The sequence below is a fragment of the Pantoea sp. X-Soil-YNGN-844 genome (assembly GCF_059730595.1).
In genome coordinates this window covers 517,098-1,439,843 of record NZ_AP036007.1, presented here as the reverse complement: position 1 = coordinate 1,439,843, position 922,746 = coordinate 517,098, and the positions used below count along the sequence as shown (strand labels likewise).

824 protein-coding genes, 20 tRNA genes, 3 rRNA genes, 1 other RNA gene, 3 pseudogenes, 2 riboswitches and 2 other annotated features (2 of these 855 running past the window's edge) are annotated in these 922,746 nt (G+C 56.1%); of the genes and pseudogenes, 367 read left to right on the top strand and 484 right to left on the bottom strand.

Annotated elements, in window-relative coordinates; all coding sequences use genetic code 11:
* Window positions 1-197 carry the 3' portion of a YccJ family protein gene (locus tag AC6I8C_RS06540; protein WP_003850006.1) on the top strand. It extends 34 nt beyond the left edge of the window, so only the last 197 of its 231 coding nucleotides appear in the window; its start codon lies beyond the left edge, outside the window; its stop codon occupies window positions 195-197.
* 52 nt (window positions 198-249) lie between these two features.
* Window positions 250-1,623: an NAD-dependent succinate-semialdehyde dehydrogenase gene (locus tag AC6I8C_RS06535; protein WP_497821942.1), complete on the top strand. Its 1,374-nt coding sequence runs from the start codon at window positions 250-252 to the stop codon at window positions 1,621-1,623.
* Window positions 1,624-1,688: 65 nt separating this feature from the next.
* Here AC6I8C_RS06535 and agp read toward each other — a convergent pair whose 3' ends face one another.
* The 3 genes from agp to AC6I8C_RS06520 form a co-directional block, all read right to left on the bottom strand.
* Window positions 1,689-3,386 carry a bifunctional glucose-1-phosphatase/inositol phosphatase gene (gene agp, locus AC6I8C_RS06530; RefSeq protein WP_497821941.1) on the bottom strand — a complete coding sequence of 566 codons (1,698 nt, stop codon included), beginning with the start codon at window positions 3,384-3,386 and terminating at the stop codon, window positions 1,689-1,691.
* Between the two features lie 271 nt (window positions 3,387-3,657).
* Window positions 3,658-3,745: transfer RNA gene (locus tag AC6I8C_RS06525), tRNA-Ser, on the bottom strand.
* A 67-nt stretch (window positions 3,746-3,812) separates the two neighbouring features.
* A tRNA-Ser gene (locus AC6I8C_RS06520) sits at window positions 3,813-3,900 on the bottom strand.
* 235 nt (window positions 3,901-4,135) lie between these two features.
* Between AC6I8C_RS06520 and yccA the strand changes: the two genes are divergently transcribed.
* Together yccA and tusE are read left to right on the top strand one after the other, a co-directional pair.
* A complete protein-coding gene (gene yccA, locus AC6I8C_RS06515; RefSeq protein ID WP_003850014.1) occupies window positions 4,136-4,789 on the top strand; it encodes an FtsH protease modulator YccA in 654 nt (217 codons plus the stop codon).
* Between the two features lie 105 nt (window positions 4,790-4,894).
* Entirely contained in the window at window positions 4,895-5,221 is a 327-nt protein-coding gene (tusE, locus tag AC6I8C_RS06510) for a sulfurtransferase TusE (RefSeq protein WP_033732189.1), read from the top strand.
* Here tusE and yccX read toward each other — a convergent pair whose 3' ends face one another.
* Window positions 5,222-5,500: an acylphosphatase gene (yccX, locus tag AC6I8C_RS06505; protein ID WP_497821940.1), complete on the bottom strand. Its 279-nt coding sequence runs from the start codon at window positions 5,498-5,500 to the stop codon at window positions 5,222-5,224.
* A gap of 85 nt (window positions 5,501-5,585) precedes the next feature.
* On the opposite strand from yccX, the gene rlmI reads away from it, so the two are divergent.
* Entirely contained in the window at window positions 5,586-6,776 is a 1,191-nt protein-coding gene (rlmI, locus tag AC6I8C_RS06500) for a 23S rRNA (cytosine(1962)-C(5))-methyltransferase RlmI (protein ID WP_266307146.1), read from the top strand.
* Between the two features lie 58 nt (window positions 6,777-6,834).
* Entirely contained in the window at window positions 6,835-7,152 is a 318-nt protein-coding gene (gene hspQ, locus AC6I8C_RS06495) for a heat shock protein HspQ (RefSeq protein ID WP_013357363.1), read from the top strand.
* A 34-nt stretch (window positions 7,153-7,186) separates the two neighbouring features.
* On the opposite strand, the gene AC6I8C_RS06490 is transcribed toward hspQ, so the two are convergent.
* The gene (locus tag AC6I8C_RS06490) at window positions 7,187-7,600 is read right to left on the bottom strand and encodes a CoA-binding protein (RefSeq protein ID WP_033732185.1); all 414 of its coding nucleotides are present in this window, start codon (window positions 7,598-7,600) and stop codon (window positions 7,187-7,189) included.
* Window positions 7,601-7,776: 176 nt separating this feature from the next.
* Between AC6I8C_RS06490 and AC6I8C_RS06485 the strand changes: the two genes are divergently transcribed.
* Entirely contained in the window at window positions 7,777-8,418 is a 642-nt protein-coding gene (locus AC6I8C_RS06485) for a YccT family protein (protein WP_033782547.1), read from the top strand.
* A 69-nt stretch (window positions 8,419-8,487) separates the two neighbouring features.
* Window positions 8,488-8,946, top strand: coding sequence for a methylglyoxal synthase (gene mgsA, locus AC6I8C_RS06480; protein WP_033732183.1), 459 nt, complete (start codon window positions 8,488-8,490; stop codon window positions 8,944-8,946).
* 1 nt (window position 8,947) lies between these two features.
* Here mgsA and helD read toward each other — a convergent pair whose 3' ends face one another.
* Entirely contained in the window at window positions 8,948-11,002 is a 2,055-nt protein-coding gene (gene helD / locus AC6I8C_RS06475; RefSeq protein WP_497821939.1) for a DNA helicase IV, read from the bottom strand.
* A 123-nt stretch (window positions 11,003-11,125) separates the two neighbouring features.
* Here helD and AC6I8C_RS06470 point away from each other — a divergent pair, with 123 nt between their 5' ends.
* Window positions 11,126-11,566, top strand: coding sequence for a YccF domain-containing protein (locus tag AC6I8C_RS06470; protein ID WP_013357358.1), 441 nt, complete (start codon window positions 11,126-11,128; stop codon window positions 11,564-11,566).
* Window positions 11,550-13,709: a YccS family putative transporter gene (gene yccS / locus AC6I8C_RS06465; protein ID WP_497821938.1), complete on the top strand. Its 2,160-nt coding sequence runs from the start codon at window positions 11,550-11,552 to the stop codon at window positions 13,707-13,709. Before AC6I8C_RS06470 ends, yccS begins: the two co-directional genes overlap by 17 nt.
* On the opposite strand, the gene AC6I8C_RS06460 is transcribed toward yccS, so the two are convergent.
* Complete coding sequence (locus AC6I8C_RS06460; RefSeq protein WP_497821937.1) at window positions 13,706-14,335, bottom strand: TfoX/Sxy family DNA transformation protein; 630 nt, start codon at window positions 14,333-14,335, stop codon at window positions 13,706-13,708. The genes yccS and AC6I8C_RS06460 overlap by 4 nt on opposite strands.
* 210 nt (window positions 14,336-14,545) lie before the next feature.
* On the opposite strand from AC6I8C_RS06460, the gene sulA reads away from it, so the two are divergent.
* Window positions 14,546-15,037 carry an SOS-induced cell division inhibitor SulA gene (gene sulA, locus AC6I8C_RS06455; protein ID WP_497821936.1) on the top strand — a complete coding sequence of 164 codons (492 nt, stop codon included), beginning with the start codon at window positions 14,546-14,548 and terminating at the stop codon, window positions 15,035-15,037.
* A gap of 350 nt (window positions 15,038-15,387) precedes the next feature.
* The gene (gene ompA / locus AC6I8C_RS06450) at window positions 15,388-16,458 is read left to right on the top strand and encodes a porin OmpA (protein ID WP_013357354.1); all 1,071 of its coding nucleotides are present in this window, start codon (window positions 15,388-15,390) and stop codon (window positions 16,456-16,458) included.
* 92 nt (window positions 16,459-16,550) lie between these two features.
* Here the strand turns inward: ompA and matP are convergent, their stop codons facing one another.
* Window positions 16,551-17,018 (bottom strand): macrodomain Ter protein MatP, encoded by a 468-nt coding sequence (gene matP / locus AC6I8C_RS06445; RefSeq protein ID WP_143813132.1) that lies wholly within the window; start codon window positions 17,016-17,018, stop codon window positions 16,551-16,553.
* Window positions 17,019-17,071: 53 nt separating this feature from the next.
* Here matP and AC6I8C_RS06440 point away from each other — a divergent pair, with 53 nt between their 5' ends.
* Together AC6I8C_RS06440 and fabA are read left to right on the top strand one after the other, a co-directional pair.
* A complete protein-coding gene (locus tag AC6I8C_RS06440; protein WP_497821935.1) occupies window positions 17,072-18,940 on the top strand; it encodes an AAA family ATPase in 1,869 nt (622 codons plus the stop codon).
* Between the two features lie 68 nt (window positions 18,941-19,008).
* Window positions 19,009-19,527, top strand: coding sequence for a bifunctional 3-hydroxydecanoyl-ACP dehydratase/trans-2-decenoyl-ACP isomerase (fabA, locus tag AC6I8C_RS06435; RefSeq protein WP_008925876.1), 519 nt, complete (start codon window positions 19,009-19,011; stop codon window positions 19,525-19,527).
* A gap of 68 nt (window positions 19,528-19,595) precedes the next feature.
* Here the strand turns inward: fabA and rmf are convergent, their stop codons facing one another.
* From rmf to rlmKL, 6 genes are all read right to left on the bottom strand, one after another.
* Window positions 19,596-19,763: a ribosome modulation factor gene (rmf, locus tag AC6I8C_RS06430; RefSeq protein ID WP_008925875.1), complete on the bottom strand. Its 168-nt coding sequence runs from the start codon at window positions 19,761-19,763 to the stop codon at window positions 19,596-19,598.
* A 279-nt stretch (window positions 19,764-20,042) separates the two neighbouring features.
* The gene (gene pqiC / locus AC6I8C_RS06425; protein WP_497821934.1) at window positions 20,043-20,612 is read right to left on the bottom strand and encodes a membrane integrity-associated transporter subunit PqiC; all 570 of its coding nucleotides are present in this window, start codon (window positions 20,610-20,612) and stop codon (window positions 20,043-20,045) included.
* Window positions 20,609-22,252 carry an intermembrane transport protein PqiB gene (gene pqiB, locus AC6I8C_RS06420; protein ID WP_095707426.1) on the bottom strand — a complete coding sequence of 548 codons (1,644 nt, stop codon included), beginning with the start codon at window positions 22,250-22,252 and terminating at the stop codon, window positions 20,609-20,611. Before pqiB ends, pqiC begins: the two co-directional genes overlap by 4 nt.
* Complete coding sequence (gene pqiA / locus AC6I8C_RS06415; protein WP_497821933.1) at window positions 22,239-23,507, bottom strand: membrane integrity-associated transporter subunit PqiA; 1,269 nt, start codon at window positions 23,505-23,507, stop codon at window positions 22,239-22,241. The genes pqiB and pqiA overlap by 14 nt, the downstream gene beginning before the upstream one ends.
* A 14-nt stretch (window positions 23,508-23,521) precedes the next feature.
* Window positions 23,522-25,438, bottom strand: a complete 1,917-nt coding sequence (locus AC6I8C_RS06410) for an ABC transporter ATP-binding protein (protein ID WP_147788435.1) — start codon at window positions 25,436-25,438, stop codon at window positions 23,522-23,524.
* 6 nt (window positions 25,439-25,444) lie between these two features.
* The gene (rlmKL, locus tag AC6I8C_RS06405) at window positions 25,445-27,559 is read right to left on the bottom strand and encodes a bifunctional 23S rRNA (guanine(2069)-N(7))-methyltransferase RlmK/23S rRNA (guanine(2445)-N(2))-methyltransferase RlmL (protein ID WP_497821932.1); all 2,115 of its coding nucleotides are present in this window, start codon (window positions 27,557-27,559) and stop codon (window positions 25,445-25,447) included.
* A 110-nt stretch (window positions 27,560-27,669) separates the two neighbouring features.
* Between rlmKL and AC6I8C_RS06400 the strand changes: the two genes are divergently transcribed.
* The gene (locus AC6I8C_RS06400; protein ID WP_497821931.1) at window positions 27,670-28,779 is read left to right on the top strand and encodes a YcbX family protein; all 1,110 of its coding nucleotides are present in this window, start codon (window positions 27,670-27,672) and stop codon (window positions 28,777-28,779) included.
* Here AC6I8C_RS06400 and AC6I8C_RS06395 read toward each other — a convergent pair whose 3' ends face one another.
* From AC6I8C_RS06395 to AC6I8C_RS06380, 4 genes are all read right to left on the bottom strand, one after another.
* On the bottom strand, window positions 28,780-29,319 hold the full coding sequence (locus AC6I8C_RS06395; RefSeq protein WP_013357345.1) for a cell division protein ZapC: 540 nt from the start codon (window positions 29,317-29,319) through the stop codon (window positions 28,780-28,782).
* A gap of 153 nt (window positions 29,320-29,472) precedes the next feature.
* Window positions 29,473-30,483, bottom strand: coding sequence for a quinone-dependent dihydroorotate dehydrogenase (gene pyrD, locus AC6I8C_RS06390; protein WP_370426245.1), 1,011 nt, complete (start codon window positions 30,481-30,483; stop codon window positions 29,473-29,475).
* 134 nt (window positions 30,484-30,617) lie between these two features.
* The gene (locus AC6I8C_RS06385) at window positions 30,618-31,919 is read right to left on the bottom strand and encodes a flippase (RefSeq protein ID WP_013357342.1); all 1,302 of its coding nucleotides are present in this window, start codon (window positions 31,917-31,919) and stop codon (window positions 30,618-30,620) included.
* A 101-nt stretch (window positions 31,920-32,020) separates the two neighbouring features.
* Window positions 32,021-33,001, bottom strand: a complete 981-nt coding sequence (locus tag AC6I8C_RS06380) for a glycosyltransferase family 2 protein (RefSeq protein ID WP_497821930.1) — start codon at window positions 32,999-33,001, stop codon at window positions 32,021-32,023.
* Window positions 33,002-33,751: 750 nt separating this feature from the next.
* Here AC6I8C_RS06380 and ssuE point away from each other — a divergent pair.
* The 5 genes from ssuE to ssuB are packed head-to-tail and all read left to right on the top strand — an operon-like array spanning window position 33,752 to window position 38,013.
* Window positions 33,752-34,303, top strand: a complete 552-nt coding sequence (gene ssuE / locus AC6I8C_RS06375; RefSeq protein WP_497823313.1) for an NADPH-dependent FMN reductase — start codon at window positions 33,752-33,754, stop codon at window positions 34,301-34,303.
* 11 nt (window positions 34,304-34,314) lie between these two features.
* A complete protein-coding gene (locus tag AC6I8C_RS06370; protein WP_497821929.1) occupies window positions 34,315-35,268 on the top strand; it encodes a sulfonate ABC transporter substrate-binding protein in 954 nt (317 codons plus the stop codon).
* Between the two features lie 9 nt (window positions 35,269-35,277).
* On the top strand, window positions 35,278-36,426 hold the full coding sequence (gene ssuD, locus AC6I8C_RS06365; protein WP_497821928.1) for an FMNH2-dependent alkanesulfonate monooxygenase: 1,149 nt from the start codon (window positions 35,278-35,280) through the stop codon (window positions 36,424-36,426).
* A gap of 10 nt (window positions 36,427-36,436) precedes the next feature.
* Window positions 36,437-37,228 carry an aliphatic sulfonate ABC transporter permease SsuC gene (ssuC, locus tag AC6I8C_RS06360; protein ID WP_497823312.1) on the top strand — a complete coding sequence of 264 codons (792 nt, stop codon included), beginning with the start codon at window positions 36,437-36,439 and terminating at the stop codon, window positions 37,226-37,228.
* The gene (gene ssuB / locus AC6I8C_RS06355; RefSeq protein WP_013357336.1) at window positions 37,225-38,013 is read left to right on the top strand and encodes an aliphatic sulfonates ABC transporter ATP-binding protein; all 789 of its coding nucleotides are present in this window, start codon (window positions 37,225-37,227) and stop codon (window positions 38,011-38,013) included. The genes ssuC and ssuB overlap by 4 nt, the downstream gene beginning before the upstream one ends.
* Window positions 38,014-38,048: 35 nt before the next feature.
* On the opposite strand, the gene pepN is transcribed toward ssuB, so the two are convergent.
* Window positions 38,049-40,664 carry an aminopeptidase N gene (gene pepN / locus AC6I8C_RS06350; protein ID WP_497821927.1) on the bottom strand — a complete coding sequence of 872 codons (2,616 nt, stop codon included), beginning with the start codon at window positions 40,662-40,664 and terminating at the stop codon, window positions 38,049-38,051.
* A gap of 243 nt (window positions 40,665-40,907) precedes the next feature.
* Between pepN and pncB the strand changes: the two genes are divergently transcribed.
* From pncB to AC6I8C_RS06330, 4 genes are all read left to right on the top strand, one after another.
* Window positions 40,908-42,113 carry a nicotinate phosphoribosyltransferase gene (pncB, locus tag AC6I8C_RS06345; RefSeq protein ID WP_497821926.1) on the top strand — a complete coding sequence of 402 codons (1,206 nt, stop codon included), beginning with the start codon at window positions 40,908-40,910 and terminating at the stop codon, window positions 42,111-42,113.
* Window positions 42,114-42,269: 156 nt separating this feature from the next.
* Entirely contained in the window at window positions 42,270-43,670 is a 1,401-nt protein-coding gene (gene asnS / locus AC6I8C_RS06340; RefSeq protein WP_013357333.1) for an asparagine--tRNA ligase, read from the top strand.
* Window positions 43,671-43,970: 300 nt separating this feature from the next.
* The gene (gene ompF / locus AC6I8C_RS06335) at window positions 43,971-45,080 is read left to right on the top strand and encodes a porin OmpF (protein WP_033732141.1); all 1,110 of its coding nucleotides are present in this window, start codon (window positions 43,971-43,973) and stop codon (window positions 45,078-45,080) included.
* Between the two features lie 232 nt (window positions 45,081-45,312).
* Window positions 45,313-46,503: an amino acid aminotransferase gene (locus AC6I8C_RS06330; RefSeq protein WP_497821925.1), complete on the top strand. Its 1,191-nt coding sequence runs from the start codon at window positions 45,313-45,315 to the stop codon at window positions 46,501-46,503.
* A 66-nt stretch (window positions 46,504-46,569) separates the two neighbouring features.
* Here the strand turns inward: AC6I8C_RS06330 and AC6I8C_RS06325 are convergent, their stop codons facing one another.
* From AC6I8C_RS06325 to cmoM, 7 genes are all read right to left on the bottom strand, one after another.
* Window positions 46,570-47,199, bottom strand: coding sequence for an MBL fold metallo-hydrolase (locus tag AC6I8C_RS06325; protein WP_497821924.1), 630 nt, complete (start codon window positions 47,197-47,199; stop codon window positions 46,570-46,572).
* 39 nt (window positions 47,200-47,238) lie between these two features.
* The gene (gene mepK / locus AC6I8C_RS06320; RefSeq protein WP_010254972.1) at window positions 47,239-47,787 is read right to left on the bottom strand and encodes a peptidoglycan L,D-endopeptidase MepK; all 549 of its coding nucleotides are present in this window, start codon (window positions 47,785-47,787) and stop codon (window positions 47,239-47,241) included.
* Window positions 47,788-47,972: 185 nt separating this feature from the next.
* Window positions 47,973-49,784 (bottom strand): L,D-transpeptidase, encoded by a 1,812-nt coding sequence (gene ldtD / locus AC6I8C_RS06315; RefSeq protein WP_497821923.1) that lies wholly within the window; start codon window positions 49,782-49,784, stop codon window positions 47,973-47,975.
* A gap of 147 nt (window positions 49,785-49,931) precedes the next feature.
* Window positions 49,932-54,419, bottom strand: a complete 4,488-nt coding sequence (mukB, locus tag AC6I8C_RS06310; RefSeq protein WP_497821922.1) for a chromosome partition protein MukB — start codon at window positions 54,417-54,419, stop codon at window positions 49,932-49,934.
* On the bottom strand, window positions 54,416-55,138 hold the full coding sequence (gene mukE, locus AC6I8C_RS06305; protein WP_147788446.1) for a chromosome partition protein MukE: 723 nt from the start codon (window positions 55,136-55,138) through the stop codon (window positions 54,416-54,418). Before mukE ends, mukB begins: the two co-directional genes overlap by 4 nt.
* Complete coding sequence (gene mukF, locus AC6I8C_RS06300) at window positions 55,119-56,441, bottom strand: chromosome partition protein MukF (RefSeq protein WP_013357325.1); 1,323 nt, start codon at window positions 56,439-56,441, stop codon at window positions 55,119-55,121. The genes mukE and mukF overlap by 20 nt, the downstream gene beginning before the upstream one ends.
* A complete protein-coding gene (gene cmoM / locus AC6I8C_RS06295; RefSeq protein WP_497821921.1) occupies window positions 56,438-57,223 on the bottom strand; it encodes a tRNA uridine 5-oxyacetic acid(34) methyltransferase CmoM in 786 nt (261 codons plus the stop codon). Before cmoM ends, mukF begins: the two co-directional genes overlap by 4 nt.
* 125 nt (window positions 57,224-57,348) lie before the next feature.
* On the opposite strand from cmoM, the gene elyC reads away from it, so the two are divergent.
* Complete coding sequence (elyC, locus tag AC6I8C_RS06290) at window positions 57,349-58,134, top strand: envelope biogenesis factor ElyC (protein ID WP_497821920.1); 786 nt, start codon at window positions 57,349-57,351, stop codon at window positions 58,132-58,134.
* Here elyC and AC6I8C_RS06285 read toward each other — a convergent pair.
* The 12 genes from AC6I8C_RS06285 to serC all read right to left on the bottom strand — a co-directional run bounded on the left by AC6I8C_RS06285 (window position 58,114) and on the right by serC (window position 72,123).
* Window positions 58,114-59,007: a phosphotransferase gene (locus AC6I8C_RS06285; RefSeq protein WP_497821919.1), complete on the bottom strand. Its 894-nt coding sequence runs from the start codon at window positions 59,005-59,007 to the stop codon at window positions 58,114-58,116. The genes elyC and AC6I8C_RS06285 overlap by 21 nt on opposite strands.
* A 111-nt stretch (window positions 59,008-59,118) precedes the next feature.
* Window positions 59,119-59,868, bottom strand: a complete 750-nt coding sequence (gene kdsB / locus AC6I8C_RS06280; RefSeq protein ID WP_377794847.1) for a 3-deoxy-manno-octulosonate cytidylyltransferase — start codon at window positions 59,866-59,868, stop codon at window positions 59,119-59,121.
* Entirely contained in the window at window positions 59,865-60,047 is a 183-nt protein-coding gene (locus AC6I8C_RS06275; RefSeq protein ID WP_003849374.1) for a Trm112 family protein, read from the bottom strand. The genes kdsB and AC6I8C_RS06275 overlap by 4 nt, the downstream gene beginning before the upstream one ends.
* Before the next feature lie 105 nt (window positions 60,048-60,152).
* Window positions 60,153-61,367, bottom strand: a complete 1,215-nt coding sequence (locus AC6I8C_RS06270) for a winged helix-turn-helix domain-containing protein (RefSeq protein ID WP_497821918.1) — start codon at window positions 61,365-61,367, stop codon at window positions 60,153-60,155.
* 39 nt (window positions 61,368-61,406) lie between these two features.
* Window positions 61,407-62,393, bottom strand: a complete 987-nt coding sequence (lpxK, locus tag AC6I8C_RS06265) for a tetraacyldisaccharide 4'-kinase (protein WP_497821917.1) — start codon at window positions 62,391-62,393, stop codon at window positions 61,407-61,409.
* Window positions 62,390-64,138, bottom strand: coding sequence for a lipid A ABC transporter ATP-binding protein/permease MsbA (gene msbA, locus AC6I8C_RS06260; RefSeq protein ID WP_497821916.1), 1,749 nt, complete (start codon window positions 64,136-64,138; stop codon window positions 62,390-62,392). Before msbA ends, lpxK begins: the two co-directional genes overlap by 4 nt.
* A gap of 34 nt (window positions 64,139-64,172) precedes the next feature.
* Window positions 64,173-66,428 (bottom strand): DNA internalization-related competence protein ComEC/Rec2, encoded by a 2,256-nt coding sequence (locus AC6I8C_RS06255; RefSeq protein WP_497821915.1) that lies wholly within the window; start codon window positions 66,426-66,428, stop codon window positions 64,173-64,175.
* A gap of 205 nt (window positions 66,429-66,633) precedes the next feature.
* Window positions 66,634-66,918: an integration host factor subunit beta gene (gene ihfB / locus AC6I8C_RS06250; protein ID WP_003849360.1), complete on the bottom strand. Its 285-nt coding sequence runs from the start codon at window positions 66,916-66,918 to the stop codon at window positions 66,634-66,636.
* Window positions 66,919-67,000: 82 nt separating this feature from the next.
* Window positions 67,001-68,674 (bottom strand): 30S ribosomal protein S1, encoded by a 1,674-nt coding sequence (gene rpsA / locus AC6I8C_RS06245; RefSeq protein ID WP_003849352.1) that lies wholly within the window; start codon window positions 68,672-68,674, stop codon window positions 67,001-67,003.
* A 108-nt stretch (window positions 68,675-68,782) separates the two neighbouring features.
* The gene (cmk, locus tag AC6I8C_RS06240) at window positions 68,783-69,469 is read right to left on the bottom strand and encodes a (d)CMP kinase (protein WP_497821914.1); all 687 of its coding nucleotides are present in this window, start codon (window positions 69,467-69,469) and stop codon (window positions 68,783-68,785) included.
* Between the two features lie 199 nt (window positions 69,470-69,668).
* Complete coding sequence (aroA, locus tag AC6I8C_RS06235; RefSeq protein WP_497821913.1) at window positions 69,669-70,955, bottom strand: 3-phosphoshikimate 1-carboxyvinyltransferase; 1,287 nt, start codon at window positions 70,953-70,955, stop codon at window positions 69,669-69,671.
* A gap of 82 nt (window positions 70,956-71,037) precedes the next feature.
* On the bottom strand, window positions 71,038-72,123 hold the full coding sequence (gene serC, locus AC6I8C_RS06230; protein ID WP_370426233.1) for a 3-phosphoserine/phosphohydroxythreonine transaminase: 1,086 nt from the start codon (window positions 72,121-72,123) through the stop codon (window positions 71,038-71,040).
* A 313-nt stretch (window positions 72,124-72,436) separates the two neighbouring features.
* Between serC and ycaO the strand changes: the two genes are divergently transcribed.
* From ycaO to pflA, 4 genes are all read left to right on the top strand, one after another.
* Window positions 72,437-74,200 carry a 30S ribosomal protein S12 methylthiotransferase accessory factor YcaO gene (ycaO, locus tag AC6I8C_RS06225; RefSeq protein WP_497821912.1) on the top strand — a complete coding sequence of 588 codons (1,764 nt, stop codon included), beginning with the start codon at window positions 72,437-72,439 and terminating at the stop codon, window positions 74,198-74,200.
* 373 nt (window positions 74,201-74,573) lie between these two features.
* On the top strand, window positions 74,574-75,434 hold the full coding sequence (focA, locus tag AC6I8C_RS06220; protein WP_033782513.1) for a formate transporter FocA: 861 nt from the start codon (window positions 74,574-74,576) through the stop codon (window positions 75,432-75,434).
* Between the two features lie 71 nt (window positions 75,435-75,505).
* Window positions 75,506-77,788: a formate C-acetyltransferase gene (gene pflB, locus AC6I8C_RS06215; RefSeq protein ID WP_013357310.1), complete on the top strand. Its 2,283-nt coding sequence runs from the start codon at window positions 75,506-75,508 to the stop codon at window positions 77,786-77,788.
* Window positions 77,789-77,949: 161 nt separating this feature from the next.
* On the top strand, window positions 77,950-78,690 hold the full coding sequence (gene pflA, locus AC6I8C_RS06210) for a pyruvate formate lyase 1-activating protein (RefSeq protein WP_033732109.1): 741 nt from the start codon (window positions 77,950-77,952) through the stop codon (window positions 78,688-78,690).
* Window positions 78,691-78,742: 52 nt separating this feature from the next.
* Here the strand turns inward: pflA and AC6I8C_RS06205 are convergent, their stop codons facing one another.
* From AC6I8C_RS06205 to AC6I8C_RS06175, 7 genes are all read right to left on the bottom strand, one after another.
* On the bottom strand, window positions 78,743-79,894 hold the full coding sequence (locus tag AC6I8C_RS06205; protein WP_497821911.1) for an MFS transporter: 1,152 nt from the start codon (window positions 79,892-79,894) through the stop codon (window positions 78,743-78,745).
* A gap of 318 nt (window positions 79,895-80,212) precedes the next feature.
* Complete coding sequence (serS, locus tag AC6I8C_RS06200; protein WP_497821910.1) at window positions 80,213-81,505, bottom strand: serine--tRNA ligase; 1,293 nt, start codon at window positions 81,503-81,505, stop codon at window positions 80,213-80,215.
* Between the two features lie 92 nt (window positions 81,506-81,597).
* Complete coding sequence (locus tag AC6I8C_RS06195; RefSeq protein WP_110331623.1) at window positions 81,598-82,941, bottom strand: replication-associated recombination protein A; 1,344 nt, start codon at window positions 82,939-82,941, stop codon at window positions 81,598-81,600.
* A 7-nt stretch (window positions 82,942-82,948) separates the two neighbouring features.
* Entirely contained in the window at window positions 82,949-83,560 is a 612-nt protein-coding gene (gene lolA / locus AC6I8C_RS06190) for an outer membrane lipoprotein periplasmic chaperone LolA (RefSeq protein ID WP_003849334.1), read from the bottom strand.
* A gap of 177 nt (window positions 83,561-83,737) precedes the next feature.
* On the bottom strand, window positions 83,738-87,373 hold the full coding sequence (locus AC6I8C_RS06185) for a DNA translocase FtsK 4TM domain-containing protein (protein WP_497821909.1): 3,636 nt from the start codon (window positions 87,371-87,373) through the stop codon (window positions 83,738-83,740).
* Between the two features lie 118 nt (window positions 87,374-87,491).
* The gene (lrp, locus tag AC6I8C_RS06180; RefSeq protein WP_006118610.1) at window positions 87,492-87,986 is read right to left on the bottom strand and encodes a leucine-responsive transcriptional regulator Lrp; all 495 of its coding nucleotides are present in this window, start codon (window positions 87,984-87,986) and stop codon (window positions 87,492-87,494) included.
* Between the two features lie 175 nt (window positions 87,987-88,161).
* Window positions 88,162-88,362 carry a hypothetical protein gene (locus tag AC6I8C_RS06175; protein ID WP_150015235.1) on the bottom strand — a complete coding sequence of 67 codons (201 nt, stop codon included), beginning with the start codon at window positions 88,360-88,362 and terminating at the stop codon, window positions 88,162-88,164.
* A gap of 144 nt (window positions 88,363-88,506) precedes the next feature.
* Here AC6I8C_RS06175 and trxB point away from each other — a divergent pair, with 144 nt between their 5' ends.
* The 5 genes from trxB (at window position 88,507) to infA (ending at window position 94,408) form a co-directional block, all read left to right on the top strand.
* Entirely contained in the window at window positions 88,507-89,475 is a 969-nt protein-coding gene (gene trxB / locus AC6I8C_RS06170) for a thioredoxin-disulfide reductase (protein WP_013357303.1), read from the top strand.
* Between the two features lie 143 nt (window positions 89,476-89,618).
* Window positions 89,619-91,388, top strand: coding sequence for a heme ABC transporter permease/ATP-binding protein CydD (cydD, locus tag AC6I8C_RS06165; protein ID WP_497821908.1), 1,770 nt, complete (start codon window positions 89,619-89,621; stop codon window positions 91,386-91,388).
* Window positions 91,388-93,118 carry a heme ABC transporter ATP-binding protein/permease CydC gene (gene cydC, locus AC6I8C_RS06160; protein WP_497821907.1) on the top strand — a complete coding sequence of 577 codons (1,731 nt, stop codon included), beginning with the start codon at window positions 91,388-91,390 and terminating at the stop codon, window positions 93,116-93,118. Before cydD ends, cydC begins: the two co-directional genes overlap by 1 nt.
* A gap of 33 nt (window positions 93,119-93,151) precedes the next feature.
* Window positions 93,152-93,844, top strand: a complete 693-nt coding sequence (aat, locus tag AC6I8C_RS06155; protein WP_061062042.1) for a leucyl/phenylalanyl-tRNA--protein transferase — start codon at window positions 93,152-93,154, stop codon at window positions 93,842-93,844.
* A 345-nt stretch (window positions 93,845-94,189) separates the two neighbouring features.
* Window positions 94,190-94,408, top strand: coding sequence for a translation initiation factor IF-1 (gene infA, locus AC6I8C_RS06150; protein ID WP_002211347.1), 219 nt, complete (start codon window positions 94,190-94,192; stop codon window positions 94,406-94,408).
* 86 nt (window positions 94,409-94,494) lie between these two features.
* On the opposite strand, the gene clpA is transcribed toward infA, so the two are convergent.
* Both clpA and clpS read right to left on the bottom strand, forming a co-directional pair.
* Window positions 94,495-96,771, bottom strand: coding sequence for an ATP-dependent Clp protease ATP-binding subunit ClpA (gene clpA / locus AC6I8C_RS06145; RefSeq protein WP_497821906.1), 2,277 nt, complete (start codon window positions 96,769-96,771; stop codon window positions 94,495-94,497).
* A gap of 52 nt (window positions 96,772-96,823) precedes the next feature.
* Window positions 96,824-97,144 carry an ATP-dependent Clp protease adapter ClpS gene (clpS, locus tag AC6I8C_RS06140; protein WP_003849318.1) on the bottom strand — a complete coding sequence of 107 codons (321 nt, stop codon included), beginning with the start codon at window positions 97,142-97,144 and terminating at the stop codon, window positions 96,824-96,826.
* A 313-nt stretch (window positions 97,145-97,457) separates the two neighbouring features.
* On the opposite strand from clpS, the gene cspD reads away from it, so the two are divergent.
* On the top strand, window positions 97,458-97,679 hold the full coding sequence (gene cspD, locus AC6I8C_RS06135) for a cold shock-like protein CspD (RefSeq protein ID WP_013357297.1): 222 nt from the start codon (window positions 97,458-97,460) through the stop codon (window positions 97,677-97,679).
* A 74-nt stretch (window positions 97,680-97,753) separates the two neighbouring features.
* Here cspD and AC6I8C_RS06130 read toward each other — a convergent pair whose 3' ends face one another.
* A complete protein-coding gene (locus AC6I8C_RS06130) occupies window positions 97,754-99,391 on the bottom strand; it encodes a DUF2813 domain-containing protein (protein WP_497821905.1) in 1,638 nt (545 codons plus the stop codon).
* Between the two features lie 125 nt (window positions 99,392-99,516).
* On the opposite strand from AC6I8C_RS06130, the gene AC6I8C_RS06125 reads away from it, so the two are divergent.
* The 3 genes from AC6I8C_RS06125 to ltaE all read left to right on the top strand — a co-directional run bounded on the left by AC6I8C_RS06125 (window position 99,517) and on the right by ltaE (window position 103,622).
* Entirely contained in the window at window positions 99,517-100,416 is a 900-nt protein-coding gene (locus AC6I8C_RS06125; protein WP_497821904.1) for a LysO family transporter, read from the top strand.
* 411 nt (window positions 100,417-100,827) lie between these two features.
* Window positions 100,828-102,549 carry a ubiquinone-dependent pyruvate dehydrogenase gene (poxB, locus tag AC6I8C_RS06120; RefSeq protein WP_497821903.1) on the top strand — a complete coding sequence of 574 codons (1,722 nt, stop codon included), beginning with the start codon at window positions 100,828-100,830 and terminating at the stop codon, window positions 102,547-102,549.
* A 71-nt stretch (window positions 102,550-102,620) separates the two neighbouring features.
* The gene (gene ltaE, locus AC6I8C_RS06115) at window positions 102,621-103,622 is read left to right on the top strand and encodes a low-specificity L-threonine aldolase (protein ID WP_497821902.1); all 1,002 of its coding nucleotides are present in this window, start codon (window positions 102,621-102,623) and stop codon (window positions 103,620-103,622) included.
* Window positions 103,623-103,626: 4 nt separating this feature from the next.
* On the opposite strand, the gene AC6I8C_RS06110 is transcribed toward ltaE, so the two are convergent.
* Window positions 103,627-104,451: an N-acetylmuramoyl-L-alanine amidase gene (locus tag AC6I8C_RS06110; protein WP_497821901.1), complete on the bottom strand. Its 825-nt coding sequence runs from the start codon at window positions 104,449-104,451 to the stop codon at window positions 103,627-103,629.
* Window positions 104,448-104,768: a heavy metal-binding domain-containing protein gene (locus AC6I8C_RS06105; protein ID WP_033782490.1), complete on the bottom strand. Its 321-nt coding sequence runs from the start codon at window positions 104,766-104,768 to the stop codon at window positions 104,448-104,450. The genes AC6I8C_RS06110 and AC6I8C_RS06105 overlap by 4 nt, the downstream gene beginning before the upstream one ends.
* Window positions 104,769-104,874: 106 nt before the next feature.
* On the opposite strand from AC6I8C_RS06105, the gene AC6I8C_RS06100 reads away from it, so the two are divergent.
* From AC6I8C_RS06100 to AC6I8C_RS06075, 6 genes are all read left to right on the top strand, one after another.
* Window positions 104,875-105,414, top strand: coding sequence for a lipoprotein (locus AC6I8C_RS06100; protein WP_135909545.1), 540 nt, complete (start codon window positions 104,875-104,877; stop codon window positions 105,412-105,414).
* A gap of 223 nt (window positions 105,415-105,637) precedes the next feature.
* The gene (artP, locus tag AC6I8C_RS06095) at window positions 105,638-106,366 is read left to right on the top strand and encodes an arginine ABC transporter ATP-binding protein ArtP (protein ID WP_013357289.1); all 729 of its coding nucleotides are present in this window, start codon (window positions 105,638-105,640) and stop codon (window positions 106,364-106,366) included.
* 15 nt (window positions 106,367-106,381) lie between these two features.
* Window positions 106,382-107,113: an arginine ABC transporter substrate-binding protein gene (artJ, locus tag AC6I8C_RS06090; protein WP_033732083.1), complete on the top strand. Its 732-nt coding sequence runs from the start codon at window positions 106,382-106,384 to the stop codon at window positions 107,111-107,113.
* A gap of 6 nt (window positions 107,114-107,119) precedes the next feature.
* The gene (gene artQ, locus AC6I8C_RS06085; protein WP_179896259.1) at window positions 107,120-107,836 is read left to right on the top strand and encodes an arginine ABC transporter permease ArtQ; all 717 of its coding nucleotides are present in this window, start codon (window positions 107,120-107,122) and stop codon (window positions 107,834-107,836) included.
* Window positions 107,836-108,504, top strand: a complete 669-nt coding sequence (gene artM / locus AC6I8C_RS06080) for an arginine ABC transporter permease ArtM (protein WP_033732079.1) — start codon at window positions 107,836-107,838, stop codon at window positions 108,502-108,504. The genes artQ and artM overlap by 1 nt, the downstream gene beginning before the upstream one ends.
* Before the next feature lie 115 nt (window positions 108,505-108,619).
* Window positions 108,620-109,351, top strand: a complete 732-nt coding sequence (locus AC6I8C_RS06075; protein WP_013357285.1) for an arginine ABC transporter substrate-binding protein — start codon at window positions 108,620-108,622, stop codon at window positions 109,349-109,351.
* A gap of 18 nt (window positions 109,352-109,369) precedes the next feature.
* Here the strand turns inward: AC6I8C_RS06075 and rlmC are convergent, their stop codons facing one another.
* From rlmC to AC6I8C_RS06025, 10 genes are all read right to left on the bottom strand, one after another.
* The gene (gene rlmC, locus AC6I8C_RS06070; RefSeq protein ID WP_497821900.1) at window positions 109,370-110,500 is read right to left on the bottom strand and encodes a 23S rRNA (uracil(747)-C(5))-methyltransferase RlmC; all 1,131 of its coding nucleotides are present in this window, start codon (window positions 110,498-110,500) and stop codon (window positions 109,370-109,372) included.
* Between the two features lie 41 nt (window positions 110,501-110,541).
* Window positions 110,542-111,009: a YbjO family protein gene (locus AC6I8C_RS06065; protein ID WP_013357283.1), complete on the bottom strand. Its 468-nt coding sequence runs from the start codon at window positions 111,007-111,009 to the stop codon at window positions 110,542-110,544.
* Window positions 111,010-111,084: 75 nt separating this feature from the next.
* The gene (gene potI / locus AC6I8C_RS06060) at window positions 111,085-111,930 is read right to left on the bottom strand and encodes a putrescine ABC transporter permease PotI (RefSeq protein WP_013357282.1); all 846 of its coding nucleotides are present in this window, start codon (window positions 111,928-111,930) and stop codon (window positions 111,085-111,087) included.
* Window positions 111,927-112,889: a putrescine ABC transporter permease PotH gene (gene potH, locus AC6I8C_RS06055; protein WP_003849283.1), complete on the bottom strand. Its 963-nt coding sequence runs from the start codon at window positions 112,887-112,889 to the stop codon at window positions 111,927-111,929. The genes potI and potH overlap by 4 nt, the downstream gene beginning before the upstream one ends.
* Before the next feature lie 9 nt (window positions 112,890-112,898).
* Window positions 112,899-114,032 carry a putrescine ABC transporter ATP-binding subunit PotG gene (gene potG / locus AC6I8C_RS06050; protein WP_497821899.1) on the bottom strand — a complete coding sequence of 378 codons (1,134 nt, stop codon included), beginning with the start codon at window positions 114,030-114,032 and terminating at the stop codon, window positions 112,899-112,901.
* Between the two features lie 123 nt (window positions 114,033-114,155).
* Window positions 114,156-115,265 (bottom strand): spermidine/putrescine ABC transporter substrate-binding protein PotF, encoded by a 1,110-nt coding sequence (gene potF, locus AC6I8C_RS06045; protein ID WP_497821898.1) that lies wholly within the window; start codon window positions 115,263-115,265, stop codon window positions 114,156-114,158.
* A gap of 386 nt (window positions 115,266-115,651) precedes the next feature.
* The gene (locus tag AC6I8C_RS06040) at window positions 115,652-116,131 is read right to left on the bottom strand and encodes a YbjN domain-containing protein (RefSeq protein ID WP_003849273.1); all 480 of its coding nucleotides are present in this window, start codon (window positions 116,129-116,131) and stop codon (window positions 115,652-115,654) included.
* An 87-nt stretch (window positions 116,132-116,218) separates the two neighbouring features.
* A complete protein-coding gene (gene rimK, locus AC6I8C_RS06035; RefSeq protein ID WP_497821897.1) occupies window positions 116,219-117,121 on the bottom strand; it encodes a 30S ribosomal protein S6--L-glutamate ligase in 903 nt (300 codons plus the stop codon).
* Window positions 117,122-117,141: 20 nt separating this feature from the next.
* On the bottom strand, window positions 117,142-117,864 hold the full coding sequence (nfsA, locus tag AC6I8C_RS06030; protein WP_013357279.1) for an oxygen-insensitive NADPH nitroreductase: 723 nt from the start codon (window positions 117,862-117,864) through the stop codon (window positions 117,142-117,144).
* 16 nt (window positions 117,865-117,880) lie between these two features.
* Window positions 117,881-118,132 carry a DUF1418 family protein gene (locus AC6I8C_RS06025; protein WP_013357278.1) on the bottom strand — a complete coding sequence of 84 codons (252 nt, stop codon included), beginning with the start codon at window positions 118,130-118,132 and terminating at the stop codon, window positions 117,881-117,883.
* 254 nt (window positions 118,133-118,386) lie between these two features.
* Between AC6I8C_RS06025 and AC6I8C_RS06020 the strand changes: the two genes are divergently transcribed.
* A complete protein-coding gene (locus AC6I8C_RS06020; protein ID WP_003849263.1) occupies window positions 118,387-118,650 on the top strand; it encodes a GrxA family glutaredoxin in 264 nt (87 codons plus the stop codon).
* Between the two features lie 89 nt (window positions 118,651-118,739).
* On the opposite strand, the gene ybjM is transcribed toward AC6I8C_RS06020, so the two are convergent.
* The gene (gene ybjM / locus AC6I8C_RS06015; RefSeq protein WP_033782470.1) at window positions 118,740-119,105 is read right to left on the bottom strand and encodes an inner membrane protein YbjM; all 366 of its coding nucleotides are present in this window, start codon (window positions 119,103-119,105) and stop codon (window positions 118,740-118,742) included.
* Between the two features lie 258 nt (window positions 119,106-119,363).
* Between ybjM and AC6I8C_RS06010 the strand changes: the two genes are divergently transcribed.
* Window positions 119,364-121,052 carry an aspartate:alanine antiporter gene (locus AC6I8C_RS06010; RefSeq protein WP_013357276.1) on the top strand — a complete coding sequence of 563 codons (1,689 nt, stop codon included), beginning with the start codon at window positions 119,364-119,366 and terminating at the stop codon, window positions 121,050-121,052.
* 403 nt (window positions 121,053-121,455) lie between these two features.
* On the top strand, window positions 121,456-122,061 hold the full coding sequence (ybjG, locus tag AC6I8C_RS06005; RefSeq protein WP_010254408.1) for an undecaprenyl-diphosphate phosphatase: 606 nt from the start codon (window positions 121,456-121,458) through the stop codon (window positions 122,059-122,061).
* A gap of 341 nt (window positions 122,062-122,402) precedes the next feature.
* On the opposite strand, the gene AC6I8C_RS06000 is transcribed toward ybjG, so the two are convergent.
* A complete protein-coding gene (locus AC6I8C_RS06000; protein ID WP_150015262.1) occupies window positions 122,403-123,605 on the bottom strand; it encodes a serine hydrolase in 1,203 nt (400 codons plus the stop codon).
* Between the two features lie 272 nt (window positions 123,606-123,877).
* Here AC6I8C_RS06000 and AC6I8C_RS05995 point away from each other — a divergent pair, with 272 nt between their 5' ends.
* Window positions 123,878-124,534, top strand: coding sequence for an HAD family hydrolase (locus tag AC6I8C_RS05995; protein ID WP_497821896.1), 657 nt, complete (start codon window positions 123,878-123,880; stop codon window positions 124,532-124,534).
* Between the two features lie 147 nt (window positions 124,535-124,681).
* Here the strand turns inward: AC6I8C_RS05995 and AC6I8C_RS05990 are convergent, their stop codons facing one another.
* From AC6I8C_RS05990 to AC6I8C_RS05950, 9 genes are all read right to left on the bottom strand, one after another.
* Window positions 124,682-125,818 (bottom strand): PQQ-dependent sugar dehydrogenase, encoded by a 1,137-nt coding sequence (locus AC6I8C_RS05990; RefSeq protein WP_497821895.1) that lies wholly within the window; start codon window positions 125,816-125,818, stop codon window positions 124,682-124,684.
* A 76-nt stretch (window positions 125,819-125,894) separates the two neighbouring features.
* The gene (locus AC6I8C_RS05985; protein ID WP_497821894.1) at window positions 125,895-126,590 is read right to left on the bottom strand and encodes a DUF3313 domain-containing protein; all 696 of its coding nucleotides are present in this window, start codon (window positions 126,588-126,590) and stop codon (window positions 125,895-125,897) included.
* 140 nt (window positions 126,591-126,730) lie between these two features.
* The gene (locus tag AC6I8C_RS05980) at window positions 126,731-127,366 is read right to left on the bottom strand and encodes a carbonic anhydrase (RefSeq protein ID WP_013357268.1); all 636 of its coding nucleotides are present in this window, start codon (window positions 127,364-127,366) and stop codon (window positions 126,731-126,733) included.
* A 436-nt stretch (window positions 127,367-127,802) separates the two neighbouring features.
* Complete coding sequence (locus AC6I8C_RS05975) at window positions 127,803-128,252, bottom strand: DUF4385 domain-containing protein (protein ID WP_497821893.1); 450 nt, start codon at window positions 128,250-128,252, stop codon at window positions 127,803-127,805.
* Window positions 128,249-129,154 carry a glutathione ABC transporter permease GsiD gene (gsiD, locus tag AC6I8C_RS05970; RefSeq protein WP_061062018.1) on the bottom strand — a complete coding sequence of 302 codons (906 nt, stop codon included), beginning with the start codon at window positions 129,152-129,154 and terminating at the stop codon, window positions 128,249-128,251. The genes AC6I8C_RS05975 and gsiD overlap by 4 nt, the downstream gene beginning before the upstream one ends.
* Window positions 129,151-130,080 (bottom strand): glutathione ABC transporter permease GsiC, encoded by a 930-nt coding sequence (gene gsiC, locus AC6I8C_RS05965; protein ID WP_013357265.1) that lies wholly within the window; start codon window positions 130,078-130,080, stop codon window positions 129,151-129,153. Before gsiC ends, gsiD begins: the two co-directional genes overlap by 4 nt.
* A gap of 46 nt (window positions 130,081-130,126) precedes the next feature.
* Window positions 130,127-131,662 (bottom strand): glutathione ABC transporter substrate-binding protein GsiB, encoded by a 1,536-nt coding sequence (gene gsiB / locus AC6I8C_RS05960; RefSeq protein ID WP_497821892.1) that lies wholly within the window; start codon window positions 131,660-131,662, stop codon window positions 130,127-130,129.
* A 54-nt stretch (window positions 131,663-131,716) separates the two neighbouring features.
* A complete protein-coding gene (locus AC6I8C_RS05955) occupies window positions 131,717-133,573 on the bottom strand; it encodes a dipeptide ABC transporter ATP-binding protein (protein ID WP_497821891.1) in 1,857 nt (618 codons plus the stop codon).
* Between the two features lie 9 nt (window positions 133,574-133,582).
* Window positions 133,583-134,542: an isoaspartyl peptidase/L-asparaginase family protein gene (locus AC6I8C_RS05950; protein WP_497821890.1), complete on the bottom strand. Its 960-nt coding sequence runs from the start codon at window positions 134,540-134,542 to the stop codon at window positions 133,583-133,585.
* A 256-nt stretch (window positions 134,543-134,798) separates the two neighbouring features.
* Between AC6I8C_RS05950 and moeA the strand changes: the two genes are divergently transcribed.
* Together moeA and moeB are read left to right on the top strand one after the other, a co-directional pair.
* Window positions 134,799-136,034, top strand: coding sequence for a molybdopterin molybdotransferase MoeA (gene moeA, locus AC6I8C_RS05945; protein ID WP_497821889.1), 1,236 nt, complete (start codon window positions 134,799-134,801; stop codon window positions 136,032-136,034).
* Window positions 136,035-136,811, top strand: coding sequence for a molybdopterin-synthase adenylyltransferase MoeB (gene moeB, locus AC6I8C_RS05940; RefSeq protein WP_497821888.1), 777 nt, complete (start codon window positions 136,035-136,037; stop codon window positions 136,809-136,811).
* A 125-nt stretch (window positions 136,812-136,936) separates the two neighbouring features.
* Here moeB and AC6I8C_RS05935 read toward each other — a convergent pair whose 3' ends face one another.
* From AC6I8C_RS05935 to mntR, 7 genes are all read right to left on the bottom strand, one after another.
* Window positions 136,937-138,529: an ABC-F family ATPase gene (locus AC6I8C_RS05935; protein WP_033782451.1), complete on the bottom strand. Its 1,593-nt coding sequence runs from the start codon at window positions 138,527-138,529 to the stop codon at window positions 136,937-136,939.
* Window positions 138,530-138,707: 178 nt separating this feature from the next.
* Entirely contained in the window at window positions 138,708-139,109 is a 402-nt protein-coding gene (locus AC6I8C_RS05930) for an H-NS family histone-like protein (RefSeq protein ID WP_003850507.1), read from the bottom strand.
* A gap of 868 nt (window positions 139,110-139,977) precedes the next feature.
* The gene (locus AC6I8C_RS05925) at window positions 139,978-141,507 is read right to left on the bottom strand and encodes an efflux transporter outer membrane subunit (RefSeq protein ID WP_497821887.1); all 1,530 of its coding nucleotides are present in this window, start codon (window positions 141,505-141,507) and stop codon (window positions 139,978-139,980) included.
* A 1-nt stretch (window position 141,508) separates the two neighbouring features.
* Window positions 141,509-143,077, bottom strand: a complete 1,569-nt coding sequence (locus AC6I8C_RS05920; protein ID WP_013357256.1) for a DHA2 family efflux MFS transporter permease subunit — start codon at window positions 143,075-143,077, stop codon at window positions 141,509-141,511.
* The gene (locus tag AC6I8C_RS05915; protein ID WP_033782445.1) at window positions 143,074-144,219 is read right to left on the bottom strand and encodes an HlyD family secretion protein; all 1,146 of its coding nucleotides are present in this window, start codon (window positions 144,217-144,219) and stop codon (window positions 143,074-143,076) included. Before AC6I8C_RS05915 ends, AC6I8C_RS05920 begins: the two co-directional genes overlap by 4 nt.
* Before the next feature lie 149 nt (window positions 144,220-144,368).
* Window positions 144,369-145,478 carry an SLC13 family permease gene (locus tag AC6I8C_RS05910; RefSeq protein WP_107319456.1) on the bottom strand — a complete coding sequence of 370 codons (1,110 nt, stop codon included), beginning with the start codon at window positions 145,476-145,478 and terminating at the stop codon, window positions 144,369-144,371.
* Window positions 145,479-145,498: 20 nt separating this feature from the next.
* A complete protein-coding gene (mntR, locus tag AC6I8C_RS05905; RefSeq protein WP_010254350.1) occupies window positions 145,499-145,957 on the bottom strand; it encodes a manganese-binding transcriptional regulator MntR in 459 nt (152 codons plus the stop codon).
* 253 nt (window positions 145,958-146,210) lie between these two features.
* On the opposite strand from mntR, the gene AC6I8C_RS05900 reads away from it, so the two are divergent.
* Complete coding sequence (locus AC6I8C_RS05900) at window positions 146,211-146,402, top strand: hypothetical protein (RefSeq protein WP_033782439.1); 192 nt, start codon at window positions 146,211-146,213, stop codon at window positions 146,400-146,402.
* 240 nt (window positions 146,403-146,642) lie between these two features.
* Here the strand turns inward: AC6I8C_RS05900 and ompX are convergent, their stop codons facing one another.
* Window positions 146,643-147,155: an outer membrane protein OmpX gene (ompX, locus tag AC6I8C_RS05895; RefSeq protein ID WP_013357252.1), complete on the bottom strand. Its 513-nt coding sequence runs from the start codon at window positions 147,153-147,155 to the stop codon at window positions 146,643-146,645.
* Between the two features lie 368 nt (window positions 147,156-147,523).
* On the opposite strand from ompX, the gene rhtA reads away from it, so the two are divergent.
* The 5 genes from rhtA (at window position 147,524) to glnQ (ending at window position 151,790) form a co-directional block, all read left to right on the top strand.
* Complete coding sequence (gene rhtA / locus AC6I8C_RS05890) at window positions 147,524-148,438, top strand: threonine/homoserine exporter RhtA (protein ID WP_033731969.1); 915 nt, start codon at window positions 147,524-147,526, stop codon at window positions 148,436-148,438.
* A 326-nt stretch (window positions 148,439-148,764) separates the two neighbouring features.
* The gene (dps, locus tag AC6I8C_RS05885) at window positions 148,765-149,268 is read left to right on the top strand and encodes a DNA starvation/stationary phase protection protein Dps (RefSeq protein ID WP_497821886.1); all 504 of its coding nucleotides are present in this window, start codon (window positions 148,765-148,767) and stop codon (window positions 149,266-149,268) included.
* Window positions 149,269-149,586: 318 nt separating this feature from the next.
* The gene (gene glnH, locus AC6I8C_RS05880) at window positions 149,587-150,333 is read left to right on the top strand and encodes a glutamine ABC transporter substrate-binding protein GlnH (protein ID WP_013357249.1); all 747 of its coding nucleotides are present in this window, start codon (window positions 149,587-149,589) and stop codon (window positions 150,331-150,333) included.
* 78 nt (window positions 150,334-150,411) lie between these two features.
* On the top strand, window positions 150,412-151,071 hold the full coding sequence (gene glnP, locus AC6I8C_RS05875) for a glutamine ABC transporter permease GlnP (RefSeq protein ID WP_497821885.1): 660 nt from the start codon (window positions 150,412-150,414) through the stop codon (window positions 151,069-151,071).
* Window positions 151,068-151,790 carry a glutamine ABC transporter ATP-binding protein GlnQ gene (glnQ, locus tag AC6I8C_RS05870; protein ID WP_009091231.1) on the top strand — a complete coding sequence of 241 codons (723 nt, stop codon included), beginning with the start codon at window positions 151,068-151,070 and terminating at the stop codon, window positions 151,788-151,790. Before glnP ends, glnQ begins: the two co-directional genes overlap by 4 nt.
* Window positions 151,791-152,104: 314 nt before the next feature.
* Here the strand turns inward: glnQ and rlmF are convergent, their stop codons facing one another.
* Window positions 152,105-153,037 (bottom strand): 23S rRNA (adenine(1618)-N(6))-methyltransferase RlmF, encoded by a 933-nt coding sequence (gene rlmF / locus AC6I8C_RS05865; RefSeq protein WP_497821884.1) that lies wholly within the window; start codon window positions 153,035-153,037, stop codon window positions 152,105-152,107.
* Window positions 153,038-153,178: 141 nt separating this feature from the next.
* On the opposite strand from rlmF, the gene AC6I8C_RS05860 reads away from it, so the two are divergent.
* On the top strand, window positions 153,179-153,811 hold the full coding sequence (locus AC6I8C_RS05860; RefSeq protein ID WP_110331594.1) for a flavin reductase family protein: 633 nt from the start codon (window positions 153,179-153,181) through the stop codon (window positions 153,809-153,811).
* Between the two features lie 2 nt (window positions 153,812-153,813).
* Here the strand turns inward: AC6I8C_RS05860 and AC6I8C_RS05855 are convergent, their stop codons facing one another.
* The 7 genes from AC6I8C_RS05855 to hutI form a co-directional block, all read right to left on the bottom strand.
* Window positions 153,814-155,331: an HAL/PAL/TAL family ammonia-lyase gene (locus tag AC6I8C_RS05855; RefSeq protein WP_497821883.1), complete on the bottom strand. Its 1,518-nt coding sequence runs from the start codon at window positions 155,329-155,331 to the stop codon at window positions 153,814-153,816.
* Window positions 155,328-156,122 (bottom strand): ABC transporter ATP-binding protein, encoded by a 795-nt coding sequence (locus AC6I8C_RS05850; protein ID WP_497821882.1) that lies wholly within the window; start codon window positions 156,120-156,122, stop codon window positions 155,328-155,330. Before AC6I8C_RS05850 ends, AC6I8C_RS05855 begins: the two co-directional genes overlap by 4 nt.
* Complete coding sequence (locus AC6I8C_RS05845) at window positions 156,115-156,855, bottom strand: ABC transporter permease (protein ID WP_033731964.1); 741 nt, start codon at window positions 156,853-156,855, stop codon at window positions 156,115-156,117. The genes AC6I8C_RS05850 and AC6I8C_RS05845 overlap by 8 nt, the downstream gene beginning before the upstream one ends.
* An 8-nt stretch (window positions 156,856-156,863) precedes the next feature.
* On the bottom strand, window positions 156,864-157,583 hold the full coding sequence (locus AC6I8C_RS05840; protein WP_253421413.1) for an ABC transporter permease: 720 nt from the start codon (window positions 157,581-157,583) through the stop codon (window positions 156,864-156,866).
* A gap of 12 nt (window positions 157,584-157,595) precedes the next feature.
* Window positions 157,596-158,444 carry a transporter substrate-binding domain-containing protein gene (locus tag AC6I8C_RS05835; protein WP_497821881.1) on the bottom strand — a complete coding sequence of 283 codons (849 nt, stop codon included), beginning with the start codon at window positions 158,442-158,444 and terminating at the stop codon, window positions 157,596-157,598.
* Between the two features lie 307 nt (window positions 158,445-158,751).
* Entirely contained in the window at window positions 158,752-159,543 is a 792-nt protein-coding gene (gene hutG, locus AC6I8C_RS05830) for an N-formylglutamate deformylase (protein ID WP_497821880.1), read from the bottom strand.
* Window positions 159,540-160,757 (bottom strand): imidazolonepropionase, encoded by a 1,218-nt coding sequence (gene hutI, locus AC6I8C_RS05825; RefSeq protein ID WP_497821879.1) that lies wholly within the window; start codon window positions 160,755-160,757, stop codon window positions 159,540-159,542. The genes hutG and hutI overlap by 4 nt, the downstream gene beginning before the upstream one ends.
* Before the next feature lie 81 nt (window positions 160,758-160,838).
* Here hutI and AC6I8C_RS05820 point away from each other — a divergent pair, with 81 nt between their 5' ends.
* Window positions 160,839-162,194, top strand: coding sequence for a formimidoylglutamate deiminase (locus AC6I8C_RS05820; RefSeq protein ID WP_497821878.1), 1,356 nt, complete (start codon window positions 160,839-160,841; stop codon window positions 162,192-162,194).
* A complete protein-coding gene (locus AC6I8C_RS05815) occupies window positions 162,191-162,754 on the top strand; it encodes a HutD/Ves family protein (RefSeq protein WP_497821877.1) in 564 nt (187 codons plus the stop codon). Before AC6I8C_RS05820 ends, AC6I8C_RS05815 begins: the two co-directional genes overlap by 4 nt.
* Window positions 162,755-162,925: 171 nt before the next feature.
* On the opposite strand, the gene hutC is transcribed toward AC6I8C_RS05815, so the two are convergent.
* Window positions 162,926-163,681 (bottom strand): histidine utilization transcriptional repressor HutC, encoded by a 756-nt coding sequence (hutC, locus tag AC6I8C_RS05810; protein ID WP_497821876.1) that lies wholly within the window; start codon window positions 163,679-163,681, stop codon window positions 162,926-162,928.
* Between the two features lie 326 nt (window positions 163,682-164,007).
* Here hutC and hutH point away from each other — a divergent pair, with 326 nt between their 5' ends.
* The 3 genes from hutH to AC6I8C_RS05795 all read left to right on the top strand — a co-directional run bounded on the left by hutH (window position 164,008) and on the right by AC6I8C_RS05795 (window position 168,617).
* On the top strand, window positions 164,008-165,558 hold the full coding sequence (gene hutH, locus AC6I8C_RS05805; protein WP_497821875.1) for a histidine ammonia-lyase: 1,551 nt from the start codon (window positions 164,008-164,010) through the stop codon (window positions 165,556-165,558).
* Window positions 165,559-165,573: 15 nt separating this feature from the next.
* Entirely contained in the window at window positions 165,574-167,259 is a 1,686-nt protein-coding gene (gene hutU / locus AC6I8C_RS05800) for a urocanate hydratase (protein ID WP_150012123.1), read from the top strand.
* Window positions 167,260-167,459: 200 nt separating this feature from the next.
* Entirely contained in the window at window positions 167,460-168,617 is a 1,158-nt protein-coding gene (locus tag AC6I8C_RS05795) for a M20 aminoacylase family protein (RefSeq protein WP_497821874.1), read from the top strand.
* A 1-nt stretch (window position 168,618) separates the two neighbouring features.
* On the opposite strand, the gene ybiB is transcribed toward AC6I8C_RS05795, so the two are convergent.
* The 4 genes from ybiB to AC6I8C_RS05775 form a co-directional block, all read right to left on the bottom strand.
* The gene (gene ybiB / locus AC6I8C_RS05790) at window positions 168,619-169,584 is read right to left on the bottom strand and encodes a DNA-binding protein YbiB (protein WP_013357232.1); all 966 of its coding nucleotides are present in this window, start codon (window positions 169,582-169,584) and stop codon (window positions 168,619-168,621) included.
* A gap of 26 nt (window positions 169,585-169,610) precedes the next feature.
* The gene (gene dinG / locus AC6I8C_RS05785) at window positions 169,611-171,782 is read right to left on the bottom strand and encodes an ATP-dependent DNA helicase DinG (RefSeq protein ID WP_497823311.1); all 2,172 of its coding nucleotides are present in this window, start codon (window positions 171,780-171,782) and stop codon (window positions 169,611-169,613) included.
* A 123-nt stretch (window positions 171,783-171,905) separates the two neighbouring features.
* Window positions 171,906-172,424: a GNAT family N-acetyltransferase gene (locus AC6I8C_RS05780; protein WP_497821873.1), complete on the bottom strand. Its 519-nt coding sequence runs from the start codon at window positions 172,422-172,424 to the stop codon at window positions 171,906-171,908.
* The gene (locus tag AC6I8C_RS05775; RefSeq protein WP_497821872.1) at window positions 172,421-172,984 is read right to left on the bottom strand and encodes a helix-turn-helix domain-containing protein; all 564 of its coding nucleotides are present in this window, start codon (window positions 172,982-172,984) and stop codon (window positions 172,421-172,423) included. The genes AC6I8C_RS05780 and AC6I8C_RS05775 overlap by 4 nt, the downstream gene beginning before the upstream one ends.
* A 149-nt stretch (window positions 172,985-173,133) precedes the next feature.
* Here AC6I8C_RS05775 and AC6I8C_RS05770 point away from each other — a divergent pair, with 149 nt between their 5' ends.
* Window positions 173,134-173,868 carry a MerR family transcriptional regulator gene (locus AC6I8C_RS05770; protein ID WP_013357228.1) on the top strand — a complete coding sequence of 245 codons (735 nt, stop codon included), beginning with the start codon at window positions 173,134-173,136 and terminating at the stop codon, window positions 173,866-173,868.
* An 87-nt stretch (window positions 173,869-173,955) separates the two neighbouring features.
* On the top strand, window positions 173,956-174,063 hold the full coding sequence (locus AC6I8C_RS05765) for a YohO family small membrane protein (protein ID WP_013357227.1): 108 nt from the start codon (window positions 173,956-173,958) through the stop codon (window positions 174,061-174,063).
* Here AC6I8C_RS05765 and AC6I8C_RS05760 read toward each other — a convergent pair.
* From AC6I8C_RS05760 to osmF, 4 genes are read right to left on the bottom strand one after another with little or no spacing between them, the layout of a single operon-like run.
* Window positions 174,044-174,775 (bottom strand): ABC transporter permease, encoded by a 732-nt coding sequence (locus AC6I8C_RS05760; RefSeq protein ID WP_497821871.1) that lies wholly within the window; start codon window positions 174,773-174,775, stop codon window positions 174,044-174,046. The two genes, AC6I8C_RS05765 and AC6I8C_RS05760, sit on opposite strands and share 20 nt — an antisense overlap.
* Entirely contained in the window at window positions 174,763-175,710 is a 948-nt protein-coding gene (locus AC6I8C_RS05755; RefSeq protein WP_497821870.1) for an ABC transporter ATP-binding protein, read from the bottom strand. The genes AC6I8C_RS05760 and AC6I8C_RS05755 overlap by 13 nt, the downstream gene beginning before the upstream one ends.
* Window positions 175,703-176,878 (bottom strand): ABC transporter permease, encoded by a 1,176-nt coding sequence (locus AC6I8C_RS05750; protein ID WP_497821869.1) that lies wholly within the window; start codon window positions 176,876-176,878, stop codon window positions 175,703-175,705. Before AC6I8C_RS05750 ends, AC6I8C_RS05755 begins: the two co-directional genes overlap by 8 nt.
* A 3-nt stretch (window positions 176,879-176,881) precedes the next feature.
* Window positions 176,882-177,793, bottom strand: coding sequence for a glycine betaine ABC transporter substrate-binding protein OsmF (gene osmF / locus AC6I8C_RS05745; protein ID WP_107319444.1), 912 nt, complete (start codon window positions 177,791-177,793; stop codon window positions 176,882-176,884).
* Between the two features lie 306 nt (window positions 177,794-178,099).
* Between osmF and AC6I8C_RS05740 the strand changes: the two genes are divergently transcribed.
* Genes AC6I8C_RS05740 through nadS form a run of 3 tightly spaced genes read left to right on the top strand, consistent with a single transcriptional unit; the run spans window position 178,100 to window position 180,235 of the window.
* Complete coding sequence (locus tag AC6I8C_RS05740; protein WP_497821868.1) at window positions 178,100-179,575, top strand: MFS transporter; 1,476 nt, start codon at window positions 178,100-178,102, stop codon at window positions 179,573-179,575.
* Window positions 179,576-179,630: 55 nt separating this feature from the next.
* Entirely contained in the window at window positions 179,631-179,942 is a 312-nt protein-coding gene (locus tag AC6I8C_RS05735; protein ID WP_497821867.1) for a type II toxin-antitoxin system RelE/ParE family toxin, read from the top strand.
* Window positions 179,942-180,235, top strand: a complete 294-nt coding sequence (gene nadS / locus AC6I8C_RS05730; RefSeq protein WP_497821866.1) for a NadS family protein — start codon at window positions 179,942-179,944, stop codon at window positions 180,233-180,235. Before AC6I8C_RS05735 ends, nadS begins: the two co-directional genes overlap by 1 nt.
* 174 nt (window positions 180,236-180,409) lie before the next feature.
* Here nadS and idi read toward each other — a convergent pair whose 3' ends face one another.
* The 3 genes from idi to AC6I8C_RS05715 form a co-directional block, all read right to left on the bottom strand.
* A complete protein-coding gene (gene idi / locus AC6I8C_RS05725; protein ID WP_497821865.1) occupies window positions 180,410-180,952 on the bottom strand; it encodes an isopentenyl-diphosphate Delta-isomerase in 543 nt (180 codons plus the stop codon).
* 146 nt (window positions 180,953-181,098) lie between these two features.
* Window positions 181,099-182,994, bottom strand: a complete 1,896-nt coding sequence (locus AC6I8C_RS05720; protein WP_135909628.1) for a methyl-accepting chemotaxis protein — start codon at window positions 182,992-182,994, stop codon at window positions 181,099-181,101.
* A 190-nt stretch (window positions 182,995-183,184) separates the two neighbouring features.
* Complete coding sequence (locus tag AC6I8C_RS05715; RefSeq protein ID WP_497821864.1) at window positions 183,185-184,294, bottom strand: suppressor of fused domain protein; 1,110 nt, start codon at window positions 184,292-184,294, stop codon at window positions 183,185-183,187.
* Between the two features lie 528 nt (window positions 184,295-184,822).
* Between AC6I8C_RS05715 and AC6I8C_RS05710 the strand changes: the two genes are divergently transcribed.
* On the top strand, window positions 184,823-188,353 hold the full coding sequence (locus tag AC6I8C_RS05710; protein WP_497821863.1) for a hypothetical protein: 3,531 nt from the start codon (window positions 184,823-184,825) through the stop codon (window positions 188,351-188,353).
* A 163-nt stretch (window positions 188,354-188,516) separates the two neighbouring features.
* Here the strand turns inward: AC6I8C_RS05710 and AC6I8C_RS05705 are convergent, their stop codons facing one another.
* Entirely contained in the window at window positions 188,517-189,389 is an 873-nt protein-coding gene (locus tag AC6I8C_RS05705) for an oxygenase MpaB family protein (RefSeq protein ID WP_497821862.1), read from the bottom strand.
* Window positions 189,390-189,485: 96 nt separating this feature from the next.
* A complete protein-coding gene (gene bglX, locus AC6I8C_RS05700; RefSeq protein ID WP_497821861.1) occupies window positions 189,486-191,783 on the bottom strand; it encodes a beta-glucosidase BglX in 2,298 nt (765 codons plus the stop codon).
* A gap of 155 nt (window positions 191,784-191,938) precedes the next feature.
* Here bglX and dld point away from each other — a divergent pair, with 155 nt between their 5' ends.
* The 3 genes from dld (at window position 191,939) to AC6I8C_RS05685 (ending at window position 198,024) form a co-directional block, all read left to right on the top strand.
* On the top strand, window positions 191,939-193,642 hold the full coding sequence (gene dld / locus AC6I8C_RS05695; protein WP_497821860.1) for a D-lactate dehydrogenase: 1,704 nt from the start codon (window positions 191,939-191,941) through the stop codon (window positions 193,640-193,642).
* A 282-nt stretch (window positions 193,643-193,924) separates the two neighbouring features.
* Window positions 193,925-195,322: a chitoporin ChiP gene (gene chiP, locus AC6I8C_RS05690; RefSeq protein WP_497821859.1), complete on the top strand. Its 1,398-nt coding sequence runs from the start codon at window positions 193,925-193,927 to the stop codon at window positions 195,320-195,322.
* Window positions 195,323-195,372: 50 nt separating this feature from the next.
* Window positions 195,373-198,024, top strand: coding sequence for a beta-N-acetylhexosaminidase (locus tag AC6I8C_RS05685; RefSeq protein WP_497821858.1), 2,652 nt, complete (start codon window positions 195,373-195,375; stop codon window positions 198,022-198,024).
* A gap of 80 nt (window positions 198,025-198,104) precedes the next feature.
* On the opposite strand, the gene AC6I8C_RS05680 is transcribed toward AC6I8C_RS05685, so the two are convergent.
* The 3 genes from AC6I8C_RS05680 to AC6I8C_RS05670 all read right to left on the bottom strand — a co-directional run bounded on the left by AC6I8C_RS05680 (window position 198,105) and on the right by AC6I8C_RS05670 (window position 202,493).
* Window positions 198,105-200,549, bottom strand: coding sequence for a DUF3772 domain-containing protein (locus AC6I8C_RS05680; RefSeq protein WP_497821857.1), 2,445 nt, complete (start codon window positions 200,547-200,549; stop codon window positions 198,105-198,107).
* 229 nt (window positions 200,550-200,778) lie between these two features.
* Window positions 200,779-201,726: a D-alanyl-D-alanine endopeptidase gene (gene pbpG, locus AC6I8C_RS05675; protein WP_497821856.1), complete on the bottom strand. Its 948-nt coding sequence runs from the start codon at window positions 201,724-201,726 to the stop codon at window positions 200,779-200,781.
* A 179-nt stretch (window positions 201,727-201,905) separates the two neighbouring features.
* Window positions 201,906-202,493, bottom strand: coding sequence for a Yip1 family protein (locus AC6I8C_RS05670; RefSeq protein WP_033782385.1), 588 nt, complete (start codon window positions 202,491-202,493; stop codon window positions 201,906-201,908).
* Window positions 202,494-202,696: 203 nt separating this feature from the next.
* Here AC6I8C_RS05670 and AC6I8C_RS05665 point away from each other — a divergent pair, with 203 nt between their 5' ends.
* From AC6I8C_RS05665 to AC6I8C_RS05650, 4 genes are all read left to right on the top strand, one after another.
* Complete coding sequence (locus AC6I8C_RS05665) at window positions 202,697-203,278, top strand: DedA family protein (RefSeq protein WP_150012173.1); 582 nt, start codon at window positions 202,697-202,699, stop codon at window positions 203,276-203,278.
* Window positions 203,279-203,480: 202 nt separating this feature from the next.
* Window positions 203,481-205,295 carry a glycoside hydrolase family 15 protein gene (locus tag AC6I8C_RS05660; protein ID WP_497821855.1) on the top strand — a complete coding sequence of 605 codons (1,815 nt, stop codon included), beginning with the start codon at window positions 203,481-203,483 and terminating at the stop codon, window positions 205,293-205,295.
* Window positions 205,296-205,509: 214 nt separating this feature from the next.
* Window positions 205,510-206,622 carry a L,D-transpeptidase family protein gene (locus AC6I8C_RS05655; protein ID WP_497821854.1) on the top strand — a complete coding sequence of 371 codons (1,113 nt, stop codon included), beginning with the start codon at window positions 205,510-205,512 and terminating at the stop codon, window positions 206,620-206,622.
* A 187-nt stretch (window positions 206,623-206,809) separates the two neighbouring features.
* Window positions 206,810-208,411, top strand: coding sequence for an inorganic phosphate transporter (locus AC6I8C_RS05650; protein WP_497821853.1), 1,602 nt, complete (start codon window positions 206,810-206,812; stop codon window positions 208,409-208,411).
* A 20-nt stretch (window positions 208,412-208,431) separates the two neighbouring features.
* Here the strand turns inward: AC6I8C_RS05650 and AC6I8C_RS05645 are convergent, their stop codons facing one another.
* The 4 genes from AC6I8C_RS05645 to AC6I8C_RS05630 form a co-directional block, all read right to left on the bottom strand.
* Window positions 208,432-209,619, bottom strand: coding sequence for an MFS transporter (locus tag AC6I8C_RS05645; protein WP_497821852.1), 1,188 nt, complete (start codon window positions 209,617-209,619; stop codon window positions 208,432-208,434).
* Between the two features lie 70 nt (window positions 209,620-209,689).
* Entirely contained in the window at window positions 209,690-210,640 is a 951-nt protein-coding gene (dusC, locus tag AC6I8C_RS05640; RefSeq protein ID WP_497821851.1) for a tRNA dihydrouridine(16) synthase DusC, read from the bottom strand.
* Between the two features lie 2 nt (window positions 210,641-210,642).
* The gene (gene rhlE / locus AC6I8C_RS05635; protein WP_497821850.1) at window positions 210,643-212,013 is read right to left on the bottom strand and encodes an ATP-dependent RNA helicase RhlE; all 1,371 of its coding nucleotides are present in this window, start codon (window positions 212,011-212,013) and stop codon (window positions 210,643-210,645) included.
* A 217-nt stretch (window positions 212,014-212,230) separates the two neighbouring features.
* Window positions 212,231-212,623: a YbhQ family protein gene (locus AC6I8C_RS05630; protein WP_497821849.1), complete on the bottom strand. Its 393-nt coding sequence runs from the start codon at window positions 212,621-212,623 to the stop codon at window positions 212,231-212,233.
* A 179-nt stretch (window positions 212,624-212,802) separates the two neighbouring features.
* Here AC6I8C_RS05630 and AC6I8C_RS05625 point away from each other — a divergent pair, with 179 nt between their 5' ends.
* Genes AC6I8C_RS05625 through AC6I8C_RS05615 form a run of 3 tightly spaced genes read left to right on the top strand, consistent with a single transcriptional unit; the run spans window position 212,803 to window position 215,770 of the window.
* Window positions 212,803-213,564: an endonuclease/exonuclease/phosphatase family protein gene (locus AC6I8C_RS05625; protein WP_497821848.1), complete on the top strand. Its 762-nt coding sequence runs from the start codon at window positions 212,803-212,805 to the stop codon at window positions 213,562-213,564.
* Complete coding sequence (gene clsB, locus AC6I8C_RS05620; RefSeq protein ID WP_135909664.1) at window positions 213,561-214,805, top strand: cardiolipin synthase ClsB; 1,245 nt, start codon at window positions 213,561-213,563, stop codon at window positions 214,803-214,805. The genes AC6I8C_RS05625 and clsB overlap by 4 nt, the downstream gene beginning before the upstream one ends.
* Complete coding sequence (locus AC6I8C_RS05615) at window positions 214,805-215,770, top strand: lysylphosphatidylglycerol synthase transmembrane domain-containing protein (protein WP_497821847.1); 966 nt, start codon at window positions 214,805-214,807, stop codon at window positions 215,768-215,770. Before clsB ends, AC6I8C_RS05615 begins: the two co-directional genes overlap by 1 nt.
* A gap of 49 nt (window positions 215,771-215,819) precedes the next feature.
* On the opposite strand, the gene AC6I8C_RS05610 is transcribed toward AC6I8C_RS05615, so the two are convergent.
* Complete coding sequence (locus AC6I8C_RS05610) at window positions 215,820-216,527, bottom strand: Bax inhibitor-1/YccA family protein (RefSeq protein ID WP_013357194.1); 708 nt, start codon at window positions 216,525-216,527, stop codon at window positions 215,820-215,822.
* Window positions 216,528-216,625: 98 nt separating this feature from the next.
* Window positions 216,626-217,720 carry a DUF1615 domain-containing protein gene (locus tag AC6I8C_RS05605; RefSeq protein WP_285720805.1) on the bottom strand — a complete coding sequence of 365 codons (1,095 nt, stop codon included), beginning with the start codon at window positions 217,718-217,720 and terminating at the stop codon, window positions 216,626-216,628.
* Between the two features lie 106 nt (window positions 217,721-217,826).
* Here AC6I8C_RS05605 and AC6I8C_RS05600 point away from each other — a divergent pair, with 106 nt between their 5' ends.
* Window positions 217,827-218,612 (top strand): OBAP family protein, encoded by a 786-nt coding sequence (locus AC6I8C_RS05600; protein ID WP_497821846.1) that lies wholly within the window; start codon window positions 217,827-217,829, stop codon window positions 218,610-218,612.
* A 95-nt stretch (window positions 218,613-218,707) separates the two neighbouring features.
* On the opposite strand, the gene moaE is transcribed toward AC6I8C_RS05600, so the two are convergent.
* From moaE to moaA, 5 genes are all read right to left on the bottom strand, one after another.
* On the bottom strand, window positions 218,708-219,160 hold the full coding sequence (moaE, locus tag AC6I8C_RS05595) for a molybdopterin synthase catalytic subunit MoaE (protein WP_497821845.1): 453 nt from the start codon (window positions 219,158-219,160) through the stop codon (window positions 218,708-218,710).
* Between the two features lies 1 nt (window position 219,161).
* Window positions 219,162-219,407 (bottom strand): molybdopterin synthase sulfur carrier subunit, encoded by a 246-nt coding sequence (gene moaD, locus AC6I8C_RS05590; RefSeq protein WP_315316862.1) that lies wholly within the window; start codon window positions 219,405-219,407, stop codon window positions 219,162-219,164.
* Entirely contained in the window at window positions 219,400-219,885 is a 486-nt protein-coding gene (moaC, locus tag AC6I8C_RS05585; protein ID WP_497821844.1) for a cyclic pyranopterin monophosphate synthase MoaC, read from the bottom strand. Before moaC ends, moaD begins: the two co-directional genes overlap by 8 nt.
* Before the next feature lie 2 nt (window positions 219,886-219,887).
* On the bottom strand, window positions 219,888-220,403 hold the full coding sequence (gene moaB / locus AC6I8C_RS05580; RefSeq protein WP_497821843.1) for a molybdenum cofactor biosynthesis protein B: 516 nt from the start codon (window positions 220,401-220,403) through the stop codon (window positions 219,888-219,890).
* Between the two features lie 14 nt (window positions 220,404-220,417).
* Complete coding sequence (gene moaA / locus AC6I8C_RS05575; RefSeq protein ID WP_497821842.1) at window positions 220,418-221,404, bottom strand: GTP 3',8-cyclase MoaA; 987 nt, start codon at window positions 221,402-221,404, stop codon at window positions 220,418-220,420.
* Window positions 221,394-221,527: riboswitch (molybdenum cofactor riboswitch) on the bottom strand. It overlaps the preceding gene by 11 nt.
* Before the next feature lie 204 nt (window positions 221,528-221,731).
* Here moaA and AC6I8C_RS05570 point away from each other — a divergent pair.
* Window positions 221,732-222,655, top strand: coding sequence for a gluconeogenesis factor YvcK family protein (locus tag AC6I8C_RS05570; RefSeq protein ID WP_497821841.1), 924 nt, complete (start codon window positions 221,732-221,734; stop codon window positions 222,653-222,655).
* Here AC6I8C_RS05570 and uvrB read toward each other — a convergent pair.
* Entirely contained in the window at window positions 222,639-224,660 is a 2,022-nt protein-coding gene (uvrB, locus tag AC6I8C_RS05565) for an excinuclease ABC subunit UvrB (RefSeq protein WP_497821840.1), read from the bottom strand. The genes AC6I8C_RS05570 and uvrB overlap by 17 nt on opposite strands.
* An 892-nt stretch (window positions 224,661-225,552) precedes the next feature.
* On the opposite strand from uvrB, the gene AC6I8C_RS05560 reads away from it, so the two are divergent.
* Window positions 225,553-226,275: an ABC transporter ATP-binding protein gene (locus AC6I8C_RS05560; RefSeq protein ID WP_497821839.1), complete on the top strand. Its 723-nt coding sequence runs from the start codon at window positions 225,553-225,555 to the stop codon at window positions 226,273-226,275.
* A gap of 121 nt (window positions 226,276-226,396) precedes the next feature.
* On the opposite strand, the gene bioD is transcribed toward AC6I8C_RS05560, so the two are convergent.
* From bioD to bioB, 4 genes are read right to left on the bottom strand one after another with little or no spacing between them, the layout of a single operon-like run.
* A complete protein-coding gene (gene bioD, locus AC6I8C_RS05555) occupies window positions 226,397-227,068 on the bottom strand; it encodes a dethiobiotin synthase (RefSeq protein ID WP_497821838.1) in 672 nt (223 codons plus the stop codon).
* Window positions 227,065-227,820 carry a malonyl-ACP O-methyltransferase BioC gene (gene bioC, locus AC6I8C_RS05550; protein WP_497821837.1) on the bottom strand — a complete coding sequence of 252 codons (756 nt, stop codon included), beginning with the start codon at window positions 227,818-227,820 and terminating at the stop codon, window positions 227,065-227,067. Before bioC ends, bioD begins: the two co-directional genes overlap by 4 nt.
* Entirely contained in the window at window positions 227,804-228,955 is a 1,152-nt protein-coding gene (bioF, locus tag AC6I8C_RS05545) for an 8-amino-7-oxononanoate synthase (RefSeq protein ID WP_497821836.1), read from the bottom strand. The genes bioC and bioF overlap by 17 nt, the downstream gene beginning before the upstream one ends.
* On the bottom strand, window positions 228,955-229,986 hold the full coding sequence (bioB, locus tag AC6I8C_RS05540; RefSeq protein ID WP_095707533.1) for a biotin synthase BioB: 1,032 nt from the start codon (window positions 229,984-229,986) through the stop codon (window positions 228,955-228,957). Before bioB ends, bioF begins: the two co-directional genes overlap by 1 nt.
* A gap of 86 nt (window positions 229,987-230,072) precedes the next feature.
* Here bioB and bioA point away from each other — a divergent pair, with 86 nt between their 5' ends.
* Together bioA and AC6I8C_RS05530 are read left to right on the top strand one after the other, a co-directional pair.
* Entirely contained in the window at window positions 230,073-231,377 is a 1,305-nt protein-coding gene (gene bioA, locus AC6I8C_RS05535) for an adenosylmethionine--8-amino-7-oxononanoate transaminase (protein WP_497821835.1), read from the top strand.
* Window positions 231,378-231,452: 75 nt separating this feature from the next.
* On the top strand, window positions 231,453-231,929 hold the full coding sequence (locus AC6I8C_RS05530) for a kinase inhibitor (RefSeq protein ID WP_497821834.1): 477 nt from the start codon (window positions 231,453-231,455) through the stop codon (window positions 231,927-231,929).
* Between the two features lie 278 nt (window positions 231,930-232,207).
* Here the strand turns inward: AC6I8C_RS05530 and pgl are convergent, their stop codons facing one another.
* Window positions 232,208-233,209: a 6-phosphogluconolactonase gene (pgl, locus tag AC6I8C_RS05525; RefSeq protein WP_497821833.1), complete on the bottom strand. Its 1,002-nt coding sequence runs from the start codon at window positions 233,207-233,209 to the stop codon at window positions 232,208-232,210.
* A gap of 155 nt (window positions 233,210-233,364) precedes the next feature.
* Between pgl and AC6I8C_RS05520 the strand changes: the two genes are divergently transcribed.
* The gene (locus tag AC6I8C_RS05520; protein ID WP_013357175.1) at window positions 233,365-234,183 is read left to right on the top strand and encodes a pyridoxal phosphatase; all 819 of its coding nucleotides are present in this window, start codon (window positions 233,365-233,367) and stop codon (window positions 234,181-234,183) included.
* Here AC6I8C_RS05520 and modC read toward each other — a convergent pair whose 3' ends face one another.
* From modC to AC6I8C_RS05500, 4 genes are all read right to left on the bottom strand, one after another.
* Window positions 234,184-235,242, bottom strand: a complete 1,059-nt coding sequence (gene modC, locus AC6I8C_RS05515; protein WP_497821832.1) for a molybdenum ABC transporter ATP-binding protein ModC — start codon at window positions 235,240-235,242, stop codon at window positions 234,184-234,186.
* Window positions 235,242-235,931: a molybdate ABC transporter permease subunit gene (gene modB, locus AC6I8C_RS05510; protein ID WP_013357173.1), complete on the bottom strand. Its 690-nt coding sequence runs from the start codon at window positions 235,929-235,931 to the stop codon at window positions 235,242-235,244. The genes modC and modB overlap by 1 nt, the downstream gene beginning before the upstream one ends.
* A complete protein-coding gene (modA, locus tag AC6I8C_RS05505) occupies window positions 235,928-236,701 on the bottom strand; it encodes a molybdate ABC transporter substrate-binding protein (RefSeq protein ID WP_497821831.1) in 774 nt (257 codons plus the stop codon). The genes modB and modA overlap by 4 nt, the downstream gene beginning before the upstream one ends.
* Before the next feature lie 145 nt (window positions 236,702-236,846).
* Window positions 236,847-237,002 (bottom strand): AcrZ family multidrug efflux pump-associated protein, encoded by a 156-nt coding sequence (locus AC6I8C_RS05500; protein WP_033731900.1) that lies wholly within the window; start codon window positions 237,000-237,002, stop codon window positions 236,847-236,849.
* A gap of 136 nt (window positions 237,003-237,138) precedes the next feature.
* Between AC6I8C_RS05500 and modE the strand changes: the two genes are divergently transcribed.
* The 6 genes from modE to gpmA all read left to right on the top strand — a co-directional run bounded on the left by modE (window position 237,139) and on the right by gpmA (window position 243,823).
* Entirely contained in the window at window positions 237,139-237,921 is a 783-nt protein-coding gene (gene modE / locus AC6I8C_RS05495; protein WP_497821830.1) for a molybdenum-dependent transcriptional regulator, read from the top strand.
* Between the two features lie 69 nt (window positions 237,922-237,990).
* Window positions 237,991-239,463, top strand: a complete 1,473-nt coding sequence (gene modF / locus AC6I8C_RS05490; RefSeq protein ID WP_497821829.1) for a molybdate ABC transporter ATP-binding protein ModF — start codon at window positions 237,991-237,993, stop codon at window positions 239,461-239,463.
* Between the two features lie 236 nt (window positions 239,464-239,699).
* The gene (gene galT / locus AC6I8C_RS05485) at window positions 239,700-240,746 is read left to right on the top strand and encodes a galactose-1-phosphate uridylyltransferase (protein WP_033731898.1); all 1,047 of its coding nucleotides are present in this window, start codon (window positions 239,700-239,702) and stop codon (window positions 240,744-240,746) included.
* Window positions 240,743-241,891 carry a galactokinase gene (gene galK / locus AC6I8C_RS05480; protein ID WP_497821828.1) on the top strand — a complete coding sequence of 383 codons (1,149 nt, stop codon included), beginning with the start codon at window positions 240,743-240,745 and terminating at the stop codon, window positions 241,889-241,891. Before galT ends, galK begins: the two co-directional genes overlap by 4 nt.
* Window positions 241,885-242,919 (top strand): galactose-1-epimerase, encoded by a 1,035-nt coding sequence (gene galM, locus AC6I8C_RS05475; RefSeq protein WP_497821827.1) that lies wholly within the window; start codon window positions 241,885-241,887, stop codon window positions 242,917-242,919. The genes galK and galM overlap by 7 nt, the downstream gene beginning before the upstream one ends.
* A gap of 151 nt (window positions 242,920-243,070) precedes the next feature.
* Window positions 243,071-243,823, top strand: a complete 753-nt coding sequence (gene gpmA, locus AC6I8C_RS05470) for a 2,3-diphosphoglycerate-dependent phosphoglycerate mutase (RefSeq protein WP_003851893.1) — start codon at window positions 243,071-243,073, stop codon at window positions 243,821-243,823.
* A 127-nt stretch (window positions 243,824-243,950) separates the two neighbouring features.
* On the opposite strand, the gene aroG is transcribed toward gpmA, so the two are convergent.
* The gene (gene aroG, locus AC6I8C_RS05465) at window positions 243,951-245,003 is read right to left on the bottom strand and encodes a 3-deoxy-7-phosphoheptulonate synthase AroG (RefSeq protein ID WP_497821826.1); all 1,053 of its coding nucleotides are present in this window, start codon (window positions 245,001-245,003) and stop codon (window positions 243,951-243,953) included.
* Between the two features lie 287 nt (window positions 245,004-245,290).
* On the opposite strand from aroG, the gene AC6I8C_RS05460 reads away from it, so the two are divergent.
* The 4 genes from AC6I8C_RS05460 to zitB all read left to right on the top strand — a co-directional run bounded on the left by AC6I8C_RS05460 (window position 245,291) and on the right by zitB (window position 250,374).
* Entirely contained in the window at window positions 245,291-245,659 is a 369-nt protein-coding gene (locus AC6I8C_RS05460; protein ID WP_497821825.1) for a YbgS-like family protein, read from the top strand.
* Window positions 245,660-245,757: 98 nt separating this feature from the next.
* Entirely contained in the window at window positions 245,758-246,339 is a 582-nt protein-coding gene (locus tag AC6I8C_RS05455) for a response regulator (RefSeq protein ID WP_497821824.1), read from the top strand.
* The gene (locus AC6I8C_RS05450; protein ID WP_497821823.1) at window positions 246,321-249,407 is read left to right on the top strand and encodes a hybrid sensor histidine kinase/response regulator; all 3,087 of its coding nucleotides are present in this window, start codon (window positions 246,321-246,323) and stop codon (window positions 249,405-249,407) included. Before AC6I8C_RS05455 ends, AC6I8C_RS05450 begins: the two co-directional genes overlap by 19 nt.
* Window positions 249,385-250,374: a CDF family zinc transporter ZitB gene (gene zitB / locus AC6I8C_RS05445; protein ID WP_497821822.1), complete on the top strand. Its 990-nt coding sequence runs from the start codon at window positions 249,385-249,387 to the stop codon at window positions 250,372-250,374. The genes AC6I8C_RS05450 and zitB overlap by 23 nt, the downstream gene beginning before the upstream one ends.
* Here zitB and pnuC read toward each other — a convergent pair.
* The 3 genes from pnuC to AC6I8C_RS05430 all read right to left on the bottom strand — a co-directional run bounded on the left by pnuC (window position 250,368) and on the right by AC6I8C_RS05430 (window position 252,835).
* Complete coding sequence (gene pnuC / locus AC6I8C_RS05440; RefSeq protein WP_013357161.1) at window positions 250,368-251,090, bottom strand: nicotinamide riboside transporter PnuC; 723 nt, start codon at window positions 251,088-251,090, stop codon at window positions 250,368-250,370. The genes zitB and pnuC overlap by 7 nt on opposite strands.
* A gap of 23 nt (window positions 251,091-251,113) precedes the next feature.
* Window positions 251,114-252,175, bottom strand: a complete 1,062-nt coding sequence (nadA, locus tag AC6I8C_RS05435) for a quinolinate synthase NadA (RefSeq protein ID WP_497821821.1) — start codon at window positions 252,173-252,175, stop codon at window positions 251,114-251,116.
* Between the two features lie 126 nt (window positions 252,176-252,301).
* Window positions 252,302-252,835, bottom strand: a complete 534-nt coding sequence (locus AC6I8C_RS05430; protein ID WP_497821820.1) for a methylated-DNA--[protein]-cysteine S-methyltransferase — start codon at window positions 252,833-252,835, stop codon at window positions 252,302-252,304.
* A 158-nt stretch (window positions 252,836-252,993) separates the two neighbouring features.
* Between AC6I8C_RS05430 and AC6I8C_RS05425 the strand changes: the two genes are divergently transcribed.
* Window positions 252,994-254,469: an AlkA N-terminal domain-containing protein gene (locus tag AC6I8C_RS05425; protein WP_497821819.1), complete on the top strand. Its 1,476-nt coding sequence runs from the start codon at window positions 252,994-252,996 to the stop codon at window positions 254,467-254,469.
* A gap of 485 nt (window positions 254,470-254,954) precedes the next feature.
* Here the strand turns inward: AC6I8C_RS05425 and AC6I8C_RS05420 are convergent.
* From AC6I8C_RS05420 to sdhC, 22 genes are all read right to left on the bottom strand, one after another.
* Window positions 254,955-255,030 (bottom strand) — tRNA-Lys (locus AC6I8C_RS05420).
* Between the two features lie 46 nt (window positions 255,031-255,076).
* A tRNA-Lys gene (locus AC6I8C_RS05415) sits at window positions 255,077-255,152 on the bottom strand.
* Window positions 255,153-255,221: 69 nt separating this feature from the next.
* Window positions 255,222-255,297: transfer RNA gene (locus tag AC6I8C_RS05410), tRNA-Lys, on the bottom strand.
* Window positions 255,298-255,461: 164 nt separating this feature from the next.
* Window positions 255,462-256,259, bottom strand: a complete 798-nt coding sequence (gene cpoB, locus AC6I8C_RS05405) for a cell division protein CpoB (RefSeq protein ID WP_497821818.1) — start codon at window positions 256,257-256,259, stop codon at window positions 255,462-255,464.
* A gap of 9 nt (window positions 256,260-256,268) precedes the next feature.
* Window positions 256,269-256,796 (bottom strand): peptidoglycan-associated lipoprotein Pal, encoded by a 528-nt coding sequence (gene pal / locus AC6I8C_RS05400; RefSeq protein WP_003853135.1) that lies wholly within the window; start codon window positions 256,794-256,796, stop codon window positions 256,269-256,271.
* Between the two features lie 51 nt (window positions 256,797-256,847).
* The gene (tolB, locus tag AC6I8C_RS05395) at window positions 256,848-258,143 is read right to left on the bottom strand and encodes a Tol-Pal system beta propeller repeat protein TolB (protein ID WP_110331519.1); all 1,296 of its coding nucleotides are present in this window, start codon (window positions 258,141-258,143) and stop codon (window positions 256,848-256,850) included.
* Between the two features lie 115 nt (window positions 258,144-258,258).
* Window positions 258,259-259,560 carry a cell envelope integrity protein TolA gene (gene tolA / locus AC6I8C_RS05390; RefSeq protein ID WP_497821817.1) on the bottom strand — a complete coding sequence of 434 codons (1,302 nt, stop codon included), beginning with the start codon at window positions 259,558-259,560 and terminating at the stop codon, window positions 258,259-258,261.
* A gap of 27 nt (window positions 259,561-259,587) precedes the next feature.
* Complete coding sequence (gene tolR / locus AC6I8C_RS05385; protein WP_013357153.1) at window positions 259,588-260,016, bottom strand: colicin uptake protein TolR; 429 nt, start codon at window positions 260,014-260,016, stop codon at window positions 259,588-259,590.
* A gap of 13 nt (window positions 260,017-260,029) precedes the next feature.
* A complete protein-coding gene (gene tolQ / locus AC6I8C_RS05380) occupies window positions 260,030-260,716 on the bottom strand; it encodes a Tol-Pal system protein TolQ (RefSeq protein ID WP_003853142.1) in 687 nt (228 codons plus the stop codon).
* Window positions 260,713-261,117, bottom strand: a complete 405-nt coding sequence (gene ybgC, locus AC6I8C_RS05375; RefSeq protein ID WP_010260759.1) for a tol-pal system-associated acyl-CoA thioesterase — start codon at window positions 261,115-261,117, stop codon at window positions 260,713-260,715. Before ybgC ends, tolQ begins: the two co-directional genes overlap by 4 nt.
* 177 nt (window positions 261,118-261,294) lie before the next feature.
* Complete coding sequence (gene ybgE / locus AC6I8C_RS05370) at window positions 261,295-261,588, bottom strand: cyd operon protein YbgE (protein ID WP_497821816.1); 294 nt, start codon at window positions 261,586-261,588, stop codon at window positions 261,295-261,297.
* On the bottom strand, window positions 261,588-261,692 hold the full coding sequence (gene cydX, locus AC6I8C_RS05365; RefSeq protein ID WP_013357150.1) for a cytochrome bd-I oxidase subunit CydX: 105 nt from the start codon (window positions 261,690-261,692) through the stop codon (window positions 261,588-261,590). Before cydX ends, ybgE begins: the two co-directional genes overlap by 1 nt.
* Before the next feature lie 15 nt (window positions 261,693-261,707).
* Window positions 261,708-262,847, bottom strand: coding sequence for a cytochrome d ubiquinol oxidase subunit II (gene cydB, locus AC6I8C_RS05360; protein ID WP_497821815.1), 1,140 nt, complete (start codon window positions 262,845-262,847; stop codon window positions 261,708-261,710).
* An 11-nt stretch (window positions 262,848-262,858) separates the two neighbouring features.
* Window positions 262,859-264,430 (bottom strand): cytochrome ubiquinol oxidase subunit I, encoded by a 1,572-nt coding sequence (gene cydA, locus AC6I8C_RS05355; protein ID WP_061061929.1) that lies wholly within the window; start codon window positions 264,428-264,430, stop codon window positions 262,859-262,861.
* 575 nt (window positions 264,431-265,005) lie between these two features.
* A complete protein-coding gene (gene sucD / locus AC6I8C_RS05350) occupies window positions 265,006-265,881 on the bottom strand; it encodes a succinate--CoA ligase subunit alpha (protein WP_013357147.1) in 876 nt (291 codons plus the stop codon).
* Window positions 265,881-267,047: an ADP-forming succinate--CoA ligase subunit beta gene (gene sucC / locus AC6I8C_RS05345; RefSeq protein ID WP_003853151.1), complete on the bottom strand. Its 1,167-nt coding sequence runs from the start codon at window positions 267,045-267,047 to the stop codon at window positions 265,881-265,883. Before sucC ends, sucD begins: the two co-directional genes overlap by 1 nt.
* 67 nt (window positions 267,048-267,114) lie before the next feature.
* Window positions 267,115-268,338: a 2-oxoglutarate dehydrogenase complex dihydrolipoyllysine-residue succinyltransferase gene (odhB, locus tag AC6I8C_RS05340; protein WP_061061927.1), complete on the bottom strand. Its 1,224-nt coding sequence runs from the start codon at window positions 268,336-268,338 to the stop codon at window positions 267,115-267,117.
* A 15-nt stretch (window positions 268,339-268,353) separates the two neighbouring features.
* The gene (gene sucA, locus AC6I8C_RS05335; RefSeq protein WP_033731875.1) at window positions 268,354-271,161 is read right to left on the bottom strand and encodes a 2-oxoglutarate dehydrogenase E1 component; all 2,808 of its coding nucleotides are present in this window, start codon (window positions 271,159-271,161) and stop codon (window positions 268,354-268,356) included.
* A gap of 201 nt (window positions 271,162-271,362) precedes the next feature.
* Window positions 271,363-272,079, bottom strand: coding sequence for a succinate dehydrogenase iron-sulfur subunit (locus AC6I8C_RS05330; protein WP_013357144.1), 717 nt, complete (start codon window positions 272,077-272,079; stop codon window positions 271,363-271,365).
* 14 nt (window positions 272,080-272,093) lie between these two features.
* Window positions 272,094-273,860 carry a succinate dehydrogenase flavoprotein subunit gene (sdhA, locus tag AC6I8C_RS05325; RefSeq protein WP_013357143.1) on the bottom strand — a complete coding sequence of 589 codons (1,767 nt, stop codon included), beginning with the start codon at window positions 273,858-273,860 and terminating at the stop codon, window positions 272,094-272,096.
* Window positions 273,861-274,208, bottom strand: coding sequence for a succinate dehydrogenase membrane anchor subunit (gene sdhD / locus AC6I8C_RS05320; RefSeq protein ID WP_009091417.1), 348 nt, complete (start codon window positions 274,206-274,208; stop codon window positions 273,861-273,863).
* On the bottom strand, window positions 274,202-274,591 hold the full coding sequence (gene sdhC / locus AC6I8C_RS05315) for a succinate dehydrogenase cytochrome b556 subunit (protein ID WP_033782341.1): 390 nt from the start codon (window positions 274,589-274,591) through the stop codon (window positions 274,202-274,204). Before sdhC ends, sdhD begins: the two co-directional genes overlap by 7 nt.
* Before the next feature lie 633 nt (window positions 274,592-275,224).
* Here sdhC and AC6I8C_RS05310 point away from each other — a divergent pair.
* The gene (locus AC6I8C_RS05310) at window positions 275,225-276,508 is read left to right on the top strand and encodes a citrate synthase (protein ID WP_013357141.1); all 1,284 of its coding nucleotides are present in this window, start codon (window positions 275,225-275,227) and stop codon (window positions 276,506-276,508) included.
* Window positions 276,509-276,787: 279 nt separating this feature from the next.
* Here AC6I8C_RS05310 and nei read toward each other — a convergent pair whose 3' ends face one another.
* From nei to AC6I8C_RS05255, 11 genes are all read right to left on the bottom strand, one after another.
* Window positions 276,788-277,576, bottom strand: coding sequence for an endonuclease VIII (nei, locus tag AC6I8C_RS05305; RefSeq protein ID WP_497821814.1), 789 nt, complete (start codon window positions 277,574-277,576; stop codon window positions 276,788-276,790).
* Window positions 277,577-277,587: 11 nt separating this feature from the next.
* Entirely contained in the window at window positions 277,588-278,235 is a 648-nt protein-coding gene (gene pcp, locus AC6I8C_RS05300; RefSeq protein WP_497821813.1) for a pyroglutamyl-peptidase I, read from the bottom strand.
* 6 nt (window positions 278,236-278,241) lie between these two features.
* Complete coding sequence (locus tag AC6I8C_RS05295) at window positions 278,242-279,258, bottom strand: DUF979 domain-containing protein (protein WP_497821812.1); 1,017 nt, start codon at window positions 279,256-279,258, stop codon at window positions 278,242-278,244.
* The gene (locus AC6I8C_RS05290; protein WP_497821811.1) at window positions 279,258-279,986 is read right to left on the bottom strand and encodes a DUF969 domain-containing protein; all 729 of its coding nucleotides are present in this window, start codon (window positions 279,984-279,986) and stop codon (window positions 279,258-279,260) included. The genes AC6I8C_RS05295 and AC6I8C_RS05290 overlap by 1 nt, the downstream gene beginning before the upstream one ends.
* Before the next feature lie 52 nt (window positions 279,987-280,038).
* Window positions 280,039-280,776, bottom strand: coding sequence for a 5-oxoprolinase subunit PxpA (gene pxpA, locus AC6I8C_RS05285; RefSeq protein WP_497821810.1), 738 nt, complete (start codon window positions 280,774-280,776; stop codon window positions 280,039-280,041).
* On the bottom strand, window positions 280,766-281,695 hold the full coding sequence (gene pxpC / locus AC6I8C_RS05280; RefSeq protein WP_135909729.1) for a 5-oxoprolinase subunit PxpC: 930 nt from the start codon (window positions 281,693-281,695) through the stop codon (window positions 280,766-280,768). The genes pxpA and pxpC overlap by 11 nt, the downstream gene beginning before the upstream one ends.
* A complete protein-coding gene (gene pxpB, locus AC6I8C_RS05275) occupies window positions 281,689-282,345 on the bottom strand; it encodes a 5-oxoprolinase subunit PxpB (protein WP_497821809.1) in 657 nt (218 codons plus the stop codon). Before pxpB ends, pxpC begins: the two co-directional genes overlap by 7 nt.
* A gap of 158 nt (window positions 282,346-282,503) precedes the next feature.
* A complete protein-coding gene (locus AC6I8C_RS05270) occupies window positions 282,504-283,247 on the bottom strand; it encodes a type 2 GTP cyclohydrolase I (RefSeq protein ID WP_266306804.1) in 744 nt (247 codons plus the stop codon).
* An 18-nt stretch (window positions 283,248-283,265) separates the two neighbouring features.
* Complete coding sequence (phrB, locus tag AC6I8C_RS05265; protein WP_497821808.1) at window positions 283,266-284,690, bottom strand: deoxyribodipyrimidine photo-lyase; 1,425 nt, start codon at window positions 284,688-284,690, stop codon at window positions 283,266-283,268.
* A gap of 12 nt (window positions 284,691-284,702) precedes the next feature.
* Window positions 284,703-285,659: a YbgA family protein gene (locus AC6I8C_RS05260; RefSeq protein ID WP_497821807.1), complete on the bottom strand. Its 957-nt coding sequence runs from the start codon at window positions 285,657-285,659 to the stop codon at window positions 284,703-284,705.
* Between the two features lie 155 nt (window positions 285,660-285,814).
* The gene (locus AC6I8C_RS05255) at window positions 285,815-286,015 is read right to left on the bottom strand and encodes a DUF2517 family protein (RefSeq protein ID WP_013357130.1); all 201 of its coding nucleotides are present in this window, start codon (window positions 286,013-286,015) and stop codon (window positions 285,815-285,817) included.
* 257 nt (window positions 286,016-286,272) lie between these two features.
* On the opposite strand from AC6I8C_RS05255, the gene kdpE reads away from it, so the two are divergent.
* Window positions 286,273-286,947 carry a two-component system response regulator KdpE gene (kdpE, locus tag AC6I8C_RS05250; RefSeq protein WP_497821806.1) on the top strand — a complete coding sequence of 225 codons (675 nt, stop codon included), beginning with the start codon at window positions 286,273-286,275 and terminating at the stop codon, window positions 286,945-286,947.
* A gap of 262 nt (window positions 286,948-287,209) precedes the next feature.
* Here kdpE and pgm read toward each other — a convergent pair whose 3' ends face one another.
* Together pgm and seqA are read right to left on the bottom strand one after the other, a co-directional pair.
* The gene (pgm, locus tag AC6I8C_RS05245) at window positions 287,210-288,850 is read right to left on the bottom strand and encodes a phosphoglucomutase (alpha-D-glucose-1,6-bisphosphate-dependent) (protein ID WP_033731859.1); all 1,641 of its coding nucleotides are present in this window, start codon (window positions 288,848-288,850) and stop codon (window positions 287,210-287,212) included.
* A 26-nt stretch (window positions 288,851-288,876) separates the two neighbouring features.
* Window positions 288,877-289,425 (bottom strand): replication initiation negative regulator SeqA, encoded by a 549-nt coding sequence (gene seqA / locus AC6I8C_RS05240; RefSeq protein WP_497821805.1) that lies wholly within the window; start codon window positions 289,423-289,425, stop codon window positions 288,877-288,879.
* A 250-nt stretch (window positions 289,426-289,675) separates the two neighbouring features.
* Here seqA and ybfF point away from each other — a divergent pair, with 250 nt between their 5' ends.
* The 4 genes from ybfF (at window position 289,676) to fur (ending at window position 292,337) form a co-directional block, all read left to right on the top strand.
* The gene (gene ybfF, locus AC6I8C_RS05235) at window positions 289,676-290,440 is read left to right on the top strand and encodes an esterase (protein ID WP_497821804.1); all 765 of its coding nucleotides are present in this window, start codon (window positions 289,676-289,678) and stop codon (window positions 290,438-290,440) included.
* Window positions 290,441-290,608: 168 nt separating this feature from the next.
* On the top strand, window positions 290,609-290,884 hold the full coding sequence (ybfE, locus tag AC6I8C_RS05230; RefSeq protein ID WP_003852811.1) for a LexA regulated protein: 276 nt from the start codon (window positions 290,609-290,611) through the stop codon (window positions 290,882-290,884).
* A 132-nt stretch (window positions 290,885-291,016) separates the two neighbouring features.
* A complete protein-coding gene (fldA, locus tag AC6I8C_RS05225) occupies window positions 291,017-291,547 on the top strand; it encodes a flavodoxin FldA (RefSeq protein ID WP_497821803.1) in 531 nt (176 codons plus the stop codon).
* A 346-nt stretch (window positions 291,548-291,893) separates the two neighbouring features.
* Window positions 291,894-292,337, top strand: a complete 444-nt coding sequence (gene fur / locus AC6I8C_RS05220; RefSeq protein ID WP_009091454.1) for a ferric iron uptake transcriptional regulator — start codon at window positions 291,894-291,896, stop codon at window positions 292,335-292,337.
* Window positions 292,338-292,402: 65 nt separating this feature from the next.
* Here fur and AC6I8C_RS05215 read toward each other — a convergent pair whose 3' ends face one another.
* The 3 genes from AC6I8C_RS05215 to nagE all read right to left on the bottom strand — a co-directional run bounded on the left by AC6I8C_RS05215 (window position 292,403) and on the right by nagE (window position 296,882).
* Complete coding sequence (locus tag AC6I8C_RS05215; RefSeq protein WP_033731855.1) at window positions 292,403-292,798, bottom strand: hypothetical protein; 396 nt, start codon at window positions 292,796-292,798, stop codon at window positions 292,403-292,405.
* A gap of 236 nt (window positions 292,799-293,034) precedes the next feature.
* Entirely contained in the window at window positions 293,035-294,702 is a 1,668-nt protein-coding gene (glnS, locus tag AC6I8C_RS05210; protein ID WP_497821802.1) for a glutamine--tRNA ligase, read from the bottom strand.
* A 152-nt stretch (window positions 294,703-294,854) separates the two neighbouring features.
* On the bottom strand, window positions 294,855-296,882 hold the full coding sequence (nagE, locus tag AC6I8C_RS05205; protein ID WP_497821801.1) for an N-acetylglucosamine-specific PTS transporter subunit IIBC: 2,028 nt from the start codon (window positions 296,880-296,882) through the stop codon (window positions 294,855-294,857).
* Window positions 296,883-297,210: 328 nt separating this feature from the next.
* On the opposite strand from nagE, the gene nagB reads away from it, so the two are divergent.
* The 12 genes from nagB to AC6I8C_RS05145 all read left to right on the top strand — a co-directional run bounded on the left by nagB (window position 297,211) and on the right by AC6I8C_RS05145 (window position 304,097).
* Complete coding sequence (nagB, locus tag AC6I8C_RS05200) at window positions 297,211-298,011, top strand: glucosamine-6-phosphate deaminase (protein ID WP_279769674.1); 801 nt, start codon at window positions 297,211-297,213, stop codon at window positions 298,009-298,011.
* 62 nt (window positions 298,012-298,073) lie between these two features.
* On the top strand, window positions 298,074-299,222 hold the full coding sequence (nagA, locus tag AC6I8C_RS05195; RefSeq protein ID WP_497821800.1) for an N-acetylglucosamine-6-phosphate deacetylase: 1,149 nt from the start codon (window positions 298,074-298,076) through the stop codon (window positions 299,220-299,222).
* A 7-nt stretch (window positions 299,223-299,229) separates the two neighbouring features.
* Window positions 299,230-300,450: a DNA-binding transcriptional regulator NagC gene (gene nagC, locus AC6I8C_RS05190; protein WP_033731851.1), complete on the top strand. Its 1,221-nt coding sequence runs from the start codon at window positions 299,230-299,232 to the stop codon at window positions 300,448-300,450.
* A gap of 39 nt (window positions 300,451-300,489) precedes the next feature.
* Window positions 300,490-301,242 (top strand): HAD-IIA family hydrolase, encoded by a 753-nt coding sequence (locus tag AC6I8C_RS05185; protein WP_013357117.1) that lies wholly within the window; start codon window positions 300,490-300,492, stop codon window positions 301,240-301,242.
* Between the two features lie 308 nt (window positions 301,243-301,550).
* Entirely contained in the window at window positions 301,551-303,218 is a 1,668-nt protein-coding gene (gene asnB, locus AC6I8C_RS05180; RefSeq protein ID WP_497821799.1) for an asparagine synthase B, read from the top strand.
* 218 nt (window positions 303,219-303,436) lie between these two features.
* A tRNA-Met gene (locus AC6I8C_RS05175) sits at window positions 303,437-303,513 on the top strand.
* 9 nt (window positions 303,514-303,522) lie between these two features.
* Window positions 303,523-303,607, top strand: a tRNA-Leu gene (locus AC6I8C_RS05170).
* 22 nt (window positions 303,608-303,629) lie between these two features.
* Window positions 303,630-303,704: transfer RNA gene (locus AC6I8C_RS05165), tRNA-Gln, on the top strand.
* A 35-nt stretch (window positions 303,705-303,739) separates the two neighbouring features.
* Window positions 303,740-303,814 (top strand) — tRNA-Gln (locus tag AC6I8C_RS05160).
* A 22-nt stretch (window positions 303,815-303,836) separates the two neighbouring features.
* Window positions 303,837-303,913, top strand: a tRNA-Met gene (locus tag AC6I8C_RS05155).
* 6 nt (window positions 303,914-303,919) lie between these two features.
* Window positions 303,920-303,994, top strand: a tRNA-Gln gene (locus tag AC6I8C_RS05150).
* A gap of 28 nt (window positions 303,995-304,022) precedes the next feature.
* Window positions 304,023-304,097: transfer RNA gene (locus AC6I8C_RS05145), tRNA-Gln, on the top strand.
* A 103-nt stretch (window positions 304,098-304,200) separates the two neighbouring features.
* Here the strand turns inward: AC6I8C_RS05145 and ubiF are convergent.
* Window positions 304,201-305,373: a 3-demethoxyubiquinol 3-hydroxylase gene (gene ubiF / locus AC6I8C_RS05140; RefSeq protein WP_497821798.1), complete on the bottom strand. Its 1,173-nt coding sequence runs from the start codon at window positions 305,371-305,373 to the stop codon at window positions 304,201-304,203.
* A gap of 172 nt (window positions 305,374-305,545) precedes the next feature.
* Between ubiF and miaB the strand changes: the two genes are divergently transcribed.
* The 9 genes from miaB to AC6I8C_RS05095 all read left to right on the top strand — a co-directional run bounded on the left by miaB (window position 305,546) and on the right by AC6I8C_RS05095 (window position 314,960).
* A complete protein-coding gene (gene miaB / locus AC6I8C_RS05135; RefSeq protein WP_497821797.1) occupies window positions 305,546-306,970 on the top strand; it encodes a tRNA (N6-isopentenyl adenosine(37)-C2)-methylthiotransferase MiaB in 1,425 nt (474 codons plus the stop codon).
* 209 nt (window positions 306,971-307,179) lie between these two features.
* Window positions 307,180-308,241, top strand: a complete 1,062-nt coding sequence (locus tag AC6I8C_RS05130) for a PhoH family protein (RefSeq protein ID WP_013357113.1) — start codon at window positions 307,180-307,182, stop codon at window positions 308,239-308,241.
* Complete coding sequence (gene ybeY, locus AC6I8C_RS05125) at window positions 308,238-308,711, top strand: rRNA maturation RNase YbeY (RefSeq protein WP_497821796.1); 474 nt, start codon at window positions 308,238-308,240, stop codon at window positions 308,709-308,711. Before AC6I8C_RS05130 ends, ybeY begins: the two co-directional genes overlap by 4 nt.
* Window positions 308,712-308,793: 82 nt before the next feature.
* A complete protein-coding gene (corC, locus tag AC6I8C_RS05120) occupies window positions 308,794-309,675 on the top strand; it encodes a CNNM family magnesium/cobalt transport protein CorC (protein ID WP_013357111.1) in 882 nt (293 codons plus the stop codon).
* 4 nt (window positions 309,676-309,679) lie between these two features.
* Entirely contained in the window at window positions 309,680-311,203 is a 1,524-nt protein-coding gene (lnt, locus tag AC6I8C_RS05115; RefSeq protein WP_497821795.1) for an apolipoprotein N-acyltransferase, read from the top strand.
* 436 nt (window positions 311,204-311,639) lie between these two features.
* Entirely contained in the window at window positions 311,640-312,536 is an 897-nt protein-coding gene (locus AC6I8C_RS05110) for an amino acid ABC transporter substrate-binding protein (protein ID WP_013357108.1), read from the top strand.
* A 280-nt stretch (window positions 312,537-312,816) separates the two neighbouring features.
* Complete coding sequence (locus tag AC6I8C_RS05105; RefSeq protein WP_013357107.1) at window positions 312,817-313,557, top strand: amino acid ABC transporter permease; 741 nt, start codon at window positions 312,817-312,819, stop codon at window positions 313,555-313,557.
* Window positions 313,557-314,234, top strand: a complete 678-nt coding sequence (gene gltK / locus AC6I8C_RS05100; protein WP_497821794.1) for a glutamate/aspartate ABC transporter permease GltK — start codon at window positions 313,557-313,559, stop codon at window positions 314,232-314,234. The genes AC6I8C_RS05105 and gltK overlap by 1 nt, the downstream gene beginning before the upstream one ends.
* The gene (locus AC6I8C_RS05095; protein ID WP_013357105.1) at window positions 314,235-314,960 is read left to right on the top strand and encodes an amino acid ABC transporter ATP-binding protein; all 726 of its coding nucleotides are present in this window, start codon (window positions 314,235-314,237) and stop codon (window positions 314,958-314,960) included. It begins immediately after the preceding gene.
* A 44-nt stretch (window positions 314,961-315,004) separates the two neighbouring features.
* Here AC6I8C_RS05095 and AC6I8C_RS05090 read toward each other — a convergent pair whose 3' ends face one another.
* A complete protein-coding gene (locus AC6I8C_RS05090) occupies window positions 315,005-315,487 on the bottom strand; it encodes a zinc ribbon-containing protein (RefSeq protein WP_033731844.1) in 483 nt (160 codons plus the stop codon).
* A gap of 222 nt (window positions 315,488-315,709) precedes the next feature.
* On the opposite strand from AC6I8C_RS05090, the gene leuS reads away from it, so the two are divergent.
* The 13 genes from leuS to lipA all read left to right on the top strand — a co-directional run bounded on the left by leuS (window position 315,710) and on the right by lipA (window position 329,153).
* Window positions 315,710-318,292, top strand: a complete 2,583-nt coding sequence (gene leuS, locus AC6I8C_RS05085; RefSeq protein WP_497821793.1) for a leucine--tRNA ligase — start codon at window positions 315,710-315,712, stop codon at window positions 318,290-318,292.
* Between the two features lie 14 nt (window positions 318,293-318,306).
* On the top strand, window positions 318,307-318,906 hold the full coding sequence (lptE, locus tag AC6I8C_RS05080; RefSeq protein WP_497821792.1) for an LPS assembly lipoprotein LptE: 600 nt from the start codon (window positions 318,307-318,309) through the stop codon (window positions 318,904-318,906).
* Entirely contained in the window at window positions 318,903-319,934 is a 1,032-nt protein-coding gene (holA, locus tag AC6I8C_RS05075) for a DNA polymerase III subunit delta (RefSeq protein ID WP_497821791.1), read from the top strand. The genes lptE and holA overlap by 4 nt, the downstream gene beginning before the upstream one ends.
* Window positions 319,927-320,571 carry a nicotinate-nucleotide adenylyltransferase gene (nadD, locus tag AC6I8C_RS05070; protein ID WP_497821790.1) on the top strand — a complete coding sequence of 215 codons (645 nt, stop codon included), beginning with the start codon at window positions 319,927-319,929 and terminating at the stop codon, window positions 320,569-320,571. Before holA ends, nadD begins: the two co-directional genes overlap by 8 nt.
* A 91-nt stretch (window positions 320,572-320,662) precedes the next feature.
* A complete protein-coding gene (gene rsfS / locus AC6I8C_RS05065; RefSeq protein WP_013357099.1) occupies window positions 320,663-320,980 on the top strand; it encodes a ribosome silencing factor in 318 nt (105 codons plus the stop codon).
* A 3-nt stretch (window positions 320,981-320,983) separates the two neighbouring features.
* Complete coding sequence (gene rlmH / locus AC6I8C_RS05060; protein ID WP_013357098.1) at window positions 320,984-321,454, top strand: 23S rRNA (pseudouridine(1915)-N(3))-methyltransferase RlmH; 471 nt, start codon at window positions 320,984-320,986, stop codon at window positions 321,452-321,454.
* A 34-nt stretch (window positions 321,455-321,488) separates the two neighbouring features.
* Window positions 321,489-323,393, top strand: coding sequence for a peptidoglycan DD-transpeptidase MrdA (mrdA, locus tag AC6I8C_RS05055; protein ID WP_497821789.1), 1,905 nt, complete (start codon window positions 321,489-321,491; stop codon window positions 323,391-323,393).
* A gap of 8 nt (window positions 323,394-323,401) precedes the next feature.
* The gene (gene mrdB, locus AC6I8C_RS05050) at window positions 323,402-324,514 is read left to right on the top strand and encodes a peptidoglycan glycosyltransferase MrdB (RefSeq protein WP_033784531.1); all 1,113 of its coding nucleotides are present in this window, start codon (window positions 323,402-323,404) and stop codon (window positions 324,512-324,514) included.
* 10 nt (window positions 324,515-324,524) lie between these two features.
* Window positions 324,525-325,571, top strand: coding sequence for an endolytic peptidoglycan transglycosylase RlpA (gene rlpA, locus AC6I8C_RS05045; protein ID WP_497821788.1), 1,047 nt, complete (start codon window positions 324,525-324,527; stop codon window positions 325,569-325,571).
* A gap of 131 nt (window positions 325,572-325,702) precedes the next feature.
* Window positions 325,703-326,914 (top strand): D-alanyl-D-alanine carboxypeptidase DacA, encoded by a 1,212-nt coding sequence (gene dacA, locus AC6I8C_RS05040; RefSeq protein ID WP_033732040.1) that lies wholly within the window; start codon window positions 325,703-325,705, stop codon window positions 326,912-326,914.
* A 100-nt stretch (window positions 326,915-327,014) separates the two neighbouring features.
* Window positions 327,015-327,278 carry a DUF493 family protein YbeD gene (gene ybeD, locus AC6I8C_RS05035; RefSeq protein WP_013357093.1) on the top strand — a complete coding sequence of 88 codons (264 nt, stop codon included), beginning with the start codon at window positions 327,015-327,017 and terminating at the stop codon, window positions 327,276-327,278.
* Between the two features lie 80 nt (window positions 327,279-327,358).
* On the top strand, window positions 327,359-328,018 hold the full coding sequence (lipB, locus tag AC6I8C_RS05030; RefSeq protein ID WP_497821787.1) for a lipoyl(octanoyl) transferase LipB: 660 nt from the start codon (window positions 327,359-327,361) through the stop codon (window positions 328,016-328,018).
* Between the two features lie 169 nt (window positions 328,019-328,187).
* A complete protein-coding gene (gene lipA / locus AC6I8C_RS05025; RefSeq protein ID WP_161732071.1) occupies window positions 328,188-329,153 on the top strand; it encodes a lipoyl synthase in 966 nt (321 codons plus the stop codon).
* A 122-nt stretch (window positions 329,154-329,275) separates the two neighbouring features.
* Here lipA and tatE read toward each other — a convergent pair whose 3' ends face one another.
* The 6 genes from tatE to AC6I8C_RS04995 form a co-directional block, all read right to left on the bottom strand.
* Window positions 329,276-329,479, bottom strand: a complete 204-nt coding sequence (gene tatE, locus AC6I8C_RS05020) for a twin-arginine translocase subunit TatE (RefSeq protein WP_497821786.1) — start codon at window positions 329,477-329,479, stop codon at window positions 329,276-329,278.
* 92 nt (window positions 329,480-329,571) lie between these two features.
* Entirely contained in the window at window positions 329,572-330,342 is a 771-nt protein-coding gene (locus AC6I8C_RS05015) for an amino acid ABC transporter ATP-binding protein (protein WP_497821785.1), read from the bottom strand.
* Complete coding sequence (locus AC6I8C_RS05010; RefSeq protein ID WP_497821784.1) at window positions 330,339-331,286, bottom strand: amino acid ABC transporter permease; 948 nt, start codon at window positions 331,284-331,286, stop codon at window positions 330,339-330,341. Before AC6I8C_RS05010 ends, AC6I8C_RS05015 begins: the two co-directional genes overlap by 4 nt.
* Window positions 331,283-332,170, bottom strand: coding sequence for an ABC transporter substrate-binding protein (locus tag AC6I8C_RS05005; protein ID WP_266306828.1), 888 nt, complete (start codon window positions 332,168-332,170; stop codon window positions 331,283-331,285). The genes AC6I8C_RS05010 and AC6I8C_RS05005 overlap by 4 nt, the downstream gene beginning before the upstream one ends.
* A 22-nt stretch (window positions 332,171-332,192) precedes the next feature.
* Window positions 332,193-332,981, bottom strand: a complete 789-nt coding sequence (locus tag AC6I8C_RS05000; protein ID WP_497823310.1) for a deaminated glutathione amidase — start codon at window positions 332,979-332,981, stop codon at window positions 332,193-332,195.
* Window positions 332,981-333,949, bottom strand: a complete 969-nt coding sequence (locus tag AC6I8C_RS04995) for an ABC transporter substrate-binding protein (RefSeq protein WP_497821783.1) — start codon at window positions 333,947-333,949, stop codon at window positions 332,981-332,983. The genes AC6I8C_RS05000 and AC6I8C_RS04995 overlap by 1 nt, the downstream gene beginning before the upstream one ends.
* 120 nt (window positions 333,950-334,069) lie before the next feature.
* Between AC6I8C_RS04995 and AC6I8C_RS04990 the strand changes: the two genes are divergently transcribed.
* Complete coding sequence (locus tag AC6I8C_RS04990; protein WP_497821782.1) at window positions 334,070-335,425, top strand: aminotransferase-like domain-containing protein; 1,356 nt, start codon at window positions 334,070-334,072, stop codon at window positions 335,423-335,425.
* Here the strand turns inward: AC6I8C_RS04990 and AC6I8C_RS04985 are convergent.
* The 3 genes from AC6I8C_RS04985 to AC6I8C_RS04975 all read right to left on the bottom strand — a co-directional run bounded on the left by AC6I8C_RS04985 (window position 335,403) and on the right by AC6I8C_RS04975 (window position 337,321).
* On the bottom strand, window positions 335,403-335,834 hold the full coding sequence (locus AC6I8C_RS04985) for a GNAT family N-acetyltransferase (RefSeq protein ID WP_033782287.1): 432 nt from the start codon (window positions 335,832-335,834) through the stop codon (window positions 335,403-335,405). The two genes, AC6I8C_RS04990 and AC6I8C_RS04985, sit on opposite strands and share 23 nt — an antisense overlap.
* Window positions 335,835-336,062: 228 nt before the next feature.
* The gene (gene cspE, locus AC6I8C_RS04980) at window positions 336,063-336,272 is read right to left on the bottom strand and encodes a transcription antiterminator/RNA stability regulator CspE (RefSeq protein ID WP_006118399.1); all 210 of its coding nucleotides are present in this window, start codon (window positions 336,270-336,272) and stop codon (window positions 336,063-336,065) included.
* A gap of 965 nt (window positions 336,273-337,237) precedes the next feature.
* A complete protein-coding gene (locus AC6I8C_RS04975) occupies window positions 337,238-337,321 on the bottom strand; it encodes a small membrane protein YohP (RefSeq protein ID WP_019105993.1) in 84 nt (27 codons plus the stop codon).
* 256 nt (window positions 337,322-337,577) lie between these two features.
* Here AC6I8C_RS04975 and AC6I8C_RS04970 point away from each other — a divergent pair, with 256 nt between their 5' ends.
* On the top strand, window positions 337,578-337,823 hold the full coding sequence (locus AC6I8C_RS04970) for a hypothetical protein (RefSeq protein ID WP_013357084.1): 246 nt from the start codon (window positions 337,578-337,580) through the stop codon (window positions 337,821-337,823).
* Between the two features lie 173 nt (window positions 337,824-337,996).
* Here the strand turns inward: AC6I8C_RS04970 and gntT are convergent, their stop codons facing one another.
* Window positions 337,997-339,313 (bottom strand): gluconate transporter, encoded by a 1,317-nt coding sequence (gene gntT / locus AC6I8C_RS04965; RefSeq protein ID WP_013357083.1) that lies wholly within the window; start codon window positions 339,311-339,313, stop codon window positions 337,997-337,999.
* A gap of 291 nt (window positions 339,314-339,604) precedes the next feature.
* Between gntT and AC6I8C_RS04960 the strand changes: the two genes are divergently transcribed.
* A complete protein-coding gene (locus AC6I8C_RS04960) occupies window positions 339,605-340,753 on the top strand; it encodes an iron-containing alcohol dehydrogenase (protein ID WP_497821781.1) in 1,149 nt (382 codons plus the stop codon).
* An 80-nt stretch (window positions 340,754-340,833) separates the two neighbouring features.
* On the opposite strand, the gene AC6I8C_RS04955 is transcribed toward AC6I8C_RS04960, so the two are convergent.
* From AC6I8C_RS04955 to AC6I8C_RS04940, 4 genes are all read right to left on the bottom strand, one after another.
* On the bottom strand, window positions 340,834-341,670 hold the full coding sequence (locus AC6I8C_RS04955; protein ID WP_497821780.1) for a Cof-type HAD-IIB family hydrolase: 837 nt from the start codon (window positions 341,668-341,670) through the stop codon (window positions 340,834-340,836).
* 117 nt (window positions 341,671-341,787) lie between these two features.
* Window positions 341,788-342,270 (bottom strand): RcnB family protein, encoded by a 483-nt coding sequence (locus AC6I8C_RS04950; protein ID WP_497821779.1) that lies wholly within the window; start codon window positions 342,268-342,270, stop codon window positions 341,788-341,790.
* 271 nt (window positions 342,271-342,541) lie between these two features.
* On the bottom strand, window positions 342,542-343,639 hold the full coding sequence (locus tag AC6I8C_RS04945) for an ABC transporter substrate-binding protein (protein WP_497821778.1): 1,098 nt from the start codon (window positions 343,637-343,639) through the stop codon (window positions 342,542-342,544).
* A 221-nt stretch (window positions 343,640-343,860) separates the two neighbouring features.
* On the bottom strand, window positions 343,861-345,147 hold the full coding sequence (locus AC6I8C_RS04940; protein WP_033732037.1) for an HAAAP family serine/threonine permease: 1,287 nt from the start codon (window positions 345,145-345,147) through the stop codon (window positions 343,861-343,863).
* 365 nt (window positions 345,148-345,512) lie between these two features.
* Between AC6I8C_RS04940 and AC6I8C_RS04935 the strand changes: the two genes are divergently transcribed.
* Both AC6I8C_RS04935 and AC6I8C_RS04930 read left to right on the top strand, forming a co-directional pair.
* Window positions 345,513-346,103: a hypothetical protein gene (locus tag AC6I8C_RS04935; RefSeq protein ID WP_497821777.1), complete on the top strand. Its 591-nt coding sequence runs from the start codon at window positions 345,513-345,515 to the stop codon at window positions 346,101-346,103.
* 150 nt (window positions 346,104-346,253) lie between these two features.
* Entirely contained in the window at window positions 346,254-347,447 is a 1,194-nt protein-coding gene (locus AC6I8C_RS04930) for a zinc-dependent alcohol dehydrogenase (RefSeq protein WP_497821776.1), read from the top strand.
* 55 nt (window positions 347,448-347,502) lie between these two features.
* On the opposite strand, the gene AC6I8C_RS04925 is transcribed toward AC6I8C_RS04930, so the two are convergent.
* The gene (locus AC6I8C_RS04925) at window positions 347,503-347,709 is read right to left on the bottom strand and encodes a hypothetical protein (protein ID WP_013357074.1); all 207 of its coding nucleotides are present in this window, start codon (window positions 347,707-347,709) and stop codon (window positions 347,503-347,505) included.
* A gap of 187 nt (window positions 347,710-347,896) precedes the next feature.
* On the opposite strand from AC6I8C_RS04925, the gene AC6I8C_RS04920 reads away from it, so the two are divergent.
* Window positions 347,897-348,631: a GNAT family N-acetyltransferase gene (locus tag AC6I8C_RS04920; RefSeq protein WP_497821775.1), complete on the top strand. Its 735-nt coding sequence runs from the start codon at window positions 347,897-347,899 to the stop codon at window positions 348,629-348,631.
* Window positions 348,632-348,645: 14 nt separating this feature from the next.
* On the opposite strand, the gene AC6I8C_RS04915 is transcribed toward AC6I8C_RS04920, so the two are convergent.
* Window positions 348,646-349,338 carry a YetF domain-containing protein gene (locus tag AC6I8C_RS04915; protein ID WP_013357072.1) on the bottom strand — a complete coding sequence of 231 codons (693 nt, stop codon included), beginning with the start codon at window positions 349,336-349,338 and terminating at the stop codon, window positions 348,646-348,648.
* A 578-nt stretch (window positions 349,339-349,916) separates the two neighbouring features.
* Between AC6I8C_RS04915 and AC6I8C_RS04910 the strand changes: the two genes are divergently transcribed.
* A complete protein-coding gene (locus AC6I8C_RS04910) occupies window positions 349,917-353,678 on the top strand; it encodes an NAD(P)-binding protein (protein ID WP_497821774.1) in 3,762 nt (1,253 codons plus the stop codon).
* A gap of 14 nt (window positions 353,679-353,692) precedes the next feature.
* Here AC6I8C_RS04910 and AC6I8C_RS04905 read toward each other — a convergent pair whose 3' ends face one another.
* Window positions 353,693-354,022, bottom strand: coding sequence for a hypothetical protein (locus AC6I8C_RS04905; protein ID WP_013357070.1), 330 nt, complete (start codon window positions 354,020-354,022; stop codon window positions 353,693-353,695).
* A gap of 352 nt (window positions 354,023-354,374) precedes the next feature.
* Here AC6I8C_RS04905 and AC6I8C_RS04900 point away from each other — a divergent pair, with 352 nt between their 5' ends.
* Window positions 354,375-355,613, top strand: a complete 1,239-nt coding sequence (locus AC6I8C_RS04900) for an AI-2E family transporter (protein WP_497821773.1) — start codon at window positions 354,375-354,377, stop codon at window positions 355,611-355,613.
* A 64-nt stretch (window positions 355,614-355,677) separates the two neighbouring features.
* Here the strand turns inward: AC6I8C_RS04900 and AC6I8C_RS04895 are convergent, their stop codons facing one another.
* The 3 genes from AC6I8C_RS04895 to AC6I8C_RS04885 form a co-directional block, all read right to left on the bottom strand.
* Window positions 355,678-355,995 carry a KPN_00521 family repetitive protein gene (locus AC6I8C_RS04895; RefSeq protein ID WP_033731819.1) on the bottom strand — a complete coding sequence of 106 codons (318 nt, stop codon included), beginning with the start codon at window positions 355,993-355,995 and terminating at the stop codon, window positions 355,678-355,680.
* A 138-nt stretch (window positions 355,996-356,133) separates the two neighbouring features.
* The gene (locus AC6I8C_RS04890; RefSeq protein ID WP_497821772.1) at window positions 356,134-356,559 is read right to left on the bottom strand and encodes a DUF4186 domain-containing protein; all 426 of its coding nucleotides are present in this window, start codon (window positions 356,557-356,559) and stop codon (window positions 356,134-356,136) included.
* A gap of 12 nt (window positions 356,560-356,571) precedes the next feature.
* Window positions 356,572-356,844, bottom strand: coding sequence for a cupin domain-containing protein (locus tag AC6I8C_RS04885; RefSeq protein WP_497821771.1), 273 nt, complete (start codon window positions 356,842-356,844; stop codon window positions 356,572-356,574).
* A 168-nt stretch (window positions 356,845-357,012) separates the two neighbouring features.
* On the opposite strand from AC6I8C_RS04885, the gene AC6I8C_RS04880 reads away from it, so the two are divergent.
* Window positions 357,013-357,942 (top strand): lipid kinase, encoded by a 930-nt coding sequence (locus AC6I8C_RS04880; protein WP_497821770.1) that lies wholly within the window; start codon window positions 357,013-357,015, stop codon window positions 357,940-357,942.
* A gap of 4 nt (window positions 357,943-357,946) precedes the next feature.
* Here AC6I8C_RS04880 and AC6I8C_RS04875 read toward each other — a convergent pair whose 3' ends face one another.
* The 8 genes from AC6I8C_RS04875 to AC6I8C_RS04840 form a co-directional block, all read right to left on the bottom strand.
* Window positions 357,947-358,180 carry a BssS family protein gene (locus AC6I8C_RS04875; protein WP_497821769.1) on the bottom strand — a complete coding sequence of 78 codons (234 nt, stop codon included), beginning with the start codon at window positions 358,178-358,180 and terminating at the stop codon, window positions 357,947-357,949.
* A 268-nt stretch (window positions 358,181-358,448) separates the two neighbouring features.
* Entirely contained in the window at window positions 358,449-358,895 is a 447-nt protein-coding gene (locus tag AC6I8C_RS04870) for a DUF421 domain-containing protein (RefSeq protein WP_497821768.1), read from the bottom strand.
* A gap of 12 nt (window positions 358,896-358,907) precedes the next feature.
* Window positions 358,908-359,417, bottom strand: a complete 510-nt coding sequence (locus tag AC6I8C_RS04865) for a hypothetical protein (RefSeq protein WP_497821767.1) — start codon at window positions 359,415-359,417, stop codon at window positions 358,908-358,910.
* A 67-nt stretch (window positions 359,418-359,484) separates the two neighbouring features.
* A complete protein-coding gene (locus AC6I8C_RS04860) occupies window positions 359,485-360,420 on the bottom strand; it encodes a cytochrome d ubiquinol oxidase subunit II (protein ID WP_497821766.1) in 936 nt (311 codons plus the stop codon).
* Window positions 360,421-360,429: 9 nt separating this feature from the next.
* Window positions 360,430-361,794 (bottom strand): cytochrome ubiquinol oxidase subunit I, encoded by a 1,365-nt coding sequence (locus AC6I8C_RS04855; protein WP_497821765.1) that lies wholly within the window; start codon window positions 361,792-361,794, stop codon window positions 360,430-360,432.
* Between the two features lie 382 nt (window positions 361,795-362,176).
* Window positions 362,177-363,142 carry a magnesium and cobalt transport protein CorA gene (locus AC6I8C_RS04850; RefSeq protein WP_497821764.1) on the bottom strand — a complete coding sequence of 322 codons (966 nt, stop codon included), beginning with the start codon at window positions 363,140-363,142 and terminating at the stop codon, window positions 362,177-362,179.
* Window positions 363,143-363,243: 101 nt separating this feature from the next.
* Window positions 363,244-364,263, bottom strand: a complete 1,020-nt coding sequence (locus AC6I8C_RS04845; protein ID WP_497821763.1) for a DUF481 domain-containing protein — start codon at window positions 364,261-364,263, stop codon at window positions 363,244-363,246.
* A gap of 96 nt (window positions 364,264-364,359) precedes the next feature.
* Window positions 364,360-364,956: a DUF1349 domain-containing protein gene (locus AC6I8C_RS04840; protein ID WP_497821762.1), complete on the bottom strand. Its 597-nt coding sequence runs from the start codon at window positions 364,954-364,956 to the stop codon at window positions 364,360-364,362.
* 342 nt (window positions 364,957-365,298) lie between these two features.
* On the opposite strand from AC6I8C_RS04840, the gene AC6I8C_RS04835 reads away from it, so the two are divergent.
* On the top strand, window positions 365,299-365,535 hold the full coding sequence (locus AC6I8C_RS04835; protein WP_003854080.1) for a DUF2171 domain-containing protein: 237 nt from the start codon (window positions 365,299-365,301) through the stop codon (window positions 365,533-365,535).
* Window positions 365,536-365,704: 169 nt separating this feature from the next.
* Here the strand turns inward: AC6I8C_RS04835 and ddpX are convergent, their stop codons facing one another.
* On the bottom strand, window positions 365,705-366,286 hold the full coding sequence (gene ddpX, locus AC6I8C_RS04830) for a D-alanyl-D-alanine dipeptidase (protein WP_497821761.1): 582 nt from the start codon (window positions 366,284-366,286) through the stop codon (window positions 365,705-365,707).
* 476 nt (window positions 366,287-366,762) lie between these two features.
* Between ddpX and AC6I8C_RS04825 the strand changes: the two genes are divergently transcribed.
* On the top strand, window positions 366,763-367,089 hold the full coding sequence (locus tag AC6I8C_RS04825; protein WP_497821760.1) for a SymE family type I addiction module toxin: 327 nt from the start codon (window positions 366,763-366,765) through the stop codon (window positions 367,087-367,089).
* A gap of 171 nt (window positions 367,090-367,260) precedes the next feature.
* Here AC6I8C_RS04825 and AC6I8C_RS04820 read toward each other — a convergent pair whose 3' ends face one another.
* The 3 genes from AC6I8C_RS04820 to AC6I8C_RS04810 are packed head-to-tail and all read right to left on the bottom strand — an operon-like array spanning window position 367,261 to window position 368,546.
* Window positions 367,261-367,746, bottom strand: a complete 486-nt coding sequence (locus AC6I8C_RS04820) for an Hcp family type VI secretion system effector (protein ID WP_497821759.1) — start codon at window positions 367,744-367,746, stop codon at window positions 367,261-367,263.
* A 21-nt stretch (window positions 367,747-367,767) separates the two neighbouring features.
* Window positions 367,768-368,082: a DUF1493 family protein gene (locus AC6I8C_RS04815; RefSeq protein ID WP_497821758.1), complete on the bottom strand. Its 315-nt coding sequence runs from the start codon at window positions 368,080-368,082 to the stop codon at window positions 367,768-367,770.
* On the bottom strand, window positions 368,079-368,546 hold the full coding sequence (locus tag AC6I8C_RS04810; RefSeq protein ID WP_497821757.1) for an STM2901 family protein: 468 nt from the start codon (window positions 368,544-368,546) through the stop codon (window positions 368,079-368,081). Before AC6I8C_RS04810 ends, AC6I8C_RS04815 begins: the two co-directional genes overlap by 4 nt.
* A gap of 467 nt (window positions 368,547-369,013) precedes the next feature.
* Here AC6I8C_RS04810 and AC6I8C_RS04805 point away from each other — a divergent pair, with 467 nt between their 5' ends.
* Window positions 369,014-369,832, top strand: a complete 819-nt coding sequence (locus tag AC6I8C_RS04805) for a DUF4225 domain-containing protein (RefSeq protein WP_497821756.1) — start codon at window positions 369,014-369,016, stop codon at window positions 369,830-369,832.
* Here AC6I8C_RS04805 and AC6I8C_RS04800 read toward each other — a convergent pair.
* From AC6I8C_RS04800 to AC6I8C_RS04790, 3 genes are all read right to left on the bottom strand, one after another.
* Entirely contained in the window at window positions 369,829-370,152 is a 324-nt protein-coding gene (locus AC6I8C_RS04800; protein ID WP_497821755.1) for a hypothetical protein, read from the bottom strand. The genes AC6I8C_RS04805 and AC6I8C_RS04800 overlap by 4 nt on opposite strands.
* A 345-nt stretch (window positions 370,153-370,497) precedes the next feature.
* Window positions 370,498-370,574, bottom strand: a tRNA-Arg gene (locus tag AC6I8C_RS04795).
* A gap of 94 nt (window positions 370,575-370,668) precedes the next feature.
* Window positions 370,669-371,172: a DUF1198 family protein gene (locus AC6I8C_RS04790; RefSeq protein WP_497821754.1), complete on the bottom strand. Its 504-nt coding sequence runs from the start codon at window positions 371,170-371,172 to the stop codon at window positions 370,669-370,671.
* Window positions 371,173-371,345: 173 nt separating this feature from the next.
* Between AC6I8C_RS04790 and folD the strand changes: the two genes are divergently transcribed.
* Both folD and ybcJ read left to right on the top strand, forming a co-directional pair.
* A complete protein-coding gene (gene folD, locus AC6I8C_RS04785; RefSeq protein ID WP_161732013.1) occupies window positions 371,346-372,212 on the top strand; it encodes a bifunctional methylenetetrahydrofolate dehydrogenase/methenyltetrahydrofolate cyclohydrolase FolD in 867 nt (288 codons plus the stop codon).
* Window positions 372,213-372,425 carry a ribosome-associated protein YbcJ gene (ybcJ, locus tag AC6I8C_RS04780; protein WP_013357050.1) on the top strand — a complete coding sequence of 71 codons (213 nt, stop codon included), beginning with the start codon at window positions 372,213-372,215 and terminating at the stop codon, window positions 372,423-372,425.
* Between the two features lie 27 nt (window positions 372,426-372,452).
* Here ybcJ and AC6I8C_RS04775 read toward each other — a convergent pair whose 3' ends face one another.
* On the bottom strand, window positions 372,453-373,559 hold the full coding sequence (locus tag AC6I8C_RS04775) for an AAA family ATPase (RefSeq protein WP_497821753.1): 1,107 nt from the start codon (window positions 373,557-373,559) through the stop codon (window positions 372,453-372,455).
* 33 nt (window positions 373,560-373,592) lie between these two features.
* On the bottom strand, window positions 373,593-374,978 hold the full coding sequence (gene cysS / locus AC6I8C_RS04770; RefSeq protein WP_041456690.1) for a cysteine--tRNA ligase: 1,386 nt from the start codon (window positions 374,976-374,978) through the stop codon (window positions 373,593-373,595).
* Between the two features lie 212 nt (window positions 374,979-375,190).
* Between cysS and ppiB the strand changes: the two genes are divergently transcribed.
* From ppiB to purK, 4 genes are all read left to right on the top strand, one after another.
* Window positions 375,191-375,685 (top strand): peptidylprolyl isomerase B, encoded by a 495-nt coding sequence (gene ppiB, locus AC6I8C_RS04765; protein ID WP_013357047.1) that lies wholly within the window; start codon window positions 375,191-375,193, stop codon window positions 375,683-375,685.
* Window positions 375,685-376,401: a UDP-2,3-diacylglucosamine diphosphatase gene (gene lpxH, locus AC6I8C_RS04760; RefSeq protein WP_497821752.1), complete on the top strand. Its 717-nt coding sequence runs from the start codon at window positions 375,685-375,687 to the stop codon at window positions 376,399-376,401. The genes ppiB and lpxH overlap by 1 nt, the downstream gene beginning before the upstream one ends.
* A 130-nt stretch (window positions 376,402-376,531) precedes the next feature.
* Window positions 376,532-377,038, top strand: a complete 507-nt coding sequence (gene purE / locus AC6I8C_RS04755; protein ID WP_135909832.1) for a 5-(carboxyamino)imidazole ribonucleotide mutase — start codon at window positions 376,532-376,534, stop codon at window positions 377,036-377,038.
* Window positions 377,035-378,099 (top strand): 5-(carboxyamino)imidazole ribonucleotide synthase, encoded by a 1,065-nt coding sequence (gene purK, locus AC6I8C_RS04750; protein WP_497821751.1) that lies wholly within the window; start codon window positions 377,035-377,037, stop codon window positions 378,097-378,099. The genes purE and purK overlap by 4 nt, the downstream gene beginning before the upstream one ends.
* Window positions 378,100-378,183: 84 nt before the next feature.
* Here the strand turns inward: purK and ybbP are convergent, their stop codons facing one another.
* Both ybbP and ybbA read right to left on the bottom strand, forming a co-directional pair.
* Complete coding sequence (gene ybbP / locus AC6I8C_RS04745) at window positions 378,184-380,601, bottom strand: putative ABC transporter permease subunit YbbP (RefSeq protein WP_497821750.1); 2,418 nt, start codon at window positions 380,599-380,601, stop codon at window positions 378,184-378,186.
* Window positions 380,598-381,284, bottom strand: a complete 687-nt coding sequence (gene ybbA, locus AC6I8C_RS04740) for a putative ABC transporter ATP-binding protein YbbA (protein ID WP_497821749.1) — start codon at window positions 381,282-381,284, stop codon at window positions 380,598-380,600. Before ybbA ends, ybbP begins: the two co-directional genes overlap by 4 nt.
* Here ybbA and tesA point away from each other — a divergent pair.
* The 5 genes from tesA to AC6I8C_RS04715 all read left to right on the top strand — a co-directional run bounded on the left by tesA (window position 381,252) and on the right by AC6I8C_RS04715 (window position 385,037).
* Window positions 381,252-381,878: a multifunctional acyl-CoA thioesterase I/protease I/lysophospholipase L1 gene (gene tesA / locus AC6I8C_RS04735; protein WP_497821748.1), complete on the top strand. Its 627-nt coding sequence runs from the start codon at window positions 381,252-381,254 to the stop codon at window positions 381,876-381,878. The genes ybbA and tesA overlap by 33 nt on opposite strands.
* Before the next feature lie 30 nt (window positions 381,879-381,908).
* Window positions 381,909-382,682 carry an SDR family oxidoreductase gene (locus tag AC6I8C_RS04730; protein ID WP_497821747.1) on the top strand — a complete coding sequence of 258 codons (774 nt, stop codon included), beginning with the start codon at window positions 381,909-381,911 and terminating at the stop codon, window positions 382,680-382,682.
* A 79-nt stretch (window positions 382,683-382,761) separates the two neighbouring features.
* Window positions 382,762-383,619: a tetratricopeptide repeat protein gene (locus tag AC6I8C_RS04725; protein WP_497821746.1), complete on the top strand. Its 858-nt coding sequence runs from the start codon at window positions 382,762-382,764 to the stop codon at window positions 383,617-383,619.
* Window positions 383,620-383,676: 57 nt separating this feature from the next.
* Entirely contained in the window at window positions 383,677-384,591 is a 915-nt protein-coding gene (locus AC6I8C_RS04720) for an SPFH domain-containing protein (protein WP_061061862.1), read from the top strand.
* Window positions 384,591-385,037, top strand: a complete 447-nt coding sequence (locus AC6I8C_RS04715) for an NfeD family protein (RefSeq protein WP_497821745.1) — start codon at window positions 384,591-384,593, stop codon at window positions 385,035-385,037. Before AC6I8C_RS04720 ends, AC6I8C_RS04715 begins: the two co-directional genes overlap by 1 nt.
* Here the strand turns inward: AC6I8C_RS04715 and cueR are convergent.
* Window positions 385,025-385,429 (bottom strand): Cu(I)-responsive transcriptional regulator, encoded by a 405-nt coding sequence (cueR, locus tag AC6I8C_RS04710; protein WP_497821744.1) that lies wholly within the window; start codon window positions 385,427-385,429, stop codon window positions 385,025-385,027. The genes AC6I8C_RS04715 and cueR overlap by 13 nt on opposite strands.
* A 97-nt stretch (window positions 385,430-385,526) precedes the next feature.
* Between cueR and copA the strand changes: the two genes are divergently transcribed.
* From copA to ybaK, 3 genes are all read left to right on the top strand, one after another.
* A complete protein-coding gene (copA, locus tag AC6I8C_RS04705) occupies window positions 385,527-388,040 on the top strand; it encodes a copper-exporting P-type ATPase CopA (RefSeq protein ID WP_497821743.1) in 2,514 nt (837 codons plus the stop codon).
* A 71-nt stretch (window positions 388,041-388,111) separates the two neighbouring features.
* Window positions 388,112-388,915 carry a TraB/GumN family protein gene (locus AC6I8C_RS04700; RefSeq protein WP_497821742.1) on the top strand — a complete coding sequence of 268 codons (804 nt, stop codon included), beginning with the start codon at window positions 388,112-388,114 and terminating at the stop codon, window positions 388,913-388,915.
* 173 nt (window positions 388,916-389,088) lie between these two features.
* Window positions 389,089-389,568 carry a Cys-tRNA(Pro)/Cys-tRNA(Cys) deacylase YbaK gene (ybaK, locus tag AC6I8C_RS04695; RefSeq protein ID WP_033731793.1) on the top strand — a complete coding sequence of 160 codons (480 nt, stop codon included), beginning with the start codon at window positions 389,089-389,091 and terminating at the stop codon, window positions 389,566-389,568.
* Here the strand turns inward: ybaK and AC6I8C_RS04690 are convergent.
* Window positions 389,565-390,434: a LysR family transcriptional regulator gene (locus tag AC6I8C_RS04690; RefSeq protein ID WP_497823309.1), complete on the bottom strand. Its 870-nt coding sequence runs from the start codon at window positions 390,432-390,434 to the stop codon at window positions 389,565-389,567. The genes ybaK and AC6I8C_RS04690 overlap by 4 nt on opposite strands.
* An 89-nt stretch (window positions 390,435-390,523) precedes the next feature.
* Here AC6I8C_RS04690 and AC6I8C_RS04685 point away from each other — a divergent pair, with 89 nt between their 5' ends.
* The gene (locus tag AC6I8C_RS04685; RefSeq protein ID WP_497821741.1) at window positions 390,524-390,955 is read left to right on the top strand and encodes a multidrug/biocide efflux PACE transporter; all 432 of its coding nucleotides are present in this window, start codon (window positions 390,524-390,526) and stop codon (window positions 390,953-390,955) included.
* A 34-nt stretch (window positions 390,956-390,989) separates the two neighbouring features.
* Here the strand turns inward: AC6I8C_RS04685 and ushA are convergent, their stop codons facing one another.
* Window positions 390,990-392,756, bottom strand: coding sequence for a bifunctional UDP-sugar hydrolase/5'-nucleotidase UshA (ushA, locus tag AC6I8C_RS04680; protein WP_497821740.1), 1,767 nt, complete (start codon window positions 392,754-392,756; stop codon window positions 390,990-390,992).
* Between the two features lie 555 nt (window positions 392,757-393,311).
* On the opposite strand from ushA, the gene ybaL reads away from it, so the two are divergent.
* Window positions 393,312-395,006: a YbaL family putative K(+) efflux transporter gene (ybaL, locus tag AC6I8C_RS04675; protein WP_497821739.1), complete on the top strand. Its 1,695-nt coding sequence runs from the start codon at window positions 393,312-393,314 to the stop codon at window positions 395,004-395,006.
* A 330-nt stretch (window positions 395,007-395,336) separates the two neighbouring features.
* Here ybaL and AC6I8C_RS04670 read toward each other — a convergent pair whose 3' ends face one another.
* The 9 genes from AC6I8C_RS04670 to AC6I8C_RS04630 all read right to left on the bottom strand — a co-directional run bounded on the left by AC6I8C_RS04670 (window position 395,337) and on the right by AC6I8C_RS04630 (window position 405,261).
* Window positions 395,337-396,638, bottom strand: coding sequence for an inosine/guanosine kinase (locus AC6I8C_RS04670; protein WP_013357029.1), 1,302 nt, complete (start codon window positions 396,636-396,638; stop codon window positions 395,337-395,339).
* Between the two features lie 57 nt (window positions 396,639-396,695).
* Window positions 396,696-397,655 carry a ferrochelatase gene (gene hemH / locus AC6I8C_RS04665; RefSeq protein ID WP_497821738.1) on the bottom strand — a complete coding sequence of 320 codons (960 nt, stop codon included), beginning with the start codon at window positions 397,653-397,655 and terminating at the stop codon, window positions 396,696-396,698.
* A 113-nt stretch (window positions 397,656-397,768) separates the two neighbouring features.
* A complete protein-coding gene (gene adk / locus AC6I8C_RS04660) occupies window positions 397,769-398,413 on the bottom strand; it encodes an adenylate kinase (RefSeq protein WP_013357027.1) in 645 nt (214 codons plus the stop codon).
* A gap of 569 nt (window positions 398,414-398,982) precedes the next feature.
* Entirely contained in the window at window positions 398,983-400,857 is a 1,875-nt protein-coding gene (htpG, locus tag AC6I8C_RS04655) for a molecular chaperone HtpG (RefSeq protein ID WP_497821737.1), read from the bottom strand.
* Between the two features lie 97 nt (window positions 400,858-400,954).
* On the bottom strand, window positions 400,955-401,560 hold the full coding sequence (gene recR, locus AC6I8C_RS04650; protein WP_497821736.1) for a recombination mediator RecR: 606 nt from the start codon (window positions 401,558-401,560) through the stop codon (window positions 400,955-400,957).
* Window positions 401,560-401,892, bottom strand: a complete 333-nt coding sequence (locus tag AC6I8C_RS04645; protein ID WP_003850423.1) for a YbaB/EbfC family nucleoid-associated protein — start codon at window positions 401,890-401,892, stop codon at window positions 401,560-401,562. Before AC6I8C_RS04645 ends, recR begins: the two co-directional genes overlap by 1 nt.
* A 55-nt stretch (window positions 401,893-401,947) precedes the next feature.
* Entirely contained in the window at window positions 401,948-404,017 is a 2,070-nt protein-coding gene (gene dnaX, locus AC6I8C_RS04640) for a DNA polymerase III subunit gamma/tau (RefSeq protein ID WP_033731785.1), read from the bottom strand.
* Window positions 402,545-402,606, bottom strand: a sequence feature (DnaX frameshifting element). (Overlaps the previous gene by 62 nt.)
* A 158-nt stretch (window positions 404,018-404,175) precedes the next feature.
* On the bottom strand, window positions 404,176-404,727 hold the full coding sequence (apt, locus tag AC6I8C_RS04635) for an adenine phosphoribosyltransferase (protein WP_497821735.1): 552 nt from the start codon (window positions 404,725-404,727) through the stop codon (window positions 404,176-404,178).
* Window positions 404,728-404,871: 144 nt separating this feature from the next.
* Window positions 404,872-405,261, bottom strand: a complete 390-nt coding sequence (locus tag AC6I8C_RS04630; protein ID WP_497821734.1) for a DUF454 family protein — start codon at window positions 405,259-405,261, stop codon at window positions 404,872-404,874.
* Window positions 405,262-405,318: 57 nt separating this feature from the next.
* Between AC6I8C_RS04630 and priC the strand changes: the two genes are divergently transcribed.
* Genes priC through rsmS form a run of 3 tightly spaced genes read left to right on the top strand, consistent with a single transcriptional unit; the run spans window position 405,319 to window position 406,313 of the window.
* The gene (gene priC, locus AC6I8C_RS04625; RefSeq protein ID WP_497821733.1) at window positions 405,319-405,849 is read left to right on the top strand and encodes a primosomal replication protein PriC; all 531 of its coding nucleotides are present in this window, start codon (window positions 405,319-405,321) and stop codon (window positions 405,847-405,849) included.
* Window positions 405,850-405,906: 57 nt separating this feature from the next.
* Complete coding sequence (locus tag AC6I8C_RS04620; RefSeq protein ID WP_013357019.1) at window positions 405,907-406,152, top strand: GlsB/YeaQ/YmgE family stress response membrane protein; 246 nt, start codon at window positions 405,907-405,909, stop codon at window positions 406,150-406,152.
* Window positions 406,153-406,160: 8 nt separating this feature from the next.
* Window positions 406,161-406,313: a pleiotropic regulatory protein RsmS gene (gene rsmS / locus AC6I8C_RS04615; RefSeq protein WP_013357018.1), complete on the top strand. Its 153-nt coding sequence runs from the start codon at window positions 406,161-406,163 to the stop codon at window positions 406,311-406,313.
* Here rsmS and acrR read toward each other — a convergent pair.
* Window positions 406,310-406,948, bottom strand: a complete 639-nt coding sequence (gene acrR, locus AC6I8C_RS04610; RefSeq protein WP_497821732.1) for a multidrug efflux transporter transcriptional repressor AcrR — start codon at window positions 406,946-406,948, stop codon at window positions 406,310-406,312. The two genes, rsmS and acrR, sit on opposite strands and share 4 nt — an antisense overlap.
* Before the next feature lie 142 nt (window positions 406,949-407,090).
* On the opposite strand from acrR, the gene AC6I8C_RS04605 reads away from it, so the two are divergent.
* The 4 genes from AC6I8C_RS04605 to ykgO all read left to right on the top strand — a co-directional run bounded on the left by AC6I8C_RS04605 (window position 407,091) and on the right by ykgO (window position 412,033).
* Window positions 407,091-408,284 (top strand): efflux RND transporter periplasmic adaptor subunit, encoded by a 1,194-nt coding sequence (locus tag AC6I8C_RS04605; protein ID WP_497821731.1) that lies wholly within the window; start codon window positions 407,091-407,093, stop codon window positions 408,282-408,284.
* A gap of 16 nt (window positions 408,285-408,300) precedes the next feature.
* Window positions 408,301-411,456, top strand: coding sequence for a multidrug efflux RND transporter permease subunit AcrB (locus tag AC6I8C_RS04600; protein ID WP_033782198.1), 3,156 nt, complete (start codon window positions 408,301-408,303; stop codon window positions 411,454-411,456).
* Between the two features lie 170 nt (window positions 411,457-411,626).
* Window positions 411,627-411,881: a type B 50S ribosomal protein L31 gene (locus AC6I8C_RS04595; protein ID WP_033782196.1), complete on the top strand. Its 255-nt coding sequence runs from the start codon at window positions 411,627-411,629 to the stop codon at window positions 411,879-411,881.
* Window positions 411,882-411,892: 11 nt separating this feature from the next.
* Window positions 411,893-412,033 carry a type B 50S ribosomal protein L36 gene (gene ykgO, locus AC6I8C_RS04590; protein ID WP_497821730.1) on the top strand — a complete coding sequence of 47 codons (141 nt, stop codon included), beginning with the start codon at window positions 411,893-411,895 and terminating at the stop codon, window positions 412,031-412,033.
* Between the two features lie 45 nt (window positions 412,034-412,078).
* Here ykgO and AC6I8C_RS04585 read toward each other — a convergent pair whose 3' ends face one another.
* Genes AC6I8C_RS04585 through AC6I8C_RS04575 form a run of 3 tightly spaced genes read right to left on the bottom strand, consistent with a single transcriptional unit; the run spans window position 412,079 to window position 414,481 of the window.
* The gene (locus AC6I8C_RS04585) at window positions 412,079-412,957 is read right to left on the bottom strand and encodes a metal ABC transporter substrate-binding protein (RefSeq protein ID WP_497821729.1); all 879 of its coding nucleotides are present in this window, start codon (window positions 412,955-412,957) and stop codon (window positions 412,079-412,081) included.
* A gap of 19 nt (window positions 412,958-412,976) precedes the next feature.
* A complete protein-coding gene (locus tag AC6I8C_RS04580) occupies window positions 412,977-413,816 on the bottom strand; it encodes a metal ABC transporter permease (protein ID WP_497821728.1) in 840 nt (279 codons plus the stop codon).
* Window positions 413,813-414,481 carry a metal ABC transporter ATP-binding protein gene (locus AC6I8C_RS04575; protein WP_497821727.1) on the bottom strand — a complete coding sequence of 223 codons (669 nt, stop codon included), beginning with the start codon at window positions 414,479-414,481 and terminating at the stop codon, window positions 413,813-413,815. Before AC6I8C_RS04575 ends, AC6I8C_RS04580 begins: the two co-directional genes overlap by 4 nt.
* A gap of 329 nt (window positions 414,482-414,810) precedes the next feature.
* Between AC6I8C_RS04575 and AC6I8C_RS04570 the strand changes: the two genes are divergently transcribed.
* From AC6I8C_RS04570 to hha, 3 genes are all read left to right on the top strand, one after another.
* Complete coding sequence (locus AC6I8C_RS04570) at window positions 414,811-415,164, top strand: hypothetical protein (protein WP_312118578.1); 354 nt, start codon at window positions 414,811-414,813, stop codon at window positions 415,162-415,164.
* A gap of 147 nt (window positions 415,165-415,311) precedes the next feature.
* Window positions 415,312-415,689 (top strand): Hha toxicity modulator TomB, encoded by a 378-nt coding sequence (gene tomB, locus AC6I8C_RS04565; RefSeq protein ID WP_013357010.1) that lies wholly within the window; start codon window positions 415,312-415,314, stop codon window positions 415,687-415,689.
* Between the two features lie 24 nt (window positions 415,690-415,713).
* Window positions 415,714-415,929 (top strand): hemolysin expression-modulating protein Hha, encoded by a 216-nt coding sequence (hha, locus tag AC6I8C_RS04560; protein WP_003850458.1) that lies wholly within the window; start codon window positions 415,714-415,716, stop codon window positions 415,927-415,929.
* 138 nt (window positions 415,930-416,067) lie between these two features.
* On the opposite strand, the gene ffs is transcribed toward hha, so the two are convergent.
* An RNA gene (gene ffs / locus AC6I8C_RS04555) (signal recognition particle sRNA small type) lies at window positions 416,068-416,164 on the bottom strand.
* A 187-nt stretch (window positions 416,165-416,351) separates the two neighbouring features.
* Here ffs and AC6I8C_RS04550 point away from each other — a divergent pair.
* On the top strand, window positions 416,352-416,696 hold the full coding sequence (locus tag AC6I8C_RS04550) for an MGMT family protein (protein ID WP_312118564.1): 345 nt from the start codon (window positions 416,352-416,354) through the stop codon (window positions 416,694-416,696).
* Window position 416,697: 1 nt separating this feature from the next.
* On the opposite strand, the gene AC6I8C_RS04545 is transcribed toward AC6I8C_RS04550, so the two are convergent.
* Window positions 416,698-417,255, bottom strand: a complete 558-nt coding sequence (locus tag AC6I8C_RS04545; protein WP_033731772.1) for a YbaY family lipoprotein — start codon at window positions 417,253-417,255, stop codon at window positions 416,698-416,700.
* A gap of 190 nt (window positions 417,256-417,445) precedes the next feature.
* On the opposite strand from AC6I8C_RS04545, the gene tesB reads away from it, so the two are divergent.
* On the top strand, window positions 417,446-418,309 hold the full coding sequence (tesB, locus tag AC6I8C_RS04540; protein WP_013357007.1) for an acyl-CoA thioesterase II: 864 nt from the start codon (window positions 417,446-417,448) through the stop codon (window positions 418,307-418,309).
* A 58-nt stretch (window positions 418,310-418,367) separates the two neighbouring features.
* On the opposite strand, the gene amtB is transcribed toward tesB, so the two are convergent.
* From amtB to AC6I8C_RS04515, 5 genes and pseudogenes are all read right to left on the bottom strand, one after another.
* Window positions 418,368-419,654, bottom strand: a complete 1,287-nt coding sequence (gene amtB, locus AC6I8C_RS04535; protein WP_013357006.1) for an ammonium transporter AmtB — start codon at window positions 419,652-419,654, stop codon at window positions 418,368-418,370.
* A gap of 34 nt (window positions 419,655-419,688) precedes the next feature.
* The gene (glnK, locus tag AC6I8C_RS04530; protein WP_003850469.1) at window positions 419,689-420,027 is read right to left on the bottom strand and encodes a P-II family nitrogen regulator; all 339 of its coding nucleotides are present in this window, start codon (window positions 420,025-420,027) and stop codon (window positions 419,689-419,691) included.
* 257 nt (window positions 420,028-420,284) lie between these two features.
* Window positions 420,285-422,071 (bottom strand): annotated as a pseudogene (locus AC6I8C_RS04525) (SmdB family multidrug efflux ABC transporter permease/ATP-binding protein).
* Window positions 422,064-423,833 carry a SmdA family multidrug ABC transporter permease/ATP-binding protein gene (locus AC6I8C_RS04520; RefSeq protein ID WP_497821726.1) on the bottom strand — a complete coding sequence of 590 codons (1,770 nt, stop codon included), beginning with the start codon at window positions 423,831-423,833 and terminating at the stop codon, window positions 422,064-422,066. Before AC6I8C_RS04520 ends, AC6I8C_RS04525 begins: the two are co-directional and overlap by 8 nt.
* A gap of 24 nt (window positions 423,834-423,857) precedes the next feature.
* Window positions 423,858-424,319 (bottom strand): Lrp/AsnC family transcriptional regulator, encoded by a 462-nt coding sequence (locus tag AC6I8C_RS04515; RefSeq protein ID WP_033782182.1) that lies wholly within the window; start codon window positions 424,317-424,319, stop codon window positions 423,858-423,860.
* Between the two features lie 117 nt (window positions 424,320-424,436).
* On the opposite strand from AC6I8C_RS04515, the gene AC6I8C_RS04510 reads away from it, so the two are divergent.
* Window positions 424,437-425,471, top strand: coding sequence for a PLP-dependent cysteine synthase family protein (locus tag AC6I8C_RS04510; RefSeq protein ID WP_497821725.1), 1,035 nt, complete (start codon window positions 424,437-424,439; stop codon window positions 425,469-425,471).
* A gap of 34 nt (window positions 425,472-425,505) precedes the next feature.
* On the opposite strand, the gene cof is transcribed toward AC6I8C_RS04510, so the two are convergent.
* On the bottom strand, window positions 425,506-426,327 hold the full coding sequence (gene cof / locus AC6I8C_RS04505; protein WP_497823308.1) for an HMP-PP phosphatase: 822 nt from the start codon (window positions 426,325-426,327) through the stop codon (window positions 425,506-425,508).
* 92 nt (window positions 426,328-426,419) lie between these two features.
* On the opposite strand from cof, the gene AC6I8C_RS04500 reads away from it, so the two are divergent.
* Window positions 426,420-428,138 carry an SgrR family transcriptional regulator gene (locus tag AC6I8C_RS04500; RefSeq protein ID WP_497821724.1) on the top strand — a complete coding sequence of 573 codons (1,719 nt, stop codon included), beginning with the start codon at window positions 426,420-426,422 and terminating at the stop codon, window positions 428,136-428,138.
* Window positions 428,139-428,179: 41 nt separating this feature from the next.
* A complete protein-coding gene (queC, locus tag AC6I8C_RS04495; RefSeq protein ID WP_095707747.1) occupies window positions 428,180-428,875 on the top strand; it encodes a 7-cyano-7-deazaguanine synthase QueC in 696 nt (231 codons plus the stop codon).
* Window positions 428,876-428,925: 50 nt separating this feature from the next.
* On the opposite strand, the gene AC6I8C_RS04490 is transcribed toward queC, so the two are convergent.
* From AC6I8C_RS04490 to bolA, 9 genes are all read right to left on the bottom strand, one after another.
* Complete coding sequence (locus tag AC6I8C_RS04490) at window positions 428,926-429,324, bottom strand: YbgC/FadM family acyl-CoA thioesterase (RefSeq protein ID WP_497821723.1); 399 nt, start codon at window positions 429,322-429,324, stop codon at window positions 428,926-428,928.
* A 100-nt stretch (window positions 429,325-429,424) separates the two neighbouring features.
* Window positions 429,425-429,784, bottom strand: a complete 360-nt coding sequence (locus tag AC6I8C_RS04485) for a ComEA family DNA-binding protein (protein ID WP_497821722.1) — start codon at window positions 429,782-429,784, stop codon at window positions 429,425-429,427.
* A 140-nt stretch (window positions 429,785-429,924) separates the two neighbouring features.
* The gene (ppiD, locus tag AC6I8C_RS04480) at window positions 429,925-431,793 is read right to left on the bottom strand and encodes a peptidylprolyl isomerase (RefSeq protein ID WP_497821721.1); all 1,869 of its coding nucleotides are present in this window, start codon (window positions 431,791-431,793) and stop codon (window positions 429,925-429,927) included.
* 247 nt (window positions 431,794-432,040) lie between these two features.
* Complete coding sequence (gene hupB, locus AC6I8C_RS04475; RefSeq protein WP_033731763.1) at window positions 432,041-432,313, bottom strand: nucleoid-associated protein HU-beta; 273 nt, start codon at window positions 432,311-432,313, stop codon at window positions 432,041-432,043.
* Between the two features lie 214 nt (window positions 432,314-432,527).
* Entirely contained in the window at window positions 432,528-434,882 is a 2,355-nt protein-coding gene (lon, locus tag AC6I8C_RS04470; RefSeq protein WP_003850493.1) for an endopeptidase La, read from the bottom strand.
* 186 nt (window positions 434,883-435,068) lie between these two features.
* The gene (gene clpX / locus AC6I8C_RS04465) at window positions 435,069-436,340 is read right to left on the bottom strand and encodes an ATP-dependent protease ATP-binding subunit ClpX (protein WP_003850494.1); all 1,272 of its coding nucleotides are present in this window, start codon (window positions 436,338-436,340) and stop codon (window positions 435,069-435,071) included.
* Between the two features lie 135 nt (window positions 436,341-436,475).
* Complete coding sequence (clpP, locus tag AC6I8C_RS04460; protein WP_010255410.1) at window positions 436,476-437,099, bottom strand: ATP-dependent Clp endopeptidase proteolytic subunit ClpP; 624 nt, start codon at window positions 437,097-437,099, stop codon at window positions 436,476-436,478.
* Between the two features lie 335 nt (window positions 437,100-437,434).
* Window positions 437,435-438,739, bottom strand: coding sequence for a trigger factor (tig, locus tag AC6I8C_RS04455; protein WP_110331458.1), 1,305 nt, complete (start codon window positions 438,737-438,739; stop codon window positions 437,435-437,437).
* A gap of 293 nt (window positions 438,740-439,032) precedes the next feature.
* Window positions 439,033-439,347: a transcriptional regulator BolA gene (bolA, locus tag AC6I8C_RS04450; protein WP_033731761.1), complete on the bottom strand. Its 315-nt coding sequence runs from the start codon at window positions 439,345-439,347 to the stop codon at window positions 439,033-439,035.
* A 285-nt stretch (window positions 439,348-439,632) separates the two neighbouring features.
* Between bolA and AC6I8C_RS04445 the strand changes: the two genes are divergently transcribed.
* The 8 genes from AC6I8C_RS04445 to AC6I8C_RS04410 all read left to right on the top strand — a co-directional run bounded on the left by AC6I8C_RS04445 (window position 439,633) and on the right by AC6I8C_RS04410 (window position 448,460).
* Window positions 439,633-440,211, top strand: coding sequence for a lipoprotein (locus AC6I8C_RS04445; RefSeq protein ID WP_150013151.1), 579 nt, complete (start codon window positions 439,633-439,635; stop codon window positions 440,209-440,211).
* Window positions 440,212-440,268: 57 nt separating this feature from the next.
* Window positions 440,269-441,759, top strand: coding sequence for a muropeptide MFS transporter AmpG (gene ampG / locus AC6I8C_RS04440; RefSeq protein WP_497821720.1), 1,491 nt, complete (start codon window positions 440,269-440,271; stop codon window positions 441,757-441,759).
* A gap of 443 nt (window positions 441,760-442,202) precedes the next feature.
* Window positions 442,203-443,129: a cytochrome o ubiquinol oxidase subunit II gene (gene cyoA / locus AC6I8C_RS04435; protein ID WP_497821719.1), complete on the top strand. Its 927-nt coding sequence runs from the start codon at window positions 442,203-442,205 to the stop codon at window positions 443,127-443,129.
* 4 nt (window positions 443,130-443,133) lie between these two features.
* The gene (gene cyoB / locus AC6I8C_RS04430) at window positions 443,134-445,116 is read left to right on the top strand and encodes a cytochrome o ubiquinol oxidase subunit I (protein WP_013356988.1); all 1,983 of its coding nucleotides are present in this window, start codon (window positions 443,134-443,136) and stop codon (window positions 445,114-445,116) included.
* Entirely contained in the window at window positions 445,116-445,733 is a 618-nt protein-coding gene (locus AC6I8C_RS04425; protein ID WP_009091720.1) for a cytochrome o ubiquinol oxidase subunit III, read from the top strand. The genes cyoB and AC6I8C_RS04425 overlap by 1 nt, the downstream gene beginning before the upstream one ends.
* Window positions 445,733-446,062, top strand: a complete 330-nt coding sequence (locus AC6I8C_RS04420) for a cytochrome o ubiquinol oxidase subunit IV (RefSeq protein ID WP_008924889.1) — start codon at window positions 445,733-445,735, stop codon at window positions 446,060-446,062. The genes AC6I8C_RS04425 and AC6I8C_RS04420 overlap by 1 nt, the downstream gene beginning before the upstream one ends.
* Window positions 446,063-446,075: 13 nt before the next feature.
* Window positions 446,076-446,963 (top strand): heme o synthase, encoded by an 888-nt coding sequence (gene cyoE / locus AC6I8C_RS04415; RefSeq protein WP_010255394.1) that lies wholly within the window; start codon window positions 446,076-446,078, stop codon window positions 446,961-446,963.
* Between the two features lie 132 nt (window positions 446,964-447,095).
* Complete coding sequence (locus AC6I8C_RS04410) at window positions 447,096-448,460, top strand: MFS transporter (RefSeq protein ID WP_497821718.1); 1,365 nt, start codon at window positions 447,096-447,098, stop codon at window positions 448,458-448,460.
* A gap of 593 nt (window positions 448,461-449,053) precedes the next feature.
* On the opposite strand, the gene AC6I8C_RS04405 is transcribed toward AC6I8C_RS04410, so the two are convergent.
* Window positions 449,054-449,545 (bottom strand): YajQ family cyclic di-GMP-binding protein, encoded by a 492-nt coding sequence (locus AC6I8C_RS04405; RefSeq protein WP_003852530.1) that lies wholly within the window; start codon window positions 449,543-449,545, stop codon window positions 449,054-449,056.
* A gap of 135 nt (window positions 449,546-449,680) precedes the next feature.
* Between AC6I8C_RS04405 and panE the strand changes: the two genes are divergently transcribed.
* Window positions 449,681-450,601: a 2-dehydropantoate 2-reductase gene (gene panE, locus AC6I8C_RS04400; RefSeq protein WP_497821717.1), complete on the top strand. Its 921-nt coding sequence runs from the start codon at window positions 449,681-449,683 to the stop codon at window positions 450,599-450,601.
* Window positions 450,555-451,151 carry a protein deglycase YajL gene (gene yajL / locus AC6I8C_RS04395; RefSeq protein ID WP_497821716.1) on the top strand — a complete coding sequence of 199 codons (597 nt, stop codon included), beginning with the start codon at window positions 450,555-450,557 and terminating at the stop codon, window positions 451,149-451,151. The genes panE and yajL overlap by 47 nt, the downstream gene beginning before the upstream one ends.
* A gap of 66 nt (window positions 451,152-451,217) precedes the next feature.
* On the opposite strand, the gene thiI is transcribed toward yajL, so the two are convergent.
* Window positions 451,218-452,666, bottom strand: a complete 1,449-nt coding sequence (gene thiI, locus AC6I8C_RS04390; protein ID WP_497821715.1) for a tRNA uracil 4-sulfurtransferase ThiI — start codon at window positions 452,664-452,666, stop codon at window positions 451,218-451,220.
* Window positions 452,667-452,898: 232 nt separating this feature from the next.
* Here thiI and xseB point away from each other — a divergent pair, with 232 nt between their 5' ends.
* The 4 genes from xseB to AC6I8C_RS04370 all read left to right on the top strand — a co-directional run bounded on the left by xseB (window position 452,899) and on the right by AC6I8C_RS04370 (window position 456,981).
* Entirely contained in the window at window positions 452,899-453,141 is a 243-nt protein-coding gene (gene xseB, locus AC6I8C_RS04385) for an exodeoxyribonuclease VII small subunit (RefSeq protein WP_013356982.1), read from the top strand.
* Window positions 453,141-454,040: a (2E,6E)-farnesyl diphosphate synthase gene (gene ispA / locus AC6I8C_RS04380; protein WP_497821714.1), complete on the top strand. Its 900-nt coding sequence runs from the start codon at window positions 453,141-453,143 to the stop codon at window positions 454,038-454,040. Before xseB ends, ispA begins: the two co-directional genes overlap by 1 nt.
* Before the next feature lie 19 nt (window positions 454,041-454,059).
* The gene (gene dxs, locus AC6I8C_RS04375) at window positions 454,060-455,925 is read left to right on the top strand and encodes a 1-deoxy-D-xylulose-5-phosphate synthase (protein WP_497821713.1); all 1,866 of its coding nucleotides are present in this window, start codon (window positions 454,060-454,062) and stop codon (window positions 455,923-455,925) included.
* Window positions 455,926-456,006: 81 nt separating this feature from the next.
* Complete coding sequence (locus AC6I8C_RS04370; protein ID WP_497821712.1) at window positions 456,007-456,981, top strand: aldo/keto reductase; 975 nt, start codon at window positions 456,007-456,009, stop codon at window positions 456,979-456,981.
* A gap of 60 nt (window positions 456,982-457,041) precedes the next feature.
* Here the strand turns inward: AC6I8C_RS04370 and pgpA are convergent, their stop codons facing one another.
* The 6 genes from pgpA to nrdR all read right to left on the bottom strand — a co-directional run bounded on the left by pgpA (window position 457,042) and on the right by nrdR (window position 461,112).
* Window positions 457,042-457,581, bottom strand: a complete 540-nt coding sequence (pgpA, locus tag AC6I8C_RS04365; RefSeq protein WP_497821711.1) for a phosphatidylglycerophosphatase A — start codon at window positions 457,579-457,581, stop codon at window positions 457,042-457,044.
* Window positions 457,526-458,503: a thiamine-phosphate kinase gene (gene thiL / locus AC6I8C_RS04360; protein WP_497821710.1), complete on the bottom strand. Its 978-nt coding sequence runs from the start codon at window positions 458,501-458,503 to the stop codon at window positions 457,526-457,528. Before thiL ends, pgpA begins: the two co-directional genes overlap by 56 nt.
* A 55-nt stretch (window positions 458,504-458,558) precedes the next feature.
* Window positions 458,559-458,978 carry a transcription antitermination factor NusB gene (nusB, locus tag AC6I8C_RS04355; RefSeq protein ID WP_013356976.1) on the bottom strand — a complete coding sequence of 140 codons (420 nt, stop codon included), beginning with the start codon at window positions 458,976-458,978 and terminating at the stop codon, window positions 458,559-458,561.
* 19 nt (window positions 458,979-458,997) lie between these two features.
* Window positions 458,998-459,468 carry a 6,7-dimethyl-8-ribityllumazine synthase gene (gene ribH / locus AC6I8C_RS04350; RefSeq protein WP_013356975.1) on the bottom strand — a complete coding sequence of 157 codons (471 nt, stop codon included), beginning with the start codon at window positions 459,466-459,468 and terminating at the stop codon, window positions 458,998-459,000.
* A 90-nt stretch (window positions 459,469-459,558) separates the two neighbouring features.
* Window positions 459,559-460,659: a bifunctional diaminohydroxyphosphoribosylaminopyrimidine deaminase/5-amino-6-(5-phosphoribosylamino)uracil reductase RibD gene (gene ribD / locus AC6I8C_RS04345; protein WP_497821709.1), complete on the bottom strand. Its 1,101-nt coding sequence runs from the start codon at window positions 460,657-460,659 to the stop codon at window positions 459,559-459,561.
* 3 nt (window positions 460,660-460,662) lie between these two features.
* Window positions 460,663-461,112 (bottom strand): transcriptional regulator NrdR, encoded by a 450-nt coding sequence (nrdR, locus tag AC6I8C_RS04340; RefSeq protein ID WP_009091750.1) that lies wholly within the window; start codon window positions 461,110-461,112, stop codon window positions 460,663-460,665.
* A 187-nt stretch (window positions 461,113-461,299) separates the two neighbouring features.
* Here nrdR and lysM point away from each other — a divergent pair, with 187 nt between their 5' ends.
* The gene (gene lysM / locus AC6I8C_RS04335; RefSeq protein WP_161735268.1) at window positions 461,300-461,737 is read left to right on the top strand and encodes a peptidoglycan-binding protein LysM; all 438 of its coding nucleotides are present in this window, start codon (window positions 461,300-461,302) and stop codon (window positions 461,735-461,737) included.
* Window positions 461,738-461,753: 16 nt separating this feature from the next.
* Window positions 461,754-462,332 carry a SadB/YajI family lipoprotein gene (locus tag AC6I8C_RS04330; protein ID WP_497821708.1) on the top strand — a complete coding sequence of 193 codons (579 nt, stop codon included), beginning with the start codon at window positions 461,754-461,756 and terminating at the stop codon, window positions 462,330-462,332.
* Between the two features lie 59 nt (window positions 462,333-462,391).
* Here the strand turns inward: AC6I8C_RS04330 and secF are convergent, their stop codons facing one another.
* From secF to queA, 5 genes are all read right to left on the bottom strand, one after another.
* Entirely contained in the window at window positions 462,392-463,360 is a 969-nt protein-coding gene (gene secF / locus AC6I8C_RS04325; protein ID WP_497821707.1) for a protein translocase subunit SecF, read from the bottom strand.
* Window positions 463,361-463,370: 10 nt separating this feature from the next.
* Window positions 463,371-465,218, bottom strand: coding sequence for a protein translocase subunit SecD (gene secD, locus AC6I8C_RS04320; protein WP_497821706.1), 1,848 nt, complete (start codon window positions 465,216-465,218; stop codon window positions 463,371-463,373).
* A 25-nt stretch (window positions 465,219-465,243) separates the two neighbouring features.
* On the bottom strand, window positions 465,244-465,576 hold the full coding sequence (gene yajC / locus AC6I8C_RS04315; RefSeq protein ID WP_009091760.1) for a preprotein translocase subunit YajC: 333 nt from the start codon (window positions 465,574-465,576) through the stop codon (window positions 465,244-465,246).
* Window positions 465,576-466,724: a tRNA guanosine(34) transglycosylase Tgt gene (gene tgt / locus AC6I8C_RS04310; RefSeq protein WP_033731739.1), complete on the bottom strand. Its 1,149-nt coding sequence runs from the start codon at window positions 466,722-466,724 to the stop codon at window positions 465,576-465,578. The genes yajC and tgt overlap by 1 nt, the downstream gene beginning before the upstream one ends.
* A gap of 77 nt (window positions 466,725-466,801) precedes the next feature.
* Window positions 466,802-467,872, bottom strand: a complete 1,071-nt coding sequence (gene queA, locus AC6I8C_RS04305) for a tRNA preQ1(34) S-adenosylmethionine ribosyltransferase-isomerase QueA (protein WP_497821705.1) — start codon at window positions 467,870-467,872, stop codon at window positions 466,802-466,804.
* A 103-nt stretch (window positions 467,873-467,975) separates the two neighbouring features.
* Between queA and AC6I8C_RS04300 the strand changes: the two genes are divergently transcribed.
* From AC6I8C_RS04300 to AC6I8C_RS04290, 3 genes are all read left to right on the top strand, one after another.
* Window positions 467,976-468,557 (top strand): ACP phosphodiesterase, encoded by a 582-nt coding sequence (locus AC6I8C_RS04300; RefSeq protein WP_497821704.1) that lies wholly within the window; start codon window positions 467,976-467,978, stop codon window positions 468,555-468,557.
* A 207-nt stretch (window positions 468,558-468,764) separates the two neighbouring features.
* Entirely contained in the window at window positions 468,765-469,577 is an 813-nt protein-coding gene (locus AC6I8C_RS04295; RefSeq protein ID WP_497821703.1) for an inositol monophosphatase family protein, read from the top strand.
* Entirely contained in the window at window positions 469,578-470,834 is a 1,257-nt protein-coding gene (locus tag AC6I8C_RS04290) for a histidine-type phosphatase (protein WP_497821702.1), read from the top strand.
* A gap of 522 nt (window positions 470,835-471,356) precedes the next feature.
* Here the strand turns inward: AC6I8C_RS04290 and proY are convergent.
* The 6 genes from proY to phoB all read right to left on the bottom strand — a co-directional run bounded on the left by proY (window position 471,357) and on the right by phoB (window position 478,719).
* Complete coding sequence (gene proY, locus AC6I8C_RS04285; RefSeq protein WP_033731734.1) at window positions 471,357-472,709, bottom strand: proline-specific permease ProY; 1,353 nt, start codon at window positions 472,707-472,709, stop codon at window positions 471,357-471,359.
* A gap of 70 nt (window positions 472,710-472,779) precedes the next feature.
* Entirely contained in the window at window positions 472,780-474,099 is a 1,320-nt protein-coding gene (gene brnQ / locus AC6I8C_RS04280) for a branched-chain amino acid transporter carrier protein BrnQ (RefSeq protein WP_497821701.1), read from the bottom strand.
* Window positions 474,100-474,490: 391 nt separating this feature from the next.
* Complete coding sequence (locus AC6I8C_RS04275) at window positions 474,491-475,597, bottom strand: cobalamin-independent methionine synthase II family protein (protein WP_497821700.1); 1,107 nt, start codon at window positions 475,595-475,597, stop codon at window positions 474,491-474,493.
* Between the two features lie 164 nt (window positions 475,598-475,761).
* Window positions 475,762-476,682 carry a PstS family phosphate ABC transporter substrate-binding protein gene (locus AC6I8C_RS04270; protein WP_497821699.1) on the bottom strand — a complete coding sequence of 307 codons (921 nt, stop codon included), beginning with the start codon at window positions 476,680-476,682 and terminating at the stop codon, window positions 475,762-475,764.
* 19 nt (window positions 476,683-476,701) lie between these two features.
* Complete coding sequence (gene phoR, locus AC6I8C_RS04265) at window positions 476,702-478,015, bottom strand: phosphate regulon sensor histidine kinase PhoR (protein ID WP_497821698.1); 1,314 nt, start codon at window positions 478,013-478,015, stop codon at window positions 476,702-476,704.
* 14 nt (window positions 478,016-478,029) lie between these two features.
* Window positions 478,030-478,719 carry a phosphate response regulator transcription factor PhoB gene (gene phoB / locus AC6I8C_RS04260; protein WP_003852491.1) on the bottom strand — a complete coding sequence of 230 codons (690 nt, stop codon included), beginning with the start codon at window positions 478,717-478,719 and terminating at the stop codon, window positions 478,030-478,032.
* A 196-nt stretch (window positions 478,720-478,915) separates the two neighbouring features.
* Between phoB and sbcD the strand changes: the two genes are divergently transcribed.
* Window positions 478,916-480,115 carry an exonuclease subunit SbcD gene (gene sbcD / locus AC6I8C_RS04255; RefSeq protein WP_497821697.1) on the top strand — a complete coding sequence of 400 codons (1,200 nt, stop codon included), beginning with the start codon at window positions 478,916-478,918 and terminating at the stop codon, window positions 480,113-480,115.
* Complete coding sequence (locus AC6I8C_RS04250; RefSeq protein ID WP_497821696.1) at window positions 480,112-483,786, top strand: AAA family ATPase; 3,675 nt, start codon at window positions 480,112-480,114, stop codon at window positions 483,784-483,786. Before sbcD ends, AC6I8C_RS04250 begins: the two co-directional genes overlap by 4 nt.
* Before the next feature lie 29 nt (window positions 483,787-483,815).
* Here AC6I8C_RS04250 and AC6I8C_RS04245 read toward each other — a convergent pair whose 3' ends face one another.
* The 3 genes from AC6I8C_RS04245 to AC6I8C_RS04235 are packed head-to-tail and all read right to left on the bottom strand — an operon-like array spanning window position 483,816 to window position 485,517.
* Window positions 483,816-484,472: a DUF799 domain-containing protein gene (locus tag AC6I8C_RS04245; protein ID WP_497821695.1), complete on the bottom strand. Its 657-nt coding sequence runs from the start codon at window positions 484,470-484,472 to the stop codon at window positions 483,816-483,818.
* Window positions 484,469-484,828, bottom strand: coding sequence for a DUF4810 domain-containing protein (locus AC6I8C_RS04240; RefSeq protein ID WP_497821694.1), 360 nt, complete (start codon window positions 484,826-484,828; stop codon window positions 484,469-484,471). Before AC6I8C_RS04240 ends, AC6I8C_RS04245 begins: the two co-directional genes overlap by 4 nt.
* Before the next feature lie 11 nt (window positions 484,829-484,839).
* Entirely contained in the window at window positions 484,840-485,517 is a 678-nt protein-coding gene (locus tag AC6I8C_RS04235) for a CsgG/HfaB family protein (protein WP_497821693.1), read from the bottom strand.
* A gap of 315 nt (window positions 485,518-485,832) precedes the next feature.
* Between AC6I8C_RS04235 and AC6I8C_RS04230 the strand changes: the two genes are divergently transcribed.
* Window positions 485,833-486,063 carry a cell envelope integrity TolA C-terminal domain-containing protein gene (locus tag AC6I8C_RS04230; protein WP_497821692.1) on the top strand — a complete coding sequence of 77 codons (231 nt, stop codon included), beginning with the start codon at window positions 485,833-485,835 and terminating at the stop codon, window positions 486,061-486,063.
* Here AC6I8C_RS04230 and qhpR read toward each other — a convergent pair.
* Both qhpR and AC6I8C_RS04220 read right to left on the bottom strand, forming a co-directional pair.
* Complete coding sequence (gene qhpR, locus AC6I8C_RS04225) at window positions 486,060-487,127, bottom strand: AraC-like transcriptional regulator QhpR (RefSeq protein ID WP_098051353.1); 1,068 nt, start codon at window positions 487,125-487,127, stop codon at window positions 486,060-486,062. The two genes, AC6I8C_RS04230 and qhpR, sit on opposite strands and share 4 nt — an antisense overlap.
* Window positions 487,128-487,281: 154 nt before the next feature.
* On the bottom strand, window positions 487,282-488,286 hold the full coding sequence (locus AC6I8C_RS04220) for a phosphotransferase enzyme family protein (RefSeq protein ID WP_497821691.1): 1,005 nt from the start codon (window positions 488,284-488,286) through the stop codon (window positions 487,282-487,284).
* A gap of 249 nt (window positions 488,287-488,535) precedes the next feature.
* Between AC6I8C_RS04220 and eat the strand changes: the two genes are divergently transcribed.
* The gene (eat, locus tag AC6I8C_RS04215; protein ID WP_195857294.1) at window positions 488,536-489,900 is read left to right on the top strand and encodes an ethanolamine permease; all 1,365 of its coding nucleotides are present in this window, start codon (window positions 488,536-488,538) and stop codon (window positions 489,898-489,900) included.
* A gap of 82 nt (window positions 489,901-489,982) precedes the next feature.
* Here eat and mak read toward each other — a convergent pair whose 3' ends face one another.
* Window positions 489,983-490,894 carry a fructokinase gene (gene mak / locus AC6I8C_RS04210; RefSeq protein ID WP_013356950.1) on the bottom strand — a complete coding sequence of 304 codons (912 nt, stop codon included), beginning with the start codon at window positions 490,892-490,894 and terminating at the stop codon, window positions 489,983-489,985.
* Between the two features lie 146 nt (window positions 490,895-491,040).
* On the opposite strand from mak, the gene rdgC reads away from it, so the two are divergent.
* Window positions 491,041-491,952: a recombination-associated protein RdgC gene (rdgC, locus tag AC6I8C_RS04205; RefSeq protein WP_033782014.1), complete on the top strand. Its 912-nt coding sequence runs from the start codon at window positions 491,041-491,043 to the stop codon at window positions 491,950-491,952.
* Between the two features lie 255 nt (window positions 491,953-492,207).
* On the opposite strand, the gene ppnP is transcribed toward rdgC, so the two are convergent.
* The 7 genes from ppnP to aroL form a co-directional block, all read right to left on the bottom strand.
* The gene (gene ppnP / locus AC6I8C_RS04200; protein WP_013356948.1) at window positions 492,208-492,504 is read right to left on the bottom strand and encodes a pyrimidine/purine nucleoside phosphorylase; all 297 of its coding nucleotides are present in this window, start codon (window positions 492,502-492,504) and stop codon (window positions 492,208-492,210) included.
* A gap of 95 nt (window positions 492,505-492,599) precedes the next feature.
* The gene (locus AC6I8C_RS04195; protein ID WP_497823307.1) at window positions 492,600-493,277 is read right to left on the bottom strand and encodes an AroM family protein; all 678 of its coding nucleotides are present in this window, start codon (window positions 493,275-493,277) and stop codon (window positions 492,600-492,602) included.
* Between the two features lies 1 nt (window position 493,278).
* Window positions 493,279-494,211 (bottom strand): DUF1177 domain-containing protein, encoded by a 933-nt coding sequence (locus tag AC6I8C_RS04190; RefSeq protein WP_497821690.1) that lies wholly within the window; start codon window positions 494,209-494,211, stop codon window positions 493,279-493,281.
* 10 nt (window positions 494,212-494,221) lie between these two features.
* The gene (locus AC6I8C_RS04185) at window positions 494,222-495,781 is read right to left on the bottom strand and encodes an OPT/YSL family transporter (RefSeq protein ID WP_497821689.1); all 1,560 of its coding nucleotides are present in this window, start codon (window positions 495,779-495,781) and stop codon (window positions 494,222-494,224) included.
* Window positions 495,782-496,068: 287 nt separating this feature from the next.
* Entirely contained in the window at window positions 496,069-496,821 is a 753-nt protein-coding gene (locus AC6I8C_RS04180; RefSeq protein WP_497821688.1) for an IclR family transcriptional regulator, read from the bottom strand.
* A 339-nt stretch (window positions 496,822-497,160) separates the two neighbouring features.
* A complete protein-coding gene (locus tag AC6I8C_RS04175) occupies window positions 497,161-497,352 on the bottom strand; it encodes a YaiA family protein (RefSeq protein WP_033731718.1) in 192 nt (63 codons plus the stop codon).
* Between the two features lie 111 nt (window positions 497,353-497,463).
* Entirely contained in the window at window positions 497,464-497,988 is a 525-nt protein-coding gene (gene aroL, locus AC6I8C_RS04170; protein WP_033732019.1) for a shikimate kinase AroL, read from the bottom strand.
* A 315-nt stretch (window positions 497,989-498,303) separates the two neighbouring features.
* Between aroL and AC6I8C_RS04165 the strand changes: the two genes are divergently transcribed.
* On the top strand, window positions 498,304-499,038 hold the full coding sequence (locus tag AC6I8C_RS04165) for a DUF2076 domain-containing protein (protein WP_497821687.1): 735 nt from the start codon (window positions 498,304-498,306) through the stop codon (window positions 499,036-499,038).
* Between the two features lie 2 nt (window positions 499,039-499,040).
* Here the strand turns inward: AC6I8C_RS04165 and AC6I8C_RS04160 are convergent, their stop codons facing one another.
* Window positions 499,041-499,490 (bottom strand): YaiI/YqxD family protein, encoded by a 450-nt coding sequence (locus AC6I8C_RS04160; RefSeq protein ID WP_033731716.1) that lies wholly within the window; start codon window positions 499,488-499,490, stop codon window positions 499,041-499,043.
* Window positions 499,491-499,658: 168 nt separating this feature from the next.
* On the opposite strand from AC6I8C_RS04160, the gene proC reads away from it, so the two are divergent.
* Window positions 499,659-500,471: a pyrroline-5-carboxylate reductase gene (gene proC, locus AC6I8C_RS04155; RefSeq protein WP_497821686.1), complete on the top strand. Its 813-nt coding sequence runs from the start codon at window positions 499,659-499,661 to the stop codon at window positions 500,469-500,471.
* Window positions 500,472-500,524: 53 nt separating this feature from the next.
* On the opposite strand, the gene AC6I8C_RS04150 is transcribed toward proC, so the two are convergent.
* From AC6I8C_RS04150 to AC6I8C_RS04135, 4 genes are all read right to left on the bottom strand, one after another.
* Window positions 500,525-502,051: an FAD-dependent oxidoreductase gene (locus tag AC6I8C_RS04150; RefSeq protein ID WP_497821685.1), complete on the bottom strand. Its 1,527-nt coding sequence runs from the start codon at window positions 502,049-502,051 to the stop codon at window positions 500,525-500,527.
* A 227-nt stretch (window positions 502,052-502,278) separates the two neighbouring features.
* Window positions 502,279-502,581, bottom strand: coding sequence for a PsiF family protein (locus tag AC6I8C_RS04145; protein ID WP_497821684.1), 303 nt, complete (start codon window positions 502,579-502,581; stop codon window positions 502,279-502,281).
* Window positions 502,582-502,696: 115 nt separating this feature from the next.
* The gene (gene iraP, locus AC6I8C_RS04140) at window positions 502,697-502,948 is read right to left on the bottom strand and encodes an anti-adapter protein IraP (RefSeq protein WP_497821683.1); all 252 of its coding nucleotides are present in this window, start codon (window positions 502,946-502,948) and stop codon (window positions 502,697-502,699) included.
* 204 nt (window positions 502,949-503,152) lie between these two features.
* Entirely contained in the window at window positions 503,153-503,305 is a 153-nt protein-coding gene (locus AC6I8C_RS04135) for a hypothetical protein (protein ID WP_497821682.1), read from the bottom strand.
* A 253-nt stretch (window positions 503,306-503,558) separates the two neighbouring features.
* Here AC6I8C_RS04135 and AC6I8C_RS04130 point away from each other — a divergent pair, with 253 nt between their 5' ends.
* Entirely contained in the window at window positions 503,559-506,696 is a 3,138-nt protein-coding gene (locus AC6I8C_RS04130) for a beta-galactosidase (protein ID WP_497821681.1), read from the top strand.
* On the opposite strand, the gene AC6I8C_RS04125 is transcribed toward AC6I8C_RS04130, so the two are convergent.
* Window positions 506,578-507,852 carry a multidrug efflux MFS transporter gene (locus tag AC6I8C_RS04125; protein WP_497821680.1) on the bottom strand — a complete coding sequence of 425 codons (1,275 nt, stop codon included), beginning with the start codon at window positions 507,850-507,852 and terminating at the stop codon, window positions 506,578-506,580. The genes AC6I8C_RS04130 and AC6I8C_RS04125 overlap by 119 nt on opposite strands.
* 433 nt (window positions 507,853-508,285) lie before the next feature.
* On the opposite strand from AC6I8C_RS04125, the gene AC6I8C_RS04120 reads away from it, so the two are divergent.
* Entirely contained in the window at window positions 508,286-508,537 is a 252-nt protein-coding gene (locus tag AC6I8C_RS04120; protein ID WP_275219997.1) for a biofilm development regulator YmgB/AriR family protein, read from the top strand.
* Window positions 508,538-508,546: 9 nt separating this feature from the next.
* On the opposite strand, the gene AC6I8C_RS04115 is transcribed toward AC6I8C_RS04120, so the two are convergent.
* The 3 genes from AC6I8C_RS04115 to AC6I8C_RS04105 all read right to left on the bottom strand — a co-directional run bounded on the left by AC6I8C_RS04115 (window position 508,547) and on the right by AC6I8C_RS04105 (window position 512,198).
* Window positions 508,547-508,867: a hypothetical protein gene (locus tag AC6I8C_RS04115; protein WP_497821679.1), complete on the bottom strand. Its 321-nt coding sequence runs from the start codon at window positions 508,865-508,867 to the stop codon at window positions 508,547-508,549.
* 155 nt (window positions 508,868-509,022) lie between these two features.
* A complete protein-coding gene (locus tag AC6I8C_RS04110; protein ID WP_013356930.1) occupies window positions 509,023-509,319 on the bottom strand; it encodes an I78 family peptidase inhibitor in 297 nt (98 codons plus the stop codon).
* A gap of 275 nt (window positions 509,320-509,594) precedes the next feature.
* Window positions 509,595-512,198 (bottom strand): bifunctional diguanylate cyclase/phosphodiesterase, encoded by a 2,604-nt coding sequence (locus AC6I8C_RS04105; protein WP_497821678.1) that lies wholly within the window; start codon window positions 512,196-512,198, stop codon window positions 509,595-509,597.
* 213 nt (window positions 512,199-512,411) lie between these two features.
* Between AC6I8C_RS04105 and AC6I8C_RS04100 the strand changes: the two genes are divergently transcribed.
* From AC6I8C_RS04100 to AC6I8C_RS04090, 3 genes are all read left to right on the top strand, one after another.
* A complete protein-coding gene (locus tag AC6I8C_RS04100; RefSeq protein WP_033732018.1) occupies window positions 512,412-513,062 on the top strand; it encodes a CPBP family intramembrane glutamic endopeptidase in 651 nt (216 codons plus the stop codon).
* Window positions 513,063-513,235: 173 nt separating this feature from the next.
* Entirely contained in the window at window positions 513,236-513,406 is a 171-nt protein-coding gene (locus AC6I8C_RS04095) for a hypothetical protein (RefSeq protein ID WP_003850083.1), read from the top strand.
* A 99-nt stretch (window positions 513,407-513,505) separates the two neighbouring features.
* Complete coding sequence (locus tag AC6I8C_RS04090; RefSeq protein ID WP_033731707.1) at window positions 513,506-513,736, top strand: hypothetical protein; 231 nt, start codon at window positions 513,506-513,508, stop codon at window positions 513,734-513,736.
* Between the two features lie 115 nt (window positions 513,737-513,851).
* Here AC6I8C_RS04090 and yniD read toward each other — a convergent pair whose 3' ends face one another.
* The 6 genes from yniD to AC6I8C_RS04060 all read right to left on the bottom strand — a co-directional run bounded on the left by yniD (window position 513,852) and on the right by AC6I8C_RS04060 (window position 519,557).
* On the bottom strand, window positions 513,852-513,923 hold the full coding sequence (gene yniD, locus AC6I8C_RS04085; RefSeq protein ID WP_370581736.1) for a small membrane protein YniD: 72 nt from the start codon (window positions 513,921-513,923) through the stop codon (window positions 513,852-513,854).
* A gap of 156 nt (window positions 513,924-514,079) precedes the next feature.
* A complete protein-coding gene (locus tag AC6I8C_RS04080) occupies window positions 514,080-514,508 on the bottom strand; it encodes an OsmC family protein (RefSeq protein WP_497821677.1) in 429 nt (142 codons plus the stop codon).
* 57 nt (window positions 514,509-514,565) lie between these two features.
* Complete coding sequence (lldD, locus tag AC6I8C_RS04075) at window positions 514,566-515,753, bottom strand: FMN-dependent L-lactate dehydrogenase LldD (protein WP_497821676.1); 1,188 nt, start codon at window positions 515,751-515,753, stop codon at window positions 514,566-514,568.
* Window positions 515,753-516,526: a transcriptional regulator LldR gene (gene lldR / locus AC6I8C_RS04070; RefSeq protein WP_497821675.1), complete on the bottom strand. Its 774-nt coding sequence runs from the start codon at window positions 516,524-516,526 to the stop codon at window positions 515,753-515,755. The genes lldD and lldR overlap by 1 nt, the downstream gene beginning before the upstream one ends.
* Window positions 516,523-518,178: an L-lactate permease gene (gene lldP / locus AC6I8C_RS04065; RefSeq protein WP_497821674.1), complete on the bottom strand. Its 1,656-nt coding sequence runs from the start codon at window positions 518,176-518,178 to the stop codon at window positions 516,523-516,525. The genes lldR and lldP overlap by 4 nt, the downstream gene beginning before the upstream one ends.
* Before the next feature lie 206 nt (window positions 518,179-518,384).
* On the bottom strand, window positions 518,385-519,557 hold the full coding sequence (locus AC6I8C_RS04060) for a cyanate transporter (RefSeq protein ID WP_497821673.1): 1,173 nt from the start codon (window positions 519,555-519,557) through the stop codon (window positions 518,385-518,387).
* Between the two features lie 87 nt (window positions 519,558-519,644).
* Here AC6I8C_RS04060 and AC6I8C_RS04055 point away from each other — a divergent pair, with 87 nt between their 5' ends.
* From AC6I8C_RS04055 to dbpA, 3 genes are all read left to right on the top strand, one after another.
* Complete coding sequence (locus AC6I8C_RS04055) at window positions 519,645-520,505, top strand: LysR family transcriptional regulator (RefSeq protein WP_497821672.1); 861 nt, start codon at window positions 519,645-519,647, stop codon at window positions 520,503-520,505.
* A gap of 90 nt (window positions 520,506-520,595) precedes the next feature.
* A complete protein-coding gene (locus tag AC6I8C_RS04050) occupies window positions 520,596-521,984 on the top strand; it encodes an amidohydrolase family protein (protein ID WP_497821671.1) in 1,389 nt (462 codons plus the stop codon).
* A gap of 1,163 nt (window positions 521,985-523,147) precedes the next feature.
* Window positions 523,148-524,530, top strand: coding sequence for an ATP-dependent RNA helicase DbpA (gene dbpA / locus AC6I8C_RS04045; RefSeq protein ID WP_013356918.1), 1,383 nt, complete (start codon window positions 523,148-523,150; stop codon window positions 524,528-524,530).
* Window positions 524,531-524,566: 36 nt separating this feature from the next.
* On the opposite strand, the gene AC6I8C_RS04040 is transcribed toward dbpA, so the two are convergent.
* On the bottom strand, window positions 524,567-524,959 hold the full coding sequence (locus AC6I8C_RS04040; protein WP_033731697.1) for a YgiW/YdeI family stress tolerance OB fold protein: 393 nt from the start codon (window positions 524,957-524,959) through the stop codon (window positions 524,567-524,569).
* A 167-nt stretch (window positions 524,960-525,126) separates the two neighbouring features.
* Between AC6I8C_RS04040 and AC6I8C_RS04035 the strand changes: the two genes are divergently transcribed.
* From AC6I8C_RS04035 to AC6I8C_RS04025, 3 genes are all read left to right on the top strand, one after another.
* Window positions 525,127-526,089: a chemotaxis protein gene (locus AC6I8C_RS04035; protein ID WP_497821670.1), complete on the top strand. Its 963-nt coding sequence runs from the start codon at window positions 525,127-525,129 to the stop codon at window positions 526,087-526,089.
* An 80-nt stretch (window positions 526,090-526,169) separates the two neighbouring features.
* Window positions 526,170-526,319, top strand: coding sequence for a hypothetical protein (locus AC6I8C_RS04030; RefSeq protein ID WP_167493438.1), 150 nt, complete (start codon window positions 526,170-526,172; stop codon window positions 526,317-526,319).
* A 301-nt stretch (window positions 526,320-526,620) separates the two neighbouring features.
* The gene (locus tag AC6I8C_RS04025) at window positions 526,621-528,198 is read left to right on the top strand and encodes a methyl-accepting chemotaxis protein (RefSeq protein WP_497821669.1); all 1,578 of its coding nucleotides are present in this window, start codon (window positions 526,621-526,623) and stop codon (window positions 528,196-528,198) included.
* A gap of 227 nt (window positions 528,199-528,425) precedes the next feature.
* Here AC6I8C_RS04025 and ymcF read toward each other — a convergent pair whose 3' ends face one another.
* The 10 genes from ymcF to proB form a co-directional block, all read right to left on the bottom strand.
* Window positions 528,426-528,596, bottom strand: a complete 171-nt coding sequence (gene ymcF, locus AC6I8C_RS04020; RefSeq protein WP_098053076.1) for a cold shock small protein YmcF — start codon at window positions 528,594-528,596, stop codon at window positions 528,426-528,428.
* Between the two features lie 3 nt (window positions 528,597-528,599).
* Entirely contained in the window at window positions 528,600-528,812 is a 213-nt protein-coding gene (cspE, locus tag AC6I8C_RS04015) for a transcription antiterminator/RNA stability regulator CspE (protein ID WP_003854408.1), read from the bottom strand.
* Between the two features lie 377 nt (window positions 528,813-529,189).
* Window positions 529,190-530,944 (bottom strand): putative phage tail protein, encoded by a 1,755-nt coding sequence (locus AC6I8C_RS04010; RefSeq protein WP_497821668.1) that lies wholly within the window; start codon window positions 530,942-530,944, stop codon window positions 529,190-529,192.
* 204 nt (window positions 530,945-531,148) lie between these two features.
* Window positions 531,149-531,442 carry a hypothetical protein gene (locus AC6I8C_RS04005; protein ID WP_312121770.1) on the bottom strand — a complete coding sequence of 98 codons (294 nt, stop codon included), beginning with the start codon at window positions 531,440-531,442 and terminating at the stop codon, window positions 531,149-531,151.
* Window positions 531,439-531,786 carry a DUF7940 domain-containing protein gene (locus tag AC6I8C_RS04000; protein ID WP_150013031.1) on the bottom strand — a complete coding sequence of 116 codons (348 nt, stop codon included), beginning with the start codon at window positions 531,784-531,786 and terminating at the stop codon, window positions 531,439-531,441. The genes AC6I8C_RS04005 and AC6I8C_RS04000 overlap by 4 nt, the downstream gene beginning before the upstream one ends.
* Window positions 531,783-532,250 carry a glycoside hydrolase family protein gene (locus AC6I8C_RS03995; RefSeq protein ID WP_013356911.1) on the bottom strand — a complete coding sequence of 156 codons (468 nt, stop codon included), beginning with the start codon at window positions 532,248-532,250 and terminating at the stop codon, window positions 531,783-531,785. The genes AC6I8C_RS04000 and AC6I8C_RS03995 overlap by 4 nt, the downstream gene beginning before the upstream one ends.
* 204 nt (window positions 532,251-532,454) lie before the next feature.
* Window positions 532,455-532,733 (bottom strand): transcriptional antitermination N peptide, encoded by a 279-nt coding sequence (locus tag AC6I8C_RS03990; protein WP_497821667.1) that lies wholly within the window; start codon window positions 532,731-532,733, stop codon window positions 532,455-532,457.
* A gap of 422 nt (window positions 532,734-533,155) precedes the next feature.
* Window positions 533,156-533,887: a S24 family peptidase gene (locus AC6I8C_RS03985; RefSeq protein ID WP_497821666.1), complete on the bottom strand. Its 732-nt coding sequence runs from the start codon at window positions 533,885-533,887 to the stop codon at window positions 533,156-533,158.
* Between the two features lie 360 nt (window positions 533,888-534,247).
* Entirely contained in the window at window positions 534,248-535,501 is a 1,254-nt protein-coding gene (proA, locus tag AC6I8C_RS03980; RefSeq protein ID WP_033731689.1) for a glutamate-5-semialdehyde dehydrogenase, read from the bottom strand.
* Window positions 535,502-535,511: 10 nt separating this feature from the next.
* Complete coding sequence (proB, locus tag AC6I8C_RS03975) at window positions 535,512-536,615, bottom strand: glutamate 5-kinase (protein ID WP_010255198.1); 1,104 nt, start codon at window positions 536,613-536,615, stop codon at window positions 535,512-535,514.
* 238 nt (window positions 536,616-536,853) lie between these two features.
* On the opposite strand from proB, the gene ompC reads away from it, so the two are divergent.
* Window positions 536,854-537,966 carry a porin OmpC gene (gene ompC, locus AC6I8C_RS03970; RefSeq protein ID WP_013356907.1) on the top strand — a complete coding sequence of 371 codons (1,113 nt, stop codon included), beginning with the start codon at window positions 536,854-536,856 and terminating at the stop codon, window positions 537,964-537,966.
* 408 nt (window positions 537,967-538,374) lie between these two features.
* Here the strand turns inward: ompC and crl are convergent, their stop codons facing one another.
* The 3 genes from crl to gpt all read right to left on the bottom strand — a co-directional run bounded on the left by crl (window position 538,375) and on the right by gpt (window position 540,729).
* Window positions 538,375-538,776, bottom strand: coding sequence for a sigma factor-binding protein Crl (gene crl / locus AC6I8C_RS03965; protein WP_266308026.1), 402 nt, complete (start codon window positions 538,774-538,776; stop codon window positions 538,375-538,377).
* Between the two features lie 131 nt (window positions 538,777-538,907).
* Window positions 538,908-540,155 (bottom strand): esterase FrsA, encoded by a 1,248-nt coding sequence (gene frsA, locus AC6I8C_RS03960; protein ID WP_013356905.1) that lies wholly within the window; start codon window positions 540,153-540,155, stop codon window positions 538,908-538,910.
* Window positions 540,156-540,270: 115 nt separating this feature from the next.
* Window positions 540,271-540,729, bottom strand: a complete 459-nt coding sequence (gpt, locus tag AC6I8C_RS03955; RefSeq protein ID WP_003851171.1) for a xanthine phosphoribosyltransferase — start codon at window positions 540,727-540,729, stop codon at window positions 540,271-540,273.
* Between the two features lie 254 nt (window positions 540,730-540,983).
* Here gpt and pepD point away from each other — a divergent pair, with 254 nt between their 5' ends.
* From pepD to AC6I8C_RS03935, 4 genes are all read left to right on the top strand, one after another.
* Complete coding sequence (gene pepD, locus AC6I8C_RS03950; protein ID WP_497821665.1) at window positions 540,984-542,441, top strand: beta-Ala-His dipeptidase; 1,458 nt, start codon at window positions 540,984-540,986, stop codon at window positions 542,439-542,441.
* Between the two features lie 260 nt (window positions 542,442-542,701).
* Window positions 542,702-544,207, top strand: a complete 1,506-nt coding sequence (locus AC6I8C_RS03945) for a sugar ABC transporter ATP-binding protein (RefSeq protein WP_497821664.1) — start codon at window positions 542,702-542,704, stop codon at window positions 544,205-544,207.
* Window positions 544,204-545,205, top strand: coding sequence for an ABC transporter permease (locus tag AC6I8C_RS03940; RefSeq protein ID WP_033731686.1), 1,002 nt, complete (start codon window positions 544,204-544,206; stop codon window positions 545,203-545,205). Before AC6I8C_RS03945 ends, AC6I8C_RS03940 begins: the two co-directional genes overlap by 4 nt.
* A 25-nt stretch (window positions 545,206-545,230) precedes the next feature.
* Window positions 545,231-546,298 carry a sugar ABC transporter substrate-binding protein gene (locus AC6I8C_RS03935; protein ID WP_497821663.1) on the top strand — a complete coding sequence of 356 codons (1,068 nt, stop codon included), beginning with the start codon at window positions 545,231-545,233 and terminating at the stop codon, window positions 546,296-546,298.
* Between the two features lie 36 nt (window positions 546,299-546,334).
* Here AC6I8C_RS03935 and dinB read toward each other — a convergent pair whose 3' ends face one another.
* Window positions 546,335-547,390: a DNA polymerase IV gene (gene dinB, locus AC6I8C_RS03930; RefSeq protein ID WP_497821662.1), complete on the bottom strand. Its 1,056-nt coding sequence runs from the start codon at window positions 547,388-547,390 to the stop codon at window positions 546,335-546,337.
* A gap of 244 nt (window positions 547,391-547,634) precedes the next feature.
* On the opposite strand from dinB, the gene dpaA reads away from it, so the two are divergent.
* On the top strand, window positions 547,635-548,378 hold the full coding sequence (dpaA, locus tag AC6I8C_RS03925) for a peptidoglycan meso-diaminopimelic acid protein amidase (protein WP_497821661.1): 744 nt from the start codon (window positions 547,635-547,637) through the stop codon (window positions 548,376-548,378).
* On the opposite strand, the gene AC6I8C_RS03920 is transcribed toward dpaA, so the two are convergent.
* Both AC6I8C_RS03920 and lpcA read right to left on the bottom strand, forming a co-directional pair.
* A complete protein-coding gene (locus AC6I8C_RS03920) occupies window positions 548,349-549,116 on the bottom strand; it encodes a class II glutamine amidotransferase (RefSeq protein ID WP_497821660.1) in 768 nt (255 codons plus the stop codon). The genes dpaA and AC6I8C_RS03920 overlap by 30 nt on opposite strands.
* Window positions 549,117-549,167: 51 nt before the next feature.
* Window positions 549,168-549,746, bottom strand: a complete 579-nt coding sequence (gene lpcA, locus AC6I8C_RS03915; RefSeq protein ID WP_497821659.1) for a D-sedoheptulose 7-phosphate isomerase — start codon at window positions 549,744-549,746, stop codon at window positions 549,168-549,170.
* 253 nt (window positions 549,747-549,999) lie between these two features.
* Between lpcA and fadE the strand changes: the two genes are divergently transcribed.
* Window positions 550,000-552,450 carry an acyl-CoA dehydrogenase FadE gene (fadE, locus tag AC6I8C_RS03910; RefSeq protein ID WP_497821658.1) on the top strand — a complete coding sequence of 817 codons (2,451 nt, stop codon included), beginning with the start codon at window positions 550,000-550,002 and terminating at the stop codon, window positions 552,448-552,450.
* A 219-nt stretch (window positions 552,451-552,669) separates the two neighbouring features.
* On the opposite strand, the gene mtnK is transcribed toward fadE, so the two are convergent.
* Complete coding sequence (gene mtnK / locus AC6I8C_RS03905; protein ID WP_497821657.1) at window positions 552,670-553,869, bottom strand: S-methyl-5-thioribose kinase; 1,200 nt, start codon at window positions 553,867-553,869, stop codon at window positions 552,670-552,672.
* Between the two features lie 121 nt (window positions 553,870-553,990).
* Between mtnK and mtnA the strand changes: the two genes are divergently transcribed.
* Window positions 553,991-555,013, top strand: a complete 1,023-nt coding sequence (gene mtnA, locus AC6I8C_RS03900) for an S-methyl-5-thioribose-1-phosphate isomerase (protein WP_497821656.1) — start codon at window positions 553,991-553,993, stop codon at window positions 555,011-555,013.
* A 54-nt stretch (window positions 555,014-555,067) separates the two neighbouring features.
* Here mtnA and AC6I8C_RS03895 read toward each other — a convergent pair whose 3' ends face one another.
* Genes AC6I8C_RS03895 through AC6I8C_RS03885 form a run of 3 tightly spaced genes read right to left on the bottom strand, consistent with a single transcriptional unit; the run spans window position 555,068 to window position 556,906 of the window.
* Window positions 555,068-555,610 (bottom strand): 1,2-dihydroxy-3-keto-5-methylthiopentene dioxygenase, encoded by a 543-nt coding sequence (locus AC6I8C_RS03895; RefSeq protein WP_497821655.1) that lies wholly within the window; start codon window positions 555,608-555,610, stop codon window positions 555,068-555,070.
* Window position 555,611: 1 nt separating this feature from the next.
* Complete coding sequence (gene mtnC / locus AC6I8C_RS03890; RefSeq protein ID WP_497821654.1) at window positions 555,612-556,295, bottom strand: acireductone synthase; 684 nt, start codon at window positions 556,293-556,295, stop codon at window positions 555,612-555,614.
* On the bottom strand, window positions 556,292-556,906 hold the full coding sequence (locus AC6I8C_RS03885; protein ID WP_010255165.1) for a methylthioribulose 1-phosphate dehydratase: 615 nt from the start codon (window positions 556,904-556,906) through the stop codon (window positions 556,292-556,294). Before AC6I8C_RS03885 ends, mtnC begins: the two co-directional genes overlap by 4 nt.
* Before the next feature lie 296 nt (window positions 556,907-557,202).
* Here AC6I8C_RS03885 and AC6I8C_RS03880 point away from each other — a divergent pair, with 296 nt between their 5' ends.
* Both AC6I8C_RS03880 and AC6I8C_RS03875 read left to right on the top strand, forming a co-directional pair.
* Window positions 557,203-558,363, top strand: coding sequence for a pyridoxal phosphate-dependent aminotransferase (locus AC6I8C_RS03880; RefSeq protein WP_497821653.1), 1,161 nt, complete (start codon window positions 557,203-557,205; stop codon window positions 558,361-558,363).
* Window positions 558,351-559,118 carry an amidohydrolase gene (locus AC6I8C_RS03875; RefSeq protein ID WP_497821652.1) on the top strand — a complete coding sequence of 256 codons (768 nt, stop codon included), beginning with the start codon at window positions 558,351-558,353 and terminating at the stop codon, window positions 559,116-559,118. The genes AC6I8C_RS03880 and AC6I8C_RS03875 overlap by 13 nt, the downstream gene beginning before the upstream one ends.
* 11 nt (window positions 559,119-559,129) lie before the next feature.
* Here AC6I8C_RS03875 and uraH read toward each other — a convergent pair whose 3' ends face one another.
* From uraH to hpxU, 9 genes are all read right to left on the bottom strand, one after another.
* The gene (uraH, locus tag AC6I8C_RS03870; protein WP_061061690.1) at window positions 559,130-559,465 is read right to left on the bottom strand and encodes a hydroxyisourate hydrolase; all 336 of its coding nucleotides are present in this window, start codon (window positions 559,463-559,465) and stop codon (window positions 559,130-559,132) included.
* Window positions 559,462-559,956, bottom strand: a complete 495-nt coding sequence (gene uraD, locus AC6I8C_RS03865) for a 2-oxo-4-hydroxy-4-carboxy-5-ureidoimidazoline decarboxylase (protein WP_497821651.1) — start codon at window positions 559,954-559,956, stop codon at window positions 559,462-559,464. The genes uraH and uraD overlap by 4 nt, the downstream gene beginning before the upstream one ends.
* A 2-nt stretch (window positions 559,957-559,958) precedes the next feature.
* On the bottom strand, window positions 559,959-561,212 hold the full coding sequence (gene hpxK, locus AC6I8C_RS03860; RefSeq protein WP_497821650.1) for an allantoate amidohydrolase: 1,254 nt from the start codon (window positions 561,210-561,212) through the stop codon (window positions 559,959-559,961).
* Entirely contained in the window at window positions 561,209-562,444 is a 1,236-nt protein-coding gene (locus tag AC6I8C_RS03855) for a pyridoxal-phosphate-dependent aminotransferase family protein (RefSeq protein WP_497821649.1), read from the bottom strand. Before AC6I8C_RS03855 ends, hpxK begins: the two co-directional genes overlap by 4 nt.
* A gap of 21 nt (window positions 562,445-562,465) precedes the next feature.
* A complete protein-coding gene (locus AC6I8C_RS03850; protein WP_061061686.1) occupies window positions 562,466-563,197 on the bottom strand; it encodes an amino acid ABC transporter ATP-binding protein in 732 nt (243 codons plus the stop codon).
* The gene (locus tag AC6I8C_RS03845; protein WP_190285956.1) at window positions 563,178-563,834 is read right to left on the bottom strand and encodes an amino acid ABC transporter permease; all 657 of its coding nucleotides are present in this window, start codon (window positions 563,832-563,834) and stop codon (window positions 563,178-563,180) included. The genes AC6I8C_RS03850 and AC6I8C_RS03845 overlap by 20 nt, the downstream gene beginning before the upstream one ends.
* Window positions 563,834-564,502, bottom strand: coding sequence for an amino acid ABC transporter permease (locus tag AC6I8C_RS03840; protein WP_497821648.1), 669 nt, complete (start codon window positions 564,500-564,502; stop codon window positions 563,834-563,836). The genes AC6I8C_RS03845 and AC6I8C_RS03840 overlap by 1 nt, the downstream gene beginning before the upstream one ends.
* Before the next feature lie 10 nt (window positions 564,503-564,512).
* Window positions 564,513-565,298 (bottom strand): transporter substrate-binding domain-containing protein, encoded by a 786-nt coding sequence (locus AC6I8C_RS03835; RefSeq protein WP_497821647.1) that lies wholly within the window; start codon window positions 565,296-565,298, stop codon window positions 564,513-564,515.
* Between the two features lie 191 nt (window positions 565,299-565,489).
* Complete coding sequence (gene hpxU, locus AC6I8C_RS03830) at window positions 565,490-566,329, bottom strand: MurR/RpiR family transcriptional regulator HpxU (RefSeq protein ID WP_315311599.1); 840 nt, start codon at window positions 566,327-566,329, stop codon at window positions 565,490-565,492.
* A 138-nt stretch (window positions 566,330-566,467) separates the two neighbouring features.
* On the opposite strand from hpxU, the gene AC6I8C_RS03825 reads away from it, so the two are divergent.
* Genes AC6I8C_RS03825 through hpxZ form a run of 4 tightly spaced genes read left to right on the top strand, consistent with a single transcriptional unit; the run spans window position 566,468 to window position 570,023 of the window.
* Window positions 566,468-568,054 carry a gamma-glutamyltransferase family protein gene (locus tag AC6I8C_RS03825; protein ID WP_497821646.1) on the top strand — a complete coding sequence of 529 codons (1,587 nt, stop codon included), beginning with the start codon at window positions 566,468-566,470 and terminating at the stop codon, window positions 568,052-568,054.
* A gap of 12 nt (window positions 568,055-568,066) precedes the next feature.
* The gene (gene hpxX, locus AC6I8C_RS03820) at window positions 568,067-568,249 is read left to right on the top strand and encodes an oxalurate catabolism protein HpxX (RefSeq protein ID WP_003852562.1); all 183 of its coding nucleotides are present in this window, start codon (window positions 568,067-568,069) and stop codon (window positions 568,247-568,249) included.
* Window positions 568,246-569,643 (top strand): AtzE family amidohydrolase, encoded by a 1,398-nt coding sequence (locus tag AC6I8C_RS03815; RefSeq protein ID WP_497821645.1) that lies wholly within the window; start codon window positions 568,246-568,248, stop codon window positions 569,641-569,643. The genes hpxX and AC6I8C_RS03815 overlap by 4 nt, the downstream gene beginning before the upstream one ends.
* A complete protein-coding gene (gene hpxZ / locus AC6I8C_RS03810; RefSeq protein WP_110331408.1) occupies window positions 569,643-570,023 on the top strand; it encodes an oxalurate catabolism protein HpxZ in 381 nt (126 codons plus the stop codon). Before AC6I8C_RS03815 ends, hpxZ begins: the two co-directional genes overlap by 1 nt.
* A 49-nt stretch (window positions 570,024-570,072) precedes the next feature.
* Here the strand turns inward: hpxZ and puuE are convergent, their stop codons facing one another.
* Genes puuE through AC6I8C_RS03795 form a run of 3 tightly spaced genes read right to left on the bottom strand, consistent with a single transcriptional unit; the run spans window position 570,073 to window position 572,511 of the window.
* Window positions 570,073-571,026 carry an allantoinase PuuE gene (gene puuE / locus AC6I8C_RS03805; RefSeq protein ID WP_497821644.1) on the bottom strand — a complete coding sequence of 318 codons (954 nt, stop codon included), beginning with the start codon at window positions 571,024-571,026 and terminating at the stop codon, window positions 570,073-570,075.
* A 34-nt stretch (window positions 571,027-571,060) separates the two neighbouring features.
* Complete coding sequence (gene hpxA / locus AC6I8C_RS03800; RefSeq protein ID WP_110331407.1) at window positions 571,061-571,792, bottom strand: allantoin racemase; 732 nt, start codon at window positions 571,790-571,792, stop codon at window positions 571,061-571,063.
* Complete coding sequence (locus tag AC6I8C_RS03795) at window positions 571,789-572,511, bottom strand: GntR family transcriptional regulator (protein ID WP_110331406.1); 723 nt, start codon at window positions 572,509-572,511, stop codon at window positions 571,789-571,791. The genes hpxA and AC6I8C_RS03795 overlap by 4 nt, the downstream gene beginning before the upstream one ends.
* Before the next feature lie 144 nt (window positions 572,512-572,655).
* Here AC6I8C_RS03795 and AC6I8C_RS03790 point away from each other — a divergent pair, with 144 nt between their 5' ends.
* Window positions 572,656-574,164, top strand: coding sequence for an NCS1 family nucleobase:cation symporter-1 (locus tag AC6I8C_RS03790; RefSeq protein WP_497821643.1), 1,509 nt, complete (start codon window positions 572,656-572,658; stop codon window positions 574,162-574,164).
* A 49-nt stretch (window positions 574,165-574,213) separates the two neighbouring features.
* Here AC6I8C_RS03790 and AC6I8C_RS03785 read toward each other — a convergent pair.
* Window positions 574,214-574,290 (bottom strand) — tRNA-Asp (locus AC6I8C_RS03785).
* Between the two features lie 134 nt (window positions 574,291-574,424).
* Window positions 574,425-575,156: a DNA polymerase III subunit epsilon gene (gene dnaQ / locus AC6I8C_RS03780; protein WP_013356870.1), complete on the bottom strand. Its 732-nt coding sequence runs from the start codon at window positions 575,154-575,156 to the stop codon at window positions 574,425-574,427.
* On the opposite strand from dnaQ, the gene rnhA reads away from it, so the two are divergent.
* On the top strand, window positions 575,110-575,676 hold the full coding sequence (gene rnhA / locus AC6I8C_RS03775; RefSeq protein WP_497823306.1) for a ribonuclease HI: 567 nt from the start codon (window positions 575,110-575,112) through the stop codon (window positions 575,674-575,676). The genes dnaQ and rnhA overlap by 47 nt on opposite strands.
* Here rnhA and AC6I8C_RS03770 read toward each other — a convergent pair.
* A complete protein-coding gene (locus tag AC6I8C_RS03770; RefSeq protein WP_497821642.1) occupies window positions 575,658-576,395 on the bottom strand; it encodes a class I SAM-dependent methyltransferase in 738 nt (245 codons plus the stop codon). The two genes, rnhA and AC6I8C_RS03770, sit on opposite strands and share 19 nt — an antisense overlap.
* A gap of 42 nt (window positions 576,396-576,437) precedes the next feature.
* On the opposite strand from AC6I8C_RS03770, the gene gloB reads away from it, so the two are divergent.
* Window positions 576,438-577,193 (top strand): hydroxyacylglutathione hydrolase, encoded by a 756-nt coding sequence (gloB, locus tag AC6I8C_RS03765; protein WP_497823305.1) that lies wholly within the window; start codon window positions 576,438-576,440, stop codon window positions 577,191-577,193.
* Between the two features lie 71 nt (window positions 577,194-577,264).
* On the top strand, window positions 577,265-578,641 hold the full coding sequence (gene mltD, locus AC6I8C_RS03760; RefSeq protein WP_013356866.1) for a murein transglycosylase D: 1,377 nt from the start codon (window positions 577,265-577,267) through the stop codon (window positions 578,639-578,641).
* A gap of 108 nt (window positions 578,642-578,749) precedes the next feature.
* Here the strand turns inward: mltD and AC6I8C_RS03755 are convergent, their stop codons facing one another.
* On the bottom strand, window positions 578,750-579,541 hold the full coding sequence (locus AC6I8C_RS03755; RefSeq protein ID WP_033732016.1) for an endonuclease/exonuclease/phosphatase family protein: 792 nt from the start codon (window positions 579,539-579,541) through the stop codon (window positions 578,750-578,752).
* Window positions 579,542-579,803: 262 nt separating this feature from the next.
* Between AC6I8C_RS03755 and yafC the strand changes: the two genes are divergently transcribed.
* Entirely contained in the window at window positions 579,804-580,706 is a 903-nt protein-coding gene (gene yafC, locus AC6I8C_RS03750) for a DNA-binding transcriptional regulator YafC (RefSeq protein ID WP_497821641.1), read from the top strand.
* Between the two features lie 71 nt (window positions 580,707-580,777).
* On the opposite strand, the gene AC6I8C_RS03745 is transcribed toward yafC, so the two are convergent.
* From AC6I8C_RS03745 to gmhB, 6 genes are all read right to left on the bottom strand, one after another.
* Window positions 580,778-580,854: transfer RNA gene (locus AC6I8C_RS03745), tRNA-Asp, on the bottom strand.
* A gap of 87 nt (window positions 580,855-580,941) precedes the next feature.
* Window positions 580,942-581,057 (bottom strand): 5S ribosomal RNA (gene rrf, locus AC6I8C_RS03740).
* Between the two features lie 92 nt (window positions 581,058-581,149).
* A 23S ribosomal RNA gene (locus tag AC6I8C_RS03735) occupies window positions 581,150-584,058 on the bottom strand.
* Between the two features lie 230 nt (window positions 584,059-584,288).
* Window positions 584,289-584,363: transfer RNA gene (locus tag AC6I8C_RS03730), tRNA-Glu, on the bottom strand.
* An 88-nt stretch (window positions 584,364-584,451) separates the two neighbouring features.
* A 16S ribosomal RNA gene (locus AC6I8C_RS03725) occupies window positions 584,452-585,993 on the bottom strand.
* Together the 16S, 23S and 5S rRNA genes with 2 tRNA genes alongside form the textbook arrangement of a ribosomal RNA operon.
* 404 nt (window positions 585,994-586,397) lie before the next feature.
* Complete coding sequence (gene gmhB, locus AC6I8C_RS03720) at window positions 586,398-586,958, bottom strand: D-glycero-beta-D-manno-heptose 1,7-bisphosphate 7-phosphatase (protein ID WP_061061670.1); 561 nt, start codon at window positions 586,956-586,958, stop codon at window positions 586,398-586,400.
* A 189-nt stretch (window positions 586,959-587,147) separates the two neighbouring features.
* Here gmhB and metN point away from each other — a divergent pair, with 189 nt between their 5' ends.
* From metN to proS, 6 genes are all read left to right on the top strand, one after another.
* Window positions 587,148-588,179 carry a methionine ABC transporter ATP-binding protein MetN gene (gene metN, locus AC6I8C_RS03715; protein ID WP_150010669.1) on the top strand — a complete coding sequence of 344 codons (1,032 nt, stop codon included), beginning with the start codon at window positions 587,148-587,150 and terminating at the stop codon, window positions 588,177-588,179.
* Window positions 588,172-588,825 carry a methionine ABC transporter permease MetI gene (locus tag AC6I8C_RS03710; RefSeq protein ID WP_009091958.1) on the top strand — a complete coding sequence of 218 codons (654 nt, stop codon included), beginning with the start codon at window positions 588,172-588,174 and terminating at the stop codon, window positions 588,823-588,825. Before metN ends, AC6I8C_RS03710 begins: the two co-directional genes overlap by 8 nt.
* Before the next feature lie 34 nt (window positions 588,826-588,859).
* On the top strand, window positions 588,860-589,675 hold the full coding sequence (locus tag AC6I8C_RS03705; RefSeq protein ID WP_013356861.1) for a MetQ/NlpA family lipoprotein: 816 nt from the start codon (window positions 588,860-588,862) through the stop codon (window positions 589,673-589,675).
* A gap of 128 nt (window positions 589,676-589,803) precedes the next feature.
* Window positions 589,804-590,202: an envelope stress sensor lipoprotein RcsF gene (gene rcsF / locus AC6I8C_RS03700; RefSeq protein ID WP_497821640.1), complete on the top strand. Its 399-nt coding sequence runs from the start codon at window positions 589,804-589,806 to the stop codon at window positions 590,200-590,202.
* Window positions 590,199-590,903: a tRNA (N6-threonylcarbamoyladenosine(37)-N6)-methyltransferase TrmO gene (tsaA, locus tag AC6I8C_RS03695; RefSeq protein ID WP_033781942.1), complete on the top strand. Its 705-nt coding sequence runs from the start codon at window positions 590,199-590,201 to the stop codon at window positions 590,901-590,903. Before rcsF ends, tsaA begins: the two co-directional genes overlap by 4 nt.
* A gap of 89 nt (window positions 590,904-590,992) precedes the next feature.
* Window positions 590,993-592,711 carry a proline--tRNA ligase gene (gene proS / locus AC6I8C_RS03690; protein ID WP_013356858.1) on the top strand — a complete coding sequence of 573 codons (1,719 nt, stop codon included), beginning with the start codon at window positions 590,993-590,995 and terminating at the stop codon, window positions 592,709-592,711.
* 118 nt (window positions 592,712-592,829) lie between these two features.
* On the opposite strand, the gene arfB is transcribed toward proS, so the two are convergent.
* Window positions 592,830-593,240 (bottom strand): alternative ribosome rescue aminoacyl-tRNA hydrolase ArfB, encoded by a 411-nt coding sequence (gene arfB / locus AC6I8C_RS03685; protein ID WP_033731644.1) that lies wholly within the window; start codon window positions 593,238-593,240, stop codon window positions 592,830-592,832.
* A gap of 217 nt (window positions 593,241-593,457) precedes the next feature.
* Between arfB and AC6I8C_RS03680 the strand changes: the two genes are divergently transcribed.
* Entirely contained in the window at window positions 593,458-593,658 is a 201-nt protein-coding gene (locus tag AC6I8C_RS03680) for a YaeP family protein (protein WP_003852623.1), read from the top strand.
* On the top strand, window positions 593,645-593,905 hold the full coding sequence (gene rof, locus AC6I8C_RS03675) for a Rho-binding antiterminator (RefSeq protein ID WP_013356856.1): 261 nt from the start codon (window positions 593,645-593,647) through the stop codon (window positions 593,903-593,905). Before AC6I8C_RS03680 ends, rof begins: the two co-directional genes overlap by 14 nt.
* Window positions 593,906-593,945: 40 nt before the next feature.
* Here rof and AC6I8C_RS03670 read toward each other — a convergent pair whose 3' ends face one another.
* The 21 genes from AC6I8C_RS03670 to rpsB all read right to left on the bottom strand — a co-directional run bounded on the left by AC6I8C_RS03670 (window position 593,946) and on the right by rpsB (window position 617,973).
* Window positions 593,946-594,254 carry a c-type cytochrome gene (locus AC6I8C_RS03670; protein ID WP_497821639.1) on the bottom strand — a complete coding sequence of 103 codons (309 nt, stop codon included), beginning with the start codon at window positions 594,252-594,254 and terminating at the stop codon, window positions 593,946-593,948.
* A 2-nt stretch (window positions 594,255-594,256) separates the two neighbouring features.
* Entirely contained in the window at window positions 594,257-595,573 is a 1,317-nt protein-coding gene (gene tilS, locus AC6I8C_RS03665; protein WP_497821638.1) for a tRNA lysidine(34) synthetase TilS, read from the bottom strand.
* A 52-nt stretch (window positions 595,574-595,625) separates the two neighbouring features.
* The gene (locus AC6I8C_RS03660) at window positions 595,626-596,015 is read right to left on the bottom strand and encodes a VOC family protein (RefSeq protein ID WP_013356853.1); all 390 of its coding nucleotides are present in this window, start codon (window positions 596,013-596,015) and stop codon (window positions 595,626-595,628) included.
* A 64-nt stretch (window positions 596,016-596,079) separates the two neighbouring features.
* Entirely contained in the window at window positions 596,080-598,230 is a 2,151-nt protein-coding gene (locus tag AC6I8C_RS03655) for a lysine decarboxylase LdcC (RefSeq protein ID WP_497821637.1), read from the bottom strand.
* A gap of 169 nt (window positions 598,231-598,399) precedes the next feature.
* Window positions 598,400-599,356, bottom strand: a complete 957-nt coding sequence (gene accA / locus AC6I8C_RS03650; protein ID WP_013356851.1) for an acetyl-CoA carboxylase carboxyl transferase subunit alpha — start codon at window positions 599,354-599,356, stop codon at window positions 598,400-598,402.
* Window positions 599,357-599,368: 12 nt separating this feature from the next.
* A complete protein-coding gene (gene dnaE / locus AC6I8C_RS03645; RefSeq protein WP_497821636.1) occupies window positions 599,369-602,851 on the bottom strand; it encodes a DNA polymerase III subunit alpha in 3,483 nt (1,160 codons plus the stop codon).
* A gap of 31 nt (window positions 602,852-602,882) precedes the next feature.
* Complete coding sequence (gene rnhB / locus AC6I8C_RS03640; RefSeq protein ID WP_033731638.1) at window positions 602,883-603,509, bottom strand: ribonuclease HII; 627 nt, start codon at window positions 603,507-603,509, stop codon at window positions 602,883-602,885.
* Window positions 603,502-604,650 (bottom strand): lipid-A-disaccharide synthase, encoded by a 1,149-nt coding sequence (gene lpxB, locus AC6I8C_RS03635; RefSeq protein ID WP_497821635.1) that lies wholly within the window; start codon window positions 604,648-604,650, stop codon window positions 603,502-603,504. The genes rnhB and lpxB overlap by 8 nt, the downstream gene beginning before the upstream one ends.
* Before the next feature lie 3 nt (window positions 604,651-604,653).
* Window positions 604,654-605,442 carry an acyl-ACP--UDP-N-acetylglucosamine O-acyltransferase gene (lpxA, locus tag AC6I8C_RS03630; protein WP_013356847.1) on the bottom strand — a complete coding sequence of 263 codons (789 nt, stop codon included), beginning with the start codon at window positions 605,440-605,442 and terminating at the stop codon, window positions 604,654-604,656.
* Window positions 605,443-605,445: 3 nt separating this feature from the next.
* Window positions 605,446-605,901, bottom strand: a complete 456-nt coding sequence (gene fabZ / locus AC6I8C_RS03625) for a 3-hydroxyacyl-ACP dehydratase FabZ (RefSeq protein ID WP_003852639.1) — start codon at window positions 605,899-605,901, stop codon at window positions 605,446-605,448.
* Window positions 605,902-606,053: 152 nt separating this feature from the next.
* Window positions 606,054-607,079 carry a UDP-3-O-(3-hydroxymyristoyl)glucosamine N-acyltransferase gene (lpxD, locus tag AC6I8C_RS03620; protein ID WP_497821634.1) on the bottom strand — a complete coding sequence of 342 codons (1,026 nt, stop codon included), beginning with the start codon at window positions 607,077-607,079 and terminating at the stop codon, window positions 606,054-606,056.
* A gap of 3 nt (window positions 607,080-607,082) precedes the next feature.
* A complete protein-coding gene (gene skp, locus AC6I8C_RS03615; RefSeq protein WP_003852644.1) occupies window positions 607,083-607,580 on the bottom strand; it encodes a molecular chaperone Skp in 498 nt (165 codons plus the stop codon).
* A gap of 110 nt (window positions 607,581-607,690) precedes the next feature.
* Window positions 607,691-610,102, bottom strand: coding sequence for an outer membrane protein assembly factor BamA (gene bamA, locus AC6I8C_RS03610; protein WP_013356845.1), 2,412 nt, complete (start codon window positions 610,100-610,102; stop codon window positions 607,691-607,693).
* A 51-nt stretch (window positions 610,103-610,153) separates the two neighbouring features.
* Window positions 610,154-611,500, bottom strand: coding sequence for a sigma E protease regulator RseP (gene rseP, locus AC6I8C_RS03605; RefSeq protein WP_161735492.1), 1,347 nt, complete (start codon window positions 611,498-611,500; stop codon window positions 610,154-610,156).
* A gap of 12 nt (window positions 611,501-611,512) precedes the next feature.
* Window positions 611,513-612,370, bottom strand: coding sequence for a phosphatidate cytidylyltransferase (cdsA, locus tag AC6I8C_RS03600; protein WP_013356843.1), 858 nt, complete (start codon window positions 612,368-612,370; stop codon window positions 611,513-611,515).
* A gap of 18 nt (window positions 612,371-612,388) precedes the next feature.
* Window positions 612,389-613,141: a (2E,6E)-farnesyl-diphosphate-specific ditrans,polycis-undecaprenyl-diphosphate synthase gene (ispU, locus tag AC6I8C_RS03595; protein ID WP_009091989.1), complete on the bottom strand. Its 753-nt coding sequence runs from the start codon at window positions 613,139-613,141 to the stop codon at window positions 612,389-612,391.
* A gap of 181 nt (window positions 613,142-613,322) precedes the next feature.
* Window positions 613,323-614,519, bottom strand: a complete 1,197-nt coding sequence (gene ispC / locus AC6I8C_RS03590; protein WP_497821633.1) for a 1-deoxy-D-xylulose-5-phosphate reductoisomerase — start codon at window positions 614,517-614,519, stop codon at window positions 613,323-613,325.
* Between the two features lie 111 nt (window positions 614,520-614,630).
* Window positions 614,631-615,188: a ribosome recycling factor gene (frr, locus tag AC6I8C_RS03585; RefSeq protein ID WP_033731632.1), complete on the bottom strand. Its 558-nt coding sequence runs from the start codon at window positions 615,186-615,188 to the stop codon at window positions 614,631-614,633.
* A gap of 143 nt (window positions 615,189-615,331) precedes the next feature.
* The gene (gene pyrH, locus AC6I8C_RS03580) at window positions 615,332-616,057 is read right to left on the bottom strand and encodes a UMP kinase (protein WP_013356840.1); all 726 of its coding nucleotides are present in this window, start codon (window positions 616,055-616,057) and stop codon (window positions 615,332-615,334) included.
* A gap of 157 nt (window positions 616,058-616,214) precedes the next feature.
* Window positions 616,215-617,066 (bottom strand): translation elongation factor Ts, encoded by an 852-nt coding sequence (gene tsf, locus AC6I8C_RS03575; protein WP_013356839.1) that lies wholly within the window; start codon window positions 617,064-617,066, stop codon window positions 616,215-616,217.
* A gap of 181 nt (window positions 617,067-617,247) precedes the next feature.
* Complete coding sequence (gene rpsB, locus AC6I8C_RS03570; protein ID WP_033731630.1) at window positions 617,248-617,973, bottom strand: 30S ribosomal protein S2; 726 nt, start codon at window positions 617,971-617,973, stop codon at window positions 617,248-617,250.
* Between the two features lie 318 nt (window positions 617,974-618,291).
* Between rpsB and map the strand changes: the two genes are divergently transcribed.
* From map to AC6I8C_RS03550, 4 genes are all read left to right on the top strand, one after another.
* Complete coding sequence (gene map, locus AC6I8C_RS03565; protein ID WP_497821632.1) at window positions 618,292-619,086, top strand: type I methionyl aminopeptidase; 795 nt, start codon at window positions 618,292-618,294, stop codon at window positions 619,084-619,086.
* A gap of 66 nt (window positions 619,087-619,152) precedes the next feature.
* A complete protein-coding gene (gene glnD / locus AC6I8C_RS03560; protein ID WP_497821631.1) occupies window positions 619,153-621,807 on the top strand; it encodes a bifunctional uridylyltransferase/uridylyl-removing protein GlnD in 2,655 nt (884 codons plus the stop codon).
* 83 nt (window positions 621,808-621,890) lie between these two features.
* On the top strand, window positions 621,891-622,715 hold the full coding sequence (gene dapD, locus AC6I8C_RS03555; RefSeq protein WP_497821630.1) for a 2,3,4,5-tetrahydropyridine-2,6-dicarboxylate N-succinyltransferase: 825 nt from the start codon (window positions 621,891-621,893) through the stop codon (window positions 622,713-622,715).
* Between the two features lie 224 nt (window positions 622,716-622,939).
* A complete protein-coding gene (locus AC6I8C_RS03550; RefSeq protein ID WP_033731626.1) occupies window positions 622,940-623,332 on the top strand; it encodes a DUF3461 family protein in 393 nt (130 codons plus the stop codon).
* Between the two features lie 62 nt (window positions 623,333-623,394).
* Here AC6I8C_RS03550 and AC6I8C_RS03545 read toward each other — a convergent pair whose 3' ends face one another.
* The 3 genes from AC6I8C_RS03545 to dgt form a co-directional block, all read right to left on the bottom strand.
* A complete protein-coding gene (locus AC6I8C_RS03545) occupies window positions 623,395-624,552 on the bottom strand; it encodes a CdaR family transcriptional regulator (RefSeq protein WP_013356833.1) in 1,158 nt (385 codons plus the stop codon).
* A gap of 185 nt (window positions 624,553-624,737) precedes the next feature.
* A complete protein-coding gene (degP, locus tag AC6I8C_RS03540; RefSeq protein ID WP_497821629.1) occupies window positions 624,738-626,183 on the bottom strand; it encodes a serine endoprotease DegP in 1,446 nt (481 codons plus the stop codon).
* Window positions 626,184-626,317: 134 nt separating this feature from the next.
* Window positions 626,318-627,808, bottom strand: coding sequence for a dGTPase (dgt, locus tag AC6I8C_RS03535; RefSeq protein WP_013356831.1), 1,491 nt, complete (start codon window positions 627,806-627,808; stop codon window positions 626,318-626,320).
* A gap of 92 nt (window positions 627,809-627,900) precedes the next feature.
* On the opposite strand from dgt, the gene mtnN reads away from it, so the two are divergent.
* The 3 genes from mtnN to AC6I8C_RS03520 all read left to right on the top strand — a co-directional run bounded on the left by mtnN (window position 627,901) and on the right by AC6I8C_RS03520 (window position 629,761).
* Entirely contained in the window at window positions 627,901-628,599 is a 699-nt protein-coding gene (mtnN, locus tag AC6I8C_RS03530; RefSeq protein WP_497821628.1) for a 5'-methylthioadenosine/S-adenosylhomocysteine nucleosidase, read from the top strand.
* Window positions 628,592-629,386, top strand: a complete 795-nt coding sequence (gene btuF, locus AC6I8C_RS03525; RefSeq protein ID WP_095706170.1) for a vitamin B12 ABC transporter substrate-binding protein BtuF — start codon at window positions 628,592-628,594, stop codon at window positions 629,384-629,386. The genes mtnN and btuF overlap by 8 nt, the downstream gene beginning before the upstream one ends.
* A 123-nt stretch (window positions 629,387-629,509) precedes the next feature.
* Window positions 629,510-629,761 carry a hypothetical protein gene (locus AC6I8C_RS03520; protein WP_033781925.1) on the top strand — a complete coding sequence of 84 codons (252 nt, stop codon included), beginning with the start codon at window positions 629,510-629,512 and terminating at the stop codon, window positions 629,759-629,761.
* A gap of 30 nt (window positions 629,762-629,791) precedes the next feature.
* Here the strand turns inward: AC6I8C_RS03520 and erpA are convergent, their stop codons facing one another.
* On the bottom strand, window positions 629,792-630,139 hold the full coding sequence (erpA, locus tag AC6I8C_RS03515) for an iron-sulfur cluster insertion protein ErpA (protein ID WP_008925625.1): 348 nt from the start codon (window positions 630,137-630,139) through the stop codon (window positions 629,792-629,794).
* A 204-nt stretch (window positions 630,140-630,343) separates the two neighbouring features.
* On the opposite strand from erpA, the gene hemL reads away from it, so the two are divergent.
* Window positions 630,344-631,624 carry a glutamate-1-semialdehyde 2,1-aminomutase gene (gene hemL / locus AC6I8C_RS03510; protein ID WP_497821627.1) on the top strand — a complete coding sequence of 427 codons (1,281 nt, stop codon included), beginning with the start codon at window positions 630,344-630,346 and terminating at the stop codon, window positions 631,622-631,624.
* Between the two features lie 328 nt (window positions 631,625-631,952).
* On the opposite strand, the gene fhuB is transcribed toward hemL, so the two are convergent.
* The 6 genes from fhuB to hrpB form a co-directional block, all read right to left on the bottom strand.
* On the bottom strand, window positions 631,953-633,932 hold the full coding sequence (gene fhuB, locus AC6I8C_RS03505) for a Fe(3+)-hydroxamate ABC transporter permease FhuB (RefSeq protein ID WP_497821626.1): 1,980 nt from the start codon (window positions 633,930-633,932) through the stop codon (window positions 631,953-631,955).
* Window positions 633,932-634,810, bottom strand: coding sequence for a Fe(3+)-hydroxamate ABC transporter substrate-binding protein FhuD (gene fhuD / locus AC6I8C_RS03500; protein WP_497823304.1), 879 nt, complete (start codon window positions 634,808-634,810; stop codon window positions 633,932-633,934). Before fhuD ends, fhuB begins: the two co-directional genes overlap by 1 nt.
* A 10-nt stretch (window positions 634,811-634,820) precedes the next feature.
* On the bottom strand, window positions 634,821-635,615 hold the full coding sequence (gene fhuC / locus AC6I8C_RS03495; protein ID WP_497821625.1) for a Fe3+-hydroxamate ABC transporter ATP-binding protein FhuC: 795 nt from the start codon (window positions 635,613-635,615) through the stop codon (window positions 634,821-634,823).
* Between the two features lie 39 nt (window positions 635,616-635,654).
* Window positions 635,655-637,862: a ferrichrome porin FhuA gene (fhuA, locus tag AC6I8C_RS03490; RefSeq protein ID WP_497821624.1), complete on the bottom strand. Its 2,208-nt coding sequence runs from the start codon at window positions 637,860-637,862 to the stop codon at window positions 635,655-635,657.
* A 201-nt stretch (window positions 637,863-638,063) separates the two neighbouring features.
* Window positions 638,064-640,595 (bottom strand): bifunctional glycosyl transferase/transpeptidase, encoded by a 2,532-nt coding sequence (gene mrcB, locus AC6I8C_RS03485; RefSeq protein ID WP_497821623.1) that lies wholly within the window; start codon window positions 640,593-640,595, stop codon window positions 638,064-638,066.
* 98 nt (window positions 640,596-640,693) lie between these two features.
* Window positions 640,694-643,177, bottom strand: coding sequence for an ATP-dependent helicase HrpB (hrpB, locus tag AC6I8C_RS03480; RefSeq protein ID WP_497821622.1), 2,484 nt, complete (start codon window positions 643,175-643,177; stop codon window positions 640,694-640,696).
* Window positions 643,178-643,207: 30 nt separating this feature from the next.
* Between hrpB and thpR the strand changes: the two genes are divergently transcribed.
* The 9 genes from thpR to panD all read left to right on the top strand — a co-directional run bounded on the left by thpR (window position 643,208) and on the right by panD (window position 650,265).
* Window positions 643,208-643,765, top strand: a complete 558-nt coding sequence (gene thpR, locus AC6I8C_RS03475; RefSeq protein ID WP_147789407.1) for an RNA 2',3'-cyclic phosphodiesterase — start codon at window positions 643,208-643,210, stop codon at window positions 643,763-643,765.
* Window positions 643,743-644,447: a DNA/RNA nuclease SfsA gene (sfsA, locus tag AC6I8C_RS03470; protein ID WP_497821621.1), complete on the top strand. Its 705-nt coding sequence runs from the start codon at window positions 643,743-643,745 to the stop codon at window positions 644,445-644,447. Before thpR ends, sfsA begins: the two co-directional genes overlap by 23 nt.
* Before the next feature lie 247 nt (window positions 644,448-644,694).
* Window positions 644,695-645,150, top strand: a complete 456-nt coding sequence (gene dksA / locus AC6I8C_RS03465; protein WP_008925615.1) for an RNA polymerase-binding protein DksA — start codon at window positions 644,695-644,697, stop codon at window positions 645,148-645,150.
* Window positions 645,151-645,223: 73 nt separating this feature from the next.
* Complete coding sequence (gene gluQRS / locus AC6I8C_RS03460) at window positions 645,224-646,102, top strand: tRNA glutamyl-Q(34) synthetase GluQRS (protein ID WP_497821620.1); 879 nt, start codon at window positions 645,224-645,226, stop codon at window positions 646,100-646,102.
* Window positions 646,103-646,188: 86 nt separating this feature from the next.
* On the top strand, window positions 646,189-647,607 hold the full coding sequence (gene pcnB, locus AC6I8C_RS03455; RefSeq protein ID WP_218832235.1) for a polynucleotide adenylyltransferase PcnB: 1,419 nt from the start codon (window positions 646,189-646,191) through the stop codon (window positions 647,605-647,607).
* Window positions 647,604-648,089: a 2-amino-4-hydroxy-6-hydroxymethyldihydropteridine diphosphokinase gene (gene folK / locus AC6I8C_RS03450; RefSeq protein WP_497821619.1), complete on the top strand. Its 486-nt coding sequence runs from the start codon at window positions 647,604-647,606 to the stop codon at window positions 648,087-648,089. Before pcnB ends, folK begins: the two co-directional genes overlap by 4 nt.
* An 83-nt stretch (window positions 648,090-648,172) precedes the next feature.
* Window positions 648,173-648,967, top strand: coding sequence for a 3-methyl-2-oxobutanoate hydroxymethyltransferase (panB, locus tag AC6I8C_RS03445; RefSeq protein WP_497821618.1), 795 nt, complete (start codon window positions 648,173-648,175; stop codon window positions 648,965-648,967).
* A 15-nt stretch (window positions 648,968-648,982) separates the two neighbouring features.
* On the top strand, window positions 648,983-649,837 hold the full coding sequence (gene panC / locus AC6I8C_RS03440) for a pantoate--beta-alanine ligase (protein ID WP_266307390.1): 855 nt from the start codon (window positions 648,983-648,985) through the stop codon (window positions 649,835-649,837).
* A gap of 47 nt (window positions 649,838-649,884) precedes the next feature.
* The gene (gene panD / locus AC6I8C_RS03435; RefSeq protein WP_033731602.1) at window positions 649,885-650,265 is read left to right on the top strand and encodes an aspartate 1-decarboxylase; all 381 of its coding nucleotides are present in this window, start codon (window positions 649,885-649,887) and stop codon (window positions 650,263-650,265) included.
* Window positions 650,266-650,334: 69 nt separating this feature from the next.
* Here panD and AC6I8C_RS03430 read toward each other — a convergent pair whose 3' ends face one another.
* From AC6I8C_RS03430 to AC6I8C_RS03420, 3 genes are all read right to left on the bottom strand, one after another.
* Window positions 650,335-651,348, bottom strand: coding sequence for an acyltransferase family protein (locus AC6I8C_RS03430; protein WP_013356814.1), 1,014 nt, complete (start codon window positions 651,346-651,348; stop codon window positions 650,335-650,337).
* 424 nt (window positions 651,349-651,772) lie between these two features.
* Window positions 651,773-652,543 carry an ABC transporter permease gene (locus tag AC6I8C_RS03425; RefSeq protein WP_497821617.1) on the bottom strand — a complete coding sequence of 257 codons (771 nt, stop codon included), beginning with the start codon at window positions 652,541-652,543 and terminating at the stop codon, window positions 651,773-651,775.
* Window positions 652,540-653,469 carry an ABC transporter ATP-binding protein gene (locus tag AC6I8C_RS03420; protein WP_033781901.1) on the bottom strand — a complete coding sequence of 310 codons (930 nt, stop codon included), beginning with the start codon at window positions 653,467-653,469 and terminating at the stop codon, window positions 652,540-652,542. The genes AC6I8C_RS03425 and AC6I8C_RS03420 overlap by 4 nt, the downstream gene beginning before the upstream one ends.
* 108 nt (window positions 653,470-653,577) lie before the next feature.
* Between AC6I8C_RS03420 and can the strand changes: the two genes are divergently transcribed.
* Window positions 653,578-654,234 carry a carbonate dehydratase gene (gene can / locus AC6I8C_RS03415; RefSeq protein WP_033784496.1) on the top strand — a complete coding sequence of 219 codons (657 nt, stop codon included), beginning with the start codon at window positions 653,578-653,580 and terminating at the stop codon, window positions 654,232-654,234.
* Between the two features lie 81 nt (window positions 654,235-654,315).
* Here the strand turns inward: can and hpt are convergent, their stop codons facing one another.
* Window positions 654,316-654,852 (bottom strand): hypoxanthine phosphoribosyltransferase, encoded by a 537-nt coding sequence (hpt, locus tag AC6I8C_RS03410; protein ID WP_013356810.1) that lies wholly within the window; start codon window positions 654,850-654,852, stop codon window positions 654,316-654,318.
* Window positions 654,853-655,087: 235 nt separating this feature from the next.
* Between hpt and AC6I8C_RS03405 the strand changes: the two genes are divergently transcribed.
* Window positions 655,088-656,371, top strand: coding sequence for a cystathionine gamma-synthase family protein (locus tag AC6I8C_RS03405; RefSeq protein ID WP_497821616.1), 1,284 nt, complete (start codon window positions 655,088-655,090; stop codon window positions 656,369-656,371).
* Here the strand turns inward: AC6I8C_RS03405 and cueO are convergent, their stop codons facing one another.
* Window positions 656,372-657,967, bottom strand: a complete 1,596-nt coding sequence (gene cueO, locus AC6I8C_RS03400) for a multicopper oxidase CueO (RefSeq protein WP_497821615.1) — start codon at window positions 657,965-657,967, stop codon at window positions 656,372-656,374.
* Between the two features lie 181 nt (window positions 657,968-658,148).
* Here cueO and AC6I8C_RS03395 point away from each other — a divergent pair, with 181 nt between their 5' ends.
* The 4 genes from AC6I8C_RS03395 (at window position 658,149) to AC6I8C_RS03380 (ending at window position 661,767) form a co-directional block, all read left to right on the top strand.
* Window positions 658,149-658,496 carry a YacC family pilotin-like protein gene (locus AC6I8C_RS03395; RefSeq protein ID WP_003854673.1) on the top strand — a complete coding sequence of 116 codons (348 nt, stop codon included), beginning with the start codon at window positions 658,149-658,151 and terminating at the stop codon, window positions 658,494-658,496.
* A gap of 102 nt (window positions 658,497-658,598) precedes the next feature.
* On the top strand, window positions 658,599-659,462 hold the full coding sequence (gene speE / locus AC6I8C_RS03390; protein WP_150010761.1) for a polyamine aminopropyltransferase: 864 nt from the start codon (window positions 658,599-658,601) through the stop codon (window positions 659,460-659,462).
* Window positions 659,463-659,490: 28 nt separating this feature from the next.
* The gene (speD, locus tag AC6I8C_RS03385; RefSeq protein ID WP_003854677.1) at window positions 659,491-660,300 is read left to right on the top strand and encodes an adenosylmethionine decarboxylase; all 810 of its coding nucleotides are present in this window, start codon (window positions 659,491-659,493) and stop codon (window positions 660,298-660,300) included.
* Window positions 660,301-660,474: 174 nt separating this feature from the next.
* Window positions 660,475-661,767 carry a glycoside hydrolase family 28 protein gene (locus AC6I8C_RS03380; RefSeq protein ID WP_497821614.1) on the top strand — a complete coding sequence of 431 codons (1,293 nt, stop codon included), beginning with the start codon at window positions 660,475-660,477 and terminating at the stop codon, window positions 661,765-661,767.
* Between the two features lie 80 nt (window positions 661,768-661,847).
* Here AC6I8C_RS03380 and AC6I8C_RS03375 read toward each other — a convergent pair whose 3' ends face one another.
* Genes AC6I8C_RS03375 through dtnK form a run of 3 tightly spaced genes read right to left on the bottom strand, consistent with a single transcriptional unit; the run spans window position 661,848 to window position 664,851 of the window.
* The gene (locus AC6I8C_RS03375; RefSeq protein WP_150010765.1) at window positions 661,848-662,612 is read right to left on the bottom strand and encodes a DeoR/GlpR family DNA-binding transcription regulator; all 765 of its coding nucleotides are present in this window, start codon (window positions 662,610-662,612) and stop codon (window positions 661,848-661,850) included.
* 6 nt (window positions 662,613-662,618) lie between these two features.
* Window positions 662,619-663,599 (bottom strand): D-threonate 4-phosphate dehydrogenase, encoded by a 981-nt coding sequence (locus tag AC6I8C_RS03370; protein WP_150010767.1) that lies wholly within the window; start codon window positions 663,597-663,599, stop codon window positions 662,619-662,621.
* Window positions 663,592-664,851, bottom strand: coding sequence for a D-threonate kinase (gene dtnK, locus AC6I8C_RS03365; protein ID WP_497821613.1), 1,260 nt, complete (start codon window positions 664,849-664,851; stop codon window positions 663,592-663,594). The genes AC6I8C_RS03370 and dtnK overlap by 8 nt, the downstream gene beginning before the upstream one ends.
* Before the next feature lie 187 nt (window positions 664,852-665,038).
* On the opposite strand from dtnK, the gene AC6I8C_RS03360 reads away from it, so the two are divergent.
* The 5 genes from AC6I8C_RS03360 to AC6I8C_RS03340 all read left to right on the top strand — a co-directional run bounded on the left by AC6I8C_RS03360 (window position 665,039) and on the right by AC6I8C_RS03340 (window position 670,456).
* Window positions 665,039-666,187, top strand: a complete 1,149-nt coding sequence (locus AC6I8C_RS03360) for an iron-containing alcohol dehydrogenase (RefSeq protein WP_497821612.1) — start codon at window positions 665,039-665,041, stop codon at window positions 666,185-666,187.
* Window positions 666,188-666,198: 11 nt separating this feature from the next.
* Window positions 666,199-667,083: a dihydrodipicolinate synthase family protein gene (locus tag AC6I8C_RS03355; protein WP_497821611.1), complete on the top strand. Its 885-nt coding sequence runs from the start codon at window positions 666,199-666,201 to the stop codon at window positions 667,081-667,083.
* 79 nt (window positions 667,084-667,162) lie between these two features.
* Window positions 667,163-668,578: a sodium:solute symporter family protein gene (locus AC6I8C_RS03350; RefSeq protein WP_497821610.1), complete on the top strand. Its 1,416-nt coding sequence runs from the start codon at window positions 667,163-667,165 to the stop codon at window positions 668,576-668,578.
* Window position 668,579: 1 nt separating this feature from the next.
* On the top strand, window positions 668,580-669,776 hold the full coding sequence (locus tag AC6I8C_RS03345) for a sialidase family protein (protein ID WP_497821609.1): 1,197 nt from the start codon (window positions 668,580-668,582) through the stop codon (window positions 669,774-669,776).
* Between the two features lie 8 nt (window positions 669,777-669,784).
* Complete coding sequence (locus tag AC6I8C_RS03340; protein ID WP_497823303.1) at window positions 669,785-670,456, top strand: SDR family NAD(P)-dependent oxidoreductase; 672 nt, start codon at window positions 669,785-669,787, stop codon at window positions 670,454-670,456.
* Between the two features lie 48 nt (window positions 670,457-670,504).
* Here AC6I8C_RS03340 and yacL read toward each other — a convergent pair whose 3' ends face one another.
* The 4 genes from yacL to AC6I8C_RS03320 form a co-directional block, all read right to left on the bottom strand.
* Window positions 670,505-670,882 carry a protein YacL gene (gene yacL, locus AC6I8C_RS03335; protein ID WP_013356797.1) on the bottom strand — a complete coding sequence of 126 codons (378 nt, stop codon included), beginning with the start codon at window positions 670,880-670,882 and terminating at the stop codon, window positions 670,505-670,507.
* 189 nt (window positions 670,883-671,071) lie between these two features.
* Window positions 671,072-673,669, bottom strand: a complete 2,598-nt coding sequence (gene acnB / locus AC6I8C_RS03330; protein ID WP_497821608.1) for a bifunctional aconitate hydratase 2/2-methylisocitrate dehydratase — start codon at window positions 673,667-673,669, stop codon at window positions 671,072-671,074.
* Between the two features lie 424 nt (window positions 673,670-674,093).
* Window positions 674,094-674,951 carry an MBL fold metallo-hydrolase gene (locus AC6I8C_RS03325; protein WP_497821607.1) on the bottom strand — a complete coding sequence of 286 codons (858 nt, stop codon included), beginning with the start codon at window positions 674,949-674,951 and terminating at the stop codon, window positions 674,094-674,096.
* An 87-nt stretch (window positions 674,952-675,038) separates the two neighbouring features.
* A complete protein-coding gene (locus AC6I8C_RS03320) occupies window positions 675,039-675,548 on the bottom strand; it encodes a phenolic acid decarboxylase (protein ID WP_497821606.1) in 510 nt (169 codons plus the stop codon).
* A 105-nt stretch (window positions 675,549-675,653) separates the two neighbouring features.
* Here AC6I8C_RS03320 and AC6I8C_RS03315 point away from each other — a divergent pair, with 105 nt between their 5' ends.
* A complete protein-coding gene (locus AC6I8C_RS03315) occupies window positions 675,654-676,553 on the top strand; it encodes a LysR family transcriptional regulator (RefSeq protein ID WP_497821605.1) in 900 nt (299 codons plus the stop codon).
* 142 nt (window positions 676,554-676,695) lie between these two features.
* Window positions 676,696-677,331, top strand: coding sequence for a hypothetical protein (locus AC6I8C_RS03310; RefSeq protein WP_497821604.1), 636 nt, complete (start codon window positions 676,696-676,698; stop codon window positions 677,329-677,331).
* Window positions 677,332-677,594: 263 nt separating this feature from the next.
* Here the strand turns inward: AC6I8C_RS03310 and lpdA are convergent, their stop codons facing one another.
* The 4 genes from lpdA to pdhR form a co-directional block, all read right to left on the bottom strand.
* Window positions 677,595-679,019 carry a dihydrolipoyl dehydrogenase gene (gene lpdA, locus AC6I8C_RS03305; protein WP_010253950.1) on the bottom strand — a complete coding sequence of 475 codons (1,425 nt, stop codon included), beginning with the start codon at window positions 679,017-679,019 and terminating at the stop codon, window positions 677,595-677,597.
* Window positions 679,020-679,179: 160 nt separating this feature from the next.
* Window positions 679,180-681,090, bottom strand: coding sequence for a pyruvate dehydrogenase complex dihydrolipoyllysine-residue acetyltransferase (gene aceF / locus AC6I8C_RS03300; protein ID WP_497821603.1), 1,911 nt, complete (start codon window positions 681,088-681,090; stop codon window positions 679,180-679,182).
* 14 nt (window positions 681,091-681,104) lie between these two features.
* Window positions 681,105-683,771, bottom strand: a complete 2,667-nt coding sequence (aceE, locus tag AC6I8C_RS03295; RefSeq protein WP_013356789.1) for a pyruvate dehydrogenase (acetyl-transferring), homodimeric type — start codon at window positions 683,769-683,771, stop codon at window positions 681,105-681,107.
* A 101-nt stretch (window positions 683,772-683,872) separates the two neighbouring features.
* The gene (gene pdhR, locus AC6I8C_RS03290; protein WP_033781878.1) at window positions 683,873-684,637 is read right to left on the bottom strand and encodes a pyruvate dehydrogenase complex transcriptional repressor PdhR; all 765 of its coding nucleotides are present in this window, start codon (window positions 684,635-684,637) and stop codon (window positions 683,873-683,875) included.
* Between the two features lie 517 nt (window positions 684,638-685,154).
* On the opposite strand from pdhR, the gene aroP reads away from it, so the two are divergent.
* The 3 genes from aroP (at window position 685,155) to AC6I8C_RS03275 (ending at window position 689,077) form a co-directional block, all read left to right on the top strand.
* A complete protein-coding gene (gene aroP / locus AC6I8C_RS03285; protein ID WP_033731581.1) occupies window positions 685,155-686,510 on the top strand; it encodes an aromatic amino acid transporter AroP in 1,356 nt (451 codons plus the stop codon).
* Between the two features lie 198 nt (window positions 686,511-686,708).
* Window positions 686,709-688,121 (top strand): glycoside-pentoside-hexuronide (GPH):cation symporter, encoded by a 1,413-nt coding sequence (locus tag AC6I8C_RS03280; RefSeq protein WP_033731579.1) that lies wholly within the window; start codon window positions 686,709-686,711, stop codon window positions 688,119-688,121.
* On the top strand, window positions 688,118-689,077 hold the full coding sequence (locus AC6I8C_RS03275) for a glycoside hydrolase family 43 protein (protein ID WP_497821602.1): 960 nt from the start codon (window positions 688,118-688,120) through the stop codon (window positions 689,075-689,077). Before AC6I8C_RS03280 ends, AC6I8C_RS03275 begins: the two co-directional genes overlap by 4 nt.
* Here AC6I8C_RS03275 and ampE read toward each other — a convergent pair.
* Window positions 689,059-689,913, bottom strand: coding sequence for a beta-lactamase regulator AmpE (ampE, locus tag AC6I8C_RS03270; protein ID WP_497821601.1), 855 nt, complete (start codon window positions 689,911-689,913; stop codon window positions 689,059-689,061). The genes AC6I8C_RS03275 and ampE overlap by 19 nt on opposite strands.
* Window positions 689,914-689,929: 16 nt before the next feature.
* Window positions 689,930-690,481: a 1,6-anhydro-N-acetylmuramyl-L-alanine amidase AmpD gene (ampD, locus tag AC6I8C_RS03265; protein ID WP_033731574.1), complete on the bottom strand. Its 552-nt coding sequence runs from the start codon at window positions 690,479-690,481 to the stop codon at window positions 689,930-689,932.
* A 197-nt stretch (window positions 690,482-690,678) separates the two neighbouring features.
* Between ampD and nadC the strand changes: the two genes are divergently transcribed.
* The 4 genes from nadC to hofC all read left to right on the top strand — a co-directional run bounded on the left by nadC (window position 690,679) and on the right by hofC (window position 694,767).
* Window positions 690,679-691,575, top strand: coding sequence for a carboxylating nicotinate-nucleotide diphosphorylase (gene nadC, locus AC6I8C_RS03260; RefSeq protein ID WP_497823302.1), 897 nt, complete (start codon window positions 690,679-690,681; stop codon window positions 691,573-691,575).
* Window positions 691,576-691,747: 172 nt separating this feature from the next.
* On the top strand, window positions 691,748-692,203 hold the full coding sequence (ppdD, locus tag AC6I8C_RS03255; protein WP_013356781.1) for a prepilin peptidase-dependent pilin: 456 nt from the start codon (window positions 691,748-691,750) through the stop codon (window positions 692,201-692,203).
* Entirely contained in the window at window positions 692,190-693,575 is a 1,386-nt protein-coding gene (gspE, locus tag AC6I8C_RS03250; RefSeq protein WP_497821600.1) for a type II secretion system protein GspE, read from the top strand. Before ppdD ends, gspE begins: the two co-directional genes overlap by 14 nt.
* Window positions 693,568-694,767 (top strand): protein transport protein HofC, encoded by a 1,200-nt coding sequence (gene hofC / locus AC6I8C_RS03245; RefSeq protein WP_497821599.1) that lies wholly within the window; start codon window positions 693,568-693,570, stop codon window positions 694,765-694,767. Before gspE ends, hofC begins: the two co-directional genes overlap by 8 nt.
* Window positions 694,768-694,793: 26 nt before the next feature.
* On the opposite strand, the gene AC6I8C_RS03240 is transcribed toward hofC, so the two are convergent.
* Window positions 694,794-695,834: a GMP reductase gene (locus tag AC6I8C_RS03240; RefSeq protein WP_033781869.1), complete on the bottom strand. Its 1,041-nt coding sequence runs from the start codon at window positions 695,832-695,834 to the stop codon at window positions 694,794-694,796.
* Between the two features lie 234 nt (window positions 695,835-696,068).
* On the opposite strand from AC6I8C_RS03240, the gene coaE reads away from it, so the two are divergent.
* From coaE to yacG, 3 genes are read left to right on the top strand one after another with little or no spacing between them, the layout of a single operon-like run.
* Window positions 696,069-696,677, top strand: a complete 609-nt coding sequence (gene coaE, locus AC6I8C_RS03235; protein ID WP_497821598.1) for a dephospho-CoA kinase — start codon at window positions 696,069-696,071, stop codon at window positions 696,675-696,677.
* 4 nt (window positions 696,678-696,681) lie between these two features.
* Window positions 696,682-697,425: a cell division protein ZapD gene (gene zapD / locus AC6I8C_RS03230; protein ID WP_312118183.1), complete on the top strand. Its 744-nt coding sequence runs from the start codon at window positions 696,682-696,684 to the stop codon at window positions 697,423-697,425.
* Window positions 697,426-697,433: 8 nt separating this feature from the next.
* Window positions 697,434-697,634, top strand: coding sequence for a DNA gyrase inhibitor YacG (gene yacG, locus AC6I8C_RS03225; RefSeq protein WP_013356775.1), 201 nt, complete (start codon window positions 697,434-697,436; stop codon window positions 697,632-697,634).
* A gap of 27 nt (window positions 697,635-697,661) precedes the next feature.
* Here yacG and mutT read toward each other — a convergent pair whose 3' ends face one another.
* The 22 genes from mutT to ilvI form a co-directional block, all read right to left on the bottom strand.
* Entirely contained in the window at window positions 697,662-698,057 is a 396-nt protein-coding gene (gene mutT, locus AC6I8C_RS03220) for an 8-oxo-dGTP diphosphatase MutT (RefSeq protein WP_135910093.1), read from the bottom strand.
* Between the two features lie 154 nt (window positions 698,058-698,211).
* The gene (gene secA, locus AC6I8C_RS03215; protein ID WP_275220577.1) at window positions 698,212-700,917 is read right to left on the bottom strand and encodes a preprotein translocase subunit SecA; all 2,706 of its coding nucleotides are present in this window, start codon (window positions 700,915-700,917) and stop codon (window positions 698,212-698,214) included.
* Window positions 700,918-700,991: 74 nt separating this feature from the next.
* On the bottom strand, window positions 700,992-701,498 hold the full coding sequence (gene secM, locus AC6I8C_RS03210; RefSeq protein ID WP_497821597.1) for a secA translation cis-regulator SecM: 507 nt from the start codon (window positions 701,496-701,498) through the stop codon (window positions 700,992-700,994).
* 301 nt (window positions 701,499-701,799) lie between these two features.
* Complete coding sequence (gene lpxC / locus AC6I8C_RS03205; RefSeq protein WP_497821596.1) at window positions 701,800-702,717, bottom strand: UDP-3-O-acyl-N-acetylglucosamine deacetylase; 918 nt, start codon at window positions 702,715-702,717, stop codon at window positions 701,800-701,802.
* Between the two features lie 101 nt (window positions 702,718-702,818).
* On the bottom strand, window positions 702,819-703,973 hold the full coding sequence (ftsZ, locus tag AC6I8C_RS03200) for a cell division protein FtsZ (protein ID WP_003854738.1): 1,155 nt from the start codon (window positions 703,971-703,973) through the stop codon (window positions 702,819-702,821).
* Window positions 703,974-704,044: 71 nt separating this feature from the next.
* A complete protein-coding gene (gene ftsA / locus AC6I8C_RS03195) occupies window positions 704,045-705,301 on the bottom strand; it encodes a cell division protein FtsA (protein WP_010253890.1) in 1,257 nt (418 codons plus the stop codon).
* Window positions 705,298-706,137 carry a cell division protein FtsQ gene (gene ftsQ, locus AC6I8C_RS03190; RefSeq protein ID WP_013356768.1) on the bottom strand — a complete coding sequence of 280 codons (840 nt, stop codon included), beginning with the start codon at window positions 706,135-706,137 and terminating at the stop codon, window positions 705,298-705,300. Before ftsQ ends, ftsA begins: the two co-directional genes overlap by 4 nt.
* 1 nt (window position 706,138) lies before the next feature.
* Window positions 706,139-707,059 (bottom strand): D-alanine--D-alanine ligase, encoded by a 921-nt coding sequence (locus AC6I8C_RS03185; protein ID WP_497821595.1) that lies wholly within the window; start codon window positions 707,057-707,059, stop codon window positions 706,139-706,141.
* Window positions 707,049-708,527 (bottom strand): UDP-N-acetylmuramate--L-alanine ligase, encoded by a 1,479-nt coding sequence (gene murC / locus AC6I8C_RS03180; RefSeq protein WP_497821594.1) that lies wholly within the window; start codon window positions 708,525-708,527, stop codon window positions 707,049-707,051. Before murC ends, AC6I8C_RS03185 begins: the two co-directional genes overlap by 11 nt.
* A gap of 70 nt (window positions 708,528-708,597) precedes the next feature.
* Window positions 708,598-709,656, bottom strand: coding sequence for an undecaprenyldiphospho-muramoylpentapeptide beta-N-acetylglucosaminyltransferase (gene murG, locus AC6I8C_RS03175; RefSeq protein WP_313679765.1), 1,059 nt, complete (start codon window positions 709,654-709,656; stop codon window positions 708,598-708,600).
* Window positions 709,653-710,867 carry a cell division protein FtsW gene (ftsW, locus tag AC6I8C_RS03170; RefSeq protein WP_003854750.1) on the bottom strand — a complete coding sequence of 405 codons (1,215 nt, stop codon included), beginning with the start codon at window positions 710,865-710,867 and terminating at the stop codon, window positions 709,653-709,655. Before ftsW ends, murG begins: the two co-directional genes overlap by 4 nt.
* Window positions 710,867-712,183 (bottom strand): UDP-N-acetylmuramoyl-L-alanine--D-glutamate ligase, encoded by a 1,317-nt coding sequence (murD, locus tag AC6I8C_RS03165; RefSeq protein WP_497821593.1) that lies wholly within the window; start codon window positions 712,181-712,183, stop codon window positions 710,867-710,869. The genes ftsW and murD overlap by 1 nt, the downstream gene beginning before the upstream one ends.
* Window positions 712,184-712,185: 2 nt before the next feature.
* Window positions 712,186-713,268 (bottom strand): phospho-N-acetylmuramoyl-pentapeptide-transferase, encoded by a 1,083-nt coding sequence (gene mraY, locus AC6I8C_RS03160; RefSeq protein ID WP_013356763.1) that lies wholly within the window; start codon window positions 713,266-713,268, stop codon window positions 712,186-712,188.
* Window positions 713,262-714,620 (bottom strand): UDP-N-acetylmuramoyl-tripeptide--D-alanyl-D-alanine ligase, encoded by a 1,359-nt coding sequence (gene murF, locus AC6I8C_RS03155; protein WP_497821592.1) that lies wholly within the window; start codon window positions 714,618-714,620, stop codon window positions 713,262-713,264. Before murF ends, mraY begins: the two co-directional genes overlap by 7 nt.
* Window positions 714,617-716,104: a UDP-N-acetylmuramoyl-L-alanyl-D-glutamate--2,6-diaminopimelate ligase gene (gene murE, locus AC6I8C_RS03150; protein WP_497821591.1), complete on the bottom strand. Its 1,488-nt coding sequence runs from the start codon at window positions 716,102-716,104 to the stop codon at window positions 714,617-714,619. Before murE ends, murF begins: the two co-directional genes overlap by 4 nt.
* The gene (locus AC6I8C_RS03145) at window positions 716,091-717,860 is read right to left on the bottom strand and encodes a peptidoglycan glycosyltransferase FtsI (RefSeq protein WP_013356760.1); all 1,770 of its coding nucleotides are present in this window, start codon (window positions 717,858-717,860) and stop codon (window positions 716,091-716,093) included. The genes murE and AC6I8C_RS03145 overlap by 14 nt, the downstream gene beginning before the upstream one ends.
* Before the next feature lie 16 nt (window positions 717,861-717,876).
* Window positions 717,877-718,197 (bottom strand): cell division protein FtsL, encoded by a 321-nt coding sequence (gene ftsL / locus AC6I8C_RS03140; RefSeq protein ID WP_003854764.1) that lies wholly within the window; start codon window positions 718,195-718,197, stop codon window positions 717,877-717,879.
* On the bottom strand, window positions 718,194-719,135 hold the full coding sequence (gene rsmH, locus AC6I8C_RS03135; RefSeq protein ID WP_013356759.1) for a 16S rRNA (cytosine(1402)-N(4))-methyltransferase RsmH: 942 nt from the start codon (window positions 719,133-719,135) through the stop codon (window positions 718,194-718,196). Before rsmH ends, ftsL begins: the two co-directional genes overlap by 4 nt.
* 2 nt (window positions 719,136-719,137) lie before the next feature.
* Window positions 719,138-719,596: a division/cell wall cluster transcriptional repressor MraZ gene (gene mraZ, locus AC6I8C_RS03130; RefSeq protein ID WP_009092149.1), complete on the bottom strand. Its 459-nt coding sequence runs from the start codon at window positions 719,594-719,596 to the stop codon at window positions 719,138-719,140.
* 494 nt (window positions 719,597-720,090) lie between these two features.
* Complete coding sequence (gene cra / locus AC6I8C_RS03125) at window positions 720,091-721,101, bottom strand: catabolite repressor/activator (RefSeq protein WP_013356758.1); 1,011 nt, start codon at window positions 721,099-721,101, stop codon at window positions 720,091-720,093.
* Window positions 721,102-721,297: 196 nt separating this feature from the next.
* Complete coding sequence (gene ilvN / locus AC6I8C_RS03120) at window positions 721,298-721,789, bottom strand: acetolactate synthase small subunit (protein WP_009092152.1); 492 nt, start codon at window positions 721,787-721,789, stop codon at window positions 721,298-721,300.
* 2 nt (window positions 721,790-721,791) lie between these two features.
* The gene (gene ilvI / locus AC6I8C_RS03115) at window positions 721,792-723,516 is read right to left on the bottom strand and encodes an acetolactate synthase 3 large subunit (RefSeq protein ID WP_497821590.1); all 1,725 of its coding nucleotides are present in this window, start codon (window positions 723,514-723,516) and stop codon (window positions 721,792-721,794) included.
* Window positions 723,517-724,246: 730 nt separating this feature from the next.
* On the opposite strand from ilvI, the gene leuL reads away from it, so the two are divergent.
* The 5 genes from leuL to leuD all read left to right on the top strand — a co-directional run bounded on the left by leuL (window position 724,247) and on the right by leuD (window position 729,097).
* Window positions 724,247-724,330, top strand: coding sequence for a leu operon leader peptide (gene leuL, locus AC6I8C_RS03110; protein WP_099257765.1), 84 nt, complete (start codon window positions 724,247-724,249; stop codon window positions 724,328-724,330).
* A gap of 90 nt (window positions 724,331-724,420) precedes the next feature.
* Window positions 724,421-725,983: a 2-isopropylmalate synthase gene (gene leuA / locus AC6I8C_RS03105; protein ID WP_497821589.1), complete on the top strand. Its 1,563-nt coding sequence runs from the start codon at window positions 724,421-724,423 to the stop codon at window positions 725,981-725,983.
* Between the two features lie 2 nt (window positions 725,984-725,985).
* Complete coding sequence (gene leuB / locus AC6I8C_RS03100) at window positions 725,986-727,077, top strand: 3-isopropylmalate dehydrogenase (RefSeq protein WP_098051507.1); 1,092 nt, start codon at window positions 725,986-725,988, stop codon at window positions 727,075-727,077.
* Window positions 727,078-727,081: 4 nt separating this feature from the next.
* Window positions 727,082-728,488, top strand: a complete 1,407-nt coding sequence (gene leuC / locus AC6I8C_RS03095) for a 3-isopropylmalate dehydratase large subunit (RefSeq protein ID WP_497821588.1) — start codon at window positions 727,082-727,084, stop codon at window positions 728,486-728,488.
* A gap of 3 nt (window positions 728,489-728,491) precedes the next feature.
* Window positions 728,492-729,097: a 3-isopropylmalate dehydratase small subunit gene (gene leuD / locus AC6I8C_RS03090; RefSeq protein WP_003854779.1), complete on the top strand. Its 606-nt coding sequence runs from the start codon at window positions 728,492-728,494 to the stop codon at window positions 729,095-729,097.
* Between the two features lie 270 nt (window positions 729,098-729,367).
* Here the strand turns inward: leuD and AC6I8C_RS03085 are convergent, their stop codons facing one another.
* The gene (locus tag AC6I8C_RS03085) at window positions 729,368-730,546 is read right to left on the bottom strand and encodes an MFS transporter (protein ID WP_497821587.1); all 1,179 of its coding nucleotides are present in this window, start codon (window positions 730,544-730,546) and stop codon (window positions 729,368-729,370) included.
* Window positions 730,547-730,799: 253 nt separating this feature from the next.
* Between AC6I8C_RS03085 and sgrR the strand changes: the two genes are divergently transcribed.
* From sgrR to thiQ, 4 genes are all read left to right on the top strand, one after another.
* A complete protein-coding gene (gene sgrR / locus AC6I8C_RS03080; RefSeq protein WP_497821586.1) occupies window positions 730,800-732,461 on the top strand; it encodes an HTH-type transcriptional regulator SgrR in 1,662 nt (553 codons plus the stop codon).
* A 35-nt stretch (window positions 732,462-732,496) separates the two neighbouring features.
* Window positions 732,497-732,599: riboswitch (TPP riboswitch) on the top strand.
* 46 nt (window positions 732,600-732,645) lie between these two features.
* A complete protein-coding gene (thiB, locus tag AC6I8C_RS03075) occupies window positions 732,646-733,632 on the top strand; it encodes a thiamine ABC transporter substrate binding subunit (RefSeq protein WP_497821585.1) in 987 nt (328 codons plus the stop codon).
* Window positions 733,608-735,215 carry a thiamine/thiamine pyrophosphate ABC transporter permease ThiP gene (gene thiP, locus AC6I8C_RS03070; RefSeq protein WP_497821584.1) on the top strand — a complete coding sequence of 536 codons (1,608 nt, stop codon included), beginning with the start codon at window positions 733,608-733,610 and terminating at the stop codon, window positions 735,213-735,215. Before thiB ends, thiP begins: the two co-directional genes overlap by 25 nt.
* Entirely contained in the window at window positions 735,202-735,903 is a 702-nt protein-coding gene (thiQ, locus tag AC6I8C_RS03065) for a thiamine ABC transporter ATP-binding protein ThiQ (RefSeq protein ID WP_497821583.1), read from the top strand. The genes thiP and thiQ overlap by 14 nt, the downstream gene beginning before the upstream one ends.
* 3 nt (window positions 735,904-735,906) lie before the next feature.
* Here the strand turns inward: thiQ and AC6I8C_RS03060 are convergent, their stop codons facing one another.
* Entirely contained in the window at window positions 735,907-736,671 is a 765-nt protein-coding gene (locus AC6I8C_RS03060; RefSeq protein WP_013356747.1) for a DedA family protein, read from the bottom strand.
* Window positions 736,672-736,839: 168 nt separating this feature from the next.
* On the opposite strand from AC6I8C_RS03060, the gene polB reads away from it, so the two are divergent.
* From polB to rluA, 3 genes are all read left to right on the top strand, one after another.
* Window positions 736,840-739,200: a DNA polymerase II gene (gene polB, locus AC6I8C_RS03055; RefSeq protein WP_497823301.1), complete on the top strand. Its 2,361-nt coding sequence runs from the start codon at window positions 736,840-736,842 to the stop codon at window positions 739,198-739,200.
* Window positions 739,201-739,353: 153 nt separating this feature from the next.
* The gene (gene rapA, locus AC6I8C_RS03050) at window positions 739,354-742,260 is read left to right on the top strand and encodes an RNA polymerase-associated protein RapA (protein ID WP_497821582.1); all 2,907 of its coding nucleotides are present in this window, start codon (window positions 739,354-739,356) and stop codon (window positions 742,258-742,260) included.
* Between the two features lie 235 nt (window positions 742,261-742,495).
* A complete protein-coding gene (gene rluA, locus AC6I8C_RS03045; protein WP_497821581.1) occupies window positions 742,496-743,149 on the top strand; it encodes a bifunctional tRNA pseudouridine(32) synthase/23S rRNA pseudouridine(746) synthase RluA in 654 nt (217 codons plus the stop codon).
* Between the two features lie 59 nt (window positions 743,150-743,208).
* Here the strand turns inward: rluA and djlA are convergent, their stop codons facing one another.
* Complete coding sequence (gene djlA, locus AC6I8C_RS03040; RefSeq protein ID WP_013356743.1) at window positions 743,209-744,018, bottom strand: co-chaperone DjlA; 810 nt, start codon at window positions 744,016-744,018, stop codon at window positions 743,209-743,211.
* Between the two features lie 182 nt (window positions 744,019-744,200).
* Here djlA and lptD point away from each other — a divergent pair, with 182 nt between their 5' ends.
* From lptD to apaH, 6 genes are read left to right on the top strand one after another with little or no spacing between them, the layout of a single operon-like run.
* On the top strand, window positions 744,201-746,576 hold the full coding sequence (gene lptD / locus AC6I8C_RS03035; protein ID WP_497821580.1) for an LPS assembly protein LptD: 2,376 nt from the start codon (window positions 744,201-744,203) through the stop codon (window positions 746,574-746,576).
* Between the two features lie 54 nt (window positions 746,577-746,630).
* Entirely contained in the window at window positions 746,631-747,926 is a 1,296-nt protein-coding gene (gene surA / locus AC6I8C_RS03030; RefSeq protein WP_497821579.1) for a peptidylprolyl isomerase SurA, read from the top strand.
* Window positions 747,916-748,908 carry a 4-hydroxythreonine-4-phosphate dehydrogenase PdxA gene (pdxA, locus tag AC6I8C_RS03025; protein WP_497821578.1) on the top strand — a complete coding sequence of 331 codons (993 nt, stop codon included), beginning with the start codon at window positions 747,916-747,918 and terminating at the stop codon, window positions 748,906-748,908. The genes surA and pdxA overlap by 11 nt, the downstream gene beginning before the upstream one ends.
* Window positions 748,901-749,722: a 16S rRNA (adenine(1518)-N(6)/adenine(1519)-N(6))-dimethyltransferase RsmA gene (rsmA, locus tag AC6I8C_RS03020; protein WP_033781836.1), complete on the top strand. Its 822-nt coding sequence runs from the start codon at window positions 748,901-748,903 to the stop codon at window positions 749,720-749,722. Before pdxA ends, rsmA begins: the two co-directional genes overlap by 8 nt.
* Before the next feature lie 3 nt (window positions 749,723-749,725).
* Window positions 749,726-750,103 (top strand): Co2+/Mg2+ efflux facilitator ApaG/CorD, encoded by a 378-nt coding sequence (gene apaG, locus AC6I8C_RS03015; RefSeq protein WP_013356738.1) that lies wholly within the window; start codon window positions 749,726-749,728, stop codon window positions 750,101-750,103.
* A 53-nt stretch (window positions 750,104-750,156) separates the two neighbouring features.
* On the top strand, window positions 750,157-751,014 hold the full coding sequence (apaH, locus tag AC6I8C_RS03010) for a bis(5'-nucleosyl)-tetraphosphatase (symmetrical) ApaH (RefSeq protein ID WP_497821577.1): 858 nt from the start codon (window positions 750,157-750,159) through the stop codon (window positions 751,012-751,014).
* Window positions 751,015-751,049: 35 nt separating this feature from the next.
* Here apaH and AC6I8C_RS03005 read toward each other — a convergent pair whose 3' ends face one another.
* The 5 genes from AC6I8C_RS03005 to carA all read right to left on the bottom strand — a co-directional run bounded on the left by AC6I8C_RS03005 (window position 751,050) and on the right by carA (window position 759,523).
* A complete protein-coding gene (locus AC6I8C_RS03005) occupies window positions 751,050-752,933 on the bottom strand; it encodes a PhoX family protein (protein WP_497821576.1) in 1,884 nt (627 codons plus the stop codon).
* 90 nt (window positions 752,934-753,023) lie between these two features.
* Complete coding sequence (gene folA, locus AC6I8C_RS03000) at window positions 753,024-753,506, bottom strand: type 3 dihydrofolate reductase (protein ID WP_013356735.1); 483 nt, start codon at window positions 753,504-753,506, stop codon at window positions 753,024-753,026.
* A gap of 234 nt (window positions 753,507-753,740) precedes the next feature.
* A complete protein-coding gene (locus AC6I8C_RS02995; protein ID WP_497821575.1) occupies window positions 753,741-754,880 on the bottom strand; it encodes a porin in 1,140 nt (379 codons plus the stop codon).
* A 252-nt stretch (window positions 754,881-755,132) separates the two neighbouring features.
* Window positions 755,133-758,360: a carbamoyl-phosphate synthase large subunit gene (gene carB, locus AC6I8C_RS02990; RefSeq protein ID WP_013356733.1), complete on the bottom strand. Its 3,228-nt coding sequence runs from the start codon at window positions 758,358-758,360 to the stop codon at window positions 755,133-755,135.
* 14 nt (window positions 758,361-758,374) lie between these two features.
* On the bottom strand, window positions 758,375-759,523 hold the full coding sequence (carA, locus tag AC6I8C_RS02985) for a glutamine-hydrolyzing carbamoyl-phosphate synthase small subunit (RefSeq protein WP_497821574.1): 1,149 nt from the start codon (window positions 759,521-759,523) through the stop codon (window positions 758,375-758,377).
* Between the two features lie 115 nt (window positions 759,524-759,638).
* On the opposite strand from carA, the gene AC6I8C_RS02980 reads away from it, so the two are divergent.
* Window positions 759,639-759,806 (top strand): hypothetical protein, encoded by a 168-nt coding sequence (locus AC6I8C_RS02980; protein ID WP_497821573.1) that lies wholly within the window; start codon window positions 759,639-759,641, stop codon window positions 759,804-759,806.
* 186 nt (window positions 759,807-759,992) lie between these two features.
* Here the strand turns inward: AC6I8C_RS02980 and dapB are convergent, their stop codons facing one another.
* The 6 genes from dapB to ribF form a co-directional block, all read right to left on the bottom strand.
* Window positions 759,993-760,808, bottom strand: coding sequence for a 4-hydroxy-tetrahydrodipicolinate reductase (gene dapB, locus AC6I8C_RS02975; protein WP_497821572.1), 816 nt, complete (start codon window positions 760,806-760,808; stop codon window positions 759,993-759,995).
* A 222-nt stretch (window positions 760,809-761,030) separates the two neighbouring features.
* Window positions 761,031-761,984 (bottom strand): 4-hydroxy-3-methylbut-2-enyl diphosphate reductase, encoded by a 954-nt coding sequence (ispH, locus tag AC6I8C_RS02970; protein ID WP_013356728.1) that lies wholly within the window; start codon window positions 761,982-761,984, stop codon window positions 761,031-761,033.
* Entirely contained in the window at window positions 761,965-762,435 is a 471-nt protein-coding gene (gene fkpB / locus AC6I8C_RS02965) for an FKBP-type peptidyl-prolyl cis-trans isomerase (protein WP_497821571.1), read from the bottom strand. Before fkpB ends, ispH begins: the two co-directional genes overlap by 20 nt.
* A gap of 3 nt (window positions 762,436-762,438) precedes the next feature.
* Window positions 762,439-762,945 (bottom strand): signal peptidase II, encoded by a 507-nt coding sequence (lspA, locus tag AC6I8C_RS02960; protein WP_150010885.1) that lies wholly within the window; start codon window positions 762,943-762,945, stop codon window positions 762,439-762,441.
* On the bottom strand, window positions 762,945-765,761 hold the full coding sequence (gene ileS / locus AC6I8C_RS02955; protein WP_497821570.1) for an isoleucine--tRNA ligase: 2,817 nt from the start codon (window positions 765,759-765,761) through the stop codon (window positions 762,945-762,947). Before ileS ends, lspA begins: the two co-directional genes overlap by 1 nt.
* 29 nt (window positions 765,762-765,790) lie before the next feature.
* Window positions 765,791-766,720: a bifunctional riboflavin kinase/FAD synthetase gene (gene ribF / locus AC6I8C_RS02950; RefSeq protein WP_497821569.1), complete on the bottom strand. Its 930-nt coding sequence runs from the start codon at window positions 766,718-766,720 to the stop codon at window positions 765,791-765,793.
* A gap of 306 nt (window positions 766,721-767,026) precedes the next feature.
* On the opposite strand from ribF, the gene rpsT reads away from it, so the two are divergent.
* The gene (rpsT, locus tag AC6I8C_RS02945) at window positions 767,027-767,290 is read left to right on the top strand and encodes a 30S ribosomal protein S20 (protein WP_008925553.1); all 264 of its coding nucleotides are present in this window, start codon (window positions 767,027-767,029) and stop codon (window positions 767,288-767,290) included.
* Between the two features lie 36 nt (window positions 767,291-767,326).
* Here the strand turns inward: rpsT and nhaR are convergent, their stop codons facing one another.
* The 4 genes from nhaR to dnaK all read right to left on the bottom strand — a co-directional run bounded on the left by nhaR (window position 767,327) and on the right by dnaK (window position 772,741).
* Complete coding sequence (nhaR, locus tag AC6I8C_RS02940; protein ID WP_497821568.1) at window positions 767,327-768,235, bottom strand: transcriptional activator NhaR; 909 nt, start codon at window positions 768,233-768,235, stop codon at window positions 767,327-767,329.
* Between the two features lie 8 nt (window positions 768,236-768,243).
* On the bottom strand, window positions 768,244-769,416 hold the full coding sequence (gene nhaA, locus AC6I8C_RS02935) for a Na+/H+ antiporter NhaA (RefSeq protein WP_497821567.1): 1,173 nt from the start codon (window positions 769,414-769,416) through the stop codon (window positions 768,244-768,246).
* A 164-nt stretch (window positions 769,417-769,580) separates the two neighbouring features.
* Window positions 769,581-770,726 carry a molecular chaperone DnaJ gene (dnaJ, locus tag AC6I8C_RS02930; protein WP_033781818.1) on the bottom strand — a complete coding sequence of 382 codons (1,146 nt, stop codon included), beginning with the start codon at window positions 770,724-770,726 and terminating at the stop codon, window positions 769,581-769,583.
* Window positions 770,727-770,830: 104 nt separating this feature from the next.
* On the bottom strand, window positions 770,831-772,741 hold the full coding sequence (gene dnaK / locus AC6I8C_RS02925) for a molecular chaperone DnaK (RefSeq protein ID WP_013356720.1): 1,911 nt from the start codon (window positions 772,739-772,741) through the stop codon (window positions 770,831-770,833).
* A gap of 303 nt (window positions 772,742-773,044) precedes the next feature.
* Between dnaK and satP the strand changes: the two genes are divergently transcribed.
* Entirely contained in the window at window positions 773,045-773,614 is a 570-nt protein-coding gene (gene satP, locus AC6I8C_RS02920; protein ID WP_497821566.1) for an acetate uptake transporter, read from the top strand.
* Between the two features lie 50 nt (window positions 773,615-773,664).
* Here the strand turns inward: satP and AC6I8C_RS02915 are convergent, their stop codons facing one another.
* The 3 genes from AC6I8C_RS02915 to tal form a co-directional block, all read right to left on the bottom strand.
* Window positions 773,665-774,972: an MFS transporter gene (locus tag AC6I8C_RS02915; protein WP_497821565.1), complete on the bottom strand. Its 1,308-nt coding sequence runs from the start codon at window positions 774,970-774,972 to the stop codon at window positions 773,665-773,667.
* Between the two features lie 106 nt (window positions 774,973-775,078).
* On the bottom strand, window positions 775,079-775,666 hold the full coding sequence (gene mog, locus AC6I8C_RS02910; protein ID WP_033731492.1) for a molybdopterin adenylyltransferase: 588 nt from the start codon (window positions 775,664-775,666) through the stop codon (window positions 775,079-775,081).
* Between the two features lie 125 nt (window positions 775,667-775,791).
* Window positions 775,792-776,745, bottom strand: coding sequence for a transaldolase (gene tal, locus AC6I8C_RS02905; protein WP_013356716.1), 954 nt, complete (start codon window positions 776,743-776,745; stop codon window positions 775,792-775,794).
* Window positions 776,746-776,954: 209 nt separating this feature from the next.
* Here tal and yaaA point away from each other — a divergent pair, with 209 nt between their 5' ends.
* On the top strand, window positions 776,955-777,728 hold the full coding sequence (gene yaaA / locus AC6I8C_RS02900; RefSeq protein WP_497821564.1) for a peroxide stress protein YaaA: 774 nt from the start codon (window positions 776,955-776,957) through the stop codon (window positions 777,726-777,728).
* 65 nt (window positions 777,729-777,793) lie between these two features.
* On the opposite strand, the gene thrC is transcribed toward yaaA, so the two are convergent.
* The 5 genes from thrC to AC6I8C_RS02875 form a co-directional block, all read right to left on the bottom strand.
* On the bottom strand, window positions 777,794-779,077 hold the full coding sequence (thrC, locus tag AC6I8C_RS02895; RefSeq protein ID WP_497821563.1) for a threonine synthase: 1,284 nt from the start codon (window positions 779,075-779,077) through the stop codon (window positions 777,794-777,796).
* A gap of 3 nt (window positions 779,078-779,080) precedes the next feature.
* On the bottom strand, window positions 779,081-780,010 hold the full coding sequence (gene thrB / locus AC6I8C_RS02890; protein ID WP_013356712.1) for a homoserine kinase: 930 nt from the start codon (window positions 780,008-780,010) through the stop codon (window positions 779,081-779,083).
* 2 nt (window positions 780,011-780,012) lie between these two features.
* Window positions 780,013-782,475 (bottom strand): bifunctional aspartate kinase/homoserine dehydrogenase I, encoded by a 2,463-nt coding sequence (gene thrA / locus AC6I8C_RS02885; RefSeq protein ID WP_497821562.1) that lies wholly within the window; start codon window positions 782,473-782,475, stop codon window positions 780,013-780,015.
* Between the two features lie 26 nt (window positions 782,476-782,501).
* Window positions 782,502-782,620 (bottom strand) — a sequence feature (Thr leader region).
* Window positions 782,559-782,627 (bottom strand): thr operon leader peptide, encoded by a 69-nt coding sequence (gene thrL, locus AC6I8C_RS02880; protein WP_071822204.1) that lies wholly within the window; start codon window positions 782,625-782,627, stop codon window positions 782,559-782,561. It overlaps the preceding feature by 62 nt.
* 188 nt (window positions 782,628-782,815) lie before the next feature.
* Window positions 782,816-783,520, bottom strand: a complete 705-nt coding sequence (locus tag AC6I8C_RS02875; protein ID WP_497821561.1) for a tRNA/rRNA methyltransferase — start codon at window positions 783,518-783,520, stop codon at window positions 782,816-782,818.
* Window positions 783,521-784,129: 609 nt separating this feature from the next.
* Here AC6I8C_RS02875 and arcA point away from each other — a divergent pair.
* Window positions 784,130-784,846, top strand: coding sequence for a two-component system response regulator ArcA (gene arcA / locus AC6I8C_RS02870; protein ID WP_010253677.1), 717 nt, complete (start codon window positions 784,130-784,132; stop codon window positions 784,844-784,846).
* A gap of 71 nt (window positions 784,847-784,917) precedes the next feature.
* Here arcA and creA read toward each other — a convergent pair whose 3' ends face one another.
* Complete coding sequence (creA, locus tag AC6I8C_RS02865; protein WP_033731476.1) at window positions 784,918-785,391, bottom strand: protein CreA; 474 nt, start codon at window positions 785,389-785,391, stop codon at window positions 784,918-784,920.
* Window positions 785,392-785,585: 194 nt separating this feature from the next.
* Between creA and robA the strand changes: the two genes are divergently transcribed.
* Entirely contained in the window at window positions 785,586-786,467 is an 882-nt protein-coding gene (gene robA / locus AC6I8C_RS02860) for an MDR efflux pump AcrAB transcriptional activator RobA (RefSeq protein ID WP_497821560.1), read from the top strand.
* Window positions 786,468-786,506: 39 nt separating this feature from the next.
* On the opposite strand, the gene gpmB is transcribed toward robA, so the two are convergent.
* On the bottom strand, window positions 786,507-787,154 hold the full coding sequence (gpmB, locus tag AC6I8C_RS02855) for a 2,3-diphosphoglycerate-dependent phosphoglycerate mutase GpmB (RefSeq protein WP_033731471.1): 648 nt from the start codon (window positions 787,152-787,154) through the stop codon (window positions 786,507-786,509).
* Window positions 787,155-787,358: 204 nt separating this feature from the next.
* Here gpmB and yjjX point away from each other — a divergent pair, with 204 nt between their 5' ends.
* On the top strand, window positions 787,359-787,877 hold the full coding sequence (gene yjjX, locus AC6I8C_RS02850) for an inosine/xanthosine triphosphatase (RefSeq protein ID WP_013356706.1): 519 nt from the start codon (window positions 787,359-787,361) through the stop codon (window positions 787,875-787,877).
* On the opposite strand, the gene trpR is transcribed toward yjjX, so the two are convergent.
* Both trpR and sltY read right to left on the bottom strand, forming a co-directional pair.
* Entirely contained in the window at window positions 787,878-788,198 is a 321-nt protein-coding gene (gene trpR, locus AC6I8C_RS02845; RefSeq protein WP_135910161.1) for a trp operon repressor, read from the bottom strand. It abuts the gene before it with no gap.
* Window positions 788,199-788,243: 45 nt separating this feature from the next.
* The gene (sltY, locus tag AC6I8C_RS02840) at window positions 788,244-790,163 is read right to left on the bottom strand and encodes a murein transglycosylase (RefSeq protein WP_110331334.1); all 1,920 of its coding nucleotides are present in this window, start codon (window positions 790,161-790,163) and stop codon (window positions 788,244-788,246) included.
* Window positions 790,164-790,434: 271 nt separating this feature from the next.
* On the opposite strand from sltY, the gene atzF reads away from it, so the two are divergent.
* The 8 genes from atzF to urtE all read left to right on the top strand — a co-directional run bounded on the left by atzF (window position 790,435) and on the right by urtE (window position 802,085).
* Window positions 790,435-792,231 (top strand): allophanate hydrolase, encoded by a 1,797-nt coding sequence (gene atzF, locus AC6I8C_RS02835; protein ID WP_497821559.1) that lies wholly within the window; start codon window positions 790,435-790,437, stop codon window positions 792,229-792,231.
* A 2-nt stretch (window positions 792,232-792,233) separates the two neighbouring features.
* Window positions 792,234-795,851, top strand: coding sequence for an urea carboxylase (gene uca, locus AC6I8C_RS02830; RefSeq protein WP_497821558.1), 3,618 nt, complete (start codon window positions 792,234-792,236; stop codon window positions 795,849-795,851).
* A 9-nt stretch (window positions 795,852-795,860) separates the two neighbouring features.
* Window positions 795,861-796,562 (top strand): GntR family transcriptional regulator, encoded by a 702-nt coding sequence (locus AC6I8C_RS02825; RefSeq protein WP_497821557.1) that lies wholly within the window; start codon window positions 795,861-795,863, stop codon window positions 796,560-796,562.
* 27 nt (window positions 796,563-796,589) lie between these two features.
* On the top strand, window positions 796,590-797,858 hold the full coding sequence (gene urtA, locus AC6I8C_RS02820; protein ID WP_275220682.1) for an urea ABC transporter substrate-binding protein: 1,269 nt from the start codon (window positions 796,590-796,592) through the stop codon (window positions 797,856-797,858).
* A gap of 100 nt (window positions 797,859-797,958) precedes the next feature.
* Window positions 797,959-799,524, top strand: coding sequence for an urea ABC transporter permease subunit UrtB (gene urtB / locus AC6I8C_RS02815; protein ID WP_497823300.1), 1,566 nt, complete (start codon window positions 797,959-797,961; stop codon window positions 799,522-799,524).
* On the top strand, window positions 799,524-800,597 hold the full coding sequence (gene urtC, locus AC6I8C_RS02810) for an urea ABC transporter permease subunit UrtC (RefSeq protein WP_497821556.1): 1,074 nt from the start codon (window positions 799,524-799,526) through the stop codon (window positions 800,595-800,597). Before urtB ends, urtC begins: the two co-directional genes overlap by 1 nt.
* On the top strand, window positions 800,594-801,385 hold the full coding sequence (gene urtD, locus AC6I8C_RS02805; protein WP_497821555.1) for an urea ABC transporter ATP-binding protein UrtD: 792 nt from the start codon (window positions 800,594-800,596) through the stop codon (window positions 801,383-801,385). The genes urtC and urtD overlap by 4 nt, the downstream gene beginning before the upstream one ends.
* A gap of 1 nt (window position 801,386) precedes the next feature.
* On the top strand, window positions 801,387-802,085 hold the full coding sequence (gene urtE, locus AC6I8C_RS02800) for an urea ABC transporter ATP-binding subunit UrtE (RefSeq protein ID WP_033731451.1): 699 nt from the start codon (window positions 801,387-801,389) through the stop codon (window positions 802,083-802,085).
* Window positions 802,086-802,092: 7 nt separating this feature from the next.
* Here the strand turns inward: urtE and AC6I8C_RS02795 are convergent, their stop codons facing one another.
* Genes AC6I8C_RS02795 through rbsK form a run of 3 tightly spaced genes read right to left on the bottom strand, consistent with a single transcriptional unit; the run spans window position 802,093 to window position 805,355 of the window.
* Window positions 802,093-803,106: an aldose 1-epimerase family protein gene (locus tag AC6I8C_RS02795; protein ID WP_497821554.1), complete on the bottom strand. Its 1,014-nt coding sequence runs from the start codon at window positions 803,104-803,106 to the stop codon at window positions 802,093-802,095.
* The gene (fucP, locus tag AC6I8C_RS02790; RefSeq protein ID WP_497821553.1) at window positions 803,103-804,428 is read right to left on the bottom strand and encodes an L-fucose:H+ symporter permease; all 1,326 of its coding nucleotides are present in this window, start codon (window positions 804,426-804,428) and stop codon (window positions 803,103-803,105) included. Before fucP ends, AC6I8C_RS02795 begins: the two co-directional genes overlap by 4 nt.
* A gap of 9 nt (window positions 804,429-804,437) precedes the next feature.
* A complete protein-coding gene (gene rbsK / locus AC6I8C_RS02785) occupies window positions 804,438-805,355 on the bottom strand; it encodes a ribokinase (protein WP_497821552.1) in 918 nt (305 codons plus the stop codon).
* A 380-nt stretch (window positions 805,356-805,735) separates the two neighbouring features.
* On the opposite strand from rbsK, the gene deoR reads away from it, so the two are divergent.
* The 4 genes from deoR (at window position 805,736) to AC6I8C_RS02765 (ending at window position 809,202) form a co-directional block, all read left to right on the top strand.
* On the top strand, window positions 805,736-806,500 hold the full coding sequence (deoR, locus tag AC6I8C_RS02780) for a DNA-binding transcriptional repressor DeoR (RefSeq protein WP_312123481.1): 765 nt from the start codon (window positions 805,736-805,738) through the stop codon (window positions 806,498-806,500).
* Window positions 806,501-806,690: 190 nt separating this feature from the next.
* Complete coding sequence (gene ettA, locus AC6I8C_RS02775; protein ID WP_013356691.1) at window positions 806,691-808,358, top strand: energy-dependent translational throttle protein EttA; 1,668 nt, start codon at window positions 806,691-806,693, stop codon at window positions 808,356-808,358.
* 64 nt (window positions 808,359-808,422) lie between these two features.
* Window positions 808,423-808,587: a YhfG family protein gene (locus tag AC6I8C_RS02770; RefSeq protein WP_497821551.1), complete on the top strand. Its 165-nt coding sequence runs from the start codon at window positions 808,423-808,425 to the stop codon at window positions 808,585-808,587.
* A gap of 12 nt (window positions 808,588-808,599) precedes the next feature.
* A complete protein-coding gene (locus AC6I8C_RS02765; RefSeq protein WP_497821550.1) occupies window positions 808,600-809,202 on the top strand; it encodes a putative adenosine monophosphate-protein transferase Fic in 603 nt (200 codons plus the stop codon).
* Here AC6I8C_RS02765 and AC6I8C_RS02760 read toward each other — a convergent pair.
* On the bottom strand, window positions 809,183-810,079 hold the full coding sequence (locus AC6I8C_RS02760; protein ID WP_033731443.1) for a LysR family transcriptional regulator: 897 nt from the start codon (window positions 810,077-810,079) through the stop codon (window positions 809,183-809,185). The two genes, AC6I8C_RS02765 and AC6I8C_RS02760, sit on opposite strands and share 20 nt — an antisense overlap.
* 204 nt (window positions 810,080-810,283) lie before the next feature.
* Between AC6I8C_RS02760 and AC6I8C_RS02755 the strand changes: the two genes are divergently transcribed.
* On the top strand, window positions 810,284-811,285 hold the full coding sequence (locus AC6I8C_RS02755) for a zinc-binding alcohol dehydrogenase family protein (protein ID WP_013356689.1): 1,002 nt from the start codon (window positions 810,284-810,286) through the stop codon (window positions 811,283-811,285).
* Window positions 811,286-811,330: 45 nt separating this feature from the next.
* Here AC6I8C_RS02755 and nadR read toward each other — a convergent pair whose 3' ends face one another.
* From nadR to serB, 3 genes are all read right to left on the bottom strand, one after another.
* On the bottom strand, window positions 811,331-812,572 hold the full coding sequence (gene nadR, locus AC6I8C_RS02750) for a multifunctional transcriptional regulator/nicotinamide-nucleotide adenylyltransferase/ribosylnicotinamide kinase NadR (protein WP_497821549.1): 1,242 nt from the start codon (window positions 812,570-812,572) through the stop codon (window positions 811,331-811,333).
* A gap of 71 nt (window positions 812,573-812,643) precedes the next feature.
* On the bottom strand, window positions 812,644-814,026 hold the full coding sequence (gene radA / locus AC6I8C_RS02745; protein WP_003854897.1) for a DNA repair protein RadA: 1,383 nt from the start codon (window positions 814,024-814,026) through the stop codon (window positions 812,644-812,646).
* A 13-nt stretch (window positions 814,027-814,039) separates the two neighbouring features.
* Window positions 814,040-815,017: a phosphoserine phosphatase gene (serB, locus tag AC6I8C_RS02740; protein WP_033731434.1), complete on the bottom strand. Its 978-nt coding sequence runs from the start codon at window positions 815,015-815,017 to the stop codon at window positions 814,040-814,042.
* A gap of 107 nt (window positions 815,018-815,124) precedes the next feature.
* Between serB and AC6I8C_RS02735 the strand changes: the two genes are divergently transcribed.
* The gene (locus AC6I8C_RS02735; RefSeq protein WP_095706238.1) at window positions 815,125-815,775 is read left to right on the top strand and encodes a YtjB family periplasmic protein; all 651 of its coding nucleotides are present in this window, start codon (window positions 815,125-815,127) and stop codon (window positions 815,773-815,775) included.
* A gap of 89 nt (window positions 815,776-815,864) precedes the next feature.
* On the opposite strand, the gene yjjG is transcribed toward AC6I8C_RS02735, so the two are convergent.
* Genes yjjG through AC6I8C_RS02720 form a run of 3 tightly spaced genes read right to left on the bottom strand, consistent with a single transcriptional unit; the run spans window position 815,865 to window position 817,386 of the window.
* Window positions 815,865-816,545, bottom strand: coding sequence for a pyrimidine 5'-nucleotidase (gene yjjG, locus AC6I8C_RS02730; protein WP_497821548.1), 681 nt, complete (start codon window positions 816,543-816,545; stop codon window positions 815,865-815,867).
* 18 nt (window positions 816,546-816,563) lie between these two features.
* Entirely contained in the window at window positions 816,564-817,004 is a 441-nt protein-coding gene (gene rimI / locus AC6I8C_RS02725) for a ribosomal protein S18-alanine N-acetyltransferase (protein ID WP_497821547.1), read from the bottom strand.
* Entirely contained in the window at window positions 816,976-817,386 is a 411-nt protein-coding gene (locus AC6I8C_RS02720) for a DNA polymerase III subunit psi (RefSeq protein ID WP_022625367.1), read from the bottom strand. Before AC6I8C_RS02720 ends, rimI begins: the two co-directional genes overlap by 29 nt.
* Window positions 817,387-817,492: 106 nt before the next feature.
* Between AC6I8C_RS02720 and rsmC the strand changes: the two genes are divergently transcribed.
* The 4 genes from rsmC (at window position 817,493) to AC6I8C_RS02700 (ending at window position 818,994) form a co-directional block, all read left to right on the top strand.
* A complete protein-coding gene (rsmC, locus tag AC6I8C_RS02715) occupies window positions 817,493-818,524 on the top strand; it encodes a 16S rRNA (guanine(1207)-N(2))-methyltransferase RsmC (RefSeq protein ID WP_033731428.1) in 1,032 nt (343 codons plus the stop codon).
* Window positions 818,525-818,675: 151 nt separating this feature from the next.
* Window positions 818,676-818,762 (top strand) — tRNA-Leu (locus tag AC6I8C_RS02710).
* 30 nt (window positions 818,763-818,792) lie between these two features.
* Window positions 818,793-818,879: transfer RNA gene (locus tag AC6I8C_RS02705), tRNA-Leu, on the top strand.
* Between the two features lie 28 nt (window positions 818,880-818,907).
* Window positions 818,908-818,994 (top strand) — tRNA-Leu (locus AC6I8C_RS02700).
* A gap of 132 nt (window positions 818,995-819,126) precedes the next feature.
* Here AC6I8C_RS02700 and AC6I8C_RS02695 read toward each other — a convergent pair.
* A complete protein-coding gene (locus AC6I8C_RS02695) occupies window positions 819,127-819,411 on the bottom strand; it encodes a DUF1435 domain-containing protein (RefSeq protein WP_497821546.1) in 285 nt (94 codons plus the stop codon).
* Window positions 819,412-819,642: 231 nt separating this feature from the next.
* On the opposite strand from AC6I8C_RS02695, the gene AC6I8C_RS02690 reads away from it, so the two are divergent.
* The 3 genes from AC6I8C_RS02690 (at window position 819,643) to AC6I8C_RS02680 (ending at window position 822,278) form a co-directional block, all read left to right on the top strand.
* Window positions 819,643-820,740: a diguanylate cyclase gene (locus AC6I8C_RS02690; protein ID WP_013356680.1), complete on the top strand. Its 1,098-nt coding sequence runs from the start codon at window positions 819,643-819,645 to the stop codon at window positions 820,738-820,740.
* A 184-nt stretch (window positions 820,741-820,924) separates the two neighbouring features.
* Entirely contained in the window at window positions 820,925-821,719 is a 795-nt protein-coding gene (gene fhuF, locus AC6I8C_RS02685) for a siderophore-iron reductase FhuF (RefSeq protein WP_497821545.1), read from the top strand.
* Between the two features lie 94 nt (window positions 821,720-821,813).
* Window positions 821,814-822,278 (top strand): YbaK/EbsC family protein, encoded by a 465-nt coding sequence (locus tag AC6I8C_RS02680; protein WP_013356678.1) that lies wholly within the window; start codon window positions 821,814-821,816, stop codon window positions 822,276-822,278.
* Window positions 822,279-822,427: 149 nt separating this feature from the next.
* Here AC6I8C_RS02680 and AC6I8C_RS02675 read toward each other — a convergent pair whose 3' ends face one another.
* The 3 genes from AC6I8C_RS02675 to AC6I8C_RS02665 form a co-directional block, all read right to left on the bottom strand.
* On the bottom strand, window positions 822,428-823,414 hold the full coding sequence (locus tag AC6I8C_RS02675; RefSeq protein WP_033731425.1) for a nucleoside hydrolase: 987 nt from the start codon (window positions 823,412-823,414) through the stop codon (window positions 822,428-822,430).
* An 11-nt stretch (window positions 823,415-823,425) separates the two neighbouring features.
* Window positions 823,426-824,448, bottom strand: coding sequence for a LacI family DNA-binding transcriptional regulator (locus tag AC6I8C_RS02670; protein ID WP_497821544.1), 1,023 nt, complete (start codon window positions 824,446-824,448; stop codon window positions 823,426-823,428).
* 87 nt (window positions 824,449-824,535) lie between these two features.
* Entirely contained in the window at window positions 824,536-825,924 is a 1,389-nt protein-coding gene (locus AC6I8C_RS02665) for an MFS transporter (RefSeq protein WP_497821543.1), read from the bottom strand.
* Between the two features lie 580 nt (window positions 825,925-826,504).
* On the opposite strand from AC6I8C_RS02665, the gene AC6I8C_RS02660 reads away from it, so the two are divergent.
* On the top strand, window positions 826,505-827,059 hold the full coding sequence (locus AC6I8C_RS02660; protein WP_497821542.1) for a histidine phosphatase family protein: 555 nt from the start codon (window positions 826,505-826,507) through the stop codon (window positions 827,057-827,059).
* Here the strand turns inward: AC6I8C_RS02660 and AC6I8C_RS02655 are convergent.
* Entirely contained in the window at window positions 827,041-828,006 is a 966-nt protein-coding gene (locus tag AC6I8C_RS02655) for a beta-propeller fold lactonase family protein (RefSeq protein ID WP_497821541.1), read from the bottom strand. The genes AC6I8C_RS02660 and AC6I8C_RS02655 overlap by 19 nt on opposite strands.
* A gap of 504 nt (window positions 828,007-828,510) precedes the next feature.
* Here AC6I8C_RS02655 and AC6I8C_RS02650 point away from each other — a divergent pair.
* Window positions 828,511-829,524 (top strand): glycosyltransferase family 32 protein, encoded by a 1,014-nt coding sequence (locus tag AC6I8C_RS02650; protein ID WP_497821540.1) that lies wholly within the window; start codon window positions 828,511-828,513, stop codon window positions 829,522-829,524.
* On the opposite strand, the gene AC6I8C_RS02645 is transcribed toward AC6I8C_RS02650, so the two are convergent.
* Window positions 829,501-830,418 carry a LysR family transcriptional regulator gene (locus AC6I8C_RS02645; RefSeq protein WP_497821539.1) on the bottom strand — a complete coding sequence of 306 codons (918 nt, stop codon included), beginning with the start codon at window positions 830,416-830,418 and terminating at the stop codon, window positions 829,501-829,503. The two genes, AC6I8C_RS02650 and AC6I8C_RS02645, sit on opposite strands and share 24 nt — an antisense overlap.
* Window positions 830,419-830,520: 102 nt before the next feature.
* Between AC6I8C_RS02645 and AC6I8C_RS02640 the strand changes: the two genes are divergently transcribed.
* From AC6I8C_RS02640 to AC6I8C_RS02630, 3 genes are all read left to right on the top strand, one after another.
* Entirely contained in the window at window positions 830,521-830,910 is a 390-nt protein-coding gene (locus tag AC6I8C_RS02640; protein ID WP_497821538.1) for a tautomerase family protein, read from the top strand.
* Window positions 830,911-831,119: 209 nt separating this feature from the next.
* The gene (opgB, locus tag AC6I8C_RS02635; RefSeq protein WP_497821537.1) at window positions 831,120-833,411 is read left to right on the top strand and encodes a phosphatidylglycerol--membrane-oligosaccharide glycerophosphotransferase; all 2,292 of its coding nucleotides are present in this window, start codon (window positions 831,120-831,122) and stop codon (window positions 833,409-833,411) included.
* A 219-nt stretch (window positions 833,412-833,630) separates the two neighbouring features.
* Window positions 833,631-834,302 (top strand): hypothetical protein, encoded by a 672-nt coding sequence (locus AC6I8C_RS02630; RefSeq protein ID WP_497821536.1) that lies wholly within the window; start codon window positions 833,631-833,633, stop codon window positions 834,300-834,302.
* A 13-nt stretch (window positions 834,303-834,315) separates the two neighbouring features.
* On the opposite strand, the gene AC6I8C_RS02625 is transcribed toward AC6I8C_RS02630, so the two are convergent.
* Entirely contained in the window at window positions 834,316-835,029 is a 714-nt protein-coding gene (locus AC6I8C_RS02625) for a GNAT family N-acetyltransferase (protein WP_497821535.1), read from the bottom strand.
* A 100-nt stretch (window positions 835,030-835,129) separates the two neighbouring features.
* Here AC6I8C_RS02625 and pdxR point away from each other — a divergent pair, with 100 nt between their 5' ends.
* The gene (gene pdxR, locus AC6I8C_RS02620; RefSeq protein ID WP_497823299.1) at window positions 835,130-836,578 is read left to right on the top strand and encodes a MocR-like pyridoxine biosynthesis transcription factor PdxR; all 1,449 of its coding nucleotides are present in this window, start codon (window positions 835,130-835,132) and stop codon (window positions 836,576-836,578) included.
* Between the two features lie 5 nt (window positions 836,579-836,583).
* Here the strand turns inward: pdxR and AC6I8C_RS02615 are convergent, their stop codons facing one another.
* Window positions 836,584-837,669: a LacI family DNA-binding transcriptional regulator gene (locus tag AC6I8C_RS02615; protein WP_497821534.1), complete on the bottom strand. Its 1,086-nt coding sequence runs from the start codon at window positions 837,667-837,669 to the stop codon at window positions 836,584-836,586.
* 193 nt (window positions 837,670-837,862) lie between these two features.
* Here AC6I8C_RS02615 and AC6I8C_RS02610 point away from each other — a divergent pair, with 193 nt between their 5' ends.
* The 4 genes from AC6I8C_RS02610 to AC6I8C_RS02595 all read left to right on the top strand — a co-directional run bounded on the left by AC6I8C_RS02610 (window position 837,863) and on the right by AC6I8C_RS02595 (window position 841,420).
* Window positions 837,863-838,675 (top strand): ABC transporter substrate-binding protein, encoded by an 813-nt coding sequence (locus AC6I8C_RS02610; protein WP_497821533.1) that lies wholly within the window; start codon window positions 837,863-837,865, stop codon window positions 838,673-838,675.
* 61 nt (window positions 838,676-838,736) lie between these two features.
* On the top strand, window positions 838,737-839,543 hold the full coding sequence (locus tag AC6I8C_RS02605) for an amino acid ABC transporter permease (protein WP_497821532.1): 807 nt from the start codon (window positions 838,737-838,739) through the stop codon (window positions 839,541-839,543).
* A complete protein-coding gene (locus AC6I8C_RS02600) occupies window positions 839,536-840,288 on the top strand; it encodes an amino acid ABC transporter ATP-binding protein (protein WP_033731403.1) in 753 nt (250 codons plus the stop codon). Before AC6I8C_RS02605 ends, AC6I8C_RS02600 begins: the two co-directional genes overlap by 8 nt.
* 19 nt (window positions 840,289-840,307) lie before the next feature.
* The gene (locus tag AC6I8C_RS02595) at window positions 840,308-841,420 is read left to right on the top strand and encodes an NAD(P)/FAD-dependent oxidoreductase (RefSeq protein ID WP_497821531.1); all 1,113 of its coding nucleotides are present in this window, start codon (window positions 840,308-840,310) and stop codon (window positions 841,418-841,420) included.
* 46 nt (window positions 841,421-841,466) lie between these two features.
* Here AC6I8C_RS02595 and AC6I8C_RS02590 read toward each other — a convergent pair whose 3' ends face one another.
* Window positions 841,467-841,982: an RcnB family protein gene (locus tag AC6I8C_RS02590; protein ID WP_497821530.1), complete on the bottom strand. Its 516-nt coding sequence runs from the start codon at window positions 841,980-841,982 to the stop codon at window positions 841,467-841,469.
* Between the two features lie 125 nt (window positions 841,983-842,107).
* Window positions 842,108-842,314 carry a hypothetical protein gene (locus tag AC6I8C_RS02585; protein ID WP_497821529.1) on the bottom strand — a complete coding sequence of 69 codons (207 nt, stop codon included), beginning with the start codon at window positions 842,312-842,314 and terminating at the stop codon, window positions 842,108-842,110.
* Between the two features lie 314 nt (window positions 842,315-842,628).
* On the opposite strand from AC6I8C_RS02585, the gene AC6I8C_RS02580 reads away from it, so the two are divergent.
* From AC6I8C_RS02580 to AC6I8C_RS02560, 5 genes are all read left to right on the top strand, one after another.
* Entirely contained in the window at window positions 842,629-843,297 is a 669-nt protein-coding gene (locus AC6I8C_RS02580) for a YecA/YgfB family protein (RefSeq protein WP_033781757.1), read from the top strand.
* Window positions 843,298-844,554: 1,257 nt separating this feature from the next.
* On the top strand, window positions 844,555-855,825 hold the full coding sequence (locus AC6I8C_RS02575) for a beta strand repeat-containing protein (RefSeq protein ID WP_497821528.1): 11,271 nt from the start codon (window positions 844,555-844,557) through the stop codon (window positions 855,823-855,825).
* Between the two features lie 319 nt (window positions 855,826-856,144).
* A complete protein-coding gene (locus tag AC6I8C_RS02570) occupies window positions 856,145-857,404 on the top strand; it encodes a TolC family outer membrane protein (protein ID WP_497821527.1) in 1,260 nt (419 codons plus the stop codon).
* A 28-nt stretch (window positions 857,405-857,432) separates the two neighbouring features.
* On the top strand, window positions 857,433-859,640 hold the full coding sequence (locus AC6I8C_RS02565; protein WP_497821526.1) for a type I secretion system permease/ATPase: 2,208 nt from the start codon (window positions 857,433-857,435) through the stop codon (window positions 859,638-859,640).
* Window positions 859,637-860,818 (top strand): beta-barrel domain-containing protein, encoded by a 1,182-nt coding sequence (locus tag AC6I8C_RS02560; RefSeq protein ID WP_497821525.1) that lies wholly within the window; start codon window positions 859,637-859,639, stop codon window positions 860,816-860,818. The genes AC6I8C_RS02565 and AC6I8C_RS02560 overlap by 4 nt, the downstream gene beginning before the upstream one ends.
* A gap of 255 nt (window positions 860,819-861,073) precedes the next feature.
* Here the strand turns inward: AC6I8C_RS02560 and AC6I8C_RS02555 are convergent, their stop codons facing one another.
* From AC6I8C_RS02555 to AC6I8C_RS02545, 3 genes are read right to left on the bottom strand one after another with little or no spacing between them, the layout of a single operon-like run.
* Window positions 861,074-861,892: a CDP-diacylglycerol diphosphatase gene (locus tag AC6I8C_RS02555; RefSeq protein WP_497821524.1), complete on the bottom strand. Its 819-nt coding sequence runs from the start codon at window positions 861,890-861,892 to the stop codon at window positions 861,074-861,076.
* Window positions 861,889-862,314: a hypothetical protein gene (locus tag AC6I8C_RS02550; protein ID WP_497821523.1), complete on the bottom strand. Its 426-nt coding sequence runs from the start codon at window positions 862,312-862,314 to the stop codon at window positions 861,889-861,891. The genes AC6I8C_RS02555 and AC6I8C_RS02550 overlap by 4 nt, the downstream gene beginning before the upstream one ends.
* Window positions 862,311-863,012 (bottom strand): hypothetical protein, encoded by a 702-nt coding sequence (locus AC6I8C_RS02545; protein ID WP_497821522.1) that lies wholly within the window; start codon window positions 863,010-863,012, stop codon window positions 862,311-862,313. The genes AC6I8C_RS02550 and AC6I8C_RS02545 overlap by 4 nt, the downstream gene beginning before the upstream one ends.
* 252 nt (window positions 863,013-863,264) lie before the next feature.
* Here AC6I8C_RS02545 and AC6I8C_RS02540 point away from each other — a divergent pair, with 252 nt between their 5' ends.
* Complete coding sequence (locus AC6I8C_RS02540; RefSeq protein WP_497821521.1) at window positions 863,265-864,137, top strand: phosphorothioated DNA-binding restriction endonuclease; 873 nt, start codon at window positions 863,265-863,267, stop codon at window positions 864,135-864,137.
* A gap of 293 nt (window positions 864,138-864,430) precedes the next feature.
* Here the strand turns inward: AC6I8C_RS02540 and symE are convergent, their stop codons facing one another.
* The 3 genes and pseudogenes from symE to AC6I8C_RS02525 all read right to left on the bottom strand — a co-directional run bounded on the left by symE (window position 864,431) and on the right by AC6I8C_RS02525 (window position 866,347).
* Window positions 864,431-864,760: an endoribonuclease SymE gene (gene symE / locus AC6I8C_RS02535; protein WP_497821520.1), complete on the bottom strand. Its 330-nt coding sequence runs from the start codon at window positions 864,758-864,760 to the stop codon at window positions 864,431-864,433.
* Window positions 864,761-864,986: 226 nt separating this feature from the next.
* Window positions 864,987-865,193 (bottom strand): annotated as a pseudogene (locus AC6I8C_RS02530) (restriction endonuclease subunit S); the annotation flags it as partial.
* Between the two features lie 188 nt (window positions 865,194-865,381).
* Window positions 865,382-866,347: a hypothetical protein gene (locus AC6I8C_RS02525; RefSeq protein ID WP_497821519.1), complete on the bottom strand. Its 966-nt coding sequence runs from the start codon at window positions 866,345-866,347 to the stop codon at window positions 865,382-865,384.
* Window positions 866,348-867,358: 1,011 nt separating this feature from the next.
* On the opposite strand from AC6I8C_RS02525, the gene AC6I8C_RS02520 reads away from it, so the two are divergent.
* Window positions 867,359-869,392, top strand: a complete 2,034-nt coding sequence (locus tag AC6I8C_RS02520) for a hypothetical protein (protein WP_497821518.1) — start codon at window positions 867,359-867,361, stop codon at window positions 869,390-869,392.
* 191 nt (window positions 869,393-869,583) lie between these two features.
* Here the strand turns inward: AC6I8C_RS02520 and AC6I8C_RS02515 are convergent.
* From AC6I8C_RS02515 to AC6I8C_RS02495, 5 genes and pseudogenes are all read right to left on the bottom strand, one after another.
* Window positions 869,584-869,727 (bottom strand): annotated as a pseudogene (locus tag AC6I8C_RS02515) (TA system toxin CbtA family protein); the annotation flags it as partial.
* A gap of 159 nt (window positions 869,728-869,886) precedes the next feature.
* Window positions 869,887-869,971 (bottom strand) — tRNA-Leu (locus tag AC6I8C_RS02510).
* Window positions 869,972-870,182: 211 nt separating this feature from the next.
* A complete protein-coding gene (locus AC6I8C_RS02505) occupies window positions 870,183-871,214 on the bottom strand; it encodes a DUF1176 domain-containing protein (protein WP_497823298.1) in 1,032 nt (343 codons plus the stop codon).
* A gap of 213 nt (window positions 871,215-871,427) precedes the next feature.
* The gene (locus AC6I8C_RS02500; RefSeq protein ID WP_497821517.1) at window positions 871,428-872,414 is read right to left on the bottom strand and encodes a YsnF/AvaK domain-containing protein; all 987 of its coding nucleotides are present in this window, start codon (window positions 872,412-872,414) and stop codon (window positions 871,428-871,430) included.
* Between the two features lie 16 nt (window positions 872,415-872,430).
* Window positions 872,431-872,832 carry a DUF2382 domain-containing protein gene (locus AC6I8C_RS02495; RefSeq protein ID WP_497821516.1) on the bottom strand — a complete coding sequence of 134 codons (402 nt, stop codon included), beginning with the start codon at window positions 872,830-872,832 and terminating at the stop codon, window positions 872,431-872,433.
* A gap of 57 nt (window positions 872,833-872,889) precedes the next feature.
* Between AC6I8C_RS02495 and AC6I8C_RS02490 the strand changes: the two genes are divergently transcribed.
* The 4 genes from AC6I8C_RS02490 to AC6I8C_RS02475 all read left to right on the top strand — a co-directional run bounded on the left by AC6I8C_RS02490 (window position 872,890) and on the right by AC6I8C_RS02475 (window position 875,323).
* The gene (locus AC6I8C_RS02490) at window positions 872,890-873,195 is read left to right on the top strand and encodes a hypothetical protein (RefSeq protein WP_497821515.1); all 306 of its coding nucleotides are present in this window, start codon (window positions 872,890-872,892) and stop codon (window positions 873,193-873,195) included.
* A gap of 168 nt (window positions 873,196-873,363) precedes the next feature.
* The gene (locus tag AC6I8C_RS02485) at window positions 873,364-873,873 is read left to right on the top strand and encodes a YjjA family protein (RefSeq protein WP_497821514.1); all 510 of its coding nucleotides are present in this window, start codon (window positions 873,364-873,366) and stop codon (window positions 873,871-873,873) included.
* A gap of 130 nt (window positions 873,874-874,003) precedes the next feature.
* Window positions 874,004-874,639, top strand: coding sequence for a hypothetical protein (locus AC6I8C_RS02480; protein WP_497821513.1), 636 nt, complete (start codon window positions 874,004-874,006; stop codon window positions 874,637-874,639).
* Between the two features lie 15 nt (window positions 874,640-874,654).
* A complete protein-coding gene (locus tag AC6I8C_RS02475) occupies window positions 874,655-875,323 on the top strand; it encodes a MarC family NAAT transporter (RefSeq protein WP_161731916.1) in 669 nt (222 codons plus the stop codon).
* A 43-nt stretch (window positions 875,324-875,366) separates the two neighbouring features.
* Here the strand turns inward: AC6I8C_RS02475 and AC6I8C_RS02470 are convergent, their stop codons facing one another.
* Genes AC6I8C_RS02470 through AC6I8C_RS02460 form a run of 3 tightly spaced genes read right to left on the bottom strand, consistent with a single transcriptional unit; the run spans window position 875,367 to window position 879,162 of the window.
* Complete coding sequence (locus AC6I8C_RS02470) at window positions 875,367-876,629, bottom strand: c-type cytochrome (protein WP_497821512.1); 1,263 nt, start codon at window positions 876,627-876,629, stop codon at window positions 875,367-875,369.
* A gap of 4 nt (window positions 876,630-876,633) precedes the next feature.
* Window positions 876,634-878,403, bottom strand: coding sequence for a GMC family oxidoreductase (locus tag AC6I8C_RS02465; protein ID WP_497821511.1), 1,770 nt, complete (start codon window positions 878,401-878,403; stop codon window positions 876,634-876,636).
* A gap of 30 nt (window positions 878,404-878,433) precedes the next feature.
* Window positions 878,434-879,162, bottom strand: a complete 729-nt coding sequence (locus AC6I8C_RS02460; protein ID WP_497821510.1) for a gluconate 2-dehydrogenase subunit 3 family protein — start codon at window positions 879,160-879,162, stop codon at window positions 878,434-878,436.
* A gap of 688 nt (window positions 879,163-879,850) precedes the next feature.
* Here AC6I8C_RS02460 and AC6I8C_RS02455 point away from each other — a divergent pair.
* The 3 genes from AC6I8C_RS02455 (at window position 879,851) to AC6I8C_RS02445 (ending at window position 884,377) form a co-directional block, all read left to right on the top strand.
* On the top strand, window positions 879,851-881,428 hold the full coding sequence (locus AC6I8C_RS02455; protein ID WP_497821509.1) for an ABC transporter substrate-binding protein: 1,578 nt from the start codon (window positions 879,851-879,853) through the stop codon (window positions 881,426-881,428).
* Between the two features lie 121 nt (window positions 881,429-881,549).
* The gene (locus AC6I8C_RS02450; protein WP_497821508.1) at window positions 881,550-883,052 is read left to right on the top strand and encodes a helicase HerA-like C-terminal domain-containing protein; all 1,503 of its coding nucleotides are present in this window, start codon (window positions 881,550-881,552) and stop codon (window positions 883,050-883,052) included.
* A 26-nt stretch (window positions 883,053-883,078) separates the two neighbouring features.
* Window positions 883,079-884,377 carry a DUF445 domain-containing protein gene (locus AC6I8C_RS02445; protein WP_497821507.1) on the top strand — a complete coding sequence of 433 codons (1,299 nt, stop codon included), beginning with the start codon at window positions 883,079-883,081 and terminating at the stop codon, window positions 884,375-884,377.
* A 185-nt stretch (window positions 884,378-884,562) separates the two neighbouring features.
* On the opposite strand, the gene lptG is transcribed toward AC6I8C_RS02445, so the two are convergent.
* Complete coding sequence (gene lptG / locus AC6I8C_RS02440; protein WP_033781702.1) at window positions 884,563-885,639, bottom strand: LPS export ABC transporter permease LptG; 1,077 nt, start codon at window positions 885,637-885,639, stop codon at window positions 884,563-884,565.
* Complete coding sequence (gene lptF / locus AC6I8C_RS02435) at window positions 885,639-886,739, bottom strand: LPS export ABC transporter permease LptF (protein ID WP_033731353.1); 1,101 nt, start codon at window positions 886,737-886,739, stop codon at window positions 885,639-885,641. Before lptF ends, lptG begins: the two co-directional genes overlap by 1 nt.
* A gap of 268 nt (window positions 886,740-887,007) precedes the next feature.
* On the opposite strand from lptF, the gene pepA reads away from it, so the two are divergent.
* The 4 genes from pepA (at window position 887,008) to AC6I8C_RS02415 (ending at window position 892,493) form a co-directional block, all read left to right on the top strand.
* Window positions 887,008-888,519 (top strand): leucyl aminopeptidase, encoded by a 1,512-nt coding sequence (gene pepA / locus AC6I8C_RS02430; RefSeq protein WP_497821506.1) that lies wholly within the window; start codon window positions 887,008-887,010, stop codon window positions 888,517-888,519.
* A gap of 65 nt (window positions 888,520-888,584) precedes the next feature.
* A complete protein-coding gene (locus AC6I8C_RS02425) occupies window positions 888,585-889,043 on the top strand; it encodes a DNA polymerase III subunit chi (RefSeq protein WP_090963995.1) in 459 nt (152 codons plus the stop codon).
* A 5-nt stretch (window positions 889,044-889,048) separates the two neighbouring features.
* Entirely contained in the window at window positions 889,049-891,904 is a 2,856-nt protein-coding gene (locus AC6I8C_RS02420; RefSeq protein WP_497821505.1) for a valine--tRNA ligase, read from the top strand.
* 76 nt (window positions 891,905-891,980) lie between these two features.
* Window positions 891,981-892,493 (top strand): GNAT family N-acetyltransferase, encoded by a 513-nt coding sequence (locus tag AC6I8C_RS02415; RefSeq protein WP_497821504.1) that lies wholly within the window; start codon window positions 891,981-891,983, stop codon window positions 892,491-892,493.
* Window positions 892,494-892,519: 26 nt separating this feature from the next.
* Here AC6I8C_RS02415 and miaE read toward each other — a convergent pair whose 3' ends face one another.
* Both miaE and rraB read right to left on the bottom strand, forming a co-directional pair.
* Window positions 892,520-893,281, bottom strand: a complete 762-nt coding sequence (miaE, locus tag AC6I8C_RS02410) for a tRNA isopentenyl-2-thiomethyl-A-37 hydroxylase MiaE (RefSeq protein ID WP_497821503.1) — start codon at window positions 893,279-893,281, stop codon at window positions 892,520-892,522.
* A 54-nt stretch (window positions 893,282-893,335) separates the two neighbouring features.
* Window positions 893,336-893,758, bottom strand: a complete 423-nt coding sequence (rraB, locus tag AC6I8C_RS02405; RefSeq protein WP_013359940.1) for a ribonuclease E inhibitor RraB — start codon at window positions 893,756-893,758, stop codon at window positions 893,336-893,338.
* 160 nt (window positions 893,759-893,918) lie between these two features.
* Here rraB and argF point away from each other — a divergent pair, with 160 nt between their 5' ends.
* The 4 genes from argF to ridA all read left to right on the top strand — a co-directional run bounded on the left by argF (window position 893,919) and on the right by ridA (window position 897,114).
* On the top strand, window positions 893,919-894,926 hold the full coding sequence (gene argF, locus AC6I8C_RS02400) for an ornithine carbamoyltransferase (RefSeq protein WP_497821502.1): 1,008 nt from the start codon (window positions 893,919-893,921) through the stop codon (window positions 894,924-894,926).
* A gap of 317 nt (window positions 894,927-895,243) precedes the next feature.
* Window positions 895,244-896,179 carry an aspartate carbamoyltransferase gene (pyrB, locus tag AC6I8C_RS02395; protein ID WP_061061474.1) on the top strand — a complete coding sequence of 312 codons (936 nt, stop codon included), beginning with the start codon at window positions 895,244-895,246 and terminating at the stop codon, window positions 896,177-896,179.
* Between the two features lie 11 nt (window positions 896,180-896,190).
* Window positions 896,191-896,655, top strand: coding sequence for an aspartate carbamoyltransferase regulatory subunit (pyrI, locus tag AC6I8C_RS02390; RefSeq protein ID WP_497821501.1), 465 nt, complete (start codon window positions 896,191-896,193; stop codon window positions 896,653-896,655).
* A gap of 72 nt (window positions 896,656-896,727) precedes the next feature.
* Window positions 896,728-897,114, top strand: a complete 387-nt coding sequence (gene ridA, locus AC6I8C_RS02385) for a 2-iminobutanoate/2-iminopropanoate deaminase (protein WP_497821500.1) — start codon at window positions 896,728-896,730, stop codon at window positions 897,112-897,114.
* 49 nt (window positions 897,115-897,163) lie between these two features.
* Here the strand turns inward: ridA and lplT are convergent, their stop codons facing one another.
* From lplT to AC6I8C_RS02345, 8 genes are all read right to left on the bottom strand, one after another.
* On the bottom strand, window positions 897,164-898,354 hold the full coding sequence (lplT, locus tag AC6I8C_RS02380; RefSeq protein WP_497821499.1) for a lysophospholipid transporter LplT: 1,191 nt from the start codon (window positions 898,352-898,354) through the stop codon (window positions 897,164-897,166).
* Entirely contained in the window at window positions 898,351-900,501 is a 2,151-nt protein-coding gene (aas, locus tag AC6I8C_RS02375; RefSeq protein WP_497821498.1) for a bifunctional acyl-ACP--phospholipid O-acyltransferase/long-chain-fatty-acid--ACP ligase, read from the bottom strand. Before aas ends, lplT begins: the two co-directional genes overlap by 4 nt.
* Before the next feature lie 90 nt (window positions 900,502-900,591).
* Window positions 900,592-901,977: an efflux transporter outer membrane subunit gene (locus AC6I8C_RS02370; protein ID WP_497821497.1), complete on the bottom strand. Its 1,386-nt coding sequence runs from the start codon at window positions 901,975-901,977 to the stop codon at window positions 900,592-900,594.
* 3 nt (window positions 901,978-901,980) lie between these two features.
* Window positions 901,981-905,082 carry an efflux RND transporter permease subunit gene (locus tag AC6I8C_RS02365; protein WP_497821496.1) on the bottom strand — a complete coding sequence of 1,034 codons (3,102 nt, stop codon included), beginning with the start codon at window positions 905,080-905,082 and terminating at the stop codon, window positions 901,981-901,983.
* Window positions 905,079-908,318, bottom strand: a complete 3,240-nt coding sequence (locus AC6I8C_RS02360) for an efflux RND transporter permease subunit (protein WP_497821495.1) — start codon at window positions 908,316-908,318, stop codon at window positions 905,079-905,081. The genes AC6I8C_RS02365 and AC6I8C_RS02360 overlap by 4 nt, the downstream gene beginning before the upstream one ends.
* On the bottom strand, window positions 908,315-909,523 hold the full coding sequence (locus tag AC6I8C_RS02355; protein ID WP_497821494.1) for an efflux RND transporter periplasmic adaptor subunit: 1,209 nt from the start codon (window positions 909,521-909,523) through the stop codon (window positions 908,315-908,317). Before AC6I8C_RS02355 ends, AC6I8C_RS02360 begins: the two co-directional genes overlap by 4 nt.
* 426 nt (window positions 909,524-909,949) lie before the next feature.
* Window positions 909,950-911,689 carry a penicillin-binding transpeptidase domain-containing protein gene (locus AC6I8C_RS02350; protein ID WP_013359930.1) on the bottom strand — a complete coding sequence of 580 codons (1,740 nt, stop codon included), beginning with the start codon at window positions 911,687-911,689 and terminating at the stop codon, window positions 909,950-909,952.
* Window positions 911,690-911,967: 278 nt separating this feature from the next.
* On the bottom strand, window positions 911,968-914,241 hold the full coding sequence (locus tag AC6I8C_RS02345; protein ID WP_497821493.1) for a molybdopterin guanine dinucleotide-containing S/N-oxide reductase: 2,274 nt from the start codon (window positions 914,239-914,241) through the stop codon (window positions 911,968-911,970).
* A gap of 192 nt (window positions 914,242-914,433) precedes the next feature.
* Here AC6I8C_RS02345 and galR point away from each other — a divergent pair, with 192 nt between their 5' ends.
* The 3 genes from galR to nrdG all read left to right on the top strand — a co-directional run bounded on the left by galR (window position 914,434) and on the right by nrdG (window position 918,249).
* Window positions 914,434-915,435, top strand: coding sequence for an HTH-type transcriptional regulator GalR (galR, locus tag AC6I8C_RS02340; RefSeq protein ID WP_003851033.1), 1,002 nt, complete (start codon window positions 914,434-914,436; stop codon window positions 915,433-915,435).
* A gap of 211 nt (window positions 915,436-915,646) precedes the next feature.
* Window positions 915,647-917,785 carry an anaerobic ribonucleoside-triphosphate reductase gene (nrdD, locus tag AC6I8C_RS02335; RefSeq protein WP_497821492.1) on the top strand — a complete coding sequence of 713 codons (2,139 nt, stop codon included), beginning with the start codon at window positions 915,647-915,649 and terminating at the stop codon, window positions 917,783-917,785.
* Entirely contained in the window at window positions 917,782-918,249 is a 468-nt protein-coding gene (gene nrdG / locus AC6I8C_RS02330; RefSeq protein WP_497821491.1) for an anaerobic ribonucleoside-triphosphate reductase-activating protein, read from the top strand. Before nrdD ends, nrdG begins: the two co-directional genes overlap by 4 nt.
* Here nrdG and AC6I8C_RS02325 read toward each other — a convergent pair.
* A complete protein-coding gene (locus AC6I8C_RS02325; RefSeq protein WP_497821490.1) occupies window positions 918,241-918,876 on the bottom strand; it encodes an NAD-dependent epimerase/dehydratase family protein in 636 nt (211 codons plus the stop codon). The genes nrdG and AC6I8C_RS02325 overlap by 9 nt on opposite strands.
* 144 nt (window positions 918,877-919,020) lie before the next feature.
* On the opposite strand from AC6I8C_RS02325, the gene AC6I8C_RS02320 reads away from it, so the two are divergent.
* Window positions 919,021-919,542, top strand: coding sequence for a type 1 glutamine amidotransferase domain-containing protein (locus AC6I8C_RS02320; protein ID WP_033731332.1), 522 nt, complete (start codon window positions 919,021-919,023; stop codon window positions 919,540-919,542).
* Window positions 919,543-919,577: 35 nt separating this feature from the next.
* Here the strand turns inward: AC6I8C_RS02320 and AC6I8C_RS02315 are convergent, their stop codons facing one another.
* A complete protein-coding gene (locus tag AC6I8C_RS02315) occupies window positions 919,578-920,006 on the bottom strand; it encodes a YhbP family protein (RefSeq protein ID WP_497821489.1) in 429 nt (142 codons plus the stop codon).
* Window positions 920,007-920,081: 75 nt separating this feature from the next.
* Between AC6I8C_RS02315 and AC6I8C_RS02310 the strand changes: the two genes are divergently transcribed.
* Window positions 920,082-920,375 (top strand): GIY-YIG nuclease family protein, encoded by a 294-nt coding sequence (locus AC6I8C_RS02310; RefSeq protein ID WP_061061462.1) that lies wholly within the window; start codon window positions 920,082-920,084, stop codon window positions 920,373-920,375.
* Here AC6I8C_RS02310 and AC6I8C_RS02305 read toward each other — a convergent pair.
* Window positions 920,359-920,865 (bottom strand): GNAT family N-acetyltransferase, encoded by a 507-nt coding sequence (locus AC6I8C_RS02305; RefSeq protein WP_497821488.1) that lies wholly within the window; start codon window positions 920,863-920,865, stop codon window positions 920,359-920,361. The genes AC6I8C_RS02310 and AC6I8C_RS02305 overlap by 17 nt on opposite strands.
* Window positions 920,859-921,383: a ubiquinone anaerobic biosynthesis accessory factor UbiT gene (gene ubiT / locus AC6I8C_RS02300; RefSeq protein WP_497821487.1), complete on the bottom strand. Its 525-nt coding sequence runs from the start codon at window positions 921,381-921,383 to the stop codon at window positions 920,859-920,861. The genes AC6I8C_RS02305 and ubiT overlap by 7 nt, the downstream gene beginning before the upstream one ends.
* A 204-nt stretch (window positions 921,384-921,587) precedes the next feature.
* Here ubiT and ubiU point away from each other — a divergent pair, with 204 nt between their 5' ends.
* Window positions 921,588-922,583 (top strand): ubiquinone anaerobic biosynthesis protein UbiU, encoded by a 996-nt coding sequence (ubiU, locus tag AC6I8C_RS02295; protein WP_013359918.1) that lies wholly within the window; start codon window positions 921,588-921,590, stop codon window positions 922,581-922,583.
* Window positions 922,584-922,592: 9 nt separating this feature from the next.
* Window positions 922,593-922,746: the start of a U32 family peptidase gene (locus AC6I8C_RS02290; RefSeq protein WP_497823297.1), read on the top strand. 725 nt of this gene lie beyond the right edge of the window; the window shows 154 of its 879 coding nt (coding positions 1-154); its start codon is at window positions 922,593-922,595; the stop codon falls past the right edge of the window.

The following is a 922,746-nucleotide window of genomic DNA, read 5'->3' as shown; positions in this document are numbered from 1 at the left end:
GCGAATGGGCCAGTCTGCGTCATACCTCCCCTGAAATTGCCGAGGCCATTTTCGAAGTGGCGAATTACGATGAGAGACTGGCAGAAGAGATCTGGCGTCAGCAAGGCAGCGATGACGTGCTGATTCGTGCCTTTGAAAAAACCGATAAAGATCTCCTGACCTGGGATGACAAGCCCGTAGAACGTAAGAACGTCTGATTCAGGGGCGGGACCTTCCCGCCCTCATTTTTAGCTCACCAAGGAGTACGCTATGTCTTCCTATCAAAGCATTAATCCCGCCAATAACCAGTTGCTGAAAAGCTGGCCGTCGCATGATGAGGCCGCTGTCAGCCATGCCCTGGACGTCGCCGATCGCCTGTTTCATTCATCATGGAGCAAGGGTGAGATCCAGCCACGTCTGCAGGTACTGAAAAAACTGGCTGACCTGATTGATAGCCGCGCGGAAGAACTGGCCACCATCGCCAGTAAAGAGATGGGGAAACTGATTAGTCAGAGCCGTGGCGAAGTGAAAATCTGTTCACAGATTGCCCGCTACTACGCAGAGAATGCAGAACGTATTCTTCAGCCGCAGTCCTATCCCAGCGAGCTGGGCGAAGCCTGGGTTGAGTATCACCCGATTGGCGTATTAGTCGCCGTCGAGCCGTGGAACTTCCCTTACTATCAGCTGATGCGCGTACTGGCCCCTAACCTGGCGCTGGGTAACCCGGTGCTGGCGAAACATGCCAATATCGTGCCGCACTGTGCCGATGTCTTTGAAAAGCTGGTGCGTGAAGCGGGTGCGCCTGAAGGAGCATGGACTAACCTGTTCATCTCAACCGATCAGGTCGCCGATCTGATTGCTGACGACCGGGTTCAGGGTGTTGCTCTGACTGGTTCCGAGCGCGCAGGCAGCGCCGTGGCTGAGCAGGCCGGTAAGCATCTGAAGAAATCGACGCTGGAACTGGGCGGCAATGACGTGTTTGTGGTGCTGGACGATGCCGATCTTGACGAAGCCGTCCGACAGGGCGTGCAGGCGCGTCTCAGCAACTGCGGCCAGGTCTGTACCGCCGCAAAACGTTTTATTCTGCATGAGAAGATTGCCGATCGCTTTATCAGCCAGTTCAGCGCCGCGCTGAGTTCCGCCACGCTGGGCGATCCGCTCGATGAGAAAACCACGCTTGGCCCGCTCTCTTCCGCTGACGCGCGCGACCGTCTGGTGAAACAGGTAGATGAAGCGGTGGCTAATGGCGCAAAACTGGTGACAGGCGGTAAAGCCGTTGAAGGTGAAGGTTGCTTCTATCAGCCCACCATTCTGACCGGCATTACCCCGGATAATCCTGCCTATTATCAGGAGTTCTTCGGCCCGGTGGCGCAGGTTTATGTTGTGGGTGACGATCAGGCGGCTGTGGCGCTGGCGAATGACTCACACTATGGTCTGGGTGGCTCGGTCTGGACTCGCGACATTGCACGCGGTCGGAAACTGGCTTCCGCCATTGAAACCGGCATGGTGTTTATCAACTCCCAGAGCGATACCTCTGCTGAGCTGCCGTTTGGTGGTGTGAAACGTTCAGGCTATGGTCGTGAGCTTTCTGATCTGGGTATTAAAGAGTTTGCTAACCAGAAACTGGTGGTCGTGGCGGGTTAATCGTCCTGCAGCCATAAAAAAACCCCGTCGCGACGGGGTTTTTTATTATCGGCCGGAAAGCGCAATTACTGTGCGGCCGCTGACGTTGAATTGTCATTGTGCGCCGTTGCAGGCGCGTTCGCGGCGTCAGCTTTGTCAGTCGTGACTTTATTGTCACTGGCTGATTCTGCTGCATTGTCGGCTTTCGCTTTCTCAGCGGCGGCTTTTTCTTCTGCTGCTGCTTTGTCAGCTTTTGCCTTTTCAGCCGCGGCTTTCTCAGCTGCAGCCTTATCCGCTTTTGCTTTTTCTGCAGCAGCTTTATCGGCTGCGGCTTTTTCCGCTTTCGCTTTTTCAGCTGCGGCTTTGTCCGCCTCTGACTTCTCAGCGGCAGCTTTATCTGCGTCAGATTTCTCTTTGGCTGCGGTCGCTTTGTCCGCTTCAGCTTTATCGGCTGCAGCATCCTGCGTCGCGGCGGCTTTCGCACTGTCATCGTCAGCCTGAGCTGCCGGTTGCGGTGCCGCAGCAGGCTGCATCGGTGTACCCTGCAGCGCAGCATTCAGCACCTGAGAGAACTGATCCCAGCTGCAATAGCCATTCGCATCGGCCTCACAACCCGCCAGCTGCAACGTCACGCGCTTCGGTGGATTCTTCAGACTCAGTACATCCGCATTGCGCAGCTGATCGGCGGTCTGATAGACATACTCCACCTTGAGCAGGTCTTTATCGTTTTTCGCATCATGCCAGCGTTCGAAAACAACCTGACCGCCAATTGGCGTTTTTTCATAGGTGTCAGGCAGCTCATAAGGCTTGACCTGCAGCGCGCTCAGCAGTGAAGCGATGTTCGAGTCATGGCCGACCATCAGCGTGATTTTCGGCGCGTTGGCTTTGTCCTGATCCACTAACTGACTGCGGATGTAATCCACCAGCGGTGCTGCCACTTCACGGGAAACGTCCGGGCTGGTAAACAGCGCGTCCTGATAACCATTTTTAATCGCTGACAGCTCTTTCCACTGTTCAGGCGTTTTGATCTGGCCCCAGGCAACCTGCTCCAGCGGGAAACCTTCGTAATATTGCAGCGTAAAGGCATCCATCAGCGAATTACCCACTTTCAGCGGGCCACTGACCGTTGGCTCTTTACCGTTTTCAGCGCTGAAGGTGTTCTGACCACTGCTGAGGTCGCACTGCTTTTTATTGTTACAGGCAGGCGACGCTTTGTAGTCGACAATCTTTTCCAGACGCTGGAAGGCGGGCTTCAGTGACAGTTTCTCATTGGCGGCGGCCATGGCGGCCAGCGCTTTTTTATTGAAGGCTTCACTGTCATCGGTGATGACCGGATTGAATACGGGATCCATGGTGCCCATTTCATCCTGATGCGTGACGGCAACGTCACAGCCAGGGAAGGCACCATTGACGAAGAACTGCGCGGTAGCGACAGTGCGCTGCAGGCTGTTCGCGTAAACAAAGACATTATTGCTGTCAGGGCAGCTGCCGTTCTTCACCAGGCCCTGCTGTGCCAGCCACTGACGGGTATAGTTACCCATGTAGACTTCCAGCACGCCACCTTTGGTGGTCAGCTGTCCGCCGGGAACATCCCACTGCGGCCAGCTCTTTTTGGTCGACTGCTCCAGCACGCTGCCATTATCGGCCAGCGGCGCACGCAGATTGTGACGGCTTAACATCAGCACCTGTTGCAGCTGCATATTGCCATCAGCAGCAAATGCTACCGTTCCGACCGGCAATGCAGCGAGCACTGACAATGCGCAAAGACTCAGTTTCTTGATCATTGTGCCTATTCCATTCATTCAGTAAAGAAACACTCTGGCTATCAACCGATTAGCTCGCCTCAGAGCGATGTATTTAACAGTGTAACTCAGCTCGCCTCAGAAAAGCGCCAGATGTTTGCAAAAACAGTGAGTGGACTATAGCAGAGATGCATCGGGCAGATGAATGCGCACCCGCGCGTCATCGGAAGAAGCGTGCTTTTTTCGGACTGGAGGAAAAAACCGGAATGGCAGAAACGAAACAGGCCAGCACTATGTGCTGGCCTGTAAAATATGGCGGAGGAGGAGAGATTCGAACTCTCGGATGGTTTCCCATCGGCGGTTTTCAAGACCGCTGCCTTAAGCCGCTCGGCCACCCCTCCGTTTTGAAACGGTACTGCGTCGGTAAACTTACTGATTTTACCGCTTTATTGCCTGTGGCAGATAAAGTGGCGGAGGAGGAGAGATTCGAACTCTCGGATGGTTTCCCATCGGCGGTTTTCAAGACCGCTGCCTTAAGCCGCTCGGCCACCCCTCCGCAATGACGCGCACTATAAACATCCCGTTTAGCGATGTAAAGCGTCTATCTGTCTATTCGCCTGAAAAACAGCCAGATTGTGATTTTTCGCTGTGAAAATCGCCACTCTGCTCAAACAATTAGCAGAATAGCGCGTAAAGAAGGGTAAAACGCCTTTTCCCTCTTTAATGGCCTGCGTATTCTCGGCACATATTTAGTGTTCTGTTGATTAGTGTTCTGCTTAAAGGAGCGCAACATGGAAAGAATTGTCACCTCATCGCAGTCCTCACTGCTGTCAACGCATAGAGTTCTGCGTAATACCTATTTTCTGCTGGGACTGACCCTGGCCTTTTCCGCGGTGACGGCGACAGCCAGCACCCTGCTGGCGCTGCCTGCGCCGGGTCTGATCCTGATGCTGGTCGGCTTTTATGGCTTAATGTTTTTAACCTACCGTCTGGCGAACAGCCCGATGGGTATTCTGGCCGCGTTTGCGTTTACCGGCTTCCTGGGATATTGCCTGGGTCCTATCCTGAGTTCATTCCTGACCGCAGGCATGGGCGACGTGATAGCGCTGGCACTGGGCGGTACGGCGCTGGTGTTCTTCTGCTGTTCTGCCTACGTGCTGACGACCCGTCGTGATATGTCCTTCCTGGGCGGCATGATGATGGCTGGCTTTGTGGTGCTGCTGGTGGCGGTGGTCGCGAATATCTTCCTGCAGCTGCCTGCGCTGCATCTGGCTATCAGCGCCCTGTTCATTCTGTTCTCTGCCGGTGCCATTTTGTGGGAAACCAGCAACATCATTCATGGTGGCGAAACCAACTACATTCGGGCGACGGTCAGCCTCTATGTTTCGCTCTATAACATCTTCGTCAGTCTGCTGAGCCTGCTGGGTTTTGCCCGCAGCAACTAACCGGCAGTGACAGTCAGCCTGTGAAACCCCGCTTCGGCGGGGTTTTTGCTTTTACTGTCCGCCAGGTTTGCTAAACTGCGCCGTCATTTATAGAGAGGACGTCACGTGAATTTTAACGGTAACGAAATCGCCGTCGATGCCGAAGGCTATCTGAAGAGTATCGACGACTGGAGTGAGGCGCTGGCGGCGCACATCGCGGAACAGGAAGGGCTTACCATGACTGAAGCACACTGGGAAGTGGTCCATTTCGTACGCGCCTTTTATCTGGAATTTAACACCTCACCTGCCGTACGGATGCTGGTAAAGGCAATGGCGCAGAAGTATGGGGAAGAGAAAGGCAACAGCCGCTACCTGTTTCGCCTCTTCCCGGAAGGACCCGCTAAACAGGCGACGAAAATCGCCGGCCTGCCTAAACCGGCGAAATGCCTGTAACTAACCGGTTTTAAAATCGCGGGGCGGTTCTGCGGGCTGGTGTGGCTCCACCAGCACCTTATCCACGCGCGCACTGCGGGGTCCGCCCGCTTTAAGCCAGGCAATCAGCGCTTCAACCTGCTCAGCCTCGCCCCAGGCCAGCACCTCAACGCTGCCGTCATCCAGATTTCGCGCGTAGCCCAGTACGCCCAGGGTTCTGGCTTCGACCTGCGTACTGTAACGAAACCCGACGCCCTGGACGCGGCCATGAACCCATGCTTTAAAACAGGCTGCTGACATTACTCTCTCCTGCTGCTGTTCGTTGCAATTTCCCGTTATCCACCGGACAATGGCGCCTCATTTTTTCAGGTAAGCATAGCAAACTATGACAGTCAGATTGATTCTCGCAAAGGGACGTGAAAAGTCCCTGCTTCGTCGCCATCCATGGGTCTTTTCAGGTGCCGTTGCACGTCTGGAAGGTAAAGCGCAACTGGGTGAAACCATCGACGTGTGCGACAGCAACGGTAAATGGCTGGCGCGTGCCGCTTATTCACCCGAGTCGCAGATTCGCGCCCGCGTCTGGAGCTGGCAGGCCGATGAATCCATCGATATCGCCTTCTTTGTGCGCCGTTTTGAACAGGCGCAGCAGTGGCGCAAATGGCTGGCGGCCCGCGATGGTCTGGATAGCTATCGCCTGATCGCCGGTGAATCAGATGGTTTACCGGGCGTCACCATCGATCGCTTTGGCAACTTTTTAGTGCTTCAGCTGCTCTCAGCAGGCGCGGAATATCAGCGCGCGGCGATCATCACTGCCCTGCAACAGTGCTTCCCTGACTGTGCCATCTATGACCGGTCTGACGTCGCTGTGCGTAAGAAAGAGGGGCTGGAGCTGACGCAGGGCACCGTCACCGGTGAACTGCCCCCACCGCTGCTGCCGATTACTGAGCATGGCATGAAGCTGCTGGTTGATATTCAGGGCGGCCACAAAACCGGCTATTACCTCGATCAGCGTGACAGCCGTCTTGCCACACGTCGTTACGCGCAGGATGCCCGCGTACTTAACTGCTTCTCTTATACAGGCGGTTTCGCGGTTTCTGCACTGATGGGCGGATGTAGAGAAGTGATCAGCGTGGATACCTCACAGGAAGCGCTGGACGTTGCCCGTCAGAACGTGGAACTGAATGAGCTGGATCTCTCACGTGCCCGCTTTGAGCGTGATGATGTTTTCAAACTGCTGCGCCGTTATCGTGACAGCGGTGAGAAATTTGATCTGATCATCATGGATCCGCCAAAGTTTGTCGAAAACAAAAGCCAGTTAATGGGTGCCTGCCGCGGCTATAAAGACATTAACATGCTCGCTATTCAGCTACTGAACCCGGGCGGCGTGCTCCTGACGTTCTCCTGTTCCGGTCTGATGGCGACCGATCTGTTCCAGAAGATCATCGCCGATGCGGCGCTGGATGCGGGCCGCGAAGTGCAGTTTATTGAGCAGTTCCGGCAGGCAGCGGATCATCCGGTCATCGCCAGCTATCCGGAAGGTCTCTATCTGAAAGGTTTCGCCTGCCGCGTGATGTGACTTGAAAAATCAGCTCCTGCCCCCATATTGGAAAGAGAGCTTTTTTTCGGAGGTCACTATGATTGCCAGTAAATTTGGTATTGGTCAGCAGGTTCGTCATCGTTTGTCCGGCGTTCTGGGCGTTATTGTGGATGTCGATCCTGAATACTCGTTAGATGAGCCTAAAATTGAAGAGGTTGGCGCGGAAGAGAAGATGCGCACCGCGCCCTGGTATCATGTGGTGATGGAAGATGAGGAAGGCGATCAGGTTCATACCTATGTTGCCGAAATTCAGCTTTCTGGTGAAACCAGCATTGAGCATCCTGAGCAGCCATCAATGGATGAGCTGGCGGCGTCAGTACGTCAGCAATTACAGGCACCTCATCTGCGGCATTAATCTGTGGCGGCACGCTCTGCCGCCACGCAAATTTTTAACGCGTTATCCCCAGACGTGGAATCTCAATCTTCGGGCAGCGATCCATAATCACCGTCATGCCTGCATCCTGTGCCAGTACCGCCGCCTGCTCATTAATCACACCCAGCTGCAGCCACAATGTTTTTGCCCCTGCGGCAATGGCTTCCTGCGCCACGCCCCAAGCGGCTTCTGAATTGCGAAAGACATCTACCATATCAATCTCGCCCGGTACTTCCGCCAGGCTGGCGTAAGCCTGCTGCCCCAGCAGGGTTTGGCCGGCCAGTTTCGGGCTGACCGGGATCACCTCATAGCCCTGATCGAGCAGATATTTCATCACACCATAACTGGGACGGTCGGGACGATCGCTTGCCCCCACTAAGGCGATACGTTGGGTACGCGTCAGCACATCGCGAATTGTCTGGTCGTTCATCTTTATCTCCTTTCAGGTCAGTGTTGAGTGTAGTTTGGCGCATGCTTCAATAGTTAAGTCCCTGACGAAATTAATTGAACCCGCGCACGAATAAATATGTTTAAATGTAAATTAACTGCCATAATGTAAGAATTTGCTACACGTCATCCTTTGCGTCACCACTTACCGGAGTTGAAATGAAGCTGTCGCTGGCCGTAACGGGGTTACTTACACTCCTTGTTTCGGCGTCCTGTTCTGCCATCACATTAAAGCTCGATCCCCAAATCGATCTGCTGGTGCTGGATGGTCGAAAAATTTCAGGCTCGCTCCTCAAAGGAGCAGACAGCTTAGAGCTGGATCGCGGTCAGCATCAGTTTCTGTTTCGGGTAGAGCAGCAACGCAAAGGGCAGAAAGAGAGTGTGATCGCTTATCAGTCTGCGCCGATGATCGTCACCTTTACTGCCGTGGCCAAAACCATCACCATCCGGTTGCCTGCGCTGGAGACAAAACGTGAGCGTTATCATTTTGACCGCAGTCTGAATTTTCAGCTGGTGGATGAGAAAGGCAATGAGATCACCAGCGTGCGTGACCACCTGCCGGCCACCGCGACAGCGGATATGGAAAAAGCGATGCTGAATTACAATCGCACCCATCAGATTGCCTCTGTACCCCGGTTTGCAAATTCCGCTTCTGCTACGCCCTCTTCTTCCCGCCTCACCGCCGATCTGGACTGGACAACCCAGGCCGAACTGCCTTCGCTGCATCGCTGGTTTCACCGCTTCGATGAAGCTACGCGTCAGCAATTTCTGACACTGGTCAAAATGCTGCGTACGAGTTGATAGCATTAAAGGGCCAGAGGTAAACTCGTGCTTTCTCTTCTTGCGCATGAGCCTTATCAGGACGCTTTTATGGAACAGACTTTTCGTACCCTTGGCACCACAAAACATATTGCGCTGGTCGCCCATGACCACTGCAAAACTGCCCTGCTTGAATGGGTCAAACAAAACCAGCCCGCACTTGAACCACACATCCTCTATGCGACCGGCACCACCGGAAATCTGATTAATCGTCATACCGGTCTGAATGTGACAGCCATGCTGAGCGGCCCGATGGGTGGCGATCAGCAGGTCGGCGCGCTGATCTCGGAAGGAAAAATTGATGCGCTGATTTTTTTCTGGGATCCGCTCAACGCCGTGCCGCACGATCCGGATGTGAAAGCACTGCTTCGTCTGGCGACCGTCTGGAATATCCCGGTCGCCACGAACCGCTCCACAGCGGATTTTATTATTCAGTCACCACTATTTGCGCAAAACGTGGAGATTATGATCCCCGACTATCAGCGCTATCTGGCCGATCGTCTGAAATAACTCAGGCTTTACGCAGTACGGGTACGCCCAGTTCGCGGAAGTGATCGACAAACGGTGACGGCGCGGCCTTATCAAACATCAGAAAGACCTGCTGACGCGCGCGCGTCAGCGCCACATAGGCCAGACGGCGCTCTTCCGCATCCGGAAACGCTTCGGGCTGCGGTAACAGGCCCTGTTCGATAATCGACTCGCGTACTTCCGCCGGGAAGCCCTCTTTGCCCTGCTGCAATCCCAGCAGAATAACGTAATCCGCCTGCTGACCTTTGCTGGCATGGATTGTCATAAATTCCAGATTAAGTTTCGGCCAGCGGGTTCTGGCTTTATCGAGCAGTTCCGGTCGCAGATAGTGATAGCGCGCCAGTAGCAGAATGCGCTCTTCGGGCTTCGCATAACCGCTGAGTTTGTTCAGCAGGGCTTCCAGCTGATCCTCCGCCAGCAGCGAAATCGACTTTTTATTGCCTTTGGTGACGCTGTTGAGCGGTTTTGCCAGCTGCTGCGGGTTCTGCTGGATAAACCGGTTAGCAATGTCACCAATGCGGTCGTTAAAGCGATAGGTGGTGTCAAGCACGCACCGATCGCCCTCACCAAAATAGTGATGAAATGCGGTGGTCAGGGTCATCTCTGCACCGCTGAAGCGGTAGATAGCCTGCCAGTCATCGCCAACCGCAAACAGCGCAGTGCGCTTATTTTGCTTGCGCAGTGCGCTGAGCAATGCGGCACGCTGAGGCGAGATATCCTGGAATTCATCCACCAGAATGTGTTTCCACGGACTGATAAAACGTCCTTTTTCCAGAATCGCAATGGCCTGGTGAATCAGTCCCGAAAAATCGACCGCGCCCTCCTCTTTCAGCGCGCTTTTCCACGCTTTCAGCAGGGGTGCCATCAGTTTGATGCGTTTACTGAAGTGATCCCGAATCTCTTCCGGCACATCCGCGATCATGGCCGCCTGTGCGCCGCCATGCATGCGCATCAGACCAAGCCAGCGCTCCAGTCGGGACGCCAGCCGGTTTGCCAGCCTCTCGTCCTCCCAGAATGGCCCTTCCGATACCTCCCACTCCAGTTCGTCACGGAGCCACTGACGCCAGCCGTTTGCCATCGCCTTTTTCTCATGGCACTGCTGCCGCCACTCCCTGAGTAGCAGCGTACGACGCGCATCCGCATCGCTCTCGAGCTTACTGATAACCGGCTGCTTATTGCTGCCTTCACGAATAATATGCAGAGCCAGAGAATGGAAAGTCCGTGCCTGGATGTCACCCGCAGAGAGCCGGGACTGAATACGTGCATTCATCTCTTCAGCCGCCTGGCGGCCAAACGCCAGCAACAGAATTTGATCGGCGCTGGCCAGTCTGCGCTCCATTAACCAGCCTGCACGGGCCACCAGCACAGAGGTTTTACCGCTGCCCGCACCGGCCAGCACCAGCAGAGAATCCTCACCGTTGACCACCGCCTCACACTGCGAATGATTGAGTGGTGTGCTCTCGACGCTGGCGAAGAACGACTGATAGCGGGTCAGCATGGCGGCAGTCCAGTCGCGGTTTCGCTGCCGCAATGCCGACTCACCCTGATCCAGCCAGCGCTGGCAAAATGCCAGATTATCGCGGCAGTCAGGAAAATCGTTTAAGCGGGTGAGCGGCATCGGTAACGCGTCGAACTGTTTGAGAATCTTTGTCTTCAGCGCATGCAGCTCATGACGATTCAGCCAGCGATCCTGCGCGCTAAACGTCTCGATTTCGTCGCGCAGTGACTGGAGTACCTCTCGGCACACCGCACTCATCTCCAGACTCCAGTTCTGCCAGGCCTGCAGCAGATAGTGGTGAAAGCGCTGCGTCTCCTGCCATTCCGTTCCGTGCAGCCGGACCACTTTTTCATCGACCAGCAAAAATTCCAGCTCGCCCCATACCAGCCCGCGCTTGCAGGCAATATCCAGTAACTGGTTAAAGGGGATCAGATACTCATGCTTATCGCCACTGACTTCGACACCCGCTGTAAGCAGACGAACACGGTTATAAGGATGCTGGGCAAGCCGTTTGCCCATTGAGGTTGCTTTCAGTTCCACGCCGACACCAACGTCAGATAACAGGATTAGGGGGAGTTTACCTGTCAGACCCTTGGCGCTCCAGCCTTAAAACAGGCTAAACTTGGCGTCACATCTTGCGGAATGCAAAAGGAAAAGAAGATCATGCGCACCGTTTTAAATATTCTTAATTTTGTCCTGGGCGGCTTTTTCACCACCCTGAGCTGGCTATTTGCCACCTTAATCAGCATCGTGCTGGTTTTTACCCTGCCGCTGACCCGCTCCTGCTGGGAAATTACCAAACTTTCACTGCTGCCATTTGGCAACGAGGCGGTACATGTTGATGTGCTGCGCCCTGAAAGTAAGAGCCACATTATGAATACCGGCGGGACCTTCCTGAATATCTTCTGGCTGATTTTCTTCGGCTGGTGGCTCTGCCTTTCGCATATCTCCGTCGGGATTGTGCAGTGCATCAGTATCATCGGTATTCCGGTGGGGATTGCGAACTTTAAGATCGCCGCCATCGCGCTCTGGCCGGTTGGACGCCGGGTGGTGTCAGTGGAAGAGGCGCGTGCTGCGCGCGAAGCCAATGCCCGTCGCTATTAATACGATGTCAGATGCCGTGCCAGGCTGGCGGAAATATCTGTTTAACAGTACCTGGCGCTATCTGCTGCGGATCCTGTTTGCGCTGAGTGGCTGCGCTGCCATTCCCTGGTGGCTGCATCAGATTGAGTGGACGATCCCCCTGACGCTGGGGGTAGTCGCGGCTGCGCTGGCCGATCTTGATGATCGCCTGGCCGGTCGTCTGAAGAATCTGCTGATTACCCTGCTCTGCTTCTGCTTCGCCTCGGTTTCCGTAGAGCTGCTGTTTCCCTGGCCGTTCGCTTTTATTGTCGGGCTGGCGATTTCGACCTGGGGCTTTATTCTGCTGGGTGCCCTGGGGCAGCGCTACGCCACTATCGCTTTTGGTGCGCTGCTGATTGCGGTCTATACCATGCTCGGCATCGGGCTGTTCAGCCAGTGGTACATGCAGCCGATGCTGCTGCTGGTCGGTGCGCTGTGGTACAACCTGCTGACCCTGCTGGGTCATCTGATGTTCCCGGTCCGGCCGGTCCAGGAACAGCTGGCGGGAAGCTTTTCACAACTGGCGCGCTACCTTGATGCCAAGGCGAATCTGTTCGATCCCGATGCGGGCGAGCAGGATGATGCGGCTTTTATCGATGCAGCGATGGTGAACAGCCAGTTAGTGGCGCAGCTCAATCTGACCAAAACCACGCTGCAGAGCCGTCTGCGCGGCGATCGCGGATCGCGCGGCACCCGTCGCAGTCTGCACTACTATTTTGTAGCGCAGGATATCCATGAACGCGCCAGCTCTTCTCATCTGCAATATCACCTGCTGCGCGGCGACTGGCGCTATAACGAAATTCTGTTTCGCTTTCAGCGCCTGCTGAATATGCAGGCACAGGCCTGTCGCCAGCTGGCTCATTGCATCCTGATGCGTGAAAGATGGGTACATGACAGCCGCTTTGAGCGCGCGTTTGAACGTTTGCAGAAAGCGATTGAACGGCTTGAACAGCATGAGCCTGAGGCCCCGCATACCCGCGCGCTGTTCTGGCTGTTGCGTAACCTGCGCGCCATTGATGCACAGCTTGCTTCCATTGAATCAGAGCAGACGCTGGCCGGGGAAGATCCACAACACAGTGACAATTTGTTGTCGCGCGAAGGGTTAAGTGGCTGGAGTGATATCCGGCTGCGCTTCAGCCGTCATCTCTCTCCCGCGTCGGCGCTGTTCCGGCATGCGGTTCGCATGTCAGTGGTGCTATGTATTGGATACGGCTTCATTCAGATAACCGGACTCGAGCGGGGATACTGGATTTTGCTGACCAGCCTGTTTGTCTGCCAGCCCAACTATAACGCAACGCAGCGACGTCTTGCCTTGCGCATCGGCGGAACGCTGGCGGGGATTGCGATTGGTTTACCCGTTTTATGGCTGGTACCCTCCATTGAAGGGCAGTTAATCCTGATTGTGATTACCGGCGTGCTGTTCTTCGCTTTCAGGCAGGTGCAGTATGCGCAGGCTACGCTGTTTATCACTCTGCTGGTGCTGCTTTGCTTTAACCTGTTGGGTGAAGGGTTTGAAGTCGCCTTGCCCCGTGTCGTGGATACCCTACTCGGTTGTGGTCTGGCCTGGCTGGCTGTCGCCTTTATCTGGCCTGACTGGCGCTTTCGTCAACTGCCAGCGGTGGCAGAGCGAACCCTGAAGGCGAACTGTCGCTATCTGGATGCGATCATGGAGCAATATCACCAGGGTAAAGATAACCGGCTTGCCTATCGTATCGCCCGCCGTGATGCGCATAATGCGGATGCTGAGCTCGCCTCTGTCGTCTCAAACATGAGCAGTGAAAGTCGCACCAGCCAGAAGCTGCGTGAGTCAGCTTTTCAGTTGCTCTGCTCCAATCACTCATTTCTGAGCTACATTTCCGCGCTGGGCGCTCACCGCGATAAAATTACTGCGCCGGACCTGCTCACCTTACTGGATGATACGGTTTGCTATGTCGAAGATGTGCTCCAGACGGACGTGGTGAGCGATGAACATGTTGAAGCGATGCGCCAGCAACTGGCTCAGCGAATCAGCCAGCTGGCTGCAGATGCAGATACGCGTGCGCCGCTGGTGCTCCAGCAACTCGGTCTGCTGGTGGCATTAATGCCCGATGTGGCTCGCCTGCGCCGCACGCTTATTACTGACTAGCTGTCACTGCTTCTGAGGTCCGGGTTTGATAAAAGCGTGCGCTGGAACCATGCATTCAGCTCCGCCCGGGTTGCCTGCGGCAGCGCAGCCGCATGGTGGCCCATAATAGCCCCCTGCAGCGCCAGTAATGTCTGAAACCCCACATGCTGGTTGATCGCTTTTAGCTTCAGCCAGCACTGTTTGGCTCCTATCTGATAGAGATGATTGACGCTCATTACGCCCGCCTCAAAAAGCATCATCTCCATGCGTACGCTGAGATTAGGCAAATCTTTTAGCCGCGGAGAGGCTTGCCTGTCCTGCAACTCCAGCTGCGCCGTCTCTAAAGAGGCAGCAGAGAGAGCCAGCAGATGATCAGAATCGCGCCATAATGCCTCATCAACCCGAAAGTAATTGAGGCTCACCAGTTTTCCCCGTTTGCGAAAAATTAAGGGTTGCAGCGGGCGATCGGTAATGTATTCGCGCAGCGGTTCACTGGCCCGCAGATAGAGTTCGTCTTTATTAATTAAGGCAAAAACCACGCTTTCGACAGCCAGCGCATACCCCCCAAACTGGGTGCGGGACTCTATGGGTCCCAATGGGGCCAGGCGCGCTCTGGAGCGCTCTACGACCGGATTCACCTTTTTCATTGCACCACCTCCATGTCAGAAATATTTCTTAAATTGCCTTGGGTATCAGGCAATTAGAAGATAGAAAAAAGTGTCAGCCGGTTCAATGAATAAATAACGCTTCAACTAATCTTGTCGCGTTTTTGCGAGGCGTTTTCAGAAATTTGGGTTGATCTTTATCCAGGATGACAGTACTGTATATTCATACAGTCAACTGCTGGTGATTAACTTATGCGAACACAACATCCTGATAATACACGCTATGCTCATCATTACGCGTCCTCTTCCGTTCCGGTCTCTCAGGGCGGTGGAATTACCGAGTTACGCTGCAGCGAGCAGCCCGGTATGATGCAGATGCTGCTATTGCCATTATTACAGCAGCTGAGTCAGCAATCACGCTGGCAGTTGTGGTTAACACCGGCACATAAACTGAATCGCACCTGGATGCAGGAGTCGGGATTACCGCTAGATAAAAGTATGCATATCGCCGATTCTGAACGTCTGAATGCGGTGGAAGCGATGGTCAAGGCATTACGTACTGGAAATTACAGTGTCGTTCTGGCATGGATTCCTTATGACCTTGACGAAGATGAGCGCCGTCAACTTGAAAATGCGGCGGCAGAAGGCGAAGCGCTGGGTTTGATTTTGCGGGCAAGCGGGACATCGGAAGCGCCTCTCAGACCGCAAAGTGCCATAAAAATTCAGTCGGATTTGTTTCATTAAGTAAAAATCAGAAGTTTCCCAAGCTATTTTTCTTATCTGTCGTCGCTAAACCACTGATTCTGTTAGTTCGAGCTGTGACAATGGTTTAGCAGGTTTTTAAGGCTTTTTGCCGCGACAATACTACCAGGCTAATTGTTAGAAATTGTGTATAAATCGCTGTTTTTTTACAGAAGCGCCTCACATCATACTTGTAAGTTTCCAATCTCGTTGTAGACTTTATCTCGCCAGGGTGCTCAATAACCTCCGTTTTTTGCGGTAGAGTCATAAGCGAGCGTTTTGACCCGGCGAAGGATTTAAACCAAGAGCAACCTTTTTGCTCATTGCCTATTTGGATGATAACGAGGCGCAAAATGAAAAAGACAGCTATCGCAATTGCAGTGGCACTGGCTGGCTTCGCTACCGTAGCGCAGGCCGCTCCGAAAGATGACACCTGGTACACCGGTGCTAAACTGGGCTGGTCTCAGTATCACGACACTGGTTACTACGGTAACGGTTACGAGAACAACAACGGTCCAACTCATGAAAGCCAGCTGGGCGCAGGTGCGTTCGTTGGTTATCAGGCAAACCCATACCTGGGCTTCGAGCTGGGCTATGACTGGCTGGGCCGCATGCCTAACAAAGGCACTGTAACTAACGGCGCATTCAAAGCACAAGGCGTTCAGCTGGCTGCTAAACTGAGCTACCCAATCTATGACGATCTGGACGTGTACACTCGTCTGGGCGGCATGGTATGGCGCGCAGATGCAACGCAGACTAACCCAACTACTGGCCGCATCAGCGACCACGACACTGGCGTATCTCCGCTGGCTGCAGTTGGTGTTGAATATGCACTGACCAAAAACTGGGCTACCCGTCTGGATTACCAGTGGGTTAACAACATCGGTGATGCACAGACCGTTGGTACCCGTCCAGACAACGGCATGCTGAGCGTAGGCGTTTCATACCGCTTCGGTCAGGATGACGTCGCTGCTCCGGCTCCAGCTCCGGCTCCAGCACCAGCTCCAGTTGTTGAAACCAAGCGTTTCACTCTGAAGTCTGACGTTCTGTTCACCTTCAACAAATCTACCCTGAAGCCAGAAGGCCAGCAGGCTCTGGATCAGCTGTACAGCCAGCTGAGCTCAATGGATCCTAAAGATGGTTCCGTTGTCGTACTGGGCTTCACCGATCGCATCGGTTCAGAGCAGTACAACCAGAAACTGTCTGAGAAACGTGCTCAGTCAGTCGTAGATTACCTGGTATCTAAAGGTATCCCTTCTAACAAGATCTCTGCACGTGGCATGGGTAAATCTAACCCAGTTACCGGCAACACCTGTGACAGCGTGAAAGGCCGTAATGCCCTGATCGATTGCCTGTCTCCGGACCGTCGTGTAGAAATCGATGTTAAAGGCATCAAAGACGTTGTAACTCAGCCACAGGCTTAAGTTCACACGTCATAAAAAACCCCGCTAAGGCGGGGTTTTTTTATGCCAGTAATCGTTCTTTCAGCGCACACACTCTGAAATCCCCTGCCCGCTTACTCGCTCTCTGAGCCCGATTTACCCAGAATCGCCTGCAAATCCTGCTTCAGACTCGACATCTGAGTAGCATATTTTTCTTTGCGTTCCGCATCTTCTATCAGCTGAACAATCGTTTCTGAAAGCGTGCAGCCGCGCCGCTGAGCCAGGCCTGCAAGCCGCTGCCAGACCAGATACTCCAGGTCTATCGATTTTTTTCGGGTATGCTGATGTTCAGCGTTGAAATGGCGTTTCCGCCGGGCACGGATGGTCTGCTTCAGTCGGTTATCAAGATCGGAATGAATATGTTCGGCAATCCACTCATTCACCGTCACCGGATTGTTTTCCATCGCCAGCAGTTTATCCACTGCCGCCTGCGCCGCGCTTAACTCAAGGTGACGCGTGATCAGTTCACCTTCCCGATGTTTTTTCACCAGGTATTTCCACTTCCATCCACATTCAAGATTTTCGAGTTGCTGGTATTTCATCGGAATCTCATCGTGATCACGTAACGGGCTAAGAATAACAGCTTTTTTCCCGGATGCAGCAACGAAAAACATGCTGCCATCATCACATCTTCAACAGGAAGTCTGCAGTGCTTAACAAGGGTGAATCCTGTATAATCTCGCTTTTCTTAAAACAGACAAATGCGATTATTTTGACCAGCACTCAACTTACGTGGCAGACCTTACAGCCGGATAGCGCGCAATACCAATCCGTTTTCTCCCGAATTGCTGATGAAGAAACTGATGCTCTGGCAACGGTACAGCCCCGGTTGCTGAATGCGCTGGCGCATTTACATCACCAGACACAGGGATTCCCGTTACTGCTGGTTCGAAGCCAGGAGAATCGCGATTATCTGACATTCATCGTTCAGGCCGCGCAGCGGGTCATGGCTGACAGTACCACTCTGTCCGGCGGTGATTACCATATCATGGCTGACAACGTCACGCTTCAGCCCCCTTCCGATCCGCAACGCCCATTCACCAGTCAGGGTGGTATTCACTTTGCTGAGTGGATTGAGATGGAGCAGTTATTTGGCTGCGTGCGCCAGTATAAAGATCGCATCCAGCTCGAGCCAGGGCTTATCCATCGCGCCAATGGCGGTACGCTGGTACTGTCACTGCGTAGCCTGCTGACGCAGCCGATTCTCTGGCTGCGCCTGAAAAAGTGTATTGAGCAAGGCTATGTTGAGTGGACATCTCAGGATGAGCGCCGGCCGCTGCCTGTCTCGATTCCTTCACTACCACTCAATCTTAACCTGGTCCTGTGTGGCGACCGGGAAGCGCTGGCGGATTTTCAGGAGCTCGACCCTGAAGCGCATGAAATGGCCATCTATACTGAATTTGAAGAGAACATTCAGATTCTGGATGAAGATGACATGCTGGCCTGGTGTCGCTGGAACATCGAACTGGCGCAACAGGCGGGCCTGCCCCTGCCGGAAGCGGACTTCTGGCCAGAGCTGATTAAAGAAGCTGTCCGTTACAGCGGCGATCAGGATACGCTGCCACTCTGCCCGCGCTGGCTGCAGCGTCAGATGCGTGAGTCGGCCCTGATGGGCGATGCACTCGATGCCGAAGCGCTGCGTGATGCGCTTGAAGCGCGCCTGTGGCGCGAGAATTATCTCAATGAACGGATGCGTGATGAGATCCTGCTGCGACAGATTCTGATTGAAACTGAAGGTGAAGTGGTCGGTCAGATTAACGGCCTGTCGGTCGTGGAATATCCTGGCCACCCCCGCGCCTGGGGCGATCCCTCTCGTATTACCTGCGTGGTTCATCCCGGCGATGGCGAGTTCATGGACATTGAGCGCAAAGCGGAGCTGGGCGGCAACATTCATGCTAAAGGCATGATGATCATGCAGGCATTTCTGATCGCCGAGCTGGAGCTGGATCAGCAACTGCCCTTTTCAGCCTCAATGGTCTTTGAGCAATCCTATTCCGAGGTGGACGGTGACAGCGCTTCGCTGGCTGAACTCTGTGCCTTAATCAGCGCACTGGCGAATCAGCCGATCAATCAGCAAATCGCCGTGACTGGCTCAGTCGATCAATTTGGCAACGTACAACCGGTTGGCGGACTGAATGAGAAGATCGAAGGCTTCTTTGATATCTGTCATCAGCGTGAACTGACGGGTCAGCAGGGTGTAATTATTCCTGCCTGCAACGTGCGTCATCTCAGTCTTAACCAGGCCGTTGTGACAGCGGTTGAGCAGGGGCGCTTCCATATCTGGGCGATCGACCGTGCTGATGAAGCGCTACCGCTCCTGACTGGTAAAATCTGGAGTACGGAAGATGGTCAGGGCGACTGCCTGCTGAATACTATACAGGAACGCATTAGCCTGTTTAACCAGCCGGACGTGCCGCAACGTCCCTGGGCGCTCCGCTGGCTTAACTGGTTCAACCACCGTTAATCCGATTTGCTCAGCGTACAACTGTTCGCTAATATTCGTGATTCACTAAAACAAGGCTTATTGAAAACATGGTAGATAAACGCGAATCCTATACCAAAGAAGATCTGATTCTGTCAGGTCGTGGTGAACTGTTTGGCGAAAATGGTCCGCCGCTTCCATCTGGCAACATGCTGATGATGGACCGCGTGGTCAAAATGACCGAAGACGGCGGCAAATATGATAAAGGCTTTGTTGAAGCGGAGCTGGATATCAATCCTGATCTCTGGTTCTTCGGCTGTCACTTTATTGGCGATCCAGTGATGCCTGGTTGTCTGGGCCTGGATGCCATGTGGCAGCTGGTCGGTTTCTATCTGGGCTGGCTGGGCGGCGAAGGTAAAGGTCGTGCGCTGGGCGTGGGTGAAGTGAAATTCACCGGACAGGTCCTGCCAGAAGCGAAAAAAGTCACTTACCGCATTCACTTCAAACGCGTCATTAATCGCAAACTTGTGATGGGCGTGGCAGATGGTGAAGTGTTGGTTGACGGTAATCTGATCTATACCGCCAGCGATCTGAAAGTCGGCCTGTTTAAAGATACCGCCGCTTTCTAAGCGTTTCCCCCGGAAACAAAAACCTCCGCGCATGGCGGAGGTTATATTCACTTTTCAGTGACATCCGGTTATGCAGCTACCGACCTGTCCTCCATGGCTTGTCGCCAACCTCCCAACCAGTGAGACTTAGCGTCAATCAACTGATACGGACACATCTCTTTTGAGCGTCCAGTAATGCCTGCCTGATAACCACGTGAATGGGCGCGTTCGAGGCGGTCTCGTTTCTGTCTCTTCATACTCCGTGTCCCTCATGTAAGGTCTGTGGAATCTGGTGGAAAGAAAAGTGGTGAATTAATGTTCAACCACCCTTATGTTCTACCTCCTGCGCCCCCAAAGATCAATGCCCAATCTTCATGCCAGTGTCATAAATGTGACCTTAATCGGTAAAATTAAGGACGTTTTGTGATGCATACGCCAGCACTATCTTTCTGAATAAGCTAATAAAAAAGCCCCTTAACAATGTCGATTCAGCACGACAATCGTTCAGGGGCTTAGCTTATTTATTCACATCAATCTTAATTTAACGCAACCACACTATTAGCAATCTTCTGTGCGGTCTGCTGCCAGCCCGCCGCCAGTGTTCTGACCATTGCATCGTAGCCATCTTCTGTCTGCGGCAGCACGAGGTTAAACGCCTGTTTGGTCAGGCGCCCCTGATGTTCCAGCGTCCATTCGCCACTGACAATCGCTTTGCCATCGTAGCGTCCCTGGAAGCCTGTAATGGTTACATTCAGCGTGTCGTGCTGTGCGCCTAATGGTGAGCCCGCCACTAATCGGCCAGGCAGCGCCTTGCTCAGATTAGTAATCAGCGTTTGCTGTAACTGCTGATCAAGCGGGCTGGCCCAGAGATTATTCGCGGCGATAACATATTTGACATCGCTGGTCTGGTAAACCAGTCCATTACCTGCCAGATAGTCCGGCACCGTCACCTGCTGCACCCATAACATCGGCTGCGCTTCATTCAGCTGACTGCTGGTGACCTGCATGGACGCCGCCCCGGAGGGCAGCTGATACCAGGTATTGTCAACGCTGCTGCTGCACGCACTCAACACCAGCGCGGCACTAAGTATCAATCCTTTTTTCACTGTTTCGCCCTCTTCGGCTGGGGATCCTGTCCCGGTTTCGCCTCAAATACCAGCGCATTGCTCTTGGTGTTCAGCGTTCTCAGCACCGGCTGGAGTTCACGCAACACCTGATCCAGACGCTGCATATCGCCGACCAGCTTGCTGTAGGCAGGCGAACCTGGCTGCAGGCCCTTCATGCTGCGGTTCAGCTCGCGCAAGGTCTGCTGCAGATCTTCCGGCAGCGTTTTCATGGCCGGGCTGGCGGTGACTTTGTTAATGTTGTCGATGGTGCGCTGCAGATCACGCATCGTTTTCTGGCTCTCTTTCAGCGTACCCGTCGCTTCATTGACCATACCGTTCAGTGGCAGACTGTTAATCTTATCCAGCGCCGCCATCAGCTTCTGCTGAATCTGGCTCAGGCCTCCGCTGACCGTTGGGATCACTTCATAGCCAGAAACTTTCTGCGGGCCTTTGTAGGCTGGCGCATTGTCATAGAAATCGAGATCGACATAGAGCGCGCCCGACAACAGGTTGCCGGTTTTCAGCGTGGCGCGCAGACCACGTTTTTTACCATCCTGCAGATGCTGCTCGAGATCGAAGTTCTCACCCAGTCGGCTGATAAAGCGATCCGGCTCAATGCGGATTAGCACCGGCACGCGGTAATCATTATTCAATGCCTGATCCAGGCCCGCTTTCATCAGTGGCGCTTCGGAAACGGTACCCAGACGAATGCCACGGAACTCAACCGGCGCACCCGCCTGCAGACCGCGAATCGAGTCAGAGAAGAACATCACGTAGTCGATATGGTTGGTGTAGAGCGAGTCCTGAATGCTGCGCTGATCGTCAAACAGATGGTAGTCAGACTTGTTCTGCGCGGGCTCGCCCAGCTCCCAGCCATCCGGCACGTCAAAACTGACACCGCCGCTGAAGAGCGTGGTAAGCGATCCCATTTCCACCCGCATCCCTGAGGCGGACATATCCACGGCGATGCCGCTGTCCTTCCAGAAACGTACGTTGGTGGTAATCAGGCGGTCGTAGGGTGCGGCGACAAACAGCTGATAGGTCATCATACGTTTGTCAGTATCAAATACGCTGGTCTCAACCGTACCGACACGGTAGCCACGGAACAGCACCGGATCACCCGGATTAAGCTGGCCTGCCTTTTTGCTGTCCAGTACGATACGAATACCTTTGGCATCCGGTGGCGCTAAGGGCGGCGCATCCAGCAGCTTAAATTGCTCAGGTGGCTGTTTTTTGGTGCCGGGCTGCAGTTCGATATACGCACCTGACAGCAGCGTGCCAAGCCCGCTGATCCCTTCACGTCCCACCTGCGGTTTCACTACCCAGAACACGCTGTCGCTGTGGAGCAGTTTTTCCATGCCCGCATTCAGACGCGCTTTGATTTCCACATGGTGAAGATCGTCGCTCAACACCGCGCTCTCCACCACGCCGACATCGACGCTGCGACTTTTAATCGTGGTTTTACCGGCAACAATGCCTTCGGCATTTTCGGTGATTAAGGTGACTTCCGGCCCCTGATGGCTGAAGTGATAAAAGAGAATCCAGCCGCCGATTAACAGCGTAACGATGGGGACAATCCAGACCGGCGACCAGCGCTTAATCTGTTCCACCTTTGCATGGCCGTGGTTAGTTTCCGTCAAGGCGCGACTCCTTCATATTGTTTTCGCGTACACGATCCCAGGTTAATCGCGGGTCAAAGGTCATGGCAGCGATCATGGTAATAATGACCACCATCGCAAACAATACTGCCCCCCACGCGGGATAAACATTCATTAATTGCCCCATACGCACCAGCGCAGAGAGCACGGCAATCACAAACACGTCGATCATTGACCAGCGGCCAACAAACTCGACCACTTCATAAATTTTATGCATCTTATGACTGTCACGCCGCCCGCGTCCGCTGGCATCCCAGCAGAGCCAGCCGATTGCCAGCATCTTCAGCGTCGGCACCATGATACTGGCGATAAAGATCACCAGCGCCACCGGATAGGAGCCATCGCCCCACAGCACAATGACCCCCGCCATGATATTGGAGGGATAAGCCGTACCGAGGGTTTCCGTCACCATGATCGGCAACAGATTGGCCGGGATGTAAAGCAGTATTGACGTGAACAGCAGCGCCAGCGTCCATTGCAGGCTGTGCTTACGCCGCGCCTGTGCGGTAACGCCACAGCGTGGGCAGGTGTGCTCAGCTTCCGGCAGAATGGCGGTGCAACAGGGACAGGAGCGCAGGCCCTGCTCTAAACCACTGATGCCCACTTCGGGTGGATGAGGGATGGCGGGTCGCGGGGAAAGACTGTCCCACAAGCCCCGGCGGTCAACGCACTGAAAGGCGCGCAGCTGCAACAGGCAGAACAGCACCCACGGCCAGAAGCTGGTTTCCAGTCCGATATCACCATAGGCCATCAGCTTGACGAAGCTGACCAAAACGCCCGCCATAAAAATTTCTGCCATGCCCCAGTTACGCAGCTGAAACAGGATACGCGCCAGACCAGTTTTGAGGCGGACGGGCAGAGGGATCGGATTGACCAGCAGAATAATGGTGACCATGCAGAAGGCCGGAACCGCCTGCACAAACAGCAGAAACAGCGTCGCCAGGCTGCTGTAATCTTCCGTCACCATGACCTGTGGGATCTGCGACAGCGTAATCTGGCTGGTCAGCCCCGCCACTTTCATGGAGACAAAAGGAAACAGATTCGCCAGCAGCAGCATAAACAGCGCCGCCAGCGCATAGCCCGTCGGCCGCTTACGCGGCTCGTGCCAGTTAGCCGTCAGAGAGGTGTGGCAGCGCGGACATGACGCACGGCTGCCAACGGGAATGTCCGGCAGCTTAATCATTAAATCGCATTGTGGACAGAGCATCCACGCGTTACTTTTCACTGCTGAACACATCCGTTAGCCCTGCCCTACGCGCCGTTTTTCAGTGACTCAAGCTCTTCCCAGCGCGCAAAAGCGGTTTCCAGCTCCTGCTCAGCCTGCGCCAGATTATCCAGCACCGGTTGCGTCTGATCGTGTGCCTGACTGAAGAAGTCCGGGTGACTCATCTTCGCCTGCAGTTCACCGATGCGCGCTTCCAGCTGCTCCAGTTTTTGCGGCAGCTGTTCCAGCTCACGCGCCAGATTGTAGCTGAGCTTATTCACGTTACGCTTCGCTTCACTCTTATCGGCGGCTGGCTTCGCGCTATTCGCTGTTGCTTTAGCCGGTGAAGCAGACCTGTGCTGCCGGTAGGCGGCGCGCTGCTGCTGAGCATCGTGATAACCGCCCACAAAGGTACCGATTTCGCCGTTGCCTTCAAAAATCCAGCACTCGGTGACCGTATTGTCGACGAACTGACGATCGTGGCTCACCAGTAAGACAGTGCCCTGATAACCATCAATCAGCTCTTCCAGCAGTTCCAGCGTTTCGACGTCGAGGTCATTGGTTGGTTCATCCAGAATCATCAGGTTGCTGGGACGCAGGAACAGGCGCGCCAGCAGCAGACGGTTACGTTCCCCGCCGGAAAGCGCACGCACCGGCGTCATGGCACGTTTGGGATGGAACAGGAAGTCCTGCAGATAGCCCAGCACGTGGCGCGGTTTGCCGTTAACCAGCACTTCCTGCTTGCCTTCGGCCAGGTTGTCCATCACGGTGCGATCCGGATCCAGTTCAGCACGATGCTGGTCGAAGTAAGCCACCTCCAGCTTGGTGCCGGAATGCACGCGGCCGTGATCGGCTTTCAGCTGCTGCAGCATCAGACGCAGTAAGGTCGTTTTACCGCAGCCGTTCGGCCCGATCAGCGCAATTTTATCGCCACGCTGAACCTGGGTAGAGAAATCCTTCACCAGCGTTTTGCCGCCCACCGCGTAGTCAACATTTTCCAGCTCAAACACAATTTTGCCGGAACGGGACGCTTCGCCCACCTGCATGTTGGCTTTGCCCATGACTTCACGACGTTCAGAGTGTTCGCGACGCAGCGCTTTCAGCGCGCGCACACGACCTTCGTTACGGGTACGACGGGCTTTGATGCCCTGACGGATCCACACCTCTTCCTGCGCCAGTTTGCGGTCGAATTCGGCGTTCTGCATCTCTTCAACGCGCAGCGCTTCCTCTTTGCCTTCCAGATAGAGATCGTAGTTGCCCGGCCAGGAGACCAGCTTGCCACGGTCAAGATCGACAATACGCGTCGCCATGTTGCGGATAAACGAACGGTCATGCGAGATAAAGACGATACTGCCGCTGAAGTTCTTCAGGAAGGTTTCCAGCCAGTCGATCGTTTCGATATCGAGGTGGTTGGTTGGCTCATCCAGCATCAGCACACGCGGGTTGCTCACCAGCGCACGGCCCAGCGCCGCCTTACGCAGCCAGCCGCCAGAGAGCGACGACAGCTCGGTATCGGGCTGCAGACCAATCTGCTCCAGTACGTCATGGATGCGGCTCTCCAGCTGCCACAGGTTCTGATGGTCGAGAATACTCTGCAGACGCGCCATCTCATTGAGGTTTTTATCGCTGGGATCTTCCATCACCACATGGGAAATGGCGTGATAGGCTTTAAGATGCTCAGCCTGCTCTTCAACGCCCTCAGCCACGAAGTCGTAGACCGAACCGGTAATATTGCGCGGCGGATCCTGTTGCAGACGCGCCACCACCAGGTCAGTTTCATAAATGATGCGACCATCATCCAGTGGCTGTTCGCCATTGATGATTTTCATCAGCGTAGATTTACCCGCACCGTTACGGCCCACCAGACAGACGCGTTCGTTCTCTTCGATGTGCAGCTCGGTATTGTCTAACAGCGGCGCATCGCTGAAGGAGAGATAAGCGCCGTGGATACTGATTAATGACATGTAATCTTATTCCTTACCGGCATGAGTGATCAGCCAGCAGTTGTGAATCTGACGGTTACGCGCGAAGTCCTGCGACTGCGTTTTCTGGGTAATATCCTGCGCCTGCAGGCCCAGTGCTTTCAGACCATCCATGTCCATTTTGAAACCACGTTTGTTATTGGAGAACATGATGGTGCCGCCGCGACGCAGAAGGCGTTTCAGGTTACGCATCAGCATCATATGATCGCGCTGAACGTCGAAGCTCTCTTCCATACGTTTTGAGTTGGAGAAGGTTGGCGGATCGATAAAGATCAGGTCAAAATTCTCATCACTCTCATTCAGCCAGCTCAGGCAGTCCGCCTGCATCAGGCGGTGCTGACGCCCGGTCAGTCCGTTAAGACGCAGGTTGCGCTCCGCCCACTCCAGATAGGTACGCGACATATCTACCGTGGTGGTTGAACGCGCACCGCCCAGACCGGCGTGCACACTGGCGGTGCCGGTATAGGCAAACAGGTTCAGGAAATCTTTGCCCTGACTCATCTGACCGAGCATTTTACGGGCAATGCGGTGATCGAGGAACAGGCCGGTGTCGAGATAGTCGGTCAGGTTCACCCAGAAACGCGCATTAAACTCTTTGACTTCGAAATAATCGCCCTTCTCGCTGAGCTTCTGATACTGCGCTTTGCCTTTCTGGCGCTCACGCGTTTTCATAATCAGACGGTCAGCAGGCAGTTGCAGTACGCTCAGTGTCGCGCTGATGACATCGAACAGGCGCTGACGCGCTTTATTCGGATCGATGGTTTTCGGTGGCGCGTACTCCTGAATAATGACCCAGTCACCATAGCGATCGACAGCAACGTTGTAGTCTGGCAGATCGGCATCATAAATGCGGTAGCATTCAATGCCTTCCTGACGCGCCCACTTCTCCAGCTTCTTCACATTTTTGCGCAAACGGTTTGCGTAATCTTCCGCAATTTGTCCCGCGCTTTCATGGCTGTTAACCGCCAGCTGATAGTTTTTCTGCACGCAATCCAGCGGACCGTTCTTCGCTTTGAACTGGCGATCGGCTCGCAGTTGCAGGCAGCTCAGCAGTTCAGGCGAGGCGCTGAACAGCGACAGGTTCCAGCCGCCAAAATGCTGCTTCATCAGACGACCGAGCTGGCTGTGCAGCGCAATCAGCGCCGGCTCGCTCTCCAGACGTTCACCGTACGGCGGGTTACTCAGCACTGTGCCGTGAACCGCCGGATCGAGCGGATTGGTCAGTTGCAGCAGGTCCTGTTGCGCAAATGTAAAGAGTTCAAAGACGCCAGCACGACGGGCATTCGCCTGCGCCCACTCCAGCACCCGGCCATTGTTGTCATAACCAAAAAAGCGCGCCTGAGTCGCCGCCGTGCCCGCGCGGGCACGGTTCTGCGCTTCGGTTTTCACTTCCTGCCACAGCGCAGCATCAAACTTTTTCCAGGCAGTAAAGCCCCAGTGCTTACGCAGCAGGCCCGGTGCACGATCGCAGGCGATCAGCGCCGCTTCAATCAGCAGCGTACCCGAACCACACATAGGGTCGATCAGCGGCGTGGTCGGCTCCCAGCCAGAACGCAGCACGATCGCCGCCGCCAGGGTCTCTTTTAACGGAGCCTGACCGGTCTGCTGGCGATAGCCGCGCTGATGCAGTGAGGTGCCACTGAGATCCAGCGCAATGCTGGCGCGATCGTCACTCAGCCAGACGTTAACACGGATATCCGCCTGCTCGCGATCGACATTCGGCCGTTCAAGATTCTGACGGGTAAAGCTGTCCACGATGGCATCTTTTACTTTCAGCGCGCCGAACTGGCTGTTACGAATCGAATCGTTGGTGCCGCTGAAATGCACGACGAACGTTTTGTCGCTGCCGAACATCGACGGCCAGTCCACGCTCTGTACACCCAGATAGAGATCGAGATCGCTGTAGACGCCAAACTCTCCCAGCGGCAACAGGATGCGTGATGCTAAACGACTCCACATCAGGCTTTGGTACATGGCGCGATCGTCGGCTTCGTAGTGAACGCCTCCCTGCACCACTTGCAAATCCTGCGCGCCCAGCGCGTCCAGCTCACTTTTTAACAGCTCTTCGAGCCCACGCGCCGTGCTGGCAAACAGAGAATTCATATCGTCACTTTTTAACTCTTGAGAAAATTGTCGCGCATTATAGCGAATCGGAGACCTATGTCATAAAGTTAGCTTCTTTTGTGTCGCGCGTCGGGTTCAAGGAGAACACCATGATCACGCTTTCCCGCTTATTTATTCATCCTGTGAAGTCAATGCGGGGATTAGCGTTGTCACATGCGCTGGTCACTGACAGCGGACTGGCATTTGATCGGCTGTTTATGGTGACCGCACCCGATGGCACCTTTATTACTGCACGTCAGCACCCGGAGATGGTGCGCTTTACGCCCGCGATCCTGCAGGATGGCCTGCTGCTGGCCGCGCCGGATGGCAGCCAGTCCCTGATCCGCTTCAGCGATTTTAGTGAGCAGGATCATCCCACCGAAGTCTGGGGCAACCACTTTACTGCGCGCATTGCGCCTGAAGCAGTTAATCAGTGGCTGAGCCAGTTCTTCCCGCGCGAGGTTCAACTACGCTGGGTCGGGCCGCAACCGACTCGCCGGGTCAAAAAGTTTGATCATATTCCGCTGAGCTTTGCCGATGGCTTTCCGTTTTTGCTGATCAACAACGCGTCGCTGCACGATCTGCAACAGCGCTGCCCGGCCAGCATCCGTGCCGAACAGTTTCGCCCGAACCTGATCGTCAGCGGCGCGACCGCCTGGGATGAGGATTGCTGGGCAGAGATTCAGATTGGCGACGTCATCTTTGAGGCTCCCAAGCCATGCAGTCGCTGTGTGCTAACCACGGTCAGCACCGAGACCGGACTTAAGCATCCCACTGGTCATCCCCTGGCGACGCTGCAGACGTTCCGCACTGCTCAGGATGGCAGTGGAGACATCGATTTCGGTCTGAACTTAGTGGCGCGTAACAGTGGCGTGGTGCGTGCGGGTGATGAAATGATCGTCCTGAAACGTCATGCGCCGCGCAGCTATGGTGCCGGCGAAGTGGTCGAAACGCTGAAACCACAGCAGCAGGCGCCGGATGCCGTGACCATCACATTTCAGGGCAAGACCTTTACCGGGGATAATCAGCAGATATTACTGGATCAGCTGGAGATGCAGGGCTTTCGCATTCCTTACTCCTGTCGGGCAGGTCTGTGTGGTAGCTGCAAGCTGAGTCTGGTAGCCGGTGAAGTAAAAGCGCTTAAACAGAGTGCCCTGCGTCAGGACGGCACCCTCTTAAGCTGCAGCTGTATTCCGGCAGGTGATATAGAAGTGAAGTAATCAGACCGCGCGGGCGTAGTGCGCGACATCCTGGTACCAGGGCTGCAGGCGGTCGTTCATCACCTTAATGGCATCGCCGAGCACCATATTTTTACCGGCCAGGGTTAGACCTGGCTGCGCCAGCAGGCAAAGCGCCGCATTATTACCACTCTCAACCACCAGCAGACGTGCCAGCGTCCCCTCTTCGGCCAGCGTAACCTGTACCATTTCACCGGGGCGGGGCTGCATTGCCGGGGCATGCGAGGTGAAATGCCAGCTTTTCGGCATCAGGGGTTTGAGGAAGCGCGCGGCGACCAGCGCATTCAGCACCAATTCAGCACGATGGCTGCCACTGAGTTTGCACTGACGACAGGTCTCTTCAAAGGTGTAATACAGAGCGGCATCATCAACACAGAAACCCGATTCAGTGAACGCGTCCGGCGTGAGCATTTTGCGGGAAAAGCGGGAACGGAAAAGCATCCCGTCAGCCAGGTCGAGCATCATTCGGTCGTGGCTGCTATCAAAATACCAGCGCCAGTTATCATCGGGTTTAATTTTCATCGTGTGCCCTGTATTTACCACTGCGCCAAAAATCGCGCAGAATTCAGCGAAAAAAGAAACATAAGGAAAAGCTGAAAAAGCGTGCAACAGGACAAAATATAAACGAGCCGAGGGGATAAATAAACCCCCCGGCCAATGATTGTGAGAATTGTCTTAGAGATGCGTGACGATATCTTTAATTAATCCTGGCCCCTGATAAATAAAGCCTGAATAAATCTGAACCAGCGTTGCACCTGCGGCGATTTTTTCACGCGCGGCGGTCAGAGAATCGATGCCGCCAACGCCGATAATGGGAAGACGCCCCTGCAGCTCCTGAGAGAGGCGCTGGATCACCGCCGTACTGCGCGACTGCACTGGCCGTCCACTTAATCCACCCGCTTCTTCAGCATGCTTAAGACCGCTTACCAACGAACGATCGAGCGTAGTATTACTGGCAATGACGCCATCAATCTGATGACGAATCAAACTGTCCGCGACCTGAATTAACTCCTCTTCAGAGAGATCGGGCGCAATTTTTACGGCCAGCGGAACATATTTCAGATGACGCTTTTCCAGCTCTTTTTGTTTCTGTTTGATAGAGGAGAGCAAATCATCCAGCGCTTCACCATATTGCAGTGAACGCAAACCTGGCGTGTTGGGCGAGGAAATATTGATGGCGATATAACCGGCATGGGCATAGACCTTTTCCATGCAAATCAGATAATCTTCTTTGCCCTGCTCAACCGGCGTATCTTTATTTTTACCGATATTGATCCCGAGCACGCCGTTAAAACGCGCTTTTTTTACATTCTCAACCAGGTGGTCAACACCGAGATTATTAAATCCCATCCGGTTGATAATGCCGCCCGCTTCCACCAGACGAAACATCCGCGGCTTGTCATTACCTGCCTGGGCGCGCGGCGTGACGGTGCCGACTTCAACAAAACCAAAGCCCATCGCCGCAAACGCATCAATGCACTCTGCGTTCTTATCCAGACCCGCAGCCAGGCCCAGGGCATTCTTAAAGGTCAGTCCCATGCAGCTAACCGGACGCGACGGCAGATTCTGGCGATAAAACAGCTCCAGCGGCGTGCCGTTCATAAAACGCAGTTGCTGAAAGGTGAGTTCGTGCGCGCGTTCGGGGTCGAGTTTAAACAGCGCCGGTCGGACGATAGGATAAAACATGCACTCTCCTGAAGGACGGAAGCAATCGTGAAAGTCGGTGCACGGGAAAATGTGCGCCAGAATGGTAAAGTGCTCTGGCGCAAAAGTAAATCGAACGGCGGGGATGCAGAAAACTATATGAAAATGCTTTGATCTTAAACGGCGGAATCGTTTACGGGCTGGTTTTTCACCTCGGAAGGAAACAGATACTCCCGCAGGATGCCGTGACGCTGCATGATGCCAAAGATACCGAGACAGACAAACGCTTCAGCTCCCACCATCGACCATGCGGCACCGATTGCGCCAAACTTCCATGCCAGGAAACAGCATAGCGGCACGTTAATCACACCTGCAGCCATCATCACCCACATACGCTGGCGGGCCAGACCGTGCGGGATCAGAATCTGTAATCCAGCCGGATAGGCAATGTTGCCAAACAGGAAGCAGAGCACAAAGACGCGCAGCACATCCGCCGACGGAATAAAGTCTTTACCCAGTAAAATAGAGACCACCAGGTCAGCAAAGAACCAGGTAAAGATGACAATCGACAGACTCAGGGAAAACGACAGCAGCAGGCTTTTGCGCGTCGCCGCAATGGCGGCACGTTTATCCCGACCAAACAGGTGGCTGACGCGCGGGAAGAAAGCGCTGCCGATCTGCTCGGGTACTGAGTTAGCCGCTTTACGCAGACGATCCGCACCGTTGTAGATCCCGACCATATAGGTAGAGGTAAAGGAGGCCAGGATCACCACGTTAACGCTGTTAAATAGATTGGCACCCGCGATAGCAATAAACACATCCATGCTGTCGGTGATGCGCTGTTTGATTTCGCGCGGTTCAAAGCGGTAACGGCCAATGACCTTCATCTCCAGCACAAACTTCAGCGTAATCGCTGCGCTGATGATGGAGACAGTGCCAGGAATCAGCGCCGCCAGCCAGGTATCCTGCGGGGATTTCACCAGCAAAAAGGTCAGCGGAATCGCACAGAAGTTACCGAAGGTGGCGATCATCGCCGTTTTACCCAGCTTCTCAAAGCCCTGCATCAGCCAGCCGAATGAAAACAGCGAGCCTATCAGCGTGGTGCAGTTCGCCAGGATGATAAAAAACAGTGGATGCCAGGCGGGATTAAACCAGGTCGCCGTCAGTAGCGTGCCACTGGTTACCACCAGCAGCATCAGCTTGGCGTTAAAGGTTGACCAGAAGAGCTGACTGACGCGTTCTTTGTCATCACGATGGTGAGCAATGTCTTTGGTGGTAAAGACGTTGAATCCCCAGTCAGAGATGGTGCTGCAATAGAGCACGCAGGCGATGGCCAGCGCCAGCGTACCCATCTGCTCTACACCCAGAACGCGGGCAAGATAGGGCAGCGTAGCCAGCGGAAACAAAAACGATGCGCCGCGGTAGGCCAGCAGCGAGAAAATATTAATAACCAGACTTTTATCGAGTACTTTTGCCATGACGCAACAACCTTATACACATTGCATGTCTCACCTTCTCATTTCGCTAAGGCATAAACAATATCGCTTCACATTTTTCAGAATCAGGCTGCTTTTCAGAATCAGGCGGCACCCCTGAGCTCTTTTTTAACCTTGTAATGCTGCAATGCAATAAACAGCTCCGGTCGGTTGAACAATAGCCACTCTTTAATATTTTCTGTTTTAACGTTACGTCCCATAAAGCGGATAGCGTTAATGACATATTCCGGCACAGGCGTCCCGTTATAAAGTGATAAATAGATCATCAGGCGAAAAGATTGCAGTAAATAAGCTTTCTCCAGCGCGCTACGCCAGTCTGATTTAGGCAATGAACTGACTAACGTGTTGTAAGCGTGCATAAAGGCATCATAGCGCTGATAGAAAAACTCATTTCCTTTGGTACTGTTAGTGAGTGAACCGCTGCGGATTCGCTGTTTATAATAGACCTGGCGACTGACCCAGGCATGCTGACACTTCATAAAGACAGAAAGCGTAAAATTGTGGTCTTCATGAACACGGCGTACAAAGCGTAATTTGTGCTGTTCAATCACGCTTTTTCGCAGTACATAATTCCAGACGGCAGAGGTATAGCGCCCATTACGTAACAGGCGCAAAAAGACTTCCTGCGGTTTTTGCTGGCCAAAGTGATCATGTCTGACTTTGGGTGAGGTCACATCGATGTGGCCATCTTCATAGACGCAGGAGTTAAAGCAGAAGAGATCGGTTTCAGGATGCTTTTCCGCCACCATGGCCAGCTCAGTAACCAGCCCATCCACCACCACATCATCCGGGTCACAGAAGAAGAGAAACTGACCCTGAGCCAGTGCGATGCCGGTATCCCGCGCATTACCGAGGCCGCCATTTTCAATGGTAATCACTTTGACCTGAGAAAGATGCGCATAATTCTGTTCAACTAAGGCTAATGTTCCGTCGGTGGATCCATCATTCACAATGATTATTTCATTGGGCGCTTTAACCTGACGTAATAATGAATCGACGCACTCTACAATATATTTCTCTACATTGTAGGTTGGAATAATAACTGATAACAGGATGTCAGACATAGGCAATTCTCTGCTGTTAGAAAATGACAATACGATTCACCTGCCAGATGCAGGGACTGACCAGAGGTGAAACGTCGAAAAGAGTAATACGCTACTATTATGATGGCTTTGATTTAGCCTGATTATCTTAAACCGGTTATGCGAAAAAAGACCAGTTGTAAAAATTATCTTAACGTTTCACCTGATTATCACTGTTAAAAAAAGTGCATCTATAGCCCGCTGTAATGTTAAAACCGTTGAGGAACGATTTAAATTACCCCCACCAGGCAGGCGTAACCAGAATCAGGAATATGTAAGCGAACATCTGAAACCGTGAATAACTTCAGCATTCCTTCATTTTTATTACAGTTTACGCTCTGCAATTAATCCTAATATCATGCCGGAACACCCTCGAAACAGGCTGATGTCAGGCTGCTTTCTCTTCCGGTTTCGGGCTGCCGCTGCGCTTGAACATGGTTTCAGCCACAAGCAGAATGGTTAAGCAATCAGAAGAAAGATAATTTTTTCCGCCACGCGTCCTGTTTTAACCCGCTTGCATCACTGCTCTTAATGAATGGTTTCGCTGCTCGCCTTTATTTTAAGAATTATCGGAAGCGATGTTTTCATTATCTGCCACCGGTACGTCTATTTGCAGTTTTTACCCTTGCTTTGCCGGATAAATCATTTAAGCCCACTCCCCTGCTCTGACAGTATGAAGGCATAAGTTCTCAACTTTTGATAATCAATAACTTTTAGTTATAAGGAGTGATGATGCGAGTTATTACGCTGGCAGGTAGCCCACGATTTCCCTCCCGCTCAACCTCATTACTGACGCTGTGTCAGCACAAGCTGGAGGCACGTGGTATTGAAGTCATTCCCTGGAATATTCACAACTTTCAGCCTGACGATCTGATTAATGCGCGCTTTGATGCGCCCGCGCTGCTGGCCCTGCGTGACGATCTGGCCTCGGCTGATGGCCTGATTGTGGCGACACCGATTTATAAAGCGTCGTTTTCGGGCGCGCTGAAGACTCTGCTCGACCTGCTGCCTGAGCGCGCACTGGAGCACAAAGTTGTGTTGCCACTCGCCAGCGGCGGCAGTGTCGGCCATATGCTGGCGCTGGACTACGCGCTGAAGCCGGTTCTCAGCGCTTTAAAAGCACAGGAAATTCTGCATGGGGTCTACGCCGAAGACAGCCAGGTCACGCATTACGATCGCCAGCCTGTACTGGAAGATTCACTGGCAGAGCGTCTTGATGAAGCCGTCTCCGCATTCTGGCTGGCGCTGACCCGTCATCACCATCCCGTTGCGCAGGCAGTATAAGGAAGCGATCGATGAAGCAGAGATTAGGAAAGTGGCTGGTGGCAGGACTGTTACTGGCTGGCCTTCAGGTACAGGCCGCAGAATCGGATCCGACTGAGATTCGCATCGGTTATCAGAAAGGCTCAGTCAGCATGGTGCTGGCAAAGTCGCATCAGTTACTGGAGAAGCGTTTTCCCCATACGCATATTAAGTGGGTCGAGTTCCCGGCTGGCCCGCAAATGCTGGAAGCGCTGAACATCAACAGCATTGACCTCGGCAGTACCGGTGATCTTCCGCCGCTGTTTGCCCAGGCCGCAGGCGCCGACCTGCTTTATGTCGGTTCGGAGCCGCCAAAACCGAAATCAGAAGTGATTCTGGTGCCGAAAAACAGTGCCCTGAAACAGATTGCCGATCTGAAAGGCAAAAAAGTCGCTTTCCAGAAAGGTTCCAGCTCACACAATTTACTGCTGCGCGCCTTACAGCAGGCGGGCCTTACATTTAAAGACATCACACCCGTCTATCTGACGCCAGCCGATGCGCGCGCCGCCTTCCAGCAGGGTGACGTGGATGCCTGGGCAATCTGGGATCCCTACTACTCTTCGGTACTGCTGCAGGGTAATTCGCGCCTGCTGATTGATGGCAGCTCACTGAACCTGACCGGGTCCTTCTATCTGGCGACGCGCAGCTATGCCGAAGCCCACGGCGCGTTTATCCAGCAGGTGCTCGACACCTTCAGCAGTGCCGACGCGCTGACTATCAGCCAGCCTCAGCAGAGCACCACGCTTCTGGCGCAGGCAATGGGCCTGCCTGAACCGGTTATTGCCAGCTATCTCAGTCATCGCCCACCCACCCGGATTTCGCCGGTCAGTGCTGAAACCGCAGCCGCACAGCAGCGTACTGCTGACCTGTTTTATGCCAATCATCTGTTGCCAGTCAAAGTGACGATCCAGGATCGCATCTGGCAACCGCATACCGTAACGCAGTAAGGAGCAATAATGAGCGTATCCATTTTCTGGTTCCTGCCGACGCATGGCGACGGCCACTATCTTGGTACCGCGGAAGGCGCGCGCCCGGTTGATCACGCCTATTTACAACAGGTGGCGCAGGCTGCTGACCGTCTCGGCTTTGGCGGGGTCCTGATCCCGACCGGCCGCTCATGCGAAGATGCCTGGCTGGTTGCCGCCTCGCTGATTCCGGTGACGCAGCGCCTGCGTTTCCTGGTCGCACTGCGGCCCGGCGTCATTTCACCGACTCAGGCCGCGCGTCAGGCTGCCACCCTGGATCGCCTCTCCAACGGCCGTGCCCTGTTCAATCTGGTAACCGGCGGCGATCCGGAAGAGCTGGCGGGTGACGGCGTTTTCCTGGATCACCGTGAGCGATACGCAGAATCCGCTGAGTTCACCCGCGTCTGGCGTCGCGTGCTGGAAGGTGAAACCGTCGATTACGAAGGTAAGCACGTAAAGGTTCGCGGCGCACGTCTGATGTTTAAACCGGTACAGCAGCCTCGCCCACCACTCTGGTTTGGTGGCTCTTCTGAACCGGCTCAGGAACTGGCGGCCGAACAGGTCGATGTTTACCTTACCTGGGGCGAACCCCCTGCTCAGGTTCGGGAAAAGATTGAACTGGTGCGCGCGAAAGCGGCCGCGCAAGGACGTACGGTGCGGTTTGGTATCCGTCTGCATGTGATTGTGCGCGAAACAAATGAAGAAGCCTGGCAGGCCGCTGACCGGCTGATTGCCAATGTGGATGACGCGACTATCGCGAAAGCACAGGCCGCGTTCCAGCGGGCCGATTCAGTGGGTCAGCGCCGGATGGCCGCGCTGCACGGTGGTCGCCGCGACAAACTCGAAATCAGCCCGAATCTGTGGGCAGGAGTGGGTCTGGTACGCAGTGGAGCCGGAACCGCGCTGGTCGGCGATGGCCCGACCGTGGCCGCACGCATCAAAGAGTATGAAGCGCTGGGCATCGAGACCTTTATTCTGTCGGGTTATCCGCATCTGGAAGAGGCTTATCGTGTTGGCGAACTGCTGTTCCCGCATCTTGATCTGCAGGTGCCACTGGTGCCTCAGCCGCGCGTGGTTCAGGCGCATGGTGAAGCGGTAGCCAACGATTTTACCCCTGAGAAAAAAGTCGCCCGGGGCTGAGGAGAGCATGATGGCCAGAACCCGAAAACGCCTTGCTGATACGCTGGTGCCGTGGCTATTGCCGACGCTGCTTGTTGTGGTGTGGCAGATTGCTTCGCAAACCGGCTGGTTATCGAACCGTATTCTGCCCGCGCCGGAGAAAATTGTGACCACCTTCTGGCAGCTGACTGCCAGTGGTGAACTCTGGCAGCATCTGGCGATAAGCAGCTGGCGGGCGCTGATCGGCTTCAGCATTGGCGGTTCTATCGGCCTGATACTTGGGCTGATCACCGGCACCTCAAAAACCGGTGAACGCCTGCTGGATACGTCGGTGCAGATGCTGCGCAATGTGCCACATCTGGCGCTGATCCCGCTGGTGATCCTCTGGTTCGGAATCGACGAGTCCGCCAAAATCTTTCTGGTGGCGCTGGGCACGCTGTTCCCAATCTATCTGAATACCTATCACGGCATCCGCAATATCGATCGCGGGCTGGTTGAGATGGCGCGCAGCTATGGCCTCTCTGGCTGGAGCCTGTTTATCCAGGTGATCCTGCCCGGCGCACTGCCAAATATTATGGTCGGCGTGCGTTTTGCGCTCGGTCTGATGTGGCTGACGCTGATTGTTGCTGAAACCATCTCCGCCAACGCGGGCATCGGCTATCTGGCAATGAACGCGCGTGAATTCCTGCAGACCGATGTGGTGGTGGTCGCCATCATTCTCTATGCCCTGCTCGGCAAACTGGCGGATGTCACCGCGTTGTTACTGGAACGCGTCTGGCTGCGCTGGCACCCCGCTTACCAACTGAAGGAGGAGAACGCATGAGCCAGACTCTCTCACCAGCCCGCCTTAACACCGGCACGCCGGTTGGCGTTAACGGCGTCAGCAAACAGTATGGCAGTCGTACCATTCTCAATAAGATCGACCTGCATATTCCTTCGGGTCAGTTTGTGGCGGTAGTGGGTCGCAGCGGCTGCGGCAAAAGCACTCTGTTGCGCCTGCTGGCCGGACTGGAACAAAGCTCCAGCGGTGAACTGCTGGCAGGTAATGCGCCGCTGCAGTCAGCGCGCGACGATACCCGCCTGATGTTTCAGGATGCGCGACTGCTGCCGTGGAAAAAAGTCATTGATAACGTCGGGCTGGGCCTGCGCGGACGCGAATGGCGCAGCGCGGCAATGGATGCCCTGACGGCGGTGGGACTGGCCGATCGCGCCAATGAGTGGCCAGCCGCACTTTCTGGTGGGCAGAAACAGCGTGTGGCGCTGGCCAGAGCGCTGATTCATCGGCCCGGCTTACTGCTGCTGGATGAACCACTGGGGGCGCTGGATGCCCTGACCCGCATCGAAATGCAGGGATTGATCGAGTCACTGTGGCAGCAACATCACTTTACCGTTCTGCTGGTCACGCATGATGTCAGTGAAGCGGTGGTGATGGCGGATCGCGTGTTGTTGATTGAAGAGGGTGAGATCGGTCTGGATCTGCTGGTAGATCTGCCGCGACCACGGCGTCGTGGGTCTGCGCGGCTGGCCGAGCTGGAAGCGGAGGTGCTGGATCGGGTGATGCAGCGTACGGAACGACCACAGCCGGTACGTTACGCGCAGCAGCGCTGAAAAAGGGAGCGTCTCAGACGCTCCCTTTTTTAGTATCAGGCGTTCAGTGCCCGGGTAATTTTTTCGTAGAGGTCGCCAGAGAGTTTATCCAGCTCCAGCAGCTGCTCCAGCGCCTGACGCATCATCGCCTGACGGCCTTCGTCATAACGTTTCAGACGAATCAGCGGCTCCACCATTCGTGCCGCAACCTGCGGATTGCGCGTGTTCAGATCGATGAGCATCTCCACCAGGAACTTGTAGCCGCTGCCATCTTTAGCATGGAACGCGGCCGGGTTAGCCGAGGCAAAGGCACCCACCAGCGAGCGAACGCGGTTTGGATTGCTCATAGTGAAAGAGCGATGATTCAGCAGTTGACGCACGTTGCGCATCACATTGGCAGCCGGACTGGTTGCCTGAAGCACAAACCATTTGTCCATCACCAGACCGTCCTGATGCCAGCGCTCATCATAAGCCGCCAGCAGCGCATCGCGGCACGGTAACTGAGCCGCCACAGCAGCGGACAGCGCCGCGAGTGCATCGGTCATGTTGGTTGCCTGGTGATACTGCGTCTGCACCAGTTTGTCCGCCAGCTGTGCATCACTGAAGGCAAGATAGGTCAGGCAGATATTTTTCAGGCTGCGCTGACCAATCGCGTCATGCTCCACACGGTATTCAGGCTGCTGATTGGCGTTGTAGATCGCAAAGAACTCATCGGCCAGTTCGCGTGCCAGTGTGCGTTGCAGGGCGTCACGCACCAGCGCAATCGCCTGCGGATCGATAGTGTCAAACAGCTCGGCAATCTCATTTTCCGACGGCAGCGTCAGGATCAGCGCGGTCAGGGCCGGGTCACAGTCGGTATCAAGCAGCACTGCGCGGAAAGCATCGGCAACATGCAGCGGCAGCGACAGATGCTGACCCTGCTGATAGCGGGCAACGTTCAGACGGATGTAGGTCGCCAGCAGGCTCTGAGCCGCATCCCAGCGGGAGAAGTCGTTGCGTGCATGACGCATCAGGAAGGTGAGCTGAGCATCACTCCATTTGTAGTCGAGCTTCACCGGCGCAGAGAATTCACGCAGCAGCGACGGCACCGGCTGGAAGTAGACATTATCGAAAATAAAGGTCTGGAACTCTTCGGTGACATTCAGCACATGATGCACCGGATGGCCGTTATTCTGCAGCGGGATCACCTTCCCTTCACCGTCATACAGCTCAATATCCAGCGGGATATGCAGCGGCAGCTTCTCTTTCTGATCGGCAGTCGCTGGCGTATGCTGCGTGACGTGCAGCGTATACTGCTCAAGTTCCGGATTGTAATCGTCGCGCACCGTCAGTACCGGCGTACCGGACTGGCTGTACCAGCGGCGGAACTGCGACAAATCGACATTTGAGGCATCTTCCATCGCCTGAACAAAGTCATCACAGGTGGCGGCGCTGCCGTCGTGACGGTCAAAATAGAGCTTCATGCCCTTCTGGAAATTCTCTTCACCCAGCAGGGTATGCATCATGCGGATCACTTCTGACCCTTTTTCATACACCGTCAGGGTGTAGAAATTGTTCATCTCGATAACCTGATCCGGACGGATCGGATGTGCCATCGGGCTGGCATCTTCGGCGAACTGCGCGCCGCGCACGATACGCACGTTATCGATGCGGTTCACCGCACGTGAACCCAGATCGGAGCTGAACTCCTGATCGCGGAACACCGTCAGTCCCTCTTTCAGGCTGAGCTGGAACCAGTCGCGGCAGGTCACGCGGTTACCGGTCCAGTTGTGGAAATATTCGTGGCCGATAACGGCTTCAATACCGAGATAATCTTTGTCGGTCGCCGTTTCCGCTTTCGCCAGCACATATTTAGCATTGAAGACGTTAAGACCTTTGTTCTCCATGGCACCCATGTTGAAGAAGTCCACGGCTACGATCATAAAGATGTCGAGGTCATACTCCAGACCGAAACGCTCTTCATCCCACTTCATGCTGTTTTTCAGCGAGGTCATCGCCCAGTCGGCGCGGTCGAGGTTACCGCGATCGACGAAGATCTCCAGCGCCACATCACGGCCTGAACGGGTGGTAAAGCTGTCGCGCAGCACGTCGAAATCGCCCGCCACCAGCGCAAACAGGTAACAAGGTTTCGGGAACGGATCTTCCCACTTCACCCAGCTGCGACCCTGCGCGTCCCGGCCACTGTCAATCCGATTACCGTTGGAGAGCAGGAATGGATAGCGCTCACCGTCGGCATAAATGGTGGTTGTAAAGCGCGCCAGCACGTCGGGGCGATCGAGATACCAGGTAATATGACGGAAGCCTTCAGCCTCACATTGGGTACAGAGCGCCTCGCCCGATTTGTACAGCCCTTCCAGCGCGGTGTTCTGATCCGGATGAATCACATTGATGATTTTAAGGGTGAAGCTTTCCGGCAGCTGGCTGATGACCAGTGCGCCCTCTTCTTCACGGAAGGCCGTCCAGGCTTGCCCGTCGACCTCCAGCGCTATCAGCGTTAACGCTTCGCCGTCGAGTCGCAGCTCAGACTGGCTGTCGCCCACGCGTTTAACCTGGCTGATGGCCGTTACACGGGTCGTCGACGCATCCAGTTCAAAAGTTAAATCGATATCGGTGATGGTGTAATCGGGCGCACGGTAGTCGTGGCGATACTTGATTTGGGGCTGTTGCGTCATATTGCGTCTCGCGTTGTTATAAGTTTACCGGCAAAGTCTAAGCTTGTTACTACAAGCTTGCCACGCACAATGCACCTAAAGGTTGAAATGGCTACACTTTGTTAACAAAGGCACAGATTGGCCTCGACCCGCCCGACTGAAATATGCTGTGATTGGCTTCAGATAGTGAATTATACTTTTGCGTCTTTATGACTGTGTACAACACCGGGCACTGCGCCACCGAACAGGATGCTGAAACGCGCCATGACAGGACATGCTTCCCCGATACTGACCTCCCTGCTGGATACGGACGCCTATAAGCTCCATATGCAGCAGGCCGTTTTTCACCGCTATCATGACGTAACGGTGGCGGCGGAGTTTCGCTGCCGCGGCGACGAACTGCTGGGTCTCTACGCTGACGAAATTCGTGAAGCGATTACTGCCATGCAACACCTGGCGCTGACTGATGATGAAGCGACCTGGTTATCCCGCCTTCCCTTCTTCCGGCAGGATTACCTCAGCTGGTTGCGCCAGTTCCGCTATAACCCGGAGCAGGTTGAGGTGCGCAATCATCATGGCAAACTGGAACTTCGTATCCAGGGACCGTGGCGGGAGGTGATCCTGTGGGAAGTGCCGCTACTGGCGCTGATCAGTGAGATTGTGCATCGTCATCGCACGCCGCAGGTCACCACCCAGCAGGCGATTGACCACCTGCATCAGAAACTGGGCGACTTCAAGACGCAGGTGGCTGACCTCGATATGTCGCGCTTCCGCCTGATGGATTTCGGCACCCGCCGCCGCTATTCGCAGGATGTGCAGCAGTCGATTGTCTCCACGCTGAAACAGGATTTTCCGTGGCTGATTGGCACCAGTAACTATGATCTGGCGCGCCGTCTGTCACTGACGCCGGTCGGCACGCAGGCGCATGAATGGTTCCAGGCCTTCCAGCAGATCAGCCCGGTTCTCGCCAACAGTCAGCGTGCTGCGCTGCAGGCGTGGCTGGACGAGTATGACGACCAGCTGGGTATCGCGCTGACCGACTGCATCGCCATGGACGCGTTTCTGCGTGATTTCGGTCCAGTGTTTGCCCGCCGCTATCAGGGACTGCGTCACGACTCCGGCGATCCGGTTGAATGGGGCGAGAAAGCTTTGGCTCATTACCAGAAACTGGGTATCGATCCGCAAAGTAAACACCTGGTCTTTTCTGACAACTTAAATCTCGACAAAGCACTGGCGCTCTATCGCCACTTTGGCCAGCGGACGAATGTGGTGTTCGGTATCGGCACCCGCCTGACTTGCGATATCCCGGGCATCACGCCACTGAATATCGTCATCAAACTGGTGCAGTGCAACGGCAAACCGGTGGCGAAACTCTCCGACAGCCCGGGTAAAACGATCTGTCAGGACAAAGCCTTTGTCAGAGCGTTGCGTAAAGCCTTTGACCTGCCGCTGGTGAAAAAAGCGAGTTAAACCTCTTCTTATCGGGGCGTTGATGCGCCCCGCCTCTGCTGTAATAAATCCGCTTTCCCCCTGAATTTTGCTTGTTTCCTGAAGACTCACAAGTAACATAGCAAAACCCCGGATGGGGCAACTTTTAACTCACTTCTTCTATATAGAGAGATATTTATGAGCGTAGTGCCTGTAGCGGACGTACTGCACGGTCGCGTCGCGGTTGACAGTGAAGTCACCGTACGTGGTTGGGTGCGTACCCGAAGAGATTCCAAAGCCGGTCTTTCCTTCATCGCTGTCTATGACGGCTCCTGCTTTAATCCCGTTCAGGCTGTCGTCAATAATTCTCTGAATAATTATCAGGATGAAGTGCTGCGTCTGACCACCGGCTGTTCCGTTATCGTCACCGGTAAAGTGGTGGCATCGCCAGGTCAGGGCCAGGCATTTGAAATTCAGGCGACCAGCCTGGAAGTAGTCGGCTGGGTGGAAGATCCGGACAGCTACCCGATGGCGGCGAAACGCCACAGCATCGAGTATCTGCGCGAAGTCGCTCACCTGCGTCCGCGCACTAACCTGATTGGCGCAGTCGCCCGCGTTCGCCATACTCTGGCGCAGGCGCTGCATCGCTTCTTTCATGAAAATGGCTATTTCTGGGTTTCTACCCCGCTGATCACCGCCTCTGATACCGAAGGTGCTGGCGAGATGTTCCGCGTCTCAACGCTGGATATGGAAAACCTGCCGCGGAACGATCAGGGCAAAGTCGACTTCAGCGAAGATTTCTTTGGCAAAGAAGCCTTCCTGACCGTTTCCGGTCAGCTGAACGGCGAAACCTACGCCAGTGCCCTGTCGAAGATCTACACTTTCGGCCCGACGTTCCGCGCAGAGAACTCCAACACCAGCCGCCATCTGGCTGAATTCTGGATGCTGGAGCCGGAAATTGCGTTTGCGTCACTGGATGATGCGGCTGCACTGGCAGAAGCGATGCTGAAGTATGTGTTCAACGCAGTGCTGGAAGAGCGCGCCGATGACATGGCGTTCTTCGCTGAGCGCGTGGATAAAGATGCGGTTGAGCGCCTGCAGCGTTTCATCACCACCGATTTTGCCCAGGTTGACTATACCGATGCGGTTGAGATCCTGATGAACTGCGGTCAGACCTTCGAGAACCCGGTTTCCTGGGGCATCGATCTCTCCTCTGAACACGAACGCTACCTGGCAGAGCAGCACTTCAAAGCGCCAGTTGTGGTGAAAAACTATCCGAAAGACATCAAAGCGTTCTATATGCGCCTGAACGAGGATGGCAAAACCGTGGCGGCGATGGACGTTCTGGCGCCAGGCATTGGTGAAATCATTGGCGGTTCACAGCGTGAAGAGCGTCTGGATGTACTGGATGCACGTCTGGAAGAGATGGGTCTGAACAAAGAAGATTACTGGTGGTATCGTGACCTGCGTCGCTACGGTACCGTGCCACATTCTGGCTTCGGACTGGGCTTTGAACGTTTAATCGCCTATGTGACTGGCGTGCAGAATGTCAGGGACGTAATCCCCTTCCCACGCACGCCACGCAATGCAAGTTTCTAAAATTCGGCATTAAATATAAGAAATTCATATATATAAAGAGGTCGGCATTGCCGGCCTTTTTTTATTTTTGTAAATTTTGAGTTCTCTCACAAAGTTCCGTATTTTTTACATTTTGTAATACATATTTTCCTTTAGAAACCAGATTACGAGTTTAGTAGCATTTAAGCGCTAGAATTACGGCGGGTTGGATGGAAAGATGCGTGCAGACACAGGAAGACACCAAACTTCGCTCAGGGTTCTGTAAAGATTTCCTGACGGCAGTGGCAGGTGTACAAATAACTCCAATGAGGGTAATGAATAATGATGAAGCGCAATATTCTTGCAGTGGTTATCCCTGCTCTGTTAGCCGCCGGCGCAGCAAACGCTGCAGAAATCTATAACAAAGACGGCAACAAACTGGACCTGTACGGTAAAGCTGTCGGCCTGCACTACTTCTCTGATGACGATAGCAACAACGGCGATAACTCTTATGTTCGCTTTGGCTTCAAGGGTGAAACCCAGATTAACGACCAGCTGACCGGTTATGGCCAGTGGGAATACAACATCCAGGCGAACAACTCTGAAGGTTCCGACGCACAAGATGGTAACAAAACCCGTCTGGGCTTCGCCGGTCTGAAATTTGGTGACGCGGGCTCAATCGACTACGGCCGTAACTACGGTGTGGTTTACGATGCAATCGGCTGGACCGATATGCTGCCAGAGTTCGGTGGCGACTCAGGATATTCTGATAACTTCATGAACGGTCGTAGCACCGGCCTGCTGACCTATCGCAACACCAACTTCTTCGGCCTGGTTGATGGCTGGGACTTCGCTGCTCAGTACCAGGGCAAAAACGACCGTGCAGACATTCGTCGTGCTAACGGTGATGGATACGGTGTTTCAACCACTTATGTTTCTCCGATCGGTGTAGGCTTCGCAGCAGCTTATAGCAGCAGCGACCGTACTAATGCGCAGTCTGCAGGTACTGTTCGTAACACAGATACTGATACCAACGTAGGTACCGGTGTTGGCGAAGGTAAACGTGCAGAAAATTGGGCAACTGCTCTGAAATATGATGCCAACAATGTTTATTTAGCTGCGATGTATGGTGAGACCCGTAACTCTACACCTATCAACTCAGGTGACTTTACAGCGTTCGCAAACAAAGCTCAGAACATTGAACTGGTTGCACAGTATCAATTCGACTTCGGTCTGCGCCCATCTATTGCTTATGTACAGTCTAAAGGCAAAGATATCGAAGGCGTGGGCGATGCTGACCTGGTTAAATACATCGACGTTGGCGCGACTTATTACTTCAACAAAAACATGTCTACCTATGTTGATTACAAAATCAACCAGCTGGATGATAACAACCCACTGGGTATCAACTCAGACGACGTGGTTGGTGTAGGCCTGGTTTACCAGTTCTAATCCTGCTTTAAGCATGTTGAAAAATGGGGCTACGGCCCCGTTTTTTATGCCTGTTATTTAGCCTGTCCCCGTTTCTCCCCGCTCTTTTGCTCAGCGTTAACCTCAGCCTCTCTTCACATCGAAATCAACACCGCAAAATAGTCAATTTTGTCTCGCAAACGGTTGGCATTTGCCTGGCCGGACGCTAACCTGATAGCCCTCTTGCTAAAGTTCACGCTAATGGACCTGACACATGTTTGAATCGATCTCTGCTGCACCCGCCGATCCTATTCTCGGGCTGGCCGATCTGTTTCGTGCTGATGACCGCCCTGAAAAAATCAATCTGGGCATCGGCGTCTACAAAGACGAAACCGGCAAGACCCCGGTACTGACCAGTGTTAAAAAAGCTGAGCAATACCTGCTGGAAAACGAAACCACAAAAAACTATCTCAGCATTGATGGTCTGGCGGATTTTGCCCGCTGCACACAGGCCCTGCTGTTCGGCAATCAAAGCCCGCTGATCACCGCAGGCCGCGCCCGTACGGCTCAGACACCAGGTGGCACAGGTGCGTTACGTGTAGCAGCAGATTTCCTCGCCACGCAGACCTCCGTAAAGCGGGTCTGGATCAGCAATCCGAGCTGGCCGAATCACAAGAACGTATTCAATGCTGCCGGTCTTGAAGTCTGTGAATATCATTACTATGACGCAGCAAACCATACGCTAGATTTCGAGGGTATGCTGGCGTCACTGCAGCAGGTTCAGCCGGGCGACGTGGTACTGTTCCATGGTTGCTGCCATAACCCGACCGGTATCGACCCAACGGCTGAGCAGTGGCAGCAGCTGGCGCAGCTGTCACAGACTAATGGCTGGTTACCGTTGTTCGATTTCGCCTACCAGGGCTTTGCCCGTGGTCTGGATGAGGATGCCGAGGGCCTGCGTATTTTTGCCGCCTCGCATCAGGAGTTGATCGTCGCCAGTTCTTACTCCAAGAACTTCGGTCTGTATAACGAACGTGTCGGTGCCATTACCCTGGTGGCTGCGGAAGCCAGCGTGGCCGATACGGCGTTCAGCCAGGTGAAGTACACCATTCGTGCCAACTACTCCAATCCACCGGCGCATGGTGCTGCCGTTGTCGCCACTATTCTCGGTAACGACACGCTGCGCACGATCTGGGAACAGGAGTTGTCGGATATGCGTCAGCGCATTCAGCGCATGCGTCAGCTGTTTGTGAACACGCTGGCGGAAAAAGGCGCGCAGCGTGACTTTAGCTTTATCATTAAGCAGAATGGCATGTTCTCGTTCAGTGGCTTAACCAAAGACCAGGTGATTCGCCTGCGTGAAGAGTTCGGCGTCTATGCCGTCAACTCAGGACGCGTAAATGTGGCGGGCATGACGCCAGACAATATGTCGGCGCTGTGCGAAGCGATTGTCGCCGTGCTGTAACGCTGACGACGAAACAAAAATGGGCCTGATGGCCCATTTTTTATTGCAGTAAAAATTACGGATTGTTTACTGCAGGAAAGGATTGCTGATGCGTTCATGTCCCAGTGTGGAAATCGGGCCGTGACCGGGAAGAAAAGTCACATCATCGCCAAGCGGCAGTAATTTTGTGCGGATAGCATCAATGAGCTGCTGATGATCGCCCTGCGGAAAATCAGTACGCCCAACACCACCATTAAAAATCACGTCGCCTGAAATCAGCAACCGTCCCGGATGGTCAAAGAACACGACATGTCCAGGTGAATGTCCCGGACAGTGCAGAACGTCCAGCGTGGTAAGCCCGACCTGCACGCTCTCCCCCTCTTCCAGCCAGCGATCGGGGGTAAAAGGTGCGCACTCGTCAAGTCCGAACATCCGGCTCTGAGTCGGCAGCGCTTCCAGCCAGAAGGCATCGCGCTTTTGCGGTCCGAAAATCGGAATCTGATAAAACGCCGCCAGTTCAACAGCCGCCCCGACATGATCAAGATGTCCATGTGTTAGCAGAATCTGTGCAGGTTTAAGTTTTAGCTGTTCCAGCGTTTGTTTAATCAGTTCGGCATCGCCGCCTGGGTCGACCAGTGCGGCTTCGCGAGTCGTATCGCACCAGATCACTGAGCAGTTCTGGGCAAAAGCGGTAACAGGAATAATGTGGTAATTCATAACGCTCCATGACCGGCTCACGCAGCGTTGCCGGTGTCGTTACCAGTGCCTGATCGGACCGGTATCAATATGTACAAAGTTACTGCGGGGATAATATCCTACACCACCCGCACGCAGAGATAACGCCGCTTTGCGTACATTGGCCAGTGAAACCCCTTCAATATGAAAATCCATCGCCTGGCCTTTGGTGTGATAGCTGTGCTTTGCCACACCCGGCCCGCTTTCACGTAACATATTGTTGGTCGCGAGCGAACGATAGCCGGAGACAAGCTGGATTGGTTTACGCATGCCCAGCAGCGCCTGCAGGCGGAAAATCTGATCAAACAGGTGGGGATCAATGCTCTTCACTTTGTTGGCACGGTAATCACGGAAAAAGTGATTCAGTCGTGACAGCTCATCCTTGTCGTAACTCTTACCATTAAAAAACTCAGTTTTAAGGGTTTCACCGGTGTGAAGATTATTAAGCATCAATACACGCGGGCGAGACGTTGAAAGCGAGGCCCTTGCAGAAGCTGGCAATAATGCCAGTCCGGCGGCGGCACTACCGCACAGCAGTAGTTTGCGACGAAAAGAATCAATAGTAGACATGTAACGGTTTACCTGAGAGTGAAGCCATAGAAATGTGCAAAAAGCGCACAGGCCGAACCATAACTTTCTCTCAGAGAAGCGTCAACCCATCTGCCAGCAGTTTGCGGGACGATCCCCAAAGGGATCGTCATTTGATAATATTTTTCTTTAATGAGGATTTGCGGGGAACGATTTAAAATCAATTACTAGAGCAGCAATTGCCCGGCCCGACTCAGGGCCTGACTGCCCGAACGGGCGGTGTCATCATAATTGTAAATATCTGTGCGGAACTGCGGTTTGCCATCATCAGCGACCCACGCCGTCAGATAATAGAGATTGACCGGAATGCGGTGGCGAATCGGCACATAGCGGGTATCACCCTCTTTCAGCGTGCTGGAAATTCGGGAGTCATTCCAGCCCGCATCCTGCAGCAATAACCCTGCCAGTTCAGACGCTTTGTTCACCCGCACACAGCCTGAACTGAGCGCACGGATATCACGCTGGAACAGGTTATGGTTTGGCGTGTCATGCAGGTAGATTGCATCTGAACTCGGCATATTAAATTTATACCGGCCCAGCGCATTCGCCACGCCCGGAGCCTGAATAAGCCGGTAAGGGAACGATGAGGCGGTGACCATGCGCCAGTCGATCATGCTGGGATCAATCACTTCAGCGTCTGCGCTCCAGCCCGACAGCAAAGTATACCCATGCTTGTAGAGATAGGTCGGATCCTGCTTCACCTTCGGAATGATGTCTTTACGCACCAGCGTTGTCGGCACATTCCACGGCGGGTTGAGCACGACGTTATTCAGCGCACTGCGCATGAGTGGCGTTTTACGATCGGGACGCCCGACAATGACCCTGGATGAGAGGATCTTATTGCCGTTGTTGTAATAGATCAGCGAGTAGTTGGCGATGTTCACCATGATGCCGTTGTGCATATCATCCGGCAGCAGGCGAAGGCGCTGAATATTCAGCGCCAGCAGCGAAGCGCGCATCTGCGGAGAGACGTTAAGCCACTGCCGCGTTCTGGTACCGATAGCCCCATCACCATCCAGTCCCTGCCACTGCTGGAAACGCTTCACCGCTGCCACCAGCGTCTCGTCATAAATATTGGCGGTATTCCCTTCCAAAGTCGAAGTCTGGACGTTACCCGGTGATTGTGGTGATGGCGCAAGCAGATTGGTGACTGGCGCGGCGGAAGGACTCACCGCGACCGGCTGATCGCTGTGGCTCACCGGTACCGGCGCTACAGGCACTGCATCGTCATCTGGTGCGGGCGCGTTAACCTGTGCCGTTAACATGCCGCTGCGCTGCAGAATTTCACGCAGGGCAGGAATGTCATCACTGACCTGACCGGGACGCAGGGTTTCACTGCTTTTCAGTTGTGGCCAGGGCTGCTTATCGCTGAGCAACGCTTTCAGCGCGGCGTGCATAGGCTGATACTGTGGGTGCTGCGGCTGTAATGAGGCAATAAACGTGTCAGCCGAACCCGCATTAACTGCGTTTTGCCACTGATTCACTACCGCGACCGATGGCTGGGTCAGCCTGTAGGGAACGTTGCTGTAGAGCCAGGTTTCACCCTGCGTCGGCACATTTGAAACGAACTGCAGATAGCCCAGCATCGCATCAGAGAGCGCGACATCGCGGGCAAAGCCGGTAATAGCCGGATTAGTCAGACGCTCAATCCAGCGCGTGAACTGCGGCTGAACGCCTGAAAGTGCCACCTCAGCCAGCTGCTGCTGAAATTTCTGCACCGCCTGAGCATCCTGCCAGAGCGGCTGCATATGACGGGAGGCATAGAGCGTTGCCAGCGGTCCCAGATAGAATGGCTGGTCGGCACTGGAAAAAGCCTGACGGATGCGGTGCTGACTTTCGGAAACCGTGATAGCCGTCTGCGTTGTTCCTGGCATCGCGGCGATGACAGCGGCCTGTGGTAGCGTAAATGGAACAGCGGTTAGCGCCAGCGCTAACAATGATAAAACGCGATGATGATTTAATTTTTTTACCAGCAACATCCCTGCCCCCTTAATTTTCAACTTCGCAATGTTCCCTGTATCCACTGCGACCGCGCCGTGACTCATCATGTGAGTATACAAACAAAAACGGCATTTGCCTCATGGGACAAATGCCGTTACCAGATTAACCAATGGTTCAGTTTTTGACTACGTTTCCGCCTGCGATTTTTCAGCGGTTAAATCGGGTAGCGCATCCGCTTCGCTTCCCGCACGCACCGGTGAAGGATCGGCAGCAAAACCACGCAGCCCGACCACATGCACATGCTCGGTGTTATTAAACACCTTACGTACCAGTTTGTAGGTCGTGCCTTTCTCCGGGCTGATGTTCTCCGGTGCCGCAATCACCAGCTGCATCTCCAGTCGCTCACAGAGTTCAAACAGTGTGGCGATGGAGCGGGCATCCAGACGGGCCGCTTCATCAAGGAACAGCAGTCGGCATGGCGAAATATCTTTTCCGCGCAGACGACGGGACTCCTCTTCCCAGCTCTGCACCACCATTACCAGAATGGACATACCGGTACCGATCGCCTCACCCGTTGAGAGCGCACCGCTTTCTGCACGCAGCCAGCCATCGGAGCCCCGGTTAACTTCCACTTCCATCTCCAGATAGTTGCGGTAGTCGAGCAGCTCCTCACCGATGGTCTGCGGCGTCCGCTGACCCATGTCGATATGCGGGTTAAGACGCTGGTAGAGTTTCGCCAGTGCCTCAGAGAAGGTCAGGCGGTTGCTGTTAAACAGATCCTGATGCTGCTCATGCTCTTCTGACAGCGTATCCAGCAGCATAGCGTGGGTTTCACGCACGTTCACGTTGAGCCGCACACTGCGCACCTGACCAAAGCTGACGGTCTGCAGCCCCTGGTTGAGCTGGCGGATGCGGTTCTGTTCACGCTGGATGGTTTTGCGGATAATATTCGCCGCACTGCGTGAACTGATCGCCAGCATCTGCTCACGCGCGGTCAGCTCTTCCGTCAGACGGTTCAGTTCGATTTCCATCTGCTCAATCGCTTCGACCGGATCGTCGGTACGAATAATATCCTGACGAATACGCTCGCGCAGATGCTGATAGACCGCAATAAAGAACTGAATCTTACGTTCAGGACGTTTTGGATCTTCCGACAGCCGCAGTACGTCGCGCAGATGCTCGTTGTCCGCCACCGCCAGACGCAGCGCACCCAGCGCTTTATCCGACATCGAGCGCAGCTCATCGCCGCTCAGGTAAGCCAGTTCACGACGATGCAGGCGACGCTCAACGCCATTCTCTTTCACCAGACGCAGGACGGTACACCAGCCCGCTTTCGCGCTGACCACCTGCTCACGCACCTGATGATACTGACGCTCCAACTGACGCAGGCGCTTCTGCAGGTTATCCATCTCCGCTTCACAGAAGGTGAGCTGTTTCTCCAGCTGATTGCGGCGGGCGCGGTTGTGGCTCAGTGCCGTGTAGAGCTCATCGCGGCGAACGCGCGCGCGTTCTTCTGCGCTGCTGTCAGCCTGGACGCCAATGTCCTGCATCTCCTGCTGCAGCTCTTTGAGCATGTCGCGCTTGGCGTCGTAAGCACTTTTCAGTGAAGCCAGCACCTGCGCATATTGCGTCAGCTGTGCCTGATGTTCACGCAGGCGATCGCGGCTGCGGCTGCGTTCACCCTCCGCCTGCTCAAGACGCTGACGCAGCTTATCACTGAGGTCGTTGTTGCCGTTGAGCATGCTGGCCGAGTCGTCATAGCTGAAGTGAGCGCGACGCTGCACCACTTCTGTCAGCGCAAAGGCCTGCTGACGTGCGTTGCGCTGCTGCTGCTGCGCCTGCTGATAATCCGCCTGTAGCTGCTCATGCTGTTCCGGATCGCTCTGCAATACCGCGATGATCGGTTCCAGTTTCGCCAGCTTCGCGCCATGCTGATGCAGGAAGCGCGCCGCCTCCTGTGCCGCATCGACCTGCTCGCGGATCTCTTCGCAGCGATCGCCCAGCGTATCGTCCAGCAGCAGGTTAACGCGTGGCAGCAGTCGGTTTAACTGCGACACGCCCTCTTTCGCCAGCTCATACTGCTGACGCTGCTGCTGATTATTGCTCTCATGCTGATTCAGCGCCCGCTCCAGTTCACCCCGACGCGCGCCCAGCTGACGGATCTGCGCTTCCGGGTCGGCATCAAAGGCCACGGCCAGATGTGTGCCGATAAAGCGGCTGAATGACTGATGCAGACGCTGCGTTTTCTGCACATCGAACGACAACGTGGCGTAACGCTCAGCCAGTTTGTCGCGCTCAAGGTGCAGCAGCTCCAGCTGATTTTCGCGCGCTGCGCGGCCAAACAACGGGATTTTCGGGAAGCGGGAGTAGCGCCACTGACGCTCTGCCACTTTCACCACGACGGCATTCTGCAGCTCATCAACGCTGAAGACGCTGTCATCAAATGACTGCGGGTCACCCTCGATCAGATAGAGATCTTCCGGGCACTCCTCCAGACCATCCAGCATCTCACGCACGCGGGAGAGATCCGGCACCACGATCGCATGACGTGACGGACCATAGAGCGCCGAGAAGTACGGCGCATCATCCAGGGTCACATCATCATAAATTTCAGAGAGTAATACGCCGCCAAAACGTTCCGCCAGCTGGGTCAGGCGCGCATCTTCCGCCCCGCCCGGCTGACTGAGCCGCTCAATCTGCTGCTCGATATCACGTTTGCGTGCCGCCACTTCGTCGCGCTCGACGGTGGTTTCACGCTCGCGCTCCAGCAGTTGCTGCATAAATTCGGTGACGTCCTGGCTGCTGTTCAGCGCCTGACCGGTCTGTTCACTGAGCTGCGTCAGGATCTCCTGTGCCGCCAGCCAGTGTGGCGCTCTGGCGGTGAGGCTGGTGATGCGTTCGCGCAGCTGTTCCAGCTCCTGACGCATTATCATGCGCTGCTCACCGGCGTCCGAGACGCTGCTGTTCAGCTGTTCGATCTGCGCTTCAAGCTCCTGCTGCAGTCCGGCCAGCGCATCGGCTTCGTACTGCTGCCCCTGACGCTTGCAGAACTCGGCCAGCAGACGCTCCGCCTCATGCTGCTCGCGCAGGCGCTGTTCCAGCTCATTGAGACGCAGACGCAGCGACGAGAGCTGGTCGGCGTGATGACGCTGATTGCTGGCATCACGCAGCAGTTCGCGACCGGTTTGCCACGCATCCTGGCGGGTCACGTCACCGGCAATGCTGGTCACCAGCGCCAGCGCCTGTTCGAACTGACTGTGTGCCGCTTCGGCCACGCTCAGTTTCTGCTCCAGACGCAGCAGGCGTTCTGTCGCCTCTTCCTCTTTCGCCTGGAAACTCTCCTGCCATTCTGCAGCGTTATCGATGGTCAGATCGGGCAGCTGGCAGAGCGTACGGGCGCGTTCCAGCGCCTGCAGGGCCTGCTGATACTGGATGGCGCGCGTTTGCTGCACGTCGAGTGCCTGCTGGAAATCGGCCAGCTGACTTTTCAGCTCATCCACTTCCAGTTCAGCCGCTTCGGCACGCGCTTCATTCTCTTCCTGAATTTCGCGCGCTTCGGCAACCACTTCGGTCTGCTCTTCCAGACGCAGCGTCAGATCTTCGATATCCGCATCGTAGCGCTCAATCTTCTCCTGCTGCCGCATCGCCGTCTGCACCAGATTCAGGTGATCGCTGGCAGCCTGATAATCGACTTCGAGATCGTTCTCTGCGCCACTGTGCTCTGACAGCTCGCGCGCCATCTCAACATGACGATACTGCTCGGTAGCAAGTTGCTTACGGCTGCTGAACAGCTCATTGCGCAGCTGTAATGCGCTGTCGAGATGTCCACGGCGCTCGTTGGCGTGACGCATGTAGTCAGCCGACACGTAGCTGGTCGCCTCTGAGATCAGGTGCTTAAAGAGATCGCGATCAGACTGGGTAATGCGGATCGCCTCCAGCGTCATGCGATTCTCGCGCAGCGCAGCTTCCATATCCTGGAATGCTTTACGCACGCCGCTGTTTTCAGGCAGCAGGTAATCACGCAGCGATCGGGTGATGGCACTGGAGATACCGCCATAGAGCGAGGCTTCAATCAGTCGATAGAACTTGCTGCGATCGCTGGCAGAGCGCAGACGACGCGGCACAACGCCCAGATCAAACAGCATGGCGTGATAATCCGTCACCGAGTTGTAAGCGCGGAACTGCACGCCTTCCTGTGCCTCAACCCGCTCTTTTACCTCATTCAGCGGTAAGACGCGTGCCTGACGGCTGTTAAGCACTTCCGTCAGCATGTCGGTCGGGTTGGTATCGGTGGGCAGACCGTGGATACTGAATGGCTTGATGTCGACCTTTTTATCGCGTCCGGCAACCTGTTGCAGACGCACACCGACCACCACACGCTGATGGCGTGAGTTCACCACATCAAGCATGGAGTAGCAGACGCCGGCCCGGAGTTTACCGTGCAGACCCTTATCACGGGATCCCGACGTCGCGCCCGCTTCGGTGGTGTTACGGAAGTGCAGCAGGGTTAAATCGGGGATCAGAGCGGTGACAAATGCCGCCATGGTGGTGGATTTACCCGCACCGTTACCGCCTGACAGCGTGGTCACTAATTCATCAAGATCAAAGGTACGGGCAAAAAAACCGTTCCAGTTGATCAGCGTAAGCGAACGAAACTTTCCGCGCTCAATCATGCCTGTTCTTCCTCTGCGTTCTCACTGTCGCCTTCCTGCCCTTCACTTTCATCGGTGTCGATCGGTGCAGTCGCATTTTCCAGTAGCATGGCTTCTCCATCACGAATCAGGCGCAGCTGCGCTTCGCGGGCATCATCACCGCCGCGCACGTCTGCACCAAAGCGGAACACCGATTCCGTAATACGGAATTTGCTGCTGTCGTTGCCGAAGAACCACACCATGCCAAGACGGCGCAGGCGGCTCAGAGAGGCGCGCACTTTCTCCTGCAGCTTGGTGCGATCCAGATCCGAACCGGTCGAACGCTGGTTAACCAGCTTCAGCAGACGGTTCTCGTCGGCCAGCGAGAGCAGCTCGTCATAGAGCTCCTGCTGGGTGAAGATCCCCTCATTCGCCAGGCGTTCCGGGCTGAGATAGAGGTAGCAGAGAATTTTCCCGACCATCATGTCCAGCTCAGAGAGCACAGAACGCGGAATCAGCGTGGTTGAACGCGGTCGCAGATAGAAGAAGCCTTCCGGCGCACGAATTAACTCAACGTTATAGCGGGTGTAAAACTCTTCGAGAAATGACTGGTAGTCCATCAGAAAAGCGTGGTTATCCAGCTCTTCGATACCGATATGGCGTCCGGCGCGTAACTGGCTGTCCAGCGCGGGAAAAATCGGGTTGGCCAGTGCCTGTGCCAGCTTAACCGGCATCACTTGTTCAATATTTGTCGATGACATGTGCCTGCACCTTGGCTCCGTAATCATTGATGGCTTGCCATTCCACAGGCAAACCGGCTAAATCAGCTTCCGCTACGCCAAGGCGCACCGCCTGATCCACCACAATGCGCGCCAGGTCGAAATGGCGGGCGCGTGGATACTGGGCCAGGTAGTCGCGCATCACTGACGCGAGGTTGAGCGGTTTTTGTTGCGATTTGTAGACCTGCAGCGCTTCTTCAATCATCGCTGCCAGCTGTTCGCGGATTTCGTTGATCTCTTCGTATTCCATCTCCGGCGGCAGTTCGCCCATCACTTCGTCATTCCGCAGCGTCAGCGCTTCATCACGCATGTCATACAGGCGGTCAGCATTGGCGTAGGTCAGCGCCCAGGGCGCGTCGAAGTAATTCTGTACCGATACCCGCAGGCGCTGCGCAAAGACGCGGTTTTTATCCATGTCGATGGCGGTACGAATAAATTTATGGACGTGGCGGTCATAGCCGATCCACAGGTCGATCGCCTGCTGGCCCCAGCTGGTAATACGGTCGAGTTTGCTTTGCAGGTCAAACACCAGCTTATCGACGAAGCCCAGGTCCGGGCTGTCCAGCGTGGCATCCTGAATGCGCAGCAGGTTTTCCTGAAGTTTGTCGCCTGCGGCTTCCAGCGTATCCTGCAGTTCACGCAGCGTCCCTGAGGTTTCAGAGAGCAGCATTTCACAGCTGGAGATAGCCGCGCGCCAGTCTTTGTTCAGTAGTTCGGCAATATCGTTTTTCACCGCCTGCTGCTGTTCATCCATCAGACGCTGGGTCATATCGATACTGTCGAAGATCTCCGCCACTGAATATTTTAGCGGCGCGAAAACATTGCGATGCCAGTGGAACTCATCACCGTTTTCCTGTGCGGCGTCGGCGGCCCGCTTCAGCTCGCTGGCCACAATCGACAGCTGCATCGACAGGCGCAGCGTCGAAAACTCACGCTGTCGGATGTAGTAGTCGGTGATGCCGATCGCCAGCGGCGTCAGGCGATAGATGGCGTTGCCTTCGGTGAGTTCGCTGGTAAAGCGATTAAGCAGGCGCTGTCGCACCATATCGTTGATGGCGTTGTTGGCGCGAACCAACACGGTTTCATGGGTTTGTTCGAAAGCTTTACTGACGTGACGGAAAGCGTCAATCAGATCGCCTTCGCTCATTTCGCCATCCATCCGCTCACCATTAAGGGTGGCGATAGCCAGCAAAAAGGCCAGACGTTCCACTGGCAGCGCAAGAGAAAAGTCATTTTTGCGCGCCCAGGATACCAGTTCAGGTACCGTCTGGGAAAATTCACTCATAATTCGTCCTTCTGCCCCGGTTTACGCGCGGTCACATGGATGTAGCGCCCTAAGCTTAAAAAGGGTTCCTGACGGCAGTAACGCCGCTCCATCTCAATAATTTCGTCGTCGCTTTTTGGCTCGCCCTTCGGCGGTTTCATGTAGTCACTGAATACCCGGATCCCGGCACGCTGCTCAATCACAAAGCCACACGCCTCCAGCCAGCGATAGACCTGCTCGGGGTCGCGCGGATAGTCAGGCGACAGGGTTCGCTTTTTGCGTTTAGTCAGGTTGGTGCGCAGATAGCCGAAGTTACCCAGCGTTAAGGTGCGCAATGTCAGGCCGTGCAGATTGTAAAACATCAGCGACATGACGCCACCCGGACGCAGCAGATCGAACAGCGCTTTGAGCACCTTCTCCGGTTCAGCGACCCACTCAAGCACAGCGTGGAACAATACCAGATCCACCGGCTTATCCAAATGTTCGCCCACCTGCTGCGCGCTAATTTGTCTGAATTGCATGTTGTAGCTCACACCCTGTGCCGCCGCATTTTCGGCGGCCCGGCGCAGCATCTCAGCAGAGAGGTCGCACAGCAGAACCTGATGGCCCTGTGCAGCCAGCCCGCTGGAGACCTGGCCGACACCGCCGCCGGCATCCAGTATCGACAGCGGATGGGGTGACAGGCCGGGCACTATCTTCTCTAACTCATCCCACAGGATGGCCTGGCGTATCTTCCCTTTGGTGGTGCCGTAAATATTTTGCGAAAATTTATCCGCGAGATCGTCAAAGTTACGATCCTGCATGGCATGCGCTCCGGTATGCTGCGGTGAGACTTGTGCTATTTTGTCACAGGCACCAGAAGAATGAACCTTTCATCCCCATCTTCCCTTCCGGGTGCTCTATTTTCGGACAACAGGACGCGTTTTCGATGTTATTTACCCTGAAAAAAGTGATTGGCGGGCTGCTTTTACCCTTGCCGTTTCTGCTTTTGCTGATGGCGCTGGGCATTTTACTGCTTTGGTTTACTGACTGGCAAAAAAGCGGCAAAACCGTGATCTCTGTCAGCTGGCTGTTACTGCTGCTGCTGAGCCTGCAACCGCTGGCCGATCGGCTGCTTTTGCCGCTGGATAGAAGCTATCCGACCTGGAACGGCACAGAGAAGGTGGACTACATTGTGGTACTGGGCGGAGGCTATACCTTCAACCCGGCCTGGGCACCCAGCTCGAATTTGCTGAATAACAGTCTGCCACGCGTGGCGGAAGGTATTCGTCAATGGCAGCGCAATCCACAGTCAACGCTGATTTTTACCGGTGCCGCCGGTGGCACCAATCCGAAGAGCAGCGCCTGGGTAGCCGCTCAGGTGGCAGAAAGTCTGGGCGTGCCGCGCGAACATATTCAGATTCTGGACCAGCCTCGTGATACCGCGGATGAAGCGCAGGCGGTCAAAACGGTAGTCGGCGCTCGCCCGATGCTGCTGGTCACCTCAGCGAATCATATGCCAAGGGCGATACGCTTTTTCCACGCGGTCGGTTTGAAGCCGATTGCTGCGCCTGCTAATCAGCTGGCGATTACCTCGCCGCTGAATGGCTGGGAACGGGCGATACCGTCATCGATCTGGCTGAGCCACAGCGAACGGGCTGTGTATGAGACGCTGGGCACGTTACTGCAGCGACTTAAAGGTGAGGAACCCGACTCAGCCGAGCCAGGGAAGTAGTTGCGTGCAGGCATGGTCAAAACGCGGACGATTAAACGTGCCGGTCTGCACAAGATGCTCGATGCAGTCCCACAGCTGATAAACCCATCGGCGCCAGACAAAGCCCTCAGAGACGGGTGCCCGTTGCAGGTAGTCGTGCAGCAGCGCTGTCTCGGCGGGTGAGGTATCCAGATGGATCAGGTCATATTCACGGGGCGCCCAGAGAATCGTGCCCGGCTGTGTCATCGCGACTAACTGGTCGCTACGGCTGTTTTTCAGCATGCTCTGCAGCCGCACGTTGCCATGAACCATCACACAGGGATCATCGAAGTCGCGAAAAAGATGTGCCAGACGCGACCGGCAGCGGAACAGAATCTGGCGATCTTCCAGCGTGAAGGCGGGTGGCCGCAGATAGCTAAGGGTCGACCACAATACCTCAACCCGTTGTGCATACCAGGCCGGCCAGCGGTTCTGCTGGGTGCTGTCTACCGTTCCGACCAGCCCGTGGCTGTCGAGCCGGTGCCAGGCCAGCAGCCCCTCGACTGCCTGCTCGCAAAACTGTTGCCAGCGCTGAGCATCCCGCGCTGGCGCCTCCGCCGTCACGCCATTCAGTCTCGCCATCAGAAGCATTTCATGCACCGGAGGCTGCTGGCTCAGCACCAGACCATAGACGGCTGGCACAGGGATTAATCCGGCCTGCCCCAGTAATGCCAGCTTTCTGGCTTCCAGCGCTGCCCGCCCCTGATGACGAAAATATTTTGCCACCATCGGCATGGGGTGCCCCTGCCGATCGTACAGGGCATAGAGTCGGGTGGGCGGATGTTCACTGATTAATTCGAGGCGGCTGATGGTTTCACCCAGCGCCAGCGTGAGTTCCGATTTAAGCTGTTCCATGCGGCATCCTCCTCAGATGAGTATCACAATATCCTGAAGGAAGTACTGGAGATAAGTTTAGCGGCGGATCAATAACGTTGCGCTGAAACGGGGAGACTGACTCCCCGTGTATCAGGCCTGCATGGCATCGCGGACGCGTTGCAAATCGTCTGGCGTATCTACACCCACGCTGGGAATGGTTTTTGCTACGGCGACATGAATTTTTTCGCCGTACCATAAAACACGCAGTTGCTCGAGCAGCTCAATCTGTTCAAGAGGACAAGGTGCCCAGGCAACATAGCGGCGAATAAAACCGGCACGGTAGGCATAGATACCAATGTGACGAAGTAGCGTATCGCCAATCTGCTCACGTGAGGCAGCATAGCGTTCACGATCCCAGGGAATGGTGGCCCGTGAGAAATAGAGCGCATAGCCATTCGCATCCATGACCACCTTCACCGCGTTCGGATTGAAGGCTTCTTCCACATCGGTGATTGGCACCGCCAGCGTTGCCATCCCGGCCGCTGAGCCCGCCAGATTGGTCGCCACCTGGCGCACAATCTCTGCCGGGATCATCGGCTCATCACCCTGCACGTTGACGATGATTTCGTCATCTGCAAACTGATATTTTTCGATCACTTCCGCCAGCCGCTCCGTGCCGGACTGGTGATCGGCGCGCGTCATGCAGACTTCACCGCCTGCCGCTTCCACTGCCTGAGCCACATCGGGATGGTCGGTGGCAACAATGACCCGGCTGGCACCCGATTCACGGGCGCGCTCCATCACATGCACGACCATCGGTTTACCGTGAATATCGAGCAGCGGCTTGCCGGGTAAGCGGGTTGACGCATAGCGCGCAGGAATGATGGCAGTGAAACTCATGGATGAATCTCTTCCACTGACAGCGTGCGGGCTTCGGTTTCCAGCAGCACCGGAATACCGTCACGAACCGGGAAAGCCAGGCCATCAGGCTTGCAGATCAGCTCCTGCTGCGCATTGTTGAAGTAAAGTTTGCCATTGCACACCGGGCAGGCAACGATTTCGAGTAAACGATGATCCATATGTCCTCCATCAGGAACCGAATGCTTAAGGCATCAAGCATACCATAGCGCGGCGCAGGCGGGATGAGGTAAAACGCCTTCCCGCAGCGGCTGCCGCAAAATTGATTAATCCAGCTGCCACCGGGCTGGCCAGTAGTCTTTGAGTGCATCGGGTGCCTGCAGAATAGCGACGCTTTCTGCCCCCTGCCAGGCTGCGAAGCGTTCAATCGCACGCCGGATATCCACCACAAAGCGCGCCGTGACGCGGGTCGTTTCTTCCAGCCAGAGTTTTTTAATCTCCAGCTGTTTGGCCTGACGCAGCATGCGGGCATCGAGCCGCCCTTTTATCTGCCCACGATGAAGGATGGGCAAAACGAAATAGCCAAACTTGCGCTTCTCCTCGGGGGTGTAACACTCGATACGATAGTCAAAGCTGAACAGCTCCAGCGCACGTTTGCGATCCCAGACCACCGGATCAAACGGTGACAGCAGCGCGCTGTGCGTTGCCTGTAGAGGCGTCTCCAGCAACGGTAAGTAGTCACGATGCAGCCACATCTCACCCAGCCCCTCTGTATTGACAGCAACCAGTTCGCCCGCAGCCTGGGCATCAGAGATAAAATCGTTCAGGGGTGCCCGCTTCAGGCGATAGTAGTCCGGCAGCCAGGCCGCGCGGAAAATCCCTAAGCTACGGGCGCTGTTCATCAGCATCTGTCGGGTGGCGTCGGCTTCGCTGATGCCATGCACCGCATCCTGCCAGTCGGGCATGACGCGACTGCGCAAATCGTAGACGCGCTGAAAATTACGGCGTTCTATGACCATCAGCTCACCGGCGCTGAAGAGATTTTCCAGATGGCGTTTGTGTGGTTTCCAGTCCCACCAGCCTGATTTTGGATTACCGGCATGGGTGAAATCGGCGGCGCGCACCGGACCGTTTTCCTGAATCAGCTGCAGTAATTCGGTAATCGCCTGCTGGTGGTCAGCAACCCATTGCGCGTTATATTTCCAGCCAAGCCGCTCAGGCGACAGCATGCGATGACGAAGCAGTCTGTAATCGGCGTGGGGAATAAAGCAGGCTTCGTGCGCCCAGTACTCAAAGAGATCGCCCTGGGCCAGCGCCTGTTCCAGCCATGCCTGAGGGTAGTTCCCCAGGCGACTGAACAGCACCAGATAAGGACTGCGGGCCACGACATGGATGGTGTCGATTTGCAGCAGTGACATGCGGGAAATGCAGTTAATCAGATCCTGATAAACAGCGCGTTTTGCCGGAGGGCACAGCAGGCCCTGCGCGGCGAGATGAAGGTGACGTGCTTGCTGTAACGAAAGTGAATGCGGAGTGTTCATCCTCTTCCTTATCAGGCTTCACCTGAATGGGTGCAGATATCAGAGCGGGCGACGGCAGCGTTGTTCAATATCGTCCAGTAACGGCGTTACGGCTTTACCGGATAAATGGGCATCAACCGGCAGATACCACCAGTCAGGCTGCGCAAAGTGACGACATTTCACTGCGTCCTTTTCAGTCATCAGTAGCTGCTGACCCGGCTGTAATAATCGTGTCAGCTCATCCTCACTGTAGGCATGATGGTCAGCAAAGGCGATCTCTGCGACTGGCGTTATGCCCTGCTGTTTAAGCGTGGTGAAAAAACGCGGAGGATGACCAATACCGGCCATGGCGACCACGGCGCCCAGTTGCTCAGGTGCGCGGGTTTCCCCGGTCAGCAGATTGGTGGCGAGTCCGGGCTGAAGTTGCATCGCAATCTCGTCACCCAGGGCCTCACCGCCATTAATGATGACGGCATCGACTTGGTGGAGACGATCGGCACGTTCACGCATCGGACCGGCAGGCAACCACCAGCCATTGCCAAAGCGACGAACGCCATCAACCACCACGATCTCGCGATCGCGCTGTAGCGCATAATGTTGCAGGCCGTCGTCAGTGATAATCACATCCAGCGCCCCCTGCTTCAGTAACGCCTCAATCGCCTGTCGCCGTTTGGGCGCGACCGCGACCGGAGCACCGGTGCGCTGGGCAATTAAAACTGGCTCATCACCGGCCTGTTGCGTGGGTGTCTGTGCCGTGACCAGCAAGGGATAGTGGTCCGCCTTGCCGCCATATCCTCTGGAGACGACGCCAGCGCGCAGGCCGCGCTGCTGCAGCGCCTCGACCAGCCAGATCACGACCGGCGTCTTTCCATTGCCACCAGCAGTCAGGTTACCCACCACCACAACCGGCAGAGGCGCACGCCAGCTTTTACGCCAGCCGCGCCGGTAACTGAAACGTATCAGGGCCGTGATCGCACCATACAGCAGGCTGAATGGCCATAGCAGTAGCCATAGCGGTGAGCGACCACTCCAGATACGGTCAATCATTGGCCAAATTGCATCTTGTGCAGCTGTGCATAGGCGCCGCGTTCTGCTAACAGCACCTGATGCGTACCACGTTCAACAATCTGACCATCTTCAATCACGACGATCTCATCCGCTTTCTCGATTGTAGAGAGGCGGTGCGCAATCACCAGCGAGGTACGGTTCTTTTGCAGCTCATCCAGTGCCGACTGAATGGCACGTTCCGACTCGGTATCCAGCGCAGAGGTCGCTTCATCCAGGATCAGAATCGGGCAATCACGCAGCAACGCACGGGCAATGGCAATACGCTGACGCTGGCCGCCAGATAACAGCACGCCATTCTCGCCAATCACCGTGTCCAGGCCTTTATCCATTTTATTGATAAAGTCCATGGCATGCGCCATGGTGGCCGCCTGCTCAATCTCTGCCCGGCTGTATTGCTCACTGCGGGCATAGGCGATGTTATTGGCAATGGTGTCGTTGAAGAGATGCACGTTCTGTGACACCAGCGCGACCTGATTACGCAGCGAGCGCAGGCTGTACTCACGCAGGTCATGACCGTCCAGCAGGATTTCGCCCTGCTGAATGTCATAAAAGCGGGTCAGCAGACTCGCCATCGTAGACTTACCGGAACCGGAACGGCCCACCAGCGCCACCGTTTTACCTGCCGGCAGCGACAGATTGATATTACGCAGTGCCGGAATATCACGGCCCGGGTAGGTAAACGTCACATCACGGAATTCGATATCCCCTTTCGCACGGGTGATTTCGCGCGTGCCGTTGTCCACTTCCTGCTCGCTATCCAGGATAGAGAACAGCGTCTGACAGGCCGCCATGCCACGCTGGAACTGGGCATTGACGTTGGTCAGAGACTTAAGCGGACGCATCAGGGCAATCATCGAGGAGAAGACGACGGTGATCGTACCGGCTGTCAGCGTATCCATTACGCTTGGGAAGCTGGCAGCATAAAGGACAAAAGCCAGTGCCAGCGACGCGATCAGCTGAATAATCGGGTCTGAAATGGAAGAAGCAGAGACCAGTTTCATGCCCTGCTGGCGCATACGGTTACTGACGCGGGAAAAACGCTCCGACTCAATTTCCTGACCGCCAAAGATCAGCACTTCTTTATGGCCCTTCAGCATCTGTTCGGCGCTGGTTGTCACCTGCCCCATAGTGTTCTGCATACTTTTGCTGATGGTGCGAAAGCGCTTAGAGACGGTGCGGATAGCAAAGGAGACGATAGGTGCCAGTACAATCAGGATCAGCGACAGCTGCCAGCTGTAGTAGAACATCATGATAAACAGGCCAATAATGGAAGCCCCTTCACGCACTACGGTGACCAGCGCGCCCGAAGAAGAGGAGGCGACCTGCTCAGAATCGTAAGTAATGCGTGACAACAGGGTGCCGGTTGACTGCTGGTCAAAAAATGAAACCGGCATGCCCATCATATGGCTGAACAGGCGACGACGAATATTCATCACGACATTGCCAGAGACCCAGGAGATGCAGTAGCTGGAGATATAACTGGTGACGCCGCGAACCAGCATCAGGCCAATAACGACTAATGGCATCCAAAGCATTACTGACCTGTCAGCTTTACCAAAGCCATCATCCAGTAATGGTTTCAACAGGGAGAGCATTAAGGCGTCGCCCGCAGCATTAATAATCAGGGCGACAGAGGCCACGATTAATCCCGCTTTGTTAGGCGCGATCATCGGCCAGAGTCGGCGAAACGTCTGCCACGTAGAGAGATCTTTATCTTGATGCATTATTTATTCACGCTGTTGGAAATAGCCGGCCATTCTACCTGGATTCGCGTTTGACGCCAAACCACTGATGATACCAACGGGGCATTAATTGTTCCCGCAGGGTGAGAACCTGCACTCTGCCCTGCTCTATCCTGATACTGATTTGTCCTGACTGGCCCGTGTCCAGCCACTGAAATCCAGCCGTTCGGTAATTTTCCAGCACATTTTTTGCGGGCATGCGCCATGCATTGTAGCGTGCCAGAGAGGCAATCGCGGTGTGTCCTTGTGTTTTGCGCAGCAGCAGGGAGGTCGACGAAGTACGGCTTCCGTGGTGCGGTACCTGCAGGATATCGGCCTTCAGCCCCTGCTTCTCCAGCGCCACCAGCTGACGTTCCGCTTTAGCTTCGATATCACCGGTTAACAGTAGCCGGACCTGACCGTCGTCGACGATGATGACACAGGAGTCGTTGTTCCCACCGGCTAAAGGGTTCGTCAGCGGCCAGACAACCCGGAAGTGGAGCTGTCGCCAGCGCCACTGCGTACCACGTACACAGGGTAAGTGCGTTTTATCCGCCAGCGCGCTTCTCACTTCGGCCGCGGGCCAGCGTTGCGTGATCGCCTGCAGCCCACCAGTGTGATCAAGATGGTTATGACTCAGGATGACCTGTTTCAGACGTAACTGTCTGCGCTCCAGCCAGGGAATGATCACCCGGCTCCCCGCATTATCGTTCTGCCAGCGTGGCCCTGTGTCATATATCACCGCTTCGTTACCCTGAGTGAGCACTATGCTCAGGCCATGCCCGATATCCAGCATATCGATGCGCCAGCCCTGCTCCGGTTCTGGCTGGCGACTCAGTATCATCGTCAGTGCTAGCGCGCAGCTGCTTAATGGCAGAGAGAAGAAGAACTGCGCACGCCAGAGAATCAGGCCACCCCATACCATGACCGTAAACCAGGCTGTGCCACTTAGCGGCCACCAGCCTGGTGGCAGCAACGTCAGGCAATAAAACAGTGCGCGTAAAGAGAGATCGGCCGCCCCCCAGAAGAAGCCCGATAACTCCGCCACCGGGAGCAACATGGCAAGTGTTACAAGGGGCATAGTAATAGATGAGACGACCGGGATTGCGACAACATTGGCCACCAGCGCGGTCAGGCTGATCCCGTTGAATATCGCCACCTGCAACGGCACCATCAAAATCATCATGCCCGCCTGCAAATGCAGCAGCTGTAACGGAATCCAGCGCCGTTGATGACGGAACCGCGCAGGCAGCGGGAACCAGTGGTACCAGACCAGCAGCATGCCGACAGCCAGAACCGAGAGCCAGAAGCTGTCAGAGAGCACCGTCAGCGGATCCGTCACCAGCAGCAATGCAATACAGAACGTCCAGACCTGCCAGCTATTCAGCTGAACTCCCGCAAACCGGGTTATTGCCCACAGCGTCAGGGCCAGCAGTGAACGGGCTGCGGGCGGCTGAGCCCCGGAGAGCCACGTATACACTGCGGCAAATAGCCAGCTCACGATGAGGGGAAAAAGATAGCCGATAAAGCGGGCTGGCAGGATAAATTGCACCCCACGCGCCATCATCCAGCCGGTGCTGGCGGCCAGGGCAATATGCATGCCCGATATTGCCATCAGGTGCGCCGTGCCGGTATCACGCAGTAGCTGGCGCGTCTGTGGGCTCATCTCTTCCCTGATGCCAAATGCCAACGCCTCCAGCGTACCACGCGAAGGCATTTCACGGGTTCTGTCACGATGCCATACAATAAATCGCCAGCGGCCATCACAGCGATGGCTGACAGCATGCTGTTTAAGGATCCGCCCCTGCAGCGGCGTATTATTCGCGAGTGCAAAACGCTGGGCATCGAAGTCGCCTTCATTCAGGCGGGCATGAACCGGTCGTAAGCGCAGCTGCATCGTCCAGCGTTGTCCAGGGCAGTAAATCGTTGGGTCAGCATCGAAATAGAGCCAGGCAAAGCGGGGCGGAAATATCATCCTGCCCTCCTTTTCCAGCAGACGAACCCGGATTTGTTTTCGCTCTTGCCGCAGTTCATTAATCTGAAGAGTGAAGGTGGCGGGCCGTGCGGAGAGACGTTCAATATCCTGCACCATCACGCGGGCATCGTGACAGGCCCATGCCAGAAACAACAGAGTGATACCCGTCAGACGAGCGGGCTGATAAGGACAATGTTGCAGAGCCACGCCCAAAAAGAGCAGGGCCACTATCGCCTCACCGGAAGGCAGTCGGGCCATCAGCAGTAGCGGTAACGTTGCAACGATCGCCAGTCGCGCCAGAACGGTCCATGTCAGCATAATCGTATCCATTGATTGCGTTCGATTATTCTGGGCAAATTCGGTGAAAGTGACAGGAGAGGATCAGTCAGGCGCGGGCGGTCTCGCAAAAAGAATAACGGATTGCAGTGTTGGGCACAGCATTCCGGATGTCAGATCTGAATCTGAATAACAGGCAAAAAAAAAACGACATCCGGAGATGTCGTTTATCTGGTTCGGTATCGGCTTAGCCGTAGATATTTGCGCGATCGCGCAGCTCTTTGCCTGGCTTAAAGTGGGGAACGTATTTACCTTCCAGATCCACTTTGTCACCCGTTTTCGGGTTACGTCCAGTACGCGGAGCGCGATAGTGCAAAGAAAAGCTGCCGAATCCCCGGATTTCGATGCGTTCGCCCTGTGCCAGCGTAGTGGCCATGTGCTCAAGCATCTCTTTTACTGCATCCTCAACGACTTTCGCCGGTATATGAGTATGCTGTCCCGCCAGTCTTTCGATCAGTTCTGACTTGGTCATGTAACCTCCGGTTTATCCCTGTGGGAATGTATGACAGCTTTTACCGAAACCGGGTGGTTGCCCACCCGGTGCTTCAGGTCGATTACTCGCCTTTAGCCGCTTTGAACGCTTCAGCCATAGCGCTAGAGAAATTGCCTTCTTCCTGTTTGGTGTTAACAGTATTGATAGCTTCTTTCTCATCAGCCTGGTCTTTCGCACGGACAGACAGGCTTACGACACGGTTTTTACGATCAACGCCGGTGAACTTAGCTTCAACGTCGTCGCCAACGTTCAGAACCAGAGTTGCATCTTCAATGCGGTCCAGTGAAGCTTCAGAAGCGCGCAGGTAACCCTCAACGCCGTCTGCTAATTCAACTGTAGCACCTTTAGCATCAACTGCAGTCACTTTACCGGTGACGATGGCACCTTTCTTGTTCAAAGTGATGTAGTTGTTGAACGGATCTTCTGCCAGCTGTTTAACGCCCAGAGAGATACGCTCGCGCTCTGCATCAACCTGCAGTACAACGGCAGCGATTTCGTCGCCTTTTTTGTACTCACGAACGGCTTCTTCGCCAGTCGCGTTCCAGGAGATGTCAGACAGGTGAACCAGACCGTCGATGCCGCCGTCCAGGCCGATGAAGATACCGAAGTCAGTGATTGACTTGATTTTACCTTCAACACGATCGCCTTTGTTGTGCGTCTCAGCGAACAGCTGCCATGGGTTAGATTTACACTGCTTCAGACCCAGGGAGATACGACGACGCTCTTCATCAATGTCCAGAACCATAACTTCAACAACATCGCCTACGTTAACAACTTTAGACGGATGGATGTTTTTGTTGGTCCAGTCCATTTCAGACACGTGTACCAGACCTTCAACGCCTTCTTCGATTTCCACGAAGCAGCCGTAATCAGTCAGGTTGGTAACACGACCGGTCAGGCGCGTGCCTTCCGGATAGCGTTTAGCGATAGCAACCCATGGATCTTCGCCCAGCTGCTTCAGACCCAGAGAAACACGGGTACGCTCGCGGTCGAACTTCAGCACCTTAACGGTGATTTCGTCGCCAACGTTAACGATTTCGCTTGGATGCTTAACGCGTTTCCATGCCATATCAGTGATGTGCAGCAGGCCATCAACGCCGCCCAGATCAACGAATGCACCGTAGTCAGTGAGGTTCTTAACGATACCTTTAACTTCCATGCCTTCCTGCAGGTTTTCCAGCAGCTGATCGCGCTCTGCGCTGTTTTCGGATTCGATAACCGCACGACGTGAAACCACGACGTTGTTGCGTTTCTGATCCAGCTTGATCACTTTGAACTCAAGCTCTTTGCCTTCCAGATGCAGCGTATCGCGCACCGGACGCACATCTACCAGTGAACCTGGCAGGAACGCACGGATACCGTTGAGCTCAACTGTGAAGCCGCCTTTAACTTTGCCGTTGATAACACCGGTAACAGTTTCAGCGTCTTCGTAAGCTTTCTCCAGCGTGATCCATGCTTCATGGCGCTTAGCTTTCTCACGGGACAGCAGGGTTTCACCGAAGCCGTCTTCCACTGCATCCAGAGCAACATCAACTTCGTCGCCAACCTGGATTTCCAGTTCGCCGGCTGCGTTCTTGAACTGCTCTGCAGGAATTGCAGATTCAGATTTCAGACCCGCATCAACCAGAACGACATCTTTGTCGATAGAAACGACGATGCCACGAACGATAGAACCCGGGCGGGTTTCGATTGTTTTTAAGGATTCTTCAAATAGTTGAGCAAAAGATTCAGTCATATTGATAATCTTCAGGATTCTTCAATTTAACGTCCATCTGACTTCATGTCGGATGGGGTTGTTTCACATGCCCGGCACCGGATCCGTGGTACAGGGTGATAAATTCAGTTAAGCCGGGATGCCCAGCTTCTCGCGGGCATAGTGTAGCGCGTTTTCAATGACCTGGTCGATAGACATCTCGGTAGAGTCCAGAACCAGTGCATCAGTAGCAGCCACTAAAGGCGCAATTGCGCGGTTACGATCGCGGTCGTCGCGTTCTTTTATCTCGGCTAAAAGGCGGTCAAAGTTAACATTAAAGCCATTTCCCTGCAACTGTAGCATACGTCGCTGAGCACGCTCTTCCGGGCTGGCATCAAGGAAAATCTTTACTGGCGCATCCGGGAAAACCACGGTGCCCATATCACGGCCATCAGCGATCAAGCCCGGCATCTCGCGGAAACCGCGCTGGCGACGCAATAACGCTTCGCGCACCCGTGGAAACGCAGCAACACGTGATGCGGTGTTGCTGACCTCCTGAGTGCGGATTTCACCGGTGACATCTTCACCTTCAAGTATGACCTGCATTTCACCGTTTTGTGACAAAAAGCGCACATCAAGATGCGCAGCAATCGGTACCAGCGCCTCTTCAGATTCAATGTCCACCTGATGATGCAATGCGGCTAACGCCAGCACGCGATAAATAGCACCGGAATCCAGCAGATGCCACTGCAGCGATTCTGCCATCGCTTTGCACAGGGTTCCCTTTCCCGCTCCACTTGGCCCATCAATAGTTATGACCGGGGCAGTTACTGTCATTATTCCCTCCTGTTGCTGCGTGCATTATGACCTTAAGGCCACTCTTAATGCTTAGCATTATACGCTGCATAGCAAGGCTTGGTTACCCTTTCGCACTGACGGGGTTCGAAATGTTAGTCAATTCAGAGGATATCGGTGCGGTTGCAACCAGATTAAATCAGGGAGAGATCCGGTGCGGAACCGCACCGGAAAGGCGATATCAGGCGTGCTGGCTGATTTTAGCCAGCTGAACAAAATAGTCCGGGAAGGTTTTCGCTGTACAGCCAGGATCAAGAATGGTTACCGGCGTATCAGAAAGTGCAACCAGAGAAAAACACATCGCCATGCGGTGGTCATTGTAGGTGCCAATATCTGCATGAATCAGCGTCGCTGGCGGTGTAATACGGATGAAATCATGACCTTCTTCGACTTCCGCCCCTACTTTACGTAATTCCGTGGCCATTGCGCTCAGTCGATCGGTCTCTTTTACCCGCCAGTTATAAATATTACGTAACTGGGTAGTACCCTCTGCAAACAGCGCGGTGGTCGCAATGGTCATTGCAGCATCAGGGATATGGTTCATATCCATATCGATAGCCTGCAGTTTTCCGGCTGTGCAGGCAATGTAATCATCACCCCACTCAATCACAGCGCCCATCCTTTCCAGCACGTCAGCAAAACGAATGTCGCCCTGCACACTCTGGCGTCCGATACCGGTGACGCGAACCGTGCCGCCTTTTATTGCGCCGGCAGCCAGAAAATAGGAGGCGGAAGAGGCATCGCCTTCAACCAGGTAATCACCCGGTGACTGATACTGTTGTTGTCCCTTAATCAGGAAGCGCTGATAGTTCTGATTCTCAACCTCGACGCCAAAGCACTGCATCAGATTCAGGGTGATATCGATATAAGGTTTGGAAACCAAATCACCTTTGATGGTGATACAGGTATCCTGCTGCGCCAGCGGGGCGGTCATCAGAAGTGCCGTCAGGAACTGGCTGGAGACGCTGCCATCCACGCTGACGTCACCCCCGGTGAAACCTCCGCGTAAACGCAGCGGCGGATAGTTTTCGTTTTCCAGGTACTCAATTGTTGCTCCCCCCTGACGAAGCGCGTCAACCAGATGACCGATGGGACGCTCTTTCATGCGGGGTTCGCCCGTCAGTTCGATATCGTGCTCGCCCAGACAAAGTGCCGCGGCCAGAGGGCGCATTGCGGTTCCGGCATTGCCCAGAAACAGCGACAGCGGTTGAGAGGAGTGCAGTGGTCCGGCATTTCCCGTCACTTCACACACGGTGCGATCGCCAGAAAGCGTATAGTTTACGCCCAGCGCGGTCAGCGCATTCAGCATATGCTTCACATCATCGCTGTCGAGCAGGTTGGTGAGACGGGTTGTACCTTCAGCCAGCGCAGCCAGCAGCAGTGCGCGATTGGAAACGCTTTTCGAACCGGGCAGATTTACGGTGCCATCGACGCGTGCGATCGGTTGGAGAGTCAGGGAGTCCTGCATGTGAAACGAAATCCTCAAAAAATACAGAGACCTCACCATATGGCGAGGTCTGGCATCAGCATCAACGCTGATATCTTAGTAATCAGCCGTGACGGCGTTCAAAGTCGACCATGAAATCGGTCAGCGCCTTCACACCTTCCAGCGGCATCGCATTATAGATAGAGGCACGCATACCGCCTACTACACGATGTCCTTTGAGCGCATGTAATCCCGCCTTAAATGACTCTTCCAGGAACAGTGCATCGAGCGACGCATCCGCCAGCTGGAAAGGAATATTCATGCGTGAGCGATTTTCTTTGGCCACATCGTTACGGTAGAAGCCACTGTGATCGATAACGCCATAAAGCAGGTCGGATTTTGCCTGATTGATACGATCAATTTCGGCTACGCCACCCTTCTCTTTCAGCCATTTAAATACCAGGCCTGAGAGATACCACGCAAATGTTGGCGGGGTATTAAACATCGAATCATTATCGGCTAGCACTTTGTAATCGAGAATTGAAGGTACCGAGGCGTGCGCCTGACCCAGCAGATCTTCGCGAACGACAACCAGCGTTAATCCGGCCGGACCGACATTTTTTTGCGCGCCTGCATAAATCACGCCATAGCGGCTCACATCGATCGGACGTGACAGAATGGTAGATGAGAAGTCAGCGACAACCGTTTTACTGCCGAAATTGGGCTGTTCATCAATGGCGATGCCATCGATAGTTTCATTCGGGCAGAAGTGCAGGTAAGCAGACGATTCGCTCACCTGCCATTCGCTCATCGGCAGAATAGCACGTTTACCATCGCGGGTGGTTTTCACATCCAGCGTGCGTGGGGAGCAATACTTTTCCGCTTCTTTAATTGCACTGTGCGCCCAGTAGCCGCCATCGACATAGTCGGCGCTGGTCGCTTGCCCGAGCAGATTACCCGGTACAGCAGCGAACTGCGCACGCGCGCCGCCATGACAGAATAAAACTTTGTAATTAGCCGGTATTTTTAGCAGATCACGGAAGTCCTGCTCCGCTTCCTCAGCCACCTGAATAAACTCTTTACTGCGGTGACTGATCTCCATTACAGAGGTACCCAGACCGCGCCAGTTCGTCAGCTCCTGTTCTGCACGACGAAGGACTTCAACCGGTAGCATCGCCGGGCCAGAGCTAAAATTATAAACTTGCGTCATTTCCCCTCACCACTGTCATATCGAACGGTTATGAATAACCATCCGGTTTTATCACTGCATTCTGATAGCTGCAATCATAAATCAGGGGGCGGTCACATTTTCTGAATCCGGCTCGCCGGAGGTTATGTTACCAATGCAAATCTGAACGGAATTTTGTGAGGCTCTATCCAGCTCCACCAATCCGCATTTGGCCTGAGTGCCGCTGTGATGAAAACTAAGCCAGTAAAAATGTCCCGCCCTGATAGCGGTCAGTTAGCAAAATCCGTATCATGGCGCGCTTTACGCACCCTATGACAACAGAGAGAGCGGCACTATGACGCAAACATTTATCCCGGGCAAAGATGCCGCACTGGAAGACTCCATCGCGCGTTTCCAGAACAAGCTGCAGGATCTTGGCTTTAATATTGAAGAAGCCTCCTGGCTTAATCCTGTTCCCCATGTCTGGTCTGTGCATATCCGCGACCGCGATTGCCCGCTCTGCTTTACCAATGGTAAAGGCGCCAGTAAAAAAGCGGCACTGGCCTCTGCACTGGGCGAGTATTTTGAGCGTCTCTCTACTAACTATTTTTTTGCTGACTTCTGGCTGGGGAAAAAGATCGCTAACGGTGATTTTGTTCACTATCCCAATGAAAAATGGTTTGCGTTACCAGAGGATGATTCCTTACCTGAAGGCATTCTGGATGCGCGCCTGCATGCGTTTTACGATGCCGACAATGCTCTGACGGCTTCCGGCCTGATTGATTTGCAGTCCGGCAATGCTGAGCGTGGTATCTGCGCTCTGCCCTTTACCCGCCAGTCCGATCAGCAAACTGTCTATATCCCGATGAACATCATCGGCAACCTCTATGTCTCAAATGGCATGTCGGCGGGCAACACCGCGAATGAAGCGCGTGTTCAGGGATTGTCAGAAGTGTTTGAGCGCTACATTAAAAACCGCATTATTGCTGAAGCAATCAGCCTGCCAGCGATTCCTGATGAGGTGATGCAGCGTTATCCTGACGTCATTGAGGCGATTGCGCGCCTTGAAGCGGAAGGCTTCCCGATTTTCGCCTATGACGCCTCGCTGGGCGGCAAATATCCGGTTATCTGTGTGGTGCTGTTTAACCCGACCAACGGCACCTGTTTTGCTTCCTTTGGTGCGCACCCTGATTTCGGTGTGGCGCTGGAGCGTACCGTTACCGAGTTGCTGCAGGGTCGCAGCCTCAAAGATTTGGATGTGTTTACACCACCGACCTTTGATGACGAAGAAGTGGCTGAACATGCCAACCTTGAAACACACTTCATCGATTCAAGCGGTCTGATCTCCTGGGATCTGTTTAAAGAGACGGCAGATTATTCCTTTGTCGACTGGTCTTTCGCGGGTAGCACCGAGCAGGAATTTGCTACGCTGATGGCGATCTTCGCTTCAGAAGATCAGGAAGTCTATATCGCTGACTACGAGCACCTGGGTGTCTATGCCTGCCGCATCATCGTACCTGGCATGTCTGATATCTACCCGGCGGAAGATCTGTTCCTGGCGAATAACAGCATGGGTGCTGGCATGCGTGAAACCCTGCTTGCCCTGCCTGACAGCAACTGGAATCCGGAAGAGTATCTGGATCTGATTGGACAGCTGGATGATGAAGGTTTTGACGACTTCACCCGCGTTCGCGAGCTGCTGGGCCTGGCAACCGGTAAAGACAACGGCTGGTACACGCTGCGAATTGGCGAATTAAAAGCGATGCTGGCGCTGGCGGGCGGCGATCTGGATCAGGCATTGATCTGGACCGAGTGGACAATGGAGTTTAACAGCTCAATCTTTACGCCAGAGCGGGCTAATTACTATCGTTGCCTGCAGACCCTGCTGTTGCTGGCAATGGAAGATGAGCGCGATCCGCTGCAGTATCATCACGCCTTCCTGCGTATGTATGGTGAGAACGCAATGGAAGCGGCTTCCGCTGCTATCAGTGGTGAGAATCCGTTTAACGGGCTTCAGGCTGTGGATGAAGAGTTGCAGGCATTCCCGGCCCATCAATCCCTGCTTGCTGCCTACGAAAAACTGCAGGCTGCTAAACGTCATTACTGGAAAAAAGCGTAAGGCATAACGCCTGAAGCTGGAAACAGATAGCTCAACATGGCACTGGATTTATCTGGTGCCATAATTTCCCTCTATCTCAATGAAACATTAGCTGTAATAAAAATACCCTCCGCCACATTGCATCATTTCACTTAACATATAAGATATTAATTCGTAACATAGACTGAATTTATAGTGCGAGCAACTGCATCTCATTAAAATATATTTGTATTTTTAAAATTTATTTAAACTTATTATTTCAATAAGTTACGCTATTATTTTTTCATTTCCATGCGAGATGATGGCGACCATTTCGGCAAACATGATCCACATCAATTACTGACCTATACTCCTTTGTTAGTATTTTTTCAGACAACTTCAGGAGTAAGTTAGTGTGAAAACTGACAACCCTTTTAATCTTTTATTACCAGCCGCAATGGCGAAAGTGGCCGAAGAGGCCGGTATCTATAAAGCAACCAAACATCCCTTTACTACCTTCTTTCTGGCAATAAACGCTGGCGTATTCATCTCAATCGCATTCGTTTTTTATATTACAGCGACTACCGGCAGCGGCGCGATGCCCTATGGCATAGCCAAACTAATTGGCGGTATCTGTTTCTCACTCGGTTTGATGCTGGTCGTGGTGTGTGGTGCCGACCTTTTTACCTCGACAGTATTAATCGTCGTGGCTAAAGCCAGTGGTCGCATCAGTTGGGGTCAACTGGCCCGCAACTGGTTTAACGTCTACGCCGGTAACCTGGCAGGTGCACTCTTCTTTGTCGCCCTGATGTGGTTTGCCGGACAGCATATGGTTGCGAATGGTGCCTGGGGCTTAAATGTCCTGGAAACCGCCGATCACAAAATGCATCACACCTTTATAGAAGCAGTCTGTCTGGGTACATTAGCTAATCTGCTGGTCTGCCTCGCCGTCTGGATGAGCTATTCAGGTCGCAGCCTGACCGATAAGCTGGTCGTGATGATTCTGCCTGTTGGGATGTTTGTCGCCAGCGGTTTCGAACACAGCATCGCCAACATGTTTCTCATTCCCTATGCCATTACTATCCGCGACTTCGCAACACCTGAGTTCTGGCAGGCTGCTGGCACTACGGCTGCACAGTTTCACGCGCTGACCGTCAGTAACTTTATTCTCCACAATCTGATTCCCGTAACGATCGGTAACATCATCGGCGGTGGCGTTCTGGTTGGGCTGACTTACTGGGTTATCTATCTCCGCAAAGGTGACCAGGTACATTAAACGCATTTTTGACGGCACAGGACGTTGACTGTGCCCGACCGTAAAGTCTCTTCATATAAGGCAGGTATATTATGACCGAACTTAATGCAAAACTGGCTTCAGCATGGGAAGGATTTGCTGAAGGCGAATGGCAGAACAGCGTCAATGTGCGCGACTTCATTCAGAAAAACTACACCCCCTATGAAGGTGATGAGTCATTCCTGGCGGGCGCCACTGAAGCGACCACCAAACTGTGGGAAAGCGTGCTGGAAGGCATCAAAATTGAGAACCGCACCCACGCGCCAGTCGACTTCGACACCGATCTCGCCTCCACGATTACCTCGCACGACGCGGGCTACATTAATAAGTCTCTGGAAAAAATTGTTGGGCTGCAGACTGAAGCGCCATTAAAACGCGCCATCATTCCTTATGGCGGTATCAAAATGGTCGAAGGTTCATGCAAAGTGTATGGCCGTGAACTTGACCCTTCTCTGAAAAAAATCTTCACCGAATACCGCAAAACACACAACCAGGGTGTATTCGATGTTTATACCCCGGACATTCTGCGCTGCCGCAAATCAGGTATTCTGACCGGTCTTCCTGATGCTTATGGCCGTGGCCGTATTATCGGTGACTATCGTCGTGTGGCGTTATACGGCATCGATTTCCTGATGGCGGATAAATTCGCTCAGTTCGCATCACTGCAGGAAGATTTAGAGAACGGTGTGAATCTCGAAGCAACCATTCGTCTGCGTGAAGAGATCTCCGATCAGCATCATGCGCTGGCCCAGATTAAAGAGATGGCCGCAAAATATGGTCATGACATTTCAGGCCCGGCAACCAACGCAATGGAAGCTGTGCAGTGGACTTACTATGGTTATCTGGCTGCCGTTAAATCACAAAACGGTGCTGCCATGTCATTTGGCCGCGTCTCAACCTTCCTGGATGTTTACATTGAGCGTGACCTTAAAGCCGGTAAGCTGACGGAAGAACAGGCTCAGGAACTGATTGACCATCTGGTCATGAAACTGCGCATGGTTCGCTTCCTGCGTACCCCGGAATATGATGAGCTGTTCTCTGGTGACCCAATCTGGGCAACCGAATCACTGGCAGGTATGGGCGTTGATGGTCGCACACTGGTATCAAAAAGTACCTTCCGCTTCCTGAATACCCTCTACACCATGGGTCCTTCACCTGAGCCAAACATGACCATTCTGTGGTCAGAAAAGCTGCCCATTAATTTCAAAAAATACGCCGCTAAAGTCTCTATCGATACCTCATCTTTGCAGTATGAGAACGATGACCTGATGCGTCCTGATTTCAACAATGATGACTACGCCATCGCCTGCTGCGTGAGCCCGATGATTGTCGGCAAACAAATGCAGTTCTTTGGCGCACGTGCCAACCTGGCGAAAACGCTGCTTTACGCAATCAACGGCGGCGTGGATGAAAAACTGAAAATGCAGGTCGGACCGAAAGGCGACAAAATCAGCGACGACGTGCTGGATTTCGACACCGTCATGGAGCGTATGGATCACTTCATGGACTGGCTGGCAAAACAGTATGTGACTTCGCTGAACATCATCCACTACATGCATGATAAGTACAGCTATGAAGCGGCACTGATGGCTCTGCATGACCGGGATGTCTATCGCACCATGGCCTGTGGTATCGCCGGTCTCTCTGTTGCTGCGGATTCACTTTCTGCAATTAAATACGCCAAAGTGAAACCGATTCGTGACGAAGATGGTCTGGCGATTGACTTCGACATCGAAGGTGAATATCCACAGTTCGGTAACAACGACGCTCGGGTTGATGACCTGGCCTGCGATCTGGTTGAACGCTTCATGAAGAAAATTCAGCAGCTGACGACCTATCGTAATGCCGTGCCGACGCAGTCTGTTCTGACCATCACCTCGAACGTGGTGTATGGTAAGAAAACAGGTAACACGCCGGATGGACGTCGCGCTGGCGCACCGTTTGGACCTGGTGCAAACCCGATGCATGGTCGTGACCAGAAAGGTGCGGTGGCTTCACTGACTTCTGTCGCTAAACTGCCGTTTGCCTATGCGAAAGATGGTATCTCCTATACCTTCTCAATCGTGCCAAACGCGCTGGGTAAAGATGATAATGTGCGCAAAACCAACCTTGCCGGTCTGATGGATGGTTACTTCCATCACGAAGCCAGCATTGAAGGCGGCCAGCACCTTAACGTCAACGTTATGAACCGTGAAATGCTGCTGGATGCGATGGAGCATCCAGAGAAATATCCGCAGCTGACGATTCGCGTTTCAGGTTACGCTGTACGCTTTAACTCACTGACTAAAGAGCAGCAGCAGGATGTGATTACCCGTACCTTCACACAGTCACTGTAATCACGGCTAAACCCGATAAAAGGCTCCTCGCGGAGCCTTTTCCTTAAAAGTCTGTTCTGATGGTCATCTTAATCAAGGTTCCCACCAGAATCGATTTCCTGCCCTGAGCGCAACAGAGATTGCGCCGTCTGTCCCGGCAGACTCACTGGAGAAACATCGCAATGTCAGTTAACGGTCGTATCCACTCATTTGAATCCTGCGGGACCGTCGACGGTCCGGGCATCCGCTTCATCACCTTCTTCCAGGGCTGCCTGATGCGCTGTCTCTATTGTCACAACCGTGACACCTGGGACACTCACGGCGGCAAAGAGATCAGCGTCGAGGCGCTGATGGCGGATGTGCTCTCCTATCGCCACTTTATGAACGCCTCTGGCGGCGGTGTTACTGCGTCAGGCGGTGAAGCGATTCTTCAGGCTGAATTTGTGCGTGACTGGTTCCGCGCCTGCAAGGCCGAAGGCATCCATACCTGTCTTGACACCAATGGCTTCGTACGCCGCTACGATCCGGTAATCGACGAACTGCTCGACGTGACTGACTTAGTGATGCTCGATCTGAAACAGATGAATGACGATGTGCATCAGATTCTGGTAGGTGTATCCAATCATCGTACGCTGGATTTTGCCCGCTACCTGCAGAAAAAAGGCAAGCGGACCTGGATCCGATTTGTTGTGGTACCTGGCTATTCTGACGATGATGACACCGCGCATCGGTTGGGTGAATTCACACGTGACATGGAGAACGTCGAGAAGATTGAATTGCTGCCCTACCACGAGCTGGGTAAGCATAAATGGATTGCGATGGGTGAAGAGTACAAGCTGGATGGGGTGAAACCACCGGCGAAAGAGACGATGGAACGCGTTAAGAATATTCTCGCCAGCTACGGCCACGAAGTGATGTATTGAAGAATCGGTCACAAAAAAGGGAGCCTAACGCTCCCTTTTTACTGTTCAGCGATCAGGCATGTGCCACTGGCGTCGCCTGCTGGTCCGCTTTACGCAGCAGCATCAGCAGATAGATCAGCGCTACTGCGGCAATCATCACAAACAGCAGCCGGTCAGAATAATTCTGCATCAGAACGGCGGTCATTGCCGGTCCAGCCAGACTGCCAACGGTATAACTCATCAGCAGCGCCTGATTCATCGCAACCAATTCATGATGTGCAACCGTCTCACAAGCCCAGGACATGGCCACCGGATAGAGTGTGAAGCCCGCCAGCCCCAGAACAAACAGTGCTGGTGCCATTGCGGCATTGGTTAGCATGGCCATCGCACCCAGGATAACGACAAAGACCTGCACCCGCAGCACCAGCAAGCGACCGAAACGATCGGCCAGCCGACCAATTGGCCATTGCCCGACAATACCGGCGCTGACCAGTAACGCCATCCAGTAGCCGACATTGGCATCACTCATTCCCTGATGCGACAGGTAAAGCGGCATCAGGCCATAAAGCGAGCCTAAGACGATACCGGAGATAATGCAGCCATTGATGCCGAGCCGTGAACTGCGACGACGAAGCATCGGCCAGATGCGAGCCGGTGCCGCTTCAGCCGCTTCACCGGTGGCTGATACCCGTGTGAAGACCAGCGGCAGTACCGCGCAGAACACCAGCGAAGTGACCCAGGGTACCACGCTCAGCAATTCTGTTGAGAGGGTGCTGACCAGTAACTGACCGGTTACAGTGCCGAGATAATAAACAATCATATAGGCAGCCAGTAGCTGTCCACGATTGCGGACGGTTCCGCTACAGAGAAGTGCGCTTTCAACCACGACCCACATCAGTGCACAGCCTGTGCCCGCGACAAAACGAAGCGAACTCCACGCCCAGAAACCTTCCATCGTTACCAGGCAAATCGTTGCCACGGCAAAGAGCCCGGTTGCCAGATAATAACTGCGATTAAACCCGTAATGCCTGATTAACCAGCCAGCCAGCAATGTACCTGCCAGATTGCCGGTGTAATAAGAGGAACTTACGATGCCCACCTGCCAGGTTGTCAGTAAGTCATGCGTCAGCCACAGTGGAACAAGCGTATTCAGCACGGCAATGGCGACAGTCATTAACATCAGGCCGCAAAGCAGCAATATCACGGGGCGTGACCAGGTTGACATAGGGGATAGAAACCAGAGCAAAATGAAGGAAATTGCGCGCAGTTTGCCACTGGCTTTTTTAAAGTCAATGGGCTGATTTTTACAGCAGCACATTTTGCTGCGGGACAATTTAATTTACTAATCTTCAGTGAGTTACAATTGTGTCATGCGGCATATTACTGAGCGCTATCTCTATGAAAAATTAGATTTTTAAGCATTCCGGCGCACCTGGTATCGATAACGTTTATTTGTGATTAAATTCGGTTTCAATAAATCCTTTTTTCAAAAACTACGCATAAAAAAACCCGGCCATGGCCGGGTTTTAGAATGGTGAATCGCTTAGCCGATGACATCGACGCCATTCATGTAAGGACGTAAAACTTCAGGCACGGTGATGCGGCCATCTTCCTGCTGATAGTTTTCCAGCACCGCGACCAGAGTACGGCCTACGGCCAGTCCAGAGCCATTCAGGGTATGAACCAGACGCGGTTTCTTTTCCTGTTTGTTGCGGTAACGCGCCTGCATACGACGCGCCTGGAAATCACCCATGTTGGAACAGGATGAAATTTCACGATAGGTATTCTGCGCTGGCAACCAGACTTCCAGATCGTAGGTTTTGGTCGATCCAAAGCCCATATCGCCGGTACAGAGTAAAACCTTACGATATGGCAGATTCAGCAGCTGCAGCACTTTCTCCGCATGACCTGTCAGCTCCTCCAGCGCATCCATTGACTGTTCCGGCGTGACAATTTGCACCATTTCAACTTTGTCGAACTGGTGCATACGGATCAGGCCGCGCGTGTCACGACCGTAAGAACCCGCTTCAGAACGGAAGCATGGCGTATGCGCGGTCAGTTTAACCGGCAGGCTATCCTCTTCCACGATCTCATCGCGCATCAGGTTGGTCAGCGGCACTTCCGCGGTAGGAATCAACGCATAGTTGCTGCTGTCTGACTGCTCTTCCAGCGGACGGGTGTGGAACAGGTCTTCACCAAACTTAGGCAGCTGTCCGGTGCCATAAAGCGTTTCATGGTTAACCAGGTAAGGCACGTAGGTTTCAAGGTAGCCATGCTGCTCAGTGTGCAGGTCAATCATAAACTGACTCAGTGCACGGTGCAGGCGAGCAATCTGCCCCTGCATGACCACAAAGCGCGAACCGGTCAGTTTCACGGCAGCCGCAAAATCCAGGCCTTTCGCCGCTTCACCCAGCTCAACGTGATCTTTAACCTGGAAGCTGAACTCGCGCGGGGTACCCCAGCGGCTCACTTCCTGATTTTCGCTGTCATCTTTGCCCAGCGGCACTTCATCTGCCGGAATATTCGGCAGCGCCAGCGCAAAGTCACGGATTTGATTCTGCAGTTCATCCAGTTCTGCTTTTGCGGCATCCAGGCGTTCGCCCAGCGCGTTCACTTCCTGACGCAGCGGCTCGATGTCTTCCCCACGTGCTTTGGCCTGACCGATGGATTTGGATCGGGAGTTACGCTCTGCCTGCAGATTTTCAGTTTCCACCTGCAGTACTTTGCGACGCTCTTCAAGCGAACACAGCGTTTCCACATCCAGTTTGTATCCCCGGCGTGCCAGTTTTTCTGCGACTGCGTCTGGCTCGTTACGCAGCAGATTGGGATCGAGCATGCTTATCCTGTGTATAAAAAGTTGGTTGAAAGAAGGGACGCATTCCTGCGGAATGCGTTGAAAACATTGCCCACATTACCGTAACGTCTGTTTCAGCGGTAGCGTTTTGTCGGGCTATTTTGATCCTGCTCAGCGAGCCAGCTTAGCTTTTCACCAATCTTACCCTCAAGCCCGCGCTGGGTTGGGGTGTAATAGCGTGCGCTGGCCAGTTCCTGCGGAAAATAGACTTCACCGGCGGCATAGGCGTTGGTTTCGTCATGGGCATAACGATACTCTTTGCCCAGGCCCATCTCTTTCATCAGCTTCGTCGGCGCATTGCGCAGATGTTCCGGCACATCGTAATCGGGATGGTCGCGCGCATCACGCATGGCGGCTTTAAACGCGTTATAGACGGCATTACTTTTTGGCGCGCAGGCGAGATAAACAATGGCCTGAGCGATGGCGCGCTCCCCTTCTGCTGGCCCGACGCGCGTAAAGCAATCCCACGCCGCAATCGCCACCTGCATGCCGCGTGGGTCGGCATTGCCGACATCTTCTGAGGCGATAGCCAGCAACCGGCGTGCGACATAGAGCGGGTCGCCACCTGCGGTAATAATGCGTGCATACCAGTAAAGCGCCGCGTCGGGTGCCGAGCCGCGCACGGATTTGTGCAGAGCCGAAATCAGGTCGTAAAAGCGGTCGCCTTTGTTGTCAAAACGCGCGGATCGCTCACCCGAGACTTCGTTGAGCAACTGCGGCGTCAGTTCACGCTGACCCGAGGCGGTGATTTCAGCCATATCCGCCATCATTTCCAGCGTGTTCAGCGCCCGGCGTGCATCGCCATTAACCAGTTCAGCGATCATCCTGCGTGTATTGTCCGGCAGCACGATATCACTGTCGCCATACCCACGCGCTTTATCCTGCATCGCCTGATCCAGCACTTGCTCAATATCCTCGGTCGTCAGTGATTTCAGCAGGTAAACGCGGGCGCGTGACAGCAATGCGGAGTTGAGTTCAAAAGAGGGGTTTTCGGTGGTCGCACCAATAAAGGTAATCGTGCCATCTTCGATATGCGGCAGAAAAGCATCCTGCTGGCTCTTGTTGAACCGATGGACCTCATCCACAAACAGGATGGTACGCCGCCCGGCATGTTTATTCTGGCGGGCACGCTCAATCGCCTCACGAATCTCTTTCACACCCGAAGTGACTGCTGAGATACGCTCCACATCGGCGTTACCATAATGCGCAATAATTTCAGCGAGTGTCGTCTTGCCGGTCCCGGGTGGTCCCCACAGGATCATCGAGTGCAGGTGCCCTGCTTCAATCGCGCGCGGCAGAGGTTTGCCCGCACCCAGCAGATGTTGCTGACCAATGTACTGTTTCAATGTTTCTGGCCGCATACGCGCGGCCAGAGGTTTGAAATTTTCGGTGGAAAAATCCAGGGACAGGTTACTCACCGTGACCTCACTGACGTTGGTCGTCCACCGTCACGCCTTTAGGCGGTGTGAACGTGAATTTATCCGGGCTGATAGCACCATTCTGCTGGCTTTTCAGCTGGTAATCACTGCGCTGGCCATCCTGTTCGATAGCGCTGAAGCGGTTAATGGTGCCGCTGGAGGTCACCTGAATGGTGAACTGTTTCAGGTTGCCATCGCTGTTTTTCGGTGTCAGCTCGAAATTGTCACCCTGCTGTTTAATGTTGTACTGCTTCCAGTCATTCGACTGGTTGCGGGCAATCAGCATAAACGGCGTATTGCTGGTCGCATTCTGCAGCAAGCTAACGGTCGCCTGCTCAACAAATGGATTGTAGAACCACAGCGATTTGCCGTCAGAGATGATGATGCTTTCGTCCGGCGCGGTCATATGCCAGTTAAACAGGCTGGGACGTTTAACCCACAATTCGCCTTCACCATCCTGTACATTGGCACCGCTGCTGTCGGTCACTTTTTGCGTGAAGCTGGCGTGGAAGCTGCTGACCTTGTTGAGGCGCTGTTGCAGATCACTGGAAGCATCAGCCAGAACGCTGGCCGAAGAAAAGGTGGCCAACAGGCCCAGAGCGATTACGCGTAATTTCATCTGCTTCAATTCCTTATTTAAACGTTCCCATCGATAACTGCATTAAGCCTGGTCGCCGTTCCGTCATCAGAACAGAGGAAAAAGCCGAAAACTGATCCAGATATTGGGGTTAACCGCGTAAAAACAATGAGCCAGTCGGAACTGGCTCATCAAGTAGTGTTTCAAAACATTTAACCGCTACATATCATGAGGCGGTGGGGACAGCACTTCACGGTTACCATTGTGCCCTGGTGCAGAGACGATACCCTGCGCTTCCATCTGCTCAATGATACGTGCCGCGCGGTTATAGCCGATGCGGAACTGACGCTGAACGCCTGAAATCGAAGCACGGCGCTTATCAACCACAAAGCCGACTGCCTGATCGAACAGCGGATCAAGTTCTTCATCGCTATCGATGCCACCGGCACTTTCGCTCTCTTCGCCTGCCGTAATACTATCGATATATTGCGGACGACCACGTGCTTTCCAGTCCTGAACCACCGCATGCACTTCCTGGTCACGCACAAAGGCACCGTGAACACGAACCGGCAGTGAGGAGTTTGGCGGCATGTAAAGCATGTCACCCATTCCCAGCAGTGACTCCGCACCGCCCTGATCAAGAATAGTACGTGAGTCTATCTTGCTCGAAACGGTAAAGGCGATACGTGTGGGGATGTTCGCTTTGATCAGGCCAGTAATGACATCCACGGATGGACGCTGTGTTGCCAGCACCAGATGGATACCCGCAGCACGGGCTTTCTGTGCAAGACGCGCAATCAGCTCTTCAACCTTTTTCCCCACTGCCATGATCAGGTCAGCAAACTCATCGACCATCACCACGATATAAGGCAGTTTCTCCAGCACCGGCGGGGTCATATCCATGCTGTCGCCCGGTTTCCAGAACGGATCAGGAATCGGACGGCCCATCGCTTCGGCCTGCTCCACTTTTTCGTTGTAACCCGCCAGGTTACGTACGCCCAGCGCCGACATCAGCTTATAGCGACGCTCCATTTCACCAACGCTCCAGCGCAGCGCATTGGCTGCATCCTTCATGTCGGTGACAACTTCGGTCAGCAGGTGCGGAATGCCTTCGTAGACCGACAGCTCCAGCATTTTCGGGTCGATCATAATGAAGCGAACTTCTTCCGGTGTCGCTTTGTAGAGCATGCTGATAATCATGGCATTCACGCCCACGGACTTACCGGAACCGGTAGTACCGGCAACGAGTAAGTGTGGCATTTTCGCCAGATCGGCCACGACCGGCTGACCGGCAATGTCTTTACCCAGCACGACGGCCAGTGGCGATGGATTGTCGCGGAATTTAGGGCAATCCAGGACTTCACGCAGATAGACGGTCTGACGATGTTTGTTTGGCAGTTCCAGACCCACATAAGGTTTGCCAGGGATCACTTCCACCACGCGAACTGCGACAGTCGAGAGTGATCGTGCCAGGTCGCGCGACAGGTTAGAGATACGTGCTGCTTTTACACCCGGTGCCAGGTCAAGCTCGAAACGGGTGATAACCGGGCCAGGCGAGATGCCAACCACTTCGGCTTTGACGCGATAATCGCCTAAGCGTGACTCCACCAGACGGGCAGTCTGCTCCAGCGAGAACATATCAACCGGCTCTTCCTCTTCAGGTGGCGCCGTCAGCAGATCCAGCGAAGGCAGTGGCGTGGACGGTTTCTCCAGTGGCTGCTCATGGCGCATCAGGAACGGGTGGATCAGGCTGTCATGCAATGAAGGTTTCGCTTCTTCAACTGGCTCAACGGCTGGCGCGCCATAAGACGGCGCAGAATAAGCCGGGGCCTGAGGCGACGCTGGTGCAGCATATGCAGGCGCAGACGGCGCGGTATAACCCGCTTCAGGCTCTGCTGGCCTACCATAAGCAGATGCAGAATAGGCCGGGGCCTGCGCTGCCGCTGGTGCATGATAAACAGGCTCTGCGGGTGCCGCAGGCGTCACTGGCGCACTATAGGCAGGTTCTGCCGGTGCAAAACGGGCAGGTGCAGGAACCTGAGCCGGTGCCTGAGGGCTTGAGACCTCACTCACCTGCTGCCACGGTTCGTGTGAAGCCGCAGGGGCTTCCGGCTCCGGCGTCGCAGCAATGGTAAACAGCGGTTCAGACGGGCCGTCATCCACCAGATCTTTCATCGGTGAAAAATCGAACGCTGAGGCAGTATCAATATTCAATACCGGCTCGTTTCTCACTTCAGGTTCATAGCGCTGCTGTTGCTGCTCGGCGAACTGACGCGCCAGAGCATCCTGCTGCTGCGCATCCTGCTCATCTTCTTCGTCCTGCTGCCAGCTGGTGCCGTAACGCTGCTGCTGTTCAGACTGGAAGGCCTGACGCAGTTCAGCCTGCTGCAGTGCCTCTTCTGCATCAGGTGCAGTGGAAACCGACGTAGCCGGGGCCGCTTCACTCTCTTCCGCTTTGGCTTTCTCTTCAGCCATGCGTTGCGAAGGTAACTTAATGCCATAAGAGGCCAGCTCACGACGCGTAGGCAGCTTTACCGGATTAGGACGCGGCAGCGCCGGTCCGATACCCTGCTTAACCTGCGGGTTCAGATTGGTTTCAGGTGCCAGGTCGAAAACGGGTGCAGTGCGTGTGGCCGCCGTAGCGGCAGCGGTGACTGTTGCGGCCGCAGGGGTCGCTGATGTGTCACGCCAGTTACCCATTTTAGGTTCGTCATCATCATAAGCATTGAACGACGGCGCAGCCGGGGCTTCGTCTGGCATTTCAAAGTGGTAAAGCGGTGGTGGAGCTGCGGCTGCAGAAGCACTCTGCGCCGTCGTTGGGGCCGTCGTTGCACCATAGGATGCAGGGGTGCTCTGTGCAGATGCTGGAGCAGGTTGTGCCGTCGGCGATGCAGGCACTGCTGCTGACGCGGCAGGCACCGATGCAGTAAAGGCCGCTGCAGCAGGTGCCGTGTTAATCGGTGCCGCAGGAGCGATGGTCACGTCTGCAGCTTCCGCAGTGGCGGCTACCGCTGCACTGGTTGCGGCCGCCGCTTTCGCCAGTAGCGGATCCGGCTGTGACGGCAGAGGCTGAGTGGCAGCACGTGGCGCGGAAAGCAGCACATCCTCTTCCTGATCGGCAGCACGCGGAGCAGATAGCAGCACGTCATCATCCTGATCGGCGGCATGCAGAGCAGGGACATCCGCATAATCTTGCCCCTCCCGCTCGTCATCCTCTTCCTGCCAGGGTTCATCGTGACGTGAACGGTTGCTGGCAAACGTCAGCACGCCCATGACAACGCCGCCAATTCTCTCTGCAATGGTAAGCCAGGACCAGCCGGTATACAGGGTTATTCCTGCCGCCCAGACGCAGAGCAGCATCAGCGTGCCGCCAGCCGGACTAAACCAGGGAGCAATAGCATTACTAACCAGGCTGCCAATCACGCCACCTGAAGCAAAGTACCAGATATCATCCGCGTTCAGCGCTGCCATACCACAGGTCGTGACCACCAGCGCAAGAACGCCAATTAAGCGTAACCCGACGGCAAAGTAGTCAAAATAGTCCTGGCTGTCGCGCTGACGGAAAGCAATCCAGCACAAGCCCAGGATGACGGGTGGAATGGCGTATGCCATCACACCAAAGATGAAGAGTAAGGTGTCAGCCAGCCAGGCACCGACGCTGCCGCCGATATTGTGGATAGGTTCATGCCAGGCCGTTTGCGACCAGCTCGGATCGGAAGGGTTAAAACTGACCAGTGAAACCATCAGGTAAATGGCAAACAGCGCCACCAGAATGAGCAACGCTTCCAGCAGACGACGTCCACTGCTCAGCGATTGTAACGAAACGTCTTTATCTTCTGTATATTCCTGGCTCAAGAGGACTCTCCAGGTGCCTGTAAAGTAAGAAGCAACAGCGTCGGGCAAGCCCGACGCTGATCCTGTATGAATGCACAGGAGTGTACCGAAATCTCACAGGTTTTGCACCTGCCCCGCATCAGCGAGTTTTGATCACCAGTCGATTGCTCTGTTTGACCTCTTCCATCACCACATAAGTTCGCGTGTCGTTTACGCCCGGCAGGCGCAACAGGGTTTCACCCAGCAGCTTACGGTAGGCAGACATATCAGGTACGCGCGTTTTCAGCAGGTAGTCGAAATCGCCGGAAACGAGGTGACACTCTTGAGTTTCCTCAAGTTTTTGCACAGCGGCGTTAAATTGCTCAAACACATCCGGCGCACCACGATTCAGAGTAATCTCAACGAATACCAGTAGAGAAGCATCCAGATAGTGCGGGTTTAACTGCGCAGTGTAACCAAGAATAAATCCCTGGCGTTCGAGACGGCGTACACGCTCAAGACATGGCGTAGGCGATAAGCCTACGCGTTTGGAAAGCTCTACGTTTGAAATACGACCATCTTTCTGAAGTTCATTCAGAATGTTCCTGTCAATTCTGTCGAGGTCTTTCCCGGGGCGTTTCTTATTGTCTACCATTATTATTGTCTCTCTTAATTCCTTCCCTTTACCTGCCACGCCCTGAAAACGCTCAATGTTCGGGGCATTTTTGAAGTGAGCTAACAGAGCCTGTGATCTGACACTTATCGATATGACGCATGTTGTCTGTCCACATCATGCGTCATTATCCATATCAGGCTGCTTTTATTCGGCGTTACACGCAAAACAGGCGAGGAAAACCTGTTTTGTTCCGATAAATGTTATTCGCTTCTGATAATGTTTTCGCAAAAGCGCAGGCGATTGTCAAAGTAAAATCACCAAATTCAGGACAAGATGCCAGACAGACCGCTGGGTATCTGTTTTTAAATGAGTATTTTTCCACTTCTGCACCCTTTAAAGCCGATTTTTGCCCCATTCTGGCGCATTGACCAGGCAAAACCGCCGCTCATCGTCTACGCCACTTGCAGCTATCGTTAACAAAATTGGCTAAGTCTTGTTATTGTCGCAGGATATTCCCTACAATCGCAGGCTATGTCAGCCGAATGAAACTGAGGAACGCATGAGTACGGCCAAACACAGTAAGTTACTCATTCTGGGCTCCGGCCCAGCGGGTTATACCGCAGCCGTTTATGCTGCACGCGCCAACCTGAACCCGGTGCTGATCACCGGTCTGGAAAAAGGCGGACAGCTGACCACCACCACTGAAGTGGAGAACTGGCCGGGCGACCCGCACGATCTGACAGGTCCATCGCTGATGGAGCGCATGCACGAGCATGCCGAAAAATTTAATACTGAGATCATTTTCGATCACATCCACACCGTTGATCTGCAGAACCGTCCGTTCACCCTCACTGGCGACAGCGGCGTATACACAGCAGATGCCCTGATCATCGCAACTGGTGCATCAGCACGCTACCTGGGTCTGCCGTCTGAAGAGGCGTTCAAGGGCAAAGGTGTCTCTGCCTGTGCAACCTGTGACGGTTTCTTCTATCGCAACCAGAAAGTCGCAGTGATTGGCGGGGGTAACACGGCCGTTGAAGAGGCGCTCTATCTGGCGAACATCGCGGCTGAAGTGCATCTGATTCACCGTCGTGACAGCTTCCGCGCAGAGAAGATCCTGATCGACCGGCTGATGGAAAAAGTGCGCAATGGCAATATCGTGCTGCACACCCATCGTACGCTGGAAGAAGTCACAGGCGATCAGATGGGTGTGACCGGTCTGACACTGCGTTCTACCCAGAACAGTGATGAAACAGAAGCGCTGGAAGTCGCGGGTCTGTTTGTTGCTATCGGACACAGTCCGAATACGGCTATCTTCGAAGGTCAGCTGGCGCTGGAGAACGGTTACATCAAAGTTCAGTCGGGTCTGCACGGCAACGCCACTCAGACCAGCATCCCAGGCGTCTTTGCGGCAGGCGATGTGATGGACCATATCTATCGTCAGGCGATCACCTCGGCAGGCACCGGCTGCATGGCCGCGTTAGACGCTGAGCGTTTTCTTGACGGGCTGGTTAAAAACGATCGGTAAGTTGTTAACCCTCTGATCTCAAATGTTCCAGGCGACGGTTTTTCCGTCGCCTTTTTTATGGCTCTCATGCTAGATTCTGGCGCCTGAAGAGATGGAAATGTCTTTCCATTTTCCCCTGTCACCGACATTTAGCATGGTCTCGCATGGACAAATCGCGGCAGCAGCATCTTACCCGCTGGCTTCGTCAGCAACGTCGTTTCGCCGGTCGCTGGTTGCGGCTCAACACGCTGCTGGGCATGGTAAGTGCCCTGCTGATCATTGCCCAGTCGGGTTTACTGGCCTCGCTGCTGCAGGCGCTGATCATAGACCAGCAGCCGCGTGAAACCCTGACGGTCAGTATCGTGCTGTTACTGCTCTGCTTCGTACTGCGCGCCCTGATTAACTATGCCCGCGAACTAACCGGTTATCGGGCGGGGCAGGCTATCCGTCAGGCGTTACGTCAGCAGGTCTTAGACCGGTTGTCTGCGCTGGGCCCGGCGTGGATACAGGGAAAACCAGCCGGGAGCTGGGCAACCCTGCTGCTGGAGCAAATCGAAGAGATGCAGGAGTACTACGCCCGCTATCTGCCGCAGATGACGCTGGCGGTGTTGATCCCCTGCTGCATTCTGCTGACTGTTTTTCCGCTGAACTGGACCGCAGGTCTGATCCTGTTTGCCACTGCGCCGTTAATTCCGCTGTTTATGGCGCTGGTCGGCATGGGTGCGGCCGAGGCCAATCGCCGCAACTTCCTGGTGCTGGCCCGCCTGAGCGGTAATTTTCTCGACCGTCTGCGCGGCAGAGAAACGCTGCGGCTGTTTCATCGTGGTGAAGCAGAGCAGCAGGCGGTTGCCGACGCCACCACTGATTTTCGCCAGCGCACCATGGACGTGCTGCGTTTAGCGTTTCTCTCCTCCGCCGTGCTGGAGTTTTTTGCCTCGTTAGCCATTGCTGTGGTAGCCGTCTATTTTGGCTTCTCCTATCTGGGCGAATTACATTTCGGTGATTATGGCCACGGCGTGACGCTGTTTGCCGGGTTCCTGGTGCTGATCCTCGCCCCGGAGTTTTTCCAGCCACTGCGCGATCTCGGCGCGTTCTATCATGCCAAAGCCCAGGCGGTTGGCGGTGCCGATGCACTTGAGGCCTTTATGCAGGCGACACCTGACGCCGCGCCGCAGGAGGGTCAGTTACCTTTCACAGCCGACCGTTCCATCGCGCTTGTCGCCGATGATCTGCGGGTCTGCGCGCCTGATGGTCAGGTGCTGTGCGGCCCGCTCACTTTCACTATTGCCGCTGGCGAGCAGATTGCGCTGGTCGGTCAAAGCGGAGCCGGGAAAACGGCACTGATGAACGCACTGCTTGGCTTCCTGCCTTATCAGGGCTCGCTGAAAGCGAATGGCGTCGAACTGCGTGATATACGGCGGAGTGACTGGCATCAGCAACTTAGCTGGGTAGGACAGAATCCTCAGTTACCGGCCACCACCTTACGCGACAATATCGTGATGAATGCGGTCTGGGATAGCGAGCGCTTTGCGATGCTACTGGAATCGTGTGGCATTAACGAGTTCCTGCCTCGTCTGCCCAGGGGGATTGAAACTCAGCCCGGCGATGGTGGTAATCAGCTGTCGGTGGGTCAGGCACAGCGGGTCGCGGTCGCACGCGCGCTCTATAAATCCTCACATTTATTGCTGCTTGATGAACCGGCAGCCAGCCTTGATGCACTCAGCGAACGTCATGTGATGCTGGCCCTGAACCAGGCAGCTGCCTGCCAGACCACCCTGATGATTACCCATCAGATTGATACGCTGAGTCGCTGGCAGACTCTCTGGGTAATGGAGGCGGGTAAACTGGTGCAACAGGGCAACTGGCAGCAGCTATCGCAACAGCCCGGTGCCTTCAGCGAAATGCTGAAGCATCGTCAACAGGAGATCCGCTAATGTCGGCCTTGCGTCCTTTTCTTCGTCTCTGGCTGCGCCACCCTTTCCGTCTTGCGCTGGGCATCGTGCTGGCGATTGCTACCCTGCTGGCCAGCATTGGCCTGTTGACCCTGTCAGGCTGGTTTCTCGCCGCATCGTCAGTAGCAGGTGTAGCGGGCCTCTATACCTTCAACTATATGCTGCCCGCGGCTGGCGTCCGTGGCTCTGCGATCATCCGCACCGCCGCACGCTATGCTGAACGTCTGGTCAGCCATGATGCGACGTTCAGGGTGCTTCAGCATCTGCGCGTCCATACCTTCAGCCGCCTGATGGCACTTTCGCCGGGACAGCTGTCACAGTTCCGCCAGGCGGACCTGCTCAACCGTTTTGTCACCGATGTTGATACACTCGATCATCTCTATCTGCGCGTTATTTCGCCGCTGCTCGGCGCATTTGTGGTGATAGTGGTAGTCACCTTCGGGATGAGTTTTATTGATATTCCGCTGGCACTGACGCTGGGCGGTATCATGCTGAGTACGCTGGTTCTGATGCCATCGCTATTTTATAGTCTGGGCTCACCGGCAGGTATCGCGATTGCCCATGGACGCGCCCGCTGGCGTCTGCAGCTGATGCAGTGGCTGTCGGCGCAGGCTGAACTGACGTTATATGGTGTTTCGCAGAGCTGGCGTCAGCAGCTTGACCAGGATGAAGAGCGCTGGCAGCAGGCACAGAGCCAGCAACACCGTTTGCAGGCCGCCGCCCAGAGCCTGCTGCTGCTGATCAGCGGCGTAACCGTAACCCTGCTGCTCTGGCTTGGTGCTGCGACAATCAGCGAACAGCAGTTACCCGGCTCGCTGATTGCGCTGGTGGTGTTCTGCGCATTGGCCGCCTTTGAGGCGCTGGCACCGGTTGCAGGCGCTTTTCTGCCTATGTCGCAGGTGACAACCGCCGCGCAACGGGTCAATGACATTATCGATCAGTCACCCGCTATCACATTTCCGGCACAGTCAGACGCCCGATCAGGTCCGCTCGACATCAGTATCGATCGGCTCGACTTCAGCTACCCCGACCGTCCGGATAAGGTGCTCAACGGCTGTACTCTGCAGGTCGCCGCAGGTGAACATATTGCGCTACTGGGACCGACCGGCTGCGGAAAATCGACGCTGCTGGCGCTGCTGACCCGCGCCCGGGAGAGCCAGCATGGTGTCATCAGCCTGAATGATTTGCCGATTACCGCCTGGTCAGAGTCAGCGTTGCGCCAGCGTATCAGCGTAGTAACGCAGCGGGTTCATCTTTTCAGTCAGAGCCTGCGCGATAACCTGCTGCTGGCTCGTCCCGATGCCACTGATGAACAGCTATGCCGCGTACTGAACGACGTTGGCCTTCAGCGCCTGCTTGAGAACCAGGAAGGATTAAACACCTGGATGGGCGAAGGGGGGCGCCCGCTTTCCGGCGGTGAACTGCGCCGGCTGGCGCTGGCGCGTGCGTTACTGCACGACGGCGATCTCTGGCTGCTGGATGAGCCCACCGAAGGGCTGGATGCGACCACCGAGCAACATATTCTCGCCCTGTTGCAACGGCTGACCGCCGGAAAAACCACAATCATGGTCACCCACCGGCTGAGTGGCCTGGAGCGCATGGATCGTATTTGCGTGATGGATAATGGCGCGATTGTTGAACAGGGCAGTCATACGGAATTAATCTCAAAAGCGGGGCGCTACTGGCGTTTCCGGCAGCGTATTGCGTTATAGTCTTAGCGAAATGCCGATGAGTAACATAACGCGATGAGACTGGTACAACTGTCACGGGAATCTCTGCTCTTTCCCCCGCCTGAAATGGCGCTGCGTGAGCCAAACGGCCTGCTGGCCATGGGCGGTGATCTCTCCCCTGCCCGCTTACTTAACGCGTATCAGCATGGTATCTTTCCGTGGTTTTCGCCCGGTGATCCTATTCTCTGGTGGTCGCCCGATCCCCGGGCCGTTCTGCTACCTGAGCAGTTTCATCTCAGCCGTAGCATGAAGCGTTTTCACAATCGTTCACCCTATCGGGTGACAATGAACGAGTCCTTTGCCGAGGTGCTTGAGGGCTGCGCCAGCGGTCGTGAGGAAGGCACCTGGATTACCTTTGAGATGAAGCGTGCCTGGTTGCGACTGTATGAACTTGGCCACGCGCACTCCATCGAGGTGTGGGATGAACATCAGCTGGTGGGTGGCATGTATGGGCTGGCGATGGGGCAAATCTTCTGCGGTGAGTCGATGTTCAGTCGTCAGCAGAATGCGTCCAAAACCGCACTATGGGTATTTTGTCAGCATTTCATCCGGCATCAGGGCCGACTGGTAGATTGTCAGGTACTTAATCCCCATACTGCCTCGCTGGGCGCGCAGGAGATTCCGCGCGCTGATTATCTGCAATATGTACAAAGCCTTGCTTACCAGCCGGTCAGCGATGGCTGCTGGCAGACACAAACGCTTTTTTAGCCGTGCAGAGATGTTTTGCACACATAAAGGCGCATAAGTGGTATAATAGTCGAGTTTGGTATGTCGTCCGCGCTTCGCAATAACGAGCCGGAATTGCCAGGCTGGGAATCTCAACGCACTCTCGGAACTGTTTTCAATCGTGCGCATGTAACCGGTTGATTCAGATTCTTAGCCCGCTAATCCCCTGCAGACGTCACCTTAAACACCCTAATTTTACCGGATGCGCGCAACTGACGTGCACCCCGGCAAAGCGTTGGCAAAATCGCCGACGGTTCTTTACATAAATCGTTGAATTGGGCATTATCTTGCCGGTTCAACTGAAAGGTAGTACACCCAGAGGATTCGATGGCCAAAGAAGACAATATTGAAATGCAAGGTACCGTACTGGATACGTTACCTAACACCATGTTCCGCGTAGAACTTGAAAACGGACACGTGGTCACTGCTCATATCTCCGGTAAAATGCGCAAAAACTACATTCGTATCCTGACGGGTGACAAAGTGACCGTTGAGTTGACCCCGTACGACCTGAGCAAAGGCCGCATTGTCTTCCGTAGTCGCTAATTTGCAGTAATCTCATCGCTCTGCATATTGCAGCGAAAAAAAAGGCCGGATTTTAATCCGGCCTTTTTCACATCTGTATCAGCTGATTAATGCACAGTGCCTTCAGTTTTGCGTTTTTCAGCACTCAGGAAGTGATAGGTCAGTTCACCTTTCTCACGATCCAGCGCGACGGATACTGAGCCGCCATCCACCAGCGAACCAAACAGCAGTTCATTGGCTAACGGTTTCTTCAGGCTGTCCTGCACGGTGCGCGCCATTGGACGTGCGCCCATCGCTTTGTCGTAGCCTTTCTCAGCCAGCCAGTCACGCGCTTCATCACTGACCTCCAGCGACACGCCTTTCGCATCCAGCTGCGCCTGCAACTCGACAATAAACTTGTCGACCACCTGATGGATCACCTCGGATGACAGGTGACTGAACCAGATGATGTTGTCGAGACGGTTACGAAACTCTGGAGAAAACATCTTTTTGATCTCCTCCATCGCATCAGTACTGTTGTCCTGATGAATCAGGCCAATCGACTTACGTTCTGTCTCACGCACACCGGCGTTGGTGGTCATCACCAGCACCACGTTGCGGAAGTCTGCTTTACGGCCATTATTGTCGGTCAGCATGCCGTTATCCATCACCTGCAGCAGCAGGTTAAAGACATCCGGGTGCGCTTTCTCAATCTCATCCAGCAGCACGACCGCGTGAGGATGCTTGATTACCGCATCCGTCAGCAGGCCACCCTGATCAAATCCAACGTAACCCGGAGGCGCACCAATCAGACGACTGACGGTGTGACGCTCCATGTACTCAGACATATCAAAACGCAGCAGCTCAATGCCCAGTGCTTTTGCCAGCTGCACGGTGACTTCCGTTTTACCAACACCGGTTGGTCCGGCAAACAGGAAGGAACCGACCGGCTTACGATCCTGACCCAGACCGGCGCGGCTCATTTTGATTGCTTCGGTCAGCGCCTCAATGGCGTTGTCCTGACCAAACACCAGCATCTTCAGGCGATCGCCCAGATTTCTCAGCGTATCGCGGTCGCTTGCCGACACGCTTTGCTCAGGAATACGGGCAATACGGGCCACCACGGTTTCAATGTCAGAGACATTGATAGTTTTCTTACGCTTACTGGCTGGCATCAGGCGCGCACGCGCACCCGCTTCATCAATCACATCAATGGCCTTGTCAGGCAGATGACGATCGTTGATATATTTCACCGCCAGTTCCACGGCTGCACGCACCGCTTTCGCGGTATAACGCACATCGTGATGCGCTTCATACTTGGTTTTCAGGCCATTCAGGATCTGCACGGTCTCTTCAGCGGAAGGCTCCGTGATATCGATCTTCTGGAAGCGACGCGCCAGAGCACGATCTTTTTCGAAGATGTTGCTGAATTCCTGATACGTGGTGGAACCCATCACGCGAATCTTGCCCGAAGAAAGCAGTGGCTTGATCAGGTTAGCCGCATCAACCTGGCCGCCGGATGCCGCACCCGCACCGATGATGGTATGGATCTCATCGATAAACAGAATGCTGTGTTCGTCCTGCTCCAGCTGCTTCAGCAGCGCTTTGAAACGTTTCTCAAAATCACCACGGTATTTGGTGCCCGCCAGCAGTGAACCGATATCCAGCGAGTAGATGGTGCAGTCTTTCATCACTTCCGGTACGTCGCCCTGCTCGATACGCCAGGCGAGACCTTCTGCAATGGCAGTTTTACCCACACCCGATTCACCCACCAGCAGCGGGTTATTTTTACGACGACGGCACAGCACCTGAATGGTACGTTCCAGCTCTTTATCGCGACCAATCAGTGGATCGATACCACCGACGCGAGCAAGCTGATTAAGATTGGTGGTGAAGTTTTCCATACGATCCTCCCCGCCTGCTTGCTCTTCGTTAACCGGATTTTCAGCGCCTGGCGCCTGGCCCGGTTCGTCTTTGCGCGTACCGTGAGAGATGAAATTCACCACATCAAGGCGGCTGACTTCATGTTTGCGTAACAGATAGGCCGCCTGCGACTCCTGCTCGCTAAAGATGGCGACCAGCACATTTGCCCCGGTGACTTCGCTGCGACCGGATGACTGGACATGGAAAACCGCACGCTGCAGGACGCGCTGGAAGCTGAGCGTCGGTTGTGTATCACGCTCCTCTTCACTGGCGGGGAGCACCGGCGTGGTTTGTTCGATGAAGGCTTCGAGTTCCTGCCGCAGAGCCACAATGTCCACCGTACAGGCTTCCAGTGCCTCTCTGGCCGACGGGTTACTGAGCAACGCCAGTAACAGATGCTCGACGGTCATAAACTCATGACGGTGCTCACGCGCTCTGGCGAAAGCCATATTTAAACTGAGTTCCAGTTCTTGATTGAGCATTAGGCACCTCCCCCAATTATCGCCCTTACCGGTTTCCTATATGGAGACGGGTTCAGGCTTTTTCCAGCGTACACAGCAACGGATGATGGTTTTCCCGCGCATAGTTGTTCACCTGGGCCGCTTTTGTTTCGGCGACTTCTGCAGTAAATACACCACAGATCGCCTTGCCGTGATAGTGAACTTTCAACATCAGTTGCGTTGCACGTTCAACATCATAAGAAAAGAACTTTTGTACGACGTCAATAACAAATTCCATAGGGGTATAATCGTCATTATTCAGAATGACTTTATACATAGAAGGCGGCTTTAACCCTTCGCGTACTTTGTCTTCGGCCAGATGTTCAAAGTTAAGCCAGTCGTTTGTGTTTGCCATAGTGTTCCGTTGAGATTTTGCTTTGAGCCTGATGGCTACATGTTGAGAGTTTAACATGCCTGTCAAGCTCCTGGTCGCTGCTGAAAATTTATTCAGAAATTCCCTTGCGCGACCTGCATCACAAAATTTCCAATAGCGTTAACTACCTCAAATTTTGATGATTTTTTCCCCACCTGGCCCGGTGGTTTGCTTGACGCCAGCGGCGCTTTCTCTACATTCTACCTGCACACGCTGATTGAGTTTTAATCAAATCCGACTCACAGCCTGTAAGACCTCACCTACTTATAAAATGTCTTGCGAGGTAAGTAAAAGCATGGAGACGGGCACAGTTAAATGGTTCAATAATTCCAAAGGCTTTGGCTTTATCTGTCCGGTTGGCGGTGGCGACGATATTTTTGCACACTACTCCACCATCCAGATGGAAGGCTACCGCACGCTAAAGGCAGGCCAGCAGGTTCAGTTCGACGTTCATGAAGGCCCGAAAGGCAATCACGCCAGCCTCATCGTGCCGGTTGAGATACAGGCCGTGGCGTGATACTTAACCCACCTCTGAACAGTGACGCAAAAATGCCAGCCAGTGCCGCTGGCATTTTTCTTTCCGAAGCAGACTTAATCTGCCTGGCGCTGGGCCAGCTCAATCACCCGGGCAAACATCTGCCGTATTAACGGTGGGATGGCCTCCGGCCCGCGTTCCGCCGCCGATGTCGCCACAGCGATCGCCAGTTCTGGCTTGGAGCTCTGATGAATCGCTTTAGTAATAATACGCCTGGAACTCATCGGAACGTTTAACGGCAGGTGCGCCATCTGATGATAGATATCCTGAAAACCCTGGTGATAGAGAAAATTCTCCATATCCAGCGCCGGTAGCTGCGTCAGAAAACGCGGCTCAGGATCGCCGGGCTGTAGCTGCGTACGTGCGGTGCTGGCATATTTATTACCCGCCTGATCGCCGTCTGTCAGCACATGCCAGGCGATGCCCATGCGGCGGGCAAACTTCAGCAGCGGCTTTAAGCCCGACTGAGCAAACTCAATCACTTTTACCCCTTCAGCTGCGAAGTTGTAACCGCACTGCTGCGCCAGCTCATTCATGATCCAGACTTCGGTTTCCCCCTCCACCAGCAGCCAGCAACGGGCAAACAGCGCTGCAGGCCGGTTGACACGAATATGGAAGCCGATGCGTCGGCTCTCTTCGGCACTCAGCCCCTCCGGACCGATGCGCCAGGCGGCCACGCGCGAGGGGCTACGTACCAGACGACAGACGTTCTCTACCGGCACCTGAGACAGCAGCTCAGCGGAATTGGTGGTGGCGATTTTTTGCAGCGGCAACAGCCTGAGCAGGTTCCACGCCACCGACAGCATAATCGGATGCAGCCGGGTTTCCGGATCTTCAATCAGCAGCAGTGGCCGGGCATCAGCGGCCAGCGGGACGTCGCCTCGCGCCTCAATCAGCAGGGTAAACATCTGCAGCAGGATCAGCTGACGGCTGCGGGAGTCGGTTCCGGCAATCAGCTGATTGAGATGATCCAGCGCCCGCCATCCCTTTTCCCCGTCGCGTGTCTGCGGATCCCGTGACCTGAGTTCGCTGCCCGCATCGGGCAGCTGCACCAGAAAGTAGTGCTGCATCAGTTGCTGCATGGTGTTCAGCCCCTGTCGCAGCACCTCATCACTGAGCTGCTGAGGATGGCGCTCCAGATCGCGCGCCAGCGACTCCATTCCCGCCAGCAGCTCAGGATGGGGAGTCGCCACCGGTGCACTGTTTCGCGTCCGCTTACTAAAGCGCGCATCGCGTAGTCGCAGCACCGGATAGCGTTTCAGCAGCAGATCAATGGCCGCCGCGCAGTGCTGCTCAGGCAACAGCTGTGCGTTCACATCAACGAAACGGCGTCGGGTCTCGATGCCGCTGTCACGCCAGGTTGCGCTGACGCTGTAATAAAGCCGACGCTGGCCCTGAGCATCGTGCTGCCAGAAGGCCGAGAGCACCGCATCCGGGTCGCTGCCATCATCGCGAAAATGAAATACCACTGACAGACGGCGCATGGAATCGGTCACATCGCCTGGGGTGAAATGGAAATCAGCCTGGGTAAAAACATAGGCCGGTTCATGGGGCGAAAATAGCAGGCTCAGGGCATCCAGCAGGCTGGATTTCCCCCACGCATTCTCACCAATCAGCAGATTGGTGCGGGTTAGAGGGAGTGAGAGTTTGTTGATGCCGCGGAAACCGCGAATATCGATATGTTCCAGAATCATAGGCGTCCGTCCTCAGGTTATAAACAGCATGGTTGCCGCCAGCGAACCGGTCAAGCTGCGATGGGGTTTACTCCGATACGCTTTTTCGCTAGCGTGTTGCCTCTTCCCCCATGGATGGCATTGATATGTACTCCGGACTTCTGATTATTCTGCTGCCGCTGATCGCCGGCTGGCTGCTACCTTTCCGCAAAACCGACACCCTGCGCCGGGTAAATCAGCTACTGGGCTGGATGGTTTACGTGATCCTCTTCTTTATGGGCATCAGTCTGGCCTTTCTCGACAATCTGAGCAGCAACCTGCTGGCGGTTTTTCACACCGCACTGGTAGCGGCCTTCTGTATTCTGCTGTGCAACCTGCTGGCGCTGCGCGGACTGGAAAAGTATGCCCCCTGGCATCATGCGCACCGGCAGGAGAAACTGCCATCGCGACTGCATATGGCGCTGGACTCCCTGAAGCTGTGCGGCGTCGTTGTCCTTGGTTTTTTGCTTGGGCTGACCCAGTGGCCACTGCTGCATCACGCCTCAACCGCAAGCGAATATGCGCTGATCTTCCTGCTGTTTCTGGTGGGCATTCAGCTGCGCGGCAGCGGCATGACGCTGCGTCAGATCATCCTGAACCGTCGCGGCATGCTGGTGGCCGTTGTCGTGCTGGTCAGCGCGCTGATCGGCGGCATGCTTGCCGCGCTGGTACTGGGCATCCCACTGAAGACCGGTCTGGCGTTGGCCAGCGGCTTTGGCTGGTACTCCCTCTCCGGCATTCTCATGACCGAAGCCTTTGGGCCGGTCATCGGCAGCGCCGCCTTCTTCAACGATCTGGTGCGTGAACTGGTGGCCATCATGCTGATCCCGGCACTGATTGGCCGTCATCGTTCGAGTGCACTGGGCCTGTGCGGAGCCACCTCAATGGACTTTACCCTGCCCGTGCTGCAGCGGGCGGGCGGCAATGAGATTGTCCCGGCCGCCATTGTGCACGGCTTTGTCATGAGTCTGCTGGCCCCGATTCTGATCGCCCTCTTCTCTGCCTGAATCCTGTCTGAGATGCGCTGAGCTTTCATCTGGCCGCGATAAATAAACTCAAAGCGCAGGGAGCAGGGTCAGAGGAGGAAAGCGTCACGCGCCATGGACAAAAACGCCGGGAGCGTTTTTGAACAACGCAAAGCGTTGGCCCGTTTACGGGCGCACCTCAGGGATAAGGTGCGTAATCGCGCGGGCCGAGCGGTCAGGGATGACGGTATTTGCGTCTTTCCGATCTGACCCTGTTTTCTGCGCAGGCACCCATACTCACCGTGGGCCGACACAGACCTGGTAAATAATCTTCAATCCGCACTGCTGCTCCAGCGCATTTTTTCACGTCTGTTTTTCTGCCGTGTCGTCTACGCTTCTTTTTTCGGTTCTGGTCACGTCACTCTTTAGTACGGGCCGACAAAGGAGAAGAGCATGAAACAAACCGTGGCGGCGCTGGTCGCCAAAACGCTGGAAAGCGCGGGCGTCAAACGCATCTGGGGTGTCACCGGGGACTCCCTTAATGGCCTGAGCGACAGTCTCAATCGCATGGGCACCATCGAATGGATGCCGACGCGCCATGAAGAAGTGGCCGCCTTTGCGGCGGGCGCAGAAGCCCATATCAGCGGCGAACTGGCGGTCTGCGCCGGTTCCTGCGGGCCAGGCAACTTACATCTGATCAACGGTTTGTTCGACTGCCATCGTAACCGCGTCCCGGTTCTGGCGATCGCGGCGCATATCCCCTCCAGCGAAATAGGCAGCGGCTATTTCCAGGAAACCCATCCGCAGGAGCTGTTCCGCGAATGCAGCCACTACTGTGAGCTGGTCTCGAATCCTGAGCAGTTACCCCAGGTGCTGGGCATCGCCATGCGTAAAGCGATTCTGAATCGTGGCGTCTCAGTCGTGGTACTGCCTGGTGACGTGGCGCTGAAACTGGCACCGGAAAGCGCCAGCACTGAGTGGTATCCGCCGCTGTTGCCGCAGGTCCTGCCTCAGCCTGCCGAACTGGCGCGGTTGGCTCAGACGCTGAACGACTCTACCGATATTACGCTGCTGTGCGGCAGTGGCTGCGCCGGTGCGCATCAGGAAGTGGTCGCGCTTGCCGAAGCGCTGAAAGCGCCTATCGTCCATGCGCTGCGCGGTAAAGAGCACATCGAGTATGACAACCCTTATGATGTCGGCATGACCGGCCTGATTGGCTTCTCATCCGGTTTCCACGCCATGATGAATGCCGGGACGCTGGTATTGCTCGGCACCCAGTTCCCCTACCGCGCCTTCTATCCTGAAAAGGCTAAGATCATCCAGATCGACATCAATCCGGGCAGCCTGGGATCACATTGTCACGTCGATCAGGCTTATGTCGGCGATGTGAAAAGCACGCTACAGGCATTGCTGCCGCAACTGAAGCCCAAAAGCGATCGCAAACATCTGGATAGCGCGGTTAAGCATTATGGCGAGGCGCGCAAAAGTCTGGACGAACTGGCGCAGCCCAACGATAAGCAGCCGATCCACCCGCAATATCTGGCACAGCAGATCAGCCACTACGCCAGCAACGACGCTATCTTTACCTGCGATGTCGGAACTCCGACCGTCTGGGCGGCGCGCTACCTGAAGATGAACGGCAAACGTCGCCTGCTGGGTTCGTTTAACCATGGCTCGATGGCGAATGCCATGCCACAGGCACTGGGCGCGCAGTCGATCGATCGCAATCGTCAGGTTGTCGCGCTGTGCGGCGACGGCGGTTTCAGCATGCTGATGGGCGATTTTATCTCGCTGGCGCAGCTGAAAATGCCGGTGAAACTGGTGATCTTTAACAACAGCGTGCTGGGCTTTGTGGCAATGGAGATGAAGGCCGGCGGCTATCTCACCGATGGCACGGAGCTGGAGAATCCCGACTTTGCCGCTATCGCCCAGGCCTGTGGCATTCGTGGCATCCGGGTAGAAAAAGCGTCGGAACTGAATGGCGCGCTGGAGCAGGCGTTTGCCTATGATGGCCCGGTGCTGGTGGATGTCATTACCGCCAAAGAGGAGCTGGCGATGCCGCCGCAGATCAAAATGGAGCAGGCCAAAGGCTTCAGCCTCTACATGCTGCGCGCCATCATGAACGGTCGCGGGGATGAGGTAGTAGAACTGGCGAAAACCAACTGGCTGCGGTAAAACAGAGGCTCCATCCAGGCGGGCGCGATGCCCGCCTTTTTTTTGTCTTCCGCCACATTCAGGAGCATAAGGTGATCGATTTACGCAGTGATACCGTGACCCGGCCCAGCGCCGCCATGTTAAGCGCGATGATGTCAGCCGAAACCGGTGATGACGTCTACCGTGACGATCCCACCGTGAATGCGTTGGAGGCGGAAGCTGCACGGCTGAGCGGCAAAGCCGCAGCCCTGTTTTTCCCGACCGGCACCCAGGCAAACCTGGTGGCGTTGCTCAGCCACTGCGAGCGCGGCGATGAATATATCGTCGGTCAGCAGGCGCACAACTACAAATATGAAGCAGGCGGTGCGGCGGTGCTGGGCAGCATTCAGCCTCAGCCGGTGCTGGCCGCCGATGATGGCACCCTGCCGCTCGATGTGGTGGCAGCGGCCATTAAGCCGGATGATATTCACTTTGCCCGCACCCGCCTGCTGAGTCTGGAGAACACCCATCACGGTAAAGTGCTGCCGCTGGATTACCTGGAACAGGCGTGGACCTTTACCCGCGAGCACAAGCTGGCGCTGCATATTGATGGCGCTCGTATTTTCAACGCGGTGGTGGCGCAGAAGACCACGCTGGCGGCGATCGCCCGCTACTGCGACAGCCTCACCATCTGTCTCTCTAAAGGTCTGGGTACGCCCGTCGGTTCGCTGCTGTGCGGCGACACCGCGCTGATTGAGCGCGCCCGTCGCTGGCGCAAAATGACCGGAGGCGGCATGCGTCAGGTGGGTATTCTGGCGGCGGCGGGTCTCTATGCGTTAGAGCACAACGTGGCGCGACTGCAGGAGGATCATGACAATGCCGCCTGGCTGGGACAGCAGCTGCATGAGCTGGGCGTCAGCGTCATCGATCAGCAGACCAACATGCTGTTCGTATCCGTGCCGGAAGCCCAGGTCAAACCCTTAGGTGAGTGGATGAAGGCACGCGGCGTGTTAATCAGCGTGGGAACACGCACCCGACTGGTTACTCATCTGGATGCTGATCGTGCGGCGCTGGAGCAGGTTGTCGCCTACTGGAAAGCGTTTCTGCAACAGTAATCCGCTATTCCGCCGCGCCATACTTCTCCAGTAGCGCGGCCGCTATCGCGGCGGTTTCGGCATCGGGCTGACCGCGATAATCCGCAGGCCGGAAATGCATCTGAAACGCGGTAATCACCTTCTGCTGTTCACGCGCACTCATCCCCGCTGTCACTGCATAACCGTAGCGTTGCAGACTTTCCATAAGCGGCTGTACAGGCACCCGCGCATGCGGATCCTGACCCGCTAAATAAAACTGCACCCGTTCGGCATCGGGCCAGGCACCGAGTCCGCGCTGTGCCAGCTGCTGCCACGGAAATAGTGGGCCAGGATCCTGCTTGCGCTGCGGCGCGATATCACTGTGACCGACAATGTTTTCTGATGGGATGCCGTAACGCTGTGCAATATCCCGCACCAGCGCCTCCAGCGTGGTGATCTGGGCGGCGGTAAAGGGCTGCCATTCGAGGCCGGTCAGCGTCCGGCGATAACCCCGGTTCACCAGCTCAATGCCAATCGAGGTGTCATTGATGCGGGTGGCTCCACGCCAGAAGCTGGGCCCGGCATGCCAGGCAAGCTGCTGCTCCGGCACCAGTTGCCAGATAACGCCTTTACCGGCGCGCTGTGGCGGCTGGCGGGGAATCAGATAGTGGGCGCTGACTTCCCGATCGGTGAGCGTCGCCAGCGACGAAGAAAAATCTTCGGCGGTGTAGTGGACCACAATCACCTTCACCCGTGGTCGTGCGCCCTGCGCCGGATGCCGCAGATCGGCCCAGTAGCCGTCACGGGACTCCATCCCGGAGTGACAGCCCGCCAGCAGCAGCGCCAGTATCAGCAACAGCCCGCGTTTCAACGAATGATCACCGCCGTACCGCTGACGCTGACCATCAGCATGCTGCCATCTTTGCCGACCGTTTCGTAATCAATGTCGATACCGACCACCGCGTTGGCACCCAGTGATTTTGCCTGCTCTTCCAGCTCTTCAAACGCGATCTCCCGCGCTTTACGCAGTTCTTTCTCATACGCGCCGGAACGGCCACCGACTACATCACGGATACCCGCGAAAAAATCGCGGAAGATGTTGGCCCCCAAAATAGCCTCTCCGGTAACCACGCCGCAATATTCACTGATACTGTGACCTTCCAGCGTTGGGGTTGTTGAAAATTTCATCGCATTCTCCTTGTTGAAAATCGGGCTAAGGCTCTTTCGACTAAAAAGCACGGCTATACTCTATGCTAAAAAGGGCACCTTGCCAGAGAACCATAAGGAAATCGAGATGAGAAACAACGCGTTTGCGCTAATGATCCCGGCGGCCCTGCTGCTCAGCGCCTGTACCACCGTTGAGCCAGTCATTAAGGATAATGGCCCGCGAACCGCCCCCTGCATTGAAGGCGGTCCTGACCAGGTAGCCCAGAAGTTTTACGACCTGCGTGTCGAACAGCCTACGCAGGGTCTGCCCGACAGCAACACGCTGGCAAAATATCGCCCTTACCTGAGTGATGCGCTTTATCACTCCCTGCAGGCGGCCAGCGGCAGCAATGCTGGCTCACAGTGGCGCAATGGCGATCTCTTCTCCAGCCTGTCACAGGGTCCGACGGCTGCCAGCGTCGCCGATGCCTCCACCATTCCGAACCGTGATGCACGCAACATTCCGCTGCGGGTCGATCTGAGCCGCGACGGCAAACAGTGGCAGGATGAAGTGCTGATGATCCATCAGGGCACCTGCTGGGTCGTTGACGACGTGCGCTACATGGCGAACCCTGCGCATGCCGAGGGTGGCAGCCTGAGCCAGATGCTTGAAAAATCAAAAAAATAATTAAGGTTCAACGGTTATGAAAAGCGCAGCCACCGCAGGTGACTGCGCTTTTTTTAATGCCGCTGCCCACCACAAGGCCTTTCACTGACGGCAGACAGCGCATGATATTGTGCTAAGCTTTTGCTGTTTACCTGCTGTTTTACAAATTTTAACCCACCTTAATTGCATAACTATTCTGGTGACGTTAAAATCCGCGACACTAATAGCTATTCAAATCTGGCGCATGAGTATTCAACTAAACGCAATAAACTGCTTCTACGGTGCTCATCAGGCGCTGTTCGACATCAACCTTGAGTGTCCGCAAGGCGAGACTCTGGTGCTGCTGGGGCCCAGCGGTGCGGGCAAGAGTTCGCTGCTGCGGGTACTTAACCTGCTGGAGCAGCCACGTTCAGGTCAGTTGCAGATTGCCGGCAATCAGTTCGACTTCACGCAGAAACCGTCTGATGCCGCGATTCGCGAACTGCGTCAGAACGTCGGCATGGTGTTTCAGCAATATAATCTCTGGCCACATCTGACCGTGCTGCAGAATCTGATCGAAGCGCCCTGCCGGGTTCTGGGCCTCAGTAAAAGCGACGCCCGTGCCCGTGCCGATAAGCTGCTTGACCGGCTGCGCCTGACGCCCTACAGCGATCGCTTTCCGCTGCACCTCTCCGGGGGTCAGCAGCAGCGTGTGGCCATTGCCCGCGCGCTGATGATGGAGCCGCAGGTGCTGCTGTTCGATGAGCCGACGGCCGCGCTGGACCCTGAAATTACCGCACAGATTGTCAGTATCATTCGCGAACTGGCGCAGACCCGCATTACTCAGGTGATTGTGACCCATGAAGTGGAGGTGGCACGTAAAACGGCCAGCCGCGTTGTTTACATGGAGAACGGTCACATTGTGGAACAGGGCGATGCCAGCCGCTTTACACAGCCGCAAACCGAGGCGTTTGCTCACTATCTTTCGCACTAAGTCAGGATGCTAAAAATGAAAAAAATGGTACTTGCTGCACTGCTTGCCGGTTTTAGCCTGAGTGCTACCGCGGCACAGACGATTCGTTTTGCGACCGAAGCCTCTTATCCTCCTTTTGAGTTTGTGGATGCGGATAACAAGATTCAGGGCTTTGATGTCGATCTGGCTAACGCGCTGTGTAAAGAGATCGACGCAACCTGCACCTTCACTAACCAGGCGTTCGACAGCCTGATCCCAAGCCTGAAGTTCCGTCGCTTTGATGCGGTGATGGCGGGCATGGATATCACGCCGGATCGTGAGAAACAGGTCCTGTTCACCAAGCCTTACTACGACAACTCGGCGCTGTTTGTTGCTCAGAAAGGCAAAGTTGCCAGTGTTGAAGCGCTGAAAGGCAAGCGGGTTGGCGTTCAGAATGGCACCACTCACCAGAAATACCTGACGGATAAACATAGCGACATCACCATCGTGCCTTACGACAGCTATCAGAACGCGGTGCTGGATCTGAAAAACGGCCGTATTGATGCTGTCTTCGGTGACACTGCCGTGGTCAACGAGTGGCTGAAGCAGAATGCTGCGCTGGCTGCCGTCGGCGACAAAGTGACGGATAAAGCCTACTTTGGTACTGGCCTGGGCATTGCGGTACGCACCGGTAACACCGATCTGCAGACTAAATTCAATGGCGCGCTGGATAAGATCAAAGCAGATGGCACTTACAAAACCATCTACAGCAAATGGTTCCAGCAGTAATCTCTGATGAATGAAATGATGACCCTCGCAAGCGCCGCCGGGATGACCGTCGGCCTTGCTGTTTGTGCTCTCATCGCAGGCCTGGTGCTGGCGATGATATTCGCTGGCTGGGAGTCACTGCGCCTGAGACCGCTGGCGTGGATTGGCACCGGTATGGTGACGCTGATCCGTGGCCTGCCGGAAATTCTGGTGGTGCTGTTTATCTATTTTGGCGCCTCACAGCTGCTGCTCACCCTCTCTGACGGTTTCACGCTGAACTTCGGGCTCTTTACGCTGCCGGTTCAGATGCAGATTGAGAACTTCGATGTCAGTCCGTTCCTGTGCGGTGTGATTGCGCTGGCGATGCTCTATGCCGCCTACGCCTCACAGACGCTGCGCGGCGCACTCAAAGCGGTGCCGGTCGGTCAGTGGGAGTCGGGGCAGGCGCTGGGCATGAAAAAGTCGGCCATTTTTCTCCGGCTGATTATGCCGCAGATGTGGCGTCACGCCCTGCCCGGTCTGGGTAATCAGTGGCTGGTACTGCTGAAAGATACCGCACTGGTCTCGCTAATCAGCGTCAATGACCTGATGCTGCAAACCAAAAGTATCGCAACGCGCACCCAGGAGCCGTTTACCTGGTTCCTGGTGGCGGCCGCGATCTACTTAGTGATTACGCTGTTCAGCCAGGCGGTGTTACGCCGCATCGAACTGCGCACCACCCGCTTTGAACGGGGGAACAGCTAATGCTGGCCTATCTGCCCGAACTCCTGAAAGGGCTGCACACCAGCCTGACGCTGACGGCGGCCTCGCTGGTAGTGGCACTGCTGCTCGCGCTGCTCTTCACCGTGGTGCTGTCACTGAAGACGCCGGTGCTGAATCCGCTGGTAAAAGGGTTTATCACGCTGTTTACCGGTACGCCGCTGCTGGTGCAAATCTTCCTGATCTACTACGGTCCGGGACAGTTCCCCTCGATCCAGCAGATCCCCTGGCTGTGGCATTTACTGTCGCAGCCGTGGCTGTGCGCGATGCTGGCGCTATCGCTGAACAGTGCAGCTTACACCACGCAGCTGTTTTACGGTGCGGTCCGGGCGATTCCTTCCGGACAGTGGCAGTCGTGCGCGGCACTGGGCATGAGCCGCAAAGACACCCTGCGCATTCTGCTGCCTTATGCATTTAAACGCGCCCTCTCCTCCTACTCCAATGAAGTGGTGCTGGTGTTTAAAGGCACCTCGCTGGCCTACACCATCACCCTGATGGAAGTCATGGGCCACGGCCAGCTGCTCTATGGTCGCACCTACGACATCACGGTCTATGCCGCGGCGGGTCTAATTTATCTCTGCGTTAATGGTTTGCTGACGCTGATGATGCGACTGATCGAAAAACGCGCGCTGGCCTTTGAACGACGTAACTGAATACCGGGCGAGCCCTCTCGCCTTTTTCGCCTGAAAAATCACACTAATTGCATAAAAATTCATTTTATGGCAGGGTATCGCCTTCTCTGGCTGACCACATCACAGGAATCATAAAATGAAAAAATGGATTATCGCTGCTGCGCTGGCTTCGCTGGCGGTGACCGCGCAGGCCGCGGAAACGATTCGCTTCGCTGCTTCAGCAACCTATCCGCCCTTTGAATCTCTGGACAAGGAAAATAACCTCGTCGGATTTGATATCGATCTGGCTAAAGCGCTGTGCCAGCAGATGAAAGCGGAGTGTACCTTTACCAACAATGCCTTCGACAGCCTGATCCCTTCACTGAAGTTCCGCCGCTATGACGCCGTGATTTCCGGTATGGATATCACCACGGAGCGCAGCAAGCAGGTCGATTTTACCCAGCCTTATTACGCTAATTCTGCCATCGTGATTGCACCGAAAGGCCGGTTCAGCAGCTTCGGTGATTTGAAAGAAAAGCGCATCGGCGTTGAAAACGGCACCACCCACCAGAAGTACCTGCAGGATAAGCATCCGGAAGTGAAAGTGGTGGCGTATGACAGCTATCAGAATGCGATTCTGGATATGAAGAGTGGCCGGCTGGATGGCGTGTTTGGCGACAGCGCGGTAGTGAATCAGTGGCTAAAGGCCAATCCGGATCTCGCGACGGTCGGTGAACATGTCACGGATGCAGACTACTTCGGTACTGGCCTCGGCATTGCGGTACGTAAAGGCAATACCGCGCTGCGCGATCGGTTCAATCAGGCGCTGACTGAACTGAAAGCTAACGGCAGCTGGCAGCAGCTCAATCAGAAATGGTTCCCGGAGTAACTCCGGAGATTACCGGACTCAGTGCTGACGGCGGGTTAACAGCGTCAGCACTTCAAAATGGGCGGTATGCGGGAACATGTCGAACAGCTGCACTTTTGTTACCTCATAGTCATTCAGCCGGGCAATATCCTGCGCCATGGTCTGCGGATTACAGCTTGAATAGAGCAGATAATCCGGGGCCATCTGGCTGAGATAGTCACACAGCGCCTCACCCATCCCACGGCGCGGCGGATTCACCAGCACCAGCTGCGGCACTGCGTCGCGTCCGGTTGCAAACGTCGTCGAATCCAGCGCCGCAAACTGCACGTTTTTCAGTCCCAGCATCTCAGCGGAACGTCGGGCGCATTTAATCGCCTCAGCGCTAATCTCGATGCCGGTCAGTTCCATTTCCGGTGTTGCGCAGTGCAGGCCAAAACCGCCTACGCCGCAGAAGAGATCCCACATGCTGTTAACCGGCAGCGCACGCACCCAGTCGCGCGCAGTGGCATAGAGCGCGCTGGCAACCTGCGGGTTGGTCTGAAAGAAGCTCTGCGGGCGGATCCACAGCGGCACGCCATTGAAGTTCTCTGCCAGCGACTGATCGGGCGTCAGCGCAATCTCCTCTTCGCCCTCCAGAATCGCCATGTGCACCGGCTGAATGTTGGCCGAAATCACCGCCAGCTGCGGTAACTGCTGCTGCAGCCACGGCAATGCCGCGCGCAGCTGTTCCAGTTTGGCGGTTGAGCGCAGGACAAAACGCAGCATCACGCCGCCCTGCTGGCTCTCGGTGATCAGCAGAAATTTGAGTTCGCCGCGTTTGCGCGCAACGTTATATGGCGTCAGCCCGGCACGGGCGATAAAGGGCTTAAGCGCTGCAAACACCGGCTGGAAGCTGGCGGGATAGAGCGGGCAGTTGCAGAGATCGACAGGCTCACCATCACGGTGAACAAGACCCAGCACCGGACGCTCCACACTACCGCTGACCACCATTTTGGCTTTGTTACGAAATGCCTGCTGCGCTGAAGTTACCGGCGGTAACCAGGCCGCAACCGGCTGTTCAGCCAGTAGCTGTTCCAGCTGCGATTGTTTGTCGTTCAGCTGAGTGGGATAGGGTTTTTCCAGCCACTGACAGGAGCGGCAACGGTTAGCGTCATAAAGCGCGCAGTGCATGGTAAAGCCTTAACGATGGGGTCGGGCGGAGCGCGATTGTATCACCGCTTTCTGAAAAAAGCGCGGCTGCTGGCAGGCAGAAACAGCAGCATCAACACGACCAGATCGGGGATTTTCTGCGACAGGGTGTGGTGGATAATCTGGACGTTGTTGTCGCCATCAATGCTGAAAATCTCGGGGTAGATCCCGCCCAGCGAGGCAAACAGCATATAGATCAGCACAACCCCCTGCGTGGCTACATAGCCCCAGCGGCCACGGTTACTGCCGCGCATCAGGGTAAAGGCGCAGCGCAGTTCGAACAGGAAGATCAGCTGACTGGCGATAAAGATAAGCGTCGAGTCCCAGGACTGGGCGCTGCGGTGAACAAAGTTGGCGATTTCACTGTAACCCAGCTCATTGGCCAGCATCAGTACGCTCAGGCAGCGGGTCGCAATAATGGCAATGCCCGCGACCGTCACCGGAACCGGTGCGTCTGAGAGCGTAGCACTGCTTTTGAAGATTTCTGACATAGTCCCTGACTCCACCTGATCGAAAAACGGGCCGGTTAAACCGGCCCGTTCATATAGTGGCAAAGGTTACGGATTTCAGCCACGTTTAGCTTTCTGAATATCGCTTAAACGCTGTTTTTCTTCGTGCGCCATAAATCGCCAGGCGATAAAACCGACTAAACCAACCACAAACAGAATCAGGGAAGCCAGCGCATTGATTTCCGGGTTCACGCCGCGGCGTACGGTAGCGAAGATCGCCATCGGCAGCGTGGTGGCGCCCGGACCGGTCACAAAGCTGGCGATTACCAGATCGTCGAGTGACAGGGTAAATGCCAGCAGCCAGCCGGTGACAATCGCCGGCGCAATCATCGGCACGGTAATGACGAAGAAGACCTTCAGCGGCGTCGCACCTAAATCCATCGCCGCCTCTTCGATTGAGCGGTCCAGTTCACGCAGACGCGAGTTGATCACCACCGCCACATAGGCGGTACAGAAGGTGACGTGCGCCAGCCAGATGGTCAGCATGCCGCGCTCACTCGGCCAGCCAAAGGCGTTGCCCATGGCCACAAACAGCAGCAGCAGCGACAGCCCGGTGATCACATCGGGCATCACCAACGGCGCCGTCAGCATAAAAGCAAAACCGTTGTGCCCGCGGAAGCGACCAAAGCGCACGATTATCACCGCCGCCAGCGTACCCAGCACCACCGCCATGGTGGCCGACAGCCCGGCAATGCTCAGACTCAGCAGCACCGCATCAATCATCGCGCTGTCCTCAAACAGCACTTTGTACCAGTGGAATGAGAAGCTGTCCCACACCGTTACCAGCGGTGAGCTATTGAAGGAGTAAACCACCAGCAGCAGCATCGGCGCATAGAGGAACAGGAAGCAACAGACCAGAATGCCGGTTCGCCAGGGCGAGCGGATGGTTGGTAAATTATTCATGCCTTCTCTCCCATTTCACGGTTTTGATGCTTATGGAACCAGATGATCGGCAGAATCAGGATCAGCAGAATAATCACCGCCAGCGCGGAAGCCACCGGCCAGTCGCGGTTATTGAAGAACTCCTGCCACAGGATACGGCCGATCATGATGCTGTCCGGGCCACCCAGCAGTTCAGGGATCACGTACTCCCCCACCGCCGGGATAAACACCAGCATCGACCCGGCGATAATGCCGCCTTTGGTCAGCGGCACAATCACGCTGAAAAAGGTCTTCAGCGGACGCGCCCCCAAATCCAGTGAGGCTTCCACCAGCGAGTAGTCGATACGGGTCAGCGCGGTATAGATCGGCAGCACCATAAACGGCAGATAGCAGTAGACGATACCGATATAGACCGCGGTGTTGGTGTAAAGGATCACCAGCGGATGATCGATCACGCCCAGCCACAGCAGGAAGCGGTTCAGAATACCGTTGTTGTTCAGCAGGCCCATCCAGGCGTAGACGCGCACCAGAAACGAGGTCCACGACGGCAGGATCACCAGCAGCAGCAAGATGGTGCGCATCGACGGCTTACTGTGCGCCACGGCCCAGGCAAGCGGATAGCCAATAAGCAGACAGATTACCGTGGAGATCGCCGCCACTTTCAGCGACTGCAGATAGGCGTCGATGTAGAGCGGATCGTCGGTCAGGGTCAGGTAGTTGCCGAAGTTGAGCACGATGCTGAACTGGTCGTCGGCCCAGCTCACCAGCTCGGTGTAAGGGGGAATCGCTCGCGCAATGTCCGCGAAGCTGATCTTCAGCACCGTCAGAAACGGCAGCAGGAATAACAGCACCAGCCAGACATAAGGCAGTGCGATCACCAGCTTGCGGCCATGCTGCATTTTTACCCGCGTGGCCCAGCGTTGCAGCGGCGTACCGACCAGGCGGGCGGGCGCTTTAGCGCGTTGGAAAATCTGGCTCATAGCCGCTCCTTAAACCGTCAACACCACGCAGCTGTCGCTTTCCCAGCAGAGGCGGACTTCATCACCCCAGGTCGGCAACCCTTTGCGGTAGCGATGCGCGTTTTGCAACTGTGCGCTGATCATCTGCCCGCTGTGCAGACGGACATGGAAAATCGAGAGGTCGCCGAGATAGGCGATGTGAACCACTTCGCCCACCGCAAAGTTACAGCCATCGGCAGGTACTTCATCGCACAGCATCACTTTTTCCGGGCGCAGCGCGACATGCACCGGCACGTTATCGACCACCGAAACATCGGAGTCGACTTTTAGCGGATGCATCAGGCCGGGACTGTCGATCATCAGGCCATCTGCCTGACGTTCACGCAGTAAGCCTTCGAAGACGTTAACCGACCCGATAAATTCGGCGCTGTAGCGGCTGGTCGGATGCTCGTAAATCTCCTCCGGCTCGCCAATCTGCACGAACTTACCGCGATTCATAATCGCAATACGGCCCGCCATGGTCATCGCCTCTTCCTGGTCGTGCGTTACCATCACGCAGGTCGCGCCCACGCGCTCCAGAATATCGACCACTTCCAGCTGCATCCTGTCGCGCAGCTTCTTATCCAGTGCGCCCATCGGCTCATCCAGCAGCAGCAGTTTGGGCCGTTTCGCCAGGCTGCGGGCCAGCGCCACGCGCTGACGCTGACCACCGGAAAGCTGATGCGGTTTGCGTTTCGCAAACTCCTGCATATGCACCAGCGCCAGCATTTCGGCGACGCGGCTGGTGATCTCCCCTTTCGGCAGCCGATCCTGCTTCAGACCAAAGGCGATATTCTGCTCAACCGTCATGTGCGGGAACAGCGCGTAGGACTGGAACATCATATTGATCGGACGTTGATAGGGCGCAACGTGCGACAGATCCTGTCCATCCAGCACAATCTGGCCGCTGGTGGGCGGCTCAAAACCGGCCAGCATACGCAGCAGCGTGGATTTGCCACAGCCCGATGCGCCCAGCAGAGCGAAGATTTCACCTTTATAAATGGTCAGACTGACATCATCCACGGCGTGCTGGCCGTCAAAGGATTTGGTCAGATTGCGGATCTCCAGCAGCGGCGTTAAGGCCTTTGCAGTTTTATGTTGAGGGCGGGGAATGGCATCGTTCACAAAGGGTTCTCTCCGGAGCCAGGCGGAACATGGCGGCAAAATCTGCCGCTAAAAATGGCACAACAGAGGCCGACACTGCGCCTCTGTTGCTGATGCGTGACAGGTCAATCCGTAAAGGACGAACTACTTACCACTTTTTACTTTAGTCCATGCGCGCGTACGCACACGATCCAGTTTCGGATCCTGGACTTTCAGCACGAACAATTTCGACATCGCTTCTGGCGTCGGGAAGATACCCGGGTTGTTGCGGACGTCGGCATTGATCAGCGGCAGCGACGCTTTGTTGCCGTTGGCGTAGTTCATTTTGTTGGAGACATCAGCGATCACTTTCGGATCCATGATGTAGTTCAGCCAGGCGTAGGCGCCGTCGAGGTTTTTGGCATCTTTCGGGATCGCCATCATATCGAAGAAGGCCAGAGCCCCCTCTTTCGGCACGCTGTAGCCCAGATGCACGCCGTTTTTCGCCGCATCGGCACGGTTTTTCGCCTGCAGAATATCGCCCGACCAGCCGATGGCGACGCAGATGTTGCCGTTAGCCAGATCGTTGATGTACTGCGACGAATGGAAGTAGCGGATATTCGGACGCAGCTTCAGCAGCAGGTCGGTCGCTGCGCCGGAATACTCTTTAGCATCCGAGGTATTCGGATCTTTGCCCAGATAGTTGAGCACGGTGGCGAAGATCTCTTCCGGTGCATCCAGGAAGGAGACACCACAGCTTTTCAGCTTCTCCAGGTTTTCCGGCTTCAGCACCAGATCCCAGCTGTTGACCGGCGCATCGGCGCCCAGTGCGGCTTTAACCTTGTCGATGTTGTAACCGATACCGGTGGTGCCCCACAGATAAGGAATGGCATATTTGTTACCCGGATCGTGCTGCGCCACTTTTTCCATCAGCGCCGGATCGAGGTTTTTGTAGTTCGGCAGTTTGCTCTTATCCAGTGGCTGGAATACGCCGGACTGCAGTTGACGCGCCAGGAAGCTGGAAGATGGCACCACGACATCGTAGCCGGTGCTGCCCGCCATCAGTTTGCCTTCCAGCACTTCGTTGGAGTCAAACACATCGTAGACCACTTTAATGCCAGACTGCTTTTCAAAGTTCGGCACGGTATCTGGCGAAATATAATCGGACCAGTTGTAGACGTGCAGCGTTTTATCTTCCGCCATACTGCTGGCCGACGCGGCCATCAGCGCAGCAGCTACCACAGCTGACAGCCATTTCTGATGTGAGTTGAACATATTTTTCCATCCTCCTGAGCGGGTCATTTCAACGCTGCAAACCTGAGATCCCTGCATTGCGTTCCGGACAAAACGTCAGTGACACAATGAATCATTATTCAGCGGGAGTTTAATAGCAAAATCCTATAGCTGGGACGCAGTTACACGTCTGTTACAGCCCCGCAAGCATAGCCCCCCCGGTCAGGCTTCACCAGACCCCAGCGTAAAAAACGCCTGAAAGCGATATTTTATGCATGTCTGAGCTATGAGGTTCGGCTTTCATGGCATAAACCACGACAAATATCTGGCGGTAAAGGGCAAAATGCAGAATAAAAAATTATCACGTTGGCAGATGGCGGGCATAAAAAAGCCGTCTCGGGGACGGCTTAGTGGGCGTCATGTCGGGCTTAGTGCAGCACAGAATGAACGCTGGTCACCGGAACGTGCTCTTCTTCTTCACCCACAATCAGCAGATTGTTGGCAAAGGCCTCCAGGATCACCATGGAGATTTGCTCTTCACTCTGTTTCATAAAGTGTGAGAACTGACCAAAGGTTAATCCGGCGGTGGTGGTCATTGACTGACAGACAATGAGCTTCGGCAGATTATCATCCTGAATGTCGATAAAGGCTTTCACCGTCAGTGAACTGGCATTAATTTGCGACAGATCGCCGACCAGCGGAATCAGCGCCGTCGGCTTCACTTCAGCCAGCGCCGAAAACAGAATGACGTTGTCGACCAGATCGATTTTGGCGTCAAACACCCCATCAAAGTTTTGCATGTGCGGCAGATGAAGTGCCTGACAGGCATCGCATTCGAACCAGGTGATATTTTGCTGATCCAGCCAGCGACGCAGCAGGTCGATATCCGGAACGACAAGAGAATCCATCGTAAAATCCCAGTGGGGTGATAAACAGGCGACTTAGCTTACGGAAAAATGCGCGGCGATGCCATGAAAACTGCTGAAAAGCGCGTGTCAGCCAGCGGTTTTAGGACGGAGCCCGGGGATGGCCTGCTGCTCAATTCGCTGAATCATCAGCGCGGCAATGTTAAGGCCGCTGCTGGTTTCGATGCCTTCCAGCCCGGGCGAGGCGTTCACTTCCATCACCAGCGGACCGCGATGGGCACGCAGAATATCGACACCGGCGACTTCCAGCCCGAGCGTGGCCGCTGCTTTCACGGCGATCTGCCGCTCCTGTGGCGTGATCGCTACCGGATACGCTTTGCCGCCGCGATGCAGATTAGAGCGGAAATCACCCTCTTTCGCTACCCGCTCAATCGCTGCCACCACCTGATGACCAATCACCAGACAGCGAATATCTCGTCCCTGTGCTTCTTTAATGAACTCCTGCACCAGGATATGGACATTCAGGCCGCGGAAGGCATCGATGACGCTCTCTGCCGCCTGACGCGTTTCCGCCAGCACCACGCCAATGCCCTGCGTCCCTTCCACCAGCTTAACCACCAGCGGCGCGCCGCCGACCATGGCGATTAAATCGTCAGTGTCATCGGGCGACGAGGCAAAGCCGGTGACCGGCATATCGATGCCTTCACGTGCCAGCAGCTGCAGCGAGCGCAATTTATCCCGGGTGCGGGTAATGGCGGCGGACTCATTCAGCGGATAGCTGCCGCACATCTCAAACTGTCGCAGCACTGCCGTGCCATAAAAGGTAATGGCGTTGCCGATGCGCGGGATAACGGCATCGAAATGGCCCAGCGGTTCACCACAATAGTGAACCGCCGGTGAGGCGGGATTGATATTCATATAGCAGGAGAGCGGATCGATGATTTGCACCGCGTGGCCGCGCGCGGCGGCCTCGTCACGCAATCGTCGGCTGGAGTAGAGCGTCTCATCGCGCGACAGAATGGCTATTTTCATCGCAGCTCTCCCTTTGTGGATTAACGCGTGGCCCAGCCCTGCTGATGCAGATAATCGAGCATAAACGGACGCGTCTCTTTAATGATCAGCCGCTGGATCAGCTCGCTCCAGGTTTCGCTGCGCTGGTTGCTGTCGCGCTGCTGATAGTAGAGTTCTGTGCGGCTGTCATATTCCGCCAGCACTGCCGGATCCAGTGGCTGATAGCGGTTCTCATGCACCAGCATTGCATGCGGCATACGCGGCTTGACGTCCGGCTTTGATTCCGGATGCCCCAGACAGAAACCAAACAGTGGCAGCACAAATTTTGGCAGGCCCAGCAGTTCGGTGACTTCTGCGATGCTGTTACGAATTCCGCCGATAAAGACGCCGCCCAGATCCAGCGATTCCGCTGCGACCATGGCATTCTGTCCCATCAGCGCGGTGTCCACGCAGCCCAGCAGCAGCTGCTCGGCACGGCCCAGCTGCGCATCCGGGCAAATCTGCAGGTGGCGATTAAAGTCCGCGCAGAAAACCCAGAACTCAGGTGCATCTGCAACCCACGTCTGTCCGCCGGTCAGCGTCACCAGCTTGTCGCGCAGCGCTTTGTCGGTGATACGGATAATAGAAGAGCACTGTAAAAAGCTGGATGTGGACGCCGATTGCGCCGCATTAATAATCGCTTCACGCTGTGCTTCGCTGACCGGCTGGTCAGTAAAGGCGCGGATTGAACGGTGGCTGCATAGTAAATCAATGGTCGGTGTCATAAAGTCTCCAGCAACATTATCTTTTTTTATCAATCTGATTGAACAGCTGTGGCGCGATAGCTTTCGCGGTGCGCCACATCAATAGCCAGGCAGCAGGCAGCATCAGCACCACGCCAGCGATGAACAGCACGGTAGCCAGCGTTCTGGCATCAGCCTGATCTGGCAGTGGCAGCCAGTGGTTAATCAGCAGCAGCGCACCCAGAATTAACAGGCCGCCCGCCGCTTCCAGCACCACGATAAACCGGGGTAATCTGGCCACACTCTGCATCACATCCTCCTGCCTTTACGGCTTACTGAGCGTCAATTATGGTCAACAACCCAAAAATTGCGCGGGTTACACGGGCTGCCGTCGTGAAAAAGCCCTTGTTTCAGACGCTTCCTGAACGGCGGCAATAGCGTGCGGGCATCAGACTAACAGGCAAATCCTGCTTTCCTTAAGCGATACGAGCGGGCATGATGGTTGCCATTCTCTGTTTGATTATGTGATACCCGTCACATAATCGTCGCTGCAAGGAGTTCTCAATGATTGCTGTTATTTTTGGTCGTCCGGGCTGTCCCTACTGTGTCCGTGCCCATGAACTGGCCGACAAACTGACCGCGGAGCGCGATGACTTTAGCTATCAGTATGTTGATATTAATGCAGAAGGCATTACTAAAGCCGATCTGGAAGCCAGCGCTGGTAAACCGGTCAGCACCGTACCGCAGATTTTCGTGGACGAAAAACATATCGGTGGTTACACCGAGTTTGCGGCCTGGACCAAAGAGAATCTGGGATTTGTCGCGTAAGCGCAGATAACCGGAATGAAAAAGGCGAGGCAGGATTTTCCTGTCTCGCCTTTTTGCTTTCTGGCTGACGTCAGCCATTGGACACCGTGTTAGTTAAGTGACGCCATCACAATCTGCATTAACCGCACCAGCAACGCCCCGCAGCCTGCCCAGAACAGCGCGCTGAGACTCCACGCGATGGCAAACAGTCCGCTGCTGTGAATAAACAGGCTGTTATTGAGCAGCAGTGCTGCCAGCAACGTTCCCCAGAGCCCCATCAGCAGCGTGCTTTTTAACGGGCTTTCCACCTGCATCAACGCCATCACAATGCCAGGTAACATAAAGAGCAGTAATTCGGGCTGACCACGAAGCGGGCCGGGACCGACCTGCCAGAAATGACAGGTAAAAACAAACACCAGACTGTACAACACCACGCCGCACAGGCGGGTAGTCCAGAGATAAGAACGCTGCGGCATACCACCCCACTGATTAAAAGTAACCCCGACAATAACCTGCTGATATCCCTGATGCGTTCTGGTGGAAATAAAAAGAAACAGTTCGTTGTGGCAACGAATGAAAACAGCTAATAGCTGTATAAGATATTTGTGATTAGAATAGCGCCGCGATAACGGTTCCATTTGCAGTGTTGATACAACAGAACCTCAACGGCCTGATCACGATAGCGAAAAACAGGCCACTCTTCAACAGGTTACACGTAAACAAGAAGTTAAACAGTGAATATTAACGTCGCAGGATTGTTAAGCGGAAATGACATTTTGTTATTATTTGTCGTTTTGGCGCTCGGCCTCTGTCTGGGCAAGTTGCGTCTTGGCTCGGTTCAGCTGGGAAATTCGATTGGCGTATTAGTGGTTTCGCTCTTATTAGGGCAGCAGCACTTCGCGATCAATACCGATGCATTGAGTCTGGGCTTTATGCTGTTTATTTTTTGTGTTGGTGTTGAAGCGGGTCCCAACTTTTTTTCTATTTTCTTTCGCGACGGCAAAAACTATTTCATGCTCGCCATCGTCATGGTGGTCAGCGCGCTGTTGCTGGCACTGGGGCTGGGTAAACTCTTTGGCTGGGATATTGGGCTCACCGCCGGCATGCTGGCCGGGTCGATGACCTCAACGCCGGTGCTGGTCGGCGCAGGCGATACCCTGCGGCAAAGCATCAGCGATCCAAAGCAGCTTGGATTGATGCAGGATCAGCTGAGCCTCGGTTATGCCGTGACCTATCTGATCGGCCTGGTCAGTCTGATTTTCGGAGCACGCTACCTGCCCCGTCTGCAACATCAGGATCTGCCGACCTGTGCGCAGCAGATTGCGCGGGAACGCGGTCTGGATGCCGACAGCCAGCGTAAAGTCTTTCTGCCGGTGATCCGCGCCTATCGCGTGGGCCCGGAACTGGTGGCGTGGAGCGGCGGCAAAAACCTGCGCGAGCTGGGTATCTATCGTCAGACAGGTTGTTACATTGAGCGTATCCGCCGCAACGGTATTCTCGCCAGTCCCGATGGGGATGCGGTGCTGCAGCTTGGTGATGATATCTCGCTCGTGGGCTATCCCGATGCACATGCCCGGCTCGACCCCAGTTTCCGTAACGGCAAAGAGGTGTTTGATCGCGATCTGCTGGATATGCGCATCGTCACCGAAGAGATCGTGGTGAAGAACCACAACGCAGTGAACAAACGCCTCAGCAAGTTAAACCTTACCGATCACGGTTGCTTCCTGAACCGTGTGATACGCAGTCAGATTGAGATGCCGATCGACGACAGCATCATGCTCAACAAAGGTGATGTGCTGCAGGTCAGCGGCGAGGCTCGACGGGTGAAAAGCGTGGCCGATCGCATCGGCTTTATCGCGATTCACAGTCAGATGACCGATCTCCTGGCCTTCTGCGCTTTCTTTATCGTGGGTCTGATGATTGGTCTGATTACGTTTCAGTTCAGCAATTTCAGTTTTGGTATTGGTAACGCGGCGGGTCTGCTGTTCGCCGGTATCATGCTCGGCTTCCTGCGCGCCAACCATCCGACCTTTGGCTATATTCCGCAGGGCGCGCTGACCATGGTGAAAGAGTTTGGCCTGATGGTGTTTATGGCGGGCGTAGGATTAAGTGCCGGGAGCGGGATTAATCACGGCCTGAGCAGTGATGGTGCGCTGATGCTGCTGTGTGGTCTGCTGGTAAGCCTGATTCCGGTGATCATCTGCTATCTGTTTGGTGCCTATGTGTTGCGGATGAACCGCGCCCTGCTGTTTGGCGCCATCATGGGCGCGCGAACCTGCGCACCGGCCATGGAGATCATCAGCGATACGGCACGCAGTAATATTCCCGCGCTGGGCTATGCCGGGACCTATGCGATCGCCAACGTGTTACTGACACTGGCGGGGACGCTGATTGTGATTATCTGGCCGATACTGCCCCTATAAAATTTTTTTGCCGACGTCCAGAACTTTATTGTTAAGCGATAGTCATAATAAGTGCCACTGCTTTTCTTTGAAATCCCCAAATTGTGGAGCCCGCTGGTCTTTTTCCCGGCGGGTTTTTTTATGCCTTTTTTCATCCCTGCCCGTCATTCCCCGCCAGATTCGCAACTTCAGGTGTCATAAAACTTAAACCGTTACACAACTCAACGGCAGATTAAGAGCCTTTCTATAGACGAACAAAACGGTAAAAAGCAGGATAGACCGCTGTTTAGTTAGCAATTTGTGCTGACTGATTGGGTGAGCGTGCTGTCGCTGACCGTTTTTTTTGCCGCTGTTATCGGGCCGGGCTGGCGGGATGCTGCCAGCTGCCGTTAACCGGACTGTCTGCTGAGGAATTTATCCCGAAATGGAAGAGCTGAACCATTCACTGTTTACTGCCATTAATGCCACACCGGCTTCACCCGCCTGGTTACTGCAGCTGGCGACGTTTTTTGCCAAAGATCTGATCGCCATCGTGCCGCTGTTAATCGTGGCGATGTGGCTCTGGGGACCGCGCGATCAGGTGTCTTCGCAGCGGGTACTGGTACTGAAAACCGGTATGGCGCTGATCTATGCGCTGGCGATCTCCTGGTCTGTGGGCCAGCTGTTGCCACATCCCCGCCCTTTCGCTATCGGTTTTGGTTATCAGTTCCTGCATCACGCCGCCGATGACTCCTATCCCAGCGATCACGGCACCACGATATTTACCTTTGCACTGGCCTTTATCTTCTGGCATCGCCTCTGGTCAGGTGTGGTTCTGATGGTGGCCGGTTGCGCTATTGCCTGGTCGCGGGTCTACCTTGGCGTTCATTGGCCAATGGATATGCTGGGCGGATTCCTGGTGGGGCTACTGAGCTGTCTGGCTTCGCATCTGGCGTGGCAGTTCTATGGCGAGCGGATGCTGGCAGTGATCAATCCACTCTATCGGTCGCTGTTTGCCGTGCCGATTCGCAAAGGCTGGACGCAGGATTAAAAAAGGGACGCGTTAGCGTCCCTGAAGCTGTCGGAAAAAAACTGCACCTGACAGCGGTGAGATCGAGCCTGCGCAGGGAACTGGGTCAGATCGGAAAGACGCAAAAACCGCCATCCATGGCATGCTCGGCCCGCGCGATTACGCACCTCATCCCTGAGGTGCGCCCGTAAACGGGCCTACGCGTTGCGTTGTTCAAAAACGCTCCCGGCGTTTTTGTCCATGGCGCGGGACGCTTTCCTCTTCTGACCCAGCTCTCTGCGCGCTGAGCTAATGCGTTGCGGTTAGATCCTGTTTTAGAAACAGCGCTCGTCTGAGAGGAACATATCAGCGTCCCTGCTCACTTACGACAACCACTTCCCGAACCAGCCGTTAAACTTCATCATTACGAAGTCAATCATCCGGCTGAAGAAGCCGCCTTCCGGCACATCCTGCAGCACCACCAGCGGACGCTGCTCAATCGTCTTCCCGTCTAACTGGAAGTCTATGGTACCGACCACCTGATTCTTCTTCAGCGGCGCTTCGAGTTGTGGCGTCGTAAGTTTAAAACTCGCCTTCAGGTTCTTCATCTGCCCTTTCGGGATGGTCAGCGCGGCATCTTTCGCCACGCCCAGATTCACCTGACTTTTGTCACCAAACCAGACCCGTTGCTGCGCAAACGGCGCATCCGCTTTAATCGGCGTTACCGTTTCAAAGAAACGGAAGCCCCACGTCAGCAGCTTTTCACTTTCGCGGAAACGAATGGCGTCGCTGGCGGTGCCGAGCACCACCGAGATCAGACGCATATCCCCTTCGGTTGCTGAAGCGACCAGATTATTCCCCGCGCCCGAGGTGTGGCCGGTTTTGACGCCATCAACCTTGAGGTTGGTGCTCCACAACAGGCGGTTGCGGTTGATCTGGCGAATATTATTGAAGGTGAACTCTTTCTCTTTATTCAGTGCGTACTCTTCGGGCACATCGCGGATTAGCGCCTGAGCAATCAGCGCCATATCACGCGCGGTGCTGTACTGCCCTTCTGCATCCAGACCATGCACCGTCATAAAGTGGGTATTCTGCAGTCCCAGCGCCTTCACATAGTTGTTCATCAGGCCGATAAACGAATCCTGACTGCCCGCCACATAGTCCGCCAGCGCAATACAGGCGTCATTACCGGACTGGATCACAATCCCTTTATTCAGCTCATGAACCGGTATCCGATCGCCCGGCTTGAGGAACATCAGCGAAGAGCCGCGCAGCTTAGGATTGCCGGTGGCCCAGGCATCCTGTCCCACGGTAACCAGGTCATCCGGTTTGATTTTGCCCGCTTTAATCGCCTGACCGACCACGTAGCTGGTCATCATCTTGGTCAGACTGGCAGGATCGAGACGCTGATCGGCACTGGATTCGGTTAACACTTTACCGCTGGCGTAGTCGATCAGAATCCACGCTTTAGCATCAATGCCAGGCGCAGCGGGAGCCTGCTCAGCAAAAGCACTGATGGGGGCGATAATCAGTAATGAGGTGGCAACGAGGTGCCGCAGGCGAGATGTGAAGCGAGTGTTTGTCATGGGCTTGGCCGGATTGTCCTTGTTAAATCGAAATTCCAGGGGCAGAAAATTCTCACTCAAACGCTAACCGTTGCCGGCAGCGAAAAAAACCGTCGAATCGTAAAGTTTTTTAGAGTTTAGTAGACCAGCCCTGACATAAGCGCCGCGCGCGTGCCCTTTTTCGTCCATTTTGTCGCAGCTAAAACTGCGTGAAATTCCGATTTTTCGCAGAAGAGTTAAGCCCGTCACAATTATCGGCTAACCTGAAAGCCAGTCAGCCGAGGAGACCGACCATGGACTTAGCCCTTTTTGATCTTGATGAAACACTGATTTGTGAAGACAGCACCAGCCTGTGGCTGCGGTGGCTGGTATCACAGGGATTCGCCCCCAGCGAACTGATTGATCAGGAACAGGCACTGATGAACCAGTACTATGCCGGCACGCTGTCGATTGAAGAGTACATGAATAAAACCCTCTCCCCGCTGGCAGGCATGGCGACACTGACCGTTGAAGGCTGGGTGCGCCGCTTCATTCATCGCGACATCCTGCCACGCGTTTATCCGGCCGCCCGCGAGCGCATTGAGTGGCACCGGGCACGCGGTGACAGAGTGATGATCATCTCCGCCAGTGGCGAACATCTGGTGGTGCCGATTGCCGAGAAGCTGGGTGCCTGCGGCGCGCTGGCGATTGGTGTTGAGATCGTGGATGAGCGCTACAGCGGCAACACTTACGGCACCATGACCTACAAAGAGGGCAAAGTGACCCGCCTGGGTGACTGGAAAGCGCTGCAGCAGGAGGAGAATTTTGACCGCACCTGGGCTTACAGCGACTCCATGAATGACCTGCCGCTCCTCCAACAGGCCGATCATGCCCACGTTATCAACCCGGATGAACAGTTGCACCAGGAAGCGCTAAACCGCGGCTGGCAGGTTTACCACTGGGCACGCTGACTCAGCGCCATTCCCGGCAGGTATCATTGTTTCAGGCAGTCTGGATACGGACCGTGCACAACAACCGGCGCATACATGGAGTATGTGAGATTGTGAGCACGGCTCAGGTCCAGACTGACAAATAAAATCGTCTGCCAGGCCAGCTCCTTAGCCGCGGGACGCGCCAGCGTCCTGCGCTAATCCCACTTTCAGCAGCCTGCCATTGGCCTCATCGGTCAGCACATAGAGCCAGCCATCCGGTCCCTGCCGCACATCGCGGATTCGCGCCTTCTGATCGCCCAGCAGGCGCTGCTCTTCCACCACTTTTTCGCCGTTGAGACTCAGACGAATCAGGTTTTTCTCTTTCAGTGCCCCAATAAACACGGAATTCTTCCACTGCGGAAAACGGGCACTGTTATAAAATGCCATGCCGCTGATAGCCGGAGAATCCTTCCAATGATAAAGCGGCTGTTCGGTGCCTGCAGCATGGGTGCCCTTTGATTCCGGCACTTTATCGCCGCTGTAGTCAATGCCGTACGTCGCCAGCGGCCAGCCGTAGTTCTTGCCACGGCTCATGATATTCACTTCATCGCCACCGCGCGGGCCATGTTCATTTTCCCATATCGTGCCGGTCCAGGGATTAAGCGCCAGTCCCTGCGGATTACGCAGACCATAGGCCCAGACCTCTGGCCGCGCGCCGGGCTTTTTCACAAACGGATTATCATCCGGCACGCTGCCATCGGCGTTGAGCCGCAGCAATTTGCCCTGCAGCTTATCGAGATCCTGCGCGGCGCTGCTGACAAAGTTATCGCCGAATGCGATCCAGAGGTAGCCCTGCGTATCAAACGCCAGCCGGGTGCCGATATTGTTGCCGCTGGAGAGCATCGGCGTCTGCCGGACTACCTCGCGGAAATCGCTGAGTTGCCGGTTATCCGGACTCAGCGTCCCGACGCCCACGACGGCACCTGCTTTGCCGCTGCTGTTCGCCTCGGTGTAGCTGAGCCAGACGCGACGGCTGGTCGCAAAATCGGGTGCCAGCACCACGTCCAGCAGTCCACTCTGCCGTTCTGCCCAGACCTTTGGCACGCCCTGAATCGGCTGCGACAGGCCACTCTCCGGACTCCAGCTGCGCAGCGCTCCGCTACGCTCGGTAATCAGCAGCGTTTTGTTGTCGGGCAGGAAGGCAACAGACCATGGATGTTGTAACTTATCCTGCAATACCTCGACCTTTACGTCAGCGGCAAACAGTGGCGAGGCGCAGAACAGCGCGCCGCCGAGCACAAGAGCAGTCGAAAAACGGGACATAAGGTTCTCCTGACGGGATAGCATGCACTTAAGCGTAGTCATCCGCTGCGTGGTGAACCTGAGGATTTACAAAAGATTAAACAGAGCGACAAGGATCCGCCGCCCCGAAAGGACATGGCGCGTTGAAACTGACCGTGTCACGAACCAGCGTATCAATACCCGGCTTCAGATCATCAAAGGTGATTGGCGTCGTGCTGTTACTGACCGTTTTGCCAAAGGCTTTTCGCACAACCCGGATCAACGGTTTGCCGGTCACGGCGTCGCTGGCTTCGATTTCCAGGAACAGTTCACTGTTCTGAGTTCGGTGGCCTGATGCCGCCATCGTACTGGCGACGACTGCCGCAATCGGCACCACTTCGTAAAACTGTCCGCCCTCATTCTCTGCCGGGACGGCGGTGATCGCGGCACGCACTTTAAGAGTATGTGGCGAAGCCTGATTAACCAGCGGCAGACGGGTGGCAATCGCCCCTTTCAACTGAATATCGGTGTAACTGCGTATCTGATCCAGCGTCTGCTGACTGACGCGAGCCGTAGGCCGTGCAGCCGGATAGAACACGACCGGTGTATAGAGCACATCCTGATACTGACTGCTCTTATAGTCGGGAGAAATCCAGCGCAGGGTCGGTTCCCCGCTGGCCGATTCAGAGGGCTTCAGTTGGCTGTAATCCGCTAAGAAACCCGAAGAGTGCTGCTTGTCTGCAACATGAGAAGTACATCCGCTGAGCAACAGTATGGAAACTGCCAGCAGAGCAGCAACGGACGTTTTACGCATGATCAACTCGCTTGTGTCAGGAAGGTTTAAGCAAGCATAGATAAATCACGGGGAAATGCTGAAAATAAGCGTCGTTATAAGGGGTTATCTGTGCGGAAGATCGGAAAATACCCGCTGCACAACGCAGCGGGTGAAAGGCATTATTCAAAACTGGCATCAGGATTATCAGACAGGGTAATGAACTGCTTACCGCCCTGAGTCAGCGCCATGATAGTGCCGGTTTCGATGTCGTAAACCCAGCCGTGCAGGCGCAGTTTGCCATTACGCAGGGCAACGGAGACTGACGGATGAGTCTTCATGTTGTTCAGCTGAGCGATCACGTTCTCTTTGACCATCTCATTCAGCTTCTTCTCTGGCGAGTCATATTCACGCTGCTCAACTACCGCTTTTGCCGCATCGGCATAGCGAAGCCAGTGCTCAACCGCAGGCATGGTATCCATGCAGGCGCAGGAAGCGATGGCGTTCATTGCACCGCAGTTGGAGTGACCGCAGATGATGATGTCTGAGACGCCCAGCGCGACCACCGCATATTCGATCGTGGCGGAGACACCACCCGGTTCCGGGCCAAATGAGGGAACGATGTTTCCCGCATTGCGGATAACGAACAGCTCTCCTGGCTCCTGCTGCGTCACCAGTTCCGGCACCAGACGGCTGTCTGAACAGGAGATGAACAGCGCTTTCGGATTTTGATTTGACGCCAGGCTTTTGAAAAGATCCTTCCTTTCAGGAAACACATTCTGCTGGAAATTCAGAAATCCGTTGATGATCTCTTTCATTATTTAGCTCTCACATTATCCATTTCATTACCTGAGGGGCATAGCCCCCTCAGTGGGGTTTGCTGGTTTATTATTAATGAAAACAAGTGAATATCAACCCGCGTTTTTTCGGACAGCGCTGAACTGCTGTCATCGTCAGCGTTTCGCTTATCCGTCATCCAGCGTTTTCGGATCCGATTTCTTTTTACAGCACGGGACGTTACCGGAAAAGGCAGAGTGTGATCCACCCGCTTTTTTTGTCCGAGTTGTGGACCGGCTTTTACGCGTTTTTTCACTACTTTACGTCGCAGTTTGACCAAAACCAAAGATTTCTCATTTGCATCTGGCCTTTGAGGGCTGACAAAGGGCAGAAGGATAACGCCCGGAGAATGAGCAGGGCGGGTTCAGGCAATGATGACAGCCACGGTGGAGGTGGCCGGGGGAGGAAATTTAGCGGTTAACCATACTGCTGCTGATGCGCTTTTTTGCGGCGCAGATAATCCTCATCCTCACGCAGCTTGTCCCAATAGCCTTTGAAGATAGCGGCCGCAGCGGCCTTTTCCTCGTTGACGCCGCGCGGCAGCTCCTTGCCGTCCGCGTCATATTTGCGTCCGCCTTTGTGGTTACTGTAACGCCGCGCCCGGGTGTACCCCATCTGGATAAATTTGCGCGCCATATCCATGCCGACAAAATCGTCCTGACGCCGGTAATCCTCAAACAGCGCCATGATTTTTTCAGCCGACTCTTCAGCAATGGCAACGGTGCGAAAACGCCAGTGCGGCAGAATTTCGCCTTTATAAGGCTCGACCATCAGCACACCCTGCTCACCTCGCCCGACCTGATAAAGCTCGGGATGCTGGCGGAAGTCGATCGTGCTGAAGTCCTGATCATAATCGAAAGGTTTCATCTCTTTAGTTTAGGATCAAGTGCGTCACGTAGCCCGTCACCGAGCAAATTAAATGCCAGAACCGTGAAGAAAATCGCCAGACTGGGGAAAATCGCCACGTGCGGGGCAATCACCATGTCGGCCCGCGCCTCATTCAGCATGGCGCCCCACTCCGGCGTGGGCGGCTGCGCACCCAGTCCGAGAAACGACAGACTGGCGGCGGTAATGATGGAGGTACCAACCCGCATCGTGAAATAGACCACAATTGGCGATACCGTGCCGGGCAGAATATGCCGCATCAGGATCGTCCAGTCAGACGCGCCGATGCTGCGTGCCGATTCAATATAGGTCTGATGCTTCAGCACCAGCGTGTTACCGCGAACCAGACGGGCAAAGGCCGGGATACTGAAGATAGCGACCGCCACGATCACGTTGCTCATGCCGCTGCCCATAATCGCCACCACCGCAATCGCCAGCAGAATGCCGGGAAAGGCAAACAGCACATCACAGATGCGCATGGTGATACGGTCCCACCAGCCCTCGTAATAACCGGCCAGCAGACCAAACAGCGTGCCAATTACTGCGCCAATGACCACCGAGAAAAAGCCGGCAATCAGAGAGATACGCGTGCCGACCAGCACCCGGCTGAAGATGTCGCGACCCAGCGAATCGACGCCAAAATAATGCATCAGCGACGGACCGTCGTTGAGCCGGTCATAATCGAAGTAGTTCTCTGCGTCGAACGGCGCAATCCAGGGGGCGATCACTGCCAGTACAATCAGTATCAGCACAAACACCCCGGCCAGCAGCGCCACCGGCTGACGCCGGAAGCGTCGCCAGAACTCACGCCACGGCGTACGCACCCGGTTCTCCGCTATCAGCGGCATCGTTTTCAGGGCCGCTTCACGTCGCCAGTTTTTCATCGCGACTCCTTAAAGCGAATAGCGGGGTTAATCACCGCATAGAGCATGTCGACAAACAGATTGATCAGAATAAACTCCAGTGAAAACAGCAGTACTTCGGCCTGAATAACCGGATAGTCGCGCATCGCCACGGAGTCGACCAGCAGACGCCCCAGGCCCGGCCAGTTAAACACCACCTCGACCACAATTGAGCCACCCAGCAGAAAACCAAACTGCAGCCCCATCATCGTGACCACCGGGATCATCGCGTTGCGCAGGCCATGTTTCACCACCACCAGCGACTCGCGTACCCCTTTGGCCCGGGCGGTACGCATGTAATCTTCCTGCATCACCTCCACGAACGAGGCGCGGGTAAAGCGCGCCATGACCGCGGCGACCGCTGCACCTAAGGTGATGGAGGGCAGAATGTAATGCTTCCAGCTCTCAGCCCCGACGGTGGGCAGCCAGCCCAGCTCAACCGAGAAGACCTGCATCAGCAGCATCCCCAGCGCAAAGGCGGGAAACGAAATACCCGACACCGCCAGCGTCATCCCCAGCCGATCGGGCCAGCGGTTACGCCAGACCGCTGAAACAATGCCGATGGTCATGCCAAAAATCACTGCCCAGATCATACTGGCCAGCGTCAGCCACAGTGTCGGCATAAAGCGTGAGGCGATCTCATCCGCAACCGGCCGCTTTGAGACCATCGACTGACCGAAATCACCCTGCAGCGCATTCAGCATAAAGTGCCAGAACTGCTGTGGCAGCGGCAAATCCAGACCCAGCTCCTGACGCACCAGCGCCACCACCGAGGCATCCGCTTCCGGCCCGGCGATCAGGCGTGCCGGGTCGCCCGGCAGCAGGTGAACAAACAGGAATACCAGCACCGCCACGATCAGCAGCGTGGGGATCAGCCCAAACAGTCGTTTGAGAAAGTAGTTAAACATGCAACATCCTGCAGTTGCGGCCAGCCACACGGGCTGGCCGGCTCCGTTACTTCAGCGTGGCCTCATCAAAATTGAATGAGGTATCGGGCATCACATAAAAACCAGTCAGGTTTTTGCTGTTGGCAGAAACCAGCTGCTCAACCACCAGCGGGATCCACGGATGGTCCTGCCAGATGGTGTCCTGCGCCTCTTTGTAGAAACGCGCTTTTTCAGCCCGATCGGTGGTTTTCAGCGCATCGGCCAGATCTTTATCGACCTTCGGATTGCTGTAAAACGCGGTGTTGAAGATTGCCGGTGGCCAGGCTGCGGTGGCAAACAGTGGCGTCAGCGCCCAGTCGGCTTCACCGGTTGAAGCGGACCAGCCGGTGTAGAACATGCGCACGCCGCTCTCTTTCTGGCCTTTACCTTCGACTTCAGCACCACGCTGACCCGCATCCATCGCCGTGACTTTTACCTTCACGCCAATCTGCGCCAGCTGCTGCTGAGTGAACTGCAGCACCTTTTGCGCGGTGCTGTGGTTGTGCGACGACCAGAGTGTGGTTTCAAATCCGTTCGGGTAGCCTGCCTCTTTCAGCAGCGCTTTCGCTTTAGCAGGATCGTAGCTGATAGTCGGATAGGTCTGCGCAAAGTCAATGGCGGGCGGCACGATGCCGGTCGCAGGCGTGGCGTAACCGGCGAAGGCCACCTTCGCCAGCGCCTGACGGTTGATGGCATACTCCAGCGCTTCACGCACCTTCGGATTGTCGAACGGCTTCTGCGTGACGTTAAGGCTGATGTAACGCTGCATGATCGAAGGCGTGGTCACCACATCGAGCTTGCTGTTCTTCTCCAGCAGTTTTGCCTGCTCATAAGGCACCGGGAACGCAAGGTTCGCTTCGCCGGTCTGCAGCATGGCCGCGCGGGTATTGTTATCCACCACCGGTCGCCAGGTAATGCTGTCCAGCTTCGGATAGCCCGGTTTCCAGTAGCCATCCCACTTCTTCACCTTCACAAAGTCGGTCTGATTCCAGGTTTCAAACACAAACGGACCGGTGCCCACTGGATGGAAGCCGATCTCTTTGCCATATTTTTTCAGCGCGGCAGGTGAAATCATTGCTGCCGCCGGATGGGCCAGATTGTTGATAAAGGCTGAGAACGGCTCTTTCAGCGTCACTTTCACCGTGGTCGGATCGACGACTTCGGTGCTGGCAATGCGTTTGAACAGGTTGTAGCGCTTAAGATGGTTATCCGGATTGCTGGCGCGATCGAGGTTGACCTTCACCGCGTCCGCATTGAAGTCCGTACCATCCTGGAATTTAACGCCGGAGCGCAGCTTAATCGTGTACGTCAGGCCGTCGGCGCTGGCCTGGTAGCTTTCCGCCAGCACATTAGTGAGTTTCATATCCTTATCGAAGCCAAACAGCCCCTGATAGAACGATTTCGCCACCGCCTGCGACAGCGTGTCGTTGGCATCATAGGGATCGAGCGTGGTGAAGTTGGACGCGACGGCAATTACCGCATCCTGTGCTGCCCAGGCGGGCAATGTCATTGCGCTGCTTAACACGCCAGCCGCCAGTAACCCTTTACGCATCGTAATCTGCATCTTGTTCTCCTGTAATCCCTGTCGGGTTGGTCGCCGGGGCGACATCTTCACTGTTCAGGTCGCGCTGATAACGTGGCGGGCGACGAAATGACCCGGAGCCACCTCCATCAGCGGCGCCACTTCAGGTTCATCCCCTAACGCATGAATCGGGCTGGGGATCTCATCGACCAGTAAGGCGCGTTCACGACGCCGGTGCGCCGGATCGGCTACCGGCACCGCGGCCATGAGTTTTCGGGTATAGGGGTGTTGTGGCTGTTCAAACACCGCCTGACGCGGCCCTATCTCAACAATCTGACCGAGATACATTACCGCCACACGGTGGCTGACACGCTCCACCACCGCCATATCGTGAGAAATAAACAGAAAGGCGATGCCAAATTCGCGCTGCAGGTCGAGCATCAGATTAATAATCTGCGCCTGAATCGACACATCCAGCGCCGAGACGGACTCATCGGCGATGACCACCTTCGGATTCAGCGCCAGCGCGCGGGCAATACAGATACGCTGGCGCTGCCCGCCGGAAAATTCATGCGGATAGCGCTGAGCATGTTCCGGCAGCAGACCGACTTTATCCAGTAACCAGGCGACGCGCTGCTCCGCCTCGCGACGCGGCATCGCCTTGTGAACCAGCAGCGGCTCCATAATTGAGAAGCCAACCGTCAGCCGGGGATCAAGCGAGGCGTAGGGATCCTGGAAAATAAACTGAATATCGCGCCGCAGATGGGCGAGTGCAGCACCTGAGAGATGGTCGATGCGCTGTCCGTCAAATGTCAGCGTGCCGCCCTGGCTGGCAACCAGCTTCAGTAGCGAGCGTCCGGTGGTCGATTTACCGCAGCCCGACTCGCCCACCAGCGCCAGCGTCTCTCCGGCATAGAGATCAAAACTGACTTTTTCGACGGCATGAACCCGGCTTTTGACCCGATTCAGCAGGCCGCCGCGAATATCGAAGCGGGTGACCAGATCGCGTACCTGCAGAATGGGGGGCTGCAGGCGGCGAACCGTATCCTGCGGCACGTCATCAACCGCGTCGCTATGCAGCAGCGGAAATTTGGCCGGCAGCGGCTGGCCATGCATCGATCCGAGCCTGGGCACCGCGGCCAGCAGCGCCTGGGTGTAGGGCTGCTGCGGTGCGCTGAACAGTTCGGCGACGGGCGCATTCTCCACCACATCGCCGCGATACATGACCTGAACGCGATCGGCCATTTCAGCGACCACGCCCATATCGTGCGTGATAAAAATCACCCCCATCTGCATCTCTTTTTGCAGCACGCGGATGAGTTGCAGAATCTGCGCCTGAATAGTGACGTCAAGTGCAGTGGTCGGCTCATCGGCAATCAGCAGCGCCGGTTTGCAGCAGAGCGCCATCGCAATCATCACGCGCTGACGCATTCCGCCTGAGAGCTGATGCGGAAAACGAGACAGGACATTGTGCGCATCAGGAATACGCACCAGATCGAGCATCCGGCGCGCCTCTGCCAGTGCCGCGGCGTGGCTCAGCCCCTGATGAAGCCGGATGGATTCAGCAATCTGCTCGCCCACAGAGAAGACCGGATTTAGCGAGGTCATTGGCTCCTGAAAGATCATCGCCATATCCGCGCCGCGCACCCGACGCATCTGACTTTTTGAGGCGCGCATCAGATCCAGCACCTCGCCGTTGCGACGACGTAATTGCACCTCACCGCTCACCCTGCCGCCAGCCTGCTCAATCAGCCGCATCAGCGCCAGCGAGGTGACCGATTTTCCTGAACCTGACTCGCCTACCAGCGCCAGCGTTTCGCCGCGAAACAGATCGAGTGACAAATGACGCACCGCGTCTGTGACGGTGGCTTCGTGCTGAAAACGCACACTGAGATCGCGCACCGCCAGCACCTGATCAGGGGCCAGCGGCGGTAGCGTTTGCCTGTCGCTCATCACTGCTCCTTAACTTTCGCGATAGATAGCGACCTCAGCCGCCTCGCCGACCCGCGCAACGCCCCGGTACATGCCTTCGCTGTTGAACGGCAGCGCCACGTTGCCTGCGCGATCGACGGCGATTAAGCCGCCACTGCCGCCCAGTTCCAGCACGCTGTCATGAATAACGTTAACACTTGCCTGCTGCAAAGAGCGTCCGGCGTAGCGCATCTGCGCGGCCACATCGTAGGCCGCCAGCGTCCGCATAAAGACTTCACCGGTGCCGGTACAGGAGACCGCCACGCTGTCGTTGCTGGCGAAGCAGCCCGCGCCCGGCAGCGGCGAGTCGCCGACGCGTCCGGCCTGCTTATTAGTCATCCCGCCCGTTGACGTGGCCGCAGCGAGGTTGCCTGCCAGATCCAGCGCGACCGCCCCGACAGTGCCGAACTTACGGTCCGGGTCGAGCGGGTCGTCACTGTGTGCGGCACCATCATGGTCCAGCACCGCGATATCGCTGTTGAGCGCGCGCTGCAGCTGCTCCCAGCGTTCCGGCGTCGAAAAGTAATCAGGTTCGACCGTTTCCAGCCCCTGCGCCACGGCAAACTGCTCCGCGCCTTCCCCGATAAACAGCACATGCTCGCTTTTTTCCAGCACGGCACGTGCCGCCAGCACCGGATTACGTAATCGCGTTACGCCTGCGACCGCGCCGACATCCAGCGTGCGGCCATCCATAATGCAGGCATCGAGTTCATGGGTGCCCTGATGGGTGAAGACCGCGCCTTTGCCCGCGTTAAACAGCGGACACTCTTCCAGCAGCCGTACGGCCTCGGTTACCGCATCGAGTGCACTGCCGCCCTGAGCCAGTATCTGCTGACCTTGAGTGACAATATCGTGGAGCGCCTGACGGTAGCGTTGTTCCTTTTCAGCGCTCATTGCTGCGCGCGAAATCGCACCTGCGCCGCCGTGAATGGCGATCACTGCATTGACCATAACGCTCTACCCTGTGATTGCATCAGGACGAAAAACACTGATTTAAAATGGTTTTCACCCATTTTTGGTGATTTTTGACTATAGAAAGCCTGCTAAGTGTTGTAAAGCGGAAACTGTTCCTGTGGTTATAACCTTTTCTTACCGCCATATTTCACTTTGGTCGCAATGACCGGCAGGTCAGGCCGACGCCGATGTGACTCAGCGACCAATTCCCACCATAATAGGCAGCATCTGACATAACCAGGCTGGACTGTTCATGGAAAGTTTTACTGCAGGTTTGATCTCCCTTGAGGAGGCGCAACAAAAAATGCTGTCACAGCTGACGCCCGTCACCGACTCACTGAGCGTGTCGCTGGCCGAGGCGGTCGGGCGCATCACCGCAACCGCAGTCACCTCACCGATTGCCGTGCCGCCCTTTGATAACTCCGCGATGGACGGCTACGCCGTCAGGCTGGCCGATGTCAGCAGCGGACAGCCGCTTCCCGTGGCAGGCAAGGCCTTTGCTGGCGCGCCGTTCAGCGGTGAGTGGCCACAGGGCAGCGTGATTCGCATCATGACCGGTGCGCCGGTGCCCGCAGGCTGTGAAGCGGTAGTGATGCAGGAGCAGACCGAAGCTCAGGGCGATGCGATTGTCATTAACGCGCCGGTGCGTCAGGGACAAAATATTCGCCTGACCGGTGATGATATTCAGCCGGGCCATGTAGTGCTGGAAGCGGGTACGCGTCTGGGTGCCGCCGAGCTGCCGCTGCTCGCCTCGCTGGGCATCGCGCAGGTCAGCGTGCTGCGAAAACTGCGGGTCGCTATCTTCTCCACAGGTGATGAACTTCAGCCAGTCGGTGAGCCGCTGGCAGACGGCCAGATTTATGACACCAACCGTTTTGCCGTCTCGCTGATGCTGCATAAGCTGGGCTGCGAAGTCATCGACCTTGGCATTATCAAAGACGATCCCGCTGCTCTGCGCGCCGCATTTGAGGAAGCCGATCGGCAGGCCGATGTGGTGATCAGCACCGGCGGCGTTTCTGTGGGTGAAGCGGATTTCACCAAAAGCATGCTGGAAGAGCTCGGTGCCATCAGTTTCTGGAAGCTGGCGATCAAGCCCGGCAAGCCGTTTGCCTTTGGCCGCCTCAACAGCAGCTGGTTCTGTGGCCTGCCGGGTAACCCGGTCTCCGCCGCCGTCACTTTCTATCAACTGGTGCAGCCGCTGCTTGCCACCCTCACGGGCCAGCAGAAATCCGCCTTGCCACCCCGTCAGAAAGTGCGCTGCGCCTCGCGCCTGAAAAAGTCACCGGGCCGGCTCGACTTCCAGCGCGGCATCCTGCGCCAGAACGCACAGGGTGAACTGGAGGTAGAGACCACCGGAATGCAGGGTTCGCACGTCTTCAGCTCTTTTGCCCAGGCGAACTGCTTTATTGTGCTGGAACGGGATCGTGGCAACGTGGAACCGGGTGAATGGGTCGAGGTGGAACCATTCAACGCCCTGCTGGAGGCGTAAATGCTGCCCGAATTAAGTGATGAGGAGATGCTGCGCTACAACCGACAGATTGTTCTGCGCGGCTTTGATTTTGACGGGCAGGAGCGGCTGAAAGCCAGTCACGCGCTGGTCGTCGGGCTGGGCGGGCTGGGCTGCGCGGCTGCGCCCTACCTTGCTTCTGCCGGCGTCGGCAATCTGACGCTGCTGGACTTCGATACCGTGTCGCACTCGAACCTGCAACGGCAGATCCTGCATCATGACGCGGATATTGGCCGCGCCAAAGTGGACTCTGCCGCGCAAAGCCTGGCCGCCATCAATCCGCACTGCCAGCTGCATCCGGTTAATGGACAGCTGGACGATGCGGCGCTGCTGGCGCTGATTGCCCAACAGCAGGTGGTGCTGGACTGCACTGACAATGTTGCGGTTCGTGAGCAGCTTAACCGGCTCTGCCGACAGCAGCGGGTGCCACTGGTTTCAGGCGCCGCGATTCGGATGGAAGGTCAGATCAGCGTATTCAACTGGCAGCCTGGCACCCCCTGTTATCGTTGCATCAGCCGCCTGTTTGGCGAACAGACCCTGAGCTGCGTGGAAGCAGGCGTTATGGCCCCGCTGGTGGGTGTGATTGGTGCGATGCAGGCGATGGAAGCCATTAAAGTGCTGACATCCTTTGGCGCGCCCGCCACCAGCCGGTTGCTGATGTACGATGCGATGAGCGCGGAGTTCCGCAGCATGAAAGTGGCGCAGGACGCGCATTGTGAAGTGTGTGGCGGTGGGGATAGCAAAACATCTGATTTTTGAGCACAGCGATGAGATCTTACCCGCTTCGGAAACACGGTCAGATCGGAAAGTCGCTTAATCTATCAATGGGCGCTCAGCACCACGGGGCAAAAAAACCGGGGTGGCCTGCGCCACCCCGGTTTTTATCAGACAATACCCTGACTGCGCAGGTAATCTTCGTAATTACCGGTGAAGTCCACCACCTTGTCTGCTTTCAGCTCAATCACGCGGGTTGCCAGCGAGCTGACAAATTCGCGGTCATGCGAAACAAACACCAGCGTGCCTTCATACATCTCCAGCGCCATATTGAGCGATTCAATCGACTCCATATCGAGGTGGTTGGTCGGCTCATCCATAATCAGGATGTTCGGTTTTTCCATCATCAGCTTACCGAACAGCATACGACCCTTCTCACCACCGGAAAGCACTTTTGCCGGCTTCTTAATATCATCCTGCGAAAACAGCAGACGACCGAGAATACCGCGAATGGTCTGCTCATCATCGCCCGGCTGTTTCCACTGACTCATCCAGTCAAATACCGTCAGATCATTGGCAAAATCATCGGCGTGATCCTGAGCGTAATAACCAATACGCGCATTCTCTGACCATTTAACCGTGCCATTATCTGGCGTAAGCTGACCCACCAGCGATTTCAACAGCGTCGATTTACCAATACCGTTGGCACCGATTACCGCCAGCTTTTCGCCCACTTCCAGCAGCAGATTTAAATTCTTAAACAGCGGACCGTTATCAAATCCTTTGGTTAATCCTTCCACTTCCAGCGCATTACGGAACAGTTTCTTGTCCTGCTCAAAACGGATAAACGGGTTCTGACGACTGGAGGCTTTCACTTCATCCAGTTTAATTTTATCCATCTGCTTAGCACGTGAAGTCGCCTGACGTGATTTAGAGGCGTTGGCGCTAAAACGACTGACGAACGATTGTAAGTCAGCAATCTGCGCTTTCTTCTTGGCATTATCAGATAACAGACGTTCACGTGCCTGCGTTGCCGCGGTCATATATTCGTCATAATTACCGGAATAAACCCGCAGCTCGCCATAATCCAAATCGGCCATGTGGGTGCAGACCATATTAAGGAAGTGACGGTCATGCGAAATGATAATCATCGTGCTGTCACGCTCGTTCAGCACCTGCTCCAGCCAGCGAATCGTATCGATGTCCAGGTTGTTCGTCGGTTCGTCGAGTAACAAAATATCGGGATTAGAAAACAGCGCCTGCGCCAGCAGCACACGCAATTTAAAGCCCGGGGCGATTTCGCTCATCGGGCCATAATGCTGTTCAACCGGAATGCCGACGCCGAGTAATAATTCACCGGCACGCGACTCGGCGCTATAGCCATCCATCTCACCGTAAAGCGCTTCAAGATCGCCGACTTTATATCCCTCTTCTTCGCTCATTTCTGGCAAAGAATAAATGCGGTCGCGCTCCTGCTTTACTTCCCATAATTCATGGTGACCCATGATAACGGTGTCCAGCACGCTGAATTGTTCAAAGGCGAACTGATCCTGACGCAACTTACCAATGCGCTCGTTGGGATCGTAAGAGACGTTGCCGCCTGAAGGCACCAGATCGCCACCCAAAATCTTCATGAAGGTGGATTTTCCGCTGCCGTTCGCACCGATTAAACCGTAACGATTACCGCCGCCAAATTTAACGGAGATATTTTCGAACAGTGGCTTGCTGCCAAACTGCATGGTGATGTTGCTGCTAACTAACACGGCATTGACCTTTGTGAAGAGAATGGATGAAAAAACGGCGGCTATTATGCCAGATGTGACGCAGCGCACGCCAGCGTCAGGCGTGGATTCCTGGCGGGGTGATTGATATCCCGACAGAAATAAAAAAGCCGGAGGACCCTAATGGCCCCCCGGCTCCCACTTACAAGGATTGTGTTGATCAATCGATCAGGAAACTGTCCAGGCTTTTACCGGAATCCAGCGCTTTTTTAATCGCTGCCGGGGTGCGACCCTGACCTGTCCATGATTTCTGCTCACCGTTTTCATCGGTGTAAGAATATTTAGCCGGACGCGGCGCACGCTTGGTGCGTTTTTTTCCGCTTTCCAGCGCACCTAATAATTCATTAGGATCGATGCCGTCAGCCAGCAGCATTTCGCGATATTTAGACAGCTTTTCTTCTTTTTCGCGATTCTGCGTCTCTTCCGCTTCTGCTTCTTCGCGGCGCTCAGTAACAACAACGGTTAATTTTTCCAGGATCTCTTCAAGATCGGTCAGTGGCAGTTCACGAGCCTGGGCACGTAATGTGCGAATATTGTTCAGTACTTTAAATGCGTCACTCATCACAATGTCCTTGATTAAGGGGGGTTAATAAAACTGTAGCGCCAAGATTACCTAATTCAAATAAAAAAATAAATTATTTTTACGCTACAGATAATTCTTAAGTATTAATTCAGACAAAACAGCACTATTAAAATCGGCAGTGCCTGACGTTTTATTAACGCTGAATTAACAACAAATCGTGCTCCGGTTCCATTGTTGAAAACGATTTCAGAGGCTTTATACCGAAAGCTGACCGTTTACCTTATCTCCTAAAGTGGGTTTTTACAGCATCATTATTTACGGATGCGCACCTGCTGATAGCCGATTAAAAACATGCTCTGATCGCGATCTCAGTCACACCAGCTTACAGATTATGCTTAAAAATCGCCCTCAAGGCCGTTAAATAGCCCAAAATAATTAACGCCCTGATGAATTTTTAATAATGCCCACTGCTATCTGTTAACTTTTTTTTGCCGCTGCGTTTAGCAGCAGAGTCAGATTATTCGCAGTTCCCTCAGCTGTGCAATAACAGTTCTGCCTGACGCAGGCGGAGGAATAGTTGCGCCCGGGTTACCTGCCTGCTCATGAGGCGACTTAAAAAATCCGTTCAGGAAATAAATTCAGGAAGGTGACAGAGTTCAAAAAGCTGAATCAGAATAGACCAGCAACATAAAAATAACGTTGCTTCTCGGTTGCTTAAAATAACCCTGTGCTTATCACGCGTTTATTTTCTGCTGCCTGTGTCGGGCAGAGCGTCGGTGAGACACCCGGTTATTCAACAGGTTAGATAATCATCAATCGCCGTGAGAGGCTGTCAGCCTCTGACGTAATGCTGACAGGAAGAAAGATTAAGGGCGGTTACTGCACAGAGGCAGCGACCGCCAGAGGACTAATTTGCCTGGGTGGCCGGGCCAAATACCGGATATTGCGGCATCTCAACGTTCTGATACGTTTCCCAGCCGCCGCCCAGCGCTTTATAGAGCGCAACTAAATCAAGTGCGCTCTGCATCCGCGCCTGTGTCGCCTGCTCCTGCGCCTGTGCCAGCTGACGCTGTGCATCCAGCACCTCAAGGAAGGTTGAAAGCCCCTGCCGGTAACTGTCGCTGGCGAGATCAAAGGCGCGCTGAAGGGCACCGGTCGTCTCATCCAGCGCAGTGACACGCTGCTGATCGGCGCGATAGCTGACCAGCGCATTCTCCACATCCTGCAATGCCGTCAGCACCGTCTGACGGTAATCCAGTGCGGCGCTGGCCTGCTGTGCCCGGGCGAGTTTGACGCTCGACACCAGCTGCCCACCCTGGAAGATCGGAATCGACAGCGACGGGCCGTAACTGTAGAAATGGCTGCTCCAGTTATCCAGATAGCTGACGTCGGTATTGCGCACGCCCAGCTGACCCGTCAGTGACAGGCTCGGGAAAAGCTGCGCCACAGACACGCCGATCTCAGCGGTTTGAGCATGCAGCGTCGCTTCAGCCTGACGAATATCGGGACGACGACGTGCCAGCGTGGAGGGAATACCCACCGGGACAAACTGCGGTAGCGGTGGTAACGCTTTTGGCGTACTGAGTTCAGCATCCAGCGCACCCGGCGTTTTACCAAGCAGCACCGCCAGCCCGTTCATCGCCTGTCGTGCCTGTGACTGATACTGCGGCAGTTGCGCCTGCAGCGTGCTGAGCTGGGCTCGGGCATTTTCCACATCGGTCAGCGGTGCCAGTCCATTCTGCTGCTGACTCTGCGTAAGCTCGGTGGTCTGCTGCGCTACCTCAATCTGCTGCTGCAGCGTCTGAATGGTGCTCTGCGCGCCTCGCAGCTGCAGCCAGGCTCGCGCTACTTCGGCTTCCAGTGAGACCAGCGCATCATTGCGCTGCTCTATCGCCGCCTGCTGCTGGGCATTAGCGGCCTCAACCTGACGGCGCACTTTGCCCCACAGATCAAGTTCCCAGCTGGCATCAAAGCTACCCTGATAAAGGTTAACCGGCTGGGTCAGGCCATTGAGCTGGCTGGCCACGTTGCTGTCGAGCTGATCGGTCGCGCCATTGGATTTCAGCAAGCCTTTAAGTCCAAGCTGCTGTCGCGTCACTTTGGCCGAACCGTTCAGACTCGGGAACAGACTCCCCTGCGCCTGTGTCAGCTGTTCACGCGCCCCGGCAATGCGCAGCACCGTCTGCTGCAGGCTCAGGTTGCCCGCAATCGCCCGCTCAATCAGGCTATCGAGCTGTGGATCGTTAAAGCTGCGCCACCAGCGTGAATTAATGGCGGCAGTTTGCGGTTTTGACGCCTCCTGCGAATCCAGCGTGTTGTAGCTGCCCGGCACGGCGGGTTTCGGTGCCTCATAGTCAGGTCCGACGGCGCAGCCTGCCAGCCCCAGGGCCAGCAGTAAACTCAGGGGTTTCAGGCGATGAGAGAAATAAACCTTCATGTTAGTGTGCTCCTGCACTGCCTTCGCTCTTAATCGGCGAAAGCAGCCAGCAAAATGGAATCAGAATCAGGGCGACAATACTCAGGCCTGAGAAGACATCGATGTAAGCGAGGATGCGCGACTGCGCAATCATCTCCTGATAGAGCTGTCCGGTTGCCAGCGTAACGGGATCACCCACCGCCGAGGTAAAATCACGTATCGCCTGCGCCCAGTGCTGAAGCGTAATGTTGAACGGCTCGTTCAGCGGCGTCATGTTATGCACCATATGCGCCGAGCGTACCTGCTCGCGTTCGGTGATGGCCGCGGTCGACAGCGAGATCCCAATCGATCCGGCCACGTTACGGAACATGGTAAACAGCGCCGAGGCGTCAGCATTAAGCCGCTGCGGAATGGTGACAAAGGCGATAGTCGTGAGCGGGACAAACAGGAAACCCAGCCCGATCGACTGCGCGCTGCGCATCAACACCAATGTTTTAAAATCGACATTGGGCGTTAAGGTGGAGGAGTAGAGAAACGCCACGGCCAGACAGCTGAAGCCAAACGCGATGATGTATCGCGTCTGTACAATCGGCATCAGTTTCAGCACCAGCGGAATCGTCAATACAATCAGCACTGCGCCAGGCGACAGCACCAGCCCTGACCAGGTGGCGGTGTACCCCAGATCCTGCTGCGCCAGCTGTGGCAACACCACGGAGCTGCCATAGAGAATCATCGCCATCCCAGCCATCAGCAGGCCAGCCACCCAGAAGTTGCGGTCTTTCATCACCAGAATATCGACCACCGGCTTACGGGCATACATCAGCCAGTAGATGGCACCGACGATGCCGACCAGCGCCAGCACCGCGAACAGCACGATAAAGTGTGAAGCGAACCAGTCCTCATCTTCTCCACGATCCAGCATAACCTGCAGGCAACCCAGCCCCAGCGTAATCAGACTGATACCGATGTAATCGATCTTCAGTTTGCCTTTGGCCCATTTACGCTCCCACGGTGGATCTTCCAGCAACTGATAAATGGCCAGCACGGTCAGCACGCCGACCGGAATGTTAATAAAGAAGACCCAGCGCCAGCTGTAGTTATCAGTAATCCAGCCACCCAATGTCGGACCAATAACCGGCGCGACAATAATGGCGATAGAGGAGAGACCAAACGCCTTGCCGCGATCTTCCGGCTTGAAGTAGTCCAGCAGCACGGACTGCTGAACCGGCTGCAATCCGCCGCCAAAAAAGCCCTGCAGCACGCGGAACAGAATGATTTGCCAGAGTTCCGTGGCAATACCGCACAGGAACGAGCAGATGGTAAACATCACGATGCAGATCAGGAAAAACTGTTTACGGCCAAACAGCCGGCTGAAGAACGCAGAGATAGGCAGCACGATGCCGTTTGCCACCAGATAGGAGGTCAGCACCCAGGTTGACTCATCGTAACTGGAAGAGAGCGAACCGGCGATATGTGGCAGCGCCACGTTAACGATGGTGGTGTCGAGGATCTCCATAAACACCGCCAGCGTCACCGTGATCGCCACTAACCACGGATTACTGGCGGGTTTCCAGCTCTGCGCCGTACTCATTCCACGGTTACCTTCGGTTCAACCGAGAGACCCAGCGGCAGCGGATGGTTCGGATCAAGGCCCTTATCGATAACGATTTTCACCGGCACGCGCTGAACGATTTTCACGTAGTTACCGGTGGCGTTTTCTGACGGGAAGGTTGAGAAGCGCGAACCGGAACCCATCTGAATACTGTCGACATGCCCTTCCAGCTTCATATCCGGCCAGGCATCGACGCTGATGTCCACTTTGTCGCCCGGATTCATCCGTTGCAGCTGAGACTCTTTAAAGTTCGCCGTAACCCAGATCTCAGGTGAGACCAGCGAGAACAGAGAGGAACCGGCCTGCACCAGGGTGCCCAGCTGAACGTTACGTTTAGTAATGAACCCGTCATAAGGCGCACGAACCTGGGTATAGGAGAGATTCAGATCGGCTGTACTTAACTGCGCCTTTGCCTGCTCAACCTGTTGCTGACGCGCTTCAACATTGGTCTCCTGCTGACGAATCTGCAGGGCGACCTGTGACGCAACTTCAACCTGCGCTTTCGCGCTTTGTAACTGCGCCTGCGCCGAACGTAACTGCGCGGACGCGCTGTCGATATTACGCTGACTGGTCGCACGCGGGTCAACGCCACGCTGGCGACGATAATCGGCCTGCGCGTTTAGCAGGTTCGCTTCTGCTTTCGCCTGGTCCGCCAGCGCCTGATCGCGCTGTGCCGGATACTGTACTTTTGACAGCGCCAGCTGTGCCTGCGCCTGATGCAGCTGTGCGACCGCTAAGCCAAGCTGCGCATTAGCCTGTTCACGCTGAGCACGGTTATCACTGGGATCGATTTCCACCAGCAGATCGCCCTTCTTCACCCGCTGGTTATCTTTTACCAGCAGCTTCACGACATAGCCGGACGCTTTAGGCGCAATGGTAACGGCATCGCCTTCAGTAAAGGCGTCATCGGTGGTTTCAATATTGCGGGTAGAGAACCAGAACCAGAATCCGACAATCAGCATAACCACCACCACCACCGCCAGAATAATCAGCGGCTTTTTACCGGGGCGTTTACGCTCAGGCTGCTGGTCGTTGTCCTGATTTTCCTCTGACTGACGGCTTTTGTCCGTCGCGTTATCTGCGTCCTGCTGGTGTTGATCGCGTTGGTTATTCTCGCTCATAGTTCCCATCACTGGCTAAGGCCCTGATTCCGGGCATAAAGGTCCTGTTAACCTTATCTCGGAAATTGACAAAATCCAGTGCAACTTTACGAAACTTGAGGAATGGCGCACATCCTGCCACTTGATGGGCGTAGCAGGATGCGTCCGGGCTAATGGAGTAACTGCAACAGCAGCCAGCCGCTGGCCATTGACCAGGCCAGCAGAGGAAGGGAAAAGAGATGGAATTGCCACCAGACAGCTTTGTCTTTCGCCATGCGCAGGGCAATGAGGTTAGCAAGCGATCCCGGCAGCAGACCGAAGCCGCCAATGTTGACGGCCCAGGCGAGCACATCCGTCGGCGGTACTTTTTGCAGCAGCAGAATCGTTGCCGGGACGTTGCTGATCACCTGAGACAGACCAATCGCCAGCAGATAGAGCTGTCCCTGGCCGAAATGCGCTACCGCATCAAAGTGCGCCTGCATTACCGGCAGACGCGTCAGCAGGAAGACGTCAATAAACATGGCGATAAACACCGCCAGCAGGCTCCAGTCGATGCGCAGCAGCACCGGACGTGCCATCACCAGGAAAGTGGCGAGGATCAGCAGCAGTATCCAGCCAGTGATCTCCAGCTCCAGACCGGCAATAAACAGCAGGTACAACACGACGCTTACGATAAACAGCGGCTTCTGCCACTGCGGCTGTTCCGGGTTGTCATGCTTATCAATCGACCGCTTTGAAAAGCTGAACCAGGTTAACACCACCAGACTCAGCAGCAGCCAGGCGGCCAGTGGCAGCATCTGCACGATAAATGCCACCACGCTCAGCTTGCCGTGGCTCCACAACAGAATGTTCTGCGGATTGCCAACCGGCGTCAGCAGCGATCCGGCATTAACCGCCAGCGCCTCAAAAATAATCAGTCGCGAGATCGGTAAACGTGAGAACTTACGCAGCGTCAGCGTCAGCGGCACCAGAATGAACAGCGCCACATCGTTGGTTAAAAACGTCGAGAGCAACGCCGCAGCCAGCACCATAAAGAGTGCAAGCGCCCGTTCGTGCCGGAAGCGCGCAATTAGCCGTCCCCCCAGCACGTCAAAGTAGCCACTGGTTTCCAGCCCTTTGGTCAGAATCAACAACCCGGTGAGCGTGATGATGGTATGCCAGTCTACGGCACCGGGCAGATCGGCCCAGCGGAAATCCGCCAGAAATGCCAGAACTACACCAATCACGATTAATAAATGCAAAATAGAGTCATGCAAAAAAGATCGAAGCAGTTGAGGCATGGTGAGGGTACGCCTTAGCGTTAACGGGTTTCGGAGAACTTCTTAAATACAGCCAGCGTTTCATCACTGACGTGATGCTCAATACCTTCTGAATCGCGTCGGGCCGTTTCGGGGCTGATGCCTAACGCCAGCAGAAAACTTTCAACAATATGATGACGGGCGCGGCTCTCTTCTGCCAGCTTTTCGCCTTCACCGGTCAGGAAAACACCGCGGTAAGGCACCTGCTCAACCAGCCCGGCACTGCCAAGGCGCTTCAGCATTTTCGCCACGGTCGGTTGCGAAACGCCCAGACGGGCCGCCATATCGACCTGACGAGCTTCGCCAAATTCACCAATTAAATCAGAGATTAACTCAACGTAGTCATCAATTAATTCCCGACGATGCGCTTCACGCACCTGCCGAAAACCTTCGACATGCTCTTCAATATCTTTCAGTGGTCCTTTTGGCGCAGAAACCACGCTTTTAGCACGACGACTCATTCAGCTTCCTCATTATTATTTCCCGTATTGACACTGCTATACGGATTTAGCTGCGCTCATTGTAAACCAGCCGCAAAGAAGCTCAAATTTTTCGTCATTAGGCTTGGCTAAACAATATAGCCAGTGCTATATTTGTTGATAATGTAAGCAGCAAAAAGCGGGATCCCGGTTGATCCTCTGTTGCGCCGGTGTGATGATGTTTCTCACCGCAGGCTGCTGACTACCGCGTCGACAATGATTGGGAGGTGATTCTATGAGCACCCTGAAATGTTGCTTAGATTGCAGCAAATGCTTCCAGGCTGAGAAAAAAACAACCACGGAGATGAAATCCTGGCTGTGCCTGCTGACGCGTTCCCCGTTCACACTGCGTCTGATGTTGATTGAAAAGCTGCTGGGCCATAAGCCTGCCGATCGTCGCTGCCAGAATCTGATCTGGCGCGGCTAATCCTGATTCAGCGCCTTTCAGCCAGCGGCTGAGAGGCTTACTCCCCTCTTTTTCATCCCTTTTTCTTATTTGCCCACGAAAACTTTATGCCTTACGGCATTAACAGCTACGGCTGGTTATCGGCTGTAGATAGCAGAAGCCATCGGAGATCGGTTCGGGATGAAGGCGAGCGGGGCAAAATCAGCACAATAAAAAACGGCCCACAAGGGGCCGTTTTTTTGCAGGTCAGCTAAGCTAAACTTAGAAGCTGTAACCTACGCCAGCAATCCAGGTGCCAACGTCAACGTTACGGATACGGCTCTGCTCGTAACCAACGTCCAGCGCAACGTCCTGAATTGGGTTAAACTGCAGACCTGCACCGTAGGAGAAGCCTACGTCGCTTGAATCAGTTTTAGCGCGTGATGCAGTATCGTTCTGCTGGAATTTACCGTAGCCGATACCCACAACACCGTAGATGCTAGCCCAGTCGTTCAGACGGAAAGCTGGACCACCGGTCACACCGTAGTACTGGCCTTTATTGTAGATGCCAGCTTCGGTACGATCTTTTTCAGTGTAGGTGAATGAACCGATCCAACCCAGTGGGTTAGAACCGTCTTCGTAGCGGTATTTCAGGTTGAAGCCGTTAGCTTTGTTAGCCACGCCCTGATAGTCGCTCTGAGCATAGCCACCAGTTACGGTGCTCTGTGCCATTGCTGAACCTGCAGATACTGCCAGTACACAGGCTAATGCTGAAAGACATGCAATTTTTTTCATAACCACCTCAAATGTGAAAATACTTCTCTCCTGACAACGCTGAAAATATAACAAAAAATAGCGAGAAACTCTGCCCGGATTTTGTTGTCTAACAGAAAGTTTGGTGTAACAGGAAGTTAATGCGACATCCTATGTCATTCATTTTTCTTATAAAATCCGTCATCTTTCTGCAATAATCATTTTGTGCTCATTTCGTGCTTTAAGTTAAATCCTAAAAAATCCTGACATTTCTTTACCTAAATGGCCCTGATTCTGGCCAAAATTTGCTCAGTTAAGTCAGATTTAAAACGCGATTCCGTGATTCTTTGCCCGCTATTTCCTTTACACTGGCTGACTCATTACGTTTTTGACCAGGAAAAGTACACAGGATGTCTGCCTCTCCCGCTTCCAAAAATCTTGCCCCGATAGTCATGCCGATTGCCGTACTACTGATTGCGATGCTGTCGCTGCAGGGCGGCGCTTCACTGGCAAAAAGCCTGTTTCCTTCTGTAGGTGCCACCGGGATTACCGCACTGCGCCTGGGCTTTGGTACCCTGATACTCTGCGTCATTTTCAAGCCCTGGCGTTTACGCTTCAGCCGGGAGCAGCGTCTGCCCCTCCTGATGTATGGACTGGCTCTGGGCACCATGAATTTCACGTTTTATCTGGCGATTCGCACCGTGCCACTGGGCGTGGCGGTGGGACTGGAATTTACCGGCCCGTTGGCGCTGGCGCTATTTGGATCGCGCCGGCCACTGGATTTTGTCTGGGTGTTACTGGCGGTGATTGGCCTGTGGTTCCTGCTGCCGTTTGGTACAGACATGACCGCGATTGACCCGCTGGGCGCAGCGCTGGCAGTGGGGGCGGGTGCCTGTTGGGCGATCTATATCCTTGCGGGACAACGGGCAGGTGCAGAGCATGGCCCCGCAACCGTAGCCATCGGTTCGCTGATCGCCTCGGTCATTTTTGTGCCGCTTGGGCTGACGTTCGCCGAAAGCGGCATCTGGACATGGGCGGTTATGCCAATCGCGTTGCTGGTCGCGCTGCTTTCCAGCGCCATTCCCTATTCACTGGAGATGATCGCCCTCACCCGCTTACCGGCGCGCATTTTCGGCACGCTGATGAGTCTTGAACCCGCCATGGCCGCCTTTTCCGGCATGCTGTTTCTGGGTGAAACGCTGACCGGGCTTCAGTGGCTGGCGCTGCTGGCCATCATCATCGCCTCAGCCGGTTCAACACTGACTATGCGTCCGAAAAAGAGTCAGTTAAGCAGCGTTGAATTATCAGACGACAGGCATAAATAAGCGATTTCAGCCCGCCACGCTGGCGGGCGAAATAACAATCATGCTCAGCATGAGAATTATTCTTAACCGCTGCGCTTTACGGCTCATCCTATTTTGAAACAGTCATTTACCTGTTATTTACAACTCATTATAACGTTATGATTTAAAAAGCTATTTAATAATAGTTATATTTTAACATAGCTTTAACCTTGCTCGCCCAGCCCGGCCTTTAATTAAAGACGCACGCTATTTCATCCATCGTCAAAGTCGTTTCTGCAAAGCTCAAAAGCGCTGCTATACTTATCAAGTACTTGATTAGGACAACCATCAAAGAGAGGACCGAAACGATGAGTACCGCTAAATTGGTTAAAACGAAATCTTCTGACCTGATTTATACCCGCAACGACGTGGCCGAAGATGAGAAGAAAGCCACCATCGCGGTGTTGAACCGTCTGGTAGTCGAGTTTATTGACCTGTCATTGATCACTAAGCAGGCGCACTGGAACATGCGCGGTGCTAATTTTATCGGTGTGCATGAGATGCTGGATGGCTTCCGCACCACGATTACTGACCATCAGGACACCATTGCCGAGCGTGTGGTTCAGCTGGGCGGCGTGGCGCTGGGCACCACGCAGGTTGTGAATGACAAGACTCCGCTGAAAAGCTATCCGCTGAATATCCACAGTGTGCAGGATCATCTGAAAGCGCTGGCCGATCGTTTCAGCATTGTGGCGAACGATACCCGCAAAGCGATTTCAGAAGTGAAAGACGAAGATACCGCTGACATCTTTACTGCGGCATCGCGCGATCTGGACAAATTCCTGTGGTTCATCGAAGCCAATATTGAATAACACGTATTGCACTCAATCAGGCGGGGAAACCCGCCTTTTTTACGCCTGTGTTACCGCAATTTTATGACCCTGTTAACAGTTCTTTCCTCCCCCGCTTCACAGCCTTAACATCTGAGGCAAACTACCGCTTGCACCAAAACAGTTATCTGCACCAAAGTTGAGCACCAATAAGGTGCAATGGCAGAATTAACTGCAAAATCGTGTCAGCTGTGTTATTTAACTCTCTGATTTCGCGGATTTTGCAAAGTTGGCATAATTCTTTCATATGACAAGCCGCAAACGCAGGCCCTGCCGCCTGGTAGTAAAAAAGGAAAAATGATGAAGTCACTGTTAAAAGTTTCTGTGGCCGCGCTGGCGCTGGCCTTCTCCCTCTCTTCCACCGCAGCAGAAAAGAAGCTGGTCGTCGCTACCGATACCGCCTTTGTTCCGTTTGAATTCAAACAGGGTGACAAGTATGTCGGCTTTGACGTGGATCTGTGGGATGCCATTGCGAAAGAGCTGAAGCTCGATTACACCCTGAAGCCAATGGACTTCAGCGGCATTATCCCTGCACTGCAAACGCGCAATGTCGATCTGGCACTGGCGGGTATCACCATTACCGAAGAACGTAAAAAAGCGATCGAGTTCTCTGATGGCTATTACAAAAGCGGTCTGCAGGTGATGGTGCGTAACAATGAAAACAACATCAAAGGCATCAGCGATCTGAACGGTAAAGTCGTCGCAGTGAAAAGCGGCACCGGCTCTGTGGAATACGCCAAAGCCAACATCAAGTCTAAAGATTTGCGTCAGTTCCCGAACATCGACAGCGCTTACATGGAGCTGGGCACCAACCGTGCAGACGCGGTGCTGCATGACACGCCAAACATCCTGTACTTCATCCACACCGCCGGTAAAGGCCGCTTTAAAGCGGTAGGCGATTCAATTGAAGCGCAGCAGTATGGCATCGCCTTCCCGAAAGGCAGCGACGATTTACGTGAGAAGGTAAACGGCGCACTGAAAACCCTGAAAGAGAACGGCACCTACAACACGCTTTATAAAAAATGGTTCGGCACTGAACCTAAATAATAATTTGCCCGTTATCTGATTTCAGCAGGGAAACTTTTTCCCTGCTTTTTTCCATCGCAACATATCTGGAGTGACACCATGGAGTTTGACTGGAGCGTCATCTGGCCCGCCATGCCAGCGCTGCTCGAAGGCGCCAAACTGACCTTAATTATCTCAATCATTGGCCTGGTTGGCGGCCTGTTTATCGGGCTGGTGGCCGGTTTTGCCCGCGCTTACGGTGGCTGGCTCACCAATAACATCGCACTGGTGTTTATCGAAATCATCCGCGGCACCCCTATCGTGGTGCAGGTGATGTTTATTTACTTTGCGCTGCCGATGGCATTTCCTGATCTGCGTATTGATCCTTTCACCGCCGCCGTGGTGACCATCATGATTAACTCCGGCGCGTATATTGCCGAGATCACCCGTGGTGCCGTGCTGTCGATCAACAAGGGATTCCGTGAAGCCGGACTGGCGCTTGGCCTGTCGAGCCGCGAGACGCTGCGCTACGTGATTATGCCGCTGGCACTGCGTCGTATGCTGCCGCCGCTGGGCAACCAGTGGATTGTCAGCATCAAAGATACTTCACTGTTTATCGTTATCGGCGTGGCCGAACTGACACGGCAGGGTCAGGAGATTATTGCCGGTAACTTCCGCGCTCTGGAGATCTGGAGTGCCGTCGCGATCATCTATCTGGTGATTACGCTGGTGTTGAGCTTTGTGCTGCGCCGCATTGAGAAAAGGGTGAAAATCCTGTGATTGAATTTAAAGATGTCTCCAAGCATTTTGGCCAGACCCAGGTGCTGCACAATATCGATCTGAAGATTAACCAGGGCGAAGTGGTGGTGATTATCGGCCCATCCGGTTCCGGTAAGTCGACGCTGCTGCGCTGCATTAACAAGCTGGAAGAGATCACCAGCGGCGAGCTGATTGTTGATGGCCTGCGCGTTAACGACCCGAAAGTCGACGACCGCCTGATCCGTCAGGAAGCCGGGATGGTGTTTCAGCAGTTTCATCTGTTCCCACAGATGAGTGCGCTGGACAACGTCGCTTTCGGTCCTATCCGGGTGCGCGGTGCCAGCAAAGAGTCAGCACGCCAGCTGGCACGAGAGCTTCTGGGCAAAGTAGGTCTGGCAGAGCGTGCGCATCACTTCCCGTCCGAGTTGTCCGGCGGCCAGCAGCAGCGTGTGGCGATTGCCCGTGCGCTGGCGGTCAAGCCGAAGATGATGCTGTTTGATGAGCCAACCTCTGCGCTGGACCCGGAGTTACGTCACGAAGTACTGAAAGTGATGCAGGATCTGGCGGAAGAAGGCATGACGATGGTGATTGTGACGCACGAAGTGGGCTTCGCGCAGAAGGTCGCCTCGCGTCTGATCTTTATCGACAAAGGCCGGATTGCGGAAGATGGCGATCCCGACAGTCTGATCAGCAATCCCCCCAGCGAACGTCTGCGCGAATTCCTGCAGCACGTCTCCTGATCAAAACGGGCCGCTAAGCGGCCCGTTAAGCCTGATGACAACCTAAACCAGGATAAATCTGGCAGCAACGAACAAACCCGAAGTAAAGGGAACACGGCCAGAAGAGGAAAGCGTCCCGCGCCAGGGACGGCGCGGGCCGAGCGTGTCATGGATGACAGCCTTTGCGTCTTTCCGATCTGACCGTGTTCCCTGTGCCAGCTCGGTCTTACCGCCACCGAGTTGGACGTTGTCAACAATCAAAACGGGCCGCTTAGCGGCCCGTTTTTTTTCCTCTTCGTCCGCAGCTATACTCGTTACCCGCGTTAAGACATGCCTTAGCTTCCCAGGCGACTCAGCAGCTTGCTGCGCTGGGCGGCAGGCATAAAACTCCACGCCAGGAAGCGGCTCTGCTTCTGACCCTGCGCCATATTCACCACCCGCACCTCTTCGACCTCGAGCGCCTGCAGCTGTTTTTCCAGCGCTGGTAAATTCTCTTTGCGTGACACCAACGAGGTAAACCAGCCAGTCTGGCGACCAAACGCCACGCTCTCGGCGATCATCTTGCCGATAAACGCCTTTTCGCCACCGGGATACCACAGCTCATTATGCTGACCGCCAAAGTTAAGCGGCGCACTTTTATCCAGCCCGAGATTGCGCACTTTACGCTGCGATCCCGAGGACGCCTCTTCAGCCGACGCGTGGAACGGCGGGTTACACATCACCGCGCTGAAAAATTCATTTTTGCTGACCACGCCCGCCAGCACCGCATCGCTGTTTTTCTGACGACGCAGACGGATCTGACGCGTCAGGCGCGGATTGGCTGCGACAATGCGGTTAGCGGCTTTGATGGCGGCTTCATCTATCTCAGTACCGGTGAAGCGCCAGCCATATTCCGCCGCACCAATCAGCGGATAGATGCAGTTTGCGCCGCAGCCGATATCCAGCACGTCCGCCGCCGGGATCGCGCCGTTGTTGTCCAGCGCCAGCAGATCGGCCAGGTAGTGCAGATAATCGGCGCGTCCTGGCACCGGCGGGCAGAGTGAGCCGGGGGCCAGCTGCCAGTCGATGTCATAAAACAGTTTGATGAGCGCCTGGTTCAGCAGCATCACCGCCTCCGGGTCCGCGAAATCCACGGACTGCACGCCATAACCGTTAGGCCGGACTTTCGCCGCGAGCGGCGGATGGGCAGCGGTTAGTGCGGCAAAATCGTATTCACCCTGATGGCGATTGCGGGCGTGGAAGGGCGACGTGCTGGCTGACTTTTTCATACGTTCTCTCAATTATTCAGGCGCGCGTACAATACGCTGTAGGCGGCGGAAAATAAACCCGCACCATCCGCTTACCTCTTTCCGATTCCGTCGGGTGATGCTGTCGGGCTAAGATAAATAAAATCATCTGCTGGAGACGTTATGACCCGGAAACGCTATTCCTATCAACCCCGTGCTGGTCACGGACTGCCGCACGATCCGCTGAACGCCATTATCGGGCCGCGCCCGATTGGCTGGATTAGCTCTGTCAGCGCCAGCGGTCAGCACAATCTGGCCCCTTACAGCTTCTTTAACTGCTTCAACTATCATCCGCCGATTATCGGTTTCGCCAGCAGCGGCTGGAAAGACAGCGTGCGGAATATTGCAGAGACCAAAGAGTTTGTCTGGAACCTGGCGACCCGTCCGCTGGCCGAAGCGATGAATGAAAGTTCTGCCTCGCTGCCTGCCGATCAGGATGAGTTCGCCTTTGCCGGGCTAACGCCGCTGGCCGCGTCACAGGTCAGCGCCAGCCTGGTGGCGGAAAGCCCGGTCAACTTCGAGTGCCGCCTGACGCAACTAATTCAGCTGCAGGATGCCAGCGGTAACCTGCTCGACAGCTGGCTGGTGATGGGCGAAGCGGTGGCGATTCACATCGATGAATCGCTGCTTGAAGAGGGCATCTATCAGACCGCCAAAGCCGAGCCGATTCTGCGCGCGGGCGGACCCAGTGCCTATTACGGGATCAGTGAGGCGCAGCGCTTTGATTTAGTCCGCCCGGACGCCCGCCGCAGGTAATCTCACTCCACAAGCGCATCGGCCCGGTGCGCTTTAATCTGCGCCACCGCGCGGGCAATGTCGGGGGCCAGCCAGCGATCCTGCTGCCAGCGATCAACCACCTGCCGCAACAGCTGCCAGGCCCGCCGCGTGCCTGCTGCCAGCTGTGATTCACCGTGAAACTCCAGCGCCTGCGCCGCCAGCAGATACTCAATCGCGATAATGTGATCGACATTGCTGACCAGCTTCAGCAGTTTCAGCGCCGACCCGGTGCCGAGACTCAGATGATCCTCCTGTAATCCCGAGGTGACATAGTTGTCGAGCACCGCAGGCTGCGCCAGCTGACGGTTTTCCGCGCAAAGCGAGGCCGCCACATATTGCGCAATCATCATGCCGGAATTGACGCCAGGCTCCGCCACCAGAAACGGCGGCAGGCCGCTGACCAGCGGATTCACCAGCCGATCCAGCCGTCGCTCGGCAATACTGCCCAGCTCCGCCAGCGCAATCGCCAGCAGGTCGCAGGCCATCGCCACCGACTCACCGTGTGGATGTGACTGCGACACCACACGCCAGGCCTGTGGCGTGCCCAGAATCAGCGGATTGTCGGTACAGGCGTTGAGTTCGGTCTCCACCTGACGGGCGGCATGGTCGAACTGATCGCGGCAGGCACCGTGCACCTGCGGCATCGACCGCAGGCTTAGTGCATCCTGAGTCCGGATGCCGACGCTCGCGTTCAGCAGCGGGCTGTCACGTAACAACTGGCGCAGACGTTCGCCGCTGCGCTGAATCCCCGGACTGGCCTTGAGCGCCAGCACCTCAGGGTCAAACGCCACCAGCTGTCCGCGCAGCGCCTCAAAGCTCATCGCGCCGGTAACATCCGCCCAGTCCAGCAGACGTTCAGCATCGTCCAGCGCCAGACAGGCTAAGCCGGTCATGCAGGGCGTGCCGTTAACCAGGCTCAGCCCCTCTTTTGCGCCAGGCCGGTAAGGGACTAATCCCGCCTGTTCCAGCGCCTGCTGCGCCGGGATGATTTCGCCACGCCACTCCACCTCGCCGATGCCAATCAGCGCCAGGCCGATATGCGCCATGTGGGTCAGATACCCCACCGATCCCTGCGACGGCACCTGTGGCGTAATCTGCAGATTCAGCAGCGCCAGCAGCTGCTGCACCAGCGCCACTGAGACACCCGATTTGCCGTGGCTGTAGTTGGCAATCGCGGCGCACAGAATGGCGCGCACCTCCACTTTTTTCAGCACCGGCCCGACGCCACAGGCGTGGCTCATCAGAGTATTGCGCGACAGCTGGCCCAGCTCATCTTCAGACAGCGTGATGTTACAGAGCGCTCCCAGCCCGGTATTGATACCGTACGCCACCTGCCCCGCCGCCACGATGTTGCCGACTATTTCACGGCTCTGCGCGATGCGCTGCCAGGCGCTGTCGCTTAGCGTCAGGGTGGCACCGTGCCGGGCAACCTGCACCAGTTCCTGCCACCTGAGCGGACCCTCGCCCCAGACCCGCGTCTGCTTCGTCACGTCACTCATACCACCGGCTCCACCTGATGATGACTGGAAATAAACTGCTTAAAGCGCGTCGATCCCGCCTCGCCGAACATCGCCTCTGGCGTGCCCTGACAGTCAATGGTGCCCTGATGCATAAACACCACCCGATTTGAGACGTTGCGGGCAAAACCCATCTCATGTGTAACCACCAGCATGGTGCGCCCCTCTTCCGCCAGGCTGCGCATGACCTTCAGCACCTCGCCCACCAGTTCCGGGTCCAGTGCTGACGTCGGCTCATCAAACAGCATCACCTCCGGGTCCATTGCCAGCGCGCGGGCAATCGCCACCCGCTGCTGCTGACCACCCGAAAGCTGGGCGGGATAGAAGTCTTTGCGGTTCAGCAGACCAACCCGATCCAGCAGCTGCTCCGCCTGGGCGATGCAGGCTTTTTTATCACGCTTCAGCACGTAGTGCGGCCCTTCAATGACATTCTGCAGCACGGTGAGATGCGACCAGAGGTTAAAGCTCTGAAACACCATCCCCAGTCGGGAACGCAGCCGTTCAATCTGACGCGGATTGGCCGCCAGCTGATGCCCGCGTGCATGGCGCTTCATCTCAATAGTTTCACCGCCGACGCTGACCACGCCGGAATCGGGCGTCTCCAGCAGGTTAATGCAGCGCAGCAGCGTACTTTTGCCCGATCCGCTGGCACCAAGAATGGAGATGACATCGCCCTTGTGCGCCTGCAGCGAGATGCCTTTCAGCACCTCCATGGCACCAAAAGATTTATGGATATCGCTGGCCGACAGCGTGGCGGGTTGCAGTTCAGACATTTTTCTCTCCTCCGGTAATCGGCTTAGCGGTCAGTAACGGCTTTTTTTCCGGTTTATGTACCGGCGTCAGACGCCGCTCCAGCAGGGCATAGAGTTGAACAATAATGAAGTTGAGGATCAGGTAGATCGCCGCCGCACAGAGAAACACTTCCATGGTGCGGTAAGTGCGCTGAATGATCTGCTGCGCCACGCCGGTAACATCCCAGACCGTCACCAGGCTGGCCAGCGCGGTCGATTTCACGAGCAGGATCGCTTCGGTAGAGTACGCGGGCAGCGCGTAACGCAGCATCACCGGCGCGATAATCCGTCGCAGCAGCAGCCCGCGCGACATACCGCAGGCCATTCCCGCTTCCACCTGACCGGGCGGCACCGCCAGCAGCGCACCACGCAGAATCTCCGCGGTGTAGGCAGCGGTACAGAGCGACAGAGCCAGCACCGCACAGGTAAAGGGCTCTCGCAGGAACGGCCAGAAGAGACTGTGACGGATTACGCCAAACTGCCCCAGACCGTAGTAGATCAGGAACAGCTGAATCATCAGCGGCGAGCCGCGAAATACCAGAATGTAACCACGGGCAAACGCGCTCAGCACCCGCCAGCGGCTCATGCGCAGTGCCAGAATACCCACCGCCAGCACGCCTCCGCAGAGAAACGCGCTGATAAACAGGCCCAGCGTGACCGGCAGTGCAGCGCTGAGTTTAAGGAAGGTGTCAGTGAGGAACGCAAAATCGATCATAAGTCTCCTTAATGCTGCGCAGCGGTGCGGCTTTGCCAGGCGCGGCCAAGACGGGATTCGGCGCGCAGAAAGGCGCGATTCGACAGCAGCGTCAGCAGCAGGTAACAGGCTCCGCCCACCAGGTAAAAGGAGAAGTAGTCACGGGTCGAACCGGCCGCAATCTGGCTGGCCCGCATCAGCTCGACAATGCCGGTCACCGACACCAGCGCTGAATCTTTCAGGCTCATCTGCCAGACGTTTGACAGGCCGGGCAGCGCATAGCGCGCCACCTGCGGCAGCAGAATGCGTTGCCGGATGCGCCAGCGCGGCATGCCAATCGCGACAGCGGCTTCAATCTCCCCTTTCGCCAGTGCCAGCCGTGCGGCGCGGTAGACTTCCGCCTGGTAAGAGCCGGAGATAAGCCCGATAGCCAGCGCCCCGATCAGAAACGGCGGCGCTTCGATAAAGCCGTCCGCGCCAAACAGCTGTCCGATCTGCGTGATCAACCCCGATCCGCCGAAGTAGAACAGGTAGATCACCAGCAGCTCAGGAATGCCACGGAAGATCAACGAGTAACCTTCCCCCAGCCAGCGCACCGCCCGGTGCGGCGATAACTTCGCGGCGGCAACGCCCGACCCCACCACCGCGCCAACCAGCAGCGCGGCAAACGACAGCAGCAGCGTGGTCAGCGTGGCACTCAGAATCAACCGTCCCCAGCCGTCCGGGCCAAAACTCAGCAGGCTTATCATCCGTTACCTCTCTCAGGGTGTGACGTCAGTTTTGAACCACTTCTCGCTCAGCTTTTTGACGGTGCCGTCGGCCAGCGCGGCTTTGATCGCCTGATCCAGTCGGGCTTTCAGATCGTTATCTGCCATGCGCACGCCCAACGCCTCGCCCTCACCCCAGATCGGGCCGCCCAGCTGCGGACCGCTGAAGCTGAGGTTACGGTTATCCGGTCGCGCCAGCATCGACTGTGCAAAGGTCACATCATCAAACACCGCATCAATGCGTCCGGCCTGCAAATCGAGGATCGCATCGGCTGAGCTGGTGTATTCGCGCACATCCGCCACATCTTTGAAGTATTTGTCGATAAACGGCGTGTAGACCGTGCCGGAGGCGATACCGATCGTTTTGCCCTTCAGCGCGGCTTTCAGGGGCGCAATGGCAGGCTCTATGGTTTTTTCATCGTCGGTAAGTTTGACGATCTTACTGTCGGCGGGCAGCAGTGCCCCTTTCACGGTGATAAAGGTGGCGGGCGTGGAGGCGTAAGGCACGGTGAAATTCACCACTTTTTTGCGATCGGGTGTAATCACAATCGCATCCATGATCACGTCATATTTCCCGGCATTCAGTCCGGCGATCATGCCATCCCAGTTCTGCACCACCAGCTTGCACTGAATCGCCATGCGCTGACAGAGATCCGCCATCAGCTCCGGTTCGAAACCGCCCAGCTTGCCGCCCGGCAGGGTGAGGTTCCAGGGTTCATAACTGCCTTCAGTGGCAATGGTGATCGACTTCCACTCTTTAGCCTGGGCGCTGACGCCACAGAGCAGCAGACTGGAAACCAGCGTAGTGAGACATAAACGACGAAGGGTCAGAGGGTGCGTCATACGGTTCTCCTGAAAGTAGCGGCCTGGTGATCGCCCTGCAAGATTTAACATAAATTTCACAGGATGATATGTCATGTATATACAAGTTAACGCAGTGCAGTTCATTGCCGGCTTTATCATTTTGTGAGCCAGACGGGATTTATTCAGATTGAGCACGCGCTGCAGCACTTGTACATACAACCAAGCAAAGGTTATGCCAGCTCTGCAAAAGCGAAGAATGGAGGCGGAAGCAAGGGAGCAGCCAGACAGGCTGCTCTCACCTGCACCCGATTAGCGCAGCGCTGCACCAGGGCGGCGCATCGCAGATTTATTGCGGTCTGGCCTGCGCCAGCATGGCGTGGATCATCGCCTTCAACACTTTTTGTAACTCTGCGGCACGCGCCTGCTGCCAGGCATAAGGCGTGGTTTCATCCATGTAGTTCAGCTGCGCCAGCTCCAGCTGAACTGCCTCAATCTGCTGCTGAGGCTGGCCATAGGCGCGGGTGATGTAACCGCCTTTAAAGCGGCCGTTGAGCACCCAGCTGTAATCGGTCTGGGCCGCACACACCGCCTCAATCGCCGCGCTCATTTCAGGCGTGCAGCTCGCGCCGTCGTTGGTGCCGATGTTGATATCGGGCAGCCGCCCCTCAAACAGGCGGGGGATTTCACTGGCGATGGAGTGGGCGTCAAACAGCAACGCATAGCCGTGCTGCGCTTTAAGCCGCGCCAGCTCCTGCTGAATCTGCTGATGGTAAGGTTGCCAGATCTGATCGATGTAGCCCTGACGCGCCGTGGCATCGGGCGTTTTGCCTGGTGCAAAGGTCGGCGTGCCGTCGAACAGGGTTTCCGGGAACAGGCCGGTGGTGGCGGTGGTGTAGAGCGGCTGATTATCGGGCGGACGATTAAGATCGACCACAAAACGGGAATAGCGGCCGATTAACACACTGGCCCCGAGGTCACGCACAAAATCATACAGCAGCGGGATATGCCAGTCGGTGTCGGGCAGGCCGCGCGCGGCTTCGCTCAATCCGGCGTCCACCTCAGGCGTCAGTTCAGTACCGGCGTGGGGAATGCTGACCAGCAGCGGCAGGCTGCCCTGGGAAAAATAGAAAGGGTTCATTGCGGTTCTCCACGATAGATAACGGTACAGGGCAGTTCACCACCCAGCCAGTAAACCAGTTCTGCCGGACGGGCCAGCGGCCAGTGGACAAAGTTTGCCACTTTACCCGCCTCCAGTGAGCCGTGACTCTCCGCCAGCCCCAGCGCTTTTGCCCCCCACAGGGTGACGCCCGCCAGCGCCTCTTCCGGCGTCATGCCAAACAGCGTACAGCCCATATTGAGCATCAGACGCAGCGACAGCGCGGGCGACGTGCCGGGATTGGCATCGCTGGCCAGCGCCATCGGCACGCCGTGGCGGCGGAAGAGATCCACTGGCGGACGCTGGGTTTCGCGCAGCAGATAAAATGCACCGGGCAGCAGCACCGCCACGGTGCCATGCTGCGACATCGCCCTGGCATCCTCTTCGATGGCATATTCAAGATGATCAGCTGAAAGCGCACCATAGCGGGCCGCCAGTGCAGCACCGCCCAGCGCGGAAAGCTGTTCAGCATGCAGCTTCACCGGCATACCCAGCGCGACGGACCGGTCAAACACCCGTGCCACCTGCTCCGGGGAAAAGGCGAGATGCTCGCAGAAGGCATCCACCGCATCCGCCAGCCCCAGCGCCTGCACCTGCGGCAGCAGACGATCGCAGATGATGTCGACCCAGCCATCCGGGTCGTGCTTAAACTCCGGCGGAAAGGCATGCGCCGCCAGGCAGGTGGCGTGGACATCTGCGGCCACGCTCTCTCCCAGCTGACGAATCGCCCGTAGCATCCGCAGTTCGCTCTCTTCATCCAGACCATAGCCGGACTTGATCTCCACGGTGGTCACACCCTCAGCCAGCAGACGGTCGAGTCGCCAGCGGGCCGAGGCCACCAGCTCCTCTTCAGTCGCCGCACGGGTGGCGCGCACGGTTGAGAGGATGCCCCCACCCTGCGCGGCAATCTCTGCGTAGCTGACGCCATTCAGACGCTGTTCAAACTCCTGGCTGCGGTCGCCGCCAAACACCAGATGAGTATGACAATCCACCAGCCCCGGCGTCACGATACCGCCTGGCAGACGATGATGCCGATCGGCGACGAAGGCGGGCATTTCCGCTTCAGGCCCGACCCACACCAGCCTGCCCGCCCGCACCACCAGTGCACCCTGTGGGATCAGATGGTACTTTCCGTCACGCATGGTGACCAGGTCCGCCCCCGTCCACACCGCCTCTACGCGCATCTCTTCTGTCATCGCTGCCTCATGCCTCCGCCGTTTACACTGTGCCTCAAAGTATGTATATGTATATACAACCACATCCGATGAGGATCAACCATGGCGACTTTTTTTGCCCCGCGCGCACTGCTGGCGGAGGGCTGGCAGCAGCAGGTACGTATTACGGTCAATCAGGCCGGTTTTATCGACTCCATTTCCCCGGACAGCCACGCAGATCAGGCTATCCGCCTCAACGGCGAGGTGATCCCGGCAATCGCCAACCTGCACTCGCACGCCTTCCAGCGGGCCATGGCGGGTCTGGCGGAAGTGGCGGGCGATCCACAGGACAGCTTCTGGACCTGGCGGGACCTGATGTACCGCATGGTACAGCGCCTGACGCCAGAGCAGGTGGGTGATATTGCCGCCCTGCTCTACATCGAGATGCTGAAAGGCGGCTACACCCAGGTAGCAGAGTTTCACTATCTCCATCACGACCCCAGCGGCGCGCCCTACAGCGATGACGCGATGCTGCAACAGCTGATTGAAGCGGCGGAGATTGCCGGTATCGGCCAGACAATGTTGCCCGTGCTCTACAGCTACAGCGGCTTTGGCAGCCAGCCTGCGGCGGCGGGTCAGAAGCGCTTTATCCAGCAGACTGACCACTACCTGCAACAGCAGACGCGGCTGGATGCGTGGCAGCAGCAGCGGCCCCTGCTGAACCGTGGCCTCTGTTTCCATTCGCTGCGGGCAGTAAGCCAAAGCCAGATGCACGAGGTGCTGGCGGCCAGCGATCCGGCGCTGCCGGTGCATATTCATGTGGCTGAACAGCAGAAAGAGATCAATGACTCGCTGGCGTGGAGCGGCGAGCGTCCGGTGGCCTGGCTGCTGAACCGCTTTGCGGTGGATGCGCGCTGGTGCCTGATCCACGCCACCCATCTGGATGAAAATGAACTGTCGCGTCTCGCGCAAAGTGGCGCGGTAGCAGGTCTCTGTCCGACAACCGAAGCCAACCTCGGCGACGGCATTTTTCCGGCGGTAGAGTATATCGCGCAGGGCGGAGGCTGGGGCATCGGCTCCGACAGTCACGTCTCGCTGAGCGCCCAGGAAGAGTTGCGCTGGCTGGAGTATGCGCAGCGGCTGCGCGACCAGCGCCGCAACCGGATTACCCTGCCCGGCCAGCCGTCGGTGGGCGATTTGCTGTGGCAGCAGGCCGCAGCGGGTGGCGCCCAGGCGTGCGGCATTCAGCAGGGCGCGCTGGCGGTGGGACAACGTGCCGACTGGCTGGTGCTGCGCGATGATGCATGGCTCGGCAGCGTGGATTCACATGCGGTGCTGAACCGCTGGCTGTTTGCCGGACAGCGCGATCAGATTCGGGACGTTTATGTGGCGGGTAAGGCCGTGGTTGAAGATGGGGTGCATCCGCAGCAGGCGGCGTGTGCTGCACGCTTTGCTCAGGCGATGGCGGCGCTGCGATGATCGCCCGGTTCACGTACGACGATCTGACGGTCAGCCGCTGGCGCAACGGCGGCGGCGAAACCCGCGAGATCATCAGCTTCCCGCCCGGTGCTGAGCACTTCGGCTGGCGGGCCAGCATTGCGACGCTGGCGCAGGATGGTCCCTTTTCGGCCTTTCCGGACATCGATCGGGTGATTACCCTACTGCATGGCGATCCGGTGTTGTTAATCGCGCCCGGCGTGCAGCACCTGTTAACCCCACAAAAGCCGTGGGCGTTTGCCGGAGAACTTGCCTTAACGGCGCAGCTGCAGGGTAGCGTCAGCGAAGATTTTAATATCATGACCCGACGCGGTGAATGGCAGGCCACGGTGGAGGTGATTACCGCGCAGGTAAGTAGTCTGCACGGCGTCGCCTGGGTTCTGGCGGGGGCGTGGCAGACCGCTGACGGGGAAAGGCTGACCGCACAACAAGGCGCGTGGTGGGTCGATGAGGAAACACAACTCAGCCCGTGCGGGTCGGATGCCCGGCTGCTGTTTACCCGACTTAGAGCCTATCCCGGTAGGCGTAGTTGTTGCAGGTAGTCTGGACACGGACAGCGCGGAACAAGCAGGCGTACACGTAATACGTGAGGATTACTCGCTGCGCTCGCCCCTTCAGGGCCGCACTTCAGGGCGTTCAGGTTGCTAAAGCAGCCTGTGTGAGCACTGCCCAGGTTCAGACTGACAAATAAAATAGCCTAATGGGCTCGGCTCTTAACCGTGTCCCCTGAAGCGGCCCAGCAGTTTGTAGCGTGAGCCGGGATAGAGCAGTCGCGCATAGGTGACGATTTTTGTGTCGCTCCAGGTCTGACGGCGAATCAGCAGGCAGGGTTCATGTTCATCCAGCGACAGATGTTTACGCTGACGCGCATCGGGCAGCACCGCTTCAACAATATGCTCACCTGCCGTCAGCGGCGCGACCCGCATCAGATAGGTATAGGGCGTCATCTGCTGATAATCCTGCGTCAGGTAGTCGGGCGCGACCAGCGGATTGACCAGACGGTCCTCAAGCTGCACCGGCAGATCATTTTCGTAATGCACAATCAGCGAATGGTAGAGCGTCTGTCCGGTGTTGAGCCCCAACACGGCGGCCTGCTCAGGATCGGCTTTGTCCTGACCGATGGCGAGAATTTTACAGCTGTGCTGATGGCCACGCTGAGCGATCTCATCGGCGATGTTATGCACCTCCAGCATAGCGGTATAGCCTTTCATCTCCGCCACGAAGGTGCCGACGCCCTGCATCCGCACCAGAAAACCTTCGCTGGTCAGTTCGCGCAGCGCCCGGTTAATGGTCATGCGGCTGACGCCCAGCTCATTCACCAGTTCACTTTCTGATGGCACACGCTGATTCGCTTTCCACAACCCTTCACGGATCTGGCTGACGATGGCCTGCTTCACCCGCTGATAAATCGGGGCGGGTTCATCGCTCATTGCCGCCGCCAGTTGTGCCAGTGCCGTATGCTCGACCATTTGCTGTTCCTTATGCTGAAAGTCCCTTAAGTTTACTGTCTCACTGCGTGAATGTATATACATCCAGTAGCGCACGCCGTGCCCCACTGGTGCAGTCTGCGCATCCTGATGGTGCACTCCCTCCGTCGCGTTTAACCCGCGACCCGCGCCGGGTGGACATTCGATTTTTGTGATCGGTCTGGCACGGCACTTGCTTAGTACGTTTGATTGTATAGACAAGCATAGACAAGAATTAACGCTTATGTTTCACTCGCATTATTCCGCTGGTTCAGGGCATGGAAAGCAGCTTAGCCTTGCCAGCATACTTGTATAGACAGGAGTAGACTATGTCAGGTTCGTTTCAGGCATTGCGCCTGGTGCCCGGCGAGGTGGACCTCGCCACATTACGCGCTATCTATCAGGGTAACGTCACGCTGAGTCTTGACGACAGTGCGCGTCAGGCGATTGCGGCGGCGCAGCAGACCGTGGAGACGATTGTCGCCTCCGGCAACGTGGTGTATGGCATTAATACCGGCTTTGGCAAGCTGGCACAGACGCAAATCCCGGCCAGCCGGCTGGCGGATCTGCAGCGCAATCTGGTGCTGTCACACAGCGTGGGTCTGGGCGATCTGCTGCCCGACAATGTCACCCGTCTGGTGGTCGCCACCAAAATCATCAGCCTGGCGCGCGGTCACTCTGGCGTGCGTATCGAACTGGTTGAGGCGCTGCTGGCGCTGTTCAACGCGGGCGTGATGCCCTGCATTCCGGAAAAAGGCTCGGTCGGTGCCTCCGGCGATCTGGCACCGCTGGCGCACATGTCGCTGATGCTGCTGGGCGAAGGTCAGGTGCGGGTCAATGGCACGCTGATCCCGGCAACCGAGGGACTGGCAGGCGTGGACCTGTCGCCGTTTGTGCTCGGCCCGAAAGAGGGCCTGGCGCTGCTCAACGGCACCCAGGTTTCGACTGCGCTGGCGTTGCGCGGCCTGTTTGAAGGTGAGAACCTGTTTGCCGCCGGTCTGATGGCCGGTGCGCTGTCGCTGGAAGCGATCAAAGGCTCACTAAAACCGTTCGATGCCCGCATCCACAAGGCACGCGGCCAGCAGGGCCAGATTGCCGTCGCGGCAGCCGTCAGCACCCTGATTGAAGGCAGTGAAATTCTGCAGTCGCATACCCATTGTGGCCGCGTTCAGGACCCCTACTCCATCCGCTGCGTGCCCCAGGTAATGGGCGCCTGCCTGGATAATGTCAGCCACGCGGCGCGAATTCTGGAAATCGAAGCGAACGCCGCCTCGGACAACCCGCTGGTGTTCAGCGACAGCGGCGATGTGATCTCCGGCGGCAACTTCCACGCTGAGCCGGTGGCTTTTGCCGCTGACATCCTGGCACTCGCAATTGCCGAAGTGGGTGCCATCTCGGAACGGCGACTGGCGCTGCTGCTGGACAGCGGCTTATCCGGTCTGCCGCCCTTCCTGGTGCGTGACGGCGGCGTAAACTCCGGCTTTATGATCGCCCAGGTCACCGCCGCCGCGCTGGCTTCTGAGAACAAATCGCTGGCCCATCCGGGTAGCGTGGACAGTCTGCCGACCTCCGCGAACCAGGAGGATCACGTCTCGATGGCGACCTACGCCGCCCGCCGTCTCGGCAGCATGTGCTTTAACAGCGCCGCCGTGGTGGGCATTGAGGCGATGGCTGCGGCGCAGGGCATTGAATTTAACCGGCCACTCAAAAGCTCCACGCTGATTGAGCAGGCCATCGACACCATTCGCGAGCAGGTCGCCTTCCTTGAGGAAGATCGTCTGCTGGCACCCGATATCGAGGCAATGCGTCAGTGGGCAAGTCGCGCTGACTGGCCTCAGGCATTGACCGCGCTGCTGCCAAGCATGCGCCCAACTTCTTGAATTAAGGAATCTTTCATGAGCGAAACTCTTTCTCAGGCTGTAGCACGTGAGATTCGTGCACCACACGGTACTACGCTGCACTGCGCCAACTGGCTGATTGAAGCGGCTTACCGCATGATTCAGAACAACCTCGATCCCGATGTCGCCGAACGTCCGGAAGATCTGGTGGTGTACGGCGGCATCGGTAAGGCAGCACGCAACTGGGAATGCTTCGAGCAGATCCTGCGTTCGCTGCGGGCGCTGCAGCCGGATGAGACGCTGCTGATCCAGAGCGGCAAGCCGGTCGGCATCTTCCGCACCCACGCGGATGCGCCGCGCGTGCTGCTGGCAAACTCCAACCTGGTGCCGCACTGGGCGACCTGGGATCACTTCCATGAGCTGGATAAAGCGGGTCTGATGATGTATGGCCAGATGACCGCCGGTTCCTGGATTTATATTGGTGCGCAGGGCATCGTGCAGGGCACCTATGAAACCTTCGTGGAAGCGGGCCGTCAGCACTACAACAACGACCTCAGCGGACGCTGGATCCTCACCGCCGGGCTGGGCGGCATGGGCGGCGCACAACCGCTGGCGGGTGTACTGGCCGGGGCCTGTGTGCTGGCCATTGAGTGCCAGGAGTCACGCATCGATTTCCGCCTGCGGACCCGCTACGTAGACTACAAAGCCACCACGCTGGATGAAGCGCTGGCGTTAATCAGCGAAGCTACTGCCGCGAAGAAAGCGATTTCGGTCGGGCTGCTGGGTAATGCCGCTGAGATCCTGCCGGAGCTGGTGAAACGCGCCCAGGCGGGCGGGCCGAAGCCGGACATCGTGACCGACCAGACATCGGCGCACGACCCGATTAATGGCTACCTGCCGATTGGCTGGGATCTGGCGCGCTGGCAGCAGGCGCGCGTCTCACAGCCGAAAGCCGTTGAGAAAGCAGCCCGTGCTTCTATGGCGGTTCATGTCCAGGCGATGCTCGACTTCTGTCATATGGGCATCCCGACCGTGGATTACGGCAACAACATTCGTCAGGTCGCGCTGGACGAGGGTGTCAGCAACGCGTTCGATTTCCCTGGCTTTGTGCCAGCCTATATCCGCCCGCTGTTCTGCGAAGGCAAAGGCCCGTTCCGCTGGGTCGCGCTGTCAGGCGATCCGGAAGATATCTATAAGACCGACGCCAAACTCAAAGAGCTGTTCCCGCACCATAAAACGCTGCATCGCTGGCTGGATATGGCGCAGGAGCGCATCGCCTTCCAGGGCCTGCCTGCCCGCATCTGCTGGCTGGGACTGGGTGAACGGCATCTTGCCGGTCTGGCGTTCAACGAAATGGTCCGCAACGGCGAGCTGAAAGCGCCGGTCGTGATTGGCCGCGACCATCTCGACTGCGGCTCGGTCGCCTCTCCTAACCGTGAGACCGAAGCGATGAAAGACGGCTCCGATGCGGTCTCTGACTGGCCGCTGCTCAACGCCCTGCTGAATACGGCAGGCGGCGCAACCTGGGTCAGCCTGCATCATGGCGGCGGTGTCGGCATGGGCTTCTCACAGCACTCCGGTGTGGTGATTGTCTGTGACGGCAGCAAAGAAGCTGATGCGCGTCTGGGTCGCGTATTGTGGAACGACCCGGCCACCGGTGTGATGCGTCATGCGGATGCAGGGTATGAGCTGGCGCAGCAGTGCGCGGCTGAACATGGCCTTAACCTGCCTATGCAGAAATAATCCTTTGACTGGGGCGAGCAGCAGCTTGCCCCGTTTTCCTCCGCGATTCCCTTCTTACACCCTGGCATCAACATCACTTCCTTATTACTTATTCCATTTTGATTTAGCCTATAGCCAGATTTAGTCCTGACGGCGATAGACGCCGCATCGTCCGACCACTAAAGTGAAATCTTCTCATTCTGTATGGAGCGCGACTCTGCATGACCCTTTCCCCTGCCCTGCTTGAAGATGCCCTGCGCTGGCGCCGTGAGTTTCATCGCCACCCCGAATTAGGTTACCAGGAACAGCAAACCAGCCACTTTATTGCGGAAGAGTTAGCGCGGGCGGGTTTGCAGGTGTTTCGTGGCCTGGCGGGCACCGGCGTCATCGGTACACTGGAAAACGGTCCCGGCCCGGTTATCGGGCTGCGTGCAGATATGGATGCGCTGCCGATTACGGAAAAAGGCGACGCTGAGTGGCGTTCTGCGACGCCCGGCGTGATGCACGCCTGTGGACACGACGGTCACAGCGCTATTCTGCTGGCTGCTGCCCGCCAGCTGGCTGCCACACGTCAGTTCAGCGGCACGGTGCATTTCATCTTTCAGCCTGCCGAAGAGAATCTGGGCGGGGCACGCAAAATGGTGGAAGAGGGGCTATTCCAGCGCTTTCCGATGGATGCGATCTACGCCATGCACAACTGGCCGGGACTGCCGCTCGGCTCACTGGCGGTCAACCCTGGCGCGATGATGGCGTCGCTGGATTCGTTTGAAATTACGCTGCACGGCAAAAGCTGCCACGCGGCGATGCCGGAAAGCGGTGCCGACCCGATGGTGGTGGCGGCCGAGCTGATTCTGGCGCTGCAGACCATTCCGTCCCGCCGGCTCTCGCCGCTGGCGTCAGCCGTGGTCAGCGTGACGCAGATCCACGGTGGTGAAGCGATTAACGTCATCCCGGAGCAGATTGTCTTACGCGGCACGGTGCGCTGCCTGCAGTCCAGCGTGCGCGAAAAAGTGCGCGGGCTGATTGATGAGTTTGTCGGGACCCTGCCGCGTCCGTTTGGCGTGAGCGGTGAGATTGAGTGGCTGCCGGGCTATCCGGTCACCGCCAACCATGTGGCCCCGGCTGAACAGGTGCGCGAGGTGGCGCTCTCAACACTGGGTGCTGAACAGGTTCACTGGCAGGTTAATCCGTCGATGGCGTCAGAAGATTTTGCCTGCATGATGGAAGCCTGTCCCGGCGCTTACTTCTGGCTGGGCGCGGACGGTGAAACGCCTTCCGCGCCGCTGCACAACGCCCGCTATGACTTCAACGACGCGCTGCTGCCGATCGGCATCCGTTTCTGGCAGAACCTGGTTGAACAGGCGCTGCCGGTAGCCTGAGTCAGTACCCGGCGGCGAGGATCTGCTGCTCTGCCGCTGCCAGCGAGTCGCACTGGCCGCTGGCGCGCAGGCAGCAGGCGAGCTGCAGTCGCAGTGACGCAGGCACCGGGCGCTGTTGATTCAGCACCTCTTCGATCCAACGCGCAGTCACCTCTGCCGTCTTGTCTGCCGGCAGTTCAACGGCCACTTCCGGCTGACGCTCCACCCACACTTCCGCTTCCGCGCCTGCGCCCTGAATCATACTGATCGCCGGGCAGCGCTGGGGATTGGCATAGACTTCCCCTTCGGTACCATTGAGCAGTATCGCAGGCGCATCGATGTCGCTGAAGAATTTCGCCACACGCGGTACATATTCAGGATGCGAGACGCTCGACAGCCGCAGCGCCGCCCTCTCTGCAAACGGCGTGGCCAGTTTTGCCAGCGTGTGGGCGCTGTTACGCACGCCCATCCGCCAGCGCAGCGACAGCTGTTTCGCCATCGGCGGACAGAGATGATCGATGGTGATAAACGCCAGGCCCTGATTGAGTTTTGCCTGCGCCGCCTCCGCGGTGGTGACGGGCGCAATACCCAGCGCGGCAAACACCGCTTCGCTGGTGATGCGTGTCGCGTCGTCGCTGACGCCGTGTACCAGCACGGGGAAGCCAAGTTTCACCAGCAGCAGCGCCAGCAACGGCGTCAGATTCCCCTGGCGGCGTGCGCCGTTGTAGCTGGGGATCACCACCGGCATCGGGCGGTTTTCCGGCGCACGCAGCTGCATCATCTGCGCCTGCATCGCCTGATAAAAGCCGCGCATTTCGGCTTCACCTTCGCCTTTAATACGCAGCGCAATCAGAATAGCGCCCAGCTCCAGATCCGGCACTTCGCCCGCCAGCATCGCGCCATAGAGCGCCACGGCAGTATCAAAGTCGATATCGCGGGCATGATTTTTACCGCGACCCACCTCTTTAATAATTTTATTCAGTTCCATCACTCGCTTCCGGTTAAGTGCGCGGCTCAGCGCCGCGTGGGACGGCGTTTACGCACGGTGTGCTTTGGCACCACGGTGGCCGGTATCGCTGCCGGCTCTGGCGTTTCCGGCTGCTCAATCGGGAAGATCGGCAGTGCGGCTAACAACCGGCTGCCGTAGGCTTTGCTCAGCAGACGGCGGTCGTAAATCACGATTTCGCCATAACACTGATGGCTGCGAATCAGGCGTCCGACCTGTTGAATCAGGGTAAATGAGGCGCTGGGCAAACTCTGCACCTCAAACGGATAGCGCTTCAGGCTTTTCAGCCATTCGCCTTCGGTCAAAATTACCGGACTGTCCACCGGGGGAAAAGCGATTTTGTGGATATGCACCTGACTCAGCAAATCGCCTTTGAGATCCAGCCCTTCAGCAAACGACTGCAGGCCAATCAGAATGCTGGTGTCACCTTTGGTAACGCGCTGACGGTGCAGATCCACCAGGCGGCTGCGTGGCTGATCGCCCTGCACCAGCATTGAGAGCCGCAGATCGGGCAGACAGGCCACAAACTGCTGCATCGCCCGGTTGCTGGCAAACAGCACCAGCACGCCCTTATGCTTCTTCTCCGCCATCTGCTGACGGAAGAACCCGGCCATCTCAGCAATGTGCTCCGCTTCGTGCGTCATCAGCGGCTCCAGGCGCATCTGTGGGATCACCAGCTTGCCCTGCTCCACATGGTTAAACGGTGAGTCGAGCGCCACAAAGCGGTCGCCTGCCTTTTCGCTAAGCCCCGACATCTCCTGCAGGCGATTGAAGCTGTTGAGCGATCGCAGCGTGGCGGAGGTGACTACCACATGCGGAATTTTGCGCCACAGCATCTTCTCCAGCTGGTCGCTGACGCGGATGCCGGCGCAGTGAAACAGCAGATGCGCCTGACCTTCACGCAGCTCGCGGGTAATCCACTTCGATACAGGCGCGCCGGAGGCTTTTTCCATCGCCGCCAGCCGCCAGAGTTTGCTGATCGATTCGAACCAGCCAAACTGCCGGTTGAGCTGCAGCAGATTGCGATGCAGCCGTACCATATCGACCTTGCCGGTCTGCTCGCTGAGTGCATTGATCAGGCCTTCGCTCAGTCCCCGCAGGGCGTCGCTGAGTTTGAACAGCCGGGCGCAGAGATCCAGCAGCTCCTGCGGCAGCGCGCCCAGCACAAAGCGAAATTCGCCCGGCTGGTTATTGGGCGGCAGCAACGGATTCAGCGCCTGCGCGGTAATAGTCAGCAGTTCGCGCAGCTCATCGCAGTGCGCCTTCAGCCGTTCCGGATTCGCCAGCGGCGGCGGCGATTTTGGTCGCATCTGGGTCATGATGCTCTCGACCAGCTTGATAAACAGGTCGAGCTGCAGGCTGCTCCAGCCCGGCGTGATGTCGGCGCTCATCTCCAGCGCATCGCGGGCCACTTCAGGCAGATGATGTCCTTCATCCAGTACCAGCATCAGGTTTTTAGCGGGCGGCAGCACCGACTCATTCTCCATCGCGGCCATCACCAGCGCATGGTTCGCCACCACCACATCGACCTGCTCGATTTCGCGCCGCGCCACAAAGAACGGACATTCACGATACCAGTGGCAGTGCGAACCCAGACAGCTCGCTTTATCAGTAGAGAGGCGTTGCCACAGGCTGTCGCTGACGTTCTCCTCGCTGTGATCGCGCAGACCATCCCACTGGTAGCGATCCAGCGATTTCTGCAAGCGGCCACACTGCGTCTGTTCTTCTTTGGTGCTGCTGACGGCGTCATCGTCCAGATAAAGCAGCAGATCGCCCTGCTGCTGGTCGTCATCGGCCGCCATCGCCGCCAGATTGCGCGGACAGACATAGCGCCCGCGACCAAAGGCGGCGGTGAAAGTGAGGTCGGGGATAATTTTCTTCAGCAGCGGCAGATCTTTGGTGAAGATTTGATCCTGCAGCGCCACGTTGGCGGTGCTGATTACCAGCTGCTTTTCCTGAGCGCGGCTGGCTGCGATGCCCGGAATCAGATAAGAGAGGGTTTTGCCCACGCCGGTCGGCGCTTCGACCGCCAGATGACGCGCGTCGTCGCCCGCCAGGCATTTCGCTACTTCAGCGATCATCTGGCGCTGCGGCGCTCGCGGAATAAAATCAGGCACCTGCTGCTGAAGCGCTTTATACCACTGCGCTATCTGGCTTTTTACTGCGGCTGTCAGGGCCATGATTTGCATTACCACACCGAAAAAATGGCCTGTATTTTTACACAGTATCCTGGCGACGTCAGCTTTCGCGCCGAATTTTTCGTGCGCCGTCGTAAAATTCAGCGATTGTCCGACGGCGGTGTTTTACGCCAGCACTTTATACATATAGGTAGTGGCATCCAGCACGCCTGCGGTGGACTCGGCATAACAGGGAATGGACCCCGCCACCTGCCAGCCCAGAGAACGGTAGAGGTCGCTCGCGACATCGCCGCTGCGCGTATCCAGCACCAGCAGGGTTTTGCCCTGCGCGCGTGCCCGATGCTCGGCACGCTGCATCAGGTCACGGGCGATACCCTGACGACGCGCCTGCGGATGCACCAGCAGCTTGCTAATCTCTGCGCGGTGGCGGCCATTAGGCATGGCGCTGCGGCTGATAATGACCGTCGCTACGATGCGACCATGCTGACACGCAACCAGTAATTCGCTGTCACCGCTGGTGATGCTGGCGATCCGCTGCTGCCAGAAGCGCGTCATCACCTCATCGTCTTCGGCATCAATAAAGCCGACGCTGGCACCGTCTGCCACGCAGCCCTGCAAAACGTCTGTCAGTTCGCCAAGATGCTGTTGCGCCTGGGTCGCGCTGAGAATTGTATAATCCGTCATGGTTTTGCCACCACCAGTACGTAACGCGCGCCGTCGGTCAGGTGCGCCTCAAAAGCCGATTTTCCGATCAGATGAAACCGCAGGCAGTCGCCGGGCTGTAGCGTCCACGCCTGAGACCCCATCGTGACGGTGAGACCACCCTCGCGCAGCCAGATATGCTGTTCAAGCCCCTGGATGGGCGGCGCGTCATAATCGATACGCGCACCCGGCCGTAACTTGCCCTCTACGAGTTCGCATCTAAAATGAAGGGCAGGTGGTGAAATATTCCGGCGAATAAAGCCGCTGGCGTCATCCTGCCACACTGGCTGTTGCTCATTTCTGACCAGCAGCCTGGACTCTTCTTCCACTTCGCTGAGCAGGCGCGACATTGTTAAGCCGTAGGCGACACACAAACGATTAAGCAGTGCAGCCGTGGGACTGGTCTCGCTTCGCTCAATGCGCGATAATGTCGCGCGGCTGATGCCGGTAGCGACAGACAGTTCATCAAGAGACCAGCCGCGTTGCAGGCGTAATTCCGCCAGCCGCACCGCCAGTCGTTGCTCCGTATTCAGCTCCGGCATGGTGTTTTCTCATTTTTGGGAATAGTTCTCTTATCTGAGATATAGCCTGGAAAAGCCGTATCAGTCAAGTTGTACATTGAGAAATGTATTGTACAACTTAATTTGCTTCGTTATGGTAATCGCACTCAGACCAATCGAAAGAGGAATTTATGACCTTATACAGTATCGGTGACGTCGCCGAGCGCTGTGGCATAAACCCAGTCACCCTGCGCGCCTGGCAGCGTCGTTATGGCTTACTGAAGCCGCAACGTACCGAAGGCGGACATCGTCAGTTTGACGAAGAGGATGTGCAGCGCATCGAAGAGATTATGCGCTGGATTGAAAGTGGCGTGCCGGTCGGTAAAGTGAAGGCACTGCTGGAAGGTGGCGATGTTGATGCACACGATGGCTGGACCACACTACAGGATGAGCTGATTAGCGTACTGCGCCACGTCAGACCAGCTAAACTTCGTAATAAAATTGCCGCGATTGGTCGCGAACATCCGATTGATGCGCTGATTGATCACGTTTTCATGCCGGTGCGCCAGAAGCTGAGTCTGGATCAGAACACGGCCCGCACCATGTGCAGTCTGCTTGATGGTCTGCTGATCGACTATGTTGCATTCTGCCTGACCGCCAGTCGCAAAAAATCGGGTAAAGATGCGCTGATTATTGGCTGGGGCATCGACGATCGGACCCGTATCTGGCTGGAAGGCTGGCGTCTGTCGCAGCATGGCTGGCGGATTGATGTACTGGCAGAACCGCTGGATGTTCCCCGTCCTGAACTCTTTCCCGGCATGAATATGTTTGTCTTTACCGGTAAAAAACTGACACGTCGTCAGCAGGAGCAGCTGTCACACTGGCAGGAACAGGGCTATGGCGTGCGGTTACATGAACCGGCCTGATAACAAAAACGCACGCCGGGCACTTTGCCTCCTGCCTTGCGCGCGCTATTATCCCCGCCTCACTGTTAACACGCTCAGGTTTCACTCATGAATGTCAAAAAAGCCTTTTTCGCCACGCTGTTTTTCATTATGGCTCTCGGCGGCACCAGCGGTCTGATGCTGGTGGGATACTCTCTTATCGTTCACTCACGCTAAGCCAGCGCTGCAGGCGTTCGAACAGGCGATCGCTCACTATTGCCAGCAGCGCCACCAGTAGTGCTCCCTGAATTACATAAGCTGTATTAAACCCGCTCAGGCCGATAATCACCGGCGATCCCAGACTTTTCGCGCCCACCGTCGAGGCGATAGCCGCGGTGCCGATGTTAATAATTACAGACGTGCGTATCCCGGCGATGATCACCGGTGCAGCCAGTGCCAGTTCAATCTGCCACAGCCGCTGCCAGCTACTCATGCCGACCCCGATGGCAATCTCCCGGCTGCTGGCGGGTACGCTATCAATGCCCGCCAGCGTACCCTGTAAAATCGGCAGTAATCCGTACAGCAGCAGCGCCACCACCGCCGGCCACGCGCCAAAGCCCATTACCGGCACCGCAATCGCCAATACCGCCACCGGCGGAATCGTCTGCCCCGCCGCCACGATAGTTTCCATCAGCGGCCGGAAAGGGCGCCCCGCTCGTCGGGTCACCAGCACACCGCTGCCAATGCCGATAACAATGGCCAGCAGGCTGGCGGTGACCACCAGAAACAGATGCGCCAGCGTCAGCTGCCAGAAGCTCTCCTGCTGATAGAGTGGCCGCGCCAGTTCGGGAAACCAGCGGTGAAACAGCGGCCCGCTGTAAGGCATCAGGGTCAGCAGCGCGCCGTAGAACAGCACCAGCCACAGCAGTGGATCCCTTAGCCTGCGCATGTTAAGCCCTCGCGCAGTTGCAGCAGGTCACCAAAGTGGAGCACGCCCAGCGGCTGCTGCCGATCGTCCACAACCGGCAGTTTATCGGTGCGCCGGGCGATAAATTGCGACAGCGCGTCCCGTAGCGTCAGCGCCGCAGCGATCGGTTCGCCCGCCAGCCACTCGCCGCGCCGGACGGCATTACCGACCTGTTCCAGCGACAGCAGCCGGACGCCCATCTCGCTGCGGCCAAAGAAGTCGCGCACGAAGTTATTTTTCGGCTGAGTCAGCAGCTCTGCCGGTCTGCCCTGCTGGACAATTTCACCGTTGTCCATCAGCACAATGCGGTCCGCCAGCGTCAGCGCTTCGTCGATGTCATGCGTCACCAGCACGATAGTGCGGCCCGACAGCCGATGAATACGCAGCATCTCCTGTTGCAGCACGCCGCGCGTCACCGGATCGAGTGCGCCGAACGGCTCATCCATCAGCAGCACTTCCGGGTCAGCCGCCAGCGCCCGCGCCACACCTACCCGCTGCTGCTGCCCGCCGGAGAGCTGATGCGGATAGCGATTCAGCAGCTGCGCGTCAAGGTTCAGCAGCGCCAGCAGCGCCGCGATGCGCTCATCGATCTGCGCTCTGGACCAGCCCAGCAGGACCGGCACCGTGGCGATATTCTTCCGCACCGTCCAGTGCGGAAACAGGCCAATCGACTGAATGGCATAGCCCATGCGTCGGCGTAACGTGCGGGCATCGAGCTGGCGAACCGACTCACCGGCAAAGCGGATGTCACCGCTGTCGAACTCCACCAGCCGGTTGATCATTTTCAGCGTGGTCGATTTGCCGGAGCCGGAGGTGCCGAGCAGTACGCAGAACTCCCCCTTTGCCACCTGCAGCGACAGATCTTTTACCGCCGCTTTGCCGTTAAAGGCGCGGGAAACGCCGTCAAACTCAATCATCTTTTCTCTCCAGCAGTGAGATCAGCAGGCGGAACAGCGCATCAATGACGACCGCCAGCGCAATCACCGGGATGACGCCCAGCAACACCAAATCCAGCGCACTGCTTAACAGCCCCTGAAAAATAATCGCGCCAAAACCGCCCGCGCCAATCAGCGCCGCCACCACCGCCATACCCAGCGTCTGCACCACGACGACACGCAGGCCCGCGAGCCAGACCGGCAGCGCCAGCGGCACATCCACCGCGATAAACTGCTGCCAGCCGCTCATGCCCGTGCCACGCGCACTTTCGCGCACCTCATGCGGCACCTGTTGCAGGCCCACCACCACGCTGCGCACCAGCGGCAACAGTGCATAAAGCACCAAGGCGATCAGCGCCGGAGCCATACCAATGCCGCTGATACCCCAGTCACCGAGCCACGGAAAATGCTGAGTCAGACCGGCCAGCGGCGCAATCAGCAGACCAAACAGCGCCACCGACGGCACCGTCTGAATCACATTCAGTACACCAAACACGCTTCCCTGCCAGCCGGGCCGCCGGAACAGCATGACGCCCAGCGGCAGCGCAATCATCAACGCAGGTAAGACGGTACCGGCCAGTAGCGTGAGATGACGGCTCAGCGCCGCATCAAACACCGCGTGGCGGTTGGCATACTCTTTCAGCAGGGAGAGATCGGCAAGCTGGCCACTGAACAGCAGCAACAGTGGCAGGAGCCAGACCTGCAAATTAAGCAGCAGCTGTGCCAGCCGATGCGGGGTCAGCTGCCGCACCTGATCGGTGATCAGCAGCAGGATCAGCGCACCGCTGCACCACAGGCCGCTGGCAAAGCTGGTGCGCGCCAGACGGCTGCCCTGCTGACTCAGCAACGTCGCCTGATGACCGCTGAGCCAGATGAGCGCCGCCAGCATCAGCTCCGCCGCCAGCAGCGCCACCATCAGCGTGACGCGCCCGGGCTGACGCCACATCATCAGCCACAGCGTCACCAGCGGCAGCAGCAACAGCCCGAAGCGGTTTATCTGCCAACCCATGAGAGGTTCACCCGCCACCAGACGATTCGGGGCGAAGTTAAGAAACGGCAAGGTCACCAGCGCCAGGCTCAGCAGCGTCAGCAGCAGCAAAGCCACCGGCTGCTGAGCCGGACGGCGTATCGCGTCCCGCGATATCTGCATCGGTTACAGCAGCTTTTTCTGCTGCAGCCACTCGGTCGCTACACTGCTGGCGTCCTGGCCGTCGACCGCAATTTTGGCGTTGAGCTGTTGCAGCGTTTTTTCATCAAGCGCGCTAAAGACTGGCTTCAGCCAGTCGGCAATCTGCGGATAGGCTTTAAGTACTGATTCGCGGATCACCGGCGTCGGCGCGTAAATCGGCTGAACGCCTTTGGGATCGCTGAGCGTCTGCAGACCCAGTGCCGCCACCGGACCGTCAGTGCCGTAAGCCATTGCCGCATTCACACCGGAAGTCTGCTGCGCTGCCGCGCTGATGGTCACAGCAGTATCGCCGCCCGCCAGCGACAGCAGCTGATCCTGTTTGAGGTCAAAGCCATAGGCTTTTTCAAAGGCCGGTAAAGCATCGCTGCGTTCGATAAATTCGGCTGAGGCGGCCAGCTTGAAGGTGCCGCCCTTTTTCAGAAAGGCGCTGAGATCGGCCAGCGAGGTGAGCTGGTTCTTCTCCGCCAGATCTTTACGCACGGCAATGGTCCAGGTGTTGTTGGCCGGAGCCGGTGTCAGCCACACCAGATGGTTTTTCTCCGCATCCAGCTTCTTCACCTTTTCGTAGCCAGCGGCGGCATTCTTCCAGGCGCTGTCTTTTTCATCATTGAAGAAAAACGCGCCGTTGCCGGTATATTCGGGGTAGATATCAAGCTCGCCCGCCGTGATGGCACCGCGTACCACCTGCGTTGTGCCGAGCTGGATTTTATTGACGGTTTTTACGCCGTGCTTTTCCAGCACCTGAAGAATTACGTTGCCCAGCAGTGATCCTTCAGTATCAATTTTGGAGCCGACCCGCACCGGATCCGCTGCCTGTGCCATCCCCATACTGAGCAGCAACGCGCTGACTCCCACCCAACCCCGAATTCTGACCATGGTCTTTTCCTTATCGCAGTTTGTTGTTTTTGCATGATGTTTTCGCGTGATGACTCGCAAGGCATGGGACGCCTTAGCGTTGAGGCTGCTCGCCTGCCGCTAAGAGGGTGACTGACAAGGCGTGCAGCGGAAATAATCTGCCTTAAAAGCGTAGCCTGGCGCGGCGGCAATGCAGCTGACTTTATCGCAAATTGATAACGATTTGGGATAAAAAAATTATTATCTATAACCGAAATGAATTTACGTCTGGGCGTCTAAACGGCTATTCTCGAAAATCTGTTTTTATAATAAAAGACGTACAACATCATGTCCGACCTGACCTCTTCCGCCCATGTGGCAACAACAGGGAGTTCGCCCGGTGGCGAAACACAATGGATTCGCAGCGCAGCTGATGTTTCCCGTTTAGTGAACAGTGGCGACAGCGTCCGTAACAATGCCCGTATTGTGGTGGCGATTGCGCTGGGCGGCGTGTTCCTTGACGCCTACGACCTGGGTGCGCTGGCGTTTGGCATTAAAGACATCACGCGCGAGTTTAGTCTCACTCCGACCGGCACCGGCATGGTCGCCTCAGCCATCACCTTCGGCGCAATCATCGGCGCGCTGATTGGTGGCTATCTCACCGACAAAATTGGCCGTTATCGGGTCTTTATGGCCGATATGTTCTTTTTCGTTGTAGCCGCTATCGCCTGTGCGTTAGCCCCAAATGAGTATGTGCTGGCTGGCGCGCGCTTTGTGATGGGACTGGGCGTCGGGATCGATCTGCCGGTGGCGATGGCGTTTCTGGCGGAGTTTTCAAGGCTGCGTGGCAAGGGGAATAAAGCCGCCAGCGTCGCGATGTGGTGTCCGACCTGGTACGCGGCAATCAGTATCTCCTATCTGCTGGTGCTGCTGCTTTATGCGGTGCTGCCTGAAAGCCACACCGACTGGCTCTGGCGGCTGATCCTCGGTTTTGGGGCCGTTCCGGCGATTGTTATCATCGCCATCCGCAGCCGTTATATGAGTGAATCGCCGGTATGGGCGGCTAATCAGGGCGATCTGAAAGGGGCCGCCGCGATTTTACGCAGTGCCTGGAACATTAACGCGCAGGTGGCACCCGACGCCGGGCTGACCGCTGCCACGCCGGTGCACAAGGCAAGCTGGCGCAACTATGGCGCGCTGCTGCAGGGCGTTTATCGCCGCCGCACGCTGCTGGCGACCATCACCTCTATCGCCTCGTCGTTTGCCTATAACGCGGTGGCGTTTGGTCTGCCGGTGATTATCTCCAGCTTCTTTGCCCAGTCGATGCTCACCACCATTCTGGTGTCGCTGGCCCTGAATCTGCTGTTCGCCTTTGTCGGCGGGATTCTGGCGGTGCGACTGGTGCCGCGTCTGGGTGCGTGGAAGATGTCGGTGGCGGGTTATGGCTGTCAGTGCGTGGCGCTGCTCGGGCTGGCGCTGATTGGTCGTCCGGAAGGCGGTCAGGAAGCCGCGCTGGCGATCGGCATGCTGGCGCTGTTCCTGTTTGGTCAGGGCTTCGGGCCGGGTTCGCACACCATGACCTTTGCGTCGCTGAGCTACCCCACTTCGCTACGCGGCGTGGGCGTCGGCTTCAACCAGACGCTGATGCGCGGCAGTTCGACCGTTTCGCTGTTTCTGTTCCCGGTGCTGGTTGCCGCGCTGGGCACCGGCGTCTTCTGGGTGATCTTCCTGGCCCCGCTGGCCGGACTGCTGGCGCTGCTGGCGATCCGCTGGGAACCATCGGGCTATGATGTGGATGCAGAGGATTTCATTGTACGTCATTGACTTACCCCCTTCGAATGATAAGATGACCCATAGCCTACGCCATTGACGTATAGCTATGTTATTTATTGAAACTCCAGTTTTCACGGAAGATGTAAAGGAAATACTCAGCGATGATGAATATCGCGAGTTTCAGCAATTCATGGCCGACAATCCCTACTGGGATGATGTTATCCAGAATAAGGGCGGTCTGCGTAAAGTCCGCTGGGCTGCCAAAGGTAAAGGTAAGCGTGGCGGCGTTAGGGTGATTTACTATTATAAAGTCTCTGACTCACAAATCAGGCTGTTGCTGATCTATAAAAAAGGCGTCCAGGATGATTTATCCGAGGATGAAAAACATCTGTTAAAGGCGTTGAATGAGGGCTGGTAATGGACAAGAAACTGTTTGATCGTTTGAAAGAAAGCATGACGCAGATGAATGAAATTGTCGAAGGCTCCCGAGAGCCTCCCCGCGAGACAACGGTCACTGCGGTTAAAGTCAAAGCGATCAGAAACGCCACAGGTCTTTCACAAAGCGGGTTCGCTAAGCTGATATCTGTAAATGTGGACACGCTGAAGAACTGGGAACAGGGACGGCGTGAGCCAACCGGCCCGGCGAAAGCATTACTAAGGGCCATAGAGCGCGATCCGAAGCACGTCATCCCGGCTCTGGCGGATAAATAGACAATGAAGAAACCGGCGTGTGCCGGTCTGCAAGTAAAGCAGAAAGGCTGACAGAACATGAATCAACCGCAGGACCCGCAATAAGACCAAATCCTGGCATCGCTAATAACCCATTGACTCATTAAGTCCTGACTTCTCTCACCCACAACTAAATCGCACCTCGGTGCGGTTTTTTTATGCCGTTACGGCCGGGAAAGGAAACTGCTCCAGATAGTCCGGGATACGCGGGAAGGTATGCAAAAACCACGGCGTGAACTGCTGTGGCTGCTGCTGCATCTGCTGCTCAATCAGCGTCATCGGACGATAATCGAAGGCATCAGCTTCCTGCGGATTCAGCTGCGGCAGAGTGTCGCAGACGGCAAAGAAGACGTGACCATATTCATGCTCGGTCAGGCCGTTGCTGAGCTTCAGGTTATAGCTCAGCTCAAATACCGGCGTCAGCGTCACGATCATCCCCATCTCTTCACGCAGACGGCGCTCGGCGGCGTCGCGGGTCGATTCATGCGGATAGGGATGGCCACAGCAGGTATTACTCCACAAGCCACCACAGTGATATTTATCGCTGGCACGCCGCTGTAGTAACAGCTCCTGCCGGGAATTGAAGACGTAGACCGTCACCGCGCGGTGCAGTAATCCTTTTTCATGCACTTCCAGCTTTTCCATTTTGCCGGTGGGACGATCGAGGTGGTCAACGAGGATAACTTCAATAGCAGACATGGCGTTTCCTTGAGATTATTCCCAACTATTCTGGCACAGAATAAGCAGTCTGGGGGGAACATCGCGGAATTTTTGCGCGTCTCGGGCGGAGATAAGCAGATGAAGCAGAGAGAAAATCAGGCCAGCGACGCTGGCCTGGAGAGGAATTACAGTCTGAAGCTCTGAACCACCTGCTCAAGCTGGGTGCTCTGCGACTCCATCGCCTGCGCGGCAGCGGAAACCTGCTCAACCAGCACGGCGTTCTGCTGGGTAGTGCCATCAAGCTGGGTAATCGCCACGTTAACCTGTTCGATACCCAGGCTCTGCTCGCGGCTGGCTGACATGATTTCGCTCATCAGGGTCGTTACGCTGCTTACCCCCTTCATCAGCTCATCCATGGTCTGACCTGCCTGCTCAACCAGCGCGCTGCCGGTATCGATGTTTGCCACGGACTCTTCGATTAACTTTTTTATCTCACGCGCCGAGTTAGCTGAACGCTGCGCCAGGTTACGTACTTCCGATGCAACTACCGCAAAACCGCGGCCCTGTTCACCGGCCCGGGCAGCTTCTACCGCGGCGTTGAGTGCCAGGATATTGGTCTGGAAGGCGATGCTGTCGATGACGCTGATGATGTCGACCACTTTACGCGACGAGTGATGAATCTCACCCATCGTGGTGACCACCTGACGAACTACTTCGGTGCCACGCGCGGCCACCTGCGAGGCATCGCCCGCCAGCTGGTTAGCGTGAGTCGCGTTGTCGGCGTTCTGACGCACGGTGCCGGTCAGCTGCTCCATCGACGCGGCCGTTTCAACAATCGAGCTGGCCTGATCTTCGGTACGGGAGGAGAGATTGGCGTTGCCGCTAGCAATTTCGCGCGATGCAGCGGTAATCGCCAGTGCGCTGTCGCCCACCTGCTGCAACAGTCCCTGCAGATAGCTGATGAACTGGTTAAAGCTCTGCGCGACGGCGTTAAACTCCGGGCTGTTGCTGGCTGGCAGACGCTGCGTCAGATCGGCGCCACCGGTCGACAGCGCTTCGATGTTGCTGTTCAGCACGTTAAGACGTTTCATCATGGCGCGGACAAAGCCCAGCGACACCAGCAGCAGAATGACCGCCAGTGGGATCTGCACCAGACCCAGGCGGGTCAGCATGTTGTGCGACTGTGCTTTCAGCAGGCTGGTTGGCAGGCTGCTGGCGAGATACCACGGGCTGCCAGGAATGGCCTGCACGAACAGGGTCTGCTCGCCTTCGCTACTGTCATAGGTGGTTTCCAGCGGCTGATTGCCAACACCGTTCAGCAACGTTTTCAGCGGCGCGGCCATCGGCATCTGCACGTCAGCCAGGTTCTCCAGCTTCGGCGCGGCATTCACCAGCGCGCCATTGCCCACGACTTTGCCGTCGGCTTCGACGATCAGCACGTTGCCGTGAATAGTCTCACCCATCTGCTTCGCCAGCTGGTTAAAGAACCCCAGCGTTACGTCGATGGTGGCAACACCCCAGGCTGAGCCGTTGCGGTAGATAGCCATGGCGCAGTTGGTACGCGGCTGCGGGCTAGCGGCATCCTGATAGGCTTTTGCCCAGGCGCACTGCCCTTTCGCGGCAGCCAGACCATCTTTGTACCAGGGTTGCTCCCAGTATTTATCGGCGGCGTCGGAGTTCCAGTAGGTGTTGACCTGCAGTTCATTGCTGGCATTGCGGGCAAAGAAGCTGCTGTCTTTCTCTTTGGCCGGATCGCGACGGTTTGGCAGTGGCCAGATACCGCCACCAAACACGTTGCTGTCCTGATACTGGTTTACCAGCGTCGGTAACAGGGTGTCGATAGTAGCGCTGTCCATGACAGAGGCAGCTTCGGTAATCGCACGCTGCTGTGCCTGCACGCGGTTCATCTGTTCAACGATACCAGACGCGAGTGAATCGACCTGATAGCGAACCAGACGGCTTTCGCTGTCGACCAGCTGTGGCGCGACAAACTGATTGATGACCCAAACTGTAACGAGTAAAAGCGCAACAAAGAACGCGATCATTGTTGCGGTGAAGCGGGATTGTGTTGTTTTAAACATCTTTGTTCCCCTGAACCTGGTGCGGCGCGATTGCCTGATCGGGTTAACGGCTCGCTTAACGGGAACTTGAGATGAGCGGGATCACATATTAGAGAAATGTTTGATTTTTGTAAAAATTTAATTTCACGACGGTACTATCACGTCCCCGGCGGTTGCCGGGGATTGCCTGAGCAGGCGCGTCATGACTGGCCTATTCTTCGGGGTTGATCACCTGCTGGCGCGGACGGAAGACATGATCGTTGCCCTCCGCTGTTAACAACTCCCGTAACTTCTGGCCGCCATGTTCATCGGCCTGCGCGAACTGACGCTCCGCTTCGGTGACAGGCGTGGTCCAGAGCAAAGTAGGTCGATCGCCATCGCGCTTGGGCAGCTTGAACTGCGCCTGTTCTGTTGCCAGTTCATTCGCCAGCAGGAAGCTTTCAAAGCCGACCGGTGCCACTTCCGACGCCAGCGTGTGGCCCTCTCCGAGCCAGGTGAGCCGCGCCCACGGCAGATGCACGAACTCCGCCAGCGCGCTCGCCATCTGCACCGCGTTGCCTTCGGTCATGATTTCACCGTCGACCGCCATGCCCAGTTCGATACGGCGATACTGCGGTGCCAGCTCATCAAACAGGTAATCGACCTGCGGCATGGGCCGGATGCTCATGCCGAGCGTCAGGAAAACCCACACGCCCTGATGCCAGTGCTGCGAGATCGCCATCGGCGGCCAGCTGCCCTGATCGATTGCGTAATATTTCACTGACTCGCCAAAACGCGCCTGATAGCAGGCCATAAGATCCTGCTGGACCCTGTCCCACTCGCTGCCGTCGTGCCATTCGCGCCAGAACTGACGCTGATGCTCCGCACGGGCGTAGTAGTCGTTGGTCGATGCCGACCCCAGCGGGGCCGTCAGCCGGTTCTTTTTGATGCAGCCTGCAGAGAAGCTCACCTGCTTCTCCTGATAGAGGCTCCAGCCGGGGATCACCGCCAGCAGCTGGCCGTAATACCACAGCGCCGCGCCATCATCAGAAGGCTCCCACAGGACCTGCAGACCCGCCGGGTCCAGCGCGGGCTCAGCTTCCAGATTACGGCAATACTCGGCGCTGAGAAGTGGCGCGATGCCCTGCTCCATCGCCTCACGATCTTCCTGTGCCGGTGCGGGCAGCAGGTTTCGCAGCCAGCAGCCGCGCACCGCATACTGACTGCGGAACAGGTCGGTGGGCCAGATGTAAAAATAGGCGGTGCGCTCATCCTGTTCGACAATGGCGGTCAGGGTGCGCTGCTGATTGTGGACTTCAGCAATCAGGGATTTGTACGTCATAGTGCCTCGACAAAGCCTGGAGGAATCCATTTTCCCCGAGAGTAGAGCAGGATCCTGGCTGCCGCACGCTGAGACAAGGGTAATAGTCTCAAAGTGTGGGGGGCTGGTGAGGTGATGAGCTTTGTAAGTGTGACCATTGTTGGACTTAAAGGCCGCTATGAGCGAAAAGCGGACATTGTTAACGACGTTCTGTGCGAATGTGCAGGGAGCAGGTCAGTGGGGTTGCAAGGCATCACTCTCCTTAAGGTTAGAATCATGAAGCTGATGTAAATTTGTACACTCGTAGGGTACTAGGTGACTTAGACCTACAAAGTTTTGGCATTCACGGGGACCATCTTGCGTCAACATAAAATACTGGATATAACCTTACTAATCATTTGAGCGAGAGTCATTGCTTACCATTACTAGCCAATCTATACAAACGCAGAACATAACCGTGTCTTTAAAAGATACAGCTAAAACAGGTTCTTAAGAATGAGTGCACTTCTTTTTAATTTATTCTAAATCAAAATTTGGATGTGATTATTAATGACAAAAAAAAAACTGAGCAATCCTTTTTCTACGGGCGGTGGCGGTGTTCATTTTGAAGCGCATGTCCAAGCGTCTTTTGTTGCCCTGATGCTAACAGGCGGCAATGCACCTTGCCTTCCTTGCTGGCCAATAGTGGATATCAAACTCCAAGGAAAAATTGATGGTTTTGATACCGACGACTTGATAGTTGTTGTAGAAAATGCCAACAGCAATGAAAAACGGAAGCTTTTAGGGCAAATCAAACATTCTATTTCATTTACACAGGGTAATGCGACATTCGGGGAAGTGATACAGGCTGCATGGAATGATTTTAATAATCCTGACGTGTTTACTAAGAAAAAGGATATTATTGCGCTGATCACCGGCCCACTCAGTTCGACCGATACACATAATGTACAATGGTTATTGAACCAAGCTAGACACACAAAAACAGTTGATGAGTTTTTGAGAAACGTACAGCAGGCTGTGTTCAGCCCGGCTAAAAGTACCGAGAAACTGCAGGTCATCCAGTATCATTTGAAGGCGGCAAATAGTGGTAACGATTTAACAAATGATGAGCTTTATGACTTTCTTAACCATTTTCATTTACTAGGGTACGATCTGGGTAATGAATCTGGCGTCATCCTTTCCTTGTTACACTCGCATATAGCTCAATTCCACCAACAGTATCCTCAGTGGGTTTGGTCACGGATAGTTGATATCGTACAAACTTGGAATAAAGATGCTGGCACTATCATTTCAAGTAAGATACCAGAGGATCTTTTAGATGTTTTCAAACAAAGGGTTGTTGCTGAGATCCCTCATGAATTAATATTATCACAAAAGACAGTTAAAACTGATTGGAACAACCATCCTGATGCCTATTATATAGCCCTTGCAGTTTTGATTGGGGGATGGAATGAGAAAAATGAGTGTGACTTAAATATACTAACCCAATTGCTTGGTATAAGTTATGACGAATGGCTAAGTAAAGCACGAGAGGTTTTACATAACCCAGACAGTCCTTTGTCACTGAAAAACGGTATCTGGAAAGTAACTAATCGAATGGAGCTATGGAGTCTTCTGGGATCACGTATTTTTGATCAAAATCTCGAATTGTTTAAGTCTTTGGCAATTTCCTCTCTCAAGGAGCCAGATCCTATTTTTGAATTACCTGCTGAGGAGCGTTATGCCGCTAGTATTCATGGTAAGGTGTTGAATTTTTCACCCGTTCTAAGGCAAGGTATAGCAGAAGGTTTAGCCATAATCGGAAGCCGACCAGAGGTTTGCGTTAACTGCTCTCAAGGTAACGCTGAAGCATCCGTTAACGTCGCAATACATACGATTTTAACTAATGCAAACTGGGTTTTATGGGGTAGCCTGAATGGTTTGCTACCAATGCTAGCTGAAGCGGCTCCCGAAAAATTTCTTGATGCAGTTGAGAAGGCAATGCGTCATACGCCCTGTGCATTTGATGAGTTATTTTCTCAAGAAGGCAATGGTATCACTGGTGGCAATTATCTGACTGGAATGCTATGGGCCCTAGAAGGTTTAGCTTGGGATGAGCAATATCTAGTACGCGTCTGTGTTCTACTAGCTGAACTTGCCAGCCACGATCCTGGAGGCAACTGGGCTAATCGGCCATCTAATTCACTTGTCACTATATTATTACCGTGGTTACCGCAAACGCTGGCATCTATTGAAAAACGACAAGTTGCAGTCCAAGTCATTTTAAAAGAATGGCCTGAAATTGCTTGGAATTTGCTCATCCAACTTTTACCTGGTCACCATCAAAGCTCTAGTGGGTCACATAAACCTTCTTGGCGACGAATCATCCCCGATGATTGGGAAAGTGTCGTGACTAATCAAGATTACTGGTTGCAGACATCTTTTTATGCTGAACTTGCCGTCACAAGTGCCGGAGAAGACACCGAACGCCTTACTATATTGATTGATCATTTTGATAGTCTGCCATCTCCTGCTTTCGAAAGCCTTCTTGAGGTTCTCTCTTCGGACAATATTACCGGGCTTAATGAAGAGCTGCGAGTTTTGATCTGGAATCATCTTAATCAATTCTCAAACAAACATCGGCGATTCTCTGATGCCTCTTGGGCTTTGCCGGATGATCTGCTAACCCGAATCGAAAATGTTGCCGAAAAATTGGCTCCTACCAATCCATTCAATTTATATCAGCACCTTTTTTCAAGTCGAGATTTTGATCTTTACGAGGGAAATGGTGATTGGGAAGAAAACAGGAATAAACTCGAAAAAAGACGCGAATCAGCAATTTTAGAAATTCTTCAGCAAGATGGTGCGGAAGGTGTTATGAGGTTTGCTGAACAGGTTAGTGCAACCCATCAAATAGGAAGCATACTCGGCACTATCGACAATGATTTGTTCGAAAAAATTCTTTTACCCCATTTCCTGAATACAAAAGAAAATAAGCACAAGGCATTAGTAAGCGCTTTTATTTGGAAACGCTTATATCTCCAAGGTTGGGAGTGGTGTGACAAACTTGATAAGTCTGACTGGACTCGTGGACAGTTAGGCCAATTTTTGGCTTATCTGCCTTTTAATAAGGAAACATGGAACCGAGTCTCTCAATATCTGCAAGCATCCGAAGATGAATACTGGACCCGCACTGATGCAAATCCTTACCAAGGTGAAGGTGATCTTACTAACGCCATTGATAAACTTATTGAACATGGCAGACCACATGCAGCAATCAACTGTCTGTACTGGATGCATCAAGCGAAGCAGTCAATCGACATAGATCAGTGTGTCCGCGCTTTGATTGCTGCCCTTTCAACTAACGAATCTAGCTCCAACATGGATGGTTATAACATAACAACTCTTATCCAACTGCTTCAAACTGAACCCAAAGTAAATGAGAATGATCTATTAAAGGTCGAGTGGGCTTACCTTCCATTGCTCGATGGTCGTCAAGGCGCTGAGCCCAAGCTCCTTGAAAATAGGATGGCTAGTAACCCAGAATTTTTTTGCGAGATAATCCAACTTATTTTCCGTTCTGACAAAGAAGACCAGAAAGCGAGTGAACAAACAGATGAATTGAAAGCCATCGCAACAAATGCATGGACTCTTTTGTACAACTGGGATACCCCTCCAGGAAGCCAACCAAATGGAAAGTTCAGCGGGGAATTTTTTAGTGAATGGCTTCAGAAAGTTAAGGAAATTTCTACCGATTCAGGCCACTTGGACGTTGCACTTAGCAAAGCTGGAGAAGTTTTGATTTCTGTACCCTCCGATTCGGACGGATTGTGGATAAATCGAGAGGTTGCAACTGCTCTCAACGATCGTGATGCTGATAGTTTGCGCGAAGGCTACAGGATAGGAACCTTAAACTCACGTGGAGCTCATTGGGTTGATCCAACTGGTAAACCTGAAAAAGAATTAGCGGACCAGTTCAGAACAAAAGCAGAGGAATTAGAAAACGCCGGTTTTCAGAGATTCGCTGTTACCTTAAAAGTTTTAGCCGATAGCTATGATCATGAAGCAGAACGGATCATCAGCGATCTAAATGTTAGATAGAATGATTAATCTAAACACTTAGATGCTGAGAAAATGGCTATTAATGATGTGCACATCACTGGTAGCCAAGTTTTATGTTATCCACTAACCTGCTCCCCGTAAACTAACCTACCATGATATAAGCAGCGTCCGCTTCTGGCACAAAGCGGACATTCATAGCCCCTCACCCCAGCCTCCCCATCCTCACCATCGCCCGATACCAGGCCCCTCGCTGAATCGACCACCTCAACCCCAACGCAATCGCATTAATCTTCCGGTTAATGATCGCCTGCTCAAAGCGGCCGATTTCACGGCCGGACATCGCCTGCGCCCACGCGGGCATCAGCCCGAATCCCGACTTCAGCATGATTTTCATTACCGGTTTCGCCTGCCAGCTCGGAGCAGGGGCATTCATCAGCAATCGCGTCACTTCGGCGGTGCGTTCATCAAAGCGCAGCTCCGGACGCATCTGTTGCAGATAACCTGCCACATCGGCGACGCTTTTCGGCACCTTCTCCGCGCCCAGCGCTTCGGCAATCAGCGCCGCTTCCTGATAGTACTGATCCTGTTCGGCGCGGGTGAGTTGCGGATTTTTGTAGCGCAGATGAGCAGCCAGAAAACGGCTGGTCTCTGCCACATGCACCCAGGTGAGCAAATGCGGATCGCTGGCGGCATAAGGTTTGCCCGCGCTATCAACGCCGCTGACTTTCAGATGAATGCGTTTCACCCGGTCAATCAGCGTCTGCGCATCCTGTGAATTACCGTAGGTGGTGACGGCGATAAACTGACTGGTGCGGCGCAGGCGACCCATCATATCTTCGCGGAAATTGGAGTGATCCCAGACGCCCGCCAGCGCCGCCGGATGCAGCATCTGCAACAGCAGCGCACTGATCCCGCCGCACATCATGGAGGTGAAGTCACCGTGGACGCGCCAAATTACGCTGTCCGGGCCAAACAGGCCGGGATCGCCAGGCGGTTGAGAGAGGTCAAATTCATTCATCGACAGGCCGTTAAGGCGGAAGACCTGCTGCTGAATGCGGTCACGCAGATTAATCATGGCGGCTCTGATAGTGGATATGATGCGGCGCGCGGTAGCAGGACGCTCCCGACGCGCCGCATCACCTTCCCCTGAGTTCAGGGAAAAGGCTGACGGTTATTGATAGCTGAACTGCGCATTCTCAGTACGGACGGAATCGAGTCCAATCATCACGTTGAATTTGCCGGGCTCTGCAACGTGCTGCATCTGCTGGTTCCAGAACTTCAGCGCATCGACATCAATTTTAAAGGTGACGGTTTGCGACTCACCTGCTTTCAGCATGATGCGCTTAAAGCCACGCAGCTCCTGCACCGGACGGCTGACAGACGCGACCGGGTCGTTCAGATACATCTGCACTACCGTTGCACCATCGCGCTTACCGCTGTTGGTCACCGTCACGCTGGCCTCAACGCTGCCGTCGCGCGGCATGGTCGGTGAAGACATTTTTACCGGCGACACGGTGAAGCGGGTGTAGCTCAGACCGTAACCAAACGGATAGAGCGGGCCGTTAACCGCATCGTAGTAATGCGAAGTGTACTTGTTCGGCTTTGCAAAGTTGTAAGGGCGGCCGGTTGGCAGATGGTTGTAGTAGATCGGAATCTGCCCCACTGAACGCGGGAAGGAGACCGGCAGTTTGCCCGACGGATTGTAGTCGCCGAACAGCACATCGGCGATAGCGTTGCCGCCCTCGGTGCCGCTGAACCAGGTTTCCAGTACCGCATCAGCCATGCGATCTTCATTCACTATCGACAGCGGACGTCCGTTCATCAGGACAATCACCAGCGGCTTACCGGTGGCTTTCAGTGCCGCGAGCAGCTTCTGCTGGCTCGGCGGGATCACCAGGTCGCTGCGGCTGGAGGCTTCGTGCGCCATCCCCTGCGCTTCGCCCACGGCGGCAACCACCACATCGGCCTGCTTCGCTTTGGCAACCGCGTCATCGATCATCTGCTCAGCTGAACGCGTATCCACGGAAACCGCCTGCTCATAGAGGTTCAGGAAGTCCTGAATCCCTTTGTTGTCGCTGACGTTAGCGCCCTTCTCATAAAGCAGCGTCGCTTTGCCTTCGGTGGCATTGCGCATGCCCTGCAGCAGCGAAACGGATTGCTTCGCTACGCCTGCGGCAGACCAGCTGCCCATGATGTCGCGCTGACTGTCTGCCAGCGGACCAATCAGCGCAATGGTGCCCGATTTTTTCAGCGGCAGGGTTTCCAGCCGGTTTTTCAGCAGTACGATGCTTTTACGCGCCACATCGCGTGCTTCAGCGCGATGCAGACGGCTTTCCGCATTGGTGTCCTGCGGGTCGCCTTCTTTCGGACCTAAATGGCTGTAGGGATCATTAAACAGCCCCATGTCATATTTGACGTTAAGCACATGGCGCGCCGCGTCATCAATTTCCGCCATGCTGACCTTGCCACTCTTCACCAGGTCCGGCAGATACTTACTGTAATATTCGTCGCTCATGCTCATATCGACGCCCGACTTCAGCGCGATACGCACCGCTTCCTGCGGATCGCTGGCAACGCCATGCTTGATCAGCTCTTTAATCGCGCCGTGATCGCTGATGGTGATGCCTTTGAATTTCCACTTATCGCGCAGCAGATCTTTCAGCAGCCAGCTGTCCGCCGTGGCGGGGACGCCATTGATGGAGTTCAGCGCCACCATCACGCCGCCGCTGCCTGCATCCAGTGAGGCTTTGTACGGTGGCAGATAGTCCTGGAACATGCGCTGCGGGCTCATGTCCACGGTATTGTAATCGCGTCCACCCTCAACGGCACCATAGAGCGCGAAGTGTTTCACGCTGGTCATCACGCTGTAGCGATCGGCGGCACTTTTGCCCTGCATCGCCTGCACCATGCTGCGACCCATTTCGCTGGTGAGATAGGTATCTTCACCGAAGCCTTCGGAACCACGACCCCAGCGCGGTTCACGGCTGACATCGACCATTGGCGCCCATGTCATATTCAGACCGTCGTCGGCCGCTTCATAGGCGGAGACGCGCCCTACTTCTTTAACGGCATCCAGATCCCAGCTGGCCGCCAGAGCCAGAGGGATCGGGAAAATAGTGCGCTGACCATGAATCACGTCGAAGGCGAAAAACAGGGGGATCTTAAGGCGGCTGAGCTGCATCGCCTGATCCTGCATCGCGCGGATATCCTGACGCGTTACCGTGTTAAAAATCGCGCCAACCTGACTCTTCTGAATCATGTCGCGAATGGCTTCTTTCGGATTATCAGGCCCGACACTGATTAAACGCAGCTGACCAATCTTCTCGTCCAGCGTCATTTTTTTTAATAGCTGGTTAACGAAGGCATCACGCGCCTGTTCGGTCATCGGGTGGTTACCTGGCACTGTCTCAGCCAGTGCGGGTTGCATCGCGAGGGAGACAGCGAGACTAACAGAGTAAATCCATTTCATCAGGTTGGGTTCTCTTAAGTAACTGCGCAATATCGAATAAACAGGCGGCAGTGTGCCACAAGATGAGAATAGCAGGTAGCTGCCGCTGTCACACTGCGTTGAGGTCAGTTGACGTGCTACAGTTAGGACGCACTGATAAGACAAGGGAATTGCTCATGATACAAACCTCTGCCCTGCTTTCTGACCTTCGCCGCCTGGTCGGCCCTGCCCATCTGCTGACAGAACCTGAACAGACTGCCCGCTATCGCAAAGGCTTTCGCTCCGGCGAAGGTGAGGCGCTGGCCGTGGCGTTTCCCGGTACGCTGCTGGAGCTCTGGCGGGTACTGCAAACGCTGGTGAAGGCGGATGTCATCATCCTGATGCAGGCGGCGAATACCGGCCTGACCGAAGGTTCAACGCCACACGGCAATGATTACGACCGTCCGCTGGTGATTGTCAGTACTCTGCGACTGGATAAGCTTCAGCTGATCGACGAAGGCCAGCAGGTGCTGGCATTCCCCGGCAGCACACTCTATCAGCTGGAAAAAGCGCTGAAGCCGCTGGGACGTGAACCCCATTCGGTGATCGGCTCCTCATGCATTGGGGCCTCGGTGCTGGGTGGCATCTGTAATAACTCCGGCGGATCGCTGATTAAGCGCGGCCCGGCCTACAGTGAGATGGCCCTGTATGCGCAGATTGATGCACAGGGAAGACTGAAGCTGGTGAACCATCTGGGTATCGATCTGGGGACCTCGCCAGAAGAGATTCTGGGACGGCTGGATGACGACCGCTGGCAGCCCGGCGACGTGCAGCACGATGGCCGTCACGCCTCCGATCATGAATATGCCGACCGGGTCCGTGAAGTCGATGCCGATACGCCCGCCCGTTACAACGCCGATGCGCGTCGCCTGTTTGAAGCGTCCGGCTGTGCCGGGAAGCTGGCGGTCTTCGCGGTGCGACTCGATACTTTCGCCAGCGAACCGCAGCAGCAGGTGTTTTACATCGGCACCAACGAACCCGGCGTGCTTAACGATATCCGCCGTCACATCCTGGCGCATTTCACCCATCTGCCGGTGGCGGGCGAATATATGCACCGCGACATTTATGACATTGCGGAAGTCTACGGCAAAGACACCTTCCTGATGATCGACAAGCTGGGCACCGACAAGATGCCGCTGTTTTTCACGCTGAAAGGACGGGTTGACGCCTGGCTGAGCAAGCTCTCCTTCGTTAAACCGCACTTCAGCGACCGGCTGTTGCAGCGCCTGAGCAAACTGTTCCCGGCGCATCTGCCCAAACGCATGAAGCAGTATCGCGACAAATATGAACATCATCTGATGCTCAAGATGTCGGGCGACGGCGTGGCAGAAGCGCGTAACTATCTGCGCGACTACTTCCGTGAAGGCGGTGGCGAGTTCTTCGAGTGTGAAGGCAAAGAAGGTACGCACGCGTTTCTGCATCGCTTTGCGGCAGCGGGTGCGGCCGTGCGCTACCACGCAGTCCATGCAGATGAGGTCGAGGATATTCTGGCGCTGGACATCGCCCTGCGTCGCAACGATGCGGACTGGTTCGAAACCCTGCCCGATGCGATCCGCGCATCATTAAGCCATCGCCTCTACTATGGTCACTTCTTCTGTCATGTTTTCCATCAGGATTACATCGTCAGAAAAGGAGTGGATGTGCACGCGCTGAAAGCGCAGATGCTGGAGATCCTGCAGGCGCGCGGCGCGGAATATCCTGCTGAGCATAACGTCGGTCATCTCTATCAGGCGAAACCGCAGCTGGCGGCGTTCTATCGCCAGCTCGATCCGACCAATAGCTTCAATCCTGGCATTGGCAAAACCAGCAAGCAAAAAGGCTGGGCGGTGAAGCAGGTTTAATCACGTTATCGGTCAGCCTGCCTGTCTGAGCAGGCTGATCGTCACACTTCTTTTTGACCCGCTCACTCCCCATTGCGGCCCATTTTTATTACTAACCACGTCATCAAAAAATTAATTCCTCTTCCCAGATTGCACCTTCTTTATTTTCTCTCATTAGGTTCTGCGCAACACCTCACAAATCATCATCCTGCTAATTGATAATTCGCGTCGCGAAAAATAGATTGTCGCCATTAAAACAAAAAGCCGTGTAATTGCCTTTATTTCATTCAGGGAGGAATGACCATGCGGAAAAATAATTTCGCGTTAGCGTTAACAGTAATAGCCACTGTGATAATAGCCCTGTCAGCAATAAATTCATCACCCGCTTATGCGGCCGGATTTATTGATGACGCATCGCTAAAAGGCAATGTATTTTACTGGCAGCGTCAGCGGGATCGCAGAGACACCGATCCCGCCAGTGACTATCAGGGGCAGTATCGGGATAATTTACATCACGCCTCGCTCAACAGTAATCTCGACTTCCAGTCAGGCTTCGCCGGGGAGTGGATCGGTCTGGACCTCGCTGTTTTTGGTGCTGCCGAACTTGCCAACAGTGGCCCCGCTGCCCCCAACGAAATTGGCTTCAGTAAGGCACGTACCCGCTGGGATGAAAAATGGAATGGCGACAGCGGCGGCGCATCAGTTTATAAAGCCGCGCTGAAGTTTAAATATAACGATTACTGGTTACGCGCCGGATATATTCAGCCCACCGGCCAGACGCTGATTGCACCGCACTGGAGTTTCTTACCCGGCACCTATCGCGGTGTCGAAGTGGGTGCGCTATATGATTTTCAGGAAGCCGGCGCATTATCATTCTCGTGGATGTGGAGTGATAAATATAAGGCACCCTGGTATCGTGATTTATATGATTTTCGGCAGGCTGATGGCAAAACGCATATCAGCTACCTGCACTCATTCGGCATGAAATATGACTTCAAAAATAATCTGGTCCTTGAGGGCGCATTCGGTCAGGCGGCGGATTATATGGATCAATATTTTGCCAAAGCCTCCTGGTCGGCCACGCCTTACGGTAATGCACTCTCCACCAGCTATCAGTTTTACGGTGCACACGACAACGTGCAGGGCGGTGCGGCTAATCCCCGCGATGTCTATGACGGCCTCGCCTGGCTACAGGCAATCACGATCGGTTACAACGTCGGCCCGGTAGATCTGCGCCTTGAAGGCAGCTGGGTCAAAGCAGAGGGCAATCAGGGCTTCTTCCTGCAGCGCATGACGCCGGGCTATGCCAGCTCCAATGGCCGACTGGATATCTGGTGGGATGCCCGTTCCGACTGGAACGCCAATGGCGAAAAAGCGATCTTTGCCGGTGCGATGCTCGACTTAACACCGTGGCAGCTGGCGGGATGGAAAGTGGGCGCATCGTACGTCTGGGGCTGGGATGCCAGACCCGCCACCCTGCCCACCGTTGACCAGAGTCAGCGGCTGAAAGAGTCCGCCTGGAACCTCGATCTGATCTATCAAATCCAGCAGGGCCGCGCCAAAGATACTCTGTTTAAATTGCACTACACCCGCTACGACAATCACAGCGATCTGCCCAGTTACAGCGGCGGTTACGGCAACATTTTCCAGGACGAGAAAGACATCAAATTTATGGTTATCGTGCCGTTTACGCTGTTCTGATGCCCTTCGAACTTCCGGATATCTCTTCACCAGCAAGGATGAAAATCAACATGTTAAAATTAAGCCTTATCGCGCTCACTCTGTTAGGCGTTGCAGCCACAGGCCACGCCAGCCCGTCAGAGCAGCAGGTGGTGAATCAAATCAGCCAGTTTGGCATTACTTATAAAGTGAATGACAACCAAGCCGCTCTGAACGGCACCGACTGCGCCGCGCTGGGAGCCGACTATGCCGCCTGCAATCGCGCCACCATTACCCTGACCAATAACGGCCCGGCTCTGACCGACAAACACTGGGCCATCTACATGAGCAACGTTCACCAGACGCTGCGGGTCGAAAACGATCAGTTTAAAATGACCCACCTGGTTGGCGACTTAACCCGGCTGGAGCCCACGGACAAGTTTACCGGCATTGGTGCAGGTGAGTCGGTGCAGATTCCCGTCGTTAACGAATACTGGCAGCTGTTTGTCACTGATGTGATGCCGCGCTGGTATGTCACGTCCGGGCAGGCAACGCCCAAAATTATTGCCAGCACCGACCATGAAGACCCCAGCCAGTTTGTATCGCCGCTGGGTGACCACTGGCGACGCAGTGCCGATGACCACAATGTCCTGATGCAGCCCGCCAGCCGGTTTGATAAAAACAGCGATGTTGCTGCCCTGCCCGTCTCTGCGCTGCGCGGTCAAATCACCCCCACGCCGCTTGAGGTGAAGCTCCACCCGCAGGATGCCGATCTTAGCCGCGGCGTCAGGCTGATGCTTACCGGGCTGACACCTGAAACCGGTGAGGCGGTAAAACAGCGCCTCACCCTGCTCGGCCTGAAAGAAGCACCCGATGGATTCGCCATCACGACGCAGATCAAACCCGGCCACTTCAGTGGCAAAACGGCGAAATCGGGTGCATACAATCTGGATATCACGCCCCGCCGCGCCATAGTGGTGGCCTACGATGCTGCCGGGGCTTTTTACGGTCTGATGTCAATTCTCTCACTGGTCCCTGGCGAGGGTGCGGCGCGTATCGCCGCGCTGGAAGCCCATGATGCGCCGCGCTTTGCTTATCGCGGCGCGTTTCTTGACGTTGCCCGTAACTTTCACAGTAAGCAGGCGGTGATGCGGCTGCTCGATCAGATGGCGGCGTGGAAGATGAACCGCTTTCACTTTCACCTGAGTGACGATGAGGGATGGCGGCTTGAAATTCCTGGCTTACCGGAGCTGACTGACGTGGGCGCTAAACGCTGTCATGACCTGACTGAACAGCGTTGTCTGCTGCCGCAGCTCGGTTCCGGTCCGTTCAGCGATAACAACGGCAGCGGCTTTTTCAGTCGGGCCGATTACATCGACATTGTGAAATATGCGCAGGCGCGCCACATTCAGGTGATCCCGGAAATCGATATGCCCGCCCATGCCCGTGCGGCCGTTATCGCCATGGAAGCACGCTATCAGCGGCTGATGAAGAAGGAAGAGTCTGAACAGGCCAACGCGTATCGCCTGATTGATCCCACTGACGACTCCAATACTACCTCGGTGCAGCTCTACGACCGCACCAGCTATCTCAATCCCTGCATTGAGAGCTCACAGCGCTTTGTCGACAAGGTGATCGGCGAGGTTCAGGCGATGCACCAGGAGGCGGGACAGCCGCTCGATGTCTGGCATTTTGGCGGCGACGAGGCGAAAAACATTCGGCTGGGTGCAGGCTACTCTGACAAAAATAGCCCTAAACCGGGTACCGGGCTGCGCGACTGGCGCCGTGAAGATCTGCCGTGGGCAAAATCGCAGGTCTGTCAGGCACTGGTGAAGAGCGGCAAAGTGGAAGATCTGGCACACCTGCCGAGCTATTTTGCCCTGACCGTCAGTGAGATTGTTAACCGGCACGGCATTGGCAAAATGCAGGCGTGGCAGGATGGTTTAAAAGATGCCAGAAATGCCGCAGCCTTCGCCACCCCGCGGGTTGCGGTCAACTTCTGGGACACGCTTTACTGGGGCGGTTTTGACAGTGCCGCTGACTGGTCACAGAAAGGTTACGACGTGGTGATCTCCAGTCCCGACTATCTCTACCTGGACTTTCCGTATGAAGTGAACCCGCTGGAGCGCGGCTACTACTGGGGCACGCGTTTCAACGACGAGCGTAAAATCTTCGGCTTCGCACCGGACAACCTGCCGCAGAATGCGGAAACCTCGGTGGATCGCGACGGCAACGTTTTCAGCGCTAAATCAGAGAAGCCGTGGCCCGGTGCTTATGGCATGTCGGCCCAGCTGTGGAGCGAAACCGTGCGAACAGATGCCCAGATGGAGCACATGATCTATCCGCGTCTTTTTGCGGTCGCGGAACGAAGCTGGCACCGCGCCAGCTGGGAGCGGGATTACCAGCCAGGTCAGGAATACACGGGAGGCAAAACCCATCTCGTCGATCAGCAGGCACGCCTGCATGACTGGCAGCGATTTGCCAACCTGCTGGGACAGCGGGAACTGGCGAAGCTGGATAAGGCGGGTATCGATTATCGCCTGCCGGTGCCGGGAGCAAAAATCGTTGATGGCATCCTGTCGATGAACGTGGCCTTGCCGGGCGTAACGCTGGAGTACAGTCTGGACAAGGGGGCAAACTGGCAGCGCTACGATGCCAACAGACCGCCGCAGGTCAGCGGTGCCGTGGCAATTCGCTCCGTCAGCCGCGACGGCCAGCGCACCAGCCGCGTGGAAACTTTGTAGTAAGCGAGAGTGAGAAAACAGGCCGGGAAACCAGCGTTGTGAACATAAAAAAGGCCGACAGAAGTCGGCCCCTTTCACACCTAAACCAGCTTCTCTTCCGGAACCGGCTCCACACCCGCCATCTGCTGACGGCGCTCGATAATCATGGTTTGCGGTGTGGAGAGCAGAATGCCCTCTTTACGCAGACGCGTCAGAATATCGAACAGCAGGTCGCTCTTCGCCCCTGAGATCTGGCGCTGACCCGCTACGTTACCCGTGACGCTCAGAATAATGCCCTGCTGAGTCAGATCTTTAAACGAAACAGACGGCTCCGGCGTTTCCAGAATACGTTCGTTCTCGTTGTAAACTTCCAGCAGAATATCGCGCACCTTCACCGGATCGATATCCAGCGGGAAAGTCAGTGTAATCGTGACCACCCCCTGCGCATTACCCATGGTCGCATTGCGCACGTTCTGCGAGATAAACTGTGAGTTCGGCACAATCACCGTGGACTTGTCGCCCAGCTGGATCTCGGTGGCGCGCACGTTAATGCGGCGAATATCCCCTTCAATGCCGCTGATGCTCACCAGATCGCCGACTTTAACCGGACGCTCAGTTAACAGAATCAGCCCCGAGATAAAGTTCTTCACAATCTCCTGTAAGCCAAAACCGATACCAACCGACAGCGCACTGACGATCCACGCCAGCTTGTTCCATTGCAGACCCATGATCGACAGGGTCAGCAGGATAATCAGCACGTAACCGATGTTGCTGAACAGCGTCACCAGCGACACCCGCATCCCCACATCCATGGTGGTTTTTGGCAGAAAATCGGTGTCGAGCCAGCGACGCACCGAGCGCAGCACATAGATTCCGACAATCAGGCAGATTATCGCATTCACCATGTGCGCCGGTACAATGTTCAGGGATTCAAGGCCTTTACCACCCCAGAACTCGATCACTTTTTGCAGCAGCTCAATCGGCGTTGAGGAGGCAAAGGTGCCGTTGACCAGCGCCAGTACAACAACCAGCACCAGGAAGGTTTTACCGATGGCCGTCAGCAGCGTAGCCGTCTGCTGCAGGTGACGCTCATTAATGTTAAGCGAACTCTGAATACGACGACCAGTAGCATTACTGGTTGAGAAGAGACTCTCACAGCCATCTTTCAGCAGGTGACTGAGGAAGTAGAACGAACCAAACAGCAGGCCGCACCAGATCACTTCATAACTCAGGAAGCGCGCCAGCGTAACGTAACCGATGAGCAGCGAGACCAGAATCGCAATGGCGGTCAGTGTCAGGCCCATCTGAATCAGACCAACCAGCGTCGAGCGGGCTTCCGGCGGTGTGCCCGCCTGGGTCATGCGACGCCGCACGCGGTTGGTGCGCATGCTGATCGCCAGCGCGGTGCTGCCGATCAGCAGTGCCGTCAGTCCGTTGGCAAAAATGGTGGTATTCAGGCTGGTGCCGACGCTGTAGTTGAATGCCTCGACCGTCTGGAAGATAAAGACCAGCACCGCAGTAATCGGTGGAAACGGTTTTAACGCCATCGCCACTTCATTGGAAATAGTGGGTAAGCGCCAGCTGGGCCTGCGTGTTGAGAGGAACGCACGTCCCAGCCCGGCAATCAGGCCACAGAAAACACTGAGCTGTACCAGACGATCAACAAAATCCTGAACGTTTTCAGAGACCTCATCACGGCGGGTGAAAGCCAGGGCGATAAAGTTAAAGGTAAGGACAACCGCCACCAGCGTGGTGAGCGCTATCGCTGCTGCCAGGAAACTGCGACGCAGCTTCCCTTCCGGCAGTTTATTAATGCTGACCCAGGCCAGAAACTCTTCACTGTAACGACGGCCCACCGTCATTACCAGCAGCGCTGCCAGCAGCCAGAAGACACTGCCCACGCGCCAGCCCGGCTCCCAGGAGAGCGCAGCCGTGTCCTGCAACTCCTGCAGGAACTCACCAATTTTCTCGCCATCCAGATCCTGTGTGCTCAGCAACGGTGACCAGAAGCGTGCCCCGAGGATGCTGCCGGAGTTCAGCGCCAGCTGGCTTTTCAGCTGATCGCGACGCAGGTTAACAATCTGCGAGGAGAGCATCAGTGCGCCATTTTTAATGCCTTCAGCCTGCTTAATCTGGTCGTCGAGTTTGCTTTTCTGACTCTCCAGCGTGTTACGCTTGCGCGTCACTTCCGGCGTCTCTTTGACGCCGCTGTCCGCTTTCGGGGCCGGACCCAGCACCTGCAACTGGGCTTCCAGTTGCTGGCGATCGGGAACCAGCGCCTGACCCAGCGTATCGGCATTGCCGGAAAGCTCCAGCGCCATTTCATTCAGCTGCGTCAGCTTGTTTTCGCCAGCATCGACAGAAACCTGACTTTTAATTTTGTCGAGGATCTTCTGCATTTTCGGCAGTTCAACCGCGGCATTCAACTTCGGCGGAGCATCCTGTTCCTGAGCAGCACCGGCCGTATCATCTGCGGCCAGCGCCAGCGCCGGGGCAAACCCTGCCAGCGCCAGCATTAACAATGCAAAAAGGGATCGTATAAACATAGGTGTAAGATTCCGGCAGCTTAATTCAGGCGATCGTCCCTCGCCAGTCGCGCGTAAGTTTAGGGCTTTGCAAGGGATGGCAATATAGGAATAACGGGCATTTTTCGGGCTGATTCAGAACAGGCAGCGGCGTAAACATCTTTATACGCGCCTCTGCCTGCTTCTTCCCGGCTACCTGCTCAGCCTGCAGGCAATGCCAGTGCGCGCCGTGCGCAACACCGGCTATTTTCTACTCAACGTCGGCACTGCCGGCACCATTGCTGGCAACCTGGCCCGACTTCTGCTTTTTATACGCCAGCGCAGCAGCGGGGACCGGCGCAGCTTTGCCGGTCTCAATCCAGCTACGCAGACGGTTAGCGTCGGCGAAGTGAGTATATTTGCCAAAGGCATCCAGCACTACCAGCGCCACCGGACGATTGTTAATCATCGTGCGCATCACCAGGCAGTGGCCCGCCTCGTCGGTATAACCGGTTTTGGTCAGCTGAATATGCCAGTCGTTTTTATAGACCAGATGGTTGGTATTGCGGAACGGCAGCGCATAGTTCGGATGGGCAAACACCGCCGTCTCTTCTTTTGTGGTGCTGAGCGCGCCAAGCATCGGATATTCCCGCGTCGCTTTGAGTAACTTCACCAGGTCCTGCGCGCTGGAGACATTCTGCGTTGAGAGGCCGGTTGGCTCCACATAGCGGGTCTGTTTCATGCCGAGTGACCGCGCTTTAGCATTCATTGCCTGGATAAAGGCGCGATAACCGCCCGGATAGGCGTGGGCCAGGCTGGCGGCAGCACGGTTTTCTGAAGACATCAGCGCCAGTAACATCATATTGCGGCGGCTGATCTGGCTGTTGAGCTTAACGCGCGAGAAAACGCCACGCATTTCCGGCGTCTGGCTGATATCGACGTTAATCATCTCATTCATCGGCAGATGCGCATCCAGCACCACCATCGCGGTCATCAGCTTGGTGATAGACGCAATGGGCCTGACCCGATCCGGGTGACTGGAGAAGAGCACTTTATTGGTGGTGAGGTCGACAATCATCGCACTGCCAGAAGCGATCTGCGGCTGAGCAATAGGCGTAAGTTGCGACAATGAAGTCGTCGCCTGCGCCGGAAGTGAAACAATCTGCCCGGAAACGAGCAGCGCCAGCGAAAGCAGGGTGAAGCGAATTTTTGCAGGCATCGTAGAAAAAAACCCGGTTATGATTGTGTACTGTGTCAGACCGACACAGGCCGCCCGCTTCAGTCACGTCGGCGCGCGGGCTGGCAGCAGCATCATACGCTTTAGGTTAAGAAATTTCCTGGTGAGATTGTTTCCGGGCGTAAAAAGAGAACTGCCGCCAGAGCGGCGGCAGCGGTCAGTCAGAACAGATGCGGTCCATATCCCCACAGCACCACGGTTAATGCCAGTAACACTTCAAAAACCAGCACGCCGATGGCAAGCGTAGAGCCGGAAAAACGCAGGCTTTCTTCGCGGTCGATATTCAGAAACAGCGGAATGCCAATATAGAGCAGATAGCCGGTGTAGAGCAGCGCCAGCGCCCCTGCCAGTACGCAGAGCCAGACCAGCGGATAGAGTGCCACCAGCCCGCTGAGAAACAGCGGCGTCGCCACGTATCCCGCAAACACGGTGCAGCGCTGGACGCCGGGACGCTGCGGATAATCACGCGCCATCCAGTGGATCACGCGCCCCATAACCGCGACACCGCCCAGAATAATCAGATAGAACAGAATGCCCAGCCCGATGCCGGTTGCCAGGTTAAGTTGCACATATTGCCCCTCGCCCAGATTCCAGCCCAACTGAGTTGTACCGATAAAGGCGCAGATCACCGGGATCGCCGCCATCAGCAGAACATGGTGGGTGTAGTGGTGCGAGACGCTCTCATTCTCTTGCTTGATATGACGCATTTCCTGGTTCGGATGCGCCAGAAGTCCCCAGACATGGTTCATACAGTCACTCCTCTGATGCGATGGGCCGCCCGGTGATGCATGCGTCTTTGGGGGCAGCGTCTCCTCAAGTATAAACGGCAGTGAAATTTTCGTCGTGACCGGACAAAAAAACAGCATAAATAAACAGATGTTGTAGCCGGGCGGAAGCGAAGCCAAATCGCGTATAGACTGAAAGAAATCATCACCGAACAGGGAGAGTCAGTTTGCATCTGGATATCAACGCATTAATAACGCAGTACGGTTATCTGGCACTTTTTATTGGCTGTATTGCCGAGGGGGAGACATTTACGCTGCTGGGCGGCGTGGCCGCGCATGAGGGGCTGCTGCATTATGTGGGGGTCGTGCTAGCCGCAATGGGTGGCGGCATTGTTGGCGATCAGCTGCTTTACTGGGTCGGTCGCCGCTGGGGCACGCGGATCCTGCGCCGCTTTAAAAAGCATCAGGACAAAGTGGTGAAGGCAAACCGCCTGATCAAACGCCGTCCCAGCCTGTTCGTGATTGGCGTACGCTTTATGTATGGCTTCCGGCTGATTGGTCCCATTATCATCGGTGCCAGCCGCCTTAAACCGATGAAGTTTTTTATTCTTAACGTTATCGGGGCGGCTATCTGGTCGCTAATCTTTGTGACGCTGGGCTATTTCGCGGGCGGCATCATCGCACCGTGGCTGCATAAACTCGATCAGCATCTGAAACATCTGCTGTGGCTGGTTGGGGCGGTCGTCTTCGCCTTTGTGCTGCGCTGGGTAATCCGTCGCTGGCATAACCGCCGGGCCGATCAGCAATAAACGAATGGCGTATTCGCCAGATGACGCACCGGTCGCCAGACGCTGAACAGAGTCTGGCGACCGGTAGACGATGATGTGAGTCTTATCCGCCCATCTTACCCTCTCTTTCATTATTCAACCCCGCGTTAACCATCTGTGCCCAAACGAAGCCGCATCGGGGGGCTCAGCTATAGTTAGGATGGACACTGACAGGGAGATGAGCATGAGTAAGGTAAAACGTAAGATTGAAGACCACGGTGTCATAGGTGATTTGCGCACCTGTGCACTGATCGCTAATGACGGCACCATTGATTATCTCTGCTGGCCTGAACTCGACAGCCCGTCGGTGTTTGCCGCCCTGCTCGACAGCGATGATGCCGGCCTTTTCTCCCTGGCGCCTGACTGGCCCAATGCGCGGCGTCAGCAGCTTTACCTGCCTGACACCAATATCCTGCAGACCCGCTGGCTGGATGATGAAGGCGTGGCGGAAATCACCGACTACATGCCGATTTGTGATGATAAGAACAAACTGCCGCGCCTGATCCGCCGGGTCAAGATGGTTCGCGGCAGCGCAACCTTTCAGCTGCGCTGTTCACCGCGTCATGACTACGCCCGGGCGCAGACCCGGGCCGAAGCGCACAACGGCTGCATCGACTTTCATGCCGAAGGTCAGCCGTCGCTGCGCCTGGCAGCCTCGGTGGTCATGACGCTTGAAGATGACAGCGCCACCGCACACTTCACATTACAGCCTGGCGAACATGCGCAGTTCGAATTTGGCAGCGTGGATGATGCACATATCGAAGCGCTGGCCACCGAACACTGTTTTGAAGAGACGCTGAACTACTGGCGACGCTGGAGCGCCCGTAGCACTTATCAGGGGCGCTGGCGAGAGATGGTGCAGCGTTCGGCGCTGGTCCTGAAGCTGCTGACTTCACATCAGCACGGCTCGATTGCGGCGGCGGCAACCTTTGGCCTGCCTGAAGAGCTGGGCGGCGAACGCAACTGGGACTATCGCGCCTCCTGGATCCGCGACGCCTCGTTCAGCATGTATGCACTGATGCGGCTGGGCTACGTTGATGAAGCCAAACATTTTACCCACTGGGTCGGGCGCTGTGTTGAAAACAGCCATCACGATGAGATGCGCCTGCAGGTGATGTACCGACTGGACAGCGGCACCGAGCTGCATGAGATGGAGTTACTCAATCTTTCCGGCTATGCCGACTCCCGTCCGGTTCGCATCGGCAATGATGCCTGGCAGCAAACCCAGCTCGATATCTATGGCGAGCTGATGGATGCGGTCTATCTGGCGAATAAATATGGTGAGGCGATCTCGCAGCGCGGCTGGGAGCATGTGGTCAAAATGATCGACTGGCTGTGTGAGAACTGGAATCAGCCCGATGCCGGTATCTGGGAGATGCGCGGCGAGCCGGAGCACTTCCTGCATTCGCGTCTGATGTGCTGGGTGGCGCTGGATCGCGCACTGCGTCTCGGCATGAAGCGATCTCTGCCGATGCCTTATGAACGCTGGGATCGGGCGCGTCGCGAGATCCGCGAAGATATCTGGGCAAACTTCTGGAACAGTGAACGCGGCCATTTCTCTGCCACCCGTCATGGCGAACACCTTGACGCCTCCATGCTGCTGATGCCGCTGGTGCGCTTCGTCGGTGCCACCGACCCGGACTGGATTGCCACGCTGGATGCGATCAAAACCAATCTGGTCAGCGACGGTATGGTGCGGCGTTACAATACGCATGAAACACCGGCCGATGGCCTCAAGGGATCGGAAGGCTCCTTTGGTGCCTGCTCATTCTGGTATGTCGAGTGTCTGGCGCGCGCGGGCCGGATTCAGGAAGCGCATTTTGAATTTGAGAAGCTGCTGAGCTACGCCAATCCGCTGGGCCTGTACGCCGAGGAGTTTGACAGCCACGGTCATGCGCTGGGCAATACGCCGCAGGCGCTGACGCATCTGGCGTTAATCAGTGCCGCCTTTTTCCTGAATCGCAAACTCAGCGGTGAACAGACGCAGTGGCAACCTTAATCAGGACTCCCCCCGGAAAGCCGCATTTTAAACGCCCTGCTTTCCGGAAATGCGCTAACATCCGCGGTGAATTTACGTAAAGTATTGCAGGCAGGTTAAATTCCCGATTCACAACGTCAGATTAATGAACATATAATGCGCAGCAGGTCACATTGGCCAGCATGAATTCGACACATAGACCAGCCTGAAATATGGCGATAAAGACTTGTAAAATATGAAAATTATTCGCGCTTTCGCTTCAATCGCTCTGGCTCTGGCGGCATTAAGCCAGTCAGCCTTTGCTGTGGTTTACCCGTTACCGCCGGCCAACAGCCGTCTGATCGGGGAAAATATTGAAATTACGGTTCCTGAAGACAGCAAGCTGCCGCTGGAAGCTTTTGCGGCGCAGTACCAGATGGGCCTCAGCAATATGCTGGAAGCCAATCCGGGTGTTGACGTTTATCTGCCTAAAGCTGGCAGCAAAATGATCATCCCACAGCAGCTGATCCTGCCTGACGCACCGCGTGAAGGCATTGTGATTAACAGCGCAGAGATGCGTCTTTACTACTACCCGAAAGGCAGCAAAACCGTGGTGGTGTTGCCAATTGGTATCGGTGAACTGGGTAAAGATACCCCGATCAACTGGACCACAGCAGTAGAACGTAAGAAAGATGGCCCGACCTGGACGCCAACCAAAGGTATGCATGCGGACTACGCGGCACGCGGTGAAACGCTGCCAGCCGTGTTCCCGGCAGGCCCGGATAACCCGATGGGTCTTTACGCGCTCTATATCGGTCGTCTCTATGCGATTCACGGCACCAACGCCAACTTCGGTATCGGCCTGCGCGTGAGCCACGGTTGTGTGCGTTTGCGCGCTGACGATATCAAATGGCTGTATCAGAACGTACCGGTCGGAACCCGCGTTCAGTTCGTCGATCAGCCGGTAAAAGCGACCGTAGAACCAGACGGTTCACGTTATGTGGAAGTGCATAACCCGCTGTCGACTACTGAAGAGCAGTTCAACTCACGTGAGCTGGTGCCGATTACGCTGACGCAGGCAGTAAGCAAAGTGCTGGTTGATGCCAGCGTCAATCAGGATCAGGTTAACGGCGCCATTCAGGGCCGTACCGGTATGCCGGTAAAAGTGAACGGTGTGGAAAACAACATCCAGACTGCACCTGTACCTGTGCAGGAAAACCCGCAGGCTGCACCACAGGAACAGCCGATGACGCCAGTGACCCCACAGGGTGCAAACAGTGATGCTGCACAGCCACAGCAGCCCGCCACTGAGCAGGCCGCACCGGTCACACCAGCAGCACCTGCAGCCGCGGCCAATACCAACTCGTAACTGCCGTCCTGCTCTAAGAAGCCAGCGCCTGTCGCTGGCTTTTTTATTGCCTGGATTAAGGCAAATTACCGAACATTTCCGCCCTCTTCCCCCGCCCGACCATCATTAATCTGTCATATAAAGCGCGTATCACACTCCGTTAACCCGATGCAAATCAGCATCCGGCATCAGCCACGTGAGGTACACCATGAGCGAAAACAGTCTCTCCTCCTCATCAGCCCAGGGACGCCCCGATTTCAACGGCAAGGGCAGCCGCTTCAGCAAACCGCTGTTTTTCATTCTGCTGATCGCCGGGCTGGCCTTCGCCGGACTTAACCTGGTCAATGATGTTGAAGAAACCAATACGCCGGTCACCAGCTATCTGCCGTTCTTTCTGCTGGGACTGGCGCTGCTGATTGCGCTCGGCTTTGAGTTCGTCAATGGCTTTCACGATACCGCCAATGCGGTCGCCACGGTGATCTACACCCATTCGCTGACGCCCGGCGTGGCCGTGGTCTGGTCCGGTTTCTGTAACTTTATGGGCGTGCTGCTCTCCAGCGGCGTGGTGGCGTTTGGCATTATCTCACTGCTGCCGGTCGAGCTGATCCTGCAGGCCAGCAGCGGCAACGGCTTTGCCATGGTCTATGCGCTGCTCTTCTCCGCGATTATCTGGAATCTCGGCACCTGGTATTTCGGCCTGCCCTCATCGTCGTCGCATACGCTGATTGGCTCGATAATCGGCGTCGGGGTAGCCAACGCGATGCTGCATGGGCGCAGCGGACTGAGCGGCGTGGACTGGGATCAGGCGCTGAAGGTGGGCTATGCCCTGCTGCTGTCGCCGGTGGTGGGTTTTGTCTGCGCCGGGCTGCTGCTCTGGGTGATGAAGATGTTTATCCGTAATCGCCAGCTTTATCAGGCCCCGAAAAGTGACCAGCCACCGCCGGTCTGGATCCGTGGTCTGCTGATCCTGACCTGTACCGGCGTCTCCTTTGCGCACGGCTCCAACGATGGCCAGAAAGGGATGGGGCTGATTATGCTGATCCTGGTGGGCACCATGCCGATCGCCTATGCCCTGAATCGATCGCTGCCGGCCGATCAGATCCCACGCGTGGCCGCACTGACTGAAGTGACCGCACATCAGTTGCTGCAACTGCAACCGGCGACGGCACATCCCCCGGCGGCCCGCGACGTGCTGACCAGCTTTGTCGGCAGCAACCAGATGAACGCCGAGGTGTTACCGGCGCTGGCGCGGACGCTTAACGAAGTGGGCGATCAGATTCGCCGTTACGGCTCGATGGATAATATCCCTGCTCAGGCGGTGACCAATACCCGCAACCAGATGTATCTGGCTTCGGAGTCGATCAAGCATCTGCAGACCGCTAAGGTGACGCTGCCGCAGGAGACCGAACGCAATCTGAAAGCGGTGAAAACCGAACTCGACAGCGCCACCCGCTTTATTCCGATGTGGGTGAAAGTGGTGGTGGCGATAGCGCTGGGGCTTGGCACCATGGTCGGCTGGCGCAGGATTGTGGTGACGGTGGGAGAACGGATCGGCAAAACCCATCTGAGCTACGCCCAGGGTGCCAGCGCCGAGCTGGTGGCGATGATGACCATTGGCGCAGCCGATGGCTTTGGCCTGCCGGTGTCGACCACCCATGTGCTGTCGTCCGGCGTGGCGGGCACCATGGCGGCCAACCGCTCAGGCCTGCAATTTTCGACTCTGCGAAATCTGGCTGTCGCCTGGGTATTGACGCTGCCGGTCTCCATTCTGCTTTCTGCCCTGCTCTACTGGGTGTTTACCCATTTCTGATAGTCAGGGCTCACTACCGGTCAGGTGGTGAGCCGTTGCTGCGTATAGAGCCGCAGCGTGATCAGCAGCGCGCCCAGCACCATCACGGCGGCAGCCAGATAGACCGACTGCATTCCCCAGTGCCCGATAAACAAGCCCGCCACCGGGCCGGTTAAGCCGAGTCCCAGATCGAGAAAGGCGGAATAGGTGCCCAGCGCCGAGCCCTGATCCTGGCGCTCAACCCGTTTAACTGCCTCAACGCCCAGCGCCGGGAAGACCAGCGAGAAACCGCTGCCGGTGAGGAACGCGCCCGCGCCCACCAGCCAGGCGCTGTCCGCCTGCCAGATTATCAGCAGTCCCAGACACTCCAGCAGGAAAGAGAACAGTGACACGCGCAGTCCGCCAAAGCGTGTAATGAAGCGACCGAAACCCAGCCGCACCAGCACAAACCCCAGGCTGAACAGCGTCAGCGCATAGGCCGCGCCCTGCCAGTCGCGGCTGGCAAAATAGAGGGTGATAAAGGTGGCGATGACGCCAAAGCCGATGGTGCCGAAGCCCAGTGCCAGGCCATAAAGCCAGACGCGTGAGAAGACGCGATGAAACGGAATGCGCTCGCCCACGCTAACCGTTACCGCCGGTTTGCGGCTGGCCATCAGATAACCAACGACGCCCATCAGCGCAATCAGTCCGGCAAATCCGCTCATGCCAAATTGACTGTTCAGCAGCACGCCCAGCGGCGCACCAACAGCCATCGCCAGATAGGTGGCGACACCGTTCCAGGAGATGACGCGCGCGGTCTGCAACGGCCCGACGATGTTCATGCCCCACAGCGTGGAGCCGGTGCTGCTGAAGCTTTCGCCCACGCCGAGAAACAGTCGACCGATAGCAAGCAGCGCCAGACTCAGCCACGGCCAGCTGCTCAGCAGTGCCGCGACGATGGTCAGCACGCCGCTCATGCCGCAGCAGAGCAGTCCCAGCATCACCACGCGTTTAGGGCCAAGCCGGTCGGCCAGACGGCCCGACTGAGGACGGCTGAGCAGCGTCGCGAAATACTGAATACTGATAATCAGCCCGGCGATGAATGAGCTGAAGCCGAGATGATTTTTGACAAAGCCAGGCAGCACAGCCAGCGGCAAGCCGACGGAGAGATAGCAGAAGAAGGTGAAAACGATAACGGAAAGGATTCGTTTGTTGAGCTGACTGTTGCTCAACACAGCGGTGTCAGACATAGCAGGCTTGTGGTGTGGGAAATTTTGCCCACTATACCGTCAGGCGGTTAAGGGGTCGCCTGATTTTTTATCACAAACCATGAACATGCGCATGACGGTCAATCGCCTGTGCGATGTCGCCCGAGTTTTTTAACGCACGGATTTCACTGAATAAGCCATCGGCTTCGCCATACGCTTTGCGCAGATAACCGAGCCACTGTTTGATCCGCGCCACATGATAGAGGCCGGTATCGCCCTGCTTCTCCAGCCGGCTGTATTTCTGCAATAACCGCACCACATCGGGCCAGGCCATCGGCGGCTCGTTATATTTAACCACCCGGCTCAGGTTAGGAATGTTCAGTGCACCACGGCCAATCATCACCGCATCGCAGCCGGTGATAGCCATACAGTTTTGCGCGCTTTGCCAGTCCCATATCTCGCCATTAGCAATCACCGGAATACGTAGCCGCTGACGAATTTCGCCAATCGCCTGCCAGTTGATCGCTTCTGCGCGATAGCCCTCTTCTTTGGTCCGGCCATGCACCGTCAGCTCGCTGGCACCAGCCTGCTGGACCGCGTCGGCAATCTCCAGACTGCGGGCACTGGAGTCCCAGCCGAGCCGCACTTTCACCGTCACCGGCAAATCGGCAGGCACCGCTTCACGCATCGCTTTCGCGCCGCGATAAATCAGATCGGGATCTTTCAGAAGGGTTGCGCCGCCTCCGCTGCCGTTGACCAGTTTAGAGGGACAACCACAGTTGAGATCGACACCCCAGGAGCCCAGCTCCACCGCGCGTGCGGCGTTCTCGGCTAACCATTCGGGATGCTGCCCCAGCAGCTGCATCCGCACCCGCGTGCCGGATGGCGTACGGCTGGCGTGATGCAGTTCGGGGCAGAGACGGGTGAAGGATTTTACCGGCAGCAGTTGATCGACTACGCGCAAAAACTCAGTGATGCAGAGATCGTAGTCGTTCACTTCCGATAGCAGCTGGCGCACCAGTGAGTCCAGCACGCCCTCCATCGGAGCCAGTAAAACCCTCATACTCAGACGTTTCCGGTGCGCTTCGGAGCCGGACGACGTGGACGGGCTGCGGGCTTATCGCCCTGAGGTGCCGCCTGGCTCTGACGACGCGCCTGAGGACGTTTGTCGCCGGATGAAGATGAACGCGATGCGCCTGCACCCTGTCCGCCCTGACCACGCCCACGACCGCCGCCACCTGCACCGGCGCGAGACTGCTGCTGACGACCGTTGATGATTGGCTCCGCCTTGATGCTTGGATCCGGCTCATAGCCTTCAATCGCCAGACGCGGGATTTCACGCTTCAGCAGACGCTCGATATCACGCAGCAGTTTGTGCTCATCGACGCAGACCAGCGACAGGGCGACACCGGTTGCAGCCGCACGGCCGGTACGGCCAATACGGTGAACGTAATCTTCGGCGACGTTAGGCAGCTCGTAGTTCACGACGTGTGGCAGCTCTTCGATATCCAGGCCACGGGCCGCGATATCGGTCGCAACCAGCACGCGAATGCCGCCTGACTTAAAGTCGGCCAGCGCACGGGTACGGGCACCCTGGCTTTTGTTGCCGTGGATCGCGGCGGCGGTGATGCCATCTTTGCCCAGCTGCTCAGCAAGGTGGTTAGCGCCGTGTTTGGTACGGGTAAAGACCAGTACCTGCTGCCAGTTACCTTCGCCGATCAGCTGCGACAGCAGTTCCCGCTTACGCTTCTTATCAACGAAATGCACCTGCTGCGCCACCTGCTCAGAAGCGGTGTTGCGGCGAGCGACTTCAATCATTTCCGGGTTGGTTAGCAGTTTTTCCGCCAGGCCTTTGATCTCATCCGAGAAGGTGGCTGAGAACAGCAGGTTCTGACGTTTGGCCGGCAGACGCGCCAGTACGCGACGAATGTCATGGATAAAGCCCATATCCAGCATACGGTCCGCTTCATCCAGCACCAGAATTTCGACCTGAGACAGGTCAACGGCATTCTGCTGCGCCAGATCCAGCAGGCGACCTGGCGTGGCCACCAGCACATCGACGCCGCCACGCAGCTTAACCATCTGTGGATTGATGCTGACGCCACCAAACACGACCAGCGAACGCAGCGAGAGATATTTGCTGTAGTCGCTGACGTTTTCGCCGACCTGCGCCGCGAGTTCACGGGTTGGGGTCAGGATCAGGGCGCGCACCGGGCGACGACCGCGTACGGGCGTCGCGGTGGCAGAGAGTTTCTGTAACAACGGTAAGGTAAAGCCGGCCGTTTTGCCGGTGCCGGTCTGGGCACTCGCCAGCAGATCGCGGCCTGCCAGCACCACAGGAATCGCCTGGCGCTGGATAGGTGTAGGTTCGCTGTAGCCTTGTTCGGCAACCGCGCGCAAAATATCGGCACTCAGGCCGAGAGAGTCAAATGACATTACGTGGTTTACTCCGGTCCGCTCTGGCCGTGATTCACGGTGTAGTTTTCAGAGGGATAGTGACGGCAGCTGGGGCTGACGCGTGAAAAGGGCACAAACTACGATGCGTAAGCGGGCGAGTGTAGCAGCTTTAAATGAAGTGTGCGAGATAGCTCACATTTACTGACATAACTTAACTGCGCAGAAACAGGAAGGCCACCTCGCGGTGGCCTTCAACTTAACTACGTTTATTTTCGATGCGCCGCGGTGGCTCTTTCGCCAGCAGCGAAACCAGCGCCGGACCCAGCAACATCACTACGCCGAGACAGGCCAGCAGCAGGTTGTTGTGGTAAATCCGCGACACCAGGAACAGTGTCATCATGGCGGCGCCAAAGTAGTAAGTGGTGGTCGCTTCTTCAAGATAATCGCCGAGCGTACGTAAACGGGCGATGCGCTGTGTCACCAGCATGGCAACAAAAACCAGTGCGTACATCGCCACCAGCGTGCTGCAGACATCAACCAGCGCCTTGTGTTTCCAGCCCCAGATCAGCGCAGCGATCACCAGCAGATGCATAGCGATATGCAACAACGTCTGACCCATGATGATTTGAATACGATTAGACCATTTCATTCAATTCTCCTGGCAGACCCAACAGGTCGCCCAAGTGCTACCGGCACAAGCCGGAAACGGTTTCCTCAATGTAAAACAATTTTCGGATAACGCCCTAAATATCGCGCTCTCTCACCACCCATTTGTGACAAAGACTACACTTTGATTCTATTGATGATGAAAAGGAGTGCGTCGCGAGTATGCCACAAAATGCGCAAGGATTTTCAATAAAAGTCCTGACGATCAATACACACAAGGGGTTTGCCCCGTTTAATCGCCGCTTCATCCTGCCGGAATTGCGCGAAGCCGTTCGCGCAACCTCGGCGGATGTAGTCTTTCTCCAGGAGGTAATGGGCACCCATGCCATCCACTCCCTTAACCATGAAGAGTGGCCTGAATCGCCTCATTATGAGTTTCTGGCTGACACCATGTGGAACGATTTCGCCTACGGACGCAATGCGGTCTATCCGGAGGGACATCACGGCAATGCCGTGCTGTCACGCTTCCCAATAACCGACTATGAGAACCGGGATATCTCGGTGGCAGGCAGTGAAAACCGCGGCATGCTGCACTGTCAGATCGCCCTGCCCGGGCCGCACGGCACGCTGCATGTCATCTGTGTTCACCTGGGTCTGAAAGAGGCGCATCGTCACGCGCAGATGAAGAAGATCTGTGAAATGGTCAACTCGCTGCCACCCGACGCGCCGGTCGTTGTAGCAGGTGATTTCAACGACTGGCAGCGACGCGCTAACGCCATTTTAAAACAGGGCGCAGGCCTGAAAGAGGTATTCAGTATGAAGACCGGACGCCCGGCGCGCACCTTCCCGGCGCGCTTCCCTATCCTGCGGCTCGACCGCATCTATGTCCGCAACGCCACCGTGAGTCATCCGTGGGCGCTGCCGCGTAAGCCCTGGTCCCATCTTTCCGATCACGCGCCGCTGGCGGTGGAGATTCATCTATGAATTTTAACTGGCAGGAAGGCAACCGGCTGCTATTGCTGGAAAATGGGGAAGCGTTTTTCCCGCGCGTCTTTGGCGCCATCCAGCGGGCAGAACGCTCAGTTCTGATTGAAACCTTTATTCTGTTTGAGGATGACGTCGGTAACGCCCTGCACCGCGAATTGCTGGCAGCCGCCCAGCGCGGCGTGCGGGTCGAAGTGATGGTCGATGGCTACGGCTCCGCTGAACTCTCCGACAAATTTGTGAACAGCCTGACCAGCGCGGGTGTGCGTTTCATCTACTACGATCCGCGCCCGCTGGTGATGGGGATGCGTACCAACGTCTTCCGCCGTCTGCACCGTAAAACGGTAGTGGTGGATGACGTGGTCGCCTTTGTCGGCGGCATCAACTTCTCGGCTGAACACAACACCGATTATGGCCCGGAGGCGAAGCAGGATTACGCGGTACAGGTCAAAGGCCCGGTCGTGGCCGACATCGCCCGCTATCTGCAACAGGCGATTGGCAGCGAACAGCATACCCGCCGCTGGTGGGGATCGCGTTCTCATCGTCCGGCCGTGAATGCTAAACCCGGCGATGCCCAGGTGCTTTATGTCTATCGCGATAATGACGAGCACCGCGACGACATCGAAGTGCATTATCTGGAAATGCTGCGCGAGGCGAAGCGGGATGTAATTATTGCCAACGCCTACTTCTTCCCGGGCTATCGGCTGCTGCGTGAGATGCGCAATGCCGCGCAGCGTGGCGTCCGGGTGCGGCTGATCGTGCAGGGCGAGCCGGATATGCCGATTGTGAAAGTGGGCGCAGAGCTGCTCTACAACTATCTGGTCGATGGCGGCGTGGAAGTCTACGAATATATCCGTCGTCCGCTGCACGGCAAGATCGCCGTAAAAGATGATTACTGGGCCACGGTCGGCTCCAGCAACCTCGATCCGCTAAGCCTCTCTCTGAATCTGGAAGCTAACCTGATCATCCACGACAGGCCGTTCAACCAGACGCTGCGTGACAACCTCGAAGCGCTGCTGGCCAACGACTGCCAGCGCGTGCAGGAGGATCGTCTGCCGCCGCGCAACTGGTGGCAACTGAGCAAAAGCGTGGTGGTATTCCATTTCCTGCGTCATTTCCCGGCCATCGCGGGCTGGCTTCCGGCGCACACGCCGCTGCTGGCTCAGGTCAGTGCGCCGGTACAGCCTGAAATGGAAACGCAGGATCGTGTAGAAGCAGATAATCCGGGAGCAAAATCCTGATGGCAAAAAAACATCCACGCTGGCAGCTGGCAAAAAAAATCCTCACCGTGCTGTTTTTCGTCGCGGTGGTGGTTCTGCTGGCGGTTTATGCCCGCAAAGTGAACTGGGAAGATGTTTATGAGGTCATCGTTAACTACAACCGCTTTATCGTCCTGACTGCCGCCGGACTGGTGGTGCTGAGTTACCTGGTATATGGCTGCTATGACCTGATTGGCCGCGCCTACTGCGGCCATAAGCTGGCGAAGCGGCAGGTCATGCTGGTGTCGTTTATCTGTTACGCCTTTAACCTGACGCTGAGTACGTGGGTGGGTGGCGTCGCCATGCGCTACCGGCTCTATTCCCGGCTCGGCCTCGACAGTGGCACCATTACCCGCATCTTCTCACTGAGCATCGCGACTAACTGGCTGGGCTATATACTGCTGGCGGGCGTGGTATTCAGTGCGGGCATGGTCTCGATTCCCGGCGGCTGGTTTATCGGTGAGACTACGCTGCGGCTGATTGGCGTGGTTCTCCTAGTGCTGGTGGCGATTTACCTCTGGGCCTGCGCCTTCTCAAAACAGCGTCGCTGGACGATTAAAGGCCAGACACTGCAGCTGCCTTCTCTGCGCATGGCGCTGCTGCAATTTGCGGTTTCCTGTGCCAACTGGATGGTGATGGGCGCGATTATCTGGCTGCTGCTGGGACGCGACGTGGGCTATCCGATGGTGCTGGGCGTCCTGCTTATCAGCAGTATTGCCGGGGTAATCATTCACATTCCGGCGGGCATTGGCGTTCTGGAAGCGGTGTTCCTGGCGCTGCTCAGCGGTCAGCACGCTTCGCATGGCACCATCATTGCGGCGCTGCTGGCCTATCGCGTGCTCTACTTTATCCTGCCGCTGCTGTTAGCGCTGGTGCTCTATCTGGGACTGGAGAGTCGGGCGAAGCATCTGCGTCAGAAGAACGAGCAGAAGCTACAGAAATCGTAATAAAAAAAGGGAGGCGCAACCTTCGCGCCTCCCCCTTTTACACTGAAAATCAGCGGCGGTTACCGAGGATCCGCAGCAGCATCAGGAACAGGTTAATGAAGTCGAGATAGAGTGTCAGCGCGCCCATGATCGAATAGCGACGCAGGTTTTCCGTGTCGCGGGCATCAATCTGCTCACCGATGTTTTTCAGCTTCTGCGTGTCATAAGCGGTTAATCCCACAAACACCACCACACCGATGTAGGTAATCGCCCACATCAGCGCCGGGCTTTTCAACCAGAAGTTCACCAGCGACGCCAGCACAATGCCAATCAGCGCCATAAACAGCAGGCTGCCAAAACGGCTCAAGTCGCGTTTGGTGGTATAGCCGTAAAAGCTCATCGCACCAAACATTCCCGCAGTGACAAAGAAGGTGCTGGCAATGGAGGAGTAGGTGTAGACCAGGAAGATACTCGCCATGGTAATGCCGGTCAGCGCCGAATAGAGCATAAACAGCCCGGTGGCTACGGCCCCGCTCAGACGATGCACCATGCCTGACAGGAAGAACACCAGCGCCAGCTGCGCGATAATCAGCCCGAAGAAGGTAATGCGATTGGCAAACACCAGCTCCATCACTGCGGGCGTACGCGCCGCAAACCAGGAGACAAATGCGGTCAGTAACAGACCGCAGGTCATCCAGCCATAGACCTGCGCCATATAGGCTTGTAAACCGCGAGATGCGGGTTGAACGATGGAATCATTGCGTGGATATCGGTCCATGATGCACCTCTTGTTAAACGGATGAACAGCGCCCTGCCGGGAGCCATGCCAGAGTTAAGTGTGGCACAGCTCAGCTCAACTGTGCCACAACATGCCGGTTAACGCCGCGACAGACACTGCTGATAACGGCTGTCGACGCGCTGCGCAAACCACGCCGTCGTCAGATTACGGGTAATTTTCGGACTTTCCAGCTTAATGCCCGGCAGCATTTCACGCGGCAGCTTACGGCCTGCCATTTTATCCGCCAGGGCAAAGACCTGTTTCCAGAGTTCGCTGTCGCTGAACGATTCTTTCTCCCCTTTCTCCAGATCGCGGCGAATGGCGCTGTTGCTCATGTCGATCTGCTTCGAGAGCGTGCGCACCGCCAGTTCGGTGCCGCCCGCTGCATCTGAGCCATAGAGGATCAGATCGCCATCCAGCGCCAGCTTCATGCCGGTGGCTTTTGACACTGCCGCCTGGAAAGCCGCATTGCGGCTGGCATACCAGCCCGCATTGTAGTCGGCAAAACGGTAGAGCGGCTGGCTGTAGTCAGCCGGATAGCCGAGCAGGTGCATGGTGCCGAAGTAGATCCCGCCGTGACGGGTAAAGACTTCGCGCCGGATGGTGCCATCGATCGGCCACGGATAGCCTTTGGCGTGCGCTTCGGCAAACGCAATGCTGACCTGCATCGGCCCGCCGGTGTGGATCGGGTTGAGATTGCCGAACAGCGTCTGGCCCATCGGCACCATATCAATCAGGTCATCGAAAATGGCGCTGAGATCTTTTTCACTGCGCACCTTGTCCAGCCGGGCCGCGTAGCTTTCTCCGGTCGGGGATTTGATCAGCAGCGCGGTGCGTACCAGGAAGGCTGGGACGTGTACTTTTGCCGCCCGGCGATCGATCTCGCCCCAGGCGATTTTCGGCAGGCCCGGCACGGCGGCTTCGGCGCTGAAGTTGCTCTCCTGATCCGCCACGGCGATCACCGCGCAGAGGTTACTGGCGCTGGGATCGATCTGCTGCGTGCGGAAGGTGGTGTAGATATCGTCGCTCCAGGCCGCTTTATTGCTGACGTGCGACGGCAGCAGCCGCTGGATTTGCGCTTTGACATCTTCAGGCTGCCGTACCGGCGCCTCAGGGGTTTTCTTGCTGCTACAACCCGCCAGCACCAGCGCGGCGACCAGTGTCAGACGTTGCAGAATCGGGGTGGATGACATGCCTGTCCTCAGAATGAACCAAAGCCCTACTCTACCATTGCCAGAGTTTCACAGGCAGGAGAGAACTGAACTAAGGTTACCTTTTTTAACGTTAAAGGAACTTACGATGTTTAAACTCTGGCCTGTTGCGGCGTTCAGCCTGTTATTAACCGGCTGCGGCGCCAGTAATACCCCTGCCCAGGTGCAGTCACCGGGCGCGCCGACCTCCTCTTCACTTAAGGTGCTGGAGACCGGCGCCAGCGTGATGCAGTCCCGTCCGCCTATTGACGCCATCAATACCTATCTCGATGGCTTCCATTTTTATAACGGCGATAAAAACGGTCAGATGGAGGCACACCACTATGTCACCGTGCTGAACGACGATGTGATGCAGGCGGTGATTTACGACGGCAACACGCGCGACGCGCGGCTGATGGGCGTGGAGTACATTATCAGCGAACGGCTGTTTAAGACCCTGCCGCCCGAAGAGAAGAAGCTGTGGCACAGCCATCAGTATGAGGTGAAATCGGGCACGCTGATTGCGCCAGGCTTACCGAAAGTTGCCGACCATGCGCTGATGACGCGCATCGTGAATACCTATGGCAAAACCTGGCACACCTGGCATACCGACCGCGATAAAACACTGCCGATCGGCATTCCGGCGCTGATGATGGGCTTTACCCAGGATGGTCAGATGGATTCACGGCTGCTGGCGGATCGCGATCGCCGCTTTGACGTGGACAGCAAGCAGATCCGGGCCGAGCGGACGGATATCGTGGCGCATCCGGCGGCACCGGGTGCTAACGCCTGGGAGAAGGGCCAGGTTATTCAGCTTAAGCGCACCAGCGGTGGTGGTGAGCACAGCCACGGTCAGACCGGATTTGGCCCGGCGGAGCAGCTGAAGCAACCGTAGGCGTTGTGTATGCGTTTTAGCGGGCTGTGACGCGGATGGGATCAGCGGTAACGCAGCGGGCGAAGAAACCTCTGCCCGCTTGCGCCATTAACGCTTTAGTCCCAGCGCTGGGCAGCCTGATGGTCGCTGTCGCGGGCATCCACCCAGCGATCGCCCTGCTCTGTCGCTTCGCGCTTCCAGAACGGCGCGCGGGTTTTCAGGTAATCCATAATGAACTCCGCAGCCGAAAAGGCGCTGCCGCGATGGGCGCTGGTGACGCCCACCAGCACGATCTCATCGCCGGGAAACAGCTCGCCGACGCGGTGGATCACCGTGACGCGCTGCAGCGACCAGCGTTCGCGCGCCGCATCAACAATCTCCTGCAGCGCTTTTTCGGTCATGCCGGGATAGTGCTCCAGCGTCAGCGCCGCCACGTTATCACCCAGGTTGTGGTTGCGGACTTTGCCGGTAAAGGTCACTACCGCTCCATCTTCGTCACAGGCCGCCAGCCAGCGATACGCTTCCGCCATATCAAAGGGCGCGGGACCGACGCGAATCTGTGTTTCCATCTCAGCCTCCGGTCACGGGCGGGAAAAAAGCCACTTCATCACCGGCGTGCAGCGGGTGACTCATCGGCACCAGCGTCTGGTTGACGGCCGCCAACAGTTTGCCCGACTCCAGCGCCAGCGCCCAGCGATCGTCGCGTTCGGCCAGCGCAGCGCGTAGCGCGGCCACATCCGGATAATCAGCACCGACCTCAAGCGATGCGGTGCCGGTCAGCTCACGCACCTGGGCGAAAAACAACACCTTAATCATGCGTGACCGCCTGAAAATCGCCGCTTTTGCCGCCGCGCTTGCTGATTAAGCGCAGCTGATCGATGACGATATCCTTCTGCACCGCTTTGCACATGTCGTAAATGGTCAGCGCGGCTACTGACGCTGCCGTCAGCGCTTCCATCTCGACGCCGGTTTTGCCGGTCAGTCGGCAGAGCGAGGTGATGCGAACCCGGTTCTGTGCAGGTTCTGCTTCGAGGTTCACTTCCACTTTGCTCAGCATCAGCGGATGACAGAGCGGAATCAGCTCCCAGGTGCGTTTTGCTGCCTGGATCCCGGCGATGCGCGCGGTGGCGAAGACATCCCCTTTATGGTGGCTGCCGTCGATAATCATCTGCAGCGTTTCCGGCTGCATCAGCACCAGCACTTCGGCGCGCGCTTCGCGCACGGTTTCAGCCTTGGCGGAAACATCCACCATGTGCGCTTCGCCCGCGGCGTTAATATGTGTGAGTTGAGACATACTTACCGTTTCTTCAGATGTGAGACAAAATTACAGGGCGCAGTGCGCGCATCAAGCTGGTCAGCGATAATCCGCTCCCAGGCGGTGCGGCAGGCGCTGGTGGAACCCGGCACGGCCAGAATCAGCGTCCCGTTAGCCAGACCGGCAATGGCGCGCGACTGCAGCGTCGAGCCGCCAATCTCTTCATAGGAGATCATCCGGAACAGTTCGCCAAACCCTTCGATCTCGCGGTCAAACAGCGGCAGCAGCGCTTCCGGCGTGCTGTTTTTCAGGTTAAAGCCGGTGCCGCCATTGATGATCACCACCTGGACATCGTCACTGGCGATCCAGCGCGAGACGGTGGCGCGAATGCGATAAAGGTTATCCGGCACAATGGCGTGATCGACCACCTCATGGCCCGCTTCCACCGCCGCCTCGCGCAGATAGTCGCCGGAGGTATCGTTGCTGGCATCGCGACGGTCTGACACCGTCATCACCGCAATCTGTACGGCCTGAAATTCGCTGGCTGGTTTACCCATACTTCCTCCTGAAATTAGCCACCAATGTAAGAGAGATTCTGTGTGATACCGGTGTTGCCCTGATGCAGGAAGTGCGTCTGCTTCTTCTGCCCCAGGCTGCTGGCGATGCGCGCCTGCAGTTCGGCCTGCTGCTCATCGGACGCCAGCAGGTCACGCAACGGTAGGCCGCCGTCACCAAACAGGCACAGGTGAAGGTTACCCTGCGCCGAGACGCGCAGACGGTTGCAGCTGGCACAGAAATCTTTGGCATAAGGCATGATCAGGCCAATCTCGCCGACATAGTCGGGATGATAAAAGACCTGTGCCGGGCCGTCGCTGCGTCCGCTTTCGCGACGCTGCCAGCCCTGGGCAATGAGCTGATCGCGGATCACCATGCCGGAAACGTGCTGATCGCGGAACAGCGTGCCGCCGTCGCCAGTCTCCATCAGTTCGATAAAGCGCAGCTGAATCGGACGGGTACGGATCCAGTCGAGGAAGGTGGCCAGATTACGGCTGTTGAGATCGCGCATCAGCACGCTGTTGACTTTGACCTGACCAAAACCGGCGTCCAGCGCCGCGTCGATGCCGCTCATCACCTGATGGAATTTATCCTGGCCGGTGATGGCGTGAAACTGACGGGCGTCCAGGCTGTCGACGCTGACGTTGAGTGCGGTCAGACCCGCGTCGCGCCACTGTTTCACGTCGCGCGCCAGCCGGTAGCCATTGGTGGTGACCGCGATCTGGCGGATAGAGGCGTTTTCACGCACTGCCGCAATGATGTCGGTGAAATCACGGCGCAGCGACGGCTCACCACCGGTCAGCCGCACTTTTTCGGTTCCGGCTGCGGCGAAAGCCCGCGTGACGCGGCGGATTTCATCCAGAGAGAGAAAGCTTTTGTTACGAATTCCCTGCGGTTTGTAGCCGTCAGGGAGACAATAGGTACAGCGGAAATTACAGACATCCGTGACCGACAGGCGCAGGTAATAGAACTTACGCGCGTATGCATCAGTAAATTGTGACACCAGAACACCTTTCCAGATTGGGAGATGCAGTCATTTCTTCCTGCACCCTGGCAGCTCGATGGCTACGGCCTGAACCCCCTATCCGCAGACTTAGGCATTCAGGCTTGAGTGTACGCTGACCCGTTGATCAGCGCGGTAAACATGATGGTAGCGTGAATTTCCTCACTCTTCCATTTGCTCTTTTCGCTATATATTCTTATACATATCGAATTTTCACCGCATTTTCGCGACAGGATACGTTAAAATGCGATCCAGATTTTGACGCAAGTCATCCGCGCGGGCTTAGCGTTTAGAGCCACGCTACGCGACGAGATGTTAAGGAGAAGTATGAATCGCACACTGGCCGATCTTGATCGCGTTGTGGCACTGGGCGGCGGACACGGTTTAGGCCGCGTGATGTCGGCCCTTTCCCCGCTGGGCTCACGTCTCACCGGCATCGTCACCACCACCGACAACGGCGGATCGACCGGGCGCATTCGTCGATCCGAAGGCGGTATCGCCTGGGGCGACATGCGCAACTGTCTTAACCAGCTGATTGCAGAACCCAGCGTCGCCTCCGCGATGTTCGAGTACCGTTTTGCCGGTAACGGCGAACTGGCCGGTCACAACCTCGGCAATCTGATGCTGCGGGCGCTGGATCATCTGAGCGTTCGCCCGCTGGAAGCGATCAACATCATCCGTAACCTGCTGAAGGTCGACGCCTTTTTAATCCCGATGTCGGAGCAGCCGGTGGATCTGGTGGCGATGGATGCTGAAGGCAATATGGTTTACGGCGAGACCGCGATTGATGAGATGAAGCAGCCGCCGCAGGAGCTGATGCTGCATCCCAACGTCCAGCCGACGCGGGAAGCGCTGCAGGCCATTGCAGAAGCGGATCTGATTCTGATTGGTCCTGGCAGTTTCTATACCAGCCTGATGCCGATTCTGCTGATGAAAGAGATGGCGCAGGCACTGCGTCGCACGCCTGCCACCATGGTGTTTATCGGCAATCTGGGGCGTGAGCTCAGCCCCGCCGCGGCCAGTCTTTCGGTGGCTGACAAGCTTCAGATGATGGAACGTTATATCGGCAAGCGGGTGATCGATGCAGTAGTGGTCGGTCCGGCGGTCGCCACAGAGGGCATTGAAAACCGTCTGATTGTCCGTGAGCCGCTGGAGGCCGCCGACATCAAATATCGTCACGACCGCCAGCTGTTACGGGTGGCGCTGGAACACGCCATTCAGAGCTTTGACGGCGCTACGAGGCCGCAATAAACAGCGTTCGCAGCTCATGCAGCTGATCGCGCACGCTGGCCGCCTGTTCGAACTCCAGGTTCTGCGCGTGCTGCTGCATCTGCCCTTCCAGCTCGTGGATTTTCTTCTGCAGCGCCTGCGGCGTTAACAGCTGGAAATCGGCCAGCGCCTGCGCTTCGCCAGGACGTGCCGGTTTCGCTTTGCCGCGGGTTTTCACCACATTTTTGCCCAGCTCCAGAATATCCGTGATCTTCTTGTTCAGGCCCTGCGGCACAATGCCATGCTTTTCGTTGTGCAGCTGCTGTTTCTCGCGGCGGCGCTCCGTCTCTTCAATGGCACGCGCCATCGACGGCGTGATTTTATCGCCATAGAGAATCGCTTTACCGTTGATGTTACGCGCCGCACGACCGATGGTCTGAATCAGCGATCGTTCGGAACGCAGGAAGCCCTCTTTATCCGCATCCAGAATCGCCACCAGCGACACTTCCGGCATATCCAGTCCCTCACGCAGTAAGTTGATGCCCACCAGCACATCAAACTCACCCAGACGTAAGTCGCGGATAATCTCCATACGCTCTACGGTGTCGATGTCGGAGTGCAGATAGCGCACCTTCTCGCCATGCTCCGTCAGATACTCAGTGAGATCTTCCGCCATGCGCTTGGTCAGCACCGTCACCAGCACACGTTCGTTGATCGCCACGCGCTGATGGATTTCCGACAGCAGATCGTCAACCTGGGTGCCGACCGGACGCACTTCGATGATCGGGTCCAGCAGGCCGGTAGGACGTACCACCTGATCGACAACTTCGTCGCCCGATTTTTCCAGCTCATATTTGCCCGGCGTTGCCGAAACATAGATGGTCTGCGGGGCCAGCGCTTCAAACTCTTCAAACTTCATCGGACGGTTGTCCAGCGCAGACGGCAGGCGGAAGCCATACTCCACCAGCGTCTCTTTGCGCGCCCGGTCGCCTTTATACATGCCGCCAATCTGCGGGATGGTGACATGCGACTCATCCACCACCAGCAGGCCATCGGCAGGCAGATAGTCAAACAGCGTCGGTGGCGCTTCGCCCGGTCCGCGTGCGGAGAGGTAGCGCGAGTAGTTCTCGATGCCGGAGCAGTAGCCCAGCTCACTCATCATCTCCAGATCAAACTGGGTACGCTGAGTAATACGCTGCTCTTCCAGCAGTTTATTGTTCTCCAGCAGCACCCGGCGGCGATCCGCCAGCTCGACTTTGATCTCTTCCATCGCCTGCAGAATGCGCTCACGCGGCGTGACGTAGTGCGTCTTGGGATAGATGGTAAAGCGCGGCACCACTGAATCGATCTGCCCGGTCAGCGGGTCAAACAGCGACAGACGCTCGACCTCTTCGTCAAACAGTTCGACGCGCAGCGCAATATCGTCCGACTCCGCCGGGAAGATATCGATCACTTCGCCACGCACGCGGAAGGTGCCGCGCTGAAACGCCTGATCGTTGCGGGTGTACTGAAGCTCTGAGAGGCGGCGCAGGATGCTGCGCTGATCGATTATCATGCCGCGGGTCAGGTGCAGCATCATTTTCAGATAGAGATCGGGATCGCCCAGACCGTAGATCGCCGAAACCGACGCCACCACGATAACGTCGCGCCGCTCCAGCAGCGCCTTGGTCGCTGAAAGACGCATCTGTTCGATGTGTTCATTCACCGACGCATCCTTTTCAATAAAGGTGTCGGAGCTCGGCACATAGGCTTCAGGCTGATAGTAGTCGTAGTAAGAGACGAAAAACTCGACGGCGTTATCCGGGAAAAACTCTTTCATCTCGCCATAGAGCTGCGCCGCCAGCGTTTTGTTCGGTGCCAGCACCATCGTCGGGCGATTGAGGTCGGCAATGACGTTGGCGACGGTAAAGGTTTTACCGGAGCCGGTTACGCCTAATAAGGTCTGATGGGCCAGTCCATCCTCCAGCCCCTCTTCCAGGCGACGGATCGCCTCAGGCTGGTCGCCCGAAGGTTTAAAGGCGGAATTGAGTTTAAAAGCTTTGGTCATGAATGCAGTTCCTGCTGGAGAAGTCGGCGGGCAGGCATTTATTTTACTCTGCTATGGTGATTTTGCCAGAAAATAATACTGGATATAAAAACAGTAATCGTGCAAGGTTAATGCAATCAGGGTAAGACTTAGCCCGCGTGCTTCAGATACGTGATATCGCAAAGCCTGTTGCGCAATGTTATCCCCAGACCGGGATCGGATTTAACATTTGTCAATAGAACGTCACAAAATTACAGTTTGGTTACCTGACAGAGAATTCGCAGGCTTGTTTTTTGATAACCAGCTGATTTTAATGGTTTAAGCTAATAAGGCCAGAATCTCGTCATTATGTTACCAGGCCGCGTATTTCCTCGCTTCTAACCGGTTTTCATTACCTAATGCACAAGGTTATCCACAGGAATGGTGGATAAGTGATGGCAGCCCCGCCGCCATCAGCTGTGTATAATTTTTCCCTGCCCTCCCGCCTCGTTGAAAATAATTTTTTTTGCGTTAAATTTCGCGTCGGCTGCTGACGGATTATTCTGCATTTTTAATCTGTCGCCTGGCGTGGCACGCAAATTTTCATCGTTCCACTAAGATTCTTAATCAGACATTCTGCGTTACCGCAGCACGTCTGCACCACAAACAGCGCCCGCAGGCACTGTAAAAGTGCAGGCGCGTGATGACCATGGGTAATTGATAAGTTTTTCTCACCTTTCGTCCCTGATACAGCGCACTGCAGCAGGAAACAGGGCCGTTTTAAGATCTGGCCTGGGAATTGCAGGAGTGAGTAACGTCACCGCGCTTTACGCGCACTGTGCTGCAATGGTGAGGCTGCCGTTGCTGATGACTTGTTTGCCAGACGACAGAGAGCGGAAGCAATCAGGCTAATGATCGGGAAGGAGAGTGTCAGATGCTGAGTCTACGTTCGGTAAATCAATTTTACGGTCAGAACCATATTCTGTGGGATGTGGACCTGGATCTGTCGCCTGGCACCTGCACCGGCATTCTGGGCCGCCCTGGCATGGGCAAGACCACGCTGGTCAACTGCATCATGGGCAGACTGCCGATTAACAGCGGCACAATTTCCTGGAAAGAGGATGGCTCGCCGCCGGAAGATTTGCTGATGCAACCGGCCGAACAGCGGGCACAGATGGGCATCGGCTATGTGCCGCAGGGCCGCCATATTTTTACCCAGATGAGCGTGGAAGATAACCTGCTGATTGCCCTGCTGGCGGGTGCCAGCCAGCGCGATCGTCATCGCGCCATTCCCGAAATGGTCTTTGATTTGTTCCCGGCGCTCTACTCCCTGCGCCAGCAACGCAGCGGCGATCTGCCCATCGATCAGCAGCAACAGCTGGCCCTGGCGCGCGCGCTGGTGCTCCAGCCCAAACTGCTGATTCTGGATGAGCCGACTGATGGGATGTCGCCGTGGCTGGAAGAGGAGATGGGCAACCTGATCCGCCGGCTTAACCTCGACTACGGGCTGACCATCCTGCTGCTGGAGCAGCGCCTGTCGCTGATCCGGCGGGTGGCGGACTATTTCCTGCTGCTGCACCGTGGCCGTAATGTGGCGCAGGGCAGCATGGAGCAGCTCGATGACCACACCGTGGATAAGTGGCTGACGGTGGCCTGACACTGAGTCCCTGCCACGGCAGGCGTCAGGATTGCAGGCAGCGCGCAACAATCTGACGTTCAGGCTGGTGAGCACTGCACAGGCTCAGACTGATCAAGCAAAAAGCCCCTAGGGCCGGGTTTTACTCTGGCAGCGTCAGATACTGTCCACAGGACGCCTGCTGCGCCGCATCGGTGAGATACGGAATCGTACCCAGACAGGGGGCAGGTAGTCGCTGCTTCAGGCTGGTGAGATATTCCTGATAGCGTTTGCCGGGCGGCTCGACGGTGTTGGCGATCCAGCCCACCAGCGGCAGGCCGCGCGCACGCACCGCCTCGGCGGTGAGCATGGCGTGATTAATGCAGCCGAGCTTAATTCCCACCACCAGAATCACGGGCAGCTGTTCGCTGACTACCCAGTCCGCATAGGTGTGCGTCTCTGACAGCGGGGTGTACCAGCCGCCCGCACCCTCCACCAGAATCCAGTCCGCCAGTGGCTCCAGAGCCGCCAGACCCGCTGACAGTGCCAGATGGGTGATCGGCCTGCCCTCTTCAGCGCTGACGATGTGCGGCGAAGTCGGCTCCATAAACGCCAGCGGATTGACCTGCTGATAGCTCAACGTCACGCTGCTGAAGCGCTGCAGCGCCAGCGCATCACTGTTGCGAATGCCTTCAGGCGTCATCTCACAGCCCGAAGCAACCGGCTTATAACCCGCACAGCGGTAGCCCGCGGCACCCGCCGCCTGCAACAGTGCGCCGCTGGCGACCGTTTTACCGACTTCGGTGTCGGTGCCGGTAATAAAAAACCGTTTCATGAAAGCGTGACTCCATAAATTAAATGGTAACTCAGGCGATAGCCGTGACGATCGCGCGGCCAGTGTGCCTCTAACTGGTTGAGCCGTTGTCGGGTGAGTATCTGCCCGTCGCGGCCCTGATGCAGATGGGTCGCGCCAATCCCTTTCAGCGAACGCATGGCACTGAGCGCATCGGGAAAATGCAGCGTCACCCTTTCCGCGCTGCAAATCAGTTGCTCTGCATGGCAGGCCGCCGCAATCTTCGCCTCGCTGAGAAAGCGGTTAGCATGGGGTAACGCATCCAGATGGGACCAGGCTTCATGCACCTCCTGCAACGAACCGTCGCCCAGCGTGGAAAACAGCAGCGTGCCCTCGGGCCGCAGCACGCGCCGGAACTGGCGCAGCGCGCCGGGCAGATCCTCACTCCACTGCACCGCCAGGTTGCTCCATATCAGGTCGATGCTGTTATCCGCCAGCGGCAGCGCGTCGATGTCGCCCGCCAGATAGTGCTGCGCTGCGTCGTTGTCCCGCGCCTGTTGCAGCATCTGCGGTGAGAGATCGAGTGCCGTGACCTGTTTACCCCGTTCGCGCCACAGCCTGCTGTACCAACCAGTGCCACACCCGGCATCCAGCAGCTGCAGCCCGCTGTGAGCCGGTGCGCGTGCCAGCAGCGCATCGCCGCTGAGCCGTTGCAGTGCCGCATGGTCATCGTAATGGCTGGCAGCCCGACCAAAGGCACGCGCAACCGCCTGCTTATCAACCCGCAGCGTCATGCAGCGCCTCCAGTAACCGATCAATATCTTCCGGGCGATGTACCGCCGTCAGGGTAATGCGCAGCCGGGCCGTTCCCGGCGGCACGGTAGGTGGCCGAATCGCACTGACCCAGCAGCCCGCCTCCGCCAGCCGCGCAGAGAGCGCCATCGCATCGCCATTTTCACCGATCAGCAGCGGCTGAATCGCGCTGGCAGAGTCCATGAGTTGCCACGGCAGCGAGGCCGCGCCACACCGGAAATGCGCAATGTTCTGCTGCAACTGCTGGCGCAGCGCATCACCCTGCTGAATTTCGCGCAGTGCCGCCTGCAGCGCCACGGCCTGCGCAGCGGGCATGGCGGTGGAGTAGATCAGATGCCGGCTGAACTGCAGGAAATAGTCGGCGGTATCGGCGTCGCACAGCAGCGCGGCACCGCTGACGCCAAAGGCTTTGCCAAAAGTGACCACCAGCAGTTCCGGCTTAACGCCCTGCTGCCAGCAGCTGCCCCGCCCCTGCTCACCTGCCACGCCGATGCCGTGCGCATCATCCACCAGCAGCCAGCCCTGTGCCTGACGCGTCTGTTGCGCCAGCGCAGCCAGCGGTGCACTGTCGCCATCCATGCTGAAAATCCCCTCGGTCACCACCAGCGTTTCCCCCTCGCAGGGTGACGCGAGCCGTGCCGTCAGGCTCTCCGGATCGTTATGACTGAAACGCCGCAGCTGCGCCGGGCTGTGGCTGGCGGCGTCGAGCAGCGAGGCATGGCTGAGTTTGTCGGCCAGGATGCGATCGTTTTTCTCGCCCAGCAGATGAATCACTGCCTGATTGGCCGCGAAGCCGGAGATAAACAGCAGCGCACGGTCATAGCCGAGCCAGTCGGCCAGCTGCGCCTCAAGTTCGGCGTGCTGACGGTGATAACCGGTGACGTGACCTGAAGCGCCCGCCCCCGCGCCCGCCAGCGCCGCACCCTGCTGCCAGCCCGCAATCACCGCCGGGTGGCGGGTTAAACCGAGATAGTCATTGCTGGAGAAGTGCAGATAGCGGCGGCCACCGCTCTCTAACGTGCGGGTGCCTTGCTGATCGATGATTCGACGCTGTCGCCAGCCATCGGCCGCACGACGCTGCGCCAGCCCCTGCTGAAGTCGTTGCTGCCAGCTCATTACAGCGCCGCGTTGTAGAACTGTTCTGTATCGGCATGGAACAGCTGCTCGCTGAGGTGTTCTTCCTGCTGCTGATCGCCATGCCGGGTGTGGGTATGTTCCGGGTTCAGACCCAGTTTGCGGAACAGCACGCGGTCTTTATCCTCTTCCGGATTCGGCGTGGTCAGCAGTTTGCAGCCGTAGAAAATCGAATTCGCCCCGGCCATAAAGCACATCGCCTGAGTCTGCTCGCTCATCTGCTCGCGGCCCGCCGAAAGGCGCACATGCGAGGTCGGCATCATGATGCGCGCCACCGCGATGGTGCGGATAAAATCGAAAGGCTCTACGTCATCGTTGTCCGCGAGTGGCGTGCCTTTGACTTTGACCAGCATGTTGATCGGCACACTTTCCGGCGGCGTCGGCAGATTGGCTAACTGCACCAGCAGACCGGCGCGATCGTTCACGGTTTCACCCAGGCCGACGATGCCGCCCGAACAGACTTTGATTCCGGCGTCACGCACTTTGCCGAGCGTATCCAGACGTTCCTGATAGCTGCGGGTGGTGATGATGGAGCCATAGAATTCCGGTGAGGTGTCGAGGTTATGGTTGTAGTAATCGAGGCCCGCGCCCGCCAGCCGCTGCGCCTGTTGATCGCTGAGCGTACCGAGCGTCATGCAGGTTTCCATTCCCATCGCCTTCACGCCTTCAACCATTTTTTCCAGGTAGGGCATATCGCGCTCGTGCGGGTTTTTCCACGCGGCACCCATGCAGAAACGGGTCGAACCGGCGGCTTTGGCCTGACGCGCGGAGGTCAGTACCTCCTCCACTTCCATCAGACGCTCCGACTCCAGGCCGGTCTTGTAGCGCGCGCTCTGCGGGCAGTATTTGCAATCTTCCGGACAGGCCCCGGTTTTGATCGACAGCAGCGTACTGACCTGCACCTGGCGCGGGTCGAAGTGCTGACGATGCACCTGCTGCGCTTTAAACATCAGTTCAAGAAAAGGTTGATCAAACAGCGCTTGCGCCTGTGCAATTGTCCAGCGTTGAGCCATTACGTACTCCAGAAAAGGGTGTCATCCCGACAGAAAGCAGGGGTATACTTGTAAACTATATTTTTTTATTTTGGTTTACAACTCCGATGACTACCTCCGTTTTCTCCTCCGATGATGCCCGTTTTGATCGCCAGCATATCTGGCATCCCTACACTTCCATGGTGGATCCGCTGCCCTGCTACCCGGTCGTCGCCGCGCAGGGTTTTCAGCTGCAGCTGGCCGATGGCCGTGAGCTGGTGGATGGGATGTCATCGTGGTGGGCGGCGATCCACGGCTATAACCATCCGCGACTGAACCGGGCGCTGACGGAGCAGGTCACGCAGATGTCGCACGTGATGTTTGGCGGCATTACCCATCCGGCAGCGGTCGCGCTCTGCCGTCAGCTGGTGGCGATGACGCCCGAGGCGCTGGAGTGCGTCTTCCTGGCCGATTCCGGCTCGGTGGCGGTGGAAGTGTCGATGAAAATGGCGCTGCAGTACTGGCTGGGCCGCGGTGAGACGCGCCAGCAGTTCCTGACACTGAAGCGCGGCTATCATGGCGATACCTTTGCCGCGATGTCGGTGTGCGATCCCGATAACTCGATGCACAGCTTGTGGCGCGGTTATCTGCCTGAACACCACTTTGCAGCGGCACCGGCCTGCGGCTTTGATGATGAATGGGACGAACGCGACTTCGACGATTTCGCCCGGCTGGTTGAACAGCATCACCGGCAGCTGGCAGCGGTAATCCTTGAGCCGATTGTGCAGGGTGCGGGCGGGATGCGTTTCTATCATCCGCGCTATCTGCAGCAGGTCCGGGAAGCGTGCGACCGCTATGGCGTGCTGCTGATAGCGGATGAGATCGCTACCGGCTTTGGCCGCACCGGCAAGCTCTTTGCCTGTGAACATGCGGGTATTACCCCGGATATTCTCTGCGTCGGCAAGGCACTGACCGGCGGCATGATGACGCTGGCGGCGACCCTGACCACCCGCGATGTCGCTGACACCATCAGCCGCAGCGCGGCAGGCTGTTTTATGCATGGCCCGACCTTTATGGGGAATCCGCTGGCCTGCGCGGTGGCGGCGGAGAGCCTGAGCATGCTGGCGGACGGTCACTGGCAGCGTCAGGTGGCCGCAATCGAACAGCAGCTGCGGGCTGAGCTGCTGCTGCTGCGCCGTTCACCGCAGGTGGCGGATGTGCGGGTGCTGGGGGCGATTGGCGTGGTGGAAACCCATCAGCCGGTCAACATGGCGGCGCTACAGCAGTTCTTTGTTGAACAGGGCGTCTGGATCCGGCCTTTTGGCCGACTGATCTACCTGATGCCGCCCTACATCATCACGCCCCAGGCACTGAGTCAGCTGGTACAGGCGATTGGCAGCGCGCTGGAACATTCGCAACATTTTGCCGCCTGAAGCGGTCTGACCACTGGCACTGGTGGCGCTTTTGGTTATGATGAAAGGCTATTCATCGACAGTTAAGGAGATGTGATGCGCGTTTTTAGTCAGGATTTTAATGACGGCGAGAAGATGCCAGAAAAGCATGTTTTCAACGGCATGGGTTATCAGGGCGAGAATATTTCTCCCCATCTTGCCTGGGAAGCGGCACCGGAAGGGACCAAAAGTTTTGTGGTGACCTGCTACGATCCTGATGCGCCGACGGGCTCCGGCTGGTGGCACTGGGTCGTGGCGAATATTCCGGCCAGCACCACCTCACTGCCGCAGGGTGCCGGTTCCGGCAAAGCGTCACTGCCAGCAGGCTCAATCCAGACCCGCACCGATTTCGGTCAGGCGGGCTACGGCGGCGCGGCACCGCCACAGGGCGAAACCCATCGCTACATTTTCACCGTGCATGCGCTGGATGTGGAGACAATTGAGGTGGATGAAAGCGCCAGTGGCGCAATGGTCGGCTTTAATGTGCATTTCCACGCCCTGGCGAGCGCCTCGCTGACCGTGAATTATCAGTAATTCAGTACATCTTTCCCGACCGGGAGAAATGTACTTAAAAGTCTGTCCCGGTTAGCTGTGAGACCGAGCGAGCGCAGGAAATTCGGTCAAATCGGAAAGTCGCTTACGCCAATCCCTGGCTCGCTCGGCCCGCGCCGTCCATGGCGCGGGACGCTTTCCTCCTCTGACCGTATTCCCTGCGTGTTGAGCTAATCCATCGCTGCCAGATGCACCCTGATTTGAGTTTTTCAACCGTCCGAATGCCTCTCCCGCTCAGGAGAGGCGTTTTTCAGGATGCGTTACGCCTGCAGCTGATGAATCACCACCCACATCGGGCCCTGCCCTACCGCATAACGTCCCAGCGGCTGTAACAGCCCCTTCGGTTCGCTAATCGCATACACTTCGATGTGATGCGATTTCTGTCCCGCCGCCACCAGAAAACGTCCGCTGTGATCGATATTGAACCCGCGCGGCTGCGTTTCCGTCGGCTGGAACCCTTCCAGCGTCAGTTCATCGCCCAGTTCGCTGACGCTGAAAATTGCCAGCGTGCTGCTGGTGCGATCGCAGGCGTAAAGGAAACGGCCATCCGGCGTCAGATGAATATCGGCTGCCCAGCGCGTACCGCTGAAATCAGGCGGCATCATATCCAGCGTCTGCACGCTTTCTGCTTCGCCTTCACCGGTATTTAATGCCCAGACATCAACCGTGCTGTCGAGCTCGTTGACGCAGTAAGCAAACTGCCCGCCCGGATGAAACTGCATATGACGCGGACCTGCGCCCTCTACTGTTGTGACCTGCGCCTGTTTGCGCGGCGTCAGCTGACCGTCTGCGCCCAGCGCAAACAGACAGATGCGGTCCTGCTTCAGTGCCGGTACATAGAGTGTCTTGTTATCGGTATCGATATTGGCCGAGTGACAGCCATCCAGGCCGTTGATCACCTGCAGCGGGGCCTGCGGAATGCCATCATCGCCAATCGGGCTGACGCTGACGCAGGCATCATTGTAGGAACCGCAGAACAGGAACCGGCCCTCGCGATCGGTGGAAATGTGGGTCGGACTGCCCGGCAGCGGTGCCTGACCGGCTTCGGTCAGCGTGCCATCGGCGGCAACCCGGAACGCCAGCACGCGAAAATTGGGACGCACGCCGACATAGAGAAAATCGCGTTTCGGACTCACCACCATCGGCTGAACCTGGCCGGCGACATCAATCACCTGAAGCAACGTCAGCGCACCCTCATCATTCATCTGCCAGACGTGAATCTGCTGGCTCTCGGGACTGGCGGTGTAGACAACCTGTTTCATGCATTCTCCTTTTTTGCTGCCTGATCATGATCTGTGAATCACTGTAGCGCGTTTTATTGGCCTGCGCTGGAATCATTTGTGCCCTGTTTTTTGTCTCCGGACCGTGGACAGGTGTAGACTTCAGCCTCTGCAAACCTGAAAAAACGAGAGGATGAATGAGCTACCGGGTAATTGCCCTCGACCTCGACGGCACGCTGCTGACCCCAGCCAAAACGATTCTGCCGCAGTCAATTGACGCACTGAACCAGGCCCGCCAGGCGGGTGTTCATGTCGCTATTGTGACCGGACGCCATCACTGCGCTATCCACCCTTTTTATCAGGCACTACAACTGGATACACCCGCAATCTGCTGTAATGGCACCTATTTGTATGATTACCAGGCGAAAAAGGTGCTGGCATCTGATCCTCTCGACCCGCAGCTGGCGTTACAGGTCATTGAGAGGCTGGATCAGCAGCAGATTCACGGCTTGCTCTACGTGGATGATGCGATGCTCTATCAGACGCCGACCGGTCACGTGATGCGCACGCTGAAATGGGCCGAATCGCTGCCTGAGCATCAGCGTCCGCTGTTCCGTCAGGTGCCTGATTTAGCCCAGGCGGCACGTGACGCCGGTTCGATCTGGAAGTTTGCCCTGTCGCACGACAATCATCAGGAGCTGCAACAGTTCGCCACTGCGGTGGAAGCGGAGCTGGGGCTGGCCTGCGAATGGTCATGGCATGATCAGGTGGATATCGCCAAAGGCGGCAACAGCAAAGGGAAACGGCTGGCTCAGTGGGTTGAATCGCTGGGGCTGAGCATGTCCGATGTGATCGCGTTTGGTGATAACTACAACGATCTCAGCATGCTGGAAACGGCCGGACTGGGCGTGGCGATGGGCAATGCCGACGAGGCGATCAAGGCGCGGGCGAAAAAGGTGATCGGCACTAACCTTGAAACCGGTATTGCCGATACTCTCCGTCAGTTCGTCCTGTAATCAGGGCGTCACGGAGACGCTTTTAATCTGGGCATAAAGCCATTGTTCGGGCCGGATGCCCAGTTCATCGCGCGCCCACGGCGTGATGCGTGCCCAGAGTTCGCTGATGCCGATACGCAGCTTCACCTCCACCTGGTCTCCGACCTCCAGCAGCTCAACTACCTGTGCCGGTAAAATGTTGCGGATGGAGGTGTGCTGCGGCGGTTGCAGCGCCAGTGAGACATCGGATGAGGCGATGCGAATACGCAGCGGCGTTTTCACCGGCTGATTCACCCGGCTGACCCAGATGTGCTGATCGCCCAGCGACAGCGCGGTCATCGGATAGTCGGGATGCTGCTCCAGCACCTGCACCCGCAGCACGCTGGTCAGTTCGCTCACCGGCAGCCAGGGCCGCATCGCGCTGCTGCTCCAGACCCGCTCCAGCGGACCAAAGGCTTTAACCTTGCCCGCATCCAGCACCAGCACGTTATCAGCCAGATGCAGGATTTCATCCAGACTGTGCGAGACGTAGAGCATCGGAATATCGACCTGCTTCGCCAGCTTTTGCAGATACGGCATCAGTTCACGTTTGCGCGGCAGATCCAGCGACGCCAGCGGCTCATCCAGCAGCAGCATATCCGGTGCGGTCAGCAGCGCCCGGCCAATCGCGACCCGCTGCTTTTCACCGCCCGACAGCGACAGCGGAAAGCGCGACAGCAGCGCCTCCAGCCCCAGCAACGAGACCAGACTGTCGAACTGCGCTTTCATTGACGGCGCCATACCGTATTGCAGGTTGCCCCGGACCCGATAGTGCGGGAACAGCCGCGCATCCTGAAACACATAACCGATGCGGCGTTTTTCCGGCGGCAGCGCAATCTTCTGCTCTGCATCAAACAGCAGACGCTCGTTAAGCTCAATTCGCCCGCGCTGCGGCTGAGTCAGTCCGCTGATGGCGTTGATGAGTGAGGTTTTACCGGCACCGGAGACACCGAAAATAACGGTGATCCCTTTGGCCGGAATCTGCAGGTCGATCTCCAGTTGGTGATCGCCCTGCTGCTGCATAAAGTTGAGTGATAGCATCAGCTTCCCATCCGCTTGCGGCCGGCGCGTGCCAGCCATTCCGACGCCAGCAGTGAACCCAGTGCCAGCACGATAGCGATCACGCAGAGCCGTGCCGCCGCACCCTCTGCACCGGGCGTTTCGATCAGGGTAAACATCGCCAGCGGAAGCGTGCGCGTTTCACCGGGAATGTTGGACACAAAGGTAATGGTGGCGCCGAATTCGCCCAGCGACCGGGCAAACGCCAGCACCGTGCCGGCGATCACACCTGGCAACGTCAGCGGCAGTGTGATGGTGAAAAAGACCCGCCAGCGTCCGGCACCCAGCGTACGCGCTGCCTGCTCCAGCCGGCTATCCACCGCTTCCAGCGCCAGCCGGATAGCGCGTACCATCAGTGGAAAGGCGATGACGGCGGACGCCAGTGCCGCACCACGCCAGCTGAACGCAAAGCTGAAACCAAACCAGTCAAACAGCTTTTCACCAATGATCCCGCGTCGTCCCAGGCTAACCAGCAGCAGATACCCCACCACTACCGGCGGCAGCACCAGCGGCAGGTGAATCAGGCTGTCGAGCAGCGCTTTGCCGGGAAAACGGCAGCGCACCAGAATCCAGGCCATCAGGATGCCAAACGGCAGACTGCCCAGCACGGCTATGCCAGAGACTTTGAGGCTAAGCAGTACTGCCTGCCATTCGGGATCGCTGAGTATCATTTCGTCGGTGTGAATCCGTAATGTTTAAAAATCGCCGCAGCCTGCGGCCCTTTCAGGTAATCATAAAAGGCTTTAACGGTAGCCGTGTCGTGATCGTTTACGATCGCCATCGGATATTCCACCGGTTTGTGGCTGGTTGCCGGAAAACGCCCCACCACCTGCACTTTGTCGCTGGCGACGGCGTCCGAACCGTAGACAATGCCATAAGGCGTTTCGTTACGCTCGACCAGCGCCAGCGCTGCCCGCACATTATTAGCGGGCGCTAACGCGGGCGCAACGCCGTCCCAGGCTCCCAGCTTTTGCAACGCCTCTTTAGCATAGATACCCGCAGGAACGTGGTCCGGATCGCCAACCGCCAGACGTTCGCCGTGAAGCAATGTTTTCCAGTCGGTCTGCGGATCCAGCGTCACCGCTTTAGCTGCGGCACTGCGTGGCGCAATCAGTACCAGGTCGTTGCCCAGCAGGGTGTAGCGGGTGCGGGTTATCACGCTTTTCTTCGCTACTGCATCATCCATCCACTGCTGATCGGCAGAGATAAACAGGTCGGCAGGCGCGCCCTGTTCAAGCTGACGCGCCAGCGTGGAGGATGAGGCGAACGAAGAGACGACCGTTACGCCCTTTTCCTTCTGATACTGACTGGCAATATCCTGCATCGCATTGGTCAGCGAAGCCGCGGCAAACACGGTAATGTTATCGGCGGCCACGGCCTGTCCGGCCAGCGACACGGTGACCAGCGCCGCGATGCCCCAGCGGGTGTAATTAAATGACATGATTCTCTCCGGCTATTCGTTGTGTAGCGGATAATATAACGCAATATCAGGGAGGTTCAGTAAATTATCGGCAGGCGTCAGAGAAGGTTGAATCGGTGCGGGACAAAAATGACGACGCCCGCCAGGATGGCGGGCGTGGCAGAAATTAATTATGCGAACGGGCTGAAGATTTTTCGCGATGACCCACTTTAGAGAAGATATTAAACACTTCACCCAGGCCATAAATCATACCCAGCATCAGCGCCATTACCACAGGGACCATCAGTACGGCCACGGCGAGGCTTTTCAGTAATTCCAGCATGGAGAGTCTCACTCTGCTAACAAAAAAGTGATTGTAACGGGTCAGTAAAATTTTGCGCAGCCCTTTTCGTGCTTTTACTTTGGACATAAAACGCCGCTATCATCGGCCTTCGCCTTAACCCTTTGCCGGAGCTGTCATGGAAGCTGAACTATCCCTTCATATCCGTTTACAACAGAAACTGTTTGCCGATCCGCGGCGTATTGAGCTGCTGAAACGCGTCCAGCAGACCGGATCGATCAGTCAGGGGGCGAAGCTGGCTGGCATCAGTTACAAAAGTGCCTGGGATGCGATTAATGAGATGAACCAGATGGCGGATGAAACGCTGGTGGCGCGGGCAACCGGCGGCAAAGGCGGCGGCGGAGCCACGCTGACCCGCTACGGTGAACGCCTGATTCAGCTGTTTCATCTGATGGAGCAGATACAGCAGAAAGCTTTCGATGCCCTGCAGCAGGATACGCTGCCGCTCGACAGCCTGCTGGCGGCCATCGCTCGCTTTTCACTGCAGACCAGCGCCCGCAACCAGCTGTTCGGCACCGTGGTCAGCAACGATGCGCAGCAGGTGGTTCAGCATCTGCTGATTCAGCTGGCTGATGGCGTCACCCAGCTCAATGTGGCGCTGACCCAGCGCAGCGCCGATCGTCTGCAGCTGGCGGCGGGTAAAGAGGTGCTGGTGCTGATCAAAGCGCCGTGGATCCGCATCAGTCGTGACGCCGCAGAGGAAGACAATCAGCTGGCGGCCACCGTCACTGCCATCGAACCGGGTGAGCAGATGAGTGAGGTGCTGATGCAGCTCGCCAGCAGCGAAACCCTGTGTGCCACTCTTACTAATGAACAGCTACAGCAGCTGAAGCTGCAGCCCGGCGACGCGGTGATCGCCAGTTTCAATGCGGAGAACGCCATCGTCGCCACCCTGCTCTAGCGGCTGATTTGACATCATTACAGCCAATGGTTACAACTCAGTGACACGATGCAGAAAATGGAACAGATCATGGCTTCATTGCATATTTTGCAAGGCACGTTTCATCTTAGCGATACCCGGATACTGACGCTGAATCAGGTGGAACTACAGCGCGGCGAAAGCTGGGCCTTTGTCGGTGCCAACGGCAGCGGTAAATCCTCACTGGCTCGCGCACTCTCCGGTGAACTGCCGCCGCTGGCGGGTTCAGTCAGCAGCGATTTCACAAGGCCGGTCCGTCTGTCGCTGGAGCAGTTACAGACGCTGGTGGCGCAGGAGTGGCAGCGCAACAACACCGATATGCTCAGCGAAGGTGAAGAGGATACCGGACTGACCGTGGCAGAGGTGATTCAGGCGGAAGTGCAGCAGCCGGAACGTTGCGAACAACTGGCACAGCAGTTCGGCATCGAACCGCTGTTGTCACGCCGCTTCAAATATCTCTCAACCGGCGAAACCCGCAAAACCCTGCTTTGCCAGGCCCTGATGAACCAGCCAGATTTGCTGATCTTAGATGAGCCGTTTGACGGACTGGATGTGGTGTCGCGCGCCAGCCTGACTGACATGCTACGCAATCTGCAGCATCCGGCGTTTACGCTGGTGCTGGTACTTAATCGCTTTGACGACATTCCCGATTTCGTTCAGCAGGTGGGTGTGCTGGCGGAGTGCACGCTCACTCACAGCGGGCCGCGCCAGACGATCTTAACGGAAGCGCTGGTGGCACAGCTGGCACACAGTGAGCAGCTGATGGGTATGGCGCTGCCCGAAGCTGATGTGCCGGATCAGCTGCCTTCACTGGCGGATGATGCCCCGCGCGTTATCCTGCGCAACGGCACCGTCTCTTACAACGATCGACCGGTCATTCAGGGGCTGAACTGGCAGGTTAACGCGGGCGAGCACTGGCAGATTGTCGGTCCGAACGGCGCTGGGAAATCGACGCTGCTGAGTCTGGTAACCGGCGATCATCCGCAGGGCTACAGCAATGATCTCACCCTGTTTGGCCGTCGTCGCGGCAGTGGCGAAACCATCTGGGATATCAAACAGCATATTGGCTATGTCAGCAGCAGCCTGCACCTCGATTATCGCGTCAGCACCAATGTGCGGACGGTGATCCTGTCGGGTTTCTTCGACTCCATTGGCCTCTATCAGGCGGCGTCCGATCGGCAGAAAGCGCTGGTACAACAGTGGCTGACACTGCTGGGAATGGATAACCGGCTGGGCGATGCGCCGTTCCACTCGCTCTCATGGGGACAACAGCGGCTGGTGCTGATTGCCCGCGCGCTGGTTAAGCATCCGACGCTGCTGATTCTGGATGAGCCACTCCAGGGACTCGACCCGATTAACCGTCAGCTGGTACGGCGCTTCGTCGATGTGCTGATTGGCGAAGGTCGCACGCAGCTGCTGTTTGTTTCGCATCATGCAGAAGATGCGCCCGCCTGCATCACGCATCGTCTGAGCTTTGTTCCCGATGAGGGTGGCTACGCTTTTCAGCAGGATACGCTGCGCTAGCGCGTTAACAACGCCCCCTCAACGCCGCTCTCGCGGCGTTTTAAAGCACACCTGTGTAATCGCTACCATTTAGTCCTGCCTTTTACCCCGCATTACTGCATACAATGCCACGAAATAAGAATATTCAGCTTGTGTAAACGATACCATTTATCCAGACTTGATCACGCTTTCGGGCGCGCTGATGTGCTACTTTTTACCGATGCCTCTCTGGCTTTTGACGCTTACCAGGATCTCACATGGAAAAATTCAACCCGGTCGATCACCCGCATCGCCGTTACAATCCACTGATTGATCAATGGATTCTCGTTTCACCTCATCGGGCCAAACGTCCCTGGCAGGGCGCGCAAGAAACGCCGGCGGTCAATACCTTACCGTCGCACGATCCGGACTGCTTCCTGTGTGCCGGAAATACCCGCATTACCGGTGACAAAAACCCGGACTATGCTGGCACGTACGTCTTTACCAATGACTTTGCTGCACTGATGACCGACACGCCTGACGCGCCCGAGAGCGACGATATCCTGATGCGCTGTGAAAGCGCACGCGGCACCAGTCGGGTCATCTGCTTCTCGCCCGATCACAGCAAAACTTTGCCAGAGATGTCACTGAGCGCGCTGGAAGAAGTGGTGCGCACCTGGCAGGCGCAGACCGCCGATCTGGGTCAGCACTATCCCTGGGTGCAGGTGTTTGAGAACAAAGGCGCGGCGATGGGCTGCTCTAACCCGCATCCGCATGGTCAGATCTGGGCTAACAGCTTCCTGCCGAATGAAGCGCAGCGCGAAGATGATCATCAGCGCGACTATTTCGCTAAACATGGCTCGCCGATGCTGGTCGATTATCTGGCACGTGAGCAGCAGGATGGCAGCCGCACCGTGGTGGAAACCGAACACTGGCTGGCCGTCGTGCCGTGGTGGGCCGCCTGGCCGTTTGAAACCCTGCTGCTGCCAAAAGCGCATGTTAAACAGCTGACCGATCTCAGTGAAGCGCAGAGTGCCGATCTGGCGAAAGCCATTAAGCTGCTGACCAGCCGCTACGACAACCTGTTCCAGTGCTCCTTCCCCTACTCCATGGGCTGGCACGGCGCGCCGTTTAACGGCGAAGCCAACGATCACTGGCAGCTGCATGCGCACTTCTATCCGCCGCTGCTGCGCTCAGCAACGGTACGCAAATTTATGGTTGGCTATGAAATGCTGGCCGAAACCCAACGCGATTTAACGGCGGAACAGGCGGCGGAACGTCTGCGTTCTGTCAGCGACGTTCACTTCCGTGAGGCACAACAATGAGCTTAAAAACCATTACGCAGCAGCTTTTCTCTGACACCTTCGGTTACGCCGCCGCCCACACCATTCAGGCGCCGGGCCGCGTTAATCTGATTGGCGAGCATACCGACTATAACGATGGCTTTGTGCTGCCGTGTGCCATCGATTACCAGACGGTGATCGCCTGCGCCCGCCGTGACGACCGCCAGATTCGCGTGGTCGCGGCTGATTATGAGAATGCGCAGGACATCTTCTCGCTGGACGAAGAAATCGTCAGCGTGCAGGAACCAATGTGGGCCAACTATGTGCGCGGCGTGGTGAAACATCTGCAGCAGCGCCATGCCGATTTCGGTGGCATCGATATGGTGATCAGCGGCAACGTGCCACAGGGCGCAGGCCTGAGCTCATCCGCCTCGCTGGAAGTCGCGGTCGGCACCGTGGTGCAGCAGCTCTATAACCTGCCGCTGGATGGCGCGGCTATCGCGGTGAATGGTCAGGAAGCAGAGAACCAGTTCGTTGGCTGTAACTGCGGCATCATGGACCAGCTGATCTCCGCACTGGGCCAGAAAGATCACGCGATGCTGCTCGACTGCCGCACGCTGGGCACCCGTCCAGTGTCGATGCCGGAAGATATCGCGGTGGTGATCATCAACTCCAACTTCCGCCGCACCCTGGTCGGCAGCGAATACAACACCCGTCGCGAGCAGTGTGAAGCGGGCGCGCGTTTCTTCAATAAGAAGGCGCTGCGTGATGTTGAACTGGCGGAGTTTGAAGCGGCCCAGGCGCAGCTCGACCCGCAGGTAGCAAAACGCGTGCGTCACGTCCTGACCGAGAACGCCCGTACGCTGGAAGCGGCCGATGCGCTGACTCAGGGCGACCTGACGCGTATGGGCCAGCTGATGGCCGAATCACACGCCTCCATGCGTGACGATTTCGAGATCACCGTGCCGCCAATCGATACTCTGGTTGAGATCGTGAAAGCGCAGATTGGTGAACGCGGCGGCGTGCGTATGACCGGCGGCGGCTTTGGTGGCTGCATCGTGGCACTCATGCCACTGGATCGCGTCGATCAGGTGAAAGCCGCCGTTGCTGAGCAGTATGAAGCCGCGACTGGCATCAAAGAGACCTTCTACGTCTGCAAAGCCTCTGAAGGAGCGGGCCAATGCTGAATGACGTCAACTCCCATGCGCCCGACGGTCAGCCGTGGCGCATAACGGTGCTGCGCAATGCCAACGGCATGCTGGCGACCTTTATGGACTGGGGCGCAACCTGGCTTTCAGCCCGCGTCCCGATGCAGGATGGCAGCGTGCGTGAAGCGCTGCTCGGCTGCGCCACGCCCTCTGACTATCTGCATCAGGATGCCTATCTGGGTGCCACGGTGGGCCGTTACGCCAACCGTATCGCCGGGGCAAAACTTAATAAACTGAACCGTCAGCTGGTGCCAAACCAGGGTGCCCATCAGCTGCATGGCGGGCCGGAAGGCTTTGATAAACGCCGCTGGCAGATTGTCAGCCAGTCCGACAGCGAGGTGCATTACCGCATCGATTCGCCAGATGGCGATCAGGGCTATCCGGGCAATCTGATTGCCGACCTGCACTATCAGCTGGATGACCAGAACTGCCTGAGCATCCGCTATGAAGCGCACTGCGACCAGCCCTGCCCGGTCAATCTGACTAACCATGCCTACTTTAACCTTGATGCGCATCATGGCGACGCACGCCAGCATCGCTTACAACTGCACGCCGACCAGTATCTGCCGGTCGACAGCGAAGGGATTCCGAATGCCCCGCTGAAAGCCGTCGCCGATACCAGTTTCGATTTCCGCAACGCCAAAGTCGTGGCGCAGGATTTCCTGGCAGACGATGACCAGCGCGCGGTGAAGGGCTATGACCATGCGTTTCTGCTCAACTGCGCAGGCGATGATAGTCAGCCTGCGGCGGAACTCTGGTCGCAGGATGGCAGATTACAGCTCAGCGTGACCACCTCGGCACCGGCACTGCAGTTCTACACCGGCAACTACCTGGCCGGCACGCGTGCCCGTGAGCAGGCGAGCTATACTGCATTCCAGGGGATTGCGCTGGAGAGTGAATTTTTACCGGATTCGCCTAATCATGCTGAGTGGCCTCAGCCGGATTGCTGGCTGCAGCCGGGAGATCGCTGGGAATCCGTGACGCGGTATCGCTTCACGCCTCGCTGAGCCTCCGGCTGAAAAACGCGCAGTGCGTCACACACAGGCTTACGCGCTGCCCGCTTTTCCGTTATGGTATGGCGCAATCAGCTCGTGTTTCAGGCGGGCAGCAGCAGGTTTCCAATCTCACAGAAACATCACAGTATTAAGGAGTTAAGCTATGGCTGTAACTAAGCTGGTTCTGGTGCGACACGGCGAAAGCCAGTGGAACAACGAAAACCGCTTTACCGGTTGGTATGATGTTGACCTTTCTGAGAAAGGTCGTGGCGAAGCCAAATCAGCAGGTCAGCTGCTGAAGAAAGAGGGCTTTGTTTTTGATTTCGCTTACACCTCCGTACTGAAGCGTGCGATTCATACGCTGTGGAATGTGCTGGATGAGCTGGATCAGGCCTGGCTGCCGGTTGAGAAAACCTGGCGTCTGAACGAGCGTCACTACGGTGCGCTGCAGGGTCTGGACAAAGCGGAAACGGCTGCTAAATATGGCGACGAGCAGGTTAAGCAGTGGCGTCGCGGTTTTGCCGTAACCCCACCAGAGCTGGATCGTTCAGATGAGCGCTTCCCGGGCCACGACCCGCGTTACGCGAAACTGACCCCGGAGCAGTTGCCAACGACCGAAAGCCTGGCGCTGACCATCGACCGCGTTATCCCTTACTGGAACGACACCATTCTGCCGCGCATCAAAAGCGGTGAGAAAGTGATCATTGCCGCACACGGCAACTCACTGCGTGCGCTGGTAAAATATCTGGATAACCTGAGCGAAGATGAAATTCTCGAGCTGAACATCCCTACCGGCGTTCCGCTGGTCTATGAGTTCGATGAAAACTTCAAACCGCTGAAACGCTACTACCTGGGCGACCAGGACGAGATTGCTGCGAAAGCCGCCGCCGTTGCGAATCAGGGTAAAGCGAAGTAATTTCTCGCTGACATGCAAAAAGGCCAGACGAAAGTCTGGCCTTTTTTATTGGGCTGCGCCGCCTGAAAAACAGCGCTTAATGCTTAGCTGCACAGAGAATCAGGGCAGCCTTTGTCACTCGTCTTAATCAACCGCTGCGCTGTTTAACCGCTGCCGCCAGCTGACGCAGCACCTTGTCGGTATCTTCCCATCCGATACAGGCGTCGGTGACGCTTTTGCCATAGACCAGCGGCTCGCCGCTCTCCAGGCTCTGGTTGCCTTCCACCAGATGACTCTCAATCATCACGCCGACAATCGCCTGCTCACCATTGATCAGCTGCTGTGAAACATCGTCTGCCACAACCATCTGACGCTGGAACTGCTTGCTGCTGTTGGCATGGCTGAAATCGATCATCACCTGCTGTGGCAGACCCGCTTTCGCCAGACCCGCTTTAACATCAGCGACATGCTGCGCACTGTAGTTCGGCTCTTTGCCGCCGCGCAGGATGATATGACAGTCACCGTTGCCGCTGGTTTCCACAATGGCAGAATGACCATACTTGGTTACTGACAGGAAACAGTGCGGTGAACCCGCCGCGTTAATCGCATCGATCGCAACCTTAATGGTGCCATCGGTGCCGTTTTTGAAACCGACCGGACAGGAAAGACCGGATGCCAGCTCGCGGTGAACCTGAGATTCCGTAGTACGCGCACCAATCGCGCCCCAGCTCATCAGGTCTGCCACATACTGCGGGGTAATCATATCCAGAAACTCGCCAGCCGCCGGTAAACCGCTGTCATTAATCTCCAGCAGCAGCTTGCGCGCCAGACGCAGACCGTCGTTGAGCTGGTAGCTGTTATCCATATACGGGTCGTTAATCAGCCCTTTCCAGCCCACCGTCGTGCGCGGCTTTTCAAAATAGACCCGCATGACCACTTCCAGCTCGCCTTTGAGCTCATCACGCAGCGCCAGCAGGCGGCTTGCATACTCTTTCGCCGCGTCAGTGTCATGAATTGAGCAGGGTCCAATCACCACCAGCAGACGATCGTCCTTGCCCTGCAGGATCTGATGAATCGCCTGACGGGCCTGTGAAACGGTCTGTGCAGCACGATCGGTCGCCGGGAATTTTTCGAGCAGCGCAACAGGAGGTAACAGCTCTTTAATCTCTTTGATGCGTAAATCATCGTTCTGGTAATTCATACTGATTCCATATTATTTCTTGCCCGGCGCCCGCCGGACACATCCTGTCCAATGTAGCCCGAAGCGCCAGGGGTGTAAATTCCCGCTGCGGGTTAAATGTGCGAGTCATATTTGCATTAATCAGGTTAGCGACTAGACTTTTTAATGGTAAGCACTGAGGAACGTCCCGCTTACCTTATTTAATTACCCTGTTTAAGCCAACTGGCGAATTTTATTTCGTCAGGGATTTCTTTACCCGAAATTGCACCTCCGGGCTTAAAGCCTCTTCATTTATTAACGGGAGCATAATGATGAAAAAGTTTGCCTTAATTTTTTTGACAGCAGCAATGACACTGAGCAGCGGTGCGGTACTGGCTGCAGACAGCAGCAGCAATAACGGTACAGCGAACCAGGCGGCCAGTGCAGGTGCAGCAGCGGGTGGAGCGAAAGAGAACCTGCCACCGAATAATGTCGATAACAGCAAAATTAATAACACTGGCACCGACACTAATCCTGCAACGTCTGGCAGCAGCACCAGCAATGGTAATATGTCTGCTAACGAAATTGACCAGAACAGCCAGTGTAAAGATGGCAAATGTCCGAACGTGAATAAAAAAGTTCAGACCAAAGTGGGCGGCGGTGACGTAAACACGAAAACCGACGGAACTTCACAGTAATTCTGTTTAGCCTGGAGAGCTGCGGCTCTCCGGGTTTTTCTCCCCTCAGCCCCACTCTTCCGCTATGCTAATCCTGTGAAATTTACAGGAAATCCTTCATGGCCGTTTTGCTTCTGATTGACGATCATCCGCTGGTTGAAGTGGCACTTGAAGCTGCCCTGAGCCAGTCGCCTATACCCGTTAAGCTCCTCTCTGCCAGCAGTGAAAAAGCTGCCCGCCCCTTACTTCAGGAGCAACCGGACATTATTGTGCTGGATATCGGCCTGCCGGACAGCGACGGGCTGGAGTTCCTGCGTCGCCTGAAGATCCATCGCCCCGAATGCCCGGTCCTGATCTACTCCGCGCAGCAGACCCGCCACTATGTACGTCGCGCTCAGGCGCTGGGGGCGGCCGGTTACGTGGTAAAGAGTCAGCGCATGACACAGTTGCTCAGCGCCATCCTGGCGGTGCTGGGCGGTCAGACGGCCTTTCCGGAGATGGATGATGAGCCCGAGCTGCCGCTGACCCAGAAGGAGCGTCAGATTCTGGCACTGCTGGCCAGTGGGTTATCCAATCTGCAAATCGCGGCTCAGCTGCACATCAGTAACAAAACGGTCAGCACCCATAAAAAGAACATTCTGGAAAAAACCGGTGCCCGATCAGTGGTGGAACTGGCTGACCTGTGGAAAGCGCAGCAGTGAGAATTCTGCTGCTGTTACTGCTGTTTTGGTGCGGCACCGGCCTGGCTGAGGTGCGTCCGGTGAGCAGCGTGAATCTGCCGATGATGCTGCCGGTGACCCATGCGGAAACCATGCAGGGCAGGATCCTGCGCGTCGGCCTGCTGGAAGAAAACCACGCGCCCTGGACGATGCATATCGGCAATGACCTCTATGGTATCAACGCCGACTATCTTTCCGCGCTGCGACAGCTGACCGGCGCACAGTTCACCCTCAACCTTTACAGCGATCAGCCGCATCTGATGCAGGCGCTGACCAGCGGCCAGATCGATTTTGCGCTGGGCATGTGGAGCGCCCCGCTGCCACCCGGTACCCTGAGCAGCGATAACTGGTTCAGCAGTCCGCTGCGGGTTTATCGCAATCAGCAAAACCAGCGTGCCGTAATGTTCAACAGCCAGAATGCCTCGCTTGCAATTAGTGACAGCACCCTGGCTCAGCTACCATCTGCGCTGGCGGCCCGTCACAGCTGGCGACGCTACAGCAGCGACCTGCAGGCGCTCTATACCCTGCTTAATCAGCAGAATGACTATGTGGTGGCGGATGAAACCAGCGCCGGCTTTCTGCTAAGCCAGCTGCAACAGGGCCAGATTTATCAGATCGCCTCCCACATTGAAGCCGGCCAGCTTAACCTGCGCGCGGTGGCGCGCGATCCCCAGCTTATCAGCTGGATAAATCAGAGCCTGCGTCAGCTGCCTGCAGAACTGATGAACACGCTACAGGCGCGCTGGAGCAGCAGCCTGCCGCGCTATCAGGATACCCAGACTCTGATGCTCAGCCCCGCTGAACGCACCTGGATTGCCGATCATCCGCGTATTACCTACACCGCCGAACCGGACAACTATCCCTGGAGTTATCGCGATGCCAGCGGAACCGCCCGGGGCTATGGCGTGGATTTGCTGAAAGCGATTGCACAGAGTACCGGATTAGAGTTTGAGCCGGTGTGGGTCAGTAATCCCCGTCAGGCCAGCACGCTGATTCAGCAAAAGCAGGCAATGCTGCAGCTGATGCAGCCGCTGAATGGCGATGCGATGCAGAGCACGTCGCTGCCGGTGTGGCGCGCGCTGTGGGGCATCTACAGCGTCCAGTCCGATACGCTGGCGCACTGGCGCGACCTGCGTGGCAAGCAGATCGGCGTGTTGCAGAATGACCTGGCGCTGCGTCTGCTGCCTGCGGATCTGCAGCCACAGCTGTTTGCCGACCGTAATAGCCTCTATGACGCGCTGGCAAAGGGGCAGATCGACGCGCTGGTCGATAACGTGCTCTCCGCCCGCTGGCGTATCGCCAGCCGCGATGATGCCCGCATTCACCTCGCCTTTGCTGCCAGCGACATCGCCTGGCCGATTGCGCTGGGCGTCACGCCGGACCAGCCAGTGCTGCGTACCCTGCTGGATCGCGCGCTGCAGCAGATTCCGGCCGATACCCAGAGCCAGATGCGTGATAGCTGGTCAACGCCGCCGCAGCCCGGCAGCGTGATGGTAATGCGTTCGCTGCCGAGGGTGGTGCTGGCAGTAGCCGGTGCAGCCATTGTGCTGCTGCTGTTGCTGCTGGCGCGCCGCTACTGGCAGCAGCGCCGGGAACGTCAGCAGCGTGAGCAGGCGGAACATGCCAATGCGATGAAAAGCCAGTTCCTGGCGACCGTCAGCCATGAACTGCGCACGCCGATGCAGGCGATCCTGGGTCTGCTGGAGCTGGAGAAGCAGCAGCACAGCAGCCAGAATCTTTCGCTGCTGCACAGCAGCGCACAATCGCTGCTGACTCTGCTGAATGACCTGCAGGATCATGCACGCATCGAGAGCAACAGTTTTACCCTGGCGCCCCGTCCGCTGGCGCTGGCGCAGTGGCTCGACCAACAGCAGCATTTTTATCATCCGTTGATGCGCGCTGACGGCCCGCGTCTGATCGTCGAGGCGCTGACGCCGCTGCCTGACACCGTATTGATTGATGCCGACCGCCTGCAGCAGGTGGTCAATAACCTGATGACCAATGCGCTGAAATTTACCCGTCACGGCGCGATTCGTCTGACGCTGGCCGCAGAGCAGCAGCTGGTTCTGACGGTGAGCGATAGCGGCAGCGGGATTCCGCCGGAGGAACAGCAGAAGCTGTTTGACCCGTGGTATCAGGCGCCGTCCGGAAAATCCGTCTCGGTACAGGGCAGCGGGCTGGGGCTGTTTATCTGCCGGGAAATGGTGTTGCGGATGGGCGGCGACATCCGGCTCGCCTCTGAACCCGGTCACGGCACTCAGGTCACCGTAACGCTGCCGCTGGAGATCTGCGCGCCGCTAAGCCAGGCGGATGAGACGTCCCTGCCCGGCTTTCCTCAGCTTAAGGTGGCGATTGTCGATGACCATCCAGCCAATCTGCTGGTGATGCAGCAGCAGCTGGCGCGCTTTGCGATTCAGGCTGACACCTTCGAACAGGGACGCGCGCTGCTGCAGGCCGACGCAAAGCAGCCTTATGATCTATTGTTTATCGACCAGATGATGCCGCGCCCTGACGGTACGCTGCTGCTGCGGATATTGCGTCGGCGTGACCGCCAGCGTGGACGTCAGGCGATGCGGGTACTCTGCTCGGCTGACGCGCAGCTGCTGTCACGGCCGCCTGAGGCGGGCGAGCGGGTGCTGATTAAACCTGTACAGTTAGCCGATCTCAGCGCGCTGCTGGCGGAATGGCAGCAGGCGTGGCAGGAAGACCCGCTGGCATCGCTGGATGACAACCTATGGCAGCTGGCGCAGCAGAATGACAAATTCCTCAGCCGTCTGAGCCAGACCCTGCACAGTACGGTGACACAGGACCTGGCTGTGATGCGTGAGGCACACGAACGCGCAGACTGGACGCAATTAGCCGAAGCAGCACACCGGATGAAAGGAAGCTGCCTGCTGGCAGGGCTGGAACATGGCGCGCAGCTCAGCCAGCAGCTGACGGAGCAGGTTAAACAGCATCAGGACACGTCTGAGACGTGGCAATTACTGATATTATTCGTAAACAGGTTACTGAAAAAACTGGAAACTTATGGCACATACCCACACTCATAGCGGGCAGGATAGTAATCGCACGCGTCTGGCGGCCGCCTTCGGGGTGACCGTCGTCTTCATGGTTGCTGAAGTGATTGGCGGCTGGCTCTCCGGTTCACTGGCGCTGCTGGCGGACGCCGGGCATATGCTGACCGATGCTGCAGCACTGCTGATGGCCTTGCTGGCGGTGCAGTTCTCGCGCCGTAAACCTAATGCACGTCACACCTTTGGCCTGCTGCGCCTGACTACACTGGCCGCGTTTGTTAACGCCATCGCACTGCTGGGCATTACCACGCTGATCGTCTGGGAAGCGGTGCGCCGCTTTGCCGACCCGCAGCCGGTCACGGGCGGCTTGATGCTGGGGATCGCAGTTGGCGGCCTGCTGGCCAATATTCTGTCGTTCTGGCTGCTGCACCACGGCAGCGGAGAGAAGAACCTCAACGTGCGTGCCGCCGCGCTGCATGTCATGGGTGACCTGCTAGGTTCGGTGGGCGCGATTGTGGCGGCGGTAATCATCCTGCTGACCGGCTGGACGCCTATCGACCCGATTCTGTCACTACTGGTCTCCCTGCTGGTGCTGCGCAGCGCCTGGGCGCTGCTGCGTGAAAGTCTGCAGGAGTTACTGGAAGGGGCACCGCATTCACTGGATGTGAACCGGCTGATACGGGATCTGACGCTGAACATCGCCGAAGTGCGCAATGTTCACCATGTGCATTTGTGGCAGGTCGGCGAAAAGCCGCTGCTGACACTGCATGCGCAGGTGATCCCGCCTTACGATCACGATGCGCTGCTGCATCGTATTCACGACTACCTGCGCCAGAACTACCAGATTGCGCATGCGACGGTGCAGATGGAGTATCAGCCCTGTGCCGGAGCCGAGTGTGAACTCGGCTTAAGCAGCGCAGCTGCCTCCGGCCATGATCACAGTCATTCTCACGACCATGATCATGACCCTGCTCACGCTAAAGGCGAAGCACACACTCACTGAGCCGACAGCGCGCGGGAACCCTGTTGCCGCGCGCTGCGGATCCACATACGCGATCCGTTCAGCGCAATCAGTGTCAGAATCACATACTCCAGCGACATCGCATACACGCCCTGACGGGCGAAAATCATCACGCTAATCACGTTGATGATGACCCACAGCAGCCAGTTCTCAACATATTTGCGCGTCATCAGCACCATCGCCGCAATCGACAACACCATCATGCAGGAATCCCAGAACGGGAAGGCATCCGGCTGCAACGCGGGCATCGCCACCGACAGGCCAATACCGTTCATAAGCGTCACCGCTGCACGGGTTAACAGCGCAAAAACCGGGTCGATATAAAGGGTCATCAGCGCAATGGCGATCACACAGCCCGCCGCCCAGGCCAGCGCTTTGGGCAGTGGCAGCCAGCGGATTTTCAGCTCGGCCTGATGATCGGCGGTCTGACGGCTCCAGGCGTACCAGCCATAGATATTGGCGGCAAAGAAGAAGAGCTGCAGCAGGAGGCTGGCATAGAGCTGGATCTGAAAGAATATCACCGCAAACAGCGTGACGTTGATCAGACCGAACGGATAGTTGATGATTTTTTCCAGGCTGGCAAACCAGATACAGAGTAAGCCCGCCAGCGTGCCGATGGCCTCAATCCATGAGAGATCGTAGCCTCCGGCACCCAGAGGAATGTGAACCAGAATATTATGTGTGCTGAAGAAGTCCATGCTGAGCACCTGTCCGGGAACGCTTAGGCGTTGCCCTTCACGTTGAGTTTAAGTTCCGCTGCAAAGGATAGCATGCGATTTAGCGGCAGTAACGCCGCCTCTCGCAGCGTCTCATCCACCTGAACCTCATGTTCCGCGCCGCCCGTCTCCAGCGCCTCTGCGATGGCTTTAAGGCCGTTCATCGCCATCCACGGACAGTGTGCACAGCTGCGGCAGGTTGCGCCCTCGCCGGCAGTCGGCGCTTCCAGCAGCTCTTTATCCGGCACCATTTGCTGCATTTTGTAGAAGATGCCACGATCGGTCGCCACAATCATCTGCGGATGCGGCAGGGATTTCGCCGCCTGAATCAGCTGGCTGGTCGAGCCGACCGCGTCCGCCAGATCGACAATCGCCTGTGGCGACTCCGGGTGCACCAGCACTGCCGCGTCGGGATAGAGCGCTTTCATACGCTGCAGCGCCTGGGTTTTAAACTCGTCATGCACAATGCAGGCGCCCTGCCAGCACAGCACGTCCGCGCCCGACTTCTGAGTGACGTAGCGGCCCAGGTGACGATCCGGCGCCCAGATAATCTTTTCGCCCAGGCTGTCGAGATGCTCAATCAGCTCAACCGCAATGCTGGAGGTCACTACCCAGTCGGCCCGCGCTTTGACCGCCGCTGAGGTGTTGGCATAGACCACGACGGTGCGATCGGGATGGGCATCACAGAAGGCGTTAAACTCTTCAATCGGGCAGCCGAGATCCAGTGAGCACTCCGCCTGCAGCGTCGGCATCAGCACGCTTTTCTCCGGGCTGAGGATTTTGGCGGTTTCGCCCATAAAGCGCACGCCTGCTACCAGCAGCGTGGTCGCCGGGTGATTACTGCCAAAGCGCGCCATCTCCAGCGAGTCGGAGACGCAGCCGCCGGTCTCTTCCGCCAGCGCCTGGATTTCCGGATCGGTGTAGTAGTGCGCCACCATCACCGCGTTACGCGCCTTCAGCAGCGCTTTGATTTTCTCACGGTAAAACGCCTTCTCGTCGTCACTCAGACGAGCAGGTTTAGGCGGAAAAGGGTAAACGGCGCTTTCAGGATCGAACATCACACTCATGACACAGCTCTCGTTTTATCTAATTAACGAAAATCGCCAGTAAAGGCGAATAATGGCGTTCAATCCGCCATCGTGTTTTATATGCTAAACACGATAGCGGAAAAGCCAGACTGTGTCGTGGGATTTTTAGTCCGCCTGTATCACTAACTGGACCGGCTCTGAAGCTGCTTTGTCGATAAGCGACTGCGGCGCTTCCAGCGCCAGCAGGAAGGCTTTGATATCCAGCCCGCCTGCAAAGCCGGTCAGCTTGCCGTTAGCGCCAATCACGCGGTGGCATGGCGCAACAATGGAGAGTGGATTACGGCCATTGGCCGCGCCAACCGCCCGTACTGCCTGCGGATGACCGATCTCTCTGGCAATCTGACTGTAGCTGCGCGTTTCACCAAATGGAATCGCCACCAGCGCCTGCCAGACTTTTTTCTGAAAGTCGGTGCCGACCATGTCGAGCGGCAGCTCAAAGCAGCGACGCTCACCGGTAAAGTATTCGCTGAGCTGACGCTCAGTTTCGATCAGAATGGGATGATCGTCATTGCGCGTCTGCGGCAAAAATCGGGTGCGCTTCGGATCGTCGTTTTCCCACAAGATGCCCGCCAGGCCACTGTCACTGGCGACCAGTTTCAGCTCGCCCACCGGGGTAACTATCGGTTTGAAGTAGTACATGGTGATTCTCCCGTCACGGTTCCGTCATCCAGTATCGCACTTTTTTTCCCCCTGACTGGCTGTTTCCGGTCATGGCGTTAAACTGTTTTGCTGTCCGAAAACAGCCAGTCTGACGGATCCAGCCGGTATAGGCTGTCCCTATTTGCCGGAGAAATGCCATGCTCGATCCCGAAATTGCCTATCAGGCGCTGACCTCTCGTGATACCCGCTTTGACGGCGTCTTCTTTGTGGGCGTGACGTCAACCGGTATCTATTGCCGTCCGGTCTGCCCGGTCAAGGCACCCATGCAGAAGAACTGCCTTTTCTTCAGCAGCGCCGAGGCGGCGGAAAAAGCGCGCTTTCGTCCCTGCCTGCGCTGCCGGCCAGAACTGGCACCCGGCAATGCGCCGGTTGATCAGCCGCACCGCGTCGCAGAGCGGCTGATTCAGCGCATTGAGGAAGGCATGCTGGAGGAGCGCGAAGGCCTGGAAGCGATTGCTGCGGAATTCGGCCTCAGCCTGCGTCAGCTGCGCCGTATCGTGCAGCATGAACTCGGCGTTTCGCCGCTGGAGCTGAAGCAGACGCGGCGAATGCTGCTGGCAAAACAGCTTCTGACAGAAACACAGTTGCCTGTCACAGAGGTCGCCTACGCCAGCGGTTTCAGCAGCCTGCGCCGGTTTAATGATGTGTTCCAGGCGCGCTACCGCATGACGCCGAGCGCGCTGCGCCGGGATGATACCGGCACGAAGCGGGCGCAGCCCGGCGACCGCGTGACGCTGCGGCTGACCTACCGCCCCCCCTATGACTGGGCGGCGATGCTCTGGTTTTTGCAGACGCACCTGATGAAGGAGGTCGAAGCGGTGGAAGATGGCAGCTGGCGGCGCACCGTGGCGCTGGGTCGCTGCCGGGGCTGGGTCAGCGTTTCTCATCTGCCGCAGAAGAACGCATTGCAGGTGACGCTCTCAACGTCCCTGACGCCGGTGCTGCCTCTGCTGCTGCGTCGTCTGCGTGACCTGTTCGATCTCGATGCGCAGCCACAGCGTATCGCCGCCTGCCTGGCCCAGGATCCGCTGCTGGCGACTAGCCTGATCGCACATCCCGGTTTGCGCGTGCCCGGCGCATTCGACGCCTTTGAGCTGGGCGTGCGCGCCATTATTGGCCAGCAGGTAACTGTCAAAGCGGCCACCACGGTCAGCAGCCGTTTTGCCGCCGCCTTTGGTGAGCCCTGCGAGACGCCTTTTGCCGATCTCACCCGTTATACCGCGCTTCCTGAACGCATCGCCGGACTGACGGTGGACGATGTCGCACCGATGGGCATTGTCAGCGCCGCGCGCTCCCGCGCCATCATTGCTTTTGCCAGCGCCTGCGCCAGCGGCGACCTGCGTCTCAGCGCCGCTCAGCAGCCTGACGAGGTGATAAAAAAGCTGGTCAGCCTGCCGGGCATTGGTCCCTGGACGGCGCACTATATCGCGATGCGCGCCCTGCGCTGGCCGGATGCCTTTCCCAAGGAAGATATTGCCATCCGTAATAACCTGGGCGGCATGTCATCGAAAGAAGCGGAAGCGCGTTCGCAATCCTGGCGTCCCTGGCGCAGCTATGCGGTGATGCATATCTGGGAAAGCCTGGCAGTGGCGAAGATAAAGAAAAAGGCGTGACGGCGGGTGTGGGGATTCAGGTTGGCACCTTGCCCCGCATAGTGGATATCGCAGTAATGATGAAAGCGACGTAAGACTCGTTCAAACCGCTGAAAAAGCCAAACCACTTTAAATCTTCCCGCAACGCAGAAAGCAAAACGAGCAGTGAACAGGGTTATCGCCAGTAGCGCTTTTAGATGGCCGAGAAAGCTAAATCAGCTTTAATCCTCCAGCAACAAATAAGCCCGACGCGCAGGGAACACGGTCAGAGGAGGAAAGCGTCCCGCGCCAGGACGGCGCGGGCCGAGCACGTCATGGATGACGGCTTTTGCGTCTTTCCGATCTGACCGTGTTCTCTGCGCAGGCTCGATCTCTCAGCAATCCCGAACAGACTTCACTGACAATCTCAAACTTGTGAGACGTTTTGTACTTATTCTGTCGAACCCGCACGATAAAGGCCGTGCCCTGAAAACGAAAAAAGCGCCCAAAGGGCGCTTCATTCTAATTGGTGGGTCGTGCAGGATTCGAACCTGCGACCAATTGATTAAAAGTCAACTGCTCTACCAACTGAGCTAACGACCCGCTGGGGGCTTACAACCGTTCAGCGCGCCAGGCGGCTGAGATAAGATGGTGGGTCGTGCAGGATTCGAACCTGCGACCAATTGATTAAAAGTCAACTGCTCTACCAACTGAGCTAACGACCCATCTTAGGTTGTGAAGCAATGCTGAAGTGTTCTTCTTAAAACTGCGCGGTAAAGCGCGTCTGAAGGAGATGGTGGGTCGTGCAGGATTCGAACCTGCGACCAATTGATTAAAAGTCAACTGCTCTACCAACTGAGCTAACGACCCATCTTCAGGCTGACCAGACACTTTGCAATGTGTCCCGGCAACGGCGGCATATATTACTGATTTAGCGGGGTAGCGCAACTCTTATTTCTGCTAAATGCTTCAGTTGCTTACCTTTCATACGGCAAGACCAGAAATCACACGATATCTGGTCTGAACCGGACAAATTACAGGCTTGCCAGACGTTTCTGCGCCTGTTTAGCAGATTCGGTGTCTGGATAAAGTTTGATCACCTGCTGGAAGACCGCTTTGGCTTTCGCCGTGTCTTTCTTCTCCTGCATGATGACACCCACTTTCAGCAACGCTTCTGCAGCTTTCGGCGACTTCGGATAGTTCTTCACCACCGTAGCGTAATAATACGCCGCGTCGTCCTTTTTGCCTTTGTTGTAGTTCAGCTGACCCAGCCAGTAATTCGCATTCGGCTGATAGGTCGAATCAGGGTAACGTTTTACCCACGCCTGAAGCGCGCTGATCGCCTGGTCATACTGTTTCTTCTCCAGAATCAACGCCACAGCCGCATTGTAATCGCTGTTAGCGTCACCGGTCTGCGCAGGTGCGCTCTCCGTGGATGCTGCCGCGCCTGCGGTGGCTGCTGCGCCGGTATCTGCTGCGGCATCGCTGCCGGCGGCTGCCTGTTGCCCGCCGCTGCTGCTGGCGCTGCTCAGGCTGTCAATCTGCTGGTAAAGCTGCTTCTGCCGCTCAACCACCTGATTCAACTGATACGAGTTTTGCTGGATTTGCCCACGCAGCGCATCGATATCACGCTGGTTATCGCTCATCTGCTGCTGCAGTTGCTGCATCAGCTGTGCCTGGGCATTAGAGATTCGTTCAAGAGTGGTGACACGGTCTTCGACCGAGCCGGAGCCAACGCTACTGATTGACGCTTGGGCATTAGCGGCCCAGGGGGCCGCTACGCCAATCAGTAACGACAGACTCAACAGATGACGTCTGAAGTTACTAACCATGTGATTCTCTTAGTAGACCAGTACGGCACGACGGTTTTTAGAATACGCTGCTTCGTCATGACCCAGAACGGCTGGCTTCTCTTTACCGTAAGAAACGATAGACATCTGATCAGCCGACACGCCTTTACCCTGCAGGTACATTTTAACGGCGTTAGCACGACGTTCGCCCAGGGCGATGTTGTATTCCGGCGTACCGCGCTCATCCGCGTGACCTTCGATGGTCACTTTGTATGATGGGTTGCTGCGCAGGAAGGTCGCGTGCTGATCCAGCATCTGTGCGTAATCAGACTGAACGTCATACTTGTCCAGGCCGAAGTACACGATGTTGTTCTGCTGCAGCTGCTGCATCTGCAGACGAGCCTGCTCGTCAGAAGACATGTTGCCGCCGTTACCGTTCATGCCAGAGTTTGCACCGTAAGCGCCATCAGCGCCCATGCCAGTCTGGTCATTGTTGTTGTTTTTGTGTGAGCTACAAGCCGCTACTGCCAGAACCGGCAGAGCCAGCATCAAACCCTTCAGCACTTTGTTCAGTTGCATTTCAAAAATCCCATTATTGTTTATTGTTTGCGATGTCTGAACTGTCAGACATTACAGATACGGCGACCAGGCAGGAAATTTGACCTGTCCATCAGTTGCCGGAAGACGCGCTTTGAAACGACCGTCGGTTGAAACCAACTGCAGCACGGAACCCATCCCCTGAGTAGAGCTATAGATTACCATTGTGCCGTTTGGTGCCAGGCTCGGCGTTTCATCCAGGAACGTGTCCGTTAACGTTTGAACGGCTCCCGTTTCCAGATCCTGTTTGGCGACGTGTTGAGCGCCACCGCTGGTGCTAATCATCACCATAGATTTACCATCTGTTGCGACATCCGCATCCTGGTTCTGACCACCTTCCCAGGTAATACGCTGCGGCGTGCCGCCATTCAGACCGACTTTATAGATCTGAGGGGCTCCCGCCTGATCCGAGGTATAAGCCAGCGTCTGGCTGTCCGGGAACCAGGTCGGTTCAGTACTGTTATAGCGACCATCTGTCACCTGACGCGTCTGACCTGACGCCAGATCCATCACATAGAGGTTCAGGCTGCCGGTTTTAGAGAGCGCGAAAGCGAGCTTAGAGCCATCTGGCGAAAACGCCGGTGCACCGTTATGACGTGGATAAGAGGCGACCTGACGGATAGCACCGTTAGACAGCGTCTGAACCACCAGCGCAGATTTGCCGCTTTCAAAGGTCACGTAAGCAACTTTGCTGCCATCCGGAGACCAGGCTGGCGACATCAGTGGCTGTGGTGAACGATGTACCACGAACTGATTGTAACCATCGTAGTCAGCGACGCGCAGCTCATACGGGAACTGACCGCCGTTGGTCTGCACGACATAGGCGATGCGGGTACGGAAAGCACCTTTAATGCCGGTCAGCTTCTGGAAGGTTTCGTCACTGGCCGTGTGGGCAGCATAACGCAGCCACTGTTTAGTCACTTTATACGAGTTCTGTGCCAGTACGGTACCTGGCGCACCGCCGGTATCCACCAGCTGGTAAGAAACCTGATAGCTGCCATCCGGGTTAGAAGCGACCTGACCGACGACAACGGCATCAATGCCGAGCGCGCTCCAGGCGGCAGGCTGAACTTCCTGTGCACTGGCAGGCTGCTGTGGCAGACGCGAGCGGTCCAGTGGATTAAATTTGCCACTGTTACGCAGGTCAGCCGCTACGATGCCGCCGACATCTTCCGGCGCGGCACCCGCACCCGCCCATTTAAACGGCACCACGCCAATCGGGCGCGCAGTGTTGACACCCTGGGTGATCTCAATTCGAACTTCTGCATGCAGCACGGCTGCCCACAGCAGGATAAAAAAGCCTAACGTAACGCGAAGAGCTTGCTTCATTTTATCTCCCTTATCTGAACCTCAGTCCACGATAATTGGCACTGTTCCTGGAAACCACGAGTACAACTTAAGTACGGCAAGCTAAACATAGAACAACTTGCCGCCCGTTACTGCATTATTGCGGTTTAAAACGCATTGGGGCGTTTTTAAACACTTCGTAGACTGCCTGCGAAGGCGGCTTCGGAATACGTGCCTGTTTAGCGGCAGCAATCGCGGCCTGACAGAGCGCAGGATCGCCACCCTCTGACTTAACATCGATTAACAAGCCATCAGGCGCAAGTTTAATCCGCAAATCACAGGTTTTTCCGCGATACAGATCGGCATCGTAGAATCGGCTCTGAATCGCACTGACAACCTGCCCCATATAGGAGTTGATTTCCGCGCCTGATGCGCCCGCTTTCTTCTGGTTTCCCTGCCCTGCTGCGCCACCGGAAGTGCCGCTTTTCGGTGCATTTTTGCCGGAAGCGAGTCCACCCAGTAAATCATCGACATCGCTGTCATTGGCGGCATCCGCTGCGGCTTTCGCTTTCGCATCTGCTTTGGCCTTAGCAGCAGCATCCGCTTTTGCTTTGGCTGCCGCATCGGCTTTGGCTTTTGCCGCAGCATCGGCTTTCGCCTTCGCAGCCGCTTCTGCCTTCTCTTTAGCCGCTTCTTTAGCGGCCTCAGCTTTCTCTTTCGCTGCCTCGGCTGCTTTTTCTTTGGCTTCAGCGGCTTTCTCTTTCGCCTCTTCGGCCGCTTTAGCTTTTGCCTCCGCCGCCGCTTTCACTTTGGCTTCGGCTGCCGCTTTTGCATCCGCTTCAGACTTTGCTTTAGCTTCCGCAACAGCTTTCTCTTTTGCCGCGGCGGCCGCGGCGGCTTTCGCCTGCTGATCAGCCTGCTTCTTTGCGTCGGCTGCGGCCTGCTTCGCCTGCTCGGCGGCGGCTTTTGCCTGTGCATCCGCCTCGGCTTTTGCATCTGCTTTGGCTTTGGCTGCGGCCGCTTCCGCCGTTTTCTGTTGCTCCTGAACTTGTTTAGCGGCCTCTTCGGCGGCTTTCTGCTGCTCAGCCTGCTGTTTGGCCTCTTCTTTCGCCGTTTCCTGCGCGGCCAGACGCTCTTTTTCCAGCGCTTTCAGACGCTGCTGTTCAGCGGCCTGTTTCTGTTGCAGCTCTTCAGCCTGCTGCTGCGCCTGCTTTTTACGCTGCTGCTCCGCCCGCTGGCTGTCGCTCTGCTGGTTCTGCTGACGATTGTACTGGCTGACGACGGCACCGGGATCGACCATCACTGCATCAATATCACTGCCACCGCCACCCGCACTGCTGGGGTCAACGTGCTCATTAAACGAGCTCCAAATCAGCAGTGCGATCAGCACGATATGCAGAATCACCGAAATGATTATCGCGCGCTTTAACTTCTCGTTTTGCTCGGTTGCCTTCGACACACTCGGTTCCCAAAAAACGGTTCGATTTTAAATCGGCTGCGTCATCAAACCGACAGATTTAACACCCGCCTGATGCAGCAGGTTGAGCGCTTTAATAATTTCATCGTAAGGCACCTCTTTCGCGCCCCCGATCAAAAAGACCGTCTTAGGATTCGCTTCCAGTCGACGCTGCGCTTCGCTGATTACCTGCTCAGGCGGGAGTTGGTCCATGCGGTCGTGATCCACGACCAGGCTGTACTGCCCCACGCCCGCCACTTCAACAATTACCGGCGGATTATCATCGCTGGAAACCGTTTTAGAGTCGGTCGCATCAGGCAGATCCACTTCCACGCTCTGGGTAATAATGGGTGCCGTCGCCATGAAGATCAGCAACAGCACCAGCAGGACGTCCAGTAGCGGAACGATGTTGATTTCCGACTTCAGGTCGCGGCTTTTGCGACCACGTACTCTGGCCATCATTAACCTCTATTTACTTAGCGCTATCGCTGGAGAAAGCCTGGCGATGCAGGATGGCAGTGAACTCTTCCATAAAGTTGTCGTAGCCCTGCTCCAGTTTGTTCACGCGCTGGTTCAAACGGTTGTACGCCATAACCGCCGGAATCGCGGCAAACAGACCGATAGCGGTCGCAATCAGTGCTTCAGCGATACCCGGTGCCACCATCTGCAGCGTCGCCTGCTTCACCGCGCCGAGCGCGATAAAGGCGTGCATAATTCCCCAGACGGTACCGAACAGTCCGATGTAAGGACTGATAGAGCCGACGGTGCCGAGGAATGGAATGTGGTTTTCCAGTGCTTCCAGCTCGCGGTTCATTGAGATGCGCATAGCACGACTCGCCCCGTCAATGACCGCTTCCGGCGCATGATTATTGGCGCGATGCAGGCGGGCAAACTCTTTGAAGCCGGAATAGAAAATCTGCTCCGAGCCGCCCAGTTCTTCCCGGCGCTCCTGGCTCTCCTGATACAGGCGCGAAAGTTCGATGCCAGACCAGAATTTGTCTTCAAACGCCTCCGCTTCTCTTCCCGCCGCATTCAGAATACGTGTGCGCTGAATAATGATGGCCCAGGAGGCAATAGAAAAGCCGATCAAAATCAACATGATAAGTTTGACCAGAAGGCTCGCCTTCAGGAACAAATCAAGAATGTTCATGTCAGTCACTGCTTGAACTCCGCGACAATAGACTTGGGAAGCGCAATCGGCTTCATCAGATGTGGGTTAATGCAGGCAATCAGGACTTCTGCCTCATTGAGCACTTTGCCTTCAGTATTCACGATACGCTGCGTGAACGTCATGGTAGCCCGTGTCATTGATGTGACCTCACTCTGGATCTCCAGAAGGTCATCAAGACGCGCCGCCGCCAGATAGTCCACCGATATGCGCCGTACCACAAAAGCGATCTGCTGTTCTAACAGCGTCTGCTGATTGAAATGGTGCTGTCGCAACATTTCGGTACGTGCTCGTTCATAAAAAGCGATATAGCTGGCGTGATAAACCACACCACCGGCATCAGTATCTTCGTAGTAGACCCGAACCGGCCAGCGAAACAGCGTTGTACTCACTCTACATCCCAGCCTCGTTTTAAACGTTGCTACTATACGCAAGAGAATTGGGGTTGGGAATGGGTCGCCAGAGCCAGGCGAAAATAATTATCGCTCCGTAACAAACGGAACGATTTCAGAGAGATTTATTGACCAGATGCTGACAAATATTCACTAACAGCGCGGGTGAGGCGGGGATTAAAAGTAAAAACGGTAAAGCGCAATCACTAACACCAGCAGAGCCGGTAACGGCGTAAACAGCGCCTGCCATCGGGTTTTCCGTGGCCGGAAACCCACACCGTGAATTACGCCGCAGCAGACCGCCCAGATCAGTACCAGCCCCTGCAGAGCAGGAAGCTGGCCCGCCTGATTAGCAAAATGGGTCGGATCCCACATCACGCCGCCCGCCGTCAGCAGCGCCAGCAGCAGTGAAAGGGCCCGTAAGGGGCCCTTATCCATCAGATCATAGAGCATCCGAACTGGCGTGCGCATCAGTGAGTCTCATCCTGCGCTTCAACGTGTTCAATCGCCAGCGCGGTCACGATACCAAAGGCACAGGCCAGCAACGTGCCGAGAATCCAGGCAAAATACCACATGCGACATCTCCTTTATTAATAGAGTGAGTGACTGTTGCTTTCAATCTGCTCTTTGGTAATACGGCCAAACATCTTCCAGTAACACCAGGTGGTGTAAATCAGAATGATTGGGACAAAGATAGCGGCGGCCACGGTCATGGTTTGCAGCGTCAGCAGACTGGACGTTGCGTCCCACATGGTCAGGCTGGTCCCCGGTACGGTGCTGGATGGCATGATGAACGGAAACATTGCAATGCCAGCGGTCATGATGACGCAGGCCAGTGTCAGTGATGAGAACAGAAACGCCCAGGCGCCCTTCTCAACCCGCGAGCAAAGTACGGTCAGCAGCGGCAGCACCGAACCAAGCAGCGGGAACAGCCACAGTACAGGATGGTTCTGGAAGTTGACCATCCAGGCACCCGCTTCGCGCACGACAGTTTTTCCCAGTGGGTTCGAGGCGGCGAAGTGATCCATTGTGCTGGTCACCACATAGCCATCAATACCGTATTTCACCCAGACACCCTCCAGGATGAAGCAGACCATCATCACCAGCGCGGCAAGTTGTGCAGCGGTACGCGAACGCAGATGCAGTTCGCCAGTGGTGCGCATCTGCAGGTAGGTTGCGCCCTGTGCCAGAATCATCGCCACACTGACCACACCCGCCAGCAGGCCAAACGGATTCAGCAGCTGGAAGAAGTTGCCGGTATAGAACAGGCGCAGATACGCATCGGCATGGAACGGCACGCCCTGCAACAGGTTGCCAAAGGCCACGCCAATCACTAGCGGTGGCACGAAGCTGCCAATGAAAATGCCCCAGTCCCAGGCACCGCGCCAGCGGTTATCTTCAATCTTCGAGCGGTAATCGAAACCAACCGGACGGAAGAAGAGTGATGCGAGCACCAGAATCATCGCCACATAGAAGCCGGAGAAGGCCGCCGCGTAGACCATCGGCCAGGCGGCAAACAGTGCGCCACCCGCGGTGATCAGCCAGACCTGGTTACCGTCCCAGTGCGGGGCGATACTGTTAATCATGATGCGACGTTCAGTATCGGTGCGGCCCAGAATACGTGTCAGCATCCCGACGCCCATATCAAAACCATCTGCGACAGCAAAGCCAATCAGCAGCACGCCAATCAGCAGCCACCAGACAAAGCGCAGAACTTCATAATCAAACATGGTCGCTCTCCTTATCCCTGAACCGGCTGAGTGGTTGCCGTAATCTGCTCATGATGATAACGCCCGGTTTTCAGGCTGCTCGGCCCAAGGCGGGCGAATTTGAACATCAGGTACATCTCTGCCACCAGGAACAGCGTGTAGAGTCCGCAGATCAGGATCATCGAGAACAACAGATCGCCAACAGTCAGCGAGGAGTTGGCCACAGCGGTCGGCAGGATTTCACCGATAGCCCAGGGCTGACGACCATACTCGGCTACGAACCAGCCTGACTCGACGGCAATCCAGGGTAACGGAATACCAAACAGCGCCGCTTTCAGTAACCAGCGATTTTTGCCCACGCGATTGCGTATTACGCTCCAGAAAGAGAGCGTGATAATGCCCAGCAGCAGTACGCCACACAGCACCATGATGCGGAATGCGAAATAGAGCGGCGCTACGCGCGGGATAGAGTCCTGCGTCGCCTGTTTGATCTGCGCTTCGGTCGCATCCGCCACATTGTCGGTATAGCGCTTCAGCAGCAGACCATAACCGAGATCCTGCTTGTGGCTGTTGAACGCGTCACGTACTGCGGGATCCTGACTGCCGCTGCGCAGTTCATTCAGCAACGTGTAGGCTTTCATGCCGTTGCGGATGCGCACTTCATGCTGAGCCATCAGATCTTTCAGGCCGGTGACCGGCTTATCGATGGATCGCGTCGCGATCAGGCCCAGCAGCCACGGGATCTGCACGGCATACCGGTTCTCCTGCGTTGCCTGATCGGGCAGGCCAAACAGCGTAAATGAGGCTGGTGCCGGCTGGGTTTCCCACTCCGCTTCGATAGCGGCCAGCTTGGTTTTCTGCACGTCGCCCATTTCATAGCCGGACTCATCGCCCAGCAGAATCACGGAGAGGACCGCCGCCATACCAAAGCTGGCCGCAATAGCGAACGAGCGTTTAGCAAAAGCAAGGTCACGCCCTTTCAGCATGTACCACGCGCTGATCCCCAGAATAAACATCGCGCCGGTGGTGTAACCGGCCGCAACGGTGTGAACGAATTTCACCTGCGCCACCGGGTTCAATACCAGCTCTGAGAAGCTGACCATCTCCATGCGCATGGTTTCGAAGTTGAATTCAGAGGCGATGGGATTCTGCATCCAGCCGTTAGCAACCAGAATCCACAGCGCGGACATGTTCGAGCCCAGCGCCACCAGCCAGGTCACCGCCATGTGCTGCACTTTACCCAGCCGATCCCAGCCAAAAAAGAACAGGCCGACAAAGGTCGATTCCAGGAAGAACGCCATCAGACCTTCAATGGCGAGCGGCGCGCCGAAGATATCGCCGACGTAGTGAGAGTAATATGACCAGTTTGTTCCGAACTGAAATTCCATGGTCAGGCCGGTAGCGACACCCAGCGCAAAGTTAATACCAAATAACTTGCCCCAGAACTTCGTCATATCTTTATAAATTTGTTTACCGCTCAGGACATAGACCGTCTCCATGATCGCCAGCAAAAACGCCATACCCAGCGTTAAAGGGACGAACAGAAAATGGTACATCGCTGTTAAGGCAAACTGTAACCGCGACAGCTCGACGATATCTAACATAATGACTCCTTGCTCCTCGCTTTGTCTCCGTCACGCGCGCGATCAGAACGAACGTAATCAGAGTCAGGAACGACTGTTTATTGATTCCAGTTTTTTTATGACCAGCAGAACAGATTTGTGAGCTGCCCGAACAGGCGAGTAGCGAATAAAGCAGCTCTGAAAATTGTCAATCCGCGCTTTCATTAACGCGTGCTTTAACAGGAGGAAAGCGGGTGTCATCCCGGGTTGAGCAGACGTTTGAAAATTTGTGTAAAAGGCTGGATTGATGCAGCGCAATTTACGCTCTTAGCGTTGCGCTTTGCCAGCGATATAGTTGGATATAAATCGCGATTAATTGATCTGGATTAACGCAATAAGTTTCCAGATAAAGTCAGGTGGGTTTCTTGTTAAGAAAATGTCATTAATGAAATAAGGCGGGGAAAAATAGTTTACCTTTGCCACTTTTTATTAACGTAACTAATACCTGCGTGGTTATCTGACCACGCCATCTTCTCTTTACATGTCTGGGTGATATCTGTGCGTTACCGGCATAAAAAAAGCCACCCGGAGGTGGCTTAGTCTCAGATGACGACGACTTATTTTGCCGGTAATACGGCTTTAACTGCGTCACCGATGTCAGCCAGGCTGCGAACGGTTTTCACGCCTGCGGCTTCCAGTGCAGCAAATTTCTCATCTGCTGTACCTTTACCACCGGCAATGATGGCGCCCGCATGGCCCATGCGCTTGCCTTTCGGCGCGGTGACGCCAGCAATGTAGCCTACAACCGGCTTGGTCACGTGCTCTTTGATGAAGGCTGCGGCTTCTTCTTCTGCGCTGCCACCGATTTCACCGATCATCACGATCGCTTCAGTCTGTGGATCATCCTGGAACATTTTCAGGATGTCGATGAAGTTAGAGCCCGGGATCGGGTCACCACCGATGCCGACGCAGGTTGACTGGCCGTAGCCGATGTCAGTGGTCTGCTTAACTGCTTCATAGGTCAGGGTGCCTGAACGGGATACGATACCGACACGGCCCGGCTGGTGAATGTGGCCCGGCATGATGCCGATCTTACATTCGCCTGGGGTGATTACGCCCGGACAGTTTGGACCGATCATCCGCACGCCCGCTTCATCCAGCTTCACTTTCACAGTCAGCATATCCAGTGTCGGGATACCTTCGGTGATGGTGATGATCAGTTTGATGCCCGCTTCGATCGCTTCCAGGATGCCATCTTTACAGAAAGGTGCAGGAACGTAGATCACGGTGGCAGTTGCGCCGGTCGCTTCTACCGCTTCGCGTACGGTGTTGAACACCGGCAGGCCGAGATGCGTCGTGCCGCCTTTGCCTGGCGTCACGCCGCCAACCAGCTGAGTGCCGTAAGCCAGCGCCTGCTCAGAATGGAAAGTCCCCTGGCCACCGGTGAAACCCTGGCAAATGACTTTAGTATTTTTGTCGATCAGAATGGACATTATTTACCCTCCGCGGCAGCAACAACACGCTGTGCGGCGTCTGTCAGGCTGGTTGCTGCAATGATGTTCAGACCGCTGTCCGCCAGTTTCTGTGCGCCCAGCTCGGCGTTGTTACCTTCCAGACGTACCACCACTGGCACGTTAACACCCACTTCAGCGACTGCACCGATGATGCCGTCGGCAATCAGGTCACAGCGTACGATACCGCCGAAGATGTTAACGAAGACGGCTTTAACCGCATCGTCAGACAGGATGATTTTGAAGGCTTCGGTCACGCGCTCTTTCGTTGCGCCGCCGCCGACATCAAGGAAGTTGGCTGGCTGACCGCCATGGTGCTTAACGATGTCCATAGTGCCCATCGCCAGACCTGCGCCGTTAACCATACAACCGATGTTGCCTTCCAGCGCAACATAGTTCAGTTCCCACTGTGTCGCATGCGCTTCACGTGGGTCTTCCTGGCTTGGATCGCGCATTTCGCGCAGCTCTGGCTGGCGGAACAGGGCATTGCCATCGGCGCCCAGTTTGCCATCCAGGCAGATCAGATCGCCCTGTTTGGTGATGACCAGCGGGTTGATCTCAACCATCGCCAGATCGCGCTCCAGGAACAGCGTTGCCAGACCCATGAAGATCTTGGTGAACTGACCAACCAGCTTACCGGTCAGGCCCAGTTTGAATGCCAGCTCGCGGCCCTGATAAGGCTGCGGACCGGTCAGTGGGTCCAGCGCCATTTTGTGGATCAGATGCGGGGTCTCTTCCGCCACTTTTTCGATTTCCACGCCACCTTCGGTTGAGGCCATGAAAATCACGCGACGCGTTGCGCGATCGACCACAGCGCCCAGGTAGAGCTCCTGATCGATGTCGGTTGCCGCTTCAACCAGAATCTGGTTTACCGGCTGGCCGTTTGCGTCTGTCTGATAGGTCACCAGACGTTTGCCCAGCCAGTTTTCAGCAAATGCGCGGATCTCTTCTTTGCTGTTAACCACTTTCACACCGCCCGCTTTACCGCGGCCACCGGCATGAACCTGACATTTAACTACCCACGGGCCTGCGCCAATTTTAGAGGCTGCTTCTTCCGCTTCACGTGGTGTAGTACAGGCGTAACCCGTTGGTGCCGGCATGCCATACCGTGCAAACAGTTGTTTCGCCTGGTATTCGTGTAAGTTCATGATGTTCTATCCATTCAGGTCTGAAAAGAGTATTGAGGTTGGGCGCGCGAGGCGCGCCCGGTGAAAATCAGACATCCAGCAGCAGACGCGCCGGATCTTCCAGCATCTCTTTCACTGCAACCAGATAACCCACTGATTCACGGCCATCGATCAGACGGTGGTCGTAGGAGAGCGCCAGGTACATCATTGGCAGCACCACAACCTGACCATTGACCGCCATCGGGCGATCTTTGATAGCGTGCATGCCCAGGATGGCGCTCTGCGGTGGGTTGATGATCGGGGTGGACATCAGGGAACCAAAGACGCCGCCATTGGTAATGGTGAAGTTACCGCCGGTCAGATCGTCAACTGTCAGCTTGCCGTCACGGCCTTTCACTGCCAGCTCTTTGATTTTCTTCTCAATGTCCGCCATGCTCAGCGCATCAACGTCACGCAGAACCGGTGTCACCAGACCGCGTGGCGTAGAGACCGCGATGCTGACGTCGAAGTAGTTGTGGTAAACCACATCTTCGCCATCGATGGAGGCATTCACTTCCGGATAGCGTTTCAGTGCTTCAACAACCGCTTTGATGTAGAAGGACATAAAGCCCAGACGTACACCGTGACGCTTCTCGAAGGCCTCACCATACTGCTTGCGCAGATCCATGATGGGCTTCATGTTGATTTCGTTGAAGGTGGTCAGCATCGCAGTGCTGTTTTTTGCTTCCAGCAGACGCTCGGCAACACGCTTACGCAGACGGGTCATCGGCACGCGTTTTTCGCTGCGATTCGCCACAGGCTGCTGCACGGCTGCAGTTTCTGCCGCAGGTGCGGCGGCTTTGGCGGCCTGTGGTTTGTTGGCCAGATGTTTTTCAACATCTTCACGGGTCAGACGTCCGCCCACACCGCTGCCTTTGATCTGCGAAGCATCAAGGTTGTGCTCGGCAATCAGACGGCGGATGGCCGGGCTGAGCGCATCGTTGCTCTCTTCTTCCAGTGACGCAGTCTGACGCTGAGCCGGGGTAGACTCTTTGCTTTCAGACTTCGCGCTGGTCTCTTTACCGGCGCTGTTGCCCTCTTTCAGACGACCCAGAATCTGGCGTGAAGTGACGGTGGCGCCCTCTTCTTCCAGAACGGCTTCCAGGATACCGTCAGCAGAGGCTGGCACTTCCAGCACCACTTTGTCGGTTTCGATTTCGACCAGCACTTCATCGCGAGTCACTGCATCGCCTGGTTTTTTGTGCCAGGTTGCCACGGAGGCATCGGCAACCGATTCAGGCAGGTCGGGAACGAGAATATCTACGCTACTCATTATCTTTCCTTTTAATTAATTAACGTTCAGCGCGTCATTAACCAGGTCTTGCTGCTGTTGTTGGTGTACGGACATGTAACCCACGGCCGGTGAGGCGGAGGCCGGGCGGCCTGCATAACGTAAGGTCGCACCAAACGGCACAACTTCACGGAAATGATGCTGGCTGCAGTACCAGGCGCCCTGATTCAGCGGCTCTTCCTGACACCAGACAAAATCCTGTACGTGAGAATACGCTTTTAATGCTTCCTGAACCGCGTGATGCGGGAACGGATAGAGCTGCTCAATACGGACAATAGCCACATCGGTCTGCTCATTTTTACGACGCTGCTCAAGCAGGTCGTAATAGACTTTACCGGAGCACAGCACGACGCGTTTCACGCCCTGCGCATCCAGATTATCCACTTCGCCAATCGCAGGCTGGAAGCTGCCGTTAGCCAGTTCATCCAGCGTAGAGATCGCCAGCGGATGACGCAGCAGCGATTTTGGCGACATCACGATCAGCGGACGGCGCATACCGCGCAGCGCCTGACGACGCAGCATATGGTAAACCTGCGCAGGCGTTGACGGCACGCAGACCTGCATGTTCTGCTCAGCGCAGAGTTGCAGATAACGCTCCAGACGCGCAGAGGAGTGCTCTGGCCCCTGACCTTCATAGCCGTGCGGCAGCAGCATCACCAGGCCACACATACGGCCCCATTTCTGCTCACCGGAACTGATGAACTGGTCGATAACAACCTGTGCACCGTTGGCGAAGTCACCAAACTGCGCTTCCCAGATGGTCAGTATGCGTGGCTCAGCAGTGGCGTAGCCATATTCAAAGGCCAGTACCGCCTCTTCTGACAGCACGGAGTCCCAGACTTTGAACTGGCCCTGGCCGCTATGCACATGGTGCAGAGGGGTGTAGGTTGAGCCGTTTGCCTGGTTATGAACCACCGCGTGACGATGGAAGAAGGTGCCGCGGCCGGTATCTTCACCCGACAGACGCACCGGAATGCCTTCATCAACCAGCGTGGCGTAGGCCAGGTTTTCCGCGCCGCCCCAGTCAAAGGCTTTCTCGCCTTCAGCCATCAGACGACGGTCGTTATAAATCTTGGCAACACGCGACTGAACCTCAACCTCTTCAGGTACCTGGCTGATACGCAGCGCCAGCTCCTTCAGACGTTTCATGTCGACCTGAGCCGGATAAGGCTCATCCCACTCATGATTCAGGTAAGGTGACCAGGTAAAGGAGTGCAGGCTCATCGGACGCCATTCTGGTACTACGCACTCGCCCGCATCCAGCGCATCACGGTAAAGATTGACCATTTCGGTCGCATCTTCCTGCGTGGCAACGGCTTCACCTTCCAGACGGTCGGCATAAATTTTACGCGGCGTCGGGTGTTTTTTGATTTTCTGGTACATCAGCGGCTGAGTCGCACTTGGCTCATCGGCCTCGTTGTGACCATGACGGCGATAGCAGACCAGATCGATAAACACATCACGCTTAAAGGTGTTGCGATAGTCGAGAGCCAGACGGGTCACAAAGGCGACCGCTTCCGGGTCATCTGCGTTGACGTGGAAAATCGGTGCCAGCACCATTTTGCCGATGTCGGTGCAGTAAGGGGTTGAACGCGCATCTTTCGGGTTGGAGGTCGTAAAACCAACCTGGTTGTTGATAACGATGCGAACAGTTCCGCCCACTTCATAACCGCGTGCCTGTGACATGTTCAGGGTTTCCTGAACCACGCCCTGGCCAATCACGGCCGCGTCACCATGAATGGTGATCGGCAGGACTTTATTGCTCGCAGGTTCATCCAGACGATCCAGACGGGCACGCACGGAACCCATAACGACCGGGCTGACAATCTCCAGGTGTGACGGGTTAAACGCCAGCGCCAGGTGAACCAGGCCGCCTTCGGTTTCCACGTCAGAAGAGAAGCCCATGTGGTACTTCACGTCACCAGTGCCAAGATGCTCTTTATGCTTACCGGCGAACTCGTCGAACAGATCCTGTGGCTTTTTACCCAGCACGTTGATCAGCACGTTGAGACGACCACGGTGCGCCATGCCCAGCACGACTTCACGAGTACCGCTCTTGCCAGCGTGACGGATCATTTCGCGCAGCATGGGCACCAGCGCATCGCCGCCTTCCAGCGAGAAGCGTTTGGCACCCGGGAATTTCGCCCCGAGATATTTTTCCAGCCCTTCTGCCGCGGTCAGCTCTTTCAGGAAACCTTTTTTCTCTTCATTGCTGAACGCTGCACGACCCGCCACAGACTCAAGACGCTGTTGGATCCAGCGTTTCTCATCTGTGTTGTTGATGTGCATATATTCCGCACCGATCGAGCCACAGTACGTCTGCGTCAGCGCGTCGAAGAGATCGGCCAGCTTCATGGTCTCTTTACCGATGGCAAAAGAGCCTACGTTAAAGCTTTCCTGAAAATCGGCCTCGGTCAGGTCATGAAAAGCGGGATCAAGATCGGCGACCCGATCCTGTTTCCACAGGCCAAGCGGATCGAGATTGGCGTGCTGATGACCGCGAAAACGAAACGCGTTGATCAGCTGCAGCACTTTCACTTGCTTGGAGTTGGTTTCCGGATCGGAGACAGATGAGGTGTAACGAGATGCGTCTTTCGCCAGGCGACGGAAGTACTCACGTGTGGTGGAGTGAAACTGCTCAGGTTTCATTCCGGTGCCCGGTAACTGTTGGAACATCGAGCGCCACACTGCATCGACAGAGTCAGGATCGGTCAGGAAATCCTCATAGAGCTGCTCTATGTAAGACTGATTCGCGCCGGCCAGCCAGGAAGAGTCCAGCCAGGGCTTCATCGCGCTGTTCTGCATTGTGATCCCTTAAGCATTGCTATGCTTTTTTGAGGTTTCATTTGTTGCCGCTTTCGCGGTTTGCCGTAGTGAGTTCAGCGATACGAGCACTTTGCGCAGCGCGCGTGGCCCGTAAGGGAACCTTTGTAAACGTGGTCATCACCGCGCTTACAGAGGCTTCCGTTAAAATACCGGGAACCTGAGGTTCCCGGCAGAAACTACTTATGCGCCGCGCTGCAGCAGCATCGACTTGATATGGCCGATGGCGCGCGTCGGGTTCAGCCCTTTCGGACAGACACTCACACAGTTCATGATGCTATGGCAGCGGAATACGCTGAAAGCGTCATTCAGATTGTCGAGACGCGCATCCGTTTCAGTGTCGCGGCTGTCAATCAGGAAACGGTATGCCGCCAGCAGGCCGGCAGGACCGATGAACTTCTCAGGGTTCCACCAGAATGATGGGCATGAGGTTGAGCAGCAGGCACAGAGAATACACTCGTACAGGCCATCCAGGTGCTCGCGCTCATCCGGTGACTGCAGATGCTCACGTGCTGGCGGATTTTCCCCATTATTCAACAGGAAAGGCTTAATTTTCTCATACTGCGCATAAAACTGGCTCATGTCTACGACCAGGTCACGCACAACCGGTAAACCTGGCAATGGACGGATAACGATTTTCTGTTTGCCGTTGCCCAGGGCCGAGACCGGCGTAATGCAGGCCAGTCCGTTTTTACCGTTCATGTTGAGGCCATCAGAGCCACAGACGCCTTCACGACAGGAGCGACGAAACGCCAGCGTCGGATCTTTCTCTTTCAGGCGAATCAGCGCATCCAGCAGCATCATGTCGCGACCATCTTCCGACTCCAGGGTGTAATCCTGCATGCGCGGCTTGTCATCGACGTCCGGATTGTAGCGATAAATTGAAAACTCGAGTCTCATGATCGTCTCCGAAATTAGTAGGTACGCACTTTCGGCGGGAACGCCGCGCGCAGTTTCGGCTGCATGTTCACCTCACGGCGCGTCATGCTTTCGGTTTCCGGGACATAAAGACTGTGGCACAGCCAGTTTTCATCATCACGATCCGGGAAGTCGAAGCGACTGTGCGCACCGCGGCTCTCGGTGCGATAGTTAGCCGCTACCGCCGTGGCAAAAGCCGTCTCCATCAGGTTATCCAGCTCCAGACACTCAATGCGCTGGGTGTTGAAATCCGGTGAGCGGTCATCCAGACGCGCTGATTTCAGACGCTGGCGAATTTCTTTCAGCTCTTCCAGACCCTGCGCCATGGCGTCGCCTTCGCGGAATACAGAGAAGTTGTTCTGCATGCAGCGTTGCAGCGCTTTACGAATCTCAACCGGATCTTCACCAGTGGTGTTGTTTTCCCAGCGGTTGAAGCGCGCCATCGCAACGGCGATTTCATCTTCCGTGGCGTCACGCAGTTCGCCCTGCTCCTGAATACTCTCCAGCAGGTGCAGGCCCGCTGCGCGGCCAAAGACCACCAGGTCAAGCAGTGAGTTGCCGCCCAGACGGTTGGCACCGTGTACCGATACGCAGGCAATTTCGCCGACGGCGAACAGGCCAGGAATCACCACATCTTCACCCTGCTCATTCACACGCAGTGCCTGACCAGTCACTTTGGTCGGAATACCGCCCATCATGTAGTGGCAGGTCGGAATGACCGGGATAGGTTCTTTGATCGGATCGGCGTGAGCAAAGGTGCGTGACAGCTCAAGGATGCCAGGCAGACGTGATTCAAGCACCTCTTTACCCAGGTGATCGAGTTTCAGTTTGATGTGCGGTCCCCACGGACCGTCACAGCCGCGACCTTCACGGATTTCAATCATCATTGAGCGCGCAACGACGTCGCGGCCCGCCAGATCTTTGGCGTTTGGCGCATAACGCTCCATGAAGCGTTCGCCATGTTTGTTCAGCAGATAGCCGCCTTCACCACGGCAGCCCTCGGTGACCAGCACGCCCGCACCGGCGATACCGGTTGGGTGGAACTGCCACATCTCCATATCCTGCACCGGCACGCCCGCACGCAGTGCCATACCCACGCCGTCGCCGGTGTTGATATGTGCATTGGTGGTGGACTGATAGATACGGCCCGCGCCGCCGGTGGCCAGAATAGTCGCTTTTGCTTTGAAATAGACGGTTTCGCCGGTTTCGATGCAGATAGCGGTACAACCGACTACCGCGCCGTCGGCGTTTTTCACCAGATCCAGTGCATACCACTCAGAGAAGATGGTAGTTTTGTTTTTCAGGTTCTGCTGATAAAGGGTATGCAAAAGGGCGTGGCCGGTACGGTCTGCTGCTGCTGCGGTACGTGCCGCCTGCTCGCCGCCGAAGTTCTTCGACTGACCACCAAACGGACGCTGATAGACACGACCATCTTCCAGACGCGAGAACGGCAGGCCCATGTGCTCCAGTTCCAGAATCGCTTCCGGGCCGGTTTTACACATATATTCAATCGCGTCCTGGTCACCGATGTAGTCGGAACCTTTGACGGTGTCGTACATATGCCATTCCCAGTTATCTTCATGGGTATTACCCAGCGCAACGGTAATACCGCCCTGCGCAGATACGGTGTGGGAACGGGTCGGGAAAACTTTCGATAACAGGGCACAGCTCTGGCCGGCCTGGGAGATTTGCAGTGCGGCCCGCATTCCTGCGCCACCTGCGCCGATCACCACGGCATCAAACTCTCTGATTGGCAAACTCATTTACACACCCCACACCACAACAAATCCATAAATCGCATACCACAACAGCGCCACGACAATCACAAACTGCAACAACAGGCGCGTTGGCAGTGATTTAACGTAGTCTGTTAACACCTGCCACATGCCGATCCAGCCGTGAATCAGAATGGAGAATAGCGTCAGCAGCGTGAACACTTTAGTGAATGCCGAAGCGAAGAAGCCACGCCACAGGTCATAAGTCAGCGTGTCTGTCATCACCACGAAACCGAGGATGTAGACGATGTAGAGCGTAATGAGAATTGCAGTTGCCCGCAGCAGCAGCCAGTCCTGAATGCCGTTGCGACCCAATGCGGATGCATTGCTTACCATACGAGGACTCCCGCCAGAATTGCCAGCACGACAGTGATCACAAAAGTCATATGAGCAGAACGCTTGCCCACTTCCAGCGTTTCAGCCAGATAACCAAAATCCATCAACATGTGACGAATCCCGCTCACCGCGTGATAGGCCAGCGCGGTTAAGATGCCCCACATGATGAACTTCGCGAAGAAGCCATCCATGATGGATGCAGCGTGCTGGAAACCTTCAGGAGAAGAGAGAGAGAGACCGAGCAGCCACAGCAGGATGCCAATGGCAACCAGGGTGATTACGCCGGAGACGCGGTGGAGAATGGACGATATTGCAGTAACGGGAAACCGGATCGTCGAGAGATCCAAGTTGACAGGTCTTTGTTTTTTCACGGTTTTGCCCACACAGCTCTTTTTTATTTTGCTTCCTCCGGACCTGAGGCGGAGTCTAATCACGACGCGTGGCAGACTTTAACCGTCACCAAAAAAGCAACATCCAGTGTTAATTGACGCGGTAGTAAACGCTGGGTGGCTCCTGGTGTCAGGGTGTTCCGGAGACCTGCCTGGAGTATAGGAGGATCACATTCTGATTACAATTCCCCTACAAACTCTTTGGTATATTTTAGGTAGAACAGTGATCCTACTCACGATTTTCACAATTGATACAATTTTAATTATCTGATTTGACAATAGTTCAACAATTCAGTTACAAACTAAGCCTGTAAATTCCTATGATGCACAAAAGTTATGGGGATACACTTTCCCCTAAGCGCAAGTTATGTAACATTGCGAATATGAGCTTTAAAAAGCATCAGGTTATTGGTTAAAAAGAAGTTATGTTCTGACCGGATCTTTAACAACCGCGATATGCAGCATGTCCATGGCTCACCGGTTCCCGCTGGGAACGCGCCGCTCACTCTGTACCCTGCACCCGCTTTATACCCGCAGAGTGATACTGTGTAGTTTTGCCAACCGCAACATGAACGCGTTTCAGGTGTCTAAAGATCCTTACCTACATAAGGCGCTATGGAGACGAAAATGACAGATAAAAAAGTAACGCTAACCCTGCAAGATGGAACATCTGTTGAACTGGACGTGCTGAAAGGTACGCTGGGCCAGGATGTGGTTGATGTCCGAGCTTTGGGTTCAAGTGGCCTGTTCACCTTCGATCCCGGTTTTACGTCTACAGCGTCCTGCGAATCTGCCATCACTTTTATCGATGGTGACGAAGGTATTCTGCTGCACCGTGGTTTCCCGATTTCTCAGCTGGCGACCCATTCTAACTATCTGGAAGTCTGCTATATCCTGCTGAACGGCGAAGCGCCGGACCAGAAACAGTTTGATGAGTTCCGTACCACCGTTACCCGTCATACCATGATTCATGAGCAGATTACCCGCCTGTTCCACGGCTTCCGTCGTGACTCGCATCCGATGGCGGTAATGTGCGGAGTGACCGGTGCACTGGCTGCGTTTTACCACGATTCACTGGACGTAAACATTGAGCGCCACCGCGAAATCGCAGCATTCCGTCTGCTCTCTAAGATGCCGACCATGGCAGCAATGTGTTACAAATATTCTATCGGCCAGCCGTTTGTTTATCCGCGCAATGACCTCTCTTATGCCGGTAACTTCCTGCACATGATGTTCGCCACGCCGTGCGAAGAGTACAAAGTGAACCCGGTGCTGGAACGCGCCATGGACCGCATCCTGATTCTGCATGCTGATCATGAGCAGAACGCCTCAACCTCTACCGTACGTACCGCCGGTTCAAGCGGCGCGAATCCGTTTGCCTGTATCGCCGCAGGGATCGCCTCTTTGTGGGGACCGGCGCACGGCGGTGCCAACGAAGCGACCCTGCGTATGCTGGAAGAAATCAGCACCGTTGAGCACATCCCGGAATTTGTTAAACGCGCCAAAGACAAGAATGATTCCTTCCGTCTGATGGGCTTTGGCCACCGCGTTTATAAAAACTATGACCCACGTGCAACCGTGATGCGCGATACCTGCCATGAGGTATTGAATGAGCTGGGTATGAAGGATGATCTGCTGGAAGTGGCGATGGAGCTGGAACACATTGCGCTGAACGACCCGTACTTCATTGAGCGTAAACTCTATCCAAACGTGGACTTCTACTCCGGTATCATTCTGAAAGCGATGGGTATTCCTTCGTCCATGTTTACGGTGATCTTTGCGATGGCCCGTACCGTTGGCTGGATTGCCCACTGGAAAGAGATGCACGACGAAGGCATGAAGATTGCCCGTCCGCGTCAGCTTTATACCGGTTATACCGAGCGCGAGTTCAGCTCACAGCTGAAGAAGTAAGATTTGATGGATAGCGGAGAGAAATCTCCGCTTGATGTGGATATAACGCTGGGGCGCTTCGCTGGGATACTGCGCCTGCGCATGAAACACGGTCAGATCGGAAAGTCGCTTAAACCATCCCTGGCCGCTCGGCCCGCGCCGTCCCTGGCGCGGGACGCTTTCCTCTTCTGACCGTGTTCCCCGCGCGTTAAGCTTCTTCGTAGCGGTTGGAATCACCCGGTTCGAAGTTTTTAGCCGTCTGATGTAAGAACATTTGTCGCTATAAACTTCATACCCTTTCTATCTCTGACAACCCGGACACCAGTAAAAAGGCCGTGATGAAAGCGTGCCTTTCTCAATCACCGTGCCACAACGCCGGCATTTCTTGCCCTGCCGATGGAACACCTCAAACTGAAACGCCGCTTCCTCATGATACTTCTTCATGGTTCCCCGCATCCGATAAGCATGACGCGGCACCGATAGCAGCGCCTCGCTGAAAGCAGTCAGCTGATCGTCACTGAGATCCTGCGCCCGATGATTTGGCAGCAGTTGCGCCAGCCAGAGAATCTCGGCGCGCAGGTAATTTCCCAGCCCGGCCAGAAATGCCTGATCCAGCAGCAGACCACTAAACTGTCGCCGCCGGAACCGGGGCGACAGCAGCCGCTCTTTCACCTCTTCAGCGTTAAGCTGGCTGTTCAGCACATCCGGTCCGATGCGGGTCAGAAACGGATGCGCCGCCAGCGTATCTGCGTTGAGTAGTTCAATATCGGAGGCGCTATAAAGCAGAATCGCTTTGCCCGCCGTCGCCAGCCGCACCCGCAACTGACGCGTGGTATTGAGTTCAGTATCGGGTTTCACGATGCGCCAGACGCCATAAAGCTGGTTATGACTGTAGAGCGTCAGGCCATTGCTGAAATGCGTCAGCAGTGCTTTGCCCCGCGTCTCAATCGCCTGCACCTGCTCACCAATCAGAGAGGGTTCGTAAGTCTTGAGCTGAGGAAACGCGAACCACGCCTCCGTTAACGGCTGCCCCACAATGGCGGCTTCAAGCTTATCCGCCACACGGCGAATTTCCGGTCCTTCAGGCATCGTTCTTCCTCTTAATGGGTGGCGCCGCCAGCCTGTTTGATATCGTCGCCGGTCTCCAGCGTGACTTTTACCGCAATCTCCAGCGCCTGAATAATGGTCGCCACCGCCATGCTCGGCGCACCCGGATGGAGCGCCGCCTGTTCAGGCAGATAGGGAATATGGATAAAGCCAGCGCGTGCCGGACTTTGATGCTGCTCCAGCCAGTGCAGCAGACCATACATCACCCGATTGCAGGTGAAGGTACCGGCGGTTTGTGAGACCGATGCCGGAATCCCCGCTTCCCGCACCGCGGCTACAATCGCTTTAATGGGCAGCCGGGAAAAATAGGCTGCCGGGCCACCTGCCACAATCGGTTCATCGACGGGCTGGTTTCCCGCGTTGTCCGGAATACGGGCGTCATCAACATTGATACCGATACGTTCAACGGTAATGTCGCTGCGGCCGCCCGCCTGCCCTACCGACAGCACCGCATCCGGTTTGAGCTCTTCCAGCGCCTGGTTCAACACGTTGAGCACCTCACTGAACACCACCGGCAGCTGGCGGATGACTATCGTCGCCCCGCCAATTTGTTTGCCTTCCAGCGCGCGCACCGCTTCCCAGGAGGGGTTAATCGTTTCACCGCCAAAGGGTTCAAAGGCGGTCATCAGGACAGTTTTCATGCAGCCTCACAGGAACATCAGGAAATAGAGCAGGAAAATGTTAACGACTAACAGTAGCACACCGGTTGGAATCTGAGCTTTGATGACCGCGTTACGATCGGGCAGCTCCAGCAGCGCCGCCGGAACAATATTGAAGTTGGCCGCCATTGGCGTCATCAGCGTGCCGCAGTAGCCGGAGAACATACCAATCGCCGCCATTACTGCCGGATTTCCGCCATGCTGCAACACCAGAATCGGAATGCCGACGCCTGCAGTAATAATCGGAAATGCCGCAAAGGCGTTACCCATGATCATGGTTAACAGCGCCATCCCGACGGCATAGACCGTTACCGCAATAAACCGGTTATCCACCGCCAGCCAGGTTTCGGTCAAATGCGAAATGGCACTGCCCACGCCCGCACTGGTAAACAGCAGTCCGAGAGTGGCGAGGATTTGCGGCAGGATAAAGGCCCAGCCAATCGAATCCAGCAGGCGACGGGTCTCCTGCATGGACTGAACCGGTTTTTCATGGGTCAGTTTCAATGCCACCAGCCAGCCAATGACACAGCCGACCATCATTGAAAAAAGTGTCACCAGCGTAGCGTGATTTCCGGGACCGAACACCGCATCCTGCAGACCGGGAATATGGTTAAACGCCAGCACACCGACCACGGTCACGACCGGAATGGCCAGCGCAGGCAGAAACAGTTTGTTGCGCAGACGCAGCGCACTGGCCTGCTTCTCTTCATCGCTGCGCTGATGATAACGACCCAGCCGGACACCACCCAGACCGGCAATCAGCGCCATTACCACCACAATGACACCGATAGTGATATGCAGCATTCGGGTGCCCGCCGCGTCCGAGCCCATCAGGCTGCTCATCATCTGCGTCGTCCAGTCACCCACCAGAAACACCAGGCCATACAAGGCCCAGAACAGTCCGGTGGTAAAGCGGCGTGGGTTCGCACTGTCACGCCACGAGAGAATTGCCACCACCAGCAGGATAATGCCCGCCAGCCACATCAGATATTGTTGCTGGAACATTACTGACCTCCTTTGGCTTTCAGCGCCTGGTTGTTCAGCAGCTGCAACTCACGCGCCAACTGACGATCGAGTCGCACCAGACGCGCCGAGTGGATCAGGAAGGCGGCTATAGCGGTCGGAATGCCCCATAACGCAATGTGCAGCGGTTCGGTCTGAATCCCGGCCGACTCCTGCATGAAGTTGTGCATAAAGATAATCGCGCCAAATGCCACGAAGATATCTTCACCAAAGAAGAGGCCGACGTTGTCGGTGGCTGCTGACATGGCACGCAGCTTATGACGCAGTTCAGGTGTGATTTCGCCGTAGCGGTTTTCCGTTGCGCCCTCTGCCATCGGGGCCAGCAACGGACGCACCATCTGTGGATGCCCGCCGAGACTGGTTAACCCTAGCGCCGCAGTGATTTCACGTACAAACAGGTAGACGATCAGCAGACGTCCGGCGGTAGCCGTTTTAATCTGAGCGATCCACGCCTGTGCGCACTCCTTCAGCCCGTGACGCTCCAGTAGCCCAATGACCGCCAGCGGCAGCAGCAGAATCAGCGGCAGGTTACGTGTGTTGAGAAAGCCCGCGCCGAGCTTTTCCAGAATGTCCGCCAGCGGCATCATCGCCGCCAGACCGGTCACAAAGCCGGCGACAATCACCACCAGCACCGGATTAAAACGTAATACGAAGCCGACGACGATCGCGGCAATGCCCAGTAAAGGCCAGAGATTCACTGCACTTTCCATGGATTTCCCCCAGAGTTAAAAAACCCGACATAAGCCGGGCTAAGTAGTGTTTTCAGGCGCTGGTGACACGGATCTGCTGTCCGGCAAACGCATCACGCAACCGCTGTGCAAACTGCAGGGCGTGCGCGCCGTCGCCATGTAAGCAGACGGTCTGCGCATTCACTGCCACCCATTCTCCCGTGATACTTTTTACCTTGCCCTGTTGCACCATCGTCAGCGTCTGATCGATAGCCTGCTGCTCATCATCAATCAGCGCGCCCGACTGGCTGCGCGGCACAAGCGCACCGCTGCTGAGATAGCCACGATCGGCAAAGACCTCTTCCCGCGTGCGTAAGCCGTAGTGCGACGCGGCACGTATCGATTCGCTGTTCGCCAGTCCCACCACAATCAGCTGGCTGTCGACGGCACGGATGGCGCGGGCAATGGCGTCTGCCAGCACCGGATCAGCCGCGGCCTGGTTATAGAGCATACCGTGCGGCTTAACGTGAACCAGCCGCGCACCCTCGCTTTCCGCCAGACTTTTCAGCGCGCCAATCTGGTAGATCATCTGGGCATAGACCGTTTCCGGCGGCAACTGCATGGCGCTGCGGCCAAAGTTCTCCCGATCGGGAAAGGCGGGATGCGCCCCGATGGCAACACCGGATGCCTGCGCCCAGCGCACCGACTGCAGCATGGTCTGCGCATCACCGGCGTGAAAGCCACAGGCGATATTGGCGGAACTCACCAGTTTAAGCAGCGCCTGATCGCTGGCACAGCCTTCGCCCAGGTCGGCGTTTAAATCAATTTTCATGAAGTCCCCATTTCATCTGGTCCAGCGCGCGTTGCTGATGCTGACGTGCCAGCATCGCTTCCGGCAGCGTGCAATGAATAAAGTGAATCGGCTCACCGAGGCGGATTTGCGCCAGATGGTAGAGATCGGCTTCGATGACGGAGGCGATCCGCGGATAGCCGCCGGTGGTCTGGGCATCCGCCATCAGCACGATAGGCTGTCCGTTCGGCGGTACCTGAATCACACCCGGCATCACGCCGTGTGACAGCAGCTCACGCGGACTTTCACGTTTAAGCTCACGTCCCTCAAGCCGGTATCCCATCCGGTTACTTTGCGGACTGAGTTTCCATGCGGTGCGCCAGAACGCCTGCTGCGCGTCGGGGCTGAACTCGTGATACTCCGGGCCAGGCAGTGCGCGAATGCGATTGCCCCACAGCAGCTGCCGTACCCCGACTTTGCGGTCGAACTGACGCGTCGGTTTGCCCAGCGGGATCTGATCGCCATCCCGTAAGGCGCGACCGTGAAACCCGCCGAATTTTGCTTTCAGATCGGTGCTGGCTGAGCCAAGCACCGCAGGGATGTCGAAACCACCCTGCACTGCCAGATAGCTGCGCATGCCGCGCTGCGGCATCGCCAGCGACAGGACCTGGCCGCGTTTTACCGGCGTGCGCCAGCCCGTCCAGACCGGCTTACCGTCCAGCTCCGCATGGCAGCCTGCGCCAGTCAGTGCGAACCAGCCGTCGCGGGTAAACTCCGCTTTGAACTGGCCGAGCACCAGCTCCAGCACCGCGCTGTCAGGCGCATTGCCCACCAGCACATTGGCGGTGAACATCGCGGGATGATCCAGCACGCCGCCGGGGCTGATGCCATACTGACGCCAGCCGTAGCGGCCGGCATCCTGAAGGGTGGCGGCCAGCCCGGCGCGAAGAATATTTAACATACGCCCTCCTGTTGCGGCACAAAGCGAACTCTGTCACCGGGACGGAGCAGTGTGGGCGGTTGCTGCAGGGGATCAAACAGCGCGGTGCGGGTCTGGCCGATTAACTGCCAGCCGCCGGGCGAAGCCAGCGGATAGACGCCCGTCTGGCTGCCACCGATGCCAACCGATCCGGCCGGTACCGCAACTCTCGGCTCCGCACGGCGTGGTGTGTGCAGGCGCGGATCCAGTCCGCCCAGATAGGGAAAACCGGGCTGAAAGCCGACAAAAAACACCACATAGTCGCTGCTGCTGTGCAGCTCAACCACCTGACCGGGCGTCAGCGCGGCATGTTCCGCCACCACCACCAGATCGGGGCCATGTTCGCCTCCATAGATCACCGGGATCTCCACCAGACGCGATTCCGGCAACTGCGCTTCACTCTCTTCCCACCAGCGCTGAAGCCGCTCTATCGCATCCAGCGCACTCTGCTGGGGATCGCGCAGGATCAGAGTGATGTTGTTCATGCCGGGAATGACCTCCAGCACGTCCGCATACGACTGCAGTCGCTGGTTCAGTCCCCAGATACGCTGCTGACTCTCCAGTGAGACCGGCGGCTCCAGCTCCAGCACGACAGCGCGTTCACCCAATAAATAACACCGTGCTCGTTGCAACAGCTACCTCCCGCCTGATTGAGATCGTGCCTGGCCGACCTGACCGGATGCCCAAATCAGCCGATGGCTTATCTACTTAAAGCAAATAGTTATGCGAAAGTGGCAGGGATGTGTCAACAGATTTAGGTCCTGCGCAGGCGCGCAGGACAAGAGAGAGATCAGGCAGGATTAGGAATATCGATGAAGGTCACGTCAAGATTGTGGTGTTGTGCCAGCCACTCGCCCAGCGCTTTGACGCCGCCACGCTCGGTGGCGTGATGGCCTGCGGCAAAGAAATGCAGCCCCTGCTCGCGTGCGCTGTGAATGGTCTGTTCAGAGACTTCACCGGTGATGTAGGCATCAACGCCCGCAGCGGCGGCCTGGTCGATAAAGCCCTGTCCGCCACCGCTGCACCAGGCGATGCGACGGATCAGTGCTGGCGCGTTGTCACCGCAATGCAGCGGTTCGCGTCCCAGCTTATCGCCAATTCGGCGGGCCATCTGTTCACCGGAGATCGGCTCAGCCAGCTCACCCCAGAACACCAGCGGCATGACTTCGCCACGTACATCGATATCCAGCAGTTTCGCCAGCTGGGCGTTGTTGCCCAGTTCTGAATGCGCATCAAGCGGCAGGTGCCAGCCATAGAGATTAATATCGTTAGCCAGCAGTGTGCGCAGGCGGCGGCGCTTCATGCCTTTAATCGCGGCCGGTTCACTTTTCCAGAAGTAGCCATGATGGACGATAATCGCATCGGCCTGACGAGCCACTGCCTCATCCAGCAACGCCTGACAGGCCGTCACGCCAGTAATAATCGTTCTGACTTCACTACGTCCTTCAACCTGCAAACCGTTGGGGGCGTAATCGCTGAAGCTGTGGCTGTCGAGTTGCTGGTTAATCAGTGTCTCTAATTCGTAATGGTTCATTCAGGCTCCTTCGCGGCCTCAGGCGGCGCTTTTGGCGCGCTCAAAGGCGTCTAATGTCTTTTTACGGGCTGCCTTATGATCCACGATTGGTGCCGGATAATCGAGTTTCCTGTTGTTCTTTTCCGCCCAGAGATGAGGCTGGTGAATATGGCTGTCAGGGACGCCCGCTAGCTCCGGCAGATAGTGACGGATAAACTCACCCTGTTCATCAAAGCGCTCGCCCTGCGTGGTCGGGTTAAAAATGCGGAAATAAGGTGCTGAATCTGTACCGGTGGAAGCCGCCCACTGCCAGCCACCATTGTTTGCGGCCAGGTCACCATCAATCAGCTGCTGCATGAAATAGCGTTCGCCTTCGCGCCAGTCGATCAGCAGATCTTTGACCAGGAAACTGGCGGTGATCATACGTAAACGGTTGTGCATCCAGCCCAGCGCCTTCATCTGACGCATTGCAGCATCGACGATCGGATAGCCGGTTTTCCCTGCTTTCCAGGCATCGAAATGCGCGTCGTCATGCTGCCATTCCACGTTACGCGTCCAGTCAATAAATGGCTTGTGCCGGCACAGTGCCGGCCAGGCCACCAGCAGATGACGGTAGAACTCACGCCAGATCAGCTCGTTCAGCCAGGTAAATGCGCGACTGTTGTTCAGCGCATCGGGATGTTCATGCAGCACGCGATGCAGGCACTGACGCGGCGACAGCACGCCGGTCGACAGATAGACCGACAGACGACTTGTAGCATCCAGCGCAGGAAGGTCGCGCTTCGCGGGATAATCGATAATGGGTTGAGTGGCGAAATGACGTAACCGCTTCAGGGCGGCCGCTTCGCCTGCCGGAAACAGATCCTCGTCAAAGGCTTCGGTCGGATAGTCAAACGCAGGTATTGGGGCGGTTTTCAGCGGCGCACCGTCGCGCGGCTTAGGTGCAGGCACGCACTCCGGCAGACTCTGCTGCAAACGGCGGACAAAGGCTTTGCTAAACGGCGTAAAGACTTTATACATCGAGCGATCGCCACTCTGCACACTGCCAGGTGGCAGCAACAGGCTGTCATCAAAGCCCTGGCAGATCACGCCCGCGTCATCGAGACGCCTTTCCGCCTCCGCATCGCGCTGACGCTCATTCACTTCATACTGATAGTTGTAGAAGAGCTGGTCGACCTGGTGCTTGTCGCAGAATTCGGCCAGCGCAGCGATACTGTCGCTGAAGGCGTGACACGCCTGATAGTGCAGCGCAATGCCCCGCTCAGCCAGCGCGTTCTGTACTTCCACCAGACTGGCGTGAATAAACGCCGCCTGCCTGGGTGACATGTCATGCTGCTGCCACTGTTCTGGCGTAGCAAGGAAGAGCGCAATCACTTTTGCCTTGCTGTCGCGACAGGCGGCGTGAAGTGCCAGATTATCGTTGATGCGTAAATCATTACGCAGCCAGACCAGATGAGTGGTCATACGCCTCCTGAATTACTGTCCGTAGCGTAAGCACAAGGCTTCGGGATAGGGATCGAAATAGCGCTGCTGTGCCAGCCACGGATGCGGAAACTCAGCCATGTAGTGCTTGAGAATGGTAATGGGCACCAGCAGCGGTTGTGTACCCTGACGATATCGGTCAATCAGCGTTGCCAGCTCCTTACGCTGCGGTGAGCTTAGCTGGCGGCGGAAGTAGCCCTGCACGTGCATCAGCACATTGGTGTGATTACGACGTGAGGCGGGACGTGACATCAACGCCATCATGCGATTGCGGTACTCAAAGGCAAAGGCTTCCAGCGAGTCCCACTGGCTCATCGAAGCAACAAAGGGTCCCAGCTCGCGATATTTCTCCTGTGAATGCGCCAGCATCATCAGTTTGTAGCGGCTGTGAAAGGCGATCAGCCCGTGACGGGTCAGGCCGCTTTCCCACATCTGATTAAATTCATGCAGTGCGCAGATACGGCCGATAAAGTTCTCTCGCAGGGCGGGATCGTGCAGACGACCATCCTCTTCCAGCGGCAGCCAGGGCATCTCGCGCTGCAGGAATTCAGCAAAAATGCCGGTGCCTACTTTGCGGTTGTTGTTATTGTCGGGCTCGTAGACCCGTACGCGCTCCATCCCACAACTGGGCGACTTGGCGCACAGGATATAACCAGAGAGATGATGCAGCGATTTTACCCGCTCCGCAGACCAGTCACGCATTTGAGCGGTGACTTCTTCGCCGCCGTCTTTGCTAAAGCAAAGATGCAGCTCATCATCGCCCTGCTTTACCAGACGCAATGCCGGACGCGGCGTAGGCAGCCCAATCGCCATTTCAGGACAGATCGGCTCAAAGCGGACAAATGGCGTAAGATCCTCGGTTGCAAAAGTAAGACGCTTATGGCCACCATCAAACCTCACGCTATCGCCGAGCAGGCATGCACTGATTCCAACGGGGATTTTTTTGCTCATACTTGTACAACCTCCGAAATCTTGTAGAGGTTTAAGTGTAGCGCAAAATGGTCAGGAATAAAGGGGGAAAACGCGGTTCCGGGCCGCTTATTCTCAGAAAAAACGCAAAAAAAAAGCCTGGTCAGATGACCAGGCCTGTTCTGCGGGAGGAGTCATTACCAGAATGCGCCACCACCCGCTTCAGACTGCGCCAGCCAGACCGGCTTTGCGCTGGTCTTGCACCAGACACGATGCAGGTAACTGTAGAAGCGTGCCCGATCCTGTCGAAACAACATAACAGGCAGTGCCAGAACGCCGAGAAGGACCACCAACGTACGACGCGCGAGTATTTTATAACGTGGATAAGCCTGATACATGGTTTCTCCTCCCGGTAAGTTAAAGTGTGCGAATGTGATCTGTGTTCAACTTTACGCCAGGTTGTGTAATTTTACTACTCATCTGACCACTTATTTGTCGCTATTTTTGCTGTTTAAGAATCAACCTGTAATTTAGTTACAGATAAGTTACCGCCAGGTTACGAGAAGGTTTTAATGCCCGGAAGATGAAGCGCGCGGACGGCAGGATAAAATATTGATAAAGTAGCGCTTCGGCTCTCACTCAAGGCAGGTATTGCGTGACCACGGTTTTGATCGTTGAAGATGAAAAAGAGATCCGCCGCTTTGTCAGGCTGGCGCTGGAAAATGAAGATCTGAAGGTGTTTGACGCCGATACGCTGCAGCGCGGACTGATTGAAGCGGCAACCCGTAAACCTGATTTAGTGATCCTCGATCTTGGCCTGCCGGATGGGGATGGCACCGATTTTATTCGTGACCTGCGCCAGTGGAGCGCCATCCCGGTGATTGTGCTGTCGGCGCGCAGTGATGAAGAGGATAAGATCGCCGCACTGGATGCCGGGGCGGATGACTATCTGACCAAACCTTTTGGCATTGGCGAACTGCTGGCGCGCGTGCGTGTGGCACTGCGCCGTCATGGTGGTCAGCAGCCTGAAGCCAGAATTCAGTTTGCCGACGTCAGCGTCGATTTTGCTGCACGCCGGGTGCAGCGCGGCGGCAGTGAGATTCACCTCACGCCGATTGAGTTTCGTCTGTTGAGCATTCTGCTGAATAATGCCGGCAAGGTGCTGACGCAGCGGCAGCTGCTGAGCCAGGTCTGGGGGCCCAATGCGGTGGAGCACAGCCACTATCTGCGCATTTATATGGGACATCTGCGCCAGAAGCTGGAAGCGAATCCGACCCAACCAGCCCATCTGCTGACCGAAACCGGGATCGGCTATCGCTTTATGCCATAAAAAAAGGCGCCAGATGCGCCTTTCAGAGTGCTGATAAAGCCAAATCCTGTGAATCTCACCGCAATGAATAAACTCAAAGCGCAGGGAACACGGCCAGAAGAGGAAAGCGTCCCGCGCCAGGGATGGCGTGGGCCGAGCCTGTCATGGATGACGACTTTTGCGTCTTTCCGATCTGGCCGTGTTTCCTGAGCTGCACGGCCTCACAGCGATGAAGGCCGCGCTTTACCAGTAACTCTGAGGTGCCTCTTTATCTGCCCGACTATCAGGCGTTTTTCAGCACTTCGCTGACAATCTCTACCGCTTCTTTCTCAATCTGCGCGCGGTGTTCTGCGCCCAGGAAGCTTTCACAGTAGATTTTGTAGGCGTCTTCTGTGCCTGAAGGACGAGCAGCAAACCAGCCATTCTCCGTCATCACTTTCAGACCGCCGATTGACGCACCGTTACCCGGTGCCGCAGTCAGACGTGCGGTGATAGGATCACCCGCCAGCGTATCCGCGCTCACCATCTCGGGTGACAGCTTCGACAGCGCGGCTTTCTGCGCTGAAGTGGCGGATGCCTGCAGACGGTTGTAGCTTGGTGCACCGAAGCGCGCGGCCAGCTCATCATAGTGCTGTTGCGGGTTTTTACCGGTCACGGCAGTAATTTCAGCCGCCAGCAGACACATGATGATGCCATCTTTGTCCGTTGACCATGGCGTGCCGTCGAAACGCAGGAATGACGCGCCCGCGCTCTCTTCACCGCCGAAACCAAAGCTGCCGTCATACAGACCATCAACAAACCATTTAAAGCCAACCGGCACTTCCACCAGCTTGCGGCCAATGTCGTTGACGACACGGTCGATCATGGCGCTGGAAACCAGGGTTTTACCCACGGCAACATCCTGGCCCCACTGTGGACGGTGCTGGAACAGATAGTTGATCGCCACCGCCAGATAATGGTTTGGATTCATCAGACCCGCCGGGGTCACAATGCCATGACGGTCATAATCGGGATCGTTACCGAACGCCAGATCAAACTTGTCACGGTAGGCCAGCAGGCCTGCCATTGCGCTTTCAGACGAGCAGTCCATGCGCACAACACCATCTTTATCCAGGTGCATAAAGCGGAAGGTCTGATCGACCGCGTCATTCACCAGCGTCAGATCCAGCTTGTAGTGCTCAGCAATACGCTGCCAGTAAGCAATACCGGAACCGCCAAGGGGATCAACACCCAGCTTCAGGCCCGCTTTCTGGATCGCCGGGAAGTCGATAATCTCGGCCAGACCTTCAACGTACGGCTGGATCAGATCTTTCTCGACCACGTGACCGCTGGCCATCGCCTGCTCCAGTGGCAGACGCTTAACCTCTTTCAGCCCATCTTTGATCAGCTGATTGGCGCGATCTTCCACTACTTTGGTGACGTTGGTATCAGCCGGTCCACCGTTAGGTGGGTTGTACTTGATGCCGCCATCTTCCGGTGGGTTGTGCGATGGCGTAATGACGATGCCGTCAGCCAGTGGGCCGCCCGCTTTGTTGTGCTCAAGAATAGCGTTCGAGATCGCAGGGGTCGGCGTATAGCCATTGTCCTGCTGCACAATCACATCAACGCCGTTCGCCGCCAGCACTTCCAGTACCGACAGGATCGCCGGTTCTGACAGCGCATGAGTGTCTTTACCGACGTAGCACGGCCCGGTGATGCCGTTCTTTTTACGCTCTTCAGCAATCGCCTGCGCGATAGCCAGAATGTGCATCTCGTTGAAGCTCTGACGCCCTGCACTGCCGCGATGGCCAGAGGTGCCAAATTTCACCGCATGTTCCGGGTTCGCCACATCGGGCTGCAGGACATAATATTGTGACGTTAATTGTGCAACGTTAATCAAATCGCTCTGCTGGGCGGGTTGCCCGGCACGTGGGTGATTGGCCATTGGCGCTGCTCCCTGACGCTTAAGTTTTAAATGGTGCCGCAAACTTTCTCGGTCAGTTCCGCCGGGAACTGCATCGAGAGCATGATGTGTTCGACCATGCTGCATTTACGACCAGTATTGGTGTTGGTGATCACCCAGTACGGCGTGCCGGGCACATGCTTCGGCTTAGTATGGGTGCCATTCTGTAACAGCGTATGCTCATCACCGGCAAAATAGACGCGGGTGCGGCCCTGCAGAGATGCAGTAGCTTCAGCAAAAGCTGCAGTATCAAGACGATAGAGCGTTGACAAGATAAGCATAAAGCGATTCACCGCCCGCTTCTGCTCCGCATATTCATCAGAGAGCAGCAGCTCACGCACCGCGCGGACACGATCCTGCGGGCGCGAACCCACGAACGCAGGCTGAGACTCTTTCGCTGCCTCTTTTGAGGCTGGCTGAGCAGGCGAAGCAGGTGCAGTCTGACCGGCAGTGAACTTCAGCATACGACGCAGAATGTCGGATGCGCTTTCACCAATGTGTTGCGTGTGGCTGGCAATATAACGGTAGAGCTCTTCGTCAACTTCGATCGTTTTCATCTTATTCCGTACGGTTCTTTCTCATGACAGAACCACCTGTTTCCTGAAAAGCTCTGAGTATAGTCAGGCAATTCAAAGGATGTGCGGGTTCTAACATCAGGATTATAAAGTTAAATTCAGGCGGGTTGTTAGCAATCAAACGGTTTACGGGCAAAAGTCAGAATATGTCCTAATGCCGCCGGAACCGGCGCGCCTGAAAAGGTGAAACCATGATAACCTAAGCACAGGTCTCAAACTTAAGAACTTTGCTATGATTTTGAACGCCCGTCTGCAAACTGAACAATCCCCTGCTAATTCCTTACCTGTCCTGCTTATCCACGGCCTGTTTGGCAGTCTGGATAACCTTGGCGTGCTGACGCGTGGGCTCAAAGATGCCGGGCCTCTGCTGCAGGTTGATGTCCGCAACCACGGACTCTCACCACGATCTGACGAGATGAACTACGCTGTAATGGCGCAGGACATGGTCGATACGCTGGATGCGCACGGCATTGAACGCGTCGCGGTGATCGGACACTCAATGGGCGGGAAGATCGCCATGACCATGAGCGCGCTGGTGCCGGACCGCATTGAGCGGCTGGTGATGATCGACATCGCTCCGGTCGACTATCAGACCCGCCGCCATGATGAGATTTTTGCCGGCATTCGTGCTGTAACCGACGCAGGCGTCTCGTCACGCAGTGAGGCGGCGAAGATTATGCGTACGCTTATCGATGAAGAAGGGGTGATTCAGTTCCTGCTGAAGTCATTTCAGGCGGGCGAGTGGCGCTTCAACGTCCCGGTGCTGTGGGATAACTACACCACGATTTCGGGCTGGCAGCCGGTTCCGGCATGGGATCATCCGGCACTGTTTATTCGCGGCGGCGACTCCAGCTATCTGGACAACCGCTACCGCGATGCGTTGCTGCAGCAGTTCCCGGCCGCGCAGGCACATGTCATTGGAGGCGCGGGACACTGGGTTCATGCAGAGAAACCCGATGCCGTTTTGCGCAGTGTCCGTCGCTTTTTTGCGCTTTAAAAGCAAATAGATGGCGGCAAAGGTTTAGGATTGGCGTCCAGAGTAAGCGTGAAGTATGATGGCGCGCTAAAATTTTGCCGCGCGTCCCTTTTGCTGCGGCAATAGCCAATAATTTATAATCTGCGCGGTGAGTGACTGGCGCCCGCCCCCATTCAGTTTTACTAAGCCATGGCAAAAGAACAGACTGACCGCACGACGCTCGATCTCTTTGCTGATGAGCGCCGCCCTGGTCGACCCAAAACCAGTCCGCTTTCGCGTGATGAACAGCTGCGCATCAACAAGCGCAATCAACTCAAACGTGACAAAGGACGCGGACTTCGTCGTGTCGAACTGAAAATGAACAGTGAAGCCGTCGATGCGCTCAACACGCTGGCAGAACAGCGCAATCTCAGCCGCAGCGAGCTGATTGAACAGATGCTGCTGGCACAGCTCAAACTGGATTAATGCGGGCAAATCGCACGCAGGAGCAAATGTCGGGGCTTTAACCGTTCACCGGTTTTCTCTCGTCTGCTATTATTCGCTGAAATGTGCTGCGGCACACATCTCATTATCAGGATTTAAGAGGTTATTTTACTCATGGCACTCGTAGGCATCTTCTTTGGCAGCGATACCGGCAATACCGAAAACATTGCAAAAATGATCCAGAAACAGCTGGGTACAGAAGTTGCAGAAGTGCATGACATCGCGAAAAGCACAAAAGAAGATCTGGAAGCGTTTGATATCCTGCTGCTGGGCATTCCGACCTGGTACTACGGTGAAGCGCAGTGCGATTGGGATGACTTTTTCCCGACGCTGGAAGAGATCGATTTCAACGGCAAGCTGGTTGCGCTGTTTGGCTGCGGCGATCAGGAAGATTACGCGGAGTACTTCTGTGATGCGATGGGCACGATCCGTGACATCATTGAGCCGCACGGTGCCGTGATTGTCGGACACTGGCCAACCGAAGGTTACCACTTCGAAGCCTCAAAAGGTCTGGCCGATGATACCCACTTCCTGGGTCTGGCCATTGATGAAGATCGCCAGCCTGAACTGACTAACCAGCGCGTAGAGCAATGGGTTAAGCAGATTTCTGATGAACTGCAGCTAAAAGATATCCTCGAAGCCTGATCCTGCCCGACTCAATGTGAGCGCCAGCTCACATTGAGGCAATGGAAATTCCTATAGAAATAATAGCCACATTTTTTTAACTTTCTCCGTTTAATCTGTAGAATACCCGCATCGATCTTCCGCTTATTTCTCTGGCGGCAAGACTAAGCGATGTACCAACAGACATCTGCCAGAATCCTCCCCGGCCCGGTGACCTTTCCCCCACAGCCCGTGATGATTCAGGCACGCCCTCTGGTTTTCATTTCATCGCTTCAGCTCTATAATGAGACGCAAATGAGAATGAGCGCAGATCGACATTCAAGGCGACAAGCCACAAAAGTGAATATAGTGACAGGACAAAATCCGCATGACTGACAACAACACCGCATTAAAGAAGGCTGGCCTGAAAGTGACGCTGCCCAGACTGAAAATTCTGGAAGTGCTTCAGGAACCTGAGTGCCATCACGTCAGTGCGGAAGATTTGTACAAACGCCTGATCGACATCGGCGAAGAGATTGGCCTGGCTACCGTTTACCGTGTTCTGAACCAGTTTGATGACGCTGGTATCGTGACCCGTCATAACTTTGAAGGCGGCAAATCTGTCTTTGAACTGACGCAGCAGCATCACCACGATCATCTTATCTGCCTGGATTGCGGCAAAGTTATTGAGTTCAGCGATGAGTCGATCGAAACGCGTCAGCGTGAAATCGCCACCCGTCATGGCATCAAGCTGACCAACCACAGCCTCTATCTCTATGGACACTGTACGCTGGGCGATTGCCGGGAAGATGAAACCCTGCACGACCAGTAACGCGACCTGAAATAAAAAAACCGGTGAATTCACCGGTTTTTTTTCGTCTGTCCTGGGCTGTTGTATCAGGCGACCAGCGTCTCCTGCAGATAGCGCCAGCGTGGAATGGAGCTGCTGCAATCCAGTATCGCCAGCGAAATACGGCTCTGATTATTGCCATTCATCATCTGCATTTCGCGATACTGCACGGTGATCTCTTTTTCATGATGAGAGAGGATGACGTGCTCGCAGGTGGCAATGCGCATCCCTTCGCGCTGTCCCTGCAGCTGCCGGAAAAGCGCCTCAACCTCGTTCAGATTGCACTCTTTACCCTTTGGGGTGACCATGCGGAATTCAGGATGAAAATAGGACATCAGCAGCTCAAAACTGTCATCAGATCCGGCAGGCTGGTTAAAAATACGTTCAATGAGCTGATGTAAAACGACCACACTGTTTCTGGCTTCCTGGGCGAGAACTGTCATTTTTTTTCCTTCTGTAACCCGCTTTGCAACCTCTGAGAGCGCATAGCCTACCTGAAAGCGGATAATTCACATCCGGAAATTGATTAATTTTTTTAAACTCAGATTTCTCTCACAATGCGGCATTTAATCGGTTGCGGTTAGGTCAGAATAAACGTCGGCAATGAGTAAAATCGGGGCAACAAAAAAGGGCGATAAATCGCCCTTTTGTCATTTTATGAGGTCAGCCTCAAAAAAATTTATTCGCCGGTTTTCGCCCAGGTATCACGAAGACCGACGGTGCGGTTAAATACCAGCTGTGACGGTTTAGAGTAAACGCTGTCGGCACAGAAATAACCTTCACGTTCGAACTGGAACGGAGTGGTCGGTTCTGCATCACGCAGGCCCGGTTCCACAAAGCCCTGTTTGATCGCCAGTGACTCAGGGTTGATCACCGCCAGGAAGTCCTCTGCCGCGCCCGGATTTGGCACACTGAACAGACGATCATACAGGCGAAACTCTGCTGGCTGCGCGTGATCCGCAGACACCCAGTGAATCACCCCTTTGACCTTACGGCCATCGGCAGGATCTTTGCTCAGCGTATCTGTGTCGCTGGTGCAGTAGATGCAGGTGATGTTGCCCGCTTCATCTTTAGCGACGCGCTCAGCACGAATCACATAGGCATTACGCAGGCGGACTTCTTTGCCCAGCACCAGACGCTTATATTGCTTGTTCGCCTCTTCGCGGAAATCGGCACGGTCGATCCAGATCTCACGGCTGAACGGCACTTCACGCGTGCCCATCTCTGGTTTACCCGGATGATTTGGCATGGTGATGATTTCGTTATGGCCTGCTGGCAGATTTTCAATCACCACTTTCAGCGGGTCCAGCACAGCCATGGCACGTGGCGCGTTCTCGTTCAGGTCGTCGCGAATACAGGATTCCAGCGAGGCCATCTCCACGATGTTATCCTGCTTGGTCACGCCAATACGACGGCAGAATTCGCGGATAGAGGCGGCGGTATATCCACGACGACGCAGACCTGAAACGGTCAGCATGCGCGGATCGTCCCAGCCTTCTACGTGCTTCTCAGTCACCAGCTGAGTGAGTTTGCGTTTCGACATCACCGCATACTCCAGATTCAGGCGCGAAAACTCATACTGACGCGGATGAACCGGTATGGTGATGTTATCCAGCACCCAGTCATAAAGTCGACGGTTGTCCTGGAACTCCAGCGTACACAGCGAGTGCGTAATGCCTTCCAGCGCATCGGAGATGCAGTGGGTAAAGTCATACATCGGGTAGATGCACCACTTGTTGCCGGTCTGGTGGTGTTCCGCGAACTTGATGCGGTAAAGCACCGGATCGCGCATCACGATGAAATTAGAGGCCATGTCGATTTTAGCGCGCAGACAGGCCGTGCCCTCGGCAAACTCACCGTTACGCATCTTCTCAAACAGCGCCAGGTTCTCTTCCACGCAGCGGTCGCGATAAGGGCTGTTTTTGCCCGGCTCTTTCAGGGTGCCGCGATATTCGCGAATCTGATCCGGACTCAGCTCATCAACGTAGGCGAGTCCTTTGGAAATCAGCTCGATGGCATAGTCATAAAGCTGATCAAAATAGTTTGATGAGTAACAGACCTCACCGCTCCACTCAAAACCCAGCCACTGGACGTCACGCTTGATGGATTCAACAAATTCCACATCCTCTTTAACCGGATTGGTATCGTCGAAACGCAGGTTGCATTGCCCCTGATAATCCTGGGCGATGCCAAAATTCAGACAGATCGATTTCGCATGACCAATATGCAGATAGCCATTGGGCTCTGGCGGAAAACGGGTATGCACGCTGCTGTGCTTACCGCTCGCCAAATCTTCGTCAATGATCTGACGAATAAAGTTAGTTGGGCGGGCTTCAGCCTCACTCATCTCAAAAATCCTCAATACGAATAACGGGTGATTTGTACCACGAAGTAACGGAGTATGATCCACAAAGCGTCTGAGGGAAACAACCGTTTGTTAAGCCTTTAAAACAAAAAAGGCAGGAATCGCTTCCTGCCTGTGGGGTTCTGTTGCGGGGATTAGCCTTTCACTTCATACAGCGGAGTTTCACCTGCCACCACCTGACCACGGGCCAGTAATGTCAGACCAGCGAAATCATCGCTGTTGCTGACAACCACCGGACTCACCATTGAGCGGGCATTGGCGTTCAGGAATTCAAGGTCCATTTCCAGCACAGGCTGACCGGCGACCACCGTGGCCCCTTCTTCAGCCAGACGGGTAAAGCCTTTACCTTCCAGCGCCACGGTATCCAGTCCCATGTGCACTACAATCTCTACACCATTGTCCGTTTCCAGACAGAAGGCGTGATTGGTGTTGAAGATTTTCACCAGCGTACCGTCAATTGGAGCCACGACCCATTTGTCGCTCGGTTTAATCGCCATACCATCGCCTACCGCTTTGCTGGCAAAGGCTTCATCCGGTACATCATCCAGCGCGACCACTTCGCCCGTTACCGGTGCCAGCAATGTCGCAATAACACGCTTCTCACTGTTCAACACGGCCTGCGGTTTAATGTCAGGTTCCACTGGCGCACTGCTGGTAGCAGCGGCTGCGACCGGGCCTTTGGTCAGCACTTTTTTCATCGCCGAGGCAATACTTTCGGCCTGAGTACCTACGATGATCTGCACGCTCTGCTTATTAAGGCGGATCACCCCGGATGCACCCAGACGCTTCGCAACGCCCTCATTGACCTGAGCCGAATCATTCACGTTAAGACGCAGGCGGGTAATACAGGCATCGATGCTGGTTAAGTTGGCTGAGCCACCCACGGCACCAATATAACGACGCGCCAGCGATTCAGTAGCCGTTTCACCATTGTCAGTTTTATCCACGTTAACGTCATAACCATCGCTTTCATCACCTGCAACAGCCAGCTCACGGCCCGGCGTCATCAGGTTGAATTTTTTGATGGTGAAGCGGAACACCACGTAGTAGATAACGAAGAAGACCAGGCCCTGCGGAATCAGCATGTACCAGTGTGTTGCCAGCGGGTTACGGGTCGACAGCACCATATCCACCAGCCCGGCGCTGAAACCAAATCCGGCAATCCAGTGCATGCTGGCAGCGATAAAGACCGAGATGCCGGTCAGGACGGCGTGGATGAGATACAGCACTGGTGCCACGAACATGAAGGAGAATTCCAGCGGTTCGGTGATACCGGTAAAGAAAGCAGCAAACGCTGCAGCCAGCATGATACTACCGACTTTGACACGGTTCTCTGGACGCGCGCAGTGGTAGATAGCCAGCGCAGCACCCGGCAGACCAAACATCATAATCGGGAAGAAGCCAGCCTGATAACGACCGGTAATGCCCACGGTTGCCGATCCATCTGCCAGTGACTGCGCACCGCCCAGGAATTTAGGAATGTCATTAATGCCGGCAACATCAAACCAGAACACCGAGTTCAGCGCGTGATGCAGGCCGACAGGAATCAGCAGACGGTTGAAGAAGGCGTAGATACCGGCACCAGCAGAGCCGAGCTTCTGGATATGCTCACCAAAGCCCACCAGGCCATTAAAAATAACCGGCCAGATATACATCAGGATGAAAGCGACGAAGATCATCAGGAACGAGACGAGAATCGGCACCAGCCGGCGTCCGCTGAAGAAGGAAAGCGCTTTAGGCAGCTCGACATGGCTGAAGCGGTTGTAAACCTCCGCCGACAGGATACCGACCAGAATACCGACAAACTGGTTGTTGATTTTGCCAAACGCCACAGGCACCTGGTCAACGGGCATCTTCTGTATCATCGCCACCGCGGCCGGTGAGCAGAGCGTGGTAACAACCAGGAAGCCGACAAAGCCAGTCAGGGCAGCGGCACCATCTTTATCTTTTGACATGCCATACGCGACACCAATCGCAAACAGCACTGACATGTTTTCGATGATAGCGGCACCGGATTTGATCAGCAACGCAGCGAGCGCATTACCTGCACCCCAGCTGTCCGGATCGATCCAGTAACCAACCCCCATTAATATTGCTGCTGCTGGCAGGGTTGCTACCGGCACCATCAGTGCGCGCCCCACCTTCTGTAAATAACCTAACATATCCCCTTCCCCCTATGAGCCTGACTTGTCGCTTTGCGCCGCTTAATGTTGTTATGTCAGCTGCAAAGATCGTTAATACACTTCATATCACGCTGCGAAGTGTAATGATAAATTAATTCGCCTCGCAAATTAAAACCCTGGTAAATGTGATTTTTATCACTAAAAAACATCATGTCACACGGCAACATCTGGCTATCATTACAAACTTATTTTATGATCCGAAATATTGAATTACGCTCCGCCCGTAGCGAGAATAGACAATCTGCTCAGGCTGATGACTAACGCAACGGTTTAGCGATCCCCTTTCTAATTTCTAATGAGGTGAAACATGAGACTGATTCCTTTAGCGACGCCAACCCAGGTGGGTAAATGGGCCGCCCGACATATTGTTAACCGCATCAATGCGTTTAACCCGACGGCGGACAGACCTTTTGTTCTGGGTCTGCCAACCGGCGGCACGCCACTGGAGGCGTACAAACACCTGATTGATATGCACAAAGCGGGCCAGGTCAGTTTTAGACATGTCGTGACCTTCAATATGGATGAATATGTCGGTCTGCCAAAAGAGCATCCTGAAAGCTATCACAGCTTTATGTATCGCAACTTCTTCGATCACGTTGATATTCAACCGGAAAATATCAACCTGTTGAATGGTAATGCGCCCGATATTGACGCAGAATGTCGTCAGTACGAAGAGAAAATTCGTGCACTGGGTAAAATTCACCTGTTTATGGGCGGTGTCGGCAACGACGGTCATATCGCTTTTAATGAACCGGCGTCTTCACTGGCTTCCCGTACCCGCATTAAAACCCTGACCCATGATACCCGCGTGGCGAACTCGCGCTTCTTTAACGGTGACGTGGATCAGGTGCCTAAGTATGCGCTGACGGTCGGTGTCGGCACCCTGCTGGATGCAGAAGAAGTGATGATTCTGGTTACCGGCCATGTCAAAGCGCAGGCACTGCAGGCGGCGGTTGAGGGCAACGTGAATCATATGTGGACCATCAGCTGCCTGCAGCTGCATGCGAAATCAGTTGTGGTCTGTGATGAGCCAGCCACCATGGAACTGAAAGTGAAAACCGTGAAATATTTCCGCGAAATGGAAGCGGAAAATATGAAAGGCGTGTAACAGAATAGTGTCTTGCCCTGCTGTTACGCTGAGTGACAGCAGGCCAGGACGGGAGAAAAGAGATGTACGCATTAGTAAACGCTCGAATCTACAGTGGCCATGAGGTTCTGGATAATCACGCCGTCGTGGTGGCTGACGGGCTTATTACGCGCGTCTGCCCACGTGAATCGCTGTCGGCCGATATTGAGCAGCGGGATATGGCAGGTGCGATTATTGCGCCGGGCTTTATCGATCTCCAGCTCAATGGCTGCGGTGGCGTTCAGTTCAATGACAGCCTTGATGCGCTCAGCGTTGAAACGCTGGAAACGATGCAGCGCGCCAATGAAAAGTCTGGCTGCACCAGTTTTTTACCGACGCTGATCACCAGCAGCGACGCGCTGATGAAGCGGGCGATTGAAACCATGCGCGCTTACCTGCAGAAACATCAACATCAGGCGCTGGGTCTGCATCTGGAAGGCCCGTGGCTGAGTAAGGCGAAAAAAGGCACCCACGATCCGGCGCTGATTCGCCTGCCGGATGCTGCGATGGTTCAGTATCTCTGTGAGAACGCCGACGTCATCACCAAAGTCACCCTGGCACCAGAAAACGCCGGCAGCGACGTAATTCGTCAGTTGACCGACGCCGGAATCATTGTCTCAGCGGGTCACTCGAATGCGACCTATGAAGAGGCGAAAGCGGGCTTTTCTGCGGGCGTGAGTTTCGCGACCCACCTCTACAATGCTATGCCGACCTTTGCCGGACGTGAACCCGGGCTTATCGGTGCGCTGTTTGATTCGCCTGATGTATACTGCGGCATTATTGCGGATGGTTTACATGTACATTACGCTAATGTGCGCAATGCAAAACGCATTAAAGGCGACAAACTGGTGCTGGTAACCGATGCCACCGCACCGGCTGGCGCTGACATCAGCGAGTTTATTTTTGCTGGCAAAACAATCTATTATCGTGACGGCCTCTGTGTTGACGAAAACGGCACACTCAGTGGTTCAGCCCTGACGATGATAGAAGCAGTACAAAACAGCGTCGAGCATGTCGGTATCGCACTGGACGAAGCGTTACGCATGGCATCACTCTACCCGGCAAGGGCGATGGGCGTGGAAAAACAGTTGGGCTCGATCGAAGCAGGAAAAATCGCGAACCTGACTGTGTTTACGCGCGACTTTAAAATCATTAAGACGTTAGTCAACGGAGACGACGTCCTGAGCGAGTAAGCACTGAATGACCACTGGCGGCCAGTCACAAATAGGAAATGTCGATCTTGTTAAGCAACTTAATAGCGCAGCGGTTTACCGGCTGATTGATCAACAGGGGCCGATATCGCGCATTCAGATTGCCGAACTCAGCCAGCTCGCCCCCGCCAGCGTCACCAAAATTACCCGCCAGTTGATTGAGCGCGGCCTGATCAAAGAGGTAGACCAGCAGGCGTCTACCGGTGGTCGCCGCGCTATCTCGATTATCACTGAAACCCGCCACTTCCATACCATCGGGGTTCGCCTCGGCCGCAACGATGCTACTCTGACCCTGTTCGACCTTAGCGGTAAATCGCTGGCGCAGGAGGATTATGCGCTGCCGGAACGCACCCAGGAGACGCTGGAACATGCGCTTTTTAACGCCATCAGCGGTTTCATCGAGCAGCACCAGCGTAAAATACGCGAGCTGATTGCGATTTCCGTCATCCTGCCGGGCCTGGTTGACCCGATTAACGGCGTGATCCGTTATATGCCGCACATCTCTGTCAGCCACTGGCCGCTGGTCGCCAGCCTGAAAAAACGGTTCAACGTCACCAGCTTTGTGGGGCACGACATTCGCAGTCTGGCGCTGGCCGAGCACTATTTCGGTGCAAGCCGCGACTGTGCTGACTCAATCCTGGTGCGCTTACACCGCGGCACCGGTGCCGGCATTATTGCTAACGGCCATATTTTCCTCGGCAGCAACGGCAACGTCGGCGAAATCGGCCATATCCAGGTTGACCCGCTTGGCGAGCGCTGTCACTGCGGTAACTTTGGCTGCCTTGAAACCATTGCCGCTAACGGCGCCATTGAGAATCGTGTGCGGCATCTGCTGAATCAGGGCTACCCCAGTGTACTGACGCTGGAGGCGTGCCAGATGTCCCACATCTGCAAAGCGGCCAATCAGGGTGATGCGCTGGCCTGCGAAGTGGTCGAACAGGTGGGCCGGTATCTGGGCAAAGCGATTGCCATCGCGATTAACCTGTTTAATCCACAAAAAGTGGTGCTGGCGGGCGAGATTACGGAAGCAGAAAAAGTGCTGCTGCCCGCGATTGAAGGCTGCATCAACACCCAGGCATTAGAGGCCTTTCGTAAAAATCTGCCGGTGGTGCGTTCTACCCTGGATCACCGTTCTGCGATTGGCGCGTTTGCGCTGGCTAAACGTGCCATGCTTAACGGCATTCTGCTGCAACATCTTCTGGAAGACTAAGCTAACCCGCTGTTGTGGCGGGCCACATCGGATCTGACTATGACCATTAAAAGCGTAATTTGTGATATCGATGGCGTGCTGATGCACGACAACACGGCCGTTCCTGGCGCACAGGAATTTTTACAGCGCATTCTGGCCAAAGAGATGCCGCTGGTGGTGCTGACGAACTATCCCTCACAGACCGAGCAGGATCTGGCTAACCGCTTTGCTTCAGCTGGTGTTGAGGTTCCTGAATCCGTTTTCTATACCTCTGCCATGGCTACCGCTGACTTCCTGCGTCGTCAGGAGGGTAAAAAGGCCTATGTCATTGGTGAAGGCGCGCTGATTCATGAGCTCTATAAAGCGGGTTTTACCATTACGGATGTGAATCCCGATTTTGTCATTGTCGGGGAGACGCGTTCGTTCAACTGGGACATGATGCACAAAGCGGCCTTCTTCGTCGCTAACGGCGCGCGCTTTATCGCCACCAACCCAGATACGCACGCGCGCGGCTTTATACCCGCCTGTGGCGCGCTCTGCGCCGGGATTGAGAAGATCTCAGGCCGTAGCCCGTTTGTTGTGGGCAAACCCAGCCCTTACATCATGCGCGCCGCGCTGAATAAAATGCAGGCCCACTCGGAAGAGACGGTCATTGTGGGTGATAACCTGCGAACCGATATTCTCGCCGGTTTCCAGGCAGGTCTGGAGACAGTACTGGTGCTGTCAGGCGTCTCGACGCTGAGCGATATCGATGCCATGCCGTTCCGTCCGGACTGGATCTACCCTTCTGTTGCCGATATTGATCTGTTCTGATTCATTTTTCTTATGACGCATCCGTTTAATCTGTGATGCGTCCCCCCTTTTTTTCATGCTCCCGCCTACTTTCACTGCCTGTTTTTTAGTCACAAACGCCATTTCATTGCCGATCCAACAACAAAACAACATTTAAATTATCGTTTATTCAATTTTATTGCCATGTGAGCAATATTTTTATCAGTAAATCACGATTCCTCTTGCATTGAATGCACCAAATAGCGCATTTTCTTATCTATCACGCAGCGTCAGGCTGCCGGACAAACGCAAAAGATAACATCGCCGTAAGGTGAGATCAGGAGTCAGTTATGTGTTCAATTTTTGGTGTGCTGGATCTGAAAACCGATCCTGTTGAGCTGCGCAAAAAAGCGCTGGAATGTTCACGTTTAATGCGTCATCGCGGCCCGGACTGGTCAGGTGTCTATGCAGATGACAAGGCTATTCTGGCGCATGAACGCCTCTCAATTGTTGACGTTAACAACGGCGCACAGCCACTGTATAACGCCGATCACACCCACGTACTGGCGGTTAACGGCGAGATTTACAACCATCAGGCACTGCGCGCTGAACTCAGCGATCGCTACGAATTTCAGACCGGTTCTGACTGTGAAGTGATTCTGGCGCTCTATCAGGAAAAAGGTGTCGACTTCCTTGATGAGCTGGAAGGCATGTTCGCCTTTATTCTCTATGACAGCGTTAAGAAATCGTATCTGATTGGCCGCGACCATATCGGCATCATCCCGCTTTACATGGGTAACGATGAGCACGGCAACCTGTTTATTGCGTCAGAAATGAAAGCGCTGGTACCGGCCTGCCGTTCGATCAAAGAGTTCCCGCCGGGAAGCTACCTCTCCAGCACCGATGGCGAAATCCGTCGTTACTGGCAGCGTGACTGGATGGAATATAAAAACGTTGAACACAACGCCACAGATGCGGCTGGCCTGAAACATGCGCTGGAAGAATCCGTGAAAAGCCACCTGATGTCAGATGTCCCTTATGGCGTGCTGCTGTCAGGCGGTCTGGACTCCTCCATTATTTCAGCCGTGACCAAGCGTTTTGCGGCGAAGCGGGTTGAAGATCAGGATAAAAGTGATGCGTGGTGGCCGCAGTTGCACTCCTTCGCGGTCGGGCTGGAAGGTTCACCTGATTTAAAAGCAGCAAAATCTGTCGCGGAACATCTGGGCACCGTGCATCACGAAATTCATTTCACCGTGCAGGAAGGTTTGGATGCGATTCGCGATGTGATTTATCACATTGAAACCTATGACGTCACCACCATTCGCGCCTCTACACCGATGTACTTAATGTCGCGTAAAATCAAAGCGATGGGCATTAAAATGGTGCTGTCGGGTGAAGGCGCAGATGAAGTGTTTGGCGGCTATCTCTACTTCCATAAAGCGCCAAACGCTAAAGAGTTCCACGAAGAAAACGTGCGTAAACTGCAGGCGCTGCATATGTTTGACTGCGCCCGCGCCAACAAAGCGATGTCCGCCTGGGGCGTTGAAGCCCGCGTACCCTTCCTGGATAAAAAATTCCTGGATGTAGCAATGCGTATCAACCCTGCCGACAAAATGTGTGGCAGCAATGGTAAAATGGAGAAGCACATTCTGCGTGAATGCTTCTCCACTTACCTGCCAGAGAGCGTAGCGTGGCGTCAGAAAGAGCAGTTCTCTGATGGTGTGGGTTACAGCTGGATCGACTCACTCAAGGAAGTGGCCGCGAAGCAAATCAGCGACCAGCAGCTGGCAACCGCCCATTTCCGCTTCCCGTTCAACACGCCGGGTTCGAAAGAAGCTTATCTCTATCGTGAGATCTTCGAAGAGCTGTTCCCGTTAGCCAGTGCGGCAGAGTGTGTGCCTGGTGGTCCATCGGTCGCCTGTTCGTCTGCTAAAGCGATTGAGTGGGATGAAGCGTTTAAAAACATGGACGATCCTTCAGGACGTGCCGTAGGTGTGCATCAGTCAGCCTATAAATAAGCCGACAGAAAGCCACCAGAATGGGCCGGTTATGGCCCATTTTTTTTACGATTAGCGTTGTATTCACTGAAAAATTGTCGAATAAACCGTCAGGCTGGTTATAAGCCAGTCAAACAGCGATTATCTGGCAAAAAACGGTAAAAAACTTGTTGACGCTGTCTGGTCAACTCCGCATAATGCGCCCCGCAACGCCGATGAAGGTAACGCGAAAAAAAGATGGCTACGTAGCTCAGCTGGTTAGAGCACAGCACTCATAATGCTGGGGTCACAGGTTCGATTCCCGTCGTAGCCACCATCTTTTTTTGCGGGAGTGGCGAAATTGGTAGACGCACCAGATTTAGGTTCTGGCGCCGCAAGGTGTGCGAGTTCAAGTCTCGCCTCCCGCACCATTTCATTATTCGGCAGCGTGGATGGGATATCGCCAAGCGGTAAGGCACCGGTTTTTGATACCGGCATTCCCTGGTTCGAATCCAGGTATCCCAGCCAATTTCGATGATTCTTGTATGCTGAGAACGGACAAATGGGATATCGCCAAGCGGTAAGGCACCGGTTTTTGATACCGGCATTCCCTGGTTCGAATCCAGGTATCCCAGCCATCATTGAAATGCAGTACAATTTGGCTACGTAGCTCAGCTGGTTAGAGCACAGCACTCATAATGCTGGGGTCACAGGTTCGATTCCCGTCGTAGCCACCATATAATTGGGGTGTCGCCAAGCGGTAAGGCACTGGTTTCTGATACCAGCATTCCGGGGTTCGAATCCCTGCACCCCAGCCATACAAAGACAATTTGAAAAACCCATTATTGGGGTGTCGCCAAGCGGTAAGGCACTGGTTTCTGATACCAGCATTCCGGGGTTCGAATCCCTGCACCCCAGCCAAATTGCACAACCAGGCCCGCTTTTGCGGGCTTTGTTGTTTTTGTCCCTTCACCTCCATCCTGATTACTGGCCCGCCCTGCGGCGAGCCTGAACGCGTAAGCGACTATAGCCCCAGCGCGTAACGCAATACCTGCCGCTTCAGTACGCCAGAATGTTCAGCGGCAATCAGTCCGAGATTTCGCGCAAACCGCAGCGGTGCCAGCTGGTTGCTGAAGGCAAAATAAAAGAGATCTATCCCGCCCTGCATCAGCAGATTGTCTTTGCGACGCTGCCGGTGATAGCGCTGCAATACCCGCTCTGAGTCCCAGTCCTCCGCTGCGCCGCGCGCGCTTACCAGCACATCAATCAATGCATCAATATCGCGATACCCCAGATTCACGCCCTGCCCGGCCAGCGGATTAATGGTATGCGCGGCATCGCCGACCAGCGCCAGCCCTGGAAGGACATAACGTGAAGCATGACGGCGCACCAGCGGGAAACCGCCCGCCGCATGGGCTTTGAACCGTCCCAGACGCGCCGGGAAGTGGCTGGCAATTTCTTTCTCCAGCTGGGCTATCGGCATCGCCTGAAGCTGACGCACTCTTGCGGGCGCGTCATACCAGACCAGCGAGGCGCGATTGCCATACAGCGGCAGGAAGGCGCGCGGTCCCTGCGGCGTAAAGTGCTGCCAGGTGGCGTCGCCTGCCGGATGTTCACAGGTCACGCTGATCAGCAGGCAGGACTGCGCATAGCTCCAGCCATGAATCCCTATACCGACCATCTGCCGCACCTGCGAGTTTGCACCATCTGCACCAATCACCAGCCGGGTATGCAAGGCCACGCCGTCGTTAAGGTCGACGCGCCAGCCGCCATTTTCTGGCTGCAGGTTTTCCAGCGTGGCCGGGCAATAGCAGGTCACGCCCAGCGACTGCATCTCCTCCCATAACGCCCGTTGAAGCACGCTGTTCTCGACCATAAAGCCCAGTTCAGGCAGGCCCAGCGAGTCAGCATCAAAACTCACCTGCGCCGTCTGCCACTCCCAGGTTTCCAGTCTGCGATAGGGTGCGCTGCGCATCACTTCGACCCGCGGCCAGACGTTGAGCTGCTTCAGCAGCGCCACCGAGGAGGAACCGATTGCTGAAATTCGCAGATCGGGATCGCTGTCGGCATCAAACGGCGCGGGTTCAGCACGCTCAATCACCGCCACACGAAAATGGTGCTGTGTCAGTCCACAGGCCAGCGCAGCACCGACCATGCCACCACCGACAATCACGACATCAAACTGATTATCCTGCATTGCTTAACTCCCTCTCTTATTCCCGCCAGCCTGCGCATCGCGGGTCTGAATAGAGCAAAGTGTACCGGAAAACCCGATGGCTGGCAGAAAAGCCCTCAGGCTGGTCACCACAGCATCAAAGCATTACAATACGCGCCCCTCACTTCACTGCACTGAATCAATGGCTAGCGCGATGACAAAAAAACTGCATATCAAAACCTGGGGATGTCAGATGAATGAGTATGATTCATCCAAGATGTCTGATCTGCTGAACAGTACGCACGGCTATACGCTGACCGAGGTCCCTGAAGAGGCGGATATTCTGCTGCTTAACACCTGCTCCATTCGTGAGAAAGCGCAGGAGAAGGTGTTTCATCTGCTGGGACGCTGGAGAAAACTCAAAGAGCGCAACCCGGATGTGATTATCGGCGTCGGTGGCTGTGTGGCGTCGCAGGAAGGCGATCATATTCGTCAGCGTGCGCCCTGCGTAGATATTGTGTTTGGTCCGCAGACACTGCACCGCCTGCCGGAGATGATCAACACCGTGCGCGGCACCAAAAGTCCGGTAGTCGACATCAGCTTCCCGGAAATTGAGAAATTTGACCGCCTGCCGGAACCGCGTGCAGAAGGCCCGACAGCCTTTGTCTCCATTATGGAAGGCTGCAACAAATATTGTACTTTCTGCGTGGTGCCTTACACCCGTGGTGAGGAAGTGAGCCGTCCCAGCGATGATATTCTGCTGGAGATCGCCCAGCTGGCAGCGCAGGGCGTGCGTGAAGTTAACCTGCTGGGTCAGAACGTCAACGCTTACCGTGGTGCCACCTTTGATGGTGAGATCTGTACCTTCGCTGAGCTGCTGCGCCTGGCCGCCGCCATCGACGGTATCGACCGCATTCGATTCACCACCAGCCACCCGATTGAGTTCACCGATGACATCATTGATGTCTATCGCGATACCCCGGAGCTGGTGAGTTTCCTGCATCTGCCGGTTCAGAGTGGCGCAGACCGTATTCTGACACTGATGAAGCGCGCGCATACCGCGCTGGAGTATAAGGCGATTATCCGCAAGCTGCGCGCGGCGCGCCCGGACATTGAGATCAGCTCCGACTTTATCATCGGCTTCCCCGGAGAAACCCAGCAGGATTTTGAGCAGACCATGAAGCTCATCGCAGACATCAATTTCGACGTCAGCTTCAGCTTTATCTACTCTGCCCGTCCCGGCACGCCCGCCGCTGACCTGCCGGATGATGTCAGCGAAGAGGAGAAAAAACAGCGTCTGTGGATCCTGCAGGACCGCATTAACCAGCAGGCGCAGGCGATCAGTCGCCGCATGATCGGCACCGTGCAGCGTATTCTGGTGGAAGGCATCTCCCGCAAGAACGTCATGGAAGTCTCTGGCCGCACCGAAAATAACCGTGTGGTCAATTTTGAAGGCACGCCTGAGATGATTGGCCGCTTTGTGGATGTTGAAATTGTTGACGTCTACACCAACTCGCTGCGCGGCAAGCTGGTGCGTACTGAAGAGGAGATGGGCCTGCGTATGGCGCAAAGCCCGGCATCTGTGATTGCCCGTACCCGCAAAGAAAACGAAATCGGCGTGGGTCTGTTCCAGCCGTGATGCCTGCTATATTGTGCGGTAGCGCGCATTGCGTTGCCGCCAGGTTCACGCCACGACACTTGGTTTCTGAAAGTGTCGCCCAAATATCTCTCCTTAAGCTTGCGCCCAGGCGTTACGGCATAAATAATTTCGTTATGGTGCATCCGGTTAAGCCTAACGGTGCGTCAGACACATCCCAAAACTGGCCCTGAGTGACCCAAAGGATTCGTTTGAATATCGAAACTCGTGAAATCGCCCTTGAACCGGCTGATAACCGTCGTCTGATGAGCCTGTGCGGGCCTTTCGACGATAATGTGAAACAGCTTGAGCGTCGTCTGGGCATTGAGATCAATCGTCGCGACAACGTCTTTAAGCTGGTGGGACGCCCACTTTGCGTTAATGCCGCCGCAGATATTCTGAAGACCCTGTATGTCGATACCGCGCCAATGCGTGGTGAGATCCCGGATATCGAGCCTGACCAGATTCACCTGGCGATCAAAGAGAGCCGGGTACTGGAGCAAACCGCTGAAAGCGTGCCGGAGTACGGTAAAGCGGTCAACATTAAGACCAAGCGTGGTGTGATCAAACCACGCACGCCAAATCAGGCCCAGTACATCGCGAATGTGCTCGACCACGACATTACCTTTGGTGTCGGCCCGGCCGGTACCGGTAAAACTTATCTGGCGGTGGCCGCGGCCGTGGATGCGCTGGAACGTCAGGAAATTCGCCGCATCATGTTGACCCGCCCTGCCGTCGAAGCGGGTGAAAAGCTCGGCTTCCTGCCAGGCGACCTGAGCCAGAAAGTCGACCCTTATCTGCGTCCGCTCTACGATGCGCTGTTTGAAATGCTCGGCTTCGAGCGCGTTGAAAAGCTGATGGAGCGCAACGTTATTGAAGTTGCCCCGCTGGCCTATATGCGTGGTCGAACCCTGAACGATGCGTTCATCATTCTTGATGAAAGCCAGAACACCACCATCGAGCAGATGAAGATGTTCCTGACGCGCATCGGCTTTAACTCCAAAGCGGTCATAACCGGCGACGTCACCCAGATCGACCTGCCCCGTCACGTCAAGTCGGGCCTGCGTCATGCTATCGAGGTGCTGGCAGACGTGGAAGAGATCAGCTTTAACTTCTTCCACAGCGAAGATGTGGTGCGCCATCCGGTCGTTGCCCGCATTGTCACCGCTTATGAAGCCTGGGAAGCCGCCGATCAGACCCGCCGTGACCAGCAGGCAGAAGAGCGTAAACGTGAGGCGCTGGCAGCACAGAGCGCCACGCAGGAGAGCAAATGAGCGAGGTGATTCTCGACCTGCAGGTCGCCTGTGACAACACCGCTGATCTGCCTGATGAAGGCCAGTTTCACCGCTGGCTTTCAGCGGCTGTGACCCCTTTCCAGCCCGAAAGCGAAGTTACAGTCCGTCTGGTTGATGAAGCAGAAAGTCATGAGCTTAATCTGACTTATCGTGGCAAAGATAAGCCAACCAACGTCCTCTCCTTCCCGTTTGAAGCGCCGCCGGGCATTGAGCTGCCGCTGCTGGGCGATCTGATCATCTGCCGTCAGGTAGTTGAGCAGGAAGCGGCAGAACAGGGGAAAAGCGTTGAAGCCCACTGGGCACATATGGTGGTACACGGTACGCTGCATCTGCTGGGTTACGACCATATTGATGACGATGAAGCTGACGAGATGGAAGGACTGGAGACCGAGATAATGCTTGCTCTTGGGTATCCTGATCCGTACATTTCGGAGAAAGAAGACGCCTGAATCCTGAATTCAGGCAATCCGGCTGTCAGCACAGGTTGCTGACAGCCCCCATTCCTCACCAGAGAGATCTTTAAAAACCGCCATGAGCGACGACCATTCTCAAAACAGCGATGCACCCAGTAGTAAAAAGGGATTTTTCTCCCTGTTGATCAACCAACTCTTTCACGGTGAACCAAAAAACCGTGATGAGCTCCTGGAGCTGATCCGCGACTCGAATAACAAAGAGCTGATTGACCAGGACACCCGCGACATGCTCGAAGGGGTTCTGGATATTGCGGAGCAGCGCGTGCGTGACATCATGATCCCGCGTTCGCAAATGATCACCCTGAAACGTAATCAGAGCCTCGAAGAGTGTCTGGATGTCATTATCGACTCCGCGCACTCCCGCTTCCCGGTGATCAGCGAAGACAAAGATCATGTGGAAGGGATTCTGATGGCGAAAGATCTGCTGCCGTTTATGAGCAGTGAATCAGAGCCGTTCAGCATTGAGAAAGTGCTGCGTCCTGCGGTGGTGGTGCCGGAAAGTAAGCGTGTTGACCGGATGCTGAAAGAGTTCCGCTCACAGCGTTACCACATGGCGATTGTTATTGATGAGTTTGGTGGTGTCTCCGGCCTGGTGACCATTGAAGACATTCTGGAACTAATCGTAGGTGAGATTGAAGATGAATATGACGATGAAGAAGATCGTGATATCCGTCAGCTCAATCGTCATACCTTCACGGTGCGCGCACTGACCGCCATTGAAGATTTCAATGAGGTGTTTGGCACACAGTTCAGTGATGATGAAGTCGACACCATTGGTGGTCTGGTCATGCAGGGCTTCGGCCATCTGCCCGCGCGCGGTGAAAGCATCGAGATTGAGGGTTACCAGTTCAAGGTGGCGATGGCTGACAGCCGCCGCATCATCCAGGTTCACGTGACTATTCCGGAAAATTCGCCACAACCCCAACTGGAAGACGAATAAGTCTATGGCTTTAGCCTCACTCTACCCGCGCCAGCGGGTTCGCCTGCTGCTGGCTTTAATAACGGGTGCACTGGGCACCCTCGCCTTCTCTCCTTACGATTTCTGGCCTGCCGCTCTGCTCTCGCTGTGCGGCTTACAACTGCTGACCCTGAACCGCTCAAGCCCGCAGGCCACCGCGATCGGCTTTGTGTGGGGAGTAGGTCTGTTCGGCAGCGGCATTAACTGGGTCTATGTCAGTGTTGCCACCTTTGGCGGCATGCCTGGTCCGGTCAATGTCTTTATCGTGGCGCTGCTGGCGGCCTATCTGGCGGTCTATCCGGCGCTGTTTGCCGGTGTACTGAATCGCCTCTGGCCGCGCACGACGCTGTGGCGCATGGCGCTGGCAGCACCGGCATTGTGGCAGATGACTGAGTTTCTGCGCGGCTGGGTGCTGACCGGCTTCCCGTGGCTGCAGTTTGGTTACAGCCAGATCGACGGTCCGTTAAAAGGCCTGGCCCCGCTGGCGGGCGTCGAGACCCTGACCTTCCTGCTGATGGTCATTGCTGGCCTGCTGGCTTATGCCCTGCAGCAGCGCAACGTCAGAAGTCTGGTTGCCGCGTTGCTGCTGCTGGCTCTGCCGTGGCCGCTGCGCTACATCCAGTGGGTTCAGCCAATGCCGGAGCGTGCTGTCGACGTGGCGCTGGTACAGGGAAATATCCCGCAGTCGATGAAGTGGGATCCTCAGCAACTGCTCACGACCCTGCGCATCTATAACGGTCTGAGCCAGCCGCTGATGGGTAAAGCGCCGATTATTATCTGGCCTGAATCGGCGATAACCGATCTGGAAAGCAATCAGCAGCCGTTCCTGCGTTCGCTGGATGATGAATTGCGTGAGCGCGGCAGTTCGCTGGTCACCGGCATCGTTGACTCCCGGCTGGAGCAGAATCGTTATCACGACTACAACACCGTGATCGTGCTTGGCGGCAAAACGCCGTACAACTACTTCAGCGGCAATCGTTACCAGAAAAATCATCTGGTGCCGTTTGGCGAATTTGTGCCGCTGGCCGATCTGCTGCGTCCGCTGGCCCCGTTCTTCGATCTGCCGATGTCAGCCTTCAGCCGTGGCAACTATCTCCAGCCGCAACTCAGCGTGGCGGGCTATAACCTGACGAGCGCCATCTGTTATGAGATTGTGCTCGGTGAACAGGTGCGGGCTAACTTCCATCCCGACACTAACTTCCTGCTGACCGTTTCGAACGATGCCTGGTTTGGTCACTCTATCGGTCCGTGGCAGCACTTCCAGATGGCGAGAATGCGGGCGCTGGAGCTGGGACGTCCGCTGTTGCGTAGCACTAACAACGGCGTGACGGCGGTGGTCAATGCCAGTGGTGATGTGGAGGCGATGCTGCCGCAGTTTACCCGCGATGTGCTGACCAGCAAGGTCACGCCGACGCAGGGGGAAACCCCGTATGCGCGGGCGGGCATCTGGCCAGTCTGGTCACTGACGCTGCTGGCGGCGTTGATAGCTCTGCTGCGTCGACGCCGATAACCTATCCGATCCTTAAAGGCGAAGCGCAGGCTTCGCCTTTTTTCTTTGCTCGCTCCCCGGTATATCTCACTCCCCTGACCACATACTCTGCTGTCTTTCTCGCCCTGTACCGCTTTCTGGCACGATGATTGCAGAATGTTTCACTGTTTTTCGCCGACAGGCGGATTGCAGGCGCCGACGCCTGGCCGGCTGCACCAAAACAGTCGCCTCTGCTGCACCGTTAACGCGCAGCGCAAGATATTTGCCTTTTTTTGGTGCGGATCGCCTCGCAAAAAATAAACTTTTTTGTTTCATTACGTTAACAATCAGCTATGTTAGTGACTCTTCTGCGCCCATTTAACCCGCAGAATGAGCAGAAACGCAGCAAAAAACAGACACAACATCATAATCAGCACAGGTAATAGCCTGGGCCTTTTTCATACGAAGGAGTTGGAACATGCAACTACGCAAAGTGGCATTATCTCTTCTGCTGATCAGCGCAGCGGCGGGAGCGGCCCAGGCGGAAGATCTCAGCGGCACCCTGAAGAAGATCAATGACAATGGCGTCATTGTGGTCGGGCATCGCGAATCATCAGTTCCCTTTTCTTACTATGACAACCAGCAAAAAGTCGTCGGCTATTCACAGGCTTACTCAAACGCCATTGTGGAAGCCATTAAAGCGAAGCTGAACAAGCCGGACCTGCAGGTCAAAATGATCCCGATCACCTCACAAAACCGTATTCCGCTGCTGCAAAACGGCACCTACGATTATGAGTGTGGCTCCACTACCAACAACCTTGAGCGCCAGAAACAGGCCGCGTTCTCTGACACCATTTTTGTCATCGGCACCCGTCTGCTGGTTAAAAAAGATGGCCCGATCAAAGACTTCGCCGATCTGAAAGGCAAAACCGTGGTCGTGACTTCAGGAACCACCTCTGAAGTGCTGCTGCATAAACTCAATGACGAACAGAAACTGGATATGCGCATCATCAGCGCCAAAGATCACGGTGACTCTTTCCGTACGCTGGAAACTGGTCGTGCCGTGGCTTTCATGATGGATGATGCTCTGCTGGCCGGCGAACGCGCCAAAGCCAAAAAGCCGGATAACTGGGAGATCTTAGGTACGCCACAGTCAAAAGAGGCCTATGGCTGCATGCTGCGTAAAGATGATCCGCAGTTCAAAGCGCTGGTCGATGAAACCATTGCTAAAGCCCAGACCTCTGGTCAGGCAGAAAAATGGTTCGATACCTGGTTCAAACAGCCGATTCCACCAAAGAATCTGAACATGAACTTTGAACTCTCTGATGACATGAAAGCCCTGTTCAAAACGCCAAATGACAAAGCACTGAATTAACAAAAAAATACCCAATGGATCTCAGATTGCATTGAGTCGGCAGGAGAATGCATCCCGGTGAACTTACTCATGTAAGGCATTTGGATGAGTGAACATAGCCAACAAAAATGCAGCCTGAAAGACGGCGGGTATAACAAGGGCGGCCTGGCTGCCCTCTCGATTGCTGAAACCGCGGCATGGACAGACTGACTGACCCGGGTCGTTCCCCTGAGTCAGGAAATAAAACGCCGTTCATCAATCTTCAGGGTAGCTTAGCTACCCTTTTTTTCCGGAGCTCGTTATGGGTATCGATTGGAACTGGGGCATATTCCTCGAACAGGCCCCGTTCGGTAACACGACCTACCTCGGCTGGCTGTGGTCCGGTTTTCAGGTGACGATAGCCGTCTCCTGCTGCGCCTGGATTATCGCCTTCTGCGTGGGTTCATTTTTCGGCATTCTGCGCACCGTGCCGAATCGCCTGCTGTCGACCATTGGCACCTGCTATGTGGAACTGTTTCGTAATATCCCGCTGATCGTCCAGTTCTTCTTCTGGTATCTGGTCGCGCCCGAACTGGTAGGCGAAAAGCTTGGCATGTGGTTTAAGTCGGAGCTGGACCCCAACATTCAGTTCTTCCTCTCTTCAATGATCTGTCTTGGCCTGTTTACCGCCGCCCGCGTCTGCGAGCAGGTGCGCGCAGCCATTCAGTCGCTGCCGGCAGGACAGAAAAATGCCGGTCTGGCGATGGGATTAACGCTGCCGCAGACCTATCGCTATGTCCTGCTGCCGAATGCGTATCGCGTGATTGTGCCGCCGATGACCTCGGAAATGCTGAACCTGGTGAAGAACTCCGCTATCGCCTCCACCATTGGTCTGGTCGATATGGCGGCGCAGGCGGGCAAACTGCTCGACTATTCTGCTCACGCCTATGAATCCTTTACCGCCATTACGCTGGCCTACGTCGCGATTAACCTGGTAATTATGTTGTTGATGAGTCTGGTCGAGCGCAAAGTCCGGCTGCCAGGCAATGCGGGAGGCAAGTAATGTACGACTTTGACTGGAGTTCGATTACACCCAGCCTGCCCTATCTGCTTAACGGCTTAGTGATTACCTTCAAGATCACCATTACCGCCGTGGTCTTCGGCATTCTGTGGGGCACCCTGCTGGCGGTGATGCGTCTGTCGACCTTTAAGCCCATCAGCTGGTTCGCCAAAATCTACGTCAACCTGTTCCGCTCGGTGCCGCTGGTGATGGTGCTGCTGTGGTTCTATCTGGTGGTGCCGAGTTTCCTGCAGCAGGTGCTGGGCCTGTCGCCGAAAACCGATATCCGGCTGATTTCCGCTATGGTTGCCTTTTCGCTGTTTGAAGCGGCCTACTACTCCGAAATCATTCGTGCCGGCATCATCAGTATTTCGCGTGGACAAGGCAACGCCGCGCTGGCGCTGGGTATGACACAGTGGCAGGCAATGCGCCTGATCATCCTGCCGCAGGCGTTCCGCGCCATGGTTCCGCTGTTACTGACGCAGGGTATCGTGCTGTTCCAGGATACCTCGCTGGTCTATGTCTTAAGCCTGGCGGACTTCTTCCGTACCGCGTCCACCATTGGTGAGCGCGACGGCACCCAGGTTGAAATGGTTCTGTTTGCAGGTCTGGTCTACTTCGTTATCAGCCTGAGCGCATCGCTGTTGGTCAGCTATCTGAAAAGAAAAAGGACGGTTTAAATGATTAGCCTGAAAAATGTTTCTAAGTGGTATGGTCACTTTCAGGTGCTGACCGACTGCTCAACCGAGGTCAAAACCGGTGAGGTAGTGGTGGTCTGCGGGCCGTCCGGCTCCGGTAAATCGACGCTGATCAAAACGGTGAACGGACTTGAGCCGGTTCAGCAGGGCGTGATTGCGGTCAACGGCACCGAGGTGAACAACAAAAAAACCAACCTTGCACAGCTTCGCAGTCAGGTCGGTATGGTGTTTCAGCACTTCGAGCTGTTCCCGCATCTGAGCATTATCAACAATTTGGTACTGGCACAGGTAAAAGTGCTGAAGCGTGACAAAGCGGCGGCCCGCGATAAGGGGCTGAAACTGCTGAAGCGTGTGGGACTGTCAGCGCATGCCGAGAAGTTTCCTGGCCAGCTCTCCGGCGGTCAGCAGCAGCGCGTGGCGATTGCACGTGCGCTCTGCATGGATCCTATCGCGATGCTGTTTGATGAACCGACCTCCGCGCTGGACCCGGAAATGATCAACGAAGTGCTGGATGTGATGGTTGAGCTGGCGCAGGAGGGAATGACGATGATGGTGGTAACACACGAGATGGGCTTCGCCCGTAAGGTTGCCAATCGCGTGATCTTTATGGATGAAGGGAAAATTATCGAAGACACCAATAAAGATGACTTCTTCAATAATCCACAGTCTGACCGTGCGAAAGATTTCCTCGCTAAAATTCTGCACTAAATAATCTATGCGGGTCACCTGAGTGGCCCGCATCGTTGTTGTTATCAGGGTTCGAAAGGCTGACGCTGAAACTGGTCATTGCCGCATTCCGGACAGCGCGACAGGGTTTCCGGCGTATAGATCGCCCGGGTAAACTGACACTTCTCACACACCAGATTGCCCAGTCCCACCACTTCACCGCTCTGATACACACCGTGATGATGCAGATCCTGGAACACTTCGCGCCACTCCAGCTGACTTTTATCGGTGATATCCGCCAGCTCTTTCCAGACGCTCTCACGAATAATACGCATAAACAGTGAATCCGCCAGGGGCTCTTCTACGTCGGTATAACTACGTGCAAACTCGCCCAAATCACGGCGCACCGAGCTCAGCGCCTGATCAATCTCTTCTTCCGTCATGTCATCGCGCACCCGTAACTGGCTGCGTCGACCGGCAATCAGCTCATCAAGGTTACGATCGCCCTGACGGAGACGTTCGGTCAGTACGGCTAACGACTCGCGATATTCCTGAGCTACTTTATTCATTTTATTCTCCTTTATGCAGACCCTCGCTAAATTAAGTTTAGTCGCAATGCGGCTTTTGCCGTGTCGTCTGTACAGTGAATTACAAAAGGGTGAAGAGGCTGACGCTTTCAGCAGAAATCGTGCCAGCAAAAGTGGGAAGTGTTGTTGATACGCGGCCTTATGGGTATGCTATGCGGATCGTAGAGCCCGAAAAATGTTATTCATAAAGGACCACAGGCAGCCATGCAAGAGCAATACCGCCCGGAAGAGATTGAATCCCGTGTGCAGCAACACTGGGATGAAAACGAAACGTTTAAAGTGACTGAGCAGGAAGGTAAAGAGAAATACTATTGCCTCTCCATGTTGCCCTATCCTTCTGGCCGCCTGCATATGGGCCACGTTCGTAACTACACCATCGGCGACGTAATCGCGCGTTATCAGCGTATGCTCGGCAAAAACGTACTACAGCCGATTGGCTGGGATGCTTTCGGCCTGCCTGCGGAAGGCGCTGCGGTCAAAAACAACACCGCACCGGCCCCCTGGACATACGACAACATCGCTTACATGAAAAACCAGCTTAAACTGCTGGGCTTTGGCTATGACTGGAGTCGTGAACTGGCGACCTGCCAGCCAGAGTACTATCGCTGGGAACAGTGGTTCTTCACCAAACTGTATGAAAAAGGTCTGGTCTATAAAAAGACCTCTGCCGTCAACTGGTGCCCGAACGATCAGACGGTGCTGGCGAATGAGCAGGTGATCGATGGCTGCTGCTGGCGCTGCGACACCAAAGTTGAGCGCAAAGAGATCCCGCAGTGGTTTATCAAAATCACCGATTATGCGGAAGAGCTGCTGAACGACCTGGATACGCTGGAAGAGTGGCCTGAGCAAGTCAAAACCATGCAGCGTAACTGGATTGGCCGTTCTGAAGGCGTCGAAATCACGTTCGACGTGGCTGACAGCGAAGAGAAAGTCACCGTCTACACCACCCGCCCGGATACCTTTATCGGCGCAACCTATGTCGCCGTTGCGGCGGGTCATCCGCTGGCAACCCAGGCGTCGGTGAACAATCCGGCACTGGCTGACTTTATCGCTGAATGCCGCAATACCAAAGTGGCCGAAGCCGATATGGCGACCATGGAGAAGAAAGGCATGGCGACCGGCCTGTCTGTTGTTCATCCGCTCACCGGTGAGCTTCTCCCGGTCTGGGTCGCTAACTTCGTGCTGATGGAATATGGCACCGGCGCCGTCATGGCGGTCCCGGCACACGACCAGCGCGACTGGGAATTTGCCACTAAATACGACCTGGCGATCAAGCCGGTGGTACTCAATCTGGATGGCTCTATTCCTGACGTCAGCGCCGCGGCAATGACCGACAAAGGCGCGCTGTTTAACTCAGGTGAGTTCAACGGTCTGGATCACGCCGCAGGGTTTACCGCCATTGCAGATTCTCTGGCGGCAAAAGGCGTGGGCGTGCGTAAAGTGAACTACCGACTGCGCGACTGGGGTGTTTCCCGTCAGCGTTACTGGGGCGCACCAATCCCGATGGTCACGCTGGAAGATGGCACCGTAATGCCGACACCTGAAGATCAGCTGCCGGTGATCCTGCCGGAAGATGTGGTGATGGATGGCATTACCAGCCCGATCAAAGCCGACCCGGAGTGGGCGAAAACCACGGTGAACGGCCAGCCTGCTCTGCGTGAAACCGACACCTTTGACACTTTCATGGAGTCCTCCTGGTACTACGCGCGCTATACCTGCGCCAGCTTCAAAGAAGGCATGCTGGATCCGGCCGCGGCAAACTACTGGCTGCCGGTCGATCAGTATGTGGGTGGTATTGAACACGCCATCATGCACCTGATGTATTTCCGCTTCTTCCACAAGCTGCTGCGTGACGCGGGCCTGGTGAACTCTGATGAACCAGCCAAACGTCTGCTGTGCCAGGGCATGGTGCTGGCTGACGCCTTCTACTACCTCGGTAACAACGGCGAGCGTAACTGGGTTTCACCGGTTGATGTTGAGGTTGAGCGTGACGAGAAAGGCCGCATTGTTAAAGCGGTTGATACGCAGGGCCGCGAAGTGATCTACGCGGGCATGAGTAAAATGTCGAAGTCGAAAAACAACGGCATCGACCCACAGCTGATGGTTGAGCGTTATGGCGCGGATACCGTACGTCTGTTCATGATGTTTGCTTCACCGGCCGATATGACGCTGGAGTGGCAGGAGTCGGGCGTTGAAGGGGCTAACCGCTTCCTGAAGCGTGTCTGGAAGCTGGTCTACGAGCACACCTCACAGGGTGCGACCGTGGCGCTGGATGTGAAGAGCCTGAATGACGAGCAGAAATCGCTGCGTCGTGACCTGCACAAAACCATCGCCAAAGTAGCGGATGATATTGGCCGTCGTCAGACCTTCAACACCGCCATTGCAGCGATTATGGAGCTGATGAACAAACTGGCGCGCGCCCCGCAGGAAAGCGAGCAGGATCGCGCTCTGATGCAGGAAGCGCTGCTGGCTATCGTCCGTCTGCTCTATCCGTTTACCCCGCACGCCTGCTATGTTCTGTGGCAGACGCTGGGTGGCGAAGGTACCATCGACGAAGCGAGCTGGCCGGTGGCTGATGAAGCCGCTATGGTTGAAGATTCACTGCTGGTCGTGGTGCAGGTGAACGGTAAAGTGCGTGGCAAAATTACCGTACCCGCCGATGCAACACAGGAGCAGGTTCAGGCACGCGCTGCGCAGGAGCATCTGGTGGCGAAGTATCTGGACGGCGTGACTATCCGTAAAGTCATTTATGTACCGGGCAAACTGCTTAACCTGGTCGTAGGTTAAGTTCAGGAGGAACTGTGCGACATCCGATTATCAGGCTGTTTGTCATGCTGGCGGTGGTGATCACCGCTGGCTGTGGTTTTCATCCGCGCGGCACCACGCAGGTGCCCAGCGAACTGAAAACCCTGATTGTTTCAACCGGCGATCCGTATGGACCGCTGGCACGTACTGTGCGTCAGCAACTGCGTATCAACGATGTCACCATCGTTGAGGACAACAAACACAACCGCACCGATATTCCGACGCTGCGTCTGGGTCCTGAAGTTTCGGGACGTAACACCGCATCGGTCTTTATCAGCGGCACCTCTGCTGAGTATCAGCTGGTCATGACCCTTACGGCGCAGGTTCTGTTGCCGGGCAAAGGAATCTACCCAATCAGCACCACGGTTTATCGTTCATTCTTCGATAACCCGAATGCTGCGCTGGCGAAAGATGCTGAGCAGGATCTGATTACGCAGGAGATGCGTCAGCGTGCTGCCGAACAGCTGGTACGTAAACTGCTGACCGTGCATGCTGCACAGATCAACAACAAAGAGACCTTACCGGCGTCAGTGATTCCGGTTCCGGGTCAGGGTTCACAGGAAGCACCGTCTTCCTCTGCTACCAGCCTGCAATGATCAGGATTTACCCTGAGCAACTCAGCGCGCAGCTCCGTGAGGGGCTGCGCGCCTGTTATTTGTTAGCCGGAAACGAACCGCTGCTGTTGCAGGAGAGTGGGGATGCCATCCGTTCCGCCGCCACCTCGCAGGGATTTGAAGAACATTTTAGTTTTACGCTGGACGCCCAGACCGACTGGGAGAGCCTGTTTGTCAGCTGTCAGTCACTGAGTCTGTTTGCACAGCGTCAGACAATGACGCTGCAATTCCCCGAGAATGGCCCCAACGCCGCAATGGCCGAGCAGCTGGTTAAGCTGTCGCAGCTGCTGCACGCCGATATTCTGCTGATCTGCCGGATGCCAAAGCTGACCAAAGCGCAGGAAAACAGCGCCTGGTTTAAAGCGTTGTCCGCCTCTGCAGTTTTAGTGCCCTGCCAGACGCCCGAACAGGCGCAACTGCCGCGCTGGGTCGTGAATCGCGCTAAGGCGCTGAAACTCTCGGTCGATGACGCGGCTGTGCAGCTGTTGTGTTACTGCTATGAAGGTAATCTGCTGGCGCTGGCCCAGGCGCTGGAGCGTCTCTCGCTGCAGTGGCCTGACGGCAAACTGACACTGCCCCGGGTTGAAGAGGCGGTCAGCGATGCGGCCCACTTCACACCGTTTCACTGGGTCGATGCTCTGCTGGCGGGTAAGAGCCGTCGCGCGCTGCATATCCTGCATCAGCTGGAGAAAGAAGAGAGCGAAGTAGTCATTCTGCTGCGTACGCTGCAGCGCGATTTGCTGACACTGCTGCATCTGCAGCGCCACCAGGCACAGCAGCCGCTGCGTACCCTGATGGATCAGCAGCGTATCTGGCAGAACCGCCGCGCGCTGTTCACCGACGCACTGCAACGCCTGGACGCCACGCGTCTGCAACGCGCGATTCATCTGCTGAGCCAGATTGAGATCACCCTGAAGCAGGATTATGGGCAGCCGGTGTGGCCACAGTTACAGACCCTGACGCTGCTGCTCAGCAGTCGTGCTTTTCCGACGAGTTTTGCCCATGTCTGAGTTACACGCGCTGTTTGGTGGCACCTTCGACCCGATTCATTTTGGTCATCTGCGTCCGGTCGAAGCGCTGGCTCAGCTGACCGGCCTGCAGCGTGTGACGCTGCTGCCCAACAATGTGCCACCGCATCGTCCGCAGCCGGAAGCCAGCGCCGTTCAGCGGGTCGCGATGCTGCGTTGTGCGATCCGCGGCTTACCGCTGTTTGAGATTGATACCCGTGAGCTGCAGCGCGAGACCCCCTCCTGGACCGTAACTACCCTGGAAGCCTGGCGCGCCGAACGCGGTGCAGAACGGCCGCTGGGCTTTATTATTGGTCAGGATTCCCTGCTGAGCTTAGCGAAATGGCATCGCTGGCAGGATCTGCTGTCGCTTTGTCATCTGCTGGTGTGCCAGCGCCCCGGCTATCCGACCCGGTTTGACGCGCCGGAGATGCAGGACTGGCTCGAACAACACCTTGCTCAGGATATCCGGCAGCTGCATCAGCAGCCCGCAGGCCATATCTGGCTGGCGGAAACCCCGCTCTATGACATTTCGGCGACTGAAATCCGTCGCCGTCGCCATCAGAACCAGCCCTGCGACGACCTGTTGCCCGCGGCGGTTATCGACTATATCGACCGCGAAGGCTTATATCGCGACTGATCCGGGCATGCTATACTGCGCCGCTTAAATTTTGGCTGCACTCTCCGGGCTTACAGCCAGCCCGATACCACCAGATTCCAAGGGGAACCTTTTGCAAGGTAAAGCACTCCAAGAGTTCGTTATTGATAAGATTGATGATCTCAAAGGCCAGGACATTGTCACCATCGACGTTCAGGGCAAATCCAGCATCACCGATTTCATGATCATCTGCACCGGCACCTCCACGCGTCATGTGACTTCGATCGCAGAACACGTTGAGCAGGAGTCCCGTTTAGCGGGCCTGATGCCATTAGGCATTGAAGGCAAAGGCGCGGCAGATTGGGTCGTGGTTGATCTGGGTGATGTCATCGTACATGTGATGCAGGAAGAGAGTCGCCAGCTGTATGAGCTGGAAAAACTCTGGGGCTAATCGGTGAAACTGCAACTTGTTGCCGTCGGCACAAAAATGCCCGACTGGGTGCAGACCGGTTTCATGGAATATCTGCGCCGCTTCCCGAAAGATATGCCGTTTGAGCTGACCGAAGTAACCGCAGGTAAACGCGGCAAAAATGCTGATATCAAACGCATCCTTGAAAAAGAGGGGGAAGCGATGTTGGCGGCGGTCGGCAAAGGCAATCGCATCGTCACGCTGGATATTCCTGGCCAACCGTGGGAAACCCCGCAGCTGGCGCAGCAGCTTGAACGCTGGAAGCTGGATGGTCGCGATGTCAGCCTGCTGATTGGCGGGCCTGAAGGCCTGGCTCCCGCCTGTAAAGCGGCGGCAGAGCAGAGCTGGTCACTGTCAGCATTGACGTTGCCTCATCCGCTGGTGCGCGTGCTGGTGGCCGAAAGTCTGTACCGGGCCTGGAGTATAACGACTAATCATCCTTATCATCGTGAATGACCGATCAGCCCACATCAGACATGACAAGTAGCGGATGAAATTACAAAGCAACGCCTTTCGCGATTACAGCGCCGAACAGAAACTCTTTGTCCGTCGGGCGTTCATCGCCTTCGTCGGTATCTTACTGCTCTCTTCAGTACTGGTAGTTAACCTTTACCATCTACAGATTCTTCGTTTTGATGATTACAGCACCCGCTCCAACCAGAACCGCATTAAACTGGTGCCTGTCGCGCCCAGCCGCGGCATTATCTACGATCGCACCGGCACGCCGCTGGCACTGAACCGCACCATCTATCAGGCAGAACTGGTGCCGGAGAAAGTTGATAACCTGCAGCAGACGCTGGAAAACTTACGTCCTGTTCTAGAGCTGACGGACGAAGACCTCGAAAACTTCCAGAAAGAGCGCAAACGCTCGCGTCGCTTTACTTCCATTCCCGTTAAAACCGGTCTGAATGAAGTTCAGGTGGCACGCTTTGCGGTCAATCAGTACCGCTTTCCCGGCGTGGAAGTTAAAGGTTATCAGCGCCGCTACTACCCCTACGGTGCCACGCTGACGCATGTAGTCGGCTACGTCTCAAAAATCAACGATCGTGACGTTGCACGCCTCGACAAAGAAGGTATATGGCCGAACTACGCCGCCACGCACGACATCGGCAAGCTGGGCATTGAAGCGTATTACGAGAGTCTGCTGCACGGTAAAACTGGCTTTGAAGAGGTTGAGGTTAACAACCGGGGCCGGGTTATTCGCCAGCTGCATGAGGAGTCACCTCAGGCTGGCCGTGATATCTATCTGACTATCGATCTCAAACTGCAGCAGTATGTCGAGACCCTGCTGGCGGGCAGTCGCGCTGCTGTTGTCGTCAGCGATCCGCGCACCGGCGAAATTCTCGCCATGGTCTCCACACCCAGTTACGATGCCAACCTGTTTGTCGACGGCATTTCCAGTAAGGATTATCGCGGCCTGCTGGAAGATGAAAATCGCCCACTCTATAACCGTGCGATTCAGGCTGCCTATCCACCGGCTTCGACGGTTAAGCCTTATGTGGCGGTCTCTGCCCTGAGTGCTGGCGTGATTAACCGTAATACCAGCCTGTTTGATCCCGGCTGGTGGCAACTTCCTGGTTCAGAAAAACGCTTCCGCGACTGGAAAAAATGGGGCCACGGGCGTCTGAACGTCACCAAAGCGCTGGAAGAGTCTGCCGATACCTTCTTCTATCAGGTTGCCTATGACATGGGCATCGACCGTCTGTCAGAGTGGATGAATAAATTTGGTTACGGCAGCCGGACCGGCATCGATTTACCGCAGGAGAGCGCCGGTAACATGCCGACCCGTGACTGGAAACAGAGACGCTTTAAAAAGCCGTGGTATCAGGGCGATACCATTCCGGTGGGGATCGGCCAGGGTTACTGGACGGCTACCCCATTGCAGATGAACAAAGCGATGATGATTCTGATCAACGACGGCGTCGTCAAGGTGCCGCATATGCTGCGAGCCACCCGCGAAGGCCGGACCCTTGTGCCCTATCGCCAGCCGCCAGAAGCCCCGATCGGTGATATTCATTCCGGCTATTGGGAAATCGCCAAAGATGGTATGTACGGCGTGGCGAATCGCCCCAACGGTACTGCACACAAAAGCTTTGCTGATGCGCCTTATAAAATTGCCGCCAAGTCCGGTACGGCGCAGGTCTTTGGCCTGAAAGAGAACGAAACCTATAACGCCCACAGAATTGCTGAACGATTACGCGACCATAAATTAATGACCGCGTTTGCCCCTTATGACAAGCCTCGGGTCGCAGTGACCATTATCCTGGAAAACGGGGGCGCCGGTCCGGCTGTCGGCACCGTCATGCGCCAGATTCTGGATCACATTATGTTGGGTGATAACAATACTGTCCTGCCGGACGCCGCCCCTGTGCCGCCCGGTTATGAAGGTGAATAAACATGTCGATGCAAGATAGTCCGCAGAAACGATCGATCTGGATGCGCATCCACATCGATCCGCTGTTTATGCTGATCATTCTCGGCCTGCTGACCTACAGCGCCGTGGTGATCTGGAGTGCCAGTGGTCAGGATCCCGGCATGATGGAGCGTAAACTCGGTCAGATCGCGATGGGACTGGTGATCATGATTGTGCTGGCGCAGGTGCCGCCGCGCGTTTATGAGGGCTGGGCACCCTATCTCTATATTGTCTGCGTCATTCTGCTGGTGGCGGTCGATGCCTTCGGGCAGATCAGTAAAGGCGCACAGCGCTGGCTCGATCTCGGCTTTGTTCGCTTTCAGCCTTCTGAGATTGCCAAAATCGCGGTGCCGCTGATGGTGGCGCGCTTTATTAACCGCGATGTGTGTCCGCCAACCCTAAAAAACACCGGCATTGCGCTGTTGCTGATCTTCGTGCCGACCCTGCTGGTCGCCGCACAGCCCGATCTCGGCACCTCGATTCTGGTTGCTGCTTCCGGTTTGTTTGTCCTCTTCCTTTCGGGAATGAGCTGGAAACTGATTGGCGTTGCCGTTCTGCTGGTCGCGGCTTTTATCCCGATTCTGTGGTTCTTCCTGATGCACGACTATCAGCGTGACCGCGTTATGATGCTGCTCGACCCGGAAACAGATCCGCTGGGTGCCGGTTATCACATCATCCAGTCGAAAATCGCCATTGGTTCAGGCGGACTGCGCGGCAAAGGCTGGCTGCAGGGCACCCAGTCTCAGCTGGAATTTTTGCCGGAGCGTCATACCGACTTTATCTTCGCGGTTCTGGCCGAAGAGCTGGGTCTGGTTGGCGTACTGCTGCTGCTGACCCTTTATCTGCTGCTGATCATGCGGGGACTGGTTGTCGCAGCCCGCGCGCAGACCACGTTTGGCCGGGTCATGGCGGGCGGTTTAATGCTGATTTTATTCGTTTATGTTTTCGTTAACATTGGCATGGTTAGTGGTATCTTACCGGTAGTTGGCGTGCCGCTGCCGCTCGTCAGTTACGGCGGCTCCGCGCTTATCGTGCTTATGGCGGGATTCGGCATTGTGATGTCGATCCACACTCACCGAAAAATGTTATCTAAAAGTGTCTAAGAGGCTGCAGATGCGTAAGGAATGGCTTGGCGTTGCACTGGCATCACTGGTTCTGGCGGCCTGTACCACGCCCGAACCCCAAAATACGGCGCCGCCGCAACCGGCTTACAATGGACCGGTGGTAGAGATTCCAGGCGTTGAGCCTCGTTATGAGCCAGTTAATCCGGGCACCAGCCAGGATTACAGCGTTAATGGCAAAAATTATCGCATCATCAAAGATCCGTCGAACTACAGCGAGGTCGGCCTGGCCACCTGGTACGGCGAAGAGGCACAGGGCAACCGCACCGCTACCGGCGAAGCCTACGATCCCGATGCGCTGACGGCCGCCCACCCTACTCTGCCGCTGCCGGGGTATGTGCGCGTGACCAATATCGCGAACGGCCGTCAGATTGTGGTGCGCGTTAACGATCGCGGCCCCTACACGCCAGGACGCATTATCGACCTGTCGCGGGCAGCCGGTGACCGTCTGAACATCTCCAATAATTCACGGGTGCGGGTCGACTATATTAAGGTGGCTCCCGACGGTACGCTCTCAGGCCCGGGCACCATTGGTACTGTGGTCGCCAAACAGAGCTACTCGCTGCCTGCCCGCCCGGACCTGAGTGGTGGTGCGGTGATGAATGGCGGCAGCGCCGCAAACGCTGAACCGCCTGCTCAAAACGTGGAAGCCATCAGCAACAGCACGCTGCAGGGCGGTGACAACATGGGCGCGCCAGTACAGAGCAGCGGCTTTCTTGGCGCACCTCAGCCATTAGCGAACGGCGTGCTGGAAGGCAGTGAACCACCCGCCGCCAGCGCCGCGCCGGCCGCCAGCAGTGGTGCCGCAGCCGGATATGTCGTACAGGTCGGTGCACTGAATGATCCGGCACGTGCTCAGCAGATGATGAAAAGCCTGAGCCAGCGTTACGGTGTGCCCGGCAAGGTTGAAGACGCGGGCAACAACGTTTATCGCGTTCAGCTCGGCGGCTACAGCTCCCGCGCTGAAGCGGCTGCGCTGCAACAGCGCCTGAGCAGTGAAGGCCAGACTGCCTCATTTATTACTAACACGCGTCGCTGATCGGTTTACCAGACAGCGACACGTTACGTCTGCTAACAACCCAATCATCACGCCCGGTGCCAGACTGACTGGCATTGGGTATGATGAGTGACATTTTTAACCTCAAACTCACGGATGTTGTAGTCCTACACATGAACACGCTGAAATCATCTCGTTTGCTGAAACGCCTGACAGTGGGATCACTGATCGCTTTCTCTCTCAGCCATGCTGCTATTGCTGATGACGTCAATCTCAAGACCATGATTCCGGGCGTGCCGGACATTGATGCCGAAGCGTATGTCCTTATCGACTACAACTCGGGCAAAGTGCTGGCAGAGAAAAACGCCGATGCACGCCGCGATCCTGCCAGTCTGACCAAGATGATGACCAGCTATGTCATTGGACAGGCCGTGAAAGCGGGCAAAATTCATCAGGACGATATGGTCACCGTCGGTCCGGATGCCTGGGCGACCGGTAACCCAGTGTTCAAAGGCTCCTCGCTGATGTTCCTGAAGCCAGGCGACCGCGTACCGGTTTCTCAGCTGACCCGTGGAATTGTGCTGCAGTCCGGTAACGACGCCTGTGTTGCGATGGCTGACTATGTCGCCGGCAGCCAGGATGCGTTTGTTAATCTGATGAACAACTACGTTAAAGCGATTGGCCTGCAGAATACCCACTTCGGGACTGTCCATGGTCTGGACGCTGAAGGTCAGTACAGCTCTGCGCGCGACATGGCGTTGATCGGTCAGGCACTGATCCGTGACGTGCCGGAAGAGTACGCTGTTTATAAAGAGAAAGAGTTCACCTTCAACAATATCCGCCAGATGAACCGCAACGGTCTGCTGTGGGACACCAACCTGAACGTGGATGGGATCAAAACCGGTCACACCAATTCAGCCGGTTACAACCTGGTGGCATCCGCGACTGAAGGCCAGATGCGCCTGATCTCTGCGGTCATGGGCGGTCATACCTTCAAAGGTCGTGAAACTGAGAGCAAGAAACTGCTCACCTGGGGCTTCCGTTTCTTTGAAACCGTTGCGCCACTGAAAGCGGGTAAAGAGTTCGCCTCTGAGCCGGTCTGGTTTGGTGATAATGACCGTGTACAACTGGGCGTGGAAAAAGATGCTTACCTGACTATTCCGCGTGGCCGTATGAAAGATCTGAAAGCCAGCTATGTGCTGACCAACACAGAACTGCATGCCCCACTGAAGAAAAACCAGGTTGTCGGCAGCATCAACTTCCAGCTGGATGGCAAGACGATCGAACAGCGTCCGCTGGTGGTGCTGAACGAGATCTCTGAGGGTGGTTTCTTTGGCCGTATCGTGGATTACATCAAACTGATGTTCCATCACTGGTTCGGTTAAGCGTAAAGGGTGATTGAAAAATCGCCCCCTCGTCCCCATTACCAGATATTATGATGCTCCCGCTCAGGCGGGAGCCTGTTTTTTATGCACCGGAGTAAATATGAAAACCAAACTGAATGAGCTGCTCGAATTTCCTACCCCGTTTACCTATAAAGTAATGGGTCTGGCGCAACCGGAGCTGGTTGATCAAGTGGTTGAAGTGGTGCAACGTCATGCGCCCGGCGACTACAGCCCTGAAGTTAAGCCGAGCAGCAAAGGCAACTATCACTCCGTAAACATCACTATCAACGCCACCCACATTGAACAGGTCGAACGCCTGTACGAAGAGCTGGGCCAGATCGAAATTGTGCGGATGGTACTGTAATTTACGGGTCGGCAAGGCGCCACTGCCTGACGGTTTGCCGACGTTATCCTCAGCGTTTTTTCCTTTAGCGGGCTATCGCTTTGTCAGTTGAAACCCTCATTGTCCGCCAGTCCGGTCTGTGCGACTGGCAATCCGTCTCCGACGCCATGCATCACTATACTGACCAGCGCGACGACCAGAGTCGTGACGAAATCTGGCTGGTCGAACATCCTCCGGTCTTTACTCAGGGTCAGGCGGGAAAAGCAGAACATCTGCTGATGCCCGGTGATATTCCGGTGGTGCAGAGCGATCGTGGCGGTCAGGTCACCTATCACGGGCCGGGACAACAGGTCATGTATGTCCTGATCGATGTAAAACGCCGTAAGCTCGGCGTGCGCCAGCTGGTGACTTTTCTTGAAGAGACGGTGATCGCTACGCTGGCAGAATTCGGCGTCAGCGCCCGCGCCCGCGCAGATGCACCCGGCGTCTATGTCGGGGAAGAGAAAATCTGCTCGCTGGGATTGCGCATTCGCAAAGGCTGCTCGTTTCACGGTCTGGCGCTGAATGTGGCCATGAATTTATCGCCTTTCCTGCGCATTAATCCCTGTGGTTACGCTGGCATGAGCATGACCCAGTTAAAACATTTCCAGCCAGAGGTGACCACAGAGCAGGTACGCGCTCCGCTGGTCAGCGCCTTTGCGCGGCTGGCAGGTTATGAAAATGTTGAATGGATAGCAGGCGATCTTCCTGTTAAGCCTTAACGCAGAATGCGAATTTACAAATATGTAACTTTTCAACGCTGCCGGTGGCTGCTTCGCAGGCGATGAGATGATATAATTTTTGCACTTTTTTCAAATAAAGTTGAAAGCCCCCTTCCCGGTTTGAGTGGGAACGCTTTCAAATCGCAATCCGACCGGAACCTGCTGATTTATGAGTAAACCAATTCAGATGGAACGCGGCGTCAAATATCGTGACGCAGACAAAATGGCGCTGATCCCGGTGAAAACCGTGGCTGTTGAACGGCAGGAGATGTTGCGTAAGCCGGAATGGATGAAAATCAAGCTGCCAGCCGACTCCAGTCGTATTCAGGGTATCAAAGCTGCGATGCGCAAAAACGGGCTGCACTCGGTCTGTGAAGAGGCGTCCTGCCCTAACCTTGCCGAATGCTTCAACCACGGCACCGCCACCTTTATGATCCTTGGCGCAATCTGTACCCGTCGTTGTCCGTTCTGCGATGTGGCGCATGGCCGTCCTAATGCACCGGATGCTAACGAACCCGCGAAACTGGCGCAGACGATTGCCGATATGGGCCTGCGCTACGTTGTCATCACCTCGGTTGACCGTGATGATTTACGTGATGGCGGCGCGCAGCACTTTGCCGACTGCATCAGCGCGATTCGCGAAAAAAATCCCACTATTAAAATTGAAACGCTGGTGCCGGACTTCCGTGGCCGTATGGATCGCGCACTGGAGATTCTTACCGCGACGCCACCGGATGTGTTTAACCACAACCTGGAAAACGTACCGCGCGTCTACCGCCAGGTACGTCCGGGCGCGAACTACGAGTGGTCACTGAAGCTGCTGGAGCGCTTCAAAGAAGCACATCCTGATGTTCCGACAAAATCGGGTCTGATGGTAGGCCTGGGTGAAACCAACGCCGAAATCGTTGAGGTGATGCGCGATCTGCGTCGCCACGGCGTCACCATGCTGACGCTGGGACAGTATCTGCAGCCGAGCCGCCATCACCTGCCGGTTCAGCGCTACGTCAGCCCGGCCGAGTTCGATGAAATGAAAGCAGAAGCGATGGCGATGGGCTTTACCCATGCCGCGTGCGGTCCGTTTGTCCGCTCTTCCTATCATGCGGATATGCAGGCTAAAGGCGAAGAAGTGAAATAATCACGAAGCTTCTCAGGAAGCTTAAAAAAACAAAAAACCAGACTGGGAACAGCCTGGTTTTTTTATACGTGCCTGAAATTGCCTGAAATAAAAAGTAACAGTTATTTGCAGCAAATAACCGATTAATCTTTATGAACGACGCGTTCTGCCGGCACGTCTTCAGCCGGTGTTCGGGTTGCACTGGTATCTTCGTCTTTCATGGCTTTTTTGAAGCCCTTAATCGCGGAGCCCAGATCGCCGCCCAGAGAGCGCAACTTATTGGTACCAAAAAGCAGTACGATAAGCGCACCGATAATCAGCAGCTTGGCAATACTGATACCTTCCATACTTAACCTTTCAACTTTATCGAATCACAGTGACTGTTATTTACGCGCAGTTTGCCTGCGGCGACAACTGGAATCTGTAACAGAGTAAGATCTCAGATGAAGCGACTGAGAAACGCCTGGGTCCGTGGATGCTGCGGATTCGCGATCACCTCTTCTGGCGTGCCCTGCTCCACCACCACCCCGCCATCCATAAAGACGACGCGATCGGCGGCTTCCCGCGCAAAGCTGATTTCGTGGGTTACCACAATCATCGTCAAACCCTGATCTGCCAGGGTACGCATGGTCGCCAGGACTTCCCCCACCAGTTCCGGATCGAGTGCAGAGGTCGGTTCATCAAACAGCATCAGCCGCGGCTTAATCGCCAGCGCCCGCGCAATCGCGACACGCTGCTGCTGTCCACCCGACAGGTGACGCGGCCAGGCGTCCGCTTTATCACTTAAACCCACCGTCGCCAGCAGCGATCGGGCATGAGCCAGAGCCGCCTGACGTGAAAATTTATGCACACCGATGGGCGCTTCAATGATGTTCTGCAGTACGGTCATGTGTGGATAGAGATTGAACTGCTGAAATACCATGCCGATTTTCTGGCGCTGCCGGGCAATCTGCCGTGGCGAGAGCCGGTGCAGCACATGCCCTTTCAGCACATAGCCAATCTGCTCATCGCCGACCCGAATCGATCCGGCGTTCATCTCTTCAAGGTGATTGATGCAGCGCAGAAACGTGGATTTGCCGGACCCGGAGGGGCCGAGAATCACCACCACCTCACCGTGATAAACATCCAGATCGATCCCTTTCAGAACCTGATTGTCGCCATAATTCTTCTGCACGTTGCGGGCGCAGACCAGGGGTTCACTCTGACTCATGGTTCCTCCTGCTGAGATTGCGCGCTGCCCGCTACCGTAGCGGCGCGTCTGGGGGCGCTGGCCACCCGGCGGGTGCCACGCGCATAGTAGTGCTCGATGGCGGACTGGCCCAGATTGAGGATCGAGGTGATCAGCAGATACCAGATCACTGCCACCATCAGCATCGGGATGATCTCGAAGGTGCGGTTGTAGATCGCCTGTACCGAGTAGAGCAGATCGCCCATCGCAATCACGCTGACCAGCGACGTCGCCTTGATCATGCTGATCAACTGGTTGCCGGTGGGCGGAATGATAGACCGCATCGCCTGCGGAATAATGATGCGTCGCAGCGCCCGCCACCGGCTCATGCCAAAGGCTTGCGTGGTCTCCACCTGACCGTTATCCACCGACAGCAGACCGGCGCGAATAATTTCCGCCATATAGGCTGCTTCATTCAGTGCCAGCCCGGCAATGGCTGCCGTCAGCGGCGTAATCAGATCGTTGGTGTTCCAGCTGGCCAGCGTGATGCTGCTCCACGGCAGCGTCAGCGACAGCGCGGGAAACAGCGTGGAAAGGTTGTACCAGAAGATCAGCTGCACCAGTAGCGGCGTACCCCGGAAGAACCAGATATAGAGTCCGGCGACACCGCTCAGCAGCCGGTTTTCAGAGAGCCGCCAGACGCCCAGCAGCAGACCCAGCAGCGTGCCCAGTATCATCGACACGACCGTCAGCCCCAGAGTGACCTGCAACCCTTTCAGTACGGATTCTTCGGTAAACCACTTCAGCACCACCTGCCACTCAAAGTTAGGATTGGTCGCCACCAGCCACAGCAGATTCGAGCCGATTACCAGCACCAGAATCCAGCTGATCCAGCGGCCGTAAGTGGGCGCGCTGCGGGCGAACGCCACGTCGCGCAGCTGCGCCTCGCCACTGTCATCGCGGGGCAGATGGCGAGACGGGCTCATTTGCTGGCCTCTTTCGCCAGATTCAGCCCGGGCGCATTGGTCATGTTGCCCTCAAGCTGCCACTTTTTCATGATCGCTGCATAAGTGCCGTTCTGATACAGCTCTTTGTAGGCATCCAACACCACCTGACCCAGCGGTGAGCCTTTTGGCACAACAGTACCCTGGAAGATATCGCCAAAACCGTTTTTGTGCCCTTTGCCCGCCAGTTCAAGTTGTCCCTTCGCCTGATTAACAAAATAAGTCAGTGGAGCCTGTGATGAGAAGAAGGCATCCGAACGTTTAGAGCGCACCGCCAGAATAGACGAAGGCTGATCGGTAAAGGCCTGCACCGTCACCGCCGGTTTTCCATCGGCCACACACTGCGCTGACTGTTTACGGATAACCTGTTCCGCAGAGCCGGCGGCCATAACCGCAATACGCTTGCCGCAGGTGTCATCCAGCTGATTAATTTTTGCCGGATTCCCCTTCTGCACGCCGAACACCACAAACTCCTGCACAAAATCGACAAAGTCCACTTTCTGCTGGCGGTCCGGGTAATCACCAATCGGGCCAATGGCCAGCTGATAGCGACCCGCATTGATGCCGGTCAGCACGCCTGACAGGCCGCTCACCGTCGCATGCTCGATCTTCACACCCAGCAGTTGCGCCAGCGCGGTGGTTAACTCCGCTGAGGCGCCCTCCATCGCGTGCGGGCCATTAACGATTTCATAGGGCGGAAATGAACCGTTGTTCACTGAAATCATTTTGCCCGCTTTTTTGATCTCATCCGGCAGCCGGTCATGCAGCGCCTGATCAACTTTTTGCACCGGAATAGCGTCGGCAGCCTGCGCCAGGGAGGCAGTCAGCCCCAGCGCCACGATTAAGGCGGTTGCTCTCTTCGTCATAAGGGATTCCTGGTTCAGCAGATCAGTTGAGTTCGGGACGGGCGAAGCGTCGGTTCTCCAGCACTGGCAGTACCCGGCGGGCATAGGCGACGCGCTCAGGATCGAGATCGACAAACAGCAGTGCGGGTGACTCCGCCGCATTCGCCACCGCGACGCCCAGCGGATCGACCACCAGACTGTTGCCGATATTGCGTGGGCCACACTCGCCCACCGCCACCATATAGCAGGTATTCTCCAGCGCACGGGCGCGGGTCAGTAACTCCCAGTGCATCTCTTTTAGCGGACCTTTAACCCAGGCTGCAGGCAGCACCAGTACGTCTGCACCATCCAGCACCAGCCGACGCGCCAGCTCCGGGAAACGTACGTCATAGCAGGTCATTAATCCGACTTTCATACCCGCGACGTCAATCAGCGGCGGAATGACGTGGCCCGGATTGACCCGCTGCGATTCCTGCATCGCAAAGGCATCGTACAGATGCAGCTTTTCATAGGCGGCGATGATCTCACCGTTACGGATAGCCACCAGCACGTTGAGCGCTTTTTGCTGGTCGGTGGGAACGTGAACGCTCATCATGGTGGTCAGCGCAGTGTGCTTGCTGGCGGCCAGCAACTGGCTCAGAAAAGGGCCATCCAGCGGCTGTGCTGCTTTCAGCACTAAATCAGGGTCGGCAATATCACGCGCCAGCACACCTTCCGGCAGGACCAGCAGATCGGCCCCCCCTTCTGACGCACGCTGCATTAAATCCAGACAGATATGAGCGTTGTCCTGCCATTCGCGGCTTACCGCAAACTGTCCCAGTGCCACTTTCATCATTTCTCTTCTCCCGCAGAGGCCGGAAACATCGCTTCCGGCGTCAGTAATTGGTGGGTCAGTCCCTGCTGATAAAGCTCGCGGCTAAAGTCCGCAATCATCTTCCTGTTAGCGCTAAAACCATTCTGATTCCAGTCCGCCGGTAATTCCTGCGCAGTGCGTCGCAAATCGTCCAGCAGCCACGGCGTGGTGTCGGCATATTTCTCTCTTTTCTGCATCCACAGCTGATAAGAGCGATCGATCACTTCACTTAACGCCGCAGGCAGCCACGGATGTTCCGCCGCCAGCGCCGGTTTAAGGGCCAGAATATGAATGCCCGGCACATAGCCAACACGGTGAAAGTAGTCCCGTTCCGCCTGATAAAAATCGGTCTGCAGCTGCCGCAGACCCGAATCAGGCAGGAAAAAGCCCTCCGGCATAAAGGGGGTGAAGATGGCATCCAGCTCACCTGCCTGCAGCATCTCAATCAGCGGTCGCTCGTCAGGAGCCGGCTCAATGTGGCCGGGCCGGCCAAATCCCGCCAGTCGATCGACTATCGGATGCTCTACCGTAAGACGACCGGCATACCAGAAGACATCATCAATTTCGACGCCTGCTTCACGCAGCACCGTGCGTGTCCAGGTATTGCCCGAATCCTGCCAGCCGGTGACGCCAATCCTTTTGCCTTTCAGCTCTGCAGGCGTAGTGAGGGAGCTGCTGGCGGTGGTGATGATGCAGCGCTGGCGGAAGCCGCGCATCAGGAAATGCGGCAGGCCGAGTAAGGTTTCGTCGCCTCTGGCCCGGCTCTGAGCGTAGCGGCTGAAGGAGACTTCGCCCGCGTCATAATCGAGGCTGGTCGCCAGGTCATTCACCAGCGTGCCGACGCGGTCGATCTGCAGATCAAAGCCTTCCGGTCTGATATCGCCCAGCGCCAGTGGGGTGAAGTAGTCCCAGTCGCGTACCGCCAGTCTGATGAGTAGCTTTGCCATGATCTCTCCGTTTGCGCTTCGCCGTCGGTAAGGGGCTTAAAATAGTGCTTGAATTTGATACTAGAGCCGTAATACTTATCTGAACAATCACTATTTTGTTACTGAACAAAGTATTTTCTTATGACAGAGAGCGTCGACCTCAACTGGTTTTGCAGCCAGATAACATCGCCTTCGGTGAAAGGCATCGCCCAGGCCGCCTCCGCCCTGATTCGGGACGGACAAATTGCGACAGGCATGCAGATGCCTGCGGTGCGGGAGATCGCGGAGCAGCTGGGCGTCAGTCCGGCAACCGTTTCTGCTGCCTGGGCGCAACTCAGAAAGCAGAAAGTACTGGCGGGCAAAGGACGCAGTGGTGTCTGGGTCAGTGGCAACACGGTGATGCCGCGTCCGATTCGCTTTGAGAAGATCGGTAATTACGGCGAAAACATCCGCGCCGATCTGACTCTGGCCTCGCCCGACCCTGCCCTGCTGCCTGATCTGCAGCAAGCGCTGCAGGCGGCCCTGCGCTCACCGCAACTCAATAGCTACACCCGCGAAGCGATTTCAGCGCCGCTGCTACAGGCGATTAAGCCGCGCTGGCCCTATGCGGCAGAAGCATTTCTGGCAACGGATGGCGGTTTTGATGCGATGAACCTGCTGGTGCAAACCCTCGTCTCGCCGGGTGACCGGGTGATTATTGAAGATCCAACCGCAACCCGGCTGCTCGATATGCTGGATAACGTCGGCGCAGAGATCCTGCCGCTTACGTGTGATGAGCAGGGGCCACTGCCGGATGTCCTGTCTGTTCTGCTGGAGCAGGCACCGGTGATGCTGATCTATCAGCCTCGCACTCACTCGGCCACCGGGAACAGCATCAGCCCGGGGCGACGTCAGGCGCTGGCGCAGGTTCTGCAAATGAGCAGCACACTGATTGTTGAGGATGATGGGATTGGCGATCTCTCCGCGGAGGCGAGCTGGAGCCTGGGCGTCTGTTTTCCTGAGAGAACGCTACACATCCGTTCATTTTCCAAAGCCTACGGGCCGGATCTGCGGCTGGCCGTGCTCTCTGCCACCTCGGAGATGGTGAAGCGGATTCAGTCATGGCGAAATTTTGGCGTCAGCTGGACCAGCCGCATTCTGCAGGACGCAGTCGCGTGGCTGCTGGAGGATGAGGCAACGCAACAACAGATTGCCACCGCGCGCGCAATTTACCGGCAACGACGCGAAGCGATGCTGACGTCGCTGGCGCGGCGCGGTCTGCCTTTGCCGCTTCGCGACGGGTTAAGCCTCTATATCCCGGTAGCGTCGGAGCAGTTTGCCATGATTACGCTGGCGGCCCGCGGGATTGCGGTCGTGCCGGGCGAGCGCTGTCGGCTTGGCCCCACGCAGTTTATTCGCGTCAGCATCGCCAGCCTCAGGGATGAACAGCGGGAGATGATTGCCGGGGCACTGGTCATCGCCTCCGGACGGGAAGTTAACCCGCTTGCAGATCTTTGATGAGATAACGGGGGGACTCAGTATAACCTTCGCGGGCGTAGAACTGATTCGCCTTGAGACGAGACTGATGGCAATGGACTTCCATACGGTCGCAGCCACGACGCGCTGCCAGCGTTTCAGCGTGCTGAAGCAGCTGCTGGCCGACACCTTTACTGCGCTCACCCTCTGCAATGCAGAAGTAGCTGATGCGGGCAAAATCACCGGCCAGGGCCAGTTGAGGAATAAAATGCAGGGAAAGAAAACCCAGCACCTGGCTGCCATGTTCCGCCACCAGCAGCGCTTCACTGGGATCGCTGCATAACTGCGCCAGGCGCTGTTCAATGAAGCTTTCGGTGCCGCCGTAGCCTAACTCGCTCAACAGGGCACTCAACGCAAAACTGTCTTTCAACTCTGCCTGACGTATGTTCATCCTGCCTCCTCACTCACCGGGTTCTGTCGCTCAGTTATATAGCGTCGCAAACTAAAAAGCTGCATGTCAGGTTGTTATAAATATGTTACGGAAATTTATTGTGAACTGCCGCGCAGTTTGTGCGGCCACAGAGACGATACAGGAGGTTACGATGAAAGGGATGAAGCGCAGATTACAGCCATAAAAAAACCCGCCATCAGGCGGGTTTTTAGAATTCTGACTGTTAACTTACAGACTGATAACGTTAGCAGCAGATGGGCCTTTAGCGCCGTCGGTGATTTCAAACTCTACGCGCTGACCTTCAGCCAGAGTTTTGAAGCCGTTGCTCTGGATTGCAGAGAAATGTACGAATACATCTTTGCTGCCATCTTCAGGAGTAATGAAACCGAATCCTTTAGATTCATTAAACCACTTAACGTTACCTTTGATCTTAGACATCTATATTACCTTTACATGAAAAATGGACACTAAACTGTGTCGGGGTCTAGTACAGCAATTGCTGAGGGATTTGTCCAGTCCGATTTGATGAAAAAGTGATAAATATCGCCTTTCCGTACATCCATCACACTTTCCTGCTTACAGACTTGCGAATTGTCCGTAAACAGCTAGCAGGTCCATGACCTGCACTGAACGCTAACCCGCTGGAAAGACGCACCTTTTTTCTTTTAGCGTTACACAGCGTTCACGTTAAAAAGAAAAATCTTATTAAGATGTATTCCTCTTCTTAATGAAGGCGACAGAAGTAAAAACGCAATTTTTTTATCTTCATCGGAACAGCGCTTTTCTCTGTCTGATCCATTTTTAAGGGTTCTCGCCATCATTGCGGCACCAATGCTCATTAAATGAGCATTAATTCTTAAATTTCTGAGCGCAGCTCCTGCTTTTAGTTGCACCTGGATAAGCGTTCAGTGCCAATAATTCCAGCCAGAGCAGGGTATTCGCGGATATTTTAGCCAACAACAAAGAAACATTGAGCAAGATCAATGAAGTGCTTTTTAGTAAGCGAATTCGCATTTGGCAACAAACAATCAGCGTCATAAGAAATTACGTTTCTCATCGCAGTCCGGAATAATATTGCGCAGCAATAGATAAAATCTGCTTAACCGTGCAGAGGCAGGCATCCGTCAGGGCGCATTAAAAAGGAGGATGAGACGCAGAATGGTGATGAAGATACGCTGTAGCCAGTGTGGAAGCGCACGGTTCGTTTTCACTGATTATCGGGAGGGAAAGCGCAACTTTCATGGTGCCTGCTGCGCATGCTGTAAAAAACAGCTGGGCTCACAGGATCTGCTACCAAATACGCCGATGGATCCCATTAGTCAGTATTTGTTAGCGAGCCAGAAAACAGCTCGGGCACCTGATTAGGTGCCCGCCGTCGCTGAAGCTTTAACAAAACTATGACATCAGAAAATCAGTTTGAACACCCCTGTCAGGGTCAGTAAGCCCACGATAAAAATGATCGCGATAATCCACAGAATAATTTTCATTTCCTTTTCCCCTCACTGATTAAACATTTTTCCTGTAAGCAGTATAGACAGAAAAATTTGCCACGCCGCGTCACTCAGGATTCAACTGCTCATAAGTTCAGCAGATTTGGCTTTTATTTATGTTCTGAGATAACGATCGCAACACCACTTCTTACTGGCCCTCTTTCTTCGTTTTACAGACCATTCCTGGCTAAAATTCAGGCGGCAAGGCAGGCCTCAGTAGTGATGAGATTGAAATGAGTCGCGAGGAGATCTTATGAGCACGATTAATACCAGCATGGGCCGCTACAGCCTTAAGGCCAAAAACAGCGGTAACCACATCAAAGGTTCTTTCGCCATCAACGATGAAGGCGGCACGCAGCTCTCTATGCAGGAGTTTGACGAGCACTATCTTGATGATGTGGTAAACAACGTTATCTATCCGGTCACCGGCGGCAATCGCGAAATTGCGCGAGCGCTGCGGGAACAGATGGTCAAAGCCGGTTTTGAACCGCCTCATTAAGAGGCCAGATTTACGCTATTACAGACCCGTGGGCCGCGTTTTGCGGCCCTTTTTATATTCGTGATTACAGGCTGCGAATAAAACGGCTCAGGAGGCTGCCCGCGATACAAAAAGAAACGGGCCGGAGAGAAGCAAAGAGAGGAGCCGCTGGCAGGGTTGCCAGCGGCCAGAGGTTAAATCGCCCATGAGAGCAGCAGGCAACCCACCAGACCACAGACCGAAATAATGGTCTCCAGCGCCGACCAGGAGCGAATGGTTTCGCCTATCGTCAGGTTGAAATACTCTTTGAACAGCCAGAAGCCAGGGTCATTAACGTGCGAGAAGATCACACTGCCGGAACCCACGGCGATAACCATTAATTCCGGGCTGGCACCACTGGTGACAATCAACGGTGCCACAATACCCCCGGCGGTAATCGCCGCAACCGTGGCAGAACCCAGGGCAATACGCAGCACAGCAGCAATCGACCAGGCCATAAAGATGGGTGAAAGCTGAGTCGAGTGCATCATGCTGGCGATATATTTATCCACGCCGCTGTCCACCAGCACCTGTTTAAAGGCCCCGCCACCGCCAATGATCAACAGCATCATAGCGATGATTTTGATCGAGTCGGTCAGGGTATCCATCACCTGTTCCATCGTACGACCGCGATTCAGGCCAAAGGTGAAGATCGCAATCAGTACCGCAATCAGCGTTGCCATTACCGGGTCGCCAAAGAACTCCGCATAGGGCAACAGTACGTGGCCTTTTGGCAACAGCATCTCCGCCACGGCACGCAGCGCCATCAGCACCACCGGCACCAGTGCCGTCCAGACGCTGACGCCAAAGCTGGGCATTTCCGCTTCGGTAAAGGTCTTCGGGTTGTAAAGGCCCTGTGGAATTGGTTTGTCGATGTTTTTCAGAAAACGGGCATAAACCGGACCCGCCAGAATCACCGTAGGGATACCCAGCAGCGTACCGAACAGCAGCGTTTTACCCATGTCAGCATTAAACAGCGTGGCAATGGCTGTAGGACCAGGATGCGGGGGAAGAAAACCGTGCGTCACTGATAAAGCGGCCGCCATCGGTACCCCGACGTAGAGCAGCGGCACACGCGCCGACGCCGCCACGCTGAAAACCAGCGGCAGCATCAGCACAAAGCCCACTTCGTAGAACAGCGCAAAACCGACGATAAAACCGGTCAGCACCAGTGCCCACTGAATATGCTTTGTGCCGAATTTTTCAATCAGGGTGGTGGCAATACGCTGCGCACCGCCGCAGTCGGCAAGCAACTTACCGAGCATGGCACCAAAACCCATGATTAGCGCAAGGCTGCCCAGCGTGCCGCCTACGCCCGCTTTGATTGAGGTAATGACTTTATTTACCGGCATGCCCTGCATCACACCGACCGCCAGCGCCACCAGGATCAGCGCGATAAATCCATTAAGCTTAAAGCGAATCATCAGCAGCAGCAGTAACGCGACGCCGATCGCCACATAGAGTAATGGCATAGGTTTTCTCCACCTTGCGCACTGAAGGGAATTCAGTGTCGGTTTATTATCATGATCCCCGGGGGGCTGCAAAACAGTGCGCTGTAAGATGCTTACACATCCCGACAAACGCTGTTACCGATAACATGTTAAGGGTAACATCCGCAGGAAAGCACCACCCCACCGACGGTGAATTTCTGTTTTGCGAAGATGATCAACTTTTTGCCAGTGTGTTATCAGAAAGTTTGCCCATGCTGGCGCCGCGCTTTTCGTTACACTCAGATTTTAGCGAAATGTAAAAAGGATGCGCTGGTGAGTGAGAACCTGAGTGAGCTGTACAGTAATCAACGAACCCTCTTTGGCCGCGGTAGTCTGGATAAACTGGTGCCGCTGCTGGCCGCCCGGTCACAACCTTCCCTGCTGTTTTGCGGACAATCTTTCCTGCAGGGGCCAGCCTATGCCCGGATAAAAGCTGAACTCAACGATCACATTCTCGGTTATGAAATTGTCAGCCATGAAGCTTCGCCCGCTGAAATCGATGGCTGGGTTGCACGCTGGCGCGGTCATGTTGATCGGGTGGTTGCGATTGGCGGAGGCAGCGTGCTGGATGCGGCGAAAGCCCTCAGCGCCATGATCCAACACCCGCTGCCTACGGCCCGCTATCTGGAGAAGGTAGGTGACACTGCGGTTCAGCCCATCACGCTGCCGCTGATTGCGGTTCCGACAACGGCCGGGACCGGCAGCGAAGTCACGCAAAATGCGGTATTAACCGACCAGCAGGATATTCAGATCAAAGCGTCACTGCGTCACCCGGTCTTTGTGCCGGAGGTGGCGATTCTTGACCCGGATTTGCTGAAAGGCGCACCTGATCAGGTGCTGGCGACCTGCGGCATTGATGCTTTTACCCATCTGTTTGAAGCGTATCTCTCGGGCAAAGGCAACCTCTTCACCCGCCAGCTCGCGCTGACCGGCCTGCGTCAGTTTGTTCAGGCGTGGCCTGCACTCAATCGCGAGGATGCGGCGGGTGACGCGGCACGTGAAGCAATGATGATGGCCTCATGGCTGGGGGGTGTCAGTCTCAGCAGTGCGGGTCTGGGCGTGATCCACGGTATTGCCGGGGAACTGGGTGCGATTAAACCGTTCCATCACGGTGAAGTGTGCGGACGCCTGCTGTTTCCGTTCCTGGATCTGTTGTCTGACAGCCAGCAGCCGCTGCAGCGTACGCTGATGGCGGAGCTGCACCCGCAGCTCTTCAGCGAATCCACAGATTCACCGGCACAGTTTCTGAAGCAGTGGCTGCAGCAGAATGCCATCACGCCATTCTGGCAGGATGGCCCGTCGCTGAGCCGCAATGAGGTAGAGTGGATCCTGGCGCGAGCCAACAGCAAAAATTCGCTGGTGAATTACAGCCGTGAACAGATGCAGACAATGATTGCGCAGGCCTGGCAAATCACGGCGTGATCAACGTGCTGAACTCCTTCACTGACCTGCCAGCCCGGCAGGTCATGCAGCAGCTCAGCGTTATCCTGGCACGTTCAGTCTCAGCGCCGCGGGGCGGCAAAAGGCCCCTCACCTGCCAGCATCTGCTCAATGATCTGCAACACGCCCTGCTCATTATTAGACGCCGCGGCATAACGTGCCGCCTGCTTCACCCGCTCTGGCGCATTGTCCATGGCAAAACTGAAGCCAGACTGTTTCAGCATCTCCAGATCGTTACCGCCATCGCCAAAGGCCAGCACCTGGTCGTGCGTGATCCCCCAGCGTTTTGCCAGCAGATCCAGACCGTGCGCTTTGTGATTTCCCGGCACGATCAGATCGACCGAGCCATGACCGCTTGACGTCGCGGCCACGCGTCCCTGGTGCAGTCGCTCAATATCCGCCATCAGTGGCTCGATGTAGTCATCCGAGAGGTTCAGCGCGAACTTAAACAGCCGGTCATCCTGCACCTCATCCAGATGATGAATCGGCTTCAGCCGGTGACAGTAATGGCGCATCTTCTTCAGCCAGCTCTCTTCCATGCCGTCGAAGTAATACGCGCTGTTACGGCCACACAGCAGATAACGCAGGCCGGGATAGTCGCCGTTTTGCAGGGTGCTGATTACCGCTTCAACGTCGCGGCGTTCAAAGGCACCGCAAAACAGCTCTTCATCACGGTCAATAATCCATGCGCCGTTTTCCGCCACAAAGGCGATATCGCTGGCGATCTCCGGGAAGAAAGATTTGAGCTGGTAATACTGATTGCCGCTGGCCACAACAAATTTGATATCGCGGGCAGTGAGTTGCTGATAGCAGGCGAGAAAGCGGGATCGATTGTACTGCTTGTTATCGTCCAGAAACGTGCCATCCATATCGACTGCAACCATCTTAACCGTGGTCATCATGACTCCTTACACAGGAAATTTTCAGCGTGGAGTCTCAGGATAGCCGCTGGCGCAGCAAAACGGAAAGAAACAGGGATGGCCGCAGCCATCCCTGTTGATCGGTTCAGGTTAGAATCAGTTCAGGGCGCTGTTCAGCACCAGCGCGGTAATCACACCGGTCGCGGCAGCAATCAGCACATAGTTGCCGTCGATGTTTGCCCAGTGATAACCGCTCGGCGGTTCACGCAGACCGCGTTCATGCCAGTCGGCTACGCGATAATGGTCGCCGCGATATTCCTGCGGGACAGGATGGCCGCGACGGAAGTCGTGCCCCTGCCAGGCGAAATGGTCACGGTCATTGCGGGATTCTCTGCCACGATGGTTGTTATCTTCATCATGCCGATTATTGCCCATGTCGTGAGGCTTTTTATCATCATGGCGATTGTTGCCGCGGTCTCGATTCTGATCGGGGCCGCGATTGTCATGACGTTTATCACTGTTCTGATGCGGCACCGGCTTACGCTGACCGTCATCATGATCGTCTGCCAGTGAAACCTGAGAGAAGAGCGTGCTGCATGTTAAAAGTGAAGCGATAAGCGTTAATGTTGTTTTTTTCATGATACTGCCTCCGAAAATAACGGCTGTTCAGGCACCGTTGATCGGCATCATGGCAATAATTCTGGCGGGAGACACCTGTAAAAGTCTTAAAATCCGGTAACTTACACAGTATTACGCTTGCTTAGCGATTTCTTAACACAGGTCATATCTTTAAAACTCTTCTGACGCAATCCAGATGTTAACCGGGCAGCCTGAACATCACGCCTCAGGCTGACCCGTTAAAACCTGTTCAACGTCAGGGTGCTGAAATGCACCCCGACGCTTTACCCGGTCATGGCGTGCTGAGGATCACCGGCGCATCCGGCAACGCCGTGAACTGTTTTACGATATGGTGATAATCGGCCGTCGGATCGAGATCACGGAATACCTCTGGATAGAGATCTTTTGCCAGAATTTCCATACCGATGATGTTGTAAGGGTGATTATAAAAATGGTGATAAACGCCATAGACCCGTTTCTGCTTCACCGGTTCGATCTGCTCCAGCCCGGTACGACTCTGCAGGCGGTTGAATATGGCGGTCACGTCGGTCTGACTGGCACCATAACCAAACGGCAGCACATTGCTGTTCGGACGCTTCGAGCCGGTCATGATGTAAACGTCCGGCTTCATGGCGATAATCTTCTCCAGCGACACAAAACCTGAGCTGCCGGGCAGCAGCGCTGAGCCGATATTTTCCCCGCCGACCGCTTCCACCAGCGCACCCCAGCCGTTATGACCATGGGTAAAACAGCAGTTGTCGCTGTTACCGGCAATCGGTTCAATAAACACCGTCGGCTTGTGCGGCACCTGCGCAATCTTCTGCTGAAGCATCTGCCAGCGCTGCTGATAAAAATCAGCGTAGGCTTTCGCTTCGGTTTCGCGATTCAGAACGGTACCCAGCACTTTCACACTCTTTAGGGTGTTCTCTTTGGGGTGAAGCTCATCATCCAGGAACAGCACCGGGATATGCAGATTCTTCAGGGTAGCCAGCACGCCCGACTGCGTCAGTGCCGGTTTAGCGCGCAGCTGCGCAATCATCAGATCGGGCTGCTTCGCCAGCACGCTCTCCAGATTGACCTGCCCCTGATCGTTAAAGCCCATGTCTACAATCGATGCCGCCTGCGGCCAGCGCTGCTTCAGCAGATCCCAGGTCTGGGTATCCTGCTTTTTCGGCAGGTTATTCCAGACAACGACCCGCTGAAACGGGTTCTGTCGATCCAGTAAAGCCAGCGCCATCACGTCGCGTCCGTCCTGCAAAATCACATGCTGCGGCTCCTTTTGCAGCGTAATTTTCTGACCATCCATATCGGTCACCGTGACCGGATAGGTGGTTGCCGCGCAGGCGGTTGACAGTAACAGCGTGGTGGCAGCAACAATCCCGATTTTCATTTTTCTCCTGTCCTTTAAAGGAATAATAATTATTCGCGTTAACTCTACCATGTGAAAAAGTAACAAATGTAAATATTGCTGACGAGATGCGTCTGACAGAGAGGGTTTAGTGTGCGGCGGCTGGCTAAAACAGGGAGGCGATATACGGAGAAAATGACGGGTAGCGGGCAGAACAGCAGGCGCCTCTCAATACCGCTGAGAAGCGCCTGTTGAGTGATCGGTTACTTCACCAGCGAATAGAAAATCGCGGAGATGGCAATCAGACCAATCAGCACCACAAACAGGTTACTGATTTTCCCGCTGTACTTACGCATCGCCGGCACTTTGTGAATGGCATACATCGGCATCAGGAACAGGATCATCGCAATCACCGGCCCGCCCAGCGTCTCAATCATGCCGAGAATATTCGGGTCCAGCGTTGCCACCAGCCAGGTGGTAAGCAACATAAAGAGTGACGTCAGGCGATTCAGTCTGGCAGGCGCGATGGTTTTACCGCGGCTGCGCAGCGCCTTATTGACCATACCATTAAACCCTTCACGCGCCCCCAGATAGTGGCCGAGGAACGATTTGGTGATCGCCACAATGGCAATCAGCGGCCCGAGCCAGGCAATCATCGGCACCTGAAAATGGTTCGCCAGATAGGAGAGAATCGTAATGTTCTGCGCCTTGGCGGCATGCAGATCGTCAGGCGACAGGCTCAGCACGCAGCTGAAGACAAAGAACATCACCGTCACCACCATCATCAGGTGCGAGCAGGCCAGAATGCGCGAGCATTTTTTCTCGGCGGCGTCGCCATACTCTTCGCGCTTCGCCAGGGCAAAGGAGGAGATGATCGGTGAGTGGTTAAACGAAAAGACCATAACCGGTATCGCCAGCCACAGCGTCATCCACAGGCTGCTGCCCGCAGGCTGAACGTTCAGCGTTGAGAGTGCAGCCCCGTGCCAGTGCGGGATCAGATAGCAGGCCATCAGCATCAAAACCGCCACAAAGGGATAGACCAGCACGCTCATCGCTTTGACGATCATCTTCTCGCCGAAGCGCACAATGGTCATCAGGCCGACAATCAGCAGCAGCGATAGCAGCACTCGCGGCGGCGGCACCAGGCCGAGCTGATTCACCATCAGGCTTTCCACCGTGTTGGTAATCGCCACGCTGTACATCAGCAGAATCGGGTAAATCGCGAAGAAATAGAGCAGCGTAATCAGCTTGCCCGCGCCGACGCCGAAATGCTCCTCGACCACCTCGGTAATATCACCTGCCGGATTTTTACCGGAAAGGACAAACCGCGTCAGGGCGCGGTGCGCGAAGAAGGTCAGCGGAAAGGCCAGCACCGCCATGATAATAAGCGGGATCAGCCCGCCGACACCGGCATTGATGGGCAGGAACAGCACACCGGCTCCGATTGCGGTGCCGTATAAACCCAGCATCCACATGGTGTCGGTTTTACGCCATCCCGTATCGACGTCACTCTCAAGCGCGCCCAGCGTGCCAGTTTGCGTGGTTTTCATCAGATAGTCCGTGTTAAAAGCCGCCAGTAAACCTGAGCCGTCAGGCAGGCAACGCTATGCCCTGCTCTGCGCCTCAGCTGCAGACGGATCGGTGAAGCGTAAAATGATCCGCGCATGCAGAGGTAATCGATTGCGTGCGCCACTTTTTACACTACCTGACGATAAAAGTTCAAGCTGCGAAGACAAACACGCATGGATTGCTGAAAAAACCGTCAGGTTGTGCAAAGTGACTGCGCGGTGATCATGCCATTTTTGCGCCCGCTTTACTGCTCCTGAAAAGGTGATCCCTGTAACGATAAAGCGTAACGGGCTACGCTTTATCTGACGCTGTCGCGATCACGCCGACAGGGACACAGGAGAAAAGAATGAAAATTGCCTGCCTGGGATGGGGATCGTTAATCTGGAAACCTGGCGCACTGCCGGTGGCCAGTCAGTGGCATCATGATGGTCCTGCCGTACCCATTGAGTTTGTGCGCATCGCTGACGGCGGTGAACTATCAACGGCGATCTGTCTCAACGCCCGCCCGGTGCCGGTGTTCTGGGCCTGGCTGAACACCGCCTCACTGGAGAGTGCCTGCCGCGCGTTGCGCATTCGGGAGGCGATACCAGACAGCCGCGTCGATGGCGTCGACATGATGACGGTGACAGAAACCTCAGTGGGACCGCTGGCGGAATGGGCGCAGGCGAAAGGCATCGAAGGATTAATCTGGACCGGTCTGCCTGCCCGCATGGCGGGAGTTGAAGGGCAGATACCGACGCTGGATGATGCGCGACACTATCTGCAGAATCTTACCGGTGAAACACGTGAGCATGCTTTTCACTACCTCGGGCAGGTTCCGGCACAAATCGACACCCCTTACCGGCGCGCGCTGGCTGATCTCACCGGCTGGCAGCCGGATGCGCTATCCGTTACTGCCGACCCCCTGAAAAGGCATTCACCGAGCCCGCCGGTCTGAAACCGCCTCGCCTCCAGCACCGCTCGGCTTACTCCTCAAAGGGTTACTACACTTCAGGCAGGTTTCGATTTCAGATTCCCTGAGTCTTCCTCGCAGGCAGCCACACCTTCTGGTCTGGCCGCCCTTCCCCCGTCAGCAGGAGATCAACCAATGAAAGCATTAACGTATCACGGCCCGCATAAAGTCAGCGTGGATAACGTGCCCGACCCGGGCCTGAAAGCGGCCGATGACATTATCCTGCGCGTGACCGCTACCGCCATTTGCGGTTCAGATCTGCACCTTTATCGCGGCAAAATTCCCGGCACCGGGCATGGCGATATTTTTGGTCATGAGTTTATGGGCGAAGTGGTTGAGGCGGGCAGCGCAGTGACTGCCGTCGCCAAAGGCGATCGGGTAGTCATTCCGTTTGTGATCGCCTGTGGCGACTGCTTTTTCTGCCTGCTGAGCCAGTATGCCGCCTGTGAAAATACCAACAGCGGACGGGGCGCTATTCTGAACCGCAAAAACATCACGCCGCCCGCGGCGCTGTTTGGTTTCAGTAAGCTCTATGGCGGTGTGCCCGGCGGTCAGGCGGAGTATGTCAGGGTGCCGAAAGCCAATACCGGTCCGTTCAAGGTGCCGTCTGTACTGTCAGATGAGAAAGTGCTGTTCCTGTCGGACATTCTGCCCACCGCGTGGCAGGCGGTTAAAAATGCCGAAGTCAAACCCGGCTCCAGCCTGGCGATTTTCGGTGCTGGTCCGGTGGGCCTGCTCAGTGCCGCCTGCGCCCGACAGCAGGGTGCCGAACAGATTTACATGATTGACCACAACAACTACCGCTTAAACTTTGCCCGCGATCGCTACGGCGTCATCCCGATTAACTTCGATGAGATCGATGATCCGGCCGGCTGGATTATCGAGCACAGCACCGGCAATCGCGGTGTGGATGCCGTGATCGATGCCGTCGGGTTCGAGGCGAAAGGCAGCCTGACTGAAACCGTGCTCACCAATCTCAAGCTGGAAGGCAGCAGTGGTAAAGCGTTGCGTCAGTGTATTGCTGCGGTGCGGCGTGGCGGTATCGTCAGCGTACCAGGCGTTTACGCCGGATTTATTCACGGCTTCCTGTTTGGTGATGCCTTCGATAAAGGGCTGACCTTTAAGATGGGACAGACGCATGTGCATGCGTATCTGCCCGATCTGCTGAAGCTGATTGAGCAGGGGCATCTGACGCCGGAAGAGATTGTGACCCATCATCTGCCGCTGGAAGATGCCGCACGCGGCTACGATATTTTCGCTAAACGCGAAGAGGAGTGCCGGAAGGTGATTCTGGTGCCTGGCATGGCTGCTACACAGGCCACGATTTAATCGCCTGAACCTCACTACCGGATCCCCGGCAGAGCTCGCTGCCGGGGATCGCATTTTAATACGGCTTGCGCTGCAGACTGCTTCGCCACTCCCGCCTCTCCAGCAGATGTTCATCCGGCGAGTCCGCCGTATCGACCTGACTCCCCTGCTCCAGCAGTCGCGCACTGCGTGAATGGGGATGACTTTCGCTGATCACCTGTTGTGAAAATGCACCAAACGATAACAGTAAAAACAGTAATGCACTGGCCGCCCTCACTTTCATACGCACACCTCTCTGGTAACGGTGTCGCTATGCTGCCCGACGGGTTTTCATTTTCTGTCAGTAACAGGCAAAGTTATGTGGAGAGCGGGAACAAGCTGCGACGGGTTTAATCGCGGTTCAGAATAGTCCGTCAGAGCAGATTTTAATTTTTCCTGCTTACCGTCCGTTTTTCTTCAGGAGGATGCCAGTGAACATCAATCAGTTTGATCAGCCGGTCGGTGAAGCCCTGCCCGACTGGCAACCTGTCGTCAGACCGTCCAGTGCCTCCATCCACGGCCAGCACTGCCTTCTCCTGCCACTAAGCATGGATCATGCGGAATCGCTGTTGCTGGCATTTATGCAGGCACCGGATGATCGGGACTGGACCTGGCTGAGCGCGGAGCGGCCCGCCTCACTGCCGCAGATGCAGCGCTGGATTGCAGATAAAGTGGCAGATGCAGCCCTGGTGCCCTTCACGGTCTGCGGGCTGAATCGGCAGCCCTGTGGTGTGGTCTCCTTCGCCAGCATAGAGCCAGAACATGGCACCCTTGAAATCGGTCACGTCACCTGGTCGCCGCTGATGCAGCGCAGTGCTATGGGCAGCGAGGCGATTTTTCTGCTGCTGCAACAGGCTTTTGCTCTCGGCTATCGTCGGGTGGCGTGGCGCTGTGATTCTACTAATGTCGCTTCACGACGTGCAGCTGAACGACTGGGGTTCCGCTTTGAGGGCCGTTTTCGTCAGGTAATGACTCGCAAACAACGTAACCGCGATACAGACTGGCTGTCGATAATCGATCGTGAATGGCCGGAGGTTCATCGCGCCCTGAGCGCCTGGCTGAGGGCGGATAATTTCAGCGTCGCAGGTCAGCAAAAGCGTCCGCTCAGTGCCTTTTTCGCCGACGTTAATCCTGGCAATGCCGACACGCCGGGGCCTGAATACTGAGCTGGCGCTGGCAGCTAATGCAGCCGACGTACGCTCAGTGCCGCAGACCAGCGCTGTCGCTGACAGCGCGGACAGACGGCCTGCTGCTCCGCCTCGATCCTCTGCGTCTGGCCACAATGGGTGCAGGCGTAGAGCGCGCTGACCGGCACGGTGCTGTAATCCTGTCGGTGCTCTGGCGGCAGCACGCTTAGTCCGGCGCGCATTTCATCATCATCGTAGAAATAGAGGCTGAGCTGACCATCGACCTCCACCAGCGCCAGCCGGATTTGTCCCAGATGCTCTACGCCGCTCTGGCGCAACTCCATATAGAACTCATCTTCGGAAATATTCAGCTGATCCAGACTTTCCAGCACATACAGGCCATCCTTAATCAGGGTAATGACGTCGCCCTGTATCAGCCGTGAAAAGCGCGGGCTATGTGACGTCAGCCAGGTGGTGAGGCGGTAGAGCGCCAGCAATACCACAAACACCATAATTACCGGCAGCACCGGTACATCGTCATAAAACGTGACGTCACCGGACGCAGAACCCAGCGTCAGAATCACCACCAGTTCGAACAACGACAGCTGACGTACGCCGCGTCGTCCTGACACTTTCAGAAAAGTAAAAACCACCAGATAAGCGATCAGGACCCGCGCCACCACCTCAAATAAAAAGGTGGCCGGTTGATCGTTAAGTAAAAAACGGTGCCAGTCGAATGAGAACATAGTCGGTTAAACTTCCTGTTTTAAGAGGCGCGCCGCTTAACCCGCCGCCCATTGATCGCCCGCAGATTCAGGCCAGTAATAAGTAAATCTTGTCGCCAGCCCGTTAAAAGGCAAGCGAAGCAGTAACGTTGAAACAGGTAAGTCTGACCGCTCTGCATGTTGAGGAAAAGGTTAACAAAGCTGAAAATAACGCTGACGCGCTTCACGCTGCGCTTATCAACCCGACAGCGCAGACAATAGTGAAAAATTCCTGTTTCTGAATGGATGACTTTTGCCGCTACGCTTTTTCCTTTTCACTTCAATAATTTGCGAAGACACCCTCCCTGTCTATACTTTCCAGTAAGGCTTCCGCAAAATCCGTTAACATTCAGAGAAGCCACTCTTTTTCCTGCCGATAGCGCCGCACCTTTAGTTCTGCTATCTCACGCATCCAAACCGTCACAGGCTCTGTTGCCTGCAACTTAGTGTCTGTGGCTTATGGCAAGGATCGCCAGTCTGCTTTGCATACCTGTAACGCCCTGACCCGTTTCACAACGGCTCGTCAGCGGGAAGCGTGTTGCTTTATTTCGGGAGATGCCATGACGCCCTTTTCCAGTTTCTGGCAGGCCGGCTATGAAGGTGCCGATCATATCAATCCGGCCGGTCTTGCGCTGTCGATGAACGATCTGAACCAGCATCAGGCGCGGGCGGCAGAAGATTATGCAGCGTTGAGCCCCTTTGCCATTCGCACCGTGCGGGAAAGCGTCGGCTGGCGGCTATGTGAACGCGACGGCCGCTATGACTTCTCCACGGTCGCTGCACGGATGCAGGCCGCAGAGCAGCAGGGTATTCAGCTGAGCTGGACAATCTGTCACTACGGCTGGCCCACGGGCGTCAGCCTGTTTGATCACGACTTTATCCCCCGTTTCGCTGCCTTCTGTGGTGCACTGGCCCGCTTCCTGGCGCCCTGGTATCAGCAGGCACCGATCTACTCTCCGATGAATGAGATCTCCTTTGTCAGCTGGGGTATTTCGGTCGGGTTGTTCGCCTGTGAGGCGATCCCGGAGCCGGATCGGGCCGATGACGCTAAGCGGCAGCTGGTGCGCGCTACCCTGGCCGCCTGTGATGCGATCTGGCAGGCCGATCCGCGGGCCCGTGTGCTGCACTGCGATCCGCTGATCCATATCGCGCCCGATCCTGCCGATCCCGACAGCGACCGTCTGGCGCGTGAGATGTGTGACACCCAGTATCAGGCGTGGGACATGCTCAGTGGTCGCCGTAATCCGGAGCTGGGCGGCGCACCCCGCTATCTCGATCTGATTGGTGTGAATTACTACCACGACAACCAGTGGGAACAGGGTTCAAACCGGCGGCTTTACTGGCATCTGGGCGACAGCCGACGCCAGCCGCTGCATCAGCTGCTGCTGCAGGTCTGGCAACGCTATCAGCGGCCGCTGCTGCTGGCGGAAACCAGTCACGTCGGCAGCGGCCGTGGCGACTGGATCCGTGAGGTCGCCACACAGGTTGCACAGGCACAGCTGGCGGGCGCGGACCTGCTCGGCATCTGCCTCTATCCGATTCTCGATCGTCCCTTGTGGGAGGAGACCACCTTCTGGACCCGCAGCGGCCTGTGGGATCTCGATCATCTGGGCGCCGATCCTTACGCCCGCCAGTTACAGCAGCCTTATGCCGACGCCTTGCGTCAGGCGCAGCGCTTTTTGCAGCACATTACGTCCCTACAACATCCCAGCCAGGAGCACACCATGAAACCACCTGTTCTCATCGTTTTCAGCCATTTACGCTGGGGTTTTGTTTTTCAGCGTCCGCAGCAGCTACTGACTCGCCTGGCCCAGCACTATCGCGTGCTGTTTGTCGAGGAGCCGGTCTGGCAGGCGGGGCCACCGGGTCTGCACCAGAGCTCGCCTGCCGCCAACATCACGGTGATCCAGCCACATACCGACAGCGACGCGCCCGGCTTTCACGACAGCCAGATCGCCCCGCTGCTGCTGCTGCTGACGCCGCTGCTGGAGGAGGACGATCAGCCGCTGATCTGGTTCTATACGCCAATGGCACTGCCGCTGCTGACGCCGTTTGATCCGGCACTGGTAATTTACGACTGTATGGATGAGCTTTCGGCCTTCCAGAATGCGCCGCGCCAGCTGCAGCAGCGCGAATCGGCGCTGATGACCCGCGCCGATCTGGTCTTTACCGGCGGCTCCAGCCTCTATGAAGCAAAGCGTGATAAACACGCTCAGGTTTACTGCTTCCCCAGCAGCGTTGATGCCATTCATTTTGAACAGGCGCGCGATCGCACGAATCGTCATCCGTTACAGGATGCCATTCCGTCGCAGCGTCTGGGTTATTACGGCGTGCTGGATGAGCGTATCGATCTGCCGCTGATAGCCGCGCTGGCAGACAGCCATCCTGAATGGCAGATCATTATGGTCGGGCCGGTGGTGAAAATTGATCCCGCCAGCCTGCCGCAGCGCGCCAATATTCACTGGCTCGGTCAGCAGCCCTATCAGGCACTGCCGCAGTTTCTGGCAGGCTGGGATGTCTGTCTGATGCCGTTTGCCATCAATGCCTCGACCCGCTACATCTCTCCGACCAAGGTGCTGGAGTATATGGCGGCGCAGCTGCCGATTGTCAGTACTGCCATTGTCGATGTGGCGCGCCACTACGCAGAAGAAGTGGCGGTTGCAGAGACGCATGCGGAATTTATTGCCGCCTGTGAACAGGCAATGGCAATCAGTGCCGCAGAACGGCTGGCGCTGGCGGGACGGATGCAGGCAAAAGTCGATGCCACCTCCTGGGATCGCACCGCAGAGCAGATACATGGTCTGATCCAGCAGGCGCTGATGCAGCGTCAGCCTGCTCTGAAGTCAGCCAGCCAGACCCGCGCGCAGGCTAACGTTACGCCTTTAACACCAGCGATGCTGGAGAGCGATGCGGTGCCCTGCCTGATTATCGGCGCCGGACCGACGGGTCTGAGCGCCGGGTATCACTATGGCGAAGGCGCGGTACTGCTTGAGAAAAATAGCACCCCAGGCGGCTGGTGCCGCTCGATTGACGATCAGGGGTTCACCTTCGACTATGCCGGTCATATCATGTTCTCGCAGGATCCCTACGTGTTGCAGCTTTATGAGATGCTGCTGGGCGACAATCTGCACTGGCAGGCGCGCGAGGCCTGGGTTTACAGCGACGGTGTTTATACCCGCTATCCCTTCCAGTCAGCGCTGCATGGCCTGCCGGTCGAAGTGGTAAAAGAGTGCGTGCTGGGCGCTATCGAAGCGCGTTACGGCGAAACAGCGGCGGCGGCCGTGCCGCTGGATCGGGCGCGGGCGCGGCGGGATTGCTGTGCGGATGGCGCAATCCCCGATGAGGGCAGCAGCACCGGCGTGGTGGAGGGCGAAGAGGATTTCCAGCACTTTATTATGCGCACCTGGGGTAAAGGCATCGCGCGGCATTTCGCCCTGCCCTACAACCAGAAACTGTGGAAAGTGCCGCTGACCGACATGGAAACGTCATGGCTGGGCGGACGCGTGCCACTGCCCGATCTGTCACAGATCATCGATGGCGCGCTGCAACCGCTCGCGAAACCGGTCGGCCCCAACGCCCGTTTCGGCTATCCGCTGCGCGGTGGCTTCCAGGCACTGATGTCAGGCTTTTTACCGCACCTGAAATGCACGCTGGAGACCGACGCGACCCTGACCCGCATCTACCCGCAGGCGCATGTCGCCCTGCTGGCGGATGGTCGCCACTACCGGTATGAGCAGTTGATCAGCACCATGCCGCTGCCGGAGCTGATTAAGCTGATAGGTGATGAGGTGCCGGAGAGCGTCCAGCTGGCGGCGCAGCAGCTGCAGTTTGTGTCGGTGCGCTGTGTGAATCTGGGCATTGGCCGGGCTGATTTGACTGAAAAACACTGGATTTACTACCCTGGTGATACGCTGTTTCACCGCATCTTTGTGCAGGGCAACGCCAGTCCGCACTGCAATCCGCCGGGCGGTTTCGGCTTAACCTGTGAAATTACCTACAACGCGGCTAATCCGCTGCCGCTGGAGGGTGAAGCGCTGATTGAGCGCTGCCGTCAGGATTGCATCCGGGTCGGCATGATCACCGCGGACGATCCGCTGCTCTGCGCATCTGAGGTTGATATGCCTTACGCCTACGTGGTCTATGACCATGCGCGCAGCGATAACGTGGCGCTGATTCGCCAGTGGCTGCTGACTCAGGATATCCATCTGTCCGGTCGTTACAGCGAGTGGGAATATTACAACTCGGATCACGCTTTCCTGGCCGGTAAACGCGCGGCCGAAAATGTCCGTTTGCAACATGTCAGCGCAGGGACGCTTGGCTGATCTGACGCAGCCCGTTATGAAAGACGCTGGCTGCACTTTGCGGCTTTCAGCGACTGCAACGCAGTGACCCGATTTTCCGCTTTCCGGGTGGCATTGTATTTTGCAATGCCATTGCCCAGTCCGAAATCCCCGACAAAGCCCAGCACGGTCAGGGCATTAAACTGGCCGGTCTGCTCGATATCACTCTGCACGCCGTGCGCTTTGACCAGCTCCTGATCCAGGGCGTTGCAGTTCAGCGTCGCTGTCTCTTGCGGCGTCACCGCAGCCGCCTGTGGATAATGCTTGGTCGCGCAGCCGGTCAATACCAGCGTCACCAGCACCACTAAGACTCTCTGTTTACTCATTTCTCATTGCCTGTTTTTTGCTCACTCAATAAGGTTATCGGCAGCATACACCGGGAACATGAGTCTCTGACCTACCAATAATGGTCGAAACCGCTACGCTAATGTAGGATTCAGCGCGCTGCCGTCAGAGGCAGCCCGCTACCGACCGGAAGTCACGCAGCGAACGCACCTTACCCGTTCATCACTTCTGCAAGACCTTTCAGACAGTTAGCCAGCATGATGCTGCCAGCAGCAGCATTTTACGAGCAAAGCCCGAGCGTTAATTTGTGACGAGGCTGCCGCGCAAGCGAAGCCGGACACAGCAAATTTGCGCGTCGGGTTTATCAGAGTTTGTTCCAGATGAGGTTTCTCCATGCGTTTTAAAGGATTGAACATCGGGTTTTTCATTTTGATTCTGGCTATCGCCACCGTCGCATTTTTCGAGGTGCTTTCGCCCTATTTCTCGCCGATTTTATGGGCGGCGATTCTGGCGGTGATTTTCCATCCGCTGAAAACCTGGCTGCGCAGCCGACTGGGTGACCGCAACGGCGTGGCCGCGCTAATTACCCTGTTCTGTATCTGCCTGATTGTCTTCACACCGCTGGCGATCATCGCCTCCTCACTGGTGGTTGAAACCAACGCGGTCTATCACAAACTGCAGACCAACTCATCGCAGTTCCCGGCCGTGTTCGCCGATCTGCTGCAGCATCTGCCGCGCTGGGCAAGGCATTTCCTGGCTGAAAATAATCTGGATAACGCCGCACAGATTCAGCAGAAGCTCTCCTCATTTGCACTTAAGGGCGGTCAGTATGTGGCGGGCAGCGCCTTTATCATCGGTAAAGGGACGTTCAGCTTCACCGTCGGCTTTGGCATCATGCTCTATCTGCTGTTCTTCCTGCTGAAAGATGGCTCCTATCTGGTGCATCTGATTCTGGAAGCATTGCCGCTTTCTACTTACGTGAAGCATCACCTGATGGTGAAGTTTGCTGCCGTGGCGCGCGCGACGGTGAAAGGTACGGTGGTGGTCGGTATCGTACAGGGTATTCTCGGCGGGCTGGCCTTCTGGTTTACCGGCATCGACGGCAGCCTGCTGTGGGGCGCACTGATGGCGTTCCTCTCCCTGATTCCGGCGGTCGGTTCCGCCATCATCTGGGTACCTGCGGCGATCTTCTTCTTTGCCACCGGCGCACTGTGGAAAGGGCTGTTCCTTGTCGGTTTCTTCGTGGTGATTGTTGGTCTGGTGGATAATATTCTGCGTCCGCTGCTGGTCGGCAAAGACACCAAAATGCCTGACTATATGATCCTGATCGCCACGCTGGGCGGCATGGAGATTTACGGCATCAACGGTTTCGTGATCGGTCCGGTCATTGCCGCGCTGTTTATCGCCTGCTGGAACCTGCTTTCCGGCCGCGATAACCGCGAAAACATCGAAGTCATCGACGAAGACGTGATCGAAGAAGGCAAAAAACAGTCTGAGACAGCCGCAGAAGCGGCGGCTGAAGCAGCGTCTGCGGCAGCCGAGGCGGCCGCTGAAGCGGAAATCAAAGTGTCGGCGTTAGCGGCGGCGGAAAGAGAAGCCGCAGAAAGAAAGGCGGCGGAAAAGAAAGCGTAATCCGGTTCAGCCATAAAAAAACCCACCTTTCGGTGGGTTTTTTTTCAACCTGAAAACCAGCGTCTTAGTTGGTCGCTTTGTTTTTCAGATCTTCAGCACCCTGCTTGGTTTTATCCCAGCCTTTTTCAGTGCCTTCTTTGGTTTTGTGCCAGCCTTTCTGAGCACCTTCCGTGATTTTGCTACCGGTGGTGTGGCTTTTGCCTTCAGCGGCGTGCTCAGACTTCAGCTTCAGCTCTTTGCCTTCATTCTGGGTCTGATGCAGTTTTTCTTTCGCGGTGTCAGCGCCTTTATGCGCTTCCGCAACAGTGTTATCGGTAGTGGTAGCAGCAAATACTGGCGAGGCCAGCAAAATAGCAGACAGTGCAATAATTGATTTCTTCATAATTCCCTCTGTATTCATCGTTGCCGTGTAGGTTTTAATCCTGGCATAGCCTTCCCAGGAAAGATTTAAGAATAAACCAGGAATGAAAAAGGGCCAGTTTTCACCAGAAAAAGCCGCTGACTGTAGATTTTTTATCCATTACCAGAGCGCCAGCTGCGGATCGTCGTCCGGTTTCGGCTTATTCCGGCTCACGCGGGCGGGCGGTGCCGGCTGCTGCATCTGCCGGGTGATCCACGCCAGTAATACCGTCACCACATAATCCTGCTGCTCAGCGTTAAGCGGCTGATGCTGCCCGATGTGGTGCCACTTGTTCAGACAGCCACGACAGCAGGTCGCGGTAGCGTGCTGGGCGATAAACACCGGATGACCGCGCATCGGCGTCTGTTTGCCATCATTTTCCGGCTGAGCAGGCGCCAGTCGCTGTGCGACAAACTCAGCGGCGTGCTGTCGCAAAACCGGCTCGCCTTTGCTGCTCGCATAATCGTACTCAGCGCGTCCCAGTCGAAAGCGCTGACGAAACGGCGAACGTGCCAGCCGGGTAAACAGATCGTCAGACACGTTCATACTGATTGCCAGTTACTCATATTTACGTCCCGCCAGATAGCTGACGCCCTGTGGTCCGAACGCTTCGCGATGCAGTTCATTCGGCTGCAGGTGAAACGTCTCGCCGGGATGATAGGTGGTGTCGCCCTGCTCGGTACTGATAGTGATGTCACCACTGAGAATCAGGGCCAGCGCTTCAAAAGGATGGACGTGATTATCAAGCTGGGCTGATGCGGCACGCTCAATCAGCAGTGGCTCATCAAAACCCTTTTCGGCTAACAATTTTCTGAATTCGTGTTCTGTCATCGCAACGCCTCAATATGGAACTGACCCTAAGCAGTGTAGACGATCTTTATCGCCGCTTATGGCACGGAACGGGTACGTAAAGTCGCGCAAACAGGGTTGTTCACAGGTCAGGCCGATGCTGTACTTGCCGTCTCGTTCCCCATTTTGACAGCAGGATGACGAAAAAGTATGTCTTACCCTCAAAGAACGGCTCTGCTGCTGATTAATCAGCGCTCACGTAAAGGACGCATTGAGGCCAGTCGGGCGCAGACGCTGCTGGCTCAGGCTGGCTTCACCCTGCTGCAACCGGACGAGGATGAAGCCCGCACCTACAGCCAGCTCATCGCAGCGTATGCCGGTCGCGTTGATGCGGTGATCGTCGGCGGTGGCGACGGCACGCTTAACGCGGCCGCGCCGGGACTGATGCAGACTGGCCTGCCGCTGGGCATATTACCGCTGGGCACCGCCAACGATTTTGCCCGTACGCTGGGCATTCCCCCCAGCCTTGAACAGGCGGTAAAAATTATCGCAGACGGGCAGTTGCGCGCCGTGGATCTGGGGGAAGTGAATCAGCACCTGTTTCTTAACGTCTCGAGCATCGGTTTTTCGGCCGAGCTGGCGCGCAACCTTACGGCGGAATCGAAAAAACGCTGGGGGGTGGGCGGATATGCCCTGGCGGCGTTGCGGCTGCTGCGGCAGAGCCGTCCGTTCAGCGCCACGCTGGTGCATCAGGGTCAGCGGATATCCGTCAAAACGGTTCAGGTATCGGTGGGCAACGGGCGCTTCTACGGGGGTGGCATGACGGTGGAACAGCGCGCAGCACCCGACGATGGGTTACTGGATGTCTACAGCCTGGAGTTGCAGCATAGCTGGCAGCTCATTGCGCTGCTGCCCTTTCTGCGGCGTGGCACCCATGGCCGCTGGCGCGACGTGCGGGCGTTCAGTACCACAGAACTGACCATTGAAACGCGCCGTCCTCATTACATCAATGCAGACGGCGAGATTATTGGTCAGACACCGGCACATTTCCGTCTAATCGCCCATGCGCTACAGGTTTATGCCCCAGGCGACAGCGCAGTATGCCAGCCCGCCAGCAGGCGTTGTAACCAGCTTGAGTAAGAAACTAGTGTCCGATGCCGTTTTTTTCAGCGTTGTCGATATGCTCAGAAAGACTGGTGACCAGCTTCTTCGCCATTTCAAGGGTCAGCCCCAGAAACAACGTCTCCTGCGGGCCCTGTTCTCGCGGGGCGTCGGGGTCGATATAACCGAATTTCAGTACCAGTGCCCGATGTGATTTCAGGGGACCAATATGCCAGCCGGTAACCGGGTAGAAGGTAAAACACGTAAATTCATTCACTTTGATCCTGACTGTGAAAGCATAACGCTGATTGGGAGTCAGGCCAGCTCTGATGATAAAACATGAGTGGAATGCTGAGTCTGAACCAAATCCAGAGGATTACAAGGGAAGCGGCAGAATAAGCGCAGCGTAAAACGGTTAGCATCGTCGCTGCGCCTGGGGCCTGTCATCGCTGGTGGGTGTAGGTTAATCGCATCTGCGCCTGCCGTGACTAAAGACGCATTCCGGGCTGACCACGTCCGGGCGGAGACGGTCGTCGGCACCCCGGCTAATCAGTCTGCGGAATAATCGAGATATGGCCGTTCACCTCCAGCACCGCATATTTAATCTGATCGAAACGTTCCAGCCCCGGACCGGATCGCGCCGCTTCCAGAACATCGTCAGGACTGATACCGGTCATCTTCAGGCGCGCCATCAGCAGATTACCATTCTCCACCAGAATCACCGGGCCGCCATCAATTGCCTGCTCCACCACCGGAAAACGGCTTTTCAGCTTGCCCAGTACAATATCAATCGTCACCAGCGTAATAATAGTCAGCGCCGCGCCCGTTACCGAAAAATCGTCACCCAGCAGCGCCTGCTGGGTCGCTTCGCTGATAATCAGCAGCAGAATCAGATCGAAAGAGGTCATCTGCAACAGGGTGCGTCTGCCGGCAATTTTGAACACCACCATCAGCACCAGGTAAATGGCTGCCGCACGTAATACCGTTTCCATAACGCGCCTCTGTCAGGGATAGATCCATTGGGTAAAACGGACCGGAGGATGGTCGCCGCCGTTAATGGCAACGTGAATGCGGCCCGGATTACGTGGCTGCAGGCCGAGCCAGATGGCGTGATCCGGTCCGGTGTCGCGGGCAGAAAAGGTCAGCCGCAGATCGTTGCCGATCGTCACCGCCTCCAGCGGCTGAGGCTGCAGCGTCTGGATTTGCAGGTTATCCAGTGCGCCACCGCCAATTGTTACGTTAAAGCGCTCGGCTATCGGGGCGTTGTAACGTATGCGCATATCCATATTGCTCTCGACGCGGCCAAACCGCTCATAGTCTACCTGAAGGGTGCCGTCGGGCGAGCGGGCGCTGGTGTCGCTCAGAAAGCCTTTGGAAAAGAGTCCGCATGCACCGAGGATGACCAGCAGGATTAACAGAGACTCCCCTGCCCGCTGAATCAGCCATTCGCGGCGAACCCAGCGGAGATCCTCTTTTATCGGGCTATCCCCGGCCGCTGTATGATCTTTTTTCACGCTCTTATTCTCTCCTCTCGGTACACCCGCTCCGATGACGCTCTGCCTGAAGCATAGTGGACAGACATTATTTCGCCCGTCGCTCAACCCAGAACGACCAGCTGTGGTAGAACAATGTCAGGGGCATGGCAATCGCGGCCCCCACCAGCACAAAGCCCTGCGTGACCGGCGATGAGGTGCTTTCACTGATGCTGAACTGATGCGGCACCAGCCAGGGATAGAGGCCGCACAGCAGGCCGCTAAAAACAGCGCCGATCAGCATCAGCGTCAGGATGAGCTGGAACAGCGGCCGGGCTCGCCACAAGGCCAGCGGCACGGCGATCCAGAGCAGAGTCATCGCCACGATAGCGCTTTTACCCGGCAGCCGCTGCCAGCTTTGCTGCCAGATATCTGCATTGAGGTAGCATTCGACAAGGAAGATCATCAGCGCCAGCAGCCACCACAGCCAGCTCTGTGCCGCCGCCAGCGGCTGCACCCTGTCGCCGATGCGCCAGCCAATCCAGCAGCAGGCCAGCAGCGAATTGATCGCCATGAGTCCTGCGCCGCTGATCAGCGGAACCAGGCTCAGGCCATCCGGCAGGCCGGTTTGCGGCTGCGCGCTGATGATCATCCCGGCGCACCAGCCCTGAATAAAGGTCGCCAGTGCCGAACTGCCCGCCATGACACGGTCCAGCCAGTGACGCAGTTGTGAAGAACTCAGAGCGCGGTACTCAAGCGCCATGGCACGCACCAGCAGCGCCAGTAACATGACAAACAGCGGCACGCTCAGCTGACTGAACAGCAGCGCATAGACCGGCGGAAACAGCGCCAGCAGCGCGCCCGCCGCCAGCACCAGCCAGGTCTCATTCGCATCCCATACCGGCAGAATGCTGTGGGTCATCAGCTCACGCTGTTCATCATCATGAAACCAGCAAAACAGCATACCCACGCCCAGGTCAGTGCCATCCAGAAGCAGATAGAGCAGCAGGGAGAGGCAGATAATCAGCGCGGAGAGATCGGCCATCGCAGACTCCTAGTGTGGCGTTTTTAGCTCAATGACGACCGGCTGTCCCGACGGCAGTTCACCCTTAACCCTGCGCAGCAGATAGTGTAAGCCGAGGGCGAAGACCAGCACGTAGATCAGCAGCACGGCCACAAAAATAGCCAGCGTAGTGGCGAACGACAGCGGTGAGACGCTCTCTGCGGTGCGTAACATGCCGTAGACCGTCCACGGCTGACGCCCCACTTCTGTCACGATCCAGCCAGAGAGCAGCGCGATAAAGCCCGCCGGCGAGAGCCATACCATCCAGCGCATTAACCACCCTGATGCGGCCAGCCGCCCACGCCAGCGCTGAAGATTAGCTATCAGGATGGTGAGTAAGATGATCAGTCCCAGCTCCACCATCAGGCGAAAGGCGAAAAAGACCGGCAGCACCGGTGGAATGGCCTCTGCAGGAAATTCACTCAGGCTTTTGATGTGACCCGTGAAGTTGTGTCGCAGATAGAGCGAGCCAAGCGCGGGCAGGCTCACTTCCAGATGGTTACGCTGCGCCTGCTGGTCCGGCAGCGCGAACAGTCTCAACGGTTCCCCCTCACCCTGCGCAGGTGGCCGCCAGCTACCTTCCATCGCCGCGAGTTTAGCGGGCTGATAGTCGCGGGTATTTTCACCGTGCAGATCGCCAAGGACAATTTGCAGCGGAACGGCAAACAGCAGAAAGGTCAGCGCGCTGTTGAGCATCAGCCGTGAAGCAGGCTCCCCCTTAAAATGCCGCAGTCGCCAGGCCGCAACCCCCATCATCAACACCGCGACGGCAATCAGCGACCCCACCACCATATGACTGAAACGCCAGGGAAAAGAGGGAGACAGCAGAATCGATCGCCAGCTTTCGGCCAGAAAAACACCGTTCTCATTGCGCGTAAATCCGATCGGCGTCTGCATCCAGGAATTGGCAGCCAGAATCCAGAATGCGCTTAGCAATGCTCCAACCGCCACCAGACAGGTCACAGCAAAATGGATGCCAGGCCGGATTTTATTGAAGCCAAACAGCATCACCCCGGTCAGCGCCGATTCCAGAAAAAAAGCGACCAGCACCTCATAAAACATTAACGGCCCAATCACGCCACCAACCTGATGGGAAAAGCGCGCCCAGTGTGTACCAAACTGGAATTCCATGACTACGCCGGATGCGGCACCAATTGCCACCGTCAGGGAAAAAATGTTGAGCCAGAAGTGAAGCGCATCCCGGGCGACCTGCTGCTTTCCCCACAGCCAGCGCGCCTCAAACCAGACCAGAAACGGGGCCAGCCCCAGCGTCAGCGCCGCCAGCGTGATATGCATGCCCATGGTCAGCGCAAACTGCGTCCGGGCGATTGTCAGAATCCAGTCGCTGTCATTCATAAGGGGAGTGGTCCGGCGCAGACACGCTGGTGTAAGTGCCTGGCGTGAACAGAGACGCAGGCAGCCGTACTTTCATCTGACTCTCTCCTGGCCGGAAAATAATCGCGCCTGCCGGGGCTGCATGACATCAGCATCAGGATTAATTCACCAGCAGAAAGCGGATATATGACGTTATCTGTTTATCGTAGTGAAGAAATAAAAAACCAGCCAGTTCCGCGGGCCTGTAATAACGAACGCGCTGAAGATGATTTTATTGTGACAGAGTAAAGAGCGGTGAAATAAAATTATTATCGCGGGCCATTCCCGCCTCGCTTAAATAAAGGAAAATAAAATTAAGCGAGGCGGATAATTAATCCAGCCCCGGCATTATGAAACAGGTGCCTTACAGCCAGCCCGATCGGCGCAGTTTAGCCCACAACCCGCCGCAGGCCAGCAGCGTCAGCCCCACCGCCAGCGGATAACCATACAGCGACTTCAGCTCCGGCATATGTTCGAAGTTCATGCCGTACATGCTGAACACCACGGTCGGGATCACCAGGATCGCGCCCCAGCCCGCCAGCTTTTTGACCACCTCGTTCTGCTGCACCGTCACCAGCGCCAGGTTGACCTGCATGGCGCTGGTCAGCATCTCGCGCATATCTTCCGCGTCGGTGACTACATGACGGGCGTGATCCTGTACATCACGGATATAGGCGCGCAGCGGACGCGGGATCAGATCTTCATGCAGGTGGATAAGCTGGTTACAGATCTCTTCCACCGGCAGCGCTGCATTGCGTAGTGACAGCAGATGACGCCGCATGGTGTAGACCGACTGGACCGACTTACGGTCAAATTCGCTGGTGAAGAGTTCGTTCTCCATCTGCCCGACCCGCTCATTCAGCGAGGTGGAGAGCGCGGCATAACGATCGACAATGAAATCAAGCAGGCAGTAGAGCGGCCACGCTGGGCCAAACTTCAGCAGCGCCGGATTTTCAGACGCCCGCTGGCGCACCGGGGTATAGCTTTCAGATGCGCCGTGACGGATGCTGATCAGGAATTTTTTTCCGACAAAGAAATGGGTTTCGCCCAGTTCGCAGCTGTCATCCTTTGCACATACTGTCTTGACCACGATAAACAGTGAGTCACCGTAATGTTCGATTTTAGGTCGCTGATGGGCATTAAGCGCATCTTCAACCGCCAGTTCGTGCAGGCCGAACTCCTCTTTAATCTTTGCCATAAATTCAGCGTCTGGCTGCCACAGCCCGAGCCAGATAAACGCTTCCGGCTCTTTAATCACTTCACTGATATCTTCGACGTCGACCTCTTCGCCCGCACTTCCCGGACGATATACCCTGCTGCTTACGATCATCTTCTGCATTCCCGTTGTGCCAGTACATGCAGCTTAGCCAAAGCCGGGCCTGTAACCGGATAAAAACCGTAAGGATTTGCTGCGACTCCACTATCAGCGGGTTACCACTTCAGGCCTAATCCGGTGGAAAAGATGCCTTCGTTCAGGGTATCAGGAATGCCGCTGACCAGATTGCGATGATAGCCAAGGTGCAGGGTTGACCAGGAGGTCAGGCTGTAACGCATCCCGATTTCGGCATCCAGCATAAATACTCCGTCATCATCCAGTGAATGACCGACATCGCCGTTGCTGTAAAGCGTGACCGATTTACCCAGCAGATAGCGCTGATAGTTCCAGCGCAGCGAGCCGCCAAAGTGCCGCTCTTCGCGATCGTCGCTGTAGCCATACTCAAAGGCGCCGCCAAGCAGCGAGAGTGAGAAGGAACTGAGTTCAGTGTCCCATAGCTGATAACCGGGGCCGGTGCCGAGCAGCGCCTGGCGTGAAAGGTTTTCCACCCAGTCGCGCTTGTAGGTCGCGCGGGTCTGCCAGAAGAACTGCTCACTGACCAGATAGTCGAAGGCGTAGCGCAGGCTGTAATTGTCTGTGTTGACACTCGCGTTTTCCTGCTCACGGTTATAGGTCGCACCGATGTCGTGACGCCAATTCCCCTTGTTCAGTTTGGTGTTGAGCGCAAAGCTGTAGTCGTCAGTTTTCGTCGAGGCTTTTTTGACCTTAACACCGGCATCGATATTGCCGGTCCAGGCAAGCTGATCGCTGCGCACTTTGGCTTTCATAAACTCATCGATGCGCCTGACGGAGACCTGCTGCTCCTGCTCATTGCGTTCAACCCAGACATAGCCGGGATCGGACGAAGAGAGCCACACCTGATAATGTTCGCCGGTCTTTTTATTTTCGACATTGACCGGATTGTCGCTGGCGAGCGTACTGACGGCATTCCACGCCAGAGTGACGGTGCCCGCGTAGTGTGTCTCAATCGCCAGCTTGCCGTCGCTGAGGTAACGGATCGTGCCGGTCAGCCGATCGCCATTATTCAGCCAGACGGTATCGGCTGCGGCCTGCTCTGCCCATCCGGTACAGCAGAAGATGACCAGCAGCCGGGTCAGTAAGATGGCGCAACGCATAGCTTTCCCTGTAAAGACGTCGTTCGGTATGGACGACGCGTCACCGCAAATCCGGCCCTGATAATTAAGCGGATTCCGCGATGATATGCAATGCGATCAGGAAAGGTCGTGCAGGGCTTTGCCGGATGGCGGACCCAGCATGAAGTCGCTGAAACGGATCGCCAGCCCCTCGCGTTCAGGCGAACAGCCCATCACGCCGACAAAACGCCGCGTCTGACCCGGCCACGGGCAGAGCCGCAACAGTGGCCAGGTCAGGCCGTCGGTGGAGTACTGGATTCGTAATACCGCCTTTTCCAGCGTGGCACGCAGCCAGAACTGACGCGCATCACCGGGAAAAACACCGGTAGACCAGTCAGAAAACTCACGCGTGACCACGCTGCCGATGGCAGGCTGGTCATCGTTAAACTCAATGCCCGCTTTAACCCAGTGCGTTTCACTGTCCTGAATAAACAGACCGGCCTGATCGTAGAGCTGGCTGAAGTCAGCCCTCACCTTCACCTGAACGGTAAAATCATTTTCCACCCAGAAGCCAAAAGCGTGGCCGCTGTGCCGTTCGAAACCGTACCAGGTACGTTGCCAGAAATCGCTGTTCAGCGCGGTTTCAAACCTCAGCGTATCGCCATCCAGACTGTGTACCGGCGGCTGATTAATCCAGACGCCGCCTTCGGTGTTCAGTGAGATGACTGCGGACATAGGCACTCCTTTATGTGAGTTAAATCGCCTGCGTCCAGGCAGACCCGGGCGCGGCGACATGCCTGATTATCATAGCGTTAATTGGTGAAACAGCCGCAGAGGATCGCGGCAAATCTGAATATGCCGTAATGGAAAGTGCTTAGCTGAGCAGACCCGATACTGCGAACATCGGGATCGGTTAGCAGTTTCGTTTTTTCGTGTCGCGTAAACAAATAACCGCGTTCAGGTCCAGTCAGCTCAACTATTTCATTTTGTTAATATCCTGGCGCAAATCGCATTTAACAACCAGACTTGTTTTGTCTGAGGGCAACTGAACTCATTAAATATAAGGATTAAGCCACCATGGTAGATAAATCAGAAATTTTAGATCACGCGCAGGTTGTTGATGTGAATGGCGAACATGTCGGTATTGTTGACCATTTCGAAGGCGACGACAAAATTAAGCTGGCGAAAAGCGATCCTGAAGCAGGCGGCAAACACCACATTATTCCATTCAGCTGGGTGAAAGAGGTTGATGATAATAAAGTCATCCTTTCTAAAGCCAAAGCGGATGTTGAAAGTGAGTGGCAGTCTGCATAAAACATTAGCCGTGGCATCTGCCACGGCTTATTTCTTTTCTGCGCGTTACGCTATTTTTGCTTATAACCCTGCCCAAACCCGCTCATTTTATCGCTCTGCCCTTCTGCATTTGATGAAGAAACAACGCTTTCTGCATTTCCCCTGAATATACCCAAACTGTTCTGTCTTCTCACAGGCTGATATTTTCTGCCTGCGGTAAGGAATAACAGCCAAATACGTCGTCGATCAGCGGATAGCTTTCTGAACCGGGTAATTCAAAATGCCACCATTCGGTCGCAATACCGGTAAAGCCACCACCCAGCATGATGGCATTAAGCATCAGACGGTTACGCTGTGCCTGAACGGGCACCGCAGGATGATAAGGATGGGAGTGCTCACTCATCTCATCGAAGCCGGTGCCCATATCCACGATTTCGCCCTGCTCGTCGATCAGCGTCACGTCTACTGCCGTACCACGGCTGTGGTTTGATCCGCGCGTCAGCGGTGCGACATAGTCCTGATGCGGGCAGGCCTGCCACAGGATTGCCTGCGCGGCAGGTGGTCGGTACGCATCAAGGATCAGCAGCGAATAGCCCGCCACGTTTGCAATATCGATACTTTTCGCCAGCGCTTTCGCCGCATCAGCGTGCAACAGACAGCGCGCGTCACGGTAGATGGGCTGGCCGGTGAGGTTGTCGGCGGTGGCGTATTTCAGATCGATGGCTGACTGAGGAAAAGCCTCAGCAACATCAACAAGATTTTTACTTTCCATGATGGAGTGCTCCCTGTTTATGTGCTCTGTGGCGGGCTGGCCGGTGAGGAGTGATTATGAGGCGGTTATCATGGCATTGCGGCGGAAGGAAAAAAAGGTGTCGTGAATTTTTGGGTCCGGGCGTGGTGTGGCAGTTTGTTTACTCAGAATTGTGGCTGGCAGGTTTAAAGGCTTAAGAGATAAGTACAGGCGGAATAATCAGTTACCTGAATTCAGGAACTATAGCGTTTTATAAATAATTACAGTGAGATGAAAGGCAATAATTAAATTCCACAAATTTAAATTTTTTATCACTTTTACTTCACATGAAAGTGCAGCGTTTAATTACTTTATTTTGCGATCTGCGCCGCAAATAATAGCGTTTTAACTGTGAGGGAAATTGCTGATTTACATTGATTTTCAGCTGGACTTTATTCGTATTAGTTGATTATATGTACAGGTATTTAGCGCGATCCTATTTAACAGGAATAGAGATCATGACTGAGTCAGAGTGTAATGCAGTTGGTTTAAATCCAGAAGCCCCTTCCGTTACCCGGCGTAAATTAACAGTGAGTTACGCCAGCCGGTATCCAGACTATATCCGTATTCCCTCGATCATTATGAAAGGCCAGTGGCTGGCAGCCGCCGGATTTACTACCGGCACCGAAGTTGAGGTGAATGTCACAGAAGGCCGTATTGTGCTGATCGTGAAGCCACCCGAGCCTGTCGATGAGCAGCTGGTTAACGCGTTAGCGCAGCTGAATAAGCTGCCTGCAAGAAAACAGAAGCAGGTGCTGGCATTGTCGGGTGTGGCTGCGGGTTAGTGGCGTTGAGGTGAAGGGATGCCGCTTCTGATTGGGGAGCGGCAGATTGAGTGAGTCGCATGTTGAGTTACTATTTTCAATGCGGTTATCTGCCCCTCATATTCGCCATTAAATTTAACGATACAACCTGTTTTTTATAAAGCGCAGTTAACCTGAATAAGCCCTCAATGATTACGCTGTGGGACGTTCATTCCAGGCATCATGTGCCAGCAAATTACCGTCTTTATAAAGGTGTGTGATTTTCTCATAATTTAATGCAACCTCTTCCATATGTCCGGTTCCCGGACTACTGCGTGTATCATGCATTACCGGACTCACCGAAATGACTTTTACATTTTCCAGGGTGATTCGGTAATACTCCACTTCCTGCCCTGCATCATTGATGTTGTAGAACCGGAATTCAGCAGATTTTAGCGTCTGTCCAGTTGCTGTCGCTTTGAAAAGATAAGGTGATGCGCTATCAAGTTCTTTGGAAAACTGAAAGGGTGAATGTTGACGTGTACCGGTAACTTTTCCTGTCATGGGATCGGTAGGAATTGCTATACAGTGATTCAGGCCTTGCAGCTCTATACTACCTTCACGATCCCTGACATCCGATGAACCACGGATAATTGCGCCACCGTCATCGGTTAAAAATAAATGTACTGGTACAGCCATTTTATAGCTCCTTATTTATGATTAGTGGTATAGCCATCTCCCTGCTTTTGCCGATTCAATCAGCATCTGAATTGTTAGCGGCTCAGGCTGATGCTGATCAGTTTTCAAGTAATCCGGGAGAATAATGTCAGGCAAAAACCAAATCCCTTCATTAGGGAAGTATCTGCAGAATTCAAAACCTGAAGAGTCAACGTTACAAACTGAAAAATATTCGTTCAGGAAATCCGAGGCCTCTTCAGGTAAAACGGCTTGTTTACCCGTGCTGATTGAAGCATCTTCTGGCATTTTCCAAAAATATTTTTCAATCAAACTATTGATAATTTCCGAATAGTTCATTGCCTGCTCTCACGACCTGTAATTAATATATATCGGTGTTTCACATTGATAGCTATTAATGATACGTCATATGTAGTCAGAATAGCACCAATCCAGGGCACCCAGCGACCAATATAAGCACCGATGCTGGTAGTATAAGCCCACTGCCCGTTTAACATTTTTCTCCACGTAATGGTTTTCTTTCGTGTTTTGAATTTATAACGTATCAGGGTTCGACTTGCTAGAGATAATGGACTGGTTCCACCGGTTGGTCTGGTACTCTTGGCGCTGCTGGCCGTTCCTGGCTTTCCTCTGACAGGGATAACCGGAAATCCGGCCAACCAGGTCGCTACGGCAAGCAAATCAGTTACCCCGCTGAATTTTTTTCTGAACTCATCAAGTATCAGCCAAAATAATAACTCGTGTTTTTTTACACTCCTTCCATCAAAGAAATATGTGCCATTACGTTGTTCGGTCGTATCCATCCTGACTATCCTCTTTACGCTCCGTGTAAAGATCATCATAAAAAGTGTCCACTGGATTACCTGTTGATCTCAGTCAGTCTTACTGCTTTTAATCAGGTAGAAAACATAATTAAAGCAAAAAACGTGATAGCAGACTCAGAATGTCGGCACTGCCATTTACATACAGTGATAAGCTTTTAATAGCGTGAGCAGCCGTATACCTGTGATCAGATAATTTTTGACGATTTAACTTAGCCGAATAGCTAACAGGAAAGTACGGGGGCGCGTTTTCTGCCCATATCACAGTTGAATTTGGGATCTGTTTTTTATGTTTTATCATCTGTAATGCCATTCTGTAGCGAAGTTTTGATTAGTGGATGAATGTTGCCCAATCTGCGTTCCTTAATTTGAGATTCTTTGTAACTCCAGCTATTTTGTGATCTGAAAATCACGCTTAGTGGGACCACATTTTTCGCAGAGGCACTGTTATGGACAACTACTGGGACACGCAAAGACGCTCAAACTACTTTCTGACGATGGCAAATCTGGAAGCTAATCATTTAGTTAACATAGCCACTTCACTTTCTCAATTTCATCTCAAGGATGCTCTTGTAAGACTGAAATTCCAGGATGAGGTGCGCGAGTTCGCTCGTCTACAGATCCATACCATTCGTACTTCGAATTCTGACGATCAGTGCCAGGAGTGCATTCAGAATCTGAAGCAGGAAAGCCAGCACCTCAGGATTCAGGACAGAATGCTCAGAACGGGTGAAGCTGTCGTATCGTCTTCGGCGCAGTTTTATCATGACCATGAAAAGGTGATTGGGTATGTAATCAATGGTATCGGCGTGGTATTGAGTGGCTTACAAATCGTGGCTGGCGTCGGTCTGATTGTAGGTTCTGTCACTACAGGTAATGTTTTAGGTGTTGTAGCAGGTTCAACACTGGTGATGAATGGAGTGGGATCAGGGATTGAGAGCATAGGTAAACTCAGCGGTGTGCCCCACCCTTCAAACCCAATAAGAGATAAATATGAAGATGTTGCAGATTTTTTTGGCTTTGATAAGCGACTCGGATTGTTAGCCTATCAGGTAGTTGATTTGACAACCTCATATTATGGCATTTTCAAACTGACTTTAAAGCCAGAGGCATGGAGGCTATACAAATATCTGCCAACTGACTATTACCGAAAAGTTCAGGTTATGAGTAAACCAGCACTTGCCTTAAAAGGCGCTGGAGCAGCCTATAAGGGGGCTGGAGTAGGTCTGAACCTATACCACATGCAAAATAGCCCCGCAAAAAACTAACCTCTGGTTTTTCTGATAAACCTATTAGCTTTCCAGGAGAGGTTCAGTGGAGTCACAAAATAGACCACAAGGAATGCAAACGTCAGAACGATAATATATGGAATGGCATTTGAAGCATCCGCATTGAAAATGCCATCCAATCCAATAAGCATCAAAATAACAAGAGCAATGACTCCGCCCCAGAAGCGTTTACTCAGATCAATAACGAGGGTTTGGAGTGTATCTTTTTTTGACTCGTCTTTTTTAATGATGCTCTTCAGCTTACCGATGTCTTTAGCAGAGAAGCCGTTATTATAGAGTTGTTGCTCAAATTCATTCATCTGATTCATCCTGAATAACGTTGCGATACGTGCGAAATATAGCACAGTGAACCCGGCGCATGCTAACCAACTGGCTTGCTCTGGTATCAATGCTTCCTCACTTATGCAGGCTCTGCCTGAAAATCAAGCTGAAATCCTAAAGCGAAAAATATAATAGCGCTCAATATAAACAGCAGGATAAACAACAAGCACATCATAAGCCTCGAAAAATCAAGGCCCTGTTCAAAACGCCATGAAAGTACTGATGACAATTAATTTCGTGGAGAAGAATAAGAGTAAAACGTTGAGGTATGCTTCTGAGAGTTAAGCAAAAGTGAATCTCGGGATGCAATGCAGAAGAGAATTTGGTACGCCCTACAGGATTCGAACCTGTGACCTACGGCTTAGAAGGCCGGTGCTCTATCCAACTGAGCTAAGGGCGCATGGAGATGGCACGGATTATACGTCGGGAAGCGGGTACGTCAACGTTTTTGCCGTTTCACCGCAGCGAAGTGCTGCGGTAATAACCAATTAGCGTCAGTGACGCCTGCGCCATTCGCTGAGCGACACGAGTTTACTGGTGCCGGTAAATTCTCCTTCCAGCTCAATCCCTTGTGATGTGAAACGCGCATTGTATTGCTCACGAAGTGCGTGCAGCACCTGGCTGTCCGGCTCCAGCTGGCGCAGAAAGCCCAGCGCGAGCAGCAGCTGCTGGCGGCTGATTAGCGGTGGAAAACCGGCACGACTCAGAATCGCATGCCAGCGCTGGCTATTCTCCTCGCTGCCGTCAACAATCAACACCTGCCAGATCAGCAGTACCGCTGCGCCGTTGTGCAGATGCGTTTCATTATCGCTGCTGAGATAGTCGGTAAACTCTTTCGCCGCCTCTTTACCCATTATTGAGAGCATTGATTCCACCTGTACCGGTGGCAGCTGCAGCCGTTTGCTGAGCCGCTGAGCGGCGTGGCGTGAGCCAGCGGTGAGCAGCTGAAATCCAGCGACAAACACCACCGCCAGCGTAGCAAGCATTATCCAAATCATTACATCGTCCCCGGATTGTCCTGCAGATATCATACGCATGCAGGCAGGCACTCGTCGCGACGAAAAAGCCGGAAAGCGCATACGCGGCTGAAACTGTGACTGACAGCGCGCCGCGCTTCTGACAAAATAGCCCCCTTCCCCGATTAAACACAACACAGTGGATTTCCTCTCTGATGGCAGCAAAAATTATTGACGGTAAAACGATTGCGCAGCAGGTGCGCGTTGAGGTTGCGGAAAAAGTGAAGCAGCGCCTGGCCGCCGGAAAACGTGCGCCAGGTCTGGCCGTGGTTCTGGTGGGTGAAAACCCGGCGTCACAGATCTATGTGGCCAGCAAACGCCGCGCCTGTGAAGAGGTCGGTTTCCACTCCCGCTCTTACGATCTGCCTGCCACCACCCGCGAAGCTGAGCTGCTGGAGCTGATCGATAAGCTCAATCAGGACGCTGAAATAGATGGCATCCTGGTGCAGCTGCCGCTGCCAGCGGGCATCGATAATGTGAAGGTGCTGGAGCGCATCACGCCGGATAAAGATGTCGATGGCTTCCATCCTTATAACGTTGGTCGCCTGTGTCAGCGTGCGCCAACGCTGCGTCCCTGCACCCCGCGCGGTATCGTGACGCTGCTGGAGCGCTACAACATTGACACCTATGGGCTGAATGCTGTGGTGGTCGGGGCGTCTAACATTGTTGGTCGTCCGATGAGCATGGAGCTGCTGCTTGCGGGCTGCACCACCACCGTCACCCATCGCTTTACTAAAGATCTGCGCCATCACGTTGAGCATGCCGATCTGCTGGTCGTTGCGGTGGGCAAGCCAGGCTTTATTCCGGGCGACTGGATTAAACCCGGTGCCATCGTCATCGACGTTGGCATTAACCGTCTGGACAGCGGCAAAGTGGTGGGCGATGTTGATTTTGACAGCGCATCAGAGCGCGCCTCCTACATCACCCCGGTACCGGGCGGTGTCGGACCGATGACAGTCGCCACACTGATTCAAAACACGCTGCAGGCGTGCGAAGAGTTTCACGATAAAGAGGACGTTTAAATGGCAAGTTTTTCACTGGGTAAATTCCCGCACGTCGATCTGTGTGACCTGCTGAAGCTGGAAGGCTGGGTTCAGAGCGGCGCACAGGCGAAAGTCGTGATTGCCGAGGGTGAAGTGAAGGTCAATGGCGCGGTAGAGACCCGTAAGCGCTGCAAGATCGTTGCCGGTCAGACCGTGGAATTTGCCGGTTTCCGCATCACTGTCGTCGAGTAATTTTCAGGCGTCCCTGCGGGGACGCTGTTACAGCAGTTCATCCCCCTCTACACGCGTCTCCCCTTCCCGCTGTTCCAGTGCAATATGATTCACCGCCGTATGCTGCGCAATCAGCGTTGCAAGCCTGGGTGAATGGCTGGTGATCCAGAGCTGACTGTACTGACTGGCTTCGGCGATTAAGCGCGCCAGCGCAGGCAACAGATCTTCATGCAAACTGTTCTCCGGCTCATTCAGTGCCATAAAGGCGGGCGGACGCGGGCTGAGCAGCGCCACAACCAGACAGAGAAACCGCAGCGTACCATCCGAAAACTCCGCGCTCTCCAGCGGACGCAGAATGCCATGGCGGGACATCAGCATCTGAAAGCGACCGTTCTGCACCTCGACGTCAAACTGGCTGTCGGGAAATGCCTGCGTCATCACCTCAGACAACAGTTCTGAATGACCACGCTCCACGATGGTCGCCCACGCCGCCGCCAGATTGCTGCCATCATGGCTCAGCACCGGCGCTCGCACGCCTATCTGCGGCGCACGTATCGGTGAGCCAGGCCAGACGGCGAACTCATGGTAGAAGCGCCACTGCTGCAGCCGCTCGCGTAACTGCGACAGCTCCGGGTAGAGATGGGGTTCACCCAGCTGACCAAACAGTGATTCTTCCGGATGCAGCACCGCCGGATAAGCGACGCGATCCCCTTCAACGTTGTGCAGAAAAGCAGTCTGATTTTCGCGCTGCATGAGGCAGGCAGAAGGGCGACGATGCTGACCGCTGAGCCAGAGGCGCTCCTGCTTCACCAGCGGATCAAGATTGAACAGGCTTGTCGACAGCGGCTCGGGAAAGCCAATCTCCAGCTGATAATCCATATCATCCATCACCACGGCCAGCTCCAGCCGCTTTGGATCGTGTCGGCGATCGCCCCGGCGCAAGCCACCCGCCCACATCGTTTTCTGAATGCCGCCTTCGTCAGCCAGTGCCAGCGCGAGACGACCGCTGGCCGCCTCGTGCAGCAGTCGCACCGCTTTGTAGAGGTTGGATTTGCCGCAGCCGTTGGGACCGCTCACCACATTCAGTTGCTGCAGTGACAGCGTCAGGTTACGTATTGAGCGGAAGCCGCGGATCTGAATCTGTTCAATCGCCATAATAAAAAAGGGCGATTGCTCGCCCTCTCCGGTTTATTTTCGACGCCAGCTGGAGCCCTGTGGTCCATCCTCGACGATGACCCCCAGCGCGTTAAGCTTGTCACGCGCGATGTCCGCTTCCGCCCAGGCTTTAGCTGCTCGCGCATCAGCGCGGGCTTTCACCCAATGCTCAATCTCGGCAACCTCTTCATCATTCACCTGCGCGCCGCTTTGCAGGAACAGCTCAGGATCCTGCTGCAGGATGCCCAGTACGTTGGCCATCTCACGCAGCTTCGACGCCAGACCATGCGCTGACGCGCCGTCCTCGCTTTTCAGGCGGTTCACTTCACGCGCCATATCGAACAGCACCGAGTAGGCTTCCGGGGTGTTGAAATCATCATCCATTGCGCTGCGGAAACGCGCTTCAAACGCTTCGCCGCCGTGCGCTTTAACGCTGCTGTCGGTGTGACGCAGCGCGGTATAAAGACGCTCCAGCGCCGCACGCGCCTGGTTCAGGTTATCTTCGCCATAGTTAAGCTGGCTGCGATAGTGACCGGACATCAGGAAGTAACGCACCGTCTCCGCATCATAATGTTGCAGCACGTCTCGTACGGTGAAGAAGTTGCCGAGCGATTTCGACATCTTCTCGCGGTCAACCATCACCATGCCGGAGTGCATCCAGTAATTGACGTAAGGACCGTCATGAGCGCAGCTCGACTGGGCGATTTCATTTTCATGGTGCGGGAACATCAGGTCTGAACCGCCGCCGTGGATATCGAAATGGGTGCCCAGCTGTTTGCAGTTCATCGCCGAGCACTCGATGTGCCAGCCAGGACGGCCGTTACCCCACGGCGATGACCAGGCAGGCTCATCGGCTTTAGACATCTTCCACAGCACGAAGTCCATCGGATTACGCTTCACGTCCGCGACTTCAACCCGCGCGCCCGCCTGCAGCTGCTCCAGATCCTGACGCGACAGCGCGCCATAATCGGTGTCGCTCAGCACATCAAACATCACGTCACCGTTGTCTGCCACATAGGCGTGATTGCGGGCGATCAGCGTCTGCACCAGCTCAATGATTTCAGCAATGTGGCGGGTGGCTCGCGGTTCCTCATCAGGTGGCAGAATGCCCAGCGCGGCGAAGTCGTTGTGCATCTCGCCAATCATACGGTTGGTCAGCGTTTCGATGCTCTCACCGTTTTCATTGGCGCGTTTGATGATTTTGTCATCAATGTCAGTGATGTTACGTACATAGTTAAGCTGATAACCGAGGTAACGCAGATAGCGCGCCACCACGTCAAACGCCACGAACGTCCGCCCATGACCAATGTGACAGAGGTCATACACCGTGATGCCGCAAACATACATCCCGATTTTACCGGCATGAATGGGTTTGAATTCCTCTTTCTGTCGACTCAGGGTGTTATAAATCTTAAGCATTGAACGGTTCCGTTTTCGCGTGTGGTTGGCTTTTTTAAGTATCCAGACATTGTGCCGTATTTTTATCGCTCGCGCGACGCAAAGCAAGCCAACTGCGCCGTGCTGCTGACGCGTCATTGGAAATTATGATATAAGAACGGTCGACTAAAAGGGGTACGCCAGTTAACAGCGCGATCCCGGCAACTGATCACAACCTTTACAGGACAACAAAAATGGTAACTTTCCAGACGAACCATGGCGATATCGTAATCAAAACTTTCGATGATAAAGCGCCGGCAACCGTACAGAACTTCCTGGATTACTGCCGTGAAGGTTTTTACGACAACACCATTTTCCACCGTGTTATCAACGGCTTTATGATTCAGGGCGGCGGCTTCGAGCCGGGCATGAAGCAGAAAGCTACCAAAGATGAAATCCAGAACGAAGCGAACAACGGCCTGAAAAACACCAAAGGTACGCTGGCAATGGCACGTACCTCTGCACCGCACTCTGCGACCGCACAGTTTTTCATCAACGTGGCTGACAATGACTTCCTGAACTTCCGTGACGAAAGCGTTCAGGGCTGGGGCTACTGCGTATTCGCAGAAGTGGTTGAAGGCATGGACGTGGTCGAGAAGATCAAAGCCGTTTCTACCGGCCGCAGCGGCATGCACCAGGATGTGCCAAAAGATGACGTCGTTATCCAGAAAGTGACCGTCAGCGAGTAATGTCCCGCACGCTGTTTATCGCAGATCTCCATCTGTGTCAGGAAGAACCGGCGATTACCGCCGGTTTTCTGCATTTTTTACAGCGCGAAGCGCCCCACTGCGACGCGCTCTATATTCTCGGCGATCTGTTTGAAGCCTGGATTGGCGACGACGATCCCAATCCGCTGCATCAGCAGATTGCCCGCGCCCTGCGCGCCCTGCCGGTTCCCGTCTATTTTATTCGTGGCAACCGCGACTTCCTGATTGGCCGACGCTTTGCGCGCGCCAGCGGCATGACGCTGCTGCCGGAAGAACAGGTACTGACGCTCTACGGCCATCGACTGCTGATCATGCACGGCGATACGCTCTGCACGGACGATGCGGGTTATCTGCGCTTTCGTGCCAAAGTTCATAATCCCTGGATTCAGCGACTGTTCCTGGCGCTGCCGTTGTGGATACGTAAACGCATCGCCGCCCGGATGCGCGCCGACAGCAAACAGGCCAACCAGCACAAATCTCAGACTATCATGGATGTGAATCAGGATGCCGTGGCCGCCGCCATGCTGCGCCAGCAGGTGCCGTTGCTGATCCACGGCCACACCCATCGCCCGGCAATTCATACGCTGAGCTTAAAGGGTGGAACAGCGCAACGCGCGGTGCTGGGTGCCTGGCACAGCCGTGGCTCGATGATTCAGCTCGACGCCAGCGGCATTCAGCTTATCCATTTCGACTTCTGATCGCCGGTTAAATCCACGACATCTGGCCGACGCAACCGTTTTCCTTGCGTCGTTGTCATGCTATTCTCGGTGCCCTTCAAAACCTGTCCGCCCGGCCAGGTCTGTTTGTTTATTCACAGGAGTTGACCGCATGTCATCCAACGCCCCGGCCCGCATCGCCATTGTTATGGGTTCCAGAAGTGACTGGGCCACCATGCAGTTCGCCGCTGAAATCCTCACCAGTCTGGACGTCCCTTTTCATGTTGAAGTGGTCTCTGCGCACCGCACCCCGGATAAACTGTTCAGCTTCGCCGAAACGGCAGCGGATAACGGTTTGCAGGTGATTATTGCTGGCGCAGGTGGCGCGGCGCATCTGCCGGGAATGCTGGCAGCAAAAACCCTGGTGCCGGTGCTGGGTGTGCCGGTGCAGAGTGCGGCCCTGAGCGGCGTCGATAGCCTCTATTCGATTGTGCAGATGCCGCGCGGTATTCCGGTCGGTACGCTGGCGATTGGCAAAGCGGGTGCGGCTAATGCCGCCCTGCTGGCCGCGCAGATTCTGGCGCTGCATGACAGTGCGCTGGCATCCCGCCTGAATACCTGGCGTCAGACTCAGACTGATGAGGTGCTGAACCATCCCGATCCGCGGGTGGATGCATGAAGCCGGTCTGCGTACTGGGCAACGGCCAGTTAGGTCGTATGCTGCGTCAGGCGGGTGAACCGCTGGGCATCGCGGTCTATCCGGTAGGCCTGGACGCCGATCCTGCCGCCCTGCCGATCGCTGACAGCGTGATCACCGCCGAAATTGAACGCTGGCCGGAAACGGCGCTGACGCGTGAGCTGGCGAGTCATCCGGCTTTTGTTAACCGTGACATTTTCCCACGTCTGGCCGATCGCCTGACGCAGAAACAGCTACTGGATCAGCTGGGACTGGCGACCGCGCCGTGGCAGTTGCTGGCGGACAAGAGCGAATGGCCAGCGGTGTTTGATTCACTGGGCGAGCTGGCGATTGTGAAAAGCCGCACCGGTGGTTACGACGGGCGGGGTCAGTGGCGTCTGCGTGCTGATGAAACTGACCAGCTACCGGAGGCATGCTACGGCGAATGCATCGTTGAGCAGGGCATTAACTTTTCCGGTGAAGTGTCACTGGTCGGCGCGCGCGGTCACGATGGCTCGGTGGTGTTCTATCCACTGACGCATAACCTGCATCAGGACGGCATTCTGCGTACCAGCGTGGCACTGCCGCAGGCGGATCAGGCACAGCAACAGCAGGCCGAAGCGATGCTGAGCGCGATCATGCAGGCGCTGAATTACGTGGGCGTGATGGCGATGGAGTGCTTCGTTACGCCTGCCGGGTTGCTGATCAATGAGCTGGCACCGCGTGTGCACAACAGTGGTCACTGGACGCAGAACGGCGCGTCTATCAGCCAGTTTGAGCTGCATCTGCGCGCCATTCTGGGCCTGGCCTTACCGCAGCCGGTGGTGTTTGCGCCGTCGGTGATGGTCAATCTGATCGGCACTGCCGTGAATCTCAGCTGGCTGCAACAGCCGCTGGTGCATCTGCACTGGTATGACAAAGAAGTGCGTCCGGGTCGTAAAGTGGGCCACCTCAATCTGACCGACAGCGATGCAGAGCGGCTTAGCGCAGCGCTAAATGCGCTGGTGCCGGCGTTGCCAGAAGATTACGTCAGCGGCATCGCCTGGGCCGTTGAAAAGCTGTAGTTTCCCGGAACCCGCCTGCGGGTTCCGGGTGAGGCCTGGATAAAGGTGAAAGGCGGCCTGGTGCCGCCTGATTACAGCCCTGCTTTACGCTGCATCAAACTTTCTGAACAGCGCCTTCCCTTTCAGTAACCGGATCCCCAGCCAGCCGCCGCACAGCGACAGCAGCAGCGCGCCACACAACGGCAACGCCAGCCACAGTGTCCAGTCCGGCTGCCAGGGGAAGTCGAAAATCTTCGTCTGTAATCCCCACAGCGCCGCCTCCGCGCCTATGGCCGCCGCCACACCTGAAACCACGCCGAGCAGCGCAAACTCGCACCACAGCGTGGTGCGCAGCAGGCGTTTACCGGCACCCAGCGTGCGATAGACCACCAACTCCTGCCGGCGCTGGCGCATCCCGACCTGAATCTGCGCCAGCAGCAGCAGCACACCGCAGGCGGTGACCAGCACCACCATGATCTCCAGCGCCTGGCTGACCTGCGTCAGTACCTGACCGATCTGCCGCATAATGCTGCCGATATCCAGCAGACTCAGCGTCGGAAAGGCGCGGTTCAGCTGCGCCAGCAGAGCTGGATTCGCCTCCATGCGGAAGCTGGTGAGCCAGGTCTGCGGCTGACTGTCGAGCGCACCCGGCGGGAAGATAAAGAAGAAGTTCGGCTTCAGGCTTTCCCAGTCCACTTTACGCAGGCTGGTGATACGGGCGCTGAACGTCTGCGTATCACCGTCGAACGTCAGGGTATCGCCGAGCTTCAGCCCCAGCCGATCCGCCAGCTCCACTTCCATCGACACTTCACCCGCTTTTGGCGGCCAGTTGCCTGCCACCAGCGGATTGTGATCCGGGCGATCGGCCAGCGCCGTCAGGTTAAGCTCGCGGTTAAGGGCATTATCCAGTTTCGGATCGGCCGGTTTGCCGTTGAGTTCGCTAAGCCGCACCCGCGCAATCGGATAAAAGGTTTCGGGCTTGATCTGGTGCGTTTGCAGGAAATCGCGCACCTGCGGCACCTGATCCGCCGTCATGTTGAGCAGGAAGAAATTCGGGCTGTCTGCCGGTAACTGCTGCTGCCAGCGATCCAGCAGATCGCCACGCATCACCAGCAACAGCGCCAGCAGCATAAACGACAGGGAAAAGGCCGCGAGCTGGCTCAGCGTCATGCCGGGCTGGCGCAGCAGCCGGTTGATCGCCAGTCGCACCGCCAGATTACGCACCACCAGCCGACGCAGCAGCAACAGGGTTCCCCAGCCGAGTAACGCCAGTAATGCTGCCAGCACCACCACACCCGCCAGCAGCGCCCAGAGCATTTTACTGCCACCGACCAGCAGTGCTAACAGCGTGACGACCACCGCGATCATTACTGGAATATAAAATTTCAGCGGCCAGAGATTTGCCACTGCATCGCGCCGCAGTACGCGCAGCGGCTGGGTTGCCAGCAGCAGACGATAGGGACGCAGCCCCACCAGAAGCGAAATCACAAACAGCGATCCCACTGCCCAGATCCACGGCCAGACGCTGGCCGCCGGTAAGCTGGCGGGCAATACGGGTTTCAGCATCGCCATCAGGATCGCTTCCACGCCCTGCCCCACCACGCCTCCCGCAATCGCCGCCAGCAGCAGTACCGCCAGCCACTGACCGATGATCAAACGCTGCAGCGCGCCTTGCGTCGCGCCCAGGGTTTTCAGCACCGCCACAAGATCGTAGCGGCTGCGGCAATAATGACTCATGGCAACCGCCACAGCCGCAATCGCCAGCATCAGCGTCAGTAAGGCCGAGAGCAGCAGGAATTGCTGCGCGCGCTGCATCGAACGGCCCAGCGCATCTTCCGAGTTATCTACGCTGATCCAGCGCTGATCCGCCTTCAGCTGCGGTTGAATCCAGCGGTCATAGCGGGCCAGCTGCTCAGAATTGCCGGAAAATTTATAGCGCCAGGTAATGCGACTGCCAGGCTGAATCGCACCGGTTCTGGCGGCATCCGCCAGATTGATCAGCAGGCGCGGGGCCATCTCAAACGGGTTAAAGCCGCCATCCGGCTCCTGAATCACCTCACCGCTGATGCGCAGCTGGGTATCCCCCACTTCCAGCATGTCGCCCACTTTCAGATTCAGTAGCGCCATCAGGCGCGGGGCTGCCAGCGCAGTGCCTGCCTGCGGCCGCAGTCCCGGCGGCTGCGTCTGCAGCGTGCCAAACATCGGGTAGCGGTCATCTACCGCTTTGACGGAGGCGAGCTGCGGTGACTGATCCGCAAAGGTCATGGTCATAAAGGTCAGCTGAGAACTGACCGTCAGGCCGGTTTCCCGCGCCTTTTCCAGCCAGGCTTCGGGCGCAGCATCGGTGCTGCGCAGCGTGCGGTCACCGGCCATAAAGTCACGGCTCTGCTGATTCAGCCCTTTTTCCATGCGATCGCTGATCGACCCCAGCGCCAGCACGCAGGCCACCGCCAGCGTCAGGGCCAGCCAGACAATCAGCAGCGAGGGCGAGCGCCACTCGCGCCAGAACCAGCGCCAGATCATTGCTCCTCCCACAATTTACCGTCGCGCAGCCGCAGACGACGATCGCAGCGCGCCGCCAGTTGCTCGTCATGCGTCACCAGAATCAGCGTGGTGGCGAAGTCGCGATTAAGGGAAAAGAGCAAATCGGCGATGCGATCACCAGTTTTACGATCGAGGTTGCCGGTCGGCTCATCGGCAAATAGCAGACCCGGACGACCACTGAAGGCGCGGGCCAGCGCGACACGCTGCTGTTCGCCACCTGACAGCTGAGCGGGCAGATGATGCAGACGTTCACCCAGCCCGAGCAGCGTCAAAAGTTCCCGTGCCTGTTCGCGGCTCTGGCGGTCGCTGTCGCCGCGCAGGAGTGATGGCAGCTGGACGTTCTCCAGCGCATTCAGGGTCGGCACCAGCATGAATGACTGAAACACAAAGCCGACCTGCCGGGCACGCAGGGCCGCACGCTGCTCTTCGTTCATCTGGTGCAGCGGCAGCCCCAGCAGATGAACTTCGCCGCTGCTGCCATCGTCCAGCCCGGCCAGAATGCCCAGCAGGGTTGACTTGCCGGAGCCGGACTCGCCAATCAGCGCAATGGTCTCAGCTGGTTTGACAACCAACTCAACTCCGGTAAGGATGGTTAACTGATGCTCTCCCTGACCGACGGACTTAGTAAGATGATGAACTTCAACAATGTTTTCCGCTGGCATTATCCCTTCCTGTTATTGGTTCTTCTGATGGTGTCGCGTCTTGCTGCTGCAGATACCCTGATGGTGCTGGGCGACAGCCTGAGTGCAGGCTATCGGATGACTGCCACCGCCGCCTGGCCCAGCCTGCTCGATAAGCAGTGGCAGCAGAAACCGAAAGTGGTCAACGCCAGCATCAGCGGCGATACTGCCGCACAGGGACTGGCGCGTCTGCCTGCGCTATTAAAACAGCATCAGCCGCAATGGGTGTTAATCGAACTGGGCGGTAACGATGGTCTGCGCGGTTTTCCGCCTGATGCTATCGCGCAGAATCTCAGTAAAGTGATCGACGATGTTAAAGCCGCCAATGCAAAGCCGCTGCTGATGCAGATCCGCCTGCCCGCCAACTATGGCCGCCGCTACACCGAAGCGTTCAGCGGCATCTACCCTGGACTCGCGCAGCAGCATGATATTCCTCTGGTGCCCTTTTTCATGGAGCAGGTCTATCTGAAACCCGAGTGGATGCAGCAGGATGGCATACATCCCAGTCCTGATGCTCAGCCGTTTATCGCCGGATTAATGGCAAAAGAACTGGCTCCCTTAGTTAAGCAGCCATAGCGCGCCTGGATGCGCAAAAAGGGTAAAGAAATGCAAAAAACCATTCTGATTACAGGTTGTTCCAGCGGTATTGGCCTGGTCGCCGCGCACGATCTGCTGGCGCGGGGGTATCGGGTAATCGCCGCCTGCCGAAAAGTCGACGATGTCGCCCGCATGAACACGCTGGGTTATACGGGCATCCAGCTCGATCTCGACGATCCGCAGAGTGTCGATCGGGCAGCGGATGCAGTGCTCGCGCTCTGCGATAACCGTCTGGCTGCACTGTTTAACAATGCCGGTTTTGGTCTGTATGGCCCGCTGCACACACTCTCACGTCAGCAGCTGGAGCAGCAGTTTTCCAGCAACTTTTTCGGCGTCCATCAGCTGACGCTCAGGCTGTTACCGGCGCTGCAGGCCAGCGGCGATGGGCGCATTGTCAATACCAGCTCGGTGCTGGGACTGATCTCCACGCCTGGCCGGGGTGCCTATGCCGCCAGTAAATATGCGCTGGAAGCCTGGAGCGATGCGCTGCGTCTCGAAGTACGTAATAGCGGCATCCGGGTCAGCCTGATTGAGCCCGGCCCGATTGAGACCCGCTTTACCGACAATGTGACGCAGGGGGAACAGCATAACCCGGTGCGTAACCCGGGTATCGCGGCACGCTTTATCCTGCCAGCGGAAGCCATTCTGCCTAAACTTCGTCACGCACTCGAGAGTAAACATCCACGTTTGCGCTATCCGGTGACGCTGGTCGCACACGTCATGAGCCTGCTGAAACGGTTACTGCCAGGCTGGATGCTGGATCGCATTTTGCGCAGCCATTAATCAGCCATGCGCAATAGCGCTTGAAGCCGGGCCAGTTGGCCCCATATTCTTAGAACACTTTTTGCAAAGAGACTTATCCATGTCACCACACGCTTCTATCATCGACATCAACGAATCTAACCTGCAGCAGACCCTTGAGCAGTCGATGCAGCTGCCGGTGCTGTTCTACTTCTGGTCTGAACGCAGCCAGCACTGTCAGGAGCTGACACCTGTGCTTGAGCGTCTGGCGCAGGAGTACGCGGGTCAGTTTATTCTCGCAAAACTCGATTGCGACAAAGAGCAAAGAGTCGCGTCGCAGTTTGGTCTGCGTTCAATCCCGACCGTCTACCTGTTCCAGGATGGTCAGCCGGTTGACGGCTTCCAGGGACCGCAGCCGGAAGAGGCGATCCGTGCCCTGCTGGAAAAAGTGCTGCCACGTGAAGAAGAGCTGAAAGCGCAGCAGGCGATGGCACTGATGCAGGAAGATAAACCGCTGGAGGCGCTGCCGCTGTTAAAAGATGCGTGGCAGCTGAGTAACCAGTCCAGTGAGATTGGTTTCCTGCTGGCAGACGTGCTGATTACCCTTAACCGCAGCGATGAAGCGGAAGCGGTGCTGAAAGTCGTCCCCCTGCAGGATCAGGACACCCGCTATCAGAGCCTGATGGCGCAGATCGATCTGCTGAAACAGGCTGCGGATACGCCGGAGATTCAGCAGCTGCAATCCGAGCTGGAAGCGGACCCGTCTAACGCCGGGCTGGCTGCTAAACTCTCGTTACAGCTGCATCAGGTGGGTCGTAATGAAGAAGCACTGGAACTGCTGTTCAGCTTCCTGAAATCCGATCTTAATGCCGCTGATGGCCAGGCGCGAAAAATGCTGCAGGAGATTCTGGCGGCGCTGGGAACCGGTGATGCACTGGCTGCGCGTTATCGTCGCCAGCTCTATTCCCTGCTGTACTAACAGCACACCCACGGGCCGAAGCGACTCGGCCCGTTAATCTGACAATGCGGAGGTTGTATGATAACTGTCATTCCTGCCCTGATTATTCTGGCGCTGGTAGCGGTCTGGGCGACCGTCAAGATCGTGCCACAAGGTTTTCAATGGACGGTTGAGCGCTTTGGCCGTTATACCCGTACGCTACAGCCAGGGTTAAGCCTGGTGGTGCCGTTCATGGATCGCATTGGTCGCAAGATCAACATGATGGAACAGGTACTGGATATTCCCTCTCAGGAGATCATCTCCAAAGACAACGCCAACGTCACCATTGATGCGGTCTGTTTTATTCAGGTCGTTGACCCGGCGCGTGCCGCCTATGAAGTCAGCAATCTTGAGCAGGCGATTCTGAACCTCACGATGACCAATATGCGTACCGTGCTGGGCAGCATGGAGCTGGACGAAATGCTGTCGCAGCGCGACAGCATCAATACCCGTCTGCTACATATCGTGGATGAAGCCACCAATCCGTGGGGCGTTAAGATCACCCGCATCGAGATTCGCGACGTGCGCCCACCGCAGGAGCTGATCGGCGCAATGAATGCACAGATGAAAGCAGAGCGAACCAAGCGCGCCGATATTCTGACGGCCGAAGGGGTGCGACAGGCGGCGATCCTGCGCGCTGAAGGGGAAAAGCAGTCGCAGATCCTCAAAGCGGAGGGTGAACGTACCTCGGCATTCCTGCAGGCAGAAGCCCGTGAACGTCAGGCTGAAGCGGAAGCTAACGCCACTAAAATGGTCTCGGAAGCGATCGCCGCGGGTGACATTCAGGCTATCAACTACTTCGTGGCGCAAAAGTACACCGATGCGCTGCAAAAAATCGGTGAAGGCACTAACAGCAAAGTCGTGATGATGCCGCTTGAGGCAAGCAGTCTGCTGGGGTCGATCGCGGGCATCGGTGAACTGCTGAAGGAATCGCGTACCGAGTCGAAACGCTGATGCTGATGGAAATCATTGCGCATCCGCACTGGTTCTGGCTGACGCTGGGTGGATTACTGCTGGCGGCTGAGATGCTGGGCACCAGCGGTTATCTGCTGTGGAGCGGGCTGGCGGCAGTTATTGTCGGCATCTTTGAGTGGCTGGTGCCGGTGAGCTGGACGACACAGGGGTCACTATTTGCTGTGCTGACGCTGGTCTGCGTCTTTCTGTGGTATCGCTGGATACGCTACCGTGAAACGCGTCAGACGCCTAATGCCCTGAACCAGCGCGGCAGCCAGATGATCGGGTTGCAGCTGACGCTGGATACCGCGCTGCATAACCGCACCGGGCATATACGCATCGGTGACAGCAGCTGGCGGGTTGAGGCGGAGCAGGATCTGCCTGCGGGCACGCCGGTCGTCGTGGTCGGCATTGAGGGGATTACTCTGCGAATTCAGCCACGCTGACCGCAGCACCCGGCCAGATTATTGATAATCGGGCACTCTGCGCTCTCATCGCCCGGACAGACGTCCGCCAGCGCCAGCAGACGAGCGCGCATGGCATGCAGCTCTTCAATGTGCGCCGCAATTTCATCGGCTTTCTGCAGCGTGCGGGCTTTTACATCGGCACTGTGTCGCGACGGATTGTTAAACAGCGCCACCAGCTCGCGGCATTCATCCAGCGTGAAGCCTACCTGCCGCGCCTGACGTAACAGGTTCAGTTCATCCAGATGGTGACCGTCGTAATGGCGGTAACCATTTTCACTGCGCAACGGCGGCGTCACCACCCCTTTCTCTTCGTAGAAACGAATCGCCTTGCTGGTCAGTCCGGTCTTTTTCGCCACATCGCTGATGTTCATTTTCTCCCCCTTGACCTTCCCCTTGATGGAAGGTTTATGCTTAAGCATGAATCGAAACTGACCAATCGGTCAAATGGGATCACAAGAGGAGTTGAGTATGTCACACACTATTTCTCTGGCACTGGACGGCTTGTCCTGCGGCCACTGTGTCAAACGCGTCAAAGAGGCACTGGAACAGCGCGACGATGTTGACCAGGCCGAAGTGACCCAACAGGAAGCACAGGTCTCGGGTCACGCGGATGCGGCTGCACTGATCGCCACGGTTGAGCAGGCGGGCTATCACGCGACGCTGAAAACGGCGGACGCGTCCCCAAAGTCTGAACCGTTGACAGCATCGGAGCCGCCGCCGGAGGCGCTGACAACGGAGACTCCTTCTCATCCGGCAGAAAAAACATTACCTGCCCACATGCTGCTGATTGAAGGCATGACCTGCGCCAGCTGCGTAAGTCGGGTGGAAAAAGCGCTACAGCAGGTCACAGGCGTCAGCCAGGCGCGGGTCAATCTCGGCGAGCGCAGTGCGCTGGTGCTGGGCGATGCTGACCCGCAGCAGCTGGTGGCTGCCGTTGATGCCGCGGGTTATGGCGCGCAGGTGGTGGATGACGAGCAGGAGCGACGTGAGAAGCAGCAGCACAGCGCCCGCAGCGCGATGCGGCGTTTCAGCTGGCAGGCGGCTATCGCGTTAGCCTTTGGCGTGCCGCTGATGGTCTGGGGCATGGTGGGCGACAACATGATGCTCACCGACCGTAACCACGACATCTGGCTGATGCTGGGCGTCGTGACCTTGCTGATCATGGTCGTGACCGGCAGTCACTTTTATCGCAGCGCCTGGCGCAGTTTACGTAATGGCAGCGCCACCATGGATACGCTGGTGGCACTCGGCACCGGCGCGGCCTGGATTTACTCCTTTAGCGTGGTGCTGTGGCCCGACTTTTTCCCGCCGCAGGCGCGCCATCTCTATTTCGAAGCCAGCGTGATGATCCTGGGCCTGATCAATCTGGGGCATGCGCTGGAGCAGCGCGCGCGTCAGCGATCGTCCAAAGCGCTGGAACGACTGCTGGATCTGACACCGGCCCAGGCGAGGCTGGTCGATCCCCGGGGCGACAGGCTGATCGCGGTCAGTGACGTCCAGCCAGGCATGACGCTGCGCCTGGTCACCGGCGATCGGGTACCCGTCGATGGCGAAATCGCTGCGGGTGAAGCCTGGTTTGATGAAGCGATGCTCACCGGCGAAGCGGTGCCCCAAAGCAAAAGTCCGGGTGCGGCGATCTTCGCCGGCACCCTGGTGCAGGATGGCGCGGTAGAGTTTATCGCCCGGGCAACCGGGAATCACACCACCCTGTCGCGCATTATCCGGCTGGTGCGTCAGGCGCAGAGCAGCAAACCGGACGTGGGCCGCCTGGCCGATCGCATCTCCGCTGTGTTTGTCCCGGTGGTGGTATTGATTGCGCTGCTCAGCGGCGCAATCTGGTATCTGTTCGGACCGCAGCCGCAGATTGCTTACATGCTGGTGATCGCGACAACCGTCCTGATTATCGCCTGCCCCTGTGCGCTGGGACTGGCGACGCCGATGTCGATTATTGCCGGTGTTGGCCGTGCCGCCGAGCTGGGCGTACTGGTGCGCGACGCCGATGCCCTGCAGCGCGCCAGCCAGATCGACACGCTGGTGTTTGATAAAACCGGCACCCTGACGGCTGGAAAGCCGCAGGTCAGTGAAGTGATGGTCTGGGGTAATGCCAGCCGTGAATCGGTGTTAGCGACCGCGGCTGCGCTGGAGTTCGCCTCGGGTCATCCGCTGGCGAAAGCCATTGTCGCCGAAGCGGAACTGACTCAGCCAGCGTCGTTAGCGCAATTTCGTACAATACGTGGCAAAGGGGTCAGCGGTAGTCTGGATGGAAGAACGCTGCTGCTGGGTAACGCAGCGCTGTTGCAGGATAACGGCGTCGACTACCGGGCGGCAGAAGCAGCGATTACGCGCCTGACGCAACAGGGTGCCACCCCGGTGTTGCTGGCTGAACAGGGTCAGCTCATCGGGCTTATCGCGCTGCGCGATCGGCTACGTCCTGAAAGCAGTGCAGCCCTTAAACGACTGCATCAGCAGGGTTATCGCCTGATTATGCTGACCGGCGACCATGAAAGTACCGCACACGCCATCGCTGCCGAAACCGGCATTGATGAAGTGATTGCAGGCGTACTGCCTGAAGGCAAAGCGACTGCAATCGAACAGCTACAGCAGCAGGGTCGTCGCGTCGCGATGGTCGGTGATGGCATCAATGACGCACCTGCACTGGCGCAGGCGGATGTGGGCATTGCGATGGGTGGCGGCAGCGATGTGACGGTAGAAACCGCGGGTATTACGCTGATGCGCGCCGATCTTAACAGCGTGGCAGATGCGTTAGCGCTCTCTTCCGCGACGCTGCGCAATATCCGGCAGAACCTGTTTGGCGCATTTATCTATAACAGTATCGGTATTCCGGTAGCCGCCGGCGTGCTCTATCCACTGACCGGCACCCTGCTCAGCCCGATTGTGGCAGGTGCGGCGATGGCGCTCTCCTCTATTACCGTGGTCAGCAATGCTAACCGCCTGCTGCGTTACCGGCCACCGCGCCAGTAATCGCCGTTTCAGCGCTGTTTTTCACGCTCTGAAGTCGCTAGCATGGGGTTTTGAATCGCAAAGGACCGGGAATGACAGGCAACATCTGGCGCTCACTGCGCGGCTTTATCAGCCAACTTTTTCCCGCCAGTTATCGCTGGCCTGCGCTGGATGTCCGGCTTGGCGATCGTCAGCTGCATCTGGTGGGCAGCATCCACATGGGAACGCGTGACATGCAGCCGTTGCCCGCTCGCCTGCTGCGTCAGTTGCAGCAGGCGGATGCGCTGATTGTGGAAGCGGATATTACCCAGGGTGGTTCACCCTTTGACCATCACGGCGATCGTCCTGCGCTCTCTGAACGACTTGAGAGCAGCGCGATGCAAACGCTCACCGCACTGTGTCAGGAGATGAGTTTTACGCTTAGCCTGCTGGATAATCTGCCTGCCTGGCAGGTGGCGCTGATGTTACAGGCACAACAGGCACAGAGGCTGGGATTACGGCCTGACTATGGCATTGATTATCAGTTGTTGCAGGCAGCGAAAGGCCTGAACAAACCCGTGATTGAACTGGAAGGTGCCGATGCGCAGATCGCCCTGCTGACCGCGCTGCCGGATGATGGCATGGCGCTGTTACAGGATACGCTGCTGCACTGGCATACTAATGCACGACTGCTGCAGATGATGGTGAGCTGGTGGCTTGATACGCCGCCACGCCAGCCGGAAATCACCCTGCCCGCGACGTTCAGTCAGGCGCTGAATGATACGTTGATCGGTCAGCGTAATGCGCAGTGGTGTGACCGGCTGCAGGGGTTAGCGGCGGGAAACTATGTGGTCGCGGTGGGTGCTTTGCATCTTTACGGCGAAGACAATCTGCCTGAGATGCTGAAGAAGCCCTGAAAAAAAGAGAGCCGATAAGTTTATCGGCCCGTCAAAGAGGAATTTGTTTATGATTTTGGTTATCGCTCAGCAATCAGATTGCTGGCGCGCGGCCAATTTTACGCAAAGAACAAAATTTCGCCACCTTTTTCCATGATTCTGCGCAATAAGATTTTTCTTAGTAAGGAACCTGTATGACGCCCGCCGTAAAATTACTTGAAAAACAAAAGGTCAGCTTTACGCTGCATCCTTATGAACATGACAGTAACGAAACGCATTTTGGGGACGAAGCGGTCCGCAAGCTTAATCTTGATGCGCGCCAGGTCTATAAAACGCTGCTGGTGGCACTGAATGGTGAGGCGAAACAGCTGGCGGTAGCGATTACGCCAGTATCGACGCAGCTCGATCTGAAAAAGGTGGCAAAAGCGCTGGGCGCGAAGAAAGCGGATATGGCCGATCCGCAGCTGGCACAGCGGGTTACCGGCTATCTGGTGGGCGGCATCAGTCCGCTGGGGCAGAAAAAGCGTCTGCCCACGGTAATCGATGACTCTGCCAGCGCGTTTGACGCCATGTTTATCTCTGGCGGCAAACGGGGCCTGGATATTGAACTGGCACCTCAGGATCTTTCACGCCTGCTGGATGCACCGTTTGCGGATATCGCCAGACACGACTAAACCCGCGGCTGGGCGCACAGCTGATCGATCATCCAGCGCCCCGCCGGACCGGGCGGCGTTCGTCGTGACCAGACGACTTCAACGGCGATGTGCTGTGGCCAGCCCGACATCGACAACTCTTTCAGCACGCCATGCCCAAACTGTTTCACCAGCCAGCGTGGCAGGATCGTCCAGCCAAATCCCTGCTCCGCCATCTCCAGCAACAGCAAATAGGTGGGTGCTGACCAGATGCGACCCATGGGCGCGGGTTCATGCGCCTCAACCCAGGTGTTAAGTCGCAGATGTCGCACGCCTTCCAGTTCGCTTTCGCTCAGGGTATCAGGCTGTGCCAGCGGATGATCGCGATGTAAGAAGACCGCCATCTGCGCTTCAACCTGCAGCCGCGCCACTGCGATATCAACCGGCAGATTGGGCTGCGCACGCACAACCCCCAGATGTACCCGCCCGGCCTGCAGCAGATCCAGGACATCACCATCTTCAGCAATCATCACTTCCAGTTCAATCTCCGGATAACGCGCATCAAATTGCCTGAGCAGATGTTCATGATGATCGGTTTGCCAGAAATCGGACATGGCAAAACTGAGCCGGGGTTCAACGCCCTGCGACAGACGTATAGCCAGCGCATCCAGCCGCTCGCTGGCCGACAGAATCTGCTGAACCTGAGGAACAACCCGGCGTCCCTGCTCGGTGAGGATCGGCTGACGGCCCGAGCGATCAAACAGCGCAAAGCCGAGGTCATCTTCTAAATTTGCCACCGCTGCGCTGATGGTGGACTGACTTTTACCCAGCGCACGCGCGGCGGCCGAAAAGGAGCCACTCGCCACGGTCTGCATAAAAGCCTCAAGGGATTCCGGGGAGTATCGCATCTGTTCCATCGCTTTTTTCGATAGGTGTTCATTTTATCTTAGCATTCTGACATGTGAAAATGCGCCGCATTATTGAAGGAGAACAAACAATGCGTACCCGCTCACTTAAAGAACGTATTCTTCATGCTGTCTGCTTTGAAACGCTGGCGATTCTGACCGTTTCGCCGCTGGCGGCATGGATCATGAATAAACCGCTGTTTCAGATGGGCTCGCTGGCGATCATGCTCTCTACGGTCGCGATGCTATGGAATATGATTTACAACAGCGGATTTGATCGGCTCTATGCGCCAGGCCAGAAACGCGGTCCGGGCGTGCGCGTGTTACATGCGCTGGGATTTGAAGGAGGATTTATCCTGATTGGTCTGCCGATCGCCGCCCTGATGCTGGATATCACCCTGTGGGAAGCTTTCCTGGTCGAAGTGGCCTTTTTCCTCTTCTTCCTGCCTTTCACCATGGCTTACAACTGGGGATGGGACAAACTGCGCGAGCGCTGGATCAGACGTCACCCCTGCCGGGCGTAAGAAAAACGGGAGGCGCAAGCGCCTCCCGGTCAGTTCAATGCGTGGCGGCTGTTTCGTTCCCCCACGGCCAGATCCACGCCAGAATCATTTTGGGATAGTTACGCTTCCGCGCTTTCTCTGCTGCCTCATCCCGCGCCCGAATCTGCTCATCGGTCAGATGTACGATCTGCCCTTTCGGCTGATAGTCACTGGCTTTAACCGGTGAATGCGCCTTAATGAAGTCGCGCAGCACCTGCGCATCCACTGCTCCGCTGTTGACGTATCCGGCATGATTATCCAGACGCGGATAGCCGTCGCCGCCCGCCGCATTAAAGCTGTTGGTCGCCATGCGATAATGCTGCGTATCTTCAATCGGTTTGCCGTTAATACTGACATCGCTGACATGCTTACCGTCGGTGGTCAGGCTGATGCCAGCAAACTGGGCGAAGCCGCCTGAGTCAGGCTGAATATTGGCGACCACATCCAGATATTTTTTGATCTCTGCACCAGTCAGGCTGACCGAGACGACCTGGTTGCTGAACGGCTGGACCTGCAACAGATCACGCCAGCTCAGCTTGCCCGCTTTCAGCGAGGTGCGGATTCCGCCACCGCTCATCACTGCGAAATCGGCTTTAGTATGCGCCATCTGGGCGCGCAGAATCAGCTGACCGAGATTGGTCTGCTCAAACCGAACCTGCTCTTTTTCACCGCTGAAGTCGCCGTCAACGCTGCCGACATTCAGGGTCAGCTTCGCCTCTGCCCGCTTCTGAAACGGCATCAGCAGCTTCATCATCGCGGTATTTTTCGGGATCTCTTCCTGCCAGGTGAGCCAGGTCTCACTGCCATCTGCATTCTTTACCTGATGTTTGAGGTTGACCGGCACCAGCTGATAAGCCTCCAGCGACGCCTCTCCATTACGGAAGGTAAAATCGCCACGGCCGACATATTTGCCCCACTTGTCGGCCTGCATAATCCAGATGCCGTTCTGCCGATCGGGTTTGCAGGGCTGGCCAGGCTGATAATTTTTGACGCTGACGTTCTCTTTTTCCATGCAGACCGCATCATGGGAATGCCCCCCCACAATCAGATCGATTGTGCCGGCAGGCAGGCTGCGGGCCAGCGTGACGTCATCGATACCGTTGCTGCCGTGCTTACCGTCGTCATAGTGGCCAAGGTGGGTCAGCGCGACAATCACGTCCGGCTTCTCCGCGGCACGCAGTTCAGCAACCGCCTTCACCGTTTCTGCGACAGGATCGCGGAACTCGGTATCTGTCAGCCCAGCCGGATTAGCCAGTTTTACGGTATCCGGGGTAATTAATCCGACGACAGCGATTTTCAGCCCGAGACGGTTGAATACCGCCCAGGGTTTAAACAGGCGCTGATCGGTGCCTTTCTGATAAACGTTGGCGGCCAGCAGCGGGAATCGCGCCCACTTCTCCTGCTTGCGCAGAACCGCAATCGGCTTGTCGAACTCATGATTGCCCAGCGCCATCGCGTCATAGCCAATCAGGTTCATCGCGCGAAAATCGGGTTCAGCATCCAGCTCGTCGGACTCCGGCACGCCGGTATTGATATCACCGGCAGAGAGAATCAGTGCGCCGCCGCCTCTGGCCTGGACATCGTAGCGCAGGGTATCCATCAACGTTTTCTGCGCCGCCAGACCATATTCGCCCTGCGCATTAAACCAGAAGTGGCCATGCTCATCGTTAGTGTGCAGCAGGCTGAAACGATAGGTGCGATCGGCCTCGGCGGCCTGTGAAAACAGCGGCATCAGGGCCGCCAGTAGCGCCACACCTGCCCCTGTCCATTTTGATAACAACACGGTGATTCTCCTTAATTAACTTTCTGGCCCGATTATCTGCCGCTTTGCCCCACTGTGTCGCATATTCCCCCGGCGAACTCAAGACCAATGCACATCTGCGTGCATGCAGCTGCTCACGCTTTTCGTCTCTGCTTCCCCTTTGCAGAGCAGGAAAGTGGCCGCAGAGTGACACCCGTGTAACAGCGGGCTATCGTGCCAGCCCGGGTCCGGTTTCTCACGACTGAGCAGAAACAGGCAGTAAACCATGTTGTTAACCAATTGTTTACTGCTGCAAAAGTGCCGCTGGCAGGCTTTAACCCCTCTGCATGCACATTTTTCCCTTATTCATGCCAGACCGGCGTAATTTACTGAAGCGAATTTTTATTTATCCGGCCCTGTTTAAACCGTCAAACCAGCCAATATTATGGATAATGGACTAAAACACCCTTTCGATTGTAGTTTTGACTTTTTTTCATGATTTTTTAAGGTATTCCCGCAAATTGCTCAGCGAAAGAAATGATTTTGTTTTAAACTCATTTGTTACAAGCGGATACATTTGTATACAAGGAGACAGGCATGCATCACACCACACCGTTGATCACTACCATTGTCGGAGCGCTGGTTCTGGCATTTCTCCTTGGGATGCTGGCAAACCGCCTGCGTATTTCGCCCCTCGTTGGCTACCTGATGGCCGGCGTGCTGGCTGGCCCCTTTACGCCCGGCTTTGTCGCAGATACCAATCTGGCCCCTGAACTGGCAGAACTCGGCGTTATCCTGCTGATGTTTGGTGTCGGCCTGCACTTCTCAATGAAAGACCTCATGTCGGTAAAGTCGATCGCCATTCCCGGTGCCATCGCGCAGATCGCCGTCGCGACGCTACTGGGAATGGGTTTGTCATGGACGCTGGGATGGTCGTGGATGACCGGCCTGGTGTTTGGTCTCTGCCTCTCTACCGCCAGTACCGTGGTGTTACTGCGCGCACTAGAGGAACGACAGCTGATTGACAGCCAGCGCGGGCAGATAGCCATTGGCTGGCTGATTGTCGAAGATCTGGTGATGGTGCTGACGCTGGTGCTGCTGCCAGCCATTGCGGGCATGATGGAACAGGGCAACGCCAGCGCCGGACTGCTGGCCTGGGACCTGCTTTGGACCATCGGCAAAGTCGCTGCGTTTATGGTGCTGATGATGGTGGTGGGACGCCGTGCCGTGCCCTGGATCCTCGCCCGCAGCGCCGCCACCGGCTCACGCGAATTGTTTACGCTGGCAGTGTTAGCGCTGGCATTGGGCATCGCCTTTGGGGCCGTTGAATTCTTTGATGTTTCGTTTGCGCTGGGTGCTTTCTTCGCCGGTATGGTGCTGAACGAGTCAGAACTGAGCCACCGTGCCGCACGCGATACCCTGCCGCTGCGTGATGCGTTTGCCGTGCTGTTCTTTGTTTCGGTCGGCATGCTGTTCGACCCGTCGATTCTGGTGACGCAGCCGCTGGCGGTACTGGGCGCGCTGGTGATTATCGTGGTGGGCAAGTCGGTCGCCGCGTGGCTGCTGGTGTCGCTGCTCGGCCATTCGCGCCGCACAGCACTGACCATTTCGGTCAGCCTGGCGCAGATTGGTGAGTTCGCCTTTATTCTGGCCGGTCTGGGCATCTCGCTGGGCCTGCTGAGTGATGAGGGCCGTAATCTTGTACTGGCCGCCGCTATTCTGTCGATTATGCTTAACCCGATTCTGTTTACGCTGCTGGAGCGTTTCCTGGCAAAAACGGAGACCATGGAAGAGCAGACGCTGGAAGAGGCCATCGAAGAAGAGAAGCAGATCCCGGTGGATTTCTGCAATCACGCAGTGATTGTGGGCTATGGCCGGGTTGGCAGCCTGATTGGTCAGAAGCTGCTTGAAGCTAATGTTCCGCTGGTGGTGGTTGAGAACTCCCGAACGCGGGTCGAAGCGCTGCGCGAACAGGGCATCAAGGCGGTGCTGGGGAATGCCGCTCGCGCGGACACCATGGAACTGGCACGGCTCGACTGCGCCCGCTGGCTGTTACTGACCATACCGAATGGCTATGAAGCGGGTGAAGTGGTGACGGCGGCGCGTGAAAAACACCAGAATATCGAGATTATCGCCCGCGCTCACTATGACGATGAGGTGGAGTACATCATGGAGCGTGGCGCTTCGCGCGTGGTGATGGGTGAACGTGAGATTGCCAGCAGTATGCTGCAAATCCTGCAGGATGAGATGATGCAGGGCGAAGATTTAAAGCCCTGCGACGTAGTGAGCTGATGCGTTTTCAGCAAGGCCTCGCAGGCTACTGATATATCAAAATCAGGGTAAATTTTACCGCAAAGAATAAAATCAATACGCAGGTAACACGGGCAGAGGAGGAAAGCGTCCCGCGTCTGGGACAAAAACGCCGGGAGCGTTTTTGAACAACGCAACGCGTTGGCCCGGCAACGGGCGCACCTCAGGGATGAGGTGCGTAATCGCGCGGGCCGAGCGGCCAGGGATGGTTTAAGCGCCTTTCCGATCTGACCGTGTTCCCTGAGCAGGCTCGATCTCACCGCTAAACGAGCCAGACGTTGCCAGTCATCTAAGGCCCTGTGGCGACCCGCGTTACCGATCCCAGTAAGACTCTTCCAGACTGTCTTCGCGCTCCGGCAGGCCGCGGGTTAAACGCGGTGAATGCTGATTCAGCACCTGATAGCTGACGCGGTTGGCATACTTACACACCTGTGCCAGCGACGAATAGGTCAGATATGGACGCGCATGTTTACTGGAGTTCGGCACATTCAGGCTGTGATAGTTGTTGGCCGTAATGTCATGCAGCAACGCCGCCAGCGCACCATCTCCGGCACCGTTAGTGTTCATGATCTTTTCTGGTCCGCCCATATAAGGCGCGATGTGCGAGAAGATGCGCAGCGGCTGCTGGCAATCCTGCTGACGCATCACGCGGCTGAACTCATACTGGTTGAATTCCGCAATCGCGCCAGGCAGCAGCGGATGGTTGGTTTTACGTTTGAACTCGTCTTCGGTGTAGCCCGCCATATAAAGCCCAATCGGGCCAGCGGTGCAGAGCACCAGATCCACCCAGTCCAGCGCCATATTGGAAGCAAGCAGCGGATCGGATTCGCCGGTCAGCGCCAGCGCTTCCTCCTCGTTCATCGCCACGATGCTGACGTGCTCGCGCAGGAAATCCCGCCAGAACTGAGGATTGTCGCCAATCACATGTTTGGTGCCCAGCGTCAGCACCACCGGCACGTTATGGCGTTTGGCATACTCTATCGCCTGTAACGTTGCCTGCGGCATCGGCTCACCTTCGGCACAGCGCACCAAATAGGAGGTCAGTACCAGCGCAGACGCCCCGGCAATCACCTCTTCAGGCACATTATCCGGATGCAGCTGATTCATCTGGCCGGGGCTGATCGCGAAGGTTCGCTCGCCATGTTCGCCAATCAGCGTAAAGCAGCGGCCAATAGCGCCATCAACGCCCTGCAGATAGTTAAGATCGACCCGGCTTGAGGTGTTGCAGAGATAGCGATAGGCGTAACCGCCAATCTGGATATTGTTGCACATCACGCCCAGCAACACGGAGCGGTCGTCAGCCAGCACCGAGAAGTTGTGCAGCGTGTTACCAATGGTGCCACCGGCAAACTGATGGGTGATCAGCGCATCGCGCATCAGCTCATTGTATAACGCTTCCGCAACGGCATTATCGATAACCAGCGAGTGCCCGGCACTCAGGCCGTAACGGGCGAGAAAGTCGTCATCGACTTTGGCTTCGATATCCACCAGCGTCTGGTCGATACCCACCACCCAGCTGCCAGCATCAACATCGTGCTGAGCGGGCTGTAACAGGGGATCGCGTGCGCTGACCGGAAAGTAATGTTTGGATTTGCGTTTGCCGGGAAATTTCATCGGGAATGCCGTCTGGAAAAACAGGCGGAGAATGATATCACACTCTCCGCCTCTGCTTTAACGGCGTGCGTCGACCAGTTGCACCATCATGTCGATATGCGCCTCATCGGCGTTCAGCGCAGGGATATACTCAAACTTCTCACCGCCGGCATGCATAAAGATTTCGCAGTTTTCACCACTGATCTCCTCCAGCGTTTCCAGACAGTCAGACGAGAAGCCCGGACTCATGACCTGAACATGTTTAATCCCTTTGGCAGGCAGACTTTCCATGGTTTTGTCGGTGTAAGGCATTAGCCACGGCTCACGACCAAAACGCGACTGGAAGGTCATCATGTACTGATCCTCACGCAGACCCAGCGCTTTAACCAGCGCCGCCGTGGTATCGGCACAGCGCTGCGGATAGTCATCGCCTTCGTTGGCGAAGCGCTGCGGAATGCCGTGGAACGACAATACCAGCAGATCGGGCTGACCGTGCCGCTCAAACGAGCGCTCTACCGTCGCTTTCAGTGCAGCGATATAGGCCGGATGTTCGGCGTAATCACGGATAAACTGCACATCGGGCAGCGAGCGATACCCTCTGAAGACGGTGGTAAGGCCATCCCATACCGCGGCCACGGTAGAGCAGGAGAATTGTGGATAGAGTGGCAACACAATCAGGCGGGTGACGCCCTGCGCCATCAGCTTATCCGCTGCGCTTTTCAGGCTCGGATTGCCATAGCTCATACCCAGCTCGACGGGCATATCGACGCGAGCCGCCAGGGCATCGCGCTGACGCTGACTGTAAACCAGCAGCGGTGATCCACCTTCCATCCAGACCGATGCGTAGAGCTTCGACACGCGCGGCGAGCGAAACGGCAGAATGACAGCATTGAGAACCGGCCACCAGAGCCAGCGCGGTGCATCGACCACGCGCGGATCGCTTAAAAACTGTTTCAGATAGCGTTTAACTGCAGGTGTGGTTGGGGCGTCTGGCGTACCTAAATTAACCAATAACACGCCGGGCTTATCTTGCCTCATTTGAGTTCCTTGATGACAACGGGGATGCGTGAAAACAGGGAAATTGTAGCGGAATTAGTGGGAGGTAAAAGCAATTACTGCAAAAGGGGCCAGTGATACCGGCCCCATTGAGCTTAGCCGAGGATCTTAGCCAGCTCGGCACTCACTTCGGTCACCTTACGGGTGCCGTCGATTTTGTGATAGGCGGTGTTGCCCGCTTCGGCTTCTTTGCTGTAGTAAGCAATCAGCGGCGCGGTCATCTGATGGTATTCCACCAGGCGCTTACGCACGGTCTCTTCCTGATCGTCTTTGCGCGTGGTCAGCTCTTCGCCTGTCACATCATCTTTACCTTCCACTTTCGGTGGATTAAAGGTGACGTGATAAACGCGGCCAGATGGCGCGTGAACGCGACGGCCCACGATACGTTCAACAATCAGCTCGTCCGGTACAGCGAACTCCAGCACGTGATCAACGGTGATCCCGGCTTCTTTCATTGCATCTGCCTGAGGAATGGTGCGCGGGAAACCGTCCAGCAGGAAACCGTTTTTGCAGTCTTCCTGAGTGATACGCTCTTTAACCAGCGCAATCACCAGCTCATCGGTTACGAGTTTGCCAGCATCCATGATGGCTTTCGCCTGGTTACCCAGCTCGCTGCCTGCTTTTACTGCTGCACGCAACATGTCGCCAGTGGAGATTTGCGGAATGCCGTACTTCTCCATGATGAATTGGGCCTGAGTCCCCTTACCTGCGCCCGGAGCTCCGAGCAGAATAATACGCATTGCGTAAATCCCCTTGCGAATCGCATTGATCTATCTTAGAAGCGGAAGAACATACCATTATGACCCGCTCATCACAAGGAAGGGCGAGGATCGCTCAGGATGACTTTACCCTCTTTATGGACCTGAACCCGACCCGGCTGGCTGGCCTGTCGCATTTTCAGATTTACTGCCTGTGCTGAGCAGAAATGGCGGGATGCCGCACAGCCATAAAAAAAGCCGGTGATCATCACCGGCTTCAGACTGCTGAAAAACTTAATGCTTTTAACGGGGTACATCTGCTCGAAATTGATGCTGAAGAGAATCAGACAGACAGCTTCAAAGTCAAAGCGATGGGAGCATACGCCTGCAGCAACGCATCGCGGACCATGGACAAAAACGCCGGGAGCGTTTTTGAACAACACAAAGCGTTGGCCCGGTTACGGGCGCACCTCAGGGATGAGGTGCGTAATCGCCCGCGCTGAGCCACGCCTTAGAGGGCGGCTTTTTGCGTCTTTGCGTAGGGCGTATGCTCCCTGAGCCAGTGCTGCATTTGCCACTACAGGCCGGTGCAAACGACCGGCCGGTTACCCTTATGCGGTCAGCAGCTGGTTCATGCGACGGATAAACTGGTTAGGATCGTCCAGCGTGCCGCGCTCGGCCAGCAACGCCTGATCCAGCAGCAGTTCAATCCACTCACCAAAGCGTGCTTCATCCTGCGTATCCGCAACACGTTTCACCAGCGGGTGATCCGGGTTGATTTCAAACAGGTACTTCACTTCCGGCACGTCCTGTCCGGCCGCCGCGAACAGCTTCGCCATCTGTGTGGTCATCTCGTTGGCATCGGTGGTGACAATCGCTGGCGTATCGGTCAGACGATGGGTCAGACGCACCTCTTTCACACGCTCGCCCAGCAGATTTTTCACTCGCTCAACAAACGGCTCCAGCGCTTTTTCCGCCTCTTTCTGCTCTTCGGTCTCTTCATCTGCCAGCTTGCTCAGCGACTCATCCGCTTTGCTGACCGACTGGAAGGTTTTACCGTCGAACTCGGTAAGATAACTCATCATCCATTCGTCGATGCGATCGGAAAGCAGCAGCACCTCAATGCCTTTTTTGCGGAACAGTTCCAGATGCGGGCTGCTCTTCGCGGCGGCATAGCTGTCAGCGGTGATGTAGTAAATCTTCTCCTGACCTTCCACCATGCGGCTGACGTAATCTTCCAGCGAAATGGTCTGTGCCGAACCTTCGCTCTGGGTGGTGGCGAAGCGCAGCAGTTTTGCAATGGTTTCCTGGTTGGCGTTATCTTCCGCCGGACCCTCTTTCAGCACCAGACCGAACTCATTCCAGAAGGTCTGGTATTTCTCGTTATCTTCTTTCGCCAGTCTTTCCAGCATCTGCAGGGTACGCCTGGTCAGCGCAGCACGCAGACTCTGGGTCACGCGGCTATCCTGCAGGATCTCACGGGAGACGTTCAGCGGCAGATCGTTTGAGTCAATCAGGCCACGCACAAAGCGCAGGTAGTTCGGCATAAACTGCTCAGCATCATCCATGATAAAGACGCGCTGCACGTAGAGTTTCAGGCCATGCTTCTGATCCCGGTTCCACATATCGAATGGCGCACGTGCCGGAATGTAGAGCAGGCTGGTGTACTCCTGCTTACCTTCCACCCGATTGTGGCTCCAGGCGACCGGATCGCTGTAGTCATGGGCGATATGCTTGTAGAACTCATTGTACTCGTCGTCGCTGATCTCAGATTTGTTGCGGGTCCACAGCGCCTGGGCTTTGTTGATTTTCTCCCAGTGCGTTCCTTCACCCTCTTCATCTTTGCTCTCGATCTCAACCGGCAGCGCGATGTGATCGGAATATTTGCTGATGATGCTGCGCACGCGCCATGCGTCCAGGAACTCATCTTCGCCTTCGCGCAGATGCAGGGTGATCTCAGTACCGCGATCGGCTTTCTCAATCTCCGCCAGGGTATATTCGCCCTCGCCTGCGGATTCCCAGAACACGCCTTCATCGGCTGATGCGCCAGCGGCACGGGTACGCACCGTGACTTTATCCGCCACGATAAAGGCAGAGTAGAACCCGACACCGAACTGACCGATCAGCTGGCTGTCTTTCGCCTGATCGGAGCCCAGGGATTCCAGGAAAGATTTGGTGCCTGATTTGGCGATAGTCCCGAGGTTCTCAATGACCTCATCGCGACGCATACCGATACCGTTGTCGCTGAGCGTGATGGTACGGTTGTCCTTATCAACAGAGAGACGAACACGCAGCTCGCCATCACCTTCATACAGGCTGGAATCTGACAGCGCACGGAAGCGCAGTTTGTCTGCCGCATCCGAGGCGTTGGAGATCAGTTCACGCAGGAAAATCTCTTTGTTTGAATAGAGAGAATGGATCATCAGGTGCAGAAGTTGTTTTACTTCCGACTGAAAGCCACGGGTCTCTTGTCCTTTCATGGTCATTGCTACCTCAACAAAACAGGTTGAACAAACGTTGAGGTTGATGTGGGGATGACGCGGGGATTTTCAAGCCGGTGTCTGTCACAACACCGGCAAGTGTTTAAAATTTAAACTTCTGGCGGCCCGCCAGTGAATGGGACAGCGTGGTGCCATCCACCATCTCCAGCTCTCCGCCTACCGGCACACCGTGCGCGATACGGCTGGCATCAACGCCATACTGACCACAGAGCTCCGCGATGTAGTTTGCGGTTGCCTCGCCTTCTACCGTCGGGTTGGTGGCGAGGATCACTTCCTGCAGGGTTTCACTCTCCAGACGCTGCTCCAGACGATCCAGGCCGATGTCCCCCGGACCGATGCCGTCGAGCGGCGAGAGATGCCCCATCAGCACAAAGTAGCGACCGCCAAACTGGCCGGTTTGCTCAATGGCGTGGATATCTGCCGGGCTTTCCACCACGCAGATTTGACCATTCTGCTGACGCCGTGGATTGGCGCAGATGGTGCAAATTTCCTGCTCGGTGAATGTCCGGCAGTCGGAACAGTGTCCGATCTCCGACATTGCCCGGGTCAGCGCCTGCGCCAGCCGCATTCCACCGCTGCGATCGCGCTGCAGCAGCTGAAAAGCCATGCGCTGTGCCGACTTCGGCCCAACGCCGGGCAGACAGCGCAGCGACTCCATCAATGATTCAAGCAGTGGACTGGTTTGCATCAGAACGGCATCTTAAAGCCTGGTGGCAGCTGCATGCCTGAGGAGACAGACGCCATCTTCTCTTTCTGGGTTTCATCGATGCGACGTGCCGCATCGTTGAACGCCGCGGCAATCAGATCTTCCAGCATATCTTTGTCATCTTCCAGCAGGCTGGGATCGACTTCCACGCGACGGCAGTTGTGCGCGCCGTTAATGGTGACTTTTACCAGGCCAGCACCCGATTCACCGGTCACTTCAATCGCGGCGATCTCTTCCTGAACCTTGGCCATTTTGTCCTGCATCTGCTGGGCCTGTTTCATCAGGTTGCCCAATCCGCCTTTACCACCAAACATAGTTTTCTCTCTCAGCTGAGGCTACAACGCTATCAAAACGATAGCAGCAGCGTGTCTAAACAGGTCGGATACTCTCCTCATCCAGATCGGCATCAAAAAATCGCTGCAGCGTCTGAATGTGGGTATCACAGGTGATCGACTGACGCGCCTGCGCCAGTTTCTCTTCGTAAATGGCCTGACGCCACTCCAGTGGCGTCAACACCGATGAATTATCGTCTTCAACGACAGAGAGTTCAACTTTCTGCCCGGCACTCTGGCTAAGCGCATCACTTAACACCTGCTGCGCCGAAGGTGAATTAAGGTGACGCTGGCTGCTGCGCAGATGCAGGCAGACACCATTTTCAGTTGTCTCTTTCCAGGCATTTAACGCCAGCTGCTGCACCAGCTTCGGCAGCGGCAGGGTTGCAATCTCTGCGGCCCAGGGATCGCGCTGCTGCGCCTCTTCGGCCAGACGCGCCGCCAGCTCAGGGGTTTTCTCATGCTCCAGTGCGGAACGCAAGGCCTTAGGCGTCGCCACCGGCTCCGCCACTTCAACCGGCTGATTAACCGCTTTCCAGCGGTATGCTTCCTCTTTTACCGGGGCGGCGGGCTCACGATCGCGGATACGCTGCTGACTGCGCTCGGTAACCGAGGCCAGCCGCTCCAGCGCGGAGTTGGCCGGCCGCGCACCTGGCGCCGCCGGCTCACTCTTTTTTGGCTTGTTCGCTCCCTGACGCAGCAACTGAGTGCGCGCCTGCAGGAGCTGGCTGGTGGAGCTGGAAAGTGCCGTGTCAGGTGTCGCATCTGGTGGCGGCGCAGGCTGCGGAGCCGGATCGGGTGCGGCCATCTGTGGCTGAGCGGCAACCTGCTGTTGCGGCGCAGGCATCGGCTGCTGCACTACGGGCGACCTTGTCTGAGCAGGTGACGGTGTGGCTGGCTGTGCTGTCGTGTGTCGTGCTACAGGCGCAGAACCGGATGGTGCCGGTGACGTCTGCGCGGGAGCAACAGGTGCCATCTGTTCCGTTAACGCGGGACGCGCAATGGGTTCTGCCACCGCCGCTTTAGGATGAAACGCCAGGGCGCGCAGCAGCGTCATCTCGACGCCCATGCGGCGATCGGGCGCAATCGGCAGATCCTTACGGCCCATCAACAGGGTCTGATAATAGAGCTGCAGATCGGCTGGCGGCACCACGCGGGCCAGTTCACGCAGCCGGATCGCATTGCTTTCTTCGTCATCGTTGAGCGAGGCCGGCAGCAGTTGCACCATCGCAATCTGATGCAGCAGGCGCAGCATCTCGACCAGCAGCGCCTCCCATTCCACCCCGCGTGACGCGGCCTGGCTCAGCAGGTTCATTACCTGCTGACCGTTACCATCAACCAGCGCTTCAAGCAGACCGAGCGGCTGTTCATCATCCAGCGTGCCGAGCATAACGCTGACCGTGCTGCTGGTCACCTCGCCCTGCCCCATGGCAATCGCCTGATCGGTGAGGCTCAGCGCATCGCGCATACTGCCATCGGCGGCACGCGCCAGCAGCTGCAGCGCCCGGGTTTCGCTCTCAATCTGTTCCTGCTTCAGCACATGCTCAAGCTGCTGACGGATTTGATCAACATCCAGCGCTTTGAGGTGAAACTGCAGGCAGCGCGAAAGAATGGTCACCGGCAGTTTCTGCGGATCGGTGGTCGCCAGCAGGAATTTAACGTGTGAAGGTGGCTCTTCCAGCGTCTTTAACAGCGCATTGAAGCTGTGACGTGACAGCATGTGTACTTCATCGATCAGATAGACTTTGAAGCGGCCACGCGCCGGGGCGTACTGCACGTTGTCGAGCAGATCGCGGGTGTCTTCAACTTTGGTGCGTGAGGCGGCGTCAATCTCAATCAGATCGACAAAGCGGCCCTGCTCAATTTCACGGCAGTTATCGCACTGACCACAGGGCGTGGCGGTGATGCCGGTTTCGCAGTTAAGGCCTTTGGCCAGCAGACGCGCAATGGTAGTTTTCCCTACGCCGCGGGTGCCGGAGAAGAGATAAGCATGATGGATGCGTCCCAGGGACAATCCATTCGCCAGCGCCGTCAGAACATGTTCCTGACCGACAACATCAGCAAAAGCCTGGGGACGCCATTTTCGCGCAAGTACCTGATAGCTCATGTGGAGTTCGACGAAGTTGGATGGAAAGATGAGCGCAGACGCTCTGCAACCCCTGTATAAGATTGCAGTAGTCTATCAGCTACGCTTTGGGCTGGCACTCGTTATCTTGACGCCGGAGGCGTGACGGCCTCGCCGGGTAGCGAGACCGAAAGCGTGGCTTAGTGGCCGGGGAATTTGACCAGGCTGTAGCTCTCAACGCCGAGAGCATTGAGACGCGATTCACCGGTCAGATCGAACAGGTTAATAATAAAGGCTGCGTCTTTCACTTCACCGCCAGCACGGCGAATCAGTTTAACGGTCGCTTCAATGGTGCCGCCGGTCGCCAGCAGATCGTCAACCACCAGCACCAGATCGCCTGGCTGGATGGCATCTTTGTGCAATTCCAGCTTATCGGTGCCATATTCCAGCTCATAGGATTCGCTGTAAACCGCACGCGGCAGTTTGCCTGGCTTACGAACCGGAACAAAACCGACACCAAGACCTAATGCCACGGGTGCACCAAACAGAAAACCGCGCGCTTCCGTGCCCACCACTTTGGTGATGCCTTTATTACGGTAACGCTCAACCAGCAGCGCAATCGACGCGGCGTAGGCTTTCGGATCTTCCAGCAGGCTGGTGACATCGCGGAACAGGATGCCTGGCTTAGGATAATCGGGGATACTTTTAATGCTGTTTTTAATGAATTCAAGCTGCTGCGCAGTGTCGGTCATAATGATACGCCTGGTAAAAAATTCTGTTTCGCGCAGCTTCAAAAGCGCTAATACCTGGTAAAAGGCTCAGCGGAAGTCAATTCACAAAGGGAAGCCACGCACGAAGACGCCCAAATCTAAGCAAATGACCGGCTAAATGCAACTTTATCGCGGCGGCGGCGGTGCGTCCGCTGTTTCTGCCACCACCGGAATACGCCACATAAACAGCAGCAGCGCCGCCAGCATGATCAGCAGCATGATGCGAACCCAGAGCTGATGTACCAGGAAAAGTGAGAGACTAAAGGTGGCGACAATCAGGCAGATAGCCCGCACTTTGGCACCCGGCGGCATGGCGCGATGCTGTTGCCAGTGACGCAGATAGCGGCCAAACGGCGATTTCCACAACAGCCAGTGATGGAAACGCGGCGATGAACGGGCAAAACACCAGGCCGCCAGCAGCATGAATGGCGTGGTGGGTAATAAAGGTAATACAATGCCCAGCGTCCCCAGCAAAATCGCCAGCCAGCCGAGGGTTAATAACAGAATGCGTTGCATGAATCTTGCCCAGCTCTTTCCTCATCAGCGTACGTTAGCACAACTCAGGGCCAGACGATGAGTGCGATCGCTGTACAACAGCGCCTGCACCAGCTCCTTATTGACCTGCGTCAGGAGATTGCCCGCCATCCCGATGGCGTTTGCCGTCTGCCACGTTTTGATACTCAGCTATTCCAGACCAAAGGCACGCGACTGGCAGATTATCTGCAGGAGGTGGAACAGAACTTCGCCCGATTATGCGATGTTAGTCATGACCTTGCCCGCAGTGCCTGGCTGGCCGAACGCCTGGTCGATCAGATTGCCGCCCTGCAACGCGAGGCGAGTACCCAACAGTTGCGTACCCGACGCGAACAGCCAGTAAAGAACCTACGCGCGACCAGATATCAGGAGTACCGCGAATTTGAACGGCGTTTACTGGCGATGATCGATCAGCGTGAGCAGCGGCTGGCACTGGCTGAAACCCTGGCGGTACAGCATCAGCTGAAGCAGGATCTGGAAACGCTGGAGGGGCGACTGGCACGCTGTCGACAGGCGATTCGCTCGGTTGAGTGGGCCTCGTCATTGCGCGGCAGTGAAGACGGCGAATAAAGCGCAGCGTGATAAAAGCGCTTCTATACTGGATGTAATTCTGCGTGGAGAAGAACCATGGGTTTACTGACCTGGCTGCTATGCGGGCTGCTGCTGGGATTGCTGAAGCGTCTGCTGATGCCGGGACGACCCGGCGGCCTGATGGCGACCCTGACGCTGTCGATGATCGGCGCACTGATTGGCGGCTATATCGCCACCTATTTTGAACTGGGCTCGCTGGCAACGTTGCATGCTGGCGCGCTGGGCATGGCAATTCTCGGCGCAGTGCTGATGCTGCTGGTCGCGGCCCGCTTACGTATTTAGGAGAAAAGATGTCACTGGAAAACGCCCCTGACGACGTCAAACTGGCAGTGGATCTGATTCAGCTTCTGGAAGAGCATCAACTGCCGGTTGAAACGGTGCTTTCAGCGCTGGCCATGGTGCAGCGCGATTTCGAGAACAAGCGCGATGGGCAGCCTGCTTAGCGCTGAGCAGTCAGCGTCGGACTAAGACGCAGCATATCAATAAAGGCATTGACCAGCGTTGGTGCGTCAGCGGCTAAATCAAAACTTTCGGGCGCAAACAGCCAGCTTTCCATCATGCCATTAACGTAACCACGCAGGATAAGTGCAGCCTGACGCGTACTGAGACTGCCCGGAAGTTGTCCGGCTTCAATGCACTGACGCAGGACATCTTCTATTTTGTCATAGCACTCCAGCAGCAGGCTTTGCTGAATATTTTTCAGCGCCGACATTTCACCCACAAATTCACATTTATGGAAAATGATCTCCATTAAAGCGCGGCGCTGCGGATCCTTTGCTGTTGCATCAAAGATATAGACCAGCATTGCGCGCAACACAGAGAGTGGATCGCCAGGGTATTTTGTCTGATACTCAAGTTCCACATCGTCCAGACCAGCATCACAACGAAGCCATATTTCATGTAATACATCGGCTTTATTTTTGAAGTGCCAGTAGATAGCCCCACGCGTGACACTGGCGGCGGTGGCAATCTCTGCAAGAGAAGTGGCTGAGACGCCCTGCTGCGAAAACAGAACAAGGGCGGCATCAAGAATTTGATGTCGCGTTTCAAGTGCTTGCGCTTTGGTTTTTCGTGCCATAGGGGGCTTTTTTTACAAACAGGTAAGTTTACATACATTTGTGAATGTATGTACCATAGCATGACCTGCGACTTGACACAGCAATGGGTTTTTCAGTTTGTGATCCATTGACCAATTGATATCGGACACTAGAGGTTTATTTATGAATAAAATCAGAGGATTATCGCCTCTGGCGGCCGTCCTGATGCTATCAGGCAGCTTTTTGTTAACAGGATGTGACAACAATAAATCCGAACAAGCCGCCCAGCAACCGCCAGCAGTGGGTGTTGTGACACTTAAAACTGAACCCCTGAAAATTTCGACTGAATTACCTGGCCGCACCTCAGCATATCGTGTGGCTGAAGTCCGTCCGCAGGTTTCCGGTATCATTCTGAAGCGTAATTTCATTGAAGGCAGCGATGTCAAAGCAGGTCAGTCTCTTTATCAGATTGATCCGGCGACTTATCAGGCCGCTTACGACAGCGCTAAAGGCGATTTGACTCAGGCTCAGGCGAATGCACGCATCGCTCAGCTGACCGTCAAGCGCTATAAACCGCTGCTCGGCACCAAATATATCAGTCAGCAGGATTATGACACCGCCGTTGCCACTGCCGCGCAAAATGATGCTGCCGTTCAGGTGGCAAAAGCCAATGTTGAAACGGCCCGTATCAATCTGGCATACACCAAAGTAACCTCGCCTATCAGCGGCCGCATCGGTAAATCCTCTGTTACCGAAGGTGCACTGGTACAAAGCGCACAAACCACCGCGCTGGCTACCGTGCAGCAGCTTGATCCCATGTATGTCGATGTAACCCAGTCAAGCGAAGACTTCATGCGCTTACGTTCAGAACTGGAATCGGGTCAGCTGAAGCAGAACGATGGCAAAGCCAACGTGACGCTGCTGATGCAGAATGGCAGCAGCTATGCACAGACCGGTACGCTGGAGTTCTCTGACGTGACCGTTGATGAAACCACCGGCTCCATCACCCTGCGCGCCATTGTCCCGAACCCAAACCACACGCTGTTACCGGGCATGTTTGTCCGTGCGCGTCTGGATGAGGGGATCAACCCGAATGCAATGCTGGTGCCGCAACAGGCTGTCACCCGCACGCCAACGGGTCAGGCAACCGTGATGGTTGTGGGTGCAGACAATAAAGTGGAAGCGCGTCAGGTCACCACCTCTCAGGCGATTGGCGACAAGTGGTTAGTGACCGACGGCGTTAAAGCAGGCGAACGTGTGATCAGCACCGGTCTGCAGCGTGCCAAGCCAGGCGCACAGGTTACTCCACAAGAAGTCTCAGACGATGCGAAAGCGGCACCCGATTCAAAGCCGCAGTCTGACAAGTCATCGTCATAACAGGAGCCGTTGATTCATGGCTAAGTTCTTTATCGATCGGCCCATCTTTGCGTGGGTGCTCGCCATCATCATCATGCTGGTCGGTGCGCTATCGATTCTCAAACTTCCGATCGAGCAATATCCTAATGTTGCGCCGCCGGCGATTGAGATTCAGGCGACCTACCCTGGTGCGGATGCAAAAACGCTGCAGGACTCGGTGACGCAGGTCATTGAGCAGAACATGAACGGTATCGATGGACTGATGTATATGTCCTCGAGCAGCGACTCATCCGGTACGCTGACCCTGACTATCTCCTTTGAGTCAGGAACAGATGCGGATATCGCGCAGGTTCAGGTGCAGAACAAACTGCAGCTGGCGACGCCGCTGCTGCCGCAGGAAGTGCAGCAACAGGGGATTCAGGTTAAAAAATCCTCCAGCAGCTTCCTGATGGTTGCGGGCTTCATCAGCGACGATGACAATATGACGCAGAATGATATTTCTGATTTCATTTCGTCGTCCATCAAAGATCCTATCAGCCGTACCAAAGGCGTGGGTGATACCCAGGTATTTGGTGCGCAGTACGCGATGCGTATCTGGATGGATCCGCACAAGCTGAACAACTACAACCTGACACCGGTCGATGTGATCAGCGCGCTGAACACTCAGAACACCCAGGTCGCTGCCGGTCAGCTGGGCGGTACGCCGCCGGTTCCGGGCCAGCAGCTTAACGCCTCCATCATTGCGCAAACCCGTCTGACCTCAACGGATGAGTTCGGTAAAATTCTGCTCAAAGTGAACGAGGATGGTTCTCAGGTTCGTCTGCGTGATGTGGCCAGAATTGAGCTCGGTGCAGAAAACTACGAGATCGTTGCCCGTTATAACGGCAAGCCTGCATCCGGTATCGGTATCAAGCTGGCCACCGGTGCGAATGCGCTGGATACCGCCAATGCGGTAAAAGCCGAGCTGGCCAAACTGCAGCCAACGTTCCCGGCCGGGTTAAAAGTGGTTTATCCGTATGACACCACCCCGTTCGTTAAGATCTCAATTTTCGAAGTCGTGAAAACGCTGATCGAAGCGATTGTGCTGGTGTTCCTGGTCATGTACCTGTTCCTGCAGAACTTCCGCGCCACGCTAATTCCTACCATCGCCGTACCCGTGGTATTGCTGGGTACGTTTGCCGTTATCAGCGCGTTTGGTTATTCGATAAACACCCTGACGATGTTCGGGATGGTGCTGGCCATCGGCTTGCTGGTGGATGACGCCATCGTAGTGGTCGAGAACGTCGAGCGCGTCATGGCGGAAGAAGGATTGCCGCCTAAAGAAGCCACCAAGCGTTCCATGGAGCAGATTCAGGGCGCGCTGGTCGGTATCGCGCTGGTGCTTGCCGCCGTATTTATTCCGATGGCGTTCTTTGGTGGGTCGACCGGCGTTATTTATCGTCAGTTCTCAATCACTATCGTTTCAGCGATGGCGCTGTCGGTGCTGGTCGCCTTTATTCTGACGCCGGCACTCTGTGCCACCATGCTGAAGCCGGTTAAAAAAGGCGAGCACGGTAAAACCACCGGTTTCTTCGGCTGGTTCAACCGCATGTTCGACAAAAGCACCCACCACTATGTCGACAGCGTCGGTCACATGATCCGCAGTACGGGTCGCTATATGGTGATCTACCTGCTGATCGTGGTCGGTATGGCGTTTCTGTTTATGCGACTGCCCTCTTCATTCTTACCGGAAGAGGATCAGGGTCTGCTGCTCGCTCAGGCACAGCTGCCAGCGGGTGCTACTCAGGAACGTACGCAGAAAGTGCTGGATCAGGTGACGGATTACTTCCTGACGCAGGAGAAAGATACGGTTAAATCCGTGTTCACCGTTAACGGCTTCGGCTTTGCTGGTCGTGGACAGAACACCGGTATCGCCTTTGTCAGTCTCAAGCCATGGGATGAGCGTGCCGGTAGTGACATGAAAGTTCCGGCGATTGCTGGCCGTGCCATGCAGGCGCTGGGCGCGATCAAAGATGCGATGGTTATCCCCTTCAACCTGCCAGCGATTATCGAGCTGGGTAACGCGACCGGCTTTGACTTTGAGCTGATCGATCAGAACAACCTCGGCCACGATAAGCTGACGGAAGCACGTAATCAGCTGTTCGGTATGATTGCGCAGCATCCTGATACGCTGGTGGGTGTTCGCCCTAACGGGATGGAAGATACACCGCAGTACAAACTGACTATCGATCAGGAAAAAGCGCAGGCGCTGGGTGTATCACTGAGTGATATCAATACCACGCTGGCAGCCTCCTGGGGCGGCTCCTACGTAAACGACTTTATCGACCGCGGTCGTGTGAAGAAAGTTTACGTCATGGGTAATGCGGATTCCCGTATGCTGCCGGACGATATTGGTAAATGGTACGTGCGTAACAGCAGTGGAACCATGGTGCCCTTCTCTGCCTTCTCGTCAGCGAAGTGGCAATATGGTTCACCGCGTCTTGAGCGCTACAACGGTCTGCCTGCCATGGAAATTCTGGGACAGGCCGCACCAGGCAAAAGCTCCGGTGCAGCCATGGACCTGATGGAAGAGCTGGCGGCGAAGCTGCCTGCGGGCATCGGCTATGACTGGACCGGTATGTCCTATCAGGAACGTCTGTCAGGCAACCAGGCACCTGCGCTCTATGCCATCTCGCTGATTGTGGTCTTCCTGTGTCTTGCCGCACTGTACGAGAGCTGGTCGATTCCATTCTCGGTCATGCTGGTTGTTCCACTCGGGGTCATCGGTGCGCTGATCTTTACCACGCTGCGTGGCCTGAGTAACGACGTCTACTTCGTGGTGGGGTTACTGACAACCATCGGCCTCTCGACCAAGAACGCCATCCTTATCGTCGAATTTGCCAAGGATTTGATGGATAAAGAGGGTAAAGGGCTGATTGAAGCAGCGCTGGAAGCCTGTCGTATGCGTCTGCGTCCTATCCTGATGACGTCACTGGCGTTTATTCTCGGGGTACTGCCGCTGGCGATCAGTACGGGTGCTGGATCCGGTTCACAAAACGCCGTAGGTACTGGCGTTATCGGGGGCATGGTCACCGCGACCATACTGGCGATCTTCTTCGTTCCTGTGTTTTTTGTGGTGGTACGCCGCCGCTTTGGCAAGAAAAAAGAAGAATCAGCGAACAGTCATCCGGTTGAGCACAACCAGACTCACTAAGCTGTAAATTATCTGAGGCCGCGCAAGCGGCCTTTTTTTATGCCCGCGATTCTGCCCTTCTCCCCTTCTCCCTTCCTGACACTTCACGCGAACTGACGTTCTGGCAGTTGCAATCCTGAACGGTGCGGCGCATAATAATGTTATATTATAACATTACAAAGGCGAGCATTATGAAAGCGAATATTCATCCTCACTATCGTCATGTGGTCTTCCATGACACATCAGCTGACGTTTATTTCAAAATCGGTTCAACCATCAAAACCGATCGCACCGTAGAGTTTGAAGGTGAAACACTGCCCTATGTCACGCTGGATGTGTCGTCGGCCTCACACGTTTTCTATACCGGCAAACAGAAAGATTTCGCCAAAGAGGGCAGCACCGCGCGCTTTAATCAGCGTTTCGGGCGCTTTCTTGGCCGTAAATAAGGAAGAGATTCATGCAGGTATTAAGTTCGCTGCACTCAGCAAAAAATCGCCATCGGGATTGCAGGGTCGTGCGCCGCAAGGGGCGGATTTACGTGATCTGTAAAACGAATCCACGCTTTAAAGCGGTACAGGGAAGGAAGAAAAAACGCTAGTGTGTGTCGTGATGACTGGCCGGGCTTGCCCGGCCTTTTTTATGCTTAGCGCATGCTCTTCAGCATCGCATTCACGTTATGTTTAAAGGCCGCCTCATAAGTGGCTGCCGGACCAGATGCCGTGGACAACGCTTCCGGATAGAGCTCACCACCCGGCTCGGCACCGGTGGCGCTGGCAATCTGTTTAACCAGGCGCGGGTCGGTCTGGTTCTCGATGAAATAGCGGTTGATATGCTGCTGCTTTAATTGGGTGATTAAACTACCCACGTCACTGGCACTCGCTTCCGCTTCAGTAGAGAACCCTACTGGCGCAAGAAACGTCACGCCATAGCGCTGTCCAAAGTACCCAAACGCATCATGACTGGTCAGCACTTTCCGCTTGTCGACAGGCACAGCATCAAAGGCCGTTTTTGCCCAGCTGTCCAGCGCCTCCAGTTGCTGAATGTAATTCTGACCGCGCTGACGAATGGCCGCGGCATCTTCAGGATCGGCTTTGACCAGTGCATTCGTTACGTTCGTCGCATAGATCACGCCGTTCTGCATGCTGTTCCAGGCGTGCGGATCGGTAACGGTTTTACCCTCCTCCTCCATGCTGCGGGTGGTGACACCAGACGATGCGACAACCGGCTGGCCGCGATATCCGGAGGCGCTGACTAACCGATCCATCCACCCTTCCAGTCCCAGTCCGCTGACAAACACCAGATCGGCCTTTGCCAGCGCCTGGCTGTCCTGCGGCGTCGGTTCAAAGGTATGGGGATCGCCATTCGGCCCCACCAGACTTTTCACGTTGACATGTTCGCCGCCGACCTGTTTAACGATGTCTGCCAGCACGGTAAAGCTGGCCACCACATTCACCGTTTTTGCCATCGCAAAAGGCATGGCAAACAGCGCCGCGAGCGCCAGGCTAACCGGTAATTTCTTCATAGATAGATACCCCTTAAGATTAATGGCGGCGCAAAATCCCGCCGCACGGCCCTGCAAGAATGGAGAGAAAAAACAGCATGGCGGCGCTGAGTACCACAGCGGGGCCGGCCGGCAATGAAAAGTGCCAGGAGAGCATCAGTCCCGCCAGCGCTGAAATCATTGCGATGAAAATGGCAATCACCAGCATTGCAGCAAGATGACGGCTCCAGAAACGGGCGCTGGCGGCGGGCAGCATCATCAGTCCCACCGACATCAGCGTGCCCAGAACCTGAAAGCCCGCGACCAGATTCAGCACCACCAGCATTAAAAACAGACCATGCACCAGCGGCGCGCTCCATTTCCCCTGCGCCCGCAGAAAATCACCGTCAAATGCGTCGATGACCAGTGGACGATAGATGATCGCCAGCACAACCAGCGTAAAGGCAGCGATGCCGCCGACCAGCAGCAGCGCGGCGTTATCCACCGCCAGCAGCGAGCCAAACAGAACATGCAGCAGATCCACGCTTGAGCCGCGTAATGAGACCAGCGTGACGCCCAGTGCCAGGGAGCCAAGATAGAACCCGGCAAAACTGGCATCCTCTTTCAGGGGCGTATAACGACTGACCGCGCCAGAAAGCAGCGCCACGGCTAAACCGGCGATCAGGCCGCCGATACCCATCGCAACCAGTGACAGGCCGGAAATCAGATAGCCAATAGCGGCACCGGGCAGCACTGCATGTGATAAGGCATCACCAATCAGGCTCATCCGGCGCAGTGAAAGGAACACGCCAAGCGGCGTAGCGCTGACCGCCAGTGCAAAGCAGGCCACCAGCGCGCGCCGCATAAAACCAAATTCAATAAAAGGCTGCATCAGGGTCACGGCGTACAACTCCGCAATGAGATAGCAGGCTGGCTGGTGCAGTTGACCTCGCTGTCATCCATCGACATCACACTACTGAAGTAGCGCGCCACCAGCGGGCGATCGTGCAGCACTACCAGCAGAGTTGTGCCGGCCTGCTGTTGCTGTTCAAGAATCGACATCAGTAATGTCACGGTCTGGCTGTCAATGCCGTTGAAAGGCTCATCCAGCAGCCAGAGCTGGCTGCGCTGCAACATCAGCCGTGCAAACAATACGCGCTGAAGTTGTCCGCCTGATAAAGTCGCGGGCTGCGCATCTGCATAATCACCCATCTGAACGGCCTCAAGCGCCTGCCAGATTTCCCGGCGTAGTACCCGGTTAATACCGCCGAACCAGCCGCAGCGTGGCCAGCAGCCTATGGAGACCAGTTCAAATACCGTCAGGGGAAAACGGGTTTCAAGTTCTGTACGCTGCGGCATCCAGCCGATATCCCGACGCGAAACCTGCAATTCACAACGTCCGGTTATCGGTGGCAACAAACCCGCAATAGTTTTCAGCAGGGTTGATTTGCCACTGCCGTTAGCACCAACTAAGGCTGTCATTGAGCCAGCTGCAAGCTGCCCGGTAACCGGCGGGGTTATGCTCTGTCCCTGATAGCCAGCACGAAGCGTATTGAACCGGATCATGCGCTGATCCCCCACTTTATGGCCACGGCAAGCAGCGCGATGAATAGCACCGCTACACTCAGCCGCCCACCCAATGACATAAGTAATCCACTCTGACGCATCGCTTCACCAATATGTTATAACATAACAAATAAGATACCGGATATTCCCGTCAGGGAAACGCGTGATTGTGTATCAAAAGATAAACAGCGAGGGGACTTACGGCAGGAGGCTGGCAGGCACAGTCGCCTGCTAACGCGCAGATGCTGACAGTTTTGTGCTCTGCTGGCTTGCAAACCAGTTGCAGAAAACCAATGATAGGTTTATTAACGGTTATTAGTGGATCAGATATGCTGTCACGTATTGAATGTGATATTGCCTTGGGCGAATCAGACTGCGCAAAAATAGCAGAGATTGTTCAGCGGAATATTCTCAAAATAACAGATTTGCTGGTGGGAGATTTACGCTGGTACTCACAGAACGCACAGTTAGTTCCAGGCAGTTTAAAAATTGTTTCGGTTGAATACCTGGATATGAATAGTTTTAAATTACTTTACGATTTTGACTGGAATTTATTTAGTCCCTGTCTGGATCTAAATGAAACCGTGACGCAATCTGAGCAGGTAAACTTTCACATTAAGCCCGGAGCACTTGAGTTTGATGTGATCGACAATCAGCAGCCCTCCCCCGGCGATGAATTGTAATATTTAGTAATGGAGGTGAGCAGAACTAATGGTTCTACACTATCTTTAAGGTATCCCGTTTAATAACTGCCCGAATAATCGCTTCCTGGCCGCGTTATCCAATATCGCCGCCCTGCGGCAACTGTGCTAGCTATGGAGGGGAAAAAGATGGACGAATACTCACCGAAACGGCATGATATTGCCCAGCTTAAATATCTGTGTGAGAGCCTGTTTGACGACAGCATGGCAACATTAACCGACAGCCATCACGGCTGGGTGAATGACCCCACTTCTGAAAGCAATCTGCAGCTTAACGATTTGATTGAACACATTGCCTCTTTCACCATGAATTACAAAATTAAGCACGTTGAAGATGAAGCGCTGATTTCGCAAATCGATGAATATCTTGATGATACTTTTATGCTATTCAGCAACTATGGTATCAATAGTCCGGATCTTCAACGGTGGCAACGTTCAGCAAAACGCTTATTTAATCTGTTCACTGAAGAGTGCGCTTTTCTCCAGCAACCAAGCCATTCATTATAGTACAGACATGAGAACGGTTTATTTATGAACAAAACCCTGACTAAAACCGATTATTTGATGCGACTGCGGCGTTGCCGCTCTCTGGATACCCTTGAAAGGGTCATTGAAAAAAATAAGTATGAATTACCCGAGGATGAATTAGCGGTATTTTACTCTGCAGCTGACCATCGCCTGGCGGAACTGACGATGAACAAGCTTTACGATAAAGTTCCAGGTTCAGTATGGAAATTTGTCCGCTAATCTGACGGATTGCTGCTACGTTTAATCTCCTCTTTAGTACCAGATATTCCTGCCTGCCGGCAAAGGATCGGCCCAGGCGGGTTTTGCCTGTCTGCAGTTTATGGAGAAGAAATATTCAGAGGGCGAAAATGGTGGGGGCCCTGCCAGCTACATCCCGGCACACGCGTCACCTGCTGCGGCTGCTTCCTTCCGGATCTGACCGAGTTCACAAGCTAGCATTGCGGGAGAACCAACAGGGCCCCCATTGACAAGCCCTCTTTACGAGAGCGGGGGCATTATCTGGGAAGGAGGTGGCAATTGCAAGCGTAGTCGGGACAACCGTTGTTTTCTTGAACAACCACCGTGCTGGCACTCTCTCCTCATCCTCCCCATGCTAAAGTTAAAACCCTATTCCTGATGAAAAAAGCAGACGAAATAAGCATATGGATCAGCATGACTCTTTCCAGCAACGCATCTGGCAAATTGTTGCCGCCATTCCCTATGGCCACGTCGCGACCTATGGCGACGTTGCGCAACTGGCGGGTTCCCCGCGCGCGGCACGTCAGGTGGGCGGCGTACTGAGCCGGTTACCAGAAGGCACCACGCTTCCCTGGCATCGTGTCGTCAATCGTCACGGTACTATCTCAATGCAGGGCGACAGTCTGTTGCGGCAGCGGGATGCACTGGAAGCAGAAGGAATAGAGGTCAGTGATGAGGGACAGCTCGATCTTGAAACTTATCGCTGGGATTTCAGGCAGGAAAAAGGGGCGACAAGGTCGCCCCGATAAATTAAATACGGGTTGGTGCCGGAACAGCAGCCGATGGCGTCACCTGAGTGGGTGAAGTCGACGGAACAGTCGTCGCTGCGCCCGGCTGGGTTGGCATCGCTACTGACGGTACCGGTACCAGCAGCAGTTCAGCTTTGGTGCCGCCCTGGTTGATGACCGGCTTCACGCCTTCAGTAACAAAGGCCAGCTTGCCGTCGATTGAGATGGCTGCGCTTAACAGAATGCGCGCGTTGGGCTGAATGTCGGCCGGGTTAAACGGTAATACAAACTGGAACGGTGCCTGTTTGCCTTCAGTACGCACCACGCGCTGCGACAGCACTTTTGATGGCGCGTCGGATACAGAGGCATCAGAAAGCGTCACGGTTAATACCGCATCCGGCGGCAGCGCAATACGCTGGCGGATAAAGACTGAACCACTTACGTTTGGCTGCGCAATCGCGGCCGTCTGTCCTGCAACTGCAGAACCCAGCGTTGGTGTTGGCACTGGTTTACTCTTGTCGGCACATCCCGCAACAGCAACCGCAATAACTACCCCACTGAACACATGCCTGAGTTTCATTGATGTCGTCTCCATTTGATCAAAATGATTGTCGGCAGCGAATCCTGCTTACAGCGCTTCACTCGCCGTATGTGCTTAATATTGGCACAAAAATGAAATTTTGCCTGGCACAGGCAAAGCGGAAAGTCTGATTGACGTCAACTGGTCCGATCTTTCACACTGAGCGGGTCACTATATTGAGGAATGCGCCATGAGTCAGGCACTGCAAAATCTGCTGAATTTATTGAATCTGGAAAAACTGGAAGAGGGTTTATATCGCGGCCAGAGCGAAGATCTGGGACTGCGCCAGGTGTTTGGCGGTCAGGTGGTGGGTCAGGCACTGTATGCCGCAAAGCAAACCGTCGCGGAAGATCGCATTATTCACTCATTTCACAGCTATTTTTTGCGGCCCGGCGATAGCCAGAAAGCGATTATCTATGATGTTGAAACGCTGCGTGATGGCAAAAGTTTCAGCGCACGCAGGGTCAGCGCCATTCAGAATGGTCAGCCGATTTTTTATATGACGGCCTCTTTCCAGTCACCGGAAAGCGGATTTGAACATCAGAATCCGATGCCGCAGGTGGCGGGGCCAGAAAACCTGTTAACCGAACAGGCGATGGCGCAGAAAATGGCGCATCTGCTGCCAGAAAAGTTACGTGAAAAATTTATTGCTGAACGTCCGCTGGAGATTCGCCCGGTGCAGATCCATAACCCGCTTCGTGGACATGTGGATAAACCGGAGCGTCAGGTCTGGATCCGTGCCACCGGCCCCCTGCCCGATGACCTGCGTATCCATCAGTACCTGCTCGGCTATGCATCCGACCTCAATTTCCTGCCGGTCGCGCTGCAGCCACATGGCAAAGGATTTTTAGAGCCGGATATGCAGGTCGCTACTATTGACCACTCGATGTGGTTCCATCGCCCGTTCGACTTCACTGAATGGCTGCTCTACAGCGTGGTCAGTACCTCAGCTTCTGGCGCACGCGGTTTTGTCCGCGGCGAGTTCTACAATCAGCAGGGTGTGCTGGTAGCGTCAACCGTTCAGGAAGGGGTAATGCGCCAGCGCAGCGAATAAAGAGAATAAAAAAAGGGGCGATTGCTCGCCCCCGATTGTTCATTTCAGTGCCTGTCCATTACTGGTTGTAAGCATTCTCGCCGTGGCTGTTTACATCCAGACCTTCGCGTTCATGCTCTTCCGGTACGCGCAGCCCGACAATCAGATCGGCCAGCTTGAAACCGATAAAGGCAACAACGCCTGACCAGACAATCGTCAGACCCACGCTGAAGAGCTGCACCCAGACCTGATGGCCCATGGTCACGCCCTGAGCATAGCCGACGCCGCCCAGTGAAGAGGAAGCAAACACGCCGGTCAGGATACAGCCGACAATACCGCAGACGCCATGCACACCGAATACATCGCATGGATCATCGACGCGCAGCCATTTTTTCAGGGTGGTGACGCCCCACAGTCCCGCGAGGCCGCCGACCAGACCGATGATTAATGCACCGCCAACGCCGACATAACCACAGGCCGGTGTAATCGCGACCAGACCCGCAATAAAGCCTGAGCAGGCACCCAGCAGAGAAGGCTTACCACGTACCGCCCACTCGCCAAAGGTCCATGCCAGTACGGCACCCGCTGTTGCCACCACGGTGTTCAGGAAAGCCAGTGCCGCGATTTCGTTTGCTGCTGAAGCTGAACCGGCATTAAAGCCAAACCAGCCAACATAAAGAATAGCGGTGCCGGTGAAGACCATCGGCAGGTTATGTGGCTTGAAGGCCTCTTTACCAAAGCCCGCACGTTTGCCAACCAGATAAGCACCCACCAGACCTGCGACAGCCGCGTTGATGTGCACCACGGTACCACCAGCGAAGTCCAGAGCGCCGTCCTGAGCCAGGAAACCGCCCGCCCAGACCATGTGTGCGATAGGTAAATATGAAAGCGTCAGCCAGACACCGACGAAGATCAGTACGGCAGAGAAACGGATACGTTCTGCAATGGCACCAACAATCAGGCCCACGGTAATACAGGCAAACGAGGCCTGGAATGCTACGTGGATATACTGATAGAAACTGCCCATAACGGCGGTGAGCTGAATGTTTTTCAACATGGCCCAGCCAAAGCCGCCAAAGAAGGCATTGCCTTCACTGAAGGCCAGTGAATAGCCGTAGACCACCCACAGCACGCAGACCAGCGAGAAGGTCACAGCAACCTGCGTCAGCATCGACAGAACGTTTTTGCCACGAATCAGACCGCCGTAAAACAGCGCAATACCTGGAATTGACATAAACAGCACCAGCGCGGTGCAAATCATCATAAATGCGTTATCAGCCTTGTCCGCAACGGCAGGCGCAGCCATTGCGAGTGAGGGTAACAGTGCCAGACTGGTGAGGCCCAGCTTCGTGAAAATTTTATTCATTTTTATTCCATCCCATCACAGTACTGAGTCTTAATTACAGAGCGGCTTCATCGGTTTCGCCGGTACGAATACGGATGACGCGCTGCAGTTCAGCCACGAAAATTTTACCGTCGCCAATTTTGCCGGTGTAGGCCGCTTTACTGATGACATCCACCACTTCGTCTAACTGATCGTCGGCAATCGCAATATCAATTTTGACCTTCGGCAGGAAGTTAACGCTGTACTCTGCGCCACGATAGAGCTCTGCATGGCCTTTCTGACGACCAAAACCTTTCACTTCGGAGACGGTCAGTCCCTGAATGCCGATAGAGGATAAAGCTTCACGTACATCCTCCAGTTTGAATGGCTTAATTACGACGGTAACCAGCTTCATTGGATCCCCTCCAGCGAGTAAATAGGTAACGTTTACGGACACGCAGGGATATAAGCAAAGCCTGTGCCAGAGTGTAAGAGTGACCTTAATCAGTGAGTCAGGCGAGACGGAGCAAGGGATGCTTCAAGGAAGATATGAATGAGAATGGGTGTGTGACAGGGATCGCAGCCTGACGCTGCACTCCTTTGGTGCTCCAGGCGTCAAAGGAGTGCATTTATACAGATTATTCCGATAAAGCTGCGCAAAAAAGGTGCAAGTCAGCTTTCAGATGTTACAGCTACGCCCGACGCCAGATCTTCCCCTGCCTGCTGCAGCTGATACATCTGCCAGTAGCGTCCCTGGAGCGTCCCTGGAGCGTCAGCAGTTGCTGATGCGTGCCCTGCTCAACCACACGACCACGATGCAGCACCAGAATCTTATCCGCATCAATAATCGTTGAGAGGCGATGAGCGATCACCACCAGTGTGCTGTGTTGCCGTAGCGTCGCAAGCGTCTGCTGAATGGCCTGCTCGGTGCCGGAATCGATGTTAGCGGTCGCCTCGTCGAGGATCAGGATCTGCGGCAGGTCAACCAGTACCCGGGCCAGCGCCAGCAGCTGCTTCTGCCCGACCGACAGGTTATTGCCCTGCTCGCCCAGCCGGGTGTGAATCCCCTCCGGCAGAGCATGCGCCAGCGGTGCCAGCTGCACCTGTTCCAGCACTGTCCAGACTGCCTCTTCGCTGATGTTGCGGCCCAGCCGCACATTGGCCAGCAGCGTATCGGCCAGCACCACCGGATCCTGCTGCACCATCGCGATACCGCGTCGCAGCACGGCATGGCTCAGGTCGCTAATCGGGCGATCATCAATACGGATTTCGCCGCGCGTCACCGGGTAATAACCCATCAACAGGTTAGCCAGGGTACTTTTGCCACTGCCGGTATGGCCCACCAGCGCCACAAACTCACGCGGTGCGACGTCAAGATTGATATCACTCAGCACATCGCGGTTTTCACGGTAGGCAAAACTGAGGTTGTTCAGGGCAATACGACCTGAAGCCAGTGGCTGCTGATCGGCACCATACTGCTGCTGGGCGGCATCCATCAGCTCGAAGATACGCTCGCCAGACACTACCGCCTGCTGCAGCATCGACTGCTGGGTGGTCAGCTCAATCAGTGGCTCATTCAGACGGCCCAGGTAAGTAATAAAGGCATAGAGCACCCCCACTTCAAACACGCCAGGCATCGAGAAACTGAACAGAATCAGCAGCCCGCACAGCACCATCGCTGAAAACAGGCTCAGCAATGGACGCAGCAGAAAGCCATCGAGACGCAGCGTCTCCATTCGCGCCAGATAGTGAGAGCGGCTTGCTTCGCCCATGCGCTCACCAAATCGCGCCTGCTGACGAAACTGCTGAATCACACTCATGCCGCTGATCACTTCATTGAAGCCGTTGTTGATGTCAGCCAGATAGCTGCGAACCCGTCGGGCAATCGGCGTGCTGTAACGCTGATAGATGAGCATCACTATCAGTACCAGCGGGAAGATCATCATTGCTACCAGCGCCATGCGCCAGTCAAGACTGAACATCGCCACCATCATGGCGCCGACCAGCGCAGCGCTGCGCAGTACGGTTGAAACTACCGTGACATAAAGATCGCGGATCACTTCGGTGTCATTCGTCACGCGCGAAATAATCTGCCCGACCGGCTGAGTATCAAAGGCGCTCAGCGGCTGACAGAGCGCGGCATTCATCACGTCACTGCGTAACCGCTGTACCACACCAATGGCGGCGCGATTGAACAGCAGCGCCTGCCAGTAGTGCAGCCCGGCGGCCAGTAGCTGAAGCAGGACAAAGCTGATGACCAGACCGGTCACCAGCCCCCAGGGCATCTGATGTTTCGCCACCAGGTTATCGATAAAGTAACTGACCAGCACCGGACCGGTTACTTCCGCCGCGGCAGCGATCCAGAGCATGCCTACCGCCAGCGACAGGGATTTACGCCAGGGCTTACCGTAGCTCAGCAGGCGCTTCAGGGTGGGCCACAAGCGGGCAGACTTAGCCATGCGGCACTCCTTTCTCATTTTCATCATCATCCAGCGCCGCTTCCAGTTGCTGGTAACGGTACATGTCACGATACCAGCCAGCGCTGGCGGTCAGCGCGTCATGATCGCCACGCTGTGCCACGCTGCCCTGTTGTAACACCAGAATTTCACTGGCTTCCGTCAGCGCCGACAGGCGATGTGCGCTGATAATCAGTGTTTTTCCCTGTCCCCAGATGCGCAGGTTATGCAGGATTTCGTGCTCGGTACGACCATCCACCGCAGAGAGCGCATCGTCCAGAATCAGGATTTCTGCGTTCAGCAGCAGTGCCCGGGCAATTGAAAGACGCTGCTTCTGTCCACCCGACAGCATCACACCTCGCTCCCCGACTTCGGTTTCATAACCCTGCGGCAGACGCAGAATATCGTCATGCACGCAGGCCAGCGTGGCGGCCTGTTCAATCTCCTGCCGGGTTGCGCCCGGTTTTCCCAGCGCAATGTTGTTCGCTACGCTGTCCGAAAACAGGAATGGTGTCTGGCTAACCACGGCGAGACGACTGCGCCAGCTGTCCAGCCGCAACTGCGTCAGCGGGATCTGGTGATAACGGATGTCGCCCTGCTGAATATCAAAATGGCGCTGGATCAGGCTCAGTAAGGTACTTTTTCCGCTGCCGGTTGGCCCGCACAGTCCCAGCATTTCGCCGGGCTTAAGCTGGAAGCTGACATCACTTAACACCGGAGCCGCGCTGGCCGGATAGTGAAAGGCGCGAATCGCGACCTGCAGCGTACCCGGTTCAGGTGGCAGAGATTTATCGCCATCTTCCACCGCGGGCGCTTCCGCCAGCAATGCACCGATGCGGCTCCAGGCGGCGCTGCCGCGTTCGACGATATTGAACATCCACGCCAGGGCGAGCATCGGCCAGATCATCAGGCCAAGATACATCACAAAGCTGGTCAGCTGCCCCAGCGTCATCTGCTCATGCCACACCAGCCAGCTGCCGCCGCCAATCGCCAGCAGGTTTGAGAAACCAATAGCGATGTAGATTGTGGGATCGAAACGGGCATCGACTCGCGCCACGCGCAGGTTCTTTTCACCGGTGTCGCGGGCGATATCGGAGAATTGCTGCGACTGATGCTGTTCAAGACCAAAGGATTTAATCATCCGTATGCTGGTCAGGCTCTCCTGCGTCTGATCGTTAAGGCTGGAGAAGGCCGCCTGGGCCAGTTTAAAGCGATGATGCAGCTGATTACCGTAGCGATGGATGACGATTGCCATAATGGGCATCGGCACCAGCGCCAGCAGGGTCAGCTGCCAGCTGATCTGCGTACTCATCACCAGCAGCACCACGCAGCCCATCACCAGCGAGTCGACCAGCGTCAGCACCCCTTCCCCGGCCGCAAACACCACCCGATCCACATCGTTAGTGGCACGCGCAATCAGGTCACCGGTGCGGTGACGCAGATAAAATGCCGGTTGCTGCCGACTCAGCTGGCGATAGAAATCTTCGCGCAGCTCAACCGCCAGCTGGTAGGAGGCACCAAAGAGCAGCACGCGCCAGACATAACGCAGCAAATAGACCACCACTGCGGTTGCCAGCATGATACCAATCCACATCATGATGCGGCTGGTACTCATGTTGTCACGTGTGACACCATCAACAATGACACCGACGACATGCGGCGGCAGCAACTGCAGAACAGCAATCACAATCAGCAGGATGACCGCGCCCAGATAGCGCCGCCACTCCCGCAGAAAATACCAACTTAATTGACTGAATAATCGCACAACGCTGTTCTCAATTTCAGGCCCTCAGGGGGCGACAGGTAAAGCCGTGGTGTATTTAATCTCTTCCATGGCGAAGCTGGATGTCACATCAATCAGGCCGGGCACACCGTTCACTAATCGCTTGTAGAACGCATCATAGCTCTTCATGTCGGCCACCTGAATGCGCAGCAGGTAATCATACTCACCTGCCATCCGGTAAAAGGCCATCACCTCGGGCATGCTGCTGACCACCGAGACAAAAGCCTGATACCAGTCGCGGCTGTGCTGCTGGGTTTTCACAAACATAAACGCCGTCAGTGACAGTCCGATTTTATCCCCATCCAGCAGCGCCACCCGGGCGCGAATAATGCCATCATCTTCGAGCTTTTTCAGGCGCTTCCAGCAGGGTGTGGTAGTGAGGTTGACGGCATCCGCCAGCGCCTGCAGTGACAGCGTGCAATCCTGCTGCAGCAGTGAGAGCAGTTTAAGGTCAGTTTTATCTAACATACGGGACTCCGGGAGAATCATTTTCTCCATTACCGCGATTTTAGCGGTATTTTTGCAATCTCTTTTTTCTGCACGTGCCATAAAATAGCCGCATCACTTCTTTACCGGATGCCTGAGATGCAGACCTGCTGGATTCGCCACGCTATCAACGAAATTAACGCTGATTTTCAACGATCGGCTGAAACCCATTTGATCCGTTTCGATCTGGCGGATTTTCCCGGCATCTGGTTCTATCTGAAAGATGAGAGCACCCATCCCAGTGGCAGTCTTAAACATCGGCTGGCACGTTCCCTGTTTCTTTACGGTCTCTCCAACGGCTGGATTAAAGAGAATACGCCGATTATCGAAGCCTCGTCAGGCAGCACGGCCGTTTCTGAGGCGTACTTCGCAAGGCTGCTAGGCCTGCCCTTTATTGCGGTGATGCCCGCCAGTACGGCGAAACGTAAGATTGAGCAGATCACCTTTTATGGCGGACAGTGCCATTTTGTCGAGGATCCCTGCCAGCTTTACGCAGAATCTGAACGGCTGGCACGTGAGCTGAATGGCCATTTTATGGATCAGTTTACCTATGCTGAACGCGCTACCGACTGGCGCGGTAATAATAATATTGCTGAAAGCATATTCCGTCAGATGCAGCATGAACCCTATCCGATTCCCCATACGGTGATTATGAGCGCGGGTACCGGCGGTACCTCGGCCACACTGGGCCGCTATATCCGTTATCAGGGCCTGGATACGAAACTGCTGGTGGTGGATCCGCAGCATTCGGTGTTTTTCGATTACTGGCAACAGCGTGATGCAACGCTGACCAGCACACGTGGCAGCATGATCGAGGGAATTGGCCGTCCGCGCGTGGAGCCGTCGTTCATGCCTGACGTGATTGATGAAATGATCAAAGTACCGGATGGGGCGACGCTGGCCGCGATGCTGAAGCTGGAAAAAATCCTGGGACGCAAACCGGGTGCCTCTACCGGCACCAATTTCTGGGGCATGATGCAGGTGGCGAAACGCTTAAGGGCAGCAAATCAGCAGGGATCCCTGGTGACACTGCTGTGCGACAGTGGAGAACGTTATCCCGATAGCTACTATCGGCCGGAATGGGTGGCTAAACATATTGGCGATATCATGCCGTGGCAGCGCGAACTCGAATAAAAAACCGGACATCCTGTCCGGTTCACGGCAATCCTCAGCATTCGGGGGAATACGCGAGGTCGGGTGTTGCCAGCCAGTGATTTAAATAGTGAGACACCGCCTGTGTCTCGCAATGCCCTAATACCGGCAGATGCGGTAGCGCGGCTTTCAATTGCGCCATCGCATTGCCCATAATGAAGCCCTGTCCAGCCTGCGACAGCATCTCTCTGTCATTCATTGCATCCCCGAACGCCATGCACTCCGCCAGCGTCAGTGACAGATGGTCGCACAACAGTGCCAGCGCGCTGCCTTTGTTGCAGCTGGCGGGCAACACTTCCAGACAGTCCACCGCAGAGAAGCAGATATTTGCCTGCTCACCCAGCGCCGCATCCAGCTCTGTTTTCAGCTGACACAGACGCTGATGCTGATCGATAAAGCAGATTTTTGTTACCTGATGCGCGGGCAGCCTTTTCAGATCGCACAGCTGATAGCCAAATCCGCTCATCTGATGGGCCACCAGCAGCTCAGGCTGGGGTCGATCGGTAAACCACCCCTGATCGTTGAAAATGTGGATCGACGCGGGTGTTTCCCAATGGCGATGAATGACCTCTTCAGCTACCGCAGAGGGCAGATCGCGGGCAAAGATCAGATTGCCAGACCGATCGTGTACGCGGGTGCCATTCCCGGTAATCAGCCACGCGGGCAGCGTTAATTTCTCCCGCAGAATCTGCATCTCCAGCAGATGGCGGCCCGTCGCCAGCGCCAGATTAACGCCGCGCAGATGTAGCGCCTGCAGACTGTCCAGCGTCTGCTGACCCAGTTGATGATCCGGCAGCAATAATGTGCCATCCATATCGAATGCGGCTAAACGCATTATGGTTACCCTCCTGCTGAAAAGATGAGCTTACTATTGCCTGTTAATTACGGAAGTAATAGTGAATACTTTTAAAAAACTGTTCCGGGTTTATCATGCGTCAGCTTAACCGCCTTAATCAGTTTCAGCGCCTGTGGCAGCAGAGCCAGGGCGTCCCTCAGCAGACCTGCGTGGCACAGATGGCGCGCCACTGCATATGCAGCGAGCGTCATCTGCGCACGTTACTGTCACAGTGGCAGCACGCTGGCTGGCTTAGCTGGCACGGTGAACCGGGCCGTGGCAAACAGGGTCGGTTAGTGTTTCTGCGCACGCCTGAACAGTTACGGCAGCAGTTGCTGCAAAAACAGCTTGATGCCGGAGAGGCAGCTGACGCTTTACAGCTGCTGGATCTGCCGCCGGAAAGGCTGATTAATATGCTGCGGCCGTTAATGGGTGGACAGTGGCAGAACGACACGCCGGTTCTGCGCATCCCCTACTATCGTCCCATGGAGAGTACCGAGCCGCGCCAGATTACCGGGCGGGCTGAACAGCATCTGGTTCGTCAGATCTATTCCGGTCTGACCCGTTTTGAGCACGATGAGCCGGTCGGCGATCTGGCGCATCACTGGCAGCACGATGAAGCGTCCTGTAGCTGGTTATTCTGGTTACGGCCTCAGCTGATGTGGCATAACGACGAGCCGGTGCAGGCCGCGCAACTGGTGGTGCAGTTCCGCCAGCTGCTGCAGGATACGCGTGTCAGGATATTGCTTGCCGATGTAGTCAGCGTGGATGCGCCTCACCCGCTGGCGGTGCGGTTTAACCTGCGACGACCTGATTTCTGGCTGCCTCACCGGCTTGCCCATCTTTTGTGCCTGCTGCCCCATCCCGATTATCCCGCCACAGGCAGCGGGCCATGGAAACTCAGGCATTTCAGCGCTGAGCTGGTCAGGATTGAAAGCCATGCGCGCTGGCATCTGCAGCGTCCGCTGTTGCAGGCGGTAGAGTACTGGATTACTCCTCAGCTGTTTGATGCCGCACTCGGCAGCAGCTGTCGCCATCCGGTGCAGATTGCCATTGGCGATGCCGCTGAACTCAGGACATTAAAGCCGGTCAGCAGCAGCATCAGTCTCGGCTTCTGTTATCTGGTCTGCCGCCCGCGAGCCGGATTTACACCCGATCAGGCGCGCACGCTTTTTCAGCTCATCCAGCAAAGCGGCATCGTCAGCCGGTTACCACTGGATGAGGGATTAATCACCCCAAGCAAAGAGCTGTTACCCGGCTGGGAAGTACCGCTGATTGATAGTGTTCCTGTCCCCTTGCCCGCCACCCTGACGCTGCATTATCAGTTGCCGGTTGAGCTGCATCAGATGTCACAGGCACTGGTCGCCCTGTTAAAACAGCACGGCTGTACTCTGAACGTCGTTTTTCATCCGGTGAAAAGCTGGCATCATATCGCCCCGCCTGATGAGGCGGATATCGTGATGGGCGATCGGTTGATTGGCGACGCGCCGGTCTTCACACTGGCGAGCTGGTTACAGATTGACCCGCTATGGCGTCGGCTGTGGCCCACACCGCAGGGCGAAGAAGTCCAGGCGCAACTGCTGGCTATCCAGCAGATATCAGACGGCAATAGTCGTACCCGTGCGCTGCAGCAGCTTTATCATCAACTGATGACGGACGGCATCCTGCTGCCCCTGTTCAATTATCGCTACCAGATTTATGCCCCCCCTGCCGTTGAAGGGATAGAGCTGAACACGCTGGGCTGGTTTGATTTCAGCCGCGCATGGATTCCGCCGCCCATTGATCCGCCTTGCAGCTGTTCAGCGGCGGACTGAGGCATTACCATAAGCGCAAAATTAATTATCAGGGAAACACCATGAAACGCGCGGTTGTAGTTTTCAGCGGTGGACAAGACTCCACTACCTGCCTGATTCAGGCTGTACAGCTTTATGATGAAGTTCACTGCGTCACTTTCGACTATGGACAACGCCACCGGGAAGAGATCGAGGTCGCCCGCGATCTGGCGATGACACTGGGTGCGCGCGCGCACAAAGTGCTGGACGTGACCATGCTGAACGAACTCGCCGTCAGCAGTCTGACGCGGGATAACATTCCGGTGCCGGCTTATAATCCTGAGGCCAGTGGCTTACCCAGTACGTTCGTGCCGGGCCGCAATATTCTCTTTCTGACGCTGGCCTCGGTTTACGCGTATCAGGTCGAAGCAGAAGCGGTCATCACCGGCGTCTGCGAAACCGATTTTTCCGGCTATCCCGACTGCCGCGATGAGTTTGTCAAAGCGCTGAACCATGCGGTGTCGCTTGGCATGGCGCGCGAGGTGCGTTTTGAGACGCCGCTGATGTGGCTCAATAAAGCGGAAACCTGGGCGCTGGCGGATTACTGGCAGCAGCTTGCGCTGGTACGCGAGCAGACGCTGACCTGCTATAACGGTGTGAAAGGCGACGGATGTGGTGAGTGTGCTGCCTGTCATTTACGGGCTAATGGCCTCCAGGGTTATCTCAACGATCGTGCTGGCGTCATGGCAGCCATGAAAGCAAAGAGCGGCCTTAACTAAGGCTGTCTGGCGTGGCGGCAAAGCAGTTCGGTTTGCCGCTTTTTATCGGCTCATGCCATCAGACGCATCAGTCGCTCGCGTAAATCCCCTTCAAGCGCAACCGCCTTCTGGGTCCGCAAATCAATACAGACAAACGTGAGTGCGGCATCCGCCACCACGGTCTCCTGACCTGCCAGCAAAACCCGCTGCGCAATAATGCCGCTTTTGCCATTTAACTGCGTGATCTCACTGTCGATAACCAGTACGTCGCCCAGCACGGCCGGGCGACGATAGTTGATGTTGATATTGACCACCACAAAAGCCAGTTTCTGCTCCAGCAACCAGTGGAACGCTTCAGCCTCTTCCAGCCATTGCCAGCGCGCCTCCTCAAGAAACTCAAGATAGCGCGCATTGTTGACGTGCTGATAGACATCCAGATGATAGCCACGCACTTTTATGGTGGTCTGCATGATCATGCTCTCCTGCTACTGTAAGTTAACTGGTTGGACCTGTTCACTTTAGCAGAGTCGTCTGGTTAGCGTGGATTAAGCATCACAGATGTGTACTGCCTCACAATTTCAGCCGGGCCGCATTTCGCTCTATCAGCGCGTTACCGATACCCGGTACTTCACTGAGTTGCTGAATCGCGCTAAAGGGTCCGTACTGTTCGCGATAGTTCACAATCGCCTGCGCTTTCTTCAGCCCCACACCATTCATAGCGGCAGAGAGCTGTTCCGCTGTCGCTTCATTGATGCTGACCTGCTCCTGCTTTGGCTGCAGCTGCGCGGCTGTCTCCGGCTTCGGTGCAGGATGTGTGCTCTGCGAGACCGCCGGACTGGCAGGTTCAGGTGCCGCAGAGACGCTGCCGTGACAGAGTACACCGCCCAGTGCGAGTGAGAGATAAAAGGCAACAAGTTTAGATTTAGCCATGCTGTGTTTCTCCTTGTGTGTAAACAGCAGCGACAGATTGGCACTACACCGCACAAGGCTCAAAAGCGGGATTTCAGAAATGGAAAAGGCCGCGAATGCGGCCTTTGATTATTACAGTCGTTGCGTAATTTTTGTGAGGCTTACTGCATTTGTGCGGCAGCGCCGTACTTGATTTTGGCCTCTTTACGCAGATTTTGCAGTAGGGCTTCAAACGTCAGCTGCGCATTATTCTGCGTAACGCCTTTGACCATTTCGTCAATCTGCGCCTGTGGCATGCTGCCGGTTTTCACTTTATCTACCGCCACCAGCACCACATTACCCTGCATATCTTCGCTGACACCCCATGAAGGCTTATTATCAGCAGGCTGAGGCAGGTTAAAGGCGGCCTGTGCCACCGGATCCTGCGCATTGCGATCAACGGTTTTGCTGGCGCTCAGGGTCAGGCCTGCTGCAGTCAGTGCGTCCAGCTTGCCCGCTTTGAGATCGGTCAGCAGTTTATCGGCCTGGGCTTTAGCCTGCTGTGTCGCTTTGTCATGCTTAAGCGTATCCATAATCTGCGCTTTCACCTGCTCCAGCGGTTTTACCGCTTCCGGTTTGTGCTCGCTGATACGCAGTACAAAGGCACGGTCGCCATCGACGGTGATGATATCGGAGTTGTTGCCCGGTGCACCGTTCTGACCGACCAGACCACCGTTAAAGATCACCTGCTTCACCGCATCGAAGTTAAGCGCGTCTGGCAGCGTGTCCTGACTGAACCAGCCGGTCTCTTTCGCTTTCAGACCCGAAGCCTGCTCGGCACCCGCCAGTGACTCATTGTCATTGCTGGCTGCTTCACTGACTTTCTGCTGCAGTTTGTAGAAGGCATCAACGCCCTTCTCCTGCTTCACTTTCGCTGCAACAGCGCTGCGAACCTCATCCAGTGGTTTAACCTGCTCTGGCTGAATATCGTCGAGACGAACCACCAGGAAGCCCACTGACGATTTGATCACGCCTGACATCTGGCCTTTCTCAGTCAGACCCGCATTTTTCAGCTCATCCGGGGTGGTTGACGGTTCGAGCCAGCCCATATCACCGCCCTTACGCGCAGAGATGGGGTCGATTGATTTGGCTTTCGCCACATCTGCGAAGCTGGCGCCACCTTTCAGCTGAGCCAGTACCGCATTGGCATCCGCTTCAGTTTTGGTCTGAATAACGCTGTAGCGATTACGCTGTGGTTGCGAATAGTCTGCTTTATGTTGGTCGTACCAGGCCTGAATATCTGCTTCGCTGGCATCCTGCTGCATGCTGGCGGCATCCATCAGGATGTAGCTGACGCGGAACTGTTCCGGCGCCATAAAGCTGGTTTTATGCTGCTGATAGTACTGACTGATTTCGTCGTCGGTGACGGTTTGTTTCGCCATCAGGGCATTAACGTCCAGCGTCGCCTGACGAATATCACGTTGCTGTGAAACCAGGTCCACCAGTTTGCTGGCTTCGCCTTTCAGCGTGAAATCTGTGTTCGCCACGGCATTGATCAACTGCTGATTGGAGAGTTGCTTGCGCAGCGCTTCAGCATACTGGTCGGCGCTGAAACCCATGTTGCCGATCAGCGCCAGATATTTAGCATTGTCGAATTTGCCGTTGGTCTGGAAAGCCTGCTGATTGAAGATAGCCTGCTTAACCTGATCGTCACTGATGCTGAGATGAAGCTCTTTGATGTAGCTGTCGAGCAGCGCCTGGTCGATTAACTGCGACAGCGCCTGCTGACGCATCTGCTGCATGAAGCCATCATTGCTGGCCAGCTGTGAGAACTGATCACCCAGCATCTGTTGCTGGCGACTGCGTTCGCTGTTAAACGCCTGCTCCAGCTGTCCCCGGCTTATCTCCTGACCGTTAACTTTGGCCGCATAGTCGTTATTGCCGCCAATCAGATAGTTGCCAACGCCTGTCAGCACAAAAGAGACGATAATCAGTCCCAGAATAATCTTGAGCACGACATGGTTCGACGCCGCGCGTAAATTGTCCATCATGGTATGGCAACACTCCGCTGTAGTGTGAATGTAAAGCTCGGTCGCAATTCGCCACTGGCTGGCGACTCACGCAACTGCTGGCTTAGCTGGCAGTCTCAATCCGGTCCAGGTCCATCTTACGGCCCGATTCTCACCGGTTAAAACAAAAAAGGCACATCTCATTGATGTGCCCGTATGTTACATGAGAACGGGTTAATCGTCCTCTAATCCACTGAAGAAAATGCGTCAATGAATCTATTTGTTGTTATTAATTGACAGCGTCTTTCAATGCTTTACCAGCACGGAAACCGGGTACTTTACCCGCCGGGATGGTGATCTCTTTGCCGGTTTGCGGATTGCGGCCGGTACGTGCAGCGCGGTCACGCACAGAGAATGTGCCGAAACCCACCAGAGCCACTTCATCACCCTCTTTCAGCGCATCTGAAACTGAGCCCATAAATGCATCTAAAACACGTCCTGCTGCAGCTTTAGAAATATCAGCATCGGCAGCAATTTTGTCGATCAATTGTGACTTATTCACTCTCTTCATCCCCTCTTTTATTATTTCACATCGTACCGGGCTTCCGGCCGGGTACGAACGCGCAGCAAGTTATATCAAGCCTGTGGAGCCGAAACAACGGAATTTCTCTGAGAACGTCGCCCCGACAGCCACCTAAATTAGCGGCACAAAAAAAAGCTGGCAAGCGCCAATTGCCTTGCCAGCTCCGCTTTTTAACGGTTTATGCCGTTAATCACTATTTTGCTGTTGCGACCTGCATGCCGTAAGGCGCATTTTCCAGTGCCAGATTCAGCACCTCTTCAATGCGTTTCACCGGATGAATCTCCAGATCGGCAATCACGTTCTGTGGGATCTCTTCCAGATCACGCTTGTTGTCGTCCGGGATCAGCACGGTTTTAATGCCACCACGGTGTGCTGCCAGCAGTTTCTCTTTCAGACCGCCAATCGGCAGAACCTGACCACGCAGGGTAATCTCACCGGTCATAGCGACATCCGCACGCACCGGGTTACCGGTCAGACAGGAGACCAGCGCGGTACACATTGCGATACCCGCACTTGGACCATCTTTCGGTGTGGCCCCTTCTGGCACGTGAACGTGAATATCACGTTTTTCGTAGAAGTCACCATTAATGCCCAGCTTCTCGGCACGGGCACGCACCACGGTCAGCGCAGCCTGAATCGACTCCTGCATCACTTCGCCCAGAGAACCGGTGTAAGTGAGCTTGCCTTTACCCGGTACGCACGCAGTTTCGATAGTCAGCAGATCGCCGCCCACTTCCGTCCACGCCAGGCCAGTGACCTGACCCACACGGTTTTCACTGTCAGCACGTCCATAGTCGAAGCGCTGTACGCCCAGGAAGTCCTTGAGGTTTTCACCATTGATGGTGATGTGCTTTTTCGTCTTGTCCATCAGCAGTGATTTCACCGCTTTACGGCACAATTTCGACAGCTCACGCTCAAGGCTACGTACGCCGGCTTCACGGGTGTAGTAACGGATAATGCCGACAATCGCGCTATCTTCAACCGTAATTTCACTGGCTTTCAGGGCGTTGCGTTCAATCTGCTTGGTCAGCAGATGCTGCTTAGCGATATTCAGTTTCTCATCTTCGGTGTAACCCGACAGACGAATCACTTCCATACGGTCCAGCAGCGGTGCCGGGATATTCATTGAGTTCGATGTTGCCACGAACATCACATCAGAGAGGTCGTAGTCGACTTCCAGATAGTGGTCGTTAAACGCAATGTTTTGCTCTGGATCAAGCACTTCCAGCAGCGCTGAAGCCGGGTCGCCGCGCATGTCCGAAGACATTTTGTCGATCTCATCCAGCAGGAACAGCGGGTTTTTAACCCCGACTTTCGCCATTTTCTGGATGAGTTTACCCGGCATGGAGCCGATGTAGGTACGACGATGACCACGGATTTCAGCTTCATCACGCACGCCACCCAGCGCCATACGCACATATTTACGTCCGGTCGCTTTGGCAATCGACTGTCCCAGAGAGGTTTTACCTACCCCTGGCGGTCCGACCAGGCACAGAATCGGCCCTTTGATCTTGCTGACGCGACTCTGAACCGCAAGATACTCAAGAATACGATCCTTCACGCGCTCCAGGCCGTAATGGTCAGTATCCAGGGTCTCCTGCGCTTTACGCAGATCTTTCTTCACTTTGCTGCGCGCGTTCCACGGAACCTGCACCATCCAGTCGATGTAGCCGCGAACCACGGTCGCTTCTGCGGACATCGGGGACATCATTTTCAGCTTCTGCAGCTCAGCTTCTGCTTTTTCACGCGCTTCTTCCGGCATTTTTGCCGCGTCGATTTTGCGTTTTAACGCTTCATACTCGTCAGGCGCATCGTCCATCTCGCCCAGCTCTTTCTGAATTGCCTTCATCTGCTCATTCAGATAGTACTCGCGCTGGCTCTTCTCCATCTGCTTCTTAACACGGTTGCGAATACGCTTCTCAACCTGCAGCAGATCGATTTCAGATTCCATCATCGCCATCAGATATTCCAGACGCTCATTGACGTCGGACATCTCCAGCACAGATTGTTTGTCTGCCAGTTTTAGTGGCATATGTGCTGCAACGGTGTCGGCAAGGCGGGCCGCATCGTCAATATTATTCAGCGAGGTTAAAACCTCAGGTGGGATCTTTTTATTGAGTTTGATGTAACCTTCAAACTGATTGATCGCCGTACGCACCAGCACTTCCTGCTCGCGCTCTTCAATCTCTGGCGAAACCAGATATTCAGCTTGTGCCACAAAATGGTCACCGTTGTCGGCCAGCGTCGTAATATGGGCGCGCTGTAAACCTTCCACCAGGACTTTGACCGTGCCATCCGGCAGTTTCAGCATTTGCAATACTGAGGCAACGGTCCCTACTGAAAAGAGATCGTTAATGCCAGGTTCATCCGTTGAAGCCTCTTTCTGTGCGACCAGCATGATTTTTTTATCATGATCCATTGCGGCTTCAAGGCACCGAATTGATTTTTCCCGGCCAACAAACAACGGAATTACCATGTGCGGATAAACCACCACGTCGCGCAGCGGCAACACGGGGATTTCAATGCGTTCAGAACGCTCAGGATTCATAGAGCTCTCTCTTTGTTTAATGTCCGCCAGGTGATGGGAACCGCATCAGGCAGGTATGCAGTTAAACCCACAGGTATCTGAGTATATGGGGATGATTGTCCGACATTCAACGTCACAGAGGCGAGAAAAGCAAAAGGGGAAACATTTTCCCCTTTTTTAATAGAACAACATGGACGATCTGTTTAATTATTCGCCAGATGCCTGCGCTTCATGCTTGCCGTAGATCAGCATGGGCTCAGACTGACCTTCAATAACTGATTCATCAATCACTACTTTTTCCACGTCATCCATGGAAGGCAGGTCATACATGGTTTCCAGCAGCGCGCCTTCAACAATAGAACGCAGACCACGCGCACCGGTTTTACGTGACATCGCTTTCTTCGCAATGGCGGTTAATGCCTCGTCACGGAACTCCAGCTCAACGCCTTCCAGGTTAAACAGCGCCTGGTACTGTTTTGTCAGGGCGTTTTTCGGCTCACGCAGAATCTGAATCAGTGCTTCTTCGCTCAGCTCGCTCAGCGTTGCGACTACAGGCAGACGGCCGATGAACTCAGGGATCAGACCAAACTTGATCAAATCTTCAGGTTCACACTGTGAAAGCAGTTCGCCTTCGCTGGCTTTCTGCGACTTCCCTTTTACGGTAGCGCCGAAACCAATACCGGATCCGGTCTCCACACGCTGGGAGATCACTTTGTCCAGGCCAGCGAATGCGCCGCCGCAGATAAACAGAATTTTCGAGGTATCAACCTGCAAAAATTCCTGCTGCGGATGCTTACGTCCACCCTGCGGCGGAACAGCAGCCACGGTGCCTTCAATCAGTTTAAGCAGAGCCTGCTGTACACCTTCGCCTGACACATCACGCGTAATCGACGGGTTATCTGACTTACGTGAGATTTTGTCGATTTCATCGATGTAGACGATGCCGCGCTGTGCTTTCTGTACGTCGTAATCACATTTCTGCAGCAGTTTCTGGATGATGTTTTCAACGTCTTCACCCACATAACCGGCTTCAGTCAGCGTGGTGGCGTCAGCCATAGTGAATGGCACATCCAGCAGGCGCGCCAGCGTTTCTGCCAGCAGCGTTTTACCACTACCGGTCGGGCCAATCAGCAGAATGTTACTTTTGCCCAGTTCGATGCCATTGCTGGTATCGCCGTTACGCAGACGCTTGTAGTGGTTGTAAACCGCAACCGCCAGCACTTTCTTCGCTCTTTCCTGACCGATAACATAATCATCGAGGTGATGGCGAATTTCATGTGGGGTTGGCAACGCACTGCGTTCACGATGCGGGGCAACTTCTTTAATCTCTTCGCGAATGATGTCGTTGCACAGGTCAACACACTCATCGCAGATATACACTGACGGCCCGGCAATCAGCTTACGCACTTCATGCTGGCTTTTGCCGCAAAAAGAGCAGTACAGCAACTTTCCTGAACCGTCTTTGCGCTTATCTGTCATCAGTTAACCTCTTCTTGTTCTCAGGCCATACCCGCGTACGGCTCAGGCCGTACAGGGACGGCCGAAATTCATTCAACCCATAATAGTACCGTTGTCCTGTTAACTATAGACCAGGGACAACGGTAAGTCGGGGTCTTATTGGCGATGCGTCAGAATTGAATCGACTAATCCATACTCTACCGCTTCATTTGCAGAGAGGAAACGGTCACGCTCGGTATCACGCTCAATTTCTTCCAGCGTTTTACCGGTGTGCTCAGCCATCAGCTCATTCATACGCTGCTTGACTTTGAGGATTTCGCGCGCATGGATTTCAATGTCTGACGCCTGGCCCTGATAGCCGCCCAGCGGCTGGTGGATCATCACGCGCGAGTTTGGCAGGCAGAAACGCTTGCCTTTAGTGCCCGCTGTCAGCAGGAACGCACCCATTGAACAGGCCTGTCCCATACAGATGGTGCTGACATCCGGTTTGATAAATTTCATGGTGTCGTAAATCGACATACCGGCCGTGATTACACCGCCTGGCGAGTTGATGTAAAGATAGATATCTTTTTCCGGGTTCTCAGCTTCCAGAAACAGCATCTGCGCCACGATCAGATTCGCCATGTGATCTTCAACCTGGCCAGTCAGAAAGATAACGCGCTCTTTCAGCAGACGGGAGTAGATGTCGTAAGAACGCTCACCACGCGAAGTTTGTTCAACCACCATTGGCACCAGCGCATTGTGCGGTGCAGTATATTCACGATCGCCACTGTATGACATTACCGTCTCCTGGATAAATTTCATTGGCAACATTCTGTACCGATTCTACGTAAGACGCGCGGGAAACTCCACGTCGCACCTTTTCCGACACCTTCAGGACGGTTAATCAGCCAGCCTCACTCTTCATTCTGCATACTCCCACTATCTGGGGATGCTGCACGCATGTTTCAAGCATAACAATCTTTTCCCTGTTCGCTAACCCGGAAAAAGCGACGCGTGAATAATTTGCCGATTAATTAAGCAAATAGCGGCGAAGCGTCGCGTTCTGTACGCAAAACACAAAAAAGCCCGCGACTTTTCAGTCACGGGCTTAGCACAGACGGTTAACTGCGTGATCAGGCCTGAGCGGTTTGATTCATCAGTTCCTGGAAGTTGGTCTCTTTCTCGGTCACTTTAGCTTTCGCCAGGACCGCTTCAACCGCTTGCTCTTCCAGCGCGACGTTGCGCATGTTGTTCATCAGCTCGTTATTCTTGCTGTAGAACTCGATAACTTCTTTCGGATCTTCATACGCAGAAGCCATCTCTTCGATCATGGTGTTAACGCGCGCTTCATCAGCTTTCAGCTCGTGGGTACGAATCACTTCGCCCAGCAGCAGACCGACAACAACACGGCGTTTAGCCTGCTCTTCAAACAGTTCGCGTGGCAGTTCCAGCGCCTGCTGTTCGTTGCCGCCGAAACGCTGTGCAGCCTGACGACGCAGAACGTCGATTTCGCTGTCAACCAGCGCAGCTGGCACGTCGATTTCGTTCGCTTCAACCAGGCCGTCGATCGCCTGGGTTTTGATGCGGTTACGGATAGCGCCTTTCAGCTCGCGATCCATGTTCTTACGCACTTCAGTACGCAGACCGGCAACTGAACCATCTTCAACGCCGAAACGTTTGATGAACTCTTCAGTCAGCTCTGGCAGCTCACGCGTTTCAACTTTCTTCAGCACGATTTCGAACTTCGCATCTTTCCCTTTCAGGGTTTCTGCGTGGTAGTCGTCCGGGAATTTCACGTCGATAGTGAACGTTTCGCCCGCTTTGTGACCCACAACGCCTTCTTCAAAGCCTGGGATCATGCGGCCCTGGCCCATGGCCAGAACGAAATCAGTGGCTTTGCCACCTTCGAACTCTTCACCGTCAACAGAACCGTTGAAATCGATAGTGGCACGATCTTCCGGGCCTGCAGCTGCGTCGCTTTCGATCCAGTTGGCCTGCTGCTTGCGCAGGGTATCCAGCATGGTATCAACGTCAGCATCAGTCACTTCAACAACAGGTTTTTCAACTTCGATGTTTTCCAGGCCTTTCAGCTCAACTTCCGGATAAACTTCGAATTCAACCGCGTAGGTGAAATCCTGACCTTCTTTGTATTCGCCTGGCACGTAGTTTGGTGCGCCAGCCGGATTAATTTTTTCTTTGATGATGGCGTCAACAAAGTTGCGCGTCATCAGCTCGCCCAGCACGTCCTGACGGACAGAAGCGCCGTAACGCTGCGCCACGATGTTCATCGGCACTTTGCCTTTACGGAAACCATCAATGCGAACTTTCCTGGCAACGTCAACCAGTTCTTTTTTTACTGCGCTTTCGATGCTGTCAGCTGCAACAGTAATCGTAATGCGACGGCCCAGGCCCTGAGTGGTCTCTACAGAAACTTGCATCTTGTTACCTCAAAAAATCACGTGCTCGGTCAACTTCAGACACCACACATCGTGAAATGCGCCGTATCCAACAACCGGGACGGCTTCCGTGAAGAGAACCTGATCCCTGTTACCAGAAGCGTCCCGAAGACATTCCGGAAAAATAGACGCAGCATTATAGCGGCATCGCTGGAATGAGTCGAGGACGCTAACTCACCACTTTTCAGCAGGTTTGCTGCTTTTTTGAGCCAGGGATCGCGTTTTTCGCTAAATCACATAAAAAACGGCCAGCAGGCCGTTTCAGAGAAGGGAGATCAGGCGAGACTTCCGGCACCACGACAGTTAGGCGAAGCCAGAACGGTATCCTGCAACCCTTCCCACTCTTTCAGGGTGTAAGTATGCAGGGCTAAGGCATGGACACTGCCCGCTAATTCAGCCGCCAGTTCGCTGTAAATCAGACGATGACGCGCCAGAAAGCGCTGGCCTGCAAAGCAGTCGCTGACAATAACCACTTTGAAGTGACTTTCCGATCCGGCAGGCACGTTGTGCCGGTAACTTTCGTCATGCACTTCCAGATGAGCTGGCTGAAACGCCACACGCAGCTTTTCTTCTATTTGTTCGCGGATCATGGCTATTACTCCTCAATGGCGAGCGCGGTGCCCCATCTCATTCAATCTTAGTCGCTTTTAGTGCGCTTACCCGTCGGCGGACGCTAAATATTGCATTTTATGTCAGCCCGCTTCCGGCAGGCATCATAACGCAGTCGAAACCATCAGCAAACCAGCCTGTCAGAGAAGAGGCTTAAAACGGTTTCAGAGACAATTTCACCCGTAACAGGGCTTTTTTCACTGCCGGGCAATGCTATGATGGCCGCAGTTTTTGCAAACCAACCCCTGACACCAACGAGAAAAAGTATGTTGAAAAAACTGTTATTCCCACTGTTGGCTGCGTTCATTTTAGCCGGCTGTGCAACCAGCAATAATACCCTCACTATCCAGCCTAAAATTCAGTTACCTCAGCAGGATCCAGGCCTGATGGGCGTGACCGTAAGCATCAATGGTGCCGACCAGCGTAAAGATCAGGCGCTGGCAAAAGTCAACCGTGATGGTCAGTTAGTGACCCTGACGCCTTCGCGCGATCTCCGTTTCCTGCTGCAGGAAGTGCTGGAGAAGCAGATGACCGCGCGTGGTTATATGATTGGTCCTGATGGCGCGGTCGATCTGCAGATTGTGGTTAACAATCTCTACGCTGACGTGACGCAGGGCAATGTGCGCTACAGCATTACCACTAAAGCGGACATCTCTATCATCGCGACCGCGAAAAACGGCAACAAGCAGGTTAAAAACTACCGCCAGACTTACAGCGTAGAAGGCGCGTTCAACGCCAGTAACCAGAAGATTACTGACGCGGTGAATGCCACCATGAGCGATGTGATCGCGGATATGGCACAGGACACCAGCGTTAACGACTTCATCAAGCAGAACGCCCGTTAATACCGTCTCACCTCAGCCCTGCCTCGTGCAGGGCTTTTTGTTATATGCAGGATGCGCATGAATCACTATCTTCGCCTCTTCAGCCAGAAAAACGCCGCCGTACTGCTGCTCCTTGGTTTTGCTTCCGGACTGCCGCTGGCACTGACTTCGGGCACGTTGCAGGCGTGGATGACGGTGGAAAATGTCGATCTGAAAACCATCGGCTTCTTTTCGCTGGTCGGCCAGGCCTATGTCTTTAAGTTTCTCTGGTCACCGATGATGGACCGCTATACACCGCCGTTTCTCGGCCGGCGTCGCGGCTGGTTACTGCTCAGTCAGTTGGCGCTGGTGGGCGGGATTGTCGCGATGGGATTTCTGCAGCCAGGACGCGATCTGACCCTGATGGCGGCGCTGGCAGTACTGATCGCTTTCTGCTCCGCCTCACAGGACATCGTTTTTGACGCCTGGAAAACCGATATTCTGCCACCTGAAGAGCGCGGCAGCGGCGCAGCCATTACCGTGCTGGGCTATCGGCTGGCGATGCTGATTTCAGGCGGGCTGGCACTGTGGCTGGCTGACCGCTATCTGGGCTGGCAGGCGACCTACTGGCTGATGGCGCTGATGATGGTGCCAGGCATTATTGCCACGCTGATGGCGAGCGAGCCGGACACGCGCATTTCCACCCCGCATTCACTGCGACAGGCAGTTGTCGACCCGCTGAAAGATTTCTTTCAGCGCAACAACGCCTGGCTGCTCATTACGCTGATTATTCTCTACAAGCTGGGCGATGCCTTTGCCGCCTCGCTGACGACCACTTTTCTGATCCGCGGCGTCGGGTTCAATGCCGGTGACGTCGGCCTGGTCAACAAGACGCTGGGTCTGCTGGCGACCATTATAGGCGCGCTTTATGGCGGCATACTGATGCAGCGCCTGAGTCTGTTCCGGGCGCTGCTGATTTTCGGCGTGCTGCAGGCGATGTCAAACTTTGGTTACTGGCTGCTGGCGGTGACCGACAAACAGTTGTGGAGCATGGCCAGCGCAGTCTTTGTCGAAAACCTCTGCGGCGGCATGGGCACTGCGGCCTTTGTCGCGTTGTTAATGACGCTGTGTAATAAATCGTTCTCAGCCACCCAGTTTGCCCTGTTATCTGCGCTCTCCGCAGTGGGCCGGGTCTATGTCGGCCCCGCAGCGGGCTGGCTGGTAGAACTCTGGGGCTGGCCAACTTTTTATGCTTTCACGGTGATCGCGGGTGTGCCGGGCCTGATGCTGCTGGCTTTTTGCCGCCAGACGCTTAATCAGGTCGAGCAGAGTGGCAATTTCCTCACACGAAGCTACTATCCTCATGGCTATCGCTGGACTAATCGTCTGTTTGCAGCCGGCTGTGGCGTGCTGGCTCTCTGGCTGGTCGCGCTGGCACTGAATGCACTGGGGCTGACTGCACTGGCACCGCTACTGACCCGCCTGTTTGAGCTGGGCATGAGCCTCTCTCTGCTGGCGGTGCTTGCCGGGGTGTTGCTGGATTACAGTGCGCTGAAGAGAACGCCGGTTTTGCCCGCGTCAGATGCTTAAGTGAAATCGATAGGTTAACGGGCTGCGGCTTATTTTGTGACGTCCGGATAAGTCGCCGTCATTTATCATCGCGTGTTATTTTTAAAAATAAGAATAGATCCTGAGGAGGCGTGGCGGAAATACTAAAAACCGGTTAGCAATTACTTTAGTTAAATTTCATCGCGAAAATGATGCAGACTTGTTAAATATTTGGGAGTTAAAAGTAAGGGTTATTCCTTTCCCTGATTTTTTTACGGTTACTTCCATCGGTTTTTGTTATATTGATGCCAACTGCTTGTCTGCGTTAATTATTTGTCACCTGGCGCAACATCTGTGACACCCTTAGCAAAAGGTGTCAACACGTATCTGACACATCCTTAAGCTGGTTTACACTGCATAAACCTTCCCGTAAAATGCGCGCACACTTAAACGACAATAGAGCCCTTTGTCATTGAGGTCGTTAAATGAGACTCAGTAAATACAATAAAAGTTTGGGGATTTTGTCATTAATTGCAGGCACTTTATTAATGAGTGGCTGCGATAGTGCATTGTTAAATCCCAAAGGACAGATTGCACTGGAGCAACGTTCGCTGATACTGACTGCCTTTGGCCTGATGTTGATCGTCGTGATTCCCGCAGTCCTGATGGCCGTGGTGTTTGCCTGGAAGTATCGGGCGTCCAACACGAATGCGAAGTACAGCCCTAACTGGTCACACTCTAACAAGGTTGAAGCCGTGGTCTGGACCATTCCGATCCTGATCATTCTCTTCCTCAGCGTACTGACCTGGAAATCAACCCACGCACTGGAGCCCAGCAAACCGCTGCAATCTGATGTGAAACCGGTTGAGATCGATGTGGTTGCACTGGACTGGAAATGGTTGTTCATTTACCCGGAACAGGGTATTGCGACCGTGAACCAGATTGCCTTCCCGGCAAATACTCCGGTGAACTTTAAAATCACCTCTAACTCCGTCATGAACTCTTTCTTCATTCCAACACTCGGCAGCCAGATTTATGCGATGGCGGGTATGCAGACCAAACTGCATCTGATTGCGAATGAACCAGGCACTTTCGACGGTATCTCTGCGAACTTCAGTGGTCGCGGTTTCTCTGGCATGAAGTTTAAAGCCATTGCAACCAAAGACGATGCGGAATTCCAGCAGTGGGTGGCTAAAGTCAAAGCAGCCCCTAACAAGCTGACCACCATGGAAGATTTCGAGAAAGTGGCTGTGCCAAGCGAAAATCATCCGGTGGAATATTTCTCTTCAGCTGATCCGAAATTGTTTATGCAGGTTATGGACAAGTTCAGGATGAGCCACGGGAAAATGGACATGCCACAGCATGAAGGTATGGACATGAGTCACGCCGCTTCCGCGGGAGCCGAGGAATAATACGATGTTAGGAAAATTAACACTTGATGCAGTGCCGTATCATGAGCCGATTATCATGGTTACGGTTGCCGCTATCCTGATAGGTGGTGCTGCGCTGGTCGCTGCGCTTACCTATTTTGGTAAGTGGAAATATCTGTGGTCTGAATGGCTGACGTCAGTTGACCACAAACGCCTGGGTATCATGTATATCATCATGGCGTTCGTCATGCTGATTCGTGGCTTCGCAGATGCCATTATGATGCGTACTCAGCAGGTGATGGCTTCGGCCGGTGAAGCGGGCATTCTGCCACCGCACCACTACGACCAGATCTTTACCGCGCACGGCGTGATTATGATCTTCTTCGTGGCGATGCCTTTCGTGGTTGGCCTGATGAACATCGCCGTTCCGTTGCAGATTGGTGCACGTGACGTTGCGTTCCCGTTCCTGAACAACCTGAGCTTCTGGTTTACTGCGGTCGGTGTGATCCTGGTTAACCTGTCTCTGGGTGTGGGCGAGTTCGCACAAACCGGCTGGCTGGCTTATCCGCCGCTCTCCGGCGCGGAGTACAGTCCCGGCGTCGGGGTCGATTACTGGATCTGGAGCCTTCAGCTCTCAGGTATTGGTACGACCTTAACCGGTATTAACTTCTTCGTGACCATCCTGAAGATGCGCGCACCGGGCATGAGCCTGTTCAAAATGCCGGTCTTTACCTGGACCGCGCTGTGCACCAACGTCCTGATCATCGCTGCGTTCCCGGTTCTGACCGTGACCCTGGCGTTGTTGACCCTTGATCGTTATCTCGGCTTCCATTTCTTCACCAATGAAATGGGCGGGAACATGATGATGTACGTCAACCTGATCTGGGTCTGGGGCCATCCGGAAGTGTATATCCTGGTACTGCCGGTGTTTGGTGTGTTCGCAGAAATTACCGCGACCTTCTCCAAAAAACGTCTGTTTGGTTATACCTCACTGGTATGGGCGACCATCGCCATTACCGTGCTGTCGTTCATCGTCTGGTTGCACCACTTCTTCACCATGGGTGCAGGTGCCAACGTTAACGCCTTCTTCGGTATCATGACGATGATCATCGCGATTCCGACCGGAGTTAAAATCTTTAACTGGCTGTTCACCATGTATCAGGGCCGCATTCAGATGCACTCTGCCATGCTGTGGACCGTTGGCTTCCTGGTAACCTTCTCTGTAGGGGGTATGACCGGCGTACTGCTGGCCGTTCCGGGCGCTGACTTTATTCTGCACAACAGCCTGTTCCTGATTGCACACTTCCATAACGTTATCATCGGTGGTGTAGTCTTCGGTTGTATGGCGGGCGTGACCTACTGGTTCCCGAAAGCATTCGGCTTCACCCTGAACGAAACCTGGGGTAAGCGCGCATTCTGGTTCTGGATCATTGGCTTCTTCGTTGCCTTTATGCCGCTGTACGCACTGGGCTTCATGGGTATGACCCGTCGTCTGAGCCAGGATATCGATCCACAGTTCCACCCTCTGCTGGTGGTTGCTGCGGTCGGTGCAGGTCTGATTGCACTGGGTATCCTGTGTCAGCTGACCATGTTCTACGTCTCGGTACGTGACCGCGACCAGAACCGTGATGTGACAGGTGACCCGTGGGGCGGTCGTACGCTGGAGTGGGCAACCTCTTCACCACCTCCGTTCTATAACTTTGCTGTGATCCCACATGTCCATGAGCGTGATGCGTTCTGGGAAATGAAAGAGAAAGGCGAAGCGTACAAACAGCCGGCATCGTATGAAGAAATTCATATGCCGAAAAACAGTGGTGCGGCAATCGTCATCTGCGCATTCGCTACTGTGATGGGCTTCGCGCTGATCTGGCATATCTGGTGGATGGCGGGTCTTTCATTCCTCGGCATGATCGTTACCTGGATCGTGAAGAGCTTCGACGAAGACGTGGATTACTACGTTCCGGTTGCCGAAGTTCAGAAGATTGAGAACCAGCATTTTGACGAAATCAGCAAAGCAGGTCTGAAATAATGTCAACTGAAACTCTGATTAAACATCACCACGACGCCCATGCGGAGCATGGGCATCACGATGCAGGAGCCAACAAAGTCTTTGGCTTCTGGATCTACCTGATGAGTGACTGCATTATCTTCGCAACCCTGTTTGCGACCTATGCCGTCATGGTCAACAACACTGCCGGTGGCCCGGCAGGTAAAGATATCTTTGAGCTGCCGTTTGTTCTGGTAGAAACCGCCCTGCTGTTGTTGAGTTCGATCACTTACGGCATGGCTGTTATCTCCATGAACAAGGAGCAAAAAGGTGCCGTTATCGGCTGGCTGGCGCTGACCTTCCTGTTCGGTCTGGGTTTCATCGGGATGGAAATCTATGAATTCCATCACCTGATTGCTGAAGGCTTTGGTCCGGATCGCAGTGGCTTCCTATCTGGCTTCTTTACGCTGGTCGGTACCCACGGTCTGCACGTGACCTCTGGCCTGATCTGGATGCTGGTTCTGATGTTCCAGATTTCCAAACGTGGCCTGAACGCGACTAACCGCACCCGTATCATGTGTCTGAGCCTGTTCTGGCACTTCCTGGACGTGGTCTGGATTTGCGTCTTCACCGTTGTTTACCTGATGGGAGCCATGTAATGAGTCATTCTGTTAACGAACATGGCGCTTCACACGGTAGCGTGAAGTCCTACATGATCGGCTTCATCCTCTCTATCATCCTGACGGCGATCCCGTTCTGGATGGTGATGGATGGCAGTGCATCTCACGGTACTATCCTCGGTGTTGTTCTGGTGTGTGCGGTCATTCAGGTGCTGGTTCACCTGGTGTACTTCCTGCACTTAGACAGCAAATCTGAGGGTGGCTGGAACATGGTAGCCATTGTTTTCTCGGCCATCATCATCCTGATTGTCGTAGTAGGCTCACTGTGGATCATGTGGAACCTCAACTACAACATGATGCCTCACTAAAGAGTCACGCGTAATGTTTAAGCAATACCTGCAAGTTACAAAACCAGGAATTATTTTCGGGAATTTAATTTCTGTGATCGGCGGATTTCTGTTGGCCTCCAAAGGCAACACGGATTACGCCCTGTTTCTCATCACCCTGGTGGGCGTGTCACTGGTGGTTGCATCAGGTTGTGTTTTCAACAACGTGATTGACCGCGACATCGACATCAAGATGGAGAGAACCAGGAATCGGGTGCTGGTAAAAGGCCTTATCTCCGCGAAAGTAAGCCTGGTTTATGCCACTGTGCTGGGTATTGCTGGCTTTGCGTTGCTCTACTTCGGTGCTAATCCGCTGGCCATGTGGCTGGCGGTGATGGGCTTCGTGGTGTACGTGGGCATCTACAGCCTGTACATGAAGCGTAATTCCGTTTACGGAACGCTGATTGGCAGCCTGTCGGGTGCTGCGCCGCCGGTTATCGGCTACTGCGCCGTCTCTAACCAGTTTGATGCTGGCGCGTTGATCCTTCTGGCTATCTTTAGCCTGTGGCAGATGCCGCATTCGTACGCGATTGCTATCTTCCGCTTTAAAGATTACCAGGCAGCGAACATCCCGGTTCTGCCGGTGGTGAAAGGCATTTCCGTGGCGAAGAATCATATTACGCTCTATATCCTGGCGTTTATGATTGCCACGCTGATGCTGACGCTGGGCGGTTACGCGGGCTACAAATATCTGGTGGTGGCCGCTGCGGTCAGCGTCTGGTGGCTGGGCATGGCGTTATCGGGTTACAAAACCGCAGATGATCGTGTCTGGGCGCGTAAGCTGTTTGTCTTCTCTATCGTAACCATCACCGCGTTGAGCGTGATGATGTCGGTAGATTCGATGGCTCCGGCTTCGAAGGACCTGCTGACATACGTCTGGTAACCGGCACCGATACAGCATGAAAAGGGCGCGATTTTCGCGCCCTTTCTTTTTGTTACCACTGCTTAAAAACTATTGTTTTACCCGCCCTGCCCCGCCCCCTAGAATAAATGCAGCACATTAACAGAGGTTGGAATGAACGATAATAAAATGACTCCGGTGGAGCTGCGCGCCACATGGGGCCTCGGTACGGTCTTTTCCCTGCGTATGCTTGGGATGTTTATGGTCCTGCCGGTACTGACCACTTATGGCATGGCATTACAGGGCGCGAGTGAAACCTTAATTGGTCTGGCGATTGGCATCTATGGCCTTGCTCAGGCGATATTTCAGATTCCTTTTGGTCTGCTCTCTGATCGCATCGGCCGCAAGCCGTTGATCGTTGGCGGACTGCTGCTGTTTGTTCTGGGCAGCGTTATCGCAGCCTGCACCGACTCCATCTGGGGCATTATTCTGGGCCGCGCATTACAAGGCTCGGGCGCGATTGCGGCTGCGGTGATGGCCCTGTTATCCGACTTAACTCGTGAGCAGAATCGTACCAAAGCGATGGCCTTTATCGGCATCAGTTTTGGCGTGACCTTCGCGATTGCAATGGTGGTCGGTCCGGTTGTGACTCATGCATTGGGTCTGCATGCGCTGTTCTGGATGATTGCGATTCTGGCGTCGCTGGGAATCGTGATCACTCTTCTCGTGGTGCCATCGGCTTCACATCATGTCCTGAACCGTGAATCGGGCATGGTGAAAGGTAGCTTCCGCAAAGTGATGGCTAACCCGCGTCTGGTGAAGCTCAACATTGGTATTTTCTGTCTGCACGTTCTGCTGATGTCGAGCTTTGTTGCTTTGCCTGGGCAGTTTGAACAGGCTGGTTTCCCGGCCCCCGAGCACTGGAAAGTCTATCTCTCTACCATGCTAATCGCCTTTGCGGGCGTGGTGCCGTTCATCATCTATGCCGAAGTGAAGCGCCGTATGAAGCGCGTCTTTGTTGGCTGCGTCGGGATGATTGTGATTGCGGAGATCGTGCTGTGGGGTGCAGAAGGCCACTTCTGGACGCTGGTAGTGGGTGTTCAGCTCTTCTTCTTTGCCTTTAATCTGATGGAGGCCATTCTGCCTTCGCTGATCAGTAAAGAGTCACCCGCAGGTTACAAAGGTACGGCAATGGGAATCTACTCCACCAGCCAGTTCCTGGGCGTGGCCGTTGGCGGCAGCATGGGTGGCTGGGTGTTTGGTCATTTCGATGCGCAGACCGTGTTCCTGGTGGGTGCGATGGTGGCAGCAGCCTGGCTGTTTGTCAGCATGACGATGCAGGAGCCGCCTTATGTCAGCAGCCTGCGCATCGTGCTGAGTGATGCTGCACTGGCTGTGCCGAATCTGGAGCAGCGACTGAAGGCGCAGAAAGGCGTTAACTCCGTATTTATCGTGCAGGAAGAGAAAAGCGCGTATATCAAAATCGATAGCAAGGTTACCAGCCGCCCTGAGCTGGAAGCGCTGCTGGGGAGTTGCTGATAAAAAGTGGGATTGCCGTGGTAGCGTTGAGATCGAGCTGGCTCAGGGAACACGGTCAGATCGGAAAGTCGCAAAAGCCGCCATCCATGGCACGCTCGGCCCGCGCCGTCCTGGCGCGGGACGCTTTCCTCCTCTGACCCTGTTCCCTGCGCCCCTGAGCTTTTGAGTCGCTGCCAGGTTCACCCGCATTTAAGTTTCTGAATAAATATCAACCCGCGCAATCCTTCTTACAGACCACTAACCAGCCTAAAGCGATGGGAGCCTGTGCCTGTAGCAAAGCATAGCGGGCCAGGGACAAAAACGCTGGGAGCGTTTTTGAACAACGCAGAGCGTTGGCCCGGCAACGGGCGCACCTCAGGGATGAGGTGCGTAATCGCCCGCGCTGAGCCCGCATGGATGGCGCTGTTGCGTCTTTGCGTAAGGCACAGGCTCCCTGAGCCAGAACGCGCACTCGCAGACGACCTTACTCACAGCCAGCTCCAGACGCTAAATACTTTTCAAAGCAATTGCCCCGATTCAACAACAAAAAACCCGGCCTAAGCCGGGTCTCTTGTTATTGCATTCAGACTGAAAATAAACTCAATCTTTCTCACTTAATCGCGGAAGTTCTTAAACTGGAACGGCTGGCCCAGATTGCTGCCGCGCACGATTGCCATCGCACCCTGTAAATCGTCACGCGCTTTACCGGTCACCCGCAACGCTTCACCCTGAATCTGAGTCTGCACTTTCAGCTTGCTGTCTTTAATCAGCTTCACCAGCTTCTTCGCCACGTCGCTCTCAATGCCTTTCTTCAGTTTGGCATCGACCGCCCAGCTTTTGCCGCTGTGCTCGATCTCTTCCGGCACCTCTAAGGCTCCGCCTTCAATCCCGCGCTTCAGCAACTTCTCACGCAAAATGTCGACCAGCTGCTTAACCTGGAAATCAGACTCGCTGGTGATCTTGATGGTTTCATTCTTTTCGTTGAGCTCGAACTCGGCGCTCACGTTGCGGAAATCGAAGCGGGTAGACACTTCACGGTTAGCATTCTCCACCGCATTGCGAATTTCCTGCAGATCGACTTCTGAAACGATATCGAAAGATGGCATCTCTTCTTCTCCTGACGCTAAAGTGACATGCATAATACGCGTCTTAAGGTTCTAAATAAAATCAGGCTGCACACAACGCTATAATGTAGGTGTGACAGTAAATAACAGATGGATAGCCCGCCAGCGGGAGGCAGCATGAAAATTACCGTGTTAGGTTGCGGTGCATTGGGTCAGGTCTGGCTGACAGCGCTTGCCCGCCAGGGACATGAAGTACAGGGATGGCTGCGCGTGCCGCAGCCTTACTGCTCAGCCAATGTAATTGATCCACAGGGCAACATCTCGAATCGCACGTTTATCGCCAACGATCCGCTGTTCCTGGCGGAAAGCCAGCTGCTGCTGGTCACACTCAAAGCGCCACAGGTCTCACCCGCCGTGAAGAATCTGGAAAGTGTGCTGCCAGAAAACTGCCCGGTGCTGCTGCTGCACAACGGTATGGGTACGCTGGAGGAACTCAAAGGGCTGACTCAACCACTCCTGCGTGGCGTCACCACGCATGCGGCGATGCGTGATGGCACCGTTATCAAGCACATCGCGAGTGGCATCACCCACATAGGTCCCGGTAACCGCAAAAGCGCCGCTTACAGTGACCTCGCCGACATCCTGCACCCTGCCCTGCCCGACGTTGCCTGGCATGACAACATCCGGGCGGCATGCTGGCGCAAACTGGCCGTCAACTGCGTCATCAACCCGCTCAGCGTAGAGTATGAGTGCCAGAACGGCGCACTGCGCGCGTATCCGGAGCAAATTGCGCAACTGTGCGAAGAGATCAGCTGGGTTATGGAGCGTGAAGGCCAGAACGTTGCCAGCGACAGCCTGCAGGACATCATCTTCGACGTGATCGAAAGCACGGCGGCCAATACTTCTTCGATGCTGCAGGACGTGCGCGCCCAGCGGCTCACCGAAATCGACTATATCAGCGGCTTTCTGCTGCGCCGCGCCCGGACGCACGGCCTGGTGCTGACGGAGAACACCCGTCTGTATGACATTGTAAAACGCAAGGAGTCCCATTATGACCGCGAACGCATCAGTGCTGGTTTGCCTGGCACATGGCAGTGAAGAAATCGAAGCTGTCACCACCATCGACCTGCTGGTTCGGGCCGGGCTGAAAGTTGTTACCGCCAGCGTCGAAAGCGATGGCAGCCGGGAGATTGTCTGCTCACGCGGTGTTCGTCTGCTGGCTGACGTCACGCTGGTCGAAGTCGCCGATAACGATTTCGCCGCCATCGTCCTGCCCGGTGGCCTGAAAGGAGCTGAGACCTTCCGTGACAGTCCGCTGCTGGTCGAAACGGTGCGTCAGTTTCACCTCAATGAGAAGATTGTCGCCGCGATATGCGCAGCCGCAGGCACGGTACTGATCCCTCACGATCTCTTCCCGGTCGGTAACATGACCGGCTTTCCTGGCCTGAAAGAGACGATTCCGGAGGAAAAGTGGATGGAGCGACGTGTCGTCTGGGATCCCCGCGTTAATCTGCTGACCAGCCAGGGACCTGGCACGGCAATGGATTTTGCGCTGAAGCTGATCGATCTGCTGGTGGGAAAAGAGATGGCGCGTGAGGTCGCTGCACAGCTGGTGCTGGCTCCCGGCATTTATGACTATCAGGCGTAAAGACTCAGGCTTAAAGCGAGAGAGCCAGTCAGACCTTAACAGGCACTGACTGGCTCAGAGCGATGACTACGGACGATAGACTTTAACGTTCTTAAAGCCCTGCTCATGCAGATAGAGCGCCTGCAGACGGCTCATCACACCACGATCGCAGTAGAGCAACCAGGTGCGGTTCTGATCGAGGTCGCCAAACTGCGTGCTGAGTTTGTAGAACGGCAGTGATTTCACTTCCGTAGCGTTCAGCGTCAGAGGCTTCTCTTCCTGCTCATCGATAGAGCGGATATCCAGCACCACGTCGTTGTCACTCAGCAGGGCGACGGTCTCAACTTCCATCACCTCCTCTTCTGTCTGCTCAGCAATAGTACGGATATCGACGTTGATCGCTTCTTCCACCACCCGATCCAGAATTGAGAAGTCGAAATTCTGCTCTTCCGCTTCGATCTTCGCCTTCACCGCTTTCACTGTCGGGCTTTTTGAGATCACACCACAATATTCCGGCATGGTGCTGGCGAAATCTTCAGTGCCGATCTCCCGGGCAACTCTGATGATGTGCTCTTTGTCATGAGAGATCAGCGGACGCAGGATCAGCGTATCCGACGCGTTATCAATCAGGCGCAGGTTGGTCAGCGTCTGGCTCGACACCTGCCCTACCGCTTCACCCGTGACCAGCGCCTGCACGCCGTAGCGCTCAGCAATCGTCGAGGCGGCACGCACCATCATGCGCTTCAGCACCACGCCCATCTGGCCGTCATCCACTTTTTCGAGGATTTCACCCACGACCGGCTCAAAATTGATCGCCACGAAGCGCACGCGGTGTGAACGACCAAAACGATTCCACAGATAGTGCGCAACCTGACGGACGCCAATCTCATGGGCGGCACCGCCAAGATTAAAGAAGCAGTAATGCACGCGGCTGCCGCGACGCAGCAGCATATAGCTGGAGACACCGGAGTCGAAACCGCCGGAAATCAGCGACAGCACATCTTCCTGCGTGCCGATCGGGAAGCCCCCCAGACCTTCGTAACGTGCAGTCACCAGCGTCAGGCGGTTCTCTTCAACTTCAAGATTCACCGTCACGTCAGGGTTTTTAAGCTGCACGCGGGCGCTTTCAATATGCTGGTTCAGGCCGCCGCCCACATAGCGCTCTACATCCTGCGAACTGAAGCTGTGCTTACCCCGACGTTTCACACGTACGCAGAAGCTCTTGCCTTCAAGACTGTCGCGATACTGCGCTAACGTCTGTTCAAAGATGTGATGAATATCGGTGTACTCGCGATCTTCAACCGCTAAAACGTGATGGATACCGGGAATGCGGGAAAGCTCATCGGGAATAATGACCGCCAGCGCCGCATTTTTTGACCGCACTTCAATGTGATCCCAGTAGCGCACAACAGCGATGTCGTCGCTGACGGTTTTCAGGACGTTGCGGATATTGCTGGCAAGAATCTTGATAAAGCGCAAACGCACCGACGGACTCTTGATGGTGATTTCAGGAAATAACTTGATGATAAACTTCATGGCGACACAGCTTCGTTGGGCAAATAAGTGCTAAAACAGGCGGCACTTAGCTGGTAAAATCACAAAATTGCGGGCTGCAAGGCGCAACCGCATCCGAGGCGCGGGAGTATATCACCTTTGTCAGGTGACTGCTTCTTCATCAGCCGCCGCATTGATTATTTTGCTAATCATAGGGTCTCAGCTACCATGACCGATTGCGAGATAATGTCCCAACCGTGAGTCGACACGAAATATGCCGAAAAAAGCCGAACAGCCAGCCAGCTTTGAAACGTCATTGCAGCAGCTGGAGCAGATTGTCAGCCGTCTGGAAAGTGGTGAACTGCCGCTGGAAGAAGCCCTGAACGAATTTGAACGTGGCGTGCAGCTGGCGCGGAATGGTCAGCAGACGCTGCAGCAGGCTGAACAGCGGGTCCGCATTCTGCTGAACGATGATAAAGATGCCGACCTCACTGCTTTCACGCCGGAAAACGACTAATGGATTTTGCCCGCTTACTCGACGTTTATCAGCAGCAGGTGAACGCCGCGCTGACGCGTTTTATAGAGCCACTTCCTTTTCAGAGTTCTCCTCTGGTGAATGCCATGCATTATGGGGCATTATTAGGCGGTAAACGTCTGCGTCCTTTTCTGGTCTACGCGACCGGCGAAATGCTCCACGCCAATCCGGCGAGTCTGGATGCCCCTGCCGCCGCAGTTGAATGCATTCATGCGTACTCTCTGATTCATGACGATCTCCCTGCGATGGACAATGATGCACTGCGTCGCGGGCAGCCAACCTGTCATATTAAATATGGCGAAGATACCGCGATTCTGGCGGGCGACGCCCTGCAGACGCTGGCTTTCTCCATTCTGGCCGATGAAGCAATGCCCGGTGTCAGCGCCGAATATCGACTGATGATGCTCTCCGAACTGGCAAAAGCCAGTGGCGTAGCCGGGATGTGTGGCGGGCAGGCACTGGATTTAGCGGCGGAAGGCAAATCCGTCGATCTCGATCAGCTGGAACGGATCCATCGCCACAAAACCGGCGCCCTGATCCGCTCAGCGGTACGGCTAGGCGCATTAACGGCAGGCGATGCGGGTCGCGAAGCGCTGCCGCTGCTCGACCGCTATGCAGAGGCAATTGGTCTCGCTTTTCAGGTGCAGGACGACATTCTGGATGTGATCGGCGACACAGCCGTGATCGGAAAACGCCAGGGCGCCGATCAGGATCTGGGGAAAAGCACCTATCCTTCACTGTTAGGCCTTGAAAGTGCCCGTGCCAAAGCGCGGGATTTGTATCAGGAAGCTCTTGATGCTTTAGAATTGCTCGCTGCGCACTCTTATAACACTACAGCACTGCAGGCGCTGGCGAGTTTCATAATTGAACGCGACAAATAACTTCCATAATGAGTCTCTGATGAGTTTTGATATTGCTAAATACCCGACACTGGCGCTGGCAGACACGGTTCAGGCGCTGCGCGCCCTGCCAAAAGAGAAGTTGCCTGCGCTGTGTGATGAACTGCGTCAGTATCTGTTAGACAGTGTGAGCCGCTCCAGCGGCCATTTTGCATCGGGTCTGGGCGTGGTTGAACTGACGGTCGCGCTGCATTATGTCTATAACACCCCGTTTGACCATCTGGTCTGGGATGTGGGTCATCAGGCTTATCCGCATAAAATTCTGACGGGTCGCCGCGATCGCATCGGCACTATCCGTCAGAAAAACGGCGTACACCCGTTTCCGTGGCGCGGTGAAAGTGAATATGACGTTTTAAGCGTCGGTCATTCGTCGACCTCTATCAGTGCCGGTCTCGGCATGGCCGCGGCGGCAGAACGCGAAGGTCAGGGCCGTCGCACCGCCTGTATTATTGGCGATGGTGCGATTACCGCAGGTATGGCGTTTGAAGCGATGAACCATGCCGGTGATATTAAGCCGGACATGCTGGTCATCCTCAATGACAACGAGATGTCGATTTCCGAAAACGTCGGTGCGCTGAATAATCGCCTGGCGCAGATTCTGTCGGGTAAAACCTACGCACGACTGCGCGAAGGCAGTAAGCGCGTGCTGACAAATCTGCCGCCAATCAAAGAGCTGGTCAAACGCACCGAAGAGCATCTCAAAGGCATGGTCGTGCCGGGCACGCTGTTTGAAGAGCTGGGCTTTAACTATATTGGCCCGGTTGACGGTCACGATGTGCTGACGCTGGTCAATACGCTGAGCAACATGCGCAGCCTGAAAGGCCCGCAGTTCCTGCATATCATGACGAAGAAAGGTAAAGGCTACGCCCCGGCAGAGGAAGATCCGATTGCCTGGCACGCCGTTCCTAAATTTGACCCGGCGATTGGCGAACTGCCGAAAAGCGCAGAGGGTCTGCCGAGCTACTCTAAAATCTTCGGTAACTGGCTGTGCGAAATGGCCGCCGACGATCCGAAGCTGATGGCGATTACCCCAGCGATGCGTGAAGGCTCCGGCATGGTGGCCTTCTCACGTGAATTCCCGAAGCAATATTTTGACGTGGCGATCGCTGAGCAGCACGCGGTGACCTTTGCTGCGGGTATGGCGATTGGTGGCTATAAACCTATTGTGGCTATCTACTCGACCTTCCTGCAACGCGCCTATGATCAGCTAATCCACGACGTCGCCATCCAGAAACTGCCGGTCCTGTTTGCTATCGATCGCGGTGGTATTGTTGGCGCGGATGGTCAGACTCACCAGGGCGCGTTTGATCTCGCCTATCTGCGCTGCGTGCCGGATATGGTGATCATGACGCCGAGCGATGAGAATGAGTGTCGGCAGATGCTTTACACCGGCTACCACCATCAGGCTGGCCCAAGTGCGGTGCGCTATCCGCGCGGCACGGGTGTCGGCACGCCGCTGGCTCCGCTGCAGAGTCTGCCGCTGGGTAAAGCAGTCGTGAAACGTCAGGGTGAAAAGCTGGCGATTCTGAACTTCGGTACCCTGCTGCCAGAAGCCGCCTCCACGGCAGAAGCGCTGAACGCGACACTGGTCGATATGCGCTTTGTGAAGCCGCTGGATGAAGCGCTGATCGCCGAGCTCGCTAACACCCACGACTCACTGATTACGCTGGAAGAAGGCGCAATCAAAGGCGGTGCGGGCAGCGGCGTCAATGAGTTTGTGATGGCGAAACGCCTGGGCGTTCCGGTACTGAACATCGGCCTGCCCGATGAGTTCATCCCGCAGGGCACGCAGGATGAAGTGCGTCATGACTATCTGCTGGACGCGGAGGGCATTCAGCAACAGATCGCCCGCTGGCTGGCGCAGTAACCTCTCCTCTCTGCGCTCCCCCCTGGGGAGCGCAACATCCTGCTATGCTGTAACCTTTGCACTTTCGCAGGAGCCTCCACCATGAAAACGATTCAACTGGGTACTACCGATCTGCAGGTGTCGCGTCTCTGTCTTGGTTGTATGACCTATGGCGAGCCAACGCGCGGCAATCACGCCTGGACGCTGCCGGAAGCCAGCAGCCGTCCGCTAATCCAGCAGGCGCTGAACGCGGGCATCAACTTCTTTGATACCGCCAACAGCTACTCCGATGGCAGCAGTGAAGAGATCCTGGGCCGGGCCCTGAAAGAGTTTGCCCGCCGCGAAGAGATCGTGGTCGCCACCAAAGTCTATTTTCCACTGACCAATCTCTCACAGGGACTGTCGCGCAAAAATATCCTGCAATCCATTGATGACAGCCTTCAGCGTCTCGGCATGGAGTATGTCGACCTGCTGCAGATTCATCGCTGGGACTACGAGACACCGCTGGAAGAGACGCTGGAAGCGCTGCATGACGTGGTGCAGTCAGGAAAAGCCCGCTATATCGGCGCCTCATCCATGCACGCCAGTCAGTTTGCGCAGGCGTTGCAGCTGCAGTCAGATCAGGGCTGGCATCGCTTTGTCAGCATGCAGGATCAGTACAACCTGATTCAGCGTGAAGAGGAGCGTGAAATGCATCCGCTCTGTCTGAAAGAGCAGATCGCCGTGCTGCCCTGGAGTCCGCTGGCGCGCGGTAAACTGACCCGCCCGTGGGGTGAAAACACCGCACGTTCCGCCTCCGATCAGGTGATGGCGAAGCTCTATGACAACACCGAAGAGAACGATGCCGTGATTGCAGAGCGGCTGGCACAGGTGGCGGAAAGTAAAGGTGTGACGCGGGCGCAGGTAGCGCTGGCCTGGCTGCTGAGCAAGCCTGCCGTTACGGCACCGATTATTGGCGCGTCGCGCGCTGAGCAGTTTGAGGATCTGGTGAAGGCGGTGGATGTCACGCTGAGTGACGACGAGATTACCCTGCTGGAAGAGGTCTATCAGCCGCATCAGGCGGTGGGATTCGAGTAAAACCTGAAAGGTGACGCCCTGGCCGGGCGTCACCTCTTATCAGGCGTTCAGCATCGGCGATTAACCCGCCAGCCACACCCCGAAGCCATAAAGCATGGCCGCAGAAATCACGCCAGCAATGATGTCATCCACCATAATGCCCATACCGCCATGCACATTGCGGTCAAACCAGCGAATCGGCCAGGGTTTCCACATATCCAGAATACGGAACAGCACAAAGCCGCCCAGCACCCATTGCCAGCTGTTGATCGGAATCGCCATCAGCGTAATCCACATGCCGATAAATTCATCCCAGACAATACTGCCGTGATCGTGTACACCCATATCTTTGGCGGTGCGATGGCAAAGATAGACACCGACGCAGATACCCACCAGCACAACCAGCGAATAGAGATCCTGCGGCAGAAAGGTCATCAGCCACCAGAATGGGATGGCCGCCAGCGATCCCATGGTACCAGGCACGACCGGGCTTAATCCGCTGCCGAAACCGGTGGCCAGCAGATGCCAGGGATTGCTCATCCGCAGACGGCTCTTCGCCACGTCGTTATTTAGTATCAAAGTGATCAAACCCTTTATGATGGAATGTGGCAGGTTTGCCATTATCCAGCAGCGTTAAGCCTTCTGATTCCGGTGCTATCTGTCCGATGCAGGTATAAGGCACGCCCAGATGCCCCAGCGCCACATCAAGCGCGCCGCGATTCACTTCCGGCACGGTGAAGCAGAGTTCGTAATCTTCTCCGCCACTCAGCGCCCAGCGCAATACCTGCTCTGGGTTGAAATGGTCGCGCAGCGCCGGCGACAGCGGCAACGCATCCAGGTTTAGCCGTGCGCCACAGCCGCTGGCTTTCAGCACGTGGCCGAGGTCGGAAATCAAGCCATCGGAAAGGTCCACGGCTGAAGAGGCCAGCGAACGCAGTGCCTGGCCCTGCAGAATGCGCGGCATTGGGCGCAGATGCCGTTTAATCAGTGCCTCATGCACCGCCGGATCGCTGATGCGGCAGTGATGCTGCAACAGCGCCAGACCCGCCGCGCTGTCACCCAGCGTGCCGGTCACGTAGATCCAGTCACCCGGCTTCGCTCCGGAGCGTTTCAGGGCGCGGCCCTGCGGCACCAGACCGTGAATCGCCAGCGTCAGGCTCAGCGGGCCACGGGTCGTGTCACCGCCCACCAGCTGCATGTCGTAATATTCCAGCAGTTCAAACAGGCTTTCGCTAAAGGCGGAGAGCCAGCTCTCATCGACCTGCGGTAGCGTTAAGGCCAGCGTCAGCCACGCGGGATCGGCACCCATGGCAGCAAGATCGCTAAGATTCACAGCCAGAGCTTTGTAGCCCAGATCGGCAGGATGGATATCCCGTAAGAAGTGCACACCCACGACCAGGGTATCGGTGCTGATCGCCAGCGTCTGTTTTTCCGGCACGCTAAGTAACGCACAATCGTCACCGATGCCGAGTTCGACATCACGGCGGCTGCGTGTTCTGCGGTTGAAGTAGCGTGCGATGAGTTCAAATTCACCACAAGACATAATTACGTTCCGCTTCACTCTTCATGAAAAAAGGCCGGCAAGCCGGCCTTTTTGTTTATTTGCGATTGGGTCGAATTTGTGGACCGGCTTTATCCAGCACGCCGTTAACAAATTTATGACTGTCTTCGGCACCGAAGACTTTCGCCAGCTCAATCCCTTCGTTGATGGCCACTTTATAGGGCACATCATCACGTTTGCTCAGCTCATACAGCGAGATGCGCAGGATCGCTTTTTCTACCTGGCCCAGCTCTTCAAGCTGACGCGACAGGTAGGGCTTCATCAGTCCATCCAGATACGCACTGTTGGTCGCCACACCGGACAGCAGTTCGCGGAAGTAAGTAATGTCGACGTCTTTGACGTCCTGTTCCGCCAGAAACTGGTATTCCACATCGGCAATGTCGTTATTCGACAACTGCCAGGAGTAAAGCGCCTGAACAGCGCACTCACGGGCGCGACGACGAGCAGCAGGTTTCACAAAATTCCCCTTACAAAAATCAGGCTTTAATGGCTTTCAATACGTTGATCATTTCGAGCGCAGTCAGCGCCGCTTCAGCACCTTTGTTACCCGCTTTGGTGCCGGCACGCTCAATGGCCTGCTCGATGCTTTCAGTGGTCAGCACGCCGAACGCGACAGGAATGTCGCTGTTCATGGCAACGCTGGCGATACCGGAGCTGGCTTCACCCGCCACATATTCGAAGTGCGCAGTGCCACCACGAATAACGGTGCCGAGTGCAATAATCGCATCATGTTTGCCGGAGTTCGCCAGCGCACGTGCTGCCAGCGGCAGTTCGTAAGCACCCGGCACCCAGACAACGGTGATATTTTCATCTTTGACCTGGCCGATACGTTTCAGGGCATCAACTGCGCCATCCAGCAGGCTGTCATTAATGAAGTTGTTAAAACGCGCGATGACGATGGCAACATTGGCCTCAGGCGTTGCAACAGCAGCTTCGATAACTTTCATACTTATCCTTTCAGGGGTTTGGTTGGCCCCGCGCAGGGGGGCGGATTCTATCATACTCTTAGGCGGCGTGCTCTCGCTTTTCCGGGCATGCTATTGCGGTGTCAGGGTCAGACGTAAATCGTCACCGACCTGCCGGACATCGCTGAAACGGAACGCAGGTGCGTCAGCCAGCTGGCTGAGCGCCGGCAGCTGACACAGGCCGCGTCCTTCATGGCCTAACAGCTTAGGTGCCAGATAAACGATCAGTTCATCCACCAGCCCGGCCTGTAACAGGGCACCGGCGAGCGTCGCACCCGCTTCAACCCAGACGCTGTTGATCTGTCGCTGTCCCAGCAGCATCATCATCGCCACCAGATCCAGCTGCTGTTCGCGCAGCGGCACGGCGATTTGCGTGACGTCAGCGGGCCAGAGCTGCTGATCCGGCTGATGGCGCATCAGCCAGGTTTCGCCCGGCTGTGAGATGAGCCGATGCTGCGGCGTCACGCGATTCTGGCTGTCGATAATCACACGTACCGGCTGACGCAGTTGCTGCTCATCAATCAAAGCCTGGCTGTCGGTATCGAGTTCAGACCAGCGCACGGTCAGAGAGGGATCGTCCGCCAGCACCGTGGCGCTGCTGCTGAGAATGGCGGCGTTTTGCGCCCGCAGACGCTGCACATCACGACGGGCAGCCTCAGAGGTGATCCACTGGCTTTCGCCACTGGCCATGGCCGTGCGGCCATCCAGTGACGCGCCCAGCTTGAGCTGAATCCAGGGAAAGCCGGTGCGCATGCGATTGAGGAAGCCGCGATTCAGTGCTTCGGCTTCCGGCATCATCAGACCATGGCTGACGTCAATACCTGCCTGATGCAGACGGTGCAGTCCGCGCCCCGCGACCTGCGGATTTGGATCCTGCATGGCGGCGACGACACGGGTCACACCTGCGGCGATCAGCGCATCACAGCAGGGCGGCGTGCGGCCATGATGGCTGCACGGCTCCAGCGTGACATAGGCCGTTGCGCCACGCGCTTTCTCGCCAGCCATGCGCAGAGCGTGGACTTCAGCATGGGGTTCACCAGCACGCTGATGCCAGCCCTCACCCACGACTTCACCATCGCGCACAATCACACAGCCGACATTCGGGTTCGGCATGGTCGTAAAACGGCCGCGTCGCGCCAGTTCCAGCGCACGCGCCATATAGCGTTCGTCCATACTCTAATCCTGTAACCGGGCGATCTCTTCGCCAAAATCGCGAATATCTTCAAAGCTGCGGTAAACCGAGGCGAAGCGAATATAGGCGACTTTATCGAGCTTTTTCAGCTCATCCATCACCAGATTGCCAATCAGCTTACTGGGGATCTCTCGTTCGCCGGTGGCGCGCAGCTGCGTTTTAATATGATTTACGGCGCTTTCTACCGCGTCGGCGCTGACCGGACGCTTCTCAAGCGCTTTCATCATCCCGCTGGCCATTTTGTCTTCATTGAAAGGCTCGCGCACATCATTGCTTTTCACCACGCGGGGCATCACCAGTTCCGCCACCTCAAAGGTGGTGAAGCGTTCATGACACATCAGACACTGGCGGCGGCGTCGCACCGAGGAGCCTTCACTAACCAGACGAGAATCAATCACTTTGGTGTCCACAGCGGAGCAGAATGGGCAATGCATGACGTTTCCTGACGCGAGAGTGATAGGCCATACAGTGTAGCGCGAACTGCGAATCAACAAAATCTCTTCCGTGTCTTTCGAGTCTCCCATGCACAGCATAAATGATGTTAAATATCAGTGTCGGCAAAAGGGTCTACGCTTATAGAGCCGAAAGACGGCGTATATCCACTAACACACTGGAGGTTGTATGGGTCTGTTTAATTTTGTGAAAGAAGCGGGTGAAAAATTGTGGGATGCCGTACATGGCGGTGAGGACCAGAATAAAAAGCTGCAGGATCACATCAACAAGCTCGGCTTGCCAGACAGCGACAAGGTGGACGTAAAGGTCAATGGCGATACCGTGACCGTGACCGGCGATGGCCTTTCTCAGGAGCTGAAAGAGAAGATTCTGATCGCGGCAGGTAACGTGGCAGGCATCACAAAAGTGGAAGACAAGGTCACCGTGACAGACAGCGCGGCCGAGTCAGAGCTTTACACCGTGAAGAAAGGCGACACGCTGAGCGCTATTTCTAAACAGGTTTACGGTAACGCTAACGAATATAACAAGATTTTCGAAGCGAATAAGCCAATGCTCACCCATCCTGATAAGATCTATCCTGGCCAGGTTTTACGTATTCCAAAATAACGGATAAGGATAACTTATGAGCAGGATGGTTTGGGTTCCGGTGGCGTTCTCACTGGTGGCGCTGAGCGGCTGCAGTAGCAGTGCAGGTAACCCGCAGGTCAGAGAGCTGCATCAGGAAGTGAGTCAGCTCAATCAGCAGATGCAGCATCTGACCACACAGGCCAGCGCGCTGGAGATTCAGGGACAGCTTAACAGCCAGTTGCAGCAAGGTGCCTGGCTGGTGCCACAGGCGAACACGCCAGTGGCGTTGCAGACTCAGCTCGGCACGTTGCGACTGACGCTGTCCCCTGCCACTGCGGAAGCCAGCGGTTCGCGGGCAACCCTGACCGTACGCTCAATGGACGATCGGCCTTTGCCCGCCCTGCACGCGACGGTGATCTGGGGTGAACTCGACCCGGCGACCGGTAAACCGCTGAGCAGTGACAGTCTGACGCAGACGGTCGCGCTGCCTGCCTCGCTGCTGCCGCAGCATTCGGCGAGCATTCCGCTTCGACTTAGCGGCCTGACGCCGGAGCAACTGGGTTATGTGCGCGTGCATAACGTGACCGCTGACGCACCGCCCCCGACCTCCCCTGCGGCACCCGCTAATCCTTAGCCGTGGTGCAAAAAAAACGGGCAGCCAAAAGGCTGCCCGTTTTTATTTCCGATGCGCGATTAAGGCAGGATAGAAGGCTGATCGGCGCCCTCTTTCTCGACTTTCTGCACCATCATATGTTCACGCTTCATGCCCAGCTTCAGCGCCAGCGCTGAAGAGACATAAATGGATGAAATCGTACCAATCGTCACACCAATCAGCATGGTCAGTGAGAAGCCTTTCAGCAGCGCACCACCAAATATGAACAGGATGAGGATCATCGCCAGCGTCGTCAGCGAGGTAATCAGGGTACGGCTTAACGTCTGGGTCAGTGACACGTTGGTAATATCGTAAGCGCTGCCGCGACGGATCTTGCGGAAGTTTTCACGGATACGGTCAGAGACCACGATCTTATCGTTAAGCGAGTAGCCAATCACCGACATCAGCGAGGCAACAATCGTCAGGTCGATTTCAATGCGGAACAGCGCCAGCAGGCCGCAGGTGATGATCACGTCATGCGCCAGCGCCAGCACGGTGCCCAGCGCCAGACGCCACTCAAAGCGAAAACCGATATAGATCAGAATCGCAATCAGTGCCGACAACAGCGCCATCGCACCCGCCTGCGCCAGGTCGCTGCCCACACTCGGCCCTACGAACTCAATGCGCTTAACGGTCGCGTTTTGCTGCGTGGTCTGGTTGATCACCGACACCACTTTATTGCCTAACTCGGTACCTGCCGGGCCGGTAACCGGTGCCATACGCACCATGACGTCACGGCTGCTGCCAAAGTTCTGCACCAGCGGCTCGTCAAAGCCCGCTTTCACCAGATCGCTGCGCAGCGTGTCGAGGTCGGCCGGTTTCTCCAGCGCGATCTCAATCACCGTACCACCGGTGAAATCGAGGCCCCAGTTAAAACCACGCACGCCCACGATCGCAATCGCGGCCACAATCAGCAGTCCCGAAATGATGAAGGCCAGCTTATCCCAGCGCATAAAGTCGACGACTTTACGCCCGTGGTTCAACTGCTCAATGTTATATTCCTGTGCCACAACGCACTCCTCAGATAGACAGCTTGTTGATGCGTTTGCCACCGTAAACCAGGTTAACAATGGCACGGGTACCGACAATCGCGGTGAACATTGAGGTCGCGATACCAATTGCGGTGGTAATAGCAAAGCCTTTGATCGAACCAGTGCCGACCGCGTAAAGAATGATAACTTTGATCAGGGTGGTCACGTTCGCATCGACAATACTGGAGAAGGCGCCTTTGTAGCCCTCATGAATTGCCTGCTGAACCGAGCGCCCGTTACGCAGCTCTTCTTTAATACGTTCGTTAATCAGTACGTTAGCATCGACTGCTACCGCCAGTGTTAACACGATACCGGCAATACCCGGCATGGTCAGGGTCGCGCCGGGCAGCAGGGACATGATGCCGACAATCAGCACCAGGTTAACCAGCAGCGCACTCGTCGCAATCAGACCAAACTTCTTGTAGAACACCACCATAAACAGGATCGAGGCGAGCAGACCCCACAGGCAGGCTTCCAGACCCTGCGTAATGTTTTGCTGACCCATGGTCGGCCCGATAGTCCGCTCTTCCACAATCTGGATCGGCGCAATCAACGCACCGGCACGCAGCAGCAGCGACAGCTGACGCGCTTCGTTCGGGTTGTTGATACCGGTGATGCGGAAGCTGTTCCCCAGGCGAGACTGGATATTAGCGACGTTAATCACCTCTTCCTGTTTCACCAGAATGGATCGGCCATTGGCATCTTTCTTACCGCTGTCCTTGTACTCCACAAACAGGGTCGCCATCGGCTTGCCGATGTTGTCCTTAGTGAAGTTGGACATGATGTTACCGCCTGCGCCATCCAGTGAAATGTTCACCTGTGGCTGGTTGTACTCATCCATGCTGGAGGTTGAGTCGGTGATATGGTCACCGGTCAGGATCACCCGCTTGTAAAGCACGACCGGCTGGCCATCACGCATGTCTTTAACTTCAGAGTCACCCGGTACACGGCCACTGGCCGCCGCAGTCGGATCCACGCTGGTGTTAACCAGACGGAATTCCAGCGTCGCGGTGGCACCCAGAATCTCTTTGGCACGCGCCGTATCCTGAATACCCGGTAGCTCAACCACGATGCGATCAGAACCCTGACGCTGAACCAGCGGTTCAGCTACGCCCAGCTGGTTTACACGGTTACGCAGAATCGTAATGTTCTGCTGAACCGCATATTCACGCGCTTCGCTGAGACGGGCATCGCTCATGGTGGCACGCAGTGCATCGCTGCCGCTGCTGTTGATCACCAGATCCTGATGACGCGAGCTCAGCCAGGAGATCGCCGCGTCGCGGCTGGCAGCGTCACGGAAACGAATTTCCACGCCGTAGTTCGCGATTTTATTGACGTTGGTGTAGGGGATATTTTTGGTGCGCAGGTCGCTACGCAGCGTATCAGCATTCTGCTCCTGCAGTTTGCTGAGTGCGGTGTCCATGTCCACTTCCATCAGGAAGTGCACGCCACCACGCAGATCGAGACCGAGTTTCATCGGCTCTGCTGACAGCATGGTCAGCCAGCGCGGCGTGGCAGGCGCGAGGTTGAGCGCCACGACGTAGTCTTCACCCAGCGCTTTCATGATCGCTTCACGGGCGCGTAACTGCACATCCGTATTGGCGAAGCGCGCGGTAATCGCACCATTTTCCAGCGCAACAGATTTGCTCTGGATATTGTCCTGTTTTAATGCGGACTGAATCTGATCCAGCGTCTGCTCACTGGCGGCGCTTCCGCGCGCGCCAGTGATTTGAACGGCCGGATCCTCACCATAGAGGTTGGGAAGCGCATAGAGCAGGCCGACGAGAATCACGACGACCAGCATCACATACTTCCACAAAGGATAACGGTTTAACACGGCAGTTCCCTTAGGGAAGAAAAAATTACAGCGCCTTGATAGTGCCTTTCGGCAGCACGGCAGCGACAAAATCACGTTTAATGACGACTTCATTGGTGTCATTCAGCGCGATAGCGACGTAGCCCGTGTCAGAGACTTTTGTGACGCGACCGACCAGGCCACCGCTGGTCAACACTTCATCGCCCTTTGAGATGGAATCCATCAGCTTCTTGTGCTCTTTCGCACGTTTCTGCTGCGGACGCAGGATCATGAAATAGAAAATCAGACCAAACACCACCAGCATGATCACCAGAGAATACGGACTTCCCTGAGACGGAGCGCCTGCTGCGGCCACGGCGTCAGAAATGAATAAGCTCATTAAATTTCCCTCATTGATGAATTATCAGACGTTAATGGCGGAACTTCTTTGCCCGTCCGTTGGTAAAACTCAGTTACAAAGCGCTCTAATTTACCCTCTTCGATGGCCTGGCGTAAACCTGCCATCAGACGCTGGTAGTAGCGCAAATTGTGGATAGTATTCAGACGCGCGCCCAGTATTTCGTTACAACGGTCGAGATGATACAAGTAGGCACGGCTATAATTGCGACAGGTGTAACAATCACACTCCGCATCCAGCGGCGCAGTGTCATCTTTGTAGCGGGCGTTGCGAATCTTCACCACACCTTCGGTTACAAACAGATGACCATTTCGCGCATTACGGGTTGGCATCACGCAGTCAAACATATCGACGCCGCGACGGACGCCTTCAACCAGATCTTCTGGCTTGCCGACACCCATCAGATAACGCGGTTTATCCTGCGGAAGCTGCGGACAGACGTGCTCAAGAATACGGTGCATGTCCTGCTTAGGCTCACCCACCGCCAGGCCGCCCACAGCGTACCCATCAAAGCCAATCTCTACCAGACCTTTCACCGAGACATCTCGTAAATCTTCGTAAACCGAGCCCTGAATAATGCCAAATAAGGCATTTTTATTACCCAGGCTGTCGAAACGGTCACGACTGCGTCGCGCCCAGCGCAGCGACATCTCCATGGAGCGTTTGGCGTAGTCCCAGTCCGCCGGATACGGCGTACATTCATCGAAAATCATCACGATGTCGGAACCCAGGTCGTACTGAATCTCCATCGATTTTTCCGGATCGAGGAAGATCGGGTCGCCGTTGATCGGGTTACGGAAATGCACGCCCGCTTCGGTGATTTTACGGATGTCGCCCAGACTGAAGACCTGGAAACCGCCGGAGTCGGTCAGGATCGGTCCTTTCCACTGCATAAAGTCATGCAGATCGCCATGCAGTTTCATGATCTCCTGGCCGGGACGCAGCCAGAGGTGGAAGGTATTGCCCAGAATGATCTGCGCGCCGGTTTCCTGCACTTCTTCCGGCGTCATGCCTTTCACGGTGCCATAGGTGCCGACGGGCATAAACGCCGGGGTTTCGACCACGCCGCGATCAAAAATCAGACGGCCACGGCGTGCGCGCCCGTCTGTGGTATCAAGTTCAAATTTCACAAAGCCTCCATCGGAGAAACAGTCCGATGTATACAACCTTCACGCTCTTCAGGCGGTTCCGGCTATCGGTTAATAAATCAGCCGCCCACTTTTTCCAGCGGCGCCTGCGGATTTTTGCTGATAAACATCGCATCTCCATAACTGAAGAAACGATATTGCTCAGCCACGGCTGCGCGGTACGCGGCCATGGTGTGCTGATAACCGGCAAACGCCGAGACCAGCATAATCAGAGTCGATTCGGGCAGATGGAAGTTGGTGATCAGCGCATCGATCACCTGATACTCATAGCCCGGATAGATGAAAATCTGGGTATCGTCGAAGAACGGCGCTATCAGGGCATCCTGACTTGCTTTGGCGGCGCTCTCCAGCGAACGAACAGAGGTGGTGCCGACAGCGACCACCTTATTGCCACGCGCTTTGCAGGCCAGTACTGCGTCGACAACCTCCTGCGGCACTTCGGCATACTCCGCGTGCATGTGATGCTCTTCGATGGTCTCGACACGCACCGGCTGGAAGGTGCCCGCCCCGACGTGCAGCGTCACAAAGGCCATCTCAATGCCCTTCTCTTTAAGCGCCTGCAGCAGCGGTTCATCGAAGTGCAGACCGGCTGTCGGGGCCGCGACGGCTCCCGGACGGGCGCTGTAAACCGTCTGATAAAGCTCGCGATCCGCCTCTTCATCCGGACGGTCGATATACGGCGGCAGTGGCATGTGGCCAACGCTGTTGAGGATGTCGAGCACTGCGCGCTCATCATCAAACGCAATCTCAAACAGCGCATCGTGGCGTGCCACCATGGTCGCTTTCACACTCTCATCTTCGCCCAGCAGCAGTTCTGCCCCCGGCTTCGGCGCTTTTGAAGCGCGCACATGTGCCAGCACGCGCTTGTCGTCGAGCATCCGCTCCACCAGCATCTCGATTTTGCCGCCGCTGGCTTTACGGCCAAACACGCGCGCCGGAATCACACGGGTGTTGTTGAACACCAGCAGATCGCCTGGATTCAGCTTATCCAGCACGTCGGTGAAAACACCGTGCGACAGCGCACCGCTGGGACCGTCGAGCGACAGCAGACGACAGCCGCTGCGCTGCGCCTGGGGATAGTGAGCAATCAGGGATTCGGGCAGTTCAAAAGCAAAATCGGCGACACGCATTGAAATGTTCTTTCTCAGGCAAAAACAGGCGGCACAGTTTAGCGGAAAACCGACCAATTCTGAACAACTGGCTGCGCAAAGGCAGTTCTGCCTATAATGCGGCATGAACTTTCTTGCTCATCTCCATCTGGCTAAGCTGGCCGACAGCTCCTTACTCGGCAATTTAATGGCCGACTTTGTGCGTGGCAACCCGCACCTGAACTGGTCCGCGCCTGTCGCAGACGGCATTCTGATGCATCGTCGTCTGGATGTGATGACGGATGCGCTGCCGGAAGTGCGCAGCGCCCGTCAGCTGTTCCGTGCGGAAACCTATCGCGTGGCACCGATTACGTTGGACGTCATCTGGGACCATTTTCTGGCCCGGCACTGGCAGCAATTTACGCCCGGCCAGACGCTGGTGCAGTTTTCTGCCGCCGCCGAGCGTGACATTATGCCGCAACTGGCCGACACGCCTCCTGAATTTCAGGCACTCAACGCGGTGATGTGGCGCGAGCGCTGGTTTGAGCATTATGCCCAGCCTGCGCGGCTGGAGCGGGTGCTGCACGGCATGGCCAGCCGCCGTCCCCGCCTGGCGGCACTACGCGACTCCTACCACGATTTCACGCAACATTATGATCAGCTGGAAGCGCTGTTTTTTGTTTTTTATCCGCGTTTAATGGCGCTGGCGACCAGCAGAACGCTGTAAAACCCGATCCTCTGCTGCCGGGCTGACGGACATGCGCTTTTGCCTGATGAAAAAAGCCGCCCGCCCGGCTCAGCACCATCTTGCCATTGCTGCTTATCTGCGGCTTAATGAAGTCTTTCTTAACAATAGTGTAGTAAACATCACAGCCAGACCGCCTGTTCAGGCGCGCCTTCCGTTCGTTATGGCAAAAAATCATAAGAGGAAAAGATGTCATCCGCTTCGCATTCTGAAATAGACGCGCGTTACCGTTACGCCTGCGACATCGCCCGTGCGGCGGGCAGCCGGGCTCTGTCATGGTATCAGCAGCGTCAGACACTGGTCGTGGAACACAAAAGGGATTTGCAGGACGTGGTCAGCGAGGCTGATCGTAACGTTGAGGCATTAATTAAGACCTTAATCGCTGAACGTTTTCCTGAGGATATCGTCTATGGCGAAGAGAGCGGCGGCGAGGTTGAGGGTGCGCCCTTTATCTGGGTTGTCGATCCGATCGATGGCACCGCCTGTTTCGTCAACGGCCTGCCTAACTGGTGCGTTTCACTGGCGGTGGTCTGTGAAGGCGAACCGGTGATCGGCGTAGTCTGCGATCCCAATCATCAGGAGCTGTTCCACGCACGGGCAGGCCAGGGGGCATGGCTGAATGAAAGTCGCCTGCAGGTGCATGGCGCAGCGCATCTCAATGAGGGTTTACTTGGCATCAGTAATTCCAGCCGGACGCCGGGCGAAAGCGTCTCACGCCTGATCAGCGGCTTAATTGAACAGGGCGGCATGTTTATTCGCATTGGTTCGGGTGCGCTGACCAGTGCCTGGGCAGCAGCCGGTCGGCTGATTGGTTACTACGAAGCGCATATGCATCCGTGGGACAGTCTGCCGGGCATCGTTCTTATGCGCGAAGCAGGCGGCGTCACCAATGATTATCTGCGTAATGAAGGCCTGAAAAACGGTAACCCGGTGTTGCTGGCCAATGCGGCCCTTTATCCAAAAATTAAAGCGCTGACCGGCAACGGCGCACTGGAAGAGTAAATGACGCTGCCAACCCTGTGCCGCTGTGCGCTAATCCTCGGTTCTCTCTGGCTATTAAGCCCGGCGGCACAGGCTGCGGATTACCAACTGGAGAAAGTGGTTGAACTGAGCCGTCACGGCGTACGTCCGCCCACGCCAGGCAATCGTAAAGAGATTGAAGCCGCCAGCCAGCAACCATGGACACAGTGGACCACTGCCGATGGCGAGCTGACGGGTCACGGCTACAGTGCCGTGGTGAATAAAGGACGCTGGGAAGGCGAGCACTATCGCCAGCTTGGTCTGCTGAGCGCGGGCTGTCCGGATGCCGCTCAGGTCTACGTGCGCACCAGTCCGCTGCAGCGCACCCGCGCCACAGCCGCGGCGCTGACGGATGGGGCCTTTCCCGGCTGCGGCGTGCCGGTGCATCACGTCGCGGGCGATGTAGATCCTCTGTTTCAGAGTGAAAAGCTGACGGTCATCCGGACCGATCCCGCACAGGAACTGGCTGCTAAACAGCAGAAAGCGGGCGATCTGGCACACCTGCAACAGCAACTGCAACCGGCGATTCAGCAGTTGAAAGCCGCCGTCTGTCCCCCCGCAACAGATTGTCCCCTGTTTGATGCGCCCTGGACGTTCCGGCAAACCCGCAACGGGAATAGTTACGTTTACGGGCTGAGCGTGATGGCAAGTATGGTGGAGACGCTGCGACTGGGCTACAGCGAAAATCTGCCGTTTGATCAGCTCGCCTGGGGGCATATCACTTTGGCCGCGCAGATCACCGCCCTGCTGCCGCTGCTGACCGCCAACTACGATCTCAGCAACGACGTACTCTACCTGGCACAGCGCCGTGGCTCGATATTGCTCAACACGATGCTGGAAGCGATCGCTGCCGACAGCTCGCCGGGCCGCTGGCTGGTTCTCGTCGCGCATGACACCAACATTGCGATGGTGCGCACCCTGATGGACTTTAACTGGCAGTTACCCGGCTATTCTCGCGGTAACATTCCGCCGGGCAGCAGTCTGGTGCTGGAGCGCTGGCGCGACACCCACAGCGGCGAGCGTTTTTTGCGGCTCTATTTTCAGGCGCAAAGTCTGGATGGGATTCGTCAGTTGCAACCGATTGATGATAAACACCCGTTATTACAGCAGGAATGGCATCAGCCCGACTGCAGAGTCACCGCTGTCGGCCTCCTCTGCCCTTATGAATCCACACTGACTCAGCTGCGAAAAAACCTGGACAACAGCGCTGTGCTGCCGGTTTCGGTTATATTGCCCTGAGTCTGTAGCTAATCAAATTAAGGCCACAGCCGCAATGCGGCCTTAATAATGTTAACCGCTGTTAATTAAAGCCGCTCCGACCTTTTCTTATTTAATTCGCCTGACTATCAGCGCCACGCATTTTGATTTACGATAGTCCTGTCAATCATCCCTTTATTATCTATTTTCCTGTAATTCTTGCGTATTTCGGCGACTGGTTTCGCCGTTTTTTATTTCCGCCTCTCTGCTTTTTTAGCGCGTCAGTGCCCGTATAGCTGCACATTCCTGCGCATGAAGCCCCATCAACAATTTTTCCCGCCTGTAACCTTCAGCGATATTCACTGCCCGTTTGAATAATCTTTTCGGGATACATTCGCCGTAATAAACCGGCGCAGAGTCTTATTTCGCTGACAGAGCGTTAACGCGTAATAAAAGAATTCAGCGTTGTGGCGAAGATCACATAAATAAACAGCGATAGGAGAAAATAAAAGAGGGAAATAGCGGGTTCTGCTCCCCCATATATCAGGAGAGCAGAACAGGAGATTAGCGTGGTTTACGCACCAGTTTATAGCCCAGCAGCAGCACCACAATCCACACCATGCCAACATAGAGTGAAATGCGGGTATCGGGGAAATAACCAATCAGACCGATAATAAAGCACAGGAACGCTACGCCAACGCCAGCCGTCCAGCTGCCACCTGGCAGCGCAAACTGCAGCTTACTCGCCGCCTCTTTGCCAATTTTGCGACGGAAGGCGATCTGCGACAGCAGAATCATGATCCAGACCCACACCGTTGCAAAGGTCGCCAGCGAAGCGATCACCAGGAAAACTTTTTCCGGCATCAGGTAGTTGAGATAAACCGCAATCAGCATGGCGAACATCATCACCACCACCGTCACCCACGGAATGCCGCGTGACGAGACCTTCATAAAGACTTTCGGCGCATGACCCTGCTGCGCCATCCCGTGCAGCATGCGACCCACGCCAAACACATCGCTGTTAATCGCCGAGAGCGACGCGGTCAGCACGACGAAATTGAGGATAGAGGCGGCTGCCGCGATCCCCAGATGCTGGAAGGTCAGCACAAACGGGCTGCCCGAGGTTCCTACCTGATTCCAGGGATAGATCGACATAATCACAAACAGCGTGCCAACGTAGAACACCAGAATGCGCCACGGCACCGAGTTAATCGCGCGCGGAATCGACTTCTCCGGATCTTTCGCTTCACCGGCAGTGATACCGATGATTTCGATGCCGCCATAGGCGAACATCACCATCTGTAGCGACAGCAGCATGCCGACGACGCCGTGGGCGAAGAAGCCGCCGTTGGTCCACAGGTTATGGATACCGGTCGGCTGACCGCCGTTGCCAATCCCCCAGATAATCATGCCGAAACCAGCCAGAATCATCACAATGATGGTGGCGACTTTGAAGAAGGAGAACCAGAACTCCACTTCGCCAAACACCTTCACGCTCATCAGATTGACGGCACCGATGATCAGCACCACGCTCAGCACCCAAATCCAGTGCGGCACCTCAGGGAACCAGACGCCCATATAGATGCCGAATGCGGTAACGTCCGCAATCGCCACAATCAGGATTTCAAAACAGTAGGTCCAGCCGGTGATATAGCCCGCCATCGGCCCAAGGTAGTCCTGCGCGTAGCGGGAGAAAGAGCTGGCCTGAGGATTGTTAACGGACATCTCACCCAGCGCGCGCATGATGATATACGCCACTGCCCCGCCGATGATGTAGGCGAGCAGCACGCTCGGTCCGGCCATTTTTATCGCATCGGCGGAACCGTAAAACAGCCCGGTGCCAATCGCCGATCCCAGCGCCATAAAGCGGATGTGGCGCGTGCTCAGTCCGCGTTTGAGCTTGTTGGTTTCTTGCATAACAACCTGTACCTGTGAAATGAAAAAACCACGGGCAGGCCCGTGGTTAAAGAAAAATCAGTGCATTCTGTTACGAGTGAACGGCAACCTGTTCCGGTCCTTTCACCCGATCTACAACAGCGGCAATCAGCAGCATTACCAGCGACGGTGGCAACCAGGCAAGACCCTGGTCAGCCAGCGGCAGGTGCTGACTGAATGCCGGCAGCAAATCTTTAAACCCGGTGGTTTTAATCGCATCAACAATGCCAAACAGCAGGCTGACCAGCATCGCTGGCGCGATAATCCGGCTGCTCTTATTCCACCAGTTAAGGGTGAAACTCAGCACCACCAGCACGATACAGGGCGGATAGATCGCCGTCAGTACCGGGATGGAGATCTGAATCAGGTGGCTCAGGCCGAGATTCGACACCACCATCGAGAACAGACCCAGAATAAACACCAGCGTTTTATACGACAACGGCAGGTATTGCGCAAAAAATTCCGCACAGGCACAGGTCAGGCCGACGGCAGTCACCATACAGGCGACGAAGATCAGCGCGGCCAGGAAGAAGCTGCCCATGCTGCCAAAGGTATGCTGAACATACGCGTGCAGAATCGCTGCGCCGTTGGCATTTTGATCCACCAGCGCCCCGCTGCCCGCGCCCAGTTTAAACAGGCAGAGGTAGACCAGCGTCAGGCCCAGACCGGCAATCAGTCCTGCCAGCACGGTATAGCGGGTCAGCAGCGCGGCATTATCAACACCACGTGAACGGGCGGCGTTAACGATCACGATGCCGAACACCAGCGCGCCCAGCGTATCCATGGTCAGATAGCCATTAACGAAACCGCTGGAGAACGCCGCACGCTGATAGTCCGCGGTCGCCGGAATGGTGCCGCCTGCGGGCCACACCAGTGCAGCCACGCCCAGCACGGTCAGCGCGATAATTTTTAGTGGCGCCAGGAAGTGCCCTACCGTGTCGAGCAGCTTGCCCGGATAGAGCGACACGCCAATCACCAGCGCGAAATAGATCAGGCTATAGATGAACAGCGGCAGCGCGCCATCGCCGGTCAGCGGTGCAATGCCCATCTCAAACGAGACGGTTGCCGTGCGCGGCGTAGCAAACAGCGGCCCGACAGCCAGATAGCACACGGTGGCCAGCACGATGCCAGCGACCTTGCCAATCGGGGTGCTGAGCGCATCCACGCCGCCGCCGACGCGGGCCAGGGCGATCACGGTCATCACGGGCAGACCAACAGCGGTAATCAGAAAGCCGATGGCGGCTGTCCAGACGTGTTCGCCAGACTGAATACCGACCATGGGCGGGAAAATGATGTTGCCCGCGCCAACAAACAGGGCAAATGTCATAAAGCCCAGCGCGAGAATGTCCTTCGAAGTTAAACGATGTGTCATACGGCCTGTCACTGATGTTGCGGTGGAAGTTGGGTTAGTGTTGTCCCCTCGCTGCGTGCAAACCGCGACCTGGCTGACAATGTCAGCGCATTATGCTCGTCGCAGGGTAAAGCGCAGGTGATTTAAGCTGCTTTTATTCTGTTCACAGAGGGATGGATCGACAACGGCGCTAAGTAAAACGTTTATAGCGGTGAAAGGCAATACGGGATCGGAAAACCAGAAGGTTATGCCGCCATTTTTTCAAAAGGCAGTGGATAGCGTTAATTTTTGCCGCAGGCACACAAGATGATGTGCTTAAATAACAGACAGAGCGTGAGAAAACCCCGCATAAACGGGCCAGAAGATACACAAAAGGCGCGTTTTACGCGCCTGTCTGCACAACGTTACAGCATTACCAGACCTGATTAGCGATATCGACCACTAAACGAATCTTCTGCCATTGCTCGGCTTCGCTCAGGCTGTTGCCCTCTTCGGTAGAGGCAAAGCCGCACTGCGGGCTGAGGCAGATCTGGTCCAGGCTGACATACTGCGTCGCCTCTTCCAGTCGGGCTTTCACCTGCGCCGGATCTTCCAGCTCACCCACTTTGGTGGTGATCAGGCCCAGAACGACCTGCTGATGGCCCGGCTTAACGTAACGCAGTGGCTCAAAGCCGCCGGAACGGGCGTTGTCATACTCCAGGAAGAATGCATCCACGTTGACGCTGCCGAACAGGATTTCTGCCACCGGCCCGTAGCCGCCTTCAGAGATCCAGGTTGAGCGGAAATTCCCGCGACAGACATGCAGCCCCACGGTCAGATCGGCAGGTTTATCTTCCAGCGCTTTATTCAGCACCTGAGCATACGTCTGGGCCAGCTGGTCCGGGTCGTCGCCACGTGCGCGGATATCGCGCTTCTGATCTTCAGAACAGAGGTACGCCCAGACAGTGTCATCCAGCTGCAGATAGCGACAGCCCGCGTTGTAAAACGCCTTGATCGCCTGTTTGTAAGTCTGCGCCAGATCGTCGAAGTAGTCCGCCAGATCGGGATAGACTTCCGAATCAATCACTTTGCGGCCACCGCGGAAGTGCAGCACGCTGGGGCTGGGAATGGTCATCTTCGGCACCGCATCACCGGCAATACTCTGCAGGAAGCGGAAATGGTCGAGCATCGGGTGATCCGCCGGGAAACCGAGTTTGCTCACCACTTTCACGCCATGCGCTTTAGTCTGCACGCCATTAAACTGGATGCCCTGCTCCGCTTCATAGCTCTCAACGCCGTCAAGACCATAGAAGAAGTCGAAGTGCCACCAGCCGCGACGGAACTCGCCATCTGTCACTACTTTCAGGCCATTTTCACGCTGTTTCGCGACCACATCGCGGATTGCCACATCTTCAACCTGACGCAGGGCGGCAGCATCAATCTCTCCGGCTGAAAACTGTTCGCGTGCCTGCTTAATTGCAGCGGGACGCAGAAAGCTGCCAACGGTGTCGGCGCGGAACGGGGCGGTTTCTCTTTGCATGATCACTCCTGACCTTCCTGCAAATGATTACGGCAGGAAATAATTACATTCTGATATAAATAGCCATCTGGATGGCTATATGTCCGAATGCAGAGTGACACGAGTCACCTTTGTCTGCAACTGAAGAAAATTCAGCGATGATGAAAAAAATTCATGCTGGAAGATTATTGCAGCGCTGCGCGCGCCTGCGCCATCTGGCTGTCAGAGAGCGGCAGGTAGCCCGCTTCGCTGACACGCCGCTGTCCCTGCACGGAAAGCACCTGTTGCAGAAACGCGGCTACCAGCGGTGGCAGCGGTTTGCCGGGCGCTTTGTTGACATAGAGATAAAGCGGACGCGCCCAGGGATAGCGGCCGCTGCGGATAGCATCGGCATCCGGAGCAATCGCCTGGCCCTGGTCATTCACCACCGCCAGCATTTTTACGCCGCTGAGGTGAAAGCCAAAACTGGCGTAGCCGATGCTGCGCGAATTACCAGCCACCGCCTGCACCACCGCGGCCGAGCCGGGAAACTCCGCTACGTCACTGCGGAAATCGCCTTTGCACAGCACCTGCTGTTTGAAGAAACCCCAGGTGCCGGAGGCGGAGTTGCGGCCATAACGCTGAATCGGCCGTTCGCGCCACTGGTCGCCGGTTAAACCAAGATCGCCCCAGCGCAGCGGCACACTGTGCGCGCCACACAGGCGGGTAATGGAGAAAATAGCGTCGAGCTGGCGCGGTTCAATCTGCTGCAGCGGATTACGCTGATTGACCACCACCACCAGCGCATCCATTGCCACCGGCACCGCCAGCGGTGGATAGCCGTAGCGCGCCTCAAAGGCCTGACGTTCATCGGCCTGCATCGGTCGACTCATCGGCCCAAGCTGTGCGGCACCCGCCGCCAGCGCGGTCGGCGCGGTAGACGAACCGGAGGCCTGAACCTGCACATTGACGCCCGGTGCCTGACGACTGAAATCTTCGCCCCACAGGGTCATCAGATAGCCGAGCGTGTCGGATCCGACGCTGCTGAGATTGCCGGAGAGTGCGCCGGGCTGGGCCAGCGCCAGACCCGGCAGCAGAGAGACGATTAACAAAACAAGGAGGCGCATCAGAGAGATCCGGCAGCGATTAATGAACGGCATTCTCCTGCATCACGCTGCTGACAATCAACCTTGCGGGCAGCGTAAAGGTAAAACAGGTCTCTTTATGCGGCACGCTGGTGATATCGAGCCGCGCGTTGTGGTGACTCAGCGCATGTTTCACAATCGCCAGTCCCAGCCCGCTGCCGCCGGTGGCGCGCGAACGCGCCTTATCAACCCGGTAGAACCGCTCGGTCAGACGCGGAATATGTTCAGAGGCGATACCCGGCCCGTTGTCGCACACCCGGAAGGTCGCGCCCTGCTTGCCACGCAGCCAGCTGATATCGATCCGCGTGCCCTCCGGCGTGTGATTCACCGCGTTGTAAACCAGATTGGAGATGGCACTGCGCAGCTGTTCGTCGTTGCCGAACACTTTCAGATGGGGATCGGTATGGAAATGGATATCGTGACGACCGCCACTCAGCGTCGCCGCCTCATGCTGCAGCAGCTTCAGCATCACCGGCACATCGACCTTCTCTTTGAGATCGATCGCGGGCGCGGCTTCAATGCGCGACAGCGTCAGCAGCTGTTTCACCAGGCTGTCCATGCGGCGCGTCTGCTCCGACATGGTGTGCAGCGCTTTGCTGCGCGACGGCTCACTCATCACCGAGTCATTCATCATCTCCAGATAGCCCTGCAGCACGGTGAGCGGCGTGCGTAACTCATGGCTGACGTTAGCAAAGAAGTTGCGGCGCGCCCCTTCCAGCTGATGCATCTGCGTCACATCACGGGCCACCAGCAGCCACTGCCCTTCGCTGTAGGGCATGACGCGGAATTCCATGTGAAGTTTGTTGTTCAGCACCAGCGTCAGCGGCTTGTCAAAATCGCGCTGGCGAAGATAGCGGGAGAACTCCGGGTAACGCAGCAGATTGAGGATATTCTGGCCATTATCTTCCGGCCAGCGCAGGCCAAGGTGCTGCTGCGCCAGGCCGTTACACCAGAAAATAGTGCCCTCTTCCGTGGTCAGGATCACCGCATCCGGCAGCGATTCGGCCCCGCTGCGGAAACGCTTAATCAGATTGCCCAGTTCACGCCGCCGCCGCCGGTTGCGCAGCTGCATCTGGTAAAGCCCATAAAACAGCGGTTCCCAGCTGGCACGCCCGGTCGGTGGCGTCATGGTGCGGTCGAGCCACAGCCAGTGCGACAGCCGCATCAGATTGTAAAAATGCCACAACAGCACCACCAATACGCTCAGCAGCAGCCACCAGGGCAGGCCGCCAGACAGCAGGCCCAGCAGCGCCGCAGGCAGACAGGCCAGCAGCAGTTCTGTCAGTAATCTCTTCCAGGAGAGGCGTTCCAGCACGGTAAAGGCTCCGTTTAGTAGCGGGCAGAGAAACGATACCCTGTTCCACGGACGGTTTGTACCATGCGATCGTGGCCGGAGACTTCCAGCGCTTTACGTAAACGGCGAATGTGAACATCGACAGTGCGATCTTCCACATACACATTGGTGCCCCAGACGTGGTTCAGCAACTGTTCGCGGCTGTAGACACGTTCCGGGTGAGTCATAAAGAAGTGCAGCAGCTTATATTCGGTGGGGCCCATCTCAAGCGGCGTGGTTTCGGACATCACGCGATGTGAGGAGGGATCCAGACTCAGCCCCTGCATCTCAATCACCTCTTCCACCGCCATCGGCGAAATGCGGCGCATCACCGCTTTGATCCGCGCCATCAGCTCTTTGGGTGAAAACGGCTTGGTAATGTAATCATCGGCACCCACTTCCAGGCCGCGCACCCGATCTTCCTCTTCGCCGCGCGCGGTCAGCATCATCACCGGGATATCGCGGGTCATCGCCTCGCGCTTCAGATGCTTGATAAACTGAATCCCGCTGCCACCGGGTAACATCCAGTCCAGCAAAATCAGATCGGGCCAGGGTTCAATCAGCTTGCCAACGGCGCTGTCATAATCTTCCGCCTCGATTGGCTGATAGTCGTTCTGCTCCAGAACAAAACACAACATTTCACGGATGGGGGCTTCATCCTCCACAACCAAAATGCGCTTAGCCATTATTACTCCTGCTGATTATGACGGCTGTCACTGAGATTCGCGGCGCCATTATGCGTCAGATTTGTGACACTTTTATGAAAAACATAACCTGCCTGTAACCTCACTGGTAATCATTTATGACAGCGCAGCGACATTTTTTGCTTTGGCCGCAGAGCCAGTATAATCGCCCAGCGAATCACAACGGCAGGGACTCATCATGCGCATTATTCATACTGCGGACTGGCATCTGGGGCAGTTCTTCTACAACAAAAGTCGGGCGGCGGAACATCAGGCGTTTCTTGACTGGCTGTTGATCCAGATTGAACAGCATCAGGTGGATGCGCTGATTATTGCAGGCGACCTGTTTGATACCGGCACGCCGCCCAGCTACGCCCGCGAGATGTTTAACCGCTTCGTGGTGGCGCTGCAGCCTACCGGCTGTCAGCTGATTGTGCTGGCGGGTAACCACGATTCCGTGGCAACGCTGAACGAGTCACGCGAATTGCTGGCCTGTCTCAACACGCGGGTGATCGCCACCCCGCAGGCGCAGGATGATGTGCTGCTGCTCAACACCCGCCAGGGCGAGCCGGCTGCCCTGCTGTGCGCCATTCCCTATCTGCGCCCGCGCGATATCCTGCGCAGCCGGGCGGGTCAGTCGGGACGCGACAAGCAGACCTCGCTGCTGGAGGCGATTGCCCACCACTATCAGCAGCGTTTCGCCGCCGCCCAGGCGCTGGGCTATGCGCTGCCAGTCATTGCTACCGGTCACCTCACCACCGTCGGCGTCAGCCAGAGCGATTCGGTGCGCGACATCTACATCGGCACGTTGGACGCGTTTCCCGCCAGCGCGTTTCCCGCTGCTGACTATATTGCGCTCGGCCATATTCACCGCGCCCAGCGGGTCGCGGGCAGCGAGCATATCCGCTACAGCGGCTCACCGATTCCACTGAGCTTTGATGAGCTGGGGACTGAAAAAAGCGTCTTCCTGCTGGAGCTGGCGGCCAGCGGCCTGCAGTCAGTTACGCCGCTGGTGGTGCCGCAGGCGCAGCCGATGCAGGTGCTGAAAGGTTCGCTGGCACAGATTGCGGAACAGTTAAATGCCTTCAGTTCGGCAGAGCAGGAAAAACCGACCTGGCTCGACATCGAAGTGACCACTCAGGAGTACCTCAGCGATCTGCAACGTCAGGTCGAAACCCTGACCGCCACACTGCCGGTCGAAGTCTTGCTGCTGCGCCGCAGCCGTGAACAGCGGCAGCAGAGCCTGGCGCGGCTCGACAACGAAACGCTGAGTGAGCTGAAGGTGGAAGAGGTCTTTGCCCGCCGCCTGGCGCTGGATGAAGAGCTGCAACCGGCGCAAATCGACGAGATGATCACGTTGTTCCGCCAGACGCTGGCCGCCATGGAAGAGACCCAATGAAGATCCTTACGCTACGGTTTAAAAACCTCAATGCCCTGCGCGGTGAATGGTTCATCGACTTCCGCGCCGAGCCTTTTGCCAGCAACGGCCTGTTCGCTATTACCGGTGCCACCGGGGCGGGTAAAACCACCCTGCTGGACGCCATCTGCCTGGCGCTCTATCACCAGACGCCGCGCCTGGGCGCGATTTCCCAGAGCCAGAATGCGCTGATGACCCGCGACTGCGCAGAATGTCTGGCTGAGGTCGAGTTTGAGATCAAAGGTGAAGCCTGGCGCGCCTTCTGGAGCCAGAACCGCGCGCGTGGCACCGCTGACGGCAAGTTACAGGCACCGCGCGTTGAGCTGGCGCGCTGTGACGACAACACCATTGTTGCCGATAAAGTCGGTGACAAGCTGAAGATGATCGAAACCCTCTCCGGACTCGATTTCGAACGCTTCACCCGCTCAATGATGCTGTCACAGGGACAATTCGCCGCCTTTCTCAACGCGAAAGCCAGTGAACGCGCCGAACTGCTGGAGGAGCTGACCGGCACTGAAATCTATGGCTTGATTTCCGCTGCCATCTACGAGCGTCATAAAGAGGCGAAAACCCAGCTGGATCTGCTGCGCAGCCAGGCGGGTGCGATGGCGCTGCTGGATAGCGACGCCCGCGACGCGCTGCAACAGCAGCTCAGCGATCTGACCAGGGCTGAACAGCAGCTCAGCGCGGATTATCAGCAGGCGCAGCAACAGCAGCAGTGGCAGCAGCAGGCACAGCAGTTACAGCAGGAGAGTGAGCAGGCTGAAGCGACGCTGCAGCAGGTGCAGGCCGCGTCACAGGCGGCGGAAACCGACCGCCAGCGTCTGGCGCGCAGCGAACCGGCTGAAAAACTGAGGATTAAACTGCAGCAGCGCGACGCCTTGCGCAGTGAACAGCAGCAGGCTGAGAGCCGCTATCAGCAGCTTACCGCGGCGCAGCAGCAGGCGCAGAACCAGCAGCAGCATCATCAGCAAAATTATGTGGCCGCTCAGACCGCCCGCCAGCAGGCGCAGCAGGAACAGCAGCAGCAGGAGAGCCTGCTGACGGAACAGGTCCTGCCGCTGGATCAGCGGATTAGCACGCTGCAGCAGCAGCTTGCAGAGCAGCAGCAGGAAAATGCCCGGCAGCAGCAGCATGCCGACCAGACCCAGGCCAGCCTGACGCAGCAGATGCAGCAGGTCGCGGGCTGGCAGCAGGCGATTACCGAACAGCATCAGTTACGCGAGCAGCTGGCCGATCTGGCGTACTGGGGCGCTTCGCTGCCGGTATGGCAGGAGAATTTTGCTCTGCTGGCACAGCGTGAGGCGACGCTGGCGGGCCTGACACAACAGCGCGAGCAGCAACAGCAACAGATCGATGCGCAACAGGCGAAACAGCAACAACAGGCACAACAGGCACTGCCGCGCCAGCAGGCGGAGCAACAGGCCAGCCAGGCGCTGTTGCAGGCGGAGCAGGCACTCACTTCGCTTCAGGAGCAGCATCCACCGGCTGCACTGCGGCAGGCATTAAGCCAGTTGCAAAACAGCCGTCCGGCGCGTCAGCAACTGCTGCTGCTCTCAACCCAGTGGCAGCCGCTGCACCAGCAGCTGGGCCAGCGCCAGCACAGGCTGAGCGCGCTGGAAAAAGCGCATCAGCAGAGTGAAGTGGAACTCCAGAGCCTGCGCGAGACGTGGAAACGCGAAAAACAGCAGCTGGATGATGTCGAAAAAATCTGCGCGCTGGAGCAGCAGATTGTCGACCTCAGCGATTACCGCGCCCGGCTCACCGCCGATCAGCCCTGCCCGCTGTGCGGCTCCTGCACTCATCCCGCCGTCGAGGCCTACAGCACACTGGAAGTGAGTGCTAACCAGCAGCGCCGGGCTGCGCTGCAGCAGCAAACCGAGGCACTGCGCGAAGCGGGCACGACAAAAAACGAACAGCTGAAGCAGTCAGTAGTGCAGCAGCAGGCCCTGCGCGAGGAAATCGCCGGGATGCAGCAACAGCTTGATCAGCTTGAGCAGCAATGGCAGGCGCTGAGCGGTGAGCTGGCACTTACCTTCCCGCTTGCCGATCGCGAGGCCTTAGCCGCGTGGCAGCAGCAGCAAAGCGACCGTGAAAGTCAGCTTGAGCAGCAGCGACAGGCTCAGGAGGCTGCTGAACAGGCGCGTCAGGCTGCGAAAGATCACCATCTTCAGCAGCTACAGGCCTGGCAGCAGCACCAGCAGGCAGAACAGCTGGCGCAGCAGTCGCTGACCAGCCTGCAACAGGCGCTGGATGCGTTGCAACAGCGTCAGCAGCAGGAACAGCAGGCCTGGGAGGAGTTGCAGAGCCGTCTGGAGCAGCAGTTCAGCGCACACCATCTTGCCCTGCCGGATGCCGCCGATCGCGATGCGTGGCTGGCGGAGCAACAGCGGCGCTGGCAGCGCTGGCAGGAAAGTGAGCAGTTGCTCGCTAACCTGCAGCCGCTGCTGTTAAAAGGGGAAACCCAGCTCACTGCCCTGCAGCAGCAGGCTGAACAGGAACAGCAGCAACTCACGACTCGCCAGCAGCAGCAGCAGCAGAGCCAGGCGCAGCTCAGCGAAATGCGTCAGCAGCGTCTGGCGCTGTTTGGCGATCGCGATGTCACTCATGCCCGTCAGCAGCTGCAGGCCCGCGTTCAGCACGCTGATGAACAGCTGGCACAGCAGCTAACCGCCCTGCAGCAGGCGCAGGCTGAGGTCAGTCGCCTGCAGGGTGAGCTGTCGGGGCTGGAAAATCAGCGTCAGACGCTCAGCGGTAAACTGGCAGAGGCGGAAAGCGTGCTGAAGCAGGCACTGGAGAGCGCCGGATTTGCCGATGAAACCAGCCTGCGCGCGGCGCTGCTGGATGAGCAGACCGCGCTGCAACTGCGCCAGCAGCTGCAGCAGCTCGATCAGCAATGCCAGCAGCAGCAGGCGCGACTGGCAGATCTGCACCAGCGGTTCAGCGCCCATCAGCAGGCGAAGCCCGACGCGATGCCGGAATCTGCGGAAGCGCTGACGCAGCAGCTGGAGCAGTTACGGCTGGCCCTGCGCGACAACGCCAGCCAGCAGGGTCAGATTCAGCAGCAGCTGCACAGCGACGCCAGCCTCCGCGCCCGACAGCAGAGCCTGATGACGCAGATTGAACAGGATGGTGTAGTGCTGGCGCAGTGGAGCCTGCTCAACGATCTGATCGGCTCCGCCAGCGGCGATAAATTCCGGCGCTTCGCCCAGGGGTTAACGCTGGATCATCTGGTAGCGCTTGCCAACCGTCAGCTCGATCGGCTGCATGGCCGTTATCTGCTGCAGCGCCGGGCGCAGGATCTGCTGGAGCTGGATGTCGTCGATACCTGGCAGGCCGACGCGGCTCGCGATACCCGCACGTTGTCAGGTGGCGAGAGCTTCCTGGTCAGTCTGGCGCTGGCGCTGGCGTTATCGGATCTGGTCAGCCACAAAACGCGCATCGAATCGCTGTTTCTGGATGAGGGGTTCGGCACGCTGGATGCTCAGACGCTGGATACCGCGCTGGATGCCCTGGACGCGCTCAACGCCAGCGGCAAAACCATAGGGGTGATTAGCCACGTGGAAGCGATGAAAGAGCGCATCCCGGTGCAGATCAAGGTACGCAAAATGAATGGCCTGGGTTATAGCCAGCTGGAGCTGCCGCAGGGATAACGGGCGCCAGAGCGCCCGTCTGAGTCTGATCAGCGGGCGCTAACCAGCGTGTAGCGTGGGCCGGTAAGTAACCCGCCCTGCTCGTTCTGGGCCAGCATACGATTGCTGGTCAGTCCAGCCACGGTGTGCGCTTTATCCGTGACGTTGCTGGCAATCTGTTTGATCGCCGCGTTCACCAGCATCCCCACCAGTCCGCCATTATTATTGTTGTTCTCTTCACTGTCGCTGGCAGTGGCCTTACCCTGCCAGATCTCTTTGCCGCTGCGCAAATCCACCAGCCGTGCTTTGGCGGTCACGGTGGTCACACTGTCGATCACCCGATAGCTGCTGCCATAGTCGCTAATTGAGATATAGAGCGCGCTATCGGCGTGGAAGATCTCATTCAGACGTTTCACGCTGACCGCCTGGGCGTCGCTGGCGTTGGTCAGGCCGTTCTGCTGAAAGGTCTCTTCAACCACCGCCACCGGGAAGACGTAGTAACCGGCTTCGGCCAGCGGACGCGTCACCAGTGAGTTCAGGCTGTGAGCGGCGTTGATATCCGGCGAGGTGTTAGCGGCAGGCAGCACCAGAATTGAGGCGGGCTTACTGGCACGAAACGCCGTGTAGTCGTACGGTTTTTTTGGCTGCGCACAGCCGGTCAGCAACAGCACCATCAGCGCGCCGCTCAGGGCAATCCATTTTTTCACTGTACCACTCCTTGTTTTTTACTCATCAGAAAATCCATGTAAGGTGCTGATTCGGGGAACAGCTGCTTCTCGGTGGCGAACTGACCAAACGCTTTATTGGTATCACCGGTTTTAGCGTAGAGCAGTCCGAGTTGCGCATGCAGGCCTGGCGGTACGGGCTGACTCGCAGCACGGGCTTTTTCCACATCCAGATTCAGCGCATCGATCTGCTTCAGCGGATCGCCGCTTTGCTGATAGTAGCTATAAATCTGTTCCTGATAGTCGCCCCAGTAGTAGATCGTTTTCGGCGCTTTTGGCGCACAGCCGGCTAGCAGCGCCGCTGCCATCAGCAGGCTGCCCAGTGTGATCATTTTCATTTACTGCTTCCTTATTTAGCCGGACGCCATGCGCCGTTGTTGATTCCATCCACTAAATGATCGACCGCTTCGCGAATCGCCAGATCCATCACTTTGCCGTTCAGCGTCGAGTCATAGCTGCTGGTGCCGCCAAAGCCGATCACTTCACGCGCCGAAAGCTGGTACTCGCCCGCACCCTGGGTGCTGTAAACCACTTCAGAGGTAATGACATCCACCACGTTGAGATTGACTTTGGCATAGGCGATCTGGGTTTTGCCGCGGCCCAGAATGCCCCACAGCTGCTGATCGCCCACTTCTTTGCGGCCAAACTCGGTAATATCACCGGTGATGATGTAGTTCGCGCCTTTAATATTCTGCTGGCTGCGTTTGAAGTCAGACTCCTGCTGCAGCTCTTTCAGGTTGCTGCGATCCAGCACGCTGAAGCGATTGGTCTGCTGCAGATGGGTAATCAGAATGGTTTTCGACTGATTACCCAGCCGATCGACGCCATCAGAGAAGATGCCGTTCATGTACGAGGAGCGGTTATCAAACTGACCTACCGCAATCGGGCTGCGGACGCCCTGATAAACCGGCTGGCTGGCTGCGCGAACCTGCGGAGCCTGAATAGCACGGGAAGATTCGGTAGCACAGCCGCTGATTAGCGAGGTGGTTAACAAGGAGAGTGCCGCAAAGGCATATTTTTTCTGCATTTCTAATCCATGAAGTGAAAAGAGACATCATCCGCACAGGGCGGTAAATTCTGGTTCTGCCGACAGTCGGAGGAATGCCATAGCATTCAGCAGACCGGTCTGTAGACTGTCGGCAGCAGACCGGAAGATCTTTAGAACAAAGTGGCTAATTTAATGAATTTAATTAATACAAGAGTGAGAATATTGCCAGCTGTGATTATTGCAGTGCTGCTCAGCGCCTGTCAGCAACCTGTGTCAAAGCAACGTGATAGCGTGGCAAACCTGTGTGAGCCTGCGAAGGATCCGGACAGCAAATCCTGTCACTGGACTAATCAAATGCAACCGGTACTGAATCGACAGTTTACTGATGCGGCGCGTTACGCCGGTAAGCAATGTCTGGTACGGATGGAGTGGCAACAACACAGCAGACATTATGCGGTGACGCAGACTCAGGGGGATGAGGCGCTCTGCCTGCGTGCCTGGCAGCTGGTGGCACAAACGCGCGATCTGCCACCACCGCCGGCGCCGGGACAACCGGCGTGGTTTGGCTTTGCGCCGCGTGGTTAGCTGGCCAGGCCTTCCTGGCGCCACTGGCGCGGACTGATGCCAAACCAGCGGCGAAATGCGCGTGAGAACGCGCTGACTTCCGAGTAGCCCAGCAGCAGCGCCATCTCCGAGATCGGCAGCTGCTTCTGCTGCAGATAGTGCGTCGCCATTTCGCAGCGCACCTGATCCACCAGCGCAGTAAAGCTGCTGCCCTCTTCGCGCAGCCGCCGCTGCAGTGACCAGCTCGACAGCCCGAGTTTATCCGCCACCTCTTCCAGCACCGGCTCGCCCTGCATCAGCGATAAATTAACCTGCGAACGCGCCTGCTCAATCATGCTCTGCTGAGACGTCCCGCGGTTCAGCCGCCGGATCGCATCCTGCATCACCATCAACAGGATCGGATCGCTCTCCGGCATCGCGCGCAGCAGATCGCGTTTCGGAATTACCAGCGAATTAAACGGCTGATCGAACCAGACCGGCGCATCAAACACTTTGCAGTGATCGTGCCACTGACCGGGACGCGGATGTTCAAAATGGACTTCGCGCGGTGCCCAGTGTCTCCCCGCGACGTGACGGATCAGATTCATAAACATCCCCAGCGTCAGCTCGGCATCCTGACGGCGCGACAGAATAGCCCCGTGGCGCACCTGATAGTCGAGCCGCCAGCATTCTCCTTTATCAACCAGCCGGGTTAAGGTGTCGTGCTGATGCCAGGGAAATGCGTTAACCACATTGTGCAGCGCCTGTTCCAGCGTGGCGGAGCACAAGCCAATGTAGCCGATCAGGCCTAATGACTGCGGTTTAAACTGCCTGCCGTAGTGCAAACCGAAGTTATCAAAACCAGAGTGCCGCGCCGCCTCTTCCAGCACCCGACAGTAGTTCACCAGCCCCAGGCTTAGCGTCGGGCTGGCCAGGCGCTCCGGATCGATGCCGCTGATGCCAAAAATGCGATCAACATCGCCGCCCTGTGTATGAATAAACTCACTCAGGCCGGTCGCCGCCGCAGCCAGCACGCCGTGATTGCCTGCCCCTGCCGCGGCAGAGCAGGCCGCAAACGCATCGGGCTTGATCAGTGTCGGATTCATGGTCGCCTCAGTCAGAAGTCAGGTGGATCACCCGTTCCTGAGATCAGAGCAAATTCCATACCAGGTCGCTAAGCCCCGCATGCGGGCGGTCCGGACTGCGCGCGGACACGGTATCCGGCACTGCGGCGGCGCAGCCACGCCCGCCGCTGGTGCATCAGACGCCGACCGGCAGCGGTTTCCCCTCAAGATAATCGCGGCAGAGTCGGACCGAATGACTGGCCCATGCCGGGCCGAGACTGCGCGCCATTTCGGTTTCAGCATGCGATCCTGCCCAGGCGGTGAGCTGGATACGACGCTGGATCAGCAGCGCGGGCAGCATGGCCATCTCCGCATCGCTGATATGCGCCACCTGCTCATAACCGCGTATCCAGTGATCGACCCACTCTGGCGCGCGCGGATGATGCTCAACAAAACTGATCGCGGCCGCCAGATCGTGCAGATACCAGCCGAGTCCGCAGTCATCGAAGTCGATCACCCGCGTTTCGCCCTTGTGCAGCAGCAGATTGGTCAGCCGCAGATCGGCGTGGATCAGGCCATAGCGATCCGATCCCTTACCAAACTGCGCCATCGCCGTGCCGACCTGCGCGATCGTCTGTTCGACGACGCCGTGATCGGCAACAGGCAGATTCGGCGCATCCTGCCAGCGTCCCCAGTGACTCTCAGCGCTAGTCATGGTGTGGTGATCCCAGATGATGCGCTGGAAACCCGCGGGCGGCTGCCACTGTTTGCTGTGCTGATGCAGCCGCGCGGTAATCTGGCCCAGTTGCTGAAAGGCGCGGGGATCAACGTCGGTGGTCGGCATCTCGCCGTCGATCCAGTGGAACAGCACCACGTAGCGCTCACTGCCATCTGGCAGCCGCAGCGTCAGCACCGTTTCGCCCGCGTTGTCCGGCACGGCTTCCGGCACCATAATGCCGGTTTCGCGCAATGCATCGAGCCACAGCAGTTCGCTGAGGATATCCGCTTTCTGATGGTAATCGCCGCGATGCAGCCGCAGCGCATAACGCCGGCCTGCCGCTTTCACCAGGAACGTGGCGTTCTCTGAGCGGCACAGCAGGCTGAGCTGTCCCTGCAGCGCGGCGGGATAACAGGCCAGCGCCTGCTGCGCCATCAGGGTGAGTTGGGAATCAGTCAGGTTGTCATATTGTTTAGCGCTCATCATCCGGCTCCTTTTCACTTGCGTTATCTCAGCATGCGTTGCCAGAAGGTGAGCTGCTTGACCTCAGAAGAGACAAAGTTGACCGCAGCGTGCAGCTGGCCAGGTTGTTGCCTGTGAGTTGACCGTGGAGGACAGAAGTCACTGCGCCCGCGTCAAGTCGTGGTGAGTAATGCAACGGCATTATCCCCTTACTTTAGTAGTTATGGCGGTGTAACGCCGCGTGAGACCAACAACGACGGGGATAACAGTATGACAAACAGACTCAAGCCCACGCTGGGCACCCTGCATCTGTGGGGGATTGCGGTTGGCCTGGTGATCTCAGGCGAATATTTTGGCTGGAGTTACGGCTGGGCGGTGGCAGGCACGCTGGGATTTCTGGTGACCACGGCGCTGATCGCCACGCTCTACACCTGCTTTATTTTTAGCTTCACCGAGCTGACCACCGCGATCCCCCATGCCGGCGGCCCCTTTGCCTATAGCCGTCGCGCCTTTGGCGAAACCGGTGGGCTGATTGCCGGTCTGGCAACGCTGATTGAGTTTGTCTTTGCGCCACCGGCGATCGCCATGGCGATCGGGGCTTATCTCAACGTGCAGTATCCCGAGCTGAACCCTAAAACCGCGGCGGTCGGGGCTTATCTGGTGTTTATGACGCTGAATATTCTGGGTGTAAAACTGGCGGCGATGTTCGAACTGGTTGTCACTGTACTGGCGGTCATTGAGCTGCTGGTATTTATGGGCGTGGTCTCGCCTGGCTTCAGCCTGGCGAACTTCGCCGCACACGGCTGGGCAGGCAGCGACAGCTTCGGCCTGCCCGCCTTCTCCGGCATTTTCGCCGCCATTCCCTTCGCTATCTGGTTTTTCCTTGCCATTGAAGGCGCCGCGATGGCGGCCGAAGAGGCGAAAGATCCCACCCGGACCATTCCCCGCGCCTATATCAGCGGGATCCTGACGCTGGTGGTGCTGGCGATTGGCGTGATGCTGATGGCGGGCGGCGCAGGTGACTGGCGCAAACTGGCCGACATTAACGATCCGCTGCCGCAGGCGATGAAAATGATCGTTGGCGAACACTCTAACTGGATGCATATGCTGGTGTGGATTGGGCTGTTTGGCCTGATTGCCAGCTTCCACGGCATCATCCTTGGTTACTCACGGCAGTTTTTTGCCCTGGCCCGCGCAGGCTATCTGCCCCCTTCGCTGGCAAAACTATCGCGTTTCCAGACCCCGCATCGCGCAATTATTCTCGGCGGCGTGCTGGGCATCGCGGCGATTTACAGTGACGGCGTGATTAATCTGCAGGGGATGACGCTGACGGCAGCGATGATCACCATGGCGGTGTTTGGCGCGATTGTGATGTACATCATGAGCATGCTGAGCCTGTTTAAACTGCGCCGCAGCGCGCCGGAGATGGTGCGCAGTTTCCGCGCGCCGGGCTATCCGATTGTACCGGGCATCGCCCTGCTGCTGTCAGTCGTCTGCCTGCTGGCGATGCTGTGGTTTAATCCGGTGATTGGCGCGCTGTTTGTCGCCATTATGGTGGTCGGCTATCTCTACTTCCTCGCCACCAAAGCGCAGCGCGATCGGGCACCGCAGGACACGATGCTGGCTGGCGAATAACCGCGACGCGGCAGGATGCTGCGCCACAGGTTAACGGTTCAGCGCCCGACCTTCAGGTGCTGAACCGCAGGCAGGAACGGCATCAGCCGTTAAGCGGCCAAAGCCACGCCGCACCACGCACGCCGCTGGAGTCGCCATGCTGTGCCTTCAGCACCGGCGTTTCACACTCCCCGCCAAACACCCACTTCTTCATCAGCACCGGCACGGTCTGATAGAGCCGATCCACATTGCTCATCCCGCCACCCAGCACGATCACGTCGGGATCGATCAGGTTCACCACCTGCGCCAGTGATTTGGCCAGCCGCAGCTCATAACGGCTCATCGCCAGTTCGGCGATCGGATCCTGCTGTGCCAGCAGCGAAACGATCTCCGCGCCTTTGCGATGCACGCCGCTCAGCCGCTGATAGTCGATACCAAAACCGGTGCCGGAAACAAAGGTCTCGATACAGCCCTGCTGCCCGCAATAACAGGGTACTTCCTGGCGGTAGCGCAGTTCATCTTCATCCATCCATGGCAGCGGATTGTGGCCCCACTCGCCAGCATTACCGTTGCCACCGATGCGCGACTCCCCGTTGATCGCTACACCCGCGCCCGACCCGGTGCCGATGATCACGGCAAACACCAGCGACTGTCCGGCACCCGCCCCATCTACCGCTTCCGACACCGCCAGGCAGTTAGCATCGTTGGCGATGCGCACTTCCCGGTTCAGCGCCTGAGCCAGATCTTTATCCAGCGGCTGGCCGTTGAGCCAGGTGGAGTTGGCATTTTTCACCCGCTTACTGAAGGGCGAAAGCGAGCCAGGGATCCCAAGGCCGACCGTACCGGTCTCGCCAGTTTTCTGCTCGGCCAGTGTGACTAGATCGACAATCGCCTGCACCGTGGCCTGATAGTCATCACGCGGGGTATTCACCCGATGGCGGAACAGCTCCTGTCCCTTATCCGACAATGCAATCACTTCTGTCTTGGTGCCACCCAGATCTATGCCTATGCGCAAGGTTACGTCCTCGTTATTCATTCAGGTGAGAGATACAGTAGAAGGCGGCTGCCTTAAAGGCAATGAAACCACTCCGATGTTTCGCTATCATGCGCGCTGACTCTCGCAGACTTGTGCGCCCGATCGCGCCCCGGTAAGGAATCCCGATGTTGTGGTTTAAAAATATGATGGTTTATCGTCTGAATCGTGACATTCCGTTGTCCGCAGACGAGATGGAAAAACAGCTCGACGCCTTCACGTTTTCACCGTGTGGCAGTCAGGATATGAGCAAGACCGGCTGGGTCCCGCCGATGGGTAACCGCAGCGATGCGCTGACCCATGAGAACAAAGGCCAGATTGTGATTTGCGCCCGCAAAGAGGAGAAAATCCTGCCGTCGCCGGTCGTGAAACAGGCGCTGGAAGCGAAAATCGACAAGCTGGAATCTGAGCAGAGCCGCAAGCTCAAAAAGACCGAAAAAGATTCGCTGAAAGATGAAGTGCTGCACAGCCTGCTGCCGCGTGCCTTCAGCCGTTTCAGCCAGACTTATCTGTGGATCGATACGGTCAACAACCTGATTATGGTGGACTGTGCCAGCGCGAAAAAAGCGGAAGATACTCTGGCACTGCTGCGCAAAAGCCTGGGTTCACTGCCGGTGGTGCCGCTGACGCTGGAAAACCCGATTGAGCTGACCCTGACCCAGTGGGTGCGTTCAGGCGATCTGCCAGCCGGGTTTGCGCTGATGGATGAAGCGGAGCTGAAAGCGCTGCTGGAAGATGGCGGTGTGATTCGCTGCAAGAAACAGGATCTAGTGTGTGACGAGATCGCCAACCATATCGAAGCCGGTAAGGTAGTGACCAAACTGGCACTCGACTGGCAGGAACGCATTCAGTTCGTGCTGGCGGATGACGGTTCGGTGAAACGTCTGAAGTTCAGCGACACGCTGCGCGACCAGAACGACGATATCGATCGCGAAGATTTTGCCCAGCGCTTTGATGCAGACTTTATTCTGATGACCAGCGAACTGGCGGCACTGACCAGCAATCTGGTGGAAGCGTTAGGCGGCGAAGCCCAGCGTTAAGCTGTAACCGGCAGAAGCATCCGTAAAGAGGATGTTTGTCCGCACTGGCTGTGAGACCGTGCCTGCACAGGAAACACGGTCAGATCGGAAAGTCGCAAAAATGTCATCCATGACAGCTCGGCCCGCGCCGTCCATGGCGCGGGACGCTTTCCTCTTCTGACCGTGTTACCTGTGCGTTAAACTAATTCATTGCTGCGTGAATCACTCTATCCGGGATTCACTGCAAACTAAAAGGGCCGCTTAGCGGCCCTTTTTTTAATCTTTATCTTTCAGGTAACGGCAAAGATAAGAACTTGGCTCGCCAACCTGCAGATGAAATTCGCTGTGGCCCGGCACGTTAAATACCGAACCCGCTTCAAACCATTTCCACTCGGTCTCACCTGGCAGCAGCACCTTAAGCGAGCCGCTGACCACGGTCATCTCTTCCGGCTGGCCGGTACCAAATGTGTATTCACCTTCAGCCATCACGCCCACGCTGGCACGGCCGGTGCTCGCACTGTCAAAACCGATAGATTTAACTTTTCCGTCAAAATACTCACTTACGTTGAGCATAATAGTTCTCCAGAGCACATGTTGTGTGTCAGGCAGTGTAGAAGGGAACCCGCTGATCTGTCACGCGAAATGATGGCGGTTTGTGATCGCCTGCGTCAGGGCAGCAGCTCCGCCGCCAGTCGGGCTACCAGCTGGTTAGAAAGCAGAACCGGCACATCCAGCCGCTGCTGTAACCATGCCCGATGCTGCTGGTGATAGCCCATGCAGTCAAGCACCACCAGCTCTGCGCCCTGCGCTTTCAGGCGGTTTGCGGCATCGGCGAAAGTTGCCTCATCACCCTGATAAGGGCTGGCGACCGCAAAACAGGGCTGCGCGGGCAGAGGCTGCCACTTGCCGGCCTGTTCAACAATCTGCTCCTCAACCGGCACCACAATCCCGACCCGCTGCTGCTGCACCATGGCGCGGATAAGCGGAGGAATGATGCGATCCGGCTCCAGCAGCAGCGCACGCTGGGTCACAAGTCGGCTGAATTCACCGGTGCATAGCAACAGAATGGTGTCATACCCCATCTGCTCCAGCGCGCTGATTTTACGCTGTAATCCCTGCTCCACCTTCGACGCCGACAGCCGCATCTGTTCGCCACTCTGTAACCGTGACACCAGAACCCTGGCGCCCGCGGCTGGCGCGAAGTGGTCGGCAATCTCAGCGGTGCTGAGTCCATCCAGCAGACCGGCATGATCGGTCACCGCATCCGGCAGATGCTGACGCAGCAACGGCAGAATATCACTGCGCGGTGACTGCCCGATTGTCAGGGTCGCCAGTGATTTCGCTATCTTAGTGGTTCCGGTGGCGCAGGTGCGCAAGGCTGCCATAGAGCGTAATCAGCCGCGCATACTCTTCAGCGTCATAGAAATGACAGGTTCCACGACCAAACTCCTTCGCCACCTCAATAGCAAATTTCGCTGCTGCCGCAATGTCCACCTCATGACTGGCCCCGGTTCCGCAGCCCGGCACCACCGACTCGGCGGTGATCGCCACACCGACCACCGGCACATCGGTGGCGGTCGAGGGTTGCAGGATGCTGTTGAGGTGATAAACACCGTTTCCGTAAGGGGTAATATCCTGCGTAGTGATGGGAAAGGTCACCGCCGGACGGCCGCTGGTCATCTCCATAATGCGCAGCAGATCTTCCGAAACCCGCAGGATATAGCCCTCTTTCACCGTGGGCGACAGGGCAAATCCTTTGTGATTGATGATACGGTTACCTTTGGTGGTATCGATCGACAGAATCGCATCCACGTCCGCCACCACTTCATTATCATTCATGGTGACATCATCAATCGGCGAATCCATAAAATCGACCGGCTGATGCGGCCGTGTCGGTGCATCGGGACAGATATGGGTAGTGATGATTACGTCGCCGGCGAGCCTGTCGCCTTTGCTCTGCATCTGCGCCAGTTTAAGCGCACTGGCGATCGCCGCTATCGCGCCATCCGCATCGGATACCATACCGATACGCCCAGGACGGGCACCAATGCCACCCAGGCGACCGATGATGCCCAGCGTCGGTGCCGTGCCGCCGCCTGATTTACCCTGCGTACCTGGGATATCAATGCGCACAAAATCAGTACGACCTTTGGGGCCGGTGACGCGAGTAAAGCGGGCCATCACGTCCGGATAAGAGGTAAACAGATCCACGACCTGCTGCCCGTAAATGTGGGCACTATCCAGTAACTCGAAAACCGCCAGGGTCTGCTGCAAGCTCATGCGTTATCCTTTATTTTTTGCTGCTGCTGGCAAACAGCGAATGAAAGAAGCTATAGAGGGCATCACCGGCAATGAAGCCTGCCGCCATGACCTCCATGGGCGAGCGGCCCCGTTCGCCCCAGATGCGAATGATCACCATGCGTAAGGCGATCCCCACCACCACCGCCCAGCCCGCCATCGCGTTATTAATTAATAAACCGGTGGCGAGCAGCACGCCCAGCTGGCGTTTCGGCCCGCCGATCAGCTGGATAAGGGCACCCGGAATAGCCCACATCAGCAGATTTCCGGCGATACCGGGTTCAGCACCCGCCTGAATTGTTTTGGCATACACCCGCGCCACTGGCGGCAGAAGATTGTCTGTAAAGAAAAAGGTGTGCGCGTACCAGACAAGAGGAATCGACACCACAAAGGCGATCATGGCTGCGATCAACTGGATACGACGTCCCCATAACTCCTGCTGCAGATCGGCCCCGTTACCGCGCAGGATAAAGCCCGCCTTCAGGTCGTAACCCATGTCAGCAAACGCCGGGCCGGTAGCGGCCGTAAAGCCGCACAGCAGGCAGAGCGCCAGCGGTGGAAAGCCGATCAGAATGCCGATAATCAGCGTAATCAGCGCCACGGCAAAGGCCGGAAACCAGCCGGAGTGCATGGCGGCAATGCCGACAATCAGTTCATGGGCGAAAGCGGCAAACGCGGCATAGAGAACAAACAGCAGCAGCATCGCGATGCCCATCTCACTCCACAGGCCACCCGCCAGGGCCAGCAGCGCCGAAATCACGATATACCCCACGCTGCCGAAACCCAGCGCCCGCTGCACTTCATTACCGTTGCGGCTCACCGTCAGCGCATCATTTTTACGGCTGCGGATGACCATCACCACCTGAATCAGCGCCACCAGACCGGCACCGACCATGACCCCATGCGGAATATAGAGCGCATTGATATCAATACCGGCCACCGGCTGCGCATAGGCGCGCAGCAGAAAACCGATGCCGAGCATCGACAATGCCCAGATATTGCCAATAAACGCGGTGCCAAAAGCGGACATCGGAATCTTCAGCATGGCACCGATAACGCCACCGGCAATGCCCGCCACCAGCAGCCATGCCTGACGTCCGCCTTTATCCCCCGCTTTAATCGCTTCTGCTGCTGCAACGCCTGGTGGCCATGCATTACTGGCCGGAAAGACGCGGGTATCAAACAGCCGATAGAGCAGCCAGGCATCAAGCAGCATCGCGGCGCTGACGCCACAGAACAGCGGCAGCACCAGCTGAGGCTCACCCAGCGCCCAGGGCACGGCAATCGGCATCAGCAGACTGTTAGCGGCCCCGAAGGTCGCTGAAGAGATGGCGGTCTGCGCCAGGTTCTGGATTTCAATCGAACGATAACGGCGAAATGCCTGCAGCGGAATACGCGCCAGCAGCATGGCAAACAGCGCCCCGATAATGGAGGTATTAGGCGTTACGCCAATCGTCGTAATCAGCTGAATGCCGATAATGGCACCCGCGATAGAAAGAAAAATTAAAACCAGTGCCACGCCAACGTGCCTGATTGGATTTACCCGTTCCATATGTCCCCGCCAGTCCTTGTTGAGAAGAAATGAAATAACGTCCGCCCGCCTGATGTCAGGTTTACGCCGGTTTTCTGGATCACTGCTCTGATGCGCGCCGCATAGCAACAGCCATTGCAGATGGTCGTCACCCCGGATGCTGAACCGATACAGGAGACAGGGGGAGACGAACACAGGCAACCGGGTTGCTGCGGACAACGTAGCGATCAGATTGAAAGAAAAAGGCCCGAAGGCCCTGGTTTTCCCTGGTGTGGCGAAAGTATTACGCCGATAAAATCGTGGTGAAGTTACGCGCCATATTTGTCGGTCATCTCTGTGGCCGTTGCACGTAATGCTTCAAGGAGCGCTGGCGGGAAACCCGGCTCACTCTCCTGTGACAGAAACGACAGGCAGAGTGCCACCGTTTCGCCATGATGTTTGTTATGAACAATGACCGACAGCGAGCTGATGCCTGGCAGCGATTCATTGCGGGCCAGTGACCAGCCGTGCTGGCGGATTTCAGCCAGTCTGGCACAGAGTGCCTCAGGACTTTGCGGTGAGTTCGCCGGGCCAGCCTGCCAGTGATCATGGAAGCGCGCGATGACCTCTTCATCACTGAGTTGCGCTAACAGCGCCCGACCGGTTGACGTCGCGGCAGCAGGCATTCGACTGCCGGGCGGTGTGACCATCTGCGTAAAGTGACGCCCATGAAACATGCGCATTACTAATACTTCCCGTCCATCGAGCTTCGACACGTAGCCCATGCAACCGGTCTTCGCAGCCAGCCGGACCATCGCCGCTGAAACGCTATCGACCAGCGGTGCCGAGAGATAATGACCGGCCGCGGCCAGCAACACGCGACCAATATGGTAACCGCGCGTGTCCGCATCCCGCTCCAGCAGCCCCTGACCTTCCATCGTGGCCAGAAGACGCGAAACGGTGCTTTTCGGCAGCGCCAGCGCCTCAACCACCTCACTGAATGAGAGACCGACATGCCCCTGCGTCACACCTTTGTGCTGAAACAATCGGAGTACGGCAGCCGCATTTTCAAGTGTGGTCATGTAACGTGTTCCACTATATGGAACTAAGTTCCTCTGTTGGTTTGACGAAAGTAAAACGTGACGCTGAATCGGTCAAGCGACAATTCAACACTCACCGTTATTGGCAGCAGAGAAAATAATGTGATAGAAATGATTAGCGGGGCTTTATATGGTGACGTGAAGAGAGTGCAGAACAGACGCATGATCAGAAAGCATACGACAGTAAATCTGCGTAAATTTCGCTTCTTTAGTAATCAGGTCGCCATGAAGGCAAAGAGGCGTTGTACTGGAACAGCGTTGCGCTGAAAAAGACAGGGTTATCAGACATGACAGGCTGGCGTCCCTGCCAGCAGCAAAGCTTTACTCTTTCTCGACATCTTCGTAACGCTCTTTGGCGTCACGCGCTTCTTCTTCCGTTTCATGCTCACTGATTAATGAATTCGGTTTAGGATGATCAGCACGCAATTCGTAGGAGGTTACTTTATTTCCCTCAGGACCCTTTTCAACAGGCACAACTTTCGCTTCACGTGGGTATGGTGGTCTGGTCGGCATAGTGTGTCCCTCTTGTCAGAATAACATTCCACAGGACAGGCTGCTGCCTGTCATAGTATGAGTATAGACAATGCCATCCGAAGCGGGATCAAAGCGGGAAAAATCTGAGGGTTAGCTGGCGCGCGCCAGAGAGAGGGAAAGCAAAATCTCTTCCACTACGCACTCAGGCGATTGCATGGCATTCACCTGATGATGGGCTGCGGACTGATAGAGATGCGCGCGCTCACGCAGCACATCACTCATCTCATCGGCAATCGGACGTCCGGTCAGCGTCGGGCGCTGAGCCGCTTCAGGTTCGCTTTCCAGTCGTTCTGCCAGCACTTCGGGCGACGCGCTGAGCCAGATCACCTGGCCCTGCTCCTGCATGAAACGGCAATTCTCTTCAGCCAGAATCATCCCGCCACCGGTGGCAATCACGGTCCCGGGTGCAGTCACCGCTTTAAGCGATTCCGTTTCACGGGCGCGAAAACCTTCCCAGCCTTCTGCCGCAACAATCTCGGCCACGCTGCGCTGCGTGCTGAGTTGCAGATGATGATCGGTATCCGTAAAAGCGTAGCCCAGCGCCTGCGACAACGCTTCGCCGACCGTGGTTTTGCCGCAACCGCGAGCGCCAATCAAAAAGATGGGTAGTGACATCAGGGCCGTTCCTCCGCCTGACCGCGCGATGCGGCTGCATGGTTAGCTTAATAATGCGACGCATGATAACTGGAAATTATTATGGCCTCCACCTGTCAGGCATGATTTACGCATTTTCGTTACCTGAACAGCGATAATCTTTGTGTTTTCAACGGGAAAAGCATGCACGTTTTGTGCATCAGGACGCTAACAGGACGATAAAAACCGCGCAAAACAGCGTCCGGAATGCGCTGGCAATATTTGCTTACCGCCGCGATTTTACTTTTCTTAGTGGCGCCCACATATACTGATAACCATTGCCACAGGAGAGTCATCATGCAACGCGAAGAACAACAACTGATTGAAGGGCTGTTCAGCCGTCTGAAACAGGCTGAAAGCCAGACCGCGGCACGCGATGCCGCAGCCGAACAACTGATTAACCAGCATCTTCAGGCGCAGCCGGGCGCGCCTTACTACATGGCGCAGGCGATCCTGATTCAGGAAGCGGCGCTGAAAAAACTCAATGAGAAAGTGTCAGCGCTGGAAAGCCAGGTTGCACAGTTACAGCAGCAGCAGCAGCAGCAGCAGCAACCGGCACAGAGCAGCGGCGGCTTCCTGTCGGGACTGTTTGGCAGTGGTTCGCGCCAGCAGCAGCCCGTTCAGCAGCAGCAACAGCAGCCATCGCCGTGGAACAGTACGCCGCAACAACCGGCACAGCAGCAATATGCCCCTGCTCAGGCCGCAGCGCCACGCGGCACCGGTTTCCTTGGCGGGGCACTGCAAACAGCGGTGGGCGTGGCAGGGGGTGTGGTGATGGCCGATATGTTGACCAGCATGTTCCACCATTCACAGCCGGAAGAGATTGTGAATATCATCAATGAGCCGCCGCTGCCGGAGGTGAATGATAATCTCAACACCTTTAACGGCGGCGATGACAACGCCGATGCCTTTAACGGCGGTAACGATAACGCTTTCCTCGATCAGAACTCAGGCTGGGACAGTAATTATGCTGACAACAGCGATCTGAACGATTTTGGCGGTGATTTCGACGATGACGACAGCTTCGTTTAAATTCAGCGTTTCTGCTGGGTGAGCCAGCTATCCAGCTCATTCGCAAACTGCTGGCGGTCACGCGGACTCATCGTCGCGGGGCCGCCGGTCTGCACGCCGCTTGACCGCAGAGTATCCATAAAATCCCGCATCGTCAGACGTTCACGTATTGTCGCCGGTGAGTAACGTTCACCGCGCGGATTCAGCGCTGCCGCCCCCTTCTCAATCACCTCAGCCGCCAGCGGAATATCGGCGGTGATCACCAGATCGCCAGGCTGACAACGCCTGACAATCTCATTGTCCGCCACATCAAATCCGGCTGGCACCTGCAGGGTGCGCAGATAAGGCGATGGCGGCACGCGCAGAAACTGGTTTGCTACAAACGTGACCGTGGTGGAGGTGCGATCCGCCGCACGATAGAGTACCTCTTTGATCACATTCGGACAGGCATCGGCATCGACCCAGATAAACATCATGATTCCTTACAGTCAGAGAAGCCTGAGATCTTGCCGGGTTCTCCCTGAATGGCAAATTTTATTTGCGGCACGCTTTCCAGCCCGCACCCGGCTGACTTGTTATTCGGGCTGGCTGAAGTAAGCTAGCCCACTGAGAAAACCGAATAATGTCCTAAGGAGATGGCGATGCTGGCAAAAAAAATCGGGTTTATCGGCGGGGGAAACATGGCGAAAGCCATTATCGGCGGACTGGTCAACAGCGGCAAAATCGCCCCGTCTGATATCTTCGTTTACGATCGCAAAGCAGAGACCAATCAGGCGATGGCAGAGCAGTATGGCATCAACGCAGCTGAGAGCGCGGATGCGCTGGCGCGTGAGGTGGACATCCTGTTCGGCGCGGTAAAACCCAATGTGATCCTGAAAGTATTAAAAGAGCTGGCCGGCAGTCTGAAAAAAGAGGCGCTGGTGGTGTCGATTGCGGCGGGCGTGACGCTGGATTCGCTTTCATCGGTGCTGGGCTACGATCGTAAAATCGTCCGGGCGATGCCGAATACCCCCTCGCTGGTCAGCGAAGGCATGACCTCGGTCACGCCCAACGTGCTGGTTGAGCAGGCGGAGATCGACGAGATCGTTGCGATTTTTGAAAGCTTCGGCAAAGCGGCCGTGGTGGATGAATATCTGATTCACTCCGTGGTCGGCGTCAGCGGTTCTGCGCCGGCCTACGTCTTTATGTTTATCGAGGCGATGGCGGATGCGGCCGTACTGGGCGGCATGCCGCGCGCCCAGGCCTATCAGTTTGCTGCACAGGCGGTAAAAGGGGCGGCGGAGATGGTGCTGACCAGCGGTAAACATCCGGCTGAACTTAAAGATATGGTCTGCTCGCCTGGCGGCACCACCATTGAAGCCGTGAAGGTGCTGGAAGAGAAAGGGATGCGCTCAGCGGTGATTGAAGCAATGCAGCAGTGCATGGCGAAGTCCGAAAAACTGAGCCGCAGCTAAGCGTTCAGGCATTGCGCAGGGCGGACCGGCTCGCGGCCCGCCTTGTGCGCAGCTTAACTGATGTGCGCCTGACCGAGCGCAACCGCGTCGGCAAGCGACATCGGTTGCTGCATCCACTCCACCAGCTCAGCAGTCAGCGTATACATACCGCATGAGCAGATCGCTGCCAGTTGCCCCTGATGACCATAAAGCGCCATAAACTTTTTGTCCTCCAGCGAGCCGATCAGCTCGAAATTATCCCATTCTGCCGCGTGGCCAACATACTCATAACGGGTGCCATACTGCGTGGTCCAGAAGAACGGCACACGATCAAAGGCAACGTTCTGATCCAGCATATTCCATGCGGCGGTCTGTCCCTGCTGATGCGCGACGCGATAGTGCTCAATGCGCAGCGGACCCTGTGCCGACGAATACGTGGCGATATCACCCGCCACCCAGATATTGTCAGCGACCCGTAAATGCTCGTCTGCCTGCAGACTGCCATCCTCTGCCAGCGGCAGATCGTGGATAAAGTCGGTAGCCGGTTTTACGCCGGTAGCAAATAGCACAACGTTCGCATCCAGCTGCCGTCCACCCTTAAGCTGTACGCCACTCACCTGCTGGTCGCCCTGTATGGCTTCAATCTCGCCCTGCACCCACTTCACGCCGTTTTGTTCATGCAACTGGTAGAAATAGCAGCCTATCTGATCGCCAAACCGTTTTGCAAAGGGCAGCGCCTGACGGGCAATCACCGTGACGTCGACGTCACGATTACGCAGTGCCGACGCCAGCTCGGTGCCGATAAAACTGTTGCCGATAATCACGATTTTATGGCTGGCATCCACCGCCTGAAGCAGCTCATCGGTCTGCGCTTTGCTGCGCAGCAGATGGACCCCGTCAAGATCGCTGCCTGGCAAATCGGGGCGGACAGGCTTCGCACCGCTGGCGATCAGCAGTTTGTCGAAGGCAAGCGTTTCGTCATCCTCGAAGATTAGCCGTTGCTGCTGCGCATCGAGGCGGCTCACCGTGGCCTGACGTCGTTCAACGTGATCCATTACATCCGCTAACAGCAACTGTGGCACCTCGCTGATGTCCATTTTGCCCGACGGCACAAATTTGGTCAGCGCAGTGCGGTCGTAAGGCGCGTCCGCCTCCCGCTCAACCAGAATCAGGCGGCCTTTAAAGCCGTCATGACGCAGACGCCATAGCGCTGCGCTGCCCGCCGCGCCACCACCCAGCACCACATAAACCGGTGCGTCTGCTCCGCTGCCAATGGGTGCGGCAGGAGACATCGCTTTTGGGTTTACCAGCACCCGGCCCTCTTCGATGCGCAGCGGATATTGCTTAAGATCGGCCAGCGCCAGCGGTTCACACATTTTACCATCGGCGATATGAAACGCGGCTTTGTGCCACGGGCAGACCAGCCGGTCGCCACAAATCGCGCCCTGCTCCAGTGGCGCGCCCGCGTGCGGACATTTCGCCTGATACGCGCGTACGTTGTCCCCGTCACGAATCAGTAACACCTCTGCCTCACCCAGCGTTTTCTTAACCGGCTGTCGCTGCGGCAGATCCTTCAGGTCGGCGGTAAATTGATAGTTCACGGCATGGCTCCTTTCGCTGTTTCGGGTCTGGTGCTGCGCGGTAAAACAAAGTCTGCGCAAATCCCCACAAACAGTAAGTGTGGCAAAGGAACCGGGAAGCCTGATGAGGAATGTTTATCAGAAGGTTAAGCTGTTGTTGTGAAAGGTAATTTAATCAGCGTTAAACGGAACTCAATCACTGTTGCGCGGAAAGGAGAAGCGGCCACCTGCGTGGCCGTGTGGAATGATCAGCTTTTTTTCAGGCACTGGCTCATAAAGGTTTTACGCGCATCGCCTGCCAGCTTTTTATCGCCTGCTTCGCCGTTACAGCTTTTCATTTTCATCTGCTGCGGCGACATATGCGACAGTTTGCTGTCTTTTTTAAGGCATTCACTCATAAAGGTTTTACGTGCATCCCCTTTGAGATCCTGAGATTTGGCGTGCTGGTTACACATCGTCATTTTCTCCTGCTGCGGCGTTTTTTCTGCCGCACCCGCCATACCACTGGCCAGCAGGCCCGCCATCATCATCGCCATTAAACCGACTTTCATCTTGTTATCTCCACAATGGATTGTCCCCTGTTATTCTGGCAGCGAATAAGCAAAGCGGAAAATGTTTCAGGTGAAAGTGACGTGAAGATCCCATTCCAGTCTGAGACTGGCGGCGTTACTGGCGGGGATGCCGCAGCAGTTTTTCGATGTAATTGCGCAGCAGGCGCACATCGTCATTATCTGCATCGGCCACGTTGTCCATGGCGGTTTCAATCGTGGTCGCCATTTCCAGATGTTGTTGCGGATCCAGCTTGCGAACCAGCGCGGTTACGACAATTTCCAGCGCCTCGATCTGCGCTACCTGCTCTTTCGCTGTCGCCTCTTTTTCAGCCAGCTTAACCAGTAACTCAGCAATCAGGTTTTTCATGCTGTTGTCTCTGCGGTGAAGAAAAGCTGAAATTATCACCACGCTGGCTAAAAAAACAGAGGGCAACAGCCATTTTTTCAGCGAGTTAGCCAGCACCGCTGCGCTTTTCACGGCGATTTACGGCTAACTTTGCAGGCGAAACGTTTTGCGGGTAAACATCACCGCTGTTAAACGTTTCGCCTGCCAGCATTCAACAGGCAGGGCTTAGCGGGGATCGACAAATCCACGGCCCGGCCCGCCGCCATGTCCGCCCCAGCCACCACCTCCTCCACCGCCGCCGCCAGGAGGCGGGAAAAGACATCCACTTAATGCAGTCACTAATGCCACAACGGCAGCCAGCTTAACGATTCGTACCATATTTACCTCAGGGTGATGAAATCGGGCTGAGTGTATGAAGCCACCCGCATGGCGACAAGTGAGATTCCTCCGCATCCGGCCGCTATTCATCTTTGCTGACCAGACTTAACGTTTTACAGTCAGTAAGCCGCCACATTCTCAACATTGCGGCCCGCTTTAGGGGCAAACTATTTGTGCAAATCGGGATGGCGAACGCTTTACAGCCTGAACAATTTTGCGCATTGTGAGCGCATCACATTTACAGGATATAACCATGACTCTCTCACAGGCTGCTTTCAGTGACATCCTCTCCCGGCGCGACTGGGAAAATCCGGTCGTGACCTCGCTGCATCGGCTGGATGCGCACCCGCCTTTTGCCAGCTGGCGGGATGAAGCGGCGGCGCGTGATGACACGCCCTCGGTGTCACTACAGCGCCTGAATGGGGAGTGGGGTTTCAGTTACTTTGCGCAGCCTGAGGCGGTCCCGGCCAGCTGGTTACTGCAGGATCTGCCGGATGCCAGCACGATTCCGGTGCCGGCAAACTGGCAGATGCATGGCTTTGATGCGCCTATTTACACCAACGTGCAGTATCCGATTCCGGTCAATCCACCGTTTATACCCAAAGAAAACCCGACCGGATGTTACTCGCTCACATTCAGCACGGACGCCGCCTGGCTCACTTCCGGGCAGACACGCATCATCTTTGACGGCGTCAATTCAGCCTTTCATCTGTGGTGCAACGGACAGTGGATTGGCTACTCTCAGGATAGCCGCCTGCCCGCCGAATTCGACCTGAGCCCTTATCTGCGACCGGGCAAAAACCGGCTGGCGGTGATGGTGCTGCGCTGGAGCGACGGCAGCTATCTTGAAGATCAGGATATGTGGCGGATGAGCGGCATTTTCCGCGATGTCACGTTACTGCATAAGCCGCAGGTGCATCTGGCCGACGTGCAGCTGGAAACCCGGCTCAGCCCGGAGTATTACCGTGCCGAGCTACGCGCCCAGGTCCGCGTTGCCTTGCCGCCTGACCTCACTTCCGGTTATCAACTGCGACTGACGCTGTGGCAGGGTGAACAGCCGGTTGCGCAGTGTCAGCAGCCGCTGGGCAGCGCCATTATTGACGAAAGGGGCCACTATCCCGAACGCGCCCTGCTTAGCCTGCCGGTGGAACGGCCCGCGCTGTGGAGCGCCGAAACGCCACACCTCTATCGCGTCACGCTGGCGCTGCTGGATGGGGATCAGCAGCTGATCGAGGTGGAAGCGTATGATGTCGGCTTCCGTCAGGTCACTATCGATAACGGTCTGCTCTGTCTCAACGGCAAACCGCTGCTGATCCGTGGCACCAACCGCCACGAACACCATCCGGAGCGCGGTCAGGTGGTGGATGAGGCAACGATGCGCCGCGACATTGAGCTGATGAAGCAGCACAATTTCAATGCGGTGCGCTGTTCACACTATCCTAATCATCCGCTCTGGTATCGGCTGTGCGACCAGTATGGGCTTTATGTGGTGGATGAAGCGAATATCGAAACCCACGGCATGCAGCCGATGAACCGGCTCTCCGACGATCCCCGCTGGTTCGCCGCCTATAGCGAACGCGTGACGCGTATGGTGCAGCGCGATCGTAATCACTGCAGCATTATTATCTGGTCGCTGGGCAATGAGTCGGGACATGGCGCGACACACGATGCGCTCTACCGTTGGGTAAAAAGCAGCGATCCTACCCGTCCGGTTCAGTATGAAGGCGGTGGTGCGGACACCGCCGCAACCGATATCATCTGCCCGATGTATGCCAGGGTCGATGAAGATCAGCCGTTCCCGGCGGTGCCGAAGTGGTCGCTGAAAAAGTGGATCGGTCTGCCGGGCGAAACCCGTCCGCTGATCCTGTGTGAATACGCGCATGCGATGGGCAACAGCTTTGGCGGTTTCGCTAAGTACTGGGAGGCATTCCGCCAGTTTCCGCGTCTGCAGGGCGGCTTCGTCTGGGACTGGGTTGATCAGAGCCTGACCCGTTATGACGATCAGGGCCAGCCCTGGCAGGCCTACGGCGGCGATTTTGGCGATAAGCCCAACGATCGTCAGTTCTGTATGAACGGGCTGGTGTTTGCCGATCGCACGCCGCATCCCGCGCTGTATGAGGCACAGCGCGCCCAGCAGTTCTGGCAGTTCACGGTCGATCCCGCCGATCCGCTGAGCTTTACGGTCAGCAGCGACTACTTATTCCGTCACAGTGACAATGAAGTGCTGCGCTGGCGCATTGAGCAGGAAGGCCAGGTAGTGACGGAAGGTGAAGTTTTACTGGATATCGGCCCACAGGGTCAGCAGCGGATCACTCTGCCGTCACCGCCCGCCTTACAGGGCGAATGCTGGCTTAATGTTGCTGTTCATCAGATTCACCCGACACGCTGGAGCGAGGCTGGCTGGCGTGTCGCCTGGCATCAGTGGGCGCTGCCTTCGCTGCTGGTGCTGCCCCCGCTGCCGGAAACCGCTGAAGCACCAGTCCTCTATGAAGACGCCAGTGAGATTGTCGTCACCCATCAGCAGCAACGCTGGCATTTTTCTCGCCACAGCGGCGAACTGACGCAGTGGTTCGTCAATGAAATACCGACGCTGCTCTCGCCGCTTCAGGACTGCTTTATTCGCGCGCCGCTTGACAACGATATCGGCACCAGCGAAGCGGAACGGGTTGATCCTAATGCGTGGGTTGAGCGCTGGAAAGCGGCAGGTTATGACCAGATGAGCAGCCAGCTGGTGTCGATAGCCGTGAATGCGTTGCCGCAGGCAGTACAGATTGAGACGCTGCATGGCTGGCTCGCCAGTGGTAAGCTCGCCTTTATCAGCCGTAAGCGTTATCTGATCAATGCGCAGGGGGAGTTGCAGTTACAGCTTTCCGTTGAGCAGTCACGCGGATTGCCACCGCCCGCGCGTATCGGATTGCGCTGCGAGCTGGCGCAGATACCGCAGCAGGTAAGCTGGCTCGGCCTGGGACCGCATGAAAACTATCCCGATCGCCAGCTGGCCGCGCAGTTCTCACGCTGGCAATTGCCGCTGGATCAGCTTTCAACGCCCTACGTTTTCCCCGGTGAGAATGGTCTGCGTGGCGGCACCCGCCAGCTCGACAGCGGCAGCTGGCAGGTCAGCGGTGATTTTGCTTTTTCGCTGAGTCGCTTCAGTCTGGAACAGCTGCGTGAGGCATCCCACCGCCACCTTCTGCGTCCGGAAGCGGGCTGCTGGCTGCATCTGGATGCCTTCCATATGGGCGTCGGCGGTGATGACTCCTGGAGCCCCAGCGTCAGTCCTGAGTTTTTGCTGACTCAGCAGCGCTGGCAGGCTGAACTGACGATTTGTCAGCCGACGCGGGCAGCACAGTCTTCGGACGCCGGTAAAAGCGTTTCAGAAACAGCACGTTAATCAGTACCACAACGGCGGTGGCACAAAAGACCCAGCGGAAACCTGCCACCGCCGATACCGCTGCGCCCAGTAATGGGCCAGCAACATTGCCAAGATACATAAACGACTGGTTATATCCGAAGATCCGGCCGGTGATAGTGTCGCGCGAATGACGCACCAGCAGGGTCTGCACCGCAGGCATCATCGCGCCATCGGCGAAGCCCAGCAGAAAACGTAAGACGCCCAGCTGCGTGGCACTGGTGACAAAAGACATGGCAATAAACAGCAGCAGCGAGATAACCATCGTTGCCAGCAGGATACGCTGCGTACCGATGCGGTCACCGAGTCGTCCCAAACGTGGCGCGGCCAGCAGTGCAGAGACGCCGGGCAGTGCCGCAATTACGCCACTGAGAAACGCGATATTCTCTGCGGTGGGCGCCAGCTCCCGCACAAACAGCGTCAGGATCGGGTTCACCGAACCGTTGCACATCTGGATCACCATGGTGGTGAAAAACAGGCAGAGCATCAGCCTGGGGTTGTCCAGCGAGCGGAAAACCTCGCGTCCGCTGAGCTTCTCTTTTTTACTCACCGGGGTGTAACCGGTCTCTTTAATCAGGAACAGCGTCACCAGAAAGCTGACCATCAGCAGCGCCGCGGTGACGATAAATACCGTGCGCAAGCCGACCCAGTCAGCCAGCAGCCCACCCAGCATCGGCCCCAGAATCACACCGCTAATCTGTCCGGTGGAGACACAGCTCAGCGCCCAGCCGCTGCGTTCACGCGGCACCTGAGCCGCCACCAGCGCCATCGCGTTGGGGATATAGCCGGAGGTCAGCCCCATCAGGGCGCGCAGCAGCAGTAACTGCCAGGCTTCGGTGACAAAAGCCTGCAGCAGGATCACCACGCCCATTCCAGCCGCGGCGCGCAACAGCATCAGTTTACGGCCTTTGCGATCGGCCAGACTGCCCCACAGCGGGGCGACCGCCGCCGAAACCACGAAGGTAATACTGAAGGTGAGTCCCGACCAGAGACTCAGGGACTCGCCTCCGGTGACGCCAAGCTGCTCAAGGTAGAGCGGCAGAAACGGGATAATCTGGCTGATGGCCAGGCCCGTAAAAAAACAGCCAAACCAGACCGAGATCAGGTTTATCTTCCAGGATTCAATAGTGCGTGGCATGAGCAGATGATTCAAAGAGAGGGAGTACTTAGTTTAACGCGATGATTCTCAACGTGACCGACATAACATGGCACAAACGGCAAAAGACCGGATTCCTCTTGATTCGGCGCAATTACCCGCGAAAATTTTCTCTGACCAGCGGTTTACAGCGTGAATCCGTGGCCGATGGCCTGCCCTGGCCCCCTCTTCCTCAACCATGCCTCATCAATATGGAAAAATATGTCATTCTGTTACTGACAACGATTCACGCCGCTTCTATGTTTAAAAAATCGCCAATCGTGGCGATGTGGTGATCATTCTGCCTGGCGCGACGTCCTCCGCAAAAAAACGGTCCAGACCATCCGGCTACGCTGAGGCAGTTCAGCTTATGACATGCATAGATGCCCTTATACCTGCGTAAGGGTCGGGATAGTGTTTCAGCGGAGGTAGGGAAATGAGAGTACAAACGAACAGTGCCAGCCGCGCTATCAGTGACTATTTCAACAGCCCGAACTGGCGAACACCGCCAGAGTCCGATCTGCTGGCGGTTATTCTGCGTGAAATTATGGAGGCGGGAGAACCCGCGACCAGTAAGGTACTGATTGCGCGGGTGATCGACAAACTGGAAGTCGAAGGCGATGAGGCGCAGTTGCAGCGGTATCGCACCCTGCTGGCACAGCTCATCGACACGCAGCCGGAGGTGTAAAGCGGCGGTTTACTTCACCCAGCGCAGTTTATCCGCTTCGCTGACGCTGGCCCGTCCGCTGCTGCGCCGAAACAGGCAAAGCTCCCGTCCACGCCTGTTTTTCATATGCTGCTGGGGATAGCGCCCCTCCAGCAACAGTGCGCTGTAACCTGTGTTGTCGTCATACTCAATCGGCTCGCCCAGTACCTTTACTTTGCTCAGGTGGCTGGCATTAATACACGCCTGTGTCATGATCTGACGGCTCTTCTGCCAGGCATCTTCACTGGAGGCCTGTGCCAGTGTGCTGCTGAGTAACAACGTGGGCAGAAGTGCCACGAATATGCGTTTCATCTTCTCCGCTCCTGTTCCGGCCCGAAGGCGCTAAAAAAATTCCCGCCGGGGCGGGAATAAACAAGACGAGCACTCTTTATTGTGTGACGAGGAAGTTTCTTAAACGCGCTGCTATCCTCGCCTGCCGTTATGACAAGCCTATGACAGACCGGCCGTCAGCCACAATAAACTGAGCTGATATTGCCATTTTTGTCGGCCAGGAAGTTAAGCCGGTTGAGGTTGAAGTCCATGGTGACCGCAGAATTATAGGGGATTGGACGCACCTGCTGTTCAAAGTGTTGACCCTGAAGCACGGTTAACGGTTTGCCGACATAGTTCTGAAACTGAGAGGCACCGCAGCGGTCGGCTTCAGGATCCTGCGGCACACTGGCAGTGTCAGGTTTACTGGCAGACTGACAGGCGGTTAATGCAAACAGACCCACTACCAGCAGCCCTTTTCCATAAAATTTCACGTTTGTTCTCCTGTTGGACGTGTAAAACCTGCCCCAAGAGTAGCAAAGCGTGCCTGCTGACCAGAAGCCGGAAAAGGTAAAGTTGTTACAGTGAGCGCAGATCCGGGTGTCACACAGGGGCATTTTTTAAGATTAATCGCACTCACTGCCTAAAAAAAGCACAGTGAGCCGCTACACTATCTTAAGACTATTCTTAGCCCTGTGGAGGTCATGATGGAACTGATTATTTTTGTTGTCTGCGCAATGCTGATGACCGCCGTGGCGGTCAAAGTCCGTTAAACCGGCTCAGCCTGATTTTGCGTTGTTCTTTCCAGAAGCGTACTGAATGCAGCCAGCGGCATCGGCCGACCGAGGAAGTAGCCTTGCCCCTCTTCGCACGAGAGCTGTTTTAGCTGGTTCAGCTGCGCTTCTGTCTCAATTCCCTCCGCCGTGATCGTCAGCGCAAAAGCACGTGCCAGCGCAATAATGCCCGCCACGACCGATTGCGCCTGCTGCGACTCCGGGAAATCTTTCATCCATGAGCGGTCGATCTTCAGACCGTTGAACGGGAAGGTCTTCAGGTAGCCCAGCGCGGCATAGCCGGTGCCAAAATCGTCAACGGTTAACCTCACCCCCAGCGACCGTAAGCCCTGCATCACCTCCAGCGCATGCTGTGGATGTTCAAAGGTGACATTCTCCGTGATCTCCAGCTCCAGCCTTGTCGCTGGCAGACCACTTTTCGCCAGCGCATCTGCCACCCGTTGCACCAGATCGCTGGTGCGAAACTCCATCGGCGAAATATTGACTGACACATAGCGATCGCCGCCCCAGCCCAGCGCATCCTGGCAGGCGCGCATCAGAACCCAGTCGCTGATAGTGGCGATCAGACCGCTCTCTTCCGCCAGCGGAATAAAGTGGTCAGGCGTAATCCACTGATCCGGGGCAATCTGCCAGCGAATCAGCGCTTCAGCGCCAGCCAGCTGACCGGTCAGCAGCTGATAACGGGGCTGATAGTGCAGACGAAATTCGTTGTTAGTCAGCGCTTTCTCAATGCGCCGCGCCATTTCACGCTTATCTTCGCGCTGGCTCGCCATTTCATTGGCATACCAGACCCACTGATTACGTCCCGCATCGCGTGCTTCATTCAGTGCGATATCCGCCATCTGCAGCAGCGCTTCCGGATGGCTGGCATCCTGCGGCGCACAGGCAATACCCATGCTGATGGTGAGATAGTGAACATGCTGGCCGGTGCTGACTGGCTGCTGAACCTCGTGCACCAGCTGAGCACAACGCTGATCGATCCGCTCACGGTTCGTTTCCCGCAACACGAGGACAAATTCATCTCCGCTCAGCCGCGCCACCAGCTCCTGCGGGCCGATACAGTGTTTCAGACGCTGCGCTATCTGGCTCAGTACCTCATCGCCCGCCGCATGGCCCCAGGTTTCATTGATTGGCCGGAACTGATCGAGATCGAGGGTAATCAGCGTCAGCGGCGCAGCGCCATCAGGCAGCGCAAGGTGCAGCGTCAGAAACTCCAGCAGCTGCACGCGGTTTGACAGACCGGTTAAAACGTCGTGACGCGACAGAAACTGAATGCGTGCCTCTGCTTCCATGCCTTGGGTGATGTCCGATACCGTGCCACGAAACCCGATACGTCGCGTATCATGCCAGATGGTTTTAGCCACCAGCTGACCGATGCGACGGTGACCCTGAGCCGACATAAACTGACAGCGCAGCGGCATCTGTTGCTCTTCCGCCTCCTGCCGCAGCAGCCAGGCGACCAGCGAATGGCTGGGATGGGTCAGCAGGTGATCGATGTGACGTCCCAGCCAGTGTGTGATGTCGTGGCCGGTAAGGGTATGAAAACGCGCTGACAGATAGATCAGACGGCCCTCTTCATCCGTTTCCCAGATCCAGTCTGACGCCGCCTCAGCGAGATCGCGAAACCGCGCTTCACTGTTGGCAAGCTCCTGCTGACTGATTGCCAGCATGGCAAAGCGGCGGTCAGAGAGAATCGCATTGGAGAGCGCATGGCGGCTGACGCGATGAGTGATGATACCGATGATGATCGCGGTCATCAGCAGCAGTGGCAGCAGCAACCCGATCAGGCCCATGCCCGGCATTTTTGACGTCCAGCGCAGCACAATCGGCTCCCCGCCTGCCAACGGGAGTACCATTCGCGGTTCACGCAGGGCATCCTCTTCACTGGCGGGCAGACGCAGTTCGCGCACATCCAGCGTCGCGCCCAGTGCCTGTAATTTGGCGGGTGTGAACAGATTCACGAACACCATGATTGACGCAGGTCCGGCCATAGGCGGCACATTCGGCAGTTTACCGCTGCTGATAGGTGCAGCCACCACAATCGCGGGCAGATGATTGATCAGCGCATTGCGGGTCATCGCTTTATTATTGAGCTGACGCGCTGCTGCAATAAGCACCGCTGTCTCATTACCCAGCCAGGCTTCCAGTGGCGTATCCGCCATCTGCCCATTAATCACGCTGTAGGTCGTGCGTCCTTTGCCGTCGACCACGAACACGCCTTCATAGTGATACTCTTCGTAAAGACCCGGTCCGAAGTTCTCTTCGTCAAACGCCCAGACCTTGTTCACCCTGACATGGAGATTGCGCCAGGCTTCTCCCCAGAAGGCATAATCCCGGATATCGGTGACCATCGCCTCCTGACGATTTTGCCACGTCTGCTGCATTAGCATGCGGTCATGCTCAACCGATGCGCTGTTCTGACGCTGCGCAATCATCAGCACCATCAGCATCGAGAGCACCAGCACACCAGACAGCAGCAGCGAAAGCGTACGCAGGCTGCGCCGCGTAAAGCGGACAGTGCGATCTTCAGCGGCATGTCTGAATGGCGGCGACGGCGGCGCCGGAGGGTTAAAAGTCATTAAGAGTGCTCACTACACAGCCAGGGGTTAAGATCACAGGCCTGCAATACAACATGCGTTGCTGGCCAGATTAGTTTCATCAGTTATCGGCCCGGGTACTCTGGTGTTTAGTCTGCGGCTAACATTTTGCGCTTAAATAATGTGTAACAGGCTCACTCGACAGCGATCGGGTGCATTGCTACTATGCGCTTACCTTCGCTGGCTGAGTCGCCTATGAACACCAATTCCGACAGAGTGACCCTGACGCTGTTCTACGTCGGCAGCTTTGTGGTCTATTACCTGGTTACCATGCTGATCACGCTGTTCCCTAATTACAGCGTGCTGCGTAATGACGGCCTGCTGGTGCCCGTACTCTGCCTGTTTGAATTTGCTGTTATCTATCCGCTTTATCGCTTCTACTGCCAGCGCCGCACCGATTTGCCGCTGGGTGAACTTTATACGCTGCAAACCCTGCTGTTTACCGGCGCGCTGTTTGTGCTGATGGCGGCACAGATGCAGTTCATGCAGCCGGAAGGCTGGCTGGTGATGCAGGCCCAGCAGGGACGCAATTCGCTGTTGATCCTGCTGCTGACCGCCGTACTGCTGGCGCCGGTGTTTGAAGAGGTGCTGTTCCGCGGTTTCCTGTTACAGGGTTTTCTGCTGTGGGCGCCGCGCAGTCGCTTCGCCTGCATGCTGCTGACCTCCCTGCTGTTTGCGGTGATGCATACACAATATGTGCACTGGCAGACCCTTATCGCTCTGACGCTGTTTTCACTGCTGCTCTGCTATGCGCGGCTGCGGAGTAACAGTCTGGCGCTGCCCATCTTCCTGCACACCCTGAATAACCTGATTGCGCTGCTGCCCGCCTGGTATTTTGCTGGCTGACTCCCCGCCTGCGCCCTCGTCTTACACAGCCCTCATCCCGCCGCAGACTGCTGCCTGGCAGGTCATAGCTCACACTGACAATGCCGCCCCGTCACGTTTGTCTATACTGGATGTTAAAAAAGGATAAAAAGCACCACAGTCCGGACCACCAGACCGTGTAAAGGAGAGGATCTATGTTGATAGGATTTGTGTTGTTAGTGAGCGCGTGTGGCTACGATGCCTGCGAAGCGCTGCCGGTCTCGGAGCGTATCTATCCGACGAAGGTGGACTGTGAAACGATGGCAAACCGTATTCATAAAGTCAGACCGAATGTGGTCCTGCTTTGTGGTGAGGTCCATCGCTGATTCAGGACCAGATTCAATAAAGCGGGGCTGCAACATTGCAAGCTGGCGCTTTAGCGTACAAAATATAAGCTGTTGTTACCCATTACCGTTGTGAATCCCATGAAAACATCACGCCCCCGTCGTCCTGGAGGACGCTGGGTTTATTATCTTTTGTATGATGGCATTCTGTGGCCCTGCCCCGTCCGATGGGAGTGGGAGAGCAGCTATGGCGGCTGGTTGCCATTTTACTACACGCCAACCTTTGAGTTTGTGGTGGGCGACCCGCGTAAGGCTTATCGCATCGCGCGCAGCGACGTGCGGACTAAACGGCGCGAGGATGCCTTTGTCTGAATGCGTTTATCACCACGGCAGCCATGAGGCGGTGAGCAGAAAATGAACCGCTTCCAGTACGATAATTACCATCACTAATATGCCCAGCGAGTGGCGACTAATCCACTTCATCGGCTCAGGCCCAGATCATGGCAGCCCAGCGTATCAGCAGCAGCCCGCCGCAAATGCACAACAGAACCAGCACCATCTTCCAGTATTTTTTAGCCGCCCGGTATCTTGTCACCCCGATTTCCTCTGGTCAGAAAGCGAAGATGCGCCAGAAGGCGCATCTGTTCCGGTCAGCAACAGGACCGGGAGGCATAGCATAACGTCCGGGCCGCTAAAAGGCGACCCATTGCCGGCATCAGTTGTTCAGGGTGTAATCCAGCGTAATTTCCGCGTTCAGTACCTGAGAAACCGGGCAGCCCGCTTTAGCTTTTTTGATGATTTCGTCGAAGGTCGACTCATCAATGCCCGGCAGGGAGATGGTGCTGGTCAGCGCCACTTTGGTGATGGCAAAGCCCTCGCCTTTTTTATCCAGCGACACATCAGCCGTGGTATCAATGCTTTCCGGCTTATGGCCTGCATTGCCCAGCATCAGCGACAGTGCCATGGAGAAACAGGCCGCATGCGCTGCACCAATCAGCTCTTCCGGGTTGGTGCCTTTGCCGCCTTCGAAACGGGTATTAAAGCCATAAGGCTGCTGGCTCAGTACACCACTCTCGGTGCTGACGGTGCCTTTGCCTTTAATATCGCCTTCCCAGTGCGCCGAACCTTTCTTATGAATGGTCATGTCATTCCTCCTGTTGGTAAAGAAGCTAAGTATAGACAATACATTCATTTTCGCAGGCTAACTCACCGCGCGGGGACGTGATAACGTGCTTGTTGGTGTCAGCAGCGCCTCCGCCTGCACCAGCGAATCGCGGGTAATTTCACTTATCGATTTTGCGCCGGTCAGCGTCATGGCCACGCGCATCTCTTTCTCAATCAGGTTCAGCAGGTTTTCCACGCCGCGCTGTCCATGGGTCGCCAGCGCATAGATAAACGCTCGTCCCAGCAGCACGCTGTCTGCGCCCAGCGCAATCATCCGCACCACATCCAGCCCGTTGCGAATGCCGCTGTCTGCCAGAATAGTAATGTCACCTTTGACCGCATCGGCAATCGCTGGCAGCGCACGCGCCGAGGAGAGCACGCCATCCAGCTGGCGTCCGCCGTGATTCGAGACCACGATGCCATCCGCGCCAAAACGTACCGCGTCGCGCGCATCTTCCGGATCGAGAATGCCCTTAATCACCATCGGCCCATCCCAGAACTCGCGGATCCACTCCAGATCTTTCCAACTGATAGAAGGATCAAAGTTGTTCGCCAGCCAGCCAATATAATCTTCCAGCCCGGTCGGCTTGCCGAGATAGGCGGAGATGTTCCCCAGATCGTGCGGACGGCCCTGCAGCCCCACATCCAGCGCCCACTGTGGATGGGTAACCGCCTGCCAGTAACGACGCAGCCCCGCGTGATTGCCGCTCATCCCGGAGTGCGCATCGCGATAGCGCGCGCCCGGCGTCGGCATATCCACGGTAAACACCAGCGTTGAGCAACCGGCGGCTTTGGCGCGCTCCAGCGCATTGCGCATAAAGCCGCGGTCACGCAGCACGTAAAGCTGGAACCACATCGGACGATTGATCTGCGGGGCCACCTCTTCAATCGGGCAGACTGAGACTGTCGACAGGGTAAACGGAATGCCTTTCAGGGCGGCCGCGCGCGCCGCCTGCACTTCGCCGCGACGGGCATACATGCCACACAGGCCGACCGGTGCCAGCGCAACCGGCATCGACAGGGTTTCATTAAATAATTTCGTTTCGAGGCTGAGTTCCGACATGTTCTTCAGAATGCGCTGGCGCAGCGCCACGTCAGAAAGGTCCTCCACGTTACGTCGCAGGGTGTGCTCGGCGTAAGCCCCGCCATCAAGATAGTGAAACAGGAACGGCGGCAGGATACGTTGCGCGGCGGCGCGATAGTCACTGGCAGCTGAGATAATCATCAGTCAGATTCCTTTGGGTTGCGTGTGTCGTTATCCGGTAAGCGGGTGATGCGCGCCTGGCGCGCTTCATCTTCATGGAGGTTTTTCAGCGTGGTGTGGACAAAGCCCAGATGCTGCATGGCCGCCTGACGGGCCGCGTCGGCGTCGCCCGCGAGGATCGCATCCAGCAGTGCCCGATGTTGTTCCGTCAGGCGGGCAAAAATGGCTGGCTGGGTGTACATGCGCTGACGGCTCTGCATCACCGACGACTGCAGCAGCTCGAAAAAGCCGCGCATGGTCTGCAGCAGCACCACATTGTGTGACGCCTCGGCAATCGCCAGGTGGAAGCGCACATCCGCCTGGGCAGCGAGGTCGGGATCGTCACTCTCTTTCAGCTTCAGGGTGGCGTCAAAGGCGTACTGCAGCTTCTCTTTGTCGGCGTCGGTGGCACGCAGTGCTGCATGCCAGGCAGTACTGGCCTCGATGGCATGTCGCGCTTCCAGAATGTCGTAACGGTAGTCGGGATCGTCGCGCAGCAGCTGGCGAATCGGTTCGACGATGCGCTGTTCCGACCAGGGTGCCAGCTGCTGACGAATCCAGGTACCGCCGCCGCGCCGGCTGATGAGCATGCCGCTGCTGATCAGCTGCTGTATCGCTTCACGCAGCGAGGAACGTGAGACGCCGAGTTCAGCAGAGAGCTGGCGCTCGGCGGGCAGGCGCATGCCCGGTTCGAGCTGATGTTCGATGATATAGGCCCGCAGGCGCGTCACCAGCGGATCGGGCGTGTTGCTCATGGGATCATCCAGGGGAAGACGTAGGCCTGAAGTGTGGTAATCACCCCCACCATACAGGTGAAAATCAGACTGTGTTTAACCGTAAACCGGAACAGGTCGGACTCTTTTCCCACCAGCCCGACCGCCGCACAGGCGATGGCGATCGACTGCGGCGAGATCATCTTACCCGTCACACCGCCGGTAGTATTTGCCGCCACCAGCAGAACATCGGAAACGCCGATCTGCTGGGCGGTCGTCGCCTGTAACGCGGCAAACAGCGCATTCGATGAGGTATCGGATCCGGTCAGGAAGACGCCCAGCCAGCCCAGGAACGGCGAAAAAAAAGTAAATGCATGGCCGGTGTGCGCCAGCGCCAGAGCAAGCGTGGCAGAGAGACCGGAGTAGTTAGAGATAAAGGCAAAGGCCAGCACCATCCCGATGGAGTAGATCGGCAGCGCCAGCTCTTTCAGGGTTTCTCCAAAAGTCTGCAGCGCTGCCTTTGGCTTCATGCGCAGGAACAGCATCGCCATAATCGCCGCAATTAAAATGGCAGTGCCGGTGGCGGAAACCAGATCCAGCTTAAAGATCGCCGGATAAGGCGTCGCACTGCCGACCACGGGCGGCATCCGCGCCACCAGCTCATTCAGCATCGGAACCGGCACAGCCAGCACCCACTCATAAAGTGCACCACCTTTGGCGAACAGCGCTTTAAACGGCGGGATGCTCCATAGCGTGACGGTGGCGGTAAGAAACAGGAACGGCATCCAGGCGCGGATCACCTGCTCCAGCCGATACTTCTGTGGCGGTTGCAGCACATCGCCGTGCTTCGCCTCTGCATCGGCAAAACGAAAGATGCGCACCGGTTTCCAGACCCGCAGAAACAGCGTCAGCGAAATCAGCGAGGCGAGCGACGAGATAATATCGGGCAGCTCCGGCCCCAGGAAGTTGGAGCTGAGGAACTGGGCAAGGGCAAAGGATCCACCCGCCACAACGACCGCTGGCCAGGTCTCTTTCACGCCGCGCCAGCCATCCATAATCGCCATAATCCAGAACAGCACAATCAGCGTCAGCAGCGGCAACTGGCGTCCGGCCATCTGGCCGATGGCGAAGCTTTCCAGCCCGGTGACCTGACCCGCCACGATAATCGGAATGCCCATTGCGCCAAACGCGACCGGCGCGGTATTCACAATCAGGCAGAGCCCGGCGGCGTAGAGCGGATTAAAGCCCAGCCCCACCAGCAGTGCCGCGGTAATCGCCACCGGCGCTCCAAAGCCCGCCGCGCCTTCCAGAAACGCCCCGAACGAGAAGCCGACAATCAGCATCTGCAGACGCTGATCGGGGGTAATGGAGAGGATAGAGGCACGGATAATATCGAACTGGCCGGTTTTGACCGAGATTTTGTAGACGAACACGGCGGCGACAATAATCCAGGCAATCGGCCACAGCCCATAGAGAAAACCGTACACCACGGCGGCCAGCGCCTGGGCAACGGGCATCTGATAGAGAAACAGCGCCACCAGCAGCGCCAGCACCACGGTGGTGGTGGCGGCCAGATAGCCTTTCATCTTCAGCTTAATCAGTGCAAAGAAGAAAAACAGAATCGGGATCAGCGCGACCAGGCTTGAGAGCCAGATATTACCCAGCGGATCGTAGTTTTGTTGCCAGATCTGCATGCCAGTATCTCCAGAGGAAAAGGTGATGTGGCATGCAGCGGCAGCACTGTATGCCATCTGCCCCGGATTGGTCAGACCAAACCGCTGTATCGGGGCTTATGGCAACAGATAGTTAATGCATTGTTAATCTATGGCAACAGAAGTTGGGCGAATTTTCCCGGAGTGTGAACCAGAGAAAAATATTACCGGAATTGGTCGGACCAAAATCAGCAATTTATCTCCGGGAAGGCGCGCTGATAGCTGTGCGGATGAAAACGCAGATTAAGCACAATCAGCAGCAGCGTGACCGTCGCCTGCAGAATCCAGACGCTGGTAAAATTTCCGGTGAGTGTATGCAACTGACCGGCGATAAACGGCATGCTGCCCGCAATAATAAAGCCGACGCCCTGCATAAAGGCCACCAGCCGCGCGCCAGCCTGGGGCTGCTTCAGATGATCCAGCGCCAGCACCAGTGCCAGCGGAAACGCCCCGCCCAGCCCGAAGCCCGCCATCCCCGCCCAGAACCACGGTGCCAGCTGTGGTGCAAACAGGAAGCCGAGCATGCCGCAGAACTGCATAGCCAGGGTGAGCAGCAGCAATGGACGACGATCGCGGCCCCGCGCCAGCAACGGCAGCAGCAGCGCACCGGTAACCTGACAGCCGATCATCATACCGAGCAGTGAACCGCCCGCCTGCGCACTCCAGCCACGCTGATGGTAAAAATCGGGCAGCCAGGCAACACAGATGGCGTAACCGCCGTTCACCAGCCCGAAGCTCAGCGCCAGCGTCCAGGCGCGGGTTTTTCGCCACAGCGAAGGCAGCGCGTCGGCCTGCGTGCGGGCTGCGGGCGGCGTGGTGGTGATTAACAGCCAGAGCAGGATAGCCAGCACCACCGGCAGCGCCCAGCTGCTCAGTGCCCCCTGCCAGCCTGCATGTGCACTCAGCCACGGCGAGATCGCTGCGCCAATCCCGCCGCCACCCATCAGCGCCGCTGCCCATAGTCCGGTCACGCCCGCACTGCGGCTGCCAAAGCGCTGACGTATCAACCCTGGCATCGCCATCTGGACGATACCAATGCCGGCCCCACCCGGCACGGCAGTCAGCACCAGCCCGCGTCCGTCCGTCACAAACCATCGACTCACCAGCGCCAGCAGCAACAGCAACAGCCCGCCCAGCAGTAATTTGCGCACCGCAAAGCGCTGCATCAGCGGCGCACTGAACAGGGCAATGGCACCCATCATCATCATCGGCACCGCAGGCAGCAGCGAGGACGCCAGCGGTGACAGACCGATGCTCTGCCGCAGCTCACCGAGTAACGGGCTGACCGAGGTCATCAGTGGCCGCATATTCAGCCCGGCCAGCACCAGCGCCGCCAGCAGCAGGTTGTTCTCTCTCTTCATATGAAATCTACGCCATTAAAAGTTGCCAGCCTGACAGCAGTCGCTACTATCTGGAAATGAAATATTACTCTGCCAGGTAGTGGAAAAATGAATCGTCAGCCGATGTTTACTCCGCAACAGCTGCTCAGCTTTGTGGCGGTGTGCGAAACCGCCAGCTTTACCCGCGCCGCCGACAGAGTGCACCTGTCGCAGTCTACCGTCAGCCAGCAGGTGCGGCGGCTGGAGGAGATGGTCGGCAAAGAGCTGCTGGTCCGCTCTTCGCATCAGGTACAGATCACCGAAGAAGGCGAAAAACTTTTAGGTTACGCCCGGCGAATTATTGCGCTGAACGGGGAAGCGCACGATGTGCTGAGTGACCAGTGGCGCGATGGCGTGCTGCGCCTTGGCGTGCCGGAAGATTTTGCCGCCCCCACGACCGGTCTGCTGGCGCACTTCAGTCGTGATCATCCGCAGCTACGGCTGGATGTGATGAGCGGTATGCAGGTGGAGCTTCGTCGTGCCTGGCAGCGTGAAGAGCTGGACATCATGCTGATTAAACAGCCCGCTGGCGAGCGTCCGCTGGCGTCGCGTCCTGAACCGCTGCTGTGGCTCGACAGTGCAGAGTGGCCCTGCTTTGAGCAGACGCCGGTGCCGCTGGTGCTGTTTCCCCAGCAGGGGCTCTATCGCGATGAGGTCTGTCAGACGCTTGATGCGCTGGGGCGAAGCTGGCGCATCAGCTACAGCAGCGCCAGCCTGGTCGCGCTGGCCGCCGCCAGTGCACAGGGGCTTGGGCTGACGTTACTGCCTGCCAGCTGCCGTCTGACCGAGCATCGGGTGCTGGGTCCTGAACAGGGTCTGCCGGTGATTAATACCTTTGAACTGGCGCTGTTCTGCCGTCATCCGCAGGATCCGCTGCAGCGCGAACTGGCGGCGTCACTGGCGGCATTCGGCAAGCTGCGCTGGCAGTGAAATATCGAATAGCCGTCAGTGGAAAATAACGCAGCAGGGTGACGCGTCGTTTGTCAGATTAAGATCTTGTTCATTTTGCAGGAGCCTCTGATGCCTATTTCCTCTTCGCCGAGCCGCCGTGATTTCCTGGGGCAAAGCGTTCGCTGGACCGCCGCAGGCGGCCTGCTGGCCGCCGGTCTCGGTCAGGCCAGTGCCGCCACCCGCTCATCGTTGCCCGCCATCAATCCCGACCAGCCCGCCGCCCTGCCCCAACAGGACCACTATCTGCTGCGCAATGTGCGACTGGAAGAGGGTTTTATCCGCGAGGATGACGACGTCGTCGCGACCCGGACCGGTCTTTACGACATCAGCGTGCGCGACGGCAAAATTGACCAACTGACCTCGGCGGGCCAGGGTGACAGCACGCTACCGTCGTGGGATGCGCAGGAGGCGCTGCTGCTGCCCGCTACGCAGGATATGCATATCCATCTTGATAAAACCTTCTACGGCGGTCCGTGGCAGGCTCCACGTCCACGTCAGGGCAAAACCATCATGGATATGATTGCACGCGAGCAGGTGCTGATTCCGCAGCTGCTGCCGCACTCCCAGGCCCGTGCCGAAGGATTGATCGCCCTGCTGCACGCCAAAGGTACTACCCGCGCCCGCAGCCATTGCAATATCGATCCGGTCAGCGGCCTGAAAAGTCTGGAACATCTGCAGGCGGCATTAGCCCGTCATCCTGCTTTTTCCTGCGAGATCGTTGCCTTCCCGCAGCACGGCCTGCTGCATTCGCAGGTTGATGGCCTGATGCGTGAGGCGATGCAGCACGGCGTTGAATATGTCGGCGGGCTGGATCCCACTAACGTGGATGGCGCGATGGAGAAGTCGCTGGATGCCATGTTTCAGATTGCGCTCGACTATCAGCGCGGCGTGGATATTCATCTGCATGAAACCTCACCGGCTGGTGTGGCGGCGATTCAGTACATGATTGACACAGTGGCGCAGAATTCGGTGCTGAAAGGTAAAGTGACGCTGAGCCACGGTTTTGCGCTGGCGACGCTCACCGGCAGTGCGCTGGATAACATGATCGAAGGGCTGGCAGAGCAGCAATTCAGCGTCGCTTCCACGTTGCCGATTGGCAGGCTCACTATGCCAGTTCCACAGCTGCAGGCGGCGGGCATCAAAGTGATGACCGGCACCGACAGCGTGATCGATCACTGGTCCCCGTTTGGCACCGGCAGCATGCTGGAAAAAGCGAATCTCTATGCGCAGCTCTATCGTGGTTCGGACGAGTTCTCGCTGTCGCGGGCGCTGGCCATCGCCACAGACGATCGGCTGCCGCTCTCTGCTCAGGGCGAACGTCAGTGGCCTGCGCCGGGCGATGATGCGAGCATGATACTGGTAGCAGCGAGCTGTTCCGCTGAAGCCGTGGCGCGCATTTCACCGGTAGTGGCGACCTTCTCACGCGGTAAACCGGTCTTTGCGCTGGCCTCGGTCTGAGCCTTCTCAGCTAGCGGCGAGATCGAGCCTGCTCAGGGAAACCGGTCAGATCGGAAAGGCGCTTAAGCCATCCATGGCGGCTCGGCCCGCGCGATTACGCACCTCATCCATGAGGTGCGCCCGTAAACGGGCCAACGCATTGCGTTGTTCAAAAACGCTCCCGGCGTTTTTTTCCAGGCGGCGGGATGCTTTCCTCTTCTGACCGGCTTGCCTGCGCTTTAAGCTTGTTTATTGCTGATAGATTCCCAGTGCCCGTGGTTTACCAGCAACGACGGTCCTGAAACGGGAAGCGTCTGCCGGACGTGAAGCGAAGGAAGCCTATGCCTGTAGCAAAGCATAGCGGGCCACAGATAGCGGTTTTGCGTCTTTGTCGAGGGCATATGCTCCCTGAAGCCTGCTCTGCGGCTAACACATACCTGCTCAGGATTTGCCAGCAGCGACCTTACTGCCTAAACCTGTCCCCTGATACGCCCCCTAAAAACAACAGAGCCTCCACACGGGAGGCTCTGCATTTACCTGAGCGGAGTGCGGGTTACGCGCTTTTGGCCCATTGATCATTCGACATTAATTCCATTGCCAGCGCGTATAAGCGACGATCTTCCTGATCACAGGGCTCATCTTCCGCATAACAGCCGATCATGGATGCGATTTTATCCGCAGATAAACTCTCGCCATGAACATGCAGTGTCAGTACGGCGCGGCCTACTATTTTAAGCACATTTTCATGTGGTCCCTGGATGCTATTACTCAATGCAAATACCCTCTACCGGTCGTTGTACCAGGAATATGGCGCGATAAATATAAAGCAATTAGATCAGGATTTTTATCGGCACCAGTGGTGATATTTTTTAATGATTAATTCTATTACTGGAGTCTTATTTGAGGATTTATCTGATTAACAATGAAATTTTTTTTAAAAACGGTCACTTATAAAATAATTACTGGTATTAACCGATCGTCATTCTGGAACAACCACGTTAAGCCGGCGTTAATCTATAAAAATAAACCACCTTTTTTCAGTAAACTTCAGCTTATTCCTAAGCGCACCGGCAGATTTAGTTTCATACCGCTAACCATCGAGGTTCCCGTTGCTGTCAGGCGTGCTTTCTGCCAGACTTGCCCCGCAATAATGCCCTACACTTTCAGCCTCAGAGGCCGCGCCCGTGACCGCTTTTTCTACCCTCAATTCGCTTCCCGACAGCCAGCTCGATAACCTGCGCGAGATGGGCTACACCAGCATGACGCCCGTGCAAGCCGCTACGCTGCCCGCCATTCTGCAGGGACGCGACGTGCGCGCGCAGGCGAAAACCGGCAGCGGTAAAACGGCTGCCTTTGGTATTGGTTTACTGCACCATATCGACAGCACCCGCTTTCAGACGCAGGCACTGATCCTCTGTCCGACCCGTGAACTGGCGGATCAGGTGGGCAATGTCCTGCGCCAGCTGGCGCGCTTCACACGCAACATCAAAGTGCTCACCCTGTGTGGCGGACAGCCGATGAGCGCACAGCGTGATTCACTGGTGCATCCACCGCATATTGTGGTCGGCACGCCGGGTCGTATCCTCGACCACATCAACCGCGAAAATCTCAAGCTGGACCAGCTCAGCACGCTGGTACTGGATGAGGCAGATCGAATGCTGGAGATGGGCTTCCTGAACGATATGGAAACGATCATTGAAGCGACGCCCGCCTCGCGTCAGACGCTGCTCTTTTCCGCTACCTGGCCCGACGGCATCACCGCTATCAGCACCCGCTTTCAGCGCGATGCACTGAGCGTTGTCACTGAAGATGTCAGCGAACTGCCGTCAATCGACCAGCAGTTCTTTGAAGCCAGCCATAATGAAAAACTGGGCCTGCTGATAGCCCTGCTCAGCGATCGTCAGCCTTCATCCTGCGTGGTCTTCTGCAACACTAAACGTGAGTGTGATGATGTTGCTGCGGCGCTTAATGCGCGTGATATCAGCGCCCTGCCACTGCATGGCGACCTGGAACAGCGCGATCGTGAACGCGTATTGATTCGCTTCGCGAACGGCAGCGGTCGCGTGCTGGTCGCCACCGATGTCGCCGCGCGTGGACTCGACATCAAATCGCTGGCGATGGTGGTCAACTATCAGCTCGCCTGGGACCCTGAAGTTCACCTGCACCGCATTGGTCGTACGGCGCGTGCAGGCGAGCATGGTGTTGCCGTCAGCCTGGTCGCGGCCGATGAGATGGCGCGTGCGCATGCGCTGGAAGATTTCCTGCAGCAGAAGCTGCCGTGGGTCTCAGCCAGCACGCTGAAAAAGGGCAGCAGTAAGCCACTGCCTGCCGCCATGATGACGTTGTGCATTGATGGTGGCCGTAAAGCCAAGATACGTCCGGGAGATATTCTGGGTGCGCTGACGGGTGAAGCGGGTTATCGCGCTGAGCAGATTGGGAAAATTGTCCTGACCCCGACCCATGCCTACGTAGCGATTGAGGCAAATCAGGCCAAAGCGGCACTGGTGAAACTTAAGCAGGGCAAAATCAAAGGCAAAACCTGCCGGGCGATTCTGCTAAAAGACTAAATAAAAAAGGGCGAGGTCACGACCTCGCCCGGTCTGTTATGGCTCTTCGATGCGTGACACATGCAGCGTGGTTTTATCCCCTTTGCCCTGTACCTTGCCACTGACGCGCACTTTGTCCTCAGCGGTGTAGGTTTTACCATCAAAGGTCTTCTTCGGGGCAATAATCGGTAACGTCCCGGTGTTGTCGCGGAACTGATACCGCTCGCCCTGCTCTTTCTTCACGATGTAACCTTCCAGCGTCACATACCCGCCCTGACGGAAATCGCGGATCTGATCGATGTGGGTCTGGCCGGTATCTTCTGACCCTTTATAGCCGGCATCCTGCTTGTGTTGCGGCGGCGGCGTATCGCCTGCTTTGTATCCGCCCTCTTCAGCTGAAACGCCCGCGCTCATCATCACCAGCAACGACGCTAAAATCACTTTTTTCATTTCACACTCCTTTATTGGAAAGGTGTCCATGTTGAACCTTCAGGGTTAAGCCTGGCACAATAATTGGCATCCGTTTTATTTCACCCTTCTCTTCTCACCTTTTTCCGTTTGCTGCCGATAACCTGTTCACACCCTATTTCACCAGCTGCGTTAATGCAGAGGCAACCATGGATAATTTTCAAAAAGAGATCGATGAAAGAGCGAACCTCGCGTTATCGAACAAGTTTGAGCTGCTGCTGTTTCGCTTAGGTTCCGATCAGCTGAAAGGCAAATCTGAACTGTTTGGCATTAACGTCTTCAAGCTGCGTGAAATTGTACCGATGCCGACCATCACTAAAGCCGCGGGCATGCGTTCGCCCCTGCTGGGCATGGCGAGTATTCGTGGTCAGTTCATTCCGGTGATCGACCTGCCTGCAGTCGCGGGCTGTGTGCCGGAAACCGGTCTTAACCTGCTGCTGGTGACCGAATATGCCCGTAACACCCAGGCGTTTGCCGTGGAGTCAGTTGAGAACATCGTGCGTCTCGACTGGAGCCAGGTGCATACCGCCGAAGCCGGTATCGGTGGCCGCAATATTACCAGCATCGCCTGCCTGGACAGCGAAAAGCAGAGCAACGAGCTGGCGATGGTGCTGGACGTTGAGCAGATTCTGTATGACATCATTCCTTCAGTGCGCGGCGTTGAACCGGAAGCGGCCAGACCGCGTGCGTTCAACTATCGCCCTGGTGCAGTCGCCATTGTGGCAGAAGATTCTAAAGTGGCGCGTCAGCTGCTGGAGCAGGGCCTGAAGAGCATGGGCATTCCGGCGCTGATGTTTAACACTGGTCTGGAAGCGTGGGAAAAAATTAAGCTGATGAGCCAGGAAGCACAGGCCGCGGGCGAGTCGATTCACGACAAAATTGCGCTGGTCCTGACCGACCTGGAGATGCCAGAGATGGATGGCTTTACGCTGACCCGTAACATTAAGCGGGACCCGATTCTCAAGGTTCTGCCGGTCGTCATTCACTCCTCACTCTCTGGCAGCGCCAACGAAGATCATGTGCGCAAAGTGGGTGCCGACGGTTATGTGGCGAAGTTTGAACTGAATGAGCTGTCAGACGTGATTTTTAACGTTCTCGACACTGCACGCTAAACAAATCCGGGCCGCGAAGAATGCCCGGTATATTTTTACTTTTTAGCCAGCAGAATGGCTGATCTGATCAGGAACCGACTATGCATATTGAAACTTTACCTGTTACACCGGCACCTGCTACCCCTTCTCCTCAGAAAGTGCTGCGTGGCCGTTTACGCCAGCTGGCCTGGATTACCGCCGTCACGTTAAGTGTCGCATTCTGGGTAGGCCTCTACTTCTTAGTTTTCTGAATCCGGTCATGCTTGTCTGGATCGGGCCGTCAGCATTACTGCTGACGGCCCTTTTTTTTGCCTGAGTTTCCCCTTTGTTTATTTGTTAACCCTTTCTGAAGCTTTTCAGTGACTATTTATTCACGCACCGTTATTACTTAAAAATTATTAAAGGTACAACTGCGTGCTCCGATAACAGACTGTGCGAGATCACCTTTTTGCCTGCGGTTGTGACCACAGACATCAGCAAGGCACTGCGCACAACAGCAGGAAACCTGAGTGCTGCTAACAAACTGATTAATAATAAAACGGGGAAGAGAACATGTTCAGTATTAAGAATATGAAGGTCGGTATGCGGCTCGCAGCAGCCTTCGGTATTATTGTGGCGTTACTGATAGTGATTGGCGTAACATCCATTACCAGAATTAACAGTATTAATACCGCGATCTCATCGATCGTCGACGATCGCTATGTGAAAGTACGACTGGCATTTGATGTGCGCGATGGCGTCAACGATCAGATCAAATACCTGCGCGGCATGGTGATCGACACGAACCGTCCGGAAATGAATGTGAAGCGTTATGGTCAGCTGGATGAAGCCACGCAACGCACTAACATCGCGATGAAAAAGATTGAGGACATCCAGGTTACACCAGTCGGTAAGAAAAAGATCGCCGGTCTGCTGGCGTCTGCTCAGGCGTTTGAGCAGGTCAAAACTGAATTGATCGGCCTGATCAAAGCGGGCAATTTTGATGCAGCCAGCGCCTATGTCCTGAAATCGATGACCGCGACACAGAATAAGTTTCTTCAGGATGCGGTGAATTTTGCCAACTCACAGGACTCACAGCTGCGCAGTGAAGGCCAGGGCATTGTGGAAAATGGACAGTCAGCCATCACCATCACCCTGATTTTCTCCGCGCTGGCGATTCTGGCCGCGATTATGCTGGGCTACTTCCTGACCCGCTCTATTGTGCGTCCGCTGGTTGCTGCGGTTGACGTCGCTGAACGCGTTGCCGCGGGCGATCTGAGTTCCCAGATGCAGGTCACCTCGCGTGATGAAACCGGCGTCCTGATGCAGGCGCTGCAGCGAATGAACGATAACCTGCTGTCGATTGTGACTGAAGTACGCACCGGCTCCGACACTATCGCGGTCGCCTCCAATCAAATCTCCAGTGGTAACCTTGACCTCTCAACCCGCACTGAGCAGCAGGCCAGTTCACTGGAAGAGACCGCCTCTGCCATGGAGCAGATGACGTCGACCGTGAAACACAATGCCGACAACGCGCGTGAAGCTAATCACCTGGTATCGACGACTTCCAGCGTAGCGCGTGAAGGTGGCGTGGTCATGGAAAAAGTGATCGAGAAGATGGAAGCAATCGCCCTCTCCTCACGCAAAATTGTCGATATCATCAGCGTTATCGACTCCATCGCCTTCCAGACCAATATTCTGTCACTGAACGCCGCCGTTGAAGCGGCGCGGGCGGGTGAACAGGGTCGCGGCTTTGCGGTGGTTGCAAGTGAAGTGCGTAATCTGGCACAGCGCTCAGCCTCCGCGGCCAAAGAGATTAAGGTACTGATTGAAGATTCGGTCGCTAAAGTCGATGAAGGCAGCAAACTGGTAACCCATGCGGGTTCGACCATCGGCGAGGTGGTAAACAGCGTGCAGAGCGTGGCGAACATCATGAGCGAAATCACCATTGCCAGCAGCGAGCAGAGCAGCGGCATCAATGAGATCAATCAGGCGATTACCCAGATGGAAGCGGTAACGCAACAGAACGCCGCGCTGGTTCAGGAAGCATCAGCTGCTTCACAGGCACTGCAGGATCAGGCTGAGCGTATGGCACAGGCAATGAGCGTGTTTAATACCGGCAAGCTCGCACTGCAACCCGTGCTTCGCTGATTCCCTTTAATGGCCTGCTCCGGCGGGCCTTTTCAGATCGGTGACAGTAAACGAACAGGTTACAGATGGTTGACCAAAAAGTTGCGCAGGGAAGCTAAGGTATTCCGGCGGGTACAGAAGAAAGGATGAGGGATGGCGGAGGGGAACAGCAGAAAACAAAAAAGGCTGCCAGAGGCAGCCTTTTATTACTGTAAATGCAACAACGCTATAAAGCTCACTAGCCTTTATCAGAGAGCGCGAAGCTGGCTCTGAATTGCAATCCTCGCCGCGTTCACCTGAACAACGACAGATTTGCAGAAAATGCATTTCGCTCCATGCGGATTGGCTCTTGTAACATCAAAATGCGATGTACGAAACTGTGAGCCATTACAGTGAGGACATTTAAAAGTAATTTTCAGTCCTTAGAGACCAACAACGTTCGCAGCAGCTGGGCCTTTGGCGCCATTTTCTACTGTGAATTCAACTTGCTGACCTTCGTCTAATGAACGGAAATCGGTGCCCTGGATTGCAGAGAAATGTACGAATACATCTTTGCTGCCGTCTGCAGGAGAGATGAAACCGAAGCCTTTCTCTGCGTTAAACCATTTAACGGTACCGCGAATTTTGTTAGACATGCTTAAATCCTTAATATATCGAGCCTTCCGGCATAATGGCCTGAGAACAGATTTTAATCAGAACGTAAGAGAAGACTCAAAAAGAAGGGATGTCTCGCGACAAACTTAGAGATGAGAACTGCTTTGATTACTTACTTTGATAGTGTCTGTTAATCAAACCGACGATTCATTAGGCCACACTTCTTAAAGTGACGCAAGCCGTAATTCAAATTAATCGCAATCAGCCCGCTGACGAGGGTGAAGGCGAAAGGCTGTGTCAGGGAGACTGTCTGGCTTTACAGTGCAGCTGTGACTTTTCTGGCGACGTAAAAAGAAGCGGAGATAATGTCAGATCAAAAAAGGGCGAGGCCGGAGCCTCGCCCAAAACATGCCGATCATCAATCGTAGTAAGGAACCTTGCGGTCAACGCCGTTGATATTGATCAGCACAAAACCGGTTGGCGCGGTTTTATTGGTCGGTGTACCCGCAGCGGTCGCGAGCGTCACCACGCCCTTCTCGTTAGCACCAATACCTGCCAGTCCATTGTGCATGCCGAAGCGTGCCGCAGGTTTCAGGTTGCTGATATTGGTGATGTCCGTTACCACCGACATATCCGACTGGAACAGCGAGCAGGAGCCGGTATCGAAGCGGGTCGGACCGGTAGTCTTCAGGTTGAACATGGTCTCGCCGCTGTTGGCTTTCAGTTTGACCCAGATGACGGCATAGGTGGTCCCTACCCGGCCATAACGAATGTCCAGCACGGAAGGCTGTCCCATGTGGTAAGCATCGGCCCAGACCGTTTCCAGTCGCTGCAGGTTGATCAGAGTTTTACCGGTGGCAGGCATATTTACCGGTGAACCGGCGGTGCCGGACGGCGTGGTGGCATCCGCTTTACTGATCAGCTCCATCACCCATTGCTGGTTAGGCGCCGGGAAATAGAGCTGCCCCAGCCGATACCAGTTGTCGGTCGCGGTGTTATTCACCACTTTATAGCCGCTGTAATAGCCAGCACGCAGCGAACCGGTCATGAACGTGCCGTAGTTCTCATCCCGACGATAGCCATATTCAAAGGTCGATAACCACTTACTCCCGGCCAGATCATTGGTGATTTTCGCCCCCGCCTGCAGGTTAATATGACGCATCACCACGCGGGCATTGTTGAGATTGAGCGGCGTGGCACAATCTTCAATGTTGAGCGTCTCAATGTTCCAGCCGCCGTCCGACAAATCCCCCGGGTTAGTCGTGTGCTCAATCCAGACGTTGCGCATGACGCCCTGCGTAACGCGCGGCATGTAGAGCGTGGCATCGCCGTAGCCCGACTGGAAGTTGGCATTACAGAGCTCAATGGCGGTTGAGTGGTCCCAGTTCCCCTTCGGTGTGTTTGACCAGCCGACATCAAACACGCGTGAATAGGTCGTGGAGGTGTAGATCTGATCGAACTTACTGTCGAGCGTATCCTGCAGCTTAAAGACGGTTCCCCCGGTACTTTGCGCCTTGAAGCAGAAGATATTGACGATCTGGCCGCCGACAATCGTGTTTTCGAAGAACGGCTGAACGTTGCTGCACTGTTCAGGCGTGACGGTAACTTTGAGTGTGGTGTCGACAGTCCCGGCATTAGCCTGTCCGTGCCAGCAGATGCCTTTGATGGCGATTTTACGCGCATTAACCTTAAACACCGGAGTAGCACTTTTGTCAGAAATAATAGTGGTGCGCGGTGACGAGCCGAGTTCGATATCGTCACCTGCCAGACCAAAGAACGGCAACTCTGTATCGCTGATATCGATGGGTGAAATCAGGAAGCGGCCACCCGGAAAACGTACCGGCATCGCTTTCGCATAGGTGTTATAAGACTGCGTCCATGCCAGCATCCGCTTAAAGGCTTCAGTGTCATCGGTCACGCCATCCCCTCTCGCGCCAAAGTGCAGGATATTCACTTCGGCAGGATCGTTGATGGTGCGCTTCCAGTAGAAACCGTTACCCACCGCCACCGTACCGCCATCATCTTTCAGCGGCGTGGTGCTGAGGAAACCGACAAAGTCTGCGCCGCCACGGAAGCTGGAGTCTTTGTCGTAATAGCGTTTAAGGCTCGCGACTTCACCTGATTTTGGCGGGACCGTGGTACGCAGTTCAGCAAAAGAGTTAACTTCGATCATAGAATCCTCCTCAGGATCATTGAGATATCGCGCTGATTGTCAGCGCACTACTTAGCCGCAGCCGGATGGCCGCAAAGGGTGTCCCACATGTCGTTGTGGGTGTTGATGGCGCGCACCGTCCTGACGTCCATTTTTTGCGCGTCATCGCCGTAGGTATAAAGAGGGGAAAAAAGTACGCAGGCAGAGTCGGTGATCGCTACCGGCTCAGGGTTTGTGGTATTTCGACTGCTGCAGCTTGTCGCGAGCAGCAGCGTCATCAAGGCTATGATTGTCAGTCGCCACACGGTTAGCCTCCTCGCGGTTATGTTGTTGTTGTTGCGCCACCGCGCTGACGCGGGACGCCTCCTGTTGCGCGTTTGCGACGTCAGATCGCGCTTTTTGCTGCACTTTGCCGATTTTCCTGCCGCCGAAATAACTGGCGCCCAGCGCTGCAATGACGCCAGCCAGTGCGGCAAGCCAGTGCCAGCTGCCGCCAAGTAAGGTGGTAATCAGAGTCATGGTTTCGCTCCTTCAGCCTGCTCCTTCGCGTTGAGCAGATTTTTCTGACGAACAAACTGTGCAATCACGCCCATCGCCACCATGAATGCGCCCACCAGCCCCAGGTAGTTGTGCGGCAGAATCGTTTTCACGTCCTCCGGCAGTACGCTCCAGGCATCAACGGCAGCAGAAGGAAACGACTGCGCCCAGGCGCTGAGCATCGAACCCAGTGACGCGAGCCAGACGGACCAGGTTCTGAAGAGCAGGCGGGCATGAGAGACAAACTGCAGGGTGGTGAAGCGCTGTAATAGCAGCAGGATGATGATCGCCGTCAGCACGGCGACGAGAAACATGAGCCATCTCATAGCAACCCCCTGTAAACCGCATAGGTTCCGCTGCGCATCATCTCTGCATGACGCCTGGCGCGGCCCGGTGTCTGGCGGGCCCAGAGGCTGTTCATCATCGCGTCAGCCGCCTCATTGAACTGTTCAGCCGCGATGGCGGTGAGCATGTTTTTGAACTGCATAACGCCTTCGACGCCCAACTGATAGGTCATGCTCAGCAACACATCCGTACGGGCGTCATTGCACTTCGCCAGCGCATTACGCAGCAGATCCCTGCCCTGCATCTCCTGAACTTTGTTTTCAAGAATGCACTGCTTCCAGACATCCCCGACGCGCCGTGGTACGCGGAATGTGTAATTACTCAGCGATGCCCCCTTAGGCCCGATGCGGATACCGCCCGCCACCGTGGGAAAGCCCAGCGTGTCGAGGTAAGGCGTGTCGACATATCCCTCTTCAAAATTCAGTACTGCAATTATCTGGCTCATAACGACTCCTTAATGACGGGTTAAAGCAATTCACCATTGTGAAAAAAAATACATAACGCCTGCTGATCATTAACCATTCAGGCGCGGCAAGAGGCCTGACTGACCCTGCAGCAAAACTGAACAGTAACTCAGCAAATTGCGCCCAGTGAGAGCTGGAGATAACGAAGAGTTAGCCGGAACGGAAAAGTACGCTTTCTTCGCGCTTCATCTCACGGCGTAGAGGTGAACGTGCGGAAGACAGCAATTGTCGAAACTGGGTGTTTCCTGACTGGTGACGCGGGGTGCAGTGATTGCGCGATCAACGCGCGGGGCGACCTGACGCTGGCAGATTTGCTCTGCACGTCTCAGGACGGGGGGTTCAGTTGGGAAGTTCAGGGCCTGGTCGATGCTCTGAGTCAGGCTGCTGAGAGGTTGGCGCCGCCGATGGCGACGAGTACGTGCGTTGCCCACAAAAACGCTTTTGCCATAGTGAATTATCGCCATAACTCCTCCTGTGAATGAGTCTTTGGCGATGGGGTGGCAGGCGCGAGCTTTCGGTGATCCGAACGGGCCCGAATGACGTGTATCGCGCTCGCACGCTCGCCGCCCGGCTGCGTTAGCAGCCAGGTGGAAAGTAAGCGAGGGGAAATAAACGGCATCTGACGACGCTGCATTTTGCGCATCCACCCCATCCCAAAGTTCACTGACTTTTGGGTGGTATGATTCGCGCTTGTGCAGCGCCTCAATTGTTTAAGAGCGGCTCATCCGTGAAAGAACTGCTTCGTTCATCCATATCCAAATTATTAACAGGTTCTTATGCTTTATCAAACACTGTTGGTTAATTTTTTATTTACTGCTGGTTAAATTTATGAATTTATGCCGAATATTTTTTTGCAGCCCGTCTTAGAAAGGCGGCAAAAGCGGCCTTAGCCGAGGATTTGATAGTGACGCGCCTGGCTCATGATCACTTTTGCCAGGACCTTCAGGCTGGTAACGTCATCGTGATTGAGATACCAGGTTTCATAGCGTTTATTATCTGAAATTACAGCAATTTTCTTATGTTGCAACTGCAGACGCTTGAGATAGAGTTGCTCATCGAGGGTAAAAATATAGATGCCATCACCGTCGAACATCCGCACGCTGATATCCACAAACAGCTGATCGCGCGGTGCAAAGGTGTCAGCCATAGAGTCGCTATTGATGGCAATTAACCGGATGTTCTCCGCCGGCCGCCCGTTGAATAGCACCCGCGCCTCATCCAGACCATATTCGATCGCCTGGATGGTCTCCACAAACTCATCACGCGCGGGCAGACCCGCAGCGCTTCGCTGCCCGATATCAAGGCTATCCACCCGAAACACATTCTTATGGCCGGTAAACGTATTCAGCGTTACCGGGTCTGCGGGTTGTTCCATACCGTATTGCAGCCACTCTACCCTGACTCCCAGCAGCTGGCTGAGCGCCAGTAAATTGCCGCCATCAGGCACTGACTGCGCGTTAAACCACTTCCACACTCCTGGTGTTGAAATCTTACAGCCCTGCTGCTGCAGGGCTCTGGCAACCTGTTTGTTTCGTCCATGTCCGACAATGCCGGCACTCTCACAGGCCGCTATCAGCCTGGTGGTGAAAGCTTGTCTTGTACTTTCTTTTTTAACCATTAGTTAATAATCAGCCATAGAAGAGATACTGGATGTTATTTTCATTATTGCTACCAGTTCATTTTATATTACCGCTCGTTTACTACCTAACCGCTTTATCAAGCATTTCTAATTATCATTATCCGCTTCGGTCTGCAGCTGAACAAAAAATATTGCCTCAGGCCGCATACAGCCCCGCCTTTCAGGAATGTTCCGTAAGAAATTGCGTGAAATTCAGCCAGCATAACGGGCAACGGTGACGGGATCGGAATGAAAATTGATAAGATGGGCAGAAAACTCTACCTTTCACTGGACCGGAAAGCCGGGCTAAAAAAAACGGGAGTCTCTGTAAGACTCCCGTTTTGTTAAAAATTATCGTAGCTATGACCGGAGCGTGTCGTCACCCCAGGCAATCCATTTATAGGTGGTCAGCGCCTCTAATCCCATTGGCCCGCGTGCGTGCAGCTTCTGGGTACTGACCGCCACTTCCGCACCCAGGCCAAACTGCCCGCCATCGGTGAATCGGGTGCTGGCGTTAACATAGACCGCTGAGGAGTCGACCTGACGGACAAACCGCGCGGCGTTGCGGGTGTCGCGGGTCAGGATGGCATCCGAGTGCTGCGTGCCGTGCGTACGGATGTGATCGATCGCCTCATCCATATCCGCCACTAATTTGACGTTAAGGTCCAGCGACAGCCACTCATCATTGTACTGCTGAGGATTAACCTGGATGACCGAAGCTGGCCCCTGCTGCAGCTGCGCCAGCACGTTGCTGTCAGCATGCAGCGCGATGCCTTCCTGCGCCATACGCGCACTGAAGGCGGGCAGGAAACGTTCGGCCATCGCCTGATCCACCAGCAGCGTTTCCAGCGAGTTACAGGCGCTGGGACGCTGTTTTTTGGCGTTGACGATCAGATCAAGCGCCGGTTCAATCTCCATCGTCTCATCAATGTAAATGTGACAGACCCCGATGCCGCCGGTAATCACCGGGATGGTGGAGTTTTCCCGGCACAGCTTGTGCAGCCCGGCTCCGCCACGCGGGATGAGCATATCCACGTAGCGATCCAGCTTCAGCAGCTGATTCACCAGCTCGCGATCCGGATTTTCAATCGCCTGCACGATAGCCGTCGGCAGACCGTGCTGCTTCAGCGCGTTCTGGATCACCCGGACGGTGGCCGCATTGGTGCGCCAGGTCTCTTTGCCGCCACGCAGAATAGCGGCGTTGCCGGTTTTCAGGCACAGGCTGGCGACATCAACTGTGACATTGGGACGCGCCTCATAAATGACTGCCACAACGCCCAGCGGCACGCGACGGCGTTCAATACGCAGTCCGCTGTCGAGCTGACCGCCATCGATTAACTGTCCCACCGGATCGGCCAGCTGACACACCTGACGCACATCGCTGGCGATGCTGGCGAGGCGTTGCGGGTTGAGTGTCAGCCGGTCTAACAGCGCGGCACTCATCCCGTTCTGACGCGCATCGGCTAAATCCAGCTCGTTAGCAGCCAGAATGTCTGCGCTCTCCGCCTCAAGGCGGTCGGCAATGGTCATCAGAACCTGATTCTTCTCAGCCGTCGACAGATCGGCCACGGTATACGCTGCGGCACGCGCCGCTTTTCCCATCTCTTCAAGCATTGTCCGCTCCTTAACTGACGATCATGTCGTCGCGGTGAACGGCCACCGGGCCATATTCATATCCCAGAATTTCGCTGATCTGCTGGCTATGATGGCCGGCAATCATGCGCATCGCGTCACTGTTGTAGCGAGAAACACCGTGAGCAATATCCCGGCCCTGCAGGCTGCGGATGCGGATCACTTCACCGCGTGAGAAATTCCCCTGGATAGCGCGAATGCCTTTAGGCAGCAGCGAACTGCCGCGCTCAATGATGGCCGCCAGTGCCCCGTCATCGACGGTGAGTTCGCCCGCTGGTGGCGCACCGAAAATCCAGCGTTTGCGGTTCTCCAGCGGCGATTGCTGTGCATGGAATCGCGTACCAACCGGCTTACCGTCAATCACATCGCTGATCACACCGCTGCGACTGCCCGACGCGATGATCACATCAATACCGGCGCGGCAGGCAACATCCGCCGCCTGAAGCTTGGTCGACATGCCACCGGTACCGAGGCCGGATACGCTGTCGCCCGCGAGCGCACGTAATGCATCATCGATCACGTGGACGTCGCTGATCAACTCAGCCTCTGGATTGTTGCGCGGATCGGCGGTAAACAGCCCCTGCTGATCGGTCAGCAGCAGCAGCTTGTCGGCACCGCCGAGCATCGCCGCCAGCGCCGAAAGATTGTCGTTGTCGCCCACTTTGATTTCAGCGGTAGCAACCGCATCGTTCTCGTTGATCACCGGCACAATGTGGTTATCCAGCAACGCGCGCAGCGTGTCGCGGGCATTCAGGAAACGTTCGCGATCTTCCATGTCGGCACGGGTCAGCAGCATCTGACCAATATGGATACCGTAGATGGAGAATAACTGTTCCCATAGCTGAATCAGACGGCTCTGCCCCACCGCAGCCAGTAGCTGCTTTGAGGCGATGGTGGGTGGCAGTTCGGGGTAGCCCAGATGTTCGCGTCCGGCGGCCATCGCGCCAGAAGTGACGATCACAATGCGGTGGCCTGCGGCATGCTGCTGCGCGCACTGGCGAACCAGTTCCACCATGTGCGCCCGATTTAACCGGCGAGAGCCGCCGGTAAGAACGCTGGTACCCAACTTGACCACTAAGGTCTGACTGCCACTCATATTTCCTGCCGTAGTGAAAAATTTTTACGAAAGGACGTTTTAACAGGAGTCGATAAGGAAGCCAACAGCCAGCGGGGGAAAAGCACGAATTTACGCGGACAAGGCGGTAGACCAAAAGTTCAGCATTAACAAGAAATCCGGAAAAGTGTCATAAAAAGTTCATCACGGACGGGTAAAAAGTCGGTGTTTTACAAAAACTTTCGTTTTTTTACGGCGTTCACATTGGGATTGATAGCAAATGAAGAAAAGCACACTGGCCATGATCGTCTCCACGCTGACGCTGGCTTCTGCCGCGCACGCTGCCGAAATCTATAACAAAGACGGCAACAAACTGGATTTATACGGCAAAGTTAAAGCTGAGCACTATATCAGCGATAATGCCAGCGCAGACGGTGACAAGTCTTATACCCGTATCGGCTTTAAAGGCCAGACGCAGATTAATGACCTGATGACCGGTTATGGTCAGTGGGAATATCAGTACAACGTTAATAACTCTGAAGGCAGCGACGCCAATAACGGCAACAAGACCCGCCTGGGTTTTGCTGGCCTGAAATTCTCGCAGTATGGTTCGGTGGATTATGGCCGTAACTATGGCGTGCTGTATGACGTTGAAGCCTGGACCGACGTGTTCCCGGAATTCGGTGGTGACGGCACGGCCCGTTCCGATAACTTTATGACCCAGCGCGCCACTGGCGTCGCGACTTACCGCAACAACAACTTCTTTGGTCTGGTCGATGGCCTGAAATTTGCGCTGCAGTATCAGGGCAAGAACGACGCCACCAGCGCCAATAGCCGTACTGACATTAACCGCCAGAACGGCGACGGCTATGGTGCTTCACTGGGCTATGCGCTGGGTGATAGCGGCGTGAGCCTGATGAGTGCCATCACCTCATCTGACCGCACCAACCAGCAGCAGGCGCGCGCCTATGGCGGCGGTGACCGTGCAGATTCCTGGGGCGCAGGCGTGAAGTATGATGCCAACAGCGTTTACCTGGCGGCGATTTACACTGATACCCGCAATATGACGCCAATCAGCGGCACCAACCGTAATACCGGCGCTGCCGTCGCGGGCGCAGCCAACAAGGCGCAGAACATCGAACTGGTGGCGCAATATCAGTTTGATTTCGGCCTGCGTCCGTCTATTGGCTATGTGCAGACCAAAGGCAAAGATATCGAAAACGGTATCGGTGATGCGGATCTGGTGAAATATATCGATGTGGGTGCAACCTACTATTTCAACAAAAACATGTCCGCCTTCGTGGATTACAAAATCAACCAGCTGGATGATGACAACGCGCTGTCGATCAACAACGACGACATTGTGGCGATGGGTGTGACTTACCAGTTCTGATTTCAGGCTCATGCCGCACAGCATGAGCGACAGAATTTGTGAGCATAAAAAAGGGCGAGTTTTTCAACTCGCCCTTTTGTTGTTTCAACCATCTGGCCCGGTCTGCTGTGAGCTCGAGCCAGCGAAGAGAACAGGGTCAGATCGGAAAGACGCTAAGCCCAGTCCATGACATGCTCGGCCCACGCGATTACGCACCTCATCCATGAGGTGCGCCCGTTGCCGAGCCAACGCTCTGCGTTGTTCAAAAACGCTCCCGGCGTTTTTGTCCCAGGCCGCGGGACGCTTTCCTCTTCTGACCCAGTTCCCTGCGCATTAAGTTTATGTGTTGCTGTCAGGTTCACCCTGGTTGAGACGGGTCAGCCGTTTGTGGGGAGATATTTACTCTCCCTTTTAAAGCTAAACACCCAATTAAGCACTCAGCTTTACCGGTTTCTCATCGAAGTCGCTGGCCGGGATAAGGTCCAGGTCTAACTCCTTCAGCATCGCTTTCAGGCGGGTATGGAAATTCCGTAAGGTCTCTTCCACACGTGCCGTGTTCTCTTTGCCTTTGATGTTTGCCACCGACCAGTCGCCCTCTTTATCGAACAGACCGATATGGTAGACATAGGTAAAGTGATCAGCCTGCGCTTCCAACTCCATCCACCAGCCCCAGAACTCACGCAGTTCCGGTGCCGGTTTCACATTGACGCAGGCAGCCAGACAGTCGAAGAAGAACCGGGTTTCGCCACATTTCCCATCGCGAATATAAGGCCCAAGCTCGGTAAAACGCTTAAGCAGGCGACTGCGGGGATGACCACTTGGTAACGTCATGCTGATTCTCCATAGGTTTTGACCGCTATACAGCCTTGATTTCCGGGCGGCCTGATTACGTCATAAGCCTTTATAAGGCCGCCCGGAAGAATTCCGCTACTAGTTGTAGCAAATACTGTAAATTTTGCCAGTTACCTTTTTAAACGCTTCTCCAGCCAGTCGCAAATCTCATTCAGCGCCTTGTCGAAACTGGCCATCATCGGCTTCACCGGAATCAGCAACGCTTTGCCGTCTGACGACGAGTTAGCGATCAGCTTGCTCTCCTCTTCCGGACTGAAAAGATCGTTCTGCCAGTAACCCGACAGCATCGGCGTCGGCGTCCGGCGGCCCAGCAATCCCTGGGTTTTAAGCGAATAACGATTGAGTTCGGTGCGCAGCGCGCTGTCGGAAGTGGTCGCCATGCCTAACCGGCTTGCCAGCATATCCATATACATATCCGGGATCTCATCCTGCAATGCCGTCTGCGTCAGCAGCGCATGCACAATCGGGCCAAGACAGGCGACGCCGCGCAGCCGCTGCGATTCCAGATAGGCCAGCCGCACCGCCACGTTCGCGCCAAAGCGATAGCCAAACGCCGCCACGCGGGTATGGTCAACCCAGGGCACGTTTTTCAGATCGCGCAGCACCTGCTGATGCAGAAAACTGGTGTCCTGATTCAGCGTCCATTTCACCGAATTACCCACCGACGGCACATCAATGGTCAGCATCGCAATGCCGCGCGGGGCAAGATAGTCATGGAACAGGCGGTAATGATCGCTCTGTAACGAGTCGAGCGCGCCGCAGAACAGCACGGTGGGATAAGGCGCTTCGACATCCGGTGGTATGTGCAGAAAGCCACTGACCGGGCTGCCGCCCGTGATGGCAAACGTCAGGGATTTCAGTTCGCCCGGCAACCGCTGAGTCGCCTCTTCATAGGCGCGATTGGCCAGCGTCTGTGCCTGGTCAGCCAGCTCATCGCCTTTTATATAGGGATAAGCGGCAACGCTATAGAGGTGCGCCGCGTGCAGCCAGTAGTCACCCGCCTCGCTGTCGTCGGTCGCCTCCAGCGCTTTCTGCTGCCAGATGCCTGCCTGTCTGCACCATTCGAAATGCCAGTTACCGCTGCGAAAACCGATCACCGTATCGAGCAGCGTCTCATCGGTATGTTCAACGTTGCTGATGGCGATACGCGCCAGCACTTCACTGATCTCCTGCGGCGTCAGGCCGCGCCATGTCCACATCAGCTTGTTCAGCATGCGATACCAGCCACGCTGGCTGTCACCATCCAGGGCTGAGTGGATATCCGGTGTAGCGTGATGCTGGCGGCGAACCAGGGAAGAGGTTTCAGGATGCTTAAAGCGCGGCTTGAATAGCTCCTCGCTGAGGTTTTTGCTCGTCATACTCACTTCTCCTGCAACAGAACGGCGATGGCTAAGTGTACTGTACGGCAATTCGGGGTGCGAGGCTCAGAAAGCACAACGCCCGGAAAACCGGGCGTTGTCTGATGTGTATCAATCAGTTTTTTACAATCGGCGGGATGTAGACCACGCCCATATCCCAGGGCTGCTCAATCCAGGTATCCTGCGGAATATCGACGATATAATCATCAACCAGTGAGCGACCGGCGGGTTTCGCGAAAATGGTGCAGAAACGCGCTTTCGGGTACATCTCGCGAATCGCCTGGGCGGTGCCGCCGGTATCGACCAGGTCATCGATCACAATAAAGCCTTCACCGTCGCCTTCCGCACGCTTCAGCACTTTCATTTCGCGCTGATGATCGTGGTCATAGCTGGAGATGCAGACGGTATCAACGTAGCGGATACCCAGTTCACGTGCCAGCAGCGAAGCCGGTACCAGACCGCCGCGGCTCACCGCGATAATGCCTGTCCACTGTTCAACAGGAAGCAGGCGCTGGGCCAGTTTACGGGCATGAATCTGAAGCATGTCCCAGGTAACGACGTATTTTTCGCTCATAAAATAGAAATCCCAGCCAACCGAGGTGGCGTAAAAATGTGCAACGGGGAAAAGGTTGCGCGAGATTATAAGGAGTTGACGCACTAAAAACCAGCACCCGCGCGCTGGTTGCGGCTTTTTAGCGCGTCTGAGAGCGCACCCGGTAAAAAACAGTGATATTCTCAGGCCTGGCTCGTCAGATTCTCTGACGGCGATTTTTCACTGGAAACTCGCGATGTCCGGCCTCGCCGGTACACTGACACAGGAGACCTGTCGTGTCTGAATTGTCTCAACTCTCTCCACAGCCACTGTGGGATATTTTCGCTAAGATCTGCTCTATTCCCCATCCCTCTTTTCACGAAGAAGCGCTGGCGAACTACATCACCGGCTGGGCTAAAGAGCAGGGCTTCTGGTGTGAGCGCGATCAGGTCGGCAACATCCTGATTCGTAAGCCCGCCACCGCAGGCATGGAAAACCGTACCCCGGTTGCGCTGCAGGCGCATCTGGATATGGTGCCGCAGAAAAATAACGACACCGTGCATGACTTCACCAAAGATCCAATTCAGCCCTGGATTGACGGCGAGTGGGTAAAAGCACGCGGCACCACGCTGGGCGCGGACAACGGCATCGGTATGGCTTCTGCGCTGGCGGTACTGGCTGACAACAGCCTGACGCACGGCCCGCTGGAAGTGCTGCTGACCATGACTGAAGAGACCGGCATGGATGGCGCTTTCGGTCTGCAACCCAACTGGCTGCAGGCTGAAATCCTGATCAACACCGACTCCGAAGAAGAAGGTGAGATCTACATGGGTTGTGCAGGCGGTATCGACTTCGTCTCCACCCTGCCGCTGACCCGTGAAGCCGTGCCTGCTGAGTTCCAGACCCTGAAGCTGACGCTGAAAGGCCTGCGTGGTGGTCACTCCGGTGCCGATATTCATATGGGCCTCGGCAACGCCAACAAACTGCTGGCGCGCTTTCTGGCAGCCCATGTGGCTGAACTGGATCTGCGTCTGCTGGCCTTCAGCGGCGGTACGCTACGCAACGCGATTCCGCGTGAAGCCTTTGCTACTGTGGCGGTCGAGAGTCACAAAGCGGATGCGCTGAAATCCGCAGCGGCGCACTTCCTGAGCGCCATCAAAAACGAGCATGGCGTTAAAGAGCCAAACATCGCACTGGTCACCGAGCCGCTGGCGCATCAGGGTAATGCCCTGAGCACTGACAGCCGCGATCGCTTCCTGAATCTGCTGAACAGCACGCCAAACGGCGTGATCCGCAATTCAGACGTGGCGAAAGGTGTGGTCGAAACCTCACTGAATATCGGTGTGGTGACGATGGAAGATGACCACGCAGAGATCAACTGCCTGATCCGTTCGCTGATCGACACCGGCCGCGATTATGTGGTGCAGATGCTGACCTCGCTGGGCCAGCTGGCGGGCGCGCAGACCAAAGCGAAAGGCGGCTACCCAGGCTGGCAGCCGGATGCGGACTCCGCCATCATGGCGCTGACCCGTCAGACCTATATCGCGCTGTTTGATAAGACCCCGAACATTCAGGTGATTCACGCCGGTCTGGAGTGTGGTCTGTTCAAAAAGCCTTATCCGGATATGGATATGGTCTCGATTGGGCCGACCATCACCGGGCCGCACTCGCCGGATGAGCAGGTTCACATCGAAAGCGTTGGACTTTACTGGAAATTACTGACCACCCTGCTGAATGTAGTGCCAGAAAAGTAATTCTGTCACAAAAAAAGTAAACCAGGCTCCGGCCTGGTTTTTTTATGCCTGTCACTTACCCCCAGCATAATTCGCTGCCTTTTCCGCGCTTTACCCCGCTATTCCGCCACGTTCCCGCGCTTCGCTGGTCACAGCCGCCGTTATGTCCGGATGTCTGGATGGCTAATAAGATTTCGTGCTAGCTTATGCGCTTTCAGCTGTTGCCGCGCCTGAAGGTTCAGGAAAAAATGCGGCCAGTGATTCTTCAGGAGAGTAATGACATGCCAGGGTTAAACCGCCTTGAGATGCGTAACATCTCCATCGCTTTTAGCGGATTTGCCGCGCTATCGTCGGTGGATTTCCGCAGTGACGGCCATTCGGTTCATGCCCTGACCGGCGCGAACGGCGCGGGTAAATCTACCCTGATGGCGATCCTTTCCGGCGGGCACAGCCACTACAGCGGCGAAATCCTGCTGGATGGGGAACCGGTCTCCATCCGCACGCCGCGTGATGCAAAACAGCTGGGTATCCATCTGGTTCAGCAGGAAGTGGACGTGGCGCTGGTGCCGCAGCTCAGCGTGGCGGAAAACATTTTGCTGGATCGGCTGGCAGAACCCGGTCACCGCTATCGCTGGGGTGAGATCCGCCGTCAGGCGCGGGCGCTGCTGACGCAGCTCGACGTGGCACTGGACGTCAACCGGCTGGTGGAGCGCTGCACCCTGGCGGAAAAGCAGCAAATTCTGCTGGCGCGGGCGCTGTCGCACCACTGCCGCTTCCTGATTCTGGATGAACCCACTGCCCCGCTGGATCAGCACGAAAGCGAACGGCTGTTTGCCGTGGTGCGTCGTCTGCAGGCCAGTGGGATCGGCATAGTGTTCATCTCTCACCGCATCCATGAACTGAAAGCCATCTGCGACCAGCTGACGGTGCTGCGTGATGGCCGGTTGATCGAAACCGGCCCGATGGCGGCGCTGAGCGGCGAGCAGATCGTGGAGAAGATGCTGGGCCATCAGCTTACCGATATCTTCCCGGCCCGCCGTGAACAGCAGACACAGCCGCTGCTGCTGGCGGTGGAGGGACTGCACGATGAGCAGCTGCTGCAGGATATCTCGCTGCGGCTGCACAAAGGCGAAATTCTGGGCATCGCCGGACTGGCCGGTGCAGGCAAAACCGAACTCTGCAAAGCGCTGTTTGGTGCCAGCAAAAGCCGCGTCAGTCGCGGTGAACTGCATGGTCAGCCGTGGCAGCCGCGCTCGCCGCACGACTCGGTCAGTCGCCGCATGGCGCTGGTGCCGGAAGAGCGGCGTAAAGAGGGAATATTTATTGATGAATCGGTGGCGATGAACCTCAGCGTCAGCGCGGACGACAGCTTTTCGCGCTGGAGCCTGTTCGGGCATCGTCAGGCGTGGCGCTGGGCGGAACAGGTTATCCGGCAGTTGCAGGTGCGCACCACCGGCCCGGCACAGACACTGCGGCGTCTCTCAGGCGGCAACCAGCAGAAGGTGGCGATTGGCAAATGGCTGCGCAACAACGCTGATGTGCTGATTTTCGATGAGCCGACCAAAGGCGTCGATATCAAAGCCAAAACCGAGCTGTTCACCCTGATCGACAACCTGGCGCGCGAAGGGAAAGGCATCATCTACGCGTCGGGTGAATTTTCTGAACTGGTCGGCTTATGCGACCGGATTTGCGTGCTCTGGGATGGACGTATTGTGGCCGAACTGGCCGCACGCGACGTCACCGAAGAAACGCTTTTGCTCTATTCCACCGGAGGAACCCCTGCGTGAGCAGCAAAGAAACCAGCCTGAACCTGACGGCCGCGCCATGGCGTCACCAGTTGTTCGACTTTCTCTATAAATGGGGCATGTTACTCACGGTAGTGATCCTGATCGCCGCCTTTGGCCTGGCCTCTGACAGCTTCCTTGAGCCTAACAACATCATCAACATCCTGCGATCGATTGCGATTGTGACGGTGATTGCGATCGGCGTGTCCATCTCCCTGACCGTGGGCGGCTTTGATCTGTCGGTCGGCTCGACCGCCTCACTCGCCAATGCGTTAGTGATTTCGCTGTTTGTCTGGTACGGCTTCGGCACGACCACCGCAATCCTGATTACCCTGGCGCTCTGCACCCTGGTCGGACTGTTTAACGCCTTCCTGATTGTGATCCTGCGTATCCCCGACATGCTGGCGACGCTGGCGACACTCTTCGTGATTCAGGGTGTGGCGATGACCTACAGCTTTGGCGGGTCGATCACCGAGAACATGGTGCTGCCGAGCGGTGATATGGCGGAAGGCACTATTCCGGCCGCGTTTGGCCTGCTGGGTCAGGTGCCGACCATCGTCATCATTATGCTGGTGGTGACCGTTGCCGCACAGCTGGCGCTGTCGCTGACTAAGCATGGCCGCCGCATGTATGCGCTGGGCGGTAATCCGGAAGCGGCGCGCCTCTCGGGCATCCGTACCACCCGCTACCGGGTGCTGGCTTATGTGATCGCCTCACTGCTCGCCGGTCTGGGCGGCATCCTGCTCGCGTCGCGTATCGGTTCATCGCAGGTCAATGCCGGCAGCGGCTATCTGATGGATGCGGTCGCGGCGGCGTGGATTGGCTTCTCGCTGGCCGGCTCCGGCAAGCCCAACGCGCTGGGCACGCTGGTCGGCGCGGTCATTCTCGGCGTGCTGCAGAACGGCCTGGTGATGCTCTCTGTGCCCTACTACGCCATGGACATTATTAAAGGACTGGTGCTGGCTTTAGCACTGGCGATTACCTATATCCAGCGCCGCTGAGGCGCGTTTACCGGAGTTAATAACAATGCAAAAAATAACACTCTCGCTGCTGGCGCTGAGCCTGCTGAACGTCAGCGCCGCCTTCGCGGATACCGTCACGCCGGTGCCTGCGGCTATCGCCAGTCATGATGGCCCGATCCGTATTGCGGTGATCCGCAATCTCGGCTCCGATGACAACACCACCCAGTTTGTTGCCGGTGCCATTCAGCAGGGTCGCCAGCTTGGCTTCAAGGTCAGCACCTTCCTCAGCAATGGCGACGATGCGCGCTTCCAGGATTTCGTGAATCAGGCGATCAGCCAGAAATATGACGGCATCGTGCTGTCGCACGGTAAAGCGCCCTACGCCAGCGGACTGGTGAAGCGCATTGCCGATGCAGGCATTAAGCTGTCGGTGTTTGATACGCCGGTGGATAGCCCGATCCCGGGCGTCACCGTCACCGCGCAGGATGACGCTTCACTGGCGCAGCTGTCGCTGGGCCAGCTCATCCATGATTTCAACGGCAAAGCGAACATCGTCAAGCTGTGGGTCGCCGGTTTCCCGCCGATGGAACGCCGTCAGGTCGTGTATGAAAAACTGCTGAAAGAGAATCCCGGCATTCACCAGCTGGAGTCGATTGGCGCAGTGTCGACGGACGTTCAGGGCGACACCGCCAACAAGATTGGCGCGATTCTGGCGAAATACCCGAAAGGCAAAATCGATGCCATCTGGGGCGCCTGGGATGCCTTCAGTCAGGGCGCTTACAAAGCGCTGCAGGAGAATGGCCGAACCGAGATTAAGCTCTACAGCATCGACGTCTCGAATCAGGATTTGCAGCTGATGCGCGAGAAAAACAGCCCATGGGTGCAGACGGTGGCGGTCGATCCTAAAACCATCGGCGCGGTGAATATGCGTCTGGTGGCGAAGAAAATTGCCGGTGAAGAGACGCCAGCGACGTATCAGTTTAAAGCCGCGTCGATCTCCCAGCAGCAGCTCAACAGTCAGCCTGGCGCGGTGAACGTTGCCTCGCTGAACAAGATTATTCCGGGCTGGGGCGGCAATGAAGATTTCATCGCACCGTGGTTTGCGACCCTTGAGGCGAAATATAAGAAGTAATCCGGCGTCAGCCTTGCCGACTGGTGAGGCTGACGGTTACAGACCCAGCAGCAGCTGACGCTCCAGCTGGGGATCCACCATGGTGACATGCAGTCCCACCAGCCGCACGCCACGCCCGGCGCGACGCTCATCCCAGGTTTTCCGGGCGATGGCAATCATGTCCTCTTTATTCAGTACCGGCCAGATATGCTCCTGGGTCGTCTGCTGAAAATCGCTGAACTTCAGTTTCACGCCCTGCCGCGCCACCTGCTTGTCCGGTCGAATCTGCGTCAGCCGGCGATCCAGTTCAGCATAGAGAAAGTCGATAATCTCCAGGCAGGCGTCCCAGTCACTGATATCTTCCGCCAGCGTGCGTTCCACCCCCAGCGATTTACGCTCGCGCTCGACGATCACCTCACGGTCATCAATGCCGTTGCTGCGTTCCCACAGCACCCGGCCAAACTTTCCAAAGCGCTTCAGCAGCAGCGCTAAGTCCGCCTTCTGCACGTCGCCACAGGTTACCAGCCCCATCTCTTCCAGCTTTTTGGCCGAGACCTTGCCGACGCCAGGGATCTTCGCCAGCGGCAGGGTCAGCAGAAAACCGGACATCTCCGGCGGGGTAATCACGAACTGGCCGTCCGGCTTATTGAGGTCAGAGGCGATCTTCGCCAGAAATTTAATCGGCGCGATACCCGCTGACGCGGTAAGCCCGGTTTCACGGAAGATGGTCGCACGGATTTCCTGTGCCATCAGCGTGGCGGAGCCGTGACAGTGCGGACTGTCGGTGACATCCAGATAGGCTTCATCAAGGGAGAGCGGTTCAATCAGCGGTGTGTAGCGGGTAAAGATGTCGCGAATCTGTGCGGAGGCTTCTTTGTAGGCGTCGAAACGGCCTGGCAGCAGGCGCAGATGCGGGCATAACTTGAGGGCCATGCCGGTTGGCATCGCGCTGCGCACGCCAAATTTACGCGCCGGATAGTTAGCGGTGCTGATCACGCCGCGACGCTCGCGGCTGCCACCAATGGCGATCGGGATGTCGCGCAGCTGGGGATTATCACGCATCTCCACCGCGGCATAGAAGCAGTCCATATCGACATGAATGATTTTACGCATACCCCCTCCGGCACTGGATAAGTATACAGTTGGCAGGGGTAACTGCAATATTTGTCGGGCCCACAATTAAAGTTTACAAATTTCTGGCCGAATATTTTTCAGTAAATCGCGAATCTGGCTGTCGGCGTCTTGCTAAAAAAACAGACAATGTTTAATGTTGCGCTGCGGTAGCGGACAGTTCCGATAATGCAAACAGAGACGCACATTTTGCGTCATGTTCTCTTCACCTCAAGGTACACACAGCATGGGCAAAATCGCACTCCTGTTTGCGATGATTTTACTGCCAGCCCTCAGCATGGCAATGACACCCGAACCCGTCTCAACGGCACCGGTCAGCAAAGAATTAAAGAAGCAGTTACTCGGCACCCCGGTCTATATCCAGATCTTCAAGGAAGAACGCACGCTCGAACTCTACGGCAAAATCGGTAACGAATTCCGCCTGCTGGATACCTATCGCATCTGTAACTTTTCTGGTGGCCTCGGCCCGAAACGTCGTGAAGGCGATTTCAAAAGCCCGGAAGGTTTTTACAACGTGAAGCTGAATCAGCTGAAGCCGGATAGCCGCTTTTATCGCGCGATCAACATCGGCTTCCCGAATCAGTACGATCGTAATCAGGGCTACAGCGGCAACTACCTGATGATTCATGGCGACTGTAAGTCGATTGGCTGCTATGCCATGACTAACGCCTATATGGATGAGATTTTTACCTATGTGAATGCCGCGCTGCGTAACGGTCAGCAGGATGTTGGCATCAGCATCTATCCGTTCCGCATGACCGACAGCAATATGCAGCGTCACCGCTACTCCAGCGACGCCAGTTTCTGGCAGCAGTTGCAGCCGGGCTATGCGTACTTTGCGAAATATCACCAGCCGCCGATGGTCAACGTCGCCAGCGGGAAATATGTGATGAACAGCAGCCCGGCACCGGTGTTAGCCAGTCCCGAAGCCGCTTCCCGTTCATTCCTGGCGCTCTCCAAGGCAGAATAATGCCCATTCACCTGGCGCAATCCGCTGCCAGGTTTCATTGGCCGTCAGTGGCTGCGTAGCAATCACCGTCACCACGTCATGCGGCGTGGTGTGCTGCTGGAAATCAACCTCTACATCCTGATCCAGTAACTGCGCCCGGCCAAACGGTGCCCGGCGGGTGATCCAGAACAGGTTGGTGGAGCAGAAGGCCATCAGATAGCGGCCATCTGACAGCAGCATGTTAAACACGCCCTTCTGCCGCAACGAACCCGCCAGCTCTCCGATAAAACGAAACACCGCAGGCCAGTTGCCCGGCGTGCGTGGATAGCGCGTCGCCAGCTGATGCAGGATCCAGCAGAACGCCATCTCGCTGTCCGTTTCACCCACCGGCCGGAATGTACCGGTCTCCAGCTGACGATAGCCCTTAAGCTGACCGTTGTGCGCATAGGTCCAGTTTCGGCCCCACAGCTCGCGGGTAAACGGATGGGTGTTTTCCAGCGACACCTGCCCACGATTCGCCTGGCGGATGTGCGCCACCACCGAATGCGATTTGATCGGATACTCCTGCACCAGATGCGCAATCGGCGAGTTAAAGCTCGGCAGCGGATCTTTAAACGTACGACAACCTTTATCTTCGTAAAAGGTAATGCCCCAGCCATCTTTGTGAGGCCCGGTTCCACCGCCACGCTGAACCAGTCCGGTAAAGCTGAAACAGATATCCGTGGGAACATTGGCGCTCATCCCGAGCAATTCGCACATAGCCACCACCTCTGATTTTGAGGCCTCCCGTCAGGCGGGAGGCCAGCGCTGTTACTTCACCATCTCTTTTTCGATCAGCAGCATCAGGATATGGATCACTTTAATGTGGATCTCCTGGATACGATCGGCATAACCAAAGTGTGGCACGCGGATTTCAATATCGGCACTGCCTGTCATCTTACCGCCATCTTTGCCGGTCAGGGTGATCACTTTCATCCCCTGCGCACGTGCAGCTTCAATCGCTTTAATGATATTGGCAGAGTTCCCGGAGGTTGAGAGGCCCAGCAGCACATCGCCCGGACGCCCTACTGCTTCCACATAGCGTGAAAAGACATAGTCATAACCAAAATCATTACTGACGCAGGAGAGATGGCTGACATCAGAGATGGCAATCGCCGGATAGCCAGGACGATTTTCGCGGTAGCGACCGGTCAGCTCTTCAGCGAAATGCATCGCATCGCAATGTGAACCGCCGTTACCGCAGGAAAGCACCTTGCCGCCCGCCTTAAAGCTGTCAGCCAGCAGTACCGCAGCACGCTGGATCGCATGGATATTGGCCTCGTCGCTGAGGAATTTATTAAGCGTATCAGCAGCTTCATTAAGCTCAGAGCGGATGATGTCCTGGTACATAGGGATGTCCTTTTTTAGGAGAGGTTAATCGCAGCAAGTTTAACGGAATGGCCGGTCAGCGCAAAGCGTCATGCCATGTCCGGCCAGGCAGTGGCGGCGATTATCATTGCCACAGTTGATGCAAAAATGGGCTAAAAACGGTTTTTGTGAGGCAGGTTGTAATTGCGATGTAAACAAATTGATAAATCCCGCCAACTACTCTAAACCTCTCTACACAACAGGTCAGACCTCTTACTTCCTGGAGCGGTTCATCATGATAATTGTTTCAATATTTGCCACGCTGGCGCTGATTGGCGCTCTATTCTATCACCGCCTGTCGTTGCGGCTCAGCAGCGCGATTCTGCTGCTGTGGACTGCTGCGATGGCTTTTGCTCACCTCTGGACGCCATGGTTACTGTTGCCGCTGGCGATCATCCTGCTGCCGTTCAACCTGCCGTCATTGCGCCGCAGCCTGTTTTCAAAGCCGATGTTTCAGCGCTTCCAGCAGGTGATGCCGCCGATGTCACGCACCGAAAAAGAAGCGATCGATGCGGGCACCACCTGGTGGGAAGGCGATCTGTTTCAGGGCAAACCAGACTGGCAGAAGCTGCACAACTATCCGCAGCCGCGCCTGACCGCCGATGAGCAGGCTTTTCTCAATGGTCCGGTTGAAGAAGCATGCCGCATGGCCAACGATTTCCAGATCACCCATGAGCTGGCCGATATGCCGCCGGAACTCTGGGCTTATCTGAAAGAGCATCGTTTCTTCGCGATGATTATCAAAAAAGAGTATGGCGGACTCGATTTCTCAGCCTATGCGCAGGCCTGCGTGCTGCAAAAGCTGTCGGGCGTCTCGGGGATTCTGGCGATTACCGTGGGCGTGCCTAACTCACTGGGTCCGGGCGAACTGCTGCAGCACTACGGCACTGAAGAGCAGAAAAATCACTATTTACCGCGGCTGGCACGCGGCGATGAGATCCCCTGCTTTGCGCTGACCAGCCCGGAAGCGGGTTCAGATGCCGGGGCGATCCCCGATACCGGCGTCGTCTGCATGGGTGAATGGAAGGGTCAGCAGGTGCTGGGCATGCGACTGACCTGGAACAAGCGCTACATTACGCTGGCGCCGATCGCCACCGTGCTGGGCCTGGCGTTTAAACTCTCCGACCCGGAGCATCTGCTCAGCGACAACGAGAATCCTGGCATTACCTGTGCGTTAATCCCAACGAATACCCCCGGCGTGGAGATTGGTCATCGCCACTTCCCGCTTAACGTACCGTTCCAGAACGGCCCGACGCGCGGCAACAATATCTTTGTACCGATTGACTATATTATCGGCGGGCCAGAAATGGCCGGACAGGGCTGGCGGATGCTGGTGGAGTGTCTGTCAGTGGGCCGCGGCATTACGCTGCCTTCGAACTCAACCGGCAGCCTGAAAAGTGTGGCGCTGGCGACAGGTGCGTATGCCCATATCCGCCGTCAGTTCCGGGTTTCAATCGGTAAGATGGAAGGGATTGAAGAGCCGCTGGCGCGCATCGCCGGCAACGCTTACGTGATGGATGCGGCAGCGACGCTGATTACCGCCGGGATTATGCAGGGTGAAAAACCGGCGGTGCTGTCGGCGATTGTGAAATATCACTGCACCCATCGCGGTCAGCGCGCCATTATCGACGCCATGGATATTGCGGGCGGTAAAGGCATCATGCTCGGCAACAGCAACTTCCTGGCCCGTGCCTATCAGGGCGCACCGATCGCTATCACGGTAGAAGGTGCGAACATTCTGACCCGCAGCATGATTATCTTCGGACAGGGCGCGATTCGCTGCCATCCTTATGTGCTGCAGGAGATGGCGGCAGCGGCCAGCAATGATGTTAATGCGTTTGATGGGGCGCTGTTCAGCCATATCGGTTATGTGGGCAGCAGCACTATGCGCAGTCTGTGGCTGGGCTTAACCGCCGGGCGCACCAGCGCCAGTCCGACCCGCGATGGCACCCGCCGTTATTACCAGCACCTGAACCGCATCAGTGCCAACCTGGCGTTGCTCTCTGATGTGTCGATGGCGGTGCTGGGCGGCAGCCTGAAACGTCGCGAACGTATTTCGGCGCGTCTGGGCGATGTACTGAGCCAGATCTATCTCGCCTCCGCGACGCTGAAACGCTATGACGATGAAGGCCGTAACGAAGCCGATCTGCCGCTGGTTCACTGGGGCGTACAGGATGCGCTGCATCAGGCGGAAGTGGCTATCGACGATCTGCTGCGTAACTTCCCGAACCGTCTGGTGGCGGGCGCATTGCGGATGACCATTTTTGCAGGCGGTCATCACTGCCCTGCGCCATCTGACCGTCTGGATCATCAGCTGGCCAAAATGCTGCAACAGCCGTCAGCTACCCGTAGCCGTCTGGGCCGTGGCATGTACCTGACGCCGAGTGAGCACAACCCTGCCGGTCAGCTGGAACAGGCGCTGCAGGATGTGATGGCGGCAGAAGTGATCCATGACAGGCTGTGCAAACAGACGAAGCAGCACCTCTCCTTTACCCGCCTGGACGCGCTGGCTAAGCGTGCGCTGGAGCAGGGCTGGATTGATGCTAAAGAGGCGGATGTGTTACAGCGTGCTGAAGCCAGCCGTCTGCGGTCGATTAACGTCGATGAGTTTGAGCCGGAGGCACTGGCAGTCCCCGTGCCGGAGAAAGCCCCACAGCCTGCGTCACGGGCAAGTGAGGCGGCATAGGATTAGCGTCTGGCCTGCAGCACCGGCTCAGGGAGCATACGCCCTTCGTAAAGACGCAAAAACGCCATCCATGACATGCTCAGCGCGGGCCATCCATGGCCCGCGATGCTTTACTCCAGGCGTATGCTCCCATCGCTTGAAGTTCAGCGCTCTTCATAGGGAGGGCGTATGCTCCCTGAGCCAGTACTGCTTTACAGGCCGACATCACGTCGGCCTTTTTTATCCCGCCTGACGGATGCGGGCAATCAGCGCATCCACATCTTCTACGTGATCGGCGGCCAGAATCAGCGTGCGTCCCAGGTTAATCGCATTACGGATGCAGTCGGTACGCATCGCCGGATCGGTAATCTGCTTCATATCCGCCACGTGAGACATCCCCACCGTGCGGCGAATCAGCTCAGTGCCGCAGTAACCGATAGTATCGGCCCACACTTTACGCAGAAACGCCGCCGCATAGCCTGGATAAGCCAGCGCCTCATCGCGGGTTTTCTCAGCCGCCAGCGCCAGGAAGCCTGACGCAAAGGTCGTCCAGAGAGAGTGAACATCGCTGAGACGCTGCTCGCGTGCATCGGCGGCCTCACGCGGAGGCAGCAGACCCGGCAGGCCGCAGTAGTTAATCAGCAGATTGCCGATAGCAGTGCCAATATCAAACCCGATGGGGCCAAAATAGCCAAATTCTGCATCAATCGCTTTCAGGCTGCCGTCTGCAACGAAAATTGAGCCGCTGTGAATATCGCCATGCAGCAGCGCTTCAGCGTGGGCAAAGAAACGGTGCTTAAGACCGCCCACCGCAATGCGTAACGCATCATCATCACGCAGGCTGGCGACCAGCGGCTCAAGCGCCGCGGGATAGCTGTTGCGCTCATGGTTGGTGTAGGGGTCGTTGAAGAAAAGATCTTCGGTGATTTCACACATTTCCGGATTAATAAAACGCGCCACTTCCGCTTTTTTCTGATGCGGATGCAGGATGAAATCGGAGGTATGGAACAGAGTCTGCGCCAGATAGTCGCCTAGCTGCTGCGCCGCTTCCGGATAATACACGCCCTTCACCAGCTCGCCGCGCCAGATGCGATGGCTGGAAAGATCTTCCATCACCATCACTGCCAGCTCCGCATCATAATGGGTGATCTTCACCGTGTGCTGCGGACAATATTTGTAGTGCTCGACCAGGGTCTGCGCTTCCAGCCGCGCCCGATCCAGCGTCAGCGGCCAGGACTCCCCCACGCAGCGCACATAGGGTAGTGCCTGCTTGACGATAACGCGACTGTTGCCCTGATCGTCATAAATCTTAAATACCAGGTTGAGGTTGCCATCACCAATCTCTTCTGCGCTGCTCAGCGCGGCAGGATTGTCCACGCCGCCAAATTGTCGGGCATAGTCCACAGCATCAGCAGCAGTAAAGGTACGGTATTGCGACATTGCCTGTTCCTCATCATTCGAAGGGGGATAACCTGGTGTAATAAGCCGTTCAGACGTCTATACATCCGTTCAGCATGTTGGCACAATACGCATCATTAACGCAACATGGATTTCACCCACAATGCAGACACTTCAAACCACCAGTTTACAGGTTCGTGACAATCAGCTCTGGATTCTGGATCAGCAGGCGCTACCGCAGCAGAAGAACTGGCTGCACGCGCACAGCGTGCCTCAGCTGATTGAGCATATTCATGCGCTGCGGGTGCGCGGTGCGCCGCTGATCGGCCTCTCCGCTTCGTTGCTGCTGGCGCTGCTGGCAGAACAGGGACTGACGCGCGCTGAACTGGCACAGGCGCTGGAGACGCTGCGCGCCGCCCGCCCTACTGCCGTCAATCTGATGAACAATCTTGACCGGATGAAAGTGGCGCTGGCTCAGCCGGACTTTGTCCCCGCGCTGGTTGAAGAAGCCTGGCGGCTGGTGCAGGAGGATAAGCAACTGTGTGATGCGATTGCTGACGCAGGTTGCACACTCGTAAAACCCAACAGCCAGCTACTGACCCACTGCAATACCGGTGGATTGGCCACCGCTGGCGTGGGTACCGCGCTGGGCGTTATTGCCCGCGCCCATCAGCAGGGGTTGGTTAAGAATGTCTGGGTGGATGAAACCCGCCCGCTGTTACAGGGTGGCCGGTTGACCGCCTGGGAGCTGGGCGAACTGGCGGTTCCTTACACGCTGATCACCGATTCCATGGCCGCCAGCCTGATGGCCCGTGGCGAGGTGGATGCGGTCTGGGTTGGCGCTGACCGCATTGCCGCCAACGGCGATGTCGCGAATAAGATCGGTACCTACAGCCTGGCGGTGCTGGCGCATTATCATCAGATTCCGTTTTACGTAGCGGCTCCGCATACCACGCTGGATCGCAGTTGTCCTGACGGCGCAGCGATTCCTATTGAGCAGCGTGCCGCCAGCGAAGTGACGGGCGTTGCCGGCAGTTTTGGCAGCGTGCAGTGGGCACCGGAAGCGGCGAAGGTTTACAACCCGGCGTTCGATGTCACGCCTGCCGCCCTGATCAGCGGCTGGGTGCTGGATACCGGCGTGGTCACGCCTGACCAGGTACAGAACGGCATTTTCCAGCCGCAGTAACGGTCTGCGAGGCGTCTGCCATAGCGGTAAATGCCTCGCACATCGGCTGACCGATTACGCCAGACGCGGATAGGCATCCGCGATCTTGTCGCCGGTGAAATTCGCCACCCAGCCTTCCTGATTATCGAAAATCCGGATCGCCGTGAAGTGCGGTGATGATCCCATATCAAACCAGTGCGGCGTGCCCGCGGGCACCGAGATCAGATCGTTTTTCTCGCACAGGATCTGCAGGATCTCACCATCCAGATGCAGACAGAACAGCCCCGCCCCCTCGACAAAAAAACGCACCTCATCTTCGCCGTGCGTATGCTCATTAAGAAACTTCTCGCGCAGCACGGTTTTCTGCGGATTGTCGGCACGCATGCTGATCACGTCCCAGCTCTGATAGCCCTTCTCCGCCACCAGCCGATCGATCGCATGCTGATAGGCGTTGATCACCGTTTCGGGATCCGGATTTTCACCCAGATCGCGATCGGCTTCCCAGCGCTCAAAACGGACGCCTTTGGTGCTCAGGCGTTCACGAATCTCTTTCGCGTCGGTGCTGTGCCACACCGGCTGGCTGGCTTCGCGGTCGGTAAAAATAGTCAGTGCGCTCATCCTAAATTGACTCCGGGTTAATCTGGGAAAAATCCGTCACCTGACGATGGCGGCTCTCGTCATCCGCCTCGCCACGCAGTAGTTGCAGCGTCTGCCAGCCCGCCTCAGCGGCGGCATCCAGCTCCTGATGAATATCGGAGAGAAACAGCAGTTGCTCCGCTGGCTGACCAATTTCAGCGGCGATAGTGCGATAGGCTGCGACTTCGCGTTTGGCACCCACGTGCGTATCAAAATAGCCGCTGAAGAGGTCAGTAATATCACCTTCGTCGCTGTAGCCAAATAACAATTTCTGCGCCGCAACCGAGCCGGAGGAATATACATACAGTTCAATGCCCTGCGCCTTCCAGCGGCTCAGTGCTGGCAGGACGTCAGGATAGAGATGGCCGGTAAAACTGCCGTTAACATAGCCATCGCGCCAGATCATGCCCTGCAGCGCTTTCAGGCCGGTTGATTTGCGATCCTGGTCCATAAACCCCAGCAGAATCTCTGTCACGGCATCCAGGTCGGCCTGCGGCTGACCGGCCTCCTCACGTACCGACTGCAGCGCTGCGGCGACCTCGGGCTGATGCGCATTTTCACGCAAAAAACTCGCCAGATGCTGGCGGGCGTAGGGAAACAGGATGTTATGTACAAAACGGATATCGCTGGTGGTGCCTTCGATATCAGTAACAATGGCGCGAATCATGCTCTCTCCAGCAGGCGACGTTGACGTTCACATTCAAATAAAAATTCCAGACCTTCCAGATGACGTCGTGCTTCGCTGACATCCCGGCCCCAGCAGGTTAAGCCGTGACCGCGCAGCAGAAAGCCGTAACGCAGCGGAAAGCGGGCGGCGTAATCTTCAATTTCTGACGCCAGCGCCGCAATGTCCTGGCTGTTGTCGAACACAGGAATGGCGAGCGTATCCAGATGGGTGTGCTGGCCGCTTAATGATTTTTGCATCTCATAGCCGTGCAGCAGCAGCGCCGCGCCCTGCTCCACCCGCGACAGCACCGTCGCATTCACGGTGTGGGTATGCAGCACCGCGCCCGCCTCGGGAAAGAGTCGATAGATCATCGTGTGCAGACCGGTTTCTGCCGACGGCTTACGGCCAGAGAGCGACTGGCTGGTGGCAATATCGACCTCGATAAAGTCATCCCGCGTCAGCGTGCCTTTATCTTTGCCCGATTCACTCAGCAGGCAGACATGTTCATCGCGGCGCACCGACATATTTCCCCCGGTGGCCGGTGCCCAGCCTTTCGCCCCAATCCAGTGACAGGCGGCGACCAGCTGATCTAATGGAAGACTCTGCGACATAAAGGTTCCTTGCGGTGAAAGGTAATACCGGATAAGTACGCGCCACCTACGCGCGGAGCATGACGCATGTAAATGCTAAATGATCCGTGCGTCAGCAAGGCGGCAAGCGCGCTTATCCCGGGGAGCTTACATGAGTAAGTGACTCGGGTAAGCAAGCGCAGCCAACGCCGCTGACGTGCGGAGCATGACGCATTTAGCCGTCTAAGCGTCTTGATTGCCAAATACTACCATCCTGTTTATAGTGGCACAAACACCGGGTGACACCGCATCAATCTTCGCGCTTAAGGCCTGACACCATGACGCAGCACAACCTGATCCCCGAGAGTAAACTCCCTTTGCTCGGCACCACCATTTTCAGCCAGATGAGTGCGCTGGCGCAGCAGCATAACGCTATCAATCTCTCTCAGGGCTTTCCTGATTTTAGCGGCCCGGACTATCTGCAGCAGCGGCTGGCGTATCACGTCAGCCAGGGCGCGAACCAGTATGCGCCGATGACCGGTGCGCTGCCGTTACGTGAGGCGATTGCAGAGAAAACCGCGCGGCTCTATGACTATCGTCCTGATGTCGAAACAGAGATTACGGTGACGGCGGGCGCAACCGAAGCGCTCTATGCGGCGATTACCGCGCTGGTGCGGCCGGGCGATGAGGTGATCTGCTTTGATCCCAGCTACGACAGCTATGCGCCTGCGGTAGAGTTGTCGGGCGGCGTGATGAAACGCATTACGCTGCAGCCGCCCGCTTTCCGGGTGGACTGGCAGGCGTTTGCTGCCCTGCTGAGTGATAAAACCCGGCTGGTGATCCTGAATACGCCGCACAATCCTTCCGCCACCGTCTGGCAGCAGCAGGATTTCGCCGCGCTGTGGCAGGCGATTGCTGCGCGGCCGGTCTATGTGCTGAGCGACGAAGTCTATGAGCACATCTGCTTCGATCAGGCGGGCCACGCCAGCGTGCTGGCACATCCCGAACTGCGCCAGCGCGCTATCGCGGTATCATCGTTTGGTAAGACCTTCCATATGACCGGCTGGAAAGTGGGCTACTGCATTGCCCCTGCCGCGATCAGCGCGGAACTGCGCAAGGTGCATCAGTATCTGACCTTCTCGGTGAATACGCCGGCGCAGCTGGCGATTGCCGATATGCTACGTGAGCATCCGGAGCACTATCTTGAGCTGCCAGCGTTTTATCGCGACCGCCGCGATCGGCTGGCAACGGCGCTGAGCAACAGCCGCTTTAAGGTACTGCCCTGCGAAGGCACCTACTTTTTGCTGGTCGATTACAGCGCCATCTCCGATCTGGATGATGTCAGTTTCTGCCAGTGGCTGACCCGCGAAGTGGGCGTCGCCGCGATTCCCCTGTCGGTGTTCTGCGCCGATGCTTTCCCTCATAAACTGATCCGCCTCTGTTTTGCCAAACAGCCGGCGACATTAGATGCCGCCGCGGAGCGCTTATGTCAGCTTTGAAAATTACCGTTTTACAGGAGACGCTGAGCTGGATGGATGGCGAGGCCAACCTGCGTCATTTTGACGCGCAGCTGGCCGGACTCACCGGACGCGATCTGATTCTGCTGCCGGAGATGTTTACTACCGGCTTTGCGATGGAGGCAGCGAAAAGCTCGCTGCCAGAGGCGCAGGTGGTTGAGTGGCTGCATCACCATGCCCGTCGTACCGATGCCCTGGTCGGCGGCAGCGCGGCGATTCAGACCGATAAGGGCGCGGTCAACCGCTTCCTGCTGGTCGAGCCGGACGGCACGCTGCATCAGTATGACAAGCGTCACCTGTTCCGCATGGCGGATGAACATCACCACTATCAGCCTGGTGAACAGCGTCAGGTTTTTGAGTGGCGCGGCTGGCGCATTCTGCCGCAAATCTGTTACGACCTGCGCTTTCCGGTTTTCTCGCGCAACCGCAATGATTACGATCTGGCGCTCTATGTCGCCAACTGGCCAGCGCCACGTGCGCTGCACTGGCAGGCGCTGCTGTTAGCGCGGGCGATTGAAAATCAGGCTTATGTGGCAGGCTGTAATCGTGTTGGCAGTGACGGTAATCAGCATCACTACAGCGGCGACAGCCAGATTATTTCCCCACAGGGCGAGATCCTCAGCGCGGCCGAGCCGCATCAGCGCGCCCGGCTGGATGCTGAGCTGTCGCTGGACGCGCTGAAGGCCTACCGCGAGCGTTTCCCGGCATGGCAGGATGCGGATCGCTTTTCGCTGTAAACCGCCGACGATTAGCTGCCGCGATAGGTTGACCACGACCAGGGTGAAATCAGAAACGGCAGATGGAAGTGGCTGCCCGCCTCGGCAATGACAAAATCGATCTGGGCGCTGACGTAGAGCGCATCCCGACCGGCAGCGGCAAAATAGTCGCCAATTTCCGCCGTTAAACGGTAATGGCCCGGCGTCAGCGGCTCGGGCGTCAGATCTTTCAGACGACCGTCGCTGTCCGTTTCACCCTGTGAAATCGGAAACCAGCCTTCCGGACTGTTCTGCTCCAGTGAAATCGCCACGCCGCTGGCCGGTTTGCCCAGCGCAGTGTCAAGAATATGAGTCGTCACGGTACTCATTGCATCGTCTCCTTAAGGCGTAACAGGGTAATTTCACGCAGCTGATCCAGCGCCTCCTGCTGCTCGGCAATATCATCATTCTGCAACCGACGCTGCAACTCTGCCAGCATCTGCTCGCCGCTGCGCCCTTTGGCGCGTATCAGAAACACCCGGCCAAAACGTGCTTCATACGCCTGATTAGCCTGCTGCATCGCCCGTTGCAGGGCGTGATCGGCCTGCTGCATCGCGGACTGTTCGCCGCGCGACAATGCGGCTTCTTTATCTGCACCGTTTGCGCGTTCACCGATGCGCGGATGCGCCGACAGTGCGGCCTCCAGTTCAGGCTGCTGCCACTGACGCGCCAGCGCATCGGCAGTAGCCAGTAATGCATCGGTGGTGGCAAAAGGCCGGGCCGCCACCAGCGACTGCTGCCAGTGTGGGATCGCCACACAGTGACGGATGGCTGCCTGCGCCTCCTCAGCCGGTAGCTGATTAAATGCGGCTAATTCCATGTTCAGCTCCGTCCGGCAATCAGCGAGACCGCCTGTAAATAGGCCTGCAGCGCAGGTGCCACATCTTCCACCGCTACAGACTCCGCCGGATGGTGGCTGATACCGCGATGGTTACGCACAAATAACATGCCGACCGGCCAGCGTTCAGCGATGGCGATAGCATCATGTCCGGCACCGCTCGGCAGCGACAGGCTGCGGCCCTGCACCGTTTCAACCGCATGGCTCAGCGCCTGTTGCAGCGCGGAGTCACAGGCGGTGGCACCGATGCGATAATATTCGTTCGACTCGAAGCGAAGTCCACGGCGAAGCGCAATCGCCTCTGCCTGCGTTAACAGGCTGGAGAGCAGCGTCTCCAGCGGATTATCCAGTGGACCGCGCACGTCCAGCGACAGTGAGACCTCGCCAGGGATCACATTGACCGCACCCGGCGCACAGTTAATCGTGCCGACGGTGGCGACCAACTGCGGATCCTGCTCACGGGTCGTCTGCTCGATAAACACCATCCACTCGGCAGCGGCGGCCAGCGCATCTTTGCGATGGGTCATCGGCACCGTGCCCGCATGGCCCGCTTCTCCAGTGAAACGGCAGTTAAGGCGACGCGCGCCGTTGATCGCCGTGACCACGCCCAGCGCCAGATCCTCCTGCTCCAGGCAGGGACCTTGCTCAATGTGCAGCTCAAGATACCCGACGATATCTTCAACCCGCCTCGCAGCCGCATGGATCTGATTACTGTCGAGACCCACATCCGCCATCGCCTGTGCCACGGTGATGCCGTTGCCGTCGGGATGCGTCACCCAGCTTTGCGGCCAGCTGCCAGTAATGCCACGACTGCCGAGCAGCGTAATGCCAAAACGAGTGCCCTCTTCGTCGCCGAAGCCAATCACCTCAATCGCCAGCGGCAGGCGACACTGACGTTCGTTAAGCCACTGCACGGTTTCAATGGCGCTGAGCACGCCCAGCATTCCGTCGTAGCGACCGGCGTTGCGCACCGTATCGAGATGCGAGCCGAGCAGCAGCGCGGGCGCACCGGCTTCTGCTGCCTCGTAGCGCCCACAGATATTGCCAACCGCATCCTGCCACACCCGCATGCCCGCCGCCTGCATCCACTCACCGACGCAGGCGTTGGCGCGCAGATGTTCTGGCGAGAGATAGACGCGGGTCAGCCCCCCGGCCGTTTCGCTGATCGCGGCCAGCGCATCGCAGCGTGCCATCACGCGCTGTGCCGCGACCTGGGCTTCGCTGGCGCTCATCATCATGCCTGGCTCCCGTAGTGATCCCAGGCGGCCTGCGCACCCGCGCCCTGCGGCGTGCGATGGCCGACGTAAGTCAGTACCGTTTCCAGCGCCGACAGGGTCTGCATCACGCAATCTTTGCGCGCGTTGTAGCCCATGGTGCCGATGCGCCAGACCTTGCCATGCAGCGGACCAAATGAGGTGCCAATCTCAATGCCAAAATCTTCCAGCATCAGCTTGCGCACCTGATCGCCATTCACACCTGTAGGTATCATCACGCCCAGCACGTTGTTCATTTTATTTTTCAGGTCGCCGAAGGTCTCCAGCCCCATCCCCTGAATGCCTTTCAGCATCGCTTCACCATGCAGTTTGTGGCGGGCGATGCCGTTATCCAGCCCCTCCTGCAGGATCAGACGGGCGCATTCACGCGCGCCAAACAGCGCACTGGTGGCTTCGGTGTGATGGTTGAGTCGCTCCGGGCCCCAGTAATCCATGATCATGCCGAGATCAAAATAGTTGGAGTAGATCATCTCCTCTTCGCCATCCTGATGCGCTTCGGTGCGGATCCCCTGCTCTACGCATTTGCGTTTGCGGATCACGGCTTCCATCTCTGCGCTCAGGGTGACCGGCGAGGTGCCCGATGGCCCGCCCAGGCATTTCTGCATCCCCGCCGACACCGCATCAAGTCCCCAGGCGTCCGTTTCCAGCGCGTTACCCGCCAGCGACGCGGTCGCATCGGTGTAGAACAGCACGCCATACTGTTTGCAGATTGCGCCCAGCTGCTCCAGTGGTTGCAGCATGGTCGTCGAGGTGTCGCCCTGCACGGTCAGCAACAGACGCGGTCGCACTTTTTTAATCGCATCTTCAATCTGGTCCGGGGTAAAGACTTCGCCCCACGGCACTTCAATGGTGTGCACGTCCGCACGACAGCGGCGGGCAATTTCGCATAGCAGATGACCGAAGCGGCCAAACACCGGTACCAGCACCTTGTCGCCAGGGCGGATAGACGACAGCAGAATCGCTTCGATACCGGCACGTGACGTGCCATCGATCAACAGCGTCCAGCGGTTTTCGGTGCGGAACACGCCGCGATAGAGCGCCATCACTTCGTTCATGTAGTGGGTCATCGCAGGATCGTACTGGCCCAGCAGCTGACTCGACATGGCGCGCAGCACACGGGGATCGGCGTTGATCGGCCCCGGTCCCATCAGCAAACGCTGTGGCGGATTGAGTTGCGGGAATTGTGTTATATCCATCATCATTTCCTTTTCTAAGACTCAGAGACGAACCGAAGAGATAAACTGCTTCAGCTCCGGCGTCTGCGGCTGGGCGAACAGCGTTTTACTGTCGCCCTGCTCCCAGACGCGCCCCTGATGCATAAAGACCACACGATCGCCCACGTCGCGGGCGAAGTTCATTTCATGGGTGACGAGGATCAGCGTCATGCCCTCTGCCGCCAGCTGCTCCAGAACCTTGAGCACTTCGCCCACCAGTTCAGGATCGAGCGCGGAGGTGATCTCATCACAGAGTAAAACTTTCGGCGTCATCGCCAGCGCACGGGCGATCGCCACGCGCTGCTGCTGACCGCCGGAGAGGCTGGCAGGATAGTAGTTAAGGCGTTCGCCCAGTCCGACCTTCTCCAGCATCTGTGCCGCCAGCGCCCGGCACTCGGCCTCGCTTTTCTTCAGCACGCGGCGCGGTGCCAGCATGACGTTCTCCAGCGCCGTCATGTGCGGGAACAGGTTGAAGCTCTGAAACACCATCCCGACCGAGCGGCTGATTTCACGCGCCTGCGAATCGCGGTCGGTAATCGTCATCCCGCCCAGCTTGATGCTGCCCTCCTGATAGCCTTCCAGCCCATTCATGCAGCGCAGCAGCGTGCTTTTACCCGATCCGCTGCGACCGATGATCGAGATCACCTCGCCCATGTCGATATCCAGATCCACGCCTTTCAACACATGGTTGTCGCCGTAATATTTTTGCACCTGATTAATGGTGATGAGCGGCATTGAATTTTTTCTCCAGATACTGGCTGTAGCGAGACAGCGGATAACACATCAGGAAGTAGCCCAGCGCCACCAGCCCAAAGACTTTAAACGGCTGATAGGTGACGTTGTTGAGAATGGTGCCCGCCTTGGTCAGCTCGATGAAGCCGATAATCGACGCCAGCGCGGTGCCCTTGATCACCTGCACGGCGAATCCCACTGTCGGGGCGATACCGATGCGGATCGCCTGCGGTGCCACCACCCGCCACAGCGTCTGACCAAAGGTCAGACCGAGGCAGCGCGACGCTTCCCACTGCCCTTTCGGCAGGGCGCGGATACTGCCGTACCAGATGTCCACCAGAAAGGCGCTGGTGTAGAAGGTCAGCGCCAGCGAGGCGGCGGTCCAGGGGGCGACATCGATCCCAAACAGGCCAACGCCGAAAAATGCCAGGAACAGCTGCATCAGCAGCGGCGTACCCTGAAACAGCGCGGTGTAACCGCGTATCAGGCGCGTCAGCCATTTACGCTGCAGCAGCCGCAGAAACAGCAGCGGCAGCGTCACCAGCGTGCCGCCAACAAAGGCCACCAGCGACAGCAACAGGGTCCAGCGCGCCGCCAGCAGCAGGTTGCGCAGGATGTCCCAGTCGGTAAAGGTCGTCATCATGATGCCTGCACTCCAAACCATTTACGGCCAATCGCCAGCAGCAGATGGCGCATCGCAATCGACAACGCCAGGTAGATCAGCGTGGTCACCAGATAGACCTCAAAACTTAAGAAGGTGCGCGACTGGATCAGGTTGGCGGCGAAGGTCAGCTCCTCATAGGAGACCTGCGACACCACCGACGAGCCCAGCATCACGATGATGCACTGACTCACCAGCGCCGGATAAATGCGCTGCAGCGCGGGCGGCAGCACGACCCGCAGAAACGTCTGGCTGCGGGTTAATCCCAGCACCCGGCCCGCTTCCCACTGCCCTTTGGGTGTTACCTGGATCCCGGCGCGGATGATCTCGGTGCTGTAGGCGCCAAGGTTGATCAGCATCGCCAGCAGCGCCGCCTCGCCAGCGGTGAGTTTCAGCCCCAGCGCAGGCAGACCGAAAACGATAAAGAACAGTTGCACCACAAACGGCGTATTGCGGATCAGCTCGACATAGATGCCCCACAGACGGCTCATCCAGCCCGGTTTGCCGCTGCGCAGCGCGGCGCCCGCAATGCCCAGCGCCACGCCACCCGTCGTCGCCAGCACCGTCAGCTGGATGGTGACCCACAGACCGGAGAGCAGCTCCGGCCAGTAGGGCCACAGGGCGGGAAAGTTAAGTTGCCCGGTCATGAATCCGTCCTCAGGCGCCGAGGTTCGCAGGCAGCGGCGCTTTCAGCCACTCTTCAGAGAGTTTATTCAGCGTGCCGTCCTTAATGCCCTGCTCAATCAGCGCATTCACTTTCGCTTTCAGCGCAGGCTCATCTTTCTTCAGGCCGATATAGCAGGGTGAATCTTTCAGCATGAACTGCGCGACGGGCGCTTTGGCCGGATTCTGGCGCGCAATCGCGGCGACGACCAGGTTGCCGGTCGCGACATACTGCACCTGACCGGAGAGATACGCAGACAACGTGGTGTTGTTATCTTCGTAGCGTTTCACCTGCGCATCTTTCGGGGCGACTTCGCTCAGCACCATATCTTCTACCGCACCGCGCGTGACGCCAATCGACTTGCCGCTCAGCGCCGACGCCGCTTTGATTTCATCGCCCTTCGGACCGAAGACGCCCAGGAAGAACGGCGCATAGGCACGGGTGAAGTCGATCACTTTCTCACGCTCGGCGTTTTTACCCATGCTGGAGATAACCAGATCGACCTTGTCGGTTTGCAGATAAGGCACGCGGTTGGCACTGCTGACCGGCACCAGCTGCAACTTAAGTTTCATCTGCTTCGCCAGATATTTTGCCGTGTCGATATCATATCCCTGCGGCTGCAGGTCCGTGCCGACCGAGCCAAACGGCGGGAAGTCCTGCGGCACGGCCACGCGTATGACGCCGCGCTTCTGGATATCCTGCAGTTGATCGGCCAGCGCGCTGCCCGTTTGTGCCATCAGTAATGCCGCTGTCGCAACCGCCATCAAAACTTTTTTCATTATGCACCCCGGTGAGATTAACGTGAAACAAAAGATTCTTTGACAAGCAATCTGCAACTAATGTGCCAATCCGGGCGGCAACAGAAAAAGGATTAAGCGGCAGAGCGTTCAGTGGAAATCCGGCGTAACCGGGGCAATCACGCCAGGAAAGTGGTGTTCTGAAATGGGGCAAAGCACCAAAACGGTGCCTGTTAACGGTGCTCCAGCTCGTCAAACTGCTGGTAAAGGTCGGCGATCTGATGAATCCGCTGACGTCCCTGTGCCAGCATTTCATGCAGCAGCGCATTGGCGATCAGGTTAACCAGACTCATGGCGGCACTGTAGCTGTCGAAGGCGGAAACGCTGTCGAGCGGCGTACAGAGTTGCCAGCGCGCCAGCGCAATCACCGTCTGCGCCTGCGGCTCACACAGCGCCAGCAGCGGGATGCCAGCCGCCTGCATCTGCTGCATCAGCGGCCGGATGATGCGCGGACGGCGGCGAAACGCCATCACGATTACCATGTCATCCGGCGTGATATCCACCAGCTCCTCGGCCAGCGTCTGTCCCGGCTGCGGCAGAATATGCACCTGCGAACGCGCCTGCACCAGCTGCTGACGCAGATGCAGCGCTACCGGATAAGCGTTGCGCATGCCGATGATAAAGACACGTTTAGCCTGCGCCAGCTGCTGGATAACCTCGTTAAAGTGCCGGGCATCCAGGCTGTTTACCCACTGCGTCAGATTAGCCATCTCCTGCTTGTAATGACGTGCCAGCAGCGTATTGCCCTGCACAGCATCACGGTTATCGGTCAGCGGCATGCCGCTCTGGCGCAGGATGCGAAGCTCATCACGCATATCCTTGTACTTTTCATAGCCCAGACGCTTAAACAGCCGACTGACCGTGGCTTTCGACACGCCACTGAGCCGCGCCAGCTCGGCGCTGTTGTAGCTGATCAGGTCATCGAAGTGGTCAAACACGAAGTCGGCAATACGCTGCTCCTGCGGAGAGAGTTGCGGATAGTGACTTCTGAGTCGTTCATCAAGCTGTTTCATAAGGCGTCCTGTAACTTTTGTTTCAGCAGAAGCTAGCACAATTTACGCCAGGTTAACCGGCGCATTGTCAGCTAAGCATGAAAACTGGAACAGCTCTTGCTTTGTTATGGGTTCTGTCACCCAAAGAACGAGAAAAAGATGATTCAAAGCAATATGGCCCCGCAGGGGATGGCGGTGACGCCACACCATCTGGCGAGTGAAAGTGCGCTCGCGGTGCTGCGCGATGGCGGTAATGCCATTGAAGCGATGGTGGCTGCTGCCGCAACTATCGCCGTAGTCTATCCGCACATGAACGGACTGGGCGGCGATGGTTTCTGGCTGATTCTGCCGCCTGGCGGCGATCCGGTCGCTATCGACGCCAGCGGCGCAGCCGGTTCACTGGCTCACCGCGATTTTTACGCCGATAACCCGAAGATCCCACATCGCGGGCCGAAAGCGGCGCTGACGGTGGCCGGTACGGTCAGCGGCTGGCAGGAGGCACTGACGCTCTCTGCAGAGATGGGCACCCCACCATTGCCGCTGGCCCGTCTGCTGCGGGATGCGATTCGCTACGCCGCCGACGGGATTCCGGTGACCGCCTCACAGACCGCCGCGACCACGAACTTCCTCAGTGAGTTGCAGCATCAGCCCGGCTTTCGTGCCCATTTTATGCCCGACGGCGATGTGCCGCAGCCGGGCAGCCGTTTTACCCAGCCCGCGCTGGCGAACACTCTGAGCCAGCTCACCGAAGAGGGACTCGACAGCTTTTATCGCGGCCCGCTGGCTCACCATATGGCCGACGAGATGGCGACGCTGGGCATGCCGGTGACGCTGGCCGATCTGCAGCAGCATCGCGCCCGTCATATGACACCGCTGCATCTCGCCCACAGCGAAGGCGACATCTGGAATATCGCCCCGCCGACCCAGGGCATGGTGTCGCTGGCGATCCTCGGCATCACCGATCGTCTGGAGATGGCGGAGGCTGACGACGCGCAGACGGTGCACCGCATCGTGGAGGCCACCAAGAAAGCCTTTGCGCTGCGCGACAAACACATCACCGATCCGCGTCACGTCACCGAAGATGTGCAGGCGCTGCTGGATAGCGATCACCTTGATACGCTCGCCAGCCAGATCGTCGATGGCGAGGCCGCAGCGTGGGGCAACGGGCGCGGGCCGGGTGATACGGTCTGGATGGGCGTAATGGACAGCAGCGGCCTGGCCGTCTCCTTCATCCAGAGCATCTATCACGAGTTTGGCAGCGGCGTGGTGCTGCCCGGCACCGGCATTACTTGGCAGAATCGGGGCGCTGCATTCAGCCTGGACCCTGACCATTTGCTGGCGCTGGCACCCGGCAGGCAGCCGTTTCATACCCTGAATCCCGCCGCTGCAAGGCTGAAAGATGGCCGTACGATGGTCTATGGCGCGATGGGCGGCGATGGGCAGCCGCAGACGCAGGCCGCGATTTTTACCCGCCATGTGATTCAGGGCCTGCCGTTACAGCAGGCGGTCAGTGCACCGCGCTGGCTGCTGGGCCGGACCTGGGGGCAATCGTCCGACTCGCTGAAACTGGAAGGCCGCTTTGACGACGAAACGATATTGATGCTGCGCCTGTGGGGACATGAGGTGGAACGGCTGCCGGACTTCAGCGAATCCGTAGGTCATGCGGGCGCAATTGTGCGTCACAGCAACGGCATGTTTGAGGGCGCAAGCGACCCACGCAGTAACGGCAGCGCCGCCGGTTTTTAACAGGAGCGAATCATGAATCAACACGACTGGGCCAGCTACATCGGCCATATGGAGCAGATCCTGCAACTGGAACTGGATGACGCCCGCCGCGCTGAACTGCTGATCCAGCTTTCACGAATTGCGGAGATGGCTGCGCCGCTGATGGCGTTTCCGCTGGATGACCGGCTGGAAGTCGCAGGAGTATATCAGGCATGAGATTAGGTGATGTTTCAATTCAGACGCTGCAACGGGCGATCCAGCAGAGTGAGATCAGCGCACTGGAGGTGGCGAAGCACACGCTGCAGGCGGTTGAGCAGCACAATCCGGCGCTGAATGCCTGGACGGAGGTCACCGGGCCGCGCATGTTAAAAGAGGCCAGCGCCATTGATGCACAGCGGCAGCGCGGCGAAACGCTGCCACCGCTGGCGGGCATTCCTTATGCGGTGAAAAATCTGTTTGATGTGGCGGGTCACAGCACGCTGGCCGGTGCCAGCCTGTTCCGCGATCGCCCAGCGGCACAGGCAGATGCGTTTGCCGTTGATAAACTGCGTCACGCTGGCGCGCTGCTGTCAGGTATGCTGAACATGGATGCCTATGCTTACGGTTTTACCACCGAGAACAGCCACTATGGTGCGACACATAACCCGCGCGATCTCAGCCGCGTGGCGGGCGGCTCATCTGGGGGTTCGGCCGCCGCGGTAGCCGCCGGGCTGGTTCACTTTTCACTTGGCACCGACACCAACGGTTCGATTCGGGTGCCCGCGTCGCTGTGCGGTATTTTTGGTCTTAAGCCCACTTTTGGCCGTCTGTCACGCAGCGGCAGCCATCCGTTTGTCGCCAGCCTTGACCACATCGGTCCACTGGCACGGCGGGTTGAAGACCTGGCTGTGGTGTATGACCTGTTACAGGGCGCAGACCCCGCCGATGCGTTTCAGGCCGATCATCCGGTGGCCGCGACGCTGCCGGGGCTGTCACAGGGCAGCGAAGGCTTACGCTGCGGCGTGCTGGGCGGCTTTTTTGCCCGCTGGTGTGATGAGGATTCCCGCGCTGCCGTCGCGGTGGTTGCGGCAGCGCTTGAAGCCCAGGAAGAGGTGCTGATGCCGGAGGCGGAGCTGGCCCGCTCAGCGGCGTTTATCATGACTGCCGCAGAGGGTGGCAATCACTATCTGCCCGCCCTGCGCCAGATGCCGGAGCAGTTTGAACCGAACTCCCGCGAGCGTCTGCTGGCGGGTGCCATGATGCCAGGCGCCTGGTATGTGCAGGCGCAGCGCTTCCGTCGTCATTTCCAGCAGCAGGTGTTACCGCTGTTTGATCATTTCGATGTACTGATCGCCCCGGCAACTCCCTGCAGCGCAATCACGATCGGCCAGCAGACGCTGTCGATTCAGGGTGAATCGCTGCCCGCTAAAGCGAGCATGGGGATGCTGACGCAGCCAATCTCCTTCCTGGGATTACCGGTCTGTACCGTGCCGCTGGCGACCCGGAGCGGCCTGCCGATTGGCTTACAGCTTATCGCCCGTCCGTTTAACGAAGAGGCAGTGCTACGCGCCGCCTGGTCACTGGAACACCAGGGCATTACGATACCGCAAATGAATATGGCAGGAGTGTGATGAACAGAGAGATTAATTTACCGCAGGTGCTCAGCGAGGTGACGGCGCAGTTTTATCGCTACGAGCAGGCGCTGGTCAGCAATGATGTGGACGAACTGGACGCGCTGTTCTGGCACGACCCGCGAACCGTGCGCCTTGGCGCGGGTGAGAATCTGTATGGCATTGATGAGATTCGGGCCTTCCGTGCCGCGCGCCCTTCAGCCGGGCTGGACCGGACGCTGCGCAACACCGTGATTACCACCTTTGGTGAGGATTATGCAGTCTGCAGCACTGAATTTACCCGCACCGGCAGTGATAAAATTGGCCGCCAGCAGCAGACCTGGGTGCGCATGCCCCACGGCTGGTGCATCGTGGCGGCGCAGGTCAGTCTGATGAGCTGACGGCTTCCGGCGCTTCGCCCGATCAATAGAGGCAAGCGCCGGAACCAGCTTACGGTGCCGGATGCGTTTTGATCCAGTGGTCAGCAATCTGCTGACGGGTGCAAATCCAGACGTCATCGTGCTGCTGAATGTGATCAAGGAAGTTCTGCAGCGCGCGGAATTTGCCCGGACGCCCCAGCAGACGGCAATGCATGCCGATCGACATCATCTTCGGAGCCGTTTCCCCCTCTTCATACAGCACATCGAAGGTATCCCGCAGATAGGTGAAGAACTGTTCGGCAGTGTTAAATCCCTGCGGCGAAGCAAAGCGCATGTCGTTGCATTCCAGGGTGTAAGGAATAATCAGGTGCGGTTTCACCGTGCCATCCTGACAGGTGACCTGGGTCCAGAACGGCAGGTCGTCGCCATAATAGTCACTGTCATAGCTGAAGCCGCCCTGCTCCACCACCAGCCGACGGGTATTCGGGCTGTCGCGGCCGGTGTACCAGCCGGTCGGTGCTTTACCAAACAGATCCACCAGCACATCAACCGCCTGCTGCATATGCTGACGTTCAGTTTTTGCATCCATGCCCTGATAGTGGATCCAGCGCCAGCCGTGGCTGACCACATCGTAGTCCGCCTGTTTAATCGCCTCGACGACTTCCGGGTGACGCGCCAGCGCCATCGCCACGCCAAACACGGTTAGCGGCAGACCGCGCTTCTGAAACTCATTGTGAATGCGCCAGAAACCGGCGCGAGAGCCATATTCATACAGCGACTCCATCGACATGTGACGATCGGCATAGCTCGCTGCACCGATGATGTCGGAGAGGAACTGCTCTGAGCCCGCATCGCCATGCAGCACGCTGTTTTCTGCGCCCTCTTCATAGTTCAGAACAAACTGCACCGCCACACGGGCGTTGTTGGGCCAGGCGGCGTGCGGCGGATTAGCGCCATAACCGATTAAATCGCGCGGATAGTTTTTGTTAAAGCTGTACTCTTTCTTCTCTGCAGCGTCAGTCATCACTCGCTTCCTGTCTTAAATCGGGAAAGTTCCGTTAGTTTAGATGCTGAAACGCACCTGAGAGAGGTTTCTGCAAAGGCCAGGCCAGATCGCCATGTTTGCTGGTGCCAAAGCCCAGCGCCACCAGCGACTCCACCATTTTCACCGCCGCGCTGACGCCGTCGATCACCGGCAGGCCCAGTTCCTGGGTCAGCGAAGCAGCCAGCGTGGCCATTCCGCCACAGCCCAGCACAATCGCCCCGCTGCCATCTTCCCGTTTCGCCTGAATACAGCGTTCCCGCACTTTCTCCTGCGCCAGGCCGCTGCCATCTTCCAGCGCCAGTACCGGCAGATCGATGGCGTGCAGCGCGGCACAGTGATGGGTAAAGCCATACTGCTGCAGCAGATGACGCGCAATCACCAGGGTGCGTGGCAGCGTGGTAACAATGGAGAAACGCGTCGCCAGAAGCGTGGCAGTATGCATCGCCGCTTCCGCAATACCGATCACCGGTCCGCTGGCCAGCTCGCGTGCCGCCAGCAGACCCGGATCGCCAAAGCAGGCGATGACATGGCCGCTGACGCCCTGCTCCCTGCCGAGTTTGATCTGCTCCAGCACGCCGATGGCGGCGATCGCTTCATCGAAGTGGCCTTCAATGGAGGGCACGCCCTGCGACGGTGAGACCGCCAGAATTTCGGTGCCTGGCGCGGCGACCGCACGGGCGGCCTGGCCGATGGTTTCAGTCATCGCCAGGCTGGTGTTGGGGTTAATGACCTGAATCACGCTCATGAGGCAACTCCAGAGCCTGCAGCAAACAGTCGGGAGAAATCAGGCAGGGTTTCCCCGCTGCGCTCAAAATGCAGACTGGAAACGATATGCTCAAAGTGATGCTGTAGCGCCTGCGTCAGCGGTTCCAGCGCACGCGCGCGCAGTAACTTCAGCAGATTCGCGTGATCGTCACAACGGCAGCCGCGCTGCCACGGCGCGCCATAAGCGGCAATCACCAGCGATGAGCGCTGCGTCAGGCTGGTCACCATGCCGGTGAGCACCTGATTGCCGGAGATCGCCTGCAGCTGGATATGAAATGCCGCTGAGAGCCGGATCGCTGCCGGACCATCCTGATCGGCAAGGGCCTGGTTCTCCTGCGCGATGAGCTGCTCCAGCGCCACCAGATGAGGCGGCTGCAGATGCGCCAGTACCGCAGGCAGATTGGCGCACTCCATTAAACTGCGGGTGGAGAAGATGTCCCGCGCCTCTTCAACACCGGGTGTCGCCACCTGCGCACCACGTTTGGGCGTCAGCGTCACCATCTGCACCGCCGCGAGGCGCTGCAGCACTTTGCGGATGCCGGTGCGGCTCACGCCAAAGACCCCGGAAAGGGCCTCTTCCGGCAATTTACTGCCCGGCGGCAGCTGATGCTCAACAATGGCGTTCATTAGCGCCTGGTAGATCCCTTCATCCTTATCCTGCAGCCTGGTGGCGTCTCGCTGGCCTGTTTTACTCGTCATTACCTGCTCCGGTCGCTCGCTGTATGCCACATATCGTATACGTTAAAATTAAATATTGTATACAAGAAAAGAGATCTGGCCTGAATCCTGCAATACCGTTTTACCAGATTATTCATTTCACTCTCGGGTAAAGGAGCAGGTTTCATGCCAAATCAATCAACGGTGGCCAGCACGGCCTCTGAAGCCAGTGCCCGTTACAGCCCACGGCTCTGTAACGACGACCTGGCACCGACACGCGATCAGAACTGGTCGTGGTACAACATTTTTTCCTTCTGGATGTCCGATGTGCACAGCATGGGTGGCTATGTGGTGGCCGCCAGCTTCTTCACGCTGGGATTAGCCAGCTGGCAGGTGCTGCTCTGTCTGCTGGCCGGGATCTGCATCGTGCAGATCTGCGCGAATCTGGTGGCGAAACCGAGCCAGATGGCGGGCGTACCTTATGCGGTGATTTGCCGCCAGGCGTTTGGCGTGTTTGGCGCCAATATTCCGGCAGTGATCCGCGGGCTGATCGCGTTCGCGTGGTATGGCATCCAGACTTATCTGGCGGCGAACGCCCTGATGCTGGTGTTGCTGAAGTTCGCGCCGTCGCTGACGTCAATGACCGTGCCGCACTGGCTGGGCCTGTCGCTGCTGGGCTGGTGCTGCTTTGGCATTATGTGGTTACTGCAGGCGATGGTGTTCTGGCACGGCATGAACGCGATTAAACGCTTTATCGACGTTGCAGGTCCGGCCGTCTATGTGGTGATGGTGGCACTGGCGGGCTGGATTGTATACAAGACCGGTTTCGATGGGATCTCCTTTACCCTTGCCAGCAAATCACTGACCGCAGGTGAGCAGACGTGGCAGATGATTACAGCCACGGCGCTGGTGGTCTCCTACTTCTCCGGTCCATTGCTGAACTTCGGTGACTTTTCACGCTACGGCAAAAACATGTCCGAGATCCGTCGCGGCAACCGCTGGGGCCTGCCCTTCAACTTCCTGCTGTTCTCTGTGGTGACGGTGGTGATTGTGTCAGGCACCCAGTCGCTGTTTGGCAAAATGATTACCGATCCCATCGAAACCGTGAGCATGGTCGGCAACGATCTGGCGGTGGCGATTGGCCTGCTGACCATGATTACTGCCACCATCGGCATCAATATCGTGGCGAACTTCGTTTCACCTGCTTTTGACTTCTCCAACTGTTCACCGCAGAAAATCAGCTTCCGCACCGGCGGGATGATTGCCGCCGTGGGTTCGGTGCTGTTAACGCCGTGGAACCTGTTCCAGTCACCCGAGCTGATTCACTACACGCTGGATGTGCTGGGATCGTTCATCGGACCACTGTTCGGCATTCTGCTGACCGATTTCTACCTGATCAAACGTGGACGCATCTCGGTCGATGACCTGTTTAACGATACGCCAGCAGGCCGTTACTGGTATCGCGGTGGCTTTAACCCCAAAGCGATTGGCGCGCTGCTGCCGTCGGTAGCGATTTGCCTGGTGATTAGCTTTATCCCTTCCCTGCATCAGGTGGCGAACTTTAGCTGGTTTATTGGTGCCGGCCTGGCGGCAGGCTGCTATCGCTTTATCGCCCGTGAAGATCGCGAGACGGAGGATGTGACCCGCTGGCATAGCGAGGGAATGGCGCAGAAGAAGCAAGCCGCCGCTGAATAGCAGACAGCAAAAAGCCGATTCATTTCTGAATCGGCTTTTTTAAAGAGATTGGCGGAACGGACGGGGCTCGAACCCGCGACCCCCTGCGTGACAGGCAGGTATTCTAACCAACTGAACTACCGCTCCGCGCTTTGTTCCCCGTCGGGAACGAGGCGCATAGTAATGGCAGGCCGTTACGGCGTCAACGCTTTTTCCAGGTGAATGAATCGTTTGCTGTTTTTTTCAGCTTGGCGTTGATTTTATCCACAAAAACAGGCCCTTCAGCCGCGCCACAGGCAGCTGCCGCCTTTTTTCATGACCAGATCCAGACGGGACTCATGAGCAACCACCTCTTCTTCGCTGGCCGTCACCACACGCAGTGCAGAAGCGGGACGCACGATGCGCTGGATGCTCTCTCCCTGAGCCTGTCGGGCGCTTTCACTCTCCGATAAAAAGGAGAGAGAGGTCTGCCCGCCGGTCATGGTCAGGAACACTTCTGCCAGAATCTCGGCATCGAGCAGTGCGCCGTGCAGGGTTCGTTTGGTGTTGTCTATTTCGTAACGTGAGCAGAGCGCATCAAGGCTGTTACGCTTGCCGGGAAACATTCGACGCGCCAGTGCCAGGCTGTCGGTAATTTTGCAGAAGGTTTCGGTTTTCTCAATGCCGCGATTCAGCTTTGAAAACTCGTAATCCATAAAGCCGATATCAAACGGCGCGTTATGGATGACTAATTCGGCACCGCGAATGTAGTCGAGAAACTCATCGGCGATTTCGCTGAAGGCGGGCTTGTCGGCCAGAAACTCATCGGCAATGCCGTGGACGCCAAAAGCTTCGGGATCGACCAGCCGATCGGGCTTGAGATACATATGGAAATTGTTACCGGTCAGGCGACGGTTAATCACCTCTACCGCACCAATCTCAATGATGCGGTGCCCCTCATAATGTACCCCGATCATGTTCATGCCGGTGGTTTCAGTATCGAGAACGATCTGGCGGTTATTTGCAGTGCTCATAAGACCCGTTTTATGTCAGACTTGGCGTTTTTTAAGAGGAAGTCTACCAGAGATGCGCAAACAGGTAGAGATATTCACCGATGGATCCTGTCTTGGAAATCCCGGTCCCGGCGGTTACGGAGCGATTTTACGTTACGGTCAGCATGAGAAAACCTTCAGCGCGGGCTATTACCTTACCACTAACAACCGGATGGAGCTGATGGCGGCGATTGTCTCGCTTGAGGCGCTGACCCAGCCGTGCGATGTGGTTCTCAGCACCGACAGTCAGTATGTGCGTCAGGGTATTACCAGCTGGATCCACAACTGGAAAAAGCGTGGCTGGAAAACCGCCGATAAAAAGCCGGTGAAGAATGTCGATCTCTGGCAGCGTCTCGACTTAGCCCTCAGCACCCATAAGATTCAGTGGGAGTGGGTTAAAGGACATGCCGGCCACCCGGAAAACGAGCGCTGCGACGTGCTGGCCCGCAGCGCGGCGGAAAACCCTGCCTTTGAGGATATTGGTTATAAAGCCGAGTCCTGATCCTCTGCCTTGCGAAACTGACGCGTGGCATTGACCGTCTGGCGGATCTTGCTGGTGCTCAGGCTCTTCTTTGCCCGGGTCGGCAGCAGCGGGAAGGTTCGCTTGCGCGCCACCACAATATTCAGACACCCCAGCGCCGGTAAGTGGGCGCTGATCAGTTTTCCGCCCTGCCGGTGCCACGGCAGCACCTGAAATCGGGTGCGGTAGACCACCTCATAATTCAGTAGTCCCAACCAGTCGAGCAATCGCATCTGGCTGAACATCCTCCCGCTCCAGGGTGCTTTGCGGGTTAATCCCGGTACCATTTTACTCACACCAAGCAGGCTGAAGGGATTGAAGCCGCTGATGATCATCCAGCCATCATCGATTAACACCCTGTCCACTTCGCGTAGCACCCGGTGAGGATCCTGACTCCAGGCGAGCGTATGGGCCAGCAGACAGGCATCAATCGACTTCGACTCAAACGGCAACTGCATCGGGTCAGCCCGCACCTGTAACAGCTCGCCTTCACTGCCCACATTGACCTGATGTGAAATAGCACAGTTTTCGGTGTTGATTTCTGCGCTGAGGTTGCCAAGCTTAAGCATATGAAAGCCATAAAGCTTTCCAAGGTAAGGCTGAAGCTGCTGCGTTAGCGCCTCGCGGAAATAATCTCCCCACGGCATATTGCGCCAGGACAGCGGTGCGTTCAGAACCTGGCGTGATTTAGCGGGCTTCATGCTTTACGCTCTTCCTTTTCCTACGATCTGCGAGAGGTGATGATGAATCTTACCAGTATTCCTGCGTTGCAGGACAACTACATCTGGACGCTGAATGATGATGAGGGTAAATGCCTGATCGTTGATCCCGGCGAAGCTCAGCCAGTGTTAGAAAAAATGGCATCAAACGGCTGGCAGCCAGTCGCGATTCTGTTGACTCACCACCATAACGACCATACGGGCGGCGTGAAAACATTATGCGAACACTTCCCTCACCTGGAGATTTACGGTCCTCAGGAAACCGAAGCGAAAGGGGCCAGAACGATAGTCAGCGAAGGGGATAAAGTCACCGTACTAGGCCTGACCTTTGAAGTGATCCATACACCTGGTCACACTTTAGGACATATCTCATATTACAGCTCACCTTATCTTTTCTGTGGCGACACTCTCTTTTCAGGCGGCTGCGGACGCCTTTTTGAGGGCACACCAGAGCAGATGTATGATTCGTTTCAAAAGCTTAATCAGCTTCCAGGAGAAACCTTAGTCTGCTGCGCGCATGAATATACTTTATCCAATCTGAAGTTTGCTGCGGCTATTCTGCCCCATGACCCGCAAATAACGGCCGAATACCAGAAAATTAAGGACTTACGTACCAAAAATGGCATTAGTCTGCCAACAAAACTGGCGCACGAACGGTCAATAAATTTATTTCTGCGTACGCAAGACATTGATTTACAAAGGGCATTAAACGTTAACGTTACTGATGAACCGGTATGGCGGACATTTGCCGTTCTACGCGAGAAGAAAGACGCTTTTTGATTTTTCGGGTTGTGTTGTGAAAAGTCGTCACGTATAGTTGCTCGTCTTTTAAGCGAACTATTGACACACACATGAAGGCTAAAGCGATCTTACTCGCCTCAGTCTTGCTGGTAGGATGTCAGGCGTCCAGGAACGATGCCAATATCCCCGAACAGCATGCACAGAGTCTGTCTTCAGCTGGTCAAGGTGAAAATGGAAAGTACGGAGACGAGTTTTTGTCGCCGCGATGGCAGGAAGATGGAACTGGCCTCGCAGCAGACGCAGATCTCTGGAGTTTCATTAGTGACGAGTTGAAGATGGGGATTCCGGAAAATCCGGCAATCCGCGAACAAAAAAGTAAATTTTTAAAAAATAAGAGCTATCTCCACGATGTAACATTACGGGCAGAGCCGTACATGTACTGGATAGTCGAGCAGATACAGAAACGTAAAATGCCGATGGAACTGGTACTGCTACCCATAGTGGAGAGCGCTTTTGACCCTCGCGCAACCTCATCCGCCAATGCCGCTGGTATCTGGCAGATTGTTGCAGCTACGGGTCGAAACTATGGTTTGAAACAAAACCAGTATTACGATGGGCGACGTGATGTAGTCGCATCCACGAAAGTTGCGCTGGATATGATGCAGCGTCTTAACACCATGTTTGACGGTGACTGGTTACTGACCATCGCTGCTTACAACAGTGGTGAAGGACGGGTGCTCAAAGCGATTAAGCAGAATAAGGCGCGCGGTAAGCCGACTGACTTCTGGCATTTATCGCTGCCACGCGAAACGACCGTGTATGTGCCTAAAATGTTAGCGCTGAGTGAACTGCTCAAAAATAACAAGCGTTACGGTATAAAACTGCCGACACCTAATGAAAGTCGTGCTCTGGCACGAGTGGAAGTGGGCCAGCAGATACAGCTGACGCAGGCTGCCGAAATGGCAGGTATGTCGCTCACGAAACTGAAGAGCTTCAATACCGGCTACAAAGGCGGTGCAACAGCGCCAAACGGCCCGCACTATATTATGGTGCCGAAGTCGAACGTCGCAAAACTGCGAAACTCACTGGCTTCCGGTGATATCGCAGCGGTACAGCCTGTGCAGCTTGCGAAAGCCAGCGCGAGTGGCGGGTACAAAGTACGACGGGGTGATACGCTTTCTGGTATCGCCGCTAAACTTGGCGTTAGCGTCTCGACACTGAAGCAGGAAAACAACCTGCGCGGTGCTGATATCCGACCGGGTCAGACACTGACCATCGGTTCGAACGGCACCCGACTGGCTGATAACGGCAACAGCATCACCTACCGTGTTCGTAAGGGTGATTCTCTTGACAGTATTGCCCGTCATCACGGCGTCAATATCAAAGACGTGATGCGCTGGAACAGTGTGCTGGACAGTGCGAAAGATATTCAACCCGGCGATAACTTAACGCTGTTTGTGAATAATAACGCAACACCGGATACCTGATACGTTGAAAAGGCTGACATTTGTCAGCCTTTTTCTTTTATTCATCTGCCGTCGTTTACTCATCCCCGGACGTCCCTCCCCTGCTTCAGGCTTCTTCGTCGCGCCGTATTAGCCGCCTGAACTGAACTCCACCAGTAAGGGGTTATGATCGGAAGCGCGCGTCACCAGTACGGATGCCTCGCTCACTCTGAGATCGCGATAGAAGACGAAATCCAGCGGGCGACCAAACGCTTTGCGGCGGTGATCGGCCGTAAACATCACCTCTTCCAGCTTCATCCGCTGTGCAAACCGGTAGAGCGCATTGATGCGCTGACGGCTCCAGGCATTGAAATCCCCTGCCATGATTACCGGTCCCTGATGATGCATGATCTGTTCGCCGATGGGCCCCAGCTGTTTACTGTAGACGTCGACACCCAGGCTGAAGTTAACCGCATGGATGTTAACCACCATCAGCATTTCTCCTGCTGGCAGCGGATACGCCGTAACCAGCGCCGATTTTGACAGCCTCAGCAGAGGCTCACGCTCGCGTAATGGGCAACAATAGACCGGATGGGCAGAAGCAAGCGTCATCACGCCAGAGGGATGCTGAGGCAGCACAAAGGCAGGCACCTGATCGGCAGCCAGATAATTACTGGTGGCAAACTGCACCAGTTCGGGTGTGGTCTGCGCTTCCTGCAGTAACACCAGATGCGCATCCTTACCAAATCCTTCCAGCACTGACATCCAGTCTGCACGCTGCTGCTTGAAAATATTCCATACCAGAACTTTAAGGTTTGGATGCGCGGGCAACGGTGCGCCGGGTGGCAGTGCCTGGCCGAGATGGAGCATCGCCCCAGGTGGAAAGATCTGTTCCACTGGTTGTCCTGCTACATATCGCATTGCATAAGTTTTTTTGCGCACTTTCCCGCCTGGCTGATAATTCAAAAATACAGTTAACACCTGTCTGTTATAGGGATTCTAGACCGGGGTTTCAATGGATGCAGGTGAATGTCAGAATTCATCACGCTTTTCCAGAATAAAGGCGTTAGTTTAAGCTCGCTAAGCTAAACGAGGCAGAGCCAGGCCACATCAACGGTGCCATCATTGAGGACGCCTGTACTGGTTATGCCAGTATAATCGTTCATAAAATAGCTAAATAAATACGATACTATAGGGCGGAAAAATGAAGGCATCTTCTGACGAACTTAAAGTGTTTGTCAGTGTAGTAGAGAGTGGAAGTTTCAGCCGCGCTGCTGAGCAGTTGCAGATGGCAAACTCTGCCGTCAGCAGAACCATAAAAAAACTGGAAAACAAGCTGGGCATTGCTCTGCTGACCCGTACCACGCGACAGCTGGCACTTACGCAGGAAGGCGAACGCTATTTCCGCCATGTTCAGCGCTTTTTGCAGGAGATGACTACCGCAGAAAGCGATTTGATAGAAAGCTTACAGGAGCCCAAAGGGCTATTGCGCGTTGATGCCGCGACACCGGTTATTCTGCATTTGCTGATGCCGATGGTTAAGCCCTTTCGCCAGCGCTATCCCGGGGTAACACTTTCGTTGATCTCCTCAGAGAGTTTTATCAATCTGATTGAACGGAAAGTGGATATTGCAATTCGTGCCGGCAATCTCACGGACTCAACGCTACGCGCCAGATTGCTGTTTAACAGTTTTCGCAGGGTTGTCGCCTCACCAGCCTATCTCCGTGAGTACGGTGTACCACAAAAGGTGACCGATCTGGATAACCACGCTTGTCTTGGCTTTGAAGAATCCCCGAGGCTCAATCGCTGGCCCATCGCACGTGAAAGCGGCGAACTCTATGACATCGACTGGGCTATCTCTTCAAATAGCGGAGAGACAATTAAGCAGCTCTGTCTTACCGGCAATGGTATTGCCTGTCTGTCAGACTATATGATCGATCGTGAGGTTGCAGAAGGAACACTGGTGGAGGTGCTGGCCGATCAACGTCTGCCGGTCGAGATGCCCTTCAATGCGGTCTACTACAGCGATATCGGTGTGAGTCAGCGTGTGCGGGCTTTTATCGATTTTCTCAGCGAGTGGACAGCTGAGCAGCCGTGGCGCACGTGAGGTCTTTTGAACTGGCTTATTTGCTGCAATGGAAAAAGCCCTGACCGTTAAGTCAGGGCTTTCCAATTAAGTGGCGGAACGGACGGGGCTCGAACCCGCGACCCCCTGCGTGACAGGCAGGTATTCTAACCAACTGAACTACCGCTCCACCGATTCTTTCACGCTTATCAGCAACCGGCTGATAACCGTCTGTTCCCGTTATTTTCCCTGTCAGAGGAAAAGGAACAAATTTGATGCCTGGCAGTTCCCTACTCTCGCATGGGGAGGCCCCACACTACCATCGGCGCTACGGCGTTTCACTTCTGAGTTCGGCATGGGGTCAGGTGGGACCACCGCGCTAAAGCCGCCAGGCAAATTCTGTCTCCGCGCCGCCGCTGAGGGCCGCGCAGAATATCCGGTACAAGGCTGAAAATCGTGTCTCTCAAAAACGCCTCTGGCGTTGTAAGGTTAAGCCTCACGGGTCATTAGTACCGGTTAGCTCAACGCATCGCTGCGCTTACACACCCGGCCTATCAACGTCGTCGTCTTCAACGTCCCTTCAGGACCCTCAAGGGGTCAGGGAGAACTCATCTCGGGGCAAGTTTCGTGCTTAGATGCTTTCAGCACTTATCTTTTCCGCACTTAGCTACCGGGCAATGCCATTGGCATGACAACCCGAACACCAGTGGTGCGTTCACTCCGGTCCTCTCGTACTAGGAGCAACCCCCCTCAATTCTCCAGCGCCCACGGCAGATAGGGACCGAACTGTCTCACGACGTTCTAAACCCAGCTCGCGTACCACTTTAAACGGCGAACAGCCGTACCCTTGGGACCTACTTCAGCCCCAGGATGTGATGAGCCGACATCGAGGTGCCAAACACCGCCGTCGATATGAACTCTTGGGCGGTATCAGCCTGTTATCCCCGGAGTACCTTTTATCCGTTGAGCGATGGCCCTTCCATTCAGAACCACCGGATCACTATGACCTGCTTTCGCACCTGCTCGAGCCGTCACTCTCGCAGTCAAGCCAGCTTATGCCATTGCACTAACCTCACGATGTCCGACCGTGATTAGCTGACCTTCGTGCTCCTCCGTTACTCTTTAGGAGGAGACCGCCCCAGTCAAACTACCCACCAGACACTGTCCGCAGCCCGGATTACGGGCCTACGTTAGAACATCAAACATTAAAGGGTGGTATTTCAAGGTTGGCTCCACGCAGACTGGCGTCCGCGCTTCAAAGCCTCCCACCTATCCTACACATCAAGGCTCAATGTTCAGTGTCAAGCTGTAGTAAAGGTTCACGGGGTCTTTCCGTCTTGCCGCGGGTACACTGCATCTTCACAGCGAGTTCAATTTCACTGAGTCTCGGGTGGAGACAGCCTGGCCATCATTACGCCATTCGTGCAGGTCGGAACTTACCCGACAAGGAATTTCGCTACCTTAGGACCGTTATAGTTACGGCCGCCGTTTACCGGGGCTTCGATCAAGAGCTTCTCCTTGCGGATAACCCCATCAATTAACCTTCCGGCACCGGGCAGGCGTCACACCGTATACGTCCACTTTCGTGTTTGCACAGTGCTGTGTTTTTAATAAACAGTTGCAGCCAGCTGGTATCTTCGACTGGCTTCGGCTCGGGGAGTAAATCCCTCCACCTACGCGCCAGCGTGCCTTCTCCCGAAGTTACGGCACCATTTTGCCTAGTTCCTTCACCCGAGTTCTCTCAAGCGCCTTGGTATTCTCTACCTGACCACCTGTGTCGGTTTGGGGTACGATTCTGTGTTACCTGATGCTTAGAGGCTTTTCCTGGAAGCTGGGCATTTATCACTTCAGCACCGTAGTGCCTCGTCGTCACGCCTCAGCGTTGATAAGGGACCGGATTTACCTGGACCCTCCGCCTACACGCTTAAACCGGGACAACCGTCGCCCGGCTGATATAGCCTTCTCCGTCCCCCCTTCGCAGTAACACCGAGTACAGGAATATTAACCTGTTTCCCATCGACTACGCCTTTCGGCCTCGCCTTAGGGGTCGACTCACCCTGCTCCGATTAACGTTGAACAGGAACCCTTGGTCTTCCGGCGAGCGGGCTTTTCACCCGCTTTATCGTTACTTATGTCAGCATTCGCACTTCTGATACCTCCAGCATGCCTCACAGCACACCTTCGACGGCTTACAGAACGCTCCCCTACCCAACAACGCCTAAGCGTCGCTGCCGCAGCTTCGGTGCATGGTTTAGCCCCGTTACATCTTCCGCGCAGGCCGACTCGACCAGTGAGCTATTACGCTTTCTTTAAATGATGGCTGCTTCTAAGCCAACATCCTGGCTGTCTGTGCCTTCCCACATCGTTTCCCACTTAACCATGACTTTGGGACCTTAGCTGGCGGTCTGGGTTGTTTCCCTCTTCACGACGGACGTTAGCACCCGCCGTGTGTCTCCCGTGATAACATTCTCCGGTATTCGCAGTTTGCATCGGGTTGGTAAGCCGGGATGGCCCCCTAGCCGAAACAGTGCTCTACCCCCGGAGATGAGTTCACGAGGCGCTACCTAAATAGCTTTCGGGGAGAACCAGCTATCTCCCGGTTTGATTGGCCTTTCACCCCCAGCCACAGGTCATCCGCTAATTTTTCAACATTAGTCGGTTCGGTCCTCCAGTTAGTGTTACCCAACCTTCAACCTGCCCATGGCTAGATCACCGGGTTTCGGGTCTATACCCTGCAACTTAACGCCCAGTTAAGACTCGGTTTCCCTGCGGCTCCCCTATACGGTTAACCTTGCTACAGAATATAAGTCGCTGACCCATTATACAAAAGGTACGCAGTCACCCCCATAAAGAAGGCTCCCACTGCTTGTACGTACACGGTTTCAGGTTCTGTTTCACTCCCCTCGCCGGGGTTCTTTTCGCCTTTCCCTCACGGTACTGGTTCACTATCGGTCAGTCAGGAGTATTTAGCCTTGGAGGATGGTCCCCCCATATTCAGACAGGATACCACGTGTCCCGCCTTACTCATCGAGCTCACAGCATATGTGCTTTTGTGTACGGGAGTATCACCCTGTACCCTGCGACTTTCCAGACGCTTCCACTAACACACATGCTGATTCAGGCTCTGGGCTGCTCCCCGTTCGCTCGCCGCTACTGGGGGAATCTCGGTTGATTTCTTTTCCTCGGGGTACTTAGATGTTTCAGTTCCCCCGGTTCGCCTTGCAGCACTATGTATTCATGCTGCAATGATGCACAGAGTGCACCGGGTTTCCCCATTCGGACATCGACGGCTGTAGCGGTTCATATCACCTTACCGTCGCTTTACGCAGATTAGCACGTCCTTCATCGCCTCTGACTGCCTGGGCATCCACCGTGTACGCTTAGTCGCTTAACCTCACAACCCACAGGCGTTTTTCAACGCTGTAAGCTGCAAGCATTTGAGAGACTCGAACGCATCGTATTTTTCATTCTTATTACGGAGAATGAAAACGACACGTCGTTTCAATTTTCAGCTTGTTCCGGATTGTTAAAGAGCAAATATCTCAAACGCGACCCGGCTGCTTACGCAACCCGAACGGTTTTGAGATACTGTATGGAGACACCTTTCACCTGTCACCAAGCAGGTGGCGTCCCCTAGGGGATTCGAACCCCTGTTGCCGCCGTGAAAGGGCGGAGTCCTAACCGCTAGACGAAGGGGACACGATAGTGTCACGACTTCGCAGCCGTCCTGCTCATTACTTTTTATCAGACAATCTGTGTGGACACTGCGCCGGAAGGTATCTTCAGGTAAGGAGGTGATCCAACCGCAGGTTCCCCTACGGTTACCTTGTTACGACTTCACCCCAGTCATGAATCACAAAGTGGTAAGCGCCCTCCCGAAGGTTAAGCTACCTACTTCTTTTGCAACCCACTCCCATGGTGTGACGGGCGGTGTGTACAAGGCCCGGGAACGTATTCACCGTGGCATTCTGATCCACGATTACTAGCGATTCCGACTTCACGGAGTCGAGTTGCAGACTCCGATCCGGACTACGACGCACTTTGTGAGGTCCGCTTGCTCTCGCGAGGTCGCTTCTCTTTGTATGCGCCATTGTAGCACGTGTGTAGCCCTACTCGTAAGGGCCATGATGACTTGACGTCATCCCCACCTTCCTCCGGTTTATCACCGGCAGTCTCCTTTGAGTTCCCGACCGAATCGCTGGCAACAAAGGATAAGGGTTGCGCTCGTTGCGGGACTTAACCCAACATTTCACAACACGAGCTGACGACAGCCATGCAGCACCTGTCTCACGGTTCCCGAAGGCACTAAGGCATCTCTGCCGAATTCCGTGGATGTCAAGAGTAGGTAAGGTTCTTCGCGTTGCATCGAATTAAACCACATGCTCCACCGCTTGTGCGGGCCCCCGTCAATTCATTTGAGTTTTAACCTTGCGGCCGTACTCCCCAGGCGGTCGACTTAACGCGTTAGCTCCGGAAGCCACTCCTCAAGGGAACAACCTCCAAGTCGACATCGTTTACGGCGTGGACTACCAGGGTATCTAATCCTGTTTGCTCCCCACGCTTTCGCACCTGAGCGTCAGTCTTTGTCCAGGGGGCCGCCTTCGCCACCGGTATTCCTCCAGATCTCTACGCATTTCACCGCTACACCTGGAATTCTACCCCCCTCTACAAGACTCAAGCCTGCCAGTTTCAAATGCAGTTCCCAGGTTAAGCCCGGGGATTTCACATCTGACTTAACAGACCGCCTGCGTGCGCTTTACGCCCAGTAATTCCGATTAACGCTTGCACCCTCCGTATTACCGCGGCTGCTGGCACGGAGTTAGCCGGTGCTTCTTCTGCGGGTAACGTCAATCGGCGCGGTTATTAACCGCACCGCCTTCCTCCCCGCTGAAAGTACTTTACAACCCGAAGGCCTTCTTCATACACGCGGCATGGCTGCATCAGGCTTGCGCCCATTGTGCAATATTCCCCACTGCTGCCTCCCGTAGGAGTCTGGACCGTGTCTCAGTTCCAGTGTGGCTGGTCATCCTCTCAGACCAGCTAGGGATCGTCGCCTAGGTGGGCCATTACCCCGCCTACTAGCTAATCCCATCTGGGTTCATCCGATAGTGAGAGGCCCGAAGGTCCCCCTCTTTGGTCTTGCGACGTTATGCGGTATTAGCCACCGTTTCCAGTGGTTATCCCCCTCTATCGGGCAGATCCCCAGACATTACTCACCCGTCCGCCACTCGTCACCCAAGGAGCAAGCTCCTCTGTGCTACCGTCCGACTTGCATGTGTTAGGCCTGCCGCCAGCGTTCAATCTGAGCCATGATCAAACTCTTCAATTTAAGTTTGATTTGCTTAAACAAGTTAAGCGGTGCTCATCTGTAAAACGTCATAATGAATTTCATTATGTGTTCACTCGTGAGGCTTTGATATTTTTTGCGTCCGGAGACGCTGATATCAATCCTGCGAGTGCCCACACAGATTGTCTGATAAATTGTTAAAGAGCAGTGCGAACAGTGCGTTAGCGTCCTGTCGCGAGGTGGCGTATATTACGCTTTCCTCCTGCAGAGTCAACCTCTTTCTCAGAAGTTTTTCTCCGGCGGCGCAGTCTCCTGTGCCTCTCAACCCGTTTCCCGTTGCCGGTGTTCCGTGTCGATGGAGGCGCATTATAGGAACGGCTCAGATAGCGCAAGTGCAAATTGAGACTTTTTTGCTGTTCGTCTGAAATTTGCACAAAAGCGCCGTTTTAGCCCTGTTTAATGCGTGCTGGCAGCTCTGCGAGGCTATTAATCACCCAGTCTGCTGCAGCTTCACCTTCAGCCGTGACGGGTTTACCGCTACGCACCAGCACTTTGGTGCCAACACCGGCAGCCTTTCCTGCCAGCATATCTTCCAGCTTGTCGCCCACCATATAAGAAGCAGCCATATCAATATGCAGCTCTTCCTGTGCGGTCAGCAGCATGCCAGGCTGTGGCTTACGGCAATCACATTCCTGACGGAACTCTTCAACTGTTGCTTCGGGATGGTGAGGACAGAAATAGATGCCATCAAGATCGACGTCGCGATCGGCCAGCGACCAGTCCATCCACTCTGTCAGACGCATAAAGGTATCTTCGGTAAACATACCGCGCGCTATGCCAGACTGATTGGTCACGACCACCAGCGCATATCCCATTGCCTTCAGTTGCTGCAGCGCTTCAATTGTGCCGTCAATAAACTGGAAGTCATCGATCTCATGAACATAGCCACTGTCGACATTAAGGGTGCCATCACGATCAAGAAAAATAGCGGGGACTTTATTCGCCACGTAGAAACTCCTGCTGTAAAAATTGCCGATCAGTATCGCATGATTGCTATAAAAGGGAGAATGTGAGATTGAATCACTTCCATTGATTCAGACGTCTGGATGCCTTACCATCCATCCAGCTTTTATAGCGATTAAAAGTGACGAGGCTTCCCACACCACGGACAACGCAACACGATAATTAATAACATAATGATTAAACTAGAAAATATTACCAAGGTGTTTCAGCAGGGCTCGCGGACTATTCCGGCATTAACGGATGTCAGCCTGCACGTGCCTGCCGGACAGATTTATGGCGTTATCGGCGCTTCCGGTGCCGGTAAAAGTACATTGATTCGTTGTGTGAATCTGCTGGAGCGCCCCACTTCAGGCCGCGTACTGGTCGACGGAGCCGATCTGACTGCACTTAATGAGCGTCAGTTAACCCAGGCGCGCCGCCAGATTGGCATGATCTTCCAGCACTTTAACCTGATGAACTCCCGCACCGTCGCGGGCAACGTTTCTCTGCCACTGGAACTCGGTAATCTCTCCCGCGCCCAGATCAACGCTCGCGTTACTGAGCTGCTGGAACTGGTGGGGTTGTCCGATAAACATGATGCCTGGCCTGCCAATCTCTCGGGCGGTCAGAAGCAGCGTGTCGCGATTGCCCGTGCGCTGGCCAGCAATCCTAAGGTTCTGCTGTGTGATGAAGCCACCAGCGCACTGGATCCCGCGACAACCCGCTCTATTCTGGAATTGCTGAAAGATATCAACCGCCGGCTTGGACTGACGATTCTCCTGATCACTCATGAGATGGATGTGGTGAAACGCATCTGCGATCAGGTTGCGGTCATCAGTCACGGTGAGCTGATCGAGAAAGATAGCGTCAGTGAAGTGTTCTCACACCCTAAGACGCCGCTGGCGCAGCAGTTTATTCAGTCGACCCTGCATCTGGATATTCCGGATGATTACCAGCAGCGTCTTTCAGCCACTGCTACTGAAGGCACCGTGCCCCTGCTGCGACTGGAGTTCACCGGTAAATCAGTTGATGCGCCACTGCTTTCTGAAGCGGCCCGCCGTTACAACGTGAATAACAACATTATCAGTGCCCAGATGGATTACGCCGGTGGTGTGAAGTTCGGCATTATGCTGGCCGAAATGCACGGCGCAGAAAGCGATACGCGCGAGGCGATAGCCTGGCTGAAGGAGAATCATGTGAAAGTAGAGGTGCTGGGTTATGTCTGAAGCGATGATGTGGTTGCTGGGACGGGGCGTATGGGAAACGCTGATGATGACCTTCGTCTCAGGCTTTTTCGGTTTTGTACTGGGCCTGCCGGTCGGCGTTTTACTTTATGTCACCCGTCCAGGGCAGATTCTGCAGAATCAGGGGCTGTACCGCGTGCTCTCCGCGCTGGTGAATATCTTCCGCTCCATTCCTTTCATTATCTTACTGGTCTGGATGATTCCTTTTACCCGCGTTATTGTCGGCACTTCCATCGGACTGCAGGCAGCCATCGTGCCGCTGACCGTCGGCGCTGCACCGTTTATTGCGCGTATGGTTGAAAATGCCTTGCTGGAACTGCCTACCGGTCTGATTGAAGCATCACGTGCCATGGGCGCTACGCCAATGCAAATCGTCCGTAAGGTCCTGCTGCCGGAAGCGATGCCAGGCCTGGTGAATGCCGCCACCATTACCCTGATTACCCTGGTCGGTTACTCTGCCATGGGTGGCGCAGTGGGTGCCGGTGGTCTGGGTCAGATCGGCTATCAGTATGGTTATATCGGATACAACGCCACAGTGATGAATACGGTATTGGTGTTGTTAGTGGTTTTGGTGTATCTCATTCAATTCTGTGGCGACCGCATCGTGCGTGCAGTGTCCCATAAGTAAGCCCGCAATCTCACATTATTAAGAAGGAAAGGATATGTCTTTCAGATTCAAAAAAATTGCCGCTGTGGGTGCACTGATTGGCGCGATTGCGCTGGCAGGATGCGATCAAAAAGAGAAAGACGCTAACCACATCAAAGTGGGCGTCATTGTCGGTGCTGAGCAGCAGGTTGCTGAAGCAGCACAGAAAGTGGCTAAAGAGAAGTATGGTCTGGACGTTGAGCTGGTCACGTTTAACGACTACGTGCTGCCGAATGAAGCGCTGAGCAAAGGCGATATTGACGTTAATGCCTTCCAGCACAAACCGTATCTGGATCAGCAGATCAAAGATCGTGGTTACAAGCTGGTTTCAGTGGGTAACTCTTTCGTCTACCCGATTGCGGGCTATTCGAAGAAGATCAAGTCACTGGATGAGCTGCAGGATGGCGCACAGGTTGCCATTCCGAATGACCCGACCAACCTGGGTCGTACGCTGCTGCTGCTGCAGAAAGTGGGTCTGATCAAACTGAAAGATGGCGTGGGCTTGCTGCCAACCTCACTGGATATAACTGAGAATCCTAAGCATCTGAAAATCGTTGAGCTGGAAGCGCCACAGCTGCCGCGCTCATTAGACGATCAGCAGATCGCGCTGGCCGTAATCAATACCACTTACGCCAGCCAGATTGGCCTGACCCCGGCTAAAGATGGCATTTTCGTCGAAGATAAAGATTCGCCTTACGTGAACCTGATTGTTGCCCGCGAAGATAATAAAGATGCGGAAAACGTGAAGAAGTTCGTTCAGGCTTACCAGTCTGACGAAGTGAACGAAGCCGCTAACAAAGTCTTTAACGGCGGCGCGGTCAAAGGCTGGTAATTCAGCTATTCATCTCCTTAAGGGCGACGCTATGTCGCCCTTTCTGCTATTGGGTACCCTGCCCGACTTGTTATTTATTCCCGTCCTTGTTTCAATAACGCCACTTTTTGAAACCTGAGGATGTTGCCATGCGTTTTTTACCGCTCTGCTTGTTAGCATTGATGCTGACAGGGTGTGTTCATGAGTATCACCCGATAAGCAGCGCACCGTCCCGGCCGCAGCAATCCAGCCAACCGACCCGCAAACCCGTGGTACGACCGGCCCCGGTTAAGCTCTATACCGATGCCGCCGATCTGGTCAGTAAACCGTTCCGCGATCTGGGCGAAGTCTCCGCTGAAGATTGCCAGATGAGTAATCAGAACTCCCCGGCCAACATCGCCACAGCACGTAAACGTCTGCAGATCAAAGCCTCACAGATGAAAGCCAATGCGGTGCTGCTGCATCAGTGTGAAATCGTCACCGGCACGCCGGGCTGCTATCGTCAGGCCGTCTGCCAGGGTTCAGCGCTGAAAGTCAGCAATCAATGAGTGAATTCGCCTTTGCGCAAATTGGGGTAATCCGTTCACCGTGGAAAGAGAAGTTTGCCGTGCCGCGCCAGCCAGGTCTGGTGCAGGATGGTGGCGGCGAACTTCACCTGCTGCCCCCCTACAATCAGCCGGAAGCCGTTCGCGGGCTGGAAGACTTTAGTCACCTCTGGCTGCTGTTTGTCTTCCATCAGACGATGGCGGGCGGCTGGCGTCCTACGGTTCGCCCTCCCCGGCTGGGCGGCAATGCGCGCATGGGTGTTTTTGCGACACGTTCAACGTTCCGTCCTAACCCGATTGGCATGTCGCTGGTTGAACTGAAAGGGATCAGGATTGAAAAACAGCAGGTGATCCTGCAGCTTGGCAGTCTGGATCTGGTCGATGGCACGCCGGTGGTGGATATCAAACCTTATCTGCCCTTTGCCGAAGCGCTGCCTCATGCGCAGGCCGGCTTTGCTCAGGCGGCACCGGCAGCGGATATGCCGGTTCGCTTCTCCGCGCTGGCCCAGCAACAGCTTCAGCAGCAGTCGCGCTACCCCAATCTCGCACGCTTTATCAGTGAGGTACTGGCACAGGACCCTCGTCCCGCTTACCGTCAGGGTGAAACGCAGGAGCGGGAATATGCGGCCTTGCTGATGGATTTTAATGTACGCTGGCGCATTGACGATGCCGGTACTGAAGTGATCGCTATCGACCCGCGTTAAAACCCGCTTTTGAGCCGGTGATCTCGCTGGTACACTAGCCGCCAGCAAAATTCTGTCTGTGACTTTCCGATCAACTGGAACCGTAATCAATGCGTACTACTCAATATCTGCTCTCTACTCAGAAAGAGACGCCTTCCGACGCTGAAGTGATCAGCCACCAGCTGATGCTGCGCGCCGGTATGATCCGCAAACTGGCTTCTGGCTTGTACACCTGGTTACCGACCGGTGTTCGCGTGCTGAAGAAAGTCGAAAATATCGTGCGCGAAGAGATGAACAACGCGGGCGCGGTTGAGATTTTAATGCCGGTTGTGCAGCCCGCCGACCTGTGGCAGGAGAGCGGTCGCTGGGAGGAGTATGGCCCGGAACTGTTACGTATTGCCGATCGCCACGAGCGTCCTTTCGTGCTGGGTCCGACGCATGAAGAAGTAGTCACTGACCTGATCCGCAATGAGCTGAGCTCTTATAAGCAACTGCCGCTCAACCTGTATCAGATTCAGACCAAATTCCGTGATGAAGTGCGTCCACGCTTTGGCGTGATGCGTTCACGCGAGTTCATCATGAAAGATGCTTACTCATTCCACGTTTCACAGGAATCGCTGCAGGAAACGTATGATGCGATGTATCGCGCCTATAGCCAGATCTTTAGCCGTATGGGACTGGATTTTCGTGCCGTGCAGGCCGACACCGGCTCTATCGGCGGCAGCGCATCACATGAGTTCCAGGTGCTGGCGCAGAGCGGTGAAGATGATGTGATCTTCTCTACCGATTCTGATTACGCCGCCAACATTGAGCTGGCCGAAGCCGTCGCCCCCGCCGGTGAACGTGCCGCGCCGTCGCAGGAGATGCAACTGGTCGAGACGCCAGATGCCAAAACCATCGCGGAGCTGGTTGAGCAATTTAGTGTTCCTGTCGAAAAGACAGTGAAAACGCTGATTGTTAAAGGTGCTGAAGAGAGCGGTCATGCGCTGGTTGCCCTGCTGGTTCGCGGCGATCATCAGCTGAATGAGATCAAAGCAGAGAAATCAGCTATCGTTGCATCACCGCTGGTGTTTGCGACAGAAGAAGAAATTCGCGCGGCAGTGGGAGCCGGTCCGGGTTCCATTGGACCCGTAGGTCTGCAGATGCCAATCATTGCTGACCGTACCGTGGCGAAGATGAGCGACTTCAGCGCCGGTGCCAACGTCGATGGTAAGCATTATTTCGGCATTAACTGGGAGCGCGATCTGCCGCTGGCCAGCGTTGCAGATATCCGTAACGTGGTCGAAGGCGATTTAAGCCCGGATGGTAAAGGTACGCTGCAGATTAAACGCGGCATCGAAGTCGGTCACATCTTCCAGCTCGGCACCAAGTATTCTGACGCGCTGAAAGCCTCCGTTCAGGGTGAAGATGGCCGTAATCAGGTGATGAGCATGGGCTGCTACGGCATCGGTATCACTCGCGTGGTTGCCGCAGCCATTGAGCAGAACCATGACGATCGCGGCATCATCTGGCCAGATGCACTGGCACCGTTCGAGGTGGCGATTCTGCCGATGAATATGCAGAAATCGTTCCGCGTTAAAGAGCTGGCGGAAGAGCTGTATGCCACCCTGCGTGCCAAAGGCGTTGAAGTTATCCTGGATGACCGTAAAGAGCGTCCGGGCGTGATGTTCGCAGATATGGAACTGATCGGTGTGCCACACACCATCGTCATCGGCGACCGCAATCTCGACAATCAGGAGATTGAATATAAATCACGTCGCGCCGGTGAGAAGCAGATGATTAAGCAGGATGAAATCGTTGATTTCCTGCTGAAGGCTCTGAATAAGTAAGCTTTGAAGGAACGGTCAGATGCCTCTCCTGAGGGGCGTCTGATAGCTGAAGAGTTTGCCCGGTTGCTTTGAGACCGGGCCTGCCCAGGAAACAAACGCCCCGCCTGCGGGGCGTTTTTTATTGCACCCTGCCGCGCATCGCTTTCGTCGAACTGCGTCGCGCTTTCCCTTCCAGACGACGCTCTTTCGACGCGCGGGTCGGGCGCGTGGCGCGCCGGGCTTTTTCGACAGTGCTCAGCTCCCGGATCAGATTGACCAGACGCTGCAATGCCGCTTCGCGATTCATTTCCTGACTACGATACTCCTGCGCCTTGATCACCACCACGCCCTCACCGGTAATCAGATGATGGCTGGCGGTGAGCAACCGCTCTTTATAAAACGCAGGCAGTGAAGAGGCCGCAATATCGAAGCGCAGATGAATGGCGGTACTGGCTTTGTTGACATGTTGTCCGCCCGCCCCCTGGGCACGAATCGCCGTCAGCTCGATCTCACTCTCCGGAATCTCAACCGAACGGGATAGCATAATCATTAGCACGCTCCCCACACCTTAATCACGTTGACCTCCGATAACCTGTTCATCAAATTAACCTTTTGTGCTCTGATTCATTCCGCCTCAGACAGCGGAATCTGTCACTTTAGCAGTGATTCGCGCACTGATCCTGCTTTACGCAGGCTGATTTCCTCTAAATGGCTATGATATAGTCGCCAGTTAACCAGAGTATTTACGCTCTGCTGAGGAGGGCCACGTGCAAAATTATTGTGAGTTAGTTCGCCGGAAATATGCCGAAATCGGCAGCGGGGATTTAGGTTACATACCGGATGCGATTGGCTGCGCATTAAAGGCGCTTAATGATATTGCCGCAAATACTGAGCTAAACTCTTCTGTCAGGGAACAGGCGGCTTACGCCGCTGCTAACTTATTGGTGAGCGACTATGTTGATAAATGAAGCGTACCAACCTATCAATTGCGATGATTACGATAATCTGGAGCTCGCCTGCCAGAACCAATGGATGCTGTCGCTGGAAATGAAAGATGGCGAGCAGCTCAAGGCAAAGGCTAAAGAGATCTTCTCACGCAAAAATGTGGAATATCTGGCTATCGATCTTTCCGGTGAGCATCGCGAATTACGTCTCGACCATATCGCCAGCTTTACCCATCCCGAACTGGGTACGGTCGTGGTCAGCGCAGAGTAATCCACGTATTCCGGGCGGGACCTTCCCGCCCTGTTAAACGTCAGGGCTGTAACGAACCGTAGTACGCCGCCAGATCCGCCATATCACTATCGCTTAATCCCGCCACAAACGCCTTCATGACCTCAGCCTGACCGCCACTGCGTTCGCCCTTTTTGTACGCCTGCATCGCATGCTCCAGATAAGGGGCGTGTTGTCCTGCCAGGTTTGGGTAGAGCGGCACCGCCGCTTTGCCCGCTGCGCCATGACACGCCATACAACTGGCCGCTTTTTCTGCGCCGCGCTGCGCATCACCCGCCGCCCATGCCGGTAATACGGCGGCCACTAAACAGACGATAAGCCATTGCTTCATTGTTATTGTTCTCCTGAGCGGGATGCCCTGTCCCAGATTATCTGCCAGCCCTGCTGATCACTGGCCGCGCCCGCGTGTGTGACAAAGAGATTCGGCACACAGACCAGCGTCTGGTTATAAAAAATTAACGGCAGCCGTTCTCGCTGCCACGGCGGTATCTGTAACTCCTGCCACAGCTTTTTCATTTCTCTTCCGCCATTGCGGCCCACCAGATGGACCTGACCCTGTGCATGGAACCGCACGCTGATCTGCTCATCCGGCAGAGGATAGCGCAACAGGCTCTGCGACATGCTGGCACGCAGCGTGCCGAGGTTCTGCGGTAACGACAGCGGCTGGCGGATATCGGGCCATGCCAGCTCGGTGTCGCGCAGTGATGTGAATAACGGCAGCCAGTAGAGTTGCTGACGGAAACGACGCAATTCAGCCTGGCCGAAGCGTAGCCGGGGCTGTGCATCTTCCCGGCTCGCCATCACTTCATCGCGAATACGCTTCAGCGCATCCCTCGATGGCATCGCTCCACCCTGTCCGGCGATCCAGCGGCGCAATAACGCGTTAGCGCGCAGCGTGCTCATGTTCATTAAAGGTGGAAAACAGAGGCTGCCGTCAGGCTGGATCAGCTCGGCCAGTTGCCCGGCGAGCAACTCATCCAGTAACTGCTCCTGCTCACTGCACAATGCCGCACTTCGGGCCGTTGCCTCAGCAAAATGGGGCCAGCGCTGATTAAGCTCAGGCAGCAGCCGCTGGCGGAGGAAGTTACGATCGTAGCGAAGATCCTGATTACTTTCGTCGTCTATCCACACCAGCTGATGGACGTCGGCGTAATCTTCCAGCGACTGTCGCGACTGATTCAGCAGCGGACGCACCAGCTGATGCGTACCCAGCATGCGCGATGGAGGCATTGCCGCCAGCCCGGCCGGACCACTGCCACGCTTCAGCGCCAGCAGAAAGGTTTCACACTGATCGTCGAGGTGCTGCGCGGTTAGCAATATCTCGCCCGGCTTGAGCGCGGCGCTCAGCGCCTGATAACGGGCGGTACGTGCGGCTGCTTCAATACCGTTTTGCCTGCCATCCACCGTCACGCGCAGCACGTCACATCTCAGCTGCCACTGATCGCATATCGTCTGGCAATGGGCGGCCCATGCATCGGCATTCGGGCTGAGGCCATGATGCACATGCAACGCTCGCAGGCGCGACTGAGGATGCTGCGGCTGCCAGCCGCGAAGCTGATGCAGCAGCACCGTTGAATCGAGTCCGCCGCTGAATGCGACTACCAGCGCGGCATCAGGTTGCAACAGGGCGTCAAAAGCGGGCAGAGACATGGCAGAATCCGGATAATCGGGCGACCGAATGTCGCCCGCTGAGCGCGCTATTTTACGCCTGATAAAGCTCCAGCGGCAAACCATCCGGATCGGCAAAGAACGTACACTGTTTACCGGTCAGTTCATCGATGCGAATCGGCTCGCAGACCACGCCTTTATCAGCCAGCGTCGCAACGGCAGCGGCCACATCCGGCACGGTAAAGGCCAGATGGCGCAGGCCACACGCCTCGGGATGACTGACGCGTGCTGGCGGCGCGGGAAAAGAGAACAGCTCAATGGTATAGCGATCCTGTAAGGCCAGATCCCCTTTCCAGGAGTCGCGCGCCTCGCGGTAAACTTCGCCCATCAGTCGAAAGCCCAGTACGTCGCAATAGAACGCTTTGCTGCGCTGATAGTCGGAGGCGATGATGGCGATGTGGTGAATAGCGGTTAACTGCAACATAGTGAATTTCCTGATTGGGGCAGGCTGTCCGCAGACCGCCTGCCACTGATAGTCATTTAAAGGGTTACGCGAGGTCGTTTTTCAGTACTCGGACGCGATACTCGCCCTCTTCCGTCAGGCTGGCACCGTGAATATCGGTTTCGAATCCCGGGTAGTGCCGGCCGATGCTACACAGCATCAGCAGAAAATCGAGCACCGCACGGCTCTTTTCGGTAATCATCTCGCCCGGCATCACCAGCGGAACGCCCGGCGGATAAGGCAGGATCATGTTGGCCGATACCCGCCCGACCAGTTCGCTGAGGTCCACCGTTTCGATGCTGCCCTTCACCTGCTGCTGAAACGCCTGATGCGGCGTCATCTTCATTTCGGGCAGGACATCAAACGCCTGCAGCATCAGACGCGGCAGATCGTGATGGCGGATCAGCTGATGGATCCCCTGCGCCAGCGTCTGGATGCGCATATTGCGATAGAAGTCGGGATCTTCAGCGTAGAGATCCGGCAGCATGTTTTTCACCCGCAGATTGAGATCGTAGGCGCGTTTAAACTCAGTCAGACCGCGCAGCACGCTCATCGCTTTGGTTTTGTCGATGCCGATGCTGAACAGGAACAGCAGGTTATAGGGGCCGGTCTTCTCCACTACAATGCCGCGCTCATCAAGAAACTTCGCTACCAGCGCGGCCGGGATCCCCTCGTCTGCCATCTCACCCAGTTCGCTCATGCCTGGCGTCAGAATGGTGACTTTGATCGGATCGAGGTACATGTGATCGCGATCGGCCTGCGTAAATCCATGCCACTCTTCTTCGCCGGGCTGGATCGCCCAGCATTGCGCTTCATCGATCTGTTCCGGCTGCCAGATATCGAAGAACCAGCTGTCAGACTCTTCGCGCAGGCGCTGGATTTCCCGACGGAAATGCAAGGCGCGTTCCACCGAGCGATTGATCAACCGCTTCCCGGGATTACCGCGCAGCATCGCCGCAGCGGTTTCAATTGAGGAGACGATGGCGTAATTGGGCGAGGTGGTGGTGTGCATCATGTAGGCTTCGTTAAACGTCTGTTCGTCGTAGTCGCCTTTAATGTGAATCATGGAGGCCTGCGAGAACGCCGCCAGCAGTTTGTGGGTCGATTGCGTCTCGTATACCACCTTGCCCGGAATACGATCGCCACTCATGCCGCTTTTACCGGCATAAATCGGATGGAAATTGGTATATGGCACCCAGGCCGAATCGAAATGAATCGACGGCACATCCAGCGTCTCTTTGATGTACTGGGTGTTGTAAAGCAGCCCATCGTAAGTGGAGTTGGTGATCACCGCATGCACCGGCCAGCTGGCGCGATCGGTGGTCACGACCTTCTGCGTAATGCTCTCGCGGGTGAACTCGTGCTTCGGGATACCACCGAGAATCCCCAGCGCATTGCGGGTCGGCTTCAGCCAGATGGGGACCAGATCGCTCATCATCAGCAGATGAGTCAGAGACTTGTGGCAGTTGCGATCGATCAATACGGTACTGCCCGCTGGTGCGGCATACATGCCGACAATTTTATTCGAGGTCGAGGTGCCATTGGTCACCATGTAACTCTGCTCGGCGCCAAACGTGCGTGCGATGTACTCTTCCGCTTCAAGGTGCGGGCCGGTGTGATCCAGTAGCGAACCCAGCTCGGTCACTGAAATAGAGATGTCCGACTTCAGCGTATTGGCCCCGAAGAAGTCGTAGAACAAACAGCCTACCGGGCTTTTCTGAAACGCGGTACCCGCCATATGGCCCGGCGTGCAGAAGGTGTACTTGCCCTCTTTCACATAGGTGAAAAGTGCTTTGGTCAGCGGTGGGGTAATGTGGTCGAGATAGTCATCGGTATACTGCCGGATATGCAGCGCGATATCGTCGGCGGCATTCAGCGCATATTCAAAAAAGTGCAGTGGCATGCGCATCTCATTGATGCTGATGTCCATCTGCGAGTGGGTATTGATAAAGGCATACAGCGGCAAGTATTCATTGAGCTGATTAATCTCGCCGCACAGTTCCGGACTGTTGTGCGCGTCCCAGTCGAAGATCACGCCACTGATACGCGGATTGTGTTCAATCAGCTTCAGCAGATCGTCACTGTTTTTCGGGTAAAGCAGCTGGAAGCCTTGCAGATTTAACGCCGCGTCGAGTTCGCGTAACGGTTCATCTTTATAAAACACGCCGTGCGCGCCCATGATCGCCAGAATATTCAATGCCCCTCTCCCTGATTGTTGTGGAACCGGACAAGCATAACCGCTAACTCAGGGAAGGTGTAGCAAGGGGACGATCAGATGAGGCTGAAAGGCGTCAGACCGCGTGCGGGGGCTAAACTGGCGGCATAAAAAAAGCGGACCGGAGTCCGCTTTTATGGATGAGCTAAAATCAGGCGTAGCCGTAGCTCATCAGACGCTGATAACGACGATCCAGCAGCTCTTCGGTGGTTAATCCATCGAGGTCGGCCAGGTCAGCCAGCAGCTGCTGCTTGAGTGACTGCGCCATATCCACCGGACGGCGATGTGCGCCACCCAGTGGCTCAGGGATCACGGAGTCAATCAGCTTCAGCTCTTTCAGACGATGCGCGGTAATGCCCATCGCTTCGGCGGCCAGCGGCGCTTTGTCAGCGCTTTTCCACAGAATGGAGGCGCAACCTTCTGGTGAGATCACTGAATAGGTGCTGTACTGCAGCATATTCACTTTATCACCCACGCCAATCGCCAGCGCGCCACCTGAACCGCCTTCACCGATGACCGTACAGATCACCGGCACTTTCAGGCCAGACATTTCACGCAGGTTGCGGGCAATCGCTTCAGACTGCCCACGCTCTTCCGCGCCCACGCCCGGATAAGCACCCGGTGTGTCGATGAAGGTGATGATTGGCATTTTGAAACGTTCAGCCATCTCCATCAGGCGCAGCGCTTTGCGATAGCCTTCCGGTGCAGGCATGCCGAAGTTACGGCGAATCTTCTCTTTGGTTTCACGGCCTTTCTGGTGCCCGATGATCATCACCGGACGTCCATCAAGACGCGCAATCCCGCCGACAATCGCTTTGTCATCCGCATAAGCACGGTCGCCCGCCAGCTCATCGAAATCGTCGAAAGCGTTGCGAACGTAGTCAAAGGTGTAAGGACGTAAAGGATGGCGTGCCAGTTGGGCAATTTGCCATGCGCCCAAATCGGCGAAGATTTTACGGGTCAGCTCAACGCTTTTCTCACGCAGACGCTGAACTTCTTCATCCAGATTAACGTGTTTATCATCCTGACGACCAATTGAGGTCAGCGAATCAATCTTCGCTTCCAGTTCTGCAATTGGCTGTTCAAAATCCAGGTAATTAAGACTCATAATGTTCCTGTTCTAGTCAAACTCCAGTTCCACCTGCTCCGATCCAATCAACGAGCGCAGATCGTTAAGTAAACGATCGCTGGGCGAAATACGCCACGCTGCACCAAAGCGCAGCTTCGCTCGCGCGTCGGCTCTCTGATAGTAGAGATGCACCGGAATAGTCCCTGATCGATGGGGTTCCAGGGATTGACGGAGTCGGTTTAATAGCTGGTCATCAATTTGCCTGTCCGTCAGCGAGATAGCAAGTCCGCGCGCGTATTTTTCGCGAGCTTCGTCGATGTCCATGACTTCACGCGCGGTCATTTTAAGCCCACCACTGAAGTCATCAAAGCTGACCTGTCCGCTGACGATCAGGATTCGGTCTTTCTCCAGCAACTGCTGGTATTTATCTAACGCATCGGTAAATAACATCACTTCAAGACGACCGGAGCGATCGTCCAGAGTACAGATACCAATTCGGTTGCCGCGTTTGGTCACCATTACCCGCGCGGCGATCACCAGACCGGCCGCCACGGTAATTTTACCCCGATCGGTAGGATGCATATCTTTCAGCCGCACCCCACCAACGTAACGCTCAATTTCTTTCAGATACTGATTAATCGGGTGGCCGGTCAGGTATAACCCCAGCGTTTCCCGTTCACCATCCAGCTGCACCTGCTCAGGCCACGGCGTGACGCTGGCGTATGATTTCTCCACCTGCTCTGGCTCTTCTGCCAGCACGCCAAACATATCCGCCTGACCAATCGCTTCCGCTTTCGCGTGCTGATCGGCCGCTTTCAGCGCGTCGCTGAGTGCACTCATCAACGCAGCGCGATGCGGTCCGAGGCGATCAAAGGCCCCGGACATGATCAGTTTCTCCATCACCCGACGGTTGATCTTTTTGGTATCGGTACGGGCGCAGAGATCAAACAGCTCGCGGAAATAGCCGCCTTCGTTACGGGCGTCGATGATCGCTTCGATCGGACCTTCGCCCACGCCTTTGATCGCGCCTATGCCGTACACGATCTCGCCCGCTTCGTTAACGTGGAACGGATAGAGACCGGAGTTAATATCAGGCGGCAGAACTTTCAGCCCCATCCGCCAGCACTCATCGACCAGGCCGACCACTTTCTCGGTGTTATCCATATCGGCGGTCATCACCGCCGCCATAAACTCAGCCGGATAGTGCGCTTTCAGCCACAGCGTCTGATAGGAGACCAGTGCGTAGGCCGCAGAGTGTGACTTGTTAAAGCCATAACCTGCAAATTTTTCCACCAGATCGAAGATCTTCATCGACAGTTCGCCGTCGATGCCCATGCTTTCGGCACCGTCGCGGAAGACTGAACGCTGCTTAGCCATCTCCTCGGGTTTCTTTTTACCCATGGCGCGACGCAGCATATCTGCACCGCCCAAGGTGTAACCGGACAGGACCTGGGCGATCTGCATCACCTGTTCCTGATAGAGGATGATGCCGTAGGTCGGCTCCAGCACTGGCTTCAGGCTCTCGTGCTGCCACTGGATATCAGGATAGGAGATCGCTTCACGGCCATGCTTACGGTCGATAAAGTTATCTACCATGCCGGACTGCAGAGGGCCAGGACGGAACAGCGCCACCAGTGCGATCATATCTTCGAAGCAGTCGGGCTTAAGACGCTTAATCAGATCTTTCATGCCGCGCGATTCAAGCTGGAATACCGCGGTGGTTTCCGAGCGCTGCAGCATATCGAAGCTTTTCTTATCATCCAGCGGGATCGCGGCGATATCGATCGGCTCCAGTCCCTCTTTTTCCCGGCGCGGGTTGATCATCTTCAGTGCCCAGTCGATGATGGTCAGCGTACGCAGACCCAGGAAGTCGAACTTCACCAGGCCGGCATATTCCACATCATTTTTATCGAACTGGGTAACCGGGAACTGGCCATGCTCATCACAATAGAGCGGCGCAAAATCGGTGATTTTCGTTGGCGCAATGACCACGCCACCCGCATGCTTACCGGCGTTACGCGTAACCCCTTCCAGCTTGCGCGCCATGTCGATCAGCGCTTTAACCTCTTCATCTGCGTCATACATCGCAGGAAGTTGTGGTTCAGCAATAAACGCTTTTTCCAGCGTCATGCCGGGATCGGGCGGGATCAGTTTTGAAATACGGTCAACGAAGCCGTAAGGATGCCCCAGCACGCGACCCACATCACGGATAACCGCTTTGGCCGCCATGGTACCGAAGGTAATAATCTGCGAAACCGCTTCACGTCCGTACATATCGGCGACGTGTTCGATCACCTGATCGCGCTTCTCCATGCAGAAATCGACGTCGAAGTCGGGCATCGAAACACGTTCCGGGTTCAGGAAGCGTTCGAACAGCAGGTCGAACTCCAGCGGATCGATATCGGTGATTTTCAGCGCATAGGCCACCAGCGAACCCGCACCCGAACCACGACCCGGTCCGACCGGCACGCCGTTATCCTTGGACCACTGAATGAATTCCATTACGATCAGGAAGTAGCCGGGGAATCCCATCTGGTTGATAACGTTGAGTTCAATTTCCAGACGCTCATCATATTCCGGGCGTTTTTCCGCGCGCTCAGCTTCGTCCGGGAACAGGAATTCCAGACGCTCTTCCAGTCCCTCACGGGATTTCACTACCAGATAATCTTCAGTGGTCATATCGCCGGTCGGGAACTGCGGCAGGAAGTACTCACCGAGCCGGACCGTCACGTTACAACGCTTAGCAATCTCTACGCTGTTTTCCAGCGCTTCCGGAATGTCCGAGAACAGCTCGCACATCTCCTCTTCGCTGCGCATATATTGCTGAGGACTGTAGTTGCGCGGGCGCTTGGGGTCGTCCAGCGTATAGCCGTCGTGAATGGCAACGCGAATTTCGTGCGCATCGAAATCTTCTGCGTTGATAAAGCAGACTTCATTGGTGGCGACGACCGGAATGCCCTCGGCAATCGCCAGTTCAACGGCGGCATGCAGATAGCTCTCTTCGTCCTGACGACCGGTGCGAATCAGCTCCAGATAGTAGCGATCGGGGAAATGCTGCTGGTAAAACGACAGACACTGCGACACAAGGACATTGTTGCCACGCAACAGGCTGCGGCCCACGTCGCCACGTCGCCCGCCCGACAGCAGAATTAACCCTTCCTGCAACTCAATCAGCCAGTCGCGATCGATGATCGGTCCGTCCACGCCATAACCACGCTGATAGGCGCGGGAGATCAACAGCGTCAGGTTCTGGTATCCGGTATCACTGGACGCCAGCACGGTCAGCTGGGTCAGCTCATCCCCCATCAGCTCACTGGCAACGTTGAAATCGGCACCAATGACCGGCTTTATCCCTGCGCTGTGTGCACCACCGTAAAATTTCACCAGACCACACAGGTTAGTGAAGTCGGTAATCGCGATAGCAGGCATGCCAAGGGCAGCCGCCTTCTTGATCAACGGCCCGGTTTTCGCCAGGCCATCAACCATCGAATAGTCACTGTGGACACGCAAATGTATAAAACGGGGTTCAGCCATATCAGTTTCCGGTTAAAACAGCGTCAGGCTATTAAAGCGTAAGGGTCTGGCGGGCAGCCAGAACTTCAGCGTCGAGCAGCGCGTTGCGTACAGGCGCAAAGCTGCGACGGTGGTGCGGCGTGGCGCCATACTGCGTCAGCTTTTCCATATGCAGCGCCGTCGGATAACCTTTGTGCTGCGCAAAACCATACTGCGGGAACAGCAGATCCAGCTCGGCCATTTCACGATCGCGCGACACTTTGGCGATGATGGAGGCTGCACTGATTTCGGCCACCAGGCTATCCCCTTTCACCACGGCCTGTGAAGGCACAGGCAACGCCGGACAACGATTACCATCAATCAGCACATAGTCGGGCTGGATACTCAGGCCAGCAACGGCACGCTGCATCGCCAGCATGGTGGCGTGCAGGATGTTGAGCTGATCGATCTCTTCCGGCTCTGCACGTCCCAGACTCCATGCCAGCGCCTTCTCTTTGATTTCGTCATACAACGACAGACGGCGCTTCTCCGACAGTTTCTTGGAATCAGCCAAACCGGTAATCGGATTAGCCGGGTCGAGGATGACTGCAGCAGTGACCACCGCGCCGACCAGCGGACCGCGCCCCACTTCGTCCACACCGGCAATCAGTCTGGCGACAGGATAGATAAAATCAGGCATTCACCAGCTCCAGTACCGCATCCGCTGCCTGCTCATCGGCGTTCCAGCGGATCTGTTGATGTAATTCATGAAACGTCTGCAGCAGGGTTTCGCGCTCAGGCCCGGCATGCAGCAGCGGATCTAATGCAGCGGCCAGGGCTTCTGGCTGACACTCATCCTGCAGTAACTCTTTGACCAGCTCACGCCCGGCCAGCAGATTCGGCAGAGAGACATAAGGCGTTTTTACCAGCCGTTTCGCCAGCCAGAACGTGGCCGGCTTCATGCGATAACCGACGACCATAGGGCATTTTGCCAGCATGCACTCCAGTGCAGCAGTTCCTGACGCCAGGAGTGCGGCATCGCTCGCAATCATCGCCTCACGTCCCTGACCATCCAGCAGATGCATCGGCAGCTCAGAAGCGACGTCAGCTTTAATTTTTTCAAACTGTTCGCGGCGACGGGCATTAACCAGCGGCACCACGATTTCCAGTGCCGGATAGTGACGACGCAACAATTGCGCTGTTTTCAGGAAATCAGCGCTGAGCATTTCCACTTCTGCGCCCCGGCTGCCGGGCAGCAAAGCCAGACAGAGTGCATCATCGGCAATGCCGAGATGACGGCGAGCAGCCTGCTTATCAGGTTGCAGCGGCATGGCATCCGCCATGGTGTGGCCGATAAAGCGACAGGGAACGTTATAGCGATCGTAGAAAGCTTTTTCAAACGGCAGGAAGGCCAGCACCAGATTGGTGTTACGACCAATTTTAAACACGCGCTTTTGCCGCCATGCCCACACCGAGGGACTGACATAGTGGATCGTGCGAATGCCCGTGCGTTTAAGGTTGCCTTCCAGCGTGATATTGAAATCGGGCGCATCAATCCCGACAAAGACATCGGGTCTGAGTCCGGTAAAACGCCGGGTGAGATCGCGGCGGATTGTCAGCAGACGTCGCAGGCGGCCCAGCACCTCAACAATGCCCATCACCGCCAGCTCTTCCATCTCATACCAGGCTTCACACCCTTCCGCCTGCATTAAGGGACCCGCCACGCCGACAAAGCGTGCATCAGGATGACGGGCTTTCAGGGCACGAATCAGACCGGCACCAAGAATATCGCCGGAGGTTTCTCCGGCGACCAGGGCAATCGTTAAAGGACGCGCTGACATGGATTAACGAATTAATCCACGGGTTGAACGGGTGAAGAAGTCGTAGAAAGGCTGCACTTCGCTGTGCTGCTGCGCGATGGCTTCGATTTCCGGCTTCACTTCTTCCAGCGTTCTGCCGCTGCGATAGAGCAGCTTGTAGGCATTGCGTATGGCGTGCAACGACTCTTTGCTGAAGCCACGGCGCTTAAGACCTTCGATATTGATCCCGAACGGCGTCGCGTGGTTGCCCTGCGCAATAACGTAAGGCGGCACATCCTGCGCCACACCGGAACAGCCACCTACCATCACGTGAGCACCGATGATGCACCACTGATGTACCGCTGTCATGCCGCCAATAATGGCGAAATCATCAACCGTTACGTGACCACCCAGGGTGGCGTTGTTGGCGAAGATGCAGCGGTTACCAATCACGCAGTCATGCGCAATATGGACATTCACCATCAGCAGATTATCGCTACCCACCGTGGTGACATGGCCACCCTGCGTGGTGCCGCGATGAATCGTCACGCTTTCACGGATGCGGTTGCGATCGCCGATCTCAACCCGTGTTGGCTCACCGGCATATTTCAGATCCTGATTCACTTCACCAATCGAGGCAAACTGATAGATCTGATTATCTTTACCGATACGCGTGTGGCCGTTCACCACAACGTGTGACTTCAGTACCGTTCCTTCACCGATTTCAACATTCGCGCCAATAAAGCAAAACGGGCCAATGTGAACACGGGCGCCAATAACAGCGCCCTCTTCGATGACAGAACTGGGATGGATAGTGGCGGTTGGATCAATCACGAATTATGCCTCCCGGCTGCGGGCACACATCATGGTCGCTTCACAAACGATTTTACCATCGACAGTCGCCACGCCTTTAAAGCGGGTCAGACCACGGCGGGTTTTCTCGAAAGTGACTTCCATGATCATCTGGTCGCCTGGTACCACAGGGCGCTTGAAGCGGGCACTGTCGATACCGGCAAAGTAATAGAGTTCACCTGGTTCCAGTTTACCTACGCTTTTAAACGCCAGAATACCGGTGGCCTGCGCCATCGCTTCCAGGATCAGAACGCCAGGAAAAATCGGTTTACCAGGGAAATGCCCCTGGAAAAACGGTTCATTAACAGAAACGTTCTTCACTGCACGCAGGTATTTGTGCTCTTCAAATTCCAGCACGCGGTCTACCAGCAGAAACGGATAGCGGTGCGGCAGCAGCTCTAAAATCTCTTCAATTTTCAGAGTATGAGTTTCAGTAGTCAAAATACTCTTCCTGTCCTAAAAATCTGATGACATCAATAACACGGCCTGCACAGATCAAAATGATCTTCCGCAGGCCGCAAATAGGTTCTGTGGCGCCGGGCTTCCCTGCTTAACATTTTTATTATGAAAGCCGGTCAGTTTTGGGATGGCGGTTAGTCGTCTTTGCCGACCTTGCGCTCGATGGCTTTTAAGCGTTTGCTCATGTCATCGATGTTCATCACCAGCGCTGCAGTTTTGCGCCAGGTTTTGTTGGGTTGCAGCGGAATGCCTGACGAATAGACACCAGGCTCTGTGATAGGACGCATGACCATACCCATACCGGTCACCGTTACTTTGTCACAGATTTCCATATGGCCGTTAATGACGCTGGCACCGCCAATCATACAGTAACGCCCAATTTTCAAACTACCCGCCATGATCACACCGCCTGCAACCGCAGTATTGTCGCCAATAACTACGTTGTGAGCGATCTGGCACTGGTTGTCTATGATAACACCATTGCCGATCAGAGTGTTATCAAGCGCACCGCGATCGATGGTGGTGCAGGCACCTATTTCGACGCGATCGCCGATAATTACCGCGCCTAACTGCGGGATTTTCACCCAGTTACCGCGATCGTTGGCATAGCCGAAACCATCAGAACCAATGACGGTACCTGACTGAATCAGACAATCCTGGCCGATTTCGATCTCGTGATACACAGAGACGTTGGCCCAGAGGCGGGTTCCGCTGCCGATACGGGTTTTTTTGCCCACAAAACATCCCGCACCAACGACTACGTTATCACCCAGCTCAACGTCCGCTTCGATCACCGCATTGGCACCAATGGCAACGTTATTGCCAAGTCGGGCTGAGGGATCGATGACTGCGCTGGGGGCGATATTCTGCGCCGGCTGTGGCGTGGTATCGAGTATTTGTGCCATACGCGCATAAGTCAGGTAGGGATTTTTGACTACCAGCGCTGCGGTTTTGCACCACTCCAGATCCGCTTCCGTCAGCACCACGGCTGAGGCCTTTATCAGGGCGAGTTGCTCGCGGTAACGGCTGTTTGCAAGAAAAGTGATTTGGCCAGTTGTGGCGGATTGCATAGAAGCAATGCCGGAGATGACGATATCGCCATCTCCGTGCAATTCTGCATCCAACTGCTGGGCTAAATCAGCCAGTCGAATAGATGACATGAATTATTTAACCTGTTTCAGCACGTCAGCAGTGATGTCTTTTGCGTTTGATGCATAAGCCACCGCGTTAGCGTCGATCACGACGTCGTAACCATCGCTGTCAGCGACTTTCTTCACGGCATCCTGAATACGGCTCAGCAGCTTGTTACGCTCTTCCATCTGACGACGGCGATTGTCCTGCTCAAAAGCCTGCGCTTTTGAAGAGAAAGCTTCACGCTGTGACATGACATCTTTTTCCATACGGCTGCGTTCGCTGGCCTTCATGGTAGAACCGTCACGCTGCAGACGCTGCATTTTGGTTTGCAGATCGCGCTCCTGGCTCTGCAACTCAGTTGCACGGCCTTTGAACTCGTTTTCCAGCTGTTTAGCAACAGTCGCACGTTGCGGTAACTGTTGGAAAATGCTGGACACGTTTACCACTGCAATTTTGTCAGCAGCCTGAACACCAGCGGAGACCGCTAAAGCAAGACCCAGACCTGCGGCACACAACAACTTTTTCACTATAAACTCCTTACCATCAACGTTTGTGTCAGCGACACAGTGTTTGCCCCGGAACAGCAACAGATGCTGCCCGGCAGCAAGACTTCAGCTATGCATCCATGCTCAGAACATTACCAGGTTTTACCAATGTTAAACTGGAACTGCTCTGACTTGTCTCCATCGACTTTCTTAATCGGCTGGGCATACGAGAACACCAGCGGGCCGAGCGGTGACATCCACTGCAGCGCCACACCGCTTGATACGCGGATATTGTTTGGATCGCTGTAGTCAGGAATACCCGCCGCACGTGTTTCAGCGGTATTTTCCCAATGGGTATCCCATGCGGTACCGGTATCGACAAACACCGAGGTACGCACCGAGTTAGCATACTTCTCGCTCAGGAACGGCGTTGGCGTAATCAGCTCAAGGCTGGCAATCGCCATGGCGTTACCGCCCACCGCATCGTCAGACTTACAGACGCCATTCGGATCGGCGATTCGGCAGTTCGACGAGTTGTTATTGTAGTAAGCCGCTTTCGGTCCAATGGTGTTGGACTGGAAGCCACGCACGGTGCTTGAACCACCGGCGTAGAAGTTCTCATAGAACGGCATCTCTTTGCCGCCGAGACCATCGCCATAGCCGACACGACCACGGCCCAGCAGCACCCAGGTGCGATCCTGGTTAATCGGCACATACTGCTGGGTGTCCAGCGTGGCCTTATAGAAGCTGTTATCTGAGCCTGGAATCGTTACCTTACCGTTCAGGTTGGTACGGTTACCGGATGTCGGGAAGAAGCCGCGGTCCAGCGTGTTGTACGTCCAGCCGTAGTTAAAGGTGAAGTCATCGGCTGAGAATTCGCCTTTGTCATTCAACTGCTGCGGCTTGCCGACTGAATCCAGATAACGCCACATCGCAACCTGCGGCTGCATGTTTGACAGGTCATTGTGGACATAGCCCAGACCCACACGCAGGGTGTTGTTTTCGTTAACCGGGAAGCCAAGCGTGCCATCCAGACCATAACTTCTGTTGGTATAGTCAGAAAGATCCGCATTGTCCGCTTTGAAGTCGTTGTAGAACAGACGACCACCCAGACTCACACCATCAACGGTGAAGTAAGGGTCAGTAAGCGAGAATTCAGCATAGGTCTGGTAATCGTTTTTAGTGCCGCTGATGCCCACGGTATTACCGGTGCCCAGCCAGTTATCCTGCGTTACCCCGACCTGGAAGCTCACACCACTTTCGGTGCCGTAGCCGACGCCGAAGTTAAAGGTACCGGTGTTACGCTCTTTAACCTTGTAGACCACATCAACCTGGTCCGGCGAACCAGGCACACGCTGCGTATCCACATCCACGGTTTCAAAGTAACCGGTACGGTTCAGACGTTCTTTACCCTGTTCAACCAGATCGCTGCCCAGCCATGCGCCTTCCATCTGACGCATTTCGCGACGTAACACCGAATCTTTAGAGGTGTCGTTACCTTCGAAGCGGACGTTACGCACGTAGTAGCGGTTACCCGCATCGACGTTGATATGCAATTTTACGGTTTTATCGGCGTCGTTGATTTCAGGCTGTGTGGCTACGCGCGGATAGGCATAGCCATAGCGCCCCAACAGTTTCTTGATGTCATCTTCCATTTTCGTGACTTTGGCGCCGTTATAAAGCTCGCCTGCCGGAATTTTGGTCAGATGCTCAATTTCTGCGGAATGGCCCGCCATGCTGCCATTGACGATCACGCCAGCGATTTTGTATTGGTCGCCTTCGGTGATATTCACCGTGATGTAGATGCCTTTTTTATCTGGCGTCAGACTGACCTGAGTCGAATCGATGTTGAAGCGGGCATAACCGCGATCCAGATAGAAGCTGCGCAGGGTCTCGAGGTCGCCCGCCAGTTTCTGCTTCTGGTATTTACGATCGCCGACCACGTTCCACCATGGCACTTCATCGCGCAGCTGGAAACGGGAGATCAGTTCATCGGAGCTGAAGGCCTTATTACCGACGATATTGATCTGCTGAATTTTGGCAGAGACACCTTCCGTAAAGACCAGCTTCAGATCAACGCGGTTACGCGGCAGTGGCGTGACCACGGCTTTCACGTTGGCGGTATATTTACCGACGCTGTAATAGAAGTCTTCAAGTCCCTTCTCGATAGAAGAGATGGTAGTACGGTCCAGCGCTTCGCCGACACGGACACCTGAAGCTTCCAGATTTTGTTTGAGCTGATCCTCTTTCACCGCTTTGTTACCGGTGAAGGTAATGCTGGCAATGGTAGGACGTTCTTTGACCTGGACAATCAGCGTTGTACCGTCTCGCAGGACCTGAACATCCTCAAAGTTGCCAGTAGCGAACAGCGAGCGAATGGTATTTCTGACATCATCGTCATTCACCGTATCGCCAACCCGTACTGGCATGCTCAGCAGAGCCGCGCCGACGGCGACTCGCTGCAGCCCTTCGAAATGAATATCCTTCACCACGAAATCGTCTGCACCGTAAACGGTGGCGCTGCTAAACAGCAGCGACGCTATGAGCAACTTTTTCATCGCCATCGTTGTTATGCGTTTTCCTAACACATCCCTCGAATGTTCGCGTTCCAGCGGTTACAAACGTGAGAAATCATTGAAAAGTGCAAGCCCCATTAACAGCACCAGCAAAATTGAGCCGATGCGATAACTAAAGTCCTGAACTCGCTCGGACACCGGTCCACCTTTGATCTTTTCGATCGCCAGGAACAGCAGGTGCCCACCATCTAAAACCGGCAAAGGGAACAGGTTGATAATGCCCAGGTTGACGCTAATCAACGCCAGGAACATCAGGTAGTAAATCAACCCATACTCCGCTGACAACCCTGCACCCTGCGCAATCGAGATTGGCCCGCTCAGGTTGTTCAGCTTCACATCACCGGTTATTAACTTGCCCAGCATGGAAACGGTGAGCTTCATCAGTTGCCAGGTTTTTACACTGGCCTCACCGATAGCCGCAAACGCGCCATACTGCCTTACCGTCTTGTACTCTTCGGGCAGCGGAACAATGCGCGGAATCACACCCGCAAAGCCCGCTGTCGTGCCAGCTTTCGCTTCTGGCGTCATCGTCAGCGCAATTGATTCACCGCCGCGATCCACCTCAAGCGTCATGCTTTTGCCGGGATTGTCCCGGACCTGGGTAACAAACGTCTGCCACTGCGATAATGGCTGACCATCGACTTTAACGATCCTGTCGCCTGCTTGCAAACCGGCTTCGCTGGCTGGCGAATTCGCCTGTACTTCTGCCAGTGTGGTCTCAATTTGCGGACCGCGAGGCTGAATGCCTAACGCGACGACCGGATCCTGCTTGTCAGGCTCAAACTGCCAGTTACGCAAATCCAGCTGCTTCTGCTGAGTTGCGTCCTCGCCAAATCGTGCCACCGTTAACGTGGTGCTGCTGTCGCCGATTTTACCCACTAGCGCCATACGCACAGCATCCCAGTCAGGCGTTTCGATACCGTCAACGGCCTTAAGTTCCATGCCGGGCGCAATTTGCGCTTCCGCAGCGACCGAACCGTTTAAAATTTCACCGATTACCGGGCGCACACCAGGCACGCCGTGAATAAACACAACCCAGTAGGCAAAGATGGCAAAGAGGAAGTTAGCGACAGGACCTGCCGCGATGATGGAGGCACGTTGCCAGACGGCTTTATTATTAAAAGCCTGATGACGCAGCTCGGCTGGCACGCTTTCGACACGTTCGTCGAGCATTTTTACGTAGCCACCAAGGGGAATCAGCGCGATGACAAATTCCGTGCCGTGGCGGTCACGGCGCTGCCAGAGCGACTTACCAAACCCAATGGAAAAGCGCTCAACTTTGACGCCACAGCGACGAGCGACCCAGAAATGGCCAAACTCATGAACGGTAATCAACACGCCCAGCGCAACGATAAAGGCGAAGAAACTCCAGATTATGCTCAACATCTTTGCCTGTCCTTAAAGGGTGCGGAACACCAGCAGCAATAAACAGGCAAACACCGGCACCGCCGCAGTCAGACTATCAATGCGATCAAGAATGCCGCCGTGACCCGGTATCAGATTGCCACTGTCTTTGATACCCGCTTCACGTTTAAACATACTCTCAGTGAGGTCGCCCAGCACGGAGGCCAGCGTTGCGATAACCGCGCAAATCACCAGCGTACCGGTAGAGACCGTCAGCGGCGCCAGCGAGGCAAACAGCAGCGCAATCAGCGCAGAGGAGACCAGGCCGCCCAGGAAGCCTTCCCAGGTTTTACCTGGCGAGACCTTCGGTGCCAGCTTGTGTTTGCCGAACATCTTGCCAAACATATAGGCACCTGAATCCGCACCCCACACCAGCAGCAACACAAACAGCAGCCACCAGGCACCGGCGAAGTGATCGGTTTCGTAGTGATACTGGCGCAGCGCCACCATGCCCCAGAAAAAAGGCACCAGCGTTAATACGCCAAACAGTAAGCGGAGCGGGCGCGAATGACGCCAGAAGGCCGCAGAGGCGGGATAGGAGAGGACCAGCAGCAGCGCAACGACCCACCACACCAGCGACGCCCAAAGCGATGTCGCGACCTGGGGCAGATGCACCGTGTGTTGATAAGGCGGCAACGTAAACTGCATCAGCGCCAGCAGCAGACCACAAAGTACAGCCAGCCAGACGCGCTGTTGACGTGATGCCATCCCTGCAAACTGACCCCATTCCCAGGCGGCCAGCATGCAGATAACGATGGTTGTAAGGGCAAAGCCCACAGGTGGTAACCAGAACAGTGCAGCTATTACCAGCGGAATTAATATCAACGCGGTAATCAGACGAGACTTCAGCAAAGGTTACCCCCAGATTGCTCAGGCGCCGCCTGGTGCAGCGCCGCCAAAACGACGCTCCCGCAGAGAGAATGCATTCAGTGCACCTTCAAAAACGTGTTCATCGAAATCCGGCCAGAGCACATCGGTAAAATAGAATTCAGCATAGGCAATCTGCCACAGCAGGAAGTTGCTAATCCGATGCTCTCCCCCGGTCCTTATCACTAAATCCACTGGCGCCAGCTCCTGCATACAGAGCTGCGACGTCAGGCTCTCTTCGGTAATCTGGTCAGGACGCAGTAATCCTTCCTGCACCTGCTCAGCCAGTTTTTTCACGCCTTCGATAATATCCCAACGGCCGCCATAGTTGGCAGCAATGTTGAGCGTCAGGCCACTATTATTTGCGGTCAGCGTCTCAGAACGGCGAATACGTTCCTGAATACGCGGGCTGAAACGGCTGGTATCGCCAATGACGCGTAAGCGAACATTGTGTTTGTGCAGGCTTTTCACTTCGCTGTCGAGCGCCCAGACAAACAGTTCCATTAACGCGGTGACTTCCTGCGCCGGACGGCTCCAGTTTTCACTGCTGAAGGCGTAAAGCGTCAGGGCTTCAAGATTGTTGCTGACCGCAAAGCTGACGGCGCGGCGCACCGATTTAACGCCCGCTTTGTGGCCTGAAATACGCAATTTTCCCTGATTTTTGGCCCAGCGACCGTTGCCATCCATGATGATAGCGACGTGGCGCGGACCGTTTCCCTGCTGGTCATCAGTGTTGTTGTGATTGTTAGACGACATAACGCTTAACCAATTCCTTTCATCAGAAATGCTGTGGTTTCTGAATACATTGCGCCCGATTCAAATCCCGACACGCTTTTGGTGCCGGGCCACACCGAATTCGGTGACAGACCGTGAAACGCGAGCCAGCGACTATACCATTTTCACCTGAAGCGAACAAATGGCCTCATAACGATCGGCTTCACGACGTGAAGCGCGGCAACATTTCTGCCGCCAGCGCGCGCGCGGAGCGATCAATTTCAAGGACAGCGTCCACCGAATCAGGCTCCGGACACACCTGTGCCGCCATCACCGCACTATTAAGCGCCGCGATGTCGGTAAAGCGGATCTGGTGATTCAGGAAAGCCGCGACGGCAACCTCGTTGGCTGCATTCAGCGTGGTGGTCGCCGCCTGCCCTGCATCACAGGCATCAATGGCCAGTTTCAGGCAGGGGTAGCGACTAAAATCAGGTTCTGCAAAGCTCAGCGCCGACATGCGGGTAAAATCCAGCCGCGTCACGCCTGCTTTGATGCGCGAAGGCCAGGCCATGCTATGGGCTATGGGCGTACGCATATCGGGAGAACCTAACTGAGCCAGCACGCTGCCATCGCAGTATCGCACCATAGAGTGAATCACCGACTGTGGGTGAAGGATCACTTCCATCTGCGCTGCGCTGGCATTAAACAACCAACGGGCTTCAATGTACTCAAGACCTTTATTCATCATGGTGGCCGAATCGACAGAGATTTTTCTCCCCATCGACCAGTTCGGATGTGCACAGGCCTGATCTGGCGACATGGCGCTGAGATCCGCTAAATCTGTGTCACGAAAAGGACCACCCGATCCCGTAAGGATAATTGACTCAATGCCATTATCCCGCAGGTCAGCGTAACCTAACTGATGCTGGATGGTAGCCGGTAAACTCTGAAAAATGGCGTTATGCTCGCTGTCGACCGGTAGTAACTGCGCGTTATGATGCCGCACCGCCTCCATAAATAAACGGCCGCAGGTGACAAGCGATTCTTTGTTGGCCAGCAGTACCGTTTTACCAGCGCGAATGGCGGCCAGCGTTGGCAGTAAACCTGACGCACCGACAATGGCCGCCATCACCTGATCCACCTCATCCAGCGCGGCCAGCTCACAGGCTGCCTGAACGCCGGAGAGCACTTCAGTATTAACCCTGATTGCTCTCAGTCGCTCACGCAGCGCAGCGGCAGAGGTTTCGTCTGCCATGCAGGCGTAGCGTGGCGTAAAGGTTGCACACTGTTCGGCCATCAGCGCCACGTTATGGCCGGCAACCAGCGCCGTAATCTGATAAAGCTCTGGGTTAGCGCGAACCACCGCCAGCGTACTGGTGCCGATCGAGCCGGTGGATCCCAGCAGAGTTAATCGCTTCATGAGGCTATCCGTGTAAAGTCAGCGTGCCCGCAGGCACAATGTAAAACGCCGCCAGATGTCGCATTCATACGAATACCTCTCTGTACGGCGTTTTGTCCGGCAGTGATGGAATCAGAAATCCATCAGCTCCGTTTCTTTTTCTGACAGTGCAGCATCAACTTTCTTGATGTACGCATCGGTCATTTTTTGCACTTCGTCCTGCGCACGACGTTCGTCGTCTTCGCTGATTTCTTTATCTTTCAGCAGCGCTTTGATTTTATCGTTGGCATCGCGACGGACGTTACGTACCGACACACGGCCCTGCTCGGCTTCGCCGCGCACGATTTTAATCAGATCTTTACGACGCTCTTCTGTCAGCGCTGGCAGCGGAACACGGATGTCAGTACCGGCTGAACTTGGGTTCAGACCGAGATCGGACTTCATGATCGCTTTTTCGACTGCCTGGCTCAGTGAACGATCAAACACGTTGATTTTCAGCGTGCGTGAATCTTCCACAGTGACAGAAGCCAGCTGACGCAGTGGCGTCGGCGTGCCGTAATATTCGACGACGATGCCGTCGAGCAGCGAAGGTGACGCACGACCGGTACGCACTTTGCTGATGGTAGTTTTGAATGCTTCAACGCATTTTTCCATGCGCGTGTCAGCATCTTTTTTGATGTCGTTAATCACGTTGAAACCCTTGGATTCGGTTTGACCTGGCCAGTTCCGGCATAACCGGAAGCGGGATCGATAATCATCGATAATCCTGACTGGTGCGCGATGCATTCTCATCGCGCTGACAGAATATACCTTATTTTATCTCGCCTCGGGTATTAATGCGTAATCAGGGTGCCTTCTTTTTCACCCATCACTACGCGACGCAGGGCGCCAGGTTTATTCATGTTGAAAACACGGATAGGTAATTTGTGGTCACGAGCCAGGGTAAAGGCCGCCAGATCCATCACTTTCAGCTCTTTATCCAGGACTTCGGCATAGGTCAGTTGATCATACAGCGTCGCGTCCGGGCTTTTCACCGGATCGGCAGAGTAAACGCCGTCAACTTTGGTCGCCTTCAGTACCACGTCCGCTTCAATCTCAATGCCGCGCAGACACGCCGCAGAGTCGGTGGTAAAGAACGGGTTGCCGGTACCGGCGGAGAAGATGACGACGCGGTTGTTACGCAGCAGGCTGATCGCTTCTGCCCAGCTGTAGTTGTCACACACGCCATTCAGTGGAATCGCTGACATCAGGCGTGCATTCACATAGGCGCGGTGCAGTGCATCACGCATCGCCAGGCCGTTCATCACGGTTGCCAGCATACCCATGTGGTCACCTACGACGCGGTTCATACCTGCCTGCTGCAGGCTCGCGCCGCGGAACAGGTTCCCTCCGCCAATTACCACGCCAACCTGGATGCCCAGCTCAACCAGCTCTTTTACCTCTTGTGCCATGCGGTCAAGCACACTCGCGTCGATACCAAAACCTTCAGCGCCTTGCAGAGCTTCGCCGCTGAGTTTAAGCAGGATACGTTGATAAACAGGTTTTGCGTTGGTCGCCATGGTCAGTTCTTCCTGGAAGATTGGGTGTAAAGGAGAAGTAAATTCTGATCGATCATCCGCTTACCGCAAAGAAAATGCTATTGGGATGAAACTGAAAACGTGTCTGTTGCGATTCACAGACAAAAAAGAACCGCCATCTGGCGGTTCTTTCAGAGCATTAAGACTGTTTGGACATTGCTGCAACTTCTGCAGCGAAGTCAGACTCAACTTTCTCGATGCCTTCACCCACTTCGAAGCGGATGAAGTTGATCACGTCAGCGCCCTGCTCTTTCAGAGCCTGGCCAACGGTTTTGCTTGGGTCGATAACGAAAGCCTGACCCGTCAGAGAGACTTCGCCAGTGAATTTCTTCATACGGCCTTCAACCATCTTCTCTGCGATCTCTTTTGGCTTACCAGACTGCATCGCGATGTCCAGCTGAACCTGGTACTCTTTATCTACCACGTCAGCAGAAACGTCTTCTGGCTTAACGAATTCAGGCTTGCTCGCTGCAACGTGCATCGCGATCTGTTTGATCAGATCTTCGTTAGCGCCTTTCGCTGAAACCAGAACGCCGATACGCGCGCCGTGCAGGTAGCTGCCCAGCTCTGCACCTTCCAGGATTGCAACGCGACGGATGTTGATGTTCTCACCGATTTTAGCAACCAGTGCAACGCGCTCTTCTTCAAACTGCGCTTTCAGGACTTCAACGTCAGTAACGCGATCAGCGGCAGCCGCATCCAGAACTTTGTCTGCGAACGCCTGGAAACCGCCATCTTTTGCTACGAAGTCAGTCTGGCAGTTAACTTCCAGAATCACGCCGTAGTCGCCAACGATTTTGGTTTTGATTACGCCATCAGCAGCAACGTTGCCTGCTTTTTTCGCTGCTTTGATTGCGCCAGACTTACGCATGTTCTCAATCGCCAGCTCAATGTCGCCGTTCGCTTCAGTCAGCGCTTTTTTGCAATCCATCATGCCAGCGCCAGTACGCTCGCGCAGTTCTTTTACCAATGCAGCGGTAATGTCAGCCATTCCAGAATCCTCGGTTCGTGCCTGTGTACATACGTACATGCAGACACTTATTTGCGGAAAATTTACTCTGTCCCGCCGTCCGGTTGGGGGCGTAACAGACTTAGATAAATAAAGGGGCCACTATAGGCCCCTTACAGATCACATCTGAATGCTAAGGGCTCTTATGCAGAGCAAACCTTAATTAAGCGTTTTCTAAAGACGCTTCTTCAGCTTGCTCAGCCAGGTCCTGAGAGCGGCCTTCGCGAACGGTAGTCGCAACGGCAGTCAGGTACAGGTTTACAGCACGGATCGCATCGTCGTTACCTGGGATAACGAAATCAACGCCATCTGGATCTGAGTTGGTATCAACGATAGCAAATACCGGGATACCCAGGTTGTTTGCTTCTTTGATTGCGATGTGTTCGTGGTCAGCATCAACAACAAACAGCGCGTCTGGCAGACCGCCCATGTCTTTGATACCGCCCAGGCTGTTTTCCAGCTTGGCCAGCTCACGCGCACGCATCAGCGCTTCTTTTTTGGTCAGTTTGTCGAAAGTACCATCCTGAGACTGAATCTCCAGATCTTTCAGACGTTTGATTGACTGACGCACGGTTTTCCAGTTAGTCAGCATGCCACCCAACCAGCGGTGGTTTACGAAGAACTGGTCGCAGCTCAGTGCAGACTCTTTTACCGCTTCAGCAGCAGCGCGCTTAGTACCTACGATCAGGATCTTACCTTTACGGGAAGAGATCTTGTTCAGTTCAGCCAGAGCTTCGTTGAACATAGGTACAGTTTTTTCCAGGTTGATGATGTGAACCTTGTTACGTGCACCAAAGATGAATGGCTTCATTTTTGGGTTCCAGTAACGGGTCTGGTGACCAAAGTGAACACCAGCCTGGAGCATGTCGCGCATGGAAACAGTTGCCATGATAAAACCTCTAAAGTTTGATTGGGGTTGGGCCTCCATGTATCCCATACGACCGACCTCTTTCAAGGCACCCCGGCGTATGTGTCGATACATGTGTGTTTTAGTACACATAATGAGAGTTATGCGTTTCCTGCTGACCGAAACGGCCATACAGAGAATCGTCGGCGCGCTTTATATCACAACCAGCCCAGTGACGCCAATAAATCATCGCTGACAGAGGCCAGCGCGTTCTCTATTTGGCAGCCCATTTGCTGGCTGCTAACATGACAGCACAGAACTTATTATTGTCGAAAATTTCGACAAATGCGGATTAATTTAATGGCAATTTCAATTAAAACCCCTGAAGAAATCGAAAAAATGCGCGTCGCAGGCCGACTGGCCGCCGAGGTGCTGGAGATGATCGAACCTTACGTGAAACCGGGTGTGACCACCGGTGAGCTGGACCGCATCTGCCACGAGCACATTATTCAAAAGCAACAGGCGGTCTCTGCCTGCCTCGGCTATCACGGCTTTCCGAAGTCGGTCTGCATCTCCGTTAACGAAGTGGTGTGCCACGGCATTCCCAGCGATGATCGCCCGTTGAAAGATGGGGATATCGTCAATATCGACGTCACCGTAATTAAAGATGAGTACCATGGCGACACCTCAAAGATGTTTATCGTTGGTAAACCGACCATTCAGGGTGAGCGCCTGTGCCGCGTCACGCAGGAGAGCCTCTATCTTTCCCTGCGTCTGATTAAGCCCGGCATTCGTCTGCGCGAGCTGGGTCGTGCTATCCAGAAATATGTTGAAGCGAACGACTTCTCTGTTGTGCGCGAATATTGTGGTCACGGCATCGGCAAGGGATTCCACGAAGAGCCGCAGGTGCTGCATTACGATGCCGATGATAGCGGCGTTGTACTGCAGGCGGGTATGACCTTCACGGTAGAACCGATGGTCAATGCCGGTGATTACCGCATCCGCACCATGAAAGATGGCTGGACGGTAAAAACCAAAGATCGCAGCTTGTCCGCACAGTATGAGCATACTATTGTGGTGACGGAAAACGGCTGTGAGATTTTAACCCTGCGTAAAGATGACACGATCCCTGCCGTGCTCGTTGCTGAAGGGTAATTTTCTTCACGCAGATCAAGCCGGCGATGAGCCGGCTTTTTTTTGGCTAAAAAAGAGAAGAGCTGCATGAGCGTGAGTCTGTCGGAAGAGGTAAAAAACGGTCTGGTCGATTCGCCAGCCGAATGGGGTGACGACCAGTTGACCCGCGACATTCTGAAGCCGCGGCTGGAGCAATTTCAGCAGCATCTGGCTGCCGCATTTGATGCCGGTGAAGCCGTTGAGCCGCTGATAGATGCCCGCACGCTGTTTATCGATCGGCTGCTGCGTCGCCTGTGGCGCTTCTTTGGCTTTGATGCGATGCCCTCTATCGCGCTGGTCGCCGTGGGCGGCTATGGCCGTGCCGAACTGCATCCGCTCTCTGATATTGATGTCCTGATCCTCAGCCGCCAGCCGCTGAATGAACAGGCTGCCCAGCGTACCAGCGATCTGCTGACGCTGATGTGGGACCTCAAGCTGGAAGTGGGCCACAGCGTCCGCACGCTGGAAGAGTGTCTGCTGGAGGGACTGTCTGACCTGACCGTTGCCACCAACCTGATTGAATCACGGATGCTGACCGGTGACGTGGCGCTGTTTCTGGAATTACAGAAAAACATCTTCAGTGATGGTTTCTGGCCCTCATCCACCTTCTTTGCCGCCAAAATCGAAGAACAGCAGGAACGCCACAAGCGTTACCACGGCACCAGCTATAACCTTGAGCCGGACATCAAAAGCAGCCCCGGTGGCCTGCGCGACATCCATACGCTGCAGTGGGTCGCCCGACGCCATTTTGGTGCCACGACACTGGATGAGATGGTTGGCTTTGGTTTCCTCACCGACGCGGAGCGCAGCGAACTCAACGAATGCCAGGAATTTCTCTGGCGCATCCGCTTTGCCCTGCACCTCTCCCTGCCCCGCTACGATAATCGCCTGCTGTTCGATCGCCAGCTCAGCGTGGCGCAGCGCCTGAATTACCAGGGTGAAGGCAATGAGCCAGTCGAGCGGATGATGAAAGATTTCTATCGCGTCACGCGGCGCATCGGAGAACTGAATCAGATGCTGCTGCAGCTGTTTGATGAAGCGATTCTGGCGCTCTCTACCAGCGAAAAACCGAGACCTGTCGATGACGATTTCCAGCTGCGTGGCAATTTGATCGACCTGCGCGACGAAACGCTGTTTACCCGCGAACCGCAGGCAATTCTGCGTATGTTTTATGTCATGGTGCGTAACGACAGCATCAAGGGTATCTACTCCACTACCCTCCGTCATCTGCGCCATGCGCGTCGTCACCTTAAACAGCCGCTGTGCCAGATTCCGGAAGCGCGACGTACCTTTATGTCGATTCTGCGCCATCCCGGCGCGGTCAGCCGGGCACTGGTGCCGATGCACCGTCACAGCGTGTTATGGGCTTACACGCCGCTGTGGGGCCATATTGTCGGGCAGATGCAGTTCGACCTGTTCCACGCCTACACCGTGGATGAGCACACTATCCGCGTGTTGCAGAAGCTGGAAAGCTTCGCCAATGAAACCACCCGTCCGCAGCATCCGCTGTGCGTAGAGTTATGGCCGCGCCTGCCGCAGCAGGAGCTGCTGCTGATGGCCGCACTGCTGCACGACATTGCCAAAGGGCGCGGCGGCGATCACTCTATTCTCGGCGCACAGGATGCGCTCGATTTCGCTGAAATGCATGGCCTGAACTCGCGTGAAACGCAGCTGGTGGCCTGGCTGGTTCGCCATCATCTGTTGATGTCGGTGACGGCGCAACGGCGCGATATTCAGGACCCGACAGTGATCCAGCAGTTCGCTGAGGTGATGCAGAATGAGAACCGGCTGCGCTATCTGGTTTGCCTGACCGTCGCCGATATCTGCGCCACCAACGAAAGCCTGTGGAACAGCTGGAAGCAGAGCCTGCTGCGCGAGCTCTTTTTCGCCACCGAGAAGCAGTTGCGACGCGGCATGGAAAACAGTCCGGACCTGCGTGAGCGGGTGCGTCACCATCGTCTGCAGGCACTGGCGCTGCTACGGATGGACAACATCGATGAAGAGCGCCTGCACCAGATCTGGAATCGCTGCCGCGCAGATTATTTCCTGCGCCATACGCCGAATCAGATTGCCTGGCATGCACGCCACTTACTGGTTCATGACCTGAAGAAACCATTAGTGCTGGTCAGCCCGCAGGCCACACGCGGCGGAACCGAAATTTTCATCTGGAGCCCCGATCGTCCGCACCTGTTTGCCGCCGTCGCCGGAGAACTCGACCGGCGCAATCTCAGCGTCCACGACGCGCAAATCTTTACCAGCCGCGACGGCATGGCCATGGATACCTTTATTGTGCTGGAACCGGATGGCAGCCCGCTGTCGCCGGATCGCCATCCGATGATCATTCAGGCGCTTGAGCAGGCGATCACCCAGTCTGACTGGGTGCCGCCACGAACCCGTCGTCCGTCGGCCAAACTGCGGCATTTCAGCGTGGATACCGAGGTCAATTTCCTGCCGACGCACACCGACCGTCGCAGCTACCTTGAACTGGTGGCGCTGGATCAGCCTGGCCTGCTGGCGCGCGTGGGTGAAGTCTTTGCCGATCTCGGTGTCTCACTGCACGGCGCACGCATCAGCACCATTGGCGAGCGAGTTGAAGATTTGTTTATTCTGGCTAACAGTGAACGTCAGGCGCTGGACGAAGAAATGCGCAAAGCGTTGCAACAACGGTTGACAGAGGCCCTTAATCCAAACGATAAAGTGTGACCAGACTCGATTTGTAAACATTAATCTCTTTACTTGTGCCAGGTTATTGCCCGGCATCGCACATGACAGATCAGGAAAAAAATATGCAACAGTTACAGAGCGTTATTGAATCCGCCTTCGAACGTCGCGCTGACATCACACCTGCCAGCGTTGACAGCGAAACCCGTGATGCCATCAACCAGGTGATCTCTCTGCTGGACAGCGGTGAGCTGCGCGTTGCTGAGAAGATCGACGGCGAGTGGGTAACGCATCAGTGGCTGAAGAAAGCAGTGCTGCTCTCTTTCCGCATCAATGACAATCAGGTAATGGAAGGTTCAGAAACCCGCTTTTACGACAAAGTGCCGATGAAGTTTGCCGGCTGGGATGAAACGCGTTTCAAAGCAGCAGGCTTCCGCGTCGTGCCGCCTGCGGCTGTGCGTGAGGGTGCCTATATCGCCCGCAACACGGTGCTGATGCCTTCTTACGTCAACATTGGCGCCTTCGTGGATGAAGGCACCATGGTGGACACCTGGGCGACCGTTGGCTCCTGTGCACAGATTGGTAAAAACGTTCACCTTTCTGGCGGCGTGGGTATCGGTGGCGTGCTGGAACCGCTGCAGGCCAACCCGACCATTATCGAAGACAACTGCTTCATTGGCGCACGCTCTGAAATCGTTGAAGGCGTGATTGTTGAAGAAGGCTCAGTGATCTCAATGGGCGTTTACATCGGTCAGAGCACCAAAATTTATGACCGCGAAACAGGCGAAGTACATTATGGTCGTGTGCCTGCCGGCTCCGTCGTGGTCTCAGGTAACCTGCCGTCTAAGGATGGCAGCTACAGCCTCTATTGTGCCGTTATCGTGAAGAAAGTGGATGCGAAAACGCTGGGTAAAACCGGTATCAACGAACTGCTGCGCACTATCGACTGATTTAACTGACGGGCTGGAAACCAGCCCGTCATCTTTTCTTTACAGTCATTATCAAATAACATGCTTCGCGCCGCGAATTAACTGATGCGTTTAGTTTTTATCCAGGTCATAATCCGCGCCAGTTAAATCCTGTCGCGCAATGTTCATCCCGCTTATTTATGTCTACAGTTGACGGACGTCATGAACAAGTCTGCGCGCTTCTTACTTTTGATGGAAACAACGCTATGTATGACAATCTGAAAAGCTTAGGTATCAGTAACCCGGACGACATTGACCGCTACAGCCTGCGTCAGGAAGCCAATAACGACATTCTGAAGATCTACTTCCGCAAAGATAAAGGCGAGTTTTTCGCGAAGAGCGTTAAATTCAAATATCCGCGCCAGCGTAAAACTGTCGTTGCCGATCACGCGACGCAGGGCTACAAAGAAGTTCAGGAAATCAGCCCGAATCTGCGTTATGTTATCGATGAACTGGACCAGATTTGCCAGCGCGATCAGGTTGAAGTGGATCTGAAACGCAAAATTCTGGATGACCTGCGTCACCTGGAAAGCGTGGTCGCCCACAAGATCTCGGAAATTGAATCGGACCTGGAAAAATTAACCCGTAACAGCCGTTAATGTCCTGTCCGACACAAGAGGCCGGCTTTGCTGGCCTTTTTTTTATGCCGCAAACCTGCCCTCTACCCCTGCTCATCCAGTTGCAAAGCCACATAGAGCAGCAGCCTGTCGTCAAAATGGCCCAGATTCAGTCCCGTCAGTTCAGAAATCCGGTTCAGACGGTACTCCAGCGTATTGCGATGAATGAACAGTGCACGTGCGGTAGCGCTCGGCTGGACGTTATGGGTGAACCAGGCGATTAGCGTGCGGCGCAGCAAACCGTTGTTATCCATGCTCTTGAGCTTCGCCAGCGGCCGGGCGAGCTCATTGGCCTGCCAGCCGCCGCGCAGACTGTCGAGCAGCACCGGCAGCACCAGATCCTGATAAAAATAGCTACGCACTTCGGGCATACGCTGCTTGCCCACCATCATGGTGGTGCGCGCCGTCCGATAAGAGCGTGCGATGCTGCCCGGCCCGGTAAAGAAGTTACCCAGCGCGATGCGCATCCGAAGATGTCCGCTCTCTTTCATCCGCTGCAGCAACTGCTCAACGCGGCGGCGATGATCATCCTGATCGTAACGTCCATGCCCATTCAGGGCTGGTTTCAGCACCACCATTTCGGTCAGTGAGACAATGGCGATCAGATTATCGCGCTCCGGTGTGGTCAGCAGCGTTTGCAGCTGCTGTAACTCTGACATCGCGCTGTCGACGCCAAGCTGACCGCTATCCACCTCCAGAACGGCCACCACACGCGGTTGGTTGAGATCGATGCCGAGCCGCTGAGCCCATTCGGTCAGCTGTGGCGACAGGGTATCGCTGCGGATGAGATTCAGCACCAGCTCTTCACGCAGACGGCTGTCCTGTGCCAGCATATGCAGAAGCCGCGCCTGCTCCAGCATCATCTCTGCGGTCATGCAGACCAGCTCGCCGTAGTGCCGCAATGCCAGCGGCTCGCCGGTCAGGCCAATCACCCCGACGATGTCACCATCAATGCGCAGCGGCAGGTTAATGCCGGGCCGTACGCCATGAAGATGTTTAGCCACCGCTTCATCAATGTCGACAACGCGACCCTGCGAAAGCACCAGCAGCGCACCTTCGTGCAACTCCCCAATGCGTTCCCGGTCACCGCTGCCGATAATACGGCCCCGCGCATCCATCACATTGACATTGCTGTCAATAATTTTCATGGTGCGCGCCACGATATCCTGTGCCAGCCGGGCATCAAGGTGATAGGTAGCCATCCATTACTCCTGAAAAAGAGGGGGGAGAAACAGAATACGCATGGAAAGCAGGCAGAACATTGTGCATTTGCACAGAGCCAGGCGGTCATTTGCCGAATTTGCGGTGAGCATCACACTCTGCCAGGGCAAATGCCGGACATAAAAAAGGCGGACCGCAGTCCGCCTCTTCATCAGTGGTCGTTCCGTTACTGCATCAGCAGGTAGATGCTGCTGTCGCCGCGCTTCACATTCAGCGCCAGAACGGCTGGCTTGGTATCAAGGACTTTGCGCAGCTCGCCGAGGTTGGTTACCGGCTGCTGGTTAACGCCCTGAATCACGTCTCCCTTCTTCAGGCCGATACGCGCTGCGGCGCTGCCCGCTTTCACATTATCAACGCGAACGCCTTTATCACCGGTTTCAACATTGCTAAGGTCAGCCCCTTCAATGCCGTTGTAAATGGTGGCGGACTGCACTTTCGCCTGGCTGCTCTGCTGCAACTGAACAGAAACATCGACCGGTTTGCCGTCACGCAGCAGGCCCAGTTTCAGGGTAGTGCCAACCGGCAGTGAACCCACTTCTGCACGCAGCGAAGCAAAGCTGCTCAGCGGTTTGCCGTTCATGGAGACAATCACGTCACCCGCTTTGATGCCCGCTTTTGCAGCTGCAGAATCTGGCAGTACCTGGCTGACAAATGCACCACGCTGTGCATCGACTTTCATCGCTTTTGCCAGTTCGGAGTTCAGTTCCGTGCCCTGCACGCCCAGCTCGCCGCGTTTAACCTGTCCAAACTCAACCATCTGCGCCGTCAGGTTTTTCACCATGTTGCTCGGAATAGCAAAGCCGATACCGATGTTGCCGCCATCCGGCGCCAGAATAGCGGTGTTAATCCCAATCAGTTCACCGTTGAGGTTAACCAGCGCACCACCGGAGTTGCCCCGGTTAATCGCCGCATCCGTCTGGATAAAGTTTTCGTAATTTTCTACATTCAGGCCGCTGCGTCCCAGTGCCGAGACGATACCGGAGGTTACGGTTTCACCCAGTCCATACGGGTTACCGATTGCCACGGTGTAATCACCCACCCGCAGGCTGTCAGAGTCGGCGATTTTCACTGCGGTCAGGTTTTTAGCGTCCTGCAGCTGCACCAGCGCAATATCGGAACTCGGATCTTTGCCAATGACTTTTGCGTCATAGCGACGACCGTCGCTGAGCTGCACCTGAATTTTGGTGGCATTATTCACCACGTGGTTGTTGGTCACCACGTAGCCTTTTTCGGCGTTGATAATCACGCCCGATCCCAGTGCACGGAATTTTTCCTGCTGGGTATCAGGGGCGGGTGCGCCACCATTACCACCTTCACCGCCACCGTTCTGGCACATGGGTGAACCCTGGAACGGGGAACCGTCCTGACAGAATGGCGAATTGTCGCCAAAGAATTGCTGAAACTGCTGCGGCATGCGTGGGGTTTTTACTGTGGTGGTGCCCTCAACGCTGATACTGACCACAGACGGCATCACCTTCTCCAGCATGGGAGCCAGGCTTGGCAGTTGCTGGCTTTCGGAAGAGGCCGTTTGCGCAGCAGAAACAGTAACAGGGGCGAGCGCCATGCTCAGGCTCAACGCCAGCGCACTTAACACTAAAGTCTTTTTTTTCATTTTTCGTTTCTCAATAAGATTACTGTTCAGACCATTGCTGTGGTCGAAAGGTGAGATAAATGTTTTAGCGCGAAGTTCCTTTAAAAGTTTAAGCCAAAGGTAAAAATTTATTCGCGCTCTTTACAATCGGCGGCTTATTCTACTGCCATCAGCCGCCGGTACTCATCCCAGGCATAGAGATCGGTCATGCCGCTAATATAATCCTGAATAAGCCGGAAGCGATAATAACGTTCCCACAACAGCCGCTGATATTTATGCTCCACAACCAGATTACGCATCTTGTGCAAATAGGCTTTGCGGTGTTTCCCGGAGAGCTTATGAAAAAGCCGCGTTTCAATCGGGTGCTGGCGTAAAAAATCCTCATTCATCAGCGTGGTAAAGGCTTCATAATTAAGGCGCATCAGCGGCTGATAGATCTCCAGCAGCCCTTTAATCACGCGGTAACCCTGCAACTCCAGCTGTTCAACCTCGGAGTGATTAAACACCTGCTGGCGCGCAACGGTCTTAAAGAGTTGCAGTAAACGGCCCTCTTCACCCTCATCTTCCAGCAGCGCATGGTTAAAACTTCCCTCGAATATTGCAGGAAGATTATCAACAAAACGTTTCACCGCGTAACTGACCAGCACGCTCTGAACATTTACGCGTAATGACATAAAAAATTGATCGCTGCGGCTGCGGCGTTTTTTACTGCAGGCTTCCCGCCAGGCTTCACCAATAGTCCGGCTAAAGGCATCATTATTTTTTACCGGCCCCCAGGCTTTATTGAGAAATTCAAACAAACTCTCAACATTAAAGATATCTTTTTCTACAGCGTCGTCCAAATCGGCAATACAATAGGAGATATCATCCGCCGCTTCCATTATATAGGTGAGCGGAAAGCGGTGATGTTCTTCCATATTGGTGGCAGCACGCAGGTCGGCAATATAATCCTGCTCGGAGAGATAAAAACCGGGCTTTTTCATTAACACGCTAAATTCGGCGGGCTTTTCACCCTGCCACCAGGCAGGAGCAGTATATTTGAGGATACAGGCGACCTGAGAGTAGCTGAGATTGAGCTGCAGCAGGGTGTGAACCATACGGATAGCCTGCGCGTTGCCCTCAAAATGGCAGAGATCCTGGCGTATCATGGCATTCAGCTCATCAAAGGCTTTACGCTGCGCATCCCCTTCAACGCCTGCCACCAGCGGATCGACCAGTTCGGCAGCCAGGTTCTCTTCAAACCAGTCGTTAATGGCAGCCTCACCAAAATGACCAAACGGCGGATTACCCACGTCATGCAGCAGACACGCCATTTCGATCAGGCTTTCAAATGCGCCTTCAAGCTCATCCAGACCATACTGCGCCAGTCCGCCCTGCATCTTCAGGGTTTGCAGGATCTCTTTGGTGATGTAGCGTCCGGTCTGCTGCACCTCCAGCGAGTGTGTCAGTCGGGAACGGACGGCGGCATTGCGCTCCAGCGGAAAGACCTGCGTTTTCTGCTGCAGTCGCCGGATGGCAGCGGAGTTGATAATCCGTCCACGGTCGCTCTCAAAATGGCGGGTAATGTAATATTCGCCTTCCGGATCTTTTCGACTGGTATAAGGGCGCGAGAAGCTGATCTTCTTCCTGAAATTGATCGCCGACATGAATTACCCCTGACTTTTTCGTGAATTAATCCCCTGGATGCCATGGTAGACTATGCCCTAAATTTTGATTCTTTACATTAGCGGAACTCACTATGAAAGCAGGCATTATTGGCGCGATGGAGCAGGAAGTCACACTGCTGCGCGACAAAATTGAAAACCGTCAAACGCTGTCGCTGGCGGGTTGTGAAATCTATACCGGCACCCTGCAGGGCGTTGAGGTGGCACTGCTGAAATCGGGCATTGGTAAAACCTCTGCGGCGCTGGGCACCACGCTGCTGCTGCAGCTCTGCAAACCCGATGTGGTGATCAACACCGGTTCGGCAGGCGGTTTAGCGCCGTCGCTCAGCGTCGGCGATATCGTGGTGTCAGACGAAGTGCGTTATCACGATGCTGATGTTACCGCTTTTGGTTATGAGCCGGGTCAGATGGCGGGTTGTCCGGCCGCATTTGTGGCCGACAGCAAGCTGATTGCTGCGGCGGAAGCCTGTATTAAGCAGCTGGATCTGAATGCCGTACGCGGTCTGGTGGTAAGCGGCGATGCCTTTATCAATGGTGCCGAACCGCTGGCGCGCATTCGCAACCTGTTCCCGCAGGCAATTGCCGTTGAGATGGAAGCGACTGCCATCGGTCACGTCTGTCATCAGTTCCAGATACCGTTTGTGGTGGTCCGTGCGATTTCCGACGTGGCCGATAAGGAATCTCACCTGAGCTTTGATGAGTTCTTAAGCGTAGCGGCGAAGCAATCTTCGCTGTTGGTGGAGAACCTGCTGGCGCATCTGGCGCGTGGCTAAAACGCTGCTTTTCTGCTGGCTGCTGCTGTTGAGCGGCAGCCTGCTTGCCTCCCCACCCCGAGTTATCACCCTCGCTCCACACCTTACCGAACTCGCCTTTGCTGCCGGAATTACGCCGATTGCGGTCAGTGCATGGTCTGACTATCCGCCGCAGGCGAAACAGATTGAGCAGGTTGCCAACTGGCAGGGCATCAAAGCCGAACGCATTCTGCAGCTCAAACCGGATCTGGTTTTAGCCTGGCGCGGCGGTAATCCGCAGCGACAGATTGACCAGTTGCAGCAGCTCGGCGTACCGGTTAAATGGATTGATCCGCAGACGCTGGATGAGATGTTCACAGCGCTGGCCGATTTGGGCCGCTGGAGTCCCAGCCCGGAACAGGCAAGCAGAGCTGCCCAGGCGTTACGGCAGCAGGAAGCCGCACTGCGTCAGCGCTATACTCACCTGACTGCGGTTCCGCTTTTTTTGCAGTTTGGACAGCAGCCGCTTTTTACCGCCGCCAGAGCCACGCTGCAGAATGAGATTATTACATTATGTGGTGGCAGGAATATCTTTGCCGACAGCCGCGTCAGCTGGCCACAGGTCAGCCGTGAGCAGGTACTGATGCGCCATCCTCAGGCCGTGGTGACAGCGGGCAGTGCACAGCAGGCGGAGAACATCCGTGACTTCTGGCGGCCACAGCTCACTGTGCCGGTGATTGCCATCAACGAGGACTGGCTGAGCCGGCCAGGCCCGCGACTGCTGCTGGCGGCGCAGCAACTCTGTGTGGCCCTGCATCCCGCTGAATAAACCGGCGAAATGATTAAAGTTGCTGCACTTTTTGCCGTTAATCAATACCAGAGACGAGCCGGCCACGTATGCTTGCCGTCCTTTTAGCGCCACGGCGCTTTTTTAAAACACCAGGAACCATCTATGACCAGAGCACTGCTGCTGGCCATAGGGCTATCGCTCGCCGGATCTGCATTTGCGGGATCGATTAATGGCTCTATCGGCGCCAGGCTTGTCATCTATTCACGCTGTGAAATCAACACGGCTAACGGTCAGCCCGCGCCGCAGGTGAACTGCGGCAGACAGGCAAGCGCGCAGCCACGCGTGACCCATAGTCAGATTCAGTCGCAGGGAAGTGTAAAACAGAGTAACCGGCTGGTCACAATAGAGTGGTAAACGAGGCCGTCGTGATGACGGCCTTCGTCATCAGATACTGAAGGAAGAGCCACAGCCACAGGTGGTTTTGGCATTCGGATTGGTCACGATAAAGCGTGAGCCTTCCAGACCTTCGGTATAATCCACTGAACCGCCCACCAGATATTGCAGGCTCATCGGGTCAACCACCAGCGAGACGCCCTGCTTTTCGATCGTCATGTCGCCATCATTCAGCTGGTCATCAAAGGTGAAGCCGTACTGGAAACCACTGCAACCGCCACCGGTGATATAGACGCGAAGTTTCAGCGCCGGGTTCTCTTCGTCGGCAATCAGGTTCTTCACCTTGGTGGCTGCGGCGTCGGTAAACTGCAACGGCAGTGCTACTACTTCATCACTCATGTTTTACTCCGGTAAACGCCCAGGTCAGAAAACGACCTTAATTACGCTATTATCAGCCAGCACCTCAGCGCAATCAAGCTCTGCCCTTCGCACTCTGTGCCGCTTTCACCTCCGTTAAGGGCGCGGCGAGTGAATCCGCCTTTCGTCTGCTGCCCCTCTTCCGTAGAATGGTGCAATATTTTTTATGAACCGCTGGAGCCGAAAATGAGTAAGTCCGAACAACTGTTTGCTGAGGCACAACGCCTGATCCCGGGCGGGGTAAACTCGCCAGTACGCGCATTTACCGGTGTGGGCGGCGTTCCGCTGTTTATTGAACACGCTGATGGCGCGTATCTCTATGATGCCGATAGCAAAGCCTATATCGACTACGTCGGCTCATGGGGCCCGATGGTGCTGGGTCATAACAATGCGGCGATCCGCAATGCCGTGATCGAAGCGGCCCAGCGCGGCCTGAGCTTTGGCGCACCGACCGAAATGGAAGTGACCATGGCGCAGCTGGTGTGTGAGCTGGTGCCTTCCATGGAGATGGTGCGTATGGTCAACTCCGGCACCGAAGCGACCATGAGCGCGATTCGTCTGGCGCGTGGCTTTACCGGCCGCGATAAAATTATCAAGTTTGAAGGCTGCTATCACGGTCACGCCGATCATCTGCTGGTGAAAGCGGGTTCTGGTGCCCTGACGCTGGGTCAGCCAAACTCGCCGGGCGTACCGGCTGATTTCGCTAAACACACCCTGAGCTGCACCTTTAACGATCTCGACTCAGTGCGCAGCGCCTTTGAACAATATCCTGACGCCATCGCGGCCATCATCGTTGAGCCGGTTGCCGGCAACATGAACTGCATTCCGCCGCAGCCGGAATTCCTGCCAGGCCTGCGCACGCTCTGTGATGAGTTCGGCGCACTGCTGATTATTGATGAAGTGATGACCGGTTTCCGCGTGGCGCTGGGCGGCGCGCAGGCTCACTACAATGTGCGTCCTGACCTGACCTGTCTCGGAAAGATTATCGGTGGCGGGATGCCGGTTGGCGCATTCGGTGGCCGTCGCGACGTGATGGCCGCGCTGGCCCCGACCGGCCCGGTCTATCAGGCGGGGACGCTCTCCGGTAACCCGATCGCAATGGCCGCCGGTTTTGCCTGCCTGACGCAGATCGCGCAGCCTGGCACGCACGAAAAGCTGGATGCCCTGACCCGCCAGCTGGCTGAGGGTCTGCGCGAGGCAGCACAACAGCAAAATATCCCGCTGGTGATCAACCATGTTGGCGGGATGTTTGGCCTGTTCTTCACCGAGGCTGACAGCGTGACCTGTTATGCCGATGTGACCCGCTGCGATGTAGAGCGCTTTAAAACTTTCTTCCATCTGATGCTGGAGGAAGGCGTTTACTTTGCGCCATCGGCCTATGAAGCAGGCTTTATGTCGCTGGCGCACAGCGAAGAGGATATTCAGCGCACGGTTGACGCCGCACGTCGTTGTTTCGCGAAGCTGTAATTTAGGCAGCGTTAAAGACGAAGACCGGCAGCAGCTGATCCCGAATCTCACAGCAACATAAAACTCAACACGAAGGGAACACGGGCAGAGGAGGAAAGCGTCCCGCGCCAGGGACAAAAACGCCGGGAGCGTTTTTGAACAACGCAAAGCGTTGGCCCGGCTACGGGCGCACCTCAGGGATGAGGTGCGTAATCGCGCGGGCAGAGCGTGTCAGGGACTGGCCTTAGCGTCTTTCCGATCTGACCGTGTTCCCTTCGCAGGCTCAGTCTCACAGCCAATCGGGCCAGGCTTTGTTAATAATCTCAGACCGGCTTGCACCGGTCTTTTTTTAACCTGAACGCCTGAGCAGCCAGATAAAGTAAGGCGCACCTAAAAACGTCGCCATCAGTCCGGCAGGGATTTGATCCGGAAACGCCAGCATCCGCCCGCACCAGTCAGCCAGCATCATCAATCCGCCTCCCAGCAATCCCGAGAGCAACAGCTGTGGCAAAGCCCGCCGGAATCCCAGCATTCGCGCCATATGCGGAGCCATCAACCCGACAAAACTCAGCGGACCGATAGTCAGCGTCGCGCTGGCGGTCAGTGCTGCCGCCAGCAGCAGCAGACTCAGCCGCGCAGGCGTTAATGCCATACCCGCCGAGCGCGCGGTCGCACTTCCCAGCGGCAGCAGCGTCAGCCAGCGACTCGCCAGCGGGGCCAGCAACACCAGCACCAGCGCGCAAATTGCGCTCTGAACTGCCTGACTGCCGCTGATGTTATAGGTCGAACCGGAGATCCAGCTCAGCAGCCCGCCCATGCGCGGATCGCCGCTGGCCAGCAGCAGCATCAGTAGGGTGACAAAGGCGCTGTTAAGCGCCATACCCGCCAGCAGCATCCGCTCCGGCGAGAAGCCGCCATTGCTGGCTACCGCCATAATCACCAGCAGCGTCAGCGCGGCACCCACCGCACCGGCGGGCAGCAGCCAGGCCATCGCATCGCCTGGCACAAAGAACATCATGACCACTACACCGCAGGCAGCCCCGGAACTGATGCCCAGTACTTCCGGGCTGGCCATAGGATTGCCGGTCAGCCGCTGAATCAGACTTCCCGCCACGCCCAGCATCAGACCGGTTACCAGCGCCGCCAGCACGCGCGGTGCGCGCCATGGCAGCAGTGATTGCAGCATCTCGCCTGCGGACCCGCTCCAGCCCTGCGCATCACGCCCCAACGCGAGCGCCCCCCACCCCAGCAGCGCCAGAATAGCGAGACCGATCAGCGCCCAGCGCAGCAGGTTCTGTCGCTCGGCGGGCACATTGTCACCCTGATTCAGCGCGGGCGGCACTGAACCGGTGCGCAGTCGCGGCAGCAGCCACAGCAGAATCGGTACGCCAAGCAGGGCCGTGGCCGTGCCGGTCGGGATATCGCGCCAGTGCGTGCTGAGCCATAACACGCAGCTGTCTGCCAGCCACAGCAGCAGCGCGCCAGTCAGCGGTGCCAGCAGCATCCGGGTGAGGAGCCGTCGTCCACCCAGCAGCTTCGCCAGCAGCGGTGCAAACAGCCCGATAAAGCCGATGATACCGGCGACATTGACCAGCTGTGCGCTGAGCAGAATCGCCAGTCCAAGGCCGCTAATCCGCGCCACAGAAAGCGCCAGACCCAGGTTTTTCGCGACACCATCATCCAGTCCCATCAGCGTCAGCGGACGCAGCAGCGCCAGCGCCAGCACAAACGCCAGCAGCAGGCGCGGCCAGAGCTGCTGCACGTTTTCCCAGCTCATCTGATTCAGCGCGCCGGTGCTCCACAGAAACATGTTCTGCAGCTGATCGTGATTGAAGATAGCAAAGATTTGATTTACCGCGCCGCTATACAGGCTCAGTACCAGCCCGGCCAGAATCAGCGTCACTGGTGACAGACGTTTGCCCCAGGCCACACCAAACACCAGCGCACCCACCAGCAGCGCCCCGCTGAGCGCAGCAAACTGCTGTGTCAGCGCCCCGCCCGGCAGATGCCACAGCGTCGCGACGGTAATGCCCAGTTGCGCGCCGGAAGAGACGCCCAGGGTGGTCGGCTCCGCCAGCGGGTTGCGCAGGATCTGCTGAAACAGCAGACCGGCTAACCCCAGTCCGGCCCCCACCAGTAGCGCCAGCGCCGTGCGCGGTAGCAGGCTGTAGTGAAACACCATCTGCGGCAGGCTATCGATCGTCGGTGACCAGAGTGCCTGCCACCATTCAGCCTGTGGCAGCGCGTGATGCAGATTAACCAGCGTCAGGCTGAGTGAGAGCAGAAACAGCAGGCTGAGGAGGCCTGCGGGAAAGAGAGCATGGCGCATCAGTGCGTCTCCAGCGCGCGTTCCAGCACGCGAACAAAGTGCAGCGCCGAGAGCGTTGCACCGTAATACCAGACCGCCGGGACGCGCTGAAAGCGTCCGGTGCGGACAAACGGCATGGCCTGCCACAACGGACTGCGCATCAGTTGCTGCATCTCCACGTCGTTGTCGTGATCGAAACAGATGACATCCACCTCCCCGGCCTGCGCCAGCTGTTCGATGCCGATCACTGCGCTGCCCCAGAAATTGGTCTCACCCTGCCAGCCATTTTTCAGGCCCAGCAGGGTCATTACTTCCAGGAACAGGCTGTTCTTACCAAAGGTAATGGCGTGACGACTGTCGAGCAGCGACATCAGCAGAAGCGTGCGTCCGGCATAGGGTGCCAGCCGCTCACGCGCCCCTGCCAGCTGATCATCGACCTCGCGCAGATGCTGCTCCGCCCGCTCGCTTAATCCCAGGCGCGCCGCCAGCTGACGCAGTGATGCGCGCGCGGCGGTGAACGGTTTTCCGTCGCCGCTGTGAAGGTCGAAGCCCATGATGGGTGCGATGCGCATCAGTTTCTCTTTGGGCGGGCCGTAGCCATTGGAGCAGAGGATCAGCGACGGCTGCATTTGCGCCATCAGCTCAAGATTGGGTTCGGTGCGCAGGCCGACGTCGATCACGTCCGCAGGCAGCTTCGGCTCACCTACCCAGATGTTGTAGTTATGCAGATCGGCCACGCCCCAGGGCGTAACGCCCAGCGCGATCAGCAGTTCGGTGGGTAACCACTCCAGTGCGATAATCCGGCCCGGATTCGGCGTGGCAGCACGCAGAGGAAGCGCACAAAACAGCGGCGAGGCCGCCAGCGCCAGCAACAGTCGGCGGCGATAAAGATCGGGCATCATCCTTTCCTTAACAGACAAAACTAACCGGCGCGCCGCCCTGCGGGTGCGGTAAAATGCCCATCGGAATGCCATAAATTGCACCGAGCACCTCAGGCTGCATAATCGCTCCGGCGTCACCTTCGGCAATCATCGCGCCCTGACGCAGCGCCACCAGATGATCGCAGTAGCGTGCCGCCATATTGATATCGTGCAGCACCGCAATGACGCTCAGGCCGCGCTGCTGGCTCAGATCTTTGATCAGCGCCAGCACCTCAACCTGATGGGCAATATCCAGTGCCGAGGTCGGTTCATCCAGCAGCAGACAGCGGCTGTTCTGCGCCACCATCATCGCCAGCCAGGCGCGCTGACGCTCGCCCCCTGACAGACTGTCCACCAACCGACCGGCAAAGGGCTTTAGCCCGACCTGCGTAATGGCATCCTCCACCCTATCGCGATCCTCCTGACCAAAGCGCCCCAGCGCCCCGTGCCAGGGATAGCGGCCAATCGCCACCAGCTCACGCACCGTCATCCCTTCGGCTGCCGGTAACTGCTGTGGCAGATAGGCCACCTCGCGGGCAAAGGCTTTACTGTTCCAGCGCCCGACCGGCTGCTGATTCAGCAAAACCTCTCCGCTGCTGGCCGCATGATGACGGCCCAGCATTTTCAACAGCGTCGATTTGCCCGAGCCGTTGTGACCAATCAGCGCGGTCATTTTACCCGGTGGAAAAGTCAGCGACAGGGGCTGGAGGAGAGTGCGGCCGGGCACCTCGAAACTGGCATTCTCCAGCCTGAAGGTTGCCTCTTCTGCGTGCGGATGCGGCATGGTTATCCCTGTGAACGGGCGCCGGAGCGCCCGGTTAAATCAGAATCTGAAGGTCGCGGTGCCGACAATCTGGCGTTCCGCACCCCAGTAGCAGGCGTATTCACGATAGCAACTGGCGACATACTCGCGGTTGAACAGATTGTTAACGTTGACGCCCACCGTCGAGCCAGGCAGGCCGAAGCGACCCAGATCATACTTCAGCGCCGCATCCACCGTGGTGTAACCGGCTACCTTAAAGTTCTGGTTCTGCTCCGTGCCGGTGCTGTAAAGCCCCTGGCTCTCGCCGACATAACGCACACCTGCGCCCACTGTTACACCCGACAGGGCGGTTTCGTGGAAGGTGTAGTCGCTCCAGAGTGAAGCCATATGCTTCGGCACCTGCACCGGCGTTTTGCCTTTAAGCTGGGTGTCTTCAGTGTATTCCGCATCGGTGTAGGTGTAGGAGGCCGTCAGGTTAACGTTGGCATTCAGCGCCGCTTTGGCTTCCAGCTCTACGCCGCGCGACCGGATTTCACCGCTCTGGACGCTGGCAAACGGATGATTAACCGTATCCGGATCGGCAGTCAGGTTTTTGGTTTTGGTCAGCTGGTAAAGCGCGGCGGTGAGCACCACCGGACGATCTTTCGGTACATACTTCACGCCCGCTTCATACTGCTTAGCGCGTGACGGATCAAATGCCTGACCGTCATAGGTCGAACCGGCATTCGGAATAAAGGCTTCGCTGTAACTAAAGTAAGGCGCGATGCCGTTATCAAACACATAGTTCAGACCACCACGCCAGGTAAAGGCCTGATCGTTCTGGCGATCAACGCTGTCTGCCACCCGATCGTAAACGGAGTTCATGGCATAGTCGTAGCGGCCACCCAGCGTCAGCACCCAGCGGTTCCACTCCATCTGATCCTGTGCATAGAGGCCGGTCTGACGCTGTTTATTCAGATGCTGATAAGGATCGGCAAACGGCGTCACGCTATCATCGCCATATTGCGGGTTAACCGCATTCAGGCTGGATGCCGAGCCAAACTGTGCGTCGATATCGTTGCGGGTACGCTGGAAATCCACGCCCAGCAGCAGCGTATGATCGACCTGGCCGGTGGCGAATTTCGCCTGCGCCTGGGTATCCACGGCAAACTGGTTCAGCGTCTCGCTGGAGACCGCTGAACCACGGGTAATCTCCTGAGTTGCTGTATTGAAACCATTGCCATAGATACTGCGATAATCGGTGCGCAGGTCGGCGTAACGCAGATTCTGGCGCAGCGTCCAGGTGTCGTTGAGGCTGTGCTCGGCGTTATAGCCCACCATTTTGGTGGTGCGCGAAATCTTATTGCTCTGCTCGCCTTCGTCGAAGTTGGTCGGCAGTTTGTACTGGCTGCCATCGGCACGGGTGATCGGCACCACGGTGCCCTGACGCGGCAGCCAGCCGTAATAGCCGGTTTCTGGCTCGTTCTGGAAATAGGTCAGCAGATCAATGCGGGTGCGAGCGTCGGGACGCCAGCTGAATGACGGGGCAATGGTGTAGCGCTTCTCTTTGTTCATCGACTGCTGCGCATCCTGACTGCGCGCCTGACCGGTCAGGCGATAGCTGTAGACGCCGTTATCATCCAGCGCACCGCCAAAGTCAAAGCCGGTCGAGAAGAGATTGTCATTGCCCATCTGGAACTGCACTTCGCGCAGGGTTTCCTGGGTCGGACGCTTGCTCACCAGTGAGACGACACCGCCCGGATTGCTTTTACCATAGAGCACAGAGACCGGACCGCGCAGCAGTTCAGCGCGCTCCAGGAAGTAGGGGTCGATGGCAAACTCAGAGTAGTTATCTCCCTGCAGTTTCAGACCATCCATATACTGATTGGTGTTGGTTTCGCTGAAACCGCGAATCGAAAGCGCATCAATCACATCTGAGCTGCCACGGTTACCGGTCAGCACGCCAGGCGTATAGTTAAACGCCCCTTTCACGCTGGTCACGTTGCGCATTTCCATCTCTTCGCGGGTAACCACGGAGACAGACTGCGGATTTTTTTCAATCGGGGTATCGGTTTTGGTGCCGGTGGCGCTGCGTTTCGCCGCAACCGTCGGTGCCGGCCCCCAGGCGCTTTCCGCCTCGACGCCGCTGCCGCCATCCGCCGAGACCACCATGGTCTCTGGCTGCGCGGCATAAAGCGAGGAGCTCAGGCTCAGTGAGATCATGACGCCCAGAAGCGGCCGGGAAAATGTTTTTTTGGTGTTGTCTGCAAAAGTCGTTCGCGCATTCATAAAAAGGTGTCTCTTAAAATAGGCTCAGGCGAGCGAATCGAAACGATAATGATTATTATAACGGATTAGATAATATGCGAACTTCAGCGACGACTGCAAGCAGAAATCCCAGTAGTGACGCCGTTTGCAGGGCGATTTACACGTATTGATCACAAACAAAAAAAGGGCGCCGAAGCGCCCTTTTTAACCTGTCTGACTGATTTATTTGCCAAACATATCTTTTATCCACCCAGCTACGCCGTCGCTGTCTTTCTGCTCCTGCGGTTGCTGTTGCGGCTGTTGCTGTTGCTGTTGCTGCTGTTGCTGGTCAAACAACTGTTGCTGCTGCTGGACCTGCTGCTGCTGTTGCTGACACAGCGCATTCGGATCCAGCGCCCACACCGGCAGAGAACGCCAGGTGCTGCTGCCCGTGCCACAGACAAAGTTACCGGCCGAATCGACATTCATCATCGACACATCTTCCGGCGGCGTCAGCTGCAACGGCATCGGTGCCTGATTGTCGAGGTAGCGACGATAGAGCTGCATCGCACCGCTGGCACCATAGAGTTTGGTCGGCTGGTTGTTATCACGGCCCACCCAGGTGATAGCCACTTCTTTACCATCAATACCGGCAAACCAGCTGTCGATCAGATCGTTAGTGGTACCGGTTTTCCCGGCCAGATGGGCATTCGGGAAACGCGCGCCCAGGGCACGGGCGGTACCATGGTCAGCGACCTGCTGCATGGTATAGAGCGTCAGATAAGCCGCCTGCGCCGGTTCCACACGCTGCGCCTGCGGATAGCTCTGATAGAGCACGCTGCCATCTTCTGCAATCACTGAACGCACCGCGGACAGTGACGCGCGGTTACCGCCGCTGGCGATCGACTGGAACGCCTGCGCCACTTCAACCGGCGTCAGGTTCAGGGCACCCAGCAGCATCGCCGGAACCGGATGCAGCTGCTCTTTCGGCACACCCAGCTTGTTCCAGGTATCGACTACCGCATCCAGCCCCAGCGTCATACCGAGGTTAACCGTCGGCACGTTCATGGAGTTGGTCAGCGCATCCACCAGCATCACTTTGCCGCTGAAGCGACGATCGTCGTTCATCGGTTTCCAGATGGTGCCATTTGGCTGCTTCAGCGCAATCGGCTCATCGGCGATCCAGCTGTTCAGGCGGTAGCTGTTTGGCTGGCTCAGCGCGGTGAGGTAGGTCGCCGGTTTTGCCAGTGAACCGATAGAGCGACGCGCCTGCAGCGCACGGTTGTAACCGGCGTACTGTGGATCGGCACCGCCGACCATGGCACGGACTTCGCCGCTGAAGCGGTCAACCACCACCATCGCGGTTTCCAGATCTTTCAGGCCGCGCTGTTTTTTCAGCGTCGGAATGCCATCAACCACCGCTTTTTCAGCTGCATCCTGCGACACCGGGTCTAGCGTGGTGAAGATTTTCACGCCGGAGAGATCTTTAATCTTGTCGCCCAGTTTCGCCTGAAGCTCGTTACGCACCATCTGCATAAAGGCAGGCTGCGGCGTGATCACACCCCCTTTTGGCTGCACGCCCAGCGGACGGGCAGACAGCATGTCATACAGCTCCTGGTCGATCACTTTCTGCTGCTGCAACAGGCGCAGCACCAGGTTGCGGCGTTCCAGCGCCAGTTTCGGGTTGCGCCACGGGTTATAGAGCGACGCCCCTTTCACCATGCCAACCAGCATCGCCTGCTGATCCAGACTCAGTTCATCTACCGGACGGCCAAAGTAGTAGAGGCTCGCCAGCGGGAAACCGCGGATCTGATCGCTACCCGCCTGACCGAGATAGACTTCGTTCAGGTAGAGCTCCAGGATGCGATCTTTGCTGTAGCGCGCATCCATGATCACCGCCATATAGGCTTCACGCGCTTTACGCCACAGCGAACGCTCATTGGTCAGAAACAGGTTCTTAACCAGCTGCTGCGTCAGCGTACTGCCGCCCTGCACCGCTTTTCCGGCCGTGATGTTCGCCAGGAAGGCGCGACCAATGGAGTACGGGCTAATGCCGTCATGCTCATAGAAATGGCGATCTTCAGTGGCGATCAGCGTATCGACCAGCAGATCCGGGAAACCGGTGCGCGGCACGAAGAGTCGCTGTTCACCATTCGGCGACTGCAGCATGGTGATCAGGCGCGGATCGAGGCGGAAAAAGCCAAAATCACGGCCGGTTTCGAGGTTTTTAATCTCGCTCAGCTCATCTTTCGTGAAGCTCATACGCGCGTGGATCTGCCCCTCTTTACTGTCGGGGAAATCAAACGGGCGACGCAGCAGATCGATGGTGTTGCCCTTCACCGAAAACTCGCCGGGGCGGGTGATACGGGAGACTTCGCGATACTGAGTCCCTTCCAGCAGCGCCACCATTTCACTTTTGTTGTAGGCCATGCCCGGTTCCAGGCTGACCATGCGGCCATAGACGGTGGCGGGCAGTTGCCACACCTTACCGTCAATACGACTGCGAATTTCCGAGTCGAGGTAGATGCCCCACGCGGCCATAACCACCACAAACACCAGGAACAGTTTAATTATCCATCCCAGCCAACGGCGTTTGCCGCGCGGCGGTTTTCCACCTTTACCTTTACGTGGCACCGGCGCTTCCTCCTCGTCATCATTAAAATCGTCCTGATCGATATCCTGTTCGATATCCCTGCGTCGTCCCCGGCCCGCACTGCTGCGTGGCGGCAACGGTTTACCTTTGCGCCCTATTGGTTCGCGATCGTTCCCAGACATTACTTTTCTTCTCCAGGCAGTGCTTACGGCAGCGCCGCTACTCTAACTGCTTTCTCGCGTGCCGCATGGCAGAACCCTCTGAATTCGATCCAGCGGACTCAACCCTGCGGGGACATTTTTTTGGTTCGCCTTGTTGGCAAGGCGGTGGCCGGATCCTCTGGCCAGAGGTGTTTCGGATAGCGTCCCTTCATCTCTTTCCTGACCTCCGGCCAGGCGCCGCGCCAGAACGCTGCCAGATCGCGGGTGATCTGCAACGGACGCTGGGCGGGCGATAGCAGCTCCAGCACCAGCGGGATACGTCCTTCCGCCACGGTGGGATTCTGCGCTTCGCCAAACATCTCCTGAATCCTGACCGCCAGCGCGGGCGGCTTATCCGCATCGTAGCGAATCGGCAGCCGGCTTCCGGTCGGCACAGTGTAATGAGTTGGCAGCACACTATCCAGCCGCTGACGTTGTGACCATGTGAGTAAATGTAAGAGCGCCGTGGTCAGGTTTACCGCCTGCAGGCTGCGCAGATCGCGTACCGCCGACATCTGCGGCAACAGCCACGCAGGCAGGCTCTCAAGCAATGTCTGATCGTCCATAGCGGGCCAGCTCTCTTCCGGCAACCACTGCGCCGCACACTGGATACGCAGGCGCAACTGTTCGGCATCCGGCGTCCAGCCCAATACCGACAGACCTTTTTCGGCGATCCAGCGCAGTATGGCGGCATGCAGAACGTCCGGCTCCGGGCGCGCCATCGGCTGGGTCTTCAGGATCAGCGCGCCAATCTGCTCACGTCTGAACGCCCGTAGCGTACCCTTCTCTTCGTCCCACTCCACTTCAGTACGGCGCTCAATCAGTGCGGGCTGCTGCTGGCACAGCGTTTCAATGTCGACCGGCAGTGCCAGCAGCATCCGGGCATCCGGCGTCGCACTGCCCTGCAACAGGGCGGGTGCAATCAGCCATTCGTTGCGCGTCAGGCCATCCTGCTCATCGAGCCTGGCCCCCAGCCCGTTGGCCAGTTGATAGCGACCGCTCTGATCGCGACGCCGCGCCAGCCGATCGCCAAATCCCACCGCCAGCAGGCCCGCGAAGCGATCTTCATCGACCCGTCCGCCACGAATTTTGAGTCGCTGCTGCCACTGCTGCGCCCGCCGCTGCCATTGAGCCTGAGGCCGATGCAGCGCATCACGCAGATCGGCACTGCCGCTGCGCGGAGGATCTTCCAGAATCGCCACCAGCAGCGCGGCGCTGGCGACCGCATCCGGCTCATCGCCCGCGGCACAGAGCATAGCAGCAAGCCGCGGATCGCACCCCAGCTGTGCCATACGCCGTCCCAGTGTGTTAAGCAGCCCGTTGCTGTCCAGCGCACCCAGACGGGTCAGTTGCCGTTGTGCCGCGTCCAGATTTCTGGCGGGCGGCTGATCCAGCCACTGCAGCTGTTGCGGCCCGGTACAGCCCCACTGCAGCAGATCCAGCCACAGCGACGAGAGATCGCTGTTCACGATTTCCGGTTCGCTCTGCGCTGCTGCACGTGACGCCTGCTCCTGCGGCAGCAGATGCAGACAGATTCCCGGCATCAGTCGCCCGGCGCGACCTGCGCGCTGGATCATTGAGGCCTGGCTGATGCGCTGGGTCTGCAGCCGCGTCACGCCGCTGCGGGCGTCAAACAGTGCGCTGCGCTCCAGCGCACTGTCGACTACCAGGCGAATCCCCTCAATGGTCAGGCTGGTCTCGGCGATATTGGTGGCGAGCACCACTTTGCGCCGTCCGGCGGCGGCGGGCAGGATCGCCCGTCGCTGCGCCGCCAGCGGCAGTGCGCCATAGAGTGGTGTCAGATCCACATCGTCACTGATGCGTGATTCCAGCTCACGCTTTACCCGTTCAATTTCTGCCACGCCCGGCAGAAACAGTAGCAGTGAACCCTCTTCATCGCGCAGCAGTTGAGCGGCTTCACGCGCGACCGCCTCTTCAAAACGTACGTTCTGATTCAGCGACGCGTAACGCCGTTCAACCGGATAGCTGCGCCCTTCTGAAATAATCAGTGGCGCATCCGGCAGCAGCGCCGCCAGCCGGGCATTGTCGAGCGTGGCGGACATCAGCATGATTTTAAGGTCGTCGCGTAATCCCTGCTGCACATCGAGCAGTAGCGCCAGCGCCAGATCGGCCTGCAGGCTGCGCTCGTGAAACTCATCGAGGATCACCAGCGACACGCCCTCCAGCATCGGATCGTGCTGAAGCATGCGCGTGAGCATCCCTTCGGTAACAACTTCCAGCCGGGTTTCTGGCCCGACGCAGCTTTCGCCACGCATCCGGAATCCCACCGTGGCACCCGGCTGTTCGCCGAGCTGCTCCGCCAGCCGCTGCGCCACATTACGTGCCGCCAGCCGGCGTGGCTCCAGCATAATGATGCGTCCTGGTAGCGCCGCCTGCTGCAACAACTGCAGCGGCAGCCAGGTCGATTTGCCCGCGCCGGTAGGGGCGGCCAGCAGGATTTGAGAGGCGTCACGCAGCGCCGCCAGGATGTCTGGCAGCACCGCGCTGACCGGTAAATCGCTCACAGCAAACTCCGCTTCTGCCTGTGCTAAGATGGCGCGCATTGTAGCACGTGATATTTGCCGGAGAGCGCCATGGCGACACAACGCTTATTTTTTGCCATCAGCCTGCCTGACGAGATGCAGCAACAGCTGGTGCGCTGGCGGGCCGATACCTTTCCTGCAGAGGCAGGCACGCCTGTGGTCGCAGCGAATCTGCACCTGACGCTGGCGTTTCTGGGTGAGGTCGCACCGGAAACCTCACAGCGCCTGCAGACCCTGGCCTCCCGCATTGTACAACCCGGCTTTGATCTCGATCTGGATGATGCCGGACACTGGCCGCGCCCTGGTGTGGTCTGGCTTGGCTGCCAGCGCGCGCCTCGCGGCCTGCTTCAGCTCGCCAGCCTGCTGCGGGCGCAGGCTGCCCGGCATGGCTGTTATCAAAGCCCGCAGCCGTTTCATCCGCACATCACGCTGTTACGCCAGGCCACCCAGCCGGTTGCATTGCCACCACGCGGCTTCCACTGGCGTTTTCGCGTCTCCACCTTTTCACTGTTCGCCTCTGACTATGCCCGGGGCCGCACCCGCTACCGCGCGCTGGCCAGTTGGCCATTAACGTCTCAGGATCCGCATGCACTTCTCTCCGCCCCTTAAATCCGCCCGCCTGATCGCCCGTTACAAACGTTTCCTGGCCGATGTCGAGACGCCAGAAGGCGAAGTGCTGACGATTCATTGCGCCAACACCGGTGCCATGACCGGCTGCGCCACGCCGGGCGATACAGTCTGGTATTCCACGTCCGACAGCCTGACGCGCAAATACCCTCACAGCTGGGAACTCACCGAAACGCAACAGGGCCACTGGATCTGCGTGAATACCCTGCGCGCGAACCCGCTGGTGGCTGAAGCGCTGGACCAGCACCAGCTGCCATCGCTGGCCGGTTATTCGCATCGACAAGCGGAAGTAAAATATGGCAGTGAAAAAAGCAGAATTGATTTCCTGCTCAAAGCAGAGGCACGGCGCAACTGCTATATTGAGGTGAAATCCGTAACCCTTTTACATGAAGGTAAAGGCTATTTTCCGGATGCGGTGACGATTCGAGGACAGAAACACCTGCGCGAGCTGGCGACAGTGGCGGCAGAGGGTCATCGGGCCGTTTTGTTGTTTGCCGTTTTGCACTCGGGGATTGAGGACGTTTCCCCGGCACGTCACATTGATGCGGCGTATGCAGAACAACTGGCTCAGGCGCAACGGGAAGGTGTAGAGGTTTTAGCGTTTCAGGCAGACTTATCGGCGGAGGGAATGTTTCTTAAATCGCCGATCAACGTAACCTTGTAATATCTTTTGCAATTTTATGTGGTAAGAATGTTCTGAGCTAAGGGCTGATTACGCTGTTCCTCACAGGCTTGTCAAGGTGTGTTCATGAAGAATTGCCAACCCTGACTGCTTCTGTTATTTATAGCGGCCTGTTTTTTTCCCCAATGGGGGATCGATGTACCCCGCAGACGTCAGATGCAGGCCGGCAGTAACGCCCCTGCGGGACGTAAGTCAGAGGGTATAGTGCGTGTTATCCAGGAGAAGCAACATGCAAGAAGGTCAAAACCGTAAAACATCGTCCCTGAGTATTCTCGCTATCGCTGGCGTTGAGCCTTATCAGGTTAAGCCTGGCGAAGAGTATATGAACGACGCGCAGCTGACCCATTTTCGCAAGATTCTGGAAGCCTGGCGTAATCAATTGCGGGACGAAGTCGATCGTACCGTATCGCACATGCAGGATGAAGCCGCTAACTTCCCGGACCCGGTTGACCGTGCCGCGCAGGAAGAGGAATTCAGCCTGGAGCTGCGTAACCGCGATCGCGAACGTAAACTGATTAAAAAGATCGAGAAGACGCTGAAGAAAGTCGAAGACGACGACTTCGGTTATTGCGATTCCTGTGGCGTTGAGATTGGTATCCGCCGTCTCGAAGCACGTCCTACGGCCGATCTCTGCATCGACTGTAAGACGTTAGCAGAAATTCGTGAGAAACAAATGGCCGGCTAATGTCGCGTCCAGCCTGTTACCACGCAGTGGAAAAACCGTTGTGTTGTCCGCTGCGTGGTCACTTCTGAACCCTATGTCACCTTCCTGCATTGGTCGCTTCGCCCCTTCTCCCTCTGGTGAACTTCATTTTGGCTCGCTGATTGCTGCCCTGGGCAGTTACCTGAGCGCGCGCGCGCAAAACGGCATCTGGCGGGTGAGAATTGAAGATATCGATCCGCCACGGGAAGTGCCGGGTGCTGCCAGCCGCATTCTGCATCAACTGGAACACTACGGTTTAGTGTGGGATGGCGAGGTGCTGTGGCAGTCGCAACGTCATGAGGCCTATCGTGACGCGCTGGCCTGGCTGAAGCAGCATCGTCAGAGCTATTTCTGCACCTGTCCCCGACGTCGCATTCAGGAGATTGGCGGTTTCTATGATGGTTACTGCCGTGAACGGCAACGCGGACCAGAGAATGCCGCGCTGCGTTTACGCCAGCATGCGCCGGTCTTTGCCTTTGACGATCGATTACGCGGGCGCGTTGAGGCTGACAGGCGTCTGGCACAGGAAGATTTTATTATTCACCGCCGTGATGGCCTGTTTGCCTACAACCTGGCGGTGGTCGTCGATGACCATTTTCAGGGCATTACCGAAGTGGTGCGCGGCGCAGATTTGATTGAGCCGACGGTACGGCAGATTGCACTTTATCAGCAGTTTGGCTGGCCGGTGCCGGCCTGGCTGCATCTGCCGCTGGCGCTCAATCACGATGGCAATAAGTTATCGAAGCAGAATCATGCGCCTTCGCTGCCCGATGGCGATGCCAGACCCCTGCTGGTAGCGGCATTACGCTTCCTCGGACAGCCTGTTTCAGGCGGCTGGCAGGACTTAACGCAGGACAAACTGCTGTCTGACGCGGTGTCACAGTGGAATATCGCTTTGATGCCGCAACAGAACGCCCTGAAACCGGATGCATAGACAACAGCATTCTCAAACGGTTCTCAACAGGCTATGATTAGCCGCTGATTTTACCTACACCCTAATTGCCACTGTCGAGGTGTCCCATTTTTACCCGAGTAGCTAATTTTTGCCGGAAAGTCCTGAAGCGTGATGAAGAGGAAGCCCCAGCAGAGGTTGAACCAGAGCGTCTGATGACCATCATCCCTCGTGAAAGCCATACCATCTCACGTAAAGACATCAGCGAAAATGCCCTCAAAGTGCTCTATCGCCTGAACAAAGCCGGTTATGAAGCCTATCTGGTAGGCGGTGGCGTGCGCGATTTGCTACTGGGGCAAAAACCCAAAGATTTCGACGTGACCACTAACGCCACGCCAGAGCAGATGCGCAAGCTGTTTCGCAACTGTCGCCTGGTCGGTCGCCGTTTCCGGCTGGCACACGTGATGTTTGGCCCGGAAGTGATCGAAGTCGCCACCTTCCGTGGTCATCATCAGGTTGAAGAGATTGCGGAAGATCGCAACAGTTCGCAGCGCGCCCAGAGCGGTATGCTGCTGCGCGACAATATCTTCGGCTCTATCGAAGATGATGCCCAGCGCCGCGATCTCACCATCAACAGCCTCTACTACAGCGTGGCTGATTTCAGCGTGCGCGACTATGTTGGCGGCATCAGCGATCTCGAACAGGGCATCATTCGCCTGATTGGCGATCCGGAAACCCGCTACCGCGAAGATCCGGTGCGCATGCTGCGCGTCGCACGCTTTGCCGCCAAGCTCAATATGAGTATTGCGCCGGAAACCGCCGAGCCGATTCCACGTCTGGCCTCGCTGCTGCGTGATATCCCACCTGCGCGCCTGTTTGAAGAGTCCCTGAAGCTGTTGCAGGCGGGCTATGGCTACAGCACGTATCTGAAGCTGTGTGAATATCAGCTGTTCCAGCCGCTGTTCCCGACGCTGGCGCGCAACTTCACGGAAAACAGTGACAGCCACATGGAGCGGATGCTGGCACAGGTGCTGAAAAACACCGACAACCGCATTCATAACGACATGCGCGTGAATCCGGCGTTCCTGTTTGCAGCGATGTTCTGGTATCCGCAGCTTGAAGCGGCCGAACGCATTGCGCAGGAGAGTGGCCTGACCTACTTCGAAGCCTTTGCGATGGCGATGAACGATACGCTGGACGAAGCCTGCCGTGCGCTGGCGATTCCAAAACGTATTACCTCGCTAATCCGCGATATCTGGTTGCTGCAGTTACGCATGTCGCGCCGTCACGGTAAACGCGCCTGGAAACTGATGGAGCATCCGAAATTCCGCGCCGCATACGATCTGCTGGCGCTGCGCGCGGAAGTGGAAAACAACCCGGAACTGCTGCGTCTGAGCCAGTGGTGGGGTGAATTCCAGGTCGCTGCGCCGCCGCATCAGAAAAACATGCTGAATAATCTGGGTGACGATCCGGTGCCGCGTAATAAATCGCGCCGTCCGCGCCGCCGCTCTTCCGCGCCACGTCGTGACAATCAAAACGTGTCATGACACGGGTTTACCTCGCGTTAGGCAGTAATCTGGCCGATCCGCTGCATCAGGTTGATGCAGCGCTGACGGCACTGGATGCGTTGCCGCAGACGCAACGCATCGCGACCTCGCCGTTCTACCGCACGCCGCCTTATGGCCCGCCCGATCAGCCCGATTTTCTCAATGCCGCCGTGGCGCTGGAAACCGATCTCAGCGCAGAAGCCCTGCTTGACTATACCCAGCAGATTGAGCGGGATCATGGCCGGGTGCGCAAGGAAGAACGCTGGGGACCGCGCACGCTGGATATCGATCTCATGCTGTTTGGCGACGCAATTATTAACACTGAGCGGCTGATTGTGCCGCACTACGACCTGCTGAATCGCGCCTTTATGCTGGTGCCCCTGCTGGCGATTGCGCCCGATGCCCGCCTGTCCGATGGCCGCGCACTCAGCACCGTTCTGGCCACCCTCGACAGTCGCAGCATCACGCTGTGGCACGACTGATCAGACAAACGCACATCTCTGATTCCGCTCTTTCACGCTATCCAGTAAACTGCGCCCATCAGAATTCCTGAGTTGAGAGCGCCATGAAACCCACCACGATTTCACATCTGCGTCAGGCGAAAGCCAGCGGTAAAAAATTCGCGACGCTGACCGCCTACGATTTCAGTTTTGCCCGCCTGTTTGCCGATGAAGGCATTCAGGTGCTGCTGGTTGGTGATTCCTTAGGGATGACGGTGCAGGGGCACGACTCCACCCTGCCGGTTACGGTCAGCGACATCGCCTATCACACCGCCGCCGTGCGCCGTGGTGCGCCCCAGGCCCTGCTACTCGCCGACCTGCCCTTTATGAGTTATGCCACACCAGAGCAGACCTTTGAGAGTGCCGCACAGCTGATGCGTGCCGGTGCCAATATGGTGAAACTGGAAGGCGGCAGCTGGCTGGCAGAGACCGTGCAGATGCTGACCGAACGCGCCGTGCCAGTGTGCGGTCATCTTGGGCTGACCCCGCAGTCGGTGAATATTTTTGGCGGCTATAAAGTGCAGGGCCGTGATGAGGCCGGTGCCGATCGGCTGCTGGCCGATGCCCTGGCGCTGGAAGCGGCAGGCGCACAGCTGATGGTGCTGGAGTGCGTGCCGGTGTCGCTGGCGCAGCGGATCACCGGGGCGCTTACCATCCCGGTGATCGGCATCGGTGCCGGTAACGTGACCGATGGTCAGATTCTGGTGATGCATGACGCGCTGGGCGTAACCGGCGGTCATATTCCCAAATTTGCCAAAAATTTCCTGGCGGAGACCGGCGACGTTCGCGCGGCGATTCGCCACTATATCGCCGACGTCGAGGCCGGAACCTATCCGGCGGCAGAGCACAGTTTCCAGTAATTCAGGAGAGTCACCGTGTTGATCATTGAAACGCTGCTGATGCTGCGCCAGGAAGTCCGTCGCTGGCGCCAGCAGGGTAAACGCATTGCGCTGGTGCCGACCATGGGCAACCTGCATGAAGGCCATCTGACGCTGGTGGATGAAGCCCGGGCGCGCGGCGACATCGTCATTGTCTCGATCTTTGTCAATCCGATGCAGTTCGATCGCGCCGATGATTTAGCGCGCTACCCGCGCACGCTGCAGGAAGATTGTGAAAAGCTGAACCGCCACCAGGTTGACGTGGTCTTTGCCCCGTCACCGGCTGAAGTCTATCCGCAGGGCGCGCAGAATCAGACCTTTGTTGAGGTGCCGGTGCTCTCTTCCCTGCTGGAAGGGGCAACGCGTCCAGGCCATTTTCGCGGCGTAGCAACCATCGTCAGCAAACTGTTTAATCTGGTGCAGCCCGATATTGCCTGTTTCGGTGAAAAGGATTTTCAGCAGCTGGCTATCATTCGTAAGATGGTGGCTGATATGGGCTTCGACATTGAGATTGTAGGCGTGCCAACCGTGCGGGCCAAAGATGGCCTGGCACTGAGTTCACGCAACGGCTACCTGACAGACGATGAGCGCAAATTGGCACCGGTGCTGAGCCAGGTGATGCATCAGATGGCTCAGCGACTTGAGAACGGCGAGCGTCACATTGAAGAGATCATCGAGACAGCCAGCGAGGCGCTGCTGGCACAGGGATTGCGTCCTGATGGCCTGGCAATCTGTGATGCGGAAACGCTGCAGCCGCTGACGGTGGACAGCCAGCGTGCGGTGGTGCTGATGGCCGCCTGGCTGGGTAAAGCCCGACTGATTGATAATCAAACTGTTGACCTGACGCTGTAAGTACGCCCGCTGCAGGTTATTTTATTTCTCTGATAAGGTTTCTGGCTATGATTCGCACAGTTCTGCAAGGCAAATTGCACCGCGTAAAAGTGACGCAGGCGGACCTCAATTATGAGGGCTCCTGCGCTATCGATCAGGATTTCCTGGAGGCTTCCGGCATTCTGCAATATGAAGCGATCGATATTTATAACGTCACTAACGGTCAGCGCTTTTCCACTTACGCTATCGCGGCTGAGCGTGGTTCGAAAATTATTTCGGTCAACGGTGCTGCTGCCCGCTGCGCCTGCGAAGGCGATATTTTAATTATCTGCTCGTATGTGCAGGTCGAGGATGCCGTCGCGCGTCAGTGGCAGCCTAAAGTCGCCTATTTTGAAGGTGACAACCAGATGAAGCGTCTGGCGAAAGCATTGCCGGTACAAATCGCCTGATTAATCGATCAGCTGATAAAAAAGGGCCGCCATTAACATGGGCGGCCCTTTTTGTTTCTGCTTCTGCAATTAAACCGCTTTGGTTGTCATCGGCTTCGATGACTTTTTCATCGTAAAGAGGAAATTAAACCAGCCGCGTTTTCTCATCAGACATATTGTCAATGGCAGCGCCAGCGCCACCAGAAACGCCGAAATGAATTTCAGGTCATTCACCCAGGCTGACGGACTTTCAAACTTCACAATCTTACTGAAGAACTGAATCGCCAGATAATGCGACAGGTAGAAGACGATAGAATTGACGCCAATGTAGTAGACCAGCTCAGATTTCAGCTTCAGCGCAATCCAGACAAAGAATGGCACCGATAAGAGTGCAAGCGGTGATAATAACGCCTGGGAATGACGCTCCAGAATAAAGATATTCAGGCAGGAGAGCAGCACAAAACTGATCGCTGAGATTAACAGCGTCGGGCCATGCTGTACTTTCTCTGCGATATCCACCTGCTTACGTACCACGTAATCGCCCAGGTAGAAAAAGACAAACAGATAAAGCGATTTGTTGATGTGCGTATTGTCGAAGCTGGCAAATACGCCATCCGGATCGATGGCCGGCAGCGCCCAGCTCAGCGCCATACAGATAGCAAACACCAGCAGGAATGGCAGGTGGCGGGCAAAGATAATCACTATAAAGAAGATGAATAGCGAGTGCAGGAACCAGGTCATATCCCCGCCGCCGGTCAGGTGAGAGAGAATAATATTCATCGGTGACTGCGGCGTATTTGCCATTGAGCTGAACAGGATCTTTAACCCGCCATAGACCGCCACCCAGACCACAAACGGATAGAGAATACTGCGTACTTTGTTATTAAAAAAAGGACCCAGGCCTTTTCTTAATCCGGCATCGACAAACAGACCCGAAACAAAGAACATCAGCCCCAGTCTTACCGGTGCCAGCATCTCATTTAACAGGCTGCTGAAGGCGGTAAAATGTCCGGCATTATTATGTACGGCAATAGTGCTATGCAAAAAAATAATTGCGAGAATACTCAATCCCCGCAGATTATCGATCCACGTTATACGATTCATCTTTTCCTGCCTTTGATTAAAAACTGGCCCTGAACTGAATGCCATTTTTATTATTAAGAAGAGTCTTAACCCACCCATTCATCCCTGAGCAGAGGAATAACCTTATTCCGGCGGTATTTTGATAATTCATAAACAAATAAACAACAGCCAGACTTTAAGGCTATTCTTAAAAAATATTTAACAGTTAAGAATCATTAAGATAGCGAAAGATCACTGATTATTATCAGATAATACTTAGGGTTACTTTTTGTGAAAAAGGATGAAAGCGAGGCCGTGAGCGGCTGCAGAGACAGAAAAGAAATGAACAGGCAGGTTTTAACGTCGTTTTTAAGGCCAGAGAGAACCGTAGTTTGGGTTGCTTTTCACTCACTGAAAAAAAAGCCACGCCCTTATTGCAGCGTGGCCCTTACCATTCAACGTATTATCAGGTGCGTAGTCCGCGTCCGCGCTGAATCAGCGCATAGACCAGCCAGTAGAACATCAGAATAAAGGCCACCAGTACCGAGAGCGTAAAGACCAGCGGCACGTCATTAATGCCCAGGAAGCCATAACGGAATCCGCTAATCATATAAACAATTGGATTCAGTTTAGAGATAGCCTGCCAGATCGGCGGCAGCAGACTCAGCGAATAGAATACGCCGCCCAGATAGGTCAGTGGCGTCAGCACAAAGGTCGGGATCAGGCTGATATCGTCAAAGGTGCGCGCAAAGACGGCGTTGAGCAGACCGGCCAGTGAAAACAGAATCGCGGTCAGCAGCAGCGTGATTGCCACCATCGACCAGGAGTGCACGTGGAACGGCACAAAGAATAGCGAGATGGCCGTCACCAGGATGCCGACGCAGACGCCACGCGCTACGCCGCCGCCAACATAACCGGCAATGATAATGTGGGTCGGCACCGGCGCAACCAGCAGCTCTTCAATGTTGCGCTGGAACTTGGCGCTGAAGAACGATGATGCCACATTGGCGTAGGCGTTGGTGATCACCGCCATCATGATTAACCCCGGCACAATAAACTGCATATAGCTGAAGCCGTGCATCTCACCAATGCGCGACCCGATCAGGTTGCCAAAGATGATGAAATAGAGCGTCATGGTAATGACCGGCGGCACCAGCGTCTGGATCCAGATACGGGCGAAACGGTTAACCTCTTTGGCCCAGATGCTTTTCAGCGCCACCCAGTACAAATGTGTCATGCTTTTGCTCCTGTTTTTCCCTGCGTCGTCAGGCCAACGAACAGCTCTTCCAGACGGTTGGCTTTATTGCGCATACTCAGCACCTGCACACCCTGCGCACTCAGCTGGCTGAAGACGCTGTTAAGGCCCTGCTCACGCAGCACTTCCACTTCCAGCGTTGAGGTATCGGTCAGCCGGTACTGGAACCCCTCCAGTTTCGGCAGTGGACTGCGCGGTGCCAGATCCAGGATAAAGGTTTCTGATTTAAGCTTGGACAGCAGTTCTTTCATCGAGGTGTTTTCCACCAGCTCTCCGCTCTGGATGATGCCGATGTTGCGGCACAGCATCTCGGCTTCTTCCAGATAGTGAGTGGTGAGAATGATGGTAGTGCCTTTGGCATTGAGATCTTTCAGGAACACCCACATTGAGCGACGCAGTTCGATATCCACGCCAGCCGTCGGCTCATCCAGAATCAGCAGTTTTGGCTCGTGCATCAGTGCTCGGGCGATCATCAGGCGTCGCTTCATCCCGCCGGAGAGCATGCGCGCACGCTCAGTGCGTTTGCCCCACAGGTCGAGCTGCTTCAGATATTTTTCCGCACGCTCATTGGCTTCACGACGCTCAACGCCGTAGTAACCCGCCTGATTCACGACGATCTGCATCACCGTCTCAAACGGGTTGAAGTTAAACTCCTGCGGCACCAGACCGAGCTGGCGCTTGGCATTCACCACATCTTTTTCTAAATCGTAGCCAAACACCCGGACGCTACCTTCGGATTTATTGACCAGCGAACTGATAATCCCGATGGTGGTCGATTTACCGGCACCGTTTGGCCCCAGCAGTGCATAAAAGTCACCCGCTTCAACGTTAAGATCGATGCCCTTCAGCGCCTGCACGCCGCCGGGATAGGTCTTGGTCAGCCGGGAAAGTTCCAGTGCATAAGTCATTCTGCATCCATACCCTGTTTTGATGGCATTGCAATGCCGTTTAAATTTATCAGGCCCTGGCATATAGTACGCGCGCGCACTTTGCGCAGTAACCGGTCGCTCAACGCCATGACAGACATCAATACCCTGATCAGAAACAACCGCGAATGGTCAAAACTACTGGTTGAAGAAGATCCCAGCTTTTTTGAGCGGCTCGCCCAGGCACAAAAACCGCGCTTCCTGTGGATTGGCTGTTCTGACAGCCGTGTCCCTGCCGAGCGCCTGACCGGACTGGAACCGGGCGAGCTCTTCGTTCACCGCAACGTTGCCAATCTGGTGATCCACACCGATCTGAACTGTCTGTCCGTGGTGCAGTACGCTATCGAAGTGCTGGAAGTGGAACACGTTATCGTATGCGGCCACTACGGCTGCGGCGGCGTGCAGGCGGCGATGGATAACCCGGAGCTCGGGTTAATCGACAACTGGCTGCTGCACATCCGCGACCTCTGGTACAAGCATAGCGTGTTGCTGGGGGAACTCCCGCCGGATAAGCGCCTGGACAAGCTGTGCGAAATCAACGTTATTGAACAGGTCTATAACCTGGGGCACTCGACCGTTCTGCAATCTGCCTGGAAACGTGGCAAGGATGTCTCCCTGCACGGCTGGGTTTACGGCATTCAGGATGGCTGTCTGCGTAACCTGGATGTCACGGCAAACAGCCGGGAAATCCTTGAACAGCGCTATCGTCACGGCATTGCTAATCTGCAGATGAACGGCGAGGCCTGAGCCGATCGCGGCGTAAAGCGCGACATAGCCTACACCAGGCATCGGGTGCAGGCCTTGGAAGAATGTGCGGTCAGAGCAGTATCAGGATTCCAGCGGCACCACTTTGCCGATGTAAGGCAGATGGCGATAGTGCTGAGCGTAGTCGATACCAAAGCCCACCACGAACTCATCCGGAATGGCAAAGCCGACATACTCGACATTGACTTCAACTTCACGGCGCTCTGGCTTATCCAGCAGGGTACAGATCGCCAGTGATTTTGGCTGACGCAGCTGCAGAATCTCACGCACTTTGCTCAGGGTGTTACCGGAGTCGATGATATCTTCAACGATCAGCACATCCTTGCCACGAATGTCTTCATCCAGATCTTTCAGGATTTTCACATCACGCGTGCTGGACATGCCGCTGCCGTAACTGGACGCCGTCATAAAGTCGACTTCATGCGGCACATCAATGGCGCGACAGAGATCAGCCATGAACATGAATGAGCCGCGCAGCAGCCCCACCAGCACCATATCGCTGCCGCTGTCGCGGTAGTGCTCGTTAATCTCTTTGCCCAGTTCAGCGATGCGCGTGGCGATTGCCTCTTCAGGGATCATCACTTCAACAGTGTGTTTCATTGCGTTCAGCCCGGTTACGTCAGAAAAGCCCCGAAGTCTACCACAGACGCAGCCATGAGGGCTGCGCCGGCTCCTGAGCAAACGATTACGTCGTGAAAATTATTACCTGAGGTCGGCGGCTGACTGAAATGCGCATTACCTTAGAACATTCTGGCATTTACCAGCATGATTCGCTGCGTGGTAGCCTTTATCCAACATATCGTTACCCTACTCGCGCCGCTGGCCGGAGATCACAATGACTTCATCATCAAGCAAAAAGACGCATATCGGCGACAGGCCGCTGCACCCCGAAACCCAGATGCTGAACTATGGCTATGATCCCCGCCTCTCTGAAGGTGCGGTGAAGCCGCCGGTGTTTCTGACTTCAACCTTTGTTTTTAACAGCGCTGAAGAGGGACGGGACTTCTTTGATTACGTCTCTGGACGTCGTGAGCCGCCGGAAGGTAAATCGAGCGGGCTGGTCTACTCCCGCTTTAACCATCCTAACAGCGAAATTGTTGAAGACCGGCTGGCGGTTTATGAGCAGGCGGAGAGCTGTTCGCTCTTCTCTTCCGGTATGGCCGCCATCTCCACGGCCCTGCTGACGTTTGCCCGTCCGGGCGAGGTGATCCTGCACTCCCAGCCGCTGTATGGCGGCACCGAAACGCTGCTCAGCAAAACACTGCACAATCTGGATATTAAAGCGGTTGGTTTCAGCGACGGGAATGATGAAGTCAAAGTGCGTGAAGCCGCTCAGCAGGCGATGGCCCAGGGCCGGGTGGCGGTGATCCTGATTGAAACACCCGCAAATCCTACCAACAGCCTGGTCAATATCCGCCTGATGGCGCGCATCGCCGATGAGATTGACCAGCAGCAGGGTTCACGACCGATTATCGCCTGTGACAATACCCTGCTCGGCCCGCTGTTCCAGCAGCCGCTGACGCTAGGCGCGGATCTGTCGCTCTACTCGCTGACCAAATATGTGGGGGGTCACTCAGACCTGATTGCGGGCGCGGCGATGGGCAGTAAAGCGCTGATGGCGAAAGTTCGCGCCCTGCGCAGCGCCATCGGCACGCAGCTGGACCCGCACTCAAGCTGGATGCTCAGCCGCTCGCTGGAAACGCTGTCGCTGCGAATGGAGAAAGCCTTTCACAATGCCGAAGCGGTCGCGGCGTTTCTGCGCGATCACCCGAAAGTGGCGAAGCTGCACTGGCTGCCCTATCTGGATGCGGAGAGCGCCGAAGGGAAAACGTATCGCGAACAGTGCAGCGGCGCAGGTTCGACCTTCTCATTTGATATCGTCGGCGATCAGCCCGCTGCGTTCCGTTTTCTCAATGCGTTGTCGCTGTTTAAACAGGCGGTGAGCCTGGGCGGAACCGAGTCGCTGGCCAGCCATCCTGGCAGCACCACCCACTCCGGCGTGCCGCAGGCGGTGCGTCAGCGTATTGGTATCACGGACGCCACGGTGCGGCTGTCGATTGGCATCGAGAACGCCGGTGACCTGATTGAAGACATCAGGCTGGCGCTGGATCAGGCGTAATCAGCTCACGGTAAAGCCCAGCATCATGCCGGTGTCTTCATGCTCCAGCAGATGACAGTGGGCCATATAAGCGTGTTCAGCGGCAGCGACATAGTTGAAGCGCACCAGCACTTCACTGCGCCAGCCGTCGACATTCACCATATCTTTCCAGCCCTGCCGATGCGGGGCGGGCGGTTTGCCGTTCTCGGAGAGAATGCGGAACTGAGTGCCGTGAATATGGAACGGATGCAGCATGGCGTCACCTTCCCCTGAAATCGTCCACTTCTCATAGTCACCCAGCTTCACCGCAAATGACGGCTTCGTCATATCAAAGGCCTGGCCGTTGATCTTATTGCCGTTGCGGAAATCGTAACCCGCGGGCTTCGCCTTGCCGTGCATGCTGTGATCCATCCCTTCCATGTTTTCCATTGGCGGCATCGGCTCGGCAGCCGTTTTCTCTGGCATCGAATGATGACCGCCCTTGCCCATCGCTTTCTCGCCGTAGCGCTGCATTAACGCCTGCATCCCCTGCTGGTCCAGCTGCGGGTCCATCATCAGCTGCAGCCAGCGTGTCGTCAGTCCGTCGGTGGCGGGAAGCGCAGGCAGCGTCGCCAGCTTATCCGGCAGCGTGGCGCTGGCCATCACCCGCAGCGGCAGGATCTGTACCAGCGGCAGCGGCTGGTCAAACGGCGGTAGCGTCATGCCCATCTGATCCGTCGGCAGCGTCACCAGATCAAACGCTTTACCGTCAGAAGTATCGATCATCACCTCAAAACGCTCGCCCGGCAGGATCGGCAGTGCGTCGAGCTTCACCGGCTCAGCCAGCAGGCCACCCTCGCTGGCGATCACATAAAGAGGACGTTTATCACTGGCGGCAACGTGCAGCGAACGGGCATTACAGCCGTTCAGCAGACGCAGACGCAGCCAGCCGCGCGGCACCGCATGCTGCGGATACTGCACGCCGTTGGTCAGCATCATGTCGCCAAACCAGCCCACGGCCGCGCGCATTACGTCGAGCTGATAATCGATAAGGCGCCCATCTTTGGTCAGTTGCTTATCCTGGAAAATCAGTGGCACATCATCCACGCCCCACTGCGTCGGCAGGCGCAGCGTGCCGCTCTCCTTATCTTCCAGCAGAATCAGTCCCGCGAGTCCCTGTGCGACCTGATGCCCGGTTTTGCCATGCAGATGCGGATGATACCAGCAGGTGGCAGCGGGCTGGTCAGGGGTAAAAGAGACCTGACGCGAAGCACCAGGCGCAATCACTGCCTGCGGACCGCCATCTACCGCGCCGGGAATTTCCAGACCGTGCCAGTGCAGGGTAGTCGCTTCGCTGAGCCGGTTATGGATATTCACCGTCACCGGTTTGCCACTCTGCAACTTCAGCACCGGTCCCAGCAGGCTGCCGTTATAGCCCCAGGTCGGCACGGCTTTGCCGTTCCACTGCGTGGTGCCCTGCATCGCGATAAGGCTGTAGCTGCCCCTGGCATCCGCTTCCAGCAGTGACGGAATCGGCAGCAGCGGACGGGTGGCTGCCATCAGCGAACGGCTCCAGAGCGGCAGGGCTCCGGCTGCACTCAGTGCGGCGGTGAGTTTCAGGAAGTGGCGACGTTGCATGGTGATCATCCTTGTGGCATCAGAGCGCACAGCCTAAACCCTGACCTTATGGGAAGGTCAAGTGTTAGCCGTGAGAATCTGATGAAAAAAAGCGGTGCAGCGGCTCACAGCGCCAAATTAATCGAAAACCTGAGAATAACTGTGCTAACGTCATGAGCAATATCCATTGAAGAGAACGACTATGAAGCAAAGTATCAGGATCCTGCTGCTGACGGGACTCCTTGGCTTCTCCTCCACCAGTTTTGCCCTGAGCGAATCCGAAGCGGAAGATCTGGCCGATCTCACGGCGGTTTTCGTCTATCTGAAAAATGATTGTGGCTATCAGGATTTACCGGACGCACAGATTCGCAAAGCACTGGTCTTTTTTGCTCAGCAGAACCGCTGGGATTTAAGCAACTACAGCAACTACAACATGAAAGCGCTGGGTGAAGACAGCTATCGCGATCTCAGCGGCATCGCCATCACCAACGACAAAAAGTGCAAGTCACTGGCCCGCGATTCACTGAGCCTGCTGGCCTACGTCAGGTAATTACTCTGCCCTCTGGTGTCGGACATTGACCGTGCAACCACGGTCAGTGTTAGCTATCATGTGCCGCCCATCTTCATGGCGATGTCATCAGAGGAGAGCACCATGGCCCACAATGAAACGTGGTATGAAACCCTTCATGCCGGTTTTGGCCAGTATTTCACGGTCGATAAAGAGCTGTACCGTGAGAAGACTGCGCATCAGGATTTAATCATTTTCGAAAATGCCGCGATGGGGCGCGTAATGGCGCTGGACGGCGTGGTACAGACCACCGAACGCGACGAATTTATCTATCATGAAATGATGACCCACGTTCCGCTGCTGGCGCACGGCGCGGCGAAGAGCGTCCTGATCATCGGCGGCGGTGACGGCGCCATGCTGCGTGAAGTGTCACGTCATCCGGAAATCGAAAAGATTACCATGGTGGAAATCGATGCAGGTGTAGTGACCTTTTGTCGCCAGTATCTGCCGAACCACAGCGCAGGCGCCTATGACGATCCGCGCTTTACGCTGGTGATCGATGACGGGGTTAACTTCGTTAATCAGACGCAGGAAAAGTTCGATGTCATTATTTCCGACTGCACCGATCCGATTGGTCCGGGCGAGAGTCTGTTTACCTCCGAATTTTATGCCGGCTGCAAAGCGGCCCTTAATGAAGATGGCATCTTCGTGGCGCAGAATGGCGTCTGCTTCCTGCAGCAGGATGAGGCCGTAAACAGCCATCGCAAGCTGGGCCATTACTTTGCGGATGTCAGTTTCTATCAGGCGGCGATTCCGACCTATTACGGCGGTATCATGACCTTTGCCTGGGCGAGTGATAATCCGGCGCTGCGCCAGCTCGATACCGCCACCCTGCAGGCGCGTTTCGAGGCCGCTGGCCTGACCTGCCGTTACTACACACCAGCGATCCATACCGGCAGCTTTGCCCTGCCGCAATATCTGTTAAATGCGCTATCGGCCGCGTGCTGACAGTGCATTTTTAAGGGGGTGAACGAAATTGCAAAAGCTAAAACTACATGGCTTCAACAACCTGACGAAAAGCCTGAGTTTTTGTATTTACGATATCTGCTATGCGAATACTGAAGCTGAACGCGATGGTTATATCGCCTACATTGATGAACAATATAACGCCAACCGTCTGACGGAAATCCTGACCGAAACCTGCTCCATTATCGGGGCTAACGTGCTTAATATTGCACGCCAGGATTATGAACCGCAGGGGGCCAGCGTCACGATTCTGGTCAGCGAAGAGCCTATCGATCCCAAAGATATCGATAACTCCGAGCATCCAGGCCCGCTGCCCAACTCGGTGGTGGCGCATCTGGATAAAAGCCATATCTGCGTGCACACCTATCCGGAAAGCCACCCTGAAGGCGGGCTCTGCACCTTCCGTGCGGACATTGAAGTCTCAACCTGTGGCGTGATCTCACCGCTCAAGGCGCTGAACTACCTGATCCACCAGCTGGAGTCAGACATCGTTACCGTCGATTACCGGGTGCGCGGTTTTACCCGTGACGTGAAAGGGATGAAGCACTTTATCGATCACGAGATCAATTCGATTCAGAACTTCATGTCTGACGATATGAAAGCGATGTATGACATGGTGGATGTGAATGTTTATCAGGAGAACATCTTCCACACCAAGATGTTGCTGAAAGAGTTTGACCTGAAGCACTACCTGTTTAACACCCGCCCGGAAGATCTCAGCCCACAGGAGCACAAACGCATCACCGACCTGCTGTGGAAAGAGATGCGTGAGATCTACTACGGCAGAAATATCCCCTCAGTGGGCCTGAAGACCCTCTGATGATCCGGCGCGCAGCGTGACACCCCATAACCTGCGCGTCTCTTCCCGCTTATCCCTACCACCTTTCATCACGGTAACCGCCGGTATTCCCTGATCGCCAGCAATAATTTGCCTGCCAGAGCGTGCTACTTTCAGCGCTGAACGCTTATTTCTTCATCTACTACAGGCAAAAAAATGGCAAGAATTAACATTATTGATTTCGCTGCCGTCCCGGACGCCACCTCACTTTCCACTCAGGCGATACAGCGCGCGATTGATAGCGCATCAGCAGGCGACACGGTGCTGATCCCGGCGGGCCGCTTTCTGACCGGCGCGCTGTTTCTGAAAAGTGAGATGACGCTGGAGCTGGCGAAAGATGCCGTGCTGCTCGGCAGCCAGCGGCTGGAGGATTACCCGGACATCGTTACCCGCGTCGCGGGGATTGATATGGTCTGGCCCGCGGCGATGCTTAACATTAATCATTGCCGCAACGTCACTGTCTGCGGCAGCGGCACGCTCGACGGACAGGGTGCCGTCTGGTGGCATAAATTCTGGGGCGACGACGAAAACAGCGGGATGCTGGCGGACTATACCCGTCGCGGCCTGCGCTGGGTGGTGGATTACGACTGCAAGCGTCCACGTAACGTGGTGGTTTATCAGAGTGAATGCGTGACGCTGGAGGACTTTACCTCACAGGATTCCGGCTTCTGGAACCTGCACGTCTGCTATTCGAAACAGGTGAATCTGCAGCGGCTGCGTGTGATGAACGCCACCGGACCCAGCACCGACGGCATTGATATTGATTCCAGCCAGTTGGTTCGCGTTGAAGGCTGTACGGTCTCCTGCAATGACGACAATATCTGCGTGAAATCGGGTCGCGGCGCGGAAGCACAGCAGCTCGGCAGAACCGCACGCGATATCATTATTCGCGACTGCACCCTGCTGAAAGGTTCGGGCATTACCCTGGGCAGTGAAACCTCTGGCGGTATCGAAAATGTCATCATCGAACACAACCGTTTCTCCGGCACGGGTGTCGGCTTTCGCATCAAGTCCGCCCGTAATCGCGGCGGCTGGATCAAAAACATCGTGGTCCGCCATCTGAAGATGGAAGATGTCTGTTATCCGTTTATGTTGCAACTGAACTGGTTCCCGCAATACAGCTACAGCGAGCAGACCGCCGACACCGAACAGCCGCCACACTGGCGTAAGCTGGCATCAGGCGTCACAGGTGATGCTGGTCTGACGCGGGTTGAGAATATCAGCATCAGTCATATCCGCAGCAGCCTGACTGAGCCTGCGACATTTTCCCGCGCCTTTTTTATTGAAGGCACGCCGGAAAATCCGATTGAACGGCTGAGTTTCAGCGATATCACGCTGCAGGCGCAGGAGTTTGGCAAAATAGCGGGCGTAACGAATCTGAGTTTTGAACGGGTTACGGTAGACGCGCCGGCAATGACGCGCGAAGAGCATGACGCCTACGCGCGTTAACGGCGACTGCAGAAGATAAACGCGCAGTGCTGCTCTCACCCTGCTTTACGATAAGGTCAGAGAAGCACGGCGCGTTCAGTTCAGGCAGAGGTCAGCGCCAGCGTAATACCGCGCTCGCGCAGCGTGCGGCAGACCTCTTCATCTAACCGGCTGTCGGTCACTACATCGGTAAGGTCATCCACCGGTGAGGCGCAGAACAGCGACCAGGAGCCATATTTACTGCTGTCCGCCAGCAGAACCCGGCGCGCCGCATTGGCCAGCAGGTCATGTTTCAGCCCCGCTTTCTCTTCAGTCGGCGTGGTAATGCCGCGCTCAAGGCTCCATGAGTTACAGCTGACAAACGCAATATCGGGATTGATGCTTCGCAGCAAACGGCGTCCATGCTCGCCCACACAGGACTGACTGGAGTCGTCGATCCGCCCGCCAATAATGGTCACTTCAATCTGCTTAAATTCTGACAGAAACAGCGCAATGTGCAGGTCGGCGGTAATGACCCGCAGCGGCAGATGCGTGAGCTGCCGCGCCAGCTCGAGCATAGTCGTACCGGCATCCAGCACCACCGCGTCCCCCGCCCGGACAAAGCTGGCAGCGCACCCGGCGATCGCCTGCTTCTCGGCCAGGTTCCGCTGCATTTTCTCCAGCGTGGTCGGCTGGGCAGGAATGAAACGATTCAGGGTGACGCCGCCATGACTGCGGCTGATTACGCCCTCTTTATCCAGCTTAATTAAATCACGTCGAATCGTGGCGGGTGAGGCGGAAATCGCACTGACCAGTTGCTCAACAGTCACCAGATTATGGCTTTTCAGGTAATCCATAATCTGGTCAAGACGGCTCTGTCCCTTCATATTTCCCTATGCGAGCTGCATCGCGAGTTTAATTGAGATCGCCATGCTGTCAGACTTCGCTTTACCTGTCCAGGCGATATCAAATGCCGTGCCGTGGTCAGCAGAGGTGCGGATAAACGGCAGGCCTGCAGTGATGTTCACGCCATCATAGAAACCCAGCAGTTTAAGCGGGATATGCCCCTGATCGTGGTACATCGCCACCACCATGTCATAGCGTCCATCCTGGCACTGCAGGAACACCGTGTCCGGCGGGCAAGGCCCGGAGACATCAATCCCCTGCGCTTTCATCGCCTCAATCGCGGGAGCAACGGTGGTGATCTCTTCATCGCCAAACAGCCCGTTCTCACCGGCGTGCGGATTGACACCCGCGACGGCGATACGCGGGGCGCTGTAACCGACACGACGCAGGAAGGTGTCCGCCATACCAATCACCGTTTTGATGCGGGTCTGGTTCAATGTGTCGAGGAACTTACGCAGCGCAATGTGGGTCGTGACATGAATCACCTTAAGCTTATCGGTATAGAGCACCATGGCGTAATCTTTGGTGTCGGTAAGGTGCGCCAGCAGTTCAGTGTGACCCGGATAGAGATGGCCCGCCGCATGCATCGCCTCTTTATTTAGCGGCGCGGTAGCCATCGCATGCACTTCACCGGCCAGTGCCAGTTCGGTGGCACGCTTCACGCAGCGCCACGCCAGATCCCCCGCCTCTTTCTGCACCACGCCAGGTTTCAGCGCATCGGGATCGGCCAGCGGCTCATCGATCACATTGATAATACCGGGCGCAAACCGCGCATCGGCTACCCGATCCAGCACCCGCAGCTCGGCCTGTGGGGTGATGTTCATCGCCATAATGCGGCGCAGCGTACTGGCACAGCCAATCACCACGGCAGGGATGCCATTCAGCTCACCTTCAGAGAGCGCTTTGATGATGATTTCCGGGCTGATGCCCGCCGGATCGCCCATGGTGATCGCAATAATTTTACTCACTCGACTTCTCCTCAATAAAACCAATGGCTGCTACCAGGGTATTTTCATCACCAAAGCCACCCGCTTTGGTCATCACCGGCAGAGTAAATTCACTGTTAAGCAGAATCCCGTGCGGCACACAGCCCGCCACCAGACCCTGAATTTTAAAGCCGCTGGCCCCCAGCGCCTGAGCAACGGCTATCGCCACGTCGCCGCCTGACAGATAGAGCGCATGCGGCAGCTGTGTCTGGCACAGACTCAGGGTCATTTCGCCCAGCAGCTGGCAGATCGCCTCGCCCAGCTGCTGGCGCGTCACGCGGTGCTGCTGGCAGAGATCCTCGATCTCGTGCCGCTGGGATGCATGCTGGCAGGTGCGGATCACCGTGTGGCGACCGGAACGCAGGGCAGCAACCGCCTGTTCACTCCAGCGATGACGCTCAGGCCAGGCGGGCTGCTGAAACAGCTGACGAATATCAACATCCACGATCTCAACCGCGTGCTGGTTAAGCAGCGTGGCGATCTGCTGCTCTGCCTGACGACTCATCGAGCCCACCACCGCCAACACGGGCCGCGACGGGCGAACTGAGAGCGCAGCGCCCAGCGCATCGCTTAATCCGGCCGCCCCCACCAGCAGGGGCGTCTCACTCAGCCGCGACGCAGCGCTTATCAGTCGCGCCAGGTCGGCCTCCGTTTCGGCATCCACCACCACGACGCCGTGTGCTGCGGCTAACACGGCATCCAGCCGATCGCTGCGCAGCGTCGCGAGATCGATCTCCGTGCCGTCGACCTGCATCTGATCGAGAATGCGGGCGCTGAGGATCGGGGTTTTGGGATCGCTGGCAAATTCGGTATCCGTCAGTAACCGCTGATTGACCCACACGCTGCCCTCACGTGTGGTGCGTCCCAGACGCGGCAAGGCCGGTGCCACCAGCGCCAGCCTTTTGCCGCTGGCGCGCAGTGCCGCCACCGTTTCGGCCCCGACATTGCCGCGCAGCGTGGAGTCGATCTTTTTAAACAGCCAGCCCTGCTGAAGCTGTGCCGCGTAATGCTGCACCACCTGCGTAACATGCTCTGCGGCCTGAGTGGCGCTGGCAGCCCGGCTGTCGGTGCTGATCACCAGCACATCCGCTGCTTCGTCTGGCATCGATGCTCCGGTGCCGAACAGCACATGTACACGGGCTCCGGCCTGTGCCAGCCCGCTACCTGCATCGTTGGCACCGGTAAAGTCATCGGCGATGACCAGCACCGGGGTTTTCCATACTGATACGCCCATCCTCACTCCTGTCAGGCTATTGCCGCTTCATTTGATTATATTCAATCATGATTGATTATATGTGAGCAAGTTCAAATTAATCGAAATCGATATGCCTTATAAAATTAGCCACAGAGAGTGACTGACATCGCATTGCGCTGAGCAAAATTAATCATCTGCTCAGTCATGACAGAAAAAAGGGTATGAAATGAACATTAACAGCACGGTGATTAGCGGTTATCAGGCGTTAAACGACATGCGCTATCTGCTGAGTGGCGTAACGACAGCGATAGTGGTGACTGACCGGAACATTGAAGCGATTCCGGCGGTTCAGGCGCTGATGGGGCAACTCCGGGATCAGATTCCGCGTATCAGTGTGGTCAACAGCGTGCCGCCCGAGCCGAGCCAGCATGATGTGGCCGCGATTATAGAAACGCTCTCGCAGCGCCAGGCCGACATGGTGATTGGCATCGGCGGTGGCAGCGTGCTGGATGTGGCGAAGCTGCTGTCAGTGCTGTGCATCGACGGCGCACCGTCGCTGGACGCCCTGCTGGCAGGCGAGAAACCGCAGCGCCGCACCCGTTCAATGCTCATCCCGACCACTGCCGGCACCGGTTCAGAAGCGACCCCGAATGCGATTCTGGCGATCCCGGAGAAAGAGACCAAAGTCGGCATTATTTCACCGGTGATGCTGCCCGATGTGGTGGCGCTGGTGCCGGAACTCACCACCAGCATGCCGCCGCACATCGCCTCGTCTACCGGCATTGATGCCCTGTGTCACCTGATCGAGTGTTTCACCGCCAACGTGGCTAACCCGGTCAGCGACAACTATGCGCTGATTGGGATGAAGAAGCTGTTCGCGAATCTCGAAACGACGCTGCGCGAGCCGGAGAATCTGCAGGCACGGCTGGAGATGCTCTGGGCCTCTTATTATGGCGGCGCATCGATTGCCCATGCAGGGACGCATCTGGTGCATGCGATGTCCTATCCGCTTGGCGGCAAATATCACCTGCCACACGGCGTTGCTAACGCCATTCTGCTGGCCCCCTGCATGCGCTTTGTCCGTCCGGCCGCGGTGAGCAAATTCGCTCAGGCCTATGACCTGCTGCCCGACGCCGACGTCCGTTTAAGCGATGAAGAGAAATCACACGCGCTGGTCGACTACTTCACCGCGCTGGTTGCGCGGCTGCAGTTGCCTGCCAGCCTGGAAGCACTGGGCATCGGCCCGGATCACCTGCCTTATTTAGTGGAAGCGGCACTCGACGTGCAGCGCCTGATGAAAAACGTGCCGATGGCGGTCACCGCCGACGATGTGCGCGCAGTCTATCTGACGCTATTCCCTTCCTGCCAGGCGTAATGAGGATTGTCATGAATAAGAAAATCAACGGCGTACTGACCGCCATCGTCACCACCTTCGATCGTGAAGGTGCCTTTGATCCGGTGAGACAGCGTGAGCAGGTCAGACGCCAGATCAACGCCGGAAACGGCATCTTCTGTGGCGGCACCAACGGTGAATTCTTTGTGCTGAATGAGCAGGAGAAGATTGCCGTCACCACCACCTGCGTCGATGAAGTCAACGGTCGGGCACCTGTGGTGGCACACATCGGCGAGATTTCGACCCGTGAAACGATCCGGCTCGGCAAACAGATTGCCCGCCTGGGTGTGGATGCCGTCTCGGCGATCACCCCATGGTTTGTGCCGCTGAAACAGCAGGAGCTGATCGACCACTATCAGCGCGTAGCGGACGCGCTGACGGTGCCGCTGTTCCTCTACAACATTCCGGCGCGTACCGGCAATACCCTGCAGCCGGAGACCGTTCGTACGCTGGCCGCGCACCCGAACATCATCGGCATTAAAGACTCCGCAGGCAGCTATGAAAGTCTGAGCGGATTTCTGCAGGCCACCGCCGACTGTGAGGGCTTTGATGTGCTGAACGGCCCGGACTCGCTGATTCATCAGGGATTCGTTGATGGCTGCTCCGCCTCTATTTCCGGGCTGGCAAACGTGGCACCGGAGGCGATTAACGCCATCTGGGCGCGCTTCAGTACCGGTGACATTGCCGGTTCGCATCAGGCACAGGAGAACGTCACCGGCCTGCGCACCGCGCTGTACAGCATCGGTTTCTCACCGGCCGCCGTGAAAAAAGCGGTCAGCCTGCAGGGCTTTGAGGTGGGTGAAAGCCGCTATGCGGTGCAGTTCAGCGCCGACGAGCAGCAACAGATCCGTCAAATCGTGAACCACTACCTGCAATAACGTCCATCGCCTTTGTACCCTATCGGTCAGATGAGAACGAACCTGATGGTCGCCATCTGCCAGAACAATCGAGGTCATGATGAAAGCATTTTCAACTGAGAGCACCTTACTGATCGTCGGCATGGTGGTCGCCTATATCCTGTTCACCACCTGGCTGACCTGGCGGCTGCGCAGTAAAACCAGCGGCGACTTCATGGAAGGCTCGCGCGCCATGCCCGCCTTTATCGTCGGCATTATGCTGATGTCAGAGTATATCGGGGCAAAATCGACCATTGGTACGGCACAGGCAGCCTTTGAGGATGGCTTCGCCGCCTCCTGGTCGGTCATCGGTGCCGCGATAGGTTTTCCGCTGTTTGGCCTGATTCTGGTCAAACGCATTTATAACACCGGGAAGATCACTATCTCTGGAGCCATCGCCGAGAAATATGGCAGCTCAACCAAAAACATTATCTCGCTAATCATGATCTATGCGCTGCTGCTGGTAAACGTCGGGAACTACATCAGTGGTGCGGCGGCGATCTCCACCGTGCTGAAGATCAACCTGACGCAGGCGGCCTTTATCACGGCGGTGGTCAGTACCTTCTACTTTGCGTTTGGCGGCATGAAAGGCGTTGCATGGGTTACGCTTCTGCACAGCGCCATCAAGTATATGGGGATCCTGATCATCCTCTATGTGGCACTGAAGATGACCGGCGGCGTGTCCCCAATGATCGAGAAAATGCCGGCGTTCTACTGGACGTGGGATGGTCACGTCGGGGCCAGTACCATTGTTGCCTGGCTGATCGGGACCGTGGGATCGATCTTCTGTACGCAGTTTGTGATCCAGGCGATCTCATCCACCAAAGATGTGAAGTCAGCGAAGCGTGCCACTTGGGTCGCCTTCATCTTCTGCCTGCCGATCGGTCTGGCGATGGCGCTGATTGGCGTGGCGGCGAAGTTTGCGCATCCCGATATCAAGAGCCTCTATGCGCTGCCAGTGTTTCTGCAGGATATGTCACCGTGGCTGGCGGGTATCGTCACCACCTCGCTGGTGGCCTCGATTTTCGTCAGCGTCGGCACCGTTGCGCTGGCCATCGCCTCGCTGGTGGTAAAAGACTTTTACGTGCCCTGGCGTAACCCTACGCCGGAGCGCGAATTTAAAGTGACGCGCTGGATCTCCATTGGCATCGGCTTCTTCCCGCTGCTGTTTGTCCTGTTCTTCCCGGAAGTGCTGAAGCTCTCCTTCTTTACCCGCGCGATTCGCCTGTCGATCACCGTGGTGGCGATCATGGCGTTCTATCTGCCTTGGTTTAAGAGCACGCGCGGTGCCAACGCCGGTCTGATTGGGGCCTGCGTGGTCACGTCCGTCTGGTTCCTGATGGGTAATCCGTTCGGTATCGACAATATGTATGTGGCGCTGATTACGCCGGCCATCATTATGGTGGTTGACCGCTGTATCCCGTCACGCCAGTCTCAGCCTCAACCGCAACACAATGCACAAAATAGTGGAGCCTAATATGACTCAGGAAACCGTCACCGCAGAACGCACCGGCCTGGTTTCGCCGCACCCGCAGGATAGCGCTCAGCAGATTGCGATGCTGCCCTCCTCCTGCCCGCAAAACCATGCGGCTAACCTGCTGCCGCTGCCCGATGGCGATCTGCTTTGCGTCTGGTTTGGTGGCACGCAGGAAGGGATTGCCGATATTTCGGTCTGGTGTTCCCGGCTGTCAAAAGGCAGCGATCGCTGGAGTGACGCGCAGAAGCTTTCTGACGATCCGGGTCGCTCAGAACAGAACCCGGTGCTGTTTCTCGATCCCGAGCAGATACTGTGGCTGCTCTGGACGGCGCAGAAATCGGGCAATCAGGACACTGCAATCGTGCGCTATCGCCAGTCTCACGATATGGGCAAAAGCTGGGGCGAGATCAAAACCCTGCTGGATAAGCCCGGCACCTTTATTCGTCAGCCGATTGTCGTGCTGCCTAACGGCAACTGGTTACTGCCGGTGTTCTACTGCCTGACGCAGCCCGGCGAAAAGTGGGTCGGCAGCTATGACGTCAGCGCGGTAAAAATCTCAGAAGATAAAGGCCAGAGCTGGCGCGACGTCAGCGTGCCTGACAGCACCGGCTGCGTTCATATGAACGTCACCCTGTTGGATGATGGCTCGCTGCTGGCACTCTACCGCAGCCGCTGGGCCGACCACATCTACCAGAGCCGCTCGTTTGATCAGGGGGAAAGCTGGAGTGCGCCTGAGCCGCTGTCGCTGCCCAACAATAACTCGTCCATTCAGGTCACGACGCTGCGCAACGGTCATCTGGCGCTGGTGTTCAATGCCATGAGCGCCGAAGGGGCCAGCGAGCGCCGGTTGTCGCTGTATGACGAAATTGAAGATGAGGAAGAAGACGGTGACGTTGCGGTTGCCGCCGAGCCGGTAGTGCACAGCGGGCGAACCGCCTTCTGGGGCGCGCCACGTGCGCCAATGACGCTGGCTATCTCAACGGATGGCGGCAAAAGCTGGCCGCTGCAGCGCAATCTGGACGAGGGCGATGGCTACTGCATGACCAATAACTCTCAGCAGAAGTTAAACCGTGAGTTCTCTTACCCCAGTATCAAACAGGGTGTGAATGGCGAACTGCATATCGCTTACACCTGGTATCGCCAGGCGATCAAGTATGTGCGGGTCGGGGAGTCCTGGGTGCAGGGAGGTGATGCGTGATTGAAAAGATGGCGCTGGTGACCGGAGCCAGTTCCGGCATCGGCCAGGCGATTGTGGATCGCCTGCTGGATAAGGGCTGGCAGGTGATTGGCCTGAGCCGCTCGGCGATAAACCGGGCAGACACGGGCTGGCAGAGCCATCAGATCGACATCAGCGACAGCGCGGCATTGCAGGCTTTACTGGACAAACTGCCGGTGCCGCAGGCGGTGATCCATGCTGCGGGAATGATGCAGGCCGCGCCGCTTGGGGAGCTGGATCTGAACGCCAGCACACGGCTGTGGCAATTGCATGTTGTCGCTGCTGAACAGCTGGCCAATCATTTTGCGCCCCGGATGAGTGCGGGCGGCCGAATCGTGCTGCTGGGTAGTCGCACGTCAGGCGGTGCGGCGGGCCGCAGTCAGTATGTGGCCACCAAATCGGCGATGATCGGCATGGTGCGCAGCTGGGCGGCAGAGCTGGCACCGCGCGGCATTACAGCCAATATCGTGGCGCCTGGAGCAACCGAAACGCCGATGCTGCAACAGCCGGACCGCGCCAGTTCACCGCCGCGCTTGCCGCCAATCGGGCGCTATATTCAGCCGCAGGAAGTGGCCGGACTGGTCGGGTTCCTGCTTTCGCCTGCGGCCGCGGCGATCACCGGTCAGCAGTTGGTGATGTGCGGCGGTGCGTCGCTGAGTTAATGAACAGGCCGGGCGACTCGGGTGGCCCGGCCTGTATCAGCGTAAAAATTACCGTACGGGTTTACCGTACTGGTTTACAAACTGGCGATAAGCGGCGATCACCAGCTGAAAATCTTCAATACCGCAGAAGGAGAGGCTCTCTTCGTCGTAGTAGTTCATCCCCTCTTCCATCCCGTCATCTTCCAGTGCCAGCAGATTAGCGCGAATCATCACCTCTTCCTCATCCAGCAGGATGGTGTACTCGCTGCCGATGCGCTGCCACTGACGCACGCTGCCTTTGACGTCTTCGATTGCGGCTTCCACTTCATCCAGCAATCCTGGATCGTTTTTCACCTCTTCGTTGAACCAGTGGCCGACCGCTTCATGATCCATCGACATACGAACCTTAATCTGTCCGGTCACATCGCGTAAAAATTCATATTCCATCGCCCGTTCCTCTTAACGTCATCGCGTCACTCAATGAGTGTCAGCGCTGCCTGCGCGGCATAGTGTGACACGTCGCGCATTATTACAGGCTGTCTGGCGAAATCCAGCTTTTGATCGAACCGCCCTCAATGCACAGGCGTAAAAAAGGGGCGAATCATCGCCCCTTAGTCATAACTGGCAGGTGAAGAATCAGACCGCGGTCTGGAAAATCACGCCGTCAGCTTTGTCGGTGTACTGCGCCAGCTGGTCGAAGTTGAGATAGCGATAGGTGTCGCTGGCCGTTTTATCGACCTGCGCCATAAATTGCTGATACTCATCCGGCGTTGGCAGACGGCCTAACAGTGAAGCCACTGCCGCCAGCTCTGCAGATGCCAGGTAGACGTTAGCGCCGGTACCCAGACGGTTCGGGAAGTTACGGGTCGAGGTAGAAACCACCGTCGAACCATCAGCCACACGGGCCTGGTTACCCATACAGAGTGAACAGCCCGGGATCTCGATACGCGCACCGCTTTTGCCGAATACGCTGTAGTAGCCCTCTTCGGTCAGCTGTGCCGCATCCATCTTGGTTGGCGGAGCCACCCACAGACGGGTTGGCAGCTGGCCTTTATGGCTATCCAGCAGTTTACCGGCGGCACGGAAGTGACCAATGTTGGTCATGCACGAGCCGATAAACACTTCGTCAATCTTCTCGCCCTGAACGTCAGAGAGCAGACGGGCATCGTCCGGATCGTTTGGCGCACAGAGGATCGGCTCTTTGATGTCAGCCAGATCGATTTCGATCACGGCGGCATATTCAGCATCCGCATCCGGCTCAAGCAGCTGAGGATCGGCCAGCCATTTCTCCATGCTTTCAACGCGACGCTCCAGCGTACGACGATCGCCGTAGCCTTCTGCGATCATCCACTTCAGCAGCACGATGTTGGAGTTCAGGTATTCGATAATCGGCGCTTTATCCAGCTTGATGGTACAGCCCGCAGCGGAGCGCTCGGCTGACGCATCGGATAGTTCAAACGCCTGCTCGACTTTCAGATCCGGCAGACCTTCAATCTCAAGGATGCGGCCAGAGAAGATGTTTTTCTTACCTTTCTTCTCAACGGTCAGCAGACCCTGTTTGATGGCATACAGCGGAATGGCGTGAACCAGATCACGCAGAGTAATGCCTGGCTCCATCTTACCTTTGAAGCGCACCAGTACCGATTCCGGCATGTCGAGCGGCATAACGCCCGTCGCTGCCGCAAACGCCACCAGGCCTGAACCCGCCGGGAAAGAGATGCCGATTGGGAAACGGGTATGGGAGTCACCGCCGGTTCCTACGGTATCCGGCAGCAGCATACGGTTCAGCCAGCTATGAATAATGCCGTCGCCCGGACGCAGTGAGACACCGCCACGGTTCATAATGAAGTCTGGCAGCGTGTGGTGCGTGTTCACATCCACCGGCTTAGGATAGGCGGCGGTGTGACAGAAGGACTGCATCACCAGATCGGTCGAGAAGCCCAGGCAAGCCAGATCTTTCAGCTCGTCACGGGTCATCGGACCGGTGGTATCCTGCGAGCCAACCGAGGTCATCTTCGGTTCGCAATAGGCACCCGGACGAATACCGGCGACGCCACAGGCACGGCCAACCATTTTCTGCGCCAGGGAGAAACCACGGGTGCTCTCCGCGACATCTTTCGCCTGACGGAACACGGTGCTGTGAGGCAGACCCAGCGATTCGCGCGCTTTGGTGGTCAGGCCGCGACCGATGATCAGCGGAATACGGCCACCGGCACGCACTTCGTCAATCAGCACTTCGGTTTTGAGTTCGAAGCTGGCCAGCAGTTCGTTGGTTTCGTGGTTGCGGACTTCGCCTTTGAACGGATAGATGTCGATAACATCGCCCATGTTCAGGGCATTAACGTCCACTTCAATCGGCAGTGCGCCCGCATCTTCCATGGTGTTGAAGAAGATGGGTGCAATTTTGCTGCCCAGCACCACGCCGCCGCCTTTTTTATTCGGCACGTTCGGGATGTCGTCGCCCATAAACCACAGCACCGAGTTGGTGGCGGATTTACGTGAAGAACCGGTTCCGACCACATCACCGACATAGGCCAGCGGGAAGCCTTTGGACTTGAGTGCTTCGATCTGTTTGATCGGGCCAATATTGCCCGCTTCATCCGGCTCAATGCCTTCACGGGCATTTTTCAGCATCGCCAGGGCGTGCAGTGGGATGTCCGGGCGTGACCATGCATCCGGGGCCGGAGAAAGGTCGTCAGTGTTGGTTTCGCCAGTGACTTTGAACACCGTAACGGTGATTTTCTCAGCCAGCTCAGGGCGTGCCAGATACCACTCCGCATCGGCCCAGGACTGCATCACCTGCTTCGCGTATTCATTACCCGCTTTCGCTTTTTCTTCGACATCATAGAAGTTGTCGAACATCAGCAGCGTGTGTGAAAGGGCTTTCGCCGCGATGGGCGCCAGTTTGCTATCGTCCAGCGCTTCAATCAGCGGATGAATATTGTAACCGCCCTGCATGGTGCCGAGCAGTTCAACCGCTTTTTCAGGAGATATCAGAGGAGAGGTTGCTTCGCCTTTGGCGACAGCCGCCAGGAAACCGGCTTTGACATACGCCGCTTCATCGACGCCAGGTGGGACTCGGTTGACCAATAAATCGGTCAGAAATTCTTCTTCACCCGCAGGTGGATTTTTCAGCAGTTCAACCAGCGCGGCCATCTGGGAAGCCTCTAAAGGCTTAGGTACAATTCCCTGGGCAGCACGCTCGGCAACGTGCTTACGGTATTCTTCTAGCACGACGTTATCCTCGCTCTCATTATGTAGGGCTTTCCGACCACCTTGCTCACTTATGGAGAACACACTTCCCTTTCTCGTCCAGGTTGAGGTGCCCGGTTTCGCGGAGGGCAGAATAGCAGGATTTCGTCTGTTTGTTAATCTGTTTACAAAAATACAACATAATCCACTGCGCCCATTCTGCCCGTTTATGCGCCCGCATCAGCCTGCTCAGTCAGCTGATTGGGTCTCTCAGCAGATTACCGCATTCCACTGCAATGGCAGCATCATGACGTCAGCTTTGCCACGAGTTTAACGAAATGATTCAGTGAAATAGATAACTGGCAGGAATAGAAACGGCAGGCATCTGGCATACAGCGGAGGGTGATTCAGAAGGTGATTAACACCAGGCCGGAGATCAGCCTGGTGCTCTTCTCGCGTCAGAGGATTACAGCGTGGTTTTCATTTCCCGCAGTGATACCGGCCAGTCACCCGGCCAGACGGAGTGATCTTTCAGAATTCGCGCACTGTAGTCGAGACAGATTTTCACCGGCAGGTTGGGATAGATTCGCTCCATCTCCTGCACCAGCTCTTCACTGTTTTTGACCTTATGCAGCGTCCTGATGAAATCTTTGATATAGGTGCGGGTAAAGCCAATCGCTGATGGGCTGAAGGTTGGCGTGGTTCGTGAATGGCCTGGGATCAGCACTTCCGACTCCAGTGCTTCCAGCTTGTCCAGGCTTTCCATCCATTTCGCCATGCGCTCCGGCGTACGCATATCGGCAATCCAGACATGTGCATCAGCGAAGACCACATCGGAAGCGATCAGCGTTTTTGTCGAGGGGATCCAGAGTGGTGTCACGCGGATGCAATCGCCGCTGAGATCGCTCAGAATTTTAATCTCCTGCCCTTCCAGCCAGATCGTATCCTCTTCCAGTTCAGTAATCGGAAACTTAGTGCGGGCACCATTCTCTTTTAATACCTGCTTACCCCAGTAATCAATTTTGAAATCAAAGGCGTCATTAACGTCTTCGGCGACCTGCTTATAGGAGAAGATTTCGGCATCGGGAAAGACAGATTTAATCACTTCAAGACCCATGAAATGATCGGGATGCAGGTGGGTAATAAAAATGCGTTTCAGGTCCAGACCGGTTTCGATAATTTCAGCGACTAATCGATGCGCATTCGACAGCGTGAACTGGGCGTCGACTAACATCGCCTCTTTCTCACCCATGATGATGGTGGAACTGACACCGAAACCGTCGTGCTGGTCACTGCTGATAAAAACCTTCGTCGATAAATCCATTTTTTCGTCCTCATACGTTACACATCAGAAGCTACAAGTCATAAATAGCTAAGCAGAAGAGGTCATCATGACCTCTTCTGTTCACTCTTAATTTTTCAGGTTTTCCGGAAAATTGGCGGGCAGCTGATCAGGCGGGCAGTCAATCACGCTTTCATTATTTTCACCGACATCGCGGATTACGGTCAGCGTCGCGAACTCATCAATCACTTCGGTTGGATAAGCCGGACCCGCTTCGCGGAATTTCGCCATCTCTTCCAGATGCTCATTCTGGAAGCAGACGGTTTTTTCCGGATTGTTCATGACCCAGCGTGGGAAGAAGATGGTGCCGTGGAAAATTTTATCCGCCAGATTAACGGCCAGGCTGACATCAGTGCCGGTTGGTTCAGTCCAGGAGACTTTATAGACATCCTGCGCCAGGCGAACCACATAAACATGCTGATTTTTAACCCAGCGATTGCCGACCATACCACTGTGAATGCGATAGTCGATGGTGCTGGCATTTTTAATGTAGAGCTCGTAGTTCCAGCCGTTGTCATAGGTGTAAACCAGATGTTTGCCAACGATGCCAGACAGGTCATGTTTATCAAAAGTGCTCATGATTAATTCCTCATTTGTTTTCCTTGAGGTGATTATTGCGCGTTACAAAAGCGATGAATAACGCTATTTTTAGCACTAAATCATTCATTTTTTAGATGGGTTACCATGTACAAAACAACGCTGGAACAGTGGTATCTGCTCGACGCCGTCGTAAAGGAAGGGAGTTTTGCGCTGGCAGCGGAGAAGAATAATCGTAGCCAGTCCTCATTGAGCTATCAGTTGAGTCTGCTTCAACAACGGCTCGACATGGAACTGCTGGAGCAGGTGGGACGCCGTGCCGTCCTGAGTGCAGCAGGACATCAGTTACTTGCACAGGTGCGTCCACTGCTGGAAGGATTTAGCGCGCTTGAAGCTAAGGCCAGTGCCCTGCGACGGGGTGAACGTTCGCGCATTGATTTAATGGTGGATGCTACCTTTCCAAAACCTCTGCTGTTTGATGTGCTCAATATATTTCAGCAACGCTATCCACATGTGCGCATCTGGTTCAGCGAAATTGTCCGTAGCGAAACCCCAGACAGGCTGGCGGAACAACAGGCCGATCTCTGGCTGGTGGCGCAATATGGCGCTGAGCCATTGGCTGGCGAAAGCCTGATGAGCGTCGATTTCGTTGCCGTCGCCCATCGCGATCACCCGCTGCACAGTGAACCTGCCCCGCTTAATGCTGCCACACTGGCGCGCTGGCCCTGCATTACCATTCTGGATCGCCAGCAACAGCAACAGTCAGAGGTGAGTGGCGATCAGGCAGAAAACTGGTCATTCACTACCCTGTCGGCAGCGATTGAAGCGGTCCAGCACCAGCTAGGCTATGGCTGGCTGCCGGAACAGAACATTGCCGGGCTTTTAAAGAGCGGTGAACTCCGTCCCCTGCCGTTGCTTCAGGGCCGCCGGCGCAGTAGTACGCTGGTGATGTACATCAATGAAGAGAGGCTGCCCGGCAACAGCGCCATTGCTGAACTGGCGCAGATGTTTGTTGAACGGGTGGCGGCGTGGGAGGTGCGCCGCTGAACGTAAATCGAAGGGCACGCACACAGCAGCTCTTTCTGGCCGCTCGCTCCTTATAACCCCGCTATTTCGCTAGCTCTCATCATTTCCTTTCGCTAAACTGCGGGGCTGGATTCCTCCCAGCATAAATTGCGCAGAGTAACCCATGCCCCGCAAATTCAAGCCTTTCACCTCCCTTTCCCGCCGCCACCGTCGCACGCGTGTTCAGCACATCAAAAATCTTATCCATCACGAGCGTGGGCGCTGCGGTGGGTTACATTACGATGATTGTGATTCTGAAAACGCAGAGGCTATTGCGGCGGGCTGGGTCTGGACCTGGAGTGATGTTCTTTTCCTGGATGATCAAGATCCCACCATCTATTGGAACGCCGAGATCGTTACTGCTGATGTGGCTCGCATGGATATCATCGAAAACCGGGTACTCAATGAGGCCACTGCAATGCTTGACCAGACCCAACTGGAGGATGAATTCCGTTTAGAGACAGTGTCCAACTATGACGCGAAAGGAAAGATTGTCAGCTATAAGCAGGTAAAGCGCACCCGCGTTGCTTATCCCCAGTTCGGCGGGATGACATATCATGATTACATTAACAAGCGTGTGGGAGAGATTCTCCGCGACACCCCACCCGTAATCACCCCTGGTCATCGCATCCAGCATGGCTATCGTAGTGGTATTGGTCTGCAAATTATCGTCGCAGAGTCAGAGCTGACGCGTGAAGTCATCGACAATGCCATCCGCACATTCCTGGCAGGTAACATGCCTTCTCTTAAATCTATATAGCCGTTCTGATGCCCCACCTCCCCTGCCGGGCTTTTTGACAAACCGCCTCGCACGTCAGGGGTTAACGGCTTACTGGCATTGCTAGTCCGGCAGCACAAAGGCTGAATATCAGTAATATTGAAGTGCGATTCCGGGCGATTTGCTCTCGGTCTAACGTGTCTGTCAGAGGAATGAATGGCAGAATCTACTGACGCTTATGATCAAAATGACAGACCAAAAAAAAGCCCCCATAGCGGGAGCTTTCTCTTTGCAGCGGCAGAAACTTACTTCTTCTTCGCTTTCGCGTTAGGCAGATCGGTGATGCTGCCTTCGAAGATTTCTGCAGCCAGACCGACTGACTCATGCAGGGTCGGGTGAGCGTGGATGGTCAGCGCAATATCTTCCGCATCACAACCCATCTCAATGGCCAGACCGATTTCGCCCAACAGCTCGCCACCGTTAGTGCCGACAATCGCGCCACCGATAATACGGTGCGTCTCTTTGTCGAAAATCAGCTTGGTCATGCCGTCTGCACAATCAGAAGCGATAGCACGGCCAGAGGCAGCCCACGGGAAGGTGGAGGTCTCGTAGCTGATGCCCTTCTCTTTCGCTTCTTTCTCGGTCAGACCGACCCAGGCAACTTCTGGCTCAGTATAGGCAATTGAAGGAATCACTTTCGGATCGAAGTAGTGCTTCAGACCAGAGATCACTTCAGCCGCAACGTGGCCTTCATGCACGCCTTTGTGCGCCAGCATTGGCTGACCGACGATGTCGCCGATAGCGTAGATGTGTGGCACGTTGGTGCGCATCTGTTTGTCGACGCGGATGAAGCCGCGATCGTCCACTTCCACGCCCGCTTTACCGGCATCCAGACCTTTACCGTTCGGCACACGACCGATGGCCACCAGCACCGCGTCATAACGCTGCGCTTCGCCTGGTGCTTTTTTGCCTTCCATTGAAACGTAAATGCCATCGTCTTTTGCTTCAACGGCGGTCACTTTAGTTTCCAGCATCAGGTTAAATTTCTTGCTGATTTTTTTGGTAAAGACTTTCACCACGTCTTTATCCGCAGCCGGGATAACCTGGTCGAACATCTCAACCACATCGATCTCTGAACCCAGCGCGTGATATACCGTCGCCATTTCCAGACCGATGATACCGCCGCCCATAACCAGCAGACGCTTCGGCACTTCTTTCAGTTCCAGCGCATCGGTAGAGTCCCAGACGCGTGGATCTTCATGTGGAATGAATGGCAGTTCGATTGGGCGTGAACCCGCAGCGATGATGGCATTATCGAAGTTGATGGTGGTCGCGCCGCCTTCTCCTTCAACCACCAGGGTGTTAGCACCGGTGAATTTGCCCAGGCCATTTACCACGGTGACTTTACGACCTTTTGCCATACCTGACAGGCCGCCAGTCAACTGGTTGATAACCTTCTCTTTCCAGCTGCGAATCTTGTTGATATCAGTAGATGGCTGGCCAAACACAATGCCGTGCTCTTCAAGGGCTTTCGCCTCTTCAATCACTTTAGCAACGTGCAGCAGCGCTTTAGATGGGATACAACCGACGTTCAGACAAACACCACCGAGGGTGCTGTAACGCTCTACCAGTACGGTTTCCAGACCTAAATCCGCACAACGGAAGGCTGCAGAGTAACCTGCAGGACCTGCCCCAAGTACCACGACCTGGGTTTTAATCTCTGTACTCATCATGACCTCTTAATTGATATCCGGCGGGTCAGACGTTCTTATAATGCCCTTGTTCCACCGGGACTTTCACCGCAAGAGTTTACAGAATTGTTAACAAACTGCCAACAGCGGCGCGACGAATCGTTAAAGGAAGGCCGGCATCCGCCGGCCTTCTTCACATTTACATAACTAAACGACGAATGTCAGACAACATATTGCCGATAATGGTGATGAATCGCGCACCATCAGCACCGTCGATCACGCGGTGGTCGAAGGAGAGAGAAATCGGCATCATCAGACGCGGCGTAAACTCTTTACCATTCCACACCGGCTCCATCGCCGATTTAGAGACACCCAGGATAGCCACTTCCGGCGCGTTAACGATCGGCGCGAAATGTGTGGTACCCAGGCCGCCCAAGCTGGAGATGGTGAAACATCCGCCCTGCATGTCGCCCGCTGTCAGCTTACCGTCACGCGCTTTCTTCGAAATCGCCATCAGTTCACGCGACAGCTCGGTGATGCCCTTCTTGTTCACGTCTTTGAAGACCGGAACGACCAGGCCATTTGGCGTATCAACCGCCACACCGATGTTGATGTATTTCTTCAGCGTCAGTTTCTGCGCATCTTCAGACAGCGAGCTGTTGAAGCGTGGCATCTGCTCAAGCGCCGCAGCGACTGCTTTCATGATGAACACGACAGGCGTGTACTTCACATCCAGCTTACGCTTCTCTGCTTCAGTATTCTGCTGCTTACGGAACGCTTCCAGGTCGGTGATATCGGTTTTGTCGAAATGCGTAACGTGCGGGATCATCACCCAGTTACGGCTCAGGTTCGCGCCAGAAATTTTCTGGATTCGACCCAGTTCGACTTCTTCGATTTCGCCAAACTTACTGAAATCAACTTTCGGCCATGGCAGCATGCCCGGCAGACCACCGCCGCTTGCCGCAGCAGGTGCTGCTTCAGCGCGTTTCACGGCGTCTTTCACGTAAGTCTGCACGTCTTCTTTCAGGATGCGACCTTTACGGCCGGTGCCTTTGACTTTCGCCAGGTTAACACCGAACTCGCGCGCCAGGCGACGGATCACCGGGGTCGCGTGAACGTAAGCATCGTTCTCTGCAAACTCACCTTTGCTGTCGGCTTTGGCTGCTGGTGCCGCGGCGGCTGGCTTAGCCTCAGATTTCGCAACAGGCGCCGGAGCGGCTTCCTGTTTCGCTGCCGCAGGGGCAGCCGGAGCAGCACCTTCGACTTCGAACACCATAATCAATGAGCCGGTGCTGACTTTATCGCCGGTTGCGACTTTCAGCTCTTTGACCGTACCTGCAAACGGCGCAGGGACTTCCATTGAGGCTTTGTCGCCTTCAACCACGATCAGTGACTGCTCAGCGTCAACTTTGTCGCCAACTTTGACCAGGATCTCGGTAACTTCGACTTCATCACCACCGATATCCGGCACGTTGACTTCTTTTGCGCCCGCAGCAGCGGCGGGTGCCGATGCCGCTTCTTCTTTTTCTTTCACTTCTGGTTTCGCGTCAGAGGCCGGTGCTGCGCCTTCTGCTTCAAAGACCATGATGGCTGAACCGGTGCTGACTTTGTCGCCGGTCGCAATGGTGATCTCTTTGACCACACCCGCGAACGGAGCCGGAACTTCCATGGAGGCTTTGTCACCTTCCACCACGATCAATGGCTGCTCGGCTTCGACTTTGTCGCCAACCTTAACCAGAATCTCAGTGACTTCGACTTCGTCACCGCCGATATCCGGAACCGCCACTTCTTTGCTGGCAGTGGCCGCAGCAGCGGCTGGCGCTGGCGCCGCGTCCGCTTTTTTCTCTGCGGCCGGTGCTGGTGCTGCTTCAGCAGCACCTTCAGCATCAAACACCATGATCAGTGAGCCGGTCTCAACTTTGTCACCGGTAGAGATCTTAATCTCTTTCACTACGCCAGCCTGTGGCGACGGCACTTCCATTGAGGCTTTGTCGCCTTCCACGGTGATCAGCGACTGCTCGGCTTCCACCTTGTCGCCAACTTTCACCAGAATCTCGGTGACTTCAACTTCGTCAGACCCGATATCCGGTACCTTAATTTCGATAGCCATTACTCTATTACCTCTTAAGCCAGACGCGGGTTAACTTTATCGGCATCGATATTGAATTTGGTGATCGCATCGGCCACCACTTTCTTCTCGATCTCGCCGCGTTTAGCCAGCTCACCCAGCGCGGCAACCACCACATAAGATGCATCAACTTCGAAGTGATGACGCAGATTCTCACGGCTGTCAGAGCGACCAAAGCCATCGGTACCCAGTACGCGATAATCGCTGGCCGGGACATAGCTACGAACCTGCTCAGCGAACAGTTTCATGTAGTCGGTTGAAGCAACAGCTGGTGCGTCGTTCATCACCTGAGCGATGTAAGGTACACGCGCTTCTTCAGTCGGATGCAGCATGTTCCAGCGCTCACAATCCTGGCCATCACGCGCCAGCTCGGTGAACGAGGTCACGCTGTAGACATCAGAGCCGATACCGTAATCTTTCGCCAGGATCTGCGCTGCTTCACGCACGTGACGCAGGATAGAACCTGAGCCCAGCAGCTGCACTTTACCTTTGCTGCCTTCTACCGTTTCCAGCTTGTAGATACCCTTACGGATACCTTCTTCCACGCCCTGCGGCATGGCTGGCATATGGTAGTTTTCGTTCAGCGTGGTGATGTAGTAGTAAACGTTCTCCTGCGCTTCGCCATACATACGCACCAGACCGTCATGCATGATGACAGCCACTTCATAAGCGTATGAAGGATCGTAAGAGATACAGTTCGGGATAGTCAGCGACTGAATGTGGCTGTGACCATCTTCATGCTGCAGACCTTCGCCGTTCAGCGTCGTACGACCCGAGGTGCCGCCGACCAGGAAGCCGCGTGCCTGCTGGTCGCCCGCCAGCCACATCAGATCGCCGATACGCTGGAAGCCGAACATCGAGTAATAGATGTAGAACGGAATCATCGGCAGGTTGTTGGTGCTGTAAGAGGTCGCCGCAGCCAGCCAGGATGAACCTGCGCCCAGCTCGTTGATCCCTTCCTGCAGAATCTGGCCTTTCTCGTCTTCTTTATAGTAAGCAACCTGCTCGCGGTCCTGCGGGGTGTACTGCTGACCGTTCGGGCTGTAGATACCAATCTGACGGAACAGACCTTCCATACCAAAGGTACGCGCTTCATCGGCGAGGATCGGAACCAGACGATCTTTGATCGACTTGTTCTTCAGCATCACGTTCAGGGCACGCACAAAGGCGATGGTGGTCGAGATCTCTTTGTTCTGCTCGTCCAGCAGCGCACTGAACTCTTCGAGTGCTGGCATTTCCAGCTTCTCAGTGAACTTCGGCTGACGCGTTGGCAGGTAGCCGCCTAACTTCTCGCGCTGGCCGTGCAGATAAGCATGCTCTTCTGAGCCTTTCTCGAAGGTGACGTACGGCAGTTCTTCGATTTTATCGTCAGCAACCGGCACGTTGAAGCGATCACGGATATAGCGTACGCCATCCATGTTCATCTTCTTCACCTGGTGAGCAATGTTTTTGCCTTCCGCGGTGTCGCCCATACCATAACCTTTGATGGTATGCGCCAGGATCAGTACTGGCTTGCCTTTGGTATCCTGCGCTTTTTTCAGTGCCGCATAGATTTTCTTCGGATCGTGGCCGCCACGGTTCAATGCCCAGATTTCATCATCGGACATATCTTTAACCAGCGCCGCGGTTTCCGGATATTTGCCGAAGAAGTGCTCACGCACATAGGCACCATCACGGGATTTGAAGGTCTGGTAGTCACCGTCAACGGTTTCGTTCATCAGCTGAATCAGCTTGCCGCTGGTATCTTTGCGCAGCAGCTCATCCCAGCGTCCGCCCCAGATGACCTTGATCACTTCCCAGCCAGCACCGGCAAAGATGCCTTCCAGCTCGTTGATGATCTTGCCATTACCGGTTACCGGGCCATCCAGACGCTGCAGGTTGCAGTTGATGATGAAGACCAGGTTATCCAGTTTTTCACGGGTGGCGATGGTGATCGCACCTTTAGATTCCGGCTCATCCATCTCGCCGTCACCCAGGAAGGCGTAAACGGTCTGAGCAGAGGTGTCTTTCAGGCCACGGTGTTCCAGATACTTCAGGAACTTCGCCTGATAGATCGCTGACAATGGACCCAGACCCATTGATACGGTCGGGAACTGCCAGAATTCCGGCATTAGTTTCGGGTGCGGATAAGAAGAGAGGCCTTTACCGTCAACTTCCTGACGGAAGTTGTTCATCTGATCTTCAGTCAGGCGACCTTCAAGGAACGCACGGGCATAGATGCCTGGAGAGATGTGGCCCTGGAAATAGACCAGATCGCCGCCATCCTTGTCACTGCGGGCGCGGAAGAAGTGGTTGAAGCACACTTCATAAATCGTCGCAGAAGACTGGAAGGAGGACATATGGCCACCGAGTTCCAGATCTTTCTTCGACGCGCGCAGCACCGACATGATGGCGTTCCAGCGGATTGCGGAACGGATACGACGTTCAAGAGAGGTGTTGCCCGGATAATCGGGTTCATCTTCAACGGCAATAGAGTTGATGTAGTTGCTGATTGCAGACGAACCTGCAGCCACTTTTACGCCGCCTTTGCGGGCTGCACCCAGTACCTGATCAATCAGATACTGTGCACGTTCAACACCTTCTTCACGGATGACCGATTCGATCGCCTGTAGCCAGTCACGAGTTTCAATCGGATCCACGTCATTGTGTAAACGTTCTGACATGGGTGTGTTCCTTATCTGTGTCTAATACGTTGAATAATCGGGAGCCTGTTAAAGCAGATGCAGGCAGCCTCGTCTGATGTCCGTACGATCTTTGTCGCACGTTATTCCTTACGTTGCTGTAAACGACGCAGGGAGCGTTCTCGACGGCTCTGCTCCCGACTTCTGTCCAGCAAGATTTCCTCTATGAACGCCAGGTGACGGTGTGAAGCCTCGCGCGCTTTTTCTGGCTCACGAGCCACAATCGCCTCAAAGATTCTGGCGCGGTGACCGCTCACTTTTGCCAGCATTTCCCGGCGCGAGTAGAGCAATTCGAAATTCTGACGAACGTTTTGTTCCAGCATAGGGCCCATTGAGCGTAGCAAATGTAAAAGCACAACATTATGGGCCGCTTCTGTGACAGCGATCTGATACTGCATCACTGCGTCCGCTTCGGCGTCTAAGTCGCCGCTGTCCTGCGCCTGCTGAATATGCACATGGCAGTCGCGAATGCGCAGCAGGTCTTCTTCCGTGCCGCGCAGAGCTGCGTAATAGGCCGCGATGCCTTCTAATGCATGACGTGTTTCCAGCAGATCAAACTGTGATTCCGGATGGTCGGCGAGAAGCTCAACGAGTGGATCGCTCATGCTTTGCCAGAGATGCTCCTGTACGAATGTTCCGCCACCCTGTCGGCGCAGCAATAATCCTTTGGCTTCTAAGCGCTGGATCGCTTCGCGGAGAGATGGACGTGAGACATCGAATTGTTTAGCGAGTTCGCGCTCAGGGAGCAGCTTCTCTCCCGGACGCAGTGTCCCTTCCATAATCAGGGATTCGAGCTGTTGCTCGATAGCGTCGGAGAGCTTGGGTTGGCGAATCTTACTGTAAGCCATCATCCCTTCTTATTAAGCCAATCGTCCGGAGTAAATTGGTAATACCAATTGCAAAGAGGTGCCGGTAAAGTAACAAAGTATTCACCTTGTGTCTATATGGTGTCTGCGACATTCACATCCCCCGCAAGCCTGTGCTGACGCTAACTCGCGGTTAAAAAAATGAAAAATCCTCGTTCCTGTAAATGTTAAATAAATGCACTTTTACCAAACCTTACACCCGCTTAGGGCCTGAGCGTAGCGGTAACCATAAGTGAAAGCTATTCGTCATTAACGGCATTTCATGGCAGAAGTTTGCGGGGGGACAGACGTGACCGGGACGGCGTTTTTTCAGTCAACTCTCAGCACGAAAGGCGAAAGCAGGTGCAAAGCGATTCGCTTATCACTATTCTTGTCGCCAGGGTAGCACAGGGCAGCATTCAGCAGGCCAGATACCGTAAAATAATCAATACGTTATTGTAACTACTTCATTACAGCGGACTGCGCTGCGAACGAAGAATAAAAACATCATGAGGTTTGTATGGAACAACAGCAAGGCGAAGCGCTGAAACGTGGTCTTAAGAACCGCCATATTCAGCTCATCGCGCTGGGTGGTGCAGTGGGAACCGGGCTGTTTCTGGGCAGCGCATCGGTCATTGAATCCGCCGGACCGGCCGTTATTCTGGGCTATGCGATTGCCGGTTTTATTGCCTTTTTAATCATGCGTCAGCTGGGTGAAATGGTGGTGGAAGAGCCGGTCGCCGGCAGCTTCAGCCACTTCGCGTATAAATACTGGGGCAACTTTGCCGGCTTCGCCTCAGGCTGGAACTACTGGGTCCTTTACGTACTGGTTGCCATGGCAGAGCTCACTGCCGTCGGTAAATATATCCAGTTCTGGTGGCCAGACTTTCCGACCTGGGCCTCAGCCGCCATCTTCTTCGTGATGATCAACGCCATCAACCTGACCAATGTGAAAGTGTTTGGTGAGATGGAGTTCTGGTTCGCCATTATTAAAGTGGTTGCGGTCATCGGCATGATCCTGTTTGGTGGCTGGCTGCTGTTCAGCGGTCACGCGGGTCCGCAGGCGACCGTGCGCAACCTGTGGGAACAGGGCGGCTTTTTCCCGCACGGCATCGGCGGTCTGGTCGCGGTCATGGCAATTATCATGTTCTCGTTCGGCGGACTGGAGCTGGTGGGTATCACCGCTGCAGAAGCTGACAACCCGGAAGTGAGCATTCCAAAAGCAACTAACCAGGTGCTGTGGCGTATCCTGATTTTTTACATTGGTTCGCTGGCGGTGCTGCTGTCTCTGATGCCATGGAGCCGTGTCACGTCAGAAGTCAGCCCGTTCGTCTTTATTTTCCACGAGCTGGGCGATGCCATGGTGGCGAATGCGCTGAACGTGGTGATCCTGACGGCGGCCCTGTCGGTCTATAATAGCTGCGTTTACTGCAACAGCCGCATGCTGTTTGGTCTGGCACAGCAGGGCAATGCGCCGAAAGCGCTGCTGAAAGTCGATCGTCGCGGTGTACCGGTCTTAACCATTCTGGTCTCGGCTGTTGCTACTGCCCTGTGCGTGCTGATCAACTACCTGATGCCGGGCGAAGCGTTTGGCCTGCTGATGTCGCTGGTCGTCTCCGCGCTGGTGATCAACTGGGCGATGATCAGCCTGGCACACCTCAAGTTCCGTCGTAAGAAAGATCAGCAGGGCGTCACCACCCGCTTCAAAGCGCTGCTCTATCCGGCGGGTAACTGGATTTGCCTGATCTTCCTGGCGGCGATTCTGGTGCTGATGGCGACCACGCCGGGCATGGCGATCTCTGTCTGGCTGATCCCAGTCTGGCTGGTCATTCTGGGTATTGGTTACTTTATTAAGAACCAGACGCAAAAGGCCTGATGCCTTACCGCGTACTGCAACCTCCTGTGGGAGGTTGCAGTACGTCACCCGCGTTCCCCTGCCCCTCTTCAGCCCCGATCCAGTTCACACTTCTCTTCCCGCACCTGTTTTGTCCATCTTCATGACGAATTACTCCCGTTCATCTCGCTGATTTGATGACAATAATTCCTGTTCACACTGGATGCGCAGGAGAAAACCATGAAAGGTGCAGCCCTCTCGTTTCGGGAAAAACTGGGTTATGGCATGGGCGATGCCGGATGCAACATGATTGGCGGTGCCATCATGCTGTTCCTGAACTACTTCTATACCGATGTTTTCGGGCTGGCTCCGGCGCTGGTCGGGACCCTGCTGCTTTCGGTCCGGGTGCTGGATGCGGTAACCGACCCGATTATGGGTGCCATCGCCGATCGCACCCAGAGTCGCTGGGGCCGTTTTCGTCCCTGGCTACTGTGGGTTTCCGTGCCCTATGTGGTCTTCAGCGTTCTGATGTTCACCACGCCTGACTGGACTTACCACAACAAGGTGATCTGGGCCTTCGTCACCTACTTCCTGATGTCGCTGACCTACACCGCGATTAACATTCCTTACTGTTCTCTGGGCGGCGTGATTACCAACGATCCCGGTGAGCGTGTCTCCTGCCAGTCTTATCGCTTTGTCATGGTCGGCATTGCTACGCTGATACTGTCGCTGTCGCTGCTGCCGATGGCGGAGTGGTTTGGCGGTGAAGACAAAGCACGTGGCTATCAGATGGCGATGGCGGTATTGGCCACCATTGGTCTGGCGATGTTTCTGTTCTGCTTTGCCACGGTACGGGAACGTATTCGCCCGGCCGTGCCGAGCAATGATGACCTGAAGAAAGATCTGCGTGACGTCTGGAAGAATGACCAGTGGGTGCGCATTCTGCTGCTCACCTTCTGTAATGTCTGTCCTGGCTTTATCCGCATGGCGGCCACCATGTATTACGTGACCTGGGTCATGGGCCAGTCAACGCACTTTGCCACGCTGTTTATCAGCCTGGGAGTCATTGGCATGATGTTCGGCAGCACGCTGGCAAAACTGCTCACCGATCGCTGGTGCAAACTCAAAGTCTTCTTCTGGACCAATATCGCACTGGCCCTCTTCTCCAGCGCCTTCTACTGGATCGATCCCCACGCTACCGTGATGGTTGTAGTCGCCTATTTTGTGCTGAATATTCTGCATCAGATCCCCTCTCCGCTGCACTGGTCGCTGATGGCCGATGTGGATGACTACGGCGAATGGAAAACCGGCAAACGCATTACCGGTATCAGCTTTTCCGGCAACCTGTTCTTCCTTAAAGTGGGACTGGCGGTCGCCGGTGCGATGGTCGGCTTTCTGCTGTCGATCTATGGCTACAATGCCGGCGCTAAACAGCAGTCACCCGAGGCGATTAACGGCATCATGCTGCTGTTCACCGTTATTCCGGGTGTTGGCTATCTGATTACTGCAGGTGTGGTGCGGCTGATGAAAGTTGACCGCAAAATGATGATTACCATCCAGCAGGATCTCGCGTTGCGCCGCGAAAACTTCCATGAGTTGCACACTGTTCGCCTGCGCAACGGTGTTGTCACGCCAACCGGAGATGTTAAATGACCGCAATCCTGCCGAATCCTTTTATTGAGCAGCGCGCCGATCCCTTTATCCTGCGCCATGAACAGCACTACTATTTTGTGGCCTCGGTGCCGGAGTATGACCGGCTGGAGATCCGGCGCGCTACCACGCTGGATGGCCTGCGCAGCGCTGAACCGGTTGTGGTCTGGCGCAAGCCCACGAGTGGCTCCTGCAGCGAATTAATCTGGGCACCTGAGCTGCACTACATTGACGGTCAATGGGTCATCTATTTCGCGGCAGCCCCGACGCGGGAGATCAAAGAAGGACTGTTTCAGCACCGGATGTATGCACTGGTATGCAAAGCTGCAGATCCGTTGCAGGGCGAATGGCAACCCTGCCGCCGCGTCTTCAGTCAGCTCGACAGCTTCTCACTGGATGCCACCCACTTCGTGCATCAGGGCAAAAACTGGTATCTCTGGGCGCAGAAAGATCCTCTGATTCCCGGCAACTCTAACCTCTACCTGGCTGAGCTGCTGAATCCCTGGACGCTGAAAGGCACGCCTGTGATGCTAAGCCGGCCGGAATATGAGTGGGAGTGTGCAGGGTTCAGCGTTAATGAAGGTCCGGCGGTCATCCGTCACGGCGATCGGCTGTTTGTGACCTACTCCGCCAGTGCCACCGATGAGAATTACTGTCTGGGGCTCCTGTCGATTGCCGCAGATGCCAACCCGCTTGATGCCGCGGCCTGGCAGAAATCAGCGCGACCAGTGTTTGTGTCCAGCTGGGACAACCACCAGTACGGGCCGGGTCACAATAGCTTTACTCAGGATGAGGCAGGACGCGACGTGCTGGTTTACCACGCGCGTAATTACACTGAAATTGAGGGCGATCCACTCTGGGATCCGAACCGCCATACCCGACTGAAATATTTCAGCTGGCGGGAAGATGGCACGCCCGATTTCGGCGTGCCACCTGCTGATTACACCAGCGTGCCGTAAATCGTCAGCAACGCGACGGCAACAACCAGCACCAGCGAAGTCCGTTTTGCTAACGCCACGGCCACCCGTGGCGTTTCAACTTTATCGGTGTGCGGATCGCGCGACAGTGAGAACTGCGCCAGCGTCGTCAGCACGTGATACTGAGAACGATGACGATCGGTCAGCGAGGCAAACCAGGCGGGCAGCGCTTTTTCGCCGTGGCCCAGCAGCGCGTAAGCGACACCCGCCAGCCGCACCGGGATCCAGTCGAGCAGATGCAGAATCGCATCCACGCCCGATTGTGCACGCGCCATCGGTGTACCGTGCTTTGCCAGCCAGCCCTGCCAGGCGCGCAGAAACGCGTAACCCACCAGCAGCACAGGTCCCCACGGCCCACCCACCACCAGCCAGAACATCGGGGCGAGATAGAAACGGAAGTTTATCCAGATCAGCGCATTCTGCAGCTCGCGCAGGAACTCACGTTCGCTGCACTCCACCGGCACACCATGGATTAGCGTCAGCTCAGCCGCCATCGCCTGATGTGCCGCGTCGTCGTCATGGCTGGCCGCTTTCAGGTAGCTATGGTAGTGCTGACGCACTGAGCCGGCACCGATGCAGAGCAGTCCGGCAACGATCCAGAACAGCAACTGCAGCACGCCAAACAGCAATCCTTTCAGGCTCCAGACCACCAGCGCGGTCAGCGCCATCGCCAGTACGGTCATCAGCAGGGTTCGCATCATGGAGTAATGGCTGCGATGGCGAAAAATCGGCTCCAGCCGGTGTTCGAGCTGCCAGTGCTCGCCCAGTTTGAACAGGCGCTCCCAGCCTAAAACCAACAACAAGGTAAACAACGTCATACTGACTCCGCAAAAATCACGATTTTTGCTGCGTTAACAGCTGTTTGTAGTAGTCCCAGTCAAAAGCAGGTCCGGGATCGGTTTTGCGTACCGGCGCGATGTCGCTGTGCCCCGTGATACGTGAAGGCGTTACCGGATAGTGTTGCAGCAGTAACTGCGTGACCTGCTGCAAGGCCCGATATTGCGCCTCGCTATACGGCTCGCTGTCAGTTCCTTCCAGCTCAATACCGATGGAGAAGTCGTTGCAGTTTTCACGTCCTTCAAACTGCGAAATGCCTGCATGCCAGGCGCGTTTGTCAAAGGGGACATACTGCACGATCTCCCCGTCACGACGAATCAGGCAGTGTGCTGCCACTTTCAGCGCGGCGATATCCGCAAAATAGGGATGGGCATCGGGCGGTAATGTGCCGGTAAACAGTCTGTCGATCCAGGGTCCGCCAAATTCACCGGGTGGCAGGCTGATATTGTGGATCACCAGCAGTGAAGGCGCCTCATCGTCAGGGCGTTCATTACAATGCGTTGACGGCACGTGACGCACACCGGTCAGCCAGCCCTGTTTGATTTTCATACCGTTTTTCCTTATATCACCAGGCTGAGAATAGCATGAATAATAAAGGATTCTTGCCTCTTAGTGTGTCGGTCCGGTGACATTAAATTGCCCTTTGTTAAGGATACTAAACAAAATACTATCCACTGCTGGAACCAGATGCCGGTTCAGGCTATTGTGACCACCTCTGTCCTCTCTGTTTCTGGAGTAAAATGCCTATGTCATCCCGTGGTTACGATCCCGACAGTCGCCGTCAGGCCCTGATTAAACGCATCGAAAGTGACATCCCGGATGCCGTTGCGCTGGCGTTAAAAGAGGATCTCGGTGGTGAAATCGACGCTGAGCGCGACATTACCGCGCAGCTATTACCTGCTGAAACGCAGGCCCATGCGCAGGTCATCACCCGTGAAGCCGGTGTTTTCTGTGGTAAACGCTGGGTCGAAGAGGTGTTCATTCAGCTTGGCTCGCATGTGACTCTGAACTGGCATGTTGAAGATGGTGATCAGATCGAAGCAGATCAGTTGCTGTTTGAAATTGTGGGGCCTGCCCGCCTGCTGCTGACCGCCGAGCGCACGGCGCTTAATTTTGTACAGACGCTCTCAGGCGTTGCCACTGAAGTCAGCCGCTATGTTGCGCTGCTGGCGGGAAGCCAGACGCAACTGCTGGATACGCGCAAAACTCTGCCAGGACTGCGGACTGCACTGAAATATGCCGTACTGTGCGGCGGAGGCAGCAATCATCGCCTGGGGCTCTCTGACGCCTATCTGATCAAAGAAAACCATATTATTGCCCGCGGATCGATTGCTCAGGCAGTGGAAAGAGCGCAATTGCTGCAGCCCGATGTGCCGGTTGAGGTAGAGGTGGAATCATTGGAAGAGTTACGTCAGGCGCTGGAAGCGGAAGCCGACATTGTGATGCTGGACAACTTCAGTCTGGAAGCGATGCGTGAAGCCGTCGAACTCAACCAAGGGCGGACGCTGCTGGAGGTCTCCGGCAACGTCACCGAAACCACCCTGCCGCAGATTGCCCTGACCGGCGTGGACTACGTCTCGGTTGGTGCGCTGACCAAGCATGTGCGGGCGCTGGATCTCTCATTGCGTTTCAGACAAAAATAGCCTGAGCCGTGCTCCGACACGGCGATTTTGCGATCCCGCTTCCGGCGCAGTTTCGACTGCGCTGCAATTCTGAAATCTCTTCACATCATGCTTTCCAGTTCGCCGATCTCTGACTGTCTTTCACCGCCCCCGATTTTTACCCTGTCGCCTTCTTAACTCAGGAGACGATGTGATGAATTATCAACGTGGATTTACGCTGGTTGAACTGATGATTGTGGTGGGTATTGTGGCCATCTTAAGTGCCATTGGCCTGCCCGCTTATCAAAACTATCTGCAGCGTGCGGCCCTCACCGACATGCTGCAAACAATGGTGCCCTATAAAACCGCGGTAGAGCTTTGCGCCATGGAGCGCGGTGGCCCCACACAATGTCAGGCCGGAGAAGCAGGCATTCCGGCAGCCAGAGGATCGCGCTATGTCTCAACACTGAGCGTGACCAACGGGGTAATTACGCTGACTGGCCAGGAGAGTCTGAATGGTCTGAGCGTTGAAATGCTGCCGATCTGGGACAGCACAGAGGGCGGCATCAGCTGGCAACGCAGCTGCACCAGCAGTAACACCAGCCTGCAGGACAACTGCCGGGAACAATTCCGCTTTGCGGATAAAGGAGCCAGCGATGAGCAAGCCTGATGAGACGATTGCGGCATTATGCCAGCGCTATCGTGCTCTGGTTCTGCACCATGATGCCAGTCTGCTGCGCGTTGCCGTCGCGGAGAGCGTGCCGCCCGGACTGGCTGAAGCGCTCAACTTTGCCAGCCAGTGTCAGATTGAGATCGAATGCTGGCCGCAGGCCCGGCTTGACCAGCTCCAGCACGCTGATAAACCGCTGGTTGCGCGCGAAGAGACACCTACCGAGTCAGCAATTGAAGCGACACAGCTTATCCTGCGTCAGGCACTGGAGCGACGAGCCTCCGATGTGCATATCGAACCCTGCCGCGAGGGTCTGCGTGTGCGACTGCGCATTGATGGCGTACTGCATCCGCTCTCTTCACTGCCTTCCACTCAGCCTGCGGCGTTGCTGGCACGACTGAAGATCCTTAGCGGGCTGGATATCGCCGAACGCCGCTTACCGCAGGATGGTCAGTTCAGCATGGAGATTGCCGGTAAACCCGCCTCTTTCCGCCTGGCGACCTTACCCATCTATGGCGGCGAGAAAGCAGTGGTCCGGCTGTTGCAGAGTGAAAGCGCGGCGCTGTCTCTGGATAAGCTAGGCTTACCCGCTGCCCAGTTGCGTCTATTCTGTGCCGCACTGGCCCAGCCACAGGGACTGATCCTGGTCACCGGCCCCACCGGCAGCGGCAAGACGTTTACGCTTTATAGCGGGCTCAGTGCCCTGAATAAACCGGAAAAAAATCTGTGCAGCGTTGAAGATCCTATTGAGATCCCACTGCCCGGCATTAACCAGACGCAGATCCACACCAAAAACGGTCTCGATTTTAACCGCGTGCTGCGGGCGCTGCTGAGGCAGGATCCGGATGTGATCATGGTGGGCGAGATCCGCGATGCCGAAACAGCGGAGATTGCGGTGAAAGCGGCGCAGACCGGGCACCTGGTGCTGTCGACGCTGCACACCAACTCCACCGCCGAAACGCTAACCCGGCTGCGGCAGATGGGGATCCCCGGTTATCTGCTGGGGTCGGCGCTGAAACTGATTGTTGCGCAGCGTCTGGTCCGACGCCTCTGCCCCCATTGCCGCCAGCCCGCTGAGGCGGTGGCGCACTATCCTGCGGAACTCTGGCCCGGCACCCTGCAGACCTGGCGGGCCCCCGGCTGCGACCACTGCTTTTCCGGCTATTTTGGCCGGCTGGCGCTGTTTGAGCTGCTGCCGATCAATGCCAGGCTGCAGAATGCGATTGCAGCCGAGATGCCGCTGGAGAATCTGCTCAGTCTGGCGAAACAGCAGGGATTGCGCACTTTACTGGTTTCCGGCCTGGAAGCGGTAAGCCGCGGCGATACCTCGCTGGAAGAGATGCAACGGGTAATTGGGCTGGACGATGGCTAACGCAGCTTTATTCAGCTGGCAGGCGGTCGATAGCCAGGGCCAGTTACTCAGTGGTCAGCTACTGGCTGTCGACACTGACAACCTGCTGCAGATGCTGTCGCAGCGCGATCTTATGCCGGTGAGCTGGAAGCGGGAAAAAATCTGGCGTCAGAGGGAGTGGACGTGGCAGCACAAAACCGATCTGATTCGTCAACTGGCTACCCTGCTCAAAGCGGGCCTGCCGCTGGCTGAGAGTCTGGCTTTACTGGCTGAGGGGCATCCTCACGCAGGCTGGCGCGCTCTGATGCTTGCCCTGCATCATCGGGTACTCAGCGGTGCCCCTTTTTCACAGGCTTTGCGTGAATGGCCGCAGATTTTTCCGCCGCTCTACCCGGCTCTGATGGAAGTGGGGGAACTGACGGGGCAACTGGATGTCTGCTGCAGTGAGCTGGCTCAGCAGCAGATCCGCCAGCAGCAGTTATGGCATCAGGTGGCAAAGGCGTTACGCTATCCGCTGTTCATTCTGCTGGTGGCGATAGCGGTCACCTGCGGCATGCTGCTGTTCGTGCTACCAGAATTTGTTGCGGTGTATGACTCCTTTGACGCGCCCCTGCCCGCTTTTACGGCAGCGGTCATGCAGTTATCTGCCGCGCTTCAGGAATGGGGCGGTGTGCTGGCCTTTAGTATTTCGCTGATGCTGGCTGGATGGCATCAGCTGCGACGACGATCTCCGGGCTGGCAACGCCGTGAACAGACGCTTTTCCTGCGCATCCCGCTGCTTTCCGGGTTGTGGCGTGGCACGCAGCTGACGCAGATCTATACCATCCTGAATCTCACGCAGCGTGCCGGATTAACCCTGTTACAGGGGCTGGCCGCCGTGGAAGTCACGCTCTCTTCATTACTCTGGCGGGAAGCGATGGCCGGACTGCAGCAGCATATTGCGCAGGGGAGTCCTCTGCATCAGGCGCTGATGCAGCATCCGCTGTTCACGTCCTTATGTGGTCAGTTGATTCGGGTGGGTGAGGAGGCGGGCGCACTGGATTTGATGCTGGCCCGTCTGGCGGAATGGCACGAGGCAGAAACGCGAGAGCGCGCTGACACACTGGCGGCGTCACTGGAACCGATGATGATGGTGGTGATTGGCGGGATTGTCGGCACGCTGGTGATTGCGATGTATCTGCCGGTGTTCGGACTGGGTGATGCGATGCATTAAGGGGGCGCAGAGTGCGCCCCGAAAGACTATCGATTGAAAACGCGGTTTTCCTGCTCGTTAACCCGGATAAAGGTCGTACGCTTGGTCAGCTCTTTGAGGCGCTCAGCCCCGACGTACGTACAGGCGGAACGCAGTCCACCCAGAATATCACGCGCGGTGTCAGCCACCGGACCGCGCAATGGCAGCTTCACAGTTTTACCTTCTGCGGCACGGTATTGCGCGACACCGCCGACATGACGCTTCATTGCCGATTCGGAACTCATGCCGTAAAAGAGCATGAAGCTTTCACCATTCTCTTCGACGACCTGCCCTTCACACTCATCATGCGCCGCCAGCATACCGCCCAGCATCACAAAGTCAGCGCCGCCGCCAAAGGCTTTGGCGATATCACCCGGCACGGAACAGCCGCCATCACTGACAATCTGTCCGCTTAAGCCATGCGCCGCATCGGCACACTCAATGACTGCAGAAAGCTGCGGATAGCCTACACCGGTTTTCACACGGGTTGTGCAGACTGATCCTGGACCAATACCGACTTTAACGATATCCGCGCCAGAGAGGATGAGCTCCTCCACCATTTCGCCCGTGACCACGTTACCGGCACAGATGGTTTTAGCCGGGAACATTTCACGCGCGCGCTGCAGGAAATCGACAAAATGCTGTGAGTAGCCGTTAGCCACGTCAATGCAGATAAACTGTAGATCGTCAGACAGCGCCATAATCGCCACCAGTTTAGTCAGGTCGGCTTCTGAGGTGCCGGTTGAAACCATCACATGGTTCAGGACTGTCGCAGGCACGCGCTGAATAAACGCCCGCCAGTCGTCTGCGCTGTAATGCTTGTGGACGGCAGTGAGGATATTGAAGCTGGCCAGCGCCTCGGCCATCGAAAATGTGCCGACGGTATCCATGTTGGCGGCGATGATCGGTACGCCGCTCCAGCTCAGGCCTGAATGTCTGAAGGTAAAGCTGCGCTCAAGCTCAACCTGTGAGCGACTTTGCAGCGTTGAACGTTTGGGGCGGATCAAGACATCTTTAAAGCCCAGTTTCAAATCTTCTTCAATACGCATAAACAGTGTCCTGGTAAGTGGCAATGAATCGTCGTTCACGAAGTAAGCACAGCTCCAGTGACGTTATGATACGCGCCTCTCGCTGCGCGACAAGACTGCGAATTTCACTTTATTTACGCTACAATCCCTTAAATTTAGTTGTGCTTTATCGATGTGATCTGCCGCGCATTTTTGCCTTTTTTAGCCAGATCATTACCCTGTACCTATGTCGGATTATGAAGTCAGGTGAGAAACATGCCCTATATCGTCGCGCTTACAGGGGGAATCGGCAGTGGAAAGAGTACGATTGCCCAGGCATTCGCCGCGTCTGGCGTGGACATTATTGATGCTGACCTGATCGCCCGCGAAGTTGTTGAACCTGGCACGCCCGCTTTGCAGGCCATTCAGGCACGCTATGGCGCGTCAATCGTGACGGAACAGGGAACGCTTGATCGTAAACAGCTTCGCGACATTATTTTTCAGCAGCCTGAAGAGAAAAGCTGGTTAAACGCCCTGCTGCATCCGCAGATTAACGCCCGGACACGAGAACTGATCGCCCAGGCAACCTCACCTTATGTGCTCTGGGTGGTGCCATTACTGGTGGAAAATCAGTTACAGCACCAGGCTGATCGGGTACTGGTGGTAGACATTGATGAGGCAACGCAGTTAGCGCGCACCCAGCAGCGTGACCACCTTTCCGTCGAACAGGCGAAACGTATTATTGCCGCACAGGCCACGCGCCAGCAGCGCCTCGCCTGTGCCGATGACATTATTGATAACAGTGGTGAGCCCGACGACGCCTTGCCACAGGTTGCCGAACTCCATCAGCGCTATCTCAGGCTGGCGGCAACGAAAAAGGATTAATACCATGAGCACACCCGTTCTGTTTGAACACCCACTGAATGAAAAAATGCGAACCTGGTTACGGGTTGAGTTTTTGATTAATCAGTTAGATGAAACGACACCACTGGATAAAACCGTTAATGCGCTGACCTTTTTTCGCCTGACTGGCGAGTTGCTCGATATTTTTGAGCGCGGCGATATGCGGACAGAACTGTTGAAAGAGCTTGAGCGTCAGCAGCAAAAATTACGGGCGTGGGCTGACGTGCCCGGCGTCGATATGACGCTGGTGGATGCTCTGCGCGATAAACTCAAAATTCAGTCAACGCTGTTGATGAATGCACCGCGTATGGGCCAGCAACTGCGCGAGGATCGTCTGATTGCCCTGGTGCGTCAGCGACTGAGCATCCCAGGCGGATGCTGCAGCTTTGATTTGCCGGGCCTGCACATCTGGCTCCATCTGCCGCAGGAAACGCGCGATGCGCAGGTCGAGGCCTGGATGCAGACGCTGGAGCCTCTGCATCATGCGCTGGCGATGGTATTGGATCTGATCCGCCAGTCCGGCACGTTCCATATGCAGACCAGCCTTAATGGTTTTTATCAGGATAATGCCGAGGGTGCTGATCTGCTGCGACTGCAGCTGTCGCTGGACGATGCGCTCTATCCACAGGTGTCCGGACATAAAAGCCGCTACGCCATTCGTTTTATGCCACTTGATAGTGAGCGCGGTGAAGTTCCGGCCCGCCTTAACTTCCAGCTGGCCTGTTGTTAGAGGTAAATATGCAGCAAGAAGTGATGACCGTTTCCTGTCCGCAGTGCGGCAAAGATGTGATCTGGGATGAGCTCAGCCCGTGGCGCCCTTTTTGCAGTAAGCGCTGCCAGCTCATCGATTTAGGAGAATGGGCCGCAGAAGAAAAACGCATTCCCAGCAGCAACGACATGAACGACAGTGATAACTGGAGCGAAGAAGAAGATCGCTGATATGATGGGGCGCACTGCCCCATCCAGTCAGAGTTCGCCCGCGACCAGACGCGCAATCAGCTGGTGATTCGCGGGTGGAAACTCCTCCGCCACCAGCGCATGCTGATCAACCCAACGCTGTGGCTGACCCTCTTTGCCCCACGGCTCGCCTTTCCACCCTTCAACCAGAAAGAAATGCAGCGTTACGCGCAGATCGTCATAGCTGTGGTCTGCATGACCAATCGGGCGTGCCTCAGTGACGTCAATTCCGGTCTCTTCGTGAAGCTCCCTGATCAGCCCCTGTTCGGCGCTTTCGCCCGCTTCAATTTTACCGCCAGGAAACTCCCACTTGTTCGCCATGTAAGAGCTTGCCGCACGCTGGGCAAGGAAAATCTGTTTATTGGCATTGCGAATGATGCCAACTGCAACCTGCAGGTGCTTCATGGAAACTATCCGGATGTAGTAGGTGAATGAAGGTTGATTTTAGAGCATGCGGTTGCGGAAGTTAACCGCTTTAGCTCCGCGCTGGCGCAGAGATTACGTTAGCAGAGTGCATAAAAAAAGGAGCCATCGGCTCCTTTTTCATCAGCATTCAGTCTCAGGCAATACGGCCATGACACTGCTTGTACTTTTTACCGGAACCGCATGGGCAGGGATCGTTGCGGCCGACTTTGCGTTCGCCACTCTGCTCCGCCACAGGCTCGGCTGCCAGCAGATCTTCTTCTACATGGCTTAGCTGCTGTTGCTGCGCCAGACGTTCAGCTTCTTCACGACGCTGTTGCTCCATCGCTTCAACTTCTTCTGGCATGCGCACCTGCACTTTGCTCAGCGTACTGATCACTTCATACTTCAGTGATTCAAGCATTGCGGCAAACATAGCGAAGGACTCACGCTTGTACTCCTGCTTCGGATCTTTCTGCGCATAGCCGCGCAGATGGATACCCTGACGCAGATAGTCCATCGCAGCCAGATGCTCTTTCCACAATGAATCCAGCGTCTGCAACATCACGCCTTTTTCGAAGTTGCGCATCATCTCTGCGCCAACGATCTGCTCTTTCTCAGCGTAGCTTTCGGTGGCATGGGTCATGATGCGCTCACGCAGCACTTCTTCATGCAGGTCAGGCTCTTTATCCAGCCACTCTGCAATGGGCAGGTTCAGATCGAAGTCAGCACGCAGACGCTCTTCCAGACCCGGCACGTCCCACATCTCTTCCAGCGACTGCGGCGGAATATAGGTGTCAATGGTGGCTTTATAGACATCGTGGCGAATGCTGTTGATGGTTTCGCTAACGTCCGAGACATCCAGCAGTTCATTACGCTGACTGTAGATCGCGCGACGCTGGTCATTCGCTACATCATCATATTCCAGCAGCTGCTTACGAATATCGAAGTTGCGGCTTTCAACTTTACGCTGTGCATTGGCAATCGCTTTGGTGACCCATGGATGCTCAATCGCTTCGCCTGGCTTCATGCCCAGTTTACGCATCATGTTGGAGACGCGGTCTGAGGCGAAAATACGCATCAGCGCATCTTCCATCGACAGATAGAAGCGTGAAGAACCGGCGTCACCCTGACGGCCGGCACGACCACGCAGCTGGTTATCGATACGACGCGATTCGTGACGTTCAGTACCGACAATGTGCAAACCACCGGACGCCAGCACCGCATCGTGACGAATCTGCCATGCCGCTTTGATCTCTTCGATTTGCGCTTCAGTCGGCTCTTCCAGTTCAGCCACTTCAGCGTGCCAGCTACCGCCCAGCATAATGTCCGTACCACGTCCGGCCATGTTGGTGGCGATAGTGACTGCACCCGGCTGACCAGCCTGCGCCACGATATCCGCTTCGCGGGCGTGGAATTTGGCGTTCAGGACGTTATGTTTGATGCCGGCACGGGTCAGTTCGTTAGAAACCACTTCTGATTTTTCAATCGAGATGGTTCCCACCAGCACCGGCTGACCGTTGGCTGTGCGCTCACGGATATCTTCGATAATGGCATCGATCTTCTCTTTCTCGGTCATGTAAACCAGGTCAGCCAGATCTTTACGCACCATCGGACGGTTGGTTGGCACCACAATGGTGTCGAGCTTGTAAATAGAGCTGAATTCGAACGCTTCGGTATCAGCAGTACCGGTCATACCGGCCAGCTTCTCGTAAATACGGAAGTAGTTCTGGAAGGTGATAGAGGCCAGCGTCTGGTTCTCGTTCTGAATCTCAACGCCTTCTTTCGCTTCAATCGCCTGATGCAGACCATCGGACCAGCGACGGCCCTGCATGGTACGGCCGGTGTGTTCATCAACAATCACCACTTCGCCATCTTTCACGATGTAATCAACATCGCGGGTAAAGAGTGCGTGCGCACGCAACGCCGCAGTGACGTGGTGCATCAGCATGATGTTGGTCGGTGAGTAGAGAGACTCGCCCGCTTCCATGATGCCCTGGCTGACCAGCAGCTCTTCCACTTTCACCAGACCACGCTCAGACATGTGAGCCTGACGCGCTTTCTCATCGACCCAGAAGTCACCTTCACCCTGATGGGTTTCGGTATCTTCTTTATCCTGGCGAACCAGATGAGGGATGATCTTGTTCACTTTGGTATAAAGCTCAGAACTGTCTTCCGCCGGACCGGAGATAATCAGCGGCGTACGCGCTTCATCGATCAGGATGGAGTCGACCTCATCCACCAGCGCATAGTGCAGTTTACGCTGTACGCGCTCTTCCGGGCTGAAAGCCATGTTGTCGCGCAGATAGTCAAAGCCATATTCGTTGTTGGTGCCGTAGGTAATATCAGCAGCATAGGCTTCACGCTTCGCCACCGCCGGCAGGCCCGACATGTTGATACCGATGCTTAAACCCAGGAACTCAAACAGGGGACGGTTATTTTCCGCATCACGCTGTGCCAGATAGTCGTTGACGGTCACTACGTGAACGCCTTTGCCGGACAGCGCATTCAGATAGGCTGGCAGCGTTGCGGTCAGGGTTTTACCTTCACCGGTACGCATTTCAGCGATGCAGCGGTCGTTCAGCACCATGCCGCCGATCAACTGCACGTCGAAGTGACGCATGCCGAACACACGTTTACTCGCTTCACGCACGGTCGCGAACGCTTCCGGGATCAGGCTTTCCAGCGATTCGCCTTTTTTCAGGCGCTCACGGAACTCGTCGGTTTTCGCTTTCAGTTCATCGTCAGAGAGCTTCTCAAAATCGGGCTCCATCTTATTGATGACGTCCACCACTTTGCGCATACGGCGCAGCGTACGATCGTTACTGCTACCAAAAACCTTGGTCAATATTTTGCTTAACATAGTAAATATATTCTCAATTCAGCCGGCGCATTCCGGACTGCAAAATCTAAACAGAGTGAATAAAACCAAAAATATTAGCAGAACAATCGGGCGGGTCCGGCGCGAATGCCATGCACGCTGGCATGCCATTCTACCCATGAGCGGGTAGCGGACGTGAAAAGAGGCGGTACAGATATCTGCTGCGGTGCAGTGTGCAGCGCAGAATGTGATGTCAGTAAATTATGCAATGAGTCGATCAGCGCCAGCTTTTGTGCCGCCAGCGGTAACTGCTGTTGCTCCGCCTGCACCTGAGGTGCCAGCGTGAAAGAGAGGTGACGAATAACGGTGCGGATGGCGTGCTGATGCCAGTAATCCACGCTGAAGCTCGGACGTCGGGATGCTTCCTGAAGCCGGATTAAATGATCAAACCGGGTAGCATTGCCGAGAAAGAGACTGCTGGCCGGCGATTCAGACGAGGCGTTGAGTTCGGAGCTTTGCGCACAGGCTGGCAGGCCAAAGCTGGCCGCTACCATCCCTAACAGGAGATGGGGCCAGAAGTAGCGTCTACCTAATTGTCGCCAGCGCAGAAGAATCCCGATCACAACCTTTCCATCGCGCATGCTCTGTTGCGCTCTTGATTTCGTGTACCCGCCGCGAGCCGCAACGGATTTCGGCCTGTAAAAGCGCCACAGATAGTAACATTAATGTGGGGCATCCACACCTGGGATTAAAGAGGCGGCGTGAGAAAACGCGTGAGATTGTTCAGCAATTCAGCAGAACAGACAACGCTTTGCGAGCAAGGTCGCAGTCATCGGGTGTGTTACGGAAAGCAATAAAAAAACGGCTGGTGCCGCTGACCGGAGAGGGTGTCAGCATAACCAGCCGTTTCACGTTCTGGGGTAGTTAAGCCAGAACCAGATTCGGTGCTTTGAATGCCACTGGCAGTTCAGCTTCGTCTTCGAAGGTTGCCCATTCCCAGGCTTCCTGCTTCGCCAGAACCGCCTGCAACAGCTTGTTGTTCAGCGCGTGGCCCGATTTAAACGCAGTGAATGCGCCAATGATGTTGTGACCACACATAAACAAGTCGCCAATCGCGTCCAGCATTTTGTGACGGACAAACTCGTCTTCAAAACGCAGACCTTCTTCATTCAGTACGCGGAAATCATCCAGACCTATCGCACAATCTAAGCTACCGCCCAGGCACAGGCCTTTAGACTGCAGATATTCGATTTCACGCATAAAGCCAAATGTACGCGCCCGGCTGATTTGACGAACAAAGGCGTCAGCAGAGAAGTTCATCGCATAGCGCTGTGAGCTGGAATCGATGGCCGGGTGTTTGAAGTCGATGGTGAAATCGAGCGAGAAACCGTTGTACGGTTTGATCTCTGCCCATTTGTCACCCTCTTCCACACGCACGCTCTGCTTAACACGCACAAATTTCTTCGCGCTGTTGAGCTGCTCGATACCCGCATCCATCAGCAGATAGATAAACGGTGCTGCGCTGCCATCCATGATCGGGATTTCTGGCGCATCGACTTCAACAATAATGTTGTCGATACCCAGACCCGCCAGGGCGGCATTAAGGTGTTCAACCGTTGAAATACGCACGCCTTCATCATTCACCAGGCAGGTACTCAGCATGGTGTCGCGCACGTATTTTGCATCAGCCGGAAAATCTACCGGTGGATTCAAGTCGGTGCGACGATAGATGACCCCGGTGTTAGCCGACGCAGGGCGTAATGTCAGTGTGACTTTTTTGCCGGTATGTAAACCGACGCCAGTCGCCTGAACAATACGTTTTAATGTCCTTTGTTTGATCATCGCATTATCTCGCAGTATCACCTTTCCGACCGCCAGTATACTTTACCAGCGGACAGACACTTTAGCACAAAGAGCGGAGAATCCCAATTATAGGGTTAATCCTAGTCGGCCTGCTTACGTAAAAAGGCCGGAATATCAAGATAGTCTGGCTCTTTATTCGACTGCGCAGCCTGGTCATTAACGACTTTGGCAGCAGGCTTCTGCTCCTGCGGCAGCGGTGACATACCGTGCTGCTGATAGCGATGATCCATCACTGGCTGACTTGCTGGCTTGTTGGTGACCAGCGTGATTTCCGGACGCTTGTCCATGCCAATACCGGTTGCCACGACAGTGACGCGCAGTTCGTCGTTCATTTCCGGATCCAGCGACGTACCGATTACCACGGTCGCGTTGTCAGAGGCGAAGGCGCGGATAGTGTTACCCACGGTTTCGAACTCATCCAGACGCAGGTCGAAGCCCGCAGTAATGTTGACCAGCACGCCACGGGCGCCAGACAGGTCGATATCTTCCAGCAGCGGGCTGGAGATTGCCATTTCAGCCGCTTCTTCCGCACGATCTTCACCGCACGCCACGCCTGAACCCATCATTGCATAGCCCATTTCGGACATCACGGTACGCACGTCAGCAAAGTCGACGTTCATCAGGCCCGGACGAGTGATCAGTTCGGCGATACCCTGGACTGCGCCTTTCAGCACGTCATTGGCCGCACCAAACGCATCCAGCAGGGAAATGCCACGACCCAGCACTTTCAGCAGCTTGTCGTTTGGAATGGTAATCAGTGAATCGACATGCTTGGAGAGTTCAGCGATCCCCTGCTCGGCAAACGCCATGCGTTTTTTGCCTTCAAAGTTGAATGGCTTGGTGACAACCGCCACCGTCAGGATACCGAGATCCTTGGCCACTTCAGCAACCACAGGTGCTGCACCGGTACCGGTACCGCCGCCCATGCCTGCTGCGATGAAGACCATGTCTGCCCCTTCCAGCGCAGCCCGCAGTGCTTCGCGATCTTCTTCTGCAGAGTTACGGCCCACTTCCGGGTTCGCACCCGCACCCAGACCTTTGGTAATGTTATTACCGATCTGGATGGTCTGGCCGACCGCTGTTTTACGCAGCGCTTGCGCGTCGGTATTCACAGCAAAGAATTCCACACCTTCGATACGTTCGCGTACCATGTGCTCTACGGCGTTACCGCCGCCGCCACCGACGCCGATGACTTTAATCACCGCGTCGTTGGTTAATTCCATAGGTTCAAACATGATTTCTCTCCGTTATGTGCCTGTCGCCTGGAGATCACTAAAGAAAACAGCATGATCCCCTTTCACAAAAATTAAAACTCTTTTTTTAACCAACTGTTAATACGCTTGAACCAGTTACCTACTGAAACCCGTTTTTCGGTCTCTGCATCACCGTTCATGTGCGACTCTTTGCCGTAATGCAACAGTCCCACGGCGGTGGAGTAGTACGATTCCTGCGCATAGTCAGTCAGGCCGGTAATATTCAGCGGCTGTCCGATACGCACCTGCGTATGGAATACGCGTTGCGCACAGGCCGCCAGTCCTTCGATTTGCGCTGCACCACCGGTCAGGACAATGCCTGCGGCCAGATGATGCTTCACGCCCTGCTGACGCAGTTGTTCCTGTAACTGCAGAATCTCGTCATTGACCAGATTCAAAAGTTCGGTATAACGCGGCTCAATCACTTCCGCCAGCGTCTGACGTTGCAGGCTGCGCGGTGGACGTCCGCCTACGCTCGGCACTTCAACGTTCTCATCTTTGCCGACAATCGAGCCCAGCGCACAGCCATGGCGCACTTTAATCGCCTCAGCATCCGTTGGTGGTGTACCAAACGCATAGGCGATATCGCTGGTGACGACGTTGCCTGCATACGGAATCACCTTAGTGTGCCGTAAAGCGCCGCCGGTATATACGGCTATGTCCATTGTACCGCCACCAATATCGACAACACAGACGCCCAGCTCACGTTCATCTTCAGTCAGAACCGCAAAACTGGAGGCGAGGCCGGCAAAAATCAGCTGATCCACTTTCAGTCCGCAACGCTCAACGGCTTTAACGATGTTCTTCGCCATATCGTTGTGGCAGGTGATCAGGTGCACTTTTGCCTGCATGCGCACGCCGGACAGCCCGACCGGATTCTTAATCCCTTCCTGATAATCGATGGCGTATTCCTGAGGAATTACATGCAGGATGCGGTGCTCGTCACGTACTCTCACCGATTTGGCGGTATGTACAACGTTCTCTACATCATCCTGAGTCACTTCCTCTTCCGAAATCGGAACCATCCCGATTTCGTTCTGACAACTGATATGTTTGCCCGATAAAGCAAGGTAGACGGAGGAGATCTGGCAATCTGCCATCAGCTCAGCCTGATCGATGGCGCGCTGAACGCATTTCACCACCGACTCAAGGTCGTTTACGCCACCTTTATCCATACCGCGGGAAGGGCAGCTGCCCACCCCAATAATGTTGACCATACCATCGGGCAGAACTTCCCCAACCAGGGCGGCAACCTTTGCAGTGCCGATTTCGAGTCCAACTACCAGTTTTCTGTCCGTTGCCTTGATCATTGTTGTTTAGCCTGTGCCTGGTTCTGTTGCTGATTACTGTCCTGTGGCTCCATCACGACCGGTGTCCAGCCAACAGAAGCGCCAGAGTCGTATCGCAAATCCACGTAGCTGATACGTTTGCTCTCGTTCTGACCTTGCTGTTGCAGCACCGGGTAGAGCTCAATAAAGCGATTCAGTCGTTTCATGGTGTCGCTGCGGCCCAGTTCGATACGTACATCATCGCTGGTGACCAGCTGCCATGAACGACGGGCCGTCATCGACGCCACCTTCAGGGTAAACTTCCGGGCTTTCAGCACATCATCCATGCTGTGATAGCCCGCCAGGACCTCTTTCTCACTCCCTTCTGGCCCATACAACATCGGCATTGTTTCTTTGCCGGCATGACTGGCGGGTACGCTGAAGGAGACACCTTCAGCATCCACCATATGCAAATCGTTCCAGCGCGCCACCGGCGTGTACTCCACCAGATGGATCTTCAGTTCGTCTGGCCACTGCTTACGGACGCTGACCTGCTTAATCCACGGCAGCCGCTCAATCTGCTGCTGCAGGATATCCACATCCTGAGACATAAACGTGCCAGGCGGACCCAGCGACAGAATCGCCTGGCGGATATCGTCGTGGGTGGTGTAGTGCGTCTGTCCTGTCACCACCAGTTTTGACAGCGGCAGCCGGGACGCATCGTTCATCCACTTCAGCACTACCAGCCCGCCGGCAACCATAATCCCGATAACCATCAGCAGAAAAACAATGCCGAACAGTCGGGCTCCGTTACTGCGCCCAGTGCGAATACGCTCCTGCGGTTCACGGTTTCGAACTCTCATCGCCGCCTGTGACATATCAGTCGGCCAGCTCCAGAATATGGGCAACCAGCTGCGGGAAACTCATGCCCGCCTGTTTCGCTGCCATAGGAACCAGACTGTGGCTGGTCATGCCCGGAGAGGTATTGGCTTCCAGTAGCTGGAAATTCCCTGCCCCATCCGTCATCACATCAACCCGTCCCCAGCCACGACAGCCCAGTGCACGCCAGGCCGCCAGCACCAGCTGTTGTAATTCAGCTTCGCGCTCAGCGCTTAAATCGGCCGGACAGACGTACTGAGTATCGTCAGAAATGTATTTAGCTTCATAGTCATAGAACTCACTGGCGCTCTTTATTTCAATTGAAGGCAGAATACGATCGCCCACAATCGCGACGGTATACTCCGCGCCGCTGAGAAACGCCTCGACCAGTACGTCATTGTCGTGCTTAAACGCCATTTCCAGTGCGGCAGGCAGCGCGCTCAGATCGTTAACCCGGCTGATACCCACGCTCGAGCCTTCACAGGCTGGCTTAACAAACAGTGGCAGACCCAGCGCCGCAATTGCTGCGTTGCTCTCTGCATCCAGCCCGGCATCAAACTGCTGGCGCGTCAGCCAGACAAACTTTCCTGACGGTAATCCGCGACCCTGCCACAGCAGTTTGGTGCGCAGCTTATCCATGGTCACAGCCGATGCCATTACGCCGCTGCCGGTGTAAGGCAGTTGCAGAAACTCCAGCACTGCCTGCATCGTGCCATCTTCTCCGCCCCGGCCATGCAGCGCGATAAAGGCTTTGGTAAAACCCTGCTCTTTCAGCGTCAGCACCGACACATCACGGGTATCGACGCCATGCGCATCGATGCCCATTTCACGCAGTCCGGCGACGACGGCCTGACCCGAGTTCAGCGAAACCTCACGCTCTGCTGAGGTGCCGCCCATTAATACAGCAACTTTATCCGCCATGACGATCCTCCGCTTTGCGTTCCGGCTGGAGCTTAGTCTCCGCCAGCTTGCGAGCAACCTTGCCGACGTTACCGGCACCCTGCACCAGGATCAGGTCATTGCCTGACAGCAGTGGTGCCAGCATTTCCGGCAGCGCGTCATGTTCCGGCACCAGAATCGGATCAACCTTGCCCCGGTTACGAATGGCACGGCACAGCGAACGGCTGTCGGCACCCGGAATCGCGGTTTCACCGGCGGAGTACACATCCAGCATCAGTAACACATCGACATGCGACAGCACGTTGGCGAAATCATCAAACAAATCGCGGGTACGGCTGTAACGGTGCGGCTGAAACACCATCACCAGTTTTTTATCCGGCCAGCCTGCGCGCGCGGCTTTAATCGTCGCGTCCACTTCAGTGGGATGATGGCCGTAATCATCCACCAGCATCGCAGTGCCCGGCTGACCGTTCACCGGCTCTGTCAGGAATTCACCCAGCAGATCAAAGCGACGGCCGGTGCCCTGGAAACTTTCCAGCGCAGCCAGGATGGCATTGTCTTCAATGCCCTCTTCACTGGCGACGGCGACCGCAGCGGCCGCGTTCAGGGCGTTGTGGCGACCCGGCGCATTCAGCGTAATCTGCAGCGGCGCTTTGTCCTGACGGATCAGGGTAAAATGCCCCTGCGCGCCACTCTGCTCATAGTTTTCAATGCGCAGATCTGCATCGTCACTGAAACCGTAGGTGGTGATATGACGGCCCACGCGCGGGATCAGGTCACGGATAACCACATCGTCCACACACATCACCGCACGACCGTAAAACGGCAGGTTGTGCAGGAAGTTAATAAACGTCTGCTTCAGGTTCTCAAAATCGCCCTGATAGGTGTCCATATGGTCAGCTTCGATGTTGGTCACAATGGCCACCATCGGCTGCAGATGCAGGAACGACGCATCGCTCTCATCCGCTTCGGCAATCAGATAGCGGCTATGACCCAGACGAGCATGGGTACCTGCTGCTTTAACCAGTCCGCCGTTAACGAAAGTCGGATCAAGACCGGCTTCCGCATAAATACTCGACACCATCGCCGTGGTGGTCGTTTTGCCATGCGTACCCGCAACGGCGATGCCGTGACGGAAACGCATCAGTTCAGCCAGCATCTCCGCGCGACGGATGACCGGGATACGCTGTTCACGAGCTGCTACCAGTTCCGGGTTATCCTGCGATACGGCGCTGGAGACCACAACGACGCTGGCATCGGTCACGTTTTCGGGGCGATGGTTAAAATAAATGGTGGCGCCCAGGGCGATCAGGTTCTGCGTCACCGGGTTAGGGGCCAGATCTGAACCGCTGATATGGTAGCCTTCATTTGCTAACACTTCGGCAATACCGCCCATGCCAGCACCACCGATGCCGACAAAGTGGATGTGCCGGACGCGACGCATCTCGGGCACGATAGAACGCAGTTTTGCCAATTGTTGTGTATTCATCGCTCTCAGTTACCTGCTATTTCAGTTTGTACCCACTTCGGGTACAGGTCAGACACGCTGACCGGAATGATTACTTTGCGGCGCGAGCCACTTCCTGAGCGACCCGTCCAGTCGCATCGGGGATCGCCACCTGACGGGCCTGCTCAGCCATCGTCAGCAGTGTTGCGCGGTCCCAGTGGCGTAGCAAATCCGCTACAGCCTCCGCAGTAAATTGCGGCTGCTCAAAAATTCTGGCGGCGCCCGCTTTCTCCAGCGGCAACGCGTTCCAGTACTGCTGGCGATCTTTGTGCTGAAACGGCACGAAAATCGCCGGTAAACCAGCGGCAGCGACTTCGCTCACGGTTAATGCGCCGGAGCGACATACCACCACATCAGCCCAGGCGTAGGCGGCAGCCATGTCATCAATAAACTCAGTGACCTTATGCTGCGTCTGTCCCACCTGCTGATACGCTTTTTCTGTTTCGGGCTGTGCCCCTTTACCGGTCTGATGCCACAGGGTGATCTCATCACCCACCAACGCCGCAACCTGCGGCAGCGTCTGGTTCAGAATCCGCGCCCCCTGACTGCCGCCAATCACCAGCACCCGAATCGGGCCATGACGATCCGCCAGACGTTGCGCGGGCAGAGGCAGAGCCAGAACATCGGTACGAACCGGATTCCCCACCACATCGGCGGCGGGAAACGCGCCCGGAAACGCCTGCAGTACTTTGGTAGCGATTTTCGCCAGCCATTTGTTAGTCAGCCCGGCGATCCCGTTCTGCTCATGCAGCACCACCGGAATTCCGCAGGACCAGGCCGCTAAGCCGCCTGGTCCTGAAACGTAGCCGCCCATGCCCAGCACAACATCCGGCTGCCAGGCTTTCATAATGCGACGCGCCTGACGCCATGCATTAAAGATGCGCAGCGGTGCCAGCAGCAGTGCTTTCATGCCTTTTCCGCGTAATCCGCTGATACGGATGAAGTCGATGTCGATGCCGTGCTTTGGCACCAGATCGGCTTCCATACGGTCGGCGGTGCCTAACCAGCGAACCTGCCAGCCCTGTTCCATCAGATGATGGGCGACAGCCAGACCGGGAAAGACATGTCCGCCGGTTCCGCCTGCCATCACCATCAATCGCTTACCGCTCATCGACCACCTCGGGTAAACGCCTGCGCTTTCGCCAGGCGCGTTTCATAATCTATGCGTAATAAAAAGACGATGGCGGTCGACATAATGATCAGACTCGACCCACCGTAACTGATCAGCGGTAAGGTCAGGCCTTTGGTCGGTAACATACCGGCGGCAGCCCCGACGTTAACCAGCGCCTGGAAGCTGAACCAGACACCGATTGAACAGGCTAAAAAGCCGGAAAAACGCTGATCCAGTTCCAGAGCACGACGGCCAATCGACATCGCACGAAAAGCGACGAAGAATACCATTAAAAGTGCCAGTACCACACCGACATAGCCGAGTTCTTCCCCGATGATGGCGAAAATAAAGTCGGTATGCGCTTCTGGCAGATATTCCAGCTTTTGCACCGAGTTACCGAGTCCCTGCCCCCAGAATTCTCCGCGACCAAAGGCCATCAGAGACTGCGTCAGCTGGTAGCCACTACCAAACGGATCTTCCCACGGGTTCCAGAACGAGGTCACACGGCGCATACGATAAGGTTCTGCAATGATCAGCAGGATCACCGCAAAAATGCCGGAGCCGATGATGGCCATGAACTGCCACAGCTTGGCACCGGCCAGGAACAGCATCGCCAGCGTGGTGACAAACAGCACCACCACCGTACCCAGGTCCGGCTGCGCCAGCAGTAATACCGCCAGCACGACCATCACGCCCATCGGCTTACAGAAGCCCCAGAAGTTGTTGCGCACCTCTTCCACTTTGCGCACCAGGTAGCTGGCGAGATAGCAGAACAGGGAAAGCTTCGACAGCTCCGCTGGCTGGATACGCAGCGGACCCAGCGCAATCCAGCGCGAGGCACCGTTAACTGAGCTGCCGACGACCAGAACAATCAGCAGCATCGCCACCGTGACCATCAGCATCACGTTGCTGTAGCGCTGCCAGAAATCCATCGGCACCCGCAGCGTGACCAGTGCCATACCTAAAGCCAGCACGATGTAGAACGCATCACGTTTGGCGAAGTAAAAGAGATCGTCATTCAGACGCTGACCTACTGGCATAGACGCCGACGTCACCATCACAAAACCAATTACCGCCAGGCCCAGCGTCAGCCATAACAGTGTGCGGTCATAGAGCACCAGCGATGAATCATCACTTTCGCGTGCGCCCATGACCCAATCTTTCAGGCGTCCTGAGAAGTAACCCGCCAGTCCGGCACCAGGAATACGCATCAGCTCAGCTCCTTCGCCAGTTGCGCGAACTGCTCACCGCGCTGCTCAAAGTTACGGAACTGGTCAAGGCTGGCGCAGGCCGGCGACAGCAGAACCATATCGCCTGCTTTGACCTGCGGCGCGATCTGCTCCATCGCCTGACGCATCGTCTCCGTGCGTACGGCGATGTCAGGACGCAGCGCCGCCAGCGCATCGCCGTCGCGGCCAAAACAGTAGATACGCACATTGTCGCCCTGCAGCCACGGGATCAGCGGTGTAAAATCGGCTGACTTACCATCACCGCCCATCAGCAGCCACAGCGTTCCCTCTACCTGCAGGCCATTCAGCGCCGCTTCGGTGCTGCCGACGTTGGTCGCTTTGGAGTCATTAATCCAGCGCACGCCCTGATGCTCATGGACCAGCTGGAAGCGATGCGCCAGACCGTTAAATTGCGTTAAAGCCGCCAGGCTGGAGGCGCGTGGCAGACCGACCGCATCGGCCAGCGCCAGCGCAGCCAGCGCGTTGGTGTAGTTATGCTGTCCCACCATCTTCATTTCAGCGGTGTTCAGGACTTTCTCGCCTTTCACCCGCAGCCAGATACTGCCCTGCTGCTTGTTAAGGTGGTAGTCACCGAAATCGACACCAAAGCTGACACAGCGCTTATCCGCACCACGTACCGGCATCGTCAGCGCATCATCGGCGTTAACGATGCAGATCTGCGCATTCTCATAGACCCGCAGCTTGGCAGCACGATACTGCTGCATACCCAGCGGATAGCGGTCCATATGATCTTCGGTGACGTTAAGCACGGTTGCCGCAGCCGCTTTCAGACTGTGGGTGGTCTCAAGCTGGAAGCTGGAGAGTTCCAGTACATAAAGCTGGGCCGGTGATTGCAGCAGACTCAGCGCGGGCAGACCAATATTGCCGCCGACGCCCACCTGCCAGCCTGCGGCTTTCGCCATCTCACCTACCAGCGTGGTCACGGTGCTTTTGCCGTTGGAACCGGTAATTGCCACGATGGGAGCCTGCGCCTCGCGGCAGAACAGCTCAATGTCACCGACGATTTCAATTCCGGCTTCTACCGCTTCGCTGAGAATCGGATGCGCCAGCGCGACGCCAGGGCTGGCAACAATCAGATCGGCCGCCAGTAACCAGTCACCGTTAATGCCGCCCAGATGGCGTTCAACCTGCCCGGGCAATTTATCCAGCCCCGGCGGCGAGACACGGGTGTCCATCACGCGAGGCGTGACGCCCTGCGCTAAAAAGAAATCAACACAGGAGAGCCCGGTAAGGCCCAGTCCGATGATGACGACTTTTCTACCCCGATAGTCAGCCATGATTAACGCACCTTCAGCGTGGCCAGGCCAATCAGCACCAGCATTAGCGAAATAATCCAGAAGCGCACGATGACGCGCGGTTCCGGCCAGCCCTTAAGTTCATAGTGGTGATGGATCGGCGCCATGCGGAAAATACGCTGGCCGCGCAACTTGAACGATCCCACTTGCAGGATTACCGACAGCGTTTCAACCACAAATACGCCGCCCATGATCACCAGTAAAAATTCCTGACGCAGTAACACCGCGATGGTGCCCAGCGCGCCGCCTAAAGCCAGCGAGCCGACGTCACCCATAAAGACCTGAGCCGGATAGGTGTTGAACCACAGGAAGCCCAGCCCTGCCCCGACGATGGCGGTACAGACAATCACCAGCTCACCAGCGTGACGCAGATAGGGAATATGAAGGTATTCAGCAAACTTCACGTTACCGGTTGCCCAGGCAACCAGCGCAAAGCCCGCGGCAACGAAGACGGTTGGCATAATCGCCAGCCCATCCAGGCCATCAGTCAGATTGACCGCGTTACCCGTTCCGACAATCACAAAGTAGGCCAGCAGCACATAAAACAGGCCAAGCTGCGGCATGATGTCTTTGAAAAACGGCACGACCAGTTGAGTCGCAGGGGTATCTTTGCCCGCCGCATAAAGTCCGAACGCCACACCCAGCGAAATCACCGACATCCAGAAATATTTCCAGCGGGCGATCAGGCCTTTCGTGTCTTTACGCACCACTTTGCGGTAGTCATCGACAAAGCCGATGATGCCAAAGCCGACTAACACGAACAGCACGCACCAGACATAGGGGTTCGACGGATAGGCCCACATCAGCACCGAAATGGTGATGGAGGTCAGAATCATGATGCCGCCCATGGTAGGCGTTCCGCGCTTACTGAAGTGCGATTCCGGACCGTCGTTACGGACGACCTGGCCAATCTGTAATTTCTGCAGCCAGGCGATGAGGCGCGGCCCCATCCAGAGCGAGATAAATAACGCGGTCAGCAGGCTGACAATGGCGCGAAACGTCAGATAGGAAAAGACGTTGAAGCCCGAATAAAAAGCGACCAGATGCTCGGCCAGCCAAACTAACATGTTCCTTTCTCCTTTAAGCTCTGTACTACCTGCTCCATGGCGGCACTACGTGAACCTTTTATCAGAACGGTAATTTCTGAGTGTTGGGACAACAATTCTCGCAAACGTTCAGTCAGCGCCGTCTTATCGCTGAAATGTTCACCAACTCCACTGCTTTCACTGATGAATTGACTGAATTTTCCACAGGTCAGTACGCGGTTAAGGCCTGCTTCGCGTGCCGCTTCGCCAATTTCGCGGTGGCATTTTTCAGTCTCCTCACCCAGTTCCGCCATATCACCCGCGACCAGCACCTGGTAACCTGGCATCTCTGACAGGACCTGGACGGCGGCGGTCATCGATCCGACGTTAGCGTTGTAGCTATCATCCAGCAGCAGCTGATGCGCAGAGAGACGTACCGGGAACAGACGACCCGGCACCGACTGCAAATTTTTCAGTCCCTGCTGAACGGCGCTAAGCGGCGCATCCACCGACAGGGCCAGTGCCGCCGCCGCCAGAGCGTTAGCGATGTTATGACGACCCGGCAACGGCAGTACGATCTCAGCCGTGCCACGCGGTGTGTTCATCACAAAATGGGTGCCATCCTGCGCAATGCGGATATCACTGGCGGAGAAGTCACACTCTGTTGCCTGCGGCGAGAAGCGCCACACGGTTTTGTCCTGCAGCGTGGTCTGCCAGTTTGGCCAGTCGTTGCTCTCCGCGTTGAGAATGGCAATGCCGTGAGCCGGTAAGCCCTGAAAGATCTCACCTTTCGCTTTAGCAACACCCGCCAGCGAACCAAAGCCTTCCAGATGGGCCGCGGCCAGATTATTCACCAGCGCGCTTTCTGGTTTAACAAGGTCAGTGGTGTAGGCGATTTCGCCCTGATGATTAGCCCCCAGCTCGATAACCGCGTACTGATGTTCTGCGGTCAGGCGGAGCAGGGTCATCGGCACGCCATAATCGTTGTTGAGATTGCCTGCGGTGTAGAGCGTTTCGCCGCACTGACGCAGAATCGCTGCGGTCATCTCCTTAACCGAGGTTTTGCCGGAGGAGCCGGTCAGCGCCACGACGCGGGCGGTCGACTGCTGACGAACCCAGGCACCCAGTCGTCCAAAGGCGATACGGGTATCTTCAACCACCACCTGAGGCACAGCGACAGGTAAATGCTTACTCACCAGCAGCGCCTGTGCGCCATTCGCAATGGCCTCTCCGACGAAGTCGTGTGCATCGAAGCGTTCGCCCACCAGCGCGACAAACAGGCTACCCGCCATCACTTTGCGGGTATCGGTGGTCACATCATTCAGGGTTAAATCGCTGCCGTGCAGCGTGCCGCCGGTAATTTCCGCCAGCGTCTTTAATGAAACCGGAATCATGCTGCGCCTCCCAGCAGTGCCGCTACCGTGGCACGATCGGAGTAGTCGAGACGACGGTTGCCGATGATCTGATAATCTTCATGGCCTTTGCCCGCCACCAGCACGATATCGTCAGGCTGTGCCTGCATAATGGCGTTAGTGACCGCTTGCGCACGACCCGATACCACGCGGGCGCGGCCCGGATCCAGCAAACCGGTCAGAATGTCTTTTACTATCGCCTGCGGATCTTCGCTGCGCGGATTGTCGTCGGTAATCACCACCACATCCGCAAATTGTTCAGCAATCGCCCCCATTAACGGGCGCTTGCCTTTGTCACGGTCGCCGCCGCAGCCAAACAGGCACCAGAGTTTTCCTTTGCAATGCAGACGTGCCGCTTCCAGCGCTTTTTCCAGCGCATCCGGCGTGTGGGCATAATCCACCACGACCGTCGGTTTTCCTGCAGCGCAGAACACTTCCATACGCCCGTTTACGGGCTGTAACTGTGGTGCAACGCTTACCAGCGTCGCCAGTGGGTAATCCAGTGACAGCAGGGTCGCCAGCGCCAGCAGCAGATTGCTGACGTTGAACGCGCCCATCAGCGGGCTATCAATTTCACCGTTGCCCCAGCTGGAGCTGAAACGGATATGAGCCCCGTTGTCGTGATACTCCACCGCATCGGCTTTCAGCCAGCGGCCATGGCAGCCCGGTTGAAGGTTATCTTCCATGGTGACGGCAACCGCATCAGGTAAGCGCGCCAGCCAGCGACGGCCGACTTCATCATCAGCGTTAAGAATCGCCTGTCCGACCTGATGCTCAGAAAACAGCAGCCATTTAGCCGACTCATAGCTCGGCATGTCACCGTGGTAATCGAGGTGATCGCGGCTGAGATTGGTGAAGACCGCCGCGGCAAACGGCAGCGCCGCAACGCGATGCTGCACCAGACCGTGTGACGAGACTTCCATCGCGGTCAGGGTCGCCCCTTTTTCAGCGAGCTCGTGCAGCATATGCTGAACGTCCACTGCTGAACCGGTAGTATTTTCTGCAGCGACTAAGTGCCCCACCAGCCCGTTGCCGACGGTGCCCATCACCGCGCTGGTCTCACCCAGCAGCGTCGCCCACTGCGCCAGCAGCTGGGTGGTCGTGGTTTTACCGTTGGTTCCTGTGACGCCAATCAGCGTCTGCTTCTCGCCCGGCTGCTGATAAAAACGTCCTGCTAAAGCCGACAGTCGCTGATGCAGCTGTGCCAGATAGATAACCGGTACGCCGTGCATTTCACGGATTTCGCCGTCAGTCGCTTCACCTTCAGCTTCAGCCACCACGGCGGCTACGCCCTGCGCAATCGCCTGCGGAATGAACCGGCGGCCATCAACCTGATGGCCTGCAACAGCGACAAACAGATCGCCAGACGCCGCCATGCGGCTATCCAGGGTCATGTCGTGCAGTGGGCGCGCCGGCGCGCCTGGCACCCAGGGGCCGAGTAAGTCGCGCAGGTTACGATCTGTCACTTGATTCCTCACTTCTGTTAGTCACCAACTCATTCCTGTCATTGGTCGTCGGTAATGCGTCCGGCTCGATGTTCATGGTGCGCAGTACGCCGCCCATGATGGCACCAAACACCGGTGCAGAAACCGCACCGCCGTAATACTTGCCGGCCTGGGGATCGTTGATCACCACCACCAGCGCAAATCGGGGATGACTGGCAGGCGCAACGCCTGCGGTATAGGCAATGTATTTATTGACGTAGCGTCCGTCCGGCCCGACTTTTTTCGCCGTGCCGGTTTTTATCGCGATGCGATAACCCTTGATTGCCGCTTTAACGCCACCGCCACCGGGCAGCGCCACGCTTTCCATCATGTGCATCACGGTTTTCACCAGTGACTCATCGAAAACGCGTTGTCCCGCGACGGGCGGATCCACTTTGGTAATCGACAGCGGACGATTAATGCCATAGCTGCCAATCGTTGCGTAGACTCGCGCTAACTGTAACGGCGTTACCATTAGCCCATAGCCGAAAGAGAAGGTGGCCCTCTCTATGTCAGACCACCGTTGTTTTTTAGGGTATAAGCCACTGCTTTCCCCGACCAGCCCCAAATTGGTCGGTTTGCCCAGTCCAAAGCGCGCGTAAGTTTCTACCAGCGCTGAGGAAGGCATCGCTAACGCCAGACGTGAAACACCGACGTTACTCGACTTCTGTAAAACCCCTGTCAGGGTCAATTCGTTGTAGCGCGCCACATCTTTGATCTCATGACCATTGACGCGGTACGGCACGGTATTCAGGACGCTGTTCTCTCTGACCACGCCGCGCTGCAGCGCGGTCATCACCACCATCGGCTTTACGGTAGAACCCGGCTCGAAGATGTCGGTAATCGCGCGGTTACGCATCAGATCTTTTGGCGTATTGGTGAGATTATTCGGGTTGTAAGCCGGACTGTTGGCCATCGCCAGCACTTCACCGGTGTTCACATCCACCAGCACCGCCGTACCCGATTCCGCTTTGTTAAAAGCAACGGCGTTATTCAGTTCACGGTAAACCAGCGCCTGTAAGCGTTCATCAATGCTCAGGGTCAGGTTATGGGCGGCGCGGCTGTCCACAGAGGAGATATCTTCGATGACGCGACCATAACGGTCTTTGCGCACCGTCCGCTCGCCTGGCGCACCGGTCAGCCATTTATCAAAGCTCTTCTCAATGCCTTCGATGCCCTGCCCGTCGATATTGGTAAAGCCAATAAGATGAGAGGTGACCTGCCCGGCAGGATAGTAACGACGCGATTCTTCGCGCAGATGAATACCGGGAAGTTTGAGTTTTTTGACGTATTCACCGATGGCCGGATTAACCTGGCGCGCCAGATAGACAAAGCGGCCTTTAGGGTTGGCATTGACGCGGGCCGCCAGCTGATCAAGCGGAATAGAGAGCGCATCGGACAGTGCTTTCCAGCGGCTGTCGAGCGTTACACCACCACCGGCATGCAGCTCTTTTGGATCAGCCCAGATGGCATTAACCGGTACACTGACAGCCAGTGGGCGGCCAGCGCGATCGCTGATCATCCCGCGCGAAGTCGGCACTGCCTGAACACGCAGCGAGCGCAAATCGCCCTCTTTCACCAGCTTGCCGGGATTAATGACCTGCAGCCAGGCCACACGCGACAGCAAGCCACCCAGCGCCAGTAAAATACAGCCGCACAGCAACGCAAAACGCCAGCTTACAAAGCTGGCTTTATCTTCCGGTTTCTTTAACTTCAGCGTTCTGCCTGTGCCGCTCATTCGCTATCTGAAATCCTTATTTCTGCACCACGATATTTTCTTGTGAAGGATCAACGTGCTGCAGCTGCAGCTTCTCGGTGGCGATGCGTTCAACACGACTGTGATCGCCCAGCGCATTCTCTTCCAGAATCAGGTTGCGCCACTCGATATCCAGCGCATCCCGCTCCAGCACCAGCTGTTCGCGCTGCGCGGTCAGCAGTCGTGTTTTATGGGTGGTGGTGACCACCAGCACGGCAGACACCACCACAGCGATCAGCAACAGCACCGGAATCTTGCCTTTTCGCAGCAAATCCCCGCCGATGACGGCGGGCAGACTGTGGCGCTCATTACCGATCATGCGTCGGTTTTCTCCGCGATACGTAATACCGAACTGCGCGCACGTGGATTCTCAGAGACTTCAGCATCACCCGGTGACATCTTGCCAAGCAGCTTCAGCTCACGCCCGCCCAGCGCTCGCAGCTGATGTTCAGTCATCGGTATCCCGGCTGGCACCTGTGGCCCGCGACTCTGATCGCGCATAAAGCGCTTCACCAGCCGATCTTCCAGTGAATGGAAGCTGATAACCGAGAGGCGCCCCTGTGGTGCCAGCACCTCAACCGCCCCTTTAAGAGCGATATCGATCTCTTCCAGTTCGCTGTTAATCCAGATACGAATGGCCTGGAAGCTGCGTGTAGCCGGATGCTTAAACTTATCTTTCACCGGCATGGCGACAGAGATGACTTCAGCCAGCTCCCGGGTGCGAGTCATCGGCTGTTCACGATTGCGCTCGACAATGGCCCGGGCAATACGTTTAGAGAATCGCTCTTCACCGTAGGTTTTCAGGACGAAAGCGATATCTGCTTCTTCCGCGTGCAGTAACCATTCTGCGGCGGAGTGACCGCGCGAAGGGTCCATGCGCATATCCAGCGGTCCGTCACGCATAAAGGAGAAGCCGCGTTCGGCGTCATCCAGCTGCGGTGATGAAACACCCAGGTCGAGTAAAATGCCGTCAATTTTTCCGACTAAATCCCGTTCAGCGACATACTCTGCCAGCGCGGAAAAAGGGCCATGAATAATTGAAAAACGCGGGTCGGTGATCTCAGCGGCAGCGGCGATAGCTTGCGGATCGCGATCGATGGCGATCAGCCTTCCCTTCTCTCCCAGTTGCGAAAGAATCAGGCGTGAATGGCCACCACGGCCAAAAGTGCCGTCGATGTAAATACCGTCTTCCCTGATATTGAGGCCGTTAACCGCCTCATCCAACAGTACGGTGGTATGTTTGAAATTTTCCTGCATAGCTATAGCGACAAGTCCTGCAACCGCTCAGATAAAGGCTCCTGAGCCGACTGTTCTGCGTCAATATCGTCCCTGACTTGTTGATACCAGGTCTGTTCATCCCACAGCTCAAACTTGTTGAACTGTCCAACCAGCATCACTTCTTTGGTTAATTTTGCGTGCTGCCGAAGCGTATTTGCCAGCAGCAGGCGGCCTGCATTGTCCATCTGACATTCACTGGCATGTCCCAGCAGCAAACGCTGCACGCGGCGCTCAAGTGGATTCATGCTGGAAAGGCGTGCCAGCTTTTTTTCAATGATTTCCCATTCGGGCAGGGTATAAAGCAACAGGCATGGCTGGTGGAGGTCGATGGTACAGACCATCTGCCCCTGAGATTCCCCAATCAGCAAATCGCGATATCGCGTGGGTACGGCGAGCCGCCCTTTGCTGTCGAGATTGACTAACGTTGCTCCGCGGAACATGCCAGTCTCTCCTCCTGGTCACCCATTTACGCCACTTTATCCCACTTTTTACCACGAAACGAGTTTAAGGATCCCATGAAATCCTTGTCAAGCCGGAGCGGTAGTTGAATATCACTCTTTACAGAGTGCAAAATTAATCTCTGGCGACGATATAAACGAATAAAAAGGGAAAGTAAAAATTAAGCCAATGAATACCCGAATAAAAATAAGGACCCGCGAAAAAACGACTAAAAATGAAACAACATGAGGCGCTGAATATTTATCGTAGTTTCTGAGACAGCGGCGGCATTTTAGGGGATTTCCGAAAGGAAGCACAGCAGCTTCAGGCGAGACGGGGCAGGAAGTTTGTTGAAGTTGTAAGCAGATAATAAAAATAAGCCTGTCGACTTTGTTAGATTTGATGAGCAGAATTTACCCTTTTTTACGTCGACCTGTTTATTTAATCAGTACATCACGGAAATAAAATGGGCGGGCAGCATAATACTGCCCGTTACTCATTTAACTTTTCTGCTTAATTGTCCGCGACGGTATAAATTACGACGAATGCGGGTTAAACCCGGTTTCGGTTTTCTGGGTTCATCCAGCGAGGCTAAAACTAATTCCAGTACACGCTCTGCCACGTCACGATGACGCTGACCCACCGCCAGTACCGGACACTCAAGAAAGTCCAGTAATTCGTGGTCGCCAAAGGTAGCAATAGCCAGCTCGGTCGGCAGCCTTCCGTCACGTTTCAGCGTCACATCCATGACACCCTGCAGCAGACCAAATGAGGTGGTAAACAGCGCCTCCGGCATCGGGTGATCTTCAAGGTATTTTTCAAACAGCGCGGCAGCGGCGGTGCGTTCGAAGCTGTTGCAATAGATATAGTCAATCGGACGAGGATCGTCTTTCCAGGCATCGCGGAACCCCATCTCCCGCAGGAAACTTACTGAGAGCTCAGGTAACGCGCCAAGGAACAGCACATTTTTAACCTCAAGCTGACGCAGTTCAGCGGCCAGCGTCTGTGCATCATCCTGATCGGCACCCACTACGCTGGTAAAATGTTCACGATCCAGCGCGCGGTCTAACGCGATAATCGGCAGGGGATCGTTGATCCAGCGCTGATAAAAGGGATGCTCTGGCGGTAATGAGGTAGAGACGATAATCGCATCGACCTGCCGCTGTAACAGATGTTCAATGCAGCGCATCTCGTTATCAGGCTGGTCTTCAGAGCAGGCGATCAGCAGCTGATAGCCGCGCTGACGCGCCTGGCGCTCCAGATAGTTCGCAATACGGGTATAGCTGGTATTTTCCAGATCGGGAATCACTAACCCAATGGAGCGCGTTCGCCCGGCGCGTAGCCCGGCAGCCACCGCATTAGGGTGATAATTATGCTCACGTACCACCGCCATGACTTTCTCAACGGTTTTGTCGCTGACACGATACTGCCGCGCTTTGCCATTGATCACATAACTGGCCGTGGTGCGCGACACGCCTGCCAAACGCGCAATTTCATCCAGTTTCACGATAACCCCACCATCAAATCCGCTTTAACGGCAAAAATAGCCGCAGTTAAGCTATGGATAACTTATGACTATCATCTAACAGCAGAAAAGTGCGCGGAGCAACCGCTTTTCTGAATGTAACCCGCCTGGCGCATAAAAAATAAAAAAACCCGGCATTTCGCCGGGTTAGGTGAGGATTGATGATGACGGAGCGTAATTAACGCATGATGCGATCGCCGCGCGAAACGCCCACGATCCCGGAGCGTGCCACTTCAACAATTTCGGCAACCTCGCGAACGCTATTCAGGAAGGCGTCCAGTTTGTCACTGGTGCCTGCCAGCTGAACCGTGTACAGCGTCGGCGTCACGTCAATGATCTGACCACGGAAGATCTCGGCGTTTCGTTTCACCTCTTCACGGCCATAACCGCTGGCCTGAATCTTCACCAGCATGATTTCACGTTCAACATAGGCGCCCTGCCCCAGTTCGGTAACGCGCAGCACATCCACCAGCTTGTGCAGCTGCTTTTCAATCTGCTCCAGCACCTTCTGATCGCCCACCGTCTGAATGGTCATCCGCGACAGCGTCGGATCGTCGGTCGGTGCAACGGTCAGGCTTTCAATGTTGTAGCCACGCTGTGAAAACAGACCGACGACACGGGATAATGCGCCGGATTCGTTCTCCAGCAGAACTGATAAAATGCGACGCATAATTATGTCCTCTCCGTTTTGCTTAACCACATCTCATCCATGCTGCCACCGCGAATCTGCATCGGGTAAACGTGCTCGCTACCGTCAACGGTGACATCCACAAACACCAGACGTCCTTTCGCCAGCGTTTCCAGCGCCAGCGTCAGTTTCTCTTCCAGCTCAGCCGGATGTTCAATCGCGATGCCGACATGACCGTAGGCTTCCGCCAGACGCACGAAATCAGGCAGCGACTCCATATAAGACTGGGAGTGACGACCGGAATAGATCATATCCTGCCACTGCTTCACCATGCCCAGCACCCGGTTATTCAGGTTCAGCACCAGCACCGGCAGATCGTACTGCAGTGCGGTAGAGAGCTCCTGAATGTTCATCTGGATACTGCCATCGCCCGTTACGCAGATGACAGTCTCTTCCGGCAGCGCCATCTTCACGCCCAGCGCTGCAGGCAGACCAAAGCCCATGGTGCCCAGACCGCCGGAGTTGATCCAGCGGCGCGGTTTGTCGAAAGGATAATAGAGCGCCGCAAACATCTGATGCTGGCCCACATCCGACGTGACGTACGCATCGCCTTTGGTCAGACGACTGATGGTTTCAATCACGGCCTGCGGCTTAATTTTGTCGCTGGTGCGATCAAATTCCAGGCAGTGACGACTGCGCCAGCCTTCGATCGCCTGCCACCAGTCGTGCAGGCTCTCAGTACGCGATGGCGTGTCGCTTTGCGCCAGCAACTCCAGCATCTGCTGCAGTACCTGTTTCGCATCGCCCACAATCGGAATATCCGCCGCAACCGTTTTGGAAATAGAGGTAGGGTCGATATCGATGTGCATCACCGTGGCGTCAGGACAATATTTCGCCAGGTTATTGGTGGTGCGATCATCGAAGCGAACGCCGATACCAAAAATCAGGTCGGTATTGTGCATCGTCATGTTGGCTTCGTACGTGCCGTGCATACCGAGCATGCCGACGCACTGACGGTGGGTACCCGGAAACGCGCCCAAGCCCATCAGCGAAGTTGTCACCGGAATATTCAGGCTTTCGGCCAGCTGTAACAGTTCCGCTTCGCAGCCTGCGGTGATGGCCCCGCCACCCGCGTAAATCACCGGCTTCTTCGCGGCCAGCAAGGTGGTCAGCGCGCGCTTAATCTGCCCTTTGTGACCCTGAATGGTCGGGTTGTAGGAGCGCATGCTTACCGAATCCGGCCAGTGATAAGGCAGTTTATTAGCCGGGTTCAGAATATCTTTTGGCAGGTCGATCACCACCGGTCCCGGACGTCCGCTGGCGGCCAGCCAGAACGCCTTTTTCAGTACGGTTGGGATCTCTTCGGTGCTTTTCACCAGGAAGCTGTGCTTCACCACCGGACGAGAGATGCCGACCATGTCGCACTCCTGAAAAGCATCATAGCCAATCAGCGACGAGGGAACCTGACCCGACAGGATCACCAGCGGAATCGAATCCATATAGGCGGTAGCAATACCGGTAATCGCATTGGTTGCACCGGGTCCCGAGGTAACCAGCACCACGCCAACTTCACCAGTAGCACGCGCCAAACCGTCAGCCATATGCACCGCGCCCTGCTCATGGCGCACCAGAATGTGATCGATACCCCCGACGGTTTGCAGCGCATCATAGATATCTAAGACTGCGCCACCCGGATAACCGAATACCTGCTTAACGCCCTGATCGATTAACGAACGGACGACCATTTCGGCTCCTGACAACATCTCCATCTTCTGCCTCCAGGCTTGAGGACCCGGCCCGGTTACTACGCCCGTTGGTGCGTAACACGTTGCCCTGGTGCCTGCTTTGCCAATCAAAATCTTATGTTTATGCACGACAGCGAAAACATGAGCCGCTGTCCGGTTACAGAGAAATCTGTTGAGTTCATTGTTCTGAGAGTAGGTCAATTACCATAACCGCAGTTAACCGGGCAGGCAAACCGCAAACCCGCGTAAATTAAAAGGCCGGGACGTAAAGGCTCTGCCTGATAAGAATTGGCTGCGCGGATTAAACTAATTACGTCGCAGAACCGCAGACGAAAATGCTAAGTAAGAAATTATTTTCAGCGTGATATAAGAAATAACGAAAACTTATTACCGCCTGCAATAGCCCACAATCGCCTGACGCTTTTCTTTTCTGGCGTAATTAACCAGTAAATCACACAAGCGCATTCGATTATGCTAAACGACAGGTGATAAATCCTGTGGTACTGCTGGGCTGAAAACCCATAAAATTATTAATTTTCAATAGAATAAATCTTTAAACAGCCCATAAAAGGCAGCCTTCCGGGGCTGATTGCTTACGCAGTGACTGACGCGCTGTTCATTACGCTGCCTGACCGTTAAATAACAGAATATCTTCCTTCATCGTCCCGGATAATACCCCTGCATTGAAGGTTGACATCCCTGAGCGATTCCAGTACCAATATGTACAGCACAACATTTTATAAGGTTTGAATCCATGTTTCGTTCTGTTCGCCTTCTCGGTCTACTACTAAACGCACTCAGCTTGCGCGGTAGACTTGTGGGCGGAATCAAACACTGATTCAAACCTGCTGAAAGTTAAAAACCCGCGCCTGTCGCGGGTTTTTTTATGCTCGTTGCCAGGCCCGAAAAAAGCAAAAGGATGAATACGATGAGCCAGCAAGTCATTATTTTCGATACCACTCTGCGCGATGGTGAGCAGGCATTACAGGCCAGCCTGAGTGTGAAAGAAAAATTGCAGATTGCCTTAGCGCTGGAGCGTATGGGCGTGGATGTGATGGAAGTGGGTTTCCCGGTCTCCTCACCAGGCGACTTTGAATCAGTACAGACCATTGCGCGCACCATCAAAAACAGTCGGGTCTGCGGACTGGCGCGCTGTGTGGAGAAAGACATCGACGCGGCATATGAATCACTGCGCGTTGCCGAAGCCTTCCGTATTCATACCTTCATCGCGACCTCCCCGATGCACATCGCCACCAAACTGCGCAGCACGCTGCCAGAAGTGATTGAGCGTGCGGTGCATATGGTGAAGCGTGCACGTAACTACACCAGTGACGTTGAGTTCTCCTGTGAAGATGGCGGCCGTACGCCAATTGATGACCTGTGCCGGATGGTGGAAGCGACGATTAACGCCGGTGCAACCACCATCAACATCCCGGATACCGTTGGCTATACCCTGCCAGGCGAATATGCTCACATCATCAGTGAGCTGATGAACCGTGTTCCCAACATCGACAAAGCGATTATCTCTGTGCATACCCACGATGACCTGGGGATGGCAACCGGTAACGCCCTGGCTGCCGTTCAGGCCGGCGCGCGTCAGGTTGAAGGCACGATGAATGGCCTGGGTGAACGTGCCGGTAACTGCGCGCTGGAAGAGGTGATCATGGCGATTAAAACCCGCCAGCAGATCATGAACGTGCATACCACTATCAATCATCAGGAGATCTATCGCACCAGCCAGATGGTCAGCCAGATCTGCAACATGCCGATTCCGGCTAACAAGGCAGTCGTTGGTTCCAACGCCTTCGCCCACTCCTCCGGTATTCATCAGGATGGCGTGCTGAAGAATCGCGAGAACTATGAAATCCTGACGCCGGAATCAATCGGCTTGCACAAAATCCAGCTGAACCTGACCTCACGTTCAGGCCGTGCAGCGGTAAAACATCGTATGGAAGAGATGGGCTATGCCGAGCAGGATTACAATCTGGATGCGCTGTATGACGCCTTCCTGAAGCTGGCCGACAAAAAAGGTCAGGTCTTCGATTACGACCTGGAAGCGCTGGCCTTTATCAACAAACAGAATGAAGAGCCGGAGCACTTCCAGCTGCACGAATTTAACGTCCAGACCGGTTCCAGCATGACTGCTACCGCCTCTGTGAACCTGGGCTGCGGTGATGTTGCTAAATCGGATGCCGCTACCGGTAACGGTCCGGTTGATGCGGTCTATCAGGCGATTAACCGCATCACGCAGTTTGACGCAGAGCTGGTTAACTACAAGCTGACCGCGAAAGGCCACGGCGAAAACGCGCTGGGTCAGGTCGATATCGTTGTGAGCTACAACGGCCGCAAATTCCACGGCATTGGTCTGGCGACCGATATCGTCGAGTCCTCTGCGAAAGCGATGGTCAACGCCCTGAACAATATCTGGCGTGCCCGTCAGGTTGAACAAGAATTGCAGCGCAAATTTAAAGATCAGAAGGAAACTGTATAACTATGTCCACCTCCTCTCATATCGCAGTTTTACCCGGCGACGGTATCGGTCCGGAAGTGATGGCCCAGGCGATGAAAGTGCTCGATGCCATTCGTCAGCGCTTTGATATGCAGATTACCACCCAGGAATATGCGGTCGGCGGCATCGCTATCGATCAGCATGGCGAACCTCTGCCACCGGCTACGGTTGCAGGCTGCGAGCAGGCCGACGCGATCCTGTTTGGCTCCGTTGGCGGTCCGAAGTGGGAGCATTTACCGCCGGCATCACAGCCGGAACGCGGTGCGCTGCTGCCGCTGCGCAAGCATTTTAAGCTGTTCAGTAACCTGCGTCCGGCGGCGCTCTATAGCGGACTGGAAGCCTTCTGCCCGCTGCGCGCCGATATCGCCGCAAAGGGCTTCGACATTCTGTGCGTGCGTGAACTGACCGGCGGCATCTATTTTGGTCAGCCGAAAGGCCGCGAAGGCAGCGGCCCGGAAGAGCGTGCCTTTGATACCGAGGTCTATCACCGTTTCGAAATTGAGCGCATCGCCCGTATCGCGTTTGAGTCTGCGCGTAAACGCCGCAATAAAGTGACCTCGGTGGATAAAGCCAACGTCCTGCAGACTTCAGTCATGTGGCGTGAAATCGTTAATGAAGTGGCGAAAGAGTATCCGGACGTGCAGTTGAGCCACATCTATATCGACAACGCGACCATGCAGCTGATCAAAGACCCGTCGCAGTTTGATGTGCTGCTCTGCTCTAACCTGTTCGGTGACATTCTCTCTGATGAGTGCGCCATGATCACCGGCTCAATGGGTATGCTGCCGTCCGCCAGCCTGAATGAAGCGGGCTTTGGCCTGTTCGAACCGGCGGGTGGTTCAGCGCCGGATATCGCCGGTCAGAATATTGCTAACCCGGTCGCCCAGATTCTGTCGCTGTCATTACTGCTGCGTTACAGCCTGAATGCCGATGCCGCTGCCGACAGTATCGAGCGCGCCATCAGCCGTGCGCTGGAACAGGGCTACCGTACCAAAGATTTAGCCGGTGATGGCCCAGCGGTCAGCACAGATGAGATGGGCAGCATCATTGCCCGCTTTATCGCCGAGGAAAAATAAAAAAATGAAAACCTTATACCAGAAGTTATTTGATGCACATGTCGTCCACGAAGCGCCGAACGAAACGCCGTTACTCTACATCGATCGTCACCTGATCCATGAAGTGACCTCGCCACAGGCCTTTGATGGCCTGCGCGCACACGGACGTAAAGTCCGTCAGCCGGGCAAAACCTTTGCCACGATGGATCACAACGTCTCTACCCAGACCAAAGACATCAATGCGTCGGGCGAGATGGCGCGTATTCAGATGCAGGAGTTGATGAAGAACTGCGAAGAATTTGGCGTACAGCTGTATGACCTGAATCACCCGTTCCAGGGCATCGTCCACGTTATCGGTCCTGAGCAGGGTATGACACTGCCGGGCATGACCATTGTGTGCGGCGACTCGCACACCGCTACCCATGGCGCGTTCGGCTCTCTGGCGTTTGGTATCGGCACCTCCGAAGTGGAACATGTGTTTGCGACTCAGACCCTGAAACAGGGTCGGGCGAAAACCATGAAGATTGAAGTACTGGGCCAGGCGTCCACCGGCATTACCGCCAAAGATATAGTGCTGGCGATCATCGGTAAAACCGGCAGCGCAGGCGGCACCGGTTATGTGGTTGAATTCTGCGGTCCGGCGATTCAGGCGCTGAGCATGGAAGGTCGTATGACCCTGTGCAACATGGCGATTGAGATGGGTGCGAAAGCGGGCCTGGTAGCACCGGATGACACTACTTTCAACTACCTGAAAGGTCGTCAGTTCTCCCCACAGGGCGAGAAATGGGAGCAGGCCGTTGAATACTGGCGCACCCTGAAATCTGACGAAGGCGCGAAGTATGATGCGGTAGTGACGCTGCATGCTGAAGAGATTGCACCGCAGGTCACCTGGGGCACCAACCCGGGTCAGGTGATTGCCGTTGATCAGCTGATCCCGAACCCGGCCTCATTCGCCGATCCGGTTGAGCGCGCCTCAGCGGAAAAAGCGCTGGCCTATATGAACCTGCAGCCGGGCATTAAACTGACCGATGTTGCGATTGATAAAGTGTTTATCGGCTCCTGCACCAACTCACGGATTGAAGATCTGCGTGCCGCCGCCGCTATCGCCAAAGGCCGCAAAGTCGCGCCTGGCGTGGTCGCGATGGTGGTGCCAGGTTCCGGCCCGGTTAAAGCGCAGGCTGAAGCAGAAGGTCTGGATAAAATCTTCCTGGAAGCAGGTTTTGAATGGCGTCTGCCTGGCTGCTCAATGTGCCTGGCGATGAACAATGACCGCCTGAATCCGGGCGAGCGTTGCGCATCTACCAGCAACCGTAACTTTGAAGGTCGCCAGGGCCGTGGTGGACGTACCCATCTGGTCAGCCCGGCGATGGCCGCGGCGGCTGCCGTGACCGGCCACTTTGCCGACATCCGTGAACTGACGACAGGAGATTAAGTCATGGCGAATAAATTTACTCAGCACACCGGCATTGTTGCGCCGCTGGATGCCGCGAACGTTGATACGGACGCGATCATTCCCAAGCAGTTTTTGCAGAAGGTGACCCGCACCGGTTTCGGTCAGCATCTGTTCCATGACTGGCGCTTTGAAGATGACGCCGGTACGGTGCCGACGCCCGGCTTTGTGCTGAACAAGCCTGAGTTCAAAGGCACCAGCATCCTGCTGGCGCGCGAGAACTTTGGCTGTGGCTCTTCACGTGAGCATGCGCCCTGGGCGCTGACCGATTTCGGTTTCCACGTGGTGATTGCGCCGAGCTTCGCGGATATTTTTTACGGCAACAGTTTCAACAACCAGCTGCTGCCGGTGAAGTTAAGCGAAGAGGAAGTGGATGAGCTGTTCAGACTGGTTGCGGCCCAGCCGGGTATCAGCTTTACGGTCGATCTGGAAGCGCAGACGGTCACCGCAGGCGATAAAGTCTATCCGTTCGAACTCGACAGCTTCCGTCGCCACTGCATGATTAATGGCCTTGACAGCATCGGCCTCACCCTGCAGCACGAAGCCTCGATTTCGCAGTACGAGCAGAATCAGCCCGCTTTCCTGCGCTGATTGATTCAAAGAAGGGCGACATCGGGTCGCCCTCAGACTGCTGACAAACCCAAATCAGGGTGAATCTGACAGCAATAAAAAAACCTGATGCGCTGGGAACACGGTCAGAAGAGGAAAGCGTCCCGCGCCAGGGACGGCGCGGGACGAGCGGCCAGGGATGGCTTAAGCGACTTTCCGATCTGACCGTGTTCCCTTCGCCAGCTCGGTCTTACCGCCACCGAGCCGGACGTTATCAGCACTCTGAGGGCGACATCCGGTCGCCCTTCTCTTTTATACGTCGCGCACCCGCGCCGACATCACCAGCGCCACAATCGCCAGCCCGAATGCCAGCCAGTAAACGGCCTCATGTCCCAGCCGCTCACTGAGCGTGCCCTGAATAACGCCAGCCAGAATCATGCCGGTCGATATCGAGTTGGTGAACATGGTGGTCGCTGCACCAGGCCGTCCTGGCATCAGATCCTGAAACCACAACATCCCGATACCCGCAATAATCCCGACAAACACCGCGTTAAACAGCTGCAACACCATCAGCGACGTGCGGGAATTGAATAGCACCAGCCCCAGATAAAACAGTACGCCAGCCGCCACCGCGATCAGCATTAACCGGCGCTTGCCGATACGCCGCGCGTAATGTCCGGCCAGCAGCATCACCGGGATCTCCAGCCCGGCCGCCGTCCCCATCAGCAGACCGGCCAGCTTCTCCGGCAGTCCCAGCGTGGTGCTGATATAGAGCGGCATATCGATGATATACATCGTGTTGCAGGTCCACATCACGACGGAGGCGATGAACAGCAACCGCACATCCCGATCGCGCCAGCCGCTTATCGGCAGCCCGCCGCTTTGCATCAGCGGCTGCGTGCGTGGCACCGACGGCAGCGTAAACCAGACCAGCAGGATACAGATCAGAAACAGTGCGGCGGCCACCATAAACAGCGTCACAAAACCGTAGTTCAGCGCCAGCGCGAACGATAACGGCGGCCCGATTACCCACGCCAGCGACAGCTGCGCACGCATCACCGAACTGAACATCACCGCTTCACGCGCCGACTGATCGGCATACTCCCGCGCCAGCGCAAACAGCTGAGGCATAGAGACGCTGGCCAGCGCCGACAGCAGTACACCCAGCGTCAGCAGGGTCAGATAGTGGCGGGTAAAAGCAAACAGCAGCGCATTCATCAGCGCCATCAGGCAGCAAAAGAGAATGATATGCCGACGATCGCCAACGCTGTCTGAGCGCTTAGCTACCAGCATGCTCACCACGATACCGGCCACCGCATTGATGGTAAAAAACAGCCCGACCCAGAAGGGCCGCGCCTGCACCTCGCGCGTCAGAAACAGGCTGAGCGTGGGTGCCTGTAGTGCACCCGCGATACCCAGCATGAACGAGGCAACCATAAAAGCGAGGTAAACCGGATTGATGCGGCGCTGCCGCGTTAACAGCGATTTCATAGCGAAATCCCTTTCAGAACAAACAGAGGGGAAAAAGAAGGGTAGACGATACCGCGCAACACGAAAAAAGCCAGCAGAGATCATCTGCTGGCGGTGTAAATGCACCCTACTCAGAAAAGCACTCCACTGAACAGCGAAGTGAGGGTCGAACGCCATTCACTGATGAATGCCTCCCGCTCTTCCCATAGCGCAAAGTTTGCTCTTAAAATGGGGCAGAAAAAACAGAGCGCTTTTCACCGGGAGTTCCCCTTTTATGTCCTCATCACGTCTGAAGCAGCAGTTCATTCGCCTGTGGCAGAGCTGCCAGGGGCAAACGCAGGAGATTACCCTCAGCGAACTGGCTGACCTGCTGCATTGCTCTCGCCGTCATATGCGTAATCTGCTCAACCGGATGCAGGCTGCAGGCTGGCTGATCTGGCAGGCGGAAGCCGGGCGCGGCAGGCGATCGCAACTCACCTTCTGCTACACCGGTCTGGCGTTGCAGCAGCAGCGTGCTGAGGATCTGCTGGAACAGGATCGCATCGATCAACTGGTACAGCTGGTAGGGGATAAAAATCAGGTGCGACAGATGATCGGCGCGCATCTGGGGCGCAGTTTCCGCCAGGGCAAGCATATCCTGCGGGTGCTCTACTACCGTCCGCTGCTTAACCTGCTGCCCGGTTCGCCGCTGCGGCGCTCGGAAACGCATATTGCGCGACAGATTTTTAACGGCCTGACGCGGATAAATGAGGAAAACGGGGAAATCGAGCCCGATATTGCGCACCACTGGCAGCAGACTTCCCCGCTTCACTGGCGCTTCTTTGTGCGTCCGGCGATTCGCTTCCATCACGGCAGAGAACTGGAGATGGAGGATGTGCTCGCCACGCTGGAACGTCAGCGCGCCCATCCACTCTTTTCCCATATCGCGCAGATTGACTCGCCTGCCCCCTGGACACTGGATATCCGTTTAAGCCAGCCCGACGAGGGTTTACCCTGGCTGCTGGGCAGCGTCAGTGCGATGATCCTGCCGCGCGAATGGCCGACACTGCGTGATTTTGCCCGTCAGCCGGTTGGCACCGGTCCTTACCGGGTAATCCGCAATCAGGAGAGCCAGTTGAAGATCGAAGCGTTTGATGACTACTTCGGTTTTCGCGCCCTGATTGATGATGTCTCTATCTGGGTCCTGCCCGACATCAGCGATGAGCTGGTCTATGCCGGTGTCCGACTGCAGGGTGACAGCATTGATGAGATTCAGGAGGAGAGCCGCCTTGAAGAGGGCTGCTACTATCTGCTGTTCGATCAGCGTTCAGAGCAGGGTCGCAACGAGGCGGTGCGGCGCTGGGTCAGTTACCTGTTTAACCCCATCGCCCTGCTCAATCACGCCGGTGTCGGTTATCAGCGTTACTGGTTTCCGGCGTATGGCCTGTTACCGCGCTGGCACCACCGGCGCGATCTGACGCCCGTGGAAAAACCGCCCGGCTTAACCCATCTGACGCTGACCTGGTACAGTCAGCATGTGGAGCATGAGGGCATCGCCAACGCGCTGCGTCCGCTGCTGGCAGCGCATGGCGTCACGCTGGAGACACGCGAGATCAGCTACGAAAGCTGGTATCAGGGCGAGGCGGAAAGTGATATCTGGCTGGGCAGCGTGAACTTTACCCTGCCGCTCAATTATTCCCTGTTCGCGCAACTTTATGAGATTCCACTGCTGCATCACTGTCTGCCGATCGACTGGCACGGCGATGCGGCCCGCTGGCGTGAGAAAACATTGCCGCTGGCCGAATGGAGCAAACAACTGGTCGAAGAAGCCGGTCTGCATCCGCTGTTTCATCACTGGCTGCTGCTTGAAGGACAACGCAGTATGCGCGGCGTGCGGATGAATACCCTGGGCTGGTTTGATTTTAAATCGGCCTGGTTCGCGCCACCGGCGCTGTGACGCTTTCGCCCCGGCGCTGAAATGACTAGAATGTGACGTTCTCAACGGGGTGCGGCCTGCCACAAGCAAGCCGCTGAGAGAGACCCGTCGAACCTGATTCGGTTAATACCGACGTAGGGATTTGAGAGGCCTCTGTGCTCAGATCCTTTGCGACTCATCCCCTATTCTCCTGAAGGAGCGCAAAGTGTTAAACAAAGTTCTGCCGGTGCTGCTGTTACTCTCCGCCCCCGTTCTGGCGGCTAAGCCGGTTCTCACGGTCTACACCTACGACTCCTTCTCCGCCGACTGGGGCCCTGGCCCGGCAGTGAAAAAAGCCTTTGAAGCACGGTGCGACTGCGAGCTGAAATTCGTCACGCTGGAAGATGGCGTGTCACTGCTGAACCGCGTGCGCATGGAAGGCAAAAACAGTAAAGCGGATGTGGTGCTGGGACTGGATAACAATCTGGTGCAGGCGGCGCAAAAAACTGGCCTGTTTGCCGAAAGTCAGGTCGACACCTCGACATTAAAACTGCCCGATGGCTGGCACAACACAACCTTCGTGCCGTTCGATTATGGCTACTTCGCCTTTGTCTATGACAAAACCCGGCTGAAAAATCCGCCAAAAAGCCTGAAAGAGCTGGTCGACAGTCCGGAGAAGTGGCGGGTGATCTACGAAGATCCCCGCACCAGCACGCCCGGCTTAGGTCTGCTGCTGTGGATGCAGAAGGTCTATGGCGATCAGGCTCCGCAGGCGTGGCAAAAGCTGGCGCAGAAAACCGTGACGGTGACCAAAGGCTGGAGTGAAGCCTATGGCCTGTTCCTGAAGGGCGAAGGCGATCTGGTGCTGAGCTACACCACCTCACCGGCTTACCACATCATCGAAGAGAAGAAAGAGAACTATGCTGCCGCATCCTTTGCCGAAGGACACTATCTGCAGGTTGAAGTGGCCGCGCAGTTAGCCAGCAGCAAACAGCCCGCTCTGGCACAGCAGTTCATGAAGTTTATGGTCTCGCCTGACTTCCAGCGCACCATCCCAACCGGCAACTGGATGTACCCGGTGATCGACACGCCTCTGCCTGCCGGTTTCGCAGCGCTCAGCGTGCCGTCCACTGCTCTGCAGTTCTCGCCGGAAGAGGTTGCCAGCCAGCGTTCGGGCTGGATTAGCCAGTGGCAACGCGCCGTCAGCCGCTGATGCCGCGCTGGCTGATCCCCGGTTCCCTCGCCACGGTGTTACTGACCCTCGTGGCGTTTCTGGCCTTCGGTGCACTCTGGAGCGCCGCACCGGACACGGACTTACGCGGCGTGCTGCAGGATGACTACCTGCATCACGTTATCGCGTTCTCTTTCGCTCAGGCGCTGCTCTCCGCCCTGCTGTCGCTGCTGCCTGCGGTGCCGCTGGCGCGGGCGCTCTATCGACGTCGTTTCCCTGGCCGCCAGCTGCTGCTGCGCCTGTGCGCCATGACGCTGGTGCTGCCGGTGCTGGTCGCGGTGTTTGGCCTGCTGACCGTCTACGGTAGCAATGGCTGGCTGGCGCAGCTGTGCCAGCTGTTCGGCATCGGTTATCACTTCTCGCCCTATGGTCTGCCGGGCATCTTGCTGGCGCACGTCTTCTTTAACCTGCCGCTGGCGACCCGCCTGATGCTGCAGGCGCTGGAGAGCATCCCGGCGGAACAGCGTCAGCTGGCGGCACAGCTTGACCTGCGCGGCTGGCACCATTTTCGTCTGCTGGAGTGGCCGTGGCTGCAGCGTCAGCTGCTGCCGACCGGCGCGCTGATCTTTATGCTCTGTTTCGCCAGCTTTGCCACCGTGCTGTCGCTGGGCGGCGGTCCCCAGGCTACCACCATTGAGCTGGCGATATTTCAGGCGCTGAGTTATGACTACGATCCCGGACGTGCGGCGCTACTGGCGCTGATCCAGCTCGGCTGCTGCCTTACACTGGTGCTGCTCAGTCAGCGCTTCAGCAAGGCGATTCCTGCAGGAACCAGTCAGCTGAACGGCTGGCGCGATCCGCAGGATTCCCGTGCAGCACAGCTGATGGATGCGCTGCTGATCGGGCTGGCGCTGATCCTGCTGCTGCCTCCGCTGGCGGCTGTGATCGTCGATGGTCTGCACGGCGGACTGCGTGGCGCGCTGGCACAGCCTGCACTGTGGCAGGCCACCTTTACCTCACTGCGCATCGCCATGGGTGCCGGTTTACTTTCAGTGGTGCTGACCATGATGCTGCTGTGGAGTAGCCGTGAACTGCGTCTGCGTCAGCGTCCGGCGGCGGCACAGTTGATCGACACCAGCGGCATGCTGATTCTGGCGATGCCAGGCATTGTGCTCGCCACTGGCTTTTTCCTGCTGTTCAACGCCACCATCGGCCTGCCCGAGTCGGCCGACGGGCTGGTGATCTTTACCAATGCGCTAATCGCCATTCCCTATGCGCTGAAAGTGCTGGAAAATCCGATGCGGGATGTCGCAGAGCGCTACGGCAGACTTTGCGATTCACTGGATATCCACGGCTGGAACCGGCTGCGGCTGATTGAGCTGCGGGCGCTGAAGCGTCCGCTGGCCCAGGCGCTGGCCTTTGCCTGCGTGCTGTCGATTGGTGATTTTGGCGTGGTGGCACTGTTTGGCAGTGCCGACTTCCGCACGCTGCCGTTCTACCTTTATCAGCAGATTGGTGCCTATCGCGGTGCAGATGGCGCGGTCACTGCCCTGCTGCTGCTGCTGCTCTGCTTATTGCTGTTCACGCTAATGGAAAAATTACCAGGCCGCCATGCTGACACTTGATAACCTCACTTACCTTTATCAGCATCTGCCGATGCGCTTCAGCCTCACTGCCACACGCGGCGAGCGCATCGCGATCCTCGGACCCAGCGGAGCCGGTAAAAGCACCCTGCTGAGCCTGATTGCTGGTTTTCTGCCGGTGAAACAGGGCACCCTGATGATTGACGGTCAGGAGCACACCCACAGCGTGCCGGCCAGACGGCCCGTGTCGATGCTGTTTCAGGAGAACAACCTGTTTCCGCACCTCAGCGTGCAGCAGAACATGGCGCTGGGATTGCACCCCGGACTGAAGCTGAGCGCCGGGCAGCGCCAGCAGCTTGCAGCGCTGGCCGATCAGGTGGGATTAGGCGATCTGCTGACGCGCCTGCCGGGCGAGCTATCGGGTGGACAGCGACAGCGCGTGGCGCTGGCACGCTGTCTGCTGCGTGACCGTCCGGTGCTGCTGCTGGATGAGCCTTTTTCTGCGCTGGATCCCGCGCTGCGCGGAGAGATGCTGCAGCTGGTGTGTTCGGTGTGTGAAGCGCGCAGCATCACGCTGCTAATGGTGTCGCACAGTCTGGAAGATGCCCAGCAGATTGCGCCGCGCAGCGTGGTGATTGTGGATGGCCGGGTGTACTGGAATGGTGAGACCCGACAGCTGCTGTCGGGCGACACGCGGGAGGCCGAAGTGCTCGGCATCCCGCGTCGTTAAGCGTCAGGCGAAGAACACCTGCCACAGCAGATGACGGAAAACCGGCATCATCGGATGGAACTGAATACCCACAAACGCCGCAACGGCGATCACCAGCCCCAGCGGTCCTGCCCAGCGCAGGCGCTCAGGCGGCAGCCAGGCAGTCGCCCAGTCGCGGCTCTTGCCGCTGCGCCACCAGCGCCAGCATAGCCAGCCGCCCAGCCAGATCAGCAGGGCTGCGCCGAGTAACAGCCACTTAAAACTGCCGCCCTGCGCGGCTTTCGGCACATCGATCGCTACACCCGCCAGAATACCGGGCAGCAGATAGAGCGGCGGCCAGAGGATGCAGCCAATAATGTTCGGCGGCAGGAATTTACGCACCGGCAGCTCCAGCATACCGGCCGCCAGCGGAATCAGCGGACGTGTCGGCCCCACAAAGCGCCCGACCAGAATCGTAAACATGCTGTGCTGATGCAGGGCGTGCTCGGTTTTATCCAGCAGGCCTTTATACTTTTGCAGATACTTCCAGCGATGCAGCGGCCCCTGGAATTTCCAGCCGATGCCGTAAGAGACCCAGTCACCAATCAGGCAGCCCGCAAAGCCCGCTGCCCAGGCCGGATAAAGGCCCAGCTCGCCACTGCCCACCAGCGCGCCCAGACTGGCCATCATTACCGTACCTGGCAGCAACAGCCCGACCAGCGCCAGCGACTCCAGAAACGTCACCAGCGCAACGGCAAACAGCGCCCACTCCAGGGACTGCGTAATCAGTTGTTGAATCCAGGCTTCCATAATCATCCTAAGTAAAAGCAGAAGGCTGGATTGTCCAGAGCCAGCCACACAGCGTCAAGGCAAGAATTGTAGGACAATGTTGACAAAAGCGGCGGCGGGAACTGTATAAATATCCATGATATACTTAAGCAGTTTTCTCATCCCTGAATTGCTGAGTCCGGAGAACATCTGAATATGGCCCGCGCAGGTTTTCTGCTCACCCGCCACTGGCGCGACAGCCCGCAAGGCACCGAAATTATCCTCTGGCTCGCCACGGATGCTGGCGCGCAGCGCGTGGTGCTGCCGGTACAGGAGTCCGTTGCGTTTATTCCCGAGGAGTTTCAGGCACAGGTCAGCGAATTACTCCAGGATGAACGTCAGTTTCGGATTCAGTCGCTGGCGCTGAAAGATTTCCGCCGCCGCCCGGTTTTTGGCCTCTACTGCCCACAGAACCGTCAGCTACAGCGCATCGAAAAGCGGCTGCGCGAACAGGGCATTCCGGTCTATGAGGCGGATATCCGCCCGCCGGAGCGCTACCTGATGGAGCGTTTTATTACCGCGCCGGTCTGGTTTGATGGCGAGCAGCGCGGTGACAGCGTGGTCAATGCGCGACTCAAACCCCATCCCGACTATCGCCCGCCGCTGAAATGGGTCTCACTGGATATTGAAACCACGCAGCATGGCGAGCTTTACTGTATCGGGCTGGAGGGTTGCGGTCAGCGCCAGGTCTTTATGCTCGGCCCCGTCAATGGCGATGCCAGCACGCTGGATTTCGAGCTGATCTATCTCGACAGCCGCCCGCAGCTGCTTGAAGCGCTGAACCAGTGGTTTGCAGAGCATGATCCGGACGTGCTGATTGGCTGGAACGTGGTGCAGTTTGACCTGCGGGTGCTGCAGAAGCATGCCGATCGTTACGGTATACCGCTGCGTCTTGGCCGCCAGCAGGCCGCCCTGGAGTGGCGTGAACATGGCTTCAAGCCTGGCGTTTTTTTCGCGCAGGCCAGTGGCCGGTTAATTATCGATGGCATCGACGCCCTGAAAGCGGCGTTCTGGGATTTTCCGTCGTTCAGCCTGGAATCAGTGTCGCAGCAGCTGCTGGGTGAAGGGAAAGCGATCGATAATCCCTGGCAGCGCATGGAGGAGATCAACTGGCGCTTTGCCAACGATAAACCGGCACTGGCACGCTATAACCTGAAAGACTGCGAGCTGGTGACGCGCATTTTTCACAAAACCGCGATTATGCCATTTCTGCTGGAGCGTGCGGCGGTGAATGGCCTGGCCGTCGATCGCCACGGCGGTTCGGTGGCGGCTTTTGGTCATCTTTATATTCCGCGGATGCATCGCGCCGGGTTTGTCGCCCCGAACATGGGCGATGTCGCCCCGGAAGCCAGCCCTGGCGGCTATGTGATGGATTCGCGCCCCGGCCTTTATGACTCGGTGCTGGTGCTGGATTACAAAAGCCTCTATCCGTCGATTATCCGCACCTTCCTGATCGACCCGGTGGGTCTGGTAGAGGGACTGGCCCATCCGGATGATGCCGATTCAGTCGAAGGTTTCCGCGAAGCGCGTTTCTCACGGCATACCCATTGCCTGCCCGCGATTGTTGAGCAGATCTGGCTGGGTCGTGAGGCAGCGAAAAAGCAGAATAATCAGCCGCTGTCCCAGGCGCTGAAGATCATCATGAACGCCTTTTATGGCGTACTGGGCACCAGCGCCTGCCGCTTCTTCGATCCGCGTCTCGCCTCCTCGATTACCCTGCGCGGTCACGCCATAATGCAGCAGACCCGCACGCTGATTGAAGCGGAAGGTTACGACGTTATCTATGGCGACACCGACTCCACCTTTGTCTGGCTGAAGTCGGCGCACAGTGAAGAAGATGCTGCCGCGATTGGTCAGCAGCTGGTGCAGAAAGTGAATGCCTGGTGGCGTGGCCACTTACAACAGACCCACGGGCTGACCAGCGCGCTGGAGCTGGAGTATGAAAGCCACTACTGCCGCTTCCTGATGCCGACCATTCGCGGCGCGGAACAGGGCAGCAAGAAACGCTACGCCGGACTGATTCGTGACGCTGCCGGTGAGCGCATGGTCTTCAAGGGGCTGGAGTCGGTGCGAACCGACTGGACGCCGCTGGCCAAACAGTTTCAGCAGCAGCTCTACCATCGCATTTTTCACCGTGAGCCGTGGCAGGACTACATCCGCACGACCGTAGCGCAGCTGCTGGCGGGTGAACTCGACGATCAGCTAATCTATAAAAAGCGTCTGCGGCGGCCGCTGAATGAATATGAACGAAACGTGCCCCCGCATGTGCGTGCCGCCAGGCTGGCCGATGAGCAGAATCGTAAATTAAACCGGCCATTACAGTATCAGAAGGGAGGCCGTATTCGTTACGTTATGGCGACGGCAGGCCCGGAACCACTGGAAGCGCGTAGCACGCCGCTGGACTATGACCACTATGTAACGAAGCAACTTCAGCCGGTCGCTGAGGGGATTCTGCCTTTTGTTGAAGGGGACTTTGCTACACTGATTACAGGACAATTGGGGCTTTTTTGACAGGTGACGAACGCCCTGCCATCCAGTACCATAGCGCCCTTCCTGAAACTCACCGCTCTTACTCCCGCTCCAGACCTCGTTTGTCTGGCGGTAACGCTATTGCCTGAGCTTTGGGAACACCTCTAAAAACGTTAAAATTCGAGCAAAAAATATATGGTTTTTACATTAGGTCAGCGCTGGATTAGTGATACGGAAAGTGAACTGGGACTGGGCACCGTGGTGGCGATCGATACCCGCATGATCACCCTGCTGTTTCCGGCCACGGGGGAAAACCGCCTCTACGCCCGCAACGATTCGCCGGTTACCCGCGTCATCTTTAATCCGGGTGATACCATCACCAGCCACGAAGGCTGGCAGATGCGCGTCGATGAAGTTCGTAACGAAAATGACCTGATGACCTATATCGGTACCCGTCTGGATACCGAAGAAAGCGACGTGATGCTGCGCGAAGTGATGCTCGACAGCAAGCTGGTATTCAGTAAGCCGCAGGATCGCCTGTTTGCCGGCCAGCTCGACCGGATGGATCGTTTCGCCCTCCGCTTCCGCGCCCGTAAATACCAGAGTGAGCAGTACCGCCTGCCGATCAGCGGCTTACGCGGTATGCGCACCAACCTGATCCCTCACCAGTTGCATATCGCCCACGATGTCGGCCGTCGCCATGCGCCGCGCGTGCTGCTGGCCGATGAAGTTGGCCTGGGGAAAACCATTGAAGCCGGGATGATCATCCAGCAGCAGCTGCTGGCGGGTCGTGCTGAGCGCGTCCTGATCGTGGTGCCTGAAACCTTACAGCATCAGTGGCTGGTCGAAATGCTGCGCCGCTTCAACCTGCGCTTTGCGCTGTTTGATGACGATCGCTATACCGAAGCGCAGCACGACAGCGACAACCCGTTTGAAACGGAGCAGCTGATTATCTGCTCGCTGGACTTTGTGCGCCGTAACAAACAGCGCCTTGAGATGCTGGCCGATGCCGAATGGGATCTGCTGGTAGTGGATGAAGCGCACCATCTGGCCTGGTCAGAAGGCGAGCCAAGCCGCGAATATCAGGTTATCGAAAAGCTGGCTGAGAAAACGGCCGGGGTGCTACTGCTGACGGCGACGCCGGAACAGCTCGGCATGGAGAGTCACTTTGCCCGTCTGCGCCTGCTCGATCCGGACCGTTTCCATGATTTTGCTGCCTTTGTTGAAGAGCAGCAGCATTTCCGTCCGATTGCCGATGCGGTAACAGCGCTGCTGGCTGACAAGGCGATCTCCCAGGAGGAGATGAACCGGATCAACGATCTGGTCGGCGAGCAGGACATTGAGCCGCTGCTGCAGGTCGCCAACAGCGATCGTGACGGCAAGCTGGAAGCGCGTCAGGAGCTGATCTCCATGCTGATGGATCGCCACGGCACCAGCCGCGTACTGTTCCGTAATACCCGTAATGGCGTTAAAGGCTTCCCGAAACGCGAGCTGCACCAGATCCGCCTTCCGCTGCCTGCGCAGTATCAGACGGCGATTAAAGTCTCCGGCATTATGGGTACGCGCAAAAGCGCCGAGGAGCGGGCGCGTGACCTGCTCTATCCGGAGCAGATTTATCAGGAATTTGAGGGCGACAGCGGGACCTGGTGGAACTTCGACCCGCGTGTCGAATGGCTGATGGGCTATCTCACCAGCAACCGTAAAGAGAAAGTGCTGGTCATCTGCGCCAAAGCCGCCACTGCGCTGCAGCTGGAGCAGGTGCTGCGTGAACGTGAAGGCATCCGCGCCGCGGTGTTTCACGAAGGTCTGTCGATCATTGAACGTGACCGTGCTGCCGCCTGGTTCGCCTCAGAAGAGAACGGCGCGCAGGTGCTGCTGTGCTCCGAGATCGGTTCTGAAGGCCGTAATTTCCAGTTTGCCAGCCGTCTGGTGATGTTCGACCTGCCGTTTAACCCGGACCTGCTGGAGCAGCGTATCGGTCGTCTGGATCGTATCGGTCAGGCGCACGATATTCAGATTCTGGTGCCGTGGCTGGAGCAGACCGCACAGGCGGTGCTGCTGCGCTGGTATCACGAAGGGCTGGACGCGTTTGAGCACACCTGCCCGACCGGCCGTACCCTCTATGACAGCGTCCATTCGCAGCTGATCGGCTATCTGGCCGCGCCGGAGAACAATGAAGGCTTCGATGCGTTTATCACTGACTGCCGTAAACAGCACGACGCACTGAAATCGCAGCTGGAACAGGGTCGCGATCGCCTGCTGGAGCTGAACTCCAACGGCGGTGAATCAGCGCAGCTGCTGGCCAATGCCATCAGCGAGCAGGATAACGATACTGGCCTGGTGAACTTCGCGCTTAACCTGTTTGATATCGTCGGCATCAATCAGGAAGATCGCAGCGATAACCTGATTGTGCTGACCCCTTCCGACCACATGCTGGTGCCCGATTTCCCTGGCCTGCCGGAAGATGGCTGCACCATTACCTTTAACCGCGATCAGGCACTGTCACGCGAGGATACTCAGTTCATTACCTGGGAACACCCGCTGATCCGTAACGGTCTGGATCTGATCCTGTCAGGCGATACCGGCAGCAGCTCGCTGTCACTGCTGAAGAACAAGGCGCTGCCGGTGGGGACGCTGCTGGTCGAGCTGATCTATGTGGTTGAAGCGCAGGCACCGAAGCATCTGCAACTGACCCGCTTCCTGCCACCGACGCCAATCCGTCTGCTGATGGATACCAAAGGCACTAACCTGGCGGGCAAAGTGGAGTTCGAAAGCTTTAACCGTCAGCTGAATGCGGTTAACCGTCACACCGCCAGTAAACTGGTGAATGCGGTGCAGCAGGATGTGCATGCGATTCTGACGCAAGCCGAAGAGAGCGTCGTCAGTGAAGCACGTGCGGTGATTGATGCGGCACGTGCTGAAGCGAACGAGAAGCTGGGTGCCGAGCTTTCGCGTCTTAACGCGCTGAAAGCTGTCAATCCGAACATCCGCGACGATGAAGTTGAGGCGCTGGAAAGCAACCGCGAACAGGTGCTTGAAAGTCTCGACCAGGCCAACTGGCGTCTCGACGCGCTGCGCCTGATTGTGGTAACACACCAGTAAGCTCAGGGGCCTGGATGAATCTGGCCGCAACTGAGAAACTCAAAACGCAGGTAACACAGGCAGAAGAGGAAAGCGTCCCGCGCCATGGACGGCGCGGGCCGAGCTTGTCAGGGATGACAGCTTTTGCGTCTTTCCGATCTGACTGTGTTTCCTGCGCTGGCACACTCTCACAGCTAATCAGACCAGACTTTGTCAACAATCTCAGCCGCATGGCCCCTTATTTTTGGAAAGCTCCATGGAACCTTACAATCCACCGCGTGAACCCTGGCTGCACATCCTTTATCAGGATGCACATATCATGGTGGTGAATAAACCCAGCGGTCTGCTCTCAGTACCCGGTCGTCTGGATGAGCACAAAGATAGCGTGATGACGCGGATACAGCGTGATTTCCCGCAGGCCGAGTCGGTCCACCGACTCGATATGGCGACCAGCGGCGTAATGGTGGTGGCGCTGACCAAGGCGGCGGAACGCGAGCTGAAACGCCAGTTCCGCGAACGGGAGCCTTCCAAAACCTACGTGGCCTGTATCTGGGGGCATCCTGAAAAGGAAGAGGGACTGGTTGATCTGCCGCTGATTTGCGACTGGCCAAATCGTCCAAAGCAGATGGTCTGCTTCGAGACCGGCAAAGCCGCGCAGACGGAGTATCAGGTGCTGGAATATCGTGCGGATAACAGTGCACGCGTGTCGCTGAAGCCGATTACCGGCCGTTCACACCAGCTGCGGGTGCATATGCTGGCGCTGGGCCATCCGATTCTGGGAGATAACTTCTATGCGCCCCCGGAAGCCAAAGCGATGGCAGCCCGTCTGCTGCTGCATGCGGAGTCACTGACTATTACCCATCCGGCATTTGGTAATGCTATGACGTTTCGTCAGCCCGCCGATTTTTGAGATGTTCGACTTGTCACCCTGGCCTCCTCTGTTGCAGAAGAGGCCAGGGGACACAGTGATTACTTAAAGCCCTTCTCTTTGCGAATCAGATCGTACGCTGCCTGAATTTCCTGCGCTTTCTGTTTCGCCATCTCCATCATCTCGGGCGGTAATCCTTTCGCCACCAGCTTGTCGGGATGATGCTCGCTCATCAGTTTGCGATAGGCGCGTTTAATGGTGGTGGCGTCATCACTGCTTTTCACGCCCAGTACGCTACAGGCATCTTCCAGCGTTGGGCCGCGTTGCGCCTGCTGGAAACCGCCTGAACTGCGCTGACCGCCGCCAAACTGCTGACCACCTTCCATCATGCGCAGGAACTGGTCGAACTGGACCCGTGAAATGCCCAGCTCTTCAGCAATCACATAGAGCACCTGACGCTCATTGGGATGCAGTGAGCCGTCGGCAAAGGCGGCCTGAATCTGGATCTCCAGGAACATCCGAATCAGATCGAACCGGCCAAAACAGGCGCTGCGCAGTTCACGCAATTTGCTGCGTAACGGATAATCCGCCTGCTTGCCTTCGCGGAACGCGCGCTGAGCTGCACTGCGGGAGTCCCCGTGCAGCTGCATCCGTTCCATCAACAGCGAAGCAATCTGAATATCCGCTTCCGTGACGCGCCCTTTTGACTTGGTCAGATGGCCCATCACCTGAAAGGTGGTGCTGAAAAACAGCGTCTGTCGGGTCTGATTATTTGAGAAGTAAGCCTTGCCTTGTGCGCCGCGTACTTTGTCAATCATATGGCCAATGATCAAACCGATCACAATACCCCAAAAGCCTGCGCCGGAAAGTAATCCCACCGCCAGACCCATAACTTTTCCCCAGTAGCGCATAAACTCCTCAATTCGCCATGCTTGCGGCTGAAAATTGCATTATCATACCTGTCATTTATCTCAGCGCCTAACGGCAACGCTGACAGACCAGGATTAACACTGGCGCAACGCCGGGCAGTAAGTTAGTCTCTGACCCGATTGTCGGCATGATGCCAGTTTTCATGGAATTCTCGATACCGCGTATGAAAAAACATATACCTACCCTGCTGGCCACACTGATCGGCGCAGCCATTAGCCAGCAAGCCTTTGCCGACGATTTGATGTCGCAGTGTATGTTAGGCGTGCCGAGTTACAACCGCCCGCTGGTGAACGGTGATACGAACCAGCTGCCTGTCACCATTCACTCCGATGCCGCGAAAGGGAACTATCCCAATGATGCGGTCTTTACCGGCAACGTAAACATTGAGCAGGGCAACAGCCGTATGCAGGCGGATGAAGTTCAGCTTCATCAGCGTCAGCAGGAAGGCCAGACCGCGCCCGTGCGTACCGTCGATGCCCTGGGTAATGTGCACTACGATGACAACCAGGTCATCCTGAAAGGTCCGAAAGCCTGGTCAAACCTCAACAGCAAAGATACCAACGTCTGGAATGGTCAGTACCAGATGGTGGATCGTCAGGGACGTGGTACCGCCGATCAGATGAAGCTGCGCGGCGATAACCGCTATACCATCCTGGAAAACGGTACCTTTACATCCTGTCTGCCTGGCTCCAACAGCTGGAGCGTAGTGGGTTCAGAAGTGATCCAGGATCGCGAAGAGGAAGTGGCGGAGATCTGGAATGCCCGCTTTAAGCTCGGTCCGGTTCCGGTGTTCTACAGCCCCTATCTGCAGTTACCGATTGGCGATCGCCGCCGGTCTGGTTTCCTGATCCCGAACGCAAAATATGGCAGCAATAACGGCTTTGAGTTCGTTCTGCCCTACTACTGGAACATCGCGCCACAGGCCGATGCGACCATCACGCCGCACTACATCAGTAAGCGCGGCATGAAGTTTGAAAATGAATTCCGTTATCTGACCACGCTGGGTGCCGGTCTGATGGAATTCGACTACCTCGGCTCCGATAAACAGTACGATAACGACAAAGCGTTGCGCGGCATCGCCGAAAACGACAGCTCCGATCGCTGGCTGTTCTACTGGCGTCATGCGGGTGTTTATGACCAGCACTGGCGTTTCAGCGCGGACTACACCAAAGTCAGCGACAAATATTACTTCAACGATCTCGACTCGAAGTACTACAGCTCGACTGACAACTACGCCACGCAAAAATTCAGCATTGGCTATTCAGATACCAACTGGGACGCCACGCTCTCTACCAAAGACTTTCAGGTATTCGGCAATACCACCAGCAATAACGTTTACCGCGCGATGCCGCAGCTGGACGTTAATCTCTATCAGAACGATATCGGCCCGTTTGATGGCCGCGTTTATGCCCAGGCGGTGAAGTTCACCAATGTCAACAGCCGCTATCCTGAGGCGACCCGTTTACACGTTGAGCCAACGCTGAACCTGCCACTGTCCAATGGCTGGGCCAGCCTGGATACCGAAGCGAAGTTCCTGGCGACCCACTATCAGCAGACTGACGTTGATTACTATAACAACGCTGCTAACGGTCTCAGGGGTGATAAGAGCGGCGAACTGGATGAATCGGTCAACCGCACCCTGCCGCAGTTTAAAGTGGATGGCCGGCTGGTGTTTGACCGCGATATGAATTCGGCTGCGGGCTATACCCAGACACTGGAACCGCGCGTGCAGTACCTTTATATCCCGTACCGTAACCAGAGCAACATCTATCCCTACGACTCAACATTGCTGCAAACCGACTACACCGGTCTGTTCCGCGATCGTACTTATAGCGGGCTGGATCGCATCGCGTCGGCCAATGAAGTGGCTACCGGTGTCACCTCGCGTATTTATGATACCGATCTGGTTGAACGTTTTAACGTTTCTGTGGGTCAAATCTACTCGTTTACCCCTTCTCGTACTGGTGTGAATCAAACCAGTAAAGAAGATGATACCGGCAGCCTGATTTGGGCTGGTGATACATACTGGAAAATCAGCGATCGCTGGGGCGTCAGAGGTGGGCTGCAATATGACACCAAACTCGACAACGTCTCCCAGGGCAATACCGTACTGGAATACCGTCGTGATGCCGACCGCATGGTACAGCTGAGCTACCGTTACAGCAGCCCGGAATATGTAGCGACCGCGCTGAACGATAGCAGCCTGGTGACAAACCCTATCTACAAAAACGGGATTTCACAGGTAGGTACCACGGCCAGTTGGCCGATTGCGGATGCATGGTCTGTGGTAGGTGCTTACTACTACGATACCCGCAACACGCGTCCGGCGTCGCAGCTGGTTGGGCTGCAGTACAGCTCATGCTGCTACGCGATCCGGGTCGGTTACGAACGCAAAATTAACGGTTGGGAAAACAACGACAGTAAATATGACAACCAAATCTCATTCAACATTGAGCTGCGTGGTCTGAGTCCTAACTATGGCTTAGGCACCAACGATATGCTGCGTCAGGGCATTATCCCTTACCAGCCCGCTTTCTGATGTTGTGATGTTTGACAGGCAATCCCGCAGTGCGGAACCAACAATGGATAAAGTATGAAGAACTGGAGAATGCTGATTCTTGGTGTGGCAATCAGTGCCAACACCGCGTTCGCAGCACCACAAGTCGTTGATAAAGTTGCAGCCGTGGTCAATAACGGCGTGGTTCTTGAGAGTGACGTGGACGGCATGATGGGCACGGTTAAATCTCAGGCCCAGCAGGCAGGTCAGCAGTTGCCGGATGATAAAACGTTGCGCCATCAGATTCTGGAACGTCAGATCATGGACAACATCATTCTGCAGATGGGTGAAAAAGCAGGGATCCAGATCAGCGACGAGCAGCTGGACCAGGCGATTCAGAACATCGCTGCGCAGAACCGCATGAGCCTTGATCAGCTGCGCAGCCGTCTGGCTTATGACGGCATGAACTACAGCGTTTATCGTTCTCAGATCCGTAAAGAGATGACCATTGCTGAAGTGCGCAACAACGAAGTACGTCGTCGCGTCACCATTCTGCCGCAGGAAGTCGATACGCTGGCTAACCAGATCGGCTCTCAGAACAGTCAGGGCACCGAACTGAACGTCAGCCATATTCTGCTGCCGCTGCCGGAAAACCCGACGCAGCAGCAGGTTGATGAGCAGGAAACGCTGGCGAAACAGCTGGTTGGCGAACTGAAAAATGGCGCAGACTTCGGCAAGATGGCCGTGACCTACTCTGCCGACTCTCAGGCGCTGAAAGGCGGCAACATGGGCTGGGGTAAAATCGAAGAGTTACCAACCCTGTTTGCGCAGGCGCTGTCGAGCGCAAAAAAAGGTGATATCGTCGGACCCGTTCGCTCCGGTGTCGGCTTCCACATCCTGAAAGTAAACGACCTGCGTGGCGAGAGCAAAAATGTTTCTGTCACCGAAGTCCATTCACGTCACATTCTGCTGAAGCCGTCGCCGATTCTGACAGACGAACAGGCGCGGGCGCAGCTGGAACAGATCGCTGCTGATATCCGCAGCGGCAAAACCACTTTCGCCGCGGCGGCCAAACAGTACTCTGATGACCCGGGTTCGGCGAACCAGGGTGGCGATCTTGGCTGGACCTCACCGGAATCCTTCGACCCGGCGTTCCGCGACGCGCTATTGCGTCTGCAGAAAGGCCAGACCAGCCAGCCGGTTCACTCCTCTTTCGGCTGGCATCTGATTCAGTTGCTGGACAGCCGTCAGGTGGATAAAACTGATGCCGCCCAGAAAGAGCGTGCTTACCGTATGCTGTTTAACCGTAAGTTCGCGGAAGAAGCGCAGACCTGGATGCAGGAACAACGCGCCAGCGCCTACGTGAAAATTCTGGATGGCAATGCGCAGTAATCTTCGTGTGGTGATCACGCCCGGCGAACCCGCCGGGATTGGTCCCGATCTCACGGTTCAGCTGGCTCAGCAGTCGTGGCCGGTTGAACTGGTGGTGTGCGCCTCGCCAGCACTGTTGCAGCAGCGTGCGGCCCAACTTGGTCTGCCGCTGACGCTGCGGACCTACCAGCCTGACGCGGCGGCAGAGCCGCAGCAGGCGGGTACGCTGACTGTCCTGCCCATTGAAACGGCAGAGACGGTTACGCCAGGTGAACTCTGCGTCGCCAACAGCGACTATGTACTGGCTACGCTGGCGCGCGCCTGTGACGGTTGTCTCGACGGTGAATTTGCTGCCCTGATAACCGGCCCGGTGCACAAAGGTGTTATTAATGATGCCGGTATCGCCTTTACCGGCCATACCGAATTTTTCGCCGATCGCGCTGGCGGCCATCGCGTAGTCATGATGCTGGCGACAGAAGAGCTTCGAGTCGCACTGGCGACTACGCATCTGCCGCTGAAAGATGTCCCCGCTGCGGTCACCCGCGACTGTCTGCATGAAGTGATCACGATTCTGCATCGCGATCTGCAGCAGAAATTTGCGATTGCCGAACCGCATATTTACGTCTGTGGTCTTAACCCTCATGCGGGTGAAAGTGGCCACATGGGACGTGAAGAGATCGAGACCATCACGCCAGCAATTAACGAACTGCGTCAGCAGGGCATTAATCTGACCGGCCCGCTGCCTGCGGATACGCTGTTCCAGCCGAAATATCTGCAGTATGCCGATGTGGTACTGGCGATGTATCACGACCAGGGCCTGCCGGTACTCAAATTTCAGGGGTTTGGCCGGGCGGTGAATATCACCCTCGGTCTGCCCTTTATCCGGACTTCCGTTGACCACGGCACCGCGCTAGAACTCGCCGGTCTGGGTCAGGCTGAACCGGGCAGCTTCATCACGGCGCTTAACCTCGCCATCACTATGATCAAGAGCAGTAATGAATAATCGCGTCCATCAGGGGCACTACGCCCGTAAACGTTTCGGGCAGAACTTCCTGAACGATCAGTACATTATCGACAGCATTGTCTCCGCCATCCATCCACAGCGCGACGAAGCGCTGGTGGAAATCGGCCCGGGCCTGGGTGCCTTAACCGAGCCGGTTGGCGAACGCCTCGATAAATTAACGGTAATAGAACTGGACCGCGACCTCGCTGCGCGTCTGGAAACCCATCCGTTCCTTGGCCCGAAACTGACTATCTTCCAGCAGGATGCCATGACCTTCGACTTCGCCGCGCTGGCGCAGGAGAGAGGCCAGCCGCTGCGGGTATTTGGTAACCTGCCGTACAATATTTCGACCCCGCTGATGTTCCACCTTTTCAGCTATACTGGTTCGATCAAAGATATGCACTTCATGCTGCAGAAAGAAGTGGTCAACCGTCTGGTTGCCGGTCCGGGAAGTAAAGCATATGGTCGTCTGACGGTGATGGCGCAATATTACTGCCAGGTCATCCCTGTGCTGGAAGTGCCTCCGCACTCCTTTACGCCGCCACCGAAAGTGGACTCGGCCGTAGTGCGTCTGGTGCCGTTTGCTGAGCCGCCTCATCCGGTCAGCGATGTGCGTATACTGAGCCGTATTACCACGGAGGCATTCGGCCAGCGCCGCAAAACGCTGCGCAACAGCCTGAGCCACATGGTAGCTGCCGGAGCACTGGAAGAGTTATCCATAGATCCAACCCTGCGTGCCGAGAACGTCTCCGTCGCGCAATATTGTCAGCTGGCAAACTGGCTGGCGAATCATCAGGGAAAATCGCAGGAGTAAGTCATGAGTGAAACGGCCCGCGTCTCCGTCCATGTGCAAAGCCAGTACGTCGCCTCACAATCCTCACCGGATGATGATCGTTACGTCTTCGCCTATACCATTACGATACGCAATCTGGGCCGTTCCTCCGTGCAACTGCTGGGACGTTACTGGCTGATTACCAACGGTAATGGCCGCGAAACGGAAGTTCAGGGTGAAGGCGTGGTCGGTGAACAGCCGTTTATTGCGCCTGGCAATGAATTTCAGTACACCAGCGGTGCCGTGATCGAAACGCCGATGGGCACCATGCAGGGACATTACGTGATGGTCGACGAACAGGGCGATACCTTCCACGTCGAGATCCCGGTGTTCCGCCTCGCCATTCAGACCCACATTCATTGATTTACACGCTTTTTGCCCGTTAAGTCGGGCACCTTCCTGATGGATAAAACGTTATGAGCACATACCTGATTGGCGATGTTCACGGTTGCTACGATGAATTACGTGCGTTGCTGCAACAGGTCGATTTTAATCCTGAGCAGGATACGCTGTGGCTGACCGGCGACCTGGTGGCACGCGGTCCGGGCTCCCTTGATGTCCTGCGCTACGTGAAATCGCTGGGTGACGCGGTACGTCTGGTGCTGGGCAATCACGATTTGCATCTGCTGGCTGTCTACGCCGGGATCAGCCGTAACAAGCCTAAAGATCGCCTGACGCCCCTGCTCGAAGCGGACGATGCAGATGAGCTGATCAACTGGCTGCGCCGTCAGCCGCTGTTACAGGTGGATGAAGAGAAAAAGCTGGTGATGGGCCACGCCGGCATCACGCCGCAGTGGGATATTGAGACTGCGAAAAAGTGCGCGCGTGAAGTTGAAGCGGTGCTCGCCAGCGACAGTTATCCGCTGTTCCTGGATGCCATGTATGGCGATATGCCGAACAACTGGAGTGAGGATTTGACCGGTCTGGCGCGTCTGCGCTTCAGCACCAACGCCCTGACCCGCATGCGTTACTGCTTCCCCAACGGCCAGCTGGACATGATCTGCAAAGATGCCCCTGAATCCGCCCTTCCGCCGCTGAAGCCCTGGTTTAACATCGAGGGACCGGTCGCACGTGACTACACCATCGTGTTTGGTCACTGGGCGTCGCTGGAAGGGAAAGGAACACCAGAAGGCATTATCGGCCTCGATACCGGCTGCTGCTGGGGCGGAACGCTGACCCTGCTGCACTGGGAGACACAACGCTATGTGGTGCAGCACTCCAATCGCGAAAAAGCGCTGGCCTCCAGCGACAGTCTGGCACCGCCCACGCTGTAAACTTTGATGCTGGCCCGTCAGGCCAGCCTCCTGTTTTAGGCGCCGATAATGCCGCCATCTTCACGGGTGATCATGATCACCGATGAGCGTGGGCGTGGACTGTTATTGGGAAAGTGCGAGTCACCCTCTTCACCGGGATGCTGCACGTTCACGAACAATGTTTTGTAGTCGGGCGTGAAGGTAATGCCGGTCAGCTCGCACGATTTTGGGCCGACCATAAAGCGGCGGATCTCTCCACTGTCAGGATCCCCCACCAGCATCTGATTATTCCCCTGCCCCTGATAATCCTCTTTGTTACTGTACTTGCCGTCGGTCAGGATCCATAAGCGCCCGTGCGCATCAAAGCCCAGGCCATCCGGACTGTTAAAGGTGTTTTCAGCAGTGATGTTGGGTGTGCCGCGATAGATCCCCTCGGGATGCGCTATCGGGTTGCCGCACAACGCATAGATATCCCACTCAAAGGTCTGTGCCGTAGCATCGCCTTTCTCATCCCAGCGGATAATCTGACCGTAGATATTTTTGGGCCGCGGATTCGCCGCATTGACCGGCATGTCATCATTGCCGCGCTTGTTATTGTTGGTCAGGGTGCAGTAGGCACGGCCATCGTGCGGGTTAACGGCAATCCACTCGGGCCGGTCCATCCGCGTGGCGTTCACCACATCGGCGGCAGCACGCGCATTGATCAGGACATCAGCCTGACTGTTAAAGCCCTTCTCAGCGTTGAGTCCATTTTCGCCCCACTTCAGCGCCAGCCAGCGCCCGGTGCCTTTCAGTGGTGTGCCCTGCGCATCGCCGTTGAACTGCGCCACATAGAGCGTGCCCTTATCCAGCAGTCCCTGACTGGCTTTGGCATCATCCGGAATGACCTTGTCGTCCGAGACATATTTATAGATATATTCGCCGCGCTCATCGTCGCCCATGTAAACCACCAGTTGCCCGGTTTTCGCGACCGTCACAGCCGCGTTCTCGTGCTTAAAGCGGCCCAGCGCGGTGCGTTTGACCGGCACAGCGTGAGGATCAAAGGGATCGATCTCGACAATCCAGCCGTGGCGATTAAATTCGTTGGGATTTTTCGCGATATCGAAGCGGGGATCAAAGTCAGACCAGTTGCGCTCCGGATCGGCGGCATTCAGAGTGTAACGCTTCTGCTGTGGAGTCGGGGTAAAGTCTGCCTGATGAGTGCCAAAGTAGGTGTCGTAGTTCTCTTCACAGGTGAGATAGGTGCCCCACGGCGTTTTACCGTTGGCACAGTTACCAAAGGTGCCAAGGACATGCATTCCCTGGGGATCGGCGGCGGTCTTCAGCGCGTTATCACCGGCGGCCGGACCGGAAAACCGCATAGGCGTATTGGCAGTAATGCGGCGGTTGTAGTCAGAAGGACGTACCACCTGCCAGCGATTGTCTTCACCCCGTTTAACTTCAACGATGGAGACGCCGTGTGCCGCCTGTGACTTCCTCACATCTTCCAGGCTGGTCGCTTTGCTGCCGCCGTGGGCAAACAGCGTCGGCTCATTCACATACTCATTGTTAATCGCCATCACGCCGCGATGCTCATCAATGGCGAAGAAGCTCATGCCATCGTTGTTATCACCGAACTGCTTTTCCTGCTCTTCTGCGCTGTTATTGCCCAGCGGGTCAAACGCGGCCGCGCCATTTACCAGCGGATCACCCCAGGAGATCAGCACGTCAGCACGATAGCCCGGTGCGACCACAACCTCATCGGCCGTGGATGCGGCAATCGCCTGAAAGCCCAGTAGCGGACTGCCGGCAGGCTTCGTCTGCGCCAGTGCGCTGGATGAGAGCGTGAGGCCGCCGCTGAGAAAGCCGGTCAGCCCTACCGCACCGGAACCGGCAAGAAATTTACGGCGATGTGGATCACGAAGACGGTCAGTGCTTAATGCGGAGAGTTCGGTTTTCATTATTGATTGCTTCCTTTATGACGATCCCAGAAAAGAAGCAATGCTAATAAACAGAGATGACAGCCAGGTTACAGCCAGACTGGGAGAGGATTAACGGCGACGATCAAGAATCTCAAAGCAGTAGCTGTGGGAGTTCTGCTCATCTGCGTCGTGGAACTCGCTGAACGTGGACTGCCACTCATCCGGCTCGTAATCCGGAAACTGCGTATCGCCTTCCACTTCCGCATCAATGTGCGTCAGATAGAGACGATCGGCGCGCTTCAGCATCTGCTCGTAGACACGTCCACCCCCAATCACCATGATCTCTTCTGCATCACCGGCTGCCTGTAACGCCTCATCCAGCGACGTAACCCAGGTGACGCCTTCCGTGGTGCCTGGCTTACTGCTGACCACGATGTTCAGCCGGCCAGGTAACGGGCGCCCGATGGATTCAAAGGTCAGTCGACCCATAATGACCGGTTTCTTCAGCGTATTGCGCTTGAACCATGCCAGATCTGCAGGCAGGTCCCACGGCATGGCGTTCTCCATTCCAATAATGCGATCTGCTGCTAATGCCGCGATAAGACTAATCATGTTAACCACTCACTGAAAAAAATTGGCGCCATGATACGTAAAGGTGAAACTTTCGTCGATAGGGGGAAAGGTCTAATTGCGTAAACCTTTTCAGGACGCCGTTTTTCACGACCTGTGCAGCGTTTTTCACCGCGTAATCGCGTCAGTTTGCCGCAGCTCGCCAGCGATCGGCCTTAGGCTGGCACAAAAGTCGTGCGCAAAAGAAAACGGCTCCCGGAGGAGCCGTCAGGGTTATCAGAAGTCGTAGCGCAGACGCACCAGATTCATATCACCCAGGTTATCGGTGCTGGAGGTAAACACATGTTCGTAATCAACGCGGAAACCGTAGTCGAGGAACAGCACCACACCCAGACCGTTGTCGATGCGCTGGTAATCACGGCCTGTCGCATACTCGATACGGTCACCCATGACATAAGGCTGGACAGCTTTCAGACCATACTGCGCCACAGGGATCTTGTAACCGGCGAAATACTCAATGCCCCACGCATCGCCCGCAAAGTAGTTATGGACATCTTTGCGTTTGGTGGTCATGAAGTTTTCATACCAGCCACCACCGGCTGACAGCGTCCAGTTGCCTGGTGTCCAGCTCAGCGCAGTGCCGTAAATGTTCTGGTCGTAATCGTGACTGTCGCCGTTGTTCGGGTTACGCATCGCCGCGCGGGTGTAGTTCCACGCCGTGCCCCAGCTCAGATCGTCAGTGATGTGGTAATCCACGCCGAGCGAGCCGCCGCCTTTGCGCTTATAGCGCAGGCCGTTGCCTGGCAGATACTCGTTATCTTCGAACAGATAAGAAGCGTAGACATCCGCGTCGCCGAAGCTGTTTTTATACTTCAGCTGTTTACGTGAGCGGTAAGAGCCGTCGTAGTCGCCATTGATACCGTTGCCCGGTGCCTGGCCGACCATATCGTAATCCCAGATATCCGTCTTGGCGCCCACGGTGTCGTAATAGACGCTGTTCTGCTGACCAAAGGTAAGCTGACCCCAGGTTTTGCTTTTCAGACCGGTGTAGAGCTGGCGACGCGTGGTGTTATTAGCACCGTCCGCATAGTGACGATCCCAGCTGAACACTGCCGGGATGTTAACGCCCAGCTCGTAGTAGCTGATCCAGCTAACGTCATCAAACAGGTAGTAATCCGCGCCGAAACGGAAACGGGTGCCGCCATCGAAACCGTCACGCTTGTAGGATTTGTCATTCACGCCGGTCTGATGATTGACCTGAGCACGGATGCTGCCGCCAACATTCAGGGTAAGGCGGCTAAGTGGATCGCCCGCCTGCGGATCCTGTTTTAACAGGGTAATTTCCGCCTGGCTGGCGAAAGGAAGAGTAACCATCAGTGCAGCCACTGCACTCAGAGAAAAAGTACGCATTTTCATTTTTTATTTATGTCCTGATACGCTTCAGTGATAAGCGGCAGGCATAGTACTGGCGAAAAATCCGCACAGGAAGTCTTTATCTTATAAATTTGTGCGAACCGGCCTCATTCGCACCTAAAGCTAAAAATTTAAGCCAAATCAGTCACTTTAACGCAAATGCCTGGCTTTACCGGAACCTGAAATTCAGATTATCGCCAGAAAGGTGGCAAAAAAAACGGCTCCCGCAGGAGCCGTTTTTCACACTACATTATCTTACATCGCCTTTATCTGAGCATGCATTTCCTGAACGGAGATAACCTGTTCCGTCGGGTCAGCATTCAGCGCCATCGCGGTGGCGAAGCCGCCATTCAGCGTAGTGTCGTAGTGCACTTTATACTGCAGTGCGCTGCGGCGAATCAGCTTGGAATCTTCAATCGCCTGACGACCCGCCGTGGTATTGACGATGTAGCTATACTCGCCATTCTTCAGGCGGTCCTGAATGTGTGGACGTCCTTCATGAACCTTGTTGACCAGGCGCGGATTAATGCCCGCTTCGCCCAGCACCACCGCCGTGCCATGAGTCGCATCCAGTTCGAAACCAAACTTCTGCAGCTTCGCAGCCAGGTCGACGATACGTTTTTTGTCGCCTTCACGCACCGACAGCAGCGCACGGCCCGACTTCTTCATATTGCTCTGGGCGCCCAGCATCGCTTTGGAGAATGCCTCAGCGAACGTGCGGCCCACGCCCATGACTTCACCGGTAGAACGCATTTCTGGTCCCAGAATCGGGTCAACACCCTGGAACTTGTTGAACGGCAGAACCACTTCTTTGACCGAGTAATAAGGCGGAATCACCTCTTCCGTGACGCCCTGCTCTGCCAGTGTTTTACCTGCCATCACGCGCGCGGCCACTTTCGCCAGCGGTACGCCGGTCGCTTTAGAGACGAACGGAACGGTACGCGCCGCTCGTGGGTTAACTTCGATCAGGTAGACTTCATTGTCTTTCACCGCGAACTGAACGTTCATCAGGCCACGAACGTTCAGCTCAAACGCCAGCTTCTCAACCTGCTGGCGCATCACGTTCTGAATCTCCTGATTCAGCGTGTAGGCCGGCAGTGAACAGGCGGAGTCACCGGAGTGAACGCCAGCCTGCTCAATGTGTTCCATGATACCGCCAATCAGCACCCGCTCACCGTCGCAAATCGCATCCACATCCACTTCGACCGCATCATCCAGGAAGCGATCCAGCAGCACCGGCGCATCGTTGGAAACCGAAACCGCCGTCTGGAAGTAGCGTCTCAGGTCGATCTCGTCGTAGACGATCTCCATGGCACGGCCGCCCAGCACATAAGAAGGACGCACCACCAGCGGATAACCCAGGCCAGCGGCTTTCTCGACCGCCTGCTCCAGCGTCGCTACCGTGGCATTAGCCGGTTGCTTCAGTTTCAGGCGATCAACCGCCTGCTGGAAACGTTCACGATCTTCCGCACGGTCAATGGAATCCGGGCTGGTGCCGATAACCGGTACGCCTGCGGCTTCCAGCGCACGCGCCAGTTTCAGCGGGGTCTGACCGCCATACTGCACGATGACGCCTTTTGGCTGCTCAATCCGCACAATTTCCAGCACATCTTCCAGCGTGACCGGCTCAAAGTAGAGGCGGTCGGAGGTGTCATAATCGGTCGAGACCGTTTCCGGGTTACAGTTCACCATAATGGTCTGGTAACCATCTTCACGCAGCGCCAGAGCGGCATGAACACAGCAGTAGTCGAATTCGATACCCTGACCGATGCGGTTTGGTCCACCACCCAGAATCATGATTTTTTCGCGATCCGGACTCGGATTAGCTTCGCACTCCTCTTCATAGGTGGAGTACATGTAAGCGGTATCCGTCGCGAACTCTGCGGCGCAGGTGTCTACACGCTTATAAACCGGGTGCAGGTTAAACTGCTGACGCAGCTTGCGGATTTCGCTCTCTGCCACACCCGCCAGCGTCGCCAGCCGCGCATCAGCAAAGCCTTTGCGCTTCAGGGTACGCAGGAACGTGGCATCCAGGCTATTCACCCCTTCGCTTGCCACCTGATCTTCCAGCCGCACCAGCTCTTCAATCTGCACCAGGAACCAGCGGTCAATGTTGGTCAGATTGAACACGCCATCAACCGACATGCCAGCGCGGAAAGCGTCTGCGATGTACCAGATACGGTCTGAACCGGCATCTTTCAGCTCGCGGCGGATGCGGGTTAACGCTTCCGGATCGTCCAGGTGCACTTTCGGATCAAAGCCATTAGCGCCCACTTCCAGACCGCGCAGCGCTTTTTGCATCGATTCCTGGAATGTGCGGCCAATCGCCATCACTTCACCCACCGACTTCATCTGCGTGGTCAGGCGATCATTGGCACCGGCAAATTTTTCAAAGTTGAAACGCGGGATCTTGGTGACGACGTAGTCGATTGATGGCTCGAACGAGGCTGGCGTTAAGCCGCCGGTGATATCGTTCATCAGCTCGTCGAGGGTGTAGCCCACCGCCAGTTTGGCCGCCACTTTCGCAATCGGGAAGCCGGTCGCTTTAGAGGCCAGCGCCGAAGAGCGCGACACGCGTGGGTTCATCTCGATGACAATCAGGCGACCATCTTTCGGGTTAACCGAGAACTGCACGTTGGAGCCGCCGGTTTCAACACCGATTTCACGCAGTACCGCCAGCGAGGCGTTACGCATGATCTGATACTCTTTATCGGTCAGCGTCTGGGCAGGTGCGACCGTGATGGAGTCACCGGTGTGAATGCCCATCGCGTCGAAGTTTTCAATGGAGCAGACGATGATGCAGTTATCGTTCTTATCGCGCACCACTTCCATTTCATACTCTTTCCAGCCAATCAGCGACTCATCAATCAGCAGCTCATTGGTTGGTGAGAGGTCGAGACCGCGTTCGCAAATCTCTTCAAACTCTTCGCGGTTATAGGCGATGCCGCCACCGGTGCCGCCCATGGTAAAGGAGGGACGGATAATGCACGGAAAGCCCACATCTTCTGCCACGGCCAGCGCTTCTTCCATAGTGTGCGCAATGCCGGAGCGCGCGGTATCCAGACCGATACTTTTCATCGCCACGTCGAAGCGACGACGATCTTCCGCTTTGTCGATCGCATCAGCGGTCGCGCCAATCATCGTGACGCCAAACTCTTCCAGCACGCCATGGCGCTCCAGCTCCAGCGCACAGTTCAGCGCCGTCTGGCCACCCATGGTTGGCAGCACCGCATCCGGACGCTCTTTTTCGATGATTTTGCGCACCACTTCCCAGTGAATCGGCTCAATGTAGGTTGCATCGGCCATTTCCGGGTCGGTCATAATCGTCGCCGGGTTAGAGTTCACCAGAATGACGCGATAGCCCTCTTCTCGCAGCGCTTTACACGCCTGCGCACCGGAATAGTCAAATTCGCAGGCCTGGCCGATCACAATCGGACCGGCACCAAGAATCAGGATGGATTTTAGGTCTGTACGTTTTGGCATGAATTAGCTCCTGATTACTTCGCTTGCAGACGGAATGCGTCAATCAATTCAATAAAGTGGTCAAACAGCGGCGCAGCATCACCCGGTCCAGGGCTGGCTTCCGGGTGTCCCTGGAAGCTGAATGCAGGCTTGTCAGTGCGATGAATACCCTGGACGGTTTTATCGAACAGCGAAATGTGGGTCACACGCAGATTCGCGGGCAGATTGTTCTCATCGACTGCAAAACCGTGGTTCTGGGCGGTGATCATGACGCGATTGTTTTCGAGATCTTTCACCGGATGATTGCCGCCGTGGTGGCCGAGCTTCATCTTCACGGTCTTCGCTCCGCTGGCCAGCGCCAGCAACTGATGACCCAGGCAGATACCGAACACCGGGATCTCGGTTTTCAGGAAGGCCTGAATCGCGCTGATGGCGTAGTCGCACGGCTCCGGGTCGCCAGGACCGTTGGAGAGGAAAATGCCATCCGGGTTCAGCTTCAGGACCTCTTCGGCAGGTGTCTGTGCCGGAACCACGGTCAGACGGCAGCCGCGATCGACCAGCATACGCAGGATGTTGCGCTTAGCGCCGTAGTCGTAAGCCACCACATGGTAAGGCAGAGACTCCACAGCAGCCTGTTCTGGCAGACCCGCGTCCAGCGTCCAGCTGCCCTGCTGCCAGCTGTAAGTCTCTGTGGTGCAGACCTCTTTTGCCAGATCCATTCCTTTCAGTCCCGGGAACGCCTGGGCTTTTTGCAGCGCCAGCGCAGCATCCGGATTGTCGCCAGCAATAATGCAGCCGTTCTGCGCCCCTTTCTCACGCAGCAAGCGCGTCAGCTTGCGGGTATCGATATCGGCAATCGCCACGATGTTGTTGCGCTGCAGGTAAGCAGATAAGCCCTCTTCGCTACGGAAGTTGCTGGCAATCAGCGGCAGGTCACGAATAACCAGGCCCTGCGCGTGAATCTGGCTGGATTCTTCATCGGCGGCATTGGCACCGACATTACCGATATGGGGATAAGTGAGAGTAACGATTTGGCGGGAATAGGAAGGATCAGTGAGGATTTCTTGATAACCGGTCATTGAAGTGTTGAAAACGACTTCTCCCACTGCCGATCCTGTTGCCCCGATGGCCCGACCGTGGAATTGGGTTCCGTCTTCCAGAACCAGGATTGCTGACTTGATCAAAACATCCTCCAGGGAATAAACAGTCAATATATCTGCATATTAATTCAAAATAGCCGCCTGAATCAATGCAAAAACCGCCTGAATTGTCGATTTTTGGCAAATTGCGCGCATTCTAATGATCGCCCTGGGCATTGTCTACCCTGAAGCGGCATTTTTTAATGTTTATCTGCCTTATAAGGAAAAAAACGGGCATAAGCGGCAAAAAGAGGGGAAAACCCGGCGGAATAATCGTTTGCCAGGCAGCATAAAAACGAAACCGGCGCAGCAGGGCCTTTATTTTTGACCAAATGGTCAAAAATGGTGTTTCACAGGGTTACCGAACCCGAAAAACCGATACAAATAAGTACCAGAGATAGATTTTAATTCAGAATGGTATTTTTTAGGTAAAATTAAGGGCAATGAAAACATTGCCCCTTTTCAATCAATCAATTACCGATTGAAATAACCACATCACGATGGTTCGCAACACTTACAACATCGACAAATCCAGCACATCCCGCATATCGAACAGGCCGGATTTCTTATCTTTTAGCCACAAAGCTGACTTAACTGCGCCATTTGCAAAGGTCATACGGCTTGAAGCCTTGTGAGTAATCTCTACCCGCTCACCGATATCTGCAAAGATCGCTGTATGCTCACCGACAATGTCACCTGCGCGCACCGTCGCAAAACCGATAGTCTGCGGCTGACGTTCACCCGTGTGGCCTTCACGCGTATAGACTGCATGCTCATCCAGTTTCCACTGCATCGCGTCGGCTATCGCCTCACCCATCGCCAGCGCGGTGCCAGACGGCGCATCCACTTTATGACGGTGGTGTGCTTCAACGATCTCAATATCCGCGTACTCCCCCATCACTTTGGCAGCCTTCTCCAGTAGCTTCAGCACCAGGTTAACCCCCACGCTGAAGTTAGCGGCGAACACAATGGGGATATCTTCTGCCGCGGCACGAATGGCCGCTTTACCTGCTTCATCAAAACCGGTGGTGCCGATCACCATCGCTTTGCCCTGCTCACGGCAGATCGCCATATACTCCAGCGTGCCTTCCGGGCGGGTGAAGTCGACCAGCACATCAAAATCGTTAATCACCGCGCGTAAATCGTCAGCGATGATGATGCCATTTTTCCCGATGCCCGCTAATTCACCAGCGTCGCTGCCGGTCAGCGATGAGCCCGGGCGAGCCAGTGCCGCACCCAGTTCTGCGCCTTCTGCCTGCTGCGTCGCCTGAATCAGATTACGGCCCATACGGCCCGGCGCGCCCACAATAGCAATGCGGATAGTGTTCATATTTATTCATTCCTAAAACAAAACTATGCATCCAAAGCGTCATCAGGTTAACGATGAGTTAACAGTCACGCCACTATTAATCCGTGATAATAAGAATTTTATGCCAGCCGCCCGTGATTATCAGTAAAAGCAATCACCGCAGCAAATAACGACTTTTTTGTCAGATCCAAAAAACAAAAAAGGCCGAACAGAGTCGGCCTTTTTATCAGTTATATCGAAGAGTTACTGCACGTTACGTACTTCGACGCGCAGCTCTTTAGGCACTTCGAAAACAATATTCTCTTCACGGCCAATCAGCTCAATCGCCGCTTCACCGCCAAGCTCGCGCAGTCGCTGGATCACCTGCTGCACCAGAATATCGGGGGCTGAGGCACCTGCGGTTACACCAATACAGGCCACACCTTTTACCCACTCTTCCTGAATATCATCCGCAGAGTCGATCAGCTTCGCCAGTTTACCGGCACGCTGTGCCAGCTCAGCCAGTCGGTTAGAGTTCGAGGAGTTCTTCGAACCGACCACCAGCACCACTTCCGCATCTTTCGCCAGCGTACGAACGGCTTCCTGACGGTTGGTGGTGGCATAGCAGATATCATCTTTACGCGGCCCGATGATCGCAGGGAAACGCTGACGCAGGGCATCAATGATGTCAGAGGTGTCATCCACCGACAGCGTGGTCTGCGTCATGAAGCTCAGATTGTTTTCGTCTTTAACGGTCAGTCTGAAGACATCTTCCGGTGACTCCACCAGATACATGCCGCCATTAGGGTTGTTGTACTGCCCCATAGTGCCTTCAACCTCCGGATGACCCGCATGACCAATCAGTATCGCTTCCACACCTTTACGGCTGGCGCGCGCCACTTCCATATGCACTTTGGTTACCAGCGGACAGGTGGCGTCGAACAGCATGGTCAGATTGCGCGCTTTGGCTTCGGCACGCACTGCCTGTGAAACACCGTGCGCCGAGAAGATCAGAATCGCGTCATCCGGCACTTCGCTGATCTCTTCAATGAAGATAGCACCGCGCTCACGGAGGCTGTTCACCACGTAACGGTTATGCACCACCTCGTGACGAACATAGATGGGCGCGCCATACATCTCCAGCGCGCGCTCAACAATACTGATGGCGCGATCAACGCCAGCGCAGAAACCGCGCGGATTAGCTAACAGGATTTGCATCGTTCGCCTCCAGGGCCGGATCGATTTCCAACACCTCTACATCAAACTGAATACGACGACCTGCCAGCGGGTGGTTGAAATCCACGGTGATAGAATCACCGGAGACTTCACGGATCACGCCTGGCATTTCACTGCCGCCCATGCCGCTGAACAGCATGATGGCACCCACTTCCGGTTCACCTGCGTCGATAAAGTCCCGACGCGAGAAATACTGGATTAGGTCAGGACTGACGCCACCAAAGGCGTCTTCCGGTGCCAGAGTGAACTGTTTGGTTTCACCCGTTTTCAGCCCCAGCAGTGCCTGCTCAAGTGCTGCAGAGAGGCTGCCATCACCGAGACGGAACAGCGCGGGCTTGCCGTTTGCACGGGTCGATTCCGCCGTCGAGCCATCTTCCAGCTTCAGCGTAAAATGCACCAACACCGCGCTTTCGCGCTGTACGGACTCAGTCATCACTTACCCTTTCTGTTTAGCCTGTTTGCCGTTCGGGCTGAAAAAGCCCTCCAGCACCACCAATGCCGCACCAATACAGATGCCGCAGTCAGCGATATTAAATGTAGCGAAGTGCCAGTTACCGACATAAAAATCGATAAAATCGACCACAAAGCCATGGTACGAGCGATCGAACAGATTGCCTACCGCGCCGCCGATGATCAGGGCATAGGCAATGTTCGCGATCTTCTGGCTTGCATGATTACGGTACATCATCACGACTAGTGAGATCACGATAGCCAATGCGATGCCCGCAAAGAACCAGCGCTGCCAGCCACCTTTGTCAGCCAGGAAACTGAACGCCGCGCCGTAGTTGTGCGCGTAGAACAGATTCAGGTAGGGCATCAGTGGCTGGGTTTCATGCAGCATCATGTTGTTCATCACCCACTGCTTGCTGGCGAAGTCGACAACAATCACCACCAGCACCAGCCACAGCCAGCGCAATCCGGTTGATAAAATAGGTTTACGCATCAGGCAAATTCACGCTGTTCGCCGTCACCGGCTACGTTAGTGTAACAACGACCACAGACCTCAGCATGCTCAGGATTCTGTCCGACGTCGGTAGTGTAATGCCAGCAGCGCTGACATTTCTCGCCTTCCGCCTTGTGCAGCGCGATTTTCAGACCTTTCAGCCCTTCACTCTGCTGCGCTTCGTCGTTCGCCAGGGCGTAATCCGCCACCTGTGCGCCAGAGGTCAACAGCACAAAGCGCAGTTCATTGCCCAGCGCCTGCAGCTTAGCCGCCAGTTCCGGATCGGCATACAGCGTCACCGTGGCTTCCAGCGCGCCACCGATACGTTTATCCGCACGCGCCTGCTCAATTACCTTGTTCACTTCGCCACGCACTTTCAGCAGCTCAGCCCAGTAGGCGTCATTCAGCGCTTCATCTTCCGCCAGGCCAAACAGACCCTGATACCACTCTTCGGTGAAGACATACTGCGCGCGTTCACCTGGCAGGTAGCCCCAGATCTCATCCGCCGTAAAGGACATGATCGGTGCCATCCAGCGCACCAGCGCTTCAACGATATGCCACAGCGCGGTCTGGCAGCTGCGACGCGCCAGGCTATCGCCTTTCGCGGTGTACTGACGATCTTTAATGATGTCGAGATAGAAGCTGCCCATCTCAATCGAGCAGAACTGCATCAGACGCTGGATCACTTCGTGGAAATCGTAGTTCTCATAGGAGGCGACGATATCGGCCTGTGCCGCCTGTGCGCGACCCACTGCCCAGCGATCCACTACGACCATCTCTTCCGGTTTCACCAGATCGGTGGCCGGGTTGAAGCCGCTGAGGTTAGCCAGCAGGAAGCGTGCGGTGTTACGGATACGACGATAGGCATCGGCAGAGCGCTTGAGAATCTCATCGGAGACCGCCATTTCGCCTGAGTAGTCGGTTGAGGCCACCCACAGACGCAGAATATCAGCGCCCAGCTTGTTCATCACATCCTGCGGCGCAACGGTGTTGCCGATCGACTTTGACATCTTGCGGCCCTGACCATCCACGGTGAAACCATGTGTCAGTACCTGACGATAAGGCGCTTTGCCCTTCATCGCCGTGGAGATCATCAGCGAGGACATAAACCAGCCGCGATGCTGATCGGAACCTTCCAGATAGAGGTCAGGTGCATGTCCGCCAAATTCCGGACGCGCATCCACCACGGAGTAGCTGGTAGAACCGGAGTCAAACCAGACATCCAGCGTATCCGGCACTTTGACGTAATGATCGGCGTCGTCGCCCATCAGTTCGCGCGGATCGAGATCCCACCAGGCCTGAATGCCTTCCTGCTCAACGCGCTGCGCCACTTTCTCCATCAGCGCCAGCGTGTCCGGGTGCAGCTCTTCGCTCTCTTTATGAACGAACAGCGCCATTGGCACGCCCCACGTACGCTGACGGGAGATACACCAGTCAGGACGGTTCGCCACCATCGATTCGATACGCGCCTGGCCCCAGTCCGGGATCCACTGTACGCCTTTGATCTCTTTCAGCGACTGCGCACGCAGTCCTTTCTGATCCATGCTGATGAACCACTGCGGCGTGGCGCGGAAGATGATCGGCGTTTTGTGGCGCCAGCAGTGCGGGTAGCTGTGCAGCAGTTTCTCAACGTGTAGCAGCGCGCCTTTCTCTTTCAGCAGCTCAACGATCATGTCGTTGGCTTTAAAGACGTTAATCCCATCCAGCGTCGGATAAGTGCCGGGCAGGTAGCTGCCATCCGGTCCGACCGGATTCGCCGTTTCGATGCCATATTTCTGACCGATGACGTAGTCATCCGGACCGTGGCCCGGTGCGGTGTGAACTGCACCCGTACCCGCGTCCAGCGTCACGTGATCGCCCAGCACCACCAGCGACTCAATCGCCAGGAACGGGTGCTGGAATTTCTGCAGCTCCAGCGCAGCGCCTTTGCATTCGCCCAGTACCTGCCATTCACTGACACCGGCGCGCTTCATGACGCTCGCAACCAGCTCTTTCGCCAGGATCAGGGCGCGGCCCTCGATCTGGATCAGCTGGTATTCAAATTCAGGATGCAGAGAGATGGCGCGGTTAGCCGGTAATGTCCACGGCGTCGTTGTCCAGATCACCAGTGAGATCGGGCCATTGACCTGTGCTACGCCAAATGCCTGACGCACCGCGTCGGCATCGATGGCGTTGAACATAACATCAATTGACGGAGAGGTTTTGTCGTAATACTCGACTTCCGCTTCTGCCAGAGCAGAACGGCAATCCAGGCACCAGTGCACCGGCTTCGCGCCTTTGTGCAGGTGGCCGTTGCCGATGATTTTACCCAGCGCACGGATGATATTGGCTTCGGTACCGAAATCCATGGTCAGGTAAGGACGATCCCAGTCGCCCAGCACGCCCAGACGGATAAAGTCCGCCTTCTGGCCTTCAACCTGTTCAGCAGCGTACTTGCGACACGCGGCACGGAATTCAGCGGCGGTGACTTTCTCGCCTGGCTTGCCGATCATCTGCTCAACTTTGTGTTCGATTGGCAGACCGTGACAGTCCCAGCCCGGCACATACGGCGAGTCATAACCCGCCATGCCTTTCGACTTAACGATAATGTCTTTCAGAATCTTGTTAACAGAGTGACCAATATGAATGCTGCCGTTCGCATACGGAGGGCCATCATGCAGGATAAAGGTTTTTTTCCCTTTTTTGGCTTCGCGGATGATGCCGTACAGGTTGTCGGCATACCAGCGTTGCAACATTCCCGGTTCGCGTTTGGCCAGATCGCCACGCATCGGGAATCCCGTTTCCGGCAAATTCAGGGTAGATTTATAGTCACTCATCAGATTCTCGATTCCGTTTTTCGCTCAGGTTAAAGCAGCCCAAAGAACTGCCGGGCCGTTACCACATCGTTCGCAATTTGTTCTTTCAACGCCTCCAGTGAGGCAAAGCGCTGCTCGTTTCGTATTTTCTGTTTCAGCACCACATCAATGTGACGACCATAGAGATCCATATTGATGTCGAGCAGGTGAACTTCAAGCTGCTGGCGTAAACCTTTTACGGTCGGACGGGTGCCGATATTAGCAACACCCGGCAGTGGCTCGGGCGTCAGACCCTGGACCTCCACCGCATAGACCCCTTTCACCGGTGAGACGCTGCGGCGTAAAGGAAGGTTCGCAGTGGGAAACCCCAGCGTGCGTCCCAGTGCATCACCGTGCACGACGCGGCCGGAAATGGTGAAAGGATGACCTAACAGCGACTCCGCCAGCGCTAAATCATCTGCGGCCAGCGCCTGACGCACGGCGGTGCTGCTGATTCGCTTCCCGCCGTCACAGAAGGTTTCGGTGCTCACGACCTCAAAACCATACTCCGCACCGGCTTTCTGTAATAACAGGAAATCCCCCTGGCGACCAGCACCGAAGCGGAAATCATCGCCTACCGCGAGGTACTTTACGTCCAGCTTGTCGACCAGCAGATCACTGATAAAACGCTGGGCGGACAGGGCTGCGAAGCGACGGTCAAACCGCACACACAGCACTTTATCGACGCCGGCTTCCGCCATATAGCGCAGTTTTTCACGCAGGCGCGTCAGGCGTGCCGGGGCTTTATCACCGGCAAACAGCTCAAGCGGCTGTGGCTCAAACACCATGACCACGACCGGCAGATTACGCTTACGTCCCTCTTCACACAGACGGGACATCAGCGCCTGATGCCCGCGGTGTACACCATCGAAATTACCAATGGTCAGAACGCAGCCGCGATGCTGCTCGTTAAGATTATGAATACCGCGGATAAACTTCATGGCTGGCCCAAACCGGTGGAAATCGGCGGATTATACCCTTGAAAGCGACTCAGGTTAACCCGTCAGCACGCCTTTCATGCTTCAGGCGCTGCATTTCCTGTTACAGATGCGCATGTTAAGAATTTTGTCGCGAAATACTGTATTCAGCGAGGGGAAGCTGGTAGAATCTTGCGCCATCAAATACGTAACCGAGTGCTGCTCATAGAGCGACGCTTATTTGCACAAATCCATTGACAAAATCAGGTTAGAAGGGCATAGTCCTCGGCCTTTGATTTGTCTCTATAGAACACATTTGGGAGTTGGACCTTGGCTAATATCAAATCAGCTAAGAAACGCGCCGTAACATCTGAGAAACGCCGCAAGCATAACGCTAGCCGCCGCTCAATGATGCGTACCTTCGTTAAGAAAGTATACGCGGCGATCGCTTCAGGCGACAAAGCTGCTGCGCAGAACGCATTCAATGAAATGCAACCACTCGTGGATCGTCAGGCCGCTAAAGGTCTGATCCACAAGAACAAAGCTGCACGTTATAAATCAAACCTGACTGCACAGATCAACAAACTGGCTTAATCGCCCGTTGTTAATCGCTTTGTTGAAAAAGCCGGCTTACGCCGGTTTTTTTTCGTCTGTACTCTGGCGGGGAAAGAGTCCGCTGAAGTCAGCGTGACAGAGACGCTGCACCGCCGGATGCTGAATCATCCGCTCCGCGAAGAGGATGTGATACTCCTCTGACACCGCATCAAGCCGGCCAACTTCATAACTCCCCTCCTGCTGATCCCTGTCCAGCGCTGCTGCCACAAAAATCGCCTTCTGCCGCGCACCAAATGCGTTCATCAGGGCTGCATCATCAAACTCCCCGAGAATCTCTACCTGCAGTCCCTGAGTTGTGATCCAGTTGAGGATTTTGCGCCCCAGCATCGAGCGGCGACCCGGAATCAGCAGGGGATGCGTCTCAAGGCAGACCGGAAAAGAGAGATCGGTGATCGGCTGCGCGGACCAGAAGCTGATCGGGCACTCCCCCAGCTTCACCGAAAACAGCCCTTCCTGCTGGGTCGGATCGATGGAGCAGTCAGAGATAATCATATCCAGCTTATGCTGACTGAGCTGCTCCAGCAGCATTTCGTGGGTCGACTCAAAGCAGCGCAGGTGAATCTTCTCCCCGGCAGCCACTGCGGTCTCCAGCACCTTACTGACCAGTTGCTTAGAGAGCGCATCTGCCACGCCAACATCCAGCAGCAGATGGGACTCTTTGCGGTAGTTAACGATATCCAGCATCTCCTGACCCAGCATAAACATGCGGTCAGCGTAGCGGAACACCAGTTGCCCCAGTTCTGTCGGCACCAGCCCCCTCCCCTGACGCCGGAACAGCTTGCCCTGCAGGCGCTCTTCAAGCGCCTTAATCTGCCCGGTAATGGTCTGTGGCGTCAGCGAGAGGGCCTCTGCAGCACCCGTAATCGACCCCGCGCGGCAGGCGTGCCAGAAGTAGTAGAGGTGATTGTAATTAATGTGCGCCATAGGCTGCCCTACGCCGCACGCTGCTTCAGACGCCAGCCAAGGATCACATAGCCCAGCACCGCCGATAGAATCGAGCCTGACAGAATCCCCAGCTTCGCCAGCGTCATCAGTTCAGCACTGATGTCGCCATAGGCCAGCGAGGCGATAAATATCGACATGGTGAAACCAATACCGCACAGCACCCCTACCGCCGCAATATCTTTGATATGGGTATTTTCCGGCAGTCTGGCTATGCCGGTTTTGTCTGCCAGCCAGCAGAACAGCGTGATGCCCAGTGGCTTACCAATCAGCAGCCCGGCGATGATGCCCAGCGGCAGCAGCGAGAAGAGGCTGCCGAACGAAACGCCCGTCAGTGACACCCCCGCATTGGCAAAGGCAAACAGGGGCAGGATCACCCAGCGCACCCAGGGATGCAGCGCATGCTCAAGATGAATCGCCGGAGAGTGGCCCTCTTTCTTCGCCAGCGGGATCAGGAAGCCGACCACGACACCCGCCAGCGTCGCATGCACACCCGACTTCAGCACCGCCACCCACAGCACCAGCCCCACCAGCAGATAGAGGCCGGTGTTGCGCACGTTAAGCAGGTTCATCAGCGCCAGTACGGCAATGGCAGCGGCGGCTACGCCCAGCGAGGCCATCGAAAGGTGATGCGTGTAGAACAGCGCAATAATCACGATAGCCCCGAGGTCGTCGATAATCGCCAGCGCCATCAGGAAAATTTTCAGAGCAGGCGGCACGCGGCTTCCCAGCAGTGCCAGGATGCCCAGCGCAAAGGCAATATCGGTGGCGGTCGGGATCGCCCAGCCGCTGCGGGTAGCGGCATCGGCACCGTTAAACAGCAGAAAAATGATCGCCGGGGCGATCATGCCACCCAGCGCTGCAATCAGCGGGAACAGCGCCTGTTCACGTTTAGCCAGCGCACCCATCACCAGTTCGCGTTTGACCTCCAGTCCCACCATCAGGAAAAACAGCGCCATTAGCGCATCGTTAATCCACAGCAGCAGGTCTTTACTGATATCGAGACTGCCAAAGCGGAATTCCACCGGAATGGCCAGCAGATCGCGATATCCCTGTTGCGTGGCGTCGTTGTTGGCCAGCAGCATCGCCAGTACGGCAGCGATAATCAGCACCACACCGCCGGTGGCGTCGCTTTCCAGGATTTTTTTTAGTCTGATGTTCACACGTGTTGTCCTTAATCCAGAGTTCAATCAAAGGCCCTAAGAATAGCGGTAACAACAGCTCGAAAAAAACAGTTTATTTAGTGGGTATCACTCGGAAATAACGAATCGTGCAGGGCAGGCAAAAAAAAGCCAGCGGCAGGCGCTGGCTTTCAGAGTGGATGAGCTTAACGGGTTAAGTCATCAAAGAATTTTTTCACGCCGTCCAGGAAGCTCTTAGAGCGCGGGCTGTTGTGCTCGCCGCTTGGGCCGCCAAAACTCTCTTCCAGTTCACGCAACAGCGTTTTCTGTTTCTCATTCAGGCTGACCGGTGTTTCCACCACGACACGGCATAACAGGTCGCCGACTGCGCCGCCACGTACCGATTTGACGCCACGTCCACGCATGCGGAACAGCTTGCCGGTCTGGGTTTCTGACGGCACTTTCAGCTTCACGCGCCCATCCAGTGTCGGCACCTCAATCTCGCCGCCCAGTGCCGCCATCGCAAAGTTGATTGGCACTTCGCAGTAGAGGTTGTTCTCTTCACGCTCGAAGATCGGGTGTTTCTTCACCGATACCTGAACGTAAAGATCGCCGGCTGGTGCGCCCTGCTCACCTGCTTCACCTTCACCACTCAGACGAATGCGATCGCCGGTGTCGACCCCTGCCGGGATTTTCACTGACAGCGTTTTCGACTTTTCGACGCGGCCGTGACCATGACAGGCGTTGCACGGGTCTTTAATCACCGAGCCGCGACCGTGACAGGTCGGACAGGCCTGCTGAACGGTGAAGAAGCCCTGGCGCATCTGCACCTGGCCTGCACCGTGACAGGTTGAACAGGTTTGTGGCTGCGTTCCCGCTTTCGCGCCGCTGCCGTGGCAGACATCACACTCTTCCAGGGTTGGAATGCGGATCTCTTTGGTCACGCCGCGTACCGCTTCTTCCAGCGACAGCTCCATGTTGTAGCGTAAATCGGCGCCACGGGAGGCGCGCTGACGGCGTCCACCACCAAAGATGTCACCGAATACGTCGCCAAAGATATCGCTGAAGTCTGCACCGCCGCCACCAAAGCCGCCGCCACCGAATCCACCACCACCCATGCCGCCCTGTTCAAAGGCTGCATGACCATACTGATCGTAGGCCGCACGCTTCTGCGCATCGGTCAGGATTTCGTAGGCTTCCTTGACCTCTTTGAATTTAGCTTCGGCTTCTTTGTCACCGGGATTGCGGTCCGGGTGAAATTTCATTGCCAGGCGTTTGTAAGCCTTTTTGATTTCACGCTCGTCCGCGGATTTGGCGACGCCTAAAATCTCGTAGTAATCACTCTTCGCCATGTTTTTTTAGCCCTTAACATGATCGCACGGGCGTGGAGAGATCTCCTACGCCCGTGCTGGTTTCAACGGCTGTCAGGCCAACCGTCGCGCCCGGTCAGGGGCAATTATTTCTTGTTGTCTTTCACTTCTTCGAATTCAGCATCGACAACGTCGTCATCTTTCTTCGCTGACGCGTCACCGGCATCCGCTGCACCCGCCTGAGACTGCTGTGCTGCTTCCATCAGTTTGCCGGATACTTCCATCAGCGCCTGCATTTTGGCGTCGATTTCCGCTTTGTCTTCGCCTTTCAGCGCAGTTTCCAGCGCGGCCAGAGCGGCTTCGATTGGCGCTTTGTCATCAGCTGACAGTTTGTCGCCTGCTTCGTCCAGCTGCTTACGCGTGCTGTGGGCAATCTGGTCACCCTGGTTACGCGTCTGTACCAGCTCTTCGAACTTGCGGTCAGATTCAGCGTTCGCTTCTGCATCACGCACCATTTTCTGGATCTCTTCATCGCTCAGACCTGAAGAGGCTTTGATGGTGATCTTCTGCTCTTTACCGCTGTTCTTGTCTTTCGCCGATACATGCAGGATACCATCCGCATCGATGTCAAAGGTGACTTCGATCTGTGGCATACCGCGTGGCGCATTCTGGATACCGTCGAGGTTGAACTGGCCCAGTGACTTGTTGTCATTGGCGCGCTTACGCTCACCCTGCAGCACGTGAATGGTCACGGCTGACTGGTTATCTTCCGCCGTCGAGAAGACCTGGCTGTGCTTGGTTGGGATAGTGGTGTTCTTGCTGATCAGCGACGTCATCACGCCACCCATGGTTTCGATACCCAGTGACAGCGGGGTAACGTCCAGCAGCAGCACGTCTTTCACGTCGCCACCCAGTACACCACCCTGAACCGCAGCACCAACGGCAACAGCTTCGTCCGGGTTCACGTCTTTACGTGGCTCTTTGCCGAAGAACTCGGTCACTTTCGCCTGAACCAGTGGCATACGGGTCTGACCACCCACCAGGATAACGTCGTTGATGTCTGAAACAGACAGGCCCGCATCCTGCAGCGCAACTTTCAGAGGCGCGATTGAGCGTGCAACCAGATCTTCAACCAGTGACTCCAGTTTAGAGCGGGTCACTTTGATGTTCAGGTGCTTAGGACCAGTCGCATCTGCCGTGATGTATGGCAGGTTAACGTCGGTCTGCTGTGCAGAAGAAAGTTCGATTTTCGCTTTCTCTGCCGCTTCTTTCAGACGCTGCATCGCCAATGGATCGTTGTGCAGATCGATGCCCTGATCTTTCTTGAATTCAGCAACCAGATAGTTAATCAGGCGGCTGTCGAAGTCTTCACCACCCAGGTGGGTATCACCGTTGGTTGCCAGAACTTCAAAGGTTTTTTCGCCGTCAACTTCGTCGATCTCGATGATTGAGATATCGAAGGTACCGCCACCCAGGTCATAAACCGCGATGGTGCGGTTGCCCTGGCCTTTGTCCAGACCGTATGCCAGTGCTGCAGCAGTCGGTTCGTTAATGATACGTTTGACTTCCAGACCCGCGATACGGCCGGCATCTTTGGTCGCCTGACGCTGCGCATCGTTGAAGTAGGCCGGTACGGTAATAACCGCTTCGGTCACTGGCTCACCGAGGTAATCTTCGGCGGTCTTTTTCATTTTCTTCAGCACTTCAGCAGAGATCTGCGGTGGTGCCATTCTCTGGCCTTTCACTTCCAGCCAGGCGTCGCCGTTGTCAGCGCCGGTGATTTTGTATGGCATGATTTTAATATCACGCTGCACTTCTTCGTCCTGGAAACGACGACCGATCAGACGCTTGATTGCGAACAGGGTATTCTGCGGGTTGGTCACTGCCTGACGTTTAGCCGGTTGACCAACCAGAATTTCGCCATCCTGTGTATACGCAATAATTGAAGGCGTGGTGCGATCGCCCTCGGCATTTTCCAGCACGCGTGCTTTAGTGCCATCCATGATCGCAACACAAGAGTTGGTTGTACCCAGGTCAATACCAATAATCTTACCCATCTAAACATCTCCCACTTAAATTCGTTGCCAATTTGGGTTGTGAACCTTTTATGTGGGCGGGTTGTTTGCATTCAACCTGCCAGCACATGCTTTTTTTCCAACGTTCACAACGCTCGATGACAAGTAAATGGGGCCGCTTCGATGCGCATCAAGGGCTAAACCAAAAAAAATTTTCTACCTCTGGTCCTGCCGGGATCAAAGAACACGGTTAACCCACTGAATATGATGCGTCGCCTTGCTCCTTTCTGTGAGCAGGCTGAAGTCCTTTTATTTCATTAACGATCATCTTACTGCCGAGGAACTATGGCAAATTCAACGCTGGCTAATCCTGCCCCGCTGGGCTTAATGGGATTTGGCATGACAACCATTTTGCTGAACCTGCACAACACGGGTCTGTTTGACATGGACGTGGCAATTTTAGCGATGGGGATTTTTTATGGCGGGATCGCGCAGGTGCTGGCCGGTCTGCTGGAATTTAAAAAGAACAACACCTTTGGGCTGACCGCCTTTACCTCTTACGGCATGTTCTGGTTAAGCTTTGTGGCGATCCTGCTGTTACCGCAGATGGGTCTGGCGAAAGCGCCTGATGAACGCTTCCTGGGTACATGGCTGGCACTGTGGGGCATCTTCACGCTGTTTATGTTTATCGGCACGCTGAAAGGTGCGCGGATGCTGCAGTTTGTCTTTGGCTCGCTCACCCTGCTGTTTCTGCTGCTGGCCGTAGCTCACCTTCTGCACCAGCCTTCGCTGGTCGTGTCTGCGGGTTGGGTCGGAATCATCTGTGGTGCCAGTGCCTGCTATCTGGCAATGGGTGAAGTGCTGAACGAAACCTTTGGCCGCACTCTTCTGCCAATTGGCGCAAAGGCGCTTTAAGCCTGCTTCACGCCTGAAAAAGACGCGGAGCCTGGCTCCGCGTTTCCCTGTTACAACGTCTTAACGCCCTGCTGCAGGTCCGGCTCATGGCTGACATCACGCCGCAGCCAGATACCGGTCAGCAATCCCACCAGCGCCAGCGCCATTACATACCAGCACGGCCCCATCACGGAGATATTCATCAGCAGCGACACAAAAATCGGGGTCAGCCCGCCAAAGATGGCATAGGAAAGGTTGTAGGAAAACGAGAGGCCGGTAAAACGCACCTCTGCCGGGAAGGCACGCACCATCACAAAGGGCACGACGCCGACAATACCGACGCTCAGACCTGCCGCGCCATAGAGCAGAAAGAGTTGCTGCGGATAGAGGGCAGTCAGGTGATAGAACTGCCAGCTACAGAGTGCCAGCAGCAGGCTGCCGACACATAACGTACGACTGGCACCAAAACGATCGACAGCGAGTCCGGCAACAATGCAACCAATGCAGAGCATCACGGTGGCGATACTGTTGGCCTGCAGGGTCAGCGCGGGCGCAATGCTCAGCTGCTTTTGCAGCCAGACCGGCGACATCAGGATCACGACCACGATGCAGGCGGAGAGCAGCCAGGTCAGCAGCATGGAGATCACAACCGACTTTTTATGCTCCGCCAGCACCGTCTTCAGCGGCAGGGTTTCAGCCAGCGCTTTACGCTGCTGCATCTCAACAAACACCGGCGTCTCATGCAGCCAGCGCCGCAGGTACATTGCGAGCAGACCAAACACGCCACCGAGGAAGAACGGAATACGCCAGCCGCCGTCATGAATCGCCTGCTGCGACATTGAGGTATTAATCAGCGTCGCCACCAAAGAGCCCAGTAAAATGCCGATAGTCAGCCCGGCTGTCAGTGTGCCACAGGCGATGCCGATACGTTTGTAAGGCACGTGCTCAGCGACAAACACCCACGCGCCAGGCACTTCACCGCCAATCGCAGCGCCCTGCAACATCCGCATCAACAGCATCAGCAGTGGCGCAGCAATGCCAATCGTCTGCCAGGTGGGTAAAGCGCCCATCATAAGGGTTGGCAGCGCCATCAGCAGAATACTCAGGCTGAACATCTTTTTGCGCCCGAGCTTGTCGCCAAAATGCGCCATCACGATGCCACCCAGCGGACGTGCCAGATAGCCTGCGGCAAAAATGGCAAACGTCTGCAGCTGACGCAGCCATTCCGGGATATCGGAGGGGAAGAAGAGCTCGCCAATCACGGTGGCGAAGAAAACAAAGATGATGAAGTCGTAAAATTCCAGCGCGCCGCCCAGCGCGGCCAGCGCCAGGGTTTTGTAATCCTTACCGGTCAGACGCTGCGTGTAAGTCGGATTCATAATAGTCCAGAGGCAAAAGAGACAAGGTTGTAAAGATACCCTTACTATATCGTCAATCTTTTGCCACACCAGCAGGACTATAGCTTATGCCTGAAATGCGGAATATTTAGTTATTTATCTCACGAATGGCGCTTTTAGGCCGAAATGCTGCTACCACGTCGGGATGCGTTTCAACGTAAGGTCCTTCCAGCAGCTGTAAACAATAAGGTACAGAAGCAAAGATACCGTGAACTTTTACCTTACCCTGCTCATCTTTCAGCCCTTCCAGCGTCTCTTTGATCGACTTCGGCTGACCGGGCAGATTGAGGATAAGCGACTGTTTGCGGATTACCCCAACCTGACGCGACAGAATCGCGGTCGGCACGAACTGCAGGCTGATCTGGCGCATCTGCTCGCCAAAGCCGGGCATTTCCCGATCGGCCACGGCTAAGGTGGCATCGGGCGTGACATCGCGTCGGGCCGGACCGGTGCCGCCGGTGGTTAACACCAGATGGCAAAAGCGTTCATCGACCAGCTCGCAAATGGCGTGCTCAATCATCGGCTGCTCGTCCGGTACCAGCCGGGACTCAATCTCAAACGGGCTGCTGATTGCGCTGCCAAGCCAGCTCTCCAGCGCGGGGATCCCCTGATCCTGATAGATGCCGTTCGCGGCGCGATCGGAGACCGAGATCAGGCCAATGCGTAATGTATTCATGATGAGCTTCGCTGTGATTTACCGCGGTGCGGTGGAGTAAACGGGGAATAGCAGAAAGGATAATATAAAGTGAAAGGGTCGGAAAAGAGAAAACCGTGGCAGCCTGCGCCGCCACGGTCAGCAGATTACAGCAGTTCTGCCAGCATCTTCTCAAGTTTGCCCTGATCAACGGCAAAGTTGCGGATCCCTTCTGCCAGCTTAGCCACCGCCATTGGATCCTGGTTGTGCTGCCACAGGAACTCAGACTCAGTCATGCGGGCCGGACGCGCTTTCACTTCACCGCTGTAGCTCAGTTTACGCTCCAGGGTGCCTTCGCTCTCTGCCAGCTCTTTCAGCAGCGCAGGCGAAATAGTCAGACGGTCACAGCCAGCCAGCTCAATGATTTCACCGACGTTACGGAAGCTCGCGCCCATCACCACGGTTTCATAGCCGTGCTGCTTGTAGTAGTTATAGATTTCAGAGACTGAAACCACACCTGGATCTTCGTGCGCGGCATACTCTTTCTTGTCGGTGTTAGCTTTGTACCAGTCGAGGATACGGCCAACGAACGGAGAGATCAGGAACACGCCCGCTTCGGCACAGGCACGCGCCTGAGCAAAGGAGAACAGCAGGGTCAGGTTACAGTTGATGCCCTCTTTTTCCAGCTGCTCTGCAGCACGGATGCCCTGCCAGGTAGAGGCCAGTTTGATCAGGATGCGGTCATTGCTGATACCGGCATCATTGTAGAGTTTGATCAGGCTGCGCGCTTTCGCGATGCTGCCTTCAGTGTCGTAAGAGAGACGCGCATCGACTTCAGTCGAGATACGGCCTGGGATCAGTTTCAGAATTTCCAGACCAATGTTCACGGCCAGCTTGTCAGAAACCAGCTGCAGCTGCTCTTCTTTGTTGCTGCTCTGCTCACGCGCCCAGCCGATCGCTTCATCGATCAGTTTACGGTATTCAGGTATTTGTGCGGCGTTAAGAATCAGAGAAGGGTTGGTGGTAGCGTCCTGCGGCTGATACAGCTTCATAGCTGCGATATCACCGGTGTCGGCGACGACGGTGGTGAGCTGGCGCAGGGAGGTAAGTTTGTCCGTCATGTTCTTTTCTCTTAGTTAACTGTCAGTGTGAAAAAAGGCTGTTGGGATAATATCACGCGCCAACGGTCGCGCAAGGTCAGGGAATGCCGTTTACGATAGCGCGAACAAATAGGTGTGATTCGTCATTCTTTGCGGCTTTTTTGGTACACTGCAGAGCCTGATAAGCAGCCAATGCCCTGTTAAACCAGGCATTAACCGAGGAAGCAACAATGTTGATGGTGATCTCTCCTGCCAAGACGCTCGATTATGAAAGCCCGCTGGCGACCACGCGTTTTACCCAGCCTGCGCTGTTAGAAAAATCACAACAGCTGATTGAGATTGCGCGCGAGCTGTCACCCGCCAGCATCGCCTCGTTAATGGGTATCAGCGACAAACTGGCGCACCTCAATGCCGAACGGTTTAACAGCTGGCAACCCGATTTTTCTCCGCAGAATGCCCGTCAGGCCATTCTGGCGTTCAAAGGTGATGTCTACACGGGTCTGCAGGCCGAAACCTTCAGCGATGAGGATTTCAGCTTTGCTCAGCAGCACCTGCGCATGCTGTCAGGCCTGTATGGCGTGTTGCGTCCGCTCGATCTCATGCAGCCTTACCGGCTGGAGATGGGGATTCGCCTGGCGAATCCGGCGGGCAAAGATCTCTACACCTTCTGGGGCGATCTCATCACTGAAACGCTGAATGCCGCGCTGGCGGAACAGGGTGATGAGATACTGATTAACCTCGCCTCGGACGAATATTTCAGAGCCGTTAAGCCGAAGACGCTGAAGGCACAAATGATTAAGCCGGTATTTCTCGACGAGAAGAATGGCAGCTATAAAGTGATTAGCTTCTACGCCAAAAAGGCGCGTGGATTAATGAGCCGTTATGTGATTCAGCAGCGCCTGACAAAGCCGGAGCAGCTTAAGGCGTTTGATCTGGATGGCTATGGTTTTGATGCGGCCAGCAGCAGCGAAAGCGAACTGGTCTTTAAGCGCGCGGAGCAGTAATACCCCGCGCGCGTAGTGTACTCTCTGCAAATGGGCTTCCCGTCACCGGGAAGCCATTCACAGCACTACTTCAGCAGGAACGCACGCAGTGAGGCGAAGTCCACCTTCATCTCGTGCGACAGGAGCGGCAGGTCGGCGCGCTCCGCTAACTCCGGCGGCAGCGTCAGTGTCTGTTCAAGGATCGCTTCCACGCTTTCGCGGAATTTCGCAGGGTGCGCAGTCCCAAGGAACACACCATATTCCCCTTCCTGCAGCTGATCGCGCAGCAGACGCCAGGCGATAGCGGCATGTGGCTCGGAAACGTAGCCAATCTCAGCCAGTTCACGCATTGCGGTGCGCGTAGTCTCATCAGAGACCGCACCACAGGCGAGATCGGTTAAGCGCCAGGTTTTACGGCGGAACAGCTCTTCCACACGCGGCCAGTTATTCGGCTGGCTGACGTCCATCGCATTCGACAGCGTAGAGACCGTCAGATTAGGCTGCCATTCGCCATTGCCAAGGAAGCGCGGCACCGTGTCATTGGCGTTGGTGGCCGCGATAAAGCGCTTGATCGGCAGGCCCAGCGATTTCGCCAGCAGACCGGCGGTCAAATCACCAAAGTTGCCGCTCGGCACGGAGACCACCAGCTGATTACGTTTTTCCTGCGGCAGCTGCGCGACTGCTTCAAAGTAGTAGCAGATCTGCGCCAGCAGGCGGCTGATGTTGATGGAGTTTGCCGAGTTCAGACCAATCGTCTTTTTCAGCTCTTCATCATCAAACGCCTGTTTCACCAGCGACTGACAGGCATCAAAATCGCCGTCGATAGCGATGGTTTCGATGTTGCCGCCCAGGGTACAGAAGAGTTTCTCCTGCAGCGGACTGATTTTGCCCTGCGGATAAAGGATCACCACGCGCACGTTCTTCATGCCGTAGAACGCATGCGCCACGGCCGCGCCGGTATCACCGGAGGTGGCGGTCAGAATGGTGATCTGCTCATCGGAGCCTGAGACATACGACAACATCTGCGCCATAAAACGGCCGCCAAAGTCTTTAAACGCCAGCGTCGGACCGTGGAACAGCTCCAGACAGGCGATATCTTCGCTGACGGCTTTCACCGGGGCCGGGAAGGCAAAAGCGGCTTTAACACGCTCATGCAGCTGATGGGCCGGAATCTCGTCGCCAATGAAAGCCGAGAGAATTTTGCTGCTGCGGCTGACAAAATCCATCTCCAGCATCGCGTCGATGTCGGTCAGTTCAAACTCTGGCAGTTCCAGCGGAAAGAACAGACCCTGCTGCGATCCCAGACCCTGTTTCACCGCCTGGGCGAAGCTGACCTGCTCGTTGTGATCCTTAAGATTGTAGAGTTTCATGCGTTATCCCAATTGTCGTGCGCCAGCCGTGTCGAGACGGCAGATATGGACGAAGCCTTCATCATTCTGCAGATAGTGCTGGCTCAGCCAGTCAGCCATCCGCTGTGCCGTTTCCATCTGATTGCAAACGGCGAAAAGTGTCGGACCAGAGCCGGAGATACCGCACGCCAGTGCGCCAATCTCTTTCGCGGCCTGCCGCGCCTCGGCGAAGCCTGGCAACAGCCGGGTCCGGTAGGGTTCGGCAATCACATCCTGCATAAGTTTAGCTGCCAGCTGCGGCTGACGCGTATGGCAGGCGTGAATGAAGCCGGCCAGCAGGCGGCCATGCTTAATACAGTCCTCTTTGCGGTACTGCGCCGGTAAAATGGCGCGCGCTTCGGCAGTCGACACTTTAATGCCCGGATAGGCCATCACCCACAGCCAGTCGTCAAAGCCTGGCACCGCCTGGCTGATGATGTCATTCTCCTGCAGCATTAGCTGAATGCCGCCGAGGAAGCAGGGAGCGACATTATCATAATGTACGCTGCCGGAGATCCGCCCTTCCAGCTCACCCATCAGCGTCAGTAGCGTGCTGTCGCTGAGTGGCTTACCGCAAAACTCATTCATCGCCATTAAACCGGCTACTACTGAACAGGCGCTGGAGCCCAGACCGGAGCCGATGGGCATATTCTTCTCCAGGGTCATCGCCACCGGGATCTCTTTGCCAATCGCCTCGCAGAAACGCTGCCAGCACTGATAAACGATATTTTCTTTAGGATCGGCGGGCAGTTTACTGACAAAACGTCCGGCGTTGGTCAGTGAAAACTGCTCTGCCGCTTCCACGGAGACGCAGTCACCCAGCAGGGAGCCATCTACCGGCGAAACCGCCGCGCCCAGCACATCGAACCCGACGCTGACGTTACCAATCGAGGCCGGTGCGTAAATTTTTACCATGATTAAACTCCCAACTTCCATGACAGCGTGCGCAGCAGATCGGCAAAGACACCGGCCGCTGTGACATCATTTCCTGCACCGTATCCGCGCAGCACCAGCGGAATCGGCTGATAGTAGCGGCTGTAAAACGCCAGGGCGTTCTCGCCGTTTTTTACTTTATAGAGCGGATCGTTGCCGTCAACGGCGTCAATCTTCACTTTGCAGACACCGCCCTCTTCAATCACGCCCACATAGCGCAGGACTTTGCCCTCATTCTGCGCCTGTGCAACGCGGTCGGCAAAGGCGTTATCCAGCTCAGGCAGACGCTGCATAAACTGCTCCACATCCTGAATGTCGACCAGGCTGGCGGGCAGCAGCGGCTCAATCTCAATATCACTCAGCTCCAGCTGATGGCCTGCTTCGCGTGCCAGAATCAGCAGCTTACGCGCCACATCGGTGCCAGCGAGATCGTCACGTGGATCGGGCTCGGTAAAGCCCATCTCACGCGCCATGTTCGTTGCCTGCGACAGCGAAACCCCTTCATCCAGCTTGCCGAAGATGAACGACAGCGATCCCGAAAGGATACCGGAGAAGCGCAGCAGTTCATCACCCGCGTTCATCAGGTTCTGCAGGTTTTCGATCACCGGCAGCCCGGCCCCGACATTGGTATCATAAAGGAATTTACGACGCGATTTGGCGGCGGCGGCGCGCATCTGCTGATAGTAATTCCAGGAGGAGGTGTTGGCCTTTTTGTTCGGCGTCACCACGTGGAAGCCCTCGCTGAGGAAATCCGCGTACTGATCGGCAACGGCCTGGCTGGAGGTACAATCCACAATGACCGGATTAAGCAGGTGATACTCTTTCACCAGACGGGTCAGGCGTCCGAGATTGAACGGCTCTTTCGCTTCGGCGAGTGCCGCCTGCCAGTTGCTTAAATCAATGCCGTGGACGTTTGTTAACAGCGCATGCGAGTTCGCAATGCCGCAGACCCGCAGGTCGATGTGCTTCTGCTTCAGCCACGCCTGCTGGCGATGTAACTGATCCAGCAGCGCTCCGCCGACACCGCCGACACCGACCACAAACACTTCGATCACCTGATCGGTGGCGAACAGCATCTGATGCACCACGCGCACGCCGGTGATCACTTCGTCATTATTTACCACCACCGAGATGGAGCGCTCCGAGGAGCCCTGTGCAATCGCCACGATGTTGATATTGGCGCGTGCCAGCGCCGAGAAGAATTTCGCTGAGATGCCACGCAGGGTACGCATGCCATCGCCCACCACCGAAATCACCGCCAGGTTTTCAATGATACCCAGCGGATCCAGCAGGCCATCTTTCAGCTCAAGATAGAACTCTTCTTCCAGCACGTGACGCGCCCGCGCCAGCTCGCTCTGCGGCACGCAGAAACTGATGCTGTATTCGGAAGAGGATTGAGTGATCAGCACCACCGAGATACCGGTGCGCGACATCGCCGCAAAGACTCTGGCCGCCATCCCGACCATCCCTTTCATGCCGGGACCGGAGACGTTTACCATCGCCATATTGTTCAGGTTGGTGATGCCTTTTACCGGGCTCTCATCCTGTTCGCCTTCAGCACCAATCAGCGTGCCGGGCGCCTGCGGATTGGCGGTGTTTTTGATGAGGCACGGGATCTGGAACTGGGCGATAGGCGCGATGGTGCGGGGATGCAGCACTTTGGCGCCGAAATAGGAGAGCTCCATCGCCTCCTGATAGGACATTGACTTCAGCAGGCGTGCATCCGGCACCTGACGCGGATCGCAGGTATAGACGCCATCCACATCGGTCCAGATTTCACAGCAGTCGGCGCGCAGGCAGGCGGCCAGCACAGCCGCTGAATAATCGGAGCCATTACGGCCCAGCACCACCAGCTCGCCGCGCTCGTTACCGGCGGTAAAGCCAGCCATCAGGATCATGTTCTGCGGCGGGATTTGACTCGCCTCGATACGGCGGGTTGATTCAGGGATATCGACAGTGGATTCGAGGTAGTGGCCGACCGCCAGCAATTTCTCGACCGGATCAATCACGCTCACCTCATGACCGCGCGCCTGCAGCAGCGCCTCCATGATTGCAATCGAGAGTTTTTCACCACGACAGATAATCGCTGCGTTGACGCTGTCCGGGCACTGGCCCAGCAGGCTGATGCCGTGCAGTACCTGTTTCAGCTGCGCAAACTCCAGATCAACGCGGGTTTTCAGTCGATCAAACTCAAAGCCCGGCTGCGCGGCTACGAGCCCCTGCAGCAGCTCGCTGAAGATGCGTTCGGCGTCGCTGATATTCGGCAAAGCGTCCTGACCACTGATGGTTTTTTCAATCATCGCCACCAGATGGTTGGTGATCTTCGCAGGTGCAGAGAGCACGGTTGCAACCTGTCCTTGTTGCGCATTGCTTTCCAGAATGTCAGCGACGCGGAGGAAACGCTCCGCATTCGCTACCGAGGTCCCGCCGAATTTCAGCACTCGCATAATATTAACTCTCCTGAATTTAAGCCGAAAAAAAAGCCCGCACTGTTTAGGTGCGGGCTTGTTTTCTGTTTTTCCTGTATGCGTCAGCCCGCACCGTTACCTGAGGTAATGGTGGTGGTAATAATTGTGGTGTTCAGGCTGATTTTACGCATTTAGATTTATTTTCTGTCTGTTTTTGTCTGTCCGTCTTGCTTCCAGAAGTAAAGCAAAGCGCACATTAAGTCAACCCGATTTGTCCGGCGAACAGTTTTCCACCACTGCGCACAGCCTCCGGTCAAACCGTAAAACGCTGCTCGATCGTTTGCAATGCAGACATTCCCTGCGATCTGTTGCTGTAAAATCAGCTTTTTGCCGAGGATTTATCTGTGAGTTTTTTTTCAATATCGTGTAGCAGACGATGCAGCATCGCGCTGTCACGCTGTTCCAGCAGACCCACTCGCTGATCGATCCAGTCTGAGAGCTTCTCATCGTCACTGACATCGAGTTGCGCCAGCAGCTGATGGAAACGCTGACGCAGCGCCTGCAGCTGCTGCCCGTCGGCGGCTGACGCGACCCGCGCTTCAACCTGATTCAGCTTCGACAGCTGATAGCAGTAGACCATCACCGCCTGACCGAGATTCAGGGAGGGATAGTCATTTGCCATCGGGATGCCGGTGAGCAGATCAACCTGCTCCAGCTCCTCGTTGGTCAGCCCGCTATCTTCGCGGCCAAACACCAGCGCCATGCTGTTGACCCACTGACGCTTTTCCAGCAGTTGCGTTTCAACCTGCTCAGGTGTGGCGTAGTAACGGAACTTTGCCCGGCTGCGCGCCGTCGTCGCGACCGAAAAATCGATATCCGCTAATGCCTCGGCAAGAGTAGCAAAGGTCTGAAGATTATCGAGGATCTCATCCGCGCCATGGGCTACCCGGCGCGCTGCCGGATCCTGCCAGGCGTCGCTGGCAACGATGCGCAGCTGGCTGAATCCCATGGTTTTCATGGCACGCGCCGCAGCGCCGATATTTTCTGGCCGCGCGGGCGAGACGAGAATCAGGGGAAAAAGCATATTTATTCCATTGGTCCATTTACATAACGCCATATTAACATGGCTGTTATTGATTCAGTTGTCAGAAGGTAATAAGAAAATCGGGCGTTAACAATGTTAAAACCACTGAAAATTGATGTCCTGAATATTTTTATCGCCGAAACCAGCCTTATTAAAGAAATCATTATTAATCTATTTAACTTCAAAGAGATAAAATTTGATTACCCAATGGTTTCATTTTGGGTCACAAGCGTAATAAATGTAACGAAAATGATGCTTTTTGTGAGCTAAACAGGCAATCTGCGAGAAGTTTTTCACAAAAGTGTTAACGTGCTACAATTGCATTTGATATAAGTCAACGAAGCGTTGTTTTTATGCTTATCGGTTGTAGTTGGTGCTGTTAGGTTGCTGTTAATACAGTTAGGATATGCGCCATTATCATTAACGCCCGGGGCATGCAATTTTCATCCTGACTGGCTGAGCTAAACCTGTTGTTGACGTTGATAGATGGCTTATCAAAATATGATTTCGTACAACGGTTCAGCGCGGCCCGCCGCTCTCGATGATGGAGAACGCCATACCGCTGTACGCCCTGTTTTCAATTTGTTGGCAAATTTTAGGTAGCTAAACATGCAGACCCCGCACATTCTTATCGTTGAAGACGAACTGGTCACGCGTAATACCCTCAAGAGCATTTTTGAGGCGGAAGGTTATGTGGTGTACGAGGCGACTGATGGTGCTGAAATGCATCAGGTGCTGACCGACAATGACGTTAACCTGGTTATTATGGACATCAACCTGCCCGGTAAAAACGGCCTGCTGCTGGCCCGTGAACTGCGTGAGCAGGCCAATGTCGCCCTGATGTTCCTGACCGGCCGTGACAACGAAGTCGATAAAATTCTTGGTCTGGAAATTGGCGCTGACGACTACATCACCAAACCGTTTAACCCGCGTGAGCTGACTATTCGTGCCCGCAACCTGCTGTCACGCACCATGAACCTGGCGATGCCAGGCGAAGAGCGCCGTCAGGTAGAGAGTTATAAATTTAACGGTTGGGAGCTGGATATCAACAGCCGCTCACTGATCAACCCGAACGGCGAGCACTACAAATTGCCACGCAGTGAGTTCCGCGCCATGCTGCACTTCTGCGAAAACCCAGGCAAAATTCAGACCCGTGCCGACCTGCTGAAAAAAATGACCGGCCGCGACCTTAAGCCGCACGATCGCACCGTTGATGTCACCATCCGTCGTATCCGCAAGCATTTCGAATCCACGCCAGACACGCCTGAGATCATCGCCACCATCCATGGTGAAGGTTATCGCTTTTGTGGCGATCTGCAGGATTAATCCGCTGTCAGATGCGATAAATAAAAAACGCCCCAGCGGGCGTTTTTTTTATGCTCAATACCGCAGTTTAATCAGTGCCACGGCATAATCGGCACGGCGCTGAGCGCATTTTTCGGTGAGCCATCAACCACTTTATCGGAATAGGTCAGATAGACCAGAGCGTTGCGCTTTTTGTCGAAGAAGCGTACAACCTGCAGCTTCTTGAAGATTAAAGAGGTGCGCTGGCGGAAGACGACCTCTCCCTCCGCTTTGCCCTGCGCAATTTTATCACTCAGTTCGACCGGACCTACCTGCTGGCAGGAAATCGCGGCATCAGAGGTATCTTCTGCCAGCCCCAGTCCGCCTTTGATACCGCCGGTTTTCGCCCGGCTGATATAACAGGTTACATTTTTAACGTCCGGGTCATCGAATGCTTCAACAATGATCTTGTGGTCAGGCCCGAATATCTTGAATACCGTATCAACAGAGCCAATCTGTTCGGCAAGCAGCGGGCTGGAAAAGGTCAGCGTGGTCAGCGCAGCGATCATAAGACGCGTTATTGTCATGGAGTTACCATTGCAAATGGAATAGATGAGAATGTAATGTACTGTCAAACGAATTAATGACCAAACTAAAACGGGTTTAAGCCCGCACTGATTTAGCACAACCTTCCCCGGAAAACGGCCCACGTCTTTTGAGCAATGAGTGCTAATATTCTTCGAATGCGTTTAGCTGCACCACCAGAGTATGAGGATGTTTTATGGACCAAGCCGGTATCATTCGCGATTTGCTTGTCTGGCTGGAGAGCCATCTGGATCAACCCCTTTCACTGGACAATGTTGCCCAGAAAGCCGGTTATTCTAAATGGCATTTACAAAGGATGTTCAAGGACGTAACCGGTCACGCAATAGGTGCCTATATCCGTGCGCGTCGTCTGTCGAAAGCGGCTGTCGCGCTGCGCCTGACCAGTCGCCCGATTCTGGACATCGCCCTGCAGTATCGTTTTGATTCACAGCAGACTTTTACTCGCGCATTCAAAAAGCAGTTTGCTCAGACACCGGCCTGGTATCGTCGTGCTTCCGACTGGAACTCATTCGGTATACGTCCCCCGATTCGCCTGGACGATGAGACGCAGCCGGAACCGGCTTTCGTTACCCTGCCGGAAACGGTACTGGTAGGACAAACTCAGAACTACACCTGTATTCTGGAGCAGATCTCCAGCTATCGCGACGAGATGCGGATTCACTTCTGGAAGCAGTTCCTGCTGGAAACGGACACGGTTCCGCCGGTGCTGTATGGCCTGCATCAGGTGCGTGCCAGTCAGGACAAAGATGATGAGCAGGAGATTCTTTACACCACGGCGGTGCCTGCTGACAGCGCGGTCAACCTGCACTCCGGACAGAGTGTTATTCTGGAAGCGGGCGATTACGTGCAGTTCACCTACAATGGCCCGCGCGTCAATCTGCAGGAATTTATCCTGCTGCTTTACGGCACCTGCATGCCAACGCTAGGACTAACCCGTCGTCAGGGACAGGACATCGAACGCTTTTATACTCATGGCGGTAAAAAGCGTAGCGAGCCACCGACCGAGATCCGGTGCGAATACCTGATTCCGATTCGCCGCCAGACCGTCGCCAGCTAAGGTCAGGGCTGCCGTCTCAGGACGGCAGCTTTCACGACATCAGCGTTGCAGCTCGTCGAGCGCAGGCGCATCAAGATGGGAAATATCCCCCGCCGTCTCCACAATCCACCCTTCTGCCAGCCAGGCACTCTGCTGATAATCGACACGTGAGATTGAGCAGTTACGCAGTCGCAGGCGACGTTCCGCATACGCGGGCAGACCGAGAATCGTGCTGACCAGCGATCCCAGCGCCATACCGTGACTGACCAGCAGCGGACGGCTTCCGGCAGGCAGTTCGAGGCAGGCATTCAGCGCGGCGTGCATGCGCGTCGCCATCTCCGTCATCGACTCGCCTTCTGGAATACGGCCGCCTTCGGTGCCGTTGACCAGCGTGGCGCGCCACTGCTCTTCCTCCGCCGTTAAGCCATCCAGCGGACGCTTCTCCAGCACGCCCATATTCAGCTCACGCAGCCGCGGATCCAGCGTCACTGCGCATCCGCAGGCGTCCGCAATAATCTCCGCGGTGCGGCGCGTACGCCCCAGATCGCTGGCAATCACGTGCGTGATGCCCAGATGTTTGACGCGCTCACCCACCTGATAAGCCTGTTGCTCACCTTTTTCCGTCAGCGGACTGTCGGATTGTCCCTGAATGCGGCGTTCCGCATTCCATACCGTTTCACCGTGACGAACAAGATAGACCTGTAGCATGTTAGTTTCCGTTATACTGCGACAAAAATCGTCTCAGAGCCTGCCCCATCAGGCGTCATTGTTGCAGGCAGTCTGGACACGGAGCGTGCGGAATAACCCGGCGTACACGGAGTACGCGAGGATCGTGACACTGCTCAGGTTCAGACCAGCCCGTAAAATCGCCTGATGGGCCAGGCTCTTAATCACCTGAGGGTTCAACCAATTATGTACCATGTTGTCGCAGCCACAACCAACCCAGCGAAGATTCACGCGATTGCTCAGGCTTTCAGCGACGTTTTCGGCGAGGGATCCTGCCATATTGAAGGGGTCGAGGTCGATAGCGGCGTAGCAGCACAACCGTTAACCCATCTGGAAACGCGAACAGGTGCACGTCAGCGCGTCATGAATGCCCGCCAGGTCCGGCCTGAAGCGGCGTTCTGGGTGGCGATTGAGGCAGGCATCGAAGATGACACCGCATTTGCCTGGATGGTCGTGGAGAACCAGAAGCAGCGCGGTGAATCGCGCTCAGCCAGTTTTACCCTGCCGCCAGTCGTGCTGGCAGGCCTGCGCGAAGGCCGGGAGCTGGGCGAAGAGATGGCGCGCTTAACCGGCATCGATAATATCAAACACCAGGGGGGTGCTATCGGTGCGTTCACCAACGGCCTGCTCAGCCGCTCCAGTGTCTATCATCAGGCACTGATTCTGGCGCTCTGCCCGTTCGTCCATCCGCTCTATCAGCAGTAATCAGACACGTCCCAGATGCGCTTCCAGCCAGCGCTTCAGCTCTGGCGGCGCCTCTTTCAGGCTGTTAGAGCCGCGGGTAATGGTCGCGATGCCGACGCCGAGCTCATTTTTCAGCTCGCGCTGGCTCATTTCGCCGTTCATCAACTCTTCGATAATCCGCAGTCGGGTGCCGAATGCTTCCCGCTCATCAGGCGTCATCATCAGTTGCATCAGTGGCAAGGCATGACCATCGGCAAAGGCCTGCTGCATCAGCACGACAAAGCGTTGCCAGCTATCTTCTGGCGGATGCGCATCGGTAGAGGGGGAATCAGAATGGGTCATGAAGAGGCTTCCGTACTCGCTAAAGAGTACGGAAGCTTAGCACAGCTAGTAACGGCGATTCCACTCAGCATCTGACAGGATCCTGTCAGGCTTGCCCATGAAGTGACGATAGTAGGCGTCATACGCCAGCACATTCTTCACGTAGCCGCGCGTTTCAGAGAACGGAATGGTCTCAATAAACGCGACGGCGTCGAGATTGCCTGCACTGGTTTTCTGCCAGCTTCGCACCCGGCCCGGACCGGCGTTATAGGCCGCGGAGGCGAAGATCCGGTTCTGATTAAACTGCTGATAGACATACTCCAGATACTGGGTGCCGATCTGGATATTGGTTTCCGGATCCAGCAGCTGGCTGGTATTGCTGTAGCCAGGAATGTTGTACATCTTTACGGTATGCGCCGCGGTGGCAGGCATAATCTGCATCAGACCGCTGGCCCCGACCGGCGAACGCGCTTTCGGGTTCCAGGCGCTCTCCTGGCGCGAAATCGCCATCGCATAGCTTGGCGGGATCTGTTTGACCTCGGTGTTACGCTCATAGACGCTCTGCCACGCCAGCGGGAAGCGCTCTTTCAGGCTGTCCCACATTTTGGCGGTGATGGTCGCCTGCACGCTGAGATCCCACCAGTCCTGCTCATTGGCGTAACGCGCCAGCATCTGCTGCTGCGTGTGGGTGCGGCTGGCAATCAGATTGCTCCACTCGCTGCGTGCCAGATTGTCCAGCCCCCAGTACATTAGTTCGCGTACGCGGGCCAGCTCCGGTCCCTGCACCGTGGCACTGTCAGGCTTCGGCGCTTCATCGACCTGCAACGGGTAGTCAACACCGAGTCGCTGGGCGGCCACCATCGGATAGAAGCCACGTGCCTGCATCAGCTTGCGCAGGATCTCTTCTGCTTCCTCTTTACGATCTTTTTCAAACAGCAGGTCAGCCTGCCAGTACTGCCACTCATCTTTCTCTTTGGCTTCCAGCGGCAAACGAGCGATCCAGGTATTCAGGCCGCGTCTGTCATGCTGAGAAAGCGCCAGGCGCACCCGGCGTTCCACCAGCGCGGTCGACTCACTGTTCATCACCACCGCATCGCGCCAGCGCGCCTGCTCAGAGGTGAGATCGCTGCCCATCATGCGCCAGACCACAATCTCTTTCAGCGCCTGCTCATCTTCCGGTCCCATCTTCTGCGCCCGGACCAGAATCGGAATCAGGCTGCGGGCATTTTCCATGTCCTGCCGCGCGACGCGCGTAAAGGCGTAAATCGTGGCCTGCCGGGTAAAGTCAGTTGGCCCGACGGCGCTGGCAAAGGTGCTGACCGTTAACGGATCCTGCTGCAGGGACTGTATCGCGTCAGACATGGTCTGATAGTCGGCAGGTAACGTTTTCGCCAGATAACTCACCAGGCTGTCGTTGCCCGCTTTCATCGCCAGCCGGATACGCTCCAGGATGGTAATAGGCGAAACCTGACCGGACGCCTGCCAGACCGAGAAGAGCTTATCGCAGTCCGCGGGCAGTGCCGTGCCGCGCAGCCAGATCTGCTTCGCGCCATCAAACGCGGCCTGCTGCTGACCGGTGGCCCATTTAGCGTAATACCAGTTACAGCGTGCCTGCACCGGCTTGGGTTCGGTCGGACTGAAGTTCAGCACGCCCTGCCAGTCCTGACGGTAAGCCAGCACGTTGATAAAGCGGGTACTGAGCGAGCGCGCGGGTGGCAGCGTCGGATACTGGCGAATAAAGTTCTGCACGGCCAGGGCGGTTTCCTGATCGAGATCCTGTGCCAGCAGGCGATATTGCAGATAAGGGTAGAGCGGATAATCCTGGAGCGTCGGCAACAACTGATCCACGGTCGCCATCTGGTTGCTGTCCCAGGCCTGTTTAATTTGTTGATAACGTTGCCGTTGTTGATCCAGCGAATCGGCCCATGCGCTGCTGGCCGAACCGACCAGGCAGATCCCTATCATCCAGTTACGCCACTTCACCACGTAAATCTCCTCTGTTGCTGGGCGCCGGCGAGTTGCCAGACAGTCTTTCATGCTAACCGGGCCACCGGACTCTTGCCATGTTCTTCACAAAATTTACGCACACGGACACTAAACGCACCATCATCGATCAGCGTGCGCGCCGTCATTGTGCAAATTATCATCAGAAAATCTTATCACTGAACGCATTAAACCGTTGAATCATTGCGTTAAAAAAGTGGCACACCCTTTGCTCTGTTGAATCCCATCTTGTATACCAGCTGGAATTCTTCATATGACTTCAACCATCGGCCTGACACTTCCTGCCTGGCAGCAGCGCTATCAGCAGGCTCCGCAACAGATAACCTCACTGCTGACTGAACACCTGGCAGCACTCGACACCCGTGATAATGCCTGGATCTACCTCGCGACACCGGATCAGTTAGCGGCACAGATTGCGCCACTGCTGGCGGATTATCAGCGCGATCCCGGCTCACTACCGCTGTTCGGTGTGCCCTTTGCCGTTAAAGACAATATCGATGTGGCGGGCTGGCCGACCAGCGCCGCCTGCCCTGCCTTTACCTATACCGCCAGCGAAGATGCGGTCGCCGTTGCCCGGCTGAAAGCCGCTGGTGCCGTCGTCATCGGCAAAACCAACCTCGATCAGTTCGCGACCGGTCTGGTGGGCACCCGCTCACCTTATGGTGCGGTCAGTAACACCTTTGATGCTGATTATGTCAGTGGCGGCTCCAGCTCCGGCTCGGCATCCGTGCTGGCGCGCGGGCTGGTCGCCTTTTCACTGGGCACCGATACTGCCGGTTCAGGCCGCGTGCCGGCAGGCTTTAACAATATAGTCGGACTCAAGCCGACCAAAGGCTGGTTCTCTGCGCGCGGCGTGGTGCCCGCCTGTCGCCTCAACGACACCCTTTCGGTGTTTGCGCTGACGGCAGAAGATGCGTTTAGCGTCGCCTGCGTCATGGGAGGCTATGATGCCGGTGACGCCTATTCACGCGTGAATCCGCGCACCGCCCCGGCCAGCCTGCCGGTTCATCCCCGTTTTGCTGTACCTTTGAACCCGGAATTTTTTGATGATGCGGCGGCCGAAGCGGCCTGGGATCAGGCGCTGGAGGCTTTACAGACGGGCGGCGCAACGCTGCACCCGATCGACTTCACCCCGTTCAGCAAGCTGGCTGAACAGCTCTATTCCGGTGCCTGGGTCGCCGAACGCACGACGGCGGTGGGCGGAATGCTCGATCGTCCGGCGGAGATGGACCCGGTGGTGCATGAGATCGTCGCCAGCGGCCTGAAATACAGCGCGGTCGATGCTTATAAGGCGGAGTATCTGCGGGCCGAGCTGACGCGCCAGATACACCAGACGCTGGCACAGTTTGATGCGCTGGTGGTGCCCACCTCGCCCACCATCCATACCCTTGAGGAGATGAAGCAGGAGCCGATTCTCTACAACTCGCATTTCGGCACCTATACCAACTTCACCAATCTTGCCGACCTCTCTGCGCTGGCGCTGCCCGGCCCGTTCCGCAACGACGATCTCCCGGCGGGCATCACGCTGATTGCGCCTGCCTGGCACGATCGGGCGCTGGCGGAGTTTGGTCTTCGCTGGCAGCAGCAGCTCGCTCTGCCGCTGGGCGCCACCGGCCAGCCCTTCCCGGCCCGGCGCACTTCGCTGCCCGCATCGCCCGACCACGTCCGGCTGGCGGTCGTGGGCGCGCATCTGACCGGCATGCCGCTTAATTTCCAGCTCACTGAACGCAAGGCCGTCTGGGTCGAAGAGACGCAGACCGCGCCACACTATCGCCTGTTCGCCCTGCTGGAGGGCGCGATCAAAAAGCCCGGCCTGATGCGTGACGAACAGGGCGCTGCGATCACCGTTGAACTGTGGGATATCCCGGTCGCGCGTTTTGGCGAGTTTGTGGCGGAGATCCCCGCACCGCTGGGTATCGGCAGCCTGACGCTGGCTGATGGCCGGGTGGTGAAAGGCTTTATCTGCGAAAGCTCGGCGCTGAAGAGCGCGCTGGAAATTACTGAGACGGGCGGCTGGCGCAACTGGCTGGCCTCACAGGGGAGTCACTGATCATGTTCACCACCGTACTGATTGCCAACCGAGGCGAGATTGCCTGCCGCGCCATTCGCACCCTGAAGCGCCTGGGCGTGAAAAGCGTCGCGGTCTATTCCGATGCTGACCGCAATGCGCAGCACGTCAAGCAGGCGGATATCGCTATCGCGCTGGGCGGCGACAAAGCCAGCGACAGCTATCTGCGCATCGACAAAATTCTGGCGGCGGCGCAGCAGAGCGGCGCGCAGGCGATCTGGCCGGGCTACGGCTTTCTTTCTGAAAGCCAGCCGTTTGCTGACGCCTGCGACGCGGCGGGCATCGCCTTTGTCGGTCCCACCGCGCAGCAGATTGGTGAGTTCGGTCTGAAACACCGCGCCCGTGAGCTGGCTGCCAGCGCGGGTGTCCCGATGACACCAGGCACACCGCTGCTTGCTTCGCTGGAGGAGGCGTTACAGGCCGCGGATAACATTGGCTATCCGGTGATGCTGAAAAGCACGGCGGGCGGTGGCGGCATTGGCCTGACGCGCTGCGCAGATGCCGATGCGCTCGCCAGCGCCTGGGAGAGCGTGCGCCGTCTGGGCGAACAGTTCTTCAGTGATGCCGGCGTGTTTCTGGAGCGCTGTATCGATCGCGCCCGCCACGTTGAAGTGCAGATTTTTGGTGACGGCAAGGGCAACGTGGTGGCACTGGGGGAACGCGACTGCTCCCTGCAGCGCCGCAATCAGAAGGTGGTAGAAGAGACGCCTGCACCCGGGCTGTCGCAGGCGACGCGTGACGCCCTGCTCGCCTCGGCGGTGCGGCTCGGCGAGCGGGTCAACTACCGCAGCGCAGGCACCGTGGAGTATATCTACGACGTCAGCCAGCAGGCCTTTTACTTTCTGGAAGTGAACACCCGTCTGCAGGTGGAGCATCCGGTCACCGAATGCGTCACCGGACTCGATCTGGTGGAGTGCATGTTGCAGGTGGCGGCGGGCGATGCGGTGGACTGGTCACGTCTGCAGCAGCCATCCAAGGGCGCGGCCATTGAGGTGCGGCTCTATGCGGAAGATCCGCTGAAGAACTTTCAGCCCAGCCCCGGCCTGCTCACCGGCGTCACCTTCCCTGACGGCGTGCGGGTCGACAGCGGCATCGAAACCGGCAGTGAGGTCTCCAGCTTCTACGATCCGATGATCGCCAAGCTGATTGTCCATGCCAACACCCGCGATGCGGCGCTGGAAAAACTGCACCAGGCGCTGGATGCCACGCAGCTGCATGGCATCGCCACTAACCTCGACTATCTGCGCCAGATTACCAGCAGCGACGCCTTTCGCAGCGGCAACGTCTGGACGCGCTATCTCGACAGCGTCGTCCCGGCCGCCTCCGTGGTGGAAGTGCTGCAACCCGGCACCTTCAGTTCGGTTCAGGACTATCCTGGCCGCCTCGGCTACTGGGATATCGGTGTGCCGCCTTCCGGCCCGATGGATGACTTCGCGTTCCGGCTGGCTAACCGCATCGTCGGTAACCATGACACAGCTGCAGGCCTGGAATTTACTCTTCAGGGGCCGACACTGCGCTTCCACTGTAATGCCATTCTGGCGCTGACCGGCGCGGACTGCGACGCCACGCTTGATGGTGAACCTGTCAGCACCTGGCAGCCGCTGACGGTGAAAGCCGGACAGACACTGACACTGGGACGCGCCCGGCAGGGCTGCCGCAGCTATCTGGCGGTGCGCAACGGCTTCGACGTGCCGGAATATCTGGGCAGTCGCAGCACCTTCTCACTGGGCCAGTTTGGCGGTCACGCCGGACGCACCCTGCGGGTGGCCGATATGCTGCCGATCTCACAGCCTGAACGGGCAGCCTGCACCACGCCTGCCCCGGTCAGCGACCCGCAGCCGCTGGATGCCGCGCTGATCCCGCATTACGGCAGCGAATGGCGCATCGGCGTGCTCTATGGTCCGCACGGCGCACCAGACTTCTTCACCCAGGCCGCCATCGATGAATTTTTTGCCAGCGACTGGCAGGTGCACTACAACTCCAACCGCCTCGGCGTGCGGCTGGTTGGCCCGAAACCGACCTGGACCCGCGCCAACGGCGGCGAAGCGGGCCTGCACCCTTCCAACGTTCACGACTGTGAATATGCTATCGGCGCGGTCAATTTCACCGGCGACTTCCCGGTCATCCTGACGCACGACGGCCCGAGCCTGGGCGGCTTTGTCTGTCCGGTGACCATCGCCAAAGCCGAGCTGTGGAAAGTGGGTCAGGTCAAACCTGGCGACACCATCCGCTTCCACCCGATTACGGCCGACGATGCGCTGGCGCGGGAAAAAGCGCAGATGCACCTGATTGAAACTCTGCGGCCGGAACATCCACCGACCTTTGCCGTGCCGTCGCTGGCCGAAACCGCCCACGGCTCCGCCACCATTCTGGCCGCTATTGAAGCTACCGGCAGCACGCCAAAAGTGGTCTATCGCCAGGCGGGCGACAAATATGTGCTGATTGAGTATGGCGACAACGTGCTGGATCTGGCACTGCGCCTGCGCGTCCACCTGCTGATGAATGCCCTGACGTCACAGGCGGAGCCTGGTGTCGAGGAGCTGTCGCCAGGCGTGCGATCGCTGCAGGTGCGCTACGACAGCCGCATCATTCACCAGTCCGCCCTGATGTCGCTGCTGCTGGCGCTGGAAGCGACACTGGGCGATGTCAGCTCGCTGAAAGTCCCGTCGCGCGTGGTGTGGATGCCGATGGCATTTGAAGACAGCGCCACGCTGGGTGCGGTCAGCCGCTATCAGGAGACGGTGCGTGCCAGCGCGCCCTGGCTGCCGAACAATGTGGACTTCATCCAGCGTATTAACGGCTTAAGCAGCCGCGAGCAGGTGCGCGACACCCTGTTCGACGCCAGCTATCTGGTGCTGGGACTGGGCGATGTCTATCTCGGCGCGCCCTGCGCCGTGCCGATCGATCCACGCCATCGCCTGCTGAGTTCAAAATACAGTCCGGCGCGCACCTTTACCGCCGAAGGCACCGTCGGCATCGGCGGCATGTACATGTGCATCTACGGCATGGATTCGCCCGGCGGTTATCAGCTGGTGGGCCGTACGCTGCCTATCTGGAACACCTTCCTGAAAAACCCGCAGTTCGCGGCCGATGCGCCGTGGCTGCTGCGCTTCTTCGATCAGGTGCGCTTCTATCCGGTGAGTGAAACCGAGCTGAACCAGTTGCGCGAAGATTTCCGGGAAGGTCGTGCCAGCCTGCGTATTGAAGAGACGCAGTTTGATTTTGCTGCCCACCAGCAGTTCCTCGCCGATCACGCCACTGAGATTGCCGCGTTCCGCCAGCGCCAGGCCACTGCCTTTGAACAGGAAGTGCAGCTCTGGGCGCAGGAAGAACAGAACGCACCAGAGGCGGATGAGGCGCAGGCCAGCGTCAGCGCAGAGGCGGAAGCCGGGCTGGCGGTGCAGGCGGACCTCAATGGCAACATCTGGAAAGTGCTGGTACAGCCGGGCGACGCGGTCAGCGCCGGACAGACGCTGATTATCGTCGAGGCGATGAAGATGGAGCTGGCGATTGTCGCACCGCAGGCCGGTCGGGTGACGCGGATCGCCTGTCAGGCGGGCCGACCGGTCAGCCCTGGCGATAACCTGCTGTGGCTGGAATAGGGAGCACCGATGACAACCCAACCTCAATCCCCTAAAGCGCGCCCGGAAGCGCTGGCCGAACGGGTCTATCAGGCGCTGAAGGCCGATATTTTCGCCTTTCGCCTGATGCCGGGTGACCGGTTCAGCGAAAGCGAAATTGCCGGACGGATGGCAGTCAGCCGCACGCCGGTGCGCCAGGCGCTGTTCCGGCTGGAGCGCGAAGGCTTTGTCGAAGTGTGGTTCCGCAGCGGCTGGCAGATTAAAAACTTCGATTTTGCCTGGTTCGAATCGCTGTATGACCTGCGCACCGTGCTGGAGTGCGAGGCGGTAAAACGCCTCTGCGCCCTGCCCGCGCCGCAGTGTGCCGCGCTGTTAAGCGAACTGAACCAGTTCTGGTGTGAGGCAGAGGCGCTCACCGAGGGCCTGGTAGTGTCTCAGCATGACGAGGCGTTTCACATGACGCTGGTGGCGGCAGCGGGCAATCCGGAGATGGCGCGCATTCACGCCGAACTCACGGAGAAGATCCGTATTATTCGCCGGCTCGACTTTACCCGCGACGACCGCGTCTGTGCCACCTATCAGGAACATGCGCAGATTTTACAGGCCATTTTTCAGCAGCAGACAGGCGAGGCGCAACGCATCCTGACCGATCATATCGCCATCAGTAAGGCGGAGGTCAGGAAGATCACCCTGCACCGCCTGCAGCAGGCCCGGCTTCAGCTCACCGAATAACATAACAACCACTCAGGGGTTTAAATGATGAAAAGACGTTCGTTGATCAAGGCTTTCGCCCTCTCCGCTACCGTTGTCAGTCTGGGTTTCGCCTGGAGTGCGCAGGCGGCTGACACCATCAAAGTGGGGATCATGCATTCACTCTCCGGCACCATGGCGATTTCAGAAACGCCGCTGAAAGATGTAGCGCTGATGACTATTGATGAGATCAACGCCAAAGGCGGCGTGCTGGGGAAAAAGCTGGAGCCGGTGGTGGTCGATCCCGCCTCTAACTGGCCGCTGTTTGCCGAGAAAGCGCGGCAGCTGCTGACCCAGGATAAAGCGGCGGTGGTATTTGGCTGCTGGACCTCGGTGTCACGCAAATCGGTACTGCCCGTGTTTGAGGAGTTGAACGGCCTGCTTTTCTATCCGGTGCAGTACGAAGGGGAAGAGATGTCGCCCAACGTCTTCTACACCGGCGCGGCACCTAACCAGCAGGCGATTCCGGCGGTGGAGTACCTGATGAGCGAAGATGGCGGCAGCGCGAAACGCTTCTTCCTGCTGGGCACCGACTATGTCTATCCGCGCACCACTAATAAGATCCTGCGCGCCTTCCTGCACAGTAAAGGCGTGGCAGACAAAGATATCGAAGAGGTCTACACGCCGTTTGGTTACAGCGACTACCAGACCATTGTCTCCAACATCAAAAAATTCGCGGCAGGCGGTAAAACCGCAGTGGTTTCGACCATCAACGGCGACTCCAACGTACCGTTCTACAAAGAGCTGGCTAACCAGGGCATCAAAGCCACTGACATTCCGGTGGTCGCCTTCTCGGTGGGCGAAGAGGAGCTGCGCGGCATCGACACCAAACCGCTGGTGGGTCAGTTAGCGGCCTGGAACTATTTCGAGTCGATCGATAATCCGACCAACGCGAAATTCGTCGCCGATTACCGCGCCTACGCCAAAGCCCACAACCTGCCGAACGCGGCTACCGTCGTGACCAACGACCCGATGGAAGCGACCTATGTTGGCATTCATATGTGGGCGCAGGCGGTGGAAAAAGCGGGCACGACGGACGTGGATAAAGTGCGGGCGGCAATGGCCGGTCAGACCTTTAAAGCGCCGGATGGCTTTACCCTGACCATGGATCAGACTAACCATCATCTGCACAAGCCGGTCATGATTGGCGAAGTGGAAGAGAACGGCCAGTTCAGCGTGGTGTGGCAGACCGATAAGCCGGTGCGTGCGCAGCCATGGAGCCCGTATATTGCCGGTAACGACAAGAAGCCCGATCACCCGGTGAAGACCGCGCAGTAAGCGCGCGTTGCTGATGAGAAAGCGTCACCCGCAGTGACGCGGCAGCATGGCAGCCACTTTTCAGGCTGCCGTGCTGACCTTCCCAAACGAGGCTCCTTTTATGATTCTATGTCGCTGCTTTTTCAGCCTGCTGCTGCTGGTCCCGCTGTTTGCCAGTGCCGGACCAGCGGCTGACTTTGCCGCCGCCAGCCGCAGCCAGCAGGCCACGCTGCTGCAACAGTGGGCCGCCGCGCCTGACAGCCATCGTCTGCCGCTGCTGGAAGCGCTGAAGGCCGAAACCGTGGTCATCGACCAGAACAAACAGCCGTTCAGCCAGCAGGGTTCGACGCTGCAGCCGCTGGATACGGTGGCACAGCCCACCGGCAACCTTAAAAAGCTGTTTATGAACAATCGCCTGCGCGTGCTGGTGAACAACGCGCTGGCGGCCCATCAGCTGGTGAGCAGCGATGCGGCACTGCGTCTGCGCGCGGCGCAGCAGCTGCAGAATGATGGTTCTGCAGACCAGCTGCCGCTACTGGAACAGCGTCTGTCCGCCGAAAAAGATAGCCACGTTCACGCCGCATTAGCGCTGGCGCTGGCGAATCTGCAACTGGCGGATGGCGAACCGATGGTGCGCCTGCGGGCGGTGAAACTGCTGGGTGAGTCCAGCGATCCCAATACCCAGGCCAGCCTGCAACGCCTGACTCAGCCCGCGAATGAACCGGACGCCACGGTGCGGGCAGCCGCGGCGGAGAGCCTGCAGCAGATTCAGAAGCGGCTGATGTGGGGCGATCTGCTGGGCCAGGCCTTCAGCGGCCTGTCACTGGGTTCTATCCTGCTGCTGGCCGCGCTGGGCCTGGCGATTACCTATGGCCTGCTCGGCGTGATCAACATGGCGCACGGTGAAATGCTGATGCTCGGCGCGTACGCCACCTGGTGGGTTCAGAGCCTGTTTCAGCAGTTTGCCCCGCACTACTTAGCCTGGTATCCGCTGCTGGCGCTGCCGGTTGCCTTTATGGTCACTGCCGCTATTGGCATGGCGCTGGAGCGCACGGTAATCCGCCATCTCTATGGCCGTCCGCTGGAGACGCTGCTCGCGACCTGGGGCATCAGCCTGATGCTGATCCAGCTGGTGCGTGTGCTGTTCGGGGCGCAAAACCTGGAGGTGGCGAATCCGTCATGGCTCTCGGGTGGCTTACAGCTGCTGCCTAATCTGGTGCTGCCGTGGAACCGCATCGCGGTGATCCTGTTTGTGGGGTTTGTGCTGGCGCTCACCTGGCTGCTGCTTAACCGGACCCGTCTTGGCATGAACGTGCGCGCCGTGACCCAGAACCGCGCCATGGCAGAGTGCTGCGGCGTGCCGACCGGCCGCGTCGATATGCTGGCGTTTGGCCTCGGCTCCGGCATTGCCGGGCTGGGCGGCGTCGCTCTGTCGCAGCTCGGTAACGTCGGACCGGAGCTGGGTCAGGGCTACATCATCGACTCGTTCCTGGTGGTGGTGCTGGGTGGCGTCGGCCAGCTGGCGGGCACCGTGGTTGCCGCGTTCAGCCTGGGGATTCTGAACAAAGTGCTGGAGCCGCAGATTGGCGCGGTGCTGGGTAAAATCCTGATTCTGGTGATTATCGTGCTGTTTATTCAGAAACGTCCGCAGGGACTATTTGCGGTTAAAGGAAGGGTGACTGACTGATGACGCAACCCATCACGCTCCGCGCGGTGCGCACGGCGCCGCGACTGACGATCAGCATCGGCCTGGCGATCACCCTCGCGTTACTGGTGATGCCGTTTCTGGCGCTGCTGCCCGCCACGCATCCGCTGGCGATCTCCACTTATACCCTGACGCTGGTCGGCAAAATCCTCTGCTATGCGGTGGTCGCGGTGGCGCTCGATCTGGTGTGGGGCTACGCCGGATTGCTGTCGCTGGGTCACGGCCTGTTCTTTGCTCTGGGCGGATATGCCATGGGCATGTACCTGATGCGTCAGGCCGCCAGTGAAGGCTTGCCCGCCTTTATGTCCTTTCTCTCCTGGCGTGAGCTGCCCTGGTTCTGGACCGGCACCGAATACTTTGCCTGGGCGCTCTGTCTGAGCATGCTGGTGCCGGGCCTGCTGGCGCTGGTGTTTGGTTTCTTCGCTTTTCGCTCGAAGATCAAAGGCGTCTACTTCTCCATCATGACCCAGGCGCTGACCTACGCCGGGATGCTGCTGTTCTTCCGCAACGAAACCGGTTTTGGCGGCAACAACGGCTTTACCGGCTTTACCACCCTGCTCGGCTTTTCGGTGACGGCGACCGGCACCCGCATCGGGCTGTTTATCGCCACCGTACTGCTGCTGCTGCTGAGTCTGGTGATCGGCTTTGCCCTGGCGCGCAGCAAGTTTGGCCGGGTGCTGACGGCCGTGCGGGACGCCGAAAACCGTCTGATGTTCTGTGGTTACGATCCGCGCGGCTTCAAGCTGTTTGTCTGGACGCTCTCCGCCGTGCTGTGCGGCCTGGCCGGGGCGCTCTATGTGCCGCAGGTCGGCATTATCAATCCGGGGGAGATGTCACCGGCCAACTCGATAGAAGCGGCGATCTGGGTGGCGCTGGGCGGACGCGGCACGCTGATTGGCCCGCTGCTGGGCGCGGCGATTGTAAACGGCGCGCGTAGCTTCTTCACCGTCGCCTTCCCCGAATACTGGCTCTTTTTCCTGGGCCTGATGTTTATCCTGGTCACGCTGTTTCTGCCGCACGGCGTGATTGGCCTGCTGCGCCGGAGGAAAAAATGAGTGATGCCCTGTTTACCCAACCCCAGCTGGCGGATCGCCACCGGGCGCAGCGCGATCCGGTGCTGCAACTGGAGAAGATCAGCGTGTCGTTTGACGGCTTCCGGGCGCTGAACGATCTCTCGCTGCAGATCGGCGTCGGTGAACTGCGCTGCGTGATCGGCCCCAACGGCGCGGGGAAAACCACGCTGATGGATGTGATCACCGGCAAAACCCGGCCAGACGCCGGTCGCGTGATCTACGACCAGGACAGCGATCTGACCCGTCTCTCACCCGTCGAGATCGCCCGCGCCGGGATTGGCCGTAAGTTCCAGAAGCCTACGGTGTTTGAGGCGTTAACCGTGTTCGAAAATCTGGAGATCGCGCTCAAAGCCGATAAATCGGTCTGGGCCAGCCTGCGCGCGCGCCTCAGCAGCGAACAGCGTGACCGTATTGATGAAGTACTGAAACTGCTGCGGCTGGGTGGCGAACGCCAGCGTCGCGCGGGTCTGCTGTCACACGGCCAGAAGCAGTTTCTGGAGATCGGCATGCTGCTGGTGCAGGAGCCGCATCTGCTGCTGCTGGATGAACCGGCGGCGGGCATGACCGACGCGGAGACGGACTACACCGCCGAGCTGTTCCGCAGCCTGGCGGGTAAACATTCCCTGATGGTCGTGGAGCATGACATGGGCTTTGTCGAGACCATTGCCGACCATGTCACGGTGCTGCATCAGGGGCAGGTGCTGGCCGAGGGTTCGCTGCGCGAAGTGCAGGCTAATGAGCAGGTTATCGACGTTTATCTGGGGCGCTGAGATGTTACAGGTTACTGAACTAAATCAATATTATGGCGGCAGTCACATTCTGCGCGGCCTGTCGTTTGAGGTAAAGATTGGCGAAATTACCTGCCTGCTGGGGCGCAATGGCGTGGGGAAAACCACGCTGCTGAAATGCCTGATGGGGCTGATCCCGGCGAAGTCGGGCGAGATCCAGTGGCAGCAGCAGCGGATGAATGGCCGTAAGCCGCACCAGCGGGTGCAGGCGGGTATCGCCTATGTGCCGCAGGGGCGGGAAATCTTTCCGCGTCTGACGGTGGAAGAGAACCTGCTGATGGGTCTGTCGCGCTTTCCGGCAGCAGCGGCGCGTGAAGTGCCGGAGGAGATCTACCAGCTTTTTCCGGTGCTGCTGGCGATGAAGTCACGCCGCGGCGGCGATCTCTCGGGTGGTCAGCAGCAGCAGCTGGCGATCGGCCGGGCGCTGGCCTGTCGGCCACAGCTGCTGATCCTTGACGAGCCGACCGAAGGGATCCAGCCCTCGGTGATCAAAGAGATCGGCGCGGTGATCCGCCAGCTGGCGCAGCGGGGCGATATGGCGATTTTGCTGGTGGAGCAGTTCTATGACTTCGCAGCTGAGTTGGCGGACAGCTATCTGGTGATGTCGCGCGGGGAGATCGTACAGCGGGGCCGCGGCGACACCATGGAAGCAGAGGGTGTGCGCGGCCTGGTGGCGATTTAAATCCGGCTCACAGTAAACCGGTCTCTACGGAGAAGCGGCGCTGTTCGCCGCTCGCCAGGGTGATCAGCGTACCAGCCTGCTGCGCGGCCAGAAAGCCCTCTGGCCGACAGGTAGCGGGCAGAATGTAGGCCGCCACCTGCTGATCGTGGTTATGCAGCAGCCAGCGGGTCGCGTGCGGGAACTGCGCGGTAGAGAAGCGCGTCATCAGCGCAAAGCCCTGCGGCGAGTGCAGCTCAAACTGCACCTCATCGCCATACTGCGGCAGATCGTCCGCGAAGAAGACGATCTCCGGATCGCAGAGCTGCGGCTGATCGAGCTGCTGTAACGCTTGTGGATCGCGCGATAAGCGATCCGTGTACTCGCGCCAGGCGGGTGTGGGTTTAAGGTGCGCGGGGATCGAGCGTCGCAGCTGGAATGCCTCTTCGGGGATCGACTGCCGGAATCGTCCCTGATCGATCCACGCGCTGTTGAGGTGACACATGTACTGCAACGGCATCGGTGCACCGGCGAGATTGGTCACCGTCATCTCGATCGTCAGACGGGACCGATCGGCCTGAAGGCGGACGGCAGGTGCCGCAAGGTAGTGATGGCCGAAGCCTTTGACATATTCACACTCCCCTTCCAGCGACAGCGTCTGATCGTCCAGCACCAGCCAGGCGCTGTCCATGCGGGCGCAGGCCATCTCACCGTGCAGCGGATGATCCTCCTCTGGCGTGGGACAGCCGTTAGCCAGCAGCCCCGAATGAAAGGCAAAACAGCCATAGGTGTCGATGATCGAACTGGCGGGCAGCGGCTGTTTAAAACTGTGGCCCATGGTCAGATTGTGCTCGTCGAACTGCACGTCCCAGATCATCTGTCCGAGAAATGGCAGCACGGTCACGCTGCCGCGCCGGTTATGAATACGCACCGCCTCAATGCCCGCCGGGTAGCGAAACAACTCAACCCGGAAGTCATCGCTCTCCAGCAACACCCACGGCGTGGCGTGAAACTGGTCACGCGCTAAGGGTAAACGGGTTTTCATGGTAACTCCCCCACCAGACGACCGGCGGCAACCGGCTGTTTTTTATGGCGCAGTTCGCCATAGAAGTAGAAGCCGACCCAGGCAAAACAGAGCAGCGAGACGCCAAACGCCAGCTGCATTGACCCCAGCGTGTCAGACACCAGGCCCTGCAGCGCCGGGACAAAGGCCGCGCCGACAATCGCCATCACGATAAACGCGCCTGCCACTTCGGTGTATTTATTATCGACCGTCGCCAGCGTCCCGGCGTAGATCGTTGCCCAGCAGGGGCCAAACAGCACGCTGACAAACACGGCGGCGTAGACGGCGGTAAAGTTCGGCACCAGCATCACATAGGCCAGCGTCAGCACGCCCAGCACCGAATAGGCGATCAGCACTTTCTCTGCACGGAAGCGCGTCATCAGGAAGTTCGCCACGAACTTGCCGATAAAGAAGCAGACGAAGCTGTAGATCATAAAGTCAGAGGCGTGACGTTCATTGGCCGCCCCTAGCGTCAGCGCCAGACGAATGGTAAATGACCAGACTGCCACCTGCATGCCGACATAGAGGAACTGGGTCACAATGCCGCGTTTAAAGTGGCGATTAGCCACCAGATAGCGGAAGGTTTCGCCCAGCGACGGCCTGGATTTCTCACTGCTTTCTGGTTTACAGCGCGGATAGCGGGTGAACATAAACAGCAGCATCACCACCACCAGCACCATGACCAGATATTTGTAGGGCTCCAGCGTATGTTCCAGCATCGTCAGGCGGAAGGCATGCGCCTGCTCTGCCGTCATCGTCGCCATCTGACTTTCCAGGCTGTCGCCCTCCTGGAACACCAGATATTTACCCAGCACGATCCCCATCAGCGCACCGATTGGGTAGAAGGTCTGGCTGACGTTGAGGCGCAGCGTGGCGTGGTCGCGATGGCCAATCATCGAACTGTAAGTATTGGCCGCAGTTTCCAGGAAGCTCAGGCCGATGGCGATGGCAAAGATCGCCGCCAGGAACATGGTGTAGGTCGCCATGTGCGAAGCGGGATAGAAGGCGATACAGCCAGCAATGTAGAGCGCCAGGCCGATCATAATCGCCATCTTGTAACTGGTTTTGCGGATCACCAGCGAGGCGGGGATCGCAATCAGAAAATAGCCGCCATAAAAGGCGCTCTGCACCAGCGCACTGGCAAAATCGCTCAGGGCGAACACGCTTTTAAACTGGGTGATCAGGATATCGTTGAGACTCGCCGCACAGCCCCAGAGCGGAAAGAGGCACGACAGCAGAATGAACTGAAACAGCGGCGTTTTATTCAGATAGCCATCAGATTGCTGAACAATTTTCTGTTGCATAGCAGCACCTCAGTTACGGTTGAGAAAACGCTGGAAAGCCTCGGCGTCGGGATAAGCACACTGCGTGCCGCGCCCGGTGACGCTGCAGGCGGCATAAGCAGAAGCCTGAGTCATGGCGGCGGCCACATCGCCGGTTTTCACCAGCAGATACGCAAAACAGCCGATAAAGGCATCACCCGCGCCGCTGGTATCGACCGCCTGAACTGGCGTGGCGGCCACGCGATGCACCTGGTCACCGCTCATCCAGACCGATCCCCGGCTGCCCAGCGTGATGATCAGATTTTTAAGGCCGCGCTTCAGCAGCGACTGCCCGGCGAGGATCACCTCTTCATCGGTGCTGACCGGCAGGCCGGTGAGGATCTCCAGCTCGGTTTCGTTAGGCATAAAGAAATCGCATTTGCAGGCGTAGTGAATATCCAGCGTGGCAACGGCTGGCGCCGGATTCAGGATCACTTTGATCTGATGCTGGCGGGCAAAATCGATGGCGTAATAGACCGTCTCCAGCGGGATCTCCAGCTGCAGAATGATCAGTTCACAGGCTTTCAGCGCCTCTGCCGCGTCGTCGATATCGGCGGGTTTCAGCTGCTGGTTGGCGCCTTTGATAATCAGAATGCGGTTCTGCGATTGATCATCGACAAAAATCGGTGCCACGCCGCTGGAGGTGCCCGGTGCGGTGGTGACAAAGCGCGTGTCCACGCCCTGCTGCTGTAAATTGGCCACGGTATTGGGAGCAAAGAGATCGTCGCCGACCTTGCTGACCATCATCACGCTGCCACCCATTTTCGCGGCCGCGACCGCCTGGTTAGCGCCTTTACCGCCGCAGCCAATGGCAAAGTCGGGCGCTTCAAGGGTTTCGCCCGCTTTCGGCAGGCTGTTGGTATAGGTAATCAGATCGACCATGTTTGAGCCGATGACCGCAACTGTCATGACGAACCTCCCCGATGTTTTTCACATTTAAAATGTTATTAAAGTAACAATAACCTTTCTTAAAGGTTAAATATGTGACAAAAACCACATCCTGAAGCGGCGAATAATGCCGGTAAATGGCATGAACGGGGATTTAAAATGTTACTATTATAACAAGATAACATCATGGAGCGTGGCGACTGAGAGGCGCGATCGCCTGCAGGGAAGGTCCGTTATCACCGCACGGCGGAGGTTTGCGGCCCTTACAGATTGCGGGTAAGATTGACTGCCAGCCTGGCGGATGAGACGCAACTCATTCAAATCTGTGAGGTTTGTAGCGTATCGACGTTGATTATGACGTCCCTTCTCCGCACTGCAGGATAGGTAACAGAGAGATGACCATGGAAACCCGGCGCGACGAACGCATTCACAAGCTGACGCAGGCGCTGAAACGCACAGACAAACTGCATCTGAAAGATGCGGCCCAGCTGCTGGGTGTCTCAGAGATGACGGTTCGCCGCGATTTAACCGAGCCGGGTTCCAGCGTGGTCCTGCTGGGCGGTTACATTGTCAGCGATCCGAAAAGTCATGCCGGCCACTATTTTGTCAGCGATCAGCATGGACAGAATGCCGCCAGAAAGCAGCGGCTGGCGCAGGCGGCGGCCAGCCTGATCGGTGAAAACGATACGGTCTTCTTTGACTGCGGCACCACCCTGCCCTATATCGTTGATGCCATTCCTGACACGCTGTCGTTTACCGCTATCTGCTGCGCCATGAATACCTTTCTGACCCTGAAAGAGAAACCGGCCTGCAATGTGATTCTCAGCGGCGGTGAATTTCATGCCGACAATGCGCTGTTTACACCGATTGGCGTGCATACCATTCTTGACGATCTCTGTCCGACGCTGGCCTTTATCTCTGCCGCGGGCATCGACAAAGATCAGGGTGCGACCTGCTACAACACCAATGAGCTGATGATGAAACATCACGCCATGCTGCGCGCCCGTAAGTCGGTGCTGGTGGCGGACAGCAGTAAATATGGCAAAGTGCTGCCTGCACGCATCGCCGAGCTGCAGCGCTTTGATCTGCTGGTGAGTGATAGCGCGCCCGATCAGACGTTGCAGAACTGGCTGGCACAGCAGGCGATACCGCTGCGCCTGCCCTGAGGCCTGCCTCTGCCCGATTGTCTGGCCCTGTCAGCGATTGAGCGCGGAAATCAGTCAGTTATCCCGCATGCTGCCCGGCATCACGTCCTACAGGGCATTATTCGCCGCCCCCCGGCTGGGATTAGACGGTGAAAAAGGCTAAACTTCGACATCATTCCAACGACCAACAGACCCAGAGGCTCAAACCAACGTGGCTCAATTCGTCTATAGCATGCATCGCGTCGGCAAAGTGGTTCCGCCGAAGCGTCATATCCTGAAAAACATCTCCCTCAGCTTCTTCCCTGGCGCAAAAATCGGCGTACTCGGTCTGAACGGTGCGGGTAAATCTACCCTGCTGCGCATCATGGCCGGCATCGATAAAGATATCGAAGGGGAAGCGCGTCCGCAGCCAGGCATCAAGATTGGCTACCTGCCACAGGAGCCGCAGCTTAACCTTGAACACACCGTGCGCGAGTCGGTTGAAGAAGCGCTGTCAGAAGTGGTTGGCGCACTGAAACGTCTCGACGAAGTCTATGCGCTCTATGCCGAAGAGGGTGCAGATTTCGACAAGCTGGCCGCTGAGCAGGGCCGTCTGGAGGAAATCATCCAGGCACACGACGGTCACAACCTGAATACCCAGCTGGAACGTGCTGCCGATGCGCTGCGCCTGCCGGACTGGGACGCGAAAATTGCGACCCTTTCCGGTGGTGAACGTCGCCGCGTCGCCCTGTGCCGCCTGCTGCTGGAAAAACCAGACATGCTGCTGCTGGACGAACCAACGAACCACCTGGACGCCGAATCTGTCGCCTGGCTGGAGCGCTTCCTGCATGACTTCGAAGGCACCGTCGTAGCGATTACGCATGACCGTTACTTCCTGGATAACGTAGCAGGCTGGATTCTGGAACTTGACCGCGGTGAGGGTATTCCGTGGGAAGGTAACTACTCCTCCTGGCTGGAGCAGAAAGATGCGCGTCTGGCGCAGGAAGCCTCTTCTGAAGCCGCTCGTCGTAAGTCGATTGAGAAAGAGCTGGAATGGGTTCGCAAAGGACCTAAAGGCCAGCAGTCGAAAGGCAAAGCCCGTCTGGCACGCTTTGAAGAGCTGAACAACACCGACTACCAGAAGCGTAACGAAACCAACGAACTGTTCATTCCGCCAGGTGCCCGTCTGGGTGACAAAGTGCTGGAAGTCAGCAATCTGCGTAAGTCCTATGGCGACCGTGTGCTGATTGACGATCTCTCGTTCTCTGTGCCAAAAGGCGCGATTGTCGGAATTATCGGTCCGAACGGCGCGGGTAAATCAACGCTGTTCCGCATGATGTCCGGTCAGGAACAGCCTGATTCCGGCAGCATCGTGCTGGGCGAGACCGTTAAGCTGGCCTCCGTCGATCAGTTCCGCGACAGCATGGATAATTCCAAAACCGTGTGGGAAGAGGTCTCCGGCGGTCAGGACATTATGCGTATCGGTAACACCGAGATGCCAAGCCGCGCCTATGTCGGCCGCTTTAACTTCAAAGGCGTCGATCAGGGCAAACGCGTGGGCGAACTCTCCGGTGGTGAGCGTGGTCGTCTGCACCTCGCAAAACTGCTGCAGGTTGGCGGCAACATGCTGCTGCTCGATGAGCCAACCAACGACCTGGACATCGAAACCCTGCGCGCGCTGGAAAACGCCCTGCTGGAGTTCCCGGGTTGTGCGATGGTGATCTCGCATGACCGCTGGTTCCTGGACCGTATTGCCACGCACATTCTGGATTATCAGGATGAAGGCAACATCGAATTCTTCGAAGGTAACTTTACCGAATATGAAGAGTACAAGAAGCGTACCCTCGGCGCCGACGCACTGGAGCCGAAACGCATCAAGTACAAACGTATGACGAAGTAACGATGTCAGGGGGAGGCTCAGGCCTCCTCCTGCTTCACCAGTGACGTTTTAAGGGCTGAACGCAATGAAGAAAAAAGCTGAGCGGCCAGTGGCTAAAAAAGCTGAAGCGATTTATGAAGCCACTAAAGTCGCAAACTTTGCCGCAAGTTCCCTGCTGGAGGGGATACGTATTTCAGCCGATGTGGAATTATCAACCCTGGAACAGGTTCGACGCCGCTATAAGCAGTGACAGGAGCTGAACGTGAATCGTTATCTTGTCTGGCGAGATCACTACTGTTACCCCGATTCCGATGTTCTGATTAATCGTTACGATATTCGCGACCAGACTCTGCTCGATCAGGCTGAGCGTGATGTTACCGCGCTGACTATTCACACCATTAAGCTCTCTCATCCCCCTTTCACCCTTCAGTCGCTGTGCCACATCCATTACTGCCTGTTTAACGAGCTCTATAGCTGGGCAGGACAGATACGCGATATATCAATCAGCAAAGGGCAGACCCGATTTTGCCAGCCGGCTTTTATTGCGCGTGAAGCGGAGAGATTATTTGCAAAACTGGCGAAGGAGAGGTTGCTGGAACAACCTGACCATCAAGCCTTCTGTCATCAGATTGCCTGGTATTATTGCGAGTTCAATATTCTGCATCCCTTCCGGGAAGGAAACGGTCGGGCATTACGCATTCTGTTCGAACATATTATTCTTCATGCGGGCTATCAGGTGAGCTGGAAAGGCCTGAGCGCCAGCGACTGGTTAGCGGCAAATATCGCGGGTTACCAGAGTGGCCCGGAAAAAATGGCGGCACTGTTCCTGTGCCACATTGTGCCGATCAGCGATAAAACTCCCTGAACACCGGGGACTGCAGTGCGAACTCAATAAAGCGCGCCAGCGCGGGTGAGTTCAGTTTTCGACCCGGATAGACCAGCCACAGCTCATTCCCCTCTACTTCCCATTCCGGCAACACCGGCACCAGCCGGGGATCCGCCATCGCACCATCGGTCAGAAAGTGCGGCAGCAGCGTAATGCCCGCATCGCCCAGCGCCGATTCACGCGCATAGAGTAAATTGTCGGTAAGATGACCCGGCGGCAGAAGCCAGCGGTAGAACTCATCATCACGCTGCAAAACCCATTCATTCCAGGCGCGATGCGCAATACAGCGGTGAGCCGACAGCTGCTGTGGATGCAGCAGCGGCGGGTGCTGGTTAAGATAGTGCTGTGATGCCACCAGCAGGCGCGGACAGTTGCCAATCCGCCGGCCAATCAGTGAAGATTCCTGCGGCTGACCGGTGCGCAGCGCCACATCAAAGCCCTCCTGCACCAGATCGCGCATCTCATCGGAGATTGAGACATCCAGCGTCACATCCGGATAGAGACGTAAAAACTCCGCGTTACAGCGCGCAAGCAGCGTGGCGCCAATCCCTGCCGGGCTGGTGATGCGCAGGCGCCCGCTGGGGTTTTCCCGCAGGCTGGCAATCGCCTGATCGGCGCGTTCACTGGCCTGCATCATCTCCTGGCAGTGCAGCAGATAGCGTTCACCGGCAAAGGTCAGGTTAAGCTGGCGGGTGGTGCGGTTCAGTAACCGGATCCCCAGCCGCTGCTCCAGCTGGCTGATGCGCTGACTGACGCTCGATTTGGGCAGACCCGCGCGTTCCGCCGCGCCGGTAAAGCTGCCGCACTCCGCCACCAGCGCAAACAGCGCCATATCCTGCCACTGACGAAACGCCATTGTTCACCTCAGACGAACACTCTATGAAAGATTGTCCATCTTATCACCGCTAAAACCAGGTTCTACACTTAAAGCCTGTTCCGAATCATTACAGCAGTCTGCCACGGACAGCGTGGCTCAACCCCTGCGAGTGTGAGCACTCTTCAGGGTCAGCATAGCAACCACACAATCCAGGCTCCTGGCCTGACTCAACAGGAAAACGTTATGTCTATTCGCGCTATCGCAGTAAACCCCGAAAATCCTGAACACTTCACTGAAATTTTCCCTGAAACCCCAGCGCCAGGTGAGTATGACCTGCGCGTTGAAGTCAAAGCCGCGTCGGTCAATCCGGTCGATACCAAGGTGCATAAAGGGGCGAAGAAGAACGGCTTACAGCAGCCACGCATCCTCGGCTGGGATGCCAGCGGCGTCGTGCTGGAAGTGGGCAGCTCAGTCAGCAACTTTAAGCCTGGCGATGAAGTCTTCTATGCGGGCGACCTGACGCGTCCTGGCAGTAACAGCACCGAGCAGCTGGTGGATTCACGTATCACCGGTCACAAGCCAGAGAGCCTGGACTGGGCGCAATCAGCGGCGATCCCGCTGACGGCCCTAACCGCCTGGGAAGGCCTGTTTGAACGACTGAATCTTGAGACAGCATCAGAAGATCAGACGCTGCTGATCGTCGGCGGCGCAGGCGGTGTCGGATCGCTGGCGATCCCGCTGGCGAAGCTGCGCAGCAAGGTGAAGATCATTGCGACCGCCTCGCGTGAAGATTCAGCCCAGTGGTGCCGCGATCGCGGTGCCGATCTGGTGATCAACTACAAAGATATGATCGGTGAGCTGGAGAAACAGGGCATTAAGCAGGTCGATTATATCTTCTGCCTGAATGACACCGACGGTCACTGGGAAACCATGGCGAAGCTGATCGCTCCGCAGGGTCATATCTGTACCATCGTGGAAAACGAACATCCGCTGTCGATGGACCAGCTGAAGCTGAAGAGTGCGGCACTGCATTTCGAGCTGATGTATACCCGCAGCATGTTCAACACACCGGATATGGCGCGTCAGGGCGAGATTCTGGATGCGGTATCGGCATTGCTGGACGAAGGGAAGCTGCAAACCACGCTGAGCGAAACGCTGCACGGCTTGAGCGTTGAGACCTTAACTGCCGCCCACCAGCGCGTGCTGGAAGGCCACATGCGCGGCAAAGTGGTGATGGTCTATTAATGCGCTGACCCGGCTGCCTTTCGGCAGACCGGGCCAATGCATGCGTTACGGCTGGGCGTTTTTCTCGCCCAGCATCGCTTTCACCAGTTCAATGCAGCGCAGGAAGCGAGTGTCATAATCATCTTCCTTCACGTGCAGGAATTCGATGTTGTTTTCCCGCAGCATCGTGACCAGCATCGACTGAAACTCCCGTCGATCCACTGAACTGCCCAGGCTGCGCAAGCCATCCGCGACCCAGGGCACGTTGTTCTCCAGCAGGATCACCAGATCAAAACGATATTCATCGATCAGCGCCTGCACAAAGGGATGTTCACGCCCTTCATACTTGAGACAAAACGCCTGCGTGGTGACAAAGTCGGTGTCGATAAACGCCACTTTGTTGGCATATTTGACGGCGAAATCGATGTACTGCGCCTGGCCCAGCGCGATCTTGTCGTAATCGGAATATTGCAGCGCCATTTCGTCACCGCCCAGATGGGAAAAGACATAATCGCGGCCATATTCCCAGGCACTGGTGGTATTGAAGATGTTGGCGAGTTTATTCACCAGCGTCGATTTACCGCTCGACTCTCCGCCAAGGATCGCCACGGTGCGCACAAAGAACGGTTTCACTTCCGTGGGAATGTAATCCCAGAAGCGGAACGGATCCTGACGAATCTGCGCGCCGCTGATGCTCATAAAGGATCGATTAGGATCGACCAGCACAGTCTGAATGCCCAGGTGCTGCTGGTACATCTCCGCATCGGGCGCTTCGCTGGTGTAGATGCAGTCTGGCGCAATGCCGTGCTCACTGAGAAACGCGCTGACGCCTTGACTCCAGACATCCCAGCCGTGCGGATAAGGTTCGATCCCCTCCTCATCAAAGGCGTGAATGCGGATATTCTTCTGATACTTAAAGGTCTGCAGCAGCCAGCGCAGGCGATCGCTGACCGTCGGCTGCTGTGACATCGCGCTGTTCTCAAACAGCTCGCGGTCGCGCGGCTCGTCATAACCCATAATGATATGCAGCTCATCCACCTGGCTACAGGCTCGCTGAATCAGATAAATATGGCCGGTATGCAGCGGATAAAACTTACCAAATACCACGCCCACTGTTTTATCGCGGCGCGGAAACTCCAGGCCCAGAAAGCGGTGCAGCGCCTCCAGCTTTTGCGCGCTGGGGCTTTTAATTTTGGCATTGAGCAACTGGCTCAGATAGCCTTTGGTCATGCCGCTGGCATCAGCGACCTGTTGCAGCGTATGGCCCTGCTGGCGAATGGCCGTTTTCAGATATTCAAACGACGACATGTCGTGCCTCCTGCATCAATGCGGTTAAGGTGGGCGCGGCCAGCCCGCGACGCAGGCTGGCCGCAGGCGCGTTACAGATCGTCCAGAATCGCCAGCGCATCGGCCAGCTTCTTCGCGCTGAAAACCTGCATCCCGGCAATCGGTTTTTTCGGTGCATTCCCCGCCGGTACAATGGCGCGTTTGAAGCCATGCTTCGCGGCTTCAGAGATGCGCTCCTGACCGCTGGGCACCGGACGGATCTCACCGGCCAGTCCCACTTCGCCGAAGATCACCAGATCCTGCGGCAGTGGACGATCGCGCAGGCTCGACACCATCGACAGCATCAGCGCCAGATCCGCACTGGTTTCGGTGACTTTAACGCCGCCGACCACGTTGACGAACACATCCTGATCCGCCATCTGCAATCCGCCGTGGCGGTGTAAAACGGCGAGCAGAATCGCCAGACGGTTCTGTTCCAGGCCCACCGCCACGCGGCGAGGATTGCCCATCATTGAGTGATCGACCAGCGCCTGAATCTCCACCAGCAGCGGACGCGTTCCCTCCCACAGCACCATGACCGAACTGCCCGAGGTGACCTCTTCGCCACGCGACAGGAAGATAGCGGATGGATTGCTGACTTCACGCATGCCCTGCTCGGTCATGGCAAACACACCTAGCTCATTCACCGCGCCGAAGCGGTTTTTGTGGCTGCGCAGCGTGCGGAAGCGGGAGTCGGCATCGCCATCCAGCAGGACCGAACAGTCGATGCAGTGCTCCAGCACCTTCGGCCCGGCCAGCGAGCCATCTTTAGTGACGTGGCCGACCATGATGATCGCCACGCCGCGCGTTTTGGCGAAGCGCGTCAGATAAGCGGCGGTTTCCCGTACCTGAGCCACGCTGCCCGGCGATGACTGGATCTCCGCCATGTGCATGACCTGGATCGAGTCGATCACCATCAGTTGCGGCTGCTCCTGCTCGGCGATCAGGCAGATCTGCTCAATGCTGGTTTCCGACAGCATATTCACATTTTCGGTAGGTAATCCCAGACGATGGGCACGCATCGCCACCTGTTGCAGTGACTCTTCACCGGTGACGTACAGGGTTTTCATCCCTTCTGACAACCGGCACATCACCTGCAGCAGCAGCGTGGATTTGCCCGCGCCGGGACTGCCGCCAATCAGAATAGCGCTGCCCGGCACGACGCCGCCGCCCAGCACCCGGTCAAACTCTTTAAAGCTGGTCGAGAAGCGCGGTAACGCCTCCAGACTGATTTCAGAGAGCTTCTGCACCCGGCTGGTTCCGGCGCTGCCGGCGTAGCCACTCAGACGTTCGTTACGCGCAGCGGCGGGCGAGGCGGCGATGCGCACCTCGGTGATGGTGTTCCAGGCGTGGCAGGCGCTGCATTGCCCCTGCCAGCGTGGGTAATCTGCGCCGCATTCATTACAGACAAATGCGCGTTTTGCCGCTTTGGCCAAATCAATACCTCTGTTAACGCTCTTCGTGGATCAGGCTGCCGGTGAGGATGCAGAACACCCCCATTAAATCGGCATGGCGAATGGTGACCGCAGTCTGCTCATTCACCTTAGGTTTAGCATGGAACGCAATGCCCAGCGCTGAGGCTTTGATCATCAGCAGGTCATTGGCTCCATCGCCGATCGCCACCGTCTGTTCCGGCGCGATGTCAAAACGCTGCGCCAGTTTCTTCAGGGTATCGGCTTTGTATTGTGCATCGACAACCGGACCCAGCACGTTGCCGGTCAGCTTGCCGTCGCGGATTTCGAGTTCATTGGCCGCCACCGCCGACAGATGCAGTTTGTCGCGCAGGTAGTCGGCGTAGTAGGTAAAGCCGCCGGATGCGATGGCAACCTGCCAGCCCAGCGCCTGCAGTTTCTGCGTCAGCGTCGTTAAGCCTGGCATCAGCGGCAGCGCATCACGCACCTGTTTGAGAATATTGGCGTCCGCGCCCTGCAGCGTGGCGACGCGCTGACGCAGGCTGGCGGTGAAGTCGAGTTCGCCGCGCATTGCGCGTTCCGTCACTTCCGCCACCTGCTCGCCGCAGCCCGCCAGTTTAGCGATCTCGTCGATGCATTCGATCTGAATCGCGGTGGAGTCCATATCCATGACCAGTAAGCCCGGCGTTTTGAGATGCGGGATTTTGCCCAGCGGCGCTACGTCCAGCCCGGCGTCGTGCGCCAGCTTGCTGGCAAATGGCGTCAGCGATCCCGCCAGGCGAATCACCTGATACTCATCGACGTTCCAGGCGCTGACGATCACCATCGCCGCACCCAGCTGGTGCTGGTAATCGGTCAGCCGTTGCTTATCCAGCCCGCGGCCATACAGCAGCCAGCCGGTGCGGCCAGCGCGATAATCCAGCGGCATCACTTCATCACCGCTAAGAGAAAGGGGCAAACCCGGCCAGAGGGAGACATCGGCGGGAAGATCGCACCAGGTTAAACGATTTGGCATCAGAGCTCCTGTAGGGACAACAAAACCACGCAAGAGGCTACCTTGTCTGCGCCGCTTCTGGCAACATAATCTCCAGGCTTTCTGTTGTGATATGACCCGGATGATTAATGGCTAAAACCGCACTGAAATTTCGCTTACATCGTACCGTGATCGTTCTTATCTCGATGGCGCTGCTGGTCGTGCTGATGCAGGGCGCTTCCTGGTTCAGTCTCGGCCATCAGACGGCGCGTTCTGAGCAGGTCGAGGAGCTGGCGCATACGCTGACCAGCCAGGTGGCGTTCAGCCTTAAGCCGTTGATGGACAACAGTGAAAATAACCGCAATCAGATTGAAGCCATTCTTAATCAGATGACGGCGAACAGCCGTATTCTGGATGCGTCCGTGTATGACGGCGACGGCAGCCTGGTAGCGCACAGCGGTGAAAACATCAATGTCCGTGACCGGCTGGCGCTCGACGGCAAGCGCGCGGGCAGCTATTTCAACCACCAGATTGTGCAGCCGCTGGCCGGAAACGATGGCCCGCTGGGCTTTCTGCGCGTAACGCTGGATACTCACGTGCTGGTCACCGACTCACATCAGGTCGACAACACCACCAATATTCTGCGTCTGATGATGCTGCTGGCGCTGGCGATCGGCATTATTCTCTCCCGCACTCTGCTGCGTCATCGCCGCACCCGCTGGCAGCAGTCACCGTTTCTGCTTACCGCCAGCACCCCGGTGAAAGAGGACCGGGATGAGGACGACGAGAAGAAAGAGTAACGCGCCGGCTGCGGTAAAGATAAAACGAGAAAGGCCCGCACAGCGGGCCTTTTTTATTGGAAAGTTGCGGATTTGCGAGGCAGCTTCCATCAGCCGATCAGCAGCGCTTCCAGCTCACTCAGCGATTTGACCTGCCAGGTCGGTTTGATATGTTCCGGCAGTGGCCGGGTGCCATGATCGAGCCAGCAGGTTTTCAGGCCAGCATTCATGCCGCCCAGAATGTCTGACTCTGGGGTATCCCCCACCATCAGCACCCGCTGACGATCCGGATTGCCCATCAACTCCAGCGCATAATCAAAAATCTCTGCCGCCGGTTTTGGCAAGCCCACCTGCTCAGAGATCACCAGCGCCGAGAAGTAATCACGGAAACCAGTGCGCTCCAGACGCGTCTGCTGCAGCGCGGTAAAGCCGTTGGTGATAATGCCCATCTTTACCCGCCCATGCAGCTGGTTCATCAGACTGACCGCACCCGGCAGCGGCGTGCAGATCTCCCCCATTGCGGTGAGAAAACCGCTGTTAAGGATCTCTGGCGCAACGCTGAGCTTTTCACTCCAGTGGTTAAAACGCTGAGTCTGCAGCTGTAACGCTGAGATGGTGCCGTTCTGATAATCGACCCACAGCGGTTTGTTGATCGCCTGATAATCGCTGTAATCCTGGTCAGTGAACTGCACGTCATAACCCGCAAACAGGCGCTGCAAACCAGCATAGGCGTCGAAATGAAAAAGGGTATCGTCGGCATCAAACAGGATGCAATCCCAGTTATCTAACATTAAAGCTCCTTAACACCACTACGGCGTCAGGGCCATGAGAAGGGCATCTTCACGGCCGCTGGCGGTGGGATAATAATTGGGACGACGACTGACCTGATTGAATCCAAGCTGCTCATAGAGCGCAATGGCGGGCAGGTTCGAGGCCCGCACTTCCAGCCACAGCGTCAGCACGTCGCGTTTGATCAGTTCATCGATCAGATGCTGCAGCAACTGGCGGCCCAGTCCCTGGCGCTGAAAGGCGGGATCGACCGCGATGTTAAACAGCGAGGCTTCGTCCAGCACCACCTGGGTAATGGCAAAAGCAGCCATTTTACCGTCGACATCGAGACGTAAATTGATAAAGCGCTCGCCCTGATTGCTGGCAAACGTCTTTTCACTCCAGGGAAACGCGTGACTACGACACTCAATGGCGTAGGCCTGCGCCAGATCGTCAGGGGTGAGTAAAGAGATGGCTGTCATGGTTACACATCTGTTGCCAGAGCGCGCGTTTGGCGACGCCGCTACTGATCAGTTCATTGAAAGAGGCGCTGGTTAAAGCCACGCCATTAAAAGTCTGTTCGCTCTCTACGCCGAGCAGCCAGCCCGCGCAGTTCAGCGTTTCCGGCAGCATTTGCAGCTGATCCGGCGTCACGGTCATCACCTGAGCGGGTTGCAGATTAAGAGCATGAAGCACGTCGCGCATCAGCGGTTCATGCAGACCGGGCGGCGCGTCAGCGACAATAATTAACTGCGTGTCCGGTGCCAGCGTGACGGCAATTTCGCCCTGAAGCACGCGCGGGCGGCGCAGCTGGTACTGTGTAATTCCCATTTGCTGTAAAAGCCAGTCGCGCCTGGACGTCATGGTGTTACCTGTTCTGCTGCCTGAATGCGACGCTATGCTAGCAAACCCATCGAACATGCGCCAACAAACCACTATAATCCCCGCTCAGATCTTACAGGAGCCCTACATGTCTGCTTTAACCCCGGCCAGCGAAGTCATTCTGCGCCACAGTGATGAATTTACCGCCCGCCATGTTTTATTTGCTGGCGATCTGCAGGATGACCTGCCCGCTCAGCTGGAAACCGCCTCGTCGCGCGTTCACACCCAGCAATATCATCACTGGCAAAACCTGAGCCGCCGTATGGGCGAGCAGGCGCGTTACGGCATGGTTGCGCAGGCAGAAGATGTGCAGGGCTGCGATACCCTGGTCTATTTCTGGACCAAGAATAAGCCTGAAGTGCAGTTCCAGCTGCAGAACCTGCTCTCTTTGCTGCCGGTCGGCTGTGACGTATTCGTTGTCGGTGAAAACCGCAGCGGCGTGCGCAGTGCCGAAGGCATGGTGGAGTCGTGGGTGAAACTGGAAAAAATCGACAGCGCGCGTCGCTGTGGTCTCTACCATGGTCGCCTGGACAAACAGCCTGAGTTTGATGCCAGCAGCTTTGGTCATCAGTATCAGCTTGATGGTCTGACGATTCATACCCTGCCTGGCGTCTTCAGCCGTGACGGCCTGGACAGCGGCAGTGCCCTGCTGCTCTCGACCTTTACTCCGCATACCAAAGGTAAAGTGCTGGATATGGGCTGTGGCGCAGGCGTGATTGCCGCCTCTCTGCCGGCCCGTTCGCCTAAAGTGCGTCTGTGGCTGTGCGACGTGCACGCGGCTGCGATTGAAGCGAGTAAATTGACGCTGGCCGCCAATGGCATCGAGGGAGAAGTCTTCGCCAGTAACGTCTTCTCTGACGTCACGGGTCGTTTCGACATGATTATCTCGAACCCGCCGTTCCATGAAGGTACCCAGACCAGCCTCGACGCCGCCCAGGCGCTGATCCGTGGCGCAGTGAAACATCTGAACACCGGCGGCGAGTTGCGTATTGTGGCGAACACCTTCCTGCCTTACCCGCAGGCGCTGGATGAAGCCTTCGGCAGTCACGAAGTCATCGCACAGACCGGTCGTTTTAAAGTTTATCGCGCTGTTTACGGTCGCGGAGCCAAAACGCGCTAAGCGCTTTTCCCGGCGTTAATGGCGTTGCCGGGCTGAAAACGTTGCTTTTTACAGCGATCGTTTCAGCCCGACGAAATAGTTGTTGACGCAAAGAGTAAAATCTCTAGAATGCGCCTCCGTGGTTGTAACATTCTCAGGGTGTTACGGGTATGCGAAGGTGGCGGAATTGGTAGACGCGCTAGCTTCAGGTGTTAGTGTCCTAACGGACGTGAGGGTTCAAGTCCCTCTCTTCGCACCAAAATCACATGTTTCATATCGCGAGCACTGCGCGAAGGTGGCGGAATTGGTAGACGCGCTAGCTTCAGGTGTTAGTGTCTTAACGGACGTGAGGGTTCAAGTCCCTCTCTTCGCACCATTGCGGTGATATGAACAGACAACTCGATGCGAAGGTGGCGGAATTGGTAGACGCGCTAGCTTCAGGTGTTAGTGTCTTAACGGACGTGAGGGTTCAAGTCCCTCTCTTCGCACCAACGTTGTCATCCTCTGTTTTCCCCGCAATGCCCTTTTGCTTCCCTTGCAGTATCGTTTTATCCCCTGCTCATTTTAGTTTTTCAGCTCGCTTTAGCTCACCCGGCACGTCGATTTCATCCTCTTCGCCTCGATTAAATCAGATTAAAATTCACAGAGATAGCCGCCAGGCCACCCGCTAATGCCAGGCAGGATGGCAACAGCAGATAGTGTCGCAGACGCTGATTAAACAGCATCACGACAGTCAGCAGCAGCGCCACCGTCATGACCATCCGCCACTGACTGAAGCTCGGTTCCCATAAGGCGAACAGCGGCAGTGCGATGCAGGGCAGCAATACGCCCCACGCGCTATCCAGTTTTTTACCCAATGCCCAACTGACTCCCCACAGGCCGCAGGCCGCAATAATCGCTATCCCCATGACGCAAACCTCAAATGATAAGCATTCCCATTATCATATGACAGTTTTAACGCCCTTGCAGCCTGTTTTTGTCGCGTCCGGCAACGAAGATGACAGACCAGTTGGAAAATGCTAGATTGCGGCCGATAACACTTTTAATAACAGCAACAGCAATAATTTGCTCACTCTCTGGCAGAATCTTTTTTTGCCGGCTTGCGCTTTGGTATTTCAGGGCCGTCACGAGTATTTATAATGAAATTACAATCATATGAAGAACTGAAACAGAGTAAATACCGGCTTTCAGTGATGCTTTTTCTCTTTTTAAATATCGCCGTTTCGCTATTTTATCTGCTGCCTGTAATGAGCAATGAGACCAATGACGCGACATTGCCGGTAATTTGTGTCGCTGCGTTTAGTGGCATCATGTTAATTACCTATTTAATATGGCCCAGACTAAAACTTCCCCTGTTAAATCCTGTGGCACTCCTGCTGGGCATGCTCTGGGCCTGGCACATTAATTATCGCTTTCATCAGGTGTTCTATTTTGATGGTGGCTTTCTTATTATCAGTTTGATCAGTGTGTTATTTATCAGTGCTATCGCCCTGAGCGATTATCTGGGTGCATTTTGTCTGCACGTCGCGCCGCCGGTCTTCACCGTATTACTGCTCGACAATGGACAGCATCTGCCGCTGATCCTGCTGACCATCATCCTGCCTCTGATCGGTTTCTCCCTGCAGCATCTGATGCGCCGCCGTGCCGACAACTTTACCCTGCGCCTGATGCATCAGCTCTATGAAGAGAAAGAGACATTCAGTGACCTCAGCATGCTCGATCCGCTGACCGGACTCTATAACCGCCGCGGCCTAAAGAACCGGCTCGATAATATTCTGGAAAACCACGCCGGCAGCCACTACGTGCTGCTGCTGGATATCGACCACTTCAAGGCCTACAACGATAATTATGGGCATGCGATGGGCGATCAGGCACTGGCGCGGGTCTCTGTCGCGATTCGTGATGCAGTGCGTTCGCGCGATGTCGTCACCCGCTACGGCGGCGAAGAGTTTCTGGTGCTGATGACCAATGTGAACAGTTCGATCGCCATGAAGCTGGCAGAGCGAATTCGCCAGTATGTGCTGGATTTAGAAATCCCTCACCTTTTCAATGAGACCGTTTCCACTCACGTGACTATCAGTGCGGGCATCGCGCCCATTTATGATAATGAGTTCGATCTGGCGGTCGCCAATGCGGACAGCGCGTTATATGTGGCTAAAAATCAGGGTCGCAATACCATTCTCGCCTGGGAAGATTTGCCCCGACAGCAGCCTCAGACCTCCAGCGAACATGCCTGAGTAAGCATAACGCGGTCGTTGCTGACCGGAACAGTGGCGAGCGATGTGCTGCTCTATCTGGCCTGATGACCACTCTCAACCCCCGCCGTTTTCCCGCCAGCAGCGACGAATTTTTACACGACTTGTAGAGTTAATCAATAACGATTATCATTTGCTTTCTTATCTACACTTTCTGCGAGTCGTCATGGCAACTGCTTCAGCTCAGGAACAGCGTTTTAGCGCTCAGTCGATGATCTTCCGGCAGAATGACCGCCCGCTGGCGGAAAGTCTGCATGAGCGGCTGCAGCAACAGCGCAGCTATCTGCTTGAATCGACGAAGTTCAGCCAGTCTGCTCCGCGCGATACGCTGACGCTTGCCGACTGGTCGGAATCAGAGGCCTTTGCCCCGCTCATCCAGCGCTATAGCGATTATCTCTATCGCGATCATCCTGATGCCGTTCGTGAAGCGAAACCGGTGCTGTCACTCTGGGCACAGTGGTATTTTGGCCTGCTGCTGCCTCCGCTCATCATGGCGTTATTGCAGGAGTCACGTGCGCTGGACTGCTCGCCTGAGCATATTCGCGTCGGATTTCATGAGAATGGCCATCCGGCCACGTTCTGGATCGATGTGCAGGAAGATGAAGAAGCGCGCTATCTTAATTCGCTGCAGCGCATTGATCGGCTGATTCAGCAGCATCTGATCCCGGTGGTCAAGGGTATTACGCAGCATGGTGATATCAACGCCCGACTCATCTGGAACAACATGGGCTACTCATTCCAGTGGTTCCTGGGTGAGCTGAAAAGCCAGATCGATGAGGCGCTGATCCTGCAACTGGAGCAGGCGCTGTTCTTCAACCAGCGGCTGCTGGATGGCAGCGAAAACCCACTTTACCGCACCATGATCCCGCGCAACGGCGAACTGGTCCGTCGCAGCTGCTGCCAGCGTTATCGCATCCCTGATGTCGAACAATGCGGCAACTGCACCCTGAGCGGCAGCTAAACAGACTTAATTACAGCGAATTCTCCGTTTATCTCGTTTACAGGCACTGAGGCTTGTGGCAATTTTTACGCCTTCGATCAGCCTGGAGAGAAAGATGAGTCTGGAGTCCGTGCGCCAGTTCTTTGCCGAACACGCCCCTGAAATTGAAATTATTGAGCTGGCAGAAAGCACTGCAACGGTCGGGATGGCTGCACGCGCCCATGGCGTGACGCCAGGAGAGATTGCCAAGACCCTGTCACTGAAAGTGAAAAACGACGTGGTGCTGATTGTGACACGCGGCGATGCCCGACTGGATAATCGCAAGCTGAAAGCGGCTCTGGGCGCGAAAGCGCGGATGCTGAGCGTCGACGAGGTGATTAACTGGACCGGCCACCCGGTGGGCGGCGTCTGTCCGTTCGGTCTGGAGAATCCGCTGACCGTCTACTGTGATGTTTCACTGCGCAGCTTCGAAGAAGTCCTGCCCGCCGCTGGCGCTATCCACAGCGCCGTCCGCATCTCGCCACAGCAGATGGCTGAACTGACTAACGCCCGCTGGATCGACGTGTGCGAAGCGATTTAACGCTTTGCATCGGCTCACAAACCCTGCATTTCTGCCTGCGCCCGAATGCTGCTGACAACCTGACAGATTTTATCAGCCGATGATAATCACCGCCCCATCATGGCAGTTAATCACGCGCAGTAAGCGGGCGCAGTTAATCGCCCATGACTTCAGGATGTCAGGCGCTTAAATGCCTGTTCGATGATCGACAACAGCAGCGTGTTATCGACGCTATGCAGCACATGCACCGATGCGCCGCAGTGATCAGGCACACCGACAGTGAGCCGAAGCGGCTGACGATAACGCCAGCTTTTGCCACGCGTCGCACCGGGACGCAGTTCGATATCAACCCGGTAATCGATGCCCGAGGCGACTCGCTGATTCAGCAACCAGGCGACCACCAGCGCATCGTGGATCCAGCATCCTGCCAGCTGACGGGTTTCCATTGAATAGTCGATCCACGGGCGCAGCGTGTCGCGTACAAATTCGGTCAGCGGATGATCGGCCGCGGTGAGACGTGTCAGATCCTGCTGGGTCAGCAGCGTCTGCGTGGTGACATCCATCGGCACCAGTGTTACCGCAGCACCGCTGTGCAACACCTGATGCGCCGCCTCGGGATCCAGACCAAAATTGGTGTCTTTGATGTAATCATCCAGCGAGAAGACGCCGCCCATGATCACAATTTCCGCCACCGATTCTGCCATGGCGGGATAGCGCTGCATCGCCAGCGCCACATTCGTCAGCGGACCAATTGCTACCAGCGTAATCTCGCCCGGATTGTCGCAAATCAGTTTGCCGATAGCGTCAGCCGCATCAAACGCATCCGCCGCAACATTGGCTGGCTGACGCACATCCTGCCAGAGTTTTCCCAGCGCAAGCTGATTGACCCGATGGTCCAGCGTCTCGCGCCATGGCGCAGGATCTTCCTGTAACGCCTGCGTCGCGCCCTGTACGACCGGGATAGATAATCCCAGCCGGACGATCAGATCTTTGGCAACGCGTGCACCCACGTCACATGGCGTGTTACCCGCTACGGTGGTGATCAATTCCAGCGACAGGGCTGGTGAAGCTAAGGCCAGCGCAATCGCCAGCCCATCATCGGTGTTGGCACCCGCGATACCATTGCCGGGATCGCAATCAATAATGATTCTTTTCATATTTTTATAGTTTAACTCTGACTTTGCGGCTGACAGCCGCAGGATTCACCAATTTCAAGATAGTGTGGAAACTCCTTTAATTGCGCTTCACTCTGCCCCTCTTTCAGCATCTGAATCGCAGAGCGTGCCATCTCACGCAGTGGCTGGCGCACGGTCGTTAATGTCGGGACATGAAACGACGAGTGATCGGTCCCGTTAAAGCAGACCAGTGCCACATCCTGCGGCACGCGAATGTGATGTTCGGAAAAGGCGCGAAGCGCGCCAATCGCCTGACCTTCATTGCTGGTAAACAACGCACGAGGCACACAGCCGCGGGCGATCATGGTTTGTGCCGCCTCGTAGCCGCCCTGTGGGGTGTAGTTGGCGGGGAACATCAGCGACTCATCTATCGGCAGGCCACGATCGTGCATGGCATCGCGCCAGCCCTGAATACGATCCTGTGCGTTGAGCATATCGACCGGGCCGCTAATGATCCCCACCTGCTGATAACCGTGACTCAACAGATGTGCCGTCACCTGCCACGCGGCCTGACGCTCATTGACCCGCAGCATGTTCACGCCCGGCTGAGGCTCAACCCGCTCCAGCATCACCAGCGGCGTTCCGCTGGCTTTAATCAGGTCAATGTAAGGATGGCGATCGACGCTGTTGTAAAACAGTCCATCGACCTGCCGGTTGAGCAGCCCCTGAATTAACTCCAGTTCGCGTTTGCGATCGTCACCGGCATCACCCAGCAGCATGACGTGACCGTGGTTCATCGACTCCTGCAACAACACGTGCGCCATTGACGCCACGAAGGGGTTGCCGATGTTGGGCACCACCAGCCCAAACGTTTTGGTGTTACCGGAGGCCAGCGCGCGTGCTGCTGCATTGGGCCGGTAACCGGTGGCTTTAATCGCCTCCAGTACCCGCTGACGGGTCGCCTCAGCGACCGGACGAGGCCCGTTATTAATGACATAACTGACGACTGCCACTGAGGTGCCTGCCGCTTTCGCAACTTCACTGCGGGTCACTTTTCCCGTTAACGACTTAGGCACATCACGTTCCTCCATAAAAAAAACAGGCCGCTTTACACGGCCTGCTGTTTATAGCTCTCTCCTGGCAGACGGCACCTTCAGGTAAATCTAGATGGCATCTTCAGGCAGATTGAGATTCCGCCCTCGCGTCTCAGGAGCGACAAAAGTGGTAAAGAATCCAATGGCGGCCATTACCGAGAAGTAGACCGCAATCGGCCACCAGTGACCGGTATAAGAGAGCATAGCAGCAGCAATAAGCGGCGCCGTGCCGCCGGATAAAATCGAGCCAAGCTCTTTGGCCACCGCCATTTTGGTGTAGCGATGTTGAACGCCGAACATTTCCACGCCCCATGCCGCCTGCACCCCATAAATACCCAGTGACGCCAGCGCCATACCGACCACGATAATCGGGATCACCAGCATCGGTTCACGCGTGTCCAGCAGCGTAAAGGCGGGCCAGGCGTAGATCATCAGTAACAGGCAGAAGACGCGATAAACGATCCGGCGACCAAAACGATCAGAGAGCCAGCCCGCAAACGGAATAATCAGGAAGCCCAGCAGTGAGGCAAGGAACACCGCCGTCGTCGGTACGGACTTATCCACCATCAGCACCTTCGCGACATAACCCACCATGAAGCCCTGAGCCAGATAAGAAGGGCCATTTTCGCCGATGCGCAAACCTATCATGGTCCAGAAAGCGCGAGTACGCTGGAAGAAAGGACGCGAGTCCACGACTGTCGCGGCCAGTACGCCTGCACGTTCCGCTTCCATCTCCGCTTTCCTGCGCTCAAATACTGGCGTTTCACGCAGGTGACGTCGAATCCACAGCGCAACAAGGGCAATCAGCGCACTGCTGAGGAAGGGAATACGCCAGCCCCACTCCAGCAGGCTCTGCTGATCCATCTGCACTACCAGCAGCCAGACCAGCGAGGCCAGCAACGTACCGCTGTTAGACCCCAGAGCAATAACGGATGAAACCAGGCCACGACGCTTAACGGGCGCATATTCACCCAGCATCACCGTGCCGCCCGATAACTCTGCGCCCGCGCCGAAACCCTGGGTAAAGCGCAGCAGCACCAGACAGGCCGGAGCCCAGACACCAATCGCGGCATAGCTCGGTATTAAGCCGATAAAGGTGGTGGAAGTGCCCATCAGAATGATGGTGGAGATCATCACGACCTTTCGGCCTTTGCGGTCGCCCAGCCAGCCGAAAAAAAGTGCGCCGATAGGCCGGGCAACAAAGCCGACTGACCAGGTAGCAAAGCTGGAGAGCAGTGCCATCGCGGGAGTCGATTCCGGAAAGAAGACGTCGCCAAAGATGATACCGGCAGCCAGACCGTAGAGCGCGAAATCCGCGTACTCCATTGCCGTTCCGAGCCAGCATGAGAAAGTGGCGCGCCAGAAATCTTTGCGGCCTGAAGAAGTATTAAACCGCTCGTCGGCGGCTGAGGTGGAAGACAGTGATGCCTGCTGCTTAACGGAATTGTGTGCCGTCATAACCCTATCCCTGAATGAGTATGCAGATTGATAAACGCCCGTCCATGGGTCGATTCCCTGATGAAAGCGGAATTCCCCCGGTGGCGACGTTCAGTTGACTAACCATGATGAAAGGTTAAAGGATTCCCTGGTGTTGGAATCGTGTTCTTCGCCCCGTTTCGCCGATGTATTTTTCACCGGTCGCTTAAACTGAGCGAATGTAACTTAACAATCAATGGAGCCTACTGTGCATCGCACCGTGAGCAATCACTGGGGACCTAGTTTATCTACGCGCGTAGATAAATCAAGAGATCCTGGCGCAAATTGTTAGTAAAACTTCACTATCACATTGCGTCATCACACATTTTCAGCGCAAATTCAGCCAGTTAACTCCACTATATCGCACAATAAAAAATCACTTTGCGCGGTAAGTTAGCATTTTCTCTAATCATTAAGCGTTATAAGCGGGGCTAAAATCCTTTCATCGGGTTCTGTTGTCGCACACCCGGATTACCTGCAGATGACACTTCATCTTTATTCTGAAAAATCGCTGCAAGCGCAGACAATGCGTTACCCTGAAAAAAAGCCTGACAGAGGTGTTATGACCATTATTCTGATGCGACACGGTAAACCTGACCACCAGGCAGCGGGTCGCCAGAGCGTGCAGGCACTGGCAGACTGGTGCGAAGCTTACGATCAGTCCGGAGTCAGTGACGGGCCGCCACCGCGCAGTATTAAGATTGCCCGTCAGGCCGCAATTATTGTCTGCAGTCCCCTGCCCCGCGCACAATCTTCTCTGAGCCAGCTTGGCCTGCATCCTCATGAGATTGATGCGCTCTACAGCGAAGTCGCCGTACCGCTGTTGCGAACGGGGGATTTTCAACTGCCGACAATCTGCTGGCTGGCCTTACTGCGGCTGTTGTGGTTATGCGGTTATGCGGGTGAAGCGGAGTCGCTGCAACATGCGCGCAGCCGGGCCTCGGCGGCGGCAGAAAAACTGATCGAGCATTCACAGCGTGGCACGGTGCTGCTGCTGGGCCACGGCATCATGAACAAGATGATTGCGCGAGAATTACGTAAACGCGGCTGGCAGGCAGAGAAACATGCCAGCAGCCGCCACTGGAGTTCTGCGATCTATCATCGTCCGTTTATCTGACCCATCGGAAAATAGCCCAGTACCTCACAGCCCGTTCCGACACGCGGTGTGGCAATCACGTTACGCTGCGCCAGATCGATCACGCTCAGCGTGCCGTCATCCTGATTCGCAATCAGCAGCTGTTGCCTGTCTGGCGTGAAGCAGCCATCCATCGGCATGTTGCCCACGCTGATATCGCCCAGCGGATTCAGCAGGTCATCAAACAGCGTTACCAGCGGTTCCTGATCGCCAATCGCCACCAGCTGTTCGCCATCGGCGCTGAAGCGAACCACCTGGCAGGGCTGCTGATGACCCGGCAGCGTAATGCGCTGGCGAATACGGTGGCTCTGTCGGTCGATCACATAGAGCAACGGCGCATCTGCTGCGCTGGCGACCAGATAAGGGTGTTTTGGTGAGGCGGCGATACCCGCAATCGGGCCCGGCAGCAGAATCGTATCAATCACCCGTCCCTCTGCTTCACAGAGATCCACGACGGTGATGGTCGCATCCTCTTCGTTATCGGTGAACAGTTTGCGGCCGCTGGGTGACAGCGTCAGGCGATGCGCGTTGTGAGAAGGAATCGGGATGATCTTTTCCACTTTGTCGGTCTGCGGATCGATTACGGCTACGGCGGCGCTCTGCTCACAGCAGAGATAGACTTTGCCATCGCGGCCCAGTTGCCCGCTGTGTGGTGCTCGCAACGGCGACAGATCGATAAAGCCGCTGATCTCGCGACGCTGCAAATCAATGATCGCCACTTTGTGACCCGGATGCGGGTTATTGCCATGAACGCCGTCACCATAGATGGGCACATACGCTTTACCCCAGGGTGCCAGCATCAGGAGTTCATGCGGCCGCGGTGGAAAAGCGTTCAGCTCGCGCTCGACCGCGAAGGTTTCCGGGTTAAGAAACAGGACGCGATTGCCCTGCTTATCAACCGCCAGTAAACCATAGGATTCACTCTGCATGCGCGCTCCTTTCTCAGTAAGTTCTTCTTAAGCGTAGACAATCCTCTTCAGGCTGTCCGATTCCGCACATTGTTGAGCCGGGCTTACGCCACACGTTAAGCGCAATATTCACTGTTTCAGAGGTCCGGGCCCTGAGAGAAGCCAAAGGCTTAACATAATATTCAGACATTCCTTAGTTATGCGTTCCGCCACATTTAAATAACTGATTAACCGTGGCGATATTATTATTCCATTAAGGTGACCGGATTATTTCCGTATTATCCTAAAGTCAAAAAAAGACATAGCTAATGTGTAAATAATGTTTTATTAAAAAGGTGCAGTGCAATTAAAAAGCCGTGAGGAAACTATCGCGCGCTCCCGCACTGCGTCGCCACCAGGGAAAACTATTCATTAATTTCCGCGCTCATCGGGATTGCACTCAGTATGCAATGCCGCCCGTTCACGCTTCAGGCGCAACGGGCAGAGCCAGCACTATAGCGGGAAAATAAAAATAACAGGTGTACCATGACTTCACATCGCCAACGTCCAGCGCATAAACTCTGGCGTAACTGGAAAAGAATATCGTTCAGTAGCCAGATGTTATGGAATAAGAAACAGCAGAGCCTCTGTCAGGCACCGGAATATGATCCGGGACAGGAAGATAATGTCGTATTGATTGCTCAGCAGAAACATCTGCCCGAGATTCCAAAGATTGTCTGGATGGTCTGGCATAACGATCAGCTGCCGACATCAATGGCGCTGAATATCAGTAAAATCCGGCGGGATAACCCCGATCACCAGGTTTATCTGGTCACGCAGCGCACTCTGTCGCAGTGGCTGCCCGAACTCAGCTTTATCTCTTCCGATCTGACGCTGGCACATAAAAGTGAAATCATCCGGCTTGAGCTGATTCACCGCTATGGCGGTATCGGCATCGACTGCAGCACCCTGCTGTTTGAAAATCTTGCCTGGGTACATCGCGTTCACCATGCGCGACCAATGGATCTCATCGGCTACTATCGCGAGCAATCAACGCTGAACCTGCTTGCGCCGGTCACAGAGAGCTGGTTTATTGCCGCACCGCCGCAGAATGCCTTTATTCGCGAATGGCTGAAACAGCTGGCACCGGTTAAAAACGTCGGTATCCGCAACTATTTCCATGAGCTGAAGAAGCGTGATGATTTTCCGCTGATTGTACAAAATGTAGATAATCCGTCACGTCAGCTCCTGTCGCTGGCGCAGCAGGTGGCGATGCGCGAATACCGGCGGGCTAATCTTTATCTGCGTAAAGGGGAAGCCAGCGCCTGGTACTATCAGCGCCTGCATGCCGACAGCAGCACCGCCTTTGCGCAGTCTGTGATGTTTCAGCAGCGGCCAGAGACGCCACCACCGATTATCAAATTAACCGGCAACGAGCGACTGCATCTCGACTTCAATCTGCGGCTGGGTTTGTATAACCGCAGCAGCCTGATTGGCGAGATGATGCATACATCATCATCAGCGCTGGCATTGCCATCAACGGTCAAAGCGCGCGCGTAGCCACTGCGTAAAAGTGGTGACCGCGCGGGGCACCTGCGCCGCCCAGGGCCGGACGATCCACAGGCGGGCGGCAAAGGCCTCTACCGGCTGCCACTCAGGTAACACCTGCTGCAAAGAGCCTGCGGCCAGCGCTTCACGGGCGCTGAAGTCGGGCAGCATCGCGATTCCCAGTCCCTGCAGAGCGGCATCACGTATCGACTCACTGTTGTTAGTGGCAAAGCTGCCCTGAATCCGCACCTGCACCTCTTCGCCATCCGCTGCGGTTACAAACCGCCAGCGCGGTGATTCAACACCACGCGGATAGTAAAGGCAGTTATGCTGCATCAGATCCTGCGGCGTGTTCGGTATACCCTGTTGGTTAAGATAGGCAGGTGAGGCCACCAGCACTGTCTGCGTATCACACAGCGGGAGCGCCACATGGGTTTCCGGCAGCGAGTCACTGTGCCGGATGGCCAGATCAAACCCCTCACTGCTCAGCGACACAATGCGGTCGGTCACATCCAGCTGCAGACGCACCTGCGGATAGTCACGCAGAAACTCACCAATAATCGGCACCAGCTGCTGCCGGGCAAACGCCACCGGCGCGGTAATACGCACCAGACCACGCACTGGCCCGGCGGTATCACGCACGCTAAAAAAACTCTGTTCGATGCGGGCAAAAGGCTCGCGCAACTCCTCTACCAGCTTCTCACCCGCCGATGTCAGTCGTACGCTGCGCGTGGTGCGCTGTACCAGCAGTACACCGGCTATCTGTTCCAGTTCTTTGATTTTCTGACTCATCGCAGCTTTGCTGACGTCCAGCCGCTCCGCCGCGCGGGTAAAGCTGCCCTGCTCAGCCAGTACGGTCAGCCAGTGAAGATGATCCCACAGCGTATCCGTTTTCATCTCTTTCATTGCGATTGTTCATTATGGTGAATAATCATTTCAGGCTACGCGCTTTTTCCCGCCGGATAAAGGGGTCACCATAGGTTCATTAATCACGATGAGGAATTCACTATGCCACTGCTGCAATTCGATGTTATTCAGGGTCGTTCAGAATCAGAACTGCGTACACTGCTGGATGCGGCGCACCGTGCCGTGCTGACAGCCTTTAAGGTGCCTGAACGGGATCGTTATCAGATTGTTCAGGAAAACAAGCGCTATCAGATGGTGTTTCAGGATACCGGCCTGGGATTCAGCCGCAGCGATAATCTGGTGATGGTGCGGGTTTATACCAGCCCACGCTGTCGTGAACAGAAGCAGCATTTTATGGCGGAGCTGGCGCGTGAGCTACGTGAGCACTGTGGCGTGCAGGGCAACGATTTAATGATCAGCTTTATTACCAACGACAAAGGTGACTGGAGTTTTGCCGACGGCGAAGCGCAATACCTCACCGGCAAACTCTGAAAAACGTCCTGACTTCTGCTCTGCTGACGGTGCGCCAGCCACCGTCACGCCTGAAAACCTCACTTCTGAACCAATCTGCTCTCCACCGCACAAATCGGGCTGGATATGTTGCAGCCGGATGACAGCCAATATAGATTGTCGAAAAACCATCCCCGAAGGTGGCCGGTTGCGTGAAGCCTCGTGCAACCCTGTAGAGAGAGGATTTACCGTTGTCCGAATTGGTCTCCGTCGCGCTGTTTCTGGCCGCTATTGCAATCTATTCCTGTAAAGCCGGGCGTAACAAATTCTGGTTTATTCTTGTTCTTATCCTGCTGGTGCTTTTCGTTGTCCTGAACGCCACCCTTTATGCCAGCAACTATTTTACCGGTGACGGCATCAACGATGCGGTGCTCTACACGCTGACTAACAGCCTGACCGGCGCGGGTGTCAGTAAATATGTGGTGCCAGCGATCGGGCTGATAATCGTGCTGTTTCTGCTATTCTGCCTGCTGTCGTGGATTCTGCGGCGGCGTAAGCGTCCGCATCACATGGGCTGGTCGCTGCTGGCGGCAGCCTGCGCGCTCGGCTCGGTGCAGACCACCCCGGCCTTTCGCCAGGTCGCAACGCTCATCGTGTCGCATACCCAGATGGCGGACTCTGACTTCGACAACTTCTATAAAGTGCCGCGTAATCGCATTGAACAGCCGCGTCTCAACGTGGTTTACATCTATGGTGAAAGCTTAGAGCGCACCTATTTCGACCCCATCGCCTTTCCTGGCCTGGCGCCTGAGCTGAGCCGGCAGAAAGAGCAGAGTATCGACTTCAGCGAAACCGAACAGTTACCCGGCACCGACTACACCATTGCAGGCATGGTCGCCTCACAGTGCGGCATTCCACTGTTTGCGCCGTTTGACGGTAATGCGTCGGCGTCGCTCTCCAGCTTCTATCCGCAAAACGTCTGTCTGGGCGACATCCTGAAAAACTCCGGCTACCAGAACTGGTTTATTCAGGGTGCCGATCTGCGTTTTGCCGGTAAAGATGTCTTCCTGAAATCGCACGGTTTCGACCCCGAAAATCTTTATGGTTCGCAGGAGCTGAAAAGCCGCGTTGCCGATCCTGCTTATCGCAATAACTGGGGTTATTACGACGATACGGTGCTGGATGAAGTCTTTGAGAAGTATCAGGAACTCTCGCAGGCCGGTAAACCTTTCGCGCTGTTTACACTGACCGTCGATACGCATCACCCGGACGGGTTTATCTCACGCAGCTGCGATCGCAGGAGCTACAGCATTGATGGCAAACCGAATCAGTCCTTCAGCGCGGTCGCCTGCTCGCAGGAACATGTGGCGCGGCTGATCACACGCATCAAAGCATCGCCGTGGTTTAAAAACACCGTGATTGTGGTGAGCTCCGATCATCTGGCCATGAACAACACGGCGCATCCGTGGCTGGTCAAACAGCCACGTCGCAATCTGTTCATGGTGATCCGGGGTGATAAACCGCAGGCGGAGCTGATGGAGGCGAAGCGCAGCACGCTGGATAATGGCGCGACGCTGCTGGATATTCTCGGCGGCGATAACGCGATTGGCCTGGGCCGCAGCAGCCTTTCCTCTCTTTCGCTCTCCACCCAGTTCGACGATATGAAGAGTAAGGTGGCGAGCTGGAAACCCGACATCATCCAGCTCTGGAACTTCCCGAAGAAGATAGACAGCTTCACGGTGGATCAGGCGAAGAATACGTTCAGCTTCTCAGGCACCACCTTTAAATTGCCGATTCTGTTCCGCATCAGCGATAAGCATGTTGAGCCGATGCCGGAAGGGGAATATTCGGCCCCGCTGCGCTATCAGCTGGCCGATTTCGCTTCAGCCGATAAATTTCTCTGGGTCGATCGCTGTTTTAAAATGGCGCGACTCTGGCAGCCTTCGCTGGCCCTTTCCGGCGATCTCTGTGTGGCGATGGGGCAGCTCGGCGGCACGCCAACCGTGACACATGTCGACAAACCGCAGTGGAAAGGCAAAGTGCAGTTCCCGGACGGCGCTGTCAGCGAGGCACGTTACCAGCAGAACCTGGCGCAGATCCGCATTGAAGATAACAACATTCGCTATAGCGCTGACAGCTTCCGGCTTGATGTACCTGGCGCGCCGGAAACGATTAAAAGCTTCAGCGGCATCTCACGGCCAGAGAGCTGGGGGCGCTGGTCAAACGCCAATCTCGCGCCAGAAGTGCATATCGATTATGTCGATGCACTCCCGGCTAAGTTTGATCTGGTCATTACCGCACGTGCATATGGCCCCAACGCACACCGCGCGATCCCGGTTCGGGTCGGCGATCAGCAGCAACTGCTGTCGCTGGGCGAAGAGATATCGACGCATACCCTGCATTTCGATAACCCAGGCGCCAGCCATCAGCTGGTGATTGCCCCCCCTGAGCCGCAGCTGAGTAACACCGGCAATATCACCGGCCAGGATCCGCGCAAACTGGGCATCGGCATGGTTGAAATTAAAATCGTACCCCAGCCTTAAGACCCGTTTTTTCTTCTCCCGCCGCTGCGGATTACCGCAGAGGCGCCTCATCCTATTTCCCGCGACATGTTGCGAGCCAGCCCGCACTTCGCTGCACGTTACCTGTTGTACTAATTGATATTTTTCGGCAAGGCGCGCAAAATATAATCGACTGAGTGGTGATACGCTTTTTGCCTGTCATGATGCGGTTATCGCCGAAGTACATAGGGAGGTGTCGTGATGACAAGCACAATGATGAGTACCCACAAAGCCTTTAAAGCGCTGCAACAGGCGGGGATCGACGATCAGCAAGCGGAGGCGATGGTGGAGGTTTTTACCGATATGCAGCAGAGGCAGCCAGGCGCACAGGTCGGGAAGCAGCTCGGTCAGATTCAGACCAAAGCCAATCATATTGACGTCCGGATCGGCCAGCTTCAGACAAAAGCTGAACAGACAGACGAGCGGCTCGGCAAACTTACGATAAAAGTGGATCTGATTGACGATCAACTTGGCAAACTTACGACCAAAGTCGACCAGATGGACAATCGACTCGGCAAGCTTACGACGAAAGTAGATCAGATTGACGAGCGGCTCGGGCATCTCACCACAAAGGTTAATCAGATCGACGAGCGGCTTGGGCATCTCACCATAAAAGTTAATCAGATCGACGAGCGGCTTGGCCATGTTGAAAGAAAAACCGACAAGCTGGCCATCCGTTTTAATCACCTGGATATCAAAGTGGATAAGATGGAAGGGATGCTCAGTGAAATGAATTTCCGATTAACGGGCGCTGTTGACAGCCTGAGAAATGACGTTGTGACACTGAGCACTGATATGCGCTGGATCAAACGGTTATCTATCCTCATGACCACCACCCTGCTGGCAGCGGTCCTGAAAGATATTTTACTTTAATCCCACTGCCCGGTCAGGGTCTGTCGCGCAGTGCTTCCAGCTTTTCACGCTGCTGGCCCTCAGCGGTAAAGTTTTCCTCTGCCAGCCAGCGCTGCAGGCCCTTTTTCACCTGCGGCCATTCGCTGTCGATAATCGAAAACCAGCTGGTGTCACGCGAACGCCCTTTATAGACGATTGCCTGACGGAACTCCCCTTCATAACGGAAACCGAGACGGGCCGCAGCCTTACGCGACGGGGCATTACAGCTGTCGCATTTCCATTCATAACGACGATAACCCAGCGTCTCAAACGCGTAACGCATCAGCAGAAAATGCGCTTCCGTTGCCATGCGGGTCTGCTTCAGCCTGGGCGAAAAAGCAACGTGTCCGACTTCCACTACGCCATGTTCAGGCTGGATGCGCATTAACGACAGACTGCCCACCGCCTGCTCGGTGGCGATATCGATCACCGCAAAATGCAGCGGGTCGCGACTGCCCTCCATCTGGCTGAAATAATCCTGCCACGCTTGCCTGTCAGCAAATGGTCCCATAAACATGTAAGTCCAGTCGCGTCCATCCTCAGCCAGCCCCCAGGCCTCAGACAGTGCATCACCATGCCGTGCTGCACTGAAAGGCTCCAGCCGACATGACTCGCCGGTGAAAACCTGATGCTGCGGTAAAGGACGGGATTGCCAGTCTGGTAAAGAGTGGCCGACCGGCTGTTCGAATTGATTCAGGTGTGGTGACATATCGCCTCCCGGCTGCAGATGATATCTGCAGATTGCCACTATCATGGTGGGTTAAAAAGTACCACAATCAGGAAAAATGATAGATCCACGGGACCCGACTATGAAGCCAGAGATCTCCCCTTTGCTGCTGGCACCATTGATACCCGCCGCCGGGACCACGCTGCAGCAGCAACTTTATCAGCGGATAAAACAGGGCATTTTGCAGGGTCAGCTTGCCGCTGGCGCGATGTTACCGGCTACACGGCAGCTGGCAGTTGAGCTGCAGGTATCGCGGAATACCGTGCTTAACGTCTGGACCCAGTTGCAGGCTGAGGGCTATCTGATGAGCGATCGACAGGGCAGCCGCGTCAGCTCACTGGCTTTGCCTGCCGGGCAGGCGGATGACGACACGCTAGCCAGCTGGCCGCTGGCAAAACGGATTGAGGCTTTTCACCAAAGCCAGTGGATCGACACCGGCTCATTGCCGCTGCGACCTGGCATACCCGCCCTGAATCATTTCCCGATGGCGGCCTGGCGCCGGGCGCTGAGTCAGGTAATGAGTCACCCGCCGCCGTCGCTGCTCGGCTATGGCGATCCCTTTGGTGAAGCAGAACTGCGTGCCGTACTGGCGCAACAGTTGCGTATCACGCGCGGTGTACGTTGTGACCCCGGACAGATTGTGATTACTGAAGGTGTGCAGCAGGCGTTAACGCTGTGCGTCGCCCTGCTGAGTAATCCGGCCGATCATGGCTGGATTGAAGAACCGGGTTATCGTAATGCCAAATCGGCTCTGCAGGCCGGAGAACTTAACGTTGTCCCGATCCGCACCGATAACCAGGGAATGGCCCCCGAGCCGGAACACTGGAAACAGGCTCCACCCCGTCTGATTTATACCACGCCTACCCATCAGTATCCCACCGGCGTCGTCATGAGCGCGGCCCGGCGTCTGGCGCTGATTGCAGCTGCGCAGCAGCACCAGGCCTGGATTATTGAAGATGATTATGATGGCGACTTCCATTACCACGGCGAACCTGTAATGGCGATGCAGGGCATGACTGATAATGCTCCGGTTATCTATCTCGGCTCATTCAGCAAGACGCTATTCCCCGCGCTGCGCATCGGTTTTATGGTGCTGCCCGCGCCGCTGGTCAGGCGTCTGCGACCGGCACTCCATCAAATCCTGCGCGGCGGAAACCGGCTGGAACAACAGGCGCTGGCGCGTTTTATTCTCAGTGGTGATTATCGCCGACATCTGGGCAAAATGCGTCGTCTATATCGTCAGCGACAGGCATGGCTACGCACCGAACTGCAGCGCGCTGCAGGTCAGGCGATTCCGTTGCTGGGTGGTAACAGCGGTATGCATCTGGTGCTGCCACTCGATCCTCATCGGGATGACGTTGCTATTACCCGCACACTGCTCCAGGCGGGCTACGCGCCCACGGCTCTCTCGACCTTCTGTCTGTGCGAACCGGTGCAGCAGGGGCTGGTTATTGGCTATGGTAATTGCAGCGACACGCAAATTACCGCAGCGACGCGCCAGCTAAGCCGCCTGCTCGGCTGGCCCGGATAACCTAATCATTCCGCGCTGACAAGGCCGGCTGGCGCAGCAATCGACTGGCGAATCATCAGGCGGGCATCAAAGCGCGGCATCGGCCCGACGGCTTCGCCGCGTATCTCCGAAATCAGGCGTCGTGCGGCTTCCCGGCCCATCTCATACACCGGTTGCGCCACTACAGTCAGCGGCGGCGTGACAATCTCACTCCACGGAAAATTGTCATACATCACAAAGGAGAGATCGGCAGGGATGCGCAGTCCGCGCTGCGTGACTTCCCGCAGCAGCCACATCGCGACCACGCTGTCTGAGGCCACCAGCGCCGTAGGCGGCTGCGGACGCTGCCACAGCTCAGCCACAATACGGGCAATCTCGGTTTCATCCAGCGCGTTCACTTTCACCAGCGTTGGATCAAATTCCACGCCCGCGGCAGCAAAGGCCTGCATCATGCCGCCAACGCGCTGGGCGACTGGCGTCAGGCCAAAATCGCCCGGCGTGCTGTAGTCGGTTGCCAGCGCCATGCTGGTGACATAGGCGATATGACGATGACCTGCCTCCAGCAACCGGGCGGTCGCCTGTTCAGCGACGTCAGCGAATTCGCAGCAGATCGCTTCCACATCAAGGTCAGTCACTGCGCGATCAAATAATTTCAGCGCTCTGCCCTCTTCCAGTACCTGCGTCAGATGGCTGTTGTGCTGGTGCTCTGAACAGCATGGCGCCACGATAATGCCGTCGACCTGCTTTTCCAGCATCACCCGCACTGCATCCTGCTCAGCCTGCAGTTTCTCATCGCTGTTACTGAGCAGCAGATGGTAACCCGCCGTGCGTGCCACATCGGCCATCCCGCGCAGCGCAAGACCAAAGTGAGGATTTTCGATATCACCGACAATCACACCGATGGTATTAGAACGCCCGGTATTCATGCTGCGGGCCAGTGCATTCGGACGGTAGCCCAGCGCAGAGGCTGCGCTACTGACCCGTTCCTGCACCTCATCACTGACCGCCCCATAGCCTCCCAGCGCACGCGCCGCCTGAGCTTTAGAGACGTTTGCTGCACGTGCCACATCCGCCACGGTAGGCGCTTTCGATTGTCGTTTCTGACTCGTCATAATTATTTTGAATCACAGGTTGATGACAGGAATATTGACGCCGAAAAAAGGCTGTGCTTAAACTCATTGTAACCCCTTGAGACCGGTCTCACAATGCCCACGTCTTAAGGTGCCACCTGCGTTGAGACCGGTCTCAATTATAATTGCTGGCTCAACAGTCTCTGATGTTTAAACCTGCAAAAACGGATGAGCTATGAAATCGCAAACCACCCTGGGCACACTGCTCGGCACCGCCCTCGCACTCTGTTCACTTTCGTTCTGTACGCTGGCTGCCAGCGATAATAATCCTTATGGGCTGATCGAACCCGGTCAGCTTCGCGTCGCCAGCGTCGGCGACTCCAAACCGTACACCTTCACGGATGCCAGCGGTCAGTTCACCGGCTTTGACGTCGAGTTCTTCCGGGATGTCGCCCACCGTATCGGGATCGATAAGGTCGATTTTATTGGTCAGGACTTCTCGGCGATCATGCCGGCCGTGGCTAACGGTCAGTATGATGCGGCGGTGGCGGCTATCGGCATCACGCCTGCGCGGAAAAAGACGGTCGATTTTTCGACGGGTTATCTGGCGGGATTTCTCACCGTTCTCACCCGCTCTGACAGCGGCGTGAAGGATGTCGCCAGCCTGGCAAAACACCGGCTCGGCGTCGTTCAGGGCACGCTGCAGGAGAGCTATGCCGTCGAACACTTCCCACAGACGGACCTGGTGCGCTTCCCGGATAACAACAGCGCCGTCTCCGCGCTCAACAACGGCACACTCGACGCCATCTTCCTGGACTACGAGGCGGCAAAAAGCTACGCCGAACGCTTCAAACTGGTCTCTGCCGCCGACATTCCCTCGTTTGATGCACCGGCTGGCATTGCCATAGCCAAAGGCAAACCCGCCTTTAAGGCCGCGCTGGACGGTGCCATCAAAGCCGCCATGCAGGATGGCACCTGGAAACGACTTTACGAGAAGTGGTTCCCCGGATCGCCGATGCCAAAACAGTATCTGCCTGGCGGGCAATAAAGAGGCGGACGTTCGCGTCCTGAGTTAACCGGGGGAAGCCCCGCCCTGCATGGAGACGGCGATGGACCTGCTCACGATTCTTTCCCGCACCTTCTTTGATTTTCCATCCATGATGGAAGTGCTGCCGCAGATGCTGACCACCGGGCTGGTCAACACGGTGATTATCTCGCTGGCAGCCACGCTGCTCGGCACGCTGTTTGGTCTGCTGCTGGCGCTGATGGGCATTTCGCCCTCACGCTGGCTGCGCCTGCCGGCCCGGCTCTATACTGATCTGTTTCGCGGGCTGCCTTCGATTCTGACCATTCTGCTGATTGGTCAGGGCCTGGCGCGTTTCAGCTATCAGCTGTTCGGTCCGACGCCCTATCCGCTGGGGATCTTCGCCCTCAGCCTGATCGCCAGCGCCTATATGGGCGAGATTTTTCGCGCCGGTATTCAGAGCGTGGAACGCGGCCAGATGGAGGCCTGCCGGGCGCTGGGAATGAGTTATGGCCGTGCAATGCGGCTGGTGGTGATCCCACAGGGGATCCGCCGCGTGCTGCCCGCCATTGTTAACCAGTTCATCGCCATCATCAAAGATTCCTCGCTGGTCTACCTGCTGGGCCTGATGACCCAGCAGCGGGAGCTGTTTCGCGTGGGTCAGGATGCGGCGGTGCTCACCGGCAACCTCTCGCCCCTGATGCTGGCCGGGCTGTTCTATCTGATCATCACCGTGCCGCTGACGCACATGGTCAACTATGTCGATGTGCGCTATCGCACCGGTCGCCGTCGCCTGGCGGCTCCGCAAAGCGGCTTAAAAGAGGTGGATGAAGTCAGAACGCCCGGCGTTTCACTGGTCACGCACCCCCGAATCGGAGGCACCCATGAATAACCTGAACGGCGCGAGCTGGCACGGTGCCAGCCTGGAGCTGCGCGATCTGACGCTGGCCTATGGCCCGATCGAGGTGCTGCGTAAGGTCTCGCTGCGGGTCGCGCCAGGCAGCACCACCTGCATTATCGGGCCATCCGGCTCGGGTAAATCGACGCTGCTGCGCGGCATCAACCGGCTGCATGAGCCGCAGTCCGGTGATGTCCTGCTGGCTGACCGATCGGTGCTGCACGACAAGCCTGATGCGCTACGGCTGCGGATTGGCATGGTATTTCAGCACTTCAATCTCTTCCCCGATCACAGCGCGCTGGAGAACGTGGCGCTGGCCCCGTGGCGGGTCAAAGGCCTCCCTAAAGCGCAGGCGATGGCGATTGCGCGTCAGCGGCTGGAAGAGGTGGGCCTGGGTCAGCGCGCCGATCACCGGCCACGCGATCTCTCCGGCGGCCAGCAGCAGCGGGTCGCGATTGCCCGTGCGCTGGCGATGGACCCCGAAGTCATGCTGTTTGACGAGGCGACCTCCGCACTCGATCCCGAACTGGTAAAAGGTGTCCTGACGCTGATGGCGGATCTCTGTCGTCGCGGCATGACGATGGTGGTGGTGACCCATGAAATGGGTTTTGCACGCAAAGTGGCAGATCAGGTGGTGTTTATGGACGAAGGCGAGATTGTTGAAGCCGGACCGCCGGGTGCCATTTTTGATGCACCGCAGTCGCCGCGACTGCAACGTTTTCTCTCTGAAGTGCTGTAACTGAGCAAGGAACCTGATAATGGCGTTAAAAACTGAATTGAAAGTGGTGGTACTGGGCGGTGGCGTGATCGGTGTCTCGACGGCGCTGGAACTGACCAAACGCGGTGCGGCGGTGACGCTGGTGACCGAAGCTGCGCTCTGTTCCGGCGCATCGGGACGTTCACTGTCGTGGCTCAACTCAGCGGGTGAGCGCTCCCTGCCCTATCACGCGCTGCGCATGGCGGGCATCGATCGCTATCGCACCCTGTTTGCTCAACATCCTGACCTCGACTGGCTGCGTTTTGATGGCGGGGTCTGCTGGTTTAAAGACGATGCAGCCGGAACCCAGGCGCGGCATGCCTATGAGAAAGCCCACGGCTACGACTCACAACTTATGACCGCGGATAACGTGGCGCAGGCAGATGCGGCCATCGATCCCGACGCACTGCCGTCGCAGGCGATATTCAATCCCGGTGAAGGCTGGGTCAGCCTGCCGCACCTGACCGATTATCTGGTGAATCAGTTCCGGGCGCGCGGGGGTGAAGTGATAGAGCACGCCGGTAAAGCCAGCGTGCTCACCGATCAGGGCCGCGCCTGTGGCATCCGCAGTGAACAGGGTGAACTGCGGGCAGATGCGGTGGTGGTCGCGTGCGGTCCCTGGACACCGGATGTGGTTGCACCGCTTGGCGTGACGATCCCCAACGGATCGCCGGTCTCCATGCTGGTCATCACCGAACCAGGCAGCCATGAGTTGAAATCGGTGCTGAACACGCCTCGCGCCGCCATCCGGCCCAACCCCGGTAACCGTTATGCGCTGGATCATGACTGGTACGAAGAGGATATCCGGCTGCTGCCCGGCGGTGAGTACCATATTGATGAGCAGGTCGTGGTAAAGCTGGCAGACGAAGCGAGCAGGCTGTTACGGGGTGACGAGCCGCTCAGCGTTCAGAGCTGGAAGATTGGCCTGAAGCCGATTCCGGGCGATGGCGATCCGGTGCTGGGCCAGTTGCAGAAGGTCCCCGGCTGTTATGTCGCGTTCACGCATTCGGGCGCAACGCTGGCGCTGATTGTCGGGGAATTACTGGCGGAGGAGATCGTAAGCGGTGAGAAGCACCCGATGCTGGCAGGCTTTAGTGCAGAGCGTTTCAGCTAAAAAAAGCCGGTCATCACGACCGGCTGATTTTTATTTATCTACGGAATCAGCCACGGAAGAAGATATCGCCCGATTTACCCATGACGATTTTGCCGGTGTCATTGGTAATAAGAATGTAGTTGGCGTTGATATACGCCCAGTGGGTATTTTCCTGCGGTGCAGGCAGATTACGCTTTTGCCACTCGGTGATGGTGAAAGTTTTATCGGTGTACTTCTCTGGCACGATGTCACCGATGTTGTACTGTTTGTAGTCAATGATAATGGTGCTGAGATCGTAATTAGGGCGCGCACCATTGACCGTTGACGGCGTGTTTGGCGTGGTTGGCGTAATACCATCATTTGACTGTGAGCTGGTCGGTGCCTGGTTTTGCGCCGCACCGGCATCCGGCTGGACGCTGCCGGTATCAGGCGTCGCGGGCTGAGCATCAGGATTAGCGGGCTGGATCTGCGGCGGTGGCGGAACGCTATCCGTTGCTTCGCCAGCAGCCTGTACAGCGGGGATCAGGCTCAGCGAGCCAACCAGTAATCCCATTGATAAAAGTACACGTTGAGTCCTGCGCATAATGATTTCCACGTTGAATTTTGACAGTCAGGCTAAAGTTTATCGCACTTCAGTTCCGTTGTGCTGATGCTATGTGCAGGGAAAACAGCGCGGTTCGCTTTACTGCACACAGGTCAGGTAACGGATCAGACCACTTTATCCTGAGTTGCCCGATCGACCAACAACCCAATGCCTGAATTGTTGCTCCGGTTACAGCCGTTCTGCAGCACCCTAATCGCATTACCGTGATGTTTGTCGTAGCCGATTAAACTGGTATTGCCGCCGATATAGCCCGCCAGCGCGGAGATCGGCGACAGGGTGACCCCCCCGCCAGCAGGCAGATTAAATCGCATTGTTATCTGCTCATCCACTGGCCGATAGCGGCGAGCTGTGTGAAACAGCCAGCCAAAGCCATGCTGCAGGAAAGACTGTTTTTCTTCTGTCAGTCATTTTTTAACGCGCAGCAGAGTGGCGGTAGCGCCAGAACGTACCTCAGATGCGACGAGCCTGCAGTTGCATAAAGGGTGACAGAGAGGCTGAACACGGTTTAGCTGCCAGGGAATGCCCGAACAGGGTTAGCTGTGTTGCAGCTCACAAGGGTGTACACTGCTGCGGTTTTAAGGCTTAACGCCGCGCTGAAATTTTGAAATGCCCGGGAGGCAACCGCATGAAAGAAGGCCCACTGTCCGAAAAAGAGCTGCAATGGCTGGAAGATATGCTGGAAAAATATGGCAGCGAAGCGTCGATTATTGATGTTTCTGAGCTGGATGGCCTGCTGACTGCTGTCCTCTCCGGCCCTGTCACTGTCGAACCCAGCCAGTGGCTGGTAGCTCTATGGGGTGGCGAAAAGCAGATTCCAAAATGGAGCAACGAGCGTGAAATGACGCGCTTTATGTCGCTCTGCTTCCAGCATATGAATGATGTGGCTGATCGCTTATCTGAATTCCCGGAGCAGTTCGAACCGCTGTTTGGCATCCGCGAGATGGAAGGTCTGGAATTTACCGTGGTGGAAGAGTGGTGCTTCGGTTACATGCGCGGTGTCGCGCTGACCGACTGGTCTGCCCTGCCTGCGGATCTGCAGCCTGCGCTGGACGCTATCGCCCTGCACGGTGTGGAAGAGAACCTCGAAAAGATCGACGCCATGACGCCGGACGAGATGGAAGCCAGCATTGAGGCGATTCGCCCTGCTGCACTGGCGCTGCACGATCACTGGATCTCCCAGCCGGAAGCGATCCCCGTGCCACAGAAACCTGTCTCAGCTGAGAAACTGCCTGGTCGTAACGATCCCTGCCCGTGTGGCAGCGGCAAAAAGTATAAGCAGTGCTGTCTGCATTGATTGACTGATTAGCCCCATCACCTGCCGGGTGTTACTACCGCCCGGCAGGTCTCGCCAGATTATCTATCCGTTACCTTCTACGATCAGGCAGTGCATTCCCTGAACAATAATATGCTTATCGCTAAGGTAAGCACGATTTTACCCTCCTGTGATAAGCATCCTTCCCGATTAGGAATAAAACTTAATATTTTTTCACTCTACGTAGTTGGAAAAAATTATGTTTAAAAATTCACCATTAAGTTCACATCAGATATAGCCTGCCCGGGTTTAACACTCCCTATAAATCTTGATAGATATACATCTTTATTTTAACAATAGTTATAAATTTGCAATCTAACGCCATTATCAATTAGCTGATTTTGAAAAGTGCACTTAATGCTAAATATGAAACAATGTTATTTATTGCCATGTGATAACGCACGATTATTTTTTGTTAAAATAACATTGATTCCAATCGTATTTTCTACGCTTAAATTTATAAAAAAATAATCAATCAGACCGCAAAAAAAACATATAACCTACTGATAGCATTGGTAATAAATGAAAACGCAAACAAACGAAAATCATTTCTGTGTTGATAGCAGCTTATTAAATATATTTACACAAGATTGACAAAAAATTCCTGCATGTAATGTCTGATCAGTTGTTTTTCCAGAGTTTAAAATCGCAAAAAGTCCATAAAAAATAATTTTATTCTGTCTGATAGGCTAATTTTAGACTTCTTCTCTACAGCGTGTGGACAAGAGTGTGTAAATTCCCTTTCAGGATTTTATTTGTAAGAATGCAGATTAAAGTTAACCAACTCACTAAATCATCCCTCTCTCTATAAGATAGAAGTGATGAAAGTGATAAACACTTATCTATCCACCCGGACAAGTGTTTAGCCATGAACAGGATAAAACCTTGCCATGGAAATAGATAACCAACCCTATAGCAGAGCTCAGAAAAAACCGGTCAGCATTATTAAATAGAGTGTCAAATCACACTGATTATTAAGCGTTAAGATAAAAATATATTTTACCCATTTTTATCACACCGCGTTATCGGGCCATAACTCACTGCCATCCGGAGGTTAATTCACTATTTTTAAATTTTTTTATCAACATAACAAAACAGCATCTGGCTACATTTTAATCGCCAGGTTCATTTCAACTCTATTGGTGAAAAATGAAAATACAATTAATTATTAAAGACACGCAGGGCAATGTTATTGCTCAACATGCTTTACAACCTGGAAAGTCGCTGGCATTGGAGTCTATGCCACAGACTGCGTCCTATGAAGTTCACAGTGTTGATGGGCAGCCTCCCCAGAAGATCATTGCGTCAAAAGCGAATGGCCAGATGAAATTCAAGCTGGTGGATGATGTCACGGGTGAACAGTATGACATCGTCCTGCAAAACGTCAGTGCAGAAGAAATGCCGGTCATGACAGCCTCTGGTTCGGACGGTGCAATCTACGCTTATGACTATGATGCGGCTAATAGCGTATATGAACTTGTTTCGACCTCGACGGATCCCCTTATCGCGGACAATGTCTATGTAGCGGGAGGTGTTTTAGGTGGTCTCGCTGCATTGATTGGTGTGGCTGCAGCATCAAACTCTGGTGGCAGTGGGGGTTCAAGAAATAACAACTCTGTAGCCGCGAATGAAGACAACTCCGCAGCAACCAGTGAAGACAATAGTGCTACCAGTGTTATTCCTGCCACAACGCCATCTCTCGCCGACGACGCCGGTAACCCGGTCGCCGACGGCAGCAGCACCAGCGACAGCACCCCGACTATCGGCGGCAGCGGCATGCAGCCCGGTTCAACAGTAGTAATTAAAGACGGTGAGAACGTAATCGGCGAAGCAACAGTAGACGCCGACGGTAACTGGACATTTACGCCTGATACTCCGCTGGCCGACGGCGAACACGCACTGGTCGTTGACGGCACCGACGCAAACGGCAACGCGGTCAGCGACACAGTGAACGTGACCGTTGATACCAGCGAAACCGTACCCGGCCTGACCGACGACGCCGGTAACCCGGTCGCTGACGGCAGCAGCACCAGCGACAGTACCCCGACTATCGGCGGCGGCGGCATGCAGCCCGGCTCCACCGTAACCGTCTCTGACGGCGAGACCGACCTCGGCACCGCCACCGTGGACGCAGACGGCAACTGGACCTTCACGCCTGACTCTCCGCTGGCCGACGGCGAGCACGCGCTGGTCGTTGACGGTACCGACGCGAACGGCAACGCCAGCAGCAGCACCGTCGACGTCATCATCGACACCAGCGGAACCGTACCCGGTCTGACCGACGACGCCGGTAACCCGGTGGCGGACGGATCGGCTACCAGCGACAGCACGCCGACCATCGGCGGCGGCGGCATGCAGCCCGGCTCCAGCGTAACCGTCTCTGACGGCGATGCTGAAATCGGCACCGCCACCGTTGACGCAGACGGCAGCTGGACCTTTACGCCTGACACCCCGCTGGACGACGGCGAGCACGCGCTTGTGATCGACGGCACCGACGCGAACGGTAATGCGGTGAACGACACCGTAAACGTCACCGTTGACACCAGCGCCACCGTGCCGGGCCTGACCGACGACGCCGGTAACCCGGTCGCTGACGGCGCAAGCACCAGCGACAGCACCCCGACTATCGGCGGCGGCGGCATGCAGCCCGGCTCCACCGTAACCGTCTCTGACGGCGAGACCGACCTCGGCACCGCCACCGTGGACGCGGACGGCAGCTGGACCTTTACGCCGGACGCCCCGCTGGACGACGGCGGGCACGCGCTCGTGATCGACGGCACCGACGCAAACGGCAACGCGGTGAACGACACCGTGAACGTGACCGTTGATACCAGCGAAACCGTACCCGGCCTGACCGACGACGCCGGTAACCCGGTCGCCGACGGCAGCAGCACCAGTGACAGTACCCCGACTATCGGCGGCGGCGGCATGCAGCCCGGCTCCACCGTGACCGTCTCTGACGGCGAGACCGACCTCGGCACCGCCACCGTGGACGCGGACGGCAACTGGACCTTCACGCCTGACGCCCCGCTGGCCGACGGCGGGCACGCGCTCGTGATCGACGGCACCGACGCGAACGGTAATGCGGTGAACGACACCGTAAACGTCAATATCGACACCAGCGCCACCGTGCCGGGCCTGACCGACGACGCCGGTAACCCGGTCGCTGACGGCGCAACCACCAGCGACAGCACCCCGACGATCGGCGGCGGCGGCATGGAGCCCGGCTCCACCGTGACCGTCTCCGACGGTGACACCGAACTTGGCACCGCCACCGTCGACGCCGACGGCAACTGGACCTTTACGCCTGACACCCCGCTGGACGACGGCGGGCACGCGCTCGTGATCGACGGCACCGACGCAAACGGCAACGCGGTCAGCGACACCGTGAACGTGACCGTTGACACCAGCGCCACCGTGCCGGGCCTGACCGACGACGCCGGTAACCCGGTCGCTGACGGCGCAAGCACCAGCGACAGCACGCCGACTATCGGCGGCGGCGGCATGCAGCCCGGCTCCACCGTAACCGTCTCTGACGGCGAGACCGAAATCGGCACCGCCACCGTCGACGCCGACGGCAACTGGACCTTCACGCCTGACGCCCCGCTGGACGACGGCGGGCACGCGCTCGTGATCGACGGCACCGACGCGAACGGTAATGCGGTGAACGACACCGTAAACGTCACCGTTGACACCAGCGCCACCGCGCCCGGCCTGACCGACGACGCCGGTAATCCGGTCGCCGACGGTGCGACCACCAGCGACAGCACGCCAACGATTGGCGGCGGCGGCATGCAGCCTGGCTCCACCGTGACCGTCTCTGACGGCGATGCTGAAATCGGCACCGCCACCGTGGACGCGGACGGCAGCTGGACCTTCACGCCTGACTCTCCGCTGGCCGACGGCGGGCACGCGCTCGTGATCGACGGCACCGACGCGAACGGCAACGCGGTGAACGACACCGTAAACGTCAATATCGACACCAGCGCCACCGTGCCGGGCCTGACCGACGACGCCGGTAACCCGGTCGCCGACGGCAGCAGCACCAGCGACAGTACCCCGACTATCGGCGGCGGCGGCATGCAGCCCGGCTCCACCGTAACCGTCTCTGACGGCGAGACCGACCTCGGCACCGCCACCGTGGACGCGGACGGCAGCTGGACCTTCACGCCTGACGCCCCGCTGGACGACGGCGGGCACGCGCTCGTGATCGACGGCACCGACGCGAACGGTAATGCGGTGAACGACACCGTAAACGTCACCGTTGACACCAGCGCCACCGCGCCCGGCCTGACCGACGACGCCGGTAATCCGGTCGCCGACGGTGCGACCACCAGCGACAGCACGCCGACGATTGGCGGCGGCGGCATGCAGCCCGGCTCTACCGTGACCGTCTCTGACGGCGATGCTGAAATCGGCACCGCCACCGTGGACGCGGACGGCAACTGGACCTTCACACCGGATAGCGCACTGGCCGACGGCGGGCACGCGCTTGTGATCGACGGCACCGATGCGAACGGTAACGCGGTGAACGACACCGTAAACATCACCGTTGACACCAGCGCCACCGTGCCGGGCCTGACCGACGACGCCGGTAACCCGGTCGCCGACGGTGCGACCACCAGCGACAGCACCCCGACCCTCAGCGGCGGCGGCATGCAGCCTGGCTCCAGCGTAACCGTCTCTGACGGCGAGACCGACCTCGGCACCGCCACCGTGGATGCCGACGGCAACTGGACCTTCACGCCTGACGCCCCGCTGGACGACGGCGGGCACGCGCTCGTGATCGACGGCACCGACGCAAACGGCAATGCGGTGAACGACACCGTAAACGTCAATATCGACACCAGCGCCACCGTGCCGGGCCTGACCGACGACGCCGGTAACCCGGTGGCCGACGGCAGCAGCACCAGCGACAGCACGCCGACCATTGGCGGCGGCGGCATGCAGCCCGGCTCCACCGTGACCGTCTCTGACGGCGATGCTGAAATCGGCACCGCCACCGTGGACGCGGACGGCAACTGGACCTTCACACCGGATAGCGCACTGGCCGACGGCGGGCACGCGCTCGTGATCGACGGCACCGATGCGAACGGTAACGCGGTGAACGACACCGTAAACGTGACCGTTGACACCAGCGCCACCGTGCCGGGCCTGACCGACGACGCCGGTAACCCGGTCGCCGACGGTGCGACCACCAGCGACAGCACCCCGACCCTCAGCGGCGGCGGCATGCAGCCTGGCTCCACCGTGGTCATCACCGACGGCAGCACGCCAATCGGCGAAGCTACCGTGGACGCCGACGGCAACTGGACGTTTACGCCAGATACTGCGCTGGACGATGGCGCACATACGATTATCACTGGTGGTATTGATGCCAGCGGCAACAACGTCAGCAATTCTGTAGATGTCATCATCGATACCAGCGCCACCGTGCCGGGCCTGACCGACGACGCCGGTAACCCCGTCGCCGAAGGCGCAAGCACCAGCGACAGCACCCCGACCCTCAGCGGCGGCGGCATGGAACCGGGTTCTACCGTAACCGTCTCCGACGGCGATGCTGAAATCGGCACCGCCACCGTGGACGCGGACGGCAACTGGACCTTTACGCCGGATGCACCGCTGGCCGACGGCGAGCATGCTCTGGTCATTGACGGTACCAATGCCAGCGGTAACGCGGTCAGCGACACCGTGAACGTTACTGTCGACACCAGCGCCACCGCGCCGGGCCTGACCGACGACGCCGGTAACGCCGTTGCCGACGGCGCAAGCACCAGCGACAGTACCCCGACCCTCAGCGGCGGCGGCATGCAGCCGGGATCCACCGTGACCGTCTCTGACGGCGACACCGACCTCGGCACCGCCACCGTGGATGCCGACGGCAACTGGACCTTCACGCCTGACGCCCCGCTGGCCGACGGCGAACACGCCCTTGTGATCGACGGCACCGACGCGAACGGTAACGCGGTCAGCGACACCGTGAACGTGACCATCGACACCAGTGCCACCGTGCCGGGCCTGACCGACGACGCCGGTAACCCGGTCGCCGGCGGCGCGACCACCAGCGACAGCACCCCGACCCTCAGCGGCGGCGGCATGCAGCCGGGTTCCACCGTAACCGTCTCTGACGGCGACGCCGACCTGGGCACCGCCACCGTCGACGCCGATGGCAACTGGACCTTCACGCCGGATGCAGCACTCGCCGACGGCGATCACGCGCTGGTCGTTGACGGCACCGACGCGAACGGCAACGCGGTGAACGACACCGTGAACGTGACCATCGACACCAGCGCCACCGTACCGGGCCTGACCGACGACGCCGGCAACCCGATCGCCGACGGTGCGACCACCAGTGACAGCACACCGACCCTTAACGGCGGTGGTATGAAGCCCGGTTCCACCGTAACTGTGTCGGATGGCGACACCGAACTCGGCACCGCCACCGTCGACGCCGAAGGCAACTGGGTATTTACACCGGATAGCGCGCTGGCCGACGGCGAGCACGCCCTGGTTGTCGACGGTACAGACGCCAGCGGTAACCATGTCAATGACACCATTAATGTCGTGGTGCAAACCGCGCCGTCGATGGAGATCGTTGATGATAACGGTACCGCTATTCTGGATGGCGACACCATCAGTGACAGTACGCCAACGTTCAACGGTAAAAACTTCGAGCCTGGAGCCACGATTGTCATCGCAGACGGCGATACCACGCTGACTACTGTGACTGTAGGCGCAGATGGCAGCTGGACCTTCACACCGGCCACGGCTTTGACAGACGGCGCTCATGCCATCAACGTTACGGTGACGGATCCACAGGGCGTCAGTGCCAGCGGAGTCGTCAACGTCACTGTCGATACCACACCGCCTGAAGGGGTTGATATCTCTACTGTGACGATGGTCGATAACGACGGTACCACCATCACCGCAGCCGGTATCACAGCAGATAATACGCCAACCTTCAGTGGTACAGCGCTGGAGCCGGGCGCAACCGTGATTATTCGCGATGGTGAAACCGTATTGGGTGAAACCACGGTCAGCGAAGATGGCAGCTGGTCCTTTACGCCTTCAACCTCGCTTGACGATGGTGAACATCAGTTCACATTCGAAGTCACCGATGCAGTCGGTAACAGCAGTGGCGTATCTGAAGCGCTGGACCTGTCAATCTCCGCAACTAAAGGTATCAACACGGGTGTTGTGGTTACCGATGATGCCGGCAATGTGATTGTGAATGGGGAAGCCATTAACGACAGCACACCGACCTTTAGCGGCCAGGATCAGACGCCAGGCGTAACAGTCACCATCGCCGATGGTGAAACTGTGCTGGGCAGTGTCGTGGTTGCTGAGGATGGAAGCTGGAGCTTTACGCCTGATACCGCGCTGGCTGACGGTGACCATGCATTAATCGTGACCGTAACGGATGCGGAAGGAAACACCCGCACCGACACCGTTAACGTCGTGGTCGACACCGTTGCGCCAGAGATCATTGATCTGGCCGCAGTGGTCGTCTCTGATGATGCTGGTAATGCGTTAGCTGCTGGCAGCGCGATCAGTGACACCACGCCGACCTTCAGTGCCTCAGGACTGGAAGCAGGCACCACCGTTATCGTTCGCGATAACGATACGGTATTGGGTGAAGCGCAGGTTGCAGATGACGGCAGCTGGTCATTCACGCCGTCTGAAGCGCTGACTGATGGTGATCACAGCTTTACGTTTGAGGCAGTCGACGCTGCAGGTAACAGCAGCGGTGAATCTGAGGCTGTCAGCTATGTCGTGGACTCTGTTGCACCTGAAGGCGTGGACATTACTACCGTGGTCATCACGGATGAAGTGGGTGCGGCTATCGATACAGCAGAAATCCAGAGCGACAGCAAACTCACCTTCAGCGGCAGCGATCTTGAGCCTGGTACCACTGTCACGATGTACGACAAAGGCCAGGTTGTCGGTGAAACCACCGTCGCCGAAGATGGCAGCTGGACTTTCACCGCCACTGACGGATTGTATGATGGCAGCCATGAAGTGACCTTTACTGTCACAGACGCGGCAGGCAACAGCAGCACGCCATCTGGCACGCTGGATCTGAATGTGCAGGCCATCACGCTGACGGCCTCCGACAATGTCAGCTCAGGTGCCGCGGTAGGCTTTACCTATCCGGTTGATGTCAGTGAGGATCTGGGAACCATCCTGCAGGACGGCGGGTTAATCGCATTCAACAATAAGATCGTCAGTGATCCGATTGTGGTCGCAGACGGCACCATTATCGATCTTGATGTAACCGCGACTTCTTCTGCCTTCGTTAACGTCGCCAGTAACTCGACACTGGTGTTGCAGAAGTATGACTCGTCAACCAGCACCTGGGTCACCGTGTCTGAAGAGAACAGCGGAAACCTGTTTGGCATGTTTGGACTGGGCGCATCGACTTCCACCATCACGCTAACCGGGCTGACTGCCGGCCAGTATCAGCTGGTTTACACCACCAGCGGTATTAACGTCGGCGTAAGCTTTAATCTGGAAGCCTCTAAAACCGTCTATACGCTGGCGGAACAGGGCACACCGACCGACTACACCACCGCAACCGGCAATGTGATAACAGACGTCGACAGCGTTTATGGTGCAGATGGTATTCCGCACAGTGCCTACACCTCTGTGAGCGCGGCGAGCGTGACCAACAGTGATGGCACCGTGACATCTGTCACGCTGGATGCTACCACCAAAACCGCCACGCTGGTCGGTCAGTATGGCACGCTGGTCATCAACGCTGATGGCAGCTATGTCTATACCCCGATCTCATCCATGGACAGCATCGGTAAGGTGGATTCGTTTACCTATACCATTACTGACTCTGCGACGGGACTGAGCTCATCAGCTCAGATTCACGTACAGATTGGTACAACAAACGAAGCGCTGGATCTGAGCTGGGATGCTACCGATCCTTCTGCAACAGCCGTGACGGATATCGCTTCCAGCAACGAGGCGAATGCCAGCGTTACGGTGACTTACGAGTCATCCAGCGCGACGAATACCGACGTTAAGCTGGTCGCAGGCGGGACCGAGAACTACAGTTCGACCTTTACCCTGGCAGGGAATGACGACCTGGTTACCGGTTCGCTGACGCTAACCACCGCATGGGGATTATTTGGCAACAACTTTGACTCACCATTGAACATCACCTATGCCGTGCAAATGCAGAACAGTGATGGCACATGGACCACGGTGAAAACGCAGACTGCCGTCGTGGCAGCCGGACAGCACAATGAAGAAGTTATCCAGAACCTGGAGATGGCGTCGCTGCTGGACGGCCTGGGTGAAGGAACCTATCGCGTGGCGATTTCAACCACGGGTGCAACAAACGAGGTGAAACTGAATATGTCAGTTCAGACAGTCAGCCCCACCGAGTACGTTATCACCGCGAATGAGGTCGCAACCGGCAACGTTCTGACCGACGAAGGCACAGACGGTGCAGTTGATAAACTCAGCTCTATCTATACACGGATGTATGCCAAAGCCGGTGACAGCACCAGCGATGTAACGGTCGATGACAGCTATACCTGGGTCACCGAAAGTGGCGTCTCCATTGCGGGTCAGTATGGCACCCTGGTGATCTATAACAACGGTGCTTATACCTACACGCCTGCCACCACCACATTGCCAGCAGGCTCTGAAGACGTCTTCACCTATGCGCTGAAAGGGGCTAATGGTGAAGTGGTTAATGCCACCGTCACGATCCATCTGGGCGTTGAGGTTGACGGCAGCAACGGCGGTGCGCTGGTGTTCCACGGCACCGAAGTTAACGATGTGTTTGATGTGTATGACACCAGCTTCGCCTCGGTAGATGGCGCGGCTGGCGATGACACGCTGGCATGGCACGGCAATGGCAAGCTGGTCTTGAGCGACGTCGCGGCGAAAGTCAGTAATATCGAATCGATCATGCTGACCTCAACCACCAGCAGTGACAACCTGGTACTGGATGCGCAGAGCGTAGAAGATGTGACCAGCGAAAGTAATGCGCTCTATGTTAAGGGCATCGCTGGCGACAGCGTGACGCTGGAAGGCACCTGGATCAACAGTGGCACGGTGATTGTCGACAGCATCACTTACACGCACTATACCAGCACCACCGCTGCCGGTACTCTGGTCGATATTTACGTGCAGCAGGGGATTAATCTTTCCTCGGTCACCTATACGGATAGCCAGAATGGGACGGAATATACCGTTACCGCTGCGCAGGATGTCACAGGTACGGCGAGCGACGATATCTTCAACGTGAGCGACACCAGCTTTACCCACATTGACGGGGGTGAAGGTCTGGATACGCTGGTGTGGAGCGGTACCGGCACCCTGACGCTCAGCGATCTGCAGTCGAAAATCAGCAACATCGAAGAGATCGAGCTGGTTAATGACAGCGCAGTGAATAATCTGGTGGTCACCGCGCAAAACGTGGCGGATATCACCGATGCTGATAACACGTTGTTTGTTAAGGGTGCTATCACCGACACACTGACACTCTCTGGTAGCTGGACGCTGTCAGGCAGTGAAGTGGTCAACAATGTGGATTACGTTCATTACGTGGGTACCACCGCTGATGGTCAGACAGTAAATCTCTACGTTGATCGCGACATGAAACTGAGCAGCACCGAAACCGCCTCTGAAAACAATGCGGCCGACGTGACCGGCGACGTTGCCCTGCTCAGCGACAGCGTGGCACAGAGCACCACGATGAACACCGCAACCAGCAGCTTTACCAGTGAGAGCTTCACGGTTAACAGCATCAGCGATCTGCAGGAGATTAACGTCAGCGTGACCGGGGCGTCGATCAATGCCAGCAATACTGTTTCGGTGAACTGGTCGTTGCAGGTTTACAACGAGCAGACGCTGCGCTGGGACAACGTGACCACCGGCACACAGGCGATCACCAGCGGTAGTCCGCTGAATGTTTCGCTGGCGGGTCAGAATGCGGGAACTTACCGCATCGTGGTCGACAGCACGCAGTCCGGACATCCTGGCTTCCTGTGGTCTACCAGCTATGACGCGCTCACCGTGAAAGTGGCAGTGAACATCGTCAGCACCACCGACTATAAAGTCAGCACCAGTTCCAGCGTCAATGGTTCGGTCTTTACCAGCGACAGCACCAGTGACAGTTCGCTGGTAGTGACGTCGATAACGGCGGGTATTGTGACCGGTGCCGCAAGCTATACGTTGGTTGCCGCTGCGGGAACCACTATCGCAGGGACTTACGGCACGCTGACGATTAAGAATGATGGCAGCTACAGCTACACACTGAATAGCGACTCGGTGATCAAACTGACCGGCAGTGAAGATTCATTCACCTATGTTCTGGCGGATGGAAGCACCAAAAATCTGGTGATCACGCTGGGTGTCTCCGTGGATGGCTCTGAAGGTGGCGCGCTGATCTTTGCCGGTACCGTTGGCGATGACAGCTTCACCGTTCACGACACCCAGTTCACCTCGGTGGACGGAAAGTCCGGTCAGGATACGCTGGTCTGGAATGGCACAGGCGAGCTGAATGTCAGTGAGATTGCGGACAAAGTGAACAATATCGAAATCATCGATCTGCAGGATAACGCCCAGGCAACGGCGCTGCTGATTGGTGCCGATGATATTGAGAAAATCACGGATGCCAGCAATGTGCTGTATGTCAGGGGTGGCAGCAATGACTCCCTTTCACTGCAGGGCGTGTGGGCTGTTAACGGCGTGGAAACGCTGAATAACATCACCTACACCCTCTACACCAGCACGGCGCTGGATGGCACGGCAATCAAACTCTATGTTCAGCAGGGTCTTCAGTTCAACGAGGTGACAGAGCATCTCGCCGGTTCCATCGAGGATGTCTCCGCCGATCTGACCGTGGTATCGGTGAGCCAGAACGGTGAAACCACCGCGATCACTGACGATGCGGTGAGCGTCAAAGGTGCCTACGGCACGCTGGTTATCGATGAAGCGGGTCACTACAGCTACGTGGTGGATGATGCGTATGCGCACAGCGGAAACACTGACACCTTCACCTATGCCCTGTCAGACGGCAGCAATGCTTCTCTGAGCTTTAACCTGGGCGTTGATGTTGATGGCAGCGAAGGCGGCGCAATTACCTTCACCGGTACCAGCGGTGGAGATGTTTTCGAAGTCTATGACACCGATTTCATCTCTATCAACGGTGCCGATGGTAACGATACGCTGGCTTGGCATGGCACAGGAACGCTGAACCTCAGTGATATCTCCGCCAGGGTTAATAATATCGAAACCATCGACCTGATGACGGATGCCGGAAAAGACAATCTGGTGGTAAGCGCAGAAAGTCTGCTGAAGGTCACTGATAACGATAATACGTTATATGTCAGAGGGGAAAATGGCGACACGGTGACGCTGAATGGTAACTGGGAGCAGGCAGACGGAATAGTGGCAAATGGGGTTAACTATAACCATTACACCAGTTCTGCAGCCGATGGCTCCGTGGTACAGTTATATATTGAAGACGATATCACCATCGGATAATTAATATCCGCATTAAAAGCAGGCTGGGTTATTTATACCAGCCTGCTACTTCCCCGCGCTTTAATCCACCTTTTATGACGGAGATATATTTAATTATCTAAACATCATGAAAAAAATTATTATCATTTTGCACTGCATTCTTATTACCCAATATTCTTTTGCTGCCGATCAAAAAATTTTCTCAGGCAGCGAGCCAGCCATTAATGAAGCTCCGGCAGGTTTCTGGGGCGTATTTTCTAAAACGCCGGATCCCGGAACCTTACCTGCGGGCGGATCGGCGCTGGCAGATAAATTACAAATTAATCCGGCAGAAATTGAAATGCAGCCTGCAGCGTCGAACGGAGCTGAAAGCTTTCCGGCTGACTGGCAGGCGGCTATCCAGCTGGCGGTGAATCATCATCCCTCCATCAGCAGCAGCATTGCGACGCTGGAGTCCTCAGGGTTCACCATTGATGCCGCAAAAGCGGGCTATCTGCCCTCTATAAAAGCGGGCATCACAACCGGTCGACAGCAGGATGAAGGCAGCGGCCATATCGCCACCGTCGGCCTCTCTCAGATGCTTTACGACTTTGGTAAAACCGGCAGCGCGGTCGATCAGGCCAGCGCGAAATATCTGCGCCAGCAGGCCACTGTTCTGATGCAGATCGACACCATTATCGAACAAACCGCACTGGCGCTGAATGACGTTTATCGCTCGACGCAGCTACTTGATAACTCGAAGAAAGAGGTGAAAGCCCTGCGGGATATCCTGGCGCTGACGCAAATGCGTGCCGATGCCGGAGCCAGCACACGGGTGGATCCAGTTCAGGCGCAGGCGCGCGTTGAAGCCGCACAGGCAGAGCAACTGGATCTGGAAATCAAACTCCAGCAGCAGAAATACCATCTGCAATCATTGCTGGGACAGCCGGTTGCCGAAAAGAAAATATCCGCGCCGATCTCCCTGCTGCCGCTGATTGAGCGTCAGAATGCCCGGATCGATTTAAACCGTAACCCGACCATTTTAGTCGCCCAGGCCGATGCCGCCGTGGCACTGGCCGAGTTACGTAATTACAAAGCGCAGCGCTATCCCACTTTATCGCTTGAAGCCAACACCAATAAATATATCGGCGACATTGCGGATTATCAGCGCCATAGCCAGTACCAGAACGTTTATCTGTCTGTTAACAGCACGCTTTATCAGGGCGGCGCATTAGTGGCGCAGGAAAGTGCCAGTGCCCGCGCACTTGAAGCGGCCAGAACCACTATAGCCAGTAAAAAACTGGAGATCAGCGATCAGCAACGCAATTATTTCCAGAGCGTAAAGGGATTACAAAAAAATATCAGCCTGCTGACGCGTCGTATGAAAACGATTATGGAGACGCGCTCTCTTTATCGTGAGCAATATTTATCGCTGGGTAATCGAAACGTACTCGACTTACTTAACGCCGAACAGGAAATAAGCCGTGCTCAGCAGGATTTAATTAATGCCCGCTGCGACCTCTGGGCCTCTTCCGTTAATTATCTGGTAGTAACCGGTATGGCACGCGAAGCGTTTGATTTAAATAATAAGGTCATTCAGGGACTGCGCATTGCGCCGTAATTCTGTCAGCAATGAAGAGAAGATGATAATGAACACGATATCTGACAGCGAAAATGCATCAGCACAGCCTGAGGCTAAAAAAGCTTATACCCCCTGGCTCGACGCGCTACTGCTGGTGGCGAAACATTACCGCCTTGATGGTTCACCAGAACGTGTCAAAGGCGAAGCGGAATGGCATATGCAGCACCTTTCACAGGATGCCTTGATTGAAAATATGGCGCGCCAGCTCGGCCTGCTGGTGATTTTTGACGCGTTTGACCCGGATCAGCTCGATCCATGGCGCATGCCGTTGATCGTCGATTTCGGTCCCCGCGGCGTCGGCGTCATCACCACGGTGGGCGAAGATGGCCAGGTCAGCGTGATGCTGAGCGGTGAAAAACAGCTGCAGACCACGCTGAGTATTGAAGATCTGTCGCAGCATGCACAGCGCGTACTGCTGGCGAAGCCGGAGTCTTCCGTGCCGGATGCGCGGGTGGATGACTATATTAAGCCGCATCGTGCTGACTGGCTGTGGCAGACCATTCTTCGTGAGTGGCCAGCCTATGTAAACGTGATGTTTGCGTCGCTGATCTCCAACGTGCTGGGCCTCTCAGCGATGCTCTTCACCATGCAGGTGTATGACCGGGTGATCCCTTCCCAGTCCGTTCCCTCTCTCTGGGTACTGTTTGGCGGCGTCATGATTGCCCTGACCTGCGTGTTTGTAATGCGCATTATCCGCACGCATATCTCTGATGCAGCCGGTAAAAGCGCGGATCTGCGCATCTCCGATCGCGTCTTTGGTCACGCGCTGCGGATCCGTAACGATCAGCGTCCCAAATCGACCGGATCGTTTATTGCTCAGATCCGCGAGCTGGAACAGATCCGTGAGCTGATTACCTCGACCACCATTTCAGCAATTGCCGATCTGCCTTTTTTAATCATCTTTCTGTTTATCCTCTGGTTACTGGGTGGATGGCTGGTACTGGTTCCGCTGGCGGCGATTCCGCTGATTGTTATTCCAGGCCTGCTGGCGCAGGGTTCGCTGGCGAAGCTCTCCAAAGCGACCATGCGCGAGTCCGCAGTGCGCAGCGCTATGCTGGTTGAGACCGTACAGGGCATGGATGACATCAAGCTGCTGCGCGCAGAGCCCTACTTTCAGAACCAGTGGAATCACCTGAATGAGGTGATCAGTAAATCTTCACAGAAGCAGCGTTTTGTCAGCGGCCTGCTGATGAGCTGGACCAGTGAAGTCCAGACCGTTGCCTATGTCAGCGTGGTGCTGGTGGGTGCCTTTTTTGCCATGAGCGGTGACCTCTCTACCGGCGTGTTAATTGGCTGCTCGATGCTGGCCTCACGCATGATGGCACCGCTGGGCCAGCTGGCGATGATATTTGGCCGCTGGCAGCAGGCCAAAGTGGCGCGCGAAGGACTGGAGAACCTGCTTAACAGCGAGGTCGATCAGCCAGAACGCAGCATCCGCATTCATCGCCCGCGCATAAACGGCGAATATGCGCTCTCTGACGTCATCTATCGCTACGACCCGAACTCCCCTGATCCGGTGCTGACGGTGAAAAAGCTGACCATTAAAGCCGGTGAGAAAGTGGTGCTGTTGGGGCGTAACGGATCCGGTAAATCAACGCTGTTGCAACTGATGGCAGGTCTGTTGCAGCCGGGCGAAGGTGCCCTGCTGCTGGATGGCGTGCGGCTTTCCTCCATTGACCCGCTGGATGTAAGGCGTGACGTCGGGCTGCTCACCCAGAACGCATCCCTGTTTTACGGCACGATTCGCGAGAACTTACGCATGGGCATGCCGCTGGCGACGGAAGAGGAGATGCTTCAGGCCCTGGAGATCAGCGGCGCACTCGACTTTATTCAGCGCCTGCCGGAAGGCATGGATTATCTGTTACAGGAGGGTGGCAAAGGCTTGTCTGGCGGACAGCGCCAGCAGCTGTTGCTGGCGCGCACCCTGCTCCGCCAGCCCAGCGTACTGCTGCTGGATGAACCGACCGCCTGGCTGGATGATGCCGCTGAAAAACATCTGATTGAACGGCTGATGACGTGGATGGGTAACCGGACGCTGATTATTGCTACTCACCGCCCGGCGGTATTGCAGCTGGTTGATCGCATCATGCTGATGGATAAGGGCAGGATTGCGCGGGATGGCTCAAAGGCAGAGATGCTGGTCACCCGACCCGAAGCCAGCGCCGCACCTCATCAGGGCAAAGTCAATGTTAAACCGCAGGGAGCACAGGCATGATTTTCTCCTTATTCCGTAAAAAGAAGCATCAGCGTTCCCGTCAGCGCGTCTCTTCCGGCGGCCTTATCATCATGTCAGTGCTGGTCATGCTGCTGCTGTTTTTCATCTGGGCTTCTAACTTCGAACTGGATGAAGTCACGGTCGGTGTCGGCAAAGTGGTACCCAGCTCACACGAGCAGATCATCCAGTCACTGGAGGGCGGGATCCTGAAAGAGCTGAAGGTTCACGAAGGGGATGTGGTTGAGGCAGGTCAGGTACTAGCATTGCTGGATCCCACCCAGATTGACTCGGGTGTGCAGGAGAGCACGTCGCGTTTACGCGCGGCGCTCGCGACGGCGGCTCGCTTGCAGGCTGAGACGGCGGGCACGCCGCTGACCTTTCCGCCGGAAGTATTAGCGGATCCGTCCCTGGTGGCCGCTGAGACGGCGCTTTATCACTCGCGTCGTGAGAACTACAGCAAAACCATTAGCGGCCTGACCGAAGCGCTGAGCCTGATTAACCGCGAGCTGCAGCTGACCTCTTCCCTGGTGGCAAAAGGCGCGGCCAGTAACGTGGAAGTACTGCGCCTGAAACGTCAGGCTAACGACCTGCAAAGTAAGCTCAACGACGCGGAAAATAACTACATCGTGCAGGCACGTGAAGAGCTGGCGAAAGCCAACGCCGAAGCGGCATCTCAGCGATCGATTATCATCGGGCGGGCGGACTCGCTGAAGCGCACAGTCGTTGTCACGCCGGTCAGAGGGATAGTTAAAGATATCGAGGTAAACACGGTCGGTGGCGTTATCCCACAGCGCGGCAATCTGATGGAAATTGTGCCGCTGGATGAGCAACTGATGATTGAGGCGCAGATCGCCCCGCGCGATGTCGCCTTTATCACGCCAGGCCAGCGTGCGGTGGTAAAGCTGACCGCGTATGACTACAACATCTATGGGGGTCTGGAGGGCAAAGTGGCTTCTATTTCACCCGACACCATTCAGGATGAAGTGCATCGCGACCAGTACTATTATCGCGTCTATATCCGCACCGATAAGGATTATCTGGTGAATAAAAAGGGCAAAAAGTTTCCGGTTTATCCGGGGATGATCGCGATGGGTGAGATCCACACCGGCAGCAAAACCATTATGGAGTATCTGATGAAACCGCTGAACCGCGCGAAGGAAGCGCTGCGGGAGAGGTAAAATCTGCAGGGGCTGAAGATGGAACGGTGAAAATGCATGTCCGGGCTTCTGAACCTGCCTGGACATGCTTTTTGGTAAAATTGGTCGCGGCGAAAATGGCACTGTTTAATTCTGTGGGAAAGCGTCGCTGTATTGGTAAGTCAGTCACCAGCGCTTAATGGGATCAGACCCGATGCGCGGGCGATCGTCCTCGTCAGCCGGGTTAGTGCTATGAGAGGGTTTAATTACAGCACAGCGGTTGGGTCGGTGGATGATTCAGGGTGATGAAGTTTGATTACCCGCGGCTGAAACGTCAGCTGGCGGCGCTGAAAGAATAGCGCAGCGTTTATCCAGTAGCGACTCAACGGACGCCCGATTGCCCTTATCCCAGCCGCGCCGGGTGGTTAGCAGCATAAACCCTTTTTCTCCTGAGAACGTCGCCGGGATAAGCGCCACACCAGACTCCGCCAGCTGCGGCGGCGACAGATGGAAATGGCGCGCCACGGAGGAAACAGGATAGATACCCATTGCCGTCGGTTGCATAACGCGACGGGCATAGTAGGTGTGATTCAGCAAACGGTCGGGCAAGGGTCGCCAGTCATTATGAATAAAGGGGTGCTCGGCCTGAAGCTGGCGATACACATCCTCCCGCAGGCAGGTCAGATGAATATGTAGTTGATTCTGGCTGCGGCCATAAGCGGAATTAAGCGCCATGCCGAGCCGATCCTCAGGTACTTCAGCACCATAGGCCGCCATCAGACGATAACGCATTAACCAGGCGTAGCCGAAATAATCGGGACGTCCGGGGCGCGACAGCGCAATGCTCTCAATACCGGACATCGCCATCGTGGGCACCAGGATAAAGTGCAGCTTATGGCGAGGATTCTGGATAATGCTGTAGCCCTGTGTGCTGTCCTGCGGCAGATAGACTTGCTGGCAAGGTGCCGGATCGCGACGGTAGTGATAGTTATTCATGCAGAGGTCATGCGTGACCGTCCACAGCGCGTCAGAGCGGGCGCATCCCACCAGTAGCAGCGCGATGACAAGCGGCAGAGATCGGCATCGCCATAACAATTTCCCGTTCAGGTGACTCAATTATGCAAAACCTTAGTCAGCTCAATCTCACGGGTAGTAGGGTTAACGTACAGATAAAACAGATCCCCATCCAGCTGATCAGGCTTTGCCCATATCTCCTTCTCACCCAGACTACGCTTTTGCTTCTCGTATCCCAGCCTTTCGAGATAATTGCGCAGCGATGCAGTATCTGAAGCTTCTTTAAATACGATGCTATTTGAAGGGGAATAACCGTCACCAGGATGCGATTCAAAGTAGTAGTTGTCCGTTATACGCGGGGCATTTTCAATATCCGGATCTGTCAGCATGTGATAGTTAACGAAATCATTTTCTTTATAGACAGTTGCCCCATCAGAGCCTGATGCAACAAACCAGATAAACAAGCCGCCGCAAACAAGTATGGTGACAGCTATAAGTGCTAACCACTTAAACAGGTTTTTCATTGCTTCGTCCCCATGAATGAGAGTGTTGTCCCATCATTGGTAACGACCTTAACGATTCCAGAAGTGAAATCGTTCCATGGCCTGAGCCAGGTCATAAAATGCGGAAGATTTACCTTATATGGCTGATGTCGGACGCATTTGTCATCCGGGTCAGGAAAAAGAATCGGGCGGAATCCATGATTTTTATGGGAACCGATAGCCCCGTAGTAGTCCCAGCGCCGAACAGCTGAATCATAGCTGACTGGCTTGAGACGATAGCCATACCGACCCGGTATGATAGCCCGATAAAACCCGAACAGATCAGACACCAAATCCTCACCACTGAAGCCACTGTCTGTATACCATGAGAATGAACGCAGACTTTGCAGACCTTCAAATCTGGACGCGGTGTTCATCATCATCGCCAGCATGATTCTGTTTATCTCATCGGTGCTGCGGCCTCGCTTGATTTCCCAGTGAGAAAATTTCCCGACGCCAAACCGCGATTTGAACTTAAAAACGCCCATATCCTGCCGATACATGACTGAATAAGATGGATTGCCGCTGCGCTCGCCCTCAACGAATTGACGCCACAGGGCAGCAACATCATTGCCACGAGCATGGCCCATGTCAATCCAGCCCAACACCTCGGTATAGACAATGCCTCTGTCGAGTACGTCAAATGATGCTCCATCCTTAATTTCTCTTCTGGTGCTCATACTTACATCTCCTTATGTAGTTCGCCCGAGAATGGTATAGCTGATTTTTCAGGCAGTCCAGACGAGAAGCGGATTTCATTAGCCTGCTTCCCATTGATTCATACTCCACATTGTCTGCAGGGCGGTTCAGGCAACAAGGACTGTGAGGTCGTAGAACAGATGCAACTCTCTGAATGCTCTTCTTAGCATGCATTGAATCTCATACCTTTTAAGAGCATGATCGCAATAATTATCCGTTGCTTAGCCCTGACTATGACTCCAGCCCAATCACTTCAGACTGCAATTTCCGATGTCGCGGTCTGGCGCAAAGGCGATCAATGCGCCCCTCATAAACCTCTATTGCTGCTCTATGTATTATCCCAATACAGGAAAGGTCATTCGCGGCTATTTAACTATGGAAATGAGATTGACGAGCCGTTAACCAGGCTGCTGATTGAGTTTGGTCCGAAAAGGCGTGAGTACTATCCCAATATGCCTTTCTGGCGGTTGAGAACAGATGGATTCTGGACGCTCGAAAACTCAGAGAACTGCAGACCTCGTAAAGGCAACATCCAGCCGACTAAGCGCGAGCTGATTCAAAATCAGGTTAGCGGCGGATTTGATGAAGAGAATTATCAAACGCTGCAAAAAAATCCAGCCCTGATCGACAAGCTGGCGCAGCAGATTCTGACTGAGCGTTTTCCCGAGAGTCTCCAGATTAAACTGGCCGAACTGCTAGGCTTCGATTTAGTCACGCTGATGAGAACTCGCGACCCTCGCTTTCGCGACATGATTTTACGGGCTTATCACTCGCAATGCGCCATTTGCGGATATGACCTGCGACTGGATGGTGCGCTGGTCGGACTTGAGGCGGCGCACATACGCTGGAAGCAATATGGTGGCCCTTGTGAAGTCAATAACGGACTGGCCCTCTGCTCCGTACACCATTCTGCATTCGACAAAGGCGCTATCGGCATTGATGAAGACCTGAAGATTCAGATATCAGGTGGGGTCAATCGTAGCCCCATTGTGGACCAGCTTTTCTGGGCGCTTGAAGGACATAGGCTTCATCTGCCTAAAGATAAAATGCTGTGGCCTGCTGAGCGATTTATTGAGTGGCATCAGACGCAGGTGTTTAAAGCCTGAAGTCATAAAAGTATCCTCAGCCTCCCGTTAATTATGCGGATGGCAAATGTCGGCAGAGGCTGAATATTCGCTTTTATCAAGGATTGGTGTGCTGGCACATTCACTTTGTATGAAGTCGATATAACGTTGACGTCGGAGATAGTATTTCTTTGCAGTCGGGCATTAAGGCGTCAGGCTGCAATGCGGTGAACGTGGCCAACAATGAAGAAAGCCCGGCAACGGATGTGCTGGTAGAAGTGTTCTGGTCCTGATAGTTAACCGCTCCCGATACGATGTCGGGAGCGGCTTCTCATTCAGACGAGTTTCTGTTTACCGGATATAACCTGAATAAACTCCTGCACCTGCTTTTGTTTCCGCGCCGACAGCTTGCACACCTGGCGCAGAGACTGCATCAGTTCGCTCTCCTGCCGGGCGGTGAGCAAAATACAGCCTTCCATTACCTTTACATCAACTGCTGTGCCCGTAGCAAAACCGGCTGCTTCCAGCCATTGCCCTTTCATGGTGATGGCGGGCATTCTGCTGTAATCCGGATAGCGACTCGCGTAGCCAACAGTTAATTGACGGTTATTTGCCGGGGTGACTTCTGGTTCTGAGGATTGTGCAATAGAATGGGCGTCAGTCATGATTACTATTCCCTATAAATAGTGATTGTGATTAGCGGCGCGGGTATGTTGGCGCACATCCGCGCCGCGCTAAATACCTGTATATATCATCAGGAAAGAGAGGGAAAGTCCAGTTTAAATCAGCCTTGAATAAGCTATTTATAAAAGCATTTGGTTATAAAAATTATTTTTTAGCTGGCAGTAAATAATAAGAGTCGTACCAGAAAGGTGCGTAATAAAATAAGAATCAGGATTTTTTACGTGTGGCTTTTTTACCTGCGCTGACTGCTGGTTCGGCTTTGATTTTTTCCATTAATGCGGCAGCGCTGTTATCACCGCTGATCAATCCCGCGTTTTCTGCCCGCCACTGCGCAGTAAGTTCACCCCGGAAGGCTATCGACAGGATGGATTGCGTCAGAATGTTGACACTTGCCAGCGCATTGTTGACCTGTTGCAAGCTCGCCGTGTTGCTTCAATCGTTTGAAGTTAATTCCTGGAATGACTTGTGATTTTTTTAATTCTCTGGCCTGAAGACATAGCTTACAAATAATAGGCATCACAATTCCTTATTGCATCGAAAAAGATGCAAATGCTCTTTTAGTACAATGAGCAATCAAAGCTGCATAGCATCAATAATGTATATTATCTTTTAGTATAATTTGCCCTGAGGAAGTCCTCATACTTCTTAGGTAATAAGGCTATCTCACCCCACTTTTTGTTAGGAGACCAATAGCCGGCACCTACTTTCTCAATCTTGCCAAAGAATATAAGTATACGTCTTAAAGCATTATCCTCTTTGATTCCCCTTGCCTCTAAATCGCCTTTATCTGCAGAGATTCTAAAATCAACGTTACCTTGTAGATATGGATGTCTCAAGAAGATATGCGAGGTTGAATCATAGTGCTTAAAGCGAACTATTTCTCCAAAATAGAATTTAGGCTCTTCATCTACATCATTTATTTCCGCAGCATCTTTTAAATCGCTATCTAAAACATAACTATACACATTTTCTTCAACAACTATATGGATTTCTCTGTGATAGTTGTGCCTGAAGTTTGTACAAAGAGATTGAACGCTCGTTATCTTGCTAGGGAGTCTGAAAGTTTCGCCCTCATGCCTTGAGACGGGAACCGCAACTTCAGGGCCATCTTCACTTTCAAATTCGGTTTGTAATGGCTCCTGTTCACCTTCGAAATCAGCTCGCGGGTTATTTTTTGGCCTTTCTTGCATAAAGCCACTTATTATGACTAAGTCTTGGTCCTCGACTGCCTGTCGCGCCTCTTCTTCAGAACTATATTTTTTGCCAGCCAATTGACTGCTTCGCAAGCGACAATAAGGTGCATCTTCATCAGGAAAATGCCTAAATAAAGCCTCTCTTCCATTTGCCATTACAGCTATTGCAGGATCATTTGGAACACGAGTAAGAGGTTCGTAGCATGAAGGACAGTGCAGGTGTCCTTTCATTTCAACAAGATAATCTAAAGGTTCAATTTCAGTACGGACTAAAACAGCTATGGAATGTCTTGTCCGATCCCATTTCGGGTCATAATATGCGTAAGCAATTCTATTCAAATTCATAGCCACCTCCATTGTTATGTTTTTTAACATACTGTTTTCATGATAAAAAAACCATAACCTAAGTATAGAAACAGGTAATAAAATGTTCAAATGACGCATTTTTCTAATTTATAAAATATTATCATTACATAAGTTAAATTGGACTTATTTTGGTAAAAGCAGCCATAAAGCCCGTTGCTGGTACTACTAACAAACAGAGCGTAGCAGCTCCATCATCTGTCCAGAGTGAACACACCTAATCAGGATAACCGTGTACCCTTACGGGAGCATGGCTGAAGCGCTGGCGGAGCCTGCATATAGTGTGAAGGTACGTTACCACCACAGGCATGTTTGGCTGTTAAAAGGCTAGACATCGGGCTTAAATGTTTGTGATGAAACTGTTTTGGGAATGTTTAGAGACGTTAGTAATGTCATAGTGATTCAGGTTAAGAAACTGTACTTATTTGAAGCTTGGAACTACACGCCGCTATGAGTTCACATCCCATTCACCATTATCAACTACAGCGGCTTTTAAACGGGAAGATAGAGAAGAAATCTGTAAATTTATAAAAGTCAGAAATAGTTAGCCATCTTATTGATATGTATATTTTAAGTAATTGGTGCGAAGGCCGGACTCGAATTTCACACTTAATATACTGATATCAACATTCTTTATAAACAGGAATTAATAGTTAAACCCGCATTTGTACCCACAAGTTAAAATCCGTACAAAAAATAGACATTGCAAGTGGGTATAAAGCCATACCAGTAGAACACCGATATAGCTATCAAAGCAAGATTCAGAAAGTCAGAGGCTTACCCTCGAAAATCACTAATACTTGCCCAAGTAAATGCACGACTAAAAGGTCCTCATCAAACAGGTAGTCTTTGAGCATCTGCTATGAGTTAATCGAGGACAAGTATGTAAATGTCTTTATTACACCATAGAGCCTTACCAACATTGTGATCATAACCTCATGTTTTCTTTGTCATATAAAGTTCATATTGAGACGTCAAAAGAGTTATAATGTCAATCGGTATACGTTCCGACAGAGAGGAAACATGCAACCCATACACCCCCTTATCAAAGCGGCAAGAGATAAAAAATTACCGCATCCAGCCCAGCTGAATAAATTCAATCAAGAATACTGGATTAAATTCATGGACCAAATAGGTCCGCTAACTGCAGAGGCTTCAGCATACATTTCAGGTGCAACGTGGCTCAATAATAATTTTCAAAGTGTGAATAATACTCGAAAGCAAATTTGTTTTTTAAAGGGCTGCAGACCTGAATATCATGAAATGATCAGGGCACATATCGCCAGCGCTAATTATGCATTTTGGCAGGTATGCGATGAACAAAAAGAGATTTTTGAAGATACAAGCAATACAGCTATAGAGCAGTTTATTATCTTAAAAACTTCGAAGGTAGGAAAAAGCGACCCGGTAAGTGTAAACAGTGTAAATATGCATAGGCTTGACAGTCTAAGAGGTCCATTGTTCGAGCTATTTAAATATAAGGACCATATGCATATACTCTTTCCTGATGATCGCCCGAACAAGTTATCAAAACTTGACTTTTATCTCGCAGAAATGAGGCTGTCTCAGCACTTCCATAGCTTTTCTTCGCTGTGGCAAGACTTACTCTATGGTCGTGCAGTATTCACTTTCCAGCAGAAGCGAGTCTTTTTCATGCAATGTCATTCTGACTATCACCGAATGAAAACAATTGCAGAATACCGTCGAGATCATTTTTTAGCCACTTCAATAACTGAAGCTCGTACCGTAATGGATAAATTTCAGAATATCAATCCTTGGTCAAATTATCTACATTATGAGCCAGGTAAAGCGTTGAGCCCAGCACCATGGCGAACATTATCTCAAAGCTCGCAAATGATTGCCAGATATCAGCCTTTATCGGCTTTAATTCAGCTTGACGACCACCTCAAATCACTATTAAAACGTAAATCCTCCCCTTGTATTGAACGTAAATTACAAAGTGTTTTAGATATATGGGTTCATCTATCTGTGCTGGCTGTTCAGATTGATGAACATCTGCATACAAACGAGGAAATCATCGACTGGTCAAAACTAGTTCATCTTGCACCTCAATTTGAACATTCTAATCTTATTGCTGCACTAATACAGTGTTGTGAATATAGTGAAACTGAGATCATCGATGCCCTAGATTTATTGACCTGGAGAGGAAAGTCGCCGCAGGAGGATTTATGGGTGCAGCCTCTGGTGTCTGTAGAGGATAATTATATTTTCCCGATCAGTGCTTTTCTCACAGCTAGCCTAACCCGCAATATAGATTGTTGGATGGCTAAAATAGATCCCAATGATACTCGCCGTGGAAAACTATTTGAGAAGGATTTGATTAGAGTATTGGAAGAGTGCCGAAATGGAAACTCGGTGATGAAGGAGCATTTGCGCTATACCTCTGCAATTGAACCAAACTATCATGGACATACGGAAGAAATAGATCTGACCTTCTCTTTTGGAAACTTACTAATTGTTGTAGAAGCTCGTAGCCGTAAAACATCTATCACGCCACTCGATTATGACAATGAACTTTTCGATTCTAACGGGCTGGTGCATAAAACCAAGCAGGCCATTAGAAAAGCAGCATTTGTTAAAAATCATCTTGAGCATTTTTGTAAGGATTATTACCCCCACTTATCTGGTACAGAAGACGTTGAGGTTATCCCACTAGTAATAATCAATGGTCAATTTCATGCGGGTTTTCCACTGAATGACGTACCTATTATCGATTCAGCGCTTCTGTTGCATTATCTTCGAGATCGTGAGGTGCGTTTTATGGCAGCAGCACCTTATGACAAACATCAGTATGGCATCCCACTTTGGCAGAGTCTCGAAGAGGCACAAAGTCGTTTCAGGGATTATCTTTCATGCCCTACCTTGATAAAGGTTTACGAATCAATGTGTAGAGAGTCAGTAAAACGCTCCAACAATCTCGGGGAGGATTTTGATGAGGTTGTTTCACTTACATTCGAAATTCATTTCATGGGATGGGAAGAGCAATTGGCTCATGTTAAACGAGCCTTTCAAAATCAATTTGTAAAATATTACTGACTTGAATCATTCCATAGCAGACCATTATTCGAAGGATATAGTCGGCATTGATAAAAAATATCCCATCACTACTGATAAAAACTTCAATCTCTTATTTTAGGATTTTTAAACGAGAAAATAAAATGCACCGGTCGTTATCGGCTGGTGCATTATGAAATCAATAATCAAGGAGGTAATAAAAAAGATGTTGTTTAACGTACAGCATTTTTACGGCTTCGGCGCAATAAACCAGTTGCCTGTCGCGCCCGCAGAATATCGACTGCCCGCAGATATGGGGACTGTTCTTGCCAGTTGAATTCCCTGCGATCAATACGAACCAGCTCGTACTTACAAACATTATCGAACCAAGATGTAGCCACAGTTGTACTCGCATCTGTAACTTGCTGTAGTTTGAATAAGGTGGCTTCGGATGAATGAACGAGGATGAAAACATTGCGGATACCGAACTTGAGACACAAAAAAAGCCGCCCTTGAGCGACTTTAATTCGTATACCTGGTGCCGAAGGCCGGAATCGAACCGGCACGCCTCGCGGCGGTTGATTTTGAATCAACTGCGTCTACCGATTTCGCCACTTCGGCACTGAAGGGTATGCGGAAAACGTTGAGGATTATACCGTTACCCCCTGTTTCCGCAACCCTTATCCGCAGGCAGTGGTGCAACTGCTGAAAAAAACGTCTTTTGGGTTCTCAGCGACGCTGCGTGACATCCTTGTCAGAAATGCTTCGCTTACCCTGGCCCGCTGCAAAACACTCAAGTCAGCCCTCAGGTTTCACCGTCATAACAAAAGCGCTAACCCGATACCGGCTTCACATCAGTCACCAGCGTCGGCAGATCCCAGGTGCCGCCCGCATGGATATAACGACACATGCCGGTCCCGCCATCATAGCTTTTGCGGAAAACCTTGCCATCCCATACCCAGCTTTCCTGGCTCATGCAGTCACCGATGCCCCGGCCTTTCTGCACACTGGTAATCTCGCCTTTGTCGTAATCGGAACCAGAAATGGTCACCAGTTCAGGCTTGCCTTTGAGCTGATTATCAATGACCCAGTAGCCATAGCCTTCGTTATAAGCGGCACGCCAGCAGAGCGCCGAAAGCAAGGCGTGTGTGTCATCCAGTGGCGTAAGAGTCAGTCCGTCAGTTTCAGGGTCACTGTTTTCTGCAGGTGAATAGAGGCTGTCGCACGTGTCATCATCATTGTGATTGACCGTTGCAAGCAGTCGGGTTTTCAGTGCGTCGCTTTCTGTAGCGGTCAGCAGACGGGGTTCGCCGCCGAGGGTTTTAGCCGCCTGAATAACCGGTGCGGGCACAGCCTTAACCACGCTGCTTTCCGGTTTATTGCCCTTTTTGGTGAGCGCACCTGGCGTGCCGATACGGCCCTGCACGTCGTCCGCTTTCAGCAGCACGGCATACGCGCCCTCGCCGGAAAGCTGGAATGGCTTAGTGCCGCCTTTAAATTCCACTTTACCGCTGCCTTTCACGGCGCTGATGACCGCAGCAGTCTGACTGGCCGACATTCGCCAGTTGTCATCGGCCGCCACCAGATCGCCAGCGGATTTGCCATTGATCCACAGCGTCAGATTTTCCGCTGGTTCACTGTCATCTTCGGTGTCGCCGAGCGTCACTTCGCCCACTGTCTCCGTTCCCGGTCCAGCGGCACGGGTGAGCAGGATGGAGCCGGAGGGATCCTCTTCTTTGGCATAACCCGCAATGCGGCAGGTCCGAGTGTTATCACAGACAACTTCCCAGTCTTTGTGCTCAAGCGTTTTTCCGCTCTGGGCGGCCTGAGCCGACAGGGAGAGCATCGCCAGCACGAAAAGCATCGGTTTACAGTTCACTTTAATCCCTCAGGTTTTATTTCTGTCCGGCCTGCACAGATAGCGCCTGATTATATCGAAGAGAATTTGACGTCGTTATCCGTTTTTTCTCCCTCCCCACAACGCAAAAGAGCCAACCTCGCGGTTGGCTCTTTCTTGCATCTTCAGCATCGGGTATAGCGATACCCATCAGCGCCTGTCGTTGTCAGGATGAGCGCCTCAGTGCGAATGATCATGCAGCTTATGCTCCACTTTATCTTTCACTTCGCCAGCTTTGTCCTTCACCTTCTCAGTCAGGCTCTCTTTGTGGTCGCGATTGTGCGCGCCGGGTGACTGCGTACCTGCGCTGACAGGTTTGACGCCTGCTGTCGTACCCGGAAGCTCGCTCTCCAGACCACCTCGTGCATGGTCGATATCCACTTCCTGACGACGCACCGTGTCGTTAATGGTCTCGGTACGATCGCTGCCGTCGGTACGCACCACCACTTCTTCTTTCACGTGGGTCGTTTTGTTGATTACCGGCTGCTCATGGGTCTCAGCGACCTCGACGGTTTTCTCAGACCAGTCCACCTCTCCGGCCAGCGCGGGTTCATTCACCGAGCGGCGGAAGATGTCAGCGTGCTGCTCATGCAGCGAGATATCTTCAGATACGGTATCGGTCACGGTATAGCGGCGAACACGAGTCGAGCCTTCGCTAACCAGACGTTTACCCACTTCAACCTGCTCTTCGGCCAGACGCAGAATATCTGCTTCGCTCTCATCACCGGTCAGTGAGGTGCGTAGCGGCTCAGCCGGGCGGTCGTTGGTCTCACCGGCAAATTGCTTGCCTGCGGTCGGGTTAATGCCCGGTGCGGTGGTGCCGTTATTAATTGAGCTTTGCATACGTGACGGCACATCTACCGAGTCGTGAGAATGGAGAATCGTCATGGCGCGGGCCAGCTTCTCTTCCTCGGTGCGGATGGTCAGCACGACGCCGCCCTTGTCCATTGCTCGGGTATAGACATCTGCCTCATCTTTATCGACGTCGTGCCCAAACAGACGCTGCCACAGGCTCGGATGGCGGATAGATTGCCCTTCCTGCTGCAAACGTTCTCCACTGATAAGACTGATGTCCCGATCAGAAAAGCCTGCTTTCACGAGATTTCTTTTCGCGGCCTCTGCCTGAATTGCAGAATCGAACAGTGTTACGATTTTTTCCTGTGCCATGATAGGTTCCTCTCTGTTAGCTGATTTGATCGTCATCTCTCTCAACGTTCACCTGCTGCTCACGTCGGGTCACCACCTCCTGAAAAGGAACATTCTCCTGCACTTTTCGGATGTGGATTTCCTCTTTAAGCACCAGCTTTCTGACGATTTGGATTTCTTCCTCTACTACCGGGACAATCAGTACACCATTCTCTTCCCTGATGTCGGGCATCGTTTCAACGGGCTGCGCTTTCGCTACATGCTCAACCTCAACCTTCTCCTGGGTAAGCAGTGTACTGATGACCTCGTCATGTTCAGTTGTGGAACGGGTAACGCGGACATGTCCATCCACAATCTTTTGCTTCGTCAGGGCTATTTGCTCTTCAGCGAGTTTAAGCGTGACCTCTGCATTATTATTGTGCTCTGGCTGTCCAGCCATAATAACTCTCCCGTTAATTTAAATATCGGCCACAACTGCCTGACACAGTGATTAAGCATGAACACCCTCACGATTTTCGCAAGGCGGAATAATAAAATTTTTTGCAAGTCCAATTTAATTACGGTACGAAAAATCCCGTCTGAATCCCGCGAAATCTCTTTCGCTACCGCTACGCTAAAAATAAAAAAACCATATAAAACTGAAGCCTATGAAGAAGTAATTGCGAAGGTAAATATTAACACCGCAGACACAAAGACTTATAAAATCGCTTATGGAAAAACGGATTTTTTAATTCAGACCAGGATAATTCCTGATAAAAATGGCGAGAATATTAAAGAATGTTTCAGCCGAAGAGATAATTAACTCACAAGGGAAAGTCATCTCACGAAATAATAACACCCGTGCTCATCCGGATATTTAATCGTCTTTATTACAGAAGATTCCCAAAGCGTTATTTATGAAGGAAGTTCAGGAACTTTCTGGTCGTCAGGCTCTCTTAGCAAAACTGAATACGCAGATACTGAGGTTAAGATGAAACAGGCACAACGCAGTGCATGGATGTTGGGCATGGCGGCACTTCTGGTAGCAGGCAGTGCATCAGCGGCAAGCTGGCAGGATCAGCTGAGCAGTGCAGCGTCACAGCTCAGCCAGCAGAATAACGGCACCACCACCAGCACCACCCAGCAGAATAGCGGCATGTCGCTCTCTACTATTACCAGCATGCTGGGCGGCGGCGACAAAGCGGTCAGCGCCAATAGCATGACCAATGCGGCCGGTGTGATGCAGTACTGCGTCGAACACAACGTGGTGAAAAACAATGTGCAGTCGGTGAAAGATCAGGTGCTGAGCAAGCTCGGTCTGAATACGACGACCGCGCAGGAACAGAAAACCGACTACACCCAGGGCGTGGCAGGCCTGCTGAATACCGGGAACGGCCAGCAGCTTAATCTGCAAAGCCTGAGCAACTCGCCGATGGGTGAGAAGCTGAAAACCAAAGCCTGTGACGTGGTTCTGAAGCAGGGCAAAAACTTTATCTCCTGATCCCTCTCCTCTTCTCTCCCCTCTCTTCTCAGAGGGGAGCGTTAAACCCCGCTTTGCTGTGATGCCTGACATTCCCTTAACCTGGTGTTGAGCGCTATAGTGTTGTTTTGGTTTCTACAGGACAGCACGCATGAAAGGCATCAACATCGCACTTTACTTCGACCCCGATCAGATTCAGGCCTGCGTTCATGAACAGGACGGCAGCTATCTCAGCAAAAAATTCGAGTATGACGATGGCGTGATTGAAGAGATCTACCAGTGGCTGGAGCAGTACGAACCTAATCGCACCCACATCTGCCTGATTGAAAACGAAACCGCCGAACTGCTGGCCGATGAGCTGGTCGACAGCGGATTCCGCGTCCATCAGGTCACCATGCATCAGCTGCTGAGCTGGTTTGCTACCGAGCCGCCTTCCACGCCAGACGGCACGCCGATGCGCGCCATGCTGCGCTTCCTGGAAGATGAACATCCGCGTGAATATGAGTCGCGTACGCCGCAGACCGAAGCGCTGATGGAGATGTTCGACGAGCTGGATGCGCTGGAGATGGTGGATGACGGCGATGACGAAGACACGCTGCCGGGCGATCTGCTGCGCGCCATGAAGAAGCATAAAATCACCGCCAGCGCCGCGGCCCAGCGTCTGATGCCGGACGTCAATGAGCGTATCCGCGAACATCTTATGCAGTATCCCGAACTGATGACGCCCGAAATCCTGCAGGACTTCTTCCCGGAGCTGCTTGAGGCGCTGGAGCGCCCGAAACACTAACCAGGGAGATCGGACATGCTGGAGCTGATTAAAGCGGTCAGCCTGGGGCTGGTCGTCATCCTGCCGCTCGCGAACCCGCTCACCACCGTGGCGCTATTTTTAGGGCTGGCGGGTGACATGAATTTCGAGGAGCGCAACCGTCAGGCGCGCCAGGCTTCCATCTACGTTTTCGCCATCATGATGGTGGCGTGGTACGCGGGCAGTGCGGTGCTGAACACCTTCGGTATCTCTATACCGGGTCTGCGCATGGCGGGCGGTCTGATTGTCGCCTTTATCGGCTTCCGGATGCTGTTCCCGGCTAAACCTGCCGGGCATTCAGTTGAAGCTAAGCAGAAACTGGATGAGCTGGATGGAGCTAAAGAGCCGGTGAATATCGCCTTCGTGCCGCTGGCGATGCCAAGCACGGCGGGACCGGGAACCATTGCGATGATCATCTCCTCTGCCTCAACGGTAAGAAGTGGCGTCGATTTTCCTGCCTGGGTGATCAGTGTTGCGCCGGTGCTGACCTTCCTGTTGGTGAGCCTGATCCTGTGGATCTCGCTGCGCAGTTCGGGGGCCATCATGAAGCTGGTGGGTAAAAGCGGTATTGAGGCGATTTCACGCCTGATGGGATTTTTGCTGGTCTGTATGGGCGTGCAGTTTATCATTAACGGCGTGCTGGAAGTGGTGCGCACCTTCCATTAATGCGGGTTTTCCCCTCTCCGGACAGGCAGAGGGGAAAGCGCCATTACTTCAGCGTTTTACGCACTTCAGCAACCTGATCTTTGCTCACCGCAGGCGCGGTATTGCTCCAGCCCTGGCGAATAAAGGTCGCCAGCTGCGCGACTTCATCATCACTCAGACGCTGGGCAAAGCCCGGCATCGCCAGTTTCGACGGGGCTTTCGCGGTGGAAGGCTGCTGTGCGCCCGCCAGGATGGTGTGAATCAAGCCGGTTGGATCTTTGGCATTGACGATCGTCGCCTGATCCAGCTCCGGGAAGATCCCCGGTGCGCCTTTGCCGGTCACGAAGTGACAGGCACCGCAGTTATCCAGATAGAGACGCTCGCCTTCGCTGAGGTTCTTCGCGGCGGTGAGTTTCGCTTCCGTTGCCTGCTGCGCCTGCACGTTGAACGCCTGCAATGGCGGATTGCCGCCCAGGAACTTCAGGTAGGCCGCGATAGCTTTGAGATCGGCATCGGTCATGTGTGAGCTGCTGTGCTCAACCACCGAGGTCATCTCGCCGCCTACTGCCGCTTTATCGTTACGGCCGGTCTGCAGGTAGTCGATGACTTCCTGCTCGCTCCAGTGTGGCAGACCACGCAGTGACGGCACATCCCAGTTGTTCAGGCTGCCGCCCGCCAGGAATTTATCGTCACCGCTATCCAGCGCTTTCTCGTTCATGCCCAGACCGCGCGGCGTATGACAGCTGCCGCAGTGACCCAGACTCTCCACGATATAGGCACCGCGGTTAACTTCGGCTGATGCGCCACCAATCGGCTGGAACGGCTTATCGGACGCGAACGCCCAGTTCCAGAACCGCATGCCCCAGCGCTGGCTGAACGGGAAGCTCAGATCGGTTTCCGGTGGCTGTTCTGCGCTCGGCTGCACGCCTTTCATAAAGTAGACGTAGAGCGCGTGCATATCGGCATCGCTGATTTTGGCGTAGTCAGGATACGGCATCGCCGGATAGAGGTGCGAGCCATCCGGTAATACGCCCTTGCGCACCGCGTCAGAGAACTGCTGCTCGCTGTAGTTGCCGATGCCGTGCTGCTTATCCGGCGTGATGTTGGTGGAGAAAATAGTGCCGAGGTTCGACTCAATCGCCAGTCCACCCGAATAGGCCGGTTTGCCGGGCAGCGAGTGGCACGCCATACAGTCGCCCAGCCGCGAGAGATACTCGCCCTGCTTAATCAGTTGCGCTTCATCTTCGGCGTGAACCGGCAGCGCAAATCCGCTGGCCAGCAGCACCGCGTTAGCAAAAATAAAAGACTTCAGTTTCAGCTTATTCATGCGCTTATGCCTGTACCAGTGGGCCGGGATTTTTCAGGTAGTGATCTTTGATCGCCTGCGCCGCCATCAGGGTAATCGCACCGATGGTATCGGTCGGGTTCGCCTGGAAGTTCTGCGGGAAGGCGTTGCCGCCGGGCACAAAGACGTTATGCACATCCCAGCTCTGCAGATACTTGTTCAGCGCCGAAGTTTTCGGGTTATCGCCCATCACCGCGCCGCCCACGTTGTGCGTAGAGACATATTTGGTGATATCGAAGTCCGCGCCCATCGGCAGGAAGCTCATGCTCATGCTGTCCGGGTTCAGCTCTTTGGCGATGTTGCCGACGATGCCTTTCAGATGCTGCTGCAGCTTCAGCTCGTTCTCTTTCCAGTTAAACGTCATGCGCAGCAGTGGCAAACCACGGTGATCGTTGTAGTTCGGATCGAGATCCAGATAGATGTCGCGATAAGACTGGCAGGTGGTGGTGATGCTGATCTTCATCGAATGGCCGTACCACTCTTCCAGCCCTTCCTTGTAGCCCATGCCCCAGGTCGGCGTACCTTTTGGCAGCGCGGTGCTGATCGGCGTGCCGGTTGCCTGTGAGCTGTGGATCTTCGCGCCGCCCAGGAAGCCGAGTGAAGGGCCGTCGAAGTTGCCTGGCGAGATATCGTTAAACATCTGGCCGGTCGCGCCCGCAGTCGCATACGGATTAAAGTTTTTATCTTTGAAGAACAGCGTTGCGCCGCCGTTCGACAGGAACGCGTAGTTACGGCCTACCACGCCCTCTTCGGTAATCGGGTTGTAAGGTTTGCCGATGCCGGAAAGCAGCATCAGACGCACGTTGTAGAGCTGGAAGCTGCTCAGCACCACGATTTTCGCGGGCTGGAAGCACTCGTTGCCCTGCGCATCGATGTAGATCACGCCTTTGGCGGTTTTCTTGTCATCGTTCAGCACGACCTTAATCACTTCCGCATTCACTTCATACGAGAAGTTCGTCATACGCTTCAGCGAATCCATCACCGCGGTCTGCGGCGACGCTTTGGAGTAGTTCAGGCACGGATATTTGCTGCAGTAGCCGCAGTAGTTACACGGTGCGATCTGGTTGCCGTACGGGTTTTTCCACGCACGCGACACACAGGCTGACGGGTTCGGGAACGGGTGGTAACCGAGTTTCGTCGCCACCTCTTTGAACATCACGTTGTTCAGCGTGTCATCCAGCGCAGGCAGCGGGTAAGGCTCGGAACGCGGGCCTTCAAACGGGTCGCCGCCTTCCAGGATTTTGCCGCGCAGGTTGCCGGTGTTACCCGACTGGCCGCAAATCAGTTCAAATTTGTAAAAATAAGGCTCGATCTCTTCCCAGCTAAACGGAAAGTCCATCACCCGCATATCTTCCTGCAGAATGCCCGGCTTGTAAGCCTCGTCAACGTAGGTTTTAAGTTTGATATCGGTCGGCGTCGGACGGATCAATACCGCCGTCCAGTGCAGGCCGGAACCGCCTACGCCAGTGCCTGGTGCAAACGCGCCCCATTTACGGGTTGGCAATGCCGTCTGGCTGCTGTTGTAGCGCACGGTGACCGCCACTTCGGCGGGTGTGGCAAACACTTTGTTGCGCACCGCATAGGCGTATTCATCCGCCGGTTTCGGGTAGGCGAACTCGTCATAATCGCGATCGCCGCCGCGCTCCAGGGCGCGCACGTCCAGACCTGCCAGTGCCAGCTCGATGCTCATCAGCGAGCCTGCCCAGCCGAGGCCGCAGACCACGACGTCGACTTCTTTTTTAGTAACCTGTGCCATGATAATCCTGTTTACCTGATGTGGAAGCGCTTATGCGCGTTCACCTTTGATGCTGACGGGGCCGAGCGGATAAGGAACGTTGTGCTGTTTCACCCATTCGGTGAAGCTGGCACGCGCGCCCGGGAATCCGATGGCGATCCAGGCTTTCATGCCTTTATTACCGCCGTACATCGGGTCGGCCAGGTAGCCATGCTTGGTATCGGAAAGCAGCTGGCTGAAGAAATGGGAAGGTTTAAGATCGGCTTCGCCCAGCGCGGCAAAGTCGATCTCGTTTTTGTTGACCTGGGTCAGTACCGCATCTTTCTCTTCCAGCGTCAGCGCATGAAACGCTTTCTGATGCATAGTCTGCGACCACTGATTGATCAGCCGGATACCGGTCTGATACATCTGCTGGGGACGGAACGGGATCTGATAACCCATCGTGGCGGGTGCTTTCGTGTTGAAAGGCCCCTGCATATAGATTTCGCTGCCAAACGCTTCGCTGTGCAGCTGCTGATCGATAAAGATCGGCACGTTAGTTTCCAGCGCGCCTGGCGCTTTGCCTTTGCCGCCCGCCGGAATCAGGCGGTCGGTGGCGGCCAGAATAAACTGCCACTCATCGGCACTAAAAAAGATCGGTTTGTAATCGGCTAACTCGGGTGCGGCCATCTCTGCAGCCTGTGCCGCAGTCATGCCTTTCAGGACCAGCTCACTTAATGGCAACGCCAGCAGTGAACCGAGCAAAAATTTACGCCTGGTGGTGGGTTTTTCTAACAGCATATCCGCACGACTCTCATCTGCTAAATACCCGCTTACGGTGTTATGCAGCTGAAAATCTGAATGCAGGCGGGAAACTCCCCGCAGGGATGAACGCACACAGCACAGACAACGGCAGAACAGCGAAGGCAGGTAGAATTATGGTTCGGTGACTAACGGAACATATCGGTTAATAACCTGGCAATATTAGGGATATAAATATGTCTGAATGTAAAAATTGAATTTAAAATGTGTCGCAGTGAAAGTTTATCATGGTGTTGCGGAAGAGTTGCGGAGAGGTAAAAGATTTACAGCGATGAAATTGCAGCTAAAACCGCATAAACATCGGGTATTTAGCCGTTTTAACGCAGGAGCAGCGGATATTATTTTCGTCCTGTCATCATCACGCTGAATAACCGATAAAAAAATATCATACTTCCATACCAGAGAATCATTCTCATCGTTAACATTATAGTGACTTTGATGGTCATACAATCAGACAGTGCGCAAATTGTGATCGCCTGAATAAATCCGGCTTTATTCCGTCTGCTGTAAAATGACGCTGAAATAATTACTGACCGACATTATCTTAATTCGTCTTTTTGCCTGAATAACTAAGCATGTAATTGTGCAAAGCTCATAACAAAGCGGCATTTTGAGATTATCCGGCACCCGATAGAGTAGAGCGATCAACGACTCAGGATAACTCTCGATGCGCAAAACGCTACTCTCACTCTCTTTATTGACTGCACTGGCACTGATTCACCCGGCACAGGCCGCGACGCCTGCCGACACACTGGTGGTCGCCGTGCCACTCGATGGCATCATCAGTTTCGATCCGGCGGAAAGTTTTGAAACGGTCAGTAGCAGCAGCCTGCGCAATATCTACCAGACGCTGCTGGAGCCGGATCATCAGAACCCTCAGCAACTCTCGCCACTGGCCGCCACGCGCTGGCAGGCCGGAAAAACGCCGCACAGCCTGGTATTTGATCTCAACCCGCAGGCCCGTTTCGCCAGCGGTCATCCGCTGACCGCGCAGGATGTGGTCTTCTCTTTAACCCGCGCGGTGAAGCTGAATAAAGCGCCCTCTTTTATCCTGGGGGAGTTTGGCTGGACGCCGGAAAATATCGATCAGCAGTTCACGGTGATCAGTGACCACCAGCTTGAGCTGCGCTGGCCCGCTGAAATTGGCAGCGATCTGGCACTGCGCCTGCTGACCGCGCCGGTCGCCTCCATCGTTGACAGTAAACTGGCCCAGGAACACATCAGCAATAACGATTACGGCAACGCCTGGCTGAAAACGCACTCGGCTGGCAGCGCGGCATATGCCATTAAACAGTTTGTCCCGCTGCAGGCGCTGGTGCTGGAAGCTAACTCTTACAGCACGCAGAAGCCGCATCTTAAACGCGTATTGCTCAAGGGCGTAGCCGATGCCGGCAGCCGCCGACTGCTGCTCCAGCAGGGTGATGTGGATGTCGCCTATCAGCTTGGTCCGGACCAGATAGCCGCGCTGAAAACACAGGCAAATGTGCGGGTCGACGCCTTCCCGTCCAGCCTGGTTTATTACATCGGCTTAAACACTCAGAGCGCACAGCAACCGGCACTGGGAAATCCGGCGCTGTGGCAGGCGGCACGCTGGCTGGTGGACTATGACAGCCTGGCAAATCAGCTGCTGAAAGGTCAGTACCGCATCCATCAGAGCTTCCTGCCGGACGGCTTCGATGGTGCACTGAACACCACGCCGTTCCATTACGATCTGAAAAAGGCGCAGGAAATCCTGCAGAAAGGCGGCATCAAACAGGGCACTCACATCGCGCTGACAGTGGTGAACCAGCCGCCTTATATCGATGTGGCGCAGGCGCTGCAGGCGAGTTTTGCCAAAGCGGATGTGCAGCTCGATATCCAGCCGGTGGCGGAATCGGAGCTGTGGAGCAAAATGCGCAGCCGTGACTTCCAGGCCATCTTTACTTACTGGGGCGCAGATTACATCGACCCTAACACCAATGCCAGCACCTTTGCTTCTAACGTGCCAGGCGGCGGCAAAACCCTGGCATGGCGTGTCGGCTGGACCATTCCGGAGCTGAGTGCGCAGACCCGCGCCGCCGCCGGAGAGAGCGATGCGGCTAAACGCCGTAGCCTCTATACCGGGCTGCAAACCCGCATCCAGCAGGATTCGCCGTTTATCGTACTCTTACAGGGCGCGACCCAGGTGGCGGTGCGCAGCAACCTCAGTCATCTGCAGCAGGGCATCGGCGTCAGCCTGCTCAATTTCGAAGAGGTGCAGAAGTAATCCTGCGTTTCAGGCCGCTGCTCTGCGGGCAGCGGCCGCGTTTTTGACGAATTGTTCTCCTCCTGTCTATGCTCCGCTTGCTATCCTTCAGGCATAATCCTTTGACTGAGAGTGGAAAACCATGACTTCCCCGCTACTGATTGCCCGCACGCCAGACGTCGAACTTCATCTGTTACCGCAAATGGCCAACCGTCACGGTTTAATTACCGGTGCGACCGGCACCGGGAAAACCGTGACGCTGCAGAAGCTGGCCGAATCGTTCTCTGCGAGTGGCGTACCGGTCTTTATGGCTGACGTCAAAGGCGATTTAACCGGCGTGGCGATGGCGGGCAAGTCCAGCGAAAAGCTGCAGGAGAGGCTGGCGAAAATCGGCGTCACCGACTGGCAGCCGCAGAGCAATCCGGTGGTGCTGTGGGATATCTTCGGCGAGAAAGGCCATCCGGTGCGCGCCACCGTTTCCGATCTCGGTCCACTGCTGCTGGCGCGCCTGCTGAATCTGAATGAAGTACAGAGCGGCGTGCTGCAGATTATTTTCCGCATCGCCGATGATCAGGGTCTGCAGCTGCTGGACTTCAAAGATCTGCGCGCCATGACGCAATACATCGGTGACAACGCCAAAAACTTCCAGACCCACTACGGCAATATCAACAGCGCCTCGGTGGGCGCGATCCAGCGCGGATTACTGACGCTGGAGCAGCAGGGTGCGGAACACTTCTTTGGCGAACCGATGCTGGATATCGCCGACTGGATGCGCGTCGACAGCAACGGTAAAGGCGTCATCAACATCCTCTCCGCCGAGAAGCTCTACCAGATGCCAAAACTCTATGCCACCAGCCTGCTGTGGCTGCTGTCGGAGCTTTACGAGCATCTGCCGGAAGCGGGCGATCTAGATCAGCCAAAGCTGGTGTTTTTCTTTGATGAGGCACACCTGCTGTTTACCGATGCGCCAGCGGTGCTGCTGGAGAAAATCGAGCAGGTGATGCGGCTGATCCGTTCCAAAGGCGTCGGCGTCTGGTTCGTCACCCAGAACCCGACAGATATTCCCGACCGGGTGCTGGGCCAGCTCGGCAACCGCGTCCAGCACGCCCTGCGTGCCTTCACTCCTAAAGATCACAAAGCGGTGAAAACGGCCGCAGATACGCTGCGTGCCAACCCGGCGTTTGACAGCGTGGAGGCGATACAGGCGCTGGGCACCGGCGAAGCGCTGATCTCCTTCCTGGATGCCAAAGGCAGCCCGTCGGTAGTGGAGCGCGCGATGGTGATTGCGCCAGGCTCGCGCATGGGTCCGGTCACCGGCGATGAGCGTAACGGCTTGATCAACCATTCGCCGCTCTATGGCAAATATGACACCGAAATTGATCGCGAATCGGCGTTTGAAAAGCTGCAAAAAGGCTTCCAGGCCGCCACCGATGAGGCGAGTGCGCCACCGGCCAAAGGCAACGCTGTCGCAGTCGACAATGGCATTCTCGGCGGTCTGAAAGAGATCCTGTTCGGTCACACCGGCCCGCGAGGCGGCAAACACGACGGCGTGGTGCAGACCATGGCGAAAAGCGCCACCCGCCAGATCACCAATCAGATCATCCGTGGGGTGCTTGGCAGCCTGCTGGGTGGCCGTCGCCGATGAACCGCGCTCTCTGCTAAGATCAGGTTATGGATAAACCCTACGAACTGAAACGGATGAAACGCCTGGCGCTGCTGTTGCTGCTGCTCGCCGCCGCAACTTTTATCGTCACCCTTTTTCTGCCGCCTGGCTTCTGGGTCAGCGGCGTCAAAGCGATTGCGGAAGCTGCGATGGTCGGCGCACTGGCGGACTGGTTTGCCGTGGTGGCGCTGTTCCGGCGCGTGCCGGTGCCCTTTATCTCGCGCCATACCGCCATCATTCCGCGTAACAAAGATCGTATCGGTGAAAACCTCGGGCGCTTTGTGCAGGAGAAGTTTCTGGATACCGACTCTCTGCTGAATCTGATTCGCCGTCACGATCCCTCAAACCTGCTGGCCCAGTGGCTGAATGCGCCGGGCAATGCTGACCGCGTTGGCCGCCATCTGCTGCAGGTGATGCGCGGTTTCCTTGATCTGACCGATGACGCACGAATTCAGACCTTTATGCGCCGCGCCGTGCATCGCGCTATCGACAAGGTCGATCTCACCCAGACCAGCGCCATGGTGCTGGAAAGCCTGACCAAAAATAACCGTCATCAGGCGCTGCTGGATGCGGCCATTGAACAGCTGCTGAAGCTGCTGCATAAACCCAGTACCCGCGAGTTTATTGCGATGCAGCTGGTGCGCTGGCTCAAACGCGAGCATCCGATCAAAGCCAAAATGTTGCCGACCGAATGGCTGGGCGAACACAGCGCCGAACTGGTGGCAAACGCGGTCGATTCCCTGCTGGATGATGTGGCGCTGGATCAGGGCCACGAGCTGCGCCTCGGCTTCAACCGGGCGGTTGATAAACTGATCGTTAAGCTGCAGACCGACCCGGAAATGGCCGAGCGCGCCGAAGAAATTAAGGGCTGGCTGAAAGAGGATGCTTCATTCAATCGCTACATCGGCGAGCTGTGGAATGATATGCGTAACTGGCTCAAGGCGGATCTGAGCAGTGAGGATTCACGCGTGCAGGAGAAAGTGCGCGGTGCAGCCCTGTGGCTGGGCGAAACCCTGGCCGCCGATCCGGCGCTGCGTGACTCCATGAACCAGCATCTGGAACAGGCGGCGCGCAGCGTTGCGCCGGAGTTTGCCAGCTTCCTGACGCGTCATATCAGCGACACCGTGAAGAGCTGGGATGCGCGCGACATGTCGCAGCAGATCGAACTTAATATCGGTAAAGACCTGCAGTTTATCCGTATCAACGGCACGCTGGTCGGCGGCACCATCGGGCTGATTCTCTATCTGCTGTCGCAGTTGCCCGCCGTGCTGCCCGCACTGCCAGGCTGGATAAATAGCGTGGCGTAACGCCGTTTCAGGCCACTGCAGTTACTCCTCCGGCTGGCAGACATAAAGCGATGGGCGCATACGCCTGTCGTAAAGCATTGCGGGTCATGGATGACGTCTTTGTGGAAGGCGTATGCTCACCAAGCCTTACACGGGTCACAAAAAAGGCCGCTTTCGCGGCCTTTTTTTAACTTCGTTTACTGCGCTTAGCGCCGCTTAATCAGCATAAACATGCTGATCGCAAAGAACGCAAAGCTCGGCAGAATCGCACCCAGAATCGGCGGCAAGCCGTAAACCAGGCTCAGCGGACCGAAAATCTGGTCCAGCACGTAGAACAGGAAGCCGAAGCTGATACCGGTTACGACACGCACTCCCATCGACACGCTACGCAGCGGACCGAAGATAAACGACAGCGCCATCAGCATCATCACCGCCACCGACAGCGGCTGGAAAATCTTGCTCCACATATTCAGCTGATAACGTCCCGCTTCCTGGCCGCTCTGCTTCAGATACTTGCTGTAGCTGTGCAGACCGCGAATCGACAACGCGTCCGGATCCAGCGCCACCACCCCCAGCTTGTCCGGCGTCAGATTGGTTTTCCATTCGCCACTCAGACTCTGTGAACCGGTAATCTGCTTCGGATCGGTCAGATTTGACTCATCGACCTGTGACAGCATCCAGCGCTTCTTAGCCGCATCCCAGGTCGCCGTCGCCGCGTAACGCACGCTCTGCAGGCGACGCTGATCGTTGAAGTTATAGATGCTCACACCATCAATTTCATTGTCGCCTTTGATGCGCTCAATATAGATGAAGTTATTGCCATCTTTCGCCCACAGACCATTCTGCGTTGAGACCAGTGCGCCGCCATAAAGCTGCTGCGCCCGATAGTTACGCGCCATCTGCTCGCCCGATGGCGCAACAAACTCACCAATCGCCATGGTCAGCAGCACCAGCGGAATCGCCGTTTTCATCACGGACAGCGCCACCTGCATGCGGGTAAAGCCCGCTGCCTGCATCACTACCAGCTCACTGCGCTGCGCCAGCGCGCCGAGTCCCAGCAGCGCACCCAGCAGGGCCGCCATCGGGAAGAAAATTTCAATATCTTTCGGCACGCTGAGCAGGGTGTAATAACCGGCACTCAGCGCGCTATAGCTGCCCTGGCCGGTTTTACGCAGCTGGTCGACGAACTTGATGATGCCAGAAAGCGACACCAGCATGAACAGCGTCAGCATGATGGTATTAAAAATGGTTTTACCGATATAGCGGTCAAGTACGCGAAACATCAGACCGACCCTCCGCGGGTAAAGCGGGCGCGAATCCGACGCATCGGCACCGTATCCCATAGGTTAAGCAACACCGCCAGCACCAGATAGCTGATATTCACCACCCACATCCAGAGCGCCGGATCAAGCCGCCCTTTCGCCCCGCTCGACTTCAGCGAGCTCTGCAACAGGAAGAAGATCAGATAGAGCAGCATGGCGGGCAGCATCGACAGCACGCGCCCCTGACGCGGGTTCACCACACTGAGCGGCACCACCATCAGCGCCATCACCAGCACCGCAAACACCAGCGTCAGACGCCAGTGCAGCTCGGCCTGGAAATCCGGTGTCTTATTCGCGAACAGGTCGGTCATGCTGGCCTGCTCTGCATCGTTAGGATCGAGCGTTGCCGCTTTATAGCCCACGATGGCCTGATAGTTGGTGAAGTCGGTGATACGGAAATCACGCAGCAGTGCCGTGCCCTCAAAGCGGGTGCCTTTATCCAGCGTTACCACCTGCGAGCCATCTTTGTGCTGCTCCATGTGACCGCTGTCAGCCAGCACCACCGAAGGACGCGCGTTGCCTTTTGGCCGTAACTGCGCCAGGAACACGTTACCAAAGTTGTTGCCCTTCACATCCTCGACAAACAGCACGGCGCTGCCGTCGCTGGAGGTCTGGAACTGTCCGGCAGCCATCGCTGCCGCACCTGGGTTCGCTTTGGCGTTCTGCGTCACCTCATCCTGATAACGGGATGACCATGGCCCCAGCCAGATGACGTTCACCGCTGCCACCACCGAGGTAAACAGCATCAGTACCATCGCCGCTTTTACCAGCACGGCCTTACTCAGGCCGCAGGCGTGCATCACGGTAATTTCACTTTCCGTGTAGAGACGCCCCAGCGTCATCAGGATCGCCAGAAACAGACTTAAGGGCAGTATAAGTTGTGCCATTTGAGGCACACCGAGTCCTAACAAGGTCAGAACGAGGTTTGTCGGCACTTCGCCATCCACCGCGGCTCCCAGGATCCTGACTAACTTCTGGCAAAAGAAGATGAGTAGCAGGATAAACAGGATAGCCAGCTGGCTTTTGAGCGTTTCCCGAACCAGATATCTAATGATGATCACGCTTAGTACGCCTGTGAAAACTTGTCTTTTTGCAGGAAAATCGCTAGTTTCAACGCTTATCAGCCATTTTTCTTCATCAATGGCCGTCGCCGTAGCTAAATTTGTATGAAAAACGCGTCCGGGTGGTGAAAAAACAACATCTTGTCACCCTGATTCATTATGACCTCCAGCGGCAGAATGTCATGCTGCGACGATGAATAAATGGGTCATGAGCGCGCTACATTCTAGCGGCAGCAGCGGCCGTTGTCTTTAAGATTCAGGAGAGTGCATGGAGTTCAGTGTAAAAAGCGGAAGCCCGGAAAAACAGCGCAGTGCCTGCATTGTCGTTGGCGTTTTCGAACCGCGTCGTCTGTCACCGATTGCCGAGCAGCTGGATAAAATCAGCGACGGCTACATCAGCGCCCTGCTGCGCCGCGGCGAGCTGGAAGGAAAAGTGGGCCAGACACTGCTGCTGCATCATGTGCCAAATATCCTGTCCGAGCGTATTCTGCTGATTGGCTGCGGTAAAGAGCGTGAGCTGGATGAACGCCAGTACAAGCAGGTCATTCAGAAAACCATTAATACGCTGAACGACACCGGCTCTATGGAAGCGGTCTGCTTCCTGACCGAGCTGCATGTCAAAGGCCGCAATACTTACTGGAAAGTGCGTCAGGCGGTGGAGACCTCAAAAGAGGCGCTCTATAACTTCGACCAGTTGAAAAGTAACAAAGCCGAGCCGCGTCGTCCGCTGCGCAAGCTGGTGTTTAACGTGCCGACCCGCCGTGAACTGACCAGCGGCGAACGCGCTATCCAGCATGGATTAGCGGTCGCTGTCGGCATGAAAGCCGCTAAAGATCTCGGCAACATGCCGCCAAACATCTGTAACGCTGCCTATCTGGCGTCGCAGGCGCGCCAGCTGGCCGATGCCTTCAGCAAAAATGTCACCACCCGCGTGATCGGCGAACAGCAGATGAAAGAGCTGGGCATGAACGCCTATCTCGCCGTCGGTGCCGGTTCGCAGAATGAGTCGCTGATGTCGGTCATTGAATACAAAGGCAATCCAGACGCCGAAGCGCGCCCGATTGTGCTGGTGGGTAAAGGGCTGACCTTTGACTCCGGCGGCATCTCCATCAAGCCTGCCGACAGCATGGATGAAATGAAGTATGACATGTGCGGCGCCGCCGCGGTCTATGGCGTCATGCGGATGGTGGCCGAGCTGAACCTGCCGCTGAACGTGGTCGGCGTGCTGGCGGGCTGTGAAAACATGCCGGATGGCCGTTCGATGCGTCCGGGAGATGTGCTGACCACCATGTCAGGCCAGACGGTCGAAGTGCTGAACACCGACGCCGAAGGCCGTCTGGTACTCTGTGATGCACTGACTTACGTCGAGCGTTTCGACCCGGAAGTGGTGATCGACGTCGCGACGCTGACCGGTGCCTGCGTGATTGCGCTGGGCCATCACATCAGCGGTCTGCTGTCGAACCACAATCCGCTGGCGCATGAGCTGATCAGCGCGTCCGAGCAGTCCGGCGACCGCGCCTGGCGTCTGCCGATGGCGGATGAGTTCCAGGAGCAGCTGGAGTCCAACTTTGCCGATATGGGCAACATCGGTGGCCGTCCTGGCGGCGCGATTACCGCCGCCTGCTTCCTGGCACGCTTTGCCCGCAAATATAACTGGGCGCACCTGGATATCGCCGGTACCGCCTGGCGTTCCGGCAAGGCCAAAGGTGCCACCGGACGTCCGGTGCCGATGCTGTCGCAGTTTCTGTTGAATCGGGCAGGATTGAACGGCGACGACTAAGCGCCCTCTTTTCTGACAGCAGGGGCGGATCTGAATCCGCCCTTGATCTTCTGATGAGCTAACCGATGAAAAACGCAACCTTCTACGTGCTGGAAACCGATGCCCCGAGCGATGGCCTGAGCGCCGTTGAAGCGCTGGTGTGCAATCTGGCGGAAACACGCTGGCGGGCCGGAAAGCGGGTGTTGATCGCCTGCGAAGATGAACAACAGGCCATTCGTCTTGACGAAGCGCTGTGGCAACGACCGGCAAACGCCTTCGTGCCGCACAACCTGGCGGGTGAAGGCCCGCGCTACGGTGCGCCGGTCGAGCTGGCCTGGCCACAGCGTCGCGGCAGTTCACAGCGCGACCTGCTGATTAGCCTGCTGCCCCACTTCGCAGATTTTGCTACTGCTTTCCATGAAGTGATAGACTTCGTTCCTTACGAGGACGCTCTCAAACAACTGGCGCGCGACCGCTACAAAGCGTATCGCAGCGTTGGATTCCAATTGAATACGGCAGCGCCACCACAGCCGCAAACGACATAGCAGAAATGGAAAAGACATATAACCCGCAAGATATCGAGCAGCCGCTTTACGAGCATTGGGAAAAGCAGGGCTACTTCAAACCGAATGGCGATACCAGCCAGGAAAGCTTTTGCATCATGATCCCGCCGCCGAACGTCACCGGTAGCTTGCACATGGGTCACGCCTTCCAGCAAACCATCATGGACACCATGATCCGTTACCAGCGCATGCAGGGGAAAAATACCCTGTGGCAGGCGGGTACTGACCACGCGGGCATCGCTACGCAGATGGTGGTTGAGCGCAAAATTGCGGCTGAAGAGGGCAAAACGCGTCAGGACTATGGCCGCGATGCGTTCATCGAGAAAATCTGGCAGTGGAAAGCGGAGTCCGGCGGCACTATTACCCGTCAGATGCGCCGCCTGGGTAACTCCGTCGACTGGGAGCGCGAGCGCTTCACCATGGACGACGGCCTTTCCAACGCCGTGAAAGAGGTGTTTGTTCGCCTCTACAAAGAGAACCTGATCTACCGTGGCAAACGCCTGGTGAACTGGGATCCTAAGCTGCGCACCGCGATCTCCGATCTGGAAGTGGAAAACCGCGAGAGCAAAGGCTCGATGTGGCATATCCGCTATCCGCTGGCTGATGGCGCAAAAACCGCCGACGGTAAAGATTACCTGGTCGTTGCCACCACCCGTCCGGAAACCCTGCTGGGCGATACCGGCGTGGCCGTTAACCCGGAAGATCCACGTTACAAAGATCTGATTGGCAAATTCGTGATGCTGCCGCTGGTTGGTCGTCTGATTCCTATTGTGGGCGACGAACACGCCGACATGGAAAAAGGCACCGGCTGCGTCAAGATCACCCCGGCGCATGACTTCAACGACTACGAAGTCGGTCGTCGTCACAAGCTGCCAATGATCAACATCCTCACCTTCGACGGTGATATCCGCGACCGCGCTCAAGTGTATGACACCAACGGCGAAGCCAGCGATGCCTGTTCCGATGAGATCCCGGCCGCTTTCCAGAACATGGAGCGCTTTGCCGCGCGTAAAGCGATTGTTGCCGCTGTCGATGAGCTGGGCCTGCTTGAAGAGATCAAGCCGCACGATCTGACCGTCCCTTACGGCGATCGTGGTGGCGTGGTGATCGAGCCGATGCTGACTGACCAGTGGTATGTACGCACCGCGCCGCTGGCAAAAGTCGCCGTTGAAGCCGTTGAGAATGGCGACATCCAGTTCGTGCCGAAGCAGTATGAAAACATGTACTTCTCCTGGATGCGTGATATTCAGGACTGGTGTATTTCCCGTCAGCTCTGGTGGGGTCACCGCATCCCGGCGTGGTATGACAACAACGGTAACGTCTACGTTGGCCGTACCGAAGATGAAGTCCGCGCCGAGAACAACCTGGCCGCCGATGTGGCGCTGCGTCAGGATGATGACGTGCTGGATACCTGGTTCTCCTCCGGTCTGTGGACCTTCTCCACCCTGGGCTGGCCGGAAAACACCGAAGCGCTGCGCACCTTCCATCCAACCAGCGTGCTGGTCAGCGGCTTCGACATCATCTTCTTCTGGATTGCCCGCATGATCATGCTGACCATGCACTTCATCAAAGATGAAAATGGCAAACCGCAGGTGCCGTTCAAAACCGTCTACATGACCGGTCTGATCCGCGATGAAGAAGGTCAGAAGATGTCAAAATCCAAGGGCAATGTGATTGACCCGCTGGATATGGTCGACGGCATTTCGCTGGAAGCGCTGCTGGAGAAACGCACCGGCAACATGATGCAGCCACAGCTCGCGGAGAAGATCCGCAAACGTACCGAGAAGCAATTCCCGGACGGCATCGAGCCATCAGGCACCGATGCGCTGCGCTTTACGCTGGCGGCACTGGCCTCCACCGGTCGCGACATCAACTGGGATATGAAGCGCCTGGAAGGGTATCGCAACTTCTGTAACAAGCTGTGGAACGCCAGCCGCTTTGTGCTGATGAACACCGAAGAGCAGGATTGCGGACAGAACGGCGGCGACATGATGCTGTCGCTGGCGGATCGCTGGATTTTGACCGAGTTCAACCATACGGTGAAAGCCTACCGTGAAGCCCTGGACAGCTACCGTTTCGATATCGCGGCGAACATTCTGTATGACTTCACCTGGAACCAGTTCTGTGACTGGTATCTGGAGCTGACCAAGCCGGTGATGAACAGTGGCAGCGAAGCGGAGCTGCGCGGCACCCGTCATACGCTGGTTCACGTGCTGGAAGCGCTGCTGCGTCTGGCGCACCCGATTATTCCGTTTATCACTGAAACCATCTGGCAGCGCGTGAAGGGGCTGAAAAATATCAGCGACGACACCATTATGCTGCAGCCTTTCCCGCAGTACGATGCGGCGAAAGAAGATGCGGAAGCGAAAGCCGATATCGAGTGGATGAAGCAGGCGATCGTTGCCGTGCGTAATATCCGTGCCGAGATGAACATCGCGCCGAGTAAGCCGCTGGATGTGTTGCTGCGTGACTGCTCACCGGCTGCCCAGCGCCGCGTTGAAGAGAACCGTAACTTCCTGTCGCGCCTGGCGCGTCTGGAAAGCCTGACCATTCTGCCTGCAGGCGAGAAAGGCCCGGTGTCGGTGACCAAACTGGTTGAAGGCGCAGAGCTGCTGATCCCGATGGCGGATCTGGTGGATAAGACCGCCGAGCTGGAGCGTCTGGCGAAAGAGCTGGTTAAGCTGGATGTGGAAATCGAGAAGATTGAGACCAAGCTGGCGAACGAAGGCTTTGTGTCACGTGCGCCGGAAGCCGTCGTTGCAAAAGAGCGCGAACGTGTGGCAGACCTGCAACAATCAAAAGCAAAACTGATTGAACAGCAGGCGGTCATTGCGGCATTGTAAGCGTCTTAGCTGACAGCTTATTCATAAAGCCGGGCTTGCCCGGCTTTTTTATTGACCTCGTACAAATCCGGAAGAGATGATGACGACCAGTACCATCCCGCGTTTTGACCTCCAGGTGCGGCCAATTACGGCCGCCGATAATCCGCATATTGCCCAGGTGATCCGTGATGTTTCTGCGGAGTTCGGCCTGACGGCTGACAAAGGCTATACCGTTTCCGATCCCCAGCTCGACCAGCTGTTTGAGCTCTACAGTGCCGGGCAGAGCGCCTACTGGATTGTGGAGTATCAGGGCAAGGTCGTGGGTGGCGGAGGCGTGGCGCCTCTCGCCTGCAGCGCGCCCGATATCTGCGAACTGCAAAAGATGTACTTTCTGCCTGCGGTGCGAGGTCAGGGTCTGGCGCGAGAACTGGCGCTGCGGGCGTTAGAATATGCGCGCAGCCACGGCTTCCGTCGCTGCTATCTGGAAACCACCGCCAGCCTGACGCGGGCGATTAAACTTTATGAGTCGCTGGGCTTTGAGCATATCGACAGCGCGATGGGCTGCACAGGCCATGTCGACTGCGAAGTGCGGATGCTGAAACTACTGTGACAGACGGGGCTGCCCGTGCAGCCGGATCAGAAGGCGGGAACGCCGCTGTGAAAGCGTAGTTCGTTGTCCGGTTCGCTGATTAACCGCCCTTCTGTTATCCCTATCGCCTGCACCCGCGGCGCGATATCTTTACCGGCGATTTGCGTCGCCAGGGTTAAATAGTCCTGATAGTGCCGCGCCTCGGAGCGCAGCAGCGAAATATAGAACTTCGCCAGTTCATCATCAATATACGGTGCCAGACTGGCGAAACGCTCGCAGGATCGCGCCTCAATGTAAGCGCCACAAATCAGCTTATCCACCAGCGTTTCCGGCTCATGGGTGGTCACTTCGCGCAGCAGCGATTTGGCATAGCGGCTGGAAGTAATCTTCTGATAGACCAGCCCGCGCGACTGCATAATTTCCCACACCTGATAGAAGTGATGCAGCTCCTCTTTAATCAGCAGCACCATCTTCTCCACCAGCTCATCCGCCCACGGCAGCGCATTGCGCACGATGATGCGTTTCGTCAGATTTTTATGGGCGTTGATAAAGTCGCTGTCGCCATCTTCGCGGAAGATAAAATCTTCATAGGGCTTGAGCCACGCCAGAATGGCATCGCCGCTGGGTTTGTCAGCGACATATTTGCGGATCAGCCACACCGCTGTCTGGGCGGCTTTCAGCTCGCACACCAGATGGTCGGTTAACAGCAGGGTCAGGTTTTCCGGCTTCCGCGCCTCATCAATCCAGGCCTGTGGCGTACGGCAGTGCAGAAACTGATAAATCGGTTCGAGTAAGGGTGCGTAATTCATGATGTCAAAAGGGGTGGCAGAAGTGACAGGCGGAGAACTCTCCGCCCCGGCTACTTAGTGGCGAATACCATCATCATCTTCATCTTCGATGGCGTCGTCATCTTCGTCTTCATCTTCGGCATCAGGATCTTCGAAATAGGTGCCCCAGCCGTCGTAGTCGACGTTGTACTTACCAATCAGGTTCACCAGCTGCTCAACCTGCACATCAATCAGTTCAGGCTTCAGTGCAGATTCGCTGATGATGTCGACGCACATCACGGTGGTGCCATCTTCCAGCTCCAGCTCTTCCGGCTCGGTCACTTCATAACCCAGCTTGAATGCATCAACCGCGGCTTTTTCCAGTGAATCAAAATTATTGCATGAGAGATGATGCTCGATGGTATAGAGCGCATCAGGATCGCTGCCATCCTCCAGCAGCTCTTCGATAATCTGCCGCGTCTCTTCCTGCTGCTCTTCCAGTAATGCTTCATATGCCATGACAATGTCCTCTCTGAGTTCGGCAATAATCAATTATTTTCCCACACTGCCTGTCGCGCCACTACACAAAACGAAAAGTTTATTAGCTCCAGACTTGAAAATGAATATTCATACGGTTAAATTGAATTTTAATTCATTTTAATGATTACCGGAGTGTTGTATGAGTCAACTGTATCAGCGCCATTTCCTCAGGCTTCTGGATTTTACCCCCGCCGAAATTGATCACCTGCTTTCCCTGTCCGCTGAGTTGAAACAGGCAAAAAAAAGCGCCAGCGAAGTGCAGTATCTGAAAGGCAAAAACATCGCGCTCATCTTCGAAAAAGACTCGACCCGTACCCGATGCTCTTTCGAAGTTGCCGCTTACGATCAGGGTGCGAATGTCACCTATCTGGGCCCGAGTGGCAGTCAGATCGGCCATAAAGAGTCGATGCGCGACACCGCGCGGGTGCTGGGCCGCATGTACGATGGCATTCAGTATCGCGGTTACGGTCAGGAGCTGGTGGAGACGCTGGCAGAACACGCAGGTGTGCCGGTGTGGAACGGTCTGACCACCGAGTTTCACCCAACCCAGTTGCTGGCTGACCTGCTGACCATGCAGGAGCATCTGCCGGGCAAAAAACTCAGCGAGATGACGCTGGTCTATGTGGGTGATGCACGCAACAACATGGGTAACACCATGCTGGAAGCCGCCGCTCAGGTCGGCCTGGATCTGCGTCTGGTGGCACCGAAGAGCTGCTGGCCAGAGGACGAACTGGTGGCGCAGTGCCGCGACGCTGCGCAGCAGACCGGTGGCAAAATTACCCTTACCGAAGATATTACTGATGGCGTAAAAGGCGCTGACTTTATCTACACCGACGTCTGGGTGTCGATGGGCGAAGCCAAAGAAGTCTGGGCCGAGCGTATTGCCCTGCTGCGTGACTATCAGGTTAACCGCGCGATGCTCGATCTGACCGGCAACCCGCAGGTGAAATTCCTGCACTGCCTGCCCGCCTTCCACGACGACCAGACCACACTGGGCCAGCAGATGGCAGAGCAGTACGATCTGCCCAACGGCATGGAAGTAAGCAACGAGGTGTTTGAGTCGCCGCACAGCATTGTGTTCGACCAGGCCGAGAACCGGATGCACACCATCAAAGCGGTGATGGTCGCCACGCTGGGCCAGCGCTGACCGGCGGGGTTCAGACGGGCTGAGGACGCTAAGTCACGTCCGCTGGTGAAGAGCGCGTCACCCGTCTGACCTCCCATGCGCGCTTAGCTGCTACCGAGGCGCAAACGTTTTCCTCTTGCCGCCCTACCGCGAACGGGTATAATGCGGCCCAATTTGCCGGAGGAAATATGCGACAGTACAGCGGACAATTTGACGCTCAATCACGCCTGACCGCAGGCGGCGCTGCTGTTTCTTTCGGTCATCGACCCGATCATAAAAAAGCCCCTTAAGCAGGGGCTTTTTTTTGTCCGCAATCCGGCCGCGCAGAGGAGAGAGCTATGCCTAACCCGCTATATCGCAAGCACATTATTTCAATCAACGACCTCAGTCGTGAAGAGCTGGAACTGGCACTGGACACCGCCGCAAAGTTGAAAGCTCATCCGCAGCCGGAACTGCTGAAGCACAAGGTGATCGCCAGCTGCTTCTTTGAGGCCTCAACCCGTACCCGCCTGTCGTTTGAAACTGCGATCCATCGCCTGGGCGCGTCCGCAGTGGGCTTTGCGGACGGCAGTAATACTTCGCTGGGCAAGAAAGGCGAAACCCTGGCCGACACCATTTCCGTCATCGGCACCTACGTTGATGCGATCGTGATGCGTCATCCGCAGGAGGGCGCGGCGCGGCTGGCGACCGAGTTCTCCGGCGGAATCCCGATTCTCAACGCCGGTGACGGCGCAAACCAGCATCCGACCCAGACGCTGCTCGATCTCTTCACCATTCAGGAGACGCAGAGCCGTCTTAATCAGCTGAATGTGGCGATGGTCGGCGACCTGAAGTATGGCCGCACCGTGCACTCCCTGACGCAGGCGCTGGCGAAATTTGATGGCAACCGTTTCTTTTTCATCGCACCCGATGCGCTGGCGATGCCGGCCTATATCACCGACATGCTGGATGAGAAGAACATCGCCTGGTCACGGCACGACAGTTTTGAAGAGGTGATGCCGCAGCTCGATATCCTCTATATGACCCGGGTGCAGAAAGAGCGGCTCGACCCGTCCGAATATGCCAACGTCAAAGCACAGTTCATTCTGCGCGCTGCCGACCTCAGCACAGCGCGCGACAACATGAAGGTGCTGCACCCGCTGCCGCGCATCGACGAGATCACCACCGATGTCGATAAAACCCCGTATGCCTGGTATTTCCAGCAGGCGGGTAACGGCATCTATGCGCGCCAGGCTCTGCTGGCACTGGTTTTAAACAGCGAACTCGCCCTGTAAGGAGAACCCCCATGACGCAGGACAACAAATTGCAGGTCGAAGCGATCAAGCGCGGCACAGTCATCGACCATATTCCGGCGCAGATCGGCTTTAAACTGCTCTCCCTGTTCCGGCTGACCGAAACCGATCAGCGCATTACCATCGGTCTGAATCTGCCGTCAGGCGAGATGGGCCGCAAAGATCTGATCAAAATTGAGAACACCTTTCTCACCGACGATCAGGTAAATCAGCTGGCGGTCTATGCGCCGCACGCCACGGTTAACCGCATCGACGACTACGAAGTGGTGGCGAAGATCGCCCCGACGCTGCCGGATCGCATCGAGCGGGTGCTGACCTGTCCCAATAGCAACTGCATCAGCCGCAGCGAGCCGGTCTTCTCCAGCTTTGCCGTGAAGCAGCGCGCCGACGATGTGCATCTCAAATGCAAATATTGCGAGAAAGAGTTCGCCCGTCATGTGGTGCTGGGTCACTGGTAATCGCCCTGCCCGACCTTATAATGGGCAACACCGGCGGCACCGCCGCCTGACGACATAATCAAAGGAGCCATGATGTCTCGTGAAATCAGTACGGAAAAAGCCCCTGCCGCGATCGGTCCCTATGTTCAGGGTGTCGATCTGGGCAGCATGATCATCACCTCAGGTCAGATCCCGGTCGATCCGGTGACCGGCCAGGTGGCGGATGACATTGCCGCACAGGCGCGTCAGTCACTGGAAAATGTGAAGGCGATTGTTGAAGCCGCGGGTCTGAAGGTGGGTGACATCGTGAAGACCACGGTGTTTGTGAAGGACCTGAATGATTTCGCTACGGTCAACGCGACCTATGAAGCGTTTTTCACCGAGCATGAGGCTAACTTCCCGGCGCGTTCCTGTGTTGAAGTGGCGCGTCTGCCAAAAGATGTGAAGATCGAAATCGAAGCGATTGCCGTCCGTCGCTAAGCCTCACGCCGCCTCTTCCCGCGTAAGCCGGAGAAAGGCGGCGAATTTGTTACCGCTTAGCCGGTCGCCATAGCCACAGCACCGTAATCGCCAGCGCAAACAGCACGCCAAAACCGACGCCCGTCGCCACCGCAGGTGCGCCCGCCTTAATCGCCAGCGTATAGAGCCCCAGCATGATCAGCATGGCGCTGTTCTCGCCCAGGTTCTGAACCGCAATCGCATTGCCTGACCCGACGCTCTCTTTGCCCCGCGCCTGCAGCAGCGCATTCAGCGGCACCACAAAGAAACCGCCCAGCGCACCAATCAGCATCAGCACTAAATAGGCATTCATGAGAGAATGCTGCAGCGCGAAGACCACCACCATCACGCCAATCAGCACACCGGCTGGCATACAGCGACGCACGGTCTCCAGCGTGACCAGCTTCGCCGCCGCCGCCGCGCCAATCACGATGCCGATCGCGACCATGGCATTCAGCGTGGTTGGCGTGGTGTTGTCACTGATGCCCAGCGCGACCGGCACCCAGAGCACCAGCAGGAAACGCAGCGTCACGCCTGCGCCCCAGAACAGACTGGTGCCGAGCAGCGAGAAGCGCGTCTCTGCGTCACGCCACAGCAGCGCAGTGGCACTGAAGAAACTGCGCGTCATCATGCCAAACTGCCAGCTCTGACCCGGCCGTGCCGCCTGCAGCTTCGGGATAAACAGGTTCGCGACCACGGCGATGCCGTAGGTCAGCGCACAGATCCCAAGTGCCGCCAGAATATGCCAGTCAGCCAGCATACCGCCTGCCACCGAGCCAAGCAGAATGGCGGCGATGGTCGACGCCTCCATCAGCCCGTTGGCTTTCACCAGCTTCTCGCCGTGGGTGATCTCACCGAGGATGCCATATTTGGCCGGCGAGTAGGCCGCTGCGCCCGCACCCACCAGGGTATAGCCGATGAAGGGATTAAAGCCGAAGCAGATCACCAGCGCGCCCAGCAGCTTCAGGCTGTTGGCGAGCATCATCACCCGCCCTTTCGCCATGCTGTCCGCCACCTGCCCGACAAACGGTGCCAGCAGAATGTAGGCTGCAACAAACAGCATCTGTAATACCGGCTGGCTCCACTCGGGATAGAACTGACTTTTCAGCACCGCCAGCGTGGCAAACAGCAGCGCGTTATCGCCGAAGGCTGAAAAGAACTGGGCGATAATCACGGCAATCATGCCGCGCGACATCAGCGGCGCATTACGATCAAGGCTCATGCCTGCTCCTCTTCCGCCATTTTTTTCAGCGTGACGTAGTCGGGTTTACCGCTGCCCAGCTGCGGCAGCTGCTTCATGACACGGATATCACGTGGCAGTGCCAGCTCTGGCGCACCCAGCTCACGAGCCGCCTTCTGCAGCCTGTCGCGGGCCAGCTCAGCGTCGGTGGTGAACAGCACCAGTGCCTCACCGCGCTGACCATCCGGGCGCAGTGAAGCGGCGTGCTGTTTGTCCGGCGACGCTTTGAGGGCGATCTGCTCGACGATCTCCAGCGACACCATCTCACCGGCAATCTTCGCAAAGCGTTTGGCTCGGCCCTGAATCTGGCAGAAGCCGCCTTCATCGAAGCTGACGATATCGCCGGTGTCATACCAGCCCGCTTCCATATTGCCTTCACCATCGTCGGCGGCCGGTGCTTCCAGCACGCCAGGATTTTCGACCCGCAGATAGCCCTTCATCACGTTCGGCCCTCGCAGCTGCAGACGTCCGCCGTGCTCGATGCCCGGCACCGACATCAGTCGTGAATCCATGCCCGGCAGAATGCGCCCCACGGTGTGCGTCTTCGCCGCCATCGGCACGTTAATCGCCACGACCGGCGCGCACTCGGTTACGCCGTAGCCTTCGAGAATGCGAATGCCATACTTCTCGATGTAGAGCTGACGGGTGTTCTCCTGCAACTTCTCCGCACCCGCGACCACATAGCGGAGACGGGCAAAATCATAGGGCGCGGCAAAGCGTGCATAGTTACCCAGGAAGGTTGAGGTGCCAAACAGCACGGTGCAGTTACGGTCATAAACCAGTTCCGGCACGATGCGATAGTGCAGCGGGCTGGGATAGAGGAAGACCTGTGCGCCGGTCATCAACGGCGTAAACAGCCCGACGGTCAGACCAAACGCATGGAACAGCGGCAGCGCCGACATAAAACGGTCGCGCGGCGTGAAGTCGGCGATGGTGCGGATCTGCTCGACGTTTGCCAGCAGGCTTTTATGTGAGTGTACGACGCCTTTGGGATTGCCTTCCGAGCCGGAGGTAAACAGCACCATCGCGGCGTCTTCCGGCTGCTGAGGCAGCTGGGCACGATGCGGCATCAGCAGATGCGCAAGGATCCACAGCTTGTCCTTGCCGGTGACGGTATCTTTGAGATCTTCCAGATAGATCCACTGCACATCGTCCAGCCCCTGCGGCAGATGCCACAGGTTGCCTTTGTCCAGGAACTGCCGCGACGTGAAGACGGTTTTGATCTGCGCGGCAGTCAGTGCAGCCCGCATGCCGTTAACGCCTGCGCTGTAGTTGAGCATGGCCGGAACACGCCCGCGCAGCGTAGCGCCGAAAATCGCCGCCGCCGTGACGGTGGCATTGGGCAGCAGCAGCCCTACCACTTCACGCGGCTGGCTGTAGCGCTCCAGAATACGGCCCACGCCCAGCGACTTCTTCAGCAGTCCGGTGTAGCTGTCCGGTTTGAAATTGACATCTTCGATACAGCGCTTAAACGCGCCATAACGGGTGCGCGCCGCCAGAAACGCCTCAAACAGGGTTTCACGCGGACGCACCGCCATGCGCGCTTCCATCATCACGTGATGCAGATGCTCCCCGGCCAGCACGCGCCGGTCGCGCGCCCGCTTCGCCTCCGGCATCGGAATGCGGGTCGCGGGCAGAATGGTCAGGGTAATGCGCGGGAACAGGCGACGTTTAAATACGCCGGCCAGACGACCAAACGGCGTGTATTCAGCGCCTTCGATGCGCATCGGCACCACATTCGCGCCTGAACGCGCGGCGACAAAGCCGGCCCCGCTGTAGATCTTCATCAGCGATCCGGTCACGGTTATCCGGCCTTCCGGGAAGATCACCACCGGACGGCCCGTATCAATCAGCCGTACCAGCTGCTTCAGCGCCATAGGCCGGGTCGGATCCAGCGGCACAAAGTCGATAAAGGGTTTAATCAGACGCATAAACCAGCTTTCGCTGATGGTCGAGTAGACGGCAAACACCGGTTTAATCGGTAAAAAGAGCGCCAGCAACATGCCGTCAAGAAACGACATATGGTTCGGCGTGATCAAGACCTTCTGCTTATGCAGTTCGGCGACGTCGCCACGCAGTTCGACCCGCCATAACAGGCGAAATATCAGGCGTAAAATTTTGAAAGCCATGCCGGTTCCTTAGCATCGTGAAAATTAGCCCCTCACGATGCAGGATTTGACGCGGTTCGACAACCGAATTATCGGCAGTCTGACGCGGCTTCAGGGGGCCTGCCAGCCACCGCCGAGCGCGGCAATCAGCGCCACGCTGCTGACCCACTGCGTGCTCTGCAGCGTCAGCAAACTCTGCTGCGCACTCAGGCTGCTGTTCTCCGTGGTCGCTACATCCAGGTAGTTAATCATGCCCGCCTCATACTGCAGACGCGTCACCCGCGCCGAGGTCTGTGCAGCATCGGTGGCGCGCTGCTGTGCGGCGATTTCGCCCTGCAGCGTGTTCAGCTCCACCAGCTTATCTTCCACTTCCTGCATCGCGGACAGCACCGTCTGACGATAGGTTGCGACGCTGGCATCCCAGCCAGCCCGCGCCTGATCGACTTTGGCAGAGGTCGCGCCCGCGTCAAGCAGCGTGCCGCTCAGCTCCGGTCCCAGTGACCAGACGCGGTTCGGCAGCGAAAACAGCGAATGCAGTACTGAAGCGCTGACGCCACCGCTGGCGCTCAGGGTCAGGTCGGGATAGTAACCGGCCACCGCCACACCCACGGCGGCATTGGCGGCGGCCATGTTGCGTTCGGCATACGCGATGTCGGGACGGCGCTGCAACAGCTCGCCCGGCAGGGCCGCCGGAATCGCGGGCAGCGTGGCGGTCAGCGGCGCGGCAGCCAGGCTGAAGTCGGCGGTGGCTTTGCCGACCAGCAGCGCAATGGCGTGCTCCATCTGCGCGCGCTGCCACTGGTAATCCTGCGCCGAGGCGCTGGCGTTCTCAAGTTGAAGCTGCGCCTGAGCCAGAGTCGCCCGCGACGCGGTCCCCGCCTGATACTGGCTGGTAATGACGTTCAGGTAGCGCTGATAGGCGTCAACGCTCTGCTGATAGCGCGCGATTTTCTGATCCATGATGCGCAGCTGAAAATAGTCCTGTGCCAGCTCAGACTGGGCGCTCAGGGTGATATTGGCCAGTTCCGCCGCACTGGCCGAGGCGCTGGCGCGGTTCTCCTCCAGCGTGCGTCGCAGTTTGCCCCACAGATCCAGCTCCCAGCTGGCACTAAGCTCCGCCTGATGGCTGCTGCTGGTAGTGCGAACGCTGCTGTTGGTTGCATGGCTGCCGCTGCGCGTCACGCTGCCGTCATAGCCCAGCGAAGGAAATAGCGCCGCGCGAGACTCCGCCGCCAGCGCCTGCGCCTGCCGGTACTGCGCGGCATAGGTCGCCACATTCTGATTCGACACGCTGACCTGGCTCAGCAGCCCGCCTAGCGTGGCGTCATGATAAACCGACCACCATTCGCCTTTGCTTTGCGCATCCAGCGGCGTCGCCTGCTGCCAGCCCCGGGCCTCTTTATAGTGAACCGGCATTGCCACCGCCGGGCGCTGATAGTCGGGACCGACGCTACAGCCAGCCAGCAGCAGCACAATAAACGGGATAAATGGTTTCATGGATCAGGATTCCGCATGGCGCAGACGACGCCATTGACGTTGAGTGGCACGACCCAGACGGTCAAGCCACAGATAAACAACCGGTGTGGTAAACAGCGTCAGCAGCTGGCTGAGCGCCAGTCCACCCGCGATAGCGATCCCCAATGGGCTGCGCAGGTCGGCATCCCCGCCACTGCCCAGCGCCAGCGGCAACGCGCCGAAAAAGGCGGCCAGCGTGGTCATCATGATCGGCCGGAAGCGCATCAGACACGCCTGGGTGATCGCCTGCTGCGGCGACATGCCCTGCCGCCGTTCCGCGTCGATGGCAAAATCGATCATCATGATGGCGTTCTTTTTCACGATGCCAATCAGCAGGATAATGCCAATCAGCGCGATCACCGTGAGCTGCGTGTTGGTCAGCAGCAGCAGTAACAGCGCGCCGACGCCCGCAGACGGCAGCGTCGAAAGAATGGTCAGCGGATGGATGTAGCTCTCGTAGAGCACGCCGAGCACGATATAGACCGCTGCCAGCGCCGCCAGAATCAGCCACGGCATGGTGGCGGTCAGCTGGGAAAAGGCGGCGGCGGTACCGGCAAAACCGGCATGAATGGTCGACGGCAGACCCAGCTTCGCCATCGCCTGTTTAATCAGACCCTGCGCCTGCTCCAGCGAGACGCCCTCATTGAGGTTGAATGCTACGGTACTGGTGGCGGACTGGCCCTGATGCGCCACCGACAGCGGCGCATTGCCGCCGCTGAAGCGGGCAAAGGCGGAGAGCGGCACGCGGTCACCGCTGTCGTTAATCACATAGAGCTGCTGCAGCGTCTCCGGATTGGCGGTGTCGCTATCCTGCAGCGACATCACCACATGATACTGATTCAGGGTGTGATAGAGCGTGGCGATCTGCCGCTGGCTGAACGCATTGTTCAGCAGCGTATCGAGCATTTTCACGTTGACGCCCAGCCGGGTAGCACGGTCACGATCAATGGTCAGCTCCACTTCCTGCCCGCCGGTCTGCGAGTCGGAGTCTACGCTGTTGAGCTGAGGGATCGCCGTCAGCGCCGCCTGCACTTTCGGCGTCCAGACCCGCAGCAGATCAAGATCGTCCGCCTGTAGGCTGTACTGATACGTGGCGTTAGCACTGCGTCCGCCAATGTGCAGATCCTGTGCCGCCATCAGGAACATCTGCGCCCCGGCGATGTGGCTGGTTTTACGCGTCAGCCGGTTGGCCACTTCGGTGGCCGTGGCATCGCGCTGGTCAAAGTCCTTAAGCCGCACAAAGAAGTTGGCGCTGTTACGGGAGCCAAACATCCCGCTGCCCATCGACGACATCACGCTCTCGACCGCCGGATCTTCCTGAATGATCTTCGTGAACATCAGCATTTTCGGCTTCATCGCCTGAAATGAAATGTTCTGATCGGCTCGCAGCGCGCCCATCAGTAGCCCGGTGTCCTGATTCGGGAAAAAGCCCTTCTGCACTACGGTAAACAGAAAAACATTCAGCAGTACGGTCAGCAGCAGACTGAGCAGCGTCAGTTTCTGATGGCGCATCACCCATGCCAGCCCGCGTCCGTAGGCGGCTAGCAGGCGGTTCAGCTGATTTTCAATAAACTGATAAAGCGGATGCGGCCGCTGGCTGACGGGCGGCTTTGGTTTGAGCAGGCGTGCGCAGAGCATCGGCGTCAGGCTGAGCGAGACAAACAGCGAGATCAGCAGCGATACGGTGAGCGTCACGGCAAACTCGCGGAACAGCCGTCCGACAAGGCTGCCCATCAGCAGGATCGGGATGAACACCGCGATCAGCGACACGGTCATCGACAGCACGGTGAAACTCACCTCCTGCGCCCCGCGCAGCGCCGCCCGCAGCGGGCTCAGCCCGCGCTCAATGTGACGGGTGATGTTCTCCAGCACCACAATCGCATCATCCACCACGAAGCCGGTGGAGATAATCAGCGCCATCAGCGACAGGTTATCCAGACTGTATCCCAGCAGGTACATCACCGCGCAGGTGCCGATCAGCGACACCGGCAGCGCCAGTGCCGGAATGATCACCGCCTGCAGATTGCGCAGGAAAATAAACACCACCGCGATGACTAGCAGCACCGCGATCAGCAGCGTCTCTTCGGTGTCATACAGCGAGGCGCGGACGCCGGGCGAGCGGTCAACCACCACCTTCAGCTGGCTGTCCGCGGGCAGGCTCTTTTCCAGCAGCGGCAGCTGCGCTTTTATCGCGTCGATGGTTTCGAGCATATTAGCGCCCGCCTGACGTTTGATGCCGATCATCACCGCAGGCGTGGCATTCAGAAATCCCGCCTGATAGCGATCTTCCACCGAATCATAGACGGTGGCGACGTCGCGCAGCCGCACCGCCTTGCCCTGCTGATACGTGACGATCAGATCGCGATAGCTGGCGGCTTTTTCCAGCTGGCCGTTGCTGTCCACCAGCCAAGACTGGTCACTGCCCTGTAAAATCCCCTTGGGCAGATTGGTGGTGCTGTTGGCGACGGCGGCACGTACCGTCTCCAGCGAGATGCCGTAATGGGTCAGCTTCAGCGGCTGCAGATCAATCCGCACCGCGGGTAAGGCGCTGCCCATCAGCGACACTTCGCCCACGCCCTGCACCTGCCCCATCGCCTGTTCGATCTTGCTCTCCGCCAGATCGTAAAGCTCGCCGGGCGTGCGGGTGGCAGAGGTCAACGCCAGCATCACAATCGGCGCATCCGACGGGTTGGCTTTGCGATAGGTCGGCAGCGAGGCCATCGCGCTCGGCAGCAGGCTGCGCGACGCGTTAATCGCCGCCTGCACGTCGCGTGCCGCGCCGTTGATATCGCGGTCCAGCTCAAACTGCAGGATGATGCTGCTGGAGCCCTGCGAACTGCTGGAGGTCATCTCACTGATACCTGCAATCTGCCCCAGCGAACGTTCCAGCGGGGTGGCGACCGTCGCTGCCATGGTTTCCGGGCTGGCCCCCGCCAGGCTGGCGCTGACCATGATGGTCGGAAAATCGACCTGCGGCAGCGGTGCCACCGGCAGCAGCCGGTAGCCCAGGGCGCCGAGCAGCAGGATCGCCAGCGTCAGCAGCAGCGTCGCCACCGGACGAAAGATAAACAGTCGGGTCAGATTCATTGCCCGCTCCGCGCCTGCTGCTGACGGCGTTTCACCCAGGCGTTGCCGCGCTGCGCCAGCCCGTCAAACCAGAGATAGATGACCGGCGTAGAGAAGAGCGTCAGCACCTGACTGACAATCAGCCCGCCGACAATCACCAGCCCCAGCGGCTGCCGCAGTTCGGCACCCGAGCCGGAGGCGAGCATCAGCGGCAGCGCGCCAAGCAGCGCCGCCATCGTCGTCATCAGGATCGGGCGGAAGCGCAGCAGGCAGGCCTGATGAATTGCCTCACGCGGGCTGAGGTGCTGCTGGTGCTCCGCCTCCAGCGCGAAGTCGATCATCATAATGGCGTTCTTTTTCACGATGCCGATCAGCAGGATGACGCCAATCAGCGCAATCAGGCTGAACTCCGTGCCCGCCAGCAGCAGCGTCAGCAGCGCGCCCACCGCCGCCGACGGCAGCGTAGAAAGAATCGTGACCGGATGGATAAAGCTTTCGTAGAGGATACCGAGCACCACATACATGGTGATCAGCGCCGCCAGAATCAGCCACAGTGTATTGCCGGTGGCGCTCTGGAACGCCGAGGTTTCCCCCTGATAGCGCAGCGTGGTGCTCTCCGGCAGCTGCAGCTGCTGGCGCACCTCTGCAATTGCCCGCTGACCATCCTCCAGCGAGTAGCCTGGATTAAGGTTGAAGGAGATCATCACCGCCGGGAACTGATTCAGCCGCATATGCATCAGCGAGCCGGTGCGCTGATGAATCGTCGCGATAGCGGTAAGTTTCACCATCCCGTTGCTGGCCGTGGTGCTGTCCGAACCTGAGGTGGACGTCGACGTTGATGAAGATGTGGATGAAGAGGTGGACGAAGAGGTGGACGAAGAGGCAGATGACGTCGTGCTGGTGGATGACGACGTTGAACTGCTGCTGGTGGACGGCTGCAGATAAACATCATCAAACGACGCCGGCCCCTGCTGGTAAGCCGGCGCCACTTCCAGCACCACCCGATACTGATTCGACTGGGTAAAAATGGTCGAGACCAGACGCTGACCAAAGGCGTTATAGAGCGCAGTGTCCACGTCCGATGCGGTAATGCCGAAGCGCGCCGCTTTGTCGCGGTTCAGCTCCACGTAAGAGACACGCCCCTGATCCTGCAGGTTACTCACCACGCCATTAAACTCGGGCCGCTGCTGCAAGGCCGCCACCAGTTTCGGCGACGTGCGGACCAGATTTTCACTGTCGGCGTCGTCAAGGGTGAACTGATACTGACTCGGCGACACCTGATCGTTGACGGTGAGATCCTGCGCCGGTTGCAGATAGAGCCGGATACCCGGCACGCTGGCGGTCGCCTGGTTCAGCTGGCTGATGACCTCGCTGGCACTGAGATCGCGGGATCCAAACGGCTTAAGGTTGATCTGCAACCGTCCGCTGTTGAGACTGGTGTTGGTGCCGTCGATACCGATGGTCGATGAGACACTCTCCACCGCCGGGTTTTTCAGGATAAGTTTAGAGAGCGCCTGCTGGCGCGTAGCCATCGCGTTAAACGAGACATCCTGTGAGGCGACGGTAACGCCCTGAATCAGCCCGGTATCCTGCGTCGGGAAGAAGCCTTTCGGCACCATCAGATAGAGCAGCGCCGTCAGCCCGAAGGTCGCCAGCGCCACCAGCAGCGTCAGTTTCTGATGATTCAGCACTACGGTCAGCAGCCGGTCATAGCCGCGCACCAGCCGGTCAAACAGCGCGCCGCCCTTGCGGGAAAAGGTTGACTGCTGCTCGGGCGGAATGTGCCGCAGCAGATACGCGCACAGCATCGGGGTCAGCGTCAGCGACACCCCCATCGACACCAGGATCGCCACCGCCAGCGTAATCGCGAACTCCCGGAACAGCCGCCCGACCACATCGCCCATAAACAGCAGCGGGATCAGCACCGCAATCAGCGAAAAGGTCAGCGAGATGATGGTGAAGCCAATCTGCTGTGAGCCTTTCAGCGCGGCTTCCATGGGTGACTCGCCCTGCTCCAGCCGCCGGGAGATGTTCTCGACCACCACAATAGCGTCATCAATGACAAAACCGGTGGCGATGGTCAGCGCCATCAGCGACAGATTATTCAGGCTGAAGCCCGCCAGATACATCACGCCAAAGGTGCCAACCAGCGACAGCGGCACCGCCACGCTCGGGATCAGCGTGGCGGCCACGTTGCGCAGGAACAGGAAGGTCACCATCACCACCAGCGCAATCGACAGCATCAGCTCAAACTGCACGTCGCTGATTGAGGCGCGAATGGTCTGGGTGCGGTCGGAGAGAATGGTCATCTTCACCCCGTCCGGCAGCGCCGCCTGCAATGCAGGAAGCTGCGCCTTGATGTTGTCCACCACCTGAATCACGTTTGCGCCGGGCTGACGCTGCACGCTGATGACAATCGCGGGCTGGTTATTGGCCCATGCGGACTGGAAGCTGTTCTCCGGCCCCTGTTCAATATGGGCGATATCTTTGAGGCGCAGCGCCGCGCCGTTTTCGTAAGTGAGGATCAGGTTGCCGTACTCTTCGGCGGTGCGCAGCTGGTCGTTGGCGTCGATGGTGACCGAATGATATTTGCCGTCAAAGCCGCCTTTAGAGCCATTGACGTTGCTGTTGCCGATCAGCGTATTTACCGCCTCCAGCGTCAGATGATGCGCCGCCAGCGCCTGCGGGTTCATCTGCACCCGAATTGCGGGCTGATGACCGCCCGCCAGCGTCACCATGCCGACGCCGGAAATCTGCGACAGCTTCAGCGCCACACGGGTATTGACCAGATCCTGCACCTCTGTCAGCGGCAGCGTGTCTGAGCTGGCTGCCAGCGTCACCACCGCGCTGTCCGCCGGATTAACCTTTTTGTAGGTCGGCGGATTAGGCAGATCGTCAGGCAGCAGGTTATTTGCCGCGTTAATGGCCGCCTGTACTTCCTGCTCGGCGACATCCAGCGACAGATCGAGGCTGAACTTCAGGGTAATGATCGACGAGCCGCTGGCGCTGGTGGAGCTCATCTGGCTCAGCCCCGCCATCTGCCCTAGCTGGCGCTCCAGCGGTGAGGTGACCGACGACGCCATCACATCCGGGCTGGCGCCCGGATAGAGCGTGGTGACCTGAATGGTCGGATAGTCGACCTGCGGCAATGCCGAGGTCGACAGAAATTTATAGGCAAAGATGCCCGCGATCAGCACGCCGACCATCAGCAGAATGGTGGCGACCGGACGCAGAATAAACAGGCGAGACGGATTCATTTCGATACAGCACCGGCAGCGGGCGTCTCATCCGCCAGCGTGACTTTGCTGCCGCTGGTCAGACGATCGATCCCTTCCGTTACCAGCCGATCGCCCGGCGAAACGCCACTGAGGATCGCCTGCTGATCGTCGCCGAACGCCGGGCCGGTGGTGACCGCTTTGCGCGTGACGGTGTGATCTTTGTTGATCACAAAGACGAAGCTGCCATCGCTGCTCAACTGCAGCGCCTGCGCCGGGATCACCGTCGCGCCTTTCAGCACCCGGGTCTGCAGCCTGATATTCACAAACTGGTTAGCAAACAGCGCTTCATCCTGGTTGGCAAACATCGCCTTCAGCGCCACGGTGCCGGTGGCGGTGTCAATCTGGTTGCTGATGAACTTCACTTCGCCGCTGGCGAGCGGATGCTGGTTGTCCTGATCGAACAGCGTGGCGGGCAGGCTCTGCCCCTGATGCAGCACGCTGACCAGCGCCGGGATGTCGCTTTGTGGCACGCTAAAGGTGACGGCGGCGGGCTGCATCTGAGTGATGGTCACCAGACCAGTACTGCTCGAGCTCTGTACCATGTTGCCCGGATCGACCTGACGCAGGCCGACGCGCCCGCTGATCGGGGCGGTGATCCGGGCATATTCAATGCTCAGCTTCGCACTGGCAATCTGCGCCTGATCGGCAGCAACAGCACCGCGATACTGCCCGACGGTGGCAATCTGACTGTCCAGATCCTGACGCGCCAGCGCATCCTGCGCCGCCAGTTTGCGGTAACGTGCCAGCGTCAGCTCGGCACTTTTCAGCAGCGCCTGGTTTTCGCTGAGTTCAGCCTGATACTGGTTCAGCGTCGCCTGATAGCTGCGCGGATCGATCTGCGCCAGCAGCTGCCCGGCGCTGACCTTCTGCCCTTCAGTGAAGAAAACCTGCTCCAGCTGACCGTCAACGCGGCTGGTCACCGTCACGCTGGCGTTGGGGATCACCGTGCCGAGCGCGTTCAGCCACACCGGCACATCCGCCGTGCTGGCGACGCCGCTGTGAACCAGCGTTCCACCGCCGCCCATCATGCCTGGCGCACCCGGTCTGCCCGGCGGCATTCCCTCACCCGGCCCGTGCCCCGAAGAGAGCAGACGCCAGATAACGCCCGCGACAATCGCAACAACCAGCAACAGGAGCAGCCATTTAAGCCCAAAGGAACGCGCGGGGCGAGAAAGGTGAGTCATCGTCGAACTCTTCAGATAAGCAGAAAAAGAAATCCCGGAACGTGCGGAATGCGGCAGTGAAAACCGGCTGTGGCGAGCAAAAAAACGCCAGGCGTCACGGCGGCCATTATCGGTGAAAGGCGACGCGCGTTTCTACCGGCAAACTGTCAGGGTTTCGTTAAGAACGATGATGATTTAACGGCGGTTGATACAGCCGAAAAGGCAGGGTCCGGTGCGCAGGCAAAAAAAACCCACGCATCTGCGTGGGTCGGTGTAATAACAGGGTCTCACTGCCGAAGCGGTGTTGTTTTCACACCCATCAATACCTCTGGGACTGCTATCCTCGCACTGATTGACCGCGCGGAGACAGCAGGAAAACGCAACCGAATTCGGGGAAGTGCAACGAGGTGTGTATATCCTTCACGCCTCGCTTACACTCTGATTTAACTAAGATTTATCCGAAGGGCTGGCCGCAGGCCTGGTGTAGATGGCATCCGGCGCAACGTTCATGTGTTTCAGTACCGGCCCCATGATGTTGCCGAATACCGGCGCAGCAACCGAACCACCGAAGTGATCGCCCGCCGTCGGATGGTTGATCATCACCACCAGTGCCACTTCAGGATGGCTGGCGGGCGCGATACCGGCGGTGTAGTTGACGTAGCCGCCATCATACTTGCCGCTGGTGCCCATCTTTTCCGCCGTACCGGTTTTGGTTGCCAGACGATAGCCCGGCACCGCCGCTTTCAGTCCGGTTCCGCCCGGCAGGACATCACTCTCCAGCATATGCACCACCTCTTTCACCGTTTCCGGGTTGGCAACCTGCCGTCCCATGACCGGTGGCGTGACGCGGGTGATCGACAGCGGACGGTAAACGCCATAAGAGCCGAGCGTGGCATATTCGCGGGCAATCTGCAGCGGCGTGACGCGCAGGCCATAACCAAAGGAGAAGGTGGCCCGCTCAATGTCAGCCCAGCGGGCACGGTGCAGCGGGAAGTAACCGACGCTTTCGCCGGTCAGCCCTAATCCGGTCGGTTTGCCCAGGCCAAACGCATGATAGGTATTCACCAGCGCTTCTGCGGGCATCGCCAGCGCGAGATGAGAGACCCCGATGTCGCTCGATTTTTGCAGAATGCCGGTCATGGTCAGGCGCGGCCAGTGGCCGACGTCGCGGATCAGGTGGCCATTCACACTGTAAGGCGTGGTGTCGATCACCGAGTCCGGCCGAACCAGATGGCGCTCCAGCGCTTCCATCACCACTAACGGCTTCACGGTCGATCCCGGTTCGTAGCTGTCATTGATGGCCGAGTTACGCATCTGCGCCGGGGTGGCCCCTTCATAGTTGTTGGGGTTGAACGACGGATAAGAGGCCATCGCCAGAATCTCGCCGGTGTCGATCTTCACCAGCACGGCGGCACCCGAGTCCGCCTTGTTGATCAGCACGCCGTCACGCAGTTTGCTGTAGAGCGTGTACTGGTCATATTTATCGATGCTGAGCTGCACTGTTGGCGGCTGCGTCGGCGGCTGGTAGTTGATCATCGCGATGATATTGCCTGCCGCATCCTGACGATAAACCTCTTTGCCTGGCTCGCCCTGCAACACCTTATCGAAGCCTTTTTCCAGCCCGTTCAGGCCGACGTTATCCGCGCCAACGATGCCGATCAGCGGCGCAGAGGCTTCACTCATCGGATAGAAACGGCTGTCGTCATAAACTTCACTGATGCCCTTCAGCTTCAGCTCTTTAATGTCTTTGGCGATGCCCAGTTCGACTTTACGCCCCAGATAGAGGAAGCGACGTTTCGGGTTGGCGGTGATCTGCGCCGCCAGCTCTTCAGGACGAGTGTTCAGCGCCGCCGCAAGATAGGCCCATTTGGCACTGGTAAAATCGGGGTTGCTCTCCAGCACGCGCAGTGGATCGGCAATCACATCGCGCGATGGCACGCTGAGCGCCAGCGCTTCGCCGTTACGATCCAGCAGGGTGCCGCGGCTGGTGGGCAGCGTGACGGTTCGCAGCGATCGCTGATCCGCTTCGTGCTCCAGCATCGGCTGATTCAGGAACTGCAGGTCCGCGACGCGCGCCAGCAGCACCACCAGGCAGGTCGTGACACCGAGGCAGATCAGCCGAAAACGAAAAGGGTTAAAGGGCGCTTTTATCTGGTCTTTTCCCAGTAGTTTTTTAATCCGGGGCATGGCATTCCGCTGCGCAAAATAAAGAGAAAGGGGCTGGTGCCAGCAGTTATAAAGAAAGCGCTGGCCGTATAACAGGAAAACTGTGTATCAGTTCGTTATCGACGGCAGATTGCGGGCAAAAAAAACCTGCGCATCTGCGCAGGTTGGTGTAATCAAGAAAATCTATTGATGTTCACCCATCAATACCTCTGGGACCCTGAATGTAGCAAAGGGGATTGATCGACGGCCATCGCCTAAACGCAACAGTTACCCGCAAAATGTAACCAGCCATGAGATCCTTACGCTATTGTGCAATCCTGATGTTTTTTGATTTCCACCAGGCAACTCATGGCGTTTGGCCCCTGCGTCAGCGACGAGGTGCCGATGTCTAGCGTCAGCACGTTGGGGTTACCCGCGCGATCAAAAGGCTGCCACGCCTTGCCGAAGCCCGGATCAAACCAGGCACCGGTGGCGATAATCACCACGCCCTGCGTTACACCCTCAGTGATGCGCACACCCGCCAGCATCACACCACGGGCGTTGCTCACCTCAATTTCATCGCCTTCCACCAGTCCGCGCGCGGCCGCATCCACTGGATGCATGCAGAGCGTTTCATGTCCGGCCGTTTTGTTGCCCTGCACCGTGTCGGTGGCATCGAGCTGGCTGTGTAACCGGTCGGACGGCTGAATGGAGATCATGTGCAGCGGATAGTCACGGCTGACGGGCGAACCGAGCCACTCCTGCGGTTCACGCCACTCCGGATGACCGGCGAAATCGTCCAGCTGGTAGTCCGCAATGGTCTGGCTGAACAGCTCGATTTTGCCGCTGGCGGTTTTGATCGGATTCGCCTGCGGATCGGCGCGGAAATCCTCCATAAACTGGTAGGGCTTGCCGCCTTCCGGAATTTCCACAAAGCCGCGCTGCCAGAATTCATCAAACTCCGGGAAATCGATGCCTTTGCGCTGATGGGCAGTCGCACACTGCTGATAGAGATGCGCGATCCACTGCATCTCGTTGCGTCCTTCGGTAAAGGTGTCGCGATAGCCGAGACGCTCTGCCAGATCGGCAAAAATATCGAAGTCGTTGCGCGCCTGATGCTGCGGCTTAATCGCCTGATGCATGGCCAGCACAAAGCGGTCACGTGAGGAGCCGCCGATGTCGTTGCGCTCCAGCGTGGTCGTCGCAGGCAGCACGATGTCCGCCATCTGCGCCGCTGGCGTCCAGACGATATCCTGCACCACCACCGTATCGGGCCGTTGCCAGCCCTCCACCAGCCGGTTCAGCTGCTGGTGATGGTGGAACGGATTGCCGCCCGCCCAGTGCACCATGTGGATGTCGGGATAGTGCAGGGTTTCGCCCTGGAAGCTATAGGGCTGGCCGGGATTGAGCAGCATATCGCTGATGCGCGCCACCGGAATCGACAGTCCCGAAGGATTCGGGCCGGTGCTCATCATCGGCGCTGGTCCTTCCTGACGCGGGTTGCCGACGCTGTTCATCGAACCGTGACCAAAGGAGAACCCCGCGCCCGGCAGTCCCGGCTGACCGAGCATTGAGGAGAGCGCAATCATCATCCAGTAAGGCTGCTCGCCGCGATGGGCGCGCTGCACGGAGTAGGAGCAGGTAATAAAGCTGCGCCTGCCGGTCAGTTGCTGCGCCAGCTGCACGATGCGGTCAGCCGGAATGCCGGTGATACGGCTGGCCCAGCCGGCGGTTTTCGCCACGCCGTCGGTTTCGCCCAGCAGATAGGCGCGCAGCTGCGGCCAGCCGGTGCAGTGGCTGGCGAGAAACGCCTCGTCAACCGCGCCGCGCTGGGTGATCTCGTGACCCAGCGCCAGCATCAGCGCCACGTCGGTATTGGGGCGAATCGGAATCCATTCGGCATTAACAAATTCCGGGCAGTCATCGCGCATCGGGCTGATGTTGATGACCGGCGTGCCTTTAGCCGCCAGCTGCATCAGCGCCGGTTTCAGGCTGTGCTGCCCTGCGCCCCCCGAGGCAACCTGGGCGTTTTTCAGCGCCAGCCCGCCAAAGGCGACAAATATTTCGGCATGCTCCACCACCTGCGGCCATTCGGTGACGCGCCCGGTCAGCGGCATATAGGTGCCGATCACATAGGGCAGGAAGAACTGCGCCGCGCCCCAGCTGTAGTTACCCTGCTGATCGACGCCGCCGCCACCCTGAAAGTAGAAGCGACGCACCAGCGTGCGGGCATGGTTGACGCGTCCGGCCGATGACCAGCCGTAGGAGCCGTTGAAAATACCCGACGCACCGTAGCGATCGCGGACACGGCGATTCTCTTCCGCCACCAAATCCAGCGCGGTTTCCCAGTCCACGGCGACAAAATCTTCCCGGCCACGCAGCGTGCGGTCGCTCTTCTCGCGTGACTTCAGCCACGAGCGGCGCACCATCGGCTGGCGAATGCGTTTATCGGAGTAGACCAGCTCGGGAATGGTGTGGATCATCGGTGACGGATCGGCATCGGCGAAGAAAGGTTCGCAGCCAATCAGACGATCGTTTTCAGTGACGGCGGTAAACGCGCCCCAGTGCGCCAGATGTGGCACTTTGGTTTTCATCGTTGTTTTTTTCACGGTAGCCAGGTGGGGAGCTGAGCATAACATGGTGCGACGTCTCAGCAGAAGATGTGCAACAGCGGCCGGTTTTGCCCCTTTTTGCGACAACGCTGGCATTCTGTCGGGTTGATGTGTCCGCCCTTTTCCGTAACACTGATGCGATGTGTAAACGTTTTCCCCAAAGCAGGTCAACGCATGGCTACCATAAAGGATGTTGCGCGACTGGCTGGCGTTTCTGTCGCCACAGTCTCCCGTGTAATCAATAATTCTCCCAAAGCCAGCGACAGCTCCCGACAGGCCGTAGGCCAGGCGATGGAGCAGCTTCAGTATCACCCGAATGCCAACGCACGCGCGCTGGCGCAGCAATCGACCGAAACGCTCGGCCTGATTGTCGGTGACGTCTCCGATCCCTTTTTTGGCGCCATGGTGAAAGCCGTGGATGAGGTGGCAGGCGACACCGGTAACTTTTTGCTGATTGGTAACGGTTACCATAATGAGCAAAAAGAGCGGCAGGCGATTGAACAGCTGATGCGTCACCGCTGCGCGGCGCTGGTGGTGCACGCCAAGAAAATTCCCGACGCAGAACTGGAAGTGCTGATGAAGCAGGTGCCGGGTATGGTGCTGCTGAACCGCCTGATTAAAGGCTTTGAAAAGCGCTGTATTGCACTCGACGATCGCTACGGTGCCTGGCTGGCGACCCGCCATCTGATCCAGCTCGGCCACCAGAATATCGCCTTTATCTGCTCAACCCACACCATCTCTGATGCCGAAGATCGCCTGCAGGGCTACTACGATGCGCTGAAAGAGCACGGTCTGCCGTGCAGCGATCGGCTGGTGACCTGGGGCGAACCGGATGAGGTGGGCGGTGAGCAGGCGATGACAGAACTGCTGGGACGCGGCAGAAATTTCACCGCCGTCGCCTGCTACAACGACTCCATGGCGGCGGGCGCGCTGGCGGTGCTGAGCGATAACGGCGTCCGCGTGCCGGAAGAGATGTCGCTGATCGGCTTCGATGATGTGCTGGTGTCGCGCTATGTGCGACCACGCCTCACGACAGTCCGCTATCCGATTGTCACCATGGCGCAGCAGGCCGCTCAGCTGGCCCTGGCGCTGGCCAACGATCTGCCGCTGCCGGAAGTCACTCACATGTTCAGCCCGACGCTGGTGCGCCGTCACTCGGTCAGCGGCCCGGCCTGACGCCGCGGTGGCGGGTCCGGCGCATCCGCGCTCCCCGCCGCTCCCCCGCACCAGACATTAACCTGCTCTCCCTTTTTATACCCGTCAGCACGATCAACCATGTTGAGCCTTCTTTGTTTCAGGTCAAAGCCGTGCGCATTAATTTTCGGAAATCACTACATGTAGGGGATAGAATTCACGCAACCCCTATATGTAGTTTATGGAGAGTGTAATGGCAACGGTGGTAATCAAGCGTGATGGATGCCGGACAGGTTTTGATGCGCAGCGTATCGAGCAGGCCGTAGCGGCGGCGGCACGGGCAGCAGAGGTCGACGATGTGGCCTGGTGCGCGCAGGTCGCCGAGCGCGTTGCTTTGCGGCTGGCCGATCGTCCCGAAGTGGATATTCGTGAGATTCAGTGTGCGGTAGAAGAGACGCTGATGGCGGGTCCTTACCCGCAGCTGGCACGCGCCTACATTGAATATCGCCACGATCGCGATGTCGCCCGCGATCGTCAGAGCCAGTTACACCACGCCATTCGCGGTCTGGTCGATCAGACCAACGCGGCGCTGCTGAACGAAAATGCTAACAAAGACAGCAAAGTGATCCCGACACAGCGCGATCTGCTGGCCGGGATCGTGGCGAAGCACTACGCGCAGCAGCAGATCCTGCCGCGGGATATCGTTCTGGCGCACGAGCGCGGCGAGATTCACTATCACGATCTCGACTATTCGCCCTTCTTCCCGATGTTTAACTGCATGCTGATCGATCTGAAAGGCATGCTGACCAACGGCTTTAAAATGGGCAACGCTGAGATCGAGCCGCCTAAATCGATCGCCACCGCCACTGCTGTGACGGCGCAGATCATCGCCCAGGTCGCCAGCCACATTTACGGCGGCACCACCATTAACCGCATTGATGAAGTGCTGGCCCCGTTTGTTGAGCAGAGCTATGCCCGGCATCTGGCGATCGCTGAGCAGTGGCAGATTCCGCAGGCTGAGCAGTATGCACGTCAGCGTACGGAGAAAGAGTGCTACGACGCCTTTCAGTCGCTGGAGTACGAGGTGAATACCCTGCACACCGCCAACGGCCAGACGCCGTTTGTCACCTTTGGTTTCGGCCTGGGAACGGACTGGGCGGCACGGCTGATTCAGCAGTCGATTCTGCGTAACCGGCTGGCCGGACTGGGCAAAAATCGTAAAACTGCGGTATTCCCTAAACTGGTGTTCAGCATTCGTGAAGGCGTCAACCGCCGGACGGGCGACGTTAACTACGATATCAAGCAGCTGGCGCTGGAGTGTGCCAGCAAGCGGATGTATCCCGACATCCTCAATTACGATCAGGTGGTGAAAGTCACCGGCTCGTTCAAAACGCCCATGGGCTGCCGCAGCTTCCTGGGCGTTTATGAAGAGAATGGCGAGCAGATCCATGAGGGCCGTAACAACATTGGTGTGATCAGCCTGAACCTGCCGCGCATTGCGCTGGAGGCGGCTGGGGATGAAGCCCGCTTCTGGACGTTGCTTGATGCCCGCCTGCTGCTGGCTAAGCGGGCGCTGATGACGCGGGTGGCGCGCCTGGAGAAGACCAAAGCACGCGTCGCGCCCATCCTCTATATGGAAGGGGCCTGCGGCGTCCGGCTGAATGCTGATGATGAAGTGGGACCTATTTTCCGTAATGGCCGGGCGTCACTGTCGCTGGGCTACATCGGCCTGCACGAAACCCTGAATGCCCTCAGCGGCGGCCACCAGCACCCTTACGATGACGCGGCACTGCGCGCCAAAGGCGTAGAGATCATTGCGTACCTGCGCGCCGCCACCGACCGCTGGAAAGCGGAAACAGGCTACGGCTTCAGCCTTTACAGCACGCCGAGTGAGAATCTGTGTGACCGCTTCTGCCGACTGGATGCGGCGCAGTTTGGCGTGGTGCCGGGCGTTACCGATAAGGGTTATTACACCAACAGCTTCCATCTCGACGTTGAGAAGAAGGTGAATCCTTACGATAAAATCGACTTTGAAGCGCCCTATCCGCCGCTGGCGAATGGCGGATTCATCTGTTACGGCGAATACCCGAACGTACAGCACAACCTCAAAGCGCTGGAGGATGTCTGGGATTACAGCTACGACCGCGTCCCCTATTACGGTACCAATACGCCGATTGATGAGTGCTACGAGTGCGGCTTCAACGGCGAGTTCACCTGTACCAGCCGCGGCTTTACCTGTCCGAACTGCGGCAATCACGATCCGGCACGCGTCTCTGTGACACGGCGGGTTTGTGGCTATCTGGGCAGCCCGGATGCGCGACCTTTTAACGCCGGTAAGCAACAGGAAGTGCAGCGTCGCGTTAAGCATCTGGCCGAAGGGCCGCTGGGATGATGCATATTCACCGCTACTACGATGTGGATATCGTGAATGGCCCCGGCACCCGCTGCACGCTGTTTGTCGCCGGTTGCGAACATCAGTGTCGCGGCTGCTACAACCAGAGTACGTGGCGCACTGACTCCGGCGTGCCCTTTACGCTGGCGATGGAGGAGCAACTGCTGGCGGATTTGCAGGACACACGCATTCCGCGCCAGGGATTATCGCTGAGCGGTGGCGATCCCCTTCATCCGCATAACGTACCGTACATTCGCCGTCTGGTGAAACGGGTGCGACAGACATGCCCCGGTAAAGATATCTGGCTCTGGACCGGCTATCGCATGCAGGAGCTGAATGCGGCACAGCGTGCCGTGCTGGACTATCTCGACGTGCTGATCGATGGCCGCTTTGTCGAAGAGGAGAAGGATGCCACGCTGCAATGGCGCGGCAGCCGAAATCAGATCGTGTGGCAGTTACGCTGAATGACGCGTGATATCGCCCGACTCAATGATGCTGACGCTCTCACCACCCGGCGTGAATGCCTGCTGATGCAGACAGCGTGCCACGTCGCGTGCGTGAACCGCCCGCCAGTTGCCCGGCAGCAGCGAAAACAGCGGTCCCGCCAGGCTTTCGCCCTGTCGTTTCTGCGCGCGATCCCCCAGCAGCAGTGAAGGCCGCACCAGCGTCAGGCGCGGCCAGCCCTGATGGCGCAGCGCATTCTCCATTTCGCCTTTGACGCGATTGTATAAAAACGGTGAGTGACGGCTGGCACCGTGCGCGCTGACCACCAGCATCTGCTTCGCCCCCAGACGTAATCCGCATAACCCGCTGTCCACCACCAGCGTGTAATCGACGTGAATAAAGGCCTGCTTGCTGCCCGCCTGCTTACGTGTGGTGCCCAGGCAGCAGAACACCGTATCCAGCGAACTCTGCAACGGCCCTAGCACATCGGTGAGATCGGCCTCTACCGGGTTCACCACTTTGTGCATTACGGGCAGTGGCCGGCGGGTGGGGGCGATGATCTCATCAACACGCGGATCCTCAATCAGTAAGCGCAGCAGATGCGACCCGACTAAGCCGGTGGCACCGGTCAGTAATACGCGATTCATCTCAGATTCGTCCTTATTTCACTGCTGACAGCTTAAAAGATAGCTGATCTTAACGAGCTGGCTTGCGTTCTCACGCTCAGCGACCAGGCTTACAACGTTATCCGGATAGCGCACCTCGCGCTCCACAAATTTAAGGAGGAAAAAATGAGCAAGAAAGTGGCGGTTTTGATTACCGATGAATTTGAAGACTCAGAATTTACCTCACCTGCGGAAGCCTACAAAGGCGCTGGTTTTGAGGTGGTGACCATTGAGAAACAGGCCGGTAATGTCGTTAAAGGCAAGAAAGGCGAAGCGGAAGTGACCATCGACCGCAGCATTGACGACGTCAGCCCGGCGGAATTTGATGCCCTGCTGCTGCCAGGCGGCCACTCGCCTGACGCGCTGCGCGGCGACGATCGTTTTGTTGCCTTTACCAAAGAGTTTGTCGCCAGCGGCAAACCGATCTTTGCCATCTGCCACGGTCCACAGCTGCTGATTAGCGCGAACGGCGTGCGCGGTCGCAAGATGACCACCGTTAAAGCCGTTGCCATTGACCTGATCAATGCCGGTGCTGATTTCCATGATAAGGAAGTGGTCGTGGACGGCGATAAGCTGGTCACCAGCCGGACGCCAGACGATTTACCGGCCTTTAACCGTGAATCCCTGCGGATCCTCGAAGCGCTGTAAATCCGCCACGCCCTTTTCTGCTGAAAGGGGCGTATCTATTTTTCTCGCTGCCAGGCAATTTTCTTGCCGAATCCCAGCGCATTATCCGTCATCTTCACCTCATCCAGCTCAATCTCCCATAGCGGGGCCGACACTTTGCGTGAGACCGGAAAACGTTTCTGGTAAGCCGCTCTGGCGATCTGCTCTGATGCCTCCTCCAGCCGTGTGACCCGGCCACGATACTGCACTCCTTTAATCAGCAGGACAGTTCTGGGCTGGCCGTTGACGGTGCCTGCAACCTGCGGATTCAGCATCATGAGTTCACCGTGGCGGGTATCAGGTTCGGTCATGATCCAGAAGACCATGCGCGTCTCATCAAAGACGTAGTAGCAGTTAGCGCACCAGAGTTGATCGTCGGCGGTACAGCTGAGTGAAAGCACATGCTGCTTTCGGAGGTAGCAAACCAGATGGGCGTGATCGGACAAGATAAACTCCTGGCGGTGCACCGGAGCGTGAAGCGCGCTACACTGCCCGGCACCTTTTTTTGGGAATAGATTACGATGGGTCAGCAGTGGCAACTCTACATCGTTCGGACGGCGAAAGGGAGCCTGTACACCGGCATCACCACGGATGTGGTGCGTCGGGTTGCTCAGCACCAGAGCGGACGCGGCGCCCGTGCGCTGCGCGGCAAAGGTCCGCTGGACCTGGTGTTTCACTGTGAGGCGGGCGATCGCGCCAGCGCCTCCAGACTGGAGTATCAGGTTAAACAACTGACCCGTCAGCAGAAGTTACTGCTGGTGGCGGGTCAGCCGATCAGCCTGGAGAGCTGGCTGGGTATTACGGCTGGCGATTAAAAGGTTCGGCGTAGTCGATCTGCCCTTCCGCGCCGTCAAAAGCATTGTCCGCCAGACGGTAGACCTGGAACGTTGCCTCTGTTCCCGGCCAGTCACTGCGCAGGCCATGGCGTGCAGCCGGTTCAAAACCAAACCGGCTGAACAGCGCCGGATCGCCCAGCACCACGACCGCGCTGTAGCCAAATTCATTGAGCGTATCCAGCCCCTCATAAATCAGCTTGCTGGCAATGCCCTGACCGCGCAGCGTCTCATCGACGGCCAGCGGTGCCAGCGCCACCCAGCCGCGATCTTCACCCTGAACGCTGACCGGACTGAATGCGGCATAACCCAGCACCTGTCCCTCATCATCCGTGGCGACCACGCCCAGGGTCAGCAGGCCATCTTCACGCAGCGCCTGTGTCAGTTCCGCCTCGGCTGAACGACTGAAGCAGCGTCTGAGCAGTACGTCGATGCCTGCGGCATCAACACCAATTTCGCTACGGATTAACATGCGGCACCCGCGCGCGCCTGTGTGGCCTTCGCGTCCTGTTTCATGCCGGCGTCGACAAATGCCGCCATCTGCTCAATAGCCGTGCGTAACGCGGTGGGCATAGCCTCGGGTTCAATAGCATCCATTACGTTCTTCACCTCAAGTCCCAGTTCTGTGTCGCCTTCAATCACCAGACGGCGTTGAAAGAACAGCATGTCGGGATCTGCTTTACGTGCTGCCACCAGCAACAGATCATTGGCATTGCCCCGAAACCAGACATCCGCTTCGGACTGTTGCAATACCGCCAGTCGGCCATCCTGCAGCGTGGTTATCCATTGCAGATTGAGATCGGCAATCACGATACCCAGCAGGCGACCATTCAGAAAGTCTAACTCACCTTCAGCCAAAGCATGGCGAAATTGCCAGTTTAAGAGTTGTTGCAGCAGCAACTTTTTGACCGGGAATGGGGTAAGTGCTACGGGTAACCCTAAGATTTTTGGACCGTTTTTCACACAATGGGCATGTATCCGCTCTAACACTTTCGTCACTCCCTTCAGAAAATTTTACGTATATTGCCATATCCTTTTCTGCGCGCCTCATCCGGGATCAATAAAAAACGCGGCTATAGAGGGAAAAAAAGCGCCGCCAGGCCGGATGAACTGGAATTTCACTGCCCCAAATCAACACGCTCGCCGGACCAGATGCCTAGACTCGACGCCCATCGCATGTTGAGAGGAACACCTATGGAACTGCTCTGCCCGGCAGGAAACTTACCCGCAGTGCGCACCGCCACAGAGAATGGCGCAGATGCGGTCTATGTGGGACTGAAAGATGACACCAATGCCCGACACTTTGCGGGCCTGAACTTCACCGATAAAAAGCTGGCTGAAGCGGCGCGCTATCTTCATCAGCATCGGCGCAAACTGCATGTGGCGATCAACACGTTTGCCCACCCGGATGGCATGGGACGCTGGCAGCGGGCGATTGATGTGGCGGCGCAAAACGGAGCCGACGCGCTGATTCTGGCCGATATTGCCACGCTGGAGTATGCCGCGAAGCATTATCCACAGGTTGAACGTCATCTCTCTGTGCAGGCTTCGGCAACCAATCTTGAGGCGATTCGCTTTTATCATCGCCACTTCAATCTGCAGCGCGTGGTGCTGCCGCGGGTGTTGTCGATCCATCAGGTAAAACAACTGGCGCGCAGCACGCCGGTGCCGCTGGAGGTGTTCGCCTTTGGCAGCCTGTGCATTATGGCGGAAGGCCGCTGCTATCTCTCCTCCTGGATGACCGGCGAATCGCCTAACAGCGCAGGTGCCTGCTCCCCGGCGAAGTTTGTGCGCTGGCAGCAGACGCCGCAGGGCATGGAGTCACGCCTGAATGAGGTGTTAATCGATCGCTACGCGCCCGATGAGAGCGCTGGTTACCCGACGCTCTGCAAAGGACGCTATGAGGTTAACAATCAGCGTTATCACGTGCTGGAGGAGCCTGCCAGTCTGAACACACTGGAACTGCTGCCGGAGCTGCTGCGGGCAGGCATCGCCTCGGTGAAAATCGAAGGCCGCCAGCGCAGTCCCGCCTACGTCGCTGATGTGGCGCGCGTCTGGCGTCAGGCGATCGATCGCTGCAAGGCGCAGCCGGAACAGTTTGACGTCGCGCCACAGTGGATGCAGACGCTGGGCGATCTCTCTGAAGGCACGCAAACCACGCTGGGTGCTTATCACCGTGAATGGCAATAAGGAGTCATGATGCAATATGCCCTTGGGCCGGTGCTCTGGTACTGGCCGACCGATACGCTGGAAGATTTCTACCAGCAGGCTGCCCGCAGTAGTGCGGATATTATTTATCTCGGCGAGGCGGTGTGCAGTAAACGCCGCGCCACGCCCTATGCCCGCTGGATGG

Bases quoted from the DNA above. Each gene is read 5' to 3' on its own strand.
- AC6I8C_RS06535 (WP_497821942.1), top strand. From the start codon at position 250: ATGTCTTCCTATCAAAGCATTAATCCCGCCAATAACCAGTTGCTGAAA.
- agp (WP_497821941.1), bottom strand. From the start codon at position 3,386: ATGATCAAGAAACTGAGTCTTTGCGCATTGTCAGTGCTCGCTGCATTG.
- yccA (WP_003850014.1), top strand. From the start codon at position 4,136: ATGGAAAGAATTGTCACCTCATCGCAGTCCTCACTGCTGTCAACGCAT.
- yccX (WP_497821940.1), bottom strand. From the start codon at position 5,500: ATGTCAGCAGCCTGTTTTAAAGCATGGGTTCATGGCCGCGTCCAGGGC.
- rlmI (WP_266307146.1), top strand. From the start codon at position 5,586: ATGACAGTCAGATTGATTCTCGCAAAGGGACGTGAAAAGTCCCTGCTT.
- hspQ (WP_013357363.1), top strand. From the start codon at position 6,835: ATGATTGCCAGTAAATTTGGTATTGGTCAGCAGGTTCGTCATCGTTTG.
- AC6I8C_RS06490 (WP_033732185.1), bottom strand. From the start codon at position 7,600: ATGAACGACCAGACAATTCGCGATGTGCTGACGCGTACCCAACGTATC.
- AC6I8C_RS06485 (WP_033782547.1), top strand. From the start codon at position 7,777: ATGAAGCTGTCGCTGGCCGTAACGGGGTTACTTACACTCCTTGTTTCG.
- mgsA (WP_033732183.1), top strand. From the start codon at position 8,488: ATGGAACAGACTTTTCGTACCCTTGGCACCACAAAACATATTGCGCTG.
- AC6I8C_RS06470 (WP_013357358.1), top strand. From the start codon at position 11,126: ATGCGCACCGTTTTAAATATTCTTAATTTTGTCCTGGGCGGCTTTTTC.
- yccS (WP_497821938.1), top strand. From the start codon at position 11,550: ATGCCCGTCGCTATTAATACGATGTCAGATGCCGTGCCAGGCTGGCGG.
- AC6I8C_RS06460 (WP_497821937.1), bottom strand. From the start codon at position 14,335: ATGAAAAAGGTGAATCCGGTCGTAGAGCGCTCCAGAGCGCGCCTGGCC.
- sulA (WP_497821936.1), top strand. From the start codon at position 14,546: ATGCGAACACAACATCCTGATAATACACGCTATGCTCATCATTACGCG.
- ompA (WP_013357354.1), top strand. From the start codon at position 15,388: ATGAAAAAGACAGCTATCGCAATTGCAGTGGCACTGGCTGGCTTCGCT.
- matP (WP_143813132.1), bottom strand. From the start codon at position 17,018: ATGAAATACCAGCAACTCGAAAATCTTGAATGTGGATGGAAGTGGAAA.
- AC6I8C_RS06440 (WP_497821935.1), top strand. From the start codon at position 17,072: ATGCAGCAACGAAAAACATGCTGCCATCATCACATCTTCAACAGGAAG.
- fabA (WP_008925876.1), top strand. From the start codon at position 19,009: ATGGTAGATAAACGCGAATCCTATACCAAAGAAGATCTGATTCTGTCA.
- rmf (WP_008925875.1), bottom strand. From the start codon at position 19,763: ATGAAGAGACAGAAACGAGACCGCCTCGAACGCGCCCATTCACGTGGT.
- pqiA (WP_497821933.1), bottom strand. From the start codon at position 23,507: ATGTGTTCAGCAGTGAAAAGTAACGCGTGGATGCTCTGTCCACAATGC.
- AC6I8C_RS06410 (WP_147788435.1), bottom strand. From the start codon at position 25,438: ATGTCATTAATCAGTATCCACGGCGCTTATCTCTCCTTCAGCGATGCG.
- rlmKL (WP_497821932.1), bottom strand. From the start codon at position 27,559: ATGAATTCTCTGTTTGCCAGCACGGCGCGTGGGCTCGAAGAGCTGTTA.
- AC6I8C_RS06400 (WP_497821931.1), top strand. From the start codon at position 27,670: ATGATCACGCTTTCCCGCTTATTTATTCATCCTGTGAAGTCAATGCGG.
- AC6I8C_RS06395 (WP_013357345.1), bottom strand. From the start codon at position 29,319: ATGAAAATTAAACCCGATGATAACTGGCGCTGGTATTTTGATAGCAGC.
- pyrD (WP_370426245.1), bottom strand. From the start codon at position 30,483: ATGTTTTATCCTATCGTCCGACCGGCGCTGTTTAAACTCGACCCCGAA.
- AC6I8C_RS06385 (WP_013357342.1), bottom strand. From the start codon at position 31,919: ATGGCAAAAGTACTCGATAAAAGTCTGGTTATTAATATTTTCTCGCTG.
- AC6I8C_RS06380 (WP_497821930.1), bottom strand. From the start codon at position 33,001: ATGTCTGACATCCTGTTATCAGTTATTATTCCAACCTACAATGTAGAG.
- ssuE (WP_497823313.1), top strand. From the start codon at position 33,752: ATGCGAGTTATTACGCTGGCAGGTAGCCCACGATTTCCCTCCCGCTCA.
- AC6I8C_RS06370 (WP_497821929.1), top strand. From the start codon at position 34,315: ATGAAGCAGAGATTAGGAAAGTGGCTGGTGGCAGGACTGTTACTGGCT.
- ssuD (WP_497821928.1), top strand. From the start codon at position 35,278: ATGAGCGTATCCATTTTCTGGTTCCTGCCGACGCATGGCGACGGCCAC.
- ssuC (WP_497823312.1), top strand. From the start codon at position 36,437: ATGGCCAGAACCCGAAAACGCCTTGCTGATACGCTGGTGCCGTGGCTA.
- ssuB (WP_013357336.1), top strand. From the start codon at position 37,225: ATGAGCCAGACTCTCTCACCAGCCCGCCTTAACACCGGCACGCCGGTT.
- pepN (WP_497821927.1), bottom strand. From the start codon at position 40,664: ATGACGCAACAGCCCCAAATCAAGTATCGCCACGACTACCGTGCGCCC.
- pncB (WP_497821926.1), top strand. From the start codon at position 40,908: ATGACAGGACATGCTTCCCCGATACTGACCTCCCTGCTGGATACGGAC.
- asnS (WP_013357333.1), top strand. From the start codon at position 42,270: ATGAGCGTAGTGCCTGTAGCGGACGTACTGCACGGTCGCGTCGCGGTT.
- ompF (WP_033732141.1), top strand. From the start codon at position 43,971: ATGATGAAGCGCAATATTCTTGCAGTGGTTATCCCTGCTCTGTTAGCC.
- AC6I8C_RS06330 (WP_497821925.1), top strand. From the start codon at position 45,313: ATGTTTGAATCGATCTCTGCTGCACCCGCCGATCCTATTCTCGGGCTG.
- AC6I8C_RS06325 (WP_497821924.1), bottom strand. From the start codon at position 47,199: ATGAATTACCACATTATTCCTGTTACCGCTTTTGCCCAGAACTGCTCA.
- mepK (WP_010254972.1), bottom strand. From the start codon at position 47,787: ATGTCTACTATTGATTCTTTTCGTCGCAAACTACTGCTGTGCGGTAGT.
- ldtD (WP_497821923.1), bottom strand. From the start codon at position 49,784: ATGTTGCTGGTAAAAAAATTAAATCATCATCGCGTTTTATCATTGTTA.
- mukB (WP_497821922.1), bottom strand. From the start codon at position 54,419: ATGATTGAGCGCGGAAAGTTTCGTTCGCTTACGCTGATCAACTGGAAC.
- mukE (WP_147788446.1), bottom strand. From the start codon at position 55,138: ATGTCATCGACAAATATTGAACAAGTGATGCCGGTTAAGCTGGCACAG.
- mukF (WP_013357325.1), bottom strand. From the start codon at position 56,441: ATGAGTGAATTTTCCCAGACGGTACCTGAACTGGTATCCTGGGCGCGC.
- cmoM (WP_497821921.1), bottom strand. From the start codon at position 57,223: ATGCAGGATCGTAACTTTGACGATCTCGCGGATAAATTTTCGCAAAAT.
- elyC (WP_497821920.1), top strand. From the start codon at position 57,349: ATGTTATTTACCCTGAAAAAAGTGATTGGCGGGCTGCTTTTACCCTTG.
- AC6I8C_RS06285 (WP_497821919.1), bottom strand. From the start codon at position 59,007: ATGGAACAGCTTAAATCGGAACTCACGCTGGCGCTGGGTGAAACCATC.
- kdsB (WP_377794847.1), bottom strand. From the start codon at position 59,868: ATGAGTTTCACTGCCATCATTCCTGCGCGCTATGCGTCAACCCGCTTA.
- AC6I8C_RS06275 (WP_003849374.1), bottom strand. From the start codon at position 60,047: ATGGATCATCGTTTACTCGAAATCGTTGCCTGCCCGGTGTGCAATGGC.
- AC6I8C_RS06270 (WP_497821918.1), bottom strand. From the start codon at position 61,367: ATGAACACTCCGCATTCACTTTCGTTACAGCAAGCACGTCACCTTCAT.
- lpxK (WP_497821917.1), bottom strand. From the start codon at position 62,393: ATGATTGACCGTATCTGGAGTGGTCGCTCACCGCTATGGCTACTGCTA.
- msbA (WP_497821916.1), bottom strand. From the start codon at position 64,138: ATGCATCAAGATAAAGATCTCTCTACGTGGCAGACGTTTCGCCGACTC.
- AC6I8C_RS06255 (WP_497821915.1), bottom strand. From the start codon at position 66,428: ATGCTGACATGGACCGTTCTGGCGCGACTGGCGATCGTTGCAACGTTA.
- ihfB (WP_003849360.1), bottom strand. From the start codon at position 66,918: ATGACCAAGTCAGAACTGATCGAAAGACTGGCGGGACAGCATACTCAT.
- rpsA (WP_003849352.1), bottom strand. From the start codon at position 68,674: ATGACTGAATCTTTTGCTCAACTATTTGAAGAATCCTTAAAAACAATC.
- cmk (WP_497821914.1), bottom strand. From the start codon at position 69,469: ATGACAGTAACTGCCCCGGTCATAACTATTGATGGGCCAAGTGGAGCG.
- aroA (WP_497821913.1), bottom strand. From the start codon at position 70,955: ATGCAGGACTCCCTGACTCTCCAACCGATCGCACGCGTCGATGGCACC.
- serC (WP_370426233.1), bottom strand. From the start codon at position 72,123: ATGACGCAAGTTTATAATTTTAGCTCTGGCCCGGCGATGCTACCGGTT.
- ycaO (WP_497821912.1), top strand. From the start codon at position 72,437: ATGACGCAAACATTTATCCCGGGCAAAGATGCCGCACTGGAAGACTCC.
- pflB (WP_013357310.1), top strand. From the start codon at position 75,506: ATGACCGAACTTAATGCAAAACTGGCTTCAGCATGGGAAGGATTTGCT.
- pflA (WP_033732109.1), top strand. From the start codon at position 77,950: ATGTCAGTTAACGGTCGTATCCACTCATTTGAATCCTGCGGGACCGTC.
- AC6I8C_RS06205 (WP_497821911.1), bottom strand. From the start codon at position 79,894: ATGTCAACCTGGTCACGCCCCGTGATATTGCTGCTTTGCGGCCTGATG.
- serS (WP_497821910.1), bottom strand. From the start codon at position 81,505: ATGCTCGATCCCAATCTGCTGCGTAACGAGCCAGACGCAGTCGCAGAA.
- lolA (WP_003849334.1), bottom strand. From the start codon at position 83,560: ATGAAATTACGCGTAATCGCTCTGGGCCTGTTGGCCACCTTTTCTTCG.
- lrp (WP_006118610.1), bottom strand. From the start codon at position 87,986: ATGGTAGACAATAAGAAACGCCCCGGGAAAGACCTCGACAGAATTGAC.
- AC6I8C_RS06175 (WP_150015235.1), bottom strand. From the start codon at position 88,362: ATGGGGCAAAAATCGGCTTTAAAGGGTGCAGAAGTGGAAAAATACTCA.
- trxB (WP_013357303.1), top strand. From the start codon at position 88,507: ATGAGTACGGCCAAACACAGTAAGTTACTCATTCTGGGCTCCGGCCCA.
- cydD (WP_497821908.1), top strand. From the start codon at position 89,619: ATGGACAAATCGCGGCAGCAGCATCTTACCCGCTGGCTTCGTCAGCAA.
- cydC (WP_497821907.1), top strand. From the start codon at position 91,388: ATGTCGGCCTTGCGTCCTTTTCTTCGTCTCTGGCTGCGCCACCCTTTC.
- aat (WP_061062042.1), top strand. From the start codon at position 93,152: ATGAGACTGGTACAACTGTCACGGGAATCTCTGCTCTTTCCCCCGCCT.
- infA (WP_002211347.1), top strand. From the start codon at position 94,190: ATGGCCAAAGAAGACAATATTGAAATGCAAGGTACCGTACTGGATACG.
- clpA (WP_497821906.1), bottom strand. From the start codon at position 96,771: ATGCTCAATCAAGAACTGGAACTCAGTTTAAATATGGCTTTCGCCAGA.
- clpS (WP_003849318.1), bottom strand. From the start codon at position 97,144: ATGGCAAACACAAACGACTGGCTTAACTTTGAACATCTGGCCGAAGAC.
- cspD (WP_013357297.1), top strand. From the start codon at position 97,458: ATGGAGACGGGCACAGTTAAATGGTTCAATAATTCCAAAGGCTTTGGC.
- AC6I8C_RS06130 (WP_497821905.1), bottom strand. From the start codon at position 99,391: ATGATTCTGGAACATATCGATATTCGCGGTTTCCGCGGCATCAACAAA.
- AC6I8C_RS06125 (WP_497821904.1), top strand. From the start codon at position 99,517: ATGTACTCCGGACTTCTGATTATTCTGCTGCCGCTGATCGCCGGCTGG.
- poxB (WP_497821903.1), top strand. From the start codon at position 100,828: ATGAAACAAACCGTGGCGGCGCTGGTCGCCAAAACGCTGGAAAGCGCG.
- AC6I8C_RS06105 (WP_033782490.1), bottom strand. From the start codon at position 104,768: ATGAAATTTTCAACAACCCCAACGCTGGAAGGTCACAGTATCAGTGAA.
- AC6I8C_RS06100 (WP_135909545.1), top strand. From the start codon at position 104,875: ATGAGAAACAACGCGTTTGCGCTAATGATCCCGGCGGCCCTGCTGCTC.
- artP (WP_013357289.1), top strand. From the start codon at position 105,638: ATGAGTATTCAACTAAACGCAATAAACTGCTTCTACGGTGCTCATCAG.
- artJ (WP_033732083.1), top strand. From the start codon at position 106,382: ATGAAAAAAATGGTACTTGCTGCACTGCTTGCCGGTTTTAGCCTGAGT.
- artQ (WP_179896259.1), top strand. From the start codon at position 107,120: ATGAATGAAATGATGACCCTCGCAAGCGCCGCCGGGATGACCGTCGGC.
- artM (WP_033732079.1), top strand. From the start codon at position 107,836: ATGCTGGCCTATCTGCCCGAACTCCTGAAAGGGCTGCACACCAGCCTG.
- AC6I8C_RS06075 (WP_013357285.1), top strand. From the start codon at position 108,620: ATGAAAAAATGGATTATCGCTGCTGCGCTGGCTTCGCTGGCGGTGACC.
- rlmC (WP_497821900.1), bottom strand. From the start codon at position 110,500: ATGCACTGCGCGCTTTATGACGCTAACCGTTGCCGCTCCTGTCAGTGG.
- AC6I8C_RS06065 (WP_013357283.1), bottom strand. From the start codon at position 111,009: ATGTCAGAAATCTTCAAAAGCAGTGCTACGCTCTCAGACGCACCGGTT.
- potI (WP_013357282.1), bottom strand. From the start codon at position 111,930: ATGAATAATTTACCAACCATCCGCTCGCCCTGGCGAACCGGCATTCTG.
- potH (WP_003849283.1), bottom strand. From the start codon at position 112,889: ATGAGCCAGATTTTCCAACGCGCTAAAGCGCCCGCCCGCCTGGTCGGT.
- potF (WP_497821898.1), bottom strand. From the start codon at position 115,265: ATGTTCAACTCACATCAGAAATGGCTGTCAGCTGTGGTAGCTGCTGCG.
- AC6I8C_RS06040 (WP_003849273.1), bottom strand. From the start codon at position 116,131: ATGGATTCTCTTGTCGTTCCGGATATCGACCTGCTGCGTCGCTGGCTG.
- rimK (WP_497821897.1), bottom strand. From the start codon at position 117,121: ATGAAAATAGCCATTCTGTCGCGCGATGAGACGCTCTACTCCAGCCGA.
- nfsA (WP_013357279.1), bottom strand. From the start codon at position 117,864: ATGACACCGACCATTGATTTACTATGCAGCCACCGTTCAATCCGCGCC.
- AC6I8C_RS06025 (WP_013357278.1), bottom strand. From the start codon at position 118,132: ATGCAGAGTGTGGCCAGATTACCCCGGTTTATCGTGGTGCTGGAAGCG.
- AC6I8C_RS06020 (WP_003849263.1), top strand. From the start codon at position 118,387: ATGATTGCTGTTATTTTTGGTCGTCCGGGCTGTCCCTACTGTGTCCGT.
- ybjM (WP_033782470.1), bottom strand. From the start codon at position 119,105: ATGCCGCAGCGTTCTTATCTCTGGACTACCCGCCTGTGCGGCGTGGTG.
- ybjG (WP_010254408.1), top strand. From the start codon at position 121,456: ATGGAAGAGCTGAACCATTCACTGTTTACTGCCATTAATGCCACACCG.
- AC6I8C_RS06000 (WP_150015262.1), bottom strand. From the start codon at position 123,605: ATGACAAACACTCGCTTCACATCTCGCCTGCGGCACCTCGTTGCCACC.
- AC6I8C_RS05995 (WP_497821896.1), top strand. From the start codon at position 123,878: ATGGACTTAGCCCTTTTTGATCTTGATGAAACACTGATTTGTGAAGAC.
- AC6I8C_RS05990 (WP_497821895.1), bottom strand. From the start codon at position 125,818: ATGTCCCGTTTTTCGACTGCTCTTGTGCTCGGCGGCGCGCTGTTCTGC.
- AC6I8C_RS05985 (WP_497821894.1), bottom strand. From the start codon at position 126,590: ATGCGTAAAACGTCCGTTGCTGCTCTGCTGGCAGTTTCCATACTGTTG.
- AC6I8C_RS05980 (WP_013357268.1), bottom strand. From the start codon at position 127,366: ATGAAAGAGATCATCAACGGATTTCTGAATTTCCAGCAGAATGTGTTT.
- AC6I8C_RS05975 (WP_497821893.1), bottom strand. From the start codon at position 128,252: ATGAAACCTTTCGATTATGATCAGGACTTCAGCACGATCGACTTCCGC.
- gsiD (WP_061062018.1), bottom strand. From the start codon at position 129,154: ATGAAAAACTGGCGACGTGAAGCGGCCCTGAAAACGATGCCGCTGATA.
- gsiC (WP_013357265.1), bottom strand. From the start codon at position 130,080: ATGTTTAACTACTTTCTCAAACGACTGTTTGGGCTGATCCCCACGCTG.
- gsiB (WP_497821892.1), bottom strand. From the start codon at position 131,662: ATGCAGATTACGATGCGTAAAGGGTTACTGGCGGCTGGCGTGTTAAGC.
- AC6I8C_RS05955 (WP_497821891.1), bottom strand. From the start codon at position 133,573: ATGAGCGACAGGCAAACGCTACCGCCGCTGGCCCCTGATCAGGTGCTG.
- AC6I8C_RS05950 (WP_497821890.1), bottom strand. From the start codon at position 134,542: ATGGTCAATGCAGTGATCGCCATTCACGGCGGCGCAGGTGCGATTTCG.
- moeA (WP_497821889.1), top strand. From the start codon at position 134,799: ATGGAAAGTTTTACTGCAGGTTTGATCTCCCTTGAGGAGGCGCAACAA.
- moeB (WP_497821888.1), top strand. From the start codon at position 136,035: ATGCTGCCCGAATTAAGTGATGAGGAGATGCTGCGCTACAACCGACAG.
- AC6I8C_RS05930 (WP_003850507.1), bottom strand. From the start codon at position 139,109: ATGAGTGACGCATTTAAAGTACTGAACAATATTCGCACATTACGTGCC.
- AC6I8C_RS05925 (WP_497821887.1), bottom strand. From the start codon at position 141,507: ATGAAGGTTTATTTCTCTCATCGCCTGAAACCCCTGAGTTTACTGCTG.
- AC6I8C_RS05920 (WP_013357256.1), bottom strand. From the start codon at position 143,077: ATGAGTACGGCGCAGAGCTGGAAACCCGCCAGTAATCCGTGGTTAGTG.
- AC6I8C_RS05915 (WP_033782445.1), bottom strand. From the start codon at position 144,219: ATGAGCGAGAATAACCAACGCGATCAACACCAGCAGGACGCAGATAAC.
- AC6I8C_RS05910 (WP_107319456.1), bottom strand. From the start codon at position 145,478: ATGCCTCAACTGCTTCGATCTTTTTTGCATGACTCTATTTTGCATTTA.
- mntR (WP_010254350.1), bottom strand. From the start codon at position 145,957: ATGAGTCGTCGTGCTAAAAGCGTGGTTTCTGCGCCAAAAGGACCACTG.
- AC6I8C_RS05900 (WP_033782439.1), top strand. From the start codon at position 146,211: ATGAGCACCCTGAAATGTTGCTTAGATTGCAGCAAATGCTTCCAGGCT.
- ompX (WP_013357252.1), bottom strand. From the start codon at position 147,155: ATGAAAAAAATTGCATGTCTTTCAGCATTAGCCTGTGTACTGGCAGTA.
- rhtA (WP_033731969.1), top strand. From the start codon at position 147,524: ATGTCTGCCTCTCCCGCTTCCAAAAATCTTGCCCCGATAGTCATGCCG.
- dps (WP_497821886.1), top strand. From the start codon at position 148,765: ATGAGTACCGCTAAATTGGTTAAAACGAAATCTTCTGACCTGATTTAT.
- glnH (WP_013357249.1), top strand. From the start codon at position 149,587: ATGAAGTCACTGTTAAAAGTTTCTGTGGCCGCGCTGGCGCTGGCCTTC.
- glnP (WP_497821885.1), top strand. From the start codon at position 150,412: ATGGAGTTTGACTGGAGCGTCATCTGGCCCGCCATGCCAGCGCTGCTC.
- rlmF (WP_497821884.1), bottom strand. From the start codon at position 153,037: ATGAAAAAGTCAGCCAGCACGTCGCCCTTCCACGCCCGCAATCGCCAT.
- AC6I8C_RS05860 (WP_110331594.1), top strand. From the start codon at position 153,179: ATGACCCGGAAACGCTATTCCTATCAACCCCGTGCTGGTCACGGACTG.
- AC6I8C_RS05855 (WP_497821883.1), bottom strand. From the start codon at position 155,331: ATGAGTGACGTGACGAAGCAGACGCGGGTCTGGGGCGAGGGTCCGCTC.
- AC6I8C_RS05850 (WP_497821882.1), bottom strand. From the start codon at position 156,122: ATGTCTGAACTGCAACCCGCCACGCTGTCGGCCAGCGATATCCATAAA.
- AC6I8C_RS05845 (WP_033731964.1), bottom strand. From the start codon at position 156,855: ATGATCGATTTTGCGTTCCTCACTGACACCTTCCTTAAACTCAGCGCT.
- AC6I8C_RS05840 (WP_253421413.1), bottom strand. From the start codon at position 157,583: ATGATAAGCCTGCTGAGTTTTGGCCCGGACGGCTGGGGACGGTTGATT.
- AC6I8C_RS05835 (WP_497821881.1), bottom strand. From the start codon at position 158,444: ATGACGCACCCTCTGACCCTTCGTCGTTTATGTCTCACTACGCTGGTT.
- hutG (WP_497821880.1), bottom strand. From the start codon at position 159,543: ATGAACCCTTTCTATTTTTCCCAGGGCAGCCTGCCGCTGCTGGTCAGC.
- hutI (WP_497821879.1), bottom strand. From the start codon at position 160,757: ATGACAGAAGAGATGCGCGTAGAGGCGGTGTGGACGGGGGCGGACCTG.
- AC6I8C_RS05820 (WP_497821878.1), top strand. From the start codon at position 160,839: ATGGCGACTTTTTTTGCCCCGCGCGCACTGCTGGCGGAGGGCTGGCAG.
- AC6I8C_RS05815 (WP_497821877.1), top strand. From the start codon at position 162,191: ATGATCGCCCGGTTCACGTACGACGATCTGACGGTCAGCCGCTGGCGC.
- hutC (WP_497821876.1), bottom strand. From the start codon at position 163,681: ATGGTCGAGCATACGGCACTGGCACAACTGGCGGCGGCAATGAGCGAT.
- hutH (WP_497821875.1), top strand. From the start codon at position 164,008: ATGTCAGGTTCGTTTCAGGCATTGCGCCTGGTGCCCGGCGAGGTGGAC.
- hutU (WP_150012123.1), top strand. From the start codon at position 165,574: ATGAGCGAAACTCTTTCTCAGGCTGTAGCACGTGAGATTCGTGCACCA.
- AC6I8C_RS05795 (WP_497821874.1), top strand. From the start codon at position 167,460: ATGACCCTTTCCCCTGCCCTGCTTGAAGATGCCCTGCGCTGGCGCCGT.
- ybiB (WP_013357232.1), bottom strand. From the start codon at position 169,584: ATGGAACTGAATAAAATTATTAAAGAGGTGGGTCGCGGTAAAAATCAT.
- dinG (WP_497823311.1), bottom strand. From the start codon at position 171,782: ATGGCCCTGACAGCCGCAGTAAAAAGCCAGATAGCGCAGTGGTATAAA.
- AC6I8C_RS05780 (WP_497821873.1), bottom strand. From the start codon at position 172,424: ATGACGGATTATACAATTCTCAGCGCGACCCAGGCGCAACAGCATCTT.
- AC6I8C_RS05775 (WP_497821872.1), bottom strand. From the start codon at position 172,984: ATGCCGGAGCTGAATACGGAGCAACGACTGGCGGTGCGGCTGGCGGAA.
- AC6I8C_RS05770 (WP_013357228.1), top strand. From the start codon at position 173,134: ATGACCTTATACAGTATCGGTGACGTCGCCGAGCGCTGTGGCATAAAC.
- AC6I8C_RS05765 (WP_013357227.1), top strand. From the start codon at position 173,956: ATGAATGTCAAAAAAGCCTTTTTCGCCACGCTGTTTTTCATTATGGCT.
- AC6I8C_RS05760 (WP_497821871.1), bottom strand. From the start codon at position 174,775: ATGCGCAGGCTAAGGGATCCACTGCTGTGGCTGGTGCTGTTCTACGGC.
- AC6I8C_RS05755 (WP_497821870.1), bottom strand. From the start codon at position 175,710: ATGATTGAGTTTGACGGCGTTTCCCGCGCCTTTAACGGCAAAGCGGCG.
- AC6I8C_RS05750 (WP_497821869.1), bottom strand. From the start codon at position 176,878: ATGCAGATATCGCGGGACGCGATACGCCGTCCGGCTCAGCAGCCGGTG.
- osmF (WP_107319444.1), bottom strand. From the start codon at position 177,793: ATGGTCAGAATTCGGGGTTGGGTGGGAGTCAGCGCGTTGCTGCTCAGT.
- AC6I8C_RS05740 (WP_497821868.1), top strand. From the start codon at position 178,100: ATGTCCGACCTGACCTCTTCCGCCCATGTGGCAACAACAGGGAGTTCG.
- AC6I8C_RS05735 (WP_497821867.1), top strand. From the start codon at position 179,631: ATGTTATTTATTGAAACTCCAGTTTTCACGGAAGATGTAAAGGAAATA.
- nadS (WP_497821866.1), top strand. From the start codon at position 179,942: ATGGACAAGAAACTGTTTGATCGTTTGAAAGAAAGCATGACGCAGATG.
- idi (WP_497821865.1), bottom strand. From the start codon at position 180,952: ATGTCTGCTATTGAAGTTATCCTCGTTGACCACCTCGATCGTCCCACC.
- AC6I8C_RS05720 (WP_135909628.1), bottom strand. From the start codon at position 182,994: ATGTTTAAAACAACACAATCCCGCTTCACCGCAACAATGATCGCGTTC.
- AC6I8C_RS05715 (WP_497821864.1), bottom strand. From the start codon at position 184,294: ATGACGTACAAATCCCTGATTGCTGAAGTCCACAATCAGCAGCGCACC.
- AC6I8C_RS05710 (WP_497821863.1), top strand. From the start codon at position 184,823: ATGACAAAAAAAAAACTGAGCAATCCTTTTTCTACGGGCGGTGGCGGT.
- AC6I8C_RS05705 (WP_497821862.1), bottom strand. From the start codon at position 189,389: ATGATTAATCTGCGTGACCGCATTCAGCAGCAGGTCTTCCGCCTTAAC.
- bglX (WP_497821861.1), bottom strand. From the start codon at position 191,783: ATGAAATGGATTTACTCTGTTAGTCTCGCTGTCTCCCTCGCGATGCAA.
- dld (WP_497821860.1), top strand. From the start codon at position 191,939: ATGATACAAACCTCTGCCCTGCTTTCTGACCTTCGCCGCCTGGTCGGC.
- chiP (WP_497821859.1), top strand. From the start codon at position 193,925: ATGCGGAAAAATAATTTCGCGTTAGCGTTAACAGTAATAGCCACTGTG.
- AC6I8C_RS05685 (WP_497821858.1), top strand. From the start codon at position 195,373: ATGTTAAAATTAAGCCTTATCGCGCTCACTCTGTTAGGCGTTGCAGCC.
- AC6I8C_RS05680 (WP_497821857.1), bottom strand. From the start codon at position 200,549: ATGTTTATACGATCCCTTTTTGCATTGTTAATGCTGGCGCTGGCAGGG.
- pbpG (WP_497821856.1), bottom strand. From the start codon at position 201,726: ATGCCTGCAAAAATTCGCTTCACCCTGCTTTCGCTGGCGCTGCTCGTT.
- AC6I8C_RS05670 (WP_033782385.1), bottom strand. From the start codon at position 202,493: ATGAACCATGTCTGGGGACTTCTGGCGCATCCGAACCAGGAAATGCGT.
- AC6I8C_RS05660 (WP_497821855.1), top strand. From the start codon at position 203,481: ATGAGTAAGGTAAAACGTAAGATTGAAGACCACGGTGTCATAGGTGAT.
- AC6I8C_RS05655 (WP_497821854.1), top strand. From the start codon at position 205,510: ATGAAAATTATTCGCGCTTTCGCTTCAATCGCTCTGGCTCTGGCGGCA.
- AC6I8C_RS05650 (WP_497821853.1), top strand. From the start codon at position 206,810: ATGAGCGAAAACAGTCTCTCCTCCTCATCAGCCCAGGGACGCCCCGAT.
- AC6I8C_RS05645 (WP_497821852.1), bottom strand. From the start codon at position 209,619: ATGTCTGACACCGCTGTGTTGAGCAACAGTCAGCTCAACAAACGAATC.
- dusC (WP_497821851.1), bottom strand. From the start codon at position 210,640: ATGAGGGTTTTACTGGCTCCGATGGAGGGCGTGCTGGACTCACTGGTG.
- rhlE (WP_497821850.1), bottom strand. From the start codon at position 212,013: ATGTCATTTGACTCTCTCGGCCTGAGTGCCGATATTTTGCGCGCGGTT.
- AC6I8C_RS05630 (WP_497821849.1), bottom strand. From the start codon at position 212,623: ATGAAATGGTCTAATCGTATTCAAATCATCATGGGTCAGACGTTGTTG.
- AC6I8C_RS05625 (WP_497821848.1), top strand. From the start codon at position 212,803: ATGCCACAAAATGCGCAAGGATTTTCAATAAAAGTCCTGACGATCAAT.
- clsB (WP_135909664.1), top strand. From the start codon at position 213,561: ATGAATTTTAACTGGCAGGAAGGCAACCGGCTGCTATTGCTGGAAAAT.
- AC6I8C_RS05615 (WP_497821847.1), top strand. From the start codon at position 214,805: ATGGCAAAAAAACATCCACGCTGGCAGCTGGCAAAAAAAATCCTCACC.
- AC6I8C_RS05610 (WP_013357194.1), bottom strand. From the start codon at position 216,527: ATGGACCGATATCCACGCAATGATTCCATCGTTCAACCCGCATCTCGC.
- AC6I8C_RS05605 (WP_285720805.1), bottom strand. From the start codon at position 217,720: ATGTCATCCACCCCGATTCTGCAACGTCTGACACTGGTCGCCGCGCTG.
- AC6I8C_RS05600 (WP_497821846.1), top strand. From the start codon at position 217,827: ATGTTTAAACTCTGGCCTGTTGCGGCGTTCAGCCTGTTATTAACCGGC.
- moaE (WP_497821845.1), bottom strand. From the start codon at position 219,160: ATGGAAACACAGATTCGCGTCGGTCCCGCGCCCTTTGATATGGCGGAA.
- moaD (WP_315316862.1), bottom strand. From the start codon at position 219,407: ATGATTAAGGTGTTGTTTTTCGCCCAGGTGCGTGAGCTGACCGGCACC.
- moaC (WP_497821844.1), bottom strand. From the start codon at position 219,885: ATGTCTCAACTCACACATATTAACGCCGCGGGCGAAGCGCACATGGTG.
- moaB (WP_497821843.1), bottom strand. From the start codon at position 220,403: ATGGGTAAACCAGCCAGCGAATTTCAGGCCGTACAGATTGCGGTGATG.
- AC6I8C_RS05570 (WP_497821841.1), top strand. From the start codon at position 221,732: ATGAATCGCACACTGGCCGATCTTGATCGCGTTGTGGCACTGGGCGGC.
- uvrB (WP_497821840.1), bottom strand. From the start codon at position 224,660: ATGACCAAAGCTTTTAAACTCAATTCCGCCTTTAAACCTTCGGGCGAC.
- AC6I8C_RS05560 (WP_497821839.1), top strand. From the start codon at position 225,553: ATGCTGAGTCTACGTTCGGTAAATCAATTTTACGGTCAGAACCATATT.
- bioD (WP_497821838.1), bottom strand. From the start codon at position 227,068: ATGAAACGGTTTTTTATTACCGGCACCGACACCGAAGTCGGTAAAACG.
- bioC (WP_497821837.1), bottom strand. From the start codon at position 227,820: ATGACGCTGCGGGTTGATAAGCAGGCGGTTGCGCGTGCCTTTGGTCGG.
- bioF (WP_497821836.1), bottom strand. From the start codon at position 228,955: ATGAGCTGGCAGCAACGACTTCAGCAGGGGCTGGCGCAGCGTCGTGCG.
- bioB (WP_095707533.1), bottom strand. From the start codon at position 229,986: ATGGCTCAACGCTGGACAATTGCACAGGCGCAAGCGCTGTTTGATCAA.
- bioA (WP_497821835.1), top strand. From the start codon at position 230,073: ATGACTACCTCCGTTTTCTCCTCCGATGATGCCCGTTTTGATCGCCAG.
- AC6I8C_RS05530 (WP_497821834.1), top strand. From the start codon at position 231,453: ATGCGCGTTTTTAGTCAGGATTTTAATGACGGCGAGAAGATGCCAGAA.
- pgl (WP_497821833.1), bottom strand. From the start codon at position 233,209: ATGAAACAGGTTGTCTACACCGCCAGTCCCGAGAGCCAGCAGATTCAC.
- AC6I8C_RS05520 (WP_013357175.1), top strand. From the start codon at position 233,365: ATGAGCTACCGGGTAATTGCCCTCGACCTCGACGGCACGCTGCTGACC.
- modC (WP_497821832.1), bottom strand. From the start codon at position 235,242: ATGCTATCACTCAACTTTATGCAGCAGCAGGGCGATCACCAACTGGAG.
- modB (WP_013357173.1), bottom strand. From the start codon at position 235,931: ATGATACTCAGCGATCCCGAATGGCAGGCAGTACTGCTTAGCCTCAAA.
- modA (WP_497821831.1), bottom strand. From the start codon at position 236,701: ATGTCATTTAATTACACCCGCTGGGGCATCGCGGCGCTGGTCACCGTG.
- AC6I8C_RS05500 (WP_033731900.1), bottom strand. From the start codon at position 237,002: ATGCTGGAATTACTGAAAAGCCTCGCCGTGGCCGTACTGATGGTCCCT.
- modE (WP_497821830.1), top strand. From the start codon at position 237,139: ATGGAAGCTGAACTATCCCTTCATATCCGTTTACAACAGAAACTGTTT.
- modF (WP_497821829.1), top strand. From the start codon at position 237,991: ATGGCTTCATTGCATATTTTGCAAGGCACGTTTCATCTTAGCGATACC.
- galT (WP_033731898.1), top strand. From the start codon at position 239,700: ATGGAAAAATTCAACCCGGTCGATCACCCGCATCGCCGTTACAATCCA.
- galK (WP_497821828.1), top strand. From the start codon at position 240,743: ATGAGCTTAAAAACCATTACGCAGCAGCTTTTCTCTGACACCTTCGGT.
- galM (WP_497821827.1), top strand. From the start codon at position 241,885: ATGCTGAATGACGTCAACTCCCATGCGCCCGACGGTCAGCCGTGGCGC.
- gpmA (WP_003851893.1), top strand. From the start codon at position 243,071: ATGGCTGTAACTAAGCTGGTTCTGGTGCGACACGGCGAAAGCCAGTGG.
- aroG (WP_497821826.1), bottom strand. From the start codon at position 245,003: ATGAATTACCAGAACGATGATTTACGCATCAAAGAGATTAAAGAGCTG.
- AC6I8C_RS05460 (WP_497821825.1), top strand. From the start codon at position 245,291: ATGATGAAAAAGTTTGCCTTAATTTTTTTGACAGCAGCAATGACACTG.
- AC6I8C_RS05455 (WP_497821824.1), top strand. From the start codon at position 245,758: ATGGCCGTTTTGCTTCTGATTGACGATCATCCGCTGGTTGAAGTGGCA.
- zitB (WP_497821822.1), top strand. From the start codon at position 249,385: ATGGCACATACCCACACTCATAGCGGGCAGGATAGTAATCGCACGCGT.
- pnuC (WP_013357161.1), bottom strand. From the start codon at position 251,090: ATGGACTTCTTCAGCACACATAATATTCTGGTTCACATTCCTCTGGGT.
- nadA (WP_497821821.1), bottom strand. From the start codon at position 252,175: ATGAGTGTGATGTTCGATCCTGAAAGCGCCGTTTACCCTTTTCCGCCT.
- AC6I8C_RS05430 (WP_497821820.1), bottom strand. From the start codon at position 252,835: ATGTACTACTTCAAACCGATAGTTACCCCGGTGGGCGAGCTGAAACTG.
- AC6I8C_RS05425 (WP_497821819.1), top strand. From the start codon at position 252,994: ATGCTCGATCCCGAAATTGCCTATCAGGCGCTGACCTCTCGTGATACC.
- cpoB (WP_497821818.1), bottom strand. From the start codon at position 256,259: ATGGTTAGTAACTTCAGACGTCATCTGTTGAGTCTGTCGTTACTGATT.
- pal (WP_003853135.1), bottom strand. From the start codon at position 256,796: ATGCAACTGAACAAAGTGCTGAAGGGTTTGATGCTGGCTCTGCCGGTT.
- tolB (WP_110331519.1), bottom strand. From the start codon at position 258,143: ATGAAGCAAGCTCTTCGCGTTACGTTAGGCTTTTTTATCCTGCTGTGG.
- tolR (WP_013357153.1), bottom strand. From the start codon at position 260,016: ATGGCCAGAGTACGTGGTCGCAAAAGCCGCGACCTGAAGTCGGAAATC.
- ybgE (WP_497821816.1), bottom strand. From the start codon at position 261,588: ATGCGCACGCCAGTTCGGATGCTCTATGATCTGATGGATAAGGGCCCC.
- cydX (WP_013357150.1), bottom strand. From the start codon at position 261,692: ATGTGGTATTTTGCCTGGATTCTCGGCACGTTGCTGGCCTGTGCCTTT.
- cydB (WP_497821815.1), bottom strand. From the start codon at position 262,847: ATGTTTGATTATGAAGTTCTGCGCTTTGTCTGGTGGCTGCTGATTGGC.
- cydA (WP_061061929.1), bottom strand. From the start codon at position 264,430: ATGTTAGATATCGTCGAGCTGTCGCGGTTACAGTTTGCCTTAACAGCG.
- sucD (WP_013357147.1), bottom strand. From the start codon at position 265,881: ATGTCCATTCTGATCGACAAAAATACTAAAGTCATTTGCCAGGGTTTC.
- sucC (WP_003853151.1), bottom strand. From the start codon at position 267,047: ATGAACTTACACGAATACCAGGCGAAACAACTGTTTGCACGGTATGGC.
- odhB (WP_061061927.1), bottom strand. From the start codon at position 268,338: ATGAGTAGCGTAGATATTCTCGTTCCCGACCTGCCTGAATCGGTTGCC.
- sucA (WP_033731875.1), bottom strand. From the start codon at position 271,161: ATGCAGAACAGCGCGATGAAGCCCTGGCTGGACTCTTCCTGGCTGGCC.
- AC6I8C_RS05330 (WP_013357144.1), bottom strand. From the start codon at position 272,079: ATGAGACTCGAGTTTTCAATTTATCGCTACAATCCGGACGTCGATGAC.
- sdhA (WP_013357143.1), bottom strand. From the start codon at position 273,860: ATGAGTTTGCCAATCAGAGAGTTTGATGCCGTGGTGATCGGCGCAGGT.
- sdhD (WP_009091417.1), bottom strand. From the start codon at position 274,208: ATGGTAAGCAATGCATCCGCATTGGGTCGCAACGGCATTCAGGACTGG.
- AC6I8C_RS05310 (WP_013357141.1), top strand. From the start codon at position 275,225: ATGACAGATAAAAAAGTAACGCTAACCCTGCAAGATGGAACATCTGTT.
- nei (WP_497821814.1), bottom strand. From the start codon at position 277,576: ATGCCTGAAGGACCGGAAATTCGCCGTGTGGCGGATAAGCTTGAAGCC.
- pcp (WP_497821813.1), bottom strand. From the start codon at position 278,235: ATGAAAACTGTCCTGATGACCGCCTTTGAACCCTTTGGCGGTGAAACG.
- AC6I8C_RS05295 (WP_497821812.1), bottom strand. From the start codon at position 279,258: ATGTTCCAGCAACAATATCTGATGTGGCTGGCGGGCATTATCCTGCTG.
- AC6I8C_RS05290 (WP_497821811.1), bottom strand. From the start codon at position 279,986: ATGGAAAGTGCAGTGAATCTCTGGCCTTTACTGGGCATTGCCGCGATC.
- pxpA (WP_497821810.1), bottom strand. From the start codon at position 280,776: ATGAAAATTGATTTAAACGCCGACCTGGGCGAAGGCTGTGCCAGCGAT.
- pxpC (WP_135909729.1), bottom strand. From the start codon at position 281,695: ATGTTAAATATTCTTCGCGCCGGGCTGGCCGCCACCCTTCAGGATGCC.
- AC6I8C_RS05270 (WP_266306804.1), bottom strand. From the start codon at position 283,247: ATGAACCATTACGAATTAGAGACACTGATTAACCAGCAACTCGACAGC.
- phrB (WP_497821808.1), bottom strand. From the start codon at position 284,690: ATGACCACTCATCTGGTCTGGCTGCGTAATGATTTACGCATCAACGAT.
- AC6I8C_RS05260 (WP_497821807.1), bottom strand. From the start codon at position 285,659: ATGAGCAAAAAAATCCCCGTTGGAATCAGTGCATGCCTGCTCGGCGAT.
- AC6I8C_RS05255 (WP_013357130.1), bottom strand. From the start codon at position 286,015: ATGTATCAGGCTTATCCACGTTATAAAATACTCGCGCGTCGTACGTTG.
- pgm (WP_033731859.1), bottom strand. From the start codon at position 288,850: ATGGCCAATCACCCACGTGCCGGGCAACCCGCCCAGCAGAGCGATTTG.
- seqA (WP_497821805.1), bottom strand. From the start codon at position 289,425: ATGAAAACGATCGAAGTTGACGAAGAGCTCTACCGTTATATTGCCAGC.
- ybfF (WP_497821804.1), top strand. From the start codon at position 289,676: ATGATTTTGAACGCCCGTCTGCAAACTGAACAATCCCCTGCTAATTCC.
- ybfE (WP_003852811.1), top strand. From the start codon at position 290,609: ATGGCAAAAGAACAGACTGACCGCACGACGCTCGATCTCTTTGCTGAT.
- fldA (WP_497821803.1), top strand. From the start codon at position 291,017: ATGGCACTCGTAGGCATCTTCTTTGGCAGCGATACCGGCAATACCGAA.
- fur (WP_009091454.1), top strand. From the start codon at position 291,894: ATGACTGACAACAACACCGCATTAAAGAAGGCTGGCCTGAAAGTGACG.
- AC6I8C_RS05215 (WP_033731855.1), bottom strand. From the start codon at position 292,798: ATGACAGTTCTCGCCCAGGAAGCCAGAAACAGTGTGGTCGTTTTACAT.
- glnS (WP_497821802.1), bottom strand. From the start codon at position 294,702: ATGAGTGAGGCTGAAGCCCGCCCAACTAACTTTATTCGTCAGATCATT.
- nagE (WP_497821801.1), bottom strand. From the start codon at position 296,882: ATGTTAGGTTATTTACAGAAGGTGGGGCGCGCACTGATGGTGCCGGTA.
- nagB (WP_279769674.1), top strand. From the start codon at position 297,211: ATGAGACTGATTCCTTTAGCGACGCCAACCCAGGTGGGTAAATGGGCC.
- nagA (WP_497821800.1), top strand. From the start codon at position 298,074: ATGTACGCATTAGTAAACGCTCGAATCTACAGTGGCCATGAGGTTCTG.
- nagC (WP_033731851.1), top strand. From the start codon at position 299,230: ATGACCACTGGCGGCCAGTCACAAATAGGAAATGTCGATCTTGTTAAG.
- AC6I8C_RS05185 (WP_013357117.1), top strand. From the start codon at position 300,490: ATGACCATTAAAAGCGTAATTTGTGATATCGATGGCGTGCTGATGCAC.
- asnB (WP_497821799.1), top strand. From the start codon at position 301,551: ATGTGTTCAATTTTTGGTGTGCTGGATCTGAAAACCGATCCTGTTGAG.
- ubiF (WP_497821798.1), bottom strand. From the start codon at position 305,373: ATGCAGGATAATCAGTTTGATGTCGTGATTGTCGGTGGTGGCATGGTC.
- miaB (WP_497821797.1), top strand. From the start codon at position 305,546: ATGACAAAAAAACTGCATATCAAAACCTGGGGATGTCAGATGAATGAG.
- ybeY (WP_497821796.1), top strand. From the start codon at position 308,238: ATGAGCGAGGTGATTCTCGACCTGCAGGTCGCCTGTGACAACACCGCT.
- corC (WP_013357111.1), top strand. From the start codon at position 308,794: ATGAGCGACGACCATTCTCAAAACAGCGATGCACCCAGTAGTAAAAAG.
- lnt (WP_497821795.1), top strand. From the start codon at position 309,680: ATGGCTTTAGCCTCACTCTACCCGCGCCAGCGGGTTCGCCTGCTGCTG.
- AC6I8C_RS05110 (WP_013357108.1), top strand. From the start codon at position 311,640: ATGCAACTACGCAAAGTGGCATTATCTCTTCTGCTGATCAGCGCAGCG.
- AC6I8C_RS05105 (WP_013357107.1), top strand. From the start codon at position 312,817: ATGGGTATCGATTGGAACTGGGGCATATTCCTCGAACAGGCCCCGTTC.
- gltK (WP_497821794.1), top strand. From the start codon at position 313,557: ATGTACGACTTTGACTGGAGTTCGATTACACCCAGCCTGCCCTATCTG.
- AC6I8C_RS05095 (WP_013357105.1), top strand. From the start codon at position 314,235: ATGATTAGCCTGAAAAATGTTTCTAAGTGGTATGGTCACTTTCAGGTG.
- AC6I8C_RS05090 (WP_033731844.1), bottom strand. From the start codon at position 315,487: ATGAATAAAGTAGCTCAGGAATATCGCGAGTCGTTAGCCGTACTGACC.
- leuS (WP_497821793.1), top strand. From the start codon at position 315,710: ATGCAAGAGCAATACCGCCCGGAAGAGATTGAATCCCGTGTGCAGCAA.
- holA (WP_497821791.1), top strand. From the start codon at position 318,903: ATGATCAGGATTTACCCTGAGCAACTCAGCGCGCAGCTCCGTGAGGGG.
- nadD (WP_497821790.1), top strand. From the start codon at position 319,927: ATGTCTGAGTTACACGCGCTGTTTGGTGGCACCTTCGACCCGATTCAT.
- mrdA (WP_497821789.1), top strand. From the start codon at position 321,489: ATGAAATTACAAAGCAACGCCTTTCGCGATTACAGCGCCGAACAGAAA.
- mrdB (WP_033784531.1), top strand. From the start codon at position 323,402: ATGCAAGATAGTCCGCAGAAACGATCGATCTGGATGCGCATCCACATC.
- rlpA (WP_497821788.1), top strand. From the start codon at position 324,525: ATGCGTAAGGAATGGCTTGGCGTTGCACTGGCATCACTGGTTCTGGCG.
- dacA (WP_033732040.1), top strand. From the start codon at position 325,703: ATGAACACGCTGAAATCATCTCGTTTGCTGAAACGCCTGACAGTGGGA.
- ybeD (WP_013357093.1), top strand. From the start codon at position 327,015: ATGAAAACCAAACTGAATGAGCTGCTCGAATTTCCTACCCCGTTTACC.
- lipA (WP_161732071.1), top strand. From the start codon at position 328,188: ATGAGTAAACCAATTCAGATGGAACGCGGCGTCAAATATCGTGACGCA.
- tatE (WP_497821786.1), bottom strand. From the start codon at position 329,479: ATGGAAGGTATCAGTATTGCCAAGCTGCTGATTATCGGTGCGCTTATC.
- AC6I8C_RS05015 (WP_497821785.1), bottom strand. From the start codon at position 330,342: ATGAGTCAGAGTGAACCCCTGGTCTGCGCCCGCAACGTGCAGAAGAAT.
- AC6I8C_RS05010 (WP_497821784.1), bottom strand. From the start codon at position 331,286: ATGAGCCCGTCTCGCCATCTGCCCCGCGATGACAGTGGCGAGGCGCAG.
- AC6I8C_RS05005 (WP_266306828.1), bottom strand. From the start codon at position 332,170: ATGACGAAGAGAGCAACCGCCTTAATCGTGGCGCTGGGGCTGACTGCC.
- AC6I8C_RS05000 (WP_497823310.1), bottom strand. From the start codon at position 332,981: ATGAAAGTGGCACTGGGACAGTTTGCGGTAAGCCGCGAATGGCAGGAC.
- AC6I8C_RS04995 (WP_497821783.1), bottom strand. From the start codon at position 333,949: ATGGCAAAGCTACTCATCAGACTGGCGGTACGCGACTGGGACTACTTC.
- AC6I8C_RS04990 (WP_497821782.1), top strand. From the start codon at position 334,070: ATGACAGAGAGCGTCGACCTCAACTGGTTTTGCAGCCAGATAACATCG.
- AC6I8C_RS04985 (WP_033782287.1), bottom strand. From the start codon at position 335,834: ATGAACATACGTCAGGCAGAGTTGAAAGACAGTTTTGCGTTGAGTGCC.
- cspE (WP_006118399.1), bottom strand. From the start codon at position 336,272: ATGTCTAAGATCAAAGGTAACGTTAAGTGGTTTAATGAATCTAAAGGA.
- AC6I8C_RS04975 (WP_019105993.1), bottom strand. From the start codon at position 337,321: ATGAAAATTATTCTGTGGATTATCGCGATCATTTTTATCGTGGGCTTA.
- AC6I8C_RS04970 (WP_013357084.1), top strand. From the start codon at position 337,578: ATGAGCACGATTAATACCAGCATGGGCCGCTACAGCCTTAAGGCCAAA.
- gntT (WP_013357083.1), bottom strand. From the start codon at position 339,313: ATGCCATTACTCTATGTGGCGATCGGCGTCGCGTTACTGCTGCTGCTG.
- AC6I8C_RS04955 (WP_497821780.1), bottom strand. From the start codon at position 341,670: ATGACCACGGTTAAGATGGTTGCAGTCGATATGGATGGCACGTTTCTG.
- AC6I8C_RS04950 (WP_497821779.1), bottom strand. From the start codon at position 342,270: ATGAAAAAAACAACATTAACGCTTATCGCTTCACTTTTAACATGCAGC.
- AC6I8C_RS04945 (WP_497821778.1), bottom strand. From the start codon at position 343,639: ATGAAAATCGGGATTGTTGCTGCCACCACGCTGTTACTGTCAACCGCC.
- AC6I8C_RS04940 (WP_033732037.1), bottom strand. From the start codon at position 345,147: ATGAAAACCACGCAAACTGGCACGCTGGGCGCGCTTGAGAGTGACGTC.
- AC6I8C_RS04935 (WP_497821777.1), top strand. From the start codon at position 345,513: ATGAAAATTGCCTGCCTGGGATGGGGATCGTTAATCTGGAAACCTGGC.
- AC6I8C_RS04930 (WP_497821776.1), top strand. From the start codon at position 346,254: ATGAAAGCATTAACGTATCACGGCCCGCATAAAGTCAGCGTGGATAAC.
- AC6I8C_RS04925 (WP_013357074.1), bottom strand. From the start codon at position 347,709: ATGAAAGTGAGGGCGGCCAGTGCATTACTGTTTTTACTGTTATCGTTT.
- AC6I8C_RS04915 (WP_013357072.1), bottom strand. From the start codon at position 349,338: ATGTTCTCATTCGACTGGCACCGTTTTTTACTTAACGATCAACCGGCC.
- AC6I8C_RS04910 (WP_497821774.1), top strand. From the start codon at position 349,917: ATGACGCCCTTTTCCAGTTTCTGGCAGGCCGGCTATGAAGGTGCCGAT.
- AC6I8C_RS04905 (WP_013357070.1), bottom strand. From the start codon at position 354,022: ATGAGTAAACAGAGAGTCTTAGTGGTGCTGGTGACGCTGGTATTGACC.
- AC6I8C_RS04900 (WP_497821773.1), top strand. From the start codon at position 354,375: ATGCGTTTTAAAGGATTGAACATCGGGTTTTTCATTTTGATTCTGGCT.
- AC6I8C_RS04895 (WP_033731819.1), bottom strand. From the start codon at position 355,995: ATGAAGAAATCAATTATTGCACTGTCTGCTATTTTGCTGGCCTCGCCA.
- AC6I8C_RS04890 (WP_497821772.1), bottom strand. From the start codon at position 356,559: ATGAACGTGTCTGACGATCTGTTTACCCGGCTGGCACGTTCGCCGTTT.
- AC6I8C_RS04885 (WP_497821771.1), bottom strand. From the start codon at position 356,844: ATGACAGAACACGAATTCAGAAAATTGTTAGCCGAAAAGGGTTTTGAT.
- AC6I8C_RS04880 (WP_497821770.1), top strand. From the start codon at position 357,013: ATGTCTTACCCTCAAAGAACGGCTCTGCTGCTGATTAATCAGCGCTCA.
- AC6I8C_RS04870 (WP_497821768.1), bottom strand. From the start codon at position 358,895: ATGGAAACGGTATTACGTGCGGCAGCCATTTACCTGGTGCTGATGGTG.
- AC6I8C_RS04860 (WP_497821766.1), bottom strand. From the start codon at position 360,420: ATGGCCGATCTCTCCGCGCTGATTATCTGCCTCTCCCTGCTGCTCTAT.
- AC6I8C_RS04855 (WP_497821765.1), bottom strand. From the start codon at position 361,794: ATGAATGACAGCGACTGGATTCTGACAATCGCCCGGACGCAGTTTGCG.
- AC6I8C_RS04850 (WP_497821764.1), bottom strand. From the start codon at position 363,142: ATGATCGTAAGCAGCAGGGTATATCGTCCGGGAAGTGCGGGCGAAGAG.
- AC6I8C_RS04845 (WP_497821763.1), bottom strand. From the start codon at position 364,263: ATGCGTTGCGCCATCTTACTGACCCGGCTGCTGGTCATCTTCTGCTGT.
- AC6I8C_RS04840 (WP_497821762.1), bottom strand. From the start codon at position 364,956: ATGTCCGCAGTCATCTCACTGAACACCGAAGGCGGCGTCTGGATTAAT.
- AC6I8C_RS04835 (WP_003854080.1), top strand. From the start codon at position 365,299: ATGGTAGATAAATCAGAAATTTTAGATCACGCGCAGGTTGTTGATGTG.
- ddpX (WP_497821761.1), bottom strand. From the start codon at position 366,286: ATGGAAAGTAAAAATCTTGTTGATGTTGCTGAGGCTTTTCCTCAGTCA.
- AC6I8C_RS04825 (WP_497821760.1), top strand. From the start codon at position 366,763: ATGACTGAGTCAGAGTGTAATGCAGTTGGTTTAAATCCAGAAGCCCCT.
- AC6I8C_RS04820 (WP_497821759.1), bottom strand. From the start codon at position 367,746: ATGGCTGTACCAGTACATTTATTTTTAACCGATGACGGTGGCGCAATT.
- AC6I8C_RS04815 (WP_497821758.1), bottom strand. From the start codon at position 368,082: ATGAACTATTCGGAAATTATCAATAGTTTGATTGAAAAATATTTTTGG.
- AC6I8C_RS04810 (WP_497821757.1), bottom strand. From the start codon at position 368,546: ATGGATACGACCGAACAACGTAATGGCACATATTTCTTTGATGGAAGG.
- AC6I8C_RS04805 (WP_497821756.1), top strand. From the start codon at position 369,014: ATGGACAACTACTGGGACACGCAAAGACGCTCAAACTACTTTCTGACG.
- AC6I8C_RS04800 (WP_497821755.1), bottom strand. From the start codon at position 370,152: ATGAATGAATTTGAGCAACAACTCTATAATAACGGCTTCTCTGCTAAA.
- AC6I8C_RS04790 (WP_497821754.1), bottom strand. From the start codon at position 371,172: ATGATTTGGATAATGCTTGCTACGCTGGCGGTGGTGTTTGTCGCTGGA.
- folD (WP_161732013.1), top strand. From the start codon at position 371,346: ATGGCAGCAAAAATTATTGACGGTAAAACGATTGCGCAGCAGGTGCGC.
- ybcJ (WP_013357050.1), top strand. From the start codon at position 372,213: ATGGCAAGTTTTTCACTGGGTAAATTCCCGCACGTCGATCTGTGTGAC.
- AC6I8C_RS04775 (WP_497821753.1), bottom strand. From the start codon at position 373,559: ATGGCGATTGAACAGATTCAGATCCGCGGCTTCCGCTCAATACGTAAC.
- cysS (WP_041456690.1), bottom strand. From the start codon at position 374,978: ATGCTTAAGATTTATAACACCCTGAGTCGACAGAAAGAGGAATTCAAA.
- ppiB (WP_013357047.1), top strand. From the start codon at position 375,191: ATGGTAACTTTCCAGACGAACCATGGCGATATCGTAATCAAAACTTTC.
- lpxH (WP_497821752.1), top strand. From the start codon at position 375,685: ATGTCCCGCACGCTGTTTATCGCAGATCTCCATCTGTGTCAGGAAGAA.
- purE (WP_135909832.1), top strand. From the start codon at position 376,532: ATGTCATCCAACGCCCCGGCCCGCATCGCCATTGTTATGGGTTCCAGA.
- purK (WP_497821751.1), top strand. From the start codon at position 377,035: ATGAAGCCGGTCTGCGTACTGGGCAACGGCCAGTTAGGTCGTATGCTG.
- ybbP (WP_497821750.1), bottom strand. From the start codon at position 380,601: ATGATCTGGCGCTGGTTCTGGCGCGAGTGGCGCTCGCCCTCGCTGCTG.
- tesA (WP_497821748.1), top strand. From the start codon at position 381,252: ATGATGAACTTCAACAATGTTTTCCGCTGGCATTATCCCTTCCTGTTA.
- ybbA (WP_497821749.1), bottom strand. From the start codon at position 381,284: ATGCCAGCGGAAAACATTGTTGAAGTTCATCATCTTACTAAGTCCGTC.
- AC6I8C_RS04730 (WP_497821747.1), top strand. From the start codon at position 381,909: ATGCAAAAAACCATTCTGATTACAGGTTGTTCCAGCGGTATTGGCCTG.
- AC6I8C_RS04725 (WP_497821746.1), top strand. From the start codon at position 382,762: ATGTCACCACACGCTTCTATCATCGACATCAACGAATCTAACCTGCAG.
- AC6I8C_RS04720 (WP_061061862.1), top strand. From the start codon at position 383,677: ATGATAACTGTCATTCCTGCCCTGATTATTCTGGCGCTGGTAGCGGTC.
- AC6I8C_RS04715 (WP_497821745.1), top strand. From the start codon at position 384,591: ATGCTGATGGAAATCATTGCGCATCCGCACTGGTTCTGGCTGACGCTG.
- cueR (WP_497821744.1), bottom strand. From the start codon at position 385,429: ATGAACATCAGCGATGTGGCGAAAAAGACCGGACTGACCAGCAAGGCG.
- copA (WP_497821743.1), top strand. From the start codon at position 385,527: ATGTCACACACTATTTCTCTGGCACTGGACGGCTTGTCCTGCGGCCAC.
- AC6I8C_RS04700 (WP_497821742.1), top strand. From the start codon at position 388,112: ATGACAGGCAACATCTGGCGCTCACTGCGCGGCTTTATCAGCCAACTT.
- ybaK (WP_033731793.1), top strand. From the start codon at position 389,089: ATGACGCCCGCCGTAAAATTACTTGAAAAACAAAAGGTCAGCTTTACG.
- AC6I8C_RS04690 (WP_497823309.1), bottom strand. From the start codon at position 390,434: ATGCGATACTCCCCGGAATCCCTTGAGGCTTTTATGCAGACCGTGGCG.
- AC6I8C_RS04685 (WP_497821741.1), top strand. From the start codon at position 390,524: ATGCGTACCCGCTCACTTAAAGAACGTATTCTTCATGCTGTCTGCTTT.
- ybaL (WP_497821739.1), top strand. From the start codon at position 393,312: ATGCATCACACCACACCGTTGATCACTACCATTGTCGGAGCGCTGGTT.
- AC6I8C_RS04670 (WP_013357029.1), bottom strand. From the start codon at position 396,638: ATGAAATTTCCCGGCAAACGCAAATCCAAACATTACTTTCCGGTCAGC.
- hemH (WP_497821738.1), bottom strand. From the start codon at position 397,655: ATGAGGCAAGATAAGCCCGGCGTGTTATTGGTTAATTTAGGTACGCCA.
- adk (WP_013357027.1), bottom strand. From the start codon at position 398,413: ATGCGTATTATTCTGCTCGGAGCTCCGGGCGCAGGTAAGGGGACTCAG.
- htpG (WP_497821737.1), bottom strand. From the start codon at position 400,857: ATGACCATGAAAGGACAAGAGACCCGTGGCTTTCAGTCGGAAGTAAAA.
- recR (WP_497821736.1), bottom strand. From the start codon at position 401,560: ATGCAAACCAGTCCACTGCTTGAATCATTGATGGAGTCGCTGCGCTGT.
- AC6I8C_RS04645 (WP_003850423.1), bottom strand. From the start codon at position 401,892: ATGTTTGGTGGTAAAGGCGGATTGGGCAACCTGATGAAACAGGCCCAG.
- dnaX (WP_033731785.1), bottom strand. From the start codon at position 404,017: ATGAGCTATCAGGTACTTGCGCGAAAATGGCGTCCCCAGGCTTTTGCT.
- apt (WP_497821735.1), bottom strand. From the start codon at position 404,727: ATGACCGACACTGCGCAGCAGCTTGAATTCATTAAAAACAGCATTAAA.
- AC6I8C_RS04630 (WP_497821734.1), bottom strand. From the start codon at position 405,261: ATGCAACGCATTCTGTTATTAACCCTCGGCTGGCTGGCGATTTTGCTG.
- priC (WP_497821733.1), top strand. From the start codon at position 405,319: ATGAGTGCGATCGCTGTACAACAGCGCCTGCACCAGCTCCTTATTGAC.
- AC6I8C_RS04620 (WP_013357019.1), top strand. From the start codon at position 405,907: ATGGGTTTACTGACCTGGCTGCTATGCGGGCTGCTGCTGGGATTGCTG.
- rsmS (WP_013357018.1), top strand. From the start codon at position 406,161: ATGTCACTGGAAAACGCCCCTGACGACGTCAAACTGGCAGTGGATCTG.
- acrR (WP_497821732.1), bottom strand. From the start codon at position 406,948: ATGGCACGAAAAACCAAAGCGCAAGCACTTGAAACGCGACATCAAATT.
- AC6I8C_RS04605 (WP_497821731.1), top strand. From the start codon at position 407,091: ATGAATAAAATCAGAGGATTATCGCCTCTGGCGGCCGTCCTGATGCTA.
- AC6I8C_RS04600 (WP_033782198.1), top strand. From the start codon at position 408,301: ATGGCTAAGTTCTTTATCGATCGGCCCATCTTTGCGTGGGTGCTCGCC.
- AC6I8C_RS04595 (WP_033782196.1), top strand. From the start codon at position 411,627: ATGAAAGCGAATATTCATCCTCACTATCGTCATGTGGTCTTCCATGAC.
- ykgO (WP_497821730.1), top strand. From the start codon at position 411,893: ATGCAGGTATTAAGTTCGCTGCACTCAGCAAAAAATCGCCATCGGGAT.
- AC6I8C_RS04585 (WP_497821729.1), bottom strand. From the start codon at position 412,957: ATGAAGAAATTACCGGTTAGCCTGGCGCTCGCGGCGCTGTTTGCCATG.
- AC6I8C_RS04575 (WP_497821727.1), bottom strand. From the start codon at position 414,481: ATGATCCGGTTCAATACGCTTCGTGCTGGCTATCAGGGACAGAGCATA.
- AC6I8C_RS04570 (WP_312118578.1), top strand. From the start codon at position 414,811: ATGCTGTCACGTATTGAATGTGATATTGCCTTGGGCGAATCAGACTGC.
- tomB (WP_013357010.1), top strand. From the start codon at position 415,312: ATGGACGAATACTCACCGAAACGGCATGATATTGCCCAGCTTAAATAT.
- hha (WP_003850458.1), top strand. From the start codon at position 415,714: ATGAACAAAACCCTGACTAAAACCGATTATTTGATGCGACTGCGGCGT.
- AC6I8C_RS04550 (WP_312118564.1), top strand. From the start codon at position 416,352: ATGGATCAGCATGACTCTTTCCAGCAACGCATCTGGCAAATTGTTGCC.
- AC6I8C_RS04545 (WP_033731772.1), bottom strand. From the start codon at position 417,255: ATGAAACTCAGGCATGTGTTCAGTGGGGTAGTTATTGCGGTTGCTGTT.
- tesB (WP_013357007.1), top strand. From the start codon at position 417,446: ATGAGTCAGGCACTGCAAAATCTGCTGAATTTATTGAATCTGGAAAAA.
- amtB (WP_013357006.1), bottom strand. From the start codon at position 419,654: ATGAATAAAATTTTCACGAAGCTGGGCCTCACCAGTCTGGCACTGTTA.
- glnK (WP_003850469.1), bottom strand. From the start codon at position 420,027: ATGAAGCTGGTTACCGTCGTAATTAAGCCATTCAAACTGGAGGATGTA.
- AC6I8C_RS04515 (WP_033782182.1), bottom strand. From the start codon at position 424,319: ATGTTAGATAAAACTGACCTTAAACTGCTCTCACTGCTGCAGCAGGAT.
- AC6I8C_RS04510 (WP_497821725.1), top strand. From the start codon at position 424,437: ATGCAGACCTGCTGGATTCGCCACGCTATCAACGAAATTAACGCTGAT.
- AC6I8C_RS04500 (WP_497821724.1), top strand. From the start codon at position 426,420: ATGCGTCAGCTTAACCGCCTTAATCAGTTTCAGCGCCTGTGGCAGCAG.
- queC (WP_095707747.1), top strand. From the start codon at position 428,180: ATGAAACGCGCGGTTGTAGTTTTCAGCGGTGGACAAGACTCCACTACC.
- AC6I8C_RS04490 (WP_497821723.1), bottom strand. From the start codon at position 429,324: ATGCAGACCACCATAAAAGTGCGTGGCTATCATCTGGATGTCTATCAG.
- AC6I8C_RS04485 (WP_497821722.1), bottom strand. From the start codon at position 429,784: ATGGCTAAATCTAAACTTGTTGCCTTTTATCTCTCACTCGCACTGGGC.
- ppiD (WP_497821721.1), bottom strand. From the start codon at position 431,793: ATGATGGACAATTTACGCGCGGCGTCGAACCATGTCGTGCTCAAGATT.
- lon (WP_003850493.1), bottom strand. From the start codon at position 434,882: ATGAATCCTGAGCGTTCTGAACGCATTGAAATCCCCGTGTTGCCGCTG.
- clpX (WP_003850494.1), bottom strand. From the start codon at position 436,340: ATGACAGATAAGCGCAAAGACGGTTCAGGAAAGTTGCTGTACTGCTCT.
- clpP (WP_010255410.1), bottom strand. From the start codon at position 437,099: ATGTCATACAGTGGCGATCGTGAATATACTGCACCGCACAATGCGCTG.
- tig (WP_110331458.1), bottom strand. From the start codon at position 438,739: ATGCAAGTTTCTGTAGAGACCACTCAGGGCCTGGGCCGTCGCATTACG.
- bolA (WP_033731761.1), bottom strand. From the start codon at position 439,347: ATGATCCGCGAACAAATAGAAGAAAAGCTGCGTGTGGCGTTTCAGCCA.
- AC6I8C_RS04445 (WP_150013151.1), top strand. From the start codon at position 439,633: ATGTTGAAAAAACTGTTATTCCCACTGTTGGCTGCGTTCATTTTAGCC.
- ampG (WP_497821720.1), top strand. From the start codon at position 440,269: ATGAATCACTATCTTCGCCTCTTCAGCCAGAAAAACGCCGCCGTACTG.
- cyoA (WP_497821719.1), top strand. From the start codon at position 442,203: ATGAGACTCAGTAAATACAATAAAAGTTTGGGGATTTTGTCATTAATT.
- cyoB (WP_013356988.1), top strand. From the start codon at position 443,134: ATGTTAGGAAAATTAACACTTGATGCAGTGCCGTATCATGAGCCGATT.
- AC6I8C_RS04425 (WP_009091720.1), top strand. From the start codon at position 445,116: ATGTCAACTGAAACTCTGATTAAACATCACCACGACGCCCATGCGGAG.
- AC6I8C_RS04420 (WP_008924889.1), top strand. From the start codon at position 445,733: ATGAGTCATTCTGTTAACGAACATGGCGCTTCACACGGTAGCGTGAAG.
- cyoE (WP_010255394.1), top strand. From the start codon at position 446,076: ATGTTTAAGCAATACCTGCAAGTTACAAAACCAGGAATTATTTTCGGG.
- AC6I8C_RS04410 (WP_497821718.1), top strand. From the start codon at position 447,096: ATGAACGATAATAAAATGACTCCGGTGGAGCTGCGCGCCACATGGGGC.
- AC6I8C_RS04405 (WP_003852530.1), bottom strand. From the start codon at position 449,545: ATGCCATCTTTCGATATCGTTTCAGAAGTCGATCTGCAGGAAATTCGC.
- panE (WP_497821717.1), top strand. From the start codon at position 449,681: ATGAAAATTACCGTGTTAGGTTGCGGTGCATTGGGTCAGGTCTGGCTG.
- yajL (WP_497821716.1), top strand. From the start codon at position 450,555: ATGACCGCGAACGCATCAGTGCTGGTTTGCCTGGCACATGGCAGTGAA.
- thiI (WP_497821715.1), bottom strand. From the start codon at position 452,666: ATGAAGTTTATCATCAAGTTATTTCCTGAAATCACCATCAAGAGTCCG.
- xseB (WP_013356982.1), top strand. From the start codon at position 452,899: ATGCCGAAAAAAGCCGAACAGCCAGCCAGCTTTGAAACGTCATTGCAG.
- ispA (WP_497821714.1), top strand. From the start codon at position 453,141: ATGGATTTTGCCCGCTTACTCGACGTTTATCAGCAGCAGGTGAACGCC.
- dxs (WP_497821713.1), top strand. From the start codon at position 454,060: ATGAGTTTTGATATTGCTAAATACCCGACACTGGCGCTGGCAGACACG.
- AC6I8C_RS04370 (WP_497821712.1), top strand. From the start codon at position 456,007: ATGAAAACGATTCAACTGGGTACTACCGATCTGCAGGTGTCGCGTCTC.
- pgpA (WP_497821711.1), bottom strand. From the start codon at position 457,581: ATGGCAAACCTGCCACATTCCATCATAAAGGGTTTGATCACTTTGATA.
- thiL (WP_497821710.1), bottom strand. From the start codon at position 458,503: ATGTCTTGTGGTGAATTTGAACTCATCGCACGCTACTTCAACCGCAGA.
- ribH (WP_013356975.1), bottom strand. From the start codon at position 459,468: ATGAAAGTTATCGAAGCTGCTGTTGCAACGCCTGAGGCCAATGTTGCC.
- ribD (WP_497821709.1), bottom strand. From the start codon at position 460,659: ATGGACGAACGCTATATGGCGCGTGCGCTGGAACTGGCGCGACGCGGC.
- nrdR (WP_009091750.1), bottom strand. From the start codon at position 461,112: ATGCATTGCCCATTCTGCTCCGCTGTGGACACCAAAGTGATTGATTCT.
- lysM (WP_161735268.1), top strand. From the start codon at position 461,300: ATGGGTCTGTTTAATTTTGTGAAAGAAGCGGGTGAAAAATTGTGGGAT.
- AC6I8C_RS04330 (WP_497821708.1), top strand. From the start codon at position 461,754: ATGAGCAGGATGGTTTGGGTTCCGGTGGCGTTCTCACTGGTGGCGCTG.
- yajC (WP_009091760.1), bottom strand. From the start codon at position 465,576: ATGAGCTTATTCATTTCTGACGCCGTGGCCGCAGCAGGCGCTCCGTCT.
- queA (WP_497821705.1), bottom strand. From the start codon at position 467,872: ATGCGTGTCGCCGATTTTGCTTTTGAACTGCCCGAATCCCTGATTGCT.
- AC6I8C_RS04300 (WP_497821704.1), top strand. From the start codon at position 467,976: ATGAACTTTCTTGCTCATCTCCATCTGGCTAAGCTGGCCGACAGCTCC.
- AC6I8C_RS04295 (WP_497821703.1), top strand. From the start codon at position 468,765: ATGTCATCCGCTTCGCATTCTGAAATAGACGCGCGTTACCGTTACGCC.
- AC6I8C_RS04290 (WP_497821702.1), top strand. From the start codon at position 469,578: ATGACGCTGCCAACCCTGTGCCGCTGTGCGCTAATCCTCGGTTCTCTC.
- proY (WP_033731734.1), bottom strand. From the start codon at position 472,709: ATGCAAGAAACCAACAAGCTCAAACGCGGACTGAGCACGCGCCACATC.
- brnQ (WP_497821701.1), bottom strand. From the start codon at position 474,099: ATGACACATCGTTTAACTTCGAAGGACATTCTCGCGCTGGGCTTTATG.
- AC6I8C_RS04275 (WP_497821700.1), bottom strand. From the start codon at position 475,597: ATGCAAAGAGAAACCGCCCCGTTCCGCGCCGACACCGTTGGCAGCTTT.
- AC6I8C_RS04270 (WP_497821699.1), bottom strand. From the start codon at position 476,682: ATGCGCCTCCTTGTTTTGTTAATCGTCTCTCTGCTGCCGGGTCTGGCG.
- phoB (WP_003852491.1), bottom strand. From the start codon at position 478,719: ATGGCTAAGCGCATTTTGGTTGTGGAGGATGAAGCCCCCATCCGTGAA.
- sbcD (WP_497821697.1), top strand. From the start codon at position 478,916: ATGCGCATTATTCATACTGCGGACTGGCATCTGGGGCAGTTCTTCTAC.
- AC6I8C_RS04250 (WP_497821696.1), top strand. From the start codon at position 480,112: ATGAAGATCCTTACGCTACGGTTTAAAAACCTCAATGCCCTGCGCGGT.
- AC6I8C_RS04240 (WP_497821694.1), bottom strand. From the start codon at position 484,828: ATGAAAATGATCACACTGGGCAGCCTGCTGATGGCAGCGGCGCTGCTA.
- AC6I8C_RS04235 (WP_497821693.1), bottom strand. From the start codon at position 485,517: ATGCAGAAAAAATATGCCTTTGCGGCACTCTCCTTGTTAACCACCTCG.
- AC6I8C_RS04230 (WP_497821692.1), top strand. From the start codon at position 485,833: ATGCAACCGGTACTGAATCGACAGTTTACTGATGCGGCGCGTTACGCC.
- qhpR (WP_098051353.1), bottom strand. From the start codon at position 487,127: ATGAATCCGACACTGATCAAGCCCGATGCGTTTGCGGCCTGCTCTGCC.
- AC6I8C_RS04220 (WP_497821691.1), bottom strand. From the start codon at position 488,286: ATGAGCGCTAAACAATATGACAACCTGACTGATTCCCAACTCACCCTG.
- eat (WP_195857294.1), top strand. From the start codon at position 488,536: ATGACAAACAGACTCAAGCCCACGCTGGGCACCCTGCATCTGTGGGGG.
- rdgC (WP_033782014.1), top strand. From the start codon at position 491,041: ATGTTGTGGTTTAAAAATATGATGGTTTATCGTCTGAATCGTGACATT.
- ppnP (WP_013356948.1), bottom strand. From the start codon at position 492,504: ATGCTCAACGTAAGTGAGTATTTTGACGGAAAAGTTAAATCTATCGGT.
- AC6I8C_RS04190 (WP_497821690.1), bottom strand. From the start codon at position 494,211: ATGAGCTTGCAGCAGACCCTGGCGGTTTTCGAGTTACTGGATAGTGCC.
- AC6I8C_RS04185 (WP_497821689.1), bottom strand. From the start codon at position 495,781: ATGGAACGGGTAAATCCAATCAGGCACGTTGGCGTGGCACTGGTTTTA.
- AC6I8C_RS04180 (WP_497821688.1), bottom strand. From the start codon at position 496,821: ATGACCACACTTGAAAATGCGGCTGCCGTACTCCGATTGTTTCAGCAC.
- AC6I8C_RS04175 (WP_033731718.1), bottom strand. From the start codon at position 497,352: ATGCCGACCAGACCACCATACCCACGTGAAGCGAAAGTTGTGCCTGTT.
- aroL (WP_033732019.1), bottom strand. From the start codon at position 497,988: ATGTCACTACCCATCTTTTTGATTGGCGCTCGCGGTTGCGGCAAAACC.
- AC6I8C_RS04165 (WP_497821687.1), top strand. From the start codon at position 498,304: ATGCAACGCGAAGAACAACAACTGATTGAAGGGCTGTTCAGCCGTCTG.
- AC6I8C_RS04160 (WP_033731716.1), bottom strand. From the start codon at position 499,490: ATGTTTATCTGGGTCGATGCCGATGCCTGTCCGAATGTGATCAAAGAG.
- proC (WP_497821686.1), top strand. From the start codon at position 499,659: ATGCTGGCAAAAAAAATCGGGTTTATCGGCGGGGGAAACATGGCGAAA.
- AC6I8C_RS04145 (WP_497821684.1), bottom strand. From the start codon at position 502,581: ATGAAAGTCGGTTTAATGGCGATGATGATGGCGGGCCTGCTGGCCAGT.
- iraP (WP_497821683.1), bottom strand. From the start codon at position 502,948: ATGAAAAACCTGATTGCTGAGTTACTGGTTAAGCTGGCTGAAAAAGAG.
- AC6I8C_RS04135 (WP_497821682.1), bottom strand. From the start codon at position 503,305: ATGGTACGAATCGTTAAGCTGGCTGCCGTTGTGGCATTAGTGACTGCA.
- AC6I8C_RS04130 (WP_497821681.1), top strand. From the start codon at position 503,559: ATGACTCTCTCACAGGCTGCTTTCAGTGACATCCTCTCCCGGCGCGAC.
- AC6I8C_RS04125 (WP_497821680.1), bottom strand. From the start codon at position 507,852: ATGCCACGCACTATTGAATCCTGGAAGATAAACCTGATCTCGGTCTGG.
- AC6I8C_RS04120 (WP_275219997.1), top strand. From the start codon at position 508,286: ATGAGAGTACAAACGAACAGTGCCAGCCGCGCTATCAGTGACTATTTC.
- AC6I8C_RS04115 (WP_497821679.1), bottom strand. From the start codon at position 508,867: ATGAAACGCATATTCGTGGCACTTCTGCCCACGTTGTTACTCAGCAGC.
- AC6I8C_RS04105 (WP_497821678.1), bottom strand. From the start codon at position 512,198: ATGACTTTTAACCCTCCGGCGCCGCCGTCGCCGCCATTCAGACATGCC.
- AC6I8C_RS04100 (WP_033732018.1), top strand. From the start codon at position 512,412: ATGAACACCAATTCCGACAGAGTGACCCTGACGCTGTTCTACGTCGGC.
- AC6I8C_RS04095 (WP_003850083.1), top strand. From the start codon at position 513,236: ATGTTGATAGGATTTGTGTTGTTAGTGAGCGCGTGTGGCTACGATGCC.
- AC6I8C_RS04090 (WP_033731707.1), top strand. From the start codon at position 513,506: ATGAAAACATCACGCCCCCGTCGTCCTGGAGGACGCTGGGTTTATTAT.
- AC6I8C_RS04080 (WP_497821677.1), bottom strand. From the start codon at position 514,508: ATGACCATTCATAAGAAAGGTTCGGCGCACTGGGAAGGCGATATTAAA.
- lldD (WP_497821676.1), bottom strand. From the start codon at position 515,753: ATGATTATCTCAGCTGCCAGTGACTATCGCGCCGCCGCGCAACGTATC.
- lldR (WP_497821675.1), bottom strand. From the start codon at position 516,526: ATGAGCAACACGCCCGATCCGCTGGTGACGCGCCTGCGGGCCTATATC.
- lldP (WP_497821674.1), bottom strand. From the start codon at position 518,178: ATGCAGATCTGGCAACAAAACTACGATCCGCTGGGTAATATCTGGCTC.
- AC6I8C_RS04060 (WP_497821673.1), bottom strand. From the start codon at position 519,557: ATGAAGAGAGAGAACAACCTGCTGCTGGCGGCGCTGGTGCTGGCCGGG.
- AC6I8C_RS04055 (WP_497821672.1), top strand. From the start codon at position 519,645: ATGAATCGTCAGCCGATGTTTACTCCGCAACAGCTGCTCAGCTTTGTG.
- AC6I8C_RS04050 (WP_497821671.1), top strand. From the start codon at position 520,596: ATGCCTATTTCCTCTTCGCCGAGCCGCCGTGATTTCCTGGGGCAAAGC.
- AC6I8C_RS04040 (WP_033731697.1), bottom strand. From the start codon at position 524,959: ATGAAAAAAGTGATTTTAGCGTCGTTGCTGGTGATGATGAGCGCGGGC.
- AC6I8C_RS04035 (WP_497821670.1), top strand. From the start codon at position 525,127: ATGGATAATTTTCAAAAAGAGATCGATGAAAGAGCGAACCTCGCGTTA.
- AC6I8C_RS04030 (WP_167493438.1), top strand. From the start codon at position 526,170: ATGCATATTGAAACTTTACCTGTTACACCGGCACCTGCTACCCCTTCT.
- AC6I8C_RS04025 (WP_497821669.1), top strand. From the start codon at position 526,621: ATGTTCAGTATTAAGAATATGAAGGTCGGTATGCGGCTCGCAGCAGCC.
- cspE (WP_003854408.1), bottom strand. From the start codon at position 528,812: ATGTCTAACAAAATTCGCGGTACCGTTAAATGGTTTAACGCAGAGAAA.
- AC6I8C_RS04010 (WP_497821668.1), bottom strand. From the start codon at position 530,944: ATGATCGAAGTTAACTCTTTTGCTGAACTGCGTACCACGGTCCCGCCA.
- AC6I8C_RS04005 (WP_312121770.1), bottom strand. From the start codon at position 531,442: ATGACTCTGATTACCACCTTACTTGGCGGCAGCTGGCACTGGCTTGCC.
- AC6I8C_RS04000 (WP_150013031.1), bottom strand. From the start codon at position 531,786: ATGAGATGGCTCATGTTTCTCGTCGCCGTGCTGACGGCGATCATCATC.
- AC6I8C_RS03995 (WP_013356911.1), bottom strand. From the start codon at position 532,250: ATGAGCCAGATAATTGCAGTACTGAATTTTGAAGAGGGATATGTCGAC.
- AC6I8C_RS03990 (WP_497821667.1), bottom strand. From the start codon at position 532,733: ATGGCGATAATTCACTATGGCAAAAGCGTTTTTGTGGGCAACGCACGT.
- AC6I8C_RS03985 (WP_497821666.1), bottom strand. From the start codon at position 533,887: ATGGTTAAAAAAGAAAGTACAAGACAAGCTTTCACCACCAGGCTGATA.
- proA (WP_033731689.1), bottom strand. From the start codon at position 535,501: ATGCTTGAAGAGATGGGAAAAGCGGCGCGTGCCGCAGCGTATACCGTG.
- proB (WP_010255198.1), bottom strand. From the start codon at position 536,615: ATGAGTGGCAGTCAGACCTTAGTGGTCAAGTTGGGTACCAGCGTTCTT.
- ompC (WP_013356907.1), top strand. From the start codon at position 536,854: ATGAAGAAAAGCACACTGGCCATGATCGTCTCCACGCTGACGCTGGCT.
- crl (WP_266308026.1), bottom strand. From the start codon at position 538,776: ATGACGTTACCAAGTGGTCATCCCCGCAGTCGCCTGCTTAAGCGTTTT.
- frsA (WP_013356905.1), bottom strand. From the start codon at position 540,155: ATGACGAGCAAAAACCTCAGCGAGGAGCTATTCAAGCCGCGCTTTAAG.
- gpt (WP_003851171.1), bottom strand. From the start codon at position 540,729: ATGAGCGAAAAATACGTCGTTACCTGGGACATGCTTCAGATTCATGCC.
- AC6I8C_RS03945 (WP_497821664.1), top strand. From the start codon at position 542,702: ATGCCAGGGTTAAACCGCCTTGAGATGCGTAACATCTCCATCGCTTTT.
- AC6I8C_RS03935 (WP_497821663.1), top strand. From the start codon at position 545,231: ATGCAAAAAATAACACTCTCGCTGCTGGCGCTGAGCCTGCTGAACGTC.
- dinB (WP_497821662.1), bottom strand. From the start codon at position 547,390: ATGCGTAAAATCATTCATGTCGATATGGACTGCTTCTATGCCGCGGTG.
- dpaA (WP_497821661.1), top strand. From the start codon at position 547,635: ATGGGCAAAATCGCACTCCTGTTTGCGATGATTTTACTGCCAGCCCTC.
- AC6I8C_RS03920 (WP_497821660.1), bottom strand. From the start codon at position 549,116: ATGTGCGAATTGCTCGGGATGAGCGCCAATGTTCCCACGGATATCTGT.
- lpcA (WP_497821659.1), bottom strand. From the start codon at position 549,746: ATGTACCAGGACATCATCCGCTCTGAGCTTAATGAAGCTGCTGATACG.
- fadE (WP_497821658.1), top strand. From the start codon at position 550,000: ATGATAATTGTTTCAATATTTGCCACGCTGGCGCTGATTGGCGCTCTA.
- mtnK (WP_497821657.1), bottom strand. From the start codon at position 553,869: ATGTCGCAATACCGTACCTTTACTGCTGCTGATGCTGTGGACTATGCC.
- mtnA (WP_497821656.1), top strand. From the start codon at position 553,991: ATGCAGACACTTCAAACCACCAGTTTACAGGTTCGTGACAATCAGCTC.
- AC6I8C_RS03895 (WP_497821655.1), bottom strand. From the start codon at position 555,610: ATGAGCGCACTGACTATTTTTACCGACCGCGAAGCCAGCCAGCCGGTG.
- mtnC (WP_497821654.1), bottom strand. From the start codon at position 556,295: ATGATTCGCGCCATTGTTACTGATATCGAAGGCACCACCAGCGATATC.
- AC6I8C_RS03885 (WP_010255165.1), bottom strand. From the start codon at position 556,906: ATGTCGCAGAGTCTTCCATTAGATCAGCTGGTCGCCGCCTGTCACTGG.
- AC6I8C_RS03880 (WP_497821653.1), top strand. From the start codon at position 557,203: ATGACGCAGCACAACCTGATCCCCGAGAGTAAACTCCCTTTGCTCGGC.
- AC6I8C_RS03875 (WP_497821652.1), top strand. From the start codon at position 558,351: ATGTCAGCTTTGAAAATTACCGTTTTACAGGAGACGCTGAGCTGGATG.
- uraH (WP_061061690.1), bottom strand. From the start codon at position 559,465: ATGAGTACCGTGACGACTCATATTCTTGACACTGCGCTGGGCAAACCG.
- uraD (WP_497821651.1), bottom strand. From the start codon at position 559,956: ATGGAATTAGCCGCATTTAATCAGCTACCGGCTGAGGAGGCGCAGGCA.
- hpxK (WP_497821650.1), bottom strand. From the start codon at position 561,212: ATGATGATGAGCGCCAGCGAAGCCCAGGTCGCGGCACAGCGCGTGATG.
- AC6I8C_RS03855 (WP_497821649.1), bottom strand. From the start codon at position 562,444: ATGGATATAACACAATTCCCGCAACTCAATCCGCCACAGCGTTTGCTG.
- AC6I8C_RS03850 (WP_061061686.1), bottom strand. From the start codon at position 563,197: ATGCCGCTCATCACCATTAATCAGGTGCAAAAATATTACGGCGACAAC.
- AC6I8C_RS03845 (WP_190285956.1), bottom strand. From the start codon at position 563,834: ATGACGACCTTTACCGACTGGGACATCCTGCGCAACCTGCTGCTGGCG.
- AC6I8C_RS03840 (WP_497821648.1), bottom strand. From the start codon at position 564,502: ATGACCGGGCAACTTAACTTTCCCGCCCTGTGGCCCTACTGGCCGGAG.
- AC6I8C_RS03835 (WP_497821647.1), bottom strand. From the start codon at position 565,298: ATGAAAAAAGTTTTGATGGCGGTTGCGACAGCGGCATTACTGATGGCA.
- hpxU (WP_315311599.1), bottom strand. From the start codon at position 566,329: ATGAAACAGCTTGATGAACGACTCAGAAGTCACTATCCGCAACTCTCT.
- AC6I8C_RS03825 (WP_497821646.1), top strand. From the start codon at position 566,468: ATGATTCAAAGCAATATGGCCCCGCAGGGGATGGCGGTGACGCCACAC.
- hpxX (WP_003852562.1), top strand. From the start codon at position 568,067: ATGAATCAACACGACTGGGCCAGCTACATCGGCCATATGGAGCAGATC.
- AC6I8C_RS03815 (WP_497821645.1), top strand. From the start codon at position 568,246: ATGAGATTAGGTGATGTTTCAATTCAGACGCTGCAACGGGCGATCCAG.
- hpxZ (WP_110331408.1), top strand. From the start codon at position 569,643: ATGAACAGAGAGATTAATTTACCGCAGGTGCTCAGCGAGGTGACGGCG.
- puuE (WP_497821644.1), bottom strand. From the start codon at position 571,026: ATGACTGACGCTGCAGAGAAGAAAGAGTACAGCTTTAACAAAAACTAT.
- hpxA (WP_110331407.1), bottom strand. From the start codon at position 571,792: ATGAGCGTGATTCAGGTCATTAACCCCAACACCAGCCTGGCGATGACT.
- AC6I8C_RS03795 (WP_110331406.1), bottom strand. From the start codon at position 572,511: ATGACGAGTAAAACAGGCCAGCGAGACGCCACCAGGCTGCAGGATAAG.
- AC6I8C_RS03790 (WP_497821643.1), top strand. From the start codon at position 572,656: ATGCCAAATCAATCAACGGTGGCCAGCACGGCCTCTGAAGCCAGTGCC.
- dnaQ (WP_013356870.1), bottom strand. From the start codon at position 575,156: ATGAGCACTGCAAATAACCGCCAGATCGTTCTCGATACTGAAACCACC.
- AC6I8C_RS03770 (WP_497821642.1), bottom strand. From the start codon at position 576,395: ATGAAGCCCGCTAAATCACGCCAGGTTCTGAACGCACCGCTGTCCTGG.
- gloB (WP_497823305.1), top strand. From the start codon at position 576,438: ATGAATCTTACCAGTATTCCTGCGTTGCAGGACAACTACATCTGGACG.
- mltD (WP_013356866.1), top strand. From the start codon at position 577,265: ATGAAGGCTAAAGCGATCTTACTCGCCTCAGTCTTGCTGGTAGGATGT.
- yafC (WP_497821641.1), top strand. From the start codon at position 579,804: ATGAAGGCATCTTCTGACGAACTTAAAGTGTTTGTCAGTGTAGTAGAG.
- metN (WP_150010669.1), top strand. From the start codon at position 587,148: ATGATTAAACTAGAAAATATTACCAAGGTGTTTCAGCAGGGCTCGCGG.
- AC6I8C_RS03710 (WP_009091958.1), top strand. From the start codon at position 588,172: ATGTCTGAAGCGATGATGTGGTTGCTGGGACGGGGCGTATGGGAAACG.
- AC6I8C_RS03705 (WP_013356861.1), top strand. From the start codon at position 588,860: ATGTCTTTCAGATTCAAAAAAATTGCCGCTGTGGGTGCACTGATTGGC.
- rcsF (WP_497821640.1), top strand. From the start codon at position 589,804: ATGCGTTTTTTACCGCTCTGCTTGTTAGCATTGATGCTGACAGGGTGT.
- tsaA (WP_033781942.1), top strand. From the start codon at position 590,199: ATGAGTGAATTCGCCTTTGCGCAAATTGGGGTAATCCGTTCACCGTGG.
- proS (WP_013356858.1), top strand. From the start codon at position 590,993: ATGCGTACTACTCAATATCTGCTCTCTACTCAGAAAGAGACGCCTTCC.
- arfB (WP_033731644.1), bottom strand. From the start codon at position 593,240: ATGATTATGCTATCCCGTTCGGTTGAGATTCCGGAGAGTGAGATCGAG.
- rof (WP_013356856.1), top strand. From the start codon at position 593,645: ATGTTGATAAATGAAGCGTACCAACCTATCAATTGCGATGATTACGAT.
- AC6I8C_RS03670 (WP_497821639.1), bottom strand. From the start codon at position 594,254: ATGAAGCAATGGCTTATCGTCTGTTTAGTGGCCGCCGTATTACCGGCA.
- tilS (WP_497821638.1), bottom strand. From the start codon at position 595,573: ATGTCTCTGCCCGCTTTTGACGCCCTGTTGCAACCTGATGCCGCGCTG.
- AC6I8C_RS03660 (WP_013356853.1), bottom strand. From the start codon at position 596,015: ATGTTGCAGTTAACCGCTATTCACCACATCGCCATCATCGCCTCCGAC.
- accA (WP_013356851.1), bottom strand. From the start codon at position 599,356: ATGAGTCTTAATTACCTGGATTTTGAACAGCCAATTGCAGAACTGGAA.
- dnaE (WP_497821636.1), bottom strand. From the start codon at position 602,851: ATGGCTGAACCCCGTTTTATACATTTGCGTGTCCACAGTGACTATTCG.
- rnhB (WP_033731638.1), bottom strand. From the start codon at position 603,509: ATGCCTGATTTTATCTATCCTGTCGCCAGACTGATTGCCGGTGTGGAC.
- lpxB (WP_497821635.1), bottom strand. From the start codon at position 604,650: ATGTCAGCGCGTCCTTTAACGATTGCCCTGGTCGCCGGAGAAACCTCC.
- lpxD (WP_497821634.1), bottom strand. From the start codon at position 607,079: ATGTCATCTATTCGACTGGCTGATTTAGCCCAGCAGTTGGATGCAGAA.
- bamA (WP_013356845.1), bottom strand. From the start codon at position 610,102: ATGGCGATGAAAAAGTTGCTCATAGCGTCGCTGCTGTTTAGCAGCGCC.
- rseP (WP_161735492.1), bottom strand. From the start codon at position 611,500: ATGTTGAGCATAATCTGGAGTTTCTTCGCCTTTATCGTTGCGCTGGGC.
- ispU (WP_009091989.1), bottom strand. From the start codon at position 613,141: ATGTCGTCTAACAATCACAACAACACTGATGACCAGCAGGGAAACGGT.
- ispC (WP_497821633.1), bottom strand. From the start codon at position 614,519: ATGAAGCGATTAACTCTGCTGGGATCCACCGGCTCGATCGGCACCAGT.
- pyrH (WP_013356840.1), bottom strand. From the start codon at position 616,057: ATGGCGACCAACGCAAAACCTGTTTATCAACGTATCCTGCTTAAACTC.
- tsf (WP_013356839.1), bottom strand. From the start codon at position 617,066: ATGGCTGACATTACCGCTGCATTGGTAAAAGAACTGCGCGAGCGTACT.
- rpsB (WP_033731630.1), bottom strand. From the start codon at position 617,973: ATGGCAACTGTTTCCATGCGCGACATGCTCCAGGCTGGTGTTCACTTT.
- map (WP_497821632.1), top strand. From the start codon at position 618,292: ATGGCAATTTCAATTAAAACCCCTGAAGAAATCGAAAAAATGCGCGTC.
- glnD (WP_497821631.1), top strand. From the start codon at position 619,153: ATGAGCGTGAGTCTGTCGGAAGAGGTAAAAAACGGTCTGGTCGATTCG.
- dapD (WP_497821630.1), top strand. From the start codon at position 621,891: ATGCAACAGTTACAGAGCGTTATTGAATCCGCCTTCGAACGTCGCGCT.
- AC6I8C_RS03550 (WP_033731626.1), top strand. From the start codon at position 622,940: ATGTATGACAATCTGAAAAGCTTAGGTATCAGTAACCCGGACGACATT.
- AC6I8C_RS03545 (WP_013356833.1), bottom strand. From the start codon at position 624,552: ATGGCTACCTATCACCTTGATGCCCGGCTGGCACAGGATATCGTGGCG.
- degP (WP_497821629.1), bottom strand. From the start codon at position 626,183: ATGAAAAAAAAGACTTTAGTGTTAAGTGCGCTGGCGTTGAGCCTGAGC.
- dgt (WP_013356831.1), bottom strand. From the start codon at position 627,808: ATGTCGGCGATCAATTTCAGGAAGAAGATCAGCTTCTCGCGCCCTTAT.
- mtnN (WP_497821628.1), top strand. From the start codon at position 627,901: ATGAAAGCAGGCATTATTGGCGCGATGGAGCAGGAAGTCACACTGCTG.
- AC6I8C_RS03520 (WP_033781925.1), top strand. From the start codon at position 629,510: ATGACCAGAGCACTGCTGCTGGCCATAGGGCTATCGCTCGCCGGATCT.
- erpA (WP_008925625.1), bottom strand. From the start codon at position 630,139: ATGAGTGATGAAGTAGTAGCACTGCCGTTGCAGTTTACCGACGCCGCA.
- hemL (WP_497821627.1), top strand. From the start codon at position 630,344: ATGAGTAAGTCCGAACAACTGTTTGCTGAGGCACAACGCCTGATCCCG.
- fhuB (WP_497821626.1), bottom strand. From the start codon at position 633,932: ATGCGCCATGCTCTCTTTCCCGCAGGCCTCCTCAGCCTGCTGTTTCTG.
- fhuD (WP_497823304.1), bottom strand. From the start codon at position 634,810: ATGCCCGATCTTTATCGCCGCCGACTGTTGCTGGCGCTGGCGGCCTCG.
- fhuC (WP_497821625.1), bottom strand. From the start codon at position 635,615: ATGCCGCATCCGCACGCAGAAGAGGCAACCTTCAGGCTGGAGAATGCC.
- fhuA (WP_497821624.1), bottom strand. From the start codon at position 637,862: ATGAATGCGCGAACGACTTTTGCAGACAACACCAAAAAAACATTTTCC.
- mrcB (WP_497821623.1), bottom strand. From the start codon at position 640,595: ATGTCTGGGAACGATCGCGAACCAATAGGGCGCAAAGGTAAACCGTTG.
- hrpB (WP_497821622.1), bottom strand. From the start codon at position 643,177: ATGCGCGCCATCTTAGCACAGGCAGAAGCGGAGTTTGCTGTGAGCGAT.
- thpR (WP_147789407.1), top strand. From the start codon at position 643,208: ATGGCGACACAACGCTTATTTTTTGCCATCAGCCTGCCTGACGAGATG.
- sfsA (WP_497821621.1), top strand. From the start codon at position 643,743: ATGCACTTCTCTCCGCCCCTTAAATCCGCCCGCCTGATCGCCCGTTAC.
- dksA (WP_008925615.1), top strand. From the start codon at position 644,695: ATGCAAGAAGGTCAAAACCGTAAAACATCGTCCCTGAGTATTCTCGCT.
- gluQRS (WP_497821620.1), top strand. From the start codon at position 645,224: ATGTCACCTTCCTGCATTGGTCGCTTCGCCCCTTCTCCCTCTGGTGAA.
- folK (WP_497821619.1), top strand. From the start codon at position 647,604: ATGACACGGGTTTACCTCGCGTTAGGCAGTAATCTGGCCGATCCGCTG.
- panB (WP_497821618.1), top strand. From the start codon at position 648,173: ATGAAACCCACCACGATTTCACATCTGCGTCAGGCGAAAGCCAGCGGT.
- panD (WP_033731602.1), top strand. From the start codon at position 649,885: ATGATTCGCACAGTTCTGCAAGGCAAATTGCACCGCGTAAAAGTGACG.
- AC6I8C_RS03430 (WP_013356814.1), bottom strand. From the start codon at position 651,348: ATGAATCGTATAACGTGGATCGATAATCTGCGGGGATTGAGTATTCTC.
- AC6I8C_RS03425 (WP_497821617.1), bottom strand. From the start codon at position 652,543: ATGACACATTTGTACTGGGTGGCGCTGAAAAGCATCTGGGCCAAAGAG.
- AC6I8C_RS03420 (WP_033781901.1), bottom strand. From the start codon at position 653,469: ATGACTTATGCACTGGAACTTTCCCGGCTGACCAAGACCTATCCCGGC.
- can (WP_033784496.1), top strand. From the start codon at position 653,578: ATGACAGACATCAATACCCTGATCAGAAACAACCGCGAATGGTCAAAA.
- hpt (WP_013356810.1), bottom strand. From the start codon at position 654,852: ATGAAACACACTGTTGAAGTGATGATCCCTGAAGAGGCAATCGCCACG.
- AC6I8C_RS03405 (WP_497821616.1), top strand. From the start codon at position 655,088: ATGACTTCATCATCAAGCAAAAAGACGCATATCGGCGACAGGCCGCTG.
- cueO (WP_497821615.1), bottom strand. From the start codon at position 657,967: ATGCAACGTCGCCACTTCCTGAAACTCACCGCCGCACTGAGTGCAGCC.
- AC6I8C_RS03395 (WP_003854673.1), top strand. From the start codon at position 658,149: ATGAAGCAAAGTATCAGGATCCTGCTGCTGACGGGACTCCTTGGCTTC.
- speE (WP_150010761.1), top strand. From the start codon at position 658,599: ATGGCCCACAATGAAACGTGGTATGAAACCCTTCATGCCGGTTTTGGC.
- AC6I8C_RS03380 (WP_497821614.1), top strand. From the start codon at position 660,475: ATGGCAAGAATTAACATTATTGATTTCGCTGCCGTCCCGGACGCCACC.
- AC6I8C_RS03375 (WP_150010765.1), bottom strand. From the start codon at position 662,612: ATGAAGGGACAGAGCCGTCTTGACCAGATTATGGATTACCTGAAAAGC.
- dtnK (WP_497821613.1), bottom strand. From the start codon at position 664,851: ATGGGCGTATCAGTATGGAAAACCCCGGTGCTGGTCATCGCCGATGAC.
- AC6I8C_RS03360 (WP_497821612.1), top strand. From the start codon at position 665,039: ATGAACATTAACAGCACGGTGATTAGCGGTTATCAGGCGTTAAACGAC.
- AC6I8C_RS03355 (WP_497821611.1), top strand. From the start codon at position 666,199: ATGAATAAGAAAATCAACGGCGTACTGACCGCCATCGTCACCACCTTC.
- AC6I8C_RS03350 (WP_497821610.1), top strand. From the start codon at position 667,163: ATGAAAGCATTTTCAACTGAGAGCACCTTACTGATCGTCGGCATGGTG.
- AC6I8C_RS03345 (WP_497821609.1), top strand. From the start codon at position 668,580: ATGACTCAGGAAACCGTCACCGCAGAACGCACCGGCCTGGTTTCGCCG.
- AC6I8C_RS03340 (WP_497823303.1), top strand. From the start codon at position 669,785: ATGGCGCTGGTGACCGGAGCCAGTTCCGGCATCGGCCAGGCGATTGTG.
- yacL (WP_013356797.1), bottom strand. From the start codon at position 670,882: ATGGAATATGAATTTTTACGCGATGTGACCGGACAGATTAAGGTTCGT.
- AC6I8C_RS03325 (WP_497821607.1), bottom strand. From the start codon at position 674,951: ATGGATTTATCGACGAAGGTTTTTATCAGCAGTGACCAGCACGACGGT.
- AC6I8C_RS03320 (WP_497821606.1), bottom strand. From the start codon at position 675,548: ATGAGCACTTTTGATAAACATGACCTGTCTGGCATCGTTGGCAAACAT.
- AC6I8C_RS03315 (WP_497821605.1), top strand. From the start codon at position 675,654: ATGTACAAAACAACGCTGGAACAGTGGTATCTGCTCGACGCCGTCGTA.
- AC6I8C_RS03310 (WP_497821604.1), top strand. From the start codon at position 676,696: ATGCCCCGCAAATTCAAGCCTTTCACCTCCCTTTCCCGCCGCCACCGT.
- lpdA (WP_010253950.1), bottom strand. From the start codon at position 679,019: ATGAGTACAGAGATTAAAACCCAGGTCGTGGTACTTGGGGCAGGTCCT.
- aceF (WP_497821603.1), bottom strand. From the start codon at position 681,090: ATGGCTATCGAAATTAAGGTACCGGATATCGGGTCTGACGAAGTTGAA.
- aceE (WP_013356789.1), bottom strand. From the start codon at position 683,771: ATGTCAGAACGTTTACACAATGACGTGGATCCGATTGAAACTCGTGAC.
- pdhR (WP_033781878.1), bottom strand. From the start codon at position 684,637: ATGGCTTACAGTAAGATTCGCCAACCCAAGCTCTCCGACGCTATCGAG.
- aroP (WP_033731581.1), top strand. From the start codon at position 685,155: ATGGAACAACAGCAAGGCGAAGCGCTGAAACGTGGTCTTAAGAACCGC.
- AC6I8C_RS03280 (WP_033731579.1), top strand. From the start codon at position 686,709: ATGAAAGGTGCAGCCCTCTCGTTTCGGGAAAAACTGGGTTATGGCATG.
- AC6I8C_RS03275 (WP_497821602.1), top strand. From the start codon at position 688,118: ATGACCGCAATCCTGCCGAATCCTTTTATTGAGCAGCGCGCCGATCCC.
- ampE (WP_497821601.1), bottom strand. From the start codon at position 689,913: ATGACGTTGTTTACCTTGTTGTTGGTTTTAGGCTGGGAGCGCCTGTTC.
- ampD (WP_033731574.1), bottom strand. From the start codon at position 690,481: ATGAAAATCAAACAGGGCTGGCTGACCGGTGTGCGTCACGTGCCGTCA.
- nadC (WP_497823302.1), top strand. From the start codon at position 690,679: ATGTCATCCCGTGGTTACGATCCCGACAGTCGCCGTCAGGCCCTGATT.
- ppdD (WP_013356781.1), top strand. From the start codon at position 691,748: ATGAATTATCAACGTGGATTTACGCTGGTTGAACTGATGATTGTGGTG.
- gspE (WP_497821600.1), top strand. From the start codon at position 692,190: ATGAGCAAGCCTGATGAGACGATTGCGGCATTATGCCAGCGCTATCGT.
- hofC (WP_497821599.1), top strand. From the start codon at position 693,568: ATGGCTAACGCAGCTTTATTCAGCTGGCAGGCGGTCGATAGCCAGGGC.
- AC6I8C_RS03240 (WP_033781869.1), bottom strand. From the start codon at position 695,834: ATGCGTATTGAAGAAGATTTGAAACTGGGCTTTAAAGATGTCTTGATC.
- coaE (WP_497821598.1), top strand. From the start codon at position 696,069: ATGCCCTATATCGTCGCGCTTACAGGGGGAATCGGCAGTGGAAAGAGT.
- zapD (WP_312118183.1), top strand. From the start codon at position 696,682: ATGAGCACACCCGTTCTGTTTGAACACCCACTGAATGAAAAAATGCGA.
- yacG (WP_013356775.1), top strand. From the start codon at position 697,434: ATGCAGCAAGAAGTGATGACCGTTTCCTGTCCGCAGTGCGGCAAAGAT.
- mutT (WP_135910093.1), bottom strand. From the start codon at position 698,057: ATGAAGCACCTGCAGGTTGCAGTTGGCATCATTCGCAATGCCAATAAA.
- secA (WP_275220577.1), bottom strand. From the start codon at position 700,917: ATGTTAAGCAAAATATTGACCAAGGTTTTTGGTAGCAGTAACGATCGT.
- lpxC (WP_497821596.1), bottom strand. From the start codon at position 702,717: ATGATCAAACAAAGGACATTAAAACGTATTGTTCAGGCGACTGGCGTC.
- ftsZ (WP_003854738.1), bottom strand. From the start codon at position 703,973: ATGTTTGAACCTATGGAATTAACCAACGACGCGGTGATTAAAGTCATC.
- ftsA (WP_010253890.1), bottom strand. From the start codon at position 705,301: ATGATCAAGGCAACGGACAGAAAACTGGTAGTTGGACTCGAAATCGGC.
- ftsQ (WP_013356768.1), bottom strand. From the start codon at position 706,137: ATGTCACAGGCGGCGATGAGAGTTCGAAACCGTGAACCGCAGGAGCGT.
- AC6I8C_RS03185 (WP_497821595.1), bottom strand. From the start codon at position 707,059: ATGGCGGATAAAGTTGCTGTATTAATGGGCGGCACCTCAGCAGAGCGT.
- murC (WP_497821594.1), bottom strand. From the start codon at position 708,527: ATGAATACACAACAATTGGCAAAACTGCGTTCTATCGTGCCCGAGATG.
- murG (WP_313679765.1), bottom strand. From the start codon at position 709,656: ATGAGCGGTAAGCGATTGATGGTGATGGCAGGCGGAACCGGCGGACAT.
- ftsW (WP_003854750.1), bottom strand. From the start codon at position 710,867: ATGCGTATTCCTGGTGCCGGACTGGCGGGTTACTTCTCAGGACGCCTG.
- murD (WP_497821593.1), bottom strand. From the start codon at position 712,183: ATGGCTGACTATCGGGGTAGAAAAGTCGTCATCATCGGACTGGGCCTT.
- mraY (WP_013356763.1), bottom strand. From the start codon at position 713,268: ATGTTAGTTTGGCTGGCCGAGCATCTGGTCGCTTTTTATTCGGGCTTC.
- murF (WP_497821592.1), bottom strand. From the start codon at position 714,620: ATGATTCCGGTTTCATTAAAGACGCTGGCGGAAATTACCGGCGGCACG.
- AC6I8C_RS03145 (WP_013356760.1), bottom strand. From the start codon at position 717,860: ATGAGCGGCACAGGCAGAACGCTGAAGTTAAAGAAACCGGAAGATAAA.
- ftsL (WP_003854764.1), bottom strand. From the start codon at position 718,197: ATGATCGGTAATGAGCGCCACAGTCTGCCCGCCGTCATCGGCGGGGAT.
- rsmH (WP_013356759.1), bottom strand. From the start codon at position 719,135: ATGCAGGAAAATTTCAAACATACCACCGTACTGTTGGATGAGGCGGTT.
- mraZ (WP_009092149.1), bottom strand. From the start codon at position 719,596: ATGTTCCGCGGAGCAACGTTAGTCAATCTCGACAGCAAAGGGCGGCTC.
- ilvN (WP_009092152.1), bottom strand. From the start codon at position 721,789: ATGCGTCGCATTTTATCAGTTCTGCTGGAGAACGAATCCGGCGCATTA.
- ilvI (WP_497821590.1), bottom strand. From the start codon at position 723,516: ATGGAGATGTTGTCAGGAGCCGAAATGGTCGTCCGTTCGTTAATCGAT.
- leuL (WP_099257765.1), top strand. From the start codon at position 724,247: ATGTTTCGTTCTGTTCGCCTTCTCGGTCTACTACTAAACGCACTCAGC.
- leuA (WP_497821589.1), top strand. From the start codon at position 724,421: ATGAGCCAGCAAGTCATTATTTTCGATACCACTCTGCGCGATGGTGAG.
- leuB (WP_098051507.1), top strand. From the start codon at position 725,986: ATGTCCACCTCCTCTCATATCGCAGTTTTACCCGGCGACGGTATCGGT.
- leuC (WP_497821588.1), top strand. From the start codon at position 727,082: ATGAAAACCTTATACCAGAAGTTATTTGATGCACATGTCGTCCACGAA.
- leuD (WP_003854779.1), top strand. From the start codon at position 728,492: ATGGCGAATAAATTTACTCAGCACACCGGCATTGTTGCGCCGCTGGAT.
- AC6I8C_RS03085 (WP_497821587.1), bottom strand. From the start codon at position 730,546: ATGAAATCGCTGTTAACGCGGCAGCGCCGCATCAATCCGGTTTACCTC.
- sgrR (WP_497821586.1), top strand. From the start codon at position 730,800: ATGTCCTCATCACGTCTGAAGCAGCAGTTCATTCGCCTGTGGCAGAGC.
- thiQ (WP_497821583.1), top strand. From the start codon at position 735,202: ATGCTGACACTTGATAACCTCACTTACCTTTATCAGCATCTGCCGATG.
- AC6I8C_RS03060 (WP_013356747.1), bottom strand. From the start codon at position 736,671: ATGGAAGCCTGGATTCAACAACTGATTACGCAGTCCCTGGAGTGGGCG.
- rapA (WP_497821582.1), top strand. From the start codon at position 739,354: ATGGTTTTTACATTAGGTCAGCGCTGGATTAGTGATACGGAAAGTGAA.
- rluA (WP_497821581.1), top strand. From the start codon at position 742,496: ATGGAACCTTACAATCCACCGCGTGAACCCTGGCTGCACATCCTTTAT.
- djlA (WP_013356743.1), bottom strand. From the start codon at position 744,018: ATGCGCTACTGGGGAAAAGTTATGGGTCTGGCGGTGGGATTACTTTCC.
- lptD (WP_497821580.1), top strand. From the start codon at position 744,201: ATGAAAAAACATATACCTACCCTGCTGGCCACACTGATCGGCGCAGCC.
- surA (WP_497821579.1), top strand. From the start codon at position 746,631: ATGAAGAACTGGAGAATGCTGATTCTTGGTGTGGCAATCAGTGCCAAC.
- pdxA (WP_497821578.1), top strand. From the start codon at position 747,916: ATGCGCAGTAATCTTCGTGTGGTGATCACGCCCGGCGAACCCGCCGGG.
- rsmA (WP_033781836.1), top strand. From the start codon at position 748,901: ATGAATAATCGCGTCCATCAGGGGCACTACGCCCGTAAACGTTTCGGG.
- apaG (WP_013356738.1), top strand. From the start codon at position 749,726: ATGAGTGAAACGGCCCGCGTCTCCGTCCATGTGCAAAGCCAGTACGTC.
- apaH (WP_497821577.1), top strand. From the start codon at position 750,157: ATGAGCACATACCTGATTGGCGATGTTCACGGTTGCTACGATGAATTA.
- AC6I8C_RS03005 (WP_497821576.1), bottom strand. From the start codon at position 752,933: ATGAAAACCGAACTCTCCGCATTAAGCACTGACCGTCTTCGTGATCCA.
- folA (WP_013356735.1), bottom strand. From the start codon at position 753,506: ATGATTAGTCTTATCGCGGCATTAGCAGCAGATCGCATTATTGGAATG.
- AC6I8C_RS02995 (WP_497821575.1), bottom strand. From the start codon at position 754,880: ATGAAAATGCGTACTTTTTCTCTGAGTGCAGTGGCTGCACTGATGGTT.
- carB (WP_013356733.1), bottom strand. From the start codon at position 758,360: ATGCCAAAACGTACAGACCTAAAATCCATCCTGATTCTTGGTGCCGGT.
- AC6I8C_RS02980 (WP_497821573.1), top strand. From the start codon at position 759,639: ATGATCGCCCTGGGCATTGTCTACCCTGAAGCGGCATTTTTTAATGTT.
- dapB (WP_497821572.1), bottom strand. From the start codon at position 760,808: ATGAACACTATCCGCATTGCTATTGTGGGCGCGCCGGGCCGTATGGGC.
- ispH (WP_013356728.1), bottom strand. From the start codon at position 761,984: ATGCAAATCCTGTTAGCTAATCCGCGCGGTTTCTGCGCTGGCGTTGAT.
- fkpB (WP_497821571.1), bottom strand. From the start codon at position 762,435: ATGACTGAGTCCGTACAGCGCGAAAGCGCGGTGTTGGTGCATTTTACG.
- lspA (WP_150010885.1), bottom strand. From the start codon at position 762,945: ATGCGTAAACCTATTTTATCAACCGGATTGCGCTGGCTGTGGCTGGTG.
- ileS (WP_497821570.1), bottom strand. From the start codon at position 765,761: ATGAGTGACTATAAATCTACCCTGAATTTGCCGGAAACGGGATTCCCG.
- ribF (WP_497821569.1), bottom strand. From the start codon at position 766,720: ATGAAGTTTATCCGCGGTATTCATAATCTTAACGAGCAGCATCGCGGC.
- nhaR (WP_497821568.1), bottom strand. From the start codon at position 768,235: ATGGCGCACATTAATTACAATCACCTCTACTACTTCTGGCACGCCTGC.
- dnaJ (WP_033781818.1), bottom strand. From the start codon at position 770,726: ATGGCGAAGAGTGATTACTACGAGATTTTAGGCGTCGCCAAATCCGCG.
- dnaK (WP_013356720.1), bottom strand. From the start codon at position 772,741: ATGGGTAAGATTATTGGTATTGACCTGGGTACAACCAACTCTTGTGTT.
- satP (WP_497821566.1), top strand. From the start codon at position 773,045: ATGGCAAATTCAACGCTGGCTAATCCTGCCCCGCTGGGCTTAATGGGA.
- AC6I8C_RS02915 (WP_497821565.1), bottom strand. From the start codon at position 774,972: ATGAATCCGACTTACACGCAGCGTCTGACCGGTAAGGATTACAAAACC.
- mog (WP_033731492.1), bottom strand. From the start codon at position 775,666: ATGAATACATTACGCATTGGCCTGATCTCGGTCTCCGATCGCGCCGCG.
- tal (WP_013356716.1), bottom strand. From the start codon at position 776,745: ATGACGGACAAACTTACCTCCCTGCGCCAGCTCACCACCGTCGTCGCC.
- yaaA (WP_497821564.1), top strand. From the start codon at position 776,955: ATGTTGATGGTGATCTCTCCTGCCAAGACGCTCGATTATGAAAGCCCG.
- thrC (WP_497821563.1), bottom strand. From the start codon at position 779,077: ATGAAACTCTACAATCTTAAGGATCACAACGAGCAGGTCAGCTTCGCC.
- thrB (WP_013356712.1), bottom strand. From the start codon at position 780,010: ATGGTAAAAATTTACGCACCGGCCTCGATTGGTAACGTCAGCGTCGGG.
- thrA (WP_497821562.1), bottom strand. From the start codon at position 782,475: ATGCGAGTGCTGAAATTCGGCGGGACCTCGGTAGCGAATGCGGAGCGT.
- AC6I8C_RS02875 (WP_497821561.1), bottom strand. From the start codon at position 783,520: ATGCTTTTTCCCCTGATTCTCGTCTCGCCCGCGCGGCCAGAAAATATC.
- arcA (WP_010253677.1), top strand. From the start codon at position 784,130: ATGCAGACCCCGCACATTCTTATCGTTGAAGACGAACTGGTCACGCGT.
- creA (WP_033731476.1), bottom strand. From the start codon at position 785,391: ATGACAATAACGCGTCTTATGATCGCTGCGCTGACCACGCTGACCTTT.
- robA (WP_497821560.1), top strand. From the start codon at position 785,586: ATGGACCAAGCCGGTATCATTCGCGATTTGCTTGTCTGGCTGGAGAGC.
- gpmB (WP_033731471.1), bottom strand. From the start codon at position 787,154: ATGCTACAGGTCTATCTTGTTCGTCACGGTGAAACGGTATGGAATGCG.
- yjjX (WP_013356706.1), top strand. From the start codon at position 787,359: ATGTACCATGTTGTCGCAGCCACAACCAACCCAGCGAAGATTCACGCG.
- trpR (WP_135910161.1), bottom strand. From the start codon at position 788,198: ATGACCCATTCTGATTCCCCCTCTACCGATGCGCATCCGCCAGAAGAT.
- atzF (WP_497821559.1), top strand. From the start codon at position 790,435: ATGACTTCAACCATCGGCCTGACACTTCCTGCCTGGCAGCAGCGCTAT.
- uca (WP_497821558.1), top strand. From the start codon at position 792,234: ATGTTCACCACCGTACTGATTGCCAACCGAGGCGAGATTGCCTGCCGC.
- AC6I8C_RS02825 (WP_497821557.1), top strand. From the start codon at position 795,861: ATGACAACCCAACCTCAATCCCCTAAAGCGCGCCCGGAAGCGCTGGCC.
- urtA (WP_275220682.1), top strand. From the start codon at position 796,590: ATGAAAAGACGTTCGTTGATCAAGGCTTTCGCCCTCTCCGCTACCGTT.
- urtB (WP_497823300.1), top strand. From the start codon at position 797,959: ATGATTCTATGTCGCTGCTTTTTCAGCCTGCTGCTGCTGGTCCCGCTG.
- urtC (WP_497821556.1), top strand. From the start codon at position 799,524: ATGACGCAACCCATCACGCTCCGCGCGGTGCGCACGGCGCCGCGACTG.
- urtD (WP_497821555.1), top strand. From the start codon at position 800,594: ATGAGTGATGCCCTGTTTACCCAACCCCAGCTGGCGGATCGCCACCGG.
- urtE (WP_033731451.1), top strand. From the start codon at position 801,387: ATGTTACAGGTTACTGAACTAAATCAATATTATGGCGGCAGTCACATT.
- AC6I8C_RS02795 (WP_497821554.1), bottom strand. From the start codon at position 803,106: ATGAAAACCCGTTTACCCTTAGCGCGTGACCAGTTTCACGCCACGCCG.
- fucP (WP_497821553.1), bottom strand. From the start codon at position 804,428: ATGCAACAGAAAATTGTTCAGCAATCTGATGGCTATCTGAATAAAACG.
- rbsK (WP_497821552.1), bottom strand. From the start codon at position 805,355: ATGACAGTTGCGGTCATCGGCTCAAACATGGTCGATCTGATTACCTAT.
- deoR (WP_312123481.1), top strand. From the start codon at position 805,736: ATGGAAACCCGGCGCGACGAACGCATTCACAAGCTGACGCAGGCGCTG.
- AC6I8C_RS02770 (WP_497821551.1), top strand. From the start codon at position 808,423: ATGAAGAAAAAAGCTGAGCGGCCAGTGGCTAAAAAAGCTGAAGCGATT.
- AC6I8C_RS02760 (WP_033731443.1), bottom strand. From the start codon at position 810,079: ATGGCGTTTCGTCAGTGGCAGGATATGGCGCTGTTTGCGCTGGTGGCG.
- AC6I8C_RS02755 (WP_013356689.1), top strand. From the start codon at position 810,284: ATGTCTATTCGCGCTATCGCAGTAAACCCCGAAAATCCTGAACACTTC.
- nadR (WP_497821549.1), bottom strand. From the start codon at position 812,572: ATGTCGTCGTTTGAATATCTGAAAACGGCCATTCGCCAGCAGGGCCAT.
- serB (WP_033731434.1), bottom strand. From the start codon at position 815,017: ATGCCAAATCGTTTAACCTGGTGCGATCTTCCCGCCGATGTCTCCCTC.
- AC6I8C_RS02735 (WP_095706238.1), top strand. From the start codon at position 815,125: ATGGCTAAAACCGCACTGAAATTTCGCTTACATCGTACCGTGATCGTT.
- yjjG (WP_497821548.1), bottom strand. From the start codon at position 816,545: ATGTTAGATAACTGGGATTGCATCCTGTTTGATGCCGACGATACCCTT.
- rimI (WP_497821547.1), bottom strand. From the start codon at position 817,004: ATGACAGCCATCTCTTTACTCACCCCTGACGATCTGGCGCAGGCCTAC.
- AC6I8C_RS02720 (WP_022625367.1), bottom strand. From the start codon at position 817,386: ATGACGTCCAGGCGCGACTGGCTTTTACAGCAAATGGGAATTACACAG.
- rsmC (WP_033731428.1), top strand. From the start codon at position 817,493: ATGTCTGCTTTAACCCCGGCCAGCGAAGTCATTCTGCGCCACAGTGAT.
- AC6I8C_RS02695 (WP_497821546.1), bottom strand. From the start codon at position 819,411: ATGGGGATAGCGATTATTGCGGCCTGCGGCCTGTGGGGAGTCAGTTGG.
- AC6I8C_RS02690 (WP_013356680.1), top strand. From the start codon at position 819,643: ATGAAATTACAATCATATGAAGAACTGAAACAGAGTAAATACCGGCTT.
- fhuF (WP_497821545.1), top strand. From the start codon at position 820,925: ATGGCAACTGCTTCAGCTCAGGAACAGCGTTTTAGCGCTCAGTCGATG.
- AC6I8C_RS02680 (WP_013356678.1), top strand. From the start codon at position 821,814: ATGAGTCTGGAGTCCGTGCGCCAGTTCTTTGCCGAACACGCCCCTGAA.
- AC6I8C_RS02675 (WP_033731425.1), bottom strand. From the start codon at position 823,414: ATGAAAAGAATCATTATTGATTGCGATCCCGGCAATGGTATCGCGGGT.
- AC6I8C_RS02665 (WP_497821543.1), bottom strand. From the start codon at position 825,924: ATGACGGCACACAATTCCGTTAAGCAGCAGGCATCACTGTCTTCCACC.
- AC6I8C_RS02660 (WP_497821542.1), top strand. From the start codon at position 826,505: ATGACCATTATTCTGATGCGACACGGTAAACCTGACCACCAGGCAGCG.
- AC6I8C_RS02655 (WP_497821541.1), bottom strand. From the start codon at position 828,006: ATGCAGAGTGAATCCTATGGTTTACTGGCGGTTGATAAGCAGGGCAAT.
- AC6I8C_RS02650 (WP_497821540.1), top strand. From the start codon at position 828,511: ATGACTTCACATCGCCAACGTCCAGCGCATAAACTCTGGCGTAACTGG.
- AC6I8C_RS02645 (WP_497821539.1), bottom strand. From the start codon at position 830,418: ATGAAAGAGATGAAAACGGATACGCTGTGGGATCATCTTCACTGGCTG.
- AC6I8C_RS02640 (WP_497821538.1), top strand. From the start codon at position 830,521: ATGCCACTGCTGCAATTCGATGTTATTCAGGGTCGTTCAGAATCAGAA.
- AC6I8C_RS02630 (WP_497821536.1), top strand. From the start codon at position 833,631: ATGACAAGCACAATGATGAGTACCCACAAAGCCTTTAAAGCGCTGCAA.
- AC6I8C_RS02625 (WP_497821535.1), bottom strand. From the start codon at position 835,029: ATGTCACCACACCTGAATCAATTCGAACAGCCGGTCGGCCACTCTTTA.
- pdxR (WP_497823299.1), top strand. From the start codon at position 835,130: ATGAAGCCAGAGATCTCCCCTTTGCTGCTGGCACCATTGATACCCGCC.
- AC6I8C_RS02615 (WP_497821534.1), bottom strand. From the start codon at position 837,669: ATGACGAGTCAGAAACGACAATCGAAAGCGCCTACCGTGGCGGATGTG.
- AC6I8C_RS02610 (WP_497821533.1), top strand. From the start codon at position 837,863: ATGAAATCGCAAACCACCCTGGGCACACTGCTCGGCACCGCCCTCGCA.
- AC6I8C_RS02605 (WP_497821532.1), top strand. From the start codon at position 838,737: ATGGACCTGCTCACGATTCTTTCCCGCACCTTCTTTGATTTTCCATCC.
- AC6I8C_RS02600 (WP_033731403.1), top strand. From the start codon at position 839,536: ATGAATAACCTGAACGGCGCGAGCTGGCACGGTGCCAGCCTGGAGCTG.
- AC6I8C_RS02595 (WP_497821531.1), top strand. From the start codon at position 840,308: ATGGCGTTAAAAACTGAATTGAAAGTGGTGGTACTGGGCGGTGGCGTG.
- AC6I8C_RS02590 (WP_497821530.1), bottom strand. From the start codon at position 841,982: ATGCGCAGGACTCAACGTGTACTTTTATCAATGGGATTACTGGTTGGC.
- AC6I8C_RS02585 (WP_497821529.1), bottom strand. From the start codon at position 842,314: ATGCGATTTAATCTGCCTGCTGGCGGGGGGGTCACCCTGTCGCCGATC.
- AC6I8C_RS02580 (WP_033781757.1), top strand. From the start codon at position 842,629: ATGAAAGAAGGCCCACTGTCCGAAAAAGAGCTGCAATGGCTGGAAGAT.
- AC6I8C_RS02575 (WP_497821528.1), top strand. From the start codon at position 844,555: ATGCCACAGACTGCGTCCTATGAAGTTCACAGTGTTGATGGGCAGCCT.
- AC6I8C_RS02570 (WP_497821527.1), top strand. From the start codon at position 856,145: ATGCAGCCTGCAGCGTCGAACGGAGCTGAAAGCTTTCCGGCTGACTGG.
- AC6I8C_RS02565 (WP_497821526.1), top strand. From the start codon at position 857,433: ATGAACACGATATCTGACAGCGAAAATGCATCAGCACAGCCTGAGGCT.
- AC6I8C_RS02560 (WP_497821525.1), top strand. From the start codon at position 859,637: ATGATTTTCTCCTTATTCCGTAAAAAGAAGCATCAGCGTTCCCGTCAG.
- AC6I8C_RS02550 (WP_497821523.1), bottom strand. From the start codon at position 862,314: ATGAAAAACCTGTTTAAGTGGTTAGCACTTATAGCTGTCACCATACTT.
- AC6I8C_RS02545 (WP_497821522.1), bottom strand. From the start codon at position 863,012: ATGAGCACCAGAAGAGAAATTAAGGATGGAGCATCATTTGACGTACTC.
- AC6I8C_RS02540 (WP_497821521.1), top strand. From the start codon at position 863,265: ATGACTCCAGCCCAATCACTTCAGACTGCAATTTCCGATGTCGCGGTC.
- symE (WP_497821520.1), bottom strand. From the start codon at position 864,760: ATGACTGACGCCCATTCTATTGCACAATCCTCAGAACCAGAAGTCACC.
- AC6I8C_RS02525 (WP_497821519.1), bottom strand. From the start codon at position 866,347: ATGTTAAAAAACATAACAATGGAGGTGGCTATGAATTTGAATAGAATT.
- AC6I8C_RS02520 (WP_497821518.1), top strand. From the start codon at position 867,359: ATGCAACCCATACACCCCCTTATCAAAGCGGCAAGAGATAAAAAATTA.
- AC6I8C_RS02505 (WP_497823298.1), bottom strand. From the start codon at position 871,214: ATGCTTTTCGTGCTGGCGATGCTCTCCCTGTCGGCTCAGGCCGCCCAG.
- AC6I8C_RS02500 (WP_497821517.1), bottom strand. From the start codon at position 872,414: ATGGCACAGGAAAAAATCGTAACACTGTTCGATTCTGCAATTCAGGCA.
- AC6I8C_RS02495 (WP_497821516.1), bottom strand. From the start codon at position 872,832: ATGGCTGGACAGCCAGAGCACAATAATAATGCAGAGGTCACGCTTAAA.
- AC6I8C_RS02490 (WP_497821515.1), top strand. From the start codon at position 872,890: ATGAACACCCTCACGATTTTCGCAAGGCGGAATAATAAAATTTTTTGC.
- AC6I8C_RS02485 (WP_497821514.1), top strand. From the start codon at position 873,364: ATGAAACAGGCACAACGCAGTGCATGGATGTTGGGCATGGCGGCACTT.
- AC6I8C_RS02480 (WP_497821513.1), top strand. From the start codon at position 874,004: ATGAAAGGCATCAACATCGCACTTTACTTCGACCCCGATCAGATTCAG.
- AC6I8C_RS02475 (WP_161731916.1), top strand. From the start codon at position 874,655: ATGCTGGAGCTGATTAAAGCGGTCAGCCTGGGGCTGGTCGTCATCCTG.
- AC6I8C_RS02470 (WP_497821512.1), bottom strand. From the start codon at position 876,629: ATGAATAAGCTGAAACTGAAGTCTTTTATTTTTGCTAACGCGGTGCTG.
- AC6I8C_RS02465 (WP_497821511.1), bottom strand. From the start codon at position 878,403: ATGGCACAGGTTACTAAAAAAGAAGTCGACGTCGTGGTCTGCGGCCTC.
- AC6I8C_RS02460 (WP_497821510.1), bottom strand. From the start codon at position 879,162: ATGCTGTTAGAAAAACCCACCACCAGGCGTAAATTTTTGCTCGGTTCA.
- AC6I8C_RS02455 (WP_497821509.1), top strand. From the start codon at position 879,851: ATGCGCAAAACGCTACTCTCACTCTCTTTATTGACTGCACTGGCACTG.
- AC6I8C_RS02450 (WP_497821508.1), top strand. From the start codon at position 881,550: ATGACTTCCCCGCTACTGATTGCCCGCACGCCAGACGTCGAACTTCAT.
- AC6I8C_RS02445 (WP_497821507.1), top strand. From the start codon at position 883,079: ATGGATAAACCCTACGAACTGAAACGGATGAAACGCCTGGCGCTGCTG.
- lptG (WP_033781702.1), bottom strand. From the start codon at position 885,639: ATGTTTCGCGTACTTGACCGCTATATCGGTAAAACCATTTTTAATACC.
- pepA (WP_497821506.1), top strand. From the start codon at position 887,008: ATGGAGTTCAGTGTAAAAAGCGGAAGCCCGGAAAAACAGCGCAGTGCC.
- AC6I8C_RS02425 (WP_090963995.1), top strand. From the start codon at position 888,585: ATGAAAAACGCAACCTTCTACGTGCTGGAAACCGATGCCCCGAGCGAT.
- AC6I8C_RS02420 (WP_497821505.1), top strand. From the start codon at position 889,049: ATGGAAAAGACATATAACCCGCAAGATATCGAGCAGCCGCTTTACGAG.
- AC6I8C_RS02415 (WP_497821504.1), top strand. From the start codon at position 891,981: ATGATGACGACCAGTACCATCCCGCGTTTTGACCTCCAGGTGCGGCCA.
- miaE (WP_497821503.1), bottom strand. From the start codon at position 893,281: ATGAATTACGCACCCTTACTCGAACCGATTTATCAGTTTCTGCACTGC.
- rraB (WP_013359940.1), bottom strand. From the start codon at position 893,758: ATGGCATATGAAGCATTACTGGAAGAGCAGCAGGAAGAGACGCGGCAG.
- argF (WP_497821502.1), top strand. From the start codon at position 893,919: ATGAGTCAACTGTATCAGCGCCATTTCCTCAGGCTTCTGGATTTTACC.
- pyrB (WP_061061474.1), top strand. From the start codon at position 895,244: ATGCCTAACCCGCTATATCGCAAGCACATTATTTCAATCAACGACCTC.
- pyrI (WP_497821501.1), top strand. From the start codon at position 896,191: ATGACGCAGGACAACAAATTGCAGGTCGAAGCGATCAAGCGCGGCACA.
- ridA (WP_497821500.1), top strand. From the start codon at position 896,728: ATGTCTCGTGAAATCAGTACGGAAAAAGCCCCTGCCGCGATCGGTCCC.
- lplT (WP_497821499.1), bottom strand. From the start codon at position 898,354: ATGAGCCTTGATCGTAATGCGCCGCTGATGTCGCGCGGCATGATTGCC.
- aas (WP_497821498.1), bottom strand. From the start codon at position 900,501: ATGGCTTTCAAAATTTTACGCCTGATATTTCGCCTGTTATGGCGGGTC.
- AC6I8C_RS02370 (WP_497821497.1), bottom strand. From the start codon at position 901,977: ATGAAACCATTTATCCCGTTTATTGTGCTGCTGCTGGCTGGCTGTAGC.
- AC6I8C_RS02365 (WP_497821496.1), bottom strand. From the start codon at position 905,082: ATGAATCTGACCCGACTGTTTATCTTTCGTCCGGTGGCGACGCTGCTG.
- AC6I8C_RS02360 (WP_497821495.1), bottom strand. From the start codon at position 908,318: ATGAATCCGTCTCGCCTGTTTATTCTGCGTCCGGTCGCCACCATTCTG.
- AC6I8C_RS02355 (WP_497821494.1), bottom strand. From the start codon at position 909,523: ATGACTCACCTTTCTCGCCCCGCGCGTTCCTTTGGGCTTAAATGGCTG.
- AC6I8C_RS02350 (WP_013359930.1), bottom strand. From the start codon at position 911,689: ATGCCCCGGATTAAAAAACTACTGGGAAAAGACCAGATAAAAGCGCCC.
- AC6I8C_RS02345 (WP_497821493.1), bottom strand. From the start codon at position 914,241: ATGAAAACCAAAGTGCCACATCTGGCGCACTGGGGCGCGTTTACCGCC.
- galR (WP_003851033.1), top strand. From the start codon at position 914,434: ATGGCTACCATAAAGGATGTTGCGCGACTGGCTGGCGTTTCTGTCGCC.
- nrdD (WP_497821492.1), top strand. From the start codon at position 915,647: ATGGCAACGGTGGTAATCAAGCGTGATGGATGCCGGACAGGTTTTGAT.
- nrdG (WP_497821491.1), top strand. From the start codon at position 917,782: ATGATGCATATTCACCGCTACTACGATGTGGATATCGTGAATGGCCCC.
- AC6I8C_RS02325 (WP_497821490.1), bottom strand. From the start codon at position 918,876: ATGAATCGCGTATTACTGACCGGTGCCACCGGCTTAGTCGGGTCGCAT.
- AC6I8C_RS02320 (WP_033731332.1), top strand. From the start codon at position 919,021: ATGAGCAAGAAAGTGGCGGTTTTGATTACCGATGAATTTGAAGACTCA.
- AC6I8C_RS02310 (WP_061061462.1), top strand. From the start codon at position 920,082: ATGGGTCAGCAGTGGCAACTCTACATCGTTCGGACGGCGAAAGGGAGC.
- AC6I8C_RS02305 (WP_497821488.1), bottom strand. From the start codon at position 920,865: ATGTTAATCCGTAGCGAAATTGGTGTTGATGCCGCAGGCATCGACGTA.
- ubiU (WP_013359918.1), top strand. From the start codon at position 921,588: ATGGAACTGCTCTGCCCGGCAGGAAACTTACCCGCAGTGCGCACCGCC.